Origin of the sequence: Rubripirellula reticaptiva (genome assembly GCF_007860175.1) — a bacterium.
Taxonomy (GTDB): Bacteria; Planctomycetota; Planctomycetia; order Pirellulales; family Pirellulaceae; genus Rubripirellula; species Rubripirellula reticaptiva.
This window is the reverse complement of the sequence record NZ_SJPX01000002.1, coordinates 57,672-980,417: the sequence shown is the minus strand read 5'-3', so window position 1 is coordinate 980,417 and position 922,746 is coordinate 57,672. Positions and strand designations below refer to the sequence as shown.

Genomic DNA, 922,746 nt, shown 5'->3' with positions numbered 1-922,746 from the left:
GCACTTCGGAGCCCCTTCGGCGTAAACGCTCGATGGTCCGCCCGACAGAATAATGCCTTTGGGAGCCAGTTCTGCCAATCGCTCGGCGGTGATGTCGTGACGCAGGATTTGGCAGTAGACGTTCTGGTCCCGAACTCGCCGGGCAATCAGTTGGGCGTATTGCGATCCGAAGTCGAGAACAACGATGCGTTGGCCCGTCAGGTCTTCGGGCAAGTCAACGGGCACGGATTCGATTTTGGTCATGGCACCGGAGTCTTTGGCATCTGGAGTCGCGGGATCGAATCACGGAGTGTAGAAAATGCGGGTGAATTGCTAAAGGGGCTGATGCCGTAACCCGACGAGCCCCACCCGGTTTCTGTTGACACTGCCGCGGTTTAATCTTCTGAAACCCGCTCGAAACCGACTGCGGGATTTTCTGGCCTGCTTGGATGCCGTCGGTGCGGAAGGAGTTTTGCAGCGTGGCGGCGGCAAGCAGTTCGACTAGCAACCCGACCGATCTATGACCGAAGGACGAACTGATGCGAATTTTGCTGACCAACGACGATGGAGTGTTTGCGCCAGGGCTGGCAGCCCTCGAACAGCAGCTCCGGCAACTTGGCGAGGTTGTGATCGTGGCTCCGGCGACTGAGCAGTCGGGCGTTGGGCATGCGATCACTTTTTTGACACCGCTGACGTGCAAGTCGATTCATCGCGACGGGCGTCACTGGGCCTGGGCAGTGGACGGGTCGCCAGCGGACTGTGTGAAGCTGGCGATTGCTGAACTGTTGAAAGACAATCCTGTCGATATCGTCGTTTCAGGAATCAATAGCGGCCTGAATTCGGGCATCAATGTGCTTTACAGCGGTACTGTCGCGGCGGCGATTGAGGGGGCATTCTTCGGTGTAACCAGCGTTGCCGTATCACTTGAATACGATGAAGACGCCGATTTTGCTGCGGCTGCCGTGATTGCTCGTAATGTTGTTGGCGGCATCATCGAGCGGCCGGAATCGAAGGGACGGCTGTTCAATCTGAATGTCCCGACGGCTGCGACGCTGGCACCAAAAGACGTCAATGTCGTGCCGATGGGGTTGGCCCAATACGGACGCAGTTATGAAAAACGAAATGATCCGCAGGGGCGGCCGTATTACTGGGCATTGTGGTCCGAGCCCGAAACAGCCCCGCCCGAAAATGCCGACGTCAGCCAATTGCGGGCCGGCAATTGCACCCTGACGCCGCTGCAATTTGACTTGACCGAGCGAAAATTGCTGGAATCGATGCAAACATGGACTTTGAAAGGGTGAGTTCGATCTGACGCCCTGACGGGTCGCCGTTGTTGAGGTTTCCCCGTCTCCCCTTTCGATTTCGGGGATTTCTCATTAACCTTCTGCCAATATCTTTCCTCCTATTTCGCTTGAGTGAGCCTGCTGATGAGTGCCAAATCGAACGACATCCAGAACCTTGCCGTCGACACCATTCGCGCCCTCAGCATGGACGCGGTCCAAACGGCCAACAGCGGTCACCCTGGCACGCCAATGGCTTTGGCGCCGATCGCCTATCAGTTGTTCAACCATGAAATGCAATACGACCCGGCCCAACCACATTGGCCCGGCCGCGATCGTTTCGTTTTGTCATGCGGTCACGCTTCGATGCTGCTCTACAGCACGCTGTACCTGACCGGTGTGAAAGCTGTCGATAAAAAAACTGGCAAGCCGACCAGTGCCCCCTCGATCACGCTGGATGACATCAAGACTTTCCGTCAAATCGGCAGCGTTTGTGCGGGCCACCCTGAATTCGAAGAAGCTGCCGGCATCGAAACCACGACCGGGCCGCTCGGTGCCGGGCTAAGTAATAGCGTCGGAATGGCGATGGCCGAAAAGTGGTTGGCGGCGAACTACAACACCGCCGATTTGACGCTGTTCGATTACAACGTCTTCGCCCTATGCAGTGACGGTGACATGATGGAAGGCGTGGCTTGCGAAGCCGCTTCAGTCGCCGGGCACTTGAAACTGGATAACTTATGTTGGTTGTACGACGACAACAGCATCACGATCGAAGGCGATACTGATCTCGCATTTAGCGAAGACATGGGCACCAAGTTCAAGGGTCTGGGCTGGAACGTGTTGCAAGTCGACGACGCTAACGACTTGGACGCGCTTAACAAAGCAGTGGCAAAGTTCAAAGCTTGCAAAGACAAGCCGACGCTGATCATCGTCAAGAGCATCATCGGATACGGCGCTCCGAACAAGCAAAATACTCACAACGCTCACGGTGCACCGCTGGGCTGGGACGAAGTCGCATTAGCGAAAGCTTCTTACGGATTGCCCGCTGACGAAAAATTCTACGTTCCCGATGGAGTGATGCAGCACTTTGCCGACAATATTGGTGCAAACGGTGCGAAATCTTACGCCAAATGGAGCGACGTTTGGTCGAAGTATCAGTCGGCTGAACCGACCAAGGCGGGCGAGCTGAAATCGATCTTCGCAGGCGAATTGCCAGACGGTTGGGACAAGGACATCCCTGTCTTTGAAGCCAGCGAAAAGGGCGATGCGACTCGCAATAGCGGCGGTAAAGTGCTGAACTCGATCGCCAAAAACATCCCATTCATGATCGGTGGTTCGGCTGACCTGGCACCTAGCAACAAGTCGGATCTGACCTTTGATGGTGCCGGCGAATTTCTGCCTGGCAAGTACGCCGGTCGCAATCTGCACTTCGGTATCCGCGAACACGCGATGGCCGGTATCACCAACGGTTTGTCGTTGTCGGGCTTGAAGTCGTACTGTGCGACGTTCTTTGTCTTTACCGATTACATGCGTGGCGCGATGCGATTGGCAAGCATCATGCATCGGCCGGTGATCTACATCCTGACTCACGATTCGATCGGTGTCGGCGAAGACGGACCAACTCACCAACCGGTCGAGCACCTGACCGCCTGCCGCGCAATTCCCGGCATGATGGTGTTCCGCCCTGGTGACGCCAACGAAGTGGCCGAGTGCTATCGCAAGGCGATGACGCTGACTCGTAATCCATCGGCGTTTGTTCTGTCGCGTCAAAATATGCCGACTCTTGATCGCACCAAGTACGCTGCTGCGTCGGGTTGTGCAAAGGGCGGCTACGTCTTGGAAGACTGCGACGGCACGCCAGATGTGATTCTGATGGGTAGCGGTAGCGAGCTTTGCATGTGCGTCGAAGCCGCTGAAACGCTGAAGAAAGAAGGCAAGAAGGTTCGTATTGTCAGCATGCCGTGCATGGACTTGTTCGCCGATCAGACTCAGGCCTATCGCGATGAAGTATTGCCGCCGGCGGTAACCAATCGCGTCGCGATCGAAGCCGGTATCCGAATGAGTTGGGATCGTTGGATCGGTTCAAACGGCAAGTTTGTTGGCATGAGCGGCTATGGTGCCAGTGGCCCGTTTGATCAAGTCTACGCTCACTTTGGCATCAACGCCGCGGCGGTCGTCAAAGCTGCCAAGGCTTAGGGATCGTACGGAAAACAGTTTGGGGTTTGACCCTGCCGCAAGCGGGAGTGTGATTTCGAGCTCGCGAATGCCGTAGTTAATGCCAGACGAGTCCATCGTCGCTTTTGGGTTCAGTGGCTTTGAGTGATGAATGCGTTGGCATGCCGGTCAGGCCCTGACCGACAAGGCTTCGCAAGCTGTCGAGTTGAAAACCATGCAGCACCCTGTCAGGGCCTGGCGGGGCTACAAAAAGCACTACCATGTCGCGTCTTGCTCTGCACTGGCAAATCCTGATTGGCATGATTGCCGGCACTCTTTTGGGTGTCGGGCTGAATTTGGGAGCATCAACGCGAAGCATTTCGCTACAGGCGGATCTGCCCGCCGGAGTCCAGTCGGTTTCGATCGAAGACACTGCTGATCAAACGACGATCCAGTACGTCGACAAAGCGGGCGACTCGGTCCAGCGAATCGTCAATCCGCTTGCGAAAGGCGACAGCACTTTCCGAACGATCGACGAACTGGCAAAGACGGATGCAGTCGCCGCCGATCTCTATCATTCGTACGGCCAAAGCACCGCCAAAAAATGGGGCGGTTGGTTCAAGAAGCTTGGCGGGTTGTTTTTGCGGATGCTGCAAATGGTGGCTGTGCCACTGATCATCACGTCATTGTTGACGGGCATCTTGGGACTCGGCGGCGCTGATGGTGTGGGGCGAATGTTCCGACGGACGATTCTGTATTACCTCGCCACCAGTATGCTTGCGATCACTACGGGTTTGGTCGTCGTTAACATTGTTCGCCCCGGTTTGACGGGCAACGCTATCGCTGCGAATCGGGTCGAGGCGAAGGAAGCGGCTTCGTTGGGTGAGATTCTGTTTCAGCAACTCGAAGCCATGATCCCGTCGAATCCCATTGGCGCACTGGTCGAGCCAAATTTCTTGTCGATCATCGCGTTCACGATCGCGTTCGGTTTGTTCACGTTGTCAGTCGGCGGTGCCACCGGCCAACGGGTCGAAAACGCAGCCAAGGCAGGTTTCGATGTAATGATGGCGATGACCACCGCAATCATTAAATTGGCACCTGCCGGCGTGTTTTTCTTGATCGCGTATGTCACCGCGACACAGGGGGCCGGCGTGTTCAAGTCGCTCGGTTGGTATGTGCTTGCGGTCACGATCGCGTTGGCCATTCACGCCTGCATCACGTTGCCGCTGATCTTAAAGTTCGTTGCCAAGCAAAGTCCGATTGCGTTTGCCAAAGCTATGACGCCGGCGTTGCTGACCGCGTTCAGCAGTGCTAGCAGCAACGGCACGCTGCCGCTAACGATGTCGAGCGTCGAGAACCGCGCTGGCATTAGCAACGAGACGGGATCATTCGTGTTGCCACTTGGTGCAACGATCAATATGGACGGCACCGCGCTGTATGAAGCGATCGCCGTGCTGTTCATTGCACAGTTGCACTACGGCCAGAACCTACCGCTGACCCAGCAAATCATCGTTGCGATTACAGCGCTGTTGGCCAGTGTGGGGGCCGCTGGCATTCCGCATGCCGGCTTGGTGATGATGGTGATCATCTTGCAAGCGGTTGGATTGCCAGTTGAAATGCAGGGCATCATTCTGGCGGTTGACCGAGTGTTGGATATGGCCCGAACCAGCGTCAACGTGTGGAGCGATTCCTGCGGTTGTGCGGTGGTCGAACGACTTGAAAACGGGAAGTAAATTCGGCGTTAAAGTCTTAGCGTTGCTGTTTACCAACGGCTTCGAGCGGCAAAGTTACCGTTCCGTCGCCACGAATGACGGCATCGTCAAAGTCGATTCCAGGGATCGGCGCGACAACATATGATTCAGCGAGTTCAGTGCCCGGATCGATGCCGCCGATTTGCAGCTTGGCCGGATAAGTCGCCGAGTTCGCGTCGCCGATGCGCAGGTCCACAGGCCCCGAAGTCGGTTTGAGCCGCTCATTCGTTTGCCAGCCGACGACTGATCGCAGTGTCGCTGCCGGATCGATCGCAAGCAATACTGCACGCTGCGATCCAGACTTCGTTTCGCGATTCCGGTCGATCACCCACTTCACAAGCAGTTCTGCTGTTGCGATTTCTTCGCCCGGTAAGAATGCGCTCGATCCAATCACGATTGCCAAGTACTTTGCCGACGCGATCGATTGGGCGTCAGGACCAATTGAAGTAGAGTTGTTTCGAACGGCAAAGATGCGATCGGCAAGCTCGTTTGCGCCAACGGTTGCGTCCGAAACAGGCTCGCATTCAAGCCGTTCCCAAATTCGCGGCATTTCCGTTTCGGGCGAGCCAATCGCCCAGACAACGTCGGCATGTTTCTTGACATCACCGAGTGTCGCCGAAATGTTTCCGTCTCGCGCGATCGTGCTTCGCATCGCTGCCATCGTCGGCGTTTGGTCGACGGTCAATTCAATGCGTCCGTCCCGCAGCAATCCGGCCAGCCATCGCGACTGCGATAGGGACGTAGCTGATACGGCGACGGTCGTCTTGTCAGCTTTGGCAATCAGTTGGTCTCGGATCGCCTCGACATCGGCGCGAGACGCCGCTTGGTCGCCGATTCTTGCCTGCACCGAACCGACCTGCACCGAACCGACCTGCACCGAACCGACCTGCACCGAACCGACCTGCACCGAACCGACCTGCACCGAACCGACCTGCGCAGCGGCGAAGTGTTTGTCCGCGATCTCGCATTGCCCATTCGTCAGGTTCTGCGAATCAAGCACGATGTCATCGCAATGCAGTGGACAAAACGGACAGACGGTCAGTGACTTGTTCACGACTTGGGTGGCTCGCGGCGTGACAGTTCTTTAACGGCTTCGACGCAGGCGATCGCGTGCTCGACCGGTGTTTCTTTCAAGACACCGTGACCGAGATTGAAAATGTGTCCCGGTCGATTGTCGGCCTGCTGAAGCACCTTCGCGACTTGAGCCCGGATGACATCGGGATTGGCCAGCAACACTGATGGGTCCATGTTCCCTTGGACGCTGCAGTCGTGCCCGATCCGTTGCCAGGCGGTGTCCAGACCGATTCGCCAGTCGACGCCGACGACCGTGCGACGGTCGCCGCGAAGCAGTGGTTGTAGTTCAGGGTTGCCGGTTGCAAAGTTGATCAGCGGAACACCGGGCGAGATGCCAGCGATGATCTGTTTCATCCAGGGCAGCACGAATTCGACGTAGTCCGCGGCGGACAAGCATCCGGCCCAACTATCGAACAACTGCACACATTGGGCACCGGCGTCGATCTGATGGTTCAAGTAAACCGTGATCGCGGCGGACAGTTTTTCCATCAACGCATTCCACGCGCCAATGTCGGTGCGCATCAGTTTCTTGGTGTTGGTGTACTGGCGACTGCCGCCGCCTTCGATAGCGTAGCTGGCCAAGGTGAATGGCGCGCCGGCGAATCCGATCAACGGAATCGATTCCGGCAAATCGGCCCGCGTTTGACGGACGGTTTCGTAGACAAAGTCCAGCGACTGGGGATCGTCGAGACCTTTGACGCGTGCCAGATCCGAGGCTTCGCGAACTGGGTTGTGAATCACCGGGCCATCGCCAGCGACAAATTCTAGGTCGAATCCCATTGGTACCAAAATTGGCAGCAGGTCCGAGAAAATGATTGCAGCGTCGACTTTCAGTCGGTCAACCGCCGTGCACATGATCTCGCTGCAAAGGGTCGGATTGGCACATAGTTCTAGGAAGGATTGTTTTGCGCGAACTTCACGGTACTCGGCCATGTAGCGTCCCGCTTGTCGCATCAACCAGACCGGCGTCCGCTCGGTTGATTCGCCGCGACAGGCTCGCATGAATAGGCTATTGTCGGACGGGTGATTCATCGGTTTGCTCCGGTAAGCAGGTGAACTTGCGAATAACCGACGCTTCGACGCCACCATCGCTTCGCAGCGGGCAGCGGATTCAATCACCAGGTGACCCATCTTCGGATGGCTGGGTTCGAAGTCGACGTGGATATCGCACTCTTCAAGCATTTGTGTGGTAGTTGGACCGATCGATGAAATGACCGTTCGGTGCAGTCCGCTGCGAAGGGCGTCGACCAAGTCTAATTGTTCGGCCATGCGCAGCATGTTGACAACTTGATGGGCACTGGTCAGCAGCAGCACTTCGCGCTGGCCAGCGGCAAGTGCTCGCACGTTGGCCTCTAGCGGTGCGACGTCTTCGGGAAACTCCCAGCCGTAAACTCGCAGTGGTTCGACGGTTGCGCCGCGAGCTTCCAGGCCTGCCACCAAGGACGGATTCGTGATGCCGTATTCTTGCAGTCCAACGACTTGGTTGGCGATCGGCACGTGTTGGTCAATCGTTTGCAGTAATTCTCGCCACGTGTTGGGTTCTGGGACCCGGTGAGTCGTTGTGATGCCGAATTCTTTCATCGCCGCGGCCGGTTTGGGGCCGCGACAGATTGTCGTCACGTCGGATAGTGATTCGAGAAAACGCTTTTGATCGACATGTCTCTCGATCGATTTGATCAGGTATCGAAATCCAACGCCGGTTGTCAGGATCACGATATTGATGTCGCCCGTCATCAAGCGATAGGCAAAATCGATCGCGCCCCGATTAGGCTCGATCGGCACCTCCCGCATCGAAGGGCTGACATGGTCCTTTCCGCCACTCCGTCGAATCATTCTCGCCAGGTCGGCTGCTCGGCGGCTTTCCAATGCAGCGATTCGCAGTCCGTTAAAATCAGCTTCGGCCTTAGGCATCGGGGGGCACGCGAGGTGTTTAGGGGATGTTCGGTTTAGCCCAGCATTGTAGGGAATCCTGGGAAAGTTACGATTGCAGGTTCAGCAGTCTCTTTTTTTGTGTTTTCAGCCCTTTTGACATCAGCATCCGCATGCCTCGCCACCAAATCCGTAGCCCCAAGTCGACCGTGGATTTATCGCCTGTGCTGCGTGACGTCGAAGAACTTCCGGATGAACTGAGCAGCCAATCGATGTTCGGAAACGATCTGCCGCTGGAGATCGAAGTCGGGTCAGGCAAGGGTTTATTCATTTCAGCAGAATCGTTGGCTCACCCCGAGCATAACTTCTTGGGCGTCGAGATCATTGGCAAGTACGCGTCGCATTCGGCCGGGCGTTTGATGAGGGGCGGAGTCGCAAACGCGATTATGATCAGTGGCAATGCCGAACCGTTGTTCGAGAAGAAGATTGCGGCCGCGAGCCTGGAGGCTGTCCATGTCTATTTCCCCGATCCTTGGTGGAAAAAGAAGCATCGCAAGCGACGGGTTGTCAATGAAACCAGTATTCGGAATTTCTCCAAAGCCCTGCGGGTGGGCGGTCGCTTCCATTTCTGGACGGACGTGCTGGACTACTTTGAACAGACGATCGAAATGATCGCCGAGATCGCCCCCGAATTTGGAGTTCCGATTCCCGAAGAAGAAGTCGAAGCGACTCACGATCTGGACTACCGAACTCACTTTGAACGTCGCAGCATCAAGCACCAAATCCCAGTCTACCGAGTTAGATACGAAAAGCGTTTCTGATTGATTGGTCAGTGATCAGTGTTGATGGATCAAAAAATAAACGCGAGCGAGTGAGTCCTTCCCGGGAAACACACTCGCTCGCGTTTTCTACATCGATCGTTAGATCGAACTGTTTACGGCGAAACCTTGAAGGCTTCGTCCATGTCGATGCTTGTCTTTTTCAAGAACGGCTCGACGACAACGGGTGCATCGTTGGACTGCGGAGTTTCGGGCTCCGGTTCGTTGGCAACTTGCAGCGAGGTTTCGGTTGATTCCGACAATAAGAGCTCGCCTGTGGACGATCCGTTGATGACGGCATTGGTGCTTTGCACGGCAGCCGGATCAAACGGGCCACTGGTTAGCGGAGTCGGTACGCTAACAGCCGACGGGTCTCGGCGTGGTTCTAGGAATCGGCCAGTCGTGTAGGCATCGGCCGCAGCACCGGCTGCCCATGGTCCTTCGGAGAGTTGGACTTGGTTGTAAGCCAGCAGTGATCCTTTTTGGCGATGGATGTCGCGGATGGCTAGGTTGTACGCGAACAGTGATCGATAGAATTCCGATTCGCTGCTAACGACTTGTCGTTGCGCCTGAAGCAAGAAGTTGATGTTGTCGTTCCCATCGCGGTAGCGGCGTCGCAGAACATCGACTTGGCGTAGGTCAGCTTGATATCGGTTGTAGTTCGTTTCAAGCAACTGATAGGTCAGCGAAATCTGTCGTGCGGCGTCGGACAAATCGTGGCTGATCCGCAGTTCGGTTTCATCCAAAATTGCTCGTTCGCGTTGCAGTCCCAGGCGGGCTTCACGGACCGCTAGGCTGGCTAGCCGAAGTCCAACTGGAAAGCTCAGCTCAATCCCGGCTTGGCCTTCTTGGTAGTTGCCGTCGGTAATCGATTGATAAAGGTTGTCGAAATTTTTATCGCCGGTACCGATCAAATCATCGCCCAATCCTCGCCAGCGGTACTGGGCCAAGAAGTCCAATCGCGGCCTTAAGTTTAGCTTCGCGGCAACGCATTCGAGTTCCAGTCGTTTAACGTTGAAACGCTGACGGCGAACTTCGACGCGGCGGTCCAGTGCTTGTCCAAGGGCACTTTCCCAGTCGAAAACGACACGAGCGTCGGTGGGATCCGTCGAGGGGCGAATCAAGCGTCCATCGGATGCCGTCATGCCAATCAGATAGCGAAGCCGTTGTTCCAGTGCGTACAGGCCTGTGGTGCCACCAAGCGAAGACTCGACTTGGGCTTGGAACTGATAGAACTGTGACCGGGCTTGGGCTTCTTCGTCACTTCGACCTGAACCGACTTCCAAACGAACCTGTTGGAACTGGAACGTTTGCTGAGCCGCTTCGCGGCCTTTGATGTTCGCATCAAGGATTCGGTATGCAGCAGCCAAGTCCCAATAGGCTTGTTCGACATCAGCTGCCAACTGGATCACAGACGCTTCGAAGTCGGCAAGCGAGACGTCTTCGTTGATGCGAGCGATCAGAACGCCGTTATAGACACCAGGCACGGTGGACGGACCAGCGATTCGGTTGAAGGTCGTGCCTGACCCTTGCAGCAACGGTTGACGCCACTCGGCTTCTAAAAATCCCGAATAGACGCTCGGGAATAGCAGCTGGGCAGCCGACGGGTCTTGCGTGCGGCCGTACTGGATCGCGTGACGCAGTGCGAATCGAGCACCGGTTGCCGTTTGCTTAGCAAGTTCGTTTGTGAACGTGGCGTTCTGGCTTTGCGAAAAGCCCGCGAATACCAGCGGTGGCCCGCCGCCGGTTCCCGGAATGGTAAACGATTGGCGGTTGGTCGGTTGGTCGACGTTGTTCCAAAACAGTTGCTGAGTGTACTGGGCGTCAAATGCCGACAGTGCCGCTTCGGTACCTTGGTTCACGCTCGCTGCGACCGTGCCTGGGTCGTAGACCGTGCTGACCGATTGAGGTGCGGTGACGATCGCGCCACCGATCGAGCGAAGCACAGGGCTTTGCTGGATCGACAACTGAATCGCTTGTTCAAGTGAAAGTTCGTACGCTGGAATCTTCGACGGATCTTCCAGTGCCAATGGCTCGGTGGCACCCTGCGCGGCCAACTTGGGCGACGTCGCGCACTCGGCAACTTGTGGGTACTCGATCCGCATGCCGTAGTTGTCGTGATAGGACGCTGTCTTATCGTGCGGTCCGTCGGGAAGTTTGTCGAGCTGGCGACAACCGCCGGTTGAGATCACACCCGTTGCGGCAATCAAGCCAGCTAGAAACGCACGCGAAATTCGCCGTCGTGATGAGCTACGCACAGACGATCTCGCTTTCTGCGAGAACTTCGTCGAAGTCGATTTCGATGAGAGTGGGTTAATTCGCATGAGTTCGTTGGGGATAGTTTTGAGTACATCGTCGTTCGATCTGGAAAAGCAACCAGAACAAAGCGGACGATCGCGTTGGCGAGAAATCTCGTTACTAGCGGTATCGGACGAACTTGCTGAACAACTGGAACAACCGGTCGCAATTCCGGCGCGTCAAAACCAGACGAAGCTGAACATCCGGAAGGGTCGTTTCAAGGTATGACGGTTCTGTGGATTCTGAGGTGCTGCGTCCCCAGTGCCGACCGGTTTCGTCCCTTAAACTTCCTCGGTTTGAGGATGACTTCTCTCTAGTTGGGGCGCCGAGTTTCACGGCCAGGTCTGTTTCACGCTTTACTCAATGAGGTTTCGCTGAAACAAGGCCGGACAGGAACACAATCTTTCCGGCCAAGCTCGCAGCCTTGCCACATTGAATAAACGTTTACGGGATTTTTTGACCAGCAACAAGCTTGAAATCAACTGCTTAGACGGTCTGGCGTATCAGTCCTGCCGTAAGCAAAGTGCTCTCAACTCTCAAGTGTCAGTCGAGTGGGAACTCTTCGAGCTCTTCGTACATTGGCAGATAGCGATAGTAGACCTCAAGCGTCAGCGCACACATCGCTGTCGTGTACAGTCGTCCGCCCACATCGCCCCACCTTTCCTTGAAGTGCCAACTGCCCTTTTCGTGGCCGTCCTTCTCTTGCGTGGCGACCAAATGGTCTCGCAGCTTGGTATTCCACTTGTCCCAGTCGCCGTGGCGAGCGTGGTGCAGTGCAAGGGTGGCGTAGTAGTCGTGGTAGATGTTGCTGAGCATCGGCCCACGATCGGCCATCGCATCCATCGCTTTCTGGAATGGCGTGTGGCTGAGGTCTTCGCCCAAGTAAAGCATCATGGTCAGGCCGATCGCCGTGGTTGTCTTCTCCCCGGGCGGTGCCTGATAGCCAAACCAATAGGGGACCTCGCCACACGTCGACAGCAGAAACTGCTTCGCACTTCGCAGCGTGTGCGTTTGCAAGTCCACGTGACTGCGGCGGGCGGCGATCAATGACAGCACTTGCCATCCCGTCACCGTCGTGTCACCAGGGCGTTTCGGGCGATAGCCCCAGGAACCGCTATGGTGCTGAGCGATGCAAGTGAATTGGGCACCCTTCTGGACCAGATCGTAGAGGTCGGATTCTTTCTCACGATCCTTCTCGGCTGTCATGGCTAGCGCTTCTCCAAGCGCCATCGAAGCGATCCCGTGGCCATACATGCTGCCTTGTTGCCAGTCGTACCCGGCTTCAGATTCGGCGGCAGCATTTCGTAAGAAATAGATGCCTTTGCGAACGGTGTCGGCGTACTCGGTATCGCCGGTGTGAGTATGGCCAGCGCCGAGGAAGGCTAATAACGCCAGTCCCGTTGCTGCTGTTTTAGGTGCTGGATCTTTACCGCCGACGGTATTATGACGACATCGACCATTGCACGGATCAAGTTCAAGATTGAACGACCAACTGCCGTCATTTCTCTGGTGCGCGGCAAGGTAACGCAACGCATCTTCGACGGCTTGCTCGCTTGGCCCCGACGCACCGTACTTTTCGCCCAATCGAGTTCGCCCTTCGGGGGTTCGCCCCGACAGTCCGCCACCTGGCAAACGAGTGAGTTTGGCGGGGAAGCCGCCGGTGATCGCGGATAGGTTCGTTGGAATTTCGGCGGGTTCGATGTCGCTGGACGATGCTTCGGATTGAACCGGTGAAGCGATCGTGGCTGGATCCGCTTTCGCAAAGCTAACCGTAACAGTCGTCTCGGCAAGAGCTCCGTCGTTGGCAACTTCGCTGGTCGGATTGGCTTCGATGGCTTCAAGTTCGACGACGACAGAAGCTTCGCCTTGGCGAGCGATCAGGCTAGCGCCGGTTCCGTACTTGATCGGGTAAGTGACAAGTGCCAGGACGATCAGCATCACGGTATGCAGGATCGTGCTGACCAGAAACGGCAGAATCGAAGAAGTCGAGTCGGCGACCTTGGATTCGCCGTTCTTCACCGACTGTTCGGCATGGCTATCTTCTAGCCTTGCTGGTTCAGGGACTGGATCTTTCCACCGACCAACACCGCGAGCGGGCATCATTGGCACCGCCGCCTGCGTTGCCGCAGTTCCGGTCGTAAGGGTGGAATCGGTCATGTCGGGTTTGCTGGCCAAGTGAGAGATCTCCGAACTCTCGACTATAGCTTGCAACTGCGTTCGCGGCCCTAAACTGCAGTTATTTCGCGCCAGTTTGATCTTACCCCGGCGGCCGGCGGTCACGATTCTTGCTGATCATCGGGCCAGGATTGATCCTGGCCCGATGTCAAGATTTTCGCTACTCAACCGCTGGTTTGACTGTTAAATCAGCCGTTTGGTAAGCACGCGACCGGAACAAGAAATCAATCAGATTGCCCTCGTGCGGCTGCAGCCAATTCAGACGGTTCGTTGGAATCGGCCCGATGTTGATACGGTCGATTTCGACGCACGATCCGGCAGCGTCGATCAGCGATTGGTCGGCGGTCAACACCGTGCCCACTAGCGTTGGCCCAATCCGGCGGATCATTTCCGATTGTGGGCATTCGACGACGCTTACAAATGGGAACATGTACTCCTTGGCCGCGACGCCGCGATCGGGCGAGTCGGCGTGGACAACCATCGGACGAAGATAGGCACAGTGGTCTCGCTCGATCAGCTTCTCGCCGAACTCGGCTGTCATATCGGTGACGCCAGATTCAGCCAAGTCTTGTTGGACCATCGCGTAAGTTCCAGTTGCCATCGCTTTGACGGTAAACGCCGCCAGTTGAGCCTCGGGATCGCTCGGCGGTGTCACGTTGACTGGGCCGATTCGCTTTGCGATCGCCGCAGCAATCTCCTTGGTGTGACGGCTGGCCCAAATGCCGCTGCAATTGATACAGCTACGTCCTGAATTACTCAGTACGCTTTCCACCATGATGTCCAGATAGTTTTCCCAGTCGTCGACCACATCGTCGCCGATCAGAATCTTCGAGAAGCCCGGGCCGTGCGCTTGCACTCGCGGATTGCCCGCGTGGGACGCAACCGTTTGCGCGCTGCCAAAGATCATGCTACGCGGTGTCTTGGTCATAATCGCGCCGCCACTGTCGTGACCGCCGGGATAAAGTCCGAATGCTTCGGCGGGAACACCAGCTTCGATGAATGCCGAAACCATCCGGTAAGGCGTCCAAGGTTCCTGTGATCCTGGTTTCAATGCCAATCCGATCTGCAGCGGGATCGCTGGAAGCCACAGCGTATGAACGCCAGGCGAGTTATTGGGTAAGACGGCGCCCAGGACTGGCGTCTGAGCCTGGTAGCTAACGATGACGCCGCGGCCTTCTTCGCCATAGCCGCGCGAGAAAATCGACAGATCGAGCCCACGCGTCAGGCAGTCAAGGATCTGGTCCATATGGCTTAACACAAAACTGTTCTTCATCATGTTGGATCGGCACATGTGCTCGGGAAGCCCCGTGCTGGCCGATTGCTGATGAACGAACTGGTCAACCGACTGCATCGAGTCGCCAACTTTCAAGTCGGACGATTCGAACAGCGTCGCCGCATGCTTGCATTTTTCAATCAGGTCGCTGGTCGATAGTTGCAGCAACGCCTCGCGCGCTTTATGGGCTTGCCGCATGTCGCGTCCGACGATGCCCCCGCCGACATTGCCGATCTTGGCAATCGGTTCGCCTGTGTCAAAGTGAACCACATTGGTGAAGTCGAGCGATTCGTACGGTTTGCCCCAGCGGAGCGGACTTAGGGTGATCATGGTGGGAATATGTTGCGAGGAAACTTGGATGGGAGGACGCCGGGACTCACCTCGGTGTCGTTTAATGTCGCAAGAAATGGTATTGGGAATCGAACGTGTTTGACCCAACTTGTTTTCAGATGGGCGGAACTCGTCAAGGGATCGAAATCACTTCGTGACGGCAACAAAGTCTTGGGGACCTTCGCTACGCCAGAACCGCAAAATCCTATGACGATCAAACACTTGGTTAAACCCTTGCCGGTTGTGAGACAACCAGCGTCTCGTGGCGTCGCGTTAATAAACGCCGACAGTTGTTGCGCCGGCCAATTCGTGGAACGGGCGTACGCCACTAACACCGTCCCATGGGTACATGTCGAACGGCTCTTCGCGTTCACCTTCGTCACGTTCCATAAATCCGGGCACAAAGAATTCGTCTGTCAGCGTATAAAGTTTGACGCGTCCGGTTTCGCCGTAACCGACGGGAGTGTTGTAGTCGTCGAACGTGACCACCTCGGTAACCGCACGTGGCTGGGGTGCGTAATAAGCGATCTTGTAACCGTCGGCTGCCGTAATTGGCTTGCTGCACGCCAATCCCATCAACGTGTTGCCATAGGTGGGAGTCATGAAGACACCGCCTTCGGAAGCCGGTCCACCTAGCATCTCTTCAACACAGAACCGAGTCCACTGGGGCGTGAATTCGGTGCCGCCACTGAAGATGCCGGTGATACCGATCTCTTGCAGCGAAGTACCGCGTTCTTCCAGCCCTTCGTTCAGCGATTCGAGCAGTTTTGGCGTTGTGAACATGCACTTCACATCGTGACCTGCGGTCAACACGGTGATGGCTTGGTCGATGCAGTGTTTTTTGTACTCTTCCAGATGTTCCATCCATCCTTTCTTGATCAATTTCACGACCCAGCGAGGGTCCAGGTCGATGCAGAAGCAAATCCCGTCACGATACTGAGCCAAGTGTTCAACGGCCAAACGCAGGCGCCGTGGGCCACTGGGGCCCAACATCAACCAATTGGAACCTTTCGGGAAGTGCTTGTCGGGCAACGTGTCGCTGAACAGTTCGTAATCTTTCCAATGGTCTTCAATCACGACACGGCTTTTCGGGACGCCCGTCGTACCGCCGGTTTCGAAAACATAGGTTGGCTTGCCGGCATGACCTTTCGGAACCCAACGACGAACTGGACCGCCTCGCAACCAATCGTCTTCGAATAGCGGGAACTTCTTTAGATCGTCGAAGCTCTTCACGTCTTTCAACGGATCAAAGTTCAGTTCCGCTTTTTTACCGAGCCAAAACGGGCTGCCAGTTTCATCCGAAAAGTGCCAGTGGACGGTCTTGAGAGTGTGCTCGTTCAAGCGGTCCTTTGCTTGGGCTGCTTTATTCGCTAGGTCGTTGGTCATTGAAGTTTCCAGAGTGCTCATTCAAATCATGTCATCAGTTCGTCGGGGCGAGCGCCACCGAGCGGTCATCATATCAGGAAAGTGTTTGGTCCCGTCGCAGGCAGTCCACGGTCAGGCCAAGGAATGTCTGTTACGAAACCTGCAGCCCGAAATAACCGGACTCGTGGATATTATGCCGGCGTGGCTACCCTTTCTGACGAAATCGACAATTGCCGGCTTGCGGGACGTTCGGACGCGAGAATGCTCGACCGTTTTAAAACGAAAAAAGCCGCTACCCAGAGGGCAGCGGCTTTTCAGTAATTAGTCTTTGCCGATTCAATCCGAGCTCGGATCAGTTCGCAGGAGCTGCAGGGCTGGTTACGACTGGTGCAACGATTGCGTTGTTGTCGTCGTTCGATGTTGCTGCGATTGCTGCAACGCCGGCAATTCCAGCAAGTGCACCAAGGCCGCCAAACCCACCGCCACCGAATCCACCACCGCCACCATATCCGCCGCCACCGCCACTATATCCGCCGCCACCGTATCCGGGAGCGTAACCGCCGGACATCGGGTCAACGAAACCGTCCATCACGACTTCGCCTTCCATCACTTCACCGGGGATGCCACAGCCGCAGCCTTGATCGACGATCGTCTCAACGAAAGGAGCAGGTTGCACGATGACTTCCTCGACACAGGTGACCACTTCTGGGCACGGTGCAACTTGGATCGCGAATTCTTCGCAGCAGCATCGGTTGTTGTGGTGCCGTCCGAACAAACCGAAACCGACAAGTTGAGTTCCGTCCGCAGCGAGTGTCGCTTGTGCGGTTGCTGGTTGCGTCGAACGGTCAACCAGTTCGAAGCCGATCAAGCCGATGCCGTCTGGACCAATCGCCATGATCGAGTAGTTGCCAGCTTCAATGTTGGCAAACGAGAAGGCACCTGCCGAGTCGGTCAAGCCGCGGGCGATTTCCATTCCCTTTTTAAACAGGAATACGTTCGTGGATTGCGAATCAGTCAGCGAGTTCTTCGCAACACCGGCAACGTGAATTCGGCCCTTCATGCCACCGTCAGTCTGGATGACTCGGAAGGAGTCTTCACTGCGAATGCGATCCTTCAGTTGGTCAAGTTCAGCACCAGCGAACGATGCGTCACCACCGCGAACGTTGGTCGGCATGTAGCGAATGATTGCTGTATTCACCGTCGTGTAATCAACATTGGCAACTGCGATGTCAGCTTCGGTCGGCAATTCAACGTTTGCTGAAACTGAATTGTCAACAACGTGCATTGCACAGCAAGCAAAAACATCATCGCCACGAGCTGTCAGGGCGTAAACGCCACTCTTAACACCCGAGACTTTAAACATGCCCTTTGCGTCCGTCGTTGCACGCAAAACCTTGCCATCGCGAGCTTTCATTGCGACGCTAACACCCTTGAGTGCTTCGGCGTCGCCACCGATGCCAGGCATGAACACACGACCAGTCAATTCGCCAGCTTCACTGGATCGAACCCACTGATTCATGGTCAAGTGGTTGACAATCTGGGGCTCAGTTGCGTCGTCTTGTGCGGTCGCCGTGCCGGCGATGAACCCGATGGCGAGCAGAGAGAGAGTCGCGAACAAACGCTTCATGGTGATTCCTCGATGACGAAACAACTAGCCGGGTCGACCCGGACTTTTGATTTACTTGTGTAAAGATAGGCAAGCCTTAGCGATGATCCTATGCGATCAAGTCGCCGATAGCAACTGGTTATTTTCCAGAAATACCGGTTGTTGGGACTCCTGAATCCTAAAAAAGTTCCGCGTTTAACAGCAACTTCGACAACGCGCCTAAGATCAAAGCTCAAACTTCAAGGTTAAAATTCCGTTACAGTCGCTTAATGGCAATGAAACACCCCCCTGTCGGGAACGGCGCAGGGCACTTGGATTTATGAACACTAGTGTACAGGAACGTTCGGCAATGAGCAAAAACCCTTTTTCGCCCAGCCTACTCATTGCGGACGAAAAAGGAGTTTGTGGCGATGTGCGGCTGGTTCGATCCAGTTTCTTGTTCCGTGTCATCGATCTCGGTTTGCCATTGCCTTGCCGTTTGACCTATTCGGGATGGTGGTTTCTGCAGCGGGTTTGGATTGATGATCGAAAGGTCTGGTCAACGGTCAGTTGGTTGGCGCTGGCTCGCCGAATCGAGTTTCCGTTGCCGGCGGATTTAGACGAACGAAGACGCACGATTCGAATCGAAATTGATTTCAGACCGGGGCTGATGATCCGGCGATTTCGAGTTTGGGTTGGTGAGGAGCTAGCGTTGGATCAAATCAGTTAGCCGTCTGCCCCAGGACTGGCTAGGTCGATCACGATTCCCGATGGGCCCGCGTTCAGAATCGTCGTTTGGCCAAGCGTGACTCGGTTACCCCAGTCGCTGTGGATGTGCCCACAGACCACCAGGCGAGGATTTTTGGCCATGACGGTGTCTCGAATCGCCTGACTGCCTCGGATTCGACCACTGCTGTCGTGGTCAACGGTATCAATCGGTGGCGAATGAACGACCAGGATCGCGTGATCGGGACATCCCGACAAAAGCGCCCCTGCCTGCGTTTCGTCAAAGTCGTAGCTCCAGTCGCCAAACGGCGTCACAGGAATCCCGCCACCCACGCCCCAGTATGAAACGTCGTCGATCTCGCAACCGTTCCCATGCAAGACCGTTGCTGATCGCCACGACTTGGTCGCTTGACGCAGTTCGTCTGCGGTCTCGCCATTGCCCGGAACCAGCACGGCCGGTTTATCGATCTGGCACAATATATCAAGCGTGTCGGATAGCCCCTTGTGGCGATTAGCAAAGTCACCGGCACCAATCACGACGTCAACGTCTGCGGCCAGCGAAACTAGTTTCGTCGCGGCGTCTCGGTCGCAGTGCAAATCGCTAAAGCAAAGGATCTTCATCGGTGGTCTCGTCGCGGGTTTTCTAAAGACGTTTTATGCAGTTACTATTTCGCGGCGTCTTCACGAACACGTCAAGACTACGGAGCCTCTTTCGCTAATCGCTCATTAAGGATCTGAACCATCAACTTGAAAGTTTCGTTTTTATCTTGATTGGTCTTCTGAAGGATTTCGAGACGCGATTTCGCATCCGATGCGGACGCGAAATTTTTTGCGTAGATCGGACCGACGACGTCGAACAGGTCAGCTCGAAATAGGCTGCCCACCGTCCTCGACTGCTGCGTTTCAGCGTACTCGGTGGTGGCTGCTCGCAAAATTCGATCGACTTGTGCGGTAACGTACTGAGGCGTTTTCGGATCCAACTTGGTCAGTTGTTCAATCGCTTTGGCGTACCCATCAGGCCACGGATACCACACTAGCGCAGGATGCATCATTGTCTCGACGGCAAATTCGGTGGGCAATTCCAGGCGTCCCTCGCGCCGCATCTCGATCGCCGCCGCCAAAATCTCGCCATCGATCAGCCAGTTAGGGTGGACTACCTGCTCCGTTCCACCAACAATTGTTCCATCCATCATCATGCCGCGAAGGGAATTGCTAGTTTCCCAAATCGTTTCGCCATTTTTCGGGTCGACCGGTCGGTCACGGTACAGCGCGACCGTGTGGTCAACTCTCTCAACCACGTAACCGGCTATCCATGGTGGCGGATCGACGTTTCCTTTGGCCGCGGATACAACCTCGACCGCAGTCCCCCACGCTGCTTGGCGAGCCCATGTCGATTCGTAAACGATCGGTGACTCATGCAGGTTGTCTGTCGTCAGACTATCGCGACTGTTGGGTTTGAATGCTTCGGCGGCTTCGCCCAAATGCATCAGTAAGCGGTCGATGCTGTTCTTGCCTTCGTTTGTTTTGACGTAATTGGCGATGAACTCCTTCGCTGCTTCCTGGCGTTCAGGATAATTGGCTGAATGAGAGACGCCCATGACGTACTTGTTCAGCACTAATATCGTGGCAACCTTCGCTTTGTCATTCCCATCGGCAAGCGTGGTATCGATCGCGCCGAGCGCCGGCAGCGGAAAGTAGTTTGAGAACACCTCGGTCAAGTAACCCATGAATCGTTCGGGCGTCGGTGAAGGGGCGCCATATCCTAGGATGCCAGCATCGGGGTTTTCGTTGACCTGATAGGTGCCGTACTCGTTGGCAAGTTCTAAGGTTCGCATCGCCGCTTTGCTGCGGTGCTCGGTATCTCGCGACAGCAACTCGATCGCTCGCATGGCTTGCCCGATGGCTTCGATTTGTTGTTCTCGTTGGAAAATGTCCATCCAGTGATCAAAGTCTTTGCCGAGGTAAAGACGCGCGGGAACAGCGGCTTTTGTCTCGCCGGGAATCGCTCCGTCATTGGAAACTACCTCGACTTTGGTGTCGTCGCCGTCAGTCGTTACGACGACGGTTCCTCGTTTGGTTTGAATCTGAATCACCACGGTCGCAAGGACCGCCCCTACCGCCAACCATGCCAGCGGCCAGAAACCGCCGGTGAACCGTTTATATAAGTTGTCGATCGGCGGCAGCGATTCGTTCCGGCTCGGTTGGGGCATCGAAGCCAACGAAACGTTCGCCGGTTCATTCATCTGTTCGGCGTGGCGAATCAACGTTTTTAGATCCGCCTCCGCAGCCCACTGACTGATCTGATCCGCCACGACATTCGCACTAGGTCGACGAAGTGGATCTCGGTCAAGCATTTGGCCAACAAACTTATCAAGTTTAGCGTTCACTTCCGGGCGAACACTCGACAGGACGGGTGGCGATTGATTGGTGATCGCTAGTACTCGCGCCGCGATTCCTCGATCGCTGGCAAAAGGCCACTTTCCGCCAATCAAACGAAACAGAGTCGCGCCGAGCGAATAGACGTCGGCCGACGTATCAACTTGCCGGCTGTCGATCAATTGTTCGGGCGACATTGCGGGCAGAGTTCCCATCAAATGGCCGACGGTTGTTAAGCGGTCGTCAGTCGCGAGCGGATCGTCGCCCGGTAAAACCAGCCCTAAATCCAATAGCTTGACAATGCCGGCGCGAGTCAGCATTAAATTGGACGGTTTGACGTCGCGATGCACTAACCCCGAACCATGAACGTGCCCAAGCGCCATCGCGGCTTGACGGACGATTTCACATGCATCCGCGATAGAAAGTTTGCCGACACGATTGGCGACACGTCCGACGTCGAGTCCGTCCAAGTATTCCATCACTAAATAGTGCCAGCCCGATTCGCAGCCCGCGTCGCTGGCCCGCACAATCCCCGGATGTTCAAGCGACGCGACGGCGGCCATTTCGCGTTCAAATCGATCGAGCCATCCCGGTTGGCTGACACGGGACGGCGGTAACAGCTTGATCGCGCAATGGCGTTTCAGACGATCATGCTGGGCAAGGCAAACGGTCCCCATCCCGCCTTGGCCGAGGTCTCGCAGGATTTGATATGGCCCAAGTCGGTCAATCGGCGGAACCGTTTGCTCTTGCACGTGCGAACGGTCCAGCAGTCGGTGGATTGCAAACTGGCACGCCGATTCAGTTTGCACCGCAACGCCTTGCGGATCTCGTAGAAGTGGTTCATCGAGACACAGCGAAGGTAAATCAAGTTGCTGGGCCAGTTTTTGACAGCTCTCGCATCCGTCGACGTGCTCTGCGGCCGAGTCAAAATCGGCCGGTTCCATTTTTCCGCCAATCAAATTGGCCATTTCATTGGCCGTTAAACAGCCGGTGTTGATCGCAAGCATTTCGTTGGCTTTCAGGCGAGAATGATCGGGTTTCCGACTACCCAACGAAATGATTGGACACATCAGGACTGAAAATCGGACAATTCTTTTTTTAGTCGCTGCAGCACTCGAGCACGTGCCTTGTAGACGGCCCATCGACTGACGTTCATTTCATCTGCCACCGTCGCCGGATCGCAGCCGTCCACAGCCGTCCGCCAAAACATCTGCCAAGTTCGAGCGTCTATTGATGCTCGCAACACTTCCAGCATTCGTAATCGAACGGATGCGACATCATCGTCCAATTCGCTCGGTGGATCCGCGTCATCGACGATGGACCACTCGATCGCGGAAATGTCGAGGATCGTCGGCACCCGCGCGTCGGCACGCTGGCGGTCGCGAAGTTTGTGCTTGGCGATCGTCCACAGCCAACCGCGAAATGTCGCATCGCATCGATCGGCATCGAATCGGCCAAGCGCCTTGGATACGGCCAAGAAAGTCTCTTGCATCACGTCGGCGGCGTCGGCCGATTGGACTCCGCACCGACGAATCCAGCCGTAAACGAGTGGCCCATACACTTGAATCAACATCCGCCAGCCCTCGTCGTCACCGTCTCTTGCTCGATCGAGCAGTGACAGGTGAGTCGACGGTTCTTCGGCACAGCGGTGATTCATGAAAGCTCACAGTTCATCAAGCGAGTCAAACAGGTTGGTGGACTCGATTATATGCGGTGCCTCGGCAGGCCACAGGATCACTTTGCCGTCATCGCCGGAGGTCATCAATAGTTGGCCGTTGCGGCTAGCGTCAACCGAGGTGACATCACCGCTGTGGCGGCGCAGCGACACGATCTCGCGTCCCTGCTCTCGCTCTCCGTCGGCATCGAGCGATCCCAGGCGCGGATCCCAGACTCGCGCTGAGTCGTCATCGGATGCCGTCAGCACACGTAACGTTTGCCCGCTGCCGATCACGCCCACGTCACGGATGACGTCGGCGTGACCATTAAGAACGACCGGCTGACCTAAATCATGGTCGTCGCCAAGCATCCAAACACGCGCTTGGTGATCCGTGCTGCCCGTCGCGACGCAATCGCCATCACTCGAAAATGCCGCCGATACGAAGTCTCCGACTTTGGGCGAGTCGAACGTCCACCTTGGTTCCTTCTTGCCCATTTCCCAGATTGCAACGTGACCGCGATCGCCGACCGCTATCAACCGTTTGGCGTCCAGTGAAAACGCAACTCGCCGAATGCGTGCGATGTTGCTCTTGCCTAGAGTCTGCAGTGGCGTGATCGACTGTGCCGCCGAGTCCCATTTCCAGAGACGGGTCATCCCATCATCCCCGCCCGTTGCGATGACATGGTCCATCTCGCCGATCGGCAGCGGTGAAAACGCAACGCTGCGAACCGGTCCCAAGTGAGGTGATTCCAGTTTGCCCATCGCACGGCCCGTCGCCACATCCCAGATTTTGACCGAGCGACTTGCTGTGGCCACGAATTTGCCGTCGCCCGAGAAGCATGCTTGAGTCAATTCGGCATGAGACCGAAAACTCTTGACGAGCCTTCCCGTTTTCAGGTCCCACTCGAAACCAGCGTTCTGGTTCATCGTCAAAAGGTGATGTTGGTCCAGTGGGATGACGACTTCCGAGACTTCGAGTTGACGAGGAATCTCGAATCGATGACTCACCTTCGCCTCGCCGGCGCCGCTGCGAAGCCCTGTCCCGTCAAACATTTCAACGACGGTTCCCGTGCTTGCTTTCGAAACTTTAACGTTGGCTTGGCACACCGTGATCACGGCCCCGGTCGGATCCATTCGGACCGACGTGATTCGAGGTCGTTTGCGATTGTTTTCGTCACCTCGTGAATCCAGTCGACCTGACACACGTGACAAAACACGGTGAGCGCCGTCGTCTAAATTCCAATGCGTTGCCTTGGTCGTCAGGCTGGTTTCGGTTGACAGTTCGCTCAGCGTCACCGCCGAACGTCCGTCACTCGATATCGCGAGCTGTGTCACGAAGCCATCGTGATTCAAACGTCCAATGCGACTGCGTGTCTGCACGTCGATTTGAGTCAGTTGTTCATCATCGGCGGCAATCAGCAATGTCCGTCCGTCCGGTGAGAATTCGACGTCATTGATCCGGAATCCTCGTACGTCCTCGACGGGTTGTCCGATCGGGTTGCCGGACTTTGCGTCCCACAACAACCCGTATCCGCCGCGGTCACCGGTGAAAACTTGCGACCCGTCCGGTGAGATTGCCATCGCTGTCAGTGCTTGTTCGTGGCCGCCAAATCGCTGCAATCGTTTCGCTGGATTCTTCCCGCTCGGATCAATGCTCCACAGAATCGCTTTGGCGGTCGGCGAGCTTGATCCGGTCAACAGCAACTTGCCATCATTGGAAACCGCGAACGCATTGTTGAGCCCGGTTCCACGAACTCGGTCGACTTCAACACCGGTTCGAATGTCCCAGATGCGAAGCGTTGCGTCGGCGCCGCCAATGAACAATCGCTTACCCGCGGGATCCATTTCCATTGACATTGCCACATAGGAAGTTCCCTCTTGCAGCACATCGTCAGCAGATTTCAAAGTGACCGTTTTCTTGAATCGCAATGTCTCGGGATCGATCTCCAGGATGCGAGCGGTGTGATCGCGACTTGCTGTCACAATCATGGACCCGTCACGCGAAAACCGAGCTGACGAAATTTCCTTGTCGTGTGCTTCGGCATCGCGATTCACAACGTTTCGATCAAGCGCCGCGTGCTGATCGGCAACGGTTTGGCCAACAAATTCACCATGATAGCTCGACGGCTTCCAAGTTCGGATCGATGCGTCGTTTGATGCCGACACCGTTTCTTCGCCGGCCGAGTCCAAGAAATCTGCCGCGACGACCCATCCGCCATGCCCACGCATTGTCGTTCGCAAGTCACGCCGATCAACGCCCCAAAGTTTCAGGGTGTAGTCATCGGACGCGGTCAGTAACGTCTTGCCATCATCGCTGAATTGCAGCGACCGGATTACGTCGCCGTGCGCGGGCAAATTCTTGTTTTTTAAATTGGCGGCTACGCCCGTTGAAACAAACTGAGGGTTTGTGTTCAGCGATGCGTCCACCAAACGAACGAAAGGAACCTGGTTGTTTTCTTGCGGCGACTTGGCATCAGCTCTCGATGATTTTGTTTTGGTGTCGCCGTCGACCGCGTCTATCGCTTGTTTGATGGATCCGTCATCATCGATGGGCGCAAGGTTGGCGGGGTTCCAAATCAAAATATTGCCGTCGTTGTCGCCCGAAGCGACGTAACGCCCGTCGGATGTGATCGAAATGGCTGAAACGGGCGAAGGGTGCTGGTTAAAAGTACCCCGCTTTTGAGCATCGAATCCACTGGACTTGTTGGCCCCGTTTCGGCCAACCCAGTAAGTCACCCGCCCGCTCGATTCGTCTGCGGTCGCGGCCGCGATTGTCAGCGTATCGCCAGTCCCGGCAACGGCAATTTGACGCACCGGCGACCAATGCCATAACGCTCGATCGGCTGTCAACTCGCGGCCGGTGGATGCGTTCCAAACCCGAACGGTTCGGTCCAGCGAACTGCTGACTAAACGGCCGTCGCGTGTGTATTGAAGATCGGTAATGGTTTTTGCATGGGCTTGCAGCACCCGGTCGCCGTCGGATGACAAGATAACGATGTCACCTGACTGAGTCCCGACCGCCACACTGGATTCATCACCTGCAATGGCAACCGCAGTGGGCTGTTTCGATTGCATTCGACTTGTTACGACGTCGTACTTGTCGACGATCTTGCCGTCGACCGCGAACTGGACCAATGAAACGACACCGGACGACGTTGCGACCACACCTCGCCTGCCACGACGGAAAAGGGAAAGGTCAATCACCGGTGCATCCATTTGTAATTCGGATTGCGATTGGTTGGCCTGTTGCCACAACCATCGCCATTCCCATCCGTTGGATCGAGGAGAAGACTTAAGCTCCTCGAGGATTTTGCGAGCTCCTTTACCGTCGTTGGTTTCCAGACGTGCTTTGGCGAGTCCGATCTTTGACACGTACTCTTCGTATCGTGCCAATTGCCGATCACGTTCGGCATCTTGCCTCGCGCTGGCTTCGTTATCTCGCGCTTCGGCGGCTTGCTCAGCAGCAATCCTCTCTTTCTTGGCACTCAAGTTTGCGGCAATGGTCGCTTTTTCTGCTATTTCTCTCGCGATCGCTTCCTTCTGCCGAGCCAATTTTTCGCTCTCCGCAGCGATCGTAGCTTCTGCGGCCGCTGCTTCCGCTCGCTTTCGTTGTTCGGTCGCAAATTCGCGTTGCTCTTGGGCGTGTTTTTTTTCCTCTTCTGCGACTCGTGTCTGCTCCTCAGCGATGCCCTGCTGCCTTTTAGCGTGATTTGCTGAATCATTCGCTAGCGCACGTTGCCGGTCGATCATGAAGATTGCCACACTGCCACCGATCAAAATGAAAGCCAACATCGCAGCAGTCAATTTTCTGAGCAGTTGCAGACGCCCGACTCGCGATTCACGTTCGTCGCGGGCCTTGATCAGTTTCTCTAGCAGTTCGCTGTGGTCTGGATCGTTTTCGTCGAGCAACCCAATTCCCGACTCGTACTCGCCGAGTTCGTACGCCATTTCGGCGTGAGCGATCGTCGTTTCGGCCAATCCTTGGCGAGCACGCTCGTTGCCGTTCCATGACTTGATGGCTTCTTCAAAGCCTTGGCTTGCGCGATGGAAATCGGCCAGCGACCGCGACTGTTTCCCATGCGCGAGCAACGCAAACGCGCGGTTGGTTTGTCCGATGCTTTGGTCGTGCGCAATGTATTGACGGATTGCGTTTTGAAACTCGCCAACCGTTTGATAGCGGTCCGAGGGCTTGGTCGCCATCGCTTTAAACGCGATATCAAGCAATTCGCCCTTGTATTTGTCATCGACCGCTCGAATTGCGTTTGTGCGAACGACTTTCAAGCACTCTGAAACGTTACGTGCGTGGTGGGGCGCGTGTCCCGTCACGATCATGAACAGGGTCGCGCCCAGCAAATAGATGTCGGCGGTTGGTCCAATCCGTTCCAGCGGACCGGTCGCCATTTCCGGCGCCATGAACGACGGCGTGCCGCCAAGTCCAGATGTCGAAATGATCGAGGTCTGTTTTTCTTTATCGTAGTCGGTCGTTGGCAGCGCCAGTCCCCAGTCCATCACCATGACCACACCAAAGTCACCCAGCATGATGTTTTCGGGTTTGATGTCACGGTGAACAACGTTCCGAGTGTGCGCAAAGCCAATCGCATCGCAAACTCGCAGCAGAACTTCCAAGTTCTCGGGCTGCGACATTTCCTTCAAACGATCCGACCACGGCGTCCCGTCGACTCGTTTCATCGAATAGAACAGTCCGCCATCGTCGGTCACGGCGACATCGTGGATTGGGACGATATTGGGGTGGTCCAAGTCGCCAGTGATGATCGCTTCGGCAAGGAACTGCATCTGCCGTTCTTCTTCGACTTTTTCAAGTCGACCGGATTTTAGCAATTGCTCGCGGCGCTTCTTGTCCAGCGGTTTGATGACCTTCAACGCTAGCAGTCGGTCAAGCGACCGTTGACGGGCCAAATAGACGTCGCCCATCCCCCCCTGACCAAGCTTGCGATTGAGTCGATAGTCCGACGGCAAGTTCGGATCGCTATGTGCTTCCGCGATGGCACTGCGACGCAAGCGTTCAAAATGCCGATCCGAGAACGTCCGGTCGATCGCTGGCGAATCGATGCTGCGATTTGCGCTGTTCTTGCCGAAACTGGCTTGGTCTTCACCGTTGCCAACGACTGTGTTCCACAGTTTTGCCTCTTCGTCAGACAGTTCACGCGGGTTTACCGTCGCGTCGATTTTGGGACTCGAAAGTGTTAACGAACCCTTGATTGCAATCGTCGCGTCGTTGACCGAATCAAATGCACCGACCGTGGATTGGGTCAATTGAGATTGGGTCGATTGATCGTCGGATTCGGGCTGTGGTTTGCCTTCGCCGCGATAGACCACCGTCTTGTTCGAACTGATGTCGGCCACCGTTTGATCGACGGATCCTGAATTGCCAAACGCAACGGTCTTGTCAATTTGATTGTCAATCACGGGATCCGGCGGGGCGATGTTGACCGTGCTTTCTAGTGTCACGGTCGCATCAAGGTCATCCGCGTCGGGTTTCGAGTCGGATTTTGCGACCGGCGCAACCCTTTCCGCACCAACTTCGGATGGGACGCGTTCGTCGGCGTCCATTCCAATGGTTTCGTCATTCGGCGAAACGGGATTCGCCGGTGATTGTTTTTTCTTATCCATAAACTTGCACTCACTCAGTCCGATTTTCTGCGAAGCGGTGCCAACGTTTCAGGCGTTTAGAATCGTCATCGATTTGTCGCCGGCGACGGCGGAGAATCGGCGTGGTAGAAATGATCGTGGCACCCATTGCGGCGCTAGCAATGACGACCTGGGATGCATCGTTATCGCTTTCCAGGCCAGATCGGACCGTCGAAAATTCTGGGGTCTGAGATGGCGACGGATTGTTGCTCTCGATCGCGTCGGCTGGGGCATTGCCGGTGTCTTGTTCGGACTGGATCGAGTCCAATCGTTTTAACCTCAATTCACCTTCGTCGAGTTCGGTTTCGGGCAGCGTGGCTTCGCCATCGCGAACGTCAACTTTCAAAATCGAGCGTTCGTTTCCGTCACCCAAAACGTATTCGATTTCATAGGCACCGTCGGGAAGTTCGGCGAATAGTTCTTGGATCTTATCACCGTCCAAGATGTCATCGGGAAGCTTTTTCGGCGCGACCAGATCGCTCCCGTTGGGGTTTGGTGAAAGGGCTCGAAGTTGGAAGAATTCTTCACGGCTTGCTGTCGAGGCGGTTGTGGATTCAGTGGTTTCGAGGCTGGTTGAGGTTAACGCCACCGATGTTTCGGCGCGACCGATGAAGGTTGGCGTTTCAAGTTCGGGAATCACGTCACGAACAGGGAAGAATGCGACGGGAATTGTCAGGCTGGGAATGATGAAACTGGCTTGCCCTGAATCTAAAACCGATGTGGTCGGATCGTCGGTCGACGATCCGATACCGCCAGCAATCAGGTTCGCAACTCCACTTTGAGTTACTGTTTCCGTGCGAACGAAAATCGATTCGTGATGCCGGACGGCAAACCGAACTTCAAGCGGTGCGGTCGCCGCGGCGCGTCCGTTCAACGTGCTGCCGAGGATGTCGTCTTGCGAGTCGTAGAAGTGCTGTACAGTGATCGATCCCGATCCGGATGCCGTGGTTGGGTTGATGGGTTGCCCGTTCAACGTCACGCCGACGAAGGTATTGGCATCGGCCGACAGCCCATCGATCTGTTGAAAACGGCGAGTCTCCGCACCCCAGTCAATGTCCACCGTTAGTCCCCGTTCGCCCGTTTGTCCGATGTCAAACGACAAAATGCCTGTGGCATCGTTCACCAATGCCTGTTCTAAAATATTGACGGTGATCGAATTCGGATCATAAAACGCGAAAGGATTCGTCGCCAATCCGTTGGCATCGATTTCGACTCCCGCTAGTTGTTCGTCGGTATCAATCGGGCGCGGCGAGAATAGTCTCGCGGTTCCTTGATCCATCCCCGTATCGATCTGCACGCCTTCACCGATCACCAGCGTTGGAGCGTCGATCAACACCGCTCGGTCAGCATCGACGATGGACGTCACGATGGGCGTTGACTGACCCAGCGAGGTTTGCGGTGCTGCGAACAACTGGGTGATCTTCGATGCCTGCAATTGAACGTCGTCGGACAATGTGATTGACTCAGTCGCCACCAATTCGATTCGTCCTAGTTCGCCGCCGGCGATCAGTTCGGGATCGGATGTTCGCGCTTCGTTGTCATCGTCAACGCTAAGGTCGACGACTGTGATCGATCCGCCCGCCTCAATCAATATTTGGCCGTTCGCCGTCTTTAATTCTCCGTTGATGTGCACGTCGCCTTGGGCTCGCAATTCGATCGGGCCGGTTTCCAGGGATTCAACTTGTTCCGCAAAAATGTCGTGGTTGGCTGTGATGAAGATGCCGCCGTTTGCCGAACGAATATCGACCAATCGTACTGTCCCCACGGAGTCGAAAATCCGGACACTGCCGTCGAAATCAATGTTTTCCAAGGTGATGAAGTCGTTTTGCATGTTGGTTAATTCGATCTCGCCCGTATTGCTGGTCTGCAAACGATTGACGGTCACAAATGTTCCCGGTGCCTGGTCAATGCGACCACGAATGTTCTTGTCGACACCTAGCACCAATCGTCCTTCGACTGCGATTGTATCGCCGAGCTTGACTCGGCTAGCGTTTTCAAACGTGATCGCATTCAGCGCCGAATCGCTTTGAAGTCGCGCCGCTGTCGTATCAATGGTGCCACCACCGCCATCAACATGGATGACGCCGGTGCCAACAAAGATTGAGCCATCGACGTCCACGAGCGTCAACGACTTTAGCGATACTTTACCGTTGGCGTTGTCGACCGTTGTGTCAACATCGCCGACTAGGTGAATCGTATCTGCTGATAGATCGAGGTCGCCGCTGATGAGGATCGGTCCGTCAACGGTTAGCAGGTTTCCAGTGGTGACTTGGACGTCTTTGACAATGCTGATCGAGTCTTGGAAATGTACATCTCTAGATCCCGAGACCGTGAACTTTTCTGTCAGCGATTGACCGACCACTTGACCCGTGAATGTCGTGTTGCTTGCCGAAGTGATTTGTGACAAGCCGATCGGCAGACGTAGTCGTCCGTCGATCACGATGTCACCACTCTCGCGAGTCTGATAGATGCCGCCGATCATGCGAATCGAATCCGCCGACAGTTTTAAATCGCCGCCCGTCACGCTGATCGATTGGGTTTCAATTTGTCCGGTGTCCGTTCCCGCATCGATGCTTAACGAGGACAGGTCGCTGCCGTTGGGCACAGCATCCGTTCGACCGACGTCGCCTTGCAACCGAACGGTGCCGCCAACTCGGACACCGCGTGAATCCAAAACCAGCGAATCGTTTTCTCCGTCGGATGACACGATCGAGTCAAGAAACAAAATTCGGCCACCCAAATCCGCGGATTGTTGATTGCCAGAATCGACTAGCACTTGTCCATCAACAGCGACCTGACCGGACACAGTGATCGTTCCGCCGGAACTAGTCAGTGTTGCATCGGACAGTTGATTCAAGTTGGCGGTCAATCGAATGGACCCGAAACGATCCGGCGATGCGGTCGACACATGATCTGTGATCGACAGCGTGTCCTGTGAAATCAAGTCAACGTTGCCACCGAATGTGTTGATGGATTGATCAACAAACAGATCGCCTTCCGTCGAAATCAAGACCGAGTCGGATTTGATAGCCGAGTTGATTCGGACGTCGTCGCTAATGTCACGCACCGACAGATTGCCGAAAATCGTGAATGAAGTCGAATCGTTCGCCGCGGCTCCAAACTGGACGGACGATGCCGACGCAATCTGGACATCGTTTACCGCCTGTCCGCCCGAGGCATCAAAAGTTCCCAACGTTAAATCGGCGTCGTTAATCGCGAAACGCAGAATCGCGTTCGGCTGGTCTGCAGTGACGATTGCGTTAGAAAAATCTATGTTAGTTGAACTGACAAACGTTACGTCGCCGGCAACGACCAACTGGCCGTTCAGGTTCAATCGGCCCATGCCTAAGTCGATGACTGTTTGCGAATTCGGGTGTCCGACCGTGATTGTTTCCGATTCAATCTCGATTGAGCGATTCGAGGTCGCCGACAAAGGATCGACGCTGGAAATTTCGGTAGAGTCGAAGCCGTCACTCGCGACAATTTCGATGCTAAGGTCGCTCGGGATTTGCAAATCAATTCGGTCGTCGCCACCACCAAGATCAAACCGAATCTTGCCCGAAGTGACCAGGTTAGGATTCAGGGGAGTGGTCGAGACGCCGGGGTGGTTGGCGATCTCGATGGCTTCGTTGGCACCATCGTGAAGCTGCAGACCACCGCTAGTATCGATCGACAGCGAAACCGTTTCGGCTGCATCGGTGCCGGTGATTAACAATTCGCCCAATGCCGTCAATTCAGCTGTCGCGTTCAACACCAAGCGGGGTTCGAGTTGGCCGAACATGGGCCGAGCCAGCCGGGTCTGACGAATTGGCACGACACCAGACTTTGGTTTGCGCAGCGGCCAACGCCATCGTTTGAAGAGTGTCAGACGGAATTCGCGGCGGTGCATGAGATTGCGAATTGGTAGAGGAGTTTCGTACGCGAAAAGACGGCCAAAGGAGTCGTTCATCCTAGTCGAATGCCCCGAATTTTCCTCCGATTTCGCCTTTGGAATTTCAATTTGACGTCACGGAAGCCCCCCGTTTTGACTTGGCAAATGAGGCAAAGCGTACCGGTTGAGTCGGTGGTGCCGAGAATCCGGATTCTGTTGGCCAGCCTAGACGTATGGAGTCGAAATGAAGGAGGAGAGATGGTTCATTGTCGGTCATTCGCCGTCTGCCATCGAGCTGTGAATCTTGGCTGCAATTTCGAGTCAAGCATTCGTCGACCCTTCCTCGACAATCTTTATTCGAAAAGGCGATCGCCGTGACGCGTCTGTTCCCAATCGATTTCAAGCCGGAATGCCGCCTCCTGTTGGCCTCGATTTGCGGACTCGTCTGGCTGGGCGCCGGACTGGGAAGCGGGGTGGCGGACGGGCAGTCGCCGATCTTGGATGATTCGATGGATCTTCGATCGCCGATGGACGACGGCGAACTATCACTACGTGAAATGCTAGAGCGAGGCCCCGAGACAGACGGTAAAAACGACAAGGAGCGTCGCGAGTCACGAAGCGATGACGACGTTAATGCGATTTCGACGGCCGATCTGTTGAAAAGCAAATACACCGAAAACGACGGCGGTTCCGGTCTTGACGAATCGGGTAAGGAATCGGCCGGCGAAGATTCTGAAGACACAGACGATTTACCGAGTCGTTCAAAGACAGATCCGCTTTCGCGGCTAAGAAAGCCGTTGAGTTCAATCCGACTATCGAGTAACGATCGATCAGCGAGAGTTCCCGAAGACTTGGCTGCTGCCTCCTTTGATCGGGCTGAACAAGCTGGGGTCTATGTCACGGGGACCGGATTGGGGGTGCCTCGCCCGAACCGCTACACCGAGTGTTTCCAGCATCGACCGCTGTACTTCGAGCAAGCGAATCTAGAACGGTGTGGCCAGAGTTATGGAGTTTTTCAAAATGCAATTTCTGGATTCCGGTTTCTGTCAAATACAATGATGCTTCCCTATCACATGACCAAGCAGCGCCCGGATTGTCCGGTCGCACGCGGAGGCGATTGCCAGACATGCCAGTCCTATTCGATCGATTGGAACCCGTTTCCACTAGACAGTCGTGCTGCGCTTGCCGAGATGGCGGCGATCGGTGGATTCTCGTTGCTGTTGCTGTAGTCCCGTGATCGGTCACGGATCTGAATCGCCAAGAGTTCCCGAGTCAATCATCGAGGAAGTATCGCGTGCCGCGGAGTCACATCTTGACGTGACGATTCGGCTGTCGCAGATTTCCGCCGGGCACCACATGATGTCTCGATCAATTGTCGAGATGCCAACCGGCGAGGGGAAAACGCTGGCGACTGTGCTGCCTGCGGTCGCGTTTGTTCGCCGCGGTCGCCGCGTCTGGATAGCAACGGCCAACGATTATTTGGCGGCGCGCGATGCCGATTGGATGCGACCGGTTTATCAAGAACTTGGCATCAGTGTTTCGGCGGTCGTGGGCAACTTGTCGTCCACCGAACGGGCGGCCGCGTATTCGGCCGACGTGACCTACGGAACGATTCGTTCCTTCGGATTCGATTTCCTGCGTTCGGAACTCCAGCAACGTCATTTAACGTCAAACGTGCGTGAAACGTCGTTTGACGGAGACGTCTTGATCTTGGACGAAGCCGACAGTTTGCTGATTGACGAGGCTCGTACGCCGATGGTCATCTCCGAGCCTCACACCTCGGTCGACCGATCGGTCGAAGCCAGTATTCGGTGGTCCGCCTGTGTTGCCAATGAATTGGTTCCGGACTCGGATTTCGTCTTTGATCATCAGGCTGGGCTGGCCGCGTTGACCGCTGCGGGGCGGAAGTCCGCATTGTGTCGCCCGATGCCTGCGTCGATGCGAACGCTCACGACAACCGAGATCTTGCATACGGTCGAGATTGCCATTCTGGTGGCTGGGTCGATCTTGCCTGATGTGCACTACGTGGTTGACGATCGCAGAATCAAATTGGTCGACGAATACACGGGACGCAAATCAACCAACCGAACTTTTAACGCTGGATTGCAACAAGCGATCGAAGCACGCGAGGGACTGACGCTTACGCCGCCAAGCGACCCCGTCGCTCGCATCGCCGTTCAAGATTTTGTTGCAAAGTTCAGACACCTTTGTGGTTTGACGGCGACAGCTTGGGAAGATCGACAAGAGTTGCGAAATGTGTATGACCTTGCCGTACATCGGGTTGCACCGGAGCGATTATCACGGCGTGATGTTTGGCCCGTGTGTTGCTTTGCAAGTTCCGATGAAAAACGCAGCGCGATCGCCCGAGAGACGGTTGAAGTTGTGGGTGCTGGCCGCGCGGTGCTGATTGGCACGCGGACCATTGAGCAATCAGTAACCTTGAGCGAACATTTCGATGCCGCCGGTATAACTCATCAATTGTTGACGGCTCGGAATCTTGAATCAGAAGCCATGATCGTGGCCGAGGCTGGCCAGGCCGGACGGGTCACGATCGCAACCAACCTAGCCGGTCGGGGAACCGATATTGCTCTGTCGGACGAAGTCCGTTCGGCGGGGGGATTGCACGTCATCGTCAGCGAGCCACACGCATCCACCCGAATTGACCGACAACTGATCGGACGCGGTGCGCGGCAAGGCGATCCCGGCAGTTCGCGAATTTTTGGCGGCGCCGAAGACGCGATTCTGTGGCAGGCGTTTGGCCGCGCCAAAGCGGACGAAATCCAGCGGCAAGCTGCCGACGCCGGGAAACGCGCAGCGCCGGATCTGTCGTGGCTGAGACGACGCTTGGCTCGAGCGCAGGCGGTTGTGACGCGAATGCACCGATCCGATCGACGGCGGTTGGCAGTCGCAGAAGCCAATTTGGCTGTCACTTTGCGAGGTCTTGGCCTCGACCCTCATCTTGATCCGCTGCCGTCGTCGTGAAATCGCGATGGGGGGGCTGGCGGGCGTCGTTGACTTTGTCGGTCACGCAAGATGTCCAGCGTTGCGAAAATGCAACATCCGTATCGATAAATAAACAGGCAGGGGGGATTGGCTAATTTTGACGGGCCCCAAAACAGCAAAAACGACGTTTTTCGCGGGTTTCCTCTACATTTTGCTCAAGCCTTGCGTACTCTTGAAAGAGTGGATTCGAATGCAGCCAACGCGCGCAAATCGGGTCCACGCGATCCATCTTTGGAAACCTTTGTACACCGATTCGCAAGTCAATTATGATTCGTCGCTACCCCTTCGACTTTGCCGCCATCACTCGTTTTGCAACCGGCCGACTTGGCATGGTCGCCGTGCCTTCGCTGGCATTTGTGCTGACTGCCGCCGGAAATGTGAACGGCCAAGATGCTTGTTGTTTCGAGCCTTCGTATCGGCTGCAATGCGAAACTGTGATGGAACCACAGACTGTCCAACGTTTTCGTTTGTCGTATGAAACTGAATACGTTGACGAGCAAGTGACCAGTTACCGGCCGGTGCTGAAGACTCGCACCGAAGAACGCGAATACAAAGTCGCCAAGCCGGTTGTTGAAACCAGTTTCCGCGAAGAGCGTTTCACGGTTTGGAAGCCGGTGGTCGAAACGTCCTACCGTGACGAGACCATCCAACAGACTCGTTACGTCAACGAAACATCGGAACGTGAAGAGCAATACACCACGTACCGTCCGGTTGTCGAGACTCAGTACTATCAACAACAGTATTCGGTCCAGCGTCCCGTGACGGAAACGTCGTACGTCGATCAACAGTACACGGTGCAACGCCCGGTTGTTGAAACCCAGTACCAGTCGCAACAGTACACGTCGATGCGACCGGTCACGACGATGCAAAACCAGACCTATGACGCCGGTGGCTACGTTGCCCAACAAGTCGTGACACCGGGTACCGTTCAAAACGGTTTGGCGTACGTTCCCAATGCGTACGCAACACCCGGTCCGCTGGGCATCTTCGCTCGCGTCCGTGGTGCCTACGCAGTCGTGCCCCAGGTCACACCACCGTCGGTGCAGACTCAATATTCTTATCGGCCAAACTACATCACCCAACAAGTTGCGAACACTTCGTACGTGCCCGAGACTCAAACGGTCCAAGTACCGGTGCAAGTTCAACGCATGCAACAAGAAGTCGTTAGCCAACGCGTTCCTGTCCAAACGACTCGTATGGAAACAAACGTAGTGACGCAGAACGTCCCCGTGCAAACGACTCGCATGGTGGCAACGACCGAAGTTCGAAAGGTTCCATTCGTCGTTCAACGTCCAGTCACGGAAACTTTGACACGCAAGGTTCCTGTCCAAGAACAAAAATGGGTGACCGAAGAACAAGTGCGTAAAGTTCCCGTCCAATCGACGCGGATGGTTTACGAAACTCGCAAAGAGCCTGTTCAAGTTCAGTACTACGAACAAGAAGCGGTCGTGCAAACAGTTCGCAAGCCCGTCCAAAAACAGGTTTATGTTCCGTATAACGAAACCGTCATGGTGCCGCGTCAAGTGGTGCAAAAAATGCCGATCTCGTACTACGATCCGTTTAGTCCTGCGATTGTCAGCGGTTACTCATCGTTCTCGCCATCCGTCAATTCAGTGCCGTACAGTACCAGTCGTGTCATCATCGATCCGTCGCCCGTTGTCGTGCAGCCCGATGATTCAGGCAACTCGGTTTTGGAGTCACCGAAGTCATTCAGCGATCAACCCAAGTCGCGTTTGCAATCGGTCGAACGTGTGCCGATGGAAGATCCCTATCAAGATGATCCATCCGACGCCGAAGAACTGCTTCCACCGGTGCTGAACGCACCCGAGACCAATGACAGTGAAACCACCGCGACGGAAGCCGGATGGCGAATCCGTTGGAATCCTATCTATGCTCGGGAAGTCTGATCAGGTTGGGCGGATCTAAATTTCAGATACGCGAAGGTGTGAATGGGAAACGCGACGATCAGCATTGCGGTTGCGTAACCGACCAATAGTCCGTTCGTCCCGCCATAGTATCCTCCCAACCAAACGGCTACTGCTACTGTTCCATAGCCAAGGACGCTGGCACCGATCAGCGGGCTGGACCGGCGTGACAAAACGTAGAACCCTTGGATGGCAATTGCGTGGGTCAAGACGCAGCCAACACCAAGCATGACAACTTGAGTGACCGACAAGAATCGTGGCACCAGAGCGACCGAAGTCCAAGTTTCCGCGATCGGCAGTAAAGCGATCAGCGCAGTGAGTGTCCCCAGTCCGGTGACTAACAGTGCGGTTGATGTAACACTAATCTGTCGCCATAGCGTTCCCGCTTCTTCGCGGCGTCTGGCACCATGCATAGCCGCCACCAAGGGGTACTTTGTTTGGATCCAGGCCAATGCCAGCATCTGGATTGCGGAGGTAACCGTTAGAGTCATTCCCAACGGCGCAGCTTCGGTCGCCGAGTGAAAATTGATTACGATCACGGTGAACAAACCGGTTGCGATGTAGAACACGATGCTGACGATCGCGCTTCTCCACTGAATCGGAGCGACATCATATCGCCACGAAAAATTGAATGGTCGCTGCTTCACGACCAAGAATTGTTGGAAAAACGAAGCGTGCCGCCAATGCGTTAGGTATGCCATCCATCCGACCTGGACGGTCGCCGAGAGAACCAGTACCCAAAGCTTGAACCCCAGCGTCAGGCCCAGCCACACGACGAGGCTGCCGGTGATCATCTGAAACAGCCTGTTGCGGTACACTTCTGCTCGAAAACCCGCGCCCTCCAAAATGGCGATTGAAGGTGACAGAAAGACCGTGATAGCTGACAATGGAATCACGAACGCGAGTGGCCATTGCCAACCGTCGGCGTTCCCTCGTTGGAAAGTGATCCATCCGATGGCAAATGCCAAGGCCACGAACAAGATACTTGCGATCGCGAACCAGCGGCGAGAATAGCGGATCAGCTCAGCCATCCTTTTCATCGACTCATTCTGTACGTCTGAATCGCTCGTTCCGTCTCCGGAAAAATGTGGCAATTCGTGACCGGCTTGCCCGATCAGGACATTTAGCAGTCCAAGTTCGAACAGGGACTGAATTCCAATGATGCCGATAATGGCCGAATAGACACCCTGGTCCTGGAGTGAGAAGTTAACAATGATCAGAGCGATCGTGATCGGCCCCGCTAGCACTTGCCAGACTTTGTTCAAAAGAACAAAAGCCAGTGAACGGTCTAGGTGAAGCCGTTCCGACAATTTTCTAAGTATGTTGGTGTTTGGCAAAAATATGCGGGGCATCGAACAACAACGCTACAAACAGAGAGTGAGGCAAACGAGTACGATCATACCTGACCGTCTCCTCTCGACCATTGCCCAACCGCTAATCACTTGCTGGTCTGCTAGTTATCGATCCGCAAGGATCTAGCGTGCGGTTTGATCGAAAGTTGCCAAAAGGAAATTCAGCCCCTCGGGAGACCATCTTTCAACTTTCAACCATTGTGTGGGACACTGTCGCGACTTACCGTTTGTTCGTTGGCAGTATGCGACGACCTAAAGTACACGGTCAAGCAAAGTTGCTTGACAATATGATTCGCCAGTTCTTTCGATCGAGTCGATGACATTACTGCAGCCTCCCGAGCTAGAGCTCGTCGATTGTCCGATTTGCAATAGCCGAGACTACCGTAAAGTCGTCGAAACGGTTGACTACCTTTTTCAAATTCCGGGCGTTTATGTCGTTTGCCGCTGCCATAGTTGTTGCCATTTGTATTTAAACCCGCGGCCGACAGCTGCCACGCTTCATCGCTGTTATCCTTCGGAGTACGGGCCGCATCAAACTCCAGCCCCGCATGAAAATGAATGCGATAACGATCACAAAACCCCGTGGTATTTTCGTTATCTGCCGCTGAAGCGTATTCCTGGGTTGCAGCCATTTTACTATTGGTTGATGGACGACCGCGGTCAACCGATGCCACGTTTGTCAGAGAGCTCTGGGCATCGAGTTTTAGAGCTGGGTTGCTCTACCGGCGCCTATTTAGGAAAGCTTGCTGCCGCAGGTTGGCAAGTGGTCGGGATTGAACCAAGCGTGGTCGCGTCACAAAAGGCACGCGATAGTGGATTTGAAGTACACACCGGTGTGCTTGATGATATCGGTTTTCCGCCACATTCATTCGATGCCATTTGTGCTTGGATGGTGCTGGAGCACATCATCGATCCTGTCAAAACCCTGCGCGTGTTTAACAAGCTTCTTCGCCCTGGTGGTCAACTGCTGATTAGTGTTCCCAACGCAGGCTGTTGGGAATCAAAGGTGTTTCGAAAGTATTGGTACGTTTGGGAACCACCTCGGCATTTGCACTATTTTGATCCAAAGCGAATGAAGAAGCTGTTGCTGGATAATGGATACACCGATGTCCAGATAATTCATCAGCGAAATGTACTTAACTTATTTGGTAGCCTAGGAATTGTTTTGAAGCGTTTTCGACTAACCGAAAATTTGGGGCAACGAATCATGCGTTATCCAGACTCGCCGAGGTTTATTGTTCAATTGATTTTGGCTCCCGTTGCTCAGACGCTCGCATTTTTGAGGCAGGGCGGGCGATTGACGATCATCGCAAATACATCAAGCAATCAAACATTCATCAGGGATCTACCGAAGTGAATATCTTGTTTTTGTCGTCCGGCGCAACCGTCCCATCGGCAAGGTTTCGCATCCTTCCGTACCTGCGTCATTTCCAGGCGGACGGGCACCGTTGTTATTGCGCCAATAGCTTCCCCCAAAAGTACGACTATTTCCCATGGATGGGGTTTCGGCCCAGTCAATTACTCAAACGAAGCGTTCGTTGGTGGCACTGGGTGCGTGCAAAACTATCTGCTTTCGACATCGTTTTTATCGATCGTGAAATTTTCGATAATCAGTCTTTGGAAATGGAAGAGCGTTTCCGTGAAGCCTGCGGAAAAATGGTTGTCGACATTGACGACGCAATTTTTCTGCGTTGTCCCGAAAAGTTTGATTGCTTGATGAAGATGGCAGACCTCGTCATTTGTGGAAATCACTTCTTGATGGATCGTGTCCGACCACTCAATGACCAATTGCTTCATATTCCAACCTGCGTCGATTTGGACGACTACGAGCAGCGTCCGCTTCCGTCTGTAAACGAGGTGCCTGTGGTTGGATGGATCGGAACGACAGGGAATCTAAAGTACTTGCAAGTCCCCTCTGAGGCGTTGCGCGAGGTCGCAGGCAAGGTCCCGTTTGAATTGCGAGTCATTGTTCCTGATATTTCGCCACTTTCGGAAATCAACCTTAGCGGCGTCAATCTGGTGCATCAGCGATGGGACCCGAGCGGAGAGGTGCAACAGATTCAGCAAATGGACGTTGGGCTAATGCCGTTGTTCGCTAACCAGGAATGGGACATCTATAAGTGCGGTTTGAAGTTGATTCAGTACTTGGCGGTTGGGGTGCCAGCGATCGCCGCACCCGTGGGCGTGAATTCCGAAATCATTGATAATCAGCAAAACGGATTTACTGCCCAGACGACCGAGGAGTGGCAATCGGCGCTCTTAAAGATGCTTTCCGACCCATCCATGCGTAATCAAATGGGACTACGTGGGCGGCGGACCGTTCAGGAAAAATACTCGATTCTCGCCAACTATCCAATTTTGAGAGATCGGCTCCTCGAGTTGGCGGCAACGTCCTGACGATCGCAGCGTTTCACTTGCCGTGATGTGATCGCCAGCTGGGCGGCAGGCCTTGGTCAATTTCGATATTTTCGAAAGTCGCACTTGTTCGATCCCCAGCTTGCTTGGCCCAATCTGCCATTTGTCGAATCCCAATCACAAGCGGAGTTTCTTCGGACTTACCGAATACACGGTCGGCTTTACTGTGGTCCGAATAGGCAAGGTGGACTTCGTTTCGAGCCGGCAGGAATTCGATGTCAGGTTTGCCTTTGAATTCTTGCGCGACAACGTTTGCGAGTTCGCGGACGCTGACTGGTGCGCTAGCGCCGATGTTGAAAACCTCGCCTTCGGCCTCTTTGATAAAAGGCGCTGATAGCATGGGGGTGATGATATCAGCAATGTACGTAAAGGCACGCTGCTGCGAACCATCACCAAAAACAGGTAGCGGCAATCCCTGCATCATCCGGTTTATGAATATCCCTACGACGTTGCGATATCGATCACCAATGTTTTGATATTCGCCGTAAACATTGTGAGGGCGAAACACCGTTGACTTTAGCCCAAACATATCTGCGGCGGACTTAAGGTCCAGTTCGACCGCAAGCTTGGCGATGCCATAGGGATCTTCTGGATGCGGATTGGTTGCTTCTGTCATCGGAACTTGCCCCTTGCCATAAACGGCAATGGAGCTGGTGAAAACGAAATGTTGGACGCCGGCGTTAACCGATTCGTTGATCAAATTGACGCTTCCGATAAGGTTGTTTCGGTAATTGAAGCGACGAATGAAATGGCTTAGCCCTTCAGCTGCGTAAGCTGCCAAATGAAATACATAGCGGATCTGTTGGTTTGAAAATAATCCCGCAACATCATCTACGTTGGAAACATCGCCATGGATAAACGAAACTCTTTCATGGACTGGTAGGTTGTCCTTGAATCCACCCGAAAGATCGTCAAACGCGATGATTTTAAAATCTTCATAACGTTTGTCTTCCAAAATGCCCCGCACAATATGAGAGCCGATGAATCCGGCTGCGCCAGTAACAAGAACTGTAGTTGTGGATTCAGTCATGATGATCGATAGAGACTTGGTGACAGTTGATAGATGGGCCTAGCGGCAAGTCCATTGCGTCAAAACAACAGGCGTCCAATGACCCCGCGGATGGTGTCTTAGAGAGATCGCTACAAATTGCGCATGGCGATATTCATTCGCCATGAAACAAACGCATTTTTATGTGGCGCCAAACGAACAGCATGATACCCATCAATCCTAGCATTGCGATACATATCCACAACAACATGGGGCCGATCATGTTTAAATTGACGGCTAGCCAACGGTTGTAGACACGATCCCAATTCAAGACCGTCAGCATCGTTCCCGCGCACAGATAGGGGCCAAACGGCACCTGCGGGTCACGTGTGATCACGTATTGAATCAGCACAATCACGATGGCGGCGAACGGAGCCAGAAAGAACGCCGAGATCGCGCCTTGCCATCCGATGAACGCGCCGACCATTGCCATCAGCGTGACATCGCCAAATCCCATGGCTTCCACGTTCATTGCCGCCGACGCAATGATACGAATCGCCCAGACGACACCGCCGCCGGCGGCTAATCCTACAAGCGATGAAAACAGGCCCAGCCAGTGATCGCCGCCAATGTTCCAAACGACGCTGATCGCGATGGTTCCGGCGATCCACATGGCAACCAAAACTTTCCAAAGTCCGTCTCGAAAAAGGCCGGCGGTAAAATGCTGAATCGCTCGCGAGAATCCACGACGTTTCAGCAGCAAACCATTCCAGCGGCGATCGGCAAGCGCAAAGCACCACACCGACCAGATCGCTATCCCTGCACGAAGTCCGCTGATCCCCATCCAAGGGCCGTTTGCCAGGAACCAGGGGGAATCAAACGTGGTCGCTTTCAATGTCTCCGCAGCACCACCAACTGGAATTGCGGTTGGCAAAAAGATGTTTAGCGAGATCGCGCCGGCGATCAGCCCGATCCAGGTTCCCGGAATCGTGATGATGTCCGGAATCGTTTTCTCGTCAAAATCGATGAACGTGGCTGCAACCATCAGCGTCAAGAGAATGGCATGCGAGATGAACATCTTGCTGGCCCATGGTTCAAAACTCGCAACCGATTGTGGGAATCTGGCTTCGAAGGGCAACAGTCCGCCGGATTGAGCCTCGAACCAATAGAGAGCCGGCAGTGCAATCGCCATTGCCAGTTCGATCAGCAGCGGCCGCACCCAAAACCCACGGCCGTGGACGTCGGATTCGCGGCGAAGACCGAACCAACCCAAAAACGGGATGCGGTCAGACGGCTTACGCGGCGGTGCTTGGTCGTGGACAGCATTCCAAGGTGAGATAGGGCGAGGATCAAAGTACGCAAACGTGTAGATGATGTGGTTGGCTAGTGCTCCGGAAAGCAACCCGACAAAGGCCAAAATCATCATCCGAAGTTCCATCACAAATTGTTCCTGTGTTCTTGCTGGGCTGTGTTCTTGCAGCCAATGACGAGACGAGATGAGGAAACGCTCTAATCTCCGTATCGTAGCATCTGACTTGGCGACTGGTCGTAATGATTGACCGGGGGCCTTGTCCCCATTAGACTTTGCGACAGTGAAATAGCGCGACTTTGGTCGCGTTGCTCGCCCCCACCCGCCCCTTCTTGGGCAGACGGCCTGAAAACGCTCGGTACTCAGGTCGCTTTCGAATTGTCGGATTGCTACCTCGTCCGCAGGAGAATTTTTTGATGCGCCTGATCATTCGACGAAGGCTGGGCCCGACGCTTTGCCTGTTGGCGGCGTGTACGATCTCGGTTGCCCATGCCAGTGAGGTGGTCCCCGCTGAAGCTGCTGCGGCACCTGTCAGTTATGAACGCGATATCGAGCCGATCTTTAGTCGTGCCTGTCTGGGATGTCACCAGAACGCCAAGCAACTCGGATCGTATGTGATGACGGACTTTGTTTCGTTGATCGCCGGCGGCGAAACGGGCAATACTGCGGTCGTGCCAGGCAGACCAGACGAAAGCTATTTGATTGATCAGATCAAGATTGTCGATGGTCACGCCGAGATGCCTGACGAACCTTTTGAGCCGCTTAGTCAGGTCGAAATCGACACAATCACTCAGTGGATATCTGAAGGCGCGCGAAACGATTTATCGGAAAATGATGCGATACCCTACAGCAGCGAAAACCCACCGATTTATGCTGCCCCGCCGGCGATGCCATCGATCGATGTGTCGCCTGATGGGAAGCTAATCGCCGTTGCCGGGTACCACGAAGTCGTTTTGATCGATGGAGAGAGCGGCGATGTGGTGTCGCGATTGATTGGAATGAGTCCGCGTATCAATTCGGTTCGTTTTTCACCGGATGGAAAACGTATCGCTGCGGCGGGTGGCGATCCTGCGGTGCGGGGCGAATTGCAGGTGTGGGACGTCGGATCAAAACAACTGCTGTTGTCTCATCCGATCACTTACGACGCGATCAGTGGAGCCAGTTGGTCACCGGACGGATCGAAGATCGCTTTCGGAGCCTGTGACAATGTTGTCCGCGCCGTCGATGCGGCAACAGGTGAAGCCGTTTTGTTCCAGGGAGCCCATGATGATTGGGTGCGCGACACGGGATTCACGCCCGATGGCAAACATCTGATTTCGGTCGGCCGTGATATGTCATGCAAGCTAACCGAAGTCGAAACTGAACGGTTTGTGGACAACATCACATCGATCACGCCTGGCGCGTTATCGGGAGGACTAAGTCGTGTGGTGGTTCACCCGGTGCGAGATGAAATTCTGATCGGTGGTGCCGACGGGATCGCCAAGGTGTACCGAGTGTTTCGCGAAACTGCGCGAAAGATCGGCGACGACGCTAACCTGATCCTCTCGCTGCCAAAAATGCCGGGGCGAATTTTTTCGGTGGCAATCAGTGCTGATGCTTCACGATTGGCCGCCGCAGCCACGATTGACGGACACAGCGAGGTTCGCGTTTGGGAATATGACTTTGATGGAAAGGTCGCTAGCGAACACAAGAAGATCTTGGAAAAGGGAGTCGCCGATCGCAGCGTCGAAGAAACCAAGTTGGTGAATGAAAGCCGCCAAAAAGAAATCAAGGAGATCGCTCGCGTCGAGATTCCTGAAGCGGCCGTTTACGCGATCGCATTTGCACCCGATCAGTCTTTGTTGGTGACTGCGACGGACGGCCAAATTCGTCGTGTCGGGACCGATGGCAAAGTTGCAGCGACTTATTCACCGTTCAAGGTTACGCCAACGCTTGCCAATGCATCTGATCGTTTTGACGCGAAGGTGTGGAATGATGTCGTGAGTAGGCGGCACGAAAAAGCGGCCGAGGAAACGCCACCGCCCGCGGACAGCATTGAATCGATTGTGATCTCTCCCGATCAGATTCAGTTGGCGGGTGCTTATGACTACACTCAGTTAATTGTCACGGCAGTTGCGCCGGATGGTTCGGCAACCGATATCACACGCGTTTGTGACATCGGCGTGCCGGATTGGGTGACGTTGACGTCCGATGGGTTGGTGCGACCGGTTCGCGATGGAACGGGTGAGCTTTTGGTTCGCTACGGTGACAACACGAAAACGGTTTTGGTCTCTGCAGCGGGTATCAGCGGTGATGATGCTGGGCTGGGAGCCGTTGACTATGTCCGTGACGTGAATCCAGTCCTTAGCCGATTGGGCTGCAACAGTGGCACGTGTCATGGCGCTCAAAAGGGCAAGAATGGATTCCGATTGTCGCTTCGTGGATACGATCCGATCTTTGATCTGCGTGCTTTGGCCGATGACTTGTCGGCTCGCCGCATCAATGCGGCTGCGCCCGAAGCGTCGTTGATGCTTCGCAAACCGCTGGGCACCACGCCGCATCAAGGCGGCACGTTGATGACGGCGGGTGATCCCAATCACACCATCTTGCGACGATGGATTGCCGATGGCAGCAAGCTGGATCTGGACTCTCGAAAAGTGTCGCACATCGAGGTCTTCCCGATCAATCCAATCGTGCAGCGCACCGATGCCAAGCAACAGGTACGAGTCGTTGCTCACTATCCGGACGGTGTGACTCGCGACGTGACTCGCGAAGCGTTTATCGAAAGCGGCAATACCGAAGTCGCAACATCCAGCGCGACCGGAATGTTGTCGGCGGTTCGGCGAGGCGAGGCAGCCATTTTGGCGCGTTATGAAGGCGCCTACGCGGCAACGACGTTGACGGTGATGGGTGACCGTAGTGGCTATCAAGATTCGGCACCGGAAACGTGGAGTCGGATCGACGAGTTGGTCGTCGAGAAATGGCGGCGTGTTAAAGTTCAGGGCAGCGGTCTATGCGATGACGCGACTTACTTGCGACGCGTTCACTTGGACTTGACCGGATTGCCGCCAACAAGCGATCAGTTTCGTGCCTTCATGGCCGACAACGCGCCAACGCGAATCAAACGTGCACGCATCGTTGACGAATTGATTGGAAGCGAAGCGTACATCGATTTCTGGACCAACAAGTGGGCTGACCTGCTGCAGGTCAATCGAAAGTTTTTGGGCGTTGAAGGTAGCACGAAGTTCCGTGACTGGATTCGCCAGAGTGTGGCGACGAATAAGCCGTACGACCAATTTGCCGCCGAAGTGTTAACGGCAACTGGATCTAACAACGACAATCCACCGGCATCGTACTTCAAGACACTGCGTGTGCCCGAAGACACGATGGAGAACACGACGCATCTGTTTTTAGGTATCCGTTTCAATTGCAACAAATGCCATGACCATCCGTTTGAACGATGGACCCAAGACCAGTATTACGAGATGTCGGCGTTCTTTGCTCATGTCGGACTGGAACCCGACCCTACATCCGGTGCGCGGAAGATTGGCGGCACCGCGGTTGAAGGTGCGACGCCGCTGTTTGAAAAAGTAGTCGACAAGGACTCAGGCGATGTGTTGCATCCCCGTACTGGCAAGCCGGTCGAGCCAGGTTTCCCCTTCGAAGTACCGCATGATTCGAAAGCTGATTCGACCCGCCGGATGCAGTTGTCTGATTGGATCACGGACTCTGACAATCCGTACTTTGCACGCAGCTATGTCAATCGACTTTGGGGATACCTGTTGGGCGTCGGATTGATCGAACCGATCGATGACATTCGCGCTGGTAATCCGCCTACCAATCCAGAGCTGTTGGATCACTTGTCGAAGACATTTGTGGACAGCCATTTCGACGTCGCTCATATGTTGCGGACGATTTGCAACAGCCGAACGTATCAGTTGGATGTAGCAGTCAACCCTATGAACCAAGACGATCGGTTGAACTATTCGCACGCACTGCCCCGCCGGCTGCCGGCGGAAGTGATTTACGACTCCGTTCATTCGTTGACCGGATCGGTGTCCGATATCCCTGGTGTACCAGCTGGTACTCGTGCGGCGGCCCTTTCCGATTCAGGCGTTAAGTTGAACGATGGTTTCCTGCAAAATCTTGGTCGCCCCAGTCGTGAAAGTGCGTGCGAGTGTGAACGCAGCAGTGGGCTTCAGCTTGGTCCGGTCATGGCGTTGATCAGCGGCCCTACGATCGGTTCGGCGATCGCCGATCCGAAGAATGACCTTGCTTCGATGGTCAAGTCGCATCCCGACGATCGCGAATTGGTCAAGGAGTTGTTCATTCGTGCAATCGGACGTACGCCTACAGACAGCGAGTTCGCGGCTTACAACCAGGCGACGTCTTTGATCGGAACTGATCACCAAATGATCATGCAGCGTTTGGGGCTAGCGGAAAAGAGCTGGGCGACCGAGCGAGCAGAACTCGAAAAAGCTCGCGAATCAAAGCTGGCCGCAACGGCTGCGAAAATCGAGGCACGAATTGTTGAGATGCAACCCGAGCGGGAAAAACTAGAAGCGGAAAGGCTCTCTCGAATCAAGACTGCCCAGCAAAAATTCGAAGTCGCAAGTGCCAAGATTGATGAGATTGTCGCCAATTGGGCCAAACAGGTTGATGCATTAGTGGAATGGCATCCGCTAGCAGCGACCAAATTTTCATCGACAAATAAGTCGGTTTTGACGCCTCAGGACGACCGATCATTGGTCGCTAGCGGCGAAAAAGGGAAAGGGATTTACCGTGTCGGATTAGATACGAAGCTTTCCAGAATTACCGGATTTCGGATCGAGGCGATCGCCGAACCAAGCCTGCCCTCGGGCGGGCCTGGTCTGGGAGCGAACGGCAATTTTGTGCTGACTGAATTGACGATCAAGGCGGGGCCGTTGGGCGATGCTAAGAAGCAAGTGGATGTCAAAATCGAAAGTGGCGTCGCCGATTTTACTCAAGACGGTTTCGATATCAAAAAAGCGTTCGATGGCAAAACGAAAGACCAGAGCGGATGGGCGGTGGCTAATTCACTTGGCGTGACGCACTGGGCCACGTTCAAATTGGCTGAGCCGATTTCCTATGCCGGTGGAAGCTCGATCGAGTTCGAATTGCATCAGTTTCATAATGCCGTCGATCATCGTTTGGGGCGTTTTCGAATTAGCGCCACGACGGCCGAGGGTGAAATCCCGCTCGGTCAACCGGAATCGTTTGCCGCGATCTTAGCAACGCCAGCCGACCAACGTAGTGACAAATCACAAGCATTGTTGTCCAACTATGTGACCAAGACAGACGCCGGAATTCAGAAACTTGCAGATGCGTTGGCGGCAGCGAAAGCCATGGTTCCACCTGACAAACAACTTGTTTTACTGCAGGATCGCCAAGCTCAGCTAACCAAGCCAACGGCCGACATTGCATCGCTTGTCCAGTTGCGTTTGGATGCGGCCGAGAGTGCTAAGCAGCTTGATAACCTTCGTTTAACCGCCGCCGAAGATTTGACGTGGGCGCTGATCAATAGTCCCGCGTTCTTGTTCAACCACTGACCTTGCCTAAGTCTGTCAGGGCACGTCAGAGCCTGGCAGGGCATACTTTTGAAATCATGGAGACCTCGAATGTTGTCGTTTAAAGGCTTCGCTGCCAAAGACCTTTGCGATCCGCATTTGACGCCGACTCGGCGTTCGTTCTTGCGTGTCGGCGGTTGCGGAATGCTGGGGTTATCGTTGCCCGATATCTTGCGGATGCAATCGGCGGCGGCTTCCGAAGGAATCGTGGGCGGCGGGCCAGGATGGGGCAAGGCAAAAAGCATTATTCTGGTGTACTTGCAGGGCGGACCAAGCCACTTGGACCTGTGGGATCCTAAAGAGAATGTGCCTGACAACGTCGCCAGCATTTTCAAGCCAATCAGCACGAAGATTCCCGGTGTGAAGTTCACTGAAAACTTGCCGAAGCTGTCACAGATCAACGATCGCTTCACCATGATCCGGTCGATGTCGTACACGCCCAACGGTTTGTTCAATCACACCGCCGCGATCTATCAAATGATGACGGGGTACACCACTGATAAGGTCAGCCCATCGGGGCAACTTGAACCGCCATCGCCCAAGGACTTTCCCAACTTCGGCAGCAACATCGTCAAGATGCAGCCCGTCGATGAACCAATGTTGCCGTTCGTGATGTTGCCACGTCCGCTGCAGGAATCCAACGTGATTGGGAAAGGCGGTACGGCTGGATTCTTGGGTAAATCTTTTGATCCCTACACGCTGTATCCCAGTGGCGATGATTTGGACATGGGGAAAATGGACCGCATCAAAATTGACGATTTGAAGCTGCGTCCGGAAGTCTTCAGTGTCCGCCTGCAGCGTCGCGCCAAGCTTCGCGATTTGTTGAACGCACAAATGCCCGACATCAATCGCGCCGTCGAGTCGTTTGAGCTGGACCAATACTATGATCGTGCGTTGTCGCTAATCGTTTCCGGCCGAGCCCGTGACGCGTTCGAGTTAGCGGCTGAATCGGACGAGACACGTGATGCGTATGGCCGAAACACGTTTGGGCAAAGTTGCTTGCTGGCTCGTCGCTTGGTCGAGGCTGGGACGCGAGTCGTCGAGGTCATTTGGCCCAAGGTCGCCAACAGCGATAATCACTCGTGGGATCACCACACCGGACTTAGCAAACGAATGAAGGATCAATCGGCACCGATGCTCGACAGCGGTCTCTCGGCGTTGATCAAGGACTTGGACGATCGCGGAATGTTGGAAGAAACGTTGGTCGTGGCGGTGGGTGAATTTGGACGCAGTCCTCAACGTGGCGTCAGCACCAGCGGCAACAACAACAGTGACGACGGCCGCGATCACTGGCCTTATTGCTACACCGCCGTGATGGCGGGTGCCGGTGTCAAACGAGGCTACGTTCACGGCAAGAGTGACAAGACGGCGTCGGCGCCACTAGAGGATCCCGTTCACCCAGCCGAATTGTTGGCAACGATCTATCACAGTTTCGGTATCCAACCTGAAACGATCGTTTACAACCACTTGAACCAGCCTCGTGAATTGGTCAAAGCGAACGCGGTCACTCGGCTGATGGTGTAGTGAACCTCACGGATCTCCTCTGTTTAGTACTGCACCATTCATTTCCGTCGCGGCATCAAAAAACCCTGGCTGCGATTCGATCGCAACCAGGGTTTTGTCTTTGATGCACGTCAAGATTAACAGGCTAGCTTGCTAAGGCGGCTTCTTTGGCTTTCTTTTCGGCAGCGTTCTTGTAGTCGACCACGTCCCAGACCAAGCCGGTTGCTCGCAGCAATCGGATGGCTTGCCAAGTGATGTCGAATTCCCACCACTTGTGACCGTGCTTGGCCATACGAGGGTAAGCATGGTGATTGTTGTGCCAGCCTTCGCCGTATGCCAGGATCGCGACCAACCAATTGTTGCGACTGTCGTCGGTCGTTTCGTAGTTGCGATAGCCGAACATATGCGATGCGCTGTTAACCAACCAAGTTGAGTGCAACACACCGACCAAGCGAACGAACATGCCCCAAACGACAAGCGATGTCGCCATATAAAGGCTGTGACCGAATGCATAATAACCGACTGCGAACAGGATGACGCCCGTCAAAATGTGCAAAGGCAAGAACATGACGTCCAAGATTCGCATGCCACGTTCTTTGTACAAGTCAGGAACCCATCGCTGCAGATATGCTTTCCGGTCACCGTTGTGTGTGTGGAAAGCCAACCAAAAAATGTGGCTCCAGATGCTGCCGTCATGTGGCGAGTGAGGGTCCCCTTCGAGGTCGCTGAATGCGTGGTGCTTGCGGTGGTCGGCAACCCAGTCGAGTGCTGATCCTTCGCCGGCAAGTGTGCCGATAACGGCAAAGGTGTAACGAACCCAAGGCTTGGCTTTCATCCCTGTATGTGTCAGCAAACGGTGGAAGCCCAGGCAGATGCCAAGGCTGCCCGTCATCCAGTGCACGACGACCATGATGGCCAACCCGGTCCACGAGAAGTAGAACGGCGCGGCTAGAACGACCAAGTGAGCCATCGTGAGCCAACCAACGGCCCAGTAGCTGACGTTGCTGAAACGCTTTCGCTCGGCGACTGTTGGGTGAGCATGCTTGCTAATTTTCGGAGCCGCGGTGGTGTCCACCACTGGCTCAACCAGATTGGGTTGGTCCCAGATAGGCGTCTTTGTCGCTGAATCGGCTGCGGCCTTGCCAGTTGCAGCATCACTAGGACGCGATTTCTTATTCTTTGCTGGGGTTTCGATCACTGACGCCATTTGGCTGATTTCCTTTACAGAGTTGGCTTCCGGGCGGTCTTTGCCTTGAAGATGGCCAAAGTGTACTGAAAATTGTGTAAACACCATTGGCCTTGATGGGCCAACTTTGTAACAGCCATGTAAAAGTCTGGGGTTCTAGCTGCCAGTACCTTCAATGAAGTCGCAAACTACCGCACGGTGATGCCTGGAACCACCGAATATTTTTGCTTTCGGCCGCTTAGTACCCCCCCGAACTTAGTGGCGAATTAACCCTGTGAGATCGCTTGGGCCTTGGCCATCGCGTCTTCCGCCTTGGTGATGTATTCCTGGACTTGGGTGCCGGCCCAGGCTCGTTGGTAAGTCACGCTCAGAGCGGTGAAGTTGAACGAATCGGTCGGTTCAAGCTCGCATGCCTTTTCGCCGTGAGCAATCGCCAGGTTGTGTTGCCCGGTTTTGGTGTAGGCTCGCGATAGCGCCAAATGGGCCAGCACAAAGGTGTCATCAGCGGTGATGATTTCGTTGAGGCCGGCAATGGCTTCGTCGAACTGCTCAGCGTCGATCAGCTTTTCGACTTCGTTGTACTTGGTATAGGAATCGGTCATCGGATAGCTCGGGTTTGGTATTGGGAGATTTGGCTTTCGCAAACTTGCATGCCATGTAAAAAAGAAGGGGCCCGCGGAACACTTCCGCGGGCCCCTTCCCACTATTTTACAACTTGGCAAGTCATGTTTGCCAAGGGTGGCATTGAAACTACTTCTTGCCCTTGTTTCGCAGTGCCGACTGAGCAGCAGCCAACCGAGCGATCGGCACGCGGAACGGGCTACAGCTGACGTAGTCCAAGCCGACGCGGTGACAGAAGTCAATCGACGACGGATCACCACCGTGTTCGCCACAGATGCCAATCTTCAACTTAGGCTTGGTCGAACGGCCCTTTTGAACGCCCATTTCGACCAATTGGCCAACGCCGCTTTGATCGAGCGACTGGAACGGGTCGACATGCAGGATGTCTTGCGACAAGTAGTCGGGCAAGAACGTGTTGATGTCGTCACGGCTATAACCAAACGTCATTTGCGTCAGGTCATTGGTACCGAAGCTGAAGAAGTCAGCATGCTCGGCAATCTTGTCCGCTGTTAGAGCGGCGCGAGGGATTTCGATCATCGTGCCGATCAAGATGTCTAGCTTGCCGGTGAACTTCTTGGCTTCGACGGTGTCCTTGATCGTTTCTTCGACCTTGGCGCGAAGCATCGACAGTTCGGCTTCGGTGCCGACCAGCGGGATCATGATTTCCGGTTGAGCCTTGATCTTTTTGTTCGAGCAGGAGATCGCCGCTTCGACGATTGCACGAACTTGCATTTCAAGGATTTCGGGATAGGTCACGCTCAAACGGCAACCGCGGTGACCAAGCATCGGGTTGGATTCGTGCAATGCTTCGGCTCGCTTGACGATGTCGGCTGGCTTGACGCCCAACTCCTTAGCCATCGCTTTTTGAGCTTCCGGTTCGTGCGGCAAGAATTCGTGCAGCGGTGGGTCAAGCAAGCGAACCGTGACGGGCAATCCGTCCATCGCCTTGAAGATGCCTTCGAAGTCTTTGCGTTGGAAAGGAAGCAGTTTCTTGAGGGCTGCCTTACGATCCTTTTCGTTGTCGGCCAAAATCATTGCACGCATGTGAATGATTCGGTCAGCTTCAAAGAACATGTGCTCGGTACGGCAAAGGCCAATGCCTTCGGCGCCAAATTCGCGAGCTCGTTTCGAGTCGTTTGGCGAATCGGCGTTGGTGCGAATGCCAAGAGTCCGGAAACCGTCGGCCCAAGCCATCAATTTGGCGAAGTCACCCGACAGCTTTGGTTCTTGCGTTTCGACTTCGCCCGACATCACTTCGCCGGTCGTTCCGTCCAGGCTGATGATGTCTTTGCCAGTGAATGTACGACCGGCAACCTTGATCTTCTTGCCCTTTTCATCGATCTCGATCTCGCCAGCACCTGCGACGCAGCACTTGCCCCAACCGCGAGCCACAACGGCTGCGTGGCTGGTCATGCCGCCCGTGCTGGTCAAAATGCCGGCCGCAGCGTTCATGCCGTCGACGTCTTCGGGGCTGGTTTCTTTCCGTACCAAGATGACCTTCAGGCCGGCTTCGGCAGCTTCACGGGCTTCCGGGGCACTGAAGACCAACTTGCCAACCGCAGCACCTGGTGATGCTGGCAGGCCGCGGCACAGCACATCGGCAGCGTTGCGAGCGGTCGGCTTGAAGCTTGGTAGCAACAGCTGAGTCAAGTCGTTTGCTGGAACCCGCATGACGGCTTCCTTTTCGTCGATCAGCTTTTCTTTGACCATGTCGCAAGCGATCTTGACCGCCGCGACTCCGGTGCGTTTGCCGGTTCGGGTCTGCAGCATGTACAGCGTGCCACGTTCAATCGTGAACTCGATGTCCTGCATTTCCTTGTAGTGATCTTCGAGTGTCTTCTTGATCGCGAGCAGTTCCGAGTGGACTGCGCGATTCCACTTCGGCATTTCCGCAACTGGCTGCGGTGTGCGAATACCGGCGACGACGTCTTCGCCCTGTGCGTTGATCAAGAATTCGCCAAAGAACTTGTTCTCGCCTGTGTTCGGGTTGCGAGTGAATGCAACACCCGTTCCCGAATCGTCGCCCATGTTGCCATAGACCATTGATTGGACGTTGACGGCGGTACCAAGCAGTCCACGAATGCCTTCGATTTCGCGATAGCGAACTGCGCGGCTGGTGTTCCAGGAACCGAAAACCGCCATGATCGACAGTTCAAGTTGCTTGATCGGGTCCTGTGGGAAATCGCTTCCGTTGACCTTCTTGTAAAGACTCTTGTAGTCTTCGCAGAGTTGCTTCAGGCCTTCGGCAGGGACTTCAGTGTCCTCGCTGACTTTGTATTTCTTTTTGACCTTGTCGAACGCTGCTTCGAACGCGTGGTGGTCCATGCCCATCACAACGTCGCCGAACATGTTGATCAAACGACGATAAGCGTCGTACGCAAATCGTTCGTTCTTGGTGGCTTTTGCCAAACCTTCGGTAGCAGCGTCGTTGAGTCCCAGGTTCAGAATCGTGTTCATCATGCCGGGCATGCTGACTGCAGCACCGCTGCGAACGCTGACCAGCAACGGGTTCGCATCATCGCCAAACTTCTTGCCGAGTTCCTTTTCGAGCGTTTTGACGGCGGTGTTAACGTCATCCATCAAGCCGGCGGGTAGCTTTTTGCCGGACTTGTAATACGCATCACAGCACTCGGTTGTGATCGTAAATCCGGGAGGAACCGGAAGGCCGATCCGAGTCATTTCGGCAAGGTTGACACCTTTACCGCCAAGGATGCTCTTGGGCACGTTTTTGCCTTCGGTCTTGGTTTTACCGAAGTAGTAAACCATCTTCGAAGTTGAGTTGCCGTTTGCTTTTTTGGCCATCGATTTTTCTCTTGGGAAGCCGTAAGTCAGTGTGAATTCGGGGCGGAAGGAAGTACAGGAACAGCGTGCTTGAAACCAACCCCTTGATCGATTCCGCCCTTTGATCCGGAGGATCGCCAGGGCAAAAAAACGATGGTGAGGTGCCTCCGAAGAGGTCATCACGTGAAGCGACGAGTGGCCGCAGGATGATGAGAGGATGGCGTTGGCACCTCAGTCAGGTGACCTATTAGCCTAAAACACGTCATTTTTCGGCTAAATGTATTTGCGAGATGGCAAATGGTCAATGACAAGCGGTGCGAATTGGGCGGTCTTTCACGATCTATTTCAATCAAGTGCCAGTACAGTGGTCCGAAATTTCGGAAGAGAGATCCCAACGAATGGGATCTCGAGAGCATTCAAATAGGGCTGACAGGAATCGAACCTGCACTCCGTTAAGGAACTAGATCCTAAATCTAGCGCGTCTGCCAGTTCCGCCACAGCCCCGTATTTGAATCATCAGATGATCGTTCTGGCAAAATTTAAAACGATCGAGACACAAATGCCGGTCAAAAATATCAAAAATAAAAGGGTGACAGGAGCCTCAGGGGCAGTTGAGGCTCCTGTCACATCGCACCGGAACGTGGGGCACAGGTCCCGGGCGACTTTTCCAACTATGAACTTAGCAGGAATTCTAATTGATGGGAATATCGGTGAAATTCAGGCAACAGATGACGCAAATTTCAAGGATCACGTTTGTCTCCGAAGCTTTTCAAGCTTCAGCGACTTACGTGAGGAATTACGGGACCGCAGTTATGCGTTTCCGCTATCGCCAGTCACGGTTGGTACCACCCAAACCTTGACGCTGGCATCGACTTCGCTGTGCAAGTGAACCTTGACCGTGTAAAGCCCCAGTTCCTTCAGCGGGCCTTCCAGGCGAATTTGGTCGCTTGCCAATGTGAAGCCAGCACCCTTGAGCGAGTCGACGATTTCTTGTGGTCCGACGCTGCCGTATAGGTGGCCTTCGTCGTTCGCATTGGCTTCGATCGTAATCGATTGCTTGCCAAGTTCGTCGGCTTGCTTGCGGAATTCGCTTAGCTTTTCCAGTTCGATCGCACGCAGTTTCTCGCGGTGCTTATCGACCATTCGCTTGTGGTGATCGGTGGCTACCGTCGCCAAGCCTTGTGGCAGCAAAAAATTCAGTGCAAAACCCGACTTCACTTCGACGATGTCGCCTTGGCGACCTAGGTGTTCGACGTTGTGGATCAGAAGCAGTTGCACGCCACCATTGGGGCCTTTGGGCAATCGCTTGAAGGTTTGGTCACGTTTGCGGGGAGTTGAAGTTGGCATGTCAGAATCTCGAAATGATCGAACCGATGTTTCAGTTGGTAGGTTTGAATGTTGGGTTAGGGTCGGTTGGCAGGCCGGATGCAGCGAGTTGCTAGACGTTGCAAGGTGCTAGTTGTAGCGTGCCTCGGGCAGCCAAGCAGGGCAACCATACCGAAAAATAGTTCAGAACGGAATATCCGGTTCGTCGTAGCCGTCGCCATCACCGGTCGGTTGAGCCGACGGTCGGCCGGCTGACATTGGTTGTTGGCTTGGCGGGGCTGGGTTTTGAGAGGCAGGGGCTTCGTTAACTCGTTGGGTTTGGGCGGCTGGCCTAGCTGAGTTCTCGCTGTCGTGTCTTGGTGTGCTCTCTTGTCGTGTGCTGGCGGGGCGGCTTTGACCGCTGCTGGATTGACCACCAGCAGGTTGGTTGCCGACCTGTCCGCCAATCATCTGCATGCGGTCGCAGACAACTCTTAGCTTGCTTCGTTTTTGACCGTCTGTTTCCCAGGAGTCGAGTTTTAGGCGTCCCTCGACAAAGATCGGTGATCCCTTGCCTAGGTACTCGCTCGCCACTTCGGCCGTTCGCCCCCAGAAAGTAATGTCGACGAAGGTTGTTTCTTCGACCCACTCACCGCTGGCAGACTTACGTCGATCGTTGACCGCGATCGCGTTGTCCATCACCGCTGTACCGCCAGGTGTATACCTCAACTCGATTTCTCGGGTCAGGTTCCCCATCAACATTACGCGGTTGTAACTGGCCATCGTTTGATCTCGATTAACTGGCTGCTGCAGCCCTACGCGTCGGCGGTTTCTACTTCATCTGATTCGTCATCTACAGTTTCTTCCTCGGCGGTCTCTGCCGATGCCGAAACGCGGATGGATTCACCGCGAGCGTTCGCCAAAATAGGCTCGATCAACCGTGGTTCCAACTTCAGCGTCAGTTGGCGCAGGACAGGTTCGCAAAGGTGGAACGCGCGGTCAATTTTGACCAAGTTCGGCCCTTCCATTTCGAAGTAGGCCAACCAATAGGTGCCTTTCTGGTGCTTCGCAATGGGGTATGCCAGCTTTTGCTCCATCCACAAGCGGCTGACCAGGACGTCGCCGCCAGCTTCGGTGATGATGTCGCTGATCTGTTGAGCAACGGTGCCCGGATCGCGAGCGTACATGTTGCTGTCAAGGATCAGCAGCGTTTCGTAGGTGTTCTTAGCCACAGTTGGTCAATCTCTCTAAAACAGTTTCGGTCTTTGGTCGTTAGCTCGACGAATCAGGTCGACTCGTCGGAGGTTTCGGAATCGCTCGCGGGCGTTTTCGGCTGCCCAGCCGTTTTGGTTTGGTTCGGTCTTTTTTTCGGCTTCTTCTCTTCGCCTGCATTGTGCCGGTTCATCGCCGCCGCAACGCCTTCGGTCGCCCAGCAGATTGCCGCTTTCGCGGCCGCTGTTGTGGCAACTTCCATCGTTTCTCGTTCGGTGCTTGAAAATTTCCCAAGCACATAATCGGTAACCTCCCATCCTTCGGGAGGACGGCCGATTCCAATCTTCAGTCTCGCAAATGAATCCGTTTGCAGGTGCCGAATGGTGTCAGAAAGCCCTTTTTGACCTCCTGCCGAGCCTGAGGCTCGCAACCGCACTTTTCCGCTCGCTAGATTCAAATCGTCGCAAACCACCAGTACGTCTTCGGCGTCGATCTTGTAAAAGTCGACAGCTCGCCGGACACTCTGGCCGCTCGCATTCATGTAAGTCTGTGGCCACAGCAGTGCAACCTTCTTGCCGCTGGTGACCGCCTCGGCGAGTAAACCGTCAAACTTTGTCTTCGAAGGGCTTGCCGAAATCAAGGAGGCAATCTTTTCGACGGCGACAAACCCAATGTTATGTCGCGTCTGATCGTACTTGTTTCCGGGATTTCCTAGCCCAACGATAAGCTTCACGGGATCGTTGCTCTACTCTTCTGTCTTTTCACCGCCCTTGGCGATCACTTCGGGCTCAACTTCTTGAGCGGCACCATCGTCGTCCGCGGACGATGTGCGAGGCTCTTCGACGTGGCAAACGACAGTGTCAGCAGGGGTGATTAGCTCAATGCCTTCGCCCAATTCCAGGTCACCAGCAGTCATGTTGGCGCCAAGGCCTAGCTCGGTGACATTCAAGCTGATGCTTTCCGGGATTTGGCCGGCAGGGCAGCGAATTTCCACTTCGTGAAAGTTTTCCAGCAGCATTCCGCCTTCGCGAACACCGATGGATTCACCATGCAAGTTGATTGGAACGGTGACTTCGACCAGTTCCTTTAGGTTCACTCGGATCAGGTCCAAGTGCAGAACGTCAATACCAAACGGGTCCCAATGGACATCGCTAACCAAGGCGGTTTCTTTGCAATCGCCGCTTAGTTCCACCATTTTGCCGTGGTGTCGCAGTACGGATCGGACTTGGGCTTCAGGAATGGCCAAGTGCTTGTTTGCCTCGCCGTGTCCATAAAGAACAGCGGGAACCATGCCCGTCATGCGTAGACGCCGCGTGGCTGCCGAACCGACTTCTGTGCGAGTTTCGACTTGAAATACGTCCGCCATCGATGCGTTACCTTAAACTGACAATGTTGATCGGGAGTCTTGTTTCGTTACTGCGTGGTCTTTGCCGTCAGGCGAGACAACCATGTCAGCATCACTTGCCGGCACAATTTACCATTTGGCGCAGGAGATGCAGCCAGGTGTTTTCACGCGAAGCGGGTAAGTATGGCGTAAGAAGCCGCTCACGCAAGCCCAAAGAGGCCGCGGAATTTCTCGTTTTCCCCTGGTTTCGGTCCTTTAGCGAAAACCCGCAGTGCTGGTACACTTCGGCCCGAGTCATTCACGTCCATTTGAAGCGAGATTTTTCATGACCCAGGGTCATCCACCGCGCAGTAATTCCCCGCGTAAGGGGTCTGAGTTCGCAGGTTTGTCGGTTGCGATCATTACGCCTTTCACCGATGGTGAAGTCGATTACGCCCGACTGAGAGAACAAATCGAATTCCAGGTCGATGCGGGAACCACATGCATTGTGCCAGCTGGAACGACCGGCGAATCGCCGACTTTGTCGCACGATGAGCACGAACGCGTCATTACCGAAGTGATCCAGTGCGTCGCCGGGCGTGCCAAAGTGATGGCCGGCACTGGCAGCAACAGTACCGCCGAAGCCTTGCGATTGACTCGCCGGGCCGCGAAAGAAGGTGCTGATGCGACGCTGCAGGTCGCACCGTACTACAACAAACCTTCCCAAGAAGGCTTTTACCAACACTTCAAAGCGATTGCTGAAGATGCTGGGATCCCCGTTTGCGTTTACAACATTCCCGGTCGAACGGGAAAGGAGATAGACGTCGAAACGATACAGCGGCTCTCGGGGCTAGCTGGAATTACGATGGTCAAGGAAGCCACCGGCAAACTAGATCAATGCTCGGCGATCCTAGGAACCACCGATTTGACTGTGTTGTCTGGCGACGACTCGCTGACTTTGCCGATGATGAGTGTCGGCGCCGAAGGCGTGATCTCGGTCGTCGGCAACTTGGCGCCGGGGCCAATGATCGAAATGGTGAATGCCGCCGCTGCTGGTGATTTCGCAACGGCGAGGCAACTTCACCACCGAATGTTTGCTCTGTGCAGCAACATGCTGGGAATCGCAAGCAACCCGATCCCGCTCAAGGCAGCGATGCAAATGGTCGGCCGCGACAGTGGTGATCTGCGTCTGCCGATGACACCGCTGAATGAAGACGAGGCTCAGCGACTGCGAGAAACGCTTTTCGCATTCGGATTGCAAGAGTCCGCCTCGGTTTGACCTCGCGCGGGTCCGTTCAACGTTGATTCGAAAGAAGTGCAAGCAAGTGGATCACTTGCTTGTGCTTCGTGCTGCTAAATCGACGAGTGTTCGACGAGCGGTCGACGAGTGTTCGGTGTAGTGACGAATCGCTGGACGATACGTCAGTTGGGGCGAGATTGCTTCAAGAAGTCTTGCACCGTTTCGGTGCGCTGTTCTTCGACAGGTGCCGGCATGAACAGCGATCGAAAGAATCCCGGCTTCGCTTCTTCGCTGGTCGATTCCGTTCGCGACGAAGCGGGCAGGAAGTTGACCGGATTGAGCTTTTGAGGGTTGAAGACCTCTTTGGTCTTGGCCCAGCTGTTAGAAGCTGATTTTTTGACTTCACTGAATAGCCCGTCCTTCTTTTCAACGATCCGGGCTTTCTCGTCTTGGCCGGGAAGCATGCCCTTGAAGTCTGGCATCTTCCAGTTCGCAGGGTTCAGGTTGCTGAACATGCCCGCGGTGGGCGATGCCGGTTCGGCGCCGAATTCAGGAACCATGTCTTGGGCATTGGCCGAAATCGAGAGTCCGATGATGGCGGCCACGGCAAGCATGGATCGAAGTGTCGTTATTGGCAGTATTCGTTGAGTCATTGTTTTCGTTGCTCCTGCGATTCATCCAGGCTTTGTACGGAATCACTTCGCTGGAAGTCGATGCGTTCAAAGCCCCTGGGCATGCGCGTCAAATTTCGCATGACCGTTTGGGTTGTTGCTTCAGTGGGCTATCGCAAGATCGCCCCCCCTTTCGCAAGTGCATTTGGTCGAAAAACAGATTTCTTTCAGTTGCACGCGTGAAACCGGCATTTGGGGGCCGGCTTCACGTTGCCGCGGTTTCACGCTTTTTGCTTGACAGGCAAAACCGACTGTTGTATCACTGAGTTAACACAACAGGTCAATCATGCGTATCCATCTTTCTTCCGACGGCGTTCCGATCTACCAGCAGATCGTCGATCAAATTCGAAACCGCATCGTGACAGGCGGTTTGGATTCGGGCGACGAGTTGCCTGCGATTCGCGCGCTTGCAGAAACCTTGCAGGTCAATCCAAACACGGTTGCCCGAGCCTATCGCGAACTGGAAGTCGAGGGGCTGGTTGAGAAACGCCGTACCACGGGGACCTTTGTCGCCGAACTGCACGAGCGGCGCAGCATCGCCGAGCGGCGCCGAATGCTGGAAAAGCACCTCGACAATTTGATCATCCAATCTCGCCACCTCGGCTTTTCGCTCGACGACGTGGTCGAGCTGTTGCGCAAACGTGACTCCCAGATTACTCGCGATGGAGAACGGTCATGAATGATCCTGCAAGTTCGCCCACCCACAACTCCTTGGGTTCTGAGTCGGTCGGCGCGGATGCATCTTACGCCGTGGAAGTCGAAGGGCTAAGCCGTTCGTTTCGCGGAAAAGTCGCGCTCGAAAACGTCAGTCTGGCCGTTCCCAGCGGCACCGTTTTTGGCCTCGTGGGGCTCAACGGTGCTGGCAAGACGACATTGATTCGGCACCTGATCGGATCGCTTGCCGCTAAGCAGGGGCGGGTTCGTGTGCTTGGCGAGGATCCTGTGGCGGATCCCGAAGGCGTACTGAAACGAGTTGGGTATTTGACCGAAGAAGACTCGCTGCCGAAATGGATTCGAGTGGGTGAGCTGATCGATTTCACTCGCGCGATTTACCCCACTTGGGATCAGGCGTACGCGACAGAACTTTGCGATCTGTTCTCGCTTTCGCGATCAACGAAGCTCAGTGCGTTGTCCAAGGGCGGGCGAGCGCGAGCCGGTCTGTTGGTCGCGATCGCACACCGACCACAGTTGTTGATTTTGGACGAGCCGTCCAGCGGGCTCGATCCGATCGCACGTCGCGACATTTTGGAAGCGATCATTCGCACGGTCAATGATGATGGCCGCACGGTGCTGTTTTCGAGCCACTTGCTCGAAGAAGTGGATCGCGTTTGCGACCATGTCGCGCTGATGCATGACGGCCAAATCATTGAAACGACCACGTCGAACCAATTGTCGTCGGAATACATCGAAATCGTTTGCCGATTCGAAAGGTCGGTGTCCGCACCGCCGTCGATCAGCGGTGTGTTTGGCTGGCAAGCCAGCGGCGGCGAATGGTCGGCCGCTGCGAAGCTTGACCAGTTTGACCGAAATGCTTTTTTGTCCGCGCACGAGTTGATCGAGACGCGGCCCCTGTCGCTGGAACGCTGGTTTTCGGCTCGCGTGCGGCCAGTGGCTGTTGCTGCGATAGAAGGAGAGCCAACTAATGTCTGAGATACTTGCCCTGACTCGGTTGGCTGTTTCGCGAAGTCGCAAGCCAGCGATATTCTTGATTGCCGTTGTCGTGATCGGAACGGCGATTGGAATGGTGCTGGAATGGACGATGCGAGAACGAGGTGCGTCCAGGCCTGATTTACCTTGGCTGGGGACTCTGATGGTATGGAGTTTCTTGCCGGCCGGGTTTGCTAGTTTTGTGCTGTTCGATTTCAGCAGTGGCAACAGTATCGGTTCGGCCGAAAGCAATTGTGACCGTTGGATTTTGCGAAGTCCGATTCGATCATGGAAGATTGCGATTGTGCCGCTCGCTTTGAAAACGGCTTGGATTGGCGCGTTGTGGTTGATCTTTTCAACGTTCCTTCGCTATGCGACTTCCGAACCTATCCCGCGAGTGATTCCTTGTATCGCATTTTCTTCGATCGCGATTTGGGGAATGGCGATCGCTTGGCGGCCGATGCAGTGGGCCTGGCTTAGGTTGGCTACGCTGCCGGTTGTCGCAGTGATCACGCTAAGCGTTTTCGTTTTGTTCATGAACCAACGCAATATTCACATCCCGTTCTTTCGCTGGGCGGCGTTCTGGTTCAGCCACTTATTTTTGGTCGCTAACTACGCCGTTGCGACTTATGGATCCGTCCGAGCGATCGAGCGAGCACGCACAGCACCCGACGGCCTGGTTCCGTCGCTGGCCAATTCGTCGCGCATCGGTTTGGCTCCCCAGTGGATGCAGTCCGTCGATCGCCACCGCGAGTTTGCGACGCCTCTTAAAGCGCTGGCTTGGTACGAGTTTGCCAGCACCCGGGAATGGATGCTTCGCATGCTGACGTGGGTGGTGGTACCGTCGATCTTGTTGTTGACGTTGGTGTTCCCGCTGCATCCCGTCACGTTGACGATGGCAGTGATTGGGTTCGCTAGTTTAGCGGCCGTGTCGGGTAACGGCGCCAACATGATGGAGAAGTCAAATTCGTCGCTGCTGGCACCCTTCTTGGTGCGTTCGCCGTTCACGGATGCTCAAATCGTGTGGACTCGGCTAGCCGTTTCCATGGGGATCATGGTGCTTGTCTATTCGGGCATTCTGATTGTGTTTGCTGGCTGGTCGCTGTGGCCGTCGAATCGCGAAAGTTGGATGCAGTGGGCCGTTACTCAGGCGGCGTGGTTGGGAGTTCCCGATCATTCTTTCGCAATCGGAGTTCAGCTTTCGATCCTGATCATCGTGTCGGTAACAACCGTGATTTTTGGTTGGACGATAGGGATGTATTGGACTGCGGCGGCAGGCCGTGATTGGATTGCCATTGCCGTGGTCGCGGGCGTCAGCATCTTTGTTCTCGGCCTCGTCGGTTGGTTTGCCATGTGGTTCACCCGGCAAACGGACTGGGAGTCCGCGATGGCCTCGCTGCGAGAAATCTGTCTCTGGACGACGCCGGTGATCGTGACGTTGTTGATCGCCAAAGCGGTCTTGGCGGTTTCGGTCGCGGCGGCGTTGCTGAAATCCAGATTGGCTGGTCTTGGCGCGATCGCGATCGTATCGACTGCGTGGTTGATTCCAGTCGCCATCATCGCAGCCATCTTGGCCAAGTGTGAACCGTTTGCCCCGATCGAAATCTGGCACTGTGTTGCGTTTGCGGTCTTGGCGATACCGCTTGGCGGAGTCTTGGGGTTGCCGATCGCAATGAGTTTCAATCGGCATCGGTAGAAAACGTTCGCAACGTTGTCTGTTTTTCAAGGGGCTGTTCTTCGGCACGACGTTTTTGCTGTCCGCCGAGTCGCCAAGCAACGGCGGCCCAGATTCCAACGATTGGCAGCACAGCCAAATTTAGCGTTGTGAACGTCAATCCGAGTGATCGCAGTGACCCGAATACTTGTCCAGAGATCGCATCGCCACCTCTCAGAACCACCGTGTCGATGAAGCTCTTTGACTTGTACTTTTCTTCGCGGCTAACCACCGTAAACAGGACCTCGCGAGCAGGGACGGTGATGCCGTATCCCGTCGCTCGCGTCGCGATCATCGTGACCATCAACGTGGCAAGGGTTGGGCTAAACGCGAGCGATGCAAATCCAAGTCCATAAACCAGCGGCAAGATCACAAGCGTCACAGCAACGCCGAATCGTCGCAGAATCACGCTCGACAACAGAGCCTGGACAAGCAGCGTCAAGACTTGTGCACCGAGGTCCAAGTTGGCGAACAGCACTGTTCGTTGTTGCTTGGATTCGATGGTGGCGTTGACGATTTCAGCTTGCTCAAAATAGAGTTGTGTACCACAGGCTTGGACGAAAAAAAGAAACACACAGATCGTTGCCAGATACGGTGATCGAAAGATCAAGGTGATCCCGCTAAGCAGTCCGCCGCCGGTCGGTTTGTCCTGTTTTTCGGCTTGGTGTCCTTGCCGCGATTCTGCGGCGGATCGCTTTTCCAGTCGCCACGCACACCATAGTCCGGCTTCGATCATCACGATTGGAATCAGCAGTAGCCAGCTTGTTGAAAGGACTCCGGCGAGTTTGCTCGTTACGATCGATCCGGTAATTGCACCTGCCGTTCCTCCGGCGGCAACAAGGCCGAACAAACGCTTGCCTTGATCGCTGGTAAAAAGGTCCGCCAATACGCTCCAGAACACGCTGGTTGCAAACAGGGCAAACACGTTCACCCAAACGAAAAAGACCCTCGCCGTCCAGACTTGAACGAGTTCGTTTTCGACTCGCATCAACAAGAAAAAAGCCAGCAAGCAGGCTGCGAAGAAGTGGTAAACGACTCGCACCAGCCAGCGGCGAGGCAAGGCGGCAACCAATGCGGAATAAACCGGAACTGCCACAAGCATGATGGCGAACGTGGCCGCCATCAGGCCTTGCAGTTCTCGTGTCCCGCCGATGCTGCCCATCGTTTCGCGCACCGGGCGAACGATCAAGTAGCCCAACAAAATAAAGAAGAACCAAGCGGTCGCCCAAGCGACGGCGGCAAATTCGCCGGGGCGAACTCGGTCAGTGAAGCGGGCGGCAATGGATTTTGGTGGGACCATGCCGGATCATAGCGAATCGATGCCCTCAACGGGTTCGTCGTAATTCGTCGTTGAAATTTACTGCTGGCTGCTAATCGCTGACTGCTAGTTCAACGGTCGCAGGTTTCGTGCTTGTTGACGCAGTCGCGACGTTTGCCCCCGCATTTGGTTGCTTAGTCGTCTCAGTTCAGCATCAAGTCGGGCCGCAGCGGCGTCGGAGTGGACTAGTGGCGACGATCCCAATCGGACTTCGTTATGGTCGGTCACCGTGGATGACTTGGACGCGGCTAGCGATTCGCGGACCATCAGGTCGCTGAGTCTCGATTCGGTTCGACGCTCATCGACAGGGATCATTTGCGGCGGGGTCCACGCCATGCGAACACCACCGATCTGATTCGTCGCTGCATCGTTGATCATCGCAATTCGATTGTCCACGCCGTGGGCGTCGACGTCGAAGACCCAAACCCAACGACGCGTGTCGGTTCGATAGGCAAGTTCGAACAATTGCATTTGGGTTTGCAGCAATCGATCGAACGCATCTGCGTTCTCGCGAGAAACAGCAGCTCCCAAGGTTACCACGCCAGCGGCGATTCGATCCTCGCAACGAGGTTTTGCGGTTTCGCTGGTGATTTCAATCGCGATCGACGGAGGGTCCAGGCGAACTCGTTTTTCAGTGGCCGCCAACGTTCTTGCGGTTGCGGATGTCTGCGGCAGGCGTCTGTGGCCCGGTTTTTGTAGCGGCCCTCTTTCGGCAACCCTTGCGGCCACTCGCCAGCGAGACCATGCGCCAGCGACCGAACGCGGTCCCATCGCGGGTGTCGAGAAGCTGACTTCGGTCCCCTCACCCAATCGCGAACGAATGTGCAACGATGAAAAATGGACCGCCGAGAGTTGGCGGCAAATCGATAGTCCAAGTCCTTCGCCACCATCGAAGGAAACTTGTCGATCAGCGATTCGGTAGATGTCCCGCTCGCTGATTCCTGAGCCTTGATCGATGACTGACCACTGAATCATTTCATCGGATTCAGTTCGCATCAAGCGAATCAAAACGGAGCTGCCTTCGCGGCTTGCGCGGATCGCATTGGTCGCCAAGTTAACGACAAGGCGGCGCATCATGGCTTCGTCGGCAAAGATCGCTGCGTCGTCATTGTCGGCGGAATCCCACAACACATCGATCCCACGAGGCACTGCCCATGATCGGATCGCATCGTCAACTTGCCGCCGAATGTTGGCGACCGGAGTCCAACCACGCAGCGCGCGTGGTGCGCCCGTTCGGAGTCGTTCCAGTTGAACCATTTCCCCGACCATCTGATCGATGCAGTTGCATTGGTCGATCGCCGCCGAAAGGTAGCTGCGTTGGTCTTCGTTGATCGAACCTAGATCTCCGTTATGGATCAATTGGATCGATTCGCGGACCGATGTCAGCGGCGAACGCAGGTCGTGTGCTGTCTCACTGATTACTCTCGCGGCCGCATCGGTAGCCGAAACATTGGTCAGCGCTGATGCAGTCGACGACGGTCCAGCAACTGAACCGATCGGTCGTCGGAACGCACGATGGGTGGTTAAGTGTGAAGGTGTTGGATGAGAGGTTTTCAACGGTGGATCTCCTGCGATGCAAGCTTTGACGAATATCGTCCTTGGTCTCTGACTCGTCAAATGCGCGACCGTAACCACACCAAAAGCCGCCCTGTTAGTCGCGGTGACGTCGAATCGACGTTATCGGTGCCAGATAGTCCGGTCGTATGGCCAGCGGTCACTTGGCTTAGAGAGATCCTTCAAGAGAGATCCTTCATTTGGCTTTGCTGGTTGTCGGGAACGCCGATTCGGCGTCGCTGTCTGGCTAAACGGCAAACTCGTCCCAATTGGTCTGTCCGCAAAGCTTGCGACTTCAACCTTCGCCGCCTAAACTCTTCTGTCTCACGTAAATCCGGGCAGAACCCCTTACTGACACTGATAATGAAACGATCATCGCTCTTAGTCCTGTTTGCCTTCGTTGGATCGGTGTTGATGACGGTCGGCTGCGGATCATCAAAACAGTCCAAGTCATCATCCGCCCAGACGCGTCCCTCGGTCGCGTATGTCACCAACGGCGTCGCTGCGTTTTGGGTCATCGCTAAGTCAGGAGTGAACCAAGCCGGCGAAGATTTTGATGCGGATGTCTCGGTGTTGATGCCGAGTGACATCAGCGACCAAAAACGTATGATCGAGGACTTGATCACCAAGGGCACGGACGGCTTTGCGGTCAGCCCGATCGATCCGGACAACCAAAACGAACTGCTTAACAAAGCCGCCAAGTTCGCTCACGTGATTACTCATGACGGTGACGCGCCCAATTCGGACCGCGAGTGCTACATCGGCATGGACAATTATCTTGCTGGTCGTATGTGTGGCGAGCTGGTTGCCCAAGCTTTGCCCGAAGGTGGGAAAATTGCTTTGTTCATCGGCCGTGTTGAACAAGACAACGCACGACGCCGTCGTCAAGGTTTGATCGACGAACTGCTGGGACGCAGCGAGGACTCGTCACGGTTCGATCCGCCGGATGCCGAAATCAAAGAGGGCAAATGGCATATCGTTGGAACTTACACCGACCAGTTCGATCGCGTGAAAGGAAAAGCCAACGCTGAGGACGCGATGTCACGGCACAGTGACCTTGCCGGGATGGTCGGTCTGTTCGAATACAATCCGCCGCTGATGTTGGAAGCGATCTCGCAAGCTGGCAAGTTGGGCAAAATTCAAGTGATCGGATTTGACGAGGCCGACGAGACGCTTCAAGGCATCGTCGACGGACACGTCTACGGCACGATTGTGCAAAACCCGTATGAGTACGGATATCAGTCGGTTCGCGTACTGGCAGGCTTGTCACGTGGCCAAACGTTGGCCGAACTAGAAATACCCGAAAGCGGATTCTTAAACATCCCCGCGACTCAAATTCGCCGCGACAACGTCGACGAATTTTGGACAAAAAAGAAACAGATTTTGGGTGAGAAGTGAAGTCGGTGTCAGGCTCATCTGCTCCCCTTCTTGAGGTTCGTGGAATTGGCAAACGTTTCACTGGTGTGCGGGCGCTGTCAAACGTTTCCCTTGATTTTATTGCCGGTGAAGTTCACGCCGTGATCGGTGAAAACGGTGCCGGCAAGAGCACGATGATGAAAATTTTGGCGGGCGTTCAGCCGCCCGACGATGGCGAAATCTTGATGGACGGCAAGCCTGTCACCATCAATGATGTCGAAAAGGCGCTCGATCTTGGCATCGCGCTGATCCACCAAGAACTGAACCTTGCGGACAACTTGAACGTTGGTGCAAATATCTTTTTGGGTCGCGAGCCGACTCGAATGGGCTTGATCGACTTTCGTAAAATCGAATCGGAATCTCGAAAGTATTTGGCGATGGTGGGGCTCGACCTTGATCCCAATACCGTTGTCGAAACGCTCACGATTGGCGTGCAGCAGTTGGTCGAAATCGCCAAGGCGTTGTCTGTCAACGCGCGTGTGTTGATCATGGACGAACCGACCAGCAGTTTGTCCCAGCACGAAGTCGACGCGTTGTTCAGGGTGATCGAAAATCTGCGGTCCCAGGGCGTCACGGTGATTTACATTTCGCACCGATTGCGAGAAATCGAGCGATTGGCAGATCGAGTCAGTGTGCTGCGCGACGGCGAAAACGCGGGCTTTCTTGCTCGCGATGAAATCTCGCATGATGCGATGGTCACCCGGATGGTAGGACGTGACATCTCGCAATTTTATGCGAGGACGACGCATCCGATCGGTGATCCGGTCTTGTCGGTCACGGATCTGCAAACACGTATGTGGCCAGGCCACGCGGCAACGTTCGAAGTCCGCTCGGGTGAAATCGTTGGTGTTGCGGGGTTGGTAGGCGCGGGACGCACCGAAGTGCTGCGAGCGATTTTTGGCGTCGACGCGCCGGTCACGGGTGCCGTTCACGTCAACGGTGAACTGATTCGTTCTCAGAATTGCCGGTCAGCCATCGCAGCGGGCATGGCGCTGGTACCCGAAGATCGGAAGAAGGAAGGCTTGATTTTGGAGTCGGGTGTTCGATTGAACATCGGATTGCCGGGCTTGGAACGTCACAAGAATGCCTTTGGATTCTTGAATCGACAGCAGGAAAGAATTGATTCGGATCGAATGACTTCCGAAATGAACATTAAGGTCTCCGACGACAACCAAGCGGTAGAGTGTTTGTCTGGCGGCAATCAACAAAAGGTTGTTATCGGCAAGTGGTTGGCGATGGATCCAAAAGTTCTGTTGATGGACGAACCGACTCGCGGTGTTGACATCGGTGCCAAGCAAGAGATTTATCGATTGATGGAAGAGTTAGCCTGTCGTGGTGTGGCGGTGTTGTTTGTGTCTAGCGAGATGGAAGAAGTGATTTCGATGTCGGACCGGATGCTGGTGATGCACGAAGGCCGAATTGCTGGCGAACTGAGTCGTGCCCAGTTCGACGAAGAAACGATCATGCAGTTGGCCACAGGCGGCAATTAGATGAAGAAAATACTTGGCATTCTTGGTTTGCTCGTTTTCATCTGTGTCATGACGGCGCTGATGAGCGATCGCTTTTTGACTCAGTACAACATCGAAAACCTGCTGCGGCGCAGCGCCTTGTTTGGGATCCTTTCCATCGGCGCGGCGTTTGTGATCATCACCGGCGGCATCGATCTGTCGATCGGATCCGTGGTTTGTTTGGTGGGGTGTTTGTTGCCGTGGATGATGGTCGACCAAGGTCTGTCTGTTCCGGCGGCGCTAGCGATCGTGGCGGCAATGTCGTTGGGTATCGGCGTGACGCATGGGCTGTTGATCACGAAGATGAGACTGCAGCCGTTCGTGGTCACACTGTGCGGCTTGCTGTTCTATCGCGGGTTGACCCGAGGGATTGTCCAGGACCAAACCCAAGGGTTTCAGGGCGAGTTTAAAACGCTGCGAGCGGTCTCTCAGGGACAGATTTCGCTGCCGGGCACCGATTTTGGTCTGCCGATGCCCTGTCTGATTCTGTTCGTAGTTGCGGTGGCTGCCATCGTGTTTTTGAACTTGACCGTTTACGGACGGTACATGCTTGCGCTGGGGCGAAACGAGACGGCAACACGACTGAGCGGCGTTAACACGGACCGAATGATCATCTTGGCCTATGTGATTTGTGGCTGTTTGAGCGGTTTGGGGGGGATGTTGTTCGTGCTGGATGTTGGCAGTGCGCTGCCCGTTGATTTTGGAAATTTCTATGAGCTTTACGCGATTGCCGGGGCGGTTCTGGGGGGCTGCAGTCTGCGCGGTGGTCAGGGCACGATCATTGGGGTTGTGATCGGTTCGGCCGTGATGCAGGTGTTAAAAAACACCATCACGTTGGTCGACTGGATACCTACGAATATCGAGTTCGCAGTTATTGGTGCGGTTATCTTGGGTGGGGTGATCGCTGACGAGGGGGTCAAACGATACGCTGCCCGGCGACGATCGGCCAAGTAAAACAGGGCGGCTGGCCGATCCACCGCGTAGTCCATTTGGCTCGTTCGCGTTACACTTGCGGGATGAATCAATCGCAAACGTCCAAAGACGCATCCTTCGATGACCTCGATCTCTCGCCCGTGATGCGTCGGGCGTTGAAAAAAGCGGGGTTTGAAACTCCGTCGCCAATCCAGTCGGCCTTGATCCCGTTGGCTCTTGATGGCCTCGATGTGATCGGTCAGGCGCGAACCGGAACGGGGAAAACTGCCGCCTTTTCGATTCCGATTCTCGAGCAACTTGATCCGCTGGAGGAATGTCGTGATCCGCAGGTGATCATTGTCGTCCCGACTCGTGAATTAGCCGACCAGGTGGGGCGTGAAGCTCAGCGACTCGCTTGGGGCGAGCCGACTGAGATTGCAGTGCTGGCGGGCGGAAAGAACATTACCGGCCAACTGCGCCAACTTGAAAACGGCGTCCAAATCGTTGTCGGCACACCCGGACGGTTGCATGACCACTTGCAGCGCCGGTCACTGCGAACTGACAAAGTTTGGTGCGTTGTCTTGGACGAAGCCGACCGGATGCTGGACATCGGGTTTCGCCCCCAAATCGAACGCATTCTGCGGAAGTGCCCGCGCGAGCGTCAAACACTGTTGCTGTCCGCCACCTTGCCACCTACCGTTCGACGCCTCGCCGAATCGTACATGGTGGACCCCGAGGTGATCGATTGCTGCAAAGACGAAATGTCCGTCGAAACGATCGAGCAGCGTTATTTCACTGTCGCACAGAACAAGAAGGGCGAGTTGCTCGAACGGTTGCTCCAGCGCGAGAAGCCAGAACAGGCAATCGTTTTTTGTCGCACCAAACGCGGAACCGATCGGTTGTATCGACAATTGGCTCGTTCGTTCGACAATTGTGGGGCCATGCACGGGGACATGCAGCAGCGCGAACGCGATCGAGTGTTGCAGAGCCTGCGTGACCGCAAGTTAAAAGTTTTGGTCGCCACCGACGTGGTTGGCCGCGGCATCGATATCAGTACCATTTCGCACATCATCAACTATGACGTGCCGCAAGACTGTGATGACTATGTTCACCGCGTGGGACGAACGGGACGAATGGGCCGCGACGGGGTGGCTTACACGTTTGTGGTGCCTGGCGAAGGCGACGTGCTGACCAGCATCGAACAACGAATCAACAAAGAACTTAAACGCGATACGATGGACGGGTTTGCAACCGTCGAGATGCCAGTCGAAGTAGTTGCGAAAGTGGAAGAAAAACCACTCCGCAAAGTGCTCAACCCGATGCACCGGAAAGTCACGCGGCGACGCTAAAGCGGGCGTTGGCCGCTAGGCGGCTACCAGTGGCCGCTCGAAGTTAAAATTTGCTGCTGATTCCAGCATGCCGTCCTGCATTCGATGACAAATGTCGGCGCCGGCGGCGATCGAGTCATCGTGCGTGATCATCACGATGGTCAAATTGTCGTCTTGGTTCAACTGAGCCAACAGCTTCAATATCTCTTGCCCCGTTTCGGTATCCAGGTTGCCTGTCGGTTCGTCCGCAAGCAATAGCTTCGGGTCCGTCATCAACGCTCTGGCGATGGCGGTACGCTGCATTTCACCCCCGCTCATTTCACACGGTTTATGCTTGGCGCGGTGGAGCAGGCCAACGCGGTCTAGCATTGCTTCGGCCCGCAACCGGACTTCTTTACGATGCGTGAAGTAGTTCCAGACACTGCGGCTGATCATGGTCGGGGCGAGTACGTTTTCGAGCGCCGATAGCTCGGGCAGCAAGTGATAGAACTGAAAGATGATGCCGATGTCGTGGTTGCGGTACGCGTCTCGACGAGATCGTGTTGCGTTGTCAATTCGTTCGCCACAGAAATGCACTTCGCCTGCGTCGGGGCGATCGAGCGTCGCCAACAAGTGCATCAGCGTGCTCTTACCGCTGCCACTTCGTCCGACAAGCGCCGTCACCAGCCCCGCAGTCATGTCCACATCGACGCCACGTAGCACGGGGACTTCGATTTTGTCCTTGTGATAGGACTTGTAGATACCGCGAGCGGACAAAACGGTGGGCTGTGTCATAAGAGTGTTCGTCGGCAAGGGAGAGTTGGCATGCCAGGGATGTCCTGGCAAGGTCAAGGCACGCGATATCCAAAAGCCCGGACAAGTCCCGGCCCACTGTTATTTTGAATCGCAAATTACTCGAATCGCAAAGCGCGAACCGGGTGCATGCGAGCGGCTCGCAGGGCTGGCAGCACGCTGGCCATCGCCGCGATCCCGACCGCACCCAACATCACCCACACCAATGTGAACGGATGGATGATCGTGGGAATTTCAGTGAAGTAATACACCGTTGGATCAAAGACTTCTTGTCCGGTGATTTTTTCGATCACCCCGGCAACCGAATTGATGTGACGTACGAACAGCAGTCCACCGACCAAGCCGGTCCCGCTGCCCAGGAAGCCGAGTAGCAGTCCGTAGCTCAGGAAGATGCTCATCACACCGCCGCCGGAGGCACCGAGTGCTTTGAGTGTTCCGATGTCACGAGTCTTTTCGACCACGATCATGAAGAACGTCGCCAGGATTCCGAAGCCGGCCACCGCGATGATCAGGAACAATAAAATGTTCAGGATCGTTGTTTCCAAACGCACTGCGGCCAGCAGTGGTCCCTGCATGTCACGCCAAGTTTGGATGTCGTAGGCGAAGATCGTTGGCGGGAAGCGACGGCGAAGCGCGTCGCGGACTTCGTTAAGATCAGCGCCTTCGATCAATTTCAATTGAATCGTTGTGACACTGCGAACACCCGATTCAGGATTGATCATGCCGCGGAAATCTTGCAGTTGATCAAGTCGGCAAAACGCAAACGTGCTGTCGTATTCACTCATGCCCGATTCGTACATGTCGACGACGGTGAACTTTTGATTGACGACTTTTGTGTTGTCAGCCGCATTGGGGAACATCATCCGCACATCGTCGCCGGGGCGACAGTAGAAGCGGTCGGCGACGTTGTTCTCTTCGTCGCGGTATCGAACGCTACAAGTTGAAATACCCAGGATCAAGCCTGGGTACTGGTCGACCATAGGATCGAATTCGGTAGCAACTTCTTCGCCATTGGGTGAGGTCAGGAATTCGCCGGGCGCGGCGAATCCCATAGAGGGGCCTGTGCTTGCAGTATTGGCGGCGACGGTGTCAGTCGTGGTACCGTCAGTCGCAGCAGCGTCGGTTTCGATTGGCCCCTGCATGGCGTTGAATCGTTTTCGTTCAATTTCAAGTGCTTTTTCGTACTGGGCTCGAGCTTGGCGATAATTCCAGCCCGAGGGAGGGAAGCTGTCGCGATCGGGCGCGTAACCCTCGGCTCGCAAATCGAAACTGGCGTGAGTCTTATTTTCAGGGTGCAGCAGATAGCGACCGAAATGACTGACGGTGTCATAAGTGTCGGCTTCGACGCCAACCAAGTTGACATGGCGAGTGACCAGTTGCCCGTTGAAGTCGATTCCCAGCATTGCAGGGACGTGAACGCTGACCGACGAGCCGGCGATCTGGTCGCCGCAGACGTCCATGATTTCGGCCATTCGAGCGTCTGGATCAGGCATGCCGCCGCTGGTGTGACATTCGATCAGAATGTCGGATGCTAGTCCGTGAAGCCGGTCATGCATTTCGGCTGAGAAACCAGCCATAACGCTGTTCACGACGATCAATGTCGCCACACCCAATGTCACGCTGATGATCGAAGCCAGCGCGATGTAGCGGGTGCGTAAGTAGCGAAAACAAAGTAGCCAGCGATACATATGCCGTTCCTTCGGCGGAAATCAATCACCGTCGTCGTTTGACGGCACGCGGCCGAGTCTACGGAAAAAACGCCGCCAAGGTAAAGCTTGGTTTTTGAGTGTCGAATCTCCCTTCGATCGCATCACGCGGAGTGTCCCGGTCGGTAGAGCGAGCCGAGAAGTCACGCGGCTAACGTTTTCATTGAACCAGCGGTGTTGCTCCCTTCTTTTTGCGGGTCGGGTTTCCTCGGAAGGAGTGTCTTTCGACAGCCCGCAGCTCTTCGCTGGCCGTCACAAACGGCGCAAACGGCAAACCTGCAACGGTTGACAAGCTTTCACATGTCGGCCGGCTTCCGCGGCGTCAAGCTAGCAATTCGTGACATAGGTTTTTGGTGTTCGTCTGGGAAACAACTCAGCGTCAAGGCAGCCAACTTCGGCTGACGGGGACGGCTGAAGCCTTATCAAAAACCGAGCCCCGATGTCTTTGCAAACCCCGATTCCGCAAACGCCTGCACCGGCTCTGCCGGCCGGTGTGTCGAATCCGGCCCTTGGCCTTAAGAAGCGAAGTACACTGACTTCGCTCTTAGAGTTCGGAATCATTCACGAGCAAAGTGATTTGGAGGCCGCCTTTGGCTTGGTTTACGAATCGTATATCCGGGCCGGTTTGACGGACGCCAACGAGACAGGAATTCGCCTGACTCCGTTTCATCTTTTACCTACGACAGAAGTGTTTTCAGCTCGCTACGAAGGCAATACGGTTTCGACCGTTTCGCTAATTGGCGACGGATACCTCGGGCTTCCGATGGAAGGAATCTATTCCAAGGAAATCAAGCAACTGCGGGACCGTGGATGCCGAATGGCCGAAATCGGCTGTCTCGCCGACCGGCGAAATTCTCCGGTTCGATTCATCGAACTGTTTGCCACGATGGGGCGAATGTTGGCTCGAGTCGCGAAAGTCCGCGGATACGACGGACTCGTCGCCGCCGTTCATCCTCGCCATGCACGACTCTATCAGCGAATTTTGCCTTTTGAGCAAATTGGCGAAGTCATCGAATGTCCGTACGCAAACGGCAACCCAGCGGTCATGGTCCAGTTGGTCTTTGACGATCATTTGGGGTCGTCGCTGTATGAGCGATTTTTCGGCGTCATGGCGAGCGGGTTCGACACGACGCTACGTCATTGGTCCAAAGAAACACGCGAATACTTCAAAGGCCATTTGCAAACCGACCAAGAGCGCAAGGACCAGCAAGTCAGTGGTCAATTGGCATTTGCCGCACTGACAGGTCAGTATGTTTCTCGCGTCGAAGTTTAGCCGGCGTCAGAGTTGCAGCTTGGCTGGAATTAGCTTCCGTCGCCGCCCGTCGGCCGCGGCAATTCGTGCTCGGGCTCAGCGAGGGATTGGCTGAGTCCAGGCGGACGTCTGCTCGGCAAAAGAATCGTTTTCGTCGGCGTGTCGACCGCCCGATCCCGCTGATAGTGCAGGAACAAAGAGGACAGGACTGCGATTCTCGCTCCGCAGTTGAAGTCGACGCTGGACTGGTCGTGTCGAGTCCGATTCGTCATCAATACCGCTCGTAATCGGGCCGTTTTCGCAAGACGATTCGATCAGTGGTGCGCGGCGAATCAACGCGGCGACCACCAAAGTGCAGACGCTGCAGATCACCAAAGCGATAGTCGTAATCGTTAGTAGAGTGGTCATGATGATTGCCCAGCTTGATTGCACGGGGGCGCATTCTGCCCCAGCTTTGAAAGTGGACGCAAAGCTGCAACCCTGCGAATGCGGAATCTCTGTAGTTGTCGCATCGGCTCAAGAATGACCAGTGAGCCATCCGAATGAGACGCATGCCGATTGGTCAGCACCGGCACAGCGGATTAATCCCTACAATCCCTAAATTCCCCCTAGGCGAGAAACTGGCTTCAGACTGGTTTCTTTTCGGCGCGCCGACGGGAAACTCGTTACCTAAGCATCGTTCGCCAAAATCGAGAGTCAAGTTAGTTGCCGGCGAGGATTGCTAATCTCAGTGCAAGGGCTGCCAGCAGAGCTGCCGAGCCAATGAAAACGGCGAAGTAGATCGCTGTTTGCAGAATTCGTTTCTTCGAAAACTTGGTGCGATCGATTGACACAAGCCGGTCCGTCACTCGCGAGGTAAGTGATTCGGGCGAGGTGACTTGCCCTCTTGGCCCTGGGAACTCGTTAAGTCCCAAATGTCGGCGGGGCTCTGCCAAATTGCTCGCAACACCCCTGTGGGGGCTTAGTTGGTGGCGGTTCGGGCTCGAATTTGGCTTTCGCAAGCCAGGCGAAATGCCGGCATCGATGCGGTTTTTCGGAATTTCGCCATCGGGGCGGGTTCGCCAAATTCGCAGGCTGCCGATTTGATAGACGCTGTCGCCCAGGCCAATTTCGCAGCAGGCCGTGTTGGACGGCGTGTGCACGTCAGGATTCAAGCTGATCATCCAAACGCGAGATTCGGTCGAAACGATAGCGTGATCGCAGCATCTCATACCCACGCCCTGCAATCGCAGAGTGCTTGGATGATCGTCGCCCAGGATCGTCACCGGCCGGCTCAGCTTTCTTTGGATTTGGTTTTCGCCCCACGCGACTGTCAATTCAACTTTGACGGCGGCGCCTTCGCCTTCCTCGTGATTTGGAAGGACGGTCGACTGTTGGGGGCCAGGGCTGATGTTGTTGGAGTGCCTATCGGAATGGTGCAGGCAGCGGATGCGGTGGCGACCGATCAGGACTTCGATCTCCGGCCGGATCACTCCCCATCGAGAGAAAGCGAGCGCGCACAGCGGCCAGACTTCGATATGCGATGCAAAACAGCACGCCAGGTAGGCGACTTCTGGGACTCGGCTGCCTGGAATTTGTATGTCGCAGTTTGGGTGCGACCCCATCAAAGCGAACGGCCGCGACGGTTCGAGTTCTGAGCGGTCTACCGCTGGCGAAACGGCGATTCTCCACCGCGCATGTTGCCAAAGCGCAGTTGCACTATTGGTCGGCGATTGTCCCTTGAGTGAGAGCGGCAGCAAATGACGAGCTTTACCGTTGAAGAAAACGAAATCGATGGGATCTGATAATCGCACCCACACTCTGTGTGGCAAGCCGTCAATTTTCAGCGGTCAATGTCCAGCGGTCAACGATCACCAGTTGGCGCGATCACCGTCAAGCCCGACTGGAGCATTCCTGGTCGGAACAAGCCGACGGGTTCAATCTGTTCGCGTGAGCGTGGCAGCTTACCGTTCAAATTCTATAGTCCCTCAGGTCTGTCGTGGCTTGCCGTCACGTTGGTGGTTGCGACGAGTTTCCTGCCAAGCGGCGCAGCCCTCCCTTTAAAGGTGTCGACAACGCGCCTTTAACGTCCAGCTAAGAAAACAAACGTTCTGGGGGCTTTCTCGCGAGCGTTATTGACACGGATATTGCGGGTTTCTCCTTGGTCTCGGTGGTTGTTGTCTCCTGTTGCCCTATCTTGCCCTCTTTAAACGCCACTCGTCCATTCCGGTCTCAAAGACTATCCTTCTGACCTGACGCCAACGTGGGTTGTTTTGCGATGTTCACTAACGTGTACACTGCTGCAGTCGTGGGGGATAAAGTTGGCGTTTGACATACCTCGCCGGAATCATCACGCTAACCACCGGAATAGTGAGACTAGAACTGCAATCGCGGATGGAATATCCGGTCAGCAGTCGTTGTTGATGGAACATGCGGAAGACACGAGTTTGATCCGTCAAACGGAAAGTGTGCTTCCTTACGATTTTGAATTTTCTCGGGGGGGAAAGTAGTTTTGGGAAGCACTCGACCAAGCAAACGCCGCCGTAGCAGCACACACCGAATCAATCTTCAGGAAAGTTCGTCGGCGAGTCGTCCGGCCGAAAAGCTGTTGCCGCTTGCTGCGTTTGGAACCACCGCGTCTTGGCTAGCGATCGGCGTGCCCGTTTTGCTGGTTGCGATCTATGCCTATTGGCCGACGCTGGTCTGGATGGAAGACGCTTGGCGGAACGAGCCCGACTACTCGCACGGTTATGTTGTGCCTTTCTTGGCGCTGATGCTGCTCTCACATCGCAGCGATTCGTTTCCCGGTGTCCGAGCGGGGGCGAGTTACGGCGGAGTATGGCTGGTCGCATTGGCTGTTGCCATGCGTTTTGCCAGTCGCTTGCTATACATGGATTTTTTAGATGGCTATTCGTTGTTGCCGCTGGTTGCCGGTTGTGTTTGGACGCTGCTTGGTCCGTTGGCAATGATGTGGAGTTTGCCAGCGATCGGCTTTTTGTTTTTCATGATTCCGTTGCCGTACCAAGCGGAAAGCTTGCTCAGTTGGAAGCTGCAGGGCATTTCAACTTCGCTTAGCACAACGATGCTTCGTGTGCTTGGTCAGCCTGCGGTTTCGGAAGGTCACGTGATTTGGATTGGCGATCAGCGATTGCTCGTGGAGCAGGCGTGTTCGGGGATGCGGATCTTCATTGGTGTTGCCGCGTTGGCGTATTTCTGGGCCGCAATGGTCACGCGAAGTTGGGTCGATCGGGTCGTGCTTCTGCTTGCCGTTGTGCCGCTTGCTGTGCTTGTCAATTCGCTTCGAATTACGGTTGTCGGCCTGCTGTATCAAATCGTTAGCGGTACCAATTATCGCCATGCGATCCATGACTGGTCGGGCTACTTGATGATCCCCGTAGCGTTCACTTTACTGTGGGCGATCAAGAAATATTGGGAACATTTGTACCGCCCCGTTGAACACCTGACTGCACGTGACTTCGTGCATCGGGCTACTTGATTTTGCAGGTGCTGCACCGCAGTGAATTGCAGTCGACGCGGCGATTGCATTGGTTTCCTGGCCGCATCCTTTCTTCGTACTTTTAGCCTCGACATGAGGTCCAGCTATGACAACGTCACGCAAAAAAAACGCCAAGCCAACGCACTCCAAGCCGACGCACAGCAAGTTGTCCGGTACGGTTCCTAGTGCTGCCCCGCGGTCGTCATCCAAGGCCAGGGCGCATGCACCGGTCGACTCAGAATCGAGTTCGTTTGATCCTTGGATTTTGTGGGTAACGTTCCGCCGGTGTTGGCCGTGGGCAGTTCCTGCTGGAATGGTCTTGGCCGGTGTCGCCGCGATGTTTGTGTTGCAAGGGTTTGTGCCCCGATACGAAGCGACTCACTTGTTGGTTGCAAACGACGAGTATGTCGTCTTTGACAACGTGATGAAGTACAGTAAGGACTTGGCGAGAACCGAAACGGCACTGATCTTGAATCCAATCGTGTTGGTTCCCGCTTTGGCGGACCCGAGCCTACATGACGTCCCGAGTTTGTCGAATCCGGCCACCGCCGAAGCACACTTGCGTAGCAATTTGACGATCAAGAGTGGCGGAGATCCCAAGAGTCTTGAGATTCGCTATGAAGATACGGATCCCGAGGTAGCGAAAAACGTTTGTAACGCAGTCGCCAAATCATACCTGCGGCAGCGTGATTCGTTCGATGCCGCTCGTGTGACAAATATCGAGGAATGGCTCGAGCCAGAGATTCAGCAATGGGAACAAAGAGTCGAAGAACGCCAGGCGCGGGTGCAGACGCTCAGTGAACAGACGCTTGGGTTTGCACCTGGCAAGGCTATCGAGAAAGCCGAAAACGAGTCAAATCTTGCTTTGCTGACGCAGTTGCGTTCGGAAATCGGGGATTTGAAAATTGAGTTGAGCTTGTTTGATGCTGGCCTGTATGACGGGGGCAACCTCGCAGCGTCGCCAGTTCTTGCGGCGGCTCCGATGGTCGTTCCAGAGGCGGTGGTAAAGCGTGGTAAGCCGAGCGAATCGGAAATTGCGTCGCATTTGGAAGCCGATCCGCGAGTAGCAGAGTTGGTTCAGAAAGTGAACCGGTACCGCGCCAGCGTCTTGGATATGGAAGTCAACGATATGGTGCGAGTCAATCGTGACTACTACAAGGAACTGAACAAGAACCTTGCGAGTGCGGAAAGCGAGCTGCAGTCGGAGCGACGCGAAGCTCGTGACCGTACGATTGAAAAACTCGAGCGATTCGCCGAGGACGAATACGAACGTCAAAAAGTTGCCGCGAAGCGCACAAGTGAATGGCAGCAAGAACAGTTCGCTGCTCAGGCGAAAGAATTGGCGCAGCAGTCTTCAAAAATCCAGTCAGAAGTTTCGGCTGCCGAGAAGGCGAGTCGTGAAAGGCAGCGTTTCGCAATCGTTTCGCGACTCGAGATCCTGCAGGCTCAGTATAACGAAGAGAGTGAACGCCTCGAGAAGTTTGGTGGTACGACCGCACAGCTTCAGTTTGCCCAAGACGAGCTTGCGGTTGCTTCGGGTGTTTTGAAGAAACTTCGCGATCGCGTCGCGGCAATTAAAACCGAGCGACGCCAGGATGGTGCCGTTCGCACCTTGGCGGAAGCCACGGCACCAAAGTCGCCGATTGAAACCGTGCCGTACAAGAAGCTGGCCATGGCTTCGTCGGTTGCTTTCATGGTTCCGTTCTTGATCGGGTTGATTTTCGAGTATCGCGTTCAGCGAGTCACCGACGCATCGTCGTTCACCAGGTCGGGTGACATGGTGCCAATCATGGGTGAGGTTGCTCGTCTGCCATCGGGTTCCCGGTCACAGAAGGGGCGGCGAGTCTTTGAAGAGAGTATCGATACACTTCGCGCAAACTTGTTCTTGTCGATGGACACTAGCAATGTTCGATCGATTGCGGTCGTCAGTGGAATGTCGGGTGAGGGCAAGAGTAGCGTTTCGTCGCAGCTCGCTCTTTCGATTGCAAAGGCTACAGGCGAAACCGTGTTGTTGGTTGACGGTGACTTGCGCTGTCCCGACCAGCACGAAATCTTCGGGCTTGAAATGGGTGATGGTTTTGCGGGTGTCCTGTCAGGCAAGACCACACTCATTGAAGCCGTCGATACCAGCTTGGGTGCATTGATTCATGTGTTACCCGCTGGTCGATTGACGGCCAGCCCGCACCGGTTGATGAGCCCGTCCGGTATGAAGGACTTCGTTGATCATGCTTTGTCGCATTACAGCTATGTCGTGATGGACACCGCCCCCGTTTTGTCCGCTGGCGAAACTCTTGCGGTCGCCTCAGCTGTTGATGCTTCGTTGATCTGTGTGATGCGTGACGTTAGCCGTATCGACAACGTGACTCGTACCACGCGTCGGCTCGAAGCGGCCGGCGCTAGCATCGCTGGCACGGTGTTTTCGGGTGTTTCAGCACGTCAGTACTCTTACCGATATGGCGATTATCACTATGCCCTTGGTGACGTTCCGTTTGGCGATTCATCGTCGGAATTAAGCGAGTCTAGTGTCTCGTAGAAACAAGTTTCGAACCAAGAAAACTGAGTAGCCCGACCATCGTTATGAGTACCACTCGCGCAGAAACGCCACGCAGCGACTCTAGGCGATCCACCAATAAAGGACACGTCATTAAGTCCCGTAGCGAATTAGACGAGCAATACAACGCCGCACGTGAAGCGAAGCTAGAGCAGCGTCGTTTCACTTGGCGAGTCAATTCTCGTTTGTTGATTGCGTCGCTGGCGGTGGTAGCCGTGGGGGCCGTTCTCGCGGCGATATCATATTTCTACTTTTCGGCTTCGACAGCAAATACGTTCTTGCAGCTTGCAGAAACCGCAGAAAGTGAAAAAGACTTCTCGGCCCAAGCGAAATGGCTGCAGCGATATTCGCTGGTCAATCCGGAAGATCATGATGCCATTTACAAAATGGCTTTAGCGGCTGATCGGGATGCGGCGCTGGCAATTAGCGATCAGCTTGATTTGCAGGAATTGGGCGGCCGGATCGATGCGTCGCGCCGATCGCTTAGCTTGGCGATCGGCCCAGTCGGTGCAAAAGATCGCGATAAAGTTGCTGATCTTCGGCGTCGTTTGATTCGCCGCTTGCTTCAACTTGGTGGCCGTTGGAACCGAGAGGCTGAGCAGCAAATAGTGCTCTTGGACGCGGCTCAGAATGATCCGCAAGCACTCGTGTCGATTTGCATCGCTTTGGTTGGCCAGTTGCAGGACGGTTCGTACCAGACACGATACCCAAATCGGCAAGATGCGGTTACCGAAGATGCAAGTTACTGGGAGTGGCTGGCGAATCAAAAAGTCGGCTACGTGCTTGCGACTGCCTTTAAGCAACAACCTGACAATATCGAGTTGGCGTCACATATGCTGACAGCACCGGCTCTGTACTCCGAACAATTTTCGTTCGATGACCAACAAGAAGGTTTAACGGCAAGTGAGCTTGCCGAGCTCAAAGAATTGGCGTTAAAAACGCTTGGTAATTCGCCCGCGAGTCGCGCCAAGTTGATTCTTGGACGACATCTCGCCGAAAGCGGTGACCTGGCGCAAGCGACTGAGGTGCTCGCAGAAGCGGCTGAGGCTGCGACCGCGCGGCTCCAGCAAGTCGCTACGCCGCCTCCTGCTACCGCTTCGCAAGACGTTGCAGCCGAGTCGGCGTCAAGCTTGGTGTTTGATGACTCGTCTGAGGCATTCACGACCTCCAGCCTTGCCCCGGCGGTGTTCTGGGATTATCTGGTGGTCTACGAGTCGGCTTCCATCTTGTCGGAGTCGAACCCGCAGCGATCTTTGGCGACACTCCAGACGCTGCTGGCAATTGATTTGCCACGAACACCACCGGAGATCGTTGAGAAAGCGTATCTGCTTTCGGGGTCACTTCAGGCGTCCAGTGGCGATGTGGCCTCGGCCGTTCGGACGCTCAGTGAGGGCGTCGAGCAATCCGGTGGAAACAGCGTTCCGTTGCTGTCCGAGTTGGCGCACGTGCAACGTAATAGTGAGCGCTACGCAGAATTGGTCAGTACAACGGAACAGTTGGCAGACGCAATCGAAAAATCCAAGCGAAACCTTGCCGGTGAACTTGCCAGCGGGATGGATCAGGCGGAACGAGTTGCTGCGGGACGCTACTTGGATTCGGCGGGCTGGATGTTGGATGTCATGCGTGGGACCATTGCAAAGTCGCAAGGCGACTCGCTGACTGCGATGCGCATTTTCGATGAAGCGATGCGATCAAGTGTCGATGTCGATTCAAGCATTCGAGTCGCCGTCGCAGACGATCTAGCCAGCTTGCAGCGCGAGCAAGGGATGTGGGACCAAGCGGCCTATACGCTTGATCGTGCGAGTCTGTTGGCGCCGACCGATGGTCGATTGCACCTCAAGGCAGCGCAGGCTTGGTCGCGAACTGGCAATACTGAACAAGCAATGCGGCACTGGCGATCCAGCAACATTGGTGAGATGCCAGAAATCCAAATCGCTCAGGTACAATCGCGTCTGCAGCAGGAGTTTCAACTCTTGCCAAGTCAACGGGACTTCGGTTCGATTCGAAGCGGGGTTGCTCAGTTGCGAAAGGCGCTCAGGTTAGCGCGTGAGACTTCAGCCTCGAACGTGTCGCAGAAGGCCGGCGAGAACCAGGCAGGAAATGGCGAGGATTCTTCTGACGCGGAGTTGGCTGAGTCATTGGTATTGCTGAAGGCAATCGAGTTGACGGTGCCGCTAGAAAAACAGTCGATCGGCGAAGCGGCCGCGCAGGACGCGATCGCCCAGTCGCTTGATCAGTTGGCCAGCGAGAACGTCAAAAACGCGAGGTTGCAGGCGTTTGTTGCTGAACAGCTTAGTCAGTTGGGTGAATCGGAACTTGCGATGAAGGCCATTGGCCGAATGGAAACACTGCCCGATGCCGATCCGACGGATTGTGTAATCGTTAAGTCCAAAGTTGTTTCAGTCACTGATCCAATCGCAGCGGCTAATCTGCTGATCGAGCAGGCTTCGGCCGATGCAGGTCGCTCGGCTGACTTGCTGGAATTGGCTGCCGCCTACGCGAACCGTGGTGCTGATGCTGAACTGGTTTATCAAGCATTGACCCAAATCGATCCGGCAAATCGAACGCTGGCGACGTTGTATGACATTGCCATTGTCGCCAAGCGACTGCCAAGCGGTTCGAAGCAGCTTTCAGTAGATGGAAAGGTTGTATCAGCGGAACAGCTATCAGGTATATGGGAAGATCGGCTTCAGCAACGTGAAGGCAAGGAAGGAACTTATTGGCGATTCTTGCGAGCCAGCGACCTGATGGCTCAGCAGAAGCTCGCAAAGGGCCCCGTCGATTCGAAGGACCCGCGGGTCGTGGAAATCAAGTCGCTACTCAAGCAAGTTTTAGCTCTACGGCCGCGTTGGGGCGAAGCAATTTCTCTAAATGGTCAAGTCCTTGCGCTCGAAGGTAAAAACGACGAGGCGATCATTCAGCTTCGTCGTGGGATTGCCGCTGGGGACAACCAAATTTCAGCGAGAAGGCTTCTTTGGAAGCTGCTGATCCTTGTTGATCGAGGAGATGAAGCGGAAGAGGAAATTCGTAATTCGTCGCTTGCTCATCAATCGGATCTTGATCTTAATTCTGCGATGCGAATTGACTTGGCAGAAAGCCGCGGCGACTACACCAAGAGTATGGAATTGGCCCAGGATTTCGCTGAACAAAATCCGGATGACTTCCTGTCTCATATGATTCTTGCGGTCACAGGAACTACCGCACTGAAGAACATTGGTGACGGCGACGAACGTCAGGGCATTCTGAAGCAAACGGTGGCGGCGATCAAACGGGCCGAAGTATTGTCGGTGACTGACTCACCACTGGTGCTAGCGATGAAGCTTGACCTCGCGGTTGTGCTTGATGAGCGTCAGCAGATTGACCAAGCGATTGCTAGAGTGATGGACAGCAAGATGGACGAATTGCCAAAGTCGCGTCTGCTGGCCCGGGCGTATTTTGCGAAGAAAGATTTCGATAAGACGCTCGAGCACCTGACGACCGCCGATCGACTTGATCCGTCTTCTCGATCGCAATTGGACCTAGCCGAGTTTTACGAGGCGACGGACCGTGTCGAAAGTCAAATTCAGGCAATGTATCTTGCCTTGCTGCGAGATCCATCCGATTCGCAACTGCGGAATCGTTTGGCCCAGAAAATGGTCACATCGGCAACCGGCGATAAAGTACCCGACTGGGATTTGATCAGTGAATTGTTGTCAGGTCAAAATGCCGCCGATTCCAGCAACCAATGGATGTATGCCGTTCTGCTTGGCAGCGAGGCTCTCCGTGAAATTGAAAACGACGGGGTGTCTGCGTCCAATCGAGAACGGCTAGAGCAATCACAAAAGCTGCTTCGGGGGCTGATCACCGACGAAACAAGAAGCAGTGATGATGCGACTCGCTTCTTGGCAATGTTGCTCGAAAAAACGGCGTCGCTCGAACTCGTCAGCAGTAAAGACTTGGATGCCGAAATCCGCTCGCTGTACGTAAGTCTGTACGATCGAGGCAAACGAAATCCCGTCGACATCTATCGTTACGCTCAATATCTGCTCGCCAAGGGGGATTCCAAGGACCAGTCACGGCTGAAGAATCTTGCCGACGAAATGAAGGTCGCTTCGCCGGCCACGATTCAGTGCCTCGAAGTCTGTTTGCAGCTTGCCGATCGACTTGGCAAGTCAAAGGATTTTCCAATCGTGGTCACTCAGTGGGCAGAAAATGCGATCAGGGCAACCGCTGCCGATGATCCGGATAAGGTTAAAGCAACCGCGATCTACTCCACCGCTGGAAGAACGATGGTCAAGCTTGACTTGGTTGATCAGTCGATTCGCTGGTTCGAAAAAGCTTATCAGACGAGTTCAGAAGAGCTTGCTCCTTACATCTTCGCTTTGACGCGAGCGGATCAGCCCAAGCGTGCCATTGACGTGTGTCTTGAGCACTTTAGGTCAAACTCGGATCCCGTTTCGGCAACTTTGTTTCTTGAAACTTTGTTGGGGATGAAGGATCTACAGGCTCAAGTCGAGATCTCGAAAACGAATGCGAAGGTCGTCGATCGAGCTGTCGAGTTGTTTCAAGGCGACGCCGGGCTGCTCGAAAGTGTCGGAACGCTCCGGATGACGGAAGGTGATTTTGAAGGAGCAGTGCTAGCATTTCAAAGTGCTCTCAAGAAAGATCCACTTCGAATTCGAACTCTCAATAACCTCGCGATGGCGTTTTCCGAAATCAACGGACGCGAGTCCGAAGGCCTCGCACCCATCGAGGCAGCGATCGAGCTTTCAAACCAGGATTCAGAGTTGCTCGACACCAAAGGGGTTGTCCAGTTGGCGTCGGGGCGTATAGCTGAAGCTGAGATTACGTTCGAGAAAGCGTTTGCTCAATCGCACGAACCCCGCCATCTCTTCCATGTGATCATCGCCCAGCTTGTTCAGGGCAAAGAATCGCAAGCGAAAGCGAATTGGGGAAAACTCGACTTAAGCAACGTTGATCTGTCGGGGTTGACGCCCAATGAGCGGGCCAAGTTGGGTCAGATCAAATCAAAATTTAGCTCCCGGCTATAAGGAGACGATCAGTGGCAGCATTATCACTTCGAGATCACGTGGATGGCTCCGTCGATAGCAACGGTGGTTCAAGTTTTCAATCATCCCCCCAGGCTGGCAAGCAACTGACAGTCGCGAGAAAACAAGGCGCGTTTTGGACACTAATCGCCCTTGTGGCTTTGTCCTGTGTTGTCCATGGATATCTGGATGGACGCTGGACAGTGAATGCAAACCTCAATGACCAGGGCAAACTACTGAGCGAAATTCCAGAGCAGATTGGTGACTGGAAACTGACTGGCACGAAACAGCTTGACCCGAAAGCAGAGCAGTTACTCCGCTGCTTTGGATCCGTTGTCCGTGAGTACACGAAAGAAGGAACGAGTGAAGTCGTTAACGTTGCGATCATGTTTGGCCCACGAGGCCCCATTGCAGTCCACACGCCCGAAGTCTGTTACAGCTCTGTAGGTACCGAAATCGCACGTGATCGCAAAGTTGAATCGTTGGATGTCGAAGGGCAAGACAATTCACTTTGGTCGGTTCAGTTCGCTGATGCTGTTGACGCTTTGCCCTCGCTTGATGTCTGGTATGCGTGGAGCGACGGTGGTCCATGGGAAGCTCGGGAGCAACCGCGATTCTGGTTGACGGAAACTCTCTACAAAATTCAAGTGGCAGGTCCGGTTGGTGAGATAGGTCAAAGGCCTGTCGAGGACTTTTTAACTGCCTTTTTGCCGGTCGCCGGAAAGGCTGTTCGATGAGTCTTGTTGTTAGTCAAGTTACAAAAACCAAATGTGTTCGAGATCGTTCAGATTAGCTAATCGCGGGCATTGAAGATGCTTGCTAAATGGAAGGCCATGCCCTGGCCAGTCACACGGAGAGTGAATCTTGTCCAGAAAAAATCATACTCAAGTACAAGCTGATCTGTCGTTCGCAGGTTTTGAACCGGAAGCGCAGCCCAGCAATTCTCCATCCTCGTCAAGTGCGTCAATCGCCATCAAGCCAAGTGTTTGGCAAACCAACCGATGGAGCGAGCCCCTGTGGCCAAACTGGATGTCCCGCAATGGAAATCAATCAAGTTCGATAGCGTTGGATCGCCCTAAGCCCCAGCAGTCTCCGCCAGGGGATGGGACGCGAGACTTCGTTGAGCAAGAAATCGCAATGAATGCAAAAACACCTTCTGTACGGCCGCGTGCTACGTTTTTTCGGCGCAAATATGTGTTGGACCGATGTCTTGGGGGACTGTTGCTGTTTGCAACAACGCCGCTAACGCTGACGCTCTACGTGCTCGTTCGACTGACATCGAAAGGGCCCGGTTTCTACCGGCAGCGTCGCGTCGGGCTTAATGGACGTGTGTTTGAAATCGTCAAATTACGGTCCATGGTTGTTGACGCCGAGATTCCTGGGCGACCGGTTTGGGCCACAAAGAAGGATGCTCGTGTTACGCCGCTTGGCCGAGTCCTTCGTGAATTGCACCTCGATGAATTGCCCCAGCTTTGGAATGTCTTCCGAGGCGAGATGTCTCTGGTGGGCCCTCGCCCAGAACGCCCTGAAATTTGTGAAAAACTTGCGACGGAAATTGACGACTATTACCAGCGCAATCTAATCAAGCCCGGTGTCACCGGGCTGGCGCAGATCAACTTGCCCCCCGATCAGTCGCTTGAAGATGTGCAGCGAAAGCAGGTCCTTGATTTGCATTACATCAATCACGCTGACTATTGGCTCGATACACGAATGGTTTTCGCGACCGCGCTGCGGTTGGTGGGTGTAAAAGGCGAGATCGTGATGTGGATGATGAAACTTCGGTGCCGTCATCTGCTGGGGGCCTTGAACGCCCCCGTCGAGTCTGATGCTTCTGCTGTGTCAGTTGTCGAAAGGCCCCTCGATGTCCGCTCGGTCTACGACGATGAAGCTGGGCTCGATGTGGTGATGGCGGCTGGTTTCATCGAAGCCAGCGGCCCGGTCAAACAAAATTAATTAGCTAACCGGTCCTGTGCCGAACATGGAAGCCCATTTGAACAACTCGAATCGTCATTCAACCATTCGCCATGCATTGACGGTCGATGTTGAAGACTATTTCCAGGTCTCGGGCTTCGAGAGTCGAGTGCAGCGAAGTAACTGGGACAAATTTGAAAGCCGCGTTGAGTCGAATACTGATCGATTGCTTTCGCTGTTCGATTCGCTTGAGGTGCGCGGTACGTTTTTTATTCTTGGGTGGGTGGCTGAGCGCTATCCGGCACTTGTCAAACGGATTGCTGAAGCCGGCCACGAGGTTGCTTCGCATGGATACTGGCACCGACTTGTCTATGACTTGAAGCCCGAAGAGTTTGCGCAGGACATCGCGAATTCCAAGGACGCAATTTACAACGCTTGCGGAATCGAAACGACTGCTTATCGCGCGCCAAGCTTTTCTATCGTGCGACGGTCGTTGTGGGCGTTAGACATTTTGGTAGAACAGGGATTCACGACGGACAGCAGTATCTTTCCGATTTCCGGTCATGATCGCTATGGAATTCCAGGTGCCCAAAAAGAAGTCCACACGCTTGAAACAAGTCGGGGAACGATCCAAGAGTTTCCTCCATCGTCTGCCGCTGTCGCCGGATTGACCGTGCCGATCGGGGGAGGATATTTCAGGTTGTTTCCACAGGCATTGACGTTTGCTGCGATTGAGAAAATCGAAAGGCAAGATCGTCCAGCCATGTTTTACGTTCACCCGTGGGAAATCGATCCCAAACAACCTCGCATTGAGGGTCTCGGCAAGCAAAGTCGATTCCGCCACTATGTGGGGCTAGCCTCGACCGAATCAAAGCTAACAAAGATGCTGACGCGTTACTCATTCGGGACACTCACAGCCTCGATGAGATCAGCCATCAGCATGGTTCCTGCGCCATCAGCGTAAGCAAATTCGATTTAGCATCGGTAGCCATTGCGTTGCCTGCCGAAGCAGTCGAGCAAGGCCCGTGTCGTTGTTGCAAACTCACGAGCAAACACACAACAGCAATTCACCCATCCTAGGGGGCCGCCGATTCAGCGGTCACCCAAGTGGACGAAGTCCGCGCTCAGGGCGACGATCGAGGTTCCTCGTTGACGGGTTCAAGTATCGATAGTCGGCAGGGTGTAGCGGTTCAGATCCAAGTCTTCAGTAGCCTTGGTGAGTCAGTTGTCCTGCTCGTTCTTCATTATAAATAAGAAATATGACAAGCTCGTTCAATATCAGTTTTTCAAAGAGTATCACCAGGACTCAATGAGCGTCGCAATAATCGTCCTGAAGAACGTCGCGTCGAGTTGGGTCGGCTTGGCGTGTCAGATTGTTGTGACGATGTTGCTCACACCATTCGTGATTGCAAAACTGGGTAACGAAGCCTACGGGCTTTGGTTGCTGCTGCAGGGTTTAGTTGGTTACTACGGCATGGTCGACATGGGACTGCGTGCAGGCCTAACTCAGTCGATTACGCGTCGCATCGCAGCGGATGATATTCCTTCAGTGAGGCGACACATTGCCGCCGCCATACCGCTGTTTCTTGGACTCGGAGTTGCCGTTGTCGCTATCGCAGGTCTACTCGCGATAGCGTTGCCCCGTTTTGTTGAGATCAGCGACAACATAGTAAGCGTGGTTCTGCCTGTCGTACTGATCCAGGCTTTGGGAGTCGCGATCAAGTTGCCCGTAACTCCTTATGGTGCAGTTCTGGTTGGACTGCAGCGTTACGATATTGCAAACGCAATCTCAATTGTGACCAGGGTTGTCTTTGCGGTGATGACGTGGCAGGCGTTAAAGACCGGTGGCGGTTTGGTAATGCTGTCACTGATCTTAACGCTAACGGACTTTCTCGACGGTTTTATTCGAGTCGTCGTTGCTCGGCGACTCTTGCCCGAAATAAGGCGTTGTGGGCTCACGTTTGATCGCAGTGAGTTGAATGAAATCATGCACGTCGGTGTTTGGAATTTTCTAGTTGGTATTAGTCGGCAGTTTATCTATTTTTCGGATGTCATCGTCGTTGCCATTCTGTTTAGTGCCAGAGCAGTCGCACCCTATGGGTTGGCCGCATCATTGGTTGAGTATGGAACGAAAATTGTAGTCGCAGCTACGAAAGTTTTGTTTCCTACCATGACGCACATGCTTAAGCGAGGCGACAAGAGTGCACTTGTCGATCTGTACGTTACATCGACACGTATCGTACTTGGCTTGTCACTGTCGCTTTTAGTGGTTGGGTCAACTTGGATTCGACCTTTCCTGACCTTGTGGCTTGGAGACTCTGAGCAATCGAAAGAACTTGTTTCGCAGGCTCCGCTTCTTTACGCCGTTCTCAGTATCGCATTTATCTTTGTGGGCTTGCAAAGAGTCGGTACTCAATTGATGCTCGCGGACAATAAGTTGAAGTCGTTGTCCCTGTTTCTCTTGGCGGAAGCAGTATTCAACCTACTCGCGAGTATGATTGCGGGGAAAATACTCGGACCTGTCGGAATCGCAGTGGGGACGTTGGTGGCGGCTTCGCTTATTGGTTTCGTGCTTCATTTGCCTGCTCATGCCGTGATTTTGGAACAGCGGAGTCTGTCGCTCCTCGGCAAAATAGCTTTTCGTCCGTTAGCTTTCGCTGCGTTGCTTGCCTGTACGATGATAGCTATGTCTCGTGGTTTGGGACCTGTATCGAGCTGGTTCGATCTCGCATTTGCCGGGACGGTTTCTGTGTTTGCGTCAGTTTTCTTGTTTCCGATAATGCTCTCGTCTGCCCAGATTTCTGGTTTGCGTACGCTGATTAAAATAAAGATTTCGGCTCTGCTCAAGCGATTCCCACGTCCGACTCAATCTTTTTGACACATTGATTTCGTAAACTCAGTTGATGTTGACGTTGAGGAAAGTAAGACGCGAGTGGAAGCAGTGGAAGCACGCTCTACTGCAATCGGTCCCAGGTCGAATCGGCGAGAAGGCTAGGTACCACTTCTATGGGTTTCGGTCCGACGCAAGCTCGCGAGTACTTGCAAATGTTACAATTTATCACCCTGAAAACCTTGTGGTTGGCAAAAACTCAGCAGTTTCAACCTGTTGCCAACTCAATGCTAAAGCCGGGATAACGATTGGCAATGATGTGCTGATAGGCCCTGGTTCATTTGTCTGGACACAAAATCATAAGTTTTCGAATCTGCTGTTGCCAATCCGCAGCCAGGGTTATGAATCCGCGTCCGTCGAAATTTGCGACGGAGTATGGCTTGGCGCTCGATGCATCGTCCTGCCAGGTGTTCGTTTATCAACTGGCACTGTTGTCGCCGCTGGAGCCGTTGTGACGAAATCGTTCGAGCCATTCGCAATTTTGGCAGGGGTTCCCGCCAAGCAGATTGGTACCCGAAGTGATCAAGTATCACCTTCAGACGCGCAAGAGGACGCGGAGCAATGACTATTGCAGCGTCGCTTAGCTTTAGACATCGTTTGAAGAAAACGCTGAAGTCAGCACATCGGTATCTTGCGCAACCACATTTAACACACCAAAAGATGTATGACCATTTCGAGGATCTTGGTCTTCGCCGTGGTGGCATGGTCTTGGTGCATTCATCGTTGTCGTCACTCGGCTATTGTGCTGGTGGATCGGCGATGGTCATTGATTCGTTACTTTCGTACATCGGGGAATCGGGCACCTTGGTCATGCCGACCCACACATGGAGCGCGGTGAACAACGGGAAGCGTTCTTTTTCATTGCCCAATGATGCAACGCACGTCGGCAGTATTCCCGAGACTTTTCGTAAAATGCCAAACGTTAGTCGAAGCAATCATCCATCGCACTCTGTCGCGTCTTCCGGGCCGCTGTCAAATAAATTAATTGAGGATCATGTCAGGGCCGAAAGTCCTTGTGGCGAGGGGACTCCTTATGCTCGACTGATGGAAGGCGACGGACAGATTCTATTGCTCGGCGTTGAACTCAGACGCAACACCTGTTTCCATAGCGTCGAAGCAATGGCGAAAGTTCCCTACCTGCTGAGGCCGGACAAAGATCGGTTTAAAATTGAGCTGGCCAGTGATGACACCCGATACTTTGACGTACGTTGTCATCAGCCTGCGTTGCCGAGCCGGTTTCACGAATTTCAGGAGCCGCTAAAAATTGCAGGTTGTCTTCGAACGGCGAGAATTGGAAATGGCGAATCGATTGTTATCGACGCTAAACAGTTTCTTAATTTCATGATGCCACTTCTCAGTGAAGATTCTGATTTGCTATTGGTTCGCTCTGAGACTCCCTTTGACGTTCTCATGGAGTACGCCAGAAACTTCAAGAGCACACTAAATGAAAATTTAATGCCACAATGAAGGAACAGCGTCAGCTGAGACTTGCTGTGCAACATTCCACGTTATGCTGAAATGCGATTTCCCTCCCGATAATAGCACTTTCTTACGCTTGTTGTAAACGTTTCGTTTGTCAGCAATCTTCCTGGAAAAGGACCAATAGCCAATTCATGAGTCCTCATCAAAACAAGATTCACAGTATGTTGAAGCAAGAGTACGAGGCAGATGACGGTCATGAAAATCCGAAGCGGTATCGAAGATATCTCAGACAGTTGTTTGGCGATGTAGATTTGAAGGGCTTGCGGATTCTAGAAATTGGCAGTGGAAAGGGGTTGATCAGCTTGCATTGCGGGCTTGCAGGTGCCAAGCACGTGATAAGTGTTGAACCAGAGATGGAGGGTTCAACTTCGGGCGTTATTGCGATTCAAAAAGAACGAATCAAGTCTCTTTCGCTCGAAAATGTTGAACTCCGCCAGCAGGACTTCAACTCGCTCGACGTAGCAGGAGGTTCAATTGATTTAATCGTGATGATTGCTGTGCTGAACCACCTTCATGAAACGCCTCACAATGCAAGTCGCAACGCGGATGCATTTGACAAGTATGTAGCCATCGCGAAAAAGCTACACTCGTTGCTCGACGAGGGAGGATCCGTTGTCGCCACGGATGCTTGCCGCTACTGCCTTTGGACTCAATTGCGCCGAGTCGGTTGGCCGCGAAAGTGGTGCTTGACCCAACGCACAATTGACTGGAAGATCCACCAGCAACCAGCCGTTTGGGAGAAGATATTTCTTGCCGCGGGGTTCTCTCGGTTTGAAGTCAAATACCCGGTTCCCAATCGTTTGCGATATTTGGAGCCTCTTGTAAACAATTCGATAGGAAACTTCGCCGTGATGGGTGAGTTCATTTTCTATGCCTACAAGTAACACCTTTAGCACACAATCGAGATGAGCCTTACTGGACTTCTTTGGATCTGCTTGTTCGTAGGCTTGTCAATCGCCTCGTTGAAAAGGCCCGTCTTTGCGGCAATTGGTCATTTAATGGTCTTTTACGCCAGTCCTGTTTTCTGGTGGTTCGGCGGTGGATTGCTTACTTCGTTGACCATGCGATGGAGCCTGGTAGCCGTTTTTGTATTGGCTATCGCAAACTTGCTAAGTTTTAAGAATCGGCCGCGTCGTGATATCCCGGGTCGTATATTCATGCAATTGCTGTTGCTGATGTCTCTGAATGCCTTTTTTGTTCATCATTTATTCGCTGACTATCCGCCGGAAAGTGAAAAGGTTTTTGACATCCTTTGGAAGGGCTGCTTAGCAACCGCACTGTTTTACATTTCCGTTCGAAGCTTAAAAGACCTTGAGCTCGTAATGCTTGCAATGGTGGTTGGTTGTGGCTTTGTCGGATTTCAGATTGTACTAAGCGGTCAGGGTTTCAGTGATGGCGGTAGGCTCGAAGGAATTCGGTTCGCTGGTGCGCAGGGTTCAAACGGAACGGCCGCGGTACTGTCGGTTGGGTTAGTCGTGGCGGCTTATTTCGTTTTGACGATGAAAAACAAATGGTTTGGATTAGTTTCATTTGCGTCTGCGCCACTGGTACTAGAGTCGATTCTGCGTTGTAACAGCCGCGGTTGTTATCTTGGGTTGATCACGTCTGCCATTGCAATTGTTGTATTTGCTCGTGGGCCGGCTCGGAAACGCGCTATCGGACTTTGTGTTCTTGGAGTGGTCGCAATACTCCTGATGGCAGGCGACGCATCTATTTGGAATCGATTTGAATCCATATTTGTCAGCGCGGATGAGCGGGACAATTCAGCGTCTGAACGATTGGATTATTGGCAGGCTGCGATCAAGATGATCGCGGATTTTCCACTTGGATCAGGAGGCGAAGCTGCATTTACTAGCCCAAGGGGGGTCCGTTATATCGCTCACTTTCGAGATGAATTCCGTTCGGTGCACAACGGTCCGTTGGATGTAGCCGCCGGTTGGGGAGTTCAGGGTCTTTTTCTGATGACATTGGTTTTGTGTACCGCATGTTTGTCAGCTTGGCGGACGCTGCGACAATGCATGCGTGATCAGAATGTAAATGATGGGTTGATTGGAACTGTTTTAATTTCGGCAATCATTGGTCAATTAGTATGCTCACTATTTACTAGCATTTTGGATGGTGAGTGGTTCCTTTGGTTGGCAGCATGTTGTTTTGCCTACACTAGGTTGATGCGTTCGAGTGAGGAACTGGAAACAGACGATAGCGAGTTCGACGATGAGCCGGCCGATGATCTCGGTGAGGACTTAGACGAGAGCGGTTTGTCTGAGTTTGATTTAGATGGTTCGGGGTTCGTGCATTGAGTGACGACTTCAAGTCAGTTTTAGTGGTTGCCTTTAACTTCCCGCCGGCGGTTTCGGCAGGAATTCATCGGACGCTGCGTTTTACTCGTTTCCTTGGCGAGTTTGGGTGGTTTCCCACTGTATTAACGTCGAAGCCTAGCCAAGACGCGCAAGTAGATCTTAAGTTATTGAATTTGGTGCCGGTCGACGTTGTTGTTCACGATGTTGAATTGATTCGTCCGGAAGACGTGTTTAAAGCTCGGGTAAAAGCGGCGTTAGGTTTTGTCCGGCCACAAAGATCAACGAGTCCTGGCCACGATCAGTTTGGATCGCCGAAAACAGGCAGCGGCAGTTCGCGACTCGATTCGAAGGACGCTCGCCGCCTACGGTCCGCTGCTTCGGGGATCTGGGAAAAGTCGAACGAGCTTCTGTTTGCGATCCCCGATAATCGCATCGCCTGGAAAAAGGACGCCGTTGAGCGGGGGCTGCAGATTGTTCGCGACAATGGCTGTTGTCTCGTTTATGCGACCGCTCCGCCCTTTTCGTCACTGCTTGTTGGTCGCGAGATCGCGCGGAAAGCAAATCTTCCGCTGGTAGTCGATTTCCGCGATCCGTGGACGCGAGTTCCATGGGGACCACGGAACAAGTCTTGGCTTGCCAACCGCTGGGTCGCCCGTCTTGAAAGAATGTGCGTCAACGACGCCTCCAAAGTGGTTCTGAATACCCGTGAACTCGAAGACGACTTTGTCGCTCACTATAAGAATCAGCCTCGTGGAAAGTTCACGTCGATTCCTAACGGATTCGATCCAGAGATTAAGTCCCGGATTGATTCGCATCTCGCAACATGCACGTTAGCGTTGCAAACCGGGCGGCCGATGCGACTACTTCATCCCGGCAGTGTTTACCGCAACCGAGACCCACGACCCATTGTCGACGCGATTGCGAAATTACGTCAAAGCGGCCTGTCCGTGATCCTTGAACAGGTCGGCTTTTGTGATGAAAATTTCGATCTTCAGAGCTACGCCGTTGAAAAGGGTGTGGGCGATCTGATCGAAGTGAAGCCAGCTTTGCCTCACGATCAAATGCTGCGACGCATGGCCGAAGTGGACGGCTTTGTCTTGCTGCAACCTGGAACCGCACTTCAGGTTCCCGGGAAGTTGTTTGAGATGATTCTTTTTCGTAAGCCAATTTTGGCGATTTGTGTGCCAGGCGCCGTTTCCAACATTGTCGAGCAGTATCGACTCGGCACAATCGCAGAAGCGGGAGAAGTTGATCAGATCGCAAATGCAATCAGGAAGATGGCGGTTGCTGATTCATCGCAATCCCTTTGGGACGAAGCGCAAATGCAGTTTCATGGTCAACGGTTGACGGAAGAAATGGCAGCCGTCTTTGATGACGCAATTTATCCCGATAAGCGACGCGTCGTTTCATGACGTCTTCTGTGATTCGATCATCTGAGAATGTCAGTTTTCCCAACGAAGTGGACTCAGTGCGATATCTGCATGTCTTCCCTGAGTTCAATCGAGGGGGGGCGGAGATTCGCATATCTAAAACCATCAATGCGATGGGGCCGGGGCAAGGACATGCGATCCTTTCGATCAGCGGTGGGGCTGACGCCGCGGACATCCTGGATTCCGAGTGTGCTGTTCGAGTCATGGCAGGGCCGCCAAAACGCGGCGCGATCCAGTTTCCTTTCGACTTGTGGAAGTGCATCCGAAGCATCAATCCGAAAGTGATTCTGACTTACAATTGGGGCGCGACGGACGCAGTGCTGGCGGCAAAGATCGCTAGGTTTCGCCCGGTAATCCATAACGAATGCGGGCTTTCGGCGGACGTTGATGGAAAGGGGTGGCGTCGGCGTGTTGCCAGACGGTTGTTGTTGCCAAGTTGCCATAAAGTCGTCGTCACTTCATTCACGCTTTACGAATTGGCGATCGAAAAATACGGTGTTCCAAAGGACAGAATTGAATTCATCAAGACTGGCGTCAGCACAGAACGTTTTTTTCCGGGTGACAACGATTCGTTAAGAAATCGTGTTACGGAAAATGGTGGTGACTGCGTCGTCTTCGGTTACGTTGGTTCGCTACGGCCGAGTAAGAATGGGGCGATGCTGTTGAGGGCATTCGCGGCGGCCAAGCCCGCGATGGTGTCGCGCACCAGACTCGCGTTTTTTGGTGATGGCCCCGAACGTGATCGGTTGACGACTCTAGCCAAAGAGCTCGGTGTTGCTGATTCCGTCTACTTCCACGGCTATGTTGCTGATCCCGAGAACGCTTTTCGTGCAATCGACGTCAATGTGACCACCTCGAAATCGGAAGCGGCATCCAACTCATTGCTCGAAGCGATGGCATCGGGGCTTCCTGTCGTGTCGACCGATATCGCCGACAACCGGCGAATGCTAAGCCCTGAAAATCGACCGTTTGTGTTTTCGCACGATGACAATACTGGGTACGCATCTGCTCTTGAAACGATGGCCAACGATGCGACCTTGCGATGCCGGCTTGGCGAAATCAATCGCGAACATGTTTGCAATGAGTATCCCATTGATCGTATGTACCGCGAGTTCGCAAAACTTTGGACCGACGCTGCCTCGCTCTGACACGTTCAATCGAATTTTAACACTCGTCTCTTCTTATAGCTTTCACGAATAATCATGTTTTTGTTAAGTCAGTCTACTCACCGGATGCTGATCCAGCACGATTCGGACATTGGCCATCGATTTGTCCCCAATCAAAACGCACGGTTGACGAATGAAGCTGGCGGATACTTTGTTAAGACCAATTCAAGTGGTTTTCGTTCCGATTTCGAGTTCGTTAAACCGAAGTCTGGTCGTCCTCGGATCTTGATGTTCGGAGACTCGTACACCGCCGGTGACAATGTTTCCAACTGTGATCGGTATTCCGACCAGCTAGCCAAGTTGCACGGATGTGAAGTGTACAACTTTGGAATCTCGGGCAGCGGTACGGACCAGCACCTATTAGCGTTTCGTAAGTTCGCCAAACAGATCGAAGCTGACGCGATTGTGATCTGTGTGCAAATTGACAGCTTCCACCGTATTCAGACTTCGCATCGTCCGTCCGTCGACCGAGTTACCGGCCGTCGTGTTCGGGTTCCGAAGCCGTACTTTGAACTAATAAACGGCGAGCTGAATCTTTGCCAAGTGCCAGTGCCAACCGATCGTCCGGAAGACAACGCTGGCGATCGGCCGCCATCGACGAAACGCGACGATGATCTCATCAACAAGGTTCACGACCTGTATTCTTTGGTGCCCGGCCTTAAGGAGCTTCGCAATTCGTCGCTCTTCTCGGATGCCGGGTCACGTTTGATCACAGAGTTCAAGAGGATTCGAGGTCATCACCCTTATCCCGATATTCTGTCCGATCAGACGGGCGGGTGGAAACTGATGGAAGCAATCCTGCGACAGTTCATTGCCGAGGTACAGCCGCTGCCTGTGGTCATCTTTCCGATTCCAACACGGGACTTTTACCTGGTCGGCATGGAACCCGTTTACCAACCGCTTTTCGAGAAGCTCGATTCGCCCGAGAAGAATATTCATGTTGGTGATGTCTCGACCGAGTTGGGACAGTTGCCCTATCAGGAGCGTCTGAAACTAAGTTTTGAGCAAGGTGGTCACTTCACGCCGTATGCGAATCGACTGGTCGCCGAGAACATGGACGCGTTCTTGACGAAACGCGGGATCATCAAGGTAGCCAGTGATAAGGAGGCTGTGACTGCTGCTTCCGCAGCGCGATCAGTCGCGGCGAGCGAAGAAAAACCGAGTGATGGCGAGTACATTCTTGGCCTATCGTGCTTTTATCACAATTCGGCGGCAACGTTGTTGAAGAATGGCGAGATTGTTGCGGCGGCCGAAGAAGAACGGTTTAGCCGCGTTAAGAACGATCGACGGTTCCCGGTCAACGCAGTTAACTTTTGCCTTGAGCAGGCGGGAATCAACCAGGATCAGTTGTCGGCTGTTTCGTTTTATGATGATTCAGCATTAACTTTTGAACGGATCATGCACAGTCTGATGGCGGTCGACGTTGATTCGGCGCGAAAGATGTGGGCGACGATTGTGCCCGACTGGGCAAGAACAAAGCTGCACTTCCCAAAGCTTGTTCGCGAAGCGTTGAATTTCGACGGACCGGTACTGCAAGGCAATCACCACCGCTCGCACGCAGCAAGTTGTTTTTATCCTTCGCCGTTCGAGTCTGCAGCCGTCATCACGATCGATGGCGTTGGCGAATGGGCAACAGCATCGATCGCGCACGGGCAAGGCAACTCGATCAAAATGTTGCGGGAAATGACGTTCCCCAACTCTTTAGGGCTTTTGTATTCAGCCTTCACTCACTTCACGGGATTTAAAGTCAATTCCGGCGAGTACAAGATGATGGGCCTGGCGCCGTATGGTCGCCCAATCTATACGCAATTGATTTTGGATAATATCGTCGATTTGAAAGACGATGGTTCGATTGAATTGAACATGGATTACTTTTCATTCTTAAGCGATGTCAGTACGACGTCGGAAAAGTTTGACGAGCTGTTCGGTGGCCCTCGTCGAGACCCCGAGAGCCGGATCACGCGGCGCGAGATGGATCTTGCGAGATCGATTCAAGAAGTCACTGAGATGGCCATGATTCGTATGGCGCGGCACGCTCGCGAGCTGACCGGAGAAACGCGTCTATGCCTTGCCGGCGGTGTCGCCTTGAACTGCGTTGCTAATGGCAAGCTGCTTAAGGAAGGTGTCTTCGACGAGATTTGGATTCAGCCGGCTGCAGGCGATTCAGGTTGCGCCCTTGGCGTGGCACTGGACACTTGGCACACCTATTTGGGACGCCCTCGAACCGAACGCAGTGAGTTGTCGGATCAAGGCGGTTCGTACCTCGGTCCTGGTTTCTCTAGCGACGAAATCAAGGCTTACCTCGACACGCACGGTTTCCCGTTTCGCGAACTGTGTGGTGATGATCGCAATCAGTTTTTGTCGAAGCAGTTGGCAGACGGAAAAGTCGTTGGTCATTTCTCGGGTCGGCTCGAGTTCGGGCCACGGTCATTAGGGGCCCGGTCCATTCTCGGTGATGTGCGAAATACCGAGATGCAAACCACCCTGAATTTGCGTATCAAATATCGCGAATCGTTTCGGCCTTTCGCTCCAGCGGTGCTGCACGAAAGGGTTTCGGACTACTTTGATATTGATCGCGAGAGCCCTTACATGTTGCTGGTTGCGCCGGTCAAAGAGAGTCGGCGGATTCCTGTTAAGGCAAGTGAAGGTGATGCGGCCGAAGATCTGTTGCCGATTGTTCGCCAGTTGCGGTCCGACATTCCTGCGGTCACACACATTGATTATTCGGCTCGAATTCAGTCCGTGCGTCGCGAGCATCACCAAGCTTTCTATGACCTGATCAAACAGTTTGAAAAAGACACAGGGTATGGAGTGCTCGTAAACACCTCATTTAACGTGCGGGGTGAACCTATCGTTTGTACGCCACAAGATGCGTATCGATGTTTTATGCGTACGGAAATGGATGTGCTGGCACTCGACGACTGCATACTGATAAAGGCCGATCAACCGGAGTGGCCCGAAGGCAAAGGCGAGGGCCTCGAGAACGAAGACGTCTACGCGGTTTCGCAAGCGAAACCGACCGATCAGTACCACGATCAGATTGCCAAGCTGTTCGATTCGTCATTCTGGCCTCAGGCCACCAAGGCAAAGAGCCAGGACATGGTCTTAGTTTCGGTGACGACGCCGCCACTTCGCAGCAGCACATGGACGGATACTTCCAAGACGGGAATGGCAAGCGAAGAGTTTGAGTTCGCGTCCGCTTTCGCCAACTCCAATTCGTCTGCCTCACAGACTGCCGCGGCGATCGTATCGCGATGGCGCGATCAGCCAGCAGGGCGACTGCTAGAACCTACCGTGGCAAAGATCTTGCAAGTTGCGTCCAAGCATCCAAGGGACGATGACGAAGCAGCAGAAGTTTCCGAGTCTGTCTATGTGATGTTCTAGGCCGATGCGTCGGGTTTGTTTTTGAGTTGGATGTACCGAAGTACGCCAAAATTCCCGAAGCCAAAAACGATTCCGTGTGATCTCTCCAACCGTCTCCGCCCAAAAATTGTATTGGCCTCACCGCTGCATCGTGGCGTCTCTCTCGCCTACGACGCTTCTCTCCAATGCTTTTCAACTCGTACGAATTCATCTTTCTGCTCTTGCCGGTCGCCTTTCTTGGCAACCGGATATTGGCAGAACACTACAACGCGCGCGTCATTTGGTTATTGGCGTGTTCGTTGTTTTTTTATGCGTGGTGGAATCCGGTCTATTTGCCTCTGTTGTTGGTGACTGTTGGATTTAACTATCGAGTTGGTCGTCGGCTTAGCGATTATCGGGAAAAATGGCTGCTGGTGCTTGGGATCGCTGCGAACCTTTGTTTAATCGGTTACTTCAAGTACGCCAACTTTTTCGTTCAAAGCGTGAACAGTCTGGGCGGTGCCGAGTACGACTTGGGCCACATTGCGCTGCCCTTGGCCATCTCGTTTTTTACGTTCCAACAGATTGCTTATCTGGTGGATTGCTACTCGGGCGTGTCGACGGGTTATCGCCCGATGGAATATGCATTGTTCGTCAGTTTCTTTCCGCAACTGATCGCCGGCCCCATTGTTCATCACGCGGAAATGATGCCGCAGATTCGCGTTCCATCGCGTCGAATCAGAGAGGATCTGTCGGTCGGGCTAACCATCTTTTCAATTGGGCTGTTCAAGAAGGCGGTGCTTGCCGATGGAATCGCTCCTTACGCTAATGAGCTTTTCGATAGCGAATCGGCTTGGCAGTCCGTTACGTTCTTTCATGCTTGGATCGGGTGCCTTGCTTATGGGCTGCAGATCTACTTTGACTTTTCGGGCTACTCTGACATGGCCATCGGTTCGGCACGAATCTTTGGGATTAAGTTGCCGCTGAATTTCTTCGCGCCTTATCGATCCGAGACCATTAGTGATTTTTGGCGTCGATGGCACATGACACTTTCTCATTTCCTTCGCGACTATTTGTACTTTCCGCTGGGCGGAAATCGGAATGGTACAGTCAACCGGTACCGAAATCTGATGGTAACGATGCTGTTGGGTGGGCTGTGGCATGGTGCCGGATGGACATTTGTCTTGTGGGGACTTTTGCACGGCAGCTTTCTGGTGATGCAACATGGCTGGAGCCACATGACTAGTGGCGTCACTGGTTGGAAGAGACTCCCGCCGTATCGGATGGCCGCATGCGCAGTCACGTTCATCGCTGTCCATTTCGCTTGGGTCTACTTTCGCGCGGGCTCGCTGGAATCAGCAAACCAAGTGGCCCGAGGAATGGTGGGGATGAACGGAGTTTCGATTCCGGACGCCATTTTCAACCGACTGGGATCTTTGGCGACACCGCTGGGCAACTTGGGAATCGGTGAAGACGCCGCAAGCGGTTCCTTGTTTGTTGCTGCAATCGCTTGGATCACCGCCCTTTTGACAATCGTCTGGACGATGCCAACGACCCAGCAATTTATGATCCAGCACGAACCCGCGTGGGAGTACGCCAACGACGAACGTGTACGGACGCTCCCAGGCCCCGGTGTCGGTTGGCACCTGCCGCTGACATGGAAGCCAACGCTCCGATGGTCAATTGTGATCAGCTTGATTTCTGTGGTTGGAGTTCTTTCGCTCGCCGAATTGTCCGAGTTTCTTTACTTTCAGTTTTAGGAAACCATGCAATCGCAAGATGACGCAACGGTGACCGCGCCATCGAATGACGATCGTCAAACGTCCCATTCGAGATACTTATGGCAATGGCTGCTGGTGGCTAGCGTACTAATGGGCGCGGTCGTTGCGTTCAACGTGTCGGTCGATCCGTACTTTCGATTCGCCAATGCGCGAGTCGATGGCTGGAATGCCAGAAAGCCGAAAGCGATACGGCAAGTTCGCATGACGAAGGCGTATGGAGTGGCCCGTGGCAGCTACAAATTGCTCCTGCTGGGGAACTCGCGAGTCGATATTGGGATCGATCCAAGCAGCAGCGAAATACCGAGCCGCTTACGACCTGCGTACAACCTTGGGCAACCGGGTGGCGGTACCGAGCTTGCATCGCAATATCTGCAGCACGCCCTTGTGACTCAAACGCCAGACGCGGTCTTGCTAGGCGTCGACTTTCTCAATTTCCTCCGCAAGCCCGACCACTTAGTCGGCGCGACGAGTGATGACGCCGAAAATGAGACGAGCTCCGCTGCGGATAGCCGACTGCTTGCTCGGCGCGGTGGCCCAACGCCGTTTGCCGCGCTGAAATCGCGTGCAAGTGACATCGTCGCATCGACCGTTTCTCTCACCGCCCTCAAAGACTCGATGATCACGGTTGCCGAGCAGCGGTCACCCTACACAGCCGACATGTCCGACGAGGGATTCAATTCGGGGGTTGCGTTTCGTCAACTGATTCGCGACGAAGGGCAAGCGGCACTGTTTCGACAGAAGAATCTCGAGTATGCCCAAAAATGTCTGACGCGAGTTGCGCCCGCAATGGATCGGTCCACCGAATTTCTCGCCGTAGAAGCGGTCTTACAAGCTTGCCAGAGTGAGGACATTCACATCGACGTATTCATCCATCCGTACCATGTCGATATTCTCGAAATCTTCGACGAGTCGGGGCGCTGGGATGATTTCGAGCGATGGAAGGCGTCGCTGACCCATCTGTGCGATCGATACGATGTGTCGCTTTGGGATTTTTCCAGCTATAACAACTACACCACAGAACCGACACCAACGCCAAAAGACAAAAAGACCATCATGAGGTGGTATTGGGAGTCCGGCCACTACCGATCCGAACTCGGTGACCGCATTCTTTCGAAGATTTATCGGGACTCGAGTATTGCGGAAGAGCCAGTCGGCGACCGTCCGTTGGCTAGGCGACTGACGCCAGAAGTGCTTGACGATTGGCTGGAAAGCGAACGGCGGGCCCAGCAGGCTTACGCTCAACTGTTCGCAGCTTCATCAGAGAGCACGCGTGGCCTTGTTCAAAACCTCACAGCGAAAGACAACGCATCGCCGTGAACGTCCTTAGCGTATGCACCAATCTGCCAACCCAGCAATCGCCTTTGTGTGGACTGTTTGTTCGTCGCCGGCTGGAAGAGCTCGCAAAGCTGGTCCCCACCCGCGCGTTGGCCCCACAGCCGTGGTTTCCCCTCGTTCGCCCTCGCAGGACCGACCCAGCGATCAGCACCGAGAATCTAACCGTTGACGCAGCTAGCATGTTCTACTTTCCGGGCGTTGCCAAAAGCCTCGACGGCTTTTGGCTTGATCGATGCGTCGATCGCTGGCTTGACGGGATGGATCCCAAAGTGGTGAGCGACGCCATTCTGGACGCTCATTTTGGTTACCCCGAGGGTGTCGGGTGTTGGCGAGTCGCCAAGCGTCGCGGTATGCCGATCTTTATCACGATTCGAGGACTTGAGGTCGATCTCTTTGGGCGATCATCGCGTGGTGATCAATTGTTGCAGGCGCTGTGTGAAGCGACAGGAGTGATTGCGGTTAGTCACTCGCTAAAAGCAGCGGCAGTGACGGCAGGTGTGCCCGCCGATCAAATCACGGTCATCCCAAACGGAGTCGATGCGGCGACCTATAGTACGGGCGATCAAGCCAATGCGAGATCTAGCATCGGTTACGAAAGTGCCGGAAAATTGGTGGTCTCGGTGGGCAACTTGAAGGCTGTGAAAGGACACGACATTCTTGTCCGCGCGGTGGCTAACATTCAGTCCGACTGCGATTTTCAATTGGTCTGCATTGGCGGAGGCGTTGAATCAGCTTGGGGAAAAAGCTTGCAAGACTTGGCCAATGAATTGAACGTGCAAGACCGAGTTCATTTTGTTGGCAGCAAACCACCCAATGAAGTGGCTGATTGGCTTCGCGCTGCCGATCTTTTTGCGCTGGCAAGTCGTCGTGAAGGATGTTGCAACGCGGTGTTGGAGGCGCTTTCGACGGGCCTACCGGTTGTGGCAACTGACGCGGGAGATAACTCGCGTTACCTTGAAGAGCCCTGGGCAGGTGTTCTCGTTGCGACCGAGAGTCCGATCGATCTAGGTGTGGCGATTAAGAGTTGTCTCGAACGGAAACCTGACCGCCCACTCATTGCTAAGACCGTCGCGGACGTCACATGGGCATCCGTTGCAAAAACCGTAGTGCAGTGTTTAACCAGTAGAGCACCTCGGACTGAACTAAATACAGATCAATGAAAATACTATACCACCATCGAACACGAGGAGATGGAGCCGAAGGCGTTCACATCAATGAGATGAAAAACGCATTTGTCGAACTTGGGCACGAAGTTGATTTGTGTTGTCCGAAATCAGCCAAGCGTGAAGCGGGTTTGAAGTTTGGCATGACTGGTACGACGGCTGAAAAGTCAAAAGGATTGATCGGCACCATTCGAATTGCGGTCCGCCAGTTTGCGGAACTAGGCTACAACGCGATTTCCATTCCTCGGTTGGCGATTTCTATTTTTCAGAACCGACCGGACGTCATTTACGAACGCTATTCCTGCTATCACTTTGCTGGAGTTCTGGTGGCGAAATTAGCCCGGATTCCGATCGTACTGGAAGTGAACTCTACCTATGCTGGGCGATTCAACCGACGAAAAATTGCATTCAAGAATGTTTGCAAACTGACTGAGCGATTTGTTCTCTCAAACAGCACGCTTATTGCAACGGTTTCTGAGCCACTGCGTCAATGCATTGTTGATCGGACAAACGATTCGGGACGTGTTGTTGTAACTCCGAACGCCATCAACGAACGGCGGGTCCGTGACCATGTGCAGAATCTTGATGCAAGCCGTCAGGATCTTGGGATTCCTTCGGATAGTGTGGTGATCGGATTTGTCGGTTCGCTCAGGCGATGGCACGGTGTCGGTATGTTGATCCGCGTGATGCCGGAGGTGCTGCGGGAAATTCCAAACTCGATCTTCCTGGTTGTCGGTGCCGGCGAGTTGGAAGGCGAACTCGATACGCTGAAGTGTCAGCAGGAAGTTGGGAACCGGCTAGTCCTGACCGGTGGGGTCAGTCACGACCGAGTCAACACATTAATTGACGCGATGGACATTGGTCTCATGCCACATTCCAACGACTGGGGATCACCAATGAAAATCCTCGAGTACATGTCACTTGGGAAGACGTGCATTGCACCTCGCCTACCGCCCATCCAGGAAATCGTAAACGATGGTGAAACGGGAGTTTTGTTTTCTGCCGGAAGCGAAACTGAGTTTTTGAACGCAATGATTTGTACTTGCAAGGACAAATTAAAGCGGGAACGCATCGGCGCAAATGCAAAAAAATACGTGCTCGCAGAGCGACGATGGACGGACAATGCGAGTCAAATCATTTCGGTACTGGATCAATATGAAAACTCTATTAAGAACTAATAGCATTTTGTTTTTTTTCGTCTGCACTTCCGCATTGTTTTTGTCTGTATTCAGGGGGACTGTTGCTCCCGCCGATCAAAGCGTCCCCTTCGAATATCGAAAGGTAATTCCTGAACGTCCAGGGCAGCCTCCAAACCTGTACTTTTCGGATCTTACGCATGCTCCAAGCATTGGATGGTCAGCGACCGATCCGCAAAAAGGGGCAGCCGTTACGATTTGGGGCAACGGCTTCGGGACGGAGCGTGGCGACAGTTTTGTCACCGTCAATGGAGTCAAGCTTGACCGAGATAGCGACTATGCCGAATGGAATGGTGATTCATTCGATGTCTTTTTCCTGAAACGAATTACTTTTTGGTTGCGGTCCGAGTGTCCCGTCGGCGTAGGTAGTTTGTCGCTAACTGTCGGCGGTAAAACGTCTTCCGAATTTCCCTTCTCGGTCATTGAGGGGAATCTCTTGTTCGTTGATCAGGATGCGTCAAGCCCAGGGAATGGCACGCATGACGCCCCATGGTCCAGTCCAAACGAAGCCGTCAAGTCTTTAAGGCCAGGTGACGTCCTTTACTTTCGTCAGACGGAACAAGCGTACGGCGACAAGTTTTTTACAGGGAAACAGAACTTCTACCTGACCAGAGGCAATAGCACCGACGGAACGGAGAACGCACCGATTGCCCTTGCGTCTTATCCTGGCGAAATTGCGACGATTGACTCGGTTGGAAATGGCGTTTCACAGTCGATGATTGGCAACTTCATGTTAGCTCGCGACTATTGGACGATTTCGAAATTTCGACTTCGAGCAACGCAGACGTGCCTGTTTCTTGGAGCCGCGAATGGAGAGCGTGGGTATGGGATCCGTGCAGTCGGCAATGACTGCGTCGGATGCCAAACGTTCGGGACAGGCACGGCGCCGATAGCCACTTTTGCAAGCAACATTCAAGTGCTAGGCAATAGTTCGCATGGCGGGATTTCGAACAACAAGCTTGATCACGCTCTCTACATTTCGGGTGATGCTTCACGAAATAAAGGCGTCGAACTGGGGTGGAACTATTGTTATGACAACCAATACGCGATCGGGCCTATGATCGTTGTCAATCATCAGGGGAATCGTATTCCGAAAGGCAAGTCGTGTAAGGGGCATGCCATCCATGACAATTTCGTTGATTGCCAAGAGTTCGCTGGACGTGGTATTGGGATATATTCAATGTCCTGGGAAAATGCCCCTGGCGAGCCAGAGCCAGAAACAGCAAAGGTTTACAACAACATTGTCATCGGCGCTGGCTTCATGGATAGTAGTTCATCAGCGATCTATTGCCTCAATGGCAAGGCGGCGTTTTATCATAATACTTTGATAGCATGCCGAGGCCACGGATTGACTATCGGAGGAGAGGATGTTCTATCCGTTTCGTTTCAAAACAACATCGTCCATATGGCCAGCGGAGGGAAATATATTTACTTGGTCTCTGGTTCGGAGGACCTGTTGTTCAGCAATAATCTGTATGCAGGATTAGACAGGCATCCGGATCTCGACACGTCATCCACGTTGGGCCCCACAAGCTTGGACGATCAGATGATCCCAAGCACCACTGGTAACGAGACAGCGTCAGCTATCCCGATAGCTGACGCTCGTCTTGATTTTTGGGGCGCAAGACGTCCATCGAATCGCAACTCAGATATTGGAGCGTGCCAGCATTTCCGCAATACGCAAGCCGACTGATGCAGCTCGGAAAGAAATCGCACATCGGTCCCGCTGGGCTATAAGACGGGATTCCCGGTCTGGCAATGAGAGATTTTGTCGTAAATTTCTCTTGGCTTTCAAGCGTGACTAATGCTTTGCTTGTCTTTTTCGGGGCCCTGTGCTTCCAAAGATCGTTTGTTGGAAATTGGAATTCCGCTGTTCACGTTTGAACTTCTGATCGGTTACCTCTTGCCCCTCTATTGTTGATTGACCTTCTTTTTAGTTCCGGTTTTTTGGTTTGCGGCTTTCGCTTTTGCAACTCCGTTTTTGTTGTATCCCGCCGGCGTTTTCATGCTGTCTCGTTTTCGGCGTGTTCCGATGCCAGGGCGGGCAACTCCATCGGTGACGTTGATCGTTAGTGCGTTTAACGAAGCGGGCTGTATCGGCGCGAAGATCGCCAACGCATTGGCGATTGAATATCCCGATCAACTGTTGGATGTGATGGTGATCTCGGATGCGTCGGACGATGGCACCGACGAGATTGTTCGGGGCTTCGATGATCCGCGGATTCAGCTATGCCGGATGGAAACTCGATCGGGTAAATCCGCTGGCTTGACTCAGTTTTGTCCCCAGGCAACGGGCGAAATTTTGGTTTTTACGGATGCTAATTCTATTTTTCAACCGGACGCGCTCTCAAAATTGGCGAGACATTTTGAGGACCCTCGTGTTGGCTATTCGGTGGGGCGGCAGTGTTACTCGAATATTGAGTCTTCGTCATCGGATTCTGAGAATATCTATTGGTCGATCGAATTGATGATAAAGGCATGGGAGAGTCGCTTGAGCAGCGTGGTCGGTGCCGACGGCGCGATCTACGCACTTCGTAAGGAGCTTTTTGAGTCGCTGTCGGCCGAGGACATTAACGATTTTTTGTTGCCTTTGAAGGTCGTTGCGAAAGGATATCGCGGAGTGTTTGATTCGGAAGCGGTGTGCTTCGAAGACGCTGCTCCGGATTTTTCCGGTGAGTTTCGTCGTAAACGCCGGATCGTGAATCGTAGCATGCGAGCGGTCTTGAAAGTGCCTGCAGCAATGAATCCATTTCGTGTCGGTTGGTTTGCAGTTCAATTGATTGGGCACAAGGTTTTGCGTTGGTTTTGCCCATTATTCCTGGTGGTCATGCTGACGACTTCGGCAGCTCTCGCGGCAGCGGAAGTGTCTCGCGGAAGCGGAGAGTCGTTCTACACGGCTCTGCTCGGCTTGCAGCTGTGTGGCTACGGAACGGCGTTCCTATATGTGTTCAAAAGTCTGCGTCGGGTCCGATTGGTGTACGTCGCCTATTACTTTTTGATGGTGAACGTCGCGTCGGCCAGAGGTCTGGCGATGTTGGCTGCTGGCAACGCCATTGGTGTTTGGAAGCCGGAGCGATGATCGCAGTTGCGTTTTGGCTGACGTTCGGGCTCTTGCTGCACACTTATGTGCTGTATCCGCTGCTAGCTGGGCTGTTGCGGCATCATCAGACTCACCCTGTCGACGGTGACCTGCCTTCGCTTAGCGTGATTGTTCCGGCGCACAATGAAGCTGCGGTATTGGAAGCGAAGATTCAAAATTTCTATGATTTGGACTATCCCACGGACCATATTGAACTGCTGGTTTTTGACGACGGCAGCAGCGATGGTACGGCGGACATTGCACGAGCGAACACGAATGACAGAGTTCGTTTCTATTCGGCGAAAGACCGACTCGGAAAAGCATCGGCAGTTAACCGATTGGTGGCCGAGGCTGCTCATCAAAACCTGCTGTTGACTGACGCTAACGTGACGATGGATTCGGCGTCCGTGTTGTGCATGGTGAAGCACTTGTCGGATTCCAATGTGGGCGCGGTTACTGGTGAGGTTCGCTTGATTGGCAGTGACAAGGAATTTCGATCCGGCGAATCGCTCTATTATCAATTGGAACGTCGGATCCAGCAGGCCGAGTCAAGTGTTGGGAGCGTGATCGGCGTCGATGGTGCAATGTATGTGTTACGCCGAGGACTATTCGAGCCGTTGCCGCAGGACACGATTTTGGATGACTTCTTGATTTCGATGAATGTCTTGCGGTCCGCAAAGCGGATCATTTACGAACCCACCGCAACGGCGACAGAGACGGGCACACTTTCCGCTCGCCAGGAATTCAATCGTCGGATACGAATTGCGGCGGGCGCCGTTCAGCTCTTGCGACGCGGCAACGTTCCACGCTGGAACCAGTATTCGATTTGGTTTCAGTTTTTGTCGCACAAAGTGTTGCGATGGGCGTCGCCCGTGTTGATTGTGTTCCTAGTCGTGTGCAGTTTGGTGCTCGCGTCAAAGGGTTTCGTCTATGAATTCATTCTGTGCTCGGAGCTAGCGGGCATTGCGATTGCTGCTGTGATTTGCGTTGTTCCAAAATTTCGAGCAACCTCACTTGGCGGCGTCGTGTTTTACTTTTCGATGAGCCAAGTTGCGATCGCGATCGGGCTTAGCCGCGGTCTGTTTAATCGGCAGCCGCCCCAGTGGGAAAAGGCTCAACGAGTGAGTTGCTCGGAGGAGTCTTGACGACTCGCCGAGCCATGATGCCATTGCCGGATCGGGCTGTGGTTTTTCGCGGTGCCCTGTACCAGCGGCCCCCAAGCCGCTAGCTCGCTTGACTTGAAGTCGCTTGCGCTGGTAGTTCGATCTAGAGAATAGAGACAGTGTCTCAAGTTTTCTCTGGGAGATGGGTCGAAGTGTTTTCTAATGCCACGCGGTTCTTGAGACTTTTTCGAACCTCAGCGCCCCGTGTTCGTCGATCTGTTCGAAAATCACTTCGTTCCGAGCAACTCGAGAGCCGATGGGTCTTCAGTGGCCTGGCGATGTTCGAATCGACGGCAGGTCTTGCTTCGGTCGAGACAGTGGCGGCATCGGAAAGCTATGCCGCCAGTATCGCGTCAAATCAAATTGGATTGGCGGCGTCTCCATCGAACGAGATCGTTCCGTTTTGGAGGAAAGTTGGCGACTCGCCTAGTTTTGCGCCCGACTGGTACGCCAACAAAGGTCCGGTGACCTTGGAAGTTCACTATGACTCGGCTTTAACGCCCGCTGAGAATGGTGCGGCACTGAAGAGCGTGCTCAGCAATCTTTCGGCGGGTGAACATATTAAGATTCACGCGGGCGAGTACTTTGTGGATTCGTTCTTTACGATCGAAGCAGCCGGTACAGCTCAGAACCCCGTTACGATTGCGGGAGCCCCGGGCGAAGTCGTCGTTATCACTCGATCAGACGTCAAGCAGAATGTGGTGAACATTTTTCCGTCCCAGTATTTGATCATTGAGGGGCTGGAATTAATAGGCGGATCGACGGGAATCAAGTTGCAGGAAGTTGATCACTTCATGCTGCACGATGTCGAGATTTCGCAAACCGACGGCAATGGCATTGCCGCAAATTCAAAGAATACCTCGTACTTGTACTTTATTGACAACGAGATCCACGATACTGGCGGGAATGGCGAGGGGCTCTATCTTGGTGCGCATGACGGATCTCATATTACGCATCATTCATATGTGATTGGCAATTACATTTACAACCTGAACGCCAGGGATGTAGGTCAAGGTGACGGCATCGAAATAAAGGATGGCTCCTACGCGAATACCATCAAGCATAATTTTGTTCAGAATACAAATTATCCGGGGATCGTCGTTTATCGAACCGGGCGCGCAATCGAAGATCGGAATGTCATCGAAGAAAACGTCGTCATCAATTCCAACGATACTGCGATCCAAGCAACAGCTGACGCACTGATTCAAAACAACTTGATTGTCACCAATCGAACTGGTTTCCTGTCCAAGCCTTTTGCGACCGTTCCCCAGAATCTTAGCATTGTCAACAACACGATTGTCGCTGGCACCGACGGTATACGAACATTTGGCTGGGATGACGCCGAAGCGGTCAACAATATATTTGCAAATAATGCAGTCTACTCAGCGGCTGGCCGCCCGATTCCCAATGGGCTAGGGAACGCTATTTCGACCGGAAACGCTGTAATTACCGATCTTGCCGAAGCGTTTTCCGATGTTCGGCTGGACGAGCCACGTTGGGATGCGACGCCCCTAGCCAATACTGAGCTGATTGGAAGGTCGGATCCCCAGTATGCACCGACCCATGATCTGTTTGGGAATGCCCGCGTCACCGGCAACGACATTGGCGCGATCGACTTCGCTGGGATTGGTGGCGAACTGCCAGAACCCGAAGTTCCGGTTGATGGTGTTTACGGACGCTTCGATTTTGGAACCGAGACGTCACCTGTCGAGTCTGGATATACGAAGATCACGGCCCTGGATCGCTATGACTATGTCAACGAATATGGATGGCTTAATGGCAGTGTGGGATCACGAGATCGAGTCAATGCCGATGATCTTGACCGCGATTTCAACTACGTCTCGTCAGGTTCAATGACGTTTGCTGTCGAAGTTCCCAACGGCATCTACCAACTCAGTATGGTGGTTGGAGACGCGAGTTACGAGAGCAGCAGCATTGAAGTTGAGATTGAGCATCAACTTGTTGACACCATTTCGACAGTTGCTGGTGAATTCGTCAATTCAATCTATGAAGTCGAAGTGACAGACCGCCTTTTATCGCTGCGGTTGACCCGAGGCACGAGTGGATTTGCGATGATCAATTCTCTTCAGGTGACTCGGGTGCAGCAGGTGCCAGCTGCGGTTATTGTTAAAGCTGACTTGGGTTTGTCGACGACCGAGTCGCAAGGTACAGCGTCTTTCACTGTCGAACTGCGGTCTCAGCCGACGCATCCTGTCACGATCGACATTCGTTCGAGCGATGTTACCGAAGGCACGGTGTCGACCAGGCAACTGACGTTTAATGATCAGAACTGGAACATGCCACAAACGGTCACTTTGACGGGCGTTGACGATTCTTTGCACGACGGCAACGTAAGCTATCAAGTGATCACATCGGATACGGTTAGTAGCGATCCAAATTACAACGGCTTAGTGATCGAAGATATATCGCTCAGTAACATCGACGACGAAATCGCAGGTCCTGATCCTAGCCTCCGTTTCGATTTCGGAACCATCGGTTCACCTGTTGAAACGGGCTATGTACAAGTCACACCCCTGATCGAATATGAAAGCACGAGGGGATACGGGTGGTTGAACGGAAATGTTGGGTCGCGGGATCGTGGAAAGGGCAGCTCACTTGTCCGAGATTTTAATCACACGGCATCGGGCGCGATGACCTTTGCGGTTGATGTGCCGGACGGTGACTATCAGGTCAAGGTGACGGTCGCCGACCCGTTCTATTCAAATCGTGGCATGCAAGTTGTCATTGAAGGGCAGGCCGTTGACACGCTGTCGATCGACGGTGGCGATTCGCTGGCGCGAACCTATGATGTCATTGTCCGAGATGGTCAGTTGACGTTAACAATCATGCGAGGCACTACAGGGTTTGCGATCATCAATTCGCTCGAAGTGATTCCGAAACGTCGTTTCGACGCTGGCGTCTTATTAAAAGCGAGCCCAGTTCTTTTTACAACTGAAAAGAGTGGTTCCGCCCAGTTTACGGTTGAACTACTTGCCCCGCCCACAGAAGCAGTGACAATTTTACTCAACTCGAGTGATGTAACCGAAGGCGTGTTGTCGGCAACTCACGTCGTGTTCAATCCACTGAATTGGAATCAGCCACAGACCGTTATCGTGACTGGCGTTGACGACGATGTGCAAGATGGAGACGTCATTTATCAGATCATTACATCAAGTGCGTCCAGTCTTGACTCGGCCTACCAGGGGCTTGATGTCGATGATGTTTCGTTGGTCAATCAAGATGATGATAGTGATGAAGTTGGGTTCGAGTCCATTGCCCGGTTCGATTTTGGCAGCAGTAGCTCGCCCGTTGAAGGCGGTTACACACAGGTGGTGCCGGCCGATCGCTATAATGCTGTGGCAGGTTATGGGTGGCTGAGCGGTGCGGTTGGGGCACGTGACCGCGTCAATGCGACAGATCTTGACCGAGACTTTAATCACGTCGCATCCGGCGAGATGGTATTTGCGGTTGATCTTGCCAATGGTGTATATCGCGTGACTGTTTCGATTGGCGACCGTTATTATGGGCACGAAGGGATTGGGATTTCGATCGAGGGCGAAACGGTTCAGGCCGTTTCCATTGGCCCTAATGAATTTATTAGCGAAAGCTATCTTGCAACCATCGCCGACGGTCAGTTGACGTTAAAACTGACACGCGGTCAAAGCGGTTTTGCATTGTTGAACTCGCTGTTGATTGAGCGTCAAGTTTAGGGGATTGCCCAAGACACAGGCTGGCGCCATTCTTTGGGCCCGGCTTCTTTCCTGTATCTTGGGTTCCATGCGGATACTGTATCACCACCGAACGTTAGGCGACGGTGCCGAAGGCGTTCATGTTGCTGCCATGATTGCCGCATTTCGGCAGCTTGGGCATCAGGTTCGTGTGGTTGCTCTTGCGGGCGATCCCATTGCGGGAGGCGATGCCTGCGCCGCAAGCGGTTCGCCGACCGGTTCGGTTGAAGCCTATCAGTCCGGGGCAAGCATCAAAGTAAGCAGCAGAGCGAGAAAGAGGTTGTCGATGTTGGCCAGCTTGCTTCCTGGCGTGGCGTACGAATTAGCCGAACTGGCTTACAACTTACCGGCAAAATGGCGATTGAAACGAGCGGTGCGTTCCTTTCGTCCCGATATGATTTACGACCGGTACAACAGTTTCTCCAGTGCCGCGGTCGATGTTGGGAAGGCCACTCAAACTCCCGTGTTCTTGGAAGTGAATGCGCCGGTGGCCCTCGAGCGGACGATGCCCGGCGAGAATCGGCCGCTTCGACTAAATCGCTTGGCGAAACACTACGAGCGACATATCTGCCAAAGTGCCGACCGAGTCATCGTCGTATCGACTCCGCTAAAGTCGTTCTTGGTTGAAGAGCGGGGTGTCGAGTCGGATCGAGTTTTGGTGCTTCCCAATGGTGCTGATCCCGTTCAGTTTGATCCTGATCGATCAGGCGACATCGTTCGCACGCGATATCAGCTTGGCGATTGTACAGTGATTGGCTTCATTGGCATTCTGCGGCGATGGCACGGAGTCGATTTGTTGATCGATGCCTTTGGGCAGATTGACTTGCCAGTCTTGCCGCACCTGTTGATTGTCGGAGACGGTCCAATCCAACAAGATTTGGCCGATCAAGTGGCAGCGAAGGGGCTTCAAGATCGCGTGACCTTCACCGGCCGTGTGCCTCACGATCAAATGCATGACTATTTGGCTGCGATCGATATCGCCGTTAGTCCCAAGGCGACGTTTTACGCGTCGCCAATGAAGATTCTTGAGTCCATGGCGATGGGGATCCCAACGGTTGCGGCCGACACGCCAAATATCCGGGACCTGATCGCGGACGGAGAAGATGGTTTGCTTTTTCGGCCCGGGGATGCTGGATCTTTGACCGCAGCGATCGAGCGACTTGCTCGAGACCCTTCATTTGCGCGAGCGATCGGCAATCAAGCTAGGCAAACGATCGAACGAGAACGGAACTGGCTGGCGATAGCTAGCGAAGTTCAGGCTGCGTTCGATTGTCGCCGGCTGGCGACTGGAACTTGAAGTTTGCAGAACGTGAGCTCGATTCGGGCAACAACATGATTTTCACGGATTCTTGGGCGGGTCACGGCATTTGGTGAAGTTGGAATGGCGTTTAAGTCGATGGTAGCCAGGTGTCCATTGTGTTGACGGTAGCCAATTGGTGCACGAACGTGCATCTTTCGTTCGGATTCAGCCGTGATTAGGGCGATGCTGGCCTTGGCTTCCGCCCACCAGGTTGGTAGATTTTCCTCATGTTCCGAATATTCATCCTTGCCGCGATGCTTTGCACGGTTGGACTCGCGTCCGCTGAGGCTGGCATTTTGACGCAATCGCCGGACAAAGTCCGGGGGGACGTCGAGGCGTTGGATGGGTTTGTTCCATCAGCACCAGAACAACTGCCGCGAGTAGTAGAGGGGGGTGATTTTGATCTCGCCATCTGTGCACCGGCAAACCAAAACAGTGCCGCACAGCCAGCTGCCTTGGTCGGGTGGACGTTTTGCGTTGATTTGCCCGTTGCTGATTTAGTGGCGTTAACTGAGCGTTCGCCACGTGATCCCCACCGAAGAGGTTTGCTAAGACCTTCGTAGCGTTTGAAATTCGTGATCGAAAATGAATTTCAAACTCTACAAAATTACTTAGGAAACCTAATATGAAACGCGTTCTATCTGTTTTGGCCTTGATGGCTATCGCGACTGCCGCACAGGCTGGCGTAATCGTCCAATCGTCGTTGGTAGTTACCAACTTGCGACTCGTGCGTTCAGACGGCACTTTGCTGCAAGCGGGCGTTGACTATCAACTGACTCCGTCGCCGCCAACGATCAGCGTTAACCCCAGTCAAGTTCCAGGCAGTGTTTACGGCAGTGCAACTGCGACCTCGACCGGAAACGTGCTGACCCTTCCTGGTGTTACTGGTACAACGATTGCCGGTCTGAACCTGCCCGACACCTTCACCGGTGCCGTGAACGAAGCCCTTGCTAGTATCACCAGTAACAGCAGCTTTACGGCAGCGAGAAACTTGAATGGTGTCAAGGCTTTGTTTGACGTTCAAGCGTTTGTCGATGTTTCGCGCCCTGTTGTGGCTCCTAACAATCTTGACCCGACCCTGCCTTTAGGGAACGGTCGTGGCGAAACTGAGTTGACGTTCGGCGTTAGCGGTTTCGGTGCAAACAACTTGAATGTTATTTTGGTTCCGCCAGCTAACTTCAATTTGGTACAGGTCGGCATGGGCCGTCAGGAAAGCGGCCTGACGTCGTTTACGACTCAGTCGTTCAATATTCTGGAAAACCGCACTTACGGTTTGACTGCGACTCAAACGTCGATCGCTGGTTTCAGTGCAGTTCCAGAACCAAGCTCGATTTGCATCTTTGGTGCGATGGGCGTTGCTGGTTTAGTAATGAACCGCCGTCGCAAGGCTGTTAAGAAGGCTTAGTTTGTTCCCTGACCAATTAGGTCGGATCGAATAATTGAAAAGGGTTTGCAACGTAAGTTGCAAGCCCTTTTTTTGTAGGTTGGCTCGGTCCTTGTGCGCGAGAATCGCCGACGGCTTGCGGTTTCAGTGCCGTTAGGATCCGTTAAGGCCAGCGGCCTGGGCGTCAGCCCGGTTCGTTGGAGACGAGACCGGCGCTAACGCGGCGAGGCTGATCGCATCGACCGAGTCGCCGAAATCCTCAGCGAAGCCGACGTGCATGTGCGAGTCAGAAATAACGCAAGTCTTAGCGGTCAGCTCTTGCCAGCGACTTGCTCAGTTCGACTGAGGATCGGGCGAGTAACGCCCTGGCGCAATCAGTCCAAATGGGTCGATCGCATCCTTTAGCTTGCGGACCAGCGACTGATGCTGTCCGCTGCCGCGATGCAGCATGTCCATCGATCGGGTACTAAGTCGATAGGGAAGACACCCTAGCTTGCTACCCTCTTCCACTAGATCGCCGTAGCAAGCGTGAGCACGGTCAGCGGCTCCTTCCTGGTCCGTACGATAAAGGATCGGGACGGTCGAGTCGAACAGCCTTTCGGATAGGCTGGTCAGCGTGATTAGTGGTTCGATCCCGTGCTTGGTACACACTGTTCGGACCATGTCGATGTAAGACTGGACGTCGACTTGTCGCATCGGCACGAGAGGGCTGTACCAGATCAATCCACAGCCGTTTCTGGCTGGGTTGATTTCTGATTCGTCTGGTAGCGTATCGCCTTTCAGCCAATAGGCCAGAGGCAGCGCAACTCGTCGTGGGACTCCGTCAGCGAGATCTAGTAGGGCGTCGATCGAGTCAACTTGTTTCGCGACGACTTGATGCTTGGCTGGCAGTAGCCGAGCAAGCTTTTTGACGGTCGCCAAGCGTCCTCGGTTAAAGAACATCGGGCGTGAACTTGATGCGGGCAACATTCGCTTTAGCTCGCGTCGGACCGACCGGATCATTGATGTTGGGCAGTGGATAATCCCTGCCGCCGTCCATGCCGTGACGCTAGCACCGCGAGCGAGTTCGTTGCAGAGTTCTTGCGACATGATCCCTTCGCTATCGACTTGGTCGTTAGGGTAGGGGCGAGACATTGATAGCACTCGCCGATCGTTCATCAAATTGACGCCAGCTACGATCGCGCCGAGGCCGGAGAGCATTTCGCGGAGCGATTCAACAATGTCGCCGAGTGACTTATCGTCGGCGATTTGCAGGAAAAATGCTTCGGTGTGTTGGGCTCGTCGCCGCAGTGTGAAGACGGCTTTGGTGACAATTCCGAAATTACCCTGGCTGAACATTCCGTCAAGATACGGGCCGATGCCCCATCGGTGAGCACTGCCAATCAAGTCGGCACCAAGGCTGTGAAGTCCCGATCGATAGAGAGTGCCATCCGGAAGTACGGCCTCTAGCGACGTCAGTGCCTGGAAGTGATCAGTGGTTGGTGTAAGTCCGTAACCGCGTTCAAGTGCGTTGCCAAGAATCGAGCAGTCCGGTCCGCCCCCGTGGACTGGAACTAGGAGGTCAAGATTGCGATCCTGCAGGTAGCGATACAGCATCTGCTGAGTCACGCCGGGCTCGACTTCAACGATTCCGAGTGTTTCGTCGATAACGCGAATGGTTGTCAAGTCAGAGAGTTCGAGGACCGCCTCGCCGTTGCCACAGGGGCTGGCCGCGCCGTATCCCCAGTTTCGTCCTGTGCTTATCGGGTAAATCACCACGCGGTTTTCGAGCGCGATCAACATGATGTCAGCAATCTGTGAACTTGAACTTGGCCTCAAGATCACACTGGCACGGTGAGTCGAGCCGATGGCGTTTTTTCCATGCTCGTCGACTTCATTTCGTTCGACCACAACGCGATCGGCGTCGATCAATTGAGTCCACGAAGCGATCGCACGCGTAAGATTCGACGGTTCGCTTCCTTGGAAGCTGGTAACCGGTACCGAATCGAATGAAGACGAAACGGGATGAAGATTTGATTGGGACGTCACGATGATTGGTTTCTTGCTTGTATGAGCGGATCGCGGCTAGTCGCTGACGAAAACTAGCTCATCAATCGCTTTTATGGCAAGACAATTCCGCGACGACTCGTCCCGCGAAGTTCGCTTTTGCAGAATGTTTGGCCTGTAGGGCCTGTGTTGCTAGCGTGCTTTGTTTGTCATCGCAGAATCCAATTCTGCCTTTGACGCTCGCAAGCGTGTTTCCGGTTTAATTGGGAATTGTGCGTTTGCCAAAGACTGGGCAAAGAATTTTCGGTCGTCACCATCGATCGGAAATGGCTTGAAGGTGCTGGTGGGAAAGTCGCCTTCGCAGTAGTAGCTGCGGTATCGAGGGTGGCAGTTTTCGTGAACATTGAGTGCGCCGATGACGGCAACGCCGGGGCGTCCTTCGACGGCGGCGAATTCCATTTCTTGGCCAATTTGTTTGAAGCCTAGCGCGTTCTGGTAGAACTTTGCATGTCGAGGGTGAACGATTGCCGCCAAGTGATCTAGCTCATGAAAGCGAGCAAAGAAGCATAGCAGTCGAGTCAGTTGGGCGAAAATCTCGCCGGGTTTGTCGTAGGACGGATCGACTGCCAACGAAGTGATTTCGCCGATGCGCGAAAGCTCTCGACGACGGCCGATTGCACCGGGATAGCTGGATTCAATCGGCAGGCCTTCGGGGCCATCCATCACTAGGGTCACGGTGCCGATGACCGCGTCGTTTACGGTTGCAACGAATACCTGCGAGTTACCTTGCAAGTGATATTGCAGGACTCGCATTTGTTGATGCGAGTCTGGGGTTTCTGCGTATTTGGCGAGCCCCACTTCCATATACCGGCGCTGCAGCAGTTCAAATGCCCCGGTCCACTGCGGGCGAGCCGACGCGGTTTGGTACGTCACACCGCCAGCCCTACGAACGCGATGGACCTGCGGCGTCGAAGGTTCAGTGAACTGCGAACTCACCGGAGCTTGATAAGCGGCGCTTTGTTGGCGCGAACGCAGTCGTGCGGCGGCATTCCTCGCCCATGGCTTGTCACACGCACCGAGTGACCCAGGTCTCTCCATTGAATCGAGCGCCGATTGCACCGAAGCGGGGCCAAACGCTTCGGATCCGATGCGAAGATCGGCCGTGCAATGGGGGGCCTTGTTCATGGAATATCGCAATCAAACGGTGACAAAAGACTCGAGACGCAAGCATCCATCTGCGCCCATAAAAAAAGGCAGTTGCCTAAGTCAGGGCCAAACGGCTTCAATTTTTTCTAAAGTTCTGTCTATCCAAATTCTTTGGCTGAAGTCCAGCTTGGTTTGTTGCTAAACCGACATTTCTTCCCCGTCCCCCAGTTTGATTTGTTGCCCCAATCACTAAACTAAGCGGCGCATCTGAGCGTTCACCACCATAAAAAAGCAGTTTTTCCCATGGCTTCGGATTCTTGCACCCAATTTTTGGCGTCACTTCGCGATCGCGAGAGCTTGGTCGGGGTAATTGGGCTTGGTTATGTCGGTTTGCCGTTAATCGACGCATTCATCACGGCTGGCTTTTCGTGTCTTGGCATCGACGTTGATCAAACCAAGGTCGACACGCTCAAAGGTGGCAAGAGCTACATCAAGCACATCGACGACAAGAAGATCGGCGTTTGGTTGTCAAAGGCGAAATTTGACGCCACCGCTGACATGGATCGCATGAGCGAACCGGATGCGCTGTTGATCTGTGTTCCCACCCCTTTGGATGACGCTCGCGATCCTGACCTGACATATGTGATCCAAACTTGCGAAATGATCGCGAAGGTGTTGCGACCAGGCCAGTTGGTGGTGCTTGAAAGCACGACTTATCCAACGACCACTCGTGACGTCATGATTCCGATCCTGGAAAAGAGCGGCTTGAAAGCCGGCGTAGATTTCTTTGTCGCTTACAGTCCCGAACGCGAAGACCCGGGCAATCCCAACTTCTCGGCTGCTGGCATTCCCAAGGTTGTCGGTGCGATCAACGACGAGAGCTTGCAGGTTGCATGTGCACTTTACGAATCGGCAGTCGCAGGAACGGTACCGGTTAGCAGTTGCGAAGTGGCCGAAGCAGCCAAGGTGTTGGAAAATATTTATCGTGCGGTCAACATCGCGCTGGTCAACGAGTTGAAAATTCTGTTCGATGCGATGGACATCGATGTGTGGGAAGTCATCAACGCGGCAAAGACTAAGCCGTTTGGCTTTCAAGCGTTTTATCCGGGGCCTGGCCTGGGTGGACACTGCATTCCGATTGATCCGTTTTACTTGTCGTGGCTGGCTCGCAAGCAAGGTCTCAATGCTCGGTTCATCGAATTGGCGGGTGAAGTCAATCGCTCGATGCCTCAGTACGTGATCTCGCGTACCGCCGAGTTTTTGAACGAAGCGAAGAAGCCGATCAATGGCAGCAAGATTTGCATGCTGGGGATCGCGTACAAGAAAAACGTTGATGACCCACGCGAAAGTCCTTCCTTTGATCTGATGAAGATTTTGTTAGCGGCTGGTGCCGAGTTGACGTATAGCGATCCGCACGTGCCATCGATGCCTAAGATGCGACACTACGACTTGCCGCCCATGAAAAGCGAAACGATTACACCAGAGTTTCTTGCCAGCCAAGATGCAGTGATCATTGCGACCGATCACAGTGATTTTGACTATGACATGATCGTCGAACATTCTGCATTGGTGGTCGACACTCGCAACGCGACGGCCAACGTTTTGACCAACCGCGAAAAAATCCGTAAAACTTAGTGAGCTGATGACTATCCAACCAAAGAACTATCTGGTTACCGGCTGCGCTGGATTCATTGCGTCTCGCGTTGCCGCGATGTTGCTTGAGCAAGGCCATCATGTGGTCGGCGTCGACAACATGAACGACTACTACGACGTGTCGTTGAAACAGCACCGTGTGGATCAGTTGAAATGCGATCGATTCACGTCGCACACGATGGACATCGAAAACGAAGCCGAAGTCGAATCCATCTTTGATGCGACCAAATTCGATGCCGTGCTGAACTTGGCGGCTCGCGCCGGTGTTCGCTACAGCATGGAAAATCCGCGTGTCTACATGACGACGAATTTGTTGGGAACGCTGAACCTGTTGGAATCGATGCGTAAACGCAACGTTTCGAAAATGGTCTTGGCGTCGACGTCGTCGCTGTATGCTGGCCAACCGATGCCCTTTGACGAATCTTTGCCCGTCAACACGCCAATCTCGTCGTACGCTGCGTCGAAGAAGGCTGCCGAGATGCTCGCGCATTCGCATCACCATTTGTACGAGATGGATATTTCGGTTTGTCGTTACTTCACGGTCTACGGGCCTGCGGGAAGACCCGATATGTGCATTTTTCGGTTCATTCACTGGATTGCACAGGGCGAGCCTATTGAATTGTTTGGTGATGGAACCCAGTCACGTGACTTCACCTACGTTGACGATATCGCGCGTGGCACGATCGCTGCGCTGAAACCGGTTGGTTTCGATATCTTCAATCTGGGCGGCGGGAATGATCCGGTAAGTCTTCTTGAAGTCATCGCAAAGCTTGAAGCGTTGCTGGGTAAGAAAGCAAAATTGACCCATCGCGAGTTTCACAAGGCGGACATCGTCACGACTCAGGCCAACGTGTCCAAGGCAAAGACAATTCTAGGTTGGAAGCCATCGGTCGACCTGGACGAGGGGCTGGCCGCATGTGTGGATTGGTATCAGAAAAACCAACCCTGGTCCGCCAACATTCAACTTCCTTGATTGCGGCCGACGACGCTAAGTCGCTGCTGCGTCCGACCGTAACGCCTGTCTAGGAAAAACTCTTGACCAAACGTTTTGCCATTGTTGCTGGCGCTCGTCCGAACTTCATGAAGATCGCGCCGATCCTTCGTGCGCTGGATTCTCTTCCCGGTTTGAGTACAACGCTGATTCATACCGGACAGCACTATGACCATAATTTGTCGGACGTGTTTTTTGATGAACTTGGCATTCGTCGGCCAGACTTGTCGCTTAACGTGGGCTCGGGGTCGCATGCCCACCAGACTGCGGACGTGATGATCGCGATCGAGAAAGTGCTGGTGGATGCGGCAAGCGAAGGCAATCCGTTTGATCGATTGGTCGTCGTTGGCGATGTCAACTCAACGATGGCGGCTGCCATTGCGGCCACGAAAGTTCATGTGCCGGTGGCTCACGTCGAAGCCGGTTTGCGAAGCTTTGATCGTTCAATGCCTGAAGAAATCAACCGTATGGTGACAGATTCCATTTCGGATCTTTTGCTGTGCAGCGAGCCAGCCGGTGTGAAAAACTTGTTGCGTGAAGGGCATGATCCGTCGCACGTGCACTTGGTCGGCAATGTGATGATCGATACGCTGCTAGTGCATTTGCAAAACGCAAAGAAACAGGACACACTTGCCCGGCTTGGTCTGACCGCCAAGCAATATGGTGTGGTGACATTGCATCGGCCATCGAACGTTGACAACCCAGAAATGCTGAAAGAATTGCTGGAAGTTCTGGTTGGAATTTCCAGTCGTTTGCCGCTCGTTTTTCCCGTCCACCCACGTACCAAGGCCCGGATTTCTGGATTTGGTTTGGATTCGTTGCTGGCGTCCAGCGACCAGTTGCGATTGCTCGATCCACTGGGGTATTTGGACTTTTTGTGCCTGACTTCACAAGCCAAAGTGATCGTGACGGATTCGGGTGGCTTGCAAGAAGAATCAACGGCTCTTGATGTGCCATGTTTGACGATGCGAGAGAACACAGAACGACCTGTCACGTGTGACGAAGGGTCTGGGATCTTGATTGGCCAGTCGCCCGAAATGCTTCGCGAGCAACTCGAAGCGGTGTTAGAGGGTACATATAAAGACGGCAAGTGCCCCAAGCTGTGGGACGGAAACGCCGCGGTTCGCATTGCGGATATTTTGGTTGCCAGTGTCCCGGAACACGATTCGTCGCAAGCCGATTCGCGCGCATCGTAATGCCCGTTGCTGATTTGCAGATCGAAATCTTGACGTCGTCCGAGCGATGGAGTGAATTTGCGCGAACGATGCCGGACGGGTGCTGGGCTCCTCGGCTAGCAGGGCACTGCGGTGAATGGATCAAGAGCCTCGAGGACGGATTCAGCCATCCCATCTATTTGCTACGTGCTTTGGATTCCAACGCATTGGACTCCGCTGCAACGGTTGGTTTGCTTCCGCTGGTATTGGTCCGTGGGCCGGTGTTTGGAAAGTTCTTGGTTAGCTTGCCCTATCTGAACACAGGCGGCGTTTGGGGGCTGACGCCGGCAGTGGCTAGCAAGTTGGTTGATGCGGCGTGTGATTTGGCGGACCAGCTTGACGTAAAGTATTTAGAACTTCGCGGCGAGCAGTCGCTCGAGAACCCGAAGTTCAATTTTCAGCGAACTGAGAAGGTTCATATGCGTTTGGCTTTGCCTGATACGGCACAAGCGTTCAACAAATCGCTGAAATCAAAGGTTCGTAGCCAAGTCAAGAAAGCGGACGAGCACGAATTGGCGTTCGAGTTTGGTGGCGTTGAGAAACTTGATGACTTTTACCGAGTGTTCGCGCGGAATATGCGAGACTTGGGAACGCCTGTGTTTTCGAAGAAACTTTTTGCGGCGATCATCAAGCACTTTGATGGGAACGCCGAGTTTTGTGTGGTTCGAAAGTCTGGTTTGGCGATTGCGGCTGGGCTGATTACCCATGTTCGTGGTGTCAGCGAGGTGCCGAGTGCCAGCAGTTTGCGAGAGTTCAATCGTACGAATGCAAACATGCTGATGTATCAACGGATGATCCACCGCGCGATCGAGCGAGGCAGTTCAGCGTTTGATTTTGGTCGCAGTAGTCAGGGCAGCGGCACGTACCGATTTAAAGCCCAGTGGGGTGCTCAGCCGCATCCTGCGATTTGGCAGTACTACGTTCGCAAGGGCGATCCGGATAGCATGCGACCCGATTCCGACGGAAAGAAGACGCTGGTCCAAGCGTGGCAAAAGCTGCCGGTGTGGCTGACTCGTGTGATTGGCCCGGCGATCGTTCGAGGGATTCCCTGAATAGGAATGCTATGAAAACGAGGAATAGAGGAAGGGAAGCCGAGAAGAGAAATGGTTCCTTTTTTCCCGGTTCGACAGCCAAACGTGCATGGCCAGAGTTGCCCCATGCAAGCCCCCGATTTTGGCCGCATCACGGTTCCCCAAGAATTGTTAGTCTATGGGCATGGCATGAAAACGACTGAATCAACCCGGCGCCATGCCAATGATGAACTCTAACTCCCCCGAGCATTTGATGAACCACTCTCGAAATTTTGTTCTCACCGGTGTCTTCGCAGCGATTGTCTTGGGACTTGGTTTCTGCGGTTATCACCAACTGGTAGGTGCTCAGGAGCCGCTACTGCCCGGACAGAGTCGTGATACGACATCGACGGTGACCGACGAAGCTCGATATGGTGATGTGCCGAAATCGGCATTGCTGACCGAGCGTGGCCGACAGTTGGCCGAAGAGCTTGGGCATTTGCAACGCAGCAAGGCGACACTTGGCGAAAAGCATCCGTCACGACCGGCGATCGAGAATCAAATTGATGCCATACGTCGCGAGCTGACTGCATGGTCGTCTGTCCCGGCAGGTGGGGCAGTCGGGGGGCAAGACATCGTTGCGCTCGGCGACGAAGTCACGCCACTGATGAACGAAGTCGATCTTCGTCAGTTGGTGTTGCGATTGAGCGAGCGTGTCGCGCGACTGGAACAGAAGGTGATCATTCTGGAACGTTCGCAACGATAAGTTGAGTTTCTGAGCCAGTCCTCTCGACTTGGCGGCGGGTAATTTAGTAGCTCAGGTACAGTTGGCGGTAGGCATGGACGATTGTCTGTCTATCGCCTTTGGACACAACTACTTCTTTACCCCCAAATAAATCGAGTGCGATGCTCTGGAACATTGCCACGCGCACTTTGTTTCACGACCGCGGGAAACTCGTGGCGGGACTTGTCGGCGTTATTTTTTCAGTCGTGCTGGTCAACATCCAGGGCGGCCTGTTCTTTGGTTTGATTCGCAAGGCTAGCCTGCTGATCGACAAAGGAAATGCTGACATTTGGGTTGGTCATCGTGGCATGCACAATGTCGACTTTCCGCACGACATTCCCGAGCGATGGATTCACCGAGTCCGCAGCATTCCCGGCGTTAAAGAAGCTGAGCCGATGCGGATTAGCTTTTCGGAAATGTCCCTTCCGGGCGGTGGATTCGAAGGCACGATGGTAGTCGGGCTTAGCCCAAATTCGGATCTTGGTCGCGCTTATGAGATTTCCGAAGGCCCCCCTGACGCGCTTAGTCACGTTCGCGGCGTGATCGTCGATTCCTGTGACAACGACAAATTGCTAGACCCTGCACTGGGCGATTTTCGCGAACTCGGTGGTCAGCGTGTCAAGATTGTGGGCAAGTCGTACGGGATCCTCAGTTTTCTGGTTACACCGTATGTTTTCACCACTTATGCCCAGTCGGCCGAGTTCTCGGGCGGCGACCCAACGATGTCGTCTTATTTCTTGGTGCGGCTTGCACCGGGTGCCAATGCGAAAGACGTTTGCAACGAAATCACGAACCGCTTGGGTGACGTTTCTGCGTTCACGAGTGATGAATTTGCGAGCTTAAGCATCAACTATTGGCTGACACGAACGGGGCTAGGGATCAGCTTTGGTGCTGCAACGGCGCTCGGTTTGCTTGTTGGGCTCGTTATGGTTGCACAGACGCTTTACGCGATGGTGCTCGATCGGATTAGCGAGTTTGCCACTTTGAAGGCACTTGGATCGACTGAGCGAGAGATCTTGCTGTTGCTCGGTGCACAGAGTTCGTTGGTCGCCAGCATTGGCATCGTGATCGGATTGGTGACTAGCTTTGTGATTCAGCAAACCTTTAGCAGTCCGCGTGCGGAGATTATGTTCTCGCCGGCGCTTTACATGGGCAGCGGTCTTTTGGTATTCGTCATTTGCATCGCGGCATCTGGGCTTCCGTACTTGCGCGTCCGCCAAGTCGACCCGCACTCGATCCTGCAAGGTTGACCCAAATATCCATGGACACATCGAGCGCAAGCGAGCCCTCGCCGCCCGACCACTACTTCTATGTCGATCCTCTGCGTTCGACGAATAAGGACTTAGTTTCACAGGACTCTGTTTCACAGATTCCGTTGTCGGAGGCTGTGTTGAATGCTCGGGGTGTGAAAAAAGCATACGTCATTGGCGGAAAGAAGCACTGGGTGCTTAACGGTGTCGACTTCTTCGCTCACGCTGGTGAATGCGTGTTTTTGTCGGGGCCATCGGGCAGCGGAAAAAGCACTTTACTGTCGATCATCGGTTGTTTGCTGGATTGTGACGAAGGCGAGATCAACATCGCAGGCCAGCGTGCCGATCAAATGAGTATTTCAAAGCGCACCGCGATGCGGCGAGTAAATATTGGATTTGTGTTTCAACGATTTCAACTGATTCGAGGGCTATCCGCGAAGGACAATGTTTCGGTTCCGCTAACGATGCAAGGCATGTCACTTTCCGATGCACGTGATCGTGCGAGTGAAATGTTGAAGCGAGTTGGACTGGAAATGCACCGAGATCAGTTGCCGACATCGATGAGCCCGGGGCAATGCCAACGTGTGGCGCTTGCGCGAGCAGTGGTGGCGTCGCCAAAATTGTTGCTTGCCGACGAGCCGACTGCGGCGTTGGACAGCAAGTCGGGACAAGACGTCATGGAACTGCTTCGTGAGTTGGTTGAATCAACCGGCGCGGCCACGGTGGTGGTGACGCATGATCCTAGAATTTCCCGATACGCCGATCGCATCTGCGAGATCGAAAATGGATCGTTGACATGACCCAAACTCACACCATCCTGTTGACGCTTGTTTTGTGTTGCTGTGGTATTGGCTTGGCGGAAACGCGGCGTCGTCAATCGATCCCAACGGAAGATGAGGTCATTCGCCCGACGCCAACTCGGTTTGTTGGCGAGACGATCCGCGCGCCTGGACGAATCACCGGCACGACCGAAGACATCAAACTGCACGCTCAGATCATTGAGCCCATTGACGTCATTCATGTGCAATTGGGCGATCGAGTTAAAGCCGGCGATCGCTTAGTCACGCTCGATCAACGTGGAATCCAACACGAACGAGAACTCGCCCTGGCGATGTTGCAAGAACGCGAGGCGAAATTGCGCCGGCTTGAAAACGGAGCTCGCGAAAGTGAAATCGAAGTCGCCCGGCGCGAATACGAAGCGTCAGTTTCTCGTTTAGAGGGCGCGAATGCGCGTTTCGAACGGTCCCAAAGACTATTTGATTCAAACGCTATCAGTGCTCAAGAACTGGAAGACGTTCAGTACGACTTGCGAACGTTGTCGGCACTTGCGGCCGCGTCTAAAAATCAATTGCAGGTGCTGCAGGATCCGGCGAGATCTGAAGACATGGCGGCAGCCAAGTCGAGTGTAGACGCTGCGAAAGCCGAGTTGATGATGGTTGAAGACCGACTGCGCCGAGCGGAAATCACCGCGCCTTCGGACGGTACGATTCTGAAAATCGATGCCCGTAAAGGTGAATTACCAGGCCAGCCGCATTCTGATCCGTTAATCATCATGTGCAACACCCAGCACCAGAGGGCATTGATCGAGATCGACGAGTTTGATGCGCTGCGAGTTTCGATGGGGCAGTTGTGTGAGCTTTCGGCCGATGGCATCGACGGCGTCGTTGCTCGCGGTAAGATCACCGAAATCGAGCCACGAATGGAACGCAAAAAACGCTACGGCCAGTGGGCGGGCGAGCGAGTCGATTCGTTCAGCCGGCGGGCCTGGATCGACCTGGATGATGACAGCCCGAATCTGCCGGTGGGACTTCCTATCCGCGCTCAAATCGAAGTCGCGGAGTAAGCACGAATTCGGACAGGTTGTTCGGCTTAAGCCGATGCATAACCCTTGGGATGTGACTGGTGCCACTTCCAAGCCGTTTCAATGATCGACTTGACGTCGGTGTAGCTAGCTTCCCAGCCAAGTAGTTCTTTGGCCAGCCGAGCATCGGCGACGAGTTCCGGTGGATCGCCCGCGCGGCGTAGTCCCATGACTTCGGGAATCGGGTGACCGGTGACTTCGCGGCACGCGTCAATGATTTCGCGAACGCTTGTGCCGCGTCCTGTCCCAAGGTTCACGCACAAGCCCTTGCCTGCTTCCAAGCGTTCGAGAGCCGCAAGGTGAGCAGCGCCCAGGTCGTCGATGTGGATGTAGTCGCGAATGCAGGTTCCGTCGGGCGTTGGGTAGTCGTCACCAAAAATGGTGATGCTTTCGCGTTGGCCCAATGCCACTTGCAGGACAATCGGGATCAAGTGTGATTCGGGGTCGTGATCTTCACCGATGGTCCCATCGGGGCGAGCACCGGCGGCGTTAAAGTATCGCAGCGCCGCGTAGGCGAATCCGTAGGCGGCCGCATAATCGGCGAGTGCCTTTTCGACGACGAGTTTCGTAAACCCGTATGGATTGATTGGATTTTGAGGCGTCGTTTCGGGGATCGGCACAACGTCGGGTTCGCCGTAGGTTGCCGTTGTGCTGCTGAACACAATCTTCTTTACGTCCGCTTCTTTCATTGCGTCAAGCAATTCCAGGGCTGCGATCACGTTGTTGCGGTAGTAGAGCGAAGGGTCGTTGACTGATTCGTTGACCAGCGCGAAGGCGGCGAAGTGCATGACTGCATCAATTTTCTTGCCGCGAAGAGTTTCGACCAACTTGGCTCGGTCCGCCAATTCACCTTGGACCAGCATTCCCTCGGGGACTGCCGCAGCATGGCCGCGCGACAGGTTGTCATAAACCGTCACGGTATGCCCAGCATCTGTCAGCAATCTGACCGCATGAGAACCGATGTAGCCTGCGCCACCAACAACCAAAACATTCATAACAACAAGACAATTCAGAGGAACCCGGAAATTGAAAATGCTCGGCTGGCGGTTGGCCCCGGCGGCTTCGCATAGACGAACAGGATAGATAGTCCCGAGCAAAGCCGAAAGGCATTTCGAAAATAGCGGTCGATGGCCAAACGTACCACCAAACTCCAGCAACTCGCCCAAGTCGGTCCGGTCCCGAAAACCGGCCAGGCTACGGAGACGCTTTGCACCGAGTTTCTGGACTATCTTCGCGGCGAATGCCACCTGGCGCCCAATTCGATCGCTGCGTACGGCCGCGACATGCGACGTTTTGTGGATTGGGTCGGCAAGCGGCGTTTGGCCGATTTGACGATCAGCGACTTGTCGGCCTACATGGGCGTTCTGCGTACGTTCGATCTAGCCCCTGCCTCGATCGCTCGTAACATTGTGGCGGTACGAACGTTCTTTAAGTTCTTGCAACTTGAAGGAATCGTTGTCGATAATCCGGCCGAGCTGATCGCGACGCAAAAAATGTGGCAGCGAATCCCGTCCGTGTTGACGATCCGCCAGGTCGACAAGTTTTTGCGGGCGCCGAAGAAGACCGATGCGTTCTGGCTGCGTGACGTTGCCATGCTAGAGGTTCTTTATGCGACCGGTTGCCGAGCGTCCGAGGTTTGCACCTTGCGTGTTCGCGATCTTAGCTTGGCCGATCGCTACTTGAAATGCGAGGGCAAGGGGGGGAAGCAACGAATGGTGCCAATCGGAAGCGGCGCGATCACCGCGATCAATCGGTACTGTGCCGAATTGCGGGGCAAGCTAGCCGCGAAGATGCCCCATCCACCCGAGGAGTTGTTCTTGTCGCGAAGCGGTAGACCGCTTGATCGCATTCAACTTTGGCGACTGGTAAAACAGTATGCAAATCGAGCGGGCATCGATTCGAAAATCAGTCCTCACTCGCTGCGTCACAGTTTTGCGACACACCTATTGGCTGGCGGTGCGGACTTGCGACAAGTTCAAGAGATGCTTGGCCACGCCAGCATTCAAACAACTCAGATCTATACTCACGTTGAACATTCGCGGCTAAAGAAAGTGCATCAGCAGTTTCATCCGCGCGCTTGATCTGGTCTGACGGATCGGGTGTTACTGATCAGGGTCCGCGATGTTTCGCGTCATCTCTGCCAAACGCGACTGAACGTCGAGCATGCGTTGCCAAGCCGAAAGTTTCAGAACGACTTCCTGGTTGTTTTCGTCAGTGCGAGCCGACTCGATCAAGCGATGCAAACGTGATTGCAAATAATCCAGGATTTCACAGAGCTGTGCTTTTTGTCCTGGCGAGAGTCCATCGGGAATCGATGGGACTTCAACGATTTGGATCACGTCGGCTGGCAGCGGACTCTTGGCGTCCTGGCTCAACTGCACAATGATCGAACTCTCCGACGAACTCATCTCGCGACTGAGTGTTGGGTTGTCGGTTCCCATCGCAGCCAATCGGGCAGCGATTTGCGATTCCGATCCGACCAACATCAAACTGCGTCCGACCGCGATCAAATCTCCGTGACGCAAGATCTTCAATTGGCATTCGGTGCCGTTGACCTTGGTGCCGTTAGTGCTGTCCAAGTCGGTCAGCACTAACCGATCGTTATCGCGTTGGACTTTGAAATGGCAACGGCTAACCCGCTCATCATTCAATTGGATGTCATTGCCTTCTTCGCGACCGACCGTAAAGGGCGGGCTGAGGGTTTCGTAGATTTTGCCGCGATCAGCGCCGTGCAAAATCTTCAGGGTCACGCCCGTCATGGGGCACTCCAAAGAAGAAGGTTCAGGATGAGCATCGTTGGACGACCACAAGTATAGACGCGCTGGCAGGGCGAGTCATGGGTTTTCGCAAAACCAGAATAGGTTTTGATGCTGTCCGTTTCGTAAACCGAAATCGGCGTTTACCAAACTTGGGCAATCACACACTTCAAATAGTCACTTTCGGGACACGAGATCGCGACCGGGTGATCCGGGGCGGGGCCTCGGTTTTCCAGCATGACGATATCACGACGGCGACGGCGTCCAACATCCATCAGCATGTTTAAAAAGTCGCTTCTCGATACTCGTCCGCTGCAACTGCAGGTGGCGAGTATTCCACCCGGTGGAAGTAGGTCTACGGCTGACGCGTTGAGCCGTCGGTAGGCACGAACGGCGTTGTCGACTTGGTGACGCGAGCCCGCGAATCGCGGCGGGTCCAAAATCACCGCATCAAATTTATCGCCTCGTTCGCCCATCTCTTTCAGTTCGTCGAAACAGTCTGCGGATTTAAATTCCATGGTTTCAATTTGATTTCGCGCCGCCGAGGCACGCGCTGCTTCCAGTGCCGATTCACTGCTATCGATACCAAGCACTGATGCGGCGCCGTGTTTGGCAGCCACCAATCCGAAACCGCCTTGATAACAGCAAACATCCAGAACGCGTCGACCGGCCAAATAGCCCGCAACCGTTAAGTGATTGAGTCGTTGGTCCAAGTAGCCGCCTGTCTTTTGACCGCTTCGCAGGTCGACGGCCAAACGCAAACCGTTTTGGTGATACTCAACCGGTTCATCGATTCCGACATCGCGGTGCCAATGTTCGATTGCCTCGCCCCCTTCATGTTTGGCCGTTTTGGGGTCGACTCGGACCATGATCGCTCGGCATCCAAGCGACGCTTTCAGGTGATCGAGGATTTCGTCTTTCCATCGCATCAGCCCGCCGGCAGTGAACTGAACACCCAGACAATCGGCATAGCGGTCGATGATGATGCCGCTTAACAGGTCTGACTCGCTGAAACAAAGCCGCTCTGCTGCGCCAGCGTCGGCTGGGCCGGTGAGTCGTCGGCGGGCAACGGCTGCGTCGATTCGCGATTTCCAAAGTTCTGGGCCGATTTCGACAGATTGGTCGTAACCGTATAAGCGAATCCGCAGGCGACTTGCGGGATTGCAAATGCCTCGCGCCACCCAGTTTCCGTCATGATCCAGCACGTCAACGACTTGGCCGCACGCCAAATCCCGTCCGTCTTCGGCCAAAGCGTGAGCATGAACCCAGGGGTGTCGCGCCAGAAACGGGAATTGCCGAGACGGTTTTAAACGCAACGCAACCGGGTCAGAGGAGAAAGACGAACTAACGGGAGAAGCAGAATCCGACACGGAGGGGCCACCGGTGAGGCAAAATTGACTGGGAACAGGCGAGACGAACGATCGATACGATGACGGATTTTCGCGGAATGAAGAATCCCCATCAGAAACTTGCTTGGCCAGCGAACCTGGATCCGAGTAGTCTCTAAATCCGACAACCTCGAATTCTCGTTAATCTAGGGTGACTCGGGGGGCTACAAATGGCCAGACAGGCGTTAGAATTTTCTAGACGTTAAAATCCGAAGGTTGGATGATTCGCATTGGCGAATTCAGTTCAGTCCATCGGTTTGCTAGTCGATACAGAACTTAACCAACCGTAGATAAGAATTCGCAGAGAAAGGTCCTTAATCATGACTCACGTTGTTGCTGAACCCTGCTCAGGATGCAAATACACCGACTGTGTCGTCGTCTGCCCCGTGGAGTGTTTCTACGAAGGTGATCAGATGCTTTACATTCATCCGGAAGAATGCATCGACTGCGAAGCTTGCGTTCCCGAATGCCCAGTCGAAGCAATTTTCCATGAAGATAACCTTCCAGAAGAATGGAAGAGCTACATGGAATTGAATGCCACCAAGTCCGAATCGGGTGAGTGCGAAGTCATTACCGAAAAGAAAGAACCACTGGCGGACGATTGATCTGCGTCGCTTACCGGATCAATTTCACTTGAGTTGAGTGACTCTGGGTTTGAGTGACTCTGGGTTTGAGTGACTCTGGGTTTGAGTGACTCTGAGGTGCAGCGTTCTACGTTGCAACGCATCTCAAGCCAATCAAAATAAGACGAAGCCGCGCGAGACGATGTTGTCTCGTGCGGCTTCGTTCATTTTGAATCAAGCGACCATTTAAACTGAGCGATTGGCGTTACTTCAGTTGCAAACGACCGACCGATGTTTCCAGTGCTCGGATGCTGTTGCGAAGTTGGTCGAGTTCGCGCGGTAGGTTGTCGGTGTCGCGATCGGTGCTGTTGATTTGTAACTGCAACCGGTCGACTGACCTTTCCAGCTCTTGAATTTGGCGCCGCATCGTGACTCCCCACGCTGGGATCGAGTCATTGTCTTGAACCGGCGCCGCTGGTGCTGCGATCATCTCGTGTGAACGCTGTTCAAGTTGGTCGATTCGGTCGTCCAAACGTGTCAACATCCGCTCGACTGATTGGCGAAAAGCACCATCGCCCTCAGTCACGTCTGCAGAGTCCCCCGGTTCGACCGACAATTCTTGAGCCACCGGGTCTCGCATCATCAAAACGGCGAACACCAAAATTGCCAATGCGACAAACGGTATAGCGTAAGTCTTCATCATCGATCTCCACCGAAGTTAAACACCGGATCGGCACTACACGGGATCTGCAAAATACAGGATCCGTCGGCCAACGCTCGTGCCGACTGAATTTTACCCAGCAGCCGCAGCGGTCGGCAAAAAAGTTTTCCAGCATTCGTAGCGAGGGTCGTCGATCGACTCGACCAACAGTGGGTTGAAGCGTGGTTTGGTCGGGCGCGACATCAAGTTCATGTGAGCTTGCTTTGGCGTGCGGCCTCCCTTTCGCGAGTTGCATCGCAAGCAACAGCAAACGATGTTCTCCCACGTTGTAGGGCCGCCGTGTGATCGCGGCACGACGTGATCCAGGCTCAACTTGTTCATCGGTTCGTTGCGACCACAGTACTGGCAGGTGTGGTTATCGCGCGCGAATAGATTCTTGCGATTGAACCGCACCGTTTGCACCGGCATTTTGTCGAACCGAGTCAATCGGACGATTCGCGGAACTTGCAGTTCGAAGCCGACGGCTTGGATGTAGTCCTCGCCCGCCTGCTTTTCCATCGCCGTCAATTGGCTGAGCTCGCACCAGCTTTCAAAGTCATAGCTGAGGAAGCTGCCATTTTCTTGGGCGATGACTTCGGCACATTGGCGGTACAGTAACGTGAAGGTTCGACGTACATTCACCACGCGGACCGCCATATAAAAGCGGTTTAAGACAAGCACATTGGTATCGAGCACACTCTGTGACATGGCTGCTTCGGTCCCTCGGTCTTCTCGGGTGGTAGGACGCACAAACAAGTGTAGATTCACTTGAAGCCATAGGGTTTGGCCTCGATCATTCTACGGTCGTTGACTCTTTCGGCAAAAACGAGGTTCGGTCGATTTTCGCTTCTGTGCTGCTTGACTGTACCAGCCTACCCATCCGTCTGCCCGCATTTCACGCAATGTTCAACCTATCTTTCGAGGCCTTCCGCTGGACGAGATTACCCCTGACGTGGCTCCGACTTGGACCGAGTCGATTGGCGACACCTTCACCGATTGGACGTCGTGGATCGGATTTGACTGGATAGGCTTTGATTGGCTGGGGCCGACCGGCACTGTTCTGTTGGCGACTGTTTTGGTCGTTTTATGTGTGGTTGCTTGGGGCCTGAACCTCATTTCCCTACCCGGAAACTGGATGGCAGTCGCATTGTTGGCTCTGTTCGCGTGGTTGGGGCCCGAATCGGGACGAGCCGCCATTGGGCCCGTGGCCGTTGGTGCTGCGTTCGTGTTTGCGCTAATTGGCGAAATCGTCGAGTTTGCCGCTGGAGCGATGGGGGCTCAAAAGGCCGGCGCCAGCCGTCGGTCGACGTTGTTTGCGATGATCGGTTCGATGATCGGTGCGATCGGCGGTGCGATCATTGGTGTGCCTGTGCCACTGATCGGTCCTGTCCTGGCGGCGATCTTGTTCGGCGGGATGGGAGCCATGGTGGGCGCGATGTATGGCGAATGGAGCGACGGTCGGGCCTGGAAAGAGAGCTGGTCGATCGGTCACGCTGCATTCTGGGGACGCACTTTCGGCACCCTGGGTAAGTTTGCCGCTGGCTTGGTGATCGTTTTGATCGCCATCGGCGGAGTGCTGATTTAGGCGGTATCTGAGCTTTACGGCTTTGCTGCTCAACCTCTCGCCACCTTCTAAGTTCACCGTTGACGTTTGGGGACCAGGTTTCCTACTGTCGTTGGCTATGAGCATGGGAAGACGAACGAACGATCGGCGCCGGCGGGTTCTGTATTCGACTCACCTGTCCGACCAAACCGCCTCGACCGCTGCGAGTCGCCGCGAAATCGAGCGGCTGCGCGAAGCACGTCGGCCCACGGCGGCCTACGGAGCTCGCGTACAACGGCGACTTCGTGGACGATGGTTTTCGTTGGTTCCCGTCAAGCGACGCAGCTATACGATTTTGGCGTCGGTTGTCACAGCGGTAACGCTGCTGTTGTGTCTCGCTCATTACGCGTCGAACGCTTGGCCAGCGCTGGTTTACCACCCCGAAATTGCCCGTCCATTGCGATTGGATGTTCCTGATAGTTTCGGCCGTTGGTTCATGGTGGCGATGTTGTCCACGTCGGCGGGCATCGCGCTGATGACCTACCAACTGCGTCGATACCGGCTGGACGATTACTTGGGCCGCTATCGATTGTGGCGTTTGGTTTTGATTGTGTTGGTGATTGCCAGTGTCAACGCATTGGTCGGGCTGGTCGATTGGACTGGCGCGCTATTGGACGTGACCTTTGGCAAGCGAGTTGCCTTGACCGGTGGCGATTGGCTGCGAGTGGTGGTGGGGCTTGGCGGCGCCGTGCTGTGTTTGCGAATGATTGCCGAGATGTACCGTTCGCGTGCTGCGTTTGTGTCAATGTTGGTCACCTGTGTTGCGCTGATGATCGGACAAGCGGCCCAGTGGAATGTGATGGAAGACGACACGCTTGGTCCATGGACATTGGTGACATCGATACCGCTGATCGCATCGACATCGATCTTCATCGCGATGACTGGATACCTGCGTATGCTGTACCGGGAAGTCCGCGAAATCGAAGATAGCGTGTCGCTTCGCGAGCGACTGGATCGCATGCGGCTAAAGATTTTCACCAGATCGGATGCTGGCGAGTCGGAGTTGGATTCGCAGGAAATTCAACCCACGCGCGCCGAGCGACGGCAGGCCGCCAAAGAAGAAAAGGCAGCAGCCGCAGAAGCGAAACGACAGGAAACCGAGCAGAGGAAACAAGCGGCTGCTAACCGAAAGGCTGAACGAGATGCGGCTAAAGCCGAGACTAGTGACGATGACGAAGCGACCTCGGGCGAGCTCAAGCGAGGCTGGTTCGGCCGAATGCGATCCAAACCAGCGGCTGATTCCGACGACGCGAATCCAGCAGGATCTGTTTCTGAAGTCGCCGATTCATTTGAATCAGACGATCGCGATGATCAACACGAGCCCAAGGCAAAACGGCGTTGGTTCGGTTTGCGTGCGGCTAAATTCGAATCGGGCGATACCGATTCAGGCGACGAAATCGACTCGGCTGACCAGCCGAGTGCTGATGAAAACGGCGAAGCGGCGCCAAAGAAACGTCGTTTCGGCTTGGGGCTAAGGTCTCGGCGTGCCGAACGGGCTGATGCCGATGCTGGGGAATCTGGCGGTGAAGTTCAGTTCGAACCGGCTGCGGAAAACGCCAATGGCACGGCGGACGAAAATGCCGAAGACGCACCGGCAAAACGTCGATCGGGACTTGGCGGATGGTTTGGACGAAAGAAGGCTGATTCCGCCGATGCTGAATCCGGAAACGATGCTGACGATCAAACGGCGTCTGGCAGCAATCATTCGTCCAGCCAAGGCGATGACGAAGGGGACGGCGAATACATCGATCCGGATTCAATCGATTGGAACTCGTTGAACAAAACTGAGAAACGCCGAATCAAGAAGCAGCTTCGGCGCCAGGACCGTGCGGCGTAGGATTGCCGCGTCGTGGCCTTGAGCGTGGCGTTACTTTCGACAACGATTCGGGGGTTCGGTTTCGATTCCCACCACTCATTGGCGATCCTTCAATGTCGACAGCTCAAGAACGCACGCTCGCCCAGTATCATGGTTTGATGCATGCCAACGCTTCGGCTCACCTGCTTCGCGTGGGCCGCGAAGTCGGTTTGATCGACGAACTGCGCAAAGGACAAAAGACGGCCGAGCAACTGACCGAGTCGCTGCAGTGGTCGCCTCATTCGGCGTCGCTGTTGATCGACGCATTGCTGACGATCGGATTCATTGAAAAGTACGGCGACGACTACGCTCTTTCGCGGGCCGGCCATTTGCTTTGCCAGTACGACGAAGACCTCGGCGATGCGACTTGGATGCGTTTGGCCGAAGTCGTTCGCGGTGGCGATCCACGCAGCCAACACGATGACCAAAAACAGTTCGACTACTTGGCCGCCACCCAGTGGGCTCATACGGGCGCGGCGATGCAGGCCGCCGAAATTCTTGACATAGGCGAAGGCGGTGAGTTTTCCGGGGCAAAGATTCTCGACTTCGGTTGCGGCTCGGGCGTTTGGAGCTGTGCGATTGCCCACCGTGATCCGGAATCTTCGGTGACCGCGGTCGATGGTGTCGCCGCATTGGAAGCGGCCAAAGCGACGGCCGAATCGATCGGCTTGGGCGAGCGGTTCCAAACGATCGAGGGGAATCCCCTGGATGCAGCAATTCCTGCCGATACGTTTGATTTGGTTCTGGTGGCCCAGCGGATTTCGTGTTTGGACGGCGAAACCGCCAAGAAGTGGTTGGCCAAAGCGGCTGCGTCGGCGAAATCGGGCGGCAGAGTCGTCGTGATTGATCCGTTCCGCGGGCCGGCGAAACCAAATTTGGCCGAGTGCGTCGAGGCGCTTCGAATCGACTTGGGCACGCGAGGCGGCCGGATGCGATCGCTCGACGAGGCCCAAGCAGATATGCATGGTGCCGGTTTGCAGCGGATTCAGTTCACCTTTTTGGCGGCCAGCCAAGTGAATTTGGGACTAGCGGTTGGAACGAAAGCGGCTGGTTGACCACGAAATGGCTCGCCAGCGTGCCAAATTTTCACGAAAACGTCGCATTCGCCAAAAAAGTTGCCGTGGCTACGTTGACGATCGGCTTGCGAACTTCCTAAGCTACGCGGCTCGACACGTACCCGTAGTGACCCTGGAAATCGGAATTCACAGCCATGGCTGTTCCAAAACGTAAACACTCAAACGCTCGTACCGGCAGCCGCCGCGCCCACGATCAACTCAACAAACGCCAAGTCGGTTACTGCCCACAGTGCAGCAGCGCCGTCCCAACGCACTCGGTTTGCCCCAAATGTGGATATTACCAAGGGCGAACTGTGATCGAGCATGAAGAAGCCTAATTTAGGGAAGCCTAGTTTAGAGTTGGCCAGGATTCGTCTTGGCGACGTGCCCCCTGCCAGGCTAAGTCCTGGCCTACGTTGGGTTTGGCGAACAACATGAATTCAGTTGGCATTCTCTTTCCCGGCCAGGGTGCTCAGACGCTCGGCATGGGGGTCTGGCTTTGCAAAACATTCCCGACGGCTCGTCAGCTTTTTGACGAAGCCGCCGAGGTTTTGGGCTACGACCTGATGGCAATTTGCACCGACGGGCCGCTCGAAAAACTAAACGCGACTGAGTTCAGTCAGCCTGCGTTGTTCACCGTTGGTATGGCCGCAGCCACCGTGCTTCGCGATCAGCAACCCGACCGAATCGCAGCGGTGAAAGCAGCCGCCGGTTTGAGTCTTGGCGAATACACCGCAGTTTGTTTTGCCGGCGGACTTTCCTTCGCAAACGCACTGAAATTGGTCCAGCGTCGCGGCGAAGCGATGCAATCGGCTGCCGATATCGTGCCCAGTGGGATGGCCAGCGTGTTGGGCCTAGATCTCGAGGCGGTTGAAAAGCTGTGTGACCAGTGCCGCCAAGACGGTGAAGTTTTGCAGCCGGCAAACTTGCTTTGCCCCGGCAATATCGCTGTCTCCGGACACATGACCGCCATCGAGCGATTGATCCCTGCCGCGACCGAAGCCGGCGCGATGAAGGTGATTCCGTTGTCGGTCGCAGGTGCTTTTCATACATCGTTGATGGCGCCAGCGGTGGAAAAGTTGAAAGCCGCGCTGGACGAGATGCCGATCACGGACACCACGATGCCGGTCTACAGCAACGTCGACGCAGCACCGCATACGAAAGCCGACGAGATCCGAGATCTGTTGAGCCGACAAGTCGTTGGTCCGGTTCGCTGGGAAGCGTCGGTTCGCCGCATGCTTGACGATGGCATTGATGCTTTTGACGAAATCGGTACTGGCCGCATCCTTCGCGGAACGTTGAAACGAATCAATCGTAAAATCGCCACAGACGGCTTCGGCGATGAATAGTGGCGACGAGTAGTTCGGTTGTGGCCTGACGTTCAGGTGACCGAGTGATCTGTGTCTAACTGCATCCCGCCACGGCTTGGTGGGCTTACTTCTACAACTTTGAATAAAGAACCATGGAACTGTCACTCTCTACCGACCTGAAAGGTCAAGTCGCCGTCGTGACCGGGGCTTCGCAAGGTCTCGGTAAAGCGGTTGCCATCGCGTTGGGCATGAACGGCGCGACGGTTGTCTGTCTGGCCCGAAACGCCGACAAACTGGCTAGTACGGTTGCCGAAATCGAAGCTGCTGGCGGAACCGCCGAAGCGGTTTCGTGCGACGTCACCGATCGCAAAGCCGCCGCCGCCGCAATCGAAGGTGCCGCTAACACTCACGGTCGACTGGACATCCTAGTCAACAACGCTGGTATCACTCGTGACAAGCTGATGCGTGGCATGTCGGACGAAGAATGGGACGACGTGATCGCCACGAACCTGACAAGCTGCTTTGTATGCTGCCGCACGGCGGCGGGTATCATGCGACGTAAAAAATATGGCCGAATCATAAACATGGCCAGCATTTCAGGTCTGATCGGCAACCCCGGCCAAGCCAACTACTCGGCCAGCAAGGCGGGCATGATCGGCATGACACGGACGATGAGCAAAGAATTGGTTAGCCGCGGTGTGACCTGCAATGCCGTTGCACCGGGGTTCATTGCCAGCGAAATGACCCAGGAATTGGGCGAAGTTGTGCTGGAAGAAGTGAAAAAGCGAATTCCTGCGAAACGCGTCGGTACTCCCGAAGACGTCGCTGCAGCGGTGCTTTTCCTCGCATCTAAAGACGCCGGATACATCTCTGGCCAAACCCTAGTCGTCGACGGCGGCATGATCGGCTAGAAACTAAGCCTCGGCTGCGTATTGACGCGTTTTGCTTGTTTGACCTATCTTTTCGGCGAATGAGACCGCAGGCCGCGGGCACTAGTGCATCTAGCTGGTGCGATGAACGATGCCCAGCCTGGCAGAACTGCTAAAACTTGACCGCATTTTCCATTAAAATCTCCCTCAGCTTGCTGACCATCCTTTAAAGACGACTCATGGCAACTATTGAAGAACGCGTGATCGATATCGTTTCCGAACAACTCGGTGTCGACAAAGACAAAATCACTCGCGAAACCTCTTTCGTGAATGATCTCGGTGCTGACTCGCTCGACACGGTCGAATTGGTCATGGAACTCGAAGAAGAATTCGACATCAGCATTCCCGACGAATCGGCCGAGAAGATCCAAAAGGTCGGCGAAGCGGTTGATTTCATCGAAGCTGCCAAAGGCGACGACGCCTAACTCGGATTCCGGCTCGGTCGGATGTAATTCAACCCTGCCTATTGAAGATAAAATCGTTGCCGCCCCAGAATTTCGAGCTGCCATTCGGCTTGTAATGATGGGGGCGGCATTTATTTTTTACTGACATTCGTTCGTCCCAAATCTTGAAGGCTTCGGCAAAGGCAATCGCGATGCAAAACCCAAATCAACGACGCATTGTGGTTACCGGTGTCGGCGTCGTAACGCCTCTAGGAAATGATGTTGGCACGTTTTGGAATCGGTTGATTGCTGGTGAAAGCGGCGTTCATGAATTGTCGATCATGGACACCACCGAATACAAGATTCACTTTGGCGGCGACATTCCTGATTTCAATGTCGAAGATGTCGTCGATGCTCGCGAAGCCAAACGGTTGGACCGGTTCACCCAGTTTGCTGTTCACGCGGGACATCAAGCAATCACTGACTCGGGTATCGATTTCACCAAGACAGACTGCACCAAGTGCGGTGTCATCTTGGGATCCGGGATCGGCGGGCTCGGCGAAATTGAAGTTCAAATTGAACGGATGCTAACCAAGGGCCCTGATCGCGTTAGCCCATTCACGATTCCGAAGATGATGGTCAACGCCGCGGGCGGCAACATCTCGATCACGCACGGATTGAAGGGCCCCAACTACGCGGTGGCCACTGCCTGTGCTAGCGCTACCAATGCGATGGGTGACGCGCTGCGAAGCATCCGACTTGGTGAAACCGATTTGGTGATCACCGGCGGAACCGAAGCCGCCATCACGCGGATGGGCTTGGCTGCGTTCCAAAATATGAAGGCACTTTCGTCGCGCAACGATGAACCGCAAAAGGCCAGTCGCCCGTTCGATTCAGATCGCGATGGGTTCGTGATGGGCGAAGGCGCCGGAATCTTGGTGTTCGAAGATCTCGAGCACGCCAAAGCCCGTGGTGCGAAAATCTATGCCGAAGTCCTCGGCTACGGCACCACCAGCGATGCCGGGCACATCACTGCACCCGACGCCGAAGGGCGTGGTGCTGCAGCTGCCATGCAAGCAGCGATTGACGACGCAGGCGTCGAATTGACGGCCGTTGATTACATCAATGCACACGGCACCAGCACTCCGCTGGGCGATAAGGCCGAAACCGCTGCGATCAAACGCGTCTTTGGCGACCACGCTTACACGACGTCGATCAGCAGCACCAAGAGCTCGCTCGGTCATTCGTTAGGTGCCAGTGGCGGCATTGAAGCAGTGATTCTGTGTAAGTCGATCGAAACTTCGACGATTGCGCCGACGATTAATCTTGAGACGCCTGACCCGGCTTGCGACTTGGACTACACGCCCAACAAATCGAAGTCGAAAGACATCAAAGTCGCGATGAGCAATAGCTTCGGCTTCGGCGGCCACAACGCCTGTGTGGTATTCGGTAAGTACGAGTAAACGCGGACAACCTGATGTGGATCCGCGACTCTGTTTGCGGGACGTGAACTGACAAGCAGTGCAATCGACACGCCGTATACCCTGCGATCGGAGTCGCAGGGTCTCGGAGGGGCACTTTTCCGGCGCGTAGCGGCTACAATCTGCGCATGACACTTGCATCTCTTGAACGCGTCGAATACGTCGAACAGGCGTTTCTTTACAAACTGCTTCGCGAACGTTTGGCTGACCAATTGCCGATGCAGGAACTGCTCGAACAGGCTCGTTACGAGCTGTTGGCGACATGCAAGTTGCCGATGGCGATCGATTACCTGTTGACCGAACTGAAGCACTCGGGGCTGATGTCACCGGCAATGTACAAAATGCAGCATTACTTCACGCCGTTCCAGTCGTACCTCGTCTCGCAAGCCGAGTCTGACGTCGGCCGATTCACGATGTTGGGCGCGCTCGAAATCTTAGAATCCGAAGCCAACTTTCGAATCACCGAGGGCAATCCGCAGGGCATGTTCTTATTTCAGTTCGAAGTTCTCTGCCGCAACCGGTTGAACTATGACAAAGGGCTGACGGCGATCAGCGGCGATCCGATATTCGACAAGGATTGGGCGAATTGGATTCTTAAGCTACGTTCCCAAATCGGCTTAGTCGACTTTGCTGACTTGCTGGTCTTGGCTAGTGACGAGTATCGCCGCCAATTGGAAGCAGCTGGCGAGCCGACCGATGGCAAAGGCCCGTTTCTGTTCGGCCAGCGCGAGGGAGTGATTGCGATCGGCAACCGGCGCAAAGATCCGCTGTTTCTGTTCGCAGCGATGCAGCGTCATCTAGGTTATCCGCCAGTGCCGCGGCCAAAGCCTCGCGATGAAACGCCCGAGCTGATTCCCGCACTGATGCGCCGGGTCGAGCGTCTGGAATCACGGATCAAATTGATGGAAGAAGAACGTCGCGGTGGTCTCGACATCACAAAATTCTACGAGAAACACAAAAATAACCTTCCCGATTTAGAAGTCTGAGACACGCCGTCGTGAACGAGTCCGTCGATTTCTATTGTGAACGTTGCAGTGACGCTCTCTGGGCCGAACCGCTCAATGCGCTCAGTAATGTTTCGTTTTTGGTCGCCGCCGCGCTAGCGTATCGATTGGCGCGGCGAAGTTCACGGCTGACCGGAACGGTGTTCGCCATGATCGTCCTGGCATGCTTGGTTGGATTCGGCAGTTTTGTGTTTCATACGTTTGCCACCCGGGCGACACAGGTGATGGACATCCTGCCGATCTTTGTTTTCCAGGTCTATTTCTTGTGGCTGTATCTGGTGCGGTTCTTAGCTTGGAATCGGCTTGCTGCGACGGTCGGCTGCATCGGATTTTTGATTGCAAACATAGCGATGCTGGGTCTACCGCGATGGCTGAACGGATCGATGATTTATGCGCCCACCTATGTCCTGATTGGTGCGATGACGGTCTATCATCAAATCTCGCGTCTTCCGGCGGCTGGTTGGATGGTGACGTTGCTGACCGGTTTCAGTTTGTCACTGTGCTGTCGCACGATCGACATGGCGGTCTGTCAGGCATGGCCGGTTGGAACTCACTTTCTGTGGCACCTGGTCAACGGAGTGGTCTTGTTCGCATCGATTCGGGTCGTGATGGAGTGCGAGGCACAACCGCTGGCCAGTGCTGGTGATTCGGCCGCGTGATCGCATTCAAACGAAAAAACGCCGACGTCACTTTCGTGATCGCCGGCGTTTTCGTTTCGTGGCTCTTTAAGATTGCTTAGGAATTAAGCGCTCTTGGTAGTCGGCATTTGGAACAACTTGTTCTTTCCTGACACAACATTTTCGTCGATCGTATACAGCGTGCCTTCGGGTTGCTCGGGCAAGTCGTACATGATGTCCAGCATCACTTCTTCCAAAATTCCTCGCAGACCACGGGCACCGACGCCCTTGTTCATGGCTTTGCGAGCAACATAGTGAAGTGCTTCGTCGGTGAACTTCAGTTCACAATTTTCCATTTGGAAAAGAGCTTCGTACTGTTTGATCAACGAGTTTTTCGGTTGGGTCATGACGTTGACCAAACCTTCTTCATCAAGCGGTTGCAAGTAGCTGACCACTGGCAATCGTCCGACCAATTCGGGAATCAAACCGAATTGTAGGATGTCTTCGGTTTGCACTTGAGCCAACAATTCGGACTCGGTTTGGTCATTCCGCTGGCTGTCGCCACCGCCAAACCCGAGTGTCTTGTGGCCGAGTCGTTTGCGGATGATCTCTTCAATTCCGACAAACGTACCGCCGACAATGAACAGGATGTTGCTGGTGTCCATTTGGATGTACTGTTGCTCGGGATGCTTGCGTCCGCCTTGCGGTGGAACGTTCGCAACCGTGCCTTCGAGCATCTTCAACAGACTCTGTTGCACGCCTTCGCCTGAAACGTCGCGAGTGATCGAAACATTGGCACTCGTTTTGCCAATCTTGTCGACTTCGTCGATGTACAGGATCCCGCGCTGGGCAGCTTCGACGTCAAAGTCAGCTGCATGCAACAGTTTCAACAACAAGTTCTCAACGTCTTCGCCAACGTAGCCGGCTTCGGTCAACGTGGTTGCATCGCCGATTGCAAACGGAACGTTTAGCATTCGTGCGAGTGAACGGGCGAGCAACGTTTTACCGCTGCCGGTTGGACCGGCTAGCAGAATGTTGCTCTTTTCAATCTCGACTTCGGATCCGCCTTCAAAACCACTACTCAATCGCTTGTAGTGATTGTGAACTGCAACGGCCAGCACTCGTTTGGCACTGCCTTGACCGATGACATATTGGTCAAGGTGTTCAACGATACTTCGTGGTGTCGGAATTTCACCGAACAGCGACTTGCTTGGGCCGCGTCGACGTTGTTCTTGATCGAGGATCGACTGACAAAGCTCGATGCATTCTGAACAGATGTAAACGTCACCTGGTCCTTCAACAAGCGGTCCGACGTCGCGGTAACTCTTCCGACAGAATGAACAAAAGGCGTTCTTCTTGTTGGTTGAGGTTCCTCGGCGGGTGGGTGCGCTGGGGGTATTATCTTTCGAGGGCATACACGACTCCTGTTACGGTTTCGGGCCACGGCTCGAATGCTTTCCCGCTTCAACGGTGACGTTTCCGACGGGCGACATGTGGTCGCTACGTCAGAATCCGCCCCGAAATGCGGGATGGGTCATCCGTATCCTCGAAAGCTCGAGCCTAAGGTGGTTCTAATTCAAAAACGATCTATGGTTTCCGAATGCATGCCATCATGGAATTGGGAGGGCGTACAGACAGATGGGTTGTCCTTCAAACAATCCGTCAAAGTCGATCACTCAAAGTTCCGAACGGTGGGAGTCCAAATCGGATGCTGATTAGGAAAGCATCAAGTTTGGGTGTTCGGTGACGAGTCGTCCGGGGAGGTTGGCTCGTCATGGATGATCGGTCCAGCGGATTGTTGCTGGGTTCTAGCTTGTATAGTTCGGATTTCTTCTTCGCTGATGTCACCTTTGCGGTGCATTTCCAGCAACTTTAAGAGGGCATCCGAGCCTGTCTCCTGGTCGTCAGCGACATAGTCCCGATAGCTTGCCACGACATAAAATGCCGCCGATATCAGGATGCACAGAATCACTACGGAAGTTGCAGCTTGTACTAAAGGTGAAGTGAAAAAATCTGGCATAACCATCATTTCGATCACTCCCTCTTTCGCGGCTCAAAGTTCGTTCTCTGCGACACCCGAATGATAGGAGTGTCCAGTAAGCTCAGTCCAGCATTTTAACCCGATCAGGCAAACTTTTCCTAGTTTCATGGGGCGATGCAGCGTTTCACGGACATCCCCAGGGGTAATCCTCAGGTCACGCGAAGCCGGGTGCCCAGAATCATCGAAGGTACAACTAGTGCAAAGATCGCTAGCGCCCAGCCCGAACCGGCGCCTAAGTACGCGTAAGCAGCGGCCAGCGGGATGACAGACAGAATGCCAACACGAATCGCCATCTGAATATTCATGGGTGTAGGGGTGCGGACGGCTCGGATCGCTCGCACGACCACCGGAAAGGCGATCGTTCCCATCATCAAGGGAAAGATGTCTCGCGTGGAAACGGTCCACCCCATGTTGGCACCTCGCGCAAGTTGTGGCGCAAACGCCAGCATCACGCACCCTAGCACCGTCACGATCAATCCCATCGGTAAGTTGTGCGACGGGCCGCCAACGGCCTCACGACGCGCCATCGTCGTCAAACCCATGATGTACACCCCGAACGCCATCGCGATGCCGACAACGTACTGGGGGAATGGGGGCTGGCCAATAGTCAAAGCGAACAACGGGGATGCACCCAACAGGAAACTGAGTACGCGGCAGCCGCCCATAGCCATCGGCGCTAACGGCGTTTTCTTGAGCGGTCCGTCGTACGCCACGATCATGATCGCCAACAGCACCGAGATCGCGGCGGGAAACCATGTCACCGGATAGGAATCGCCGCCAGGCAAGTACCCGCTGGCGGCTCCAATCGCGACGCCCAATCCTAATAAAAGCCATCCAGCAAATTTTGCCTGACTGATTGGGATCGCACCGGCGGCAAGCGGACGCGTCGAACGCTGGGCTTTGTCCTGTACGACGTCAAAAACGTCGTTCAGGATCATCCCGGCCCAATAGAGGGCTACGCCCGCGATCACGACGGCAAGGAACCGCGGCAGCGGCGTGGGGCCATGCGCGACCAACAGGAACGCTGCACTGACATCCGCCAAAACGGTGAAGACATTGGGTAAGCGAACGAGCTGAGCCCAGTGGAAAAGCGTCGAACGAGACGATGACGAGGGCCCAGGAGCCGATGCGGGTGAAGTAGACGAAGACAATGAGTCGCAGACAACTTTGGAGGCACGGAAACAGGGTGCGGGAAGCACCAAAAACGGGTGCCACAGTCTACCATCGGACCCGTTGTCAACTAAAGTAGCGGTCGCTTGGCGATCAATGACAGTGTTTCGATACTCGCCGGCCGTGCTAGCGAGTGAGCAGGTGGCGTTCCCGCTCGGTCAATTGAACGCCGTGCATTTGCAGATAGCGATCTGTTTCGTTGACAAAGATGACTTCGGTGTCTGCGTTCTCGTAGCGAAACTTCTCGATCAGTGGCGGCTGGATCGGACGTAGCGAATACAGTTCGATCAGTGTGATCAGGCGTCCGTTGGTCGTGACGGTTTTGGTCGGATCTTCTGGATCCGAAACTGTAACGGCATCGCTGCGGTATTCGATGTGGACGGGCAGCCATTGGCCAAAGTTCGTTTTGGGGTCGTGCTTGGCTGCGATCGCGATGCGAACCTGAGTCGGATAGAGGTCCGGCCAAGTCGTCAGCCCTGACTCGGCCAAGACCTGTTCTCGCTTGGATTTTCTTAGCGTCCCCGTCAGAACCCAAACGGGCGTGCCTTTGAGTTTGAAGCTGGCGGCGGTGAGCGTGTAATCACGCTGGATCGTGGTCAGCATTTCGATCCAAGCACCGACTCGTAATCGCGGCGCGATCGAGCTGTCGTCGCTGTTACCGCGAATCCATTCATCCAGTCGCCCCACATCGACGCGGCGGAGCGAGACTTCGCCAGCGATTTCGGTGCGTGTCCAGGCAAGTCGCCCGTCGCTGATTTGTTGAAAGCGATGCTTGCCGTCACCATCGTGCATGGTCACTTGCAGATTGAACCGTCCCGTTCCGCCGCCGGCTTGTTCGTAAGTGCCCACGCCGACGACTTCGCGGCCGGCTGTCCAAACGGTTTCGCGGACTTTTGCATCGAAGGCTGGTCCGTCCGCGATGTAGTGAACGACCTGTTCGAGCAGTGCGACGGCCTTGGGCTGGGATAATTCGGGATCGATCGGACGATTTTTCTCGGCGACCACTTCGTCAGCGTAGGCATGCTGGCCAAACAGCGGAATCGCGTCAATGCATAGTTCTAGACACGTAAACGTGGTCGCAAATAGCGCGAACAGCAGTTTCACGGTCGGGAAACACAGATTGGGCTTGCAATGATCGATCTTCATGCGCCGGTTGTGACGGTTTTCTCAAAGATACGGCCTGTAACGAGCCGATGACCTAAACACGAAGCCGGTATGACCGCACTTCACGCAAAGATGATGGCTCGAGGCGGATCGTAGGTTCCCGTAACCGGGTAAGTCCAGCCAGAAAACAAACCGACTGTCCTTTCGAGGCTGTCACTTCAGCAACCACGTGTTTGAATACCCAAGGAACGGGGGAGAAGATGAAACGAATCGTCACTCATATGTCGCTAATGGCGGCCACGGCGATGATCGCCACCGGGTGTGTGCCGGTTCGCCACAACCTGCCACCCGAACAGATGATGCTTGAACCGGGACCTGGTGTCGGCGGCCCCGGCCCCGGCGTCATGGGAGCCCCGCCGTTCGGCGGTCAAATGACGGGCGGCGGAATGGGCGGACCCATGGGCGGAATGGGAGGCCCGATGATGGGCGGCCCAGGAATGATGGGACCGATGAACGGTCCTATGCCTCCAGGTGCGATCGGCCAAGCGGGGCCTGATGTCATGCACAGCGTTCCGCTGCAAGGCGGACCATCGATGGGCACTTCGGCGTCCAACGCATCCGGCGACATCGGACTTGTCAATTACTCGTGCGGTAACGCAGGTTGCAATTGTGGCGGCGGAGCCGGTGGTTGCCTCGGCGGATTGCTCGGTGGTCGAGTCGGTGAAGGTGCCATGATTCCGGCCGGTGGCGGTTACGCCATGGGCGATGGTGGTGCCATGGCGGCGATCCCATCGACCGTTCAAGTCACTATGGGGCAACCCGACGGCATGTACGTTCGCTATGACGCGACCGGTGCGGGCATGTTCGACAGCGAACCGCTTGTCGTTCCAGCTCGTCAAAACTTTCCGCAAGGCGGACTGTATCGGTTGAAGCTGACCAATATCCCTGGTCGTGAAGGCGTCGAATTGTATCCGACGGTTGAATTAGCCTATGCAAACCCTCGCACCGGAGCCTACTTGGCTCACAATTCAGTACCGATTCAGTTCACCGAAGAAGACTTCGACCAAGTCTTGACCGGTAACTTCGTCACCAAAGTGATCTACCTTCCAGATCCCGATTTCCAAGGCCCAGCACTTGCCGGTATCGACACGCTTGTCAGCACTCGGCTCGATCCGGGTATCGACCCCATCGTCGAAGCGGATCGTCGCGGTTCGATCCTAGCGATCATTCGCTTGGGCGATAAAGATATCGAAATGTCGGGAGCCGGTGGAATAGGCGGGGGCCTAGCAGCAGGTGGAATGTACGGACCACCAATCGCAGGACTTCCTGCACCGTTTGCTCCGGCAATGACAGAAGGTTGTGGCGGTTCATGCGGAGCCGGTGGAATGGGTGGCAGTGCAGGTTGTGTCAGCAGCCCCGTCGGATTGCCCGGCATGGTCGCTGGTTACAACGCACCGCAGTACGGCATGCCAATTACTGGCACGCCAATCGGATTGCCCGGACCACCTCACATTCCGCTTGGACATCCAGCCGGTCTGAAGAAGCACGTCATTCGCAACCACACGGCGGTGAACATTCCTCGCCCGGTTGAGAAGGTCAAGATCAACGTTCGCCAACAACCTGGCATGAGCTATCCCAACCCAGTTAGCCGTGTCCGGATCACCGAACAGAACTTGAACCCAGGTGTGCCAAACGGTCGCGGACTGTACCAGCACCCAAGCCAAGCGGTGGACCCGAACTGCAACCAGTAACGTTGCGTTTCGACCAACCAGATTGGTCTAGTTAAAAAACGAAACGCGGCGAGTTGGCACCACAGCTCGTCGCGTTTCTTCGGTAACTCTTGATTCATAGCCAGACACGGCGATCCGATGCACCACTTCATTCGAACAAGCTTGATCGTCGGTTTCGTCTGCGTGGGATTCATGTCCACTCAGTCGATACCAAAGCTCGATGCCGCTGATCCGTCGACGTACCTGCCCTCCGGCGGTGGTCATCGATTGCTGTCAGCCGATTTGCCGCCCGGATACGTGGGTGCAGCTCGCAACAGCGGTCGTGGTCTATGCGATGGCTACTTACAACCGGTCTCGATCATCGGTCCCCTGGGAACGAAGTTCTCGCTGGCCCAAGCCGGTGCATTCCTTGAACCTACCGAAAATTTACAAGCTGGGTTGTTGGTCGGCGGAGTCTACCGCTTCCAAATCACACAGATCCCTGGCCGCGAAGGAGCGGAACTGTTTCCGACGATCGAATTGATCGATCGCACGTTCCCGCCACCCGGCTTGGCAACCCGTCATCCGATCCAAATCCAGCTTGATGAATCGGACTTGGTTGCCGCACTGAGTGGCCAACTGGTGACGCGAGTGATCTATCTCGAAGATCCACAGCTAGCGACGCCAATGGTTCAAACGCCCGAAACCAATCGCCCGATCGAGGTGTCTGAATTTCAAGACGCACTCGAAGTGGCCGACCGCTTTGGTCGTCCTCTGGCGATCGTGCGAATCGGTTCGCTCGCACCACCTGCCCAACCGGAACTGTTGCCGCGGTTCTTCTTTGGCTACCCGATGTGGGCTCCTATCTACGCTCCTGCTCCCGAAACGTTGACGCAGCAATGAAAACGATCACCACTTTGACGCTCTCGCTGGCGACAACCGCGGTTCTGGTCATGACCGGATGCGGAGTCACGTCGACCAAGAAGCTTGCGCATGCACCATCGATCCACATGCCAGCACCGCAGGCAGTTGCTATCGCACCGCCTGCTGCCATGGATTCGTCGCCTGCAGCCGTAGCTCCACAATACGCCAATCAAGCGGCGGCTCCGAATTCAAAAACGAATCAATCGGTCTCGCAGGTTGCCTTCATTGGCGATCTAAACACCGACGTTGCTTGCCCACCCGAAACGATCTTTACGGAAGTTCCATTCGAAGGAACCTGCCAGTCTTGCCAAGCACCTGCGCCGCAGGACTGTGGTGGCCAAGGCTGTGGTTGCCAAGCCTGCGAAGTCGTCCCCCATGGTTATGCGATGCCTAACGTTCCTTGCGTGACCGGATACGATCCGCAAGAGTTTTTGTGCGACGGTGGCGATCAAAACTCGGACGTTTTCGTACGCCGCGACGATACGATCGGTGGCCTACAACCCGAAGACACAGTCGTTCACTACACGACCGAAGCTGGCGACATCGAAACCAACGCAAGCAACCGTGTTTGTGTCTATGCACCTCGGTTCTCGTCGGTACGCAAGATCACTGGGGCCGTTGCCGGCGGGCATTCGATTGGACTGGCCGCTGTGGATCGTCCTGTTGGCGCAGGCCGTGTTGGAATCAACGAAGGCGGTGTCGTGATTGGCGAAACCGTCGAACTAGGACACGCCGATGTGTCACGACGCATCGACGCGATGCGAGATCGAAACCGTGGCGTGCCTGTCGACAGCGTCTTGCAGCCCATCCAAAATGTCGACGTTTTGGCTCTGCTGACCGGTTTGAAACTGGATCAAGTCAACCTACTGCGTGATGACCAGCTGGCCGAAGTTCAGCGTCTTGCCTTGGCGGCCGTGGCCTGGACGATTGACGAATCCGTGGAAGTTGAAATTCAAGACTTGAAGCCACCGACGATCGTTCGCGATCAATCGGTCGAAGGCCTAACGATCTACGAATTTCCCGAAGCCGGACGTTTGCAAGTCGTAAAACTGGCTGACCGCGCCGATGCCAAGCCAGGCGAAGTGATCACGTTCGCCATCCGTGTCGAAAACGTAGGTGATTCGGCCGTCGATCACGTCACGTTGACTGACAACTTGACGACTCGGTTGGAATATGTCGTCGACAGCCAAACCTGCAGCGGCGGCGCCGAATTCAGCTCGGTAGAAAACGACGCCGATTCGATGCAGTTGGTCTGGAACCTAACAGACAAACTGCGAGTAGGCGAAAGCGTTACCGTCCGCTTCCAATGCAAAGTACGATAATCGACACGAATGTGTCTGCAGTAACTGTCACGATTCCCGGCGGGAGAAACGCCTGACCTTTCTCTTTGCTGGCTCGAGTTGACGAGCTGGCAGTAACCTTTCTCTTTTGTTGCTCCCCAACCTGAGCTCGCGCGAAGCGTTTTTTCCTCAAAAAGAAAGCCGGGTTTGATGCTTCGGCGGATGGTCTTGAGATCCTGTTTGTCACACGGTTTACCAACATGTTACGGCGATATTTCAGGCGACGGCCCGCGTGTGGTTTCCATTTTAGCAATCGTCGGGCAGCGGTTCGTATGGGGCAGTATCGCACAGCGTGAAGCCTCGGCGAATTATCGGGGACTCAACACTTAGACTCTCCTCTAGGGTTCGTCTGTCGACGCCGCTGCGATGCAGTACAGTTTTTCAACTCTTTCCTCACCGCTGCCGATTCCGACTCGATAGAAAATCGCATCTCCTGCGATCGCTGGACTAGCGTAGCAGTCGTTACCTAGCTTGTTTTTCGAGACCAGTTCGTAGCTGTCTTTGCTGGCTTTGAATACGAAGGCATTGCCGGACAAGTCAGATACGTAGATGTTGCCAAAACAAATGACCGGTGAGCTGCTGAAATTGCCGCCCAGGCGTTTCTTCCAGTGCTCGGTGCCGTTGGCAGCGTCCCAGCAATAGGCGACTCCGCCGTCGGTGATCCCGAACAGATTTTCACCATCGGTGATTAGCGATGGCTCGTATACCTTCGTTCGATTTTCCCAGACGCGATTGCCGGTTGCGTCGATGCAAACGGTTTCGCTGTCGGGGTATCCACCGGAGGCAAAAACATGGGTGCCATCCGAGACGACTGTGCCACACGTCGCTTCGGAGATGCACTCGGTTTCCCAAATCAGATCTCCCGTTGCCGGGTTGTAGCTGGCCATTTTTTCCAAGCCTGTGATGACGAGTTGATCGGATCCATCCAACGTGACCAACGCGGGGCTGGAGTAACTGCTGACGGCTCCCCGAGATCGGCGCCATCCAATGTCGCCGGTCCGAATGTCTAGTCCGACCAAGTAGCCGCCGCCTTGGTTGTCGGCAGCCACAATGACGAGCGACTTGTAGATGACAGGCGAGGGCGCGTAGCCGAATTTAGAACTGAACGCACCGATATCGGTTTGCCAAAGCAGTTCTCCGCCGCTCCCCAACGCAGTGACCCAAATATGGTCGCCGTTGAGATGCGCGGTGACGAAGTGAGTGCCGTCGGATGCGAGCGTACTGTTGGCCTGAGTTGCCTTCTGGTGAACGGATCGTTTCGAGGGAAATCCCTCGCTATGGATAACCGTTCGCCATTTTTCTTGACCACTTGCGCGGTCATACGCAACCACCAACTGCTGCGGAGGTTCTTCGGTTGCCGAACCAAGCACGATGAGGTCGCCAACGACAATCGGGCTGCTATGACCGCGACCGGGGACATCGGCCTTCCAACGGACATTCGTCTGATCAGTCCAGGTGGTGGGAACGCTGCTTTCATCAGCCAGACCGCCGGTCCCGCCTCGCCATTGCGGCCAAGCGAGATCCACCTCGCTTGGCGAGATGTCCTCGACCGCAATTCCACTTTGTTCGATTGAAATTTCTTTGACGGGCGTCGTTTTGCTGCATCCGATGGTGGCAAGACCTAGAATGCAAGCGAGAGTCAATGTCTTATACACTGGCGAAGACCATAACAGAGAATCGAATACGGAAATGAGAGGAGGGAATTACGCTTAGCGGGCGCGAAGCGTCACTGCGATTACACACAGTAGAACGGCTGATTGCCTCGCACGTAAAGCTTCGATTCGGAAACGGCCGGGGCAGACTTTGAAATCCGTTTCATCGATCCAATACGACCGACTGTCCATAATCAGCGGTGTGGCAATGGACGACCAGCGACAGTCAGATGCGAGGCGAGCGTGATGGAACCAGGGAACGCAGGCGAAGCGGAACCGTTGACAAGATTAAGTCGAAGTCGACCAAGTCTTTTCGCGCAACTTGGAAGACTGTTTGTTATCGCTTTGGCGCTGCTCAGCTTCCCAAGCGTCCTTCCTTGGATGGTTGCGTTTTGGATCGGGTGTCACACTTTTTTGGCAAAACGTGGCAAGCCTGGGTGGGTTCCGCTTTTCATTTGTTTGGTCATTCTCATCGCCAAGCTTGCACCACGCACGCCCGCGGTGATCACGATAAGTATCGTCTTGGCAATCGTCGCAGCGATTCGGTGGAAACATCGAACCCAGGCACAACGATTCACTCGGTGGTGGTTTGGCGCGGCAGCTTTATGGATTGCTTGGGCGTTCTTGTATTTCGAGTGGAATGCAATCGAACATTGCAGTCGCCCTCCGGCGCTCGTTGCGAATCGTCCTATTGTTTGCATTGGCGATAGCTTGACCGATGGCATGCGTCCTGATCGTGGCTACCCGGATCAGTTAAAGGCGATGGTGAGCGTTCCGGTTGTCAATTGTGGTTTCTCGGGGATATCGACGTCGCAGGGCCTCGGGCAGATGGAGCGCGTCCTTGGCCACGATCCTCAAGTCGTGATCATTGAACTGGGAGGCCACGATTTCTTGAAAGGCTATTCACGACAATCGACGAAAGCGAACCTGCTGAAGATGATTCGGCAATGTCGCGACCACGGTGCCGAAGTCGTCTTGATGGAAATCCCGCGTGGATTCATCTTTGATCCCTATGCCAGCTTGGAGCGAGAGATCGCGTACCAAGAGGACCTCGAACTCGTTCCCGACACGTGGCTTCGACAGATCGTTATCATGGGGCCTGCTAGCCTGCCTGGTTTGTGGATGCCTGAGTCAAGACTCAGTGACGACGGTATCCACAGCAATCCCAAAGGCAGTTTCTCAATCGCCAAGCACGTTTTGAGGGCGTTGCACCGCATGTACGGCGATAAGATCCTGGCCGCAAAGGAATGATTTGCGATGGCGTGGTCATTCATCATCGGTGGGCAGGCAGACTTCTCTGTGACCGCTGTTCCCTATCAGCCCACTTCAGTTTCGATCACCCATGAACCAAGTCCACGGCCGAGACCCGAGACGAACACCCAATGCATCTGTGGATAGTGCATCGGTGAGTAGTGCATCGGTGAGTAGCGCATCGGTGGAAAGCGAGTTGCCGAAGTGGTTGTGGCGTCAGTTTCGTCAGCGCAGCCGACTTGTGCTGAACAGTCTGCAGGGTCCGCCTTACAAAATGCTGGCAGGCTTCTGCCATGATTTTGGAATGTGTGTCCGGTCGACAACAAATATCTCGCGGAGCCTCGAGTTGTGCCTGAAACCGATTCGCAGGTCAAAACTGGGCTCTCTCTGGAGCGACGCGGCCGAAAAGGTTTCTCGCGGTTCGTCCATTGCGGAAGCGCTGGCGAGCGGTGAACCCCGACTGCCACCGTTTTTCCTTCCGGTCGTTCGGGCAGGAGAAATGTCGGGCAGGCTCGACGAAGCATTTGCGTTCTTGGAGAGCCACTGCAAAATGCTTGCCGGTCCCGCCACTGCTCTTCGCAAGTTGTGGTTGTTTCCGATCCTGGTCATGCTGTTTGGATCTGCGATTAAGTTACTGATGCACTTGGGGTTGGGTTCCATCGGCGGTGCAATCACAACGCTGTTCGTCGAAGCATTCTCGTGGGTCCAACTTGCGGTGATCGTTGCGATCGTGCTGATGACGCCCGTGCGATACTTTTTCGACCAAGTTCGCTTAGCGATCCCGCTGGTCGGCGCACTCGAACGAGAAATCGCTCTTCATCCTTTCTTTCGAGTGATGTCGTTGCTTTACGGTGTCGGCGGCCATCGAGTTGAAATGATGATCCAAACAGCCGCGAGGACCGTCAGCAACGAAGCCGCCAGACGCGATCTCCTGCAAGCCGGCGTCGCGATCGAGAACGGAGCGACGATCGCCGAAGCGTTCCGCCAAGTCAAAATGCTGACCGATGACGAAAAAGCAACGATCGGTGTCGGCGAGATGTCAGGTGTGCTGGAACGATCGTTCGATCAAATTTCAAACGATACCGGATCCAGCATGCTCTCTAAGCTCAACATCATCCAACCCATCCTGATGCGCATCGTCACCGCGGTGGTTGCCATGTCGATCATTGGCACGGCAATGGGGATCCTTTTTTAGCGAATGAAGGGAAACGGCTTCGCCGGGCGCATGCTCGCAGCTAGCACGACGTGCGGTTGTTGAGCTTTCAACTGTTGAATTGTTGCTGCCCAGGCCTTAGCTTGTTTGGAATACCATTCCAGCAGCCTGATGGGCTGTCCTCCAACGATGTGCCTACTATGCGACGTCTTGTCCTCGGTCTTCTGTTGACGGTTTGCTGTTCACTCGGTTGCCGAACCGAATACCGCGAAGATTTGGATTACTCGTACGACGTTCGTCAGACTTGGACGGTCGACGAGTTGGCGTTTGGCGAGATTGTGCAATTCGAGTCGGTGTTCTGGGAAGCCGATGACACGATCTCGCTGCGCAAAGAAATCGTCGACAACACGATCGCCGCAGGACGTGACGTTCTGGAAATTGGCACCGGCACAGGATTGATCTCGATCCTGTGTCTGCAGAACGACGCCAAGCGAGTCGTTGCGACGGACATCAATCCCGCTGCTGCTGCATGTGCAAAGTACAATGCAGCGATGCTAGCGCCCGATGACGAACTTGACGTGCGACTGGTTTCGCAGCAGTCACCAGGAGCGTTTGCGGTAATCCGCTCCGACGAAAAATTTGACCTGATCATTTCCAATCCTCCCTGGGAAGACGGATCGATCAACCAGCCGCTCGATCATGCGTTCTACGATCCGGGTTTTGCGCTGATGGATTCGCTGCTTGATGGTTTGCCCGAACATTTGAAACCAGGTGGTAAGTGTTTGCTTGCCTATGGGCATGTTCCTGCCATCAAACGCTTGCAAAGTGAAGCAGCAAAACGGAAATTGACGTTGAAAATCTTAGATGATCGAGATCTCGATTTATTGAGCACCGATTTTTTGCCAGGAATGCTGGTCGAAATCAAGACACCACTGACGAAGTGACTGTTCCGACTGACCGAAAGTGTCCTGCGCGGATGCGGATTTCGGCTCGCTAAATCGCGTCATGTCAATAGCGATTGGGAAGCGATGAAAAAGTCCGTGGTATTTGGCTTGCGAACCGCTATCCGACGTCACTAACATGAAGGTGGATGACGACGAAATTCATTCGCTCTTCTTTTGACCGGTCTTGTGTCGGTCACGCCATCATCCATCCTCACAGTCGGATACCATGCCCGATGATTCACTACACCTGTGATCGTTGTAAGCGCCAAATCGACACCGCCGAGCAGACGCGATACGTCGTGCAAATTGAAATCCAGTCGGCTATCGAAGAACCGACGATGGTTTTTAACGACGACGTTGATCAACTCAGCGAGCTGCATGAATTACTGGAAGGCTTGCATAGCGAGTCACTCGATGACGAATCGCTCGACGACTTGATGCACGGCGACTTGATGCACGGCGAACCGCTTGGCGACGACCACTCGCAGCTCAGTCACCAAGGCAGATACGATTTGTGCCCCGACTGTCACCACCAATTTTTAAAGAACCCACTTGGCCGTGATGCGGTGATGGCCATCGGTTTCAGTAACAACTAGCGTTTGGCACGCCCGAGCCAATTTCTGGTCGGCTTTGCCGTCACTCAATCGCTGGTTTGGCGACCACGACCCGAGTCCCCAGTTGCTGTGAATCCAGTTGCTGTGAATCCAGTTGCTGAGAATCCAGTTGCTGAGAATCAAGCGGCTGAGAATTCAATCGCTGAGCGCCTTCGATGTGATTGAGCGAGACGAAGTCGTCTCGCGAATCGGCATAGTCGAGCGCGGCGATACGAACGGGCATCGGCAATTTGGTGATCTGATCGTCCAAGTAGGGATCAGCCGCTCCGCTAAGAAAACGAGCGAGCCAGCGTGTGTCCGCGGCGCTCGGTTCCAAGTCCAGTTTGATCGCAACAGCACGCAGCATCGATGGTAGTGAGTGTGGGGGCGATTTTGGTTTCAGTCGCCCGGCAATATTCCGCAGTGCGTATTCCGCTTCAGCGATTCGTGCCGCCTGATTGGCGGCGACTTCGTCGCCCGCTCGGTAGGTCGCCACAACAAAATTTGCGGAACCAAACGTTTTCGTTTCTCGATCGAACCCGCCAAACGTTTTGTGATCGGACTGCGCGATCACCGAAACGTCCATCAAACTTCCTCGCCAGTTCGCGGGCACGGCAAGTGTGATGCGAAACACTTTCTCGCCTTCTAATACTTGCTGTGCCGTCCAGCGAAGCTTGAAATACACGCCGCGCCCGCGGTTGATTGTGCCAGCTGCAGTCACGGCCTGGACGGCCGCTTGCCGATGGAACTCGATCGAGTTGATGTTCTTGTTGCCCTGGTCGGCACCCAGACTTCCGCTGGCGAGATGACCGTAGCTGCCGTTGGCGGACAGTCCCAACGTTAAGTTTTTTTCTTCGACTTGCTTGACCTGAATCGGCGACGACACATCGCTGGCCGTTTCAGTTCGTGGCGCGTAGTCAGCGATCGTGATCGCGGCGTCACGAGGTTGGCAGCGGACCAGCCACTGATCGATTGTCGGTATCGTCGGCGTTGTGATCATCGACGAAAGACGAAGTTCGATAGTGACAAGCGAAGTGTCGTCGGGCGAGACTTCTGCCGCAATTACCGGCGGTAAGTCAAATTGGATTTGATCGGCTGCGACGACAACCGTCGAGGTCAGCAGGCTAAGTGTGACGCATAACGCAACGTGTTCAAAACGCTTTGTAGGAGCAAACATTCTGGCATTCCTTTCCATCACTTCGCCCACTGATTCGGCAGAGGCGATCGACAACGCTGAGGGAGACGATGGTCGCTTCGGTTCATCCAAAGCGTGCGATGCGAGCGTCAAATTAATGAGCACCCGCGAAATCGCACAACCACTTCCTTCCTGGAAAGGGTCAAGCCGTGACGGCTCGACAACACAAGGTTAGAAAGAAGCTTGGCATTGGCAAATGCAGCAAACAACAGGCGCGGCTGGGCAGCACCGACCACCCTCCACCGCTCAGGCATGCGTGAAACTTTACTCGATCACGGATTCACCGCGGCGAACAGTCGTGAAACGCAACCCTTGCGATTGCCCGCCGGGCTGATCGAGTTCGCCTAGGTTGGCGTCCTGTCGTATCGTGGACAGTTTGGTCCGGCGGTCACAGCGCGGCGGCGCTCTGGTTGCTCGGCAATTCTGGTAAAACTGGCTCTATCAATTCCGGTTCAGCTTCGTCAGCGAGCGCCCGGCTCGCGACAATATCTTGCAACGCCCGCCTTCTATGATCAAGACATTCGAAGAAGCTTTTCAGTTTGTGATCGAGCACAAAGTTTGCACGGTATTTGGAAGCAAGGGATCGCCCTATCCATCGCTCTGGGACAACACGGGACTATCCGAACAAAAACCGAAAGAAGGCGGTTGGAATCCCAAGGTCATGGCAGTTTGGGATTGGAAGACTCGGATTCCGCAGACATATCCCGACGCCGTGTATTACGGAAAGATGCCTGGTGGCGATGCTGCGCTGATCGAAATGCAACACTTTCGCGACGTGCATTACCCCGCCGCGTACCAATCCGTTGGTGAACTCGATGCGCTATCGCAAGCCGTCTATGAACTTGTGCGGCTTGAACCGGGATACACCGGCACAGTTCGTAAACGAGCGATCGCCAAAGAAGGGTGCACGAAGAGCCAGTTCGATACCTCGCTAAAGAAACTGCAAGTCAGCTTGAATATCGTCCGAGCGAATGACGTAAAACTCAAAAATGATTTTTGGCTAACAATGCGCGAGGTTCATCTGGACATCGTGCAACAGCACGAATTGGGACAATAAACCTTGCCGATTGTTCGTGCTAGTTCGGACTTTTCTGTGACGTCAGGAATGCCAATAGGTCGGCGGCTTGTTGGGCCGTCAGGTCGGCGAGCAGTCGATCGGGCATCAAGGATTTTTCCAGCGGCTTTAGGTCCTCGATTTCGTCTTGCAAAAGCTCGTGCGATTTTCCTTGTGCGTCGATTAGATACACCGCGTCTTTGGTTTCGCTTTGCTTCAAGCCACTGATTACCTGGCCGTCCGTCGTTAGGGCAATGTAGCCTCGGTACTTTTCTTCGATCTTGGCAGAAGGATCCAAGATGCTTTGCAACACTTCCAGAGGTGTTCGAGTTCCGCCGATGTTGTTCAAGTCGGGACCGACCGCAGGGCCGGGATCGCTGATGCGGTGACATTGTTTGCACGTGATGCCTGATTGGTTGAAGTACAGGTCGCGACCACGGGCAATGTCGCCCGGAATGCTTAGCAATTCATTCTCGATAACGTGATCGCCCAGTCGAACGATACGGAGATGTGCGGGAAGAAACCGCTCGAACAGATCTCGCACTTCGGGCAATGTGTCCTTGGATGCTTTCGCGGCGATTTGTTCGCGCAGCGATGCCGGCATGTCTCGGTCTGCACAGGCGACCGATAGGGCCAGCGCCGACGGGACGGACTGCAACAGGCTGTTGATCCGATCGGTGGTGTCATCATCAACGGGTGAATGGATGAGCTGCGAGATTGTATCGTCGTATGGCTGGGCAGGTACATCGGCGTCAAGCGACGCGATCCAGTCGTGGACAATTTGAATACCGGCATCATCGACCAGGGTTGGTCCAAATTGCGGCATATGACCGCGTCCAGCCTTAGCCATCCGGTACAGCAGGACACTGCGGCTCGGGTCGCCAGACGCGACAACTCGTGCGTCTGGAATATTGAAGGTTCCCTGCGTTGGCATCGCGTTGACCAAATTTAATTGGTCCAAGTCAACGTTGCGGACCAGTTCGAACGGCGCGGTTCCTCCGCCGCCGCGACGATGGCAATGGGCACAGTTCAGATCGAGGTAGGTGCGTGCCCGGTCTTCGATTGAAGCCAAGTGGTCATAAGGGTTGGCGCAGACACCAACGTCGGCTGATATTTCGTCTAAAAGTCCGATGCGTTTTAGCTTATCAAGCTGGTTCTCGGATTCGTCGGCGTAGGTTCGATTGAGCTGGTCCAGTTTGAAACCATGAACCGTGCTAGCGCTCCAAATGTGGCACAGCGAGCATTGATCGCGGCTGGCGTGCAGCCATGTTTGGGTCCGATGCCCGCTTGGCTGCGATGGATCTGCGATCGTCAATTCGCGAGTCACTGCGACATTGTCTTGCAGGATCGCGTCAGTTTGGTCGTCGTTCCAAATGTAATTGTACGCGTTCCAATCATCGTGGTTGCGATGCAGAACTTGCGTTTCGAGCCGGCGCTGAGATGCTGGGTCCGAAGTGTCAGCTAAGTAAGTGACCGTTTTGGCTAGCACGGTGTTGTGGGGGAATGAAAAGAAACCAGCAACCTGACCGGTTTGCCAATCACTCTTGTCGAACGTCGAAATCTTTTCGTTACTCACGATTCCGATCCACTGTTGCGAATCAGTGTGATCGGACCAGTGGTGAGCGTTGATCGAATAGGGAATCACGCCGACTGCGGGGGTTTGATCCTCGGTCTTCGTGAACAGGCCTGTGTCGCTAAGTCGGCGGGGGAAGGCGGCGGCCGCGGACTCATCAAGGTTTGGAATCAACCGATGGATTGTTCCGTCATAGCCGATGGTTAAAATTTCTCCATCGTCGTCGCTCGCGAAGCAGATGATCTGCAATGTGCTGTCGGCGATTTCCGCTTGCCAGGTGACTTTGCCGTCGGCGTATTTCAACGCCCATATTTTCCCTGTCATCCAGTCGCCGTAGATGTAGGCATCTTTGAGCGCTGAAATGCGATCACTTTGCCAGAAATAGCCACCGGTAATGCTGCGAGCCTCGGTGTGATCATGTTCGACTGTCGGCGGCGTGATCGGTATGTCGCTGCGGTAGCCGTCACTCTTGACGACTTGGCTGCCTTCGGTCTGGCTCCAGCCATAGTTGGCACCTCGCTCGATTTTGTAGACCATCTCTCGCATTTCCCAACCCACATCGCCGGTCCATAGCGAGTTGTCTTTGGGGTTGAACGACATCTTCCAGGGATTTCGCAGTCCGAATGCCCAAATCTCACCTCGCACGCCTGGCACTCCGACAAACGGATTGTCTTTGGGGATTCGGTACGGTTGCTCGGGTGAATGACCACGCACATCAATGCGTAAAATCGATGCTTCGAAGTCCGATAAATCCTGGCCGGTGTCCAATCGATCGGGAGGATTGGGATCTTGGCCGTCGCCGACCGACACGTATAAGTAACCATCGGCGCCGAAGTGCAGACTGCCGCCGGAGTGTCCTTCGCTATTCCAAGTTGCCAGAACGGTTTCGCTAGCCGGGTCGATCGTCATCAGGTTCGTATCGGTTACGCGAAAACGCGAAACGCGAGTTCCATCGGCTGTTTTCAAAAGCGATGTGTAAGCGAGATAGCATTCGGGCGTGCGGGGAAAGTCTGGATCGAAGGTGATACCGTAGCTACGCGACAATGGTTTACCGAACGTCTTACCTTCCATCGCGGTGTGCAGGTTAGATGGATCCGACTTGTCGAACGTAACGACGGTTCCGTTTTGCTGGACGACGACCCATCGATTGGTTTCGGGAAGACGAACCATTTCCGTGGGCCCTTTTAAATCGGCGTCCGCGAAAATGCGTTCGAGCCGGTAGGGCAACGGCGGGTCCGGGGTGCCCTTGATTCGAGAGGATTGCCAGCGAAGAGGTTCGTCAGCGTTTGCCCGATCTGCGTTCGCGTTTATCGCGATCGCCGCTAGGCCCCATGCCCACAAAAATAGAAGACGCTGCACGCTAAGCTCCGTCTGACCGGCCGAAGAGAGTAGATGATCGAATGCAATCGATCATTCTATTCAAATCTTAGATCAAGAATGCGGCCCTAGGAGCAGAACCCCACTATTGAGTTCCCGTATTGAGGACTTGAGGCTGTTTCCCTGCCCAGCGAGCTGGTATTAGCCGCAGGGGCTATCGCAGCTTGCTTTCGATCGCGCTTCGCAACCGACTGCCAAGCATGGCTTCGGCGTTGCCGGCTTCGCTGAGAACCTTGCGGCTCATTTCTTCGATCGACTTGTCGGCACTGGCTAGCAGGGTCCGAGCTTCGGTAGCTTGCGATCCAAGCCATTGACGCAGCGCGATCGTTTGGTCGGCGTGTACCTTTTCGATCTTGGCGGTCATCTTTGCTTTTGTGTCACGAAGTTGGCCATCGATCGCATCTTGCGATGCACGACGCATCACTTGGCCCAAGTTCGTGTTGAGTTTTAGGTCCAAGTCTTTCCAAGTGCCGGCGAAATTGGCATCAATTTCGATTCGGTCAACGGCCGCCAACGAGTCTCGCATTGAAACGACACCGGCAGCGTTGTTAAATTTGGGATCAACATTCAGGTCCATCTGCACGCCGGTTTGCTTGCTGACCAATCGGCCTTCGATTGCGTTGCCTTCGGTGCGAACTTGAACCCACAGTTCTCGCTTACCACCGTTGATTGCCAAACCAGCTTCGGCAGGATTGCCCAACCGCATCGGCTTGGCGTCCATTTCGGGCCAGTGCAGTGTCAGCAAGTCGACGTTGGCGTCATTACGTCGATCGCGAACATACTCGACTCGCAGCACTTCCGGTCCTTCGAGACGGAATCGAGCACGCGTTGGCTCGGCAAGTTGTTCAGGCGTGGGTGTCATGTTTTCGACGATGCCAGTCATGGCGTACACATCGCCGCCGGAACGCATCAGTCCGTTGACTTCGCAGTGACGGACCATCAGTTCGGGACGTGCAACACGTTCCAAATTATGATCGACACCGCGGACACGCAGACTCTCCGGCGCCACGATGGTGTAGTTGGCAAGAGTTCGACCGTTGTCCAAGTAGGACTTGATTTCTAAGATTTGATCGCGGACCGCATTGGTGATGATATCGATTCCGAACCCCGACGCATTGCTAAGATCGCCAGGGATGTACTTGTCTACTTTGGCGATGTCGATACGTTTCGCTTCTTCGAGAGATGCCAAATCGAGTTGCAATTGTTCGGGAAGTGAATCGAGCGACTGGCGCACGGCCATCAAGTCGTCCTTTGCCTCGCGGGCTTCGGCGAAAGTACGTTCGATTTCAACATAGTCACGCAACGGATTATCGATCCCTTTTGCACGTTCGCTGATCGTTCGGATTTTCGACTCCAACTGGCGTGCTCGCAGAACCGTGGCGGCGTATTCGCCTTCCCAGCGTGCGCGAATCTCTTTGCTGCGGCGCAGCGTTTCTAAATCCGTGACCAGCGATTCGGCTTGGTCGCCAAGCTGATCGACTTGAGCGCCAAGCAGTTGGGCGAGCATGGATTTTCCGTCATCCGACTTGTCAGCCGATATTGTGTTTTCAATCCGGCCAGAGGTTTCGCGTGCCGATCCGATTTGCAATCCTGTGATCACACCGCTGCTAGCGACCCAGCGGCGATGCAGCATCGCGTCGCCATCAATCACCAGCTCGATTGAATCCGCTCGGATTGCATCTCGCATATCTTTGCCATCACGCGGATCCGTGATTTGCACATTGACGTACTGAACGCGCGGCGGAAATAGGCCAACGTTCGCTCTCGCAATGTCGACCTTAGCGCCCGTGACGCTTTCGATTCCGCGAACCGTGACATAAGTCGCCAGCGGTCCCAGTCCCCAGCTAAGCAGAAAGACGATCGCAACGACAACAATCAACCGAGTGAGTACAAAACGCCAGCGAATCATACCGATTTCCTTGTCTGTGAGTCTCGCAATTGACGCAGCAAGTAGTTGAGTGCTTCGTCCATTGGTTGGCTTTCATCAAACGCATTTGATGAAGCGGATGGGGACTGCGTCGAGGCGTAGTCGTCATGAGGTGCGGGGACTGCCGAGGCATCGGACATTCGGATCACGTCGACTCGAGTCTGTACGGCGACCTTGGTTCCGTCATTTGCCGTGACTTCGTCATCACCAATCTCGTCGCTCGAAATTTCTTTGAAGTCGATCCGATTGTTGGTCGCGCCAGACTTGTCACGTTGACCGTCGCGCTGGCTTTCACGGTGCGGTGATGGCACTGCACCATGGCCATGATCGACAAGCGTGATCGGCCGAGTTTCGGTTTGGTGCAAATCGGTTTGACGGGTGTCGGTCGGCAGTTTCGATGCCGCAATTTCCGATTCGGCCGAGTCTTCCTTGGGACGGAATGCTCGGAACACGGGATAAGTGATTATGAACACTGGCAGCAGCGCCAAGGTCCCGATCACAAAACTGCCCATCACGACGGTGTTGTTCAGGTCCATCCATGGAACCAGCGGTAACGCCCACGCATTGGCGGCGACCTCGGTCACGTCGGGGTGCGTCAACACATAGTTACCGACTTCGTGAGAAATCGGATCTAGCCGCGCTGCGATGAACGACACACCGATGGCGGTCAAGCCCGCCGCGGCATGGTTCAGCTTCAACGACAAAACGACCACCAACAGCATGATCGCCAGCAAGTTGCCGTGCGGTATGATGCCAAGCAATAGCCCGAACGCGACGGCCCAGGCTAGTTGGTGCGGATAACGACGCCCGGCGATTGCTCGTCGGAGTGTATTGAACAGTTTGATTGTCCAGAGAATCATGTCTGTGCGCCTCCATGCGCACGGCTATGTCTGTGGGAACTCGCAGTGCTGTGTATCGTCTATCTGGGCCCGAACATTCAATACGACCCGCAAAGTTTTCCAAATCGGTTGACTCGGTTATTGCCAATTCGCATGCCTGGCGACTGGGATTGTTGCCTGAAACGCAGTGAAAACGAGGTTTTGCGCTTCGGCGTTGGTCTGGCGAAATAAATTTTGGGCAAGGTTGCTTTCAAGTGACCAAACGTGTCAAAACGATGGCCGACAATCGCCGAAACTTCTGGCTTCAACGTTCACACCCCAAGACACTGCCGCGTGAAACTTTTTTCGACATCCTGTGAAACTGTGTTTGTTGGCTGGGACGGTCCCCTGTTGCCACGCTCTGTGACGACGTTGACCGAGCGATTCCAGCGTGACCACCAACTGGATCTCTCTGGATTGTTGTGCGTGTTGCCATCGGCCAGAGGCTCGCATCGGTTGCAAGACTTGCTGTCGCAGTACAGCGAAGCGAACTCGATCGAATTGCGCCAGCCCGACGTGACCACCATCGGAAGCCTTGCCGAACGCTTGTACGAACCGACGGCAACGTTGGCGCTCGAGTTCGAACAGACGCTCGCGTGGGCCGAGGTCATGCGGCAAATGCGATCGGAAGAACTGGAACCGTTGATCCCAACGATCCCGCCACCCGAACCGATCTCGCCATGGCTGGAATTGGCGGGCATGCTGCGCCGCTTGCATGAAGAACTCGCGTCAAGCCAGTTGACGTTTCGAGACGTCTACGATGTTTCCGAGACCGAATCCGAGAAACGCCGCTGGAAATTGCTGGACCATATTTTCAAGAACTATTTGACATCGCTTGCAAATGTGGGTCTGGCCGATCCGCATGTCGAGCGGCGCAAGGCGGTCACCGCGGACCGATGTCAAACCGGAAAAACGGTTGTGCTGATCGGGACAAGTGACCTGAGCGGCGCGATGACGGCGATGCTTAGGAATCTGCACTCGGATGTGCTGTCGATCGTTGCGGCGCCATCGTCGATGGCGGATCGGTTCGACGAATTCGGCTGTGTCCAAACGGATCGGTGGACTGAACATCATTTGCCGATCGAAGACGCGCACCTTATTTCCGCGGGTGACGTCGCAGATCAAGCCATGGCAGTTGCGGAATCAATGGCGGAATTTGCAGTGCGTTATCGTGCCGATCAAGTGACGGTCGGCGTGACTGATGAATCCCAAGTCGGTCCAATCGAAGTCAGTCTGCGGGGCTGTGGGGTGCAGACGTTTCGGCATCTCGGTTGGACGGTTTCGGAAACCGCGGTCGGTCGACTGCTTGACTTAACGGCTTCCCATTTACAGCGACGAACGTGGCAGTCATTGGCGGCGATGGTGCGGCACGCTGACGTGTGCCGATTTGTCACCGAAAGTTTAGACGAAGAGAGTTCGGATCGATGGCTTACCGAGCTCGACAAGCTGCTTGCCAATCATTTTCCGATTCGAATCGGAAAGCCGTTGCCGTCCAAGGCCGTCGAGTCTCACCCGCTTGCGATAGCGGCCGCTGACGCGGTGGCTCAGTGGTTGGCTGTGTTCGGCGATGGCGGATCAGGCCAAGAAAAGGCTTCGATTGCCTCGTGGAGTCAAGTGATTGGGAAATGGCTGACCGAACTGTATCAGCCAGCCGAGCCGCCGGTTTCCGACGACGACGATCTTGATCAGCAGCCGGCTGTGACTCGCGATCGCACATCGATGGCGCTCGATGCAGCGACGAAGTTGATGGAACGGTTTGCTGATCTGAACGCTGGATTGGACCTGGACATTACTGGCGCCGCTGCCATTGAAATGCTGGCGGCACGGTTAGGGGACACTCGTGTGGTGGGCACCGCGAAACCAGATCATGTTCAGATTCTCGGTTGGTTGGACCTTGCACTTGACGATGCACCGGCGATGACGGTCGTTGGTCTGAATCATCCGTTTGTGCCTGGTGCGACGACCAGTGATCCGTTCTTGCCCGGTTCGCTTCGGACTAAACTTCGCATGGCCGACAACGAACGCCGTTACGCTCGCGACGTCTACGCGATGCACCTGATCCTGTCTGCTCGAAAAGACATTCGGTTCATCGTCGGAAAGTCGAAGGCGGATGGGACGCCGACACCGCCCAGCCGATTGCTTGCGGCAACGCCAACCGAAGACGCGGCTCGTCGAATTCGAATGCTGCTTGGAAAACCTCGAAGCCGGACGCTGATCGACCACCAGTGGGATCAACCGCCAACCGAAAACGGAATCGTCATCGCCGGATCGAAACTCGAGATCCCGGCGTTTGATTTGTCCGGTGACGAAGACATCGTGAAGACGATGAGTGTCACAGCGTTTCGCGACTACTTGGCGTGTCCTTACCGTTTCTACCTTCGTCACGTCTTGAAACTAAGGCCGATTGATGATCAGTCGGGTGAGCTTGCCGCCAATCAGTTTGGCGATCTTGTTCACGGGGCGCTAGAACGTTTTGGTGAATCGCCTGACCGCGATGAAGAGCAAGCGTCCAAGATCGAAAAGTTACTGTTGGAATATCTGCATGAATACGCCGCGGACTTTTACGGCAGCGACGCTTCCACGGCGGTCGGGATCCAAGTCGCCCAAGCTGAACGCCGACTAAAGGCAGTCGCGATCGTGCAAGCCCAGCGCATTGCCGAGGGGTGGAAGATTCACGCCTCGGAAGCTTCCGTTAGCGAAAAGGAAGGAGCGGGGGTTGAAGTGGATGGCCGGCGAATGGGGCTGCGGGGCCGATTCGATCGAATCGATTTTCATCAAGCGACCGGTCGCTGGGCGATCTTGGACTACAAAACTCACGGGCACAAACCCGAAAAGAAACACCTCGAAAAGGCTGGTGATGGACACCGCTGGATTGACCTTCAATTGCCACTGTATCGCATGATGGTTCCGTTTTTGGGAATTGAGGCTCCGCCTCAAGAAGTATCGCTCGGCTATTTCAATGTCAGTGAAAAGGACGAAGAGACGAAAATCAATCTGGCCGAGTTCACCGAACCGCAAATGTCAGATGCCGAACAGATCATTCATCACTGCATTCGGCAAATCTGGCAGCGCAAGTTCGAACCGACAAGCGAACGAGTTGAGTTCGATGACTATTCGATGATTCTGCAAACCGACGTCGCCAGCCGCATGCTGGATCAAGATGATTCCTGGGGATCCGAAGGAGAAGGAGCATGAACAAAGTCACTGATCCAATGGAGTCACCATCCGATTCATCTGATGTCGACGCATTTACCGATGGTGGATTGCTGCCGACACTCGTCCGAGCATCTGCTGGAACCGGCAAGACCTATCGCTTGACGGCGCGGCTGCTGCGAATCTTGTTGCAGGGTGCTTCCCCCGAAACGATCTTGGCGACGACGTTCACTCGCAAAGCCGCGGGCGAGATTCTCGATCGTGTGTTGCTAACGCTGGCTCGCGCCGCCGATCCCGATGATCCCGAGGCCTTGCAGTCGCTGCGCGATCAAGTCGGCATTGCGACGCTGCCGCGCAGCGTGTGCCTGCAATTGATCGACACGTTGCTGCGTAACATTCACCGACTGCGCATCTGCACGATGGACAGTCTGTTTTCACAACTTGCCCGATCTTTTCCATTCGAATTAGGGTTGCCGCCGGCCTGGCGACTGACGGATGAAATCGAAGAGGCTTGGTTGCGCGAGCGGGCGGTCGATTCGGTGATCTCAATGCTCGATCGTAGCGAAATGACGGCGGTTTTGTCGATGCTCGGCAAGGGCGACATCAAACGATCGGTTGCCCGTGAATTGTTGCAAGTCGTTGACGCGGCTTATAGCGGCCAGCGGCTATGCAACGACGACGTTTGGAAGCAATTGAAAGCACCGAAGCTTCCCGAGTCTGCAGACGTGACACGCGCCGCCGGGATCATGCGAATGGCTGAACCGCCACAGAAGCGGCTGCGGACGAAACTGGATCAATTCGCTGAAAAGCTAGAGCTTCGTGATTTTGGTTCATTGGTCGATGACACGCTGGTCGCCAATATCGGTGCGGCAAGACGATCGCGAACCGAAGTTCTGTACTATCGATCGCCTTTTCCTGAGGGCGTGGATGAAGCATTCGATGTCGTTTACGCCGCCGCGAAGTCGACGGTCCTTGCGCTGATGAATGCGCAGAACGAAGCAACCGCGACTGTGATCGCAGCTTACGATCACCACATCGGACAATTAAAGCATACTGCCCGTGCGGTGGGGTTCGAGGATGTTGCGATCCGCTTGGCGGCTGAGTTTTCGCGATTGGATCAAAAATCATTGGCGCTGCGAATGGACGGCGCCGTGGATCACTTATTGCTTGACGAATTTCAAGACACGTCGCCGGTGCAATGGCATGTGCTGCGCCCGTTTGCGGCCAGGTGTGCAGCACCGGTTGATGAATCTGCCGGGAAAGATGCTCAGCGTGAAGTGCCGAAGTCGTTTTTTTGCGTTGGCGACACTAAACAAGCGATTTACGGATGGCGCGGCGGTGTGGCAGAAATTTTCGAGGCGGTAGCGGATCAGATTTCGGGGATCACAGAAGTTGAGCAGAACCAAAGTTTTCGAAGCAGCCCGGTCGTGGTCGAAGCGGTCAACGACACTTTCAAGAATCTGCAACGCCATCCGATTTGTGACGCTGCCAACTCGGGCGATCTAACCGACAAGTCGATGTATGAAGCGGTTGCGGTCCGAGACTTTGCGGTTCGGTTTCCGACGCACTCCACCGCTCGGATGGAACTGCCCGGACACGTCAGGCTGGAAACGGCGCGTCAGATCGAAGACGGCGATGCGTCCCAGCGGCAACTGGCATGTTTCGAAGACGCCGCGCGGATCGCCGCTGAAATCAATGCTGCAAACCCTGAACGTTCGATCGGGATTTTGACGCGGACCAACCGTGGAGTGGCTCAGTTGATTTTCATGCTCGAACAGATGGAAGTTAGCGTCAGTCAGGAAGGCGGTAACCCGCTGACAGATTCGGCTGCGGTAGAAATGATCTTGTCGGCACTTATGATGGCAGAACATCCTGGCGATGGCCGCTGGGCATTTCACGTGTCATCGACGCCGATGGCCGCGATTCCCGGTTTTGGCAGCGACTTTGTTCGGTCGATGTGCGAGGACCGCGGGGTGGCGGAAACCGTCGAATTCTTGGCCGGAACATTGGCACCGCTTTGCGATGTTCGCGAAACGTTGCGGTTGAAACAACTGGTGCAACTGGCGCTAGGTTACGAAATGAATCCTGCGCCGCGGCTTCGCGACTTCGTGCGAATGGTTCGCGAAAAGCGAGTCGAGCGTCCGCAAGCCGCCGCGGTTCGCGTGATGACGGTTCATCAATCCAAGGGACTGGAATTTGATGCAGTGATACTGGCTGAATTGGACGGCCCGTTGACTCGTGCTCGGACGTCATGCGTGCCCGATATCGAACGAGCCGGTGATCCACCCAAGGGCCTGTCGCGATACCTCGGCAGCAAGTCGTGGCACTACTTGCCCGCAACCTGGCAGCGGGCGTTCGGGATGCAAGCCGAAGGATCGATGACCGAGGCGATGTGTTTGCTATATGTTGCGATGACGCGCGCTCGGCAGTCGCTGCGGATGGTGATTCAGCCACCCAAGAAAACGGCATTCGAAAACCGAACGCCATCGTCATTGATCTATCACGCGCTTGGGTGCAAAGAGGATCCAACCCAAGGCGAGACCGTTCTTTTCGAAAGCGGTGATCCCGCTTGGATGGGCGAACCGTCTGAGCCTGTGGCCGAGAAGAATCCAATGGAGGCACCCATCGCAATCAAGTTTCGTTGCGACTAGCAAACCGTTTTCAAACGGCGCAGGTGATCGTCCCACGCGATTCGTTCCGGCAGGCTACTTGCCCATCGATCGAACGCCTTTGTTTCTGGCTTTGACTGCCATCTCATAGGCTTCGTCGTCGCCGTACTTTTCGACTGAAAATCGCTGTGTCTTTCGCACGCCCGGCTGGGGGCTCCACTGGGCAACCCAATAACCGTAGACCGGTTTTGACTTCCACCGCGGATCGACTTCTTCGACATAACGGACGCCGACAACACCTGACGTGTTGTTGGATCGTTCTTTGTTGGCGATTTGCTTAGGAGTAAAACCCTTCAGCTTTTCTTCCATTTTGTCGCGGTGTTTACGTGCCGCCAACAGTGCTTTTCGTTTTCCGCCATATTCGCGGTCCGAAAAGTATTCCATGTGCATCTTAGTTTTTCGCATCATGCGAATCAGATATCCGCCCGTGGTAACGCGTTCGATACGGGTGATGTTGCGGTCTGCACTCATGTTGAAAAAACTCAATCTAGATATGAATCATCTGTTCCCGCTGCAAATTGCTTGTGTCAACCGATCAGCCATGCAGCACGGACGCTTCTTGGAAGCTCCGATTCAAGCACAAGTAACTGGGAAATGCAACTCGCCAACGAGCCAATTTGATAAACCGCCCTCACTAGAGGGGCGGTTTGTGGAGTAGTGACCAACCAATGCACCGGATCGCGAAAACGCTTTTCATCGATCCAACGGTTTAGACGATGCACTGCTTGACGGCGTCACGCAGTCCAGCCATCGGATCGCGGACTGGCAAGAACTCGTGGGCGAAGTAGCCGTCAAAGCCGGTGTCGGCGATCGCTTTTGCGATCGGTGGATACAGTAATTCTTGTGAATCGTCCAGTTCGTGGCGACCTGGATTTCCGGCGGTGTGGTAGTGACCGTAATACTTGTGGTTTTCTTGAATGGTGCGAATGATGTCACCTTCCATGATTTGCATGTGGTAGATGTCATACAAAAGTTTGAAGTTGTCGCTGGCGACTCGCTTGACCAGTTCGACGCCCCACTTGCTGTTGTCGCACATGTAGTCGGCGTGGTTCACCTTACTATTTAGCAGTTCCATTTGCAGTGTCACGCCCGCTTTTTCGGCAAGCGGTACGACTTTGGCTAACGCATCGACACAGTTCTTCATGCCGGTTTCGCGATCGGTGCCACGCGCGTTACCACTGAAGACGATTACGTTCTTCCAACCTTCGGCGGAAGTCGCTTCGATTGCCGCAGAAATTTTTTCGATGCAATTGTCATGGAACTTCGTGTCGCACAATCCATTACTTAGTGAATGCGATTGAACCATCGTACAGATCAAGCCGTGCTTCTTTAGTGTTGGGAAGTCGGGCGGATCTAGCAGGTCGATCCCGACCATTCCCATCGACGCTGCTTCTTTCGCCAAGTCTTCGAGCGACATTTTCGGGAAGCACCACTTGCAAACCGATTGATTCAGTCGGCCCTGTTTGGCATCGACCGAGGCGGTGGCGTTTTGGGTGGTCGCAGCAGCCGATTCCTGTGCCGATGCGACGCCGGTGACGGCTGCACTTGCAACGGCTGCCATCATCATGCCGCGGCGACTAACTTGGCCAGACGATTGTGATTGATTTTGATTTTGCGGTGTCGACATCAGCTGAGCCTTGGGGCATGAGGAGTCAAAATGGGGACGCGTATTATAGCTTGCGATTCGAAGGAATTATCCATCGGATTCTATTTGGATCGATAGGCACGCTGGACTTCGTCCGCGATCGTTTCAAGCCCTTTTCGCACCTTTTCCTCCGGCATCGTGAAAGTCATTCGGATGCACTGGTCGCGGTGAGGCCACGGTTTGGCCTTATCGGCGGATAATTGATCGCCAAAGAAAAAGTAGTTGCCAGGCACAATTAAGACGTCTCTACGTTTGAGGCGTTCGTACAGTTCGGTCGCTGTGATCGGCAGATCTTCGAACCACATCCACAGAAAGAACGCACCTTCGCTTCGGTGAATCCGATAGGGAGTCGCGTCGTCGAAAATTTCTTCGGCCATTGCAATCGCGTCGATCGATTTTTGGAGATAAAACGGTCGCACCACATCGTTGGATAGTCGCAGCAACTCATCCGTTTCGATCAAGGGTTTGACGATGGTTTGTCCAATATTGGTGTTCGCTAGTCCGATGATCGAAGTCATCGATGCGATGGATTGAATCAATTCCTCGCGAGCGATCACGATGCCAGTTCGTGTTCCCGGCAGCCCGATCTTCGAGAGGCTTAGAGTCAGCACCATCTGGTCATCCCACATTGGCGTGACGTCGGTAAAGATCGCGTTGGGGAAAGGCACGCCGTAAGCACCATCGATGATCAGCGGGATGTTGTGCTGACGAGCCAGGTTTGCGAGATGGTCGATCTCCTCGTCAGTGAGTACGTTCCCACTGGGGTTGGTGGGACGCGATACGCAGATCGCAGCAATGTCGTCGGTGACTTCTAGTTGTTCGAAATCGACTCGGTATTTGAAACGGTGCTTCCCGATCTTTTCGATCCGAGGCCGGACCGCGTGGAAGAAATCTTCGCCGACCGATTGGTTGGCATAACCGATGTACTCTGGGATCACCGGCAGCATGACTTTCTTAGTGCGACCATCGCTGAATCGGCCGGCAAGTGCATTGAGGATGAAGAAGAAAGCCGATTGTCCGCCCGGCGTGACTGCGATGTTTTCGGGGCCGATTTTCCAGCCAAAGTTGCGTTGAAACATTTCTGCTAGCGCAAGTCGAAACGCCGCGTTTCCAACCGGTGGTTCATAGTTGCCGAGCGAATGCTCGAGTTCGCCGGGCACGGCAGAGATCTCTTCGATGCGGCGTCGCCACACAGCATCGATTTCGGGGATGTGCGCCGGTTGACCACCGCCGAGCATGCAGATGCGGTCACCGCCTATTGCGATTGCGTGGCCCAAGTCGTCCATCAACTCGCCAATTCCGCTACCGCAAGCCAGACGCTCGCCAAATTCAGATAGTTCCCAACTCATGTGTCTCGTTTCCATTCGTGCAGATTCAATTGAACTTTGTGGGCCGGTCAGTTTTCTCGCCGTTAAGAGTCGAACTCAAATACCGAACGATAAGAATCCGCTTTGTCAAAGTACTCGAGCATTGACTCGTAGAATCCGTTGATGCCCAAGGTTGCGCTGTCGCCGATCACAATCAGCTTCCGTTTCGCGCGGGTCAACGCCACATTGGTTCGCCGTGTGTCTGCCAGGAATCCAATTTCGCCGATCGAGTTGCTGCGCGTCATCGTGATGATCACGACTTCTTTTTCGCGGCCTTGGAATCCATCAACCGTGTCGATTTCCAGCTCCGGTGCATCCAGTCGATTCCGCAATAAGCGTACTTGCGCGGCGTAGGGAGCAATGACGGCAATTTGATTGGCGCAGATGCCCGCTTGAAACAGTTCTCGCACCAAGTTGACCACTAGATTCGCTTCTTTTGGGTTGCGTTTGCTTTCGCCGTCCGGTTCTAGCTCTTCGTCAAATTCGGCGCCGGCGGTGTCGATGAACATCAGCGGCGTTTCGGTCAGTGACGTCGTGTCGACACCTTTGAGGTCACACAGGCGATGTGCCTTGACCGACGCATCGGCAACTAACGAACTGTCGTAAAACATGTCCGACGAAAAACGCATGATCGATTCGTTCATGCGGTATTGGACAGTCAATCGTCGGAAGACTTCTTCGCCATCTCGGTTGACCATTCGCTGCATCAGAGATTCTCGCAGGCCTGCGCCTGCGGCTTCGTTCGACAATACGGTTGGCGGCAATTGTTGGTGGTCGCCGCCCAGGATCAACCGGTCGGCTCGCATAACAGCCTGCCAAATGCTTGGCAGCGTGCTTTGGCAAGCTTCGTCCATCACCACCGTGTCGAATTCACGATCGCCCAGCAAGTCGTCATCGATTGTGGTTGTCGTGCAAACGACGTCAGATCGGTCCAGCACGCCGCGGATGATAGATCGTTCAATCGCTCGGATTTGGCTGCGTAGTTGGTTGGCCTCGGCTTGGATTTCGCGTCGCTGTCGATGTCCGCTCTTGCCGCGAAAGTCTTTGGAGGCCGCATTCATCAGCCCTTGGATTTCGCGGCGGATATCACGAATGACTTCGTTGGACGGATCAGCATCAACTAGTTCGTCTAGCGTGTGACCGCGCAAGGCCTCGAATACTCTCGCCGGATGCCCGACGCGAAGCACGTGCGGCAACATCGCGACCAAGCGCTCAAGCAAATTGTCGACGGCTGTGTTGCTCGACGCACAGGCTAGGACGCGCTCGCCGCGCAGAACGCATTGGTAAATGATTTCGGCAAGTGTTGTTGTTTTGCCGGTGCCGGGTGGACCGTGGATGATGGCGACGTCTTTGGCCGACAAGGCGAACCGGACAGCGTCTTGTTGGGGTGGGTTCAGCGACGTTAAGAAATCGACTTCTTTGGGTTCGCTGAATCGCAGTGGCCTCGTCCCGATCAGCACATCGCGTAGCGTCTTCGCTCGTCCGCTTGCGTCACGGGCTCGTGCCATCGCGGCCACTTGGCGGCGGCGAGTCGTTTCGTCAGGTGATAAATCGATGCGAAATCGATCGCCTTCTGGCCAAACGTCGACGGCGACTTGCAGGGTATGGGGGCGGCGTGCGCTGACGACGCCGGGGACACCCTTGTCGGCTGGATTTGCGTTGTCCGACACGACGACGGGCGATCCAACCTTCAGCCGATTTTGTGGCAGCGGTTTCTCACCCGGTTTTCCAAAATCCAGCACCAAGCGTCCCGCCAAGCCCGTGTTGTGGTCCAGCAGGTCCATCCGAACCAGGGTTTCACCAGTGCGTTCGACGTTCGTTTGGTCGCGGATCTGGCGCCGACGGACCATCCGCTCGCGTTCCGCCTCGGCCTCCCGTTCCAACCAATCAGCCAGCGTGTCAAAGTATGCATCAACGGTGATGGCGTGATCGAGCGATGGCGGTCGCTTCGTGTTCGCTTTTCGAGCAGGCGTGTTTTTCGATCCGTTGGGCATGCGGTCAGATTTCAGTGAGACTTAGGTAGTGAGAACGGGATACTAACGAATGGGGCTTTTATCAAGCATCTTAACAGCACTGGCGATCTGGACAGTGGTCGCTAGTTTGGTCACTGCCTGGCTGTACGCGAGAGACAAACGGGCGGCGGGGCGAAACGACAGACGGACGCCCGAGAATACATTGCTCATCTGGAGTCTTGTCGGCGGATGGCCCGGTGGGCTGATCGCAAGTCGTTTGCTGCGGCATAAAACGTACAAGATGTCGTATCGGATCCGCTTCGTGGCTTGCGTAATCGTCAACGTCGCAGTCACAGCTGGAATCAGCTGGACGATCAATCGAAGTGTTAATTTTTTCCGTTGAGTACACGAAAAATGCTTTTCATTGATTCGACAACCGTTACGATCAGGGGCATATCTGTTCACTCATTAGACGCTTGAGGTCGATTCGATGATTGCGGTCAGGTTTTTAGGGTGTCTTTTCGCTGGAAGCGTTTTTCTTTCTTTGATCTCAGGCTGTGGTGGTGATTCGCCGCGACAGGTGCAAGAGACGTCTGAGTTGTCCTTTGAAGATATGGCAAATCAGATTGAACAAGAAAGCTCTGTGATTGAAGAAGAGTGATCTGAAGACGTGTGAACAGACGAATCTCGATCGACGATCTTACGACTAGGAGTAACCCTGTGATGACGAATTCACACCGTTTCATTCGACCGGCGTTCACGTTGGTCGAATTGCTAGTCGTTATCGCGATCATTGGAATTTTGGTCGGTTTGCTCTTGCCGGCCGTGCAAGCGGCTCGCGAAGCAGCGCGTCGAATGAGTTGCAGTAACAACGCGAAACAGATCGCTTTGGGGCTGCACAATTACCATTCGGCCTACAAGCAGCTACCTATTCACGGTGGCGGCCCAACAAACGAGTTCGAAAATTCGACTGGCGCAGCAATTCGGACCGACGGGCGAGGATTCACGCGACTTGAACTTAGCTATCTGGTTGGCCTTCTGCCATTCGTGGAACAGCAAGCGATGTGGGAAATGGTTAGCAACCCGCTAAACGAACCCGACGGCGATGTTTGGCCCGCGTTCGGGCCACGTCCCACCCTTGGCAGCTATCCACCTTGGGCGACGGACGTTCCAACGTTCCGGTGTCCGAGTGATCCCGGATTTGGATTGCCGGCGCTCGGCCGTACGAACTATGCCTGCTGCACGGGCGACGCATTTTATGATGCCGAGGAAGGCGCGACGATTTGGAACACTGGCGCGAATCGATGGGAGTATGAAACTGATGCGCGGCAAATGCAGCGTGTTCGAAGCGGAATGCGTGGTGCTTTTGTAACGCGAAAGTCGATGAAATTTCGCGACATGACTGATGGATTGTCCAACACCATCATGTTTGGCGAAATCATTTCCGGATTGACGGACCGAGATAAACGAAGCGTCAGTTTCACTAACGCTAAAGGTGGATTTGTCCAAGTCGCCAACAACCCCAAACGCTGTCAGGATATTGGTTACATCGATCCTCTGCGTCCGCGTTTTTGGACCGCTGCGGCAAACGTCACGTTTAGCGAACGAGGCAGCCGTTGGGCTGATTTGCATACGTTGCAAACTCAGATGAATACCATCTTGCCGCCCAATGCGGAAGTTTGCTTGGTCGGCAGCAGTGACACCTATGGAATGGCACCGCCAAGCAGCCAGCACAACGGCGGTGTTCACGTGTCGCTTTGCGACGGATCCGTTCGATTCGTGACTGATTCGATCGAAGCGGGGACGTCGACGACGCCGACCATCTACTATCGAGCACTGTCATCGGAAGTCAGCAGTACCACGCCGCCCGGATCGCCGAGTCCGTTCGGATTGTGGGGCGCGCTGGGAACTCGAGCGTCCAAAGAAACCATCGACGAAGATTTTTAATAAAGCTTCGTGGTTTGACGAGATCCGTGGTGCTGGTTTTGCAAAGAGACCAGCCGTTTCTGACACTTTTCCACGAGGGTGTGATGCCCAGCTAAACTGCAGGCGAATCACTAGGATCGCTTGCGGGTAACCTTGCATCCACGATGCTCCGTTCCGCGAAATTCCAAGAGAACGAACCAAGTTTCCGACGCCTTTTGCCGTGAACTGGCCACTTTCGTGCTTCACGCAACTCCCGGGGCTACTCACAAAAGTAGTCGGACACTTACTTTTCGTTCATCCCTCAGTAATCCAATCGTTCAACTCTCTTAGAAAGCGAACCATGATTTTTCCCTTGCTGGCATCGGTTGCCGAAGATGCAACTCTTGCAAGCACTGTGTTCACTGCTGTCAGCGCAATTTTGATCCTGTTGGTTTTGATCCTGTGGGCAAAAGTGCACGCCTTTGTGGCGTTGATTCTGGCCAGTTATTACGTCGGGCTGATGTCAGGCATGGATCTGCTGACGATCAACGACAGCATCAAGTCGGGGATGGGCGGCATCCTGGGGTTTGTCGCTACCGTCGTGGGGTTGGGAGCAATTTTTGGAAAGCTATTGGAAGCTTCCGGAGGCGCTGAAGCGCTCGCCTATTCGTTGCTGAAAAAGTTTGGCGAGAAGAACGCAACTTGGGCAATGGTCATCACCGGGTTCCTGGTTTCAATCCCAGTGTTTCTTGATGTTGCCCTCGTGATCATCATCCCTATCGTTTACGCGTTGACTCGCAAAACGGGGAAGCCCATTCTGTACTACGGTATTCCGTTGCTGGCTGGACTTGCCGTCACGCATGCGTTTGTCCCACCGACCCCCGGGCCAATCATGGTTGCCGAACAACTCGGTGCGAACATGGGGTTGGTGATCCTGTATGGGGTGATCATTGGCTTTCCAACCGCCGTTTTAGCCGGGCCAGTGTTCGGTAGCTTTATCTCACAGAAAATCACCAAGGGAATTCCCGAAGAGTTCTCGACCGAACACCTCGCCCAGAAATTTAGCGATGAGAACCTTCCTTCGTTCTCGTGAGTCTTCATGGTGCTTTTGCTGCCCATCGTTCTGATTCTGATTCAAGCGGTAGCATCCGAGATTTGGAAGCCGGCGACAACGCGAGTGGTCGTTTCGTCGTCCGCAGTCGAGATTCCAATCGATAGCGAGGATCAACCGCGAATGACGATTGCCGAGTCCGGGAATGGTTACGAAATTGACTTCATCGATCACGCGGGTACACGATCAACGCTGCTCACATCTGACTTGAGTGCGGACAAGGCCGCCGCGTTACCGGCTTTTGGAACGCTTGTGTCATCGGTTAATTCTGGCGAGCAATTGTCTCCCAAACAACGCGAAGAGATTCTTGAAGCGGGACTGGATCTAACGGGGTTTTCAGAAAACAGACCTGAACAGAGCATGGTGCTAAAGCTGATAGCATTCTTTGGTCACCCGTTCACCGCATTGATCATCGCGATCTTTGCTGCCGCGATTTTCTTGGCCAAGAAACAAGGTTTCTCGCGCGATCAGATCATGGACCTGAGCAACAGTGCTTTGGCACCCGCAGGAATCATTATCTTGGTCACCGGTGCCGGGGGCGTGTTCAAGCAAATCCTAATCGACAGCAACGTCGCGACGGTCATGGCTGAAGCAATCGTGCAGTCGAACATTAATATCGTTGTCTTGTCATTTCTGATTTCCGCACTGGTCAGAATTGCACAAGGTTCAGCCACCGTTGCAATGGTCACGACCGCGGCGATCATTGCGCCGTTGTTACCGGGGATGTCGGGACTGTCCAGTTCGGACTATGCGCTGCTTACCATTGCAATCGCATCGGGTGCAACCGTCCTTTCGCACGTCAATGACAGCGGTTTCTGGCTGGTCAGTAAGTTCTTTGGTTTGACCGAAAAAGAGACCCTGATGTCGTGGACGGTCGTGGAGACCATCATCGGTATCTCGGGGTTTATCGGTGCCTTGACGCTGAGTTACTTTCTGTGAGTCGCACCCTCAGCTAGACGATTGAATTGCCATTGATGGGACCTGTTATGAAGTCTGTTGTCCGCCGAACACATCTCGGTACGCTCGTCTGTTTGGCTCGTTGCTTCGTTGCAGTCGGACTGTTGGTCTGCGGCGTGGGGCGTCTCGGTGCCGTGGAAAAGCGGCTTGTTGTTTCGCTGTCCGGTAAACAAGAATTGGCGGTGCTTGCCATTGATGATGATGGCGGGTTAAAGATCCTGTCACGCAGTCCCGTGGTGGGCGCGCCAGCCGCGTTATGTTTTGATTCAACGGGGCGCAATTTGTATGTCGCCTCGGCAAATCCTGGCACGATCAGTGTTCATCGCGCCGATGCGGACAGGCTTGAACATTTGCAAACGGTTTCGGTTCCGGCCAAGCCGTCGTATTTGACGATCGACCCAACCGGTCGCTTTCTGTTGGCGTCCTACTTCGTAACTGGCCAAGTGTCGGTTCATCGAATCGTCGGCAAAGGACGATTGTCGAACGCGCCGGTTGAGTTGTTATCGATTGACCCGCGTGCTCACAGCGTTGTGTTCGACCCGAGTGGTCGTTTCGTGTTTGTATCGCACACGCAAACCAATTCGATCACTCAGTTTCGATTCGATAATCAAACTGGCAAGTTGAAACCGAACTCAACATCAAAGCTGCAGCGTGATGTTGGAATCGGACCACGTCATCTTTGGTTTCGCCCCGACGGAAAATTTGCTTACGGAAGCGATGAGTCTGGTCGTAGCATCAGTGGGTACCAATTCGATGCCGCAAGCGGAGCCCTCACGCATCTGCAAACACTGTCGAGTTTTCCGGATGACTTTGAGGGCAAGGGGTCGACGTCGCGAGTGCAAGTGCATCCCAGTGGCAAGTTCGTTTACGTTGCCAATCGAATCCACGGTAGCCTGGCGGTATTCGGCATTGATGAAGACTCGGGCCGCGTCGAATTGATTCAGCGAGTTCCCAATGACAAGGTTGTTCGTGGGTTCAACATCACTGCCGATGGAAATTTTTTGGTTTCTGCCGGGCAAAATTCGGGAATGGTGGTTAGCTACCAAATCGACGAAATGGGGCGTTTGCACCGAAAGGCCGAGTTGGCTGTCGGCGGAACACCTTGGTGGGTAGCTAGTTTTCCTTCGTCGGACGAGCCACCCCAAGTCGTTGTCCAGAATGCAGCGCGCGTTCTTCGAACCGCGGATCGCAGTTTGATGTTGGGGCAAGGAACGATGGCTGGCGAGACGACCGAATCGTCGGTTTTGCTGCAGACACGGCTTACATTTGGGACCGAATTGAACGAACAAGGCGACCTGCCCGGTTCAGTCGGCGCCGCGTGTTTTGAATGGTCCCTGAGCGAAGATCTAAAGAATGCCATGCGTACCGAGTTTCAGCTTGCATCGCCGGAGCGAGACTTTATCGTTCGGCAGAAATTGACGAATCTGCGACCGGACACGCTGTATCATTACCGAGCAATTTATGGCGAGTCGCAGTCCGACGCGAAGGCTGGGCCAAGCTGTTCGTTCCGCACGTTGCCGGGCGGTGGTGTTTCGCGACCGGTCAACTTTATCGTCGGTAGTTGCATGAACTACATCAAGTTCATGCACGGAAAAGCTGGAAATGCTGGTGGTCCGTTAACAGCCACCACAGAGGACAAGCAATTAGGATTTCCAGCTTTCGCAGCAATGCAGAGTCTTCGCCCTGAGTTTTTCGTTGGCACCGGTGACATTGTCTACTATGACAATCCGTTCCGAGTTTCTAAGACCGTCGAAGAGATGCGACGATGCTGGCACGAACAGTTTCGTTTTCCGCGAATGATTGAGTTCTTTCAACATGTTCCCGCGTATTGGTCCAAAGACGATCACGACTATCGCTACAACGATTCGGATAATGAATCCGACCGACTACCGCTGCCGGAGACCGGTCTCAGCATGTTTCGCGAGCAGCTTCCCATTACCGCTGTCGACTCTACTAACTCTTTGACTTACCGCACCATCCGTGTGAGCCGTGATGTCCAGATCTGGATGACCGAGGGGCGGGATTTCCGTTCCGCCAATGATGCACCTGACGGTCCTGAAAAAACGATGTGGGGAAGAGAACAGCGGGACTGGTTGCAGGCGACTTTAAAAGCCAGCGACGCCAAGTGGAAATTGCTGATCACGCCTACACCCATCGTTGGCCCCGACGATGCCTACAAGAATGACAATCACGCAACGTTGGCCGGTTTCCGCCACGAAGCGGATTCATTCTTTCAGTGGGTCAAGCAAAATGATGTCGAGAATCTGTTTCTGATTTGCGGCGATCGCCATTGGCAGTACCACAGCATTCATCCGACGGGTGTTCACGAGTTTGCTTGCGGGGCATTGAACGACGAGAATTCACGGATGGGCGTCGAACCGGGGGATCAATACGGAACCGATCCCGACGGATTGGTTCGGCAGCCGTTTAATTCTCCGGAGCCGAGCGGCGGTTTCCTGCAAATCATCGCTGGCGAGACCCTCGGCGTGACATTCTTTGATGACCATGCCAACGCATTGCACCGTATCCAGTTTCCAATCGGCGGTTCGCCAAGCGAATGACAGTCAATCACGGACAGAACTTTGCCTACGCATTGCCTATCGCAGAGAAGGTCAAGCCAATGAAGTTTTCACAAAACGGTGTTCGGTATCTCGCGACGTGTGTCTGTCTGACGATGACGATCGCGGCCAATGGCTTGGCTGAGGATTTGCAGTTTAATCGTGACATCCGTCCGCTGTTTTCCGACACTTGCTTCAAATGCCATGGTCCCGATGCCAAGACACGCGAGGCCGGACTGCGTTTGGATCAGCTTGAGGCAGCGGTCGAGGACTTGGGGGGTTACGCCGCGATCGTGCCGGGGCATCCGGACGATAGCGAAGCCCTGAAACGAATCGAAAGCGATGATCCCGACCTAATGATGCCGCCACCGGAATCGGGTCTGATTCTCAGCGATAGCGACAAGCAAACTCTTCGCCAATGGATCGCCGAAGGTGCCGTGTATCAGTCGCACTGGGCATTCGAACCGATCCAGCGTCCCGATCCGCCAGCCGAATTTGCTCAACACACTCCGCTTGATGCGTTCGTGCTTGATCGACTGAAACAGGCGAACTTGGATCCGCTTGGTCCTGCCCAGCCGACCACTTTGTTGCGACGTGTTTCGCTTGACCTAACCGGGTTTCCGCCAACGATCCAGCAGTCGCAGCGATTTGTGCTAGAAGTCGAAACGCAAGGCCTGGACGATGCGTACCGCCGCGCTGTCGATCGACTTTTGCAGTCGCCACGCTTTGGCGAGCACATGACATGGCTATGGATCGAAGCGGCGCGGTACGCCGACACCGACGGCTATCAAAATGATGGGCCACGCGAGATGTGGCGGTGGCGTGATTGGGTGATCGACGCTTACAACAGCAACCTGTCGTTCGATCAGTTCACGATCAAACAACTCGCTGGCGATCTATTGCCCAACCCAAGTGAGCAAGATTTGATTGCAACCGCGTTCAATCGCAACAATCGATACAACTCGGAGGAAGGCATTCCGATCGACGAGTTCTTGCTAGAGAACGCGGTCGATCGTGTCGACACGACCGCGACCGTTTGGATGGCGGCAACGGTTGGCTGCGCGAGATGTCACGACCACAAGTACGATCCGTTTAGTCAGCGCGAGTATTACCAACTGATCGACTTTTTTAACGACGTAGATGAAAGTGGACGTGCGATCAAATACGGTAATTCGGAACCTTGGATCAAGACGCCGACCGACGATGACCAAAAGCGGCTGAGCGAATTGCAGCACAACGTTGCCCGTTGTGCGAAGCGACTGTTGGATGCCGAATCCGAGATTGCGCTTGCTCAGCAATCTTGGCAGACGCCGGCCGAACTCGACACAGCGGTATCGATTGTCAGCAACGGACTTGATCATTTCTTCGGTTTTGATGGTCCCGATGCGCGTGTGAGCGAGAAGCAGGGCAAGTCGAAGGTCGTTACCATCAAGCAAGCAATCAAACCCGTCGCTGATCCGGCCGACTTGTCGGCTCCAAAGGTTCTGGCAAGCCAGGTCGGGGCACCAGACCAGGCGAGCGGCGTTGCGACTTTGTCGGGTGATAACCACTATGATATTGGCAAAATTCCAGGTTTGATCGGTAATGGACGGTTCTCGATTGCATTCTGGTTCTCGCCCGACCAGGTCGATTCAGGCGCGGTGCTTTCCAATGAGCAATCCACAACGCAGCGATCGGGTAACCTGGTCGAGTTCGTTGACGGACATTTACAGTGGAGCATCATTCACCGCTGGATTTCAGGCGTCTCGGCCATTCAAACGACTCGGACCTTCGAGCCTGGCCAGTGGACGCATATGACACTGACCAACGACGGCACCCAGCGTGCCCGCGGCATGGAAATTTATGTCGATGGTGTGCCACAACCTGTGGAAGTCATTCGGAATACCAACAGCAACACAGCCAAGCGGGACTACGGTGCCGCCATGAATATCGGTTACAGCAAAACCGCGGGGACATGGAAAGGGAAAGTCGACCAGCTTCGGTTTTACACATCACGCACGTTGTCGCAAGCTGAAGCTGAGTTGTTAGCGGTCGCCGAATCTGTCAAAACGATTGGTCGGATGCCAAACGTCGATCGCAGTGAAAGCCAAACGCGGAAGATGCGAGCGGCGTATCTTCAAAACACAAAAGTGGATCAACATCGCCGGTTGCTTTTCGAGATGCGAAAAGCAGAGTCGGCATTGACTGAATTCTCGGACTCACTTCCCACCACAATGATCATGCAGGACCTTCCCGAGGGTCGGCCGTCGTTCGTGCGGACTCGGGGCGTCTACGATCAGTTAGGAGAGGCTGCACCGGCAGGTGTGCCCGCGGTCTTTCCGCCGCTGCAACAGCCTGCGGATCGGTTGGCGTTTGCAAAATGGTTGGTGGATGGGAAGCATCCCCTGACCGCTCGCGTGATGGTCAATCGATATTGGCAGATGCTCTTCGGACGAGGACTCGTCAATACGCCCGAGGACTTTGGTTCGCAGGGTGAACTGCCTTCGCACCCCGAGTTGCTGGACTGGTTGGCGTCAGAGTTCGTTGATAGCGGCTGGGATGTCAAGGCGTTACTGAAGACGATCGTCACAAGCGATACGTATCGTCGCAGTTCTAAAGTGGGCGAGCAACATCTTCAGTATGATCCTGGTAACGTTTTTTATGCACGGTCGTCGCGAAAGCGGTTATCTGGAAATGTGCTGCGAGATCAAGCGTTGCAGGTGTCCGGGTTGTTGGTCGAAAAGGTTGGCGGGCCGAGCGTTTATCCCTATCAGCCGGACGGTTTGTGGAGCGAAGCAAGCAACTTCAAGTACACGCCCGGCAAGGGAAGCGATTTGTACCGGCGCAGTCTCTATACCTACTGGAAGCGAACCCTTTCGCCACCAAACATGGCGCTGTTGGACACCGCCGATCGCGAATGGTGTTCCATCAAACTTCGCCAAACCAATACTCCGTTGCAGGCTCTGACGTTGATGAACGATGTTACGTTTGCAGAGGCGGCAAGAAAGTTTGGTGAGCTGGTTCTTGAAAGTGCCGGCAATGATCGTGACCGCATCAAATTTGCATTTCACAGTTTGCTGTGTCGAGCTCCCACCGACGCAGAGCAAGGCGTCTTACTTGCCGCATGGGAAAGCTATCGACGTGAGTTTCTAGCATCACCCGATCTTGCCGACAAAGTCGTCTCGATTGGCCAGTCGGAATCACGCGATGCCTTTGACCAGGTCGAGCGCGCCGCGGCGACCGCGCTTGCAAACGTTCTGTTAAATCTAGAAGAGGCAACGACCCGTGATTGAAAATTTGACGAACGAGACTTTAGTCAGCCGTCGTAATATTCTGGCGTCAGCTTCGTCGACACTCGGTGGTGCTGCGCTGGCATCGTTGATGAACCCTGCTTCGGCGGTAGCCGCGCCGGCAAGAGCGGGTTTGCCACATTTTGCACCACGGGCCAAACGAGTCATCTATCTATTCCAATCCGGTGGCCCGCCGCAGCATGACATGTTCGACTACAAGCCGCATTTGGAAACGGTTCACGGCGAAGAAACACCTGAGTCCGTCTTTGGTGACCAGCGGTTGACAGGAATGTCGTCGGGGCAAGCTTCTTTTCCGGTGGCAAAATCGATCTTCAAGTTTGCTCAGCATGGTGAGAGCGGCACCTGGGTCAGTGAAGTGATGCCGCATACGGCAAAGATTGTTGATGACATCTGTGTCATGAAGTCCGTTCACACCGACGCGATCAATCACGACCCTGCGATTACTTTTCTGCAAACGGGATTTCAAATCGCCGGCCGGCCCAGCATCGGTGCTTGGATGAGCTACGGCTTGGGCAGCGAGAACGAAAACCTTCCTGCATTCGTCGCCATGATGTCAGGCAACGGTGGCCAGCCGCTGTACGACCGTCTTTGGGGTAGTGGATTTCTGCCATCGGAACACCAAGGCGTTCGGTTTCGAAGCGGCAAAGATCCCGTTTTGTACCTGAACAACCCGCCGGGATTCAGCGCAAAGCTGCGGCGCGCAACACTTGACCATCTGTCGCGATTGAATCAGCTCCGCGCCGACGAGGTCGGTGACCCGGAAATCGCGGCCAGAGTCGCGCAGTACGAGATGGCCTTTCGGATGCAGACTTCCGTTCCCGATCTGACAGACGTTTCGGATGAACCCAATAGCACTTTTGAGCTTTACGGCGAGGACGCGCGGAAGCCCGGCACGTACGCGCACAACGCTTTGATTGCTCGGCGGCTTAGTGAACGGGGCGTTCGTTTCGTACAACTGTTTCATCGGGGCTGGGACACCCACGGCGGGCTGCCGAAGCAGTTGCGAGCCAGGTGCAAAGAAACCGACCAGGCGACCGCCGCGCTGGTAACGGACTTGCGGAACCGCGGAATGCTGGATGATACGTTGGTTGTTTGGGGCGGTGAATTTGGACGAACCGTTTATTGCCAAGGCGATTTGAAAGCTGCCAATTACGGCCGCGATCACCACCCACGCTGTTTTACGATGTGGATGGCCGGTGGTGGAATCAAGCCCGGCATATCGTACGGTTCGACCGATGACTACGGATACAATGTGGTCGACGGCCCGCTGAGTGTGCATGATTTGCACGCGACAATTCTGAATCAATTGGGCGTCAACCACGAAAGGCTGACGTTCAAATTCCAAGGGCGTCACTATCGTCTGACCGACGTTCACGGCGAAGTCGTCAAGGAACTACTCAGTTGATAACATCGAAGCTCTTCGAACTAAATTATCGGTCATTTCATTCGCTCAACTCGATTTAGTAAAAACGATGCACTTAACACTTCGATCAATCTTATTGCCCGGTTTCCTTATCGCTTTGGCGGTTGTTGCGGGTGCTAAAGAGCCGATCACCGAAGGCGAGCAGTCTGCGGTGATGAAAGATTTAGATCCGTATCTGATCAATGCCTTGTATGGCACTGATGCCAAGGGGGAAACCGGCCGCTTTGGCGCCGAGGGCGGGATGGCGGACCTGCTGAGCGAACCAGAGTTTGTTGCGTTGGTCCAGAAGCACGACTTAAAGTTGTTTAGCGGCCCCGTTCTGGGTGACATTCGTCCTACTTCTGCAAAGTTCTGGGTACGCACGGCAGGTGAAGCGACCGTGCAAATCAGCATTGGCGATTTGACTTCGCAAGCGATCCAGACCACTGCGACCGACGATTTTACGGCTGTCATGGCAGTTGAGGGACTGCAGCCGTTCACGACCTATTCTTATTCGGTGCTGGTCGATGGAAAAGCGATTCAGCGTAAAGCTTTTACGTTCAAGACATCGCCGGAGTCAGGTCAACGAGTCGCATTCGATGTGGCCTTTGGTTCGGGCGCTCGGTACGTGCCTGTTAACGAGTATGCTTGGCGCAACATGGCGGCGTCGCAGCCACTTGCCTATCTGGGGCTTGGCGACAATGTTTACATCGACGTCATGAATCGGCGCGGAGCCCAGCGATTGTTCTATTACCGGCGGTATCTCAGTCCGGCGTGGAGCGAATTAGTCAGCAGCGTTGGGACGTATGCGGTTTGGGATGACCACGACATGGCGATGAATGATTCGTCAGGCGGCGCAGGGCTGAAAGCGCCTTGGAAAATGCCAAATTTGAATGTGTTCAAGCAGAATTGGAATAATCCTCAATACGGCGGCGGAGATTCGGTGCCTGGTACTTGGCATTCGTTCTCGCTCGGCGATGTCGACTTCTTTATGACCGACGGTCGTTTTTATCGCGAGAAAAAAGACAAAACCATGCTGGGGCCAGACCAGAAGAAGTGGCTGTTGGAGGGATTGGCTGCCTCGAAAGCCAAGTTCAAAGTGCTTGCATCGGGAACCATGTGGTCCGATGGCGCGGATAAAGACGGCAAAGATTCTTGGGCCGGCAGCTGGGCGCGCAGCGAACGTGACGAAATTCTTGATCTGATCAATGACAAGAAGATAGACGGTGTAATTTTGATCTCAGGTGATCGCCATCGATCCGACATTTGGAAAACGGATCGACCACGCGGATACCCACTATACGAATTCGTTTCGGCAAAGGTCACAAACCAGCACACTCACGAAACTTTTGAGAACGCGGAATGGTCTTACAACAAAGGTAACTTTTGGGGGCAGTTGAGTTTCGACTTGCGTCCGGACGATCCCGTGATGACCTTCAAGTGTATCGATATCAGTGGCAAGATCGTAAAGGATTTTCCGCTTAAGTTGAGCCAGTTAAGTCACAAATAGCTCGTGGACTCTTCAAGCTAGACTATCGAACAACAGTATGCTGTGTTTCAGTCATTCGCTTGGCCGAGTCGCTTCACCTTCAAATAATTTGCCGATTCTTTCCTTTGCGATTATCCATTCCATTGATCCATCTGATTCAGTTGAAGCCGACGATGAAACATCTGCTCACAGTCTTTGCGATTCTCTTTTTAAGTATTTCAGTCAATGCTGACGACCGCCCAAACATTGTCCTGATCATGGCGGACGACATCAGTTGGGAGGCCTTTGGGTGCTACGGCGCTGAAGAATACGAGACTCCGAATCTGGATTCACTGGCCGGCAAAGGTGTTCGTTTTTCGCATTGCTATTCGACGCCCATTTGCACGCCGTCACGTGTCATGCTGATGACTGGGAAATATAGCTTTCGCAATTACACGCATTTTGGCTACTTGAATCCGGCGGAGAAAACGTTCGGAAATCTCATGCAGGACGCGGGATACAGAACCGCCATCGCGGGAAAATGGCAATTAAACGGGCTCTACAACCGTTTGCCCGGTCACGATGATCGTGCGCGTCCGAACACAGCAGGGTTCGATGAATACTGTCTGTGGCAGTTGACTCGGCTCAAAGACAATTTGAGTGAACGCTTCTGGAGTCCGCCAATCGAACAAAACGGGGAATTCATTTCAGCCGAACAGAATGTCGGTAAATACGGGCCCGACATCTTCTGTGATTTCATTTGCGACTTTATGGGAAAGGATCAGGGCAAACCATTCTTTGCTTACTATCCCATGGTACTCGTTCACAACCCGTTCGTGCCGACGCCGGATACCATCGGTGATGCTCCTCGCACCCAGGTCGCAAATAAAAGTGGCAAAAAACAAAAAGCCAATTTGCAGGCGATGGTCAATTACATGGATAAGATTGTTGGCCGCATCGTTGCGCGAACCGAAGAGCTGGGGATCGCTGAAAAAACGTTGATCCTATTTACTGCTGATAATGGCACGAATAGCCAAATCACTTCGCAGTGGAATGGGAAATCCATCAAGGGCGGCAAAGGAACGATGACGGATATGGGAACGCACGTTCCACTGATTGCCTATCAAAAAGGGCGTACTCCGGCCGGTCGCGTGCTGGATGACCTTGTCGATTTCACGGACATCTATCCAACGCTTGCCGGAGCGGCCGGCGTAGCAATGGGTGATGATGATCCCACCGACGGTCGCAGCTTCTTGCCGCAACTTCACGGCGAGCTTGGTGATCCACGGGACTGGGTTCTGTGTCACTATCAGCCGTACTGGGGCATGAAGTCACCGGGGCAATTTGCGAGAACTGCAAATTACAAGCTCTATCGTGATGGTCGCTTCTACGAGCCCGCTGTCGACCTGAAAGAAGTCAACGACTTGTCAAAGGATCTAGGACAGGATCAACGAGCCAAAGTTCGTCGCCAGCTAAAGACGTTGCTCGATACTGCACCGCCCGCACCAACGATTCCTGGCGAAAAGGACACCAAGGATAGGCCTGTCTATCCGACCTGGCGAAAGATAGGTTCGGCCGATTGATTTGGCTTGACGATAACGGTAGATCAGGGCGATTCTTTTGGCTCTCGCGCATCCGGCGAAAATCTCATCATCTTCGAAAGCGTCGCAGGAATGCTTTTTCTTTTTCTTTTTCTTTTTCTTGCGTTGCGGGAGTGGAGCAAATAATAGCCAACTTCGCAGAAAACGAGCACCGCATCGCTGATACAATAGGTGCGGTTATTGATCGTACTCTGTTTCGTGAGTAGTCGCGCGAGGTTCTGAGCAGCCTTCTGTGCGTCACGGGGTGATGGAATTGCTGCCCGCGACAGTTCCACAAAAGTAGCTTCTTAGTCCAAACGTTCAGGTTTGGGTGAGCCAAGAATCTTCATCAAGAAAATCATCTTATGAATCCCTTCCTATCGATGTTGAATCAAATGAACAATCCGCGACGTATCAGCGATGGACTTGGGATCATTTTCATTGGTCTGTTGTTTGCATCATGCTGCGGTGATGCTTGTGCCGTCGCTGAGGACGCAGGCGATACGATTGGATCGAAGCCGAATGTGCTGTGGATCATGATTGAAGACTGGTCGCCCGATCTGTCCTGTTATGGCACCAAGGGAATTGACACGCCGCATGTGGATCAACTTGCATCGCAAGGAATTCGCTATGAATCGGCATTCACCACATCACCGGTTTGTTCGACTTCGCGATCAGCGATGATGACGGGGTTCCATCAAAACTACATTCGTGCCAACCAGCATCGCGAATACGACAAGCAACCTCTGCCGCATGGCATAAAGCCGATCCCGCACTTGTTTCAAGAGGCCGGCTATTTTACGGCTCTGATGAGCAATAAGACTGACTGTAATTTTACGCCGAACACGAAATCGGAACTATTTATGGGCGAAGATTGGTCGGAACGGAAATCCGATCAGCCATTTTTTGCGCGCATCACGTTTGGCGGCACCCACCGGGCTTGGCATCGTGATCCTCAACGTCCCATCGCTATCGACGACGTTGAATTGCCACCGTATTACCCCGATACGCCTTTCGTTCGTCGCGATTGGGCCAATGGGCTGGAGCAAATGCAATTGGTCGATCGGGAAGTTGGCGCGTTGTTGAAACGACTCGATGACGAAGGACTTGCTGATAACACGTTGGTCTTCTTTCTTGGCGATCATGGCCGCTGTCACATCCGTGGCAAGCAGTTTCTTTACGACGGTGGCATTCGCATTCCCTTGATCATGCGTTGGCCGGGTAAGGTCGATGCTGGGCAAGTCAGCAATGATCTTGTGATGTCGATCGATGTCTGTGCCACGATTTTAGAAGCCGCCGGCATCGAGGCACCCATGCCATTGCACGGCAAAAGTTTGTTTAGCGACGAAGTAAAGAACCGAAAGTATGTGTTCGCAGCTCGGGACAAGATGGATGAAACGCACGATTCGATGCGTGCCATTCGTTCTCATGATTTCAAGTTGATCCAGAACCTGATGCCCGAGCGTCCTTGGTGCCAATACAACCGTTACAAAGAAGCTTCCTATCCGGTGCTTGCGGCGATGAATGTGATGCACATGAAGGGTCAGTTGACGCCCCAGCAGGCTATCTTCATGGCGTCTGAAAAACCTGGGGTGGAACTGTTCGATCTAAGGAACGATCCATACGAGCTAAGTAATTTGGCGGACGAACCTCAGTATGCTGCAGTAAGGGCGGATTTATTGGCCGAACTGAATACTTGGCGAACCGACGTGATTGACGACCAAGGTGTCAGTGCCGAGTTTCGAGCGGTAGGTGTCTTTCCGGATTCCAATCCGGAACCGACCGTCGATGACTGGGTATTGAAGAACAGCAAGAATTACGATTTCAACAAACACGGTTGGCCAGCCTGGTATCCCACGCGAACATTAGCCGATTGGGAAAAGGCCGTCACGGATTGGGAGCCATATGTGTTTCGAGAAAAGGATGAAGCAGTTCAGCGGCCCGATACGGTGCAGGTGACCAAGAAGCCGAAACGGAAGGCCAAGTAAAACAAAATGTCTACAGTAACATTAAACTCAATGACTCAACAAACGATACGCGCATCAAATTTTGTAATACGTCAAGTCTCGGTGTCTTTGTTCTTGGGGTTCGTGGCGAGTGTGTCTTGCGGAAATACCGCTTGGTCCCAGGAAACCGATGCCAGCGATGAAACCAAGGTGCAATCGCGGCCCAACTTTGTGTTGATGATCGCTGATGACATGAACTGGGACGACTGCGGCGCGTATGGGCACCCTGCGATTCGCACTCCAAATCTCGATCGTCTTTCCAGTGAAGGTTTGCGATTCAAGTACGCCTATCTGACGACAAATTCGTGCAGTCCATCGCGGGCGAGCATCATCACCGGTCGGTATCCGCACAACACAGGTGCCGAACAATTGCACTGGCCGATTCCGGCCGGCAGTGCCACGTTCACTTCGGTGCTGCGAGGGATGGGGTACTACACCGCCGCGGCGGGGAAGTGGCACATGGGGGATTTCATTCGCGATCACTTTGACAAGGTTTACGAAGCGTCAACGGCAGGGTTCGTTCTGCCGTCTGGCAAAGATGGCGAGCCACCCAAGATGATTGCCGAGCAGCCGAGCGGCTGCGAAGACTGGGAACGAGCACTCGAGGAGCGCGATATGTCGAAGCCGTTTTGCATGTGGTTGGCCGCGCTCGATCCGCACCGCGAATACACCGACGGCGCGCTAGATCCACCGCATCGGGCCGAGGACGTCATCGTTCCTGCTCACTTGCCAGACACCGCGGATGTGCGCGAGGATTTGCGTTTGTATTACGACGAAATTGGACGGCTCGATACTTATGTCGGCAAAGTGATCGCGAAGCTGGGCGAACAGGGCGTCGCGGACAACACCCTTGTGTTATTTATCAGCGACAACGGACGTCCGTTTCCACGTGATAAGACGACCTTGTACGACGGCGGCATTCGAACGCCGTGGATCGTTCGTTGGCCGGACCGAGTCGCGGCCGGCAACACCACGGATGCACTGGTCAGCTCGGTGGACATTGCTGCGACGTTCTTGGAACTTGCCCAAGGCGATCGTGAATCTGCCGCCGTGGCTGGGTTCCCGAGTGAAGGGTCTAGTTTTGCCCGAGTGCTTACTGATCCGGCCGCATCTCATCGTGACTTTGCGTTCGCTGAAGATCATTGGCATGACTACGAAGATCACGCTCGTTGTATCGTTGACCAGCGTTTTAAATTGATTCGCAATGACTATCTGGATCTGCCTCCGACACCATCGGCGGATGCAGGTCGCGGCTTGTCATGGCAAAATATGTTGAAACTTGAAAGTGCTGGTGAATTGACACCTGAGCAGAAAACTTGTTTCCGCGCTCCTCGTCCGCAGTGGGAATTATTTGACCTGCAGCGCGATCCCGGCGAACTGAAAAACTTGATTGACAACCCGGCGTACGCGTCGGTGGTTGCGCGGATGAAGAGCCGCTTAGAATCCTGGACTGCTCAGACAGGCGACTACATCCCAAGCAAACGTACGCCGGATGAGTTCGACCGCGTCACTGGCGAACCGGACCATAGCGTCCGAGTCCGCCCGAGGCGTTCGAAGGAAGAAACATTCGGAACCAATGGTAAATATTGAACGAAAGAAAGACGATGAAACCTTTTGCATTGAAATTACCGTTGTGCGCATTGGTTGTGTTAGTTCTCAGTACAGCCCCCAACTCGATTCGGGCAGAGAACGGATCCGCGACGCGGCCCAATATTGTCGTCTTCCTGGTTGACGATATGGGCGTGATGGATACTTCGCTGCCATTTCTGACAGACGCAAGCGGGCAGCCCAAGCGTTATCCGCTGAACGATTTCTATCGCACGCCGAACATGGAAAAGTTAGCAGCAACGGGGATTCGGTTCAGCAACTTTTATGCGATGAGCGTTTGTTCGCCAACTCGTGCGTCGATCATGACCGGGCAAAATGCGGCCCGACACCACACGACTCAGTGGATCGCCCCAGAAGAAAATAACCGCGGCGAGTTTGGTCCGACGGATTGGAATTGGGAAGGACTGCGAAAGGCTAGCATCACGCTACCCCGGATAATGCAGGCGGTTGGTTACCGAACCATTCATGTGGGTAAAGCCCACTTTGGCCCTTTCGACAAAGAGGGCGCCGATCCGATCAACTTGGGATTTGACGTCAACATAGGGGGACGTTCGATCGGTGCGCCGGGCTCTTATTCGGGGCAACAGAACTACGGAAACTTCGTTGGAAAGCGAAAGGGTAGAGATCGCGCCGTACCTCATTTGGAAAAGTACCATGGAACGGATATGCATCTGACCGATGCGCTGACGATCGAAGCCGAAGCACAGATTGGCGATGCCGTTAAAAACGAAACACCGTTCTTTCTTTATCTCGCTCACTACGCCGTTCATTCACCGCATCAATCTGACCCTCGCTTCGCTGATCACTATTCCGGTGGTGATCGTCCGAAGCAATTACAAAATTTTGCCACGCTGATCGAAGGCATGGATAAATCTCTCGGTGATCTGCTTGCTTCGATCCGCGAGCTTGGCGTCGGTGAAAGCACATTGATCCTATTCCTTGGCGATAACGGAACCGACGCTCCTATCGGACACCAACATGCTGTCGCTTGCGCCGCACCGCTGCGTGGCAAGAAAGGATCTCACTACGAAGGCGGCATGCGCGTTCCGTTCATCGCGGCCTGGGCTACACCCAACGCGGAAAACCCTTTGCAAAAACAACTGCCGATTCCGGCTGGCAGCATTCAATCGCAGATGGGCAACGTTTGTGATCTGCTGCCAACGATTGCCGAGGTGACGCACATTGATCCGCCGGCCGAACACAAGCTTGATGGAACATCGCTAACGACATTGCTGTGTGGCAAACGTGACCCGGATCACTCGAGTGAGTTTTTGATGCATTTTCCGCATGAGCATCGAACGAACTACTTCACGAGTTTTCGCCATGGCGATTGGAAGGTCGTTCATCACGATTTGCTTGACGAAGCATCGAAGCAACCGCGGTACGAACTGTTTAACCTAGCGAGCGATCCTTTCGAGCAAACAAACCTCGCCGATCAGAAACCGGACGTGCTGCGACGAATGATGAGCGAACTCGTCGCCAGTCTCGAACAGCATGATGCTCAGTACGTTACGACGCCATCCGGCCCGCAACCACCGCGATTGCCCAGTGATAAAAATGATCGGCGTTAGAACCTAGATTCTGGAACACGAAGAACAGCACGTCATTGGCAAGCTCTGACGCGTTAGCATCGTCCTAACGCCAGCCGATGATTTGCTCAGCGTTTCATCGTGTTAGTTTGATCCTGAAGTCGAGTGTGATCAGTTGTCGAGATCCGGGACGGCGCCAGGAAGTCCGCAGACCTCCGCTGCCTTCTTGCAGGCTATGCGGAGCGAAGTTTCGTGCGATTCGCCTCGAAGTAATCCGTACACGAATGTTGCGGTGAACGAATCACCGGCGCCAACGGTATCGCGAACTTCCGTAGGGAAACCGGATTGTTGAATGGTTTCGTCCTTTGAAACCAGAGTGGCTCCGTCGGCGCCACGTGTCACGACGACGAGATCAAGCGAGTTTTGATAGAGAAGCTGAGACAGAATCTCTTGTTCGTCGTCAACTTTGGATAATCCGCACGCAGCTGCAACAAACGAAATTTCTTCGTCACTGAGTTTCAGAATGCTCGCAAGTTCGATCGAGTCACGGATCAGTTCATCATCGAAAAATGGGACACGAAGATTGATGTCTAGAATTCGCGGTACTCCCGCGCTGCGTGCGGTTTCGGTGCAGCGACGGATCGTAGTGCGCGACAGTTCGCTTCGCTGTCCAAGAGTTCCAAAGTAGACTGCATCCGAGTTTCTTGATGCCAATTCTAATTGGTCGCTCCAGCGGATTTGATCCCACGCTGAGTTTTCGTGGATCTGATACGTCGGTTTCCCATTCTTGTCCAGCTCAACTCCAACAGCACCGGTCGAAATGCCTGGAATCGTTTGCACCAGACTTGTGTCGACACCGTACCGACCCAAGATCATTGCTGCCTGGCGACCGCGGGCGTCGTCGCCCACTGCGCTCACCATGAATACCTTGCCGCCTGCCAGCGCGGCATGCGAAGCAAAGTTGGCGGGCGCTCCGCCAAAACGTTCAACGTCCGGGAAAATATCCCAAAGGACTTCGCCTAAAGAGATGATTTTCGGTTGATTCATCGGGATGTCTCCAAGTTGTGTTCGATGTCCTCGAGCGGACGTCCATTGGTTTCGGGCACCATGACTTTGACCCAGACGAGCTGGAGCACCATCATGAAGCAGAAAAACCCGAAGATGTAGCCCGGGTCAGTCATCGCCACCATGGATGGAAAGAACAGTGTCAACAGAGCCGCAAAGATCCAGTGTGTGAAGCTGCCAAGTGATTGACCCTGAGCCCGATGTCGGTTGGGAAAAATTTCGGAAATGAATACCCAAATCACGGCTCCCTGTCCAACGGCGTGCGCCGCGATGAACGCGAAGATACACGCAGGTACAATTGAAAAGCTTTCTGTGAAGAACGCCCACGAGCACAGTCCAAGAGACGCGATGTAACCAAACGATCCGATGTACAGCAACGTTCTGCGGCCAAGTCGATCGATTAACCACAGGCCGACGAACGTGAAAATCAAATTCGTAATGCCAATGCCGATTGATTGCAGTAGCGCCGCTTCCTCGCCCAGGCCAGTAAGTTCAAATATTCGCGGTGCGAAGAACAGGATGGCGTTGATCCCAGAGAGTTGGTTGAAGAACGCAATCAGAAACGCAAGCATTATAGGCGTCTTCAGACGAGTGCTCCAGAAACCGCCGGTGCTGATCGCCTCGTGGGAAACTTTTGCGATCTCATCCACCTTCGCTTCAATTTCGGTATCCGCTGCGTTCGGGTGAATCAGTTTCAGTACGTTCGCGCCGGCCTCGCGATCTTCTTTTCGGCCGATCAGCCAGCGAGGGCTTTCTGGTAAACCAAAACACATCGCCGTGTAGATTAACGCCGGAAACGCCTCGACGCCCAGCATCCATCGCCACGCGTTCTCGCCAATCCCACCCAGCAGTTTGTTGGACACGAAGGCGATTAGGATCCCAAACACGATGTTGAACTGAAACATTCCGGTCAAGCGACCGCGATGTTCGGGCGGTGCAATTTCGGAAATGTAGAGTGGAGCGGCAACCGTAGAAATGCCAACCCCCAGGCCGCCAATGAACCGTGCGATCATGAACGAATACACGTCGTCGGCTAGCCCGGACCAAATTGCAGAGACGAAATACAAAATGCCGATCGACAGTAATGTTCTCGTGCGGCCGAAACGATCAGTTGGCCAGCTTCCGACGAGCGACCCAATGACCGTCCCCCACAACGCCATGCTCATCGCCAATCCGTGCTGCATGTCGCCAAGTTCCCAAAGCGACTGAATGGTCTTGTCGGCTCCTGAAATTACAACCGCGTCAAAGCCGAAAAGAAATCCGGCAAGCGCCGCTGTCAGCGACCAATAGAAAAGGCGTTGATTCACGTATTGAGCTCCGAAGCCATGGTTTGATTGACATTCCAATCGTACCGCTACGATTCGCGAATGAAATGGCGTGGGTTGCGAAATTAGAACAGCAGTCCCGGATTCTTCAGGTTCCTATGCTCTAGCAAACCCTGCTTGCGTCAAAGACGCACCCTACCAAAATTCAAGCGAGCGAAGTTGCTGCGACCCGCCAGTGATTTTGGCTCGCAGCGATAGTCAATCGGGAATACCTCGGATCCCAAAATGCTTTTCAATCGTGATTGGGAGCTGGCTCGCCATCCGCAAGTGGTCGCCTCGCAATTCACCCGATTCGGACAATGTGGCCTGGCAAGCTCCGAGCGATTGGTCTTGCCACTGTCTGAACTTGCCTTTAGAGCTGCTTGTCGGTCGAACAAGCCGTAGAAATCGACCGAGTTTCTAACGTTACCTCGGCGCCGCGTCGGCGAATTCCGCCAAGATGTCCATCGTCGAGACGATGCCCATCAAAGAGTCATCTTCATTGATGATCGGCAGATGGTGAATGCGGTTTTGCAACATCTCTCGCAGCGCTTTCCCAATCGTCGTGTCGGGCGTTGCTTTGGTCACGGCTTCGCTCATGAACGACTGCACTGATTCCGTCCCCATGCTGTGCGCCAATCGGTCCAACAGAAACCGCTTCGTCGTCGGATCCACCATGTCCAAATGATAGATGTCATCGTCAACGTCGCGGGTCATGTCGACCAGATCCGAGGTTGATAGAATTCCAACACACTGGTTATGTCGATTAACAACCGGCAACGCCGAAACCCGGTTTTCGCCCATCAAGGCAAGAGCTTCGTGGATCGTATCGCCCGCGGACAGGCTGACAACGTCGCGGCTCATGATTTCGCTGACAGGTCGTCGATAGATATTGCCAAGTGAGGTAACTTCTTTGGAATGTTGAGTCATGACAGATCCTTATTGGAGGTGAAGCGGATTGAAACAAAGGAATGGTTAAAACGAATTCGTAGCTTGCCACTTAGACACGAACCCAGTCTTTCAGACGAGCGTGTTCGAAAATCATGTCGTGTTGGACTTGCAAATCTTGGCCCATGCCGGCTTCCATCGCACGGTTGTGCATCGCCATTGCAATTCCGACATCGACATAGGCAAGGCCGACCGCATTGAAATAGGTCCGTTCTTGGTCGTTCACTCGTCCTTCCTTTTTGCCGTTGATCAAGTCGATCAAATTGCAATGGATGTCGGCGTCTGTCAGTTCACCATCCTTGTACATTCGGCTCAAGGTCTGAGTGCGGTGCTTCACGGTGTCCCAGTCATCGCAAACGATTTTCTCGCACGCCGCTGCCACCGCGTATTCATCCTCCCAACCACCGATGTGGCTGTAAAACGCGCCAGGTTTCATCCACGCTGCTTTTAAAAGTGGTGCTTGGGCACTTGTGGCGGTCACGATCACATCCGCATCACTGGTGGCACGCTCGAGATCCGAGTTTGTCGACTCGAACTTCAAAGTTGGAAGAATCGTTGACATCTCTTTGACGAACTGAATTTCTTCCGCCGGATCTTTTGCCGCGATTCTGCAAAGTCGAAGTCCAGGAAGTACAGTCTTCATTGCGATCAGGTGCATCTTGGCTTGCTCACCCGCACCGATAAAGCCAATGGATTCCGAGTCCTTCTTGGCTAAGTGCTTTGCCGCGATAGCCCCCATTGTGCCCACGCGTATGTTCGAACACAGCGTGCCCTCCATAAACGCAATCGGAAATCCGTGCTCAATCTCTGACAGAATGATCACGGCAGACAGGTTCTGCATGCCATACTTAACGGGGTTCGGCGGGAAGACCGAGACCCATTTGACGCCGCATACTTTCTCGTTTTTGAACGTCGCGGGAAGACAATTGATTCGTTCTTGCGTTTCATCGTTGAAGATTTGGACAATCTTTTCAGGAAACAGCACGTCGCCCGATGCATAGGCGAGCATGGCGTTTTCTGCCGCTTCGATCGCCATGTTGATGTCAAGACAACCAGCACCCAGAAGGTCTTCTTGAGAAAAAAATCGACATTTGATTTCGTGTAGTGCCATCGCCTTACCCTGCGGGTCGTCCTGCGGATTTTGGTGACGCATTGTTGCGTCACAGCGACGCTTAATCGAGTCGCTGTAACCGTAAGAGTTGCATGTTCCGGACCAAAACACGCCAGTGCGATTAAAGCGAGAAACAGGCCACCCGGGCGTGCACATTGTCACGCGTGGGCCTGGAAAGACGTGCTCTTTTGCACATTCTAAATGGCACAGAATTAGGTCTGGCGATTGGCGTTACTGATTGGTTTCACTGCCGAGGTTCGACAACGTCCGCTTCTTTGAGCTGAGGATAGGTTTTCAGAGTTGGTTGGTGGCAATAGGGCCAGCCGTCGTTTGTTTGCTTCGTTCCGGGTGTCGTGCGCCCATTGTGAAGAGCCGTCGCAAGGTCGTTGACTAATTCGTCCACTTTTGCGGGGTTGGTGACTTCGAGGTTCCTCCTTTCGCCGGGATCGTTCTTTAAGTTGAACAGTTGCACTTCTTGCGACGTTGTCGTGATCTCGGTTTCCCAGGGCAGGTCTCCCCAGCCACCTCCGCCGTCGATCGATAGGATCAATTTCCAGTCTCCCTTGCGGATGGCAAACTTTCCGTTCATCGAATGATGAATCGTGAACGGACGCGCCGGGTATTGGTTGTCTTCGAAACATCGACTAAACGAAAACGAATCTTCGGCGGCATTATCCGGAACGGCGTCCTGTTTACCGAGGATTTCGGCAAAGGTCGCAAAGAAGTCGGTGGTGCAAATGGTCGTGTCGCACTGACTGTCCGCAGCTACCTTGCCTGGCCAACGCACTAGAAACGGAACACGATGTCCGCCTTCGTAGGCCGATGCTTTTGCGCCCCGGAAGGTACCCGAAGGTCGGTAACCGGCGGCGAGCATTTTGGGGATTTTTACGTAGGGAGCGAAGCCATTATCCGATGTGAAAATCACCAACGTGTTGTCTTCGATCTCTGACTCCTTCAGTTGTGCGAGCACTTCGGCGACCACCCAATCGGTTTCGGCAATGAAATCGGCATACCAACTGAATTGTTTGTATCGTCCTTTGAACCGCTTGCCCGGTGCGATAGGAGTGTGCGGTGATGTGAGCGGAAGGTAAAGGAAGAAGGGCTTCTGCGTTTTGTCCTGCGCACGTTTCTTGATGTAGGACCGCGATTCTGCCGCCCAGTTCGCAAGGCACTCGCTGGGATCAAAGTTCTTCGCTGCGGCGCCAACGCGTTGGTAGTCGTTGTATTCGTTGTGCGGGAATCCTCGGCTGACCGTCGGCGCGGTGACCACGCGATTGTTTCGCAGGTAGGTGTAGGGAGGCATGTCCAGCGACGAGAGGATAAAGAATGCTTCGTCAAACCCAATGTCGACTGGGCCGTTTTTGAATGGCTGGCCATATTCGACACTCCAAGATCCAAAGTCCTTCTTTTTTAACGCGTCGTTCGGATCGGTGTTGTCGTTGCCGATCCAATCCACACCGAGGTGCCACTTGCCGACGCAGGCGGTATGGTAGCCAGCTTCCTTTAAAAACTTTGGCAAGCTCTTGCGATTTGGGTCCATCAGTGCAGGTGAATTGACCGCCGTCAGAACACCACTCTTCAGCCGGCTGCGCCAGTTGTATCGGCCGGTCAGGATGCCATAACGCGTCGGTGTGCAAACGGATGAACTGGTGTGCGCGTCTGTGAAACGCATTCCTTCGTTTGCTAAGCGGTCCAGGGCTGGTGTGGGAATCAGCCCACCGGCATAACTCGGTTCGCCTGGACCCATGTCATCAGCCAGAATCACAATGATATTCGGTGATTTACTCGGACGCTCTTCGGCGGCAAAACTGGTCGCGGACAATGTAAGAATCGTCGATGCGAAAATGATTGCGAATTGGAGAGGTTGTCGATTCATATGAGTCGCTGTTTCGCTGTCGATTTTAATACGAAGCCATCGTGTCGCGCTCGTCACGACATCAGGAGCCATCGTATACTCGGCAAGTACTCGCAGCCAGCGATTCTTTGATGAGTTGGGTAATTGACCAGCCACTAAGACGAATCAAGCGGCCGAAATGCATTTGCTTATGAGCCGGAAACGAAACCACTCACTTCGATCGCAGTTCTATGCCAATTCAAATCGTACGAACTGTCAAGCAATCTCATCACACAGTGTTGTCAGAGGATGTGGTCGACGCCATGATGAGTGGTCGGGGCCGTCGCAAGTTCATCGTGTTGTACTTGCTCGCCTGATTGCAATTGATGCAGCCTGGAGTTGCTGAGTGATCGCTCGCGGATGAACCGGGACGAATCATTTTTTTTTTATGACTTCACGTTGTCCCAGCATGCCGTTAGTAAGGTCGCCCGCGGCAAGTGGAAATTTGCCAATCACGAAGCCAGTTGTGTGGCCGACGCTGAGTTGTTCAAGCAATTCAATAACCACGATCCCATTTTGACTTGGCCTAATTATTTCACCGAAGGCACGGTCGAGATGGAAATCAAAACAATCGATTGCCAGCGGGGCGTCTTCACGCTCAACGGCGATGGTCACTTTTTCGCGTTACGCTTGCCGATCAACACGACAAAGCATCGGCAGGCAAGTCCAAGGTTCCCAACCGTTTGATCGCATGGGCGACGAAGTCATCAAAGGAGAACAAGGGCGACACGATTGTTCCGGATGGTCTTCCTGACCTGCCTGCGGTCAACAAGCAGTGGGGCAAGCTGAAGGCGGTCATTCAGGACAACACGATGAAGTTGAACATCGGTGAATTTGAAACTGAAATCAAACACGCCGCGATGCTGCGTGAAAAGACAAACGTCACGATCACGTTTGCCTTTGGCGAGATGTCGGTGCGAAACGTGTCGATTCAGTAGTTTGTTCCAGAGAGACCCTGTCCCTGAAATCCATTCAGCCAGGTGCTGTGCATGACCGGCGACGATTTCGCCGTTGCTGATTTCTCGGGACGCGACAGGAAACGCTTAACAGGCCCAGGCCATCCGCGTCTTACTTGAACGTTGGAATTGGCGTTGGCGAGTAACCTTCGTCGGTCGCGTCTTTCGGGATTGAATCCAGAAAGAACTGGTCGCGTTTCTGGTGGTATTTCTTATAGCTGTCCAATCGGCTGGCCACGTTGGATTGGTTCCATGCCAGCCATTTAGCATGAAGTTCCTTTGCCAAAGATTGCTCGTCGTTGACGCGGTTAACCTGTTCCGAGACGTCGGACGGTAAATGAAACAGTTCAGGTTTACCGGCTGCGCTGTCCAGGACATGCTTGGTTCGGTCGGAATTCAAGATTGACCAACGCGTTCCTCCTTCTCGCCAATACAGAAAATCGTGCGGTGAGTTTTCGTTCGATTGCTGCAGCAGTGGGATCAAGTTGACGCCCTCCATGCCTTTGGCGGGACTGCTTTTTGAGCTGGCAAGGGCGACGGCGGTTGCGGCGATATCGAGTGAGATTACGGGACGATCATAGACGCCGCCTTGTTCGATTTGTGCTGGCCATGATGCGATGAAGGGAACGTGGATCCCGCCATCATAGAGATTGCCCTTTCCACCACGAAACGGCGAGTTGGATGAACCGTTGCCTTTGGTTGGCTGTTGCTTGCTCGACTGGGGGCCTCCGTTGTCGCTTAGAAAGAAGACCAGTGTGTTGTCGCGAATCCCTTGTGTATCGAGTGCATTGATGACCATTCCGATTCCCGCGTCCATCGTGTCGACCATCGCGGCATAGCGGCGACGCTTCTCGTCTTTGATGTGGGAGTACTTGGCGATTGCATCCGCAGGTGCTTGCAGCGGAGAATGGGGCGCGTTGAAGGCCAGATATAGAAAGAACGGCTCTTCGTTGCTGGACTGGATAAAGTTGACGGCATCGTTGCTGAGTGCTGTGGTCAAGTATCCGTCGAAAATAGCCGGCTTTCCATTGCGTTCGAGCGCCTGCGTGTAACCTTCCTTGACTGGCTCGCGAAGATCGATTTTGAAGTAATCATGGCCACCGCCGAGGAAACCATAAAAGTAGTCAAAGCCGCGATTGTTGGGGTGAAAGGGAGCAGCCGCACCGAGATGCCATTTGCCAATCACGCCAGTTCGATACCCGGCCTGCTGAAGTCGCTTGGGGAATAAGGTCTCGTTCGGATCGATGCCCATGTAAGGGTTGGATGGATCGTAAGCAGGGTTGGTTTCGAAGCCAAATCGGTGTTGATAGCGCCCGGATAACAATCCTGCTCGACTCGGTCCACAGTACGGGTGAGTCACGTAACCATTGGTGAAAGTCACGCCTGACGCAGCTAACGCGTCCAGATTGGGCGTCTGGATGTCCGTGGCGCCGGTGAACCCGGCGTCGGCGTATCCCATGTCATCAGCCATGATCAGAACGATATTTGGACGATCGTCGGCGCGACAATGGCCGAAGGCAATCGATAAAGCGACGAGCAGTGGAATCATGAATCTCATGTGGATGTCCTGGGGTGTTGAAGGCTTCGCAGTGCAGGCAGCAAACCGATTTTTTACCGCGCGATACTAATTGGCGGTGCGATGCACGACGACTTGAACGGAGGTGATCGTCGCTCCTTCTTGCGAAGTGATCGTGACTTGGTTTTGCTCACGCAGTATTGACATCGGCAACGCGGTGTCGAGTGATCCGAAGAATTCGCTGAACTCGTTGGCATCACCCATGTCCAACGTGATCGGGGTGTCGTTGACGCTCACCTTGACTGGCTTGTTGATGCCTCCGTTGCGATGGATGCCAATGATCAGTTTGGCGGACTGAACCGTTTTGGGATCTTCGAGCTCAACTTGAAAAACCGTTGGTTTGTCGGCTGTCGCAACCGCCGTTTCGGCCGCATAGATACGATCCATTTGCAGTGTACCGGACGGATTAAGTGGACGGCTAAGCGTGAGACGGATCACCGTTGTTTCGTTCACATCGACGGGGATCGCGTTGGCGTCGACAGCTTGCTCGGGCTCGAAGACGACATCGCCTTGGTGATAGTTCAATCGAGTTTGCCGTGCTGCGGTCGCCCCAATCTTTGACGCCACACCGGACAGGTCGACGGCGATTTGGCGGCCACCCATATTGGTCACAGCCAGCGAGACTTGTTTGTCATCATGGATGGCAACGACATCCAGATAGTCTCGATCAAAAGCGACTGGCAATCGACGACCATCGAAGTCACGCCAAAGATCAAAGTAACGAGCCACAATCGTCGGTTCGAAGTCGTCGATGGTAACGTGTCGCTTGAGCCCTGGTTTCGGTGCAAAGGCTGCATCGCCACTGTTGGGGTTCCAAGACATGTGCAGAAAAATGAACGGTACAAACATGTCGATCTGGTCGGGTCGCTGCATCGACTTGGTCAGGTACGCATTCCAGGCATAGAGTCGCAACCAGTTGTCCGACGGTTCGCGGCCGTTTTGTAACGAACCGGTTTCGGTAATCAGAATTGGTAGCACGTTGTCGACGCGATGCATCTCGGCCCTCAGCATATCCAGGATCGCTTCGTATCGACCGAGCAGATAGTTCGAGTAGCCCAAGCCACGTCGCTCGTGTGCCCCCAAAGTCAGGGCATTTTCATAGAAGTGGTGCGAAAAGAAATCGAGATGGCCACGAGTTTCTTGAATGAAGCGAGCCTGGTTCTGGTAAAGCTTGAAGTTGCCTGCTTGCAACTGCATGTAAGCCGATGATGGTCCACCGACTTTCACGGCTGGCGAGCTAGCGTGAACTTTAGCGGCAACGCGATTGTGGAAATCGCTTAGTAGTCCCCAGCCGTCGGCATCCTTGCGGTCATGGTGAGACCATTCCGACGCCACGCTGCTCTCGTTCTTCACTTCCCACCACGCCGCAGTGGATCCGCCGTCCTTGATTTGGTCTGCAACGTATGCGGCCGCAAGTTCGGCAGCATCGTCGAAGTGTTCAACCAGCGGCGTACCGCGACCCTGCAAGGGTACCGACATGAACTCGGGCCAATCATTGAAACACAGCGCGAAGGGGGTGTCCTTCCACAGGGGAATCGTTCGTCGCTGTCGCTCTCCCGCGTCATAGCGATCAAAGAAGGTTAGGTCGGCGGCACCTGGTTTGTCCTTGCGTTCCTGCAGTGTCTCGGCGTCCTTTTTCCATCCGTGCGTCAAGGCCGGATTGAACTTGAATGCTCCGCGACCAGGAAGGAAATTGTGTTCTGAAGCCCAAGTTTCAAAAGACTGGTCAACCACGCCAGACGTTTCGTGCATCCGAAACCAGCGATGGCGTTGCAAATCGGATGTGCCGCCAATCGACAATTCGTGATCCGTGTCAACGTGAACCTCGACGCGCTCGCGAGGAAACTCGGAACCAAGGTCACGGTAGGGAATCGTGTCAAATTCCGGTGAAATAGCGTTCTGAGCATAAAAGACGAGATCGTCGATTCTGCATGCCGCATCCTTTTGTTTCATCAAGAAGCGAATTTTCATCCGTTGGGGCGGCTGATCGTTATTTGAAATCGAAGGCATCTGGACGCGGTAGAAATCTTTCACCTGCACACTGCGTGGGGGGGCCTTGTCTGGCGAAAACGGAAAGACGTGGACTTCTTTGATGCGATCCAAGTTTTCGCCGTGGAATCCGAAGTGACGGAACAAAATCGCAATGCGTTCGGTTCCCGCGGGCAGTTCAATTTCTTCGCCATCGCGAATTTGATGAATTTGTTCAAGGACCGTCAGTTCTTTAAGACTGCGGTTGTCGGCGCTGCCTTGGTAGACCGTCTTGCGATTCTTGATAAACGTGTCGAACAGATAGTCGTGGATGGCTTTCTGCTTTTTGCCTTCCTTGCTAATGGTCGGTGGCGTCGCTGTTTGCTGGGCCATTGAACAAGTGGCCGAGGCCAGCATGGCAATCCAAGCAAGCAAGCCAAGGGCACGTGGGGATCGTCGAGAGTTTGGCATTTGGGCGTACTCTGAATGCTTCGCTGCGATGTTAAAGTGAGTTATTTCTTCTGATCGATGAATTGAATGTCGGCGAAGTATGCACCTCGCCGCAAATTAGTTTGAGCGTCTGTTAGCCAGCTCTGCATCACCGCATCGCCGGCGGGCAGTTCAATGTCAAAGGTCGCTGATGAATCGCTCGGATCGATCGTTTGTGTCTCATCGATCTCGCCGATTTCGAGTCGCGCTTCGGACGCGCCCATGGCGGCCGGAGCGTCACTGGGAAAACGCGACAATGAAATTCGATAGCGACCGGCACGAACCGCATGGACGGCCCAGAAACCATTGATGACGAGCCCGTTGTCACCGAGTTGTTCTTGCTTCCAAATCACATTGCCGTCGGTTGGATGCCAATCTCGTACCGTCAGACGCGTTGGGTTTTCTTCGGCTACGCCAAGCTGAAACCGGGTGTAAGCAGCGCCCGTTGCAAACACATCGGCAAAGTAATTTTCGTACCGAGATCGCAAGTCAGCGAGGACATCTTCATGCTTGGCAGCGACGTTGGTTCTTTGTCCGGGATCAGTGATGATGTCGTAAAGTTCACCGTTGACCATTCGCCATCGCTCGGTAAGCACCGCGTAATGTGGATACTTGCCACGTCTTTTTGTCGAAGGCACCAGTTTGGGTTGGTCCCCCTGTCGTTCGACGAATAATGTTCGGTCCGGCCATTCTTCGCCGCATCCGTCAAGCAATGATGCCATGGATCGCCCATCAAAATCGGCGTTGTCGTGCCCTTCGAGTTGGCACCAATCGACGAGCGTGGGTAGCCAATCACGACAGGACGTCAGAGCGTCGGTTCTCTGTCCCGCGTTCAGTCTCGCTGGCCAGCGAACAAAACAGGCAACGCGGTGACCACCTTCATAGACGGATCCCTTTTTGCCTCGCACGCCGGCGCTATACCCATTGTCTGGTAACCCGCCATTGCCTCCTTCGGCCGTGCCGTTGTCACCCATGAAAATGACGATGGTGTTGTCTTCGATCTGCTGTGACCTTAGGAAATCGAGCAGTCGTCCAAGATTTTCATCAAAGTTAATGATTTGGCCAAAGAAGTCGGATCGGGCATCGGCATGCCCATCCGCTTTGAACGGCGCCGAGTACTTCGCGGCGACCGTATGCGGACTGTGCATCGCGTTGAGCGGTAAGTAAACGAAAAAAGGTCGGTCGGATGGCTGTGCGATCATCCGTTGGCACTCGGCAAAGAACACGTCCGTGCAGTAGCCGTCAATCTTTTCAGGCTTTCCGTTTCGGTAATACATGTCATCGAAGTAGTCGTTACCGATCGGGTTGCCAATCTCGTCGATACCGCCGGCAAGATGGCGGACAACCGTTTGAAAGCCACGGTATCGCGGAGCGTACGGCCACGTGTCACCGAGGTGCCACTTTCCGAACATTCCCGTGCGATACCCCGAATCGGCAAACATGTCTGCGATTGTGACTTCGTCGGGGTTCAGCAATTGTCGTCCCTCGGTCACTGTCCATGCACCGACGCGGGACGAGTATCGGCCCGTCATCAGCGCCGCGCGAGTGGGCGTGCAAACGGGGTCAACGTGGTAGTCGTCCAGTCGCACGCCTTCAGCGGCAAGTCGGTCCAGATTCGGCGTTTCTAGCCAAGGGTTTCCGTGACAAGACATGTCGCCGTATCCCTGGTCATCCGTCACGATCAGAATCACGTTGGGCCGGTCGCCAGCAATTGCAGTGCAGGTGAAATGCAAGACGAACACGAGTGAGTAAATGAATTTCATCGATTGCGTTTCTATTTGACGCTTGAACTGGTGAGCAAACCCATTCGCTGAGACTAGCGAAGCGGCGACATCTTGGGCGAACGAACTTGTAAGTTGTCGAATTCAATCGTCGAACCATTGATCGTTAGCCCGACGTTCGTTTTTGTTGCGTGCCCGATTCCTGGGGATTGAAGGCGAGCGATAGGTTCGCCATCCAAGTACGTCTCCATGACATCGTCAATGATGACTACGCGGACGTGATACCACTTGCCCTTTTGTATTTCGACATTGCCGACTTGTCGCGTCTTCTGCAACAGTTCCTCTAGCGCTTTGACTTGGTCCGCGACGAGATCGGTACGTTGGCGTAATTCACGAACCTCCAGGTTCATGGCCCCGGTTTTGTCGTCACCTAGAATCATTTTCTTTGGTGTAATCGAAACGCGGCAGATGTGACCGGCGTGAACCGTTTTGTCATTCTTGTCGTCGATGACCACGTTGAACTGGGTGCCGCCCTTGAATCGAACGTCAAACTGGATGTCGCCGTCCTTGAAGGCGACCATGGGGTGCATGTGGGCGCCGTGGTCTTCCTGTGTTTGCTTGCACGTCAATACACCGTCAACAATCGTAAACGATTCAGCGATTGCTTTGCTTGTGTGGTACCGTTCGCCAAGTTCGCTACGGCCATCAAAGTCGTCACTGAACAGCAGCTTTCCGTTTCCGCCTTGCCCGACGATCCTCGTCGGTGACCGTTTCTGGTCTTCCGTGAATACGGAAAGCACGTTTGGTTTTGGCGGCGCAGCCAATGCCTTTTTAAGGCCGTGAATACCGTCGGTCGCTTCGACTTTTGCTGGGTTTTGCTTTGGCTTTTTTGGGGGGGCCTTGATGTTGTTATTTGTTTTTTGCTTCGCCGGAATTGTGGGCAGTTCAACGCCCGGCGCATCGTGTTTGGTCTCGTGCAGGTCGAACCGGGGCAAGACCGCTAGCAGTTCGTCTCGCTCGGCGCGATGGGCATCGCTGACTTGGTTCCAGTCCTGAATTTGCGGGAAACTGATCAAGTCGTCGGGATCTGCCGAGACGTCCCACCACTTGCCCTTGCCATCCTTCAAAACCTTGTCGCCGCGAATGATCTGGTCCGCGCCGTTGTATCCGTAAATCCAATCTCGGTGCTTCGGCTTGTCGGTGAACAGGAACGGAACAAGACTTTCGCCATTGATTTCATAGTCATTTGGAATTGTTGCGCCGGTTAATTCCGCGATTGTCGGCAGCATGTCGGACATGTTTACTAGCACATCCTGGCGACCCTGTTTGGTCATCCCCGGCGCCACAATGATCAGCGGGACGTGCGTGCCCTTTTGGCGATCCGAACTGCTCTTTCCATAGCCGCTGGTGCCATTGTCGGCACAGAAGATTAGCACCGTGTTGTCAGCGATCCCCATGTGCTGCAGCTTGTTTCGATATTTCCAGATTTGGTAATCGAGGTAATTCACATGATTGTGAATGCCGGGTTCGGTGACGGTGTCATGATCGTTGTAAACGCCTTGGTCGCCAGTGACGTTGGGGGTGATACGTGTGTATCCGTTGCCATCCCATTGGACGACGGGAGTCCCCGGCCATTTGGACTCGGACTGAGGGTTCAGCCAATCAAAAGCGTCGTGACCTAAATGCGAGGTGTGGTAGACAAAGAACGGTCTTTTAGCCGCGTCTTGTCGGTCCATGAAGTCAAAGATGAACTCAAGTTCGACGTCAGGACCGTAGGTGTTCAGGCCGAAGCTTGCTTCGGATTCAGGCGTGTTCGGCCACCACTGCAGTCCCTTGTTTTTGCCCGGATGATTCATCAACCTGACATGCGGTTTCCAATACCAACCGTGTTGTAGATAGCTGTCGATTGGTTGGTTCGTGTCGGAATTGAAGAGCAACTTTCCGCCATCGATCTTCTTTTCATACATCTTGAAATCGGTGTACGGGTTATCCGTGTCCGAAAGGTTGCCGGGTGTAAAGCAACCCTGGTCAAAACCAAACTTGCCAAGGTCGCCAGCCATTTGCGTTTTGCCGGCCCAGTAAGTTGCGTAGCCGGCTTGTTGGGCGACATGGCCGATCAAGCGAGGCGAACTTTCGTAGAGCGGCCAAGTGACGGCTTTTCCTTTCGCGTCGAGGTAACGGCCCTTGTCCTTGTTGTTCCACCACTTGTGCAAGTGAGCGTAACGGCCGGTCATCATCATCGCTCGGCTGGGCGAGCAAACGACGGACGCCCAAGCGGTTTCGACCCAGCAACCTTCTTCGGCCATCTGGTCCAGCGCCGGAGTCTTGGCGCGAAAGGCAACGTCGGCGGTATCGCCACCGCTGGGCGGGCTCCAAGTCGACGAACCATACAGTGGTAATTCGCGAGCACTGATGTCGTCCGCAAACACCAAAATGATATTCGGACCGTCGGCCGCATGGACTTGCGACGCGATGGCTGCGATGGCAATCATCGCTGAACAGATGATGGATTTCATGGAATGTTGTTGTTTGCGGTACAGGTGGGCGATTCGCCGGGTTAGCGTTTTCTGCCGCGATTTGGATCAGTGTTGAACAAACGTTTGTGTTGGACTTACAGTTAGTAAAACTCTTCCCAACCATGACGAGGCGCAGGATCGAGCAGCGCAAGTGCTGCATCATTATTTTTGATCGTTTTGGTTACACGGTCGAATTCAATTTCGCCGCCCAGTCTTTGGGCGATCACGCCAAGGTTGAAGACTTGCGTCAACGGACCGCTGATGTGGAAAGGCGACTGGGTTTCTTCGACGCCTTTGCAACTGAGCAGAAAGTTTGCCCAGTGGTTGGAACTTTTGGTCGAATACTTTGGCAGCGTTGCCATCACTTCGTCCGCGCCTGTCGAAATGACTTCCAGTTCATCGCCGTGCGAATCGCCTTGGAAAACATGATCGCCCGCATAGATGATCTTTCCGGGACGGTTTTCCTTCGCCGCTCGATCTACCGTTGCCTTGTACTCTGGTTCGACCTCGGCCAAGTTTTCTCGGCCGTCATACCAAGTCACATCACACGCTGGCATTTCGCCGCGACTGGGAAAAGCAAACTGAATCGTGGACGCTTGCGGGAAAACCAAGGTGTTGGCACCTTCGCGTTTGATGGCCGTAATCCGTTCTGGTAATCCGAGTTCCAAGAACCGATGGCAGGTGTCCAGAATGTGCGGCCCCCAATCGCCAAAGGCACCGCTACCGTAGTCGAACCAGCTTCGCCAATTGCCAGGATGCAACCGCTTGCTGTGCGGATTCATCGGTGAGGGGTTGCACCAAGTATTCCAGTCCATGCCTGTGGGTAACGGATCGGTTGGGTACTCGGTTACACTTTCGCCCCAGCCATGCCAACGACGATACTTATTCATATACGCGGTGATCTTCCTGACGTCTTTGAAGACGCCGCCTGCGGACCATGCTTTGAACTGATGGAAGTTTGCTTCCGAATGACCTTGGTTTCCCATTTGAGTCACCACACCGCTGCGATCAGCAAGGTCGATCATGCGTTCGACTTGACCGAACGTATGCGCGAGTGGTTTCTCGACCCAAACATGCTTGCCCATCGACATCGCCAACATGCCTGCGGCAAAGTGCGAGTGGTCGGGCGTTGAAACCACGACAGCGTCGATCTGGTCGCCCACCTCGTCCAGCATCCGGCGGAAATCAGTAAACTTCGGCGCATCGGGGTGAGCTGTTAGCGCGGGCTGGACATGTTTGCCTTGCAAGTCAACGTCGCAGAGGGCAACGACATTGCACAGTCCGGTTGCAAGAAATGCTTGCCGATTGCGATCGCCTTTGCCACCGCTGCCCACGAACGCCACGTTGACTCGTTCGCTAGGTGCTCGCGTTTCGCTGTTCGCCTGGTCGCCAAGTGCGATGTGTGCGGGTAGAAAAGTCGCTGCGCCGAACGCGGTGGAGGCCTTGAAAAATTGCCGACGGACGAAGTGGTTCATGGAAGACTCAATAGGTAACAGTGGATGACAGAAGCGGGATTTGCTTTTGTTGAATAGCGTTGTGAGCTATTGAGTGACATGATCCGTTTCCGAATTCTTCTTGATCAGAGGAATGTGAACGTTGAACGAATGAGCTTCGTCGTTTGTTTCTTCGGCTGCACAGTACAGCACCGCCGGCTGTCCGTTTTCGAGCCAAAGCTGCGGGCGTTCGAGTCGATGAAACGACTGCTCGGTACCGTCGGTCCAGGTCACCTTGCGCTGCAGTACCCACGGATTCGGAGCGACATCCCATGTCAAACCATCCTTCGATGTGAACAATGCAAGTGAATCCTCGCCGGTGCCGTTGAATGTTCCTTTGTGGTCGTTCACGATCGCCCAACAGCGATTGCCCTCGGCCCAAACGTAGGGATCTTCGGCCGGGAACTTGACGCCCGGTGCGGTAAACAACGGCGTCATTTTTTTGTTGAATGGTCCGGTCGGCGATTGCGACGTGGCAGCCAAGTGAATCACTGGGCCACCGAACGGTAGTGGTCCTTTGGTTCCCACCGCTTTGTAAATCAGAACGTACGTGCCGTCAGATCGCCGCAGAATCGACGGGTTGCTCGTCATCAGCTCGTCATGGGCACCTGGCTGATGGGTAACGTCAATCAAAGGTTTGTCAAAACGCTTCCACGGCCCAGCCGGATGATCGGCGACGGCAACACCGATGCGTTGATGGTTGCGATGGATGGGGTTCAGCTTCACGGTCGCATTACCGTCACCGAAATTACCCATGTAATAAAGATAGTACTTGCCGTCGAATTTATGGACGGTTGGATTGTGAGTGCACATTCCATCCCAATACTCTGGCCCGCGGGCTGGCAAGGCAACGTCAACGTATCGGAAAGGCCCCAGCGGACTGTCGGCCACTGCATGAGCGATCTCGGAATGCGTGACCCAGGCGTTGTGCCCGAGTTCGCGAAGCCAGCGACTGTACAGCAAGTGACACTTTCCATCGGTGTCACGCACCATGCTAGCGCCCCAGATGTAGTAGTTCTCGTCGATGAACTTAGCCGACGTGGGAACCGGCGAAACCAACTTCTTGAAGTCTAAGTTGGAGGCATCGGAAAAATTTTCGTTCGTTTTCGCGTGAATTGGAGATCGTTTCCAAATGCGAACGTCATCCACGGTCGCAGTATTTGGGACGAGCAATCGCAATAACGATTTGTTAGCGTGGGCAAATCCGTCGGATTGATGACTGCCGACGCGTTGACCATCGATGTCCACGACGACATGGTCGCCATCGATATGAACGAGGATCTCGTGCCACTGATTCAATTCAAGTTGAATCGGCATCCGCTTTTTCTTCGCTGACAATGTCTTGCGTTGGCCGTCGGTGAGGGTGCCGGCTTTTGACAAAGCACGTGTCTTCAAGTTCATGACGCCTGTCTTGCGATCTTCGATGGTCAGCGTACTGACGCTTACGTCTGCATCAAACAGGTGACCGGCATGAACCGTTTTGCAGGCCAGATCGGCGAAGTTCAGCTTTAGGCTGTCGCCTTTTTTGTGCAACATGAACCGCAGACCGATGCTGCCGTCGGTGAATGCGAACGGATGTCGTACCGATGTCGCATGATTAGCAACCTTGTGCGTGTAAATATGCATCGCCCCGTCGCGCAAGTCGACTTCCTTGTGACCTGCAGCTGTCTTGTCGCTGCTAGTGGTCCAGTCGTTCCCAGGTTCGTCCTTCTCCTCTTGCGATTCTGAACGTTCAAAGTGATCTTCAAAGATCAGTTCGCCCAATTCAGTATTCGGTCGACCCTGCTCGGCCAATGCCAGAGGTGTCAGAAGAAAGGCTGCAAACGTGAAGGCTTGTATCAATCGCAGAAAACTCATTGACGCACGTTGATTGGTGAGGAATTAAGTTGAAAGGTCTTGGCATCCGCGACTATCGCTCACCACGTGAAGCAGCGTCGATCGCCTTTTGTCGCGACTCTTCCTCGCTGCGAACATTGGGTCCATGCGCGTCCAGCCATTTCGGCGAAATATTCTTGGCGTCCCAGTTTTGAATCAGTTTGCTCAACCGAGCGACCGTTTCGGGTTGCTGTGATGCTAAGTCATGGTGTTCCCATGAATCATTGGCAAGATCGAAAAGCAACGATCGACCTTTGTAGCCGCTTTGAACCAGTTTTAGATCGCCGTCACGGACTGCGTACCCAAATTCAGTGTCGCCAATCGCGTATCGCCAAAACAACGTTCGCGGATTTTGGTGAGACTGCCGATTGCGAAGCATCGGAATCAAGTTCATGCCGTCTAGCTTCGCTGCGTCGTCGATGGTTGTTCCTGCTGCGGACAAGACCGTGGGGAAAATGTCCAAGGCGGTAATCGGCGTGGGGACAGTTGATCCTTTTGGGATTTGCTTTGGCCAGGACATCAGAAACGGAACCCGGATACCGCCTTCGAACAACATGCCTTTGTGACCGCGATACGGAAAGTTGACGGCGTGTTCTCTGCGTCCACCGTTGTCGCTGTAGAAGATCACCAGTGTGTTGTCTGCTACGCCAACTTCTTTCAACTTGGTCATCACTCGCCCGATGCCTTCGTCCATCCCCGCGACCATCGCTCCGTAGACCGCGCGGCCGCCATATTCGATGTGCTCGGTTTTCGACAGGTGTTTCTTGGTCGCCTGATCGGGTGCGTGAGGCGCGTTGTAGGCGAGGTACAAGAAGAATGGTTCATCCTGGTGACGATCGACAAACTGCACGGCTTCGGTCGAAAAGTCATCGGTCAGGTAAGTCAACGTTTTAGGATCGACTTGTTCGTCGCCACGATGAACCCCTAAGGCTGCAGGCTTTTTGCCAACGTCGCCCCAATAGTTCAACCCGCCGGCGCTGAAACCAAACCACTCGTCGAATCCGCGACGATTGGGCCAGTACGGTTTCGCATCACCCAAATGCCATTTTCCAATCGCACCGGTGGCGTATCCCGCGTCGCCAAGTGCACGTGCCAACGTGGTTTCCGAAAGTGGCAATCCGGGAGCCTGATCACCCTGTTCGAAGGCGTCGGGTTCCGGGTTGCATTCGTGTCCAAACCGTTGCTGGTAACGTCCCGTCAGAAGCCCGGCACGACTGGGGCTACAGTACGGATGTGACGCATAGCCAGACTCAAACACAACGCCCGACTGAGCCAACGCATCAAGATTGGGAGTCGGGATCTCTGTACAACCGTTGAATCCCACGTCACTGAAACCTAAATCGTCGGCGACGATCAGCACAATGTTTGGGCGTTCGGCGGCGGGGCAACAGTTTGAAATGCAAAACAGGGTAACGCTGATTGCAAGTTGAAAGAAGCGAGTCATGGCAGTCTGATTGATTCGAGGAAGGCAGGAAAAGCGAAGGTCAAAAGGCGAAACCGAATCAACCGGGTTTGGCTCCGTTGTCAGCGGTGTATCGGAGCACTTTGGGAACGCCTTTTCCTCTTGCTTCGATTAGCTTTTGATTCCAAGCCTTCTTCAATCGCTGCAGTACGTCGGTGTGATGGTCCCGGTCAATCAAGTTATTTAGTTCTGCTGGATCGTTCTCGATGTCGTATAGTTCTTCGTAAACCGCAGCCTCGCCCGCTAGCGACGATTCTGCGTAGTGCCGATAGACTGCGATGCCGTCGTCGTGCACGGCGTACAGCATCGCATTGACGGGGATGTTTAGTTCTTTGGCCGTGCGCACCTTCACTGAGGCAGGAAAATTTTGGTTCTTGTAGTAACGAATGTATTTCCAGCGTTTGTCTTGCACGGCTTCGATACGTGGATTGCCAAAGTGCGTTGACCACAAGTTTTCGGTAAAGATGTATTGGTGAACCGCATCACCGTTGCCGTCGATCAAGCTTCGCAGACTCTTTCCCTGAAACTCGTCGGGCGTTTTGATGCCCGCGTAGTCCAGCATCGTCGGTGCGATATCGATGCTTTGCACCAATTGACTTCTTCGGTGTCCTTGAGCCGTTTCCGCAGCGGCCGGGTTGAAAATGATCATCGGCACATGAGTGGTTTGTTCATAGCAAAGTGCTTTGCCGCCAAGGCCCTGTTGACCTTGGAACTGACCGTGATCGCTGCTGAAGATGATGATCGTATTTTTGTCGATCCCCTCTGCGGCAAGCTTGCTGCGAATGTCACCAATCATGCGGTCGATGCCGGTGAGAGCTTGCATTTGCCGCGTCATCCGTTCGGTCAAATCCTTAGGTTCGTCGACCCAGTTGTAGCCGGTCTGGCGTTCTTCGGTTTTCAACACGTCCGCCGGCAGTTTGGGGGTCGTGATGTCCTTTTTGGCGACGTAGTTCTTGGGCAACGGAATGCTGATGTCGCGATAGAGCGTCTTGTAGATTTCATCGTCGCTGTTTCGCATTTGCATCGTGCTGGTGCCCGCATCATGCGGCAGGTTTAGACAGATGCTTAGGCAGAACGGCTTGTCGGTTGGACGTGAATTGAGAAATCGGATCGCGCCCTCAAGTCGATGTTCATTGGACAGAAAGTCCGTCGCGCTTTCGCCAACGATTTCGATCTGGGTGTCGTCTTTGGCCGACATGAAGATGTCGTGGTGATCTTTGGGATAGAACTTGATGTGACCGTGGCCGGCGTAGAAATAGTCGAATGACTTATCCATCAAACCACTCGTGTAACCACCGTCACCGATCGGTGCATGGTTCTTGCCAACGTAGCCGGTGTAGTAGCCGTTGCTTCGCATCACAACCGGATAGGACTTTTTCCACGCTTCTGGGGCCACACTGGTGCCGGAGTTAAAGTTGACGCCGTGCTTTCGCTCGAACTGGCTCAGCAGAATCGAGATCCGGCTTGGAGTGCAGATTGCGCTAGTGACATAAGCGCGGTCAAAGTAGATGCCGTCTTTGGCAAGCTGGTCGATGTTCGGCGTCTGAGTGATTTCGTTTCCATCGCATCCCATCATCCCGTAGGACTGATCGTCGGTAAGAACAAAAACGAAGTTGGGGCGATTCGAAGTTTGAGAAATCGCCGGCCCGGCATGGATCCCCCAACCAATGACGATAAGTGAGATCGCACAGAGAAGATGTCGATTGATCATGGTTGATGTTTGGTAGAGAGGATTGATCATGCACTGATTGAGCGTGGTGCAAGTCCACTGCAGCACGCGACGGGACACTGTCAGACACATAGCAATGGTTTGCATCCGTTTCACGACTGCACTGCGGGAGTCGTTCGTTCGCCGCTTGTGCGAATGCGGATGTACTGGTCTCGCATAGCTTTGACCCGTTCGGCTTGCTCGGGATCGTTGACCCAGTTTTGCTTTTCATCTTCTGCTGGGTTGTCATTCAAGTTGAACAGTGCAATCGGTTCGAACTTGGATACCTTGTGATCGCTTTGCAGGATCAGTTTCCAGCCATCTTTCCGGAACATGACTTCGTTCTTGCTGCCGGCCTGCATCATGATGTACTCGCGTTGCTTGAACTCGCCGTTTCCAGTCAACAGAGGCAGCAGGTTCAGTGAATCTTTGGCTTGATCAGCAGGTACTTTTACGTCAAGCAGCGAAGCCATCGTGGCCAGCACATCTTGGTTGATGACGGGTTCGTCGCTGACGCTGGCTGGTTTGATCTTGCCCGGCCAAACTGCGACAAACGGAACACGGTGTCCGCCTTCGTGCGCCGCGTTCTTGTAGCCTCGCCACTCGCCACTCGAATCGTGGCCGGCTTTGATCGACGCTCCTACACCCAGCCCACCGTTGTCCGAGGTGAAGATGATTAACGTATTGTCGTAGACATTGTTTGCTTTGAGCGATTTGACAATCCGAGCGACTTGTTGATCGAAGTCTCGTACGGTGTCCAGATGATTCGACGGAGTGGTTCCTGCGATCTTCAGACCATCAAATTCGGTGGTCGGTGTGTGCGGCAAATGAACGTGCGGACTCCAATAGCACAGAAAGAACGGATCTTTGCTGGCGTGATCATTGACGAAATCAACTGCTTTAGACGACAACAACTTGCCGATTTCACGAGCATCCCAGTTTGAATCGCCTGGCCCGGGGCCTTTGTCGGAAACGAACTTTGGATCGATCGCGGTTTTCTTGTCGAGGAAGATGATCTTGGAGTCATCTTTAAGCGGCAGCCAATTGCCGTTTTCGTACACGGTGTAGCTTGGTCCTTGGATTCCGCATGGCAACGTTAGGCTGTAGTCGAAACCGATCGACGGCGGACCGCCGCCAACCATCTTGGTCATATCGACAGTCGTGTTGGGGTCGTTGCGTTCTGATTTGCGATAGATTTCTCCCGTCGCTGAGTCTAGGAAGTCTCCGCCCAGGTGCCACTTTCCAACAAAGCCGGTCGCATAGCCCGCCGACTTGGCCACGCTGCCAAGTGTGGCTTCGCCTGGTTTGAACGGACTTTCACGGAACGAACCCCAAACGCCCCACGGAGCGTAGCTGCGGTAATTCATGTTGCCGCTCATCACGCAGTAACGTGTTGGCGAACAAAGGGCGGTCGCCGAATGGGCGTCAGTGAACCACATTCCATCTTTGGCCAGTGCGTCCATCGCCGGGGTGGGCACCAACGATTTTTTGGCTTGGAACTTTTTTTGATAGTAGTTCACATCGCCCAGCCCCAAGTCATCCGCCATGATCAGCACGATGTTGGGACGGTCGGTTGCCTGAGGTTCGTCTGCGAAACAGGGAACCGTCAAAGCAAAAAGGAAAACGCCGAAAACGTAAGTGAATTTGGTCATGGTTTTATAGTGTCATCGCTACGGGGCCGGCGCGGTTGGTTAATGTCATCTGCCATTTCAATGGCTATCGAGAAACGATCCAGATATTGCGAAATCGGTTGGGGTTGCCATGGTTTTGTAGATAGATCGGCCCTTCGGCGACTTCATCTCGCGGCCCACTTGGTCCGCCGCCGGTGCCTTCGGGCAGGCTAACGTGGTCATGAACTTTGACACCGTTATGGATCACGGAAATAACGGCATCGGCAGTCTTGACGCCGTCTTTGAAACGAGCTGCCCTGAAATCGATCTCCATGCTTTGCCAAGTCAGCGGCGGTAGACACATGTTTTGATCCGCCGAGCGAATTCCATAGATGCTTCCAGACCAAGTGTTGACCGGTTTAAGCATGTCGATGCCTTCCCATGCCTGGGGATCGTGATCGAGGCCGAACGTGTCCGAAATCTGAACCTCGTAGGCGCCTACTGCAAACACGCCGCTGTTCCCTCGATGCGGATGGCTGATCGGCGGTTGGGGTTTCAGCGGAATTTGAAACTCGAGGTACAAGGTAAAGTCGCGATACTTTTGCTTGGTCACTGCGCCTGCTTTCAAGACACCGTTTTCGATCTTTCCGTTATTCCAAGCATCGACGTTGGATCCGTCGAACAGCACGGTTGCATCCTCGGATGGCTTTTTGCCAACAACTGTTTCGCTGCGATCGATCTTGTTCCAACCCTGCAGTCGGGTCGCCATTCCATCAAGATTTTCCCACTGGTGGGCAATCGGGCTGTGATCCCAACCGGATCCCGGTAAGCCGCCTTGGTAGATCGACAGATAAAACTTGTCGCCCGATGGAGTGACTTGAACGGCTTGGCCGTCTTTCACGTACTCGCCGATGAAGTCAAATCCAGGAAACTCTTTTGCCGCAAGTTTTGCATCCGTCCAGACGTCCGCGTTTGGGTACTGAACGATCGCTGTTTCGACAGCGACCGTCGGACGGTCTTCTTGGACAATCGGCGTCGAAACAAAGGTTCCCCAGTGAGCCAAGTGCAGCGGGTTTTTGTACTCGAGCCAAACGTTTCGATAGAGCCTCGCGCCGGGATACCAACGCGAGGAAAGGTCTTCTGTTTTTAGCCGGACGGAAATGATGTTTTCTTTGCCGTATCGTAAGTGCTTGCTGATGTCGTACTGGAACTCTATATATCCGAACGGACGATTGCCCACGAACGTGCCGTTCACCCAAACGTGGGCGTTGTACATCGCGCCGTCAAAAGTGATTGCAGCGACTTTCCCCTTTGCGTATGCGGGCACTTGGAACGTCTTGCGATACCAACCTGTCCCATGAAACGGCAGCCCACCGCAGTGAGCGTTGTACTTCACATCGAATGGACCTTCGATCGCCCAATCGTGCGACAAGTTCAGCGACCGCCACACCGAGTCGTCAAAGTCAACTGCCTCGGCAACGTCTGCTTCGCCGTTATGGAACGTCCAGTCGGCGTTGAATGATGTTTCTTCGCCAACGCTTTCAGTCATCGCCTTTGCAGCATCACCGCGGACCGATCCGCCGGCGAACAGGCCAATTGCCGCGACAAGTGCCAAAGCAATCGTGCGGACGGTGTGGAGTTGACTTTTCATAGAGATCGCTTTCCAGCTTCGTTTCGAGACTGCATTTCAGTTATTCGTCATACTCCTGCTTTTCGGAGCATGAACACGTTTCACGCTTTGAGTTCGCCGTAACGTTGACGCTGGCCATTTACGGAACGCAGAACCAAGGTATTGCCAAGTCTCGTCGTCCTGAGTAACCGGATGTTTCGACAGCCTCTGCGGCGCCGAACTCTATAGGCTAGAGATGGTGAACTAAAGTAATCGCACGGGGGCGGTAAAACTGGAACAACTAATTTTAAGATTATCTGATTCTCGACATAAACCATGGTTTTCGTTGGTCATTCAGTCTTCCTGAAGGTGTCAGGGGAATGCCGGCAAGAAACGGCCGGAACCAAACGTCGCTAGCGGACGACACCTAGTCCTGAGAAATGGATAGAAGGGATCGATGGCGATCAGCCGTGTCTGTCAGAACAACGCCATTAAAGACGCGTCGACGAGGCTCGCGAACTTTCGTATCCGATGAGACGAGCGAACAGCAAGAAAAGAAGCTGAGCAAATGCATAGCAGGGTGGGCTCGTGTCGCTTCAAAAACAAGGCGTTGACGGCGAGCGATCGTTCATTGCGAATGTGTGGTGTAGCCCGAGCGGTTCATTCCTCGCCAGAGGCATGCTGCCGATCGGCATCTTTGCCAGTCCTGATGAGTCAGTACTTGGGGGCGTGTGAGAAGCCGGAGCTGCGAATACCGGAGCTATCGCAAGTCCGAATCAAATTGAATGGTTTGGGTCGGTAGGATTGCGTCGCTTTGGATGGAAATCTGTTGAAGATCCCTGTCGCTTGCTCCTGCGACGCTGCACTCGATCGTTTCGCCGGGCAGTAGCCCACGCAGTGAAGTCGTCGATCTCTTCTCGCCGGCGGCAAAGAACGCATCGCGGTAAATCGGTGCTACGCCATCGTTGGTGACATGCAACGTTAGATCGTCGCCTTTGATTTGTGCTGCAGAGACACGAAAGCGATAGCCGGTCGCCATGCTAGCGGACTTGATGCGCTCGGCGGGTTGGAATCGTGGCTGGTCGTTACCAATCATGTAGCTGATGTGGAACTGCTTGGCGGCTTCTTCAAAGGAAACGCCGTTGGGACCATCGGGGCGAAGTGCGTTTTTTTGGTCTTTGTTGTTGTAATAACTGAATTCACCGCCGCTAGGTTGTCGCTTCCAGCGGTTTGAATCCAAAGTCTTCCAGTTGACCGCGTTTTCTTTCGGGTGCGGTTTGCACAGAAATGAATCGTCGAAAACCCCGAACCGAAGCGACAGCAGGTCTGCGTTGTCTTCCAGCGGCGTGTAGTCCGAGTCTGCGGCATCGATGCTGATCGACCAGGGAAGGTTGTTGAATTGGCTGTCCATGTGTCGCAGGAATTTTGCCTGGTACTGTTTCGTTGGAAATGTTTTTCCCATTTCGTTCGGGCCGTCGTAGATGTGGAATTCGGCCCACAAGCCAAAGCCCGTTTGCAGAAACGCGATTCGCCGATCGTTGTCGTACCGTTTGGCAAACCGGGTGTAGAAGTCGAGCATGAAGTCTTGCAAGGCCTTGTTGCTCCAGTCGCAGAAGTGTGTCTTCTTTCGTTCACTGGTGCCGACCGTTTCGTCGTAGTCAGGTCGCTTTCGGATCACGTCGGGCACCGTGGTCTCTTTGCCGACGTAGCAAAAGTAGAACCTCAAAACAGCCTGATGATTTCGCGAGGCGATCTGGTCAAGAATTTCGTCGACTTTCGTAAAGTCATATTGGCCATCGGCGGATACAACTTCGTTGTATCCGCAGTACCGATACTCCAGTGCGATTGCTTCGGGGGACTTTGCAGCATTGGAATTGTCGGACCACAAAACAATTCCCGTCATCGGTTGGACTTGCGTGATTCGCGACTTCAGCGGAACCGGCCGAGGGTCTTGCCCTATTGAAGAACTAGCCAGCGTTGAAAGTGCGATGATGAGTGGCAAAAGTCTTGGTAATGGCATGGCTCGGGATCTCGGTCGTATGTCGTGTCGGAATGTCGCCCAATGAATTTAAGCGAAACGTAAAGGTCGGTTGAGAATCGGGGCGAAAGAGATATTCCTGGCATGAATCCTCTATAAACAAGCGAGTGAACATGTCGCATTTCATTGCGTTGGTGTCGCATTTCGTGCTCGCCTGATCGTTCTTGGCGAATATCTTATGATCTGAAGCCGCGTTTTGAGGTCGCCGGGGTGTCGCATTTCATTCTTGCGGGCGTCCGGGCAGTTTGTTCTGAGTTGTATTTAGTCCAGTCAAAAATCGCCTCAGACGAAGCGTGCGGGTACCTTTCAGTTGGGACGTCGTTGATGAGTTTCGGAAAGATTGCGTTGATGATGGGGCTGTTAAGTTCTTTGTTGTTGACTTGCAGTGGCGACTTGAATGCGACTGAGCCTGTCCTTGATGCGTCAGCAAAACCGAGTGCGTTTCCGGATTTTAGTTGGGACCGCGTGCCGCTGAATATTCACTTTGGAAAGCGTACGGTGGACGTGACCGATGGCGAGATCGAGTTTCTTGCCAGTCACAGTCGGTTCATTGTGCTCGAGAAAAGCCACGGTGCGCGCGTCCATGGAAGTACCGAAGCAGGCATTGCCGACACGGCGCGGCGAATTGTGGCGCGCAATCCCGATGCAAAGGTGTTGTTCTATTTGAATGCGATGATCAACTGGCCAGGCTACGAGGCGTTTGATTCTTATCGGCCTGAGTGGACATTGCGAAACGCAGCGGGCGAAACCGTCAAACACAATTCAGGTGTTTCGCGGCCGGATCCATCCAACGCCGAGTTTCGCGAGTGGTGGTCGGACGTCGTCGTGCAAGCGAATCGAAACGCGCCGCTTGCCGGTGTATTCATCGACGCCCTTCCCCAGGCGATTGCACCCGCGATGGCAAAGCAGGTCGGTGACGTCAAAGCACGCGCCGTCGTCGAAGGGCTCCGCGAGATGATTGCGATGACAAAACGCAAGCTTGGCCCCGAGAGTATTGTCTTGGTCAACGGTTTGCGAGCGACGGACTATCGCGAAATCCTTGACTGGGAAGGCATCGACGGCGTCATGGTCGAGCACTTCGATGCATTTAGGTCAACGTCGGCCGAAGACATCAAAGCCGATCTTGATTCAATTGAGCTAGCCGCGGAAAAAGGAAAGTTTGTCGTCATCAAGGGATGGCCTGGATTCAACTGGCTTGATCGCGAGATGATGAAACGTCCTCACGCCGAATTGCTCGAACTAGCCCGGCAGCGAATAACGTTTCCGCTGGCTTGTTTTCTGATCGGTGCCCAGTCTGGTACGCACTTCTGTTACTCGTGGGGCTACACCAACACCGATGGAATGCTCGACTCCTATTCCGAATTGGAACGTCCGCTCGGGCCGCCAAAGTCGGCCGCGCAGTGGAACGGCATGACCGCCACTCGCGATTTCGAGCATGCGTCGGTGTCGATCGATCTGTCGAATCAAAATGCTCACATCCAGTGGCACGTAGACTGAATGAACCAGTGCGCGATCCAGGACTGACCCGTCGCAGGAGTCAGGACGCCGCATCAGTTAGTATCTATATTTGAAAAGTTTGAATTCCTTTCTCTCAAAGTGATCCGAATATGAACACCCTTTCTTTGCAATCCGCATGGCTGTCCACCTTCATGGTGCTGTTGGGCTGTTTCGCAACTGCCCGTGCCGAAGACGCCCTGCCCAACATTGTTTTCATACTTGCTGACGATATGGGGTACGGCGACGTCCAGTGTTTGAATCCCGATAGAGGGAAGATCGCGACTCCGAAGATGGATCGTTTGGCCGAGCAAGGCATGACCTTCACCGACGCTCATACGACTTCGTCGGTCTGCACACCGACGCGATACGGCATCCTGACCGGTCGCTACAACTGGCGGACTCAGTTGCAGAAAAGCGTGTTGTACGGATTCGACAAGCCATTGATTGACGAGAGTCGAATGACGATCGCCGGCTTCCTCAAGAAACACGGATACAACACCGCCGCGATCGGAAAATGGCACTTGGGTTTAGACATGCCAACGATTGATGGCAAGCCGATCGAAGGAAACAATCCAGCCAACGTCGATTGGGACCAGCCAGTCAAGAATGGTCCGGTGACACGAGGATTCGATTACTACTTTGGCATTTCGGCGTCGTTGGACATGCCGCCATACATCTACATCGAAAACGATCGGTTCGTCGGCAAGGCGACTGCGACTAAAGCCTTCATGCGGAAAGGGCCAGCGGAACCCGACTTCGAGGCGATCGATGTGTTGCCCATGATTGGTAAGAAAGCAGCAGAGTTTATTGCCAAACAAGACGCGTCGAAGCCGTTCTTCGCTTACATCCCCTTCGCTTCGCCTCACACACCGATCTTGCCGTCCAAGCAATGGCAAGGGAAGAGTTCGCTTGGCAAGTACGGTGACTTCGTCATGCAGACCGACGCTGTCATTGGCGAGATTGTCGAAGCCATCGACAAAGCAGGATTCGCCGACAACACGCTCGTGATCGTGACCAGCGACAATGGATGTAGTAAAGCAGCGGGCATCAAAGAATTGGAAGCGATGGGGCATTTCCCGAGTGGCAACTTGCGAGGCTCGAAAGCCGACTTGTGGGACGGCGGGCATCGAGTGCCGTTCATTGTTCGCTGGCCTAGCGTGGTCAAGCCAGGTTCGACCAGCGATCAATTGATTTGCCAGGCGGACTTGATGGCAACCGCCGCCGACATCATCGGTGAACAAGTTCCCGATGGAGCTGGCGAAGACAGTGTTAGCTTCAAGCCGGCGCTCTCTGGCCAGCCGATCGTTTCGACACGTGCGGGGCTCGTTCACCATTCCATCAGCGGCCATTTTGCTTACCGCCAAGGCAAGTGGAAACTCTTGCTCGCCAAAGGTTCCGGTGGCTGGAGCAGTCCCAACGAGCGGCAAGCCAAGGACCGGGCCGAAGCACAACTCTATGACATGGAATCCGATCTAGGTGAAGCAAACAATCTCTACGCGTCCGAACCCGAAGTCGTTGAACGGTTGCTGCAGCAACTGACAGCGGATGTCGAAAGAGGTCGCAGCACCGACGGGCCAGCGTCCGCCAATGACGTCGAGCAAATCAATCTTTGGAAATCTCGATGAACCCGAAAATGAAAACTACTTTGAGACGGATAAGCCGAGTTGCTGCGATACTTGCGATTGGGCTAATGGCTGCACCGCTTATCGCGGCGAAACCAAAGCCGAATGTTGTCCTGATTTTGACCGATGATCTCGGATGGCAAGATGTGAAGTGCTATGACATCGATGAACCATCACCGATGGAAACGCCGAACATCGACGCGCTCGCCAAGAAAGGTGTCATGTTTTGGCAGGCCTATTCACCAGCGCCGACTTGTGCGCCGTCGCGATGTGCAATCATGAGCGGCAACCATCCGGCGCGTGCTCAGAAGACGCATGTCGTCGGTGGTGCGCCGCCATCGCCAAATAATCGACATTCTCGGATGATGGACCCTTGGTACAGCGGTCGGATGCCAGCGGGAGAACAAACGTTGGCAAAAACGATGACGGAAAATGGCTATTTCGCAGGCCACGTTGGCAAGTGGCATATGGCGATTGATCACAACTCGTTCCCACAACCCGAAGATCAGGGCTTTGATTTTACTCGCAGCGATCGCGGTGCCCACTCGGGACCTAAGGACCGTTTGACGGGATTTGCGACCGATGCCGAGGGTGATCCTTATCGATTGGATGCAAACGGGTTTCCGTATCATCAAAATAACGAAGATGCCCTGGCGTTCATTCGCGAGAACAAAGACAAGCCGTTCTTCCTTTACTACGCCACGTGGTTGGTTCATGCGCCCATCCATACGCGGTCGAAGGCACTGCTAGACAAGTACGCGGAACGGTTGGGTGTTGATCCAAGTGATACGTACACGAAGGACGTTCCCGGACAACAGAACCCGTTCTATTGTGCGATGGTCGAGATGCTTGACTACTACGTTGGACAGGTATTTGCGTACTTGGACGAAACCGATGATCCTCGCTGGCCAGGGCACAAGCTAAGCGAAAACACTTACATCATTTTCACTTCCGATAACGGCGGGATGGAAGGCGGTCCCAGCGAGCGTTATACCGACAATAATCCGCTGGACCGAGGGAAGATCTCTGCGAAAGAAGGCGGCACGCGTGTGCCGCTGATCATTGTCGGTCCCGGAATCGCAAAGGGAGTCCAGACAGATGTGCTGGCAAATGGGCTCGACTTTTACCCCACGATCCTATCACTGACAGGTTCGGCGGTTCCGCAGGGTAAGCATCTTGATGGATGCGACTTGTCGAATTTGTTGTTCGGCGACTCGGCTAATCCTGCGCTGGTCAAAGAAGCGGACGGGCAGGTTCGCGACACGATGACTTGGCACTTTCCGCACGGCGTCGCGTTGGAAAGCACGATTCGAGTGGGCGACTACAAGCTGATTCGGAACTACGACCATGTCAGCAACGCTTCAACGCCAGAGCTAGAGTTGTTCCAGTTGTACGCAACCAAGGATGGCAAACAGCAGCGAGTGGATATCGAAGAGGCCAAGAATCTCGCGTCCGCGATGCCCGAGAAGACTGAAGCGATGAATCGCGAATTGTCAAAACGTCTGACTGAGATGAAGGCAAGTTATCCCTACTACAACCCAAATTGTGACACGGATCTTCCGGGCAAAGAAAATGTTTGCACGGTAGTCTCGCACAAGAAGGAAGGGGACACCGTGACGTTCACCTACCAGGAAAACGGTGCGAAGGTGGTGCGTGCGGACTTGCTCTACACGCTCAACGGAGGCCAGCGGTACGAGGAGTGGTTTCGTAGCCCAGCGAGCCTGCTCGCTGGCATGACAGTGTCTGCCGAATTGCCCGAGGGGACAACGCACTTCATTTTAAACCTGGTCGATGAAAACCAATTTCTGCGCAGCTATCCTGAAATAAATAACGGCGGAAAGGCCAAGGCGTCAGCGAGTGCCCTGTCGGTAATTGACGGCGATGTCGTGATGGTTCCGGTCGCGGTGGAAACTACGCCAAGCCGATCGAGCAAGCCGTCGTCGTTTGTTGAAAAAGATACGAATAAAGACGAGCGGCTCTCGCGGGATGAGTACGTTGGTCACGGAACGGCTGGTTTCGACCGAAAAGACAAGGACAAGGACGGATTGTTAACCCCGAGCGAACATAGCCACCCATCATTCGCATTCGCCGATCAGGACAAGAACGAACAATTGACACGTGAGGAGTTTGCGTCAATTTTTGAACGTCAATTCGAGAGTCTCGACAAAGACAGCAGTGGGTTCGTCACTGCCGACGAACTGAGTCGTTAAATCGATTGATTCACTCCCACATCCACGAACAGTCATTTCAACAAATTCCTTCTACACCGAATTCCTAATGAAACCGATTTGCATTCTTGCCTTAATGCTTGTGCTCGCCCCGCTGGATGGGTTCGCCGGGACTCTGCCTGCGAAACCTAATATCATTGTGGTGATGCCCGATGATTTGCACTACGGCGACTATGGGTGCCTTGGTAATCCGGTTCTGCAGACGCCGTCGGTCGATGCGTTCATGAAGCAAAGCCTGCTGTTTACTCAGTTTCATGTCAGCCCAACTTGCTCGCCGTGCCGTGCCGCACTGATGAGTGGAAGACATGAATTCAAGAACGGTGTAACGCACACCATCCTTGAACGCGAACGGATGAGCTTGGACACGACCACGATGCCGCAAATGTTGAAGACGGCTGGCTACAAGACGGGGATTTTTGGCAAGTGGCACCTCGGAGACGAAGAAGCGTATCGCCCCGAGAGTCGTGGTTTTGATGAAGTTTATATCCACGGTGCCGGTGGCATCGGGCAAACTTTCCCCGGTTCTTGTGGTGATGCGCCCGACAATACCAATATTGATCCCACGCTTTGGCATAACGGAACATTTGTTAAAACCAAGGGATACTGCACGGACTTGTTTTTCGATCAATCAATCAAGTGGATGGATGCAAAACGAGAAGCGAAGCAGTCGTTCTTTGCTTACGTTTCGCTGAATGCTGCTCACGGACCGCACGTTGTGCCAGACGAATATTGCAAAAACTATGTCGGCAAGCCGAACATCAGTGAAGGTCTGGCAAAGTATTTGGGAATGGTCGAGAACATTGACACAAACTTCGGAAAGATGCTGGCGAAACTGAAGGAGTGGGACATCGAAGAAAACACGCTAGTTATCTATATCGGCACTGACAACGGTGGTGGAATCAGTCGAAGTCTTTTCAATGCTGGCTTGAACGGAGGCAAGAATTCGGTAACCCAAGGCGGTACGCTCTCGCCCACTTTCTTCCGTTGGCCTGCCGGTGGAATCCCAGCGGGTATGACATGCAACGCGCTCAGCGCCCACTTGGATCTGTTTCCCACTTTGGCGGAAATCACAGGCGCGACGATGACGGAAAAAATGCAAGAGCAAGCCGAAGGCCGCAGTCTGCTGCCGCTGCTAAAGGACCCCAGCGCCGATTGGGCTGACCGGACCTTGGTGCATCATACCGGACGTTGGAAGAATGGCGGCGTAGCCGATGCGAAGTACTCAAAAGCGGCGATTCAAAACTCGCGTTTTTCATTGGTCGAGAACAAGTCTCTCTACGACCTGAAGGCCGACCCTGGTGAAACGACGAACGTCATTGAAGATCATCCCGAAGTCGTGACTCAGTTGCGTGCCGCTTACGATAAGTGGTGGAATGACGTGCAACCATTGTTGGTCAATGAAGACGTGACCCCACCGACCATCAACCCTTTCCAAGAGTTGTACTACCAGCAATTTGGCGGCAGCCCAAGTGAAAGCGACCTAGCCAGGATGGCGGGCCGGTCATCGAAAGCCGCTCCAGCAAAATCCAGCGCCAACGAAGAACGAGCCGAGCGCAGGCGAAAAGCCAAAGCTGCAGCGAAAATTGGAAACTAATCAAGCTGTTTCTAACGCTGACTGCCGTTGTCGACGAAGCGAACTTCAGCGTGCTGATTGCAATTAGTTCAAACGTCCTTAGCATTTCATGTCCCCACCAAGGATCCGAGTCATGGCGTGGAAGCATCTCTGCCTAGCAGCAACCTGTTGGGCGTTTTTCGGGCCATCGGTGATCGAAGCCGTGGCAGTGCCACCTAACTTTGTCGTCATCTTCACGGATGATCAGGGCTATGCCGACGTCGGCTGTTTCGGGTCGCCCGACATTCGTACGCCGCGATTGGATGCGATGGCAGCGGATGGCATGAAGTTCACCAGTTTCTATGCGCAGCCCGTTTGCGGACCGTCACGCGCCGCGTTGATGACGGGCTGTTATCCCATGCGAGTTGCCGAGCGAGGCAATCAGAAGCAGGTCCACCCGATTCTTCACAGTGAAGAAGTCACCGTCGCGGAAGTGTTGAAATCGAAAGGTTACGCAACGGCTTGCTTCGGAAAATGGGATTTGGCCAAGCATGCTCAGGAGGGCTTCTTCACGGACTTGTTGCCCACGCGGCAAGGCTTTGACTATTTCTATGGGACGCCTACAAGTAACGACAGATATGCCAATCTTTATCGTAACGAAGAGCTGATCGAACCAAACACTCAGTTGGCGACTTTGACAAAGCGGTACACCGATGAAGCGATCGGTTTTATGCGCAAGAACCAATCGCAACCGTTTTTTGTCTACATCCCGCACTCCATGCCGCACACGCGGTTAGATGCTTCGCCGCCGTTCAAGGGCAACAGCAAACGTGGGTTGTACGGTGACGTCATCGAAGAAATCGATTTCAATGTGGGTCGCATTCTAGATGCGGTGAACGAGCTCGGTTTGGCGGACAACACTTACGTGATTTTCACAAGCGACAACGGTCCATGGTTGATAAAGAACGCGAGCCATGCCGATGGGCATTTGCCGAGCGACCACGGCGGTTCGGCAGGCCAACTGCGCAGTGGAAAGGTATCGACATTTGAAGGCGGGGTGCGAGTTCCCTGTATCGTCTGGGCGCCGGGCCGAGTTCCAGATGGGGCAACGTGCGATTCGATCGCAAGTACGCTCGACGTTTTGCCAACGCTGGCTGCCCTAGCTGGTGCGACAGTTCCGGCCGATCGTGTGATTGATGGCGAAGACATTCGGCATTTGATTCACGGTGAATTTGACAAGGCGAATGCGGACAAGGCGTTCTACTACTATCTGCGTGTTCAGCTGCAGGCCGTCCGGCAAGGCAAGTGGAAGCTGCATCTGGTTCGTGATAAAGAACCTATCGGCGCGGCGCCGTTCAGTAAGAACCGGCACATTGCAGCCGCCGATCGAATTGGTTTCGACGCTCCTTTCCTGGTGGATCTCGACCACGATATTGGTGAAACGACGAACGTCGCTGTTGAGTATCCGCAAATCACTCGGCGATTACTGGGTCTGGCCGAGGCGATGCGTTCGGACCTGGGGGACTTTGATCGAGTTGGCAAGAACATGCGATTCTTCGATTTGGATGGTCCGCGACCAACAAAGCCACCGGTCCCGTCGAAATAAGTGGTTCATGAGCGCTTTCTGGATTGCTAGATAAGCAGGAGTGCTGCCGCAAGCGTGTCGCATTTTAATGGCGAGGTGTCGCATTTGGTTCTCGGCATTTCGTCATCTTCTATTATTTTCATTGTAAGATTTTGGTTTGTTCGGCCGGCGGTTTGTCGCATTTTGTTTAGATGCAATGCCTGTCACATATCAAATCGTCTGGTTTCGCACCAGAATTTATGTTGCCCGTCAAATTCCCATGGATGCGTTCTCGCGATGAATCCGTGCAAGGAAAGTGTAAGAAGTATGGTTCTGAAGAAGCATGTCAGTTGTTTGCTCGCATTGATCGCGGTGGCATGGCTGTGTCCCGCTAGCGCCCAGGAAATGGAGAAGATGTGGGGCGAGCAGGTCATCAAGCTGCGCGCTGAAAACGCCGAACGCGGACAACTGTTCAGCGAAGGCAACTACGCGATGTTCATTCACTGGGGTCTGTACTCGCTGCTTGGAAACGAAGTCGACGGCAAGACTTACTACGGGATTGGCGAGTGGATCATGAATCCTCGCATGGCGGGAATTCCGGTTGAGGATTACAAGCAGCTTGCCGGCAAATTCAATCCCACCAACTTCGATGCCAAGGAAATCGCTCGCATCGCAAAAGATGCAGGAATGAAGTACATCGTGATCACCGCCAAGCACCACGACGGCTTTGCGATGTACGCATCCAAGGCAAACGCGTTCAACATCGTTGATGCGACGCCGTGGAACAAGGATCCGATGAAGGAACTCGCTGTGGCGTGCCGCGAAGCAGGGTTGGGATTCGGGTTCTACTATTCTCACAACCAAGACTGGACTTTTCCTGGCGGCGGCAACGGGCCCAAAACAGACGAAGATGGAAACCCCGCGACCTTCGATGACTATTTCGCAAAGAAGTGCTTGCCGCAAGTCAATGAAATCACTACCGAGTACGGACCGATCGAGCTGGTTTGGTTCGACACGCCGGGCAAGATGCCCAAACACTACGTTGAGCAACTCGTCGAACTCGTCCACAAGAATCAGCCGCGAGCGTTGGTTTCAGGTCGCGCTGGACATGGGCTGGGTGACTATCAAACGCTGGGCGACATGGAAGTGCCTCGCCATAACATCGAAGGCATGTGGGAGAGCGTCGATACCACGAACGACTCTTGGGCCTACGCTTGGTACGACGAGTACTGGAAATCGCCGAAAGAGATTTTGCATCGCTTGATCGCTTGTGTGGGACGCGGCGGAACGTACATGCTTAACATCGGCCCACGCGGCGATGGATCGGTTCCCGAGCGTGCTGTGAAGACGCTTACCGATGCGGGTGATTGGATTCGTCGTTATCCTCAGGTCGTTTACAACACGGATGCTTCGCCGTGGCAACACGCCTTGCCTTGGGGCGACGTGACTCGCAAGGGCAACTCGTTGTTTCTTTGTGTTTTCAATTGGCCAACATCTGGAAAACTGTATTTGCCGAACCTTAAAACAAAGATCAAATCGGCACAGTTGCACGGCAGCGATAAAGAACAACCGTTGACTTGGTCGCAAGAGGGCGATTGGACGGTGGTCACCGTTCCAGCGAAGGCCCCTGAGAAACTTGTTTCGGTGATTCAAGTGGATTTGGAGTCGGCACCCGAGGTGGATCCTGTTTGGGCGCTTGATCCCGATCACGAAACCGAAGTGCTCGCTGAGTTCGCAACCGTCGACAACGCCAAACAAGACCCCAAACGTTGGATGGAAAAGTTTGGCGAATGGAAGGGCATCGTTCACGTTCATGGTTTTGAAAGCGGCGGCAAGGCGTCGTGGGAAGTCGATGTGCACCAACCCGGTGACTACAACGTCTCACTCACCTACGCAGGCACTGGCCGGTTGGTCTGGAATGTTGCGATCGAAGGCGGCCAGGAAATTCAGAACCAACAGAACTCGTCGCACAACTATCAATCCTTTCCGATCGGATGGTTGAACTTTCCCAAGCCAGGTCGGTACACCGTGTCAGCGAAATGCGTCGATGGTGATGTCGCATCGGCAAGCTTGAAAACGATCAGCTTTGAACCGATGAACTAATGCATGAATTGGCGCGTGAATTAGCTCAAGTCTCTAGTCTGTGTCCACAATCACGAGTCTGGCTATTATGCGAAATGCGATCTTCGTTGTTTTGGCGATGTTCGGTTTCGGTCACGTCGTTTTAAATGCGGCTGAATCGAACACCTCGAAACCGAATATCGTTTTTATATTCGCGGATGATTGGGGATACGGAGACCTCGGAATTCACGGCAGTACGTTCTGCAAAACGCCGAACCTGGATCGCATGGCGAAAGAGGGGATCGATTTCACGAACTTTACGGTCAACAGCCCCGTTTGTTCGCCAAGTCGCGTTGCCCTGATGACGGGGCAGTTCCCGGCGCGGCAATGTGTTCATCAGCACTTCCAAAGCATTGGTGCACACATCAAAAGGGGAATGCCGGATTGGCTTGATCCCCAGGCCCCGATGCTGCCACGCATGTTGAAAGAGGCTGGCTACAAGACTGGTCACTTCGGTAAGTGGCACCTTGGCAGTGTCGCTGACTCGCCGTCCGAAGACGCCTACGGCTATGACCGGTTTGCGACATTCAATGGGTCGGGAAAGAACGAGATCAAGAAGGATGGTTTGGCATCGGTCGATCATGCCGTCGAGTTCATTCGTGAATTCAAAGACCAGCCGTTCTTTGTCAATTTGTGGCTTCATGAAGCGCACCTGGCGCATTACCCGTTGGAAAAGTTTCTCGAGCAGTTTAAGGATTTGGATGAACAGAAACGTGTCTATGCGTCTGTGATTGCCGAAGCGGATGAAGGCGTTGGGCGAGTGTTTGCGCTTCTGAAGGAATTGGGGCTCGATCAGAATACGCTCGTTGTCTTTTCAACCGATAACGGTCCCGAATTTACTCGTGGGGAAGACTCTAAAATTCACCTTGAGGGGGAAGAAGGTTTAGGCGGCTACTATTCGGTCGGGGAAACTGCTGGATTGAAAGGGCGAAAGCGAGCACTCTTCGCCGGTGGGATACGCGTTCCATTCATCGTTCGATGGCCAGGAGTGGTACCGCCAGGAAAGACCGACACAACTTCCGTGTTAACGGCTGTCGATCTTTTGCCAACTTTTCTAGAGGTTGCCAGCGTCGCGTTGCCGAATGATTTCGAACCCGACGGGCAAAGCGCGCTCTCGGCATTCAAGGGCGAGCCGTTGACGAGAACCAAGCCGATCTATTGGGAATGGAAGGGCGGCGATTCTCAGGATTATACCTGGCCTTCGCTCGGAATCCGTGACGGGAAATGGAAGCTGTTGGTAAACGAAGAGCAGAAGAAGATCGAATTGTACGATTTGGAAAATGACTGGGCAGAGAAGAAGGATGTCGCAGCCGACGTTCCGGACGTCGTCGGGCAACTCTCGCAAAAACTTGGTGCCTGGAAGGAATCTCTGCCAACTGCTCCGAGCGAAAACAGTGTGTCGAAAGCCAGAAAGAAAAGCTCGAAAAAGAAGACGCGATGACGTCTCTTGATGCATAAGTCGAGAATGCGAGAATGCGATTATGCGAGAAACTAATTCTGCTCGCTTGGAGCGTCGCGGCGCTGTGGCACGCGACTGAAGCACTGCGAGTCGTTTGCCGACGAGCTTGTTTTCGCGTTCAAATGTATCAACCAAAATCAGACAAACATCACTGAAATAAATTCAAACGGTTCACCATGAAAACTGCCTCCATCTTCGTTCTTGTTCTGCTTGCATTCGGCGGGAATGCCTTAAGTCAGGACAAGCCAAATGTCATCATCGTGATGCCTGACGATGTGAGCCATGGAGTGTTCACGTATTACAATCCCGATTCAACGTCGCAAACGCCTCACATCGACAAACTTGCCGAAACCAGTGTCCGGCTGACCGATTTTCATGTGTCACCGAGTTGTGCGCCGACACGCGCTGCAACGCTGACGGGGCGGTCCAACAGTGTCGCTGGAATCTGGCACACGATCGCGGGCCGAAGTCTGCTGCGAAATGATGAAATCTCGATCGCCGATGTTTTCGAGCACAATGGGTACGCCACCGGAATGGTTGGCAAATGGCACTTGGGGGACAATTATCCATTCAGACCAAAAGATCGAGGCTTCGAATACGTGGCCTGGACCAAAGGCGGCGGAGCCGGGCAGCAACCTGATTACTGGGGTAACATGCATCACTCGGCCCACTACTGGGTCAACGATGAGTTGGTCGAAATGACAGACGAAGACGACGGTCTGGAGGGAGCTTTTCTGACGAACTCGATGTTCAACCGCGCCTTCGAATTCATGGAAGACAAACAGAAAAAGAACAAGCCGTTCTTTTTGTACCTGCCAACCGCAGCGGCTCACAGCCCGTGGCCAGAAGCACCTAAAGACGCCCGAAGCGGACTCGGCAGTAAGCCGGCGACTGTGGAAAATATCGACAAGAATGTCGGGCGACTGATCAACTTTTTGGATGACAAAGCACTTGCCGACAATACGATTCTGATCTTTTTTACAGACAATGGAAGCGGCGAGTTTACTTACCGAGGCGGGAAGATTTCCTACTACGATGGAGGAACTCGAGTCCCCAGCTATGTTCGCTGGCCTGCCGGCGGACTCGGCGGCGAAGGACAGGGTAGAGACGTCAATGTTTTAACTGCTCACATGGATTGGTTGCCGACGTTGATGGACATGATCGGTTTAGACGATGTCCCCAATCGACCTGCCAAATTGAAATTGCACGGTCAAAGTTTTAAGCACTTCCTGGATACCGACACCAGCAATGATCCCGGGGCTAAGTTTAAGGACAGAAAAGTCACGATCTGTAATATGCGGAATGAGACCTTTGACAAGTACAAGCAGTTCTCTGTCAAAAAAGATGAATGGGACGGAGACACAATTGTCCATAAGTGGCGATTGACTCGCAAAGGTTCGAAGTCTGGCTGGGAACTCTGGGATGTGCTTGTCGACAAGGCGCAAACGCACAATATCGTTGACGATCCTGCGAACTTCAACATTTTGGCGGAACTGAAGCAGGCCTATGAAGACTTTTACCAACTGGTGGCTGAGCGAGAAGACGAATTCGCGCGGACCGTTATCGGCCATCCTGCCGAGCCCGTCACCCAATTGAATAGCCACGATTTTCACAAACAAGAGTTGTGGAATCACAAGATCGTAGCAGAGGGAGTGACCGGAAGCGGTTTTCTCGCTGTCGAGTTTGCCAAGCCCGGTGCCTACCACTTTGATCTTCGGCGTTGGCCGAAAGAAGTCGCAGACCAGTCAACGCTAACAACCGCTCCGGTTGGAAAAGTGTATGACGGCAAGAGCACTCCGAAAGCGATCGATGTCGCCAGCGCTCGGATCAAGATTTGGAATGGAGATGACGTCTATTTTGACGAAACGAAAAACGCCGAAGCGGCTGCGGATGGGGTTCCGTTCGTCGTCGAGAATCTTCCTGCTGGTCCGGCTTTCATCCAAACTTGGTTTTACAACTCTGCAGGTGATATGGTGGGAGCCGTGTATTACAACTATGCGCGGCCGATTCGATCCGCGAAGTGAAAAATGAATTGGGGGAATAGAGCATGAGCGTTTTGCCGACACGTACGCGAACTCGCTCTCCCGCAATTCGACTCTACCCACCTGCTTGCATTTACTCGCCTACGGTTTCAACATGTTTCTCGCGTCTCAACCGATAATCGTCCCGCATTGTTCTGGTCGGATAGCAACGCATGTTGACGACGGGCGGGTAAACCGTCTCGTTCGTCGGCTTGCGATGATCGTCGCAATTTGCTTTTCGCTCAATCACTCGGGTGCTGCGATGGCTGATGACGGCGCGAAGCCGCATGCCGTGATCGTTGTTGGCACGTTGCACTACTCGCCAGAACTGACAATGCCAGTCTTTGCGAAAGAGCTTGAGCGGTTCGGGTTTCGCACGACGATTGTGATGGGCGAGGGGAACCCCGAAAAGAAGACGGAAGATGTGTTGCCTGGAATCGAAGCACTCGCTGACGCCGATCTTGCAATCTTCTTCATGCGGTTTTTGCAGTTGCCGGACAAAGAGTGGCAGCCGATCGAAGACTATGTCAAATCCGGTAAACCAGTCATCGGCCTTCGCACAGCGAATCATTCGTTCAAGTATGCGAAGGATCATCCGCGATTTGAATGGAACGATGATTTTGGCAGACGTGTTTTAGGCACGCCATACATCGTGCATCAGACAAGCGAAACGAAAATTAGTGTGGTCGAGAAGTCGCTGGGTCATCCGATCATGTCAAACGTCACTCAAACGAATTGGATCTCACCGGGAACTCTCTATCTGACGCAATTTCAGGAAGGGTGCATTCCCTTGGTGACCGGGTCAGGAACCGGCAAAGTGCGGACGCTGAAGAAAGCGTTTGGCACGATCCAGGTCAAAGAGCACGAGTCGGACGTTGTTGCCTGGGTGTGGGGAAACGAATGGGGTGGCAAAGTCTTCGGAACTTCGTTCGGACATCCCGGTGATTTTGCTGAAGAGTCGTTTGTGCGAATGTTGGTAAACAGTGCTTGCTGGGCTATTGATCGGCCGTTGCCCACGGCAGATGAAAACGTCTCGACGTGGGAAATTCAACGTGTTGATAAGAAACCAAAGTAGTGGCAAACGAAATCTGATTCACCAAGGTTTAAGCAACGACGCGAACGATTTTCATCGAAAAGAGACTATGAAATACGCATCCATCGTTGCAATTCTGATCTGCAGCTTGGCCGTTTCCGTTGCCGCTGCTGAGTCACCTATTAAATCTGGCGACCGGATTGCAATCGTCGGCAACACATTTGCCGATCAACTGCGGATCCATGGTTACCTCGAGTCGGCGTTGTTGCAGCATGCCCACGGTGTCTCGATTCGAAATCTAGGTTGGGGTGGCGACATGCTGGCTGCGCGTGATCGCCCGACCAACTTTCCGTCCGAGGAATCGACACTTGGCGCCCACCGTACTGATGTGATCATCGCGTGTTTTGGAATGGGCGAGTCCTTTGGCGGAAAAGAATCGCTGGGCAAGTTCGAACAAGATTTAGAAGCGTTCATCTCCTCGCATGCTGGCAAGTCCTACAACGGTGAATCGGAAGTGCGTCTTGTGATCGTGTCCCCGATTGCCTGCGAAGACCTGGGCGGTCTGACGCCGAATCGAGACGCTCGCAACGAAGATTTGCTGGCGTACACTCAAGCCGCAAACAAAGTTGCGGCGAACGCGAAAGTGCCGTTCGTCAATCTGTTTGAAACGTCTCGCTATTTGATGGATGAACCCGTCGGTCCGAACTTGACCACTAACGGCATCCATTTGAATGGTTTTGGTTACTGGGCAATCAGCCATGGATTCGCGGATCAACTGTTGGCATCCGATCAATCGACCAGTCGCGAACCGTGGCGTTTATCGATTGATGCACAGGCAAAGCGGGGACAGGGATACGGTATCGAGATTTCTAAGTTGACGATCCATGCGTCCGAAGTTGCGTTTGAGGGAACCGAAACGCTCGCGCCCCGATTGCCTCCACCGACTGATCAACCCTTGCCGCCGCCCCTGGCTTTTCAGCGGGATACGCTCGTTGTGCAAAACCTAGCGACAGGTACGTACAAGCTGATGGTCGATGGAGAAAAAGTGGCGACCGCTACGGCAGACGATTGGCGGCATGGTGTCCCGATCGATTCTTCGCCTGCCCATCACGAGGCCGAGAAATTTCGCGAGGCCGTGAACGATAAAAATTTGCAGTTCACGTACAGTTGGAAAGCACTCAATCAGGTTCACATTGTCGGCGAACGAAGAACGTCGCCCAGTGGTCGAGCCTTGCCGAGCGAAGTGATCCAGTTCAATGAACTCGCCAACCAGAGAGACGAAGCGATTCAAAGCGGGGTCGAACTGAAAACACGCCAATGGCGACTCACTCGAATCGAGAACTGATTTCCGATCGATGACAAGCTTCATTTCAATGATCCGCCAACTCGCTCAGATCGCTAGGTCCACATCTATGTCGCCACGATTATTTCTTTGTCTTGTCAACGTCCTTGTGATTTTTACACGTTTAGTGTCTGCCCAAGACGCCACCGGCATCAAGAACCTGAAAGATGCAGACGTGGATTTGATGAACAATCATGATCCCGCGTCTGAACTTGAGAATTTCGATCTGTTAGATGGCTATCAAGCCAATCTGTTTGCTTCGGATCCGATGCTTGCCAATCCGGTGCACATGCACTGGGACGCGAAGGGGCGTCTTTGGGTTGCCTGTTCCTGGGCCTATCCGCAGTTAGAGCCCGGCGAAGTGGCCGATGACAAGATCATCATCTTGGAAGACACCGACAACGACGGCGCGGCGGACAAGTCGACCGTGTTCGCCGACGGACTCTACTTGCCAACGGGTATCGAGCTGGCGAGTGGTGGCTGCTATGTCGGGCAGTCACCCGATGTGTTCTTTTTGAAGGACACCGATGGTGATGACGTGGCTGATGTAAAGGAATTGGTGCTGACTGGTTTCGGGATCGAAGACAGCCACCATTCAATCAGTGCCTGGCGGCGAGGCCCCGGTGGCTGGATCTATTTTCAAGAGGGAATCTTTCTGCACGCACAAGTCGAAACGCAGTACGGAGTCTTGCGGAATTTTAACGGCGGCGTCTACCAGTTCAATCCTCGCACCCGAGACATACGGATGTTCTGTCGCGGCACCGGTGGCAACCCCTGGGGGCACGTCTTTGATCGATGGGGACAGTCTTTTATGGTAAACAACCCGCGCATTATGTATCTGTCACCGGCGAGTGGCAACAGCGGCGAGTCGGTTCAAATCAAGCCTTTGATTAGCACTGAAAAGCAGTGCGGTGGTGACTTTGCCACGGGCAGTCATGTCGGTGACGACATCCGTGGGCAGTTGCTGACGGGGCGCTTCAAAAGTCGCACCGTCGTTCGGTATGAATTCATTGAAGATGGTGCCGGTTTTCAAGCCAAAGTACTAGAGCCGTTGATCAGTTCTAAGCACCCTAACTTTCGACCGGTCGATGTGAAGACGGGGCCCGACGGCGCCGTCTATGTTGCCGATTGGTACAACTCGATCATCAACCATGCTCAGCATGATTTCCGCGACCCCCGTCGAGATCACGATCATGGACGTATCTGGCGAATCTCTCACAAAGATCGTCGGCTTGTTGAAAAGCCGAAGTTGGCTGGAATGACGATCGAGTTGCTCGTCGATCAACTTAAAAGTCCGGAAGACTGGACTCGCCACCAAGCACGTAAAGAACTGAGCGAACACGATCCCGACAAAGTGCTTGCGGCCGTTGAAGCTTGGGTTGAAACACTTTCTACCGAGGCGCCCGATTACGATCATCATCTGGTCGAGGCGATGTGGGCCTGCCAAAATGTGGAACGTGTCAGTGAGAAGATTCTGGTCGGCGTGCTTGATGCAAAAGACGGTCATGCACGTTCCGCCGGCGCTCGGGTGATTCGCTATTGGTACCGTGATTTGTCGGATCCGATAGGTATGATCGCGAAAGCGTCGAGTGACTCGTTCCCGCGGACGCGGATGGAAGCTGTGCTGTCGGCGGGATTCATTCCGCAAGCAGAAGCTCTTGTCGCTGCTCTGAATTCTCTGGATCATCCCGGCGATGCGGCTCTTGATGGCGCGTTGCCACAGACGATGGTCGCACTGGAAGACCATTGGCGTCCAGCGATGGAGGCAGGAATTTTAGTGTTCGCGAAACCGTCTCACCGGGCATACATCGAACAGAGGCTTGGACTCGGTTTGGATAAGACACTCGCGGATTTGCTAAAGGAAGATTCCCCCAGTTCCACGAGCATCGAGAACGTCCAAACTCAGTTGCTGAAGATCGGGACTGACAACGAGATTCATATGATCGTGACAGCCTTAACAAAAAAGAATGGAATCAAGTCGTTGGACACGGCGGTTGCCATGCTCGAAACGCTGCAGCGGATGGCCGCAGCGAAGTGGCCAAAGCAGATCAATCGCAGCATTCGTAGTTTGAAGACTCTGTTGGATAGCGAAGATGAGGCGATCGCCGTATTGGCGGCCAACAACCTTGGCGTCTGGCATGCTGCTAGCCGAGATGAACTGGTCGCACTGCAAGACGGTTCACGCAGTCCCGCGGTTCGACGGGCGATTGCGGTTGCGCTCGCAAAAACGAACCGCAAGGTCTATTCAGAACCGTTGACGAATCTATCCGCCGCAGGTGACTTGGAAACTCGATATGCAGCCGTCGTGGGGCTGATCCACGCCGATTTGGCCCGTAGCGCAGAGGTCGCTGCGACATTGCTTAGCGAAGACTTGGGGAAAGTCGATCCCGCGAAAGCAGACCCTGTCCCCGTCGTGCAAACCTTTCTGGCACAAAAAAATGGTGCGCAGGTTTTCAATGACTCGCTCGCCGGCATTGCAATCCATCCGACAGTCAAGATTCTTGTCAGCAAGTTCCACCGTGGAAGCGGATTGCTGCCGGACGATCTCGCCACGAAGTTTCAGCCACCGACGAGGTCCGGTTCGTTGACCGCCGAATTGCTGGCCGAGGACACGGACGCCTTGACAGCCGATGCAGAGAAGTTTGGTGATGCGGGGCGCGGCGAGTTGATCTATCGCCGCAAAGTTTTATCTTGCACTCAATGTCATGCGGCTGGATCAGCCGGTCCAGAGATCGGTCCCAACTTGGTCGCTGTGGGAGCTGCCGCCAAAACGAAGTATGTGGTGCAATCGATTCTGCAACCTAATGCTGCGATTGCGGAACACTACGAGACGAAAATGTTTTTGCTTGACAGCGGTCGAGTGCAAACGGGCATCGTGACCTTCCGAAATGAGAATGAAGTCGTCGTCCGTGACTCTGCACAGTTGGGCAAGGAAGTGCGGATGGCGGCAGATGAAATTGAAGAAGAGATTCCGGCGAAGTCATTGATGCCCGCAGGATTGCCCGACCAGTTGAACGATCGCGGCGAATTTCTTGATTTGGTCAAGTTCGTTTCGGCGCTAGGAAAACCGGGGGCCTACGCTAACGACGAAAGTCCGGTGATTCGCAAATGGCGGGTCGTTGCAGCTCTAGCCAGTTCAGATCAAGCAACGTCTCTTTCAGGCGGTGCAGCTCCGCCAGGTGATGATGCCGATTGGCTGGCTCGTTACAGCATGGTTAGTGGCGAGTTACCAGTCATCGACTTGCCAGACTCGGACTTGGTGTTTACGCGTGGATTCGTCAACGTACTAGTGGCTGGCGCAATTCGCTTGGCTCTGAATTCAAGCGAAGGGCTTGACCTTTGGGTCGACCAGCAACCTGTCAATGATCTAGCCGCTCCGATTCATCTGAATCGCGGACGCCACTCGATCACGTTTTCAATTGATCGAACGAATCGCGAAAGCGGGCTTCGTGTCGAGCTGGAAGCTGTTGACGAGAAAGCTAAGTTTCAGCCCGAAGGCGGACTTTGATGGAGCGTTTGTTCCATCCCATCGCTAGGCACGTGTCTTGCTAGAGTGCTGCGATGGTAGATGTTGAATGAGAGTTCTTTCCCATAACTAGATTGAAATTCGATGAAGACATTCTTAATTACGCTCAGCCTTTTCTTGTACATGCCACCGGCGGCGTTCTCGGCCGATGATTCCTCGAAACCCAATATTCTCGTCTTTGTCGCCGACGACATGGGATGGGGCGACTCTGCAACCTATGGCAACAAGCTGATCCAAACCCCGAACATGGATAAGCTCGCGTCGCAGGGGGTGAAGTTTATGCAGTGCTATTCAGCCTGTGGCGTGTGTTCGCCTTCGCGTTCCGCGATTCTGACCGGACGGACTCCGTATCGCAACGGCGTTTGGCGTCACCTGTCGGGAAACCACGAGGCGTATTTGCGGACTAGTGAAATCACCTATCCAAAGCTGTTGAAGGAAGTCGGGTACGAAACGTGCCATGTTGGAAAATGGCATCTCAATTCGCTACAGCAGTTCAATAAACCGGAATACCCTCAACCAGGAGAGCACGGATTTGACTACTGGATGTATACGCATAACAACGCTAGCCCGAGTCACAAGAATCCAGATAACTTCGTTCGCAACGGCATTCCGGTGGGTGAGACGCAGGGCTATTCCGCCCAGCTGCTTGCGGCGGAGGCAGCGCATTGGTTAGCCGAAGTTCATGATTCGTCTAAGCCATTCGCAATGTCGGTTTGGGTGCACGAACCGCATTCGCCGATCGCCACGGATTCGCGTTTTCAGTCGCTCTACGAAGGGCACAAGAATAGCGAATACATGGGGAACATTACTCAGATGGACAACGCACTAGGGATGGTCATGGACGCGTTGGATGCGCAAGGGGTCAGCGATAATACTCTGCTGTTCTTTACATCGGACAACGGTCCGGTTCCTAGTTTTGGCGGTGTGACTGGCGGATTGCGAGGTCACAAACGTAGCGACCATGAAGGCGGTATTCGCGTGCCGGGGCTGGCCCGTTGGCCAGGTAAAATCGAAGCGGGCTCGACCAGCGACGTCCCTGTGATTGGTACCGACGTTTTTGCCACGGTACTGGACATCGTTAGCATCCCGCTGCCTAATGATCGCACGATCGATGGCGTCAGCATGGTGCCCGCATTTGCAGGCAAGTCTGTCGAACGTAAGGTGCCGTTGTTCTGGCGTACGCACGTGTCTCCTGCTGATAATCGAGTGGCGCTGCGGATGGGCGATTGGAAAATCGTGGGCAACGATACGATGTCAGATTTTATGCTCTTCGAAATTCAACAGGACTGGAAAGAAGAAAATGACTTGGCTGCAACGATGCCTGAGAAGTTGAAAGAGATGAAAAGCCTTCTCTTCAAAACCTGGGCCGACATCGAAGCGGAAGGCCCCAGCGAGTGGTGGAAGAATGATCGCCAGAAACCATCCGCGGGCGCGAAATTGAATTACTAGCGAGAATGAACGTGGCAGTAACTTGTGTTAATGGCAGGCGTTGGTCGGAGCAGCGATTTCGAACCAACGCTTGCGGTACGGTGTCTAGGGGGAACGGCTGCCGAGCACCCGGTTTTCGATCGACGACAGCTGCATCGCTGCCACTGGTTTACTTTCGCTGCCACTGATCGTTGGGTTCGAGGGCAGTCCTTGCTCCTGAGTTGTTAAGCCAGCTTTTGGCTTTTTCGTCGCCGCGAAGGTAGGCGTCCCAGAACGCGGTGCTCAGCGCCGTGATCGCTTTGTGGTGATTGGGATTGCGAGCAGACGTTCGGCCACCTCGCTGATCCGCAAATGCTGCGTGTTCGGCGTCGTGGAGCACGAGTTCGTAGAAGTGGCCTGACGACGGCAGACCCTGGAAGACTTTTCGACGCGACTTTGCATCTAAGTTTCTTCCGAACCGAGCATCGTCTTTAGTTCCGGTCATCAGCATCCATGGAATGCTGACTTTGGAAAATGTGTTTTCATCGTGACCGTAGGTGGGAACGCTGGGGCTGAATGCGATTGCAGCGTCGATGCGTTGGTCCGTGTGTTTCTGGCCCTGGAATTTGTAGCTTTGGCCGCTGACGGCTTGCGTCGTGACCGCGCCAAAAGAGTGCCCGCTCATGCCGATTTTCGTCATGTCGAATCGGCCAGCATATTTGCCGTTGGTATTGTTTTGCTTTTCCAAATAGTCAAGCGTGGCTTTGACGTCGCTGTACCGGAACTGTGCATTGGCGGCGCTAGCAGCCAGCTGCAAGGTCTGCATCATTTTCAATCGCGGCGCGTTCTTGATAACTTCCACGTCGCTGCCAGCATGCTGCAGAGCGACAACGGTATAGCCACGGCCTGCCCAGTGTTTACCCAGATAGGTGCCACCTTCGCGTGATCCACCTAGCCCGTGGCTGAAAAGCAGCACTGGACTTGCGACGGTGGATTCTGGCAAGTAGATGCGAATCGGAACGTCGCGATCGTCGTAGGTAAATTGGTCGTCTTCGATTACGACTGCCCCCAATGAAACAGACGGGTCATAATCGAGCGTCTGGGCTGCCGCTGCAATGTCAATCAACATTGACAGCACGATGATCAAAATGCTGAATCGTTTCGCTTGGGCATGATCAATGTTCATGGTGGATCATATTCGAAATTTGCATGGAAGTTCGACTGGTTGTCGATTAAACAGTATCGATTGATCGACGGTATGGCGTTGACTTTCGATTCAGTTCGCCGCCAACCAGACGATCACTGGATCGATGCATGATACACTCGCATCGCCGTTTTGGATGGCAACGCTTTGTATGGCAGGGGCTTACCTGATTGCTACGATTCGACAAATGCTTTATTCGAAGGAAACGTGATGCGACAACTGCTCAGCTTGGTTCTTTTGCTATCCACTGTCACGTTGTCCGGCGTAGAGCCATCGGGAGTATGGAACCAATGGCGGGGACCGACACGCGATAGCCAGCTGCCAGGTGCCAAGTGGCCTGGCAAACTGCAAGAGAACTTGCAGCTCGTTTGGGAAAAGCCACTATCGCCCAGCTACAGCGGACCAGTTGTTTCGGATGGCTTGGTGTTCACTACCGAGACGATCGGGAAGCAAGACGAACGAGTCACCGCATTCAGGTTAAGCTCGGGTGAGGTTGCCTGGTCGGCTCAGTGGCCAGGATCAATGACGATCCCATTCTTCGCTGCCGCCAATGGTGACTGGATTCGAAGCACGCCTGCTTGCACGCAGTCACACTTGGTTGTGATGGGTATGCGAGACGTCTTGGTGTGTCTGAAACCTAAGACGGGTGAGGAAATCTGGCGAGTAAATTTTCCAGAGTCGATGAAGACGCCTATGCCTGCGTTCGGTGCTGTGTGTTCGCCACTGATTGATGATGACGCAGTTTATGTTCAGACAGGGGGGGGCGTTGTCAAGCTGAATCTTGATGACGGAAGTTTGGTTTGGAAAACGCTAGAAAACGGTGCGGACATGATGAGCAGTGGGGCTTTTTCGAGTCCTGTGATCGCAACAATCGCTGACGTACGTCAACTAGTAGTTCAAACACGGACTGAATTATGTGGTGTTGATCTGCAATCAGGGGAAGTTTTTTGGAAGGAACCGATTGAAGCATTTCGTGGTATGAACATTTTGACGCCACTTGTTTTTGGGAACCGAGTTTTTACCGCCGCTCATAGCGGCAAGTCTCAGCTTTTTGAAGTCACTCGAAGTGCTGAGAACGACTGGGGCGTGAACGAGTTGTGGTCACAGAATCTGCAAGGATACATGTCCTCGCCAGTGCTAATCGATGACACGATCTACTTGCACATGAAGAATCAGCGAGTAGCCGCGCTGGCGGTCGAGGACGGCACGAATCGATGGACAAGTTCGCCGTTCGGTAAGTACTGGAGCATGGTCAGCAATGGAGATGATATTCTTGCTCTGGACAGCTCTGGTGAATTGCGGCTGATCGATGTGGACGAGAGCCAGTTGAAGATCACCGACGAGGTCAAGGTTGCCGATGACTCGTGGGCGCACGTTGCTGTGCTTGATGGCCTGGTGATCGTGCGAGACTTAACCGCCCTAAAAGTCTACCGCTGGAAGTAGGCATTCCAAGAGTGTGTTGAATTTTGATTTGGACAATACTCAATGCTCAATACTCATCGGCGTGTGATTGCGTTCGGTACAAGCAATCGTTTTGCCGCATGAGGCTAGCGGTTCCTTGTTGCGTTAAGCCGAATCATGGTTGCCAATTCACCTAGGCTTTTCAGACTATTGCAAAAGCCGGTGTATTGCAGTTTCGATCGGATGTCGTCCACCAGCGCACGCCCGCCAATTAGCAGCGACACGTCTTCGCCGAGTCCGTCCGCAAGACGCAGTTCGTCGCTAACAAAGCTCACTTGATCTTCGATTGTCGAAACGCTAAGCCAGACCATTTTGGGACTGCAGTCGCGGGCCGCCTGAAGTAAACTGTCAATCGGCAGATTGCTGCCGAGGCTAGTTGCGTTCCAGCCGATTTCTCGAAGCGAAAGCTCGATCAGTGCGGTCGGTAACTGATACGGGTCGTGTGGTGGCGATCCACCGATTGCAACTGGAGCCGCCGCGGGAAGTCGGGGTAGCTCTGATCGGAGCTCGTTGATCAAGCGGATGCATATGTCGCAGCCACGTCGCTCTTGATAAGCATCAAGTTCGTCGCATTGCCACGCAACGCCAAAACCGTGCATAGCGTCGGTGATGAAATAATCTGCTGTCTGGCCGAGGCTTTCTCCTAAGGCGAGTCGGCTGCGTAGAACCCGCCGGCATGCGGCTTCGTCTCCCTTGGCAAGGAAGTTACGAAACGATTGCTGGTCGGGATCCTCGCCCCCAGGAATCGAAATTGTTTCGATCGATGGAACCTTCGCGAGTCCGAGAGCTTCGGGGGCCAGCAGGACTTGGTTGGTCGTCTGCAAGTAGTGCTGAAGACCGTCTAGCGTGATCCGGCGATGTCCTCCCACGGTGCGGATCGTTGGAATGGCCCCCTGATCGCACCATCGTTTCACCGAAGATTCGCTCGCCTGAAGAGCATCCGCCAATTGACGCGGCGAAAAATGAGGCTGTTGAGCTGCCATGGGATATCTTTGGTTTTGGACGTTTTGAACGTTATTAACTTAGCCTATCGTGGTTGAATGGCAAGGGTTTCGGCTTTTTAAGATTGACCAGCGGAACCCCTCGGGTGGTGAGGTCGATGCTGGAGGTGTTCGATAAATGTTGTGTTTTACCGTTTTTTTAGGTCTGTTAATTCTGAATGATCTGAAGTTTGGAAGAAATGTTCGCTTTGATGGTTGCGAATGGACGAGGAACACGTTAAACATTATGAACGTTTCAATCGTTCAAAACGTTCACTTTGTGGAATGGGATTATGGCTGCAGTCAAAGATCAAGCGGAAATCACGGTTTCGTCACACAGCCGTGGAACGCTCGCACGAGCGCCAAAATGGTTGGGAGCGTCGGAGCTTGCGGCGGCGATGGCAGTCGCCAACGAACGCATTCTCGATCGGAGGGATTCTTCCGCGTCCGTGTTGAAGAGAGCGACAAAGCACCGACTTGCCGAGCCGATCGAGTTCATCTCTAACGAACGCTTCGGTGATTCCGGTTTTGGCGACGAGCTGTTTGCTGAGCCGCTCGACTTGCAAGATCGAAACTCCGATTTGGGCGTGTCCCGAATTCGCAAAGCAAGTTTCGATTTGCCGATTCATCTAGGTCGCCTATGCGAGGCGCCGTTGCTGACACCCGAGCAAGAGCGAAGGCTGTTTTGCCGAATGAATTACTTGCGTCATCAGGCGGCGTACTATCAGAGCATGCTAAACCCGCAGCGCCCTTCGCGTGTACGTCTTGAGCTTGTTGATCGTTTGCTCGCGATGGCTGATTGGCACAGAGATCAAATTGTTGAGGCAAACTTGCGTCTCGTCTTTAGCATCGTGAAGAAGTTTGTAAATCAAACAAACTCGTTCGATGATCTTCTCAGCGACGGCATCATTGGAATGTTCCGTGCCGTCGACAAGTTCGACTTCGGTCGTGGATTCCGATTCAGCACCTACGCAACGCTTGTGATTCGACGTAATGCATATCGCTCAGTGATGGAGACGCAGGAAGAGCAGCAGCAAGCCATCGGTGGCCTGCAGGACATGGAAATCGAGGTTACCGATGAACGTCATATGTCGGCGTTCAGCGAGAAAAGATGGCATCTGTTGAGAAGTCGGCTCGCTGGGATGCTCAACTCTCTTGATCGGCGTGAGAAGTTCATCATTCGCGCTAGGTTTGCGCTGGGGTCTCACCGAAATATCAAAACGCTGCAAGCGATCGCAAATCGCCTCGGGATTTCGAAGGAGAGAGTGCGACAGCTTGAGCTTCGTGCTACCAATAAGCTGATCGAAATGGCTGATTCGGATTCTGCAGAAACATCGAGTTGAGTGAGTTTTGCGTTGCAAGATTTTCTGTCCGGGTTACCGATTTCTTCTCTTGTCAAAAACGCAGGCGACGCTTCAATCCCAAGTCGCTCGGCTACTGTCGTAACGAGCGAGGGTCAGTTTTTCACTTCAATGAAATGGTTCACTATGAAAGTTGCGTCGAATTTAGAGTTGATGAAAGTCGGGAAATGTTTTGCGCTCTCAATAGCTGCGTCTTTTGTGACTGTGAGTGCTGTTGTCTCTGCTGAGCCTGCGAGAAAAGACATTGTTGACACGACAGTCGAGTCCGGGTCTTTCACCACGCTCGCGGCCGCACTTGGTGCCGTCGACCTCGTCGAGGTGCTTAAAGGTGACGGTCCCTTCACTGTTTTTGCGCCGACGGACGAGGCGTTCTCTAAACTGCCGGCGGGAACGGTTGAGACTCTGCTGAGGCCGGAGAACAAACAAAAGCTGGTGGATATTCTGACCTACCACGTAATCCCTGGTGCAGTGCCAGCGAAGGAAGCGGTTAGGCTGAGTAACGCGACAACCTTGAACGGTCAGCGAGTGGATATTCAGTTCGCGGATGCGCGGCTTAAGATCGATGCAGCGAGCATCATCGACAGCGACATCTTGTGCAGCAACGGGGTCATTCACGTCATTGATCAAGTGATCTTGCCTTCGTCTGACGACATCCCGACCGCTGCCGGCAACGCTGGAGTTTTTACGACATTGCTCGCCGCTGCTGGCGCGGCTGGTCTTGTCGAAACGTTGGCGGGGCAAAGTCCGCTAACCATCTTTGCCCCTACGGACGCGGCATTCGCGAAACTTCCCCAAGGCACGGTCAGCTCGCTGCTCGAGCCGGAGAACAAGGCCAAGCTAGCTTCGATCTTGAAGTATCACGTTGTCGCTGGTCGGGTCTATTCGGATGGGGCTGTCGCGGCGGGTAAAGCGAGGACTTTGGAGGGTGGCAGCGTCCAAGTTGCGATCGTTGACGGAGTAGCGAGAGTCAACGATGCGAAATTGATCAGCACGGACATTGATGCCGTTAACGGTGTTATTCACGTGATCGATTCCGTGATGTTGCCGCCCGTGAAGGAGTCAGTTTCGATTAGTCCTCGTCGTATGATTGAGCTGGCGATTGGGCAAGGTGCGCCGTTGTACAATGGCGGAAACGTAAGCCAGTGTACCGCTGTGTATATGGAGACTGTCGGCAATTTGCTTTCGGGCCACTCGCAACAGATGAGTTCAACCACCAGGAACGTTTTGCAAACAGCATTATCCAACGCTCAGCATACTACCAACGCGGACCACCAAGCTTGGACACTGCGGCATGCATTGGATCACGCTTTTAACAGCATGGCGTACGTGCGTTAGTTCACGTTACAACGAGTTCGATTATTTGGCTGCGTTCCTCCCAGCCGGGTGACTGGTTTTTCTGGAATGCCGAGTTGGCTTGGTCATTGGATTGTTGCGGAGGGGCTTGCTACCGCAATACGGTTATGGTTCGATTCAAAAGTTGCGAGGCGTTTTGCCGTGGAAAATGATTGCGGCAAACAATCGCTAGGTCAAACTTCAGACATTTTTTTATGCGAATCGCAGTCGTCGGATCGGGCATCAGTGGGAATCTCGCTGCCCGCATTCTCTCCGCAAAACATGAAGTCGATCTGTACGAGTCGTCCTCGCATCTTGGTGGGCACGCTCATACGGTAGACGTGTCCGTTTACGATAGCGACATATCCGCCGATGTCGCCTTCATGGTTTTGAACCGTCGAACTTATCCTAACTTCTGCCGGATGCTTGAACTTTTGGGGGTCGGGACGCAAGAAAGTGACATGAGTTTGAGCATTCGTTGTTGGCGAACAGGACTCGAATACCAGGGAAGTTCTCTGAATGGTTTGTTTGCACAGAGACGCAACCTGGTTCGTCCGTCCTTTTACAGAATGCTTCGTGACATTACGCGATTCAATCGAAAGGCGATTGAGTTTTGCCAATCGAGTGACGATCGAACCTCGCTCGGAGAATTTCTCAATGGCATCGGCGTCGGAGTTGAGTTTCGTGAGCAGTACTTTGTGCCTATGTCGGCAGCGATCTGGTCAGCCGATCCTGCCTGCCTCTCCAGTTTTCCTGCTAGGTTCATTTTAGGTTTCTGTCGGAATCACGGTTTGCTACAATTGACCGATCGTCCTCAATGGTTGACCATCGCGAATCGTTCACGCAGCTACGTCGAACCGTTGATGCGTCCTCTGCGTGGCCGCGTTTTTTTGAATTCATCGGTACATGAAGTTCGTCGAGTTGAAGACGGAGTGCAACTGAGTTTGCCTGATCGAGACACCAAATACGATCACGTTATTTTGGCATCGCATGCTGATCAATCGTTGCAGTTACTCAAAGACGCGAGCGAAGATGAGCGAGAAGTGCTGGCTGGATTCTCTTACCAAGCCAACAAAGCGGTTCTGCATACCGACGAATCCGTTCTTCCGCGCCGACGTCATGCTTGGGCGAGTTGGAACTACCACATCCCACTGCAACCTAGTAATCGGGCCAGCGTCACTTATGACCTGAATCGGCTTCAAAGTCTTGGGCTGCCGGGTCCGCTTTGTTTAACACTTAATCCTCAGTGCAGCATTGACCCGAGCAAAATCGTGAGGCGGTTCGAATTCGAGCATCCCGTTTTTTCTCACGATTCGATCGCTTCTCAGCGAAATTTTTGCAGTATCAACGGCGTGAATCGTGTTAGCTTTTGCGGCGCGTACTGGGGTTATGGATTTCACGAAGATGGTGTCAACAGTGCCCTAGCTGTAACGCGTCGATTCGGGCTGGGCTTGGATGTGCTTTCAGATCCCGCGAATCAAGTCAAAGAAGTCGCTTCTCCGCTGGTTGGGGCCTAGCCTTGACGATGCACAGTTGCCTTTATCGCGGTCACGTTCGGCATCAACGATTGTCTCCAGCTCATCAATTCCAACACTCCACATCCTGGGCTTACCTAGACTTGGCAGAGGTCGCTGATGTCGTGCAAGCGAGTTGGTGTCTAAGCAACCGTCGTTTCGCGCCTGCTTCGTATCGGCGCGCCGATCACTTCGGCAATCCAGCCTTGCCAATGATCAATACTGTTTATGATTTCGTTAGAGAAAAGACAGGGCTGCGATTGGACGGTCCTGTCAGATTACTGACACAGTTGCGTCATTTTGGCGTCTACTTCAGTCCTATCAACGTTTTCTACTGTTTCGACCAGCACGAGTCGCTGGTCGCGCAGGTGGCAGAAGTTAGCAACACGCCATGGAATGAACGTCACGCTTACGTGCTTTGGGAGGGCAATCGGCGTCCCGGTTCTGCCGAACGTTATTCTCATGCCAAAGAATTTCATGTGTCACCGTTTATGGGGATGGATTCGCAGTACGAGTGGCGAATTGGCTCGCCCGGTGAAAAGTTGAATTTGTCGTTGGGATGTGATCGCCAAGGCGACCGGATCTTCCAAGCTGATTTGCAGTTGAATCGAATTGCGATGACTGACGGACAGCTCATTCGCGGCATGGTTCGGCGTCCCATTGCAGCTGCCCACATCATTAGCGCCATCTATTTTCAAGCTCTAAGACTTTGGATGAAGAAATGTCAGTTTTATCCCCATCCGCAAAGCGACCAAGAGAACCACGTGCAGAATACGCCGCCAGCGAAGGATCTGACCAATCTAAAAAATCGTCAGCAGGATTAATCAATCGCACCTTGCGTAAGGCGGTGTTGGCGAAGCTGCGAGATATTAAAGGTGGAAGGGTCACTGTCATCGATAGCGAGTCGACAAACACGTTTGGAGATCATGCGTCAGAACTGCATGTGACGATCCAAGTGCATGATCCCGTTTTCTATCGAGAGGTCGCGCTCGGCGGCAGCATCGCAGTCGGTGAATCGTATCGCGACGGTCACTGGACTTGTGATGATCTCGTCGCTTTGATCCGTGTTTTTGCACGAAACATGCAAGCCTCATCTGACTTAGGCGGGTGGGGAAATACGTTGCTTGACATTGGACGTAAAGTCGCTCATCGGTTTAACCGTAACACTCGTGTTGGAAGTCGCCGCAACATTGCTGCGCACTACGATCTCAGCAACGATTTTTATTCGTTGTTCTTGGACGAAACGATGACTTATTCTAGCGGCGTCTTTCCTGCGTCAGGCAGTTCACTGCGCGATGCGTCGATTGAAAAGTACGATCGGATCTGTCGAAAACTGAGGCTCGCCCCGAGTGATGAAGTGCTTGAGATTGGCACCGGCTGGGGCGGCTTCGCCGAACATGCAGTCCGTTACTATGGTTGCCGTGTAACGACAACTACGATTTCAAAACAGCAGCATGACTTTGCCAAGCAGCGGTTTGGAAAGTTGGGGATCGACGACAGAGTATCGCTGTTGATGTCCGACTATCGAGACCTTTCGGGCGAGTATGACAAGCTTGTGTCGATTGAAATGATCGAGGCCGTCGGGCATGAATACTACGACACTTTTTTCGCCAAGTGTTCGAGTTTGCTGAAGCCTGAAGGGCTGTTCGCACTGCAAGCGATCACCATTCCAGATCAACGCTATGATCGTTATCGGATTTCGGTCGATTTCATCCAAAAGTACATTTTTCCGGGTGGTTGCTTGCCTTCGCTGGGGGCACTGACTGGTGCTGTCGGTCGAGCGACTGATTTTCAATTTGCACATCTGGAGGACTTTGCACTGCACTACGCGCGAACCCTTCAGTGTTGGCGCGAAAACTTTCACGGAAATCTTGACTCGATTCGGGATCTTGGGATGACCGATCACTTCCTGAGGCTTTGGGATTATTACCTTTGCTATTGTGAAGGTGCGTTTCGTGAAAAGCAAATTGGCGTTTCTCAGATTCTGCTTCAGAAGCCTGGCAACCGATTAGAGCCGCGTTATCCATCGCTAGGGGCGATTCAATGAAGGGAATCTTGATGACCTTATGTTTCGTTGTGATCGCGTGCATGACTTGGGTCACTACTGTGGCATCACTCGACCGCAGCGTACTGAATGCCGGTACCGGTTTGTGGCCAGACCCTTGGTTTCTCGCAACTTTGCTAGATGCTTACTTCGGTTTCCTGACGTTCTTTGTTTGGGTTGCTTACAAGGAACCGAGCTGGCTCGCTCGTGGGGCTTGGTTGGTCGCGATCCTGATGTTTGGCAACTTCGCAATGTCTGGATATCTGCTATGGCAGTTATCCAAAATCGAGAAATTTTCTTGGGACGCACTTTTGCTGCGTCATGAGCCCGCCATTTGAATTACGTGGAAGTATCGAGGAATAGATGATGTCGATGATTCAATTAGCCGAGAAACGCTGGCTTCCCGATCCCGTGATTCGTTTTGGTATGCGAAAGTTGCTGCGTGAACGCCTCGAGCAGGAAAGGTTGCTCGCCGCCGGGCAATATGAACACGCTTTGGACGAATTTGCTGATCGGCAACGCCGAAGTGTGGTCACGATCGAGACTCACCGCGCCAACGAACAGCACTATGAGGTGCCAGCCGATTTCTTTGAGTTGGTTTTGGGCAAGCGATTGAAATACAGTTGCGGCTTGTGGGAAAAACCGACTGCGTCATTGGACGAGTCGGAGGAAGCGATGTTAAGGCTGACATGCGAACGTGCCGGTATTGAAAACGGAATGCGAGTCTTGGACCTCGGCTGTGGATGGGGGTCGCTCTCGCTTTGGATCGCAGAAAAGTATCCAGACTGCCAAATCACGTCGCTATCGAACTCGACCAGCCAGAAAGCGTTCATCGATCGGAAGTCCGAACAACGTCATTTTAATAACGTCAACGTTCTCACGGCTGACGTTGGCAGCTTTGATACCTCGGAACAATTCGACCGAATTGTCTCGGTAGAAATGTTTGAGCATGTTCGCAATCACGAAGACTTGCTTAGCCGGATCGCACGTTGGTTGGTCCCGAGTGGACTACTGTTTGTGCACATTTTCTGCCATCGAAACTTAGCCTACACTTTCGAAACCGAAGGCGAGCAGAACTGGATGGGACGCCACTTCTTCTCCGGTGGAATCATGCCGGCTGAGGATTTGTTTCTGCGTTACCAAAGGGACTTGTCCGTCAAGCAGCAGTGGTGGATTGACGGTCGGCAGTACGCAAGAACTTGTGAAGCATGGTTGTCGCGTTTGGATGCACGAGAGCCTGCGGTGAAGCAAGCTTTGATTGCGTCGAAGAGCGACGAGCTGCCGAAGGTTTTGGTTCAGCGCTGGCGGATGTTCTTCATGGCTTGCGCCGAATTGTTTAAGTACGACAATGGTAACCAGTGGGGTGTTGGACACTATCTGTTTGATGTGAAGCAGTTGCCGGGCCAATCGAGATGAGCGTAATTCAAATCTTGATAATCAATGCCGTGCTAGTTTCTATCGCGATGGTTGTGTTGTGGTTGGTCAGTTTGCGACTGAAGGACGCAAGCATTGTCGATATTTTCTGGGGACTCGGTTTTGTCCTGATCGCTTGGATGACCATGGCTGTAGCGACGCAAGATCTGCGTTCGATTCTGCTGGTCGCGATGACGACGATCTGGGGCGTTCGGCTAGCTGCCTACCTGGCGTGGCGAAATCATGGCAAAGGTGAGGACTCGCGTTACGCAGCTATGCGGGACCACCGCGGTGGTTCATTCTGGTGGGTGAGTCTGGTCACAGTCTTTGGTTTGCAGGGAGCCGTGATGTGGTTGATTTCGCTGCCTATTCAAGTTGGATCGTGCGAGACGGTTCCGATGTCTCTGCCGAATTATGCAGGGTTGATCGTTTGGGCGATTGGGTTCTTGTTTGAATCGGTTGGTGATTTCCAGTTGGCGAGATTCAAGTCCAAGGCTGAAAATAATGGCAAAGTGATGGACCGAGGCCTTTGGCGTTACACTCGGCACCCGAACTACTTTGGCAACTCACTGATCTGGTGGGGTATCTTTTGGGTGTCGGCTTCGTCTTCGACTCTTTGGCTAGCTATCAGCCCCATTCTGATGACGTTTCTGCTGCTGAAAGTCTCAGGCGTTGCGTTGTTGGAAAAGAGCCTTGCGAACCGTTCGGGTGAGTACCGTGACTACATCTGTCGGACCAGTGCGTTTTTCCCTTGGCCGCCTGCACGTAGGCATGGCAGTAAGCTCGTGTGATAACGCAGTCTGCAGCAGCCGCCGAGTGAATCGCTTGTCGCCGTTCTACACTGACGTAAAACATTCAAATCCTGTGAGTCAAGTATGCCCAGTAGTCGTCCGAAACAGAAAAGGTGCTTGGAGGTTGTCGGTGGGCGCCTGAGCTATGATGCAAGCTACGACATGCCTGGCTTGACAATGCAAATATGCAGTCGGCAGGCAAATCAGTGTAGGGAAGGCGGAGGCGAAGTTCACTTCGTTTCTTCATGTGCATCCGGACGGATTACGCGGATGATGATCGCCGACATCTGCGGCTCGGAAGAGACGTTTCGACGACTTTCTTGCGAGATGCGCGACGGGCTGATTCGCAACATCAATTCGATTTGGCAAAATAAGGTGGTTGAAAACGTTGGCCATCAGTTCCGTGAGTTTGCCAAGCAGGGTTGTTGTGGCACAGCAACCGTCGCGACCTATTTTGCTTCGACTCGAAGTTTCGTGATGTGCAACATTGGAAATCCTCCGCCGCTTGTTTTTCGCGCTCGCGAGCAGAAGTGGGAAGCCATTCACGGCGAAACTCGCCTCGTGACGCACGCCGGTGAGGAAGTTGATGGGTTGTACAGTGAAAGCGAGTATCGTCACATCCAAACCAAACTCGAACCGGATGATACGATCGTTCTCTACGGAAACGGGTTTGCTCAATCAGCGTTCCCAACTGGCGGAATCGTCGGTCACACTCGACTGATTGAGTCATTGCAGGACTCGCCGCACACGAACCCAGAGTCCAGGATTGCTCATTTGATCGGTTTGATCCAAGACAACAGTGCGACAGATGAGGAAAGCACGATCATTGTTTGCCGAGTCACCAACGTTGGCACTCGTTTGAGAGATAACTTGCTGGCACCACTACGGCTGTTTCAACGCCCAAGAGATTCAACAGCATTTGCGTAAACGAGGTTCAATCCCACTCGGTTGTGGTGCCTGCACCAAATCGTGAGCCCGGATACTGGCTCTTATGCGAATCGGGTGCGAGCTCCAAGAGGACGACATATAGAGATGACGAGAAATCGAATATTCTATCGGGCGTTTGTCGCTACTTTGATGTTGTTTTCGTTGTCGCTAAGTGCATCAGGTGATGATGCAATCGAACTGGCGTACGCGCCGGCTGCCGTTGCGAATCCGTTGAAAGGATTGGTTCCGTATGCGAGTGACACGAATGTGCATTTCCCGCATTCGATGGAATTTGGTTACGTCGGATTCTCCGACTTGGTGAAAGGCTATGACGAGTTCGATTGGCAGCCGATTGAACATCTCGTGAGCAGGATCGCGGGGCGAGGTCATCAGGCGGTGTTTCGAATCTATTTGGAGTATCCGGGAAAGACGGACATCATTCCAAAGTTTTTGCTTGATGATGGTCTGGAAGTTCACAAGTATCTCAATACGAACACTCAACCGTTCCCGCCCGCGAATATCGAGACGCCTGACTACGAGGATAAGAACCTTCGAAGGGCGCTGAGCAATTTCATTGCGGCGTTCGGAAAGAAATATGACGGCGATGCTCGGATAGGTTTCATTACCGCGGGGCTGTTGGGAACGTGGGGCGAATGGCACACATATCCCAAGGATGAACTGTTTGCTTCGAAGACCGTTCAGGCCGAAGTCATGGATTCCTATGCTGCTGCGTTCAGAATCACGCCGGTACTGCTGCGTTATCCGGCCGGTGAAAACACGTGGGGAAAAGCCTCGAACGCCTCTCGGCCGTTCGGCTATCACGACGACTCTTTTGCGTGGGCGACGATTGACACCGGCAAGAAGGAAGACAGTTGGTTCTACATGCCGGCCCTTCGGCAGGCTGGTTCTGGTGCGATCGAGAAATGGAAAACACATCCGATCGGCGGCGAGATTCGCCCCGAGGCTTGGGGCAAAGTGTTCGATGTAGATCCGGGTGACAAGCAGATTCAAGACTTTCGATACTGTGTCGACCAGACGCATGTTTCTTGGTTAATGGACACAGGCATGTTCGAAAAGAAGTCTGCCGCAGAACGGTTGCAGCGAGCAAAGGCTGAAGTTCGTCACATGGGCTATGAGTTCCATGTACCAGCGGTCAGTGTTGTCGTCGACAAGGACAGGCTTAACATCAATTTGAAGCTGGAAAACCGTGGTGTCGCTCCGTTTTACTATCCATGGAAAGCCGAGTACGGATTGATTGTTGAGGGAAATGTGATCAAGACGATTCAAGCAACTGGCGAAATCACTGGACTTTTGCCTGGCGATCCGGTGCGTCAATGGAGGGACACGTGGGATGTATCGGACGTTCCAGCCGGAAAATACACGCTCGCGCTGCGAGTTCCTAATGCGTTGCCTGGCGGCCTGCCGTTGCGATTTGCCAACGCAACCCAGGACCGCGACGTGGCTGGTTGGTTATCATTGATGAGAGTTGATCGCAGCAGTTCGCGATAAATTCATATTTCATTGGCCCCACGAATCCAAGTCCTTGCCACCATGCGTACCGCACTTCTCTTTCTGTGTTGCTTGATTCATGGCATCGCATCGGCAGACCGGCCGAATATCATTCTCGTCTTCGCAGATGATCTTGGCTGGAAAGACGTTAGCTATCAGGGCAGTCGCCTGTGCGAAACACCTGTGCTCGATGCGCTGGCAAAGGAAGGTATGGTTTTCTCCAGCGCCTACGCCTCGGCTGGTAATTGTGCGCCGAGCCGCGCGTGCCTGCTGTCCGGAAACTACACCCCGCGTCATCACGTCTATGCCGTCGGCAGCACGGATCGTGGAAACAAGACGCAGCACCGTCTGATTTCGGTGCCGAACAAAGGGGGGCTCGCCGCCGAAAATATCACGATGGCCGAAACGCTGAAGTCGGCGGGGTACAAAACAGGTCATGTTGGGAAATGGCATCTCGATGGACCGGGTGGCGCGAAACCATCGGTACAGGGTTTTGACCTGACTTTTGATTCGTTTGGTGATGGCGAACTCAAAGAGGGCTCGGAAGGAAACAAAGCCGGACCGCCCGACGATCCGAAAGGCGTTTTCACGCTGACTCGCAAGGCAATCGAATTCATCGAAGCGAATGAGGAAGGGCCCTTCTTCTGTTACCTCGCTCATCACGCGATTCATGGTCCACTGCAAGGCCGACCTGAGACTGTGGCGATGTTAAAAGCGAAATATCCCGACATTAGTAAAGGCGACCTTATGTACGCCGCATGCACGTATGACTTCGACGCGAGCGTCGGCATGCTGTTGGACAAACTGAAAGAACTGAAGCTTGATCAAAACACGCTTCTCGTTTTTACCAGTGACAACGGCGCCACTCAGCAGTCTTCGCAGGAACCTCTTCGGGGCAGCAAGGGCGGTTACTACGAAGGCGGCATTCGCGAGCCAATGATCGTGCGCTGGCCCGGTGTTACGAAGCCCGGCAGTGTTTGTGATGTGCCGGTCATCAACGTCGATCTGCTGCCGACCTTCCTAGCCGCCGCTGGTGCCTCGACCGAGAAGACGCTTGACGGGGAAAGCTTGTTGCCACTACTCAGTGGCGAAGGCGAACTGAAGCGTCAGGCCATTTTCTGGCACTTCCCCGGTTACCTGGATCGCCCGGTCATTCGCGGCCGCGAACTTGATGTCAGGACCGGTTTCCGCAGCCGTCCTGTCAGCGTTATTCGCAAGGGTGACTGGAAACTACATCTGTTTTTAGAAGAATGGCAACTTGACGGTGGCCGCGAGAAGCTCGCCACCAACCATGCTACTGAACTCTACAACCTAAAGGATGATATCGGCGAACGCACCGATCTCGCCACGTTGAACACCGCCAAGCGAGATGAACTGCTCGGTGACCTGCTCGATTGGCATCAATCGGTCCACGCAATCGTTCCTTCCGAACCGAATCCGAAATATGATCCGAACGCCAAGACAAAACGCAAGGGAAAGAAAAACTAGTCGCAAAGGCTTAGGGGGAATCAGCAAGCCCATTTGTTGATTCCACAGCTTCGTGGAGTAGGAGTGATGATGGACTTTAGGCGTGCGTTTCTGCTGCTTTTACTGGTGGCAATTCCGGTTAGCATTTTTGATGGGCATTATGTTTCGGGCCAGTCAGTTTCTGGTTCGCCTGTTTATGGTCAGCCTGTTTATGGTCAGCTAGCGCGGTGGATCGACGGCTACAAAGGAATCTGTTTTCACTCGGTTAGTACTTCGGCAATGGGACGAGCGGGCAACCATACCCGTCTTAGCGATCCACAGAATGCCGTCTATTACAGAACGATGATCGATCCAACATCGACCCGGTCGATCAGATGGTTGTTTGGGCAGCAGATGACGGATTGCATCGAACTCGTCATCTGTGCGACCGTGACGTGTCATTGGGCTTCCTCCTTGGAGCACTTTGGTAGGTGCTCCGGGGGGGGCGAATGCGTTCAAATCTGAACAGATCAGTTTGTTAAACAGTGCCTTAGTGAGAGTCCTCTCTACTTCGCCGACTCCAGCGGAAAGCGTGTCTGGCGACTGTCCTACCAAATAATAGGTGATGGGGCAGAGCCAGAGCTGATTACTCTTCGAGACGAGGCATCGCTAGATCGGATTAGATCGCCGGCAAAGTCGGAAGATTGAAGAGCGATCGGACACCGACCTTCAGGTCGGTTTGCCAGCCGAAATCGGTGAGTCTGTCTCAGAGAAAGACGACTTTCCCTACATGCCAAGGTCTGGGCGTGGTGAGTCCGTTTCAGACTGAAGAATCGCTTTTAATTGAGCAACCTTTTCGGGTTGGTGACTGGCGAGATCATTCCGTTCTTCGTTGTCTTGAAGGATGTCGTAAAGCTGGAAAACACCCTGATTTCGATTCGCTTCCACCAATTTCAGACCTTCGCGAGTGATCAAGGCACGGCTGCCCATCTGCGCGAAGTGGTTGTTGACGATGACGTAGTCGTGCTGTTGGTTTTGTGGCTGGCCTAGCAGCGTCGGCAGGTACGAGATTCCATCTTTCCCGGCTGGTGCTTGCCGGCCAACAAGTTCAGCGAGGGTTGCCAAAAAATCGTAGTGCGCGGCCAGCAAGTTTGTCTCGGCACCCGGGCTGATTTTTCCAGGCCAGCGTGCGATCAATGGGCACTGCATGCCGCCTTGGTAAGCACTGCGTTTTAGCCCGGCCCGACCATGAGCACCGTCGAAGACGTCGCCACACTCTGACGTTCGCCACTTCTTGTCGGCCAAGTTCGCGGGCTCGTTGATCGTCAGTCGTTGTTTCTTGTAATTGTCTTTGGGGCCGTAGTAGAGTTCGTGGCCGTTGTCCGATGCAAACAGGACGATCGTATTGTCGTCGATACCCAATGCCTTTAGTTCTGCCATGATCAGTCCAACATGATCGTCAAGCATCTTGACCATCGATGCGTACTTCTTTTCTGCCAGTGTCAAGGTTGGATGATTGGCAAAATCAGGATGCAGTTCCGGTATCGAGACCGGCCCATGCGGCAACTGGGTTGGATGATACAGAAAGAATGGTTCGTCTTTGTGGTTGCGCAAATACTTTAAAATTCCTTCGATAAAGACATTCTGGGAATAGGTTTCTCCGCCATAGCCAACGGGTTCATCGCCGCGTTCACTCGTCTTGCCACAGTCTGCCATCGTGTTTCCGGGCAACTCAAAACGGTCGCCGTTTCGCCACAAATAGGGTGGGTAAAAACCATGGCAACGTTGGTGGTCGTAGTAACCTTCGTAGAAGTCCCAGCCGAATCGTTTGACGCGTTCGTGCCAGGTTAGAAAGCCAATGTCAAGCTTGCCAAATTGTGCCGTTGCGTAACCTGCTTGCTGACCGATCTGGCCAAGAAACACTTCGTTGGTGGCGATTGGATGAGCGTTCGCCTTCAATTTGGCAAGCGCTTTTTGATACTCGTCCTCGGTGATATTGCCAGCGTCTCGGTAAATGGGCAGTCCCGCGCGGGTTTGCTCCCAACCACCAATGCGACCATCATGCATACCCGTCAATAGAGTCCAACGCGCCGGCGCACAGAATACACCGCCGTAGTAATTGTTGAACTTCATCCCCTCGCGAGCGAGCTTGTCAATGTTGGGCGTTGTGACAATCTGCTGGCCATAACATCCCAGCATTCCTGGACCCAGATCGTCCGCAAAAATGTAGATGACGTTAGGGCGTTGCTCGGCGATTGCGCCGAAAAGTGAGCTCGAAACAGTAAGGCTGAACAAGGCCAGGGTCAGCATTCTAAACATCAGCATCGGTACTTTCGGTACTAGGTTTATCGACGTCGGAAGTGATTGGTTTCCGTCAATGGCGGTCACCACAAGGCCCCCGTTGGAAACCAGTTTAGGCTCGCGGGTGATGCTTTGCGTGCTTGATGCGGCATTTCTGACAGCGCAAAACACTATTTCACGACAGGAGCCAAGTAGATGTCCTTGAACCGAACGGTGGTGTGGTCTCCTTGTAGATAGATCGGTCCGGAGGCGGCCGGGTTGGTGTAAATCGCACCGGCCGTTGGTCCGATGACCGGTTGGTTGTCGATCACCTTCGCTCCATTTAGAACAACGGTGACGTGGCGATCGACGAGCGTCAAATCATAGGTTTGCCAGTGTCCGCCAGGATTACCGGCATTGGTCGACGGAGCTATTCTGCCGAAGATCGCGCCGACGCCTTGTATCCCTTGCATCCGGCTGTCGCGGTCGACCACTTGAGCCTCGTACATGCCGCGCAGATAGATTCCGCTGTTTCGAGCTTCTTCGACGAGAAACTCGATGTGGAGCCAGAAGTCTTCAAATTCAGCTTCAGTTCTTAAATTGGCATAATCGCCCGTCGCGCTAAAGTCCGTCTTGGTTGTCGTATTGACCAGCATACCGTCGATTGCACTCCAGCCATTTGTCTTGTCGGATTCGTGAGTTCTCCAGCCCGACAAGTCTTTGCCATTGAACAGCGAAATCGGGTGGCCAAAATGGACCTTCGACAGGTCGGGAGCGACCGGAGGCATCGCGGGAATGTACTTGCCTGTGAATGGGGTGCGTTCTTCTGCGTTGCCTTTGCTGGGCGTGCGAATGATCACTCCGTCCAGCTTGCCGTTGGTTAAGCCAACATCCACCGTTTGGACCGCAGTGACCTCGCCATCTTTCGTTTTGCGTTTTGGTTCGAGCGAAAACTTGATGCGTCCATCGAAGACTTCGGTAACTTCGTAGGGACCATCGGGGCCGATGTAGACACGCATGTAAACGGAGCCGCGTCCTTCTTTTTCGACAATGCTCATCCAAGCTGGTTGTCCCGATTGAAGTTCAAGCGACCAATCGCCTAGAAGTTCTTGGGGCACCGACTGTGCGTGCAAGGACGATGTCCAAAACAAAGCCAGCACGGATAAAAATAAAAACGAGATTACGCAGCGTTGTGAGCTCATGGTCATTCCGTTTTCAAAAAATCGTACTCAGGCGAAACGCAGGTTCCGGCTGATGACTCGAAGACTAATTTCAGTGCCGCTTGGCTTTCCGGGTATCGTCCCTTGTCGTCGGTGGCGTCTTCCCACTGATCGAGGTGCTGACGATGTTCGCTCAGTATCTCTGCAAACTCGGGGTTCTTCGCCAAGTTGATTGTCTGATGCGGGTCGTTCTGTAAATCGTAGAGTTCGTCTGCTTGCCGATTGACTGCATCGTAGTATGACCGTTGCAGCGGGCTAAGTTTTCCCGATCCCAGCAATTCTCGTAGCGTTGTGAACGTGGCGTAGCCGTCGCGATATTGTGGCTGATAAAGCGCTCGGTCAGTCATGTAGTTTCGTGTGTATCGAAATCTCTGGGAACGCACGGTGCGAATTCGGTCGATCGCGTTGCCCATCCTGTCACGCGCCGAAATGACGTATTTGCGTGGCTGATAGTCGCTGGCGAATAGATCGGTTCCTTCCATGAATGAGGGAATTTCGATTCCCGCCAATCCGAGCGAACTCGTCGTGATGTCGATACCGCTGACAAGGTCGGATCGCGATGTTCCGTGTTGGGTTAACTTGTTGGTTCCGTTGGGCCAGTGAACGACGAGTGGGATTTTTGTCCCGTCCTCGAATAGAAACTGCTTGGCTCGCGGCAGAGGGCTGCCATGATCGGTGAAGAAGAACACGGCCGTGTTGTCCCACAACTTGTAAGCTTTGAGAGCTGCGATGATGGCTCCGACTTGAGCGTCGGTTTCGGCGATTTGTTCATAGTGTCTTGCGATTGCGTTGCGAAACACCGGGTGATCGGGATATTGCGGTGGCACCGTCACTTGATCTTCGCTGACACGGCTGTCGGCTGGGTACTTTGATCCCGTTTCGCCGCCAGTCTTACCACCTTTGAGTTGGATTTGGCCGAAAAACTTTTTGCCTTGAAGTTGTTCTAGCCACGAAGCGTCGAGTCCGAGCATGTGCGAATTCACCTGCTTGCGTGTAGGGCGATTGAACTCGGGCGAGTACATCTGGTCGCGGTCGCGGTCAAAGTTGTAATCGTCCTTGGCTTCGTTGAATGTCAAATAACCCGCTTTGCGAAACAGTTCCGCAACCGTGACGATGCCATCGGGCAGCGGCTTCTTGATCATCGTTCGATGATTGTGCAGTCCGTGGGTGGTTTGCATCGTTCCGGTGATCAAGGCTGAACGTGCTGCTGAACAGACCGGCGCTGGAATGTAGGCTCGCTGGAACAAGACACCGCCCGCAGCAAGGCTATCGATGTTAGGCGTGTTGGCAATCTTGTCGCCGTAGCATCCCATCCAGTCGCTCATGTCGTCGACATAGATCCACAGCACATTAGGACGCTCGGCTTGGACGCTCGATTGGCAAAAGAGTATCCACGACGCAGCGAACAACGTGGCGACATGGAACAATCGAAGACTTGGCATCGGAAGACTCGGGCGGGAGGATGATTGCAGAAAATGAAGTGCGTCGGTCGACGCCTCAGGATAAAGCAGCGAACGAGTGGCGTCGTCGAAATTGCGAAAAGTCCTTGGCAGCTCTTTTCGCCTTGTGCTTAGTTGCCCATATCGATTTCGAATCCTTCGCGATACGGACGGCTCATCATGCTGGCGGCCAATTCGTCGCCCGTGATGGTTTCGGATGCTTGGTCCCAGTGAATGGTGCGTCCCAAGCGGCAGCAGATACCAGCGAGGTGACACACATTGAGCATTTTCATGTGCGAGTGCACGTCCGAAATCGGAAGCGTCCGTTTTTCGATCGAGTCGATGAAGTTGGCCCAGTGAGCATCGCGGTCATTGCCCTGCATCGGCATGTTGCGATAGATCTTGGCTATCGAATCATCGGGCAGCGGTTTTGCGACCAGGTCTTCGATTGGCTTGCCAACCAACTTGCCACGATTGACAAAGATGCGACCAAGTTCACCTTCGAACAGGATGCCGTTATCAACATCGTGGCGAATGTTTATCACCACATCGTTACCGGCAAAGTTGACGTTCAAGTCAAATTCGCGAGCCGTGTTGTAGCGGTTTTTTTGAACCGCGACTCCGTCTTTAAAATCGACATCGTGCTTTGACTTTCCGCCAACGGACACAGGGTCATTGTTTTGGCCTGCGGCGGCGATTGCCAACATGGCGATGTCGATATGATGTGCACCCCAGTCCGTTAATTTGCCGCCCGAGTGTTCGTACCACCAACGAAAGTGCGTGTGCCCATTGGTGTAGTTTCTTGCAGAGTCTTTTTTCGGATCGGCCAAATAGCGAAATTCCGTTTTCGGAGTTGGCCCCAACCAGCGATCCCAGTCTAAGCCTTCCGAAACTTTCGCGACCGGGATCTCGGGGCTCCAACCGCCTGCGTCGATGCCAACGGTGATCTTCGACAATTTGCCAAGCCGTCCATCGGCAATGACGGCGAGAGCGTTGTTGAAAAAATTGAAGCTGCTGCGTTGTTGCGTTCCGACTTGCACCACTTTGCCGGTTTCCTGCTGGACCTTGCGAATCAACTTACCTTCGTCGATCGTAAGTGTTAGCGGTTTTTCACAGTACGCATCTTTGCCTGCGTACATCGCTTCGATCAAAATTTTTGTGTGCCAGTGATCGGGCGTTGAAATTTGTACGATGTCGATGTCTTCGCGCGTCAGCACATCGCGATAGTCCGCATGCAAGTCGGCCTTTCCATCGCACAGCAATTGGTTGCCATAGGCGAGGTGGTTTGAGTCCACATCGCAAAGGGCCACCAGATCAGCAAATTGTTTGCCGACCGGCGCTGTCCGTGTGCCATTGCCGCCGACGCCGATCAACGCGAAACCCAGGCGTTGGCTCTTCGATTGTGCGAGGGATCGTGACGCAGTGAAGGTGTAAGGAACCGAGGCGGCGACTACGGTGGCGCTGGCCTGAGCCAAGAATTTTCGGCGTGACGTGCTTGGCTTGACTGCGGGTTTCATGCGGAGGTTCCAGTGGGAGGTTCCAGTGGTCTGGGCAGATCGAGGGGAAGCGGAGGTGAGGCCGTGGAAAAGCGGTTGATACAGGTAATCGCTCGGCACGCCTAAAACTGGAGGTGTTTTTCTGCGGATTGTCGAAGATACTGAAAAACTTCACCTTTTGCGAAGAACCTGGTTCCAATAATCGCTTCTGTCGCGATTTCCTTCTGTGCCCATGACCGCGAGCCGACGCAAAATGACCATGAATGACGCTGAAACCGACGTAGCGAATGAAGAAGTGTTCATGCGTCTGTTTTTGCAATCAGAGCGTCGATTGCTGGGATTCATTCTCTCGATGGTGCCCAACATGGCTGACGCAGAAGATCTGCTGCAAGACACCTGCGCGACGATGTGGCGGAAGTATGACGAGTTCGAACCGGGGACCAATTTCGCCGCCTGGGGAATCGCGATCGCCCGCTACCAAGTGCTTCGGTATCACCGAAAAGTGCAGACGTCGAAAGTCGTTTTCAGCGAACCGATGTTGATGCAAATCGCTGAGGCGGCCGAAACACTGTCCTCGCAAGACGCTGCGAGAACCGAGGCACTTGAATCTTGTCTCGCCAAACTGCGTGAAAAAGATCGCGAGCTGATTCAGCTGAAATACTTTTCCGAAAAGACGACCAACGAAACCGCTCGACAAGTCGATCGTAGCATCGAATCGGTTTACAAGTCGCTCAGCCGTATCCGTGATCAATTGCTGGGATGCATTCGCCAATCCATTCGGGTTGCAGGAGAGATCGCTTGAATAAAAATGAACCAATCGACGGCGAACCAGAACGCAATGATCGGCTGAAAAAGCTGGTAGGGCGGCTATGCGATGATCAGCTCGCTGCGGATGAGATCCAAGAGCTTGAATCTTTGCTGAGCAACAATCCGGTTGCGGTACAGTACTACGTCGAGTCGGTTGACTTGCACACACGACTGCATCGCCGGCAGGGTGTTAGGGCTGCGGAAACCAAGGTGACGCCGCTTTCAATGTTGTCACATCAAGACCGATGGCGAGCTTTGCTTTGGATTGCGACGGCGGCCTGTATCAGTCTTGTGGTGGGCGCGGCGATGGGGACGCGTTTTTCGGATTCACGTCAGGTCGCTGCCAGCGGGATCGCATCGCAAGAGATCGCGACGCTTAGTTCAGCGAGCGGTTGTCGGTGGTCGGACCATGGGGGCGCGCGATACGAGGGCCAGCGACTCAGCAGCGGGACGCTTGAACTTGACGCAGGCATCGCGATGGTGCGTTTCGATAGCGACGTGACTTTGACAATCGAAGGTCCGGCTAAGCTCGACCTCGTATCGGTTAACCGGGCCAGTCTTCGAGTTGGCAAAGCTGTCTTTAGTGGCATGACCGACTTGGACTCTTTTACGTTAGAGACTCCCTATTCGACGATCTTGGACGAGGGGACTGAGTACGCGGTTTCGGTGAATTCGGCCGGCGATGTGACGGAGGTTCATGTCTTTGACGGTCGTGTGCAATGTGATTTCAAGGACGGGAACCAGTCTACGATTCAGGTGGACGCTGGTCAGGCTCGCCGGTTTGCCTCGCGAGGCAGCGACATATCGATTCCTTTTTCAGCGTCTGGGTTTGCTAGGAATCCTAAACCAGTGCCCGTGCCGAAGCAGGATGTCATCTTGTCTGAAAGCTTCGCTTACGAAACGCTTGGCGATCATCGCAGCGGTGGCAAAGGGTGGGCCAGCGACTGGCAACCTACTAGCGTCAACAATTCGGTGCCGCTTGATCGTCTTATCGCGGCGGATTCGATTTCGTGGCCAGGACGAATGAATCAGCCCGACGGAGGCTGTCTGCAGTTGTCCGGGAATGTGTCGCTCGGTCGCATGATGAAACAACCAATTCGGATGGATCGGAATGCAGCGTATTACCTGAGCTTTCTGGTGAGAAAAAGCAGAACGTCTGAAGTCGAGACTTCGCGCGGCTGGGGATTCCTAACGCTACGAAATCCCCAGGGAAACAAAATCGCGATTGGCCCGCTGTCACAGCGGGGAACACCCAAGTTGATTCACAACGGACGTACTGCGAATGCGTCGACAGCACTCGATTTTGATACCACCTATTTGTTCGTGGCCAAAGTGCTTGCTCAAAAACAAAGGCCTGACCAAGTCTTGGTACAAGTCTACCGTTCGAACGACACGGTTGATGCCGTCGAACCTTTGACTTGGACGCTGGCAACGCAGCCGATCTATGATGACAGCATCTTTGATCAGATTCGAGTCGTGTCGCGATCAAGTGAGACGGTTCAAATCGACGAGATCCGAGTCGGAAAAACTTGGGGATTGGTCACAGCCGATTACCAGCGTCCGACCGATCAAGCGAAATGACAGTCGATTTGAACAGTAGTGCAGCGTCTCGTTCGAGTACATTGAAACAAATCGATCGATGACGAACGGTTTCGTGGCACGACTTTTCGGAAGGGCGAGGCGAATGCGAGGCGATCCATGGTGTGATGCGTTCGGCATGTCGATCATCAACGGCAGCCATGAACTGTCGCCACTAAGGCGCCGGTTGGTGGGTTGCGTTCTCGCGGTCGCATTGGTTGCTGGGACTGCTTGCTCGGCGAAGGCTCAACAGGCACAGGCACAGGCACAGGCTCAACAGGCACAGGCTCAGCAGTGGTTAGCGAGGGCGGCAGAGTCTTCGGCGCAAATCGAGTCGCCATCGGCGATTTCCAATGCGGCCACATCGCTCGCACGAGTTCATGCTCGCCTAGGACAAGTCGACGCTGCTTTTGAAGCCGCCAAGCGAATCAGCAAGCCGCAGCTGAAACTGTATGCCTTGCGCGGAACCGTGCAGGCGGCAGTGGACAACGACCTAAGCACCGCAGCGATTGTCGATGAAGCAAAGCGGACGCTTGATGGCAACGATAATCCGTTCACTCAGTCGACCATGAAGACGCTGCTGCACGTTGCCGAAAGCAAAACAAAGACGGTCCCACGCGAGCAAGCAAACGCCACGCCACCACCAACGCTTGAGTCGCTAAGGAAAGCGTTTGACGAGGCCGCGGATCGGGACGCAAAGCTCGCGGCCTTTCAACCGCTTGCTGTGCAGTTGTTGCAGTCCAAGTCGTTTGACTCGTTAGAGAATTTGATCGAAAACGCGGTGGAAGCGGTCGAGCAAGAACCTCGCCCCGATGTGTCATCTAAATTCGGCACCTATGGCGATTTAGCAACGATCGCCAAAATACGTAGCAGGCAATTGCAGGCTGCGTTCATGTTGGCCGACGATGGTGAAGTCGCAGCCGCAATTCGGTATTTGAAAATTGTCGACCCCTTGATCGATGCGTTGCCTGATCAGGCAGCGCTAGTCAAGTGGGAATTGCAGAGTCTGCGGATACGGTTGTTGTTGAAGCTAAATCGAACCGATGTTGCGATCACCCAGCTCGATAAAGTTCAATCGCCACTGATAAGGTCGAGCGCCGCAGCAGCAATCGCAGCCCATGAAATTGAGGCGGGCGATTTTGAGGCTGGCCTTGAAATGGCCAAGCGGATTGGTGACGAGCCCGGATCCGGTGACGCGAATGGCGAAGTCGCAATTTCTCTGTTTGTGCACGGCGATCGCAAAGTCGCCGCAGAGTTCGTCAACCAGCTTGGCACGTCGGATCAAGCAATGAACACGTTCGTATCGCTCGCTCGGTTTTGGGTCGAGACTGGCAACTTCGAGCAACTCGAATCCGTCTTCGACGATTTGGAATCACCCGAAGCACGCACCCACTATGCAGTGGCTGCTGCTGAGTATCTAAAGCTAGATCGACCGCGTCACTAGAACATTTGTATCACGTGCGATCGCGACTACCAAACCAGCCCGGCGTCGCCGAGACGTTTCTTGGTTTCGTCCATCAGTGCGTCTTCATCGGCTTCGGTCGCCGCGACATAGGTGACACTAAATCGCAAGAATGCGCCGGCGTCATCCCAGGGTACCGTCACGATGCCGAACTGTTCAATCAGATGACGGGTTGCGTCTTCGCCGGCCGCAAATGTCTCGCCCGACTTGGTGCCCGTTGGCGACTTTGCGTACAAGAAGTACGTACCGCCGGGGACTTCGCATTCGAAGCCGCATTCTTTCAGCACGGCGACCAACTTGTTCATCCGGCGCAGGTATTTCGATCGAATTCGTTCGGGAATCGAATCATCATTCAGGGCTGCTGCTGCGGCTTTTTGAGTTGCGATGAATTGGCCGCTGTCCGAATTGTCTTTGATGTCCGAGAACGCCGAAACGATTCGTGGATGGCCGCAAACGAATCCCATTCGCCAACCGATCATGTCGTAGCCCTTGCTCATCGAGTGGACTTCGACACCAACGTCCATTGCGCCGGGCGTTTGCAGGAAGGACAGTGGTTTGCCGTCGAATGACAACAGAATGTGAGCGGCGTCTTGAACGACGACAAACTGCTTTTCTTTCGCCAGTGCGACGACCTTTTCATAAAATTCGGGCGTCGCCGTTTTTCCGGTCGGTGAATTCGGGTAGTTCAAGACGAGCAACTTCGTGCGACGGTAGATGTCGTCGGGAACGGCATCGAGGTCGGGCAAGAAATTGTTTTCGGCCAGCAATGGCAACTTGAATACTTCGCCGCCGTAGTAACGCGTATGGGTGCCGGCGACAGGATAGCCGGGCACGGTCATCATCGTGATGTCGCCCGGATTGATGAATGCGGCGGGCAACATCGCATAGGCGGGCTTGCTGCCGATGCAGTGGTTGACCTGAGTGGCCGGATCAAGTTCGACGCCGAAATTACGTTTCATGAAATCAGCAGCGGCCTGCTTGTATTCGATTACACCATTGTCGGCGTACCCGCGGTTTTCGGGTTTATCAATTTCAGCAGCCATGACCTGGCGAACTTTGGCGTCCGCCATCGAATCGTTCTCACCGATACCGAAGTCCAGCAATTGACGATCCGGATGATCGGCAAGCGCCTTTCGTTTGGCCCGTTTGATCTTTTCAAACTTATAGATTTCGGTGCCTTTCCCGTATCCGGCGCCGCCAATGCGGTCTGCGAACAGAGACTGGAAATAGGGGTCGGCGGAAGTCGAATCGGGCTTGGTCACAGCGGACATGGCAGAGTCGTTTAGCGGGGGTTTTGGTTGGATTGTCGGGCCACGATTATGGACGATCATGCGTGCGGGGCAAGGGTGAAGGCTTTTTAACCGCGGCGCGGCTACAATCCAGGGGCCGAGATCGTGCCGGCGCCACTTATCGTTGCTTTCCGTTTTAGCCTTCAAACTGTACACCCCTCTGGTCCATGTCATCTGAATCCGATTCCGACGAGCGCGATCCGATGCGGGCTCGATACGAGGAACTGGCCGAATTGGCCGGATCGCTCGCTCACGAGATTAAGAATCCGCTATCGGTGATTCATATGAACATCGACCTGCTAAGCGAGGACTTGTCCGAGATCGAGTCGCCGAGCAGTCGTCGTTGTCTCGATCGCGTCGACATTGTCCGTGGTCAATGCGAGCGGATGGAAGGATTGCTGCGGGACTTTCTGCGTTACACGCGATTGACAGACATCGATCTGGTATCGGGCAGCCTGAACGATCAGATTGAAAATGTGCTGCGAGCGTATCAGGCTCAAGCTGATGCCGATGATATCGACATTGAAAAGTATCTCGACGCTGACTTGCCGGCGATCAAACTGCACAGCGATTCGCTGCAGTCGGCGCTGATGAACTTGGTCAAGAATGCGTTGGAAGCGATGGATCGCGGCGGCCAGCTTTGGGCACGCACCTACACCACTCGCGGTGGCGTTGCGCTTGATTTGATCGACTCAGGCAGCGGTGTTGATGACAACACGGTAATGCACATGTTCGAACCGTTTTACAGCACTAAAGAGGGCGGCAGTGGTCTTGGGCTGCCAACGGCCCGCAAGATTATCGAAGCACACGGCGGCCGAATCAGCGTCCAAAGCGAAGTTGGACGCGGTACCAAATTCACGCTTCAGTTCCCCGTTCCAAAACGACTGGGGTAATCGCGTCTCGCTCTCTAAAGTGAGATGACTTGTTCTTCGCTGACAACGTCTGTGGCTTGTTCGCAGGCCGCCGTCATCTCGATGGTGACGGCCCAGCGACCTTCGGCGTCAGGTGCGACGATCCAGTGCGGCTGGACGCAAACGCTTTGATGCACCAGTTCGAAACCGGCCTCGCTTTGGCTGACCGTTTCGATGGGGAACGCCCAGATACCGCTCGGGCGATCAATTTGTAACGAAATGTCAATACCAAGCCAGCGGTCCGACAGGCTCAGTTCCCTTACTTTGTGCAGATCAAGCGACTCGCCGAGTTGGCCAAGTCGATTGCCATCCGCATCGGTAAAGTAGCGGTCGTCCGCACCCGACGGCAGACCCGCAAAGTTCATTTCGATACCGAAATGCAGTGCGCGGTCTTGAGGCAAATTTTCCAACAAATACGCGATCGACAGTCGGTCGCTGCCGGCGACCATCGTGACTGCTTTGGTGATCGTGATGGGAACGCCCCACGCATTGCCATCGCGGCGCATTTGGACTTGCACGCGATCGGCACCACGTCGCAGTTTCGTATCGAATGGCAGGTCAACGAAGTCGCCACGTTCAGGCGATTCGCCGCGAGCCACCGATTCCAGCGTCGCATCTTCGTCGTAAAAGTGGTCCATCAAACTCTTGCGAGCGTAGTTGTCGTACTGCAGGCGTTGATCAAGATCGGCTTGCTTGAAGACAACTCGGTCATGAATGCTTGCGCAAGCGTCGGCTCCGTCGCCAGCACCGGCCAACACTTTGCGGTGATAGCTTTCGGGACGCCGTTTCAGCGTTGCCAACAAGTTGTGATTGATGTCACGAACATCCAGTTCATACATGCGGCCACCGCGCCCCGGAGCAATCCAAGCGGCGAGGCGATTGTTGCTAAGCCGGACTTCTTGCAATCCGTCAAAGTCATAGTCATCGGCAGATGCCTGGACCGTGTTCGCATCCACGCCCGCCAGCCTATCGAGACGCGTGTCGGCTTCGATCAAATGGCTATAGATCGCGTTTCGCAAATGTGGCAGATAAACGCCACCGAACGCGCCGTGCCAGTAGGGGCAATTGCATTGTCCGCGGTAAAGATGGTCACGAATTTCGGCCAGTTCGCCACGGTCGGCACCCGCGGCATCCGCTTCGCAGACTCTGCGGCTGATGTCCATCATCCGCGCGTACATCTCGTTGGTTTCTTCGTACTTTGTCTTGAAGTTGCGCCAATATCCGCCACGAATAAACGCCTTCAAATCATTCCAACGCGGGTGGTCTGCCATCGCATGCGAAATGTCGTCAAATGATTCTTGCGATTCGACTGGCAGAGCCCACTCAGTCATTTCGCGATAGCTGCAATCGGGTAGGTACACCTTGCCGCGTGGTGGAGTCCGGCGAAGTGCTTCGCCCAAAGTTACCGTGTGCAACCAGTCGGCATTTTCAGTCAGGGCATCGAAGAACGATCGCAACCAACCCTGTTCGTAGACATGTGATTTTGTATCAGGCCACGTGCCAAACTTTTCGCCGTCATCGCCAAACGTCAACACGGCGCCGGGGCTGTCACTGGCTACTTTTCGGCAGTAGTCAATCGTCTCGGCGACCGGCCGAAACGGAATGGTGTAACGAAGTCGTTCTGATCCTGGGAAGATGCTTAGAACTCGGCCGTCATCTTCCGTCAGGAAGTGGCCGGTCAATTCTTCTTCGCTCAGCCCGGCAGCGCGGAAATGATAGTCGTCCAGCACGGTGTAGCGGATACCTGCATCCACGACATCGCTTGTCAGTGACGATTCCCAAACACGTTCGGGCATCCACATGCCGGTGGGCGAGACACCAAAATTGCGTTGCAACCATGCACTGTAGGTTTGGATTTGCCCGATACGGTCGCGAGGCGGCAACATCGGCATGATCGGTTCGTATTGCGGACCACCGACGATCTCAATTCTCCCTACGTCGACCAGCATTCGTACGCGGTCAAGGTAATCGGGGTGCCGGTCGGCCAACCACATCATCAGCGGGCCGGAGGTGTGCAGCGAAATCTGCAGTTGTTCGTAAGACTCGAACACGTCCAAAAACGGCAAATAGCTGTCCTGATAGGCCTGCTCAAACACTCCGTCGAAATTTCCGATCGGTTGATGATTGTGCAGGACAAGGCAGAGGTGAGCGTTGGCAGTCATGTGCGATGTATCGAGAGAGTTTGGATGTTTTTAAAGCAGCGGATGTCCGGTACTGACGAACACTTGCTGCGCTAACCATCATCCTTATCGGTCGCTACAACCGTCAAAGTCCACTTGATTTGTAAAGTCGAGCAGGACAAAGTTGCCAAGAAATTAGCTGAGTTTCACGACGGTGCCGTTTACTACCGCAACCGTTGCGTCAGCATTTGGCCGACTGTACGTGCCGAAGATGCAACGAGCGTGAATCGTAACGCCAAACTAGCAGCAGAATCTAGCGGCAGAATCTAGCGGCGCCGGGGGCTGTTGGCAGCGGCGCATTTGCGGAACATTGCTGCGGCCGCTTCGGGAAGAACCGGATTGATCATGCAACCGCTGCTCCATTCAAATCCAGCCACGTGCGACATCCGTGGAAAGATATCGATCGACCAATGGAATGAGTCGGATGGATCATTCACACCGGGCGGGCATGTGTTCAGACAATAGTTGTAAGCCGTGCCAGGGCGAATTTTTTCAAGCCAAGAAATCACGCGAAACACCATTCGTGAAACCGACTCGAGTGCTCGGTCATCAAGATTTTCGAAGTGCGATTGGTGTTCCAGGGTGGTGACCCGCACCATCATCGGCAATTGGCTGGCGAACGGGCAATAAGCGATCACGGTCTCGTCGCATGCGATCATTCGTTCTTTTGCTTTTCGCTCAGCGCGAATTACATCGCATCGCAAACAGCAACCGGTGGAAGCGCGATGGTGGCTCATGCGTTCAACGATCCTCTCGACGGGGCGAGGAATCTGATTGAGGGCGACAAGCTGGCTGTGCGAATGGGTCAGCGAAGCACCAGCGTCGTAGCCGACGTTCTTGAACACGTTGATGTATTGAATGCCTTCAATCGAACGATAATGTTTGATTCGATCTCGGTACGCCTGGAAAACCAGGTCGATTTCAGCAATGTCCAACTGTGTTAACGAATGAAAGTGGCGTGGCGATTCGATGATTACTTCATGCCCACCGGACACGCAACCACTTTGGAATAAGCCAGAATCACGCCGTCCCGCGCCTGAATCAAATGCTGTTTTGGAATCGCTTTGCAGATCGCCCACGGCCGGGTATTTGTTGGGCACCACTCGAACCGACCAGGGTTCTTCCTCTTCCTCGCAGCAGGTGACATTGCGAAACAGCCGCGCTGTTTCAGGAATGTGTCTAGCCCAAACTGCAGGGGGCGTGATTGCTTCGTTGCCTCGACAAAATGGGCACGCGACGTCTGTCTTGATCGTCGGAGCTTGATCGACAAATTCGTCGGGACGCTCGGTTCGCTGAGGAGCGAAGATCGTCCAATTACCCGAGTACGGGTCTAGCCGAGACTCCGATGAAGGATGTTGATTGGACAGGTCTGTGGCAGTAGGCGAAGGTTGAGCGGTCGATTGTTCATGCGCTGTCTCAAACATGTCCACCCTGCCATCGTCAGAATTTTGGGACGCTCTGACCCCCCTGCTGTGTCATCGCTAGCAGTCCCTCTGATCCCGATCGTACAACATTGGCTTGGCGTTTGTCGCCCAGAAAATGCGTGCCGACACCAATTTATTTGCCTACTTGGCGAGCTTGCGCTTTGGCGGAACTTTAAGGGCGATCGTTTCCGCGTAGAGCTGAACATATTCTTTCGCGCTCTTGGTCCAAGACCAATCCTGCATCATCCCGGTGGTCACAATTTGGGCCCATCCGTCCGGATGATGGAATCGCATTTCCAACGCGCGGCCAATCGCAGCATCGACTCCGTCGGGATCGTTCGTATAGATATAGAACCCAGTGGCCGTACGATCACCTAAGCTTGTTTCGGTGCAGTCCACGACTGTGTTGGCTAAGCCACCGGTGGGCGTTACGACGGGAACACTGCCATAACGCAGACTATACAGTTGGTTCAGACCACAGGGTTCATAAAGGCTTGGCATCACGAACATGTCGCTGCCCGCCTCAATCTGGTGCGCAAGTTCATCGCTAAATCCGATGTGCAGCGCGAATTGGTCCGGATAGGCAGATGCAAGTTCACGTAGCTCGCGTTCGTAGCGTGCATCGCCGCTTCCCAAGACAATCCACTGTGTCGGTCGGTTCTCCTGCAAGTGCCGGCGAATCACCGGTACGATCGAGTCCCACCCTTTCTGGCTGGCTAATCGTCCAATCAGTCCAATCATCGGCATATCTGGATTGACTTCCAGACCGAAACGTTCTTGTAGTGCTGTCTTGTTTTGCGTTTTTCCGAACTGCCAATTCTCGACGCCAAAGTTGGTCGTCAAATTGGGATCCGAAGACGGGTTCCAGATCGTTTCATCAATGCCATTGGTGATCCCAAAGACACGCTCGGACACGGATTCAAGTACTCCGTCGAGTCCGCAACCATGTTCGTCGGTGCGGATCTCTTCGGCATATTTGCTGCTAACGGTGGTGATCACGTCAGAGCTGATGATTCCTGTTTTTAGATAATTCAGGTGATTGTAAAATTCAAACTCGTCGTGATTGAAGTGACGCCAATTCAGCCCCGTCCAGGCGAACGATTCACGAGGGAAGTGCCCTTGGTAAGCCAGGTTGTGAATCGTCAAAACGCTCGACGCGTCACGAAGCGTTTCCGGTAAATTGGGATCGGCCTTCATGATTGCCGGTACCAGGCCCGTTTGCCAATCGTTGCAGTGAACGATGTCGACGGGCCAACCAATCCGGGCCATGGCCATGATCGACGCACGGCAAAAGAATGCGAAGCGTTCGTCGTTATCGCCATAGTCGCCAAGCGAGGTTCCGTAAAGCGCGTCGCGATCGAAGTACTGCGGTTGATCGATGAACCAAACTGGTGTCTCACCATCGGGAAGGGTGCTCTTCAACAAGCGACAGCCGACCAGTTTCTGTGGGCTCATCGGAACGGCGAAACTGATATCCGTCGATTGGATGGGAATTCCCGACCGTCGAATACTGCGAAACGCGGGCATGATCACAGCAGTACGGTTGCCCGATTCGGCCACCCGCATCGGCAGAGCGCCACACACGTCAGCAAGTCCACCCGTCTTGGCAAACGGCACAGCTTCAGTTGTCAGATAAACGATGTTCAACAAATCACCCGAAACTATCGAAAGTGCAAATTTAAAGCAAAACAGGACGCAACAAACTACTTCAACCGTGGCACAGATTAGACGCTGGTGCGACTCCTTCCAGAGTATTCGCGTGTCTGGGTGCTCAATTCGGTCACCTTAACCAATACAATCAAGCTAAACCGCAACGCTGATCGGCAGCCGAATATATTGGAATCCTAGGCCACGAAAGACTGTTTTTCTATGAGCTTGCCCAGTCAAATCCCAGTCAAATTGCCCCCAGAAGCAGAAGAGGCTTCCGTCGTTTAGAATGCGGCGGAAGTAATTAATGGCCTTGTTCACACCTTTTTGTTAGCTCTTGCGGCATGTCGATCGGACTGAGCGAATTTTGGACCCGGTTGGTGCGAGAAGGCATCTTGGATGCGGCTGGGTGTAAAAAATTGGCGACGGAATTTGCTGAGGCCCACCAGGGGACGCCGCCCAAGGTCGCCAATGAATTGGCCGATTTTATGGTTGCTGGCGGCCATTTGACCCTTTTTCAAAGCCAGTGTTTGGCCGCCGACCCACAAGGGGATTTGAGGTTGGGGGCATTCAGGGTACGGTCCAACCAACCGCCGTCACCGATGACTCGTTGGATCGAGGTCGAACGAATTGAAGCCGCAAGTGGCGGGCAGTCAGCCGATGGGCCGTCAGTGATCGGGCAACGCGGTTTTTTATTGCGAACCACATCGGGAAATCCCTGGCTGGACCTTCACGCCAAGGTCGTGCAGCCATCGCTACAGCCGATAGAGATTGAGCCGATCGGAGAATATCTGGGCGTCTTCAGTGCACTTTCTGTCGGCGTTGTCGCTCACCCCGGCGGACTGCTGGCCGATCAGTTGCCGGAACGAGCTAAATCCAAGCAAGCTAAATCCAAGCAAGCTAAATCCAAGCAAGCCCAATCCAAGCAAGCCAGCGAGGGGAATCCGCGACGTGCGTGCGAGTATGGAATCGTCTTATCGGATGCTCTGTCAGCGATGCATGCCCAGCAATTGATTCATGGCGGTGTGCGAGCAGACCGAGTTTGGATCGGTATCGATGGCAATCCGATTTTGTTGCGAGATCCGGCCGGACCGCCTGTGACTGGGTTGGGCGACACCACCACTCAGTGGTTGGACACGGCTGTGGACGTGTCGCTGTATATCGCTCCCGAGTTAGCGGCGACGTCGCCCGAGGCATCTGCTTGCACCGGAGCAAGCGACATCTACAGTCTCGGCTGCCTGTTGTTTCGAATTGCGTCAGGGCGATTTCCATTTCAAGCGGATTCAGTGGCTGAAACCCTGCGGCAACATCAGACCGAAACGCCGCCAGAATTGACCGAAGCGCTCGCCAAGGGTGAAACGGGGGATCCGATTTACCGTGTCTTGGCCTACGCATTGGCGAAAGATCCGGCGTCACGCTTCCTCAGTGTTGATCAGTTGTCGGCGGCGCTGCGAGCGATCTTGCCATCGTTGGAAACTGAATCGATCGAAACTGAATCGATTGCTGCGGTTGAAGAGAAGCCCGCCGAAGCCATGCCAGTCAAAACGTCGAACGCTGCGACGCCTGCCCAACCCGAATCGCGAAAAACGACTTCGAAAAAGTCAGCAGCCACAAAGATAGCTCCTGTAAAGGCAGCTACAACAAATTCGTCGCCGCAGGTAAAGCAGCCGGCAACGAAGACAAAGGACTCGAGATCGCCGGTGGTGGCGTCTTCGATCATTCGCCCCAAGAAACCTGCGGCGCCAAAGACGACGCCATCGCCAGTCGCAGACGAGCCTGCAACCGAATCGGCGCAGGTCGCTGCTGCTTCGCCCGAGACGCTATCGGACTTGCCGAGCAACGAATCGTCGTCAAGCAATCAGTCAGTTGATGAGGCTAAGGTCGGCAGCGCGGATCAAGTGGGGACTTCGTCAACCGGCGCAGTGGCAGCGGACGCTTCGGATGCCCCACCAGCACCCGCTGACACGTCGACTTCCCGGACACTCCGGCGACGACGCAAGAAAACGAATCGAGCTCCGATTGTATTGACGGCACTTTCCGTGGTGGTTTTGGCATTGTTCATCGCCTTGCTGGTCACCGATCCGACGCAGCCGGTCGCAAAGCGAAAGCAACGGCCACCCATTCCGGCGGTGATTCCAGCGGTTTCCAATCAGACGATCCCTACGGCAACGAAACCTTCAGCTTCGGATTTGGCGGGTCAAAGTCCTAAAACAAAATCACCCGCAATCGGTCAAGCTGCGACCAACTCACGGGCTGACGATGTCGCCTATCAAGTGGTTGACGACGATGGGTTGCTGTACGCACCGCCTTTCCCAGCAGGCCAAGCACCGGCTCCGCTGGGATTGCTACCGCCCGGTCCGGCCGCGATCGTGTCGGCTCGCTTGGCGTCGATCCTTTCGTCACAGACTGGCAAGCCCATCCTCGATGCTCTCTCGCCAGAAGTGACGGAATTGATTGACGCGGTGGTGCTTCGATCCAAGGTTCCGGTGGATTGGATCAGTCGCTGTTCGGTCGGTCTGTTCCCCGGAAAAGACGGCCATCCCGAGTGGTCGCTCGCGATCGAATTGGTGCAGCCCCAACCGCTCGGCGAGCTCACCGATCGATGGCAAGTCGGAGCATCGAAGACACGTGAGGGGGACACCGTTTATGCGAGCGATGCCATGGATGCGGATGCGTTCTTTTTGCTGGCGAGCGAGATTGAAAGTGGAATGATTTCCCGTTACGCCGTTGGGCCGCTGGACCGGATCAGTGAAGTGGCATCGATCGAAGGTGAATCGATTCCACTCGCTCGATCACTGCGAACGCTGTGGAATGGAACTAGCGATGAGGCCGACTTGGTTGCACTGGTGACGCCTAACTTCTTGTTTGCCGATGGACGATCGATTTTGAATTCATCGGTTCCCGAGTTGGTTCCGTCGCTGCGGTCAGTGTTGATTCCAAACCTGTCTGCGATGCTGATCACGGCCGATGCCGATGACGGGTTGGTCTTTGGCGAGCTGCGTGTTACGCCCAATGGCGGAATTAGCGAAGCCTCGCTGATGCGTGACATCAAGGACGCGATTGATGCTTGGCCGAAATGGGCTGATCAGTTTGTCATTGATGCGTCGCCGGATCCATCTTGGCGACTTCTGGCGTCGCGGTTACCGACGATGATGCGATTCGTCTCGGGTCAATTTCGTTATGGTATTTCTGACAACGTAATCGTTGCCAACACCTACTTGCCCGCCAGCGCGGTGTCGCAGGTGAGTCTGGCGACTCTGTTGGCAGCCAACACAACCGCATCTGCGGCCGCTGCTACAACCAAAATGGCATCAGCAAAGCCATTGACGGTTGCAGAAATGTTGGACCGAAAGATGTCGGTATCGTTTGACCAAGAATCGCTAGAATTTGCAATCGACGTGATCGTTGCCGAGTTTGTACGCACTCTACCCGAAGGGTCAACGCTGCCGCCGGTTCGGATCATTGGCGGGGATCTACAGAAAATGGGGATCACCCAGAACCAGCAAATCCGCGGCTTTGCGAAGACGGACCTTTCGTTGCGGACGGTACTGACGGACCTGGTTGTGGGGGCCAATCCGGACAAAACGGCAACCGGCCCCGATGATCCGAAGCAGGCTTTGATTTGGGTTGTGGCCGACGATCCAGCGAACCCGGGAAAGCAAGAAATCTTAGTGACGACGCGTCAAGCAGCCGAGAATCAATTTGATCTGCCGGTAGAATTTCAGCCAAAATAGCCAATTTGGCAACATGAATCACCTGGGGAGGTCTGAAATCATGCGTTACCAGGTTTCAGCATGAAAGCGTCTTTAAGATTCCCGAGCCTCAATTACACTCTCAGGGGAAACGTCCTCCGCTTTTTATATTGTTGAAAGAGTCTGATCCATGCGCGTGATAGTGACCGGTTCGAGTGGTTTGATTGGGTCTGCCGCGGTTCGTCACTGGGACGCATTAGGCGACGAAGTCATTGGGATCGACAATGACATGCGGGCGACATTCTTTGGTCCGGACGGCAGCACGCGATGGAACCAGTCGCGGTTGGAAGCTGAAACGAACAATTTCCGCACAGTGTCGCTGGACATTCGCGACCGAGATGGGATCCTTGATCTGTTCAAGAACGAAAAGCCGGACCTAATCATCCACTGTGCCGCCCAACCGTCGCATGACAAAGCGGCCGATATTCCGTTTCTTGATTTCGAGGTCAACGCAAACGGGACCCTGAACTTGTTGGAAGCCACTCGGCAGTTTGCGCCCGAAGCGGCGTTTTGCCATATGAGTACGAACAAGGTCTATGGCGATGCACCGAACGAGTTGCCTCTGTCGGAGTTAGAAACCCGGTGGGAATATGCCGATAAAAAGGACTTTCATGGCATCGATGAATCGTGCCGAATCGACCAAACCATGCACTCGTTGTTTGGCGCGTCGAAGACTGCTGCTGACGTGCTGGCACAAGAGTATGGTAAGTACTTTGGATTAAAGACTGGCGTTTTCCGCGGCGGTTGCTTGACCGGTGCCAGCCATAGCGGTGTCGAACTGCACGGTTTTCTTAGTTATCTGGTTCACGTTGCCGTCGCCGGCAAGCCGTACACCATCTTCGGCTATAAGGGCAAGCAGGTTCGCGACCAGATCGAATGTAGCGACGTCGTTAAGGCGTTCGAAGCATTCGCCAAAAATCCGCGACCAGGTGAGGTCTACAACATTGGTGGTGGACGCGACAATGCGGCCAGCGTTTTGGAATGTATTGCGTTAATCGAAGAAATTGGCGGTTACAAAATCGACTTTAAGCTCGGTGATGACAACCGCAAAGGCGATCACATCTGCTACATCAGTGACCTACGCAAGCTAAAACGAGACTATCCCGAATGGGACATCCGTGTGTCGCTAAAAGATATTCTGGCGCAAATGATTGCGTCAGAAGAAGCTAAATTCGCTGCTAAGGCGTAGGTCCAGCCTCGTCTGCAATTGCCTACGAGATTCTTTGTGACCCCGTAAGCCGTTCGCGATCCGCAATTTCTGTGGCTTGTCAAATCGCCCGGTGAGTCTTTCGAACGTGGGAGACTCGTCCCCTTCTTTCGCTGCGGGTGATGCTCGCTGGCAAATCGGCTGTTTCCATCCGCGTCGCCGTGGTAACCCGGCCGGAAATGCGTCCGAGCACGCTGTTTCCACCAGACTTTGATCTGACGGTGCCCTTACCAACTCTGTTGCGAGTCAAATCGACAAAGGTGGGGGCCGCAGTTCGGGTTATTCGGACCATTCAGGTTAGCAGACCTGGAATCCTACGGAGGGGGGGGAATCTAGATTTAGCGACCAGACGCGTCACCAACTGCGTCCTAGCTTCTATTGGATACCCGACCGTGCCCCCTCACACGACAGCAAGACAGTACCGCGAAATGTTCGTCACCGACTTAATCCCGATCAGTGTTTCTACACTGCTGCCGACTGAGGTAGTGGGGTTGGATCTGTTCCGACAGGAAACGGAATCAGAGCATTGCAAGTTGTACCGTGCCGCCGACTATCCGCTGACCTTGGATGACTTATCGAGGCTAAAGCACCGTGGCGTGACGCGGTTGTTCATTAACAAAGCTTCGCGTTCGGTTTACCAATCATATTTACGCAAAGTAGCGACGACTTCGGGGCCTGATGCCTTCCCGCTGACTGCTCGAGTTGGCGCACTGAACGAAGTAGTGCGTGATGTTCTGGAATCGGCTTTTAAAAGAGACGATGTGACCGAGACCGTTAACGCGGCTGAAAAACTTGGTTCTCTGGCCACAGAACTTATCACTCAAGATGAGTTTACCGTTAGCGACTTGTTCCAAGTGCTTCACCACGATTACGCGACATTCACCCACTCGGCAAACGTTGCGTTCTATTCTGGGTTGCTAGCCAATGAACTTGGCTATTCAAAAGAGGACGTCGAGAAAATCACAACCGGCGGACTTCTTCACGATTTGGGCAAGCTGGAAATTGGTGAGCACATCTTGTGCAAACCTGGCAAATTGAATGATGATGAATTTCGGATAATTCGTTTGCATCCGACATTGGGATTTAAAAAGCTGGCACATCGTGATGACCTGAATGAAGGTCAGTTGATGATGGCCTATCAGCACCACGAACGACTCGATGGCAAGGGGTATCCCGTCGGATGCGTATCCGATGACATTCACCCGTGGGCGAAAATATGTGCTGTGGTCGACGTCTTTGAAGCGCTTACCAGTCAGCGTCCGTACCGAACACCAATGACGCGTAGCAAAGCAATTGCGCTGCTGCAGCGAGATAGCGGCACCCACTTTGATTCGGAGGTACTTGCATGTTGGAAATCGATTATCCAACGCAATTTGGCGAGTTGATCCAGTCAACGGACTGCGACATTGAGTTGCCAGTCGAGTGGACCGACTTTTTCGAGGAGCGTGGTGAGATTACGGCCTATGCCGAAGATGCTCGCAACAACCGGCGACTGCGAATTCGCACATACGGACTAATGTGGTTCGAACGAACACTGCCGTTCTGTAAACGATCGACCGATCCGGTCGTGGTTTACACGCGAGACTTTTCGCGAATCGGCGCTGGAATCTTGGTTCCCTTTCAAGTTTTTCCCGAAGAACAATTGCGATTGATTCTGCCGACCTTCTGGGTCCAGCTTCATGTCGTCCGAGCCCGACGTATCACCAGTAAGTGCTATGAAATCGGTACAAAGTTGATGGGACGACATGATCCAGGGCCGGAAGCATTTGATTTTCAAAACGCCTTTAATGCAGTGCAATAGCGTCGCGGCTTTCAATCACGAGAGGCTTTTTGCCGACGCTGATTCGACGTTGGGAACTGCGTTGAGCGAAGCGATCAGTTTGCTGGCGTCGAAGTCTTCGTGCGGTTGGCAATGATAGACAAGTTCTAAGGATCCACCGCGGCGGGCCGTTTCGGCACTGATCAGTACGTAGGATTCAGTCATCCGATCTAGTTCTGCTTCCCAGCCGCCAACGGTGTGCAAACCGACTCTGAGATTTAGCCGCCAGGTGTTTTTCTTGCTCGCCAATTTTTCGGTATTGGTCTTGTCGATACTGGGATTGAAAACGCCGAAGAGCCGAGTTGCCAGGGAGACCGTGATCAAGCCAATGCCGGATACCCAGTATTGGCCTGCGCCAACTGCCATGCCGACAACAACCGCGGCAAGAACGAAAGCGACGTCGCGAGTTTCGGGCACGGCCGTGCGAAATCGGACGATCGAGAGAGCACCAACCAGACTAAACGCACGAGCGATATTGTCGCCGATGATTTGAGTTGCCATCGCAATCAGGATGCTCATCAGGATCAGCGTCAGCGAGAGCGTATCGCGAGTTCCCGGAGGACGATTTCCGCGACCGATCATCGCGATGATCCATCCGCAAGCCCAGGCGGCGACCAAGCGAATCACGAGCGTCGAAATCGCGGGGTCAACATCCGTGGGCAAGCTATTGAGCCATTCAGGCATCCGCCGTTTCCTCGACCATGGCCTGGGATAGGATTCCCGCGTGAACATCCGTGATGACGAATCGAAGACGCGGGATGTTTGCAACTGCCGTTCGATATTTCGAAAAGCCGGTCGCGGGAATCGCAAAAGTCCGCAGCAACTCTTTGAAGAGGTGCGGCATCTGGTTGTGAAATTTCAATTCTAAAATCTCGTCGCTGGTGATTGCCATTCGTTTCGCATGATTCGCTACGTCCGAAGTCGATGCGACATTCCAGCCGTCAATTGGACTGGCTTGCAGTTGGCTGTCGATCGTCAATCGCAGGCTTTCGCCACCAAGTATGGACGTGCGTGCGAAACGGCGGTAGTGAACTTGAACGGTGGGTTGCAGTTGACGTTGGACGACCCGATCCGAAAACCAATCGCCGCACCAAGCGGTTTGGTCCGACAAATCGGTTAGTCGAGATTCCACTTCTTGTTCGCTAGTTGCCGTTCGATTTTTCTTGACCACGTTGGCTTTCTTACGTTTGGTTTCGACCCATAGCGTTGAATCGTCGCCGTAGCGACGGATGCGATGTTTCGCTTTGCCAAAATCGCTTGATCGATGGAAAATGTCCAACTCGGCGGTGTCCAGATACAGCGTGTTGACGTCGTAGCTGTCACCAAGTGCGTCGTTACAGTGTCCATCGACGCCAAGGTGTTCGCGTGCCCATTGGCGAACCTCAAGCGAGAGTTTGGCATCAAGCACGTATTTCAACTCGATGCGTTTGTCGTGGATTTGGTTGTCCGTCATTTTGTTTTCTCTAGCAAAAATTTACGACGTCCATCGGCAAATTCCTTCAAGTTCATGCTGCCGTGACCGCCACGAAATTGCTGGGTATGTTCGGCAGGGGCTTCGTCGGTCTTAGGTCGGGTTGCCGCGACAAACGCTTCATAGGTACCGAGCTTTCGCGTTTCAGTCTTGATCGCTTCGTCAATGAGCGCGGTCTGGGATTCGATGAACGGTCCAATGTTGTTCCAGTCGAGTGATGTTTCGGCAATCTTGCGAATGTTTGCAAGATACTTTTCACGGTACGCAGGCACAGCTAGCAATTTGCTGCGAAGCGGTTTGCTGGCGTCGTCGAGTCCGATCAGTGGATCGAGTTCCAATGGCGAGGAAGCGGCGATGCTGCGAGCACGATCGCCGAAGTTTTCACGTCCTCGTTCTTCACGTCCTCGTTCTTCACGTCCTCGTTCTTCACGACCTCGATCTTCACGACCTCGATCGCCAGGTCGTCGTTCATCAGGCCGTCTTTCGCCGAGCCCACGACTACCTGGTTCACCGCGTCCATCTGGACCACCGCGAAAACCTCCGCCTGGGCCACCAGGTCCACCGGGACCGCCCGGGCCACCACCTGCACCACGAAACGCCTCGTTCATATCGTGGGCGATGAAGTGAAACTTGTCGTTTTCGTCCAAGAAGATGTTGAAGTCGCTGGCGCGGACCCAATATCCATCGGAGTTTATCAGTGCGTTGTCGAGTGCCAAGAACCACAGCAACTCGTCGACATCGGCAATCGGTTCGAGTGCCGCAGGCAATGCGTCGGGCGGTGTTTGATCCAGCACGCGACAGAATTCGATCATTTTAGCCGTCGCCTTCTTTCCGCCTGACTTTTGTTCGTAGGGATGCCCATACTTGTCGGGATCTTCACCGCGATAGTCCATTCCACCACCGCCACGAGGTGAGCCGCTGACTTTCCATCTTGCCCCTTCGTCGGACTGGTAGTTCTCTTTCAAGAATTCTTTGTTGAACTGTTGCACGTTTGAGTAGACGCCCCAGTTCTCGCCATTGATGACGACACGAACAAAGTTCGCTTTCATGACCGGCATATACTGGCTAGCGATGTGCGAATACAAAACGCTGCTCATCATCGACTCGTCGCTTGACCCGTTAAGCAAGTTCAGCGTCTTGTATCCGAGCAAACGTTGGTCCTTGTCCGCCATGTCCATCGAGACATTGAGTGACCGTTTGTATCCCGCGGGGACCATGCCGTAGGACGACGCACCCCGGAAGTGAATTCCGACGTTAGGGTACGTATTGCCGTCAACGGTCAGAGTTGCAGCGACATCGATATCGCTGCCGTGAAAGGCTTCGAGTTCTTTCTCCCATTCGGGATTGTCGAAGTCGATGAAGATGGTTCGTAGGACGCTGGTGTCATAGAGGTCGGCTTGCAAAGGTTTGACAGACGATTTTTCGACCTTCATGCCTTCGGTTGCTTCGGGGCGACCACGTCCCATTCCCGGAGGTCCACCGCCACCTGGGCCTCCGCCACCTGGGCCTCCGCGACCTGGCCCACCAAATCTACCGCGGTCGGGGTTGTTAGGTCCCTCGCCGTCACGCGCTGGTCGATCACCATCGGGTGGGGCAAAACCTTTTCCGCCCCGTCCGCTACCAGGCCCTCCGCCGGGTCCGCCGAAACCTCGCTGCGGCGCAGGGTTTTCATTCAAGTACGCGAGTGCTTGTTTTCGTTCGTCGACTTGAAGCCAGCCATTTTTGTCAGCATCGAATTGCTCCAGCAGTTCACGGTCAGGCCCTCCCGGCGGTCCCCCGGGGCCTCCTGGCCCAAATCCCGGCGGCCCAAATCCTGGCGGGCCAAACTCCGGTGGCTGAGCTCCAACAGTCAAAAGCAGTGCAAAACACAAAGGAACAAGACTCGCGAAGATCTTTGTCCGAGTGGAGAATGACCGCTGAAACATGTGGGAAACTCTGGGTGCAATGGTGATCGAAACAGAGTGCCAATGGCTCTCTCTGATTCAATGGTTGCCAGCAAGATCGTAATCCGCCGCAGAGAAACGCCAGAATGCAGAGAAAAAGAACGCGGGGGAATTTTGCGCGATCGTTCTCGCAAGTTCGCTGAACGCAGCAGCAAAAATATCAGGACTTAGAGGCCCCGTGGCGACGCAATTTGTTCTGCGCAATGAAGAAGGAGCGAAGGCTCAGACGAGCCGCGTCGCATCGATAGGAAACGTTGCTCGATAGGAACGTTGCGATGCGGTGTGCATGCCGGTTCCCGAATCCTCGCTGGCTTCACGCCAGCCTTAGATCGACTGAATCCACCAACTGACTTTTTTGCTGAACTCCATCACCTCACATCCAACAATTCGTTCAAAGTCCTTGATGCGATCGGCGCGTGGGTAGTCGCGGAACGCTGGACGTGACGCAGTCGTGTTTAATAGATTCGCAAACTTTGGGCTTTCTCGTTCGGCAAGGTAGAACATCATTGCCCAAGCGACGTGATAGGCTTCGCTGACTTGATTTGGGTTTTCAAACATTGTGTTGTCACTGATCAGTTGCATCACCGATTGAGCGAACCGGTGGTCGTCGCGACCACTGTAAGTTTGTTTGATGAATCCGACACTCTCTTGGTTGATGCGATCGTTCAAGCGAGTTGACGAACGTGCGTTGGTCATTCCGGCTGGTTCGAACATCTGACCGATACCTTCGCTGATCCAGCGAGGCGTTTCGGACAGGCGGCTGTGGACGCCCGAGTTGTAGGCGGATTGGTGTGCCGCTTCGTGCCGCACGGTCGCCGCTGTTTGTTCTCGGTTGCCGCCTTCATGAGTCATCACTCGATTGCTTTCGCCCGAGTACAGCCCGGCGACTCGTCTGACCTCGATATCGAGCTTGTTGAACTCGCGGTACATCGCGTTTTCATCCGGCAGCACGATTGCAACCATCGGGAACCGTCCTTCTCGCACGTTGACACCCCGCTTGGTCATGTAGTCGGTGAAGCCGCGGTGCGATTGCTCGAACAGGGTCGGCCAACGGTTGCCGCGGCCTTCGGGCTGGACGACGAGGAAGTTCTTGGTGGCGAGCACTTCAAAGCCATGCCGGAATTCGGCTCGCAGCTCGTTGCGAAGTTCGGTCACACTGATCGGTTCGTAGGGTTGGTTGGTTTGACGAATCTGCGAGGACGAAGATTTGGGGTTGAGCGAATGCATCCAGCCATCGCGGCCTAGGATCACCGTTTCGTGAGCCAGTTTCAGGAGCGGCAATCCCATTTGCGTTTTCCCGAGTGCTGAGAATTCAACCATCGCGGGCGATTGGGCCGTGGCACAGTTGCGCCCGGTCAATGTGGCCAGGAGCAGCACAGTGGTCGTTATCAAGGTTGATAGGCGAGCGGGAATCATCAAGCAATCCAGGAAGAATGTCGTAACGCAGAATGGCCGAACGAGATCGGTGGCGGATTGCTGTGCAATGTCGAGTTCAGCACGTTGTCCAGCAACGATAAAACGCGGCCAGACAGACTTGCCACATCGAAGGCTAGGTTAGAATTACGATCGCCCCCCGACCGTCCCTGCCCGATGACACGCAAATCACGTTTTTCGTTTGGACGAACGCGAAGGAATATTCGAATGATGCGGAATGTAACGACGAAGCGACTGAACGGGAGACTTCGCACGATACGAGGACTTGTGGTTGCGGCATCGCTGTTGGCTGGTCCGTCAGTGGTTAGTTCGGCGGTCATTGCCTACGGTCAGGAAGTTGCCGGTCAGCAAGCCGTTGACTTGAAGTCCGATGTGCTGCAGTGGGTCGATGAACTGGATGCCGATAGTTTGTCAAAACGCAAAGCAGCTGAGCGGGCTCTTATCGATGCGGGGCCAGCGGCGCTGGAGTTTCTTCCGAAATCGAAGCCGGGAATCTCAATTGAGGCGGTCGAGCGGCTTTCGCGAGTTCGTAAAACCTTGATGCAACAGCGGACGGAAAGTGAAACGGAATCCGATGCCATTCGCGTGATGCTTGATGATGTCTCGACGCTGGGTGATGCCTTGGAAGCGATCAGCCGGGACAGCGGTGTCGAGTTTGATCACGACGCCGATGTTTCGCTGGCAATCGATCCTGTCGCTACCCCGCTTTCATTCTGGCACGCGGTCGACCTTGTGCTTGACCAGGCGAACCTAGACATCAACTTCTATGCCGGTGACGAATCGACACTGAAATTAGTGTCTCGCGATCCCGAGCGACCGTCGCGAGTCGATTCGGCAGCTTACGCTGGTGTTTACCGAATCGAACCAACGGCGGTGACGTCGCGGCGCAGCTTGAACAATCCGACGCTTTCGGGGCTAAACATCAGCATCGAGATTGCCTGGCAACCGCGAGTAACACCGATTGGATTGACGCTGCCGATTGCTCAGTTGTCGGGCGAACTTGATGACGGCGAAAAGCTAAAGCCACAAGAATCGGGCGAGACCATTGATGTGGCGACGAACAGCGACATCGCATTCAGCGAGTTCTTTTTGCCAATGCAGTTGCCAGCCGGGCAACCAGGCAAAATTGAATCGCTGTCCGGCTTGATTCGGGCGTTATTACCGGGGAAAAAGCAAACGTTCGAGATGCCGCTTTCGAATGTAGGCGAAAAGACGCTGATTGATTCGATGACCGTGGAAATTGAATCGCTGCGTCCCAACGGGCCGCTGCATGAAGTGCGCGTTGGCATTGAATTGAAAGACGCTGATCGATCGCTGGAAAGTCACCGTCACTGGATTTTCGAGAACGAGGTTCACGTGCTTCGCAAAGATGGATCGCGGGCCGACCACTTGGGTTACGAGGTCTATCGACAGACGGCCGCCGGTGTCGGGATTGGATATTTGTTCGATCTTGGCGATACCGCTGGCGAATCGAAATTGATTTATCGTTCGCCTACCGCGGTGGTTCCGAGCGAAGTTTCGTTTGTGATTCAGGACATCTTGCTGCCATGAAAATACAGAGTTTCCTGCTTGCCGCCGCTGTTTGCGTTTCACTGGCGGGCGAAACGGTTGCTCAAGACACTGCCCAGCAGATTGTCGGGGGCGTTGCCAAAGACGACATCGAGCCAGGTGACCCTTACGCTGCGGTGCAAGGCGAGGCGATTTACGTGGGCGAGATCAATTTGGTTTTGACTCAGCGGATCAGTGCACGTGATCTTGTCCGCGTGGGTGAAGACGTCAAACGTGCAACGGCGCTGTTGTTGGTTCGTCGGCACCTGGCGATGAACGCACTGATGAAGTTAGGCGGTAAATCGTTGGCAGATAGCCTCGATCGACGAGTCCAGAGTTATTCCAGCGAAGCCAAGCAGCGTGGAACAAGTATCGACGAACTGGCCAAGGCACGGCAATCGACGAGCGAGGCCATGATCGCCGACATTCGTTGGTCGTCGGCGTGGGCACAGTATTTGAAAAGCAAAATGACGCCCGATAATCTGCAGCGTTATTTCGAGGCTCACCGTGACGAGTACGGCGGCGGTCAGTTCCAAGACTTGGCTGACCAGTCAAAGCTTCGCCGCGATGCGGCCGATGCTTTGTTTGAGAATTTGGTTGCCAGCGAATCGGAAACCAAGGTGACTTGGTTTGTCGATTCGTTGCACCAACAGGATCGCTAATTGCCGCTGGTCACTAAGGCAGAATCGTGTTGCCTTTTTGATCTCCGTCGATGCGTTCTTTGTACATTTCGGAAATGTCGGTTGGCAGACGCGGGCGTCCCTTCATCGGTTCCGGTGGGAAGTCGTCGCCGCGGACTGCGGATCCCAAGGGAGTCGTCAGCGTATCGTCGATCGCCTTCAAGTAGCTTTGCAGCTTCCAAGCCGGGATGACTGTGATGCCCAGTTCGTTGGCTTGATCCTTCACACGAGCGATCGCCCGAAGTGCGGCTTCGTTGCGAGGGTCGTCTGAAGCTGTTTCGGATAATTCAGGGTCTTTGCCGATCACCATGAATCGAACGCTAGCGTCAAGCTTGCCAGTGACCGAACCCGATGGGGATACTTCGGCGGCAACTTCGGCGCCTGCTGCTTTGATTTGTCCTTTGATCGCATCGTTGTCGGGGCGACCGTCGCCGTCGATATCGATTTCACCGGCAAGTGCAATCTTGACGCGGCGTCCAGGTGCCCAGAATGGCGAATAGACTTTGTCGCCTGGGATGATGGGGTTCTTGATTTCAGGAGTCGCAATCACGCGTGCCAGCGCTAAGTGAGGCCCTTGGATCTGGGTAATCTGAATGGTTGCTTTGACTTTGGCGTCCTTCAATCGAATGTCGTCAGCGTCAATGACGCCAAAGGTCACGTTGGGACGCAGCGCGTCGGCCGAACCCAAGTTGATCGTGCAGACATTCCCACCTCGAACGACGTATCGAACTTCGCCCTGGGTGGTTTCGAACTGGTCGTTGCGAAGCCGATTGAGTTGAGTCTTTTGCGTGTCGATTGTTCCGAGCAGACGTTCGTTGTCATCCGTTAGCTTCTTGGCTTCGGCCCCAGCACGTGAGCGGAACTTGCCAAAGTCTTGAACAGTTTCGTTGAGTTTGTCTCGAGTGTTTTCTTTTTCCAGGTTCATGCGAGCGCGGTCTTCGTCGAATGCGACTTCGAGGGTGGCAGCCTTTTTGTTGGCTTCGTCTGCCTTTTGCTCGGCCAATTGCTTCGAGTTCTGCGCGATCGCGATTTCGGCTTCCGCATCGGTGCGAATTTTGGTCGCTTCGCCGCGAGCGTTAGCGTACTGCTCGTTTCGGTCGCGAATAGCGTTAACCAAGTACTCGGGCAGTCGAGGGTAGCTGCGATCTTGTGGTTCGACTTCGCTGCCGAAGTACGACATGTCTTTGATGTACTGTTCTTCGATCGCTTGCATGACGGGATCGTCCGAAGCGCTCTCTCGCATCTTGTCGATCTGGTCCTGGGTGAACTGCTCTTGCCCGAGCATGGCTTTGAACCGACTGATTTGGTTCTCCATGTTCTGGTTGGTCGAGGAGATCGTCTGCATCCTGGCATTGGTCGTTTCGGCCTCTTGGGCCAGAAAATTACCACTGCGCCAAAAGAAGAAGTTCAGTGCCACCGAGAGCACCAAGAAGATCATGCAGGCAATCAAGCTGCCTCGGATAACGGAATCGTCGCGAGCCACCATAGTCGTTTCGTGCGTTTTGGAAGCGAAAGAAGCGGGGAAGAGTTGGGTGCGGTGATCGGAAAACTTTCGAGCCGCCACTACACCCTATTTAATCGATACGTTTATTCTACCGCCCGAAGAACATAATTAGGGTTTGAGTTGCTCAATTGGAGCTCATTTGGCGATTCTGGTCCCCTAAACCGCGCGATCATGCCGAGATCGCCGGTTGACCGACCCCTGGAAAGGTCTTTGGCGGACGCCGATACGGACCGATTTCGGTCGGTCTGGCCCCAGTTTGGTCCGTCGTTAGCCCGAATCCGGGGCGGTTTGGGGGACGTTTAGGAATCGTACGGCGATCATTTTCGGATTTCATTCTCCCTCTAGGAGAGTCGGACGCCGTCGTGGCCGGAGAGGGTTTTGCATTCGGCCCTCCCCCGGTCGCGATGGCGTCCGACCCTTTCGAAAGCGGGAGGGTGAATTTGAGCTCGTGGCTGCTGGAGTAATTTCCAGGCAGGTCCTTCAGCCCCAGATCCGTCCGGGTTGGGCGATTGACGAGGCACCCCTGAGCCACCCTCGACCCGGATCGGAGGTGAACGCTTGATCAAACTGTCAAGAACCGAAACCTTTGTCTTGTTTCGTGGTTATTATAGGCGGGAAGTGGTAGCGAAATCCTGTCTTTGGATTTCCGTTCATCGCTGCCCGCCAAGTCTCCCCTCCCACAAAGCTCGGAAGCCACCGATCAGCCATGCGAAGCCGAATTTCCCGCTCCCGCCGTCTGAGTTCCCGCTCAATCAACGCCACTAGCCGTCGAAACCACAGTCTCAAGAACGCTGGTTTTACCCTTCTTGAACTGCTGCTCGTGCTGGCCATTTTGGTCGTGATTGGCGGCATCGTGACTGTCAATATTGGCGGTGCATCGACGGAAGCGAAGGTCAATGCGACAAAAACTCAGCTCAACGGTCTGAAAAACAATATCCAGATGTTTCAGATCCGGATGAACACGCTGCCCGAAACGCTCGAGGCCCTTCGCGATGGACCGAGTGACGCGGCCAAAAAAGCCAAATGGGTCGCTCCGATCATCAACGAAATCCCCACCGATGCGTGGGAAAACAGTCTCGTTTACACCGTCAACGGCAATACCTACGAAATCCGCAGTGGTGGAGTTGACGGACAAGCCAATACCGAAGACGACATCATCGTTGAAGGGTCGTAGCTTCCGTGAGGTCCGTCGCCGTCAGATCTCGCATCGCCTTCACCCTGCTTGAATTGCTGCTGACGCTATCCGTGTTGGCAGCAATCGCGTCGGTCGTGATTCCTCAAGTCGGCCTGTTGATGGGTGATCGGCGACTTGTTCGTGCTGCCGAACAGTGGCGCGTCGAGATGACGCGCAGCCGCGTTGATGCGATGCGTCAGGGCCGTGTGTTGATGGTCCAAGGAATGGTCGAGGGAAACTCGTTTCGAATCAAGCCGTACTTTTCGACTAGCGATGCCACCGAGGCGATTGACCAAACCGGATCACAATCGGCGCTACTTTCGGGGGCCGATCAAGGCAACGCTGTGTCGCTTGATGTCGATTCCGAAGCCGAAGAAGTGATTGAGTTGCCCGAGGGGATTTCGGTGGTTTCCGTTGGTGTTGTTTCAGCAGCTCGGGCATCTGAGATCGAACAAATGACGCTTGCCGATCAATCGTCCGGGTGGAGTCGTCCGATCCTGTTCTATCCCGATGGTTCCACCAGCACCGCCTCGATTGTAATGTCGGGTGGCGACGTTGGACGCATTGTAGTCAAGCTTCGCGGAATCACTGGCGACGTCACGATCAGTGAGGTGTTGCCGTGATCAAGTCGCGTCGCGGCGGATTTTCGCTGCTTGAAATTTTGCTTGCTCTGGCCATTCTTGGCGGTGCGATGGCAATGTTAAGTCAAATTGCCGAAACCGGCACGTCCGCGGCAAGAGAGGCACGCGATTTGTCGGTCGCGCGGCTAATGTGCCAATCAAAATTGTCGGAAACGTTGCTCGATGTGGCATCCGGCATTTCGCCGCAAACAGTGCTAACGACACCGCTTGCATCGTTTGATTCCGGTTCGATGACGTCGTTCAACTACAGCCTTGAAGTCCAACCAGGTCAAATGGACGGACTGTTGATTTTGCGAATCACCGTGGTGGCCGAGAGTCCGAACGGCGGGCCGCCGCTGGCGACTTACTCGCTGACGCGATGGATCGTGGATCCGACCTTGGGATTGGAAGCGGCCGAGGCGGAAGCCGAAGCACTCAAGGCGCTCGAGTCCGAGGAGGCTGCACTGTGATCGTCCTGATTGGTAGTTTCATGTTGTTACGCCGGAGAACGAAGTCAACTCTTCGTTCTGGCTTTACCCTGCTGGAGATTCTGCTGACGTTGGCGATGTCGGTGGTGTTGATGATTTTGGTCGGCGGTGCGATTCAGTTTTACGCTCGCGACATGAATGTGCGTGACATGGATATCCGCCAAACTCAATTGGCGGCTGCCGTCATGCAAATGATCGAAGACGATCTGCGGGCAACGTTGCACACCGTGCCTGCCGATATGGCGGGATTGGAGTCGTTGTTGGCGGCTTCGGGCGGTGGCGAGTCGGCAGCAGCCGGCGATGGTGAAGACTTGTCGGCTGCGGGGATCGATTCAGCTGTCGATGACTCAGCCGCTGTTGGAACGGAGGCCGTTGACGCGTCGTCGATGGATCTGTCTGCGGGTTCAGCAGTGCTGCAGACGCCTGGTTTGATCGGAAACCAATCACAAATACAAATTGATCTCAGCCGTTTGCCGCGTCTGGAAGAGTACGTCGCAATGCTGGATGGGACGACTTCGGACATCGAAGACGTACCAAGCGACTTGAAAACCGTCGCTTATTTCGTTCAGCCTGCCGGAATTACTGGTGGCGTCCAAGATGCGCTGGCGACGATCAACGAAGATCAGTCATTGGCCGAAGCGGTTGATGATGGCAGCTCCGAAAATGAAAGCGGTGGATTGGTCCGCCGGTCGCTTGACCGCGCAGCAACCTTGCACGCCGCTTCAACGGGCGCGTTGACGTTGCTGAATCAAACGGGCGAATTGCTGGCCCCCGAGGTCTTGTCGATTCAGTTCGAGTATTGGGACGGGATCACTTGGCAACTGATGTGGAGCAGCGATGAATACGGTGAACTTCCGCTGGCGGTCAAAGTCGAGCTGGCGATGTCGGATCCAACCGCGCTGCTAGCCGATGGCTCGGGCTTGGATCCTGATGCGATTCGCACATTTTCGCACATCGTGCGTCTGCCGCTGGCTCGTCCGATCGACACGACTGAAGAAGACGTTGCGGGGGTAGCACTGTGAATTACCACCCTTTCGATGTTCGCAAATTGGATGAACGAGGATCGCAGCCAAACGTCGTGGCGCGTAGACGGAAACCTCGCCAAGGTTTCTTTCTGGTGCTGGTTTTGATCGTGGTCGCGGTCGCGACGATGGCGGTGTATTCGTTCACCGAGTTGATGTTGGCGTATGACGATTCGGCCTACCTGGCCGGCGATTTGGTTCAGGCTCGCGTGAACGTCGAATCGGCGACTGAGTCGGTGCGTTTAATTTTGGCGCAGCCACCTGACACTCGAATCGACTTTGGCGGCGTCTACAACAACCCGCAGCTTTTTCAAGCAGTCAATGTTTCCGGTGGAATTGATGGTTCGCTGCCGTCGAATTTTTCGATTTTGGCGCCCGATCTGACCGAAATGGGGACTCTTGGCGGGATTCGATTTGGGCTACAGAACGAGTCTGCCCGTTTGAATTTGAATGCGTTGGTAGTGTTGGAGGAAAACGGTGGCGGATTAGTCTCGGCGGTCGCTGCGGCTAGCGATGAAACCGCGGACGCTGATTTGCAATCCGATAACATTGCAGTTTCATTGTTGATGTCGCTCCCTGGGATGACCGAAGACGTGGCCGAAGCAATATTGGACTGGATCGACGAAGACGAAGATGTTCGTCCGTTCGGTGCTGAAACGGAATATTACGAAACGTTGCCGACGCCCTACTCGGCTGCCAATGGACCGCTGCACAGTGTCGAAGAATTGCTGCTGGTTCGCGGTGTGACGCCGTCATTGTTGTTTGGTGCAGATGTCAATCGAAATGGCGTGATTGATCCTGATGAACAGCAGCGGTTCGGTGTCAGCATTGACACCTCGGGTTCGCTCGGTTGGGCGGCCTATTTGACCGTGCATGGATCCGAAGCTAACCGACGGCGTAATGGCGACCCACGAGTCGATGTCAACCAAGATGATTTGGAAGCTCTGTATGACGAGTTACTCGATGCGTTAGGCGACGAGACCTATGCGAGCTTCATTGTTGCTTTCCGGATCGCGGGGCAATCAACTTCGCTGACCTCGGCCGTCGCTGCGGCAACCGGTGGCAACACGGGTGGAAACCAGGCCCAAACGGCTCAGTCGGGCGGTGCTTGGTCAGTTGATTTGTTGGATCAGATGGACCTGACCGGTGGTGGCGGAACGTCTTTGACGCAGATTTTAGACCTTGTCGATGCGACGGTCACGGTAGGGGACGGCGACCAAGCCCGCTCGTACACGTCGCCTTTTTCGAGCGATCCGATTTCAGCTTCGGTGGCGATGCCAATTTTGATGGACGCTTTGTCGACTCAAGATGTCGACGCGATGCCGGGACGGATTAATCTGAATGAATGTCCGGCTGAGTTGTTGTATGGAATACCGCTGCTCAGCGAAGAAGCGGTGCAGGCGATTTTGGAAACTCGCCAAGCCGAATCAGACGATCTAAACCGCAATTTTGAATCCTGGTTGATGGTCGAGGGATTGTTGACGCTCGACGAACTGAGACAAGTGACGCCGCTGTTGACCTGTGGCGGTGACGTTTATCGAGGACAAATCGTGGGGTACTTCGAAGGCAGTGGCGCGGCGGCGCGAGTCGAAGTGATCGTCGATGCGACCACGGTCAATCCAAAGATAGTTTCCTGGCGCGATCTCAGCCATTTGGGCAGAGGTTTCGATCAATCGGTACTCGGTCTGCGAAGCGTGACCGAACAGCAATAGAATTAACCTCAAAGAAGAAACCGATGCCAAAAAAGATAGCCCTCGATTGGGACGAAGTCGAACTGAGAATGGTCGCTGGCCAAGTCTCGGGTGGACGCGTGAAAGTGACGGACGTCGCTGTTATTCCATTGAAGGACACGTCCGCGGTTGAGGCACTGCGCAGTGCCGTCAGTTCGCATGGACTCGTTGGGATGGAGGCTTTGGTCGCGATCGGACGTGGCTACGCGGAACTGCGTGAATTGCAGTTGCCGCCTGTGCCGGATGAAGAACTTCCTGACATGGTTCGGTTTCAAGCGATCCGCAGTTTCGCATCGGCCGGTGACAGCGCAACGGTCGATTTTTTGGTCACCCACCGCAAGGATACCGGTGTCGAAATGATCGCCGCTGCGATTGGACCAGCGAAACTGAACGAAGTTCGTAAGACTTGCGAAGCTAGCGGGATTACGGCAAGTCGGGTCTCGCTAAGACCACTGGCAGCATCGGCACTCTATCTGATTCAGCCAAAAGCGTCGGCCGAGGGTAATATCGTTCTGATCGACTTGTTGGCCGGTGACGCTGAAATTGTGGTGGCCCGCCAGGGACGCGTGATCTTTGTTCGAACGGTCCGAATGCCAACGGATCCGGCGACCCGGCCTCGGGCGCTTGCAGGAGAACTGCGCCGCAGTTTGGTGGCATGTGGCATCTCCGGGACGCCCGAGAAGGTAGTCCTGTGGGGACGGGCGTCGGTGCACGCAGATGATCAAGTCATGCTAGCCGAAGCATCGAAATGTCCGGTCGAGGTGATCGATCCATTCGAATTGGTCGATGTTGATGCCAAGCTAAAGAGTGAGCTTCCCGATCACGTTGGTCGGTTGGCGCCGTTGGTTGGTTTGTTGGCTGCGGACGAAGCCCACTCCGACCGATTGATCGACTTTTTGAATCCGCGTAAGCGCATCGAGGTGGAACCGAACCGTTTGCGTTCGGCTGCCATGGTCGCCGTGCCGGCTGTGCTAGCAATTGTGGGCGGGTACTTCTTGTATCGGAATCTTGGAAAGATGGATGCCGAGATTGCTGAACTGAAGACTGCAAATGCAGCGATGAAGCCGGCGGTCGACGCGGCGACCGATAGCATCAATCGAACCGAAATCGTCGACAAATTTTTGGATGGCGACGTCAATTGGTTAGAAGAGATGCGACGGTTAGCGGTGGCAATGCCACCGGCGGACAAGATGATTGTTCGCGGGCTGACGGGTACCACTGAGCCACGACGTGGTGGTGGGAAATTGGTCGTGACGGCGGCAGTGACTGAACCGATCGTGATGGACGAATTTGAACAATCGCTGCGTGATTCGACACACAGTGTTGTTGGTGATGGCGTGAACGAATCGAAGAGCAAAGATGCTTATCGGTATGGGATTAACGAAACGATCACGATCGAAGCGGAAGCGGTTCGTAATGTTCGCTATCAGAAGATTCTGGAAACAATGATGGCGGAGACCTCAGCTCGAGCGGAAGGAGCTGCTGCCCCACCGAATGAAGAAGCGAAAGAACCGCCAGTTGACAGTGCCTTGGCTTCGCCATCTGAGACAGAAGCTAAATCTGAAACAGAAGCCGAATCTGAAAAAGAAGTTGAAACCGAATCCGACGCCGACGCTGCGAAATCGGAGGTGCAAGCATGACTCAACGTGAACGCTTTTTAGCAATTTTGGTAGGCGGTCTGTTGATCGCTGGTGGTATCTGGTGGGGCTTCGGAAATTACCGCTCGGCCGTTAAGAAACGGACCAACGAGATTACGCGTCTGCAACAAGAGCAGCAGCGGTTGACCGAACAGCAGTTACAAGGTGAATACGCAAATCGCCAGATGGGCGAGTACATGGTGCGTTCGTTGCCTGGCAATTTAGAAATCGCGCAAGGCCTATATCAACAGTGGCTGATCAGCATCGTCCAGCAGAACGATGTTAGCGGCTACAGCGTCGACCCACTTGGGCCTCGTCCAGTCGGTGGCCTGTACCAACAAATGTCATTTCGAGTGCTCGGCTCGGCGGACATCCCCAAAACGATTAGCTTGCTTCATTCGTTTTATGCAAAAGACTACCTGCATCGCATTCGCGATTTGTCGGTGCGGCCAGCCAAGACAGGTGGCTTTACCGTCGAGATGACGGTGGATGCGATCGCGCTGATGTCGGCGCCGGATCAACTGCCCGAGCGAAATGATCCGTCTTGGCGAGTTGACGATGAATTTGTGGTTTATCGCGACACGATCATGAACCGTAATCTATTTCAACCGCCGAATCAGCCGCCAAGCTATGCGGGCAGCCCTACGATTGAAGCGATCATCGGACGCAACACGCCGGCACCACTGGCATTTAAGGATGCCGAAGGGAATACGTTGACGTACGAATTGATTGACGGCCCTACAGAACTCGTTTCGTTGAACGCGACTTCTGGAACACTGCAAATCAATAGTCCGGAAAAGCAAGAGTTTCCGATTACCGTCATGGTCACCGATAACGGTTACCCAGCGAGAACGACGGAGCAGAGACTGACTGTCAAAGTCGTCGATCCGCCACCGCCACCGTCGCCTGAACCGGAAAAGCCAAAGTTTGATGACGCAACGCAAACCGTTCTGACGGGTTTGGTAAAAGGTCGTGGCGATTGGGAGGCCTGGATGCACGTCCGGACCCGAGATAAGACGTTGAAGCTGCGTGTCGGTGACAAGTTTGAAATCGGGACGCTGAAGGGCGAAGTCGTTGAGGTGACACGTCGCTATGCTGTCTTAGAGATCGACGGACGACGTTTCAATTTGGAACAGTCTGGTAACCTAAGCGAAGCCGCCAAAGCAGCAGAAGAAGATTGACAACGACCAACGCCGCAGCCCCGTCAACCATTCGATGCGATCAGCTTTCGATCGAGTATTCTGGCGGGGTGAGGGCGGTTGAGGATGTCACGATTTCAGCGGTTGCTGGCGAAATCTTAGCTCTGGTTGGACCGAGCGGATGCGGGAAAACAACTTTGCTGCGTTTGATGGCAGGGCTAGAGTCACCGACGTCTGGGCAAGTGACTTTGAGACCGCCCGCGTCAGGCGTTCATGGCGAAATCGCTTTTGTGTTCCAGCAGCCGACATTGTTGCCGTGGCGAACGGCTCTTGAAAATGTTACGTTGCCACTGGAATTGATTTCACGTGGCAGTCGTGCTGATCGCCGCGCCGCTGCGACGGACTTGTTAGCACGAGTTGGATTGTCGGATGCCATGCATCGCTTTCCCAACCAATTGTCAGGCGGAATGAAGATGCGCGTTTCGATCGCGCGAGCTCTGGTGACTGGGCCAAGTGTATTGTTGCTCGACGAGCCCTTTGCGGCGCTCGATGATATGCTGCGGACACAGCTGGGCGAGTTGCTGTTGCAGTTGTGGGACGAACGACGATTTACCGCAGTGATGGTGACTCACAATATTGGCGAGTCGATTGTATTGTCGCACCGAATCGCTGTCATGCGTGCCGGACGTGTGATCGAAACGCTTGACAGCCCTTTGCCCTTCCCACGATCCGATGACGTTCGAAGTGCGCCCGAGTTCGCTCGGTTCTATGGCAAGATCAGCGCGTCATTGCGAGGCAATGCATGATTGATCGCCGTCGCAAATGGGATATCCGTGAAGTCGCGATGAGTGCGAGTCTGGTGTCGCTGGTCGCGGTCGCCGGGATTGGCGTTTGGTATACTGTGGTTGCATGGTTCGAACTTCCCAAAGCGCTACTGCCGACGCCTGGTCAGTGTTTTGATGCCGCGATTGATCATTATGACGCATTAGTGCGGGGCACCCTTTCGACGGGTATCGCAGCGATCGCGGGTTTGTTTTCGGCGGTCGTGCTAGGATCGTTGATTTCGATCGCATTCAGTCTTTCTCGTAGTATCCGGCTGGCATTTTTTCCGTATGTGGTTTTGTTGCAGACGGTGCCGATCGTCGCCGTAGCGCCGTTGTTGATCATCTGGAGCGGTTACACGTTTCGCACCGTCGTGATCGTGACCGTGATTGTTTGTTTGTTCCCGATCGTAAATAGCGTCACGTCCGGGTTGATGTCGATTGATCGAGACGCGTCAGATTTATTTCGCTTGTACGGTGCAAGCCGAACGAAGCGGCTTTGCAAACTGCAAATTCCATCAGCCATCCGGTACTTGATGGTGGGGACAAAGACTAGCAGCGGGTTGGCCGTCATTGGTGCAATTGTCGCGGAGTTCTTTGTCGGTAACGGAACAAGTTATGACGGGCTAGGCACTTTGATGACGGGTTGGCAGGCGCTGACCAAGACCGACGCATTGATCGCAGCTCTGTTTGCTTCGGCGATGTTGGGATTGGCATTGTTTGGCGCGGTGCAGCTGGTGTCTGCAACCGTGTTGAGGCGTTGGACGTCTACTACGCCGGTTCGCTAGACCGATTCCGTTGTCGCCGGTTTCGGACTCATCTGCGATCGGCCATTATAGGGTGTCAGTGTTTGGCGTCAGAGTTGGACGAAGTTTTCTCGAGCGAAGCGAATCTGTGATGTTGGTAAGCCGAAGCCTAACGAGCCTTGTCGGTCTGTTCTTAGTCGTTGCGATTGGTTGCAGCCGATCGAAGGACACTGTGTCGGAGATTACTAGTACTGAGGGTGGTACGCCGATTCCGCGGGTTGCCGTGCAATTGAACTGGTATCCCGAGGCCGAGCATGGCGGCGTCTATCAAGCTTTCGCGGACGGTACTTACGCAGCGGCAGGTCTTGACGTTGATATTCGGCCGGGTGGGCGAGCCACACCGGTGGCCCCCGAGTTAGAACTTGGTCGCGTGCAATTCGCGATGGCAAACGCAGATGACGTCGTTGTTTTTCGCCGTGAAGGCATGGATATCGTCGCAGTCATGGCGGTCATGCAGATGAGTCCACGTTGCATTTTGGTACGTGAAGACAGCGGTGTGAAGGACTTTGCGGGGCTGGCTGGCATGACGCTGCAGCGCCAGGCGGGGCGTTCGTTTCTTGAATTCATGCGATCCAAAGGCATCTTAGATCAAGTCACCGAAGTTCCTTATCACGGCAGTGTGTCGTCGCTGGTCGCGGATCCAAAGATCGCGGTCCAGGCCTACTCTTTCGCCGAACCACTGTTGGCTCGTCAGCAAGGTGTCGAGGTGCGAACGCTTATGGTCAGCGATTTGGGGTGGAATCCTTATAGCAGCGTGTTGATCACGTCCGGAAAACTGATCCGCGAAAACCCCGAGCAAGTGCGAACTTTCGTGCAGGCAACCCAGCAAGGTTGGAAGAACTACATCTCGGATTCGGCCGTTGGAAATGCCGCAATCCTCGCTGCCAACAAGCACGGCATGACAAGCGCCGCCCTTCAATTCGGTAGCAGGGAACTGGTGCCTCTGGCGCTTCCAAACGAAATGAGCATCGACGAGATCGGCACCATGTCTCAGTCCCGATGGGCGACTCTAGTCAAGCAGATGGAAGATCTGGATCCTGGTTCGGCCGGAAAAGTGAAACCCAGTGAATGCTTCACGGACGAATTCTTGACACGCTAGCTTCGCCGCCGAACTATCGCGGAAGTTGCCGAGCCGAGTAGTGGATGAAAAATTGTGCGTTGGCAATTTGGGGGACAAATGCACGTGACTTTTTCCGTTTAACCCGAACAATCGGCACGCTCTCGTGCAGCCGCAATGAAAGCGGTTGTAAAACGACGTCGATACGAGGGGTTGCAACCTAGGTTTTTAAGAGCGGGAAGCACTTGATCAAATTGGGGTTTGGATTTGTTAGTGCTTGCCCGAAAACCAGATACACCCTTAGGAAGCAGGCTTGCACGCCATGACGACGACTACTCCCCTTGCGCTCGAAGACGTCTTCCACACTGAAGTCCTGCCCGCGTTGCCGCATAGCGCGATCGGGTTACTCCAGCTTTCGCAGAATGCAGATTGTGGCCCCGCCGATTTTGCCAAGCCAATCGAAGCCGACCCTGGCTTGATGGGGCAGGTTTTGAAATTCGTGAACTCGAGCTACTTTGGATTTAGCCGCGAGATCATGAGTGTGCAGCAAGCGTTGACGTTGGTAGGTACGCGAGCCATCACCAACTTTGCACTTTGGAATGCTGTCTTCAGCGTGATTCCAAACCCAACGTTTGGACCGTTCGACTTGAAGTCGCTTTGGCAAGACTCGCTACGCCGCGCATTGTTCGCCCGGATGGTTGGACGATCGCTAAAGCTAGCGTCTGCCGAAGACCTGTTTGCCGGTGCGTTGTTGCAAGACATGGCGATTCCGCTGTTGTTGAAAGAACTGCCCGCCCAGTACGAATCACTGGTTACTCGTCGCGCTGCCGAAGGTCGTCGATTGAGCGGCTTGGAAAAGGAAATGTTTGGTTGGGATCATGCCGACGCCGCCGCCATGTTGGCATCCCGCTGGAATTTGCCTGATGATTTTGTCGACTTGATCGCTCAGCACACACGTCTGGATGAACTGCTTGCCGCTGGCAAGAGCCAGCAAGGTCCAGCTTGCGTTGCTCTCGCATCGTTGCTGCCGTCGTGCTGTGATGACAATTGGCAAGAACAAAATGAGTTCGTGGCGGGCTTCAAGCAATTGACTGGCCAAACGGATGCACAACTCGCTGAACTGTTCGATACCGTGGATCAAGCGACCGCAGACTTTGCACCGCTGTTGAAGTTGCCAGTGCCCAAGAAAACGCTCGCCGAGTACATGGCCGAGTAGCCGAGCACTCGGACGGGTTACGCCCGACGTCGCCACTCAGGCCGCAATCCGCGGTTTGGGACGGCTGAACAGCTTCGTTTTACAGAAGTCCCCAGCCTGCTTTTTTCTCATGGGCGTAGGCTTCGAAGCGACGTTGCTCGATGGCGTCGCGAGCACCTTGCATGACGCGTTGGTAGTACGTCAAGTTGTGGATCGATAATAGAATCGGTCCCAACATTTCGCCGGCAACGAATAGATGTCGCAGGTAACCTCGGCTATGACGGCACGCCACGCATGGACAGTGCTCTTCGATGGGACGCGTGTCCTCTTTGTGGATGGCGTTGCGAAGTTTCAGCTGTCCTTCGTCAGTGAAGGCCAGCCCGTTTCGTCCGTTTCGCGTTGGCATCACGCAGTCGAACAGATCGATTCCCCGAGCGACGCTTTCGATCAGATCAATTGGCTTGCCAACACCCATCAGGTACCGCGGTTTGTCTTCGGGAAGTGCTGGGCAGGTTGCGGCGGTGATTCGGTACATTTCCGACGGAGCCTCTCCGACGCTCAATCCGCCCACTGCGTATCCGTCGAAATTCATCGACGAAAGTTCGCTTGCACACTGGACTCTTAGTTCGACATCCAGTCCACCTTGAACGATCGCAAACTTGGCCTGGTCGTCACGCGTGGCGGCTTCGAGGCAGCGTTTGGCCCAGCGAATCGATCGGGCCATTGCGTCTTCGACAACACCGGGCTGAGCCGGCAATGCGACCACGTGATCAAGCACCATAGCCACATCGCTGCCGAGTGACTCTTGGATCTCGATCGAGTGTTCAGGAGTCAGCCGAATTTCGGCGCCATCAATGTGGCTGCGAAAAGTGGCGGCTTCTTCGGTGACCTTGTTGATCGCGCCGAGCGAAAAGATTTGAAATCCGCCGCTGTCGGTCAGAATCGGCCCGTCCCAGCGTGACATTCCGTGCAGCCCGCCGAGCCGCCGAACCGTCTCGTGACCTGGCCGGAGTGCCAGGTGGTAAGTATTGCCGAGGATCATGTGGGCGCCGGTCGCTTTGACCTGATCGATCGTGACGCCCTTGACCGTGCCCTGGGTACCAACAGGCATGAAGCCTGGTGTTTGGACCGGACCGTGAGGAGTCAAAAAAACACCGCGACGCGCCGAAGTGGTCGCGTCGCGGTGTGAGAGTTCAAATTGAAACTGGCTCATGAAAATATTGGGCGATCAGTCCCCACGCATTTTCAATCCGAGATCCGTCAGTTTCTCGCGGACTTCGTTCAAGCTTGTCACACCGAAGTTTTTGCACTCCAACATGTCGTCGCCAGTCTTGCGGATCAGTTCGCCGATCGAATTGATCTGCAAACGCGCCATGCACTTGCGAGCACGTACCGACAGGTTCAGATCGGAAATCGGACGATCGTGCAATGCTTGCTCGTCAGCCGACATGTGGCTGGTGTCGACCGGCGGATCGTTGCTCTTCTTTTCGTGAGCAAACTGACCGAGGCTCAAGCCCTTGCTCGTCAACATTTCACGAATTTCGAACAAGCTGGTTTCACCAAAGTTCTTGCTGCTAAGCAGTTCGGCTTCGCTGGTTCGTGTCAGGTCGCCGATCGTATCGATGCCCATCTTCTGTAGACAGTTACGACTTCGAACGCTTAGTTCAAAGTTCGTCACTGGCATGTTCAGAATTTGTGCCAAGCGATCGTTGCGGCGTTGGGCTTCTTCGTCATAAAGCATATTGCCGGTTGCGGCCGCATCCTTCATGTAGAGCTGTGCCTGAGGATGATCGGGGTAGCAATCCAGAATCCGCTTGTAGCAAAGCTGGGCTTTGTCGAACTTGTTGTTGTCTTCGTAGATCAAGCCTAAGTTAATCAGTGCGCCGACACCCGTTGGGAATGTCTTGGCAGCTCGCTCGTACAGGGCCAAGCTTTCTTGGTCATTGCCCATGCGGTCGTTTTCAAGCGCCAAACCGAACAGGGCACCGGCATGGTTCTCGTCGGTGTTGACGGCACGCTGGTAAAGCGCAAGGGCCTCTTCCATGCGCCCGCCAACCGCGGCAACGGTGGCGGCGCGTTGGTACATGTAATCAGCTGTTTGTTCGGCTGGGCCGAAGATATTATCCAGAATCGCCAACGCATCGTTGACTCGGCCTGCATACCGGTGGCACTCGGCAACGCCGATTTTGCACTGGTCTTCGTTGTAGCCTGATTTTTGTGACAATTCGTAAGCTGAGATCGCAGCTTCGTATTGGCCGAGTTCGAATTGGCAACGAGCTTGATAGAATAACGCCATCGCACCGCCATCGGCCGACTGCAAAGTCGAAAGCGATTCGCGGAACTTGCCTAACAAGAATTCGCAAACGCCCTTCTTTGTCATGCCGGCGGGGCTGAGCGCTTCATCGTCTTCCATCTCGTTAACCGCGTCACGCAACTCGCCAAAGTGGCCGTAGTTTTCAGCGATCGCAGTCCGGATCTTCCCCACGTCGGCGGGGCCGAACGAGTTGTTGGAAAGAACCATGTCCTTTAGGTCGAGAACGTCGAGATCGGTTTCACTCATCGACACAAGTCTCCTGCCCTCCGCGGGGGGCGTCAAAAGCATGGGAATGGGAGCATGAGGCGTTGGTGCGGTCCGCGGCCACATGCGGCAACCGGGATCGCAAACCACGCAGTGCGATCCCAGTGCCGATTCATCAATCAGTTTCAATCCGACCGCTGGCGGAACCACAGGGGTTCCGGATCGCGAAAAAGCCAGTGATGAGATTCGAACTCATAACCTACGCATTACGAATGCGTTGCTCTGCCAATTGAAGCTACACTGGCGATCGAAAAAGACTGATTCAGGCGTATTTAGGTGACACTACGTTCGATCGGACGGGATCCGATTTCAACGAGCGTGCCAAATGTCCTCGCCAAGCAGAAAAATACGTTATTTAAGTAAATATCGTCAAGAGGCGGACTGCCGACCGGCAGGAAAAAGAGACTAAGAAGCCCGCACGGTCGGTAAAAATGCGTCCATCAGGGGGGGTTATTTGCCTGCGCCCGACATGATCTTCGCGCTTTTGATGGTGACGGTTTCAACTGGCACGTCTTCCAACAAGCCCCGTCCGCCTGGTGCGGGCACCGAACGAGTGGGTTTTGCTTCGATCTTGTCGACGACTTCTTTGCCGTCGAAGACCTTTCCAAAAACTGCGTACCCGTAACCTTCGGTCGTTGGGCTGCGGTGATCCAGGAAACCATTCTTCTTGCCGGTATTGATGAAAAACTGGCTTGTGGCGCTATGCGGATCGCCTGTTCGGGCCATGGCGACGGTGTACTCGTCGTTCTTTAGGCCGTTGGCACCCTCGTTCTTGATCGGTGGTTTGGTAGGTTTTTCCTGCATTGAAGCATCGAATCCGCCACCTTGAATCATGAATTCAGGGATCACGCGGTGGAAGATCGTTCCATCGAAATGTCCGCTTTTGACATAATCCAAAAAGTTAGCGACGGTTTTTGGCGCCTTTTCTTGATCCAGTTCCAAAATGATCGAGCCTTCGGACGTATCCAGTTCGACCAAAATTGGGTCGGCGGCGGCCGCCAGCGAAGAAAACAAGCACGCGGACGCAACAGCCAAAGCGGCCGAGTAACGGGAAATTCGTTGAAGCATTGGGAGGGGATTCCAGAGTTCGGGCAGCCAGATTTCCGGCAGGTGGGGCAGTGAATTACGATGCGCTGAATTCGATGCATCGATAATTCATTTATAATCGATACAAAATTTGCTCCGCAAAGGCAAGTCAACCAGATCCTGAGACAAGATGTTCAGGAGCTTCCTGATGCGGTTCCCTCTCTCAATTGGACTAAGGCATTGATGAGATACGTTTTCCAACTTGCGGTTTCCGTTTGCTTTGGTTTGTTGTTCGTCCAGTCGGCCAGTGCCGACAAACCAAACATCATTTACGTGATGGCCGACGATCTCGGGTACGGCGACTTGGGTTGCTACGGCCAAGAAGTCATCCAGACGCCTCGGTTGGATCAGATGGCGGCCGAGGGTCTGAAGTTCACCGACTTCTATGCAGGCAACACGGTCTGTGCTCCCAGCCGATGTGTTTTGATCACAGGGAAACACATGGGGCACGCTCACGTTCGAGGCAATGCGAGCGGCGGCAAAGACGGATCCATGTTGGTTCAGTCACTACGCGGAGAAGACGTCACCGTGGCTGAGGTCTTGAAGACGGCTGGTTACACCAATGGCTTGATCGGCAAATGGGGGCTTGGTGAATTCGACAGCCCTGGCTTTCCGATGAATCAAGGCTTCGACCGCATGTATGGGTATTTGAACCAAGTACATGCCCACAACTACTATCCCGAGTTCATCTGGGATGACCGAACCAAGAAGCCGCTTCGCAATGTCGTCAAACGAAACGACTCGAGTTATGGCGGATTCACCGGTGGCTACGCCACCAAGCGTGTCGATTACACACACGATTTGTTCGCCGCCGAATCATTGAAGTTTGTCCGCGAGAACAAGGACGGTCCGTTCTTTTTGTATCTGTCGCTAACGGCTCCGCATGCGAACAATGAAGCATCAAAAATGACCGGGAATGGTGCCGAGGTACCAGACTTTGGAATCTATGCGGATCGCGATTGGCCGGACCAGGACAAAGGTCAAGCCGCGATGATCACGCGAATGGATAGTGATGTCGGGCGTTTGCTGGATTTGTTGGGCGAACTTGGGATTGCAAAGGACACTTTCGTGTTCTTTACGTCGGACAACGGGCCTCACAACGAGTCGAACCACAATTTGGATCGCTTCAATCCTTCGGGACCACTGCGGGGGACCAAGCGAGCACTCTATGAAGGCGGAATCCGAGTGCCTGGCATTGCGTGGTGGCCAGGCACGATCAAGCCGGGTTCAACAACGGATCATATTGCCTACTTCGGCGACTGGATGGCGACGGTTGCTGAACTGGCGGGCGCCGATGTTCCCGATGGCATCGACAGCGTTAGTTTCGCGCCGACGCTGTTGGGCAACAAAGATAATCAATCGCAGCACGAGTATCTGTACTGGGAGTTCTATGAACAGGGCAGCCGCCAAGCGGTACGTTTCGGTGATTGGAAAGCCATCCGGCAACCGATGATCACCGGCAAAGTCGAGCTTTACCATTTGGCTGATGACATCGGCGAACGAAACAACCTCGCTGGTGCGCATCCTGACTTGGTGAAGAAGGCAGCCGCAATGATGGACGAAGCTCATACGCCGCATCCAAGTTGGCAAGTCCGCGGCAAATCGAATTGATTGGGTGCCGGTCACGTCGCGGTAGACGCTGCGCGGGTTGCCGGAACAAAAGACGGTAGCCTGAAAAAAGGTGACTGGAGCCAATAAAGAGAAACGCGAAGGCGCCGAGCGATGCCTCGATGAGATTGCGTTAGCGACGGCCTTTTCTGATCATCGCGAAGCGCTGTCTTTATTCTTGAGATTGCCGTTGGCAAGTTGGCGAATTGGCGGTGTCGATGACGAAAATCATCGGCAGCATCACGGTTCGTGCAGCGAGCAACTTAATTGCTTTGGAAATCGTCGGGCGGCGGGGGGCTTCGGTACTGCCCGGCCGCGTGCAGTGGATTTGCCAAGTTACACAGCCACTTCTGGCTGCTCTGCCTTTCTTTGTTTCCTTGGCAGAAATATTGACGGCAGATGATTAACGACAGACAACATTTTCGTGTTCGTTGTCTATCTCTTACAGATCCAGTCGGTCTTCTCAGCTGCCGATTGCTCAGCTTCTCAATATTGAGGCAGCGGTGCACAAAAAGTGGGAGGCGGAATGTGTGAGAAAATACGCCATGCGTATTTAGGTACCTTCCGAGACTTTAGTGGTTGCCTTCGCAACTCTTGTTACCGTTTTTCCGGTATTCCTCGGATTGGCATCGCACTTGCTTCGTCCCGAACCGAGTTTTGAATTTCGGAATCCCATCAACGTTAACAGGTTTGCGCTTTTATGAGAGCTCTCAATCAACACGGCTACGAGAAGGAGACGTTTGACGTCATTGATCCAAAGCTGTCGCTAAATCAGCAAGTCTGTCAGGAGTCCGATCGGAAAGCTTTTACGCTCGTTGAGTTGCTTGTCGTCATCGCCATTATTGGTGTCCTTGTCGGCCTGCTCTTGCCCGCAGTCCAAGCCGCGCGGGAAGCGGCGCGACGGATGAGCTGCAGCAATAATTTCAAGCAGATTGGTTTAGCGTTGCATAACTACCACTCTGCGTACAACCAGGCTCCACGACACGCTGGGGGGACTCACGGACCAAGTCGTCGGGAATTTGCCCCTGGATGGACAGCCGGACAGATGTCAGCGTTGGTTGGGCTGTTGCCATTTTTTGAGCAGCAGTCTACCTGGGAACAAGTTGCCAACCCTTACCAAGTACCCGCCGGCCAACCAGGAGCTGGAAATATCTATTCGCCAATGGGACCCTATCCGGGACGAGTATTTAGCCGGCTCGTTGCTTCAGATGCCGGCCCTTATGATCCGTGGGAATCGGACATCCCAACACTTCGATGCCCCAGTGATCCTGGAGTAGGACTTCCCGCAATGGGAAGGACAAATTACGGGGTAAGTCTCGGTGATTCCGCCGATAGCACCGCCGCTCAATTGCGTGGCAACACTACAGGTAACATTGTTTCATCGGCAGCGGCTCAGACATCGAATGCTAGTAACCGAGGCTTCTTCAAAGTTCAACTGGACAGCAAATTTCGAGATGTCACGGACGGCCTTTCTAATACCTTCGCGATGGGTGAGTTGGTCACGGACATTGGAGACGGCGATAAGCGGACAGCCGGTGTGGACGGCACCATCAACATTCGGGCACCGGGAGGCGCATTAGGGTGTCAGAGTTTTGTAAACATTGAGCGACCTTTATTTTGGAATGCCACCGTGACCCTGCAAGGAGCAATTGATAACCGCCGTGGCTATCGATGGGCGTGGAGCCTTCCGCTTCACTCTGGTGTCTTCACGATTCTCCCTCCCAACCGCGAACTATGTTTCGACAGCTTCGCGGGTTCCGATGCCATTTGCCCACCGAGTAGTCGCCACCCGGGTGGAGCTCACATGTTGATGGGGGATGGAGCGGTCAAATTCTTTACGGATTCAGTGGAAGCGGGCAATCCGTCGGGGCGCGCGATGGTTTCAACTAAGGCGGCTAACACCGACCCCTTGTCTGTTGCCGGCGCTGCCAGCCCATTCGGGCTTTGGGGCTCGCTTGGAACTCGGGCCTCTAGAGAAGTGATCAGCGAGCAGTTTTGATCTTGTTGATTGATAATATTCTAAACGTGCTCGACTTTCGGGCGAACACGTTTTTCTAACGGTTGTCTTTCGTCACCGATACTTGTTCATTTCAAAAAACTGTTACCGATTCCCTTTTTTAAGCGATGCTTCCATGCAAATCAGAGTGTATTCGTTGTATGTCGGGATGCTATTGGCCGTTACCGTTTTGGGCTGCTCGAAGACTGAGCCCGAAAAAGCTTTCAGCACTTCAGATGTTGAACAATTGCTCCTAGATCACCCTGAACTAAGTGAGCCGCGTGAAGGGTCTGAAGAGTAATGAAGGAGTCGGGCCGAAACTACTGTACCGATTAGGTTACACGGCATCTAAGTCATAATGGACTGGATTGGTGTGCCTTCACTTCGTTTAAGTGGGCGCCCGATCGGAGTGTCGAGTTCTTCGTCATAAGCGACGCCTAGAACGGCAAGGATTGTCGCGTGCAAGTCGGCAACGGTGACAGGATCCGAAACGTCCGCGAGCGGCTTTTCGGAATCAAGTTTAGGGTCCGGTGCCGTCGCGCCATGCACGTGACCACGGCGGATGCCGCAGCCGGCAAGCAGCGTGGAAAATCCGTGCGGCCAGTGGTCGCGACCTTCGGCCGGGTTATGAGTCGGCGTGCGGCCAAACTCTCCACCGCAAACCACCAGCGTCGAATCGAGCAAGTCGCGATCTTCCAGTCGCTGTAAAAATGCCGCCAGCGCTGGGTCAAGCTTCTCGCACGCAGATGCTTGTAACGTGTGATTGGTAATGTGTGAGTCCCAACCACCGAGAGTGACTTCCACGCAGCGAGCACCCACTTCGATCAATCGCGATGCAGCTAAGCATCCGCGTCCAAACGGTGTGTCGCCGAATGCATCGCGAATGGCTTTGGGTTCCGTTGTGACGTCGAACGCACCCAACTGTTCGCTTGACATCATTCGCAGTGCCGAGTCGGTCGCCGTTTGGTGCAGCGTTCGCTGGGTTTCAAGTTTCTGCAGTCGTCCGCGACGAAACTCTTTTTCGACCACGTCGTACAAATCACTGACGCGGCGTTCGAATCGATCTTCGTCGACACGGCGCGTGATGTCGGGCACCGGGCCCGCGGGATCGTTGATCTTGAACGCGTCGAAGGCCGCACCAAGATAGCCGCCCCGCCCTGGCGATTGGCCGGGCAGAATCGAGATGTGCCGCGGAATGTCGGCTCCTGATTCGTCGGCATGGCATAGCACGGCACCGATCGACGGGTGACGCAGAGTTGGGTCGAGCCGGTATCCGTTCTTGATATTGTAGACGGCGCGAGCGTGGTCGCCTTCCTTGCCCGTGACGCTGCGGACCAGTGATGTCAGGTGCATCATCTCGGCGGTTCGCGGCAGCAGATCGGAAATTTGAATGCCAGGAATCGTGGTGTCGATGGCTTTGACGTCACCGCCGATCTTAGTACCGACGTGCGGATCGAATGTTTCCAACTGGCTAGGCGCGCCCTCGCACCAAATCAGAATCACGTTTCGCGGCTTGGCGGAATCGGTCAATCCTTGTTCGTCGGCGCGGGCAAGTGAGCGAGCGATCGAGGACAGCATCAAAGCACCACCGCCGGCGCCCAGCAGGGTCCGTCGCGACAAGTGTGCGGCCGGATCACAGAGATCGATCATCGTTGTGCCTTAGGTTTCGGTTGTTGCTTTTCAGATCAGTAATCTCAAATCAGTCATATCAGCTCAGTGATTCCAGGCCAGTTCGCTGCTATTGAGAAGTACCCACATCATGTCTTCGATCGCCTTCCCGGTCTTCTTTGTTTCCGTGATGCGATTGACGAAGTGCGTTTTTTCTTCGTCCGTCGGGTATCGATTCAGCACGCAAAGGTAGACCGTCTCGACAATGGATGGATCGTCGGCTGCAAACATGCGAGCGTGGGCCGTTGTATTGAGCACCGGATTGTCTTCGGTTAGCTCTCGCAATTTTTTACCGTTCATCATCAGCAAACGCTGGGTGATCGTGACCGAGTCGGTCGAAAATTCGTCTTCGCCGATGTCACCGTAACGCTCGACGAATTCGTTGTTGCCGGTGAACGATGTCAGTTGCAGAATCAGCGATGACTCGCGATCGGTGCTCTTGATGCGCGCGGCTTGGATCATCGATCCGGCGACTTGTTCGGGACGCAGTCGCACGAGCGGGAAAACCGCACCGGCCGACTCCATCGCTTCGGTCACGTCGAAATCGGCGCGGCTGTCGACATTGAAGGCTCCGGAAAGGGCAATCAATCGAATCAGTCGTCGTAAATCGAAATCATTTTCGACGAAGTCGTCAGCTAGCCATTCGAGCATTGGATTGCTCTTTGAACCGAGCGGTAAATTGTCGACGGCTTCGCCGGCCGGTCGTCCGTACATCAATGCCCACACATGACTGACCGCGGCGCGAGCGGCTTGGCGGTTTTGGGGATTGGTGATCCAAGAGGCAAGTCGGTTTCTTGCGTTTCCTTCGCTAGGCAGCAGTTCAGGCAGATACGGTACGGCTGGTTGAACGTCGGTCTCTTCATCGGCGTCGAGGTATTTGTATTGATAGTCGGCTTCGCCACTCTTGACGCCTTGCAGCCCGTTGCTCTTGGCCGATGTAAAGAACGCAGCGAGTTGATGAAAGTCGGTCTGCTGTCCTTCGCGAGGGTTTTGGGCGTCGCCCAGACTAACGTTGCCGAGAAAATCGTTGTGGCACTGCAGGCAATCAATTCGCAATCCGAGGAACGCACGTGAAGTGCGCGCGGCCAAGCGAACCGGATCGGGTGAGTTGTCGTTGCTATCGTAGGTCGACGTCAGAAAATTCACTTCTGGCCGGTCCGTCCACAAGCCTTCGGCCATGATCAAGTGTTTGACCAAGTCATCGTAGCGAACATCCGAAGCAAATTGCTCGGTCAACCAAATGCGAAAACGTCGCCGACGATAGACGATGAATTGGCCCTCGTCAGTGCCAACTAAGAACCGCGTCCAGCGTTCACCCCAGTAATGGTGAAACCGCGAATCGTTCAGCAAGTTTTCAAGGTGTTTCTGGCAGCGGGCTAATTCGGGAATCCGCTGAAGATCACGGATTTCTTCCAGCGACATGCCGCTGCCCACTAGCGCTAGCGAAACGCGCCGGCAGACGGTCAGCCAGTCAGCCGGTTGAGCTGGTTTTAGCCCAGACTCGGTTAATGATTCGAGCCAAACTTGGTCGAGTTGAGATAGCGACTCGGCCAGCTTTTGGGGCTGAGCTTGGATTTGGGGCTCGTCCAGGGACGCTCCGACGCTCGTGTTCACGGCAGAGAGTGCTTGCGACGCTGGATCCACGGACGTTGGTTCCAAGGACGTCGGCTCGGATAGCCCAGCAACTAAATAGCCAAACGCCAGTAACACTAAAAGCCCGAACCATCCCCAACGAATGGCGGACGACATCAGGCTTTTGAAGCGAGGCATGGTAGGTGCAAATGGTTCGAGATCGAGAAGTCCGTCGTTATCAATTCGTCGGCGGCTGCTCTATCTTGGCACATTTGCTGACAAAAATCACATCTTGATTCGTATCAGTTCGTTGCCGGCACCTATTCGGTGCGGTCGGTGACTTCCAGTAGGTGGTAGCCAAAGTCGGTTTTGACGGGGCCTTGGACTTCGCCAACATTGCCGCCAAAAACAGCCGCGTCAAATTCGGGGACCATTTGGCCAGGACCAAAACTGCCCAGTGCGCCGCCGTCTGCGCCCGATGGACACGAAGAATGCAGGGCAGCGAGATCTGCGAAATCAGCACCCTCAGCAATCTGTTGTTTCAGGTCCAAACATTCTTTTTCGGATGACACCAAAATGTGTCGTGCGCTAGCGGTTGGCATGGGGAAGATCCTTACTTTTTAAGTTTGACCAAGGTTATTTTGACAAATTACGAAGCACGGTCGGCAGGATGCCGCCGTTTTGATAGTACTGCATTTCAACGGGAGTATCGATTCGCACGACGCAAGGGAATGACTTCACGCTGCCGTCGGCGCTGGTTGCCGTAACGTTGATCGTTGATCGTGGTTGCAGGTCGTTCGACAAATCCGGAATGTCGATCGTTTCTTCGCCGGTCAAACCGAGTGATTGCCACGTAGCGCCGTCGGCAAATTCCAATGGCAAAACGCCCATGCCGACCAAGTTGCTGCGGTGGATTCTTTCATAGCTAGCGGTGATGACCGCTTTGACTCCTAGCAACATCGTGCCTTTGGCGGCCCAGTCACGGCTGCTGCCGGTGCCGTATTCGGCACCTGCTAACACAACAAGCGGTGTGCCTTCGGCTTGATATTTCATCGACGCGTCGTAGATGCTCATCACTTCGTCGGTCGGCAAGTAGCGTGTGACGCCACCTTCGGTGCCCGGTGCTAACTGGTTGCGAATTCGAATGTTGGCGAATGTTCCGCGAACCATCACGCGATCGTTCCCGCGGCGTGAACCAAAGCTGTTGAAGTCACGGATCTCGATCATTTTTTCTCGCAGGAACTGTCCGGCAGGTCCATCCGATGCGATCGCACCGGCTGGCGAGATATGGTCTGTGGTCACTGAATCGCCTAGCAGTGCTAACACCTTGGCGCCGCGAATCGGTTGGATGTCGGGCACGTCTTGTCCCGTGACCGCATCCAGAAACGGTGGGTGTTGGATGTAAGTGCTGGCGTCGTTCCAGGGATAGATCGCGCCGGTGGCAACGTCGATCGCATTCCAGAGATCGTTGCCTTGGACCGCAGCAGCGTATTCGCTGGTAAACATTTCCGGCTGAATCGACGAAGCGATCGTATCGCGAATTTCATCCGACGTTGGCCAGATGTCTTTCAAGTAAACGTCGTTTCCGTCGCTTCCTTTGCCGATCGGTTCGGTGACCAAGTCGATGTCCGTGGTTCCGGCCAAAGCGTACGCAACGACTAGCGGTGGGCTGGCCAAGTAGTTCGCTTTGGTCAGCGGATTGACGCGGCCTTCGAAGTTACGATTGCCCGACAACACTGCCGACGCGACCAGGTCACTGGTCTTAATCGCATTGGCAATGGGGGTCGGCAGCGGACCGCTGTTTCCAATGCAAGTCGTGCAGCCATAGCCGACAGTTTGGAAACCGAGCTTGTTCAACGACTCCGTCACGCCCGCCTTGTTCAGGTATTCGGTGACGACGCGCGAACCAGGTGCTAGCGACGTCTTGACGTGCGACGGAACGGTCAAGCCTTTGGCGACGGCCTTCTTGGCCAACAATCCGGCACCGATCATCACCGACGGATTGGACGTGTTGGTGCATGACGTGATCGCGGCGATGACAACGGCACCGTGAGTGATCTGGCTGCTGTGCCCGTTGTCTTTGACGTCAGCGACTTTTCCCAGTTCGCTCTTGTCCAGTCCGAAGCCCGATTTGCCGACCGGTGCAGTCAACGAATCGTTGAACGCTTGCTTCATGTGGGTTAACGCGATTCGGTCTTGCGGACGTTTTGGTCCTGCCATCGACGGTTCGATCGTGCCAAGATCCAACGATACCGTCTTAGTGTAGTTAAGTTTCGGACCGTCGTCGGTTCGGAACAGGCCCTGTTCCTTGCAGTAGCTTTCGACCAATTTGACGTTTTCTTCGGTGCGTCCGGTTTGGCGCAGGTATTCCAGCGTCACGTTGTCGACAGGGAAGAAGCCCATCGTCGCGCCGTATTCGGGCGCCATGTTGGCGATTGTCGCACGGTCGGCGACGCTCATCTTGTTCATGCCGGTGCCGAAGAATTCGACGAACTTTCCGACCACGCCTTCGGCGCGAAGGACTTCGACGACTCTTAGCACCATGTCAGTCGCGGTCGTGCCAGTTGGCAATGCGCCGGTCAGTTCGAAACCGATGACTTCGGGCATCAGCATGTAGAGCGGTTGGCCAAGCATGTTGGCTTCGGCTTCGATGCCGCCGACGCCCCAGCCCAAGACGCCAAGTCCGTTGATCATGGTGGTGTGGCTGTCGGTGCCGACCAAAGTATCGGGTAGAGCAACGGGACCGTCGGGTGTGTCTTGCAACGCAACGACGCGAGCCAGGTATTCCAAGTTGACTTGGTGGACGATGCCGACGTTGGGTGGAACGACCGAGAAGTTATCGAATGCTTGTTGGCCCCAACGCAGAAACTCGTAACGTTCTAGGTTTCGTTGGAACTCGATCTCGACGTTTTTGGAAAGCGCCGAATCGCTGCCGAAGAAATCGACTTGGACGCTGTGGTCGATCACCAAGTCGACTGGGATCAGCGGATTGATTTTTTCGGGGTCGCCACCGATTCGCTGCATCGCCGAACGCATCGCAGCCAAGTCGACGACGGCGGGGACGCCAGTGAAGTCTTGGAGGACCACTCGATAGGGTTTGAATGGGACTTCTTGCTTGGCCGGCGCCGCAGCATTCCAGGCGGCCAAGTTCTTGACGTCTTCTTCGGTGACCGAAAAGCCATCGCAATTGCGAAGCACGGCTTCTAGCAGAACGCGGATCGAGAATGGCAATTTGCTGATCTCGCCCAATCCCGCCTCTTCAAGCTTGCTGAGGCGATAGATCGTGGCGGTGCCGCTGCCGGTGTCGAATGTGTCTCGAACGCCAAATGGATCAAACGTCACGGTGTTGTCTCTCACGAAGGGAATGCTGCGTAAATCGCAGCGATAGTTTAACAATCGCGGCTCTGGCTGTCTGCCGGCCAGCCCGGCAGGTTGGCGTAATGGCGTGGGTTCTCGCCGTTCACGCCTGTGACAGTCCTGCAATTGGCAAATGTCAAGATAGAGAGACTTTGCCGGTCCTTTCGGTTCTCTTGGTCGTTCGGGTTCTGCGACGTCGATACCTTCTATCAGATGTAACGAAAAATCGTTTTCGACGACCAATAAGCCGAGTTGAGATATGCCCTTTCATCGTTCTACCAAACGCCGTGCTCTCGCCCTCATCGTTGCCGGTGGACTGTTCTTGGCTTCACCTGTCTCCGTATTCGCCGGTGACTTGGACTGTGGCTGCGAGGCATCCTGCGACATGATGCCGCTGTTTGAGCCAACTTGCGGTGGCGAGGTGAGTTGCGGTCTCGAAGGCGGGTGTGATTCGCCGACATGCGACTGCCGCCCCAAAAAATTCTCGCTACCGAAATTGAAGATGCCTCGCATCAACGTGAAAAAGACAATCGCCTTCAAGGCGCTCGATTCAGTTGCCGGCGGTATCGAGAAGGTCCTAGGGCTGGATAAATGCAACTCAGGCTGCAGCGACATGACGTGCGACGACGGTTGCGACACGGCCATGATGGGCGAGTTGGTCGTTCCGATGCCGCCCCAAATGCATACCTACGCCGAACCGATGCATATGCATTCTCTTTCGTCGCCGATCAAATCGATGCCTACCAACATGGCTCCAAACAACATGACGCCGATGAGTGCTGCACCAATGCATGCACCAGCTCCGCCGATGTCCGAACCGACCGTGGTCCAGCCGCGAGCTGTCGAAACCTGGAGTCAACCGACGCCGGCTACGGAACCGCGTACTCAGATGCGGATGGGAGAACCGACAATCAATTCAGGTACCGTGATCGAAACCCAACCAAGAACCCAACCAAGAACCCAGCCACGTGCGACGCCGATGACCGAGTCACGTGAATCGGCTCCTCGGGTTGCTCCTCGTGCTGGATCAATCCCACAGCCGGAATCACCGGCCGTGCCGGCGCCAGTGATTCCCGACGACAAAGAAGACTCGCTGTTCGACTCGCTCTCCGATCCATTCGGCAACGACGAGGTCCACGTGCGCCGCTACCAACCTGTTCGTCCGAGCAGCTACGAAGCCGAAAGCGGCACTGAATCGCGTCCCGAACTTTCACGCAGCTCTCATACGTCCAGCCGCCGGGTTCGCAGCAGCCGATAGTGGCTTCGGTAGGCATCGACCATCGCGGGAAGCGAAAAATCGTTTCGCATTCTCGCGCGGTTGATTTCGCCAACCTGATTCGCTCTCGCGGCATCGGTCAAAAACGCGTTGGCTAGATTCGCCATCGCCGGGCCGTCACCGATGTCGAAGGTTTGCTTCTGCCAATCGTGTGACAGCAGTTCCGCGGATCCTTCGGCGCGACTGCAAACGACCGGTCGCCCGGCCGCCATCGCTTCCATGGCAACGTTTGGCATACCTTCGTATCGGCTGGGCAAGATCAGGACACGGCAAGCCCGCATTAGCGGTGCCACATCGGATTGCCACGGCATCCGTTGGACTCGATCGCTGCCGATTTCTTCGCACCAACGGTCGATCGCATCGCGGTCCGGGCCGTCGCCAACAATCAACAGTTTTCGATTCGTTCGCGCCGGTGCAATCGCCGAAATCTGTTGCTGTAAAAGATCAATGCCCTTTTGCGGATGAAGACGTCCGACGAATAACGCCGCCGCCGTCTCGGCGGGCCATCCCAGCGTGGTCCAGTCAAAGGGATTGCCGGTCGAAAATCGTGAAACATCGACACCATTGGGGATCACGATCGACTTGTCGGTTGGGCACCGCAGTCGTTTCGCTGCAAACGACTGAACGGCCTCGCTGACGCACGTCACCGAAGTCATTCGCTTGATTGCAGAACGTTCAATCGGGCAGCGGATTGGGTTAGCATCGGCGACTCGAAGACCACCGACTCGGATCGGGATGTCGGCCGAAACGGCCGCCCAGGTGCCGATCACGTTGGCGTGAAACAAAAATGTTTGGCAAACATCGGCTGGTGATGAAAGCATCCAGTCTTGCAGCCGGCGCTTGGCCGATGGGAACTGCCAAATCGAATCTGCCCGTCCAGACTCGACTTCGATGCCGGCGGCTTGCAATCGATCGACCAGCAGCGACTGTTGACCGCCAGGCAGCGAACCGATCGAAAACACTCGCACTTCGTCACCTGCGACTGTCATCGCTGTCGCTAGTTCCGTCAGGCAGCGTTCGGCCCCGCCGACGAACAGTTCGGTGATGACAAAATCAATTTTCATAGTTCCATCGTTAATGAAGTTCATTGAATTGGCAATCAGGCTGCCGACGGGGGTGATTGCTCTCGTTAATTAGCTTCAGCGGTAATTTATGGCGCTTTGTGGCAGTCTGGTCTCGGGCGATTGCCGTCACGCTAGGGATCACGATCGCTGCATTCGTTGCAATGGGGCGCCCGGGATCACGGAATAGTGTGGCTCGAGCGGATTACCGACGCGCAAGAAAACCTTTTGACCGATGCTTTCAACGGATGACGCGTGTTTGTGTTATCCGGTCAGAAAACTTTCCTGCGAGAACGACGATGAACGTGACAACCTTCACGATCGAATCCGTCCATGGTGTCAAGCAAGTTCTTAGTTTCGAGAACTTCACCGTCGGGCCACAGCCCCAGCGGACAATGGCTCAGCCGACAACGACTCAGCCGACCGCAACCGCGACACCGACTCAAACTGCGACAACGGCAACCGAGCCACGCCGCTAACGAGTCAGTTGAAGAATTGGGATCGAACCTTTGCTGGCCAGAATCAACTGACCAGCTGCGCCGAACGTTCGCCCATCGCCGTCCGCCGATCCCTTTTTTCGGCGCCGTCTTGTTACCGCTACAGCTTTGCTTTGTCGAAGCCACCGGACGCTTCGAATAGTGTCAGGGCTTGCACCGTTTCACGAACATCGTGGACACGGATAACGTTCGCACCCGCAGCAGCAACCGCCAAAGTGACGCCAAGCGTCCCGGCCGTCAGGTCCGCCGCATCATCACCAAGCATTTTGCGAATGAAACCTTTTCGCGAGTGACCAATCAGGATCGGGCATCCGAGGTCAGTGAATCGTCGAGTCGCTTTAAGCAGGGTCAAATTATGCTCGTGCGTTTTCCCGAATCCAATTCCGGGGTCCAGGCATACTCGGTCGATCGAAATTCCGGCCGCTAAACAAAGGTCTCGGCGTGCCATCAAGTAGGCGTGAATTTCGTCGACGACATTCTCGTAAGTTGGCGCGTCTTGCATCGTTTGCGGATTACCTTGCATGTGCATCACGCAAACGCCAACACCACTTTGGACCGCCACGCCGACCATCGCCGGATCACCGTCAAAACCTGTGACATCGTTGATGATTTCAGCGCCGGCTTGGACGGCCGCCGCAGCAACTGCCGACTTGCTGGTGTCGATGCTGATTGGAATTGCGATCTTTCCGGCGAGTGATTCGATCACCGGCATGACGCGATCAAGTTCCTCTTCGACGTCCACCACATCGCTGTACGGCCGAGTGCTTTCGCCACCGATGTCGATGATGTCAGCACCATCGTTTTGCATCGCAATCGCGGTCGCCACGGCAACCTCGGCATCGCGATGTTTGCCGCCATCGGAAAAGCTGTCGGGCGTGACGTTTACGATTCCCATCACGAGGGGGCGACGGGAAAGGGGCAACTGTCGGCGGCCAAGATTCCAGACTTGTGGCTGCGAGGCAACGTCACGAAACATCGGCTACCACCGCATTTCCATTTGCGAAACGATCCGCGATGCCAAGTCTTCGATCGCGATTTGCATGGCTGAATCAACCGATTGCCCGGCTTCGGGAACGAATCGCGAATCTTGACCAAAGCTGATTGCAAACTCGCCATTGGGCGTGACCGCATTCTGCATCAACAACTCACCACCGCGGCCGGTCCAAGTTGCGCGAACCGAAATCGCCGCATCGAGTGCCCGCGGATCGTCGGTTCCGGTTTCGGTTAGCACGCGTTTCGATTCGTTAACGACTCGGCATACCAACGTGCTGTCCGCGTTAGGGTCGCCGGTGACTTTGTAGGGCGTGCGATCTTCGATCTCTCGAACAATCGCTTCGGTCAAACGCACGCCTAGGTCATGTCGAAAGGTATCGTTTCGGACGATGGGGACATGAACGGTGCGAATTCCGGGACGAAACAGCGAAGCGGACCCGAATCGATAGGCAGCGCATCCGCTCGCCCCGACGACACAGGAAATCATCACCATCAAACCGGCCAACCGATTGTTCGCGATCATCGATAAATGGATCCCGATGGGGCCGATGAATCTGTTTCGACCGGCAGATCCATCTTCAATGGATTCTTGGGCCGCGACTCGGGGAAGATCGTCGTCAACCATGAAAGTCTTTGTGTTGGGACGGCCGGTAGTTTTTCGATCTTCGTCAATCGTTGTCGTGCAATTTCAGCTTGCGGTGTGTCGCCGTACTTTTCCAAAAGCTCGTGATAGTAGATTGCGGCTGCACGGTACTCTTTTCGTTTTTCGCGGAAGCTGGCCTTCTGTGTCAGCGTCTCGGCGCGGTGGAACGCAATCGTATTGGCCGCTCGCGCGACCATCTCGCCGTGTTCGGTTCCGTTTAATTTTTCGGGGTAACGAGCCCGCGTTTGTTGCACCAGCTTTTCGGCTTCATCAAGAATCAATCCGCTGTATTTGGGGCCAGCATAGATTTCGAGTTTGCACTGGATGCCCAACATGTGGGCCAAGAACAGGTGCTCGCTGTCCGAGAATGTTTCTCGCAGGTCGGTCAGGAACTCGTCAGCGTCTTCGAATTTATTTTGACGGATGTACTCTGCGGCCGCCGCCATGGTTGCATCATCGGCTAGCCGACCCGTCGGGTCGTCGTACCGGATTTGGTCGAGCACTCGAATCGCGTGACCATCGGTGTCCATTCGTGGACGCGACGAGTCGGTCAAGTTGAGCGGGAACCAACTGCCCTCGTTGGCCTTGTCTGTTTCGATCCAATATCGGCTGACCGAAAACAACCGTGCAGCGACTCGGTCGTTGTGTCGATTGCGCGGGAATTCCTTTTGCAGTTTTTCGTAGGTGTCGGTTGCCTGGGTCAGTTGGTCAGCAAAGAAATAGCTTTCTGCACGCATGAACATCGAGTCTTGTTCGAGCGCCGATCCTGGGGCTGATTCGCCAGCTTTCTTGAACTGCTTGGCGGCTTTGGCGAAGGTTGCTTTTCGTTGGTCGGTGGGCTGCGAGCTTGCCAACTTAAAAAGCCGGTCACCCTCTTTGTAAAACTGCTTTGCTCGGACTTGGTCTTCTTGTTCGCGACCGGTCAAGAAGTTCGTAACCGATTTGGTCGTCTGTTTTGTTTTTTCAGTTAGCGATCCGTCCGCTCGAACCACTTCGTTGGTGGTGCCCGGAATATCTTCGCCCGAGACTTGCATGATTGGATTGATGGTTTCAGCGGCGTAAAGTTCCGATGAATCGTCGCGCATTCCAAGCGGGTTCCTCAGCGCCGCGCACCCACTGAAATGGGTGGCTGCGAATGCCAAAAGCGTCGCCGCGGCCAATTGATTTTGGATCGCGCGAGGTTTTTTGTTTGAGTTCGCCGACATCGTGTTCCTATCCATGTTTTGATCCGTTCGCATCCTGCGATCATTTCTCGGTCAGCGGTCAGTCGGATTTTCGACCGTCGAAACGATCTTTGTGGGCGTGGCGATCTTAGCGGGCAAAAAAGCCTGCATTCGTGGCACGTTCCCTACCACCGTTTGAATGTATCGGTTCATCAGGGCGCGAAGCTCGCTATAAAGATGGCTTGCAACTTGGGTTGGCAAATGGGTCGCTTCGGCTTGCAGTCGACGTAGTTCGTCAATGCCATGACCTGTAATTGAAATGGTTTGTTGTTGGCGAGGCCGGCAACGGTTGCACACAATTCCGCCGGCCGACAGCGAAAAAGCGATCCGAGCGACCGAGTCCACGATTCCGCCGCAATCCGTGCAGCGATCGGTGCCAGGCGAGTGCCCGAGCAACCGCAGCGCCTGAGCATCAAAAAACAGCAGCGTCGAAGCGACATCGCCGCTGCCGTCGATCTGGTTAAGTGATTGGATGGCCAAGTCATAGACTTCGGGGTGAGGATCGTGTTCATCGGTCAATAAACGCAGCATTTCCGCAACGTGGTAGCCTGCGTAGGTCCGCTCGAGTGATTTTTCGCCACCGCGAAACCGTCGGTGCAGTTTGGCTTCGGTCAATAAATCGAGCGAATCGGAAGACTTCCTTAGAACGACTACACGACAGACGGCCAACAGGTCAAGCGCGCCTTCGAAAGGCCCCTTCGGCCGGCGGGCTCCCTTGGCAAGTGCAGAGATGCGGCCAAAGTCCCGCGTCAACAGTGACACAATCAAACTTGTCTCGCTGAATTCGATCGTTCGCAATACGATCGCCGTGGATTGCTCGGCCGACAAAGGTGATTTCTCTTCGGATTTGAAACGTGGGCCAGAGGGATTAAGACGGTTCTACAACTCGCCCATTTCGCCCAGCGTCGCCAGCAATTCGCTCATTTCTGCGGCTGCATGGGAGTCGCCTTGCGCCCGAGCTTGGTCGATTCCGTCACGCAGGTTGGTACGAGCTTGCTCGATTTCGTCGATATCCACCAACAATTGTGCGGACATGAAGAACGCTTGGATCATCGGTGGGTCGTTTTTCATCAGTTCGTTAAAGATCGCCAAACTCTTGGCGTTTGCGCCTTCGCTGCGCAGTTCCATGGCCAGCGAGTACCGCAAAAAACTATCGGTCGGGTCATCCGCCAACATGGCTTCGATTTTTTCGCGGCGGTTCATGATCGGTCTTTCGTTGCACTGGAAATTGGTCGAGCTGGGAAACGGTTGCTGGGAAGCTTGGATTGCGAAGCGGGTTCACGATCGTTTTAGGTCAGTTTCACGCTGTTTGCCATCCGACGTTCGATTGATCGATGCCGGCGAAATCGGAATAATCGTCAAAACGGGGTCAATTGGCGCCAGCTAGCAGGCCGATGAAAGGATGACCAGATACCGTTTTCCGCCAACGTTTGAGATTGACGCATGGACCGCGTAAACCGTCGATTCCTTGTTCTTCCAACAATGATCGCCATCCCTGCCCTGCTGTTGATGATTTCACTTACCCACGGTGCATCGCCAAATGATGCCGTTGGAAGTGCTGACTCACCCGGCAAAAACGTGAAATTGGCAGTGGCGCAATCCACCGCTGGCGGAAACCTAGGACAAGTCCAACAAGTTGCCGGCAAACAGCTGCAGCGCGGTGACACGCGTCCGGGACTACTGGGACGTTTGGCGGGCGGCAGTAGCAATAGCTCGCAAGCGACCAAGCCGAATACGCAGTCCAGTCAATCTCCGCAACCTCGCGGGTTGCTAGATACATTGTTCTCGCGAGAATCCAGCACAAAGACGTCGGCCGCACCTGCTCCAACTCAAAACCAAGCGGATGTGAACTGGGACGGCATTCCGTTTCACAAAGCCAGCCCTGGCAGCGTCGCAAAAGCACCGGCACCGATTCGTGATCCCAAATCAGCGCCAGCCAGCACGGCGACACGAGTCATCCGCGGCACCGCGACTCGGTCAGTTCCGACACAGGCACGAACGGTTTCGAGTCGTAAGGGCGATGCACCTACCATGGAATCCGCACCTACGGTTGCTCGCCGGTCGACCGCGAATCCCGCGATTCCAAAACCACCCGCCGAAACTGCGATCACATCGACGAATGACTCGCTGTCCGGCGATTCCAGCAGCCGTCGAAGCGGCCGACGCGACGTTGAAACTTATACCGCTCCCGCACCAACTCGCCGAGCTCTGCAATCCACGGCTACGGCTACGTCGTCACTGGTAAACGATGACAGTGTTGTCGACTTGGTGCCTCGCGTAAGCCGCAAGGCAATTCCTGCGACCGAAACAAAGCCAGACGCTGCGAAAACAATCGCCAAAACAACGACTACCGCTGCAACACCGGCTCCGGCGGCTGCTCCAATTGCGAAGCCTGAAGCTGCAGAACCTGCTGTCGCGAAAACACCGATTGTTGAAAAAACAGAAGTTGCAAAGACAGAGATTGCAATGCCAGCACCTAAGTCGGTTGCGGTCACACCGTCGGCAACCCTGAGTGCCCCTACGGCAGTGCCAACTCCGTCTTATACAACGCCTGTTGATCCTGCCACCACGCCGGTTCCGCCATCGCCTGCGGCGACCGTTCCTAGCCAACCGTACATGGCCTCCAGTCCTGTCGAAGCGATGGCACCTGTCCCGATGGCAACGATTCCTGCTGCGACGGTTTCCCATCGCGCTGGACCACCGGTTACCGCATTCGCGCCCCCAGCACCAGCGTCGACCAGCATTGGCATGCCAGCAACCAGCTATGGCACCCGAAGCACAGCGATTGGATCCGGCGTTGCGAACGACAATTTCGGTTCGGCTCAAATGACTCGTCCCTACGTAAGCCCGCCAAGCCAAACTGCTGGATCGAATCTGTCGGCGCCGAGCAGTTCGACGCCAACGTTTCAAACTGCTCGCGCGACACCCGATCCATTCGACGACCCTTATGGTCGTCGTGATGGCCGATTGAACACGACCACGCCGAGCTACGGTGCCCGTGCTTTGGCTCCGGCGACTGCCGCCGCGACCAGCGTGCCAATGCACGCGATCGATGGATATCAAGCCAATGCACCCGAGCAAAATCTAGCTGCCGATGACGACCAGTTCAACCGATCGAACACAGACGTTCGCAATCAAATGCGTTCGGCAGTGTCGCAAGGTTCGACTGCACTTGGTGCGGGGATGGCATCATCGGAATTGCCAGGGATCCGAGTGGTCACCCGTGGGCCCAAGGAAGTCACGATTCGTCAAACCAACGAATACGAGATTCGCGTTGAAAATCGTGGTGCGATTGACGCCGAAGGGTTAATCGTGCGAGCGATGATTCCGGACTGGGCCGAAGTTCGCGGTCAAAACGTGACTCACGGCGAAGTCGAAAGCCAAGGCGAAGGAACCGTCGAGCGATTGGTTTGGACGATCCAACAGTTGCCAGCCGGTACGTCAGAAACACTGTTCGTTCGCTTGAACGCAGCTCGCAGCGGTACTCACGATGTCGACGTCGACTGGACACTGATGCCGCAAAAGAGTGTCGCTCAAATCAACGTGCATGAGCCACGACTGGACCTGACGATCGAAGGTCCTCAAGAAGTCGTTTACGGCGAATCGCAAACCTACAAAGTCCGCGTACTGAACCCCGGTGACGGAGTGGCTCCGAACGTGGTGTTCACGCTGTCACCAAACTCGGCGACGCCGCAAACTCAGCGAATCGGAGACATCCCAGCCGGCAAGGAAGCTCAGTTCGATGTCGAGCTGACCGCACAAGACTTGGGTGACTTGAAGATTCACGGTTTGGCGATGGGCGACTTGGACTTGCGTGCGGAAGCCGCGAAGACAATTCGCGTCTCGGCTGCCCAAATCGAAGCGGTGCTTAACGGTCCAGAACTGAAGTACCAAAACACCGAAGCGATGTACAACTTGCAGCTGCAAAACGTGGGATCGGCAACGACTCAGAATGTCGTCGCAACTCTGCGTCTGCCAGCCGGTGCGAAATACTTGGGTGGTATCGAAGGTGCTCAGCTGCGGGCCAATACGCTGCGATGGGAAATCGCGACCTTGGCACCCGGTGCCCAACGAGATTACCAGTTCCGCTGTAACATGACCGCGACTGGCGAACACGTCTTCGCATTTGATTGCAAGGGAACCGCCGCCGGATTCGCGGATGTGGCTCTGACGACTCGAGTCGAATCGATCTCGGACTTGGTGCTAACGATCAATGACCCAATCGCGCCAGCTCCGATTGGCACCGAAGTGACGTACGAAGTCATCGTTCGCAACCGTGGCAGCCGCGAAGCCAAAGACGTCAAGGCGTTGGCCCAGTTCAGCCACGGTATCGAACCGAAACGTGTCGAAGGTCAAAGCGGTGAAATCGTCACCGGGCAAGTTCTGTTCGACTCGATCCCTCGGATCGCAGCCGGTGAAGAAATTCGCATGAAAATCATTGCGATCGCCGACCGTGCCGGTCATCACCGCTTCCGTACCGAAGTGCGATCGGGTGACACAGTGCTCGTCGCCGAAGAGGCCACTCATTACATGAGCCCTCAATCGGATCGCGTCAGCCGCCGAAGCAGCGACAACAAGCAAATTCGCTAACGCAACTTCTCGAGGGAAAGAACAAGTAGGCCAGGATTCGTTGGAGCGTCCTGGCCTACGTTCGTATCGGGGCGATACTGATTGAACTGCGGCGACTCGCCAGACTAGGTTCCTGTCTTGGTCAAAGACATCAAATATTCGACCACATCGACCAAACCTTGTTGGTCCATCGTGTGATGAAGGTTGTCTGGCATGATTGATTTTTCTGCCTTCTTCAGCACTTCGATGTCGTCTTGCTTGATCTTTCGATCAATCGCGTCGACCGTCCGGATCGTGACTTCTTGAGGCGTTTCCGAAATCAGCAATCCGTTGAAAACCTGTCCCCCGGCGGTCAACAGATTATACGTCTCGTAGTTATGGCTGATGCCCGCGCTCGGTGCCAAGATCGACGTGAACATCGCTTCACGCGAAAGCTTGCTGCCGATTTCTGACAAGTCCGGGCCGACTGATTTTCCAACCTGCTTTACGATATGGCAGTTCGCACAGGTTCCGACACCGCGGAACAGCTTCATGCCGTTTTCGACGTCGCCACGCATGGTTGCCAATTGGTCAATCGGCGCTAGCGGCTTGGAGTCTTTCTGAGTGATCTGCGGCAGACACTCCGCCGCTTGTTTGCGAATCGACTCGTCCTCGCTGCGAGCAAGCAAACCACCGGCTAACAGTCGTGTGTCGGCGGGCAGTTTTCCTTCGGTGGCTAGCGAAATCAATCGACCTTGGCCGTCTTTGCTGCGCGACAATCCGACAACGGCTTCCTTGCGGACGTCGAACGCACGATCAGTGCTTGCCGCAGTATCGGACAGCATGTTCATCGCCCGGCCATTGCCCAGCAAGCCCAGCACGCGAGCGACGTTGGAAGCTTCGGCAACCGATTCCGATGCCAGCGATTTTCGCAGCACCATCGGTCCGTTCTCTGTTTCGCCCAGCATCGCCGCCGCTTCGACTTTGGTCGAATCATCAACGTCGCTATTCAGCAATTCAAGCAAGCTGTCCTGCATGCCGGCCGGATTGAAACGCTTGACCAAATCCAAGTAAGCGACCGTGCCGCGAGTGCGTTTTAGTTGCCGTTCGATGGCCGATTTGGCTCGCGAGTCAGCATCTACGTCGAAGTTGTTCATCCGCTCAATTGCACGAACGATGATCGCGTCGTCACGGTCCGATCCCGATTGCAGAGCAAGCAGGCTTTTCATTGCCGCCGTCCGAGTCGCCGCGTCGTGGTATTCGAGACTACGGAAGAAACGGTCAGTCGCCGCCAATTCCATCGATGGATCAGCAATCAATTTGGCCATCAAACCTGCTGCCTTAGGTGCACGTGTGCGCCAAATGATGTCTTGTGCGGCGGGCGAGTTCCAGTCGTCGCCAATACCATCAAGCCAAGCATCAAAGCACTCGGCCGATCGAAGTTCGCTGCCGATACCGAGGGCTTCCAAGTACCATCGGTCCGAGCCGTCGTACTGCATCGCCAGCTTTGCCCAAGTCGCAGGCATCGCTGCGGATTCGTCGTAGCGAAGCGAGGTTGCCAGTTCTCGGCGAACCGCTGCCGACGGATCGGAAATAACCGACGCGCAAGCCGCTGATGGTGTCAGTTTTAATTCTTTGGCCAACCGAATCGCCGTGATGCGAATGTCAGCGTTGGAATGTTCCAGTGCTTTTTGAACGTACTTGGCACCGACGCCATCGATACGACCGAGCAACCACAACGCCCGTGCTGCGATGCGCGGGTTGGGGTCTTGGTACAGTTCGTGTAAGTCGGCTTCGGCGGCACTGCCCATGGAAAGAAGAGCTTGATAGGCCTTGTAGCGGACCGCTAAGTTGGGATTGCGAAGGGCCGAGCAAGCACCGGCGACGGTGGAATAATCAAACTTTGGCGTTTGATAGGTTGAGCCCGGCGGAGCGATCCGGAACAAGCGCCCTCGGTTGGTGTCGCCTTGTGCGTGTCCGCCGACACCTGGGTCGTACCAGTCGGTGACGAACAGCGAACCGTCGGGGGCAACACACACATCGGCAGGGCGAAACCATTTGTCCGTTGTGCCGGTGACCAAGGGTTCGATCGTAGCCGAATAGCCGGCACCGTCGGCAGTGGTCGGGTAGGCGCGAACGACGTTCGGACCCGGATCGCAGTGAATGATTTGATCCCAAAAACGTTTGGGCAGTAGTCTGCCTTCGTAAACACAGATTCCCGATGGCGAACCGGCGCCAGTCTGCAACATGTTGGGTACGACACCCGGATCATTCAAGTGCCAGTGACGAAACGGGATCTCTTGTTCAATGTTCATCCGGTCGTCCCGCCACCCGGCGCCGGTCAATTCATCGCGGTAACCATAGTTGCCCTGCTCCATGACAAAGTTGATGCGGACGCCTTGGTTGCCGTCGTCATCATTGTCGCTTTGCCATAGCGTGCCGAACGAATCGACGGTGGTTTCCCAGTTGTTACGAAAGTTGTGGGCTAGGACTTCAAAGTTTGACCCGTCCAGGTCACATCGGAACGGCATCCCACCGAACAGAGGTTTGCCATCGTCGACGACCGGACGACCGTGGATGTCGACGACGGTTTGACCGTTTGCGTCCTTGACTTGTTGGCCTGTGTTGCCAAAGTTCCAGTACAATTTTCCATCGGGGCCCGCAAAGAACGAGTGAGCCGAGTGGTCATGCTGGGGCATTCCGGTTTCGGTGAACATCGCTTCTTTGCGATCCGGAATGTCGTCACCATCTTCGTCGATGAATCGCCAAATCGTTGGCGATGCCGACACGATGACTTCGTTGCCGTGGGGGCCACCGAGCACACAAATGCCCATTGCCGAGTCGATGTCGCGACCTTGGTAAAACGTCTTGGATGAATCCATCACGCCGTCGCCGGTCGTGTCTTCCAAAATCAAGATGCGGTCGCCTTCGGGGCGGGCCCCGTTGTTTTTGCGATAGTTCATCACGTCACAGACCCACACTCGACCACGGTCATCGATGTCCAGGTTCGTCAGGCTGCGCAAGACGGGTTCGCTGGCCGACAACGTGACTTCCAGACCTTCGGCAATTTCTAAACCATCGAGCGCGAACGCAGGCTCATGTTGGTTTTTTTGCGATGCGGTGGCCGCACCCGCCATTTCGGGGGCCGCGTCGGCGTACACGACGAATTTGACGCTGGATTCTTTGCCGCCTTGTTGGCTGCTGCCGCCTGTGTCGAGCGCGCCGGTCGCCGTGAATGAATCGAATTCGCCCGACAACTGGTAGTGGATGACGCTATTGGCGTGTACCCCGATCGCAGTCGAGCCGACGGCTTCGCCTTCGACCGACCACGGCAGCCCTACGCAGTTGGCGGCTTTCTTTACTTTACCGAAACCCGTCGCAGCGGATTTCCATTCCATGTTGGTTAGCAGTTCGGTGCTGTCGCCGCGGCGCAGTTGCGGATCGATCCAGTCCGCCCAGTCACAGCTGTATCCGTCGCCACCATCGGTAACGACCAAGTACAAGTCTTTGACGCCTTTGACGGAAGTTTCAATTTCGACTCGGTCACCAGGCGTTTCGCTGGTGACGAGTGGTGACTCAAAAAGGATACGCGGTTTGGGGCCACCGGAACGGCCAACTTTGCGATTGCTTTTCTTCGATAAGTTGCTTGCTGCGTCGAGCTTGAATTCTTCTTTGATCTTGTCAGAGTTGAAGTTTTTAGGGCGATCGTAATCTTGGTTTTCTAGCAGCTCGTCAATTGAAACCGGCTGCCCCATTGATGAACCGGTTTTGGCAATGTCTTCACCCGCGGTCCAGCGAATGGCGTTGACGACAAGTCGTCGCAAATCGTCGTGACCCCAGTTCCAATGAAAGTGGCCACCGGATAAGCCAAACGCGCGGCCGCCGGCGGGCCGGTCATAGGTCCACGCGACCGTTTGCTTTTCACCCGCAGCAACGCTCTTGCGTACCGAGGGGTTGCCGCTGTGTTCGCCATCGGCCCGGCGCATGGTGTCCTCGGGAGCGACCGCGGCCAAAATGGGCGTCACGTGTCCGTCCTGGTTAAAACGTAAATGGAAATACCATTCGTCGTTGGTCGCAAACGGCGCCACACCGCGACTGACCGGGTGCTCGGGCAACGACTTGAAGTCGCCGATCCAGTGCGGGTTGACACTGTAGTTAATTTCGAAGTGACCGCCCAACAGATCTACCATCGCGTCACCGGGCGGACCAGGAACCATCTCGACCGCATAGTGCAGACAAACCAAGCCGCAGCCAGCGTTCATCTTGTCGCGGATCGCATCCAGGTGCTCGATGGCGACGTGACGGCCACCGCCATCGGAATAGATGACGATCGTATCTGCTTTTTCAATCAGCGAAGCGTCCTCGGGCCAGCCTCGAACGACGGTCGTCTCGACATCATCGCTGCTAGCCTTGATCGACTCTTCCAAAATCTTCAGGCCGGCGTAATGCTCGTGTGCTCCGTAACCGTGCGACGGCCGACCGGCGACCATCAGGATGTGTTTCGGTTCAGCGGCAGTGGCCAGAGAGCTAAGAAAAGTAACGGTTGCAGCAGCGAAAAAGCAGATCGCCAGACAGGAACGAGTACGCATTAGGGTGGTTTCTCGCAAGAGAGGTGGGAGCCGTTGCCACGGGGAGTCGGTTTTCGATTGTACACCGTCTCGCTGACGAGTTGGCAATTCTCTTCACGAACCTATGGTTCGATAGTGGACCAAATCGCCGTGAACCCGCAAATCTCATTTCGCGATCAACGCGACACGGCGAAACCGTCGCCTACTCGGCGAGCTTGAGAAGTTTGCGGTAGACATCGGCTGTCCCGCCCGCCATTGCTAGGTCTGAAAACTTTTCGGCATGGGTCTGGAATGCTGATTCGGCCATGCGATGCCATTCGTGTTTGCCGGTTACCAGTTCTTCGATCGCGTCAGCCAAGCTGCCCGCATCACGCGGTTCTGCTAATAGTCCTTCGACTCCGTGAGTCACCGCTTCGGGCGTCCCTTCGACTCGGGTGGCGATGACTGGGACGGCCGCCGCCATGGCTTCTAGCACGACCATCGGCAGGCCTTCGCCATAGAGGCTCGGCAGTACCATCGCATCAAGTTTTGCGAGAGCCTCGGGCACGTTCGATGTGAAACCAATCGGTTCGACCCGGTCGCGGATCTCCAGTGCATTGATTTGAGACTGGATGCCGGCTTCGTATTCGGGCGTCTCATACGGGCCGATAACTCTTAGCACCACGTCGTGATCACGTTTCTTCAGTAGGGCTAACGCATCGATCGCGATTTCGAGTCCTTTTCGCGGACGCATCAGCGCGACCATGCCGATGGTCCAGCGACCGTTGGGCGTTGGGTAAACCGAGCGTTCAGGTCTGACAGCGGGGACACCGTTGTGGACGATCGTTACTCGATCTTCGGAAACGCCTTGTCGGATGCAGTCCATCCGAAGGCTTTCAGACACGGTGACCAGATGCGAACACGTGCGCAGGGCTTGGCGTTCAATCCATGCGTTGATGTGGTTGGTGACTGCCCGCGACGAATCACGTGCGGCTGGCGAGTGAACATGATAAATCCACGGCAGCCCCGTCATCTTTGCCGCGATCGAGGTGATCATCGCGGTACGAGGGGTATGAGCGTGAAGCACGTCGTAGCCGTAGGTCTTGGCCAAGTCACGGACTTTGGCGGCAGCTCGCAAATCGAAGCGGTGCGACATCGCCGCGTCATGGCCGGTCCCCCAAACGTTTTGGGGATCTTCCAACATCGACGCAAATTTGCCCGGCTTGACGCACGCAAAATCCGCGGCGACCCCAAACTTTGGCAAGCAACGGCCAAGATGAGACTGGACGCGTTCGGCACCCGAAAAATGTTCGCCATTGACGATGTGCAGCACTTTCAGATCGATCGCCGGCGCGACTGCTGGCACGACAACGGGCGTCGACGTGACAGGCGTCAGTGCGATCGGGGCCAGCGTCAGTGAGTCAACAGACGCTGTTTGAATGGGTGAAAGCATGGATAGCAGATCGGTAAAGCGGAAAAAGTCGGATTGCCATGGATGCAGATGCCTCTCACGGCCTACCGCAACTGTGGGTCTCGGTGGCTAGGTCTGCAGCCTGGAAATTGCTTTGAATCCGGTCCGATCAGCGAGTCCGGGCTGGGGTTGACGGTCGTGCCGGTTATTTGGCTTTCGTCCGTGCCTACTTTTCTGGCCTAGGCTGGGCTAGATTGAGGGCCGAAACTGTTGATCTGCATCTTTTTCCCCCAATCAAAAGCGACTGACGTTGAAAGCCAATTTTGTCCTGTTGCCCGGTGATGGCATCGGCCCCGAAATCGTCCAACAAGCTCGTCTGGTCCTGGAATCTGTGGCCAAACTTTTCGGTCACGAGTTCTCGTTCGCTTCGCACATGATCGGTGGTATCGCCATCGATACCTGTGGTGATCCGTTGCCGCCCGAAACGATTGAAGCCTGCCGTGCCGCCGATGCAATTCTGCTTGGCGCCGTCGGCGGTCCGAAATGGGATGACCCGTCGGCCAAGACCCGTCCCGAAGCGGGTTTGTTGAAGATCCGTAAAGAACTCGGCCTGTTTGCCAATTTGCGGCCAATCAAGCTGTTCAAAGAACTCGTGGATGCCTCGCCGCTGAAGCGTGAAATCATCGAAGGCACCGACATCCTGTTCCTGCGTGAACTGACAGGCGGGATCTACTTTGGCCCATCCGGACGAACCGGCAGCGGCGACACCGAATCGGCGTTCCAGTCAATGGTCTACAGCGTCCCCGAAGTCGAGCGAATCGTGCGATTGGCTGCCAAGGCTGCCCAAGGTCGCAGTGGCCGATTGACCAGCGTTGACAAAGCGAACGTTTTGGAACCGAGCCGGCTATGGCGGCAAGTGGCCGCTCGCGTGATGGCCGAAGAATTCCCGGATGTTCAGTACGATGTCGTGCTCGTTGATTCGATGGCAATGCACCTGATCAACCGGCCCAAGGACTTTGACGTCGTCGTCACAGGCAACATGTTCGGTGACATTCTGACCGATGAAGCGTCGATGTTGCCCGGTTCGCTGGGCATGCTGCCAAGCGCATCGCTGGGCGACGGTGGCCCGGGACTTTACGAACCGATTCACGGTTCTGCACCCGACATCGCCGGCAAGAGTATCGCCAATCCGCTAGCCACGATTCTGGCCGCCGCAATGATGCTGCGACACTCGCTCGACATGCAGCCTGAAGCCGACGCGATCGAAGCGGCTGTGGGACGCGTCCTTGCCGACGGCCTGCGAACGATGGATATCGCCCGTGGTGCCGACTCGATTGGAACCGAAGCGATGGGGGCCGCTGTGATCGAGCGGCTGAGCGTTTAACAATGCTGTCCTTGCTGGCCCAGGCGACGGCGGTAGCCACGACGCAGTCATCCCTAACGCAGTCATCCCTAACACAGTCATCCCTAACACAGTCATCCCAGTGGAGTGATCCGCGGATCTACATCCTATTGGCTGTGATCCTGGGGACGCTGGGGATCTCGACAATCGTCGGCGTGATCATGTCGCGACGCGAAAAAATCGGGATCGAGTCTGCGATCGTGCGCCGATTCAATCACAAGCTACGAGTTTGGTGGATGATGGTCGTCATCTTTACCTTTGGCTTGTTGCTTGGTCGGATCGGCGTGGTCGTGTTGTTTGGGCTGGTGTCGTTTTGGGCGCTGCGCGAGTTCATCACGATGACTCCGACCCGGCGTGGCGATCACCGGACGCTGTTCTGGGTGTTCTTCATCTTCACGCCACTGCAATACGTGCTGATTGCGTTGGGCAGTTCGCCGCCGGGATCAATGGGCGGGCACAACGGAACCGACTACTACGATTTCTACAGCATCATGATTCCCGTCTATGCAAGCCTGTTCATTCCGGCACGAGCCGCGATTGCCGGCGACTATAAACGGTTCCTTGAACGCAGCGCGAAAATCCAATGGGGGCTGCTGATTTGCGTGTATTCGCTCAGCTATGCACCGGCAATTTTAGATTTGAATTTGAAGCAAACCGCCGGGAACCTTTGGCAAGGAAGTACCGTCAGCGTGCTCATCTTTTTTGTCCTGATTGCACAGCTTGCCTCGGTCTTTGAACGTGCCTGGGGCAAGATTGCCGGGCGCCACGTGATTGCCGAAAAAATCAATGCTTCCCGAACCTGGGAAGGGTTTGTCGGGTCCATGGTAACCACCGGTTTAGTGGCAGCCTTGCTGTTCTGGGCGACTCCGTTTTATCCCTGGGAAGCCGGTATCGTCGGCGCCGTCGTGACGGTCATGGCAAGTGCCGGGACGATGACGATGAGCGCGATCAAACGCGACCGCGGCGTCACTGACACGGGCACCTTGGTTCAAGGACATGCGGGCGTCTTGGACCAGATTGACAACATTTGTTTTGCCGCGCCGGTGTTTTATCACCTGACTCGCTTCTTTTGGTCTGCGTGACTTTTCAATGACGAAACTGAACCTCTTTGACACTCACGCGCACTTGAATTCAGAAACGTTTCTGGAAAACGTGAACGAAGTCATTGATCGAGCACGCAGCGCTGGCGTTGGCGGCATCGCCGTCATCGGCATTGATGTCGCAACCAGCCGACGAGCCTGCGATCTGGCGGCGCAGTTCCCCGGTTACTTGCATGCTGTTGTCGGGATTCAACCGAACTCGGTTGCGGAAGCCGGCGAAGGTGACTTTGCAGTGATCGAAGAACTTGCCGCCCGCCCCGGCGTCTGCGGGATCGGTGAAACGGGGCTCGATTGTTACTGGGACGACACGCCGATCGCCGACCAACACGACTATTTTGATCGACATCTTCAACTTTGCCGTGACACCAAGTTGCCGATGGTGATTCACATGCGTGAAAGTGGCGATCTGATCTTTGAACAACTCGCACGGCAATCCGCTGTGCCGCCAGGCATCATGCATTCGTTCACCGGATCGATGCAGCTAGCCAGCCAGTTTTTAGATCTTGGTTTGCACATCAGTTTCGCTGGAATGGTGACGTTCAAAAAGAGTGACGAGCTGCGCGATGTGGCTCGGCAGATTCCCGAAGACCGTTTGCTGGTTGAAACGGATTCTCCGTACCTCAGCCCAGAACCGCTGCGAGGCAAGCGTCCCAACGAGCCAGCTCGCGTGGAACATACGTTAAAGTGCTTGGCCGATGTTCGCGGCGTCACTGCCGAAAGACTGGCCAATGTCACAAGCGAAAACGCTAGGCGACTGTTTCAGTTGAGCTCTTAGATCGATTAGACGCTGACGGACCTGGGTCACGCCGCGATCCAACAAACAGCACCCTGCCACGATGTGTCGGGGCTACGAATCCTCCTAACCATCACCGATTCCATGCGAGTACTTTCCGGCATTCAGCCGACCGGCCGTCCCCATTGGGGCAACTTCTTTGGTGCGATTCGCCAATACATCGACCTGCAAGAAGAGAACGACGGCTTCTACTTCATCGCCGACCTTCACGCCCTGACCACGGTACGCGATCCAGCCCGGCTGCGCGGATACGTGATTGATGCGGCGCTGGATCTGTTGGCGCTCGGGCTTGACCCTGCCAAAGCGACGATGTTTGTCCAGTCGCATGTGCCCGAAGTCAGCGAACTGAACTGGATTCTGTTGTCGGGGGCACCAATGGGGTTGCTCGAACGCTGCCATGCCTACAAGGAAAAGAAGGCCAAAGGGTTGGTTGCCGATGCTGGTTTGTTCACGTACCCGGTGCTGATGTCGGCTGACATTTTGGCTTACGACTCGCAAATCGTTCCGGTGGGTGAAGACCAAGTCCAGCACATCGAAGTCTGCCGCGACCTGGCCGGCCGTTTCAATCACTCGTTTGGTGAAACGTTCGTGCTGCCTAAAGCCAAAACGCTCGAAAACGGTGCGAAAGTGCCTGGCACCGACGGGCAAAAGATGAGCAAGAGTTACGACAATACGCTGCCGCTGTTCTGTGACGACAAGCTTGACACGGTCAAGAAGATCAGCAAGCAAATCATGCGGATCACGACGGATAGCCGAGCGATGGAAGACGCCAAGGATCCCGAAGGCGACCATCTGTACGATCTCTATCGTCTGTTCGCATCGGATGCCGAAGTCGAAGCGATGGCCGCCATGTATCGCCGAGGCGGTTTCGGTTACGGCGAAGTCAAAAAGGCGATCGCCGAAGCCAGTGAAGCGTATTTCGGCCCGGCTCGCGAGAAACGGGCGGACCTTGAAAAGAACCTCGATTACGTTCACGAGGCGCTGCGAGCAGGCGCCGAACGGGCTCGGACGGTTGCCGCCGAAGTTTTGTCGCGTGCCCAGACAGCATGTGGGCTAAGATAAATTCATGGCAATTCTCGGCACCGGAACGGAGATCGTTGAGTGCGTTCGCATCGGCAAGATGATCGAAACGCACGGCGAGCAATTTCTAGAACGCGTCTACACTGCCGACGAAATCGAGTACTGCATCGGGGCCGCCAACTCGACCCAAAACTTCGCTCGGCGCTGGGCGGCAAAAGAGGCTGCCATGAAGGCGATGCGATGCCGAAACCAAGGCGTCCGCTGGACCGACATCGAAGTCGCCGTCCACCCGCGCGAAGGCGCCGTCATCCTGTTATCAGGAATGGCCGCCGAGTGGGCCGACCAAGTTGGCATCGAAAAACTGCATGTCTCACTAGGTGCCTGCCGGACTCACGCCACCGCCTATGTCTTGGCCACCGATGAACTGGAATAGCGGGTAAGTAGTGGGGCAGTTTGCGCCTCCGCCATCAGCGGCCCCAATTTGCCGTTCGAAATCAGATCCTGCCAAATTGGTCTGCCAGACGTCCATCGAACTAGGCGTCTTTGCCGTAAGCTGTTTAATAGAAAGAACTTGCAGCTGAAAGATTGCGTCTGGCACACCGATTGCTCTTTAGCGACTCCACGCGGATGCTGCTGCCAAAGGTGCGCATCCTCGCATGAACAAAACACTCACATCCCTTCAGCATCATCCAAGAAAAGGTACCACGGAGATGGCAACAGCCACGAAAAACAAGTCGAATATCCGTCTACAACCGATGGGCGAGCGAATCGTCATTCAACGTGTTGAGAGCGAAGAAACCACCGCTGGCGGTATCGTGCTGCCCGATTCGGCTCGCGAAAAGCCAGCCCGCGGCACTGTCGTCGCAATCGGTAGCGGCAAATTGCTGGATGACGGCACCCGTGCGGAAAGCCAGTTGAAGAATGGCGACAAGGTCCTGTTCAGCAGCTATGCCGGCGAAACAGTCGAAATCGACGACGTCGAATACCTGCTGATGCGTGAAGACGACGTCTTGGCGGTTGTCGAGTAAGTCGCTGGTTTTAGCGATCGCGTCATCACATTTCTCCATCAAACTATTTAGCAAGAATCACTACCTATGCCAAAAATCATTGCATTCGACCAGGAAGCACGCGAAGCGATTCGCCGCGGTGTTTCAAAACTGGCACGTACCGTCAAGGTCACGCTGGGGCCAAAAGGCCGTAACGTCATCTTGCAAAAGAGCTTCGGAAGCCCAACCGTCACCAAGGACGGCGTCACCGTTGCCAAGGAAATTGAGCTCGACGACGTTTTTGAAAACATGGGTGCCCGTATGGTCCGCGAAGTCGCGTCGAAGACCAGCGATGTCGCTGGTGACGGCACGACGACCGCTACCGTGATGGCCGAAGCCGTTTTCAACGAAGGCCTTAAGGCAGTCGTTGCGGGCGTCAACCCAATCCAAATGAAAGCTGGTATCGAAGCCGCTGTGGCCGACATTACCGACAAGCTTCACAAGATGGCGACCAAGGTCAAAGACAAAGAGGCGATGGCGAACGTTGCCACAATCGCAGCTAACAACGATCGCGAAATCGGTGACTTGTTGGCCGACGCGATGAGCAAGGTTGGCAAGGACGGCGTCATCACCGTCGATGAAGGCAAGAGCCTAAAGACCGAACAAGAGTGGGTCGAAGGCATGCAGTTCGATCGCGGCTATTTGTCGCCGTACTTCGTCACCGATTCAGCAGCAATGTCGGTCGTGCTCGAAGACGCCTACATCCTTGTCTTTGAAAAGAAGATCAGCAACATCAAAGACATGGTGCCGCTGTTGGAAAAGGTTGTTCAGCAAGGCAAGCCATTGTTGATCATCGCCGAAGATGTCGACGGTGAAGCCCTTGCAACTTTGGTCATCAATCGCCTGCGTGGCACCTTCACCGTTTGTGCGGTCAAGGCACCTGGTTATGGCGATCGTCGCAAAGCGATGATGGAAGACATTGCAATTCTGACCGGCGGTCAAGCGATTTTCGAAGCTCTCGGAACGAAGCTCGAAACGGTCGACTTGCCGATGCTCGGTCGTGCCAAAAAGATCATGGTCGACAAGGACAACACGACCATCATCGAAGGTGGCGGTAAGAGCGCTGACATCAAGGCGCGTATCGACCAAATCCGTCGCGAAATCGAAAACAGCTCCAGCGATTACGATCGCGAAAAGCTGGAAGAGCGACTCGCAAAGTTGGCCGGTGGCGTTGCCAAGGTCAATGTCGGTGCTGCGACCGAAAGCGAAATGAAAGAGAAAAAGGCTCGTGTCGAAGACGCTCTGCACGCAACGCGTGCGGCAGTCGAAGAAGGCATTTTGCCGGGTGGTGGAGTCGCGTTGTTGCGTGCTTCTGCAGCCGTCAAGCATGCCGAAAACATGACCGAAGATCAAATCGTTGGCTACAACATCGTCATCCGTGCCTGTCGCGCACCGTTGACCATGATCGCCGAAAACGCCGGTCAAGACGGTGGAATTGTTTGCGAGAAAGTGTTGGCCGGAAAGGGCAACGATGGCTACAACGCTTTGACCGACGTCTACGAAGACATGGTCAAGGCTGGTGTCATCGACCCAACGAAGGTCACGCGAACAGCTCTCAGCAACGCCGCCAGCGTTGCAACGTTGCTGTTGACCAGCGATGCATTGGTCGCCGAAAAGCCTGCCGGCAAGAAGGCTGGCACCGGTGGCGACCACGACATGTACTAAGCAAAGACTTTGCTAGTAATGAACGAAAAACGGCCGACAAAAGTCGGCCGTTTTTTTTGTGCAGTTATGCAGGCGAAAGCTGGTCGCCGGTCTGTCGACTACCCTGACCGAGTAAAACTCACTGAGCCGAATCAGCGTCAGCGGTTTCGGTTTCCGTTGTTTCTAGCTCAGCTTCTGCTGTTTCCGCTTCCGCATCACTTGTTTCTGCTTCGCCGTCTGTGGACTCGTTAGCTTCCGAAACCTCTTCGGCAGGATCTGAGATCTCTTTCTTGGATGCTTCGAGATGCATTTCTGCGATTTCGTCATCGCCAATCTGCTCGTAGCATTCGGCTAATGAAAGGTGAGCGTTCTTGGCCAAGCTTGGAACCGAAACGGCACGCTCGAGATCCGGAATTGCTTCTTTGAAGCGTTTCAATCGGAATAGGATCTGACCACGTGTCTCGTAGAAGTGCGGGGTCGCGTTGATGGTCTGCAGGATCGCTTGATCCGATATCTTCAGGGCTCGCTCCAAGTTATCTTCGCTCTGCATTGAAAGAGCGACGGCCAGGTTGTTCAGGATCGCTCCGCTTTGTGGCAACTCCTTGGCGGCCAGCGAGAGCGACGTTTGAGCTCGATCGACCTCACCTTCCATCAAAGCCGCTGTTCCGCGGATAAAGTGAGCGATTCCAGGCGAGCTGCCGCTAACCAATGCGTTCCGAACGGCCGCGATTTGTTCGTCGTCGTCGTTAAGAGTGGCTAAAACTTTGTCGGCAACCAGTGTTAAAACACGTGGGTTTTGAGGTGCAAACACGAGAGCAACCTGCAACATTTTCAGTACACGAAGTCGTTCTTTTTCAGTGGTCGTTGACGCTTTTTCGATTTCGCCGACCCACATCACGATACAGTCACCCATCTTCGCCGAAAGGATGCGTTTGTCTTCCTCCTTGGTTGCGCGACTGATGCCTGCCTCGAGCGTACGGACAGCCTCGGCATAGCGATTCAAGAACATCTGGTTCTGCGAAACCGCTACCACCAAGCCGACATTGTTGGGCTCTTCCTCAAACAACCTTTCAACGGATTCAAGCGTTCGGCGTGCTAGTCGGTCCGCAAGTGCGTCGTTCCCCTGTTCTCTTGCCAATACAGCTGCTTGCAGTCCCCGCATGGGCTGTGTCCGTGACAGATCGTCCAGCAATGGAATTGCTTTTGAGTAATCCTTTGATGCAATCAGGTATTCAGCATAGACCTGTTTGATCGCGATTTCGTTCGGGGCCTCTTTGTGGACCATCGCCAACAATTGCCCAAACTCGGTCTTGTCATCGTCGGAAAACGTCGACCAATCTTTGTTCAAGAACTTGTTGAATAGCAGCCATCGCGCCGCTGGGTCGTGGCGTTTGCTCTTCACCAGCAATCGCATTAGGTCGATCGCGGTTTCTTTTTCGTCTTGAGCGTATTTGGCGAGCCCCAGTCGAAATAGCAATTGTGGGTCGTCGGGTGTCTTGCGAATCTTTCGGTTTAGGACCAATTCGGCGGTCCCAAAGTCGTCGCGTTCAAACGCCGAGATCAATTGTCGGTCCAGCAATCGGCCTCGCCAATCCGAACTTTCCGAATTGGCGGCGATGGCGCAGATGGCCAATAGGCCAAGAACGGCAACCGCCAAAGCAGCCTTGGGAAGATCGCGTACCGGCAACGATAGAAACCAGTTCGATGTGAATTGGCTTGCCCACCGCATCCACTTCACTGGATTCAAATATTCGGTCATGGCGTTATCTCGTTGGGAAACGTGGTCTCGATGCTGTCGATTTCGATGTCGATCTTGTCGGGAATTCCGACCTGATTTTTGCTTGATTTCAAAGCGTCGGAAAGGGTGCTGCGATACTTGACGAACGCAAGTCGCAGTTCCAGCAGGTCAGACGATGATAGGCGGTCTTTCGATATTACCCACATCTGAATCATCGCAACCGCCGTCTCGCGATTGCCAAAGCCCATTCTGCGTTTGAGTCGCTTCAGCAATGATTCGAATCCGGTCGGCGCTTCACCGATCTTGCCATGCTCATCGACCGATGAAAAGAACAGGTAGCTTTGCAGTAGTTCAGGCTCTTGCTGGCGAAGGCGCGCGTAAATGAACGGCTTTGAAAGTGCGTCTTTATCGGATTCAATTCCATCTTCGGTTGCAGCAACGGTATCTCGGTCAAGCACTTCCCAGCCCAGTTGACGATATCCATTGGACAGCTCCCACCACCCAACCAATGGCTGAGTGATTTGAATCTTTAGTTGTGCATCGCCGAATGTGCCTTCCCACGAATCGCTTCGCAGTTCAGGACCATTGTTTTGTTCCGTCATCGTGAGCGAATGCGATTCGATCTTTGCGGCCTGAATCTTGACTGCGTTAAAGAAATTTTCGTCCGGTGCAAGGAGTACCTTGGTTGCTACTAGTTTGTCGTCCGATACGATTGGCGATCGAAACACTTGGACGACCGAAAGCAGTGCAAGCAGTGCGCCAATTCCAACCAGGCCCATCCACGCTGTGCTGGCAATCGGGACAGCCTCATCACGGCCTTCACGTGATCGATATTGTGACATTTCTTCGAATGCTCGGTTCTCGTTCATGTACGAAAGCTTATTGAAGCCTTGAACGATCGGGTTCACGTTTGCGTCTTGGTTGGGTTCAACGAAGTGAAAAAACGCTGTGATTAGGTGGTGAAACGAGTAGAGAATTGCAATCGCTGCGATTCCAGCGGTGGCCGCGGCCGCGATCGGCAACCAGCTAACCGCTTCGTCGATTTCGAGTGATTCAATTGCGAATATGTGAAAGGTGACTCGCGATGCATTGACCAAAATGGTGGTAGCCAGTGCCGCAATCGCGTAGGCCGGTAACAGCCATAGACTGACGCGTTTCCAAGCCATCAAACTGCACGCGATGAAAAAGAGGCAGAAGATCGACAGGAATCCGCCATTGACTTCGCTGGCAAGGACTTCAAGTTCGAAAAGCTGGATCACACTGCCGTCGATTGCGTGAGGGATTTCTAGGAAATCCAAAAAGATACTCGCAATCCATGTCGTTTTACGGTGTGCCCAGTTCACGATTAGGTCGTCGATTTGGAACGGTGGCACCAGAATCGAAATCAGCGGTGCGGTTAAATATGCCAGACTTCGACGCAATCTTCCACGCACACTGCGAAGAAACGATCCTGCAATGCAGACGAAACCAAAGGCCGAAAACCATGGATAAGAAAGCAGCACGGCCATCAAAACCGCCAGTAAGCCGATTCCGATCGGAAGCCAGTCTGCTTTCTTCTTGGGTCGACCAACGGGGCTGTCGGCTCTCGACCGATACAGTAGTCCAACCAACAAAAATGCCAGCGGTATGTAGGCGAGCGGCGCCGTGCGAACTGAGGCCCAGAGGTAGACCAGCAACAGTGGCAACGTTGGAATCAAACAAACGATCCAAAGCCGGATGCCTGATGAGTTTGTAAGCCAGCTGTCCTTGTCGCCGGGGTTGTTCAGCTCATCAAGTTGTCGAGAAATTCTCGCCAGCGATTCATCCGAGTTCATTCGTTCGAGCAAAGTTGGAGGTGTTGAGCCGAAGTAAGCCACTATTTGGCCCGTACAAAAGATCCATCATAACTGAGGGATGGTAACGAAGGGCTGATCGCCGGGGGCGAGGCGGTGGTTCGCTGAGTCGACAGCTCAGCGGCGAAGTCTTGCAAATCGTTGCTAGAGGAACCGCCGGAACAGGCCAAGATCCAAACTAGTGACACAGAGTGTGGGCTTACTGGTTTGATCGCTTGTAGAAGCTGATGTCATTAGGAATCTTGGCTTTCTAATCAGTAAGATCCTTCAGCGTTGATTCCCCCAACGTTGACGGAGTTGCCGCTTGGGCAGATGTGGCCTTCGCTGACGTTGCTTTGGCTTGCGGCTTCGATCCCCTGCCGGAGATGATCAAGGGCTGCGAAGGCTTGTGCGACTTTCCGGATTTACCGGCTCGATAATAGCGACTGGTGTGTCGACCGTATCGGTAATATCCGTATCCACGGTATCCGTCGCTCGCGCCGGCTTCGTCAGAGTTGTTGATCACAATGCCCAAAATCCGTGCACTCACCGAACGTAGGATGTTGATTGATTCGCGAGCGTTGTGCCGACTCTTGCGCCGAATCCGCAAGGCAACCACGACTCCGTCCACCATGCTAGCCGTGATGCTTGGGTCAGTGACCACCAGCAATGGTGGAGTGTCCAGCAAGATGTAGTCATACTTCTCGCGAAGCATTTCCATCATGTTGCTCATCTCTGGCAACGTCAAAGCTTCTGCTGGGTTTGCTGGGATCGCACCGCTTGGCATCACGAACAAGTTGCGAAGCGGCGTCACATGACAAGCGTCAAGTGCATCGCACTCGCAGTTCAGGACATCGGTCAAACCTTTCTGGTCCGCCATGTCGAAGTTGTCCGTCAATTGTGGACGCCGAAGGTCACAGTCGATCACAAGCGTTCGCTTACCACTTTGCGCGATCGAGCAAGCCAGGTTGCCGGCGATCGTACTCTTGCCATCACCCGGCAGCGGACTGGTCACTTGAATGACTCGGCCGCCCGGTGACTTTTCAGCCGAACCCCATGATCCGCTGCCTGTCAATTCAAAGAAGACTGACGTTCGGCAGCTCCGGATCGCTTCCGCCGGAATCGACGCCGGCATATGGACGACCGCCAGAGATTGGTCGAATTTCTCGTACGGATTTATATCGCCCTTCACACTCTTCTTCACCTTGCCTTTGAAGAATGGAATGTGGGTCAGGACAGGAACCCCCAAAATGTCGGCGATTTCGTCTGGGTCGCGGAATGTGTTGGCGTTCTTTTCCAACAGGATCGCAAGACCGCATCCCAACAGAATGCCAAGGATGCTGCCAGCACCGACGGTTTTGATCAAACTCGGACCGACCTTGTATGCCAGCGATGGTGCCGTTAGCTCGACGACTCGCGTACCGCGTTCGTCTTCAACCAGATTGACTCGAGCCATTTGTTCTTCGAGCTGATTCAGTAATTCGCGAGTACGCTCGATTTCGCGAAGTTGAGCTTGGTTTTCTTGTTCGAACTGAGCCAATTTCGCGGCTTCGGTTCGCTCGTCTTCGATTTGCGAGTCAAGTTCTTTGACCTGAGATGTCAGCAGTGCCACTTGTGCTTTCGATGCCAAGACGACGGCGTTGACTGCTTCAATGGCTCGCTCGCGTGGATCCGCCAGCGACTCACTCATCAACGTCATCACGCGAGTGGTTTTCTCTTCGACCAATCGTTGCAACTCGCTACGCATCGTTTCGAGCTGCGAGTCGAGTACCTTGACCGAAGGGTGACTGGGGCCGTATTCCGATTCGAATTTGTTGCGTTCGATCATCAACGGTACCAACTCTTGCGCCAAATTGTTCTTCGCCAGTTCAGCGTCACCCTGTTGCAGGTCTTCCAGGCGGCCTTGTGAGTTGGGCATCGTGAAGCTCTTGCCCAGCAGTTCGCCGATGATGTTCAAACCCAGCAGCGGGTCCGATTTAGATTCCCGAATGATCGACTCGATCGCGGCAACTTCGACCGCCTTCTCTCGTAGTTTCTCGGTCACTTCACTGCGGCGACCCACCAAAAACAATTGGCGTTCACGGTGCGGATTGATTGCGATGCCTTGGGAGTCCCATGCCAATGGCGCATCGCGTCGAAATTCGCGATAGCGAGATTCGAGATCAAGCATCTTCGGGTGCAGCTGTTCCATCCCCTTGGCGATCAGATTGATCAGGTCGCCGCGATTGCTTTTGTAATTTTCGTTGTAGTAATCTTGCAGTGATTCGCTAAACGACTGCACGACTGGTTGGCAAAGCTCTTCGACGTCACTTTCGAAATGCAACAATGCCACCACCGACTGCGCTGTTCGAAGATCGTCAACCTCCGGTTCCAGTTCAAGCGAATTTAAAGCGATGTCGTTGAACATCGCCTGATGGCTTTCGAATTCGCTTTGAAACGGTCGCATACGCGGATTCGCGAACGTCGCAGCAAGCACACGATCGCTGAAAAGTTGAGATTCAACGATATCCAAGCCTGGTACGCCACCGATCACCTCGCCACTCATCGATTCTAGCATCGCTTTGTTGTCAGACTCGATCATCAAACGAGTTGTGCTGCGATAGGTTTCCGGCAACTGCAGGTAAATCAGCAATCCGCAAACTGCGCCAACGATGACCGGCAGGGCGACCGCCCAGCGGTAACGCCACACTGCATCGGCAATGTTGACCGCTTGGTTCTCAGTTTGAGCCGAGGCGGTTAATCCTTGGTTCGGATCAGAAAACCGAGGTTCGGTAAGCTGTTGAGCTTTCATCCGGATGATTCTGCTAGATGGAATTCGTGTGGCTTGATGAGAGAGGCTCTTAGTCTAACGTCATGCCTTCAAAAACAAGCTCGAAATTCTGCCCCGGCTCTTCGACGGCGCGATTTCAAAGTCGCTTTCCGCTATAACCGTTACTAAGTGATCAAAGCGAATTGGGTTTCCTCGGCAGCCTAGCGATTTAGCTTTGACATTTTGCGATCAGCGTGGGCTCGTTCGAGTTGTCCAACGATAGGATGCGGTCCTAGTTTATCGCGAGCCTGGATCAAATTTTTAAACGACTCGTCAATTTTGTTGTTGTGAAACTGCCAAGCAGATTGGGCGAGTTGGCAGTAGGCGAGTCCACTGGAATCTTGAGCATCCGGATCGATCAGTGCCTCAATGATCTGGCTCCAAATTGCGGCTTCACGATCATCCCTGGTTGAGATTGCTTGGTCGTTTGAGATCGAGACATTGGCCGGGGGGGCCACGACGCTATATCGCCAAAGTGCAACGAAAGCGACGCGGGTCGGAAGATCCGATTGTAGCATCTCGGCGGTTTCGGCTATTTCGATCTGTTTTTCCGTGTCGGCGTCCATCCCGGCCGCGATCATCGCGGACACCAAGCTCGCCGGCTGGCTAGGAATTGCCATCGCGGAATCGGTTGCTGAAGCAAACCTTGACGCGATCGAGGGCTCCACATTGGGGCTTTCCGTTTTCGAACGCAGTCTTGCAATCGTGTAAAGCATTGAACAGGTTTCGTCGCCCCCTGCGTCCATTGCGATCGCTAGGCTTAGTCCGTCCGACATGGATGCTCCCTCGGATGCCTCCGAAGACGCACGCCCTTTCGAAACCATCAAGCGGCAAATGAACTTGGCAGTCCATCGCCTGATGAATGAAACTTCACTCGACGATAGTGCGTCTTGTCGCCCCGCTCGACGGATCAACTCGTTAGCCCGCGACCAGTTCTCTTGCAGGCAACATGCTGCCAAGCCGGGCAACCAATCTACCAGATGAGTTGATGTGTTCAATTTGGAATCACTGATGATTGATTCGGTGTAAAGCGATGCCAACGCATCGGAAAAGTCGTCGTGGTTCGAGACTTCGTCTTCCGGCGGATCTTGAGGTTGTGTGGGATCTAGTTGAGATCGAAGTGCCAACGCGATGGTGTCGAGCAACCGATTCCCGACGTCGTTCTCGTCTGTAAGTGACGATCGCAGTTCCGTTAGCTCGAGGACTGCACGATCGATGGATTGCTGGTTGGCAATCAAGGGAGAATCATTAGGTGCGTCATCCCATGCCGATTCAAAAAGTAGGATTCCTGATAGCAACGCAGCGCGGCGGCGCGTTAGTCGTGACCGTTTTTGGAAATCTTGATCTTTCGAGCCTGAGTCTGCAGAACGTCGATGATCATCGGCCTGCAAGATGACTGAGTCGAGGAGCTCGCGATACTCGTTGATCTGTGTTTGATCCAACGACGAGTTCGCTAAGGCGTCTTCGATGCGGCGTAGGTTGGCGTCGCTGCTGTAGATCGAATTTGATCGAAGCACCTTCTCGGCCATCTCTTGCGAATCACGCAAGTATCCGCCAATGCGCTGCGCTGCGTCTTCAAGAAGTGCGGGATCGGACCAGTCATCCGGCGATTGAACAAGCCGGCTAAGTCGATGAGCGTGGGCACGCAGAAACTCTGAACGCTGCCACTGGCGACTCGGGTCAATCGAATACCGATACAGACGTCGTGATAAAACATCGACGCGCGATCCTAGCGTAAAAAACACATCAGGGTCGCGATCAGCAGCAGGGATGGCAAGTTGCTGTTCGTAGTCTGCCTCCGCAGCGTCATGCAGAGCCTCGTACTTGGCCGGCAGTCTGGCTTGACGCCACCATCCGCCGTAAAGCAAAACGGCGGCAACCAAAGCTGCAAAAGCCATGGTCGCCAACGCATACCTCAGGTCTCGTTTGTCTTCTATTGCTGACGCATTGGAAGGCAGCGTGACGTTTGCGTTTGCGTTTGCGGTGTCGTGTTCCGTCATGGGGGGAGAATGCATCGCGTTAGTTTTCGGGTTCACCGCTGCGAGAGTGACTCGACAAACGTTTTTTCGATCTCTTTTGCGGTATGCCGACGAATCTTGACCATCGCGTCGACAGCATTTTGTTTGTCGGCTTCATTGATCGGTTGCGGCTGAGCCATCCAGTACTGCAGCATTAACGTTTGGGCACTCCCCGACGTTTCGGCAAAGTCATCCATGATCAACGGATAGACGGGCGCCAAAATGCGAGCATACGGCGAATGACCAGGCGTCCGCGGAAGTTTTCCGTTCGAGTTGACGCCCGAGAAAACCAAACAGCCGTGCACGCCGTTGTCCGACAGGAAATCGGCAACGACCACAGGTTCCTGTTCGCCGGCAACCGAGACGGCATTGCGAGCTGTCATGGTCCAGTTTTGAACCTTGTAGCAAATCGTCAACTCGTGCCACCCCATGTACGGCTGGCTCAAAACGAATTGACCAGATTGCGACCCGATGCCACAACGCCACACGTCCGAATTCATTCCGTGTCTTGCGTTGCGATCGCCGTGAGAGTCTCGATTGACTTCGTGCGATACAACGCGAACGGGGGCACCTGCTCCGCTAAGGAAACTGGGGGACGGTTCATAGAGGACCTGGTTGGTTGCCACCACGGGACGCACATCCGTTTCACTCAACGCATACTGAGTGATCATCGCAAGTCCGCACAACACGATAATCGCAACAGGTACCACTTGGCCAATTCGCATCCCGCGTAACCCGTGCCCGATTGAAAATTCTGACTCGGCATTTGCCTGGACCAAGCCTTCCGTGTCGGTCGTGGTCGCACTTTGCTGGGTCCGTGTCGCAAAAGGCAATAATCCGATCAAATGGTCAAATGACACCAGCATCCCGGCCGCGATCGCTAGACAGAGATAGCCGATCAATTCATGTCGAAGCCCTGTTGTGATATCGACGCGAAACCATTCTTCGGCAATCGCGATCGAAGTGACTCGAATCACGTTTCCGGCAATCGCAAACAGAAACGCAATCCCAAGGTAAAGCGGCGTCAGTATCAATGATCGGCGTTGATAGACTAGCACCACCAGCGCCAAAAAGCAGATCGTGAACAATGACTGCACACCGCTGCAGGCTTCTGCCACAAACAAGTTTTTCGAAACGAGTTCGATTGTGTTTGTCGACTGATTGTGCAAAACGCCAACTACATCCAGCAAGATGCTGGACAAGTCAGTGGTTATCAATTGCAGTCGATTCATCACGGTGTACGTGGCCAGCAATGGGGCACGCAAGAACATGACCATCGGTACTGCAAGATACAGCAGTGATCGACCGTCCCTTGCTCGTTGCGACCCTAAAAACGCTGCGGTCAAAAAGATGAAAGCGATCGCGCCCAACCAGCTCGACTGCAACATCGCGGCAGGAACCAAGAAACAAATCGCGGCCAGAATGGCAAGATGTGCCCCAAGGCCCGTCGGTAAGTAGACGCGACGATCGAATCGTAGGTAGGCCAACCCGAACACCGCAATCAGCAGGAACGGGAAGTACTGGTACAAATCTTGATTCCACATTGCCGCGCAATACTTGATCAAGAACGGTAGCACGCCGAAAAAAATGACACTCCAAAATAGCACCGGCGTTTGAACACGTGAATCAAGTGAGAACCTCGCGCGATCTGAATTGCCATTGCGTGCTGTCGCTGGAACAGCCATGGCATGTTTTGGATTGCTGGCGGTCGTCACTGAGTTACGTTCCTGATCCACCAGCGGACTTCTGTTCTGTGCGTGAGCGGATTCGCTTCGCCGGGTTGCCCGCGACAATGTCCTCGCTGGCCACATCTTTAAACACGACAGATCTTGCCCCCACAACGGCGCCGCGTCCAATCGTGACACCCGGGCCAATGAATGCCGACGCGCACACCCACGACTCAGGTTCGATGCGAATTGGCGAGGCAACAAGTGGCAGATCTACTTGGCGGTAATCATGTGTTGCTGCACATAGCTCAACATTTTGCGAGACCATCACGTGCTCGCCGCAGTCGATCGAAGCTACGCAGTAGACGTCCACTCGGGGGCCAATCACACAATGCGCCGCAAGCGTCAGATTGCGAGGCAAGAAGATTGATGCAGAGTTGTAGATTCGAACGTTTTCGCCAATTGTCGCGCCATAGCACCGCAGCAGAAACCGTCGCCATCGGAATGCGATTCTTGGGGATGGGCGAAAAAAGATCAGCCATGTGATGCCCCAGGCCGATCTTTCCAATCGGTTCCAGATTGAAAGATTGCTGTGAAACCGGTCGAGTCGTTGAATCTCTTTCTGGCCGATGTTTTCAAACGACATGCGTTTGGCTCTCTACATTGCAGGGCTGCTTTGCAAGAGGTGAGTTGGTTAGGCGGCAAAGCAGCTCCAATTGCTGATAAGCAATTTTGTCAACCGTGTAATTTGCTCTAATAAAGTCAGCAGCTTCTGACGACCACTTGGAGACTTTGTCTGGCTTCAAATTCGCTGCGGTCATCAAGGCGTTCTTAATGCTATCGATATCTGGTGATGCACTGATCGTAAGTGCTTTTGCTTCGGGGAAATTGCAGCCATCTGAAATGATCGGGATGCAACCACGTCCCATGGCTTCGACAACCGAGGAAGGAAAGCCTTCGCTGTGAGAGGGGAGAACGAAAAAGTCGGACGATTCAAGTAGGCCGAATTTCTTATCGCCGAAGATCGCACCGGGGACTACGACATTGTCCGTCTGCGTAGTTCGAATGCACTCAGTAATCCTGTCCAGTTCGCCCTCATCAGGTCCGGCGACGACAAGCTCAACGTTTGGGTTGTTCTTCAAAGGCGACTGACAGAACGCCATGACCAATTCCGCGACCGCTTTCTTCTTGTGTAACCGGCTCAAGAAAACGAAACGTACGGTCTCGTGTGGCTTTCGCTGAACAACCGGTGATCGATCAATTCCATTCGGAATCATCGTTACGTTCTTTTGCTTCAACAGAATTTTAAGATTCCGTTGCTCGGGGCGACTAACCGCCCGTATGACATCGCAAGTTTCTATCATGCGTTTTTCGAAACAACGGAAGTAGATTGCTTTGCGGATCCATTTTTGACCAAGACTCCACGGTTCAAGCATTCCGTGTGGCGTAAAGATCCAGGGAAGACCAAGTTGCTTGGCATGCGCGGCCCAACGCGTCGGTTCACGCCACAAACCGTGGCTGATCACGACGACGGGCAAGTCTCCCGTCACCCGTTGATTCAGCAGTTTTCTAAATTGCCCAGCCGAAGACACTTCTTCAAATGCGTCCACTTGATCGTGGAATACTTCAGGAATGACAGTGTTGCGATCTCGCGGGAACCATAGTTCAGACTCAATCCCAGCCAGGCTTTTCAGCGTCGGTGCGGTCGCGATCGCAGCATTCCAGATCCCAAAATTGATCTGGCGGCGTGAGTCGACAAGGTTGATGACGCGAAGCACTAACGGTTCACTCTTGTGAGCTTGATGCGGCTTGTTTGATTGACTGCCTCAATCATTTTAGTCGCCATCGTGGATAGGTTGATTTCTTCGCTAGCGATTCGCAGAGATTCTACTGCCTTCTGTGTTGTTCCGGGACGGTCTGCTGCAGCTGATTCAATCGCATTCGCGATCATGGACGCATCATTGGGTGGTACTTGCCACCCGTTGGTTGGACGGACCAGATCGGTTTCTGTTCCGTCCGCTTGCGAAACAATGACCGGCAATCCAAAAGCCATTGCCTGTTGAATCGCCAGTCCACCAAGTCCAGGCAGGACGAACAGATGTGCTTGACGGGCAACCGTTTCAAGCTGGCTGCCTTCGAGATGGCCTGGGAAGAAAGCCGCAACATCTAGCCGCTTCGCATGAGCCTGGAGTGCTTCGCGGTGCGAGCCATCGCCAACCATTACGACTTGAATCAGCAGACCACGCTCTTTCAATTGGTGCGCTGCGTCAATCAGTAACTCTAAGTTCTTGTTCGCGATCAAACGCCCAATTGTGAGCACTGTGAATGGAGTCGCCGCCATTGACTCGCATCGTTCTCTAAGTGCGTCTGCACCCAATGAAGGCGTGTCGGAAGTCGCGTTGTGTGCCACAAATACGCAGTCGGGGGATATCCCAAATCCATCGCAGTATTGTTGTTTCGCAACGGATCCATAAGCAATCAAAGCATCGAATTGCCGCAGTGTCCTCGCGCGACGCCAATTGCGAAGGTTGGCGTAGCCATGCCCGAAGAAGTTCGTAGTGCCCAATCCCCAACCTAGAATCGGGCATTCGTTATCACGACTCCAGCGTTTTAAAAGTCCTGTGTCCACGAATCGAGGATTCGCTTCGGTAATGATCGCATCGGCTGATACGCTCTTGAGCGTCTTCTTTAATCCTGACTGCCAATAGACCAGAGTCACACCTTTGCCGAGCGATCTGCCTTGCAAGCGAATCCAATCGCCGTTGACAAGTTGATCGGTTTCAATCATCGAATCTTCAGTGGGAAGTTTTGATGTGACGACCACCAAGCGCCGACACATTTTTCCAATGCGTTCAAAGAGAGGGACTCGATAGGACGGCAAGCTTCGCTGTCGTATAAGCAACGTGCCATCAAAAAATGGATCGCTCATCGCAGGCGACTCCTGTGGACAAAGGAGAATTCGTCGCCCAGTTCACTGACGTGAAATAGCTGATAGCCCACCGACTGCAGAAGTCCAACGGATCGTTTCGTGGTCGCGATCCCCGATCGATTGATTCGATGGTGAAATTCTACCAACAATTGCCCCGGTCTGATCAGAGTCTTGATGAGGTCGTCGATTACCCCAATTTCACTGCCTTCGATGTCCATCTTCAAGACATCGATGTGGGCATCGTTTTGTTCCCGCATGATTGTTTCTACTCTCTGCACGGGAACTTGCACACTGCTTTGGATTCTCGAAGTCTGCTGTTCTGAACACGAAACACTGCCTTCGACTATAGGCAAATACATCGTGATGGTACCGTCTTGTCCGGCAACCCCAATGGGATGAAAGAAGAATTTTGGCGGGAGCGATTGTTGTGAAATCCATTCTTTGCAAATCGGTGTCGGATCGAAAGCCTGCACTTTGCAATGAAACAATTCGATCATTGCTAGGTCGAACGAAATGTCTTGTCCAACCCCAAAGGAATAAATAATCGAGTCAGCATTGATGAGTGATGGGATTACCGGCCAACCGCCATAAACGGAACCCAGGTATTTTGCCTCGCCAACCTTTTCAATCGACGGGCGAAATCCACCCATTCGAAATGTGAATTCACGACGCGCAACTCGCAACAGTGACTTAATCATCGTGCTGCATCTCCACTCGTCGCAGTGTTCGCTAGCCGCGCGCGTCTCGTACCACCCATCCGTTTCGGAAGGTTCACCACATCATCGTGCTTGTAGAGATGTGCAGTGCTACAAGCGAGCGCAATCGATATTCCGTGACACAAGAAGAAGGGCGATCCCAAGAAACTACCCTGTTTGAGCGACAACAATGCATCAAAGAAAAACATCGTGAAGAGCGTTCCGATCAACAGTCGTGTCGACGGGTCGATAGACGTTGATTTCAAGAATGCCAGTCCGCGATTGGTGACGCCTACGACAAACATCACAAGCAGCGCAAATCCAACGAGTCCTAATTCTGCCAAGACTTCGGGCGGCACGCAGTGCGGATAGAAGCCAACGATTCTGAAAGAACTACTTGACCCAAGTCCGCCTATCCAGGTGAAAGGCCCGCCCGACGCCCAGACTTCGAGTAACCGAATGACCATTTGAAATCGTCCTTCACGCGCACCGTTGATGCTAACCCAGCGCCAACGCGCGGACAGGTCGTAGTGGTCAATCGCCCAGATCGCAGCTCCACAAAAAATCGCGATCGTCAACAGTGGCATAATGGTTGAACGCCGGACTGCAAGTCTTGCGGTCAGTGGCAGCATCAAGAGCGTCGAAACCACAAGGGCGACCATTTGGCCACGCGAACCACTTCTAACCACCGTCCACAGAGCCAAAGCAACGATGGCCAACTTCAGCAGCAGTAAGGCTTTGTTCGTGCGATCGTTGTAGACAGAAAATCCTGTGCAAATTGCAACGATTCCGGCGTACGATGCGGTCGCAAGAGGATTACCTTCAACGTTGACACCGCCCACTCTCGTCAAAATCACTCCCCGCGACCCAATCTTGCTAAACAGCAGCCCGAGCAGGACGAGTCCACCAAAATAGATTGTGACGTTGATGGCATCCTTGATGGCCCGGGGATTCTGGGCCAGGAAGGGACAGACAAGGACGAAAGCAAATAGGTACGGCGCCATCAGCCTTAGCTGTTCTTCGGTGTCTTTTGGACTGATTGTCCAGAGTGATGACGCTACAGCCAGAGATAGCAGTCCAATCACACACAGGTGAGGTGGCTGAAACCGAAAATGGCGAAGCTCGCCGCGCGGGTAGGCAAAAAGGATTGCGAGTATCGCGAGCAGAGTTAACCCAATGTTGATTAATGAGCCACGTTGCAAGAGGAAGGCGTTCCCTTGCTGGACCAACTGCTCCCACGCGTACATGGACCACATCAATCCTAACGCATAACCCATTCTTTCCTTGGACTTGTAGGCCAGGAAAATAGCGATTGCGATCGTAATGTAGGTGATCAGTTGTAACAAAAGAGTGTTTCGCTAACTCAGTTCATGTTCGGTCGATGAGGTCGGTCGTCGAGGCCGCTTGGGTGTAGTGAGCTCAGACTTGCGAGTCGGACGCAGGGAATTTGATCGTTGGTAGCGTGTTGAGACCATGTCGTTCACCCAGAAATGCAGTCCAGTGTGCTAGGTAGTTGTCTCGTGTGTGGAATTGATTGAAGCTTTTGCGAATTGAACTCGTAGCGATGGAGTCATCACCCGATTGAAGGCTCGATATTAATGAATCAGCAAAGGTTTCGACGTCGTTAACGTCGCATGTGCGAGCAAGATCAAACTGTTTGCTCGCCCAGCCAATCCAGCCCCAATCCGACGCAACGATGTTGCATCCGGCACGGGATGCTCGAATTAAAATGCTTGCCGAACCAAGGTGTTTGGGATAAGGAACACATACAAGGTCCGCGATTGCAAAAAGACAATCAAACTCGGCTGAACTAACGTAGCGGTCCGAGAGAACCAGTTTTTCGGATTGTAGGAGGTCGCCACAATATTCTTTGAAATACTGCGACATGGTTGCCGTTTGCTTGCCGATAAGCAGAAGTCGTGTATCTGGAATGTTGGCCATTCGAAATGCTGCGACTAATTCCCGGATTCCCTTGCGTTCCTGGACGGTACCAGGACAAGTGATGTATCGAGTGTCCGCCGGGACGCCAAGAATCTGGCATGCGTCAATTCGCCCGGCGACTGCAAGCGGTTCGATTGCTTCAGGCATCAGTTTGGCGTCGGGCGCACGGCCCGAATTATCGAAAAATCGACGCCATGAGAGCGGGTCTAGAAAATGGAATCGATCAAACGGGCACCTTGCGATCAAACGCTCTGCTAGCAAGTCTTTGGTTCGTCCGCCAACGCTCGGTGCCAGGTAGGCCGCGTTGATTCGCATTAATAGTCCTTCAATAGCACGCTGAGGATCGCGGCGAATCTTCGCGAAGGGTTGGCCGAGTTGACGGGCTAGGATATCACTGCAGGTACAAAAAACATGATCCCAACTGCTGTCGTTGATGACGCTTAAGAAAGAGTCGGCTTCTCGGTGAATCCCTTCCCGCGTTGCATAGAATATCCATTGAACATGGTTGCGAATTCCACCCAGGTGAACTTCGAACTCTGACATTTGTTCCCCCACGTCGGGTACAGCAACCGTAACTTCAATTCCAAGTCGCAGCAACTCGTCACACAGCAATCGAACGTAGTACGCGCGATGGCCTGTAAGTGCCGATTCGAATACAAGCGCGTGAATCACGATCCTAAGAACCGTTCGTGTATCCATAAGGCGTCTGTCTGCAATGCTCTGCCTTTGGGATCACGATAGACTGGGTAAATATTTGACAAGGCAAAATGGAATTGTGTCGTTAGCGTCTTGTTCAAGTCCCAGAGTGTGCTTTGTCCTTTGTACATTGGCCCCAGTTGGGCTTCGCCATAGAACCCAATCACTCGACTAGCGAATGCTCGTTCGCCACCTTCAATCAGCATACCCTCAGCGCCCTGAACATCGCTTTTGATTAAGATGTCGCCCTCGGGAAAATACTCGTCTAGCCAATCATCGAGGCGTTTAGTTTGCACCTCGGTTGCCTGAAGATGTCGCGTGTAGTCCGACAGCAGTGTCTCGTTTCCAATGTCGTTTTCAAGTAATGAATTGGTTTGCTCATTGGCGTTCAGGTTGAAAGCCGCCATTCCATTTTGGTTTGACAAAGCAATGCAGTGAATGGAGATGCTTGAATCGCCAGCGAAACGACGGGATAGCCTTTCGAACGTTTCAGGTGATGGCTCAAAACCAAAAATCGGTAACTGGGTGAATTCGCGGAATCGGGCAATCGTTTCGCCTAAATGGCTGCCAATGTCCAGGACCGCAACCGGCTTGCCGAGTTTAAGAACGTTACTCAGGTCGGATGATGCATCCGCAGCGCCGGCTATTTTTTTAAGCTTTCTTCCAGCCCACCGTACCACGGGTTTCGTAAGAGAACTGGATAAGAGTATGCGGTGGATTTTTTGCATGAAAATGTTGTTTTCGTGTTTGCCGATTCGAAGAATAGATGCCCAAACTGGTTGTCAATTGAGTTGGGCGTTCGAATTAAAATAGGGGCAGGTCTCGCGGGCCGTCATAAAATAGTCGGAAGTGCAACGCTTGCTTTAGTGGGAGACTGTTTCGATGCATTCGGCACTGCAAAGATTTTGGCTTTGTTGACAACACTGGCCGGTCAATGGTTGGCTGTCTTTCCGGGACGATCTGGGGTGTTCGTGTAGACGGATTTTATTCTGCAGTTCGGTCGTGCATGGAGCAAATGTGATAGACCGTTTCAAAGAAATTCTTGCGATTCGTGAACAGCCAACGAATTGTCTCTCGGTGACGTTTTCTCGCGAGTTGTCGATGGTCGTTTGACTTTGATGCACCCAAATGTAGAACATAGATAGCTAGTGCGCTTACCCAAGCTCGAATCCAAAGATAGAATGCGCTGCGATAGCCTTCTTTCACTCTTCGATAGATTTGTAGGATCGGCAACATTTGGCCGAATCCAACGTACAGTTGCTCTAGATAAGTAAGCGAAAGACGCGCTTCTGAAATGCGATGATCAAACGTCAGGGACGGAAGAAAGTATCGTTCGCCAGGAGATAGGATTGACAGCCATTCTTGAATTTCTCCGTCACCGCCTGAACTAAGTTGTTGGCCTGAACGATCCGACAGTTGATGTTCAAAACCAGATGCGTACGCATCGCGAAGGTATTCCGTCCTAATCGCCATTCCCGCGCCGTACAGATATCGATTCCCTATAGGGCCTGGCTCCGAAGCCTGTGGACCGCACGCGTAGGCGGACTGGAAACTGGCAAACCAATGAGGTAGATCAATGGCCGAAACTGCTGTACCTGTCCCACCGACAACATTCACGTCGTTGTTTTGCTTAAGGAAATTGTAGGCGGACTCAACGTAGCTAGGGCACAAGTGGTTATCGTCGTCGCAAAATATTAAGTATTGGTATTTCGCTGCGAAGACACCCGCCTTACGAGCATTGCTGAGTCCAGGTGTTGGCTCCGCAACGATACGAAGTCGATCGGTGTTGCCGAAACTCGACGCAAACTCACTTGCAATTTTGGTCGTTGTATCTGTCGATGCATTGTCGACGATCACCACTTCCCACTCGAGATCGTCCGATGTCGTTTGCAACTTCAAATGCTGCAGGGTATCCGGAAGTACGGATTCGCTGTTGAAGCAACAGACGACAACCGAAATTCCGTTAGCGAGCAATGAAAGAGACTCGTTTAAGTTTTCGCAGGATCGACCCAGCAAGGCTCTTGGCTAACTGCTGCGTCGAACGGTGGTCGCGGTACAGTCGTACAACCTCGTCGAGGCACTCAGGCGTGACACGATGAATGATTCGTGGTTCTGAGCCCGCTAAATCTGGGTCCCGCCGACATAAAAAAATGTTCTGGCGATACCACCAATGGATTTCTTCTTCTGGAACCAAGTAGTCTCGCAAGCAATCAAAACAGGCAAATCCCATCGCATTGAACTTCGATTGCCAGTAGCTAGGTGGTTGGCAGTTGATGTGATGGTCGCCTGGTTGGTAGGGAATCGCCGCAGAAAAGGCAATTGTGTCGGCATGATTGGTCAAGCTTTGAATAAGCACCTCCGACGCAGCGTCGGGCAGATGTTCCGCAACCTCTAAGCAGATGCACAGTTCAAACGTTTGCTTTAGGTCAAATGGCAAACGCAGATCAACAACCTCAAAACATCCCTTCCCGAGTGTTTCAATCGCATCGGATGTCTCGATTCCGTCGACACCCCAGACGTGATTCGCGCCTAGCGATTTAGCCGCCTTCGCCCACTCGGCCGTCCCCGTACCAACGTCAAGCACCGATGCCGGTTCGACGCCAATCCTTTCGATGATGATCCGATACGCTAACTCTGCTGATGAATACGAATGTAGATTCTTTGAATGGGTGTAGGCGTATGGTTTGATTTCAGACTGCATTGCTTTGACTTGCCTCATCTTCGTTAAACGCTTCGGGAAGCCCAAGTCTCGGCCAGGCCTTGGAATTTAATGGCACCATCGACATGCATTGGTTTTGATCAAATGATAAGCTGGAAAGATCGAGTATCGGTCGGTCTCCATAGAACGATGCAAAGTAGGCAAAGCTGGAGAAAGTTGAAATGATCAGGTTGCACCGACTGAGACAGAATAGATCTTCAGTGGGTGATCCACCTGAAAAATGAACGTCCATGCCCTCGAAGATATCGGAGGCAAGTGTCTCATCAGAGCAAATTAGGAACTTCACGGCTTTATTGCTTCGGGCTTGCTGGATCTGACGCATGGCAGTCGCGTAGACCGTTGGCGGAAAGTAGAACCTCCCGTCTAGCCACCAGCGGTAGTCTCCCTGCCGAACGTGGACCCCGATTACTTCACACTCGGCATCACCAACGCCTTCACCCCGAACTTGCGAAATCGTTGCGTCGATGGTCTTTGCCAGGCTCTGTTGTGGGGCCAATTGTTGTCGGCATTCGTCTTTCGTTGATCGGCTCTTGCAGTCGGCATCAAAATACAGCCCCAACAGAATCAACATCCGGCAACCCGACGCTCCGATGGCAGTTTCAATTTCTTGAGCGCTGAACGCGAGACGCTGATTCGAACGGTCGACGCTTACAAGCATGTCGGAACAGTCCAAGATCTGTTTGGGGAGGTCCTGATCGCGGAAGTGGCAATTGCGGATGATGAAGCAAGCTAGCCGCACTCGCCAGTCAACTTTCGACCGCCGTTCAGGAGGATAAACGTATAGCGCACAATCATCGAAGGCAGCGAACGACTTTCGATGTTCCACAAAACCAGCGTCGATTAAGACGGCGCCCATCTGATTTGCTATCGAAATCAGATTGCAGATTCTTGTGACTCGATTTGCAAGTCTTCCGTAGTTGTCGGCAATCAGCAGTATTGGACGGTCCTTTGCTAACGCACTTCGTTCAAGGCATTGCAGCGCCCAGGCAAACCGCAGTCGGCATGCCACGCGAGCTATCGATCGCAACCGAATCATCAGCCAGCCGATTCGCTTTTTAAGCCATGTCATGCGGGGGATTACTTAGCCGATATCCGATGATCGATTCGAAGTGTCTGGCCGTTTGAATTCATAGCAACCGGTCCCAACTTCATCGCGATGGCCTTCTACGAAATCGTTGCCATAGATGTAACGAGATTGAACCATTTCCAGTTCTGAAAAAAGCCGCAGCACGGTCGCCTCAGAGAAAACACGGTGCGCGTTAAAGTATAAAAAGTCCCGCTTACCGACTGGTACTGAGATGAATAGTCGTCCGCCCGGTGCCAATACTCGAACCAATTCGTTGGCCGCCTTTATCGATCCGGCTGGGTCAATCGGGTCACCGTATCGACCAAGTCCAATGTGTTCAACAACGCAAATGCTGGAGACTGATTCCTGGCTTTGGTTCGCAAAGGGGAGTTCGACAATGGAGCCTTCGACAAACTTGAGACTGTCAAGCGATACCGATAGCGGTCTGATGTCGACCATCACCGTTGGTACAACTTTTGAAAGGAGTGCGACCAGCTTGTGATGGGAGCCAATGTCAACGTGTTGCGATGGTTTTGTCGCCAAGATTCGCTCGAAGGCCCAGGCATCTTGATGATAGTAAACGGGATCAATCTGAGTTTGGTCGGTCCAGTCCGTGATAATCGGGAAGTGAACAATATCTTCACTGCCCCCCATCGCTATGTACTTTCGCTTGTCGGACCAGTATCTCGTCCAGTCGCGAAGTCGGTTTCGACAAATCGCCTGATAAACCGACTTGGTGCTCCACTTAAGGCTCTTCAGTGCTTCATTGATTTTGATGAGAATGTCCCCTAGATCCGAAAAACTTGGTTTTCATAGTTGAGGAATGGGAATGCCCACCCTCGCATGGCAATTAACATCGCCTGACGAGTTTTGGAAAATAGTAGATCAACAATAACTGTCGTTACGAGGAACGAAATCAGCGAAGCGTAGACGGCACCAAATTCGGCGTGACTCGGTATGAACTTTAGGTTTAGAAGAATGTTGAGGACTGTGCCAATCAAAACCGTCAGCATCGAGTATTGAAGGATGTTGGCGTTTACCAGGAAGGATCCACGTATGATCCCAAGGCACGTTAGGAAGATTCGCATCGACATGACGGACAGCAGTACCGCGGCACCTGAGTATTGGTCGCCAAAGGTAAGCAACACGAGCTTTGCACCAATGAAATAGACGATCGTTACAATTGCGACACAAAGTATCGAAGCCAGCCGATTGGCCTGATGAAATCCTATCCAAAAACTGTTTTGATCTGACTTGAAGCGACGCGAGAGACTTGGCAAGAAGCTTGCTAGGATCGCCAAGGGCGCGAACGTCATGACGGTGGTCATCTTGAGCGCGACGCTGTATTGGGCAACCGAATCGAGCCCCTTCATTTCGCCAAGCATAATCTGATCGCTGTAGGCTTGAATCAGAATGCCGAATCCCGAAAGTGTCTGTGGCCAAGAATCGTGTAGCAGTGACTTTGCTGTTTTTCGGACAAGCGACCATCTTGCGTCCGTTATTTCGTTTGATCTGTAAATCCAATAGACGATCAATCCACCAAGAGCTTGTTGGGCTGCGATAAGCGATACGAAATATCCGGTGCTAAGTCGCTGCTGTACGCCAATCGCAACCATTGCCATGTACAGGATGGCAAGCGTCGCGTTGATTCGCTGGGGTACTGCGGATCGAAGGTGACTCGCGTAGTGAATGCTAGCAGAAGAAAACGGTACTCCGAAGAGTCCGAGAGACATAATCACCAGGATGTACGCGCGGCCTTCAATCGCTTGCGGTGTCATAAAGAGTGCAAAGGCCACGATTGCCGGAATCGTAATTGCCGCTGCAGTCAATCGAATGGCCATTGATGACGTGATGACCTGTGGGGACGAGTCAGGTTCTTGCGAGATCTCTCGGCAGGCGACTTCATCGATACCGAGGCTGACAAAAATCCGCAGCATCGCAACAATCGAAGCTGCGTAGCCGATGGCACCTATTTCCGTGACATCCAAATACCTGGCTGCCATCACACTTGCAACAAATGCTGTGATATTTGAAAGCACGCCGCATCCGAATATCCACCCGCTATTCTTCAGGGCTTTGCGGAGCATTGGAAAGCGCGCGAAAATTGGGCTAATCCATCCCGTCGTTTTTGACTCCGTACTCATCGTGACTATCGGCCGGCGCTATAGGTGGGAAGACTAGGTTCAAGCATCGGCCGGAATACGTAGCGTGATGTTGCGAACGAAATTGTCGGTGTCTTCAAAGTGCGCGACTCGCAGCAGCCAGTGCACGGCTGACAAGGCTGCGTGGTTTCGTCGCTTCTTTCCACTGGTTCGTGTTGGCATTTTGCTGAAAGTCTCGGTAAGGCTGGCTCTCGCTTGCCGGCAAAATTACAAACACGTCATTGACGCAGCTGCAATCCCAGTTTGGTGGGATTGCACCTACCAGATCCTGGAGGTTGGGCCATTTCGTTCGCTGGTGGGGGAGTGGTGGTGGCGAGAGAAATAGTCTCGCATCGTCGATCAGAATGGCGGAATTGCGTCTCGAATTAAAGATGATCTTTAGTTCGTCTAGGATTGGGCATTCATCTTCTTCGCCATACGTTGCTCCACCGCTCCAGTGAGCGTCAAGCCAGAAAAGTAGGTTGTCATGCTTCGCGACAATTTCAGGCAGGTGCTGCCTCGTATCACCCAGACGGGCGTCAATGTTGGAATAGTCGGCAAGAGTAATCGAGGTTGAGTCGTATATCGATTTCGAATTCTCGATCGTGATCACTTGATCAAAGACGTTCGACATGCGAATGCTGGTGCCACCTTTGTAGGTTCCGCCTTCGACAAATACTTTGAGCCCCATTCGGTCTTTGAGATATGTCACGATATTTTGGGGAACACCAAAGTTAACGGTACCCATAACTGGCTCTCATATATTTGCGTAAGATCAGACGTGTCATGGCGTTCTCTAGAGCTTAGTTGCTGATCGGTTTAACGCTTGGTTCCAAGTTGAGCTCCAGATCAGCCATTTGTTTGATGACGTTATCGAAACGCAGGTCACTGGGATCGATTTGGCGGCCTTTGCGAGCTTCCTGAAGAGCTTCGCTCCGTTTTCCCAATTCGCGAAGTGCTGAGACTAGGTCGAGTCGAAGATTGGCGTTGGTCGGTTTGATGGCGATCGCCTTGGCGAAGTACCGAGCGGCTTCGTCGATTCTATTGACTCGCAACAGCGCGCGGGCGGAGAGTGCAAGGCAGTTGGACTTTTCGTCGGTGCTCTCACAGTCGTCGCACTGCAGCTTGCTCTGGAGTGTTTCAAGCAAAGGGTAAGCAGATGCGTTTTGACTGGCCAGGATTTCGCTTGTGGCGATACGCATAATCGCAGGTGTGTCGGGCAGAGCGGCTAGAAGGTCTACTTGTTTGTACTTGGATAGTTGCTGCATCACATTGGATGTCCAGCCTGGTGAGTTCAATAGTGAACGCTTCCAATACTCAGCCGCTAGATCGTTCATGCGACTTTGGGCGGCCAGTGCGGCGACGTCGCGAAGTTGATACGGATGCCCACGATGCAATTGACCGAGTTGTGTCAACAGGTGGCGGGTGACGGATGTTTCAGCGTCTGTGTCACCGGCCGGTTTCGCGGGCGTGAAAGCTGGTGTCATTGCGAAGTCTAAGGCAATCAGTCGCCCTCGGATTTCCGGATCAAGCGGCAAACGAGCGAGAGATTGAAGGTACAGGTTGACTGCTTCGCGATATCCCGAAGCGATACCTGTGGGGGAGGAGGATTCGACCGTCGGTGGAAGTCCGTCGATGTATTGCGACGCATTGTGACCTAGCAGGCGACGGTACGTTGGCGAAGTCGCTACGTACATCTCATTCGCCTGTTGAACAGTAGCGGGATCTTGCTCCTCGACTTCTTCGAGTCTTGCTAGACGATGATTGATCTGTCCGAGCGTCTTGATTTGCGAGACGAGCATTGGCTCGGTCGTATTTTGGGCCTGCAAACGAATTCCTTCGAGCATTGCAGTGTCCCCTTGTCCGGCTGCCAACTGCATTTCCGTCGTTCGGATCGCTGTTGAAACCGCTGCGTCGTTTAGAAGTCGGGGAATAGATGTCGCAGTGAGTGTCAGCGCGACTAATGCAACGACTGGCGAAACGATGGATGCGAGTCGAGCCAGTTTTTCACTGTTCACGATTCTGGACCAAGTGGACGGTCGTTCGAGATCTTCTTCGAGCGTGAAGAGTTCTTCGGTTTCGCTGGAACGCGAAACCATTGCGGCCATCAGCATTACAAAAAGAATCAGGTTGGCTGGAACGATCAAACCAAAATCAAAAAACTGTGAAAACACGACCGCAGTTATGCAATACCAGCCGGTTATACGAACGCCGTGGTCAAGTGCATCATGTGTTAATGAGATGGTTGTTAGGCACCAAATTAAGACTGCCAACAGCAAAAACGCCATCGTGATGCCAACAATTCCCTGTTCCACGAACAGTTCTAGCCACAAGTTGTCAGCGTGCAGAAACCAGTTTTTTGGCGTCTCGGTTTGGTAGGGCAGGTAAGCGTAGGCGTACGTGGATAGGCCAGATCCAGTAGGTAGATGGGAAATTGCCGCTTCCCAGCCTTCAGGCCAGTGTTGTAGGCGACCGTCCGTGGCTAGCGTTTTCGAGTTCGTCGACAATAGTTCCAAGCGTTTGATGGACTCGAGGTTCAGCTTCAATGGAATCAGCAAAATGGCCGTTGCGATGCCGATGACTGCCATGGCTACAGGGATGGTTGATAGGCCTTTGCGGCGTCGCATCCATCCAAACGAGACCGTCGTTGCAATAACCGCCGCTCCCAATCCACCACGGGAACCGCAAACCAAAAGTCCGGCCAAACACAGCACCGCACAAACGACACCGACGGCTGAATCGCGATCGCTTGCCAATGCGAACAATTCGCCGATCTCGAATTCATCGCCGTCGATTTCTTGGCCGGTAAGCGCGGACAGTCGCCATCCCAATAGGCCGAGGCTAGCGGCGAGACCAAGGTTTAGCGTTAAGGCAGCGTTGTTGCGGTTGACGAAGCTGGCAAAGTTAGCGTTCCCCGCTTCGCTGAAGTACTTGGCGATGGCCAGATCGGGAAGCGTCAGCGATGTGATTCCGAGGACTGAAATCAAGGCTCCGGTTATCGCGACGGCGCTCAGGAGTCCAATCAACCGCGAACGCGTATTGAAGACGCGTAGCGATGTCCAAGCGAGAAGCACCATGACGCTAAACAGTGCGACGGCATGGTTGGAATCGTCGGGGGCGATTGAGATCGGATAAGACGACGGTAATTGCTCGGCTGGCAGGATCGGACTTATCCAATCCGTGTAGGCCACTTTTGAGGCAGGGCTAAGCAAGCCGACGATTGACGGTGACAAGCGAATAGTTTGGAACGCTGAGAATCCCAGCCACAGCACCAACGGAACCATCACTAACATGTGCCGCGGTCGGTGATACGAAGACCAAGTGGTAATTGTTGGCAACGAAAACGCGAATGCAGCGGCAATCACGAGACCAGCCACGCATTGGGTCCACCACAACACTCCGCCAAAATCCAATGCGACCGCTATTGGCAAAATTGCCAATAGCAACACCGAGATGGCAGTGCTAAATGCTGCGAAATGACGAAGGAATATCATGCGGGCGAGCGAGATTTCATCGTGAGCGATTGGGATGCGAGCGGATGCTCTGCCGAGCGATGTACCTTAGCCATTATTCGATCGGGGGGGCAGAGTCTCTGTTGGTCGACGAGTCGCAATGTGTCTTGGTCCAAGTGCGTCCTGTTGGCGCGGACTTCGTCCACTTGGGTGACCGTTCGAAACGGAAACTCAGGCGGCGAAACTGATGTTTTGGCGACGAAACGTCCCGTTTGCGGCCATTGGCATTGGGGACTGAGACAAAAGGGCAGTTCGTCGATCATTCTCAGATGGACGGACCCGATATGATTTGATGAGTTTACGAACCGGTTGATCGGAAAGTTCCCATACCCAGAACTCGCTCTTGGGATCAGAATGACCCGCCGAACATTCGAATGCAAAGAACATTCCTGCCCATATCGTCCTGTTCAAAAGTAGACGATGTAATACTGGTCGTAAGCGGGGTAACCCCTATAAGTATAACGTCAGGGGCACAATTTCGGGGTTTCTAAAACTGGGCGGTCTGGGGTGCCTCGGTGGTTCGGATCAGCAGGGGGCGTCGCCAGAGTCTTGTTTCCACGGTGATGCTGGTGGCCCAGATATCAGCATCGGGTTTGGGCGAAAAATGAGTTTTGACACCACTACGATTTCGCAAGCAAGTGAACGTCGTGTTCGACCATCGCCTTTACAATTCCAGCAAGCTGGGTTGTTGGTTTCCAGCCGAGTTCGGTGGCGGCCCGACTGGCGTCGCCGACAAGATTGCTGACTTCGGCGGGGCGCACGTACCGAGGGTCGGCCTGATAGTGATCTTGCCAATTCAGTCCAACGCTTTCGAAGGCTGCAGCTAAGAAGTCCTCAACGCTGTGCGTGATACCCGTTGCCAGCACGTAGTCTTGGGGCGAGTCTTGGTTGAGCATACGCCACATCGCGTCCACATAGTCGGGGGCGAATCCCCAGTCACGACGTCCGTCGAGGCTGCCCATGCGCAGTTTGTCTTCCAAGCCGAGCGAGATCGCTGCGGCGGCGCGAGTGATCTTTCGAGTCACAAATGACTCGCCACGGCGAGGCGATTCGTGGTTGTAACAAATCGCGTTGACGGCGAATAAGCCGAATGAATCACGGTAAACACGCGTCATTTGCGTCGCGAACGTCTTTGCTACACCGTAGGGCGAGATTGGTCGCATCGCCGTCATCTCGTTTTGGGGGCCGGAGTCGGGACGACCGAATATCTCGCTGCTGCTGATGTGCAAGAACTTTGGTTGCTTGGCAAGATCGCGGATGATCTCGAGCAGTTTGAGTGTGCCCATCGCTGTGAACTGGCACGTTGATTCGGGGATGTCAAAGCTAGCCCCGACGTGGCTTTGGCCCGCCAAATGATAAAGTTTGTCGGGTTGCGTTTTGTTGAGGATTCGCCGAATCGTGGTTACGTCATCTAGGTCGGCGTAGTGCAAAAACAGCCGCTCGCCGTAGATTTTTTTGTCATGAAAAAGCGGGTCCAGGCGAAGCCGCGTCGTCGAGCTGTTGCGGCGGACGAGCCCATGAACGGTATAGCCTTTCTGCAACAGAAGTTCAGCGAGATAGGAACCGTCTTGGCCGGTGATGCCGGTAATTAGCGCAAACTTCATGATGCGTTTCGGGTTTTGCGAGCGACGGCTAGTTGGTTTCGGACTGGTTTAGCAGTTGGGCGAGCATATCGCCGAACTGCTTTGTCACGACAGGTCGGTCGAAACGCTCGACTGCTATTTGCCGGGCACGTTTTCCAGCTGATTCGCGGTAGGCCGGGTCCATCGCGGCCTTCGAAACGGCCACTGCAATGGAGTCGGATCTTCGCGGTGGGCACGTCCAGCCCAGTTGGTTCTGCTGGACCGTTTCACACAAGTCGGTGTTTGAGTCGGCGATCGCAAGGACTGGCCGGCCGGCGGCCAAGATGCCATACAGTTTGCTAGGGCAGAGGCAGCCGGTGATTTCTGCATGCATCGAGACTAAGTGAACGTCAGCCGCTGACAGGCTGTCGCTCAAGGTTTCTCGCGGTTGGTAGGGCAAGAAACGCACTCGATCGTTCCCGAATGCCGCTGCTTTTTCTTCAAGCGATTGTTTCGCAGCGCCATCGCCGACCAGCACTAGCACTGCTTCGGCGGGCCAGTTTCGATCCTCTGTTGCATCGATTAGCACGTCCAAACGCTGAGTTAGTCCCATGTTGCCGCTGTGCATGACGACAAGTTTATCCGTCAACTTGTTGACACGACGAAACTGCGTTGACTCGGTTGAAATTGGTTGGATTGACTGACAGTCGGACCAGTTCGGGATGACCCTCATCTTGGACTGTTCAATCGACCAGGGCGGTGAAGTTAGTCGGCGCTGCATGCAGGAGCCAAGCACCACGACGCGGTCGGCATGGTCGTAGGCTGCTTTTAATCGAAACCGGATTTGGCGAGTTAGCCATCCGGAGCGAACCTTGCCAATGGCTTCTGCGACGTCCGGATAAATGTCTTGCAGATAGCAAACTAGTTTCGCACCGTTTCGCCGGACATAGCTGGACGCCACGACCGGCAGCAGGAAGGGGTCGGTTTCGCAGATTACCGCATGCGGCTTTAGGTTGGTGCGTTTAAGGTACTTCGATGCTGATCGCGAGAATGAAACCAGGTTTATGATCCGCCCAGCGGGAACTCGTTTGGCGAAGTGAGTGTGAGTGAGGCGGTGGATTGTAATTCCGTCACGGACCTCGATCCCTGATCGCTTGAAGTCCATGGTGGTCGGTGAATTTGGGGCTCCGCAAACGATATGGACGTCAAAACGTTTCGTTAGATCCTGACAAAGGTCCGTCAGCAGCTGTCCAGTGGCCTCGGAATCCGGCCAATAGCAGCGGTTGATGAAGACGATGGTCGGCTTGGACGTCACAGAGTTGCCGGCATAGAGAAGGTGGAACGGAGCGAGAAGCCAAGCTGATTTGACCCTTCGCCGAATCGCTTTCATCCAATGATGATCGGCCAGGGGGCGATCGCAATCAAGTGGTTATCGCTTTCCTGGTCTAGCGGCTGAAACAGTTCTGGTTCTTTCGAATATTCATTATTACCGTCAAAGCCGCGTCCAAGTTCGACGGGTAAGACTTAGGGGACTGTCAGGGGGCATGGAGTGAGCGTGATTCCGGTTGCGAGGAGATAGACTTGGGCAGTTTGAACAACTTTGTGAGCAAACGGTTTTCATGTCGGTGTTTGCTGATCAAGATTAGAAGGGGGGTGGACGTGCCCGCCCTTTTTGCGTCCTCATCTTCCATATTCGTATTCTCGAAATTCGCAGCTCAATGAGACTTACCAAATCGCTGCGACGGCTGAAATCTATGGTGAGTCGGCTTGGGGGACCAGAGTTGTCCGGATGGGCAGCCACCGGATTGGCCTGTCTGATGATTGCGCTGCCTGCGGTTGTCGTTTGGGATTACGGCGGCGTTTTGCCATGGAGCCAGATGATGGTTTGCTGGGCTGTGGTCGTGATCACGGTGTTGGCGTTTCCCTTGTTTTTTATTCGCGGTCGCAGCTATCACCGAATTCAGTTAGCGATGCCGTTGCTTGCGTTAGCTGTGGTTGCGTTGGGGCTGTTTCAGTCGCTGCCAATTCCAGCGAATATCAGCAGCCGTTTGGCGCCGGGCACGCATGCTGCGTACCGAGATTGGGTTCCCGATCAGATCCGCACCGAAGCTGGGTTAATCGAAGCTAGGTTGATCGAAGCTGGACAGATCGAAGATGCAGCGGCACAGTCCAAGACACTCGATCGTTTGAATGTCGATGACTTCGGTATCGATCGGCATCCCACGACGCTTAGTCAAGTTAACACGTTGCGGGCGATGATTCCTTTTGCATTATCCGCTGTGATGATGTTCATTGCGGTTTTCGCCGTTCGTGATCGCCGCGCGTTGAAGTTGGTGTTGGTGATCGCAGCTGTGTCCGGGACCAGCGTTACATTGTGGGGATTGTTGGGGGTTAGTTCCCCTGCACCGCCGCCGAGTGCCGGTGCATGGGCTGTTCCGGTGAGTGCGGTTCGTCCGTCTAGCTTCGGACCGTTCGTCAATCGCAATAATGCGGGTGGATTTTTAAATCTAACCTTGGCCGCGACCGTTGGATTGCTGGTATGGACAGTTCGCAAATCGAGTAAGAAATCGATCATCGACCCACAATATGTTCTGCCTCCGAGCAATGCTTTGGAGCGAGTGGCTGGAGCGTTGCAGTCGATGGTCCGAGATCTCGACGGTCCTTCGATCTTGGCTCTTTTTGCTGCGGTCGTCCAGGTTGTTGGGATCGCGGCAAGCCAGTCGCGCGGAGCGTTAGTTGCCGCCGCAGCGGGTGGTGTCATCGTTACGCTTCAGCTTGTGCGGCGTCAACGGGCGATCAATCCCGCGATGGTGGCAGCAGTCGTGTTTGTTTTGATAGCTGCACGCTGGGCGCTCGTTTATTTGGGGCTAGATGGAGCGGTCGGCGAACGCGTTGATTCTATCTTTACTCTGTCCGAAGGCTCTCAGGTCGGCCGGTTGGAACTTGTCGCCGACGGACTTCGGTCGGCAATGCATTACTTGCCACTGGGGTCTGGTTTAGGGACGTATCAATTCGCGACGTTGCCATATCAGCAAGCCAGTGCTGGTACGAGCGCGACGTTGAACGCAGACTCGATGCCGGTGGAATGGCTGGTCGAAGGCGGCGCAGTGATTTTCGTTATCATCGCGATCGCGATTGTCGTGATGTTCAAAGGACTGGCGATGATGGCGTTGCATCGCCGCAGTCACTTGGCGTCGCTGACTGCGATGGGATGGTTCTTGCTAACGTCTCAAGTAGTGGCGTGTTGTTTTGACTTCGGTATTCTGTTGCCCGCGAACTATTTGACGGCTGCCGTCTTGGTTGGCGCTTTCTTTGGCATGTTGCCTCTAAAGGGGCCAGAGTCGTCGAAGGCGCGAACGGTTGGAGGAATGAAATCACGCATTGAAAGTGCTGTAGCCGAGCCTCGCACGGTTGTTGTGCCGCTCTCGATCGCTTTCGTTTTAATCGCTGTCTTGTGGACGGTGACGAAGACGTCGACGGATCAAGCGAACGATAGTTTTGCCAATTTCGAGATCAAGCAATGGTTTCAGGCTCAGCGGATCCGAGGAGAACGTTTGTCTTCGTTGCCGCGCATTACTTCCGACACATCGGCAGGGGCGACGTCGGATCCCCAGCGGCAGTTCCTGGCAAGCCTCTATCTGTTGGCCAACCAAGAGATGGCGACTGAGTATTCTGGCGTCAAGACGGTGGTCCGATCCGAAGCTGAACTGTTGGATGCGTCGACGCAGATCGAATTGAAAAACGATCCGCGGATCAATGTTCGTCGCTTGATGTCGGTTGGAGGCGACCCCGCGAACTTTGATGCCAAAAGCGACGATTCGGCTTTCTTGGTTGCTGGGCAAGATCCCGCGGCGATTCGAGACGCTAGGCAGTCCGCGGTGCTAGCGATGATTCATTGTCCACTGCATCCGTTCGTGCGCGTGCCGCTGATCAAGACAGACTTTGTCCAGATGGCTGAGCGCACCGACGCGAGCAACGCGGAACTAACGACCAAGTTGTTGAATGATCTGGTCAGACTGCAGTCGGGAAACCCGCGAGTGATTGAACAAGCGATTCGGTTGGCTTATGTATTTCCCGGTCCTGAATCTATGGGGCCAATGGTCGAGCGTTTGTTGGAGCTAAAGCCCGAACGATTCAATTCCGTTTGGCCTTTGATTCGTGATTGCGAATCCGAAACGATGATCGAGGCGATGATCCCGGAAACGCTTGATTCGATATTTCAGGTTGCAGAGAACCCGAGAGTTCCGGAATCGATTCGTGGTCGGATGTGGGCCAAGGCTGGCCGAATGCTTGCTGATCCGTCCTTGGGCGGGGCTGGGGGGGGGATGCGGCAGGACGAAGTGGCGTATGCCATGTCTCGAATTGCTATTGCAGACGGACGGACCAGTGACGCAATCGATGAGCTCGAAAATGCTGTGCGTCTGTCGCCTGCCAACTTGCAGTATCGCAACCATTTGATTCGCCTGTTGATTGCTGAGCAAAGAACGGACGAGGCGATCAAGCATCTCAAACGGGCAATTTTGCAACAACCGGTGGATGCGTCGCTGCAGAAAATGTTGAAGCAAGTCACGAAACAGTAAGTACCTGGAAGCAACGCCCGTTTACTTAGGCCGAGCAATGGCAGGGCTTAGCGATATCTTGGAACCGGTGCCCTGCAATTGACGCTTGTGGGCCTAGGGATGAAGATGGGGACGTTGTGCTCCCTTGGCTATCGCCCCATGTCTAGCTCTCCCGCCGTGCCGACTTATGACTTCACGAAACACTAGCTGTGCTCCAGGCCGCTCCCGCGGTCATTGTTCCTTGCGATTCGCGTTCGCCGTTCTGATTCTTGGGGCCGCGCAAGTGACGACAGCGGTTCGACGCTGCGATGCGGAGCAACTTGAATCAGCAAAGCCGAACATCGTTTTTGTTTTTGCTGATGATCAGTGCTTTGAAACGCTCGGTGAACTGAATAATCCGGAAGTCAAAACGCCGAACTTGGATAAGCTGGTGCGGCGCGGTACCACGTTCACGCACGCTTACAATATGGGATCGTGGAGCGGCGCTGTTTGCGTTGCCAGTCGCACGATGCTGAATTCGGGACGATCGGTTTGGAACGCGAACGCGATCTATAACCAATCCGAAGCCGAACGACAGGCAGGACGATGGTGGAGCGAGCACATGAAGTCGGCCGGATACCGGACCTACATGACTGGCAAGTGGCATTGCAAAGCCAACGCTTCGAAAGCATTTGATGTGGCACTGGATATCCGAGCCGGAATGCCGAAAGATACGAAAACGGGATACAGTCGTCCGGCCGCTGATGGCACTGATCCCTGGTCACCATCGGATCCAAAGTTTGGTGGCTATTGGGAAGGCGGCACGCACTGGAGCGAAGTGGTCGCAAACCACTCCAGCGATTTTCTGAAAGAAGCGTCGTTGCGTAACGAGCCGTTCTTCATGTACTTGGCATTCAATGCACCGCATGATCCGCGGCAATCGCCTCAGGAGTACGTGGACATGTACCCGGTGGATTCGATTAAAACGCCGGTTAACTTTCTGCCCAAATATCCGCACGCCGACTTGATCGGATGTGGCCCTGGGCTGCGTGATGAAAAGCTTGCCCCGTTTCCTCGGACGCCCACCGAAGTCAAAGTCCATCGGCAAGAGTACTACGCAATCATCACTCACATGGACGTGATGATCGGTCGGATTTTGGACGCAATCGAAGCGACCGGTAAAGCGGACAATACGTGGATCTTTTTCACCGCGGACCACGGCTTGGCGGTTGGGCAACATGGTTTGATGGGCAAGCAGAACCTTTATGATCACAGCGTGCGGGTGCCAATGATGGTTGTTGGCCCTGGGGTCGAAGCAGGACGGAAAATCGACGAGCCGGTCTATCTGCAGGACATCATGCCGACGACTCTTGATTTGGCAGGCGTTCAAAAGCCGGAACATGTTGATTTCAATAGCCTGATGCCCATGTTGGAAGGCCAGCCGAGTCCTTACGAAAACATTTATGGATCCTATCTGGACAAGCAACGTAGTATTCGGACCAAGACGCACAAGTTGATCGCGTACCCAAATGCGAACGTGTTGAGGCTGTATAACGTCGAGGAAGATCCGAAAGAAATGAACGATTTGGCGGACGACCCGAAGTCAAAGCCATTGATTCAGGAAATGTTTGCGCAGTTGCAAGACCTGCAGCGAGAATTGAACGACGACGTTGATTTGACGTCGATGAAGCCCTAGTTCTTAGGTTTCGCTCGATCTGCCCTGTTGCTGTCACCCCCCAGTCGTTGCCGATAACCCCATCCGGCCCTCCCGCCGCTTACAGCAACCACCACTTGCCCACCTAAATTTCCTCTGATGCAACCTTTTGATATTCAAAATCGCACTCGCTTTATCTTTGGCGAGGGGACGATCAGTCGGTTGGGAGAATTGGCGGCACAGTATCGTCCTGCGTGCGTCATGGTGGTCAGTGATCGCGGTATCATGGAAGCGGGCCATGATGGGGCGGCCATCTCGTCTTTGAAAGCTGCGGGGCTGCGCGTTGAGTCGTTTCATGACTTTGCTGAAAATCCGACGTCTTCGATGGTCGAAGCCGGAGTGCGCCGGGCGGCGGAAGTGAAACCTGATTTGTTGGTTGGACTTGGCGGCGGTAGCAGCATGGACTGTTGCAAGGGGATCAACTTTGTTTATTCCTGTGGTGGAACGATTCACGACTATCAAGGCGTTGGCAAAGCAACTTGCGATTTGCTGCCGATGATTGCCATTCCGACGACCTCAGGCACTGGCAGCGAATCTCAGTCATTTGCTTTGATCAGCGATGCGGAAACTCATGTCAAAATGCCTTGCGGCGATGCTCGGGCAGCTTTTCGGATCGCCATTTTGGATCCGGCTTTGACGATGACGCAGCCGCCACGCGTAACCGCGCTGACCGGTATCGATGCGTTATCGCATGCGATCGAAACGTATGTCACCAAGCGACGCAATCCGATGTCGGTGACATACAGTCGTCGTGCATTTGGAATGTTGGCTGCCAGTTTTTCGCGAGTGCTTGCCGAACCGGGCGACATCGAGGCACGGGGGCAAATGCAGTTAGGAGCGTGCTTTGCCGGCATGGCGATTGAAACCTCGATGCTTGGTGCGGCGCACGCGACGGCTAACCCGCTGACCGCTCGTCACTCGATCACGCATGGTCAAGCCGTTGGGATGATGTTGCCATCGGTGATTCGGATGAACGGAGCGACGCACGCGAACTGGTATGGCGAGTTGATGCGAGAGGTTGATCCAAGTGTGTCGGATGGTGAGGCGCCCGGACGTCTTGCGTCTCTCGTGACCCGCTGGCTTCGCGAAGCCGGATTGGCGACATCGCTGGAAGAACTGTCGATTGCAGAGTCTTCGATTGAGGTGATGGCCGAAGACGCACTGAAACAATGGACGGGCACCTTCAATCCTTTGCCGCTCGATGCACAGCGAAGCCTCGACTTGTACCGGTCAGTCGCGAGAAAACCGGCCGGCTAGCGTGGCCGACACTAGTCTGTCGAGGGCTACTTGTACGGATGTTTGCGGTGGCGATCGGGATAGTTCACAATGGAACGGCGTCCACTAAGTCCTTTCATCCTGAGCTTTCCATCATGCCAGACTTTCCAGCCAGCGATTCGGGCATCCAGGTGAGTCAGTCGCCGAAGGAGTCGCACGGTGGCCGTCAAGGAAAGTGGGAAGCCGTGCTGCCAGAGGAGCTGGATCGAGTTTCAATCGAAGAGCCAGTTGCCAATCAGCCTGTTGTTGACGAGCCGGTCTCGGTCTCGGCGACCGAAAAAACTTCGGTTGTGGACGAGTCCGTCACGCCACCGCCAGTGGTTGTCGAGACCGCGAAATCCGTCGTCGCTGAAACGACTGAAACGACTGAAACGACAAACAAGCCAAAGCTCGAACTAAAGCGACGTCAGTACCTCGAGCACCACCTGAAATCGAACCCTGCCGATCTGGACGCGTTTTTAGAGTTGGCGAAGATTTATCGCGCTGAAAATCGGCCGGTCGAGGCACGGAGAGTGCTACAGCAGGCGATCCAGATTTTTCCTGATGAGCACGAGTTGCACTGGGAGTTGGAAGAGGCCACGTTGTCCCGTTCAATCCAGCAGCTTCGCGAAGTGGCCGAGCTGGACAGTCGGTTGAAGACCACGGAAACCGACCACGAACTTACGCGTTGTCAGCAAGATTGGGCACTACGACGCATCGAAGTTTGCCAAGCTCGCCTAAGCCGCGATCCGTCGCTAGTAAATCTGAGAATCACCCTAGCCGAGGCTCGCTACGATTCGGGGGACTATCAGGACGCAATCGAGGAGCTCGATCCCGTTTTAGACAATGATGAATTGTCGCCGTCCGCCTATTTGATTCGTGGCAAGTGTTTGTTGGCGCTTGGGAAGGATCTTGATGCGATGGTGGCGCTGCGAGCGTGTGCTTTGCGGCGGGCGGTTGTGGCGCCGGTTCGATTGCGAGTGATTGCCCTGCGGTTGTTGTGCGAGACTGCCGATCGGCTTGGCGTTTCGTTGACACTCGCTAGTTACCAAGCCAGTTTACAGCAAGCCGAACAAGAGCTTGCGAAACAAACGACGATGGGCGCTTAACCGCCACTCGCTCTTATTTGCCCCCAACCCGAGACATTACTATGGCTCAAGCCGTCGTCGACCCTGACCAACTGCGCCAATTCGCAGCCCAGCTTCATCGGTTTGCCGAAGAGATGAAGCAGCGTTCGACGGGACTAGCGTCACAGATGAATCAGTTGGAACAGACCTGGCGTGACGAACAGCAACGTAAGTTTTCCGATGAATTCACAACGCAGTTGCGGCAGTTGGCTCGCTTGATTCAAACCACTGAAGAGCACGTTCCGTACTTGATGCGCAAGGCGGAGCAGATCGACGCGTATTTGGGACGCTAGTCAAATGGCCAGTAGTAAGGTACGCAGCATCGAATCGCTGGAACATTTTCACGACGGACTCCTTCGCCTGTCTGGCGATTGGGACGATGCGTTGCAGGAAGTGCGCATGATGGTTCATCGTGCGGAAGAGTATTTTTCGCAGGATCGCCCCAAGTATTGGCGGCACCAAGCTGAGTTGGCAAGTCGCGAATTGAACGAGTCGAAGGACAGTTTGGCGATGAAACGCTCGGCGGCTCGGGCCGAAGATCGGCCAGCGGCGACCGAGGCCTTTGCTCGGGTACAGAAGTGCGAGCGTCGAGTTCGTTTTTGCGAAGCGAAGGTCCGGGAGGCCAAGGCGTGGTCGATACAGATTTCGCAGGTGTGCAATGAAGTTCTCGGCCCCCTTGCCGACGTCGCACAGCACTGCGAGGTTGGGTTGCCGACCGCTGCGACGGAATTGCGTGGTTTAATTGAACAATTAAAGGCGTATGCCGAACGAGACTGATGATTGTTTGTGACTGAAACCGGCGCGTCATCGGAACTTGACGCTGTTCGCGAATCGGTTAGCGACAATCGCGACTTTTATTGATGACAGCCAACAGGCTGGGCTCCAACCATTCACAGGTATATGAGTAGTACTAAGACTGATGTTTTTGCGTCGCTGGCCGAGACCCGTGATGATCCGGCTGGGATGCTTGACCGAATGGTCGAACACTTCCGCAGCACTCGTAGCGCAATGGAGTTGTTCGAAGCGATAAAGATGCAGATCCGCAATCGAGTCGGGTTGCCGCTTGTGGCAGTGGAAGACGAGCCGGCCCGTCCGGAGGAAGTCGAGCGTCAACTTGAACTTGGGCTTCTTGACGCTTGCCGCGAAACGGGCACGATGCTGATCCAAGATGGTCGGGTTGGTGAAGGTTGGATGTACCTGCGTCCGACCGGTGATATTGAGACTGCCCGAAAGCTGCTGAACAAAATTGAAATCACCGATGACAACTATGACGAGATGATTCAGGTTTTGTTGCATGAAGGAGTTGACGTCGGACGCGGTTATCAAGCGGTGATCGACAATCAGGGCACGTGCAACAGCATCACGTTGTACGAGCAATCAATTGTCAGTCGCAGCAAAGCGGATCGCAAAGCTGCGTCAAGTTGCTTGCTTGAACACTTGTACGGCGAACTGCTGGCGATGGTCCGAAGCGACATTGCCCAAAAAGAAGGCGAGCCGCCGGCCGGTGACGATGAGACGCTTGGGGACTTGATCGAGAAGCGTCGCTGGATCCTTGACGGAGGTGGCTATCACCTCGATACCACGCACTTGGCCGCCACGGTGCGAGTGGCGACGGTTCTCGATGATCCGGCTCAGTTAAAAAAAGCGTGGGAGCTCACTCAGTACGGTCGCCGTTTGAATCATCAGTTCCAATATCCAGGCGAAGAACCGTTCGTTGACTTTTATCCGGCCTACGGAACGTTCTATTCGATCCTGTTGGGCGAAAACGTCGACGCGGGGCTAAAACTATTTGAACGCAAGGCTCGCGCGGTTGACGTTGCCACCAGTGGAACCGGAGCGATCGAGACGTATGTCGATCTGCTTGATCGGATCGGTCGGCACAAAGACGCGGTGCTGGCCTCGATCGAGTTGGTGCCCGGTGACATTCCGACTCAGCGTATCGTTCCGATGCTGATCGAGATTGCAAATCGAGCCAAAACTGCCGGAGACAATTCCGCGTTCGAGCCAATCTTGGAATACTGCCAGCAGCACAACGATGTGCTCGGCTATGTTGCGGTTCTGCACGCCGCGTAGGCTCGGCGGAATTCTTTGCGAATTCCGTTATCCCAGGTTCAGTCTGGTGTGAAACACCAGCGGCTTTATCGTTTCTTCATCGCTTCGACAACGGCGGCACCCATGTCGGCAGGCGTTGGTGCCACGACAATTCCGGCGTCTTCCAGTGCTGCAACCTTTTCGGTTGCCGTACCTTTTCCGCCACTGATAATAGCACCAGCGTGGCCCATGCGTTTTCCGGGCGGTGCGGTGCGTCCAGCGATGAAGGCGGCCATTGGTTTGGTGACGTGTTCTTTTGCGAACGCGGCGGCTTCTTCTTCGGCCGATCCACCGATTTCACCAATCATCAAGATCGCTTCGGTTTGATCGTCTTCTTGGTACAGTTTCAACAGATCGATGAAGCTGGTTCCGACGATGGGGTCGCCACCGAGTCCGACGCAGGTGCTTTGGCCGAGTCCCAGGTTGCTTGTCTGCCAAACGGATTCGTAAGTCAGCGTGCCGCTGCGGCTCATTACACCGACTTTGCCAGGTTGGTGAATGTAACCGGGCATGATGCCGATTTTGCACTCGCCCGGAGTGATCAGGCCGGGGCAGTTCGGGCCAATCAGGATTGATCCGCTGGCTTTGACTTTTTCGTAGACGCGAACCATGTCCAAGACAGGCACGCCTTCAGTGATCGCCGCAATGATTTTGATGCCCGCGTCGACGGCTTCCAGAATCGCATCGGCGGTGAACGGTGGCGGAACGAAGATCATCGTCGCGTTGGCGCCTGTCGAGTGGACAGCCTCTTCGACGGTGTCAAAGACGGGAATGCCTTCGACGTTCTGTCCGCCCTTGCCCGGCGTGACTCCGCCGACCATTTGCGTTCCGTAATCGCGACAACCGAGCGAGTGAAAGGTGCCCGCGTTGCCAGTGATGCCTTGGCAAATGACTTTCGTGTTTTTATCGACCAGGATACTCATGGGAGTAGATTTTAGGCTTTAGGTTTTAGGTCTTTGGAAAAATCAAAACGTGAGATGTAGTGGGGCGTCAAAGTTCAGTGGTGGACTGAAACTCAGACGCATCGCACCGAATCTCTACTTTGCTGCGGCGACGATTTTTTTGGCGGCGTCGGTGATGTCAACGGCGTTGATGATGTCGACGTCGGATTCAGCCAGCATTTTGCGGCCTTCTTCGACTTCGGTACCTTCTAAGCGAACAACCAAGGGAACTTTGAATCCGACAACCTTGCTGGCTTCGATGATGGCCGCGGCGATCGTGGTACAGCGAGCGATCCCGCCGAAAATGTTGACCAACACGCCTTTGCAGTTCGGATCGGACAGCAAGATTTGGAACGCTTCGGTGACTTGTTCGGCGTTCGCTCCGCCACCAACGTCCAAGAAGTTCGCCGGCTGTCCGCCGTGATACTTGATGATGTCCATGGTCGACATTGCCAGTCCGGCACCGTTGACCAGGCAACCGATGTTGCCTTCTAGCTTGACGTAGCTGAGGCCTGATTTGCTGGCCCGCACTTCGCTTGGCTCTTCTTCGGACAGGTCGCGGTATTCGAGCAAGTCTTTGTGGCGGAACAGAGCATTGGAATCGAAGTCGATTTTCGCGTCCAAGGCGATCATTTGTCCGTCACCGGTGATAACCAGCGGATTGATTTCGGCCATCGAGCAATCGTAATCGACAAAGAAACGACAGATTGCGGGCAAGAACTTCGAGGCTGCCTTTGCGGCGGCGCCTTCGATTTTCAGCTTTTTGCAAAGCTTGCGAACTTGAAAAGCTTCTAGTCCGACGGCTGGGTCGAAGTGTTCTTTGAAGATCAGTTCGGGCGTGTGTTCGGCGACTTCTTCGATTTCGACGCCGCCTTCGGTGCTGGCCATCAATACCGGCTTCATGCTAGCCCGGTCAACGACGATGCCCAGGTACAGTTCGCGAGCGATATCGCAGCCGGCTTCGACGAAGACTTGGTTGACGATCTTGCCCTCGGGGCCAGTTTGGATCGTGACAAGCGTTTTGCCCAACAAGCCGTTCGCGGCAGCGCGAACTTCGTCGGCGCTCTTGCAAACTACAACTCCGCGTTGATTCGCGTCTTCTTTGGTCGTACCCTTCCCGCGTCCACCGGCGTGGATTTGCGATTTGACGACAGCAATCTTGCCGCCTAGCTTTTCGTACGCGGCAACGGCGTCATCGGCCGTTTTGGCAACGATGCCGTCCAAAACCGGAACACCGGATTTGCGGAACAGTTCTTTGCCCTGGTATTCGTGAATTTTCATCGGTTCTGGCTTAGCTGTTTTGGTTTGGCTGTTTAGGTTCGGCTTTGCGTAACGCTATGGCGGTTAGACTGCGGCCTCAAACTCGTAAAACTCAGACCATCGAAATATAAGCATCCAAGTTCGGGGTAGGAACCATAGGCACATGATGACAAATGCCAATCAAAGAAATTCAGTGCAGCGTGCGGCACTGATACGGCTGGATAGCCGCGACAACGTAGCCGTTGCAACCGAAGCATTGCCCGCGGGGTTTAGCGATGGCAACCTTACCGTGGCGATGCCGGTCCCGGCTGGCCACAAAGTGGCAACGCAGGCGGTCGCCAGCGGACAATCCGTGTTCAAATACGGCCAGCCAATCGGTGTGGCGACTAGAGATATCGCAGTCGGTGATCACGTCCACAGTCATAATTTGGCTGACCATCACGTCGTCTCTGATGATTTGTCGAGAATCTCGCCGCCCGCGGCGCTGGCGAAAATCACGCGAACCTTTGACGGGTTTCATCGGCCCGACGGTCGTGTTGGCACTCGTAATTACGTCATGTTGTTGTCGACCGTGAACTGCAGTGCGACAGTGTGTCACAAAGTCGTGGCTCGATTCACACCTGAGCGGATGAAGCAGTGGCCCGGCGTCGATGGCGTCTTCGCGGCCACTCACACTACCGGTTGCGCGATGCAGTACAACGGCATCAAACACCAAATGCTGGGGCGCGTGTTGGCCGGTTACGTCAAGCATCCCAACGTCGGCGGCGTGCTGGTGATTGGATTGGGATGCGAGCAGACGACGTCGGGATATTTGGCCGAACATCACGGCGTGGTTTCGTTGTATTCGCCCGGCGGCGACAAGCTGACTCGGGACAATGGCGTGCCAATGTTGACGATGCAAACCGAAGGCGGCACCCGTGCGACGATCGAAAAAGCGGACAAGTTGTTGGTCGAGGTGCTTGATCGAGCGAACCAGTTCACTCGATCGCCTGCCGACGCGTCGAAGTTGACTTTGGCGGTCGAGTGCGGTGGCAGCGACGGGTATTCCGGGCTGACGGCGAACCCCGCGGTTGGAGTGGTCTCGGATCGAATCGTGGCCTGCGGTGGGACCAGTGTGATTTCCGAGACGACGGAACTCTACGGCGCCGAACACTTGTTGGTTCGTCGCAGTCGGTCATCGGAAGTCGCGCAAAAGTTGCTCGACCGAATTCAGTGGTGGAAAGATCACGTCGCGATGTACGGTGGCCAAATCGACAATAACCCTTCGGTCGGTAACAAAGCCGGTGGCCTGACAACGATTACTGAAAAGTCGCTCGGTGCAGTTTCCAAAAGTGGGTCAACCGCAATGGAAGCGGTCTACGAATACGCTGAAACGATCACCTCGCCAGGGTTAGTGGTGATGGATACACCTGGCTTTGACCCCGCCAGCGTTACGGGCAAAGTTGCTGGCGGCGCGAACTTGGTCATGTTCACGACTGGTCGCGGCAGTTGTTTCGGATGTAAACCGACGCCGGTCATCAAGGTCGCGACAAACACGCCGATGTACAAAACGATGGCCGAAGATATGGACTTGGATGCCGGGACCGTGCTTGACGGTGAGGACTTGCAGGCGGTCGGCGATCGATTTTTCGAGTGGTCCCTCAAAGTCGCCAGCGGCAAGAAAACGGCGAGCGAAGAGCTGGACGTTGGCGACCATGAATTTATCCCTTGGACCGTTGGCCCAACGCTTTAGCGATGATTCGGGAGTAAAAATGGCGGATTTGTGTTGCGGATAAGCGACGCGCGACTCTGCTAAACTGTTGGCGCTGAATTAACCTATGCCTTACGGATTCCCTCCCCCACTTCCCCTCGGATCTTCCCACCATGCGACTATTCGTTCGCTCTGCCGTTGCCGTTTCGATTTGCGCTGTCGCCTGCACCATTATCGGATTAAAAGTCGGTGATCCGCCGGGGCAGCAGATGCAGACGTTCGCCGAGTCCTTTGTGGCGTCGCTTGATGCTGATCAAAAAGCCAAAGCGATTATGGCTTATGACTCGCCCGCACGCGTCGACTGGCACTTCATCCCTAAGAAGTCACGTAAGGGATTGATGATTCGGGAAATGAACACCGCCCAGCAAACCGCAGCCTTGCGACTGGTCCGCGCGGCCCTTAGCGAGATGGGGTACGACAAGACGAACAAAATCATGATGAATGAAAAGGTTCTGTTCGAACTCGAAGGCGATAAACGTAATTGGGATCGCGACTCCGGTATGTACTACCTGACTCTGTTCGGTGAACCCAAGAACGAAGGTTCGTGGGGCATGAGTTTCGAAGGGCACCACTTGTCGCTGAACTTCGTTTGCCGTGACGGAAAGATGGTTGACAGCACGCCACAATTCTTTGCGACCAATCCTGCCACGATCATGGACGAAGTCTCTGGGCCGCTGGGAAAAGGCACACGGATTTTGAAGGAAGAAGAAGACTTGGCGTTTGAATTGGTTCGTTCATTGTCCGGTAAGAAACTGGAAACTGCGATGATCGCTGACAAGGCGCCTGCGGAAATTCGGTTCGCCGGTGAGGCTCAACCGAAGGTCGGCAAGCCCGAAGGCATCTCAATGGGGCAACTTGACCCGGCCGGAAAACAGTTGCTGCAGGACCTGGTCGGCGTCTATGTCGACGCGGTCGCCGATGACATCGCTGCTCAACGCCGTGAACTTATCCAGCAGTCTGGTTGGGACAACGTCTACTTTGCTTGGGCCGGTGCTACTGAACCTGGTATCGGACACTACTATCGCGTCCGCGGTAACACGTTTCTGATCGAATTCGTAAATACTCAGCCTGACGCCTCTGGAAATCCAGCCAACCACATTCACGCGGTTTGGCGGGACTTGACAGGCGACTTTGATTTACCGATCGAGTAAGGCAACGTTGCCTTCGAGCGATTTCGGAATTGAATCGAGCAAGGTTTTCAGGTGTTGTCATTTTTAAAGCACTTTCGCGAGCGCTGGAACAATTGGTGCGGTGATCGTGATATGGAGTTGACGATCCGTCGTCATCTCAACGAAAACGGCTTCTTTGGCCAATCGGCGAAACTGAAGAACGTACGTTGTGTCGCGATCCAGCGGCCCGGATGGTTGCAGGTGTTTCGGTTCGAGGCGATTGTTCGCGTTCGAATCGAAACGCCCGATGACGCGCCGGATCCCGAGCCCGAGTATCGCAAGGTTTTTGGGCTGGTCCGCGACGACATTCGGCACAATATCAACACCGTCCGAGTGTTTGATGGCGAGGAAGAGCGGCGAGAGTTGTTCGGCCGTTGGAGCGAGGATTTGATCCGGCTTCGCGGAGCCCACGGTCTATAAGGTCGCCTCGCCATTGCTTCGATTCGATCCGGCGGTGGCCTGTTGGCCGGGTTGCGATAGAATTCGGTTTACCGCTGATTCTTACCCGTCGTGGACAACACATGCTTTGCTCATTTGCTTGCCGTTTGGCTTTTGTTTTTGTTGGTGTTCTGACGCTTTCTGCTGGATTGCATGCCGAGGCGCCGGACGCGGCAAAGGTGAGCGGCCACGAAAAGTTGCTGCTAAGCGGGGCTCGCCAAATCACGTTCGAGGGGCGTCGCGCGGGCGAAGGCTACTTCAGTGCCGATGGCAACCGAATGGTTTTCCAAAGCGAGCGTGATCCGGCCAACCCGTTCTATCAAATCTATGTGACCGATCTGGAAACCGGCGACATCGAAATCGTGTCGCCGGGTTTCGGTAAGACTACTTGTGCGTGGATTCACCCCGCCGGCGACCGGATTCTGTTCGCCAGCACACAAGCGGATCCCGATGCCAAGCAAAAGCAAATCGATGAACTCGAGCTTCGTGCCAGCGGCAAAGAACGCCGCTATTCCTGGGACTACGATCCGGCGTACGAACTGTATGCCAAAGATTTGAAGTCAGGCGAGTACTCGCAGTTGACCGATGCGCTTGGTTACGACGCCGAAGCCAGTTACAGCCCTGATGGAAGTCAGATTGTTTTTGCATCGAACCGTTCGGCGTACGAGCGAGAATTATCCGAGCGTGAGAAGAAACTGCTCGAAGTCGACCCGGCTTCGATGATTGACCTCTACATCATGGACGCTGATGGTGCGAATGTTCGCCGATTGACGGACGTTGCTGGATATGACGGAGGCCCATTCTTTTCGCCAGATGGATCACGGTTGTGTTGGCGCCGTTTCAGCGAAGATGGAGTTACGGCCGAGGTCTACACGATGAGAACAGACGGGACGGACGTGAAGCGTTTGACCAATCTCAACGCGATGAGCTGGGCTCCGTTCTTTCACCCCAGCGGTGATTATCTGATCTTCACAACCAATCGGCATGGTTTTGCCAACTTTGAACTTTACCTCGTTCGTGCCGACGGCGAGGGTGAGCCTGTACGTGTGACCGATACCGATGGTTTTGATGGCTTGCCGGTGTTCTTGCCCGATGGAAAACGTTTGTCATGGACATCGACTCGGACCAAGTCGAAGCAGTCGCAGATTTTTTTGGCTGATTGGGATGACGCCAAAGCCCGCAAATTGCTGGGTTTATCAAGTAACGAAAGCGAAGACCGCTCGGCCGCGATTGCTTCGGCGCAGTCGTCTTCGCCTGACTTTTCGCCGGCCGATGTGATGCGACATGTCGACTATTTGACTCGTCCCGAACTCGGCGGCCGATTGACGGGTACCGAGGGAGAACGAAGAGCGACTGCTTACGTGGCCGCTTACCTGGAAAGCCTTGGTCTAGAACCGGCGGGTGAAGATGGCACTTTCTATCAATCCTTTGATTTTCCTGCCGGTTCGTCGTTAGGGCCAAACAATCAATTGATTACCGGTGATCGTGCGTTGGAATTGAATAAGGATTGGGTGCCGTTGTCGTTTTCGGCGGATGGTGAGATCGGTGCAGCCGACATCGTCTTCGCGGGCTACGGACTGCAGGTTCCCGGTGGCGAAAACAGCGACGAATATGACAGCTATGTGCACTTGAACGTGGCTGGTCAGTGGGTGTTGGTTTATCGCGATTTGCCTCAGGACATCACGCCCGAGCAGCGTCAGCAAATGGCACGTTACAGTTCGCCGCGACGCAAAGCGACTGTCGCTCGGGATCTTGGTGCGAAAGGGATCGTCTTCGTCGCTGGTCCATCCAGCAAAGTGCGAAACGAGTTGATCCGGTTCGATAGCGATGCGTCGCAAGCCGGTGTGTCGATCGGCGCGGTTTCGGTCACCAACGAAGTCGCTGCCAAGTGGCTGGCGGGTGCAGGCCAAGATCTGGGCAAGATCCAGTCCGAACTGGACGATGGATCGCTTGCGATGGGGTTCGCGGTTGAAAATGCAAAGATGAATGCGACGATTCAAATCGATCGTAAACGGGGAACAGGTCGCAACGTGGTGGCTCGTTTAAACGGTGGGGCACAAGCAAATGCATCGGAGCCAGTTGTCATCGTGGGGGCTCACATCGACCACTTGGGCAAAGGCGGCGGCAGTAACTCGCTTGCCAAAGAAGACGAGCGAGATGGAATTCATGTTGGCGCTGACGATAACGCGTCGGGTGTGGCGGCAATGCTTGAGATTGCCCAGTACTTAGCTGCCGAAAAGAAGGCGGGACGATTGAATGCGAAACGAGACCTGCTGGTTGCTGGATGGAGCGGTGAAGAGCTCGGGTTGTTTGGTTCACAGGCGTTTGTTGATTCCTACTATGATCTCTACCCCGATGCACCCAAAACGCCAGTCGACGCGGGCTATGCCGCTGCTGCTGCGGCGCATGGAATGACGACTGATGCGGCGCCGCTGACTGCGGGAGTTGCCGCCTATTTGAACTTGGACATGGTGGGCCGACTGCGTGAAAAGCTAGTGGTCCAAGGATTGGGGTCATCGCCCGGGTTTGATTCCGAAGTCCAGCGGCGAAACGTGCCGGTTGGATTGGAATTGACACTGGATAAGACGAGCACCCGGTTGCCAACGGATACATCAGCGTTTGTTTCACGAAATGTGCCAATCTTGTCAGCGTTTACCGGGGCACACGAGGACTACCACACGCCTCGTGACACGCCCGACAAACTGAACTATGAAGGAGCCGCAAAAATCAGCCGTTTGTTCGCGTTGTTGACTCGCGGATTCATGGCGGCGGCCGATCCACCGAAATTTGAGTTGTCCGAAGGCGAGGCTTCTGAAAAAGACGTTCCGCGGGCAAACTTGACGGCTTATTTAGGAACGATCCCTGATTATGTTGCTGGCGAGATCAAGGGGCTGAAGCTAAGCGGCGTCGCGGGCGAAGGCCCGGCGTCGAAAGCTGGGTTGAAAGGGGGCGACGTGATCATTGAATTGGCGGGCCGAAAAATCGAAGACATTTACGACTACACCTACGCCATCGAGGCTTTGAAGATTGGTGAAGAAGTGGGGATCGTGGTTCGCCGTGATGATGAAGACGTCAAGCTGAAAATCACGCCGACGGCGAGGGACTGACGTCGCTTGTACTGCGTGCCGGTGGCGGATTTTTGGTTGGCGCGGCAATTGCATTGTTGCGAGCGCGAACCGATTGCTGCCGTTTTGGCGGACAAGGTGTTTATGGTGATTGAGAGACGTCAACGATGATCATGTATTTTCTTTTTCTGGCTCCGGCGTTGCTTTTAGGGCTATATGCCCAATGGAAGGTGAAATCGGCGTTCAGCGAGATGAGCAAAGTACCGGCTAGGATGTCGGGTGCTGAGGCGGCCCGTCGGATGCTCGACAATGGTGGTTTGCAGTCGGTTCGGATTGAGCAGGTGCAGGGCCATTTGAGTGATCATTACGATCCGCGTGCAAAGGTGCTTCGCCTAAGCAGCGATGTCTACGGTGGTCGTTCAATGGCGGCGCTTGGTGTGGCCTGTCACGAGGCTGGACACGCGTTCCAGGATGCAACGGGATATCTGCCGTTGGTGGTTCGCAACGCGGCGGTACCGGCGGCGAACTTTGGTTCTGGCATCAGCGGCGTTTTGCTGATGGTCGGTTATCTGATGTCGTCGAAGGCGTTGATTTTGATCGGTGTGATCTTCTTCTCGGCGGTCGTGTTCTTTCAGTTGGTAAATTTGCCCGTCGAGTTTGACGCTAGTGCACGTGCGAAACGCGAATTGGTGGCCCAGGGAATGATTGCGGGCAACGAAGAGCATTACGTCAGCAAGGTGCTAGGGGCAGCTGCCCTGACCTATGTGGCGGCTACTCTGCAGTCGGTCATGACGTTGGCGTATTACCTGTTCATGATTTTCGGAAATCAACGCAGCAACGATTGACGATCCGAAGAACCGGTACAGTCTGAACATGGATTTGGCGAAAACACAGTTCAGACGCGAATAACTGTGAAGCTGGCAGGGAATATGGCGAAAGCTTACGAAGTGCTGTTTCGTTTGTTTTCTAGATGGTGATTCCCGATGTCGAGTATTCCTGCACCGGTACAGCAAGTCCTTCAAGCTCGTGACCAAGCAATGGCTCAGAAAATCGATATGGCTGTCGCAAGAAAAGCACTCGATTCGCAAAAGCAAACCGGCGACGCGATCGTCTCGATGCTTGAACAAAACGTAAACGTCCAAAAGCAGATTGCCAATGGACACTTAGACGTTCGCGTTTAAGTCGCCGTCAGGTTAGTGGAAGACTGCCGCTGATCTTCGATGTTGCTGTTTAGCGGTAGAACGAGCCCGACGTGTTTGGAGCCTCGGTTCCCGTTGGGTAGCCGTTTGCCTTGCTTGTGCTGCCAGGCATATAGGAACTGCCGTTCGTGCTTCCCGGTGTGTATACGGTGCTTGAAGGGGGCGTTTGTTCGGCAGGAGCCTTCGCGGTCGAGAACGACGGCGGTGTTGCGTTTGGCAAGCTGAACGTTGACGATGTCGTCGATGGCGCTGGCTTTGGTGCGGGCGTGATTGCTGCGGCTGCCGGTGAAACGCCGGAGGGCAACGCGAAACCACCCGCCGCGATGCTGCTGCTGGATGGTGAACTGGATGACGGCGAACTGCTAGCTGTGGCTGTCGAAGGAACTTTCGTCGGTACCGGCGGCGGCGACGAGTAGCTGGTCGACGGCGTCGTCAGCTTCGATGAAGCCGCAGTCGATCCCGGAAGCGCATAGCTGGATTGTTTGGGCACCGCATAGCTAGATGGTGCGGCGGCTGAGTCTGCGTCTGCCTTGGGAACGAACGCGCTGTTGCCAAAGGTGTATCCCGAAGGCTTGGCTGATGTGGTCGCGGCGGGCGGTGTGCTAGTCGGCGGCGTATACGACGCGCCGCTGTAGATACCGTTTGCCTGCGCGGCGGACATGTTCGTCGACGCAGTGGCATTGCTAGCAGGCGACGCGTAGCCTGGCGTCAGGTCGTAACCGGCGACTTGGGCGTTGACGGTACCTGGTTTTTTGATCGGCGACGGGACCGCGGTGCCACCGGCAATCGATGCGATTGCTTCGGGGGTCGCGGACGCACTTGGTGGTGCCGGATAGGTTTGGCTCGGGCCTGTCCCTGCGAGAGCTTCCGCGGACGGTTCGCTGCGACGAGCGAACATCCCCATGCCTGGCACGCTGCGGCAGCCGGTGGAAACCAGCGTAGCGGCGGCGCAAGTGGTCAACAAAAGTGTGCGAGTTGTGTTGTGTTTCAGCATCCGTGCTTACCTTCGGCTCAGCTAACGATCAGCGTCGTGATGTTCTGTGCTTTGTAAATCCATTTACAAAGCTAAAACGGTTCTCGAAATATTTATCTGGATAATCGGCATTCTTGGCCCAAAGTGCCAAGGTTTTTTCGATTCGATGCTGACCCTAAAATTCTGAGAGAGCGGGTGTCAATGCCAGCTTGGATAGATTCGCCTAGTATCGGGGTTGGTCGGCGGTCAGCAGCACTGCCTAAGCACGCTTTTGCGTCAACTGGCTTGCCAGTTTTTGAGCGTTAGGTCCAGCAAAAAAAGCCGTGTATCGCGTTGCGACACACGGCTTTTATTAAGAAACGATTGTGTGAAACTCTAGTTGCTCATTTCCATCGCGGTTCCCATCGTTTGGCCAGGTGCAGGCAAGTTGCTGCTGCCTTCCAAGTAGATGTCGATCGCACGGGCGGCACCTCGCCCTTCGTTGATCGCCCAGACGACCAAGCTTTGGCCACGTCGGCAGTCGCCTGCTGCAAAAACGCCTTCAATGTTGGTGGTGTACGCGCCGTGGACTGCTTGGAAGTTGCTGCGAGGATCAACTTCTAGACCGAGTGATTCGGCGACGTACTGTTCAGGGCCCAGGAAGCCCATCGCTAACAGTATCAACTGAGCTGGCCAGTCTTTTTCGCTGCCCGCGACTTCAGACATGGCCCATCCGCCGTCATCCTTTTTGGTCCACTCGACGTTGACCGTCTTGATGCCGCGCAGGTTGCCTTTGTCGTCCTTCAAGAATTCCTTGCTTAGGATTTGGTACTCGCGCGGATCGCGACCAAACTTCTCGGACGCTTCTTCGTGACCGTAGTCGACTCGGAAAATTCGTGGCCATTGTGGCCACGGATTGTCCGGGGCGCGATCTTCGGGAGGTTTAGGTAGCAGTTCGAAATTGACCAGACTTCGGCAACCATGACGAAGCGATGTGCCGATGCAGTCAGTACCAGTGTCACCACCGCCGATCACGATCACATCTTTGCCTTCGGCATTGATAAATGTTTCGTCAATCGAGTCACCATGCACCATTTGCATCGTGTTGTTCGTCAAGAAATCCATTGCCGGGTAGATGCCCTTGGCATCGCGGTTGTCGATTGGCAGGTCGCGAGGCTTGGTTGCACCGCAGGCAAGCAGCACGGCGTCAAAGTCTTTCTGCAGATCCTTTGGCAACACATCGACACCGATGTTGACGCCGGTTTTGAACGTAATACCTTCGGTCGTCATCTTGTCGATGCGCCGCTGAACCGCCTGTTTGGAAAGTTTCATATTGGGGATGCCGTACTGCAGCAATCCGCCCAAACGGTTCGCTCGTTCAAACACGGTGACCGTGTGGCCAGCCTTGTTCAACTGGTCAGCCGCCGTCAATCCAGCAGGGCCACTGCCCACAATCGCGACTGTTTTGCCCGTGCGAGTCTCGGGCGGTTCGGGAACGATCCAGCCTTCGGCCCAAGCTCGGTCGACGATTGCGTTTTCGATATTCTTGATTGTGACTGGCGGATTGGTGATGCCAAGCACGCACGAGCCTTCGCACGGCGCGGGGCAAACCCGTCCAGTGAACTCTGGGAAGTTGTTGGTCTTATGCAACCGCTCGATCGCTTCTTTCCAGCGGTTGTTGTAGATCAGATCATTCCACTCGGGAATCAAATTGTCGATCGGACAACCGGTGTTGGACTGGCAAAACGGTACGCCGCAATCCATGCACCGAGCACCTTGTTCTTTAAGCTGATCAAGTTTCGGTTCGGTATAGATTTCGTCGTAGTCGTTGATGCGAACGACTGGCAGACGCCACGGCACTTTCTTGCGGTCAAACTCTTTGAATCCGGTTGGCTTGCCCATGGTTGGCCTTTCTTTTTGGTGAGTCTTTGATTCGTATTATGTTGTTGTCCCAAAGCGTTGGCTTTGGGCTAGGCTCGGTTGTCGCTGTGCGACTAAACGAGTTCTTCTTCGACTTGCAAATTCTGCAGCACTCGCTTGTAGTCCGTGGGCATCACCTTGACGCACTTGGCCTTGAACTCATCCCAGTTCGACAACGCCCAAGCGGCCACCTCGCTGCCTGTGAAGTCTGCATGCTTTTGGATAATTGCCTTCACTTCGGCTTCTTCCTCGGGTGTCTCGATTTGCTCGAGTTCAACCGTCGCCAGGTTGCAGTTCAGGTTGAAGTCGCCATCCTTGTCCAGGACGTACGCGATCCCGCCTGACATACCGGCGGCAAAGTTGCGTCCGGTCTTGCCCAGGCAAATTACACGTCCACCGGTCATGTATTCGCAACCGTGATCGCCGACGCCTTCGACGACTGTGATCGCGCCACTGTTTCGCACACAGAAACGTTCGGCCGCGCGGCCTCGCAGGTACGCCTCGCCGCTGGTCGCACCGTACAAGCAGACATTGCCGACCAGGATATTGTCCTCTGCGACAAAGCTCGCTTCGCGAGGCGGGAACACGATCACGCGTCCGCCGCTAAGGCCCTTGCCGACGTAGTCATTTGCATCGCCTTCGAGTTCGATCGTGACGCCGTGCGCCAAGAACGCACCCAGGCTTTGGCCTGCTGAACCGGTCAGTTCGATCCGAATCGTGTCATCAGGCAATCCCGCTTGGCCGTATTTCTTGGCAATTTCGTTGCTAAGAATGGTGCCAACGGTTCGGTTGATGTTGACGATCGGTGCTTGGATCACGACCGGTTCTCCTGTCTCGATCGCTGGCTTGGCAGCTTCTAACAAGACTGTCATGTCGAGCGATTTTTCAAGTCCATGGTCTTGCGCCATTGACTGGATCACGCCGACATCGTCGCTTGGCTTTTTGGCCGGCATCAAGATTTTCGTCAGGTCGAGACCGTCGCTCTTCCAGTGCTGGATCGCTTGATCAGTCTTCAGCATCTCGCTGTGCCCGACCATTTCATCAATTGAACGATAGCCAAGTTTCGCCATCCAACGACGAGCATCTTCGGCGACCATGAACAAGTAGTTGACGACGTGTTCAGGCTTGCCCGAAAACTTTTTGCGAAGTTCGACGTCTTGAGTCGCGATGCCAACCGGGCACGTGTTGAGGTGACACTTTCGCATCATGATGCAGCCCAGAGTGATCAGCGGCGCGGTTGAGAAACCGAACTCTTCGGCGCCCAATAGAGCAGCGATCACGACGTCGCGACCGGTTTTCAAGCCGCCGTCAGTTTGCAGAACAACTCGCGAACGCAAATTGTTCAGCACCAAGACTTGGTGAGTTTCTGCAATTCCGAGCTCCCACGGTAACCCTGCGTGCTTGATACTGGTCAGCGGTGACGCACCGGTTCCGCCGGTGTCGCCTGCAATCAGGATGTGGTCGGCGTGCGCCTTTGCGACGCCCGATGCAATCACGCCGACGCCGACCTCACTGACCAACTTGACGCTGACTCGGGCGGCCCGGTTGGCGTTCTTGAGGTCGTGAATCAATTGAGCCAGGTCTTCGATCGAATAGATGTCGTGGTGCGGCGGCGGACTGATCAGGCCAACGCCTGGCGTGCTGTAACGAATCCGAGCGATCGTTTGGTCGACCTTCTTGCCCGGCAACTCGCCACCTTCGCCGGGCTTTGCACCCTGCGAGATTTTGATTTGGATTTCGTCAGCATTCGACAAATACTCGATCGTGACACCGAAGCGTCCCGAGGCGACTTGCTTGATTGCGGATCGTTTTGAGTCGCCGTTTTCGAGCGGCTTGAATCGGATTGGATCCTCGCCACCTTCGCCGGTGTTGCTCTTGCCGCCCAAGCGGTTCATCGCCACTGCGATCGTTTCGTGTGATTCGGCGCTGATGCTGCCTAGCGACATCGCACCGGTGCAGAAACGCTTGACGATTTCTTTTGCTGGTTGAACTTCGTCAAGCGGAATCGATTTCGCATCGTCAATGTGGAAACCAAACAGACCACGCAGCGTGCATCGGTTGCGATTGTCTTCGTTGATCGTATGAGCGAATCGCCAGTACGCGTCTTCGTCGTTGTTGCGAGCGGCGACTTGCAGGTCCGAGATCGACTGAGGCGACCAAGCGTGCTTTTCACCTTCGGCACGCCAGTGGAATTCGCCCAAGTTGGGTAGCGCCGGCAGACGGTCGGACGTCTTGGTTGGGAAACCCAATTTATGACGACGCATGGTTTCTTCGGCCAAGATGTCAAACGTGACACCTTGGATGCGGCTGGCGGTACCGACGAAACACTTGTCGATAACGTCGTCGCAGAGTCCGAGTGCTTCGAAGATCTGTGCGCCTTTGTAACTTTGTAGCGTGCTGATGCCCATCTTGGCCATCACTTTTAGCATGCCCTTGGCGACACCTTTGCGATAACCGGCAACGACTTTGTCGTCATCGAGCGTCGGGGCCATCAAACCGTCGATGCGGGCTTGCCAGAGAGCTTCGAACGCCAAGTACGGGTTGATGCCGTCCGCGCCGTAACCGATTAGCAAGCAGTGGTGGTGAACTTCGCGAGCTTCACCGGTTTCAACCATCAATCCGATTCGAGTTCGTTTAGCTTGCGCGACCAAGTGGTGGTGCACAGCACCGACCGCCAACAACGCACTTACGGGAACCCGGTCGTGTGAGATTGCGCGGTCGCTAAGTACGACTAACTGGATGCCTGCGTCCGCGGCCGCTTCAGCTTCGGCTGCGATTCGGTCAATCGCTTTCTTCAAGCCTGCTTTGCCTTCGCTGCGATCGAATGTCGTGTCGATCACGCAGCTATGCCAGCCTTCGTAATCGATGTGCTTGAGAGCGGCGATTTCTTCGTTGGTCAGAATCGGATGGTCGACCAACAATCGGTGACAGTGTGCCGGTGTCGCCGACAACAGGTTTTGTTCCGGACCGATGTAGCATTCCAGCGACATGATGACTTCTTCGCGGATCGAGTCGATCGACGGGTTCGTCACTTGCGCAAAGAGTTGCTTGAAGTAATCGTAGATCATCCGCGGCTTGTCCGACAGACACGCCAACGCGCTGTCGTTGCCCATCGATCCGACGGGGTCGCGCAGTTCGGATACCAGCGGACGCAGCATGAAGTTAAGCGTTTCAGCGGTGTATCCAAATGCCTGCATGCGCGGCAACAGCGTGTCGCTGTCGAAACCGTGCGGTTCGTTTTGCGGGTTCAAATCCGATAAGCGGATGCGTTGCTCTTTGAGCCAATCGCCGTAGGGCATCTTGCGAGCGAAGTCGCTCTTGAGTTCTTCGTCGGGAATCAATCGGCCTTCGGCAAAGTCGACCAAGAACATTTTGCCGGGTTGCAGACGCCCTTTCTCTTTGACGATTGCCGGATCGACCGGCAACACGCCAACTTCGCTTGCCATGATCACGCGGTCGTCGTGTGTGATGTAATAACGACTTGGTCGTAGGCCATTTCGGTCCAATGTCGCGCCGATGTAATGTCCGTCGGTGAACACGATCGATGCTGGTCCGTCCCAAGGTTCCATCATGCAGCTCAGATACTCGTAAAACGCCCGCTTTTGTTCGGGCATGGTTTCGTGTTTCTGCCATGCCTCGGGGACCATCATCATGATCGCTTCTTGCAACGTGCGGCCGTTCATTAGCATGAACTCCAGCACGTTGTCGAACGTTCCCGAGTCGCTGCCGTTGGGCTCGATGACGGGGAATAGTTTCTGCAAGTCATCACCGAACAGTTCGCTTGCGGCCGAACCTTCGCGTGCTCGCATCCAGTTCTTGTTACCACGTAGCGTGTTGATTTCGCCATTGTGGCTCATGAAACGCAGCGGCTGCGCCCGGTCCCAACTAGGGAACGTGTTCGTCGAGAAACGACTGTGGACCATTGCCAAGTGAGTTTCAAAATCTGGATCTTGCAGATCAGGGAAATACGGCAAGACTTGGGCTGGCGTTAGCATGCCCTTGTAGATGATGACCTTTGACGAGAGCGAACAGATGTAGAACATCAGCGCTTGCTTTAAGCTGCTGCCCTCGCCACGCAGGCGGTGGCTGGCTTGCTTGTGAATCATGTACAGCTTGCGATCGAACGCATCATCCTTTAGGTCGCCTGCGGCGCCAACGAAAAGTTGTTCGATGTAGGGTTCGCTGTTGCGAGCGGTCGGGCCAACGTCCGCAATGTCAGTCTTTTGTGGAACGTCGCGCCAACCAATGAAGGTCTGACCTGATTCAGCGATCAGTTCTTCGATTGTCGCTTTGCATTGCGCCCGCTCGTCGGTGTCTTGTGGCAAGAAAACCAAGCCAGCGGCAAATTTGCCCGGTTCAGGAAGGTCAACACCCAAGTCTGACTTCGCGACTTTGCGAAGGAATTTATGAGGCAGGCCGCACATGATGCCGCTTCCGTCGCCAGTGTTGGTTTCGCAACCACAGGCACCGCGGTGGTCCATGTTCTGAAGAATGGTGTCGGCATCAATCACGTTTTGGTGGCTGGGGACACCCTTGATGTGAGCGATGAATCCAACGCCGCAGGAATCTTTTTCGAAATTTGGGTCGTACAGGCCATGGGCCGGCGGCAAGTGAAACAGAGGAGTCTTCACGTTCGTCGTGTCGTTTTGTGGATTACCGTTATTCATCTTTCCTGCTCGTTTCTAACTAGAGTTGTGTTGCCGTACAGCGTGGCCTGGTCGTTGGTTTGCGGCGCTGACTGCGGTAGGTCGCAGTGAATTGCACCGGAGAATACTCGCGACTCAAGCAACGATCGAAGTGCCACTCCCGGCCTCGATCGAACCACCGTCCACACCAGCCTTCCTGCTGGCGGATTTGTTCCGTATTTCCGAATCGATATCGCGCCCGAGCAATAGCGATCCAAACTCGCTTGCGGCTCGACTGAGACGTCCTGATCGACGGAATATCATTCCGAGCGGACGCGTCATGCGCCACTCTTTGCAAGCCACCACTCGTAATGAGCCAGTAGCCGTTTCGCGGCGCACAGCCGCCTCTGGGATAATTCCCATGCCACGATTGGCTTGAATCGCCCGGATCATCGAGTCGACGTTGTCGAACTCCATACGCACGTTGACCGAAACACCAGCTTTGGATAAACAGCGGTCGATTTCTTGTCTTAAAATAAGTCCGCGGTCGAACCCGATCATGTCCGCGCCACGAAGTTGATTCAGTGTGATTTCGTGGTTAGCCGCCAGCGGATGCTCAGCCGAACATACGATCCGCATGGGTTCTTTCTGCCACGGAATGCACTGAATTTGCTTGGTGCTTCGGGGGAAGCTTACCAAACCAAAGTCAACTTCGCCCTCCGTCGTCATTTCAACGACGCGGTCTGCCGATCCGAATTCAGTGTTGACGTCCACTTCGGGGTGGACGCGAGCAAACTCGTCCGTCGCTGATGGCATGTAGCTGAGTCCAACCGAAACGATCGTCCCAATCGTGATTTGGCCGCGAAGCACACAGCTAATGCTGCGGACTTCTTTTTCGAGCCTCTGATAGCTCCGCAGCACACCGCGCAGGCCACGTAAGTAAGTCGTGCCCTCGGCCGTTAGCACCAGCGGGCGTTTCGATCGGTCGATCAATCGCACGCCCAGGGATTCTTCAAGATGCCCGATCGCTTGGCTGGCCGCGCTCTGCGTCAAATCGTGAGCAGCCGCAGCTTTTGAAAAGCTGCGTTGTTCGGCGATGGTACAGAAAAGTTCAAGCGTTCGGAGGTGCAACGGAGCAGGCTACCATTATTAATTTTAATACAGCGGTTTTTAGCATGAAAGCCGTTGATTGCAAGGTAGATCGCAAGTCCGTTTGCGTCAATAGGCGCGGCGAGTCGAAGTGATGTTGCTAGGCGACTGCGCCGCTACGCCACCGTCGCGGCAGCGTGAATGCGTACAGTACCGTGATCGTGCCCGCGGCCAGCGATGCCCACGGCATCCATTCTTTGGGCTGCCAAACGCTGACGTTGCTGGACGGACTGCCAGCCGGATTGATAAAGGAGGACGGCTGGGTATCGGCTGCAGCGTAGAGATTGGCGCTTTCGATCAATAAGAATTCGACACCCAGAATGATCGCCATGATGCCTAGCGCGATGATTAAAGAACGTCGCATCGAAATGTCACTCGCTAAATTTGGAAAGCCAACGGGTCCAAATGAAGGGATCGGCATTTGCTAGCAATCGGCTGTCGGCTTTTCCAGCGAGGCCGGAAAGGTCGCAAAATCCGTGGTTGCGATATATTCAGCGTCGACGCCATCGCGAGGTGGCACGTTGCGAACAGGAATCGAGTGGTTGTGCCACGTTTATTGGGAAGTCGCAGGTGAGGCCCTGTTCTATGCCTAGTCCAAGTATCGCTTCGTTAGTCCTTCGTAAGCGTCGATTCGGCGGTCTCTCAGGAAAGGCCAGTGAGTCCGGACCACATCGATATCGTCGATTTGGCAATCCGTAGTGACGACACATTCTTCAGACGTGCCAGCTTGGGCGACCACCTCGCCGCGCGGGGAGGTGATGAACGACGTTCCCCAGAACTCCAGCCGGCCTTCGATGCCGACTCGGTTAGCGGCACCGAGCCACAACCCATTGGCGATCGAGTGAGCTCGCATCGACGTTTGCCAAGCATCTTGCTGGCCGCTGCCGAACTCGTCTTTTTCTTCGTCTATCCAGCCAATCGCGGTCGGATAAAGCAGGATCTCGGCACCGGCAAGTGCGAACAACCGCGCCGCTTCGGGATACCACTGGTCCCAACAGATTCCCACGCCGAGTTTCGCGTATCGAGTCTGGATTGGCGTAAATCCAAGATCGCCAGGCGTGAAGTAGAACTTTTCGTAAAATAACGGATCATCGGGAATGTGCATTTTGCGGTAGATGCCCGCGATACTGCCGTCGGCGTCAATCACGGCGACCGTATTGTGGTAAAGCCCCGGTGCTCGGCGTTCAAATAGCGGCGCGACGATCACGACGTCGTGTTGAGCAGCAATCTTCGATAGCTCATTGGTCGACGGGCCCGGGATCGATTCGGCCAAGTCGAACATGCAGTGGTCTTCCGATTGGCAAGGATAGGGGCCGGTAAACAACTCTTGCAGACAAATGACTTGGCCGCCGTCGCCGGCTGCCTCTTCGATCCACTTTGTTGCCGCCGCGATGTTGGCGGAAACGGAGCCAGCGTCTCGCATTTGAACTAACGATAGGCGAACATTGCGTCCCACGATCTGGTCCTTCATCTAACAATTGAAACGAAACGGAAACAAAATGATGTTGTCGCCCCAACATCCTACGCCTCTAACGCTCTTCTTTGCAGGCACCGATACGGACGTGGGAAAGACCTTCGTGGCCTGTGCCGTCGCCCGGGCACTTTCTCGATCCGGCAAACGAGTCGGTGTCTATAAGCCGGTCGCCAGCGGATGTCGCGACGAAAACGGGACCCGCATTGCCGATGACGCCACCGCATTGTGGCAGGCGGCTGGATGTTCGGTCTTAATCGATCAAGTTTGTCCGCAAAAGTTTCTGGCGCCACTTGCGCCGCCCGCGGCGGCAGAAGCCGAAGGAACTTGTGTTGACGCGGCCCTGCTTCATCGCGGGGCCGATGCGCTTCATGACCAGTGCGACCTGCTGATCGTCGAAGGCGCTGGCGGCTTGTTCAGCCCGTTGGCCGACGGTGTGCTGAACATTGATTTGGTGAAACAGTTTGTCGGCGCAAAGGTAGTGATCGTTGCCGCAAATCGATTGGGTGCGATCCATCAAACTTTGGCGACGATCGAAGCGGCGAGGCATCGCGGTGTGAATCCGGCGGGCCTGATTTTGAATGACATAACAGGCACGTCTGATTCGTCAATCCAAACCAACGCATCGCAAATTAGGCAATTTACCGACGTGCCGATCTTGGCCGAGTTGCCCTACCGTCATTTCGATTCAGATGGCGAATCAGCCGGTGCTTTATCTTCGTTTAACTTCGACGATTTCTTTTCGACAAAGTTCATCGACGCACTGTTCATGCAGTAGCGTTTTCCGGTCGGCTTTGGACCATCGTCGAACACGTGTCCCAAGTGTGCATTGCAGCGCGAGCAGTGGACTTCGGTTCTCGTGTAGAAAAGATAGTTGTCGGTTTTGTAGCCAACGTTCTTATTGTCGGCCGGCGCATAAAAGCTTGGCCAGCCGGTGCCCGACTTGAATTTCGTATCGCTGGTAAAAAGTTTTTGACCGCACACAATGCAAGTGTACTCGCCCTTGTCTTTGTTGTTCCAGTATTTGTTGCGAAACGCAGGTTCGGTGGATTCATTTTGCGTCACATCGAACTGAATTCGGGTTAATGATCGGCGTAGTTCTTTTTCACTCTTCGGGACGTAGATTTCTTTGTCCGCGGATGCACTTCGCTCGTTGGGAGCGTCCGAAAATTCTGTTTGAATTTTGGCTGAGCTTTCGTCAGCTGCGACACGATGATTTGGATCAGTGACGCACGTGATAAGAGTCAGCAGCGTGGTCAGCGAAAGGATATGGCGAAGCGTCATGGCGCGGCTCCATCAAATTGCGGGGGGACAGGCGGGGGAAAGCAAAATCGACCTGCTCGGACGGCACATCGACTTTGGCTACAATGCGGAAACAACTCCATCGTCCGTCATTAGCAATATTCTAAGCCCCGATTCACTATGTCGCACGTCGAATTGCGGGACATTCACTCGATGTTGGGGGGAGTGGACATCATAAAGGGACTGAATTTTCGGTTTCCGTCTGAAAACGCGGCTCAGGATTCGAATCCCTACATCGTGCTTTTGGGGGCTAGCGGCTGTGGAAAATCGACGATGCTTCGCATCATCGCTGGGCTATTGAAGCCGGATTCTGGTGAGGTGGTGATCAGCGGCAAAGATGTTTGTGGAGTTCCATCACGCAAACGAGATGTATCGATGGTGTTCCAGCATGATGCGTTGTACCCGCATCTGACCATCAGCCAATCGCTCGACTTATCGGCTCGTCGAATCGCCGATGCTGAGGGTCGTAAAGCACAGATCGAACGGGCTATCGAGCTGACCGGGATCGCTCCCTTGCTACAGCGGCGGCCCGACCGCCTTAGTGGCGGTGAAATCCGCCGTGCTTCGATCGCTAAAATGATCGCGAGAAAAGCGACGGTACGTTTGCTGGACGAACCACTGTCGGCGCTCGATGGGCCCGTTCGTCAAGTGCTTGCTCGCGACTTGCGACTGCTTCATGACGATCAGCTCGGCACCACCATCCATGTGACCCACGACGGCAACGAGGCGATGCGTATGGCCGACGCGATCGCAGTGATGGATAACGGAGTGATCGTGCAGTTCGCGCCGCCGACCGAAATCTATGACCGTCCGGCGTCGATCAACGTGGCTCGTACCATCGGTTCGCCGATGATGAATTTCTTTGCGGCGTCCATCGATCGAGATCGTTGGACGTTTCAGAGTCCGGCGATTCAGTTGGACACAGGGTTTCCGTTTTCGTCGTTTCGGACGCAACGTGAAATTGTTGTCGGTGTTCGGCCCGAGCATTTTGAAATGCAGTCCAGCGGTGACGCGGCTTTACGGATTTCGATGCCGGCGAATGAAGTGGCTCACTCTCGGGTGAGCGAAAGTACGGAGATGACTTCGTTACTCGATCGTGAAGCCTTCACGGCTGTAATTTCTCGGCAAGCCGTGGCATCGTCCGATCCGTTTGTCTTCTCGGCGTCGCAGGAAGACCTGCATTTTTTTGATGCCGACACTGGGCTGCGAATTGAAAGCGGTGAATCGCTTGCTCGCTGAAATGACCATCAGCAGCAATGACGTGATCTCGATGTTGCCGATCGCGGCGATACTCTGCTTCGGGATCTTCGTGCAATCGGCGGCTGGATTCGCAGCCGGCTTGTTGATCGTCCCGTCGCTGTTGTGGTGCGGCTTTACGATCCCGGCTGCTCAGTCGGCTTTGTTGGTAGCCACGATTCCACAAAATATTTGGGGCGTTTGGTCGTTTCGCAAGGACATCGTTCCTCGCAGTCTAGTTTGGCCGGCGGTTGGTCGCGTCGCCATGTTGCCGGTCGGCGTGTCGATCTTGTACTCAATGGATTCGTTGTCGACAGAAACGATTCGGCAGATCGTTGGCGCCGCCGTTTTGATTTCAACCTTAGCGATTGCTTGGTTCAAACCGCTGCCCCGAACGCATCTGCATCCTCTTTGGGCGTGGTTGGTGTTTCCTGTTTCTGGATTCTTGCAAGGCATCGTGGGGATGGGAGGCCCAGTGATGGTGTTCTGGGTTCAGGCACATGATTGGGACACGAAACGAATTCGTGGATTCTTGTTCGGCATGTATCTGATGAGCATCGTGCCAGGACTGACCATTTTGTATTTCGCGTTCGGCGATCGGATCATCTTGCCTGGACTATTGGCGACTGCGTCGACGCCGGCGCTATGGATCAGCTCAGTCTTAGGTCTTCGGTTGGGAACTTGGCTTGGCCGAGATCGATTGCGAACGCTGACGCTTATGCTGTTGTTGCTGTTGGGGGTTTCCGGATTGGCCGCACCGTGGCTTCGCTAATGTGGCTTCGCAGTACCGGTTTCTATTGCTTGAAATGTCGGCTCTGTCGTTTGATTCGGTGCAAATCTTCGTGCTTGGTGAGGATGCCCCAGTCAAGTGCTTGGTCTTGCTCGTATTGCTTACCTAGCGTGAGTGCGATCGAGGCCTTTGCCATCTCGTAGCCCAGATAGAACGCGTGTCCGGGATCAACGTTGTCCGAAACACTTTCCTGCATCAATCGCTGGAACAGTCGAAAAGGATCATTGTCTCGCAAATGCAGTCCCGCGGAAATCAAATGCAATTCGTTGTCTTGCGCAAAAAGGCGGTAGTTGTTGTCTTTCACCGAATTAGCTAATGACGATAACGCATCGCTCGGATACGGACGAAGACGCGAGTCTCGCAGCATCACTAGTCCATCTGACAAGCGTTTGGGAGGAATGCCGTGTTTGAGGCTGTAGTGAGTCAGACGCCTGGCGAGGTCACATTCACGAACCGAAGAACGCGCCCAGTTGATCACCTGGGTTGTCAGCACGCTGTGGATCTTCAGTTCTTCACAGATTGCCAACAGCATGAAGTTAAGCCCCGCCGAATCGACGTCCGACAACTCGGTCAAGTTGCCGATCCCCATCATCATCGCAGCGTCCGGATAAGTTGCGCGAGTTTGCGCATATCGAACAAGACTATCGGCGAATCCACTTCCGATCGGTTCAAGGATGGGGTCCAAACGAAAGGGAACGTTGCGTGACGACAAAAATTCGATGGTTTTTTTAAAACTTTTTTCGTCCCCAGGAACGTCGGGAATCGCAACGACTTCGCATCCCCAGTCGACCGATGCATCGCGATTGGAAGCGTTCACCGACAACACCAACGAAGCGCCGCGCGACGTCGCTTCGCTTGCTTCCCACGTATCAAATGTATCGACCGAAACTCGTAGTCCTTCGTCGACGATCGCCGCAATGTAGTCGCCGATCGAAACGCATCTTGTTGATGGATCGCAACCAAAATCGATCACGTTGGCGCCGTCGTTACTTAGTCGTTTCGCTGCTTGGACGACTTCGTTGATTGAGCGACGCGGCGCGTGATTGATTTCAGCAATGATGTCGATCGTGTACTCGCCAAATTCCTCTTGGATTTGTTTTCCGCCAAACAGTTCGGGCATTGCCCGGCAATCGTTAGGGCCGCAAATTACGGGGATTGCCAGCGTGCCGGATAGTTCCGCGATTCCGTTTTCGCAATAGCCTGGTACGATCACATGAGTTGCTTGGTCGGGTATCTCGAGGTGTCGTTTCAACCATCGAGGCGTCATCAGAGCAGCGACGGTGATCGGCATGACACCGATCGAATAGGCGAACGAATGTTTGGTGGAAAGTTCATCGACGATCGACCGCACGGCGGCCTCGGCCAGACGTCCGGTGACGAAGTGGTAGTGATGATTTGGGGCGGCTTCGAGAGTCGTTTTCATCGTTGCCGTTTCATGGGATCAGAGGATTGCATCGGTGACATTCTAGCTTGATTGCGCTCGTTTGCAGCGACGGCCAAGGCAACGATGCAAACTTGTTTCTACGATCGTGTCATTTCGTTGTCATCAAAAAACAGATTGGTCAGCATCGTGTCGCTATTGACTCACGTTGCCGGTACCTTAAAACTTCTGGCTACGAGAGATCCGTCGATCAGCGGGCAATGCATTTTGTCAGCTGTCGTGGCCGGGATCTCTCGTTTTTTTATGCGCTGATATCTGTCCGTTCGTCTATCGGTGTTTGATCCTCAATGACTGATTCAAACGCAAGTTCTCGACAAGCCGATTCGCTAGGGGCCACAATTCGGCACGCCGCGATGCAACGAGTCGATTCGTTGGTTCTGGTTTGGTTGCGTTTTGCCGTTGCGGTGGCGGTCTACGTTTGGGCCGATAGTTTCTTGCAAGACGAAACCTATCGAGCGGTGTTCGTCGATGCACGCGTGCTGCTGAAGTACCACGGTTTCGAATGGGTTGGACTGTGGCCTGGTGATGGAATGCGTTGGCATTTCGTCGTTACTAAAATCGCAGCTGGGTTTCTGGCGATTGGTTTTTTGACTCGTGTGGCGTCGGCGCTGCTGTGCGGTTCAATCTGGTACGTCCTGTTGGTTGATTGTCAGATCTACGTCAATCACTATTACCTGCTGGCAATCACGGCGGGGTTATTGGTTTTCTTGCCGGTTTCCGGGCAATGGTCGGTTGATCGCAAGTTGGGGATTCAGCGGCCGAGTGAGACGTGTTGGCGATGGCAGATCTGGTTGGTTCGGTTTCAAATTGGCATTCCGTATACCTTCGGAGCGATTGCCAAGCTGAATGGTGATTGGTTTCGTGGGCAGCCAGCCCAACTGATACTTCGAAACCAAGACGCGGGTGCGGGGCGAACGTGGGCGGATATCCCAGGCATGGTCGACCTGTTCGTCTACGGTGGGTTCGGATATGACCTGATGGTGGTGCCAATGTTGCTTTGGCGCCCGACTCGCTGGGTCGCGGTCGTGATGTCGATCGGTTTTCATTTGACCAATGCGATGACGCTGACGATCGGCGTGTTTCCGTGGTTCATGCTGGCGACGCTCGTCGTGTTTTTTCCGCCCGAGACGTTGCGGCGACGGCTGCGTTTGTTTCTCGGAAATGATTCCCATGATGAACTCGAGGACACGCCGCCGGCTGCGGTTTCAATATCCCGAGTTACGCGTTTTGCGATCGGTGCAGCGATCCTTTATGCCATGATTCACTGTCTGCTGCCCATCCGGCCAGCCTTGTTCCCTGGCGACTCGAATTGGAACGAACGCGGTCATCGATTTGCTTGGCGAATGATGCTTCGCAACAAACAGGCACTGACTCACTATTTAGTAGTGGACCGCAACAGTGACGATTTTCTATTTGTGCCGTCGACCACCGTGCTAACGGGTTACCAGGCACAGCGAGCTGACCATCACCCCGAATTGATTCGTCAAACAGCAGTTGCGATCAGCGAAGCTGCGGCTGAGTTGGGGGTACCCGAGAATCGCGTCTATGCGCTGGCATTGGTGTCGCTCAACGGACGGCGTCCCAAACCCATGGTCGATCCATACGTTGACTTGACCGAAGTCCAACGCGGGTGGTGGCGTGATGGATGGGTTGACGATGATCTGGAACCCATGCAGGATCCACCTTGGACGACGCCAACCGAACAATGGTGGACGGTCTTGGAATTGCCTGAACCTTTCAAGGCACTGCGAGGCCGCACGCCGACTGAGTTGCAAGACTTTTTGTCGCGTGAAGCCACAAAAAAAGCCACGCCGTGAGGGTTTCACGACGTGGCTCAAGATTCTCATTCGCAGAGCGATTCTAACTAGTTTCTCAACAGTTCGGCGATACCGAAGGTGAAGAACGTTGAGAGACCAAAGTTGATCGCTTCCTCTTCGCACTTGTACTGCAGGATCAAAGTGTCGCCCGCTTGAACCAGCGGCCGGCTTCTTGGATCGTTGATCGCTGTCGACAAGTCGACTTCGATTGCGACTTGTCCACCGCATCCGTCTTTGCGAAGAATGTACAACATGGTTGGTGGCACACCCTGGGCACCCCGTCCAATCGACTGCCCGAACTGTTGAGCCGTACCACCAATGCTTGATCCAGCAACCGCGATGGCACCTAGCACGTCCAAGTCATAGTCACGTGGAAGCGGGAATTGACCACCATTGAGCAAGCCGCCGGTGTAGTAAACTTCTGTTTCACGCGATTCGATGTAAACGATGTCGCCGTCTTCAAGCACCACATCTTTTTCGTCAATGTTGGGAACAATTCCCGGCTTCAGTCGCAGCGGAATACGCAGGATCGAGTCGTCTTCGGGCAGTTTCGGTGGGCAAGCACAAGGGTCAAGCCGAATCGCTTGTTGCTGTGCGTGCCACTGCTGCATGAATTGGGCTCGTTTGCGTTGGTCGGCACGGTTGGCTCGCAAGACCTTCACTTCGTTCTTGGCGTTCAAACCTGGCAATCCACCAGTTTCAACCAAGGCGTGAAGGATGTCGTTCTTGTAAGCCGGAAGCTTGACCAAACCACCCGATGCACTTCGGTCGCTACCGCCAGTTAGATACTGTGACGACAGATTCTGAGTGTTCAGTCCACCGTTTTGCTGACCACCACCGTCCTCGCGAACCACGATAATGTCGTAGGTTCGTTCTTTGATGATCGTGACAATCGGGCGAGCCTTTTCAGGACGCAAGATGTCTTCGTCAATGTACTTGTCGCGGATTGCATCGCGAACTTGTTCGAGCGTCAGGCCTTCGACGTCGAGCGGTTCGATCAGCGGCAAGGACAACGTACCGTCGTCTTGCACAGCAATCGGGTAACCGATCGATGGTGGCAAAGTGCTTTCCGCATCGGGGAAGTTCACCGGCGGTGGTTCCGGTGGTTGGTTGGGTGGGTTGAAAGGCAAAACGCCTTCAACGTAAACACCCAAGATATCACCACCGGAGATTTGGTAGTCTCGAGGTGGCTCGATCGACAGCAACGCAATGTCGACGGGCACCAAGTCGTTCTTGGGCTCGGCAAAGAATTGCGGAGGCAGTCGATCGGCCGGCACGCCGTTGATCGGCTGCGTCAAAGCCGAGCACCCAGTAAGCGCCGTGACAACCATGCTGGTGGCAACGGCAGTCGTTGCGGAGCGGATCAAACGCCGTGTCCGCTCGACGGCTGGAAGTTTTGTTCTCATCCCTGAACTCTCTTGCTAGGGCTCGATTTTGAATGGCTGAAGTCCGTGGCACCGCCACCGACTTTCACGTAGGACCCAGGCGACGCCTTGGTCTTTTGGACGCAAAGAGTCGTTCTTTGCGTCACGGTTCTTTGCTCGCTGCGGTACTGATCAGTCAAAGCTGAACGGCAACGCGGTGTCGTCACTAATGTTGATCGTGTCTGACGATGGTCCAAAGACTTCATCGATATTGATGTCTTCGGTATCACTGATCACGGTCGAGCGATCAACCATCGCCGTGCGTTCTTGAGGCTGGCCGATGTACGACGAAGAGTCGCTGTCAACTTCGGCGAACGGGAACGTATCGCTAGGGCTGCTGTAGACACTGTCCAACCGATCCAAAGCGTCGATGACGTCTGTCTCGATAGCATCTGAATCAATCGAGTCGATATCGATCTCGTCCGACTCGGTCGGTGCGGAGCTATCGTCCAGTTCTTGATAGAACGGATTGGCTCCTGCCGGCTGGGGCGTTGGCGAGTTCGAGTACATCATTGGTTGAGCAGGCTGCATAGCTGCTGGAGGTGCCGAGGACACTTGAACCTGACGCCAGTGGCCGACACCATCTTCCTCGGCTGCACGAGCCCCTTGTGGGAACCCTTGGAACCAAGCGTTGACGGCGCCTTGGCCGTTGGACGATTGATAACGCCAACCCCAATATTCTGACGGAGCGATCGCCGGGGTGCATGCGTGGCCGCCTTCGGCGACTTCCATGTAACCCTTGATGAACCCGTCTTTGAATTCGCGTCCATTGCACTGGCTGCGGAACTGGTCCTTGCGACAGTGCCATGCTTTCTCGGCTAACGCTTTGTTGCGATAGCCAATCATGAAGTCGTCGATGCAATCGGATTGAGTCAACGACCGGCCGAGGCCTGCCGTCATCGTGCATCCGGTCGAGCCAACTACAATCAAGCCGAGGCAACCAGCAACCACCAAGCGTCGCATTTTGCGAATCGCAGGTGACGCCGGGGTGCTCTTTTTGATCGCAGTGGTACCAACGGAAGCAGGTCCCAGCGATTTTGTCGCGACGGTATTCAACTTGGCCTCTTCGGCCCAGTCTGATTTGTTCTGTTGAAGTGCTTTCGCACCAATGGAACGAATCGCCATGTCGGCCCCCCTTGGCTACAACGGCATTCGGTATGTCAATCATTCAGGTAGAGCGGGTCGTATCGGTTAGACACGTCGCCCTGGACTTTCTATCGCCTCAATCCCCCTGCGGGTTTAAACAAAAACACCGGAAATCCGATCTGTGCCGAACAATCCGGCAATATCGATCGTGACTGTCAGGCCAGGCTGCCACCCCCGAAGAATCGTATGCACTCGGAATAACACGAACCGCCGTGTGAATTCTTGCGGTATTTGGTCGTTCACTAGTTTTGTCTGCCCAGTCTGGCTCTATAATGGCAGCCATGTCGAAACAGGTCTCAAACGGCAAGAACAGATACTTTACCTAGACTCACCAAACCGACCATTTGGTGTTCTGCTAGCGATCGTCGCTTTTCACTCGACCCCTTTTCTTTTCCGCGTCGGCAGACTTTTATGGCCCCTCTGATCGCTATCTCACTAATCATCGCCACGGTGACGGCACTCATTCTTGTGCCGGTTGTGCGTAAGGTGGCAAGATCGACCGGGATGGTTGATCGCCCGGATCAGACTCGAAAACTGCAAATCAACGCGATCGCGTTAGGCGGCGGTGTTGCCGTTTATGTTTCTCTGGCGATTGCTTTTGCTTCGACAATCGTCATTGACCGCCAATTCTTTGGCAGCACACTGGGGGATGTCCATTACCGGTGGTACCTACTCTTTGGCGCAGCTGGGGCAATGCTCGTTGTTGGTTTGGTCGATGATGCTTGGGGGCTTCGCGGACGTCAAAAACTATTGCTGCAGTGCTTGATCATTGCCGGATTGGTTGGCAGCGGTTCGGTCATCAAGTCGATCGGTGTGTTTGGTCTAGAGATTGATCTCGGCCTGCTGGCGTTTCCCATCACCATGTTGTGGTTATTGATCGCAGTCAATGCACTCAACCTGATCGACGGTGCTGACGGGATGGCGACGACGGCGGGGACGATCATCTGCATCGGAATGGGGTTCTCTGCTTTGCACTTCGGTTCGACACTAAGTGTTGTTCTGGCGTTTTCCCTGGCCGGATCGCTGATTGGTTTTTTGAAGTTCAATCGACCACCGGCAAGCATCTATCTTGGTGATGCAGGCAGCATGATGATTGGGCTGTTCCTGGGCGTGCTAGCGATCTGGTGCAGCTTGAAGGAGTCGGCTGTTTTGGCCTCCGCACCGATCGCGATTTTGGCGATTCCACTGTTCGATTCCAGTGCAGCGATTCTGCGTCGTTGGTTGACCGGCCGAAGCATCTACGTGACTGACCGTGGTCATCTGCATCACCTGTTGCAGCTGAAATTTGGTAACCGAAAGATGTTGTTGGTTGTCGCTGGGCTTTGCTCCGTCACGACCGTCATGTCAGTTCTGTCGCTGTATCTAAATATGCCATGGCTCGCGGGAGTCGGTGTGGCGATGGTTTTGGTGTTGTGCATTTACACTCGAACGTTCGGACACGCCGAGGCTCGATTGCTGTATGGACGAGCCACTAACTTCGCGCACTCGTTCACCATGAATTCGGCTAACTGTCAAACACTCAAACAGCAAAGACGAGTTCCTCTTCAGGGACTCGGTCAGTGGGAAACGGTTTGGGAACCACTCGTTGAATTCGCCAAAAGTCACGATTTGGCTCGAGTAAAAATCGATCTGAACCTGGCGTGGCTGCACGAGGGATATCACGCCAATTGGCAAAGTGTCCGGCTGCCTGAAAAAGCTTATCAGCTAAATGTTTCACTGCCATTGTTCACTCACCGTCTGGGAAACGACAGCCAGCCCGTGCAAATTGGTCGGCTGGAAGTGGTGGCACTTGCTAAAGACGCACGGTCGTACCAAAAAATTGCTGAATTAAGCGATCAATTGATCGATCTGACACCAGAAATCGATCGAATCGTTGGTCGCCTTGAAAGCATTCGCAAGCCAACGGTGCCGGCTGTTTCGATGCCCGTTTCGGTTGCAAGGGTCGAGGAATCAGCCGAATCTGCGCTGCACAACGCGTAGTTTTCGGGCCCCAAATCGACGGTGTCATGCCGTCTGGCCAATTTTTTTGGCTTTGCCCTGTATCAGCCTTGACAGCCCATCCCGGCAGTGGCTATTCCCACTGACAGCCAAGGCTTTGAACGCTGCCGACGCGCCCAAAATCCCCTGCGACGCCATGGAAGTGTGTCGCTTAAGATCTTGTTGTCGCGATGTGTCAGCAGCAGAAGAGTCAGAGAAGTGATAAGTCTTGGCCAACATCGGACGGGAGCGGACAACAACTCAGGTTCAGTCATCTAGGCGACACCTCGGTTTGTGAATCTGTCCCACTTATTGAAGTCTCACCGCGAAGAAGGAGTGTCGCGTTGAACCGCCTCGTACCTAAATCCAATCGTCGCCGATCTCACCGCCGTCTGGCCTTGCTTGCCGCTATGTGCATGCTGCCCCACGTCGATGCGTCAGCCCAATTCGCGCTGCCCGTCCCAACCGACGGCGCCACGCAGGCCGCTAGCACGTCTCCATCGACGCTTGCTGCTGGTCAACAGAAAATCGCCGAAGTCCGGCAGGCCATCGCTGGCCAGGACTATCAAACGGCGGTTGAATCCTTTCGAGCTGTTTGGGCCATTCAGTCCAAGTTTCCGCAACTTGCAGGTGATCTGCAAGCGGTGCGAGGACAACTCGAAAATATCGGAATCGATTCAGCACTGCTGACGATGCCGCCTAGACCGCCCGTAGCGAGGATGCCCGAGATCGCTGATGCGATCCCAATGGAAGGCTTCTCGGCTGCATCAGCGCTGTCTGATCCAAAACAAGAAGCGTTGCGTTTAGTCGCAATTGGCCGCGCCGCGCTCGACCGTGGCGACGTGACCACGGCGCTGGCTGTGGCCAGGAAAGCCGAATCGATGAAGGTCCCCGAAAAGGACTTTGCGCCTGGCGAACCTCGTGTTTGGCAACTCGTACTTGACGCTGAATCGGCCGGTCGTCGTAGTGGTGTGGCTCAGGTGTCTGGCACGATGCCACTCGGCGATCCATCGCTGGTGCAACCAGCTCTGGCCCAGAACCAAGCGAACCCAGTTTCGCAGATGCTGTATGCCGCCGAAGCTGGTGGGTCGGGCGTTCAGCAGGTGCAAAACATCGAACCACTTGCAATGGCGCCCGCCGTCAATAGCCGCAATGCGACCGCAAGTAAGTTGTTTGACGAAGGCATGAAAGCGCTGACGTCGGGTGATAAGTCAGCCGCACTCGTGAAGTTCCGCGAAGCGTGGAAGTACGAAGCAGACTTGGACCTCAATCAACGCCAACTGCTCAAAGACAAGCTGACGTTGTTGCAACCAACTCGATTGGGTGCGCCTTCGCAAACTGCTGGCTCGGAAAATGGCGAGCTTTCGCCAATCAGCAAGGCACAGCTTGAGAGCCAAGAAAAGACGCGTCGCCTTTACCGCGAAGTCACGGCCGAACTGGCGAAGACCGAGCAGGACAAAACTGCGGCGCCGCTTGATGCGCTTGATCAGCTTGAACGACTGCGTCGCCGAGTTGATGATTCCGACATCGATGACACTGCCAAGCGTTCGCTAGCCGTGATGGTTGGCCGAGCGATTGCAGAGCAGAACAAATACATCACGGCAAACCGTGCGAAGATCGATTTGGATCTTCAAAACGATGCGGTCCGTATGCAGATGGAACAAGAGGATGCTCGTGAATCCCGCATCGACCACGAAATTTCCAACTTGGTCGAAGAGTTCAATGGTTTGATCAAGGAAAGTCGTTTCGAAGAAGCTGAGGTTTTGGCCAAGCAGGTCCAAGAGCTGAAGCCAGAAGATCCGATCTCGATCAGCATGTTGCAGCGGAGCCGCGTGGGAACTCGGATCCGCATGGGGCAAGAAATTCAAGATGACAAGGCAACTGGGTTCCTTGACTCCATGTTGGCGGTTGAACGGGCTGCGATTGCTCCCGATCCCAACCGGCCAATGACGCTTCCGAACGCTGAGGACTGGTCTAATCTGTCTCGCAGCCGATTGCGGGGCCGTGGTGATGGTGATCCTCGTCTAAGTGCCACCGAAAACGCGATCAAGGATAAGTTGTCGACTCAGGTCAACATCAAGTATCGCGATCGTCCTCTCGGTGAAGTGCTGGACGACTTGATGGCTGTCACCGGTGTCCCAATCGTCATCGACGAACGGGCGCTCGGTGTCGTGCGAGTCACGCCAGAATCGCCAGTCACATTGCAATTGCCCAACAGCATTTCGCTCAATAGCGCGCTCAATATCATCTTGGACAAGATGGAACTGACGCATGTGATCGAAAACGATGTTCTGAACATCACCAGCAAAGAAGCCAAGCGAAGCAAGGTCTACCCGGTTACCTACCGAGTGACGGACTTGGTCACACCGATTCCAAACTTCACATCAAGCTATGACGACGGTTTGGCCGGTGCACTTCGCAACGCCTACCAAATGTCAAACCCTCGGACTGATGTCCAAGTGGTTCCAGTTTCGATGACTGACTTGGGGACTGGTATGGCACAGAAAATGTCGCCCATGAGTATGAGCGGCTCAAATGTGCTTGGCCAATACAACTCGATGGGGTCGCAAGGCGGCTTCGGCATGGGGAATCCACCCGGTGGCGGCGGGGCTGGCGGTGCGTCATTCGCCAACTTCGACAACTTGATCGAGTTGATCCAGACCACCGTGGTTCCTGATACATGGGACACGCTAGGCGGGCCGAGCACGATGCGTGAGTACGCTCAAAACTTGAGCCTCGTTATCAGTACGACAAGCGACGTTCACGACCAAATCGCTGATTTGCTTGAATCGCTACGCCGTTTGCAGAACTTGCAGATCACCATCGAAGTTCGCTTTATCACGCTCTCCGATACGTTTGCAGAACAAATCGGTGTCGATTTCAACCTTAGCTTTGATGACAACACCAAGCAGATTCCGGATGATGACAGCGGCCCAAGTGTGACCGTTGGTTGGGATGGTTCGGCCATTCAACCGGACCTGGATATCAAGTTGAACAATGGTTCGGGTGGTATCGTTCCAACATTCGGTAGCACAGGCGTTGCCAACCCGTCGACGCTTGGTTTTGCGATCCTAAGTGACATCGAAGCCTTCTTCTTCCTGCAAGCGATTCAGTCCGATTCGCGGACCAATGTTATGCAGGCTCCGAAGGTAACGTTGTTCGACGGACAATTCGCAAGTATCAGCGACCTGACGCAGCGACCATTTGTGACTAGCATCACGCCAGTCGTCGGTGACTTTGCGGTCGCTCAACAACCGGTCATTGTGGTCCTGAATGAAGGCACTCAGTTGAACGTGCAAGGTTTGGTGAGTGACGACAAGCGATTCGTTCGCCTGACGTTAGTGCCGTTCTTTAGCCAGATTGGTGACGTCAACACGTTCACCTATGAAGGCAGCCGAAGTACTCGTCGAAGCAGTCGGACAGAGAGCGGCGACACCAACGGTGACGGCGTCGTCGACGACAATGATTCGAATGACACGACTGATGAAACTGATGTCATCGAAGGTACGACGGTTCAGTTGCCAACCTTCGCGTTCACGTCTGTCAGCACGACGGTCAGTGTTCCCGATGGTGGTACGATCCTGTTGGGTGGTATCAAGCGAATGTCGGAAGCTCGCCAAGAACGGGGCACCCCGATCTTGAGCAAGATCCCGTATGTCAGTCGCTTGTTCCGCAACACGGCGACAAGCCGTACAGCTCAAAGCCTGATGTTGATGGTGACACCACGGATCATCATCCAGGAAGAAGAAGAGCTGGCTCAAACCGGATTCGATCCAAGCCAACAGTAGACGCCCATCGGAAAACGATCGGTGAAGAAATGAGAAAGGCTCCGCGAAAGCGGAGCCTTTTTTCGTGTTTGCCAGGCATGTTTCTCAACTCGGGGTGCGAGTCCCCTGTCCAACTTGATGGAGGTGAAGGACTAGCGAAGCGCAAGGGCATCCGTCGCGAGGCGGGGTCTGAAGGAAGCGTGTAGCAAAACCACGACTCGACGAACAGGAATCGGATAAGAGGCATGGCAGATGGGACGAGTCCGCACGACAGTGACGAAGTCCTCCATCCATCAAAGGTCTGCTCTGTAAATCCGGCGGGTGCGTGGTGAAAGTCGAGAAACTTAACCTGGGAGGTCTGACGTGTGTCTGGTTGGAATAGCCCCGAGTCGATTGTTACGGGGGCTACGGGCCGGACTGACGACTTCGCAAGAAGCCGTGATCGCGCGTCAGAAGTCAGCAGAGGGCGTAGTAGACGGATGCAGACCGGCGAGGGTCTTAAGGCACTCCAAAGCGAAAGCTGGAGCGTGGAACGCTTGCGTTCCCACAGATAAACCGAACCGTAGTCCCGTCGAAGGCCCGAACGGTCCCCAGTGATGAACCGGGTAAACGGAGCGGCAAGTAAGTCCGAGAACTCATGAACGGCAAACGGCAGAAAACAACAACGCAGCAACAACAATTGCTGCTGACCTTCGCGGCGGAGGGTAGGGATGAAGTTCCCGATGGCCCCGTTGAAGGGACCGTGCCGATCGCGGCGGACTTGAGTACTGAAAGCCCGACAAGTAATGACAAGTTGATGGAACGCATCTGCGATCCGCTTAACTTTGAATGTGCGATGGCGAGAGTCATTGCCAATGGTGGCGCTCCCGGTGTGGACGGCATGACGGTGAAGGAACTCGAAAAGTATTTCGAGCGACACGCCGGCCGGATCACCAACGAGCTTCTTTCGGGAACGTACCGGCCCCAACCAGTGAAACGAGTGGAGATTCCCAAACCCGACGGTGGAGTGCGCAAGCTTGGCATTCCAACGGCGGTGGACCGCGTGGTCCAGCAGGCGATTCTCCTGGTGCTTTCACCGCAGTGGGACGAAACGTTTTCGGACAACCGTTTCGGCTTCCGTCCGAATCGCAGTGCTCACGACGCTGGGCGTCGGCAAGGATCTTGCTGCGCAGACCGCTGGCAGCCGTAAAGGCAACTGGCACAACAGCCGATCTCCAGCCCTGAACTTCGCCTTGCCCGGCAGGGTGTTGGTGGAACTGGGCGTCCCGCTGCTTCTGGAACAACCTGCCAAGAACGTTTAACCAGCCGAACCGCCGTGGTACGGACCCGTATGCCCGGTGGTGTGGGAGGAGGGAGCCCGCGAGGGCTCCCCCCTATCCCGATTGGTTCTCAGCTGGTACGGAGCGCCGCGATCGACGCCAATGCGGAACGCATTTCAGTTCCTGCAATCTGCGACTCTACCGCATTTGTGTCCGCTGCTGGCCGCGAGACGTTAGTTGACCGCAGTCCGTTCTTTCGCAGCACGCTGGAGCGCTTCTTCGACTCGAGCCATCAATGGATCCACGGCAATCTTTTCAACGCCGATGGGCGAATCGGTGGTGCCACTTCCATCGTCGATGCTCGCTTCGGCAACAAATTCTGCGTTGCAGTGCTGGCACGCGACGGTGTAGCCAATCAACGAAGCACGGATCTGGACACGGCGACCGCAGGTCGGGCATGACTGAGTGAATCGGATGGGCATCACAAACTCCGTTAGTGAGGTGGATAAGCAAACAAGCAATCCATAAGGCGGAATGCTATCCCTTGTTGTCGCTTAAGGCAAGCTTAAATCACGCTGCCGTGACGCAAACCGGTCCGTGGGGGTTCGGGATAGGCAGGAATTACGCTTGAAATGGTGACTAGTGTCCCCCGCTGAAGGGGATTTGTGCATCATAACCGTATTCGGTGTCGCTTTTGAGTGTTAATCGCGAAAAGTTTGCGAATGAGGGGACTTCTGATTGGATAAGCAAGATTTTTCGGTGGGTGACGTCTTGAGGGTACTCCCCAAATAGTTTTGAGGCCGATTCACCTCGCTTTAGTGCTACGTGCTGACTTGCATCCGCCAGCCTTCATCGTTGAGTCTCTGGTGGTAATACGGTCCCAATCGCATAGGATTATCGACTCCTGATCAGTGGGAATGCGCATTGGGCGAGCAATCGAGGTTTTGAATCCGTTTCAGGGTCGTTCGTAGGACACTTTTGAGGGCGACAAGGGTCGCGGTGTGAGGGAAAAATGAAGAAGCGAGTTCTGTTTGTTTGCATGGGGAACATTTGTCGATCGCCAGCAGGCGAGGCGGTGATGCAGCGATTTGCTAGCGAGTTCGGAGCTGACGTCGAAGTCGACTCGGCCGGGACCCATGGCTATCACGTTGGCGAGCCGGCTGACGCCCGAATGCGAGCGGCTGCAGAAGCGCGAGGCTATGAATTGTTGAGCCGGGGTCGGCAATTGACGGCCGACGATTTGGATCCCAGTCGCTTCGATCTTGTTTTGGCGATGGACACTGAAAACCATGCGATCATGCAATCGTTGGCGGGAGGGATCAAACCGCACATTCGGATGTTTAGCGACTATCTGGACGACGAGGATTGGCCAACGGACGTGCCGGATCCGTACTATGGCGAAGCAGAAGGCTTCACGACGGTGCTGGATATGCTCGAAGAAGGCTGTCCTATCATCCTGCAAACGCTGACCGGCGAAGACATCTTTGCTGGCGACTTTGACGATGAATGACTGCTAAGTTTGCCGAACTCGAACTAGGACCATTAGGTCTTCGGACACGCATCAGCGCGATGTCCGTGAGGTCGCGTCTATTTTACGGGGGCAAGTTGCTTTGGTTTACGCGTCCGTCGTTCACGCTTGAAGCGAATCTGGCAGCCGATGGGGACTGTTTCGGTGATTTCGGGTGACTTACCAGCCAGCACTGCGTCGATCGCGGAGGCAACGTAGGGCTTCGTCACGTTTTTTCCGTCGGGGCTGTCGTCCATCGAGCCCATGTAAACGACGTTTCGTTTGCCATCATCATCTGCTTTACCAAGCACAAAAAATTCGGGCGTGTACTTTGCTCCGAATCGCTTCGCGATCTGCTGCGTCTCGTCGTACAGATACGTGAACTCGAACGACTTGGCGATCGCTTTCTGCTTCATTGCTTCCAGCGAGTCTTCGTCGATCGTGTTGACATTGATCGCAACGATTGCGACGTCTCGCGCCGAATAGTTTTCGTGTAGCCAAACAAGTCTGTCTTCAGCGTCACCGGCATAGGGGCAACTGTTGCAAGTGAAAGCCACCACCACGGCGCGGTAATCGTTCGTTTCGCTGGATGAATGCAGCTTGTCATCAACGCCGATCAGTTTGTCCCACTGCGGCGCGGGATCACCAATGTTGATGAGGCTGTTGAATTCGCCGGCTGGCGCGAGAGCCGTTCCTGCGATGAACGCAAACGCCATCAGGGTAACAAGACGCATGTTTGGACCTTGCTCTTTGGTGCGATTACTAAGCCAACGATCGGAGCACTTCGATGCCTCGATGCAGGGTTTCGTCCGAAGCGGCGAAGCTGATTCGGAAGTGAGTGTCATGTTTGCTGAAGATGTTGCCGGGAATGATCAGCAATCCTTTTTCGATGGCGCGCTCGACGAACTGAGCACCGCTTGCGATTGGCGATTTCGGAAACACATAGAACGCTCCGCCTGGTTTGGCGATTTCATATTTGTCCGACAATCCATCATAAATCAAGTCGCGTTTGCGATGGTAATCGGCAATGTGGCCGTCCAAGTTGACTTCCATCGCACGCAGTGCTCCCCACTGGGCCGGTTGGGGCGAGCAGACGAACGAGTACTGTTGGACCTTCAACATCGTGTTGATGATTTCCGAGGGACCGTGGACGTAGCCGACTCGCCAGCCCGTCATGGCGTGGCTCTTGCTAAAGCCATCGATCACGATGGTTTGGTCGTTGAACGATGCGGGCGACACAAACTCGCCGTCATAGAAGAACCGGCTGTAGATTTCGTCGGATAGCAACGCAATGTTGTGATCAGCCGCAATCCGAGCGACGTCTTTCAATTCGTCTTCGCTAGCCGTTATACCGGTTGGATTTGCGGGGCTGTTGACCAGGATCAGTTTGGTTCGCGGTGTGATGGCGGCTTCGATCTTGGCTGGATCAAGCCGGAAATCAGGGTATGAGTCCACGGGCACGGGCACGCCGCCACACATCTTCAGCAGTGCCGGATACATCACGAAGTACGGATCCAAGTAGATCACTTCGTCGCCGGGATTGATCATCGACAGCATCGCCAGCATCAAACCGCCACTCGTCCCGCTGCTGATAAAGACATCGCGGTCTTCGTGAGGATACTTTGCCGCAATTTCGGCACGCAGCGATTCACGCAACGGTCCGATTCCCTGAGTCGGTGAATAGGCGTTCTTGCCGGACTCGATGGCATCGATCGCAGCCGTTTTGATCTCGTCGGGGACGTCAAAATCTGGCTGGCCGATCGACAGGTTGATCGGGTCTTTCAGTTTTGCCGCCAGGTCAAAGACTTTACGTATTCCGCTGCTTTCAAACGCGGCGGTCCGATCGGCGATCCATGGGTGCATGAGGGTTCGAGATTCGTTGGAGAAAATTTGGTTGAAACCCTGTGCCCGCGTCTGGCAATTCGGCGAGCCGCTTGGGGGCAAGGCGGTCACCAGCGCACGAGTTTCCGCGGTGAGGCGTCCGCGTGTCGGCGAGCGATGACGGGTTATAATGAAGCCACAATTGTAACCGCGAAGTTCCGCTTTTGGCATCCTCTCGAGATCCCGCTACCGTGTCACAGATTCGACTTGTTGAACCCGTCGTTCGTATCTGTGCCGTGATCACGCGTTACAGAGATGCAATGGACTGGGCCATCGAACGGATCAGCCCTTATTGGGGCCCGGTGACGGCGACGTCCGACTCGGTTCCGTTCGAAGCTGGCGGATTCTACGACGCTTCGATGGGTGTTGGATTGACCAAGACCTTGATTGCATTTGGCGACTACCAAGATCCGGGGGGGCTGGCAGACTGGAAAGTTCAAACCAATCTTTGGGAGTCCGATTACGCCGCACTCGGTCGGCACGACGAAACTCGTCCGATCAACTTGGATGCGGGCTATTTCAGTCAGGCCAAGTTGGTGTTGGCAACGATCAAGGATCGTGATCACCGCATCTATTTGCGAGACGGGATTTTTGCCGAGGTCACGTTAAACTATGTCGGCAAAAGGTGGGTGCATCATCGTTGGTCGTATCCAAGCTATCGAACCACGGAAGTCGCCACGTTTGCGCTGCGATTGCGGGCCGACCTTCGCCAGCACTTAGAAGCAACCGGGCAGATCCGGCGGGTCGTTTAAGACGCTATGAAATCGGTTCGGCCCAGCTCCAGCACTAAAACCACTTTCGACACATCGGCGGGACAACCGGCATAATCGGTTGCCTGTTCAAAACCGCGCCCACGGTGGGTCGATGGTTAGATTTGGACGAGGACGTGGTCGGCAAGGATGTTGGTTTCACGCCTGCAATGTTTCACCGCTGCATGTTTCACATGATTCATGTTTCGCAAACCAGGGACGGGATGATGGCTGTACAGAAGTTGCGTTTGTATTTGTTGACTGCGCTGATGGCGTGTCTTTCGGTTTCAGCCCAAGCACACCATCCTGATCGTGAAAACCTGCCCGTTCGGCCTCGCATTGATGTGATTGGACCGATCGGGAATCGGCTGCCGGCTTCTTATCGTCGCACTTACAACCGACCGACAAATATCGGTGGCTGGATCGCATACAAGATCGCGCCTTCGAGCCAGGAAGCAATGGCTTGGCACGCAGCGACTCACCAAAACGCTTACAAGTGCGACCGTCCACGCTTGGAGTCACACTACTTCTATCCAAAACCGTACGAAGCGCTTCGCACCGGACCGCGTCCCAAACCCGACTCGGACACCAATGATGACGCCAAAATTGTAACGGACAAGAAGCCGAGCGACGATTCGGACGAACTAGAACCGATTGTAGATGATCCAGCCGATGCCGAGCTAGCACCGGTTAGCGTCGACGAAGCGGTCGAAAAGATCATGGAACGCAGCAAAGTCCTAGATGCCAGCACGCTGCTGGATACAGGGTTCGACGAATAAAACGAGCGAAACAGCGAGCCGAGATTGCCTGACAAAAAGTTCTTCAACATTTTGTCAGGAACCGTCAAAGTTTACCTAAGCAGACTCCGATAACTTAGGTGGGCGAGGTCTTCTCCATCCGAGAAGACATCGTGGGGGGCTTCCACACTCGACCCGTACGGAAACATGCCATAGTCGCTTGGCGCGACCTAGGTTGTCGGCATGTTTCACGGCGGCATGATTTCGGAAGCCTAGATAATGAATCGCGTGCTGATTCGATACACGACTTATTTGCAGTTGTTTCTTGCCGTCTTGATGGCTGGGGGCTGCTCGACGACTCAACCGTTCTTTGCGGGTGAGTCGCCGGACCTGCAGTACTATCTCAATTCTGCGACACGGATCGAGTATCCGGACGTCGAGATTGACCGCTTGGCTGAAACCGAGATGGCGACTGAGCCGTTATCGATTGGCAACCACGACTATCAGTTCTGGGATCTGACGGTCGAGGAATGCGTTTCGATTGCGATGCAGAACGCCAAATTCTTCGTCACGACCAGCGGCAACGCCGAGTTCCGTCAAAACGTCGCAGCACAGTTTACCAGTGCGTCCGCCGATCAACTTGGCAGCATCTACGATGTCGCGATTCAGCAATCGACGACTCAGTCGATTCCACTGACCATTGATGGTGCTGGTAACCGAACGCTGCCACGAGGCGTGCTTCGTGCTAACCAAATCGGTGGCGTGGAAGACGCATTGGCCGAATTCGATGCCCAAGCCAGTGGCTTTTTGAATTACAGCACCACCGATCGTCCTGCCAATTCGGTCAACAGCACCGTGTCGACGCAGGAATCGAAGGCCCACGACTTCACACAGCAGTACGCACTTAGCAAGCGTTTCGCAACGGGCGGCGTCGCAACTTTTCGCCAACAAACCCTTTACGGAAGCAACAATACACCGACAGTCGCCCAGGGCGGTCTGCGTCAGGTTGCCGGTACTTACACGGCTCTGCTGGAAGCCCAAGTTCAACACCCTTTGATGCGAAACCGTGGCACGCTGATCAATCGCATCCCGGTCGTATTGGCTAGCTTGAACGAAGACGTCGCGATTGCCGACTTCGAAATTCAAGTTCGTAACCTGGTTCGTGACGTCGAAGTGAACTACTGGAACTTGTACGTCGCTTATCGAAATGTCTCGACGGCGGTGATTGCACGTAACAGTGCCATTGCAACCGCTAAGTTTGCTGAACTGAATTTGGAGAACGGTACCGGTACGGTGCAAGAGTTGGCACAGGCTCAAGGACAGTACTACAACTTCCGCGCTCGTTTGGAAGGTGCTTTGTCGGGTTCAAACCTGCCTGGCAACGACCGCCTTGGCGTCTACGGCAGCGAACGTGCACTGCGTGAGTTGATGGGGCTTGCACCCACCGACGGACGCTTGATTCGCCCGATCCAAGAACCAACACTGGCTCGTGTCAATTTTGACTGGGAAGAAGTAACCACTGAGATGCTTTACCTCAGCCCCGAGCTTCGCAAGGGACGCACCGTTGTCAAGCAACGCGAACTCGAGCAAATGTCGGCCAAGAATCAGCTTCTTCCCGAAGTGAACTTGTCGCTGCTTTACCGCTGGGTAGGCGTTGGCGATGAGCTTGGCTACGGATCTCGTTCGAGCATTCCTGGACCGCTGCCGGGTAGCAGTGCCCTGAGCAGTTTGACCGGCGGTAACTACCAAGAAGGAGCCGTGCGTTTAGAATACACTCCATCAGCGATCGGTGGACGTCGTGAACGTTCCCGCATCCGTGGATCGCAGTTGCGTCTGAAGCAATCGATGGCATTCGTGCAGGAAGCTGAACGATTGATGGTCAGTCAATTGAGTGAAGCGGTCGCAAAACTTGCGACTCACTATCAACAAATTCAAACCACTGCACAGGAATGGCAGGCTTACGAAACAGAAGTCGAAGCCCGTCAAACTGAATTCCGCGGCGGTCGTAGCCAAGTCAACGTCGTGCTGCAAAGTCAGCAACGTAAGGCCGAAGCACAAATCAAGTACTATCAAGCGTTGGGTGAATACAACAAATCGCTCAACTACATCGACTACCTCAAGGGCACGATGCTGGCGAACAGCAACATCACCCTTGCCGAAGGGCCTTGGAACAAGAAGGCTTACTGGGATGCGTTGGAACGAGCACGTGAACGAAGTGCGGGTAAGCACAAGGTCTACGGTGTGAGCCGACCCAACGTCGTTCGCCAAGGACCACTGCGAGACGCCGCTTCGGCTTCGCAAGTGATCGGCAGCGGAGTAACGCACGACGGCCAATTGCCACCTGACGCGTCGTTCAACGCCAGCAACCTTGATGGGGTACGAATGAATGCGATGGCTGACGACTTGATGCCGTTCACTCAGCCGGTTCCGATGCCAGAAGACTTGCCGCTTGGCGATCTGGGTACCTCGCCAAGCGATTTGATGGCTCCCTTGCCTACGCCGCAAGCACTGCCGGACCGGCTCAACGAAGCTGGTGACATCATGCAGTTGAGTTATCAACAACCGGCCGAGCAACGTGCTCTTGTGAAGTCAGCGACCCAGTCATCAGCAACTCATGTCGGTGATGTCGAGTTCGACAATGCACCGATCCCAGTTCGCCGCAAACCACTACCGACTCGATAGAGACTCGGTCACTCCAAAACTCCGGGCGGAGGCTTTGCGAGGGCTACCGATTCTAGCGCGTCGGAAACAACGGTCCTTGTACACGAGAAGCTCGAGCACGCTGAAAAGCGTCTCGAGCTTTTTGTCGTTGACTCGTGCCAATCGCTATAATGGCCGGCGAATGAGTCCACGTTTCTCTTGAAGGCGCGATCGACGATGAACCGGAGTTGCATGAAAATTACGGGCGTTCTTCTATTTTGCCTGATGGTCGGATGCATGCCCGCATCTAAACCGCCGACGGTGGTCGGCCCGATCGATACTAAGACTGCGTCGCAATTGCAGGCCACCATTCGTGCCAAACATGGGCCGATCTATTCAATCGAACATCAACTCGGTGACAAAGCATTTTCCGCGAATTGGGAACTGGGCAACGCGCTCAAGAAGTCTGCTCAGTTGCAAATCAAGCCACCGAGTGATTGGTCGGATACCGAGTTGTACCAGGCTCTTGAAGTCGTCTTGAATGCGCACGAAAGCAAGCCTTGGTATGGGCAAATCGATGACACAGTGCTTCGGCTGATGCGCGAGTCGCTGAGAAGTGAAACGGGCGAGGTGGCCGAAGGTTATGCCGATGAAACTCCGTACGAAGTGACCGCCAAAGTCAAGAAAAATGGCAACGAGTGGTTCTTGCAAATCAAGACCCAAATCCTGGATGAAGATGGCAACGCGTTGGGGTTTTGATACCGGTTTTATTGCTTCGGATCGGTTCAGGCCGCCGGGTGAACAAGGCTCAGGTGTAACTCGCAGTGACGGCATTGAAGCTGTTCATGTTTTGCACGCGTCATTGGCCCGAAAAACGGATGCGGTGGCAGTGTGTCGGCGTTTTGAAACCGGTCAATGGCTTCACGAAAATGTGATAGGCCAGCTTGAGTATCAACCTCAGTCTCTGGCCAAAGAATGGCCTGGGCACCAGCTGGTAGCTTAAAACCGGGTGACATTTTTCGAAGCAATATGGGGCGGATCAGGCGTGCGAGCATTCGCATTGGCAGTCCGACAGTCGGGCCTGGCATTTGCCCTGCGACGACGTCCAACACGCGTGACAAGTGTTCCAGGATTTGTCCGTATGAAAACTCGCCCGCTGTTTCGACTGGGATGGCGGCAAGTCGTTCGACTTCGGTTGCAATTTCGTCGATTGACTCGAATTTAAGTTCGCGTTGACGTGGTTTTTGTTGATTTGATTTCTGTTTACTTTGCGCGGCCATACTTTGGTGTTCGTTTGAATTAAAGAAGGTGTTTGGCTTTGACTTCAAGGTACTGGTTAACAAGCGGCGCCGTCAGTTCATCGGGGAATGCGTCGACGATCAGCACGCCGCGGTGTTCCAGATCTGTCAGCACCTGATGACGCCAAAGCAGAATGTCGGCTGCCGCCGCGGCTCGATACATCTGGAACGAATCACCATCGGGCGAATCGGCTGCGTCGAACATCTCGCGATCACGCAGCAGCACACCAAGCGGCAAATGCTGGCCGCTAAGATTCCCGAGGTAGTCGACCACTGCGCCTGCGTTGACTTCATCGATCACGTTCGTCGCTAGCACAACGAGTGATCGCCGTTTGCAGTGCGTCGACAAGTACAGAAACGCTTGGTCGTATCGTGATTCAACCAGTCTTGGGAACTGATCAAATCCGGCTTGGATCAAGCGGTTCATCTGACTCTTGCCGCCGGCCGGCGGGATGTAGGAGTGGATCGTGTCCGAAAAGCAAAGCATTCCAACCGCGTCACCTTGCGACAACGCAACGTAGGCCATCATCAAAATCGAATTGAGCGCGTGGTCAAGCAGCGTGTATCCGTCACGCTGGTTCGTCATCATCCGGCCACAATCAAGCAAGAAGATGACACGTTGACTCTGGTCACTCTGGAATTGCCGCACCGTCAACTTGCTGCGACGGGCGGTGCTGCGCCAATCAATGTGCCGATAATTGTCGTCGCGAGTGTAATCTCGTAGTCGTTCGAACTCACTGTCCTGTCCGATTCGCCGCGTCTTGCGCACGCCGATCAGGCTCAATCGATTGGTGCGCGCAAGCATCGCGTAGTCCGACAACTGTTTCATGTCGGGGTACACGTTCAGAGGGTTTTCAAGCGGCAACACCATGTGCCGTTTCCAAAGCCGGCAAAGGCTCGAAAACATCAGGTAGACGTTGCTGAGTTGGAACGCGCCGCGTCGCCCGGGCATCAGCTTTCGTTTCGCCGTCATCACTCCGAGCGGGGCGAGTTCCAGTTCGTGCTGCGGCGGCGTCGACGTGAAATGGTCGGGCAGGTCATCGCGAAGCTCGCCTCGTAGCACCATCCCCGATCGGTTCGTGATCGTCACTTCGCTTTCCATCGCAACACCAAGCGAACAGGTGCGGGCGATTTTACGTTGGACTTCGATACCCCGGTTGGTCAGCACATACAACAGCACGAAATCGACGCCTGCAACTAAAATGAGCACTAGGTCGAGTAATGCTGCGATGACCAGAAAATTGGGAAAAAAAATAGTCAGCACACAGACCAGCAGCGAAACTCCCAACAGGGCGAGCCAGCCTCGGGACGGGTAAATGCGAAGTTTCCAGGCCGCAAAAACCAGCGGAGCGGCTAGCAACGCAAGCATCAGCCAAGGCCATTGGCTCTGCCACTGGATCTCGGTTTCAAGCGACTGGCGAATGGATTCGTTCATGGACCACGGGGGCAGACTCTGGCGGATCGATTGGTTGCCCGATTGTAACCGATCGCATACCACTTTACGTTGCAACGCCAGCGTTCGTTTTCAACTGTCCACCGTTCCCAAGCCCTTCGAGTTCTTGAAGTGGAACAATCATTCTTGGCCTATTTACGCGGGCGATGCCGCAGTCTTCCTCAAGTCACGGTGGGGATCGGTGACGACGCGGCTGTCATCGAGCCCGTCGTTGGTCAGCAAATTGCGTGTGTTGACCAGATCATTGACGGCGTCGATTTTTTGTCCGAAAGCCATTCACTGGGGGATGTGGGCTACAAGGCAATGGCAATCAACCTTAGCGACGTCGCTGCGATGGGCGCGGTGCCAACATCGGCGCTGGTGACGTTGGCGCTGCCCAAAAAGAATGCCACTCGCATTGCTGGCGATGTCTACGAGGGCATCTTTCAAGCGGCGACGGAGTTTGAGGTTGCGATCGCCGGTGGAGATATTTCGACTTATGATGGCCCGTTGGCAATCAGCGTGACGTTACTTGGGCACGTTCCGGCCGGCGGCGCGTGGCTGCGCAGCGGTGCGGGCGTCGACGAGGCCATCTTGGTCACCGGCGCGGTGGGTGGCAGTATTGCCGGTCGGCATTTGCGTCCCGTGCCCCGCGTGAAGTTGGCGGCGCAGTTGCGCCAGTTAGTCACGGTCACATCGGCGATCGATATCAGCGACGGGTTGTCGCTCGATTTAGATCGATTGCTGGCTAAAAGTGATGTCGGAACCGAACTGAGAATCGATTCAATTCCGATTCACGATGACGCCATCGAGTTGTCAAAAACGTCGGGCCGAACGCCATTTCAGCATGCTTGGAGCGACGGCGAAGACTTCGAGTTGATTTTGACGATGAGCCAATCGGACGCGGACAAAGTGCTGGCAGAAGATCTCGGTGTCGCGATCACTCAGATCGGCAAGACAACCAGCCGGACTGGTTTGTGGAAGCTCGAAAACGGTCGCCACGAACGATTGTCGCCCCAGGGTTACGTGCATGGATCCTGAATAATTCCAGTCGACAACAACATTCCGCTTGGCGTCTTGCGTCAAGCGATTGCTTGTTTCAAGCAGGCAGCACTCCTCTAAGTGCTTGCTTTCTGCTTGGCAGGTTTTCCTGTCGCGGGGGCTTCCAGAATGCCCTTTGCTTTTGGCCACAGGATGGCGGCTTCGACTAACATCCAGGCTTCTAGAATCAGAGTGGCGACACCCACGATGATGACGACCCAGTTTGGATTGTCATCGCTCAGCCAGACTGGCAATTCAGATAGCATTGCCCAGGCAGGTACGATCAGCATGAAGATCATCGGGATGACGATGAACCAAACCGGTATGCCGCGTCTCCACAGAAAGAACGATATCACCAAGAACGCCAGCCCGGCTAGCAATTGATTAGTTGCGCCAAAGAGTGGCCACAGGATCAAGCCGCCTTTTCCGGCAAACGTCGTCAACCACCAAGCTGCACCACTGATCCCGCCGCTCGATGCAGCGGCCGGTAAATCCGGAGTCGCGTCCAAGTATGCAGCCGGCACAGTACCGGTGAGGGCTTCGCTGAAGGATACAGGAGTATTGGGTGCTGGCAGGGCCGCGATCACTAGCCCAAGTGACACGGCAAAGATCGTTGCGCCATGTTTGTTGGTTAACCAAACCATCGGATTCAGCGACAGTCCGGACGACGGCGTCTCGCTACTGTTTCTGTCTCTGTCGCCGACGAATGTCATGGCTAGTTCTTGAACGACATAACGCTGCAGTCGACAAGCGGTGTCTAAAGTCGTGCCCGCAAACGAGGCGACCAGAACGCCCATGATGGCGACCGCAACTTCAGCGGGCACCGAGATGGCTTTCAAGAAATTCGCAGAACCGTCAACAAATGCGCCGACCGTTGGGCCCAAACCTTTGGCGGATGCCCATGTCGCATATCGGACATTGAACGCATCAGTGCCGGTGACGATTTCCGAGCTGCCGACTGCGCTGGTCCCCAGTCCCAATCCCGCAACGCAAGCCAAAATCACAATCGTTGCCAGAAAACCTTCGGCCAACATCGATCCGTAGCCTACGAACAGCGCGTCCGATTCGTTCTTGATTTGCTTGCTGGACGTGCCGGAAGACACCAGACAATGAAAACCGCTGCAGGCACCGCAGGCGATCGTGATGAACAAGAATGGAATCACCGACGGAGCGCCGATCGGGTTGGCGCGAACCATTGGTGCGACGATTTCTAAGGGAATACGGCTTCCGCCATCTGTGATCGGTGCGCCGCCAAACAATCCGGCAGCGATAAGTCCAACGACGACGAGCCCAAGTGCCGTGATCAATTGCAGCGAATTGATGTAGTCGCGTGGCTGCAGCAGCAGCCATACCGGCAAGACCGATGCGACGTAGGAATAGAACAGCAATAGAAAAACCCAGGTGATAACGGACCAGCCTGCCATCGCTTGGTTCCAATTGCCCAGCAGTCCCTCGTTACCGAAAACCAAGGTCAAGTACATCGCGAAAAGTGCCACGACCGACGGGACTAGCAAGTTGACATTTTTGCGGTGCAACCAAGTTCCGATTCCAATCGCAATCGGAATTTGTACCAGGCAAGGAAAAATCGACGCCGGGTACTGCTTGAAAACGGTCGCAATCACCAAACCAAAAATGGCTAGCACGATCGTCAAGGCCATGAACAGAATCAGCAGAAACAACAAACGAACACGGCGATTGAGGACTCGTCCCGCGACATCGCCTACTGTTTGGCCACGGCTGCGAATGGACACCACCAGCGATCCGAAATCGTGGACGGCACCGACTAAAATCGACCCTAGCAAGACCCACACCAGTGCTGGCAACCAGCCCCACATCACGGCGATCGCGGGGCCTACGATTGGCCCGGTGCCAGCGATGGAGGTGAAATGATGTCCGAACAGAACTGATTTGTCCGTTGGTACAAAATCGCAATCATCGTTCAATTCGACGCTCGGCACGCCGGCCAGCGGATCGAGCCGAAAAATCTTTCGAGCAAGCCATCGCCCGTACGTGCGGTAGGCGATCAGGTAAGCCACCATCGCGCCGATTGCAATCAGGAGGGTGCTCATGGTCGAAGGGGCTCGCAAAAAAAGAGGGGGCTCGCAAAGAAAACTGCCAGAAGGATCGAAACTGGCACCTTGCCACCGCTACGTTTGGTGGCTTTCGATGCCTATACTGGTCGGCTAACGATCATAACAGCTTTATAGCTTCAATCGGCTAACTCGCGGAGCGATTTCAACGTGTCGGAAAATATCGAGAAGACAGTCATCATCGGCAGTGGTCCCGCAGGTTGGTCCGCCGCCATCTATGCGGCTCGTGCCAACCTGAACCCCGTGGTTTACGAAGGAACCTTCAAGCCCGAAATGATTCCTTTGGGGCAGTTGGCTTTCACGACCGAAGTCGAAAATTATGCGGGTTTCCCCGCCGGAAACGTCCGCGCGTTCGTTGAGTCGGCGGTTAGCAAAGACCGTCACTACAATTTGCCACCGGCACCGGCTGGCCACGAAAAAGACGGGCAACCTCATTATGCCGTTCAAGGCACTGAGTTGATGGAGCTGATGAAGCAGCAGGCTCTTAACTTTGATACCCGCGTGGTCGGTGATGACATCGAACGGGTTGAGTTTGCCGAGACCGGGCCGCACACGCTCTTTCCCGCTTCGGGCGACCCGATCAAGACGCACACGGTGATCATTGCGACCGGCGCGCGGGCAAATTATCTGGGTTTGCCATCTGAAGAGGAGTACAAGAACAAAGGCGTCAGTGCTTGTGCGGTTTGCGACGGCGCTTTGCCGATTTATCGCAGCAAGCCATTGGCAGTGGTCGGTGCTGGTGACTCGGCCGTCGAAGAAGCGACGTATTTGGCGAATCTTAAGGGTGCCGCAACGATCTATATGATCGTCCGCCGCGATGAAATGCGGGCGTCGAAAGTAATGCAAGATCGCGCGCTTAATCACCCCAACATCGAAGTCCTGTGGAACAGCGTAGTCGACGAAGTTTACGGGGATGGCAAACTGGTTACTGGCCTGAAAATCAAGAGTACGGTCGACGAAGCTGTTCGCGACTTGACCGTCGGCGGCATGTTCGTCGCGATCGGGCATACGCCGAATACGTCCTTCCTTGATGGCGCGGTCAACATGAACGAAGCGGGCTACATCCAGTGGTCCAAGCCGTTCCGCACCAACACAAGTGTCCGTGCTGTATTTGCAGCAGGCGACGTCGCCGACGATTACTATCGTCAAGCAATCACATCGGCTGGTACCGGCTGCATGGCTGCTCTGGATGCCGAGCGTTACTTGGCTGAACTTGATTCGTAGTCGGTCCCCGGCGCCTCCCACCTTACCTCCAAATCGTGATCCGACCTGATGAACGAACAAACTGATTTTTCGCGCGAAGACGCGATGCTTGCCGACGCCGCGACCAAGGGGCCGGTCGGAAAAGCACTGATCTACACGCGGTTGTCGGGGCCCGGTTGGTTGCAAGGCGCGATCACGCTTGGCGGTGGTTCGTTGGCGGGAGCTTTGTATTTGGGGGTGATCGCTGGTTACGATTTGATGTGGTTGCAACCCATCGCGATGGTGTTGGGCGTAATCATGCTTAGCGCGATCAGCTATGTCGCGTTATCCACGGGCGAACGTCCATTCCAAACGCTTAAGACCCACATCAGTCCCGTTTTAGCTTGGGGATGGTTGATCGCAACCATGATGGCAAACATTGTTTGGTGCTTGCCTCAGTTTGCGCTGGGAACCGCATCGGTTCAGCAAAATTTGCTGCCATCGACCAACAGCGATACGGGAAAAATTATCGTCGCGATAACGATTTTGATTGTGGCTTCCGTCGTGGTGTGGTTTTACAACTCGGGCAGCAAAGGCATCAAAGCGTTCGAGTTGATCTTGAAGGGGATGGTCGGCATTGTCGTGCTGTCGTTCTTTGGTGTTGTTTTGGCGATGACGTTTGAGGGCGCACTGGACTGGGGCAAGATCATGGCCGGATTTGTTCCGAATCTGACTTACTTGTTCGAGCCGGTGCCTAGTTTGGCTGCGTCCGTATCGGAAACGGGCGAGTACCGTGATTGGTGGACAAATATGATCGCCGGGATTCAAAAAGACCGGATCATCACCGCCTTTGCGACGGCCGTCGGTATCAACATGACGTTCTTGTTGCCATACTCGATGTTGCGAAAAGGTTGGGGAGTCAAGCACCGGACGCTGGCAATCTTTGACCTTTCGATCGGTTTGATTGTCCCGTTTGTTTTGGCCACGAGCTGCGTAGTGATTGCGGCGGCAAGCCAGTTCCATGGCAATTCAGCCGACGTCACGCAAATGTTGCAAGACGGAAAAACTGATTCCAGCGAAGTCAAAGAGTACTTCAAGTTTCTCGATAAACGAATTTTGGAAGAGTCGCCCGGTGCCAGCGAACCCGAATTGCTTGCTGCTCGTGAGTCGTTGCCAGAATCGGACAAGCAAATTGCGGCAATGTTGGTCGGACGAGACAACTTTGCGCTAGCTGGAACACTTGAACCGCTCGTTGGCCGAACGGTTGCGCAAACTCTGTTTGGTGTCGGCGTTCTTGGGATGGCTGTTTCAACAATCATCATTCTGATGCTGATCAACGGTTTTGCATTCTGTGAATTGATGAACGTTCCGCCCGAAGGAACGATGCACCGAATCGGTTGCTTCATTCCGGCCGTTGGTGTGTTGGGGCCTTTCTTTTGGGGCCAGGCGGCGCCCGCGCTCGCCGTTCCGACATCGGTCATCGGTGGTGCAATGCTGCCGATTGCCTACCTGTCGTTCCTACTGCTGATGAACTCGCGCCGCGCCCTCGGTGACGCCATGCCAACCGGCATCAGACGCGTTGTCTGGAATACGCTGATGATCTTTGCTACTGCCGTCGCCGGCTTCGGTTCGGCTTGGGGCCTACTAAGTAAAGGCACGATTGGCTACGTCGCGCTGGCTAGCATCGTTGTGATGCTGTTGCTGGGTGTCGGTGGATTCATCAAGAAGCAATCTCAGAACTGATTGCCGAATCGACCGGGTGACTGCGAAGATTTGAAAACGAAGACTCATCAACATTGGATGGAACTATGAGTAAGTGGATCAGCGTTGAAAAGGCTCGCCAGGAATTCTCGATCGGACCAGATGTCGAAATCCGGGGTTGGGTGCGAACGCGTCGGGACAGTAAGGGCGGGTTCAGTTTCATCGAAATCAACGACGGCAGTTGCTTTGGAAATTTGCAAGTCGTTGCGCCGGCCGAGTTGTCGAATTACGCCGACGAAGTTCAAAAGCTCTCTGTTGGTTGCAGCGTCGTGGTGGTTGGCGAAATTAAAGAATCGCCCGCCGCGGGTCAGCCCACTGAATTGCACGCGACCAAAGTGCGCGTGTTGGGGTGGGCGGATCCGGAAACCTATCCGATGCAAAAGAAACGGCACACGTTTGAAAAGCTGCGCGAGTGGGCTCACCTGCGACCGCGTACCAACACGTTCGGCGCGGTTGCGCGCGTTCGAAACCAGATCAGCCAATCGATCCACCAGTTCTTTACTGACAACGGATTCTTTTACACGCACACGCCGATTATCACGGCAAGCGATTGCGAAGGCGCCGGCGAGATGTTCCGAGTCACTTCGCTGGACTTGGAAATGCTGGCCAAGAAAGGCGGGCCGGTAAATTACAAGTACGACTTCTTTGAAAAGCCAGCGCACCTGACCGTCAGTGGTCAATTGAACGGCGAAGCCTACGCAACCGCGCTTGGACGAATCTATACATTCGGGCCGACCTTCCGTGCTGAAAACAGCAACACGTCGCGACACTTGGCCGAGTTTTGGATGGTCGAGCCCGAAGCAGCTTTTTTCGATCTTGCGGACAATATGAAGCTTGCCGAAGACTTCTTGAAACGCATCTTCACCGACTGCTTGAACAAGTGCGGTGAAGACATGGATTTTTTTGATCAGCGGATCGAGAAAGGTAAGATTGACCAGTTGAAGGCTGTTATCGAAAAACCTTTCGCACACATGACGTACACGGATGCCGTCGACGTGTTGAAGTCGACCACCGAAAAGTTCGAGTATCCGGTCGAGTGGGGAACTGACTTGCAAGCCGAGCACGAACGCTTTTTGACAGAGAAGCATGTGGGCGGGCCGTTGATCCTGACGGACTATCCGTCGACGATCAAGCCTTTCTACATGCGAGTTTCGGATGATGGTCGAACGGTTGCCGCAATGGATGTGCTGGTTCCCGGCGTCGGAGAGATCATCGGCGGCAGCCAACGCGAAGAGCGTCTTGATGTGCTGCTTTCCCGGATGGATGCCGCTGGGCTGAATCAGGCTGACTATGACTGGTACATCGATCTGCGTCGCTTTGGAACCGTGCCTCATGCTGGGTTTGGACTTGGGCTTGAACGGGCCGTTCAATATGCCACGGGAATGGCGAATATTCGCGACGTGATCCCGTTTCCGCGAACGCCGGGCAATGCTGGTTTCTAAGCTCTGAATCGCTTTACGCATTATGAAAAGGATGCCATCAGAGTGTTGCAATTGGGCAACATCGGTGGCCTTTGGGATGCGTTTCTATGTTTCATTTTGGCAACATCGACGGTGCCTTTGATTTGCGAAACGGAAAGAATTCCCGTGTTTTGCCGGTGCGATAGCTTGGGTCGGTGATGCGTTTTGGTTTGGACCGGAACGTGCGTTATCACTTGTTCTATGAAACTCTTTTACGTTCATCCGGATGACGCACGCTGGCTTGCCCGATGGTTGCGAGGCAACCTTTGCGGCTGCCTGATCGTGGCTGGACTGTTGTGCTTGATCGGCAGCGATACGCCGAACCAAGCGGATCGGTCGTTCATAAAGTCGGTCGTCGCGATGGCGCCCGCCGAAGAATCGCCGCGTGTAGTCAGTCATGTTCCCGAGGGTTGGCGGCGAACGGTCAACGGTTGGGAACATACATCGACTTGGGGCCCAGTCACTCGGCAACTCAGCGAATGGATCGAGTCCCAGCAAGCTCGCGAACCACTTTGGGCTCAGCGACTGCTGGCAAGTCTTCGCGATACACCGCCACTGATCTTTGCGATGTGCCAGATCACCGCGATTACAGCGGTGGTGGTTTTCACACAGCGCCAGGAAAACGCTGTTTGATTGATCCGGCGCCGTCGAAGTGCGGGTGGATTCAGGCGGTCTGCCGCAGACGCCGCATATCGCTAGAAAGCCGCTAGTATTTCGGCCGCGTTTACGGGCGGCTGGCGGTGCGCTGGACGCCGTCTTGAAGGGTTTCGGTCATGCGGGCGCGGTATTCCATCATGCTGTTTTCGCCCTGGAATCCGACGACTGTTTCGTCCCAGTCCAATTGCTTGCTGATCATACGGCCAGCGTCGATATCGAATCGGATCGTGCCGTTGCTCATCTGTTGGACGACCTGAGCCTTGACGGATTCATCGTCGATCGGGGTCAACGGTTCGCTGCGGATGGTTAGCGTCGCAACTCCGGTCTGAACCTTCTTTAGCGTGATCAGCTCGCGAATTTTGATGATTTTGATTTCGCCTGCTTCGGTTCGTGTGCGCACTTCGCGTGGGACTGACCATGAATCGCCGATCGCGATTGGTTCTTCGGGCAAAGCCAGCGTCAATGTTCCCATGCCCAGGCTTGCTTTGGTTCCGCCAAAGTCTTCACGGTGCGTTTCTTGTCCGCGCGGATTGATGGTCAAAGTCGATAGCGTCGCGCCGATCTGTTCGGCAACCTTTTCGAACACTGCGGCAGGTTCTTCGCCGGTCGTGCTGTCCCATCGCAATTCTTCGGCGTCGCCTTGTTGTTGCGTCATCGCAACTGAGTCAATGATGTGCTCGAAGGTCATTGCGTCGTCCTTCGCCTCGGTGACATTCCAGTGGCGATTGCTGACCGTATGCACGTTGGAGACTTCTTCGGCGCCTCGAATTCGCGTCTTGGTTTTTGCGATGTGCGTGACTTCGTATCGGATCTGCTCGCCGGGCGTGAGCGAATAGCGGAGCAAGTACTTTTCACCGGACTGCGATTCTTCAGCCGATGCTTGATGAAGTGTCAGGCAAAGTCCAAGTGCGGTTGCAGTGGCCAAGAAAATACGATTCACGTTTGCGGTCTCCCTACGCGTCAAAACGGGTGTTTCACGACATAGGAAAATCGCAGAATGCGCGTTCTGCGGCAAGACCGGAAAATTACCGTTGCCAACAGTTTGGCTGACGAGCCTTCGTGGTCTGGACAACCTGCAACGACTAACGAACCCCGCTGGGGACTTCATCGCGGCAGGTCTGGGCAATGGCTTGGGGGCTTAGCCCGTGCTGGTGAAGCAGATCGTTTCGTTCCCCGTGGTCGATGAACTCGTCAGGCAGCGCTAGGACCCGAATTGACCGCGTGTCTAAGCGTTGCTGGACGGCTGATTCGATGAAGGCGGATCCAAACCCGCCCATCCGGGCACCCTCTTCGACGGTGACGACGAACTTGCCGCCACTGAGTGTCTCGCGCACCATGCCCTCATCGATCGGTTTGACGAAGCGAGCATTGATGACGCCGACGTCCAAGTCGCCCTCAAGCATTTCTGCGGCGGCGATGGCTTGTTCAAGCATTGCACCAAAGGCCACGATTGTTCCATCGCTGCCTTCGCGGATCACTTCGCATTTGCCAATCTCGATCGGCGCGGGGGTATGTTCCAGTTCAATTGCAGATGCCTTGGGGTATCGAATGCTGCAAGAATGGTCATGCGCAAGGGCTGTATTGAGCATCATTTCCAATTCGGAGGCGTAACCCGGTGCCATGCAAACTAGGTTCGGAAAAACTCGCATATAGCCAATATCGAACAGGCCGTGGTGAGTCGGTCCGTCGGGTCCGGTCAGCCCGGCTCGGTCCAGCAAGAATGTGACCGGCAAATCCTGCAACGCGACCTCTTGGAAGATCTGGTCGTAACTTCGCTGTAAGAATGTGCTGTAAATATCGACGATCGGGCGCAGGCCGGTTTTGCACTGACCGGCTGCAAAGGCAACCGCGTGCGATTCGCAAATGCCGACATCAAAAAATCGGTCCGGGAACTTTTCGCGGACTGGTTCTAGTTTGTTGCCTTGGCACATTGCCGCGGTGATGATCGTAACCTTTGGGTCGGCCGACATCGCTTTACGAACCGCATCGCGAGCGTGCAGCGTGAACGGTGGATGACCATCACTCTTTTGCGTGACCAGTTTGCCGGCTTTGTCTTTAAAGGCCGGTGGCGTGTGAAAGTACACAGGATCTTCGGCAGCCGGTTTGTAGCCGTGTCCTTTCTCGGTGACGACGTGCAGAAGAACCGGACCAGGCGTCTCGCGTGCCATCAACAAGTACTTTCGTACCAGTGCAATGTCGTGTCCGTCGATCGGTCCGACGTAACGAATGCCCAGTTCCTCGAACAGCATTCCGCCAAGTAGGCCTGCTTTGACGCCTTCCTTCATTTGGGCGAGCAAGCGTTCGGCTGGGTCCCCAAACATTGGCACTCGGTCCAGCAACTTGGTGACTTCGCTTTTCAGTCCCGAATAAAACGGGTTGCTGCGAAGTCGATCCAGGTAGCTGGCAACGGCGCCGACGCGCGGACAGATCGACATTTTGTTGTCATTCAAGACGATCGTTAAATCCTCTCCTAGCTCGCCCGCGTTGTTGAGAGCTTCGAACACCATGCCGCTTGGGAAAGCGCCGTCGCCAATTACGGCAACGGTTCGTCGGTCAGGTTGCCCGCCGACGACATCGCCGCTGCGCAGGCCGACTGCCGTGCTGACGCTGGCTCCGGCGTGGCCGGTCATGAACAAGTCGTAAACGCTTTCATTTGGATTGGGGTAGCCCATCAATCCGCCTGCCGTGCGAATCGAAGGGAAATCGTGATAGCGTCCGGTCACCAACTTGTGAGGATAGATTTGGTGTCCGGTGTCCCAGATCAAACGGTCGCTACGGAAGTCAAACTCGCAGTGAAGCGCTAGGCAGAGTTCGACGACGCCCAAGTTCGACGCAAAATGAGCGGTTCGTGCCGCCAACAAATTGCAGAGCACGTCGCGGATTTCCGCGGCCACGCATTCCAGTTGGTCAGGTGAGAACGTGCGTAGTGGCATCGCATCGGTCAGTCCGGCTAGCAACGGATGCTGGCCAAGTTGGTGGTGATGCGAATCTTCGTGTGTGTTTGATGCGTTCGTCAATGTGTGCGCTCCAGTACGTAGTCCGCCAGCCATGTTAACCGCCATCCGGCGGTTCCAAAAACTGACGCTCGGCATTTTGCCGACTCAACCAACTCGTGTGCTTTCTTGCGAGCCCCGTCCAATCCGATCAGGCCCGGATAGGTTAGTTTCCCGCGATCGGCGTCTTTTCCGACCCGTTTCCCTAAGTCCGCTTCATCCGCAGTGTGATCCAAAAGGTCGTCAACGACTTGAAAAGCTAGGCCAAGATCGGCTGCGTATTGGGCCAAAGTCTGACGCGAACTCTCGTCCGCCCCCGACAAGACCGCGCCTAGATCAAGCGCGGCAGCGAAAAGTGCCCCAGTCTTACGACGATGAATGGACTCTAAATGTTCCAAAGTTCGGTCTGGGCTACCCTTTTCAGCAGCCAAATCATCGGCCTGTCCGCCGACCAAGGCGTTCGCAGATGCTGCCTCCGCCAAAACTCCCATCGCGGCTGCTGCTTTTACAGGATCCGAAACTCGCGTCGCCAAATGGCGAAAAGCTTCGGCTTGCAAGGCGTCGCCCGCCAGGATCGCGGTCGCTTCATCAAATTTGATATGGACGGTCGGACGGCCGCGACGAAGGTCATCATCGTCCATTGCCGGCAAATCGTCGTGAATCAGCGAATAGGCGTGAATCATTTCAACCGCGACTGCCCCAGGCGTCAGTTGGTCGCGAAGCTGCGAATCCAGTGTCTTTCGGCAAGCTTCGCCCGCCATCAGCACGAGCGCCGGCCGCAGTCGCTTTCCGGGTGCCAACAGCGCGTAACGCATCGCATCGGCAAGTTCCGTTGGGCAGCCGTCACCAAAATTGCACGCGGATTCGATGGCCGATTCAATCCAGGGCTTCAGGTCATCGATTCCCGACGACGTTCGAATGGATGAAGGGTTGGCCAATTTATCGGTAACAATCTGAAGATGGAGAGATGGACGATGGTTCTAAACGCGAAGAACCGTGGCTGGACCCGCTAAGATTCGTCGGGACTCAGGAAGTTCGGGGGGGAAGGTCATTGGGCGATAGCTGAAACGTCTCTTCACAACAAATTGCCGATCGCTAAATGTAATCCTAGTCAAATGATTCTAGAAAAGACCTGGTGCTTCGTCCACGCTTTCCGAGGTCTTGTCTTCGTTAAGGGCGTCATCGTTGCCGTCGTCGGATCTTGAAGACTGCTTCGATGATCGGCGCGCTGATGGTGCGGATTTTGCCGAGACTGATTTGGATCGGCCAGCCCCACCGCGAACCTCTAATTCGCTCAGTTCCTCGGTGATCGGGTTGCCGTCCGCGTCGAACCCCGCCAAAACGCTGACACGTTGTTCGGCCGCAGCTAGCAGTCGATGGCATTGTTTGAGTCGCTTGATGCCTGTCTCGTATTCGCCCAGCGATTCCGTCAGCCCGAGGTCGCCACTTTCAAGCCTCGCAACGATCGCTTCGACCTCCGCTAGCGCGTCTTCGAAGTTGATCGACTCTTCGGGTTTCGAAGCAGATGAGGAATTTGCGGATGATGCGGATTTCTTTTTTGCCATGACAACCAATTGCGCTGGGTTCTTTTTTGACTTGCCCGTGAAGTCGACGTAGAAATTCAATGAGTTCCTATCTCGATTGCGACACAGGTCGTCTAACGGGGTACGGATCTTAACGATTATGAGTTCGGGTTGTCTCCCACCAGTAAGCATCATGGCCAGGAAGTCGCGAAAAGGAAATCGATCAAGCACCACGACTCAACACAGGTCGGCGGTTCCTGCACGCACACCGGCAATCGCATCTGATTCAGCGCCGGAAACAACCGTTCCAGTGGAGGTAGATGCTGAGGTTGTGGTTTCAAACGTCACCACACCATCGCCTGAGCTTGACGCGAACACGCGGTTGCTCCAGCAAATCACGGCTCAGATTGCTGAGCTGCATCGCATAGTCGCCACTGAAAAGAGCGTCGCGGCTGAGACTAAGCTGGACCAGGTTAGTGGTAACCAGTCAGCCTCGTCGGAACCGATCGAGATGATGCGATTGGAAGTCGAAGAGTTGGCGAATCATTTGCGAACGGTCGAAGATGAGAACGACGAACTTCGTCAACAGAATAGTGATCTGGCGGCTCAGCTCGCAGCATCGAGCGTACGCAGCACTTTGTCGAATCCACAATCCAGCACAAGCGATGCGTTAACTTGGGATGAACGTAAGGCGTTGATCTTGCAGCAGATGGAAGCGGAGACGTTTGATGCTGATGTGTTTGTGGACGAACTGCAAACGGAACGGAACTCGGAAGCCGAGAGTCCAACTGATTTCGTTGAATCGCTGATGAATCAGCTTCGAAAAAGCGAATCGGATTTGAAGAAACGTGACACTGAAATTGGCGAGCTTCGCTGCTTGTTGGAGCAGCCTTGCGAAATCCGAGGGCCCGGTGAAGTGGTCGGTGCCGCTGCGATCGCACAAATGGTCGATGCGGACGAATTGGTGCTGCTCGAACGTGAACGATTGCAACAACTGCAAGCCGAGTGGGAAGACAAGTTCCGTCGCAGCGAAATTGATGCGTCGTTGGAACGAGCAAAGCTGTCTCGTGAACGGCAAGAGCTAGCCAACAAAACACTTCGGCTCGAAGAACAGATCGAGCACCTGCAACGAGAAGCTCGTCAGACCGAAGAATCCGGATCGTCGTCGTCGCGGCGTTGGATGGTAAAACTAGGGCTTACCGAAAGCACGCCGTAGCGATCGTTCCAAGCGAACTTATTCGGCAGTGAGGTCAAGGAAGTTTCGCAGCGCTCGTAGCATCACTTCCGACTCTTGTTTGAGCATCTCGAACGTCGCCGGTATCGTGGCGATCGTCGTCGTATTTGCCAAGTCTTCGAGCTGGCCAGCCAGTTCAGACACTCGCGACGCAAAAAACAGATTGGACGATCCTTTCAACGTGTGCGCGGCGCGGCGAATGATCGTAACGTCTCCGTCCGGGATCTCATCCGCCAGAGTTTGAAGAATCGATTCGCACTCGGGGATGAACACCTCTGCCAATCTGCGGACACCCTGCAACCCGCCGGGCACTCGTGTTGCCGAAGCTCGCAAGTCGATCGACCCATCGACGGACTCTGAGATTGCGTCCCAGCGAGCCGTGGAGCGACTGCCACTGCTGCTCGACAGGCTGCTCGACGGCGTGGTGTCATCGTCGGCCGATTCGTCGGCGGCTCCAGACGATCGAATCGGATGCTCGGGAGCAAATTTTGCCAGCATTTCCTGCAACCGACGTGGGTGGATTGGCTTGGCCAGATGAGCGTCCATTCCGGATTTCAAGCACGCGTCGGCGTCCTCTTTCATCGCCGCAGCCGTCACCGCAATGATCGGAATATGATTGCCGGTTTGTTCTTCGACAGCACGGATTTGCAAAGTCGCTTCGATTCCGTCCATCACTGGCATGTGCATGTCCATCAAGATGACGTCGAAGGGTTCCGCCTGCCAGCGCGAGACCGCTTCACGCCCATCATTGGCCACCACCGCAAGGTGACCACCTGCTTTCAGCATGCCAACGGCAACATGCTGATTGGCTAGCCCGTCTTCGGCGACCAAGACTTTCAAAGGCGGACAAACAACCTGGCCTTCTTCCGGACGTTTCTGATCGGTCTTCTGAATTCCCATCACTTGCAGGACCGTGTCCAACAACTCTGACTGGACGACTGGTTTGATCAAGTAGCGTGCGATCCCCAACTCGCCACATCGCTGGACATCTTCTTGGCGATCTGCAGACGACAGGATGATCAGTTTGGTGGTTTCGGCATCATGGTTTTGGCGAATGCGGTGTGCCACCTCGAACCCGTCCATGCCTGGCATCATGCAGTCAAGGATGACCATCGAAAATGGCTTGCCTCGATCCCGCGCCGAATTGACTTCTGCGATTGCCGATGCGCCGCTGTCGGCGAGTGTTGGCGACAGTTTCCAAGCCGTCATGATCTCCTTTAGAATCCTCCGGTTGGTCTCGTTGTCGTCAACCACGAGGACCGGCAAATTGGTCAGTTCCTTCAATCGCGACACTGGATTGACGGTCGCCGACGGGGCCTTGGGCAAATGAGCGGTGAAGTAGAACGTCGTACCTTTGCCAACCGTTGATTCAAGTTGCAGTTGTCCGTGCATCAACTCGACCAACTGCTTGGTGATTGCCAATCCCAAACCTGTTCCACCAAATCGGCGAGTGGTTGACGTGTCGGCCTGGGTAAACGCATCCAAAACGGATGAAAGCTTGTCTTGCGGGATACCAATCCCGGTGTCCTGAACGCGAAAACACACCGGCGTCGAGTCGTCGGGCAAGTCGGTAATGGCATCTTCGCAATTGCCTTTGCAGACTTCGATCAGTACTTCGCCCTCGTCGGTGAACTTGATCGCATTGCCGATCAAGTTGATCAAAATTTGTCGAATTCGGCCCGGGTCACCCAGCAATTGGTCGGGCAAATCGGAGGCGACGCGGCAAGCTAATTCCAGACCTTTTTCTGCAGCACGCAGCGATAACGTTCGGCCTGTTTTTTCAACCAAATCACGGATCGAAAAGGGGATCGCTTCGAGTTCAAGCTTGCGAGCTTCGATCTTCGAGAAATCCAAAATGTCATTCAAAAGACGCAATAGCGAATCCGCTGAATCACGTACCAACTGGTTGTAATCGGCCTGTTCGGGATTCAACGCGGTTTGAGAAAGTAGCTCAGAAATACCGATGATTGCGTTCATCGGCGTACGAATTTCATGGCTCATGTTGGCCAGGAAATCGCTTTTGGCGCGGTTCGCCTGGTCCGCCAATTCGAGTGCTTTTTTTAAAGCGTCTTGTGACGCTTTCAGCTCAGTGATGTCGCGAGAAATACCGAATGTGCCAATGACGTTGTTGTCTATGTCGATCATCGGCATCTTGGTCGAAAGGCACCAAGTGTCTTCGTGATCAGGCCAGGTTTCTCGCTCGATCCGATCCACCAACGGCTCACGCGTCTCCATGATGCGAAGCTCGTCCACGCGAGCTTGTTCGGCATGTAAGCCGGTAAAAATATCTGCATCGGTTAAGCCAACTGCCACATCTGCATTGGCCAAGCCAAATTTGCTTGCCATCGCTTCGCTGATCCGAACAAAGCGGCTGTCTTGGTCTTTGAAGTAAATTGAATCCGGGATGTGTCGCAACAACGTGCCCAATAAGTCTTTTTCGAGCTGCAGAGCTTGTTCGGCGAGGACTCGGTCGGAAACATCCCAGAACAACACCTGGACCCCGATTACGTTTCCCTCAGGATCAAAAACAGGACTCTTGATGCGTTCAATCCAGGATCGGTTACCGTGCAGATCCGAAGTTTCCTCGACATTATGAACTGACTTGCCGCTTGCCATGACCAATAAATCGTCATCACGATACGTCTTGGCTAAGTCGGCCGGAAACAGATCGGCGTCAACCTTTCCAACGGTTTCCTCAAGCGTTGTTTGACGAAATTGAAGATACGCGCGATTGGCGAAGAGACGCCGCCCCGAGGCATCTTTGATCAACAAACTCAGTGGCAACGTGTTGACCAACGCCTGGTACGTCGAACGGGACTGCACAAGTTCATTTTGATCAGATTCTTGGCTTTCCGAGTCCATCGCTTCGGCTTTCGGCTTGGTGTTTAGGATCTGAAAACGATCGTTATTTACATCGTTTGATCATCGTGACTTCGTTGCCGGTGTCGTTGAAGATCAGTTCGTCCGTAAAGCTACGCATCAAGACAAGCCCGCGTCCCGATTCGGTATCTAGTACTTGGGCGTCTTCGCGAGACGGTAACTCTGACGTGTTGAAACCTTTGCCTTCATCACGCACGGTGACGCGAATTTCATCTTTGCTTGCCATCGCTTCAACGTGCACGTGACGGTCTTTGTACGGAGCCGTCTGCTTGCGGCTTTCAATCAGGTCAGTCGTTGCGTCGTCGTAAATGATCGCCCGGTGAGGCGGCGTGACCGATGGTCCAAGCGATAAATTGCCGCGGTACATTGCGTTGAGCATGGCATGCTCGACGGCTGTGCCGAATCGAACTAAGTCGCTGCCGTTTAACAGATCCATACCCGAGGCCACTTGAATCAATAACGCGATCGTAGGCGAAATCAACGTTGCATCGTTCGGCATATCGAAGACGAACACATTCCTTTGAAGCGTCGAAATTAATTTGGCAAAACTCGCATCGGAACGGATCACGCCTAGTACTTCAACGATCGTATCGTTAAGCAGTGATTGAATGTGGTTCTTGGGGACATAGCCAGCGGCGCCTTGCTGCAGCGCCTTCGAAGCTAATTCTTCGCTGCCGCGCGCTGTCACTAACACCGCTGGAATGTGTTGGTAGTCCAAGTTCATCGCTTCGACCAGTTCGAGTCCGTTCATTTCCGGCATCTCGAGGTCCGTCACAACGACGTCGATCACATGTTCGGCCAGTGCATCGAGTGCTAGACGTCCGTTGCCTACATGAATGACGCTGTGCGAGCCTTCTTCGAGCAACATTCTCATTTCGACCGCTTGAGTCGGCGAGTCTTCAACCAACAATACTCGTGCCATGATGCTCGCCTTTCGGGGCAGGTGTGGAAACGGAATCGGTGACGGATGTACCCCCCGCCGCTGCGGGTCATCGTAGCACGGTTTGGCACGATCCGTGCCGATCGTGGTTATTTTTGTTCACGTCCCTATTGATCCAAGATGACCTCTGCTTGGTTGCTCGCCGGTGTTCGAGAACGTCGTTCCGGCGACGATTCGGGTAGCTTTTCAAGTCCGCGGGAAATCGGTCGATACGCTTGGCGTGAAGTCGTCATCGGTTGAAAATGAGGCTGCGAACAGCGCCAGCAGTTCGGCGGCATGGTCGATGTCATCCATGGACACGACTTCGACGGCCGAGTGCATGTAGCGATTGGGGATGGCGACCAATCCGGTTGCGACACCGCCGCCGTGGATTTGCAGCGCGTTGGCATCATTGGCAGTCGCCTTTCCGACGGCGGCAAGTTGGTAGGGGATCGAGTTGGTCTCGCACAACTGAATCAATCGAGCGGCGACTTTGCGGTTGATATTTGGGCCACGAAAGATCACCGGGCCAGCGCCGATCGAGATGTCACCGAATTTTTGTTTTTCAATCGTCGGACAATCCGACGCGTGCGTAACGTCAACGGCGATTGCGACCGCAGGGTTTATACTGCCGGCGGCCGTCTTGGCACCACGCAGCCCGATTTCTTCTTGGACCGTTGCGACACTGTGCAAGTGGCAGGCCAGCGGTTTTGATTTGCCGGTGGCTCGGCGTAACGCTTCGATCACGGTCCACATGCCGGTCTTGTTATCCATTCCGGGGCCGCTAACCCGGTCGTGCAACAGTGTGCGGTGACTCAGTTCCAAAGTGATCGGATCGCCAACGCGCACGACCGACTGAGCCTCTGTTTTATCCTTCGCGCCAATGTCGAGCCAAAGCTCATTCAGTTCGACAACCTTCAATCGTTCTTTGGCATTAAGCAGGTGAATCGGTTTGCGGCTGATCACTGCGGGCACGGCGCCTGCGTCGGTCCACACGGTCATCGCTTGCCCGATCAATTGTTGAGGGTCCCAACCACCGATCGTTTGCGCGTAAAGGAAACCGAGGTCGTCGATGAATGAGACCAGCATCCCGATTTGGTCACAGTGGCCAGCGTACATCAGTCGCGGCCCGTCGATGTTGCCAGCCGATGCGATCAGGTTGCCGTGCAAATCGATTCGCACTTCGTCGGCCGACGGCGAAATATAGTCATTGGTCAGTTTCTGAATTCGTTCTTCGAAACCGGACGGGCTTGGGGTGGCAATGGCGTCGTCAAAATAACGGCGGGCGGAAGCTTCCATGGTGAATCGATCGCAGGGTTGTAAGACAGGAAATGTTGAGATGGGTAGGATCAATCGATTGGCAATGTCCCGAAGGCTCAAAAATTGCCTCCCAAAGCGCGTGAACGATCGATGAACTGAAAAAAAGTTTCCGTCGCGGTCTGACGGATTCTTGGGAATCAAGGCCACGCCAATAGCGTCTGATTCTATGGGTTTTGCGGTCTTTTGGGGCTTGCTTGCCCGCTAGGATTGATTCGAGTGATTGTGCGACGACTAAAGAAACCGGTCATAGTGCTTGTTCTCATTCAAACGCACTAAAGAGTTAGCCCGGTTTTACTCGACACTATGTCTCGGATGGGGATCGTTTGAACGATTCTGACGCGGTGTTCTTTCGAGAGCCCGCCTGAGGAACGTTGTCCAAACAGTCCGAAGTCCACCCAGGGGGGATTCTGGGAAACGCGTTCGGCGGTTTCACGATGATTCATCATCGTGGGTTCACCGGAGGATGATTGGTTTTCAAGGCCGAGCGTTCCGTCGCACCGAGTTCGTGATCGTGTCATCATCGATGACAAGGTGACGTTAATTTGTTGGTGTTTACCGGAACGCGATGCCGTGGATTCTGAAATTCCGCAGCTTCTGCCCCTACGGCGAAACGAAAGTTTCGTTGCGAACTTGTGTATTAAACAAAACCGCGAGGATCCCGCTAGGCGAGCGTCGCAAGATGCAAACCGGCTGGCCTGACCCAGCGTAGGACTTTCACACTGTGCTTCGGATTCAAATTCAAATGCATGACGCGATGCGACAGGCAAATGAAGGTGGACCCGAGTGTTGGTTGGATGCGACCCACCGCAACCAATCTTGGCGACTGATCAGGACCAGTTGTTCAGACGAACGTACCGCGAAGCAAGGCCGACAGGGCAATGGTTACCGACGCACCATTGTTCGAGGGAATATTAAACGAGGCGTTATGGAGTACCTAGTATGAAGGTCTTCACAACTGGACAGGTCGCTAAGATCTGTAAAGTAGCACCCCGAACCGTATCAAAATGGTTTGATTCGGGGCGTTTGAAAGGCTATCGAATTCCTGGATCACAGGATCGCCGCATTCCACGAGAATACTTGATTAAGTTTCTTAAGGAGCACGGTATGCCCTTGGGCGACTTGGAAGACGAAGCGATGGCAAAGTGCCTGATCGTCGCCCAAGACCAAGTGTTGATTGAAAACCTAAAGCGCGAACTACCACCCGAAAAAGCGTTCAAAGTGGCAGTTGCCGCGAGCGGTTTCGAGGCTGGTATTCAAGCCGAAAGCTTCAATCCGGATTGTATCATCGTCGACTTTTCGATCGGCAAGATCGAGGCAGTGCAAATCTGTCAGAACTTGCGAAAGAATATCGACTTCACTGATATCATCCTGATCGCTCTGTTGCCCGACGACGGACAACCAATGAGTTTCGATCGAAGCAGTATCAACGAAACGTTCAAGAAGCCGTTCGACGCCCACCTTTTGGCTGAACGTTTGCGAACACTCGTCGGTGCGAAGAAAGAATTGGTCTAGTTTTGCCAAACCGGGTTGAAAGGATTCGACTCGAATAACGAAACTGAGATCTTCAATAAGAGCCTCAATGAGCCTCGTCGATAGGCGTCTCACATCCCCGCAGATGTGAGACGCCTTTTTTTATGCGCCGATGGAGCCGATGGAACTGTCGCTAAGTCACGGTCGGGTGCTGATGATGGAGTCCGGCTAGACATCCAAGGTGCTTCACGAAACCTGATTGTGAGTGATAGGATACAAATGGCCACTGCAGGCGGCCGTGTATTCTCCGCTCGATCGATCATCAGGGTTCTTTCAAATGCCAATCAACGTTCTCGACGAACTGGAAAGGCATTTTGCCGGCGGTCGGCTCGGAAAGCAAATCGGGCTTGACGATGGTCAGGCCAAGTCGGGGATGAATGCGATTTTGCCATCAATCCTCGGCACGCTGATTAAAAAAACGTCGACACAGCAGGGGGCTGATTCGCTAAATCACATTCTCGGTCAAGATGATTTCAGTGGCAGCCTGCTAAACAAACTACCTAGCATGTTCGGCGACGAGACCGCAGCGGGCGATCTCAGCATGGTGTCGGACTTGGGGATGCCGGTGTTAGCTTCGTTGTTTGGTGACAACATTGCATCGGTAGTCGGCGTCTTGTCGAAGTACACGGGCGTTGGGCCGGATAAGACGAAGTCAATGATGGTAATTCTGACCCCGCTCGTGCTCTGCTACTTGGGATCGAAAAAACGGTTGGACGATCTGGACGCTGGCGGAATGGCCAGCCTGTTGATGTCACAAAAGGATGCCGTCGCATCAAGTTTGCCGCCCGAAATGGCCGCAACATTGGGGCTGGGTGAGTTAGGCATTGCCGATTTCGATTCTGCTGAAATAGAGATTCCCACTTCGAGACGCCAGCCCGTGGTTTCGAGTGGTAATGGCACGGTTTGGTGGTTGCCAGTGTTGGTCGTGGTGGCTCTGACTGCGTGGTTCATCGTGTTCGGCGGCAGCACCGACTCGAGCGAGATAGGCGTTGAAGTTGCCATAGATGGCGGTAATAGTTCGCCGAATTAAACCTCGGGTTTAACGGTCACCCAGCATACGCCTCAGGCTTTCTTGACGAACTCGGATTTCAACGACATCGCTCCGATGCCGTCGATCTTGCAATCAATGTCGTGATCGCCATCGACGATGCGGATGTTCTTGACCTTGGTGCCAACCTTGACAACGCCACCGTTGTATTTCAGGTCCTTGATGACAACAACGGCATCGCCGTTCTCGAGAACGTTTCCGTTTGCGTCTCGTGTTGCATTGTCTTCGGCCTCTTCGGGCTCGGTGGCGGTCCATTCGTGGGCGCAAGTCGGGCAGATCAATAGGACGCCGTCTTCGTAGGTGTATTCCGAGTCGCACTGTGGACAATTCGGAAGTGTGGTGTTGGGGTCGCTCATGGTTTGTTCACTGTGGCAAGGAGGGATAAAGACTTGGATTATTCCACGAAATTTTGGCATGGGAACCTGGCAACATCGCCGCTGGTTGGGTGGTCGCATGAATCCTGGGATTGCCCAACCGTTTGCCACAATGATCTGGGCGATGGTGTTGGTTTGCGTTGGCTTGGATGTTTGCGTACTCTTGCCGCTGAACCGGTGGAGCGATCCATCGATCGACCGTTTGCTTAGGTTGAAAGGCCAGGCCGTACCATGACAACTTCGTCCACGCATTTTGATTCCGACGGCAACACCCATATGGTGGACGTTTCCGCAAAGACGCCGACGCTGCGAATCGCCGTCGCAGCGGGTGAACTCCAGATGTTGGCTTCGACCGCAGAAATGATTCGTCTCGGAACCGCCAAGAAAGGGGACGTCCTAAGCGTTGCCCGTTTGGCTGCGATCCAGGCGACCAAGTGGACTCAATTGTTGATTCCGCTGTGTCATTCAATTCCAATTGAATCGGTGACCGTCGATTTCGATTGGCCCGCGACAGACCGGCTTCGTTGCATCGTTTCGGTTCAAACAACGGGCAAGACGGGAGTCGAAATGGAGGCGATGACGGCAGCGTCGATCGGGTGTTTGACTGTTTACGACATGGTCAAATCGGTGGACCGCGAAATTGCCGTTGGGCCGATCTTATTGCTGGAAAAGCAGGGCGGCAAATCAGGCCACTTCATTCGCTAGCATTGTGGCAACGATGCTGATGTTCTCGCATTTCACGCATGACAGATCGATCTTGCAGTCTGTCGGGGGTTTGGGCTAGCTTTCCAAGCAGGATTCTTGCGGACCCGTCCTGCCCCGACGACAACCTTTGTCGTCACTACCTCGAATAGATGATCGCGCCATGGAAGGCCTCCCCACCAAAGTGCTTCGAAATTTGCTTTGCCATCGTGTTGCGCTGGCATTGGGCGTCGCTTTGACGTTCATTTTTGGTTCAGCACTCAAAATCAGGGCTGATGAAGCCCAGTGGATTTGGGCGGACGGCAGCTCGCTTGCCCAACCGATTGCCGAAGGTGAGACGTGCTTGTTTCGCAAGCCGATCAATCTGCGAGTTCCCGCGCAGGGCCGTATCGAGATTACCGCCGACGACGACTACGAGCTGTATGTCAATGACCACAAGGTGGGCAGCGGCACGTCGTCGCGTGAGATGCAGGAATATGACATTTCAGATCGGCTCGAGGTCGGACGTAACTTGATTGCTGTGCGAGTCACGAACTCGAAAGGCAACACGGCTGCATTGGCGGCTCGCGTTTCGGTCCGCCCTGAAAAACAAGACAAGTGGTACACGTTCAGCTCGAACGCGTCGTGGAAGACCAGTCTGACCGAAGATACCAATTGGGAAACGATTGTCTTCAACGACCGACTGTGGGGAACCGCGTCGGCCTTCGGCAAGCTTGGCGATACCGCACCGTGGGATCGCGATGAAGATGTCGTTGCTGAAACACAAACCGAACAACGTGAACGCTTTCAAATTCAAAAAGGATTTGGTGTCCAACGCGTACTCGACGATGATCAAACGGGATCAGTCATCGCGATGGCTTTCAACGAATTTGGGCACATCATTTTGTCGCAAGAAGGCGGCCCGTTGTTGTTGGTGCTGGATAAAGACGAAGACGGTATTCCAGAACACGTTCGCGTTTACTGTGACAAAGTAACCTCGTGCCAAGGCATTTTGGCCCTCAACGGCGAAGTCTATGTGACCGGCCAAGGTCCGGATGGCAGCGCGCTTTACCGGCTGACGGACGCAGACCGAAACGGCACGCTGGAACAGGTCAAAACGATCGTCAAGTTGAAAGGCAGCCCCGGCGAACACGGTGCACACGGCATTCGATTGGGCCCCGACGGCATGATCTATGTCGTTCTAGGCGGCCAAGTTCAGGCAGTTGGAACGACTGGCCCAGGCGAAACTTTGATTGATGCTTACGAAGGCGACTTGCTGCCTCGTTATGAAGATCCGGCTGGCCATGCATTGGGTGTCAAAGCGCCGGGCGGTACGGTCATTCGTACCAACGCCGATGGTAGCGTCGTTGAACGAGTCGCCGGCGGAATTCGCAATGCGTACGACTTGGTTTTCCATCCCGGCGGCAACATGTTTGTGCATGATGCCGACATGGAAGCCGATGTCGACACCGCTTGGTTCCGTCCGACTGCTCTTTACGACGTCACCGAAGCAGGTGAGTTTGGCTGGCGAACGGGTTGGGCAAAATGGCCCGAGTACTACGTTGACCGCTTGCCCAACTTGCTAGACACCGGACGCGGCAGCCCAACCGGCGCCGTCTGTTATGAACATTACATGTTCCCCGTGCGCTATCACAATTCACTGTTCCTAGCCGATTGGTCGGAAGGCCGTATCTTGAACGTGCGACTGACGCCTCGCGGCAGCGGCTACATCGCTGACAGCGAAGTGTTCTTGCAAGGACAGCCGCTCAATGTGACTGACTTGGAAATTGGTCCCGACGGTGCTATGTATTTCTGCACCGGCGGTCGTGGAACTGCAGGCGGCGTTTATCGCGTTGTCTATAAGGGCGAGATTCCCGAACGGATGAAGAACTTGGGAACCGGCATCGCCGCTGCGATCCGACAACCACAACTCGAATCGGCTTGGGCGCGGCAAGAAATTGCTGCGATCAAACGCGAACTTGGCGACAAATGGGGCCAGTTGGTCGCCGGAGTCGCGTACAGCAACGACAACCCATCGCACTATCGAACTCGTGCCATGGATTTGATGCAATTATTTGGGCCGGTGCCCAGCGAAGACTTGGTGCTTGAACTCAGCAAGGCGCCGAATGAAGCCGTGCGGGCTAGTGCCGCGCGTTTAATGGGGCTGCATCCGGGTAAACGCAGTGCCGCACAGCTAGTCGAAATGCTCAGCGATAGTAATTCTCGAGTGCGTCGTGCGGCCTGCGAAGCAATGTTGCGAAGCGGTCAGATTCCATCGAATGCCGACGCTCTGTTGCCATTGCTTGGCGAAGACGATCGTACGTTGGCGTTTGTGGCACGCCGAGTCGTTGAACGCATCGATACTCGTAAGTGGCGAGACGATGTGTTGACCAGTGTGGATTCTCGTATCAGCATTGTTGGCATGTTGGCCTTGATCAATTCGGACCCTACCGAAACAACTGCTTTGCAGGTGCTGCAGCGGTCAAGCGAATTGATGAAAGACTTTTTAAGCGACGCCGACTTTGTGGATACGCTGCGTCTTTGTCAAGTTGCGCTACACCGCGGAAAAGTGGACCCATCCAAAGCGGTTGCACTCGGCCGACAAGTGGCCGAGGAATTTCCGGCTGGCGACCACCGCATGAATCACGAACTGATTCGTTTGTGTGCCTATTTGCAAGCCGACGGAGTTGCCCAGCGTGCTCTTGACTACATCAACGATGGTGACAACCCGAACGTTGATCGTACTCTTGTCGCGATGTGTTTGCAGTTTTTGTCGCATGACTGGACTGCCCAGCAACGTTTTCAGATTCTGAAGTATTATGAAAACACCGCCAACGCTGCGACCAGCGGATCGTTGTCGATGTACTTGATGGCCGTCACACGTGACTTTGCGAGATCGTTAAGCCAAGAAGATGTGCAAGCGATTTTGGAACAAGGGGCAGTTTGGCGAAACGCCGCGCTCGCAGCGATCTATAAATTGCCGCGTCCAATCGACAGCAAGACAGCGGAAACGCTTCGCAGTTTGGACCAACAATTGGTCGAACGTCCGCAACCCGGCGACGTCGAGCGACGACTGCGAACCGGCATCATTGCAATGCTGGCGACGGCCAAAGACGAAGACTCCGCCGCGTATTTGCGAAAGCTTTGGCGATCCGAACCTGAACGTCGTGCGGTGATCGCGATGGCTCTGGCTCAAAATCCAAATGGTGAAAACTGGGACTATCTGGTTCGCAGCTTGAACATCCTCGAAGAGGAAACTTCGGGGGAAGTGTTGACGGCGTTGCAGACCGTCAGTGTGGCGACCGACGATCCGATGGCACTGCGACAATTGATCATCCTGGGGCTTCGTGCCGAAGAGGACGGTCGTGATTTTGAAAACGTCGAACGCTTGCTTGAACACTGGACCGGTATGCAACGTCCGCCCAGTGAAAAGAATGCATCGGGCAAGTTGACGATGCGTCCATGGCAAAAATGGTATGCAAAGGCACACCCTGATCGTCCCACCGCCGAATTGCCAAAGGCAGATGATTCTCGTTGGGACTTTGATCAGTTGGTCGACTACCTCGATAGCGATGACGGGCGTCGCGTTGACGCTGACTTTGGCCGTGCTGCATTTGCAAAAGCCAAATGCAACCAATGCCACCGTGTTGGCAATGACGGTGAATCAGTTGGCCCCGCACTCAGCGGACTCGCCAAGCGTTTTAGCAAGCGAGAAATTCTAGAGTCGATTTTGTATCCAAGCCATTTGGTCAGCGACCAATACGCCAGTAAGAAAGTGTTGACGGTCGATGGTCGTGCGTTGATCGGAATGGTCAGCCAGAACGGCGATCAGTCGATCAATATTCGTGATTCGAACAACCAAACGACGGTTGTCACTGAATCTGAAATCGACCAAATCCTGCCAAGCAATAACAGCATCATGCCGAGTGGTTTGTTGGATAGTTTGACTTTGCAGGAAATCAGCGACCTGATGGCCTACATGGGTGCGGTTTCGCCTGTCGAAATTGCCACGCGACCTTAGTCGCGTTGTGGCTTTCTGGCAAATCCGGCATTGCAAGTCAGGACCGGCCTTCGCATTGCGAGGTCGGTAGGTTTGCGAAAGGCTGTGTTTCGCAGGTCAACGAAAGGGCATCGTGATGTCTCAGTGGCGCGCGATGGATGGCGTCGAACGTTGTTTACGTGACTTGGTCGCCTTCGGTACTTCTCGTCCGATCTCAATTCGAACGTGCGATTTGATCGGTGGGGGAAAGATTAGTCTCGGTCGGCAAACATCAGTCGTTTCCCGATTCCTGATGTCTGCTTTTTTCCTCGGCGCGATTGGTTTCGGATTGCAGAAGTACAACCATGCCAACAAATTCGATAGTTCCGTGGTCGGAGATCTCTCGCACGCACAGCTTAACCTGTTCAAATTCAACTGCCTCGCCAATCTTGATGCTTGATTTGCCCAGACGCTTGCGAATCATCGTATCCAGCGTGGCGTCTTTGTCCGAGTCGAGATTCAGGTCGTAGAACTGTTCGAGTTCGCGTACGCGAATCGATCCTCTTAGTGGAAACTCAAGTTCTGCGGGTAGCTCGTTCTTGACAGATTCTCGGTGGGAGAACACTCGGTCAACCAAGGGACGCACTGGAGGTCGCAGCACCAAGATGGCGTGATCGCCGCTGCGAAGGATCGATCGACCTTGCGGTGGAATGATCTGCTCATCGCGAACGATCAACGCGATAACAACCCCATCTGGTAACGCCAAGTCTTTGATCATGCAATTCGTTGCGCGGCAGTCCTTGTCAACGAAGTAATCAACAATGTCGCCATCGATGTTGCGAAGCGAACTGATTTCAAGCGTCACCGGCGGCGGAAGCCGCGTTGGAACCTCAAGTTTCAGGTATCGAGCAATGGTAGGTAGCGTCCAGCCTTGAACCAGAGCGGACACAAGCACAACGAAGAATACAGTATCGAAGATCACCGAGGCGCTCGATAGTCCTGCAATCATTGGGAAGGTTGCAAGTGTGATTGGTACTGCGCCTTTCAAGCCAACCCATGACAAGAAAATCAGTTCGCGGTTAGCAAATTTGAATGGTGCGGCGCAAATGAATACTGCAACGGGGCGTGCGACCAAGATCATAACTGCTGAGATCAACAAGGCTGGTCCGGCGGCGTCTAGCAATCGACTGGGAAACGAGAGAATTCCCAACGCTGTGAACATCAGAATCTGGCAAATCCAAGCAACCGCATCATGGAAAAGCAAAATGCCGCGATGAAATACGGGCCGATGATTACCGATCACGATCCCAGTTAGATAAACGGACAGGAAGCCACTTCCGCCTATGGCGGCCGCAGAACCGAATGAGAAAAGTCCCAACGCAGTTGCCATCACCGGATACAATCCGGCAGCTTCTAGTCGTGAGTGATTGAGCAACCATGCCCCCGATCGACCGACCAGTAAGCCAACGATGGTGCCAAGAATCATTTGGTTTGCGAACAAGGTGACGAGCTCGAATCCAAAGGGCACCTTTCCACTGATCATTTGAATCAGCCCAACAGTTAGAAAGATGGCCATAGGATCGTTTGATCCACTTTCGACTTCCAATGTGTTGGCAAGTTTGGGCCGAATGTGAACGCCGCCACCGCGTAGCACCGAAAACACAACCGATGCATCCGTCGAACCGACGATGCTGCCGAGCAGTAGCCCTTGCCAAATGGTAAGATCAAGGATCCACGATGCAGCTAGTCCTGTGACCACCGATGTGATCAACACCCCACCCGTCGCCAACACGCCGGCAGGCTTCCAAGCGGATCGAATGGAAGCGTAAGGCGTTCGTATGCCTCCATCGAAAAGAATCAAGCACAGCGCGACGGTACCAATTCCGTGCGCTAGCGAATAGTTCTCGAACTCAATGCCACCGATGCCTTCGGATCCGGCCAGCATTCCGACGACCAAGAACACAAATAGAACTGGAACGCCAATGGTTGCCGAAAACTTGTTCGACGCGATGCCGAGCAAAAGCAGGATGCCTGAAATCAGAATTAGCGTTTCAATGCTGAGCATAAGATCGTGGAACTGTAAGGAACGAGGGAAGCATTCTTAAGGTTGCAGTACCACGGCATCGTGCGATTGCGGTCTCCAAATCGGCGAACCTCGAATTGCCGATAAGACCGCCGCCTGCAAAGCCTGCAGACGCTATGAAACATCTCTTGGTTCGCGGCTTTGTCAACCCAGCGACCATGGTGTCAACGAAACAACGCCGCTAGAAAACGAATGGCTCCGTCCAATAGCCTGATCCGAGAAACGCTCTGCCGAAAAGGGTGTGTTTCATGGATGGAAACTTCAGAAACGTGCTCGTGAGTCTGTGGAAAGGCGACTGCTGCCAGTCGTTCTATCGCGAGCAGGGCGTCCGATCCGATCTTGCACATGCGGGTATCGCTGATAGAGTATCATCGCGGTTAACTCATCGTCGTCCATTTCGCTCGCAAAGTACTGCAAGTGGATATTTGTAACTTTCGTTTCCGGCTTGAACGTCCCTGCAGCATGATGTCACTCTTCATGCTGTTGCTGCTGGCATTCCCGTGTCTCGGGATCACGGCGATGGCATCTCGCTCGCTGTTCGGCAACGAGCGATCCACTGAAACCGAAGAGGCTGACGAACGGGGGTCTTGCACTTCGAGCGAGAGCATTGAATGCAAACGGCGCTCAAGAGATCGTGCTGCGAACGTTTCGATCTTCTGCAGCGATGATTCTTTTTCCTGCAAGTTGGTGCGGCCTTATCGCCCAATGATTGCACATTGCAATTCAGATGGCCATCGCATTGCGAACGGCCTTCTTGCGCCGATGCGGTGCTAAGCCCACCTTTTGCTGGGCTCTCTCACTAGTACAAACGCGCTCGTGCTGCAAGCAATTTGTCTCTCAGTCCGTCGGTAGGGATCGACTGGGTGTCTGCGTTAATTGGATGAGGCTCTTGGCAACGACGTGCAAGCTTCGTTTTGGTGTCTTTTGTCTGCCGCGATGTGCGGTGGCAGGATGCACAGCATGGCCTTGTATTATCGCTCGATGTTTCTCGCATTTGTTTACTCGATAGATCAAATTAATCGATGCCTCATCAATATAGAATGTTCTCACCGAATACCATGTTTCGCGACACGCTTGCGGGGCTGGTTGTCTTTTTAGTCGCGTTGCCGCTTTGCTTGGGCATCGCACTCGCATCAGGGGCGAACCTGTTTTCGGGGTTGCTTGCAGGTATTGTCGGCGGGCTTGTGGTCGCATCCATCAGTGGTTCGCACAGCAGCGTTAGCGGTCCGGCGGCAGGTCTAACTGCGATCGTGGCTGCGCAGATTGCGATCCTCGGTTCGTTCGAGGCTTTCCTGCTTGCCGTCGCTGTTGCGGGGGTGATTCAGATTGGGTTTGGGATCGCGAAGGGGGGGGCGCTGTCAGCCTTTTTTCCATCTAGCGTGATCAAGGGTTTGTTGGTCGCGATTGGCGTGATCTTGATTCTTAAACAGATCCCTCACCTGGTTGGCCATGACGCTGACCCAGAAGGCGAAATGTCGTTCCAGCAACCTGACCAAGAGAACACCTTTACAGAATTGTTCACGTTGATCGCTGGCGACATTCATGTCGGAGCGATGGTGATCGGTTTGCTTTCAGTGGTCTTTCTTTTGGTTTGGGATCGCGTTCCTAACCTGAAAAAATCGTTGGTTCCCGCGCCGCTGATCGTCGTGCTCTTTAGCGTGGCGCTCAGCATGATCCTTCGACCCTACGGGGCGGATTGGGCGATCGGAGAGTCGCACTTGGTCCAGATTCCGGTTGCAAGCAGTTTCTCTGAATTCTTTGGGTTCTTGCGTTTGCCTGACTTCACGCAAGTCGGAAATCCAGCAGTCTATATTGCGGCGATCACGATTGCGGTCGTGGCTTCGTTAGAAACACTGTTGAATCTCGAAGCGGTCGACAAGCTGGACCCCGAAAAACGGGACTCGCCACCAAGCCGAGAGCTTATCGCGCAGGGTTGTGGAAACTTGGTTTGTGGTTTGATTGGTGGTTTGCCCGTGACATCGGTTGTGGTGAGAGGTTCGGTCAATGTGGGTGCGGGAGCCAAGACGAAACTTTCTGCACTTGTTCATGGCGTGTTGTTGCTGGTCAGTGTCGCAATTCTACCTCGCTACATGAATATGATTCCGCTGTCTGCGTTAGCGGCAATTCTATTCGTGACAGGCTTCAAGCTGGCCAGTCCCCAAATATTTAAGCAGATGTGGAACGAGGGACGCTATCAATTTTTGCCGTTCATCATCACCGTCATTGCGATCGTCTTTACCGACCTGTTGGTTGGCATTCTGATTGGGTTGGCGATCAGTGTTCTGTTCATACTTAACAGCAACTTGCGTAGTCCGATTCGCCGGATCGTTGAAACGCATTTGGCGGGTGATGTGCTGCATATTGAATTAGCAAGCCAGGTCAGCTTTCTCAATCGCGCGGCGATTGACCGAGTGCTTGGCGAGGCGAAACGCGGAAGTGCCCTTAAAATTGATGCTTCCCAATCCGACTACATCGATCCGGATGTGTTGAGCTTGATTCGTGATTTTAAAGACAACGTCGCACCGACCAGGAATATTTCGGTCAGCTTGGAGGGGTTTCGTCGCAAATATCAGTTGAACGACAACGTCCAGTTTGCGGACTATTCGACCCGAGAACTTCAAGGCAAGCTAACCGCTGAACAAGTGATCGAAATTTTACGTGAAGGAAACCGTCGCTTTACAAGTGGATCCCGATTGCACCGCGACCTGGGGCGGCAAGTCGACGCAACAGCGGCTGGCCAGAATCCGTTAGCGGCGATTCTCAGTTGCATCGATTCACGTGTGCCGGCCGAGTTGGTGTTTGACCTGGGTGTCGGTGATATCTTTAGCGTCCGAGTCGCAGGCAACGTGATCGGCACCAAGACCTTAGGCAGTTTGGAATTCGCTGTTGGTGTGGCCGGAGTAAAGCTGGTGACGGTACTTGGGCACACTCGCTGCGGTGCGGTGACATCATCGGTCAAGTTTGTTGTCCAGAAATTGAGTGCTCAATCGGCCACGGGGTGCGAGCATTTGCAATCGATCGTCGACGAAATTGAGCCGAGTGTACCGGCGTTAGCTGCCGATACCTTCGATCGACTTCCCAAGGATCAACTAGATGAAACGGTTGATCGAGTTGCACGGCAGAATGTTCGGCACACGGTCAAACAAATCATCAGTCGCAGTTCTGTCATCCAAGACGCCGTCAACGAAGGTCGCGTGAAAGTGATCGGCGCCATGTATGACGTGAAGTCCGGTGTCATCGAATTCCTCGATTCCGACAAGCCGGATATCGAACCTTAGGTTGAGCAATCGCGAGATTAGTCCGCCAATCAAATTTTTTTCGGTTAGGACGACACTCGAAAATCGGAGTTAAGTGGTTCGCTCGTTTGGCGGCTTCGCGTTGTGTCCTGCGGCCGCACGTTGGATGCGGTCCATAATCGCGCGGCCTAGTCCGATGGGTTCGCAGATGTCGATGATGATGCGGTCGAGTCCCTCATTGTCGAGTTGTCGGATCGCGGCGAATAGACCTCGGCTGACTTCGTCGAGGTTTCCGTCTTGGCTAAGGGTTTCGACCACCGCGTAGCGATTTGCTTCATCATCGCTCAGTTTTCGGAAGGCGATGCGGCCAGTCTTAGATCGTTGGGGGATGTTGTCGACGTCATTGCCGATCATAAAAAGCGGCGTTGTCGGCGAATAGTGCTCGCGCATCATGCCGGGTGCCAACATTGGTTTGTCGTCGGCTTGCCGTTCGGATGTGCACGACACCAGATCAAAAACGCTAACCTTCAAACGGCTTGCCAGATCTTCGGCCGATACGTTGCCGGGACGCAGCAATCGGGGGCCCGTTACCTCGAGTGATACGATCGTCGACTCGACACCCAAATTGCAATTGCCGCCGTCGATGATCATGGCCAGGTGTTCGCCAAGCCCTGATTGGCAATGCGCGGCTGACGTTGGGCTGACATACTTGGATCGATTCGCGCTAGGGGCAGCGATCGGAAACGGACAACGGGTAAGGATCGCCTGCGCGACTGGATGCGATGGAATTCGTACGGCGACCGTTGGTTTGCCCGCTGTGACGATCGACGGAATTCGCTTTCCGGCCGGCAGTACAAGTGTTAGCGGACCTGGCCACAGATCGGCTAACGCATCAACTTGGTGTTGGATGGCTGGTTCCAATGGCAGCGAGGCGGCGCGGTCAAGTTGGTCCATCGACGCGATGTGGACGATTAACGGGTTGCCTCGCGGGCGACCCTTGGCTGCGAAGATCTTGGCAACCGCATTCTCGTCCCACGCATTGGCCGCCAATCCGTATACCGTTTCCGTCGGCATCGCCACCAATTCACCGCGGCCAAGCGCTTCGCAAGCAGCGTTTAGCGATTCGTCGTCTGGTGGACTTACAAGTGGGCTGGTCGGGGGCATGGACGGGACGGCAGAGAAGCGGAACGGGTTTGAAGGAAGTCGTATTGGTTGGCCATCGTTTGCAAATCGCAGGCAATCGCATCGCCGACGTTATGGTCAACACTCTTGTCTAAAAAATAGCGGAACGCCCTTATCTCAAAAATAGCTGATAAGCGGGGTTCTGGGTTTCTTCGACGCAAGGGTAGCCTAATTCAGTGACGAAGTCGTCGAAGGCGGTTTGTTCAAATTGTTGAACCTGGATACCGACCAGGATTCGCCCGTAGTCGGCGCCATGGTTTCGATAGTGAAACAAACTGATGTTCCAATCCGGATTCATGCAGGACAAGAAACGTATAAGGACGCCAGGACGCTCGGGAAATTCAAAGCGATAGATTCGTTCGTTCTGGATCGATGGACTGCGGCCGCCAACCATGTATCGAACGTGCTCTTTCGACAGTTCGTCATTCACCAAATTGACGCACTCGAATCCACGTGATGCGAACGCACGCGTGATATCTTCCGAGTCACTTCGATTTTCCGTGGCCAATCCGACCAGTACATGAGCGTCGTCTTGGCCGGATAGTCGATAGCAGAATTCGGTGATGCGTCGCTGCCCAACGGTCTCGCACAGTTGTTTAAAGCTGCCTTTGGTTTCGGGAATCGTGACCGCGAACAGTGCCTCGCGGTCTTCGCCCGCCTCGGCTCGTTCGGCCACGAAACGCAGTCGATCAAAATTCATGTTCGCGCCACATGTGATCGCGATCATGCTTTCGCCTTGGATCTGGTGTTCGGCAATGTATTTTTTCATGCCGGCAATCCCGATCGCGCCGGCCGGTTCCAGAATGCTGCGAGTATCCTCAAACGCGTCTTTGATTGCCGCGCAAACAGCGTCAGTGTTTACGACGACAAAATCGTCGACCAATTCGCGAGTGATGCGAAATGTTTCTTCGCCCACGTACTTAACCGCGGTGCCATCGGAGAAAAGCCCGACGTCGGAAAGCGGGACTCGCTTGCCGGCTTTGACCGATCGTACCATTGCGTCAGAATCCGCCATCTGAACGCCGATGACTCGCACTTCCGGACGCACGGCTTTAATATACGCCGCCACACCGGATATCAAACCGCCGCCGCCGATCGCGACGAAGACACTATGGATCGGGTGTTGGTGTTGGCGCAGGATCTCCATTCCGATTGTGCCCTGTCCCGCGATCACATCGGGATCGTCGAATGGATGAACAAAGACTAAGTGGTCACGCTGGGCAATTTCCGCTGCGTGAGAGTGAGCGTCCGAATAGCTTTCGCCATGAAAGACGATTTCGCCACCGAGGGTTCGGACGGCATCGGATTTTAGTTTGGGTGTCGTCACCGGCATGACGATCACGGCGCGACATCCGAGTCGCTGGGCGCTAAGCGCAACGCCTTGGGCGTGATTGCCTGCCGACGCGCAGACGACTCCGCGTTTGAGTTCCGCAGACGATAGACGCGACATTTTGTTGTAGGCGCCGCGAAGCTTAAAGCTGAACACTGGCTGAGTGTCCTCACGTTTGAGCCAAATCTGGTTGCTCAGACGCGTCGATAGCTTGGGAGCCATTTCGAGCGGTGATTCAATCGCCACGTCGTAGACGCGGGCGGTGAGTATCCGTTGAAGGTAATCCAAGAGTGTTTTTTCCATGTCAGCTATTCTGGCCTAAGGCAGGGAAATCGCAACTCGAATAGATAAGGGGGAATTGTCGAGCCGGTATCGTTGTTTGACGTCCAGCTATCCAACCATACTGAGCGACGACTTGATTTCGTATAAGGAGTGATAGAAACTGCTCGCTTGCCCATCAAGCCTAGGAATATCAGATGCCAGTTGAATCGAAGTCGTCCGAGCGTTTGCGTGATGAGATCGCGATGTTGGGTAATTTGCTCGGTGAAACGATTCGTGAAATTGCCGGTGACGACGCGCTTTACATTGTTGAAGACTTGCGTCGTTTAGCTTGGGATAATCGCAGCGGGCAACCAGCCGCGGCAAGCCGATTGAGCGGATCGATTGCGTCGCTATCGCCGAGCCAACTGAGTGTTGTGATCCGAGCATTCAGTATCTTCCTTGACCTCTTGAATTTGTCCGAGGACCGGCAACGGGTTCGCGTGCTTCGCGAACGCGAAAAAAATCTGTTGACCAGCGAACGCCGCGAGTCGATTGCGAGCGCGTTAGTGCATTTGAAGCAAGCGGGGAAGTCGCCTGCCGAGATCCAAGAATTGCTTGACCATCTGAACATCGAGTTAGTATTCACGGCTCACCCGACCGAGGCAAAGCGTCGATCGGTTCGCAGTAAGTTGCGTAAGATTCGCGAGCTGATGGCGCAGTTGGATAGCGAGTCGCGATCGGATGAAACGGCAAAGCTAGAACGGTCGATTCAGGCAGAACTGGCAAAGCTGTGGCAAACCAACTTTATTCGTCCCTGGCGGCCTTCGGTGATGCAGGAGGTCAAGCGAGCGTTGTCGATCAAGCCTGTGTTGTGGGAAGTTGTACCGCGAAATCTTAGCGAACTGCGGAATGCATTGTCGCTTGCCTATCCCGACGCCCAGTTCAATCTGAAACCCTGTGTCACCTACGGATCTTGGATCGGTGGCGATCGTGACGGTCACCCAGGTGTCACGTCGGATGTAACTGAGCAGACTTTCAAATGGCTCCGCGAAGCAGCGATGGAGTTTCATTTAAAGTCGCATCATCAGCTCTATGATTCGCTTAGTTTGTCCGAAATGCAATCGACCTGGGGGCATGACTTGGGCGAACGCATTTCTGCGGCGATCACTGAGTGGCCTGCGCTGGACAAAGAAGTGTCGTCGGTCCCGCCGGACGAGTTGTGTCGGCGTTGGTTGACAGTGATGCGATGGCGTCTGCTGCAGACTCAAAAGATTGAACTGGACGGTTCTGCGATTGAGGGCAGCTATCAGTCGCCCGACGAAATGGCTGGCGATGTCACCGCACTTCTTGATTCGGTGACGAAGTTTCCTGGTGGTAGTCTGTTGGCCGAAGAGGTCATGGTCTGGCGTGATCAGATCATGGCGTTCGGATTTCACTTGACATGTTTGGATGTTCGTCAAGACGCGCGTCAGTACAGCGGCGTGATGAACGAGTTGTTGGTGGCCTGTGGTTTAGTCGACAGCATTGCTGACGCCGAAGGGTTGGACGAAGAGCATCGCCGAAAAGTGTTGGTCGATTCGCTCGATACTGACATGCTTGGTGGTAAAAAGACGATCGACTTTACGAAGTTGTCGCCGGAAGCCAACGATACGCTAGAACTGTTTAAGTTGCTTCATCGTGTGATGCGATCGTTTGGGGCCGACGCGGTGGGCGGTCACATCATCAGCATGACACAGTCGGCAAGCGACGTGCTGACGGTGCTATGGTTGTGGCGTCAAACGGGATTTGCGTTCGATGATGTCGACGGCCAGGATTTTGCAAAGCAATTGCCGATCATGCCGTTGTTAGAGACGATCGAAGACTTGCAGAATGGTCCCGGTATTTTGCAGGACTTATTTTCTATCCCCGCTTACCGTGATCACGTTCGGGCCCAAAACGATCACCAGTTGGTGATGTTGGGATATTCAGACAGTACGAAGGATGGCGGCTATTTGTCGGCATGTTGGTCACTGTACCGTGGACAACAGGAATTGCAGAACGTTGCCAACGATTCATCGATCGAGCTGACGTTTTTTCATGGCCGTGGTGGTTCGCTCGGACGTGGCGGCGGTCCGACAGCACGCAGCATTCGTTCGTTGCCGGTCGGAACTTTCCGTGGTTCGCTGCGTTTGACCGAACAGGGGGAGGTGCTCGCCGACCGATACGACGACGAACAAATCGCGCATCGGCACTTGGAACAAGTCGTTTGGTCGTCGTTGTTGGCCGGCGGAGATCCGCCGGAACCGGATCCTGCGGAGTGGACTGAAACGATGCACCAGATGGCATCGGAGTCATTTGGCCATTATCGCAACCTAATCGAACAGCCTGACTTCGTACGCTTTTTCCGACTTGCCACGCCGGTTGACGAAGTTGAGCAGTTGCCCATCGGGTCGCGACCATCGAGACGTCGGGGCGGGAACAGTTTGTCGGATTTGCGAGCGATCCCCTGGGTGTTTTCTTGGACTCAGTGCCGCTGTTTGATTCCGGCGTGGTACGGACTGGGAGCAGCAACGGCGTCGATTCTTGAGACGGTCGGTGCGGCAGAGCGGTTACAAGCCATGTATCGCGATTGGCCCTTCTTCCAAGCGACGATCGACAATGCCGAATTAGCGATCGCAAAGTCCGACATGGAAATTGCCGGTTACTACGCGTCATTGGCTGATCACTCGGACGACATGCAGTTAATCAGCGACATGATCCGAAAAGAGTATGCGTTATCGCGAGACGCGATTCTTGCCATCACAGGTCGCGACAGTTTGTTAGCCGGCACGCCGTGGTTGAAAGAATCGATCCGAGTTCGAAACCGTTACATCGACCCGCTTAACTTGATTCAAGTTGAATTGCTAAGCCGATTGCGGGCTGGTTCGCCAGACGCCGAAGACAAGCAGCAGCAAGAGTTGCAGTACCTAGCTCGGTTGTCGATCAACGGCTTGGCATCGGGGATGCGAACAAGCGGCTAGGATCGGCGACGATCGCGTTGCGACGACTGATGAACAGCGATGTTCTATCATCCGAGTCGAGGCACGAAGTTGCGCAGGAACGTGTGGCTTTGCGTGAGCGCTAATTTTCGGTCGTCCAAACTGCTCTCGAAGGCACGGTCTTCGACTTCGACACAAACCGGCCCGCGGTAACCAGTGTCCGTCAAGATGCTGAAGAACTTGCCCCAATCGACATCACCCATCCCTGGAAGCTTTGGCGAATGATACAGGTTGGGGTGAGCCAAAATGCCGACCTGGTCTAACATCGCTTGATCGACACGGACATCTTTGGCGTGCACGTGGAAGAGTTTGTCTTTAAACGTTTCCATCGGTGTCAGATAATCCATGTGCTGGAAAACTAAGTGCGATGGGTCATAGTTGAGTCCGAAGTGATCACTGGGAATGTCGTTAAACATTCGCTGCCAAATCGCTGGGCTATGCGCCAAGTTCTTGCCGCCAGGCCATTCGTCGGCCGTGAACAACATCGGACAGTTTTCTATCCCGACTCGGATGCCTTGGTCTTCGGCAAGTTTGATGATCGGTTTCCACGTATCAAGAAACCGTGGCCAGTTATCGTCGACGCTTTTTGTCCAATCGCGACCGATGAATGTGGTCATTCTGCCTACGTTTAATTTTGCCGCGGCTTTGATGACGACCCCAATATGCTGGACGGCTTGCCGTGACTCGTCCTGGTCGGGTGAGAGTGCATTGGGGTAGTAACCTAGCGAGCTGATTTCGACGCCGTATTTTGCCGACAAGTTGGCGATTTCGTCGATGCCTTTGGCGTCCAGGTCAATCGCGTTGATGTGCGTGACGCCAGCGTAACGACGAGTGGATTTTCCGAGCGGCCAGCACATGACTTCGACACACTCGTATCCGATCGTTGCAGCCGCGGCGAAGGTTTCTTCGAGCGACAGCTCGGGGACAATGGCGCTGGTGAATCCAAGCTGAAACATGAGCGAGAGACTCTGAAGTTCGTGAATCGGGTGGCGAAGCAAAACTGGCGTCGTTAGGAACGCGGCTGAACAAAGTGAGACATTAAGCAGCTTCGCCGTCGGAAATTTCACCATTTTCGCTGACGTCTTCAAATCGGATCGAGACCCGCTTGCTGACACCCGATTCTTGCATGGTGACACCGTAAAGCGTTGTTGCTGCGGTCATCGTCTTCTTGCTGTGCGTGACGACGACGAATTTGCTGTGGTCAAGAAATTCGCTTAATACCGTCACGAATCGACCAATGTTTGCTTCGTCGAACGGTGCATCCACTTCGTCCAGCACACAGAACGGGCTGGGGCGATACTTGAAGATCGACATCAACAGCGCGACGGCCGTTAGCGCTTTCTCACCACCGGACAGCAATGAGTTATTGAAGGTCGGTTTGCCGGGCGGGGTTGCTACGATCTCGACGCCTGCTTCCAGCGGATCATCGCACTCTTCCAAGATCAAGTCCGCGTGTCCGCCGCCAAACGATTTGCGATAGAGCTGTTGGAAGTTGACTCGGATGGCTTCCAGTGTGTCTAGGAACAAGCGGCGAGAATCAGCGTTGATACGGCCAATGATTCGCTGCAGCGAGTCTTTCGCCGCGGTCAAGTCTTGATACTGGCCGTGCAGTTCGTCGTAGCGTGATTGCAGCCCTTCGAGTTCCTCCAGAGCTTCCATGTTCACGCTACTGGTGCGTTGGAGCTGGGCTCGCAGTTCACCGATTTCGTTCTCCATCGACTCACGGTCATCGATCTCGGCAAGATCCTCTGGCGGCTCAGTTGCTTGCAGGTCGATTTCGTAGTCTTCCATCAAACGCTGGGCCAGCGTATCGCGGCGCAGTCGGGCGTTGTCACGGCGCGCCGTGATCGCGTGAACAGCGGCGCTGGCTTCGGTCGCGTCTTTCATCGCCCGTTCGCTGGCTTTCATGATGTCGCGGTTTTCGCGGCGAACATCGGCAGCGTACTGAGCGAGTTCCTTCAGTTGAACATTGGCTTGTTCGGCATCAACATGCAGTTTGGCCAGTTGATGGGTCGCGTCCAGAACCCGTGCCGTCACTTCGGCAATTCGTGTTCGGCCCGATCTGGCTTGCACGCGGACTTCTTCGACGGCAGCCTCGCGTTGATGCTGGTCACGTTTTTGCTGCTGCATGGTGGCCGAGAGAGCTTCGAACTTTTGTTCTGCGCGTGCCACGTCGACAGAGATCGCCATCACGCCACTGGTCGCAGTTTGCAGTGCCGTCTGAGTTTCCGAAAGCATTTCGTCAGCCTCGGCAGCTTCAAGTTCGAGTGCTTCGACGTCTTGCCGTCCGGAGTTGATTTGAGCCTGCAGCCGAACGTTTTCGCTGGACGCGGTGTCGCGAAGCTGTGTCGATTGTTGGATCTCGCCAGTGATTTCAGCGCATAGTGTTTGTTGGACCGTTAACCGTTCGTCACGGTGACGCAGTTCTGCTTCCGCGGCCGCGCGATCGGTGATCAATCCGCGGTGGCGCTGCTCGATGCGACCGAGTGCGGCGGCTTCCTCGTCGACTCGTTTCGCCAAACGGGCGGTTTCCGTTTCGGCTTCTTTGAGCTGGAACTGGTAGTGTTTGATTTCGGCTTCGGCGGACGCCAGTTCACTGCGGCGGCTAACCAGACCTGTTGAAGCAGCGACGGGACCGACCACGGTTGAGCCATCGTTTTCTAACAGTTCGCCTGCGGACGTTACAAAACGCAGTCCGGCGCCACTCAATTTGCGTAGCCCGTATGCCGTTTCGAGTGAATCGACCAACCACGTGTTGCTTAGCAGGTGGCGGACCAGCGGTTCAAGGTCGTCGATGCACTTGACCATCTTGTCGCCCCGCCCGATCACGCCTTTTAGGCCATCCAAGCGGATGCGGTCGCCCGGTCGGCGGCCCGGCAATTCGTCTAGGCGAATCAATCCAACGCGGCTGTTGATCTTTAGCGTTCCATCCACAATCGCGCGTTGCAGTGCGCCACCACTGGTAATGACGTATTGACTGCGTTCACCAAGTGCTGAGTCGATCAGTGGTGCGACCTTCAAGTCGACTTCGAAACAGTCGGCAACGATGCCACGAATTTTATTGGCAAGCGGCGACGACGACTCGCGTAGTTGTTCGAGGATCGTTTTGACGCCACCGGACAAGCCTTCTTGGCGTCGCTGTAAATCAGCTAATACTTTTTCGCGTTCGGTTAATCCTTGCAAGCGAATTTTCAGAGCCGCGACTTCTTCGCGTCGTCGTTCGAGTGTTCGTTTGCTTTCTTGCAGTTTGGCGTCGGCAAGTTCGCTGGCCTTGGTGACTTCACCGATATTGCGTTTGAGTTCGTCGACACGAGTGCTGGCCGCCTTGGCTTCGGATCGTGCGATCGCGAAAACACTTTCGGCGGCGGCGATGCGCTTAGCCAGGTTGGCTAAGTTGCGGCCGGCTTCGGCGACGCGTTGTTCGGTTCGTTGCCGGGTGCCTTCCATGTCGGCGACACGGCGGACGATCGCCAAATGTTTTTGTTGGATCGAGTCGCGGCGAGCGCGAACTTCGGTGGCTTCGCGTCCAATCTTGTCGCGTTGGGCTTCGGCATCGGCACTTCGCCCGCGAACGACGGCCAGTTCTTGTTCGTACATTGCGAGTCGCTCGACCGCGCCGCGCAGTTCTGCGGCGGCGGACCCCGCTTGCGTTTGCAGCAACCGTACCCGGCGAAGCGATTTGGCGACGATCTGACGCAGATCTGCGATCGCTGCTTGATCGGCGTCGCGTCGGCCTGCGAACTGGGCGATTTGATTCAAGCATCCGCCGCGACGTTGTTCGATCTGGCTGGCGTCTTCGGCGATCTGTTGCAGTTGTCCGTCAGCGACCTGACGTGCCTCGCTCATTTTGGTACGAAGCGTTTCCAGTTCGGTCTGTGTGACAATCGCCTTGGCAAGTTCGGCTTCGGACGTTGTCAAATCGGTCGACAGCGAAGTCCAGTCGGTCCAAGCGATCTGCATCCGCAGTTCTTTTAGCCGATCGCTGGCTTGGCGATAGCGTTCCGCTTTGCTGGCTTGACTGCGTAGGCTTTTCAAACGCGAACCGACTTCGTCGACGATGTCGCCCAGTCGGGTCAGGTTCGACTGGACTCTCGCCAGACGACGTTCGGCTTCGACCTTTTTCGCTTTGAAGCGGCTGATGCCGGCTGCCTCTTCGAAGATTGCCCGCCGGTCCTTGGCGTTAGCGTTGAGCATTTTGTCGACTTTGCCCTGCTCGATCAGGCTGTACGCGTCAATTCCGATGCCGGTGCCGCGGATCAGGTTCTTGACGTCTTTAAGACGAACCGGTTGATTGTTGATCAGGTATTCGCCTTCACCGCTGCGGTAGGCTCGGCGAGTGACGCGGACTTCGGGTGCATCGATTGGCAATGCGCCGTCGGGGTTGTCAAAGACGATAGTGACTTCGGCGGATCCCGCTGGGCCACGGGTCTGCGATCCCTTGAAGATGACGTCCGACATGTCTTTGCCGCGAAGGCTCTTGGCACTTTGCGAGCCGAGCACCCATTTCATGGCGTCGACGATGTTGGACTTGCCGGATCCGTTAGGGCCGACAACGACGGTGATGCCGTCGGGGAAGTCGAAACGCGTCTTGTCCGCGAAACTTTTGAAACCGGCTAGCTCGAGCGCTTTTAGCATGAGTAGTTCGGAATCGACTTCGGATCGGCGGAAACGGCAGAGAAAACGTTAATTCCAGAGTAAATGAAAGCTAGGCCCTAGCCTAGCTCTGTTTTTGCGGAAGCCCAAAGTAGGCATGCGGCAAAATACTCGCCTTCGTTTTTCCGGCAGTCCGCGACGGCAGTTGGCATTGCCTCGGGACCGAAAAATAGGGTATTTGGACAGGTGTGTAGGGGCATGGATCGCCACTCGGAGACATGGGTGACAGGGATGAAGTCGGTAACAAACACATTGAAACAGCCAGCGATGATTGCCTTGGGGCTGTTTTTCGCGGTGTTTCTGGCTGTTTTGGTGCACGCGGCCGATCCGATGGGCGAAATCGCGAGGATCGACGCAGCGATTGCTTCTGGCGATCTCTCGGCGGCTGCGCAGACCGCCCGAACTCTTGATTCTGCGACCGACCCCAGTGTTGATCTGACGATGGTGCTGGCCCGATTGGGACGCGGATTCCAGAAATCTGGTGATCTTGAATCGGCTACAGAGTTCTATGCTCGCGCCGTGTTTGCGTCCGAGCAACCCGCCGCGGGCTCGATTCCCCCCGAAAAAGTCATCTTTGTCCGGCTTGCTGCGGCGTCGGCGATGGCTCGGTCCGGTAAGTACTCGGACGCGCTTCCGTTGCTGACTGAGATCACAAAAACGCCATCCGCCGCAACGCCGGCTCAGGTGCAGTCAGCCGTCACGATCGGGCTGCAAATCGGTGGCACCGCTTTAGAGGCCGGAAATGCAACCACGGCTGCGGAAGCCTATGCGATCGCCGCTTCGGCGGCCGATGAAAAACAAAAACCGGTCGCGATGTTGGGAGCAGCCTGGGCGATGGCGGTTTCACAAACGGATCCGATGGCTGCGGCAAAACGATTGGCACTATTCGTTCGTGATTATCCCAATCACTCAGATGCAGCGAGAGCTACGCGGGCTTGTGCCGAGTGTCTGCGACAGGCGAATCGGCCAGACGATTCTGCTGCGATGATTGCTGATCTGTTGACCCGTTGGCCGGAATCCGAATCAGCAACCGAAGTCGTTCGCAGTTACAGCCAGCTTGCGTCCGATTTAGTGCCGCCATCTGTCCGTATTTGGATCATGGCCCGTGCCAAAGCCAACGATTTGAAAAAGCTTGACTTGAAAACGGTCACGATGGGAATGGCGATCGCGTCCGAAGCCGGCCAACAAGATGCTTGGATGAACTTGGCCAGCCATCTGGCATCGATTGATCAGACCGGCAAAGGTGTTTCCGATTTGCTGGCGTTGCTGATCGAACAAGATAAACCAGACGCAGCCGAACGGTTAGCGGCGTCGTTGATTTCGCCCGCGGCCGACGAAACGGTGTCGACGGCAGCTCGCGAAGCAGCTTGCCGCTGGGCGGGCCGGACTCAGCGTTGGTCGATGCTATCGCTGGCGTCGGAATCTGAACTCGATAAGATTGAGACACCATCGTCAACGCGATCGGTTACGGTCGAGAAACTGTTTGCCGAGTCGCTAATGCAGACCGGACAGGTTGAGCAGGCCGCCCAGTGGTGGAACCATTTAGTCGATGGTCGACAGGCCAGCGACTTTGCAACGCTGCTGCGGTGCGCCGAAGCAGAGACTTCCGTTGGTAAAGACGCAAACCTAGCGGGACAACGCATCGCACTGGCGCGTTCGGCCGCCGGTGGTGACGCTTTCAATGAAACGTTGGTGGACCTTTTGGCTGCCGAATTAGCGGTGCGAAAGACACGTTTCGAAGAAGCTCGGGCACTGCTGGAAAGTGTGGTCCGCGCTGTCGAGGTCGATGCGACTTTACGCGGACGAGCTCAATGGTTGATCGGCGAAACGCACTACTTGCAGGCACAGTTTACCGAAGCGATCGAAGCTTATCGCCGCGTTGAGGGGATCGATCCAGGCGGGGTATGGGTTTCGGCGTCATTGGTTCAAGCGGGAAAGTCTTTTGAACAATTGGGGCGGACACGCGAGGCCACTGTGTGTTACGGAAGCCTGATCGGAAGATTCGCCGACAGTCCTCATGCACAAGTCGCACGCCAGCGAATGGCATCGATTGATCCCGCCAACCCATCTTCTCATTCACCTATTCGACGATAAACGACATGTCTTCTGCACCTTACCGACGTCGATTGTTGCGGCATCAGCCCGCCAATTCACGTCGTCAATTTGCCGCACTAGCATCTCGCATATTGCCCGTCTTTGTATTGGCGATTGGGGCGACGTGGTGCATGGTGGCAATGCAACCAGCTCACGGACAATTCCCGCAGTCACAAAATTACGGTCAGCAAAGTTTCGATCAATCGGGTCGATATCAAACTGCACAGCCTCAGAATTTGCAGCGTCAAAACTCACAGCCTCAGGCTTTCAGTCAAATTCCGGCAATTCCAGCGGCGGCGATGATACCAGGCCAAGTTGCCAACTCGCCAGAAAACGTAGAAGCCGAATCCGAGCCTTGGCAGTTGCCAGCGTTTGTTGAAAAGATTCGACAGGGCGGATGGTTGATGTTGCCGCTTGGGATCTGCTCGCTGATCGTGTTTGCATTGTCGATCGAACGGATGATCGCGCTGCGTCGTGGCCGAGTGATCCCACGTCCGTTTGTTCGCCGGTTCACCGAGTGCGTCGAAGATGGCCAGCTTAGTTACGAAGAAGCGACGGAAATTTGCGAAGAATTTGATTGTCCGGTTGCCGAAGTTTTCCAGGCGGCAGTGCGTCGCTGGGGACGTCCCATGTTTGAGGTCGAGCAGGCGGTGATGGATGCGGGCGATCGAGTTTCGGAGTCGTTGAAACGATTCTTGCGAGTCTTTCACGCGATCAGCAACGTCGCGCCGTTGTTGGGGTTATTGGGCACGGTGCTGGGAATGATCGAAGCATTCGACATCATGAGTAGCCAAGAATCGATCGGTCGCCCCGAAATGTTGGCGTCGGGAATCAGTGTGGCTCTGATCACGACGGCCGGCGGATTATCTGTCGCGATTCCGGCTTACTTGGCCTACATGTATTTCAGCAGCAAGTCGGACAGCTATTTGAACGAGATCGATAAGTTGTGCCAGCGTGTCGTCGATTGCATTTCGGCCGAAGGGCTTGAAAGCGCTGGCAATTCAAATCGAACGAGCAACCGGAAACGACGAGCTGCCTAATTGCTCTGGCTCAAGCTGAGGGTGGCTCGGGCTGAGAGTAGATTCAAGTTACGCGGAATAGGTGCGATGTCAAAACGAAATTCCTCGGAAGATGCGACCATCAACTTGACGCCGATGATCGACGTCGTGTTTTTGTTGGTGATCTTCTTCATGGTCGGCAGCAAGTTCAGCGAAGCCGAAAGCCGCATCAAAGTGAACGTTCCGAGCGTCGGTGAAATGCGATCGATGACGCGCGTGCCTGATGAACGTGTGGTTGCGATTGGTATTGATGGGACCGTAACGCTTGATGATACGCCGATGTCGCTGAGTCAATTGACGCAAACGCTTCGTCAAGAACACGATAATTACCCAGGCCTTAAGATCGCCGTGCGCGGCGAAGCGGATGGGTCGCAACAACAATTGGTTGATGTTCTGCAGGCAGTTCGTATCAGCGGCGTGGATCAAATCGGTATCGCAACCAAGAGGATGCAGCGTTGACGGAATCCGCCAATCCTTGGCTTGATTCATCGGTGATCGATTCGCTTTGGGCCGACCCGCGTCTTGTCTACACTGTGGCCGCACTGGCGGTTGCGACACTGGGGTTCACGATCTGGTTGTTTCGCCGTCGTGGGCGTGGTGGACGGCAAGCCGGTGTCATTTGCCTGGTATTGTCGATTGCGCTGCATGCTGCGCTGATTTTTTTGGTCCCGTTGCTGCCGTCGCTCGGCGGCGGATCATCGACCACGGATCCGGAAACTGATGAACAAGCTGGCATCGATTCGATTTCCTTCACAACGTTCGATCCCAACTTGTCGGCCGAAGATGCGGCGGGCGGCGAAACTGAAGCGATGCTCGCACCGCTGCCGGTGTCGAGCTTGACAGATCTGCTTGCCAATCCAGTGCCGCCAGAGGAACCCGCATCGGAATCGGTCGACGAGCCTGAGTCGTTGTCGATGTCGGACGAGCCTGTGCCAGAGTCGCTATCTGAAACCACGGACAACGATTCTGAGTCGTCGAGCACGGCGATCGATTCGTTGTTGGGCGACTTCTTGGACGATGCGTTTGCTGCGAGCGTGACAGAGACAGCCGAGCCGGTGCCGATGCCGCAGTCGGCCGCGGCCGAGCAGACGCCAGTGGTTGCGCACGTCGGCGACGGCATGGAAGCGGTGAAGGCAATTGCAGCGTCCACATCGACGGCTCCGCCGGCTACCGTTCCTGGCGCCATCGAAAGTGACTTTGCCAATCGAGTTGGCAAGGCTAAAGACGAAGCACTGCTTCGCACCGGAGGCGACGCAAGCACCGAGGCAGCCGTCGAGGCGGCGCTGCGGTTTCTGGCCAGTGCCCAGCGAGCCGATGGAGCTTGGGATCCAAGTACGACCGGCGCTGGCATCGAGCGGGCGCCGCTAGGGATGACTCGCGGCAACGCGGGGTCTCGATCCGAATCGGCGCTGACGGGGCTATCGCTGTTGGCGCTGACAGGCGCCGGCCAAACTCATCAACAAGGCCAGTACAGCGACAACGCATACCGAGGTCTGGCGTATCTGATTCGGACTCAAAAATCCAGCGGATCGCTAGCCGGTGGCGCGACCATTTACGCAGCCAATTACAGCCACGGGATGGCGGCGCTGGCGATGTGCGAGACTGCTGCACTGACGCATGATCCCTCGGCGGTGGCGGCGGCGACTCGAGCGATCAACTTCACGCGATCGATGCAGCATCCGTCGACCGGCGGATGGCGATACACGGCAGGTGATCCAGGCGATTTGAGCCAGCTGGGTTGGCAAGCGATGGTGCTGGATGCAGGTTATCGAGCTGGAGTTCCGGTCGACGCGCGGGCGGTCGACGGTGTTGAGCGTTTCCTGCGAAGCGTTCGCGCGGGTTCGACGGGGGGGATGGCCTGTTACCGGGCCGGCGAAATGCCCAGCCGTACGATGACGGCCGAGGCGCTGGCGACTCGGTTGCTGATCGGTCAAAAGGTTCCGGCGGCCGAGATCGAAGAAGCCGAACGGTATCTGTTGCAGCAACAGCCCGGCGTCGGTCAAGACAACTATTATTATTGGTACTACGCAACGTTGGCACTGCACCAGTTACAGGACGCGGCGTGGGACCAATGGAACGCGGCCCTCAAACGCCGACTGCTTTCGACTCAGCTCGCCGACGGTAGCTGGCCAACCGATTCCGTTTGGGGTGGCTACGGCGGCTCGGTTTACACGACAGCGATGGCGACGCTGTGTCTGGAAGCTTACTACCGGCATTCGCTGCGAAGCGATTCAGAACGCATCGCGCGAATGAAATAGTGGCGTTCGCTGTTTAGCCAATCTTTGCTTTGCCGACCCAGGGCTGCAGCGCTTTGGGCACGTTGATGGTGCCGTCGGAGCACTGGTGGTTTTCCATGATCGCAATCATGGCGCGGCCGGTGGCAACCGCGGTACCGTTTAGCGTGTGAACGAACTCGGTGCCCTTCTTGTCGGGCTGCTTGTAACGAACGTTTAGCCGCCGCGCTTGGTAATCGGTACAGTTGCTGGTGCTGGTGACTTCGCCCCACTCACCGCCGTCGCCTCGACCTGGCATCCAGGCTTCGAGGTCGAACTTGCGATAGGCAGGGCCGCCAAGATCACCGCTGGCGGTATCGATGACCCGGTAAGGGACTTCGAGTGCGTCAAAGATCTCGCATTCCAGGTCACGCATCATGGCGTGTGTCGCGTCGCTTTGCTGGGGAGTCGTGAATGCGAACATTTCGACTTTAGTGAACTGGTGAACTCGGTACAGTCCCTTCGACGCACGTCCGGCCGCGCCGGCTTCGGTGCGGAAACAGTGGCTCAGTCCGCACAGTTTCAGAGGCAGCTTGTCCAAGTCGATCGTTTGTCCGGCCAGCATCCCGCCCAGTGTGATTTCGGCGGTGCCGACCAAGTTCAGTTCGGTGTTTTCGATGCTGTAGATTTGCGTCTCGGGGCCGCGAGGGTTGAAGCCGATGCCTTGCAGAATGTGCGTCAGCGCCATGTCGGGCGTTGTCACCGGAGTGAAACCGCGATCCGACAATAGGCTGATTGCGAACTGTTGCAGAGCAAGGTCGAGTCGGACAGCTTCGTTTTTCAGGAAGTAGAAGCCCGCTCCGGTGACGCGTGCGCCGGCTTCGAAATCGAACAGGTCATGCTTTTCGCCAAGGTCAACATGGTCGATCGGCTTGAAGTCAAAGTGGGGTTTTGGTGTTTTGCCGAACGATAATTCTTTGGCATCGTCTTCCCCACCGGTCGGCACATCGGGGTGCGTCATGTTGGGAATGTCGCACTGGATCACCGCAATTTCAGTATCCAGTTCGTCATGTTTTTTTTGCGCCGCGTCCTTCTGTTCACGCAGCAACCGGCCCTGTTCGATCAAAGCTTGGCGAGCTTCCTTGTCGGCTGCTTTGGGGATTTGCTTGCTGACCTCGTTGGCTTGCCGGTTCAGATCTTCGGCCTGACGCAGGGTTTCTAGTCGCTCGGCATCCATCGAAACGATCTTGTCGATTTCGGCCGAAACACCACGTCGGGTGCAGTTTTCGCGGACGAGTTCCAGATTCTGGATGATGAATTTTCGGTCGAGCATGGTGGACAAGCGAAAGGGCGAAAGGAATGGAAAAACGCTAAATTAGCGAACAAAATAGAGTAGCAAACAAAACAGATTAGCAAACAAAGGTCGCTTTATCTGCTGGTCTGCGTTCGGCCGAGTCCCTTGGGCAGGTGGGGTTCAAGCCTGGCGGGAAAGCTTGCCGAGTTCTTCCCACAGCCGCGCGGACGCTTGGATGCCACGGTGGTAATCGGCGATGCGGAATTTCTCGTTCGGGCTGTGAGCGTTGTCGTCCGACAAACCCCAGCCGAGCAGCAGGCAGTCGCACCGGAGCACTTCTTGGAATCGCGTCACAATTGGGATCGAGCCGCCTTCGCGAATCAGCACTGGCTTCTTGCCGAACGCCCCTTCAATCGCTTGGTTCGCCGCTGCCATGAAACGGCTTTCGGTGTCGGCCAACATTCCTGGGGCACCGTGGTCAGGCGTAAGGGTGTGTCGCACGCCCGGTGGCATGTGATTGGCAAGATGCGTTTCCAACGCCGCAGTGATCTTCGCCGGATCTTGGTTGGGAACCAAGCGGAAACTGAATTTCGCCTTGGCAGTCGCGGGAATGATCGTCTTGACGCCTTCGCCTTGATGTCCGGCCGTGATCCCGTTGACGTCAAAGGTGGGACGGGCCCAACGTCGCTCATCTGCCGTGAAGCCCGCTTCGCCGAATAGTTCACTGACGCCAATCGACTTGGCAAATGCGGCTTCGTCTTGCGGTAATTTTTTCCACGCTTCGCGCTCGGCGGTGCTCAGTTCGACGACGTCGTCGTAGTAACCCGGGATTTGAATGCGTCCGTTGGCATCCACCATCGACGACAGCACGTGTGACAACGCGATTGCTGGGTTCATCACCGCGCCGCCGAACGAACCGCTGTGCAGATCCTGGCTCGGCCCATCGATTTGCAATTCGTATGTCGCGATCCCGCGCAGCCCATAGGTGATCGCCGGTTGGCCATCCGAGTACTGGCCGCTATCGCTGATCACGACACAGTCACAGGCCAATCGTTCGGCCAAATCGGGCAGCATGCGTTCCAAGTTTTCGCTGCCGACCTCTTCTTCGCCCTCGATCAAAAACTTGATTTGCAGAGGAAGTGTTTTGCCACTGGCCAGCCAGTCGCAGACGCTTTGCACGTGAGTCAGGACTTGACCCTTGTCGTCGGTCGCACCGCGAGCGTACAGATTTCCGTCGCGCACCGTTGGTTCGAACGGGCCTGTAATCCATTCGTCCAGCGGTTCGACTGGTTGGACGTCATAGTGTCCGTAAACTACCACGACGGGGGCACCGTTGATCGGTGGCGTTTCTGCTAGCACCATCGGATGACCTTGGGTGGGCAGCAGTTCGACCGACAAACCGGCACCGCGAAACTTGTCGACTAACCAAGTGGCCGCCTTGGTGACGTCCGTTTTCCGGCTGGAATCGCTGCTGATACTGGGGATTTTTAGCCACTCGATCAGCTCGTTGAGGTGCCTGGGAGACTCTTTTTTTAGGGATTCCAGCAGGTCGGTCGTCGACATCGTGAAAGTACCTTAATTTTTTCGTGCATTTTTAGGACTGCCGATCGGCATCCGACCGCGCTACAATAACGAAGTCAACGCGGGCAACGAAAATCCGGATCGTAGCGTCCTGTGTTTTGGGCCTAGTGCGCCGCGTGACTTTCACCCCCGAACAAGTGTTTATCCGGATTGTAAGGAGCATGGTCAAGAATGGCTGATCAGCAAACGATGGTGGCAGAGCCCCAAATTGAAATCAATCGCGAGCAGAAGCGTAAACCCAAGAAGCAGCCACGTTACAACGTGATTCTGTGGGATGATGCTGACCATAGCTACGACTACGTTGTGTTGATGATGAAGCGGTTGTTCCATCATCCGATCGAAGCCGGTTTTCAGATCGCCAAGCAAGTCGACAGCGGCGGCAAAGCGATTTGCTTGACAACGACGATGGAACATGCCGAACTGAAACGTGACCAGATTCACGCGTTCGGCAAAGACGAAATGATCGCACACTGTAAGGGCAGCATGTCGGCAACGATCGAACCGATTTCAGAATAGGTTTAGAAATCGGTGCTTGGCGGATCCAGCGGTTGCCGATCGCTTATCCGCGACCGTTTCGCATCTTATCGCGAGCCCGCGTTAGCACTGGGCCGACACTGTTTTCGCTCATCCCGACTGCTTTGCTGATCTCTTGGTACGATTTGCCTTCCAAGTGGTACATCCGAACGATGTTGGCTTCGTTCGGATCCAGCCTTAGCATCAGTCGCTGAACTTCTTCCTGGTCGTCAATCCGAGAAACGTGGGATTGCGAGTGAGAGCCTGTTGCCACGGGTGGGGCGCCATCATCGGCAACATCTTGGCCGTCAGCCATCGGTGGGCCGGTTTGCGATAATCGACGCGCGATCACGCGGCGCGAAATTACGGTTAGATAGGTCGCTAGCGAGCAGTTGCGGCGGAAGCGGCGCAGCACGGCAAAATCGGCTGCGACTAACGTCAGGAAAACTTCGGCAACAAGGTCGTCTCGCGTCGCTTGATCGATCGATGCGCCGCGTGATTGAGCCGTGTGGTTGGCGACGTGAACCACCAATCCCAGGAATCGGTCAACGAAATCCTGCCACGCGCGTGGAGCTTGGTCCAGGCATCGTTGAAGCAGAACGCGGTCAACCTCAGAGAGACTCACTCGAAACGCACCGAAATTAGACGAAAAGAACCGTAAACGCCGAACCCTTCAGATCTGGCACCCCCCCGATCGATCAGTTCGGAATATGACGCGGCGCTCATTGAATGCGTTGTCACTGGCCGATCGGCGTCGATAGAAGGTTAACGCATAGTAGGTAGGGAATCAGCGGATCGCAAGCATTCCCCGATATTCGGGTCGGGCTAGACCGCCAAGAGCCTGCAAAACCGCTCGGACACGGAAACTCTGACACCTTTGCTGGAATACGCACTGAAGTCATCGCTGGAATGCAGACTTGCCGTCGGTACTGGTTTTCGGTGCTGAGAAGCCCAGCTAGGAAAATTGCTTCCTGCCCAGTGTGACCTAGGCTTTCTTAGACTTCATTCTAACAACCGTTCTCTTTGCACGTCCTGTTCCGTATGACTGATACAACCGACTCGACCGTACCTTCCGATGCTACGGTGCCGATGGCGATCATCCCGGAAAGCATGGCTGGTTATGGTCTTGCGCCTTTGACGCCGTTGCCTAACGCCCACTCGTTCCCACACGCCAAGGATGCAGGTCGCCAAATCGACGCCCATATCAGTAGCGATACGTTGGTTGGAAATTTGTTGGCCGAACTGCATGCGGCCTCGCCGACCGCAATCGAACTGGGCAGCAAAAATGCGATAAAACCGGAAGACATCCAGTTCGAGAATCGATTGGCAGTCGTTCGCTTAGGAATGGCGACATCGTTGTTCTACTCGCTTCGGACGAAGCACGCGCCGACCGCGGCGCATAGCTTACGAGTCGCGTTGTCTTGTTCGGCATGGGCCCAGCGTCTGGGATTGGACGAGGCCACGCGAGATCGGATCGAAGTGGCGGCGCTCCTACATGACTTGGGGAAGATCGGAATTCCCGATCGTATTCTGCGAAAGCCAGGCAAGTTGACCGTCGACGAGCAGTTGACGATCGAGTTGATTCCTGAGCTAGGGTGCGAAATCCTTCGAGGCAGTACCGGTGACACCGAACTGCTGGACATCATTCGCTATGCCAACACTTGGTTCGACAGTCGGCGGCACGGCGATGGACCACGCGGCGATGCGTTGCCGATTGGTTCACGAATGTTGGCGATTGCAGACGCGTTCGATGCGATGACCACCAACACGGTCTATCGTCCAGCACTTAGCCGTGAACGTGCGATTCGCGAGTTGATGCAGAACGCGGGGTCGCAGTTCGATCCTGAATTGGCGGCCGAGTTCAGCCGCATGCTAGAAGATCGTCCCGAAATGTTGCACGGCGGTGTTGTTGATCGATGGCTTCGTCAGTTGCAGGGCGATACGCCACCGAAAATGTGGGGCTCGCTTGGCGAATTGTCTCAATCAAATCCGGGATCCGAGCAGTCTGCGTCGTCAGGCCCAGCCACACGCGAAGCGTTGTTTTACCAGCACCTGTTCGGGAATTTGAAAGATGGCGTCGTGTTTACCGATGCCGAGGGGACGATCACGCACTGGAACGAGTCGATGCAGCGGCTGACGTCGATCGCGGCCGATGCGATTACCGGACAATCATGGAGCAATGATTCGCTGAGGTTGCGAGGTTCGGATAGCCGACGCGACGAGGACGAGTGTCTGGTTCGTGACTGTTTGGCCTGTGGCAACACGGTTTCGCGGTCGATGATGATCGAACAACCTGGGAAAGTGCCGACTCCGGTTCAATTAGTAGTATCGCCGGTGACGGGGGCGACGCCCGGTATCCGCGGCACCGTTGTTACGGTCCGTGACTTGTCGGACCAAACTTCGTTGGAAGAGAAGCTTGAAACTCTACATCATCAGACAACACAGGATCAATTGACTGGCGTAGCCAACCGAGCTCACTTTGACCACATGCTCGAGGAGTTGACGGCTGCGACCAAGGCTGGTGGCCCGAGTTTCAGTTTGATCATTTGTGACATTGACCATTTTAAACGCGTCAACGACGTTCACGGCCACCCGGCCGGCGACGAGGCACTGAAGGGCTTTGCATCCGTTCTGCGTGCTCACAGCCGCGATGGCGATACCGTGGCGCGTTACGGCGGCGAAGAGTTCTTGCTGCTAGCGCCTAACTGCGACAACGCAACTGCATCGAAGCGAGCCGAAGCGATCCGGATCGCTTTGGAAGGCACACCGCTCCCTTCGCTCGGCGGGGAAGCCGTCACGGCTAGCTTTGGCGTGACTGAATTTCAAGCTGGCGATAGTGCGGAAACGGTTCTGTCGAGATCCGATCGAGCGTTGTTGAAAGCGAAAGACAATGGACGCAACCGAGTGATCCAGCTGGGGGCGGGAAACGTCGTTCAAATGCCTTCCGAAGAACCCGCTGTCGGACGCAGCTGGTTCGATTGGTTCAAAGGATCCGAGTCGACGGAAAATGGCGAGTTCGATATTGTCACTCCGGTTCCGGTTGACTTAGCCATCGAGAAACTTCGCGGTTTCATCGCTGACCACAACGCCGAAATCATCAGTGTCGATGAGAACCAAGTCTCGATGAAGTTGAATGTCACCTATTCGCGTGGCGGGCGGCGTCGAGCGGATCAGCAAATGGCGATACGCGTTCAATTGACGCTCAGTGAAGGACGCGAAGAATCCTCGGCACGACGTGGACGCATTCGCACCAATGTCCATGCTCAATTGCAGCCGATTCGAAACCGCGATCGACGCGGACAAGAAGTCGCGATCTGTTTTTCGCAAGTCATCAACAGTCTGCGAAGCTACTTGATGGGCGAACTGAAACGGTCGGACCTTAGCTAAATACGCGGTCTGGTTGGGCTAAATCACGATAGCCTCACGATCGGGTTGCTTTTGTCGCGGGATTGTAGGCGTCAAGGCTTGGGGGCTGGACGGCGGGCTACTGTACTGGACACTAAGAGAGTCGGCACAGAAAATGCCGGTGCTGAATCCTCAGCACAACTCTGCTCAACTGTCCTAACCCAAGAGTTCTCGGCCATGGCCTATACACTGCCCCAACTGCCTTACGCGTACAACGCTCTCGAGCCAAGTATTGACGCTAAGACGATGGAAATTCACCACACCAAGCACCATCAGGCGTACATCACCAAAGTCAACGATGCGATCAGCGGCTCGCCGCTGGAAAGCAAGTCGATCGAAGAACTGATCTCCGACATGGGATCGGTTCCGGATGACAAGAAAGGTGCCGTTCGCAACAATGGCGGTGGTCACGCAAACCACTCGTTGTTCTGGACCGTGATGGGCCCCGGCAAGGGCGGCGCTCCATCGGGCGACTTGGCCGCTGCGATCGATTCGGCATTTGGATCGCTCGACAAGATGAAAGAACTGTTCGCAACCGCTGCCGCAACTCGTTTTGGAAGCGGCTGGGCTTGGTTGTATGTCGAAGGCGGCACGTTGAAGGTTGGCAGCACCGCTAACCAAGACAGTCCGCTGATGGGCGCTGCAGTTGCCGGTATCGGCGGAACGCCTGTGTTGGGCTTGGACGTTTGGGAGCACGCTTACTACCTGAACTACCAAAACCGTCGTCCTGACTATGTCACGGCATTCTGGGACGTGGTCGATTGGGATGCTGTCGCTGCACGATTCGCTGCCGCTAAGTAGTTCGGCGACGTCGCGTCTCGAATAAGTTCGAATGAGGGCGTATATCAGGAAGATTCCTGGTATCAGGGGAACCTCAGGCCTGGGTTGTTAGGCCTGAGATTTCACGTTCAAGACACGCTCTTCGGCAATCACTTTCGCGCTTGCTGCTTGGCGAACGCGAGCATCGTAGAGTTCGATCGCCAATTGCGTGTATCCTGCGACCATCGAATCGAGCGAACCGGTTTGTTGGACCAATGCGCGGCCAGCCGCTCCCATTGCTTGCCGCTCGCTTGGACGGGACAACAGTTGGTTGACTTGGTCGACCATCGCGTCCAAATCTTCGGATTCAACCATCCATCCCGTTTCGGCGTTGATGACCGATTCCTTAATCGATCCGACATCGGTCGCGATGACGGGAACCTCGCACGCGAGTGCTTCTAGAATCGAAACTGGAGATGCTTCATTGAGTGAACACAGCGTAAAGATGTCAAGCGCCGCAACCAAACGTGGCGTGTCGTGACGTGTTCCCAGCATGTGAATTCGATCCGCGATCTCGAGCTCCTTTGCCAGCGACTCGATGCCGGGGCGTTCGGGACCATCACCGACAATCAGCCAGTGAGCGTCAGGGTGTGTGCCGCGAACCTTGGCGGCGACGCGTACCAGCATGCTGTGGTTCTTTTCGCTTCGTAGCGCGGCCACGATTCCTAGCAGCGGCGTCTCCGCTGCAAGTCCAAGTTCGCGTCGTACCTCTTCGCGCGCTTTCGCATCGGGAGCGAATCGTGTGCAATCGACGCCGTTACGAATCACATGGACTTTTGACTTAGGAAATCGCTCGAATTCATGCAAGAACTCTCCATGCGAGTCTGCGACAGCGATGAAACCATCGGTCACGCCAGTCAACGTTCGGTTCAGCTTGCCAACGCCATCTGGCCACCCGGTTGAATGGAGTGCTGATGTGATCACTGGAACGCCTGCGACGTGAGCCGCCAATCGTCCCCAGAACATTTTGTCGCCTGCACCGACAGTAACCACCACGTCGGCACGGATCCGATGCAGTAGCTTGGCTAGTCGAGGCAGGATCCTGAGATCGAATTTTCCAGACAACAGATTGCTGTGAACCGGAAACTCGTCAGCAATCGATTCGCCCAAGGGACCGGGTTCTTTCAGACAAATGACCTGCGGACGAATCACGCTAGGATTCATCTTCCGCATCATGTTGACGAGCAGAGTTTCGGCGCCGCCAACCGGCATGCTGGTGATGATAAAGACGCATCGAAGCGGACCGGCCTCGCTTCGTTTGGGGACGTTTCGCCAAGGTCGATTTCGTGCAAGCAGCATGTTGATTCAAGCGTGGGGAGGCCCGGTGATGTCCGAGCAAATGAATTGAAAGGTTTTGGGAAGTTGGCGTTAGTGCGCCATCGTCGGTGCCGGGCGACCGATCATGGGAAACGTTTCCTGGAACGATATCGCTGGTGGAAAGAAGTATCGGACTTCGGGCTCTTGGCGAACTTTCCGCGGATCAATGCTTAGCCAATTCTTCAGCCGAACGAATTCGGGGTCACCGTGAAATCGTCGGATGTGAAACCAGTCGCGACCGGCCAAGTTGTAAGCGCCGTAGGCACTGCAGAATCCATCGAATCCCGCTTCGTCAATGACTTCGATTGCTGCCTGCGTCAATTGAGCGGGCATGCCAAACGGGAATGCAAAGTAACGAACCTCTCGGCCAGTGATTTGTTCTAAGTCGCTTTTCGCATGAACGATTTCATCGCGAACGATGGCTGGGTCGTGGACCTTCGAAAAATCAACGTGGTGACGAGTGTGGCAGCCAATTTCGATACCAGCATCTGACATCTCTCGGATTTGTTTCACTGTGTTCAGTGGCAACGGATCGCCATGAAGCACGTCGTGTTCGAACGGTTTTTGGCCTTGGATGTTGCACGTGGTCACAAAATAGGTACAAGGGATGCCGCGTTCGAGTAGCAGCGGGATCGCGAAATCGCAATTGTCGCGGTAGCCGTCATCGAAGGTGATCGACAAAGCAGCGGTTCGCGAGTCGTTGAACCGGACCCGACGTTGAACTTCGTCCAGGCCGATCATTTCAAAATTCGCCTGGCAGTAGTCAATGTGCTGGCGAAACTTCTGTTGGCTGATGGTCCAGTCGTTTGGGCTGGTGTCAGCAACGCGGTGGTAGAACGAAACCGAGATCGGAGCCGTGCCCTTATTTGCAGCTTGGCGTAATCTGGCGCGTCGCGACGGCAGCGTCAGAGAGGTGACAGCGTTCAGGGCGGCCAGCTTGATCGATCGCATGGAATAGGTTTCGTGCGGGCAAAATTCAAGGTGGGAACGCGATCAACAAACCGTTTTGTCGTCGCAAAACACCCAAGGCATCGCAAAAACGTACGCCAAAGTGAACGCCGGCGCCGGATGGTCTCGGTGGGTTACGCCGAAGCACCCCCTGGACGCGATAATATGAAACGGTCATGTCGATTGGTGGGATTGTGCAGGTGGTTCGGCGAAACCCTACAATTGGGAAGATGTCTGATTGATTGTTCCCCGCCCGCCTGCCTCGATGCCCACCATACCGATGACCTCAACTCCCTTCGAATCTCCGATGCAACCCATTGCATCACGGCCCCTGTTCTTGACGATCATTCGTTCCGCCGCGTTGATCGTCTTTGCCGGGATGCCAATTTTCCCGGCGATGGGTCAAGCCAATCGCCCAAACATCTTGATGATCGCCATTGACGATCTGAATGATTGGGTCGAACCGCTCGGTGGGCATCCCCAGGTGCAGACACCCGCCATGCAGCGATTGGCCCAGCGAGGGATCACGTTTACCAACGCGCATTGTCAGGCGCCGCTTTGCAATCCCAGTCGCACGTCGCTGATGACAGGACGACGTCCCACATCGACCGGTGTTTACGGTCTGTCACCGTGGATTCGCGATTCGCCCGAATTTGCGGACATTCGGATGTTGCCACAGCATTTTCACGACCATGGATATCGAACGCTAATTGGCGGCAAAATCTATCATGGTGGCTACGGTCGCGGAAAAGGTGCCCAGAACGAATGCGATGTTTGGGGGCTTAACGCGAGTGTCGGTGCGAAGCCGCCAAGCAAGTTGATCCCACCAACGCCGGGTGGTAACCATCCGCTGATGGACTGGGGCACTTTCGATCATCGTGATGAAGACAAAGGCGACTGGAAGGTGGCTTCGTGGGCTGTCGACCAAATTGAAACCATGGCGACCGCGCCAGCCGAGCAGCCGTTCTTTTTATCGGTCGGTTTCTTTCTGCCACACGTGCCGTGCTTTGCAACTCAGAAGTGGTTCGACATGTATCCCGACGAGTCGTTAGTGATGCCGCCGATGTTGGCGGATGACCGCGATGATACACCGCTGGCGTCCTGGTTCGTTCACTGGGAACTGCCAGAGCCTCGAACGAGTTGGTTGAAAGAGAATAACCAGCTTCGCCCGTTGGTGCGGTCATACTTGGCATGCGTTAGTTTCGTCGACAGCCAAGTGGGGCGAGTGCTTGATGCTCTGGAAAAATCTCCTTATGCCGACAACACGATTGTCGTGTTGTGGAGCGATCATGGATATCATCTTGGCGAAAAAGGGATCTCGGGAAAGAACAGTCTGTGGGCGCGATCGACTCGCGTGCCGCTCATTTTCGCAGGACCAGGCATCGATGGCGGCCTCCGTTGCAGCCAGCCCGCCGAATTGCTGGACATCTATCCCACGCTTTCGGAATTGGCCGGATTGCCTCAGGCACCTGGATTGGAGGGGCTCAGTCTGCGCCGTCAAATCCAGTCGCCTACTGCTGTCCGCCAGCGTCCGGCGATTTGTACGCATAACGTGGGAAACCATTCGGTGTGCGACAATCGTTGGCGGTATGTCGTCTACGCCGACGGCAGCGAAGAACTTTACGATCTCACGAGCGATCCGGATGAGTTCCATAACTTGATGGCGGGGGATGCTGCCTCGGAACAGCATCGAAACACCGCGGATCGTTTGGCGGCTTGGTTGCCGAAGGACCAGCGAGCGTTAGCAAGAGGAAGTGCGCACCGTGTCTTAGAAGAGCGGGAAGATGGATTTTATTGGGAAGAGAACCTGATTGATCCGAATGCATTGATTCGGTGAAAAATGGATCCAATAAAGTGGTGGACCGGCAAATCACGAGAGGTTTTGCGAAAAAAACGGCCTCGATCCTGAGGACGGGTTGTCGAAAAGCTCGCTTCGTCCAATAGTGTCGTTTCATACGTTTTGGCCGATTTACAACAACAAAAACGCAAGAGATATAGCCATGTCAGTTCTGGTGACCCAGCAAGCTCCCGACTTCAAAGCAACCGCCGTCATGCCCGACGGTACGTTCAAGGACATTTCGTTGAGCGATTATAAGGGCAAGCCTGTTTTGCTCTTCTTCTGGCCCTTGGACTTCACGTTCGTGTGCCCTACCGAGATCATCGCGTTCAGCGACCGGGCGAAAGACTTTGCCGATCTTGGCGTCCAAATTTTGGGCGTTTCGATCGACAGCCATTTCACTCACTTGGCTTGGACCAACACGCCGCGTGAACAGGGCGGAATCGGCAAGACCCAGTACCCTTTGATCGCGGACTTGAATAAGCAAATCGCACGCGACTACGACGTGCTCCTTGACGGTGGGGTGGCTCTTCGCGGGTTGTTCTTGATCGACAAGGACGGCGTCGTTCGCCACCAAGTCGTCAACGACCTGCCGCTCGGTCGCAGCGTCGACGAAGCACTGCGAATGGTCCAGGCACTTCAGTACTTCGAAAAGAACGGTGAAGTTTGCCCAGCGAATTGGAAAGAAGGCAGCCGCACGATCAAGCCAGACGTCGAGAAGAGCAAGGAATTCTTTGGCGCAGAATACGCCAAGTAAGACGAGTGTGTTGGCGCCCGGGCATCAACTTAGCCGGGCCAATTTTAATATGACGACCGAACCCTCACCCGAGCGAAGACGACGATGTGGACAACCAATGAACTGGGCTTAGCCCAACTGCATTGCGATGGTCAAAGTTGGGACTTCGACGCTCGTGGCGGAGACTCGGGAATCTCCTTTACCGGAGTTGCGCTCGCCAGCGTTGGCGACGACCGATTGCCCGTCGCCGCCGAACAATTCGTTCGTGGCGACCAGTGGCATATCAACTATCCCCAAGGCGATGGTTCATTCGCCCTGCGGTTGGTATTCAATCCGATTCACTCATCGGCCAATCGATTGGTGATCGAAGTCTGCACGTCGATCCAAACGGACTTGCTGGACACGCATCCCAAAATCGATGTCGAAGCGACGTGCGACGACATTGATTCATTTGTGCCCATGGACGAATGGGGCCACAATGAGGTCGCGGGGGCCGGTTGCGCACCAATTTCGCTCGCCAAATCAAAGCACAATTCGGTTTCGGTGTTGTTGGGATCGCACGACAGCCCGTTCACGACCAATCACTCGACCGATGCCATGTTGCGATTGCGATTATTCGGCGATTTTTTGGAGAAGGGCGTCATTCGACGTGCTCGCCCGTGGATCGTGATTGACCGCAGCGGTACGCTGCCGACCGAGGCTGAGCTGACCACGTGCTGGAGCGAGCTGGTCGCCAGCCCAATTCCGCTGACATAATACCGTCGGCCGCAGCACCGCTGCGGGACTGGAACCTGTCGTCGCACAGGTCGAAGCCTGTGCGACGATTTTCTTGCTGTCTCAGTTAGACTTTGTCGGCCGTTGGGACTTCGAAGCCTTCGCGATAATTTCGCGTTAGCAATGAGTCCGCGGCAGAGTTGTCGACGAACTTCTCGGTTTCCGGATTGAACTTCAACACTGGGCCCATCGAAAGAGGGGTTTTATTCAGATCGACGCCGTTAGATTCCAAGTGAGTGACAGTTTGCTCGAGCGTTTCAATGTTGTCATCGAGACTCTTGACGTTTGAAACGATCTTCTTGATCTCGTCGACTGACGACTTGTTGTCTTCGCCCAAGTAGTACGAAATGTTGCCCAAGTGGCTGACCGCAGCCGACAAGTGCCCCGTCAAAGCGTCGGCGTTAAGCGTGGCCGCATCGCGCGACTGGACCGCGTCGATGAAGTTGGCAAAGTGAGCGTCGCCGACGTCGTTTTTGGCTTTGAATTCTTGTGTTTGCTTCATGTCTTTGTCGAACACGATGCAGTGGCCATAGGAAACCTGTGCCACGTAGCCTTCACTGCCGTAGAAGATCACGCCAATCTTGTTGCCGCCGCCCTTGCCGAACATAGCGTCGACTTCGGGACCTGCTGATTCAGTCACGTCCAAACCACGAGTTTCGAAGACCAAACACTTATCGCCGTAGTCATAAATCGAGACTTCGGTGTTCGCCGTGTCGCCGGCATCAACGTAGTTCGGGTCTTTGCGCTCGACGTCGTAACCCAATCGGCAACCGTAGCTGACAATGGATTCGGGGTGACGATTCACGCCCAGTCCCCAACGTGCGATGTCGGTTTGGTGCGGTCCTTGGTTGCCAAGGTCGCCGTTGCCGTAATGACGCTGCCAGTGCCAATCGTAGTGCAGTTTGCTGCGGGTCAGTTTCGGATCGGTGAAAGTCGCCGGACCAGACCACAAGTCGAAATCGACGTTTTTAGGAATCGGATAGTCGCCAAGCGGATTGATCGATTTGCGACGCTTGTAGCAAAGTCCGCGGGCAAAGTTGACTTCGCCGATGCCGCCTTCGGCAATGAACTTAGCTGCGTCGCTGCAGGCAGTGCTGCTGCGGCATTGGGTGCCGGTTTGGAACATGCGGCCGTACTTTTCGGCGGCTGCGATTAGAGTTCGCCCTTCGTGAATATTGTGGCTGATCGGTTTTTCGATGTAAACATCTTTGCCTGCTTGCATCGCCCATACGCCACACAGTGCGTGCCAGTGGTTCGGCGTGGCGCACGAGAGGATGTCGAACTTGCCCGAATCGATGGCTTCGCGGACGTCCACAAATATTTCGGGTGCCTTGCCTTGCAGTTCTTTGATTTGCTTAGCTCGCGTTTGTCCGACGACATGGTCAACGTCGACGATCGCGCTGATGAACGTGCGTGGATCTTTATTGAAGCCGCGGATGTGCTCGCCGCCGCGGCCATTGGCGCCGACGACACAAACACCGATCTGGTCATTGGGGCCAGGAGATTGGGCAAAAGAATGACGGGGGGTAGCGGCAACCGCAAACGCCGAAGTGGCGACTGCAGCAAACTGGCGACGATTCAATCGTGACATGGCAGACCGTTGGGGGTGAGATAAAGGGCGGGAAGGGAAACTTCACCGCCCATTATGCCACGTAACGGCCCAGATTTGTATCACTCATTCTGAAGGTCACGGTTCCTTCGCCGAAATACTTAAAAACGACGATCGACGCTGAAGTCCGCGATTGATACGAGCGACGCTTTTGCTTGTGATCTCGCTAAAAATTGCAGTTCGGCAATCGCTTCACTGCGGAACCGCTGAGCCACGGATTCGGTGTACTGTCGCGCGTCACTGGCTTGCAGGTACGGGCGGATCCCGTCCACACGTTCCTTCGCCGGGCCACGCAAGATCCGTTCGATTCGAATTCGATCCTGATCGCTTGCCGTTGCCAACAACCGGATCAGCGGCAACGTGATTTTGCCTTGCTCGACGTCTGTGCCCAGCGTCTTGCCAACGACTTGGTCATCGCCCCAAAGGTCGAGGAAATCATCTGCGATTTGGAAAGCGATTCCGACCGCATTTCCGTAGCGTCCGAACGAAGCGACTTGGTCCTCGCTGGCACCGCTGTAGTGGGCTCCCAGTTCGCAAGCCACACGGCAGAGTTCAGCGGTTTTGCCGCGAATCATTCCAAAATAGGTGTCTTCGTCGATATCCAATAAGTCTCGGCCAAGCACTTGACGCATCTCGCCTTCACAAACCAATCTGGCCGCTTCACCGATCCACTGGCATGCTGTGGTCGACGAAAGTGTGGCGGCCAGCCGATAGCTCTGGGCGAAGAGGTAGTCGCCCAAAAGGATGCTGGTGTGGTTGTTCCATTGGGCGTTGACCGTCGCCACGTGCCGCCGAGTTTCAGCTTCGTCCAACACATCATCGTGAATAAGTGTTGCGGTGTGGACCATTTCAATCACGGTGCCAAGAACGATGTGATCATCCGTAACGTTGCCTAAGGCGGATCCCGTCAACAGGACCAAGGCCGGACGCAGTCGCTTGCCACCAAGCTGGGTTCCATGTCGCAGCAGTTCGCCAACGGCCTCGTAGGGGCTTTGCAGTTCTTGAGCGATGCGATTTTCGACAGCCGCCAGGGGTTGTTCGATTGGCCCATACAAACGCCCAAAAAACTCGCGAGGCGACGTGGCTCCATTTACCGCTACGGTCGGGCTCGGCGATGCCGAAGACCGGTTCTGCGAGCATTCTTGAACGTCCAGGGCTTCGGCCGCGGAATCGCGAGCGGTGGCAGGGGCGGTCGAGTGGGTTTGCGGAGCGGAAGTCAGATCCATCGTGCGGTCTTCGTTGAGGGCGAAAGATTCAACAGGAAGCGGGCCAGGAACCGGCGACGACGTATTCAATCGCTTCCTGCGGTCTTAACCGTGGTCGAGCACAGAAGAGTAACGCAACGGATCTGGGCAACACCACCCGAGCTTGACGGTCGCCTGTTTATCCGCTCGTGCTGGTTCCGATAGAGGCACCGTCGACCTCAGCCGAATTTGGCGAGTCTCGGCGCGCGGTTGCACCTGTTTCAGCCTTTGTCTGTCATCCGCACGGCTGCGAACTTGCCAATTTGCGGCATTCCGAGGGATAGATATCGCGAAACTATTCGCGGTAAACCGGATGGTAGCCGTCGTAATAAGGAGCCACGGGGTAAGGCGTGCCGGGACCGGCCGGGTACGGATTGAAAGGGCTGGCGTTGCCGACGGGCGAGTTGGGCTGGCCACGATGATTTGATGGCCCAGTTCCATTACCAGTTCCATTACCAGTTCCATTACCAGTTCCGTAACCAGGACCCTGCCCCTGTCCGTAACCTAGACCATATCCATGTCCAAACCCTGGATAGGCTGTACCAAGTCCAAGATTCAGCCCGGCGTAGGGCGGCCCCCAGTTCTGGTAGGGAGCGCTGAACGGACGGTTCGGAAAATTCCATTCGCCGTAAGGTCGGACCGGGGCACCCCAGGTTTCGACGCGATGGTAGTTGTCAGCCGATTGCCCATAGGCCAGTGAACTGCGAGTGTGTGTGTAACCGCTGGATTGGAAGTTCGGTACTTGCGGTGCCGATGGTCCCGCGATCGGAGCGTATTGGCTGACGCGGGTGCCAGTGACTGGGTCATGCGTGAACGTGCTGGGCATCGTCAGCCAGTTCGATGCGGAAGCGTCGTGAATCGCTACGGTCGCCAATGCGAGAGTGGCGACGAACCGGAAAGCGGCGATAAGTTGGAAAAGGTGGCGCATGAACGCCAACGTAGTTCGCGTTTTGCGATCACGCGTCCGAATCGAAAAGAATTCGCTTCGGATCTGCGTTTGCCGCTGATGTGATCGCTACAGTCGTCGTAACCCGTCTTCTGTCATCGGCGTCGGGATGTCGATATCGACTTGATCGATTCGTGCCAACGTTTCAGCGTCCAAAATCAAATCTTTGGCCGCCAGTGATTCGTCGAGCTGAGCGATCGAGGTAGCACCCACAATTGTCGAGGCGACAAAGTCGTGTTGGCGGCTCCACGCGAGTGCGAGTGCAGTCACGGTGACACCGATTGAGTCGGCGATTTCCGCCAAACGGCGAGTTGTTTCGACGGTACGCTCGTTGACGAAGCGGCGAGCCATTCGCTTTTGGCGGTCGTCTCCGTCGGTCAAATAAGCCGAAAAACGGCCTCCGGGCGGTGGCCCATTTTCGTACTTTCCGGTTAGGACTCCGCCGCCAAGTGGCGAGTACGGCAGCAGACTGACATTCTCGCGGCGGCAAACTTGTGCCAATTCGCTTTCGCAGCGGCGATTGATCAGGCTGAAATTGTTTTGCACCGTTTGGTAGCGATCAACGTGGTAGACGTCGGCCACCCACAAGCTCTTCATCAATCCCCAGCTCGTTTCGTTGCTGCAACCGATAACGCGAACTTTGCCCTGGTCACGCAATTCGCCAAGAACGCCAAGCACTTCTTCGTAGGGCAAACCATGGTCGGGCCAGTGGATTTGGTACAGATCGATGTAGTCGGTATCTAAACGCCTGAGCGAGTCTTCGCAGGACGATACGATTTGCCGGCGGTCCAGCGCCGTTTTGCCATGTCGAACCGGCGGCGTGAACCATCCGTGACCAGGGCCAGTGACTTTGGATGCCACGATCACCGAGTCGCGAGGTTGGTCTTTTAGCCAGCGGCCAAATATCGTTTCGGTATCTCCGACCGTGTCGGCTCGCGGTGGCACCGGGTAAATCTCGGCGGCATCAAAGAAGTCGATTCCGGCGTCCCGTGCGCGGTCACAAATCGCATGGCTGGTGGCTTCATCGCATTGGGATCCGAAGGTCATGGTCCCCATGCAGATGTCGGAAACGGCTATTCCACTGGCGCCAAGTCGTCGTTGTTGCATTGAATCGATTATTGGGGTTAAGAGACGATTGAAAGGTGTAAAACGCCGATCACTCGAAAAACGAAGCTGCATCGCTGCACGTGATCCCGTCGCGGTTAGAATAAGGTGCTGGTAAAATAGTGAAAGCCGTGGGCGTGAAGCGTCTGCGTCCTACCCGCCACGACTCTTCCCTCCCCGCCTCGATCTGCCCACCTAATGAAGAATACTTGTTTGCTCCGTCCGGCCATGATTGCCGCGGCGGTTGTGCTCGGTTTTTCCATGCCGAATGTTCGAGCGTTTGCGGCTGATGAGCTGTACAAGCACGGTCCCGATTCGATGCCCTCGGATGCGGTCCCGAACGGCAAAGTGACTCAGCACACATTTGCCAAAAGTGAAATTTTCCCCGGCACAAAACGTCGTTATTCGGTTTACGTTCCGGCCCAATACGATGGTTCGTCACCTGCCGCATTGATGGTCTTCCAAGACGGCCATGCGTTCGAAGGAAAGACCGGTGACTTTCGTTTGCCCGTCGTGTTTGACAACTTGATCGCCAAGGGCGATATGCCGATCACGATTGCCGTGATGGTGGATCCGGGACACAAGGGCGAGCTTGGCGAAAAGCGTGGTTGGAAACCGACGCCGTCGAACCGTAGTTTTGAGTACGACAGCGTCAGTGGAGATTACGCCGAGTTCTTGATGACCGAGTTGTTGCCGGAAATCGAAAAGGATTACCGGATCACTGAGAACCCCGAACTGCGTGCTGTATGTGGCAACAGCAGTGGCGGGATTTGCGCGTTTTCGGTTGCTTGGTATCGTCCCGATGCGTTCCGTAAAGTGCTGTCGCATATCGGCAGCTTCACTAATATCCGAGGCGGTCACGACTACGAAGCGCAAGTCCGAAAGACACCTAAGAAGCCGATTCGAATCCTGTTGCAGGATGGTTCGGGTGACCTCGACAATGAGCATGGGAATTGGCCGCTGGCGAATCAGACGCTGGCTAAATCATTGGCGTTTAAAGGATACGACTACAAATTCGTGTACGGCACCGGTGCTCATAATGGCATCCATGGCGGCGCGATTTTCCCCGATTCGTTGCGATGGCTGTGGCGTGGATGGAAGGACGAAACTTTCTAATGCCGGATTCTACTCTTTCTACCGATGTCGCCTTTGCCGTGCCCTTTGTGCACCGCTTGAGGGTGACCGATGACGTTGCCGGCGGTGACTTTGGTGCATTGTTGGAACTGCTGCAAACTGATGCTACAACGCGAGCTCGTGTCTTGCTGGTGGGTGAATCGTCGCTTGCTGATCACGTGCATCGATTGTCAGAAAAACTGTCCTCGGTTGATGGTGTCGAGTTGGTTGCGCCGGCGGCGATTGTCGAGGGCGGCGAGGCGATCAAGAACGGCGAATCGGTGCTGCGAGGTTTGCTGGACAAAGTCAACCATTTTGGGCTCGATCGACGCAGCTACATCGTGGCGGTTGGTGGCGGCGCGATGCTGGATGCGATTGGCTTTGCGGCCGCGATCGCTCATCGTGGCATTCGCTTGATTCGATTGCCTTCGACGGTGTTGGCTCAAGCTGATTCAGGCGTCGGCGTTAAAAACGCAATCAACTACTTTGACAAGAAAAATTGGATTGGAACGTTTGCGGTTCCCTGGGCAGTCGTCAACGACACGACGCTACTGAAGACGCTGCCCGATCGAGACTTCTTCAGTGGTTTCAGCGAAGCCGTGAAGGTGTCGCTGCTAAAGGATCGTGGTCAATTTTTGTGGCTTTGCGATCATGCGGATGCGATTCGCCAGCGTGACATGAAAACCGCTAAAACGGCGATCCACCAATCTTGTTTGGCTCACCTGCGGCACATTACCGAAGGTGGTGATCCATTTGAGATGTTAGAAGCACGGCCGCTCGATTTTGGGCACTGGTCGGCTCACCGTTTAGAACCGCTAACCGAATATGCCATTCGGCACGGCGAAGCGGTCGCCATCGGTGTCGCGATTGACTGTATCTATTCGACCATGAAGTTTGGATTTCCCGCCGCTGATACCGATCGTGTGATCAGGTGTTTGACCGCGATGGGGATGCGGCTGTGGCATCAATCGCTCGATCCGATCGAGCGATTGATGACGGGGCTTGAAGAGTTTCGCCAGCATCTGGGCGGTCGATTGACGATCACGATGCTGCGAGCCATCGGCGACCCCATCAATGTTCACGAAATTGATGAAGCCGCGATGAAAGACGCAATCGACAGTCTACGAAAGCTGGCTTGCGGCTGATCCGTTGGTTAGCCGCGCTTGGCTCACTCGTTGGCGACGTTGACGTAGACCTTCAAAGCGTCAGGGTCTTCAACCAAGTACCGCATCATCTCGGCATAGTTGTCCATGCCGTCGACTGGATGAGTCAGGATTCGCTCAAGCACGCCTGGGTACATCATCTCGCCAAGTGCCAGGTCCTTGATGCCCATTTCAAAGTGAGTTCGGTTTGCGTTGACGCTGCCTAGCAGCAGTTTGTTTCCCAAAACCCAGTTCAGGTTGATGCTGTCCGAGGGAACCTCAGAAACTTTGACGCCGCCGGTAATGCCGGTCCAAACCACGACGCCGTTGTGGCCGACGTGTTCCATGGCTTCGAACGCCAAGCGGCTGCTGCCGGTCGCGTCAACGATTAAGTCGGGGCGACCGGTCTGTTTGACGAGCTCTGCAAGTGGCGTTTGTTTCGTGCTGACGTAAGTAGCTTCCAGGCCTTCGACGATTTCTGATTTCAGGTGAGGTCCTTCGCCGCGAGCGATCGTGTAGACCTCAATGCCTTGCAGTTTCAACACCAACGTCGCTAGCAAACCGATCTGTCCGGCGCCTTGGACATAGGCCAGTTTCGGGCGCCAAACTTTCATTCGGCGCTGGGCTTCGAAGGCTTGGTAGATTGCCTTGGCCGCACAGCTCATCGGTTCCATCAGCACGTGCAAGTGCTTCAGTCCGGCCGGAACACGAACGATATATTCTTCTTCGTCGACAAAGTACTCGGTCATGAAACCGTGACGCAGGTTGATGCCGCGCTCGTAGTAAGTTTCCTCGCTGGTCATGTCGTTGGTGCCGATCTGGTCATAGATCGAGTTGCCAGGACGACGAACCGTAGCGGTGACAAAGTCGCCAACCTTGACTCGTTTGACGTTCGGCCCTACCGCTTCAACGATCCCAAAACTCTCGTGTCCGATCACTAAGTGGTTGTCGCCGTCAGGCGCGTTGCCGTACAAAGCCTCGTTGATTTCACGATCCGTCGCATCCACGCCGACCTTCAATACCCGCACCAAAACCCCCAATCCGTCTTGGATTTGATCCAGCGAGGGCTTTTCAATCTCAGTCAAATGGACACTGTTGGGGGTGCCAGGAGTAACCGCGACGGCTTTCATTGCAAACTCAGGAGACAACTTGAAGGGGAGTTAAGAATTGCTAGGGGTAGCAGTTTTGGTCTGCTCGGGAAGGAATCGTATCAGCCAAGTCCGGTTTGTGTGAGAGGGGATCTGTTCGTTTGTGCACTGCTTGATTTTGGCAGGTTTCATTTCTTTGGGGGTGTCAGCTTTCCACTATCGGCTCTTGAGGGAAGCGAATCCTGGCGAAGTTCAATTCTTTTTCGCTGCGATGGTTGTCAAAAATGGGAAAAGGCGTAAAAGTGAGGTAGATCAACACCTCGTTCCAAATTTGGCAAGCATGAATTCACCCGTCATCCACCACGAAGAGCTGCGATCGGTCGATCGCAAGTTGTTGATGGTGATGCGCGGCGGCGACGCTTTTGGGATCGGCGAATTGACCGACCAGTTAGGCGTCACCGCGACAGCAATTCGCCAACGGATCGAGCGTCTCTTAGAGATTGGTTTGATCGATCGAGAAAAGATTGTCGCGGGTCGTGGACGTCCAACGTACCAATACCATTTGACGGTGGCTGGGCACCGGAGTGCCGGAGCCAATTCGGTGGACTTGGCCGATGCGATGTGGCGCGAGATCCAGGCGATTGATGATGTTGAAATTCGCAGCAAATTGCTAAGCGGGATCGCCGCTAGATTGGGTCGCCAGTTCGCAAGCCAGCTTTCGTCCGAAGAAGCTGGCGGAACCCTGGAAAGCCGAATCGAAAAATTGTCCGAGATGATGACTGCTCGGCACATGTCGGCCTGCATGACTCACAGCGGTGAGTTGCCAGTGTTGGATATTGGGTCATGCCCTTATCCGGCAATGACAGATGCGTCGTCGGACCGTGCAATGTGCCGACTAGAAGAAGAAATGATTTCCGAAGCGCTGGGGACTCAGGTACACCTGAGCAGTTGCCGATTGGACGGCGATTCGTGCTGTCAATTTTCAGCGGCCAGCGATGCTTCGCCCCGTTCAACTGCGACGGCTTCAGCACACACTGGTGTTTCATCGCCAAACACCGAAGACAAGTCTTGACTTCGATCAAGCATCTAACTGTTCACTTATTTCACTCTTTGCAACATAGTTATTCACGATGACTCACGTATTGAAAATCGAAGACCTGCACGTATCCGTTGGCGACAAACCGATTCTTCGCGGTGTCAATCTGACGATTAACCACGGTGAAACGCACGCTCTGATGGGCCCCAACGGCAGCGGCAAGAGTACGCTCGGTTTGGCGATCATGGGTCACCCTGGTTATACCGTGACCGGCGGCAGCATCACGCTTGATGGTGAAGACGTGTTGGAGATGGGACCAGACATCCGCGCCCGAAAAGGCATCTTCATGGCCTTCCAACGTCCCATGGCGATCCCCGGCGTAAAGATGGCCGACTTTCTGCGTCATGCAACGACCAACGTGCGTCGTCCCGACCGAAAGGAAGGCGAGGAATTGATCCCGATGCGGGAGTTCCGCAAAGAGCTGAAAGAAAAGATGGCTCACCTAAAGATGGACGTCGAGTTTGCTCGTCGTTACGTCAACGACGGTTTCTCGGGTGGCGAGATGAAGCGAGCCGAGATTCTGCAACTGGCAATGTTGCAACCCAAGTTTGCGATTTTGGATGAAACCGACAGCGGTCTAGATGCGGACGCTGTTCGTTTGGCGAGCGAGTCGATCGCTGATATCGGGCACCAAAAGATGGGGCTGTTGATCATCACGCACCACGACAAATTGCTCGAACACAATCCACCCGAATTCACTCACGTGATGTTGGGTGGCCGTTTGGTCGAAACTGGCGGCAAGGAACTTGCCGAGGAATTGCACGAGAAGGGATACGAGCGAATTCGCACGGCTTATCCGGACGCTGACGCCGTAAACCAAGAAATGTTGGCTGAAGAAGCTGCGGTCTAGGAAGAAAATGGCACAGCGATCCTCGCGATTTTCAGCGGTGGTCTCCAATGTGTCATTTCTTTCATATTTACAACCATTCAAAGACCTAGGAAAACGACATGGCCACAGACATCACTGAAAACGAAGCCGATGAAGTCGGCGAAATCAATAAGTACAACTTCCGCACCGAAACCACGGGCGTCTTCAAAGCCAAAAAAGGCTTGGACGAAGAAGTCGTCAATCAAATTTCGGATATCAAGAACGAACCTGACTGGATGCGTCAGTATCGTCTGGAATCGTTGAAGATCTTCAACGAACGGCCGATGCCGAAGTGGGGCGGCGCGATCGACATCGATTTTCAAGACATCTTCTATTACCTCAAGCCGACTGCCGGTCAGGGTAAGTCGTGGGACGATGTCCCGCAAGAAATCAAAGACACTTTTGAAAAGCTCGGCATTCCCGAAGCCGAACGAAAGTTCTTGTCAGGCGTGAAAGCGCAGTTCGAAAGCGAAGTGATCTACGGTTCGCTAGAAGAAGACCTGGCCAAGCAAGGCGTGTTATTCACCGACACGGACACTGCGGTTCGCGAGCATCCGGAAGTGTTGCGTGAGTACTTTGGCAAAATCATTCCGAACAACGACAACAAGTTTGCGGCTCTTAACAGTGCCGTTTGGTCGGGCGGTTCGTTCATTTATATCCCCAAGGGCGTTCACATCGAATTCCCGTTGCAAGCGTACTTCCGCATCAACGCGGAAAGCATGGGGCAGTTCGAACGAACTTTGATCATCGTCGACGAAGGTGCCAGCGTTCACTATGTCGAAGGTTGTACCGCTCCGATGTATTCGACGGAATCACTACACAGCGCGGTTGTCGAAGTCGTTGTCAAACGCAACGCACGTTGCCGTTACACAACGATCCAGAACTGGGCCAACAACATCTACAATCTCGTCACCAAGCGTGCTTACGCGTACGGCGATGCAACGATGGAATGGGTCGACGGTAACCTGGGCAGCAAGCTGACGATGAAGTATCCGGCTGTTCACATGATGGAACCAGGCGCCCGCGGCGAGATCCTGTCGATCGCGTTTTCGAGCGCCGGTCAACACCAGGACGCCGGTGCGAAACTTGTTCACGCGGCACCAAACACGACTGGTCAAATCGTTAGCAAGTCGATCAGTAAAAACGGTGGTCGCAGCAGCTATCGTGGTTTGGTCAAGGTCGAACCAGGAGCACACAACAGCAAGAACAGTGTGGTCTGTGACGCACTGATTTTGGATCCGGAAAGTCGCAGCGACACGTATCCTTACATCGAAATTGCCGAACAAGACGTTCAGATCGGTCACGAAGCTAGCGTGTCGCGAATCGGTGAAGAGCAAATGTTTTATCTGCTTAGCCGCGGATTGTCCGAGCAGGAAGCCAGCACGATGATCGTTAACGGTTTCATTGAGCCGCTCGTGAAAGAGTTGCCGATGGAATACGCCGTCGAAATGAACCGGCTGATCCAACTGCAGATGGAAGGCAGCGTTGGTTAAGACGTTCATCGCAGACGCCGGCCTTGCCTCGGGTCTGCCGTTGAATCGCTCCAGCCTTTGCATGTTCAAAACACTCTCCAAAGGGAGAGTGATAGCCAGAACGTATTTCCACACGATCCGAGCGTCAGGGCTCGACCTGGCCCACCCGTCCAATCAATTTAATTTTTATAGACTCTGATGACTGCTACCACCCAACTTTCTTTTGACGCCGCGGGTTTTGATTCGTTCATCGAATCACGCACTGAACCTGATTGGTTGACGGACATGCGCCGCGAAGCATGGCAACACGCCGATGCAATGCAGTGGCCCGAGCGGCGTGCGGAGGAGTGGATCCGCACCGACATCCGCGCTTTTCAAATCAAAAAGTTTTCGGCACCCAACGTGTCGAGCGACCCAGTCTCGTTCGACACTCGGCAATATCACCAACTGATCGAGGGCGTCGATCTGGGCGGATCCCTAGAAACCGTCGATAGCTGTATCACGGCTGAAAATCTTGACCCGGCTTTGGCCGCCAAGGGCGTCGTCTTCGGCAGCCTTGAACGGATTGCCGCCGAGCATCCGGATTTGGTCCGTAAGCATTTGTTTACGGCGTTCGATCCTGACCACGACAAGTTTGCCGCTCTGCACGCAGCATTTTGGTCGGGCGGACAATTCCTGTACGTGCCGCGTGGTGTGGTGGTTGACCGTCCTATCCACATCGGATCAATCTTGACCGATGGCGGAACGGATACGACTCATACGCTGATCGTGCTCGATGAAGGCGCCGAAGCGACGGTGTTGCACGAATCGAATAGCGTTTCCGAAAACGCATCCGGGTTGCACATCGGGTGTGTTGAATTGGTTCAAAAGCCTGGCTCGCATTTGCGATACGTGAACCTGCAAGAGTGGGGTTTGAAGACGTACCACTTTGCACACCAAAAAGCTGTCATCGATCGTGATTCAACTTTGCAGTGGACGATCGCTGCGATGGGGTCGATGTTGTCCAAGGTCAATCAAACGGTCGACATGGTCGGACGCGGTGCGGATGCTCAAGTCAACGGCGTCATGTTTACCGAGGGACGCCAGCATCTTGCCTACCATACGCAACAGCATCACCGTGCACCCCAGTGCCACAGTGACTTTCTGTACAAGTCGGCTCAACAAGACAAGAGTCGGACTGTTTGGAAGGGCATGATCAAGGTCGACAAGATCGCTCAGCAAACCGACGGTTACCAGCGCAACGATAATTTGGTGCTGTCGCATCATTCGCGTGCCGACTCGATCCCAGGTTTGGAGATCGAAGCCGACGACGTTCGTTGCACGCACGGCAGCACAACCGCGCAGGTCGATGCCGAGCAAGTCTTCTATGCTCGTTGCCGCGGCTTCACTCAAAAGGAAGCCACTCGTATGATCGTGATCGGGTTCTTTCAGCAGATCTTCGATCGGATTTCAATCGAAAGTGTCCGTAACGCACTTGGTGACGCGATCGCACGCCAAGTTCGTGAGTACGAGTGATTCAACCCCTAAATATTTGCTAAGCAATCGACGGAGAAACAAATATGGCGCTTGCTGAAGACAAGGTTCGCGAAGCCTTGAAACAGGTGATTGACCCGGAACTTTACGTTAACATCGTAGACCTGGGATTGGTGTACGTCATCAATGTCGGTGAGGAAAACGAGAATGGCCGGCACGACGTTAAAGTCGACATGACAATGACCAGCCCCATGTGTCCGGCTGGGCCGCAATTGGTCGCCGGAGTCAAGGGAGCCGCAGAAGGCATGGAAGAAGTTGACACTTGCGAAGTCAAGGTCGTCATGGAACCGCCGTGGAGCCAAGATATGATGACGGACGACGCACGGGATCACCTGGGAATTTTCTAATCGCTGCGGATGGCTGGTTCATCCGTTATCATGAAAGCCGAACCTTTGTTGGGCTGTCCTCTCATTCCCTTTGGGGAAGTTCTGATGCGTATCTTCGTTGGCGAATATGTTTGTGGCGGCGGTTTAGCCGGGCAAACGTTGGACCGGATTCCTGCCGGTCTGCGACGAGAAGGCGCCGCGATGCTAAGAGCCGTTTCGGCGGATATGTCCAAAATCGCTGAAACGGTCGTCCCCATCGATCCAAGATTTGAGTCGTTGACGCTGGATGTCGCCGAGAAAGTCTCGATGGATCCCGCGGCTCCACTGTGGAATCAGTGGATCGCAGCGGCAAAGACGTGTGATGCTGCGTTGATCATTGCTCCAGAAAGTGATGGTGTCTTAGCCAAAGCGGTTGCGATGCTGAGAGCCGGCGGTGTTGATGTGATTGCCGGCAGCGGTGATTTTTTGCGAGTCGCCAGCGACAAGCTGCTGACCGCAAAGAGTCTATTCGCGGCAGGAGTCGCTCATCCGATGTACATGGCGTTGAGTGACAAACGGTTTCTGAAACCACTTAAAGAGTTTCAGCGTTTTGTAGTGAAGCCTCGTGATGGCTGCGGAACAAAGGAGATCAAAAAGTTTGATTGCTTCGCCGATGCACAGGCTGCGTTGGAATCGAACCAGTTGCTTCAAGCTTGGATGCCGGGACGCGCGATTTCGATTGCAATGGTCGCCTCGGATACTCAGAGTGTTTTTCTGCCAGCGGTCTCGCAGGGTCTGTCGGACGACACCTGTGAATATGAGGGCGGACAAGGGCCGCTTGACGACGATGCCCAGCGTCGTGCTGCGGCGCTGGCGACACGAGCCATCGCAGCGATGCCGCCGACCGTTCGAGGCTTCATCGGTCTCGATTTGCTACTTGGTGACCGCCCCAGCGAAGACTTCGTGATCGAAATCAATCCGCGACTAACGACTTCGTACGTTGGACTTCGCCGGATGATCAACAGCAACTTGGCGGCTTTACTCTTTGACTTGGAATCAGGTCCCGTTTCCTGTTGCGCGTCGGTAGACGCGGTTCGCTGGACGCCAGATGGCGATGTATGGGTCGACGACCAGTGAAACCAGCATCGGAAGGTCGCCGGACCATTGGGATCGATATCGGCGGTGCCAATCTTAAGTATGTTTGCACTGATGGAAACGCTGCGTCTTATCCCTTTGCGATGTGGAATCGTTCAAGCGAGTTGACGTCATCGCTCGTTGACCATCTGTCCCAGTTTCTGCCTGCAAGTTCGTGGGCCGTCACAATGACTGGCGAGTTGGCCGATTGTTTTTTGGATCGCAAGACGGGTGTCGAGTTCATTGTGGATGCGGTTTGCGAAGCTGCTCGCCGGATCGGTTCGCAGCCATCATTTGCACCCGAGATCCGGTTCTATGGAGTGGACGGTCGCTTCCATCGAGCGGACGACGCAAAGCGTTTGTTCGAAGTCGTTGCGGCCTCGAATTGGCACGCCTTGGCTAGTCAAGTTGCAAAAACCATTGCGGGTGACGCGACACTCGTCGACATCGGTTCGACGACCACTGATATCATTCCTTTGCGAAAGGGGCGAGTTGCGACGTCCTCGATGACGGACTTTCAGCGGTTGGTTGGACAGTCGTTGGTTTACATCGGTTGTCGCCGCACGCCGGTTTGTGCATTGGTGGATCGACTTTGGTTCAATGGCGCGTCGAGCCGAATTATGAATGAATGGTTCGCTACGATTGATGATGCTCGGATCGTGTTGGGTATCGAGCCAGAACATCCTGACGACTGTGAATCCGCTGACGGTGCCCCACGGACGGTCGCCCGATCGGCAAACCGAATCGCTCGGATGATCGGCCTTGATCAAACCTTCGTGTCGGTCGAGCAGGCTGCAAAGTTGGCTGTTCAGATCATGGACTCGGCCAAGCGTGAAATTCACTCGGCTTTCGATGCCATCGATCAGCCGAGGGGCCCAATTGTCATCAGTGGACATGGACGCGATCTGTTTGATGTGCCGGAGGATCGTGAAGTGATCGATTTGTCGACCGAGTTAGGTGGCGAGATTTCTCGGTGTGCGCCGTCGTGGGCGGTGGCAAATCTATGGGCCGATCGATCGAAAGCGGCCCTGGTTCGCAAAGGGCGGCCCTCTTGCGACGTGTCGTAAAGGTCGGCGGCAGTCTGCTGTTACGACCGAATTTGAAGGATCAGCTTGATCGCTGGATCGGGTCTCAATCGCCGGCGGAGAATTTGCTAATCGTTGGCGGAGGCAACTTGGTCGAAGCGGTTCGTGAATTGGATGCAGTGCACTCGCTCGATTCGGAAGAAATTCACTGGTTGTGTGTCGAATTGCTAGAGTCGACTCACCGAATGGTGCAACAATTGTCGCCAGCTTGGAAAACCGTTTCGACGACAATTCAGTTTCGCGGTGGAGTCGAACGCGGTTTCTCGAGGGATCAAACGACGTTAATTTCGGTTGCCTCTTTTTATCATCGATATTGTGGTGCGTCTTTGCCCGAAGACTGGCGAACGACAACTGATGCCATCGCCGCCTATCTGGCCGTCTGCGTTAACGCCGACGAATTGGTGATGCTAAAGTCGTGCGACGTTGATCCCGGCCGGACGCTCGATCAGTTGATCGACGATGGTGTGGTTGACAAAGCGACACGCTTAATTGCGCCGCATGTGCGACACATTCGCGTCCAGTGCTTGCCAACGGACGGGTCCTAAATCACGGCACTCAATCCGTTTGTTTCTGGATCAAGCGAGCACGGATACGGTTGCCGTGTTCTTGAGGCGAACCGACGGTTTTGTACAGTTCGACGGCGCTGTCGAGGTTTCCGAGCAGTTCTTGCGTGCGGGCAAGGTTGTATCGGGCAGCGGGAATCCACAGAGACGGCTGGTTTTCGTCGAGAACGCGTTTGGCGAACCAGGTTTCGGCTGTTTCGTAGCGTTGGTCGTCGTATTGAATTAGGCTGATCCAGTAGGTCGCGCTGCGTTTGCCTTGGCGCATCATCGCTTGGACCTGTTGAACTTGGCGGTCATAGACTTCGGACTCGGTCCCGCGTTCGCGCCGAATGCCATAAGCAATTTGCAAATTGACGTCGATTCTCAGGTCAGCGATCTCAAACTCCGGGGCTCGCATTGCCAAGTACAACACTCGGGCGCCTTTGGAATCGTCTGACTCGTCGTTGTCAAATTTGCCGAGCAAATGGTTCCAACGTGCAACTGCAAGTTGTCGCGAAGTGTCGATGTCGGCTTCCAAAATCGCCCATCGGGACTGATACCAGAATTGGAACACTGGATCTCGCGAGGCCGCGGTTTCCATATCCGTGCGGTAGGCTTCCGCGAGAAGCGGGACATTCCAAAGACGAACGCCTGAAATGCCGCTGATGCTGTCGATCTGTTTGGCTAGCGAAGGCGCGTCGACGTAGGTCACCATTCGGCGATCGCCCGCCAAACCCGACTGTAATTCCTTCATTCGCGGGCTGATCGCTTCTGGAACGACGTTCAGTAGAGCGACGGTTTGCTGAATGTCATCTTTGGCGTACGGATAGTCAAAGAAGCCGGGGACGTTTAGTCGTCTCAGCACCGAGGCATCCTTGCGAGCGTCGCTGAGTGTCGCAACGCCAACTTGTCCGGGCCCCGGGATGAAGACGCCCAGTTCAGGTTCGAAAAGGTAGATCTCTTTGTCGATCAGCACACCGACGCACCACGGATCAAGTGAACCATCATCGGTCGAAGGGATCGCCAGCACGAAAGCGGTCAGTCCGGATTGGCGGCAAAGCTGAGTGAACACACCGGCTCGTTGAAGTGCGTCACCGGTGCCTCGCCATACGGTCTCATAATCTGTTTGACGATAACCGGCACCTTGGAATGTCATGCCCATCGACATGGGCGGTGCCGGTGGCGCCGGCACGACGGGGATTTTGGCCTCGTACGCAATGTTGCGAACCGTCCAGTCGAATAAACGCGCGGCTGTGCGAATCTGCAACGCAGCCTCACTCGACTTCTTTTCCTGTTCCGTCAACCAATCGGTTAAAACGGGATCGTCGCTCGATTCGCGGTTGACCCAGTCGGAAATCTTTTTGAACAGGTAGCTGTCTCGTAAATGGTCCGTGTCGTCACGTGTGAAATTCTTGCGATCGATTCGCTGTTGGACCGCTTCGGGCGGCAACACGTCGCTGATCGTTCGTAACAATTCCGAGATGTCGTCTGCCTTGACCTCGTCACGGTCTTCGGACCACCGATTCAAGTGGTAGGCGATCTGGCGTTCGGCTTCATCAGGATTCAGGTCGACCAGTCGGTTTAGCAGACTGAACGTTTCGCCGATGTGATCTTGTTGAGTTTGCGACTGCATCTTGGCTTGTCGCTGAGATCGAATTCGTCGGATCGCGTCGGCATCATCTGAGCAACCGCCAAGAACCGTAATCAACGTCGCTGCTACGACGGGAAGGACCAACCGGGGGAATGCAACCATCGCAGCAGTATGTCTTTGTCGGATAGGAATGAATTCAGCGAGCTAGGTCAAATCCGCGTTCTGGTGCGACTTAGACCGCAGAGTCGATTTGCGAGATCGTTTTTCGGATCACCAATAACCGGTCTATCGTCGCCTCGAATTGACCCAGTGGAATCATGTTGGCGCCGTCGCTTGGCGAAGTGTCGGGTGTCGGGTGCGTTTCGAAAAACAACGCGTCGGTACCGATTGCTACGGCCGCGCGAGCCAATGGTTCAACCATTTCACGGTTTCCGCCGGTCGCGCCGCCCAATCCGCCGGGTCGCTGGACGCTGTGAGTGGCATCAAAAACGACCGGAACTCCCAATCCCTGCATGATTGGCAGGGATTGCATGTCGTTGACCAATCGCCCGTAACCAAAAAAGGTGCCCCGCTCGCACAGCATCACTCCGCCATCGCCACTGCCGCGGACTTTCTGGACGACATACAGCATGTCTTCGGGCGACATGAACTGGCCCTTTTTGACGTTCAGTGGGCGTCCCGTTTCGGCCGCCGCGACCAAAAGATCGGTTTGTCGAGCCAAAAATGCAGGGATCTGAAGCAAATCGCAGACCTGGGCAACGGCCGCAGCTTGTTCCGGCAAGTGCAGGTCGGTCGTCGTCGGTAGGCCCGACCGCTGGCCGATATCCGCCAGCATTTTGAGTCCTTCGTCGATCCCTGGGCCGCGTTTGGCCGACAGCGATGTCCGGTTGGCTTTGTCGAACGATGCTTTGAAGACTACGTTAACGTCGTCGCGTTGGTTGATCCGGCACAGGACATCGGCAATCTGCATCGCAAGATCCGGCGTCTGCAATACGCACGGTCCGGCGATCAGCAATAGCGGTTGTCCAGGGCCACACTGATAAGGACCAACGGGAACGGAAGTGACGGGCGGTGGTGAATTAGTTTCAGTCATGCCTGAATCTTCGACGATTCTGCCGCGTCAGGCAATTCCCCGCGACGGTAACAACAGTTGGACTCGGCCAGGCATCGTTTCGATCTTTAACGGCAAACGACCGGCATAATCACCGTCGACCTGATAAGGGATTCGGCACGCTGGGGTTTCGGGGCCTGGCAAGTCTGGTCCTGTTGAGTCGGAGGCGGAAATTTCAAACGACTTGCCGCGTAAACGAACGACGTCCGAGAACTTCAGATGCTGGCCCGTTTGGATGCCAGCCAAGTAGACCAATCCTCTGGCAACCGAGCGGCCTTGCAACGCGATCAAGTCCAACATCCCATCATCCGGAATCGCATTTGGCTCGATTGCTAGCGACGCCGCATAGCGAGGCAAGTTAAACACCATCGCCCATCCGGCTCGGATCGGTGGAGCCCCGTCAACTCGAATTTGAATTTCAGGAAATCGATATCGCGAGATGGCTCGAGAGATCGGTCGAAAGTAGCTGAAACGGTTGATGTGACCACGCCGTGTTAAGTGCATCGCTCGCACCACTTCGGCATCGAAGCCACATGTTGCCATGATCAAAAACGGTTTGCCGGCCGCCGTGCCCACGTCGATACGTTTGGCTTGACCGAACTGAAGGGTCTCGATAACGAACGCGGCGTCGCATCGGTATCCGAAGTGTTTTGCCAGCAAGTTTTCGGTGCCCATTGGCATCGGTACGAGCGGGACTTTAGCCGCGATCGATGCAGCGGCAAGCGCCAGCGTTCCATCGCCACCTGCGGCCACCACGATTGGATTGTGAGCTCGCTGGGTTTCAGTTTGCAAGTCGATGACGGTACCGACTGTTTGGACGTCGATGCCGATTTGCTGTAGACCTGCGGTTAGTTTCGGCAGCTGATCCCGTCCCGCTCCGCTGCCCGCCTTGGGGCTGGTGAAGATGATCACCGACGTCGCGTGTTTGGGATCTAGTCGGTTCATATGAGTCTCGGGAGGCGGGCGGTGGAGCTGGTCAGGAATGAGTCGTAAATAGCATTCTGGCTAACGTTTTATCGTCTTTCGCGTCGTCCGTGTGCAAATCTCGACCTACCCTTTTCTTAGGCAGATTCTGTGAGCACGGTTTGTGGAATCTGGCTGCCTAGGGGCGTCAAAATCGACATCATCGGTTCAATTGGATCGGATTAACGTCGAGACGCTCCTCGGTCAATTGGTTTCCATCCAACGAGAGAGCCTGTTTCGATGAAATTGTTACGACGTTACTGGGGCGCCGGACTGATCCTATTGATGGTTGCGATTCACGCAGCCGTGATCGGATACGTTCGCAGCCGTGTCGCTCGGCTAAGCGGTATGGAGACGACCGCGATGGAAGTTGGCAATTTTCGGTTTCAAAGCGTCGCAGATCTGTCGACGGTTTACCATTTTCGGCTACATGCGGTCTTGGACCCATCGAAGCTGCATCGTGGCAAAGAACGGATGGCCCAGATGCAGATGGAGATACGCGAAGCTTCCGAACAGCTTCTGCGGCAAGTCGACCCCAAGTGGCTGGAAGATCCCTCGCAAACACAGATTCGCGAACGATTGATGGAGATTGTGCTGAAACACTTGGACGAACCACTCGTGCAACGAGTATTGATCACTGATTGGCTAGAGCTTCCTATTGATGCGATTGACGTGACGCTGGACCAATCTGAGTCGATCGTCAAGAACTGATCCAACAGCTCGCTTCTACGATTCAACGCCTGGGAAATTCCCGCTTTGGCCTCGCCGCGCGAGTTTCACGCGGCAATTTCTTTGCAAATCATTCACGTTGCTAGTGAATCCGACTTGTGGCAGTCGGTCCGCCATTGGTAGTTACCGATGGAAGTGAGCCGAGTCTCCTGTTTGCGGGAGGTTGGGACTCAACATTAGTAGCCTGTTCGTTTGATTGGTTTGCCAGGTATGCCACCACGTATGCCCCATTCGTTGTCACATTGCCGCGTATACGGTTCCCATTCGGTTGGGTATCGCCGCTGCATGTTGGCCATTTTGCTTTCTGCACCGTTGTCGTTGCCCGCGCTGGGGCAGTTCGGTGGTGGTGGTGGTGGTGGCATGGGCGGTGGAGGTGGAGGCGGCGCGAGTGCGCCCGGCCCCGACAGCAAACCCAAGTTTCGCGAATTTGTCCACGATGGCGATGGTATCGCAGTCCGACGTGAAAAAGGTGACGCGATCGTGCTTGATGTTCGCGTCGTCGGAAACAAACGCGTCACCATGCACCGAATCTTACAGCAGGTCCAGACCCGCAAAGATCGCTTCTATGACTACGAAACCGTGCTGGGCGACGTCCGCCGGCTAAACGATCTTGGCTCGTTCGATCACGTCACTTTCAAACTGAATGAGCAACCCAGTGGCGTTGGCGTCACGTTCATCGTTCACGAACGTCCAACGATTTCACAAGTTGTTTTTCACGGTAACCGAGCGATGAATGAACGCGAGCTGAAAGGGCGCGCGGGCGTGAATCCCAATGACCCGTTGAGCGAGTTTTCGATCGAATCGGCGCGCAGACGACTCAGCGACTACTACCGCGAAGAAGGCTTCAACCAAGTTTCTGTTCTTAGCTCGGTCGGCCTTCCGAATGATGCATCGGCGGTTGTTTTTCGAATCAACGAAGGCCCCAAAGAACGGATTGCAAGTATCGCGATCAACGGCAGCACGATCGTTTCCGAAGCACGACTCAAAACGGTCATCAAGAGCAGTGATGGCTTTGCTGGTGGTTGGGTCCCCTACATCGGCAACACGTTTGATATCGCAAAGCTCGATCAAGATGTCGACATTTTGGCGGCCTATTATCACAACCTTGGTTTTTTGACTGCGACGGTCGGGCGCACTTGGAAGTACCGTAAAGACGGCAAGTGGGTCGACGTCGTGTTCGTCGTCAACGAAGGTCCGCAATTCAAAGTCAACGAAGTTCAGATCGTTGGCAATCAATACGCGATCGAGTCATCGCTGCGAGAACGCCTAAAGCTAAACGCTGGTGATACCTTCGACGGAACCAAGTTGCGGCAAGATGTTGGCGAGATGGTTTACGCGTACGGTGAACTTGGTTTTATCTATGCCGAGATCGAACCGCAAACGGTGATGCGAGACGAAGCCAATATCGTTGACTTGGTTTACAAAATCACCGAAGGCGATCGCTGGAAGGTCGGCAAAATTCGCGTCAACATTGACGGCGAACCGCACTTGATGAAAGAAACGACGATGTTGAATCTGATCGACCTGCGCGAAGGCGACTGGATCGATCGACGCGCGTTAGAAACCAACCGCTCGCGGTTAGAACGCAGCCAGTTGCTTGAAACGAATCCGCAAATTGCCGAGCCACCGGATATCAAAGTCGTGCCCACTGATGAAGGCGGCAAGCGTTACTGATGAAAACTGCCGCAAAAAATCTGTTCGAGCTCGCGTCCACTGCGCTCAAGACTCGTCCGCTTAACTATATCTCCTCCGTCGAAGCTGACCGTATGAAGGAACACAACCATTGCGACGCTGCCTGCCGTCTGGGCTGGCTTGCGCTCGCCTGGCTCGCGCTCGGCAGCTCGCTGGTGGGAATGACTGGCTGTGCCCAGCTTCAGTCGGTTTCGGCACCACCGTCGAATTGGCAAACGCAGGCAACGCCCGGTGTTGCGACGAATTACGCACCCAACAACAATTTTGCACAGCCCGGCACGCCGTCGTCGGCGGTTGCTGGCACGATGGAACAAGCTGGGTTCACTCAAGTGGCATCGCCCGGCGTCAGCGGTGTCTATTCGGCCCGTCAGTTTCCGCAAGAACAAACGGTCGCTCCGGTGCAGTATGGCGCACCTATCAACAACGGTGCACCTCAGTACAACGCGGCACCCCAGTACAACGCATCGCCCCAGTATGGCGCGCCACAATACGGCGTCCCTGGGCCAAACCTCGCACCCAACAGCGACTACACCTCGCCGCAAGCCAATTCGCTCGGCGGAACCGGGATGGTCGATCCTTACGCGCCTGTATTGCCGTACGGTTCGATCGGTCAAGCCGTGCAAGGACCACGCGTTCGCGAAGCTGACTTGGTCATCAACGGTTTTCCTGCTCGGACAGGTCGGATCATGTTGGGTGGTGCCGTCAACAGTGACGCCGGCGTGACCGGACAGATCACAATCGACGAACGCAACTTTGACATCACTCGCTTCCCACGGTCATTTCAAGACTTGTTCAGCGGAACCGCGTTTCGTGGTGCCGGTCAAACCTTCCGAATTGAAGCCGCACCCGGATCACAATTCAAACGATATACCGCACAGTTTGTTGATCCGAACCTGTTCGGATACCTTCCGATTAGTTTGTCCGTCAGCGGTTTTTGGTATGACCGACGATTCAATGACTGGGACGAAGAACGGTTGGGTGGACGCTTGGCACTCGGTTACCGAGTCACGCCCGACTTGTCGTTGACCGTTGGTGTCACCGGACAAAATGTTGACTTGCAGACCAATCGCACAGGGCCAACGCAGTTGACCGATGTGATCGGCGACAACGCGTTGTATTCGGGTGAATTTTCGTTGACTCACGACACGCGAAATAGTCCTATCCAAGCCAGTCGCGGACACTACTTTCAATTCAAATTTGAAGAGTCCTTCGGCGATTTCGATTACGCTCGCTTTGAAACCGAGTTCCGCCAATACTGGTTGGTTCGCGAACGGGCCGACGGTTCCGGGAAACAAACCGTTTCGTTCTCGACACGGTTCGGGTATAGCGGCGACAACACACCGATCTTTGAAAACTTCTTTGCCGGTGGCTATGCGACCATGCGTGGTTTCGACTTCCGTGGTGCTGGACCGGTCGATCCGGTTAATGGTGTTGAGCTTGGCGGTCGCTTCCAGTGGCTCAACACCGTCGAGTACATGTTTCCGATTACCGCTGACGATGCGTTTCGCGGCGTGACGTTCGTCGACTTCGGAACGGTCGAAGAAGAACTGAAAATCAACTCGGAAAGTTTCCGGGTCGCACCGGGATTTGGTTTGCGAGTGGCAATTCCAATGTTGGGGCCAGCTCCTCTGGCATTCGACTTTGCCTTCCCCGTGGCCAAGGCTGATACTGACGACGAACGCATGTTTAGTTTCTACATGAGCCTGGTTCGGTAACCCGTGGTGCTAATCAATGAGTGACATCCCGGTCGAAGCAGCATATGCCTTTTGTCCTCGTTGTGGCATCGAAAACAATGACATTGGATCGATTCCGTTCCACTGTTCATCGTGCGAGGCGACATTGTTCTTCGGACCCGTCGCCGCCGTTGGCGGACTGATCGTCAACCAGCGGAATGAACTCTTGTTTGTCCGCCGGGCACGGAACCCGGGCCTTGGAAAATGGGGGCTGCCGGGCGGCTTTGTTGATCGCGATGAAAGCGTCGAAGAGGCGCTCGCTCGGGAAGTGCTCGAGGAAACCAGCCTCAAAGTGCGTCAGGCTCGTTATCTGATGTCGCGGCCTAATCGCTATGCCTACCGCGGCATGATCTCGCCCGTGGTGGACTTCTTTTTTGAGTGCCAGGTTCACTCCTTGGTAGACCTTTCTCTCGCTGCCGACGAACTGGACCACCACATTTGGGTCCGCCCCGGCGCCGAACATCTTGGCAATATGGCGTTCGAATCCAACCGGATCGCCGTCGAGCTCTGGATGCAGGAAAACCCCGAGTAAATCGATTCGTTCGATTTTTCGCTGTGCTCATTGTGTTTAATCGGAATCTTGTGTAGAACTGGCCTTGTTGCGATTGATTCTCAGTAGCAGGATCCTGTCGAAGTTGTGCCCTACACGGAGTTTCCCGAGATGCGTTCCCCCTCCCGTCATGCTTTTACCCTGGTCGAACTGCTGGTCGTGATCGCGATCATTGGGGTGCTGGTTGGGTTGTTGTTGCCGGCGGTGCAAGCTGCCCGCGAGGCGGCTCGGCGAATGAGCTGCCAAAACAACATGAAACAGATTGTGTTGGCGGTCCACAATTACGAGTCGGCTAACAAGAAACTGCCCGCGGCTTGGACGAAACCTGCGGTGTCGGGCGACGGCTGGTCAGCCCAAGCTCGTATTCTGCCATTCATCGAGGCAATGGCTTTGTCGTCAGCGGTCAATTTTGCGGATGGCTACGGTAACGCGACTCTGCATGTGGACGGCGCTGATATTCCTGTGTCAAGCTTTCGAGTTCCGACCTATCAGTGCCCAAGCGAAGTCAACGACACCCCGCGCATCGGAACCAGCGGCCCCGAGCACTATCCGCTCAGCTATGCCTATAACGGCGGTACTTGGTTTGTTTACGACGCCAATGACCAAACGGTTGGCGAAGGCATGTTCACGTCAGGACGACCGCGAGCGTTTCGTGACTGCTTGGATGGATTGAGCAACACACTTGCGTTTGCTGAAGTCAAAGCCTGGAACCCGTATTACCGGGATGCATCGGTCGCCGGTGACATGAGCATGCCACAGATCGAATCCGACATTTGCTTGTTGGCCGGATCCTTCAAGAATAATACGGGGCATACCGAATGGGTCGACGGCCGAGTTCATCAAGCCGGATTCACGACGACGTTCACTCCGAACAAGAAAATTTTGTGTACTGAGTCGGGCGTGGAATTCGACGTTGACTTCACCAACTTTCGCGAAGGCAAATCGTCCGGATCACCAATCCCACGAACCTACGCCGCGGTCACATCTCGCAGTTACCACATCGGCGGCGTGACGGTCGGGATGCTGGACGGGGCCGTCAAGACCTTCAGCGATTCAATTGACCGCGACCTCTGGCAAGATCTGTCCACTCGTGCCGGCCACGAAGTCGTCGCCGTTCCAGAGTGATCAGCAACGCGTGTGTGTAATTCAGGCTGCGAGCCTGAGTTGTGCCGCAAGCAGCCCGTCGTTCCGGTACATTCCGTCTTCTCGATCGCGTCCGCTGACCCTGGAAAGCTCAATCCCTAATTGAGTATTCACGGATTTCGATCTTTCGAATTTCTTGTCCGTTTTCATCGATGTATCGCGTCGCGCCAGTCAACAGACGTCCCGTATTGTGCAGCCAAAAAGATTCGGGGCTGTCGCGATCGCGAAAACCATCGAGCAACTTCCGCTTGCCGGTCGATTCGACCAACAGTGCGCGACGCCAGAACAGCGGGGTAATCGATTCGTCGAGTGGATTCGGAAGTGACCGCATGTCCCAACGGTCATGAGTGAACAAGCAAAGCACAATTGATGCACCAGTGCCAAAACCTGGAATCATCAAGACCGTACGACGATTGCGGATGTACGATTTCTGTGCCAACCTTTGCGGTAACGGGGGTGGTTGTTCGACACCGCTGAGCAGATCCTGGCGTAGCGCCACGTCCGGCGAAAGCAGCCAAGCCTCGGTCAAGGATTGCTGTGTTTCCATTGGTGAAATGACCGCCACACTACGCCCTTGATCCAGTAATGAAAAATCGGTCACATTCTTTGCAATCGTCTTTTGGCGATTTTTGTCGGTGATCGATAGTACCGAATAGTCGCAGGGCACGCCTACATAGCGGTTGCCATCGCTAATTCGCATTCCCACGTTGTCGCCGCGATGTTTGGCCATTTCCAAGTGACTTTCGGGTGGCAGCGTATCGGGTAGAGCATGCACGGCGCCGCCGGTCGTTAGTCCCATCAGACGTCGCCGGGACATGGCTTCATCATTCCGTTCAAACACGGGCTGGACTAACTGAGTATTTGTCCAATGAAAGGGAACGTACGGGTGAATCGCTTTGTCGGGCGGATTGGCGATCGCTTCGCTGCTTACCATCGAAATGGCCCGCAGTTGCCGTGGCTGAAATCGTTCCTCGATGAGCGCGCCAAAAACAGCAACCCGTTGGTCGGCCGAAAAGTAGTCCAGGTCCCATCCAATCGGGAAGCGGACGACTTTTCCAGTTTCCAACGAAATCCAAAAGTAGACGGGTCGGTTGCCGTCTCGCGGCCATGTCTGCTTATCGCCTCCGGCAACCATCAAGATCGCTGCGTTGCAATGAGGTACCCAAACGTGCGATTGAATCACGGGCGTCTGTTCGCCGGAAATCGCCAAGTCGGGAATCAAAAATTCAGCCGTCCGTTTGCCATCGATCGCAATTGCGAACGGGGAAGCTGCTTTCGAATTGCAGAACACCCATTGCCGCTGGCCCGCGTCGGCCGTGAACACAAATTCCGCCTGGCGAAGCAACTTTGATTGCAGCACTTCCATCGGTGGTCTCGACCCGCTCATGTCCAGTCGCCACAACCGATCCTCGCGTCGCAGAAGTAGCTCGTCAGAATTGGTCAATGGCATCACCGCATCCCACAAACCAAGGCCGCCAACCACATGCACTCGTGACTCATCTGGCCGGGAATCAGCGGCGCCCACCGTCCCCTGTCCCTTCACGGCAATGAGTCCAACGGTGACGATCGAGGTGATCGCAACCGATAGAAAAATTCGTTTCTGAAACATGGCACTGGTGATCACGCAGCAATTAGGCACTTTAAAACGCAAAGGCTTTGGCGGCTTCATGATACATTGGTTCTCGGCAATGTTGGCAATCGAAGCTTGACGCACCTCGTTGACGAACCGAAATTCAGCGCGATTGGACCGCTGTTATTGCATCCATACCTACCACTTCCAAGAGAGACAGCAATGCGAAGATGTTTTGCAGCGATGATGATGTTCGGGCTATTCGTGTCCTGCGGTCTGACTGCGTCAGCGGCGGACGAAGAGGGATTCGTTTCCCTGTTCAACGGCAAGGACATGGATGGTTGGGTCAAACGTGGCGGGGCCGCAGAGTACTCTGTCCAGGACGGTTCGATCGTTGGGAAGTGCGTTCCGAACACTCCGGGCAACACGTTTTTGTGTTCGGAACAGGAATTTGGAAATTTCGTCATCAAGCTGCAGTATAAATTTCTTGAAGATGGAAATTCGGGAATTCAATTCCGATCTGCGGCGCGACCTGAGGGTGATGGTGAGCGCGTCTTCGGCTACCAGTTCGAAATGACTCCTGGTGGCGACAAGACGGGCCGCATCTACGACGAAGGACGCCGTGGTCACAAACATGGCATGATTTGGTTGGACGCGCACACTCCGCAGGCTCGTCTTGATGCCGCTCAGGCAAGTAGTCGTGATGGTCAGTGGAACGATATCGAAATTCAGTGCATCGGACCGTCGATCAAGACTTGGCTGAACGGCAAACTAGTTGTCGATATGTTCGACAGCTTTTCAATGAAGGGATTTTTTGGACTGCAGATTCATGCGGGGAAATCTGGCAGCGTCGCTTGGAAGAATATCCGCGTGAAAGATCTGGGAGAGAGTAATTGGGAATCGTTCTTCGTCAAAGGCGACGACGGCGGATACCAGCTCGCGGACGCTAAGTTCGTGTTGCCCGAAGAGTGGTCCTTCACCGAGGACGGTGTGCTGCACGGCGTCCATTCCAAAAGCCAAGGCAAGGACGGGCTGGTCATCTCGACCAAGGATTACGACAACTTCATTGCTCGCGTCACGTATCGGATGCACGGCGGAAACAGCGCGTTGTATTTCCGAGCCGAAGAAACGAGTGCACCGTGGGTGCTGCGTGGATTTCAAAATGAAATAGCCAACAACGGCAAGGACTCTGCTCTTTGGCATACCGCGGGCATCGTGGACGGCGAGAAGATCCCCGGTCGAGGTTGGATCGTCAATAACGACGAGCTCATCGAAAAGGTTCGCAACAAGAACGATCAGTGGAACACCACCTGTACTGCGGCGTATGGCGACCGTTTGGTCCAGACGCTGAATGGATTTTGCACGTCGGATATCGTCGATGAAGAGTGCGAGAAGACGGGTAAGCTAGGGCTGCAGATGCACGGTGGCACCGACTGCGAAATGTTCTTTAAAGATTTTGAAGTCATGCCGATCACCGCTGACATGATGAAACTGATCGAACGGAATGGCGAGTGATGGTAACTGATGTGGCTCAAATGAAAATCAAGCTTGTGTTCAAGTTGGTGGTGCAGTGTTGCCTACCGGTCATGACGTTAATCATGACGAATATTACTTTCGCACAGAGCAGCGAACCGAAGCTGCCAATCACGATCGCGTTGATCGGTGATTCAACGGTGGCAGAATCCTCAGGATGGGGCGTGCCGTTTCGGCAGCGGTTTACCAACGATGTCAAAGTATTGAACTTCGCGAAAGGCGGCGCCAGTTCGAAAAACTGGTACGACGGAAACCGAATGCCAGCGGTTTTGGCATCCAAGCCAGACTATGTTTTGATTCAGTTTGGGCACAACGATCAACCTGGCAAAGGGCCCACGCGAGAAACCGATCCGGCGACGTCTTACCGCGAAAACTTAGGGCGATATGTCGCGGAGGTTCAGTCGATCGGAGCGATTCCGGTCATTGTCAGCTCGGTGACGCGACGTCGATTTGACGCAGACGACAAGATACGCACCACGTTGACCCCCTGGGCTGATGCCGCGAAGTCGGCGGCGTCGGAGCTGAATGTCCCATTCATTGACCTTCATCGGTTGAGCATTCAACTGCACAACAGCATTGGTCCCGAAGCGAGCATGAAGTTCAATTTCAAGGAAGGCGACTTGACTCATTTCAATCGAATGGGTGGTGCTGTCATCGCCGATCTTGTCATCAAAGAACTTCAATCAGCGGTGCCGAAACTGACTTCCTATGTCAAAGAAAAGCCTTCGCTGCAAACCGTCCCCTAACGTGATCCGATTTTATAACCTGACGCGTGAGTGCGGGACGGGGCAGTAAACTCGATTCTTTCGTGAACGCGTTGGGTTGGCAGGCTTGTTCAAACCCGAAAGTCGTTTCGTGACGGTTTCTTAAAATTCATTCCAAGCCAAATCGCAAAAGATCTTCTCTTCATGTATGCATCCAAAAAGCCTGCTCGTTTGAAGTGTCAATGGTTGATGGTCGCCACGATTGCGACCGCATTTTTTAGTGGGACGCTGTTGGCTCAAAAGGATCAATCGAAATCTACCCAGACGCGACCATTGATGGCATACGTGGGCACGTTCAGTTCACCACTGGGCGACGTTCCGGATACGCAAGTGGACCTGCCGCCGGGCAACGGTCGTGGGATTCACCTTTTCGAAGTCAATCGCGAGACCGGTGTGCTGCAAGCCACCGGGACGGTTGATATTGGCTCAAGTCCAGATTGTTTGGTGGTCAATGAAGCTCGTGATCGGCTCTACAGCAGTAACGAAACAGACCGGTTTGGCGTTGCGGAACAAGGATCAGTCAGTTCTTTCGCGATTGACCCAGTCAGCGGACAATTGACACTGCTCAACACGGTTGCGTCCGAAGGTGACGGTCCTACCTATGTCAGCATCCATCCATCGGGAAATTTTCTGTTCGTGGCCAACTACTTCAGTGGCTCGATTGCCGTGCTGCCGATTTTGTCCGATGGTCGGCTGGGGAAAGCCACGGATGCGCAACAGGATGAAGGAATCGTCGGTCCGACGAAGGCAACACATGCCCCGCCGGGCAGCTTCGCCATCAGCGGTCATGACGGTCCCCATGCACACATGATCCAAGCCGATCCGTCTGGGCGATTCGTGCTGCATGTGGATCTAGGGCTGGACAAAATTCATGTCTGGAAATTTGACGAGCTACGAGGAACGCTTTCTCCTAACGAACCGCCCAGTGTTTCGTTGCCGCCAGGAGACGGACCTCGGCATTTTGCTTTCCATCCCAACGGTCGCTGGCTGTATTCGATCCAAGAAGAGGGATCGACGATTGTGCTGTTTGACTATGATCCGGCAGTTGGTCAGCTAAGTCCTCGTCAAACCATTTCATCATTGCCGGCAAACTTTGCGGGAAGCAATTTTTGTTCCGAGATTTTGGTTTCCAAGGACGGCAAATTTGTCTACGGCGGAAACCGACTTCACGATAGCGTGGGTATCTTTGCCATCGGACCCGACGGCGAACTCAGCCAAGTTGGAAACGAATGGACGCGCGGCAACTATCCTCGCAGTTTTAATTTTGATCCTAGCGGTCTGTTTTTTTATGTCTGCAATCAGCGAGCTGACAACGTCACGGCGTTTCGCGTCGATCGTCCTACAGGAAAACTCGACTTCACAGGACACTACGCCCCCGTTGGCAATCCTTCGAACATCACCTTCGTCGACCTGGAAAAGGTCAAGGTCCCCGAGCAACGGTGACTAGTCGCGGCTATCGCGGACAGAACAATCGAATGTTTAGAACCTTCACCGGAAGAATTTGATTCGTGCATTCGTATCTCTCTTGTCTCCGTTGTCGCGTGCACGTTGCCGGGCTGTCGTTGGCCGTCGTCACGATACTGAGTCCTGGTACGTATCTCGCGCACGCGGTCGACAATGGGGTGCCGCACGACTGGGATCCGGCTTTGGCTGGTGATGCAGTTGGGATTCTTTCCGCAACGTCGGGGCCGATGCTCCTCCGTCAGGGAGTTCACTGAGGTCAAAGACATCGACTTCCTTTCAAGTCTTTCCGTGTTCAACGGAGGTCGATATGACCGAGACTTGAAACGCATGATGATTGTCGCTGACTATCTTTGTTTCGACGGCAAGAGCTGAATGGCATCGACAATCACGTGGCCATTGGTTTGGGCGTTGCCGATCTCCACGACAGCGTCGCCTATCGGAAAAGCAAATTTTCCGACCGTTGCAAAGGGGCCATGTTCGGGCCGCTGGCGTTGATTGACCTTTGCCGAAAAGGTTGTGCTTCCCGCGTAGATGGTGATGGGAACATTTGTCGCACGGTTTGCGTTGGGCGAGTAGGCGATGCGAACCTCGTACATTCCGGCTTGCTTGACCGTGACCGGAAATCGAAGGTTTTGGTGTCCCTTGTTGGTGTCGTTGTCGTGCCGATAGCCGACACCGACGAAGGGGCCGATCATCTGGCTTGTGTCGTCAAAGCCTGTTCGTTTGGCGGCTTCGTCATCGATGACGATCCCGTCAAGCGTTTTAGGATCGATTGATGCGGCAGTTTTCCGCTTGGGACCGGTCCACGCCAAAACCTGTCCGTCCGCCAATAATTTCTGCTTCAGCGCGTCGTAGTCGACCGCTTGAACTGGAACATCAGTCTTGATGGCTTGCATGGCTGCGGTCGCGCTTGACTGGCCAAGGACCATGAAGACAGGTTCCATTCGGATCGAACCAAACGCGATGTGTGACGCGCTCAAGCACACGGGGACGAGCAAGTTTTCGCAGTGTTCACGTTTGGGTGTTAAGCATCCGTATGAAATAGCATACGGTGAAAAGCCACCGACCTGCACATCACCTTCGTTCTTTACGTGTCCATTGGCGTCAACATGTCGCTGCACATTGTGGGAATCCATGGTGTAGGCAGCCAAGCCGATCGCGTCCTCGGCGACCTCGCTTCCTTGGCAGTGGTGTTGGGTCATCACGGTGGAGCCAATCATGCGTCGTGCTTCGCGAATGTAGAGTTGTTGTTGCCAGCCGTCTTCGCGTTCAAATTCGTCGCGGCAGGTTCCCCAGCGGGCGAATTGATTCCGAATAGCGGCGGGCACGCGCGGATGATTCGCAAGCGTCCACATCAGACCTTGCTGATATTCACGGTGACGCTGACGAATCGTTTCGCGATCGGCGTGGCTCGCTTCGGGGTAGTCATAGTTTTGTCCAACGAAGTCAGTCGAGAAAGCCGCACGATTGTTCGTGTCGGTTTTGCGATTGGGCATGCTAGAGTTGATCCACGGCATACCTTTTTCACCGGCTTCAAAATTGCGTAGCAGTAATTCGTAGACTAGCGGATCGTAGCTAGCGGGTTTCGCGAATGGGATGCGGTTTTGGGGGTGATCGGTCAGGCACATGCGATAGCCAAAACCTTGCACACGTCGGTCGCCACTTCCTTCTTTCCCCGGCCCGGTGGGATCGATGCCAGGAAGCAAACCACTCGACGCATCGCCAGGCACTTTGTACGGATCGACACCGGGTACGAATTGATGGTGTTTGGCATGGCGAGTCTGAACGCCATTGAGCGTCTCGGTATAGACATCGTTGCCCTCGCGTCCCACCGTGTACGAGACGCCAGCTCCCGCCAACAAGTCGCCTTCGTAAGTCGCGTCGATAAAGACACGTCCGCGATACGTTTGACCGGATTCGGTCTTGATCGCCACAATCCGTTGGCCATCGAGCACCACGCCTCGAACCCGACGGCTCGTATCCGAATCGCTGGTTCGATCAAGCCGTTGTTCAATCACTACCGGAATCTCATGCTCGCGCACAAAGTCTTGCATGATCGCAAGAGCTGCTGACGGCTCAAACGTCCACATCGTGTCTTCGTTCGAGCCGGTTCGCGACTGACCGCTATCGAGATAGGCATCTTGATCCTGCCATTTCCAGCTTTCCGGCTGCTGGTAGTGTTTTCGCACGCGCTGATAGAACTCGCGGGCGATGCCTCCGATGGCGGCCTTATTGCCGATGTCGGTTTGTCCGAGCCCGCCAGTCGTCAGGCCTCCGATCCTCCGGCTGGGTTCGATGACCACGACCGATCCGCCCATTCGTTTGACTTGGACGGCCGCCGCGATTCCGGCAGACGTGCCGCCATAGATCACAACATCATACAACTTGTCGTCGGCCGCTCTCGCATTCACGGGCGAAATCATGAGGCATAGCAATGCGAGAAACGCAATCGCTTGCGATACGCGAAAATAGTTCATGGGTGTAACGATCCCTTGGAGAAACAATGCGACGCGAAAATCAAAATGGATGTTGCCGACTCGACCAGTTCAGCAAAACATGGCCACTAAACCCACGATGGTTCCCAGCCTTTTCGATAAGGCTTGGTGATCCACTTTTGTGCTTCCGCATGGTTAGTGATCTTGAGGGACGGAGCATCCCAAATGAGTTCTTGATCAGGGAATCGAATGCCGATGGTTCCCAGCAAAACGGTTTCGGTCAGCGGCCCTGCGTAGTCGAAATGCGAAGTCGTTTTCCCGTTGCCCAGGCAGGCGTCTGCCCATTGCGTGTAGTGATCGACGCCTTCGATGACGGGCAATTCGTCGGTAGGAAACTTCTCTTCGGGAAAAAGCCTAGGCATCGCGACGTGCGGAATAACCAGTGAACCTTTTTCGCCAACGAGGACAGATCCGGCGCTGGGAAGGTCATAGCTGGCAGGAATGTCCCCCAACTTTTCGCGCGGCGGCAACACACCTGCTGCGTCGTACCAAGTGACCATCAGTGTCGAATCCAGCGTGTACTTGGTCCCTGGAAACTCGTAATGCACCGTCGAACGGTCGGTCCAAGAGTCCGGCAGCAGCGCTGGCGCTTGGACGGTCAGTTTGGTAGGTGAGGTGAGTTTTAGTGATTTGAAAACCGGATCCAAAATGTGGCATCCGAAATCGCCAAGCTGTCCTGTCCCGTAAGCTTGCCAGCCGCGCCAATTGAAGGCGTGATACATGTCAAGCTTGAACGGACGCTCCGGTGCAACGCCTTGCCACAAATCCCAGCGGACATGGGCAGGGACAGGATCGCTGCCTTGAGGTCGAATAATATTCCGCGGCCAAGACGGTTGACCTCCTTGCCACGAATGGACTTCTTTGACCTTTCCGATCTTACCGCCATGGACCCAATGCACCGCGGTACGGTAGGCCGAATGGGATTGGATCTGATTGCACATCTGTGTTGTTAGATCGAATTTCGCAGCGGCAGTTTGCATCTGCCGGGCTTCGTGGACCGTGTGCGTCAGCGGCTTTTGGCAAAACACATGCTTTCCCAAGTGCATCGCCGCCATCGAAATCGGAGCGTGCATGAAATCGGGCGTCGATACCAACACGCCATCGATGTCGTTTGATTCATCAAGCAGCTTTCGCCAGTCAGCGTATTTCCTAGCCGCGCCGTACCTCTGTGCTGCTTGGCCGAGATGTTTGACGGACGAATCGATGTCGCACAACGCGACAACGTCCACGGCCGGGCTAGCGGCCACACCGTTTAAGTCGCTCCAGCCTTTGCCTCCGGTTCCAATACTGGCGATTCGTAGTCGCCGGTTCGCTCCGTAAACTCGCGAATAGCTGAGTGCGTTCAGGCCAATCGCAGTGCCTGCCATCGCGGCTGACTTTAGAAACAGACGTCGGGTGGGAAAGGACGCCATGGGGATTCTCCGAGGTGAGCTGAATGGGGAGGGAATCGCATGAAAGGCGGGAGACTGCAAGGCATCAGAAACGCTGATTGCAGAACTTCTTCATTGCGGGGTGCTCATGTTATCTCGCCCAAGCACGCATCACAACAAAGTGATTCAATCACGATGGTGGTCGCTGAGTTTTACGCTGCGTCAAAATTCAATGGGGCCATGACGGACGTGATACAATCAACGCTACGATTTGGTCGAAAGCCGATGGGCGGCAGCAAAACGCGTGACGACTGCTGCCATTTTCCGGAGGTTGCTTGGAAGGACTGATCCGAGCATGACAGAGTTGGATCACAACGATCCCTTCGTGATGTCTGAAGCAGGGCCCCGATTGAATGAAGATATTTTGTACGCTCACGACATTGGCGATTGCGTTCTCTTATGCGCCGTCCGCGTTTGCCGAGGAAGCAGCAAAGGCCCCCGAGCTTCCCAGTACGGAGCAGATACAGTTTTTTGAAACATCGATTCGTCCATTGCTGGCGAACCATTGCTACGGTTGCCACGGTGAAGAAACCCAAGAGGGCGAATTGCGTCTGGACTCGTTAGCTGGAATTCTGACGGGTGGAACGGCAGGGTCACTGGTTGTCGCTGGTAAGCCCAAGAGTAGTTTGCTGTTGACTGCGGTCAGTCATCGCGATAGTGAGCTACGCATGCCGCCGGATGAACCACTGTCCGATCGCCAAGTAGCGGACCTGACTCGCTGGGTCGACATGGGGATCCCGCATCCAGAGAGCGGCGAAGTGGACTTCGTCCCGTCGCGCGAAAACATTGACATCGAAGCCGGTCGCAAGCACTGGGCTTTCCGGCCGATTGCATCCCCGGATGTACCGGGTTCGTTGGGCTTCAGTTCCAGTCCAATCGACGCGTTTATCGCGAGGGCATTGGATCAACACAACTTGGTGCCAGTTGAAAGAGCTGATAAACGTACGTTGATACGGCGCGCCACCTTTGACCTGATTGGGCTTCCCCCGACGTCTGATGAAATCAATGCCTTCCTTGCCGACAAGGCAAACGATGCGTTTCGTCGCGTGGTGGATCGATTGCTCGAATCGCCTCACTATGGTGAACGATGGGGACGCCACTGGCTCGATGTTGCACGCTATGCGGACTCCAATGGGCTGGACGAAAATGCAGCACACGGCAATGCGTGGCGTTATCGGGATTACGTCGTGCAATCGTTCAATGGTGACAAGCCATACGACCAATTCTTGACGGAGCAACTTGCTGGGGATCTACTCGACTCGCAAGGTGACACCGCCCTGAAGCATCAGCGACTGATCGCGACGGGCTACCTCTCACTTGGGCCCAAGGTGCTAGCGGAAGTCGATGGGCAAAAGATGGAAATGGACATTGTCGATGAGCAGATCGACACCATTGGCCGAGGGTTGATGAGTCTGACGCTTGGCTGTGCCCGCTGTCATACACATAAGTTCGATCCACTTGGCCACGATGACTACTATGCATTGGCCGGGATCTTTAAAAGCACCCACACAATGGAGTCCTTCAAGCTCGTTGCGAGGTGGAACGAGGTCTCCATTGCCACTGTCGACGATCTTGCACGAAAGCAGGAAAATGACACAAGTCTGGCAGCAAAAAAACAACAGATCGCCGATCAAGTCGCAATCGCAACGAAGCAATTGGCGCTGCCAGCAGGCGAAACGATTCCCACAGATGTCGAGACGCGGTTTCCCGAATCAGTTCAGTCCAAGTTGCAGAAACTGCGTGAAGAACTCGAGCAGATTGAAGAAACCACGCCCATCATGCCGACTGCGATGGCTGTTTCGGACGGCACGATTGCCGACGCAGCCATTCATGTCCGCGGCAGTCATCTGACGCTGGGTGAAATAATCCCGCGTCGTTTTCCACGTGTGCTGTCCGATGACGATCAACCGAACCTGCCCGATGACCAGAGTGGCCGATTGCAATTTGCTCGCTGGTTGACGAGCGGGGACCATCCCCTGACCGCTCGCGTCATGGTCAATCGCATTTGGCGATGGCATTTTGGCAAAGGACTTGTCGCGACCGTCGACAACTTCGGCATACAGGGTGAGCCACCAACACATCCCGAGTTGCTGGATTGGTTGGCGCGACAGTTCATGGACGGTGGTTGGTCTATCAAAGCGATGCATCGCACGATCATGCTGTCTGAAACCTACCAGCGTAGAAGTTCGGCTGATGCGAACAACGCATCGGACAATGCGTCGAACAATACATCGATCGACGGCGACAACCAATTCTATTGGCGATCGGACATTCGACGTTTGGAGGCTGAAGCGATCCGCGATTCGCTCTTGTCGATCAGTGGCCAACTCGATCGCATGGTCGGCGGACCAGTGTTGCAAACACCTAATCGAACGCTTGTGTTTAACCATACTTCGCAAGACGCGTCGAGCTACGATACGACGAGACGATCCATCTATGTCCCCATCATTCGCAATCATCTGTACGACGTTTTTCAACTTTTCGACTACACCGATGCAAGCGTGCTGACCGGGAACCGCGACACGAGTACCCTTTCGCCACAAGCCCTGTTTTTGATGAATTCCGAATTTGTCACCGAGGTAACGACCTCGATGGCAGAGCGACTGTTAAAGAAGCCATCCTCGCGTCAAACACGCATCGCAAGACTTTTCGAAGAATCGTATGGGCGACTGCCAACCAAAAGCGAAACGGGGCATGTTGCTCAATTCCTGACACAACTGGAACAACACGCGGCGGTTCGTGATCAGACGCAAGCTTGGCAGACTTTATGCCAGTCGATCGTTTCGTCCAGCGAATTCATTTACTTGAGATAACACGTCATGTTTTCACGACGACAGCTGTTGCAAAGGTCTGCCATCGGATTTGGTTCGCTGGCATTGGATTCTTTGCTGGCTGAACACTCTCCGGCTGCGACTAGAATGTCCTCGCCGCATCATGCTCCGAAGGCCAAGCGAGTCATCTTTCTGTTCATGAAAGGTGGTCCCTCGCAAATGGACACGTTTGACTACAAACCACAGCTTCAAAAGAACGACCACAAGCCGTTGCCGTTTGAGAAACCACGCGTCCAGTTTGCTCCCACGGGTGACCTGCTTGCATCGCCGTGGAAGTTCAAACAGTACGGGGAGAGCGGAATCGCGGTCAGCGAGCTATTCCCGAACGTCGCTCGGTGCGTCGATGATTTGTGCATCATCAATTCCATGCACGGATCAAATCCGGCGCATGGTGGTGCATGCCTGAAAATTCATACCGGCAGCGATACCTTCGTTCGGCCCAGCATGGGTTCGTGGATCACGTATGGGTTGGGTACCGAGAACGAAAATTTGCCGGGCTTCATCACGATCTGCCCCACGCTGGCGCATGGCGGGACAAAGAATTGGAGTTCCGCGTTTCTGCCGGCCAGCCATTCAGGTACACCCCTGGGAAACGCCAGTCAGTCATCCGATCAAGCCCGAGTCAAGTTCATCCAGAACTCAAACATGTCCGGCGATTTGCAGCGAATGCAGCTGGACATGACACAATCGTTGAATGCGAACTTTCGCGAGACTACCGGGCCTAACGCTCAATTGGACGCTCGAATCAAGTCGTTTGAGTTAGCCTTTCGGATGCAAACGGAGATGCCGACGGCGCTCGATTTGGCAGATGAAACTCAGGCAACCCATTCGCTGTACGGAATCGACGATCCTGGCACGGCAGACTTCGGTCGTCAATGTTTGATGGCTCGTCGATTCGCCGAACGCGGAGTTCGGTTTGTGCAAGTGACTCATAGCAACACCGAGGTGCAGTGGGATCAGCATGGCAATCTTCGCAAAGGTCACTTGCAGAATGCCAAAGAGGTCGACAAGCCCATTGCGGGGCTGCTGCGTGATCTAAAAGCACGCGGGTTGCTGAAGGACACGTTGGTGCTTTGGGGAGGCGAATTCGGGCGGACACCCACCTGCCAGGGAAAGGGGCACGACGGTCGGGATCACAATCCGGAAGGCTTCACCATGTGGCTTGCTGGTGGCGGAGTACGATCTGGCATTCGGTACGGAGCGACTGATGAATTTGGATACTACGCGACCGAAAACAGAGTCCACATCCATGATTTGCACGCCACGATCCTGCATCTATTAGGGCTCGATCACCTGCAACTGACACACCGACATGCTGGCCGGAATTTCCGACTAACGGACGTGGCTGGCCGTGTCGTGGATGATATCATTGCCTGACCCAGAACCTGCTCGGAACCGCTCTAGTCCAGGTTCCTTTGAACGCAGTTGCAAACGATCACTGCCTATTCGCTACGTACCTCTTCAACTCAATTTGCGCGGCGAACAACATCTCGCAGCAAGCGGTCATGGCTTGGCTGGGGCCTCGTCCATGCTTGGGACGCGGCGGTGGCGTAGCTTGACGCATTCTTTCATTGCGTTGGTCCCCGTTTGGGAGATCGGCTGCAAGCAGCCCGTCGATAACCCATCGCTAATCGAATTGTGATTTGATTTTCTCCCACCCGACAATCGGCCTTTGGCCCAAAAGCCAGCTGGTATCACATGGGTTGCAACCGGATTGCAACTCGTGCGACGACCATTGCTTTTATCTTGTCTGCTACTGGTCCAGAGACTGAGCGTAGCTTTTTAGCCGTGGTTTGTTTTTCTCGAGCATCGTTAAACCGACTAGTATGAGAACGCCGGTTGTGATTCCGAACACCCACCATGGCCACACCGCGTCGATAGATTGCTGAGCGTGCCTGACCATGCTGGCGGCACCCAGGAAGACAAAGATTGCACCCAAGTACAAAAACGGTGCCACTCTTAGAACGACACCCGCCAACATTCCAGTCAGTGCCAAGACGATCAAAACGATCGGTCCAGAGATCGATGTGCCAATCTGTGCAATCAACATATCAGCGGTGCTGCTGATGTAGATCACCAGGGTGGCGGCATAACGAATCGCCGAGGTCGTCGCGTGGCTCAATCGTTGACGATAGAAATGCGTCACCGCCAACACGCAAACGGCGGGCGGAATGAGCCAAGCTTGGGGATGAGTCAGAAAGCCCCAATTCGGTTGCTGAACGAGCATCACCCACAACGCGGCGTTGGCCAGCACGACGGCCGAGATTCGCGGCAGCGTGCTTTTCCAGATCGCCGAGATGGCAAGGTAGTAAATCGCACCCAGGGCAAGCACGGCGTCGTAGCGAACTTTATCGCCGATGAAGGCCCAATCCCATTCGCCGGTAAATCCGCCGCTAAACCAGAATCCGATCAGCGGAATCAGCGGCAGGTAGAGTGCTGTTTGCTTGAGTGTCGTCTCGATCACTCGGTCGCCACGCCGACGAGCCCATTCGGTGATGCCAACGCTGGCGAAGGCCAAGCTCATCACGATCAAGGGCCAGTAAGCTCGCAGACCAATCAGCGCCCACGGTGACTTGCAAAGATGCAGGTGCAGCCAGCAAATCGCTCCGATGCACTGCGATGCAATCACCAGCGACTGTCGTGTTCGGTCTGATAAATTCCAGGTCGACTGCCATGTCATCCCTGGGCCACTTAGTACGGCGACCAGTCCAGACAATCCACTCAGTAACGCCAAGCTGACCGCGACACCGCCGACCATGGTGCGAGAGACTCCGTCAATTTCACCGCTTTGTCGCACAATGGCTTCGATGACCAGCATGACCGCAAGTGAACCGATTGCCGCGACCACGCCTGAAATCGCACCGCCGCGAAACGCGGACGACCATCGCTGACTGATTTGCTGGCCGGCTAACTTTGGAAAGGCAAACAGCCACATCGGAATCACAACGACGGCAGCGACAAACCATCGCATGGCTGTTTCTAGCAGCGGATGGTCCACGGTAGAGGTGCCGATGCTGGCCATCAGTGCAGCGGTTGTCATCGCCATCCCGACAGCAATGTGTCGCATGCGAGACTGCATTGAAATTTCGGCAAGCACTGCCATCGCCCAAGCTGCCATCGCGACGGACAACACCGTCAACTGAGTGACCCAAAGGTGACGTTGATCGGCGACGTCGAACGCGATCATGAAAACCGATGCGGCGATACCCGTGATTGCGACCAGTGATGCGACCTGCGACGTGTTTACCGTTGTCTTCATCTGTGGATTGGTGGTGGCCGGCGATGCTGGCGTCCAAGCTTTTCCAGTGAGCAGCGGCAGCAGGTGCGAAACCAGTGCCACGGCGAACCCAGACGAAAGCGCCACCACCATCCAGCGGATCTGCATGTCGGTTTCGAACTCATTCGCCGTGTGAACAGACAGCAATGTCAACGAGGCGACCCCGACGGCAACCAAGTTTCCCTGGCTAAGCTGGCGTTTGGAAAGTGCGATGCCCACGATGGGGATGGCTGCGTAGGCGGCCAAGCGAATCCAAAGTGAGATTTCGGCTAAGCCTGAAACGGGGAACGCGGTACTGCCCAGCACAACGTTCGAGATTTCGCCGATCACGGCGATCGTCAGCAAGCTGACCAGTCCTGCGTCAGGGCTAGCAGATTTGGGGTTGGTTTGTCGCCAACTGCTGATCCGCCAAACAATCCACCATCCAGTCGCCCAGACCACTGCGACGGTGACCAGCACCCATTCGCCGGACGTCGATGGAACCAAGTTCTGCCAAGCAAGGAAGCTGGCGATCACGGTGAACCAGCCGATGCTTTGAGAGAATCGTCGCGTCGCGGTTCCGTGGTTCTGGCAGGTTTGGATCAGTGCAACTTGGAATCCCGTCAGTGCAAGCGAAGCAATGACGAGCCATGGCGTCACGGCAACCAGCGTCAGACGCCCGCTCGACCATGCCAAGCCAAACGTCAAGGCGGCAACCATTGCGGTGTGTACTAGGTCGATCGTTCGCATTGATGGTGAACGATCATCGGGACGATAGAGCGAGTTCCAGGCCGACCGGCAAACGGAGGCGGCCGAGCCAAGCAGCCAGCCGCTGGCGATCACCACAATCAGTGGCGGCCCGCTCAACCAACCCATCGCATACGCTGCATAGGCCACTTGGCCAGCCATCAATGTGATGCCAAATGGCCAAGCCAGTTCGGCACGCGTGCCACCAAAGCCAAGGAACTCTTGAGTCTTGGGTACCGTCAAAATGATCAATACCAATAATGATAAGGTGAAGCCCGATAGGCTGGCCCAAGGCAACAGTAGCGATGACCGAGTCAGGATGGCTGCCGTCACGCCGACCGCCGAACCCATCCCGATCAAGCTGGCCAAAACAAGGCTTCCTTTGACAGCCGCTGCGAAAGTTTGAGTCGACGCAGGTTCTGGGAAGCGAATCGCAAGCGTTCTGGCCAAGGTCGACCAGACGATCAAACCAATGGACGCGACTTGAATCCAGGTCACGGGTGATCGGGTCAAGGTCGCAGACAAAACGATCGCGGCAATTGCAGTCAGAGCAGCGGAAGCCGCAGACCACTGGATCGATTGTTGTTGTCGAGACTTGTTCAACAGTATGATCGCGCTGATTCCCCACCAAGTTCCGACGGCAACGGCGGGGAACCAAGGGGCAAGCTGGCTGGCAAGGATGGGCGTCCACCAGTACTTGGCCAGCAACGCGGCTGATGAGATGGCAATCGCCACCGGCGCGGCAACACCGACCGCTTTGAAGGTGCTTCGCAAGTAGGCTGCCAACCACCCTGTTATCGCAATCAGCGAAGTCGCAAGCACCAAATGCTCCGGTGCACCCATTGGCATCGATGCCACGCCACGACCAATCGACCACGTCAGTGCTGACGCGGAAACGAGGGCTGCGGCACCTTGTTCCCAGGCGTTAGGCTCTCGGTCAATACGTTGCGTCTTTTGCCAGGCAACGAGGCCGGCTAGGCCAATCATTGCGACGATCGGCAGTGCGATCGGTGATTCAGTGAAGTTGTCTTCGCGGAAAATCGCAAGCAACATCGTTGCCATTGGCCAGACCGCGCCAACAAATGCCAAGCCGATCGATGCCAGCCAAGCTTGGCCGTCGGGCATCAACTCAAAGCGGGCGGCGGGTCTTCTCAGAAATCCAATCCGGTTTTGTAGCTTTGGATTTTCAAGCCGAGTCAGTCCACGGGCGACTAGCCAAACGGCGACCACCGAGGCCAATGTGATTGACCAACCCCAAGGTGCCAATCCAGACTGCCAGGCATCGGAGTGAAACAGAGTTTGTGGCCAGTAGGCGTATCCCATCACTGTGGCGAATGCCAATGTTGTAATCTGGGACAGACGCAGTGCTGTGTTGGATCGGCTGGCACTTGCCGACCACAGCAATCCTGCGGCGCACGCGGCCAGTGATACCGCCGACGCGGTGGCGTGGTGAGTGGTTGTAGCGCAGGCCACGATAGCGACGATGGTCCACGCGCCGACGGCCATGTGATTCCAACGGCGCGACGCCCGAATTGATTTTAGGGACTCGCAAATGGCCATCCAAGTCACGGCCGAACCGATGCCAACCTGCATCCAGATCGACATCGAATTGATCGTCATTTGCTGGCCGATTGACCAAGGATGCAGAATCGACATCCAGCCAAGGACGGTCGCCGCACCGCCCAGGATTAGACCGGCTTGGCGCTGACCACGTGACTCACTTTGCGAAATCCATGCTCCGGCCAGTGTTCCGACTGCTAGGGCGGCGGTCACGGTCCAAACCGGAACGACACCCATCGATGCCGCTGGTGACACGGACAAACACATGGCTGAAATCGTAGCCAAGCCGATCCATCCGCCGGCGGATACTCTCATCCATCGCGAAATCGATCGGGCACGCATTGCCCAAGCGATCGCGGCTGAGATGACGCCAACACCTGCGGCGACGAGCATCGGTTCCCCGCCGATGACTCGTCGCAACAAGTTAATTTCGTTCCACGGCAAGCCACTGATCCAAGTCGGCGACGTCAGCATGGCTGCTAGCCCAATCGGTGCTGTCGCCAGAGCAACCATCAGTGGCTGTCGCAACCAGCGTCCGAGCATCAAGCCACTGATCGTCCAAGCCAAGGCCCAGCACCACAGCCAACCGGAGCTCTTCATTGCTGGTGGCAGAATCGCAACGGAACCACCCAAGCAAATCACACAAATGATCGCAGCAGTCACCGAACCGACCGCGCTTCGTGCAGATGACATCAAGAGTCGTGCGGCGCCGGATATCGCGACCAGGGCAGGAATCGTTGCGATCGCAATCGCCATCGGTTGAGATGGGCCGGTTATAAAAATGGTGTATCCGACGGCGATGGCGAGCGAGAACACGCCGAGCCCGATCACCATGAAGTGGGATCGAACGTGCGACGTGCCCATGGTGGGTTTTCGCAGTCCCATTCGTGCAACCAGTGATACTGCGATCGCGACGACGATCGAGGCAACTGCGACGATCCAGCCGGCGTTGTCGCCGAACGTACGAACGCCCGCTGGCATCAGTGGCAGGATCACGGTTGGTCCAGCAACCGCCAAAGTCATCGCCGCCGCCAAGTGGCGGCGCACCAGTGCCTTGCCGCCTCGGTACACCAGCCAAAGGTAGATTGATCCCGCGACCGCAATCGTAATCAGTGTAACGGGATCGTTCAGGTGAACTGCGCTACCGCCAGTGCCTGTCGCGGCCAGACCCGCTAGCACACTTAGCGGGACTAGCAGTGATGCGATCACCAACACGGCGCGGCTGGTGTGTCGCAGCTTCCATCGACCGAGCGTGTAGAAACCGCTGGCGTAGATCGCTGCGTTGGCGGCTAGGAAAATCAACGACGGAATCGCAGGGTGCGTTTCAATCAGGGTGTTCCAAAGACTGATGACCAGCCCGATCGAGCAGATTACGATCAGCATGCCGGCAACCAACTCGCCCCAGCGGATGTTTCGTGCGGCCAGAAATGAACCGATCACTTCCGAAATCGAAAGCGTAGGCGTCGCAGGCAACGCTTCTTCATTCGTTTCATCACTGACTAAGACTGCGTCAATGATTTCGACATCAGCAATCCTTTCGCTCGCTATTTCTTCACTGGCGAGCGACTCGGCGTTGATCGGCAGTTCTTCAGTAATCGATTCTGAAGCTGGCTGAATCGCGGTTGATTGGGTGTTATCAGTTGCAGTGGTTGTATCGACGGTTTCAGCAGCAGTACCTTGTTTCGTTGTCTGTTTGGTCTTGGTCTTGGTCTTGGTCTTGGTCTTGGTCTTTGGGATCCGGTTCCATTCCAAGTCTCGTAGGGTTTCTCGCAGTTCGATTCCTCGGGCGGTGTCGATGAAACCTTTGCCCATCAATCGGCTGACGACTCGGTGGGTGGCCGCCAGGTCACGCTGCTCGGACGTGGCATCGTCTGGCGGGCTGTTTTGGGGCTCTTTGACTGTGAAAAGTCGGATCAATCCGCGGATCATCACCCAACTGCCGTGCCCGACTATCGTGACGAAAGCCCAGATCACAATGAGGAACAGCAGGATTTCCATGATGGTCGTCAGGTTTGATGCGTATTTGTAAGGCAAGAAGGTCGTGGGAAGCTTAGGTGCCAGAGCCCACCAGCGTCGGTATCACTCGCGCATTTGGGGCTGGAATCTGACATAATCGGAATATGAGCACTTTGCCGCAGGGATTGCCGGACTTTGAGTCCGTCATGGCCGACTATCTAGAGCGAATTGAGCAGGGCCAGGAACCCGATCCGGCCGACTATTTGCGTGCCTATCCGCAGTATTCGTCCGACCTGAAGAGCTTTTTTCGCAATCGAGAATGGTTCGGCGAGTCACAGCCAGCGGCACCGGTTTCGTTGGCTGGCACCCGGGTTGGCCCCTATCAAATCGAGGCCGAGATTGCTCGCGGCGGCATGGGGGTCGTCTATCGAGCTCGCCAACAAGGGCTGGACCGACCAGTCGCGCTGAAGCTGATTAGCAGCGGTGTCTTGGCCAGTCGCGAAGAACGAACGCGGTTCCACATCGAAGCCGAAGCCGCGGCACGGCTGCATCATCCCGGAATCATCGCGATCCATGAAATCGGATCCTGGGAGGGCTACGAGTACTTTTCGATGACGCTGGTCGAAGGGCCAACCTTACAGCATCGCGTCGACACCAAAAATTTCGATGACGAGATCGCCGCACGGACGGTTCGCGACATCGCTCGTGCGGTCGCTTACGCTCACCGCGCCGGAATCGTCCACCGTGATTTGAAGCCGGAAAATATCCTATTGAGCGAAGGCGGCCGGCCGTTGATCACGGACTTTGGGCTGGCCAAATGGCACCGCGAAGGAACGTTAGTCACTAGGACGGGCCAAGTTTTGGGAACACCCCATTACATGAGTCCTGAACAAGCGTGTGGGCGAGGCGACAGCGAAGCGTCGTCGGACATTTATTCGCTTGGCGCGATTCTCTACGCGCTCATGACGGGGCGACCGCCACACGAAGGAACGTCCGCTGCCGAAGTACTTCGCAGTGTGCTGCAAGATGAACCGGAGGCACCGCGGCACTATCGACGCGATGTGTCACCGGTCTTGGAACGGATCTGTTTGAAAGCGATTCGTTTCGAACCCGACCAGCGTTATGTCAATGCTGACGCACTGGCCGACGATTTGGACAAGTTCTTGATCGGCGAAACGACCAGTGCCGAGGGCAGCGGTTTGATCGATCGGGTGGCACGCGAGATTCGCCGGGACCAACATCAAAGTCACTTCGTCAACTGGAGCCGGACGCTGTTGATGTTGGGCGCCACGATCTTTGTGTTTCACGCCGCAATGTTCATCCTTGGCGAGCTTGATTATCCGCGGTGGTTCGCGTTCTGGTCGCCTCGTTTAGTGATGTTCGTTTTGATCTTGGCGATCATTTCACGCGCCCGTGGCGGTGGGCTGGCACCGCGAACCGTCGCTGAGCGTCCCGTCTATTCGATTTGGTTGGGCTACCTGGCCACGCTGGCGGTGATGAACGTGTTGCTTGTCCTCGGTGACATCGACCAAACCCGTTTGTTCTCGATCGCGTCAGCTCTAAGCGGGTTCGGTTTTATCGCGATGAGTGGGCACATTTGGGGCGGAGCGGCGATCTTGGGTGTCGCCTTCGAGTGCACGGCCATGTTGACCGCGCTGGCGCCGACTTATGCCCCGATCATGTTCGGTACGACTTGGCTGATCAGTTTGGCGGTGCTAGCGAATCATTATCGGCCACCAAAGTCGGCCTAGGAAACTACATTCCCTTTGCCAAACCTTGCGTCGTCGTTTTGATCGTGAACACGCTGTCTTGCGCCGTGATGAACAAGTGCTTGTTTTCGGGGCCGGCAAACGTCACGTTCGCAGTCCATCCTCGAGGCACGGGAATCGTTGCGACCTTTTCACCCGAAGGGGCATAAACGGTCACTCCATCCGATCCGGTCAGATAGATGCGGCGCTCGACGTCGATGGTCATACCGTCGCTGCCGGATTGGCAAAATAATTTTCGATTCGTCAAAGATCCGTCTTCGGCGATGTCGTATCGGTAAGTTTTTTTGTCGCCGATGTCCGCCACATAGAGCGTTCGGTTTTTCACGTCGCCAATGATGCCGTTGGGCTGAACCAAATCGTCGGCGATCCGCGTCAGTGTGCCGTCGGTTGATAAACGGTACACGCCGCGCGGGTTGTCATCGGGAATCGTGTGCGTCCAGTAAGGTCGCTTGTACAATGGGTCGGTGAAATAGATCGAGCCATCCGAATCGACCCAGCAATCGTTGGGACCACCAAAGCGTCGGCCATCGACTTGGTCAATTAAGACCTTGGGCTGTTTTGTGTTGACGTCAATCGTCCAAAGTTCGTTGTTGCCGTCGGCACAGGCGATCAACGTATGTGGAGCGACAAAGTACAGACCGTTGCTGCGGCCGGCCGGTTGCATCCAGGTCGATGTTTTCCCCGTCGCAAAGTCATAGAAGACAATCTGATCGTTCGGCTGGTCGGTGAAGTAGACGTTGCCATCGGCATCTGCGTTCGGCCCTTCGGTGAACGAGTATCCGTTACCCACCAATTCTACTTTTGCATCACTGGCAACAATATTGGCAACTTCTTGGGCATGAAGAAACACGCTAACAAGACTCAGTGCCGCAAGCAAAACGAAACGCATGAAATGACTCGGGGTACGCAGGGCAAAAGTAGGATTAGTCCGCCAACGGCGATTACTTTACCATGCCAAAGTCCGCAAGTTTTTGTCAGATGAGTGCGAACTGTTCTTTTTTACCGTGAACTGCTCAAGCCGTTTAACGGGCGTGACGCTGGATCATTTGCATTAGGTCTGCGGTTGGTTCTCGCAGGGTCATCACTTGGGATTTGGCGCCCGGATTGTTGCGGTCGCGAACGATGACGATGACTTCTTGGTCGCTGCTGATCGCCGATGCCTGCATGACTTGTCCAAAATCTTGCTGGACTCCGTTTGGCAGACTCGCGATTCGGTCGGCCGGCGGATTTTGTGGTGACTGGTTTTGTGTTTGGGGTGCTGACGCAACCGATGCGGCCGGGTTGGGCTGATACAGGTGCGATAGGTTCACGCGGTCGAGTTGCCACTGGACGGCACCCGATCCGGCATAGATTCCAACGTCATTCTTGTAATCTGCTGCGTTGCAGACGCCGACCAGTCGACCTTGTTCGTCGAATAGTCCGCCACCGCTGCGACCATCGATCGGTGCTCCGTCGATTTCGATATTCGAGGCACCGAGATGTTGATTGTATTTGTTGATGCCGGTGATTCTTGTATCACGCCGCGATGGGTCGTCGCCGCGATCGCAGCCAAAGCTGAACACGGTTTGGCCGTTGCGCGGCAATTCGTCCAGGCTTACCACACTGACCGGGTGAACTGGAAATCCAGGGCGAATCGCGACCAATGCGATGTCGCGAGTGTCGGCGTCAAAGTCGATGACCTCGCCCAAGACCGTTCGAACTTCGCCGCCGACAAAAATGTCGACTTCGATTTTTCCTTTGCCTTCGTTGTCGCGGAACAGGTGACCACAAGTCAGCACCAAGGCGTCTTCGCCATGAGTATCGATGATCGTGCCGGTGCCAGCGCCGTAGCCTTTGCCATCGTGGACTCGCAACCGGACCGTTGCCGCCTCGGCGCGTTGCACGGCGTCGGCCGCGGACATGTTCGGCATCGCTTCACTACGTATGTTGTTGCTTGGGGCGGCCGCGGCAACGAGCGTGTTGGGATTGCTAGGGGGGGTGGGTTGTCCAAATAGCGGATCGGTCGGTGCTGGTCGCGATTGGAAGGATCCAAGTTGGGATCCAACTGGAGCTAGCCGAGTCTGCGGTGCGGGGATGTCATCGAACGAACGTTTGACAGCGCCGGTGGCGAACAGTGGACCAGACGGATCGGTCGCGATCGCTCGTTGCAGTTGATCGAACGTTTGGATACCGACCAGCCGAGTGACTTCTTTGCCGCCTGACACGACGATGAAGGTCGGCGTTTTGCGGATGCCGTAACGCGATGCGACAGCGGGCTCGCTGGCCACATCGACGTGACGGATGGGGACTCCGCTTCGTTCAAGTTGGGCCAACACCGGCTTCATTGCTTGGCAAGGCACGCAATGCGACGATGAAAACTCAATCAAGATGGCGTCGGCGGCTGTGGCAACCGAACTCATCAGTGTGACGGCGAGCAACCCTACAGTTGCTGCCCATGCGAACATCAGCCTCGTCACGTGCGTCCCTCCGTGGACCAGTGTCGGAGATTTCGATTCAAACGTTTTGGGCGGCCTGCATCCTGCCGATCGCCCAATGCCGAAAAGTCACCCACCTTTTGCGGGTGCCGACGGCGATAGTGCCGCAAGCGGTACCCGCGCGGCAAGTGCAATGAGTCGCGAGGTCGGCGGAACTTTAGTTTTTTCGTGTTTCACGGACGTTTTTCGCAAGAAAAGCTGGCGTTATTCGCGAAAGAAACAGGTTTTGCCAAAAAACAACACACGTCGTCGAGTTTGGGCAAGACGACTACAATCCCGATCCCCCAATTCGTTCGGGGCTCATTCCGAAATTGACATGCGACTTCCATGACACGAAAAATTCTCGTCACCAGCGCTCTTCCCTACGCCAACGGTCCGATCCACATCGGTCACTTGGTCGAATACATCCAAACCGACATTTGGGTGCGATTTCAGAAACTGCGTGGGAACCGATGTCTGTACATTTGTGCCGATGATACGCACGGCACCGCGATCATGATCCGTGCTCGGAAAGAAGGCCGCAGCGAAGAAGAATTGATCGCCGCGATGAGCGAGTCGCACCAGCGTGACTTTGCCGGATTTGGCATCGAGTTCGATCACTACGGCAGCACCAACAGCGAAGCGAACCGCGATCTGTGTCACCAGATTTGGCAGTCACTGCGTGATGCGAATCTGATCGTCGAACGTACGATCGAGCAACTGTTCGACCCCGAAGCCGAAACGTTCCTGGCCGATCGTTTCGTCCGTGGTACCTGTCCTCAGTGTGGCCTGACCGACCAAGCGGGCGACAACTGCAACAACGGTCATACCTATGCACCGACGGATTTGATCGATCCCAAGAGTACGCTCAGTGGTGCGACGCCGGTGATGAAGGCGGCAAATCACCTGTTTGTCGAGCTTGAAAAGTTGCACGGTTTTTTGGCCGATTGGGTGGAATCCGGCGATGCACTGCAAAGTGAGATTGCCAACTATTTGAAAGGCCACTTTTTGGCCGACGCGCTTCGCGACTGGGACATCAGCCGTCCCGCACCGTATTTTGGTTTTGAAATCCCTGATGCTCCAGGTAACTTTTGGTACGTCTGGTTCGACGCACCGATCGGGTACATCGCCAGCACGGCGCAGTGGTGCGAAATCAACAACGAAAAACTTGACGATTGGTGGAAGAGCGACGATTGCGAAATCCACCACTTCATCGGCAAGGACATCACGTATTTTCACACTCTGTTTTGGCCAGGGATGTTGAAGACGGCCGGATTTAGTCTTCCAACGAAGGTGCACATCCACGGATTCTTGAATGTCGATGGCAAGAAAATGTCCAAGCGTGATGGCACGCTTGTGTCGGCGGAAAGCTATTTGAAGTACGCCCATCCGTCGTACCTGCGATACTTCTATGCAACCAAGCTTTCGACTCGCGTCGAAGATTTGGATTTGGGCATCGAAGAATTTGCTGACAAAGTGAACAGCGACTTGGTCGGCAAGGTGGTCAACTTGGCTAGCCGAGTGGGCAAGTTTGCAGGTCAAACGGGATTGGCCGCTACTTATCCTGACGATGGCGGGCTGTTCAAGAATGCCGCCGAAGCGGGCGATGAAATCGCGGCGGCTTACGAAGCCGGTGACTTCAGCCGGGCAACTCGAAAGATCATGGAACTGGCCGACGCCGCTAACCCGTTCGTTGAACACGCCAAGCCATGGGAAATGAAGAAAGACCCAGCTCGTGAAGGCGAACTTCGCGACGTCTGCACGATCGCGCTGAACTTGTTCCGGCAATTGGCGATTTACTTGGCGCCCGTGTTGCCTGAATTGGCCGGCCAGTGTGAACGCTTGCTGGGTGATTCGATCACGCACTGGGACCAAAGCAAGACGCCGCTGCTGGGAACACCCGTCGCCAAATTTGAACGCATGTTAGACCGACTCAACCCCGAGGAATTACAGAAGATGATTGACGAGAGTAAAGAAGTTGCGGATGCCGATGCCGCTGGTGACGCGATCGCTGATGCTGCAGCACAGTACAACGACAGCGATCAGCCGTTGAAGGACGAACCGCTTGCCGACGAAATCTCGATTGATGATTTCACGAAGGTCGATCTGCGAGTTGCGCGAGTGATTGCTGCCGAGCATGTGCCAGAAGCGAACAAATTGTTGAAGTTGACGCTAAGCCTTGGTGGCGACGAGCGTCGTCAGGTCTTCGCGGGAATCAAAGCAGCCTACGAGCCCGAAGCTCTGGTCGGCCGATTGGTCGTGATGGTCGCTAACTTGAAACCGCGTAAAATGCGTTTTGGACTAAGCGAGGGGATGGTCACGGCATCCGGCCCTGGCGGTGCCGAAGTTTACGTCTTGGGCATCGACGAGGGTGCCAAGCCCGGACAACGCGTTCACTAAGGCCGAAGGGTTCTACGGAGCCGACTATGGGCAAGCCGCTTCAATCGTTTCGTCGTTATCTGCTCGATCGGATGGTGCTGCGCCCTTCACGAGTGCATATCCCGCATGGCGTGCAGACTCGGGTGATGATGGATGTTTGCGGTCGATCGCTGGAATGTTTCGTGCAGCGAAATTTCGACGACGACGGTCCAGCCGATTTGTTGGTTTTGAAGTTTCCGGGCACGGCCGGTCGTGCTGAACGGTCGTCGATGACGCCGGTTTCAATGTTGGACGGTGTGCGCGGCGAGGTCTGGACATGGAATCCGCCGGGATACGGTCGCAGCGAAGGACGAGCCAGTTTGCAGTCGATCGCGATCGCGGCCCAGCATTTCTTTCGCAATGTTGTCCAAGCCGGTAGCGTCGTACCAGGTGTAATCTGGTTGTGTGGCAATTCGCTCGGGTGCAACGTTGCGCTACATGTCGCGGCGACGATGGATTGCGGCGATGCGTCAGCCGGTTTGGTGTTGCGGAACCCGCCACCGCTGATTCCTGTGGTGATGCGGATCGCTCGCCAATATCCGCTTGGACAAAGGGTGCGGTCGATTGCGGAAAGTCTTAGTGACGAGATGAATGCGATGAAAACCGCGCCGCAGGTGTCGTTGCCCGCCGTTTTCATGCAGTCCGAGAAAGATGAACTGGTTCCACCGTCAATTCAAGATGAGCTGATCGATTGCTATGCCGGTGACCGGCGAGTCGTCAAGCTTTCCGGTCTTAAACACGCGGGTATCGCGTCGCCGGAACAAGAGGCGTTGATTGAAAAAGAAATTCGATGGCTATGGAATCAAACGGGCAAGGAATCCCCAACGTGTGCGAATCAGTAAGCAATCACCAGTCAAGTGTCGGCCAGTCGGCTGGGCGGATCGTTCGGGCAGCGGTGCATACCGATGCGGGGGCGATCGCAGACATTTACAACCATCATGTGCTTGCCGGTGGTGCGACGTTCGACGTATTGCCTTGGACTGCAACCCAGGTCAGTGAATTACTGCTGATCAAATCGCCCGAGACCTGGGTGGTTTGTGTCGACGGTGAACAAATGCTCGGATGGGCATCTGCTCGCCAGTTCAGCATTCGCTACGGGTTTCGTATGAGCCTTGAATGGGCGATTTATCTATCGCCTGAAGCGATCGGAAAGGGTGTCGCCAATTCTTTGATCGTGGATGTCGAGCAGCGATGCCGTGACGGTCAGGTTCATCATTTGATGTCTCGTGTGATCGCGACGAACCAACGCAGCATGGCGTTCCATTACCGCCACGGTTATGAGTTGGTCGGCGTTCAAAAAGAGATCGGCAATCTGGACAATCAGTGGATCGACTTAGCGATCCTGCAAAAGATTCTTTGAGCGTCAGCGATGCCGCATAGGTGTTGGCAAATTACTCGGCACGCCGAGTTTCTTGCAGCATGCTGGCCAGTTCAGTCATGACGAGTGACGATGGCAGGGCGTAGCTGACAACGCGACCGGCGCGGGCGATGTTGATGCCGATCACTCGGCCCGACGTGTCCAAGATCGGACCGCCGCACTCATCGGGATCTAATACCGTATCGTGCTGGATGACGCGATCGAATCCACTGAGTCGGTCGTTTCGCGGACCGTTGACTCGCGAGTCGTTTTCGGATTCTCGCATCATGTTCAAATCACGAATCCGAGCATCCATTTCCATGGTCTCGAGTCCTTGGGTCTTGCCGGGACGCAAGATCGTCAGTCGCACGTCTTCACCCGGGAACATGCCGCGAAGCGTTTCCATCACACTGTTCTTGCTGACTTCGCGATGACCGTTGATTGCAACGATCAAGTCACCTCGTGCGACACCCGCTGAATCGGCACCGCTGTTCGGATGGACTTCGTCGACCAGCGCGCGGCCGTCCGCGTTGTCGACTAGCAACACGCCAAGCCGACCTTTGTGTTCGATCTTTCGTGGTTGGACGCCAAGCACGCCGATCCCCACGGGGCGCCCGGTTCGGCCGGGGCTGATCAGGAAGCTAGCCACCGGTGGCAAGTAGTCTTCCATCTCCAATGGCGTCAACTTGATTGGCGCGTCAATGCGAAGCAGGGCCAGATCGTTCCGGCGACGAACGGCGGCGACGCGGGCGGGATACAGACGGCCGTCATACAGCCGAATTCGGATCGGATCGCCGCTCAATTCGCTACGTTTGGTCAACAAATAGCCATCTGACGAAACGATCGTGGCCAGTGCCACTGGGCGTCCACCGCTAAGGACTTGGGCAACCGAGTACTGGACGGAATCCGAGATCGGCCGAATCAACCGAGTCATATCGGCGTTGTCGCGGCGTTCATCGGCGTTGGCTGGTGACGTCGACGTGGATGTTACCAATGTCGACGACGCCATGAACAGCAACGTCGACACCATCCAGCGAAGACTGCGTTTTGATACGAGATTCATGATTGCTGATGTTTTCATAGACAGAACGGTCCTCTGACTTGTGCGAAGTCCGATAGATTTAGTCGGCACGACCGACTTCCACACTCACTCGTATTCGATCGTTCGAACGATTCAACCAAACGGAGACTCGCTCTCCTGGCATTGTGTCAGCGACCGCTGATTTTAGCGAAGCAAAGTCGCTAATGACGACGTCGCCAAATTGCTCGATAATATCACCCACCTGCATGCCGGCTTCTTCGGCAGGCGATCCAGTGCGAACAATTTCGATAACTGCTCGCGTTAAACTCGGGCTGCCCGTGACACCCAAGACGGGACGGAACCCGGGCAAAAAACCCCAGGCATCGTTTTGCCGCATTCGATCCCACGATGTGCCATAGAAGTCGATTGGAACGTGAAGGTTTTCGGCGACATCGTTCCCGATTCGGCTGTGCACCGCAATCAATCGGCCGCTAAGGTCGAACAGTGGACCACCACTATCGCCGCCGATCAACGCGCAATCGGTTTCGATCGCGCCCTCGCGTACTCGCAAAATTCGGCCCACTCGGGTCACTGTGCTGCGTTCCGGGTCGTAGCCGCCAGGGTGTCCGGTCGCGATGCACCACATTCCCGCGACCAAGTCTTTGCTTGTTCCGAGCGAGGCATGCGGCCAAGGGCGGCCACCGTTCTGGTTGGGTTCGATCTTCATCAGTCCAGCATCGACGTTGCGGTTCATGCCAAGGGTGGTGGCACGGACGGTTCGTCCATCGGACATCGTCACCATCGCCAATTTGTTGGGACGCATCGCAACGTGAGCTGCGGTCAGGATGAAGCCACTTTCGGTGATGATGACACCGCATCCTTGTGCCGGTCCAATCTGGACGCTGACGGTGCAAGAGTCTGCAAGTTTTGAAACTTTGGTCTGCTGAGTTTCCATCAAACGCAACTGGGCGACGCTGGAGGGAACGCCGCCGGAGCTGAGCAGTGATTGCAGTTCGCCAGGAACGGAAACTAACGTGCCACCTGAGTTAAAGTTCGACGAAGAAATTCCTGGCGGCGAAACACTCGGCTGGCCAAACTCATTGTTGGGCGAAGGTAACGGTTGGTTTCCGTAGCCAGGCGGGTACGCGTCCGGGATTCCTATCGATGGTACGGGCGACGGCGGCGCGAGATTCGTCTGGGCGGCGGCGGGCGACAAGCCGGCGGTGCTGATCACAATCCCAACAATCCACAACCACGTCGCGGCGGTCCGCGCCGCTTTCGAGTAAGCCGCTTCGTGCTGGTGCAAGTCATCCTGGCCGCTCATCGAAGCGTCAAGTCGAATCGTCGATAGTGTTGGACTTAGTAAGCGCAAGAATGCTCTCGAAAAACTGAAGTGCCTAACGGGTTCGCCTCATTGTATCCTGATTGCAAATTGTACTCGGTCCCCGCCGCTTGGAAAAAAGGGTGCCTAGAATCATCTCACCTAATATTCTGCTCAATCCCCCGAACCGCCATGAAACCGAACCGCCATGAAACCGAACTCTACGAAACGGACTCTGATCGTCGGCCACGGATTTCTGGGCAAGAGGGTGGCTCAACTAGCGGTCCAGTCGGGCGACCAAGTTTGGGCGACGTCGCGAAAAAAGGAAAAAATCAATGAAATGAGCGGCACATCCGTCCATCCTGTGCGAATGGATTGGACCGATCGGCGGACATTGGTGGACCTGCCCCAGGTCGACCGAGTCTTGGTGGCGGTCAGCTACGACGCGTCGAGCGGCATGTCTCGGTTCGACTCACAGGTCGGTGGTTTTGCTAATTTATTGCGAGTTTTGCCGGCCGAGACGGACGTTTGCTACATCAGCACCACCGGGGTTTATCATCAAACCGATGGCCGTTGGGTCGACGAAACGTCACCGGCCTGGCCTAGTCGGGCGGGAGGGCGTGTTCATTTGCAGGCCGAGTCGCTTCTGCATCGCATGCGACCGGATTCGCCTTGGACGATTTTGCGGTTTTCGGGGATCTACGGCCCTGGCCGGGTGCCTCGGTCGGCCGACGTGATCGCTGAACGACCGATTCCGATGCCAGGCGATGGACACTTGAACTTGATTCACGTTCATGACGGAGCCGCGGCGGTGATGGCCAGTTGGCAGCCAAGAAGTCGGCGGATGTATCTGGTCAGCGACGACAAGCCGGTCAAGCGATCGGCTTTTTACCGGCAAATTGCGATCCAGGTCGGGGCCGCCCCGCCCACGTTCACCAGCCCGCCGGCCGACGCTTCGCCGCGGATGCGATCGGACAGCAACAAGCGGATCTGGAATCGGCGGATGAAGTCGGATTTGGTGCCAAGGTTGAAATTCCCGACCTACTGCGAGGGATTGGCGGATCTGCTGTGACCCATAACGACATTCCGGTGTTGGGTTCTCGCTTTAGCGGTCAACTTCCTACAATGCCCTACCATCGGTTGACCTTATCATCTCTTTTCATGTTTCGTGACGATCGCTCAATATGTTGAATCGCAAACCCCTTTTTCCTGGTGTCATTGAACTCAATTTCCAAGCCGGGGAAGTGCTGGGATGCAATGTCTACTTGGTTTACGACGCCGATGAATGGTTGTTGATCGATATCGGATACGAAGAAACCGTTGATAGTTTCGTAGAGATCATCCGCCAACTCGATTTCCCGCTGTCCCGCTGCAAGACGTTGGTGGCGACTCACGCCGACGTCGATCACATCCAAGGATTGGCAAAAGCAAAGGCAATCTTGAAGACAACCGTGACGGCGCACCCGAAAGCGGTCGAGCCACTGCGGACCGGCGACACGCTGATCACCTTGGCCGAGATCACGGCTCAAAATTTGAAACTGGAAATGCCGCCGGTCGATATCGAACACCAAGTCAACGACGGCGACATCATCAAGGTTGGATCGCTCGAGATCGAAGTTTGGCACACGCCGGGACACACCGACAGCCAGCTAGCGTTCCGCATGGGCGATGTGCTGTTGAGCGGTGACAACATTTATCGCGATGGTTGCATTGGAGCCATCGACGCGCACCACGGCAGCGACATCAAGGCGTTTGTCAAATCTCTCGAGCGAATTCGCGATAGCGGCGTTAAATGGTTGGCGCCGAGCCACGGTCCAATCTTTGCGAATGAGCCCGAATTCATGAATCGCACGATCGACCGTGTAAAGGGCTATCTGAAAATGGCTGACTTTGGCACGCTTGCCGAGGGCTGGCCGTTGATGGACGAGTGGGAAGACGAAGTCGCCGATGGCATTCTGCCAGAAGGTCTCGGCCCCGTTAGCAGCTAGTAATTCCGGCAAGTGTGCGGTGCGTCATTGTTTGCTATCGTTTCAATCGAGTCGCATTGACGCAAACCCACCAATGTTGGTACTTCCGCCATTACTATGGCGAAATCAAGTATCCAAAAAGCGGCGTTGATTGCGATCGTGCTCGGACCGAGTGCGACGGTCTTGGCGCAATCTCCGTTGATCCAGCCCGAATTTCAGTCCGCCGCTGCAGTTCCGTTAGAAACTGCGTCTGGCGTTGATCGCGCATGTGTTCTGCTTCGCAACGACAACGTATTGTTTGGCCAGGCTCACCAGGTCGGCCAATTTGTGGTCGTTCGTGGCGGCCAGAATGCTGAACTTCAATTGCCTCGACAGCAAGTTGCTTGTTGGGCACCGTCGCTGCGCGATCTGTATCGGTACCGCGTGGACCATCGACACCGATCCGACTTGTCGACGCACCTGCAAGACGCACGATGGTGTGTCCGGTACGACTTGTTTGCCGAAGCGGCGATCGAGCTCGATGCCGCTCGAGCGATCGACCCCACCAATCTGCAAGTCGCCTCGATTCAGGCACATATCGACCGAGCCCACTCGCCCAATCCACGTTCAGCACCAGTGATTCAGTACGACACTCAGTCCAGCGAACAAGTCGAACAGGTCGATCATCAAGCCGTCGCCGCCGCTATGAGCGGCGTTGATTTGGCGATGTTGCAATTTTTCGCCGCCAATGTTCAGCCAACTCTGATGAATCGATGCGGATCATGTCACGATCACACATCGGGTCGACCTTGGTCGATGATGGTCCCCGGTTTGGGAGCTCGTGCATCGGCCCGAATGACGCGAGAAAACTTGGCTGCTTCGCTTGCGTTTATCGACAATCAGACGCCGGCCAACAGCGTGCTTTTGCAGAAAGCTGTCTCGCCTCACGGTGGCTCTGACGCACCGCTCGATCTGCGACATGCCAAGTCGATCGAGGCACTGACACTTTGGCTGACCGTGGTCGGGAAGAGCCAGAACGAATCAGTTGAAATCAAGGCTGCGTTCGAAGTCGCCGATGCCGGTTCTGGTCCAGATCTAGGGCCGCTGCTTACCCCAGCGGCACAGTCGAGCGGGGCACAATCGAATCCAGCCGCTTACGTTGCCGAACGCCCGATCCAGACTGCTGCTGAAATCGCTCGACCCGAACTCAGCCCGTCTGCTGAATCGGTTGAGCATCCGACCGCGCCCAGCCGAATGCCAGTGGTTAGCGATCCGTTCAGTCCGGATTTGTTCAACCGCCGACACCACGGCCAATAACTGCCTAGCTGTCACAGAGTTTTGGCAGCACTGCGTTTTTCTATAGCAACGCGATTCGAGTTGCCGATGCTTGGCCTTGCGGTGTCACGTTGACGTTGATGAAACTAGTTCCTGCCGGCGTTGTCGTGTCGACACACGCGTTGATTGGGCAGGCCGCATCCAGGTTGGTCAGATTTCGGATTGGAAACAGGTTGCCGCCGAGCGCCTTCAAGCTGGCGATGACTTCGACCATTCCGCCACCAGCGCCCAGATTGCCCATGTGTCCCTTAGCCGTTGTGATCGGCGGTTGCTCGCTGGGGTTACCGAAGACTTCGGCGATTGCTTCGGCTTCTTGCCGATCGCACTCGATCGTACCCAGTCCGTGAGCGTGGATGTGTCCAATCGATTTTGGATCGGCGTCCCCCAACGCGCCTCGCAACACGTTGACGATAGCTTGCTTCAAAAATGAGTCCTCGAAACCTTTCGACGGCCCGACCGCGCTGCTGGCATAACCGACCACTTCGCCAAGGATCGTCGCGCCGCGTTCTTCAGCGTGCTCCATCGATTCACAAACCAGCGCCCCCGCACCCTCACCCACAACGCTGCCGTCGCGAGACTGATCGAATGGACGAGACATCGTCGTTGGGTCGGATTGGTCGGCGGCGAGTTTTTCTTGCAGTGATGCGTGCAGCGTTCGCAGCGGGTGGATTCGTGAACCCGTCGAACCGACCACCAACACGTCGGCGTGACCACGCTGGATTGTCGAATAGGCTTCGGCGATCGCCGCACCGGCCGAGGCTTCCCGTACGGTGATCGAATTATTGGGGCCACGCAGATCGTTGTAGATCGCGATGTGGCTGGCCGGCATGTTGGGCAGATACTTCAGCAACCACAGCGGGCTGACTTCGGGTTTGCCGATTTGCCCCCATTTTTCAAATTGGAAATTCCCGTTCTCGTCCAAGCACTTTTTGATGCCAGCAGCGAACTCTTCGGGCAGCGACATGATGTAGTCGCATCCATACAGAACACCGGTTCGGTCGCGGTCACGGTTTTCTGCGGTGATGCCAGCGTCGCCAATCGCAAGTTGGGCCACCGCGACACCCATCTCGATCTCGCGGCACATCACTTTGCTGCCCTTCTTGATCGTGCGGGCAAGTGCTTTTTCCATCGGGCCGTAGTCCGAAATGTCACCGGTGAACCCGACGGCTTCGGCGCCATGGTCGATGCACAAAACGCCTTGCGGGACCTGGGTCAACGGACGGATTCCGCTGGTGCCATCTCGCAGCGCAGCGATGACGGTGTCTGGGTCGTTGCCCAGCGGGCTGACAACACCAAGACCAGTGATGACGACGCGGCGAGACGAAGAGTTTGCCATGGACGATTGCGACGTGAAAGCGAGACGGACGGACCAGTGTGGCTCGGCATTCTAAACGGCAAACCGCCGATCGACCATGCGGAGCTAGTCCAGGGCTGGGACAGGCAGAAATCCCTCGCCGGAACACTGTCCACACCGGCTGGAAAGACCAACGGTAGGGGAAATTGTGGGAGTTTATAACTCAACCTCAATACACAGCGACATCCACGGCGTGGTCAGGTAGCTCCTAATATCGACCTCGGTTTGCTCCGCCCGGTTGAGTTGCGACCTGAGGCACGGTGGTCGACGGGGCCAGAGTCGACGATAAGTTTTCGGACGCGTCGCCGCTGAATTGAATGAACATCAACGCATCGGCTCGGCCGGCGGTGGAGCCCGTAAACGCACTCATGTTCAGCATCGGAACCGCCGATTGGGCCCGTTCAGGGCTGGCGATGACGCCGCATGACAACAGCAGCACCATGTCCGATGGCCAACGAAATCGTTCGTGCAGACGCCAACTGACAACTTGTGGCACATCGATGCGGGCGCGGTGGACTTGGTTGTTAGGAAGTGGTAGTTCCAAATCGACGGGATTCAGTTTGTCGACCTGATCGATTTCAGCTTTGATCATGCAATCGATCGCGCGGCCGTCAGTGCTCAGCAGCGGGCTGAGCGACAATCGGTAGCCTTCCTGGACTTCGCCGGTTTCCGGTTCGTATGGCGGCCATGCCTGCGGGGCTGGCCGAATATTGCGGACATAGTTTCGGCCGCGTGTGCTGGCCAGTGTTTCAGTTTGGCCGTTGTACGTGACAATGTTCAGGTCGTGAACTTGGCGAGTATCGGTGCGTTGGCGAAGCATGTTCAGCACCAGTGCGGCGTTCTCTTTGCTCAGCAACCATGCTTGCACGCCCGGTGAGTCGACACTGACGTGCTGCATCAATGTATGAGCCCGGCTACGCCAGTTCGCATTGCCAACCGTCAGGACGCGAAGGTGCATCACCTGAGGTTCTTTTTCGCCGGCGACGAATCGATCGACGACGCCTGCGATGACTTCATGCATCTCGCGAGTGTGGTAGACCGACAGCGATTCGCGATCGGCGCTCATGAATCCAAACGGTGCGGTGAACCAAACGTCTGTACCGGTCTCGCGAAGCACCCAATCGATGATCGCCTGTTCGGGGTGGTCGTGTTTGGTCAGGTAACCACAGTATGGACGTAAGTCGTAGACGCGGTGTTCTTGGCCGGCCGTGCGAGGCAGTTTACCGCCGTTTGAGACGACGCCAAATGAGTTGGTTGCGGCAGCATTGGAATCGCCAAAGGCATTGCCCGGCAGCCGTTTCGCGGCGGGGTTCTGCATGCTCGGCGGTGTGTCACTGATCCGTGGAACCGCAGCGCTGGTGCCACCGGGCAAGCCCAATCCGCCCTGGGCAAAACCAAGGCTAGAGATCGTGCTTAGAATTAGGAAAATGGCTAGGCGGCGCATCGTTTTGGTTCCCGTCGGATCGGCTCCACAGATAAGTCTCACTGTGGCTATACCGGCAATGGGAAACTCGAGGCAAGATCAGATCGATTCAACTCTCCGCGGTTTTAACTGCATGGTTTGCCTGGCCAGCTAGAACCGCAGCTGAGCGTTCATCTCGTCGGTCGCCGCCGAAACCGCATCAAGCCACTTAACGTCGCCGAATTTGTCTTTGTATTCCGGTCGCGAGTGGGCAAAAATGATGTGCCGCGAACTGTTCACCACCGCGCCCAATCCCGAACCGTCAAAGCCGGCCTTCACGTCGTCGGCCGAGCCTCCCTGGGCTCCAAATCCAGGAATCAGAATCCATGCGCCCGGCATCGCTGATCGCAGCTCGGCTAGCTGTTCGGGGTACGTCGCACCGACCACCGCGCCGACTGGCCCGTAACCGGACTTGCCGATCCGAGTCGAATTCAGCTCGCTGACCAGCTCGGCAACCGACGCGTAAATGGTTTTGCCGTCACAGACTCGGTCCTGCAGCAAACCGCCGCCGGGATTGGATGTTTTCACCAGCACGAAAATGCCAGCATCGCGAGCGTCACAGACCTCGACAAACGGTTCCAACGAATCGCGGCCCAAGTAGGGACTGACAGTCAACGAGTCGCTTCCCCAAGGGCTATCGGTGCCAAGGTAAGCGTCCGCGTAAGCGGTCGCGGTGCTGCCAATGTCGTTGCGTTTTCCGTCCGTGATTACCAACAGCCCGACTTTGCGAGCGTACGAGATCACCTGTCCAAGCGACACCATTCCGGCCGGCCCAAGCTGTTCAAAAAATGCCGCCTGAGGCTTCACGCAGGCGACGCGGCCGGCGACGACGTCAATGATCTCAGTACAAAACTGGGTATAGGCCGCAGCCCAGGCGTCGGGCGAGTCGGTCGAGACACTATCGCGAAGCGTCGCCGGCAATTGCGATTTCCGCGGATCCAGGCCGACGCAGGTGACCGATCCCGATGTTTGAACTGCCTCAGCCAATCGATCTGCAAAACTCATCAAATTTCCAATCCAAGATACGGCGACCGTAAAACGGCCAAAGTAAAACCCGGCCACGCTTCCCGTAAGGTCACCTAGCGAGCTCGCCGATCGTTCATTAGAATAACCTCACCAAATTTCGGGCCGTAGCGCAGTTGGTAGCGCGCTTGACTGGGGGTCAAGAGGTCGCAGGTTCAACTCCTGTCGGCCCGATTCTTTCGACACACATTCTTCTTATAGCCGAAACCTCTTTTTTGGTTACCGCGGCTAAGTGCTACACGACTCGCGGGTAATCAGCAGTCCTGGCGGGCCCAGCTACGAAGCTTCCCGAGACATCAGGCGGACATCGCCACACCAGCACTCCCCTGATTCGCGTTAATTCGCTTCATTAGCGGGCAATCTGTCACTGAGTATCTCGCCCGCGAAATACACCAATCTGCGCGAATACGATGACCCGATCGCGTTATTCCTCGTCAGCCGACTTTGCAAGTCGCATTTTCCGTAGCTGGGCCCGCCAGGGTTCAGTCATGCTCGATTCGCCGCAAACTGAACCCTGGCGGGCCCAGTTACGGAAAAATTTAATTGTCCGCCGGCTGACTCGCTTTCGAAAACGCGACGTCGAAAACTATTTAATGCACCGGAGTTTGGGTGGTCGAGTTTTCATCAGCCGTTGGCCAGTTGAATGTTTCTTGCGATATTGGTTTTCCCAAGCGACTGTGATTCGAGGCTAACCGATTCGGGACAAGCGTCATGTACTATTTGATCTTCGCACTGATTGTCGCAGCTGCCGTCGCAGTGGTGTGCTGCGTCAAAGTTCGTTTTCCATCCAGTGACCTCTGGCCGCCTATATCCGAAGATGAATTCATTCGGCGGTGTTCACCGGGTGTCGACCGCGGACGCGCGCTGAAGGTTCGGCGGATCATTTCCGAGCAACTTGGGGTGGACTACGATCGGGTTTATCCAGGACAGCGATTTGTCGAGGATCTTGGTTGTGATTGACTTGCCGCACAGCACACGCGGCTTGAATGTTTTCACGATTCCATATTTCGCTCTTTCGATTCCCTGAACCCGGGCATGGTCCCGTCGAAGCATGCTCTGGCCGATCATACTGCCACTAAAAATCACGCTCTGGGTTCTTGCCGGATTCATTGTCACGGCGGTCGTGGTTGCACCGTTGTTCAAGTGGAGACGCGGCAAGGTCGCTTTCGTTTCGCTGCTGGTCGCCTTGCTTGCGTTCATCCCCGTCTGTGCCGGGATTGGCTCGGTTCTTGATTCAAATCGATTCGGTGTTTTTGATTACGAGACTTACGCCGAAGTTCAAGACTTCAGGATCGAACGCTATCTGCCACCTGAAGCTCGTGACATTACGATCGATAAATATGCGATGGGGTATCGCGCGAGGTACACGATCAAGCTTGACGAATTGGCGGCGTACCTTGATGAATCGTGGGCCGAAGCGGATGGCCGTTCCGCCGTTCCTCGTGACCAACTTGGTGATGGCGACTCCGTTGCGAGCGAGCGTTTTGGTTACTCGTTTGACGGGCTCGATTGGGGTGTGCCTGCGGATGCGTTACACTTTCACAGCCCGGTTCAATCCGATGGCGGCGGCGCCGACTATTACTTTGACCCCCAGACCAACATTGTTTTGCAACACGCCGGATACTGGTAGAAATCGCGGTGACTCTTTGCAACCGCAAGGCTGTCGCTTTTGCTTTTGGCAGCAGCAAATTCGCTAACTCGTTTTAACTCTTACTGCCGGTGGGGCATCACGCTGCGCTCGGTCAAAATATCTCATGCTTTACCCGATCCTTGCTATCGTTCCTGCATCCGTCGACGCCGCAGCGATCCCCAACGCGACCGGCTTTGAATGGTTCATGCTCGCTTTCTACTTGTCGCTTGCGGTGGGCGTGTCGTTTCTTTGTTCGCTGTTGGAGGCCGGCATCCTCTCGCTGCCCGCTTCGCAAATTGAAGTGCTGGCACAGTCTGGCAAGAAGTCTGGGCTGAAGCTACGGGCGATGAAGAACAACATCGACCGGCCGCTGTCGGCCATTCTGACGCTCAACACCATTGCTCATACCATCGGCGCGGCGGGCACCGGGGCTCAGATTCTGAAGATCGGTGGCAGCGAATGGGTCGCTTTGGGCAGCGTCATCATCACGGTGCTGATCCTTGTCCTTAGCGAGATCATTCCGAAGAGCTTAGGGGCTGCTTACGCAAAGAGGCTTGCACCGTTCACTGCGTGGGCCATCCAGGTGATGATCTGGATCACGTTGCCTGTCATCATCCCGCTGCAGTGGATTAGCCGGGCGCTGGGCGGCGGTCACGGCGCCGTGATGACCCGGGCCGAGTTTGCGGTGACCGCCGAACTTGGCGGAACGGCTGGAGTTTTAAATCCGGCCGAGAATCTTGTGATCCGTAATCTACTGACTCTTGGGCAAGTCACCGTTCACGACGTGATGACTCCGCGGCCGGTGATGTTCACTTTGTCTCGCGAGCTGACGGTGAACCAGGCTTTGGCACAGTATCCGGAAATTCGTTTTAGTCGGATCCCGCTGCATCAAGGCAACTCGGACCATTTGGTCGGCCACGTGACTCGGCATGCCATCTTAAAGGCATCGCATCACGAACAAGGTGAAAGAACGCTGGGGGATTTGATGAAACCGCTCGGCGAAGTGCAAGAAAACGAAAGCGTCGCCGCAATCCTCGAACGCATGACCGCGCAGCGGGAGCACATCGTTGCAGTGAAAGATGAATTCGGCGGTACTTCGGGACTGGTCACACTCGAGGACTGCATCGAGACGCTGTTGGGAGTCGAGATTGTCGACGAGACCGATAGCGTTGAAGACATGCGTGAAGCCGCTAGGGCGCTAATGGCGCGGCGACGTGATAACGCCGATGATTAGAGTGCCGACGAATCGCGTGCGGCATGATCCGCCGCTTCGTGTTTAGTCACCAAAATGTTGGCATCTTCGAAAGCTGCTAGACAAACGATCGTTCCGTTTTGCCACCGCCAGAGGATTTGGAATTGAACCCGAATCAAGACGCCGAGCAGCTTAGCCTACTCTCGATTTTTCATTACATCGTCAGCGCTCTGGTTGGTATGTTCTCGCTTTTTCCGTTGATTCACCTTGCGGTTGGAATCGCGATTTTGGCCGGTGCTTTTGATGGGGGCGATCAGGGGCCGCCGCCCGCGTTCATGGGGTGGATGTTCGTTTTGTTGCCGCTTCTCTTCATTGTCATGGGCCTTGCTTTGGCGACGTTTATTGCGATTGCGGGCCGGAATCTCAGTCGTCGAACTGGGCATACTTATTGTCTGGTGATTGCGGGACTTGAGTGCTTCTTCATGCCGTTTGGCACCGTTCTGGGCGTGCTGACGATCTTGGTACTGATACGCCCATCGGTAAAGTTGCTGTTTGGTGTTCCCGTGGAATCAATCAATGCGAACAACGGACCACTCTGCTAGCAGGTTAGCCGGTGATCAGCTTGAAGAGGTCGCCGATGCTGCGGTGGGCTTCGATGGGATGCCGTAGGCGTTGCTCGGTGAGCACGTGGTAATGGTTCTTGCGACCAACCTTTTCTCGTCGGATAAAACCGCCCTCTTCAAGGTCCAGCACGATTCGCTGAACCCCTCGCTCGGTGATGCCGACTTGCAACGCTACTTCTCGCAGCACCATGTCTGGGTTTCCATGCAGTAGGATCAAGACGTGCGCGTGATTGGTCAGGAATGTCCAGCGATTGGTCGGCTCTGCTGTGCCCGCTGTGCCTGCCTTGCTCGCTGGTTGAGCTTGAGAAGTTACTTTCGACATCGTTTGTACCCGCCTTTAGGGTTGTTCTCGCAGTGCTGGCTGTCGGGTCGAAATTCCGAGATGCAACCCGCCAATCTACCAATAAGCTTATCGCCCAATTCACGAAAGTAAATTCACGAAACAATTTTCAGGTCCAAGCTGCCGCGTTTTACAGCGGTTTTTGCGATTTTAGGCCATTGAACCTCAAGAGATTCGAAGAAAACTGACGAAGTCCTATTTGCGACATATGTTTCGTGTATTAAGATTCGCGAAACTGAATCCGTTAACTGGAGTTCGTGCAATGAGCGATGCGTTTCCGATCTTTTTGTGCCTTCCCGCCGCGATCCTAGTCGCGCTTGTCAGCCTGCCCAACAATTGGGTCAATTCACGTGTCAGAGGGTTTCGGCGAATTGTAACGCTGATCACAGGACTTCAGTTCGCTATCGCGGGCGGGTTTGCGATTGCCCATGTGGCTGGATGGGTGCCGGTCATTCATTCGGTGTTGGTGAGTGTTTCCGGCGAGCCACCGATCGCGGCTTCAGTTCATTACGACGGTGTCGCAAGCTTAATGCTGGCTCTGGTCAGCTTTGTGGGCTGGGTGATCTGTCAGTATTCGATCCGGTATCTCGATGGCGAACCGACACAGGGCCGTTACTTTCGATGGACCGCGTTCACGATCGGCTCGGTTTCGTTGATGGTGATCTCGGGCAACCTGTTGATGTTTGTTGTGGCTTGGGTCATGACGAGTCTTGGATTGCATCAGTTGCTGATGCACTATGGGCACCGACCTGCCGCGAAACGCGCCGCGTGGACAAAGTTCACAATCAGTCGTTTTGGCGATGCGGCCCTGATTGGTGCGATCGCGATCATCTATCACGAATTCAAGACGCTTGATTTTGCTGAGCTGTTCGCCGCCGCAGGCTCGCTGGCCACGGTCACGCCAGCGATGCAGGTAGCTAGCTTTTTGCTGGTGGCTGGTGCAGTGACGAAGTCGGCTCAGTTTCCGTTTCACACTTGGCTGCCGCAAACGATGGAAACGCCGACGCCAGTGTCGGCACTGATGCACGCCGGGATCGTTAATGCGGGCGGATACTTGATGATCCGTACCAGCCCGCTGGTGTCGCTAACACCTTGGGCGCTGACGACGTTGGCGATCATCGGAGGATTCACAGCGTGTTTTGCGGCCGTGGTGATGTTGACTCAGACCAGTGTCAAGAAAACGCTTGCTTACTCAACGATTGCTCAAATGGGGTTCATGATGTTGCAATGTGGATTGGGCGCGTTTTCTGCAGCAATGCTTCACATTCTCGCCCACTCGCTTTACAAGGCTCATGCGTTTCTAAGCAGCGGCAGTGTGATTGCCGAACGTGGATCGACTGTTGGGGCGCCAGCGGTAAGGCACTCGGTGTCCGGGATCAAGCTCGCTATCGCTGGCATCGTGATTGTCACGCTGCTTGGTTTGTCATTCACTTTGTTTGGTATCGATCCACTGACAAAACCGGGCGGTCTGTTGTTGGGCGGCGTGTTGTGTTTAGCGCTGACGCATTGGGTTGGGCAAGTGATGCGAAGCGGTGATCACCGGTTGTTGATCCGTGCGGTGACAATTGCCGGCGTTCTATGTGCGATCTACTCAGCCAGTTTCCTTGCGGTGGACAAGGTCGTTGCAACGAGTCTGCCGGTATCCAGTGCCCCGGAACTTGTATGGCTCGTTGCGGCGGTCGTCATGGCTGGATTCGTTGGCATGTTCGGTCTTCACGCCGCGTTGACGACCGGTCGCGGGCTGGCTGGTTTAGGCAAATGGCACGTCCATGCCTCTAACGGGTTTTACATCGAATCCACTTTGCGCCGAGTTTTCGGACCGCTTTTAAACACGTAATGCAGGCACTCAGCCTGCGACTCTTTTGAATCAACCGGCTCGCTGCCTGAACCACAAACTAAATACTTAGGGAATCAAAATATCATGTCAACCGCTCAAGCCACCGCCCACGAAACGTTTGTACCGCCTGCCTACGACTCACCGCACGTCGCCCGTCAAATCAGTGATTTGATTGCTGAAGTGTCGGAAGTGATCGCGCCGGTTTGGCCGCTGAAGGATTACGTTGCGGTGAACCCCTATGCGGGAATCTCGCACCGATCGTTCATGGATGCCCGCGCCTTTTTAAAGGTGTTTTCTGACTGCGAAACGCTCATGCCGCTCGAGCACTACGCCGCTGAGTTTCATCAAGGCAATTTCACGATTGCCGACATCGAATCCGCGATTACCGAATTGTCGACCTCGGGAGTTTCGCAACCGCTAACGGCCGTTCAGGTTGTTGAAAACCTACGGGCGATCGGGTGGGTCGGGGTGATTGCTACGACGCAGGATCAACCCGCAGTTAAGCCGAACCATGATCGCCCAATTCGCACGATTGCCGAGTACGCGAGCAACGCACTGGACGTGGATTGGACCGAAGCGATTGTCGAAGAGGTCTCCAAGTACTGTTCGACGCACTATGACCAAAGCCAAGCAACGTGGTCGAGTCCCAACAAGCATCTGCCGCTCTATCAAGCGTGGCGAACGGCGGCAGAGCACGATCGAAATATCGAAATTCTGGGTTTGAGCGGATTTCGCAAGTATGTCGCCTCAATGCCGCACACGCCCGAAGCCGCCATCGTGTTTTCATTGAACCAATTGGGTGTTCCGCAACCGCTTTGGTCAACGTTTCTGTTGTGCCAAGCGTTTTCGATTCCGGGCTGGAGTGCTTGGGCAAAGTACCAATCAAGCTGGCAAGACGCCGAGTGCGTCGAGAACAACGACTTGTCCGGATTGCTGGCGATTCGATTGGCTTATGACGCGGCACTTTCGAAAGCAAAATCATTGAGTCTGAATTGGACGTCACTTGTGGATAATGGCTCGGCGTCATTCAAGTCGGAATGGACTTCGCCGGGTGATGATTCGATGTTGCGCTACACGTTGCTGAGAGCCGGCGAGATTGCTTATCGCGACGGTTTGCTTGATTCGCTAGCGATTTCGAATTCGCAGACTGCGGAAACGAACGATTGTAAACTGGCGCAAATGGTGTTTTGCATCGACGTGCGATCCGAACGAATTCGTCGCCAGCTTGAAACGCAGTCAAGCGATGTCGAGACATTCGGTTTTGCAGGTTTCTTTGGAATGGGATTCGATTTCGCGAAGTTGGGCCAAAGCTGTGGCAATTCGCACTTGCCGGTCCTCCTAAAACCGCAATTCAAGGTGCATGAAGGGATCAAAGACTCTGGCACGGCAAACGAAGCGCAGGCGATCGCGGATCGATCGCAAACTCGATCGTGGCGAAAGCTTTGGAAGAATTTCCAGACGTCGGCCGTCGGCTGTTTTTCGTTCGTCGAGACAACCGGTTTGCTTTACGGATTCAAGCTGCTTGGGCGATCGATCGGTTACACGCCCTGGTCAGTGAATGCGTCGGTAGATGGGGTAGCAATTCAGGATCGAAAAAAGGTCGGCCCTACATTGCGCGGTTTGCACGAACAGGGCATCACCCCATCACTTCTAGCCGACATGGCCGAAGGGATGTTGCGAAACCTCGGCCTAACTAAGGACTTCGCGAAACTGGTTGTGTTTTGTGGACATGCCTGTCAAACGGAAAATAATCCGCTTGCCGCTGGACTGGACTGTGGGGCTTGCGGCGGTCATTCGGGCGAACCCAATGCACGCTTTGCAGCGTTGCTGTTGAACCAACCTGATATTCGCGAAGCTTTAGCAGAACGAGGGATCGCAATTCCCAAGGGCACGTATTTCCTTGGGGCGTTGCATAACACAACGACGGATTCGATTGAGTTCTTCGATGTTGATGAAGTGCCCGGAACGCTGCAGTCCGACGTGCAGGAGCTGACCAATAGCTGTGTCGCGGCAACGAAGCAAACTCAGGCCGAGCGATTGCCGCATCTTGCGAGTAGCTCGTTGGCCGATCTGATCGGGCGAGCGAGCGATTGGTCCGAAGTACGCCCAGAATGGGGGTTGGCGGGCAATGCCGCCTTCATCGTCGCTCCACGCTGGGTCACCAAAAACTCGAATCTCGACGCGCGTGCTTTTTTGCACAGTTACGATCATACGCAAGACGAAGGCGGCAAGGTCTTGGAAACGATCATGACTGCGCCGATGATCGTTGCTAACTGGATCAACATGCAGTACTACGGTTCGACCGTCGACAATCATCACTTTGGCAGCGGGAACAAAACCATTCACAACGTTGTCGGAGGCTTCGGCATCCTGTCGGGCAACGGCGGCGATCTGATGACTGGCTTGCCATGGCAGTCTTTGCATACCGGCGACCGATACCAACACCTTCCGATGCGATTACAAGTTGTGATTGCAGCGCCGCTCGACATGATCGAGCGAGTCATTGCGAAGCACGAAATGGTTTCGAATCTGCTCGATGGTGGGTGGCTGCAGTTGGTTGCCATCACAGACGGTCGAACCTATCGCTACTGCAAAGGTGCCAACTGGCAGCAGCTTGACGAAGCAAACGCAGCCAGTCTTCCGGCTAAATGATCCCTCTCTGGCCCTCACCGTGTCCAACTCTCCCGAAGGGAGAGTGATGTACCGAATGATCTACAGACGCAGTGAACCCAAGAACGCGGAAGCGTCCTCACGGGAATCGACCGGCGGCTTACGGTAGCTCTGCGACCACGGTGGCTACGTCGGCTCGGTCACCGTGCGAGACAACCGTCTTGCCGAAGAGGATTTTTTGATCTTCGTTTACGACAAACGTCGACGGATAGGCGGTTTCGTAGGGAGCGTCCCAGCGAAGTCCCCAGTCGTTTGTGAACTTGTAATCGGGATCGAGGACGAAGTGGTAGTTTGCTGGAAACGTCTGGCTACCCTGAAATTCTTTCGCATGTTCTGTCAACAGCTCAGCAGGCCCAGGGTAGATCATGACCACTTGCACTTCATCAAACTCTGACTGCTTGCTGACGAATTCGCCGACTTGCCGACTGCATAATGGGCATTGCTTGCCCGGCCAACCTCGCAAGACGAGCATCACGACCGGAGTTTTTTTCGTCAGTTCTTTTAGCGATATCATCTTTCCTTCGGTATTGAGCAACTCGAAATCCGGTGCTTCTTGACCAACCTTCGGTGGATGAGGCGGCTCTTTACCGGGTGCCGCAGGCCGGCGTCCTTGAGCGTTGGTTTCGGCGGTGAAGGCTGCAAGCGTTAGCAACAGAAATAAGCCAACTGCGCGTCGATTCTGCATCTGGGTTTCTCGAGTTTTTGGGATTGAGGGTACAGGCGCACAATGTTCGTACGCGGTGTCCTTCCGCCAGCATTTGCAAAGATGGTCGGTGCCGAAGCGAAAGCGGAGCTTCGAGGTAATGAAATTGGTCGCCCGAATTTGCGATTACGGCGTATTCGGTCCCTCGCTCAGCACCACCGCGTGAGCGATGAACGAAATGCCTTGTTGGCCGTTTGTGTCAATCATGACAGTTTCCACGAGAGGCTGATTGACTTCGGTGCCCGCCTGCCACTCAACGATAAAACTCGCGCCGCTGCCACCGACTTTGTCTTCTCGTTCGATCACAAATTCCGTTGCTGCCAGCGGGCCAATTCGAAGCGGTTTTTTCAGCATCGAACGCACCTCTTTGCCCCCGGTGTCAAAATATCGAACCGACGAGACGACGATCTCATTTTCGACGTCGGTGTTGCGGATGTTTAGTGTCACCGTTAGGAAGTACGGATCGCCTTTCTGGTGATAAACATGCGAATAGGCCGGTACATAAAGTCGCTGTCCTTCGACGGGATGCCATGGCATGACGTCGATGTCCATCCGAGCTTCGTCGCGAAGGCTCGGTGCTTGGTAGGGAATGTTTTGTTCGATCGATCGAAAGCGAAACTCCATGAAGACGGCGAGCAAGACGATGGGCAGGATCACGAACAAAAACACCACCAGTTTCACCTGCCGTGAAAACTTGTCTGCTTGTTCATCACTGATTCGGTTCGACATTTGATTGTGGGTTGCTGTTAGTGTGAACGGAACGAGTCCGGTGACTCAATGCTGACTTGCTATCGTCGTTTAGATAGATTGGTAGGTAATCGCGATTGTTGCGGACATGAGCTTACGACAGCGCGCATCTAGTGACTACCATCGGCGATCGCAGCGTTAAGAGCTAGATAATACGCTGGCTCGAAGGTCGTCCAACCGGTGTGCGATTGGTTTGTTCCGCGGAGGTCAATCTATGTGAGCGAGCAAATGAAATTCATGCCAGGCGAAATCGCAACGGTAGTGGATTTGTTCCCACCGACCTAGCCTCGCAGCGCAATTGTCGGATTGCGTTGCAGGCCGATGTTCTCGATGTAGTAACGGTCGCCAGTTTGAGCAGGTTCGAAAATGAAATTTCGCCTAGGAAACTAAAGCGACAGCTTTTCTTTTTACTTTTGCGGTTTGTTGCACCTTGATTGCAAGTGCAAGGATTCTGTCTTCGGCGGCAGACATCTTGGCGAGGATGAAGCGGCGAGAAACCGTTGCCTTGCCATTTGCCTTCATGTGCGGTTTGCCTTCATGCGCAGTGAAAATGTTGGCTCGGCTTGAGCCTCCGGTTGTTTTTTTACGCGATTTCATTCGGCCGTTTATGCCAAAAAAAAACGGCAGGCCGTGGGGCCTGCCGTTTCTAGCTTTGTTATCGACACGTCAGCCGATTTATAGTTCTTCAGAGATCGTTTCGGCTCCATCGCGAGTTCCGAGCGCACCCCAGAGTCCAAATGGGCTTTCCGAGCCCTGAACCGCGTAAGCCGCTGCCGAATCGCGTTCGACGGTTTGCCGAGTCGGGTCGCCTGCTTCGATGCTTTCGGTGATGAACTTCACTGCACCGTCTGCCATCAAAACGTGGCATCCGCCCTGGTGGCGGCTTGCCGCCGAATAAATACCTTGCGTATTATCACCACCGTCAGCACAGCTAGGTTTTCCGGGTGGGAAAATCGTATTCATACCGCTGTAATTGGCACGTCCGTCGGCCCATCGTGTGGCACGCGGGACTGTCGTTGTCGGACCCGTGTAGAAATTTGGACGTTCTGGATTGATGCCCGCAACGCCAGTGCTTGCCGCGACTTCCAAGCAAATGCCTGGAGTTCGCACGATGCTGTCGCCGTTGCCCGGAATGTTTGAACGAATGTCAGCGATGATTTCCTTCTTATTGCCCGAAGCAACAATTTCGCCCATCGCAATCGTGTTCGACAGTCCGTCGAGAATAGCACCAAAATTCAACGAGTAACGCGCCCAGACAAAACCACGGTTTGCAGCAGCCGCACGGGTCGCCACCCAAGTCTGGTTGTTGCCGTCAGTGTTGCTGTTGTTGTCGTCGGTGTATCCCCAGTCGTTCTTACCACCGTTATTGACGAACTGAACACCATCGCCAAAGTTGAACCCGTAATTAGTGAAAGCAGTGTTGATCCCTGCAACTGTGCCGGGATCACTGGGGCATCGGTATCCTGGAATTTCGGTCGCCCAAGCTGGATACTGAATTACCCACGCACAAGGGCCCATTGCTGGCCAAGTTCCGTTGTTAACGGCAGCCGGCATCGTTTGGCCAGGAGTCACTTGTTGAGACGGGTTCGCAATTTGCTCCCACAAAGCTTGTTGTTCAATGAACGGCAGGACTGCAACAAGCCCGCTCGTGTAAAGACGCGACGAATTGTTTGTGGCGTCTAGCGTGTCGGTACGGCTTGTGCCAAGCATCGTCGACGGGCTTTTCTTAAAAGCCGAGTGGTAGTTGTGAATCGCCAAGCCAATTTGCTTGAAATTGTTGCTGCACGACATTCGCCGAGCTGCCTCTCGTGCCGCTTGGACTGCTGGTAACAGCAGGCCGACGAGAACGCCGATGATCGCGATGACAACCAACAGCTCCACCAACGTGAAGCCGAGGCGAGTGCCAGAATTCCGGTTTACCAAGATGTGATACCTTAAAAAGAGAGAAACAAAAACATTAGACGTGTGGACCTATACGCGCAGCGGTAGTGCAAAAGCAACTGATAGAAAAGGAAATGCAGCAGAGAGCGGCATTTGGAAGAACTGTGCACCAATTTCTTCGCAAGAAGTCCGGCAACGCGTTAGGGGGTGGGTGCCCAACTGGGCAACCTATCTAAGATATTGAGCGGCTACATTTTTGTCAATCTTTCGGCAACTCTGAAAAAGCAAATTTTGTATTTTTCCTTCTTGCGCCGCTATTGGGTTGCAGTCTATAGGCGACTGGATAGCGACTTTTTCTAGCCACGTAGACTGGAAGAGCAGAGTGGTGTCCCCGGGCAAGCGAATCCGAGCGAAAATGTTGATTCAGTCATCCCGTCCAGAATCGCGGACCTTCAATTGGACGTGGTGACGTGGTGAACGAATGCCGTAGCCGGCGGAAGCCTGCTATCAAGACGAGGCCTTGTTGAAAACGGTGGTTCCGCGATCTTCGCTCGGGGCGTGCTGTTCGCCATGACATAAAAAAAGCCACTCGGCATGCCGAGCGGCCAGAGACTTCGAAAAATAGAATTCGATTGCAACCGATTCGCGAGGCAAACGAATCACGCAACTTTCAAGCAGCCGCTTACGAAAGCGGCAGTCCCTGAGATCAAGGGTTCGCGAAATTGCTAAGCCCGCATTTACTTCAATCCTTTGGCGGTCGAGGTCGAGTCTGCATTCATTTCGGCCTCGTAGGCCTTCTGTTGTGCCTCGGCGTCAGCCGCGGAAATGGGAGTCTGTTCGACAATTCCGCCGCCGCCGTTGCCACAGCCTACGGCCAGACCGAACGTGCCGAACAACATTAATAACTGAAAGGACTTAAGGATCATCTGCTGAACTCCGGGAAATGTAGGGTTAACACTTTTCGGTGAATGCCACCGGTTCGCTACCTCAAATGCGGTGGCGTTTACCAAGAAGTGTCTGAGGCAGACAGCTGGGATTCTGGCAGTTATGTCGCGCTCGTTCAAGTGGCTGTTTACTCGTCGCTTGAGCTGCTGGCGGACGTCGCCATCGACACCGTTGGGTTGCGATTTATCGGACGGCTAGCCTGCTGATCAGCTTGAGCAGGTTTCCGATGTTACGGTTGGTTTCAAGGGGTGGCGAGGGTGTCGCTTTCTTTGCCATCGGCGCGCTGATCCTGTGGTTGGGCAATGACTTTGTCTGGACTGGTGCAGTGATTGATTATGGATCAACGGCTAATCGCCGAGCAGACCCTTTTTCGCCAGTTTTCAAATATAGGCGTTGTGCCTTTTGAGGCTGACGCCTGGTTTTAGAGGCGTGGTTTTATTCGATCATTCTTTCGTCCGTGGCAAGCCAGTCCAGTCGCGACAGTGAAATGGCCGTGCCCAGGCGAGATCCGACCATTCATGCTTGGACGCAACGCACGAAAACGGTTTTTTCCAAGGTCGTCGTAATATGCTGCGCTGGTGGGAATTCCATCGCCGCCCTTTTCTTCTCACATCGGGCGATTGATTAGGATGTTGGCAAGGAACTCAAATCGACTCTCGGGAAATTTGATCGTGAGCAATACACCGCCAGACGCGTTTGAGACGACACAGTGGAGCATCGTGGTGGCGGCTGGGGATGCGGCTGCGGTGAAGCATGATGATGCATTGGCTGAGCTTTGCCTGCGGTATTGGAAACCGCTGTACGGTTTCATTCGTCGTCGTGGCAAGTCGGTTGATAAAGCCGAAGATTTAATCCAGGCGTTCTTTGTTCATTTGCTTGACGGGCCAGCACTGCAAATTGCCGATCGCACGCGGGGACGTTTTCGAACTTTTCTTCTAACGTCGCTAACCAATTTTTTGCACAACGAACTTGATCGTGATTCGGCGATCAAGCGTGGCGGATCGGTGCGATTGCTGAGTCTGGACATCCGCAATGCCGAAGGGGAATTGATCAACCAGCCCATGGACGCTGTTTCGGCCGAGGACGAGTTCCAGCGACAGTGGGCGATCACAATCATGGACGAAGCACTTAGCCGAACCGGAATGTTCTATGCGGCTCGCGGGAAAAAGGCGTTGTTCGAGGCTCTGTCGCCTTGTCTATCCGCCGCCGGTGCCGAGCAATCTTATGCCGAGACCGCGAGCGATCTTGGCATGACCGAGTCGGCGGTGAAGGTCGCCGTGCACCGCATGCGCAAAGAGTACCGACGGCAACTTCGCGAAGCGGTAGCGTCGACCGTCGAATTGACGGGTGACGTGCACGACGAACTGGAAACGCTGTTGTCGGCACTCAGGCCGTCTCGAGAACGATAGGCGATCTTTCTGGTTTTTTCGGAAATCGTGTAACCTCCGCCGGCGTTTGCTTTACCTAATTCCTGGACACCGACCCCAAGCCAGGAGATCGAAGCCATGACGACCGAAAAGTCTGATCCAAGTAATTGCCCAGAGTGCGGCGAGCGTTTGGCGTTGATTCAGCAGCGTGCGTTCTGTCCCGTTTGTGCCATGCGGGATGCACTTCGAACCGACGTTTCTGGCGCGAGTGGTGCCAGTGTCAGTAGGCAATCGTTTGACTTGACTCATTCGATGGAGATCCCGCTGGGTGGATCGGTGCCAGACTCTCATGATGAGTTTCGTGAATTGATGGCCGGCGAAAAGTTTGGCGAGTACCAAATTGTTCGGCGACTGGGACGAGGCGGCATGGGCATTGTCTACGAAGCGGATCATTTGCCGACATCGCGACGTGTGGCGTTGAAAGTAATGACGCATTCGTGGGACGACCGTACCGCACGGGCTAGGTTTCTGCGCGAAGGCCGACTGGCGGCTTCGATCAATCACCCCAACAGCGTTTACGTTTACGGTACCGAGGAAATCGATGGACGACCGACGATCAGTATGGAGCTGGTTCGTGGTCGAACGCTGGGTGACTGCGTCAAAAGCGACGGGCCGCTAACGTCGCAGCAAGCCGTTGATGCTGTGCTGCAAATCATCGACGGATTGGACGCCGCCAACGAAGCCGGCGTTTTGCACCGTGACGTCAAACCTAGCAATTGTTTTGTCGATGAAAATGGGCAAGTCAAGATTGGTGACTTCGGGCTGTCCATCACAACCGCTGGCCGAATGGAAAGCGATCCGCACCATCCTGCGATGACCGAAGTGACTCGCGAAGGCATGTTCCTGGGGACTCCCGCGTATGCCTCGCCAGAACAATTGCGTGGCGAGCCGCTGGACCATCGCAGCGACATCTACGCGGTAGGTGTCACGCTTTACTATCTGCTTAGTGGCAAGGTTCCGTTTGCTGCTGACAACATGGTCCAGCTTCTCGCTCGCGTTCTAGACAACGCTGCGCCGCCGCTAAAGACGATCGCGCCGAATGTGCCCGCCGAGTTGGACGCGATTGTCGATCGTTGCTTGCGAAAAGCTGCCGGCGCGCGTTTTGCCAGTTACGCCGAACTGCGGCTGGCATTGTTACCACTTAGTTCGCAGGCTCCGATCACCGCGGCCTTGGGCAGTCGTTTCCTAGCGGGCGTGATCGACTTTGCATTGATTAGCTTTGCGTTGTTGCCACTTTCTGCTTTCTCAATGTTTTCGAATGGTCAGCCTCCATTGGCCGGCGATCCGTTTCCGAGTGCATCGACGTTGCTGATGTCGACGTTTGCGATCGTTTTGCAGTGGCTGTACTTTGGATGTGGTGAGTGGCGTTTTGGAAAGACGGTCGGCAAACATTTGCTAGGGCTGCGTGTGACGAGCATGCAGTCGAAACCCAAACTCTCAGTGGCGCTGTCCCGTTCCGCTTTCTTTTTATTGGTCCCGCTGATACCGGTGCTGATTGCGAACTCGATTGGTTATTGGCAGACCATGAAAGTTGGCCTGTCGTTTCCGCAGGCATTGACGTTGGCTCTGCTGGGATGGTCGCGGTTTCTGCTTCTCGCTGCGATGTTCGGAACCGCACGCAGGCGGAACGGAAACGCATCGGTGTACGATTTGTTGACGGGAACTCGCGTGATTGTCAAACCAGTCGCAACGTGGGTGCGCTCGGCTCCGGTGAATACAACGGACTCGTTTGACACTCGCGATGCCGAAACCATTGGGCCGTACCACGTATTGAACTCGATCGGGGAAACCGATTCCGGCGAATTGCTGCTAGGCTACGATGCTCGGTTGCTACGCCGAGTCTGGATTCATCGAACGGATTTCTCGGGTGACCGTTCCGCCGTTTTGTTCTCTCGCGAGTCTGCGAAAAATGGACACGGAAATACGTGGCTACGTTGGCTCGGCGGCAGTCCTGTAGTGTCTGAGAAGAGATCGGATAAACCCAATCACGACTGGGACTGCTACGAAGCACTCAGCGGTGGTCCGATCAGCGACATCGCATCGTCCTCGCTTGATTGGCAAGTGGCTAAACGCGTGCTGTCGAATTTGGCCGCCGAGTTGTTGGCGATCGGAGATCGAAAGGGCACCACGGACTACGTCTCGCTCGAGCATTGTTGGGTGACGGATGAAGGGCAACTGAAGTTGCTTCCCTTTGCCGTCGCTTTGGATGGGACGCCGTCGAAGTCGGATGATGAAAAATCTGGCCAACCCATGCACCTGCTGCGTCAGGTTTCGGAAATCTTCGAAGAACAATTTGCGTTGGTAGGTGCGTCGGGCCAAAGCATGTCGCTGAGTGAAAGAGAAGATCTAAGCCAATTGAAGGCTGCCGAGAGTGTCGCAGATGCGGTTCGCATTGCGGACGAATTGGCTTGCCGTGGATCCGTTCGCGTGCAACCCCGAGTCATGGGGATGATCGCCGCTTCTCTTGTCTTACCGTTCTTTAGCATTTTCTCATTGCTCGCGACGACCGTTCTGTATGATCGACAAGAAGCGTCGATGCCGGAGGTGCGTGAGCTTGCGGACGCCATGGAACTGCGAAACTTTACCGCTCGCGGCGGTGGTCTTAGCCAACTGGAACGTCGCAACGTAATCGAAAAGTACATTCGCGTGGAGTTTGATGATCTATACCAAGATCAACATCGCATGAGTTCGCTTTTTGCACAGACCCACTTGATGCGGGATCGCCCCAGCTTAGAACGTATCTTCGCCACCAAACGTCCCTCGGACGAAGAAGCGACTGAGGCAATTCGGTTGTTCAAGGAGATCGAGGCGAAGCAATCAGTGCCACCAAGAATCGTGAATTCTCCGATCAATTACGGTTCGGCTATTTTTTGGGGCGCGTATACTTGGTTGCAGTTTGTCTGGTTTCCGAGTCTGTTCACGGGCCTGTTGTTTCGCGGCGGATCGCTGCTGCGTCTGTTCGGATTGACGCTGGTGAATCGTCGCGGCCAGCGAGCATCCGGGTTGCGAGTGCTGATACGGATGGGCTTCAGCGGACTGTTCCCGTTGGCAGCGATTATTGCATACGGTTTATTGTCGTCAATGTATGACAACAAACTGGCCCCCGTATCAAAGCAGGAAATTGTCGCCGCGTTTCTAGTGCTGGTCTCATGCGCCGCCGTTGTCATCTACCGCAGCCGCGAAAGACTATTCAGCGACCGCTGCGCCGGCACTTACTTGGTTGCTAGGTAGTCGATAATCCAAGTCGAAGAATGTGGATCTAGCGTGCGCCGGCGATCCTGGACTGCAGATCGCGGGTTCGGTATCGAGCAAGCTATCGCGATAGGACAGCGATCGTGGCGCCGAAGTACCAGGTGTCGGCGTTGCGGCCTTCGGTGGTGATCATGTAGCGGCCAAAGCCGCTGAGGCGGATTCGCGGTGACCACCAAAAGTGAACGCCGCACTCGGGGTAGACCGCTGCGAGTGCGCCGTCGAAACGGAACTCGGTTTCTCCGTCCTCGTCGACCGATCCGTTGTCGTCATTGTCGATGTTGTCATGCTCGGCGTTCTCGTGAGTGCTCGACACGCCCAGGAATAATCCGGCGCCGACAAACGGAGCCAGCCGGGTTGGCGTTTGCAGTCGTAGTCCCGTTTCGCCGCCGATGTAATAGTCTTGATCGTTCGCCGCCAGAATGAAGCCCATTCGGTTAGTCAGGTAGGACGTGTGGTAACCGGTGTACCCAATTTCCAAGCTGCCCATTGGCGACGGCGTGTTGCTCATCGAGGTCAGGCCGCCCGAAAAATATCGACCGGAGAAATCGTTCACAAACCGGGCGTCGGCGGCTTGTTTGATCTTCTTCGGGAAATTGGTTTTCTTGGCGCCTCTGGCATATTTCTGGGCATAGCCAGGGTCCGACATCGCCCAGCGAGATTTCAGCAAGCCGGTCGGGAACAGCGGCAGTGTTTCCGGTTCGGTCGGCACAGATTGGTCAAGTGAATCGCCAATGACGACTTCGGCTACATCCTCTTCATTGGCGAAATCTGGGGTCAGCGTCTCGCCGAGGGAATCGCTTGCCAGTTCGGTTGGCGACTCCAGGGGCGATTCAAAATAGTAATTGGGCGAGTTTGTGACTGAGGCGTCAGTGATCTGATCGTCAAACACACCGAACGGATCTTGGGCTGCTGCACCGCTCGGCATGGCAGCGACCAGTCCAGCCCAGCCAATCATTCCGGTTAATGCAAACCGCAGCGTCCGATTTGGCGGCGGTGATGTGGGGGCAATCTTCATGATGATGGACTTCCTTGTTGCCGCCGTATCGCTAGTGCCGCCGTATTTTGTCGTTTGCCAAACGTTCTTTGGCTAAGGATTCTGTAACACAGCATGAAACCTTAGCGGTAGATCGGAGTCTCCACCTGGACATCGGGCTGGTGACAATTATCCTTTCGCGATGCAATCTTCTGCCAAAAAACACGCGATAACCGTCCTCAAGTTCGCTTTTCCGATCGCGATCGTCAGTTTTTTGGTGTGGCGAATCGAGCCCGAGCAGTGGGAGCAATTGACGTCTCAGCCCAAGAATTACGGCTTGCTAGCGGCCGCTTTGCTGGTGGCTCTCGGGGCGATGAGCATGTCGTTTGCCCGCTGGTGCGTGCTGGTTCGCTGTCAGGGCATCGAGCTGACGATGATGGAAGCGTTTCGGTTGGGATCGATTGGTTTTTTGCTGTCTTTCGTGTCTGCCGGGTCGGTCGGTGGCGACCTGTTCAAAGCGATTTTCTTGGCCAAACGAAGGCCCGGCAAACGAGTCGCTGCGGTCGCGTCGGTGTTCGTCGATCGTGGATCCGGGCTGTATGGGTTGCTGATTTTGGTCGCCTGTGGATTGATTTTCTCGAACCCTTCGGCAGGAGCCGAGACGGCGATCGATCTGCCCAAGATCAAGGCGGCAACTGGGTTGTTGATTGGCGTTGGCACGGCGGTGCTGGCCGTCCTGATTCTGGGCGGACGCGGCGTTGACCGACTGATCAGCTGGGGATCGACGTTGCCGCTGATTGGTGGCATCGTGAAAACCGTGGGGCCGCCGCTAAGAATGTTCCACGCTCATCCGTTCGCATTTGGGCTGTCGATTTTGATGAGTTTGGGCGTGCAGGGCATGTTGGTGCTGAGCATGTATTTGGTGGCTCGTGGTCTGTATCCGGTGCCGCCTACCTTGGGTGAGCACTTTGTGATCGTACCGATTGCCATGCTGGCGTCAGCGCTGCCGATCACGCCGGCGGGAATGGGGGTGTTGGAGCTAGTCGTTGATACGCTGTATCGCAGCGTGCCGGCGATCCCTACGGATGCCTCGGGGACGCTAGTCGCGCTCGTGTTTGAGATCGTCAAAGTGGTGATGGCGGTGATCGGGACCGTGTTTTACTGGACCGCGGGTGCGGAAGTTCTGGACAGCATCGAAGAAGCGGAAGAGGTGGCGCCGGCGGAAATTGGCGACGCCGAGCAGCTGAGCAGTCCTTAGCGACGCGGTGCCCCGGCTTAACGTTTGTCCTGACGCCCCAACCGTGATACAGCGGGTAACTCAGGCATTGTGCTTCCCAAAGGGAGTTCTAGGGATGATAATTGAGGGACTCTAGGTGAGACCAGGCAAACTCGTTCTCTCACCGCGCTGCAATATCTCCGATGGCGGAAGCTCAGGAAAAAACTCACTTGTCCAAACTCTCCCCCGCTGGCAACCAGCTCGTTCAAGAACTGGCCCAGCGATACGGTTTGTCGACAGACGCCGTGACCCACATGTTGATCGCTGTTAGTAACGGCAACGGCACAATGGCCCAGTTTGGTCACCCGGAATTTGGCGGATCTGGCCAATGGATGAGTGGCGGAATGACGATGGTTAGCGACCTGTTCAACAATCATTTGAAAAACTTGGTCAATAACCTTTGCACCGAGATTTCGAACTCGCTGGCCAACCATCAACTGATCGCTCCGAGCGGTTCGTTTCAGTCGCAAAGTCAAAGTGGCGGTCACCAGCAGAATCAATCCAGCGGTCAATTAGGATCGCAAAACAGTTTGTTTGTGCCCGATCCCGAAGCGACTTGGTGGCCAGCCGAGCTAGGATCGCCCAATGCGACCGGATCGCAGAACAACGTCAAATACGCCTATTTCGCGAATCGCTGTCGATTGGCGGTCAAGACTGGCGGCAACACGTGGGTCTACGACACGTTGAATCACCAGATCGGTGGTTTCTCGCAGCAGCAAGGCGTCGGCGGTTCGATCACGTTCTCCAGTCAGTTCGGTGTCGTTAATCTGTCGTCGTTGCCAGTGGTTTGGCGTGGCATGTTGCCGTATCAAGAATCGATACCTCAGCCTGAGCCCCCGCAGCCGATAAATCAGCCACCGAGTAATCAACAGCCGGGAAATCAGCAGCCGGCGGCGAGTCCGGCAACCGGCGATTCGGCGAGCGGCGCAAGCGTTCTGGAAACGCTCGAGCGGCTCGGTGGTTTGATGGAAAAGGGCTTTCTTTCGAAGGAAGAGTTCGAGGCCAAGAAGGCTGATTTGCTAAGCCGACTGTAAATCGCGGCTGTTCCTAGATCGAATGGTCGGTCTAGCGATTCAGCTCAGGTCAGCCGGCCAGGGCGTCATTGCCGCAAACTCGGTGGCCGGCTAGGCGGGGCGAAAAGGCTGATCTGGGCACACCCAAGGCGATCGATGTCCCATTTTCCTGGTATGCTTTGCGGACCTTGGACGTGGTCATAGAATGGTGGCGTCGTCCGAGAATGTTTCACCATTGAAAGAGAATGCATGACCCAAGATGCCGCCGCAAACGGAGAGATGCTCAGCGAAGCCGACGCCTCGCGATTGCATGAAGCCCGTCAACGGATTTTGGAACAACTTGGCAAGGTCATCGTCGGACAAGAACATGTGATCGATGAGATTCTGATCTGCCTGTTCAGCCGCGGTCATGTGATGCTCGAGGGGGTTCCAGGACTGGCCAAGACGCTGATGATTAGCACGCTGGCCAAAACGTTGGATCTGTCGTTTAGCCGAATTCAGTTCACGCCTGACTTGATGCCGGCTGACGTGACAGGCACCGAAATCATCGAAGAAGACAAGTCGACCGGTCACCGCGAATTTCGCTTCATGCAAGGACCGTTGTTCGCCAACATTGTCTTGGCTGACGAAATCAACCGTACTCCACCGAAGACTCAAGCGGCGCTGTTGGAAGCGATGCAGGAACGCCAAGTCACGGTGGGCCGAAACCGTCACGAATTGCCGGATCCGTTTTTTGTGCTGGCGACGCAAAACCCGATCGAGCAAGAAGGCACCTATCCGCTGCCCGAAGCTCAACAAGACCGGTTCATGTTCAAGGTCTTTGTCGAGTACCCCAGCTTTGACGAAGAGTTCGAGGTGGCTCGCCGAACCACGGGAACACAAACGAGTGTCGTTGAACCGGTGCTGGCCGCCGAAGAAATTTTGCGACTGCAACAACTCGTTCGCCAAGTTCCGATCAGCGATCACGTGGTTCGATACGCTCTGTCGCTGGTTCGTCAGACTCGTGTCGGTTCCGATGGAGTGCCGGATTTTGTCGACGAGTTGGTCGGCTGGGGCGCGGGGCCGCGGGCCGTTCAGTTCTTGATTTTGGGCGGCAAGGCACGCGCTTTGTTGGAAGGCCGCTTTCATGTCCAAGTCGAAGATATCCAGGCGCTCGCCAAGGCGGTGCTGCGTCACCGAATGGTGGTTAACTTTGCTGCCGAGAGTGATGGTATCTCGAGTGATGATGTGATCGAACGAATCATTGCAGCCACGCCAACGACCGAAGACGAGCTTTCACGCGATGCCCGATTCCAAAAGATATTTGCGTCCTGAGGTTACCGGTCGCATTCGTCGATTGGAATTGACGGCCCGCCGAGTGGTCGAAGGTTTCTTGTCGGGGATGCACCGCAGCCCTTATTTCGGTCAGTCGATCGAGTTTCTTCAGCACCGCAATTACACCGCTGGTGATGAGATTCGTCACATCGATTGGAAGGTGTACGCGCGGCAAGACAAACTTCACATCAAACAATACGAAGAAGAAACTAATCTTCGTTTGACGTTGATGGTCGACCGCAGCGCTTCGATGGCGTACGGCAACGGTGAAACGAACAAGTTTGATTATTCTGCTTCGATTGCTGCTTCGCTTGCCTACCTTGCTCTTCGTCAAAAAGACGCCGTCGGATTGGTCACGTTCGATACCGAAGTGCGTGCCAACATCCAGCCCAAAAGCAACCAACAGCAACTCACACGCATCCTAACGATGCTAGACGCGGTCGGCGCCGACGGTCGCACGGACCTGCCCAAGGTCGCCAAGCAAATTGCACAGGGCATCCCCCAACGGGGCGTCGTTGTCGTCGTTTCGGACCTGTTGGGCGTCGATAATCTGCGCGAAGGTTTGCAGGTGCTGCGTCGCCGCGGTCACGACGTGGTGCTGTTCCATGTGCTGCACGACGACGAAATGGATTTCGAGTTCAACGGGTCGACTCGCTTCGAAGGACTCGAGGGTGAAGATTTTCTCAACTGTAATCCTCGCGCGCTTCGCGAAGGCTACTTGGAAGCTCTCAATCAGTTTCTCGACCAAACCAAAAAGGCATGTGGTCGATTGTCGATCGATTATGTCCAAGTGCGAACCAGCGATCCGCTCGACGCGGTTTTGGCGAAGTTCTTGGCGGCGCGGAATTCGTTGCCAAAACTGAAACGCTAACCACCGAGTGATCGACAACGTAATTCCTGTCACCTGTCACCTGTCACCTGTCACCTTAAAAACTAGTCCCCTTGTTCCTCTTCCCCGCCCTTACGATCGGCTTTCTCTTTGTCGCGGTGCCGTTGTTGGTCCACTTGATCAACATGCTTCGGCATCGTCGGCAAGCGTGGGCCGCCATGGACTTTTTGCTCGCCAGTTACCGCAAGCAAAAGAAATGGATCCGACTGCGTCAGTTGCTGTTGTTGCTGTCGCGGATCGCCGTGGCTGCGCTTTTGATCGCCATGCTTTGTGGTTGGACCGGTGGCGGTCGCCGGTTCGGTCTGCTCGGTGGCACAACGACTCATCATGTGGTCGTGCTTGACGATAGTTATTCGATGGGCGATGTCAGTATCGGTGCTGCGACGCCGCTAGCGTCTGATGAGGCAGCCAAGACCGCGTATGGACGTGCGCTTGGTGCACTGCAAGATCTGACACGTCGTTTGGCATCGGACGACGGTATTCATCAATTGACGGTGATTCGCGCCAGTCGCGCTGCAATGATCAATCGTGGTGGAGGCGAATCAGCCGATGCCGCGGCCGATTTATCGGTGCAAACGATCACCAGCGATGGACGGTTGATCAACCGCATCATGTCGACTCAGTCCTCACCGACGCGGACCGATTTGGTGCCTGCCCTTGATCAAGTAACCGAACTGATCAACGCCACACCGGCCGACGCCAAGTACTTGTACATCGCCAGTGACTTTCGCGAACGCGATTGGGCGTCGTCCGAACGCTATGCGGCGTCGATGCGAAATCTGGACGGAAATGTCACGGTCCGCATGATCGACTGCGCGGCGCCACCGGAGCCGAACTTGGCGATCACAGACATATCGCCCGCGCAAGATGTGTGGGTGGCTGGTGTGCCGGTGGTCGTTCGCGTGACGGTCAAGAATTATTCGGCGACACCGGTCAAGAACGTGGCGATCGTCAATCGAGTGATTCGTTATTCCTCGGACGTTGTCAACATTGACCCGACTCGCCAGTTTAGCGGCGAGGTGGAATCGCTGCCCGCGATCATGATCGAACAACTTGCCGCTGGCGAAGAAATCACCAAAAGCTTCCAAGTCTTCATCACGCAAACCGGCTCTCACGCGATCGAAGCATCGTTGCCGGACGACGCGCTCGCGATCGACAACGTGCGTACGTGCACGTTGCCGCTATCGGATGTCGAAAAAGTACTGGTGATCGACGGCGACACCGAGGCACGCGGCGCTTATCACATTGCGTCGGTGCTGAATCCCGGCAGCCAGGTCCGGATCGGTGCAGTGCCCGATATTCAGCCGCCGTCGTTCTTGCGTTCGGCGACCTTGGAAACGCTAGCGCCCTACCGAGCGATCTATTTAGTCGACGTTCCCGAGATCGGCGAGAATGCGGCCGACGCACTGTCAAAGTACGTTCAGCGGGGCGGCGGATTGGCGTGGTTCTTAGGCCCCAATACGAATCGCGAATCGTACAATCAAACACTGCTTGGCCAGAGCCGTTATTTGCTGCCAGGTTCGCTTGGCCAGCCAATTGAGTTGCCTGTACCGACGGATGCCAAGCCAGATGTCGGATTGGGTGAATCATCCTCGACTCTGCTTGCGCCGCTGGAATCGATCGGCGAAAGTGCGTTGGCTTTGATCGGATTGTCGCAGTCTTGGCGGCTCGACGAACCTCAACTTGGTGACCTGCCGGACTCGCAGCGGCCGCGCATGCGTGTGGTTCTGAATCGTCGTGACGGGTTGCCGTTCGTGACGCTGCATGACTACGGTCGCGGTCGTGTGATCACGGTGCTGTCGGGATTGGATGGTTCGTGGACGAATTGGCCGGGTGATCCAACGTTCGTGGTTTTCTTGCTGCAATCCAACGCGCTGCTTTGGAGCGGTGCGGCGCCACCGACCCATCGGATGATCGATGACGCAATCGTCAAAGTACTTTCGTCTCGAGATTACACGGCCGAGGCGATGTATGTCCCTGCGACCGACGAGTCGCCGCGAGTTCCGATCGAGATCGCCGCAAACGAACAAGAGTCATCGTTGGTCGGCGAGGATCCTGTGTTGGAATTTAAACTTGATCCGAATGACATGGTCATCGAAGGGGAAGACAATGTCGCCGAAATTCTGCGACCGGGCATTTCCGAATGGATGCTGACGCGGTCCGATGGGCGGGGCACCGTGGTGCCGGTCGCATCGGTGATTCGCGTCGGCGATGGTGAGCTGGAGCGAGCTGATCAAGCCGAAATCGCACAGCAGTTCTTGCCGATGGAATTGAAATTCGTCAGCAGCAGTGCTTGGAGCGAACAAAACCAAACCGCGGGCAGCTCAACGATGACATTGTTGTTGCTAGGACTGTTGGCGGCGATTCTGGCCGCCGAGCAAACGCTTGCCTATTGGGCAACCTATCACGTGAAGCCCACGAAGTTAACATCTGCCTCGAAACCAGCGTCACTGGGAGGCCAAGCATGAATGCTGTTGAAACGCGTGTCACCGACACTCGGCAAATCGTTTACGAATTTGCTCGCGCAAGCACACTGGAAGGCTGGTGGGTTTGGGCTCTGTTGATCGCCGCGCTGTCGGCGGTCTTATGGATCTGTGTGCGCTATTATCGCCGCGATGTGGCCGAGTTGTCTGGCGCGATTCGTGCGGTCTTGGTTGGACTAAGAATTGCGACCGTGGTCGCGCTCGTATTCTTCTTCTTCGACTTGCAGCGACGTGCCCAGCGGATGGTGACGCGGCCCAGTGAAGTCGCTGTGTTGGTCGACGTCAGCCAAAGCATGTCGTTGCCCTCGGGGTCGGCGCTTAGCACCCAAAGCCGGTCCGAACGAGTCGAGCAATTGCTGGAACAAACGGATCTGCTGGACGAATTATCTGCCGAGCATCGGGTTAGCGTTTACGCATTCGGCGAACAGGCTGAACCAACGCTGATCGAGTCGATCGGCATCGCCGGTGAAGGTCCGCCCGAAACGCTTGATGCCGATAGTATTGCCGGTCCATCAAGGTTCGCCATCATCGGTGCTCTGTTGATCGGGATTGGTGGGTTGGCAGGCTTGTTATCGCTAATGATCGGCGCCGCCGGTCGCTCCAGCGCCGTTGGGCCATGGGTGTTCGCTAGCGCCGTGTGTCTTGTCTGTGGCGTGGTCGCGATGGGCAGCGTTTACTGCGTGCACACCGAACAATCACTTGCTGCAATTCTTGGTGTCGACGACGGTACTGAATCCGAACCCGTTGACTCGCCCGAGTCGTCTGACGAACAACCGGCGCCTGTGCGTGTGACGGATTGGAATGATGCGATTGCGGCAGCCGATCCGCAAAGTCGAATTGGTGATGCCGTCCGCGGAGTCTTCGCCGATCACGATCCGTCAACACTGGCGGGAATCGTTTTGTTGACCGATGGGCAAGCCAACGGTGGCAGTGATGCAGGTTCAGCGATCGCGTCGGCTCGGCGAAGCGAGGTCGCGATCTATCCTGTTGGTTTGGGCAGCAGTGATGCACCGACCAACATTCGTGTCGTCGACCTTGATGCGCCACGGCGTGTCTATCCGGGCGACAAGTTCGCAATCACAGCAGTGCTGCAAGCCAGCGGATCGAAGCCGCTAGAAGTCGAAGTGCAGCTGCTTGACGGACTTGACAATGCGTCGGTCGACGGCGGTGGTGATGACGAATCGCGGGCAGCCGACGGCAAAATTCAAGCACCGGGTGAAATCGTTGACTCTCAAAAAGTACAAGTCAACAACGACGGAACGCTGACAGGAATTCGCTTTGAATTGGAACCCGAATCGGTCGGGCGTCGTCGTTTGGCAATCCGAGTAATTCCGCCCGCGGAAGACCGCAATGACCGCGACGACATTCGCGATGCACGCTACGAAGTGGTGTCGCGAAAGCTACGCGTTCTGGCAATCGCAGGCGGTCCGACTCGAGAGTACCGATTCGTTCGCAACTTGCTGTTCCGTGACAAGTCGGTCGAACTTGATGCATGGCTGCAAACCGGACAGCCCGGGATCAGCCAGGACGCGGACCAGTTGCTCAGCGAGTTTCCGAAAACGGCCGAAGAACTGTTCGAGTATGACGCGATCGCGATGTTCGACCCGAATTGGACAGCGATTACGGCCGAGCAATTGGATTTGCTTGATCGATGGCTTTCGCAACAAGCTGGCGGCATGATTCTGGTGGCTGGTCCTGTCTATCACCCGCAGTGGATTCGCCGGCAAACCGATCCGCGAGTCGCTCGGATTCGTGGTTTTTTTCCCGTCAATTTGTCGACACAGTCACAACTGCTTTCCGGTGGACGCCAAGGTGGCAGCAATGCTTGGCCACTCGACTTCACGCCAGAGGCACGTCGTGCAGAGTTTCTCTGGATCGCCGAAAATCCAGAAACCAGCTTTGAAGTTTGGAACGACTTCAGCGGTGTCTACGACTATGTCGACGCCAAAAGTGCAAAACCGGGTGCAAAGGTCTACAGCTACTTTAGTGATCCAACGACCGAGATCGGCGGTTCGCTGCCGGTTTACCAAGCGTCTCAGTTTTACGGTGCCGGGCGAATCTTTTTTCAAGGCAGTGGTGAGATGTGGCGTTTGCGTGGCGAGAGCGACGCATATTTCGACAGCTTCTACACCAAGCTGATTCGCTGGGTCAGCGAAGGACGTTTGCTTCGTGACAGTAACCGTGGCATCTTGTTGGTGGATGCATCCCGAGCGATGGTGGGTGACACGATCGCCGTCCGCGCGGTGTTGTCGGACAAGCAATTTGAGCCGCTTGACGTTCCGGAAGTCCGGGCGAAATTGTTGGCACCAAGTGGCCGGATCGACGATCTTCGTTTAACACCGTTAAAGGGTGAACCTCGCGCTGGAACCTACGGCGGTCGCTTCGTCGTTCGCGAAGCTGGAAGCTATGAAATTCGATTGACACTGGGCGATGCACTGGACGAACAAGTGCTGCGGCAAAGCGTCCAAGTAAGATTGCCAACCATCGAACTTGAACGTCCGAAGCGTAACGACGCCGAACTCGAACAGTTCGCATCGATGACCGGCGGAAAATATTTGCCGATTAACGATGACGTTACGGATGCGTCGATAGCAACGAATCTGGTTTCGCTGCTACGTCCTCAGCCGCAAACCACCATTCTGCCCGGCACACCGGACGTAGATTTCACGCGCCGCCGAAATGCGGTACTGATGTGGCTGATCGCATTGATGTTGACCATGGAATGGGTCACCCGGCGACTGCACCGATTGGCATAAACGCGGATCAACTTTGTCACCGATCGTTCGCTTGCGGGATGCGGTGCAGACGGTCTTATCGCAATAGTGAGAGAACGTTTTGTGGGTTCTGGTTAGCCAGCGACAGTACGTTGGTGCCGGATTGGACCAAGATCTGAGCACGTGTCAGTTTGGCTGATTCTTGAGCAAAGTCGGCGTCACGGATCGATGACTCTGCTTCCTGCAGGTTGGCGGCCGTTTCGTTCAAGCTGACTAGGTTCGAATCCAAGGTTGTGGATTGGAATGCGCCCAGACGACCGCGAAGTCCGTTGACTTGGGCAATCGCCTCGTTGACGATCTGTGCGGCCTTCGAAGAATCTTTTGCCAGCGAAGCCGATTCGCCACTGCCAAGTTGGTACAGCTTGCCGCTGGCACCACCAAGTCGAGCCGACGAAACGCTGTTGATGCCGATTCTCGCCTGTTGGTTGCTAACCACATCAGGGCCGAGTTGGAATTGGGCTCCGCCGCCCTTGATCGTGAACTGTGCCGATCCAGTAAAGTCTGCGGCAACCGATGCGGACAAAGACAGCGTCGAAGTGTTGATCGAGATCGAGTTGCCCGATCCGCTAGCTGAGCGGCCGTTTGCAGTCGCGACGATGTCGGTACCGGATTGGCGTGTCGAAGTGAAAGTGCCTCCGGCGTCTTGCTCTAAAACACGCAGATCGACCAATGAATCGCTGCCATAAGTTTCGCTATTGAGTTTCAAATCGTCGCCGTCAGCCGATGCTGATACGCCCGTTGCGTCGGTGACCAGGTTGATCTGGTCGATGACTTGTTGCAACGACGTGCCAGCCTTGATGTTGAATACTTCGCTGCCGCTTGAACCTTGCAGTTCGAAAACCACATCGGCTGTAATCCCTCCATCGTCGGCGACGATGCCGCCGCCAAAGGTCCCGTCGATTGGCTCGGGTTCGATCGTTAGATAAAAATTGCTTGGGGTAAAGCCGACCGTTTCTCGCGTAACACTGAAGCCAGCAAGCGTGTTCAGCTCAGCCTCGATGTCGTCAAAATCTGTTCCGCCAGGACCGTCGTCAATCGTAAGCGTGATATTGCCGCTGGCGTCGACGGACGCTGTGGGCGAACTGCCATGGCCAGTCGCTTCCACCACTGTGAACGTCAGCCCATTCGCCGCGTCGTCGGCGGTGTCTTGAGTGAGGGTGAAAGCTTCGGAACTTCCGGCGTCGTGAACCGGTGTGTTGAACGTGATCGTCGCCGAGGCTGGAGCGGCAGTCACAGCAGCAGAGAAACCGGACACGGATAATTCGGCCTTCGTTGCGGCCGCTTGCACGTTGATGTCGACATCGATGCTGCTGTTCGAACCAAGGCTGGCTTGATCGATGCTTAGTTGTTTTAGGTTGGAGCTGCCGACGCCATTTTGCGTCACAAAGTCAAGCGATCCGTCGAGCAGCTTTCGCCCTTGGAACGTCGTTGTTTGTGCGATCCGATTGATTGCTTCAAGTGAGCTATCGAGCTGCAATTGGTTTGCGGCGATCTCGTCGCTTGCTAACGCACCATCGCTTGCCGCTTCGACGACAAGCCCTCGGATATCATTCAGCAGGTTGCTGACCTGCCCTAGCGCACTATCGGCCGTACTGATGATTTGGCTGGCGCGTCGCGTGTTCGCGACCGACTTTCCAATGCTGGTGATCTCGGAACGAAGGGCTTCCGATGCGATCAAGCCGGCCGGATCATCGCTGCCTTTATTGATTCGCAATCCGGTCGACAATCGTGTCAACGCAGAGTTCAGATCTTGGTTACTTGATTGAAGTCGATTTTGGGCAACGAGCGACGAAACGTTGGTGTTGATGCGTGTCATATTCTCGCGGTTGGGGCGACCGCTTGTTCAAAAACCGGGGGCTAGATTCTTGGGGACCCTCAACTTTCCGTGACGTTTGTTGTCTATGCGTTCTGAAACCCCAAAGAGTGTCTCTGATTCGCGACACCGCAGCGTTAGATCGTAACAACACACCCACTCGTTAAAATCGGCAAGATCATAAAGGATGTCAAAATGCGCCGCAGCGATCTTCCGTCGACAAGGGCCTCGCACGATTTTCCTCACGCACAACACAACGACTCGACGGCGGATCTGACGTCGGAAATACTTGCAGCGAGCGTCGTCAAGACATTCGTCAGCTGCTGAAATTTCCGCGAACGCAGCCCGTCAGACTAAATCGCCAAAATTTTGGCGAGTTTCATTGCCTACAGCCTGACGGACGCAGAAAATCAGCGTTGTTTGTTGTTGCTTGCTTTTCTCGGATTCAGCGGTAGCACGTTGGCTCGTTTTGCATACGCCATCCACATCGCAGCGAGTTCTTCAACGCGTTCAGGATTTTTGCTGCTAAGATCGTTTTGCTCGCTGCGGTCTGTCGCGATGTCGTACAGTTCCCACTTTCCATTCTTGCCTTTGGCGACAAGTTTGTCGTTGCCAACTCGAATCGCCCGGTTGCCTTCGTGTTCCCAGTAGATCGCTTCCCGCTGGATTGACTTGCGCGTGAACGTTGGCACTAAACTTGTGCCTTCCATTGGCTTGATCGGTTGGCCGTCATGGAACTTGGCCGGGTAGTTGGCGTCGGCCAAGTCGATTGCCGTCGCCATCAAGTCGACCAAGTGGCTTGGCGTCCGTTCTAATTCGCCATGTCGCGCTAATCCGTCGGGCCAGTGAACGATCAACGGCGTCGAAATTCCGCCTTCATGAACGTAGTGCTTGTACTCGCGGAACGGTGTGTTCGACACCGTAGCCCAGCCTTCGCCGTAACCGATCGCCGTGTCCGCTGGTCCCGCCATGGATCCTTTGCCAGTTCGCATCGGGAAACCGTCGCGAGACTGCTTGGGAGTCATATCGGGTTGCAAGTAATCGTCGCTGAGAACTTCCATCGTAGGCTCGGCCGATCTTGGACCGCCGATACCGCCACGGCCGTATCCTTCGGCACAGCCGCCGTTGTCTTGCATAAAACAAATTACCGTGTTTTCAAGCTGGCCAGTGCTCTTTAGCGATTCGATGATACGGCCGATGCCCTGGTCCATGCTGTCGATCATCGCCGCATAGACTTCCATGTTGCGTTTATCCCAATCCCAGTGCTTCGTTTCTTTCTTGCCATCTGGAATCGGCCAATTGACGGTGTCCGTCTTGCTGATCAGTCCGAGTTCCAGCATCTTTTGGTAGCGAGTATTTCGAATCGCGTCGTAGCCTTCGTCATACTTTCCGGTGTGCTTTGCGATGTCATGGTCAAGAGCGTGCATTGGCCAGTGCGCCGCGGTGAACGCGACGTACATGAAAAAAGGTTGCTCGCCATTGTCGTAATGATGTTCACGGACAAACTTTGACGCGTGATCGGCAATCGCGTCGGTGTAGTAATACGTGCCATTGGCCATTTGCTCAGGGCCGTACTGGGGATCCGCAAAAGGAGAAATGAGTTCGTTGTCACGAGTAAGCGAGTTGGGATCAAAGAAGCTGCCTGCCCCGTGTATGGTGCCGTAGAAACGGTCAAATCCGCGTTGTCTCGGCCAATTCGATTTGTCCGATTCGGTCTTGGGATTGATTTTTGGCGTGACGTGCCATTTGCCAGCCATGTAAGTCCGGTATCCGGCCGGCTTCAACGCCTCGGCAATCGTGACACAGTTGCGATTCAAATCGCCACGGTATCCATCGTGTCCTCGATCTTCCATCATGTGACCCACGCCGGCTTGGTGTGGATACAAACCAGTCAACAAACTTGCCCGCGTCGGACAACATCGCCCCGTGTTATAAAACTGAGTGAATCGAAGTCCGCCATCGGCAAGCGAATCCAAGTTTGGTGTTGGCACTTCGCCGCCATAGCAACCGATGTCAGAAAAGCCCATGTCGTCTGACAAAATGTAAATGATGTTTGGTTTCTCGGCCGCCGAGGCAATTGTCGAAACCAAGAACATGATGGCGGGTAGCAAACAGTGTCGCATGAAATGCCTCGTGGTGACCGAATGAAAGTGATGCTACACAGGATACACGCTGGGAACGCCAACGCCTGGAACCCAGTCAATGATAAGGAATCGCGGCCAATGAGAACTTCTGCCCTCGTTTTTTCGATCTTGGCCGTTTTTTGGGCGATTCCCGAGTTGTCGCAGGTGCGTGCGGCTGGTGGCCTGATGGACCTAACCGTGCATGATGAAGCCACCGGAGATCTGGTCACTACCCGCGTTGAAATCTTTCGCACTGAACGGACGGACAAGCCGATGCCGATTCGAATGACCGTTCCTGCGGGTATGGGCGTCGTCTTGGATCGATCGGTTGAACTGTCACTTCCCAATGGTGCCTATACGTTTCGCATGGTTCGTGGTCCTGAGTACCGCATCGTGACGGGTAATTTTGCGTTAGAGAAAACGAGCATCGACGACCACAATGTCGACTTGCCTCGAATGATTGACATGCGGGCGAGAGGATGGACCAGTGGGGACTGCTATATCCCGAGTTCATCCCACAGTCTGCCGCTGCGGATGGTGTCCGAGGATCTGCATGTTGCGGCGGTGGCTGGCCACGTTGATGCGAAGCCGATTCCGAATCGCAGCCCCGATGACCCGCCCATCATCGATCCCATGTGGATTCGCGAAGACGTGAAAGCTCACGACGGGCTGGCGGTCTACGGTTTGACGGACGAAACCACGCCACCGGCTGACGCGATTGCAAGTCAGTGGATCGCGGCAACGTCGCAACTCGAGGACTCGGAAATCAAAGTCGCGATCGAGAATCCGTTCGCCTGGGCGCTGCCGATCTGGTTGTCGAGTGAAAAAATCGATGGCTGCTTTTTGCTAGGTGACTGGCTTCGCCTGGATCGAAAAATTCTGTCCGTCAAAGATGGTCGAGAGACACAAAGCTTGATCAAGGGAACGACTCAGGCGACCGGCCAGTGGGCCGAACAGATCTACTGGAACATGCTTGAAGCCGGTTTTCGGATTCCACCATTGGCGGGAAGCGGCGACGATCGAAGTGCTTCGCCGGTTGGGTACAACCGTTTATACGCGGCCGATCCGCTGGCCGGATACGAGTACACCGATGATCCGGACGAAGCACTCGAGGCGCGACCGCTGACCAACGAAAAGGCCTGGTGGCGTGCCGTTTGGAGCGGTCAAAGTGTGGCCACGAATGGACCGATGATGCGACCCACTTTGGATGGCGAAATCCCCGGTCATGTGTTTACCGCGACGGCAGGCGATGCGTTGGAGTTGCATCCCGAAGTCCATTTGGCAGTTCGGGATCAGGTCGACTACTTGGAAGTCGTTCACAACGGCAAAGTCCACTACAAGGCAAAGTTGGACGAGTTCGCCAGGGCGGGCGGAGTGATCACGCCACTGGTGATTCGAGAAAGCGGTTGGGTCGTGATGCGAGTGGTCACGCTTTTTGATGATCATTATCGGTTCGCGACCAGCGCGCCGTGGTACTTTGAATTTGATGGACAACCGCGAATTACGACGGAAGCCGTCATGTTTTTCCAGGACTGGCAAACCGAGCACGAGGAACGGCTCAAGAAACTGCCGCCCGGTGAACTTGCCCGGCACATTCCTTTCGTCAAGGCAGCACGTACGTTTTGGAACGATAGACTGGCCAAAAGCAGGTGAAAACGAGGCTTCTCGCCAGTTAGCGAGGTCCGTCACTGCCGTCGATTTTTTCCAAGGTGGCCCGGTTTCGCGACTGGGGCGGATTAGCGAAACTGTGCCCCATGAACGCCATCGCCTCGGATCTGCTGCCCTACACGTCCCACGATTTTCGTGTCGGTGATCACACGCTGCGATACCTCGACGAAGGCAGCGGTGACGACGTGATCCTTTGTATTCACGGCAACCCGACGTGGAGCTTCTATTGGCGAAACGTCATCCAGTGTTTCAGCTCGACTCATCGCGTGATCACGGTCGATCACATCGGTTGCGGGCGAAGTGATAAGCCGCCACGCGACAAATTTTCTTACACGATGGCGGCTCATCGTGACAATCTGGTCGCACTGATCGATCATCTGAATCTCCAAAACGTGACCTTGTTGGCTCATGACTGGGGCGGCGCGATCGGTTTGTCGTCGTTGGTTGCCCGTCGCGAGCGTTTTTCGCGAATCATGCTGCTGAACACGGCCGCGTTTCCGCCGCCCTACATGCCGTGGCGTATCGCTGCCTGTCGCATTCCGTTGATTGGTACGGCTGCGGTTCGCGGTCTCAACGCGTTCGCCAAGGCGGCGGTCACGATGGCGATGGACCGTAACAAGATGACCAGTGATGTGGCACGTGGCTTGCTCGCACCGTACGACAGTTGGCAAAACCGTGTTGCGATCGACTCGTTTGTGCGCGACATACCGATGCACCCGAGCCATCCGACATATCAAACTCTCGTCGATCTGGAAGCCTCGCTACCGTCGCTCGCGCCGATGCCGAGTCTGTTGGTTTGGGGCATGAAGGATTGGTGTTTTCGGCCAGAGTGCTTGCGGCGATTCGAAGCGGTTTGGCCATCGGCAAAGACGCTTGAAATTGCCGACGCTGGACACTACGTCATCGAAGATGCTCCCGACGAAACACTTGCCGCGATCGAAGAATTTCTGACGTCGACGGCCCATGGCTGATCCCATTGCCACGCTGCGAAGCAGCATTCGGTCCCCGTCGGACGCGATCCGGTGGGCATGCGTTTTGGAAGCGACCGCGCCGAAGGCTGGGAATGTTTATCCGAGCCAATCGTTTGCCGATTTGACGCATGTGCATTTTGTGACGGCTGCCGAGATTACAGCGACGCATTTAGGCCGGTCGGCTGATCGCATCAGTGCCGCCATGTTGTCCGCCGTCCAAGCGACGCGTGAAGCCACGGGGACTAACGTGAATTTGGGAATCGTGCTGCTGCTTGGGCCCCTGGTCGCGGCCGAGCAACTGGTGGGCGGATCATGGCAGTCTCGGATAGCGAAAATGTTAGCGTCGCTGGATTCACTCGACGGAGGCAACATCTATTCGGCAATCAACGTCGCTGTCGCCGGCGGGCTTGGCGAAGTGGATGCAATGGATGTCAGCAATCCAGGCACTGAAATTGATATTCGATCTGCGATGGTTTTGGCACGTGATCGAGATCGTATCGCGCTGCAATATGCTACAGATTTTCGCGATCTGTTTGATAACGTCGTGCCCATGGTCGAACGCTCCATTGTCGAAGCGGGTGACATGTTGATCGGAATCGCTCGTGCTCATGTTCGGCTGCTGGCTAGTGCACCCGATACGCTGATCGAGAGAAAAAGCGGTCAAGCGGTTGCCAACGAGGTACAAAGGAACGCGCAGGCCGTCGACGTCGATGATCCGGCATCCATGCAGCGTTTTGACGATTCACTTCGCAGTCCTGACCACCGACTCAATCCTGGCACCACTGCTGACCTGATCGCGGCCGCACTCTACGTGCTGCTGCGACAAAATCCTCAAGCTACAAAGTCATCAACATGAATCAAGCTAGTTTTCGCGTCGACGTCACCAAAGAACAGTTCGTTTTTTCGGCTGCCCACTTCATCACGTTTGCCGGCGACATTTGCGAGCGAATTCACGGCCATAACTATGGCGTTCGCGCTTCGGTGGAAGGACCGCTCGACAAAAACCGCTATGTCGTTGACTTCATCGCGTTACGGGACGCCGTATTAAAACAAACTCAGATGCTCGACCATCACATCGTTTTGCCAAGCGATCATGCCGAGATTAAGATCACCAGCGACGAAAAGGAAACGACGGCAAGATTTCGTGATCGACGTTGGGTTTTTCCAAACGAAGACTGCGTGATTTTGCCAGTCATCAATACCACGGCGGAAGAAATCGCTCGCGTGATCGCCCAGCGGGTTCGCGAGCAAACACGTGAACAATTCGGCGACGCGATCGACTGGATCGAAGTCGCCGTGGACGAAAACCACGGGCAGTGGGGCGTGTGCCGATTGCCGTGGAAAGCGTAGCCAGGATTCACGAGCTACGGTGCCTGCACTATGACTTCGCCATCGCGAGTGACGTTGATGCGAGATGCTTCGCCATCAACGGTGATGACATACTGACCAAGAAACCCGCGGAAGTTAATCTTGCCGCCCACGTCTGCGACAAGCTCCTGTTGGGTTGTCCATTCATTTTGCGTCATGTGAATCCACTGCTGGCCCATTGCCGTCGGTGTCCAGTCTTTCGCGAATAGCGCGGCTTCGGGTTTCCAGTGGGCACCGGCCCAAAATCCCCACGTCACGACGCCTTCGACCGCCGGGTGTGAGAAGCAAGTGGTCAAGAAATCGCGAGTGAAGTCGGACTGTAGCTCTTTGCCGGGAACCTCGACATCGTACTCGGTGATCAGGACTTTCAGGCCGAGTTCATGGTATCGGTCAAGTTCGGCAAGCATCCGTTCCGGCGGCGTTAAGAGTGCACCAAAGTGGCCTTGGATCCCGATACCATCAATTGGCGCATTGTTGGTTGTGAGATAGCGAACTGTTTTTACAAAGTGTTCTTTGTGGGCCGTCGGAAATCCGCCGCGGACAAGCCCGGCGTAGTCGTTGTAATAAAGTTCGGCGTCCGGAGCGACATCCTTGGCCACTTTGAACCAGTTCACCATGGCCTCGTCACCGAGGATGTCGGTGAGATCACGATTGTCAAAGACTTCGTTCAGCACGTCCCAATCTCGAACCATGCCGCTGGTGGCGAATCCCATTTCGCGGATATGAGAGTCGATCACTTTGGACAGGACATCGGGGCGGTCGTAGATGGTTGGAACCCACTCCGGCAAATACCGGATGCCCGGCCAAACCATCACGTGCCCGCGTGCCGGGATCTGAGCTTCGTTCATCCAGCGAAGCGCATCAATTGTCTCTCTATGGCTAATCCACTGATTGTCCCAGCTTTTCCATTTCAATCCATTTTCGATCGTCCCCACATTGAAATACTGTTTGAATGTGTTGCGGTATCGATCGTTGTCTTCGCCATTGCCGGTCAACATCGGTGCGGATACCGCCGACCCGAATCCGAACAAGTGACGTTCGAGCTTGACTGAAACCTTCGCGCCCGGTCGCGGATTGCCATCACGATCGCGAATTGCCAACGAGACATCGCGTTTGCGAAGCTCGTCAATTCGTTTGGCAGCGTCGGCTCGCCAAGACGCATCGAGTGATCGACCGGCGTACGTCAGTTCGGTGTTCGGTAACGTATTGACGTCGATGTCTTTGCCGAAATTCCAAGCTTGCAGCCCACCGATTTCAAGCGTCTCTGGTTGATAACCAAGTTGGAAGTTGATTCCTGCTTGGCCGGCGTCGTAGTCTTCGACGCTACGGAAACGAACCCAGTATTGCTGCCAAGAACCATCGGCTGGCGTTTCGGCAAGATACTGGACGCTCTTCGTATACGGTTCGCTAAAGCGTTCGAATACAAATTCCGCGACCGCGCCGCCGACTTCACTAGTAGGTTTGCCTCGCATCCAAAATCCAACCAATAGAACATCGTCTTTGGCGACCGATGATGTGATTGGCAATCCAGCGGCCGCGTCCCAAGTGTTTCCGGGTTGCTCGGTGAGGGCGATATTTAACGACTGTTGGAATTCAGTGTGGCCAGTTTTGCTGATTTCGTACGTGCCGAGTTTTCCGTCGCCGAGCCGAACGTTAAGTGCATGCAGACTTGCCGGCCCGGTAGCGATCAAAGGCTTGCCACCGGCTGGCAAATCGTCAGCGATCGTCGTGGTGGCGACTACGAAAAGTACAGCAATTAACGCCAAAGGCAGTCGCAACATGGTTGATTATTCTTGTTCAAGTTTTTGTTTTAAGAGTTCGAGGGCTTGCCGGAACTCAGCGACTTCCGGGGCCAGGCTAACCGCTTTTTCGATTTGCCGAAGCGCTTCGTCCATTTCGCCGGCTAGGTACAGCGATAGTCCCAAACGGTACTGAAGTGCAGCGTTGTCAGGGACCAGTTCCGCATCACGGCGCAGCAATGGTAGTTCGGCCAGACGCAGTTCGCGGACTCTCGCCAACATCGCTGCCGAGTTGGGGCTCGGGTTCTGTGAAGCTAGGTTTTCCAACAGCGTTGCCAAATTCGAACGGGCCCCGGTCGTGCTGGGTTCAACACGAATGGCCGTTTCGTAAGCAGTGATCGCCTCATCGAACCGTCCCTGACCTTCACATAGCATCGCCCACGCCATATGAGCTCCGGCACGGTCGGATGTTTCCATCAGTGACTCTTTCACTTCCGACAGCACGCGATCGACGCGAAGCTGTTGGGCACCGGTCAGTGTCTGGTAGCCGCCCGATGCGACCAATATTCTGGCTGCCTCGTTTCTCACCAGACGCGATGAATCTTCCAGCAACTTTCTCAGTTCGCGACTGGCCGCTTCGGGCGATGCCAACACAAACGCGTTGACCGCTGCCGCACGAACGATCGGCGACTCGTTTTGATTTTCGAGGATCTTGCGGGCGACCGATAATGATTCGGGGGATCCTGCGCCGGCGAGTTCAGCAAGTGCGGATGCTCGCGCAAGTGCCGGTGCCATTTCGTCTGGCTGCATCACTAACTGCAGCATGCCCTCAATCGAGTTAGGTTCACCGCGGCGAAACGCAACAATCGGTTCGGCAAAATGTGGTGGCGTCTTGCGCTCGTCGCCGTACCACTTTTCGCATGCTTCGTCACACCATTGGTCCGTCCGGCGAATCGCATCAGCGATGGTTTCGTTGCCTTGTTCGGCCGCAGCGAGCCACAGAGAATACTCTTTCGACGCGAACGATTCCTTCGATTTGTCGTCGATTGATTGCAATTGGTCGGCGACGTGACAATGGCTGCACGCGTTCGGCGTTCCAAGTTCAACGGACAAGTCAGGTCGTGGAACTCGGATGCTGTGGTCGCGACGCTTGTCGACGCCCATGTACGTCGTATGCGGCATGTGACAATTGACGCACATGGCACCGGGCGTTCCAACCGCATGATGGTGGTGCGATGGGACGTCGTACTTGCCTGCCGCGTGCTGGTGACAGGACGTGCAGGTTTCGTTGCCGGTTTGTTTCAGTTTCAGTGAATGGGGATCGTGGCAATCGGTACAGCGAATACCCTTGTGGTACATGCGGCTTTGGATGAACGAACCATACACATAGACTTCGTCCTTGATTTGGCCATCGGCGTGATAAGTTTCCGGCCTCAGCAATTCAAGATTGTAATGATCGGTGAACAAGTCGCCGGGCTTGAACTGATCGTCCAGCAGGCCGCGCCGACTGTGGCACGGGGCGCAGGTTTGAAGTTGTGGTTGTGGATCTTCACCCTTCAGTTTGGCCAATCCGTAGCCGTGGTTGCGATCCCAAAATAGCGACTTCTTGTTTGCCAATTCGATGTGCAGGCTGCCGGGGCCGTGGCAAGATTCGCAACTGACGTCAATTTCTGAAAACGTTGTATGGTACTGATTCGCGATCGGATCAAAGTTGCGTTTCAGATTGGTCGAATGGCAATCCGCGCACATCGTTTGCCAACGTTGCGCGATGCCGGTCCAGTGCAATGGATCGTCGGGCAGCAGTTTGTCGTCAACGTCCGGCGGACGCAGATAGAACCAGCGTTTGTCAATTGCGTCCCAGCTGATTCGTAAGACCTGCAAACGTGAGATCTCATTTTCGGGCATGTCGGGCGTACGATCGAACTCGACCATGTACTGCTGCAGCGGATAAACGCCGAAGACATACTTGACTTCGAAGTCTTCCAGTTCGCCGGACGGGCCATCGGTGCGAACCATGAAGCGCTTGCCGCTGCGAAACATGCGGCTGGTCATTCCGTCATGTTCTAGGGTCGCGTCATCAAAATCGCCCAATACCGTTTGATCAGTCGCTAAGTCCATCGCTTTGTCATGGTCGGACCCGATGAACTTCGCCGCCTGGTCTTGGTGACAGTCAATGCAAGTCGAACGTCCCGCAAACGTTGCTTTGGCTTCAGCCGGCAGTGCCGACCAATAGTCGGCAAAGACCGCGCCTGCGAGCAGCAGTAGGATCGCGGCGGCGAACAGCACGAAGCGTTTGGACTTTACGGTCGAAGTGATCAAGAACAAGTGTCTGGTTCGGTTTTAAAAAGGAGCGGAAGCGGTGCAGGCGGACCGAAGCAGTTTAGTCACTGATCTTGCGGGGTAAGCAATCGGGCTGCTTCGCTTCGCATTTGCCGGATCAGTTCGCCGCGGGAATCGTCGATAGGCCCAGTTTCGAAAAGCATCCTAGCCGAACGCAGCAACTGTTCGGCGACGACGGCGCGGTGATGTGCCGAAACATTTGCTCGCCGATTTCCGGCCGGTAAATCGGAGGCATCCAAAACGCTGCCGTCCAAGACACTGCCCTGGCTCTTGATCACCTGCAAAATGTCATCCAGAACGCCATCGCCGGTTTCGGACGTTGTTTTCCCCTGCAAAGCTTCGCGTATTTCCTGTTGCGCCTTCGCCGCGTTTCTTGCGGGAGTCGTTTCGATTGGCGGCGTGACGCCCTTTGGAAATTCAATTTCCGAATCTGTTTTCTGCGGTGGCGAAATCTGGCCGATCGCGCTTGACCAGATACCCAGCAGGCACGTCAAGCCGGCCAAGCAAGCGATCATTTTTGTCACGGTCATTTCGAAACTTTCGATGATGGATTGTGCAAATTAGAGTCACCGAAATATACGCTAAAAGAAGGTTTTTGGCTTTGCCACTGCGAGTCAGTCATTCGCCTAGGGCAAGCGAGTTTTTTAGGTGACCTAAAACAGTGACCTAAAACCTCGAGGCTCAATCGCGTATCATGCGGCCGCGGCAAGGTGGCCCGCGATTTGGCGGCTTTTTTCGAATTCAGCGGAGAGCATCGTAACTTATGCGGATTCTTTTTCTCGGCGATATCGTCGGAAAGCCGGGTTATACCGCCGTTGTCCAACAAGCCCAGGCATTGCGGGCCGAATTGAAGTTGGACGCGCTAATTGTCAACGCCGAAAATGCGTCGGATGGATCCGGGCTGATGCCGCGCCAATTCAAGCGATTGACCGATGCTGGCGTCGATGCAGTCACGCTTGGTGATCACATCTACCGGTGCAAAGAAATTATCGCGACGTTGAAGAAAACGAATCGCATGGTCAAGCCGGCAAACTATCCCGCCGATGCTGCTGGCCGTGCCTGGGTTGTGATCGATACCCCCAAGGGACCGCTAGGTGTGATTTCCGTCATGGGCAGAGTCTACATGCGGCCGGTTGATTGTCCGTTTGATGCCGTCGACCGAGCGCTCGAAGAAATTGGCGACTCGGCAAAACACATCTTGGTCGACGTCCACGCCGAAGCAACTAGCGACAAGCAAGTCATCGGTCGCTATTTGGACGGCAAAGTGACCGCCGTTTTGGGAACACACACTCACGTACCAACCGCCGACGCATGCATCTTTCCCGGTGGAACTGCGTTTCAGTGTGATGTCGGGATGTGCGGACCTTACGACAGCATCATTGGTCGCGATATCAAGCGAGTGATGTTGGCGACGCGGACGTTTGAGCCATGCCATTTTCACGTGGCAACGCGAGACGTTCGGCTGTGCGGTGCGATCGTGGAAGCAAAAGAAAACGGCAAAGCGAAATCGATTGAACGGTTCGAGTTGAAGGTCGAACTGTAGTTCTGGCTAAAAATTCTATGTTGCCCGAACTTCGCTTTCGTGAAGCATTGTTCCGACCAAGCAACCGTGGCATCCGGCATCGACTAGTGCGGCTACGTCAGCAAGAGTTCGGACGCCGCCACCGGAATAGATTCGCTGGTGTTTGCTTTGCCGGCTAATGGGGCCGCCCAGTGTGTTGGCAATGGTTCGGCAACGATCCGCGGTGACGGGACCAGCGCCCGTTCCAACCGCAGCAATATCTAGCACGATCACACCCGCTAAGTTCAAGCGAATCGCCGTTTCGATCCACTCAGATTCCGGCGCGGTATTGTCAACCGTTTTCCCACCACGCAGATCCAGGCTTAAAAACACGCGTGACGGGTCGGCTAGTTTTGCCAGTTCATCGATCGCATCAGTATCGCGCGCTGATTCGGTGGCCGCGATGAAGCACGTTGACTTGCCCGTTTCTTGAAGCAGCTTTTCGACGGCCGCAATCTGACTGTCACATGCACCTTTCCAGCCGATGTCGAGCAACAGTTCGTCGACGGGGAACTGGTTGGCGATATCAACCAGCAAATTGGTCTGAACCTTGCCGTGAAGAATGGCGTCTAAGTCTGCGACATAAAGACGCGACACGCCGAGTTGCCAATAATGTTCGGCAAGTCGAAGCGGCGAATGGCCGCACCACTCGATAGGCTGGTAGTGGCTTCGTTTCCCCGCAACGGCGTGAACCGCAGCGTCGTTCATCAAGTCAATGACACCGATGATTTTGTCGATCAAGCAGTTTTGCTTTCACCGTCGAGCGAGAACAATGTTTCAACTTTTACAATGGCAAAGTCATCCGGGAATGTATGAATGGCTTGCAGCAACATCGAGTTGCGCCGTGTCTCGGTACTGACGTAGCTGAGTGCGCCAAACGCCATTCGGCCGCTCGAATCGAATCGATGCAGCAGACCTTCGGTAGGACCGTTACCAAGTTGTTGTTGAACCATCCAAAACAAATCGGGTTCAACTCGTTCGAGCTGAAAGTGTGTGCGATAGTTGATGCCCTGCCGGCAATCGGCTCGTTCAGTGCGGCTGCCCTTCAGTGGCTTGGACAATAAACAGCGTCGTTTCGGCAACGGTTGTTGAGCACTGGTTGCGACTTCGCAAAGCGTCACACCGGCAGCATTCCACGTTACAACGTGACCGCAATTGGTGATGTCAATCTGAGCGGTGTAGTGGTCACGTTCGACGCTACGCGTCTTATGAATGGTGTACAACTCGGGATGGAGCGAGCGGCTGAAAACGTGAAATGCCAATTCGGCAACTTTGGGGCGAACCGAAAGCACAGCAAATATCCGTTACACGAACTAAGGAAGGGTGAAATCGTCGTTTCATGTCGACACAGTCTGGCTTCACCCTAGACCATTCAACGATCGCTCAAGCGACTCGCCCATTATAGGCACCGTATCGGAACTGACTAAAGAGCGTTTAAGCTAGTAGCGAAAGAATATCTTTTTTAGCGTTTTCGACTTGTTTCTCCATTGACATCATCGACGGAATTTCCCCCATGGTCGTCGTCATCGATAACTACGATTCATTCACGTACAACTTAGTCCAGCGACTCGGCGAAATTGATCCGACAATCGACATCCGTGTTTTTCGAAATGACGAGCTGACGATTGATCAGATTGACGAACTGTCGCCGTCGCGAGTCTTGGTGTCGCCCGGGCCGTGTACCCCGACCGAAGCAGGCGTCAGTGTGGACTGCGTCACGCGGTTTGCCGGTCGCGTTCCTTTGTTGGGCGTTTGCTTGGGGCACCAGTCCATCGGCCAAGCCTTCGGTGGCAAGATCGTCCGTGCACCGCAATTGATGCATGGCAAGACCGACGCGATCGTGCACGACGATGGTGGCCTATTCGCCGGCCTTGCCAATCCTTTCATCGCGACTCGCTATCACTCATTAGTGATTGAACCTTCCAGCTTGCCAGCTGAGCTGGTCGTGTCGGCGTGGACCGATACCGGCGGCGTGCGTCAGATCATGGGCGTGCGTCATCGCGAGTTCAAAATGGAAGGTTGGCAGTTTCACCCCGAGAGTTTCTTGACCGAACCGGGCACGGAAATGCTGAAGCGATTCTTGCACTGGTAGAAAGTTTCGAAAACTTTCTTAGTTTTCCTGGCCTCGCTAGCCGAAGTTGCCGGGGGATTCGCCTTGACCGGAGTCATCGTGGCAGAGTAATCCCGATGTGTGGACGAGTGTGTTTGCCGTCCACGCACTGCCACGCTTCTGCCGCGCGATGAAATCAACCGTCAACCACAGCTCGTCCCGAGGTTGCCAGCGACGACGTTCCTGTCTCGTGTGGCTGCGGTGTTTGCGCGGACTGTCGATCCGCCTGTTGATGATGGCGTCGTCTCTGATTGTCGCAAATGCGAACGCACAATACGGGACATCTGGACAAAGTCCGCAAACGAATCTGGTGCCGATTGGACCACCGCCCGCAGCTCATTCGCCCGGCGGTTCCGCAGGCTTTGATCCTTACGCGACTTCGCCCCAAGGGTCGGTTGGAATCGGTTCAGTCGGAATCGGAGCGCCCACCGGAGTTTCGCCGCCGGCAGCCAGCTATCCAAGCACGGCAAGTCCAGCACCGAGTCTCTTTGGCGGACTGTTTTCACAACCTGCTTCGTCACCGAGTACGAGTGGTTTCGGTGCACCACCGGCGGGATTTGGCGCGCCGATGGGAGCGCCCAACACAGGCAACCCGTACGGTGCGCCTGCCTATGGTGCCCCGACATACAGTGCGCCTTCGTATGGCCCGCCTTCGTTTCAGTATGACAATCCAAACGTCTACGGTCCGCCCGCTGGTATCGGTTCACCGCAAATACAATCGTTCCCCAATTCGATTTATCCTTCGTCATCGCCATCAACATTGTTTCCCGAAGGTTTGATTTCGGGAAGCATCTTCCCGAGCGTCAGCGGATTCTCCAACGACGCCTCGCAGTTGTTGCGCGGACCACGATTTCGAAATGGATACGTGGGATTTGGTGATAGCTCGAACGATCTGAACATGAACGATACCGACGTCTCGATCGTGTTCGCGTTTCCTAATTTTTTCTACTCCAATCAACCGCTTTACGTTGTTCCCTCGTTTTCGCTGCACCTTTGGGACGGACCCAAAACAACCGTTCAAAAGAATGCGGATCTTCCAGGCAGTGCCTATAGTGCTTTCTTGGATCTTGGTTGGAACTCGGATCCCAACCAAATGGTCAGCACCGAACTTGGCGTGCGGGTGGGAGCATTCACGGACTTCGATACCTTCAACAGCGATAGCATTCGGATCCTCGGCAAGGCGCTGGCAAGTTTTCGGTTAACGCCAACGTCGACGTTGAAGGGTGGTGTCTACTATCTGGATCGAAACGATCTAAAGCTCGTGCCTGCGTTCGGTGTCTTGTGTCAGCCGAATCCCTACACACGAGTGGACCTGTTTTTTCCTCAGCCAAAATTTGCACGCTACTTGAGAACCGTCGGGACTCAGGACGTGTGGTGGTACCTCAGTGGCGACTATGGCGGCGGATCATGGACGGTCACGCGAGCCAGCGGAAGCGAAGACAGCATCGATATCAATGATCTTCGCGCGGTTGCTGGACTGGAATGGGGACGCAGCGACGAGATTCGTGCAGGCCGCCGATTAGGGTTTGCTGAAATCGGTTACGTCTTCAATCGCGAGCTTCGGTTTCGCCGCAGTCGCCAAGACAACCTCGACCTTGATGACGGAATTATGTTCCGTCTCGGCATCGGATACTAAGCTGCGTCTCGCGACGACATTGTGCGAAGAATGACCCCTCGACGGCACTTCTTCGTGGCGACGCTCGTGATGTTTTCTTGCCCAAGTTTTCTTGTTCGCCTGAGTTCAAATACTTGGCGATTCGATGCGAAAACCAGTCTAGCGTTCGTGCCTTCTTGTTCGTTAATCATTCACGTGTTGAGTGCCTCTTCTTCTCTCTCACTCCACTCGGAAGACTATGTTGCTTCGATCTTTTCTGCGACTGTTTTCGTCGCCAACGGCTCCCAAGCCGATCACGTCCGACACGCAAAGCTCGGTCGTCCTGTACGCACAATTGCCAAAGACACCTGCCAAGCCGACGGCGGCTCGGCAACGCGTCGGCCCAAGACCGCTGAACCCCGCCGGTTCGCATCGCGAGCGATTGCTAAGCATGCGGTTGGAACACATTCGAATTTGCAGCCCTCGCCGCTGCGAGCGTTTGCTTGAACTCGGAATAGTCACGGCTGGCGATTTAGCGTCAGCTGACCCCGAGCGATTGGCAAGTCACTTTAGTGCAACTCGAAAAGCGCACCGCATGATCCAACACTACCGTCGTGCGATCCGGTTCGCGGCTTCGGTGCCTGGCATGATGCCTCGCGATGCCCTGTTGCTGGTCAGTATCCACCGCCGAAGTGTTCGCGGATTGGCGGCCGAGTCAGCCGGGACGCTGTATCGAGATTTGCAACGGTTCGCCGAAAGCAGCCAAGGCCAAGTCCTGCTGCGTGGTCGACGGTTGCCAAGCACACGCCGATTAAAACGATGGATCCACGAATGCGAATCGATGGCATCGCAGTCAGCGATTCGAACACGAGTCGCTTAGCCAAGGGCGTGTGTTGTGAGTAAAATGGGGAGGTTCTGATCTGCCCGCTACGAAGGTGCTAGCTTGATGACCCGATTGACCCGCACGCTTCGCGGATTTTCCGACGTTTTTGAAGCCGAGATCATTCGTGATCGTTTGGCGGCTGCCAACATTCGCGCATTCGTCACCGGAACCGACATGGCAACCGCACTTAGTCTCGGTGGTGCAGCGACATCAAACGGTGTCCGTCTAGAAGTCGCCAATGATGACTACGACCGGGCGGTTGCCACGCTGGCGGATGACGAGAAACGACTTCGCGAAGCTGGCGACTGGCAATGCGGCCGATGTAGCGAGCCCAATGAAGCGTCGTTTGAGGTTTGTTGGAGCTGCAACAAGCCACGCAGCGACGACGACAAGAGGACTCGGTTCCTTGACACTCAGACCGATACGACTGAAAGTGCTGCGGAAGGATTCGGTGACATTGAAGTGGTTGCACCCGACGCGTCGTCACTCGATGATCGAAACCCCTATCGTCCCGTTCTCGTGGACGAATCAGCTGGCAAGGACACGAAATCACGTAACCCAGATGCGGTCGTCGTGACCAACGAAGAGCTCGACGATCAAGTTCGGCGAGTAATGGTTGCTGCTGCTGCATCGACGATGTTGTTGCCTCCTGTATCAACGGTCTATGTGGTATCGCTTCTGTGGCGATTGCCCAAGACGGCGTACCAGGATCCTTCACGCCGACAACGAATTCAGATTGCGTGGTGGATCACCATGCTCGGAGGATTTATCGGCGTCGGTTACCTGCTGATCTTCTTTGGTTAATTAGGCCAGCCGAGTGGCCTTAAGCCGCGCTCGTCCGATGGAATTCGTTCAACGACAATTCGGTCGCGATGCGTCCAGCGTCGATTAGTCGCCGTGGGTTGGTAAAGTCGAACCATGCGCGAGTGCCTACGTCGGGGCGTATCACGATATCAGCGGAATTCAAATAGAACCGTCGCATCAGGCGTTGCCCAACGTCGTCCATCCGCATCATCACGTCCATCGCGGTGTCGCACGATTCAACTTTGGTGTCACTTTGGCCCACATCGACTGCGATGGTCAGATCACTGTTGTACGTTTTCGCCACCAATGTCGGCACCGTTTCGATCACTCCGATATCACACAACAGCATTCCATTCCAAGGAACCGGCGGGAAAATGCCAGGAATTGCAGACGAAGCCTGAATCGCCAAGCGAAGTGGTCCACGTTCCAAAACGATACGCTGTCCGGTCAGCAAATCAGCTGCGACGATGGATATTGGGACTGCCGTCTCGGCGATATCGCAATCGGGAATCAATTGAGCGATGGAATCTCGCAGGGGAGCATCCGATATCAGCGATGAGCTGGTGACGGCGCGAGTCAACTTGCGATGTGCTGATAAGACACTGCGTAGTCGTGTGTACCAACCAAACGAACCGCCTGCACTTTCCGAATCTGCGGCCGGCGCAACGCCACACATCAAACGTTGTCCAAGTTGAAAGTCCGATGAATCAAGCAGGCGGATCACTTGCGCCATCGCACGATGAACGTCGCCCTCGACACAGTACAAAGCGCCGACCAGACTACCGATGCTGACGCCGACCACCCGTTCAATTTGCACGGTGCTGGTGGCGATCGATTCAAGGACCCCCAGGTGCGCGATCCCTCTCGCTCCGCCGCCGCCAAGTGCAATGGTGGCTTGCTGGGAAGTTGGCCGCTGAGACCCGTTTTCGGAATCTCCGCGGGGGCGAAACAGTTTCATCAAGTCGACCATGTTGAGTGCTCCCAATCGATTCAAATTCATCGGCGATCATTTGTAGGGCATCATGATTTCACCGGATGTGACGTCGCGAAGTTCTGTCCAACCTTCCGTGGCAATGCGACCGCCAAGCTCGGTGACTGTTCGGAAATCGGCATCGGATGTCGGCTGGAGCGTGATCTTTCGTCGCAGTTCGCCACAGACCACGTTGGCGGCGGATTGTGTGATCGGGTCGCTCGAGTTTGCGCCGTAGAGACTGGTGACTAGGATCGCGATCGCATCCTGCATCTTCAACGATAGCGCCGACATGCGGCATTGGCGATCAGCTAGTTTCAGTTGATGTGCTCGCATCGTGCCGCTGATTTCGAAAGCGCTGCCCGAGAGGACCCTTTGAGCAAATCTGGCATGGGATCGTAGTTCGGTCTGCATCGTTGGTAGCGGCGTCCAAGTGGAACCGACCACAGTGCGTTTCCCGTACCATTTCGCGTATCCGATCATCGGTCCGCGAAGGGCCCACAAATGGGCCGGATTTGCCAAATTGGGTTTCTTGATCTTGCGCTCGTTGAGCACGCGACCAATGGGTTCAAAGAATCGCTTGCCGTGATCTTTAACAAGCGACTTGAAGAACGCCATGCCTAGCATTTCTCCTTCGCCCTCGTAAATGCACGGCGCTAGAAACTCATGAACATTGTCGCCAAACAAGTGGCCGGCCAAAAACGATCGACCACCATGTGTTTTCATGAACAATTCAATTGCGGCTTCTTTTTGAGCCTCGCTGCCGAAGATTTTCGCAATGATGCACTCCATTTCGCCGCGGTATCCTTGGTCAAGCAATCCAGCACACCACTGGGTCAGTGCGTCGCAAGCGACAATCAGTCCAGCCATTCGGCCGATTCGTCGCTGCACCAGTTCGCGTCGTCCAATCGCTTGACCATAGGTTTCGCGATAGTCTGCCCAGGGTAACATTTCCGCCAACATCCATCGCATCGTGCCAGCCGCATTGGCGCACAAGGAAACTCGCCCGAGATTCAAGCCGTGGTACGCAATCGTCAAACCATCGCCATATGCGGGGACCAAGCGATTGGCCGCCGGGACACGGAAATCCTTGAATGTCAAACCGTTGTTGTGAGCACGAGCGAGTGCGTAGATCTTGTATCGGTTGACCCGAAAGGTCTCGTCTTCTTGCTCGGGCAAGTCGACCACCAAGACGCTAGGCACGCCGTCGATTTTGCAAACCAAGCCAATCGTTCGGCCGGGAATCGCGTTGGTGATGAACAGCTTTTCGCCATTGACGACGTAGTGATCGCCATCCAAAACCGCGGTGGTTTTTAACGCGGTTAAATCGCTTCCGGCACCAGGTTCAGTCAACGCAAACGCGGATAGAGCAGTTCCATTGGCGAGCTTTGGTAAGAACTGGGCCTTTTGAAGATCCGTTCCAAACGAACGTACTGGGTCGACGGCACCGATGCAGCCATGTACCGAGGCCAATCCGGCAACGGTCGGGTCAATTGTCGCCATCGAAGTGATCATTTTGGCAAATTCCTGCATCGTTGCACCGTGACCACCAAACTCTCGGTCAACAAGCATTCCCCAGTAACCGGCACCGCCTAGTTTGCTGAGAACTTCGTCGGAAATCTTCCCATGCTCGTCGAGGAGTGTGTTTCCGTCTCGGTGAGTGCGAACGATTGCAAGTGATCGGGAAATAACGGTGCGGACGTCTGGCCTTGGCAGGGCTAGATGGCTTCGGAAAAGTTCCGTCGCAACGTGACGGTCCCAAACGGCGCGGTGTGCCGGGCTGCTGGTGGTTTGATATTGAGGCGCAAACAGGCCTTCGACCTGATCGTCAGCGGTGTCTAGCACGCCCGTTCGTCTCGCTTCGTCGTCCGACGCTCCGCCAAGTCGCAGCGCGATTTCGGCGAATGAGGATCCTGTTTGAGTCGGCGCCTTGTCGGTGGTTTCGTTTTTTGTGTTACGAATGTCAACGCTCATGATCTGACTCCAAAATTTAGAGAGAGTGACTTGACTGTTGCGACGTGTTGGCGGTGCGAATCGACGGTAAAAGTTAAATTTGTGGCTGCATCCCGATCGAAGGTTGATCGCCGGTCTGACCCGGCTGATCGATTGCAGCTTCTTCAAAACAAGCGGCGCTGAATCGACTGCCATGAATGCGGGCCAATCGGCGAGTGTTTTCCGCGACGGTTTCAAGGCCAATCGTTTCAATCATCTTCATCGGTCCGCCACGATGGGGTGCAAAACCGGTCCCTAATACCATGGCCAGATCGATCGCCCAGGCTTCGGAAACCACGTGTTGTTGGTGACAGCGAACCGCTTCGATCAACATCGGATAGATCAACCGACGTGTGATCGGTGTCAGGCCGTCATTGATCATTCCAACGCTGGAGTTCGATTGATTTTCGGTGCTTTTGTTTTTCATCATCGTGGCACCTTGGCGTTTCTCGTCGACGTAGCGATAGAAACCTTCCCCGGACTTTCGACCTAGCATTCCATGTTGGACCATTCGCTTGAGTTGATTGATGGCCGGATCAGCGTTTTCGATCACGCCACGAAGCGACTCCGCCACATCAGCTGCTACGTCGATACCAACTTGGTCCAGCAACTCAAGTGGCCCCATCGGCATTCCGAATCGACGGATTTCGCGATCGATTTCTGCAGTGTCGTGTCGTTCGCCAACCATCGTGATTGCTTCGCCCAGATACGGGAACAACACGCGGTTGACTAGGAAACCAGGCGTATCCGTCGTGACGACTGGTGTCTTTCCCATCGCTTTGACGAATTGGACCAGTCTTGCCATCGTTTCGTCGTCGGTGTCGCGTCCGCGGATGACTTCGACCAGTTCCATCCGATGGACTGGATTGAAAAAGTGAAGACCCGCAACGTGATGCGAACGATGGGTGGCGTCGCCCATCGCGGTGATCGATAGCGAGGACGTGTTGCTTGCAAGGATCGCAGTGGGTTTGGCGACCGAGTCAAGCTGTGCGAACACGTTCGCTTTGGCATCGGCTCGTTCAACCACGGCCTCGATCACAAGGTCGCAGTCTTCAAGCGAAGATAGTTCGGTACTGATCTGGATCTTTGCACGAAGCAGGTCTCGTTCGAACGATCCCCATCGTTTTCGTGTGGCCAGATCATGAATCAACGTATTGATGCGAGCGGAACCAGCCCGGCATGATTTGTCATCAATTTCTTTTATCATGACGTCGTAGCCGCGTGTGGCGGCAAGTTGTCCGATACCAGCACCCATGGCTCCCGCACCGACAATGCCAACCTTCCGAATCGGTTCGTGGTGCAATGCCGTGCCCGCAGATCGTGACCAGGTCGATGGTTTTCTGGCGCGTTCGCGAGCGAAATAGAGTCCTAAGAGATTCCGGCACGTTGGCGTAAATAACAACGACAGGAATTCAGATTCTTCTAACCCGTATCCGTCGTAATTAGGCTTGCACGCGACGGAAGCCGCCCCAATCGCAGATTCCAACGCTGGATAGTGTTTTGACTTCGTCCGAATCGCGCGTTTGGACATTCGTACGGTCAGTGCACGACCGATGCGAGTGCCATCAAGCAATCGTCGCCAAAGCGGCGCTGAATGACCAGCGGTGACGCGTCCGGCGACGACATCGTCAACAAATTGTGCCACACCGTGGTCCCAATGGTCGGGTGAGATGGCACGGTCGACCAAGCCAACCTTGATGGCTGCGGAAGCGTTCAAATGTTTGCCGGTTAAGATCAACGGCAAAGCGCGGCTGAGTCCGATGCGACGCGGTAAACGTTGAGTTCCGCCCCATCCGGGAATCAGTCCAAGCTGAATTTCCGGCAGACCGATTTTCGTTGATGTGTTGTCGCGAGCGATTCGATAGTCGCAGGCTAGCGACCATTCCAAGCCACCACCTAGGCAGGGTCCGTGAATTGCAACGATCGTCGGTATCGGTAGCGATTCGATTCGGTTGAACAGGCGTTGCCCCGCTTGGATCAACTCGCTCGCTTCTTGAGGAGACTTGATGCCAGCGATCACAGCGACGTCGGCGCCAGCCAGAAATCCGCTCTCTTTCTCGCTCCGAAAGACGACGGCAGTTACGCCAATTGCCCGCTCGAGGTCACCAACGATCGTGACGAATTCTGACATCACTTCCGCGGTCAACACATTCATGGGACGGTCGGGGACGTCGATTGAAACCGTCACGACGCCGTGATAGTCGGTCGAGACGGAAAAGTTTCGGTACGGTTTCGTGATCATGATCGTTTCTCCGAATGAGTTTCAACTACCACTGCGACTCCTTGTCCTCCACCGACGCACAGGGTTACCAACCCGCGTGTACCGCCTGATTCGCGAAGCGAACGCAGCATTGTCAGAATCAAACGCGTGCCTGTTGTGCCGACCGGATGTCCGATTGCTATCGCGCCGCCGTGAACGTTTCGTTTCGCTGGATCCATTTCCCCCACAGCCGACGTCATGCCAAGCTCCTTTTTGGCAAATGATCGCGACGCCATTGCCCGCTCGCATGCAATCACTTGCGCGGCAAAGGCTTCGTTGATTTCGATCAAGTCAAAGTCGGATATCGACAGTCCGGTTTGACGAAGCAGCTTGGCAATCGCATAAACAGGCCCCAAACCCATTCGCCTTGGGTCGCACCCGGCGATCGCGTAGGCGGTGATGTATCCCAATGGCGCGACGTCGAATCGATCCGTTTCACTCGCGCGAGACAAGACCATCGCAGCGGCACCGTCGGTAAGCGGGCAACTGTTACCAGCCGTCACGCTTCCATTGCGATAAAAAATCGGACGCAGTTTGGCGAGCGAGGCCATCGACTGTCCGTAGCGGATCGCATTGTCTTTTTCGAACGATTCCCCATGGACATCGACCGGAACAATCTCGCCCGATAAGAAGCATTGCTTCTGAGTGGATTCGGCCTTTTGATGGCTCTCCATCGCAAAGCGGTCTTGCTCGTCACGCGTGATTGCGAATTCTTTCGCCAACAGTTCAGCCGTTTCACCCATGTTCAGGCCCGACACCGGATCGGTCAGTCCAAGTTCAACACCCACGACCGGTTTGAAGTGTTTTGGGCGAAAGCGAGATAACGTCGCTAGCTTTTCACGTAGCGATTTTGAACGAGCCAACTTCATCCAGATCGCGGCCGCTTCGGAAGTCACCAAGAACGGGATTTGCGACATCGATTCTGTTCCGCCCGCGGCGATGATTGTCGCTCGTTCGGATGCGAGCGCGTGCCAAGCAGCGATCACAGATTCGATTCCCGAAGCACAATTTCGATTAACCGTATGGGCTATCCGGTCGTTCGGAATTCCCGACGACAACGCGACGACGCGAGCAATGTTGGCGGCATCCGGCGGTCCGGCGACGTTGCCGAAAACAACCTCATCAACGGCATCGGATTTTATGCCGCTGCGCTTAATCGCGTCGCGAAGCGCGATGCTGCCAAGTTCGACGGCTGAAACACCTGCGAACGTTCCAAACGCTTTGGCAAACGGAGTCCGTGCGGCAGCGATCACGGCAAGGGGTTCGAGGTCATTCATTTTCGTTCTCCCGAAGTTCGCGTCTAAGAACTTTGCCTAGGAAGTTGCGGGGCAGGTCGGTTTCGCAGCGATGCCATAGGCGCGGTCGCTTGTACTTTGCCAGATGTTCAGCGCAATGACCGGCCAGCGCCGCTTCGTTCCAAGAGGCCGACGGATCCATCACCACAAACGCTTTGACGATTTCACCTCGCGCATCATCCGCAACGCCTACCACTGCGACATCGCTGACGCCTGAGAATTGCCGGATCGCGTCTTCAACTTCACTCGGATAAACGTTGAACCCCGAGGTGATGATCAAGTCTTTTTTGCGGCCCGCGATCCGGTAATATCCATCCGGATCACAGATCGCGAGGTCACCGGTGTGCAACCAGCCATCATGAATCGCAGTGCGAGTGGCACGGTCGTCGCCCCAATAGCCGAGCATCACTTGAGGACCCCGCACGATCAACTCGCCGGTTTCGCCCGCGGGGACTTCGCGTGTGGAGTCTGTGGAATCGACAATCCGGCACTCGGTTTCCGGAAGTGGTAAACCGATGAAGCCGTATCTCGGCTCTTTGAAAAGATGCCCGACGTGAGTCACCGGTGAAGCTTCGCTGAGTCCATAACCTTCGACCACCAGCGCGCCGGTATGGTCTGCGAACTCCGATGCAACGGATGGTTCCAGCGACGCGCCGCCCGATATCACCCACTTCAATCGTTTGACTGTTGGTGGCACTTTTCGAAAGCGTTCGTTCATTGCGACCAGCATTGCTGGCACGGTATGAAATACCGTCGGTTGATGTTGTTCGACAAGTGCGATGACTTGTCGGGTATTGAAACGGTGGTGGAGGATCAAGGTTGACGCGGTTGCGGCGCCGCCCATCACCGTGGCTGACATGCCATAGCTGTGGAAGAACGGCAAGACAGCCAGCATCGTTTCTTTCGCGAACGAACGCCGCGTCCACTGAAATTGTTGCCACGCGTTGGCGACTAGATTGGTATGGCTAAGCGTGACTGCTTTGGGCGTGCCCGTAGTGCCGCCGGTCGGCAAGATGTAGGCAGGGTCGTTGGTCGGATCGATCGAGATCGGTTGCCAGGACGTTGTCGTGGCATCGACCTCGTCCCAGAACCAATGCACTCGTTTTGTCGTCGGTAAAGTCCAACTTCCGGTGCGCGTACGTCTGGCCCATAAATATCCCAGTTGATGCAGCGAAGGTAGGTGCTGGCGAATCGAAACCAGTAACAAACTGACGTCCGAATCCGTCACGGTGTCGCTTAGCATGTCGAGGGAAACGACCAATCGGCATCTTGTTTTTGCCAGCAATGAAGCAATCTCTTCGGCCACCATCAGTGGACTGATGGCGATGGCGATACCACCGCATCGCCAAATGGCGTTCGCGACAATCACGTATTCGGGAACATTCGGCAGCAGCAGTCCAACTCGGTCGCCCGGGCGGACGCCAAGGCGTTGCAGCATGGCAGCGACTCGAACGGTATCGCGGTTGAGTTGGCGATAGTTCCAAACTTGATCGCCGTAAACCACCGCGGCTCGATCGGGAACTTGCTCGGCGGCGTGTTGGAGCAATCCAAATGCGGGCAGGTCTCGGTAGCTTCTAAGACCCTCGGGGGCGCCTGTCGCGGCGGCGGTCGTGTCGCCTTGGAAAAGAAAACCCATCACGGACCTCCTCTACCTCGAACGGCTGCCGGCTCGGAATCAGCCTGGACCCAGAAACGACACCTCGGAAACGATGGGTTGCCGATGGTGGCGCGGGCAAGAAGAGCGGGAACTGAGCCGGAATCGCCTCTTGCCGCGTGCAATGCATTCTAGGTCGGAAACGCCGCTTTGGCTAGTGTTTTTCCCGGAGGTTGCTTTAAGGGCGTTTTCGTGAGCCTTGTGTGCTTGCATGCAATTCGTAAGGGATGATTTTCCGCGAGTGCGAAGCTGGAGTCGCGATTCGATGCTGGCCTAAAGTGGCGCTTGCCACAGCCCGAGTGCTGGGTTCCGAATGAAGTAGAATTCAGAGCCGTCGATGTCCTGGTGAAAGCCATCATCTAGCTTTGTGACGTCGTAGCGTTTCATCAGTTCGTTGACGTCACCGGGCGTGTAATTGACGCCGCGAATTTCGTCGGCGGAAAGTTTCCCGGCGGCGTAAACGACTTCGAAACGGTTTTCGTGTGAGCCGTGTACCAAGTGCGCCGCTGCCGACGGGTTGGCTCGCAAATCTTCGTTCTCGGCAAATAGCTGAATGATTTCTTCTTTGGTGCGGTATCCGTACTTGCGAATCAACAAGTCGATTGATTTGTCTTCGCCAAACTTTTTGACAGCCGGGCCCAGCACGGTCAAACGTCCGCCGGTCGCAATCGCCAACCGCGTCCGGTAGATCGCTTTGTTGCCCAGCCAAGTGCTCGAAAACTCTTGCGGATCCAAGTAGGCGACCACATGTTTGGGCGCGCGGTCGAGATGCGTGATGTTGACTTTGCGGGCAAGCTCCGCAGCCGCAAAGAACGTGTCATGATCGTCGCCGATGTACAGGCCTCGCGTGTGCAAGGTTCCGTCGGGCATCTGTTGGATCACGGTCAACGCGTACAGCAGCGGCATGTCCTTGCAGAACTGATCCTGGGCGTGATTGAGGATCTGGCGCAGCGGTGTATTGGCTTGACCGAGTGTTTGTTCGATTCCGTAGACTGCGCTTAGGTAGTGACTCTCGTTGATGCCTTCGACACCGCCGGTTCCGACAAACACGTTCTTGTTGTAGTTCGCCATCCCGATCACTTCGTGCGGAACCACTTGCCCGAGTGAAAAGATCAGATCGTGTCCGCCTTGAACCAGCATCTTGTTGACTTGCGCCTTCCACGGATTGTCGTATAAGCCTCCGGTCACTTTCTTGACGTACGACGCAGGCACTTCGCCCAGAGTGACCACGTCATCGCGCCAGCGATGGGGCCGAAACAGTTCATGCGGGACGCCCGGGAACATGTGGTCAAGTTGCTCGGGTTCCATTTCGTCATGCGTGCCCAGGGCAGGCATGATGTCCTTGACTCGGTCACCCAGCAGTTCGTGACACATCACTGTCATTTCGCCAGCACGGCTGAACAGACGCGTTTGGTCGGGCGGCAACAGAAGCACCTTTTCGCGAGGCCCGATCGCGGCGAACGTTTCCTTCAGAGCATCGCGAAGATCGTCGCTGGTGAGTGAGTTGGTTTCGCTGCCGTTGGCGTAGTAGGTCGTCATGTTCGAAAAGAGCGGAAAGAAGGGCTGGATTACACCGGAAACCGTCAACGTATCAGATCCGCGCCCGCTTGACGTGTGGTGCCAATTTGCCGTCTCATATCGGCATGACTGCCAACGAAATCCAACAACGAATCCCGCATCGCGGCCCGATGCTTTTGGTCGACGAAATCGTCTCGGAAAACGAGGATTCGATCGTATGCCGAAAGACTTTTCGGGCGGATGAATTCTTCTTTCAGGGCCATTTTCCCGACTCGCCCATTGTTCCGGGCGTGATTCAGTGCGAATGTTGCCTGCAAGCCGGTGCCGTCTTGTTGGCCGGGCGTGGCGGCGATGTGGTTGCCGATGCCGTCCCTGTGGCGACTCGAATGGACTCGGTGAAGTTCAAGAAAATGATTCGGCCGGGCGACACCGTCGAAATCGAAGCCAAGCTGAACGAGCAAGTCAGCAACGCTTTTTACATGACTGGCAAATTGACCATCGGCGGTAAGCTCGCCACACGGTTGGATTTTTGCTGCAGCATGTCCAGTCCCGCCGCCAAACCAGAAGGATCGGCATCGTGAATCCAAGTGAACCTGCCTTTGATTTCTTGGGTCTGTCGGGCAAGACGGTTCTGGTGATGGGCGTCGCGAACAAGAAGAGTGTCGCCTTCCGGATCGCCAAAATATTGGAAAGCACCGGTGTCGACGTGATCTACAGTGTCCGCAGCGAATCGCGAAAAGCCAGCTTGGAAAAGCTGCTTGCCGGTCGGCGCATCATCATTTGTGATGTTGAAAAGCAAGCCGAAATCGACGCGTTAGCCACGACGCTTTCGTCGGACGGCACTCGTTTGGCCGGGCTGGTTCATTCGATCGCGTTCGCGGACTATCCCGATGGCATCCGTCCGTTCCACGAAACCACACGTACTCAGTTCTTGCAGGCGATCGATATCTCGGCGTATTCGTTGACAACGGTTTGCAATTCACTGAAAGAAATCTTTGATCGCGATGCATCCGTGGTCACGATCGGCATCAGCACAACGCGTATGGCCAGCGAGAGCTACGGATTCATGGCGCCGATCAAGGCAGCCCTCGAATCGTCACTCGCTTTCTTAACGAAGTCGTTCAGTCGATTCAGCGAAGTGCGGTTTAACAGTGTTGCTGCGGGGTTGTTGAAGACCAGCGCGTCGGCTGGAATCCCTGGTTATGTCGACTCTTATTTGTATGCCGAAAAAGTGATTCCACGCGGGCGTGCGGTCGAAACCGATGAAGTCGCTTCGACAGCAGTCTTTTTGCTAAGCCCGCGCAGCAGCGGCATCACGGCCCAGTCGATCGTTGTCGATGCCGGCATGTCGATCAACTATTTTGATGCTTCGGTGGTCAGTGCTGTCACAGCCGCTGACATCGACTGATTGATTCTTTTGCATTCACGTTCCTCTTGCCCGTTTTAGTTTTCCATGAGCCAACAGATCTATATCAACGGTGAATACTTCTCGCGCGAGAACGCCAAGGTCAGCGTTTACGATCACGGTTTGTTGTACGGCGACGGGATCTTCGAAGGCATGCGGATCTATAGCGGCAAGGTTTTCCGATTACAGGAACACTTGATTCGGCTGTGGGAATCGGCGCTCGCCATCGCGCTGCCGATTGGCATGACGATCGAGCAGCTTGCGGCCGACGTGGATGAGTGCGTCAAGAAGAACGGCTTGGACGACGGTTACATTCGGCTGATCGTCACCCGTGGCAGCGGTCCGCTGGGATTGGACCCGTACAAGTGCAGCGATCCGCAGGTGATCATCATCGCCGATAAAATCTCGTTGTATCCGGACGAGATGTATACCAACGGTTTGGAATTGGTCACGGCATCGACGATTCGCAATCACCCTGCGGCCCTGAGTCCACGAGTCAAATCGTTGAACTACTTGAACAACATCATGGCCAAGATGGAGGGCCTGCGAGCGGGCTGTGTCGAGGCGTTGATGTTGAACATCAAGGGCGAAGTGGCTGAGTGTACCGGCGACAATATTTTTATCGTCAAGAACGGCAAGCTATCGACGCCACCGATCGACGCTGGAATCCTAGAAGGGATCACACGTAATGCCGTCCTCGAGCTGGCAGTTGCGGCGGGGATTGAAACGTCCGAGTGTGCGATGACGCGTCACGACATCTTCATTGCGGATGAGTGTTTCTTGACCGGCAGCGCGGCCGAAGTGATCGCCGCAGTCAAGTTGGATGGACGCACCATCGGCGACGGCAAGCCGGGCCCGATCACAACGAAATTGAACGAAGCGTTCCGCAAGCTTGTGCGTGCTTAAGCATCGCAGTACCAGACGCTAGTATTCCGTGTCAGCTTAGTTTTCGGGTAGACGGTCGTGGATCTTGTTAAAGATCCTGTCGTGCAAGAATCTTTAACAAGATCCCCTACCCAAAATTGAGCCGACACGGACGACAATTGCATGACAGCTGTGAGTTTCGCTACGCCGACTTTAGGTTGTGATGGGATGCTAGCCGGCCAGCTTTTTTTCCTCGGCCGCATTCAATTTGTTGTACAGCGTCTTGAGGCTGACACCTAGCTCTTCGGCGGCGGCTGGTTTATTGCCGTCGTTACGCTCGATGGCTTTGTCGATCGCCAGCATTTCAAGATCTCGCAGTGTCATTGGTCCCGAGTCGCGGATCTCTTTTCGCAACTGGCGTTTGCCGAAGTGACGTGGCAGATCTTCGGCGCCGATTGGCATCGCGTCGCATAGGATAGCGGCGTGTTCGATAACGTTGGCCAGTTCGCGCACGTTGCCGGGCCAACGATGTGACAGCAACTGCTCGAGCGCCTCGGGCGAAAATAGTTGGTCGTCGGATCCGTCAGTTCGATGGCGACGCAGCAGGTGCCGTGCTAGTACAGGAATGTCTTCGGTACGTTCTCGCAGCGCCGGAACATGGATTTCGAACGTGTTGATTCGGAACATCAAGTCCTCGCGGAATGTGCCTTCCTCGACCATCTTTTCAAGGTCTCGGTGAGTCGCGCAGACGACTCGCACATCGACGTGGACAGTCTGGTTGTCGCCGAGCCGGCGGATGTCGCCTGTCTCGAGCACTCGCAGTAGTTTTGCCTGCATCGAAAGTGGCAGTTCGCCGATCTCGTCCAAGAAAATCGTACCGCCATCGGCAACTTCGAACAATCCGGTACGAGCCGAGTCAGCACCCGTGAACGCACCGCGGCAGTGTCCAAACAGTTCGCTTTCGATCAGGTTTTCTGGCAATGCGCCACAGTTGACTGGGACGAGTGGTTTGTCGGCACGTTGGCTGGCGTTGTGTACGGCGCGGGCGACTAGTTCTTTGCCGCATCCCGTTTCACCGCGGATCAGTACAGAACTGTCGGTCGGTGACACTTTGGCGATCAGCGAACGGACCGCGTCCATCGCTTTTCCGCTGCCGACAAGTTGCGAGTCGCCTTCGGCGTGGCGCAGACGCAGGTTCAGCGCGGTCAGTTGCTTTTTGTTTTGGCGTCGTTCATTGACTCGGCCCAACAGGCCGGCAATGTCGGCCAGTCGGCAAGGCTTGGTCAAGTAATCGAATGCTTGATGACGCAGCGCCGCGATCGCCGTTTCTTGGCTGGGTTTGCCCGTCATCACGACCGCTTCGATTTCGGGACGCAGTTCGCGCGCCTTGCCGATCACGTCGATGCCGTTCATTCCGGGCATGTCGAGGTCGACCAACAAGCAGTCGAACGATTCTTTTTCGAGTGCCGCAACTGCTGTTAAGCCGTCCGGGCAAACAGTGACTGAGTAACCCATGCGAGGCAATTCTTGTCGCATCAGTTCTTGCAAGTTCTTTTCGTCGTCGGCAAACAGGATGTGCATTGCCGGCGGTTGGTTGGATTTGCTTTTGGACATGTTTTTGGCAGCGATGAGGTTTGGTTGGATGCGCAGGAACTTGAGGTCCAGGACTGGTTTGATCCGCGGTTTCTTAGGCAGCTTGCAGGATCCGGTGGCTGCCGGTGATGTCAGTGTCGCTGGGTTGGTAGGGTAGCGACAATTCCATGCGGGAACCGCGACCTTCGCCGTCACTGTGCGGAACTAGGGATCCGCCGTGCTGGGAAATGATTCGATAGGTAATGCTGAGCCCGAGTCCCGTGCCCGTTCCGTCACGCCGGCGTGTGAAGAACGGTTCGAAAAGGTGCTGCATCACTTCTTGGGTCATTCCGCAACCATTGTCTTCGACAATGATCGATGCCCATTGATCATCGCCACGAACATGCACGTCGACGGCGCCGTCGTGGTCGACGCTTTCGAGCGCGTTGGTGACTAGGTTTAAGACCACTTGGCGAATCTCTTGCGGATTCACCTCGGCAACGACTTTCCCGCTGGTGTGCGTGCGAATCGTTTTGCAGCGAAACTTGCCAACCGTACCGACCATTGCGACCACGTCTTGAATCAATTCAGACAAGTCGGTTGGCGCACGGCGCACTTCGTTCAAACGGCTAAAGTCGAGCAATCGTTCGGTGATGCCTTTGCAGCGATACGCTTCGTCTTCGATCCGTTTCAGGTTGGTCGAGAGTGACTCGTACAGTTCATCGTCGACCAATCGTTCGGATGCTGGCACCATCGCCAACTCGGCAACCCGAGATTGAAGTGACTCGCTACTCCACGCGATCGCGGCTAGCGGATTGTTGATTTCGTGAGCGACGCCGGCCGCCAAAAAACCGACACTGGCGAGTTGTTCGTTTTGGATCACTTCGCGAGTGCGTTCGCGAACTTGCATGTCGAGGTTTTGGCACCAAGACTCAACTGTGTCGTATGCCTTTTGAAAACGGTCAGTCATCTCGTTCATCGATTCGGCGAGTTCACTTAGTTCATCACCGGTGCCAAGATCGATGCGGTGTTTGAACTCACCGCCGGCAACCAACCGCGATCCCACCAGCAACGTGCGGAACGGTTTGACCACGAGTGAGTTGAGCGACCACAGCAGAATCGCCATGATCACGATCGCCATCACCGTGCAGAACCAGGCAATCGCGATCCAGGTACGATACTGTCCGCGAACATCGTTGCTGACGTCGGCCATCGAGCCATGAATCATCGTCAAGTGCTCGTCGGTCAAATCGACTAACCTGTCCAGCGGTTCTCTGAGATCAGGGCGACGAAACGTTTCGGTCGTTTGTGGTTCACGGCGATACGATTCGAGCGCCTCGTACGCCACCTGCATATCTTTGATGCTTTGTTTTTGCCGGTCGTGATTGACCAGCAACGCGGTCGATTTGGTTCGCGGTTCGATGAATGCCGCGTATCGCTGCAGAATGATGTTGAACGAGATGCTTGCCTGGTCAAATTGGTCGCGTTCGAATTGTTCGATATTGATCAGCGGATCCACCAAGGGCGACGAATGGATCATGCCCTCATGCGTGCGGATTTCGCTGGTCCGTACGTTGCTCTCACGCATGAACAGAGCGTAGCGATTCAAGTCATTGATGAACGGAATTTCAACGGCCCGCTGACTGACGGCATCGGCCAATCGTCGGTATCGGTTGAGGCCCCAGAACCCGCTAAATGCGAGAAGCAAGACGATCGCGGACAGCAGTGTCAACGCGATTATGAGCTTGGTTCGAATCGATCGCCGTTTCAACACGCGCTCGCCCTCCATGGACCTTTTCGTGAAACTTCATGTTCCGAGTCTTCAGCCTATCGGCGAGCTCCTGCGGCGGCAAGCCGAAAAGGATGTCTGTTGCTAGCAACGCGTTCAGGCGGGCGGTACTTGATGGCCCTGGCTATGCTTTAGCGAGTCGTTCTAGCGGAACATAGAATTTGGTGTATCGCTTGCCATCGCTGAACGGTTCGCCTTTGGGGTCCGCGACCAGCACGGTCGCTCGTCGGGTGATTCGGTTGACGCGGCCCATCACCACTTTTCCGTCCGCCTTGAACTTCACTTTGTCGCCAACTCGGATGTCAAACTTGATCGCTGCGCGTTCTCGCTGGGTGATCAGTTGATGACGGTAGTCCGTATGAGCGAAGTAGCGATTCGCGATCGATTGAAAACGTGATTCGCTGCAATTTCCATCGTTCCAAATCAACATCTCGATCAGATGCGTGAACTCGTGTTCGGTCACTCGCTGCATCGCTTCCAAGCGATCACGACATTGCCGTCCGGTGACTTCGACTGGACGATTGACGTCTTCGAAAGTTTGGAACAGCAGAGTGGATGACAGGATCAGTTCGAATTTACGCGGACCGGTTCGTTTGCCGCTCGGGTAGTGAGTGACCATCTTTCCGGCGACGCTAGTCATTCGCGACGAGACGCCAAAGGTTAAACCTTCGGCCATCGCGATGGGGAGGACTTTACCGTCGAAAAAACGGTCGTCATACATGCGAATCATTCGCATCACATCGTCGCGGCTGATCCGAGTGAAGTTGGGCCGGTTGATGTCGCGGCTGAGTTGCAACGTTTGGTCGTAAATTTCGCGTTGCATCCGATCAATTTCCTGGCGAGGAAACGTTCGCAGCGCAACTTCGCCGGCAAGTTTGCTGAGCAGCGCCGGATCGCGTGGCTTGATCGGTTCTCTCTTCTTTGAATTTGAACGAATTGAATCCGTGGCCGACGGAGGCGCAGCGTAGCTTGCCGCCGGTTGACCGACTCGCGAGAACACACGCTTGATTTTTTCGTAACGCGACATGGCCCCAATGATACCGAAATCAGATTAACGCGCCATCGAGCTCAGCAGTCACGTCGGAATCCGTCTCGGTTTTTCGCAAGTTCCGCAGAGACGCTATTGCCGCTTCGGTTCCGATCTTTCCCAGGGCCCAGACCGAAGCACCGCGGATGATTGGATCTTCATCGGCCAATCCAATCAATAGCGGCTCGATCGCCGACGGATCCGCTTGGTTCCCCAGCACGATCGCTGCGTTCCGCAGCATTCCGCGACGGCGGGTTCGCCACATTGGCGACTTGCGAAACCGGGTCCGAAACTCCGTATCACTGATCGAGAACAGTTCACCCAAATCAAGCGACTCGATCGGCTGGATCGAGCGTTCATCGCGGCGTGACGGCTTTCGATTCCACGGACAAACTTCTTGGCAGACATCGCAGCCGAAGGCCCAGTCGCCGATCCCAGGCCTAAGCGATGGATCAATCGGGCCACGGTGTTCGATCGTCAGGTAGCTGATACATCGGCTGGCATCCAGAACCCCGGCATCGACAAACGCATCGGTGGGGCAAGCGTCTAGGCATGCCGTGCATGTGCCGCAGTGCATCGCCGAAAATGGTTCACTAAGCGGTAGGTCGACGTCGGTTAAAACGCAGGCCAGAAAGAAATAGCTTCCTAGTCCGGGGTGGATTAGTAACGTGTTTTTTCCGCGCCAACCCAAGCCTGCCAACTGGGCGATCTCGCGTTCCGAGATCGGTGCCGTATCGACGACGCCTCGCGCGGCCGCACCGGGAACCGCCTCGTTGATGATTCGGCAGATCCGTTTTAGTTTTGGATGAATGACGTCGTGGTAGTCGATGCCCGACCACGCGTAGCGAGCGACTTTGCCGTGTCCCTGTGAAAGGTGCCCCTGTGGCGAGTTGGCTTGATCACGATTGCTGGGGTTTCGTGATGCGTAGGGAAAAGCTAACGCGACGATCGATTTTGCACCGTCAAGTACGCCGGCGGGATGCTGGTAGGCATCGATGCGGTCGGCAAGGTACTGCATCTGGCCGGCATACCCGGCTTCGATCCAGCGGATCAAATCAGACTGGCCAGCTGACTCGATCGCGGGTGCGACACCACATAGAACGAAGCCGTCTTCGTCGGCGGCACTACGAATGGTGTCTAGCAGCATCGACGTCAAAGAATCCTGATTTAAACCTAGGCAACGAAGTAACGAACTGTGTCCCATCCCAGGTTATCATGAACTAAGGCATTCCACACGCGCCGCCCGTTCATTGACGGCTGCTTGAAAAAATCAAACGTCGGGGCTCGAAAAGACCGCCAACCAGATCGTGGGTTCGTTTGGTGAGGTCCACGCAACCCGGTGGCGTTTGTGAGCGGGGATGTTGATCCAGTCGCCCGGTCCAAGTCGCGAGGTTTCGGTTTCGTCGTCAAACTCGATGGTCGCTTCGCCCTGAATTACCGCCACCCATTCGTCGTCGGATTGGTCGTACCAGAAACCATCAGGACTTTGGTGACCCTGGGAAACGATCCGTTCGATTCGAACGTGCTTGCCGGTCACGAGTGCTTCGGTCAGTTCGACGCTGACGCTGTCTGGCAGGCTTCTGCTCAGATTGTCACCGTGCATTTTCATTCGGGCTCGGGCTGAATTTAGGCTCAGGCGTGATTGACGTTTGGGCGACTAGGCTGCAGTGAGTTTCTAGTCAGCAAGTCCCAGCTTAACCGCTCGGACGGCTGCGTCGGTGCGATCAGTGGCGCCTACCTTTCGCAAAATGTTTTGCACATGTTCTTTGGCCGTTTCAACGCTAATGCTAAGTGATTTGGCAATCTCTTTGTTGCTAAGCCCGAGTGCCATGTGACGCAGCACTTGAGCTTCGCGTCCGGTTAGCGGTAGTTCGGGCGGCAGGTCTTTAGGATCGATTTCTTGCCGCATTAAGCTGGAAATCTTTTCCAGACGACTTTCGCTGGGCCGACTCAGGCCGCTTGCGACGCAGGACAACGCGTCGTGCATTTTCTGAAACGAGACGCCTTTGAGTAGATAATCGACCGCGCCGAGCGCCGCCGCTCGCGCGATGTAGGTCGGATTGTCATAGGCGCTCATCACGACGACTTTCAAGGATTCATGTTTGTTCTGCATTTTCTGCAGCACATTGAGACCGTCGAGCTTCGGCATCTGAATGTCCAGCAGCACCAGATCAACGTTGGAGTTTTCGTCTAGGTGGACCAACGCCTCTTCGCCGCTCGATACCGATCCGACGACTGAGAAACCTTGAGCCTGCAGCAGGTCCGATATCCCGTTACGCGCAACTTCGTGGTCGTCAACGATCAATACTCTCAACGTCATCCGTTCTATGCCTATCTCGTAGAGTCATCCGTGCTTCGGTCATTCCTGGCCTTCCAATGCGAGAAGCCGCACACATCAGGCTGTTCACGATTGTTCACTAGTGAAGACTTTTCTACTAGCGGGTGTTCGTCGACGTAAGTCCATTCTGCGAAACAACTTGTCGTCGTTTTGGTGACAGTTTTCTGGGTTTTGAGCTTTGCAGGCTGCGGAAACTTTGACGGTGTTCGAAATGTGACCTAAATAACTGTGGTCGATTTTCAACAATCCGACTGTTCGACATTTTTGAGCCGACTCGGAATCCTCATGACACCTTCTGCTTCCATATTGTTGGTCGACGACGACCGCCACCTCGCCGAATCCATGGCTCAGTGGTTACGCGAACTTTCGCATCAAGTCGAGACCGTCGCGACGCTTGCCGAAGCGAAGGCGTCGCTGGCGAAACGTCCGTTTGACCTCGTCATGACGGATTTGCGGCTTGGCGGCGAAGACGGTTTCGATCTGATCGGCTACGCAAAAAAGAAACACCCTGACGTTGCGGTGTTGGTGATTACCGGATACGCAACGCCCGAAACGGCCGTCGAAGCTGTCCGCGCCGGCGCCTACGATCTGTTGACCAAGCCATTGATCGACGACGAGTTGACGTTGGCGATCGAACGAGCCATCAGCCAACGCGAAATCACCCGTCAAAACGAAGACCTGCGTCAACAACTTGATCGTCGCAGCGGTTTGGAAAACGTGCTCAGCCACGACTACCGAATGCTGAAGATTTTCGACGTCGTCGATTCCATCGCCGATGCTCGCGCATCCGTGTTGATCACCGGCGAAAACGGAACCGGCAAAAGCATGATTGCTCGGGCCATTCATGCTCGCAGCATGCGTCGATCGGGCCCATTTGTCGAAGTCGCCTGTGGAGCATTGCCTGATACGCTGTTGGAAAGCGAACTGTTCGGCCACGTTGCTGGTGCTTACACCGGCGCCAATACGGACCGCGCCGGCAAGTTTCAATTGGCCGACGGCGGCACGCTGTTTCTTGACGAAATTGCGACTGCCACGCCCGCGATGCAGGTCAAGTTGCTTCGCGTCCTGCAAGAATTCAAGTTCGAACAGCTCGGCGGCGTCGAAACCCACTCGGTCGACACGCGAGTCATCCTGGCGACCAACGAAAACCTGGACAAAGCAGTCGAGGATGGCCGATTTCGCCAAGATTTGTACTACCGCGTCAACGTGGTCAACATCGTTTTGCCCTCGCTGCGTGAACGGATTGGTGACCTGCCGTTGCTGGTCGATCACTTCCTGCGTGAAGCGGCCGAGACGTGTGGCCGTGACGTCGAGTGCTTTAACGTTGAAGCGATCCAGGCGATGCAGTCTTACGCATGGCCGGGAAACATTCGTCAGTTAGAAAACGTCGTCGAGCGTGCCGTTTTGCTGGGCCGTGGGCCTGTCCTGACGGTTGACGACTTGCCGCCCGAACTGACCGGCAAGGGAGTGGAACCGGGATTGGCCACGACATCCTCTGGCAACCGCGCAGTTAGCTTGGGCGATGTGAATGGCAAAACGCTGCGAGAAGCCCTGGAAGGCCCCGAGCGTCAAATCATTCTGCAATCGCTGCGATCCAACGGTTGGAATCGTGCTGCGACGGCCGAGACGCTTGATATCAATCGAACGACGCTCTACAAGAAAATGAAACGTCTGGGGTTAGATGACCCCCGCCTGCAGTTTGCTTAGACGCGGCCCGATAATCTTTCTTAATCCTCAAGGTCTAGCCGACCGATACAATCGTTAGTGTTACCGATCGTGTCCGTGCGCTTGAACTGTATTGAGGTCAAACCCCGTGTCTGAGTCGGCTGCATCCATTTCCAGTTTGCCCCGCCATGACGCCGCGTCACCGCTTCGTCGTTGGGTGACAGAGTGGGGTTCAGCCGTCGTTGACGCGATCGTTTCGATCGGCGACCTCAGCCTGTTTACGTGGCAAATGCTGCGTTGGATGTTCACGCGGTTGCCGTCGCGCGGCACGTTGATGATCAACTTTTACCAAGTTGGTGCGCTAAGCCTGCCAGTGGTGGCGCTAACCGGTACCTTCATTGGAATGGTGCTGGCCGTCCAAAGTTATGCTCAGTTTCACGCCATCGGTTTAGAATCTCGGTTGGGTGTGGTCATCAACAGTTCGCTGGTGAAAGAACTTGGTCCCGTTTTGGCTGCCACGATGCTGGCTGGCCGAGTCGGCAGCGCGATGGCGGCGGTTCTTGGGACGATGCGAGTGACCGAGCAGATCGACGCACTGACGACCATGGGTGCTGATCCGATTCACTACTTGGTGGTGCCTCGGTTCTTGGCATGCATCCTGTTGATTCCGGCATTGACGGTAATGGCCGACTTCATGGGGATCGTTGGCGGGTATTTCTACAGCGTCATCATTTTGGGAATCGATCACGCCGCTTACTTGAATCATTCACGCGATGGGGTTGCGGGATTCGATCTGTTCAGCGGAATCTTCAAGAGCATTTTCTTTGGCGGGATCATTGCGATCGTGTCGTGTTATCGCGGGTTCAATTGCGAACCCGGAGCCGAAGGAGTGGGTAAAGCAGCGACGACGGCGTTCGTCTATTCATTCGTTCTGATTTTGAGTGTCGACCTGTTTTTGACCATCGTTCTGAACTCGATTTACTCTGCTATCTATCCGTCGGGAGCATCATTCCTATGAATACGCCTTCCTACGATGAAGATGGTTTCGAAGAATCCGCCGTCGGTGGCACGGCGGTCGCGGAAAACTTGCTAGAGGTGCGAGAGGTTTCGGTTCAGTTTGGCGGCCCTTGGGTTTTGCGAGACATCACTCTGTCGATCGCACGTGGTCAAACGATCGCGATCATTGGCGAGAGTGGATGTGGTAAGACCGTGTTCATGAAAACGCTGGTCGGACTGGTCTCGCCAACCATGGGAGCAGTCGACTTCGACGGCCAAACACTTGCCAACGTCAGTCGTGAAGAATTGTCCAATATCCGGCGACGGATTGGGTTCGTCTTTCAAAACGCGGCCTTGTTTGACAGCATGTCGATCTTTGACAACGTTGCCTTTCCACTTCGGCAAAACGATCCAAGTGTCACTGAACCTGATGTTCGTGACCGGGTAATGATGCACTTGGCCGAAGTCGGTTTGCCATCCGACGTGACTCGCAAACGACCAGCTGAATTGTCGGGCGGGATGCGAAAACGAGTTGGCCTAGCGCGGGCCTTGATTCTGCGTCCGGACTTGCTTGTCTATGACGAGCCCACCACGGGACTCGATCCGATTATGAGCGACGTGATCAACGAATTGATTCTCGATACGCGTCGTCGTTATCCCGTGACTAGCGTTGTGGTGACTCACGACATGCACACCGCGCGAAAAGTGTCTGATCGAGTCGTGATGTTTTATCCGCGCCGTCGTTTGAATGAAGACGACTCGCAAATCCTATTTGATGGTTCGCCGAGTGACTTAGAGCATGCGGTCGACCATCGTGTCCGACAATTCGTTCGAGGCGAAGCCGGCGAAAGGCTCAGCGAAATGGCCCGAGGATTGGAAGACTAACGCTTCAAAGAATAATGGACGAAAATAAACTAAAATTCGGCGTCGGCGTGCTGGTCATTTCATCGATCGGTGCTGCCATCATCCTGACGTTCTTGTTCGGCGCTTTTCCCAGCGTGTTCAACAATGAGTACTCGTTGAATGTCGCGTTCGAATCGGCCGAAGGCATTGGGCTTAATACGGCCGTTTATCGGGATGGAGTGCAGATTGGCCGGGTCTCGAAAATTCGTCTGCAAGAAGAGGGTGGCGTGCTGGTGTCGCTTGCGATGGACGCCGACCAACGTTTAACGCATCGTTACGTGCCGCGAATTGGATCAGGCAACTTGGTTACTGGCGACTCGAAGCTCGAGTTCGTGCGAGCCAACCCGGATTCAAGCATCTTGCCGGAAGAAATTCGTAAAGATCCCAAGTTGCTAAACGCAGAGTTTTCCGACGATGAGTTTCTAAAATACGGATCCAAAACGCCTAGTATGTTCGACATGCAAAATGGGATTCAATCCAGTGTGGATGCGATCCAACTGGCTGCTCAATCCATTTCGAACGCGGGTGAGAGCGTCAACCAATTGGCTATCGAAGTTCGCCAAGTCGTCAGCGGTACTGACGGACGCATCGACGCTGTTTCGCAAGAAGCAGTCGAGGCGCTTGAGGAGTTTCAGGGCGCGATTCGCGATGCTCGGGCAATCATTGGAAATCCTAAGACTCGTGCTGACCTAGAGGCGTCGATTGCTGAATTGCCGGTCTTGTTGAGAGGGGCTCGCGAGACCTTGGATGCGACGCAAGAAACGTTCAAGAGTTTCGAACGAGTCGGCGTTCAATTCGAAAAGGTTGGTGCGATTGCCGAAGACGCGGTCGAATCGGCAAAGAAGACCGTCGATGGTGCCAATGGTGTGATCGGCAATGCCGAGAAGACGTTTGCGAACCTAGAAAAGTTCACCGAACCATTTGCTGCACGCGGCGACGAATTGGCCGAGCAGGTGTTGTTGACACTTGGTTCGGTTGAGCGAACCCTGGCGCAAGTCGAAGTCTTTGCCGGAGCGCTCAACAACAGCAACGGAACCGTCAAACGGTTGCTAGAGGACGACGAACTGTACTATCAGGTTCGTCGCACGGTCGAAAATATCGAAATGGCAACCGCTCGAATTCGCCCAATCATGGACGATGTGCGAGTCTTTACGGACAAGATCGCCCGAGACCCGCGTGAGCTGGGCGTGCGAGGTGCACTGAGCAAACGACCAAGCGGTTCAGGGCTGAAGTAGGCCAGGAATTGTTCTGCCCCAAATCAGCGTGAATGCCTCGTTGCCAAAAGTCTTAGCTTGACGCTCGGACTTTGCCGCGTGCCTTGCGAATAGCAACTTGCTTGATGGCCATTTCTTCTTGCTTTGAACTAGGCAACGCGCGAGCGTCATTGAGTTCTTCGCGGGCCTTTTCGCTATCGATCAAATCGACAGGAATCAGACGGCCAGTCAAAATGTTGACGATATTGTTTTCGACTTGAGCGAACCCACCGTCAACATAATATCGTTCCGGTCCGGCCGCGGTTTGCAAACGCAGTGTGCCGTAACCGAGCCGGCCAATCATGGCGGCACGGCCTTTCAGCACACCCAAGTCACCATCGTCCATCGGCAACGAGATGTAGTCGGCTTCGCGGTCAAGTTCGGTTTTCTCGGGCGTCACAACGACGCATCGCAGAGATGCCATGATTACTTAGCCTTTTCTTTCTCAGCCATTTTCTTGTCTTGTGCTTCGGCTTGCTCGATTGCACCGACGTACATGAACGCTTGTTCGCGAAGGTGATCCCATTTGCCGTCACAGATTTCTTCGAAGCTGCGAATCGTATCGGCCAATGAGGTGATTTCACCCTTCTTGCCGGTGAAGACTTCGGCGACCAAGAACGGCTGGCTCATGAATCGTTCAATGCGGCGAGCGCGGTGAACGATCATCTTGTCCTCTTCGCTTAACTCGTCAACACCAAGAATCGCGATGATGTCTTGAAGTTCGCGGTAACGTTGCAGAATCGTTTGCACGCGGCGAGCGATCGCATAGTGACGTTCGCCGACGTACTGAGGGTCCAAAATCCGCGAGTTCGATGCCAACGGATCGATGGCAGGGTAAATTCCCTTTTCCGAAATCGATCGTTCCAAGTAGATAAACGCATCCAATTGGCTAAAGGCCGTCGCAGGTGCAGGGTCGGTCGGATCGTCGGCAGGAACGTAAACGGCTTGTACCGATGTGATCGCACCGCTCTTGGTCGATGTGATTCGTTCTTGCAACGCACCCATTTCGGTGGCCAGCGTTGGCTGGTAACCCACGGCCGAAGGCATCCGGCCCAGCAGAGCCGATACTTCCGAACCAGCTTGCGAGAAACGGAAAATATTGTCAACGAATAGCAACGTGTCCGCACCCGTGGAATCACGGAAGAACTCGGCCATCGTCAGAGCCGACAAAGCAACGCGAAGACGCGAACCTGGTGGCTCGTTCATTTGACCGAACACCATGCAGGTTTGTTCAATGACCTTGCGACCGGTGTCACCGATGACGGCTTCTTGCATTTCAAGCCACAGGTCGGTGCCTTCGCGAGTTCGTTCACCGACGCCTGCGAAAACTGAGTAACCGCCGTGAGCACTAGCGATCCGCGCGATCATTTCCGTCAAAATAACGGTCTTACCCAGTCCTGCACCGCCAAATAGACCGGCCTTACCACCGCGGACGAACGGGGTTAGAAGGTCGACCACCTTGATCCCGGTTTCGAAAATTTCGGTGTTCGTCGATAATTCGTTGACCGAGGGAGCTTGGCGGTGAATCGGACGATAATCTTCGGCGTTGACCGGGCCGCGGCCGTCAATGGTTTCGCCGAGCACGTTGAAAACACGTCCGAGAGTGGCTTGGCCAACCGGAACCGTCACAGGCTTGCCTGTGTCGATGACTTCCATGCCTCGCATCATGCCTTCGGTGCTACCCAAAGCAATCGCCCGAACGCGTCCGCCACCGAGGTGCTGTTGCACTTCGCCGGTCAAGCGAATCGAAACACCCTTGTGTTCCGACGTGACCGTGACCGCGTTGTAGATCGGAGGCAACTTGCCTTCGGGGAATTCGATGTCGAACGTCGACCCAATGACCTGGGTAACGCGGCCATTGGCAGTTTCAATTGCGGTGGACATGGGAAGAACAGGTTTTAGGGGTTAGGTATTGAGTGTTAGGTTTTGGTTGACGGGCCATTGTGACGTGTGGCTCGCAGTCGATTTTCAGCGATCTAGCCTTCCAAGGCTTCGACGCCGCCGATGATTTCCATGATTTCGCCAGTGATTTGACTTTGGCGAGCACGGTTGTAGGTCATCGATAGTTGCTTGATCATGTCGCCAGCACTCTCGGTGGCTCCCTTCATCGCAATCATCCGAGCCACTTGCTCGCTAACTGCTGAATCCAAGAAGCACTTGAAGAGTTTGGCTTTGAAGCTGGTTGGTACGACTTCTTCGAGGATGCTTTCTGCGGACGGCAAGAATTCGTACTCGACCGATGGTCCGCCGGCACTGGTTTCCCGTTCGTCATCGTCGTCCGAAAGCGAACCGAGCGGCAGCAAGGTTTGGACGGTTGCGACTTGGCGGCTGGTGCTGATGAACTTGGTGTAAACAACATCCAAACGATCGATTTCGCCAGCGATGTATTGTTCTAAGTAACGATCAGCAATTTTTTCAACTTCGGCATAAGCCGGTTGGTCTTCGAATTGCAGATAAGTTTGATCAGTGGCTACGCCGCGAAATTTGAGACCGTTGATGCCTCGCTTACCGCTGACGTCGACATCAACCTTATCGATCGAGCCCTTTAGTTCTCGAATCAGTGGCATCGTTGCTCGCAGAACACTTGCGTTGTAACCGCCGCAAAGACCTCGGTTGCTTGACAGAACCAGTACACGAACTGCTTCCGGGTTTTCGCGTTTCTCCAACAATGGGTGCTGAACTTCCGTGCCTGCCTCGGCCAAGCTGGAGACGATTTTCGAAAGACGATCGGTGTAAGCCGTTACGGCCGCGGCGCGGTCCATCGCTTTCTTGTAACGAGCCGTCGCAATCAATTCCATCGTCCGCGTGATCTTGCGAATGTTGCGAATTGATTTGCGGCGTTTATCGAGGGCGCGAGCGTTGGCCATGGATCTTTACAGGTAATTTAGTTTACGTTTTAGCTTCGTAGGCTGGAACCGTTCCCACCGAGGTCGGAACGGATCCGGCATTGGATGTCGGCAGTCTTAAACGGCCGATTCAACGACCTTGTAACCGCTCTTGAAGTCCTTGATGCAGGCTTCGATTTTTTCGGTCACTTCGTCCGTCAGGTCCATCTTGTCTTCGAGCAACGAGATCAAACTCGAGTGCTTGTCTTTGGCAAATTGCAGGAAGTCGATTTCCCACTGCGAAACCGCCTTGACTGGCACGTCGTCCAAGAACCCGCGAGTACCGGCGTACAGGCTAAGCACCTGCTCGGTCACGCCCATCGGGCGATACTGTGGTTGCTTGAGCAATTCGACCATGCGGTAACCGCGGTCAAGTTGCGACTGAGTCGCGGCGTCCAAGTCGGTGCCGAGCTGTGCGAAAGCTTCCAAAGCACGGAACGCAGCCAAGTCCAAACGCAAACCGCCAGCAACCTTCTTCATTGCCTTGACCTGAGCCGCACCGCCCACGCGAGACACCGAAATACCGGCGTTCATCGCAGGCCGAATACCGGCAAAGAACAAGTCGGGTTGCAGGTAAATCTGTCCGTCGGTGATCGAAATCACATTCGTGGGGATGTAAGCCGAAACTTCACCTTCGAGCGTTTCAATGATCGGAAGACTGGTGATCGAACCGCCACCAAGTGCATCCGAAAGCTTGGCCGAACGTTCCAGTAATCGACTGTGACAATAAAACACGTCACCTGGGTAAGCTTCACGGCCCGGTGGACGACGCATCAAAAGGCTCATTTGACGATAGGCCGTCGCTTGCTTGGACAAGTCATCGTAAACGATCAGAGCATGGCCGCCGTTGAACATGAAGTGTTCAGCCATTGCGGTGCCGGCGTAGGGTGCAACGTACTGCATCGGAGCAGGTGCGGACGCGCCGGCGACGATCACGGTCGTGTACTCCATCGCACCACTTCGCTCCAGCACGTCGATGATCCCTGCAACCGCCGAGTCCTTTTGGCCGATGGCGACATAGAAGCACTTAACGCCCTTGCCTTTTTGGTTGATGATCGCGTCAATCGCGATTGCCGTTTTTCCAGTCTTGCGGTCGCCAATGATCAGTTCGCGTTGACCGCGTCCGATCGGCGTCATCGCGTCGATGGCTTTCACACCCGTCTGCATCGGTTCAGTCACCGGTTGGCGCTCTGCCACGCCCGTTGCGATGATTTCCACGGGACGGGTGATATCAGTTTGAACCGGACCCTTGCCGTCGAGTGGGTTGCCGAGCGGGTCAAGAACGCGGCCGACCACTGCGTCGCCAGCAGGAACCGACAGCAACGTGCCTAGAGCTTTGACTTCGTCGCCTTCCTCGATCGTTAGGTAATTGCCGAGGATGATGATCCCGACCGAGTTCTCTTCGAGGTTAAAGGCCAGGCCAATCGCGCCATTGGGGAACTCGACCATTTCACCGGCCATCACACCCGACAGCCCATAGACCCGTGCGATACCGTCACCGACTTCCAGCACGGTGCCGACTTCGCGGACGTCAATCTTGCTATCGAATTGTTCGATTTCTTGTTGCAAGACCGAAGCAATTTCGTCGCTGCTAAATTTCATGATTCTATTAGGTGGTTGTCTTTGTTTCGTTTAACGCCTAGCTGAAAGGCGCCGGCTTTTGAATCGGTTGCTGTCCGAAGGCAAGCCGGCACTTTCGGATCGGGTGTTCAACGATAGGGGGCGTTCACTCGGAAGTGAAATGTTCAAACCGTTCGAGCAACTTGCTCGAAAAGCCTTGGCGAGCCTTCACGGCTAACTTGTCTAGTCGGTTCTTGACACTGCTGTCAAAAACCTTGTCGCCGATGCGAATGACCATGCCGCCGATCAGTTCAGGGTCAACTGATTCGTTCAGCTTGATTTGAGCGTTCATCACCGAACCAAGTCGATTTGCGATTTGATTTCGAGTTTCGTCATCAAGCGGAACTGCTGTCCGAACCGATGCGACCACGCGGCCCATCATGTCATCAAAAATAGTGTCTGCGGCATTGCGAACTGCTGCGATGTAACCAAGGCGATCGCGAGTCACCATCACCTTCAAGAATCGCAATAGCGTCGGATGCAACTCGTCGCCAAAGATCCGATCGATGATGCGGTTCTTTTCGGATTGGCTGACCCGAGGCGACGCGAACGCGGTTCGTAATTGCGGACTGCCCGCCAAGTACTGATCCACGATCATCGACAATTGTCCCACGATCGTTTCGGCGACGCCGTCACCTTGGTTTTTGGCTGCGCCGATCAACGCTCGGGCATAAGTTTTGCCAAGTTGTTCGGCGCCGGTGTCGAGCACCGTATCGTGTTTGACGCTTTGGGTCATGGTATTCGCGTAGGCTTAATTGTTGCTAGGAAGACGCTCGAGCGATTGACGGATCAATTCGGCGTGATCGCCAGAGTTCAGTTCACGACCGACAACGGACTTGGCCAAGCCAATCGCCATGTCGGAAGTCTGCCCTGCCAAGTCAGCAATCGCGACCTTCTTCGCGGTTTCAATGTCCGACAACGCACGCTCGCGTTGTCGTTCGGCTTCCGCTTTCGCGTCATCGACAATTCGTTGACCAGCGGTCTCGGAATCCTTGCGGGCTTCGGCCAACATCGATTGAACCTTCGTGGACGCTTCGTCAATCTTCGATTGATAGTCGTCCAACAGAGCTTTCGCTTCGGCGTTCGCCTTGGCTGCTTCGGTAAGTTCGCCAAAAATCTTGTCTTCACGAGCCTTCAGCCCGCCAAGAATGACCGGCCAAACGAACTTCGACAAAATCGCAAGCACACCCAGGAAAATAGCCAAGTTGCAGACTGCCGAACCGAAGTCGAACTGCAACAAAGGCGGCGTACCGGCTTCGTCACTATGTCCAGCATCAGCGTGTCCTGCGTCTTGATCTGCATGATCAGCCGCGTCACCATCGTGATCGTGACCTTCGTGATCGTGGTCAGCCTCTGCTGCCTTCACCGTTTCGTCAGCCAGAGCAAACGACGACGGAAAATTAGCCACCAACAAAAATAACGACAGCACGACAAGCGGGCGTCCAAAAACGGACAACATCGAATGGCCTTTCAAGATCATTAGGAAAATTCCCAAGCAAACCGCATCGCTTCCCCTAAAACTGATCCGCATACAAAGCGAACCCGTTCAAAAAGAAACTTGACGACTGCGAAACGTATTAGGTGCGGATAAGCAACAGGATCAGTGCGATAACCGTTGCACCTTCAATCAGTGCAGCCGAAATCAGCATTTGGGTCGCGATCGTTCCGCCAGCTTCGGGTTGACGCGAAATCGCTTCAACGGCCGAGCTGCCGATCTTGCCAATGCCAAGGCCGGCACCGACGATTGCCAGACCCATTCCGATACCAACACCCAGGGTGCCAAGACCAGAGTTAACCACTTCTTGTGCCAGCAACGTTGCCATTTCAAACATCTTCTAATTGCTCCTGAGAAAAATCTCGTTCTGTTCTCACCGCACACGAAACAGGATGGTTTGGTGAGTGATTACTAAGGGGGAAAGGGTTTAAGGTTAGTCGTTGATTGTTAGCCGGCTGGATCGGGCATCGGTGTGATGCGTTCAGGCGACATGATTTTGTCCAAGTCCATCTGACCTTCATCGCTGAAGGGATGTTCGTTTTCGTCGTGATCGTCATGGTGATGAACGGTTGCCACTTGCGAGATGAACAGAACGGTCAAAAAGGTAAAGATGAACGCCTGCAAAAAGCAAATGAACAGTTCTAGTAGGGTTAGCACGATGCCGCCGCCGATTACAGCGATTTGAACGCCATAACCGAGTCCAAGCGAGACCTTAACGGCTGTGAAAATTAGACCGATGAAAGCGGCAATCACCAAGTGACCGGCCATCATCGTTCCAAAAAGCCGCATCGCAAGCACGACGCACTTGATGACCAATCCGATCCATTCCAGCACATACAACGGAATGCCGATCGCTAGCATCTTAGGATCATCCCAGCCGATAGGATTGAAGTGCGAAAAGAACGCTTTTGCTCCGGTTTCTCGAATCCCGATGAACAAGATTGCGATGAAACTGCCAAGGGCAAGCACGACATTGAGCGACAAGTTTCCGGTCGCGGTGCCGCCATAGTGCAGATCGTGAGCGTCTTTGGTGAACAGGTACATGATCGATCCGATCGGGATCAAACCAAGCACGTTGGCAAACAGGACGAAGAAGAAAATCGTCCAGACATAGTGAATGTATTTGTCAGTCTTTTCATGCAAGTTCGGACGGACAACTTCGTCGCGGATGAACGTGCACATTGTTTCAAACAACTGAGCCACTCGGCCGCGGGTCTGATAGGCCGCCAGGCCTTCGCCTTTGACTCGCACACGCCGCGATACCCACCAAAACACAATCGTAACCGTGATCGCGGCGACCGCCGTCATCATCAAGTGATTGGTGATGTGAAAGTTGTAGACCCCGTCATAAATGTTCAGGGCCGGAATGTCGCCACCACCGGTTGCGATACTGAAGAGTGGTTCTTCAGTCAACGCGTGCGGAACCACGTGAGAGACAGGATTATCGGCAGATGCGAGCAACAAATTCATCCGAACGTAGAATCCGTCGAGGGTGATTGCGAAAAGTTGACCCGTGAATCCGGCGTCGAATCAATCGACGCGGCTCCGCGGGCGAGAAAGAATATCTCGAGTGAAGTCAGAAGGACATACCACAGGCAAACAAATATGGCGATTGTTTTTTCCGACAAGCCAAATTGATAGCGGCACGCCACGAACAGTGCAACTGTGCCTGCGAATCGAATAGCCATCGCAGCGACGGAGCCGATCAAAAAAAACTGAGCAGTCATAGCGACCCGGCGGCCAGGGCTTAAGTTCTGAATTGACGATTCAGGCTGCTGTAAAAATATCCCCGGTAACATCGCGAAGACGCCGACCATTCCGCTGCCAAGCGAAACAGTAGTCATCAGTGTCGTCAACTGTGGCGCAAGCCAAGCTTGGATCACGCAGGCCAGTGACGATGCGACCAACCAAATGGCCAGTACGCACCACAAGGCGTTCGCAAAAATCTTGCTCGCCTTGGTGTGTGTCATTCGGTCATTCAGAACGTTGGCGGTCACGGGGTGTCGTCTTGGTCTAGTTTCTTGTGTTTCGGTAGGTAGGTAGGTTCGTTGGAACTTTGCAGCGCCAGTCGGATGAATCGGTACATCCCGAATCCAAATCCGACCAACAGCCCGGCGGCCGTCCCAAGCGGCTGCTTGGATCCCAGGTACTGATCGAACGCGTATCCGATTGCAGCCATCGCTAAGCTGGTCCCGGCCAATTCGATCCCCGCACTGACGAACTTCATCCAGGGCCGTTTGTCGCTCTGGTTTGCGTCGCCGGTGCCGTTGGCCTCAAGGTGATCTTGCGAGTGATCTTGTAGGCCATTGGGCATTCGAGTTGCTCGGTCGCTGAGGATGAACTTTGCGGCGAACCGAAAACGGAAGCTCGGCCAATGGCACGAGTGCCAGTGACGGTTTCGCATCCCGTTTTCTTTTGCGGCATTCTGACTGCTAGGGCTGCCACCACCAGTGGCAGCGACGGTTCACCGCACCCCTCTCGTTGGTGTCTTTGTCTGTCTGGTGATCGCGGTGGCGTTCGCGTTCCCTCGTCACCCGTTTGTTGGCGTGCGTCTTCTACCGACCCTCTTATCACATATCGGCCGTTCATCCGCTGACGCTTTCAAGAGCCGCTTGCCAAAATGGCGGTGGACTCAATCGCCGACGGCAGTTTGTCTTTTCTGGGGGGTGACGATGGCACAAATCTGCTGATGCCAAACGGCGAGCGCCACGGTTGCGGGACGAAACCCACCCTTCGATTGGAAGAATGCGGCGTTTGTGGCGTTTGGGCAGGGGGTGTGAGAGTGTTTTTCCCGCCAATGTGGTGGATTTCGGTCTCCAGCGTCTAGAAGTTTCTGTGGACCCTTGGCATAATGATTCAGGTGACGATTGTGCCTTTACGGAAAGTTAAGCTGGGTTTCTAAACCTACAAGTGTGACTGCTGGGATTTGGCAGCATTGCTTGCCGGGGACTCGCCGCTTTTCATCGTTTTCGCACCCCCGCCGGTCACAGCTCGCCTTTGAAAGCTCGCTGCCATGGTGGTTTCGCCGCTCGCTGGGATGCCAAATTGACATGGGGAATGCGATGCACAGCCAGGATGTTGCTGTCATCTGTTTAAACAACACTGAACTACCCGTCCGCTGGTCGGGTTCTGGAATCCTGGGAGGTCCACATGATTACGACCGCAGATTTGAAGGCACAAACACGCCGCGAACTCGCCGATTTGGCGCGGAATTACGGTGTCCCGGGATGGCATGGGATGAAGAAGGATGAATTGGTCGAAGAGATTCGCAAAGTTCACCGGCGGCAACGCCGCAAGGCAGACTCGGGCACTTCAAAAGTAGCGTCCGGAAAGTCGGCTTCACCCAAGGCTGCAGCAAAGGCGAATGGATCTGCAAAGCAGCGCGACGATTCTGCGGTCAGCAAACGGGTGGCGAAGGCGAAGTCGGTGGTCAAAGCTGGTGCGTCTTCGACGAAGTCGGTCTCGGCAAAGCTTGGGGCCAACGCTAGCGAATCCAAGGCCTCAGCGGCCAAGATGCCGAAATCAGGCTCGCATAAGTCTGACCAGCAACGGCTCAATAAACCTGTGCCGAAATTGCCCGAGCCTCGCGTTGACGCGAAGACTGCACGTATTCGGGCTCAGATTCGCAAGCGCCGCGAAACGATGATGAAGAACAAGGATCTCTCGACAGGAACACTGGTCGGTGGGTCGGCGGTCAATAATGGGGCTCAGCGAACTCGCGGCGATGATCCGCACAAGGATCGCGTGGTGTTGATGGTTCGCGATTCATTCTGGTTGCAAGCAACATGGGAAATCACTCGTTCTAGCGTCCAGCGGGCTCAGTCTTCGCTTGCCGAACGATGGCATACCGCGATGCCGGTTTTGCGTTTGTTGGCCGTGGGCGATATTGATTCCAATGGTGCCGAACGGACCGAGCGAGATATTCCGATCCATGGTGGCGTCAATAATTGGTACATCGATGTCGATGAGCCGCCGTCGCGTTTTCGCGTCCTGATTGGTTACGTGACGTCGACGGGCGATTTCTACACGCTTTGCCGCAGCAATGTCGTCGAGACTCCTCAGCCGAACGATTGCGAACGACTGGACGAGCACTGGCACGATATCGCGGAAGACTATGAGCGAATTTATTCGCTAAGCGGCGGCTATGACACCGATGCAGGCGATTTGAAGGAAGTCTTCGAAGAACGTCTTCGTCGCGCCATGCCTCAGCGTGGCGACAAAGGCCAAACCGTTGGCGATCCTTCGTTGCTGCGTCAATCGAGTTTGCCGTTTGATGTGGATGCTGAACTGATCATCTTTGGAAAAACACTCGCGTCGGCGTCGGTTTTGGTGGCCGGTCGTCCCGTGAAGTTGCAGCCAGACGGATCGTTTACCGTTCGCATGCAGTTGCCTGACAAACGGCAAGTTTTGCCGGTGACCGCCGAGAGTCGCGATGGACTACGTCAGCGAACCACGGTCGTCGCGGTCGAGCGGAACACGAAAGTGATGGAACCGGTTGAGCTAGAAGACCGCTTCTAGGTCTTGTTCGCCGCTTTCAAGTTTTGATTCAGGCAAGGAAACGTAAGCGCTCACCCGCTGGCGTTTTCTTGCCTTTTCTTTTTGCCATGCTCAGTTCTGATTCCTTTCCTACCCTTCTTTTTTGTGAGAGTTGATGCCGATGTCGCGATTGCTTCAGTGTTTCGTTCTAGTCCTGGCGTCTAGCGTTTTGGTGGATGCCGGCCGTGTTAATGCCGACGATTTGGCCAAGGGCGACGCCCCAAGTTCGTTGAATATCCTGTTAGTGACGGGCGGTTGCTGTCACGACTATGACTTTCAAACCAAAGCGATGCAGTTGGCGTTCGCCAAGCATGGCGTTGGCGCCGTTTGGACGGTCGTCAACGATGGTGGCACTGGCACCGACGCGCAAATCGACTTGTACAAGAACCCCAATTGGGCCGATGGATTTGACGTGGTCATTCACAACGAGTGCTTTGCGTCCACGACCGACCCGGATTACATCCGTTCGATCACAAAGTCGCATCATGCGGGTACAAATGCCGTAGTGGTCCATTGTGCGATGCACACGTATCGCGACGCCAAGATCAATGATTGGCGAGAGTTCTTGGGAGTGACTAGCCGCCGCCACGATCACCAAAGCCACTATAAAATCGAAGTGGTCGCCAAGGATCACCCGATCATGGACGGGTATCCCGCCGACCATGTCAGCGCGATGGACGAGCTGTACATCATCGAAAAACTATGGCCAACGGCCACTGCGTTGGCGACTTCGGTCAGCGAGAAGGATGGCAAGACCTACCCGGTGCTGTGGACGAACCAGTACGGCAAGGCACGCGTCTTTGGCACGACCTACGGTCATTCGAATGAAACCTTCGAAGACGAAGTGTTCTTGAAGTCACTGGTGCAGGGTGCTAGGTGGGCCGCCGGTAAATAGCTTGCCTCTCGATTGGAAAGCTGGGCGAAAACAGCTTGCGAGATAACAGTGCGGCCAGCCACTAGGCTGGCTCGCCGCTTTCCTTGATGAAGGTTCTATTTTTTCGTCAGCGACCAATCGCGGCGCTGGCGGCTGCTGGGGATCCCCATCTTTTTGCGATACTTGGTGACGGTTCGACGGGCGACGGTCATGCCGGATTTCTTCAGCTCGTCAACCAGCTTTTCGTCGCTGTGGGGATCGCTCTTGTCTTCTTTGTCGATGAGGTCCTGCAGTTTCAGTCGGATCGTATCCCAGGCCACGTCTTCGCCGTCTTCGGTTTGCGTTCCACCGACGAAAAATCGTTTCAGCGGCAGGATTCCGCGTGGCGTTTGGATCCACTTGTCGTCCACTGCGCGGCTGACCGTCGTGACGTGAACGCCAACCTTGTCCGCAATTTGCTGCATTTTTAGCGGCTCGATTGCTTCGGGGCCTTCGTCCAGGAACCGTTTCTGGTGCGTCACGATCGCTTCGGCCACTTTCGTCAGTGTGCTCCGGCGTTGTTCGATCGAATCAATCAACCACTGGGCGCTGTTGATTTTGTTCTTGATGAACTCGCGCTCTTCGGCCGAGCTTGTCGGGTCTTGCAGTCGTCGGCGGTAGTATTCGCTGATGAACAATTGGGGAACCCGGTCGTCGTCCAGGCGGACCGTGTACTCGCCCGATTCGTCGAGTTCCAGGATGATATCAGGTGTTACGTTGGGAACGTACGTTTCCATGAAAGCAGCACCGGGCTTGGGATTGAGCCCATGCAATTCGTCGCGAACCGTTTGGATCAGTTCGATGGAGTAGCTGGTTTTCTTGGCAATCTGGGGCAGCCGGTTTTCGGCCAGGTCCGCCAAGTGATCTCTGATCAGAGTTCGCATTTCTTCGCTGTGAGGAAACGACGATTTGATCTGCATCAGCAAGCATTCGCTCAGGTCTCTGGCGGCGATTCCGACCGGTTCAAGCGATTGGACAATGTCGAGCGCCTTCTCGGCCGTCACCAGGTCTTCAGGTGTGTGGCCGGCTGGTAGCAGGTCGGCCAGCGGCGAGCGCAGGTATCCGCCGTCACGAGCGTCCAGCGTGCTGATGATCCGCTCGGCCATCTGTTCGACATTGTCGTCAATGTCGAGTTCGGCCAATTGGTGCAGCAAGAAATCGTTCAGCGATTCAGGCCGCGATACTGCGTTCGCCATCAAATCGTGGCGACGATCGGCTTCGTCGGACATGCGGTTGGCCGACCGCTTGAAGGACTCGTCGAACGTGTTGGGCAATTCAGAAACCATGTTCTGGAGCCGTTCGAAGTCTTCTTGGTTGCTGTGGTCATTATCGACGACCAGCTCTTTTTCGTTCTCGCTGCGTTCGTCTTTGGACGACGGGTAACCATCGTCACCCTCGTCTGGGGCCAGCGGATCGTTTTCGAGTTGTTCCAGCAATGGATTCTCGTTCATCTCCTGCTCGACGCGTTCTTGCAACGCCATTGTCGGAAGCTGCAGGATCTCCATCGACTGGATCATCCGTGGAGCCAGCTTTTGGGTTTGCAATTGTCGGGCTTGAAGGCCCATCGACATCCGCATGGGAGTCTCTCTAAGAGGAGTTCTATTGCGATCTGGGGTGACAACCTCGAGTCACATCATACCGCACTTGGCTGGCGGTAGAGCGAATTTCGTTCCACCCGTTCGCAATTTTACGACGCAATCCGACAAAGTCTATCGTTTATAGCTTTTGACGGCCCATCAACGCATCAGCAATCATCTCGCGATTGGCATACTCCAAAACGCTTCCGGCGGTGATCCCACGAGCCAAACGCGTGATTTCGACGGGGAATTCGCTCAAAAGGTTGCTGATATAGAGCGTTGTCCCGTCCCCCTCGACAGTTGGGTTTGTCGCCATGATGATTTCGACAAAATTTCCTACTCGGACTCTTTCAACTAGGTCGTCGATCGTCAATTGGTCGGGGCCAATGCCATCAAGCGGAGCAATCCGGCCTAGCAGGACGTGGTAAACGCCCTTGAAGATTCCTGCCTGTTCGAGGCTCATCAAATCCCGCGGCTGTTCGACCACGCAAAGTCGAGTCAGGTCACGGTCAGAGTTCGCGCAAATCCCACAGGTCTCGGATTCCGCCAGATTGAAGCAGGTCGCACAGTACCGGACGTCCTGGCGGACGCGTCGAATCGATTCCGCCAGCGCCAGTGCTTCGGTTTCGCTGACCCGCAGCAGGTGAAATGCCAACCGTTCGGCGCTCTTGCGTCCGACGCCAGGTAAACGTCCCAGCTGTTCCACCAATTCGGCCACAGCGCCCGCGTGCTTGCTCATCGGCCTTAATTGCCTCCGGTCAGCGTCGAAATGACGCTGTCCAGGCCGGGAATCTTCAAGTCCATCTCGTTGACCAAGTGGCTGATCGATTCGGCGTAGAGTTGCTTGGCGGCCGCGCCAGCTGCGTTGGTCGCATCGGCGATCGCTTCTTCCAATTCGCTGCCGGCCAGTTCGCTGTCGTTGATCTGGACCGACTTTACGTGGCCGGTTCCTGACATCGTGACGTGGATCTTGCCGCATCCCGATGACGCGCTGACCGATTCGGATTTCATCCGTTCGTTCAGTTCCTTCATCCGATCGGGCAATTGTTGCAACGATCCCATCATGGAAGCGATGTTGCCGATATTTCCGAGACCTTTGAACATGCGATGGCTCCGCGCGAGGTGCGTATGATGTTGAAGCGGAATTGTACCGTGAAGGCCTCCGCCGGGAACGCGACTAGGCCGTCACCATTTCCTCGATCGACCATTTGGTGAAGTCGTTCTCGTCACGTCGCACTCGGTTGTACACCGTATCTCGCTCGATCGGGTCTCGGCCGGCTTCGGTGATCAAGTTCTTGATGTCGTCGACTGACAAGCACTCGGGCGTCGTCGCGCCGGCGTCGTGATAGATCAGTTCGTGGCGAACCGTGCCGTCGATATCGTCGGCACCGTAGGCAAGCGCTGTCTGAGCGGTCTCGATGCCAAGCATGATCCAGTACGCCTTGATGTGCTGGACGTTGTCCAACATCAAGCGGCTGACCGCCATCGTTCGCAGATCCATCAACCCCGAGGGCTTCTTCAAGTCCGAAAGCTTCGTGTTTTCAGGGTGAAACGCCAGCGGGATGAAGACTTGGAATCCGCCAGTTTGATCCTGCAGTTCACGCAGTCGCATCAGGTGGTCGATTCGGTGGAATGCATTTTCAACATGCCCGTACAACATCGTGCAATTCGTTCGTAGCCCGATTTCGTGTGCCGTTCGGTGGATATCGAGCCACGCATGCGTGTTGGCTTTGTGTTCGCATAGTTGGTCGCGAACTTCAGGGTGAAAAATTTCGGCTCCGCCACCCGGCATGCTACCAAGGCCAGCCTTTCGCATGTCCTCCAAGACCCACTGAACCGTTTTTTTCGTTTGAAACTCAAACCAATTGATCTCAACCGCCGTCCATCCCTTCAAATGGATCTGCGGGAAGTTCTCGTGCAAAGTCTCAATCAGGTGCCGGTACCACTCGTACGGTTTCTGGTGGTGCAGGCCGCCGACGATGTGCATTTCGGTGCAACCGTTGTCGGTCGCTTCTTGACCGCGAGCGATGATCTGCTCGTCGCTCATCACGTAACCTTTGGGGTCGCGCAAATCGCTGCGGAAGGCACAAAATCGGCACCGGTAAACGCAAACGTTCGTTGGGTTCAGGTGCGTATTGATGTTAAAGTAGCCGACGTTTCCGTTCTTTCGTTCGCGGACGAAATTGGCCAGTTCACCGATCGCTTGCAGCGAAACCTGCGGATCGTACAAAAAGATTCCATCGTCCAGCGACAATCGCTCCTCGGCTTCGACTTTGTCACGGATCTCACGGAATCGGGCGTCTCGTTCGGTCGGGGTCATCGTCTTTCAAACCAATCAGGCAGGATTCAAAGCGTCGTATGGGTAGGCCAGGACGGGCCGGGCAATCGGGTCTCTGCTTGCAGTCTAACAACCGCGGCCCTTGGCGCTCAGGCAACTTCTAAATCCAGAAGCAATCCACCACGCCAGCGACCAGCAGTGTGACGCTGATCGCCGCATTGGTATCGAAAAACGCCTGATTGACGCGATCAAGGTCCTCCGGACGCACCAACGAATGCTGTCGCACGACTAGCCCCGCGACGATCACCCAAACGATTCCAAATGGCCATCCCAGCCCGCTGGCCCGGCCCGCCCAAACAAGGGTCAACAGCAGCACCAGCATCACAATGTGACACATGGCCGCAATTCGCAAAGCCCCGGCAATTCCGAATCGAGCCGGGATGCTGTGGAGTCCTGATTTTGAGTCGAAGTCAGCGTCCTGGCATGCGTAAATGATGTCGAATCCAGTCACCCAGGATGTCACAACCGCCGCCAAGACCAGCGGAGCGATCAGGTCGCCCGGGTTGGTAATCGACTCGGAGCCGCGAATCGCCAGCCACGCGCAGATCGGCGACAGACTGAGTGCGACCCCCAACCACAGGTGCGCCGCGGATGTGAATCGCTTGGCCAAGCTGTAGCCGCATAGAAACGCGAGAACCGGAATCGACGCAAACAATGGGACTCGGTTGGGCAAGAAGATCGCGGTCGATGCGATGAAGCCGATGCCGCACAGGATCGTGAACCCCCAAACTTGCTTGCGATCCAGAATTCCGGCTGGCAAGTGTCGCCCAGTCGTCCGCGGGTTGCCCGCGTCGATTTGCTGGTCCGCTAATCGGTTAAACGCCATCGCAGCGCTGCGTGCAAAGACCATGCAAAACAGAATCCCGACTATGTCACGCCACCGGAACGTGGGCATCGTTCCCGAGGGAAGCGCCGCCGAAAACGCCATCGCAGTCGCCAGCGCCGCGAACGGCAAAGCAAAGATGGTGTGGCTAAACCGAATCAGCCCGAGCCAATCAGCAATTCGACTCGGCGATTCGGTAGAAGTCAGTGACATTCGTTATTCACAGCAATCAAGTAATTGTCACGGGTCACAATCGCGGGATGGAGCTCGCTCATCTTAAATACCGCAGCCAACCCAGCCGAGCAAACAATTTCGAAATTGGTGAAAGCTCATTCGGGCGCGCGAATGACGACCTTGCCAAAGTGTTTGCCACTTTGCAGATGTTCATACGCCGCTCGCGCTTCCTCGAACGCAAACGTGCGGTCGATGACCGGACTGATCTGGTTGATCTCAATCGCACGGCAGAGGTCTTCAAACATTCGCCGACTGCCTACATAGATGCCGCGTACGGTGATGCGGTTGAACAAAGCTGGCATCATCGATGGATTCTTTTCGACGCGTCCCGTCAAAATTCCGATCAATGAGATGGTGCCGCTGACGCGAGTCGACGCCAGCGATCGCTCCAACGTCCCCGCACCGCCGACTTCGATCACATGATCGACACCGACGCCACCGGTGATTTCTAAGACTCGTTCATGCCACTCGGGAAATTCCTTGTAGTTGATCGTCTCGTCGGCGCCCATTTCGGCAGCTTTGGTGAGCTTTGCGTCACTGCTGCTGGTGATGATGACTTTAGCTCCAGCAGCTTTCGCCAACTGCAATGCAAAGATTGACACTCCGCCAGTACCCAACAACAGGACCGTTTGTCCCATTCGCAATTGGCCCAGCTCAAAAGAATGCCAAGCCGTGACCGCGGCACAGGGCAACGTTGCGGCTTCGAAATCCGTTAACGAGTCCGGCGTTTTAACCCAACCGTGGTCGGGCAAGCAAACTTTCTCGGACAGCACGCCGTCGATCGCGCCGCCAAGCGCCGTGCCGATTTGCTCGGATGTCAAGTCGCCGTCTACCCAATCGCGAAAAAAGTTGGCCATCACCCGATCGCCAACACGAAACTTCGTCACGTCGGATCCGACGGCAATGACACGTCCGGCCATGTCCGATAACGGAACCAACGGTGGATTCTGTTTGACTTTGTCATTGCGGACATAACCGCCGGCGGGCATCGCCAAGTCGCGGTAATTCAGCGACCAAGCCATGGACTGAACCAAGACGTCTCGCGGTCCGGGTTCCGGATCGGGAAGCACGGTCGGTTGCAGAGCTGACAGCCCGGTTGGGCCTTTGAGTTGATAGGTAATCATGCTGTAAAGATTAGCAACTTCACCGCTGATCGCGAAGTCAACGAATTCAGACCCTTGTTTGGGGCATCCCCGAATTGTGGACATGTGTCTAGTTTTCGAGCTCTGTTTCGATCGTCACGACGGTGTCGATCACAATTCTGTTTGGGGCTTGCCTAACGCAGATCGTCAAGACATACGGTTTAGGAACGCACGGAAAGCTGCGGTAAATCAGGCCGTTACTTCCCGCTGGATCCTTCGTATCCGCTTGTCGGATGTCTTGACGCGTTTGTCGATCAAGTGCAGTTTGGAACGTTGGAATTAGCCGCTTGGGCGATCACCCCGGTCCGCAGGGAAACAAAACAAGGCTATTGCTAAACGGCTAATCAATCGACAAGCCCTTGGCGAGATTCGCTACCATCAAATCAAATTGAGCTGTCGCAGGATTGTTTAATGGCCTCTTTATTGGAACTGTTTGTGTTGTCGTACTCGCGTATTTTCTTGAACTCGTTGCACGGCGGATTCGCACTTGTTGCCTCTGTCTGCTTCTTGACCTTGTCGGCTCAGGCACAAAGCACAGCGTACGTTCCGCCGGCAGATCAGCTTCCCGATCGCGGCATGTACAGCGACCAGCCGGCTGCCCGTTGGCAAGAAGCCTTGGTCACGGGCAATGGAACGATGGGAGCGATGGTGTTCGGAGTGCCCGCCCAAGAACGCATCGTGCTGAACCACGAACGGCTGTACGAACCGCTACTCGATGTGCCTTGTCCGGTGCCGGATATCTCGGCCGCGCTGCCAGAGACGCGGCGATTGTTGATGGCGGGCCTATACAAAGAAGCCTATGCCTATGCCTATCAAGCGGCGATCGACGCCGGGTTTCCGGGGATCCAGTGGACGGACCCGTATCACCCGGCCTGTTCGTTGTTGATCGACCAAGACACTGGTACCCAAAATGCCACTACCCATGAAACCGATAGCGGCGTGACCCATTATTGGCGGTCCACCGATTTTGAAACCGGCGAAGTCGCCGTGCATTGGCGATCAGGCGGGCGAGATTTTGTTCGCCAGACGTTTGTGTCGCGACCTGATCAGGTCATCGTGATTCGAATCTCAGCCGCCGACGGTAAGCCCGTTGCTGGAAACATCAAGCTGGTCAACCAAGACTCGCGACCGAGGAATAAACGTGTCGACGAGAAGGGCGGCGGCTATCGGAACCCGGTGATCGCTGCCACCGACGACTCGTTGAGTTACCGGTGCAAGTATCAAAGGTCCGATCGTGGCTACCAGACGCTCGTCCGTGTGGTGACAAAGGGCGGCACTTCGACGATCGCCGAGCAAGCCGACGCGGCCGTTCATTTTGATGCCGCCGAAGTGGTGCTGTTGGTCAAAGTGGAATCGCTGGAAAAGTTCGATGAAGCGGGCGAGTCGCTTGCCGAGCTTGGTCGATCATTGGCTGCGATCAACGCGGATTACGATCAGCGACTGCGTCGTCACGCCGATGTTCACGGCGAAATGTTCCGACGAGTTGATTTGCAACTTGGTGCCGTGAGCGTCGATGAAGTTTCGCTGAGCGCCGAGTCGTTGATATCGCTGCAAAAACAGACGGCCGATGAAAAGATCCAGCCCGCCTTGCTGCAGAAGATGTTCGACATGGGGCGTTACACCCTGATCAGTTCGTCTGGCGAATGGCCGCCAAATCTGATGAGCATTTGGAATGGTAATTGGCGTCCCGAATGGTCAGGCGACTTTACGCTCGATGCGAATGTGAACCTGCAAATCGCAGCCGCGAACTTGGGTAACCTGCCCGAAGCGATCCGCAGTTACGATCGGCTGGTGTTGGGATTGGTCGATGACTGGAAGACCAACGCGACCAACCTGTTTGGTTGTCGAGGTGTGCTTTCCGGTTCGCGAACCGATGGGCGGCACAATCTGCACACTCACTTTTCGAAAACGTTCCCTGGGCATGCTTGGACGGCGGGCGCCGAGTGGATGGTGCTGCCGATGTGGGAACATTATGAAACGACGGGCGATGACGTCTATCTGCGAGACCACTTGCTGCCGATCATGAAAGAAATCGCGGCGTTTTATGACAGTTTCTTGCAAGTCCGCGACGATGATGGGCACCGCGTATTCGTGCCATCCTATTCACCCGAAAACCGTCCGCTCAATACCGGATGTGCCGTCGCGATCAATGCGACCATGGACATCGCGTGTGCGAAAGAATCGCTGCGTCATTTGCTCGACTTGAAATCAAAATCAAGTTTGTCTGCCGAGCAGATTTCCACTTATGAAAAAATGTTGAATGAGTTGCCGCCGTACTTGATCGCCGATGATGGCGCGCTGAAAGAATGGGCGTGGCCGACATTGGAAGACAACAATGACCACCGCCATGTCTCGCACCTGTATCCGGTTTGGCCCGGGCATGAGATCAATCCCGAAGCAACGCCGGATCTGTTTGCTGCCGCAACCAAAGCGGCCAAGAACCGTGGACGCGGAAATGGTTCTGCCCACGGACTGACTCACATGGCCCTGATTGCGGCACGGCTAAAAGACGCAGGCCTCGTCGCTGGCAATTTGCGTTTCATGCTCAGCAACGGCTATCTGTTGCCAAGCTTATTCACGTTCCACAATCCCGGTCGGATCTACAACTCGGACATGCTAAACGCCTTGCCGGCGGTGGTGATGGAAATGTTGGTCTACACCAAACCGGGGGAAGTCGAGTTGTTGCCTGCCCTGGACGAGTCGTTTGTTACCGGCCAGATCCGTGGCGTTTGCGGTCGCAACGGAGTCGTCGTTGAATCGCTACGCTGGGATTTTGGCAATCGCACCGTCGACGTATCGCTGAGTTCCAAACGTGATCAAGCAATCACGATCCGTGTTCGACGAGGTATTCAATCAGCCATCGATCAGGACGCGAATCCGATCGAACTGCAAAGTGATCAAACGATCGGAGTCTCGCTTTCCGCCAACTCGCCGCTTCGCTTGCAGATCAAGTTGCAGCAACCCAAGTGAGGCTTTGCCATCCGGTGATCACAAATAACGCGGTGGCTAACTCAGTTGGCCGAGCGAACCGTTGCTGTCGCCGAACTGGTCGGTCTTGGCGCCCATCTGCTGCATCATCCACACATAAAGATTGCAAAGCGGTGTGTCTTTGCCGTACTGGATGTGACGCCCCGTCTTGATTTTCCCCCCGGCGGCGCCGGCCAGCAAGATCGGCAGATTGTCGTGGTTGTGGCGATCGCCGTCGCTGATTCCGCTGCCATAGACCAACATGCAGTTGTCCAGCAGGCTGCCATTGCCTTCGGGCGTTTGCTTCATTCGGTCCAGCAGATAGGCAAACCGTTCGATGTGAAAACGATTAATCTTGGCGATGTTCGCTTGCTTGTGTTCGCTCTTTCCGTGGTGCGATGTTTCGTGGTGCCCCTCGCTGACACCAATTTCGGGATAGCTGCGGTTGCTGCCGGCGTTGGTGAACATGAACGACAAAATTCGCGTGCTGTCGGTTTGATAAGCAAGCGTCACCATGTCCATCATCAACTCGCAGTGCTTGCTCAGTTCCTTCGGCACGCCACTGGGGCGCGGATAATCGGGAACACCGTCTTCGGTCATTCGCAGGCGTTCAACACCGCCAATTCGTTTTTCAACGTCGCGAACCGAATACAGGTATTCGTCGAGCTTTCGCTGATCAATGGCAGGCAATGTCTTATGCAGTCGATTGGCGTCTTCAAGGACAAAGTCCAGAATGCTCTTTCGATACTTTTCGCGAACGCTTTTAGCTTGCTTGGTTTCCTTGACCACTTGTCCAGCGAACAGTCGGTCGAACAACGCGCCGGGATCAATCTCTTTGGACATCGGATTGGTCGGCCCTCGCCACGACATGTTCGATGCGTAAGCACAACTGTATCCGCTGTCGCAATTGCCAGCCTGGGCACTCGCTTCCAACCCGAGTTCCAGTGACGAAAACCGAGTTGAGTCGCCAACGTACTTCGCCGTCATTTGGTCGACAGAGATTCCGTTTTGAATGTCGGCGCCGTTGGTTTTGCGTGGATGAGCGCCCGTCAAAAAAGCGGCGACGCTACGTGCATGGTCACCGCCGCCGTCACCGTGGGCGCGAGCACCGTCGAGCGTCAGTCCCGACAGAACGTTGATCTCGTCTTGATGATCGGCAAGCTTTGCAAGCGTCGGTGGAAGATCAAACTTGAAGCCTTCTTTCGATGGCGTCCAATCGGGCATGTGCATGCCGTTGGGGACGTAAAAGAAACCCATCCGAAGCGGCGGTCCCGACGATGGACTTGCCGCCGATAGCAAGCGTGTTGGCGACATCACATCCAACAAGGGCAACGCGACCGCAGTTCCGATGCCACGCAGGACCGTTCGTCGAGAATAGGAAGCCGGCATCAGTTAACCTTTGTCGAGTTCAGGTGAATATCACGCTCTACGACAATTATACATTACGTTTCGCAAAGAAAATGATCATTGCACCGGTTACGCCAAGCTCACAATGCCTACGACTGGACTGATACGCCAACGGCTTTAGATTCCTTGGCGCCAGGGGCGCTTCGTAGCTAACACACCCTGGGTTGCGATTCCACTCCAAGTCGAAACTACCCCCAACAGAGTTTGACCGAATCATTGATCACGCGATGCTCAGTCGATGAGTCATGGAAGCCTAAAAAGCAAAGTCGGATCGATGGGTGAACGGGAAACTCTGGGTGATCGTTAGAATCAGTGATGAGAATCGGTCTTCGTTCTCGGCTAGCGAATCAAGTGCGTCCTCAACCACGCAGGGATCGACTTCGCGTGGCCCGCGACCGAGCGCGTAAATCATCAGGTTTTCGATCAGAGCCTTGGACATGTCTTCTTTTCGAGCCAGTAACAAATCCTTCAAGCCTTCGGGCCCGCTGAATTTAACATCGTTGGGTAGTTCGCCCGAAGGGTCGATCGGTTGTCCAGCATCCTCGGTCCGCCAGCGTCCGATGGCATCGTAGTTTTCCAGCGCGAATCCAATGGGATCCATTTGGGCATGACACGTTGCACACTGCGGACTTTCGCGATGCTTTTCCAATAGCTCTCGCAGTGTCACCGACTTGGCGTTTTCGTCATCGGTTATCAATTCAGGAACATCGGGCGGTGGCGGAGGTGGCGGGTCGCCAAAGAAGGTGCCGGCAATGTAGTTACCTCGTCGGGGAACGTTGGTTCGCGCCGGATCCGATTGCAATGTCAGCAGCGCCGCTGAAACTACGAGGCCGCCGCGACGTCGATCGCTTAGCGAGACGCGGTGGAATCCTGGTTCGTTGATTGGCGTAAGCCCATAGAAATCGGCAAGACGTGTATCGACGAAGGTGTAGTTGCAGTCGATGATGTCGGTGATCGGTCGATTCTTGCGGATGATCTCTGTCAACACGCGTTCGACTTCCCGGCGCATCGATCGCAACATCGACGTGGTTGCTTCCGGAAAGGCAGTGGAGTCGACTTGATGCGTCGGCAACCGATCAAACTGTAACCACTGAGCAAAAAAACCTCGCACCAATCCGTCGGCCGTCCGGCGGTCCTTTAACATTCTCTCGACCTGCTGTTTGGCAATCACCGGATCCGTCAGTTGTCCAGTCTCGGCTAATTGCCGTAACTCTTCGTCTGGTGGCGAGGACCACAAGAAATAGCTCAATCGCGACGCATAGTCGTAGGCATCGACTGGGTAGGCTTCGGCAATAGTAGGATCATCGATTCCGGGATTGCCGGGCGGTGTCTCGATTCGCATGAAGAACCGTGGCGACATCAATACTGCGGACATCGCGTCGCGCATTGCCCGAACGTGCCTTTCATCGTTGGTGACAGTAATGTCGCTGTTTGCTGCGTCCTGTTCGCTGTGCTGGATGGATTGCAGGTAGATCAGATCGAGTCCATCCAGGAACGATTGGTCGGCCGGACGCCGGAATGCACGGTCGGCGAACCGACGCAGTCGATCCGATGCGGATTTGTGTTTAGGAGCTTGATCCGAGTCTTGATCAAAGTCTTCATACGGGCCAAAGAAATGATCACTGAGTTTCTTGTCCGTCTCGGCTGCCAGCACCAGTGCGTCGGCGACCGAGTCGGCTGCGGCGTAATAGTGGTTGACTTCGACGGGCGTCAATCCTGTTGCTGCGCCGATTCCGACAAAACCAAAGCTGATGGGTTCGGGGGGGAAATTAGTCGCTGGCCGGATCGGCAATCCGGTTAGGTCTTCGACCGCTAGGTTGTACTCATGCCGAGTCAAACGGCGGGCCGCTGGTGTGCCGGGATCTTTCAACGTACTGCAGTCGATTTCACCTAGCTGCGTGTCTAGAAAGGTGATGATTTTTTCGCGATCTTCGGACTTAAGGGTCCGCCCCTCTTCAGGCGGCATTTCTTCGGATCGCAACACTTGCAGAACGGTTTCCCATTTCTTGCGGTTGCGGACGATCATGCGAGGGTTTTCGTCTCGCTGCAAATTCACGTTGCCACTGACGTCGCTATCGCGATGGCAGTGGTAGCAGTGCCGACCGACCAGGGGCTGGATCGTGCGGTCCCACGACAACGCAAGTTCGCTCTCGTCGGACCATGCAGGAAAAGCCAAGCCGGTCAGCAGAAAGAACGACCCCAAGATACGACGTGTAAGGATAAACCGCGCAGAGACACGACACGGAGAGATACAGCACGTAAACTCAGGCAACAAACGATTCATATCAGGTCAGTTTCGAGAACCCGTCCGTGCTGTCGCCGAACGATTCTTGGTTGATGCCCGCCGCACGCAGCATTTCCAAGTACACGTTGCAAATTGGCGTAGGTTTGTCGAGCGAGACGTGGCGTCCGCCGCGAAACGAGCCACCGCCACCACCCGCCACCATGACAGGCAAGTCATCGTGGTTGTGTTTGTTTCCATCGCTGATGCCGCTGCCGTAAAGCAGTGCGACGTTGTCGAGCAGGGTCGAGCCACCCTCGTCGATTTGCGACATGCGATGCAGCATCCGAGCGAACAGTTCAACATGGTGCGCGTTGATGCGGACAAGCTCGGCGTGTTTGGCGGCTTGGTCTTGATGGTGAGACGTTGAGTGATGCGATCCGGGAGCTTCGATATCCGGATAGGAACGACCTGACTTTTCGTACGAGAACATGAACGACGAGATTCGCGTCGTATCGGTTTGAAAAGCCAATGTCATGATGTCCAGCATCAGATCAACGTGTTCGGAGTAGACCGCGGGGATGCCGCGTCCGTCGGGAATGATCAGCTCGGGAATGTGGTCGGCCGATTCGCCGTCATGCAGCGCGCGATTTGTCGGATCTTCATTGAATGACCGGTGGTGATGCGACTGCGGGTCGGCTTCGTGTGTGGCGATTCGCTTTTCAATACCACGCAATCCCTCGAGGTATTCTTCTAGCCGCCGTTGGTCGGCGAACCCAAGTTGACGTTGCAACGAACGTGTGTCTTCCTGGATCAAATCCAGGATGCTGGCGCGAACGGGATCTGTGTCCGTGATTGATTCGGCAACCGGCGCAGCATTCCAATTGGGCCGTCGCGGTTTTGAGTTCCGGAACAAGCGAGTGAAAAGTTCTTTTGGATTCAATTCCAACGTGGACGGCATCGTGCGGGTGCGCCACGAGATGTGCGACAGATACGTTCCGCTAAATCCGTGGTCGCCGCGGTGGCCCGGGTCGATACCGAGGGCAAGCGAATCGACCGGTGTGCGCACGCCAATCTTGCGCGCAGCGAGTTGATCGACCGAGATGCCGCCGACTTCGGGTTCTTCGGAGTGTTTGCATTGAGCGCCGACCAAGAAGCCGCCGCCAGCCGGTTCGTGTCCGGCACCTTTGGCGAAACAGTGCTTGGCTTCAAGGTTGCTGAGCACGACGACATGATCGGAGACTTTATTTTGCTCGAGCGGTTTCAAGATCGCTGGCAAATTCGTCAGTGCATGTTCGCTGATTCTGCGTTTGGGATCACTCGGCTGCTCATCGCTAGGCTTCCCATCACTGGGACGCCATTCGGGCATGTGAACGCCGTTGGGCACGTAGAAAAACCCCATCCGGACAGGTGGTTTGGCGGGCGTTGCTGCAATCGCGGTCGTTCGATGCATTGCCTCCAACCACGGCAGCGCTACCGCGGTGCCAAGGCCACGAAGCGCAGTGCGTCGAGAGATTACGGGCGACATAGTGAAACCAGACAGAAGCGGCGTGACCGAGTTCAATCGGAGTTCGGTCAGCTAAGAAAAGGGAAGTGCCTGTATTCTAACGAAGAAGTCATTTTTCGTCCAAAAAGGTACAAAAAACGACAACTTAGTTAGTTCGTTTCGCGTTTTAGAGCCATCGCCAGCATTTGCCCAGTCGAACGGGCCGCTTCGCGGATCGTCAACTTGCTCTCGCCCATCGTGCGATCGGTAAACGTGATCGGGACTTCTGCCATGGCGGCGCCGTCACGATTCAGCCGCACAAGGATCTCTTCCAAAACAGCGTAGCCGTTGCTGCGAAGAGTTTCTAATCCCATTCGTTTTAGCGTTGAAACTCGATAGCAACGCATCGAACCGCTGCAGTCCTTGACCGGCAACCGCAGGCACAACGTCGCAAACTTGTTCACCATCCGGCTCATCATGCGGCGTCGAAGCGGCCAGCCGGTGATTGATCCACCGTCGACATATCGAGACCCGATCACCACGTCGACGGTCGGGGCGCTTGTCGCGCGGCGAAGCAGTGCCGACAATTGGTCGGGGTCATGACTCAGGTCGCCATCCAGGTTCAAGAAAAAGTCATAGCCGCCATCGACCGCTGCTTGCATCGCGTGCCTAATTGCGCCACCCAGGCCACGGTCTTGGCGAATGATCAAGGCAACCTGATCGTCTTGGTTGACCATGGCTTCGACTTTTTGCGATGTGCCATCGGTGGATCGGTCGTCAACAACAAGGATATCGGCTGTGGGAATTGCAGCCCGCAATCGAGTCACCATCGTCTCGATGTTGTCGACTTCATTTAACGTGCAGACGCCGATCAACACACGATAAGAAGTCGAGCTGTCGTTGGGCGAGTCGGGATTTTGCAGGTTCGAATCGACTACCAACGATCTACCGGACGATCGAGAATTTCTTTGAGCAAAATCGCTTGTTGAACTCCGCCCGGACGCTGCAGCGCATCGAGCAAGTCTTGGACTGGGTTTCCGGTGAACGCTTTGGTTTCCAATTTTTGGCGAGGTAGCATGCCGCGCGCCTTTCGCATTTGAGCCGCTGACGCTTTTTCCAGCTCGCTGGCCACTCGTTTAGCTTCTTCGAGTCGATGCATCCGCGCTGCGATCGAGGATCCGTCGTCTTCTTCGACGATTTCCGCTGTCAGTATTTCGTCGATGTCCTCGATTTGTGGGTTGCGCTCAGATCGGCTGTCCGAATATTGGGGTGGTCGACGGACCGAAGCTGAATCGGCCTGCTCTGCCGCTTTCGCTTGCCTTCGTTGGGCAGCACGTCGCAGAAAGTCTTCGAGATCGCCCGACATGTGAATTGGCTTTTGCGAAGTGGTGAAGTATTGAAAGACAATAGGCCGCGATGACCGTAAAGCTCGTGACAGCAATTGAGAATTAAGAGCCGGTCGGTTCGCGAGACTCGGCCGACGCGGTGGCACTTAACGACAGCGATCGACGCATTTCAGTGTCAGCGTTCACATTTTGAAGCTTGTAATAATCCAGAATGTTCAAGTTGCCACTGCGAAACGCCTCGGCCATCGCGCGAGGAACGGCAGCTTGGGCTAGTACCACTTGTGCCTTGCTCTCTTGAATCTTGGCCTGGTTTTCTTGTTCCTCGGCGACCGCGGCGGCACGTTTGCCTTCGGCCCGTGCGCGAGCAACTTGCGTATCCGCCTCGGCTTGGTCGGCCTGCAAACGAGCGCCGATATTCGCACCCACGTCGATGTCAGCGATGTCGATCGAGACGATTTCGAATGCGGTTTGCGAATCGAGTCGCTTGGCCAGCACCGCTTTGCTGATCACGTCTGGGTTTTCCAGCACCGCTTTGTGACTGGCCGCACTTCCGATCGCACTGACGATACCTTCGCCGACTCGCGCGATGATCGTTTCTTCGGTCGCACCACCAATCAACTGTTGCAAGTTGGCTCGCACCGTTACACGTGCCTTGACCTTTAATTGGATACCGTCCTTCGCAACCGCGTCGAGCGATGGCTTGGCGGCTCCACGCGGCGGGCAATCGATGACTTTCGGATACACGCTGGTTTTTACCGCTTCCAAGACGTCCCGACCGGCCAAGTCGATCGCGGAGGCTTCGCGGAACGTCAGCGAAATCGTTTTTGCTTTTTTGGCCGCGATCAGCGCTCGAATGACCTGCTGGACATTTCCGCCTGCTAAGTAGTGAGCCTCAAGTGCCTCGCTGGTCAAATCTGGATCCACCAACCCGGCCTGGGTCGCCATGATTTTGCTGCGGACGATTGCGCGAGTGTTCACTTTGCGGAACGTCATGCCCAGCAAATTGAAGAACGAGATGTTCGAACGAGTCAGTTTGGCCTGAATCCATAGGCCAAAGTACCGTGCAAACACGAAAAAGAAGATCAGCAGCAACCCGAAAAAGACGGCGGCCAAAATCAATCCGAACATGGCCGAGTTGGGCAGTTTTTGCTGGGCCAACATGTCGAACGACGGGGCAATTAGGAGCATGGTTACCGATCGCAGAAGGAGTGGATCTCGATAGGCGGCGCGAAACCTCGACACCTAGAACCCCGTCAATTTCACGGCCCCCCTGCACAATGTCAAGCATGGCGATCGAGCGATCGGTGATTCGCGGTCGTTTTCCACTGCGTTTGAAGGGGCAATTGACAGGCTATGGTGCTCTGGCAAGTGGCCGGCCGAGACTCCCTCCGGGGCGGCGTAGTGCGGCATCGATTACCCCCCCCAGTGTCACTGCACGCGATGGCTCGCGCCGAACGCTGTGGAATCCCAGCGATACTTCAGCGGGGGTGCTGATTAGGAATCGCTCAGCTTTTTGTGGCCTGCTTTACCGATCTGTTCCAGACTCGTTGGTCGGCGTGGAATCGGGATGATTGGGCTGGCCGTCAACCAGCCATTGCAGAAATACCATTCGGCGGTCTGACGAAGTCGCAGCGACATCGGCTGCGCCGGTTCAAATCCGGTGTCTCGCCGCAGCTTTTCAGCAGAACAAGTCCATGAACCGGACACCGCCTCGCGAGCCTTGTCCCAGTTCAAAATATTGGGGCGGCGGCGAATGCGTCCCGCGATGTCGCTAATGCCTGCGACTGCCCAGACCAGGGCGTGTGGAATCTGAACGACAACGGCATTGGGGCGACCGACGGCGCGGCCGATCATTCGGCCAAGTTCCGAGTAGGTTGGCATCTCGTCGGCGGCGGCAAAATAAACGCCGGCCGAAGTGTCGGCACCCTTCGATCCAACCCGCTCGCCCTTTTCGGCCACTAATGTCAGCGCGGTGGCTAAGTCTTTTGCGTCGATCAGTGAAACGTGGTTATTTTCTGGGTTCATTCCTGGACTGAGGTGGACGCCCCAGTTGGAGATGCTCTTGAAAGATTCAAGCCCGTCGCTGTCCCCTTCGCCCATCACGATCGGCGGGCGAACAATGGTTGTTGGTACTTCGCCGGCGTACCGGCGAGCCGCAATTTCGCCGGCCAATTTGCTGAGTCCGTAGTTCGACACCGGGTTCCAGCGATCCGATTCGACTTTGGGCTTCCCGTCGACCGACGGGCCTGCCGCGGCAAGCGAAGAAACGAGAACGAGAGTCGTCTTCCCCGATTGCGCCGAACACGCTTCGGCAACATGTTCGACACCCGATTGGTTGACCGGCAATAGAGCGGACTTGCGAAACGCTTTCGTTACGCCGGCCAGGTGATAGACGACGTCGACGTCCTGAACTGCGGCGCGAACAGAAAGGCGGTCGGTCACGTCGCCGAAAACCAGTCGAGGCGATTTCCCGGCGCTCGAAGCCCATTCCAATGAGTCGAGGCTCGACTTGGAACGGACCAAGCACGTTACGTCGTCGCCCCGCTGGATCAGAAGCTTGACCAGGTTGCGACCGATAAAGCCGGTACCGCCGGTTATCAGCGCGTGTGCCATGGTTGCCTCTCGGGAAATGAGAATAGGTCTCGTCGCCGAGACGCTTGGGGGATGACTGGTCCGTTGCTGTCGATGCCTACTAGCAAATCGGCTCCGCCAAGTTGGCTGGGTGAACGGTTCGAATCGGAAACTGCCGTTTGGCCATCATTCCCGCTGCACAGTTCGTACTATCCGAATGATGCAATCATGGTCTAGACCGTATGGCTGGCGATCAAACAAACATTCTCTTTTTTTGCGTGAATCCGAATTCGAAGCAGGCGAGAGGGCTGTAAATGCGCGACAATACGTCTCGGTGATGCACTGCACTGCTCACTCGGCTGGTGCTTCGATAATTCGACCATTTGCGATTCACACTGGCTTTGACGGTTTTGCAGAGATTAACCGTGGTGTGTCGCACAATCGGCACAGCGCGTGCAGTTGCACACCTTTGAAAACCTGCGACTCGCGGAAAACGCCGAGCCGCTTACGAAATGGCACCGCTGGTGCATCCTTGGGAGCAACAACTATGAAAGTCTTATTGGCAACCGATGGGTCGACCAATGCAGTGGTGGCGGCAAAGTTCTTGAGCCAACTGGCAGGCAAAGAGAAGTTTGATGTGACTGTTTTTTCCGTTTCTTTTGCACCCGGCTATCCGCACAGTAGCGGCGTCGAGCCGTGGTATCCCGAGTGGTCGAAACGCGAGACCGAACGCGTTGCGGCGTTTCAAGAACCCATTCGAGCGATGCTGGCCGACGTCTGCGAAACCGTTTCGATCGGCATGTCGTTGGGTGACCCGGTGCCTGGGATTTTGGACGAGGCCGAGCGGATTGGGGCTGATTTGATCGTGGTCGGCGCCAAAGGACATACGACGCTGCACCGGTTGCTGTTGGGCAGCACGTCGGACAGCGTCGCCACGCACGCAACTTGCTCGGTATTGGTCGTTCGTGCCAATGCCAAAGAAGATGCGCCGGTGATGGGCGTCCCGCCCAAGTTGTTGATTGCGTATGACGGATCGGATGGTTCACGAGAAGCGGTTTCCGAACAACTGTCGCTCAACTGGGATTCCAAAACGGAAGTTTCGTTGATCAGTGTGGCGGCGCAGCCTTATGCCTATTTTGACGAGTCGTTTTCGGCGATCACGGCTCAGCTTGAAATCGAGGTGGCTGAAAAAATTCGTCTAGAAGGTGAGCGAATGTCTGGCGAGATTGCCCAGACGCTGCCTAACGTCTCGTTGCAGGTGCCGCGTGTACACCACATTGGCGACGCGATCGCAACGGCCGCCGAAACCAATCACGATGACTTGGTCGTGGTCGGCGATGCGGGACACAGCCTAATTGGCGAAATGTTGCTGGGCAGCACCACGAAGTACGTTCTTCGGCACGCACCCTGCAGCGTTTGGATATCGCGGCATCATCGCCGCGATGAGTGAGAGGCCGTAACCGAATGCGTTGCTAGAGAATTGTTGCTAGAGAATGTGATGCCAAAGACCTCGGCTGGAAGTTTCGAGTCGTGGGATTTGCGTTTGGCATCGCAATTGTCAATCGGCTCTAATATCACTCGGTTCGCATCAGTTCCTCGGCGTGGGCGTCGATTGCATTTAATCCGGCTAGATCAGCGAAGGAGAGTGTCATGACCATTGATTTGACGACCCGCTACGGAAGCTTAACGTTGGCTTCGCCCATCATCGTCGGTGCGTGTCCGCTGACCTCACAAGATCAGACTCGGGTGGCGATCGAGTCGGCTGGGGCTGGCGCGATCGTGCTTCCGTCGTTGTTCGAAGAGCAGATCGTTCACTGGAATCAAACTCGAGGAATCGAACTCAGCGAACGGGAACTGCAGCTTAGCCAGCGGAGCGAACGGATGCAGGACTACTCGACCTGCAAAGATGCTGACACGTACCTGGCGATCGTCAATCGCGCCAGCGCACAATTGAACATTCCCGTCATCGCCAGCCTCAATGGCGAAAGTGACGGCAATTGGTTGGACTTTGCAGGCGAAGTCGAAGAAGCAGGCGCGGCGGCGATCGAACTGGCTGTTCATCATTCCGACGGGTTGATTGACGCAGGACCCCGCGAGATCGAAGAGTCGCTGGTCCGGTTGGTCGTGTCGATCAATAACGCGATCTCAATTCCGCTTTTTCTGAAGCTCGAACGCGAATACACCAGCGTCGCTCACCTTGCTCGTCACTTGGTTTCAGGGTGCCAAGGATTGGTGCTGTATGGTCGCAAGCCGAATGTCGAAATCTGCTTGGATTCGCTGACCGTCCGTCACTCCTGGGGGCTGACCGAACCGGGCAGCATCGTCGGCTCACTCGGCTCGATCATGCGAGTTCATGCGTCATGTCCTGCGATGTCATTAGCTGCATGCGGCGGGATTGGCACCGTCGAAGACGTGATTCGTGCTCTGTTGGCCGGTGCTGACGCCGTTATGGTGACGTCGGAACTCTACCGCAACGGGCCCGATGTGATTCGCAGCTTGGTTGACGGTTTGGTCGAATACATGGATCACAACGGTATCCAGTCGATCCATGAACTGCAGACCAAACGTCCGCTCGAATTTAGTTCCGAAGACGAACGAGTGGCGTATACCAAGGCCTTGTCGTCGCGAGTCGCTTTCCCGGGCAGCGGTGACCTTGACCTACACGGTGATCGCTTCGGTCATCTCGATACTGGCACATCGTCAGAGTGACCGTGGAAAGCAAGCGGCCGTCCCGTCGATGTGGCTGCACCAGATGTAGTCCTGTCGGTTCATCTCCGCTACGCCGTCGTGCAGAACCGTAGCGAAAATCGTCAAGGCTTTGGGGAAATCGCCGATCAGGCCGGCAACCCGAGACAGGTTTCGCGACCCAGAAGCTAGGCCACCCGGCATGTCAGCCACGCCTGTCACAGGTGTGCGTTCACGCGCACTCTGTGTCTCTCCTTGTGCGATTTGGGGCACCGTTGGGAAGAGGCGGTACTTGGGTGAAACATGAACGCGCGTCAATCGCTCGTGAAAACGGTAACAAAGTGTGGCGTTCCGACGCAGATCGCTTTCCAGCCGCTTTTTGGGCGTTCACTGGCACCGCACTTGTTATCAAATGCGACTGAAGCAGTTTCTATCGGTTGAGGCTGCAAGGAAAACTATCGAAGCAACCAAACGCTCCATGGCCAACGTTATTGATTCGGACTCGCATGACGCGTCCTCTAGTCATCCTCCATCTTCTTCTTCCGCTTCCGACGTCCAACTGGAACATTTCAGCTACGACGACAAAATTGTCCGCATGTTCGTCACCGCGACGATTGTGTGGGGATTGGTCGCAACGCTGGTAGGATTGATTGTTGCAATCATTTTGGTAGTGCCGTGGCTCACCAACGGGGCGCCTTGGTTTGCCTTTGGTCGACTGCGTCCGCTGCACACCAACGCTGCGATTTTCGCATTTGCCGGTAACGGCATCTTTGCCGCGATCTACTACAGCACCCAACGATTGTGCAAAACGCGGATGTGGAGCGACGTGCTCAGCCGGTTGCACTTTTGGGGTTGGCAGGCGGTCATCGTTTCGGCCGCCATCACCTTGCCGCTTGGAATCACTCAAAGTCGCGAGTACGCGGAACTTGAGTGGCCGATCGATATTCTGATCGCCGTGGTTTGGTTGTTCATCTTCGGCGGCAACTTCCTGATGACGTTGATCCATCGTCGCGAACGACACATGTACGTCGCGCTGTGGTTCTATATCGCCACGATCGTGACGGTCGCGGTGTTGCACGTTTTCAACAACTTGGTTGTACCGGCCGGTTTGTTCAAAGGTTACAGCGTTTACGCAGGCGTCCAGGACGCTTTTATGCAGTGGTGGTACGGTCACAACGCGGTCGCGTTCTTCTTGACAACGCCGTTTCTGGGGCTGATGTATTACTTCCTGCCCAAGGCGGCCGAGCGACCGGTGTTCAGTTACCGGCTTAGCATCATTCACTTTTGGTCTTTGGTGTTCATTTACATTTGGGCCGGCCCGCACCACTTGCACTACACCTCGCTGCCAGAATGGGCCAGCACGCTGGGCATGTTGTTCAGTTTGATGCTGTGGATGCCGTCATGGGGCGGGATGATCAACGGTCTGCTGACGCTTCGTGGCGCCTGGCACAAGGTCGCCGCTGACCCGGTGCTGAAGTTCTTCGTCGTTGGGATCACGTTCTACGGCATGAGTACGTTCGAAGGACCGATGTTGTCGATCAAAGCGATCAACGCGCTGAGCCACTACACCGACTGGACGATCGCACACGTTCACTCCGGTGCACTGGGTTGGAACGGATTTATGATCTTTGGCATGGTCTATTGGCTGCTGCCCCGTTTGTATCAAACAAAAATCTGGAGCCCCAAGCTAGTCAGTCTGCACTTCTGGACTGGCACGTTGGGCATTCTGCTTTACATCATCCCGATCTACGCTGCCGGCCTGATGCAAGGTTTGATGTGGCGTGCGATGGACGAAACCGGTCACTTGGCCTATCCCGACTTCATCGAAACGATCCAGTCGGTTGTGCCTTTGTGGTGGTTGCGAATCGTTGGCGGACTGTTGTACTTCAGCGGTGTGGTCATGCTTTGTCTGAACACTTTGATGACATGGCTCGGGCGTCCGGCTACGTACGAGGTTCCCGTCTATTCGGCACCTCGATTGTCCAAGGACTACGCTGGCGACCATGCTGTCCCCACCGAATCACCGCTTAAAGATGTTCCAATGTTGGAGCTTGGCAAGAAGGTCGATCGTTTTGGACGCATGGATTGGCACCGCCGATGGGAACGCTTGCCCGTTAAGTTCACAGTGCTAACAACCCTTGCGGTGGTTATCGCGACGCTGTTTGAATTGGTGCCGACGTTCTTGATTCGTTCGAACGTGCCGACCATTGCAACAGTCAAGCCATACACGCCGCTAGAACTCGCCGGGCGTCACATTTATGTGTCCGAAGGTTGTTACAACTGTCACTCGCAACAAATTCGGCCGATGGTTTCTGAAACCAAACGGTACGGCGAGTACAGCAAACCAGGTGAATTCATTTACGACCGTCCGTTCCAATGGGGCAGTCGTCGGATCGGGCCTGACTTGGCTCGCGAAGGCGGCAAGCAAAGTAGTTTTTGGCACTGGACTCACTTCGAGAATCCCGAATTGGTTTCGCCCGGTTCGGTCATGCCCAGCTATGTGCATTTATTGACCGAAGACTTGAAGTTCAATGCGATCGAGCCACACGTTCGCGCGGCTGCGTTCTTGGGGGCTCCGTATAGTGACGAGGACCTCAATAACACCGAAGCAGTTGCCCGTCGTCAAGCCGAAGCAATTGCAGCCGAAGTGGTCCAGCAAGGTGGTCCCGCGGCGATGCAGGACAAACAAGCGATGGCAGTGATCGCATACTTGCAGAGAGTCGGTACGGACTTGTTCCGAACCGAAGAACCGCCTGCGGGGGCGACGCCAGCGATTGAAACTCCCGAAGCCGAGCCAGCGACCGCGGCTCCGTCGGGTGAAGATACTGAGTCGGCAGCCAACCCGTCAAACGAGGTGCAGGATCAGGTTGCCGCCCAGTAACCGATTTCGGTTACCAAAGGCGTCCGTTTTGCGTTTGTACTGTTCATCAACTCTTAAATCTGAATACCAATGATCAAAGACCTCGTGAGTGCCTTGGACTATTCGGCTTACGCCGAGGTGGCACTGGGGCTGTTTGTGGCCGCGTTTGCTGTGATTTTTTACGGCGCGTTCAAGTTAAGCAGCCAAGCTTCGGCACGTTTTGCTTCTATTCCGCTTTCCGACGACGTGGAGGACCCGCGTTATGAGTAAATCTCAATCAAACGGCACGAACAGTTCCGATGAATCGCTGATCATGGATCACGCGTACGACGGAATCGAAGAGTATGACAATCCGCTGCCGGGATGGTGGAAGTGGTTGTTCGTCGGATGCATAGCGTTCAGCCCGTTCTACTGGATGTTCTATCACGGCGGCGCGGCCGGACGCAGCGTCGAGGACCAGTATGGCATTGCCTTGGCTGCGAACACGCGATTGCAATTTGCAGAGATCGGAGAACTGAGTCCCGATGAAGCAACGATCGTGAAGTACATGCACAAGGACAGTTGGGTGAAGGTCGGCGAGTCGGTCTTCAAAGCCAACTGCATTTCGTGTCACGGACGTGACGGCGAAGGAAAAATTGGTCCGAACTTGACCGATGAAATGTTCAAGAACGTGAACAAGATCGAAGATATCGCCAAGGTCATCAACGAAGGCGCTGGTGGCGGTGCGATGCCGAAATGGTCGAACCGTTTGCACCCCAACGAAGTCGTGTTGGTATCGGCATACGTGGCCAGTTTGCGTGGCAAGGATTTGGCAGGACGCATTCCTGAGGGTAAGAAAATTGCTGAGTGGCCTGCGGCTCCACCAGAAGAAGATGAAGAGGAAAAAGAAGAATAAGTGGCGAAGCCGTAGTGCTTCACAGGGGCCTAGTCCGATCGCGTCGTTGTCTCTGGAAAACGTCGTGACTGCCGCAGCGATCAGATTGATGGACTCTGCCATATCATTTGAAGAGTTTTGTATAGGAGTTCGCGTCAAATACGGTGCGAATTGAGTGATCGAAAATGAGCATGTCGTTGCCAATTTCGTTGGGCAATGCGTCTTGCCAAGGTTGTGGTTCCGGACGAGGCGGGTGTGATCCTCGAGCGACGACGATGCATTCTTCGTCGGGTGGGGGAGGTAGCTCGAATTCGGCGTTGCTGGATTCGCCCGATCATGTGCTAAGCACGTTAGAAGCCGACGGTAGTCGACGTTGGTTGAGGCCAAAACTATCGCCTGGTGGCTGGTGGAAAAAACGCCGCGTCGTCGCCTACGTTTTGATGGTGGTGTTCGTCCTGGTGCCTCACCTACGGGTGTTTGGCAAGCCGCTGATTTTGATGGACATCGTGGCTCGCGAGTTCACCGTTTTTGGACGGACGTTTTATCCCACCGACACAGTCCTGTTAGCGCTGTTGATGCTGACGGTGTTCATCTCGATTGTGCTGTTGACTGCGATTTCGGGTCGCGCTTGGTGCGGTTGGGCTTGTCCGCAAACGGTCTACATGGAGTTCTTGTTCCGTCCGATCGATCGGTTCTTTGAAGGGACAGTTGGTAAGGGCGGCAAGCCAAAGAGTGGTCGAAACGGATTCTTGCAGGTCGCGCGAGTCGCGGTCTACTTGGTGCTCTGTATGTTTTTGGCGCACACGTTCCTGGCTTATTTTGTCGGTACCGAAAAACTTTCGACTTGGATCTTCCGTTCGCCGATACAGCACCCTGCTGCATTCTTGGTGATGGCGGGTACAACAGGTTTGATGATGTTTGATTTTCTGTTCTTCCGGGAACAGATGTGCTTGATCGCTTGCCCGTATGGGCGGTTCCAGTCAGTGATGTTGGACGAGCAATCGTTGATCGTGGCATACGATCCCGTTCGCGGCGAACCACGCAAAAAAGGTAAACGTGTCGTCGACGAAGCGACGGGGAAAATGGCCGGTGATTGTGTTGACTGCAATCAGTGCGTCGTTGTCTGCCCGACTGGGATCGACATTCGTGACGGGCTGCAAATGGAATGCATCAATTGCACTCAGTGCATCGATGCTTGTGATTCAGTGATGGACAAAGTTGGCTCGGCGAGAGGTTTGATCAGGTACAGTTCGCAAGACGGGATCGCACGCAAACCCAAGAAGTTGGTTCGTGCTCGAACGATCATTTACCCGCTGATCTTGTCGGTGGTGCTTGGCGGTTTCCTGTTTGCTTTGGGTGTGAAGTCCGGATTTGATGCACGGGTGATTCGCGGCAAAGGCAATCCATTCACGGTCGCTGGCGACGGTCTAGTTTCGAACTCGTTCCATTTGCGATTGGTCAATCGAACGGGCGAGACCCAGTCTTATGCACTGCAGATGGTTTCGCCCCAAGGAACGTTGCTTGACGTGATCGACGCCGAAAAGCTGACTCTTGAACCAGGTGATTCAAAACTAGTACCGTTTAGTTTGCGGTTCCCTGCCCGGGCGACGTTCGGCGATGGGAACGAGTTGGCAACGTTGAAGGTCAGCGATGCAAGTGAAAACGAACGAATGATGGAATTCCGCATCCTTGGACCGCGAACGTAATTTGACCATGCAAACTGAAAAAGCTAAATCCGAATTTGCTGCGGAACGAAGTGCGAGACGATTCTGGGTTTCACTAGTAGTGGTGCTATTGGGATTGCAGCTCGTGATTGGTTTCGTCGCCATTCGCTTGGCAACGGGCGATCCAACGGTTGCAGTGGTGCCGGACTACCATAACGAGGCGTTGGATTGGGACATGACCCGGCGCGAGGTGATGGCCGCAGAACGTATGGGATGGTCGGTAGAAATCGAAGCATCGGATGTGTCTGACGGCAATGGATTTCGCGCGACCGAGGTGTCGGTAACTGACGAGTCTGGCAACCCGGTCGACGACCTGCGAATCGTTGGGAGCGTCTATCACCATGCTCGAGCTTCGGACATTGAGCGTTTTGAATTGCCGTCGGTTGGAAAAGGGCGATACTTAACTCTTGCACCGATGGCTCGTCCGGGACTCTGGCAAGTCGAGATCTTCATCGAGGGTGCCGAGGTGCCGATGAGGAAGTCGGTTGAAATCGATATCCCAACTACCTAACCGCTTTGTTCCTGATAACGATTCAAGCTTAAACCCCCAAACGATTTCTCAATGTGGATTCTGATCACCGCCGTCGTCACCGCTAGTCTGCTGGGTAGCATGCACTGTGTCGGTATGTGTGGTCCGTTGGCGATGTGGGCCAGTGGCATCGGTGACAAAGCGCCACGTCGCACTGTGGTTATGTCGACTGCGATGTATCACGTCGGCCGCATGTTGACCTACGTTTTGGCTGGTTTGATTGCCGGCGGAATTGGAAGTGCGATTGATGTCGGCGGTAGTTGGATTGGCATCCAAGTCGCTGCCGCGCGAGTCGTGGGCGGATTGATGGTGATCGTTGGTGCGTTGAAATTATGGACGTTGATTCGTGGTCAGTCCAAGGAAGCGCATCCGCCGAAGCCGTCTCGGATTGGCGGCGTGTTGGTCAAAATGAGACCGTATCTGTTTCGATTGCCGCCGGTCAGTCGCGCTCTTGCAACCGGACTGTTGACGACGTTGTTGCCATGTGGATGGTTGTACTTGTTCGCGTTGTTCGCGGCCGGGACGGCTAGCCCGGTCATGGGTGCAGTTGTGATGTTCGCGTTCTGGGTCGGCACGGTTCCGGCGCTAACAGCGCTAGTTGCGGGTTCCCTGTGGCTGTCGCGTCGGTTCACGATGGTGATCCCTGCTGCGGCCGCGGTCTTGTTGATCACAACAGGATGCTTCACGGCATCGGGCCGCGGATTTGCCAACCTCGAATCGCTTGCGGCTTTGCGTGCGTCGGTCAATCTTGGCGATGCAGGTTTGGATCCGTTGTCTTTGGTCGATCACGTGAATGATTCCGCAGCCAAACCGCTGCCGTGTTGTTGTGAAGGTGAAAAAACTTGTGATGCGGAAGTAGCCGTACCTTAATCGACATGTCTTTGATCCCCGCATCATCTGAAACGACGAAGTCTGCTCATGACAATCAAGTTCGTCGTGTGGAACTGGATTGCGTTCACTGTGGGCTGCCGACACCTTGCATGTCGGACACCGATCCGGCAACCGTGTTTTGCTGTAACGGTTGCCGCGGCGCGTACGAGTTGATTCACGGCTGGGGGCTGGATGATTACTACGCCCTTCGCAATCAGGTGTCGGGGGCTGCCGCCGCGCCGGCCGCCGGCGAAAAGTCCCGTTACGACGCGTTTGATAGTGATGCGTTCTTGGGCGCTTCGGCGCCTCGTATCGGTGGTGACGGAATCGCAACGGCGGAATTGGCGGTCCATGGGCTGCACTGTGCCGCCTGTGCATGGTTGATTGAAAATGCGGCCGCGAGAGCGCCGGGATGGCGAGTCGCGCGAGTGAAGATGAGCGATCATACGTTGCGAGTCATGTTCAACCCGAAGCAAATCGTGCTAAGCGATATTGCGCGGTTGATGGATCGGCTGGGCTATGAAATTGCCCCGTTGTCGGCCAAACGCAATGACCACTTTCGCTTGGAAAACCGGCGACTTTTGATGCAGATCGCAATCGCAGGCTTCTGTGCGATGAACGCGATGTGGATCGCCGTTGCGTTGTATGCCGGCGATGCGTCGGGCGTTGATCCGGGACAGCGGTTCTTTTTGCGAATGATCGGAACCGGTTTGGGGATGGCTGCGGTCGCGATCCCTGGGCGTACGTTCTTCAAAGGCGCGATTGCGTCGCTGCGCACGCGAACGCCGCATATGGATTTGCCCGTCGCGCTGGGGTTGTCGGTGGGGACAATCGCCGGCGTGACTAGCGCGTTGACTGGCGTGGGCGATGTCTACTTTGATTCGTTGGCGGTGTTGGTGTTTCTGTTGCTGATCGGGCGTTGGATTCAGTTTCATCAGCAACACCGTGCCGCGAAGGCTGTCGATTTGTTGTTGCGGATTACGCCGATCCATGCTCAGCGATTGACCACCGATGGCAAGCCCGAATGGGTGTTGGTCGACACGTTGAAGCCGGCGGATGTGATTCGTGTATCGCCGGGCGAGAGCATTTCGGCTGACGGGCGAATTGTGGCTGGCCAGTCCATGCTGGACCGTTCTCTGTTAACGGGCGAGAGTCGTTCGGTGGCCGCAAATTGTGGTGATGAAGTTTCGGCAGGCACTTTGAATTTGGTTCGACCGATCGACGTCGAAGTGGTGGCAACTGGGCGAGACAGTCGAATCGGAAAGGTCATGCAGTCGGTTGAAGCGGCCGCTTCGGAAAAGACGCCGGTAGTTCAGTTGGCTGACCGCATTGGTGGTGTCTTTGTGGTCGTCGTCACGGTCTTGGCGATGTTGGTGTTGGCCGGATGGTGGGCGTCGGGATGGGCGGTCGCCGCATCGCACGCAACATCGCTGTTGATTGTGGCCTGCCCGTGTGCACTCGCCCTGGCGACTCCCTTGGCGATCGCGGTTTCGCTGGGCCGCGCTGCCAAACGCAAGATTTTGATTCGTGACGGTTCGTCGTTGCAACAATTGTCAAAGCCGGGCGCGTTATGGTTCGACAAGACTGGCACTTTGACTCAAGGCCGCCCGCAGGCTGAGTTGGTGTTGGGAACGGACGAAGTCGTCCGCATGGCGGCGCAAGTCGAATTTGGCTGTTGTCATCCAACTGCCGAGGCCATCGTTCGATATGCATGCTTGGGGACCAATGAACGTGATCATAGAGACACGGGCGTCGAGGTCCATCGTAGTGGTGTGGCTGGGGTCGTTGATCATCACCGAGTATTAGTTGGCAGCGTCTTGTTCATTGAGCATCAAGGTTGCTTGATCGGTCAGTCCGTTCACGATGCTGTCCAACGGACGCTTGCGATCGGTGCCAGTCCTGTGGTGATTGCCGTCGATAGCGAAGCCGTATGTGTGATGGGCGTTTCGGACCCATTGCGGCCCCAAGCTGCCGAGACGATTGCGCAGTTGACGCGGCAAGGGTTCACGATTGGCATCTTGTCGGGCGACCATCCGGACATCGTGCGGCGAGTCGCCAGCCGTGTCGGTATCGATCGTTCGCGTGTCCACGGTGGCTTGTCACCCGAAGACAAATTGAGAATCGTGCGGAACCGTGATGATGGGCATGTCGTCATGGTGGGGGATGGAGCAAACGATGCCGCGGCATTGGCGGCAGCCGACGTCGGTATCGCGGTGCGGGGCGGCGCGGAGGTGAGTTTGCAGGCGGCACCGGTTTTCATTGCGTCGGGTGATCTGGCCAGCATCGTCGATCTGATGTCGGGGGCTCGTCGCACGTCATGGTTGATTTCCACTGCGTTTGCCGTTTCGCTTAGTTATAATTTAGTGGCCGTCGGGTTGGCGATGGCAGGGCGGATCAGCCCGCTGTTGGCCGCGATCTTGATGCCCATCAGTTCGGTGTCGGTATTGTCGCTCACCTTGTTGTGGCCTACGTTTCCAAAGCCAACTGGTTTTCGGTCGACGTCACCCAAGACTCGTCCCGGCACTGATCCTAGTTTCGATCAACCGTCTGAAAAATCATGAGTGTGATCTACATTGCTTTACCGATCGCGTTAGCCTTGGGCGGCGCAGGAATGATCGCATGTGTGCTGTGCATTCGTGGCGGACAGTACGACGACATGGACACGCCGGCGCTTCGGATCTTGATCGATGATCGTGAATCCGATCTAGCCAGTGAAAATGACGATGCTGTGTCGCCAGATGAATCTGCCAGGTGAAAAGAACTGTCACTTGCCGAAAGTCGTACGAAAGCCGATCCATCTTGAAAGCTGATCCATCATGAAAGCCAACGAGCGTCTGTTGGAAAGTGAGCGTAAATTGCGCTGCGTGCTCGATACTGCGGTCGATGCGATCATCACGATCAGCGAGCGAGGTTTGATTGAATCGTTCAATCCGGCGGCCCAGCGAATCTTTGGCTACACCGCCGACGAAGTGATTGGCAATAATGTTCGAATGTTGATGCCGCAGCCCTACCGGAGCGAGCACGATCAGTACATCGGAAACTACTTGACGACTGGGCTTAAGAAAATCATCGGCATTGGCCGCGAAGTTCAAGGCCAGCGTAAGTGTGGGGCCATCTTTCCGATGGATTTGGCTGTCAGTGAAGTTCAGCTGCCTGATCGGCGTTTGTTCACGGGGATCATTCGTGATATCACGGATCGGAAACTCGTCAACGCTGCGATCTTTGAAAGTGATCGAAGGTTGACGACGTTGCTGAAGAACTTGCCAGGTGCGGCTTACCGACGCACGTTCGACGATCGCTGGGCTTTTGAATTCATTAGCGATGGTTGCCAAGATCTTTGCGGATACTCGGCTGACGAGTTGGTGTCGGGTGAACCAGCTTGGTGCGACTTAATTGTTGGCACCGATTGCGATGAACTTCGAGACGTCGTCTTGGGGCGATTGGAACGAGGACTGTCGTTTCAGTGCGTCTATAAAATTTTGCATCGCAGTGGCGATATTTGTCGTGTCTTGGAACAAGGCGTTGGTGTGTATTCCGACAGCGGCGAGTTGGTCGCAATCGAGGGATTCATTTCTGACACAACCGAGCTGCACAAGACTCGCGAGCAACTCGTTCAATCGGAACGGTTGGCAGCGATGGGAGAAATGTTGTCAGGGATTGCGCACGAAAGTCGCAATGCGTTGCAACGTATCCAAGCGAGTGTGGATATGTTGGGGTTTGAAATCGACAAGGATTCGGAAGCCGCTGGCGACGTGGCCCGAATCGCTCGCGCTCGGGAGGACCTGCAGCGGCTCTTTGAAGAGCTGCGGAACTTCGCAGCGCCCATTCATCTTGAAACTTCAAATTCAGATCTTGCGGCGATTTGGCGACAGGCTTGGAATTCGCTTGAAACCAGCATCGCTATGCGAGACGTTCAGGTTGATTTGGATGCTACCAGTCCCGATGGTGGCGAGGTCGATTTGGTTTGCCGCGTCGACGGATTTCGGATCGAACAAGTGTTTCGCAATTTGATGGAAAACAGTTTGGCGGCGTGCTGTGATCCCGTCCGAGTATCGATTGCGTTTCGGCAAGCGAAACTGATGGGCGAGCCAGCGATCTCGGTCACGTTTAAAGACAACGGTCCCGGTCTATCCGAAGAACAGCAACGCCGAATCTTCGAAGCCTTCTATACGACGAAAACCAAAGGCACCGGTCTGGGCATGGCGATCGCGCACCGAGTTGTTGACGCGCACGGCGGGACGATGGCAGTGATCGAGAGCAAGAGTGGCGCTGCGTTTGAAATTGTGCTGCCGCGAGGGTGAATCGAGCCGGAAATCTTCACCGATATCATGATTTAGTGAGCCGCGACGCGTGAGCCGTCGGAGATCACGCGATACCGAGTGCCTGGCGGGCGATGGCTCGCTGTTGCTTTCGAATACCCGGTTCAATCGGCGAATTTAAAACAACCTTCGATACGTTGTCAGAGATACTTAGTTGTTGTTGTTTCGATTGGGGACATTGTTGGGGACGTCTAGCAGCAGTTGAGGGGCCTCGTCAGATGATTTTTCACGACTGACAAAACGCAGTTGAGCTTGGCCCCATTCACCAGTAATCGCGAACGTAACCAGCCCGTCGGATTCAGCGATAAAGTCGGTGATCCGTTGGTCGGAAATCTTAACTTGGTTGGTACCCGCGTCTTCAGGATTTGGTTCTTCCGGCACCGAGATTTCAGCCAGTAGAGGAAACTGGCTGAGAGTTTTTGGTGCGGCGTCCGATGACGGGGTTTGGTCCCACTCCAATTTCGCTTCGTTCCAGATGCCAACATCGCTAATCCCATAGACCTGTAGCGCGGCGCCGGCGGGGTGTTTGCTACCCACGACCGTCAAAATCAGGCCTGACTTGATCACGTGCTTTCTCAAATGCTTGACTTTTTCGAGGTCAAATCGCAAGTACGAATGGTTGATGGGAATCCCGTTTCGAGTACGAACACCGAAGCTCGGTCGCTTTCCAAGCTTTTCACTGACGCCACCGTTTTGCACCATGGCATCGGCTCCGCGTCCGTCGATTGTCGAGATGACTTCCCAGTGACTTTCGACAGCTGGCTCTTCAGCAGGCATTGATTCCGGTTCAGGGTCGGGGCGGTTCCGCACCGCTTCCGGGGCGGGCATTTTCGATACCGTCACAGACTCCGCCGTAGGAATCATCGGTGACGATTGTGGGTTCGATGGGGACGACTCCGGATTTCCTTTGGGCTTGTCGGCGCCGTTCCCCTTTTCGGTTCCCTTATTGCTACCTCCACCGTTACCGTTTTGGCTGTTTCCATTTCGGTTGTTGCTATTCTTGTCGCCGTTACCGTTGCTGTTTCCGTTACCACCATTCGCATTCCCATTGTTGCGTTTCCACTTTCCGCCATTGGGGTTCTGTTGGTTGGGACTGGGCGGTTGGTTTGTCTTGGGCGAAACCTCGGGCTCCGGTGCAGTGTTTAGGTTTTGGGTGGGAAAGGGGCCGGATGCCTGATCGACCACGTATGCTTCGGTGCTCCGTCCGAAGGTTGTAAAGAAGTAAGTCAGGACCGGCAACGCGATTAGCAGCACAGCAACGATCGCGATGATCGGCAGATAGACTTGCCAGCTTGGTGCGGCGTCCGACGCCGACTGCTTGATGGATTTTGGATTGACCGGTCGGGCAGTTGACATCGCACCTGAAATCGCGGCCGGTGGAACCATCGCGATGGGTGTCTGCGGCAGATTAGCGAGTGGGTCGTGGATCTCTTCGGGTTCGTCAATTAAGTCAAATGTCGAGACTGCGGACTTCTTCGTCACGACCTCCGACAAGCCTTCCTTCAAGCGGTTGATGGCCTGGGCCGTCTCGGTGGTTTTCTGACATTCTTCGCCGACACGCTCTAGTTCGTCCTGCAATCGGAGTGCTGACGAGACTCGCGCACGCGGCTCTTTACGAAGCAGTTTATGAACCAGGTCGCATAGCGGTTGTGGAATCGCAGGGTTGATTTCTTGGATTGGTTGCGGCCGGTGCGCCAAGATTGAAACCAACTGTCCAGGAACGGATTTGGCTTGAATCGGCAATTTTCCGGTACACATTTCGTAAAGGACCACGCCGAGGCTGTACAAGTCGCTGCGGTCATCCATTGGGTCCGAACGGGCTTGTTCAGGTGCAAGGTAACCAGGCGTGCCAATGACGGCGCCGCGTCCTGCCAATTGATCGACCGGAGTTGAAGCCAGGGCCAATCCAAAGTCCAGGATTTTGACGCGTCCGACTCCTTCTTGAATCCAAATGTTGGCGGGCTTGATATCTCGGTGCACGATGCCTTTGGCGTGAGCCGCAGCCAAACCACGAGCGATTTGCGATGCAAATTCGATGATGGTTTCGAATGAGAGATTGGGGTTAGATTTGTTGTACGACTCCAGAGTCTGGCCGGCCAACATTTCCATCGCCATGAACGGCGTGCCCTTGGATTCGCCGACTTCGAAAATCGTTACCACGTTGTCGTGGTGAATCGCCGCCATCGACCGTGCTTCAGTTAAAAATCGTTTGCGGCTGTTAGGCACGGCAGCGATTTTCTGATTCATCACCTTCAAGGCGACCGAACGTTTCAGTTTTATGTCTTCGGCACGAAAGACGAATCCCATGCCGCCGCGTCCAAGTTCCGAAATGATTCGGTAATGTCCAAGCACGCCGAGGTCGCCCGCCTGAGTCGGCGATTCCAGAAAATCGTAGGACACTGCGGCAGACATGAATGAAGTTCAGCGGAAGTGCGAGAGAAGTTGCGTCGAGCGGTTCTTATTGTAGCAACAGTCTTTGTCGTGATTCCACAGGCGAGTTGTCCGCGACGGCGGAATCGTGAATCGGTAAATACTGTTCGCGACGTTCGTGGCTAAACGGCCGAAAAAGCAAAGCGTGGTTAACGGATCGGTCGTTTTCGAACCACGCAAGCGGCCAGCCTGATCCAACGTCCTCTTTTTCAGCAAAGAAACCGCGATTTCCGAACTGTCCGGTTTTCGGCATTTTTGCGTGTTTTTACGCATCACTTCGACGGCGGACTGGTCCGGTAGAGGGGCGTTAGCATCGCTACGACCCCGGCAATTTGACCTAGTGAGTGCAATCGGATACGTTTAACCACGACAAAGGTTGAGATTTTCTCCACCGGTCAAATTACAATGCGTCTCTGACATCGACGCAGACCACTCGTTCGAAACGTTTCTCTCGCAGAACGCGTTGACATCGAGCCCCGCCAACTTGCTTCCTGCCCCCTTACATTCCTCCCTTGCCGTTTTGATGGCAAGTGGCGAATTCATCCCCTTCGGTCATGCCCAAATTCTTCGTAGGAGAATTCTTACCATGCGCTGTTACGGTAACCCCCTAAGTCGTCGCGGTTTTCTAGCTGCGGGTGCGTTTGGCGGGCTTGGCCTGTCGCTTCCCGAATTGCTGATGCGGCAAGCGATGGCCGAGCAAAAGCAATATGACTTTGTCGAGGCCAAAGCCAAGAGTGTCATCCACATCTACTTGCCCGGCGGAATGGCCCAGCAAGAGTCGTTCGATCCGAAACCTTACAGTCCGCTTGAATATCGTGGCGAACTGCGGCCGATCAAAACTAACACGGGCGAACAGTTCTGTGAAACGGTTCCTCAGCTAGCCAAGCGTGCCGACAAGTTCAGTATCATCCGATCGATGACGCACGGCGAAGCGGCGCACGAACGGGGGACTCATAATATGTTCACCGGGTACAAGCCCAGCCCGGCGCTTCAGTACCCCAGTTTCGGTGCCGTGGTCAGTCACGAATACGGCCCTCGGAATAACCTGCCACCCTACGTTTGCATTCCCAACGTGCCAAACGAGTTCGCAGGTACAGGGTATTTGCCTAGCAGTTTCGGTGGCTTTGCACTTGGTTCTGATCCGGCACGGGCAGATTTTAAGGTTCGTGACCTGGATTTGGCAGGCGGTGTGGACGAGCAACGTTTCGTGCGTCGCCGCGCCGCTCTTGATGTCGTCAACCAGCGATTTGTTGGGGCAACATCGGCGGATAACGTCAACGCGATGAACACGTTCTATCAACGTGCCTACGATTTGATCGATACACCCAAGGCTAAGGAAGCTTTCGATATCGAGAAGGAAGACGCTAAGACCCGTGATCGTTACGGGCGGAACGACGCTGGCCAGCGATTACTGATGGCCCGCCGGTTGGTTGAGTCGGGTGTTCGATTGGTCACGCTGACGTACGGTGGCTGGGACATGCATACCAATATTACCCAGGGCTTCCGCAACACGATGCCTACCTTAGATGTCGGTTTGGCGGCGCTGATCGATGACTTGTCGGAGCGAGGCATGTTGGATGAAACGCTGGTGATGGTAAGCAGCGAATTTGGCCGCACACCCAAAATTAACCCTGACGCTGGTCGTGATCACTGGCCCAAAGTGTTCAGCGTCATGCTGGCGGGTGGCGGTATCAAGGGCGGCGTGATCCACGGAGCCTCGGATTCAACCGCTGCCGAGCCGGAAAATAATCCGGTTTCACCAGCCGACTTGGCGGCAACGATGTACCGATTGATGGGCATCGTTTCGGACAAAGAATTGATGGCACCCGGTGATCGCCCAATCGAAATCGTCGACGGCGGCAAGTTGATCGAGCCTTTGATGGCTTAGAAAGCTTGATGCTTTAGGGAAATCGGAATGTAGCCGCCCGGCTACGTGTTATCTCGCACTCTGTGTTGTCTCTCACTTTGCGGAACTCATGAAAGCTCGATTCACATTTGCAGCGATCATCGGCGGATTGATTTTCTGCGTCACGGCGAAGGCGGCCTTTCCCGTCGTCAGCGGCCTCAGTCCGCTGGGTGTCGTCCGCGGCGAAGAATCCACGATCAAGTTCACCGGCGTCCGAATCGCTGATGCTCACAAGGTGTTGGCTGACCATCCCGGTATCGAGATTCTTGAAGTCAAGCCGATCGACGATAAGTCGGTCGAGGTGCGTTTGAAGGCGGACGCCAAAATGGCGCCGGGCCTATACCCGCTGCGATTGGTAACCAAGTCGGGAATCGCGAATTTGCGACTGGTTGGCGTCGGCGCAATGCCGATCGTTCAAGAGGTTGAACCAAACAATGACTTTGCCCAGCCCCAAGTCATTGGGATGAACCACACCATCGAAGGCATTGCCGATCGCGAAGACGTCGATCACTACGAAGTCGAGCTGAAGGCGGGCCAACGAATCAATGTCGAGATCGAAGGAATCCGTTTAGGTTATTCAACCAACAATCAGAACATCCTTGATCCCTATGTCGCGATTCTCGACAGCGGACAATTCGAGGTCGCCACCAGCGACGATTCTTCCTTGCTGCAGCAAGACGGGGTCTGCACGTTTGTGGCACCCGAAGACGGCAAGTACACGGTCTTGGTTCGAGACAGCGCTTTCGGTGGATCGCGAGTCAACGGGTATCGCTTGCATGTTGGTTCGTTCCCGCGGCCGGTTGCAACCATTCCGGCCGGCGGAGTGCCCGGCTCGGTGCTCAATGCGAAGTTGATTTCGCTAGATGGTTCCGTGACCGACGCGTCGGTGCAACTGCCCAGCGAATCGTTTGAGCGATGGGGCGTCGTCACCGAAGACGAAAACGGTATCAGTCCTTCGCCAAACTGGATCCGCGTGAATGACTTGCCCGTGGTGATGGAAGCGGAGCCAAATGACGACTACCGCAAAGCCCCTTTGACTCAGGCCCCTGCCGCGTTTTGCGGCGTGATCGAGAAGGAAGGCGACTATGACTGTTTTTCGTTCGAGTGCAAGAAAAACCAGAAGTTCCGCGTTCAGTGTTTCTCGCGCGACGTCGTGCGTTCGCCGCTCGACGCGGTGCTGAACGTCTTTGGACCCGACAATAAAACGATCGTCTCGTCCGACGATGCCAATGGCAATATGGACCCTTCGGTTGACTTCACTTGTCCGGCTGATGGGGTGCACACGCTTCGTGTCTACGACCATTTGCGCGGTGGCAGCCCGATTCATCACTACCGAATCGAGTTGACGCCAGCCGATGCGACCTTTGATCTATCGCTAAAAGAGCTTCGCCGTGATGAAGCCCAAGTCGTTAACGTCCCTATTGGTGGTCAAACCGCTGTGGTCTTGATGGCGACTCGCAAAGGTTACAACGGCGAGATCGTACCCGAGCTCGACGGTTTGCCACCTGGCGTCACGGTCACGACGTTCCCGGTGCCGCCCGGCCGCGGAGAAATTCCCGTCTTGCTGACCGCTGCGGCGGACGCTGGACACGATGCGGCTCTGTTTTCAGTTCGTGGTCATGGCGACGAAAATAATTTCAACGTGGTCGGTCAGTTCCGCCAGCAGCATAAGTTGGTGCTCGGGCAAAACCGTCGCCACATGTGGTCTCACGATACTGATCGCGCGGCGATGGCAGTCACGGGTGCCGCACCATTTAAAATTGAACTGGTCCAGCCTGCGACACCTCTGCTGCGTAACGGTTCGAAGAACTTGATCGTTCGTATTACCAAGGATGAAGGCTTTGACGAGGACGTTCGAATTCGAACGCTTTACAACCCGCCCGGCGTGGGTGTGAACAACGGACAAAAAATCGCCAAAGGAAAAACCGAAGTCGCGATTCCAATCACCGCCAACGGTTCGGCTGCGATCGGACAATGGCCAATGATCTTGGTCGCAAGCTACACCTCCAAAACAGGAACAGCGGAGATCACAACGCCGGCGATCATGCTGGATGTCCAAGATTCGATGTTCAAATACGAGTTTCCTAAGTCAGCTGCCGAACAGGGCACTGAGGCGACCGTTTCGCTGGCCATGGAAGTGCTGCGTGACCTACCCGGTGACGCCGAAGTTGAATTGGTGGGAATGCCCAACGGAGTAACCAGTACCGCTGCGATCCAAAAGATCAGCAAGGACAGCGCCGCCGTATCGTTCCCCATCCAAGTCGCCGCGGATGCCAAAGTCGGCAAACACAATACTTTGGTCGTTGTGTCTCGCGTGAAGGTGGGTGATGAAACCATCGACCAGACCACGGGAACCGGCGAGTTGCGCATCGATGCACCGTTGCCGCCCAAGAAGGACGCTCCCAAAGCGGAACCCAAGCCGGTCGCAAAGAAACCCGAGAAACCAGCGGAACCAAAACCACTTAGCCGTCTAGAAGTGCTCCGACAGATGAAGAACCAGTAACTCGATTCACCAAGTTTTGATTGCCATTCTGCTTGGCTTGTTTGAAAGTTTAATCATGACAACTACGTCTACCTTTCGATTGTTCGCGACGCGTCGGTCGCTGGCCCTTGCGATGTCCCTTGGCGTCGCGATGGCGGCTGGGGCATTGCCTGGGATTGCTGGCGAGCCCGCGGAAACACTAACCGCTTCGGTCAACAAAAATGTGCCGACACCGCCTGATTTGGCGGTCTATCCGAGCGAAATCAAGCTTGGATCTTCTCGTGATTTTCAGTCGTTCGTCGCGGTGATCCGCCGTGACGATGGAATCACATCGGACGCTAGCGACCGAGTCAATTGGTCAGTGGCCGACCCGTCGAAAGTTAAATTGGATGGGTTTCAAGTTCTGCCACTTGCCGACGGGAAGACGGAATTGGTCGGCGAGTATGCTGGCGCCGTGGTCCGTGTGCCTATCGAAGTCTCGGGTGCATCGAGTCGTCCTGCGATCAGTTTCGAAAAAGATGTCATGCCGGTTCTGACCCGGTCGGGCTGTAACACCGGATCGTGTCACGGTGCGGCGCGTGGCAAAGATGGTTTTCGCGTCAGTCTGTTCGGGTTCGATCCCGTCGGCGATTTTCACCGCATTACCCGTGAAATCGGTGTCCGCCGGATTAACCTGGCTGTCCCGGAGGAAAGCCTGTTTCTGAAGAAAGCCGTTGGCAGTGTTCCGCACACCGGTGGGAAATTGTTCGATACCGATAGCGATTACTACGCCACGATATTGGAATGGCTGCAGGACGGCGCGAAAATCGATCCAGACGACGCCAAACCACCAACCGTGGCCGAGGTCAATGTTTATCCACCTCAGGCGGTGATCGAGGGCGAAGGAAAGACTCAGCGGTTTGTGGCGGTTGCGACTTACAGTGACGGTTCGACTCGCGACATCACTCGGTTGGCTGCTTTTACGTCCAACAATCCCGGCACCGCCGCAATCGATGACCTCGGTGTTGTCACCGCCGGCCAACGCGGCGAAGCCTTTGTGATGGCTCGCTTTGATACCCACACAGTTGGCAGCCAAGTGCTGGGGCTGCCCGAAAACTTGCAATACACGCCGCCTAAAATCGAAGGCAACTACATCGACGAATTGGTCGGTCAAAAACTTAAAAAGTTGCGCATTCTGCCAAGTGGGCAATGCAGTGACGAAGAGTTCATCCGCCGAGTAACAATCGACATCGTGGGACAACTTCCCACCGAAGAGGAGTTTCGCCAGTTTGTTGGCGATCCGGCACCCGATAAACGCGCTGAATTGATCGATCGGTTGCTCGAACGAAAAGGGTTCAGCGAAATTTGGGCCATGAAGTTTGCTCAGTTGTTGATGATCAAAAGCACGAACGTCGTCAGCTATAAGTCGGCGTTCTTGTACTCCAATTGGTTGACTGACAAATTCGCTCGCAACGTACCAATCGATGAACTGGTGCGAGAACTATTGACCAGCACGGGTGGTACGTTCGCGTCGCCACCGACCAACTTCTATGAAATTGAACCTGACACCCTAAAGACCGCTGAAAATGTGTCTCAGGTCTTCATGGGTATTCGGACCCAGTGTGCCCAGTGCCACAATCACCCGTTCGACCGCTGGACAATGGACGATTATTACGGTTTCGCTTCGTTCTTCTCGCAAGTCGGACGCAAGAATGCTGAGGACTATCGTGAAAAAATCGTCTACAACCGATCGTCCGGTGAAGTCAACCACTTGGTCACCAAGAAGCCGGTGCCGCCAAGATTTTTGGGTGGCGAAGATCCGGATACCAAGGGCAAAGATCGCCGCGAAGTCGTGGCAAATTGGTTGACCAGTCCTGACAACCCGTACTTTTCGCGGTCGATTGCGAACCGCGTTTGGGCTCACTTCATGGGCGTTGGTGTTGTCGAGCCGGTTGATGACATTCGTGTCAGTAACCCAGCATCGAATCCAGAGTTGTTTGATGAACTTGGCAAACGATTGGTCGATTACAAGTTCGATTTTCGCCGCTTGGTGCGTGACATTTGCAACAGCGATGCCTACAGCCGCAGCACGGCCACGAACGAAACGAATGCTCACGACCATCTGAATTTCTCGCGAGCGACCGTTCGGCGTGTGCCTGCCGAAACGTTGCTGGATTGCATCAGCCAAGTCACCGAGTCGCCTGACAAATTTCGCGGCCTGCCGCTGGGTGCCCGAGCCATTCAGATCGCTGATGGTACAACGTCAAACTATTTTTTGACTGCGTTTGGCCGATCACCACGAGCCACAGTGTGTGAGTGCGAAGCAACGACCGAGCCGTCGTTGTCGCAGGCTCTGCACTTGATCAACGGCGATTCAGTTCACAATAAAATCGTGCGAAGTAAACTGGTCGAAAAGTGGATCAACGAGGAGAAGCTTTCGGCAGATGCAGTCATTGATCGGATCTATGCACGATGCTTGTCACGAATTCCAACTGAAAAAGAGAAGACGGACCTGATGGCGTCGGTCAAGGATGAACCGAATCAAGTGTTGGCTCTGCAAGACGTCTATTGGGCTGTATTGAACAGCCGCGAATTTGTGTTCAATCACTAAAGTGTTTCCGGGTTCGTCCGGGCACACGGGACTCGCTAAGACTGGTCATCGCTACGACTGGCTCTGGCTTACCATTTTCGAATGATTTCCCTATGAAACTTACCGTTACTTCGTTCGCATTGTTCGTGATGTTTGCTACGGGTTTTGCCGTGGCCGACGACGCCAAGACGACCGATGCGCCCAAGGTCACGTTCGAAGATCACATCAAGCCAATCTTCCGCCAGCATTGTGCCAAATGTCACAACCAGGGTGAGAAGAAGGGTGGGTTCGCTGCCGATACGTATTCGGGAGTCATGGAAGGTGGCGGTAGCGGCGAAGTAGTGTTTGATGATGGTGATGCCGACGGCAGCCGGTTGTGGCAACTGGTCAATCATGACGACACCCCTGTGATGCCGCCCAACCAAGATCGGATCCCTGATGATCAATTGAAGTTGATCCGCGCCTGGATCGAAGGCGGCATTCTGGAAAGTAACGCATCGAAAGCGAAGGCCAAAAAGAAGAACGTGTTAGCGTTTGTGGCCAGTTCGGGTGGGCGTCCCGAAGGCGGTGGTGCGATGCCAGTCTCGCTGCCTCAGTCCGCGCCTGTTGTAACGGCACGCCCTGCTGCGATTACAGCGATCGCCGCCAGCCCTTGGGCGCCGCTGGTGGCTTTGGCCGGTCAAAAGCAAATCGTGATGTACCACAGCGACTCGGGTGAATTGCTTGGTATCTTGCCTTTTGAAGAAGGCATTGCACAGTCTTTGAAGTTCAGCCGTGATGGATCGTTCTTGATCGCCGGTGGTGGTGAGCATGGTGTCAACGGCATCGTTGCCGTCTACGACGTCAAGACGGGCGAACGTGTGGCCGTGGTCGGCGACGAACTTGATACGGTTTTTGGCGGCGATGCGAATGACTCGATGACTCGGATCGCGCTCGGTGGTCCACAGAAAATGTTGCGAATCTTTGACGTGGCCGACGGCAGTCAATTATTTGATCTAAAGAAACATACCGACTGGATTTTCACGGTGGGCTACAGCCCCGATGGGATTCTGATTGCCTCTGGCGATCGTTCCGGTGGGCTCTGTGTTTGGGAGGCAGAAACCGGACGTTTGTATTTAGACCTGACCGATCACAAGGGCGCCGTGTTGTCAGTTGCTTGGCGGGACGATTCGAACGTGATGGCCAGTGCCAGCGAAGACGGCACCGTCAAGCTGTGGGATATGGTCCAAGGCAAACTGATCAAGTCGATCACTGCCCACGGTGGTGGTGCGACGGATGTGGCGTTCGATCACGAGGGTCGTTTAGTGACCGCTGGGAAAGACAATCGAGTCAAGTTGTGGGACCCGTCGGGTAACGCAATTCGCGAATTCGAGCCAATGTCCGAGGATGTGTTGGAAGTCGCGGTCTCGTACGATGGCAAGCGAGTCATCTATGGCGACTGGAACGGCCAAGTGATTTCGACGTTGACCGAAGATCCGGCTGCGAAGACTTCGTTGGCGTCAAACCCACCGCCGGTTGCCGTTCGTTTGGAATCTGTCAGGCAAACATTGACTTCGGTCCAGAATGATCTGGGACCATTGAAAGCGGCGCGTGATGCGGCCGGTGCTGCGGTCGCGGCAGCCAAGGCTCCGATTGACGCGCTGAATGCACAGATTGCTACCAAGAAGACTGAGTCCGAGACTGCAGCCGCAGCCGCGGCCGCAGCAATGGCGCAAACTGCTGCGATCGACGCCGAACTGCCGGCGCTGACGCTGGCGTCGCGAGACCTGCAAGACGCTGTCATTGCCGCGCGAGTAGGGTTGCAAGGCGGCTCAATCGACCTGGCAACTGTCGCCGACCGCGAGCAGGCGTTTGCGGACCATTTGTTGACCTTAGCAGCCAAGCGTCGATCGCGTATCACGACTAACGACTTGGTCGCCGTCCAAACCAAACTAGCTGCCGATCGAAAAGCCGAAGCGGACCAACTGGCGTCTACCATGCCGCCCCTGCAAGAGGCCCTGGCGGCCGCCAATGCGGCGGCGAAGATAGCCAACGACGCCTACGACTCGGTCGCCACCCGGTTGGCCGAAGTCCAAACCAAGCATGACCTGCTAGCCGCCGAAGTGAACTAGTCGTCGGTAACAGTTCATTCTTTGGGCTAGGCCGTGGCGAAAGTCGTCGAGGCTTTTGTCGAGTGCCCATTGAGCGGCAACTCGTGATTGGCTTTGCCGTCGGAAGCGGAGCAGAGCCGCTGGTGCCTCAAACTCGGAACGATCTGCCCGCCGTTTTGCCGATTATGCGGGTTATTTCTGTTTCGGACCCCCATTTCGAACTCGAACAGCTGAAATGGGGATGCGTCGGGCTTCTTTTCACTTTGCGGGCTGCGTCGTTTGCGTAAACTGTAGGCGGTGCGGCTGTGTCGAAATGGGATTCTCACGGCCGTCAATCTCCTCCACTTGCTCTCGATCTTCTCGTTGACGCGCGTCAAGCGATCCCAACGCTTGTTTTTGTGTGATCTGCGACCGAAGTTGACGCATGCTAATCTTCTCTTCAGCCAATATCCGAGCGTTTCGATCGAACCGGCGTCTGCGCCGTGTTGCTGCGTGCGCGATGAACGGTTGGATGATGATGATGCAGAGTTGGATGTTCGGGATTGCGATGTTTCTGATCGTTGGCATCGCCGTTCCTCCATCGCATGCCCAGCCGCCCGGAACATTGCCGCCGGATCAGATTTTCCAGCGAACCGACGAATCGCTGCCCATCCGCGCTTTCATGTTTCTGACCGAAGCTGAAAACAACGTGTTGATGCCGGGTGTAACGTGGGAAGAATACGAGCGGAGGATGAATCTGGATTCAGATTCCGAAGGGCTACAGCAACCGTTTAGTTACCAATCGCTTGCAATCACGGGTGTGACCGAAGACAGCCGCGCCGAGCTTGAAGTTACGATGAAGTTGTCGATCGAATCAACGAAAGACCGCTGGATCAAGATTCCGCTGGGGATGGCGAACTTTCACCGGTTGGCACCGCCGGATGTCAGCGGGATTGATGAGTACTCGATGTCGTTCGAGTCTGAATCGCTGGGGTACGTGCTGCATGTCAAGACTGCCGCTGTCGAGGACGCAATGGTGCGGATCCAGATGTCGTCGAGCGTGCAAATGCATTCTTTGAAGTCTGTCGAATTTCGGCTGCCCGATGTTCCCTCGCAGGTTCAATTGACGATCGACGACGGCAATGTCGATGGTGATGTGCTCGGACGCGGCGACGAGACACTACGGTCCTCGCCTAAAACTGGCAACAAGACTGAGTTTGCCATCGAGAGTGGTGGTGGGAATTTTGCCGTCCGCTGGGGAGAAATTCGCCGATCCGCGGACGACGCGCCCCTGTTAGAAGTCGATAGTCGTATCGACGTTCGTTGGGATTCGCCTCAAGATCAACCGATCATGTCGGTGCGATTGACGATCCGAAACGCGAAGGGATCCATCGAAGGATTTCAGCTTCGGCTTCCTAAAAATTCGGTAGTTCTGGACACGCCCCGGTTAGGGACCAGTGGTCAAACGATCGAGTTTCTTGAACAGGACGATTTGTCGCGAAATTCCGTGGGTGGCAATCGGAAAGGTGAAACCGATCGAAACAATCGCGATGATGACCTAGCAGGCGAACTGCGTACGGTTGTGATCCCTGAAGAAGAGCATCAACAACGAATCGAATTGAACTTTGATTTGCAGTTGGCGGCTGACGCGACGTCGCCGTCATCGCCGCTCGGATTCCGAGCGGTCGAGGTGGTTGGATCGCTGCGTCACCGCGGTGAATTGACAATTCAAACTAGCGGCGACTATCGCCTGCGCTGGCGAACGCGTGCGTGGGTGCGAAGTGAGTCGAGCGAATCGGCGGAAGAAGGACTTAGCAGCCGACTGTATCGATTTCGGTTCGATCGGGCTTCGTTTGAATTGCCGATATGGCTTTCTGCGAAGGAACGTCAAACTCGCGTTACGTCAGCGTCGGAATTGACGATTCATGAAGGCGTCGCTTCAATCGTGATGGACGTGCAGGTCAGCGGCCAGGCAACGGATGGGCGATTGCAGATCGATGATGCCAGTTGGAACATCAGCTCGATCGAGAATGTTGAGACGGGCGAACCGCTTGAATCATTCCGCTCGGATGCGTTACGCACGATTGATTTCAGCTTAGATGCTGGCGAAGGCAGTTCATCGATTCGGATTCGCGCCCAGCGATTGATCGACGACGAAACCGGCAATATCGAGTTTGCGATTCCTCGCGTGGTGGCTGACGACGAGAGTCTCTCGATTCAAAACGCGACTCTGAATTTGATCAGCAGTGGACGCACGATGTTGGTCGTTGATTTGGAACGATCCGAAGGACTCACTCGGATCGGATCCAGTAGCAACGAAACGACGAACACATCGACGATCAGCACGTTTCGAATGTTAAGTCCCGATGGGGCTGCGACGTTGGTCGGCAATTTAGTGGACCAACCGCCACGCATCACCCTTTCAAGCGATGCGACAATCGAGTTGGACGGTGACCAGTTGCGATCGACCGTTGACTGGATGGTCACGTCGCCGTTGGATTTGGAAGGTCGCTTGCCGATTCGCATCGCTAAACCGGCGGCCGTACCAACGACGCGACCAGGCGAGATCGCGTCGGCTGCCTTGACGGATGTCGCCAACGCAATTGGATCACCAAGCACGGGATTTTCCGCCGGCGAACTTGGTCGTTTCGATGGATTGTTGGCGTCGCAAAATGAGCCTTGGGTGGTGACGGTCGACGGGGTGCCTGCCACGCTTCGCGCACTTGATGACGATCGATACGAATTGATCTCGGAACGGTTGTCTCTTGGAACGATGGCAATTCGATGGCGTCTTTCGCAAAGTCGTCGATCATCAAGCGTCCAGCGTTCGATCGAAACGGTCTCGCTGCCTCGCCCCAACATTGCAGATGTCACGGTTCGTGGAAACGTTCGCGTGAATCTGCGAGGCAACCAGCAATTTGATTTGACGTCGACGGATTCGGTACCGGCGTCGACCTTGGATTTCGACTCGCTGCCTCGCGATCCACTGAGACTGCGTCTGCAGACTCGTGTCACCGCGACCGACGAAATTTCGATCCATCAAGCTTTGCTGCGAACGATCGTGGGACGTTCGACTCGTCAAGAACAAGTCATCGCGCGGTTGCAGGGTGGTGACAGTTTTCAGGTCGAACTGCCCGCTGGCACACCCGACGTCAGTGTCGAAGCGATGCTCGATGATGTGCGAGTGCCTGTCCAGCGGCAGGGCAACGCGTTGATCATTCCCCTCGCCGGTCATCAGCAGGCCGGCGATCAGCAGGTCCACGTGGTCGATCTTCGCGTTTGGATTGCGTTACCGACGTCATCATCGTTTGCGAGCATCCGTCCGATGATAAAGTTGCCGATCGGCGTCGGACGTGTTTACTGGCAGATCATCGCGCCAACCGACGGGCACGTGGTTTGGGCCTCGCCCACGGTCGGCCGGTCTATGACTTGGCAATTTGATCGCTGGCGATTGTCGCGAGAACCTAGTCACAGCAACGCTGCGTTGGCGGCGATCATCGGTGCCTCAGCAGATTCGTTCGACGAGACTCCGCCCGGCAACTCGTATCTTTACGTCGGATCGGATTTGCCGTCGTTCGAAGTCGTGATTGCTTCTCGCACGATCCTGTGGATTTGTGTTGGCTCGTTCGTGTTGTTGCTTGCGGTGTTGTTAACGCACATTCCCAAAACTCGCCATCCTTTGACGGCGGTCGTCGTCGCTGTCTTGTTCGCCGGACTATTAGCCGTAGCGCCGGATGCCGCTGTATTAGCTGGCCAACTAGGAATGATTTCATTGGTATTGGTGATCGTCATGATCACGATCCGGTCGTTGATCACTCCTAGCGGCGGCAACCGCGTTTTCACGTCGCCGAGTTCTGCGCCACTTGTGACACCCGCATCACCTGCACCCCCGTCGCACCCGTCAACACGAACGGTCAAACCGATCAGTCCCGAAACGCCAAGCATCGCATCAACCCAAGCGTTACCGAAACCGACCGAGGCCTCGCCGTGAAGTCTTGCGATGTTTCGTGTGCCCATTCAATCGCGTTGCGATGTTTTGCAGTGATGATCGCAATAGCATGCACAAGCCTGACGCTGATTGCGGATGAACCGGACACCCAAAAGCCAGCCGACACCTCGGTATCTGAGGCTGCCGAACTCGTTGGTGAGGAACCACTGAATTTGCCGGATACTAATGCGCCAAAATCAGACGATTCTGGATTGGATGCGTCTGATTCTAAAATGCAGGAAATGCAGAAATCCGATACCGACGAAACTGAGCCTGACGCACCCGCGACGGTCGATGATTCGCTTGCAGTCGATTTACCTCGCCTCGCATTTCCTCGTTCGCTTCCCGATGGCCGGCCGATCTATCCGATTGGAATCTATCAATCGCAAATGGCCGAACTGATCCCGGAAACGTATCGCCCAGTTTCAATCGAGAAATTACGGGCGGCGATTGATCGCGTTTCGGAACAGTCGTCCGATGTTCAGGATTGTCGACTGCGAGGCAGCGAGTACTGGATCAAACTGCAAGGCGATAAGCTCGTCAGTGATCGCAGTTTCCTGGATCTCGAATCGAGCCGTAATATCTTGGTGCGACGCTCGCTCGGACGCGTGAATTTTGCACTGCGCCAACCAATGGTGCGAGGCACAACGCCGTCGGATTCGCTGCCCCGTTTGGAATCCGGTTCCGATGGCAGTCTGGTCGCTGTCTTCCAAGGCGGCACCCCCCACCGAGCTCGGATCGAATTTCAGTGGCAACTCTTTGGGCGACCGTATTCGACTGGGCACGAATTCGCGTTGCGAATGCCCCGCACCCCACAAACTCGGATCGTTTTTTCAGCGCCCCCCAATATTCATGTCGAAGTTCTCGATGGTGTCCTGAGATCGCGTCCTGGACCGCCAAACGATGCTGCCGATGCATCGACCGATCGCGACGCTCGGTGGTATGAAATCGAAGCCGGTGGATTGGATTCCGTCACGATTCGAACGACGAAAGAAAGGTCGCCGATTGCAGATTCTGCGCTGATCGTCCGCCGCTCGCTGATCCAATATGACATCGATCAAGGGGGACTCCGTTGGATCCAGCGGATGTCGGTGCAGATTCCCGTTGATCGGCCTTTTCCAGTGCTCAGTGTTTCCGACGCAACAGTGACGTCAATCAAAGTGAACGCATCTGAAGTCTCGTTCAGCACCCAGCCGATCGACGACCGGACGAATCGAGTGCGGATTGACGTTCCAAGTGATGCGATTAATGCGCAATTGACGTCCACGACCGTCATGATCACCGGCCAGTCGGCTTGGGACGTTTGGTGCCACCTGCCGATCGCAAGTTGGGTGGATGAATCCGCCGGCGAATCAAACGGTAGTTCCATCATTTACGGTTCAGCGATGGACGAGGTCCAGATTGCGGTCGCACCGCCGCTTGAAATTGTTGATTGGGAATTGCCACCGATGTGGGTTCAAGGCAAACCGCGGTCGATCGATGGCATCCGAATCCGCGATGCTTCGGGTCCTCCGCTGCGTTCATTGGTACCGGTCGGTGCGCAAGCTGCTAATGGACCAGCGATAAAATCGCAGTCCACTACATCACCGCTGCCTGATGCGGATCAGGTATCGCCTTGGTCGAAAGTACGTTTCGCTCAGCGTCCGCGAGTCGGCGGCACCAACACGTGGTTGCGAACCGAGGTCAGCAAGGGGACCGTCACGGCCAAGGCTCGGATCAGCATCTTGGTAGATGCCGATCGACTCGAACCGATTCGGCTACGCATCCAAGACGGTTTCAATATCGATTCTTTGGTGTTTGCAAATTCGGATCGTGTGATCGAGTCCCCGAATTCACGCAGCGCGACCGACACGATCGTGCTTTGGCCCGAGTGGGAGGACACTCAGGCGAGTCGTTTGGCCGACGCCGTTGAGGATTCAGGCAGCAACCCTCTTGATCGTTCGGTCGACAACGGTGAAGCCGGACTTGCCGATGCCGATAATGCCTCGCAACCGGGGGCCGGTGCACCGCGAATCGATGTCGTCAATTCCATGGCACGGTCCCGAGAGATCGTGATCGACATCACGGGGACTCGTGTGATCCCCGCGACGGGTCCTATCGTGGTGGTTCCCCATTGTTGGTTCGCCCGAGTCGATAGCGTTCACAGCCAATTGTTTGCGTCGATTGTTCCGCCACCTGAATTGAACTGGAGCGGCGAGGCGGCGCTCAAGCGTGACCGAATTCGCGAAACCGACCTCTCGTCCGACCAACTTGCGTTTCTTTCCGGCGGCGATCGGCCGACTTTGTACTTTGCACCCGAATTGGGACGAACACCCGAAGTCTTACTTGAAACACCGAACGTAACCTTCAACGTTTCAACGGTGCTTCGGATCGCACGCGAAGGGGACGAACTTGCCGAGCAATTGGTTATCGATATTGAATCGGCCGGGCAACGGCTGACCGAACTGCAGGTCCAGACTGGTCCGCCGGATAGTCGGCCGACCTATCAGTGGTCGCTCAGCGGCGATGATGGTGTCCAGTCAACTAGTCTGCCAGCGTCGGATGTTAGCATCGATACGAGCGAATCAGACGCCGGTGGCGAGGGCGGCACGTACACAATTGACGTTTCGGATCTAAATCTGCGCGGTCGTTCATTGATCGCCCGCCGTCGGTACACGCCCGCCGGTGACATCAATCTGGAATTGCCGAGTGTCCCCGGCGCAGCATCGCAGCGCAGCGAGGTGCGAGTTGGACGTGGTTTGGTGGTCAAAGAAAAAAGTCCCTCGGTTCAGTTGGTGCCGTTGGTGGATCGGTCTGAACCGACCGCGGCAAAAGATCGCATCGTTTCCGGTGGTGATCGAGCTTCCAGTTTAAAGGCTGTCATTGACGGTGCGACTGATGGATCAGCAAAGGAAGCGGCGAAAAATTCGCCAACTCTCGATCGGTTTGTGATTCACCAGCGTTTACGTTATGACGCCGTGGAACAGCCGTCGATCGTTGTGGCGAAAGCCGATGACGATGGCGCGGTCACGATCGTTTGGCGTGAAAGTGTTCGCATGACGGCTTCGAGTCGTGGTACGGATGATATCGAAGCGATCTACCAAGTTTCGCCAACCACACCGTTCATCATCCGCTACTCGCCCGAGCTGCAGCTGATGTCGGTCACCCGCGATGGCGAACCGGTCGACGTGCTTTCGGTTCCTCGCCGCAGAATCGTGCTGGAACCACGTGGGAGATCAGAAGTTGTTCGAGTCGTTTGGAACCGCAGCCAGTTTGGTAAAGGTTGGTTTCGCCGATGCAAGATGCCTCAGATCGACGTCTCGGGTGTGGTGATGCGACGGGAATTCGAACTCGTTCCGGCCCCAGACACCTTTTCGCCTGCAACGCTGTTTCGTGATCATTGGCAAAGCAGTTCCGTTGATGCCATCGAATTGCTTCCGGGCGAAACTGTCTTGTTGGTTCGCCGCAACATAGCGCTGGCACTTGGTTGGCTTGTCGCCCTGCTAACGTTCGCGATCGGTTGGTCGGTCGCGTCGCGTTCACCCTTGGTCGCGACGATGATGGTGGCTGTCTTGACGGCGATGACGTTGCTGTGGTGGACTTGGAAACTCGCCGTCATCGGGTGGTTGATCGTGCCAGTGGTCACCGCCGCGATGTTGGCGACGGTCCGGTCGTGGAAAGGACACACCAGCCGGCACGACGATGACAACACACGATCAATCGGGACTCTCCATCGACGTTCCGCCGACGGTTCTCGCGAATTGTCTTGGGCTGCGATCGTGCGAATCTTGCTGCTAGCGATCTTTTTGTCGGGAGCGATGCAGTTGGTCGCGTCCGCTCAAGATGCCCCTCGCGGCGTTCACTCAGCAGCCTTCCCTTCGGAAACCGTCGTATCGCCTAGCAATTCATCAAGCGATGGACAGACTCGATCGGTTGCTGTGCTAGTTCCTGTGGACTCCACTGGCCGGATCGGCGGCGATGTTGTTTATTTGCCGAGGTCTGTCAACGAGTGGCTGTTTCGGAAAGAAGTCCCCGACCAGATCGTCCAGCCTTACTTTCAATCCGCTGACTACCAGATAAGAGTCCGAGCAACTCGTCCGGGCGGCGAAGTCGTCGACGCAAGCAATTCTAATTCCGGCGTCTTGCCATCGTCACTAGCACCGTCGTCACTAGCACCGTCGTCACTAGCACCGTCGTCACTAGCACCGTCGTCACTAGCACCGTCGTCACTGGCGCCGCTTGGTACGAGTACCATCATACCGCGGGCAGTCTCTGCGAGCACTAGCGGTGCGATTGAATCGGATTCCTTTGATGCTCGTGATGAACGTCCCAGCAGTGTGGGCGATGCTGCCACTGGCTCCGGTGCAATTGGTCGTGTCGGCGATGGACGCAGTGAACCGGGGCGAAGCGACGTTGGCACGGCGATGGACGTGCGTTCTCCCAATCTGTACGGCCCCGAGACCAGTGTCGAAGCCGAGTATGTCATTCACTTGGCCGACAATCGTCGCAGCAGTAACCACGTTCGATTGCCGATCCCGTTTGCTTCGGTCCGCCGCGTCGAATGGGTCGACGACGTTGATCGCATTGTCCGGTCGATTGCCGATGCAAAAGGGCAACTGATTGTTTTGCTGCCCAAAGGTGAAGTGTTTCGATTGCGAGTCACGATGGTGCCGGATCTAAAACAATCTAGTCCTTGGAACAAACTGTTTTTGCCGGTTCCCCCGATCGCCGCGTCAACATTGGCGTTTGAATCGGAACAGAGTATCGACGCCGTGCGGATTGGTGGGCCGCAAGGTCGGATGATGCCGGAAACTGATCTTCGTCGCTGGACCACCGAACTCGGGCCCGTCGACGCACTGAATATCGAGTACCGAAACAGTGTTGCCACCAGCGGTGTTGGCACTCAGCCACTGCGTCGACGTTACTGGATCAACGCCGGCAAGACGCAAACGGTGATAGAATGTGAAATCGATCCGCCGACCGCGATCGCCGCTGGTGAAACGTTTCAGTTCGTCATTCGTGACGCCGAAATTCCTTGGGTGACATCCGCGAATTGGCAGTTGGCGGGCACCGAACTGTACAGCCCCACGCGGCGGCTGATGACGATGTCGGCCGTCAAAGACTCCCCCGGTCCGATTCGTTTGTTGTGGTCGCGTACGCGGACCACGCAAACCGCCGCGATCAATGCTGCGAATGCAAACGGCGGTCGCATTTCGGCGGGTTCCAGTGGATTACCTGATGCTCGTGTCCGCGACGACTCGCTAGTCGCGACGGCGGATCGCAATGGCATTCGGACTGGTCCCGCGTCCGAAATCTTGCCGGATGGTGAGCCGGAATATTCGGTGGTCATTCCCGAAGTGATTGCGGCGGCGCTTGGCGAAAACGCACCCGCTTGGATCGCGTTTCACTGTGATCTGTCGATGCGTTTGGTCCCCTTTGATCGTGGGCTGACCGAACCGTTGTCGGTGGACCAATTCATGGCGGCATGGCCGGGATACCGTGGCTTGATCGATCGCGCGGTGGTCGCATTGGGATCGCTGCCGATCCCACGTTTCCAAGACAACCGCGATGCGATGACGACCGCCACCCAGCAGCATCGCTTGCACGTTTTGCCCGACCGATTGGAACTGCAATTCGAAGCAACCTTCGTACCGGATGATGAATCGACGACCGGCCGTTGGTTGTCGGTTCCGCAGTCCATGCAACTGATTCAGTTGTCGGTCGACAACGTTCCAATCGAACCGGCTAGAACTCGCAGCAACGGAAACTACGACTACGTACTGGGCGACTTTACCAGCAATGAACCTGTCGTGATTCGCGCGACGACGGTACAGCCGCTGCCTCGCGATTTGAAGTTCACGCCACCACGGCTTCAATTGTCTGGACGGATGCAGGTTTCGGACACGTACACGATCTCGCGCGATGACTCGACGCAGTTGCGGATGATCCAGCCGGTGCGTTGGGATTCCATTGCGGCCAAGCCGCTTGCGTCATCCGATTCGCTTGCCCGTGGTTGGATTCCGTTTGCTACCTACAACGCGACAATTGATTCCTCGTCTGTGTCGCTGGGTGAACTTGGCGGTGTCTTTCAAGTCAAATCGCAAAAGACTCGTTTCGATTGTCGGCAATTGATCACCCTGACTCGTGACGAAGGTCGCTGGAAAACACAGACACAGATCAAGTTTGCCGGCAATCGCTTTCCCGAATTTATCGACGTCGAAGTTCCTACGCGCTGGTGCGAGTCGTTTGATGTCTCGCCAACGACGTCCTGGTCACGCCAGCCCGCGACGGATCCAGCCCAACAAATCATTCGCATTCGGTGCGATAGCAACGAACTGAAAAAACAGACGCTGACAGTGTCCGGGCAATTGCAAAGCTCAGACGCTGGACGTGTCGGAGTCCCCAGCGTACGGGTGTTGGGTTTTGGCCAACGACGAGTTCACATCAGCGTCCCAGACCGTTTGACCAACGAAGCAATCCAGTGGCGAACCAGTGCGGTCGAAGCGGTGACGTTACCCGACGTTTGGGCCGACGCGATCGAATCAACTTCCCAGCGATCAACTTACTTGGCGGCTAGCCGCGCATGGTCGATGGACTTGGCTCCGCTGCCAACGATCGATACCGATGCAGTCGCACTGACCCAGGACAACCAAGCCTTTGTGCAAAGCGACGGAGTCCTGATGGTCGCGCATTGGGACCTGTTCCCAGCCGGCCTTGAATCGATTCAGGTGGACTTGCCGATCGGTGCGAAATGTTTGGGTGGCTGGAGCGCCGGGCAGTCAGTGGTCGTGCAGTCCGATGACTCGCCGGCCAAGCTTGAAGACACCAGTGCAGACACCAGTGCAGAAACCGTTGCAGAAACCGTTGCAGTGCCGTCGGCCGCATCGGCATCCAACAACAAACCGCCTGAACCATCACGTACCGATGCCATCGGTCCGCAAAATCGAGTTCGCTTGCCGCTGTCGATCAGTCGAATGTCGCAATCGGTCGAATTGCTGATCCAAGTGCCCAGCGACGTTGCCAAAAAAGGTGGCTACGTGCCTCGTTTGGTCGACGTTCCCGTCACTCAAAACTGGTTGTCAGTCTATCAACCCAGTGATCGGCATTTGCATTCGTCGACGACTCGAGTTGACGGGCCAACAGCGATCGATTTGGCTCGCCAGCGACGGGCCGTCGCGCTGGCTCATTCGACCGTTGAATCGGTCGAGTATGGAGTCGATACGATTGCCGAACGTCCAACCGAAGAAATCGCAGCATGGCTGGCGCCGTGGTCAGCGCGTTACGCTCGCCTGGCGCGGATTGCTGGCCATAAACCGAGCTTTGAAAACGGCGATCGTGCAAACCCGGCAAACGATTTGACCTTGATTGGATCGGAATCCCGTTCGCAGCCATCCGGCGATGGTGCGAGTTCCTTGCCCGGTACACCGTTGCAACAGGTCGCCCGTCTAGCGTCCGTGACATCGCCAAACTTAGTCACACAGTGGGAATTGTTGGATCAACGGATGGCAGACTACGTCAACCGTTATATGACTGACGATACGCCTGCTGCGAAATTAACGTTTGATGTTTCTGAGCTCGATGGTTTCTACGCCAGCGACGTGATGTCGTTGTCATCCGCGAACCAACCGCCTAGTTTGCAATCGGTTTCGACGATCGATCGTGGTTTGCGAAATTTGATCATGAATTTGCTGACACTCGCCTTAGTCACCGGCTTGTTGGTGTGTCTGCGTCCGATCCGCCGATTTATCATGCCGGTCGTCGTTCACCCCGCATTCTGGCTTGCGCTGATGGGTGTGTTTGGGCTGTTCGTCGCCCCTGTTTCGGTGGCAATCGCACTGCTGTTTGTCGCGATCGTGGTGCCAGCGTTTCCAAAATCTGCGTGAAGCCGCTGACCGGTTCAGCGACCGCTCGCCAATCTCGTTCACACGCCACCGTGTTGGATTTTCCAGGAAATCGTTTGCGGTGATTCTGGATTCGATACCTCGTTTGCCAGCGTCTCTTTCTCCAATAGCCGGACCGTAGCCATCACGCTGCCTAATTCTTATCATGCTTTCTGGCCGCCACCTTTCTTACGCTCATTAAATTGCGACGTCATGTTGAAACGCCATTTTCACCTGTCTGCTTGCTTGGTTTTTGCTTCCGTTTTTGTAACTGGCGCTACCGGACAAGAAAAATCGCCTGCTGCGGCAAAAGTTGACGCGGCCGCTACTGACACGCCAGATGCCGACACGGATTTGGATTCGGCGGAAGTCGAAATCAACCAAGATTTGCGAGCGATTTTGGAACCGTTGTTCAATTCAATTAGTAAAGCCGACGTGTCTCGAGCCACCGTTGAAATGCTTTCGGATTCGGTCCTCAGCGGCCAAGTGGTTGAGTCGGAAACGTCAACGTTCCAAATCGCGTCGACAAGTCCCAACAAGTTCACCATCTATTTGAAGCAGCCCGAGCATCGGACACGTTTGTACTGTGACGGAAAACAGTTCGTCGCTGCGATGGCACCGGACGCCTATTTTCGATTGCCCGAAGTCGTCAAAATTCAGGATGCCGTTACCAACCTGCCCGTCCCGATGGGCCCGTATCCCGAACCGCTGTTGGCGCTGACGATGGCCGGCGCGGATCCGACGATCACGATGATTGCGGGTATGAAGTCGATCGACTTGGTCGACCGATTGCCGTTTCGCGAAAAAGTTCCCGCCGTCCATATCCGCGGTGAGCAAGCCGATGGAGTGAAGTGGGACCTGTGGGTGACCGACGAAGATTCGCCTCGTCCCTTGCGCATGCTGATCGACATGACACCCATGCTGGTTGCGTCGGACCAAGTTCATGTGCCCGAAGGTTTCTCGTTTCAAGTTCGCTACGACTTTTTGACTTGGCGAGTGACGGGCGAAGTTGACGAGAGTCTTTTTACTTTTGAACCGGCCAAGGAGGCGACCGAGTACAAGTCGCTTGACGATTACTTTCAATCGATCGCTGGCGTAACCGGCGAACATCCACTGTTGGGAAAGCCTGCCCCCAAGTTCACCACCGAAACGGCCGATGGAAAGAAGTTTGATTCCAAAACTCTTGATGGCCGAGTTGTGGTGTTGGATTTCTGGGCGTCATGGTGCACGCCGTGTCTGGCCGCGATGCCGGTCATCAAAAAGGTGGCAGACAACTTTGCCGATCAAGGCGTGATCTTTGTCGCCGTCAACACAGGCGAAACTCGCGAAGACGTACAAGATTTTTTGGACCAGCGCAAACTGAAACTCAATGTGTTGCTCGATCCCGACGGAAAGATCGCAGATGGTTTTTCCATCGACGCGATTCCACAAACCATCGTGATCGGCAAGAACGGTTTGGTCGAATCGGTTCACGTCGGATTCGATGGCAAAGAAGTTCTCGAACAACGTCTGACCGACGAACTAGAAGTCCTGGCTATCGGAGGCCAAATTGCCTCGGCGACCAAGCCCGATGCAGATGAAACGGAATAGGCGGCGTTTTTACCTGGATCAGCTCAACGAACTTACTTAGGTTCGTCTCTCGAAGACGGTTGTCCACAGGAACCCTTGCGACTTAGTGATCGTGCCGTTTTTAAGTCGTTATTTCATAGGTGTTTACTTTACTCTCCCTCTGGGAGAGTCGAGCCTAAGCGAGGAGTGGGCCGGGTGCTGGAATCCTTCCCTCGCCGGCGCTCGAACCTTCTCGAAATGGAGGGGGGAAGTAAAACTGCACGAGCTGCTTGCTAATTGCTAAAAGGTTTCCAATGTCTTTGGGGCAAGCCATTTACGCCGCCCAGTCCAACCCCGTCAATTTCATCAGTCGCTCTTCGAAATTACCGATCAACCCGCCCACCATCATCCAATGCCCGCGGCATCGTAATTCGATTTCGCCGTGTTTGTTGATGCGAAGAATCGAGTCGCCACAGACACCTGCTTCGTGCAGTTCCCCCAAATCGATCTCGCCTTCATTGACCAAGTCAAGCAAAGTCTTGCCGGTCAGTTCAATGAAATGAAGCTTCATTTGACGGTCTCTGAATTGATCGTTTACCACTGGCCCCTCGGGGCGAAACACTGAACCCAATTGTAGTTGCCGGCTCTGAAAACAGAGCACACAAAACAGAGCACAGAAAACAGCGGTTCTGACACCGTCGCAGGATAGTTTGCATTGTCCGTCTCCCTGAAACCGAGCGTTTGACCCCTGATCCATTCTGAATCCTTCGCGGTGGTCATTCCCACACGCAATGAATCCGCAAATATCGCCGCTGCCATCCGTTCGGCGATCGCGGCTGGCGCGGCCGAAGTGATCGTGGCCGATGCCGGCAGCCATGATGACACGGTCGAACAAGCGACCCGGGCCGGCGCCCACAAGATCGTCCGATCGTTGCCCGGCCGCGGAACCCAGCAGAACTCGGGCGCGATGATGGCGACGGCCAATTGGCTGTTGTTCCTGCACGCCGACAACCGGCTTGCACCCGACTGTCTGGTGCAGATTTCAAATCATCCGAAGATCCAAGCCAAGACCGCAGTCTGGGGCGCCTTCCAACAGCACATCGATTCGCCCAAACGGATCTACCGTGCGATCGAGTGGGGGAATGCGGCTCGAGTCCGCTGGCGATCGATGGCGTTTGGCGATCAAGCGATCTTTGTTCGCCGAGACGTCTTCAAACGAATCGGCGGCTTTGACGACATCCCGTTGATGGAAGACGTCCGGATCTCGCAAAAGCTAAGAAAGCAGTCCAAGCCGCTGCTGCTGCCCGGCCCCTTGCAAATCAGTGCGCGCCGCTGGGAACAAAACGGCCCGGTCCGCCAAACCCTCATCAACTGGCGTCTCCAATTCGCCCACGCCACCGGCACCCGCCCCGAAGAACTCGCCCGACGGTATGAGAGTCGTTAGGGGAGTTGTGAGGTGTCACTTTCACTCTTCCTCCGGGCATTGGTATCTACCCAAATCTTTCGAATTCAATTCACCCTCCCTTGGGAGGGTCGCGGAGGAGCTTGCGACGACGCGGGGAGGGGCGTCTGGCAAGATGGGCAGTATTCGTCGGTCGCGAATCCCCGCCCCGAAACTTTCCTCTCCCCGAAAGCTAATGCCTCGGCTTCGACCCTCCCCAAGGAGGGTGAAGAAAACTTGTGTCGATACCAATGCCCTCCGGGAGAGTCGAGCGTCAGCGAGGAGAGGGCGTCTGCGCGTTGAATCCCCACCCGGCCGCGACCGCGTCCGACCTCCCCGCAGGGAGGTGAAAGATGGGAAGATTTCAGAGCCCGGGCATCGTGCAGTCTTCAAGTTTGATCAAACCGCGATCACCCGCTCTTACCTCTACTTCCCCTTTTGCTTCACCAATCGATCGACCGTGGGCGCCAGTTGTTGTCCCGTAAAGTCAAGCTCGGTCACTCGTCCATCGCCATCCAAGATCGCGACGAACGGCATCGACACCAAACCAAACTGAGCCGCCACCGGATTGGCGACCTTCTCGATTGCCGAAGAGTCCGCACGGTAACTGGGGAAACCAAGCGGGTTCTCACGTAGAAACTGATCCAGTTCGGCGCCGGCCACATCCAGATTCATGCCGACAATCGCCACGTCGTCCGGATACGCTTCTGCTAATTCTTCCAGCATCGGCACCACCTGCAGCGATTCCGGAAAACTGGTCGCCCAGAAAGGCATCAGTACGACTTTGCCGCGGTAATCAAGAATGCTTAGCGGCGAATCGTCGACCGACGGCAATGCCGGATCAAACACGCGGCCGACCACTTTCTCTCTCGCCTGTTTCGCACGCACCGCCAAATCCACTTCACGGCCCGTCGCCGTCGCTGGATCAGCAAACCGCCGCTTCAAAACGTCATAAGTCGCCGCCGCCATCGAGTCCAATTTGGCGGCTTCGAATTCGAGCGCCGCACCGGCCAAGTACTGGACGGTCTGCAAATCAGCCGATTCGTCGATCAACGTCTCTGCCGACTCGGCCCACGCGGCGGGCGTGACGGCTTTGACCGTTCCGCTCGCCGTTTCGGAACTGGCCGCAATCTGTTCTCGCAGTCGTTCGATGCCGTCGAATTTGACGTTGCCAGCCACCTGAGCCGCCATGGCGGCAATCGAGGCGTCTGGCGAATCGGCGAACAGATCGATGATCGTGTCGCGTACCTTTTTTGCTTCGGCATCTTGCCCGTACCGGGCCAACATGTCGCGTGCCTGACCCATCACCATCATTGCGGGAACATCGTCCGCCGCAGTCGACTTGGCCATCTCGCCGATGTGACCGACAATCATCGCGGCCGCATCTTTTTGGCCGTTTTGAAGTTTTTCGATTGCGAATCCGATCAACACCAATCGACTGTCCGACGCCAAACGTGGGTCCGCCGCGGACAGCTTCTCGGTCGCCAATTTTTCTAGCATCTCGGCCGACTTCAAATCGCCCAGCGCGGCCATGTGAGAAAGTGCCTGCAGTTCGCCGCGAGCACCTTCGGATGCCATCGCCGCGGTCGCTGCCGGATCGACGGCTAATCGCTGAGAAGCTTCTAGTTTCATCTTGATGATCTGCAGCAACATCTGCCGAGCCTTGGCGGGATCGCTGATTCCTGATTGACCGGACGCGATGATCTGCATGTCGCGGTCCGCACCCGCCAAAAATTCGACCAACTGATCCGGCGTCAGCCCGGCTCGCAGAGGCCGCTGAGCCAACTCGCCGTCCGCGGCAACCGACCCATCATCGATCGGCAATCCAGCCGGCGGCACGACCGCTTCGACCGCCGGGATTTCTTCAGGCTCCGACATCGGCGGCTCGGCAGAGGCAGCCAACGGTATCTCGATCGCCGCATCCATAGTCGCCGCTCGTTCCGTCTCGGCAATCGGCCGAGCCGGTTGAGAGGCAGGTTGAGAGGCAGGTTGAGACGCAGTTTCGTCGATTTTTCGATCGCTCAGTGACGCCAGATCAGGAGCCGGTGGCAATGGAGTCTGCTGGTCCGATTCGCCTTCGGTCGCCGCATAAGCTGGCGTGGTCGAAGGCTCGGGCGATTTCGAGCAGCCCCCAATCGTCACCATCGCGATCGCTACCGCCGTGATCGATACGCCACCAAGGCTCTGCAAACGCCACATCCGTCGATTCATCATCCGAAATTTCCCAAACCCCAACAAAAACAAGCAAGATCATCACGCAGCGATGCCCGCACAGATAACAACCCAGATGATAATGCAACAACAAGCCAGCAGTCAGAGAGTAAACGCCAAGCGAACCCATTCTGTTCTTGCTTCTGCACCCAATATTCCTGCAAAACCATGTAGCCTTACAATATTTGCGTTGTTGCTCGGCAAGCACCACCTTCACTCTCCCTCCGGGAGAGTCGAGCGACAGCGAGGAGAGGGCGTCCGCGCATGCAATCCCCACCCGGCCGCTTCCGCGTCCGACCTCCCCGCAGGGAGGTGAAGATGGGCACGTCCCCGAGCCCGAAAATTGTGCAGTTTTCAAGCCGCGATTTCACTTACGCCAACTTCACTCTCCCTCCGGGAGAGTCGAGCGACAGCGAGGAGAGGGCGTCCGCGCATGCAATCCCCACCCGGCCGCTCCCGCGTCCGACCTCCCCGCAGGGAGTTGAAGATGGGCAGGTCCCCAAGCCCGAAAATCGTGCAGTTTTCAAGCCGCTATTTCACTTACGCCAACTTCACTCTCCCTCCGGGAGAGTCGAGCGACAGCGAGGAGAGGGCGTCCGTGCATGCAATCCCCACCCGGCCGCTACCGCGTCCGACCTCCCCGCAGGGAGGTGAAGATGGGCAGGTCCCCAAGCCCGAAAATCGTGCAGTTTTCAAGCCGCTATTTCACTTACGCCAACTTCACTCTCCCTCCGGGAGAGTCGAGCGTCAGCGAGGAGAGGGCGTCCGCTACTGTAAGCCCCACACCGAAGATGAAAGAAAAGCAGTTACGCATTGCCCCGGGGGAAGCGGAATTGTTATTGCTTGACCAGTCTCCTGCGGCTTGAGAATCGAATTCAAACAAAACAAACTTCCTGTCCCCTGTCCCCTGTCGCCTGTCCCCTGTCGCCTGTCCCCTCTTACACCGCCCCCCGCTTCGTGACCAAGATTGACCGCTACATCCTGACGCTCTTCCTCCGCACGGTGCTGGTCTGCTTCTGCTCCATCGCGGGGATTTTCGTCGTTTTCCATGCCTTTGCCAGCATGGAAGAATTGGTCAAACAGGGGAAAGAGCAAGGCGGCCTGTTGCCCGTCATGGCCGGCTATTACGGACCCTATCTGTTGCTCTTGTTCGACTGGACCGGCGCGATCATCACCCTGATGGCGTTCCTGTTTACCGTCGGCTGGCTCCGCCGTACGGGCGAATTGACGTCCACACTGGCCGCCGGAATTTCCCACGGACGCCTGCTGCGGCCGATGATCGTGGCATCGCTTTTGATCGTGACCGTGCAACTGTTTAGCCGCGAACTGCTGCTGCCCGGCTACCGTGACGCCCTGACGATGAAAGCCAAAGACATCACCGGCGAATCTGAACAGCCCGTGTCGCCCCAATACGACAAAGTCAACCGAGTCCTGATCGATGGCCGAGTCCTGATTGCCCAGGCCCGCTTGGTCAAAGACCCCAGCTTTCGGCTCGACGGCGACTTCCCCGGCTTTGGCGATCTATTGCTAGCACCGACGTGTCGCTGGGTCGACGCAGACGAAAACCACAGCGGCGGATACCTGTTAGAAGACGTCCAGCATCCCGAAAACATCGACGAGTTGCCGTCCGTAGGCGTCGGCGATCGCCCGATCATCTACACCTCGCGTGATCAAACGTGGCTGGCACCACGGCAGTGCTTCTTTGCCACCACGGTGCACTTGAACCTGTTGCAAACCAAGCAATCGGCAACGCGAATGGCGTCAGTGGCCGAATTGATCGGCCGAGTCCGGAACCCGGCCGTCCACAGCAGTCTGAGTCTGCAAGTGCTGATGCACGAGCGGATCATCCGTCCGGCGCTCGACTTCACGCTGATCCTGTTAGGGTTGCCGCTGGTCGTCAATCGCCGTGGCCGAAACTTGTTCGTCCTGATCGCCGTCGCCATGGGAACCGTCCTAGCATTCTTCATGCTAAAAACACTCTGCGGCGCCCTAGGCGGAAACGGCTACTGGCTCTCACCCGCCATGGCCGCCTGGACCCCTCTGATCGTCCTGGGCCCCCTAGCCTACGTTCGCTACCGAGACGTCCAAATCCAATAGCCGGTCACGCAGGCATCGCGACCCCAGAAATTCAAACACGAAACGCCAGTTTTGATGTTACGCAAATCTTTACCCTCCCGCTTGCGGGAGGGTCGGACGCAGTAGCGGCCGGGGAGGGAAACTCGCTGCGAGTCGTTTCTGAAGACCGAAGACCGAATTGCCCCCTCTCCTCGCCAAACCAAGCACCCAATCAGTGTTCGATCAGTGAAGATTAGCGTTCGGCGCAGCCCTGGTTTTGAGGAACACTGATCTTCACTAATCGCACACTCATCAAAAACGAAACCAGCCCGCCGGCTACCCAAATACAAGCACGAAACGCCAGTTTTGATGTTACGCAAAACTTTACCCTCCCGCTTGCGGGAGGGTCGGACGCAGTAGCGGCCGGGGAGGGAAACTCGCTGTGAGTCGTTTCTGACGACTGAAGACCGAATTGCCCCCTCTCCTCGCCAAACCAAGCACCCAATGAATGTTCGATCAGCGAAGATCAGTGTTCGGCGCCACCCTGGTTTTGAGGAACACTAATCTTCACTAATCGCACACTCATCAATAAGCAAACCAGCCCGGCGACCACCCCAATACCAGCAGAAAGCGCCAGCGAGTGGATCACTCAAGCAGCGTCCCTTACCGAACCACGCCATCAAGTCCCAACATCAGCGTCCATTCGCGTAATCAGCGGGCAGAAAGCCACAGCCAATTCGCCGGCGAATCTGTACGAACAATCGCACGCCACTTCGCGACCTAATTCGCGGCGAGCCACCGTTAACCCCCATTCCGGACGACGCGTTCCAGACGACGCACTCCGCCAACCAAGCGGTTCAGGTCAAGCTCCTCACCCAACCCTTCTAATCGGCATAGATCACCACCAGTGGCGTTTACTCAGGCATTCGCCAATGCAATCCTTGCCATCCCGGTAGTGATAGATCATCCTTCTGGAAACCGCCTCGCCAATTGCGGCGATGCATCCAGATTTGGCATCCAACGCATCGCCACCCGCGACGTGCGCCAACCAACCAATCTAAAAAACGAAATGGGCTGCCACCCAAGCGGACGAAGTCCGCGCTGACCATGCCGGTTCGTGCTGATTTCCTAAAACCTGTCGCCTAAAACCTGTTATCTACTCACTTCTCACTTCCCATTCCCATTCTGCCCCCCGAACCGGACTGCCACCCCGAACAACTGTTCGACGGCAACACGCTTGATTCCGAACGAGCGGAAACGGACGCACTGGCATCATGCGAGTGGTGGTTGGTGTACACCCGCAGTCGACAAGAGAAGCAATTGATGCGTCACTTGCGGAAGTTAGAAATTCCGCACTACGCCCCTCAAATTGCCAATCGCCGCCGCTCACCAGCCGGCCGAATTCGCATCACGTATCAGCCGCTATTCAGCAACTACGTCTTCATGTGTGGCGGCGAAGAAGCCCGCTACAAAGCCGTCTGCACCGGATGCGTCCAGCAAGCCGCCAAGATCGACGACACGCACCAATTCGTGTCCGACCTGCGACAGATCCACACGCTGATCGCGATGGACGTGCCGCTAACGATCGAAGACCGGATCCAGCCCGGCCAACAAGTCAGAGTCAAGAGCGGCGTCTTCGCCGGCTACGAAGGCACCGTCCTGCAAAGGACGCAAGAAACAAGGCTATTAGTAGCAGTCCGCTTCATGGAACGAGGAGTCAGCGTCAAACTAGACGACTGCCAACTAGAAGTCCTCACCCGCGAAGTAGAGAAGAATAGGTAGAAGAATAGGTAACAGGTAACAGGTTTTAGGTCACAGCAAGCAGGAAAACCCTAAACCCTAAACCCTAAACCCTGTCACCTGTCACCTAATTCCTGTCACCTAATTCCTATCACCTACATAAATGCCCACTGAGCTCAAGCCGTTTTCCTGGGAAAGGATGATCAGCGCCGTGGAAGCCGTTCGTGAAAGAGCCCTTCGAGCCACCAAAGCACTTCGAGAAGCAGGAGTCCCCCACGGTATTGCCGGTGGCAACGCCGTCGCCGCATGGGTCGCCCGGATCGATGAAGCCGCCGTGCGAAACACCCGCGATGTAGACATCCTGGTCCGCCGAGCCGACTTTGGCCGCATCCAGCTTGCCCTCGAATCGGTCGGCTTCCATTACCACCAAGTCATGGGCGTCGATTGTTTCATCGATGGCCCCAACGGCAGTCCCAGTGACGCGGTTCATCTGCTCTATGCCGCTGAAAAAGTCCGCCCCGAATACATCCTCCCCTCCGCCGACGTCACCGAAATCGAGCCCGCCGACGACTACGACATCGTCAGCCTCCCAGCGCTCCTGACGATGAAGCTGAATTCGTACCGGGATAAAGATCGAATGCACCTGCGAGACATGCTCAGCGTCGGCCTCATCGACGAAACCTGGCTGGAAAAGCTCCCCCCCCTCCACGCCGACCGACTGCAACAACTCATCAATGACCCCGACGGCTAGGAGGTCATGCAGTTTTTAAGTCATTGTTTCACAAGCGTTAACTTCACTCTCCCTCTGGGCATTGGTATCTACCCAAGTCTGACGAATTCAATTCACCCTTTTTTGGGAGGGTCGCGGAGGAGCTTGCGACGACGCGGGGAGGGTTATCTGGCAAGATGGGAGTATTGGTCCGTCGCGAATCCCCTTCCCGAAACCTCGTACCTCGGCTCCGACCCTCCCCAAGGCGGGTGAAGATTAGTTGTTTCAAAAGCGTTAACTTCACTCTCCCTCTGGGAGAATCGAGCCTAAGCGAGGAGAGGGCCCGGTGCTGTCATCTTCCCCTCACTGACGCTCAGGTTCTCCTGAAAAGGGGAGAAGTAAAACTGCACGACCGCAGAAGAGCAATCAGGGAACAGGTCACAGCCAACACGAAAAACCTGAAACCTGAAACCTGTCGCTTATTTACTGACGCCTGTCACCTGACGCCTGTCACCTCTTAAACTCCCTTGCTCACCCCACAAATCCGATCGCAGCTCATCCGCGAGCGAATGGAGACCAGGTATCCTGGCCAAACCGATTTCAGCCACGATGATCCCATTCCCGGCTCACCGATGGGACATGCCGCAGGCTATCGAATCGCATCCGACATCGTTCGCCATTATCGCCGCACTCATCGTCCCGAATCGATGTTCATCACTCCCGACGAATTGATTGAAACGATCGTTGCTGCGGGAGTGGATCGTTGGGTGTTGATGGGGCTGTACGGATACGTCGGCTACCTGCCGCAACCGCGAGCCACGCAGGACGTCGATGTCTTGATCGACAACGAACAAATCGATGCCGCACTGGCAGCCGTCCTAAAGCGGTGGCCAAGACTGGTGCCCGACAGCGGCCCGATCGTGATCCGTTTGCGTGATCCCGGTGAAATCGGAGTCGACGGTGAAGTCAAAGTGGTGATCGACCTGATGCGGCCGACCGATTCACTGTACGAAGCAATTTTGAGCCAACATCACATCACCGACAGCGACACCGGCCATCGGCTCCCCATCATCGAAGCCGCCCTAGCCGCCAAGTATTCCGCGATCGTCTCGCCATACCGACTCTTTGAACGCAAGCTGCAAGACGCGGTTGATTTTCGCAGTATTGCCAAAGGCAATCGTACCCGGATCGACCACGACATCGCCCACCAACTCGCCGAACTGATCTACCCCGGCGGCGGCCAAGAGATCCTCGAATTCATCAACCTAGCCCAAACCGACCAACCCTTCCCCGTTTGAAAAAAGAAATAGGTCATAGCAATCAGGTCACAGGTCACAGGCAAAACCTGTTACCTGTCACCTGTCACCTGTCACCTGTTACCTGTTGCCTGTTGCCTGTTGCCTGTTGCCTGTTGCCTGTTGCCTGTTGCCTGTCACCTGTCACCTGTTACCTACTGACGCCACCTGTCGCCTATTAACGCCACCTGTTACCTACCAAATCCCCGTGTCAAAACAAGTCAATCAAATCGCACTCGCTGAAAAACTAACCGCCGGCACCGCAACTGTCGGAGTCGTCGGGCTTGGCTACGTCGGTCTTCCGCTGGTGCTCGCTTATTCCTCTGCCAAGCACAGCACGATTGGTTTTGATATCGATGACACCAAGGTCGACGCGATCAACCGCAGTGAAAGCTACATCAAGCACATCACATGTTAGAGCAGACCGCCTCACCCGAATCACAGCCGCAGTACGAACTCGTTCTGGAAGCTGGCCTCGCCGAAAAGCACTATTGGGCAGACCTTTGGCGCTATCGTGAACTGTTCCAAGTGCTTGCTTGGCGCGACGTTTCGGTTCGCTATAAGCAAACCGTTATCGGCGTGCTATGGGCGTTCATTCGCCCTATGCTGACGATGATTGTATTTACAATCGTCTTCGGAAAAGTCGCTGGTTTACCTAGCGATGGGACGGCGCCGTACGCGCTGCTGGTTTTTGCGGGAATGTTGCCTTGGACCTTCTTCTCAACTGCATTGTCAGATGCTTCGAGCAGTCTGGTAGCAAACGCAAACTTGATCAGCAAAGTGTATTTCCCGCGACTGATCGTTCCGGCATCAACAGTTGTCGTTGCGTTCATTGATTTCTTGATCAGCTTTTCGTTGCTGGTGCTGATGATGGTCTGGTATCAGTGGTTGCCAGGGTGGCAAATTCTGTTGCTGCCGGTTTTTGTCGTGCTTGCGTTCTTCGCTAGCTTGGGGCCGGCTCTTTGGATCACAGCGCTGAACGTTAAGTATCGCGACTTTCGCTACATCATTCCGTTCATCGTGCAGTTCGGTTTGTATGTTTCGCCGGTCGGATTTAGCAGCAGTGTAATCCCCGAAAAATGGCGACTGCTCTACTCGCTCAACCCCGTCGTCGGAGTGATCGATGGATTCCGTTGGTGTATCTTAGGCGAGAGCACGATCTACTGGCCCGGTTTCGCTGGCAGCCTCACTGTCACCGCGTTCTTCTTGTGGTTCGGAATCCGCCAATTTCGGAAAATGGAGAAGTCGTTCGCTGACCTCATCTGACCGTACAATCCATCCGTTTGTTCGTTCTTTGCTTTCAAATTTTAACCTTTTCACTACAAACTTCACAGCTTGTCCTCACCAATCATCTCCGTCGAACAGCTTGGCAAGTCGTACCTTGTCGGGCATCAATCGCAATCCTCTGAGCGTTACACCACGCTTCGTGATGTGGTCAGCCGCAACTTTAAGAGTTTCGGCCGTAAATCGCTTGACATGGCGCGCGGCAAGCAAATTGTGCAAGGCGATGAAGTCGAAGAGTTTTGGGCGTTGAATGACGTTTCTTTTGATGTCAACGCAGGAGAAGTCGTGGGTGTCATCGGCCGTAACGGGGCGGGCAAAAGCACCCTTCTAAAAGTATTGAGTCGAATTACTGAACCGACACGCGGGCGAGTGAAGCTGCGAGGGCGTGTTGCAAGTTTGCTGGAAGTTGGCACTGGATTTCACCCTGAGCTGACGGGGCGTGAAAACATATTTCTCAACGGTGCAATTCTGGGAATGGCTCGGAGGGAAATACGAACGAAATTCGATGAAATTGTCGAGTTCTCAGAGGTCGAGAGATTTCTTGATACGCCAGTCAAACGCTACTCATCAGGAATGTATGTGCGTTTGGCGTTCGCAGTCGCAGCTCACCTTGATCCTGAAATCTTGGTCGTCGATGAAGTCTTGGCGGTGGGTGACATACAGTTTCAGAAAAAGTGCCTCGGCAAGATCGGAGAGGTAGCAAAAGGAGGGCGGACAGTGCTTTTCGTTAGTCACAATATGGGAGCAGTCTCCTCGCTTTGTGATAGGTGCGTCATGCTGCGTGCCGGCAGGGTAGAGTTGGCCGGACCTGTTCGTGACGTAATTTCCCATTACATGAACCCAGACAAGCAGACCGCATCGGATCAGAAAATCTTGCCGATGCAGCATCTTCGCGGTTCCCGAAACGCAGAGCTTTCCCGTGTCTCCTTGCGTAATTGTAGTGGTGAACCGCAGAATCAATTCGCAATCGGTGAGCCGATCAACTTGCATTTGCACTATTCCGCGAAGGCCGACATTAAGGCGACTGCCTGGCTGTCAATTGCAAGTGATCAAGGCGCGATTCCGGTGTGCAGCATCATGCGGGACAACAATGCACCAATTCAATTCGGCCGTGCTGGCAAAATTCTCGCACGGATTGATGGAATTCAATTGCTGCCAGGCACATACTCAATCTCCGCCGGCCTTTTTTCGTCAGGAAACGACATCGAAGACTGGTGTGAAGATATTGTTTCGTTCGATGTTCTTGACCACTTCGACGACGGAAGACCCTTTGACCATCGTTTCGGATTGCTTAGTTTTCGGTTGAATTGGGAACATGGCGAAGCGAGCTAGTTTTTTAAGACGTATTTCCAGCAGACTTGGACGCGCTTGGGGATGGAGCGCGACGACGCAGTGTAGTCGATTTTTGTGTGCGAAATTGCGTGAGTGGATGAGCATTGCTGAAGAATCAAATGCACGACGGAGCTTGGCGTCTTGTGGAAACGATGTCAGATTTTGGATGCCCGTTACCGTCGTGTGCCCGGAGAAGGTTTCGATGGGTGATTGCGTTTACCTCGCCTCCTACGTTCATATCTGGGGAGGTGGTGGCGTTGAAATCGGCAACAACGTAATGATTGGAACACACAGTTCTATCACGTCCATTACCCACGACTATCGTTCAGTAAAACCAATGACGGAGACAATTGTCTCGTCACCCGTGCGAATAGGAAACGATGTGTGGATTGGATCCAATGTCACTGTGTTGCCAGGTGTCACGATCAACGACGGTGCTGTCATTGGAGCTGGCGCTGTTGTAACACATGATGTTCTAGCGCGCACGATAGTTGTTGGTGTTCCGGCACGCAAGCTTCGTTCTCGCAATGCATAATGCGAAGTTTTTAGGACCACGCTACATGAGTCGCTTACTTAAATCTGCCGTCACTAAATATCTAGAAAAGAAGGGGCGCCGTCTGATTCGGATAAAAAATCGTGATTCAGGCTCCGGTTTTATACATCATTTACATCAACAGATGTCGATAGAGCTTCTTCTTGATGTTGGAGCTAATTCGGGACAAACCGGACTTGAATTTCGAGAAAATGGATTCAATGGTCGGATCATATCGTTCGAGCCACAGCCAAGCATATTTGATTTACTGCGCGCTACTGCCGCTGCCGATTCATCTTGGGATTGTCGTCGAGAGGGGCTAGGGGCAACTAGCGGCGAAATGGAAATGGAAATTTCGGGCTTTTCGCCAAGCAGTTCGCTGCTTCCGATTGCTGAAAAGCACATCGAAGTCTGGCCAAACAGCGCACCCATTGGCAGCGTCAGGATTCCAATTAGAACGCTTGATGAAATAATGGGAGAAATTAATGCTCCCAAGAATCGCATTTCCCTAAAGATTGACGTTCAGGGATACGAGTCTAGTGTTCTCGCGGGAGCGACCAAGACGCTATCGTGTGTTGATATTGCTCTTGTCGAGTTGCTTTTCGCACCATTGTACAAAGATCAGTCTAAGTACTACGAAGTGATTGGGCTACTCGAAGAGTCTGGGTTGCAATTTGCGGGATTCTTCAATCAGGCGGTAGACCCGAAGAGTGAAACCCTACTTTTTGCAGATGGTCTTTTCATACGGCCGAGGTTATGAATGCAAGAAATGATTCAAGAGGCTTTGGACGTAAACCATGATGAAAGCATGACGACCGCGAAAGTTGAGTTTTGCCCTGGCTGCAGCAGCTCGCACTTCCAGCCAGACGGGCCTGCTGGCTCTTCGTTCAAGGTTCGCGTTGGAAACGAGTCATTCGGCCAGCCGAGCTATGAGGCAATGCGCTGCAAAGAATGCGGGCTCGTCTTTAAGTCGCAGGTGCTGAACGCTTCCTCGCTTGATCGCTATTACAGAGTAGTCGATTTCAGCAAGTGGGAAATTGAAGGTCTGTTTCCGAATGAACGTCTTGTACTCGGCCACTTGAAAAATGCAAAAAGTGGCTCATTGGTACTGGATATAGGGTGTAGTTCGGGGCGTCTTTTATCGCGTGTAACCGACAAGCTCGAATGCTACGGTATCGAAATCAATCCAGCATCTGCCGAAAAGGCTGCGGCGAAGGGAATCACTATGGTCGAACCTGGAAGCCTTTCAATGAGCAACTTTACAGAAAAATTTTCGGTCGTTGTTTTGGTGGACGTTTTTGAGCACCTCGGTAACCCTAAGGGGCTTCTTTCCGAAGCAGCAAACTCGCTTTCGCGTGACGGAGAACTCATAATTTGCACCGGTGATGCTGATTCAACGCCAATGGTCAGGAATCTTGCGAACTCGTGGTATTTCAGGAATGTTGAACACTTAGTCATGATGACGCGTCGGTACGCAGATTACTTGGCCGATGCATTAGGGCTCGACTTAGTTTCGTACGAACCCTGCTCTCATTACGACACTCCGTTTCCGGATCGAATGCGACAAACGCTGCAGCGATTTGCGTATTGTCAATTCAGTAATAAAACATTTTTAAGTCGCACTGTATTGCGTTTTATTCCCTATCTTAGGCGTGCGAAGAACTGGACCGAGTTACCCGCATACACCTGCGGCCAGGATCATGTCATCGTTAGGTTCCGCAAGCAGTAGCTATTGATGACGTTACCTAAGTTACTTTACGTGGGCGATGTGCCTGTTGAGTGCTCCTATCACGGATCGGCGCTTCTCTATCGATTGTTGGAGGATTATCCGGCGGATCGATTGCATGTAATTGAGTGTGGAATCCAATCTGAAGACCGTCGCAGATTGGTTCATGGCAGTTATGCCTACATTCCCTATCCATTGCAGAGACTGAGGACCACGCGATTCACGACGTATTACTTATCTGTCCTTGCAGTGTACGCACAGTATCGACTCAAATCCGTGGTGCTCAAGACGATGCAGAACTGCAAGCCCGATGCCATTTTGACGGTCGGTCATGGGTTCTCTTGGATTGCTGCAGCGCAGTTGGCAGAGCAACTGGGAGTTCCGCTGCATTTCATAGTACATGATGATGTTCCAAGTACGATCGAATTAAGTTCACGGGCAAAGAGATTTTTTCAAGTTAGGTTTTCCCAGGTCTATCGTGATGCGGCTTCAAGGCTCTGTGTTTCGCCGTACATGGTAGATGAGTATCGAGAGCGATATTCTGCTAGTGGAGTGGTCCTGTATCCCGGGCGTTCAAAGCAGGTCTCAGCTATTACCTACCAGGAGCCACGGCCAAAGACCACGAGCACGCTCCGTTTCGCGTTTGCGGGATCGTTGAATTCCAAAGGATTCATCGATTCTCTTAATTCGCTTTGCGCTGTATTGGACGAGTTGTCAGTTAACGCGGAGATTCTAATGTACGGCCCGTTTACAAGCGAAGATGCCAAGAAATCCGGTTTTCAGTCTCCTCGTGCACGATTTCGTGGATTGGTTCCCGCAGCAGAGATTGTCGAGACTCTTCAACGTGAAGCCGATATCTTGTATTTGCCGATTTCCTTCTCAGATCAAGATCGGTGCAATATGGCAATCCATTTTCCAAGTAAGCTTACAGACTATTCTGCTACGGGGCTGCCGGTATTGGTGTTTGGGCCGGTGTACGCGTCGGCGATACGTTGGTGCCGTGATGCAAATTGTGGTGTATTAACTGCATCAGGCGATGTCGAGTTGCTTGAATGTGTGAAAAGGCTGAGTGACTGTGAGACGCGAGTGAAGTTGGGACGCATCACTTATGAAGTCGGAAGGCAAGCTTTCAGTCACACTGGAACGTCGCAAGTGTTGTTTAACCAACTCAACCGATTTAATAACCAATCTGAGTCTCAAAAAAAGAAACATTTGCACTGAATTCTAGTGTAAGTAAAGAGCTGTCAACGAATTCGACCGACAAATAGAAATGCAAGTGACGCTAATTCGACTATGAATGTTCGGAATTGGGCAAGAAAGCTCGGACGGCACGGGCGGCGCAGTTTTCTTATTCGAAACGGCGCCTCAATTGCTAGAGACTTGCAGTCTCAGGAGAAATTTTTTAGTGGTGACTGCACGTGCTTTGCTTGCGGACACGGGGCTTATATTGCATCTGGTGTGAAGATCAACGCTGCTCCTGCAAGCTCTCTGTCAATCGGAGACAAGTTTTATATTAATTATTTCGCGATAATTGACTGCCAGTTTAAGATTGTAATTGGCAATGATGTGAAGATTGGGCCGCATGTTTATCTAGGAGATTTTGATCACGTCCCGCGGACGGCTGAGACGCCTTCAGGAATTGGAAATTTTAAACGGATCGTGGTTGAAGATGGCGTTTGGATTGGAGCGAATTCAGTGATACTTAAAGGTGTTGCGATTGGTTCAAACTCAATCGTAGCCGCTGGTGCTGTCGTAACAAAGGACGTGCCACCTAATACGGTTGTAGCTGGCGTTCCAGCCAGGGAAATCAAAAGCTTGAAGCGTTAATTTCATGGAAAACGAAATCTCTGACCGAAACGACTGGTCCGGCGGACCTATGTTTAGCGTCGTGATACCGGCCTACAATCGCGTTTGCTTGCTGCGGGAAGCGATAGAATCAGTCAATTCGCAGTTGTTTTCTGATTACGAAATCATAGTTGTCGATGATGGATCGACAGACGGAACATCGGCGTTCCTTGATCAGATCAGTGGCAGCATCACTGTTATTCGTCAGTTGAACGCAGGTCCGAGCACTGCCAGAAATACGGGTGCGATGGCAGCAAAGGGAAAGTATTTGGCTTTTCTGGACAGCGACGATCTTTGGTTTCCGTGGACGCTTGGAGTGTTTGCTCATGTAGCTAGACAGCGTAAGAATATTTCTTGCATTTGCGGCAGTTGTTACGACGAATCGGTGAAATCTGAAATGCCTGAATTCTTGTCACCGCGGCCGAAAATTTACGATTGCTATCTGCTTGCGGCAATTGAGGGCCGGTTTGCGGGAGCCGGAATGATTGCAGTTAGGCGTGACGCCTTTATAGATGTTGGTGGCTTTGACATTTCCGTAAGGAACGGAGAGGATCATGATTTTTTGTTGCGGCTCGGAGAGAAGGAAGGGTTTGCAATAGTTAGCCGCCCTTTTACGCTGACAAGGAGACTGCAACCTGACAGTCTGACTGAGAACACTGGTCACGCAATCACGGGCATAATGCGATTGATTGTTAACGAAAAGCAGGGTGTTTATCCAGGGGGGAGGGGGAAGGCTAAGAACCGAATGTTTATCATCTCGCAACACGCACGCTCGTTAGCAGTGATGCTGTTGTGTGAGCGAAACTTTCGTGATGCGTTTCGAATCTATTCTTCTACCTTTCGCTGGCACGTTAGTCTCCGGCGGTTTCGGTTTTTAGTCGGTTTTCCGATGCAGTTAATTGTCAAAACCCTGCGATGACTTCCACGCCACTGCGATTATTGCGAGCATCTGTCCTTAAGATGTCGCTTCGTGTTGTTAGCGGTGCCATGTCGAGGCTGCGGAACATCTGGTATCGCTTGCTGGGAGTTCGTATTTCCGGTTATGTATGGATGAAATCGATATCTATTCCTCGCAATTTTTCTGCGATAACGTTGCACGCTGGCGCTAGCCTTGATGATGGTGTCGTGCTTTTGGCAAACGGAGATGCGGGTGCTGAACAAATTGTGATTCACAGTGCATATATCAATCGTTACACTATGATCGACGCTCACCAGAAAATTGAGATTTGTAGCGGGTGCATGATCGGTCCTCATTGTTACATAACCGACTCGGACCATAGTACAGCGGAACGCACTGGTGTTGGTTCGCAACTCATGCTCTCAAAGCCTGTTACAATTGAGGATAACGCGTGGATTGGTGCAGGGGTAATCATACTGAAGGGCGTGACGATCGGCACTGGCGCAGTTGTTGGGGCTGGGGCGGTTGTTTCGAAGTCCGTGGCTCCGTGGACCGTTGTAGCCGGCATTCCGGCCAAGACAATTCGAGGTCGCGAATAAAGGATATTATGGTTGTGCTGTATTCTCGCCGAACTGCTAGTGAACCTTGCCGATGGCTTTAGCAACTGTTGTCATCGCAAGCAGAAACCGAAAGGATGAGCTGCTTTGCGCTTTGAAGTCCTGTGTTTCTCAGACAACGCTGCCAGAGATTATCGTTGTTGATGACGGTTCGAGCGATGGAACAAGTGAAAGCGTTCGCCAGTTCTTTCCAAAAGTTCGTTTAATTCGACACGAACGGTCTGTTGGGTATATTTCTAGTCGTAATGAGGGAGCTCTCGCAGCGTCCGGCGAGTACGTATTTTCGATTGATGATGACGCAGAGTTTTCAGCTAGGGATACGATCGCGGAAACACTTGCCGATTTTACGGAAGAGTGTATTGGTGCTGTCGCGATACCCTATGTAGAGCCTGCGTATTCTGATGAAGTGCGCCAATTCTCACCGACCCAAACCGAGGCGATGATAACAAATACTTTCAAGGGGACCGCTTACGCAGTAGATCGAAAGCTCTTCCTAAAGCTTGGCGGCTTTCGTGACAGTTTGCTACACCAGGGAGAGGAATCGGACTATTGCATCAGAATGCTAGAACAAGGGTATTATGTTCGTCTGGGCACAGCGGCCCCAATTACGCACAATGAGTCCCCGAAACGAAACAGTGTTAGAATGGATTATTATGGGGTGCGAAATGCGATTCTGTTTATCTGGCAAAACGTTCCAGCATCGATGTTCGTTCCCTTCCTCTTCGGGACCACCATACGTTGCATGACCTGGACCGGCCGCCCGCGACGAATTTTCGTTCGTGCATTGGGGGTTTTAGGCGGGTTATTTGAATTCTTGAGATCATCCCGTGAACCAGTTTCAAATACGACTTTTTGTCTTTTTCGGGAGCTTCGTAAGAAGCCGAAATCACTTAGAGAGTTAAAGAATCTAAAATAGATGTTTTTTGTTGTTTTGGAAGAGTAATTGAAGGTTGATTGTGTTCCGTCAGTTCGTTCGCTGTTTTGCGTGATCTATCAATGTTCGGTGTTATTGCAAGGCCTCCGAGACAGTTCGGGTGTAGTGTTTCGTTGCCTTCGAAATACTTTGCCTTAGTCTCTAAACTTTAGAAGGACGTTGTAACCCGATGGTTTTTGAAATGGAACGACTCTGTGAAGATGCTTTGTGTTAGAAGCGTCGGATAGTCATAAACCAAACCTTGCAATGCTTGATGCGCTACGGGGATTTCTTGCACTATACGTGTTGTTGGGGCATTCAAGATGGCTGCTGTGGGCGGGGCATTCTAGTTGGATCAACGTTAAGCACTCCTGGTGGCAAGACGTGCTCGCCTACTCGTCGGCGGCATTCCGCTATGGGCATGAAGCCGTTTGGGTGTTTTTTGCCTTGAGCGGTTTTTTTATCCATTTGCGATTCGCATCTAAGTTAAAACTCGAAACAAATTCGAACTCGCTCGATGTCAAGAGGTATTTTCGTCGTCGAACGCTCCGCATCCTTCCCCCATACGCGATGGCGTTATTTGCTACTTTGTTACTTGATGTTTTCGGGAGACACTTTTTCGAATCACTCTATCTGGCCAGTACAGAGGACGCGTTCATCAATAGGCTTTTCGCGTTCAAAACCTACGATAAAGAATCTGTCTTTTCTGCGTTCTTGCTCCTGCCCTCATCAACGGGAAAAGACTTTGGAACCAACGGGCCACTTTGGTCCATTGCCTATGAGGTTGTGTACTATATCGCGTATCCATGCTGGCTAATTGTTCGAAGGATCAATTGGATTGTTGCGTTCGGAGTAATTCCGCTCGGCATTCTATTGCTGGTCCCTGTGGCAGAAATGTTATTGCCAGCGTTTTCTTATTTAGGTTTCGCGTCTCAGGTCCTTTTGAAATATCCCGTTTGGCTCGCTGGAGCTGGGCTCGCCGAATTGGTGATGCGATTCGGATCTAAGACGGCTCTTCGCCTAGCAGTAGGTTGCACGGCGTTATCGTCTGCGTTTTATTTGGTGACTCGTCTGCCCACTGCGTCCGCGTTGGTTGTGAGTTGCCTGTGTGCATCCGTTATCGCGCTTGCATGCGCCAGTAGTCCTCGTATTAATGCAGTCGGTATTACGACGTTTTTTCGATACATGGGTATACGGTCTTATAGTATCTATATTTTTCACTTTCCTTTGCTGAGTCTCATTTCTGCATACCTGTTCGCGGAATTTGGAGGGCGTCCGCAGTCTGGCTGGATGGCGTTTTGGGGAAGTGTAGCTGCAGTTGTTTACGGATGTACTTGCTATGAGTTTTGCGAACGTTGGTTCCTGCATCGCAATTGTCGTATCTCGCCTCCTGAACTTAGGGGCAAACCATGACAAGTAAGTGGATTGTCTGTCAGTTGGGCGCACGGGAGAACTATGCCCTCGCGAGAGGTTTTGCAAGGCGTTCCCAGCTTCAGTTGCTGATAACGGACACTTGGTTGAGGCGCGGAATCAGGATTCCGCGATCGGTTTTGGCGAATCGGCTTGCGGGGCGTTTTCATTCCGAGCTTGTCGGGGAACGAATCTCGCACGCAAATATCAGATCGATGCTTCATGAGATAGGCTGGCGTTCACCTTTGGGCTCAAAAGGTTGGGACCAAATTCTGCAACGAAACGAATGGTTCAGTAAGTTCGCTGCAAGCCAACTCAAGAAACATCTTGCCACTTCAGATGCGCGTCCAATTGTTTTTAGCTATGCGTACACGGCAAAAGCGGTGTTTGAGGTGGCAAAGCGTGCAGGTTGTAGGTGTGTGCTTGGTCAAATTGACCCAGGTTTGGCACATGACGTCCTCGTTGCGAATGCATACAAAGCAAATCCACATTGGAAACCGAGACGGCAGGTCCCGTCACGGTATTGGGTTGATTGGCATTCAGAGTGCTTGTTGGCCGATACGATTGTTGTTAACTCAAATTGGTCGCGTGACTCATTAATCAGGGAAGGAGTCAAGCCAGGGAAAATCGTTGTCGTTCCTGTCGCGTACGAATCCAGTAGTACGGATCCGGATCTGGAAACATTTGTCGGTGATGATTCCGAAGTCAAGAACACTGGCGGATTCTGCGTTTTAAGGCCACTACGTGTTTTGGTAATTGGACGAGCTACCTTGGAAAAGGGGATTGAAAACGTGGTTGCCGCTGCGAATTTACTTCGACACAAGCCTTTAGTTTTTGACGTCGTCGGGGACCATTCAAATGTGCCTGAAGAGCATCGAAACATTGCCAATATTAATTGGCACGGAAATGTGCCACGGAACGAGGTTGGCAAGTGGTATAGGAATGCCGACTTGATGGTGTTTCCGACGCTTAGCGACGGTTTTGGTATTACTCAACTTGAGGCGCAATTTCACCATCTACCAATTGTTGTGTCGAAAAATTGCGGTGACGTGGTTATCGAAAACGTGAACGGCCGCCGTCTATTAAGCAATTCAGCTGAGTTCTTAGTCGAAACGCTTCTGGACTGTCTGGCAAATCCTTCTTTAGTGTCCGAGTGGACAGCTAATTCATATGTCCGAGAAGTGTTTTCGATTGACCAAGTGGCTAGCAGAATGTGTGAGATGAGGTAATGAAACCGAACAACCTCAGTTTCGTTTGGCCACGCAACAGTACAACCACGGCAGGATTTTCACGTGCAAACAAATGAGATCCCGTTGGCCATCGTTTGGCGGACGAATCCATTGCTGGGCCTTTTTGCGATTGTCGCGTCATTTGTCATCGCCATATCAATGGTCCCGCTCGATTGTCAAGTTGCAGGTGCGATGCGATTGCCAGCTATCGTTTTCTCGATCGGCCTGTTGATATCTCAGTTCACAAGCGTTCTCGCTGCTCCCAAATCAGCTTTTCATGCGTTAAATGTTGTAGCTGCTGCACCGGTTTATTGGTTGCTGCTGGACATGGTCCAAGGCGCATATCCGCTTCCCGGAATTGATCCTGAAACTACAGTGCACTCGCTTGGAGCGATTGGATTGTTTTCTAGTGGCGTTTGGCTTGGCGGGCTGTTGTCTCCTATGCGATTTCCGGTCCGGATGCGTGCAGGGCTCGAGATTCAGTTATCCGCAAAGCAACTACTTGTGTTGATCTGGATTGCATTCTTCCTGGCCCTCCTCCGTTTTGCTATCCCGGCGAAATTCGATTTCGAGGCTATTGTTGGTGCGTTTGGGGGGAGCAGATGGGAAGCGCCTTGGGCTCGTGGGGCAATGGGCGGTTGGGACGCGTTTCTCGATCATTTCGCCTATTTTGGTTACGTATTGCCTGTGCTGACAACATTGCTGGCGCGGAAAATAGGCTGGTTGAACCGCCGAGCATTTACTGCGATCTGTTTGACTGGGGTTATAGCGTCGCTTCTTTCCATAGGTGGTGGGCGCCGAGTGATCGGTGTTCTAGTCGGATCAGGAATGGTCGTATGGTTTCTCTCAAATCCCCTGCCTCGTTTTCGTTCGGTACTGGTCGTTGGTTTCGTATTCACGATCCTTCTACTAGTTATGCAAGTGATATTGCTCTATCGAAATGACGGGCTTTCACGGATCTTATCTGGGGACATTGGAGATAGGATGGCCCAGCGGCAGTATTTGCATGTCGACGATAATTTCTTGCGGCTTTCTCAACTCACGGTAATTATTCCAGCGCAACACCCGCACGTGACTTGGCGTTGGTTAATTTGGGTCGGGTCGCGTCCGGTGCCACGTGTATTGTGGCCCGGGAAACCAATTGATCCAGGATTTAGCTTGCCAGAATTTTTAGGTGCAAAAGGTGTTTCGTATTCATCATCGATAGTTGGCGAACTTTACTTGGCGTTTGGGTTTCCTGGGTGTCTTTTTGGGGGAGTTGTCTTGGGGCGTTGCGGGCGGAGTCTCGCATACATGCTGGAAAGAAATTCGAGTACAGGTGGGTTCATCGTCTATGGAATCGGGACACTTGCATTGTTTGCTGGCGTCCGGTCAGGTATCGATTTGATCTTAATGAGCTACGGGATTGTTGGCTGGTTTATTGTGGTTGGGATTTATCGGAAACTTTTCGTGCATGAAAGTAATGGGTTGGTGCATGCGGATTTGAGGGATGGAACGCGTGTATACTGAAAAACATTGCGTTGTAGAATCGCCCGCTCGCCCACGTGTTACGTTTGTTTGGAATGAAGTGAACGCTTATATGGCGGCTTGCTGGTGCCAATTGCAAAATACATGTGAACTCAGTATCGTTTCTTATCCGACAAAACGCCCTTACGACAACAATGTTGTCGCAGCAGTAAACAATCACACGCTTTTGGCTGATAGCAGTTTCGAAACGCTTCGGAGTGCTGTGTTAGCTGGCAAACCCGATATTTTAGTCATTTGTGGCTGGGGCAAGCGAACCTATCGTAAGCTCGCGAGGGAAAGAGAATTGGCGGACGCTCGCCTTGTTCTGGTTATTGATACGCCATGGCGTGACACGTGGAGTCAGCGATTAGGGAGTCTCCTTCTGAATCGCTTTTGCAATCAGTTCTTAGCTGTCGTGATTGCAAGTGATCGCGGGCAAATATATTCAAAACGCTTAGGGTTTAATGCGTCACAAACGATGACTGGGATGTACGGGATTGACTACAAATCATTTCGCGCAGGGGGAGAGCATCGTCCGAATCCTTGGCCGAAATCGTTCGCGTATATTGGTCGCTACGCTTCCGAAAAGGGAATCAATGAACTTGTTGATGGATACAAGTTGTATCGCGAAATGCTAACTGATCCATGGCCTCTGGATTGTTATGGATCCGGTCCTCTTGCGTCACTTTTACGAGTTCCTGGCATTGTTGATCATGGTTTTGTCCAGCCCAACGATCTACCGAATAAACTAGCTCATGCTGGAGCATTTGTTCTGCCAAGCCGCTACGAACCCTGGGGGGCCGTGATTGCTGAAGCGGCGGCGTCAGGATTACCAATAATTACCACTAGCTCATGTGGGGCTTCAGTCGACCTCGTTCACCACTGTTTTAATGGGTATGTTTGTGCATCCGAAGGGCGGTCTATCTGCGATGCATTTATCTGGGTCCACCGAAACTATGGTGGCTTGCAATCCATGGGAAGAAGCAGCCAGCGTTTTGCAGAAGCGTACTCTGCAGAAGCGTGGGCCTCTCGCTGGACTGAGTTGTTTTACCGTATTAGTTGAGAGACGTTGCCTGAAGCCTCGGCTTAGATATTGAAAACCGGACTTGTGTCAATTAACCTTCGTGGCGTTTTTCTGCGCGTTATGTAACGCGATGTAGAATCACGATTGAGTGTTGACCTACTTATTATAAGCTCTTCGCGGAAGGGTTTTATTGCCGGTTTAGTAGTGTAAATGGAAATGTCGAATCGCGGTTCGTAAATTGTCGATGCGAATTTGAGCAGGACTTTTCGCAATAATTGCTCGGATTTCCATAGGCAAGAAATGGCGGTCAGATCTCGCAATACTTAAGTCAGTTTCTTTTTTCTCAGCTATCTACTGTTTAGACTCGGTTGTTTGCTGATACTTGTTAAAACGCATGCCAGACAAAACCTTAAGAGTCGTCCAGACGATCGCTAGCACGCGCTGGGATCATGGCGGCACTTCTCGCAGCGTACCTGCGATTTGTGATGCTCTCGTTCACGCGGGGGTCGATAACCATTTGGTGGTTGGGGTTTCCGCGGATCCAACCGTGCAAAGTAATTTCCCGGCGGACTTATCCAGGGTTCACAGTGCAAGTGAGTCAACGTGGATTCGGCAGTGGGGAATCCCCAAAATGTTTGCCCAGCATCTTGCCCGGCTAAGTGAAGGGTTCCATCGGCCGGTGATCCACGACCATGGCGTTTGGCTCGCATCTAATCATGCGGTCGCCCTGTTTTGTCAACGGCATAGCATGGTCCGTGTGGTCAGTCCTCGCGGAATGTTGGGCACCTGGGCAATGAACTTTGGAAGTTCGAAAAAGAGGCTCGCTTGGCTTGCCTTCCAAAAAAAAGATCTGAAGTCGGCGACTGCTTTTCACGTCACCTCGCAACTGGAATTGGACGAAGTGCGAGCGTTGGGATTTAAACAGCCAGCCTGCGTGATTCCCAATGCCGTCACTGTTCCTAATGATCTTCCTGTTCGTCGGTCAGGTGATCATCGGCCAGATCGGCAACGCACGGCTTTGTTTCTGTCGCGGATTCACCCCAAGAAAGGCTTGATTAACCTGGTGCATGCTTGGCATCACGCCAGTGTGCCTGCGAACTGGCGACTATCGATTGTTGGCCCTGATGAAAATGGGCATCAATTCGAAGTCCAGCGTGAAATTGATCGACTTGGTTTAAATCAGAAAATCTCGTTTGACGGCGAGATCGAGGACGGTCATAAATGGGCCGTGTACCAGTCCGCGGACCTGTTTGTGCTCCCCTCGTTCAGCGAGAATTTTGGGATCGTTGTTGCCGAGGCGATGGTTAGTGGATTGCCAGTGATAGCGACCACAGCGACGCCTTGGCAATGCTTGAGGGATCATCAAATGGGTTGGTGGGTGGCACCGGAGATCGATGCGTTAGCTAACTCACTTTCGCAAGCTTGTACATTGAGCGACCAAGACCGATTTAATATGGGCCAGCGGGGTTCTGATTATGCCCGGCGTGAATTTACATGGCGCAATGCAGCGGAGCAAATGAGTGACTTCTACAACAGCCTGTAGCGGCTTGTCTCCAGGAGCGTCGGAGTCTGGCGTTTCGAGTCAGATTTCGCTAGCTGACATAACTCCAGTAATTCTTACTTATAACGAAGAGGCTAACCTCGAGCGAACACTTCAAGGACTGTCTTGGGCGAGGAGTATCTTGTTAGTTGACAGTTTCAGTACGGATGAAACTCTCAAGATCGCGGCGCGTTTCAAAAACGTTCATGTTGTCCAACGGATTTTTGATCACTTCGCAGGCCAGTGCAACTTTGGTATTTCGCAAGTTAAAACCAAATGGGTATTGTCGTTAGACGCAGATTACAATTGTAGTACCGAGCTCGCCGATGAAATCAGTCATCTTGATTCGCAGATGGCTGGTTTCCGTGCATCCTTTAAGTATTGTGTTTTTGGCAAGCCATTGCGGGCGACCCTCTATCCTCCGCGAACTGTTCTCTACCGAACTGAACTGGCACACTATGTGCGAGATGGGCACGCGCATCGAGTGCACGTTAGTGGCGAACTTGGAAAAATCTCGAGTCATATTCACCATGACGATCGAAAGCCGATTGCATCCTGGTTTGGCGCTCAAGCAAAGTATGCGTTTCTAGAGGCCGAAAAGATCAATTCATCACCCGCCTCAGACTTGAGTTGGAAGGATTGGTTGCGAACAAAAATCGTCATCGCGCCTTTTGTCGTTCTGTTCTATTGCCTGGTGTATCGCATGTTGATCTTGGATGGTTGGCGGGGGATCTACTACTCGGTCCAACGGTTTTACGCCGAACTGCTGCTTTCACTTGTCCTGCTGGACCAAAAGGTCCGGCGAATGGTCGATGATTCGCATTGATCGATTTGATTTTTCGGCCATTGCGACGATTTCGCCAATTCACGATCAAATTCAGTGCAGTTGGGATCGTCTACCGACAGCTGTGCTTCGTGTCGGGTAGTTCCTCCAAATTCATATCGGCTTTCCTCGAAAATTGACGTCTCGCTTCATCTGGGAGACGAGTTTGGCGCGAGAAGAGCGGCGCAGCGTAGCGGTACGCTTGGTGCACCTTCTCGGATAAGAAACTAGGCGAAAGGTGGCGTTTTTCGCTTTGGGTTCGTTTTTCCGGTTGAGAAGAGATTTTTTCCGTTTCTTTGCCTCACTCTTTTTCTGATTTCAATAAATTTGTGATAATCTAGACGCTTTGGCTGAACAGACGTCCAATCGCTTAGGTGCGTCACTGTCACCAAATCGCTCAATGAAGACACTTCTCCCGTGCACATGAATCAAATGCAATCGCAAGACGAGACGCGTTCTCCTGACTTGGCGGATAGACGCGGTCGAGAAATGGCTGCGTCGCCCGTGGGTGGCGGTCATTTGGACTATGCCAAAGTGGCTTGGAATGCTCGATACTTGCTTGCGCTTGGGACGCTGATCGGACTCGCGGTTGGATATTTTCACTTCACGCGTCAACCGGCAATGTACCGCTCGGCGGCTCAGGTCCAGATCGTTGAATCCTTGGCCCGAAACCTGCCGGTTGACGGGCTTGATACGGGCCTAAAGGGGCGAAATTTAGGTGACGAAGCGATCGTCATGCGCAGCGAGCAAATTTTGCGCCGTGCCGCCGAGCTTGGCGAGCTTTCCACGGCTCCGGAATTTGCTGGCATGGCGCCCGAGCAGATTGCTGCGGCAATTGGCGATGCGAGCCTATCGATTGGATCGGCCGGTAGCTCGATCGGCTCGAGTGTGTTTCAGATTCAGTTCAATAGTACTTCGCCATCGACATCGCAGCGGGTCGTTCAGGCGGTTACGGATGCCTATGCGAGTCATTTGAAAGAGCAGTTCCGCAACGTGGGGCAAGAAACCATCGATTTGATTCAGACGGCTCGAAATGACGTCCTGGCAAAGCTGGATACGCTTGAAGGTGAGTTCAGTGACTTCAAGAAGTCTTCCGGACTGATTTATCGCGGCAACGATACGACCAGCATCCACCGTGACAATGCGGATCGTTTCATGGCTCAGCGGCAAGATCTGCTGATTCAAAAGGCCAAGCTTTCGTCTTTGCTGTCCTCCACTCGCAAGGCGATGGAAGAGGAACAGCCCTACGAAGCGATCTTGATGGCGCTTAATAGTAGCTTTCAGGCGACGGACGATGCGGCCGCCGACTTCACACGGTCGATGTCGCCGGAACAAAAATGGGAACTTGAAAAGATCCGCAGCAAGCCGTTGTTGAACGCTGGCGAACGGATGCGGCAGGAAAGCCTGTTACCGCTTCAACTGGAACGCGAATCGCTGGTGGATACGGTCGGTCGCGATCACCCGGCGATCGACACGATCAACAAACGAATTGCGCTGATTGAAAAGACGATCGAAAAAGTTGAGGAAAACGAGAAACGGCTCAACGCCGAACTGGATGAAGCGATGAAGGCCGCCGCGGCCGAGGCGTCTAGTTTTCAAAACCCAGATGAGGATCTTGAGCCGCGAAATCGGGCGATGGAACAAGTGCGATTTGCCGTCGGGGCGCTTCGTCAAGAAATGGACGCTCTCGATTCGGAACTGACGGTGGTTTCCGACGCCTACGAAGCTGAAATGACTCAGGCTCGCGCCGAAAGTGATAGTGAAATTCGATCGGCACAGTTTGTTCGTGAAATTGATCGGCAACAACAACTCTATGATCGCATTGTCGCTCGCTTGGACGAAGTCAATTTGATGTCGGGCGGCGATGGCTTGAAAGTCTTCCCGCTCAATACCGCCAAGCTGGGCTACCAGTTTGCGCCATCGATGCCGAAGTCGTTGATTTTGGGTGGGCTGCTGGGCGGCATGCTTGCCTTTGGGTTGGCCTTGCTGCGGGAAATGTCGGATCGGTCCTACCACAGTGCTCGTGACATTGCCGAACACACTCGGTTGCCGATCATTGGGCATGTGCCGGTTCTGAAACCACACAAGGTCGAACCCGGTGAGGTGGGCGAACATCTGGATTCGCGGTTGGTCACGTTCTTTAGTGGTAAGGGGCAAAAGGCCGAAGCGTTTCGGGCGATTCGGACGGCGATCTACTTCAGCAATCAATCCGGCAACAACCAAGTGTTGCAAATGACCAGCTCGACACCGTCGGACGGCAAGTCGACCATTGCCGCCAACGTCGCCGTTGCGATCGCTCAATCCGGCCGCCGGGTGCTGTTGATGGACGGTGACCTGCGACGGCCTCGCGTGGGCAAGGTCATGGGCATTGAAAATGACAAGGGAACCGCTTGGGCGATTGAGCAGTGCGAAGCGGATGCGGCGGGTTTGGATGACCGGATTCAGGCGGCGATCACACGGTCGGTGGTGGCGAACTTGTCGGTGATGACGGCCGGCGAACGGCCGGACAACCCATCGGAATTGTTGTCGTCACCGAACTTCGATCGGTTGCTGAATTTGCTTCGCAAGCAATACGACATGATCATTGTCGATACGCCGCCGCTGCTGGCGGTGAGTGATCCGGCCAACTTAGCGTCGCGTGTGGATGGTGTGATTTTGGTGGTTCGATTGCGCAAGAACATCAAGCCAGCGGTTGCTCAGGCGACACGGATGTTGGAAACGCTCGACGCCAACGTGCTGGGGATCGTCGTCAACGGTGTCGGCAGCCGAGCCGCTCGCGGGTACGGGAAGTCCAGCGAAGCGGAAGGCAATTACAACTACGGTTCGTCCTATCAGTATGGGTACGGATACTCGTACGGTTATTCGTACGGCTATCGCGAAAACAATTCCTATTACGAAGAAGACGATAAGAAAAAAGGCAAGGATCGGAAGAAGGCGCAACAGATTCGCAAGGCTGCTGTTGTTGCGCCACCAACATCACCTGCGGACGACGTCTAGCGGTCGGTCGGGGAGACCGCCGCTAGTTTTTAAAAATGGCGTTTTCGCGTCGCCCGCTTGCGGAAGAAGGACGTGTAGGTTTTTCGGTGTTGCTTGGCAACTGCTCAATTCACCTCCCTGCGGGGAGGTCGGACGCTGTAGCGGCCGGGTGGGGCTTTGATGCGCGGATGCCCTCTCCTCGCTGACGCTCGACTCTCCCGGAGGGCATTGGTATCTACACAAGTTTTCTTCACCCTCCTTGGGGAGGGTCGAAGCCGAGGCATTAGCTTTCGGGGAGAGGAAAGTTTCGGGGAGGGGATTCGCGACCGACGAATACAGCCCATCCTGCCAGACGCCCCTCCCCGCGTCGTCGCAAGCTCCTCCGCGACCCTCCCAAGGGAGGGTGAATTGAATTGGTCAGATTTGTATAGATACCAATACCCGGAGGGAGAGTGAAGTTAGCGCACGTGAAATGGAGGGGTGAATAGGCGATCCGCATCAAGTCGAAGAGAGGTGATGGAATTAGTGTGCGATTAGCGAAGATGAGTGTTCCAGTTGGTAGCATTTTGGGAACACTCATCTTCGCTAATCAAACACTAATTTCAGTGGACCGAGGGCAAATGGTCTTCATTTGATGCCTATGGGCGTGAATTGGGCCACCTGGGGTGAATCGATATTGAAGTGACGTCAGGATCAACGTCCAATACGGATGCACCGATGCCCGACGGTCGGAAATCAGCACGTCTTTGCCGTAAGCTGGCCCCATCCGGCCTCCCTGCCGGAAAAACTTTCCCGCCGCTGCGCCTGTTCCCAGGAACCTGTTCCCTAAAACCTGTCGCCTAACACCTACTCCCTCGCCATGACTGAAAATTCACCATTGGCCGACGCTTCACCTCGGCCGGTCGCGTCGCTTGCTTGCTTGCGGAAGAAGGGCGTGTAGGTTTTTCGGTGTTGCTTGGCAACTACCTAATTCACCTCCCTGCGGGGAGGTCGGACGCTGTAGCGGCCGGGTGGGGCTTTGATGCGCGGATGCCCTCTCCTCGCTGACGCTCGACTCTCCCGGAGGGAGAGTGATGTTAGCGCACGTGAAATGGAGGGGTGAATAGGCGATCCGCATCAGGTTAAGGGGACGCGATGGAATTAGTGTGCGATTAGACACGATGAGTGTTCCAGTTGGTAGCATTTTGGGAACACTCATCTTCGCTAATCAAACACTAATTTCAGTGGACCCAGGGCAAATGGTCTTCATTTGATGACTATGGGCGTGAAGTGGGCCACCTGGGGTGAATCGATATTGAAGTGACGTCAGGATCGACGTCCAATACGCATTTACCGATGCCCGGCGGTTGGAAATCAGCACGTCTTTGCCGTAAGCTGGCCCCATCCGGCCTCCCTGCCCAAAAAAACTTTCCCGCCGCTGCGCCTGTTCCCAGGAACCTGTTCCCTAAAACCTGTCGCCTAACACCTACTCCCTCGCCATGACTGAAAACTCACCAATGGCCGACGCTTCACCTCGGCTGGACGCGACGACGATTAGACCGGCGGTTTGGGGATTGGTTGCTTTGACCTTGCTGGCGTTTGCGCCGCTGTGGTGGACGTATTTCACCTGGACCTGGCGGGATGGGCATTACCAGTACTTTCCGCTGTTGATTTTGATGATTGGCGTGCTGGCCAAGATGCGCTGGCCGGCGGCGGTCGAAGCCGCCACGTGGCCTCGGACATCCGTCTTGATGACCGGGGCCGGGGTGATTGTGGTGCTGGTGTTAGCGGCCCATTTGCTGAACAGTCCTTGGGTCGGCATCGTGGCGACGGCGCTGGCATCGTGCGTACTTACGTACGGACTTGTCGGTTCGGGCGGATTGTGGGTGATGGCCCCGGTGTTGGCGCTGTGGTTGCTGGCAATTCCCTTGCCGATGAACTACGACGACACGCTGATCTTCAAGATGCAGTTCTTCGCGAGTCAGCTTGCCAGTTTGCTATTGGATGGTGCCGGGATTCGTCACCTTCGCGAAGGCGTCGTGTTGATTACCGAAAAGTCGCAGTACATGACCGAGGAAGCATGCAGCGGCGTGCGATCGTTGTTTTCGTCACTGGCGGTGGTGGCGGTCTATGCGGTGGTTTCCCATCACCGGCTGGTTCGCACGTGTTTCAATTTAGTTCAGACCGTGTTTTGGGTCTTGATTGGTAATGCCATCCGCGTGGCTGCCTGTGTGGTGCTGGCCGATAATGTCAGTCCTTGGTACGCCAGCGGTGCCGGACACGAGATGTTATCGATGGTCGTGTTCGCGTTCATCTTGGGGATGGTGGCCAGCACCGATCAAATCGTCGGCGTGTTCTGTCAGCGTCAGCTGGGCATAGCCTGGTTCGATGAAGGGGATGATGAAATCCACGTCGAAGACGGGGGTGAAATGGTTGCACGATCGGGATTGCGATTGCCGTCGCTGCGGCGTCCTGAAGTGATGGGATCCGATGGCGAGATGAAAGAGTCACGTGCCGAGCGACTCGCCCGCGCCCGAGGGTTTCATGGCACGGACTCGATGGGCGACGACGGCTTGGAGCAGGCCGGTGGATTGCTGGGGGGGCTTTCACGCAAGGCTCTGATAGCCATTGGCGCACTCCTGCTGCCGATCATTGGGCTGGGGTGGTTCGCAGCGATGCGCGATCCCGATCAAGGGATTGTCTCGATGGATCAAATGCCGCGGTTGGCGGCGTCAACTGAAACCGATTTGCCCGCCGATTTAGCGGGATGGTCTCGTTCAGGTTTTCAGCATGTTGAACGCGTGAAGAATGGTCTGCAGGCTCCGGATTCGTACACCTGGGGGTTCCAGCGAGACGGTGTTCGAGCGGTTCTTTCCGTCGATTGCCCCTGGGCCGAGTGGCACAATTTGAATGTTTGCTACGTCAATGTTGGTTGGGTAACCTCGCCCGATTACTTTGTTGAATCACCGACCGATGTTCCGTTTAATAACCTGTCTTTCTCGGAATTAACGATGTCAAAAAGAGATGGTAGTTCGGGGTACGTAATGTTTACCGTCGTTGACCGCAATCGCAGTGAGATGCGTGACTTGGATTGGCGGGAGAGTCTTCTTCAACCAGTTCAGGCGGTCGAAATTCTAGTCGATAGCGTTTCCAGACGGTTCGGGTTCGGTGGGCCTATTCTGCCGAATCTTCCCGGCTCAACGATCCAGCTCTATTCGGATCGTTCGGGATCTTACACCGACGAACAGATCGCATCGCTGCAAGCCCTGTTCTTTGCCGCTCGTAAAGAACTTCTTGATGGGCCCCGCTGGGCCGGTGCTGCTCGGTAAGCTGACTGGATCTAGCGTCTAAACATCTGGTGAAATCAGAGTTTGTTTGTGTCTGATTTTATGGCGACGAACGTTGGATCGTTTGTTTTCGACGAACTCAGCTTGCTGAAGCAAACTTCCGTGTCCACGCCAGACAAAGACTATGCTGCCCGCTGTCGAGCCTGACAACTTTGTTTGGGCAAGAATCGTCGCTTTAACGTTGACGGCCACTTCGCACATTTGCGTCAAGCAATAACCCAAAAATAATCACCTGTAGATCATGACCGAATCGAACTCGCCATCCGCACTGATTACTGGAATTACAGGGCAGGACGGTTCTTATCTGACGGAATTGCTGCTTCGAAAGGGGTACACGGTTCATGGATTGGTTCGTCGTAGTAGTTCGATTTCGCGATTGCGTTTGGATCCAATTTTTCATGATAAGAGCATTTACAATTCGCGATTGTTCTTGCACTACGCCGATTTGGATGACGTAACGACGATTCGACGGATATTGAATAAGACGGCGCCAGATCAAGTCTATCATCTGGCCGGTCAAAGCCATGTTGGTGCTAGTTTTGAAATCCCCGAATCGACGTGTCAGTTCACTGCGATGGGGACGCTTAAGCTGCTTGAGATTTTGCGAGATTTACCCAAGTCGCCGCGATTGTTGCACATCAGCAGTAGCGAAATATTTGGCAGGCCTGAGACTGGTCCACAAAATGAGAATACGGCGATGAGACCCGTTTCGCCGTATGGTGTCGCCAAAGCCTTTGCGACCCAAATGACCCGGTTGTATCGCGAGTCGTTCGGTTTGTTTGCGGTCAATGCGATTTGCTATAACCACGAATCGCCACGTCGGGGCGAGTCATTCGTGACCCGCAAAATTACTCGTGCTGCCGCCGCGATTTCGTTGGGATTGGAAGACACGATACGGATGGGCAGCCTCGATGCACGTCGCGATTGGGGATATGCACCGGACTATGTCGACGCAATGTGGCGAATGCTCGATCAAGACTCACCCAATGACTATGTATTGGCAACCGGGACCTCACACAGCGTCGAAGATATCCTTTCGAGTGCTTTTGAAAGAGTCGGTTTGAACTGGCGCGACCACTATCAAGCTGATCCTCGCTTCATTCGCCCAGCTGAGGTCACAAATTTGGTGGGCGATGCTAGTCGTGCCCATGCCGATTTGGGGTGGAAAGCAACGACCGGCATCGATGGCATCGTCAAATCAATGGTTGATCACGATATTCAATTGTTGAGTAACGACAAAGCTTCGTCCCGCTAGACGCTGTCGCGTCGTGTCGTGCGAGTCGGGCCAGCAATATTATCAAGGCCACGGCTAAGCGTTTCGGTTTTGGTGATCCCACCCTGCCGAACCTTCCTGGCACGACCATCCAGCTCTACTCGGATCGTTCGGGGCCCTACACTGACGAACAGATTGCCTCGCTAAAGGCCCTGTTTTTTGCCGCTCGCAAAGAGTTGCTTGACGGTCCGCGTTGGGCTGGCGCTGCGGCCGCAACCGCCGAGTAGGAAGCGGGCGGATAGCGGCTTTCGCCGTCGTGGACAAGGCCACGAGTCTCTCCACTGCGAAGGACTTGTGGCCTCATCCACGACACGGAAATTGAGCTGACATCGACTTCTAGCTTGTCAGCGGAAGCGCTTTTTCATTCGGCGTTAACGGGCTCTGTGCCTTTTTTCGATAACCACGGTCAGCCCGGTCGACGGTGACTGCTCAAGTAACAGCATTGAAAATGATTTCATCCTCCCTCTGGGAGGGCCGCGAGGAACGAGCGGGGAGGGGATTCTCGACGGACGAATACTGCCCGTCTTGCCAGACGCCCCTCCCCGCGTCGTCGCAAGCTCCTCCGCGACCCTCCCCAAGGGAGTGTGAATTGAATTCGTCAGACTTGGGTAGATACCGATGCCCTCTGGGAGGGCATTGGTATCTACCTAAGCACTCTTCACCCTCCTTGGGGAGGGTCGGAGCCGAGGCACGAGGTTTCGGGGAGGGAGTTCGCGACGGACGAATACTGCCCGTCTTGCGAGACGCCCCTCCCCGCGTCGTCGCAAGCTCCTCCGCGACCCTCCCCAAGGGAGGGTGAATTGAATTCGTCAGACTTGGGTAGATACCAATGCCCACGGGGAGTGTGAATTGCTCGTACTGGAGCAGTCTCTTACGGGCCGATCCAGGCAAATGGTGGCTTTGGCCGGATGGGCCAGCCGCGTGGTCTGCAGCGTCTTTCTGCGTGGTCGTGAAGTCTTGGGCGATGAAGGTTCGGTGAAATCGGTCGTTGTCGCTCTGTGAACATTTGAATCCTCCGGTCAAATCGCCTATCTTATTGGCGTCGGAAGTTGGCGGCTTCCTTTCACTCTTTGCGACTCGGAGACCGGAACATGTTCAGAAGACTAGCCATAGCCGGATTGTTGAGCGTCGTGGGATGCTGTTGGGCCCGTGCTGACTTCATCGATTTTCGAAATGCATCGGGGACGACGACGTTCGGAGATACTATTGATGACAAAACCGCTGGAGCCAGTGGGTTGTCGGTAGTTGGCTTTCCCGGTCTTGAGCTGTCGATCATTGAAATTGCGGACAACAATCCCTTAGCGGCACCATCGGTCAATGCCAATTCTGGCAGCTTTGGTGTTGATCGGGCTGGAGCAGTCGGTACGACTGGCGATACCACGGACCGATTCGACGCGAACTTAAGCGAGTCGGTTACGTTGAGTTTCAATAGAGCGGTGACGGTTTCATCTCTGTCCTTCCAGAGCTTTGTTTCCGGAGAAGGCTTTGAGTTCGCGGGTCAGACAATCGCTTCGGGAACTGAGTTCATCTTTACGACTCCATTCGCACTCGCCGCTAATCAGTCATTTAAACTTGAAGCGACGAGCGGTTCGATTGGATTCGTTGGGATGGACGTAACCGTCACGGCCGTGCCGGAGCCTTCGGCTTTTGGCTTTGCATCAGTTGCTTATGCTGGCGTGTTCATTCAGCGCCGTCGGCGTCGGTCGTTGCGCTAGGTCGGCTCGGTGCTAGCACTTTACTAGTTCTTACCGGCGACGTCTTAGCTTGGGCATTCGCGCCAACGGCGTGACATTCCGAGGGCCCAAGTTCGCCCGCGCAGCTTTGGCTCGCCCAGGGTGCCTTGTTTGCGATTTGGCTCCGGCGAAGCATCGTGTTATGGATGTTGTGAATTCATAGGTGTGGCTGGTTGTCGTTGAAATCGGGGGGGACGGCGGATACGATGGGAGATCCAGACTTGCGATTTGGGATCATCGGGCTGCTTTGATTGGCGATGGTTCGCTGACGCTTGGACTTCTTACCCGACCTGGTTTCGATGAAACGTAATTTGTATCGAGTTCTGATCTATTCACCGGCGATCTTGGCGATCCTGGTCGTTGCTGGATTGATCGTTCGTGCGATGACGACTAGCGATGATATCGCGGTCGAATATCGGTTGGCGGCTCGTCAGGCGGTTGCGGACAAGGATTTGGAGAAGGCCAAGTTCTATTACTCGCGGTTGGTCGGTGCCGGTGACCGTGGCAGCGAACAGGACCAAATGAACTGGGTCTCGATCCTGGATGCGTCCGGGGATACTCAGGCGGCGCGAGAAATGTTGGACCGTTTGGCACCCGATGATTCGGTGGGGTTCGCATCGGCGCACCGGCAGAAAGCGATCATGTATGGTGCTGCGATTGCCAAGAACGGTACGAACAAGGATTTGGTCGAAAAGTTACAGTTCCATCTTCGCCATGGGGCTCGCGATGCCACGCCCGAGAATGACATTTTGTGGGCGAACTATCACTTGGCCGTCGAGCAGGTGGACGAGGCGGTCAAACGGTTCGAGTCGGCAGCGGGACGCAAGCCCGAGTTGTGGTTCGACATCAGCAATCTGTATCGGCGGCTGGGTCGCGAAGAAGACGCGGCTCGTGCCAGCACGCGTGCCGAGGCGTATGCGGTCAACGCGATCGGGTCGGATCCGATGGACAGTGCGCAGCGAGTGCGATTGTTGGCGATCCTGGCGAGTCAGAAAAAATTCGAACAGGTCGACGCGATCTTGAATGAAGGGTTGCGACTGACCGGCGACGATCCGGCGCTTCGTGCGATTGCATCCAATCTAGTTTTGATGCGGATGGAGCAGATTCCGGGTGATGATCCCAGTTCTGAAAATAGTGCCGATCGACAACGCATGGCGATGCTGTCGGAAGCCGCCAAGTTGAATCCGTCGAACCCGAATGTGTACAAGGTGTTAAACGCGTTTTATGCACGCAGTGATTCAGCGGACCTGCGTGCAAAATTTCGCGAGCAGCTAGAAACCTGGATCGCGGAAGGCCATACGGTTCCGCTGGCTCACTTTTCGCTGGGAAATCTGCTGTGGCAAGAATCTGATTCGCAGGGGGCAATCTTTCACTTAGAAGCAGCCTTGAAGGCTGATCCGTCGATGGCGATCGTAGCCAACAATCTGGCCTGGGTTCTGTGCCAATCGGACGACCCGGATTTTGAACGCTCGGAAAGCTTGATTCAGATGGCGATCGAGACGGCTCCGGACAACGCGTCGTTCGGTGATACGATGGCGATGGTATTGTTCAAGCAAAAGAAGTACGCGGAAGCATTGCCCTACTTTGAAAAAGTCTTGCCCAAAGCGACGGGCCAGAAGAAGGTTCAATTGCACGAGAATTTGGCCGAGGTCTATGACGCGCTGGGACAGCCGAAGATGGCAGAAAAGCACCGCAAGGAAAGCGGCCGGAAAGCCGAAGCGGAGACCGCCGAGAATGAAGCTAAGCCGACCGAAGCGGACGGAGACTCAGCTGACGCGGATCAGGCAGAGCCAACCGAGGCTGCTGCGAGTCCGGCAGAATAGTTCAGGCTGCCAGCCTGTTTTGACTTCGCAAATCGGACCGTTTGATTTCGCGGAGGTAAGGCCATGTTTTCGCCCGCGGATGTGCGAATGGACGCTAATTTCTAAAGGGAATTGTAAAACTCCGTTCGGGTTTGCGTTCGGGGACGCCCTCTCCTCGCTTAGGCTCGACTCTCCCAAAGGGAGAGTGAAGGTGATGATCGAAAATCGATATGCCTGTTGAACTTGAAAATGCGAGATTTTCAGGCTTTGGAATCTTGCCAACTTTTACCTCCCTGCGGGGAGGTCGGACGCAGTAGCGGCCGGGTGGGGCTTCCAATCGCGGACACCCTCTCCTCGCTTAGGCTCGACTCTCCCAAAGGGAGAGTGAAGGTGATGATCGTAAATCGATATGCCCGTTGAACTTGAAACTGCGAGATTTTCGGGCTTTGGAATCTTGCCAACTTTTTACCTCCCTGCGGGGAGGTCGGACGCAGTAGCGGCCGGGTGGGGCTTCCATTCGCGGACACGCTCTCCTCGCTTAGGCTCGACTCTCCCAAAGGGAGAGTGAAGGAGATGATCGAAAATCGATATGCCCGTTGACCTTGAAACTACGAGATTTTCAGGCTTTGGTATCTTCTCAACTTTACCTCCCTGCGGGGAGGTCGGACGCAGTAGCGGCCGGGTGGGGCTTGCAATTGCGGACACGCTCTCCTCGCTTAGGCTCGACTCTCGCGGAGGGAGAGTGAAGGTGATGATCGTAAATCGATATGCCCGTTGACCTTGAAACTGCGAGATTTTCGGGCTTTGGAATCTTCCCAACTTTACCTCCCTGCGGGGAGGTCGGACGCGGTAGCGGCCGGGTGGGGCTTACTCAGTCAGTGAAAGAGAGAAATTCCAATGAAACGACAGACGCCGAAGCAAACGCAGCGAGCCAAATCGCTGCGTGCAACACAAACCGAGGCGGAGGGTTTGCTTTGGAGCGTCCTGCGAGGAAAGCAACTTTGTGAAATGAAGTTCCGCCGACAGCATCCGATTGAGCCATTCTTTGTCGACTTCGCATGTGTCGCAGAACGACTTGTCGTTGAGTTAGACGGCGAATACCACGATTCTGTACAGCAAAAGGATCTACGGAGGCAGGAATACCTAGTTGGTAGAGGCTGGACGGTGATTCGATTTACTAACGAGGAAGTACTACGAGATGTCGATTCCGTTTTGATTGCGATTGCATCGAATGCGGGGATTCCCTTTTCGTTTCGCAACCGGACCAACAAGCGCAGTGGAATGTTGAGTGAAAAGAGTCCAAACACATCAATACCGTTGCCCCACCCGGCCGCTACCGCGTCCGACCTCCCCGAAGGGAGGTGATGATAGCAGTGCCCTTGGGAGAGTCGGAATCAGTATTGCAAGTGCTAGTGATCTGGATTTTCCCTCTCCTCGCTTCGGCTCGACTCTGCCAAAGGGGATTGGTATCTACGTAAGTTTTCTTCACCCTCCTTGGGGAGGGTCGGAGCCGAGGTACGAGGTTTCGGGGAGGGGATTCGCGACGAACGATTACTGCCATCTCGCCAGACGCCCCTCCCCGCGTCGTCGCAAGCTCCTCCGCGACCCTCCCAAGGGAGGGTGAATTGAATTCGTCAGACTTGGGTAGATACCAATGCCCAAAGGGAGAGTGAAGGTGATGATCGTAAATCGATATGCCCGTTGACCTTGAAACTGCGAGATTTTCAGGCTTTGGAATCCTCCCGTTTTTACCTCCCAGCGGGGAGGTCGGACGCAGTAGCGGCCGGGTGGGGCTTGCAATCGCGGACACCCTCTCCTCGCTTCGGCTCGACTCTCCCAAAGGGCATTGGTATCTACGCAAGTGTTCTTCACCCTCCTTGGGGAGGGTCGAAGCCGAGGCACGAGGTTTCGGGGAGGGGATTCGCGACGAACGAATACTGCCCATCTTGCCAGACGCCCCTCCCCGCGTCGTCGCAAGCTCTTCCGCGACCCCAAGGGAGGGTGAATTGAATTCGTCAGACTTGGGTAGATACCAATGGTCCCAAGCAGACGCCGAGCGGCGAAGTGTTTGGGCGGTTTTGTCTTTGCCGGAATTGCGGGTCGGGAAAGTTTTTCTGATTGCTTCAAGTTTGACGGTTGCCATCGCCGATCATCAGTAACGGGGGTGGGGATGACTTGCGCGGACTCTTAGCGCCTGCAAACCATCGTGAAACTTAAACTGACATTCGACTCGACCATCGGCGGGATCGTGCTTGCACTGGCAGCACTGATTTTGGGTGGCGGCTGTTCGATGTTTCCAGAAACGCGGCAGCGGGAATCGGTGCATAACCCATTCCCTCAGCTGAAGCGCGTTGCGATTCTGCCGTTCTATAACCAGAGCAACGAACCGACCGTGGACACGAATCTGGTCACGGAAAAGTACTATGCGGCGCTGCAGGCGGTGCCTGGTTTCGAAGTCTTGCCGGTGGGCGTGTCCAAAGCCCAGTGGCTGCGGTACGCGATGACGTACGGCGAACCGACAACGGGTGCCGACTTCCAATCGCTTGCGAAGTTGATGGGCGTCGAAGCGGTCGTGGTGGGCTCGGTCACCGACTTTGATGCGTTCTATCCGCCGCGAATGGCGATGACGGTCCAGTGGTACGCGGCGAACGACGGGTTTCACACGATCCCCGCCGGATACGGATTGCCATGGGGAACCGATGCGGAAAAGCAGATCCCCAAGCGGATCGCTCGCGAGGCAGAATTCGAACTCGCCCGCAGCCAACTTGCCACCCAAACTCCCACGCCCGCGGCGGTTGGCGTTCCGTCGCTGCCGGTGGAATCGGCCAGCGGCGAGTACGTTGGCGAATTCGGAACTGAGTTTCCTGCGGATTCCGCAGATGAGTACACCGGCGAATATGCAGCCGAGTTCACCGAACAGTATCCGGGCGAATTTGCTGGCGACGGATTTGTCTTTGATGGTGACCAGTTCGTCAACGAAGAAATCGCCGCGCCGATGCCTGCCGATTGGCCCGACGCGACCGACTTCATTCCCGACCCGCCATCGCCGGTTCGGCCGACTGTGATTGCTAGCACGGAACCGGTCCTGATGCACACCAAGATCTACCGCGGTGATGACCCTTATTTCACAAAACGCTTAGCAGACTTCGTTGAAACGGGCGACGATGCACGTTCGTCCGGTTGGCAGGGTTACCTAAAACGTAGCGATGATTTCATCTCTTTCTGTTGTCAGCTTCACATCATGGAGATGCTTGAATCTCGAGGGGGTGCGGACCAAAGCGACCTCATCTTACGCTGGCCACTGAGCCGATACTGAGCAACGGCAGGCTGGGTAAGATCTCGGCGTGCCGGTAAGCCTGGTCGCCTCTCGCTTTTCGGACATGGAAGAAATGGATACTGAAATCAACGTTCTCGCACTGGTCAAAGGTGAAGAACGTTTCATTTTTCTTTTTGACGACCACAATCGTGATGAGACGCTGCGCCAGTTGGCGCGATTTGCGGCGGATCCCGAGTTGGACTTTTCGTGGTACGACGCAGCGATGCTGAGTCGCAAGATTCGCGATGCCGTGCCAACCGAAGACGATCTGCTGGCCAGCGAAGACTTCGATAGCTTGTCGATCGAAGACTTCCACTAGTGGCTTGTGTCCGCTTCGTTTTCGGGTAGAGCGGGATCATGTTGAGGATCCCGAATCCCAGAGGATCTGTCACAAGGTCTGCTACGGTTTTGGGGCGTTGGTCTTAACGATGCGTCCTAGCCGCAACGACATTCACTTCATCTAGCGGGTACGTTGATGCGTCGATCGATCGCACATTTCTTGACGTACTTGGCATCCGAGCGGAATGCTTCGGACTTGACGATCAAGGCTTACCGCGAAGACTTGTTCGGATTGGTCGATTGGTTAGAAGCGACGCACGGCCGAGTGCCCAATCCGGGGACGCTAACGCCTCAGGATCTGCGCGCCTATCAAGCCGCGCTCCAGCAAGCTGAATACGCCCGCACCACGATCTCTCGCAAGCTGGCGTCGCTGCGCAGTTTCTACAAGTTTGCGATGCGTGAAGGCATTGCCACTAGCAATCCAGCCAAGCCGCTGCGTAATCCGCGTCGGCAACGCAAACTGCCGCACGTGTTGACCAATGACGAGGTCGGCCGACTGTTGGTGACGCCTCCGGGCGGTGATGCATCGGGACTTCGTGATCGAGCGATTCTCGAAACGATGTACTCAGCCGGTTTGCGGGTCAGCGAACTGGTTGGGCTGCGCGATGGTGACGTCGATGCTGATGAACAGATCGTCCGCGTCCGCGGTAAGGGCCGCAAGGAACGGATCGCACCGATGGGATCGTACGCTCTGAAAGCGATTCGCAAGTACGAGCAATGCCGCGTTCGTGATCCGAAGACGGAAATGTTAGGCCGCGAGGCACCAGTGTTCGTCAATCGCTTTGGCAACATTCTGACCACCCGTAGCATTGGCCGGATGTTGGAAAAGTACATCGGTTTGGCACAGCTCGATTCGCGAACGAGTCCCCACACCTTGCGACATAGTTTCGCGACTCATCTGTTGGACCGCGGCGCCGACATACGCAGCGTGCAAGAGTTGCTGGGCCACAAGAGTTTGGCGACGACCCAGATCTACACGCACGTCAGCGCGGCGAATCTGCGTCAGGTGTACGAGAAGGCTCACCCACGGGCTCAGGTTTCCTAACGCGCGAGTGTGAGAACGTCGGGCTTAGGACATTTAGTTTTGGCGATGTTTACGAACGCGAATTCACTTTCCCTTGGGCATTGGTATCTACCCAAGTTTGACGAATTCAAATTACCCTCCCTTGGGAGGGTCGCGGAGGAGCTTGCGACGACGCGGGGAGGGGCGTCTGGCGAGAGGGGCTGTATTGGTCCGTCGCGAATCCCCGCCCCGAAACTTTCCTCTCCCCGAAAGCTAATACCTCGGCTCCGGCCCTCCCCAACGAGGGTGAAGAAAACTTGGGTAGATACCAATGCCCGAGGGAGAGTCGAGCCTAAGCGATCAGAGGGGCCCGGTTAGTCGGCTGTGGTTCGACAACGCGGCGTTCACGCTCCAACTGATTTGCGTTTCAAAATCATTTCGGGCCGGGATCGAACTGCGGTGGGCGCTGATCAGGAGAGCGGTAAAGCGACCGTTGCTGGCAGTCAGCGAGCGGCAGTCCGCTAGGTGGCATCCGAGCCGAGTTTAAAACTCATCTGGCTTGTTTCACCCAAAGAAAGAGGCGACGGTGGGATTCGAACCCACGAATAAAGGATTTGCAATCCTTCGCCTTAGCCACTTGGCCACGTCGCCTGCTGATGATGCGAAAGTTAGAGAAAGACTGGCGATCAGTCAAGAACGGTAACTTCGCGTGAATCTGGCCTGTGTACCAGATATGACGTATTTATCGGGCTAGACGCACGCAGACTTTACCAAGATCGGCAGAAACTTTTTCGCCTAGTACGTTCCCAAGGGGCGTCGTTCGACGCCGGCGAGCAGTTGGATCAGAGTGGTTCGCAATTCGCGGACTTTCAAGGGCAGCGGCAACAGTTTGCGGTTCCCGCCTCGGCGGGCCGATGCGATCAGGCTGGTTTGCCGCCGGTCGACTAGCAGAATCGACGGAATCGATGCCGTGTGCTCGTCGGAACCGAACTTGTTGAACGCTTCGACCGCCAAGCTGCCAAGCTCAGAGGCTCCGAACACGACACAGTCGGCGGGTGCGTCATCGTCAGGATGGAATCGATCGAGTGCGCGGTTGGGATTCGAAATCACCAGCACTCGATAGCCTCGCGATTTTAGTCTTTCTCGCACTGCGTTTTGCAGGGCCGCTTTGGATTCGACCAACATCACGATGTAGCCCTCGCCCTCGTTCGTCGGGGGCTCTTCATCGGTCACATCGCTGGGTGCGGATGGGTCATCCGACGTCCGCCGCGAGCCACCGCTTTCGAGAATTTGCATGGCCTTTTTGACTTCGGCCTGCAACGCAGCGGCTGACTGGATTCGTTTGTCGGGGTTGAATTCAAGAGCCCGCTGGACGACTTGGTTGGCGACGCCGGGGACATCAGGAACGAGTTCGTGCAGGGGAACAATCGATTGAAATCGCGACACGTTCAATCGTTGCAAGCGGTCACGCGTTTCAGTCAGCGCCGGTACACCCGCCAACATGTGATAAAGCATGTTGCCGGCAAAGTAGACGTCACTGCGCGGGTCGTCTTTGCGAACACCGGTGCCCCGTTCCAAAGCCGCATAGTCGATCGCCCGAGCGTTGGGGCAATCGGCCATCTTTTCCGGATTGTTTCGGTCCGTCAAAGCAGCTAAGCCAAAGTCCACCAGCTTGGCTTTGCCGTCCGATGAAATCAGCACGTTTGACAACTTCAAGTCACGGTGGGCGATACCCAACGAGGCGGCGTAGGCCAATCCCGAAGCGATTTCGTACATCAACCGCAGCGCCAAATCCGCTGGCAGTTTGCCTCGGATGCGCACCAGGTCTCGCAGTGTTTGTCCTTCGACGAATTCCATCACCAAGAACGGATTTCGCGTATCGGGAATGACGTCCAAAATATTGACGATGTGCGGATGCCGCAATTTCAGTCCCATCCGGCCTTCGCGAAGGAACTGTTCCAGTTCTTTCATTTCATCGCGAAAACGTTTGCGCAACACCTTCACGGCGAACACTTCGTCGCCTTTTTGGGCGCGGTAGACGCGCGCGAACGTACCGGCACCGATCAGGTACAGGACTTTGTATTCGCCATAGAAGTATCCGCCACGATCGCCTTTGAGAATTTTTTCGGTTTGCAGCGTGGTGACCAAACCGTTGCGCTGAGCGACCTTGATCATGTCTTCAAGGGTGTGCTCGCCGACGCCCAGTTCGTTGATCGCTTGTTCCACCGATCGGTGATCGGCAAGTCCGAGGTCACTGATACGTTGAGCAAAGAGTTGGGGGCTGATATCACTCATCACGAACCAAAGACGCTGTAAAGTAAGTTAGATTCTGGACCCAGCCAGCGGATCGGGACGCCGCATGCGGTGGGATGGGCGATCCGAAGGGCCGCACCTACCAACCAACAGTTTACACAGAATCGGGAGGATTCGGTGGCAAAAGCGGCGGTCTTAGCGTTCGCAGCAGGGGAGGCGGCAACACCGGCGGCATTCCGTACCACTGGTAACGGTTCTGACGACCGCGCAAGTTCCGTTTTGTCTCGGTGCGGGTGTCCTTTTGTTAGATGACGAACACGCGACAAGTCGTTTAAATCCTCACCTCGCAAGCGAAAGATCATGCCGGACAAACGTGGGACGTTTTTTGGCAGTGCAGTTTGTGCAGGTCGTTGATTGCACAAAAAAAGGGATGCCAGTTTTCTGGTATCCCCTTCGCTTGATCTGCAAGATCTCTGCATGACCATTGTTAACAAGTGGTCGGCATCTCGTTCGTGGATGCTGCTTTCGCCAACTAGTCCATCAACTGTTCGAGTGTTGACAGGGCCGATTTGGCTTCGGCAATGCCGCCAAGTTCAGCGACCAATTGCTTGACCTTTAGTAGCGAATCGACAGATACATCGCCGCTGGTCTTTCCCTTTGCGGCGGACTTGGTTGGACGTCCAACTGCTCGCACCGACTTGACCGAACCTTTAGGGCGACCGGGACGGCCCGCTTTCTTCTTGCGCTTTGACGTCGAAAGAATCGTGCTAACGAATCCAGCGCTCACGGCGACGCCTTTCTTGCCCAGATCTTCAGCGATTTGCTTGGGCTTCAGCTCAGGGTTGCTCTTGCTGTAGTCGCGGATCGCTTGTGACTTGTTGGGGCCGCCAGTCTTTTTCTTTGCCATGGTGTTCCTACCTTTCCGACCGACAACTCGGTCTCCGATGAATTGAATCAAACCTTTGTCATCGACTCGAAGTCACAAAATCGAAGCTACCAAAAGCATCAACTGACTTGCAGATCAGCAGTTATTAGGGGGTGCTGAAACGATGAACCAAACTGAAACTTACTAATCACAGTTGAGGTGATTGTTTAAGTTACGTGCTTTGCGCAAATTGTCAATGCGTTAGATGGCTTGGTAAGTATCTGTCCGATTGATTTACATCCGTGGCACAACATTGACACCTAAAAGGTTCAGTCCTTTATTCAGCACTCGGCCGCATAGCGTGACAAGCATCAGTCGTGTCGCTTGGATGGTTTCGGATTCAGCACGCAGTACATGGCACTGTTCGTTGAACTTTGAATACACCTTTGACGTTTCAAGCAAGTATTCGACCAACATGTTCGGTGCATAGTCTTTATGGACGGCAACGATGGCTTCTTCGAACTTCAACAGCATCAAAGCCAGGCTTCGTTCGGCGGGATGAGTGAATTCAACCCCGTGCTGTTTGACCAGTTCTAGGACGTCGGATTCGGCTTTTTCGGCTCGTTCGAGAATTTTTTGAGTGCGAGCGTATGAGTATTGGACATAGGTCGAAGTGTTTCCTTCCAACGCAACCATCTTGTTCAAATTGAATCGATAGTCACTGGTGCGATGGTGCCCGAGATCGGCAAATTTGATCGCGCCAATGCCGACGATTTCAGCAATTGATTCTTGTTCGGCTTCATCCATGGGGGGATCAAAGTTTTCTAGCCGATCAGGATTGCAAACGACTTGCCGGGCGCGGTCCACGGCCCCATCGAGCAAGCTTTCAAGACCTGTTAGTGAACCGCTGCGAGTCTTCATGGGTTTTCCATCTTCGCCCAACACCGTTCCAAAGTTGACGTGGACCAGCTTGATATCCGACATGCCCAGTCGATCCGCGACGGCGAACAGCTTTACAAAGTGTTCACTTTGGCGAGTATCAACGACATAAACGATTTCGGAAGGATGGAACGTATCCAACCGGTACTGCAAGGTTGCCAAGTCGGTGGTGGCATACAGATAAGCACCGTCCTGTTTTTGCACGATCATCGGTGCATCAAAACCGTCGAGGAACACACAAACCGCGCCGTCGCTTTTCGAGGCGAGTCCCTTGGCTTCGAGTTGCTGGACAACTGGCCCCAACATCGGGTGATAGTAGCTTTCACCAAGCGTATGGTCGAATTGAACGTCCAGTCGATCGTAGATGCGGTTGATTTCGTCCTTGCAATGTGGCAGAAACTTTTCCCACAACGCTAAGTTTTCTTTGTCGCCTTGATGAAGCTTGGCGGTCTCTTCCAATACGGCAACGTCGACCTTGGGGTGCTTTTCAGCGTCAGCCAACAACGCTGGGTCGGACGTCACGCCGGTAATTTTTTCGTCGAGTGAATCCAGATCGTCGTTTAGCCCGGCGAGTCGCCGCTCGACGGCACCTACTAATTTCTTTGCACTTTTTTGTGCTTTGGCGTCCGCTGATGTCAATGCTGATTTTGCGGCAACGAGTTCGGCTTCGGTTTCAGTGATCGCGGCTTTGGTTTTCGGAACAGCAGCGAGTGCTTTGCGATACTCAATCAACTGATTGACATGGCGATACAGCTTCGACAGCTCAGGCACTGGGTTCGATTCAACGGTGGCCGGATCACCAAAGTGCTTGTACCCGTAGATGATGATCCCGAATTGGGTGCCCCAGTCACCGAGGTGGTTATCGGTGATCGTGTTGTAACCCAAAAACTTTAATGTTCGCGCCAGTGCATCGCCGATCACGGTGCTGCGGATGTGGCCAACGTGCATGGGTTTGGCGACATTCGGGGACGAGAAGTCGATCACAATGTTGTCACCCGACGCGACTTTGGTGACTCCGCATCGCTCGTCGCCAAGCATCTTTTGCAATTGCTCGCACAGAAACGTGTCACGAAGCTTAAGGTTGATGAAACCGGGGCCGGCGACTTCGGGAGCTTCGCAAAAGTCTAAGACGTCGAGTCGTTCGACCAAGGTCTGGGCGAGTGTGCGCGAATCTTGCCCGACTTTTTTGCAAAGCGGCATCGCAGCGTTGCATTGATAGTCACCATGTTTGGGGTCCGTGGTGGCGCGGATCATGGAGGCAAAGGTTTCCGGATCGTCGGTCAGATCTTTGATCGCGGCGACGAAACGTTCTTGCAACAATTGCGGGATGTGCATAATGCGACCTGCGGCTTTTTGTGGACTCAACCAAACTGGTTTTAGGATCGGGCGAGAAAAAAGAGTCCGACCCCTTTTGCCGGGAACTGGCCCTTTGGGTGCTTCGCACAAAAGGGGTCAGACACTTGTTTTCTGCTCGTTCTTTAGGAAGGTTTTAGCGATTCGAAAGACTATCGAAAACCGCGAGCGACCGAGTTTGATGAGCCTATTTTCCCAAACCGAGTCGCTGAAAAGGAAAGCCTAGCCTGCCCGAGCTGGCTGATTGGCCACACGGATCTGTGGTACTAGCGCGCGTCAGGTGATCAAAGGCGACCGAGACCGATCGCAGATTCGGTGACCACCGAGCGGCGGTTTGACGAATGCGAACTTACTTGGTTTCGGTCAGGCCAAGGTCGGATAAAGCGATCGGAGTTCCGTCGGCCCAAAGCGATTCGAGGTCATAGTAATCGCGAGTTTCTTCGTCAAACAGGTGAATCACTACGCTGCCATAGTCCAGCACGATCCAGCGGCTGTCCTCGTAGCCTTCAATCCCTAAACGTTGGTCGCCTAGTCCTTTTTCGAGCGCATCGTCAATCTGTTCGCTGATCGCGTGCAGTTGCCGGCGGCTGGTACCGGTAGCCAGTACAAAGAAGTCGAACTCGGCTGATTGGGCACAGACGTCGATGACCATCACGTCCGAGCCATTGTTTTCAAGCGCAACGCGAGCAGCTTCGGTCGCCAATTTGCGGCCCTCGTCCGTCCCTAGCGGGCGAATCGCACGCGAAGGATTGACCATCGGGTCTTCGTAAACTGGTTTTTTGCGTTTGGCAGCAGGGGCGGCGGCAGATGGAGCCGATGAATCGGCTGGATCAGGCGTCGAGGGGGTGATATTTTCGCTCATAGTCGAGAGTCTAGTAGATTTACCGGTGCTGTCACGCACCTATGTGGACGGAAGTTTTCGAGCAAACGCGTGAGTAGACGGTTCGCTATCCTTTTGGCAATGATGGTCCGACCCATTTCACTACTCAAAACTGGGAAAATAATTGATGGCAGATTGGATCGAACCGGGCGACAAAGCACCTGCGTTCACCTTGGCCGACGACACGGGAACTAAGGTAAAACTAAGCGATTTGAAAGGAAAACCGGTCGTTGTCTACTTCTATCCTCGCGACGATACGCCGGGTTGTACGAAGGAAGCCTGTGCGTTCCGTGACCGTTTTGACGAGCTGTCCAAGCTTGGGGTTCACTTGCTTGGGGTCAGTGCCGATACGGCGGCGAGTCATGCAAAATTTCGCGAAAAATATTCTTTGCCATTCCCTCTGTTAGTGGACGCGAACCATACCGTCAGCGAAAAATATGGTGCCTATCGCGAAAAAAACATGTATGGCAAGAAATCGATGGGCATTCAGCGATCGACTTTCTTGATCGACGCCGACGGAAAAGTTGCCAAGGTTTGGAAACGCGTCAAAGTTGATGGGCACGATCAACAGGTGATCGATGAGTTGGCGAAGTAGCTTATAGGTTACAGGATACAGGTACTAGGTATTAGGGAAAAAGAGTGTAGGAAGACCGTCGCGGATCGCTCTGCCCTGTCCGCTAAAACCTAATCCCTAAAACCTAAATCCTATTTCTTCGGTCGTTTGCGTTTGTTGGGGCGATCAAAGGTCGGTTCGGGTTTGTTGACCTTGTTCTTGATTTTGTCGACGAGCGTTTCTTGCTTTGCGGACGCCTTGCCGGTTGTTGGTACGGCGGTGCCTTCTAGCATCGACGGGTCAAAATGCGACTTCTTGGGCAGCGTTTTCTTGACAAAAATCCGCTCGCCGATTCCCCACAAGCTGCTGGTGATGAAGTAGATGCACAAACCGGCTGGGACGCGGAAAAAGAACAGCCCCATCATCAGCGTCATGACGTTCATCATTTTTTGAGTCATGGCGGTCTGTTCATCGGTGGCCGGCGGCATGAACAGTTTTTGTTGAGCCAAGAACAGGCCGACAACCAGGACCGGCAGAATATTGAAGTACGGCCCCAACCATCCGGTACCACGACCAGCAAAGTACTCCATCATCCAGTCGCCCCAATAACTCAGCATGTCGGGGCCAGCCAGGTTCGATGCCCAGTCGGATCCGCTTACGACGGGCTGTTGGCGAAGTTCGATATCGACTGACAGTGCGCGGTAGAGCCCGATGAAGATTGGCAATTGCAAGAACATTGGCAAGCAGCCGGCCATCGGGTTGAAGCCGACGCGTTTTTGCAACTCGCGTTGGGCCTTCATACGGCCCTCCATGTCGTCCTTGTACTGCTCGCCGATTTTCTTCAGTTCGGGGGCAAGTTCTTGCATCTTTTGCGCGTTCACTGCGGCCTTGCGGCTAAGTGGGAACATCGCACCACGGACAATCACCGTCAACAGAATGATTGCGAGAGCGTAGTTGCCAACACCCGATAGCACGTGTAGCAGGCTGCCGAGCAGTTTTGCAAAACGTTCGAACCATCCGTAATAGATGAATTGGCCCAGTTGGTAGGGCTCGAGAACCTCAGGGTCCTTGGGGCCGGCAAACAGTTGCAACTCTTGGCGCAGTGATCCACCGGCCGGCACCGTCGCGATAACGCTGTCCAGGATGAACGAGCAATTGACGGCCCGCTCTTGGTTCTTGGGGATTTCAAGCGGATCTGCCACGACGCCGGCGACACAGCGGCGGAATGTCGTGAACGAGGTGCCTTCGGCCGGCGGAACATACGCCACGGCAAAGTACTGGGCATCAACACCGATGTAGCGAAGGTTCTTGGCGTCGTCGTCCAAGTCGGGTGCGAAGATCGATTCGTACGGATTGTTGGGCGTCTTTTTGGCGGTCTTCAACAGGTTGTAGCCGCTTAGCAGTTCGTGGCTTTCGGCAACGGTGTTGTAGACCACGTCGCGGGCTGCGGCACCCGAGAAATTGGGGCTGATCTTATTGCTGTACCACCAACCTTCGAGCGTAACACCATTGGGGCCTTCCAACCGATAGGCGAGGTCTTGAGGTTCGTCGGCCAAGTTGTCGACCTGCAACGTCATGTCGATCGAGTAGTCGGCGGGCGAGACAACGTAGGTGCGTTTGAGTCGGACCGGTTTGCCGCCAACCGATTTCATCTCTGATGCCGACAGTTCGACTTCCAAAGTCAGAGCTTGGCTGTCGCCGGCAGCGATGTCTTCGGATTCGCGCCTGCTCCAGACCAAATCGGCTGGGCTTTCGAATCCGGGGATTCGGTTGTCGCCCAGTTCGATGCTCTTGCGATTCACTTGGCTCAGCAGCATCAGGCACGATTGACGCGACAGATTTCCGGCAACTTGATCAACACCACCATCTTTGGCCAAGCGGACCACGTCGAGCGGTTGCTCGGTCAGTGATGCGGACAGAGTTTGCGAGGTTCCGCCACGGACAATTTCAATGTCAACATCGTCTCCGGGGCGTGTTCCAAGCACGGCATCGTCGATGGCCCCGCGTGTGGCAACGGGCGTTCCGGCTACCGATGTGATGATATCGCCGACTTGTAAGCCACACTCTGCTGCGGGCGTGCCTGGGCCAACCACATTAACAATGGCTCCGTCGATTTCCATGGCAGCTTCGGCGGCCAGATATCCCAAATAGCCATGGCGAATATCGACACGGCGATATTTCAAATTGCCGTCCTCATTTCGCTCGGTCAGCTCGATTCGCTCAATCCCGCCTCCCCGCGTGTTGACTGTGACAAGCATGTAGTAGCCTGAATCAGCGGCCATCGATCCCAACGTGATCCACTCGGCTTGTTCGGATCTTTCGGGATCAGAGTTTTCGGAATCAGACTCATTGCCCGCCAGTTTTTCGGGGTCTGTGGTTTCAGAACTTGATGGTGATCCCTCTTTTTCAAGGTTTTCCGCACCGTCGACCAGCAGATTGCCAGCCGGATCGACCATTTCAGCAGCAGGCGGCGCAACGGGCTGAGGGACGAACTTCGCCCTCAACATCATGTAAACCAAGAAAAACGCTGTCGAAGAGACGATGAACGTAAGCAGACGACGTTCCACGATCGATCCCGAGGGGAAGTGAGATAGCGAGAGGCGAAATCGAAACCGAGTCCGCAAGAATCCAAGCGGCTATTCTGCCGACAACCCTTATTCTTGGGAAGGCGAGCGGATTCGTCCCGGCTGTGGTACTGGGGGGCAACCTGCGTGATCGCAGCATCGATGTGCATCAAGATTTGCTGAGCTGTGTGAGCAAGGGATGCGCGTTTTGCGGTTCCAAAGCGTGATTGTCTGCTGCTCAGCCGGTGCAGCGAAACGCACAATCGACCGACTCAAAACGTTTACCACTTTTTGAGTCAACTTTTCAGGAACCGCGAACTGAATCAACTTGTTGCGAATCTAGGTGTTGCGAACCTGCGAAGCCTCAGCGGTTGAAGCGGTTGAAGCGGTCGATTCGTTGGGACTGGACTCTTCGAACCTTTCTAGCAGTCGGTACAGTTTGCGGCGGTGAATCCCCAATCGCCTCGCCGCTTTGGCTTTGTTGCCGTTTTCTCGGGCAAGGACGTCGAGCACGTGCGACTTGGCGATGTCGTCGAGGGTCGGAATGGATCCCCCGGGCGAAGCGGCTGAAGCGACTTTCGCGACATCCAGCCCCGCTGTGTGTGAACCGGTCTGGATTGCCGGTTCGGGCCTCGGTGCGTGTCCGGGGCCTAGCGATCCGCCTAGTAATACTTCGGCGGGCAGTTCGTTCAGCGTGATTTCGTTGTCGTCCGCCAAGATAGTCGCGCGCTGTATCACGTTGATCAGTTGACGAATGTTCCCGGGCCACGAGTACGCGGTAAGTGCGGCGCGAACTTCGGGGGCCACACGCCAGGACGCGGGCACGTAGTGATCAATCAATCGCTCAATGTCGCCTTCGCGTTCACACAGCAGCGGCAGTTGCAGCGGCAACACATTGATTCGGTAGAACAGGTCTTCGCGGAAATTACCTTTCTCGACTTCGCTGGTCAGGTCACGGTTGGTTGCCGCGATTATCCGCACGTGAACGGTTCGTTCCTTGGCCGAACCGATCCGCCGCATCGAACCGTCTTCAAGGACACGAAGCAGTTTGGGCTGCAGGGCGAGCGGCATTTCACCAATTTCGTCGATGAACAATGTTCCACCATCGGCGATTTCGAAGAGTCCAGGTTTTTCAGCCGTGGCGCCGGTGAAGGATCCCTTTTGATGGCCGAACAGTTCGCTTTCGACCAACTGTTCTGGCAAGGCCGCGCAGTTGATTGTCACGAACGGCTTGTCTCGCAAAGGACTGTTCTGCTGGATCGCGCGAGCGACCACTTCTTTACCCGTTCCGCTGGCGCCCTGGATCAAGACCGGTTTGTCAGTGGGCGCAACCTTTTCAATCATCCGGGCGACCGCTCGCATTGAACCGCTTTCACCGATCATCTGAAGCGCCGGTCGGCTGCGTGAAATGACGGCCTTCAATTGCTCGTTTTCACGTCGCAATTCACCTCGCGTGCGGGCAAGCTGACAATGATGTTCAAGGTCGCCAAGCGAACATGGCTTTGTCATAAAATCGCAGGCGCCCATCTTCATTGCCGCAACGGCCGATTCAATGGTGCCCTGGCCGGTCAGGATGATGACTTCGATATCGATGGATGCCTGTTGGACTCGTTGCAACAGTTCGATGCCTGACATCCCAGGCATGTTCATGTCGAAAACTGCCACATCAAAGTGTTGGCTTTCGCACAGCCCGATCGCCTCGGCACCGTTGGATACGGCGGTGACTTTATGCCCTTTCCGCTGCATCCATCGCGCGCACGTGTCGCGAAAATCGTCTTCGTCTTCAACTAGTAGCAACTCAATCGGTCGGTCTGACATTTCGCATCCTTCGGCTTGCTTAGCAGCCCGTCGCGGGCCGCATTCCTCATCTGCTGCAAACAGCATCAAAACGGTCGACGAAATCATTCGCACACCGCTCACGCAATTTTTGACCCAGAGATCGAACGCCCGCATAGCGCGCTTATTCGCACGCCTCGGCCGAGGACGCACGTTTTGCAGTCAAATCGCGTGTTTTTTTGCCTGCAACGCAGTAAACGCAAACCCTATTCCAAATCTGAATCCATCGCCAAGCGGTGAATCTTGACATCGCCAGCCTTGAATTAGGCCAAGCCGCTAGCTTTGTTTGGGGCGAAAAGCAGTCCAACGAGGTGTGGCGGTTTCCAATCGGGGTGGGTTAGCAGTGCCGTCAACGATCAGGTCGATGCAGTAAGGAATTGCTGGGAAGACGGCGTCCAGACACTCGGCGATCGCACGTGGTTTGCCCGGCAGATTGACCACCAGCGATTTGCCGCGGATGCCCGCGGTTTGACGAGACAGGATCGCCGTGGGCACTTTTTCGAGCGATACCTTTCGCATCAGTTCACCAAATCCCGGCATCATCTTTTCGCAAACCGCTTCGGTCGCTTCCGGCGTCACATCGCGCAACGCCGGTCCCGTGCCACCGGTCGTGATCACTAGACAGCATTGGTGGGCGTCGCATAGTTCGACCAACGCATCGCTAATGATCGTTGTGTCGTCCGAGACAATCTTCTGCACCGGAGTCCACGGGCAAGACAGGACCTCGTTCAGATAGGCGGCGATCGCCGGGCCGCCCAAATCCTCGTATTCGCCTCGGCTTGCGCGGTCCGAGACCGTCAGGATACCGATTTTAACTGCCGTCACGATTTTCTTTCTGATGCTGGAGATGTTGCTCGATTGCTTTGATCGCACGAGTCGCGGTCGACTTGACTTCGGCGATTCGTTTCGTGATTTCATCTGCATCTGCGTCATCAGAAACCATTTCCAAAGACTCGGCAACGACGCTGGTCGCTAAAGCTCCGACGGAAAGCGATGCACCTTTAAGTGTATGGGCTGCACGCCGCAGCGACTTTCGATCGTCTGTCGAGTTGGCTCGATCAAAGGTTCGCATCAGACTTTCAACTTCGCTTAGATACACGCCCATCAGTTCGCACAGCAAATGCGTATCGCCGCCGACGGTTAGGTGTGCTTGTTCCCAGTCGATTGGCGATTCTGTGTGGTCGTTCATTTTGGGATCGCAATCGCTTGATGTTTCGGGGTTGGTTGTCGGCACAGGATCGGGATGCAGTGATTCTTCATCGAAGTTCTGATCGTCCGAATTCGTAAAGTTTGGTTGGGGGGCCTTCGCCTGGTTAACTGCGATTAGTCGCTCACGCAGCGTGGCGATGCGGACGGGTTTGGGAATGTACTCGTCCATGCCCGCGCTCAAGCATTTTTCGCGGTCGCCTTTCATCGCGTGTGCAGTCATCGCGATAATCGTGGTTCGTTGGCTGGACGACGCTTCTCGCTCGCGAATTATCCGGGTCGTTTCGTAGCCATCCATCACTGGCATTTGCACGTCCATCAAGACGACGTCAAATGACTGCTTCTCGAGCATCGTCAGTGCTAGGGAACCATCGGCGACCACGGTCACGTCATGGCCTTCTTTGCTCAACAGTCCAACGGCCAATCGTTGGTTAATTTCGTTGTCTTCGGCCAGCAAAATGCGCAGTTTTTCCAGCGGGATTGTTTGCGTCGGGGGATGATGTTCTCGTGTCGGCTCAGGCGAGTTCACGCCTAAGACGCGAACAATTGCATCAAACAATTCAGATTGCTTGACCGGCTTCATCAATCGCTCACAGACGCCTAGTTTTTCAGCGAGTTCGCGTTCGCCGTCGCGATCACCGCTGGTCAAAATCACGATTGGTGCTTCGCCGATTGGTGCCTCTGCGCGAACTTGAGAAATAAATTCATAGCCGCTCATGTGTGGCATGTTCACGTCGCTAATCACGATCCCGAACGGGGCACCCGCAGTCACAGCGATCCGCATTTCATTGAGCGCTTCGGCACCCGATTGAGCCATCGTTGGCACCATGCCCCAGTTGCCCAGCATTTCGCCAAGAATCAATCGATTGGTTTCGTTGTCATCAACAATTAGCACTTTGGTGCCGCCGACCACTACGACGCCACGCTGTTGGGTGTCGTTGATGTTGACGGGCGCAGGCTTCAATTCCACTTCGAACGAAAACTGACTGCCAACACCGACTTCACTTTCAATTTTGATTTCGCCACCGAGCAGTTTCGCGAGTCGGGAAGAAATGGCGAGGCCGAGTCCGGTGCCACCAAACTTTCGAGTCGTGGAGGTGTCGGCCTGTTCAAATTCGCGGAAGATCGTCGCGAATTTATCCGGCGAGATGCCGATCCCTGTGTCGCGGACAATCACTTCGATCATCTCGCCTTGTCCAGCAGTCGACGGCACTCGAGTGCCAATGGTTCGAACATCGACTAGCACTTCGCCGTGCTGAGTAAACTTGATTGCGTTGCCAACCAGATTGATCAGCACTTGTCGGAATCTGCCGATGTCAGCGATGGCGTGACGAGGAACATCGGGAGCAACTCGAAACGCAAGTTCGATACCTTTGGCATGAGCTTTTAAGCCGAGTGTCTTCATCGTGTCACCGAGGCTCTCGCGGATCTCGAAGACACGAGGTTCAAGGTCCATTTTGCCAGCTTCGATTTTTGAAAAGTCCAAGATATCGTTGATCACTGACAAAAGTGAATCGGCGGACTCTTGGACCATCGACAAAAAGCTCCGCTGGCTCGGATCCAATTTGGTGTCGAGTACCAGGTCCGTCATGCCAATGATCGCGTTCATTGGTGTGCGAATCTCGTGTGACATATTCGCTAAGAAATCACTTTTGGCGCGGTTCGCTTTGTCAGCGATTTCTTTCGCAGCCAACATGTCTTCGTCGGCCCGTTTGCGTTTGGTGATGTCGTGACCGATCCCGACGACTCCGAGCACCTCGCCATCCGAGCCAAACAGAGGAACTTTCGTGGTCAACAGGCAGATTGTGTTTCCGTCTTCGGTACGGTGAGTTTCCTCGCGATCGACGAGTGGCTTTTGACTGCGCATCACGTTCTGGTCATCGGCCACGTAATCGCAAGCCATTTCAGGCGACGAAAAATCATAGTCCGTGCGGCCGAGCAGTTGATCGGTACTGTCGAGCGCCAGCAGGTTCAGTAGTGCTGCGTTTGCGGTCACAAAACGTCCCGCGCGGTCTTTGACATAGATCAAGTCAGGGACATTGTTGATGATCGTCTTTAGCAAGTCGCGTTCTTGCGCAAGAGTTTGTTCGGCCTGTTTTTGTTCCGTGACGTCTCGGGAGATTCCAAAGGTACCGATGATTCGACCGCTTTTATCCTGCAGAGCCACTTTGGTAGTGCTGGACCAACCCTCGCTGCCATCGGTGAAAGTGACGTATTCAATTTGTGACAAAATTGATTCGTTGGATTCCATCACCTGCTTTTCTTCCAAGAATGTTTTGCGCGCGTATTCTCGGCTAAAGAAATCTGCGTCGGACTTTCCCACCGCCTTGCGAGGATCGTCGATTCCGAATTGTGCAGCACAACTCTTGCTCATCCGAATGAAGCGGCTGTCGGTGTCTTTGAAGTAGACCGAATCAGGAACGGTTTCCAAAAGCGTCGACAGCAGAAATCGTTCGAACTCGACTTGATGTTCGGCGTCTTTTTGATTGGTGATGTCCCAGAACATGATCTGAATTCCAACAACGTCACCGAGCGCACTATGCACCGGTGCTTTCCAAACCTCGACGTGGACTTGTTTGTCGTCTGCAATTTGGTGTCGTTCGACATCGTGATACAGTTTTCCTGATTCGATCACTTCACGGTCGTCGGCCATGTATTTTTTGGCAAGATCGGCTGGGAACAGATCGAAGTCACACTTGCCAATCAGTTCGTCGACGCAGCGTCCAATTTGCTCGCACGCTCGCGCGTTGGCGTATTGAATGCGACCTCGAAGGTCTTTGCGTAACACACTCAGTGGCAGACTTTCAACTAACGAAAGGTAGACCGCTTCGGAATCCTTCAGAGCCGATTCCAAGTGTCGGCGTCGGTTGATGATGCGAACCAAGCTGTGGATGATGGGGACGCCATTTTCGTTGGCTTCACCTGCCATCGTCTCGTGCACCCACCAATGGCTGCCATCGCTACGCGAGATCCGATATTCGATTGCCACGGGATCGCATGCCGCGTCTGTCGATTCGACGGATAACGATTTCGAGACTCGTTTGAACGCCGCAATGCGAACAGACTGGTCGTCGGTGTGAACCCACGGCATCCCACATTGCAAGTCACCCCAACGAGTCGCTGGATCACATCCAAACAATCGAATGCTGTTCGGATCGATCCAGATCAGCTTGCCGTCGGTCGATGCACACCAGCGAAATTCGGACACAGCCTCTTTGAAGGCTTCGGGCATGGTTGGCGGCGACTGCTCGCTGGTGGAAGTGTCCATAGAATCTCAAACAGGCAAGAATACGAACTGGCCGTTCAGCGATTTCACGTCCGCCGCGATCGCTGGCGCTAACCGGTATCATAAACGCTTGGTATCGGGTCTGCTCGCTTTTAATAATCGCCGGTCCGCTGATGTTGCCGCTGATGTTGCCGCTGATGTTCGCGGGACGCGATTCGCGGTCCATGCACCGAAGTCTACGCATCGAAGGCGATAGCCTTTCGGATTCCAAGCCAATCGAATCGCCAATCGTCACAGCCGAAGTCTGAGGAAGTCCACGCGAACGGTGGTCGGCATCGGTGGCTGGATCATCTGGAATTCGATGTACTCAACTGAATCAAGTTCCAGTACCCGGCCGGCGGTCGGTTGCATTAGTTCGTTACGTGATATGACCAGGTGTGTTGGTTCGCCGCGACGAATCGTAAAGGGTTTACGGAAGACGTCGAAAAAGTCTTTGCCCTTGGAATAGTCGATCACGTTGATCCACAGCTCGACTTCTGATTGCGGGTGATTCGCGTCTAGGGTCACGTCCGCTTCGATCGATTGGGTACCGGACCAATCGTGTTTCAATTTCGTCAACGTGACCGATGGATGATCGTTGACCGAGAACTCAACCTCCAAACTATGGTCGCCCAGAGTCGCGTCTTGGCGAACGCGTTTTCCGTACGTGTTGCTGAAGTACCATCGCTCTAACTCGGCTTCGGTTTCGAACGATGCCAACAGAGGAAAGTCGCGGTTCATCGCAAGCACATCTCGCAAAGTTGCCACAGGGCCCCACCATGCGATGGCGATTAGAAAGCCCGCAATGCCCCACAGGATTCGAGGTGTGCGTCGATCGCTGGGGCTCGATTTCACGCGAGTATGCGCGAGCGACAAACAGAAACCGGTTCCGATGCCTAATCCGTTCGCGATCGCGTCGTGAAATGACGCCGTTCGTCCGGATAGCGTTTGCGCGAACTCGATCGCGATTCCGAATGCGAAAACCGTCAATGCGGTTGCCGCCATTCGTACGATGCGCGACGACCACCACGTCGCTGCTAGCCATCGGTCACCCAAGAAAATTGCCGCGATGGTCAGCGCCGCAAAAAGCGGTGCGTGAACCATGTTGCCGATCGCCGACGGCGTGCGACCTTCAAGCGGAATCGGCATCAACAAGGCGGCAACAACAATCACGCTTACCACCGCCAAGATCCAGACCGTTCGCTTGGACTCAGAGGGTCGGCGGCTATCTTTTTCGAGATCGTTGCCGGTTTCTTGGTGGTCGTTCGGAGCGGTCGTTCGGGGCGTCACGTTAGCGATTACTTTCTCGCTGCCGCGTGCTTCAGCGGCAACCAGGCTGCGTCTTGGTTGCTACTGTTGACGCATTGTTGGATGAAGTACATGCCTTCGACGCCATCGTAAACGTTCGGGTATATCGTATCGACGGTTTCGAACGATTCACCTGCGGCACGCTTGGCCATGTCATCAAAGGCAGCAACATAGACGTTGGCAAACGCTTCGAAGAAGGCTTCCGGGTGTCCGGATGGCAGGCGGCAAGATGCTGCAGCGCCAGGGTGGGTGTACGGCGCATTGGGGTCGCGGGTGTAGATCTGATGAGGCTTGCCGTTTTGACGGAAGATCAGTTCGTTTGGGTTCTCTTGACGCCATTTTAGTGATCCCTTTGTACCATCGATTTCGACTTCGACGTCGTTTTCGCGGCCATGGCTGATCTGGGATGCGGTGCACGTTCCCAAGGCACCATTTTCGTATCGAATCACGGCGGTGCCGTAGTCATCAAGCTTGCGGCCTTCAACAAACGACTTCAAATGGCAACTGACTTTGTCAGGCATTTCTCCGGTCATGAACCGGCCCAAGTTGTAAGCGTGGGTGGCGATATCGCCAAACGCGCCCGCAGCGCCGCTCTTCGTGGGGTCGGTTCGCCATGCGGCTTGCTTTTGTTCTTCTTTTTCAAGACTCGTCCTCAGCCAGCCTTGGATGTACTGAGTACGAATTGCGTTGATTTCACCCAACTCGCCGCCTAGGATCATTTCACGTGCTTGGCGAACCAGCGGATAGCCGGTGTAGTTGTGGGACACGGCAAAGACAACGTCGCTGTTCTTGACGGTTTCAAGCAGCGATTCGCTTTGGGCCAAGTCGAACGTCATCGGTTTGTCACAGACGACATTGAATCCGGCTTCGACGGCGGCGCGTGCAATTTCAAAGTGGGTATGGTTCGGGGTCGCAATGCTGACAAAGTCGATCCGCTGGTCGTCGGGCAATTTCGATTCGGCGTCGAACATCGCTTCGTAGCTGCCGTAGGCACGCGATGGATCGATGTCATAATCGCCTGCCGAGGCTTTCGATCGCTCGGGGTTGCTCGACAGGGCTCCCGCAGTCAACACTGCTCGATTGTCCAAGCAAGCGGCGATGGAATGGACGCGGCCGATGAATGATCCGGCGCCGCCGCCAACCAGTGCCATGCGGAGTTTGCGGTTCAGTGGTGCGTTGATTCCCATGCGATTTACTTGCCTTGGTTCAAAAGGAAACGGTTGTGTCGACGCTGCCAGCAGCAATGTTGCCAGTAACTTTGAAACGCAATCGTAAAGTGACTCGGCAAAGCGTACAATTCCCTGGCGCCACTAAAGCTGGCGTTGCCAATCGTCCCCGTGCCTTCTGATCCCCAAAACGGAGCCCTCGTCGATGTCAGTTCCCGCATCTTATTCGCAAGAATGTGAACCCATGGAAAATAACGCTGAATTGCAAGGTTTGCCGATCGTCGCTCGTCCAACGGGCGTGTGCTGTGCATCTCTGACGCGATTGGCGACTCCCGTGATGGCTCTGGTGGCCGTCGGTGCGATCTCGGTTGCTGCGTTTTTTGCTGGCCAATTGAGCCAAACACAGGCTCAGTATTCAGCCAATGACTTGCCGTTTTTGCATGCCGATTCGGCGGTTTCAAGCGAGAATTTCTCGATGGCGACTGGTGCCGTCGATCAAGAAGCCGAGGGATTATTCGTTCTAGACCACAATTCCGGCCTGCTGCAGTGCTCGGTGATTTACCCTCGCATGGGTCGATTCATGAGCCAGTTTACGGCAAATGTCGCTGATGCGCTGGGTACCGGCGGTAAAGGTGGCAGCTATTTGATGCTGACCGGTCGAGCCGATTTTCCTCGCAGCAGCAATAACCCCGTTGGTTCGACGATCGTCTATGTCATGGACACGGCAACCGGCAACTATGCGTCGTATTATGTTCCGTTCAATCGCCAAGCCATGACATCGGGCCAAGTTCAACAAGGGCTGTTGATGTTGATTGCGACGGGATCGGCCAATCCGGTCATTGATCGCGACGCGCTTCGCTAAAAGCAAATGTCGGCGACGTTTTTGATTTTGTGAGCCGCGACGCGTAAGGGGCCGGGGCTCATCTGCGAATCCCGAGGCCTGACGGCTTTCGGCTCAACATTTGTGTTTGGAAACACATTTAAATCAACAAACCCGTCGGCGGGTTTCGCTGCTCTGTAATCAAGCCAGTGCTGAAGCACTGGCCGTTCTATTTTTCTTGTGACCTTGACCGAAGTGACCAACGGATTGAAATCGCTTACCGACGGGCTCAACGAAGCTCAAGCCTCTGCCGTAAAGACTCTTTCCGGACCAATGTTGGTTTTGGCAGGCGCCGGAACTGGCAAGACGCGCGTGGTCACCGTTCGCATCGCCAATTTGATCCGGCATGGAACTGCGCCCGACCGGATCTTGGCGGTTACGTTTACCAATAAAGCCGCCGGCGAAATGCAGGAGCGCGTTGGCGAGCTGATCGGCACCAACAAACGCCGGAAAAAGGGGGATCCAGCGCCGCCCAAGCCAACCGTCAGTACTTTCCACGCGCATTGTGTGCGAATTCTGCGGCGCCACGCAAAGGCGCTTGGGTATCCAGCCAAGTTCACGATTTATGATCGTGGCGATCAAGAAACACTAGCTCGTGGAATCTTGCGAGAATTGCGTTTGCCGGGAACGGCGCTGAGTCCCGGCGACATGCTCAACATCATTGGCGGTTGGAAAAACCAATCGATCAAACCCGAGCAAGCTTCGTATATCGCTTCGACCGACAAAGAACACTTTGCCGCCTCTGGTTATCGGCGATACCAGAACGGTCTGCGTGCTTGCGGCGCCATGGATTTCGACGATCTGCTGCTCAACACTGAAACTCTGTTCGACGAGAACGAAGAGATCCGTGATGAAGAGGCGTCGAAGTTTGATCATGTGTTGGTCGACGAGTATCAAGACACCAACGGGTCTCAGTACCGGATCACCAAGCACCTGTCGGCAAAGCATCGCAATCTGTGCGTTGTCGGTGACGATGACCAGTCGATCTATGCGTGGCGCGGCGCCGACGTGACTCACATTTTGAATTTTTCCAAGGACTGGCCTGATGCCAAGATCGTTTGCTTGGAAAACAATTATCGCAGCACCGCTGAAATCTTGACGCTTGCGAACCGTTTGATCGAATTCAATACGACTCGGCACGACAAAACGTTGATCCCGTGCCGGCCCAAAGGCAAACGCCCAAAAATCGATCAACACAAAGACGAAATCACTGAAGCCACATCGGTGGTCGCTCGGATTCGGCACTTGATCGATAACGAACACGTGCAACCACGCGACATTGCGATCCTTTTCCGCACCAATGAACAACCGCGTTTGTTCGAAACCGAACTGCGAAAACAGAACGTGCCCTATGTGATGCTAGGAGCGCAGTCGTTTTTTGACCGCAAAGAAGTGCGAGACTTGTTGTCGTATTTGAAGTGGATCGAGCAACCGAATGACGAAGTCGCACTGCTGCGGGTGATCAATACGCCGCCGCGCGGGCTGGGTAACAAGACAGTGCAAACGCTGATCGCTAAAGCGGTTGATCGTGGTGTGCCGGTTTGGGATGTGATGTCCGACCCCAGCGCGATTGCCGAATTCCCGGCCGCCGCTCAGCGTGGAATCGAAAGCTTGGCATCGATCGCCGAAGATGTTCGATTGCGAGCGAAGAATGAATCGTTGACCGCCGCCATGGAAACGTTGCTGACGCGAACGTCGTACGCCGATGAGTTAACCCGATTGTACGACAAGCCCGAAGAACGTGAATCTCGCATGGCTTCGATCGGCGAACTGACCAACGCGATCGGCGCTTACCAAGACGGCGAAGGCGAACGAGACCTGACGGGATTCTTGGGCGATGTGTTGCTGTCGGGTAAAGACATGGGCAGCGAAAAAGACAAGCTTGCTAAACAGAACGCGGTTTGGTTGTTAACTTTGCATGCGGCCAAGGGGCTAGAGTTTCCGGTCGTGTTCATGGTGGGGATGGAGGACGGTCTGATCCCGCACAGCCGTAGCGTCAAGAGTGGAAACGACGACGATATCGCCGAAGAACGACGTTTGTGTTACGTCGGCATCACGCGAGCTCGAGAAGACTTGACGATGTCGTTAGCACTGACCCGTCGCAAGTGGGGCAAGCCGCGACCGACCACACCGAGCCGGTTTTTGTACGAGATCGTGGGCAAGGCCGAGAATCCGAACAAGTATCGCAAGAAGAAACCAGGACGCACGCTCGGACGCTGAGCAATGCACAAGGCTCTTGCGAGCTCGCCCGATCGATTACAACTCTTGTAGCGCCACGCCGCCGGTCGCGCTAGCCAAGTGGATCAAGTCATCGTTGACTTCTTCGACGATGAAAACGTGCAGCACGATTCCTTTTAGCTCTTTGACTTGTACGTTGATTCCGTGATCTCCATCGGTGACGATGATCAATTCAGGTCGTTCGGCATCAATGTCCGTGACGAGTTTGCGGATTCGCTTGATGCCCTCGCGGATTGCTAAGTTGATGTCGGTGTCGTCGCCAATGAAGAACTCGTAGGTCAGTTTGCGAATTTCTTCGCGGACGTCGGCGACTTCGGTCACCATGACTTCGTCGTGAACCATGGAATCAAAAAAACTGTATCCCAGCACGGCTTCACGTCGCCCGACCGCTCGCAAGCGATTCATCAAGATCGCCAGCAGTTTGTAGATCCGCTCGCCCTGCTGCATCGATTTGCTGCGATCCAGCATCGCATAGAAAAGTTGTTTCTTGTCACTGCGTTTGATCTTCTCGCGGACCATGAAACTTTTTGTTGCCAGTCGGTAACGAAAGTATTTTGACGAAGCGACTTTGATCGCCCAAGCCGCCGGAGCCATTTTGGGTAACTCGTCAAAGGACTGCATCATGCGCATACTTGTTTGATCGCCGTCGACCGCCGGGATCATTTTCTTTTCAAAGCGAGGTTGAAAAGCAACGTATTCGTTGGCGACGCGTGAAATTCGCAACAGCGCTTCGAGGCTTGGTTCGGCCAGCAATCGAGACGCCACGTTCAATCGCCGCACGGAAAGCGGATGGATTTCTTTTTGTGTCGTTTCTTTACGCATGCCACCAAAGCAATCGGTGAACAGCGATGCAATCCGGCCTCGCGTATCGAGCGTTTCGACCAATTGGATTGATGTGACGCCACGGTCTTTAGCCATCTGTTCCGCGTCAATCTTTTCGGTCGGTTTTAGCATTCGCTCATCTGGCAAACACTCCAACAGTTCGACTTCGTCGGCTTCCAGTCCACCGACTTCTTCGAGAGCCCAGTTGATTTGTTCGGTGATTTTTTCTGCCGGAATTCCAACTGCTAGCGAACGTTTGGCGGTTGCAATCACCGCCACATTGGCAATCGCACGGTCAATGTCAGTGCGTCCTTTGATACGGTCAAAGTGAACATCACGCAGCAAGTTTGCCAGTTGGTAATAGATGTCGGCGTCACGGACGGACCAATCTAGGTAGTCGTCGAGCCAACGAACGATCGGCCACATTCGCATCCGGTAGGTCAGGCGAGTGCGACGGGCGATCTCGGTTTTGCTGGCGACTTTCCCGTCGTCAATCAGGTGGACGCCGTCCCAAATGATCGGCAGCGGCAAGTGGTGCATTCCGATCGCATCGAGTTTACGAACGACTTCGTGGGTGTTGATCTGCTGTCGCCGTTCGCTGATTTCGGGGTGAGTCACGTGAGTGTGAAAGCGAATGAAGTCGCGATAGATACGCTCGGCTTTTGTTTGCGACATGGCTAGGTGCTTGCTTCGATCTCAGCCGCGATTTCGCCCACGCGTGCGGACGTTGCTTTGTGCCACGCCAGAAGTCGTGGGTCCGAGACTTCTAACATGTTGAGTTCATGTTTGATCCGGTCGATGCTGGACATCAATTCCAACATCGCTGCGATCGCCTCATCGTTGACTTCGCCACGTCTTGTTTTGTCGAGATCACGACCAGCCGCGAAAATCTTGTCGACGTCGTCCATCCGGCCACGCAGTCGCTCGGCCCGTTCGTCGATGTCGCTTAACAGGACTTCGACACCGCCTTCTAGGAGTGCCGATCGAATTAGACCTTCGACGTCACGCTTGTACGATTCCATGCCCTGGACATTGCGGATGGTCAGAATGTCTTCGACGATCATTTTCTTGCGGCCATGACGACCGACGCTGTTGCCGGCCAATCGCAGCCCCCCAAGTGCGATCCGAGGCGACACATGAAATCCAGATTCGCGGTCTTCGTTCAGGTTGGCGATCACATGAGCGTAGATGCGATGGAGTTTGCGTTTGTCGGCGCTAGCGGTTGGATTGGACTTGTGGAAAAGTGCTTCGTAGTCAGCTTGTTCGTACGATGGCCAGCGGACTTCTAATTGCAAAGGAAACCGTTCAAGCAGCGCCTTCACCGCATCGCTGTCCTTGGCGTACTGGCGAGGATCTTTGTTGGTGCAGGCGATGATGACTTTTGATTTCAGCGGCACTGGGTTGCTGCCGTTCATGAACATCTTGCGAGTCAGCACGTCCTTGAGCGGCAGTAAGGCTTGCGACGATGCGTCAAGAATTTCTTCCAACACGGCGACCTCATAAGGCAGGAACGATCGGTCGGTATCGTATTCAAGGCAAACGTCCAGTTTCGCGATATTTGGGCCGCCCCAAAGGCGATCTTCGCTCATCCCTTCGCCGAACGATTGCAGGAAAATTTCGTCGTCCTGATAACCCATCGCGCGCAGCGTCGCCATCACCATCTCGCTCTTACCGTGGCCGCCTGGCCCCCACAGCAGGACGTTGCAGGGCTGGACCATCGCTAGGGTTAGCACGCGAACGATTTCGTCACAGTGGATGAAGCTGGGCTGAAGTGTGGACGCGATCAGTTTTGGGATTTCGCGTCGTGGTTTGCGAAGCGGGCCGTCGCCCGTGGTCGAAAAGTCGCCGTCACCTAATTGGATGCGAAAGTTCGGTTCGTCGGGTAAGTGACGGTCGATCTTACGATCCAGGTCGGCCGTGTAAGACTGCATGCCTTGCACAAAGCGTATGTTGTGAAACGCGGGCGCGGTGACTCGGTCATCGCCGCGAATGCGTGCGCTGCTGGTAACGACCTCGAGTGCTTGGATGGCCATCCGAGGCGACATGACGAACGTTTTGGCTTCGTTCAGTCCCGCAATCACAGCCGCCAATCGCTGATGCAGTTTGCGTCCGCCTTCGGTCGCAGTCGGACGGACCTTCGCAAACAACTCGGCGTAGTTCTTGGCTTCGTATTCAGGCCAACGGACTTCTTTTTGAAGCAGAAACCGTTCCATCAATGCCAGGATTGCGTCGTTGCCGTCACTGAACTCGCGAGGGTCTTTGTTCGTGCACGCGATCACGACTTTGGCCTTCATCGGAACTCGCTCGGCACCGTTGACGAAAATGCGGCGAGTCAAAACGTCCTTGAGCGGTAGCAAAGATTGAGCGGGCGCGTCAAAAATTTCTTCAAAGATAACGGCTTTGTACTGGGGGGCCAGAAACGATCGCGACGTGTCGTATCGCAAACACGTATCGAGCGATGCCATATCGGGACCGCCCCACAACCGGTCTTCGCTCATCCCTTCGCCGAATGATTGAATGTAGATTTCGTCATCCGATAGCCCCAACGCTTTCAGTGCCGTTACCACCATTTCACTCTTGCCATGCCCACCGGGGCCCCACAGCAACAGGTTGCACGGTTCGTAGAACGCCGCCGATAATAGATCTGCGATTTCGTCGGCATAGACGAATTTTTGTTCGAGCGACGTCCTGATCACCGACAAAATCTCGGATCGAGGAGTCGGCAACCAATTCCAATCGCTCGGCGGCACGTGGCGGTAATCCCTGCGCTAAAGTTTGAAGCTGGCGACGGTCAATTTCCCGACGGATCGGAATTGAACGTTACCAAGGTGCCCTAAAGTTTATCGCAATGTTGGTCGCTTTGCCCGCTTTTGATGAGATGTGCACAAAGATTGTGACTGGCCCTTTTGTTCCCTGCCGGTCCTGCGCTGCGCGATCAGTGCGCTTCGAGCCAGTTTTTTCCGGTGCCCATTTCGACGACGATTGGCACCTTCATCGGCAGAGTTGACTTCATGGCTTCTTCGATGACCGGCATCACAGTTTCTTGTTCGCTGACCAGCATGTCGAAAACGATTTCGTCGTGGACGGTTAGCACCATCTTGGTTTGGAATCCGCCTTCAATGAGTGCGCGATGAACGCGGATCATCGCCAGTTTCAACATGTCGGCCGCAGTGCCTTGGATCGGGCTGTTCATTGCCAATCGTTCGGCGGTTGCCACGATCGTGCGACTGTTGGAGTTGATGTCACGCAAGTACCGTCGCCGTCCGGTTTGCGTGGCGACGTAACCGTGCTCTTTTGCAAACGCAATCGTATTGTCGATGTAGGTTTGAATGCCGGGATATTTTTCGAAGTAATTCTTGATCAACTCACTCGCTTCGCCGCGCGGAATGTTCAAGCGTTGTTGCAAGCCGAATGCTGAAATTCCGTAGATGATTCCAAAGTTTACCGTCTTTGCCTTGTCACGCATTTCGCGAGTCACATCGGCAATGTCGACTTTGTAAACCTTTGATGCTGTGACGGTGTGAATGTCTTCGCCGGACTGAAACGCATCTAACATGCCGGGGTCGCCACTAAGTTCGGCCATCACGCGGAGTTCGATTTGCGAATAGTCAGCACTCAGAATCAAGTGTTCGTCGTCGCGAGGAACGAAGGCGGCGCGGATGTCGCGGCCACGTTCCTTGCGAACCGGGATCGTTTGCAAGTTCGGGTCATTCGACTGGATTCGTCCCGTCGCGGTCCAAGACTGACTGTAATGCGTGTGCAAATGGCCGGTCTTCTTGTTCACCGCGGCGGGTAATTGGTCGACATAGGTGGAACGCAGCTTTCGAGCAGTTCGGTACTCCAGCACATTGCGGATGATTTCGTGACGACTGGAAAGACGTTCAAGTTCGGCTTCGCGAGTTGAGTATTGTCCGGTTGCCGTCTTCTTGGGATTCGCCTCGACCTCGAGTTCTTCGTACAGCACAATGCCAAGCTGTTTTGGCGAATCGATGTTAAATTCGTGACCCGCGGCGGCGAATATCTGTGCCTGCAAATCGGCGATCTCGACGTCAAGCTTTTTAGAAAAGATCGCCAGTGCTTCGGTGTCTAAACGAATGCCTTCCCGTTCCATGTCGACCAGGACAGGGATCAACGGACACTCGACTTCGTAACAAACCTGGCTGACGCCACGCGCCTCGATATCCGGACGCAGTGCTTCGGCGACTTGCCAAGTCACATCGGCATCTTCGCAAGCGTATTCCGACAGTTTTTCGATCGGCACGTCACGCATATTTTTCTGGTCGGGGCCCTTTTCGCCGATCAAATCTTTGGTCGGGATCGGCTTGTAACCCAAATACAGTTTGGCCAAATAATCCAGCCCGTGACGCATCTCGGGTTCTTTCATCGAGTGCGCGAGCATCGTATCAAAAAGTTGGCCGCGAACATCAAAGCCGTTCCATTTCAGCAGCGTCAGATCGTATTTCAGATTATGGCCGATCTTGCCGATGGATTCGTCTTCGAAGACACCGCGGAACTCTTCAATCACCTCGCGAGCCTTTTCGATATCGTCGGGGCAAAGGACGTAGTAGGCTTCATGAGATTTAAAGCTGAACGCCAGTCCAAGCGGCGATGCCGTGCGCGGGTCCAGCCCGGTCGTTTCGGTGTCGAAACAGATTTGTGGTTGCTTTTTGAGTTCTTCAATCAGCGACGCGCGTTCGTCCGCCGTTGTGATTGTCTTGTATGTGTGGCGAACATCATGAATCGTTTTTTCATCAACAGGTTCGTCAAACAGCGTTGCTTGGATTTCGGTTTCGCGTTTCTCACGGATCACCTGTGCTCGGGTAGATGCCGAAGAGAATGATTTGCCGAAAAGTTTTTTGCCCAGCGAATCGAACTCCATCTCCATGAACAACGCCTTCATCTTTTCGACGTCGTACGATTTTCGTGCAAACGAGTCGATCGATTCTTTGACGGGAACATCTAGCAAGATGGTGACGAGCTTCTTCGACAGTAGCGCCATTTCGACGTTCTGTTCAACACGTTCTCGTTGCTTGCCTTTCAATTCCGACGCATGAGCGATCAGGTTTTCGATGCTGCCGTATTTCGCGATCAGCGTCTGGGCCGTCTTGGGACCGATACCAGGGATTCCAGGGATGTTGTCGCTGGCGTCGCCCATCAGCCCCAGTATGTCGATGACCTGGTCGACTCGTTCAACTTCCCATTTGGCAAGTACTTCCTTGACACCCAGGATCTCAACCTCGTCGCCGCGGCGTCCGGGCTTGTAGACGACTGCATCGTCAGTCACCAATTGATGGTAGTCCTTGTCAGGCGTGACCATCCAAGTCTGATAGTGTTCGTTCGTCGCGCGGTGGGCGAGCGTGCCGATGATGTCGTCAGCCTCGTAACCGGGCATCCGAATCGAAACGATGTTCATCGCGTCAAAAAGCTGGTCGATGTACGGCAGTTGCTGAGCCATGTCCTCGGGCATCGAATCTCGCTGGGCCTTGTAGGCTTCGTAGTCGATGTGCCGCTGAGTCGGTTCGGAGGTGTCAAACGCGACCGCAATGTGTGTCGGTTCTTCGCGGGCAAGGATGTCCATCACCGTGTTGGCCATGCCAAAAACGCCTGACGTGCAAAGTCCGGCCGATGTCATCCGCGGACTGCGGACTAGGGCAAAGTGGGCCCGATAGAAGAGCGCCATTCCATCCAACAGGAACAGCTTCTTCGAGGCGGGAAACAGTTCTTGGTGTTGGTCGGACATCGATACTATTCTTTGAAAGGTCGCCGCGGTGCGCTGGAAAAAACCAGGCGGATTCCTGGGGACATGACAATGGCCAAGGACGAACCTTGGCCACGGGTCAAGCGATGGTTGCCATCTGCTTGACGGTCAATTCGGCGATTCCTTTTTTGGACAGTCGCAGAAGTTCGGCCAATTCCGCATCATCGAACGTGGCTTCTTCGCCGGTGCCTTGAATTTCGACGAAACGACCTTTGCCTGTCATGACAACGTTCATATCAACATCCGCGGCGACATCCAGGACGTAGTCGAGGTCAAGTTTGACTTCGCCGTCGATCAAGCCGACGCTAATCGCGGCGACCGAATCGGTGATGGGGCCGTTGCCAACGGTTGACCCGGGGACCGCGATCGCGATCGCTTTGGCAAGTGCGATGAAGCCGCCCGTGATCGAGGCGGTTCGCGTGCCACCATCGGCCTGCAACACATCACAGTCGACGGTGATCATGTTCTCGCCGAGTGCTTTCATGTCGACGACTGAGCGCAGACTGCGACCGATCAGTCGTTGGATCTCGGTGGTTCGTCCATCGACTTTGCCATCACGGTCACGTCGTTTGCGAGGACTCGTGCTACCTGGCAGCATGTTGTATTCAGCGGTCACCCAGCCCTTGCCTTTGCCTTCCAACCACGGCGGAACCCTAGCCTCGATCGATGCGGTACACAGCACGATCGTTCGACCGCAACGATACAGAACACTGGCGGGATTCGAATCAAGGTAGCCGGTTTGGATTTCAATATCGCGAAGTTGGTCAGCGGGACGCATAGGTTACTTTGGTGGTCGGAATCAAATGAAGTGGGCGACTGAAATGATCGGGCCCTTAATGTTCGCTCGTCATTTAGGTGACGTTCTTGTCAATCCAGGGGCGATTGAGCAGCCAGACCATCAAACCTTTTTGAGCGTGCATGCGGTTGCCAGCTTGGCGGATCACGTCACTCTGGCTGCTGTCGATCACTTCGTCAGTGATTTCTTGGCCACGAATCGCCGGCAAGCAGTGCAGGACTCTTGCATGAGACGGCGCTTTGGCCATCAACTTGTCGCCGACCTGGTAACTTGCAAACGCTCTTTTGCGAGCAGCATCCTCCGATTCTTGGCCCATGCTGGTCCACACGTCGGTGTAGATCGCGTCGGCATCGGTGACCGCGGTCATCGGATCGTTCACCGTTTCAATCTTGGCTTTGGGGTATGCATTGGCGACTCGAGCTAACCAATCGGAATCCATTTCGTAGCCTTCCGGGCATGCCAGCGTGAATCGCATGTCCAGCATCGCGCAAATCAGCGCTAGCGACTGTGCGACGTTGTTGCCGTCGCCGACGAACGTCAAGTGCTTGCCTTCGAGCGAACCGAGTGACTCTTGGACCGTCATCACATCGGCGAGCGCTTGGCAGGGGTGGCAAAGGTCGGTCAGCCCGTTGATGATCGGAACCGCATTGAAGCCAGCCATCTGTTCGACACGATCATGAGATTTGGCTCGGCAAACGACTAAGTCAACAAACTCACCGAGCACGTGAGTGAAATCGCTAGGTGATTCTCGCTTGCCCCAACCCACGTCATCGCCCAAAAACAAGCTTGCGCCGCCAAGTTGGGCCATACCAGTTTCAAAGCTGACTCGAGTCCGCAGGCTTGGCTTTTCGAACAGCAACGCGACCATGTGCTGAGCCAAAATCGGTGGACGATCACCGGCGACTAGGCGGGCCTTCAGGTCCATCGACACCTGCAAGACTCGCTTCAAGTCATCGGGCGAAATTTCGAAAAGTGTTAGAAGGTGTTGCATGGTATTTCTTGCATTCCAATTTCAATCTGGATGGGGCTTGTATTTGTCCCGGCCGCCACGGGGTTTGGTTTACAAAATCGCTTAAGCAGACATTTCGGCTGTTGCCGTTTCGATGTCTCGCATCGTTTCGCCTAGCCGGTCGATGAATATCGATTGATCGTCCAGGCTTAGTTTCAATGGTAATTGCACACGAACGCCGAGGTCGCCAGCTGCTTCAATGCGAAGACCTCGTTTCGACGCCGCACGCACCAAGGATGCCGATTCGATGTCTGTTTCGATACCGATCGTCAGTCCGGTTGCATGGACGTCCCGCACAAACTCAAAGCTCGAGATCGTTTCGGCAAGTTTCATGGCAAGCTCTTTCGCCGAATCAATTGACTTTTCAGGCCAATCATTTTCGAACATCGACTCGATTGTTTGCATTGCAACGGCAGCAAGCATGGGGTGGTTTTCGGCAGCAGCCCGAGTGTCACCGACACGGCTGTTGGCGATCACAAGGCCACCCGACATGCCAGCGAACAGGCCAGCAGAGACTGCAACGAGATCAGCTTTCGAATTTGAAATTGATGAAAACGTTAATAAGGTTCCCGAGGCGCCGAACATCAAACGAGTCTCGTCGACAGCGAGCAGCAAATCGTGCTGGTCGCAAAGTTGTCGCAGTCCATCGATGAAATCAGAATCCATGGGCATCGCTGCATTGGCAAAGTCAATCGGGCAAATCAGGATGCACCCGGTTTGGCCATCGATCATCGACTTGACCGCGTCTAGATCGCCCATCGGCGCGTGAGCGAATCCTGCCATCATGGGACCAAGCCCATCATGCAATTCAGGTCGTCCGCTAGCCGTTCGGCACATCGCACTGCGTCCGTGGTCGCTGCCGACCATGGCGATCGTGCGATAGCGGGTGCCGTTGCTTCGGCTGCGCGACAGCAGCAGCAACCGCTCGACCGCTGCATCGGCCGAAGAAAGCAAGGTGACCGATTCGGCGCGAATGCCATCGCCGCGCAGGAATTCGATGAACGCATCGGAAAGTGACAAGTCGATCGATGAGGTCATAACGCCGCCCAACGAATCACAGCCTAAGCGCGACGCATCGCCCAGGTAGCTTCGTGACGCTGACATGACCGCATCCGCGATCGCCGCGAAACCGAATCCGAAAACAGACGAACGACCGGCCAGAGCGTCGATGATTTCGAATCCTTCGTTATCGCTACGACGAATCCCACGTGGCGAACCAGTGAATGGCTTGCGTGCCGGCGGTGGCGTCGTGATTTCCGTTTCGGTAGCAAGCGTCTCGGTAGCAAGCGTGTGATCCGGCGGTGAAGGGTTTGTCTCGGGTACGTTGTCCGTTTCTGTGGATTCCTGCTCATCGCCCCAGTCTGCATCTTCCAACTCCGGTGCAAATTCTTGTTCGTCAGCCGGGTCGTCGCGGTCGTTGTTTTCGCTCATCGAATGATGACCTCGAGATGCAGATGTGTGGTGAAAGACGAATCGTTATTGCTACTGGTGGATCTCAGTTCCCACGCCGCTGGTGGTGAATATTTCAAGCAACAGCGAGTGACGCAGTGAACCGTCGACAATGTGAACTTTTCGAACTCCTCGGCCCAAGGTTTCCAAGCAAGCTTCGACTTTCGGAATCATTCCACCCACGATCACACCATCAGCAATCAGCTTTCGTGCATCATCGGACGACAGCGAATGTATGATCGTCTTTGCATCATCTTTGTCCGTTCGAACGCCATTGACGTCCGACAAGAACACTAGCTTTTCGGCGCCGAGTGCTTGTGCCACCGCCATTGCCGCAGTATCGGCATTCACATTGTATTTTTGACCGTCTTCGCCTTGGCACATCGATGGGATGATTGGCACTTGATCGGTGTATGAGAGTCCCTCGATCACGCTGCGGTCGACTCGAGTGACGTGTCCGACGAAGCCCAGGTCTTCGTCGTCTTCGGTCGGCAATTTTTCGCCGAACAGTACGTTGGTGGTATCGAAGGAAAGGTTCATCGCGCGACCGCCAAGACGTTCGATCTCTTGCGTCAGCGCCACATTCAAGTCACCGGCGAGTACCTTTGCGACGATGTCGAGCGTCGGTTGGTCGGTATAACGCCGGCCGCGGATAAAGTTCGGTTCGATGCCAGAGTCAGCCAATGCACGGTTGATCGCCTTGCCACCGCCGTGAACGATGACGGGCTTCATGCCAACCGATTCCATGAAGATGACATCCAAAAGGATATGCATCAGCGCTTGGTCATCATCCAGCAAGCTGCCGCCCAACTTGATCACGACGGTTTTGCCGCGGAACCGGCGTATCCATCCCATTGCTTCGATCAAAGTGTTGGCTTTACCGATAGCTTCTTCCACGTTGAGTTCTCCGCGGGCGGCAGTAGGCGATGTGTGATTCAAAGACTTGCGATTCAATTAATTAACAATGGCTGACTAGTGTCGACCCAAAACGCCACTTTTTTGCAGGGGTGTTCGGGATCGGAAAAACCGATCAATTTAGGGCTGCCCGCTTAGAGGGTCAATTGAGGACACCCCGTCGATGCTCAAACAATCGTTAGACATTCAATGAATCAACCAATCAAGTTAACCGTTGTTGGTGGCGGCCAAATGGGCCGTGCTCTTATTTGCGGGATGATGGCGGCGAAGACGGTAACCGCGGAAAGCCTGCGTTTGGTCAATTCCAGCGCGATCAGCGGTCAGTGGTGGAGCGAAAATCACCCTGAGGTCGTCATTTCAGACCTGGAAACTGCGGTCCAGGCTAGCGATGTGGTGCTTTTGGCCGTCAAACCTCACGCCATTGCCGGAGTCGCCAAACAGCCACTGAGTGGTTGTTGGGACGGCAAGCTGGTCCTATCGGTCGCTGCCGGGGTTGGGCTTGAATCCCTTTGTAAAGGAATCAATCATCGACGAGTCGTGCGGGTCATGCCGAACACGCCATCTCTGGTCGGTGCCGGAGCCAGTGGTTTTTGCTGTGCCGAGGACGTGACCGAGCAGGATCGGGCCACTGTCGAGCAGTTGTTGGGAGCCGTTGGGATCGCGATCCAGGTGACGGAGTCGCAAATGGATGCGGTCACGGGCGTTAGCGGATCGGGGCCAGCCTATGTTTGCTTGATGGTCGAAGCGCTGGCCGATGGTGGTGTTTTGGCCGGATTACCACGGCCAATTGCCATGCAACTAGCGACTCAAACAGTGTTTGGAACCGCAAAAATGATTGCCGAAACGGGGCGTCACCCAGGCGAGTTGAAGGATTCGGTCGCAAGCCCCGGGGGAACGACCATTGCCGCCCTGGCGTCTCTGGAACACAATGGGTTTCGCGGTGCAGTGATCGACGCAGTCGCGGCGTCGGCTCGTCGCAGTCGCGAGCTGGGCAGTTCAAAGTAGCTATAAACTTTCTCTCACCACGAAAGCCAACATGGATTCACCGCTGATCCGAATTGACGACAAGCAAGTGCCGCTTTACCGGATTGTGTGGGTCGCAGATGTCCCTCATTTTTGCGGCGAGGCTGACTGCATGCACGAAGGCGACTATGAAGTTCGCTTGGACGTCGACGATTCGCTTTGGACGGGCGCGACCGAGCGCGACGCAGTGGTCGAAGCTCTGACCAAATGGTGTAGCGACCCGCGTGGCGAAGAGGGCGACTGGTTGTAGAGCGTCTGTCAGTTTGCGATTTTTCTGTTCGTTGCGTTCAAAAGTGTCAATTACCCATTCAGATCGATCGCCTCGTCGGCGATCAGCGTTGGGATGCCGCCGCGGATGGGGTACAGCCGGTTTCCCTGCTGGTTGACGAGGCCGCCATCGATTGGCGAAGAAATCTTCTGGTCGTGGCGATCTCTTTTTTCGCCCGCCACAATCGCTTCGTTGACGCTTTCGACCAACGAATCGCTGGCCAAATGCAACGGGGTGCCTTCGATCGGGCACCGCAATCGGCAAATCAATTTCGGGTCTACCATCAATTTTTTCTCAGTATGGTGATCAACAAAGGCCGAAAATCCCAAGCAAGGCGACAGCCGATTGTCCGCTGTACTCGGCGAAGGATTGCCATGAAACTTCGGATCTCATCTCAGGTTGTCACCCGTGGATTTACATTCACGGCCGCGGCAATCGCTTCAACACTCGCTGCATCGGGCGCTTCAGCGCAAGGTCCGTCAACAGCCCCATCCCAATCGACCAATGCTTCTGCACCGCCGGGGGCCGGTTACTATACCGATCCTGCGACGGGAATCGTGTACCGCCAAGTCGCGCAAACGATCGAGCGACCGGTCTACGAGACCAAAATGCAATCACGCGATGAAACTGTCTACACCCCGCAGACCGTTCACGAAACAAGGCCCGAGACTCGTACAGTTTACACGCCGATCACCACAAGTACTTGGCAGCCCCGAGTCACCGGCCGGTGGAATCCATTCCAGCAGCCCACGGTCGAGTACCAGCAGGTGCCACAGACCCGCTGGGAGGCTCGCAATGAAATAGTCCAACGCACCCAAAGTCGTACTCAGTGGATTGCCGAGAAACGCAAGATCGACGTTCCGCAGCAGTTCGTGCGGATGGAACGCGAGCAAAAGATCGCCTACGAACCGGTTGGTCGTGTCGCGCCGCCGGCTTCACCGTCGGTGGATCCAACCGGCATCAGTGCCGCAGTCGCCGCCAGACTCCGTCCGCTCGATTCCAGCACGCAGGTTCAGCCTATGGCAAACGGCTACGCCAGCGCCGCGTATACAGCACCCCGAATTTCCGCCACTTCGGTAGGGCGGATGACGAGCGACCCGCCACGGCGAAATGCTGGGCAAAGCGGAATGGTAGCGAAGGACTTGATGCCAGCGCATTCCGGCGTTCAAGGACAAGCATTGCCGCCAAGCGGAACCGGCGGCGTCGGAATCGCAAACCTACCGGCGCTACCGTTCTTTCGGTAACGTTCACTTTTGGATCTGGTTTCGGCTTTTAGTAAATCAGGAATCGTCGCATCATCCGCGCCTACTAAGCATCTGCCAGGTGGTTACCGGTGCTACATTCTCATTCTTGCGATCTCGTTAAAAAAACTTGCGCTACAAAACTACTCGTAAGCCCGCACGACGGCAGGCTCGCAAATCAACTTGCAGCCATAGCTTGCACCAGATAATCTTCGACCGCGCAGCAACAATACTTTGCCGATCGATGACCAGCAAAGCATTGTTGAATTTCAAATCAGAATGTGATTGAACGCTCGAACTACTTGAGTTCGACCGAACCACCAGCTTCTTCGATTTCGGCCTTGATTTTGTCGGCGTCTTCTTTCGAAACGCCTTCTTTGAGCTTCGCAGGAACGCCTTCGACCATCTTCTTGGCTTCCATCAGCGAAGCGCCGGTCAGGTTCTTAACAACCTTGACAACGTTCAGCTTCTTGTCGCCGAATCCGGTCAGGACGACGTCGAATTCGGTTTGTTCGGCTGCAGCGGCGGCACCTTCGCCATCGCCAGCAACCATCATCACGCCACCACCGCCCGAAGCCGGTTCGATGCCATACGCATCTTTTAGGTAGTCGCTAAGCTCTTTGGCTTGCTTCAGGGTCAATTCGGCGATCTTGTCGCCCATGGACTTGGTTTCTGCGCTGTACTCGACGACGGCGGTTTCTTCTGACATCTCTAAATACCTCAAAAACAGTTGGTGGTTTGGTAAAGGACGGAAGCTGTGCTTGGTGACAAAAAACTATTCGTCGCCTTCGCTCTTCTTCTTAATCTGGCTGTTAAGTTTCTTGCCCGGGCCGAGCATTGCACCGGAGAGCTGCGATCCTGGGCCAAGAATTTGACCAACCAGCATCGAGATCTGCTCTTGGCGATTGGGCCATTTGCTGACGGCTTTTAAGCCATCTGCATCAAGCTTTTCGCCATCCATTACGCCGCTGTCGGCGACGAACTTGCTGTACTTCTCTTTGTCCTTGTCAAGTTTGACAAGTTCTTTGACAAGCGAGACGAAATCGGTCGATCCCCAGCAAACACCGACTTGGCCAGTCGCGCCCTCGAAGGCGTTTGCGAGTCCCGTACCTTCGCTCGCCCGACGGGCAAGCGAGTTTTTGACAACCAACATGTGGATGTCCTTCTGTTCCAACTCGCCGCGAAGCTCGTTGGTTGTGTTGGCGTCCATCCCCACACAGCTTACGAGCACAGCATCTTCGACTCCAACGAGTCGACGCTTGATGTCGCGTGTCACGAGTTCTTTGACGTATTTACTCATCGATTGGGTTCACTTCGCAGGATCGTATTCGGTCTAAATTGTCAGCAGGCCAAAGCCAGTGACCGCAGTATTTCGATCTATGATCGATCGATCGCCGGATTAATTGGTCACTCGTACGCTGGGGCTCATCGTTGCACAAATCGCAACGCCTCGAACGTAAGTCCCTTTGACCGACTGTGGCTTCAGGCCCTCGATAAAGTTCGTGAAGGCTTTGATGTTTTCGACAAGCTTCGGTGCGTCGAAGCTCATCTTTCCGACCATCGCATGGACGTTGCCGCCCTTGTCGTTTCGGAATTCAACTTTACCAGCCTTGTACTCACCGACGACTTTGGCGACGTCGGGCGTCACGGTGCCGGCTCGTGGGCTGGGCATCAAACCTCGAGGACCCAGAACACGTCCGAGTGGTCCAACCAAACCCATCATGTCGGGTGCAGCGATACAGACGTCGAAGTCGGTCCAGCCTTCTTTGATTTTTTTCGCCAAATCGTCTTGGCCAACTTCGTCCGCACCGGCATCGAGCGCGGCTTGGGCGGCGTCGCCTTTCGCGAACACGACGACTCGTTGAGTCTTGCCGATACCGTTGGGAAGAACCAACGATCCGCGAATGATTTGGTCAGCTTGGTTCGGGTCGACGCCCAAACGCATGTGAACTTCGACCGTTTGATCAAATTTGGTCGAGTCGTATTTCTTCAACGCTTCTACCGCATCACTCAGCGGCAGAGCATTCTTTGGTTGCTTTTCAAGCGAAGCGCGATAACGCTTTGATTTCTTACCCATATGGTCACGACTTTCGTTGGTCGGGTGGTTTGGCGAAGTCACCTGGCCCACCGGAAACTGATACGCGGGTTGCGTTCAGCAAAACACTGCCGGCGACGGCAACTTCTCCCACTTCAGACAAGCTTTCGCTTGCGAAGACGAGAATTTGGCGAACTGGAGTCGAATCGTCAACGCCAATCAACACAATCGGCACGAGATTTTCACAGAATGTTGCAAAATCGGGGCCCGAGGGCGAAAGCGGACCTTGCCTTGGACGGGGACGCGGCGTTTTTAATGATCCGATTCGGATAAGTCGAACCAGGATCAGGTTTGGATTCAGGTCACGCCTGCACTGAGCACTCGTAGGCCCTCGAGGACGATTTGGAAGCGTCGTTCGGTTCGGTCGACCTCCTGAGTTTGGATTCGGTCGCGAGTCCGTTTGGCCTGCAGATCTTTTGGCGAAATTTTTACCCGGCCAGACGAAATGTCGGCCTCATCGCGGACCAATTGCTGGGCACGCTGGCCAGCGGCGGCAGAAAACCGCGAGTGCATTGCCTCAATCGACTGATAAGCCTTGTCGTATTTTTCCAATCGGAATTCGCGGTCGCGAACGTGCCCGATCTGATCGGCGCCACTAAACAGACCGCTGCGTTGTGCTGCGGTCATCAATTGACTAAACGCGGCCATGTCGAGCACGTGTTGTTGGCTGTGCTCGCCGTCGCTATTCGTTTCGCCAGTTTGTGAGTTGTTTGATTGGCCGAACGAGTCGTCATCAATCGACAGTGTCTTCGTTAGAAGCACCATCTTGCGACGTTTGCCCAGGCCGATGAAATCCGATCGCGAGAATGGCTTGAAAGATTGTTTGTCAGCCAAACTGGATAATTCCACCGTCGTATCGGTGGCGGCAGTAATCGCTGTCTTGACTAAGAAACTCTTGTCGCCCGTCCGGATCAAATAAACTGCGCTCGGATAGATATCGCGTTCACCTTCGACTTCTCGGAAACCATAGGAGCCGTTGACCAGGTCCAGACGCTTGTCGTCGTCTGAATTCAAAAACGCAGCCGAGAATTCTTCGCTGACGTCGCTGGGTTTCAACAGCATCGTCACGCTGGAACCATCGTCGTTCTCGTCATCGGACGATTTGTCCTCAGGCACTTTATCGTCAGGTACTTCGTCATCGAACGAAGAATCGTCATCGAGCTGAATTGGTGAAGGTTGTTCATTGCTGTCAGCCGCCTCCTCTTCGGCGACTTTAATTTTCTCAATTTCGGCGGCGGTTTCCTCGCGTTTGGCCATTCGTTCGATCGCGGGCATCAGTTCGTCGAAGGCCTTCAGAATCTCGCGTGTCTTTTCTTGCTTTCGCAACAAGACTTTTCGATTATGCAGGTCTTCTTTGCTCTTGCCTGCAAATTGTTTTTCGGGATCCTGTTTGAGCAGACGCGAGCGACTTTCCATGTAAGCCTCGCGCGCATCGATCAATTTGACGTGCGCCGCAACGGCCTTGTTTTCTTGGACCAAAGCACGGGCATCAAGAACCGAAGTTGCCGACCTACTGCCTCGCAGCAACATGTACAGTGCTTGAAGATCGTCTGTGATCATGACAGTTAGCCTGTGAGTGGGCGCCGAATGGCATCGCGGCGAAAGTTGCGTCTCATTGTAGCGAAATTGGCGACATTTGTTGATCTGCACGCCAAATCAGGTAGGTGAAATCACTCAGTCCCACACGCCAGCTTCGGTCAGTTGTTTGGTGACGGTTCCGGCCCAGTCCTTATTGGCAGCTGGCGACGCAGGGCTGGGGTGCAAGATTCGGCCTAGCTTCGCTTCGTGACATCCGGTGGCCAATACACGCTTTAAACATTCCTCGGCGTACGCGCCGACGCCGATCACAATTTCGGGGTGTAATGCTTTCAGCACCGATGCCAAGTGCCGATCGCAGGCAGCGTCAAGTTCGGCGCGTTCACTTGCTGGCAGCTTATTCGGTGTCCGATTTTTTGCCGATGACTCCATAAAAACCAGCGGGCAATAGTTGACGACAAAATGGTCGCGAAAAAAGTCTTGCGATGTTGGGAAACGCTCGGCAAACAAGCCCCATAATCGCCGCCCGCTGACTTCGCTTCGGCTGCATGCGAAACCTTCAACCGGACGTTTGGGGTGTTCGTGGGCGGGCCGATGGACTGGCAAGTCGATACCTAGCCAATCTTTTGCCGCAGCGATTTCGCCAAACGGAATACCGGTTTGGGCCATTCCCCACGGGCCTGGGTTCATTCCCAGCAAGACGACGCGTGATCCGTCGTCGTTGGCGAGCGACAGGTAGGCCTTGTGAGCGTCCCACGCGTAGTTCAGCGGGTTGTACACATGGGTTACTGGATCGCCGAACGACATCGCGTCGACTTCTTTACAAAGTTTTCGGGCGGCCGCGATCAGTTTTTTTCGGGCTCCGTGTGATGTCGATTTCAAGGTTTCGTCTCGTCTGTCTTTTTTGCCATCGCTGCACGGAAGGTCTGGGAGTCTGCCAACTGAGGTGACGGAGCGGGTGGCTGGACGGGCGTTGCGAGGCCCCGTTGAGAGTTTGTTGACGCAGACAAGCGAGGATCGGAATCGGTTCGCTGCAGTGCGTCACGTAACTGTTCAAGCACCATGATCTTTTGCCAGATCTTGCGTGACATTCCGTTGGTCAACTGTTCGATCTCGCTAACGGCGGCAACCGCGTCGGCGTCATCGAAGTTCTGGACATACAGCGCAGCGATTTTGCCAGTCAGCGACAGCATCTCGCTGCAATAATCCAAGTACCGATTCAGCAGCAGTGGTGTCATCGTTTGTTTGGGCGAGTGCTTGGTATCGTTGTTGTTTCGAAAGCATCGCTCAGGGTCTTTGGTCAGCTGATGCATGTCGATGATGTGCGCGATCGACCTCAGTTCGTGCAGTGCGCCTAGTGCCCGGCGTCGTTTGATCCGGTTTTCCAAGCTAAATAAAAAGAAGATGGCGATCGAAAAGAATATGAGGACGTTCAATCCTGACTCGAGCGCTTGAGTCCAGAACACGACGCCTTCGGGTTGTTGGCCAATCCCGTCAGCGATCAACGTCGGATCAACGTTTACGTTTCGCACCGCTAAAAAAGCGATCGCCAGCACTGATGCGACTAGGGCTGTCGCGAGCAAGCCTGCGGTACAGCGAATCCAAAGAATTGGTTTGGCAATCGACACTGAACGCTCCGCCGCTTTGGTGGCAACGTTGTACAACCGTAGACACAGCTTGGTCAGTCCAGCGTCTGGAAATCGATCTTCGATTCGACGCTGGATCATCGCGACGGTTTCGATGATCCGATCTTCGCGGAGCACCATTTCGCCTTCATCTATGACGGGTTGTTTCAAGCGATTCCTCTGTTTTAAAAGTGTCGGTCCCGACGCGATGAATTGTTCGCCGTGAATCGAAAACCGTGATCTTAAACGCCAAGGTATTCCTCGATCGCATCACTGATCACATCGGGCGACGACTGGTCACCCGTCCAGCGTTCGAAACACTTGACCAGCATGCCGACCCGTCGTTGGTGCGGGCCGATCCATTGGTAGCCTCGTTCAATGATTGCGTCACGATCGGGATGTTCGTCAGTCAAATCGATCACAAAAGTCGAACCATCGTTCACGGGCCAGTCGTCGAGATCAAGTTTGGCCGGAGTCATTTTTAGTGGCACTTTCGAATCGCCCTGCGGGGCGCTAAATTCAGGCTCGTTCGCCAAAACGATCAATCGAGCAGCGGCAATCCGGTCGCTGTTGGCGGTTTCCACCACGTTTTCGTCTTCGAACAGGCTCGCGTCGATTGGCAGAGTCGCGTCACGTGCTCCGATCCAAAGTCGTGTCAGCGGCTCGTGGGCGCCCACCGTCTCGTTAATCCAGGCACGCTGTTCGGCGCTAGCCCGAAAATGCAGGGACTCGTCGCGGTACAGGCAATCGATCGCGGCCACATCGACGTCGGGTTCAATTTTCGTCGCATACCACTGGGCCGCAACCGGCATGACGGATGCTTCGATCATCACGCCCGCGATCCCCGTTACCTTGAAGCCTTCAAGGGCAGCAGCGATGTGTTCGGGATGGACGTCGAACGACAGGACTCGCCATTCCAATTCAAGTGCGTCGAGTGCCCGCTCGATCGCAAACTGGCTGGGGTTGCCGGCGATCGGGTGACCGATGACCGCAATGATCGGTTCAGTGGTACCATCCATGTTTAAGCGTTCAACTTCGTACACACGGGGTTGGGAATCATGGGAGAGGCTCTTGGTAGCGATGACCGTTCGCCCGAGGAATCGCCGAGGAATCATTCGTTGACTGCAAACGATCTGCAACCAAATGTTACCACCGATCACGACCACGTGGTGTCCCCGCGTTTGGGTATTTGGTCGGTAGGGCTGATCGCTCTATTCGTCGTGATCGTAACGATCGCTGGCGTGGCGGCAACAGCGTGGCAGAGCGGGAGAAGCAGTTATCCCAGCGCAGAAGGTCTGTACATGCTAATGCTGACGTTGACGATCGTCGGCATTGTTTTCGGTTTGGCGTCTGGTGCGATTTGGATAGCGTCCTGGATCCGAACAGCGTGGATTAAATACGCATCCCGGATCTTGGTGGTGGTCGCGGCGGCGATGATGCTGAACGCGCTCGGGACCTACGATTGGCTGCGCAATCTGTCTAATATGGGCGGTCTTTGTCTTGCCCAATGTACGATCTTTTTGCTTTTGAAAGTCCCCGCTTGGTCGGCTGGGATTGGCGACCATGCTTCGCGGCTTTCCCGTCGTCGGCAGTTTCAAATTTCGGATGTGATTTTGGCAACGGCCTGTACCGCTGGTTTGTTGACGGTTGTACGCCACTATTCCACCCCTGTGTCGGAAGCGGAGTACTGGATTGTTACGGTCGCGATCTGGTTGCTCGGGCCGCTGATGGCGACGTGCGTAAATTTTGCGTTTTTGGACAGTCGCCGGATGCGGCGATGGACATTAGCCGCGGCTAGTGTGTTGATGGCGATCGCGGGTGGAACGGGACTGGCGCTAGCACAGGAAGCGGTGGATGCCACTGGAGTCGCCTTCACAGAAGCGGCGCCGTTCTATTTGGCGTTCATGTTCGGATATGTGATTTCTTTGTCCGTCGTGGCATTCGCTGGCGCATTCGATCAAAAACTGGCTAAAATGCGGACTCGCCCGCCAAGACTCGCGTCTTAACATCGAACCAGTGTCAGTACCGATGTCGAGAAGCAGGAAACAAGACGATGTTGGCGAAGACGTAAGTAAAAGGAATTTTCGATTGGCTCGTGGTGACCATTTTTTCGTTTGGCGACGACAGTTCGGGCTGGCTAGGTTCCAGCACCACGGCATCGATCTGGGTGATGGTAGTGCGGTACATTTCACCGACGGTGGCCTAGGCGTTGCAGGGCCGACTGGCAACGCGACCCACTTTCAGATCAAGCGAACGGACTTGGATGTCGTCACGCGTTGCGGTCGTGATGTCTTGCACTACGTCGATTATCGAGATCGCTTGCATGTTGACGAAACCGTTGAGCGAGCGATCCGACGCATCGGCACCCGCGACTACCATTTGCTCTTTCATAACTGCGAGCACTTCGCGGTTTGGTGTATCACCGACCGGCATGAAAGTCGCCAGGTTTCGGTCGCATTTGATCGAGCCAGTTCAGTCGGCATCAAAGCGATCGCAGCGGCGTCAGTTCATGTCGCGTCGCGAATCGGTGCCAAGCGAATCATCCGCGGCGCAAGTCCTTGGATGTTGATCGCTGATGCCGCGCAGTGGGCGACGGAAGCCGGCGGGCATCACGTTGGGTTGCGAAACACGAAGCAGCGCAAACAAGCTAGTCGCGCCGTTGGAGCAACGACCGCCTTGTCGATCGGTGCTCTTGGTGGACCCGTTGGCATCGCCGTTGCCGGTGGATTGTGGTGCGCCGGCGAGGTTGCTGGTGAGCTGTCTCAGGCTGCTTACGAGAACGTAAGAAGTCGCCGGCCAAAGTCTGGCCCAAACCCAAACCCTGGCCCAGACTCTGATCCGGACGCGCTGTAGTCCGAGCGATTCTGGCTCAATCGCGGTCCTGCGTGTGTGAATCCGCACACGCATGGTGTGCAGTTGGCTCCGATTGCGAGTGACATTGTGGTTTGTGACGGCTGCAAAAAAAACTCGGAACTGCACACATATTTCTCGTCGATGCTAGCGGTGAAACGGAAAAGGACTGCAATGCCTGCGGCCTTAGAGTGCATCTTCAGGGAAGAGAGAACATGAGAAAAATATTTTCTACGGCGCTCGCGGCGGTTGCGCTGTTGCACGCGTCAGCTACGACGGCCCACGCAGGAGTGTTTGACTGCCTGTCGGATAGCCAATGCGACGCTGCCGTTTGCGATAGCGGTTGTGAAATCGGCTGCAGCGATGGATGTGACATTGGGTGCGGTGAATCCGCTTGCGATTCGGCATGTGCTTGCAGTGCATGTGGCCAGTCGGCATCGCTGTGCGGATGTCTTGATCGCATGAACTTGGTGGGCTTGATCAAGCCTAGCGATCATTGCTTCGACGACTTCATCAGCCCGATGATCGACTTCGTGTTCTTTGAAGATCCGCGAACATTGACCGAACTTCGGCCGATTTTCGTTCAGCATCGTTTTCCAAACGAGCTTGGCCCAGGCAAGATTCCTGCTGGCGGCGATCTGCAGCTTTACGCCTTGCAATTCCGTTTGGCACTGACCGATCGCCTGAGCTTGATCGCGGTGAAGGACGGTTACATCGTCGACGGCAGCAAGGGGGCACTCGATGGATTGCTTGATTCAGGTTGGGCCGACGTTAGCGCTGGTCTGAAGTACAACTTGATCCGCAACACCCAGACTGGCACACTTGCATCGCTCGGCTTCACCTACGAAATTCCAATGGGTGACGAAAAAGCATTGCAATCGATCGGCGACGGACAATTTAATTTCTTCGGCTCGGCCGCTCAGCGCTTGTTCGGCGGCAACGCTCACTACATGACTTCGTTCGGCTTCAACACACCTGTTGATAACGCGTCGCAAACGTCTTCGATTCACTGGTTGAACCACTTTGACGTCAAGACGACGAAGAAGACTTATGCCTTCACTGAATTTTCGTGGCGTCACTGGACAGACAGCGCCGACGTCGGATTGCCACTTGGCGTTGCCGGTGAAGACTTGTTGAACTTGGGTGCGACGAACGTGGCCGGCAACGACTTGGTCACTCAAAACGTCGGCATGAAGTACAAGCCAAACGGTAACTTCGAAGCTGGTGCAGCCTATGAATTCCCACTGACGTCGTTCGAAGACATCATTCGTGATCGTTGGCAGTTTGAAATGATTTTCCGATACTAAGTTCAAGCGCTCTACGAAAACGTAGTTCGACAACACTGTCATCAAGTGTAAAGCCGCCGACTCTCGTGAAAGCCAAATTGGTTTCGCGAGAGTTTTTCTATGCGGTGACTCTTTGCTCAGCAACACCCGAATCATGGCCTGGCTGCGCAATACCCGCGATCGCGAGGGTTTGGTCGAGTCGGGATTGCAACAGCGTCATTTGATCACTACTTAGGCTCTGGCCAATCTGGCTTGCCACATGCAGCACGACGATGAAGACGATACCAAGCGGAACCATCGCCAACGCCCATGGCTGGCCGCCCATCCACCACTGGACGTAAGCAAGGATCATCGCCGCGAACATCAAAATCAAGATGACAAAGTAGATTGCGATGAACATTGTCCAGATCTCGGGACGTGGTGCAAAACGACAGTGCAGTCTTGCCATGCTGGTCGAATCTGAATCGTTCGCGTCACTGACCTGTACCGAAAGATGCGGTGACCAGAACCGCTGGCTGGCTGGTTCGATTTTGTAATCAAAGCACATCGACGCGGCGTCGGCAAAGCCTGTCATGTCGTTTGTCTTTAGCGCTGTTCGCATTTTTTTGACGACCTCGTCTGAAGCATACGGCGCATCGATGGTGAAACCGGGCTGCAGGCGAAGAAACTTGATCATAGCGGTTAGACGCAGTCGGCTAGATGGTGGTGATTCTATCCATCAACGTTTGCATCACCGGTCACTTTGTCTCGGAAGGTTGCCAGTCGCCCAAGTGCATCGTCAACGTCGCGTTTCGAAACGCCGTGCGATTCCATAGCGGTGGCAAAGTGTCCGCAAAACTTTGCAAAGTGAACTGCAGTGATTCCACGCCCATGGTGGATCGCGTTGAGTTCGGCACCGGTATAGTTGGCGGGGCCATCCAGAGCCGATGCCAAGAAATGGTACTGCATGCTGCGCAGCCGTTCCATCGAAACGCCCTCAAAGAAGGGCGCAAGTTCTTGGTCAGCCAGCACGTGGCTGTACATCGTTTCAACGATTTCAGCGACGCCCGTGGCGCCTCCCATCCGTTGAAATAGAATTTCTGAGGTTTCAGACATGATTTCAGCACTCCGTTGGGTGGCGGAACTCGGTTTTCTTTTCAAGTAATATAGAAGCAAACAACGGGCTAACTCGTTCGATGATCCAAAAAGGAACTCGAACATGCCTGATGTGACGAAGTGACTCACACCTGTGCGAAGGGAAATTGCGATGCGAGTCAACCGATTTGTTAAGCGTTGGGACTCAGCAACACAAAAGTCAAGATGCGGCGTGATGCAATGACTTGATCGCTTGCTTAAGCGTTCTCGCCAGTTTGGTTTTGCATTCGATCGCGAAGCTCTTTGCAGGCGTCGGCAGGGTTGCTGCACAGCCCGCAGCTTGTGCTGCCGTCTGGGTTTGTCTTGTTTGCGATCCCGCCGCACGAGCCGCTGATGGCTTTGCGTCCAAAGATTACGCCGATAGCCATTGAAAATAAGATCGTAGCGAACGCGATCGTGGTAATTGCAACAATCACCCAAGGTGACCCGTTTGCCGAAAGAGTTGTTTCCATTTTTTCACCAGTTGTGTTGGTTGCGACGTATTGAGCAAGCTCGCCGGTTCCTGATTTTGTAAATCCATCACTACTTCGCGAGATCAGCAGGGCGTCCAAGTCTTCTGTTTGAGCGATCGCTAGTCCTTCGGCGGGGCCCATCGCGTTGATCGCTGTCGCCCAAGCGTCCGCGTCCACGCAGCGATCGGCCAAGATAGACACCGAAGCTAGGGCATGATCGACCGGATAACCGGTTCGGGGATCGATTGTGTGTGAGTAACGTTTGCCGTCCGCTTCAAAGAAGTTCCGGTAATCTCCCGAGGTCGCCATCGCATGGTCCGTGCCGCCAGTGCCAAACGCGTGAGCAATGGTCCATTGGTTAGTAGTCGCATCGGGCATTTGGATCCCGACTTTCCAAGGTTTTCCCGATTTTGATCCGCTGACCCGGACCTCTCCGCCGATCTCGACAAAAATATTTAACAATCCTTGCTCGTTTAAGAATTTAACCACTCGATCGACGCCATGCCCCTTGGCGATCGCTGACAGGTCGATTTTCAGGCTCGGCACCGACTTCCTAATCGCGGGAGGATCCATGCGGACAGCTAGCTTTTGGTAGCCGATCGAATCTTGTATTTTCGCAATCGTCTCAGCACTGGGCGCTACGCTGGTTCGCGGGCCAACACCAAAGTTCCAGGCATTGACCAGTGGTCCAACCGTTACGTCAAAAGCACCGTCGGTTTTGACCGAGACCTCCAGGGCCGTTTCAACGACAGATGCGAATTCAGGGCTGACCGCAAACCAGTCGGTCGAGTTCGATTCGTTGAATTGACTGATCTCGGATGATTTTAAATACGTCGACATCTGGTCATTGACGTTGCGGAGCACGCCATCAACATCGATGCGAAGGTTGTCGACCCGGAGCGACTCTGGCGGTTGGAAAACCTTGACTGAGTAGGTCGTTCCCATCGTCTCGCCAAAAAATTCTAGAAGCTCGCCGTCCGCCGCAGCGGCACCGCCCGACAGGCACGGATTGCAAGCAAGCAGACCGACGAAAGCAAGAATCAGCAGACCACGAAAGCGGGTCATCAGAGGGGCTTTAAAACGGAGAGGTTGTTAACGCCGACCAGCCAGGATTGGATCCTGGCATTATTGGCATCGCCGGGACGAATCCCGACGTTTCTCATAATACACGGGTTAGCCGCCGAAGTCGTCGTACGCGATGTTCTCGGGCTCTACGCCAAGATCGTCGAGCATGCGGAAGACCGCTTGGTTCATCATTGGCGGACCACAGATGTAGTACTCGATGTCTTCAGGCGCTGCATGCTTGGACAGATAGTTTTCTAGCAGCACTTGGTGAATGAAACCGACGTAGCCATCCCAGTTGTCTTCCGGAGCAGGTTCTGACAACGCAATGTTGAACTTGAAGTTTGGGAAGTCCTTCTCAATTTCGCGGAATTGATCGACATAGAACAGTTCTCGAGCACTTCGACCACCATACCAGTACGAAACCTTGCGATCGGTCTTACCACGCTTAAACAGTTCAAAGATATGACTTCTCAGCGGGGCCATACCGGCACCACCACCGATGTAAACCATCTCAGCGTCGGTGTCCTTGATGAAGAACTCACCGTAAGGACCACTGATGGTCGCTTCATCGCCCGGCTTCAAGCTGAAGATCCAGCTACTCATTTGTCCCGGTGGAACATCCGGCATTCGCGGTGGCGGCGAGGCTACGCGAATGTTCAGCATGATAATGCCTTTTTCGCCCGGATAGTTTGCCATCGAGTAGGCACGAATTACGGGCTCTTCAACCTTCGAGACATATCGCCAAATGTCAAACTTGTCCCAGTCACCGTGGAATCGTTCTTCGATATCGAAATTCTTGTAGTGAACTTCGTGGGGGGGACATTCAATTTGGATGTACCCACCGGCCTTGAAGTCGACCTCTTCGCCTTCGGGCAGTTCCAGGACGAACTCCTTGATGAAAGTCGCAACGTTGTGGTTGCTGCGGACCTTGCACTTCCACTTCTTCGTTTCGAAAGCCTCTGGGGGAACTTCCACGACCATGTCAGATTTGACTGCGACCTGGCAGCTTAGGCGTTCACCCTCGGCGGCTTCTTTTTTATTGATGTGGCCCTTTTCGGTTTCTAGGATGTCGCCACCGCCGTCGGTGACCTTCACCTTGCACTGGGCGCATGTCCCACCACCACCACAGGCACTGCTGACAAAGATACCGGCATCGGCCAACGCACCAAGCAGTTTTCCGCCGGCAGGAATCTCGACCGTTTTCTGGTTATTGATCAAAATTTTGACTGGCCCCGAAGCCACCAACTGGCTCTTGGCCGCCAAAATCAAAAAGACGAGCGCGATCACCACGACGGTGAACATTGCGACGCCAAGAAGAATGGTAGTCATGCTTATCTAAGCTCTTGAATGGTTTTAAATCGTCTATGAAAAAAGGGCGAGGCCTTCTTCCGACACTTAGAGGCTGATGCCGCCGAAGGACATGAACGCCAAAGCCATCAGGCCGACGGTGATGAACGTAATGCCTAAACCGCGAAGCGGTGGCGGCACGTCACTGTATTTCATTTTTTCGCGGATACCGGCCAAGGCGACAATCGCCAGTGCCCAGCCAATTCCACAACCGAGGCCGTAGACGACGGATTCAGGGAAGTTGTAGTTGCGATCTTGCATGAACAGCGAACCGCCAAGAATGGCACAATTCACGGTGATCAGCGGCAAGAAAATTCCCAACGCGTTGTAGAGCGGTGGGAAAAACTTGTCCAAAACCATTTCAAGGATCTGAACCATTGCCGCGATGACGCCAATGAAACTGATGAACCCTAGGAACGACAGGTCGATGGTGGCAAAGTCCAGCGTGCCAGTTGGGAAACCCAGGTCGTTGACCCAAGTCAAAGCGCCCTTTTTAAGTAACCAGCTGTTGATGACTTGGTTGGCTGGGATCGTAATCGCTTCGATCACGATCACCGCGGCACTCAGTCCAAGAGCCATTTTGACGTTCTTGCTGATCGCCAAGAACGTACACATCCCCAGGAAAAAGGCGAGTGCAAGGTTTTCGATGAAAACAGCTTGCAAAAAGATGCTGAGTAAATTTTCCATGTTCGCTTACGCCTCTTCGATTTGTTCAGGCTTCCAGGCTCGGATCGCCCAGATCATGAATCCGATGATGAAAAATGCGCTGGGCGGCAGCAGCATCAAGTTGTTGGGGTTGTACCAACCGCCGTTGCGATCGAGCGCGAAAATTTCAACGCCGAACAGCGACCCACTGCCAAACAGTTCGCGGAAAAACGCGACGACCAACAAAACCGCGCCGTAGCCGATTCCGTTACCGATCCCGTCCAAGAAACTGATCCCTGGATTGTTTTTCATCGCAAAGCCTTCGGCGCGACCCATCACGATACAGTTCGTGATGATCAAACCAACGAACACCGACAATTGCTTGCTGATGTCATAGAAATAGGCTTTCAATAGTTGGTCGACCACAATCACCAGTGAAGCAATGACGGTCATCTGTACGATGATCCGAATGCTGCTGGGGATGAAGTGACGGATCGCACTGACGCAGAAGTTACTGCAAGCGGTCACCGCAATCACAGCCAATGCCATGACGATTGATGTTTCCATCTTGCTGGTGACGGCCAGGGCCGAACAGATCCCAAGAATCTGCAGGGCGATGGGGTTGTTGTCGACCAATGGGTCGACAAGCACATCCATAGGTTTTTTAGCCATTGATCGTTTCTCCGGAAGTGCGAATGTCGGCCGATTTATCAGTGGCAGATTCGGACGTCTTCTTGCCAGCCTTGATCTGGTCCAAGATCGACGTTCCGCTCTTGATATCCTTGCCTAGCTTGTCCAGCAGCGGACCATAAGCATCGTCGCTAGCCCAGTATCGAAGCATCTTGGTAACACCATTGCTGGTGATCGTTGCCCCTGACAAACCATCGACGGCGTAGACGTTTTCAGCTGGCGCGGGGCCTTTGAATACGAGTACCGCAGGCTTGCCATCGGCGTCGTACAATTTGCGACCGTCCCACTGGGCTTTCCAAGCTGGGTTGTCAACTTCGCCACCTAAGCCAGGCGTTTCTTTGTGCTGATAAAAAGTTAAGCCTTGAACCGTTTCCAAGTCGCTTTTGAGTGCTAGATAGCCCCAAAGCGTTCCCCACAATCCCTTACCGAAGATCGGCAAAACGACAGTTTGGATATCACCGCTGCCGGGTTTCTGGACAAAATAAACCTTCATCACCGAGGGACGCGACTCTTCGCCGGGATCGTATTCAGGGTCAACAATCTTAACACTCGACTTGGGATCGGATGCTGCTTCGGCGAGTTCCCAATCCGCAGCGCTTGCTTCATTGTTGAACGAACCGTCGTCCATATTGATCAGCCCTTCGCTGACCCATTCGTAAAGTTCGTCGATTTGTTCCTTTGACAACTTGCTTGCGGGCAGGCCGTACTCGCCGATTGCCAATCCAGCGGCGTCAAGGATGTTTTTCTGTTGGTCAAGTTTCTCGTTGGCAACCTGGGTCGACTTTAACGCCACTGCCGCGGCACTGACGGCCAGCGAACAGACGACGCAAAGAACGGCCGCGGTTGCGATCGTACGAGTCAGTGAATCACGTTGTTGCATAGCGTGCCATCCTCCGGCGAACGTTCAGTTGGACCACGAAGTAATCAATCAGCGGGGCGAACACATTGCCGAACAAAATCGCCAACATGATGCCTTCGGGGTAAGCGGGGTTCACAACGCGAATCAACACGGTCATGAAACCGATCAGTGCGCCGTAGACCCACTTGCCAGTGTTTGTCATCGAAGCACTGACGGGGTCGGTCGCCATGAAGACCAAGCCGAATGCCAATCCACCGATGACCAGGTGCCACTGCGGTGGAATGCTGAACATGGCGTTGGTGCCACTGTTGACGCCCATCATCAACCAACTGGTTGCGACGACACCGCCAACGACGGCGGCCATGATCTTCCACGATCCGACGCCCGAAGCGATCAGGATCACGGCACCGACCAAACAAAGCAGAGCGCTGGTTTCACCAAAGCAGCCTTGGATATTACCTAGAAAAGCGTCCATCCAAGTGATAGAGCCGGTCCAATTGGCTTGTTCACCCGCGGCTGGTCCCATCGTGTAACCGATGCTGGCGAGCGAATCGACAGCGTTCGTTCCGGCTGGTGCCTGAGCCAACTTGCCCAATGCGGTTGCTCCGCTGAATCCGTCAACCGCTGTCCAAACTCGCTCGCCACTGATTTGGCCAGCGTAGGAAAAGTATAGGAACGCACGACTTGCAAGTGCGACGTTCAGGAAGTTACGGCCAGTCCCGCCGAATACTTCCTTCGCCACAATGACACCAAACGAAATCCCAATAGCAACCTGCCAAAGCGGGATCGATGGCGGGAGCGTCAACGGGAACAGCAATCCGGTGACCAAAAAGCCTTCGTTGATTTCGTGGCCACGCAACACACTGAAGATCAACTCAATGTGACCACCAACAAACATGCAGACGATGTAGACGGGCAAGAAGTGAATCGCACCAAGCACGAAATTGTCGACGTGATTGGTCGGGTCATGCCCGAATCCCATCGCGTCATGAACGGTGTAGTGCCAATCTTGGGCGACGCTAACGCCGACCGCAGCAGACTGCTCCATCGCCGTGTTGGCTAGGTAGCCGACATTCCACATGCCGAAAAGCGTGACTGGAACAAGTGCCATCACCACGGTGATCATCATTCGCTTCAGATCGATCGCGTCACGAATGTGCGTCGAACCTTTGGCGACTTCGCCGGGCGTGTACAGGAATGTGTCGAGGGCTTCGTACATCGGGTAAGCCATCTCGAGCGGCCCACCTTTCGCGAAGATCGGGTGGACTTTGTCCAGAATGTTGCGAAGTGCTTTCATGGATCAACCTTCTCGTTCGATGGTGTTCAGGCTTTGTCGAAGCAGCGAGCTGTATTCGTACTTCCCGGGGCACACAAACGTGCATAGTCCCAGGTCTTCCTCTTCCAGCTCCAAAACGCCGAGTTGTTGGGCTTCATCGGTATCGCGATAGATCAGCGAACGCAGCAGTTGCGTCGCCAGGATGTCCATCGGCATCACTTTTTCGTAGGTGCCCATCGGCACCATCGCTCGCTCGCTGCCATGCGTGGCAGTCGTCAATGCGAACTTTTTGTTGGGCAATCCTGCCGATGCGAAGACGCGAAGGGTCGAGTACTTATCGAATCCAGGTTTTTGCCAACCCAGGAACTCGCGTTCGTTGCCTTCTTGCAGGATCGAAACTTGATTGTGATAGCGACCAAGGTAGCCTTCGGGGCCGATCGCTTTGCGTCCGCAAAGAACGCTGCCGCTGATTGCGCGAATGTTGAGATTGCCGTCGTACTCACCGTCGATCAGCTCACTGATTTGGGCACCCAAACGCGTCGCCAACAATCGCGGATGGCCTACCACCGGGCCCGCCAACGAGATCACTCGGCGAACATCAACCGTTCCTGTTTGCAAGAACGCGCCGATCGCGCAAACGTCTTGGTAGCCGATGTACCACACCATTTTTCCGGGACCGACTGGGTCAAGGAAGTGAATATGGGTTCCGACCAAGCCGGCGGGGTGCGGTCCACCAAAGGATTCGACTTGCACGCCGCCAATGCCTGATCCGGGAATCTCGGCAGCAGGCGCTTTGCAAACGAACACCTTCCCGTCGGTCAGGCTGGTCAGAGCCTGCAATCCGAGGTTGAATTGTTCCTTGCGGTCCGCGATCACAATCGCCGGATCAGCCGCCAATGGATTCGTGTCGATCGCTTGCACGAAGATCGAGTTGGGGACAGAACCAGGAACCGGAACCTTGCCGTACGGCCGAGTTCGCAGGGCTGTCCAAAGGCCACTTTGCGTCAAGCCTTCGGTTAATTTTTCGCGGCCCAGCGACATAGCGTCTTTGCCCACGAAGCCGTCGAATTCAACGCGGTCGTCGCCGTCGCCATCGACATCGATCACGATCGATTCGAACTTGCGTTTGGCACCTCGGTTGACTTCCGCAACGGTACCGGACGCAGGTGCAGTATATGTTACCCCCGGATTTTTCTTGTCTTCCAGGACCGCTTGGCCCAATCGGACGCGGTCACCCGGTGCGACCAGCATGGTCGGCCGCATGCCGACGAAATCGGCTCCCAAGATACCGACGCGTGAGACGCGTGCCGCGGCATCGATGTGTTGTTCGGGGCTGCCCAGAATCGGCAGGTCGAGCCCTCGTTTGATGGTCGTCATCAATGACCCTTTTCGACAGTTGTCATCAGTGAAACTTGCTCGCGAAAATTGACATTTCGAACCTTCTTTCGACGAAAGAAACTTCGATTGCCGAGGAAATACGCCGCCTCGTTCCAACGCAACCATGGCGGAAACGCAAACGGCTTGTGAAAAAAATCACAAAGTCCGTTTTAGCCAAAGTTCGCATCCTGGTTAGGCCTGCGAACTTGGGGAAATCTGGTGTGTATCGGATCCCATGTACGGCGAGCAGCAGAAACAACGTTAAATCGGCTGCGAGCGGATTACACGCGTGACCGTTTCAAAAATCGCCCCGCTCCTCGATCAGAACACTTAGAAACGCGATGAATCACCATCGATCCAAATCTTTCCATGATCGTGCTGCGAATTGCTCGTCGAAGCTCACTGTACGACCCACGCTTGTAACCGAGCATAGGTGCGTGCAATCAACGCGTTCAAGCGAATTCTTGCGAGCCAGAAATATGCCACAGCTGCCGTTTTGTCGCAACGCCACTGAGTTTTTCGTTTTGTAAATCTTTGTGAAGACGCTCTAACGCGCTGGATTGCTCCTGTAGGCCCTTCCAAGGGCTGACCATTCGGGTCCGGCGGAAGCTGCGTCTCGACTTATCGCGAGAAAATTAGTCAGATATTGGGCCGCCTTCCTTTTTCCTTTGGTGAGATTCGTCGGTTCGCTGTTGCCTGCTTGCTGAGAATCCAGAGTCGTAGAAGAAAAAATGATTATGAAAAAAACATTCTGCAGTTTGGTTTTGCCCTGTGCTGTCTTGTTCTTGTTGGTCTTCATCGCTGGATGTGGCTCCAAGCAGGCCGAAAATTCGCCGGCGGCTTCAGCCGAGCATGATGACCACGATCATGACGATCATGCCCACGACGATCACGACGACCATGCTGGTCACGATCATCCTGCCCACGGCCCTAACGGCGGGCACATGGTCGAATTGTCGGGCGGCGGTCACGCCGAATGGGCTCACGACGACGACAAGGAACTGATCACGGTCTATCCGGAAAATGCCGATCAGGTCACTAAGGTCGAAATGAAGGTGACCATCGATGACAAGGCGACGAATTACTCGTTCGCGAAGTCGGACGACGACGGTTTGGTCATCTACACGCTGACGAGTCCAGAATTGCTAACCGCAATCAAGATGGGTGACGCAGTCAAGACCGAGCTTGTTATCTCGACCGACGATGGTGATATGACCGGAAAGGTCGCTCATCACGCTCACTAGGAAAGCATTCAAACTCATCCACGAGTTTGGTCTTCCATACTTCCTTTAGCCAATCACCTCTCCAACCTTGCGACCTGTACTTTGCGCCGTTCTGATATTCGAAACGTTGTCATTATCGCCCACGTCGACCACGGCAAAACCACTTTAGTGGATTGCTTGTTGCGTCAAAGCGGCCAATTTCGCGATGCCGAGCTACGCGGCGAACGGATCTTAGATTCGAATGACCTAGAAAAAGAACGTGGCATCACGATTCTGTCAAAGAATATCGCGCTGCCTTATGAAGGCGTGAAGATTAACGTCATTGATACGCCCGGGCACGCTGACTTTGGTGGCGAAGTCGAACGCGTCGTCCAGATGGCCGATGGTTGTTTGGTGCTTGTCGATGCTGCCGAAGGCCCGATGCCGCAAACGCGGTTTGTGCTCGAAAAGGCACTGCAAGCTGGCTGCACGCCGATCATCGTGGTCAACAAAGTGGACCGTCCCGACGGACGCCCGCTCGAGGCGCTTGACGAAGCGCTTGAGTTGCTTGCGGAACTTGGTGGCGAAGAGCAGCTGGACAAGGTGAAGTACGTTTTTACCAGTGCCAAAGAAGGTTTTGCGACTCTCGACCCGGCGGTCAAAACGACCGACATGCGGCCATTGTTCGATCTGGTGTTGTCGGCGTTGCCGGGCCCAGAAGTCGAAGAAGACGCGCCGCTGCAAATGATGGTCTCGACGCTGGGCTGGAGCGAGTATGTTGGCCGGATCGCGATCGGTCGGATCTCGGCTGGTAATATTGAGGCCGGTCAAACGATCGAACTGCATCAAAAAAATGGTCCTGCAAAAGTCAAAGCGGCCGGACTTTTCGTTTTCGACAACCTTGGTCGCACGGCCGCCGAATCGGCAGGCGCCGGCGACATTGTTGCGTTGGAAGGATTGGTCAATGTCGAAATTGGCGACACGATCTCGGCCGTTGACGCCAACAACGCTTTGCCTCGATTGAAAGTCGATGAGCCGACGCTTGAAATGGTCTTCAGTGTCAATTCATCTCCGATGGTCGGCCGTGAAGGTAAGTTTGTCACGACGCGACAGTTGAAGGCGCGGCTCGAAAAGGAACTCGAGCGAAATGTTGCTTTGCGAGTCGAAATGATCGAAGGCGCCGAAGCCTATGCGGTCAAAGGGCGTGGCGTGTTGCACTTGGCAATTCTGATCGAGACGATGCGACGCGAAGGATTTGAGTTGTCGGTCGGCAAGCCACGCGTGATTTTCAAAACGATTGACGGCAAAAAGCACGAACCGTTCGAACGTCTACAGGTCGAAGTGCCCACCGAAACGATGGGCCCTGTGATGGAGTTGGTCGGGCTTCGCCGTGGCCAATTGGAAGAAATGAATCCTCGTGGCGAGTACACGATGCTAAGGTTCCTGATTCCATCGCGCGGGTTGATCGGATTGCGAACGCGATTGCTTAATGCGACGCGTGGTACCGCGATTATCAATCACCGCTTTGAAAGCTATCGCCCGATCGAAGGCGAAGTGCCTAAGCGATCCAACGGCGTGTTGATTTCGATGGTCAGTGGCAAGACGGTTCCGTTTGCAATGTTTGGTTTGCAAGATCGCAGCGAACTGTTGGTTCCCGCCGGCATCGAGGTCTACGAAGGCATGATTGTTGGCGAAAACGCTCGCGAAAATGACTTGACCGTGAACCCTTGTCGCGAAAAGAAACTGACCAACATGCGGGCCTCGGGTAGCGATGAAAACGTGGTGCTGAAACCGCCCCGTGACATGTCGCTTGAAGCCGCGCTTGAGTACATCGAAGAGGATGAACTGGTCGAGGTCACACCGCTGAACATTCGGCTGCGAAAGATTCTGTTGAAGGAATCGGATCGCCGGCGAACCGGACGCAGCGCTTAATCAATCTGAAGCAGATTACTTTTCAGGTACTGGAACTTTAGTTAGGTCCAGTACCTCAACTTGGTGGTTTCGCGATGCTTACTGGTTGCGAGTCGGGTCGTCGTTCAAATCGCCTTCGGTGATGATCGTGAACCCTTTGTCGATCAGCGTTTGCATGGCGACTTCGATGTTTTCGACCATGATGGCAACGGCGGGCTTGCCGTTCGGGCGGACGATCAACGGATAGGCCTGCGTGATATTCAGTTCTGCTTGCAGTAGCGCCGAACAGACTCGCAGCAATGGTTGAGGGCCTTCGGGTAATTCGACGCCAAGCAGATCGGTCTCGATCATGGCCAGCCCGCTACGTTCCAGGATTTCACGGCCGCGATCGGCGTCGCTGACCAAGAACCGCACGAACGCGCATTCCGCTGCGTCACTGATCGACAGAGCACAGACACGAATGCCGGTGCCTTCGAACCGTTTGACGACCTCTAATAGCTGCCCGACACGGTTCTCAAGGAAGATCGTGAACTGGCGAAGGGCCGGGTAATTGCGTCCGCGAATGGTTTCAAACGCGGTTGCTGAATCGTCACCGTTACTCATCGTCAGGTCATCCGTTGGTGGGTGGTTACCGCGTTGCTTTAGATTGGTCTGCCCTCGGGTTGCATCAAAGTTTAGGCTTCTCGGCGGTTTGCAGTCAATTCGGCCGGCAATCTGTTCCGTTAACTACACCATCGGTATATGTCTCTATGACCTTGAATCCTCATAACCCACTGAACCGTCATCAAGAAACAATTCGAGTCACTTACCAAGAAACCGACGGCCAGCGGCGCGTCCATCATGCCAACTATCTGAACTATTTTGAACGAGGCCGGGTGGAGATGCTGCGTGCGGCTGGGGTCAGTTATCGATCGTTCGAAGACGCGGGCAAGATGCTGGTCGTGACAGAAATGAATGTTCGCTACACCGCAGCAGCCGAGTTCGATGACGTGCTAACGTTAACCGTCGAAACGACCGAGATTCGTAAGGTACGAATCCGGCACCGTTATCAAATTCACCGCGGCGACGAACTGATCGTCGAGGGCGACTCGACGATCGCGTGCGTCGACAAAACGGGAAAGCCTGCGAAGTTACCGCAGGCTTTCTTGGAACATGAATGATCGGGCGCCGTTGTAGGACTGACGTCGACAGTCGGGCAGTCGCTACTTTAGCGACGACGCTTTCTTGACCAGCTTGATGAACTCAGTTCTTAGGCCGTCTTCATCGATGCCTTTGGATGCTTTTGCGGTCTCCAGTACGTCGGACATCTCCCAGTCGCCAGCATGCTTGCTGTGCCGCAATTGCATTCCGAATCCCGCCACGGCGGCGGCAAATCGAGTCGACTCGTCCGCTTCGTCGAACGAGTCAAGCTGGTCCACGATCGGGAAATCAACGCGAGTGCTGGTGTCGCCGTCGGGCTGTTTGTATCGAATCCGTACGGTCAGCGTTTCGTTGCTGTCGCTGGTCGGCTTTGCAGCCGGTTCTGGCTTGGCGATGTACTTTGACTCTTCGACCTTGGGACGCACCGAGTCCGAATCGGCACCGACTGGCACGATTTCGTACAGTGCGGTGACCGAGTGGCCGGCACCGATCTCGCCGGCGTCCTTTTTGTCGTCGTTGAAGTCTTCCTTGGCCAAGATTCGATTTTCGTAGCCAATCAATCGATACGCCGTGACTTTGGCGGGATTGAAATCAACTTGCAGTTTGACATCCTTGGCAATCGTCACCAGCGTGCCGCTGATTTGATCGACCAGCACCTTGTGGGCTTCTTGCGAGTTGTCGATGAACGCGTAGTTGCCGTTGCCGCGGCCACTGATCTGTTCCATCATTGCATCGTTGTGGTTGCCCATTCCGAAACCAAGCACCGTCAAGAAAATGTTACTCTTGGCTTCGTCTTCGACCAGTCGCACCAGCGCATCGGTGCCCGTGGTGCCGACATTGAAATCGCCGTCGCTGCACAGGATCACTCGGTTGACACCGCCGGCAACAAAATTCTCGCGAGCGGTTTGGTAGGCTAGTTGGATACCTGCCCCACCGTTGGTGCTGCCGCCGGCGGAAAGCTGTGTCAGTGCCTTGGCGATTTTCTTACCTTTCTTGGCAGATGTTGAATCGAGCACCAGGCCAGCGGATCCGGCGTAGACCACGATCGCGACTCGGTCGTCCGAATCAAGTTGCTTGGTCAACATTTTCAGACCTTCAAGCACCAGTGGCAATTTGTTCGCAGAGTTCATTGATCCCGACGTGTCGATCAAGAACACCAGGTTGCAGCGGGGACGCTCGTCCGACTTCATCGTTTTGCCTTGGATCCCGATTCGAGCGAGTCGATGTTGGTCGTTCCAGGGGCACGATGTAATTTCTACTTCGGCCGCAAACGGATGCTTGGCATCGTTGGCCGGTGGCGCGTAGTTGTAGTCAAAGTAGTTGACCATTTCTTCGATTCGCACTGCATCGGGGCGCGGCCACTGGTTCGCTCGCATCAAGATATCGCGAGTCTTGCTGTACGAAGCCGTATCGACATCGATTGAAAACGTGCTCAGCGTTTCTTCGTCGGTTCGCTTGAATTCGTTTTCGGTGATGGCGGCGAACTTGTCGCCGGAAGTTCGTCCGAACAGCGATTCTTGGCGAGGAACAACACGGATATCCGGCAGTGCGGCAATGCCGGGGGCCGTTTCGAGAAGTTGTGATTTTTTCAGTCGATCGCGATTCAGTTCGAGGTTGGGTCGTGACTTATCGGATCGGTTGCTTCCAGCGAAATGGGGAGTCGTCTGGTTGCCGACGGCATTGGGGGTGGGGGCAGGCATATCCATATCCATGCCCATATCCATATCCATATCCATGTCCATCATTCCCGTCTCCATTCCCTCTGTCCTCATCATCTTTTCATCCATACCTCCCATATCCATATCGCCCATCTTTATATTCATCTCGACATTATCCGTGCCGCCCGACATGCCCGTATCCATTGCAAAACCGTCCATTCCCATTCCGCTTCGTCTCGAGCGTCGGTTCGGTGATGCTGGGGTAGGTGGATTGCCCTTCGCTTCGACACCATCCTCAAAAGGATGGTCTGCTGACGTTGGCGAAGGACCTTGGTAAGCGAGTGCCATTCCACTCGTCATCGCTTGGTCAGCCGTGATGGCATCGCCGGCTATATTGCCGTAGTCCAATTCCACATTGCCACCGCCCATGGCGCCACCAGCCGACGATTGCTCCTTCTTTGTGTAGGCCGATATCGAAAGCCGTTTGTCGAGTCGCTCGCTGGAAATCGGTTTGCCGGCTGCCTCGGGAGCCGCAGTCATCGATGGAACCGACACGGCTGAGACGGGGGCGTCCGCCACGAGTTCTTCGAATTCCACCGCTTCGGTGTCGGCGACGTGGATTGGCGAGTCTCGCTCGACTTGCGAAACCGTCGTCGGTTGATTCTGGATCATTGGCGCGATGCCGATCATCAATGCGACCACGGCTGCGGTGGCCAGTAGGAGCATTGGCACTTTCCAAGATGTCTGCTTGGAAATGGTTGGAACGCTGTCGGTTGCACCGGAGGCGATTTCTTGGCGTCGTTCAGCGCTCAGCGTCGGAGTCGACTCGGTGGCGAACAAACCGGTCAGCTTGTCGGTCACGCTGCGGGCTTCGTCGACGGCGTCCGACAATTCTGAGTTTGTCGTTAGTTCTTTTTCGAAGGCGACTCGCTGATCGCCGGACAATTCGCCCATCACGTATGCAGTGATGCGAGGATCGTCCCAAGGGGATGGTGTCTTCATGATTGAGCTCTTTGATTTCGGTCCGCCAGTCGCGGGCAGATGATGGGTGGATGGTTGAGCCGCGAACGGGTTCGCAGTTGGGATTGCCAAGGCCTGTCTAGATGAGTGGTCTAGATGGCCGTGCGCAAGCTTCGGATGGCTTCGTGCAGATGGAATCCGACGTTGCTGACGGTCAGACCAGTGACTTCAGCGATCTCGCGGTAACTCAGTCCGGCGGTCATTCGCAGCCGCATGACTTCTTGTTGCCGCGGCGTCAAACGGTCCATCAAGACGTCCAGTTGGACGCGGTCTTCAGCGTCGATGGCCTCCGATTCGGGCCCAGGGCTTGGATCAGGCATAGGGATCCGCGACGCATCGACGGGCGTCGCATGAGAGGTTCGTTGCATGTCAATCACTCGGCTTCGGCAGACAGAGAAGAGCCAAGCTGCGAGGCGATTTTGCACGTGGTCGGGCGTTTCGCGACACAGCCTTAGGAACGTTTCCTGAACTGCGTCCTGGGCCCCCTGCCAATCACCGCTCATCATCCGAGCCGCATACGCGATCAATGGTCGCTGGTATCGATCAACGATTTCATCGATCGTGCCCGGTGGCCACTGGCAAGCGTTTTTGGTCATGGATTTGCGTCAACGGCAGAAGAAAAGAACGCGGTTTCGCCATGACAACGAACAAGAATGAAGTTTATTAGGAAAATAAAAACAATCGGCCAGGTTTTGGGGACCCGGCCGATTCTTGTCTATTCACTGCAGGCTCGGGATTGAAGCCGACGCGGAACCCTAGACGAGCTTGGTTTGGCCCGGAATGGCGAACGTTGATTCGGGGCGTGGGCCGTTGATATCGAAGTCCTCGGGGAACAGCGACAAAGTCGACTTGTTCGTGATGAAGTCCCACGTCACGTCTTGGCCGGTGTAGGCGGCGACTCGGCCTAGCACTGCTGTTAGCGAACTGATTGCTGTTTCTTTCAGTTCGACGATTGGCTTATTCGCCCGAACCGAGTCGATCAGGTCCTTGTGTTCCTGCTGGTAGGCGGCACCGATATCACCCTTCATCTTGAAGATTTCGTTGCCCTCGTTGTCGACGATCTCGGCTCCAGAATTGCTGCCGTAGATCGACGCCTTGCCCTTGGTACCGTAGATGATATTGGACGTTTCGCTTGCCGCACCGGGGATCTGTCGGCACTTGAACGACACCATGCGCTCGCCTGGGTACTGATAGTCAATGGAGATGCTGTCCCACATCTCGCTGCCTTCGGGGCGAGTGAATCGGCCGCCGCTGCCGAACGCCGATTCCGGTGGTCCGCCCATGATCCAGTTGATCGCGTCAATGTTGTGGACAGCTTGTTCAACGATTTGGTCGCCGGACAGCCAGATGTAGTGCATCCAGTTGAAGACTTGAAATTCGGTGTCGCTCATTTCGGGGCGACGAACTTTGTTCCAAATCCCATTGCTGCAGTAGCGAGCCGATGCCGAAATGATGTCGCCAATCGCGCCTTCGTGGATCAGCTTGATCGCTTCAACATAATTGGTTTGCCGACGGTACTGAGTTCCGGTGACGATCGAAGTACCGTTGGCGATGGCTGTTTCATGAGCAGCCAAGCAAATTTTATAGCCGGCTGGGTCGACACAGGTTGGTTTTTCGGCAAACACATGCTTGCCTGCATCGACCGCGTCGCGAACGTATTGGGGGCGAAAGCCGGGGGGCGTTGCGAACAAGACAACATCGACTTCGTCATCGTCGAGAACTCGTTTGTAGCCATCGATGCCACCGTGTAGTTTGTCGTCCGAGACGTCGACTTTGCCTTCGTGACGGTTGGCAAGCGAGCCTCGCAGGCCGGCGAGTTTCGATTCGTTCAGATCGGCCATCGCAACAAGCTTGACGCCGTTGTTGATGGACAGCGAATCGTTAATCGCGCCACTGCCCCGTCCGCCCGCGCCAACCAACGCAATTCGGATCGGCGGACCATCGTGAGTTTCGGTAGCGGGCTCGTCGCCTCGCAGAGGTCGTACGCCTACCAAAGCCGTTGCGGCACCGGCCGATAAAGCGGTGCCGGATTTTAGGAAGCTGCGTCGGGAGGCATCGCTTTTAGGCGTCGAACGATCGTTTTGGTTTTCAGTGGTCATCGGAAGCACTTCGGAAGGATGGCGAGGTGGGTAAGGAAGGAGCCATCATTCTAATCCATGCTGTCGCGCTGGATGAAGCGTGACGATTAAGCGGCACGATTTTTTGGGAGAGCGTTTTCTGGCTCGTTCAGGACGGATTTTATCGGGGCGGATAGATCGAGCTTTTGCTGCGAGTCTTCCAGCATCTGTAGCAGCGGTTCGATTCGGTGCGGTTTGCTGAGAACCAGATCAATGCCCCCCGACTTGGCGTTCGATAAATCTTGGGGGCGGGGCGAGTTCACCAGCCAAGCTTGTTTGGCAGTGCGATTGCCAGACGGAATCATCAAGGTTCGGCGAGCCCACGAGTGTGCGGATGTCGGGACGGCAACCGAGTCGTCCCACCATACCGCGTCGATATTGCGAACGCCTTTTGCATCAGGCGTTCTCGACCAGACGGCCGTGGCGTCTGCGCTGCAGGCCAGGTCGATCAGCGATTCGGCGGTGGCGATGCTAGACGACACGATTAGAACGCTGTGCGCTACTGCTGTTTCGTCTCTGCCTTTACCCACTAATTCGGGCAGCACCTCTTTCCAGCGATGCCAAGGTTCCCGCACGCCATCGAATCCGTGTAGAGGCGATCGCGTGATGGCTTCGCACAAAACGCCTAACAAGTTCAGGCGTGACGAATTCGGGTGCGCCGCGTCAAGTTGGCGAAGCAGGTGATCGGGCGGTGATTGACGCTGGGATTGCGCAAGCACGATCACGCCAACGTCATGGGCAGGGCGTTGCAATGCCGACTGAATGTTGTTGCGGTAAGCGAGTTGCGGAGACTGGCTTTCGCAAAACTCGTACGCGTTTGCAAAGTCCAGCGAGTGTCGGTCGCCAATCCAAAGCAACGTCTCGGATCGAGCTTGGGTTGCAGGTGGTTGCATCGGAGAGTCTTCCTTGACTTAGGTCGATTTAAATTTCGTCAAGCTTCGTCGACGGCCGCTTCGGCGTCACAAAGCACATGCCATGCATCGGCCGGTGATTGAGCCGCTCGCAGATTCTCGAGCATGTTGCCCGTCGAAATCATGCGACTCAACTTGGCCAGAATACGAAGATGGACGGTGTCGTCGTAAGAGCAGATCAGAAAGAAGATGTCCGTCAATTGTCCCCGATCCGAGAACGGAATCGCCGAAGGGCAAACCGCTAATGCGATCACCGAATCGGCCAAAATAGAAGTTTGCGGCCGGCGAGGGTGCATCAGTGCCACGCCGCAGTCCAGTGCGGTCGGATGCATCTGCTCGCGAGCGGCGACTGCTTCGGCCATCGCCGGAGCATCCCACATCAGCCCCGTTTTACCGGCCAAGTCACACATCGAACGAATGACAGAACCACGCGTCCGGGCGTTCAGTGGCACTTCGATCGAGTCGACGCTGCACAATTCGTGGATCGGACGATCGATGATCTCCGGGTCGGCACGGTCAAGCACCTGTTGGACTTTGCCAAGCTCTTCCGAATCGCTGACGCCAATCTGCTCTTCGAGCCAGTGGTGAATTTCGGCTTCGCTGAAACGCCAAACGCCGCCGACTTTTCGTCCCGGCAACTTGCCCCGCATCGCCATTTTGTTGACTTGGTCGGGCAACAGGTGGAGGTAAGCGGCAAGCTGGGCGACGTCCAGATCTTCCATCGTGATATTCTCGGGGCGAGTGAGTGGGGGACTCCTATGATAGCGAGAAAGAGCGTTTTTTGTGCCGCTTCGTCGTCAAAACAGCCACGCGATGAAAAAACTTCTAATCTGATCTCGCATTCGGTTGCCCCGATAGCGGATAAGTTCGGGTGAACTTCGGTCGGAACTGCGACCATCGAAACAGACACCATCGCGAGAACGGATATTCTGATGCGTAACCTGATCATTATCGGCATGTTGGGAGTAGCCGCCTTTATGGCGGGTTGGTTCAAAATCAATCGCGACGGCGATAGCACGACCATCGAAATCAACCGTGCCGAAATTCGCAGCGATGCCCGCAAGGCAATCGAAAAGGGTCGCGAAGTCTTGGATCGCCGCGAGCAGGAAGACCAACGCTACGCAAACGACCCAAATGCGAGCTACGGCCAGCCTCCGGGACAGTTCCCGCCGCAAGGACAGCAGCCGTATCCACCACAGGGCGAACCTTACAACGGCAACAATGGATTTGGCCAACCAGCCTCCTATGCCCAACCTGGCTATCCGCCACCGTCGTATGGCAGCCCGTATCCGCAAGGCCAGTCGCAGCAACAACCGTACGGGCAAAACCAGCGTTAATCAAAACGCTGGTTGCTTTTCGGTTCACTTTGGACCTGGCGATGCGAACATTTGTGCACTGAATTCGCAAGATCGCTGGTGACTTGAAGTCGACCGTTTTGATAGGAAATTAGGTTCGTGGCGAATCGATCGCCACAGTCTTCACCGACCGAGTCCTCGAGTGGCCTTTTGTGCGATGAATCATTCTGAGAAGTTGTTTTGCGCGAGCGCTCTGTTGGCAGCTTGCTGCTGTCTGCTGTCTGCAAAAAATGCGAAGGCAGAAACGCCCGCGGACTCGGCGAGCGCTGCGACACCGCTTTGGATGCAAGGTGTGTCGACGTTCAATGGTTCAGGCTATGACCTGCCTGCGTCTGCAACGTCTGCGGCGTCATCGACCGCTGGATCAACTTCTGTGACTTCGCCAGCAACCGCACCCGCTGCGTCAATTGCGACCACTCATTCGGTACCCAGCACAACGGCCAGTACCGCAGTCGGTACCGAGGCAACAAAAACGAGTACGCCGGCGTACACAGTACCCGTTGATCCCAACGGCAATGCCCGGCTGAATCCCTACGTTGGCGCTGCGGCATCAATGGTCAAGCCTGTGTCGGCAGAGAGCGATATTTTGCCGCTGCCGTTTGTCAGCCCGAGTGATTTGAACCAAAGCTATATGGCGTCTTCACCGAACACGCCTTCCACTTCGGCCGCGACTCCTGAGTTGCCACCCGCGTTGGAATCGTTCAATCAAGAGATCAATGATGCAACGGTTGGCGAAGTGCCTCCGCTGCAAAACCAAGTGGTTCGCTGGTACCAATACCCTCAGCGATGGATGAAGGGCTGGGATTCGAATGCTGAATTCGGCATCGACGGCAGCGGTGGTAACGCCGAAACGCTGGCGCTGCAAACCGGCTTGGAACTGAAGCGAAAAACGGACCAGTATACGTTTGCAATCGATGTCGACTACCGACAAGCCAGCAGCCGCGATGTCACGACCGAAGATAACGGCCGATTCAATCTTGATTACGATCGTGTCCTCGGAAATCCCATGTGGTCGGCTTTCGGTAAGTTCGGTCTCGAATGGGATAAGTTCAAGGCCTTTGATCTGCGCGTCAACACGAACGCTGGTTTGGCGTACAACTGGATCCGAACGGACGACATCACTTTCATCACTCGCTTCGGTGCTGGTGCGTCGAAGGAGATCGGGTCGCCCGATGACAGTTGGACGCCGGAAGCCGTGTTTGGTTTCGAAGGCGAGCGGCAACTTACTGAACGTCAGAAGTTCAAGGCAAAAGTCGATTACTTTCCGGCTTGGGATGACTTCACGAACTACCGCTTGGTGGCGGATGCATCTTGGGAAATTCTGCTCGACGGCAGCGACAACCTGAGCTTGAAACTTGCTGCGACCGATCGATACGACAGCACTCCGCAAGGGGCCAAGCCGAACGACATCTACTACTCGTTGCTGTTGCTGTACAAGTTCTAAGCGGAACAAGAGTCATGATCGGTACGACCGGCTGTGTCTTCAGCCGATCAATGGCTGATTTCGGACTTCACGCGTCTGTGGCGACCTAGTGTTTTGGGTGCCGCGTTCCGTGGGACCGGATTCCCAAGCTGGGGAATCCGCAAGTTTCGATCTTTTTTGCAGCCAACGATATGAACTCATCACCCATTCCGTGGAAACACGTTCGCAACGTTTTGGTCCTTTTCGCACCGCTCTGGGTTGGCGCGATCATGGTGTTCGGTGCTATCGGCATCGTCTACGCATTCTTTAGCAGCGATGTTTATTCGGCTCGGCAGCCGCTTGTTGTCAGAGACGAAGCAACGACGTCGCTGGACCGTCTTGGGCGATTTGCAAGCCAGACGGATCTAAAGGCAGCTCAAGAAACGATCTTGGAAATGACTCAAAATCCCGAAGTGGTTGCCGCTGCGCTTCGGCAAATTGGTCCTCCGTCGGGCAAGCCTGACGCCCAATGGCCTAGCACCGAGGTGATTGACGATGTCGCCACCAACGTTGTGAATCTGGTGGCCCCGAAGGGATCTGAATTCGGCAATACCGAAGTTGTCTATCTGCAAGTGAAGTCCAACAGTCCCGAGCGAGCGACTGAGTTCTGTCGGGCTATGTATGACAATTTAACGGAACAATTACGAAACGTTCGCCGCGTTCGTGCCGACAGCGTGATCGAAGAACTGAGTCACGCACGCGATCATGCCGAGCGAAATCTGGACGATATCTCTGCGAAGATGCGCGAAATTGAAATCGAGTTTGGTGCTGACCTTGGCGACCTTCGAAACCTAAACGATACGATCAGCGGTGACGGTACCAACCGCCGAACCTTAGAAGAAACGACTCGCGAAGCTCAAGTGGTCGAAGTTGAGCTCGAAAAGATGGAGTCGTTGTATTCGGTGCTGGTCGCCGGTGTTGAGGATCCTCAGAAATTGTTGGTTAGCGGCAGTGACCTGCTTGCTAGCCAGCCTTCGCTACAACGGTTGAAAGACGGTTTGATTGATGCACAGTTGGCCGCCAGCCAATTGGCCGGCATTTACACGTCCGAGAATCCCAAACGCCAAGCAGCGACGGCCACTGAAAACGAAATCAAACGGCGGATGCAGCAAGAGACTGCCGCGGCGCTGCGAGCGATGGAGCCAGAGTTGCGACTCAAACGCGAGCAATTGGCTCGCTTGCGAGTCCGCGAAACCGGTCTAAGGCAACGGCTTGATCACTTGGCAACGATCCGTACGGACTATTCCAAAATTGATGCCGAGGTAAAGCATCGCACGGCACTGCTAGGTGAAGCAGAACGGTCTCTTGCCGAAGCCAACGCGACTCGCAGTGCCGCACTGTCCACTAACTTGATCGCCGAGCTCGGTCCACCCCAAGCGACTGAAAAGCCGCTCGGTCCAGGCGGCACCGTGCTGACGGTCGGATCGATGATGGCAGGATTGATTTTTGGACTTGGTGCAGTGTTTCTGATCGCACCGGGGCCAACGGACATCAACGGCGGACGTCGCTGGAGTGACTATTTGGGAGCCGGACGGCGGACAAGCGATCAAATCGCCGGCGTTCCAACTGCCGAACGCCGCCGCAGGGCAGAGTCAAATCGGGCAGAGTCAAATCGGGCAGAGTCAAATCGCGCAGAGCCAAACCGGGTAGAGCCCAAAAAAGAAGCGTCGTCCGAGTGATCGCGCCGGTGACGAAGCATTGCTGAATGCGGCCGGGCAATTTAGCGAATGGATACTCGGATCGACTTGCCAACTTTGGGGCGTTCGACAACCGCGTCTTGGTAACTTGGTGGTCCGGCCAATCCTTTGGCGGTTAGCGAAAACCCGTAGCGTTCGACAGGAACATCGAATCGGTTCAGGTCAAGCAGGCCATTTTCGTTCTCGTCGTGGAAAGCGGCGACTGCAAAACGTTCGGGCACCAGTTCGAACGGGACCAGGACTCGGGCGTTGCCTTCGCTAATCATTGCGGTCGAGCGCAAGAAAGCTCGTTCGATATTGTTGAACGACTCTTGAGTTTCGTACAGAGCGACGCGCATCACCCCGGTCTCGTTAGCGGCCCCGGAGATGTCGATGTAGATTCCTTCGGACTCTTCCGCACCGTTTACATCCGATTCAGGATCGATAATCGCGTCACCGTCTGGAAACCGAACAGGAATGAATCGATTCTGGCTGTAAAGCAAGATCAAGGCACCCACAATTGCAACGATGGCTGCAAATCCAAGCAGCAGGTTGCCGTGGTTTTCCTGCCAGATGCTCGGCGGCGCATTGGGCTCTTTAGGTTCCGAATCAAACGCGGGTTGTTCCGTCAAAGCAATGTCCAACCATCAAAATGGGAAAGGGGCCGATTCCAGAACTTTAGACGATCCAGGCTTGATTTCACACGCCATGATCGAACGTTTCTGGTCAATCGTTTCTTCCCTGCCATTCTTCTTGCCTTGGGTCGGTCGCAGGCGATCGGTTGGATCGCGGGTCGGCCATGAAAGATGGAGCTGGCCGATCGCGGGATCTTCACGCAGTCGCCTCGGTCGGGTACGGTTTTCCGTTCAAACGCTGCCGATCAGTCGCGTTGGCTTTTTCGGCGAGCGTTGAATGGTTCTTTTTGACGATTATTCAATGTTGCACGCTGTCATCATGGCCGGAGGAAGCGGGACTCGGTTTTGGCCCGCCAGTCGGAAACTGGTTCCTAAGCAATTGCTGGCCCTGTCTGGCCAGCGGACAATGATTCAATCGACCGTCGATCGGCTGGGCGATTTGATTCCTCCTGATCGTCAAATGATCGTCACCAATAAAATCTTGGCCGAGGCGGTTCGCGAGCAGTTGCCGGAATTGCCTGCGGCAAACGTGGTCGGCGAACCGTGCAAGCGTGACACGGCACCCTGTGTGGGGTTGGCCGCTGCAATCATCAAGCGAATCGATGCAGATGGGACGATGGTCGTGATGCCGTCTGACCACGTGATCGCCTCACCCGAGAAGTTTCAGGCGGCCTTGGCGGCGGCAGAAAAACTGATCGATGAAGATCCGACTCGGATCGTGACGTTTGGAATCACGCCAACCTACCCAGCCGAGTCATTTGGATACATCCAGCGGGCTGATGAAATTCCAGCCGATGGTGTCTCGGCATTCCGTGTTGAGAAGTTTCGCGAGAAGCCTGACCGAGCGACTGCGGAATCGTACGTCGATGCCGGTACGTTCTATTGGAACAGTGGCATCTTCTTGTGGCGTGCGTCCACGATCTTGGATGCGCTTGCGAAAAATGTTCCGGAAATGAGCAAGCACCTGCACGCGATTGCCGGTGCGATGGGGACGCCCGAATTTGATGCTGTTTTGGAACGCGAGTTCACGGCGATCAAGGGAACGTCAATCGATTACGCGGTGATGGAATCATATGACAATGTCGTCATGATCGAGGCGCCGTTTCCTTGGGATGATGTCGGCAGTTGGCAGGCATTGTCGCGGTTGAATGACCCCGACGAAAACGGCAACACGGTTGTCGGTTCTCACATTGGGATCGATACCAAGGGGTCGATCATCATGGCTCAAGAAGGCCATACGGTGGTCACAATCGACGTTGAAGACTTGATCGTTGTACAAACCGCCGATGCCACGTTGGTGGCGCCCAAGCATGCCGAAGAACGAGTTCGCGAGGCCGTCAAGGCGCTCGAGGAGCGAGGGATGACGGATAAGTTGTAACTTGACAAGTTGCAATGCTCTCTTGACATGTAATCTCTCTCTAACCCGAACTTGAAGATGACTGACTCGCTGCCCGCCTACGACTCGTTCCTGTTGGTGTCCTTTGGTGGTCCCGAAGGCCCAGATGACGTTTTGCCGTTCCTGGAAAACGTACTTCGTGGCAAAGGGGTGCCGCGCGAACGAATGATGGAGGTCGTCGAACACTACAAGCATTTCGGTGGTGTCAGTCCGATCAATGAACACAATCGCCAATTGATGGCGGCAATCAAAGACGAGTTTGCGTCGGCTGGAATTGATTTGCCGGTCTATTGGGGAAATCGGAATTGGGATCCGTTGTTCCCTGATACGCTGCGACAAATGCGTGACGACGGTCGCAAACGTGCACTCGCGTTCTTTACCAGCATGTTCAGTTGTTACAGCGGATGTCGCCAGTATCGCGAGAACATCATCGCGGCGCAAAAAGAAGTTGGCGAAGGTGCACCGATGGTGGAAAAGGTTCGCATGGGTTTCAACCATCCTCGCTTCATAGAAACGATGGCGAACTCGGTCCGTACGGCGCTCGATTCAATCGAAACAACGGCCACCGAAACCACTGTCCTATTCACGGCTCACAGTATTCCGATGAGCATGGCGGACAACTGTGACTATTTGAAACAGTTGCAAGAGTCGAGTCGTTTGGTCGCCGAAGCGGTGGGCGCGCCCGATTGGCGATTGGTTTTCCAGAGCCGCAGTGGCCCACCGCAACAGCCGTGGTTGGAACCGGATGTATTGGATGCGATCGCAGAGATGGACGACGAAAAGAAATTGGGGTCGTTGGTTGTTGTACCGATCGGGTTCGTCAGCGATCACATGGAAGTGATGTTCGACTTGGACGAAGAGGCGGCTCAGTTGTGTCAGAAACGCGGCATCAAAATGGCGCGTGCGAAAACGGCCGGAACGTCACCCACGTTCGTTCAGATGATCCGCATGTTGGTCGAAGAGCGACTCGGTAGAACTAACGAAAAGCAAGCGCTCGGTCCGCTCGGCCCTTGGCATGACGTCTGTCCCGCCGACTGCTGCACGTACACGCCTGCTCGCCGTCCTGTGACGACGACTTAGAACGACGGCGACAGAACCGCGAAATGCGATTCAGTGCAGGACTTTGTGTGCATGTTACACGTGACATCACGAGAGTGCCGACCTGAGTTGGTCGAGTGCTGGGGGAATGTGATCGTAGGGTTGGTTTTCTTCGAATTCCAAGATCACGAAGCCTTGGTAGCCGCCGTCTTTTAGAATCTTACCGATTCGATCGATGTCCGCTGGATATGCCTTTCCTTCGGGCGTTTTCATGGTGACTTTGACTTGTACGTTGACCGCGTAGGGGACACATCTTTCCAAGTCACCGTACGGGTCGTCTGACAAGAAGTTTCCGGTATCCAGGTTGATCCCGATCCACGGATTGTCGGCACGCCGCATCAATTCCATCATCTGGTTGCTGGTCAAGTTGCCGTGGTTTTCGACGCCAATAAAGATGCCTTGAGTTGCCGCGTGCTTGGCACATCGATTGAGTGCTTCGGACGCTTCTTCGATCCGCTGGGGTGCCGAGGCGAGCTGCGCCGCCGTGCCGGCAAAGAAGCGAATGTGAGGCGCACCTAGCTTGGCCGCTCGGTCGATCCACGTGATCGCCTCTTGAATTTCGGTATCAAGTTTTGGGCCGCGTCCGACCGTGAAGTTGTTTCCAATCGCGGTTCCCGAGATGGTGACACCGCGCTCGAAAGCTTCACGTTTTAGATTTAGGAAATAGTCGTTGTCAGGTTTCGGCTTGAAGAAATAGCTGGTCAGTTCCGCTGCGTCGACGTTCTGAGCAACGCAGTAATCTAGGAAGCCGATCATGTCGATCGCTGGTCCGTCGTTCGACGGCGTCTGCGGTTTGCCTTTCATGAAGCGGAATTGGGAGCGTAGCGAATAAGCGGCCAGTCCGATTTGAAATCGCGGTGGACCTTGGCGATGGATCGGATCGCGAGCGACAAGATGCAGCGGATCGGCAGACAGAGCGACCGCTGCTGCGGTTGCTCGGACGAATTGGCGACGTTTCATGAGGTTATCGGTGGGATTTGGTGCGGCGGTCGGGATGGTGGCTTTGGGAATGCAGGGCTGACGATACAATCGCGGCATGCACAAATCAACTAATTACGATGCGATTCGACTCAGCAGCAGCGTGGCCGGATGAGTGACGAAAGACCGGGGGCCGAGAATAGACGCGATTTGCAACAGCGGGCTCGACTGGCGCTGGATCAACTGCGAGGTGAACTGCTCGATCAGCGAACCAGCGATGGGCATTGGACTGGCCAATTGTCAGCGTCGGCGTTAAGTACGGCAACCGCGGTCAGCGCGATCGCGGCGACGATCGTGCATGGTCAGGAATTTTCCTCGCCCTTTTGTGTGTCACAGGTATCCAGGGGAATGGATTTTCTGAGGACTCAGCAAAACGCGGACGGTGGATTCGGTGATACCGATCGCAGTTTGTCTAACATTGCGACCAGCTATTTGGTGCTGGCCGCATCGGAACTGGCGATAAAGGCTGGGTGTCAGCCGCTTGATGATCATTCGCGGGATCGGCTAGACGACTACATTCTTAAAGGTGGCGGCATCGAAGGGCTGCGTCGTCGTTACGGAACGGATAAGACGTTTGTGGTGCCGATCATGACCAACATGGCGATCGCTGGGCTGATCGACTGGGACGACGTTGCCTCGTTGCCGTTCGAGGCTGCGGTGTTCCCTCAGTCGATGTATCGGTTTCTGCAAATGCCAGTGGTCAGCTATGCGATTCCTGCACTGGTGGCGATCGGGCAGACGCGGCATTTTTTGGGGCGTCGAACGTTTTGGCCTTGGCGTATGGTCCGTGCCGCCGCGGTCAATCCGACAATGAAAGTGCTGGGTAAGATGCAACCCGAAAGCGGCGGCTATCTAGAAGCGACTCCGTTGACGTCGTTCGTCGTGATGAGTTTGGCTGTAACCGGACGGAGCGATCACGAAGTCAGCCGACGCGGGTTGAAGTTTCTGGCCGATTCGATGTTGGACGACGGCAGTTGGCCGATCGACACGAATTTGGCAACGTGGGTCACGTCGCTTGCGATCGATGCGTTGGCGTCGGATCCCGAGGACGATAGCAAGTGGTACAGCGACGAGTTACTGGATTGGCATTTGTCCTGTCAGCACCTGACTCGGCACCCCTTCACCGGTGCCGAACCGGGGGGATGGGGATGGACGGACCTTAGCGGCGCGGTGCCCGACAGCGACGATACGCCAGCCGCGATCCTTGCGCTTGCGCATGCCAAAAAGCGATGCAAGAATTTGGACTCGATTCGCTCGATCGATCTGGCAATCGAGCGAGGGCAGCGCTGGTTGCTGAAACTACAGAACCGCAATGGCGGTTGGCCCACGTTCTGTCGCGGTTGGGGGAAGTTACCATTCGATCGTAGTAGCACCGATCTGACCGGTCATGCGGTCCGAGCTTTGTCCGTTAAAACGGGACAAGAGATCAATTCAGAAGCGGCGATCAAACGCGGTGCAAAGTTTTTGTCGAAATCTCAACAAGCAGATGGAGCCTGGTTGCCCCTCTGGTTCGGGAACCAAGATCGGCCGGATGAAGACAATCCGATTTACGGAACGTCAAAAGTTCTGATGGCGGCGACAAGTGTTGGGGGGCGAGCTGGCCTTTCGCAGGCTGCGGTTGATCGGGCGACACGATTTTTGGTGGAAAGCCAGAATTCGGATGGCGGTTGGGGTGGTGGAAACTCCATTGCCTCTTATTGGACCCTACGTGGGTCGGATGGTGACAAAGCCGTCATTAGCAGTGTCGAGGAGACCGCTTTGGCTGTGGATGCCTTGGCGTCGGCGTTGATCGCCAACCAAACATTACCAAGTTCGCCTCGGAATGGACCGATCGCCGGTGGGAATGCGCGGCGGGATCAGGCTATAATCGGCGGAGTCCAGTTTTTGCTTTCTAGCATCGATCAGAAGCGGCACCAAGTTCCATGGCCGATCGGGTTCTATTTTGCAAAGCTCTGGTACTATGAACGGCTTTATCCTCTGATTTTCACGGCGGCGGCATTGGGTAAAGCTTTGAGATCCGAAGTGCTGCGAAAACACCCACCTCCATACACACCCCAAGATCCCTGAGTCGACTCTCGCGACAGTTCGCTGTCGGTGCGTCCCTTCCCACCCCATGTGACACCGAGGTAGACGATTGTCGACCGATCTAAGTACCGCTGAAGCCACCGAGTCCACACGTCCGGGCCGTCGCAAAACCAGCCACTTGAAGGACGTTCCCGAAACGCTTGAGCTGCGTGAGAGTCTGCGCGCTCGGTGTGATGAGGTCGCGGCGAAGCTGGACCATAGCGTTCCGATGACCAAGGACGACATGGAGAAAGTCGCTCGCCAAATGATTGCCGAGGCGGATTTGCCCGAGGGCTATCTGGGCTGGTTGATGGTGATGCTAAGCAGTTCGTTTTGGAAAGACTCGTTGGCCGCGGTTCCGCCCGAACGACGATTGTTTCTGTTGCCGCACTGTTTGAAGCACGCCGAAGGATGCCCCGCCGAATACGATCAGTTCGGCATGAACTGTAAGGAATGCGGTGCTTGCAGCATCGCCGATTTCCGTGGCTTGGCCGAAGAAATGGGCTACCGCGTTTTGGTCGCCGAAGGTTCACCCGTGGTGATGAAGATCATCATCGGCGGTTACGTCGATGCGGTCGTGGGGGTGGCCTGTTTGAACGTGCTTGAGAAAGCGATCGACAAGGTCCTGTTGGCGGGGATCCCCTGCATGGCCGTGCCGCTGCTTAGCAGTGATTGCCGAAACACCAAGGTTGATGAGGCGTGGGTCGATCAGATGATCCGAACGCCGTACAAACCAGCCACTCAGGCGACTCGCAGTTACGTTCACTTGATGCGTGCCGCGGGCGAATTGTTTACCAGCGAATCGATGGACAAGTTGGCTCCGCGAATTCGCAGCCAAGCACCGGTTAGCGACGAAGCAGTAACGCTTGAGTCGATCGAATCTATGGACGCGATCGCGGCGACCGAGCACATTGCTTATGACTTTTTAGCACGAGGCGGCAAGCACTCGCGGCCCTTCATTACTTTGGCGGCTTACGATGCGATGACCGGTGGCCACGCGACCGGCCCGGAGGCGAGTGAAGCGATTGCGGGCATTCCGCCATCGGTGCGACGTGCAGCGATGAGCATCGAGACTTTCCATAAGGCGAGTCTGGTTCACGACGACATCGAAGATGACGATGCGTACCGGTACGGCCAGCTAGCGGTGCATCGTCGATTCGGATTACCGACGGCCATCAATATCGGCGACTACTTGATCGGTCTAGGGTATCGATTGCTAAGCCGCCCTGATCCGGATGACCCGGTTGATGCCGAGGTGCGTGCCGATCTGGTCGATTCGTTGGCGGCGGCGCACTTGCGATTGTCTGAAGGACAAGGTGCCGAATTGTTGTGGCGAGACGCTCGCGATCGTCGTCTGACGCCGCTGGATGCGTTAAAGGTTTACTCGCTTAAAACGTCACCGGCTTTCGAAGCGGCTCTGACAAGCGGAATTCGTTTAGCGGGCGACGCCGAACCCTATCGCGAAGCGATTCGCACGTTCAGTCGCAATATGGGTGTTGCGTTTCAAATTTTGAACGATTTGGGTGACTGGATTGGCGACGACAGCAACAAAATGTCCGCTGGCGGTGACGTGTTTGGCGGTCGTCCGACGCTGTTGTGGGCATTGGCGCTTGCAGCGCTCGACGAAGCCGGCCAAGACGAACTGTTGTCGCTGGCTGACCCGCAGTGCAAACTTGGCGACGACCATCGATTGGCGGCAGTTCGTCGTTTGTACGACAAGGCGAACGTGTTCGAAACCGCATTTGCACTGGTCGATAAACACCAAGCTCGTGCCGAGCAGGTAGCGGATGAACTGGACGTCGAAGAACTGCGTCGGCTGTTTTACTTTTTGGTCGACACCGTCTTGGAACGTCCCGAGATGCCATCGCCCACCGTCGTAAAGCTGGGTGCGATCGCACCGCTGAATCGCTGAAATTCAACTGCTGAAATTGACGAGCTATGCAATGAATCGAGCTACATCGTCGGGTGATGCCCGCGTCGAAATACGCGAACTGATCGATCAGTTTTACGGCCCACCGGCCGATCATGCGGATCTTGGTGTGTTCGAAAAAATCGACTCTGCGCCATCACCGTACGATAAATTGCTTGACCATAACGCCCACATGACGGTGACGGTCGAATCGCATTGGAACCAACCTGTCGATGTTCAAGTGCATCGCTTTTCGCGGAACGGAAATTGGTACAACCGCGAGATCACATTGACGGGAACCGAGTCCGGCGAAGTCGTTCAGTTCGGGATTGTTCGATTGGACACGACCGCGCTTGCGGACGAAGTTTGGCGGCGGATCGAGAGCCAGAAAACGCCCTTGGGACGAGTCTTGATCGAGCACAATGTGCTGCGTGAAGTTCAGTTGTGTGGGCTCTGGAAAGTTCACGCAGGACCATCTCTCGCCCAGTTGATGCACTGCCAAGTTGGTGATGTTCTGTACGGCCGAACAGCGCTGATTTACTGTGATTCGGTCCCCGCAATCGAACTTCTCGAGATTGTTGCAAACACGTCGGTCAGGTGATCTTGATGATGCGATCTTTGTTGCTAGCCGGACTTTTTCTCCTCTCGATAAATCTGGTTTACCAAGAAAGTAGACGGTTGCTTGCGACAGAGCCTGCAGCGATGCAATCGGCAACGCTTTCATCGCTGCGAAGAGATGCGAGTGAATCGCTTCGGCGTGGTGATCGTGATGCGGCAATCAAGGCCGCGGACGCGATGGTCGCTGATTACGGCGACAACGTTCAAGCGATGGTCGAGGCTGGCGACGTTTACTTGCGATCCGGCAAGCCTGACCAGGCTGTGGTGCAGTTTGATCGGTTTATCGAAAAAGTGCCGACGCAAATGCCCTATCTGTGGCAGCGTGGGATCGCTCTGTATTTTGTCGGAAAGTACCAAGCGGCGGCTGAGCAGTTCGCCAAGCACCGCGCTGTCAATCCACACGATGTCGAAAATGCGGCCTGGCATTTCGTCTGTGTCGCCAAGGCGGATTCGCCTGAAAAGGCGAGGCAGATGTTGTTGCCAGCGCCTGGGGATGGCCGTGAACCGATGAACGAAGTTTTGGAAATGCTGTCCAGCGGCAACACCAAAAGTGTTCGGGATCGGATCAACTGGGTCGTCAAGCGAGCGCCCGAGTCGGGGGCCGCGGAAGACGCGAAGTTCTACGGCGAGTTGTACTTGGGCCTATACGCCGATGCGCTGGGCGATAGGGACGAAGCGATAGAGCGGATGAAGGCTGCTTCGGCCGACGCCCCGCGTCACTACATGGGCGACGTCGGTCGAGTGTACGCGGATCTACTCTCCGAGCGAATGAAGTCTGCGAAGTAACTTGCCGTCGGCAGGGCGTGTCCTAGCTGACGTTTTCGAGCAAAGCTGAAATGGGTCGCTTTCCGATCGACTTTCCGTCGACGACGACTTTGACGAAGACTTCGACAGGTCCGGCTTGTTCGTCGGCCAAGCCCTTCACCATGACAAAGAACATTGCGTTGGCGCTCGAGTCAGTGTCGTCGATTGCGAATTCGAGTTCGGTGACCGAGACGATGCGACCATCAGCGAAGATTTCGAATTTGCGATTTTGGTCGCCAAGATGACGGCGTGGTTGCTGGTGATCATCCAGCTTTCCTTCCTTGTTGATCTCGAACCGAAGGCTCGGCATTGCCAAGACACAAACCAGGAACTGGCCAAAAGGCCATTCTTCGGCCGTCCTGTTCTTGGGTTTTCGGTAGCGATGATCAAAGACGGGAGCGACGTTCGCAGCGCACGCTCGATCAGCATGGATGCCCAACCTGCACCGACTTTAGCTGTTGTCTTTGTCAGCGAGTGCCGGGTTGTGCAATATCAAGCGGTTTTAGACCGATGCCGGTTCAGCGGCGGCGATCTGTTCGGGCTTGCATGTGGCTTCCATCACGGTGAACAGTGATAGCGGATTGGGTTTGTAGCGACTATCCAGACGTAGCGGCAACTCGCGAACCACTTCGTCGAGTTCGATGTCCGTCCGCCATCCAAGCCGTTTCGTGATATTGCCCGCTGAATCCACAACGCGAGCGATCAAGGGATTGTCGCTGCGGAAGTGATTGATCATCAGGATGCGTCCGCCTGGTTTGCAGACACGAACGATCTCAGCCATCATCCGTTGGGGCTGAGAGACAACGCTGATCGTGTGGAACGAGGTCACGATATCGAACGAAGAGTCATCGAATGTCAGTTCTTCTGCGTTCATGGGCCTGACATTGATGTGATGCCATTGGTTCTCGTCGATAAGCTGATCGGCTTCGGCCAGCATCGCTTCAGACAGGTCGACGCCAGTCACTGAAATATTGGTCGGATAGCTTTCCAGCGACATGCCGGTTCCAACGCCAACTTCTAGCACCTTGGAATTGGCGGGGAAATTCATCGCCTTGATCGCGGCCGTGATACGACGCTTCGCTACGGCCGGCCAAAGTGCTTGGTAGGCAGGAACGAGGTGGTTGTAAAAGGGACTGCTATGCGGCTGAGGCGTTTTCTTTTCGCGGGTCGGAACTCGGTGCATTTATGAAATACCTTCAGCGACATCGAACGATCGGGATGGCAAAGAATGGGGAACGGACATCGCAAATTCAGTAACGTTATGGTTGGACATGCCCAACAAACATCCTTCGTCCCCGCGGTCCTAATCTTCGCACCTCCATAAATATCGAATAACAGGGGGTTGCGCCCATGCCACCGCATGCGACGTGGCTGATTTCGAACGGTTTATTACAGCTCAGAGACAAATGCGACCCTTTGACGACTACGAATTTAGCAAAAGAAGAGCCAACTTGTGTTCGTTGGTGACCCTATTTCCATAAATCAGGATTGTCAGATCTGGCCCTGGTTGAGATTTCTCGGCCAAGTTCTCTACTCGGTTGCAGTCGGCCGGGGCTGGATTTTATGCCGGGCCGTGGCTAGGTCTGGGGGGATTCGCTGGATTGTGGCGGCGTCGTTTGTTTTCGATCGCGATACTTGGCTAGTAAAGCTCGCAGGGGAGACCCGAAGGCAAAGTAGCAAAATGCAATTGGCAGAGCCAGCCAATGCAAAACGATCGCACCGATGACCACGAACAGCCCCTGCCCGATTTGATTGGGAGCGCGACGACCGCGCAGCAATTGTTGAAAAACATGCGGGTATTGGAATCGCGAAACCATCAGATAGGCCAGGGCGAGTGCCAGTCCTGGTATCAGATAGTGCGACAGAACTAACGTTTTTTCGGCCATCCATTGGATTTTTTCGGCATAGACGCCTGGTTCGGCATACTCGGCCAATTCTGGCATCGCGATTGCGAACGCAGCCAATGTTCCCGCGGCGGCCGGGCTGGGCAGTCCTTCGAAGCCTTCGTGAGGGTCGTCTTCGCCTGTTTCCGTATTAAATCTGGCCAATCGGATCAGCACGCAAAGGGCAAACAGAGTCCCGATCGCCCAGGTCAATTTCAACGGCAAATAGACCCCATCGTTGTATCGCCACACCAAAACGGCCGGCGCCGCACCAAAGGTGATTGCATCGCAAAGGCTGTCCAGTTCCGCACCAAATCGGCTCTCCTGGCCCGTCATCCGGGCCGCTGATCCATCAAGCGCGTCAAATACCATCCCACCAAAGATCAGGATCCCAGCAACAAGTAGTTGTTTTTCGTTGCTCCAGGCAAGGGTCTCGCTCATCGCAACTGCGATCGCGGCCAGGCCACAAACACCGTTGCCCAGCGTTAGTGCGGTTGGCAGGACGGCGAGAGTTAGCTTGCGGCGGCGTTTTCTTTTCGATCCGCCGTTTGGAATCGGCGGTTCTCGGCGGAGGTTGCCGTCATCATCCAGCATATCATCTTCGTCCAAATCCCTAGATTCGGTTGACAGATGCAGTCCGCGCTTCATTTCGCTCATCAAGTGGTACGTCACGTAAGGGTTCGTCGATCGGATCGCCTTCAGCATAGTCTTCTACCTAGGCGATCGATGGGGGGAATATCAGAGAGCCTTTTTTTCTTGTCCGCTTCTCCGAGCTTCGCATTTTGATCGAAAATAGTCGCTTGGCTCGGCTAGTCGGGTGCCCCAACCTGCCGATGACTTGCTGCCGGTGGTGGGGCGAAAGCTGGTGCGATGCTAGGACGCGATCGCGACGGCAACGCGTACTCATGGCGGACAAGCCTATCCGGTATAAAGGAGAGCTGTCGATACACGGGGGTGATTCCGGTGGCCGATATGCTCGCAGAAAACTTGAGAAAGACGTCTGAATGTTCACTCCTCGCTATTTAACTCCCTTTGATTCACGAAGTGCCCTTCACCGATTCACCGATGTTCTGGTGATTGGTGGTGGTCTAGCCGGACTGCGGGCGGCCAATGCGGTAGAGTCGCATCGGTCGGTAATGGTGGTCACGAAGGACAAGCTGAGGGAATCCAACAGCAACTATGCGCAGGGCGGCATCGCCGGCGTCTTGGATCCCGATGACTGTTTTGAATCGCATGTCTCGGACACACTGGCCGCTGGCGGCAATCTGTGTGACCGAGAAATAGTGGACATGGTGATCCGCGAAGGTCCACGGCGAATCGAGGAACTCGTTCGCTGGGGTACTCAGTTCGACCAACGCGACGGTGAATTTCTGTTGGGACGCGAAGGCGGACATAGTCGCGAACGCATCGTCCATGCTCGCGGTGATGCCACCGGCGCCGAAGTCATGCGAGCAGTGATCGAGCGGACGCGCAAAGCAGCCAATATCGATATCTGGGAGAACGCTTTTACTGCGGACCTGTTGACCTTCGAAGGGCGCTGTCGAGGCGCGTTGATTTTTAAAGACGGTCAACAGCCGGTAATGGTGTGGGCTAAAGAAACCATTCTTTGCACCGGAGGGGCCGGCCAGGTCTATCGTGAATCGACTAATCCGTCAGTTGCAACCGGCGACGGAACATCGATCGCCTATCGCGCCGGCGTTGAACTGCGAGACATGGAATTCATCCAGTTTCACCCCACGGTTTTGTACATTGCCGGTTCATCGCGGTCGCTGATCACTGAGGCAGTCCGTGGTGAGGGCGCTCATTTGGTTGATACCAACGGGCATCGTTTCATGCCTGAATATGACGATCGGGCCGAGCTTGCGCCGCGTGATGTGGTCAGCCAATCGATCATTCGCCAAATGGACAAAACAAAACACTCCAACGTGTACTTGGACTTGTCGCACCTCGATCCTGAACACGTCCTGGCCCGCTTTCCAGGCATCGCAATCGCTTGCAAGAAGTTCGGACTTGACATCACATCGGATCGGATACCGGTACGACCTGGGGCCCACTATGTAATTGGCGGCGTGACGGTCGACCGGCAAGGTCGAACCAGTTTGCCCGGATTGTGGGCGGCCGGCGAAGTCACCAGCAGCGGGCTGCACGGCGCGAATCGATTGGCGAGCAATAGTTTGCTTGAAGGGCTCGTCTACGGCGCCTACGTCGGCGAAGCCTCGTCCCGTGCTGCTGGCGAACAATCCAGCAAATTGGAGGCTTTTCCGATTTCGCACCCGGTCCACGAAAGCACCGAGTCGTTCGACTTTGCTGATGTGCGCGTATCGATTAAGAGCCTGATGGGACGATTGGCAGGCGTCGAACGGTCAGCCGATGGGCTTCGCGAGGCTAGCGATTCGATCCGTTCATTCGCCACCTACGTGATGACGCACCAGTTCAACAGCGTCGAAGGTTGGGAATTGCAAAACTTGTTGCAAACGGCATCCTGCATCGTCGACTCGGCATTGGCGAGAGCCGAGTCGCGTGGCGTTCATTTTCGCAGCGATTTTCCCGAGCCTGATGACCAACGCTGGCGTTGTCATTTGACCATGCAGGTCGATGTGGGCGGCGGTTATCCCCAACGCAGCGAGCAACTAAAGCCGGCTCAACGGGTGGAAGCAACGTTCAAAGCTGACAATTAGGCCAAGTGTGTTCAGAAGATAAGAAAGGAAGATTCTCGCATGCTCGAAAAAGCGATTCAGTCAGTCGATACGGTCCAGGATCCTGGTGAACGCAAGCTTGTCATTCATTCGAAGTTGACAGGGCCGATTCGTGATTTGACGTTCTTGCAAAAGTCTTTGCTATTCGCGGAATTGTCGATGATTGCCTACAACGACGAAGATGAAACGCGGCGTGCCTGTGAGATCATCGGGATGCCGGATGTCAGCTTTTACGACCGTGATGGGTCACAGGCGTACCGAGTTCGCAACGATCACGACTGTGTCATTGCTTGCCGCGGAACCGAGCCTAATGAATGGAACGACGTTCGGGCCGATGCAAATGCAGCTGCGGTGTTGGCCGAAACCGCAGGTAAAGTTCACCGAGGATTCAAACAGGAAGTCGACGATCTTTGGCCGATGCTTGAGACCGCGCTGATCAGTAATGATCAGCCGCTTTGGTTTTGCGGACATAGTCTCGGTGGCGCAATGGCAACGATCTGTGCTGGACGTTGTTTTCTGTCGCATATCGACAGCAATCCGGATCAACTTTTCACCTTCGGCAGTCCGCGTGTTGGCGACAATCGATACATCAACTTCGTCAAGCTTGAGCATTATCGATTCGTCAATAACAACGACATCGTCACTCGCGTGCCGCCAATTCTGATGGGTTACCGGCATTGTGGGCGTGAGGTCTACTTGAACCGCAACGGCAAGATGGGCAAGCTAAGTCACTTGGCTCGTCGTCGAGATCGCTGGCGTGGTTTTTTTCGCGGTTTAAGCAAGTGGAAGATCGATCATTTCTCGGATCACTCGATTCACAACTACATCGACGCGATTTTGAAAGCGGTCAACGAAGAAAATCTTTCGATGTCGGAAGGCGGCGCGGCCAAAGAAGCCACTTTGTTTACCGGCAAGATGAATTCGGACGTACATAATCAGCACGATGATCACAGCGAGGCTTGACGAGCCGCCCGCTCGCAAACGATTTAGCCGCACGTTTTACTCAATCCCAAGAGTTCCCAAGGATGACCCCACCCCGTTCGCACGCGATCCAAGATGGTTTCGTCGAAGTCGACTCGGTGCGTTTGAAATTAGCTCAACCGTATTCAGCGCCCGGCCAATGGATCGGCCAGCACGACGTGTTGATGCAGTTGCTTGCGTGCTGGATCACCGTTGATGATGCCGATTTGCCGCTGACGCCTCGGTTGGTCGGATCGCCGGGAGTTGGAAAGACTCAATTGGCGATCGCGGCGGCTCAGGCGCATGGGCGTCCGCTCTATATCTATCAATGCACCTCGGACACACGCCCCGAGGATCTGTTGATAACACCAGTTTTGTCCCAGGGCGGCGAAATCGCATATCACGCGTCACCGTTGGTCTCGGCAATGGTCACCGGCGGGATCTGTTTGCTAGATGAAGGCAATCGGATGAACGAAAAGTCGTGGGCATCGCTGGCACCGCTGTTCGACGGTCGACGATTGGTCGAGTCGATCGTTGCCGGGGTCACAATTTACGCTTCAAACGACTTTCGGGCCGCGGTCACGATGAACCAGGACGAATCGACCTTCGAGATTCCTGATTACATACTCAGCCGTCTGCAGCCGACATTGGGGATCGGTTTTCCCAACAAACAGGACGAAATGGCGATTTTGCAGTATCACCTGCCGTTCGCCGAAGCCGAAATGTTGGCCATGACGGTCGAGTTTTTGCAGCATTCCCATCAATTGAAGTTGGATTTCTCGCTGCGGGACGGCATCAATTTGCTGCGATTCGCTTTGAAACGAATGATTCAGGATCCCGCGCATCCGATCAGCCGCGACGAGGCTTGGCAAGAAGCACTCGAAAAGTGCATGGGCGAGGAAGCCGTCGATTTGGAACAATTGGCTCAGCGGCGGAAGCGAACTTTGGGCGGAGACGCCGTTCCGCTGGGGTTGGCGGATCTGTTTTTCGACTCCGACGATCCGCTGCATCCGGACCGAGATGATGACGATGAAGAAGACGACTTTTGAGAGTTGGTTGTCAGAACGTTGCAGTATCGGTGGTCCGATGACAGGAACGAACCAGTCTTCGCAGGCTGTTCTTTGGCGTTTTCACAGCGATTGCAAGCAATCTTGGCAATCTGCGCCTCGTTGAGGCCCCAAGGCGGGAACTTTTGTCCCCTCTTTTCGTCCAAGTGCCACGCGGCAGTCTGCGAAAAGCGGAGATCATTGCCCCTCTTTTGGGGTTCGTTCAGGATCGGTCTCGTGCGATTGGCAGCATTGTCGCTACTATCGGCCGACTTTTCGGTGGTTTTTGACTGCTGTTTGGTAGGAAGCTAAAGGCAATGTTTGCGGGTTTTTGGCCCGCAACTATACTCGGCGACTGGGTTTCGGCTCGGGGGCAACGGTTGCGCTCCGACAGAAGCCCACCTATTCAAGCAGCGTTCTGATCACCGCTAAGCGATTGTCTGTGGAAACAGACGCCCCCATCGCTATCGGCTACTTAATTAACACTACCACCCATCGCGGTTGCCAATGACCGGACGAATTGTCCGGGACCTGCGGCGACATCCCATTGAAGGTTCGGTCTATGACCTCGCGGAAGCGTCCAAATACTTCGGCATCCAATACCGATGTTTCGCGTGCATCTGGTTTGTCTTCATCCTCCAGCGGTCGAGGATCGGACGCGAAAGCGTCGCGGACAAGCAAGACTCGTCTGACCCGAAAGAAACGGCGTCAGCACATTCTCGAAACACTTGAAAGTCGCCAGCTGCTTGCTGGGCCTCAGTTGATCGGGATCCAACCGAACGAGGGTGACTTGATTGTCGCTGGATCGATTCGGGATACCGCGCCGAATGTATTGACGTTCCGATTCGACGAGACTCAGTCGATCGATCCCACCACATTTGACGGCATCCGCGTCACTCGTGCAGGCGGCGACGGGTTGCTCGGCACGGCGGACGATGTGCAGATCAATCCGGGCTTGGTGACGCTGGGCGATAACGCGCCGAACGAGGTGGTCGTTCGGTTCGCTGATGCGCTTCCAAACGATAAATACAAAGCCGAAGTGTTTGGCTTCGATGACTCGGGCCTTGGCATCACCGCACTGCGCAACAGCGCCGGTGAAATCTTCCAAGCCGGATCAAGCGGTCAGCGCGTCAGCGTGACGAATTTTGAACTGCGACTCGGAGCGTTGATCGAATCGGTTGTGCCTCAACCGGTCGTACGATTGGCTGATGGATCGCTTGTCCAAAACCGTGATGAAGTCGTCGTGTACTTCAACGAAGATCCATTGTTTGTTGAAGACACAGGCGCGACGGGCGAAGTGCAGGTTGGCGCACAGCGAATCACCGTTACGGCAAACCTGACGGACCGCCAGTTCGACAATACCGAGATCCGCTTTCTGCCCAATGCCTCGGCGATCGGTGCGACAGCGACTTACGACAAGGCCGGTAAAACATTAACGGTCGTTTATCGAACCGGGTCGACCTTCAACACGGTCGCCACGGCGATCAACAATCTGGCAGAGTTCGATGCGGCGATTTCGGCGGGTAACCCCAACACCGTCTTCAACGTGAATTCGGCGACCTCGACTGGCTCACCGTTCCAGATCAAGGGAACTCCGAGTGAGCGATCGGCCGAGAATCCGCGTTTCTATCAACTGTTATTGACTCAAGATACGGTCAGCACGGTTGACGACACGATGTACTTTCCAACCGAAGTCATTTACGACCAAGCGACGCACACCGCGCGTTTGTTCTTCGCAACCGACATCAACGAATTGCCTGGCGTTCCGCTTGGTGGCGGCACGTTCCGATTGCGAGTCGGTACGGCCGTGGATCAGCGGAACGACCTGATCTTGGTTCCCGAAACGGTCGCTGTGGCACCATCGGTGCAAACAGACTTTGGGATCAATGGTTTAGCGGTCACATTCACCAACCGCGCCGTCGGCGAAGGCGCATCCGGACGAACAGTTCGCTTCATCAACTCTGGAACCGCGGGCCTTTCGGCGGCGCTCGACGGCGACGGAAATGTGGTCTTCAATTTGGGTGGCAGCACTTCGACGGTTGCCCAATTGCAATCGGTCGTCATTGCTACCCCAGCGGTCAATGCGGTCATCACGGTGTCGTCACGTTTGAACGGCACGTCGGGTGGCGGTTCATCGGTCATTCCCGCGCGAGTCGTCGGTGCTGCTCCGCTGACTTTGTCAGCAGTCGGGGACACGCTTGGCACGGCACTGGACGTGGGTGTATTTGGCCAAGATCAATTGACCAGCAAAGTGTTTGCTGAGTCGATCGATCCACAACCGTTCTTGATTGAACTAGCCGGTGGCAACGATGACCCTGGTCGATTGGAACTGCCCGAAGTTGCTGGCAACGGATTGATCCAATACATCAACAGCAGGTTTGGGAACAACGGTGCCGACGACACCGACGGCATTACCGAGATCTCGTACAATTTCAAAGGCGTGTTTGCGACAAGCGCAGGCGGTAACTCGTTCCTTAACCAAATCAACGAACGTCAAAAAGATCGTATCCGCGAAGCGCTTGGTTTGTGGTCGACTTCGATTGGCGTTCAGTTTCGCGAAACCGTAGATCAAGGGATCACATTCGCGCTTGGTGACATCTCGCGTTTGAACACGGTCCCCGGCACTCGATTGCAAAACTTCGGCGTGTTGAACGCTAACTTGCGGATCGACCCGACGTTTGTTGATTCGGCGATTGTGTTCAGCAATCAAACGGACTTCCAAACCGCCTACGGCGAGGATTTCTTGCGCAAGGCGACAGCCGGTATTGGATTGCTGTTGGGGCTTGAGCAAGCACCTGGTCTGACCAATCAAACGCTGATGTCGTTGTCGTCAACGTTCTTGAATGCGACGATCAACTCGCCGAACGAGAACACGCTAAAGGGAGACGAGCCATCGTTCCCTGGCAATTATGACATTCTGCACGGACAGTATCTGCACCGTCCCGACAGCGTCGACGTTGACTTGTATCGCTTCGTGATCGATTTGGGCGACGCCGACCGGGTCGGTACGTTGACGGCGGAAACATTCGCTGAACGATTGGAAGACTCTAGTTCGCTGGACACATCCCTTCAGCTCTTCAAAGAAGAAGCCGCATCGACGACCTCTGACTTTGGGCTCGGCAATTCGCTGTCCGTTCGTTTCGATGCAATGGCGCCGGGCAAGCTTGGCAACAACGTTTCGATCGAGTTCATTCGCAGTGATCGCGTCGGCGGTGACAGCGCGATTCGAATCACGCAGAAACGCGACTCCCTTGGCAATCCGATCAGCAACGGCATCGTCGTTGACATTCCGCGTGTAAACAGCACGACGACCACGGTACCTGTCAGTTCAATTGTCAACGCGATCAACAATGATGCGTTCGCCAGTGGTTTGGTACGCGCGACGTTGACGACTGGCGCCGCGACGACAAACGTCGGGGCGAGCAACGCGCCGATCCAACGCGCTCTGTTGAAGGGGGGCGGCATTGTTCAAATTAGCCGCAACGACGATTACTTCAGCGAAGATTCACGAATCATTGCCACGTTGGGCGCTGGCATTTACTACGTCGGCGTCGCGGCAAGCGGTAACGAAACTTACGACCCAACGATTCCGGCTAGTGGATATGGCGGGCTAACGCAGGGTAAGTATGAGTTGCAGTTGAAGTTCGAACAGCAAGTTGATGAAACCGAAGTCATTCGCGATTTGGATAATCCTCGCATCGGTGTGCCTGGTACACCGATTGACGGTGATGGTGATGGCACGCCCGGTGGAGCCAAGAATTTCTGGTTCCAAACTCGTCCCGAAAACCGTCAAATCAACTTTACGGCCAATGGCACAGGTATCTCGCCGGGGCAAACGATTCAGATCATTGGCGCGAACGGTGCCATTCGAACTTATGAATTTGTTGCCGACGGAGCGAGTCCGAAGCCGGGTAATGTTGCTGTTCCTTACAGCACCGGTTTGACCGGAGCTGAAACGCCATCGGGTTCATTGGCGACAGCGCTAGCCCAAGCAGTTCGCAGCCAGGTCGGCGCGACCGGCGTCCAAGTCAGTCAGATCAGCAGTCGATTGGAATTCACAGGCGAACGATCGATCGAGACTTCGGTTGATTTCCGCGGTGGAGACGTGCTGGGTCGTAATATCTTTGTCGACAAGTCGGCGGGACCCAATGCAGACGGCAGCCTCGACCATCCGTTCAATAACATAGCCAACTCGGCGGTTGCGAATGCCTTTGACGCTGCCCTTTCCGGCGACATCGTTCGGATCGTTGGCAACGGCGGACAAGACGGCAACATCGCGACCGAAGCGGACAACTTTAGCTATCAAGTCGGGGTCTCGCTGACGGGCGGATTGACGTTAGAAGACGGTCGTAACCTAGAAGTTCCGCAGGGCGTCACGACCATGATTGACGCCGGTGCAGTGATCAAACTGCGCAGTGCTCGAATTGGCGTCGGCAGCAGCAGTTTACTAGAAGACCGCAGCAACGGTGCCCTGCAAGTGCTAGGCACGCCACGTTTGGTTAACATCTCGCCGACCGGCGCAATCCCATCGTCATCATTGATTGGTGACGAGAACAATGTGTTGTCGAAGTACAGTGACGGCAGCGTTATCTTTACCAGCATCAGCGATGCGGATGCCGACTCATCAACCATCAGTGCCGGCCGTTCGCCGTCGCCTGGCGATTGGGGCGGTTTGGTTTTCCGTCGTGATTTGGACCTCAGTGAAGGTCGCGCTGATCTTGAAAACGAAGGCATCTTCCTGCAGTCGGTCAATCACGCGCAAATTCGTTATGGCGGTGGCAGTAACCTGTTGATCGACTCAATTCAACAGCTCGTCAACCCGATTCAAATATTCGAACTGCGTCCGACAATTACATTCAACGAGATCAGTTTTTCGGCAGACGCGGCGATCAGCGCTTCGCCAGACAGTTTCGAAGAAACCAGTTTCCAAGCGCCGAAGTTCCAGCAGGCTGGTGCGTTCACTGCCGACTACTCCCGAGTCGGGCCGTCGATCTACGACAATGTTTTGGTCGAGAACAGCATCAACGGTTTGTTTATCCGAGTCGTGACGACGCCGGGAACGCCGCCGCGTGAATTGACGCTTGCCGGGCGATTCGATGACACCGACGTCGTGCACTACTTCCCCGAAAACGTGGTTATCGCCGGTACGCCTGGTGGTTCGATTCAAGACGGCATTCAGCCGGACCTCGCTTCGACGGCTTTTGCAACATTGGCCGGTGGTTCGCTGGTTGCCGGAACGTACGATTACCGTTTAGTGTTCGTTGATGGTGGCGGTTTCGAATCGCTCGCTAGCGACCCCTCGGCTACTGTAACGGCGGCCGCCAATTCGTCGATTCAGTTGCTGAACTTGCAGCCGGTTCCGACAAATTCGGATTACGTGTCACGTCGGCTGTATCGCCTGGATCCATCCTCTGGCCAGTATCTACTGGTCGCAACACTCGACGCCAACGCTAGTACCTTCATTGACGATGGTTCGACTTCGCAAGGTGTGCTTGATCTGACTCGCGAAGGAATTCGCGGTCGCTTGGACGCGTCGTTGGTGATCGATCCCGGCACAGTGCTGAAGTTCCGTGGTTCGCGGCTTGAACTCGGACAAGGCGCCCAATTGTTGGCCGAAGGCACCACGGCCGCTCCAATCGTCTTTACCAGTTACGCTGATGATCGATTCGGCAGCGGCGGAACGTTCGATACCAACAACGACAACGGGTCGGCGAGCGGCGAAATTGTTGCCAACCGCGGTGACTGGTCGGGAATCTACGCCGCGCCTACGTCGTTTGTCAGTTTGGATCACGCGACCGTTGCCTACGGTGGTGGTGTCAGTTTGCTCGAAGGCGGTCAAAGCCGAGGCTTCGCTGCACTCGAATTGCAACAAGCTGATGCACGCATCACCAACGGTCGGTTCGAATTCAACGAAGACGGTCAAGATGGTGCCGGTCCGGTCGGTCGATTTGGTCGCCTAGGAATCACTCCTTCAACGATCTTTGTTCGCGATTCACAGCCGACCATTGTTGGCAATACGTTCGTCGACAATCGCGGTACCATCATCGACATCGACAGTGATTCGATGTCGGCCGAACGCTTGGTCGATTTGGGACGCCAAACGGGCGTGATCGAACGATTCGAATCGCTTGACGATAACTACGGTCCGCTGATTCGTTTGAACCGGTACGAAAACGTCCCCGCGACTGGCGTTGCGTCGCGTCAAATCACCGGTCTTGAAATTCGCGGTGGCGTGCTGTCGACCGAAAGTGTTTGGGACGATACTGACATCGTTCACTTGTTGTTCGATACGATCGAAGTCAATAACCTGCACTCGTCAGGTGGGTTGCGTTTGATCAGCCGTCCTGACGAAAGTCTTGTTGTCAAGTTGGATGGCGCTGGATCACCGTTCAGCGAATCGTCGGGGACGGGACTGTCAGCGACTGGTTCGCTTTCAAGTACGGCGGATCGTGTTGGCGGATCGATTCAAATCGTCGGTTTGCCTGGTTCGCCAGTTGTCTTGACCAGTTTTCTGGACGACACCGTCGGTGCCGGTTTGACCCCCGAGGGGCGTCAGTTCACTGACAACAACGGCGACAGCTTTGGATCGCGACCAGAAGGTAATAACTGGCGCAGCATTCTGCTGGATGAATACAGCAACGATCGCAACGTTGACTACATCCTAGAACAAACCATCACGTCGGAAACAGCACCTGGTCTGAATGGCACGGTCGCAAACGCGCAAGTGCTCGGCGCGATCGCGCCAAATGTTCTGTCAGGTGATGATCAACTGCGACTAGGTTTCGAAGTCGAAGGTTTCTTGCAAACTGACAACGACGTCGATACTTACAGCTTTACTGCCGAAGCAGGCACTCGAATTTGGGTCGACATCGACAAAACCAGTTTCACGCTGGATTCGGTCATCGAGATCTTGGACGCCAACGGCAATGTGCTCGCACGCAGCAATAACAGCTTCGACGAAGTCGCCGGCACGCCTCTGGAAGGTGTGTCGCCATTGGTTGCTGGAACGGTTGGGTCACTGCAAGGCGGTGCCGACGAGTTTACTGAATTTGGTGTCGGTGGACTGTACGAAGACTTTGGTTCAATGAACCCACGCGACGCTGGTTTGTCGTTGTCCCTGCCGGGCAACCGTGGAACTCGCAGCGTTTACTTCTTCCGTGTGCGCAGTGCGTCGGTTGATCCCGGTGATGTGACCGGTGGTATCACCAATGGCGGATATCGTTTCCAGGTTCGACTTCGCGAAGATCAGGAATTTGCTGGCAGCGTCGTTCGCTATGCCGATATCCGTTATGCCAACAATGGTATCCATGTTCGTGGTTTACCAGGCAGTTCGCCACTGTTGGGCGATGCACAAGAAGATGAGTCGGTCGATGGTTCGTTCTTTGGATTCGGTGGCGACACCGACAACGGTTCGATCGTTTCTAGCGACACGATCAACGGAAATCGGGCTCAATACATCGGTAACTTGCTTGTCAGCAAGGACAAGTCGCTAAGCGTGGGCGGTGCCCTTTCGACCGCCAATGATATCGACTTCTATCAAATCGACGTCAATAGTGCCGTTTCCTCTGGATTGCAAACCAGCACAATCTTTGACATCGATTACGCAGACGGCTTCAGCCGTCCGAACACAACGCTGTTGGTTTACTACGATTCCGATGGTGAAGACGGCATTTTGCCGGCTCAACTGATCTTCGTTGGCGAAGACAGTAATGTGCTTGATGATCAATCCAAACCTGTTGTCAGCAGTGCGATCGACTTGTTGACTCGCGGTTCGGTGTCAACGGGCGACCCACTGATCGGTCCAGTATCGTTGAGCGAAGGCACCTATTACGTAGGTGTGGTTGGCGATGGAGTGACAGCGGACGCGCTGGACGCGATCACCACACGTCGCGAACCGATCGAGTCGATTTTACGTTTGTTCGAAGATCACGTCGAAGAAATCGGCGGATCAACGGCCCTTGCGCCACGCAACGACACATCGTTGTTTGACCGCAATACGTTGAATCCGGGATGGACGGTGACGACGAATCGTGCGACTGATCCGGGGCACCAACGTACACAGACTTTCAACGGTTCGCGAAACAATGATCTGTATCCGGCCAGCGATCAATTCGAATTCGGTGGCAACAACGATACGTTCATTAATGCTCAATCGCTCGACACGTTCGCGCCACTTTGGAGTCTTCAAAACGACCCCAATATTGGTGACTCGTTCCAGAACACGTCACAACTGATTCCTCACACGACGGTATTCGGTTCGACCACGAATGAAGTGGTTGACATCTATCGGTTCGACGTCGCGGTCGATGGTTCGACGGTCATCTTGGACATTGATAATGGCGTCAATCCAAGCGTGCGCGATCCTGATACGTTGCCCGACGGTTTCCCAACGCAGGCGGATCCGAACAGCGTTGACTTGAAGTTGCAAGTGTTCGACATCACAGGCGCGCTCGTCTTCGGCGGGTTGAACCGGTTTAGTCAAGCAAGCGATGGAGCCTTCGGAAGCGAGCCTACTTTCTCGTTCGGAATCTTTAGTGAAGACCCGTACTTGGAACTGAACCTGGCAGCGGGGACCTACTTTGTCGCTGTTTCACCGGAAGACACAGCGTACGACGCGACAACAGGGCTCTTCTCGCTACCCGTTGCTGAGCGTCCGCGAACGGGATCCTATGAGCTGAACGTGTCGGTCGAGAACCACCCCAACAGTGGTGGCGATCCGGGCAACGAGTCGTACCATTTTGATCGCAGCGAGCCAGCTGGCACAATGACGAGCGTGCCATTCGACTTGGCCGGTTACGGTCCAAGCGACTTGCCGCGATTCTACTTCAACTATTTCTATTCCCCGGATGCCGGTGACACCGTTTCAGTACGGGTGACCAGTAACGAAAACCCATCCGGGACTGTGCTGACGGATGTTCCGCTGGTTGCAAATATCACCGGCAACTTTTGGCGACAAGGTGTTGCATCGTTGTCGGATTTTGCCGGACACACCAACATTCAGATCCAGTTCAATTACAACGTCGGTGGCGGGACCGGTACTTTTGCCGAAGGCTTGTTCTTGGACGACTTCATGATCGGGTTCGCCGAACGCGGCGAGCTGATCACGGGCGCCGCGCTGGGTGATGTCGGCGTGACTGGTTTCTCGACGACGCAAGCTGGCGAATACCAGTTAGAAGTTCGTCCGGGAACCGAGTATGGAACACCATCGGCCGGTGGATTCATTCTGAACTCGACATTTGACACGAACTCTCGTCAAGGCGAGGTCGCAACGATCGTTGCGCCGCATGCTTCGCAACTTGTTGATGGTAATACCTTCACGCTTAGCGATGGTGTCCGCAGTGTGAAATTCGAATTCGACCTCGATACCGCGGCGGGAATTACTCCCGGCAACATTCGTGTCCCTTACACGGCAACCAGCGAGCAGTCCGAAATTGCCGACGCGATCCGTTCGGCAATCAACCTTTCGGTGGTTCGTTCGACCATCCAAATTCAGGCATCGGATTCGACCGGTTCGGCCACCGGAGGTTTCAACGATAACCAAGTCGCGATCTCCGGCTTGGTGCTTGGTGACTTCATCGAACTGAGCGGGGCCGATGATTTGCCTGCGGCCGATCAGCCGCTTGATCCGGCTGGCGGAGATTTTCGTTTGCCAGTGATCTTTAACAAGGGAATTGGCGATTCGAACGTGATCCGGTCGCAGAGCCAAGTGATCGTTGATTCCAACAAAATCAGCAACGTGCGAGCGATCGGTATCTTTAGTGAACCAAGCGATCGCGGTGTGGATCCGGAAGATCGAACGGGAACGTTCCTAGACGCCAGTCCGGTTGGCACGACCAACCCGGGAGCGGTTCGCAACCTGCCAACTTTGAACAACGAAGTCGTCGGTGGACAAACACCGGGCATCGTGATTCGAAACAACACGATCGATCAAGCCGGCTTCGCTGGCATCAAAGTCGAAGGAGAAATTCGCCCTTGGGTGATCGACTCCAGCACGTTTGATCTCGGCGATGGCGACAACGTCTTCGGCGCGTTTTTGTTCGGTAACTCAATTTCAGACGGCCTATTGATGGTTGTCGACGCCGCTGACACGCGAGTGATCTTTGAGTTCGAAGACATTGGTGGCGACGCGACAACAGCCGGCGGTAGTGGTCAACTCGGTGGCAACGGATTTGCTGATGGACACGTGCCGATCTATATTCGTCACGATGGTGCGCCGTACAACGGACGCTCGGTTGCCCACACTCGTCAAGAAGTGATGTTGGCGATCTACGAAGCGATCAATAGCAGTATTTTGGTGACCAACGGGTTAAGTCCTTTGGTGAAGGCAACACTAGGGACTTCGCTTCGCGGGGCCGACTCGTCGCTCTTCGACGACTTTGGGTTCTTCAATAACTTCCTGTTGGCAACCGACGCGGCTGTCTACATCGAAGGCGTTACGAACATCGATTTCTCGTTTTCCCAGTTGAATCCGCCGCCGGTTCCAGCGTTGAATCCGTTCGATTTGACCGGGCTTGCCCCGATTCACGATGCACCGCAACCGGTCAGCCGAATCGTCAATAACACGATCTATGGTAATGACGGAACGGCCTCGCGATTTGGTGGTGATCCGACCGTCGAACCGAACGACGTTTTATTCCAGGCTGTCGATACTCGGATCGGATCGGGGCATACCGGTGCGTTCACTCGAACAGCAACCTTGGGCGATTCGCCCAGTGTCGCGTCGTTGACTGCGGACGTGGACATGTACCGCGTTGATTTGTTCGCAGGCGATCGCTTGACTGTCGATGTTGACACGGTCGCAGGCGGTCCTAACACTGTACTGCGTCTATTCGATTCCAGTGGTGTCGAGGTGGCGATCAGCACCAGTGACGCGGCGCCGGACTACCTGGACACCGCCGCTGCGGCCGCCGCCGATTCAGCGGTTGGACGAGCAGAAGATCCATTCTTGGACTTCACCACGCTTTACACCGGAACCTATTTTGTCGGTGTTTCGTCCGAAGGCAATTCGGTCTATGACGCGCTTTCAACATCGGGACGTGTTGCAGGCACCAGCCCAGCGGGCGACTACGACATTGCGATCAGCAACATTGCTCCGCGAACGTTCGTGATGTCGGTCGATAACGGCAGCAATACTCGTTTCCCCGGTGCCAACACCGGTACTCAAGCTGCCGATTTCTATGGAACGACCTTCACCGTTACGCAAATCGCTGACACGCAGCTAAGTGTTGCGGCGGGAGCGCCGACAAACCAGCGAACGTTTGAATTTACAAACGGCCAAGGCGGCCGAGTGCTTGCGAACGGAAACATTAACGTTCCATTGCAGGCAAACAATGAATTCCGAGTTTCGGACATCGTTCAGGCGATCGCTTACGCGATCAGCGGTGATGCCTTTACCTCGAGTGCAACTTTCCCAAATCCGCCCTTGCCAAACCATAGCTTTGCCAACGGGCCCGATGGGTTGTCGGGACCTCTCGGCCCCGTTTTGGCGACGGCACTTGGTGGAGCCGATGGTAGCAACACCGGATTGCGATTGTTCCCAACCACAAGTGACTTCACTCAGTTCGGTCACAACCGGACGGGGCAAGTCGGTTCGGTTGGCTTCGCAGGAACGTCGACGCTAGGTAGTGGCGTCTCGGAACTTTATGTCTTGGTCGAACGTGCTGCCAATATCACGATCAGCCCCGAAGCTGCCGCGGCCGGTCTGCGTTTGGATCCAGCAAATGGAGTAAATATCGATCAGTTGTTGCCTGAAACCGGCGTCCTATTGACCGGCGGCAGCAGCGGAACGGTCGTCAACAACGTCTTCTCGAATCTGCATCAGGGTGTGGTCGACGAGTACGCAACGCCGACCGGTTTCTTCGCAGTCAGCACTAGCAACCCCAATGTGCATCCGAAACAGGCCATCACGATCGTGACGGCCAACGTGTTCCAGCATATCGAAACTGCGAACAACGTTTTCCGTCAGCAAATGACTCAGCCTTTCGTCGCGAACGGCAATATCGGCATCACGCCTGGCCCGAGCAACGTGAATGGCGGCACGGATGACTTCAATATCACCCTTGGCAACGATGATGCGTTGTTCGTCAATCCCGAAGGCGGCAACTTCTTGCCGGCGTCGAACTCCGTGATCATCGACAGCTCGGTCAACTCACTGACCGAACGTGATCGTTTGGCCGGACTGCTCAGTTCGGTTGGCTTACCGATCAGCAACGTGCTGGCGCCGAACCGTGACATCAACGGGGTGTTGCGTGCGGACAATCCCGATGTGGCACCTCCCGGCGGTTTGGGAAGCCAAATCTTTAAGGATCGCGGTTCGAACGAACTCGCTGACTTTGTCGGGCCTGCGGCGATCATCAACGTGCCGATGGACAACGATGCCGGAGGCATCGATGTGGATCCGTCGACCGGTTTCTTGCGTCTGACCAGCGGTGTTTACCGCGAGTTCCGAATTCAACTTCGTGACACCGGGGATTCCTCCGATCCATTCAGCGGTTTGGGCATCGACGACGATACCGTGGTTGTTCCAGCAATCGCCGGTGTACGATCGTCGGGTGCAAACGTAACGGTATTCGAAGATGAGCGACTGTTGGTCGAAGGTCTTGATTACACGTTCAGTTACGACAGAACGCAAAACGTAATCACGCTGACACCGCTGGCTGGTATTTGGCAAAACGATCGTTCGTATCGCATCGCTTTGAACAACCAAGACCGCACTGTCTTGACCGCGCCGGATCCGAGCTTGGTTAAAGACGGCGATCAGTTGTTGATCACTGACACCAATGGCGGAACGTTGGCGTTCGAGTTTGAGTCGGGTTATGAATTGACCGTCCCTGAAACGATCACATTGATTGTTCCCGAAGTCGGCACCAATGCGGGTGGGCTTCGCGATGGGGACATCTTCCGCATCAATGACGGCGTCAATCCGGCAATCGTGTTTGAATTAGATAGTGATGGTGTGAAGTTGCCGGGCTCGGTGGCGATCACATTGCCGTCGGGGCAAACTCCGACCGATCCGGCACTGCTGGAAACGTTCCTAGAAGGCATCGCACAGAACATTCGAACGGCGATTGCAACCCAGACGGTTACGCAGGGCGGATCGCTTGATGTCGACGTTCGCGTGCTTGGTAAACGAGTAATCATCGGTGCCGAATCTGGTGCGACGGCGAGCACGACAGGAAGCGGTTTGATCCAAGCTGCTAGAACCTTGGCGCTGCGTGTTCCAGCGACGGGTGTTGGTCCATCAGGTATCCAAGATGGCAACCAGTTCTTTGTGAACAACGGCAACACGACCGTTGCATTCGAATTCGATACCAACGGTGCGACGACGAACCCGAGCGCGACGGTCATCGACGTCAACGGTCTGAGTGCCGCCGACGTTGCGATCGCCATGCGAGATGCGGTCAATGCATCTGCCTTGGGATTGACCAGTTCACTTGCTGGCGATGGATTGTCCGTCTACTTGAACCTGCCCGTGAATGGTTCAGCATCGGTCGTTGGTGGACTTCTTAGTGTTGTTGGCGTTAGTCGCACACCCGTCGACGGTGACACAATTGTGATCACGTCAGTCGACGGCTCCGCACCGTCGATTTTGGAACTCAACCGAACCGATGAACGTGATGTCAACGGTGATTTGATCAACGACATGGTTGGCTTGGATAATGTGCCGATCAATTTGAATCGCGCCACAACAGCCGATGAATTGGCGGGGCTGATTTCAAACGCAATCCGCACTCTTCCACCAATCACTGGTTTGCCGTTAAACGGTGTGGGGCCGATCACAGGCGGAGTGGTCACCATCGGGGGCGAAGAAGGACTGAGCGTTTCATTGACGGGACGTTCGTTGCAGTTGACGGGAGCACCGTCTGTGACGGGAGCGTCGACGATCGAAGTCTTCGGTCCACTGCTGCTAACCTTGCCACTTGATGGTGGTGGCAGCATCACGACGGGCAGTTCGTTGTTGTTGATTGACGACGCCGGAAACAATGTGATCTTCGAATTCAAGAACAACCTTGATACCACACCACCGCGTGCGAGCACGTCCGTTGTAGTTCCTTACGACGCGTTCAGCACAGTGGATATCGTCGCCAATAATTTGGTCACCGCGATCAACGGTGCAGGCGTCGGGATTACGGCGATCAATCGAGGTGTCGGGCAGATTTCACTTGGTCGAATCGCGTCCAATCGAGTCGACGCCAATGGCTTCACTGATCCGACGAACCCATTTGTTACGATTCCTGGGCTGAGCGGTTCGTCGCTTCGCCGCGGCATCGTTGGCGACGGCGAAACGGTTTCAATTCGTCAGGGTGCGACGCAAGTCACGTTTGAATTTGAAGCGGCGGTTGGTGGCGGTGGTACCGCAGCTGGCAATGTGCAAGTCGCTTTCCAAACGGGCAGTAGTGTCGGTGACGTCGCCATCAGTTTGGCTGCTGCGATCAACAACAATAAGGGATTGTTGCAGGTCAACGCGGTTGCCGAATTGGATGCGAACGGCAATCCGACCGGGCGTGTCAATTTGAACGATCAGCCGGGGACCGTGATCGACGTCAGTTCGGCGCCGACGTTGAATTTGATTGGTATTCCGGGCGGAGCAACGCCAGTGCGAATTTCGCCAGCGTTCAGTGCTGCGGAAGTGAAACAGGCGTTGATCAACGCGATCAACAGCGTCAACGTGGCTGGCCAAACCCCAGTCACAACATTGTCAGCCGAAAATCGTGGCGGCAACTCGCTGTTCGTTCTCGGTGGTGCTGCGTTTGACGGACCCATTTCGAACTACGCATTGCCTGCGATCGCCGACTTGGCGGGCAATCCGCTCGAGCCAAACCGTGGCGACCAAACGACTCAGTTCACAATCTTGATGCCAACGGTTGGACTGGACTATGGCGACGCGCCAGACCCGGTCGCGGGTGTGACGGGGCGTTACCCGACCAGCAATGCGAACAATGGCCCGCGGCACGTTGTCGATGACTCGCTGTTCTTAGGTCAGTTCATTGATGCCGACACCGATGGTTCGCCAAGTGTGGCAGCCGACGGTGACGACACCAAGATTTCTGGATTCAGCAGTGGTCTGTTGTTCGGTGTCACGGTGACCGGTGGCGAACTGGAAATCGTTGTGCAATCCGGTGCGGTCAATCCTTTGACTCGCGATGGTGACACGATCACGATTGATACCGGCGTGGCACGTGCGACGTTGGAATTTGATCTGAATGGTCGTTTCGACGAAGACAACTTTGCAATCTCGCCAGTCGATCCAACTTCGCCGACTTCGATAACCGCGGCGATCATCGCGGCAATCAATGAGAGCCCGCTGAGGCCAGCGTCGATTCGATCGACCAGTGCGACCGTTGTGGTCAGTGCGGACGATGAAGACGGCGTGGTGTTCACGAGCGATACCAACCCCGCCGGCGTCTTGAACCGTGGCGTGTCCATGCCGATTGACGTCAGTGTCACTGGTGCAGGGATTGTCGAGGCTTGGATCGACTTTAATGCCGACGGCGACTGGGATGATCCGGGCGAACAAGTCTTGCCGATGGTTGAGAACGCGACGACCCAAGCGCGTCGTGACGAACTGTGCCCCGCAAACTTGACGGGATCCGTTTCGAACATCTTCGCAGACACCGGCGAAGTCAACACGCGAACATTCTGTATCGTTGTGCCAGCGACTGCTCCGGTGCCGACGGGGCCAACCGAAACGTACGCTCGCTTCCGCGTGTCACGCGAAGGTGGCTTGACCCCAACTGGCTTGGCATTGTCAGGTGAAGTCGAAGATTACGCTTTGACTTTGTTGCCTGGATTGCCGCCGACGATTGCGTCCACTACTCGGTCGTTCACCGTCGATGAAGATCGTACCTTGCAAGCACTCGATGGCAGCGGTGCATTGACATCGGCTGCGAATGACAACGGTCTGCTGTCCGGTGTTATTGATGCCGACGGAGATGCTGTCGCGATCTTCCGTGACGACGTTGGTGTTCGAACTTTGTTGATGCCATCGGGAAGTCCAGCGGGCGAACTGAATTTGTTCAGCGACGGAACGTTCACATTCACACCTGTTGCTAATTTCAACGGCGTCGTGAATTTTTCGGCTCGAGTCAGTGACGTCGATCCATTGAATCCTGCAAATGAACTGGTGAGCTCGCATCCGATTTCGGTCACGATCACGGTCAATCCTGTTAACGATCCACCAGTGGCAACGTCCACCAATGTGATCGTTAGCCGGTCGATTCTTGAAGACGAAGTGCAAACGTTTGCCGCGGCCGACACGACCGTCAATGGCGTGTTCTTGCCTGGCTTGATTGCTTCGAATTATGTGTCGGGCCCTGCTAACGAGACCGGCCAGCCACTTGTGATCAACAGCGTGTCGAGCTCACGTGGATCGGGATTCACCACGCTTGGTGGTCGAGTTGTCATTGGCAACAACGGCCAGAGTGTGACTTACACGCCACCTGCGGATTACAACGGCACAACCGTTGATACGTTCAATTACTCGGTTGCCGATGTTCCGGGTGCGGGCCAGGTCAGCGAAGTTTCCAGCAAGCTTGGAACCGTGACGATTTCGTTCCAAGCGGTCAACGATGCACCACGAACTCAGCCCGACAATTACGTGGGTCAAGAAGACGTTGCTCTGTTGATTCCAATTCGGTCCAACGGCACGACCGCGGGAATTTTGGACAATGACACAGCCGGGCCGGATGACGAAGTCACCGCCGGCCAAACGGTGTCGTTGGTTGCCAGCCAATTCCCGATTGCAACTTCCAATGGTGGTATAGTCACCATGGAAGGCAGCAATCTTCGTTACGTTCCGCCGCGTTTGTTCAGCGGAATTGATAACTTCCAGTATTCGGTCGCGGACAACTTGGGTGCTGTCGCCACAGGTGCGGTTTCAATCAACGTTGGCGGTGTGAATAATAACCCGTCCTTCATCGGCATCAACGGTGACTCGGCGGTGACGTCGATCACTCGCGACGAGAGCAAAACGCAAACCGAGTCGGTCACCTATGACCTTACGACATGGTTCAGTGATCCTGAAAGTGATCCCTTGACCTTTGCGGTCACGACTAGCAACCCATTGGTTGTGTCAACGACGTTGACCGGCAACACGTTGGTCGTTGAGTTCCCACCGTTTAGCTTTGGAACGGCGACCTTGTCGGTCACAGCGACGGATACCAGCAACGCGGGTGTGACGGTTCAGATCCCCGTAACGGTCAACAACACGCCGGATCCACCAAGCGTGATCGGAACGCTTGATCCATTGTCAGGCACCGAAGACCAAGTCGTGATCGCTGATTTGGGAGGCGTCTTTGCTGACCCCGACAACGAGCAATTGACGTACGGAGTCGCTCGCCTTGGAAATATTGTCAATCCAACTGCGGCTCAGATCGCAGCTCACCCGTTGGTCCAGTCGATTGCCTTCCCCGGCAACGAGATGCGAATCACGTTGAAGCCTGATCAATTCGGATCGGTGGATATCGAGATCTCGGCAACCGATGGTTCGTTCCGCGTTAGCGATTCGTTCACCTTGAACGTGGCCGGCGTGCCGGATGCACCGATTGCGGTTAGCGACGGTTACAACGTGCCGATTGGTGGACGGTTGCAAATCGTCAATCCATCAGCCGGGTTGTTGCGAAATGATTCTGACTCCGATGGTGAAACCATCTTGATCGATATGAACAACGTGGTTGGACCGACCAAGGGCGCCTTGCAGTTGAACACCGACGGCACGTTCTCCTATGCCAGCCAAGAAGGCAGTGTGGGCGAAACGGATAGCTTTACCTATCGTGTTTCGGATTCGACAGGTCGTTTCAGCAACGTGGTCACGGTGACTTTGACGCTGAACCAATCGAGTTACCAGAACCCGCTGACTTCGCTATCGGAAGACGTTAACGCTGACGGTGTGATCTCGGCAATCGACGCACTTCGCGTGATCAACTTCCTAAGCCGCAGCTTGGACGGTGCTAGCTTTGTACCGGTCAGCTCGATCGGTGCTCCGCCACCGGATTACTACGACACCAATGGCGACGGCCGAGTTTCGGCTGCGGATGCGTTGAAGGTGATCAACCAGTTGAGCCGTATCAACAATTCGGCTGGCGAGTTGGTCGAAAGCGAGTTTGTACTGCCAAGTGGATCGGTCGCTGCCGCGGTCACGACCGGTTTTGCTTCGGCCAGTTCGACCGGCTTGGCGGGACGCCAGATCCAACTGGTCGATTCCACGCATGACGATCGTGAGATCGGTGGCCTAGATCCGCGTGACGCGGTCCTGGCGAGTGGGTTCGAAATTACTTCGTCTTCAGCCGAACAAGCGGTATTGGCGGTTCAATCGGAACCTACCACCACATCTGAGCCAGAAAGTGTCGACGAAGCGTTGGCGACGATGTGGGACGAATTTACCGTGGACGGATTCGACTTGGACTAACGTCCCGTGGATAAGAAGGCCGGGCACGACGCCCGGTCGCGTGGCCAATGGATGGGCCAAAAAAGAAACTTAATAGCTCAATTAATAAACAGATCGATGTTTCTCCCGTTTGGGAATCGATCTGGCATCCTGATCATCCCAGATAGCACCTTTCTTAAGGCCAGGTCACCATGACCAAACGAAGAACACTTCGCCGCCGATCGACTTCTAGCAACGCATCGCGAAGCCTTCATCACGAAACTCTCGAAAAGCGAGAACTGCTCGCGGCCGAGTTCGGTCCGCGTTTGATTTCCGTGGCGAGCAATTCGGGCGCTCAATTCAATTTGGCGGGCAATAACCAATTGTTCGAATCGCCACGCGAAGTGACGTTTCGGTTTGATGGTGGCCAAGAAATTGATCCGGCGACTCTGTCGGCCTTTCAGTTCACGGCGTCGGGTGGCGACGGTGGGTTCACCGAAGGCAACGAAGTCAACATCACGCCTGGCTATATCGGATTGGGTGATAGCTCGCGAATCGTGATCGCACGATTTGCATCGGACTTGCCTGATGATCAATACAGGATTTCGATCGCCGGTTTTGATAACACGGCCAGTGGTTTGGTAGGGCTTCGGAACACGGATGGTGATCTGTTCCAGCCGACAACAACGCTGAACACGTTGTCGCCTAGCCAAGATATCCTGATGAATATCGAGGTCGGGCCTCGAGTCGTCGCTGTCGTGCCACAACCGATCGATTACACCACGACACCGCGCACGCAGCTTCGTGACACAATCCACGTTTACTTCAACAACGATCCGCTCGGCAACGCAGCAACACCGGTGATCACTTCGACCGGCACGGCTAGTGATCCGTCGGTAGTACGTCCCGAGTTTTATAATCTCTACTTCACTGGTGATACGGTTGAAACGGGTGACGACGGCGTTTCCCATCGACCAACCAGCATCGTGTACGAAGCCGCGCTGAATCGTGCAACGTTGACGTTTGCAATGGACCTTGGTGCCTTCACTGTCGATGGGGCAGGTACTTTCCGATTGCGAGTCGGTTCGTCCCAAGCATTGCCGACCACGTTGCCACCGGTCCCGACCGATCTGACAACGGATGCGGGCGACACTTTTTCCACGGCACAGAATCTTGGTGTCACGTTTGGCACCTCGGGCGATTCTAGCGTTACGATCAACGGTGAAATCGAAGCGACCGACGGCAACACGATCCGCTGGCCGGGAATTGACGTTGCTGGCATCGATAGCGATGACCGACGTGATTCGCCGATCATTGGACGCGCCGACACGAACGATGGCGTTGACCTTTTCTATTACAACTTTGCGAATCTATACGGCACCGACGCGTCTTCGTTGCAGTTGGAAAATGCGATCACGCCTGCACAGAAGCAACGTACTCGCGAGATCTTGGATCTGTATTCCCAAAACTTGGGCGTCCAGTTCATTGAAACCGAGGATCAGGGTTTGCAGATCGTCACCGGTGACCTTCGTGCGCTGGTCGAAACGGCGTCGACGGGACCCGGTGTCCCGTATCAGGAATTCCGCGTCAACGATGAAGATCCAACAAAGGGCGTCTTGATTCTTGATGCTGGTGAAAATTGGTTCGACGGATACGGGCTTAGCCCCGATGATCGACCGAGTTGGTTTGTCGAGGCGCTGCGCGGTGTCGGTTCGCTGCTCGGAATCGGAAACACATTTGCCGAAGTTCCGGGAACGGCCAGTGGTTCAGACCCGGCACTCTACAATGCGTCGTTGTTCCCCAACACGGGCGGCGTGCCAGGGTTCAGTATCGAACCAGACTTTTTAAGCACAAGCGACATCATCCCCGGTCAAGCACTGCACCGGCCCGAAATCCGCGATGCTGACTTATATCGGTTCCAAGTGGCTGAGTCCGGACGGATTTCGATCGAGTCATTTGCCGAGCGATTGGTCGAAACCAGTTTGCTTGATTCGGATCTGCAGCTTTGGAAGCTAAACGCCGGAACTGGCAAATATGATTTGGTCGCCCGAAATGGTGACTTCTATGGCGATGACTCATTCATCGGAGTTGACGTCGGGCCCAACTCGGGGGGCGTAGTAGCGACCTATGTGCTTGGAATCACAGCTGCTGGAAACGACGAATACAACCCCAACATCGCCGGCAGCGGCAGTGGTGGCGTTTCGCAAGGTCGATACGACGTGCGAATCAGTTTCCAGGGCGATCAATTCAACAGCATCGTTGACGCCAACGAATCTCGTTTAGACGGCGACTCGGACGGACAACAGGGCGGCGATTTCAACTTTTGGTTCCGTGTCGCCAAGACACGTGATGTGGCAGCAGTTGGCGAGCCACGAACCCTGTTTGTTAGTGCTCGCGATGGATCCAATAGTGCGGCAGGCGGAACGATTGCGGCGCCGCTGCAAACGATCGCCTACGCGCTTGCACAGGCTCAGCCTGGCGACATCGTGCGGTTGTTGCCGGACGGTGGTGCTGACGGACGCATCGATACAACCGCGGATAATCGTGCGTACGAAATCGGCCGTGCCAGCAGCGGCTCGATCTTAGCCGACGGCGAAACGTTAGAAGTGCCAAAGGGCGTGACGGTCATGATCGACGCCGGTGCGATCTTGAAACTGCGAAACGCGAAGATCAGTGTCGGTAGCGAATCGGTTGATGAAGACCGCTCGCTCGCGGCGCTGCAGGTGCTCGGTGCGCCAGCGATTGTTGACAAAGACGGATCCGTGATCGACGGTACAGTCGACATCACAAGTTATCGCGAAGAACGCCGCGGCGGTGCGCTGCTGGGGCTCGACACGAACTTGTTGACCACAACGCCAACCGCTGGTGACTGGGCTGGTATCGAGTTCCGTAACGACTTTGATTATTCCGAAGGCCGTCCCGTTTGGGAAACCGAAGGTATCTTCTTGGATTACGTGTCACACGCCGATATTCGTTACGGCGGTGGTAGCGTGCAGTTGACCGATCCATCGGTGACTCCGCTGCAAATGAGCCAGTCGCGTCCGACGTTGATCTACAACAGTATCAGCAATTCGCGAGAGGCCGCGGTGAGCGCCGATCCAAACTCGTTCGCTGAAACAAACTTTGCCGCACCGATCTACCAGCAAGCGTCGCTGGATCGTTTCGGTACGACCTTTACCAGCGACTATGACCGTGTTGGTCCGTTCATTCGTGGCAACACCCTGACGAATAATTCGATCAACGGTTTGTTCGTCCGCGTGCTGACACCGGCGGCTGGCCAGACCGAGCCGATGACGGTTAGCGGTCGGTTCGACGATCGTGACATCGTTCACACCCTTAGCGAAGTCTTGGTGCTGCAGGGTGAACCGGGCGGTCCATTGCTTTTGGAAACTCGGCCCGACGTGGTCAGTGTGACGGTGTTGCCAACGCCGGGGACTGGCATCGGAACGTTGGTCAATGGTGACACCATCGACTATCGAATCACGTTCGTCACGGTGGACGGTTTTGAGTCGTTATCAAGCGACATAACGCGTAGCGTTGACATCACCAACAGTGGTGCTGTGACGCTGAATAATCTGCCTGCCGCGCCATCAGAGTACGCAGGGCGTCGGCTATACCGTAGCAACGGTAGTGGCGGTTACGTTTTGGTCGCCGCGCTGGACCGTGCAACCGGGGCCTTCCAAGATAACGGTGTCACTCGCGGCGGTCTGTTGTCAGACGCTGCATTAGCGGCCACCACGGACACACGGCTGCTGCCGCGAACCAACGCACGCTTGAGCGTTGACCCAGGTATGGTGGTCAAGCTCGAAAGTGCCAGAATCGAAGCCACCTTTGGTGCCGACTTTTACGCCGAAGGCGAAGACGGCAATCCAGTGGTCTTCACCAGTCGATTGGATGACCGCTTCGGTGCCGGTGGTACGTTCGACACCAACAACGACGGACTTGCCGGAAACCCGACTCCGGGCGACTGGGCTGGGTTGGTGTTCCGCCAAGGCAGTACTGCGTCGATCGACTATGCAACGATTTCGTACGCCGGTGGTGACAGCGCGACGTCGGGTAATTTGGCTTTCTTCAATCCTGTTGAAATCTTGCAAGCCGACGTTCGAATTGCTCACTCGACCTTCTCGAACAACGCTGATGGCGACAACGACGGATTCGATATCCGTGACGGAATTGGGTTCAACGGCGCCGCCACGATCTTCATTCGTGGTGCGCAACCCGTTCTGGTTGATAACACGATCGTCGACAATGGTGGCGCTGCCATCAGCATCAACCCGGACTCTCTGAACTACTTGTCGGTGCGCGATCATGGTCGCGGAACCGGTGTCGTTGATGTGTTTGTCGCCGATGGTGACAACCAAGGTCCGTTGATCGCGGCCAACAAACTGGACAACAACGGCATCAATGGCTTGTTCGTTCGCAACGAAGTGTTGACGACTGAAAGTGTTTGGGACGATACCGACATCGTTCACGTGGTCGAAGAAAAAGTCATCAGTGCGCATCAATACCAGCGTAGCGGCCTGCGATTGAAGAGCGATCCGAACCGAAGCTTGGTTGTGAAGTTCCAGACCGGTGGTTCGCTGGTTGCAGAAAACTATCGAACTGACATCGCCGATGCGATTGGTGGCACGTTGCAGGTGATCGGTCAGCCCGGTTTCCCCGTTGTGTTGACGACCATCAATGATGACACCGTCGGCGCAGGATTCACACCAAGTGGACTGCCACAGCTTGATACCGATAACGCAAACGTCGCTCCGGTCCCAGGCGACTGGTACGGTTTAGTAATTGATGCTGGTGCCAACGATCGGAACGTCAGCTTCATCCCCGAAGCGGAACGTTCTGTGTCGACGTCATCGGGTGTCAACGCGATTCCGTCAACCGCACAGATCCTCGGTGCGCTGGCTCAAAGTGAAGTCACCGCTGACGAAAACCGACGACTCGGTTTCAATGTCCGTGGTTCACTGAGCCAAAATAGCGACATCGATGTTTACACTTTCCGAGCCAGTGGTGGCACAGAGGTCTTCATCGACATCGACGACACCAACTTTGGGTTGGACACCGTCGTTGAGTTGATTGACGTCAACGGAAACATCCTTGCGCTCAGCAACAATTCGGTGGTTGAGTCGGTTACGCCGACCGGTGCGAATGGATTGGTCAACAATATCGGCACCAACAAAGTGTTGCCGCTGTTCAAGACCGGCAAAGAAGTCGTTGAAAATCCCAACCCGCTTGATGCTGGAATGCGAGTTGTCTTGCCGGGTAATAGTGCAAACCCGGACAACGTTTATTACGTTCGCGTTCGCAGTAGCAACTTGCGTCCTGGTGATTTTCCTTCGCGCTTGACGACTGCCTCGCTTGTCGGCGCTGGCTTGTCGTCTGGACAGTATCAGTTGTCGATCCGATTGGGCGAAACCGATGAAATCGCGGGCAGCACGATTCGGTTGTCCGACATTCGCTACGCCTTCAACGCAATTGATATTCCGGCGGCACCTCTGCATTCACCGCTTGCCGGCGAGCATGCTGAAGAATTAGATGCCAACGGATTGGACGTCAACGACGGTGGTACAGCGTTCGCCGGTGGTGAAGGTACCGCCCAGTTCGCTAACGCTAACGGCGATCCTCTCGGTGCTCTCGCACTTTCGGATCGTGGTTCGCTTCGGGTTAGTGGAGTGTTGGGTAACCAAGTCTTGGCAACCAATCCGCAATTTGGGTTGTTGTCCGAGCAAGACATCGACGTCTATCGCGTTGACTTGTTCCATGAGTCGCAAGAGCCAAACATCATTGGCGAAAATCGGTTCGTATCGACGACATTTGATATCGATTACGCCGACCAACTCGGCCGTGCTAACACATCGATTTCGGTCTTCAATGCCGCCGGTCAATTGATCCTGCATAGCCGCGATTCAAATATCGCGGATGATCAAGGTCGACCCACCGAAGGCAACGACATGACGAATCTGGCGGGCGGTTCCGCCGGTACGCTTGATGCGTATATCGGTCCCGTGGAATTGCAGGTGGGGACCTACTATGTCGTCGTCAGCAGTGCTCAGATGATTCCTTCGACGCTGGATCAGTTGTTTGAAACCAACCCGACGGCGGCGAATGTTCGGATCCTACCAATCGACTCGACACGAAGGTTGGTCGAAGAAGGCTTCTTTGACGTCTCATTGGGTGTTAACTCATCGAGCAACACGTTCTTCACCAGTGACCCAACGGTGCTGGTCAAAACGGCGGCTGAACTGCCATCATTCGAACCGGTGTTTGATGAAACTTCGCTAGTTCCCTACAAGCTGGAAGACGTCCGACTTTTCTTGTCGCTTGATGGTGGCATACCCGGCGGTGCCAACGACCGAACAGGTGTGATCACGGTTGATCCGTTCACAGGCTTGCTCGAACGAACTCTTGGTGAGTTCTCACAACCGGTGGGTGACTTGGCCATCCGCCGCGACGGCGAACTATTCGCCTACAGTCGTGGCCCGAATAACGGTGCACAGAATAACGGTAACTCTGGCAACTTCTTAAACGTCAGCTCTACGGATGGTTCGGCCAGTCAGTCGGGTGACGATGGACTCGTCTTCCGCAGAAACAACGCCGCTGGCACGGGGACCGAGACTGATGACAATGCGCAACTGATCATAGAAGCGATCGCGTTCACGCCGTCGAGCAATACATCGGCAGTTCCATCGAACAACCCAACCATTCCCGCTGGGGAACGAGTTTACGCGTTGGGTTATCGCGACAATTTCGGACGTGGTGAGGTTCTCGATCCGATCCGACACAACATTTTGTATTCGATGGAAGCCGGTAACGGTGCCGCAACTAACCGCGGCAGTACCGCGGCCAATACCGATCGTAACTTCGGCAATGCTCCGTACTCTGAAAACCTTGGCGTGGCGTCGAACAAGTTCGAAATCGGCGTTGTCGATACCGGACAATTCCTCGATTCACCAGCCGACCTGGATGGCAACTTCGTAGACGGCGGAAACATCGTCGGCATGGCAATCGACCCGATTCAGGGGCAGAGCCTGATGTATTCGGTGACCGAAGAAGGCTATGTCTATACCTTCAATCCGTTTGATCAACGTGCGTCGGATGCCGACGGAGATCCGCTGAACACGTACAACGATGTGATCAACGCGACCAACCACGGTCTCGTCACACCGGATCCAGATGACTTTATTTCGAACTTCAACGGATTTGTTGAATTCAGCAGCTTAACGCTGGGCCCTCGCATCACCGAACGAGTGGGAACGACTGGTCTCGGTCCATACTCGCAAGTTCTGTTCGGTACAACGGCGCAAGGTTGGATCTACACGATGCAAATCGATGCAGTGACCAACCGAGTCGTTCCGGCGCACGTTCTTGTGGATGGTCGCTCGTCGATTCCAATTGTGGATAGTTTCGGCAACGAGCTTGGGGTTTCGCCTAATGGCGTCGCATTCAGTATCCGCGAAGAAAACTTGTGGCACCAAACGAACGATCGCGGCACGGACGATGGCCATGGTCTGTTTGTTGCCGAGGATCAATCACGCATTCGTTTGTTGGGCGGATCCAGTTTGTACTTCGGCGTTGAAATTGACGGCAATGCTGCGAACAACGCTATCGAAGGTGGCAACGGCACGCTAAACCCTGGCGGTGCTCACGGTAGCGTGGTTAGCCGTCCAATGAGTTTGGAAGGTTACGCCGCGGGCGATAAGCCAACGTTGTACTTTAACTACTTCTTGGAAACCGAAGATGGTGATGACTACGATCCGCCGAGCAATGGCATCAACAACCAACAAGTTGACGCGTTCCGTGTCTTCGCTGCTGGCGATGACGGCCAGTGGGTGTTGCTGACTACTAACGATACCTACCGAAGTTTCAGTAACGTCCCATCGAGTGACGAGTACGACTATTTTGGGCTCAACGGCGGTATCCCGATTCAAGAGACATTCGAAAACACAGGTGACTGGCGTCAAGCACGCGTGGATTTGTCGCCTTTGGCGGGTAATTCCAACGTTCAGCTTCGGTTCGACTTCTCAACTGCCGGCGGGATGCAAAGTCAATTCTTGTCGACCGGTTACTTGACCGAACTGCAAGTACCAGCCGGTACGGACGTGACACCCGGTACCGGCTTCAGTCTGTTCAGCAGCGCTGGTTTCGACTTCACGACTTTTGAGTTTGTTCGTGGCGCAGCCTTCAACGTTCCTGATCCGACAACGATCGCAGATGGCCAACTGATCTCGTTTACGGACCCAACGGGACTACCAACAACGCTACGTTTGACGACTGGTGCTGCGGTGGCGCTGACAGATGTCTTCATTGCGCCGACGGATTTGGCGACTGACCTAGCGACAAAAATTGCGACGAAGTTGCAAACACTGGCACCGACGCTGTTGGCAACGGCAAACGGAAACCAAATCGTGGTCAGCGAAGCAGAGTCGTTCGAGCTGACGCCGGCTGGGTTCGATAGCCCGACTGCGTTCCAGAATCTTCCCAATGGAAGTGTGCCGATCTTCTACAGTAATTCGATGACAATGCAGGAGGTGCGGGATTCGGTCCGTCAAGCGCTTGCTAACGGGATTGGAAATGTTGATCCGTTGACAGGGATTACCACTGCAACGATCGCGAACTATCCCGAATACGCAACGAACCGAATTCGGATCTACAACCAAAACCAATTTGGGAACACTTCGTCGATCGGCTTTAGTTCGTTCTTGCCGGGTGATGAATTTGGCGCTGCAGCCAGCGCCGCAGTCACAAGTTCCCAGGCTAACGCTCGACCTGGAAGCAATAATGCAGTCGAAGGCGTTTACATCGACGACATCGTGATCGGTTTCGCAGAGCGTGGTGAAGCCGTTTATAACGCGCCGACGAACCGTAACTTTAGCGTGTTGCCAGAGCAACGAACGTTCACGTTCAACGACCAGCAAGTTCCTGAATTCCCAAATGAAATTCTGGTCGGAAGCTACACCTTAGAAGTTCGGACTTCCGACGAATACGGGATCCCCGAAGATTACGATCCGATTCGCTTGGGATTGGATGAGCAATCAGGTTTCGGTCGGTCTTTTGATACCAATGATCGTTTGGCAGACGGGGTTACCTTGATTGTGCCGTCGGGTGCGGACTTGGTTGACGGTGATACGTTTGTGCTAAGCAATGGCACCAATAAGGTCACGTTTGAATTCGACAGCAACGGAAATGTGACCTCGGGACGTGTTCCTGTTGCGTTCACTCCGATTGGTACGGGCGCTGCGTTCAGCCCCGATAGTGACGAAGCAAGTTCGGTCGCGCGCAGCATTCGCGACGCGATCAACAGTGCGGCTGCTCGAAATTCGTTAGGCATCCGTGCCGCCGGTACCGATGGCAGCGAAGCCGGGCCGATGACGGGTAACCGCGTCGAACTGTTCGGCGATTCGATTCAAGTGAATCCAAGCAGCGGCCGTTTCTTGAAGGTTGATCTCGTTGCCGAGGAGACGTTCTACGGACGCGAATCCGCGCGGACTCTGCCGCTGGTCGATCATGATCTGCAAACGGTAACCGACTCGATTTTCTTTGACACGTTCGCGCGAGCGACTGTGACCGATTATGTGAACGGCAATACGGATACGTTGGTTGCCGTGGGCAAGATTGGCGATCCAGTGGGCACTGACGACGCAAATGTGTTGATCCCAACGTCCCCCTCGGTGGACGCTGACATTGTCAAAATCTACTTGAACCAAAGCGACTCAATTGATGTCGATCTGGATACGATCGGTTGGACGCTAGGGACAGAGTTTGATGATGCCTTGGTTGAAATCTATCGCGACATCAATGGCGTTCCTACGCTGATGCCTTCGGCTCTTTCGTTGCGGTCGCCGGGCGAAAGCAACGATGGAGTTTCGATTACGGGATTCGTCGCACCTGAATCGGGCTACTATTACGTCCGCGTTTCTTCGAACTCATCGATCTTCTTCTTCAACGAAAGTTATGGCGATTATCAGTTAACGATTCGTCCGACGGGCTCGGTGACTCGTGATGTCTTGATGGCTGATTATCACTTTGGATCGGGGGATACCAACAGGTTCCGTGACCAAGGCCAACTGATCATCGAGTCGAACTTCATCAGCGACTTCAGCAACACCGGTATTCGGGCGACCTTTGATCCTGGTGCGGTGAATGTCGATGACGATGCCAACTTCACGAGCTCGGTACTTGATCGCCGCGCGGGGGCAACTGTTACGCTGCGGAACTCGAACACGGACCGACTGCTTCCAGGCACCGTGATCAGCAACAATGTGGTCATCGCAAGCGGTGGGACAGGTATTCTGTTTGCCGGCGAAGTCGGTGCGGCTAATGATTCACCTGTGCCAGTTCCGTTTGGCCGAATTGTCAACAACACGGTTGTCGGCAATGGTACAGGGAACGGCATTACGGTATCTGGTGGTGCAGCGCCGACGGTGCTGAACAACATCGTGGCTGACTTTGCCACCAAGTTGAACATTGCTGGCAATAGCTCAACAACCGTCGTTGGCGGTAATGCATTCCAAGGTGCCGGAGTCAACTCGACGATTCCGATTTCCACGACCAATATTGTGATCCCAGTCGGAGTCCAACTGTTCCAAGATCCAGCCGGCCGAATCTATATTCCGGCGGCGGGCTCGCAGGTCATTGACAGCTCGTTTGCGTCGCTGAATGACCGGTCGAATTTCGTCAACACCGTGAAGCAACCGGTCGGGATCGCTTCGTCGCCGATTTTGGCGCCGCTGTTTGATGCCTATGGTATTCCTCGCTTCGATGATCCGGCTGTGACTACGCCTGGTGGTGTGGGCTCGAACGTTTTCATCGATCGTGGTGCGATTGACCGAGCCGACTTTGTTCGCCCGATTGCAACGCTCGTGTCACCGCTCGACTTTGTCTCGGTCTCGGGCAGCAGCGTCGCTGGTGGTGATATTGATCCGTCGGAATCGTTTGTTCGATTGACCGAGGGAAGTGTTGAGTTCTTTGAAATTCAACTGACCGACCCATCGGGTTCCGGTCCGGACGGACGGACGATCACGCAAGAAACCGTTCTGTTGACCGAAAATGGACAGCGTCTGGTTCCTGGCGTTGATTACACCTTTGGCTACAGCGACAACAGTCGATTGATTCGTTTGACGCCGTTGGCTGGTTTGTGGCGAACGGATGCGGTTTATGAAGTCACGCTGAACAATCAAACTCGTATCGCTTATCAAGCACCAGCGGGTAGCGAAATCAGCGATGGTGATCAAGTGACCGTGACGGACAGCAACGGCAACGTTGTTACGTTCGAGTACGAGAGCGGTTTCGCACTGACCATTCCTCAGACGACTTTGTTGACGGTTGAAGGCGCCAACAACGCGTTTGTCGACCGCGAAACGTTTGTGATCAGTTCACCATCGGGGAACTCGTTGACGTTCGAATTCAATTTGACGGGATCGACAACGGGTGGGCGTGTACCGGTTGAATTGGGATCGGCTAGTACTTTGACACAAGTGCGAAATGCGGTGCTCGCATCGTTCAATTTGCCTGCCCCTGGCGGAGCCGGCCAAACGGTACGCGAGTTCTTGGATTTGGCTCCCGTTGCGATTGACGATGACCAGATTCAACTGGGCACACTTGCCGGTCACACAGTGGCCTCGGCAAGTTCGGGATTGACCGTTTCTGGACAACCCGACGGTATCGCCGACGGCCAAACTTTTGTGTACTCGACCACGACCGAAACGAGGACGTTCGAGTTCGACATCGACGGATCACTTTCAGATTCAGCCAATGTCCCGGTTTCGTTCAGTCGCCAAAGCACACCGGTGGAAATCGCTGAGGCAATCGTCCAGTCGGTGCGAGTTCAGCCGCTTGGTTTGGGCGGTGCAGTCGCTTCGGAAAACGGTACCGTCGTTCTTGGCGGCAAGGTTACCGATACGATCGACTTGACGGGCAGCACATTGACATTGCAAGGACAGCCGGGCGTGGCAGGTCGGTTGTCGCTGACCGTGCCGCCTGCTGAAACCGGTGCAACGATCGCTGGCAAGACATTTTCTGTGACCAGTGGTGGCAACACATCAACGTTCGTTTATACGACCGATCCAAACTTGGTTTCGCCAAATCGTTTAGTTGTTTTGCAACCGACTGATTTGATCGGTGGGATCGCCGCCAAATCGGCGGCCGCAATCACGGCAACGTTCCCCGGTGAATTGTTCGCGACTTCGGTCGGTGATACGTTCTTCATTGGCGAACCGTCGGTGGCCGTTTCAGCGGTCGCAACATCGGTCACCGGTGGTACGGCGGGTTTGATTCCCGGTGGCATCAGTGGTGGTGCGATTCTGGTGAACTACTTGCCAACCAGCCCGCGGACTTCGATCGCTGCAACCTTGCAAGGCGCGATTGCGTCGACGCCACTCACTGTTTCAACGTTCGAGGCCGGCGGTGGAACGATCTTGATCGCGGGGGCATCGTCGCTTCGTGGCACGGTCGCAGGCGGACCTGAAACCGATCTTGGGGTGTTGACGCCAGCGATCACGGACTTGGCCGGCAATCCGGTCAGCGAAACGCGTACGAACGACGAGACTCGCTTTACTATCATCATGCCAGAAGTCGTGTTTGACTTCGGCGATGCTCCGGTCAACTACAGCACTTTGGTTGCCGACAATGGCGCTCGCCACACCATCGGTACGCAAGGACTGCCGCGACTTGGTAAGTTCATCGATAGCGAAGCCGACGGTAAGCCGGTCGACCAAGACGACACGCCATTGTTGGTTAATGTCACTTCGGCGTCGCCCGGTGGCCAGCCTGATATCTTCATGATCGATCCATTGGCGATTCCGAACACCGTATTGACAACGCTGGATGCGATGCCGCTTGGTGGCGAAACGATATCGATCACGGTCGAGGGAACGGTTTACACGTTCGAGCTGATTGAGTTGAACGCCAATCCAATCGGAACCAACATCGGGGTCACGTTCAGTCCGTTGGAAACTCTGTCGGAAATTACTACAAAGTTGGTGACGGCGGTACGTGGTGCTCTGCCACAAACAGATGATGGATTGTTGATCGCCAAGAATGGTGATACAGCCTTTACGATCAATGCAACCGACGATGAAGACGGCGTGCTGCAGGGTGAACTTATCGCCAACGGCACGACCTATAGCGTCTTCACACAGCGAGGAACGGATCCAACCAACGTTCGTCCAGAAGACGTTCTTGGCTTCTTGAATCCGAAGGATCCCGCAGGGACCAACGTTGATGTCGAAGTGTTCGGCGCCGGTCTGCTGCATGTTTGGATTGACTTTGACCAAAGCAACACATTCGAGGCCGACGAGCAAGTCTTGGCCAACGTCCCTGTCACCGGCGATCCGGTCAATGGATCTTTCAATACGTTGACTGTGTTCACGCCGAGCAATGCGGTCGAAGGCACGACTTGGATGCGAGTTCGAATCAGCGAGTCGGGCAATCTACTGCCAACCGGTGTTGCGATCGGTGGCGAAGTCGAAGACTATCGCGTGCAAGTGATTGGTGTGGATCTGCCAGCGCCGGACGATGACACTTACTCGATTAATGAAGACTCGTTGCTTGATACGCTAGCCGACGGTGAACTGTCGATCAGCGATGGTGATGTGTTGCCTGTCAACACTTTCTTGCCGCTTCAGTACATCGCCGGCGATTTGCCAACGAACGGAACGTTGGTGAGTCTCGATTCATCGACAGGACACTTCGTCTACCGCCCGAATCCCGACTTCAACGGCGTTGATACTTTCACGTATCGTTTGAGCACTCAGCCAAACGAAAGTTCAAGTTCGGTATCGTTGAACTCGTTCGCGACTGTGACAATCAATGTTGCTCCGGTCAACGACGTGCCAGGCGGTAGCGATCAAGACTTCATCGCCCAAGAAGATTTGCCGCTAACCATCACGGCCGAGCAATTGATGGTGGATGCAGTCGCCGATGCCGATGCCAACTACGTACCGCCGTTTGGTGGATCCGGAAATACGGTAAACGATGCGTTGCTGAACGAAGAGAATCAGTTGGCGTCGCTAAGAGTCGTAGCCGTCGAAGGATCCGGCGGAACGCCGATCACAGCGGCAAATTCGGCTTCAGCAACTGGTAACGTGACCGTGACCAGCAATGGGCTTGGCTTGAATCTGCAGATCAATGACGCGGTCAGCGGCGACGTGTTCAGCTTGGCATTCGCGGGCGTGTCGTCGACATTTGAATTGGTTCCGGTTGGCGGGATTGCTCAAGCCGGCACGATCGCGATTCCGTTGGTTGCAGGTGAGACGACAGGCTCGATCGCGACTCGATTGGCTGAAAGCATCGTTGCTGAGTTTGGAACCACCACACCGGTTTTGTCGGCTATTGCGACCGCTGATACGATTGCGGTGTCCTTTACACCTGAAGTTATTGCAGCCGTTTCAAGTAACGCTGCTGTATTCGGAGTTTCCGCAACCGCAGGCGGTCAGTTCATTGACTTGCTTGCCGTTCCGCAAGCCACCACCGCGGGGGCGACCCCGGTCATGGGTGATACGGTCACGTTAACGATCGCAGGACAAGCGACGACGTTCGAGTTTTTGGCAACCGGAGCGACTGCCGCTAGCGGAAACGTTGGCGTGCCAGTGTTGGAGTTCGCGGATCCAGTGTCGCCGGCAGCACGCGCTTCGGCGGCTGCGAATTTGGCTGCGGCGATCCAAAGTGAACTCGCTGGAACGACGCTTGGCGTTTCGGCCTCGGTCCGCGATGGCTCTGCGAATCCGAATCGCATTGAAGTCTCGGCTTCCAGTGTGACGGCCGGTAAACGATTCAGCACGGCTCGTGGTTCAGCGATTGCGTTGTTCAACGACAGCGGCTCGCTGATCGAACTGCGTTACTTGTCTGGCCAAGACCTTAATCGTGATAATCCGCCACCAGCTCTGCCGATATTGACAGATTCGTTCACCTATGTGATTCGCGACAATGGTGTTGCGATTGATTTAATCAACAACTCGTATGTTTATGGACCATCGCTGGATTCGTTGGCGTCAACAGCGACGATCGATGTTGCTCCGCAAAACGATCCGCCAAGATTGATTGCCGACGTGATTTCGGTTGGCCCACTGGGGCCAGATGCCGCGAACGTATTGACCGATTGGGAAACATTCGGTGGCGCGACGCCAACCGAAGATGTTGCATTGACGATCAACCCTGCGTTCTTGTTGCAAAACGATTCGCGAGGACCGTTGACCGCTGCTGATGAAAACACCCCAACTAGTCAGAACGACACAGGTTTGACTGTCACCTCTGTTGCTATGCTTGACGGCACCCAAGGTACGGTCGAGCTGGTTGCTGGTGAGATTATCTTCACACCCGCAGCGAATGTCTTCGGCGATGTGATCTTCACCTATTCGGCTCGCGACGAAGGCATCAACGAATCGTTGACAGGCACCCGTCCGCTTGTGCCGCTAACGTCGGTTGATGGCACGGTTACCGTTTCGATTCAGCCCGTCAATGATGAACCGGTCGCCTTCGATCGAGCGTTGTCGTACACGGAATCGAGCGATGCTGGAACGGGGGCTGCGTTCGCGTTCACGAGAGACCAATTGATCTTGGGTGCGGTGGGTGAAACGCCTGCCGTCTCTGGAACTTTTGATCCAACTTTGGTGGCTCCATTCAACGAATCGGAGCAGACGGCTAACCTGCGAGTGGTTGCATTTACGACGTCGGCAGGAACGGTTGATGCACAATCCTTAACTGGTGTTGGTGCTGAGGTGCTGACGCTCGCGAGTGATCAAGGCGGCACCTACGAATTCGATTTCGTTGACGGCATCTTCACCACGGGACGATTGGTGACCACCGCGGACTACAACGGTCGAACACCGTTCGGTCCGAACGACACTTTTACTTATGTGATCGAAGACGATGGCTTGACCACGAACCCACAGGGCGGTGCTCAGTTCAACTTGCCCGCGGTACGGTCGTCAAACGCGGCAACGGTCACCATCGTGATCAACGAAGCGAACGACGCGCCGACCTTCACGGTGCCAAATGCCTCAATCAATGTGCTTGAACGGGACGATAGTCAGGGTACGACGATCGCCGGATTCGTCACCAATATTTTGCCAGGACCGGCAACGGCGACGGATGAAGTCCAGCGTCAAACGGTTTCGTTCAGCTTCCCGGTCGCGCTCAACGGTCCGTCGACTGTCCCGGCTGGTTTGTTCACACGACTGCCTGAACTAAGCCCCGACGGACATTTGACGATCTATCCTGCACCGGATGCGATTGGTACGGCGACCTTTGTGGTTGTCGCTACCGATGCCGAAGCAGGAACAGCTGGATTCGTTTCGCGCCAAACGCAATCGACTTTTACGGTCAATGTGCGACCAGTGAACGATGCACCACGATTTAGTTCGACGCTAAATCCTCGTTCGGACACTCGCGATGCGGATGACGCCTACTCGGTTGCGAACATCGATAGCGACAACGATGGCAACATCGATGACGCCACGATTCGGTACACGCTTCGTGAAGACAACACCCAGGCGGCGGGCGTGGTTCAGGACTACTTCATTCCGCTTCGTCGCGCTGCCGCCGTTGGATACAGCCGAGTCGGTTTGCTAGACGTCTTCAACGTTGGTCCGGACAATGAGGCTGGGGCATTCGAGGGTGGATCACAGACGCTCGAGTTCTTGAGTGCAGGAAACGCCTCGACAACGGGCGGATTGTTCCGCACCACCGATCGTGGTGGTGTACTGACGCCTGTGTTTGATTCAAACGATCAATTGATTGGATTGAACTATCGACCACCGACGGACTTCAACTCGTCGTTCGCAGGTTTGGATTCCTTCACGTACCTTGTGCGTGACGACAATCCAAACGGGGGCGAAACGTTTGACTTGACGGCTTCGGCATTGGTGCCAGATCGGTTGACTTCGTCGAACCGAGTCGAGTTGTTTTTGACGCCGGTCAATGACCGTCCTCAATTCAACACGGCAACCTTGGACATTACCGTTCAAGAAGACACCCAGTTGATTCAATTCGATAACTACGCGACCAACATTAGTGCCGGACCACCAACAACCGCGTTCGACGAAGTTGACGTGAACACTGGTCAATTGGTTGAGTTCACTGTGACGTCGCTGGACTTCCCAATCGAAGATTCCGAAGACTTCTTCAGTGTCTATCCGACGATTGATGAGCAAACTGGATTGTTGACGTTCCGGTCGGCTGCCAATGTGTTCGGTGAGTTCCGCTTCGAAGTTGTGCTGAGCGACCAGAACCGAGATGGAACTCTTTCGGATAACACGACGCGTGGCGACTTGATTTCTTCGGTTCCGATTACGTTGACGATCAACATCAATCCGGTGAACGATCCGCCAATTGTTGATCCGAATGCGGCGCCGCTTTCGTTCACGATGTTGGAAGACGGTCTGTTCGAGATCCTTGTCGATGGTGATAACACTTCGCGAGGATTGTTGGATGTCTACTTCCCAGGACCGAACCTGGGTGCGACGAGTGAATCTGCAGATATCTTGCCGCGAGTTGGCGGAAATCAAACGGTATCGTTGGGGTCACCGATTCCTCAGTCGAGTGCTCAAGGCGGCTCGCTGCAGCTGGTCACTACCGGTGGCACGCCAAGATTGTTGTACCGACCACGAGAGAACTTTGTGGGGACCGACTCGTTCATCTACACGGTGATCGATAACGGAATCACAGTTGGATCCTCGGGAGCGGCTGTTAGTGATCCGCGAATTGCATCGAACACAGTCACGTTTGAAGTGCTTCCGGTAAATGACAGACCACAATTCAGCAGTGCTGGTAATGTCTCGAGCGATGAGGACCAAGGGCTGGTAACGATTCCAAACTGGGTAACCAATGTGATTGCTGGGCCTTCAACGGCAGCGGACGAATTGTCCGGATTCCGTGGCACGCCAGCACAGGAATTGCAGTTCGTCTTCACGCAGACATCGGCCAACACTGATTTGTTCTTATCGCCACCACAGGCTGTGTTTGATCAGGCCACTGGTGTGTGGAGTTTGCAGTACCAAACTCGTCCGGATGCCAATGGCTTGGCTGTGTTCGAAGTTGTCTTGCAAGATGACGGACCTAACGACTCAGGTATCGGTGACGAATCAGTCAGTAGTCCACCTCGGACCTTTACGATTGATGTTGCCGCGATCAACGATCCGCCAACCTACACGCTTGTCAGCTCAACGATCACGCGTCCCGAGGACAGCGGACCGTTCAGCACATTGCAAGCGTCGAACATTTCGCCTGGACCGGCGGATGAGTCATCGCAAACCGTTGCTTTCGACGTATTGCCGTTGGCAGATGAGTTCGCGGCATTGTTTACCGAGCAGCCGACGATTACTCCTGCCGGAATTCTTCGCTTTACGCCGGCACCGAATGCCAACAGCGTAAATGCTGGGCCGGTTCCGATCAGCGTGGTTGCGCGTGATTCGGAAGGTGCCGAAACGCCTGTGATGACATTTAGTATCGTCATCACGGAAGTTAACGACGCGCCGCGTGCAGTCTCGGATGTGTTCACGGGTGACGAGGACACCGCGTTTGAAATCACAGTGGCGGAACTGTTGGCCAATGACATTGACCCTGACTTGCTAACCAATACGTCGGAGAACGTTCAGTTGGTTATGCCGGCAAACTCGTTGTCAGTCAGTGGTGCTCGAGTGACCTACAACCAAATGACGGGTGTGATCACCTATGATCCGTCGAATGCGGTTGCCTTGCAGTCACTCCCTGATGGCGGGTCGTTGGTGGATTCGTTCGCGTACTCACTTGTCGACGCGTCTGGATTGACCAGTAATTTGACGACCGTCGCCATTACCGTAACGGGAATTAACGATGCACCGCGGTTGGTCGCTGATTTGCCGACGCTCAACCCCAGTGGTCCCACAATCATTCGTGTGTTGGACAACGACACCGATATCGATGGCACCATCGATGTAAGCTCGCTTCAAATTACGTTGCAACCAGCATTCGGTTCGCTTGCCATCCAAACCGATGGTTCATTGATCTACACGCCGTTTAGCAGTTTCTCGGAAGAAGATATCTTCCGTTACACGGTTGCGGACGATCAGGGGCTTCGTAGTTCCGAGGCCACAGTAACGATCTCGGCAAATGCTAGCCCGATTGCTCGGGATGACGCGGCGGGCACATTCTTGGCCGAAGCTGTTGTGATCAACGTTACAGCGAACGATACCGATCCGGACGGCACGTTGGATCTGGCCAGCATCACAATCGTGACCGATCCAGGTCGCGGCGAGGCGGTTCCACTTTCCGATGGTACGATCCAGTATCTGCCGCTACCAGGTTTTGTTGGTTCGGACGAGTTCCAGTATCAAATTCTTGATAACGAGGGTCGTCCAAGCAGCATTGCAACTGTCACTGTTCAAGTGGTAGCTAGCCGATTGCAGAACCCGGATGAATTCAGCGACGTTAATGATGACGGTTTTGTAACCGCGATCGATGCGTTGTTGATCATCAACCGTCTGTCCCGCAGCGGCAATGGTGACGGACGCATCCCCGTTACTTCGGACGACCGTGGGCCAAACTACTATGACGTTTCGGGTGACCAAACGATTAGTTCGTTGGACGCACTTCGTGTCATCAACCAACTGAGCCGAATCAACAACCGCGTCAGTGGTGAACAGGTTTCGGATTCACAGGTTGATACTGATTTGGTAACAAGCGTGTCGCTATTCGGAGCCGACGTGCTGCGTAGCGAGGCTGATTCGGTTGGTTCGGTTTGGGAACGCGAACTCGATGAGGTTTTCCCGGTCACATCATTGGCGAGCGAATCCAAGTTGGTTGACACATCAGTGGCAAGCGATTCAAAATCGGAAGACTGGATGGACTTGATTGCGAGTGATCGTGAAACAAGCGATCAGGAAGAAACGTCTTCAGCGATCGATGCAGCCATTCTTGGCTTGATCTAAACAGGACTTAACTAACTGGAACAGCGATCGGATTTCCGGCGCTGTTCTGGTTTTTTTTGTCTTGGTTCCCGGATTCCACTACTTCGTTTGGCGGCAGACCCTCGGCGGCGCTTCCTTCTTGAAGTCGGGGTGTGTTCTGAGTACCCCGCGGCATGAAACATCGCACCCTCTAAGGTTGCGAATTTGTGGATTGTGAGGGTCCGGTTGGTCGATAGTCAGGGAAGATGTCGCGGTTATTACCGTGCGCGGATGCTGCTTTCATCGAGGGACACAGGGAAACGCGATGAGTCTGTTCGGAACCATTCAGCAATCCGCCGGTGCTCTCAATGCGGCCCAGATTGGGTTGCAAGTGGTTGGCAACAACATTGCTAACGCGAACACGCCCGGCTACATCCGCCAGAATCTCGAACAAGTCGCGTCGGTTGCCGTTCGTGAAGGCGGGCTGATCAAGGGCACGGGAGTTCGGCCTACTGGTATTGTCCAGGTCATTGACCAACAGCTTGCCGAGCGAATGTTCAACGCAAAGACGGATCTAGCTGGTTCCGAGGCGCTGGACAAGGCGTATGGGCAACTCGAAGAATTGACCAACGACCTGAACAACGAGGGGCTCAATCAGCAGTTCACTCTGTTCAACAATGCCCTGCACGAGCTTTCGACTCAGCCAAATGACGGTTCGCTTCGCGACTTCGTTATTCTGCAAGCTGACACTCTGGCCAATAACATTAACCAGAGTCGCGATATGGCAATCGATCGTCGTGAGCTTTGGAACGGCGACTTAGACCAGATTGCAAATGACATCAATCGATTGACTGAAAGCATTGCAAAACTGAACCTTGAAATCGCAACGGTCGAAGGTGGGGGCGTGCTGCACAGTGACGCGACGGGACTCCGTGATCAACGTTATCGCGACCTCGAAGAGTTATCTGAATACGTCAACTTGAACTTTCAGGAACAAGAAAGTGGATCGATCGCGGTGTTTGTCGGTGGTGACTATTTGGTCAGCAACGGCAACTACCGCGAAGTCAAGTCAGCTTACAGTTCCGAGAAAGGTTCGAACGAAATTCGGATCGTTGAAACGGATTCACCGCTGCTTGCTACTCGCGGATTGTTGGGTGCAACTAACGAAGTGGTTGGAAGTGTTTTTGGCGATTACATCGACAGCATCGACGCGATGGCATCTTCGTTGATTCGATCTGTCAACGAGGTCCACTCGCAAGGTCAAGGGCGGCGCGGTTACGACAGTCTGTTGTCGACGGTCAAATCAAACACGGGCGTGCCACTTGTTGATGCGGACCTTGCATGGACCCCAAGCAATGGTACGTTCGACATGAGCATAGTGGACGAAAGCGGTGCAGTGATTAGCGATCACCGTATTAACGTTCGTATGCTCGGACAGGTGACCGATTCGACCGTCCAGTCGATTGTTGCCGATATCAACGCGATCGATGGTCTGACCGCTAATGTGACACGTGAAGGTCGTATCGAGATTCTGTCGGATTCGCCAACGGCTCAGTTTGTTTTTGGTGAAGACACCAGCGGATTCGTCGCGGCTGCTGGAATCAATACATTCTTTACAGGACGAAATGGTGGCGACATTGCGGTCAATTCAGTTCTGAAAGAGAACGCAGATTTTTTGGCGATCAGCGAGAATGGGATCTCCGAGGACACCAACACGTTGACCAACTTGATTGACCTGGTCGACAAGCCGCTTGATAACCTAGGCGGTCAGTCGGTTCGTCAAACGTACGAGCGTTCAGTGTCTGGACTGGGGCAGAAAATCAGCCTACAAGGAAGTTCGAGTGAGGGCCTGCGGAATTTCTACGCGACGCTTCAAAGCCAGCACTTGGCGATTACTGGCGTAAATATCGACGAAGAGTCGATCAAGATGATTAGCTACCAACGCGCGTTCCAAGCATCATCAAGAGTGATTTCGACGGCTGCCGAAATGCTTGACTTGCTGGTCAATCTGTAAGCTGTTCAAACTTGACTTTATTCAGCTTCATTTTGCAGGATTGGAACCCAGCACACGGTAGATTTCCGATTCGTCCGTGAATCCCGCTTCAACACATTGCTTTGCACGGCGGTGTAAATCGATGTATCCCGATTCGGATGCGACGCGGCGCATGACGCCCGTTGACGCGCCCTCGGTCAGTGCATCTGAGAGGGCTTCTCCAACCGGATCGGTGCCGTCGAATCGCACGCAGCTAGCGATCGCGATCTGACCTTGGTAACCGGTTCCTAGGCATGTTTGGCAATCCTCGGATTTGTGGTCGGGGCATCGCCTTCGCAGTAGTCGCTGGGTAAGGATCGCGCGCACACCGCTGCGGATCACAAAGTGCGGCACGCCGAGTTGCATCAATCGGCGCAGCGATGCCGCGACATCGGTGCCGTGAAGGGATGAAAAAATGAGGTGCCCGGTCAAGGACGCCTGCATCGCGGCTTCGGCCGTATCGGGGTCGCGAATTTCACTGACCAACAATACTTCGCTGTCCTGACGAACCGCGCTGCGGAGCGCTGATGCCAGGGTCATGCCGCCCGCCGGGTCCAGTTCACTTTGGCTAATATTGGGGATGATCGACTCGACCGGATCTTCGATCGTCACGACACTGCGCCGAGGAATCGCATCGGCGATATGACGAAGCATGGCGTACATCGTCGTTGTCTTTCCGCTGCCGGCGGGGCCCGACATCAAGACGGCCCCGTCGGTTTGGCTACAGAGCTGCTGGAGCGTTCGGGTTACCTCATCAGCGAGGCCGATTGCGTTCAACGAGTCATACGCATCGCTCTTCCGCAGTAGTCGAATGACAGCTCGCGGCCCGTGGATCGTGGGATAGATACCAAGCCGTATGGAGACATTGGCGTGCGGATGATCGGCACCTTCGAATCGAAGTCGGCCTTCCATCGGTTGCCCGCTGCGATAAGTCGGTAAGCCAGCCATCACCATCAAGCGTTTAACGGGGTCGCTTTCACCGCCACCAGGAATCGACTGGACTAAGGAGAGAACGCCGTCGATCCGAAACAGAAGGTCCCAGCCGTCGGGACGGGGTTGCAGGTGAACATCGGACGCGTCGCGCGATACGGCTAAGTCAATGACTCGCTGGATTACGTCGATGGCATAGTTGGGATCATGCGGATCGAGTTGGTTGGTCGCAAAGTCAGCCCCAACCGGCAGCAAATTGATCGAGTTTGCCGAATCAGAAGCGCGCATTGCTGAGACTCTTTGCTCAATGGAAAAAGTGGCGTCGTCATGTCGCCAAAAAAAAATGACGCGAACAACACCGGAGGTGCTCGCGTCATCACAAGATACTTTATTCTGTCGGTTGATTTAGGCAGCGTCTTTCTTCTTCTTGCCTTTTTCACCGGCTGGCTTGCCGGTTCGTAACATCGCTTTTGGCAGCCCTTCTTTTTGAGTGTCCGTCAGTAGCGCGACGACACTCTTTTGGAATGTGGTACGAGCTTCGTTCATCTTGGCGAATGCGGCGGACTGTTCAGCCGTTAGTCCTGCGGCTTCGTTCACGGCCTCGGCTGCTTCTTTACCTTTCTTGCCGGTTTCCCGAACGGACTTTTGAGCTTCCATGCGCTTCTTCATCAGCTCGGGCGTCAAACCAGCTTCTTCGCGGATGGTCTTCATCGAAGCATCTGCTGCCTTGCCTAATTCTTTAATTTTCGCAGTCTGAGCTTCTGTCAGGTTTACCGATTCAAGCTGCTTGATGATTTGCGCGGAAGCGGATGGGCCGCGATTTTGACCCTTCTTCTTCTTTTTGGCACCATCTGCGTCGTCGGCGATCGCTGGTGCTGCCAATACTGCTGCCATAACGATAGCGCCAAGCATTTTGAACTTCATTCTGAGTCTCTTTACATAGTGAGGCATGGAGATCGGGCACGTAAACAGCGTCCGTCTAGTCATTTTACTCTCTGTCTAACCCCAGAGACTAGCGAGTGTTGCGGATTTTCCCCCCAGAATTCTGTAACGGAGGCTAAGCTGCGTTGGCGACTTGTCAAAGTGTCTGGCCGCCATCGACGCTGAGGATCTGACCAGTGGCCATTTGGCTGTGGACGGCAAAGAAAAGTACTGCGTCGGCGATGTCGCTGGGCTGCGATGCTTTGGGAATTGGATAGTTTGTGACCATTTCGTTCAGATCCCAGTCGGGGTTCCCGTCGCGAATCCATCGGCTGTCGATTGGGCCTGGACATACTGAATTGACGCGAACTTCTGGCGCCAGGATCCGGGCGAATGACTTGGTCATCGTATTAAGCCCCCCTTTGGCCGCACAGTATCCGATCGACGATCCCATGCCGGTCAGCGCGGCGACCGAGCTGACGTTAACCACGGATCCGCCGTTTCCTTGACGCAGCATGTCCGCGGCGGCGCGAGTGACAAAGAACGGGCCTTTTAGATTAACGCCCAGCATTCGATCCCACATCGGTTCGGTTAGCCCTTCGAGGTCGTCGTGGGGGACGAAGTGCGTCATCGCAGCATTGTTGATCACGACGTCCAATCGGCCGAACTGGGTCTTGATCTGGTCCATCATCGCTCGGACGCAAACGTCATCGGCGACGTCGCACTGAACTGTGATGGCGGTAACGCCTTTCGCCGATGCTTCTTTGGCCGTCGCTTCGGCATCGTCCTGACTGCGAGAGTAGTTAACAACAACATCGTAACCTTGGTCAGCGAGTTGCAGGACGCAGGCTCGGCCGACTCCCGTTCCGCCACCGGTAACTAGTGCAACGGGGCGAGTCATATCGGGCATTGGTTTCTCTCTTAGGTTAACGCTGGGGCTTGGGCTGGATTCGAAGCAAGCTTGCTTCGCCAGAGATAATCGATCGGATGGTGTCGTTGGTTTCAACCCGTAGCGATCCTGTTGCGTCGACGCCTAGGCATCGGCCTTGATGAGTGATGCCATCGCTTGCAAACGAAATCATTTGTCCGGTCAATAGGCACCGCGATCGGAACTCGCGGATGATTTCAGATTCGTCCCCTTGGCGAAGTTCGTCGATCGTATCTAGCACTGCATTGACGATCGAAGGCATGCAGCGGTAGCGATGGACTTCGCGGTGGACCACCGACGAGATCGAGCGAGTGGGATTGGCATCGGGTTGTTGTGAAAGGTCAGGCGCTGAACCTACATTGATTCCCACACCGGCGATCACATGATTGGTCAGCACGTTAGCTTCTAGTAATATACCAGCGACCTTTCCGCCGCCGATCAAGACGTCGTTGGGCCACTTCAATGACGTTCGAATCGGAGCATAGTCAAACTCGATGGCTCGCGCGATACCGACTCCGACGGCCATCGAAAGCAATCGCGAGGGAGTGTCGTTCTGGAACTTCCAGTTTAGTAGCAACGAAAACGTCAACGAAGTTTCGTCGCTTTGCCAAGTTCGTCCGTGGCGACCGCGGCCTGCGGTTTGGCGATCGGCGATGTAGAGTCGCGGTATGGTAAGTTCGGGTAAGAGGCGGCGAGCGTCGGCAAGGGCGACGGAGTTGGTTGACTCGGTTTGGTCGGTATGCCAAACCGATCGGATTCGACCGTCCGCGATCATCTGATTTGCAGCGATTTTCCCGATCGGATCCGTGTTTCCCACGGTCACCAATTTTGTGTTTCTGTCTTCGCCGTTCAAATCATCGCCATCACTTGAAGCACTGCGGCACCAACCACGGCAATCAATAGCACGACGGCAACGAGACGCCATAGAGGCTTCGTTTCCGTATTGGTGAGTTTCGATTCGAAGTTGTCTTCGACAAAGGCGTCGTAGTCAAAGTCGTCATCGCCTGTGTCGTCTTCGTCGAACTCGTCTTCATCGTAGTCTTCATCGCTATTCATAGCTGAAGATGATAGTCGCACCGGCCATCAAAGGCAGGGGGACATCGTTCCGATACGCCGCACCAATGGCCGGCCAAAAGCATGTCGATTCGTCCATTGCGGTTTGTTCGCCGAAACCTAAATCGTCGTGAAACTGCAAATGTTAAGAAGTTCCGATTGCAAAGCCTGTTCTAAGTGTACGGTTAGATCCTGTCGCTCGGGTAGCAACGTGTCGATGGATGGACAGGGAAGGCCTTCGTCTTTCGGTTTCCTTGTTTTCGCCCACAGAAGACCTGATGCGATTTAGAATGATGACTCGATTGGCGACGATACTAGTCCTCGCATTGGCATGCTTTCCACCAGTGGTTGCCATCGGGGAAGACAATCTTTTGCTCGCCTCGCCCGGATCGGATGATCTGCTCGGCGGCGACGACTTGCTGGGTGGTGGCGATGATTTGCTGGGTGGTGATGACCCTTTGGGTGGCGGACCCGGGACGGACCCTGATCCGCTTGCTGGCCTGGGGGCTAAAGAACCAATCAAGAAGGCAGCGGACCCCAAGAAAGATCCGCACGAAGGACTTTGGACGGAAGACATCTATCCATCGGCCGAGTCTTGCCGAGCCTGCCATCCTGGGCAATACGATCAGTGGCGATCGAGTAGCCATGCGTATGCAAACGTTTCGCCCATGTTTCAGCGTTTCGAACAGGCGATGATCGACTACACCCGCGGAACCATAGGCTCGTTCTGTGTCCGCTGTCACTCGCCGGTTGGAACCCAATTAAAGGTTTCTCGCGCCGCAAGCATTTTGGAAGCACCAGCCGTCGTCCGTGAAGGCGTCACCTGCATCGCGTGCCATCGTATTCGCGAACACTATTGGCGCAGCAGCAACGGTGACCGACGAATCGAACCTGGTGACATCCACGCGCCCGTCGGTGGCGGAAGTCATGGTCATGGACTCGCAGACGCGGTTTCCCACGCAGAAGACCTGAAGCTGAAAACACACGCCGGACAGACCGGCCCCGGCCAAGACATCCATGCATCAAGTTACTTCTTTGAACCGCTGACCAATAGTGATGTGTGCGCGTCTTGTCACCAAGTCGCGGTCCATCCGGGCATCGCTTTGGAAGTGGTTCATTCGCAGTATCGTCACGGGCCAGCGGCGGCCAAAGGTATCTCTTGCCAAGACTGTCACATGGGAGCCGTTCCTGGCAAACCTGAGGGTTACGACTATGGACATGCCGCGATCCTAAGTGACAAGCCGTACGGTGAACCTCGCAAGCTATCCAATCACAACATGTGGGGCCCTGGATACTCAATCGCTCACCCAGGTATTTTCCCGCACAACCACAAAGCTAAAGCTTACTCACCACGCGAGTGGCTGCTTTTCGACTATGAAGCTGGATGGGGAACCGACGAATTTGAAAACAACTACGCGGCAGTACAGACGTTTCCTAAACCTTGGGACACCGTGGATGATCGCCGAGATGGCCGAAAAGTCATTGACGATAACCTAGCGAAGATCCAGGAAAAACGCGGCGCGGCGGTAATGACGATGGAAGCCGGATTGAAAGTCCAAGGGCCTCGCTTTCTTGACAATCCGCGTGCCGGGCGTCCGATGACGATCAGCTACCGAGTTAGCAACGTCAGCGAGGGGCACAACATGCCAACAGGCTCGCTCGGAGCACAACCACAGCTTTGGCTCAACGCAGTCTTGATCGATCCGGACGGAAAACGCGTGTGGGAAACCGGATATCTCGATCGCAATGCGGACTTAGCCGATATGCACTCCGTGGAAGTCGCAAAGCACCGAATTCCACGGGATAAAGACCTGTTCAACCTGCAGACCAAGTTCCTGATCAACAACGTTCGAGGCACTGATCGCGAAGCCGCATTGCCGCTGAACTTCAGTCTTGACCAACTCGTGTTCCTGCGTCCCGGTGCGGTGCCCGTCAGCGTGCTGAATCATCCACCGTTGATCCGAATGGAAGCGCACTCGATCGCGCCGCTTGGACATCGCGAACCAAAGTTCCATATCCCCGCTTCGGCGATGCAAAAACGGGGTGCTTATCGGTTGAGCGTTCGAATGCGGAATCGCACCGAACCCATGTATTTCATGCGGCAGATTGGTGCGACGCCTGACATGATTCGCCGCATGAATGAAAACATGATTGATACTTGCAGCAGCAGTCACACGTTTATTGTCAAGTGAAAACGCCAACCGTGAATAATCATCCTACAATCAACGAATTCGCCGCACGATCTGATTGTCGCCGTCGCTTCGTTTCGCGTTTGGCGACGTCTGGTTCAGGCCGCCCATTGTCGATCGCTTCACTAGTGTTTGCGATCACTTTTGGTGGCGTCAGCGGTGCGGCCGATGTCCATGGCGACGAACTGACAAAGCCGCGCCCGATTCGGATGCCGTTGGTTTCAGTTGAACCAGACAGCGTGGTCGTGTTGACCGAGACGCCGGTGAAACCGTTTCGAATGCCGGCGACTGATCCGACGGCGCCTAAACGTGAATTACAGTTCGATTCCGATGGGTTTTCGTTTTTGGTTTTTCCTGAATTAGTAACGCCGTCGAATGCGACTGCAAAAACTGAACCGGCCGAAACGGCGTACGATTTACTAGGGTTTGAGGCAAAGGTAAGGGCGAATCTGGTATCCGACGAGTCAAGGTCTGAGAGATCTGATTCCGCAAGTGATGGATCGTCGTCTGACTTGGATACTCCGGTGCGAATGGTCGCATCTGATTGTCTGCCAATCACGGCTTGCGTTGAATCACCTTTCTATAACGACTTCTCACCAACACCGGTGGTGCAGTCCTCATTGATCCATGACGGTGATCGCGAGCAATGGGTCTACGATGCTAAGCACGACGTGCCGACTCAACATCCGTGGGTTGAATGGGGGCGTATTTTCTATGGCGATGGAATCACGCCACGCGGTCGCAATTGGTTTGGGGAAACCAATTTGGCGAGACCCAAGTTTTACATGTATGGCGACTTCCGTACTGGCGTCGCCTCAGGGCGAAACGCCGCAGGTCGGACCGACAATTGGGCTAACCGATTGAATTTGGACATGGACTTGCAGATCACCGAATCAAGTCGGTTCCACTCATTCGTCGGTCCGATCGACAACAATGGTGCGTTCACCCGATTCGAACGAGTAGCAGGAGACTATCGGTTTCGTGACGAGATCGACTTTACGCCAGTCACCGCTTTCTTCGAAGGTGATATCGGGACCATGATTGGCGGTGCGACAGGCCAAACGTCCCCGTTCGAGTTGCCCGTTACCCTGGGATTAGTGCCCTTGTTATTCCAGAACGGCATCTGGATGGAAGACGCGGTTACGGGAGCAGCATTTGCGTTGCCTTCCCGTAACAACCGATACTTGAAGTGGTCCAATTACGACGCGACCTTCTTTGCCGTCTTTGATCAACTCAACAGTGCCGCCTTTGCCGGTGATGAACACGCTGCACAAGCCTTTGGCACGGCATGGTTTATCGAAGCTTACGGCGGATACATCGAAACAGGGTACGCCTACGTTCGTGACCGAAACAACGACGCACGTAGCTACCACAACGTGACCGCTAGTTTTACAAAGCGGTACTTTGATCGCATCAGCAATAGCATTCGAGTGATCGTTAATGCGGGGCAGGATTTGGCTAAGCAAGATCGGACTGCCGACGGTGCTTTGTTCCTATTTGAAAACAGTTGGATTACCGCGGCACCGCTGACGGTGGTTCCTTACGCGAACTTTTTCGTCGGATGGGATCGCCCTCAATCGGTTGCCCGCGCCGGTGGATCGGGCGGCATCCTGCGAAACACCGGGATCAATTTTGACACGGATGGGTTAAATGGGTTCGCAACACTGGATCCGACGGCCAGTGATACTGCGGGCGCCAGTTTGGGGGTCGATTTGATTGGCGACGATTTGAATCGTCAATTGCTGCTGGAAGTCAGTTATTTGACCCCGCACGGTGACAAAAACGCTGCGGTACCGGACGACCAGTTCGCCACGGGAACTCGGTATCAGTTTCCGATTTCGAATTGGAGTCTGCTGCGATTTGACATGATGTATGGTTGGCGTCGTGGTTTGGAAGACGTCTATGGCACGCGGATGGAGTATCGTTGGAAGTTCTAGTTCTTGAATCCGCGCCGATTTTGATTTTTCCGATATGAACAATCCCTCCACTTCTGGCTCCAATAAAACGGGGGCAGGCAATCCTAGTCGCGCCAGGCTTCGCCGTGATGTTCAGCGACCGGCAGAGCCAGGTTGGCGTCAGGAATGGCACGACATCATCTTCGAGGCCGACTCGCATGCCGGGCGTTGGTTTGACATCGCCTTGTTGATTGCGATTCTTGCCAGCATCACGCTGGTGGCGCTCGAAACGGTGCCCGAGTATGTCGCTTGGAAGCCGCGATTTGAGTTCTTTGAACAGATATTGGCCGCTCTGTTCACAGCCGAGTACATCATGCGATTGATGACGGTGCGGCGACCACTGAAGTATGCATTCAGTTTTTGGGGGATCATTGATCTACTAAGCTTCTTGCCAAGTTACATCATCCCATTAGTAGGTTCGTCGTCGTCGGCGTCGTTCGTGACGCTGCGGGCAATTCGATTGCTGCGTGTTTTCCGTGTGCTGAAGCTGTGGCGGATGATGGACGACGCAGACGAGTTGGCATCAGCGGTTTGGCGTGCGAGAAACAAGATCGTTGTTTTCTTGTCGGTCGTTCTCGTCGCGGTCACGATAAGCGGCACGCTGATGTATCACATTGAGCATGTCGAAGGAGCTGATGGTTTTACGTCAATTCCCCAAGCGATGTACTGGGCAATCGTGACGATGACCACTGTCGGATACGGTGACATTGTTCCTCACACGACGCTCGGCAAATTCATATCGGCCGCGTTGATTTTACTTGGATATAGTCTGATCATTGTGCCATCGACATTTGTTAGCGCTGAGATCATCCAACAGACTCATGCGCCTGACGAACCCCCTTGTCCGCATTGCGAAGTCTCGGGACAACGCTCCGACGCAACTTTCTGCTATCGATGCGGAGACAGATTGCACGTTTAGCGACAATTCATCAAGAACTGGTGTGTTGACGAGGCAAATGTCACAGCAGCATTCGCGCGAACATTAGTGGCAGCACTTAAAGTTAAGGGCTTTCCGCCAAGCATGTTCTGCATGGCGTTCGCTAAGGAGTGTATTTAGCCGAACGTCGTTCGATTCCGAAGCTCATCGGCGCGGCGCAGATCACACACCCTGGGCTATCTTCCCGCGATGCTTACAGTGGGAAGTCGTCTTCGGACGCGGCATCGGCGTAAAGAGGCATGTGCCGGTAATAAACTTCCAAGATCATCGTGGCGAATGATGTCTGCATCAAACGTCCACCCTCGGTCATGCCGTGGACCGAGCTTTTGATGAACCAACTGCCCTTCGCGCCTGACTTTTGGGACTGTTCAGCAACAAGCCAATCGCGCAGTTCGATGTTGTAGTTCTCCCACTCGATCCCACCAAATTGCCGCAGCACTTGGGCTGCGTAATAGTTGTAGTACAGATCGTTTTTCTTGACGCCGGCTTTGGACAGCAATTTGACACCTTCAACGATGCCAGGGTGAGTCTTGTCCCATCCGGTGTACATTCGGCACAGCAGACCGATGGCGGTGGTACCGTGGCGAAATTTAGTCACTGGCTTGTCGTATCCGTAAGACGATCCGTTATTGGATTGCACACGATTGAGGAAACCCACCGATTGTTGGATCGTCATGGGCGGCACAGACAAGTGCCCCATGTAACCGCTCTTAAGCGCCATGATCTGCCAGCCTGCGACCGAGGTGTCACCACCGCGTGGGTCCTGGACTTTGTAACGCCAACCGCCGTCGCGACACTGAGCCGCGACGATGAAGTTGATCGCGCCTTGCGCTGGCGCAAACAGGATTGGGTCTTCCGTCATGGCATAAGCTTCGCAAAGCGCAATCGAAGCCAGCCCGTGTGAGTACATGTCGCCGCCCGTCCGCAAATCCAGCACGGGTAATCCATTGGCCTTACCAGCCTTACCTGATTGGATCAGAAACTGCAGACCACGGCCAACGACGTCTTTGAAGTCGCCTTGAAGATGAGTTTGTCCGGCGCCCAGAAAAGGCAGCAACGCCATCGCCGTCGCCGCCGATACCGCTTTGGCACGGTTTTCATCGCCCGGATCACCGCAGGCACCGTTGCAAACGAAGTTGTGTGCGAACGTCCAACCACCGTTCGGCATTTGGTGACGTGAGAACCATTTGAGGGCTTCGGTCACGGCGGCTTCACTGGATTCATTGCCGCCGTAGTCGCGCAGCAGTTTCTTCTTCATGTCCTCGGATCGACTGCTCAGCGGCTGGCTTGTCATCGTGGTAAGCGATTGCAGGCTCATCGTTGGCGGTGCCATTTCGGCCGCCAAGTCGCCCATGTCCATCACGACTGCTGACATTTCAATGGGCGCGACATCGACGGATTCAGCCAGTTCCATCGGTTCGGTCAGTTCTGCGATCGGATCGGAGGGCTCCTCCATTTCCGCTACTTCCCCCGGTTCGATTTCGTCGATCGTGAACTCTTCGATTTCGGGGCCTTCTTCCGAGTTGCTGTTGGCCGTCAAAACATTGATGACTTTGATCGGGTCGGTGAACGTGATCAACCCCAATGCCAACAAGATCAGCACGTGCAGCAACATGCTGACCAGCCAAGCTGGAGCGTCACGCAAGAACCCAAATCGTCGACCAGGAATCACTGCCTCCTCGTCCACCGTTTCTTCGTATTCGCTTGCGGGAATTGGAATACTGACGGATGGATTCGACGTCGGGTCTGGATTGGATTGTGTTGCCATAGAATAAAAAGGGCTCGCGGCAATCGTTGGTTGAAAGAGAAGGCTGCACGACGTATCGAGCAATCCTTATTCTAACCGGGGTTCGCTCAATTCGCGTTGTTCGGATTCCATAGATCCCTCCGAAAACGGCGGAACCAGCCATCCGATGTCCTATCAACGCGACAAACTGACCTAGATACTCCAAAGACCAACCGGAAATGGCGAACTATTCGCGCAGGTCGTAACGCGTTTGCTGGACATTCATGATCGTTGCGAACCAGTTGTAGAGCTTTGGACGTACCCACTCGGTCGTTTGAACACGTTTGGACCCATCGCTCGGACCTGCCCACCCCCCAACGAGAGAGAGGTCGATTTCGACCGGTTCAAAACGTTTCCCCGTCGGATCGGTAATTCGAATTTGCAGACAGGTCGGTAGGTTTTTTCCCGCGAAAGGACCGTCTTTTACAACCTGTTCGTTTTCGATGTCACTGGCGTTGACGCACATTTCGAGGACAGGGGATGCCGTTTCCGTGGTCCAGTCGAAGTGTCGTTCCTCCAGAAGGGCTCGGCGAAGATGCCCAAGTCCGGGCGTCGAAGTCAGATCAACCGGTTCGAAGTCGCTGTTGCCTCGCGGACGGATCTCGATCCGCTCGCCAAGCTGCAACGCCATGATGGTTTTCGGGCCCCAAAACCGAGTCGTTTCGCCCAACTGTGTTTTCCGAGCTTTGATGCTGCCCCAAGCCCCAACCACCGCAAAAACCGCAACTAGAACACCGATTCCGATCCCACGGCCGGTGACTTTGGCTCGAGGGTCATTCCGTTTGGTCGCGTCGATTGGAACGGATGCCATTTCGGCGGTATCGATCGATGGGTCGGTCATGGATTAAGTTGTCGGTGAAGAACGAATATTTACCACTGAGCATTTTGTTATCGCCGCAGTGTGGTTTTAGCTGTCATCGCCGTAGTGCGATTAACTACCAGGATTGGGATATACGTATGGTAACGTCGTCGCAAGGGCCCGCAGCAGAGTGCGTCAATGTTCCGCTGGCCGACCGAAGCTATCGGATCGAGATCACTAGTGATGCCGTTGGCGGTTTTGCCGACTCGATCATCGCGTCACTCGGTGACGTGACTCACGTGTTGGTGATCGCCGATCAGGCAGTCGAGCAATCGTGGGCCAACCCGTTGGCGGCGGCATTGGAAAGTGCGGAACGGGGAACTGCGGGAGCAATTCGAGTCAGCCAAACTAGCGTCGCATCAGGCGAGACCAGTAAGTCGATTGCGGAGTTCGAACGTTTGCTGCAATGGGTTTCGGCCGAAGGAGGCGATCGCCGCAGTGTCATCGTGGCGGTTGGCGGCGGCGTGATTGGTGACTTGGCGGGTTATGTAGCCGCGTCGTATGCCCGTGGGATTCGCTTTGTCCAAGTCCCCACGACTCTGTTGGCGATGGTCGACAGCAGCGTGGGTGGCAAGACTGGGATCAACCTGCCGACCGCTAAAAACATGGTTGGCGCCTTTTGGCAACCATCGCTAGTGTTGGTCGATACGTCCGTGCTAAGCACCTTGCCGGACCGCAGCTATCTGAGCGGGTTGGCCGAAGTGATCAAGTATGGCGTGATCGATGACGCTGAATTTTTTGACTATCTCGAATCGCACGCCAGCGACTTGGTCGCTCGCGATCCCAAAGCGCTGCGGCACGCGATCGCGCGCAGTTGCCAATCCAAGGCCAGTGTCGTCGGCGAAGACGAGCGTGAAACCAGTGGCCGCCGGGCAATCTTGAATTACGGGCATACGTTTGCCCACGCAATCGAGTCGACGGCCGGTTACGGTACGTTTTTGCACGGGGAAGCCGTCGCGATTGGAATGCAAATGGCGGCTCAATTGGCGATCGACCTAGGGATGTGCGACGCGACGCTGTTGGATCGCCAAACCAAGCTGATCGTGGCATGTGGGTTGCCGACGACTTGGGCCGATGCCGATCCGGACGCCATGTTGCCCGTCATGATGCGAGACAAAAAGGTGGCGCACGGGAAACTGCGTTTCATTCTGCCCACGCGCCTCGGAGCGGTCGATTTGCTGGGCGATATTGACGAGGCGGCGGTCCGCGATGCGATCGTGAAACTGAAAAAGTAGAAACCGGCCTACCCGTCGTGTCCGGCGACTTGGTAACGACACATTCAAGCGGCAAGGTGTTTCGCGCCGCGAGTCTGATTGTGTTCTAAGTTTCCGACTGTTTTGGGGAACGGTTTACTTCCGTTCGAGGCCGTGCTTTTGTCTGTCACCGTATCGCGAATGACGATCATTTTGATCGCTGTCACGACGCTTTCGAGCGTTGGATGCGTGCGCCGGCGGATGACCGTTCGGACCAGCCCGCCGGGGGCGACGGTGTCGGTGGACAACCAAGTGATCGGAACGGCGCCCGCCGCCACGAGTTTCGTCAACTATGGAACTCGCGAATTTCGCATCTCCAAAGAAGGCTATCGAACCGAAACGATCCGCCGCAAAATTCGACCTCCGTGGTACGAGTTTCCCGGCATCGACTTCATCGCCGAAACGCTTTGGCCGGGCGAAATTCGTGACGAGCGAATCATCGATGTTGAGTTGGTACCGAAAACGATTGAACCGATCGACAATGTGATGGGACGCGCTGATTCGCTGCGAAATCAATCACGCGCCGGTGTGATCACAGCACCACCATCGCGATAGGATCTTGCGAACAAAGTATCCGCCCCGAACGGCACGACGGATTCTGCAGAAGTCCGATGCCTCGCGTGGTTGGGCGTCGTGCCTTGGCTCCTGCGTCAGCTTGTACTGCATCCGTCTCCGTTGGAGTGTACGCGATTCATCACGGTCCGGTCGGTTGCCAACCGCATGTTGCGCGAAACAGCCCTTCGCAAAGTTCATCGGCGTTGCTGATGACGGCCAGCACCGCCGGCATGTCAGACACGTGGTCATGGCTGACTCGAAACCGATTTGCCATGGCTTCATTTGTCCCGTTTCGATCCAGCCAGTTTAGGCCCGATCGGCAAAACACACCGGTTTCTTCGATGATTTGGTCGATTGTCCGAAACTGGCTGGCCTCATGACTGCGTTCGATCTGGAAGCGTCCCGTCGCCATCTCCCAGAATGGCGTCGGTAGACGACGCAAAGATCGCCACGACGCGCAAAATTGGGAAGCGACATCTCGGTGTTTGGCTAATCAGTTGGCGGAACCCGGTTTGGTTTTCGGGAGTGTCCGCCATCGCTACCGGTGCCCCTTCCGCGATGATGACACGGTGCCCTAGCCGTTGATCGGGGCTTTTCCTTTCGTTCGTTTTGCTACTGGACGCGACCAAGCGATGCATCGAAGGTTCGTCGAGCTTCTCTCGAGCGATGCCGTACGCACCAGTCTTCGCCGGAGACTGACTCGATAGACTCTTTCAAGATCCTTGAGGCGATGTAGAGATCGCCGCACTGACGTGCGTCGTAGACTCGGACGCGAAACGAGAACTGGAATACGGGGACTTCCTTGCATGGCGTGTTCGGGAGGTTCGATGCCCAAACTCATCGCAAATGAAGCCCGTTACTACAAATCGACGCAAACCCGCGGGCAGGCAACGGCTTGATGCGGATTAAGCGCTATTCGCTCCTACCCACATTTCCTCTTCCGGCTTGTGAAGGGCGATTATTCATAGGGCCAATTGTCATCGTAGTCGGACGGTATTGGAGATGGAGGGTCGTTGTACGGGTCGTTGTCGAGTGTTCAATCAAATGGTGTGCAAGGCAATCCTGTGCTCGTAATAGGAGACCATTCTTCCCAGGGCGATTGCACCGTAAGTCATGCTGCGAACACGACTTTTGCTAAGTAGTCGCAGGCCCAGCCGGATTTCAGTCGTTTGTTCTTCACTCCGCACTTGGCCATTTTCTCTTGCTTGAGCAGACTCAGGGCTGTCCTGCGAAGCGTACTGAGGTTCTCGTCAGCGTGACCTTTTCGGATTCGGCTTTGGTCTTCGCCGAACGTGACATCCAACTGCCAGTGAAGACTGTTCTCGATGCCCCAGTGGTCACGAACCGCTGAGGCGAACCGTTTGCCCGAGACATATTTGCTCAAAATGTAGTAGCGGACGTCGATGCTATCACCACTTCGGCGAGTTGTATTATTTATCGAAATCCCGATCGCTTTGAGTCCACGCCAACGCGCTGCATCGGGCAACTCTGAGGGCACTTTGCAAAGGTAGTACGAACGAAAATCTTCTCGTCCGTGCCCCTTCTCGTTACTCTGAAACTCTCGCACTTCAACATCGGCAAAGTCGTTTTCCAGGTGCTTCAAGAAGAACGCTTTGAGTCCCTTGTTCAAGGTTGGCTGATTGCCTTTGACGGCCAAGCAGTAATCGGCTTTCTCGGTGATGATCCGATCGGCAATTTCGGTCTGACATCCCATCGCGTCGATCGTGATCAAAGCTCCGGAAACTTCAATCATTTGCAGCAGTTTCGGAATGGCCGTACCAAGATGCTCGGTGAGACTGGCGGAACGTTCCAAGGCGATGACTCCAGGGCAAGATGCATCACCCGGTCGCTCATCGAACACTCAAACCCAAAGCGATGTCTCACCAAGTTTCGCAAAACACCCATCGTGGCGCAATCGCCCTGCATCGCGCCCAAGGACGGCGCGACGGCAGGGTGGCAGGGGCGGTTCCATACTGCTGAGCCCAAGCCGAGATCGTCGACGGCCTCGTTCATTCATATTGGACGCACGAATTCAGCGGAAGAGCCAAGTTCTTAAACTGTTGACGGTCCGCTGCGACGCTGATCATGCTCAAATAGCGATGGTCGCAAACATCCACAATCCTTGGATGCCAACTGGCAATGCGATTCGGGGCGTACACTCTTTTCTCGCTGATTCCTTAACACTCGCTGAATGTCAGACATGCGACCCGATCCCAATAGCGTTTCGAGATCGCGGCCTAGCGACTGCGAAATGACTCGGCGGAATGTCGTTTTGTTTTGGTTGGCAACTCCGGTCGCCATCATCTTATTGCTCGGTGGAGTTCTATCGGGACGTGATCGATTGGCGTTTCGTGACGTCAGCCACTTCTACATTCCGCTGTACCAGTACGTGGCCGAGCGTTGTCACGACGAGTGGTTACCGCTGTGGAATCCGCTGGATCAAACGGGGATTCCATTGGTTGGTGAAACCACCACTGCAGTTTTTTATCCGGTTCGGTACGTGCTGTTCTCGCTGCCGACATCAGCCAGTTTGGCGGTGGCTTGGTATGTCGCGATTCATTTGGTGATCGCATCGCTGACGGCTGTCGTTGCCGCGCGAGCGATGAAGGTTGGCCGTCCTGCGTCGATGCTGGCCGGCGTCATGTATCCGATGTCGGGCAGCATCTGGTTTCTGTACACCAACCCACCCTATTTGGTCGCCGCGGCGTGGATGCCGTTGGTGATGGCGATGCTGTTGAAATCCGGTGGTGACGACCGGGGGAAGAGGATCGTCATCGGCGGATCGGCGATGGCAATGATGATCTTGGGCGGTGATCCGCAGGCCGCGCTGCACACGATGATGCTTTGCAGCGCGGTGATGATTTGGCGACTGATACGCCGGACTGTGACAACCGCGAGTCTTGCTGTTTTGATGCTAGTGCCGATGCTTGCCGCGTGCTTGTCTGCACCGCAGCTCGCCGCGTCACTGTCTTGGAGCAACCAAAGCGATCGCGTTTCACCGGATCTTGAAGCCAGACGATTTACGGCACCCATCGTGGGCGGCAAGCGACACCAGGCTCAACAGTATTCGTTGCCGCCATGGCACATCGCTGAATTGGTCACCCCCAACGCCTATGGTTCGATGTTGCCGGTTTATCGGCGACTGAGTCGATTGATTCCTGGTGATGGACGCGTTTGGACGCCATCGATCTACCTTGGAATGTTGGCTGCGATTGCGTTGCTCGACCGTTTACTGCGTTTGCGTTCCCAGCGAATCGATGCGCCGCTGGGAATCGCAATCGCGTCACTCGCACTGGCTAGCGGCCACTTTGGGTTGGTGTGGTGGATTCAAGCCAGCACGGGTGTGATGAGCCAAGTCGACAGCAGCGTGGGTGGACCATATTGGTTGCTGTACCAGTTTTTTCCAGGCTATGACTCGTTCAGGTATCCCGCGAAATGGTTGACGTTTTTCTCATTGGCCGTCGCGATCCTATCGGCTCAGTGGTTGGATGCTGGGCGGTGGAAGTTCGTGAAGTTCTCACTTCGTCTCGTCGCGATTGTGCTCGCAAGTGGCTTCACCGTGGTTCTGTATTTGGGATGGTTTTGGCTGCCGAATCACACGGCGACGCCATTGCCATTTGATGTGTTTTGGGGGCCGCTCGATTTCGTTGGCGGGCTGAAGGAAATTCGAATTTCGATTGTGCATTCGGTGATTGTGCTCTTGGCCATTCGATTCCTTGTTCGGTGGTCTGCTGCTCGTCATTGGACACGGGCAAAGACCGCAGAAGTGTTTTGTTTGCTCACGTTGCTTGATTTGTCGATGGTTGCCATCGGCAATACCTATACCGTCAATGTTGCGAGTGAAGACCGTTTGCTGAGTTCGGCAACAGTCGAACGCCCCGATGGTGTCCATCGCTGGATGCGGACGCAGGCGGACGGAGGTTGGCCTGAAATTTGGCAGCGATCGGCGGATGAAGATCGGTTGCTCGAAGTCGAAGTGAGTCAGCGTTTGTCGTGGTTTGGACGCTGGCATCTAACGCACAACGCCGCAGTCTTGAACAACATGGTGTCGATCGATTCGAAATCGATGGCGGTGTTTTGGAATTCGGCAAAGATAGATTCTCAATCAATGTTGCCTGGCCAGCGACGTTCGCATTGGAAACAGATCCGCCACCGATATCGTGTTGATGGCGTTATCCACAGCAATGACAAGAGTGCTGTTGTCGATGCCAAGTCGTTGCAATTGGTTGACGTTGCATTCTGGGCCGACCAACCCATCAAGCAAGAGACGCGGCAGGGTCAAATGATCATCCGTCCGGTTTATCAAGACGGGCACTGGACTGCACGCTGTCGCATTGATGACGATGCAGCTTGGCAACCGATTGCAGTTCAATCGCACGATGAGTTGATGCAAAGTACGACGGTCCCAGAGGGAATGGGAGAAGTTGAGTTTCGCTATCGACCTTGGTGGCTGGTGCCATCGCTTGCGGTGTGCGTGTTCGCCTGGATGATCTCGCTGTTGCTGGCTTTGCGAGTTTGCACTGTGTCGGGCAAACATCGCCGCCTATCGATTTCATAGCGATTAATTTGCCCGTCGCCATTCCGTTACGCGAATAAACCGTTGGGTTGTTCAAGTTCCAGTAGGCGTTGCTTGGTTACCAAACCACCGGCGGCGCTGAAACCTCGCAGTGATCCGTCTGCCGCGATCACTCGGTGGCAGGGAATGACCAGCAAGGTTCGGTTCTTGGCCATGGCCGCACCCACTGCTCGGCTAGCCTTTTGGTTTCCTGCCATCGCCGCAAGTTCTCGGTAGGTAACCGTTTCTCCGGCAGGGATCTTGCGGCAGTTTTCGTAGACTCGCTGCGTAAAATCCGTCCAACCAGCCGTGTCCAGTTTGATGCCTTCTAGAGGTTCCGTTCCTTCACGAAAGTAGGCCGACAATTGCTTGTCGAAATCGGTTGTGTCCGTGGTGACAGTGGCTTCGCCAGCGACGTCGTCGGGTTGGTTCCAATCCAGGCGATATAGTCCGCCGACTGTCCAGGTCGCCCACATCGTTCCCAGCGGCGTTGCGTGTTCACTTATCCCGATGGTCGTCATCTATTTCCCCGTTCCCTTATTTACCGATGCAAAATCGTCCGAAGACACGGTCGAGAATGTCGTCAGTGTAGACCGCACCGGTGACTTCGCCTAAGCACTGCGCCGCCAGTCGCATTTCTGCAGAAACAAACTCGTGGCCCTGGCTAGTTTCAGCAAGCCCGATTGCGGCTTCGATCGCACGCTCGGCTTCGGCCAGTGATTGTCGACACCTGGCGGCGGTGCCAACCACCGAACCCACTTCTTCGCCATCGCGACCTTGAATCGTTTCAACAATCGTCTCGATTAGCTGCCCGAGTCCCGTGCCCGTCTTAGAACTGCATGAAATCCAGTCGCCGTCCGGTTCATCAGCGACAAGGTCCGATTTGGTGGCCACGAAGATATTTACAGCTCCGGCCCGCGATGTAGTTTTCGATTCTTCTTGCAGTCGCAGCATCGCGGGCAAAAAATCGGATCGGCTGCTGTCGACACACCAAAGTCGCAAATCGGCTTCGCCTGCCGCTCGGGTGCCTTGATCCTGTGATTGGCGAGAAATATCGTCGATGACCATTTCCATACCGGCGGTGTCAATCCAACGCACCAGATGCCCATCGACAGTTGCATCGACGGTAACAATGTCGCGAGTGGTCCCGGCAACATCGGCGACAATGGCGGTTTCGGTTTCCGTCAAACTGTTCAGCAATTGGCTCTTTCCAGCGTTCGGTTCGCCTCGAAGCGCGATGTTGATGCGTGCCGATCCGCCGCCACGATCTTGCATGGTCTCGCTGGTTTGGGCCAGTGTGATGCGGATTTCGGTCAGTCGCTGGATCAGGACTTCGTCGCTGACGAATTCGATGTCTTCGTCGACGAAGTCCAAGCCGGCTTCGACGTCCGCAAGCAAATCCAGCAGCGTCGATCGCATCGACTCAAGCGGCTTGGATAGGTTGCCAGAGAGTTGTCGGAGGGCGTGGTCCAGCGATCCGCGGCCTTCGGCGTCGATCACGCCCAGCACGGCTTCGGCTTGTGTCAGATCCAGCCGACCAGCCAAGAACGCACGCATGGTGAATTCGCCGGGACGGGCGGCCCGGGCACCACTGTCGACGGCCATTTGCGTCAATCGAGTTAACAATGGCAGCGAGCCAATCGTGTGCAGTTCGGCCGAGGGTTGCCCGGTGTAGCTTCGTGGTGTCGGCCACAGCATCGCATCGACGGGGATTTGACCGATCGGAGTCCCCAGATCAACCGTTGTCGAAATTCGGGTTGGCCTGGTGACGCCAGAAACCGAAAACCCTAGCCGAGAAAGGACGCCTAAAGAATCTGTGCCCGACATTCGGATGATGCCACGCGGTGCGGGCGAGGTTGGCGAGGCAATCGCGACGATGGTTTCTTCGATATCCCACACGTGATCATTGACCGCCGCTGGCGGGTGCGTGACTCGATGATACCAATGCAGTCGACGGATACGAGCTTGTCGCGACGCCTTCGACACTTTCGCCAGCTTGCGCAAGTGCATCGAGCACGTTTTGCTGAGTCAGTAAGTCGCGCAGGACGATGGGTTGATTCGGCGTTCGGCCGGGATAGATCGCTAACAGCGGAATGGATCGACTTTGTAGTTCTTCTAGTTTCTGTTGAATTGCTGGGTCAAAGTCGGTGTAGTCCGCGTACATCGCGACCGCATCAAGTTTGTCGACAAGCTTGCGGGTCTCTTCGGTGTTGATAGCGAATTCGTAGTTGTAGATGCAGTTGGTACACCACTTGGCCGAAAAGTCGAGTAACACGGTTTTGCCTTCGGCTTGGTACTTTGCTAAACGTGCCTCGCTGTAGTCTTCCCATGCCAACACTTTCGGGCCTGGCACCAATACGGTGAACGCCGCGTACGAAATCAGCCCCGCTGCGATGATGCCGCCGGTCCATGCCGAGATTCGTTTTGGCAGGTCTGACCAAGCGGGAACTTGGCCGATGATCCAACATCCGAACCAGACGCCGATCAGCGAGACAAAGACTGGCAGTTTCTGAAAGTCTTGGAATTGAGCGAAGAAGAACGCGACGGTTCCCAAGAACAAAAACGCCATGAACTCTTTGAACGTTTCCATCCAATTGCCTGGCTTGGGTAGCCAAGCGATCAGTTTTGGTTGAAGACCAATCAACAGATAGGGAAGCGACATTCCCAGTCCTACGGTCATAAAAATTGCGATCGTTTCGACCGACGACAAACCGAGCGTGAGCCCCAGGATGTATCCCAGCAACGGACCGCTGCAGGGAGTCGCCAAGATCGTCGCGAAGACGCCTTTCGAAAACGCACCGGTCAATCCTTCGCGGCTCTGCAGATCTTGCGACGCCTTGTTCGAAGCCATGCCGGGGGCGGGGATTTCCCAAACGCCCAGATAGCTAAGCGCCAAGGCGAACAGGCCCAGTGTCAGCCCCAGCTTGACGGGAAAGTAAGTGAATTGTTGGCCCCAGCCGAATTTGAACACGACCGCCAACATCGCCAGGAATCCGAATACTGCCAGAATGCCGGCCGAGTAAACCAGGTTCAACATCAGCACTCGGCGACGATCTTCCCCCGCTTGGCTGACAAATCCCATGATCTTCAATCCGACCACCGGCAACACGCAAGGCATCACGTTCAAGATCACACCACCGACAAACGCAAAGAACAGAATGATCGGAAACGAAGTTGCCGCAGTTGGGTTGCCGTTGATTTCGGTCAGGGTCGGTGGTTGGCCATTCGATTTGCCGCCCGAAACCGAGCCCGCGATCGGCACGGAAGCATAGTCATCGGTTGCTGGGGCAGTGGCCGCTGGTGCCACCGATGCCGCCGCAACCTCGTCAACCCATTTCGTTTCGGCGGCCGCATCCAGTGCGGTCGACGACTTGGAACTCGCAAGTGTCACAGCGTTCGCAGCCGTGTCGGTCGTCGGGCCGACGGTCAGCGTTGATGAAAACGTCAGCGCGACGGGACGATGGCAACTGTTGTCCGTACAAGCTTGGTAGGCGATCAAGCCTTCAATCGTTTTGACGCCAGCGGGCGAGTCGGCGGGAACGGAGATTGGCAGCGACCATGTCACTTCGCCACCGTAGTAATGGACTGGTGGCAGTGAGGGGACGATCGACTTGCTGATGACGGGTTTGTTGGCCGATGGCTTGCCGATCTTCAGTCCGCTCTTTTGAGTCAGCACAAAATTGGTCGACGATTCAGCGTCGTCCGTTGCCGCGCGGTAGACGTGGAAGGTTTCATCCGGCTTGGCCGTGAAGGTCAATACCGCAGTGCCACCCGGCGCGACTTGCCGAGGCTGCAGCGTGGCTGTCCACTGAACCACGTAATCCGCATCGCGAAACCACTCCGGTGCATTTTTCGGTTGTGCGCCGTTTGCAGTTGTTGTGGCACCGTCCGCGACTTGTGTCATCGCGACCGTGGATGAAGCTGTATCTTGTTCGGCAGTCGGCCCACCATAGTTGGCGGTCAGTGTTTCGCGAACCGGCATGCATTTGCCGTCGATCGTTTCGCATGCCAAACCATTGAAGCTGACTTGGATGGAGTCTTCAAAGCCTGCTGGGATTTCGAGCGGCGCTGACCAAATGACCTTGTCTTCGTGCTCTTCGACGGTCAAGCCGTTGTATTGTGACGAAATGCTTTTCGACGGTTCGACGCTGGGCACGAAATCGCCGACCAGCTTTATCTCGCTGGGGGATTTGATCGCAATCTTTGTGCGAAGCGGACCGCCACTCTTTTGGGTCGTCGAATAGACGTGCCAAGTTGGGGCGATCGTTGCTTCGACTTCCAACATGCCTCGGCCAGACGCGTCGACGAAATACTTTGCTTGCAACGTTACTGGCTCGGCAACGTTTGCGCTCGCACCGAAGCCACCGAGTGAGAAATTGGGGAAAACATCTGATCCCGGGCCAAAGTCATCCTGGGCGGTCGTCTCACTCGCAAAACTTGTCCCGAACAACATTAGGATTGCGAAGAGAGCGGCCAGCCGATCCGTGACGGTCGTGTTTTTTCTATTCAGCATGGTTTTTAAGTGTGAGGGGGGCGAGCACGCAAATTCTACTTGTCCAGCGAATGTTCAGTCAACGAAGCTGGGGATCAAGGTTTGTGTAGTTTGCGTCTTTTACCGGTGTTTCGGCTCTGGTATTGAGCCGCAAGTTCGGTGATCTCGTCAATTCGCCGGGCAACTGCGTCGGGACCGGCTGGGAATGAGCGTTGTTCCAGAACGATCCAAACTAGCCAATTTGCCAGGCTGGACCATACCGTCGCAGCGTGAATGGTCTGTGCTTCTAATACGTTTTCTAGGCCGAAGCCCGCCATAGCGGCTTGCCAAACGGCATCTTCCCTTTTCCCGTTTTGCACTGACGCGTCTCGACGAATCAGAAATCCGCCGACCCAACGAGCAAGGTCAGCCGAGGGTGTATCGATTCGCAGCGCGTCAAAGTCGATCAGACCGCTGGGGCGACCGTCACTGAACAGGACGTGGTCGCGATGACAGTCTCGCAGTACGTATTGAGTGACGACATAGCAGTCTTGCAGATCCATGAGTTCCGACGTGATTCGATCTGCTGTGGGAAGCCAATGTCGCCGCAGGATCTCGGACGCCCGCCCTACGGCGTTTGACAACGGTGTTGGTCGTGTTGTGATCGCGCACGGTGATTCTCTCGATTGAAGCATCTGTGTCACTAATGGACGCAGCTGTTCGATGCGGCGGAGTCGGGCCGACACAGCGGGGGCCGGTTGCTGTACCTGTTTGCATGGGGCGACAGCTTTGTGAAACTGCCGCAACGCGATCGCGCCTGAATGAATCTGGTCGAGTGAAGCGTCCGCCAAGGCTGGTTCGCCAGGCATCCAGGATGCTAGTTCCCATTGCCGACCCTCGGCACTTGCAACGCCATGGATTGCTGGAACCAGCACACATCCGGATTGCCGTGCGAAGGTTGCCACGGTGTGAACCTCTTTGACTCGCTCCAAGTCGGTTCCTGTCGCCCAGCCTTTTAAAGCAAAACGACTGCCCACTTCAGACTGGCACTCAAACACGACTCCACCGCTAAATCCCGGCGGCACCATGGTTGCTGTTCGAATTCGAAATGGACCCAGCAGAGCACTTCGGATGGCGGCGGGGATACGCGAGTCAATCAAGGCAATGAAAAATGTGTAAGCTGCGTTGAATTCATCTTGAACAAAAGCATGTCGAATCGATCGTTTCGAGTCGTCATTCTATCAAAGGATACTGAGGAACCCGTGATGAAATATTTGCTAACCGCGATTCTGGTGTGCACGCTGCCGACGCTAAACGTGTCGGCTCAAGATACCGCGTCCGTCGAAATTCTCTCGGCCGCCGACAATTCGGCGGCCGAGGTCATCGACGAAGCAAGCTTGCGCGGGCACGTCCGGTTCCTCGCTGATGATCTGTTGGAAGGTCGTGGGCCGGGCTCGCGCGGCGATGCAGTGACCCAGTTGTATCTGTCGACACAGTTTCAATCGCTGGGCTTGGAACCCGCCGCTGCCGATGGCGGATGGCTACAGCCGGTACCGCTGGTTGGCGTGAAAACGGAAGCCCCGGCGGAAATCAAATTTCAACGCGGGAACGAATCGGTGTCTTTGAAGTCGGTGACGGATTTTATGTCGACCATCGGCAGCCCAAAAACAGAAGCGTCGATCGACGCCGCCGAACTGGTTTTTGTTGGCTACGGAATTCAAGCCCCCGAGTACGACTGGGATGATTTCAAGGACGTCGATCTTCGCGGGAAAGTTTTGGTCGTGATGAACAATGATCCGTCCAGCGACCCGGAACTTTTCGAAGGCAGTCGGCGGTTGTACTACGGGCGTTGGGACTACAAGTATGAAAGCGCGGCTCGCCAGGGAGCCGCCGGTGCGATCATCATTCACACCACTCCCTCGGCCGGCTATCCGTGGCAAGTGATTCAAACGTCTTGGGCCGGCGAAGAATTTGAACTGCGAGACGCTGGTGGTCCACGCATGGAACTGAAGGCATGGGCGAGCGAAGGGGGCGCGAAGAAGATTGCCGCGCTGGCCGGAAAAGACTTGGATGCACTGCGAGCTGCGGCGGAATCACGTGACTTTCGCCCGGTTCCCCTGGGAGTTTCCTTGTCGATTGAATTGACGGCCAGCGTTCGCAATCAAGACACCGCCAACGTCTTGGCCTCGCTGCCGGGAAGCGATCCCGATCTTCGTGATGAATACGTTATCTACATGGCTCACCATGACCACTTGGGAATGTCTGCTCAGCGAGACGCCAACGGCGACAACATCTACAACGGCGCGATCGACAACGCTTCGGGGGCTGCGGCGCTTTTGACGATGGCGAAGGCCTTTGTCCAGTTGGAACCCCGTCCGGCGCGTTCGATTCTGTTTGCGGCCGTGTCGGCGGAAGAGCAAGGTTTGTTGGGATCCAAGTTCTTTGCCAGTGATCCACCCATTCCCGCCGGCAAGTTGGCGGCGGTGATCAACATGGACGGCACGAACATCATTGGCCGAACACACGACGTGAACGTCATTGGAATGGGAAAGTCATCCTTGGATAATCACGTCCAGGCGGTCGCGAAGGCTCAAGGCCGAATCGTTACGTCGGATCATTTTCCGGATCGTGGTTACTACTATCGATCCGATCAATTCAGCTTGGCCAAAATCGGTGTGCCGGGTGTCTATTTGCACTCGGGTGTCAATGTGATCGGAAAACCGGACGGTTGGGGCAAAGAACAATTGGACCAATGGGTTGAAAAAATCTATCACCAACCCAGCGACGAATATCTAGAAGAGTGGAACCTATCGGGCGCGATCGAGGACACTCGTTTGCTGTTTCACGTCGGCCGACGCGTCGCCAATTCACCGGAAATGCCGTCATGGACCGAGGGTGACGAATTCGAAGCCGCGCGAAAACAGGCGATAGCCGAAACGCCGAAACCGTAGGCAGGGGCGGCAAGACAGCCGGTCAAATTGGCGAACGGTTTTGCCAGCACGGTCAATCGCCGAATCTGGTCTAGACACTGTTTGTTCAGGAAGCTTAATCGTCAGGTGTTCGTTTCTACTAAAAGTTGAGCGCCGCCTGACCATGGATTTCATCGATCTTCCTCTGCCCCAGTGGGTAGATCGGTTATGCGTCCGTTGTATCGCGATCCTGCTCGGCCTGGCCGTTCAAACGGTGAATGCCCAGGCAACTGATGTTTCACCATCCGATTGGTCCAGCCTTACGTCGCCGACCGAGTTCGATGAATCGGAGTTCGACGAATCTGCCGATTCTCTATTGGTTCAATACCCGTCTTGGCTGCCGCAATCGCCGAGTCCGAAACCGTTGCGCCCGATCGAGTCGCCCACACGGTGGATCGCCTCGGCTGATTATCTAGCCCTCTATCGCAGCGACAAGCTGACTCTGTTTCAAACAGATGGGATGGGTGACGTGCATGAGTCCCACTTGAAATCAGAAATCAACAGTGGTTTCGTGGCGACGCTTGCGCGGCAAACCAACAACTCGGCTAGACGCGACGGAACGATCGCCACGGTTGAATTCTTGACGGTGTCGGGCCAGGACGAAATGGACATTGGTCACAGCACCTATCTGGCCGACACAGCCTTGGTCAGCGTTTTTGCAGACGTTGGCAAGTGGCGTGAACAACTTGGTGGGCAGGCGGTCTCGTCGATTGGCCTTCGCTATCTTGGCATGAACGACCATTACGATTGGTCAGACAACCTTGGATTTGTCTATGACGATTTGGTGCGGACAGAGAACCATCTGGTCATGCTGCAAGCCCGGATCGGCGGCGACTGGCAATGGAAGGGCTGGGAATTGGATGCCATGTTTTCCGGCGGCATCGGCGGCAATTTCGCCGATCAATCAGGGCTGCGGCGAGACGGGTCAAGCGAGTACGGCGAGTCACGGTTCGAGCTCGGATTGCTGTCCGAGTTTTCGGCAAACTTGGGGCGACGTCTGACGGATCATCTGAGCGTTCATGCCGGCTTTCGTGGCCTGTTGGTTGACGGAGTCTTGGTGGCGCGTCGATCGTACTTACGGCCAGGCGACGCCGACGAAATTCGTTACGCCGGCGGTATGTTGGGAGTGCGATATGAATTTTGATTCGCGGGTGCGAGTCGTGATGACGCACTCTCTGTTGGCTGTTTTTTTGGTCGGTTTTTGCGGTTGCCATACTTTGGCGCCTCACCGCATTGAGCCGTCCGCACAATACATTGCACCAGAGTTGGCTGCCGATACCAGAAATCCGATCGAGTTCGGTCGCGAAGTGAAATGGTTGGACACGGCCGGCTGGATTTGGGGAATCCCAGGCAAGATTCTGTTCTGGGATCGACGAATTGACCGTCACAAATTCTCCGAATCTACCGTCGAAGCGACCGCCGAATACTTGGCTACAAACCATTTGCCGCACATCAAGGTTCGGATGAACCAGTACGCGCCGCTTGAGGATTTCCAGCGTCTGCGGAAGAATAAAACCGTTGCTTGGCCCTATCGTTACACGTTGGGTTTGTTGGCGGTGGGTGGCGAAGCGATCCTGCCGGGCCGCTTGATCGGCGGTGATCACTTCAACCCGTTCACGCAAACCGTTCACCTGTACAGCGACGTTCCGTCGATCGCTCTGCATGAACTTGGGCATGCCAAGGATTTTGCACGTCGCGAGTTTCAAGGAACCTACGGTGTTTTGTACCTAGGGTTCCCGCTCTATCACGAAACGATCGCGTCGCAGGAAGTGATGGGGTACCTGTATGATCGCGGTGATCGCGAAGGCATCATCGAAGCCAATCGAATCTTATACCCGGCCTACGGAACGTACCTCGGCAATTCAGTAGCCCGGTTTGTGCCTGCGGCGTCACTGCCGATCTATTATGGCAGCGTTCTGGCCGGTCATGTCAACGGCCGGGCGCTTTCAAGTCAAATCGACGAAGACTTGCATCGCTATCACGAGATGTTTTCATCTCGCCCACCAGTCGCATCGCAGGTGATTCAAGTCACAGCGAGCGACTCACTGCCAAGCGATTTGCTCTCAGATGAATTGGCGGAACGAGCCCAGGATGACGCTACGTTACTGGATTGAATCCATAGAAACTCTCTGCATCCCTTTTTCAAGACGCAGTCGAGATTTGTCGAGCTGTCGCCTGAATCGCATCGGCATTCCCCTTTCGAGGGTCATTACGGTGCGCCGCGCAGTGCCGCGATGCCGACCCATGCTGTTGCGATTGCCAACGCATAGCCCGCCCATCCGTGCAGCGAAACCAGCGTTTCCATCGTGTGGGTTGACGCGATTGGCAACATGCAAACGAACATTGTTGCGATGGTCAGCAATCCGAACAGCAGCAAACATTGTAGCGCCGCTCGCTGGACCGGCGAATCAAGCAAGCCTCGCGATGACGGCATCAGCCGAGCGATTGCGTACACGGGCAGCAGTGTGACCACGACACCGCTGGCCATCATATGTACCATCAACCGTGCATCCGCCAAGTGGCCGCCCGCTAGCGTCGGCAGCGCCGTAACGACCAACACGATCGTTGCCACGACGATGGCGATCAATGATCCGGTTCGAATCAACGAACTTAACTTTGATGAAAGTTTCATAGCGAATCCTTCGACGCCGGTCGGGTGGATGCGATGAAGGTCCCCAGCAGTGTGATTGCCATCAACGCCAGAGATACCGCCGTCATCAACTTAAACGTCGCACGGCCGGCGAACAGTTGGTTCCATCGCGAACGTTCATCGTCGGAGATCTGCTGGATCGATGACATCGAGATCGCCGACGCGACCACCGGTGCCGGGCCTGTTGGCGTCACGGTTGACGCAAAGATCAGTCCATTATCGACGTGGCATTCCAAACATCCCGTTGCCCCCAATGCCCAGCCGGCGGGCCGAACGTTGTGCGCCATCGGCCACTGAACCATCTCAATTGCATCGACGTTTTTGACATCCACTTCGGTCAGAGAATTCTGCTGTTCGCCTCGCGCGAAAGCTGCCCCGGTCGAGACATAAACAGCACGATCGACGGAAAACTCTTTTTCGATCGCTGCGAGTGCGGCGAAGACTTTTTCGTCAAACTCTTCGCGTCCTTTCTCAGACACTTCGGCGACGAAGTCTTTTCGTACACGCAACGCTTTGCGAGTCGCAGAGTAGACGGCTTCCGGCGACAGCGGCGATACGATTCCGTCTTTGATCGATCCCCAATACGCCGGCCACATCGCGCGGGCAGTTGTAATAGGGGATTCATCAGCATGGTCGGATTCGTTGTCCGCATGGGGTGACGACGTTTGAGATCGTGCGAACAAGGGGCCGCGGATGGACGGCAACTCCTGACCGTCGCGATGCAGCTTTTGACCCAAACCGTGCGACAGTGAAGTCAGGATGCCGTCGGCTTCCTGGTCTGGGGCGGGCCCGCCGTGGCAAGCGATGCAGGTCAGTTTTTCGAAGTGAATCGGCGGCAAGCCTTCGTGCTTGGGCAGCGGTGATCCGAGTCGGCCTGGTCTCGACGAAATCGAGGCTACGGAATTGTCTTCACTCTCGGTCCCCAAGTGACATCCCGCACAGCTAAGTGTCGTCGCCACGTTCCCCGAGGGGTGTTGCTCGCCGGGGAAGCCTCGGACAGTTTGGTGGTCGATGCCGTTGCGGTGGCAATCGGAACAGTTCATTCCCGCGCGCAGGTGAACGTCCTCATCATGGGTCCAACGCGGCTCGATTCCGTCTTCGGTAACGGTTCGTTGGCTGTGACATTGGTAGCAGGCATTGTTTTCGGGTTCACGAACCAAGTCGAAGAATACCGTGCCATCGGGCGCGAAAGTTTGGTCGCGGTATTTGACTTTTGGAAGTTTCGCTTGCACGGCTTCGTCGCTGGGGTCCGAGCCGGTTTTGATTCTTGAAACTGATCCCGAGACATCGCCCAAACGCAAAGCGGCCGTCGGCGCCCAAGCAAAGTTCTCGGCTTCGATGGTTTCGCGGCGCAGTTCAAAGTCGTAGGCGCCCGAGGTCGCGTGACACGCCATGCAATCGATCTCTAGGTAACCGGTCAGCACCCATCGCGATGAATCATCATCAGCATCAGCTTTTTTATCTCTATCTGCTTCATCGTCTTGGGAAGCTTTCTTGTCAGGCGTCGCCATGTTGCCACCGGGTAGGCGTGCACCGAATTGGCGAGTCATTTCAAAGGTGGACAATCCGATGTCCGTTGGGTTAAAACGGCCCAGCCAATCTCGATAGGAAAGCGGCAACTGCGTTCCCGTTCGGATGTCCGTCCAAATCCACGGTTCGCCGGGGCGGCCGTCGGAAACTGTCACTTCAGCGTTTCCAATTTCTATTTCCCCGTTCTCGGCCTGACGCCGCGCGTCACTGGCAAACGCATTGAAGTGCCACCCGTGCGAGATGGTCGCATAATCATGGCAGCGTCCACACGTCTTGAGCGTCGAATAGGGTTGGTCCGAATCGGCCGTGATCTTTCGATTGTTAACATCGTAAAGATCGATGTGGTGTAAATAACGTTTGTTGCTATCGCTGTGCGCGTACGACTCGCCGTCCGCCGCGAACGTTTGGTTGCCTACCCATTGGTTGCCTAACACTGTGCCATAGGCCAGTAAGATTAGCCTGAATGAGCAATGAATCTTTGCGAAACCAACCATGCCGCACACTAAGACTGCGAAAGAAAAGAAGAGAGGAGCTGAGGGAGAGTCTACCAAGTTTGGCTCACTTTGCGGGCAGCGGGCTAAGTCGGTCAAGCTTCGGGTATGGCCCGCAGGGTCAACATTGAAAGCTCAGGGCGGCAATCGATTCGAATCAGGTGCGTGCCCGCTAGCCCACGAGGGACCTGCGTCGTTGGGGCAAAAAATGTGACGGGGTAATAAGCACGGAATTCTGCTCATTTCGACTGCGGCGACTTCTTGCGAGGGCGCTCGACTGATCGCAACGGGTACCAAAGAGCGTGTCACTCCGCCTTGTATCAGAATCGCAACTTCAAACCGCGTTAGCAAAGGATACGGACGGCTTATTGATTATTGATCAATGCTTGGTACGAGAGTAGGTTTGGCTCGCGTGATCAGTCGTTTGACGCGATGGCGGGAGGGTATTGCACTAGGAAATCGAGTGCCCGCTGGAAGTGATCCTTCGTAAAGAATGCTTTGCCGCCATGACCAGCCCCTTCGACGCTGATAAGACGTGCTGACAAACCAGCCTCGTTGTATAACGCCACAATCCTTTGGCTCTGGTCCATCAACACCGTTTGGTCTTCGGTGCCGTGGAAAACTAGCAGCGGTGGATCGTTCGAACTGACGTAGCTTGCGGGACTGGCCATTGATTCCATTCTCGGATCCACCTTGCCGTCACGCAGTCCGCCCAATAGTGCTAAGCTGCCCGACTCGGTCGTGTAAGCTCGTTCGGGCTGAGTCTTACCGCGAAGGATAAAGTCTGATGGTCCAAAGTAGTCGATGACGGCTTGGATGGTGGATGATTGATCGCCGTGCTCGCCAAGGTTGCCTTCCATTTCACCAATGCCGCCTGATGTACCGAGCAGTAACGCCAAGTGTCCTCCGGCGCTGCTGCCTGCGACAGCGATCCAAGACGCGTCGTAGCCGTATTGATCCTGGTGGGCGCGAAGCCATCGGATCGCGGCTTTGCAATCGTGGATTTGAGCCGGAAAGATTGCCTTGTCCGTGAACCGGTAACTGATACTGGCGACAGCGAATCCGTGCTGGGTCAAATCCGTCAGCGGACATTTTTTGCGTGATCCTGCCCGCCAACCTCCACCGTGAATCCAAACGACCAAGGCAGGTTTGGCGGAATTGTGATGGGTAGACACGCCGGTTGCTGGAACTCGTAGGTCGAGTTTCATTTCGATACCGTCAGCCGTGGCGTAGACAACGTCGCTGGTTACCTGATTTTCTGATGCCTTTGGTTCATCAGCGCCAACGCACGGGGCAATCGAGACCATCGCAACGATCGCAGATGCAAGAACTCGTTTCGACTGAGTGACGGAGAAGTACATTCGGCTTGCCAATAGCGTTTGCGGATCATGATGCCGTCACCAATCATCATTAAACCCAACACAGTGCCGGGTTGGGGAACGTAGGTGACCATTCTGAATGAGGTATTGTCGGCATGAACGACTCCACCTGCAAGCTACGGTTGGTCGAACACGTGTTCAATAAAGACTCCACGGGTGAATGAACTTGCTCCGAAAAGGTGCACCAGAATAGATGCTTCCGAGATTTTCGACGGTGATGTTCATCGTTAGTAAGGCCACAATCGTTGGCCGACGGGGCGGGGGCAGCTATTCGTCGATCAGGACGGTCGTTTTACGAATGCAGTTAGACCTAGCTTGGTCGATTAGGATGCGCGTTAGAGTAGTAGCGTTCAAATTCGCTGATCCTGGTATGGAAGATTCTTATGATCGATCTCAACCGCCGAAATTTTCTTGCTACCTCGTCGGCCACTGCTCTGGCTGCATCGCTTCCTCAGACGCGACTTCTAGCGTCGCCGAACGATCGGATGAAAGTCGGGTTCATCGGAGTCGGTGGCCGCGGACGTCGAAACCTTGAAACAATCGCGGCGACTGGGGCCGTTGATGTGGCGGCGATTTGTGATGTGCATGATCACTTTTTAATGGGCGCGGCAATCACGCATCCCGGCGCGGCCAAGTTCACCGACTTTCGGCGGTTGTATGATTCCCTGGGGGATCAGCTAGACGCGGTTGTCGTCAGCACGACCGAGCATACCCATGCGTATGCCACCATGCCTGCCTTGAAGCTTGGCAAGCATGTGTATTGCGAAAAGCCGCTGGCGTACAACATCGACGAGGTTCGCCGAGTGACCGAGGCGGCGACCAAGGCCGGCGTCGTCACACAGATGGGGACACAGATTCATGCGGGTGACAACTTCCGCCGAGTGGTCGAACTGGTTCGCAGCGGTGTAATCGGCAGTGTTAGCGAAGTTCATGTTTGGGTTGATCGCGCGTGGGGGCTTCAGTCAAAAGATGATTCCCAGCGAAACGACGATCCCATCTTCGTGCGGCAGCGGCCGAACGAGCGATTGCCAGTTCCGAAACATCTTGACTGGGACCTGTGGCTCGGTCCGGCACCCCAGCGTCCCTACCATCCTATCTACACCGGCAGCACAAACTGGTATCGGTGGTGGGATTTTGGCAATGGGACGATGTCCGATCTGGGCAGCCACTTCAACGACCTTCCATTCTGGGCGTTGCGGCTTGATGCACCCAAAACGATCGAGGCGTTCGGACCACCGCCGCATCCGGAGATCGCACCGGCGACCATGAGGGCCGTTTATCAATACGAGGCTCGGGGCGATCGTGGCCCGGTCGAACTGAATTGGTACCAGGGGGCGGTCAAACCGGACTTATGGAACGCCGGAGAGATTCCACATTGGAAAAGTGGAATACTGTTTGTTGGAAGCACGGGAATGATCCTCTCGGATTACAGCAAACACATGCTGCTGCCGGAGAACGAGTTTGCTGAATTTGTTGCTCCCGAGCCGACCATCGCAAGTTCGATCGGCCATCATGAAGAATGGGTGGCTGCGTGCCGGGGCGAAGGAACGACGGGCAGTCCGTTCAGCTATGCCGGGCCGCTGACCGAGGCGAATCATCTTGGCAACGTGGCTTATCGCGTTGGCAAAAAGATCACCTGGGATGCAAGAAATATTCGCTGCGTCGACTGTCCAGAAGCCGATCAATTCATCCGGCGTGAACCGCGAGACGGATGGAGTTTGTAGCGACGGGCTTTGCGAAGCCGCTTAGGATCGATTCACACGCCCATGATTTTCAGTCGTGGTCGTGTCTTCCATTTGCCGCGAACAAAATCGGGAAAGTCGACCGCTTGGGCGACGTCGATAAGGGGCAGGCTCGGGTTTCGCGTTTGGCGGGAAAACGATACCCGATCCTGCCCCCCCGCGAAGCGTCACCAACAACTTGTGTGGCAGCCAAACGAGGGTGCCCGATAGTCCCACGCACGATTGCTTCCACTGGCAAGCAAACGCAACGTCCGTGCCGTTCGACTCCGCCACCTTCTCGTGCTCAGTTTAGTATCCCCCATACCCATATTAAGAACCGCCCCCACCGCTCGTTTCCTCCTCCTGACAAACCCATTCCTCGTCAAGCCGAACCGTATAATCAGTCCATTCAAACAGGAAATTTTCAGTACACCCGATGTACGATGAGCTTGTATCTTCGTCCCCAAGAAGTTCGCAGTCGTAATCACCCTCTGCCGTGCACACATTGATTATGTCGACGTTTTGGTTTTCGAAATGGTATGACACCTTTCCATGCGAAAAACCTTCTGTGGCACCATTCGTGTAGTCCCAGTTCTCACCTTTTTCCAAATACGTTTCGATCCCACCGGCGCACTTCAGGCTAAATGGATCGTTCTCATCCTGTAAAGCGCAAGCTGCGAGAGTGGGGCAAGACTTAGAGCCCGTGGTCAAAACTGATGTTGGCTAATTTGGGTGAATGTGAAGAACAACGTTTTTTCACGCCACGGAGGGAATGAAGATGTCAGGTCGTTTGGTCACCGATGAACTTTGGAATGAGATCGAAGAGTTGTTTCCTGAGATGAAGCGATCGAGCAAGGGTGGACGTCCGCCAGTGGAGAACCGAACGGTGTTTACGTGCTTGGTGTTCATGTTGAAAACAGGCATCGGTTGGCGAGACCTGCCCACTGAACTTGGTGCTAGTGAGAAGACCGTTCGCAGACGACTGAAGTCGTGGACCGAACAAGGACTTTGGACAAGGATCTTCCATCAGTTGCTCACACGCCTGCGATCAGCGGGGCGGTTGGATCTAGCCGAAGTGCTCATCGATGGCGGCTTCATCAAGGCACCGTGCGGAGGCGAAAGGTCGGCCCCAACCCGACCGACCGCGGGCGTTGCGTAAGTAAACTCAATGTCATGACCAGCCAAGAAGGCTTACCGCTGGAAGTCATTGTCTCGGGAGCCAATGAGCACGATGTCAACTTCATCTTGCCATTGGTGTATCTCGGGTTGCCGCGAGTTGGCGGGCGACCGGGCCGACCACGCGAGTATCCCAACATGGTGCGTGCGGATTGTGGATACACCTCAAAAGACGTTCTGGTTGTTCTTGATGCAACTGGCATCGATGCGGAGATACCGCAGCGTGGGCAAGATGCACTGGCTGGCTTGGGCAAGCGGCGATGGCCTGTCGAGCGAGCGATCGCTTGGCTGAAGCAATTCCGTCGAGTGGGGGTGCGTCGGGATCGACTCGCCGAAACTCATGAAGCATTCGTTACACTGGCCTGTGAGATGATCGCATTCGGAAGCCTACCGAAACACGGGTTGTGACCACGGGCTCTTAGGGTTTCACGATTCCGGAAATTTTTTGAAACAAATTCTCGAAGAAGCATGGAGGGTCAAGAGGGGAAGGAGGCGTTAAGCTAGTGACCTAGCTGATTTCGACTACGACCTGTTCTCGCGGGAAGCCTGACCGATTGCATCGCATGCCAAAGCCTATCGCGATTTGCGCCCTAATCCGTCCAGGTCTCGGTGCCAATCGGGCGACTGCGATTCAAGGTCGTTCCAATCGCTCTGAGTTCTTTTTGTAGAGCGATGCCTTAATTCGCCTTAGCCAATTTGGCAAATGCGGAAATAGCCAAGACGAATGGTTCTTTGGGGCTGAATCGGGACGCGTGCACTAAGGGCACAGCGCCCCGTGCTGTCGGTCCTCTGCCCTGTCGAATATGTCCTGTGTGGCGAGCCCCGTTCAGGGATGCGTTGACTTGATCCAACCATCAACACGGCCAGCGAGTTGCCATCGGGCCGCGATTGGAACTTGCAGATGGGTTAGCGCAAGCGGGACCAAGTCGACAGTTGCCGCAACAGGCTCGCCTTTTTTGCGTTTGACTTCGTTGCCATGAACCGCTGCGTCGCCGCTAACAATCATGGGAGCGTTGAACACATTCGGGTTTGCTCGTCCACCACCGTGGCCGGTTCCTTCGCCACCATGATCGGTGCTGACTAAGAAAAGCCAGTCTTCGTTGGCGATGGTTTGGCGCTGCGTTACTGATTGCACCAGCTTGCCAACGCGGCGGTCCACATTTTCGATCGCCGCGATGTAGGCTGGCACCGAAGGGTGGAAGCCATAGCCATGTCCGGTCTCGTCAACGGATCCTAGGTAGACGAAGACCCAATCGATGTCGTCGTGTTGCAGCACCGGTTCGGCGGCAAGCGTCAACGATTGATCGGCAATTGTCCAAGCCGAGGCCGCCTTGTCTTTTGAATTTGGTGTGACGACAACATTGATGTCGGCATCCGTCGTGACGAACTGTTGCAGCGGAGTCCAGTCGAGGAATGACGCTGTGCGGAGTTCGGGTCGGATCGCTTTGGCCAAACTGAAACCATGCGGCGCTTGCTTGGCATCGCGTCCCTTGAACGTGTTATCAGTAACACCGTGGCGATCCGCCCAAGTGCCCGTCAAGAACGTGGTCCAGCCAGGTCCGCTGACCGTGTCGCTTTGTGGGACCGCTTCGGAAGTCACCCGCGTCGCAAGGGAGAGCATGCCATTGGCAGCTAATGAGTCCAAGTTCGGTGTATGGGCAGCAATAAACGCATCGCTGCGAAGTCCGTCGATGCCGATGGTTAGGACTTTCGGCTGCTTTGCACTAGCGTGGAATGTCGGGGCAAAACAACTCACGATCACCAACACGCAGAAAAAATAGCGGCTCATCGGAAAACTCTTGTTGTAAATTTGGGGAAGGACCGCGATGCAGGAATTTGACACGCTCGGCTCTTGGTGTTTGCGGAGCATCCGCCACGAAGGTCGCAAGCCTGCGCAGTCGTTTTTTGACCGCAGTCCGATCGCTACTTTGGGCGATCAACGCGGACGATTTCGGCGCCGAAAGCGTCGACGCAGGCTCGGATTAGCGGATTGGATTCGATTTCTCGCATCCGTTGCATCCGCGTCTGTTTCGGGGCACTCGTTTCGACTTTGGCCACGCGTGGTTTTAGCGGTGCCGCGTGGAATTCTAAGAATGCTTTTTCGCCGATGACTTCGCTAACCGCATCAACAAGTGCGGATCGGTTTTCCGGCGCGTCCAAGCGGCGCATCGTCAGACCCGCTTCGCCCGGGAAGACGAGTCGTAACTTTCCGGGGCCAAGGTATTCGGCGTGGTCAACTTGTCTTGCGAGCGATTGCCGGACTTCTTCGATCCGTTCGATGGCTGCCAGCCAAATCTCGTTCGCGTTCGCTGCCGACAACAGCATCGCTTGACCGGTTGGTTTGGCAAGCGTTGCGGTTGCCACCGAAGCCGGTTCTGATGCCGATGGCTCCGGTGCAGCGGGTGGTTGTGTTCCAGCGGTTTCAGGTTGCGCCGCAGTGGGAGTGGGGCTGGATGGCGGCGGGGCTGTCGCGGCCGGTGCCGTGGGCTTGGGTGGGCGCGGACTAAGGGCTAGCTTTTTTTTTTCGCCTGCCGGGCTTGGTGATCCGGCCGCGCGTGCTGCAGATGCCGAAGCGGCGGCTAGGTTTGCGATGTTTTGTAGATCTGGCAAATTGCAGATCTGGATCAACGTCGCTTCCAGCAACACCCGGCTATAAACGCTCATTCGAATCCGAACTAGCGTTTGATCGATCAAGCCGACAACGGCCAATACAGTTTGCAAGCCCCAGGCATCGCCGAGTTGTTTCAGTTCGTCGTGCAGTGAGGCAGAGGTGTGCCGCATCAGCGATGGATCGCATCCGACGGTGACTGCCATCAGGTCGCGAAAGTAGCCGAGCAATTGTTCGGCTAGTCTGCCCGCGTCGACGCCTGCATCGATGGCAGCGTCGAGTTGCTGCATCGCTTGGGCGGCATCGCGGTTGGCCATCGCGCCGGCCAGTGCGTGCAGGCGAATGTCGTCTGCAGTGCCCAGCATCGCGTGGACTTGATCGGCATCAAGCGAGCCGTCGCTGAACGCAAGCACTTGTTCCAGCAGGGACTGGCTATCTCGCATCGAACCGGCGGCTCGCCGAGCAATCAGTTCCAACGCGGCGTCGTCGGCGACGGCACCCTCGGCAGTACAGATTTCACGAAGCCGGCCGATGATCTTGGAGACTTCGACAGGGGCGAAATCGAACCGTTGGCAACGGCTCAGCACGGTGATCGGCAACTTTTCTGGATCGGTCGTGCAGAAGATGAATTTGACGTGTTCGGGGGGTTCTTCCAGCGTTTTGAGCAGCGCATTGAACGCTGCACCGGTCAGCATGTGAACTTCGTCGATGATGTAGATTTTGTAGCGGGACCGGCTAGGGCGGACGCCCACGTTGGCCCGCAGAGATCGTATTTCATCAATACCACGGTTGCTGGCACCGTCGATTTCGATCACGTCGACGTCTTCGCCCGAATCGATCGCTTGAGCGACGTCGGACGCATTGTCTGGGGTGGCGGTCGGACCAGCGGGATTGTTTAGCGCTTTGGCAAAAATCCGAGCAGAGCTAGTCTTGCCGACTCCGCGAGCACCGGTGAACAGATAGGCGTGCCCCACACGATTGGTTTCAATCGCATTCTTGAGCGCGCGTCCGACGTGGTCTTGTCCAACCAGTTCGTCAAAACCGCGAGGTCGGTATCGCCGGGCGACAACGACGTAGTCGCCATCTTTGGCGCCGTCTTTGGATGCGGGGTCGGCCATGGATGACTTGCAATTGCACGAGTTGCAGGAGCGCGTCGAAGCGGCTCGAGAGACGAAAAAACTTGCCCGTCAGAGGCGGCCCTCACACAAAGCTACACCGCTTATGGCTGCTCCAGTTAAGGCCTGACCAGGTTCACGATTCACAGTCGCAAGGACCGCCACTGACGGGCAAGTGATTCAGTGCAGTTGGCTAAAGCGCCAACCGCTTGTTCTGTCGCACATCATAGTGCGAAAAGGCGTTGATCGGGAACCACCCCGAATCGATTAACGTCGGCGTCCGCGTCCGCCGCGTCCACCACCGCCATTGCCACCGCCGCCACCTTTGTTTCGAGCGTGGTTTTCGATGTTCCCATCGACAAACGTCTTCACGGTGTCCAGCCAGGTTGGTACATCGGCACGGCGAGGTTCACTGCGCGGCGCGGGTGCGTCGTCGCGTGTACGGCCATCGGAACGCGAGCGTCCGCGGCCGGATTGTGGCTGGCTGTCGCCGTCGGAATCGGTCGAGCCAGTGTCTTCGCTGCTGCGTCCACGTCCGCCACGTCGGCGAGGCCGTCGAGCGCGAGTTTCGGTTTCACTGTCCGACTCGTCGTCGCGTTTTGGCGCGACTGAAACGTCATCATCATCATCGTCGTCGTCACTGCCGAAGGCCGATTTTGACGCAAGCGGATCTGGACGCTGACTACCCGAGTCGCGCGACGGGCGGTCCTTAGGCGATTCGGTATCCGGTGAATCGTTGGTGTTTCCTTCGCCTCCACGTCCACGTCCGCGTCCGCGTCCGCGTCGTCCGCGACGACGTGACCGAGGTCGACGTTCTTCATCGCCTTCTGACGCCGGTTCGCGGTCTGTGCCGCTGTCATCATCGTCATCGATGTCTATCGACAAGATGTCGTCATCGACATCATTATCGTCGAGGTCATCAAAGTCGCGTCGAATGCGTGCTTTGGGTGCTTCGGATGAATCGCTGCGAGAGTTTTCGGTTTGCGATTCTTCGCCGCGTCCGCCGCGCGAGCGACCTCGTCGGCGAGATCCGCCACGTGAAGTTCCCTCGCCGTCGTTGCTTTGATCGCGGTCGCTATTGCTGTTGCGGGCCGGATCGCTGCGCCGGGCTGGGCTGGCCGATGCGGATTCGTTGTCGTCCTTATCGTTGATCTTGGCAACTTCGTCTTCGGACGTCCGTTGGCGAGATCCCCGCCGACCGCGTCGTCGACGAGCCGGGCGGCCTTCGCCATCACCGTCTTGGTCGCTACGCTGAGCCGGCTTGGATTCGGTGACGTCAACGTCATCGGTATCGTCAAAATCATCGACCAATCCGGTTCCGAAACCGCTAGAGGCTTTCGATCCTGATTCTGACCGCGAACGGCCGCGAGACGAATCTGAATCGCGGCGTAGCGAGTCATCGCGATCGTCGCGTGCCGGGCGCTCTTCACGTGCCGGGCGCTCTTCGCGTGCTGGGCGATCCTCACGAGCCGAACGATCATCGCGACGTGGTCGTTCACTACGGGCCGGTCGGTCGTCACGCGCGGGGCGTTCTTGTCGTTTTGCTTGGTCATCGCCGCGGCCGATTGCTCGATCGAGTGCGGTTGGGTCTGGCTTAGCGACCGGAGCCGGGTCGTACGAAGACTCGCCCGAGGATCGTGCCGGAGCACCAAAGCCAGGCAGAATCTGCGGAGGCTCGACGGCCGTCAATGCATCAAGCACGTCATCCGCAGCAACGTCATTGTCGTCTGAAAACGCCGATGCTTTTGAAGCCGGGCGCGGTGTTGGTTCGGAATGCTTTTCCGCAACAGGTTTTTCAGCAGGCTTTGGTGTGGCAGCTTTCGGCGTTGCTGACGGAGCGTCGTCGCGGTCGTCTTTGCGGTTGAAGTGGGCGAAAATATCATCCAAGTCATCCGTGTTGTCGCTGGAGGGTTGCGACACAGACTCGGCAACCTCTGCCTGCGTTGTGACAGGCGGAGGAGTCACTTCGGGAGTCGGTTCAGACTTGGCTGCTTCCGGTTTCTTGGCTTCGGCTTTGGGGGCGGCCTTCTTTGGTGGCTCTGCCGGCCCAGGGGTTCCCAGCAGATTGGCCAGGAAGTTCCAGTGATCGGATCTCATAAATGGGTCGCTTCAGCGAATTGGGTGTGGACGGAGAGCCGCTGCGGCTTGACGGAAATCGCATCAGGGGCGATTTTTGCTGCCAAAGTCTCGCGCGGGCTCGCCAGTGGTTGGGGAAAAGCGAGTGTTTAAAGTAGTGAAAGGTGGGGAAGTGTCGCCCAGGAGCCACAAGAGGCGTCGATTTCCGATGGGGAGAATACCGCTCGAATCCGTCTGCCGCATGCAATCGCCTGACTTGGCGCCACAAATTTGAGGGTGGGCGGAGTTAGGAAAAGTTTCTCGCCGCTCGCCACCGTCGACTATAGGTATATCCGCCGATCATTCTCTCCCCAAGGCCAAGCGATGGCCGATCCGTAAAACTGACGCAAATACAGCTCGCCAATTCTTTAAATTCCTCTGAAAACGCTCCGATGACCGACTCACGACTCCCAAATCGCCCCCTTCGCCCATTAATCGTCTTTGGAACACGTCCCGAGGCCATTAAGTTGTGCCCGGTGATCTTGGAATGCCAAAAACGCCCTGAAAGCATCGATGCAATCGTTTGTTCGACCGGCCAGCACCGCGAAATGCTTGCTCAAGTGCTGGGTTACTTTGGGATCACGCCCGACATCGATCTGGGATTGATGAAGCCCGGCCAGACTCTGACGGGGCTGACCGCAGCTTGCTTGCAAGCTGTCGACGGTGTGATCGTTGATCAGAAACCCGACTGTGTCGTCGTCCAGGGTGACACGACGACGGTGATGGCAGCAGCCATGGCGGCGTTTTATCACCGGATACCGATCGTTCATGTCGAAGCTGGTTTGCGAACGGGTGATTTGACGGCTCCGTGGCCCGAAGAATTCAATCGGCGCGTCGCTGGAATCATCACTGAACTGCACTGCGCGCCGACCAATCGCAGCGCCGAAGCGTTGCGGCGGGAAGGCGTCCCCGAGGCGAATATCCGGGTGACAGGCAACACGGTCATCGACGCTCTTCTGCATACCGTCGAAAAAGAACGCAGCGACGATGCCAAGTGGCGCCAGCAGTATCCGGCGGCTACCGCCGACTCGGTTGTATTGGTCACCGGGCACCGACGCGAAAACTTTGGCCCTGGGCTGGCGTCGATTCTGGATGCGGTCGCTGAACTGGCCCGGTTGCATCCCGAAACTCAGTTCATCTATCCCGTTCACCTGAACCCGAACGTCAAGGGGCCCGTCCACGAGCGTTTGGCTGGTTTAGAAAACGTTCATTTGGTGCCACCAGCCGACTATCCGCAATTCGTGTGGTTGATGGACCGTGCCAGCGTCGTGTTGACGGATTCCGGCGGCGTCCAGGAAGAAGCCCCGTCGCTGGGGAACGCCGTGCTGGTGACTCGCGATAAAACCGAACGCCCCGAAGCCGTGGACGCCGGATTGGCGGAACTGGTTGGCACGAATCGCGAATTGATTGTCCGCCGGGTCAGCGAATCGCTAGCAGCTGTTGACGGGCAGTCTCGCGATGGCAAGAAGTCCAGGGTCGTCGAAAATCCGTACGGTGACGGCAAGTCGTCGTCCCGGATCGTTGACTGGATGTTGGAAAGGTGGCCGGGCCAGCAGGGCTGATTCGGTCGCCGAGGCCTTTGCGGCAGTGGCTGAGCGTCGGGCGCGTCAAGATTTGCCGGTTGTGCCGGTTCTTTGCATCGTTCGGGTTCTTACGGTCGTTCGGGTTTTCGCAGTCGTGCCGGTCCTGTCGCGCGAACCGATCATGTTGTGACGGGTGAAGCGATCGTGCCGAATTATCCGGTAGTTCGGATGATCGGTTCGCGGCTCTCGACAATGTGGATTCTTGTGACGATGCCTTCAAATGCACTCAGTCCTGATGGACTACGTCGCTTCGTGATGGTGGGGCTGTTGGCTGGTGTGACGCTGTCGTCAACCGGATGCAGCAGTTTGGGGCTGTCGGCGATCGCAACTGGGCATCTCTTGATCGAGCCCGTCGTAAAGCAGCAGTCCGAAAATCAGCAAACAGCGGATCGGCCATCAGGCATGCCGAACAGATCCGAGCCCGCCGGCCGATATTACGTATTGGGCGAAGTCAATTCGCCGGGCAGCTTTCCGTTGGACGAGCGTTCGACGGTGCTCGACGGCATCTCTGCCGCAGGCGGTCTGACCGGTGCTGGGTCGACCTGCGAGATTCATTTGACCCGGTCGGAATCGCCTGAATCGGTGTCAGCCGAATCGGCCCGCGTGAAGCTGCCGATTTGTTACCGAGAGATCGCTCAGTCGGGTGACTCGTCGACGAACTATGAGCTTCAGCCGGGTGACCGAATCTACGTGACGTCTCGACCGTCTGGTCAGGCAAATCAGTTCAATCGCGAAGGCTCTGCTGGCTTACAGAATAAGCGGCAAATCGAACTGACTGATTTGTTTGAAGCCGACACACATGATTCGGCAGAGCCAATCGCCGAGCCACGTCGCATGCCGGAATCGGTGGACTTGGTTGTCTCACTGGAGCGTGCGGAACAAGCGTCCGTTAGCCACACTTCCCAGGCGACCAGTCGGTTCCAGCCAATGTGGGTCACGCCGGCTGGTCAGTAGTGATTTGATAGCAAACTTGCGGCAAAAAACTTTGCTTTCTGAGTGACACGGCGGCTTTCTTCGCTGTCGCGTATCTTCTACATTCGGCGTATCTGGAAAACGCAGGCAAGGAAGCACGCAGGCCGCGGGACGCAAGTCACAGGGCGGCGGTTCTTTCATGCCCGTTTGTATCATCGGTCGATCCATCACAAAAGGGAGTTTGGCATGACCCGCATTCCGCTGAGCCGCGTTGAAGAAGAGTCGCGTTTGCGTAGCGAACGTTTGGATTTAAGCATCGCCGAAATGGAGTTGTCCGTTCGGACCACCAATTGTCTCGAAGAGACCGGCATTTTGACAGTTCGCGATTTGCTCAACGCGACACCTCGCCGTTTGCTGTCGATCAGCAACTTTGGCGAAAAGACACTCGACGAAGTTTATGCCGCTCTCGAGTCGCTCGGCTTCTATCGCCCCGGTCGCCAAGCGGCACGGGTCTAAAGGCCAAAGTTCTAAAGCATGCCCCGTTTTCCGCGATCGTGGATACCGACGCCCTGGAGTAAAAAACGGGGCAAGCGGCGACTGAGTAACGACGCGAGCGGTGTTGCCGGCGAAGCCGTCTTTTACATGCTGTTGTTCTTAACCGGCGTCTTTGGATTGACGCTGGTGTTGATCAATCGGTTTGCGCCGATGAGTGTCGCCAATGTGCCAACCGAAGCGTTCTCGACCAGTTTGAGCACGTGGATTTTTGGGATCCTTTCGTTGGCGTCGCTGTTGACGGGCATCGGTGGTCTGATCTTTCGCTTGATGCGATTCGGGGCCAGCAGCGAGCGCCGAAGCAATATTTTCACCCGTACCAAGGCGCTCGAAAAAGGCGCTATCGACTTGATCGGCCAGTCGCCAGACGGCGGCACAAAGTTGCCCAGTGTGCCGGGGGTTCGTTCCATGAACGACAGTCCCGGTGAACGGCTGACGTACCGATTGTCGTCCGAGACACCCGAATCGGGCGTCATCGGTCCAGCGACATTGGCGCTATTGTGGAACACCGTTTGGTTCGTGCTGTTGGCCGTGGTTGTGTCCGGGTTTTGGTACGGGCGGCCACGCTGGATCGTTGCAACTTTGCTGGTTCCCTTTGCGGTGATCGGTGTTTGGGCGATCAAGTACTTTCTGGCCCAGCTTCGCCAGAATGCCGGGGTCGGCTCTACAATCGTTGAAATCAGCCACCATCCGCTGACGCCGGGCGACAAGCTGGATGTGTACGTGTCGCAGATGGGTCGTTTGAAGCTGAAACGCCTGAGTGTCCACCTGACTTGCGAAGAAGAGACTTTTTACCGCCAAGGCACTGATGTTCGCGTCGATCGCTATGAATCTTTTAGTCAAGTTCTGTGTAAAGAACGCGAAGTACGCGTTGACCCAATGGTGCCTTGGGAGCAACAATTAGCCGTTGAGTTGCCTGCTGGCGTGATGCATTCGTTTGTGGGTACCCACAATGCCATCCGCTGGAAAATTGTTGTTCGTGGAGAATCTCGTCCGTGGCCATCGTTCTGCCGAAGTTTCCCCGTCGTCGTTCACCCGCCGGGTCTGCCTGTGAAACGCAGCCCGCGCTGAACATCTCGCTTTGCCGCGAGGATGGGGTTTATCAAGCTGGTGGAGAGTTGGTTGCAAAATGGCGAGTTCGCCGTATTTCGGTCGACGATCTGCAAAGTATCGAAGTGTCCGTCCTGTGGCACACCGAAGGTAAGGGCGACGAAGATCTGCACGTGCATCATTTTTACCGTATTGTCGAAAGCCAGATTCGTCGCATGGGGTTGGCGGACGAGCAATCGATTCGTTGTGTCCTGCCAGCCTCGCCGCTTAGCTACCACGGCCATCTGATCACGGTGCGTTGGTGTATCCGAATGCGGTTGTTTCTGAGCGATGGTCGCAAAATCATGGCGGAACAGCCGTTCAATTTGGTCTCGCCTGTTGTTGAAGATCAGAGTGGTCCGCTGTCGGTAGTTTCACCTCGCAAGCGTGACTTGAATTCAAAGGCGAATGACAGCGCTGACGAAGATGCTGCGGTGATGCTGGGGTCGTGATTTCGACCGTCGCGGATGCTGCGGTGTCCAACCCGTTTTGTACTCGGTTCGTTCGCCCCGGTGCGATTCCCTATCGATTTAGCATCGGCGACGAACGTGCCCAACTGGATGCGATCGTCGATCGACTAGGGCAATCTAGGTGTGGCTTGATTGTCGGTCCGCATGGCACAGGCAAGAGTACGTTGGTGGCGGAAGTCGTGCGTCGGTTCGAATCAGAGCGAGTTGCCGTTGCTCCGCTGCAATTGTGTGTCTCGCCGTCGATGACATTTCTTTCGCGGATTCGGTACCGCTACACGGCGGCGCGGCGGGTGCGGCAAGCTCAAGTCTCGCTTGCCAGTGGCGGACTGCTGGTTGTGGATGGGGCCGAGCAATTAAGTCGATGGGCGTGGTGCGGCTTGTTGAGGTCGGCAAGGCGTCGCAATCAAATCATGTTGGCAACCAGTCACCATGATTTTCCAGGCGCAACTACCCTACACCGCACTGGTAACAGTCGCTCGTTGATCCAGGAACTTACCGAATCGTTGATAGCCGATTCGTCTGACGAGATTGCTGACCGTGTCAGCGCAGAACTGTCGCGTCGCCAGCTAAGCAAGTCCACCAACGTGCGAGACCTGTGGTTCGACTTGTACGATGTCGTACAGTCCTAGGCGTGCGTTTCTAGCCCTTTGGTTTCTGGATGCGCGGCGGGACCATTTCGTGTAACCTCTATCGCCACCTGGGCGGGCTTTTCGATCGCCACCTGGGCATACGGGGCACCTGCATGTACCGCGTTCTACACAACTCACTAATTTAGGAACCTGCCTCGTGGCTGCTCGTTTGTCTGTCGTAATGGTGCATGCTGCTCCGCCCACTGCCGCTGGCAAGCGTGTCTCCGAGCGGTTGGTGGGTGAGTTGATTGGTCGTCCAGGAATGGATTTGGCTTTGGTTGGGGCACTTGACGACCTGTCACCGGATTCGACCGACCGCTTGACGCTCGAGTCGTTGACGGGTGACGCGGTCGTGATGGCTTGGCGGCCGGTGGCGGAAACCATGGCAGATTTACTGGCGATCGGTATCACTGGCGTTCGGGCGCTGCACGCAGGGGATCCGGGCGGAGTTTCGGCGCAGGCAGGCCAACGACGTATTTACGGATTTGATCTCAGCAATTTCATCGCTGCCGAACCTGTCCTGCAGATCCTGCAGGGGATGTTGCGTTCTTCGGGCGTAAAAACGTTCTCGATTGGGTCACTCGGAACGACCGGAGCGAACCATTCGGGCGGGGGGATTCCTTCGGACGCGGCAACCGAGTCGGCGGGACATGATTCTAGTTTGGCGGCTTCATCGTCAGAAAAGCCGCTTCCCAGGTCCTTTCCCGCTAAGGCGGGCGGGATGGATCTGGACGACCTTTTGGACCAGCTCGATGAATCAGATCGCTAGTCATTTTTTCTGGCGAATTGCTTTGCCGGTGTGCGGGTGATAATGTGTAGCGACCCGAGCGGGATGGAAGAGCCGTCCCGATCCAGAAGTATTCAACGGAAGACATGCCATGGCCGCCATTACCACCCAGAACGCAAGCGAGATCTTGGTTGTTGGATTCACCGATAGCAAGATTCTTGATAGCCAACGAATCGAACAAGTTGGGCGCGAACTGCAAGAAGTCGTGCCTCAGGCGATCCACAAGAAATTGCTGCTAAACTTTCGCGGCGTTTCCTTCATGTCGTCAGCAATGATCACCAAACTGGTCATGCTGAACAAAGGCTGCAAGGCGCAGGGGGTCAACCTGAAGTTTTGCGAAGTGTCGCCTAACGTGATGGAAGTCTTCAAAATTACGAAGCTGAACAAGCTGTTCGACATCCAGGAAGGCGAAGAAAAGGCGCTGGCCAGCTTCGACAAAAAAGGATGGTTCGGTTAATCGCCGATGTTGGAAGACTCGGACGCGACTGAACCGGCGGCAAGCATTGTCACCGCAAGCGAAATAATCGAGGCGGACCGAGCAAGTATCGCTGGCGAGATCCACGATGCGTTGGTGCCTTATCTGTTTGCGGCATCAGCAAGCATTGGCCGGCTGAAGGCTGAAATCGACGCGCCCGCCGATTCGCCATCCGCGAAACGAATCGACCAGCTAGCTGAACTGGTTGATCAAGCGATGGCCGTCAGTCGCCAAATCTTGACGTCGACGTATCCGCCGGAACTCGTCGGTACCCTTTGGGCACGAGCCGCCCGCGACACGCTAGGTCGGCTTTTTGGCGATTCGAGCGTCACGGTTGACTGGCAATTGTCGGCCGATGTGAACGAAGTTACTGAGCCGGTTGCGGTGGTTTGTTACCGAATCGTCATCGAGGCAGTTAGGAACGCGATCCGCCATGGCAAAGCCACTCGCGTTGAAGTCGTTGGTCGATCATTTGCTGGCCATCATGTCATCACCGTCGCCGACGACGGCTGCGGTTTTGACACTGAGGCCGTTCCGTCAGGCCATTTCGGCATCAAGTCGATGCGAGGCCGCGCCCAAATTATCGGTGCAAAGCTCGAGATCGAGTCCGCGCCCGGCGAATCGACCGTCGTTCGTTTGCAGGTCCCGAGCCACGTCTGACATGGCCACGTTTGACACGGCCGCGGCTGGCTTAGGCCTTGGCTGGGTTCATGTCTTTCAGGGTTTTGCCGAGTCGTTTGCGGCCAGCGGTGCTTGCCGGCACTCGTTTCGCCGATTTCGTCGGTTCGGTCTTCAGCAAGGCTGCAACGTTCGGATGCAGTTCGTCCGAGTTGGCCGGAGTGCCGATTTCCTCGATCGCATCGCTGACACCCAGCAATACTGATTGGCGGACTCCGTCACGAAGCCATTCAAAAAAGTTAACGCTCATAGTCAACCGAATCTCTTGAGTTGTTGGATTGGTGCTGGCTGCAAGTCGCAGGCCATCGTCAATCCGCTTGTAGCCATCTGGTTGGCGGCAAGTCCAGACCGATCTGGAATCGGCAATCCACGCCTGCGGAACCAGCGACGCAGCCTTGCATGATCTAGCCGTCGGATTCGCTTTCCGCGGGCGGGTCAATCCAGTCAATCTGTCCAACCGTGGACACGTCGACCTCGTCTTGCCGTCGGCCGGTGGCTGCCAGGATCATCGGGCACTGGATCCAGGGTTCGGTGATTTCGCCGATTGCATGGCTGCCCATGACGAATAACCCCGTCGCCGCCGCGTCGGCGTCGGCTGCCGACTCCATCAAAATGGTCAACGAGGCTAGATCGCCGGCCGGATAGCCCGTTCGGGGATCGATCACGTGTCCAAATCGGCGGCCCTGGTGGTGAAAAAACTGTTTTCCCGAGCCACTTGTCGCAAGTGCTCGGTCTTTTAGGTAGAGGCCGCATAATCGCCGTTTGGGTTTCGTCGGATGAGCAATCCCGACGGCCCAGCCTCGGCCAGAGTCGTGGTCCTGGTCGCCAGCCGCGATCAGGCTGCTGTTTCCGCCATGGATTAAGAAATCGGCGACGCCAGACTTTTTCAGATGGGCGGCCAGTCGGTCCAAGGCGTCGCCCTTGCCGATCGCGCCCAGGTTGATCGTCATTCCAGCAGTCGCAAGTTGGGCCGTTTGGTTGTGAGGGTCCAGCAGTATTTTGTTAAATCCGACCAAATCGCGAGCTGTCTGGATTTCTTCTGCCGTCGGTTTGCTGCCGTTTCGGCGTGTGAATCCCCATGCCTCAACCAGGGGGCCTGCGGTGATGTCGAACGCGCCAGACGTTCGCTGGCTCCACAAAATCGACTTTTCCAGCAATCGGAATGTCGCACCGGACATCTTTACGGGCTTGAAAGCACCGTCGCGGTTTAGCCGCGAAACTTCGCCGTTGGCTTTGTAGATCGTTAGCGAAGCCTCGATTGAATCAAGCATCTCAAGTGCCTCGAGCACGACTTCGACGCCATCGGCGGCATGCTCAGGCAGCATGACCACGAAATCCGTTGCCATCGCGCGGTGGGAGACGTGAGTCAGCAGGGATTCGCGACCCGAAGTGCTGGCGGACCGGGGCAATGGACGAGAACTTTTCAGCGGACCAGAAGTGTCTTGGGGATCGGATTTCATAACGCTAATCATATCCTCCGATGGCCCGAACCTTTGGTGACCAGACGCCTCTAAAAAAAGGAGTTCGTTTTCCGGTTTGAGTGTGGGTTGCGTGAAGTTCGCGGATCTTGCACAATCTGGAAATCTGAGAGTCAAACGGACGTTGAATGTCCAGTTCGTTGGGAGTGGTGGCTGAGTGGTCGAAAGCGCCGGATTGCTAATTCGGTGAACCGGGTAACTGGTTCCGCAGGTTCGAATCCTGTCCGCTCCGTTTGACAAAAAAGAAACGCACCCGGAGGTGTCTCGCGTGGATTGCCCAAGTTGGCGATGCCCGCGAAGTTACTTCCGGGTTGTTTTTTCGGTATCAAGCGCACTCGTGCGGTTTGTGCCTACCGAGGGCGTAGCTCAGTTGGTTAGAGCATTCGACTTTTAATCGAATGGTCCTGGGTTCGAGTCCCAGCGCCCTCACTTCTTTTTTTTTCCGCCAGCCTTGATCGAAGGCCAGGCGGTCGGACTGTTTGGTGCATCTCCTGCACGTCATCCATCAGGGGTTGATCAAACTGGTTGCGATTTCATGAGCCGCTTGGCGGGAAGTTTCGTCGCCGAACCCCAGGCTGTGATCCCGATAAACAAAGAGCTGGTCGGCCTGCAATTCTGCAAACCCCACGTCGCGCGGATCAATTCCTCGATCTCGAAGCAGCAGTGCGATCGCGACGTCGCGGACTTGGGTGCGGATTTTGGTCACCCGATTATTCACCGTTTGCCAAACATGTGCGGTGCGTTGATCGGCTAAACGGCGGCGCAGTTGGATTTCTAAGTCCTTGGGGGCAATGCGGGTTGGCCCTAAAACTGATGCGGTCAGCATTGCGGTGACTTCGGCGGACGCCGACGATGTCGAATCCGCTAAGGTCCGTTCGCACAACCAAGTTGCTTGTTCGACACACGCGTATCTCATCGCGATGATCAAGTGCGTTCGAGCCGTCGGTGCACTGCTTTGGCATTCGATCCAGCGACCGATCAGTCGCTGCAATCCGGTTTGCTGGTCGCTATTACAGTTCGGCCCCATCGACGGATTGCTCAGCGACATGGTGATGCGGGACGACAGCGGTCGATGTTTACGGCCAGCATCTTCGATATCCATCCAAATCAGCATCGCCCAACGCAATTCGTCGTCCGGCGATATTTGGTACGGATCCCAGTTGGGCCGAGTCCACTGACCAACGGCTGTCGACAGTCGCTCGCGATTGCCGATTCCTTTGGAAAACGTCTCGGTCAGATCCGCGAATAGGTCTCGCGAAATTTGGTCATCGCCGATCAACGACGAAAACGAGTCCCAACCGACCAAGTCAATCTGATCGGGCGCCGTGCGAAGATTCTTGAGGCGGTGGATTTGTCGTTCAAGTTGGATATGGTCAGCGCGGCGCAGGATGTCTTGGCAAGCCAGGCGAATTTCTGTGACGGGATTCGTCAACCCGTTCCGTACCGCCTCGCTAGCGTTGGTCGCTTCGTCGCGGGACAAGAGACCGGCTTCGTCACCGGACACGATCGTGGCGATCAAGCTTTGCGATGCGGATTCGCGAGCGTGAAATGAATCCGCACCCAATTGGTCGACCCATTGTCTTGGATGCGCGTCAGCGCCAATGGCGTCTCGGCTGTCGGCCGGTATCGCTAGGACTAGCCCAGCGAAAATCGCTGTTTTCGTGGCAAGTGGTAAGTGAAAATGGGCCATGTTGGTAGATGAGAATGGCAGAGTAGAGCCGGAAGGAAGACGGCCGGATTTGCTCGATGCTAATTGCAAGTGACCGCAATCTCCTGCTTGCCCGGCTGGGTTGGGGGCAGAGACTTCTGCGCCGAAACGGTTAAGCTGTACAACCGATACAGCCGGATGCGAAATCGCTGGCTGGAACACTCTGTCGCTTGTCCGATGCCAGCTTTTTCGTTAGTTCGCCATGCAAATCATTTGTTTCGAAGACGATCGCGTCGATCAACTTCGTCCCATCGCCATCGCGCGTCCCGCCTACGCCATCACGTCGGCGTCATTTTGCTTGGTCGACTGGCTCAAGCGACTGCCTGGCAAGCTGACCGGTTCGGTACGACCGTACTTGCAAGTCATCCAGCAACTCGATCACGGGATCGATCGGGTGCCTGACACGATCGACGATGCCGATGGAGTTCTGTTGGTCAATGCGCGAGTCATGCCGACGGTCGAGCAAGAAAAAACACTCGGCGAATTAGTCAAGCTTGGTCGGTCTGGTATCGTCGTCGATGGCGAAGACGGATCCATTTTGGCGGCACGAATGACCGCAGCGGACGTCGCGTCCGTCGACGCTGATGAAACCTATTCGTTGATAGAACGTTTGCTCGCCAAAGCTGGTCAACTTGATCGTTTGGAACACAAGCTTGCTGCATTCTGTTGGCCGCATGATATCATCGCTTGCCACATGAAAGAGATGGCGACATCGATGAATCGGCGACTGGAATTAGGCCGTTACACTGAAACATCGGACGGTGTGTTCGTCGGCCAAGGCGTTCAGATTGGCCAGTACGCGGCAGTCGACACCTCCGCGGGCCCCATCATCTTCGAAGACAATGTCAAAGTTGGTCCGTTCTGCTATCTGTCGGGGCCCGTTCACGCTGGCGCGGGAACTCGAGTGATCGAGCATTCGGCGCTCAAAGACGGTGTTTCGCTGGGGCACACGACAAAGATTGGTGGCGAAGTCGAAGCGTCCGTGATCGAGCCGTACACCAACAAACAACACCATGGTTTCTTGGGGCACAGTTACCTGGGCAGTTGGATCAATCTGGGGGCGGGTACGTGCAATAGCGATCTAAAAAACACCTACGGCAAAATCAACATCACCTACGGGGATCGAAAGACCGCGACGGGAATGCAGTTTCTGGGTTGCTTCGTCGGTGATTATTCCAAGACTGCGATCAACACAAGCATCTTCACCGGAAAAGTGATCGGTGTTTGCAGCATGATGTACGGGTTTGTCACTTCCAATGTGCCAAGCTATGTGAACTACGCACGCTTGTTCGGCCAAACATCACTGTTGCCTGCCGACGTGATGATCAACACCCAAAAGCGAATGTTTTCGCGGCGAAAAGTTGAGCAGCGAGATTGTGACAAACAACTGATTCGCGACATGTACGACTTGACCGCAGACGAACGTTCGGCGGATCCAGACATTCTGTAGTGATGGTTTCGACGACATTGACCTGAAAATCCTTTTTTTAAAACCATGACAAAAATCAAAGTAGGCATCGCCGGCGCAACCGGATACACGGCTCTGGAAGTCGCTCGACTATTGATGGCCCACCCCGAAGCCGAAGTGGTTGCCGCAACCAGTCGTGCCGAAGACGGCAACACTCTTGCCGAAGTTCACCCGTCGTTGGCGGGACGTTGTGACGTGCCGATCGAGAATTTGGACGCGAAAACGATTGCGGGCAAGTGTGACGTCGTGATGTGTTGTCTGCCGCACGGCGCATCGGCCGAAACGGTCCACGCGTTGGTCCAGCATGATGTTCGAGTGATCGACTTTAGCGCCGACTTTCGCTTGTCGTCGCTTGAGGTGTATGAAAAATGGTACGGCGTCAAGCATCCCTGGCCCGAACGAGTCGGCAAGACGGTCTACGGGATGCCCGAATTTTTTGCCGATGAGATTGCGACGGCGGACGTCGTCGCCAACCCCGGTTGCTATCCAACGTCCGCGATCTTGCCGCTTTCGCCGCTGGTCAAGTCGGGACTGATTGAAACCACCGACATCATTGTGGATTCAAAGAGTGGCGTTAGCGGTGCTGGTCGCAGCGCAAAGGTTGCGACGCTGTACTGCGAAACGAACGAGTCGATTGCTGCCTATGCCGTTGGCAGCCATCGCCATGGACCGGAAATCAACGACTTGGTCAGCCGCATCGCCGGTGCTCCGGTGCAGACGTTGTTCACGCCTCACTTGACCCCCATGGATCGTGGCATTCTGTCGACGATCTATGTTCGCAAAAACGGTCACTCGGTCGATGAAATGATGCAGTGTCTGCGTGATCAGTACGCGGGCAGCCCGTTCGTGAATGTCGTCGATCACTTGCCCGCCACGAAGCATGTTGCCGGTACAAACTATGTCCAAATGACGGTGCGAGATTGCGGTGATCGGGCAGTGTTGGTGTGTGTGATCGACAACCTAGCCAAGGGGGCCAGCGGTGCGGCGATCCAAAACATGAACGTCATGTTTGGCAAGCCCGAAACGATGGGACTTGCTTAGCAGGACCTTTTGTTGATTCGTTCAGCAACAGGCTGGCTGCACAGTTTACGACCGCGGCGCGCCAGGCAACTCGAAACCTTACACTGGGTTTTATGAATCCTTATCATGCAACCGACGAACACGCCGGTGAGTTCGAAGAGCCCATTCTTGCCACCTTAGTCAATCCATTGCCGGATAATCATCCGGATGGATCGCCTGTGCGACCACGATGGTGGACGACGCTCGTCGTAATCGCAGCATCAGGGGCTGCATTCTTGTTCGCCAGCACGGTGTTAGCGCTGGCGGCGGTTTGGATCGTCTATGGCGAAGTATCGTTCGAGATTTTGGGTTCCGCCGCCACGATGGCTACGTTGTTCGAATCTCGTTGGGGATTGTTGCTGCTGTTCGTGATGCCGCAGTTCGCGTTGGTGGCCGTGCCGCTTGCCGCCGCACGCCTGTCACCCGAGCCGATGACCAGGCGATTAGGTTTGGTCCGCGGCACTTGGCCGACATGGGCTTGGATCGGATCAGCACTGGCAACTCCGTTGGTTGGACTGGTCTCGGGGATCTTAGTGGGACTGTTCTTGGAGGAAAGTGACGGGCTGAAGGAAATGTCGGGCGTTTTTCGGATTCATGGACAGAACGGGTTTCTGGTTCCACTGGCGCTGATGATCGGTGCCACGCCTGCGATTTGTGAAGAGATCTTATTCCGTGGATACATCCAAACGCGGCTAGTTCGATCCTTCAGCCCGCTGGTCGGGGGCTTTGTCGCTTCGTTTTTATTCGCCGCCTTTCATATGGATTTGGTCCACGTGGTCGCGGTGTTTCCGATGGGCGTTTTTCTGGGCATCGTGTCGTACCGCAGCGGATCGCTTTTTCCAGCGATGCTTGGGCACTTTGTCAACAACGTGATCAGTGTCGTGATGATCGTAATGTCGCCCGAGGACGAAACAGACGTTTTAGCTGCTCCGGCGATTGCAGTCACCCTTTCGATCCTCGTGGTGGGTATCTTAGGGATGGCAGCCACGGTCGCAGCCGCGGTCATGTACGGCCCGCCCGGCATTGGAGATTCCGTTGCCTTGGGCGCCACGCCGCTTCCGAACTCTTCCAGTGACGGTGATCGATAATGCTTCCCTTCCGCCTTGGCTTCGACCACCCCGGCTATTTGTGGTTGCTATTGGCACTGCCGCTTTTGTGGTGGGTTGGGTTTGCGTCGCTTGCAGTGCTCGGTAGTGTTCGACGGGCGTTAACGTTGCTGTTGCGAACGGTCGTTTGGACGGCGATCGTATTTGCGATTGCCGGTGTGCAAATGGTTTGGGTCAGCGACCGCGTGACGGTGATGTACTTGTTGGATCAATCGGAAAGCATTCCTGCGGCGAAACGCCAAGTGATGTTGGACTATGTGATCCGCAACGTGCGCCGGCATCGCGACGAAGTACGCAAGGATCGGGCTGGAATTGTGGTCTTTGGACGCGACGCAGCGATCGAGATCCCGCCGTACGACGACAACATTCCACAGCTTCGCCGGCTGGAAAGTTTGGGAGGACGCACGGATGCGACGAATTTGGAATCCGCCATCAATTTGGCCAAGGCATCGATGCCTGAGGACACGTCGCGGCGGTTGGTGATTGTCACGGATGGCAACGAAAACGTCGGCCAAGCAAGATCCTTGGCCGCGCGTGTTGCCGATTCGGGGATCGGCATTGATGTGGTTCCGGTCGTCTTGGAATCGGCCAACGAGGTGTTGGTCGAAAAGATTGACCTGCCCAACAACATTCGAAAAGGACAACCGTTCGAAGCTCGGGTTGTCCTGAATAACTACTCTGACAATGGCAGCGCCGAACCTGTTCGCGGAACCTTGCGAGTCAAGCAAAGTGTTGGTGGCGAAGAGACGTTGTTGTTGGAGGAAGCGATCACGCTGGATTCCGGCAAGAACGTTTTCCCGCTTCGTCACCAAATCGAACAACCGGCTGCCTACATTTATGATGCCGAGTTTGTGCCGGCAACCGAAGATGACGACGGTCTTGTTCAGAACAATAATGCGACCGCCTACACGTACGTTCGCGGCAAAGGACGCGTGCTGTTGATCCAAGAACGAAGCCGCATTGGCGACTTTGACTTGATGATCCAGGCCCTGCGAGACGGCAACATCGAAGTCGTCACTCAGGCGAGCGACGAGTTGTTTGGTTCGCTTGCCGAACTTCAGGCTTACGACGCGGTGATCTTGGCTGGCGTGCCGCGCGTGTCCGGTGAGACATCGGACCAGATCACGTCGTTCACCGACGAGCAAATCGAGATGCTCGTCAGCAATACTCAGCAACTTGGTGCCGGTTTGCTGATGATCGGTGGTCCCGAAGCTTTCGGAGCGGGCGGTTGGGTGGGAACAAAGCTGGAAGAATCGATGCCGGTCGATTTCAAAATCAAGAACACCAAAATTCAGGCTGTCGGTGCTCTTGCCTTGATCATGCACGCCTCAGAAATGGCGGACGGCAATCACTGGCAAAAAGTGATCGCAAAAGCATCCATCGAACAGCTCGGGCCGTCCGACTACGCCGGTGTGTTGCACTGGACGATGCGAGGTGATTCGTGGATGTGGGGCGGAAAGAATGGATTGCTCGAAGTCGGCTCGAATCGCAAAGCGATGCTCGCGGCGCTGGGCCGGATGACGCCTGGCGATATGCCGCAATTTGATCCGGCGATGCGAATGGCCGTTGCTGGACTTGCCCGAACACCGGCTTCGGTCAAGCACTGCATCATCATCTCGGACGGTGACCCAACCGACCCGTCGCCCGCGACGATCAAGTCTTTCAAAGACAACAACATCACGATTAGCACGGTGGCAGTGGCGTCGCACGGTTTAACCGAAAGCCGCCGGCTGCAGCAGATCGCGCAAGCGACCGGGGGCAAGTATTACGCAGTTGCCAACGGTCGCGCCCTGCCACGAATCTTCCAACGCGAAGCTCGCCGAGTGTCACGTCCGTTGGTGTACGAACCGCCAGGCGGCGCGTTGCCCGAAGTGATTTTTCCGCACCCGATGCTCGATGGTATCGATCGGACGCTACCGAATGTGACCGGGTTCGTGTTGACGCAAACCAAGGACAGTCCGCTGGCGCAGGTCTTGATTCAATCGCCCAAACCGGACGCCCCCGAGAACGCGACGATCCTGGCCGTTTGGACCTACGGGCTCGGCCGAACCGCCGTGTTAACGACGGACGCCGGAACCAAGTGGGCATCGGATTGGACGGGTTGGGGCGAGTACGACAAGTTCTATGCGCAATTGGTCCGGTGGTTGATGCGACCGACTGGCGACACGGGGAAGTTCACCATCGCGACTCAAATTCGCGATGGGCAAGTTCAAGTCGTTGTCAACGCGCTGACGGGTGAAGACGCGTTCCTGAACTTCTTGGACATGAACGCGACGGCTCTGGGTCCCGACTTGAAGCCGATCCCGCTGCGGATGCGGCAAACGGCGCCCGGCCGATATCTGGGTGAATTTGCGGCCGACGGATCGGGCAGCTACTTCGTCAACGTGATCCCGGGTCCTGGTGCGGCGCCGCTGACGACGGGCGTGACCGTCCCCTACAGCGAAGAGTTCCGCGTCCGCGAAAGCAACCAAGCGCTCATTCAGTCATTGGCTTCGACGACGCCGCGTGGGGGCTCGGCAGGAGTCGTCACGGCTCCTTTGGATTTGCAACCGTCAGAGGAGTTAATCGACAGCAATTCGTTCCGTGGTGGCTTGTCGCTGGCACGCAGCATTCGTGACGCTTGGCCTTGGTTTGTATTAGCAGCGTGCTGTTTGTTTTTGGGAGATGTATTTGTCCGGCGGGTGTCGCTGAATTTTGATTGGGTTGGCAAAGCGATCAAGAAAATCAGCGGCACGAATGACGGTAAGGACGCCATCGTTACCGCTAGATTGGATACGCTAAAGAGAAACAAAGAGTCGCTCGACGAATCTCTGCAAAAACGCCGCTCGAGTGTTCGGTTCGAACCGGAGGCAACCGCCGGTCGCACCGAGTCGGTCGATTTGGATGACCCGACCGCAGCACCTCAGAAAGTCGCACCTTCCGAAAATGCAGCCAACGCACCCGAGCAAAGGAGCTACACCGAACGTTTGCTCGAGGCCAAACGCAAGGCGAACAAGAAAGACTAGCGATCACGATCGCGACAACCGGCAGGAGCTCCGTAGTCGTCACGGTCATGTGGATGGGAAGTGCAAACTCACGCTAACCGTTGCATCTTCTCGGCATGTCGCACCGTTGTACCGGCAAGCAATAAATTGCAACGGTTTAAACGGTTGTTCGAGTCGGGCAAGGCCAACGGCTTAGTGGGGTCCTGCTTACCAGGAGCACAAGTCCGGGCGATAGTCGTAAAATCTTAATAATTCGGGTTCTCCAACGGCGACGATGCAACAACCGAGGCTTGGCAGGATGCCGCTTCATTAACCTGTTATTGTTGTGTTCCCGTTCGGGACGCAGCTCACGCAAACCACGGACGGTTTCCCTTGATATCTTCATCCCGATCGAGAGCGCGTCGTGCGCTCTTGGCGACGCTAGGCGTCGTTGCCGCTCTTCCGTCGTTTTGCATCTCGACGGCCTCTGCTGATGACAGCGCACTGGCGAGGGCATTGATGATGCCCGATGTTGCGAACACGGCACCAGTTGAACGAGTGTCCTATACATCTGCCTACATGCTGCAAGACGCTGCGGCCGCAGGCAACCTGCCGGCGCCTGTCGCATCTGCACAGGGAGCAGAGGAAGCAAAGGAAGAAAAAGTCGCTGCTAAAGACGACAAGAAAGAAGAAGCAACCGTCCCGCTAGCAGACTACGAAGATCTGCTGGGACGAGTTGATGAAATCGAAGAGTCTTGGGACAAGTACCAAGACAAATTGAAGGAAGAAGCTGACGCAAAGAAGAAAAAGTCCAGCTACAAGCTCGGTGGCCGAGTTCACCTGGACAACTGGAACTTCGTCGATTCTGACGCGGGCATCAACGAACTTGAGACCGGTGACCCAACCGACGATCCTGAAAATCGATGGGATTTCCGCCGCATTCGTTTGGAACTAGCTGGCGACGTTCCCAACAACATGTTGTTCCGCATTCAGATGGATTTCAACAATCCTGCTCAAGCGGAAATGAAGGACGTCTATCTAGGGTTCAACAATCTACCGAACAATCAAACTCTGTTGATCGGTAATCAAAAACGACCGATCGGTTTGGACCACCTCAACAGTAGCCGTCACAATGTGTTCGCTGAACGTCCGTTGGCGGTAGAAACGTTCAATGAAGACGCTCGTCGATTGGGTGCCTGTATGTACGGGTATACCGACGATGAATTGTTCCACTGGCGGTACGGTGCGTTTCTTTTGGAAAACATAAATACCGACGGACGCTACCGCGGCGACTTCAACGAAGCCGGTGTCTATGGTCGTTTGTCGTCGAGTCCTTGGTACGACAAAACCAGCGGTGGCCGCGGATACATGCACTTGGCGATGTCTGGTTCGGTAAACCAAACGGACGGCAACGGTACCTTGGACGCAGACGACAACGCGAACGAAGCTCGTTTCCGGACCCGACCTTTGGCTCGCAGCGATTCGCGTTGGTACAACACCAACCGCATCCTTGGAGCCGACAACTACGAACAGTTCGGTTTGGAATCGATTGTAAATATCGGCGCGCTGCAGATCACCGGCGAATACATCAACACCTGGGTCCAGCGAGATCCGCTTGGTGGATTCAGCGGCGATGACCTGCACTTCCACGGCGGTTACATCTACGCATCGTACTTCTTGACTGGCGAACACATTCCATATGATCGCGTGACTGGAACGATTGATCGCGTGAAGCCGTTCGAAAACTTCTTCTTGGTTGACCGATGTGCAGGTGGCACCGGCAGGGGCTGGGGAGCGTTGGCGATGGCACTTCGCTACGACTACATCGACCTAAGTGATTCGGATATTCGTGGTGGACAAGGCCACGCTGTAACTGCAGGATTGAACTGGTACTGGACTGCCTACTCCAAAGTGCAAACGAATTTGGTTTGGGGTGAAGTCAACAACGGTGGTCAAGGTCTGTCCTCCGTTCCTCTCGCAACCGGAATCGATGGTGATTACACGATTCTTGGCACGCGTTTCATGATCGATTTCTAGGGATCCGATGCCCGCAGTCTTCGATCGTAACAGACTCTCACACAATCAAATCGTAAGTCAGGAAGATATCGATGTCATTGAAAAAATTACTTGGCGCTACCGCCGCGACGGTGGTGGCCGTCATCGCTTTGATCGCGACACAAACGCCCGCATCGGCTGGGTTGCCGATGGGGTTACTCGATCAAACCGGTTGCTCCAAACGCTGTCCCGCGTGTGATCATATTTGTAAGTTTGACGCAAAAGAAGTCGAAGTCGAAAAGTCGTGTTTCGAAGTCGAATCAAAAGTCATTTGCATTCCGCGGGTCGTATTCCCGTGGCAAAAGAAAGACAAGTGTGGATCTTGCAATTCGTGTGATGGCACCGGATGCAGCTCGTGTGTCAACAACGGCGCCCGAACTCGCCGCGTGTGCGTGCTGAAGACCAAAAAGTACAAGTGCCCCGAGTGCGAATACTCGTGGTCGGCGGAAAAAGCCCCATGCGGCGGCGGTTGTGCACCTGGCTGCTGTGACTCGAACTCGTGCGACACTGGTTGTGACACGACCAACTCGTACGGTGGATTCGGAGTTTCAGCTGAACCCACGTACGCAGCGCCGCAGAGCTACGGCTATTCTCAGCCGCAATCAGCTGAGGTGGAATCGATCACTGTCGAGTCCGCGCAAGACGTGCCGGCCGGATCAGGCAATCAGCCCGATTACACAAAGTAGTCTCAACGCTGACGTCATCGGCAACAAATGGGATCGGTCGAAGTTGTTTTCCGATCGGTCCACTTCTTCTTCCGCCGCTAAGCCTACTCGCTTAGCGGCGTGATCCCGTTGGCATCGCGAATGTCAGAAACATTCCAATTGATATGGATGCGGTTGACGGGATCGTGTTGGCTCTTCTTCTTCTTCTTCTTCTTCTTCTTCTCGCTACGCCAACGGCGATTGATTTCTGTAGCCCAGGGTCGCCCACGCAGCACCAACGCATTCTGGGGCTGCATCGAAACTCAAGGAAACCCTAACTAGGTTTCACAATCAATTGGTCTTTCTTGCTAGTGCCGCTGTCTTAGATGATTGGCGTAGGGATAAAGGCCAACAGCTTGGTGATTCGCTCGAGTTTCGAATGCATCGTGTTGGTCTCCAGACTTTCGTCTCGCTACGCCAGAGGCGTTTGATGTCCATAGCCCAGGGTTGCCCACGCAGCGCTGACGTATCCTGATTCGCTTCACCGATGAGTAATTCAACGGCTGAGTTTGCCTCTGGTTGAGACAACGAAAAAAGGAACCGACGTCGTGACGTCGGTTCCTGCAGTGACTTTCGGTGCGATGTGTGGGTAACTTACATTTCCGGTGGCGTTGTGACCGGCCAGCCCAGCGCCCATTGCAACTGAAACTGAGCCTGATTGTGACCGACAACGGCGGCCAAGTACGCTCGCTGAGCCGTCTCGAGAGCTTGCAGCGACTGCAGTACTTCTAGCGGCAGTCCTTGGCCATCGCTAATTCGTGAAAGGTTTAGATCAAAGGACTGCTGTGCCGCTTGAATCGCCTGTTCAGTAATGTCGATCTGTTGGCGGCGAAACTGAATCTGAGACGACGCCTCAGATACTTCCAAGGCTACTTGATCCATGACCCTCAGCTTTTCAAACCTGGCCTGTTGGACTCGCGACGACGATTCTTGACGAGCGGCTCGTTCCCCAAAACCAAGGTTCCGAATTTGCCACGACATCAATGCGTCGACATCGTACCGGCCGTCAACATTGTCGATCGAGTTGCCTAAGCCACCGCCGAAACCGCTGGAGCTGAATCCCAACAGCACGCTGGGAACAAACGGTGCGAACTTTTCTCGCCGGTAAGCATCACATGCCGCAGCGACTAATGCCTGCGACTCTTTCAGTTCTGGCCGAGTCGCCAGCCCCGTGCTGATCAACTGAGATTTGTCGGTTGGGTTCATTGCCATGTCAATCGGCACAATCGTTACATCCATCGGCCGTATCGAAGCACGGCTGTCGAGGCTGATCGCCTGGGCCAATCGAGCGGCAGCCAACGCGATTCGTTCTTGCGACGCAACGACGCGGTTCTGGATCAAGCTCAGTTCTGTTTCCATTCGCTTTGCGTCAGCTTTTAGGCCTTCGCCAGCCTCTGCGAAATCGGAAGTCACATGCGACAGACTCGTCATTCGCTGACGTGATTGTTCAATGATTTGGTTGTCTTGATGCGCGTCGAGCAGATCGATGTAAGCGTTGGCTGCGGTCAACATTTGTCGATTAACCACCGCGCTAGCAGCATGGCTCTGTGCCCAAGCTGTCTTTTCCGCGATTTCAGGCTGAAAGATGGCGTCGGCAAGATGAAACTGAGCAACCAGACCTGGTCGAGGTGTGGTTCCTGCACCCGTTGCGCCGCTACCAAGGCCGTACTGGAACGAGTTTCGGTTGACGTCGACGATCGTTCCGTCGCTTGCCTGATAGTTTCCATCATGCCGATGAAAACTCAGGCCGCCCTGTATCGAAGGCAACCACAGCGCCTCGGCGCGGGCGAGAGTTGCATAGGCTTCGCGGACTCGCCATTGGGCGACTCCGACAGCCGGGTGTGCTCCGCCGACCATCGCCAAGGCTGAGGGCAAATTCATGTCAATCAAATTGTCGGTCGGCATTGTCCCATAACTGACGCGTTGCTCGACAGGGGCGCTGACGACCAATTCGTCAATCAGCGTCACCGGCACGATTCCCGATAGCCCATCTGCCGTTACATCGCCGTAGGCTAGTTCGTTCGTCGTGACGGGGGGGAATGATTCTTGTTCCGCATCGACCACGGACCGAACGACGGGATCGGGCTGAGCCTCCGAAAGCTGAGTCAACGAGCTCTGGGCCACCGTCGGTTGGGCGACGGTTGTGTGGTGGCTGGTAAAGGGTGCACTTCCCGCACAACCAGCAAATCCGATAACGCCGAGCGTGTAAAGCAAACGGGGCATCCTGCCCTCCTATTTCTCGCGTACGGCGCGCCGAGGTATCCGTACCAAGGAGCGCGCCGATCCGAACGAAGTGGTTCTACGGAAGATACGTCGGGTCGCGATTGATCGGATCAGAACTCTGGATCGGAAGCGTTCCAGAATAAGGCTGGAAATGCCTACGAAAAATCGCCTTGTGCCAACTATGCTGAAGCAGCGTGTCAGTGAAGTTTCCCTGCACGCGTCAGTCGTATCGGTTGTCCGGTCTTTTTGACCCCCGCCTTTAAAATTGAGTTCGATGAAAAATTTGGCAAAAAGTTACCCTCGACTAAGCGTTGGAATGGCGGTCGTCCTTTCAGGATTCGTGGGATGTTCGCCATCAAAGACGGTTGAAAAGAAGGAAGTGTCGCCGTCGGTTGTCCAGGTAAAGGCGGTCAGCGTTACGGCCACACCGATTCGCAAAAGCACGCTTCAACCAGCCACGATTGACGCCTACTACCGGGCCGAGATTCGTGTCAAAGCCTATGGCTTCGTGCGAGAGATCAACTCGGACTTGGGCGACTTTGTTCAAACCGGCGACGTATTGGCCGTAATCGATGTTCCCGAGTTGGCGAAAGAGCGATCGGTGATCGAAGCTAAGATCCAGCGTCTGATGGCCGAGGAGCGGCGGTCCGAAGCGGGTATTCAGCTTGCCACTGCACGTGTGCGATCAGCCGAAGCCCGACTCGCCGAAACCAAGTCGCAAATGAGCGGAGCGGAAGCTTCGCTAGCTGCTTCTGAAGCAGAGTTCAGTCGAACCAACGATCTTGTCCGGCGTGGTTCATTACAGCAACGAATGCTCGATGAGGTGCGGTTGATCCGCGACTCGGAAGCCGCTCAAAAAGAAGCTATGAACGCTTCGGTCGATTCGGCACAAGCCGAAGTCGCGGTTGCGCAAGCCCAAGTAAGTTCTGCAAAATCGGATCTGGATGCCGCGGTTGCTGAAACTGAAATCACACGCCGTGAACTCGAGCTGCTTGAAGTTCGGTTCAACTACGCCACGGTACGTTCACCGATCTCCGGGGTCGTGACCCATCGCGGCGTTGAAATGGGAGACCTTGTTCGCGAGCAAAGCGAAGTCGGAAGTGGCGAAGCGCTGTTCGTCATCAGCCAAGTCGACAAGGTCCGAGTTCACATTCCCGTCCCCGAATCGGACGCGCCATTTGTCCAAGCAGGCGACGAAGTTAAATTGTCGTTTCCATCGTTCGCGAGTGAAAAATCAATCAGTGCATCGGTGACCCGGCGCGCTGGAAGTCTGGACCCCAGCACGCGAACGATGATGGTCGAAGTCGAACTGCCAAACGACGAAGGTAAATTGCTGCCCGGCATGTTTGGTCAGGCTCTGATCAGCATCGGCAAGGAACAAGCGGCAAACACTTTGCCGGCGCAAGCGATCCGTTTTCGCGAGGACGGCACTGCTTACGTGTACGTCATTAGCAGCGATGATGCTGTCACGGTCGCTCAGGTGACGACCGGTGTCGACGATGGGAATCAGATCGAAGTGCTGTCGGGTGTTAAGTCCGGCCAGCGAGTCATCGGTGCTCACCTGCAACGATTTGTCGACGGCCAAAAAGTCAAGCCGCTCTGAGTTCGTTCGATCGTTGAAGATCGTCTCGCGCGAGTTTGACTGTTTTTCATACCTAGCCGAAAGCCAAACCGGCTAATCATATAGAGATTTCGTTTGATGGGTCTGATTCGTTTTTCGCTGAACAATCGCTTCGCCGTGTTGGCGGCTGCGATCGCGCTAAGTGTCCTGGGGGCTGCCGTGATTCCCGGCATCACGATCGACATTTTGCCCGACTTTAAAAAGCCGGTCGTGGTCAGCTTCTTTTCCTATCCAGGTTTGCCAACTCTGGACATGGAAAAGTCGGTCACATCACGCGTTGAACGCGCCTTGACTTTGGCGGGAAAGATTGAACATCAAGAGTCGAGGACCGTGCCCGGTGCGGCGGTCATCAAAGTCTTCTTTCAACCCGGTGCCGATGCTAGTTCGGCGATGAACGATATCGTCAACTTGGAAGCCAGTGATATGTTTCACTTGCCACCGGGAATCGAATGGCCGTTCACCTTGCGCAGCGAACCTGCCAACTTGCCAGTTGTTCTAGCTGCGATCTCAGGCGAAGGGCTATCCGAGTCGGAACTTTACACGATCGGATACTATGCCGTTCGAAACAAAATGGGTGGATTGAAAGGCGTTCAAATTCCACACCCATTCGGCGGCAAGTTTCGTCAAATGATGGTCTACGTCGACCCCCAGAAACTTCGCGCCTATCACGTCAGCACGTCTGAGGTGGTCGAGGCAATGCAAAAGTCAAATCTCGTATTAGCCGCCGGGACCGCACGCATGGGCGGAACGGACTATCAAATTCATCCTCGCAACACGCTGCCCAATACCGACGAAATCGAAGCCATTCCGATCGCGGTTCGCAATGGTCGGCCAATCTTTATCCGCGACGTCGCGCGAGTCGTCGACGATGCCGCGCTTCAGTACAACATCGTGCGAGTCAACGGCAAACGAAGCGTCTATTGTCCGCTGCTTCGCGAACCTGGTGAAAACACCATTGAAGTCGTCGACCGCATCTACGAAGGAATCGCTGCGGAAATTCCTAAGATGAAAGAGCGGGGAGACATTCCCCAGGCTACCGAAGTCACGTTGGTGTCGGACCAATCGAGCTACATCCGCAACGCCATGCAAAACCTGCTGAACCAAATCGGGCTAGGCGCATTGCTAGTCGGTGTGGTCGTGATGATCTTCCTGCGGCGTTTTCTGCCAACGATCATCATCGTTTCGACGATCCTGTTAGCGGTATTGATCGGTGCACTCGGTTTTGCGTTTACAGGACAAACGATCAACGTGATGACGCTTGGCGGGATCGCGCTGGCCATTGGTACGGTTGTGGATGCCGGCATCGTTGTCGTCGAAAATATCATTCGTCACCAACGAATGGGAAAGACATCTGGCGAAGCTGCACTCGATGGAACCGCCGAAGTTTCGGGCGCGATTCTAGCTGGGACGCTGACGACGCTTGCCGTCTTTTTGCCAGCCGTTTTCTTGACCGGGATGATCAAGTACTTGTTCGCGCCGCTGTCTTTGGCTGCGGTCTTAACAATCGGCGCTTCCTACATCTTGGCTTTGACAGTCGTCCCGGCATTTTGTGCGACGCTTGTTCGGGAAAAGTTTGTCAAGCGTGACGACACAGGAATCGAAAATGGCGAGCCGAAAGCACACGGCTTCTATGGAGCAATCTTAAGTACAGTGATGAAGGCACCTGGGTTGACGTCGGTTTTGATCGTCGGTTGTGTAGGAGCGTCATTCTTGTTGTGGCCAAAAATCGGTACCGAGCTATTCCCCGAGGTCGACGCGGGCAGCTTTGAGTTGCGAGTTAAGACGTTACCGGGTACCGCACTCGATCAAACCGAAGAATTGGTGACTCGAATCGAGGGCACCATCAAAGAGATGATCCCCGAAGAGCAAATCGAAACGATCATCTCCAATATCGGCTTACCCGTCGGGAAAGGCGCCGGATTCTCAACGGTACTAAGCTCGAATTCTGGGCCCGATACGGCTTACTTGATTGTTAACCTGAAGCAAAAAGGTCGATCGCAGAGCACTAGCCACTACATCGAATCGCTTCGTAGCAAGCTGGCCGCGGACTATCCGCTTGAACAGTTTCTGTTTGTCTCGGGCGGGATCGTAAACATGGCACTCAGCGAAGGTGTGGCAACGCCAATCAGCATTCAGGTTTCGGCCGGGTCACTACAACAGTGTCGCGATGCAGCGGAACGGATCGTCGATGCGGTACGCCCCATCGCGGGTACCGAAGACGTGCAAATCGCGCAGGCACTCGACTATCCCCAGTTCGACATCCAAGTGGACCGCACAAGAGCCAAGTACTTGGGCGTAGATCAAGAACAAGTCGCCCAGACCGTTCTAACTGCCCTTGGTTCTAGCGTTGGATACTCGCCCACGATTTGGATCGACCCTAAATCCGGTACTGACTTCTTCATGGGCGTTCAATATGAGTCGAATGACTTCGAGTCGCTGGAGGACGTGCGAAACATTCCGCTCTCATTGGAAACTTCCGACGGTCCGATCACGATTCCGTTGTCGAACATTGCAACGGTTAGTCGTGTCAATATTCCCGGCGAGATCCAGCACTACAACATTGCTCGTGTCAACGATGTTCACGTCAACGTCGCGAACCGTGATATCGGTTCGGTTGCCGCCGACATCGAAACCACATTGGCGGACATGGAATTCGAAAACGGCGTCTCGGTCACATTGCGTGGTCCCATCGAAACGATGCGTTCGGGAATGAAGTTGCTCGGAATTGGATTGGCCGTCGCAGCGTTCTTGGTTTATTTGGTCTTGATGGCTCAGTTTCGATCATTCACCGACCCGTTAATCATCATGTTGGCGGTTCCACTTGGAATCGGCGGAGTCCTGGTGGTGCTGTACTTCACAAACACGAATCTGAATATCCAGTCCTTGATGGGTACCTTGATGATGATT

The 922,746-nt window shown here is 54.7% G+C and carries 656 protein-coding genes, 6 tRNA genes, 1 other RNA gene and 1 pseudogene (2 of these 664 running past the window's edge); 363 read left to right on the top strand and 301 right to left on the bottom strand.

Annotated features, from left to right (window positions below; all coding sequences use genetic code 11):
* Positions 1-243: the start of a glutamine-hydrolyzing GMP synthase gene (gene guaA / locus Poly59_RS09850; RefSeq protein ID WP_146533889.1), read on the bottom strand. Its footprint begins 1,353 nt before the window's first position; the window shows 243 of its 1,596 coding nt (coding positions 1-243); its start codon is at positions 241-243; its stop codon lies off the left edge, out of view.
* Positions 244-518: 275 nt separating this feature from the next.
* Between guaA and surE the strand changes: the two genes are divergently transcribed.
* The 3 genes from surE (at position 519) to Poly59_RS09835 (ending at position 5,146) form a co-directional block, all read left to right on the top strand.
* Entirely contained in the window at positions 519-1,280 is a 762-nt protein-coding gene (gene surE / locus Poly59_RS09845) for a 5'/3'-nucleotidase SurE (protein WP_146533888.1), read from the top strand.
* A gap of 126 nt (positions 1,281-1,406) precedes the next feature.
* Positions 1,407-3,455 (top strand): transketolase, encoded by a 2,049-nt coding sequence (tkt, locus tag Poly59_RS09840; protein WP_186776134.1) that lies wholly within the window; start codon positions 1,407-1,409, stop codon positions 3,453-3,455.
* Positions 3,456-3,694: 239 nt separating this feature from the next.
* Positions 3,695-5,146, top strand: a complete 1,452-nt coding sequence (locus Poly59_RS09835) for a dicarboxylate/amino acid:cation symporter (protein WP_146533887.1) — start codon at positions 3,695-3,697, stop codon at positions 5,144-5,146.
* A 16-nt stretch (positions 5,147-5,162) separates the two neighbouring features.
* Here the strand turns inward: Poly59_RS09835 and Poly59_RS09830 are convergent, their stop codons facing one another.
* Positions 5,163-6,218, bottom strand: a complete 1,056-nt coding sequence (locus Poly59_RS09830; RefSeq protein WP_246151524.1) for a molybdopterin-binding domain-containing protein — start codon at positions 6,216-6,218, stop codon at positions 5,163-5,165.
* On the bottom strand, positions 6,215-8,149 hold the full coding sequence (gene hemE / locus Poly59_RS09820) for a uroporphyrinogen decarboxylase (RefSeq protein WP_146533884.1): 1,935 nt from the start codon (positions 8,147-8,149) through the stop codon (positions 6,215-6,217). The genes Poly59_RS09830 and hemE overlap by 4 nt, the downstream gene beginning before the upstream one ends.
* Before the next feature lie 131 nt (positions 8,150-8,280).
* Here hemE and trmB point away from each other — a divergent pair, with 131 nt between their 5' ends.
* Positions 8,281-8,928, top strand: coding sequence for a tRNA (guanosine(46)-N7)-methyltransferase TrmB (gene trmB, locus Poly59_RS09815; RefSeq protein WP_146533883.1), 648 nt, complete (start codon positions 8,281-8,283; stop codon positions 8,926-8,928).
* Between the two features lie 113 nt (positions 8,929-9,041).
* Here the strand turns inward: trmB and Poly59_RS09810 are convergent, their stop codons facing one another.
* The 5 genes from Poly59_RS09810 to Poly59_RS29320 form a co-directional block, all read right to left on the bottom strand.
* Complete coding sequence (locus Poly59_RS09810) at positions 9,042-11,183, bottom strand: TolC family protein (RefSeq protein ID WP_246151523.1); 2,142 nt, start codon at positions 11,181-11,183, stop codon at positions 9,042-9,044.
* A gap of 583 nt (positions 11,184-11,766) precedes the next feature.
* On the bottom strand, positions 11,767-13,380 hold the full coding sequence (locus Poly59_RS09805) for a prenyltransferase/squalene oxidase repeat-containing protein (protein WP_146533881.1): 1,614 nt from the start codon (positions 13,378-13,380) through the stop codon (positions 11,767-11,769).
* 178 nt (positions 13,381-13,558) lie between these two features.
* Positions 13,559-15,001 carry an aldehyde dehydrogenase family protein gene (locus Poly59_RS09800; RefSeq protein ID WP_146533880.1) on the bottom strand — a complete coding sequence of 481 codons (1,443 nt, stop codon included), beginning with the start codon at positions 14,999-15,001 and terminating at the stop codon, positions 13,559-13,561.
* Between the two features lie 273 nt (positions 15,002-15,274).
* On the bottom strand, positions 15,275-16,387 hold the full coding sequence (locus Poly59_RS09795; protein WP_390621452.1) for a phenylacetate--CoA ligase family protein: 1,113 nt from the start codon (positions 16,385-16,387) through the stop codon (positions 15,275-15,277).
* Positions 16,388-16,718: 331 nt separating this feature from the next.
* Complete coding sequence (locus Poly59_RS29320; protein ID WP_186776131.1) at positions 16,719-17,993, bottom strand: carboxypeptidase regulatory-like domain-containing protein; 1,275 nt, start codon at positions 17,991-17,993, stop codon at positions 16,719-16,721.
* Positions 17,994-18,321: 328 nt separating this feature from the next.
* Between Poly59_RS29320 and Poly59_RS09785 the strand changes: the two genes are divergently transcribed.
* Positions 18,322-18,681 carry a hypothetical protein gene (locus Poly59_RS09785; RefSeq protein WP_146533878.1) on the top strand — a complete coding sequence of 120 codons (360 nt, stop codon included), beginning with the start codon at positions 18,322-18,324 and terminating at the stop codon, positions 18,679-18,681.
* On the opposite strand, the gene Poly59_RS09780 is transcribed toward Poly59_RS09785, so the two are convergent.
* From Poly59_RS09780 to Poly59_RS09760, 5 genes are all read right to left on the bottom strand, one after another.
* Positions 18,678-19,298: a metallophosphoesterase family protein gene (locus Poly59_RS09780; RefSeq protein WP_146533877.1), complete on the bottom strand. Its 621-nt coding sequence runs from the start codon at positions 19,296-19,298 to the stop codon at positions 18,678-18,680. The genes Poly59_RS09785 and Poly59_RS09780 overlap by 4 nt on opposite strands.
* 77 nt (positions 19,299-19,375) lie before the next feature.
* On the bottom strand, positions 19,376-22,060 hold the full coding sequence (locus Poly59_RS09775) for a serine/threonine protein kinase (RefSeq protein WP_186776130.1): 2,685 nt from the start codon (positions 22,058-22,060) through the stop codon (positions 19,376-19,378).
* A gap of 62 nt (positions 22,061-22,122) precedes the next feature.
* Entirely contained in the window at positions 22,123-22,710 is a 588-nt protein-coding gene (locus Poly59_RS09770; protein WP_146533875.1) for an RNA polymerase sigma factor, read from the bottom strand.
* A 6-nt stretch (positions 22,711-22,716) separates the two neighbouring features.
* Positions 22,717-28,341 (bottom strand): protein kinase domain-containing protein, encoded by a 5,625-nt coding sequence (locus Poly59_RS09765; RefSeq protein WP_146533874.1) that lies wholly within the window; start codon positions 28,339-28,341, stop codon positions 22,717-22,719.
* Positions 28,342-28,351: 10 nt separating this feature from the next.
* Positions 28,352-32,248: a hypothetical protein gene (locus tag Poly59_RS09760; protein WP_186776129.1), complete on the bottom strand. Its 3,897-nt coding sequence runs from the start codon at positions 32,246-32,248 to the stop codon at positions 28,352-28,354.
* Between the two features lie 356 nt (positions 32,249-32,604).
* Between Poly59_RS09760 and Poly59_RS09755 the strand changes: the two genes are divergently transcribed.
* The 3 genes from Poly59_RS09755 (at position 32,605) to Poly59_RS09745 (ending at position 37,140) form a co-directional block, all read left to right on the top strand.
* Positions 32,605-33,459: a hypothetical protein gene (locus Poly59_RS09755; RefSeq protein ID WP_146533872.1), complete on the top strand. Its 855-nt coding sequence runs from the start codon at positions 32,605-32,607 to the stop codon at positions 33,457-33,459.
* 4 nt (positions 33,460-33,463) lie between these two features.
* The gene (locus tag Poly59_RS09750; protein WP_186776128.1) at positions 33,464-35,212 is read left to right on the top strand and encodes a preprotein translocase subunit SecA; all 1,749 of its coding nucleotides are present in this window, start codon (positions 33,464-33,466) and stop codon (positions 35,210-35,212) included.
* Positions 35,213-35,499: 287 nt separating this feature from the next.
* Positions 35,500-37,140 (top strand): hypothetical protein, encoded by a 1,641-nt coding sequence (locus Poly59_RS09745; protein WP_146533870.1) that lies wholly within the window; start codon positions 35,500-35,502, stop codon positions 37,138-37,140.
* Here Poly59_RS09745 and Poly59_RS09740 read toward each other — a convergent pair.
* Both Poly59_RS09740 and Poly59_RS29315 read right to left on the bottom strand, forming a co-directional pair.
* Positions 37,122-38,423 (bottom strand): hypothetical protein, encoded by a 1,302-nt coding sequence (locus tag Poly59_RS09740; protein WP_146533869.1) that lies wholly within the window; start codon positions 38,421-38,423, stop codon positions 37,122-37,124. The two genes, Poly59_RS09745 and Poly59_RS09740, sit on opposite strands and share 19 nt — an antisense overlap.
* A gap of 278 nt (positions 38,424-38,701) precedes the next feature.
* Positions 38,702-39,142 carry a hypothetical protein gene (locus Poly59_RS29315; RefSeq protein WP_222436072.1) on the bottom strand — a complete coding sequence of 147 codons (441 nt, stop codon included), beginning with the start codon at positions 39,140-39,142 and terminating at the stop codon, positions 38,702-38,704.
* Between the two features lie 35 nt (positions 39,143-39,177).
* Here Poly59_RS29315 and Poly59_RS09735 point away from each other — a divergent pair, with 35 nt between their 5' ends.
* Together Poly59_RS09735 and Poly59_RS09730 are read left to right on the top strand one after the other, a co-directional pair.
* Complete coding sequence (locus Poly59_RS09735) at positions 39,178-39,867, top strand: class I SAM-dependent methyltransferase (protein ID WP_186776126.1); 690 nt, start codon at positions 39,178-39,180, stop codon at positions 39,865-39,867.
* Positions 39,864-40,907, top strand: coding sequence for a glycosyltransferase (locus Poly59_RS09730; RefSeq protein ID WP_146533867.1), 1,044 nt, complete (start codon positions 39,864-39,866; stop codon positions 40,905-40,907). The genes Poly59_RS09735 and Poly59_RS09730 overlap by 4 nt, the downstream gene beginning before the upstream one ends.
* Positions 40,908-40,920: 13 nt before the next feature.
* On the opposite strand, the gene Poly59_RS09725 is transcribed toward Poly59_RS09730, so the two are convergent.
* Both Poly59_RS09725 and Poly59_RS09720 read right to left on the bottom strand, forming a co-directional pair.
* Complete coding sequence (locus Poly59_RS09725; protein ID WP_146533866.1) at positions 40,921-41,955, bottom strand: NAD-dependent epimerase/dehydratase family protein; 1,035 nt, start codon at positions 41,953-41,955, stop codon at positions 40,921-40,923.
* A 133-nt stretch (positions 41,956-42,088) separates the two neighbouring features.
* Positions 42,089-43,351 (bottom strand): prepilin peptidase, encoded by a 1,263-nt coding sequence (locus Poly59_RS09720; protein ID WP_146533865.1) that lies wholly within the window; start codon positions 43,349-43,351, stop codon positions 42,089-42,091.
* Between the two features lie 287 nt (positions 43,352-43,638).
* Here Poly59_RS09720 and Poly59_RS09715 point away from each other — a divergent pair, with 287 nt between their 5' ends.
* Entirely contained in the window at positions 43,639-48,771 is a 5,133-nt protein-coding gene (locus Poly59_RS09715; protein ID WP_146533864.1) for a DUF1549 domain-containing protein, read from the top strand.
* Between the two features lie 69 nt (positions 48,772-48,840).
* Positions 48,841-50,313, top strand: coding sequence for a DUF1501 domain-containing protein (locus Poly59_RS09710; protein WP_146533863.1), 1,473 nt, complete (start codon positions 48,841-48,843; stop codon positions 50,311-50,313).
* Positions 50,314-50,437: 124 nt separating this feature from the next.
* On the opposite strand, the gene Poly59_RS09705 is transcribed toward Poly59_RS09710, so the two are convergent.
* The 9 genes from Poly59_RS09705 to Poly59_RS09665 form a co-directional block, all read right to left on the bottom strand.
* Positions 50,438-51,499 carry an acyl-CoA desaturase gene (locus Poly59_RS09705; RefSeq protein WP_146533862.1) on the bottom strand — a complete coding sequence of 354 codons (1,062 nt, stop codon included), beginning with the start codon at positions 51,497-51,499 and terminating at the stop codon, positions 50,438-50,440.
* 245 nt (positions 51,500-51,744) lie between these two features.
* A complete protein-coding gene (locus Poly59_RS09700; protein WP_146533861.1) occupies positions 51,745-52,080 on the bottom strand; it encodes a scaffolding protein in 336 nt (111 codons plus the stop codon).
* Between the two features lie 148 nt (positions 52,081-52,228).
* Entirely contained in the window at positions 52,229-54,901 is a 2,673-nt protein-coding gene (ppdK, locus tag Poly59_RS09695) for a pyruvate, phosphate dikinase (RefSeq protein WP_146533860.1), read from the bottom strand.
* A 400-nt stretch (positions 54,902-55,301) separates the two neighbouring features.
* A tRNA-Leu gene (locus Poly59_RS09690) sits at positions 55,302-55,384 on the bottom strand.
* Positions 55,385-55,690: 306 nt separating this feature from the next.
* Positions 55,691-56,227: a 50S ribosomal protein L9 gene (rplI, locus tag Poly59_RS09685; protein WP_146533859.1), complete on the bottom strand. Its 537-nt coding sequence runs from the start codon at positions 56,225-56,227 to the stop codon at positions 55,691-55,693.
* Positions 56,228-56,389: 162 nt separating this feature from the next.
* Positions 56,390-56,968 (bottom strand): single-stranded DNA-binding protein, encoded by a 579-nt coding sequence (gene ssb / locus Poly59_RS09680; protein WP_146533858.1) that lies wholly within the window; start codon positions 56,966-56,968, stop codon positions 56,390-56,392.
* A gap of 32 nt (positions 56,969-57,000) precedes the next feature.
* A complete protein-coding gene (gene rpsF, locus Poly59_RS09675; protein WP_146533857.1) occupies positions 57,001-57,417 on the bottom strand; it encodes a 30S ribosomal protein S6 in 417 nt (138 codons plus the stop codon).
* Between the two features lie 53 nt (positions 57,418-57,470).
* Positions 57,471-58,130, bottom strand: coding sequence for an aminoacyl-tRNA hydrolase (gene pth / locus Poly59_RS09670; protein ID WP_146533856.1), 660 nt, complete (start codon positions 58,128-58,130; stop codon positions 57,471-57,473).
* 12 nt (positions 58,131-58,142) lie between these two features.
* The gene (locus Poly59_RS09665) at positions 58,143-58,763 is read right to left on the bottom strand and encodes a 50S ribosomal protein L25 (RefSeq protein ID WP_146533855.1); all 621 of its coding nucleotides are present in this window, start codon (positions 58,761-58,763) and stop codon (positions 58,143-58,145) included.
* 304 nt (positions 58,764-59,067) lie between these two features.
* Here Poly59_RS09665 and dapA point away from each other — a divergent pair, with 304 nt between their 5' ends.
* Positions 59,068-60,000, top strand: coding sequence for a 4-hydroxy-tetrahydrodipicolinate synthase (gene dapA / locus Poly59_RS09660; RefSeq protein WP_146533854.1), 933 nt, complete (start codon positions 59,068-59,070; stop codon positions 59,998-60,000).
* Between the two features lie 143 nt (positions 60,001-60,143).
* Here dapA and Poly59_RS09655 read toward each other — a convergent pair whose 3' ends face one another.
* Positions 60,144-60,614 carry a hypothetical protein gene (locus Poly59_RS09655; protein ID WP_246151522.1) on the bottom strand — a complete coding sequence of 157 codons (471 nt, stop codon included), beginning with the start codon at positions 60,612-60,614 and terminating at the stop codon, positions 60,144-60,146.
* Between the two features lie 304 nt (positions 60,615-60,918).
* Between Poly59_RS09655 and Poly59_RS09650 the strand changes: the two genes are divergently transcribed.
* From Poly59_RS09650 to Poly59_RS09640, 3 genes are read left to right on the top strand one after another with little or no spacing between them, the layout of a single operon-like run.
* On the top strand, positions 60,919-61,311 hold the full coding sequence (locus tag Poly59_RS09650) for a GntR family transcriptional regulator (protein ID WP_146533853.1): 393 nt from the start codon (positions 60,919-60,921) through the stop codon (positions 61,309-61,311).
* Positions 61,308-62,282: an ABC transporter ATP-binding protein gene (locus Poly59_RS09645; protein WP_146533852.1), complete on the top strand. Its 975-nt coding sequence runs from the start codon at positions 61,308-61,310 to the stop codon at positions 62,280-62,282. The genes Poly59_RS09650 and Poly59_RS09645 overlap by 4 nt, the downstream gene beginning before the upstream one ends.
* Positions 62,275-63,975 (top strand): hypothetical protein, encoded by a 1,701-nt coding sequence (locus tag Poly59_RS09640; protein ID WP_146533851.1) that lies wholly within the window; start codon positions 62,275-62,277, stop codon positions 63,973-63,975. Before Poly59_RS09645 ends, Poly59_RS09640 begins: the two co-directional genes overlap by 8 nt.
* Here Poly59_RS09640 and Poly59_RS09635 read toward each other — a convergent pair.
* On the bottom strand, positions 63,959-65,293 hold the full coding sequence (locus tag Poly59_RS09635) for an NTP/NDP exchange transporter (protein WP_146533850.1): 1,335 nt from the start codon (positions 65,291-65,293) through the stop codon (positions 63,959-63,961). The two genes, Poly59_RS09640 and Poly59_RS09635, sit on opposite strands and share 17 nt — an antisense overlap.
* A gap of 84 nt (positions 65,294-65,377) precedes the next feature.
* A complete protein-coding gene (locus tag Poly59_RS09630; protein ID WP_186776125.1) occupies positions 65,378-66,868 on the bottom strand; it encodes a sensor histidine kinase in 1,491 nt (496 codons plus the stop codon).
* Between the two features lie 360 nt (positions 66,869-67,228).
* Here Poly59_RS09630 and Poly59_RS09625 point away from each other — a divergent pair, with 360 nt between their 5' ends.
* From Poly59_RS09625 to Poly59_RS09610, 4 genes are all read left to right on the top strand, one after another.
* Positions 67,229-68,263, top strand: a complete 1,035-nt coding sequence (locus Poly59_RS09625; RefSeq protein ID WP_146533848.1) for a sugar-binding protein — start codon at positions 67,229-67,231, stop codon at positions 68,261-68,263.
* A gap of 5 nt (positions 68,264-68,268) precedes the next feature.
* Positions 68,269-69,771 (top strand): sugar ABC transporter ATP-binding protein, encoded by a 1,503-nt coding sequence (locus Poly59_RS09620; RefSeq protein ID WP_146533847.1) that lies wholly within the window; start codon positions 68,269-68,271, stop codon positions 69,769-69,771.
* The gene (locus Poly59_RS09615; RefSeq protein ID WP_146533846.1) at positions 69,772-70,743 is read left to right on the top strand and encodes an ABC transporter permease; all 972 of its coding nucleotides are present in this window, start codon (positions 69,772-69,774) and stop codon (positions 70,741-70,743) included. It begins immediately after the preceding gene.
* A 62-nt stretch (positions 70,744-70,805) separates the two neighbouring features.
* Positions 70,806-72,050: a DEAD/DEAH box helicase gene (locus tag Poly59_RS09610; RefSeq protein WP_146533845.1), complete on the top strand. Its 1,245-nt coding sequence runs from the start codon at positions 70,806-70,808 to the stop codon at positions 72,048-72,050.
* Positions 72,051-72,065: 15 nt separating this feature from the next.
* Here the strand turns inward: Poly59_RS09610 and Poly59_RS09605 are convergent, their stop codons facing one another.
* The gene (locus tag Poly59_RS09605; protein WP_146533844.1) at positions 72,066-72,803 is read right to left on the bottom strand and encodes an ABC transporter ATP-binding protein; all 738 of its coding nucleotides are present in this window, start codon (positions 72,801-72,803) and stop codon (positions 72,066-72,068) included.
* A gap of 116 nt (positions 72,804-72,919) precedes the next feature.
* Positions 72,920-74,509, bottom strand: coding sequence for an ABC transporter permease (locus tag Poly59_RS09600; RefSeq protein WP_146533843.1), 1,590 nt, complete (start codon positions 74,507-74,509; stop codon positions 72,920-72,922).
* A gap of 457 nt (positions 74,510-74,966) precedes the next feature.
* Here Poly59_RS09600 and Poly59_RS09595 point away from each other — a divergent pair, with 457 nt between their 5' ends.
* Positions 74,967-75,800, top strand: a complete 834-nt coding sequence (locus tag Poly59_RS09595) for an N-acyl amino acid synthase FeeM domain-containing protein (RefSeq protein ID WP_146533842.1) — start codon at positions 74,967-74,969, stop codon at positions 75,798-75,800.
* Between the two features lie 75 nt (positions 75,801-75,875).
* Here the strand turns inward: Poly59_RS09595 and Poly59_RS09590 are convergent, their stop codons facing one another.
* Positions 75,876-76,187, bottom strand: coding sequence for a hypothetical protein (locus Poly59_RS09590; RefSeq protein WP_146533841.1), 312 nt, complete (start codon positions 76,185-76,187; stop codon positions 75,876-75,878).
* A gap of 293 nt (positions 76,188-76,480) precedes the next feature.
* Entirely contained in the window at positions 76,481-77,572 is a 1,092-nt protein-coding gene (locus Poly59_RS09585; RefSeq protein ID WP_146533840.1) for a hypothetical protein, read from the bottom strand.
* 698 nt (positions 77,573-78,270) lie between these two features.
* Between Poly59_RS09585 and Poly59_RS09580 the strand changes: the two genes are divergently transcribed.
* The 23 genes from Poly59_RS09580 (at position 78,271) to Poly59_RS09465 (ending at position 117,503) form a co-directional block, all read left to right on the top strand.
* Positions 78,271-79,254, top strand: coding sequence for an exosortase/archaeosortase family protein (locus Poly59_RS09580; protein WP_246151521.1), 984 nt, complete (start codon positions 78,271-78,273; stop codon positions 79,252-79,254).
* Positions 79,255-79,360: 106 nt separating this feature from the next.
* Positions 79,361-81,787: a polysaccharide biosynthesis tyrosine autokinase gene (locus Poly59_RS09575; protein WP_246151520.1), complete on the top strand. Its 2,427-nt coding sequence runs from the start codon at positions 79,361-79,363 to the stop codon at positions 81,785-81,787.
* Positions 81,788-81,831: 44 nt separating this feature from the next.
* The gene (locus Poly59_RS09570) at positions 81,832-86,835 is read left to right on the top strand and encodes a tetratricopeptide repeat protein (protein WP_146533839.1); all 5,004 of its coding nucleotides are present in this window, start codon (positions 81,832-81,834) and stop codon (positions 86,833-86,835) included.
* Positions 86,836-86,846: 11 nt separating this feature from the next.
* The gene (locus tag Poly59_RS09565) at positions 86,847-87,569 is read left to right on the top strand and encodes an exosortase-associated EpsI family protein (protein ID WP_246151519.1); all 723 of its coding nucleotides are present in this window, start codon (positions 86,847-86,849) and stop codon (positions 87,567-87,569) included.
* A gap of 400 nt (positions 87,570-87,969) precedes the next feature.
* Positions 87,970-88,785, top strand: coding sequence for a sugar transferase (locus tag Poly59_RS09560; RefSeq protein WP_246151518.1), 816 nt, complete (start codon positions 87,970-87,972; stop codon positions 88,783-88,785).
* A 25-nt stretch (positions 88,786-88,810) separates the two neighbouring features.
* Positions 88,811-89,707, top strand: a complete 897-nt coding sequence (locus tag Poly59_RS09555; protein WP_146533838.1) for an XrtA system polysaccharide deacetylase — start codon at positions 88,811-88,813, stop codon at positions 89,705-89,707.
* Between the two features lie 252 nt (positions 89,708-89,959).
* A complete protein-coding gene (locus tag Poly59_RS09550; RefSeq protein WP_146533837.1) occupies positions 89,960-91,621 on the top strand; it encodes a lipopolysaccharide biosynthesis protein in 1,662 nt (553 codons plus the stop codon).
* A gap of 573 nt (positions 91,622-92,194) precedes the next feature.
* A complete protein-coding gene (locus tag Poly59_RS09540; RefSeq protein WP_146533835.1) occupies positions 92,195-93,100 on the top strand; it encodes an AAC(3) family N-acetyltransferase in 906 nt (301 codons plus the stop codon).
* Between the two features lie 146 nt (positions 93,101-93,246).
* A complete protein-coding gene (locus tag Poly59_RS09535) occupies positions 93,247-93,999 on the top strand; it encodes a class I SAM-dependent methyltransferase (RefSeq protein ID WP_146533834.1) in 753 nt (250 codons plus the stop codon).
* A gap of 21 nt (positions 94,000-94,020) precedes the next feature.
* Complete coding sequence (locus Poly59_RS09530; protein ID WP_146533833.1) at positions 94,021-95,415, top strand: O-antigen ligase family protein; 1,395 nt, start codon at positions 94,021-94,023, stop codon at positions 95,413-95,415.
* Positions 95,412-96,827: a glycosyltransferase gene (locus Poly59_RS09525; RefSeq protein WP_146533832.1), complete on the top strand. Its 1,416-nt coding sequence runs from the start codon at positions 95,412-95,414 to the stop codon at positions 96,825-96,827. The genes Poly59_RS09530 and Poly59_RS09525 overlap by 4 nt, the downstream gene beginning before the upstream one ends.
* Positions 96,828-96,835: 8 nt before the next feature.
* Positions 96,836-97,993, top strand: coding sequence for a glycosyltransferase (locus Poly59_RS09520; protein ID WP_186776123.1), 1,158 nt, complete (start codon positions 96,836-96,838; stop codon positions 97,991-97,993).
* Positions 97,994-98,047: 54 nt separating this feature from the next.
* Positions 98,048-101,395, top strand: a complete 3,348-nt coding sequence (locus Poly59_RS09515; RefSeq protein ID WP_246151517.1) for a carbamoyltransferase N-terminal domain-containing protein — start codon at positions 98,048-98,050, stop codon at positions 101,393-101,395.
* A gap of 164 nt (positions 101,396-101,559) precedes the next feature.
* A complete protein-coding gene (locus tag Poly59_RS09510) occupies positions 101,560-103,113 on the top strand; it encodes an MBOAT family O-acyltransferase (protein WP_146533830.1) in 1,554 nt (517 codons plus the stop codon).
* 6 nt (positions 103,114-103,119) lie between these two features.
* Positions 103,120-104,451, top strand: a complete 1,332-nt coding sequence (locus Poly59_RS09505) for a hypothetical protein (protein WP_146533829.1) — start codon at positions 103,120-103,122, stop codon at positions 104,449-104,451.
* Positions 104,448-105,629, top strand: a complete 1,182-nt coding sequence (locus tag Poly59_RS09500; protein WP_186776122.1) for a glycosyltransferase — start codon at positions 104,448-104,450, stop codon at positions 105,627-105,629. Before Poly59_RS09505 ends, Poly59_RS09500 begins: the two co-directional genes overlap by 4 nt.
* The gene (locus Poly59_RS09495; RefSeq protein ID WP_146533827.1) at positions 105,626-106,810 is read left to right on the top strand and encodes a glycosyltransferase family 4 protein; all 1,185 of its coding nucleotides are present in this window, start codon (positions 105,626-105,628) and stop codon (positions 106,808-106,810) included. Before Poly59_RS09500 ends, Poly59_RS09495 begins: the two co-directional genes overlap by 4 nt.
* Positions 106,811-107,744: 934 nt before the next feature.
* Positions 107,745-108,521, top strand: a complete 777-nt coding sequence (locus Poly59_RS09490) for a hypothetical protein (protein WP_186776121.1) — start codon at positions 107,745-107,747, stop codon at positions 108,519-108,521.
* 312 nt (positions 108,522-108,833) lie between these two features.
* Positions 108,834-109,907 carry a glycosyltransferase family 2 protein gene (locus tag Poly59_RS09485; protein ID WP_146533825.1) on the top strand — a complete coding sequence of 358 codons (1,074 nt, stop codon included), beginning with the start codon at positions 108,834-108,836 and terminating at the stop codon, positions 109,905-109,907.
* Positions 109,904-111,052: a glycosyltransferase family 2 protein gene (locus tag Poly59_RS09480; protein ID WP_146533824.1), complete on the top strand. Its 1,149-nt coding sequence runs from the start codon at positions 109,904-109,906 to the stop codon at positions 111,050-111,052. Before Poly59_RS09485 ends, Poly59_RS09480 begins: the two co-directional genes overlap by 4 nt.
* 296 nt (positions 111,053-111,348) lie before the next feature.
* Positions 111,349-114,780, top strand: a complete 3,432-nt coding sequence (locus Poly59_RS09475) for a right-handed parallel beta-helix repeat-containing protein (protein ID WP_146533823.1) — start codon at positions 111,349-111,351, stop codon at positions 114,778-114,780.
* A gap of 67 nt (positions 114,781-114,847) precedes the next feature.
* Positions 114,848-116,095: a glycosyltransferase family 4 protein gene (locus tag Poly59_RS09470; protein WP_146533822.1), complete on the top strand. Its 1,248-nt coding sequence runs from the start codon at positions 114,848-114,850 to the stop codon at positions 116,093-116,095.
* Between the two features lie 628 nt (positions 116,096-116,723).
* Positions 116,724-117,503: a PEP-CTERM sorting domain-containing protein gene (locus Poly59_RS09465; protein WP_146533821.1), complete on the top strand. Its 780-nt coding sequence runs from the start codon at positions 116,724-116,726 to the stop codon at positions 117,501-117,503.
* A gap of 312 nt (positions 117,504-117,815) precedes the next feature.
* On the opposite strand, the gene Poly59_RS09460 is transcribed toward Poly59_RS09465, so the two are convergent.
* A complete protein-coding gene (locus Poly59_RS09460) occupies positions 117,816-119,510 on the bottom strand; it encodes an FAD-binding oxidoreductase (protein WP_146533820.1) in 1,695 nt (564 codons plus the stop codon).
* A 150-nt stretch (positions 119,511-119,660) separates the two neighbouring features.
* Positions 119,661-120,653: an N-acyl amino acid synthase FeeM domain-containing protein gene (locus Poly59_RS09455; protein WP_146533819.1), complete on the bottom strand. Its 993-nt coding sequence runs from the start codon at positions 120,651-120,653 to the stop codon at positions 119,661-119,663.
* Between the two features lie 264 nt (positions 120,654-120,917).
* On the opposite strand from Poly59_RS09455, the gene Poly59_RS09450 reads away from it, so the two are divergent.
* The 8 genes from Poly59_RS09450 to Poly59_RS09415 all read left to right on the top strand — a co-directional run bounded on the left by Poly59_RS09450 (position 120,918) and on the right by Poly59_RS09415 (position 129,359).
* Positions 120,918-122,249: a nucleotide sugar dehydrogenase gene (locus Poly59_RS09450; protein WP_146533818.1), complete on the top strand. Its 1,332-nt coding sequence runs from the start codon at positions 120,918-120,920 to the stop codon at positions 122,247-122,249.
* A gap of 7 nt (positions 122,250-122,256) precedes the next feature.
* Positions 122,257-123,240 (top strand): SDR family NAD(P)-dependent oxidoreductase, encoded by a 984-nt coding sequence (locus Poly59_RS09445; RefSeq protein ID WP_146533817.1) that lies wholly within the window; start codon positions 122,257-122,259, stop codon positions 123,238-123,240.
* A gap of 62 nt (positions 123,241-123,302) precedes the next feature.
* Positions 123,303-124,454 carry a non-hydrolyzing UDP-N-acetylglucosamine 2-epimerase gene (gene wecB / locus Poly59_RS09440; RefSeq protein WP_222436070.1) on the top strand — a complete coding sequence of 384 codons (1,152 nt, stop codon included), beginning with the start codon at positions 123,303-123,305 and terminating at the stop codon, positions 124,452-124,454.
* A complete protein-coding gene (locus tag Poly59_RS09435; protein WP_146533816.1) occupies positions 124,454-125,524 on the top strand; it encodes a FemAB family XrtA/PEP-CTERM system-associated protein in 1,071 nt (356 codons plus the stop codon). Before wecB (Poly59_RS09440) ends, Poly59_RS09435 begins: the two co-directional genes overlap by 1 nt.
* Positions 125,525-125,756: 232 nt before the next feature.
* Complete coding sequence (locus Poly59_RS09430) at positions 125,757-126,248, top strand: hypothetical protein (protein ID WP_146533815.1); 492 nt, start codon at positions 125,757-125,759, stop codon at positions 126,246-126,248.
* A 140-nt stretch (positions 126,249-126,388) separates the two neighbouring features.
* Positions 126,389-127,516 (top strand): ABC transporter permease, encoded by a 1,128-nt coding sequence (locus Poly59_RS09425; RefSeq protein WP_146533814.1) that lies wholly within the window; start codon positions 126,389-126,391, stop codon positions 127,514-127,516.
* An 11-nt stretch (positions 127,517-127,527) separates the two neighbouring features.
* Positions 127,528-128,316 carry an ABC transporter ATP-binding protein gene (locus Poly59_RS09420; protein WP_146533813.1) on the top strand — a complete coding sequence of 263 codons (789 nt, stop codon included), beginning with the start codon at positions 127,528-127,530 and terminating at the stop codon, positions 128,314-128,316.
* Positions 128,313-129,359: an HlyD family secretion protein gene (locus Poly59_RS09415; RefSeq protein ID WP_146533812.1), complete on the top strand. Its 1,047-nt coding sequence runs from the start codon at positions 128,313-128,315 to the stop codon at positions 129,357-129,359. The genes Poly59_RS09420 and Poly59_RS09415 overlap by 4 nt, the downstream gene beginning before the upstream one ends.
* 26 nt (positions 129,360-129,385) lie before the next feature.
* Here Poly59_RS09415 and galE read toward each other — a convergent pair whose 3' ends face one another.
* Entirely contained in the window at positions 129,386-130,372 is a 987-nt protein-coding gene (galE, locus tag Poly59_RS09410) for a UDP-glucose 4-epimerase GalE (RefSeq protein WP_146533811.1), read from the bottom strand.
* 132 nt (positions 130,373-130,504) lie between these two features.
* Between galE and xerD the strand changes: the two genes are divergently transcribed.
* A complete protein-coding gene (gene xerD, locus Poly59_RS09405; protein WP_146533810.1) occupies positions 130,505-131,458 on the top strand; it encodes a site-specific tyrosine recombinase XerD in 954 nt (317 codons plus the stop codon).
* Positions 131,459-131,479: 21 nt separating this feature from the next.
* On the opposite strand, the gene Poly59_RS09400 is transcribed toward xerD, so the two are convergent.
* Entirely contained in the window at positions 131,480-132,136 is a 657-nt protein-coding gene (locus Poly59_RS09400; protein WP_146533809.1) for an FHA domain-containing protein, read from the bottom strand.
* Between the two features lie 140 nt (positions 132,137-132,276).
* A complete protein-coding gene (locus tag Poly59_RS09395) occupies positions 132,277-133,503 on the bottom strand; it encodes a class I SAM-dependent rRNA methyltransferase (protein ID WP_146533808.1) in 1,227 nt (408 codons plus the stop codon).
* Positions 133,504-133,841: 338 nt separating this feature from the next.
* Here Poly59_RS09395 and Poly59_RS09390 point away from each other — a divergent pair, with 338 nt between their 5' ends.
* Positions 133,842-134,126, top strand: a complete 285-nt coding sequence (locus tag Poly59_RS09390) for a 4Fe-4S dicluster domain-containing protein (protein WP_146533807.1) — start codon at positions 133,842-133,844, stop codon at positions 134,124-134,126.
* 223 nt (positions 134,127-134,349) lie between these two features.
* Here the strand turns inward: Poly59_RS09390 and Poly59_RS09385 are convergent, their stop codons facing one another.
* Entirely contained in the window at positions 134,350-134,784 is a 435-nt protein-coding gene (locus Poly59_RS09385) for a hypothetical protein (RefSeq protein WP_222436069.1), read from the bottom strand.
* Between the two features lie 93 nt (positions 134,785-134,877).
* Complete coding sequence (locus Poly59_RS09380; RefSeq protein ID WP_246151516.1) at positions 134,878-135,552, bottom strand: HNH endonuclease; 675 nt, start codon at positions 135,550-135,552, stop codon at positions 134,878-134,880.
* 184 nt (positions 135,553-135,736) lie between these two features.
* On the opposite strand from Poly59_RS09380, the gene Poly59_RS09375 reads away from it, so the two are divergent.
* From Poly59_RS09375 to Poly59_RS09330, 10 genes are all read left to right on the top strand, one after another.
* Positions 135,737-136,369 carry a DUF456 domain-containing protein gene (locus Poly59_RS09375; protein WP_246151515.1) on the top strand — a complete coding sequence of 211 codons (633 nt, stop codon included), beginning with the start codon at positions 135,737-135,739 and terminating at the stop codon, positions 136,367-136,369.
* Positions 136,370-136,472: 103 nt separating this feature from the next.
* Complete coding sequence (locus Poly59_RS09370; protein WP_146533803.1) at positions 136,473-138,224, top strand: ICP22 family protein; 1,752 nt, start codon at positions 136,473-136,475, stop codon at positions 138,222-138,224.
* Between the two features lie 92 nt (positions 138,225-138,316).
* Positions 138,317-139,297: a class I SAM-dependent methyltransferase gene (locus tag Poly59_RS09365; RefSeq protein WP_246151514.1), complete on the top strand. Its 981-nt coding sequence runs from the start codon at positions 138,317-138,319 to the stop codon at positions 139,295-139,297.
* Between the two features lie 155 nt (positions 139,298-139,452).
* A complete protein-coding gene (gene rpmF / locus Poly59_RS09360; RefSeq protein WP_146533802.1) occupies positions 139,453-139,635 on the top strand; it encodes a 50S ribosomal protein L32 in 183 nt (60 codons plus the stop codon).
* Positions 139,636-139,731: 96 nt separating this feature from the next.
* A complete protein-coding gene (gene fabD / locus Poly59_RS09355; RefSeq protein WP_146533801.1) occupies positions 139,732-140,646 on the top strand; it encodes an ACP S-malonyltransferase in 915 nt (304 codons plus the stop codon).
* A gap of 113 nt (positions 140,647-140,759) precedes the next feature.
* Positions 140,760-141,518 carry a 3-oxoacyl-[acyl-carrier-protein] reductase gene (gene fabG, locus Poly59_RS09350; RefSeq protein ID WP_146533800.1) on the top strand — a complete coding sequence of 253 codons (759 nt, stop codon included), beginning with the start codon at positions 140,760-140,762 and terminating at the stop codon, positions 141,516-141,518.
* A gap of 197 nt (positions 141,519-141,715) precedes the next feature.
* Positions 141,716-141,961 carry an acyl carrier protein gene (gene acpP, locus Poly59_RS09345; RefSeq protein WP_145168801.1) on the top strand — a complete coding sequence of 82 codons (246 nt, stop codon included), beginning with the start codon at positions 141,716-141,718 and terminating at the stop codon, positions 141,959-141,961.
* A gap of 170 nt (positions 141,962-142,131) precedes the next feature.
* Positions 142,132-143,382: a beta-ketoacyl-ACP synthase II gene (gene fabF / locus Poly59_RS09340; protein ID WP_146533799.1), complete on the top strand. Its 1,251-nt coding sequence runs from the start codon at positions 142,132-142,134 to the stop codon at positions 143,380-143,382.
* Between the two features lie 146 nt (positions 143,383-143,528).
* A complete protein-coding gene (locus tag Poly59_RS09335; protein WP_146533798.1) occupies positions 143,529-144,386 on the top strand; it encodes a hypothetical protein in 858 nt (285 codons plus the stop codon).
* Between the two features lie 11 nt (positions 144,387-144,397).
* Entirely contained in the window at positions 144,398-145,063 is a 666-nt protein-coding gene (locus tag Poly59_RS09330) for a ceramidase domain-containing protein (RefSeq protein WP_186776120.1), read from the top strand.
* An 83-nt stretch (positions 145,064-145,146) separates the two neighbouring features.
* Here the strand turns inward: Poly59_RS09330 and clpX are convergent, their stop codons facing one another.
* From clpX to Poly59_RS09310, 4 genes are all read right to left on the bottom strand, one after another.
* Entirely contained in the window at positions 145,147-146,436 is a 1,290-nt protein-coding gene (gene clpX / locus Poly59_RS09325; RefSeq protein WP_146533796.1) for an ATP-dependent Clp protease ATP-binding subunit ClpX, read from the bottom strand.
* Between the two features lie 311 nt (positions 146,437-146,747).
* Positions 146,748-147,059 (bottom strand): hypothetical protein, encoded by a 312-nt coding sequence (locus tag Poly59_RS09320; protein WP_146533795.1) that lies wholly within the window; start codon positions 147,057-147,059, stop codon positions 146,748-146,750.
* A 152-nt stretch (positions 147,060-147,211) separates the two neighbouring features.
* Entirely contained in the window at positions 147,212-148,213 is a 1,002-nt protein-coding gene (locus tag Poly59_RS09315; RefSeq protein WP_186776119.1) for a UbiA family prenyltransferase, read from the bottom strand.
* Positions 148,214-148,358: 145 nt separating this feature from the next.
* The gene (locus Poly59_RS09310) at positions 148,359-149,378 is read right to left on the bottom strand and encodes a hypothetical protein (RefSeq protein ID WP_146533793.1); all 1,020 of its coding nucleotides are present in this window, start codon (positions 149,376-149,378) and stop codon (positions 148,359-148,361) included.
* A gap of 218 nt (positions 149,379-149,596) precedes the next feature.
* Between Poly59_RS09310 and Poly59_RS09305 the strand changes: the two genes are divergently transcribed.
* From Poly59_RS09305 to Poly59_RS09295, 3 genes are all read left to right on the top strand, one after another.
* Positions 149,597-151,087, top strand: a complete 1,491-nt coding sequence (locus Poly59_RS09305) for a hypothetical protein (protein WP_146533792.1) — start codon at positions 149,597-149,599, stop codon at positions 151,085-151,087.
* A gap of 117 nt (positions 151,088-151,204) precedes the next feature.
* Positions 151,205-151,948, top strand: a complete 744-nt coding sequence (locus Poly59_RS09300) for a hypothetical protein (RefSeq protein WP_246151513.1) — start codon at positions 151,205-151,207, stop codon at positions 151,946-151,948.
* On the top strand, positions 151,945-153,291 hold the full coding sequence (locus Poly59_RS09295; protein WP_146533791.1) for a DUF11 domain-containing protein: 1,347 nt from the start codon (positions 151,945-151,947) through the stop codon (positions 153,289-153,291). Before Poly59_RS09300 ends, Poly59_RS09295 begins: the two co-directional genes overlap by 4 nt.
* A gap of 356 nt (positions 153,292-153,647) precedes the next feature.
* On the opposite strand, the gene Poly59_RS09290 is transcribed toward Poly59_RS09295, so the two are convergent.
* Positions 153,648-154,964 carry an outer membrane protein assembly factor BamB family protein gene (locus Poly59_RS09290; RefSeq protein ID WP_246151512.1) on the bottom strand — a complete coding sequence of 439 codons (1,317 nt, stop codon included), beginning with the start codon at positions 154,962-154,964 and terminating at the stop codon, positions 153,648-153,650.
* 498 nt (positions 154,965-155,462) lie between these two features.
* On the opposite strand from Poly59_RS09290, the gene Poly59_RS09285 reads away from it, so the two are divergent.
* The 4 genes from Poly59_RS09285 (at position 155,463) to Poly59_RS09270 (ending at position 158,905) form a co-directional block, all read left to right on the top strand.
* Positions 155,463-156,212: a GDSL-type esterase/lipase family protein gene (locus Poly59_RS09285; protein ID WP_246151511.1), complete on the top strand. Its 750-nt coding sequence runs from the start codon at positions 155,463-155,465 to the stop codon at positions 156,210-156,212.
* Between the two features lie 154 nt (positions 156,213-156,366).
* Positions 156,367-157,407, top strand: coding sequence for a type II secretion system F family protein (locus tag Poly59_RS09280; RefSeq protein ID WP_186776118.1), 1,041 nt, complete (start codon positions 156,367-156,369; stop codon positions 157,405-157,407).
* A gap of 158 nt (positions 157,408-157,565) precedes the next feature.
* Positions 157,566-158,309 (top strand): methyltransferase, encoded by a 744-nt coding sequence (locus tag Poly59_RS09275; RefSeq protein ID WP_146533788.1) that lies wholly within the window; start codon positions 157,566-157,568, stop codon positions 158,307-158,309.
* 233 nt (positions 158,310-158,542) lie between these two features.
* Positions 158,543-158,905 carry a hypothetical protein gene (locus Poly59_RS09270; RefSeq protein WP_146533787.1) on the top strand — a complete coding sequence of 121 codons (363 nt, stop codon included), beginning with the start codon at positions 158,543-158,545 and terminating at the stop codon, positions 158,903-158,905.
* A gap of 40 nt (positions 158,906-158,945) precedes the next feature.
* On the opposite strand, the gene Poly59_RS09265 is transcribed toward Poly59_RS09270, so the two are convergent.
* Entirely contained in the window at positions 158,946-160,079 is a 1,134-nt protein-coding gene (locus Poly59_RS09265; RefSeq protein ID WP_146533786.1) for a hypothetical protein, read from the bottom strand.
* A gap of 526 nt (positions 160,080-160,605) precedes the next feature.
* Here Poly59_RS09265 and Poly59_RS09260 point away from each other — a divergent pair.
* A complete protein-coding gene (locus Poly59_RS09260) occupies positions 160,606-161,154 on the top strand; it encodes an AlkZ-related protein (protein ID WP_146533785.1) in 549 nt (182 codons plus the stop codon).
* Between the two features lie 19 nt (positions 161,155-161,173).
* Here the strand turns inward: Poly59_RS09260 and Poly59_RS09255 are convergent, their stop codons facing one another.
* The 3 genes from Poly59_RS09255 to Poly59_RS09245 form a co-directional block, all read right to left on the bottom strand.
* Entirely contained in the window at positions 161,174-164,083 is a 2,910-nt protein-coding gene (locus Poly59_RS09255; protein WP_146533784.1) for a PQQ-dependent sugar dehydrogenase, read from the bottom strand.
* 172 nt (positions 164,084-164,255) lie between these two features.
* Positions 164,256-166,010: a TIGR03545 family protein gene (locus tag Poly59_RS09250; RefSeq protein ID WP_146533783.1), complete on the bottom strand. Its 1,755-nt coding sequence runs from the start codon at positions 166,008-166,010 to the stop codon at positions 164,256-164,258.
* Positions 166,007-166,888, bottom strand: coding sequence for a TIGR03546 family protein (locus tag Poly59_RS09245; RefSeq protein WP_146533782.1), 882 nt, complete (start codon positions 166,886-166,888; stop codon positions 166,007-166,009). The genes Poly59_RS09250 and Poly59_RS09245 overlap by 4 nt, the downstream gene beginning before the upstream one ends.
* A 312-nt stretch (positions 166,889-167,200) precedes the next feature.
* Between Poly59_RS09245 and Poly59_RS09240 the strand changes: the two genes are divergently transcribed.
* Both Poly59_RS09240 and Poly59_RS09235 read left to right on the top strand, forming a co-directional pair.
* The gene (locus Poly59_RS09240; protein WP_146533781.1) at positions 167,201-170,101 is read left to right on the top strand and encodes a PD-(D/E)XK nuclease family protein; all 2,901 of its coding nucleotides are present in this window, start codon (positions 167,201-167,203) and stop codon (positions 170,099-170,101) included.
* Positions 170,098-172,710: a UvrD-helicase domain-containing protein gene (locus Poly59_RS09235; RefSeq protein ID WP_146533780.1), complete on the top strand. Its 2,613-nt coding sequence runs from the start codon at positions 170,098-170,100 to the stop codon at positions 172,708-172,710. Before Poly59_RS09240 ends, Poly59_RS09235 begins: the two co-directional genes overlap by 4 nt.
* Before the next feature lie 54 nt (positions 172,711-172,764).
* Here the strand turns inward: Poly59_RS09235 and Poly59_RS09230 are convergent, their stop codons facing one another.
* The 4 genes from Poly59_RS09230 to Poly59_RS09215 form a co-directional block, all read right to left on the bottom strand.
* Positions 172,765-173,199, bottom strand: coding sequence for an AP2/ERF family transcription factor (locus Poly59_RS09230; RefSeq protein WP_146533779.1), 435 nt, complete (start codon positions 173,197-173,199; stop codon positions 172,765-172,767).
* A 238-nt stretch (positions 173,200-173,437) separates the two neighbouring features.
* Positions 173,438-174,295 (bottom strand): hydroxypyruvate isomerase family protein, encoded by an 858-nt coding sequence (locus Poly59_RS09225; RefSeq protein WP_390621461.1) that lies wholly within the window; start codon positions 174,293-174,295, stop codon positions 173,438-173,440.
* 140 nt (positions 174,296-174,435) lie between these two features.
* Entirely contained in the window at positions 174,436-175,722 is a 1,287-nt protein-coding gene (locus tag Poly59_RS09220; protein WP_146533777.1) for a valine--pyruvate transaminase, read from the bottom strand.
* 62 nt (positions 175,723-175,784) lie between these two features.
* Entirely contained in the window at positions 175,785-177,734 is a 1,950-nt protein-coding gene (locus tag Poly59_RS09215; RefSeq protein ID WP_146533776.1) for an AAA domain-containing protein, read from the bottom strand.
* Between the two features lie 49 nt (positions 177,735-177,783).
* On the opposite strand from Poly59_RS09215, the gene Poly59_RS09210 reads away from it, so the two are divergent.
* The 12 genes from Poly59_RS09210 (at position 177,784) to Poly59_RS09155 (ending at position 197,148) form a co-directional block, all read left to right on the top strand.
* Complete coding sequence (locus Poly59_RS09210; RefSeq protein ID WP_146533775.1) at positions 177,784-178,095, top strand: DUF1294 domain-containing protein; 312 nt, start codon at positions 177,784-177,786, stop codon at positions 178,093-178,095.
* A 320-nt stretch (positions 178,096-178,415) separates the two neighbouring features.
* A complete protein-coding gene (locus tag Poly59_RS09205; protein WP_146533774.1) occupies positions 178,416-179,639 on the top strand; it encodes a DUF1559 domain-containing protein in 1,224 nt (407 codons plus the stop codon).
* Between the two features lie 319 nt (positions 179,640-179,958).
* A complete protein-coding gene (locus Poly59_RS09200) occupies positions 179,959-180,690 on the top strand; it encodes a GntP family permease (protein ID WP_146533773.1) in 732 nt (243 codons plus the stop codon).
* Positions 180,691-180,699: 9 nt separating this feature from the next.
* Positions 180,700-181,647: a GntT/GntP/DsdX family permease gene (locus tag Poly59_RS09195; protein ID WP_222436068.1), complete on the top strand. Its 948-nt coding sequence runs from the start codon at positions 180,700-180,702 to the stop codon at positions 181,645-181,647.
* 47 nt (positions 181,648-181,694) lie between these two features.
* Positions 181,695-184,226, top strand: coding sequence for a beta-propeller fold lactonase family protein (locus tag Poly59_RS09190; protein WP_186776116.1), 2,532 nt, complete (start codon positions 181,695-181,697; stop codon positions 184,224-184,226).
* Entirely contained in the window at positions 184,223-187,495 is a 3,273-nt protein-coding gene (locus Poly59_RS09185; protein WP_246151510.1) for a DUF1553 domain-containing protein, read from the top strand. The genes Poly59_RS09190 and Poly59_RS09185 overlap by 4 nt, the downstream gene beginning before the upstream one ends.
* Positions 187,488-188,918, top strand: coding sequence for a DUF1501 domain-containing protein (locus Poly59_RS09180; RefSeq protein WP_246151509.1), 1,431 nt, complete (start codon positions 187,488-187,490; stop codon positions 188,916-188,918). Before Poly59_RS09185 ends, Poly59_RS09180 begins: the two co-directional genes overlap by 8 nt.
* Before the next feature lie 67 nt (positions 188,919-188,985).
* Positions 188,986-190,425 (top strand): alkaline phosphatase D family protein, encoded by a 1,440-nt coding sequence (locus Poly59_RS09175; RefSeq protein WP_146533770.1) that lies wholly within the window; start codon positions 188,986-188,988, stop codon positions 190,423-190,425.
* 152 nt (positions 190,426-190,577) lie between these two features.
* On the top strand, positions 190,578-191,966 hold the full coding sequence (locus tag Poly59_RS09170) for a sulfatase-like hydrolase/transferase (RefSeq protein WP_146533769.1): 1,389 nt from the start codon (positions 190,578-190,580) through the stop codon (positions 191,964-191,966).
* 362 nt (positions 191,967-192,328) lie between these two features.
* Positions 192,329-193,951, top strand: coding sequence for a sulfatase family protein (locus Poly59_RS09165; RefSeq protein ID WP_246151508.1), 1,623 nt, complete (start codon positions 192,329-192,331; stop codon positions 193,949-193,951).
* An 87-nt stretch (positions 193,952-194,038) separates the two neighbouring features.
* Complete coding sequence (locus Poly59_RS09160) at positions 194,039-195,559, top strand: sulfatase family protein (protein ID WP_390621460.1); 1,521 nt, start codon at positions 194,039-194,041, stop codon at positions 195,557-195,559.
* A gap of 14 nt (positions 195,560-195,573) precedes the next feature.
* The gene (locus tag Poly59_RS09155; RefSeq protein ID WP_146533768.1) at positions 195,574-197,148 is read left to right on the top strand and encodes a sulfatase; all 1,575 of its coding nucleotides are present in this window, start codon (positions 195,574-195,576) and stop codon (positions 197,146-197,148) included.
* Between the two features lie 129 nt (positions 197,149-197,277).
* On the opposite strand, the gene Poly59_RS09150 is transcribed toward Poly59_RS09155, so the two are convergent.
* From Poly59_RS09150 to Poly59_RS29305, 6 genes are all read right to left on the bottom strand, one after another.
* Positions 197,278-198,153, bottom strand: a complete 876-nt coding sequence (locus tag Poly59_RS09150; protein WP_146533767.1) for a carbohydrate kinase family protein — start codon at positions 198,151-198,153, stop codon at positions 197,278-197,280.
* Positions 198,150-199,478: a sugar porter family MFS transporter gene (locus Poly59_RS09145; protein ID WP_146533766.1), complete on the bottom strand. Its 1,329-nt coding sequence runs from the start codon at positions 199,476-199,478 to the stop codon at positions 198,150-198,152. Before Poly59_RS09145 ends, Poly59_RS09150 begins: the two co-directional genes overlap by 4 nt.
* A 423-nt stretch (positions 199,479-199,901) precedes the next feature.
* On the bottom strand, positions 199,902-200,405 hold the full coding sequence (locus Poly59_RS09140; protein ID WP_146533765.1) for a CBS domain-containing protein: 504 nt from the start codon (positions 200,403-200,405) through the stop codon (positions 199,902-199,904).
* Positions 200,406-200,475: 70 nt separating this feature from the next.
* Positions 200,476-201,576, bottom strand: coding sequence for an ornithine cyclodeaminase family protein (locus tag Poly59_RS09135; RefSeq protein WP_246151507.1), 1,101 nt, complete (start codon positions 201,574-201,576; stop codon positions 200,476-200,478).
* Positions 201,577-201,778: 202 nt separating this feature from the next.
* Complete coding sequence (locus tag Poly59_RS09130; RefSeq protein ID WP_146533764.1) at positions 201,779-203,482, bottom strand: sulfatase family protein; 1,704 nt, start codon at positions 203,480-203,482, stop codon at positions 201,779-201,781.
* Between the two features lie 321 nt (positions 203,483-203,803).
* Positions 203,804-204,043 (bottom strand): hypothetical protein, encoded by a 240-nt coding sequence (locus Poly59_RS29305; protein ID WP_186776115.1) that lies wholly within the window; start codon positions 204,041-204,043, stop codon positions 203,804-203,806.
* 68 nt (positions 204,044-204,111) lie between these two features.
* On the opposite strand from Poly59_RS29305, the gene Poly59_RS09125 reads away from it, so the two are divergent.
* The gene (locus tag Poly59_RS09125) at positions 204,112-204,366 is read left to right on the top strand and encodes a hypothetical protein (protein ID WP_186776114.1); all 255 of its coding nucleotides are present in this window, start codon (positions 204,112-204,114) and stop codon (positions 204,364-204,366) included.
* Between the two features lie 130 nt (positions 204,367-204,496).
* On the opposite strand, the gene Poly59_RS09120 is transcribed toward Poly59_RS09125, so the two are convergent.
* From Poly59_RS09120 to Poly59_RS09065, 11 genes are all read right to left on the bottom strand, one after another.
* Positions 204,497-205,942 carry a sulfatase-like hydrolase/transferase gene (locus Poly59_RS09120; protein WP_222436067.1) on the bottom strand — a complete coding sequence of 482 codons (1,446 nt, stop codon included), beginning with the start codon at positions 205,940-205,942 and terminating at the stop codon, positions 204,497-204,499.
* A gap of 66 nt (positions 205,943-206,008) precedes the next feature.
* A complete protein-coding gene (locus Poly59_RS09115) occupies positions 206,009-208,399 on the bottom strand; it encodes a beta-agarase (protein WP_146533762.1) in 2,391 nt (796 codons plus the stop codon).
* A gap of 41 nt (positions 208,400-208,440) precedes the next feature.
* Positions 208,441-210,180, bottom strand: coding sequence for an arylsulfatase (locus Poly59_RS09110; protein ID WP_146533761.1), 1,740 nt, complete (start codon positions 210,178-210,180; stop codon positions 208,441-208,443).
* Between the two features lie 53 nt (positions 210,181-210,233).
* The gene (locus Poly59_RS09105) at positions 210,234-212,654 is read right to left on the bottom strand and encodes a sulfatase-like hydrolase/transferase (RefSeq protein ID WP_146533760.1); all 2,421 of its coding nucleotides are present in this window, start codon (positions 212,652-212,654) and stop codon (positions 210,234-210,236) included.
* 101 nt (positions 212,655-212,755) lie between these two features.
* Positions 212,756-214,129, bottom strand: coding sequence for a Gfo/Idh/MocA family oxidoreductase (locus tag Poly59_RS09100; protein WP_146533759.1), 1,374 nt, complete (start codon positions 214,127-214,129; stop codon positions 212,756-212,758).
* A gap of 66 nt (positions 214,130-214,195) precedes the next feature.
* Entirely contained in the window at positions 214,196-216,004 is a 1,809-nt protein-coding gene (locus Poly59_RS30105) for a hypothetical protein (protein ID WP_246151506.1), read from the bottom strand.
* Between the two features lie 52 nt (positions 216,005-216,056).
* Positions 216,057-217,466, bottom strand: coding sequence for a sulfatase (locus Poly59_RS09085; RefSeq protein WP_146533758.1), 1,410 nt, complete (start codon positions 217,464-217,466; stop codon positions 216,057-216,059).
* A 58-nt stretch (positions 217,467-217,524) separates the two neighbouring features.
* The gene (locus tag Poly59_RS09080) at positions 217,525-219,195 is read right to left on the bottom strand and encodes a sulfatase-like hydrolase/transferase (protein WP_146534428.1); all 1,671 of its coding nucleotides are present in this window, start codon (positions 219,193-219,195) and stop codon (positions 217,525-217,527) included.
* A gap of 110 nt (positions 219,196-219,305) precedes the next feature.
* The gene (locus Poly59_RS09075) at positions 219,306-220,844 is read right to left on the bottom strand and encodes a sulfatase family protein (protein WP_146533757.1); all 1,539 of its coding nucleotides are present in this window, start codon (positions 220,842-220,844) and stop codon (positions 219,306-219,308) included.
* Between the two features lie 64 nt (positions 220,845-220,908).
* A complete protein-coding gene (locus Poly59_RS09070) occupies positions 220,909-222,453 on the bottom strand; it encodes a family 16 glycoside hydrolase (RefSeq protein WP_246151505.1) in 1,545 nt (514 codons plus the stop codon).
* Positions 222,454-223,171: 718 nt separating this feature from the next.
* On the bottom strand, positions 223,172-224,431 hold the full coding sequence (locus Poly59_RS09065) for a DUF4832 domain-containing protein (RefSeq protein ID WP_146533756.1): 1,260 nt from the start codon (positions 224,429-224,431) through the stop codon (positions 223,172-223,174).
* Positions 224,432-224,773: 342 nt separating this feature from the next.
* Between Poly59_RS09065 and Poly59_RS09060 the strand changes: the two genes are divergently transcribed.
* The 12 genes from Poly59_RS09060 to Poly59_RS09005 all read left to right on the top strand — a co-directional run bounded on the left by Poly59_RS09060 (position 224,774) and on the right by Poly59_RS09005 (position 245,863).
* Positions 224,774-225,946, top strand: coding sequence for a putative glycoside hydrolase (locus tag Poly59_RS09060; protein ID WP_146533755.1), 1,173 nt, complete (start codon positions 224,774-224,776; stop codon positions 225,944-225,946).
* A 152-nt stretch (positions 225,947-226,098) separates the two neighbouring features.
* Positions 226,099-227,571 (top strand): sulfatase family protein, encoded by a 1,473-nt coding sequence (locus Poly59_RS09055; protein WP_186776208.1) that lies wholly within the window; start codon positions 226,099-226,101, stop codon positions 227,569-227,571.
* Positions 227,572-227,636: 65 nt separating this feature from the next.
* Positions 227,637-229,778, top strand: a complete 2,142-nt coding sequence (locus Poly59_RS09050; protein ID WP_246151504.1) for a sulfatase-like hydrolase/transferase — start codon at positions 227,637-227,639, stop codon at positions 229,776-229,778.
* 67 nt (positions 229,779-229,845) lie between these two features.
* Positions 229,846-231,390 (top strand): arylsulfatase, encoded by a 1,545-nt coding sequence (locus Poly59_RS09045; protein ID WP_186776113.1) that lies wholly within the window; start codon positions 229,846-229,848, stop codon positions 231,388-231,390.
* A gap of 112 nt (positions 231,391-231,502) precedes the next feature.
* Positions 231,503-232,954, top strand: coding sequence for a sulfatase family protein (locus tag Poly59_RS09040; protein ID WP_146533752.1), 1,452 nt, complete (start codon positions 231,503-231,505; stop codon positions 232,952-232,954).
* A 285-nt stretch (positions 232,955-233,239) separates the two neighbouring features.
* A complete protein-coding gene (locus Poly59_RS09035; RefSeq protein ID WP_186776112.1) occupies positions 233,240-235,015 on the top strand; it encodes an alpha-L-fucosidase in 1,776 nt (591 codons plus the stop codon).
* A gap of 67 nt (positions 235,016-235,082) precedes the next feature.
* Entirely contained in the window at positions 235,083-236,474 is a 1,392-nt protein-coding gene (locus Poly59_RS09030) for a sulfatase family protein (RefSeq protein ID WP_146533751.1), read from the top strand.
* Positions 236,475-236,668: 194 nt separating this feature from the next.
* Positions 236,669-238,516 carry a sulfatase-like hydrolase/transferase gene (locus Poly59_RS09025; RefSeq protein ID WP_146533750.1) on the top strand — a complete coding sequence of 616 codons (1,848 nt, stop codon included), beginning with the start codon at positions 236,669-236,671 and terminating at the stop codon, positions 238,514-238,516.
* 214 nt (positions 238,517-238,730) lie between these two features.
* Complete coding sequence (locus Poly59_RS09020) at positions 238,731-239,588, top strand: ThuA domain-containing protein (RefSeq protein WP_146533749.1); 858 nt, start codon at positions 238,731-238,733, stop codon at positions 239,586-239,588.
* A 67-nt stretch (positions 239,589-239,655) separates the two neighbouring features.
* Entirely contained in the window at positions 239,656-240,891 is a 1,236-nt protein-coding gene (locus tag Poly59_RS09015) for a GDSL-type esterase/lipase family protein (protein ID WP_146533748.1), read from the top strand.
* A 67-nt stretch (positions 240,892-240,958) separates the two neighbouring features.
* Complete coding sequence (locus Poly59_RS09010; protein WP_146534424.1) at positions 240,959-244,396, top strand: PVC-type heme-binding CxxCH protein; 3,438 nt, start codon at positions 240,959-240,961, stop codon at positions 244,394-244,396.
* Between the two features lie 102 nt (positions 244,397-244,498).
* Complete coding sequence (locus tag Poly59_RS09005) at positions 244,499-245,863, top strand: sulfatase-like hydrolase/transferase (protein WP_146533747.1); 1,365 nt, start codon at positions 244,499-244,501, stop codon at positions 245,861-245,863.
* A 148-nt stretch (positions 245,864-246,011) separates the two neighbouring features.
* On the opposite strand, the gene Poly59_RS09000 is transcribed toward Poly59_RS09005, so the two are convergent.
* A complete protein-coding gene (locus Poly59_RS09000) occupies positions 246,012-247,007 on the bottom strand; it encodes an alpha/beta hydrolase family protein (protein WP_146533746.1) in 996 nt (331 codons plus the stop codon).
* 228 nt (positions 247,008-247,235) lie between these two features.
* Between Poly59_RS09000 and Poly59_RS08995 the strand changes: the two genes are divergently transcribed.
* Complete coding sequence (locus Poly59_RS08995) at positions 247,236-248,468, top strand: PQQ-binding-like beta-propeller repeat protein (RefSeq protein ID WP_146533745.1); 1,233 nt, start codon at positions 247,236-247,238, stop codon at positions 248,466-248,468.
* Between the two features lie 104 nt (positions 248,469-248,572).
* On the opposite strand, the gene Poly59_RS08990 is transcribed toward Poly59_RS08995, so the two are convergent.
* Entirely contained in the window at positions 248,573-249,469 is an 897-nt protein-coding gene (locus Poly59_RS08990; RefSeq protein WP_146533744.1) for a MerR family transcriptional regulator, read from the bottom strand.
* 290 nt (positions 249,470-249,759) lie between these two features.
* On the opposite strand from Poly59_RS08990, the gene Poly59_RS08985 reads away from it, so the two are divergent.
* The 11 genes from Poly59_RS08985 (at position 249,760) to Poly59_RS08935 (ending at position 261,845) form a co-directional block, all read left to right on the top strand.
* Entirely contained in the window at positions 249,760-250,809 is a 1,050-nt protein-coding gene (locus tag Poly59_RS08985; protein WP_146533743.1) for a sigma-70 family RNA polymerase sigma factor, read from the top strand.
* Between the two features lie 216 nt (positions 250,810-251,025).
* Positions 251,026-252,162, top strand: a complete 1,137-nt coding sequence (locus Poly59_RS08980) for a fasciclin domain-containing protein (protein WP_246151503.1) — start codon at positions 251,026-251,028, stop codon at positions 252,160-252,162.
* 212 nt (positions 252,163-252,374) lie between these two features.
* On the top strand, positions 252,375-253,676 hold the full coding sequence (locus tag Poly59_RS08975; protein ID WP_146533741.1) for an NAD(P)/FAD-dependent oxidoreductase: 1,302 nt from the start codon (positions 252,375-252,377) through the stop codon (positions 253,674-253,676).
* A gap of 8 nt (positions 253,677-253,684) precedes the next feature.
* Complete coding sequence (locus Poly59_RS08970; protein ID WP_146533740.1) at positions 253,685-254,497, top strand: DUF1365 domain-containing protein; 813 nt, start codon at positions 253,685-253,687, stop codon at positions 254,495-254,497.
* Complete coding sequence (locus tag Poly59_RS08965) at positions 254,395-255,720, top strand: SAM-dependent methyltransferase (RefSeq protein ID WP_146533739.1); 1,326 nt, start codon at positions 254,395-254,397, stop codon at positions 255,718-255,720. Before Poly59_RS08970 ends, Poly59_RS08965 begins: the two co-directional genes overlap by 103 nt.
* Positions 255,721-255,731: 11 nt before the next feature.
* The gene (locus tag Poly59_RS08960) at positions 255,732-256,055 is read left to right on the top strand and encodes a DUF1475 family protein (protein ID WP_222436066.1); all 324 of its coding nucleotides are present in this window, start codon (positions 255,732-255,734) and stop codon (positions 256,053-256,055) included.
* Between the two features lie 28 nt (positions 256,056-256,083).
* Positions 256,084-257,133: an SAM-dependent methyltransferase gene (locus Poly59_RS08955; protein WP_146534423.1), complete on the top strand. Its 1,050-nt coding sequence runs from the start codon at positions 256,084-256,086 to the stop codon at positions 257,131-257,133.
* A gap of 29 nt (positions 257,134-257,162) precedes the next feature.
* Entirely contained in the window at positions 257,163-257,921 is a 759-nt protein-coding gene (locus Poly59_RS08950; RefSeq protein ID WP_246151502.1) for a DUF1295 domain-containing protein, read from the top strand.
* Positions 257,922-258,191: 270 nt separating this feature from the next.
* Positions 258,192-258,848, top strand: coding sequence for a SpoIIE family protein phosphatase (locus tag Poly59_RS08945; protein WP_186776110.1), 657 nt, complete (start codon positions 258,192-258,194; stop codon positions 258,846-258,848).
* A gap of 105 nt (positions 258,849-258,953) precedes the next feature.
* Complete coding sequence (locus tag Poly59_RS08940; protein WP_146533735.1) at positions 258,954-260,357, top strand: DUF4832 domain-containing protein; 1,404 nt, start codon at positions 258,954-258,956, stop codon at positions 260,355-260,357.
* Between the two features lie 42 nt (positions 260,358-260,399).
* Positions 260,400-261,845: a sulfatase gene (locus Poly59_RS08935; protein ID WP_146533734.1), complete on the top strand. Its 1,446-nt coding sequence runs from the start codon at positions 260,400-260,402 to the stop codon at positions 261,843-261,845.
* A gap of 198 nt (positions 261,846-262,043) precedes the next feature.
* Here the strand turns inward: Poly59_RS08935 and Poly59_RS30615 are convergent, their stop codons facing one another.
* The 5 genes from Poly59_RS30615 to Poly59_RS08910 form a co-directional block, all read right to left on the bottom strand.
* Positions 262,044-262,265: a transposase gene (locus Poly59_RS30615; protein ID WP_146533733.1), complete on the bottom strand. Its 222-nt coding sequence runs from the start codon at positions 262,263-262,265 to the stop codon at positions 262,044-262,046.
* A gap of 324 nt (positions 262,266-262,589) precedes the next feature.
* A complete protein-coding gene (locus tag Poly59_RS08925; protein WP_390621459.1) occupies positions 262,590-264,113 on the bottom strand; it encodes an arylsulfatase in 1,524 nt (507 codons plus the stop codon).
* A 161-nt stretch (positions 264,114-264,274) separates the two neighbouring features.
* Positions 264,275-265,285 (bottom strand): 3-keto-disaccharide hydrolase, encoded by a 1,011-nt coding sequence (locus Poly59_RS08920; protein WP_246151501.1) that lies wholly within the window; start codon positions 265,283-265,285, stop codon positions 264,275-264,277.
* Between the two features lie 2 nt (positions 265,286-265,287).
* A complete protein-coding gene (locus tag Poly59_RS08915; protein ID WP_146533731.1) occupies positions 265,288-266,745 on the bottom strand; it encodes a sulfatase family protein in 1,458 nt (485 codons plus the stop codon).
* 128 nt (positions 266,746-266,873) lie between these two features.
* Entirely contained in the window at positions 266,874-268,259 is a 1,386-nt protein-coding gene (locus Poly59_RS08910) for a Gfo/Idh/MocA family protein (protein WP_146533730.1), read from the bottom strand.
* 238 nt (positions 268,260-268,497) lie between these two features.
* Here Poly59_RS08910 and Poly59_RS08905 point away from each other — a divergent pair, with 238 nt between their 5' ends.
* The 3 genes from Poly59_RS08905 to Poly59_RS08895 all read left to right on the top strand — a co-directional run bounded on the left by Poly59_RS08905 (position 268,498) and on the right by Poly59_RS08895 (position 272,067).
* A complete protein-coding gene (locus Poly59_RS08905) occupies positions 268,498-269,040 on the top strand; it encodes a sigma-70 family RNA polymerase sigma factor (RefSeq protein ID WP_186776109.1) in 543 nt (180 codons plus the stop codon).
* A complete protein-coding gene (locus Poly59_RS08900) occupies positions 269,037-270,626 on the top strand; it encodes a FecR family protein (protein ID WP_186776108.1) in 1,590 nt (529 codons plus the stop codon). Before Poly59_RS08905 ends, Poly59_RS08900 begins: the two co-directional genes overlap by 4 nt.
* A 73-nt stretch (positions 270,627-270,699) precedes the next feature.
* A complete protein-coding gene (locus Poly59_RS08895) occupies positions 270,700-272,067 on the top strand; it encodes a hypothetical protein (RefSeq protein ID WP_146533727.1) in 1,368 nt (455 codons plus the stop codon).
* A gap of 26 nt (positions 272,068-272,093) precedes the next feature.
* On the opposite strand, the gene Poly59_RS08890 is transcribed toward Poly59_RS08895, so the two are convergent.
* Positions 272,094-273,356 carry an LL-diaminopimelate aminotransferase gene (locus tag Poly59_RS08890; RefSeq protein ID WP_146533726.1) on the bottom strand — a complete coding sequence of 421 codons (1,263 nt, stop codon included), beginning with the start codon at positions 273,354-273,356 and terminating at the stop codon, positions 272,094-272,096.
* 185 nt (positions 273,357-273,541) lie between these two features.
* Between Poly59_RS08890 and Poly59_RS08885 the strand changes: the two genes are divergently transcribed.
* Positions 273,542-274,267 carry a sensor histidine kinase gene (locus Poly59_RS08885; RefSeq protein ID WP_146533725.1) on the top strand — a complete coding sequence of 242 codons (726 nt, stop codon included), beginning with the start codon at positions 273,542-273,544 and terminating at the stop codon, positions 274,265-274,267.
* 14 nt (positions 274,268-274,281) lie between these two features.
* Here Poly59_RS08885 and Poly59_RS08880 read toward each other — a convergent pair whose 3' ends face one another.
* The 3 genes from Poly59_RS08880 to glgA all read right to left on the bottom strand — a co-directional run bounded on the left by Poly59_RS08880 (position 274,282) and on the right by glgA (position 279,536).
* Positions 274,282-276,447, bottom strand: a complete 2,166-nt coding sequence (locus Poly59_RS08880) for an alpha-amylase/4-alpha-glucanotransferase domain-containing protein (protein WP_146533724.1) — start codon at positions 276,445-276,447, stop codon at positions 274,282-274,284.
* 284 nt (positions 276,448-276,731) lie between these two features.
* Positions 276,732-277,889: a galactose-1-phosphate uridylyltransferase gene (locus Poly59_RS08875; protein WP_146533723.1), complete on the bottom strand. Its 1,158-nt coding sequence runs from the start codon at positions 277,887-277,889 to the stop codon at positions 276,732-276,734.
* Positions 277,890-278,030: 141 nt separating this feature from the next.
* Positions 278,031-279,536, bottom strand: coding sequence for a glycogen synthase GlgA (gene glgA / locus Poly59_RS08870; RefSeq protein ID WP_146533722.1), 1,506 nt, complete (start codon positions 279,534-279,536; stop codon positions 278,031-278,033).
* Positions 279,537-279,880: 344 nt separating this feature from the next.
* Here glgA and Poly59_RS08865 point away from each other — a divergent pair, with 344 nt between their 5' ends.
* The 4 genes from Poly59_RS08865 to Poly59_RS08850 all read left to right on the top strand — a co-directional run bounded on the left by Poly59_RS08865 (position 279,881) and on the right by Poly59_RS08850 (position 286,296).
* Positions 279,881-283,270 carry a serine/threonine protein kinase gene (locus tag Poly59_RS08865; RefSeq protein WP_146533721.1) on the top strand — a complete coding sequence of 1,130 codons (3,390 nt, stop codon included), beginning with the start codon at positions 279,881-279,883 and terminating at the stop codon, positions 283,268-283,270.
* 148 nt (positions 283,271-283,418) lie between these two features.
* The gene (locus tag Poly59_RS08860) at positions 283,419-284,477 is read left to right on the top strand and encodes an NAD-dependent epimerase/dehydratase family protein (RefSeq protein WP_146533720.1); all 1,059 of its coding nucleotides are present in this window, start codon (positions 283,419-283,421) and stop codon (positions 284,475-284,477) included.
* A 410-nt stretch (positions 284,478-284,887) separates the two neighbouring features.
* Complete coding sequence (locus tag Poly59_RS08855) at positions 284,888-285,880, top strand: HD-GYP domain-containing protein (RefSeq protein WP_315852571.1); 993 nt, start codon at positions 284,888-284,890, stop codon at positions 285,878-285,880.
* Positions 285,841-286,296, top strand: a complete 456-nt coding sequence (locus Poly59_RS08850) for a hypothetical protein (RefSeq protein ID WP_246151500.1) — start codon at positions 285,841-285,843, stop codon at positions 286,294-286,296. The genes Poly59_RS08855 and Poly59_RS08850 overlap by 40 nt, the downstream gene beginning before the upstream one ends.
* A 15-nt stretch (positions 286,297-286,311) precedes the next feature.
* Here Poly59_RS08850 and Poly59_RS08845 read toward each other — a convergent pair whose 3' ends face one another.
* The 4 genes from Poly59_RS08845 to Poly59_RS08830 form a co-directional block, all read right to left on the bottom strand.
* Positions 286,312-286,998, bottom strand: a complete 687-nt coding sequence (locus Poly59_RS08845) for a DUF4956 domain-containing protein (RefSeq protein ID WP_146533719.1) — start codon at positions 286,996-286,998, stop codon at positions 286,312-286,314.
* A complete protein-coding gene (locus Poly59_RS08840) occupies positions 286,991-287,767 on the bottom strand; it encodes a polyphosphate polymerase domain-containing protein (RefSeq protein ID WP_146533718.1) in 777 nt (258 codons plus the stop codon). Before Poly59_RS08840 ends, Poly59_RS08845 begins: the two co-directional genes overlap by 8 nt.
* Complete coding sequence (locus Poly59_RS08835; protein WP_246151499.1) at positions 287,764-289,638, bottom strand: CotH kinase family protein; 1,875 nt, start codon at positions 289,636-289,638, stop codon at positions 287,764-287,766. The genes Poly59_RS08840 and Poly59_RS08835 overlap by 4 nt, the downstream gene beginning before the upstream one ends.
* Before the next feature lie 414 nt (positions 289,639-290,052).
* Complete coding sequence (locus tag Poly59_RS08830; protein WP_186776107.1) at positions 290,053-291,015, bottom strand: DUF1570 domain-containing protein; 963 nt, start codon at positions 291,013-291,015, stop codon at positions 290,053-290,055.
* Between the two features lie 354 nt (positions 291,016-291,369).
* Here Poly59_RS08830 and Poly59_RS08825 point away from each other — a divergent pair, with 354 nt between their 5' ends.
* Both Poly59_RS08825 and Poly59_RS08820 read left to right on the top strand, forming a co-directional pair.
* Positions 291,370-292,713 (top strand): hypothetical protein, encoded by a 1,344-nt coding sequence (locus Poly59_RS08825; RefSeq protein ID WP_246151498.1) that lies wholly within the window; start codon positions 291,370-291,372, stop codon positions 292,711-292,713.
* A complete protein-coding gene (locus Poly59_RS08820; RefSeq protein WP_146533715.1) occupies positions 292,710-293,372 on the top strand; it encodes a hypothetical protein in 663 nt (220 codons plus the stop codon). The genes Poly59_RS08825 and Poly59_RS08820 overlap by 4 nt, the downstream gene beginning before the upstream one ends.
* A gap of 13 nt (positions 293,373-293,385) precedes the next feature.
* Here the strand turns inward: Poly59_RS08820 and Poly59_RS08815 are convergent, their stop codons facing one another.
* The gene (locus tag Poly59_RS08815; protein ID WP_146533714.1) at positions 293,386-294,876 is read right to left on the bottom strand and encodes a hypothetical protein; all 1,491 of its coding nucleotides are present in this window, start codon (positions 294,874-294,876) and stop codon (positions 293,386-293,388) included.
* Between the two features lie 724 nt (positions 294,877-295,600).
* Between Poly59_RS08815 and Poly59_RS08810 the strand changes: the two genes are divergently transcribed.
* The 11 genes from Poly59_RS08810 to Poly59_RS08760 all read left to right on the top strand — a co-directional run bounded on the left by Poly59_RS08810 (position 295,601) and on the right by Poly59_RS08760 (position 306,604).
* The gene (locus tag Poly59_RS08810) at positions 295,601-296,068 is read left to right on the top strand and encodes a type II secretion system protein GspG (RefSeq protein ID WP_146533713.1); all 468 of its coding nucleotides are present in this window, start codon (positions 295,601-295,603) and stop codon (positions 296,066-296,068) included.
* Positions 296,069-296,073: 5 nt separating this feature from the next.
* Positions 296,074-296,691, top strand: coding sequence for a prepilin-type cleavage/methylation domain-containing protein (locus Poly59_RS08805; protein ID WP_146533712.1), 618 nt, complete (start codon positions 296,074-296,076; stop codon positions 296,689-296,691).
* The gene (locus Poly59_RS08800; RefSeq protein WP_146533711.1) at positions 296,688-297,158 is read left to right on the top strand and encodes a prepilin-type N-terminal cleavage/methylation domain-containing protein; all 471 of its coding nucleotides are present in this window, start codon (positions 296,688-296,690) and stop codon (positions 297,156-297,158) included. The genes Poly59_RS08805 and Poly59_RS08800 overlap by 4 nt, the downstream gene beginning before the upstream one ends.
* Positions 297,155-298,198: a PulJ/GspJ family protein gene (locus tag Poly59_RS08795; protein WP_186776106.1), complete on the top strand. Its 1,044-nt coding sequence runs from the start codon at positions 297,155-297,157 to the stop codon at positions 298,196-298,198. Before Poly59_RS08800 ends, Poly59_RS08795 begins: the two co-directional genes overlap by 4 nt.
* Positions 298,195-299,910 (top strand): type II secretion system protein GspK, encoded by a 1,716-nt coding sequence (locus Poly59_RS08790; RefSeq protein WP_246151497.1) that lies wholly within the window; start codon positions 298,195-298,197, stop codon positions 299,908-299,910. Before Poly59_RS08795 ends, Poly59_RS08790 begins: the two co-directional genes overlap by 4 nt.
* 23 nt (positions 299,911-299,933) lie before the next feature.
* The gene (gene pilM / locus Poly59_RS08785; protein WP_146533709.1) at positions 299,934-301,568 is read left to right on the top strand and encodes a type IV pilus biogenesis protein PilM; all 1,635 of its coding nucleotides are present in this window, start codon (positions 299,934-299,936) and stop codon (positions 301,566-301,568) included.
* On the top strand, positions 301,565-302,746 hold the full coding sequence (locus Poly59_RS08780) for a cadherin repeat domain-containing protein (protein ID WP_146533708.1): 1,182 nt from the start codon (positions 301,565-301,567) through the stop codon (positions 302,744-302,746). Before pilM ends, Poly59_RS08780 begins: the two co-directional genes overlap by 4 nt.
* On the top strand, positions 302,743-303,510 hold the full coding sequence (locus tag Poly59_RS08775; RefSeq protein WP_146533707.1) for an ABC transporter ATP-binding protein: 768 nt from the start codon (positions 302,743-302,745) through the stop codon (positions 303,508-303,510). Before Poly59_RS08780 ends, Poly59_RS08775 begins: the two co-directional genes overlap by 4 nt.
* Positions 303,507-304,313 carry an ABC transporter permease gene (locus Poly59_RS08770; RefSeq protein WP_146533706.1) on the top strand — a complete coding sequence of 269 codons (807 nt, stop codon included), beginning with the start codon at positions 303,507-303,509 and terminating at the stop codon, positions 304,311-304,313. Before Poly59_RS08775 ends, Poly59_RS08770 begins: the two co-directional genes overlap by 4 nt.
* Before the next feature lie 109 nt (positions 304,314-304,422).
* The gene (locus tag Poly59_RS08765) at positions 304,423-305,430 is read left to right on the top strand and encodes an ABC transporter substrate-binding protein (RefSeq protein ID WP_146533705.1); all 1,008 of its coding nucleotides are present in this window, start codon (positions 304,423-304,425) and stop codon (positions 305,428-305,430) included.
* A gap of 280 nt (positions 305,431-305,710) precedes the next feature.
* Positions 305,711-306,604, top strand: a complete 894-nt coding sequence (locus tag Poly59_RS08760; protein ID WP_146533704.1) for an HDOD domain-containing protein — start codon at positions 305,711-305,713, stop codon at positions 306,602-306,604.
* Between the two features lie 79 nt (positions 306,605-306,683).
* Here the strand turns inward: Poly59_RS08760 and tgt are convergent, their stop codons facing one another.
* The 4 genes from tgt to Poly59_RS08740 all read right to left on the bottom strand — a co-directional run bounded on the left by tgt (position 306,684) and on the right by Poly59_RS08740 (position 310,229).
* Positions 306,684-307,796, bottom strand: a complete 1,113-nt coding sequence (gene tgt, locus Poly59_RS08755; RefSeq protein ID WP_146533703.1) for a tRNA guanosine(34) transglycosylase Tgt — start codon at positions 307,794-307,796, stop codon at positions 306,684-306,686.
* Positions 307,797-307,811: 15 nt separating this feature from the next.
* The gene (locus Poly59_RS08750) at positions 307,812-309,143 is read right to left on the bottom strand and encodes a DNA-directed RNA polymerase subunit alpha C-terminal domain-containing protein (protein WP_146533702.1); all 1,332 of its coding nucleotides are present in this window, start codon (positions 309,141-309,143) and stop codon (positions 307,812-307,814) included.
* A 189-nt stretch (positions 309,144-309,332) separates the two neighbouring features.
* Positions 309,333-309,406: transfer RNA gene (locus Poly59_RS08745), tRNA-Thr, on the bottom strand.
* 205 nt (positions 309,407-309,611) lie between these two features.
* On the bottom strand, positions 309,612-310,229 hold the full coding sequence (locus Poly59_RS08740; RefSeq protein WP_146533701.1) for a peptidylprolyl isomerase: 618 nt from the start codon (positions 310,227-310,229) through the stop codon (positions 309,612-309,614).
* A gap of 201 nt (positions 310,230-310,430) precedes the next feature.
* Here Poly59_RS08740 and Poly59_RS08735 point away from each other — a divergent pair, with 201 nt between their 5' ends.
* From Poly59_RS08735 to Poly59_RS08725, 3 genes are all read left to right on the top strand, one after another.
* Complete coding sequence (locus Poly59_RS08735) at positions 310,431-311,858, top strand: arylsulfatase (protein ID WP_146533700.1); 1,428 nt, start codon at positions 310,431-310,433, stop codon at positions 311,856-311,858.
* A gap of 215 nt (positions 311,859-312,073) precedes the next feature.
* Positions 312,074-312,262, top strand: coding sequence for a hypothetical protein (locus tag Poly59_RS08730; protein ID WP_146533699.1), 189 nt, complete (start codon positions 312,074-312,076; stop codon positions 312,260-312,262).
* Positions 312,263-312,555: 293 nt separating this feature from the next.
* On the top strand, positions 312,556-313,854 hold the full coding sequence (locus tag Poly59_RS08725; protein WP_146533698.1) for a DUF1559 domain-containing protein: 1,299 nt from the start codon (positions 312,556-312,558) through the stop codon (positions 313,852-313,854).
* A 345-nt stretch (positions 313,855-314,199) separates the two neighbouring features.
* On the opposite strand, the gene Poly59_RS08720 is transcribed toward Poly59_RS08725, so the two are convergent.
* The 4 genes from Poly59_RS08720 to acnA all read right to left on the bottom strand — a co-directional run bounded on the left by Poly59_RS08720 (position 314,200) and on the right by acnA (position 320,433).
* Positions 314,200-315,501 (bottom strand): DUF1501 domain-containing protein, encoded by a 1,302-nt coding sequence (locus Poly59_RS08720; RefSeq protein WP_146533697.1) that lies wholly within the window; start codon positions 315,499-315,501, stop codon positions 314,200-314,202.
* A gap of 63 nt (positions 315,502-315,564) precedes the next feature.
* Positions 315,565-317,289: a DUF1549 domain-containing protein gene (locus Poly59_RS08715; protein WP_146533696.1), complete on the bottom strand. Its 1,725-nt coding sequence runs from the start codon at positions 317,287-317,289 to the stop codon at positions 315,565-315,567.
* Positions 317,290-317,411: 122 nt separating this feature from the next.
* Positions 317,412-317,693, bottom strand: a complete 282-nt coding sequence (locus tag Poly59_RS08710) for a peptidylprolyl isomerase (protein ID WP_146533695.1) — start codon at positions 317,691-317,693, stop codon at positions 317,412-317,414.
* A gap of 34 nt (positions 317,694-317,727) precedes the next feature.
* Positions 317,728-320,433: an aconitate hydratase AcnA gene (acnA, locus tag Poly59_RS08705; protein ID WP_146533694.1), complete on the bottom strand. Its 2,706-nt coding sequence runs from the start codon at positions 320,431-320,433 to the stop codon at positions 317,728-317,730.
* Between the two features lie 274 nt (positions 320,434-320,707).
* Between acnA and Poly59_RS08700 the strand changes: the two genes are divergently transcribed.
* Positions 320,708-321,706, top strand: coding sequence for a hypothetical protein (locus Poly59_RS08700; protein ID WP_146533693.1), 999 nt, complete (start codon positions 320,708-320,710; stop codon positions 321,704-321,706).
* Here Poly59_RS08700 and Poly59_RS30545 read toward each other — a convergent pair.
* Positions 321,670-322,788: a glycosyltransferase family 4 protein gene (locus Poly59_RS30545; protein WP_146533692.1), complete on the bottom strand. Its 1,119-nt coding sequence runs from the start codon at positions 322,786-322,788 to the stop codon at positions 321,670-321,672. The two genes, Poly59_RS08700 and Poly59_RS30545, sit on opposite strands and share 37 nt — an antisense overlap.
* Before the next feature lie 296 nt (positions 322,789-323,084).
* On the opposite strand from Poly59_RS30545, the gene Poly59_RS08690 reads away from it, so the two are divergent.
* Complete coding sequence (locus Poly59_RS08690) at positions 323,085-323,264, top strand: hypothetical protein (RefSeq protein WP_146533691.1); 180 nt, start codon at positions 323,085-323,087, stop codon at positions 323,262-323,264.
* Between the two features lie 118 nt (positions 323,265-323,382).
* On the opposite strand, the gene folP is transcribed toward Poly59_RS08690, so the two are convergent.
* The 5 genes from folP to Poly59_RS08665 all read right to left on the bottom strand — a co-directional run bounded on the left by folP (position 323,383) and on the right by Poly59_RS08665 (position 327,344).
* Positions 323,383-324,177, bottom strand: a complete 795-nt coding sequence (folP, locus tag Poly59_RS08685) for a dihydropteroate synthase (protein ID WP_146534417.1) — start codon at positions 324,175-324,177, stop codon at positions 323,383-323,385.
* An 84-nt stretch (positions 324,178-324,261) separates the two neighbouring features.
* Positions 324,262-324,798 (bottom strand): LPS assembly lipoprotein LptE, encoded by a 537-nt coding sequence (lptE, locus tag Poly59_RS08680; RefSeq protein ID WP_146533690.1) that lies wholly within the window; start codon positions 324,796-324,798, stop codon positions 324,262-324,264.
* The gene (locus Poly59_RS08675; RefSeq protein ID WP_246151496.1) at positions 324,795-326,123 is read right to left on the bottom strand and encodes a tetratricopeptide repeat protein; all 1,329 of its coding nucleotides are present in this window, start codon (positions 326,121-326,123) and stop codon (positions 324,795-324,797) included. Before Poly59_RS08675 ends, lptE begins: the two co-directional genes overlap by 4 nt.
* A gap of 51 nt (positions 326,124-326,174) precedes the next feature.
* On the bottom strand, positions 326,175-326,969 hold the full coding sequence (recO, locus tag Poly59_RS08670) for a DNA repair protein RecO (RefSeq protein WP_146533689.1): 795 nt from the start codon (positions 326,967-326,969) through the stop codon (positions 326,175-326,177).
* Between the two features lie 51 nt (positions 326,970-327,020).
* Entirely contained in the window at positions 327,021-327,344 is a 324-nt protein-coding gene (locus Poly59_RS08665; protein WP_146533688.1) for a hypothetical protein, read from the bottom strand.
* A 279-nt stretch (positions 327,345-327,623) separates the two neighbouring features.
* On the opposite strand from Poly59_RS08665, the gene Poly59_RS08660 reads away from it, so the two are divergent.
* The gene (locus Poly59_RS08660) at positions 327,624-330,731 is read left to right on the top strand and encodes a COG1361 family protein (RefSeq protein WP_186776105.1); all 3,108 of its coding nucleotides are present in this window, start codon (positions 327,624-327,626) and stop codon (positions 330,729-330,731) included.
* A 104-nt stretch (positions 330,732-330,835) separates the two neighbouring features.
* On the opposite strand, the gene Poly59_RS08655 is transcribed toward Poly59_RS08660, so the two are convergent.
* The gene (locus Poly59_RS08655) at positions 330,836-335,278 is read right to left on the bottom strand and encodes a PVC-type heme-binding CxxCH protein (RefSeq protein ID WP_146533686.1); all 4,443 of its coding nucleotides are present in this window, start codon (positions 335,276-335,278) and stop codon (positions 330,836-330,838) included.
* A 181-nt stretch (positions 335,279-335,459) separates the two neighbouring features.
* The gene (locus Poly59_RS08650) at positions 335,460-336,689 is read right to left on the bottom strand and encodes a glycosyltransferase family 4 protein (RefSeq protein ID WP_146533685.1); all 1,230 of its coding nucleotides are present in this window, start codon (positions 336,687-336,689) and stop codon (positions 335,460-335,462) included.
* 268 nt (positions 336,690-336,957) lie between these two features.
* On the opposite strand from Poly59_RS08650, the gene leuB reads away from it, so the two are divergent.
* The 7 genes from leuB (at position 336,958) to groL (ending at position 343,673) form a co-directional block, all read left to right on the top strand.
* Positions 336,958-338,031 (top strand): 3-isopropylmalate dehydrogenase, encoded by a 1,074-nt coding sequence (leuB, locus tag Poly59_RS08645; protein ID WP_146533684.1) that lies wholly within the window; start codon positions 336,958-336,960, stop codon positions 338,029-338,031.
* Positions 338,032-338,033: 2 nt separating this feature from the next.
* Positions 338,034-339,131 (top strand): phosphatidate cytidylyltransferase, encoded by a 1,098-nt coding sequence (locus Poly59_RS08640; RefSeq protein ID WP_246151495.1) that lies wholly within the window; start codon positions 338,034-338,036, stop codon positions 339,129-339,131.
* A 7-nt stretch (positions 339,132-339,138) separates the two neighbouring features.
* Positions 339,139-339,924, top strand: coding sequence for a TatD family hydrolase (locus Poly59_RS08635; protein ID WP_146533683.1), 786 nt, complete (start codon positions 339,139-339,141; stop codon positions 339,922-339,924).
* Positions 339,925-340,026: 102 nt separating this feature from the next.
* Positions 340,027-341,004, top strand: a complete 978-nt coding sequence (gene trpS, locus Poly59_RS08630; protein WP_146533682.1) for a tryptophan--tRNA ligase — start codon at positions 340,027-340,029, stop codon at positions 341,002-341,004.
* Positions 341,005-341,008: 4 nt separating this feature from the next.
* Positions 341,009-341,395 (top strand): holo-ACP synthase, encoded by a 387-nt coding sequence (gene acpS, locus Poly59_RS08625; RefSeq protein WP_146533681.1) that lies wholly within the window; start codon positions 341,009-341,011, stop codon positions 341,393-341,395.
* 277 nt (positions 341,396-341,672) lie between these two features.
* A complete protein-coding gene (gene groES, locus Poly59_RS08620; protein ID WP_146534414.1) occupies positions 341,673-341,990 on the top strand; it encodes a co-chaperone GroES in 318 nt (105 codons plus the stop codon).
* Positions 341,991-342,056: 66 nt separating this feature from the next.
* Positions 342,057-343,673, top strand: coding sequence for a chaperonin GroEL (gene groL, locus Poly59_RS08615; protein ID WP_146533680.1), 1,617 nt, complete (start codon positions 342,057-342,059; stop codon positions 343,671-343,673).
* A 118-nt stretch (positions 343,674-343,791) separates the two neighbouring features.
* On the opposite strand, the gene Poly59_RS08610 is transcribed toward groL, so the two are convergent.
* The 21 genes from Poly59_RS08610 to Poly59_RS08510 form a co-directional block, all read right to left on the bottom strand.
* Positions 343,792-345,411 (bottom strand): tetratricopeptide repeat protein, encoded by a 1,620-nt coding sequence (locus Poly59_RS08610; RefSeq protein ID WP_146533679.1) that lies wholly within the window; start codon positions 345,409-345,411, stop codon positions 343,792-343,794.
* Complete coding sequence (xrtU, locus tag Poly59_RS08605) at positions 345,408-347,204, bottom strand: exosortase U (protein ID WP_146533678.1); 1,797 nt, start codon at positions 347,202-347,204, stop codon at positions 345,408-345,410. The genes Poly59_RS08610 and xrtU (Poly59_RS08605) overlap by 4 nt, the downstream gene beginning before the upstream one ends.
* Before the next feature lie 268 nt (positions 347,205-347,472).
* Positions 347,473-349,992 (bottom strand): polysaccharide biosynthesis tyrosine autokinase, encoded by a 2,520-nt coding sequence (locus tag Poly59_RS08600; RefSeq protein ID WP_146533677.1) that lies wholly within the window; start codon positions 349,990-349,992, stop codon positions 347,473-347,475.
* Positions 349,993-350,171: 179 nt separating this feature from the next.
* Positions 350,172-352,025 carry a hypothetical protein gene (locus Poly59_RS08595; RefSeq protein ID WP_146533676.1) on the bottom strand — a complete coding sequence of 618 codons (1,854 nt, stop codon included), beginning with the start codon at positions 352,023-352,025 and terminating at the stop codon, positions 350,172-350,174.
* Between the two features lie 17 nt (positions 352,026-352,042).
* Positions 352,043-353,713, bottom strand: a complete 1,671-nt coding sequence (gene xrtU / locus Poly59_RS08590) for an exosortase U (RefSeq protein WP_222436064.1) — start codon at positions 353,711-353,713, stop codon at positions 352,043-352,045.
* Positions 353,714-353,747: 34 nt separating this feature from the next.
* Positions 353,748-354,341 carry an LbetaH domain-containing protein gene (locus tag Poly59_RS30540; RefSeq protein ID WP_146533674.1) on the bottom strand — a complete coding sequence of 198 codons (594 nt, stop codon included), beginning with the start codon at positions 354,339-354,341 and terminating at the stop codon, positions 353,748-353,750.
* Positions 354,331-355,473, bottom strand: coding sequence for a glycosyltransferase (locus tag Poly59_RS08580; RefSeq protein WP_146533673.1), 1,143 nt, complete (start codon positions 355,471-355,473; stop codon positions 354,331-354,333). Before Poly59_RS08580 ends, Poly59_RS30540 begins: the two co-directional genes overlap by 11 nt.
* Positions 355,473-356,624: a glycosyltransferase family 4 protein gene (locus Poly59_RS08575; protein ID WP_146533672.1), complete on the bottom strand. Its 1,152-nt coding sequence runs from the start codon at positions 356,622-356,624 to the stop codon at positions 355,473-355,475. The genes Poly59_RS08580 and Poly59_RS08575 overlap by 1 nt, the downstream gene beginning before the upstream one ends.
* Positions 356,621-357,322 carry an FkbM family methyltransferase gene (locus tag Poly59_RS08570; RefSeq protein ID WP_146533671.1) on the bottom strand — a complete coding sequence of 234 codons (702 nt, stop codon included), beginning with the start codon at positions 357,320-357,322 and terminating at the stop codon, positions 356,621-356,623. Before Poly59_RS08570 ends, Poly59_RS08575 begins: the two co-directional genes overlap by 4 nt.
* On the bottom strand, positions 357,319-358,665 hold the full coding sequence (locus Poly59_RS08565) for an O-antigen ligase family protein (protein WP_146533670.1): 1,347 nt from the start codon (positions 358,663-358,665) through the stop codon (positions 357,319-357,321). Before Poly59_RS08565 ends, Poly59_RS08570 begins: the two co-directional genes overlap by 4 nt.
* Positions 358,666-358,738: 73 nt before the next feature.
* Positions 358,739-359,959, bottom strand: a complete 1,221-nt coding sequence (locus tag Poly59_RS08560) for a glycosyltransferase (protein WP_186776103.1) — start codon at positions 359,957-359,959, stop codon at positions 358,739-358,741.
* Complete coding sequence (locus Poly59_RS08555; RefSeq protein ID WP_146533668.1) at positions 359,929-360,684, bottom strand: FkbM family methyltransferase; 756 nt, start codon at positions 360,682-360,684, stop codon at positions 359,929-359,931. Before Poly59_RS08555 ends, Poly59_RS08560 begins: the two co-directional genes overlap by 31 nt.
* Before the next feature lie 256 nt (positions 360,685-360,940).
* Complete coding sequence (locus Poly59_RS08550; RefSeq protein WP_186776101.1) at positions 360,941-361,930, bottom strand: glycosyltransferase family A protein; 990 nt, start codon at positions 361,928-361,930, stop codon at positions 360,941-360,943.
* Positions 361,920-362,657, bottom strand: a complete 738-nt coding sequence (locus Poly59_RS08545; protein WP_146533666.1) for a class I SAM-dependent methyltransferase — start codon at positions 362,655-362,657, stop codon at positions 361,920-361,922. The genes Poly59_RS08550 and Poly59_RS08545 overlap by 11 nt, the downstream gene beginning before the upstream one ends.
* The gene (locus tag Poly59_RS29300) at positions 362,647-363,333 is read right to left on the bottom strand and encodes an alpha-1,2-fucosyltransferase (protein WP_186776100.1); all 687 of its coding nucleotides are present in this window, start codon (positions 363,331-363,333) and stop codon (positions 362,647-362,649) included. The genes Poly59_RS08545 and Poly59_RS29300 overlap by 11 nt, the downstream gene beginning before the upstream one ends.
* Before the next feature lie 423 nt (positions 363,334-363,756).
* Complete coding sequence (locus Poly59_RS08535; RefSeq protein WP_146533664.1) at positions 363,757-364,395, bottom strand: class I SAM-dependent methyltransferase; 639 nt, start codon at positions 364,393-364,395, stop codon at positions 363,757-363,759.
* A 134-nt stretch (positions 364,396-364,529) separates the two neighbouring features.
* The gene (locus Poly59_RS08530) at positions 364,530-365,828 is read right to left on the bottom strand and encodes a flippase (protein WP_186776099.1); all 1,299 of its coding nucleotides are present in this window, start codon (positions 365,826-365,828) and stop codon (positions 364,530-364,532) included.
* 151 nt (positions 365,829-365,979) lie between these two features.
* Complete coding sequence (locus Poly59_RS08525; protein WP_146533662.1) at positions 365,980-366,630, bottom strand: hypothetical protein; 651 nt, start codon at positions 366,628-366,630, stop codon at positions 365,980-365,982.
* 55 nt (positions 366,631-366,685) lie between these two features.
* A complete protein-coding gene (locus tag Poly59_RS08520) occupies positions 366,686-369,331 on the bottom strand; it encodes an O-antigen ligase family protein (protein WP_222436063.1) in 2,646 nt (881 codons plus the stop codon).
* 683 nt (positions 369,332-370,014) lie between these two features.
* Positions 370,015-370,998: a GDP-mannose 4,6-dehydratase gene (locus Poly59_RS08515; RefSeq protein WP_146533660.1), complete on the bottom strand. Its 984-nt coding sequence runs from the start codon at positions 370,996-370,998 to the stop codon at positions 370,015-370,017.
* A gap of 28 nt (positions 370,999-371,026) precedes the next feature.
* Positions 371,027-372,271, bottom strand: coding sequence for a glycosyltransferase family 4 protein (locus tag Poly59_RS08510; RefSeq protein WP_186776098.1), 1,245 nt, complete (start codon positions 372,269-372,271; stop codon positions 371,027-371,029).
* Between the two features lie 403 nt (positions 372,272-372,674).
* Here Poly59_RS08510 and Poly59_RS08505 point away from each other — a divergent pair, with 403 nt between their 5' ends.
* From Poly59_RS08505 to Poly59_RS08475, 7 genes are all read left to right on the top strand, one after another.
* Positions 372,675-375,536 carry an O-antigen ligase family protein gene (locus Poly59_RS08505; RefSeq protein WP_146533658.1) on the top strand — a complete coding sequence of 954 codons (2,862 nt, stop codon included), beginning with the start codon at positions 372,675-372,677 and terminating at the stop codon, positions 375,534-375,536.
* A 220-nt stretch (positions 375,537-375,756) separates the two neighbouring features.
* A complete protein-coding gene (locus tag Poly59_RS08500) occupies positions 375,757-377,190 on the top strand; it encodes a sulfatase-like hydrolase/transferase (RefSeq protein ID WP_246151494.1) in 1,434 nt (477 codons plus the stop codon).
* 117 nt (positions 377,191-377,307) lie between these two features.
* Positions 377,308-378,465, top strand: coding sequence for an iron-containing alcohol dehydrogenase (locus tag Poly59_RS08495; protein WP_146533656.1), 1,158 nt, complete (start codon positions 377,308-377,310; stop codon positions 378,463-378,465).
* Positions 378,466-378,578: 113 nt separating this feature from the next.
* Positions 378,579-379,571: a tetratricopeptide repeat protein gene (locus Poly59_RS08490; protein ID WP_146533655.1), complete on the top strand. Its 993-nt coding sequence runs from the start codon at positions 378,579-378,581 to the stop codon at positions 379,569-379,571.
* A gap of 41 nt (positions 379,572-379,612) precedes the next feature.
* Positions 379,613-379,882 (top strand): WXG100 family type VII secretion target, encoded by a 270-nt coding sequence (locus Poly59_RS08485; protein WP_146533654.1) that lies wholly within the window; start codon positions 379,613-379,615, stop codon positions 379,880-379,882.
* Positions 379,883-379,886: 4 nt separating this feature from the next.
* Positions 379,887-380,366, top strand: a complete 480-nt coding sequence (locus Poly59_RS08480) for a hypothetical protein (protein ID WP_146533653.1) — start codon at positions 379,887-379,889, stop codon at positions 380,364-380,366.
* 123 nt (positions 380,367-380,489) lie between these two features.
* Complete coding sequence (locus Poly59_RS08475) at positions 380,490-381,662, top strand: hypothetical protein (RefSeq protein ID WP_146533652.1); 1,173 nt, start codon at positions 380,490-380,492, stop codon at positions 381,660-381,662.
* Positions 381,663-381,727: 65 nt separating this feature from the next.
* On the opposite strand, the gene sucD is transcribed toward Poly59_RS08475, so the two are convergent.
* Together sucD and sucC are read right to left on the bottom strand one after the other, a co-directional pair.
* Positions 381,728-382,603 (bottom strand): succinate--CoA ligase subunit alpha, encoded by an 876-nt coding sequence (gene sucD, locus Poly59_RS08470; protein WP_146533651.1) that lies wholly within the window; start codon positions 382,601-382,603, stop codon positions 381,728-381,730.
* Between the two features lie 114 nt (positions 382,604-382,717).
* Positions 382,718-383,902 (bottom strand): ADP-forming succinate--CoA ligase subunit beta, encoded by a 1,185-nt coding sequence (sucC, locus tag Poly59_RS08465; protein ID WP_146533650.1) that lies wholly within the window; start codon positions 383,900-383,902, stop codon positions 382,718-382,720.
* A 145-nt stretch (positions 383,903-384,047) separates the two neighbouring features.
* Here sucC and Poly59_RS08460 point away from each other — a divergent pair, with 145 nt between their 5' ends.
* From Poly59_RS08460 to Poly59_RS08435, 6 genes are all read left to right on the top strand, one after another.
* A complete protein-coding gene (locus Poly59_RS08460; protein WP_246151493.1) occupies positions 384,048-385,613 on the top strand; it encodes a UxaA family hydrolase in 1,566 nt (521 codons plus the stop codon).
* Positions 385,614-385,744: 131 nt separating this feature from the next.
* Complete coding sequence (locus Poly59_RS08455; RefSeq protein WP_146533648.1) at positions 385,745-386,782, top strand: DUF3500 domain-containing protein; 1,038 nt, start codon at positions 385,745-385,747, stop codon at positions 386,780-386,782.
* A 51-nt stretch (positions 386,783-386,833) separates the two neighbouring features.
* Positions 386,834-387,220, top strand: a complete 387-nt coding sequence (locus Poly59_RS08450) for a hypothetical protein (RefSeq protein WP_146533647.1) — start codon at positions 386,834-386,836, stop codon at positions 387,218-387,220.
* Positions 387,221-387,321: 101 nt separating this feature from the next.
* A complete protein-coding gene (locus Poly59_RS08445; RefSeq protein ID WP_146533646.1) occupies positions 387,322-390,345 on the top strand; it encodes a M28 family peptidase in 3,024 nt (1,007 codons plus the stop codon).
* Positions 390,346-390,470: 125 nt separating this feature from the next.
* Positions 390,471-391,148 carry a zinc metallopeptidase gene (locus Poly59_RS08440; RefSeq protein ID WP_186776097.1) on the top strand — a complete coding sequence of 226 codons (678 nt, stop codon included), beginning with the start codon at positions 390,471-390,473 and terminating at the stop codon, positions 391,146-391,148.
* Positions 391,149-391,286: 138 nt separating this feature from the next.
* Positions 391,287-391,484: a putative motility protein gene (locus tag Poly59_RS08435; protein WP_146533645.1), complete on the top strand. Its 198-nt coding sequence runs from the start codon at positions 391,287-391,289 to the stop codon at positions 391,482-391,484.
* Between the two features lie 49 nt (positions 391,485-391,533).
* On the opposite strand, the gene Poly59_RS08430 is transcribed toward Poly59_RS08435, so the two are convergent.
* From Poly59_RS08430 to Poly59_RS08405, 6 genes are all read right to left on the bottom strand, one after another.
* On the bottom strand, positions 391,534-392,496 hold the full coding sequence (locus tag Poly59_RS08430) for a hypothetical protein (RefSeq protein WP_146533644.1): 963 nt from the start codon (positions 392,494-392,496) through the stop codon (positions 391,534-391,536).
* Between the two features lie 354 nt (positions 392,497-392,850).
* Positions 392,851-394,356 carry a glutamate synthase subunit beta gene (locus Poly59_RS08425; RefSeq protein WP_146533643.1) on the bottom strand — a complete coding sequence of 502 codons (1,506 nt, stop codon included), beginning with the start codon at positions 394,354-394,356 and terminating at the stop codon, positions 392,851-392,853.
* A gap of 92 nt (positions 394,357-394,448) precedes the next feature.
* Positions 394,449-399,041, bottom strand: a complete 4,593-nt coding sequence (gene gltB, locus Poly59_RS08420; RefSeq protein ID WP_146533642.1) for a glutamate synthase large subunit — start codon at positions 399,039-399,041, stop codon at positions 394,449-394,451.
* Between the two features lie 114 nt (positions 399,042-399,155).
* Complete coding sequence (locus tag Poly59_RS08415; protein WP_146533641.1) at positions 399,156-400,130, bottom strand: LysR family transcriptional regulator; 975 nt, start codon at positions 400,128-400,130, stop codon at positions 399,156-399,158.
* Between the two features lie 118 nt (positions 400,131-400,248).
* Positions 400,249-400,512: a hypothetical protein gene (locus Poly59_RS08410; protein WP_146533640.1), complete on the bottom strand. Its 264-nt coding sequence runs from the start codon at positions 400,510-400,512 to the stop codon at positions 400,249-400,251.
* 225 nt (positions 400,513-400,737) lie between these two features.
* Positions 400,738-401,619, bottom strand: a complete 882-nt coding sequence (locus Poly59_RS08405; protein ID WP_146533639.1) for a carbon-nitrogen hydrolase — start codon at positions 401,617-401,619, stop codon at positions 400,738-400,740.
* A 28-nt stretch (positions 401,620-401,647) separates the two neighbouring features.
* Between Poly59_RS08405 and bioD the strand changes: the two genes are divergently transcribed.
* Positions 401,648-402,397, top strand: a complete 750-nt coding sequence (gene bioD, locus Poly59_RS08400) for a dethiobiotin synthase (protein ID WP_146533638.1) — start codon at positions 401,648-401,650, stop codon at positions 402,395-402,397.
* On the opposite strand, the gene msrB is transcribed toward bioD, so the two are convergent.
* Positions 402,298-402,903, bottom strand: a complete 606-nt coding sequence (gene msrB, locus Poly59_RS08395; protein ID WP_146533637.1) for a peptide-methionine (R)-S-oxide reductase MsrB — start codon at positions 402,901-402,903, stop codon at positions 402,298-402,300. The genes bioD and msrB overlap by 100 nt on opposite strands.
* Positions 402,904-403,041: 138 nt before the next feature.
* Here msrB and Poly59_RS08390 point away from each other — a divergent pair, with 138 nt between their 5' ends.
* The gene (locus Poly59_RS08390; protein WP_146533636.1) at positions 403,042-404,160 is read left to right on the top strand and encodes an ABC transporter ATP-binding protein; all 1,119 of its coding nucleotides are present in this window, start codon (positions 403,042-403,044) and stop codon (positions 404,158-404,160) included.
* Positions 404,141-404,929 (top strand): sulfite exporter TauE/SafE family protein, encoded by a 789-nt coding sequence (locus Poly59_RS08385; RefSeq protein ID WP_246151492.1) that lies wholly within the window; start codon positions 404,141-404,143, stop codon positions 404,927-404,929. The genes Poly59_RS08390 and Poly59_RS08385 overlap by 20 nt, the downstream gene beginning before the upstream one ends.
* Before the next feature lie 22 nt (positions 404,930-404,951).
* On the opposite strand, the gene Poly59_RS08380 is transcribed toward Poly59_RS08385, so the two are convergent.
* Positions 404,952-406,370, bottom strand: coding sequence for a DUF6513 domain-containing protein (locus Poly59_RS08380; RefSeq protein ID WP_146533635.1), 1,419 nt, complete (start codon positions 406,368-406,370; stop codon positions 404,952-404,954).
* A 305-nt stretch (positions 406,371-406,675) separates the two neighbouring features.
* On the opposite strand from Poly59_RS08380, the gene Poly59_RS08375 reads away from it, so the two are divergent.
* Positions 406,676-408,205 (top strand): HTTM domain-containing protein, encoded by a 1,530-nt coding sequence (locus tag Poly59_RS08375; RefSeq protein WP_146533634.1) that lies wholly within the window; start codon positions 406,676-406,678, stop codon positions 408,203-408,205.
* Positions 408,206-408,252: 47 nt separating this feature from the next.
* On the opposite strand, the gene Poly59_RS08370 is transcribed toward Poly59_RS08375, so the two are convergent.
* Together Poly59_RS08370 and Poly59_RS08365 are read right to left on the bottom strand one after the other, a co-directional pair.
* A complete protein-coding gene (locus Poly59_RS08370) occupies positions 408,253-409,611 on the bottom strand; it encodes a polysaccharide biosynthesis/export family protein (protein WP_146533633.1) in 1,359 nt (452 codons plus the stop codon).
* 150 nt (positions 409,612-409,761) lie between these two features.
* Positions 409,762-410,754: a hypothetical protein gene (locus Poly59_RS08365; protein WP_146533632.1), complete on the bottom strand. Its 993-nt coding sequence runs from the start codon at positions 410,752-410,754 to the stop codon at positions 409,762-409,764.
* A gap of 432 nt (positions 410,755-411,186) precedes the next feature.
* On the opposite strand from Poly59_RS08365, the gene Poly59_RS08360 reads away from it, so the two are divergent.
* From Poly59_RS08360 to Poly59_RS08350, 3 genes are all read left to right on the top strand, one after another.
* A complete protein-coding gene (locus tag Poly59_RS08360; RefSeq protein WP_146533631.1) occupies positions 411,187-412,755 on the top strand; it encodes an MraY family glycosyltransferase in 1,569 nt (522 codons plus the stop codon).
* Between the two features lie 341 nt (positions 412,756-413,096).
* Complete coding sequence (locus Poly59_RS08355) at positions 413,097-416,540, top strand: type II secretion system protein GspD (RefSeq protein WP_246151491.1); 3,444 nt, start codon at positions 413,097-413,099, stop codon at positions 416,538-416,540.
* A gap of 616 nt (positions 416,541-417,156) precedes the next feature.
* Positions 417,157-417,708, top strand: a complete 552-nt coding sequence (locus Poly59_RS08350; RefSeq protein ID WP_222436062.1) for a reverse transcriptase domain-containing protein — start codon at positions 417,157-417,159, stop codon at positions 417,706-417,708.
* Between the two features lie 303 nt (positions 417,709-418,011).
* Here the strand turns inward: Poly59_RS08350 and Poly59_RS08340 are convergent, their stop codons facing one another.
* Positions 418,012-418,260: a response regulator gene (locus Poly59_RS08340; protein ID WP_146533630.1), complete on the bottom strand. Its 249-nt coding sequence runs from the start codon at positions 418,258-418,260 to the stop codon at positions 418,012-418,014.
* A 530-nt stretch (positions 418,261-418,790) separates the two neighbouring features.
* On the opposite strand from Poly59_RS08340, the gene Poly59_RS08335 reads away from it, so the two are divergent.
* Positions 418,791-419,288 carry a low molecular weight protein-tyrosine-phosphatase gene (locus Poly59_RS08335; RefSeq protein ID WP_146533629.1) on the top strand — a complete coding sequence of 166 codons (498 nt, stop codon included), beginning with the start codon at positions 418,791-418,793 and terminating at the stop codon, positions 419,286-419,288.
* 77 nt (positions 419,289-419,365) lie between these two features.
* Here the strand turns inward: Poly59_RS08335 and Poly59_RS08330 are convergent, their stop codons facing one another.
* On the bottom strand, positions 419,366-420,019 hold the full coding sequence (locus Poly59_RS08330) for a thioredoxin family protein (RefSeq protein WP_146533628.1): 654 nt from the start codon (positions 420,017-420,019) through the stop codon (positions 419,366-419,368).
* 28 nt (positions 420,020-420,047) lie between these two features.
* Positions 420,048-421,148, bottom strand: a complete 1,101-nt coding sequence (locus Poly59_RS08325; protein WP_146533627.1) for a pyridoxal phosphate-dependent aminotransferase — start codon at positions 421,146-421,148, stop codon at positions 420,048-420,050.
* Positions 421,149-421,357: 209 nt separating this feature from the next.
* Between Poly59_RS08325 and Poly59_RS08320 the strand changes: the two genes are divergently transcribed.
* The 4 genes from Poly59_RS08320 to Poly59_RS08305 all read left to right on the top strand — a co-directional run bounded on the left by Poly59_RS08320 (position 421,358) and on the right by Poly59_RS08305 (position 426,051).
* Positions 421,358-421,918, top strand: a complete 561-nt coding sequence (locus tag Poly59_RS08320; protein ID WP_146533626.1) for a DUF4416 family protein — start codon at positions 421,358-421,360, stop codon at positions 421,916-421,918.
* Positions 421,919-422,022: 104 nt separating this feature from the next.
* A complete protein-coding gene (locus Poly59_RS08315) occupies positions 422,023-422,694 on the top strand; it encodes a hypothetical protein (protein ID WP_186776095.1) in 672 nt (223 codons plus the stop codon).
* Between the two features lie 237 nt (positions 422,695-422,931).
* A complete protein-coding gene (locus Poly59_RS08310) occupies positions 422,932-425,334 on the top strand; it encodes a TolC family protein (RefSeq protein ID WP_146533625.1) in 2,403 nt (800 codons plus the stop codon).
* A 255-nt stretch (positions 425,335-425,589) separates the two neighbouring features.
* Positions 425,590-426,051, top strand: a complete 462-nt coding sequence (locus Poly59_RS08305) for a hypothetical protein (protein WP_146533624.1) — start codon at positions 425,590-425,592, stop codon at positions 426,049-426,051.
* Positions 426,052-426,077: 26 nt separating this feature from the next.
* Here Poly59_RS08305 and Poly59_RS08300 read toward each other — a convergent pair whose 3' ends face one another.
* On the bottom strand, positions 426,078-426,572 hold the full coding sequence (locus tag Poly59_RS08300; protein ID WP_146533623.1) for a DUF1569 domain-containing protein: 495 nt from the start codon (positions 426,570-426,572) through the stop codon (positions 426,078-426,080).
* Between the two features lie 19 nt (positions 426,573-426,591).
* Positions 426,592-428,025 (bottom strand): DUF58 domain-containing protein, encoded by a 1,434-nt coding sequence (locus tag Poly59_RS08295; protein ID WP_146533622.1) that lies wholly within the window; start codon positions 428,023-428,025, stop codon positions 426,592-426,594.
* Positions 428,026-428,154: 129 nt separating this feature from the next.
* On the opposite strand from Poly59_RS08295, the gene Poly59_RS08290 reads away from it, so the two are divergent.
* Entirely contained in the window at positions 428,155-429,063 is a 909-nt protein-coding gene (locus tag Poly59_RS08290; protein WP_146533621.1) for a thiamine-phosphate kinase, read from the top strand.
* 77 nt (positions 429,064-429,140) lie between these two features.
* Here the strand turns inward: Poly59_RS08290 and Poly59_RS08285 are convergent, their stop codons facing one another.
* On the bottom strand, positions 429,141-431,132 hold the full coding sequence (locus Poly59_RS08285) for a carbon starvation CstA family protein (protein WP_146533620.1): 1,992 nt from the start codon (positions 431,130-431,132) through the stop codon (positions 429,141-429,143).
* A 171-nt stretch (positions 431,133-431,303) separates the two neighbouring features.
* Here Poly59_RS08285 and Poly59_RS08280 point away from each other — a divergent pair, with 171 nt between their 5' ends.
* The 4 genes from Poly59_RS08280 to Poly59_RS08265 all read left to right on the top strand — a co-directional run bounded on the left by Poly59_RS08280 (position 431,304) and on the right by Poly59_RS08265 (position 436,189).
* On the top strand, positions 431,304-432,377 hold the full coding sequence (locus Poly59_RS08280) for an NAD(P)/FAD-dependent oxidoreductase (protein WP_146533619.1): 1,074 nt from the start codon (positions 431,304-431,306) through the stop codon (positions 432,375-432,377).
* 48 nt (positions 432,378-432,425) lie between these two features.
* Positions 432,426-434,078, top strand: a complete 1,653-nt coding sequence (locus Poly59_RS08275; RefSeq protein WP_146533618.1) for a divalent metal cation transporter — start codon at positions 432,426-432,428, stop codon at positions 434,076-434,078.
* A gap of 65 nt (positions 434,079-434,143) precedes the next feature.
* Complete coding sequence (gene asnS, locus Poly59_RS08270; protein WP_146533617.1) at positions 434,144-435,538, top strand: asparagine--tRNA ligase; 1,395 nt, start codon at positions 434,144-434,146, stop codon at positions 435,536-435,538.
* A gap of 219 nt (positions 435,539-435,757) precedes the next feature.
* On the top strand, positions 435,758-436,189 hold the full coding sequence (locus tag Poly59_RS08265) for a hypothetical protein (RefSeq protein ID WP_146533616.1): 432 nt from the start codon (positions 435,758-435,760) through the stop codon (positions 436,187-436,189).
* A 91-nt stretch (positions 436,190-436,280) separates the two neighbouring features.
* Here Poly59_RS08265 and Poly59_RS08260 read toward each other — a convergent pair whose 3' ends face one another.
* The 4 genes from Poly59_RS08260 to xseB form a co-directional block, all read right to left on the bottom strand.
* Positions 436,281-437,153, bottom strand: coding sequence for a hypothetical protein (locus Poly59_RS08260; RefSeq protein WP_186776093.1), 873 nt, complete (start codon positions 437,151-437,153; stop codon positions 436,281-436,283).
* A gap of 142 nt (positions 437,154-437,295) precedes the next feature.
* Positions 437,296-439,230, bottom strand: coding sequence for a 1-deoxy-D-xylulose-5-phosphate synthase (dxs, locus tag Poly59_RS08255; RefSeq protein ID WP_390621447.1), 1,935 nt, complete (start codon positions 439,228-439,230; stop codon positions 437,296-437,298).
* Complete coding sequence (locus tag Poly59_RS08250) at positions 439,227-440,144, bottom strand: polyprenyl synthetase family protein (RefSeq protein WP_246151490.1); 918 nt, start codon at positions 440,142-440,144, stop codon at positions 439,227-439,229. The genes dxs and Poly59_RS08250 overlap by 4 nt, the downstream gene beginning before the upstream one ends.
* A 183-nt stretch (positions 440,145-440,327) precedes the next feature.
* Positions 440,328-440,831 carry an exodeoxyribonuclease VII small subunit gene (gene xseB / locus Poly59_RS08245; protein ID WP_222436061.1) on the bottom strand — a complete coding sequence of 168 codons (504 nt, stop codon included), beginning with the start codon at positions 440,829-440,831 and terminating at the stop codon, positions 440,328-440,330.
* Between the two features lie 91 nt (positions 440,832-440,922).
* Between xseB and Poly59_RS08240 the strand changes: the two genes are divergently transcribed.
* The gene (locus Poly59_RS08240; RefSeq protein WP_186776092.1) at positions 440,923-441,945 is read left to right on the top strand and encodes a coiled-coil domain-containing protein; all 1,023 of its coding nucleotides are present in this window, start codon (positions 440,923-440,925) and stop codon (positions 441,943-441,945) included.
* A gap of 18 nt (positions 441,946-441,963) precedes the next feature.
* Here Poly59_RS08240 and Poly59_RS08235 read toward each other — a convergent pair whose 3' ends face one another.
* The 3 genes from Poly59_RS08235 to Poly59_RS08225 all read right to left on the bottom strand — a co-directional run bounded on the left by Poly59_RS08235 (position 441,964) and on the right by Poly59_RS08225 (position 447,061).
* Positions 441,964-444,825, bottom strand: coding sequence for a hybrid sensor histidine kinase/response regulator (locus tag Poly59_RS08235; protein ID WP_146533613.1), 2,862 nt, complete (start codon positions 444,823-444,825; stop codon positions 441,964-441,966).
* A gap of 43 nt (positions 444,826-444,868) precedes the next feature.
* Positions 444,869-445,765, bottom strand: a complete 897-nt coding sequence (locus tag Poly59_RS08230) for a response regulator (protein ID WP_146533612.1) — start codon at positions 445,763-445,765, stop codon at positions 444,869-444,871.
* A 204-nt stretch (positions 445,766-445,969) separates the two neighbouring features.
* Entirely contained in the window at positions 445,970-447,061 is a 1,092-nt protein-coding gene (locus Poly59_RS08225) for a M42 family metallopeptidase (protein WP_146533611.1), read from the bottom strand.
* A 960-nt stretch (positions 447,062-448,021) separates the two neighbouring features.
* On the opposite strand from Poly59_RS08225, the gene Poly59_RS08220 reads away from it, so the two are divergent.
* Both Poly59_RS08220 and Poly59_RS08215 read left to right on the top strand, forming a co-directional pair.
* Positions 448,022-448,594, top strand: coding sequence for a helix-turn-helix domain-containing protein (locus Poly59_RS08220; protein ID WP_068262572.1), 573 nt, complete (start codon positions 448,022-448,024; stop codon positions 448,592-448,594).
* A 295-nt stretch (positions 448,595-448,889) separates the two neighbouring features.
* Positions 448,890-449,642 (top strand): DUF937 domain-containing protein, encoded by a 753-nt coding sequence (locus Poly59_RS08215; protein ID WP_146533610.1) that lies wholly within the window; start codon positions 448,890-448,892, stop codon positions 449,640-449,642.
* A 32-nt stretch (positions 449,643-449,674) separates the two neighbouring features.
* Here the strand turns inward: Poly59_RS08215 and Poly59_RS08210 are convergent, their stop codons facing one another.
* A complete protein-coding gene (locus Poly59_RS08210) occupies positions 449,675-450,016 on the bottom strand; it encodes a zinc ribbon domain-containing protein YjdM (RefSeq protein WP_146533609.1) in 342 nt (113 codons plus the stop codon).
* A gap of 58 nt (positions 450,017-450,074) precedes the next feature.
* Between Poly59_RS08210 and Poly59_RS08205 the strand changes: the two genes are divergently transcribed.
* The 3 genes from Poly59_RS08205 to Poly59_RS08195 all read left to right on the top strand — a co-directional run bounded on the left by Poly59_RS08205 (position 450,075) and on the right by Poly59_RS08195 (position 454,736).
* Positions 450,075-450,269: a hypothetical protein gene (locus Poly59_RS08205; protein ID WP_146533608.1), complete on the top strand. Its 195-nt coding sequence runs from the start codon at positions 450,075-450,077 to the stop codon at positions 450,267-450,269.
* Positions 450,266-450,739, top strand: a complete 474-nt coding sequence (moaC, locus tag Poly59_RS08200; protein WP_146533607.1) for a cyclic pyranopterin monophosphate synthase MoaC — start codon at positions 450,266-450,268, stop codon at positions 450,737-450,739. The genes Poly59_RS08205 and moaC overlap by 4 nt, the downstream gene beginning before the upstream one ends.
* 160 nt (positions 450,740-450,899) lie before the next feature.
* The gene (locus Poly59_RS08195; RefSeq protein WP_146533606.1) at positions 450,900-454,736 is read left to right on the top strand and encodes a HEAT repeat domain-containing protein; all 3,837 of its coding nucleotides are present in this window, start codon (positions 450,900-450,902) and stop codon (positions 454,734-454,736) included.
* 250 nt (positions 454,737-454,986) lie between these two features.
* Here the strand turns inward: Poly59_RS08195 and Poly59_RS08190 are convergent, their stop codons facing one another.
* Positions 454,987-456,759 (bottom strand): potassium/proton antiporter, encoded by a 1,773-nt coding sequence (locus tag Poly59_RS08190; RefSeq protein WP_146533605.1) that lies wholly within the window; start codon positions 456,757-456,759, stop codon positions 454,987-454,989.
* Positions 456,760-457,817: 1,058 nt separating this feature from the next.
* On the opposite strand from Poly59_RS08190, the gene Poly59_RS08185 reads away from it, so the two are divergent.
* Positions 457,818-460,055, top strand: coding sequence for a SulP family inorganic anion transporter (locus tag Poly59_RS08185; RefSeq protein ID WP_246151489.1), 2,238 nt, complete (start codon positions 457,818-457,820; stop codon positions 460,053-460,055).
* A gap of 69 nt (positions 460,056-460,124) precedes the next feature.
* On the opposite strand, the gene Poly59_RS08180 is transcribed toward Poly59_RS08185, so the two are convergent.
* Positions 460,125-461,177: an L-threonylcarbamoyladenylate synthase gene (locus Poly59_RS08180; protein WP_146533603.1), complete on the bottom strand. Its 1,053-nt coding sequence runs from the start codon at positions 461,175-461,177 to the stop codon at positions 460,125-460,127.
* A gap of 130 nt (positions 461,178-461,307) precedes the next feature.
* Entirely contained in the window at positions 461,308-462,828 is a 1,521-nt protein-coding gene (gene ilvA / locus Poly59_RS08175) for a threonine ammonia-lyase, biosynthetic (RefSeq protein WP_146533602.1), read from the bottom strand.
* A 173-nt stretch (positions 462,829-463,001) separates the two neighbouring features.
* Here ilvA and ppc point away from each other — a divergent pair, with 173 nt between their 5' ends.
* On the top strand, positions 463,002-465,785 hold the full coding sequence (ppc, locus tag Poly59_RS08170; RefSeq protein WP_146533601.1) for a phosphoenolpyruvate carboxylase: 2,784 nt from the start codon (positions 463,002-463,004) through the stop codon (positions 465,783-465,785).
* Positions 465,786-465,832: 47 nt separating this feature from the next.
* Here ppc and Poly59_RS08165 read toward each other — a convergent pair whose 3' ends face one another.
* Positions 465,833-466,759 (bottom strand): sugar phosphate isomerase/epimerase family protein, encoded by a 927-nt coding sequence (locus Poly59_RS08165; protein WP_146533600.1) that lies wholly within the window; start codon positions 466,757-466,759, stop codon positions 465,833-465,835.
* An 82-nt stretch (positions 466,760-466,841) separates the two neighbouring features.
* On the bottom strand, positions 466,842-470,438 hold the full coding sequence (gene smc / locus Poly59_RS08160) for a chromosome segregation protein SMC (RefSeq protein WP_146533599.1): 3,597 nt from the start codon (positions 470,436-470,438) through the stop codon (positions 466,842-466,844).
* Between the two features lie 216 nt (positions 470,439-470,654).
* On the opposite strand from smc, the gene Poly59_RS08155 reads away from it, so the two are divergent.
* From Poly59_RS08155 to Poly59_RS08140, 4 genes are all read left to right on the top strand, one after another.
* Entirely contained in the window at positions 470,655-472,550 is a 1,896-nt protein-coding gene (locus tag Poly59_RS08155; RefSeq protein WP_146533598.1) for a tetratricopeptide repeat protein, read from the top strand.
* Positions 472,551-472,555: 5 nt separating this feature from the next.
* Complete coding sequence (locus Poly59_RS08150; RefSeq protein WP_146533597.1) at positions 472,556-473,590, top strand: MotA/TolQ/ExbB proton channel family protein; 1,035 nt, start codon at positions 472,556-472,558, stop codon at positions 473,588-473,590.
* A gap of 66 nt (positions 473,591-473,656) precedes the next feature.
* Positions 473,657-474,067, top strand: a complete 411-nt coding sequence (locus tag Poly59_RS08145; RefSeq protein WP_146533596.1) for an ExbD/TolR family protein — start codon at positions 473,657-473,659, stop codon at positions 474,065-474,067.
* Positions 474,064-475,866 carry a prenyltransferase/squalene oxidase repeat-containing protein gene (locus tag Poly59_RS08140; RefSeq protein ID WP_246151488.1) on the top strand — a complete coding sequence of 601 codons (1,803 nt, stop codon included), beginning with the start codon at positions 474,064-474,066 and terminating at the stop codon, positions 475,864-475,866. The genes Poly59_RS08145 and Poly59_RS08140 overlap by 4 nt, the downstream gene beginning before the upstream one ends.
* A 13-nt stretch (positions 475,867-475,879) precedes the next feature.
* Here the strand turns inward: Poly59_RS08140 and serS are convergent, their stop codons facing one another.
* On the bottom strand, positions 475,880-477,154 hold the full coding sequence (gene serS / locus Poly59_RS08135; protein ID WP_146533595.1) for a serine--tRNA ligase: 1,275 nt from the start codon (positions 477,152-477,154) through the stop codon (positions 475,880-475,882).
* 141 nt (positions 477,155-477,295) lie between these two features.
* Positions 477,296-478,678, bottom strand: a complete 1,383-nt coding sequence (locus tag Poly59_RS08130; RefSeq protein ID WP_146533594.1) for a dipeptidase — start codon at positions 478,676-478,678, stop codon at positions 477,296-477,298.
* 189 nt (positions 478,679-478,867) lie between these two features.
* Here Poly59_RS08130 and Poly59_RS08125 point away from each other — a divergent pair, with 189 nt between their 5' ends.
* Positions 478,868-479,212 (top strand): ATP-dependent Clp protease adaptor ClpS, encoded by a 345-nt coding sequence (locus Poly59_RS08125; protein WP_146533593.1) that lies wholly within the window; start codon positions 478,868-478,870, stop codon positions 479,210-479,212.
* Between the two features lie 43 nt (positions 479,213-479,255).
* Here Poly59_RS08125 and Poly59_RS08120 read toward each other — a convergent pair whose 3' ends face one another.
* A complete protein-coding gene (locus Poly59_RS08120) occupies positions 479,256-479,834 on the bottom strand; it encodes a sigma-70 family RNA polymerase sigma factor (RefSeq protein ID WP_146533592.1) in 579 nt (192 codons plus the stop codon).
* A gap of 416 nt (positions 479,835-480,250) precedes the next feature.
* Between Poly59_RS08120 and Poly59_RS08115 the strand changes: the two genes are divergently transcribed.
* Both Poly59_RS08115 and Poly59_RS08110 read left to right on the top strand, forming a co-directional pair.
* Entirely contained in the window at positions 480,251-482,596 is a 2,346-nt protein-coding gene (locus tag Poly59_RS08115) for a sensor domain-containing diguanylate cyclase/phosphohydrolase (RefSeq protein WP_146533591.1), read from the top strand.
* 195 nt (positions 482,597-482,791) lie between these two features.
* On the top strand, positions 482,792-483,415 hold the full coding sequence (locus Poly59_RS08110) for a superoxide dismutase (protein ID WP_146533590.1): 624 nt from the start codon (positions 482,792-482,794) through the stop codon (positions 483,413-483,415).
* An 87-nt stretch (positions 483,416-483,502) separates the two neighbouring features.
* On the opposite strand, the gene Poly59_RS08105 is transcribed toward Poly59_RS08110, so the two are convergent.
* Positions 483,503-484,645 carry a glycosyltransferase gene (locus Poly59_RS08105; RefSeq protein ID WP_246151599.1) on the bottom strand — a complete coding sequence of 381 codons (1,143 nt, stop codon included), beginning with the start codon at positions 484,643-484,645 and terminating at the stop codon, positions 483,503-483,505.
* A 156-nt stretch (positions 484,646-484,801) separates the two neighbouring features.
* On the bottom strand, positions 484,802-485,701 hold the full coding sequence (locus Poly59_RS08100; RefSeq protein ID WP_246151487.1) for a polysaccharide deacetylase family protein: 900 nt from the start codon (positions 485,699-485,701) through the stop codon (positions 484,802-484,804).
* A gap of 304 nt (positions 485,702-486,005) precedes the next feature.
* Between Poly59_RS08100 and Poly59_RS08095 the strand changes: the two genes are divergently transcribed.
* From Poly59_RS08095 to Poly59_RS08085, 3 genes are all read left to right on the top strand, one after another.
* Positions 486,006-487,535 (top strand): sulfatase, encoded by a 1,530-nt coding sequence (locus tag Poly59_RS08095; protein WP_146533588.1) that lies wholly within the window; start codon positions 486,006-486,008, stop codon positions 487,533-487,535.
* Between the two features lie 163 nt (positions 487,536-487,698).
* Positions 487,699-488,292 (top strand): peroxiredoxin, encoded by a 594-nt coding sequence (locus Poly59_RS08090; RefSeq protein ID WP_146533587.1) that lies wholly within the window; start codon positions 487,699-487,701, stop codon positions 488,290-488,292.
* A gap of 84 nt (positions 488,293-488,376) precedes the next feature.
* Positions 488,377-489,027 (top strand): hypothetical protein, encoded by a 651-nt coding sequence (locus Poly59_RS08085; protein ID WP_146533586.1) that lies wholly within the window; start codon positions 488,377-488,379, stop codon positions 489,025-489,027.
* A gap of 85 nt (positions 489,028-489,112) precedes the next feature.
* On the opposite strand, the gene Poly59_RS08080 is transcribed toward Poly59_RS08085, so the two are convergent.
* The 4 genes from Poly59_RS08080 to Poly59_RS08065 form a co-directional block, all read right to left on the bottom strand.
* Positions 489,113-490,636, bottom strand: coding sequence for a Gfo/Idh/MocA family protein (locus Poly59_RS08080; protein ID WP_146533585.1), 1,524 nt, complete (start codon positions 490,634-490,636; stop codon positions 489,113-489,115).
* 119 nt (positions 490,637-490,755) lie between these two features.
* Entirely contained in the window at positions 490,756-491,880 is a 1,125-nt protein-coding gene (locus Poly59_RS08075; protein ID WP_146533584.1) for a polyprenyl synthetase family protein, read from the bottom strand.
* A 313-nt stretch (positions 491,881-492,193) separates the two neighbouring features.
* Positions 492,194-492,826 (bottom strand): hypothetical protein, encoded by a 633-nt coding sequence (locus Poly59_RS08070; protein WP_146533583.1) that lies wholly within the window; start codon positions 492,824-492,826, stop codon positions 492,194-492,196.
* An 87-nt stretch (positions 492,827-492,913) separates the two neighbouring features.
* Complete coding sequence (locus Poly59_RS08065) at positions 492,914-493,951, bottom strand: aldo/keto reductase (RefSeq protein WP_146533582.1); 1,038 nt, start codon at positions 493,949-493,951, stop codon at positions 492,914-492,916.
* A 258-nt stretch (positions 493,952-494,209) separates the two neighbouring features.
* Between Poly59_RS08065 and Poly59_RS08060 the strand changes: the two genes are divergently transcribed.
* Together Poly59_RS08060 and Poly59_RS08055 are read left to right on the top strand one after the other, a co-directional pair.
* Positions 494,210-495,064: an alpha/beta hydrolase gene (locus Poly59_RS08060; RefSeq protein WP_146534405.1), complete on the top strand. Its 855-nt coding sequence runs from the start codon at positions 494,210-494,212 to the stop codon at positions 495,062-495,064.
* Entirely contained in the window at positions 495,064-496,206 is a 1,143-nt protein-coding gene (locus tag Poly59_RS08055) for a 3-dehydroquinate synthase (protein WP_246151486.1), read from the top strand. The genes Poly59_RS08060 and Poly59_RS08055 overlap by 1 nt, the downstream gene beginning before the upstream one ends.
* Positions 496,207-496,229: 23 nt before the next feature.
* On the opposite strand, the gene Poly59_RS08050 is transcribed toward Poly59_RS08055, so the two are convergent.
* Positions 496,230-497,333, bottom strand: a complete 1,104-nt coding sequence (locus Poly59_RS08050; protein WP_146533580.1) for a glucose 1-dehydrogenase — start codon at positions 497,331-497,333, stop codon at positions 496,230-496,232.
* A 298-nt stretch (positions 497,334-497,631) separates the two neighbouring features.
* Here Poly59_RS08050 and Poly59_RS08045 point away from each other — a divergent pair, with 298 nt between their 5' ends.
* The 8 genes from Poly59_RS08045 to Poly59_RS08010 all read left to right on the top strand — a co-directional run bounded on the left by Poly59_RS08045 (position 497,632) and on the right by Poly59_RS08010 (position 505,329).
* Positions 497,632-498,363 carry a helix-turn-helix transcriptional regulator gene (locus tag Poly59_RS08045; protein WP_186776091.1) on the top strand — a complete coding sequence of 244 codons (732 nt, stop codon included), beginning with the start codon at positions 497,632-497,634 and terminating at the stop codon, positions 498,361-498,363.
* 58 nt (positions 498,364-498,421) lie between these two features.
* Positions 498,422-499,237 carry a Fe-S cluster assembly ATPase SufC gene (gene sufC / locus Poly59_RS08040; RefSeq protein ID WP_146533579.1) on the top strand — a complete coding sequence of 272 codons (816 nt, stop codon included), beginning with the start codon at positions 498,422-498,424 and terminating at the stop codon, positions 499,235-499,237.
* A gap of 98 nt (positions 499,238-499,335) precedes the next feature.
* Positions 499,336-500,748 (top strand): Fe-S cluster assembly protein SufB, encoded by a 1,413-nt coding sequence (gene sufB / locus Poly59_RS08035; RefSeq protein WP_146533578.1) that lies wholly within the window; start codon positions 499,336-499,338, stop codon positions 500,746-500,748.
* A gap of 177 nt (positions 500,749-500,925) precedes the next feature.
* The gene (gene sufD, locus Poly59_RS08030; RefSeq protein WP_146533577.1) at positions 500,926-502,242 is read left to right on the top strand and encodes a Fe-S cluster assembly protein SufD; all 1,317 of its coding nucleotides are present in this window, start codon (positions 500,926-500,928) and stop codon (positions 502,240-502,242) included.
* Between the two features lie 44 nt (positions 502,243-502,286).
* On the top strand, positions 502,287-502,607 hold the full coding sequence (locus tag Poly59_RS08025) for a metal-sulfur cluster assembly factor (protein ID WP_146533576.1): 321 nt from the start codon (positions 502,287-502,289) through the stop codon (positions 502,605-502,607).
* 84 nt (positions 502,608-502,691) lie between these two features.
* The gene (locus Poly59_RS08020; RefSeq protein ID WP_186776090.1) at positions 502,692-503,702 is read left to right on the top strand and encodes an ATP-grasp domain-containing protein; all 1,011 of its coding nucleotides are present in this window, start codon (positions 502,692-502,694) and stop codon (positions 503,700-503,702) included.
* The gene (locus Poly59_RS08015) at positions 503,684-504,766 is read left to right on the top strand and encodes a hydantoinase/oxoprolinase family protein (RefSeq protein ID WP_146533574.1); all 1,083 of its coding nucleotides are present in this window, start codon (positions 503,684-503,686) and stop codon (positions 504,764-504,766) included. Before Poly59_RS08020 ends, Poly59_RS08015 begins: the two co-directional genes overlap by 19 nt.
* Positions 504,751-505,329, top strand: coding sequence for an amino acid kinase family protein (locus tag Poly59_RS08010; protein ID WP_146533573.1), 579 nt, complete (start codon positions 504,751-504,753; stop codon positions 505,327-505,329). The genes Poly59_RS08015 and Poly59_RS08010 overlap by 16 nt, the downstream gene beginning before the upstream one ends.
* Before the next feature lie 10 nt (positions 505,330-505,339).
* Here Poly59_RS08010 and Poly59_RS08005 read toward each other — a convergent pair whose 3' ends face one another.
* From Poly59_RS08005 to Poly59_RS07995, 3 genes are all read right to left on the bottom strand, one after another.
* On the bottom strand, positions 505,340-507,079 hold the full coding sequence (locus tag Poly59_RS08005) for a tetratricopeptide repeat protein (protein WP_146533572.1): 1,740 nt from the start codon (positions 507,077-507,079) through the stop codon (positions 505,340-505,342).
* Positions 507,080-507,149: 70 nt separating this feature from the next.
* Entirely contained in the window at positions 507,150-508,010 is an 861-nt protein-coding gene (kdsA, locus tag Poly59_RS08000; protein WP_146533571.1) for a 3-deoxy-8-phosphooctulonate synthase, read from the bottom strand.
* Positions 508,011-508,037: 27 nt separating this feature from the next.
* Positions 508,038-508,973: a diacylglycerol/lipid kinase family protein gene (locus Poly59_RS07995; RefSeq protein ID WP_146533570.1), complete on the bottom strand. Its 936-nt coding sequence runs from the start codon at positions 508,971-508,973 to the stop codon at positions 508,038-508,040.
* 258 nt (positions 508,974-509,231) lie between these two features.
* Between Poly59_RS07995 and Poly59_RS07990 the strand changes: the two genes are divergently transcribed.
* From Poly59_RS07990 to Poly59_RS07970, 5 genes are all read left to right on the top strand, one after another.
* Positions 509,232-509,702, top strand: coding sequence for a hypothetical protein (locus tag Poly59_RS07990; RefSeq protein WP_246151485.1), 471 nt, complete (start codon positions 509,232-509,234; stop codon positions 509,700-509,702).
* 303 nt (positions 509,703-510,005) lie between these two features.
* The gene (locus Poly59_RS07985; protein WP_246151484.1) at positions 510,006-511,394 is read left to right on the top strand and encodes a BamA/OMP85 family outer membrane protein; all 1,389 of its coding nucleotides are present in this window, start codon (positions 510,006-510,008) and stop codon (positions 511,392-511,394) included.
* Positions 511,394-513,127: a BamA/OMP85 family outer membrane protein gene (locus Poly59_RS07980; RefSeq protein ID WP_246151483.1), complete on the top strand. Its 1,734-nt coding sequence runs from the start codon at positions 511,394-511,396 to the stop codon at positions 513,125-513,127. The genes Poly59_RS07985 and Poly59_RS07980 overlap by 1 nt, the downstream gene beginning before the upstream one ends.
* A 16-nt stretch (positions 513,128-513,143) precedes the next feature.
* The gene (locus Poly59_RS07975; RefSeq protein ID WP_146533569.1) at positions 513,144-513,677 is read left to right on the top strand and encodes an NUDIX hydrolase; all 534 of its coding nucleotides are present in this window, start codon (positions 513,144-513,146) and stop codon (positions 513,675-513,677) included.
* Positions 513,678-513,806: 129 nt separating this feature from the next.
* The gene (locus tag Poly59_RS07970; RefSeq protein ID WP_146533568.1) at positions 513,807-514,820 is read left to right on the top strand and encodes a DUF1559 domain-containing protein; all 1,014 of its coding nucleotides are present in this window, start codon (positions 513,807-513,809) and stop codon (positions 514,818-514,820) included.
* 109 nt (positions 514,821-514,929) lie between these two features.
* Here Poly59_RS07970 and Poly59_RS07965 read toward each other — a convergent pair whose 3' ends face one another.
* Positions 514,930-516,447 carry a hypothetical protein gene (locus tag Poly59_RS07965; RefSeq protein WP_146533567.1) on the bottom strand — a complete coding sequence of 506 codons (1,518 nt, stop codon included), beginning with the start codon at positions 516,445-516,447 and terminating at the stop codon, positions 514,930-514,932.
* A 183-nt stretch (positions 516,448-516,630) separates the two neighbouring features.
* Between Poly59_RS07965 and Poly59_RS07960 the strand changes: the two genes are divergently transcribed.
* The 3 genes from Poly59_RS07960 to Poly59_RS07950 all read left to right on the top strand — a co-directional run bounded on the left by Poly59_RS07960 (position 516,631) and on the right by Poly59_RS07950 (position 520,148).
* Positions 516,631-517,923, top strand: a complete 1,293-nt coding sequence (locus tag Poly59_RS07960) for a 3-keto-disaccharide hydrolase (RefSeq protein ID WP_146533566.1) — start codon at positions 516,631-516,633, stop codon at positions 517,921-517,923.
* Positions 517,924-517,943: 20 nt separating this feature from the next.
* Positions 517,944-518,687: a rhamnogalacturonan acetylesterase gene (locus tag Poly59_RS07955; protein ID WP_246151482.1), complete on the top strand. Its 744-nt coding sequence runs from the start codon at positions 517,944-517,946 to the stop codon at positions 518,685-518,687.
* A 162-nt stretch (positions 518,688-518,849) separates the two neighbouring features.
* The gene (locus Poly59_RS07950) at positions 518,850-520,148 is read left to right on the top strand and encodes a lactonase family protein (protein ID WP_146533565.1); all 1,299 of its coding nucleotides are present in this window, start codon (positions 518,850-518,852) and stop codon (positions 520,146-520,148) included.
* 365 nt (positions 520,149-520,513) lie between these two features.
* On the opposite strand, the gene Poly59_RS07945 is transcribed toward Poly59_RS07950, so the two are convergent.
* Together Poly59_RS07945 and Poly59_RS07940 are read right to left on the bottom strand one after the other, a co-directional pair.
* Positions 520,514-522,646 carry an FAD-dependent oxidoreductase gene (locus tag Poly59_RS07945; RefSeq protein WP_146533564.1) on the bottom strand — a complete coding sequence of 711 codons (2,133 nt, stop codon included), beginning with the start codon at positions 522,644-522,646 and terminating at the stop codon, positions 520,514-520,516.
* An 86-nt stretch (positions 522,647-522,732) separates the two neighbouring features.
* A complete protein-coding gene (locus tag Poly59_RS07940) occupies positions 522,733-524,076 on the bottom strand; it encodes a Gfo/Idh/MocA family protein (RefSeq protein ID WP_146533563.1) in 1,344 nt (447 codons plus the stop codon).
* Between the two features lie 371 nt (positions 524,077-524,447).
* Between Poly59_RS07940 and Poly59_RS07935 the strand changes: the two genes are divergently transcribed.
* Positions 524,448-526,907, top strand: coding sequence for a PSD1 and planctomycete cytochrome C domain-containing protein (locus Poly59_RS07935; protein ID WP_146533562.1), 2,460 nt, complete (start codon positions 524,448-524,450; stop codon positions 526,905-526,907).
* 6 nt (positions 526,908-526,913) lie between these two features.
* Positions 526,914-528,302 (top strand): DUF1501 domain-containing protein, encoded by a 1,389-nt coding sequence (locus Poly59_RS07930; RefSeq protein ID WP_146533561.1) that lies wholly within the window; start codon positions 526,914-526,916, stop codon positions 528,300-528,302.
* Between the two features lie 376 nt (positions 528,303-528,678).
* Here Poly59_RS07930 and Poly59_RS07925 read toward each other — a convergent pair whose 3' ends face one another.
* Positions 528,679-534,486, bottom strand: coding sequence for a DUF2339 domain-containing protein (locus Poly59_RS07925; protein WP_186776089.1), 5,808 nt, complete (start codon positions 534,484-534,486; stop codon positions 528,679-528,681).
* Positions 534,487-534,608: 122 nt separating this feature from the next.
* Here Poly59_RS07925 and Poly59_RS07920 point away from each other — a divergent pair, with 122 nt between their 5' ends.
* Complete coding sequence (locus tag Poly59_RS07920) at positions 534,609-536,195, top strand: serine/threonine-protein kinase (RefSeq protein ID WP_146533559.1); 1,587 nt, start codon at positions 534,609-534,611, stop codon at positions 536,193-536,195.
* A gap of 4 nt (positions 536,196-536,199) precedes the next feature.
* On the opposite strand, the gene Poly59_RS07915 is transcribed toward Poly59_RS07920, so the two are convergent.
* Both Poly59_RS07915 and Poly59_RS07910 read right to left on the bottom strand, forming a co-directional pair.
* A complete protein-coding gene (locus Poly59_RS07915; RefSeq protein WP_146533558.1) occupies positions 536,200-537,102 on the bottom strand; it encodes an SMP-30/gluconolactonase/LRE family protein in 903 nt (300 codons plus the stop codon).
* Positions 537,103-537,235: 133 nt separating this feature from the next.
* Positions 537,236-538,669: a trypsin-like peptidase domain-containing protein gene (locus tag Poly59_RS07910; RefSeq protein WP_246151481.1), complete on the bottom strand. Its 1,434-nt coding sequence runs from the start codon at positions 538,667-538,669 to the stop codon at positions 537,236-537,238.
* A 345-nt stretch (positions 538,670-539,014) separates the two neighbouring features.
* Between Poly59_RS07910 and metG the strand changes: the two genes are divergently transcribed.
* The 3 genes from metG to Poly59_RS07895 are packed head-to-tail and all read left to right on the top strand — an operon-like array spanning position 539,015 to position 542,444.
* The gene (gene metG, locus Poly59_RS07905; RefSeq protein WP_146533557.1) at positions 539,015-541,066 is read left to right on the top strand and encodes a methionine--tRNA ligase; all 2,052 of its coding nucleotides are present in this window, start codon (positions 539,015-539,017) and stop codon (positions 541,064-541,066) included.
* A gap of 26 nt (positions 541,067-541,092) precedes the next feature.
* Positions 541,093-541,926, top strand: coding sequence for an alpha/beta hydrolase (locus Poly59_RS07900; RefSeq protein ID WP_146533556.1), 834 nt, complete (start codon positions 541,093-541,095; stop codon positions 541,924-541,926).
* On the top strand, positions 541,911-542,444 hold the full coding sequence (locus Poly59_RS07895; protein WP_186776088.1) for a GNAT family N-acetyltransferase: 534 nt from the start codon (positions 541,911-541,913) through the stop codon (positions 542,442-542,444). The genes Poly59_RS07900 and Poly59_RS07895 overlap by 16 nt, the downstream gene beginning before the upstream one ends.
* Before the next feature lie 31 nt (positions 542,445-542,475).
* On the opposite strand, the gene Poly59_RS07890 is transcribed toward Poly59_RS07895, so the two are convergent.
* Positions 542,476-543,522 carry a S1C family serine protease gene (locus Poly59_RS07890; protein WP_146533554.1) on the bottom strand — a complete coding sequence of 349 codons (1,047 nt, stop codon included), beginning with the start codon at positions 543,520-543,522 and terminating at the stop codon, positions 542,476-542,478.
* A gap of 40 nt (positions 543,523-543,562) precedes the next feature.
* Entirely contained in the window at positions 543,563-544,834 is a 1,272-nt protein-coding gene (locus Poly59_RS07885) for a S1C family serine protease (RefSeq protein ID WP_246151480.1), read from the bottom strand.
* Between the two features lie 157 nt (positions 544,835-544,991).
* Here Poly59_RS07885 and Poly59_RS07880 point away from each other — a divergent pair, with 157 nt between their 5' ends.
* The 3 genes from Poly59_RS07880 (at position 544,992) to Poly59_RS07870 (ending at position 548,046) form a co-directional block, all read left to right on the top strand.
* The gene (locus Poly59_RS07880; protein WP_146533553.1) at positions 544,992-545,855 is read left to right on the top strand and encodes an SDR family oxidoreductase; all 864 of its coding nucleotides are present in this window, start codon (positions 544,992-544,994) and stop codon (positions 545,853-545,855) included.
* A gap of 112 nt (positions 545,856-545,967) precedes the next feature.
* On the top strand, positions 545,968-546,771 hold the full coding sequence (locus tag Poly59_RS07875) for an MBL fold metallo-hydrolase (RefSeq protein WP_146533552.1): 804 nt from the start codon (positions 545,968-545,970) through the stop codon (positions 546,769-546,771).
* Positions 546,772-546,867: 96 nt separating this feature from the next.
* The gene (locus Poly59_RS07870; protein ID WP_146533551.1) at positions 546,868-548,046 is read left to right on the top strand and encodes a hypothetical protein; all 1,179 of its coding nucleotides are present in this window, start codon (positions 546,868-546,870) and stop codon (positions 548,044-548,046) included.
* Between the two features lie 40 nt (positions 548,047-548,086).
* Here Poly59_RS07870 and Poly59_RS07865 read toward each other — a convergent pair whose 3' ends face one another.
* The 3 genes from Poly59_RS07865 to pyrF all read right to left on the bottom strand — a co-directional run bounded on the left by Poly59_RS07865 (position 548,087) and on the right by pyrF (position 551,885).
* Positions 548,087-549,400, bottom strand: a complete 1,314-nt coding sequence (locus Poly59_RS07865) for a beta-ketoacyl-[acyl-carrier-protein] synthase family protein (RefSeq protein WP_146533550.1) — start codon at positions 549,398-549,400, stop codon at positions 548,087-548,089.
* Positions 549,401-549,626: 226 nt separating this feature from the next.
* The gene (locus tag Poly59_RS07860) at positions 549,627-550,904 is read right to left on the bottom strand and encodes a hypothetical protein (RefSeq protein ID WP_246151479.1); all 1,278 of its coding nucleotides are present in this window, start codon (positions 550,902-550,904) and stop codon (positions 549,627-549,629) included.
* Positions 550,905-550,991: 87 nt separating this feature from the next.
* Positions 550,992-551,885, bottom strand: coding sequence for an orotidine-5'-phosphate decarboxylase (pyrF, locus tag Poly59_RS07855; protein ID WP_146533549.1), 894 nt, complete (start codon positions 551,883-551,885; stop codon positions 550,992-550,994).
* A 119-nt stretch (positions 551,886-552,004) separates the two neighbouring features.
* Here pyrF and Poly59_RS07850 point away from each other — a divergent pair.
* The 5 genes from Poly59_RS07850 (at position 552,005) to Poly59_RS07835 (ending at position 555,327) form a co-directional block, all read left to right on the top strand.
* Positions 552,005-552,077: transfer RNA gene (locus Poly59_RS07850), tRNA-Pro, on the top strand.
* 537 nt (positions 552,078-552,614) lie between these two features.
* Complete coding sequence (locus Poly59_RS29295; protein WP_186776087.1) at positions 552,615-552,863, top strand: acyl carrier protein; 249 nt, start codon at positions 552,615-552,617, stop codon at positions 552,861-552,863.
* A 91-nt stretch (positions 552,864-552,954) separates the two neighbouring features.
* Positions 552,955-553,533, top strand: a complete 579-nt coding sequence (locus Poly59_RS07845) for a hypothetical protein (protein ID WP_146533548.1) — start codon at positions 552,955-552,957, stop codon at positions 553,531-553,533.
* Between the two features lie 124 nt (positions 553,534-553,657).
* Positions 553,658-554,767, top strand: a complete 1,110-nt coding sequence (locus tag Poly59_RS07840) for a CNNM domain-containing protein (protein WP_146533547.1) — start codon at positions 553,658-553,660, stop codon at positions 554,765-554,767.
* Positions 554,768-554,889: 122 nt separating this feature from the next.
* On the top strand, positions 554,890-555,327 hold the full coding sequence (locus Poly59_RS07835) for a hypothetical protein (RefSeq protein WP_246151478.1): 438 nt from the start codon (positions 554,890-554,892) through the stop codon (positions 555,325-555,327).
* Positions 555,328-555,331: 4 nt separating this feature from the next.
* On the opposite strand, the gene Poly59_RS07830 is transcribed toward Poly59_RS07835, so the two are convergent.
* Positions 555,332-555,670: a helix-turn-helix transcriptional regulator gene (locus tag Poly59_RS07830; protein ID WP_146533546.1), complete on the bottom strand. Its 339-nt coding sequence runs from the start codon at positions 555,668-555,670 to the stop codon at positions 555,332-555,334.
* A gap of 280 nt (positions 555,671-555,950) precedes the next feature.
* Between Poly59_RS07830 and Poly59_RS07825 the strand changes: the two genes are divergently transcribed.
* Positions 555,951-557,525 carry a proton-conducting transporter transmembrane domain-containing protein gene (locus tag Poly59_RS07825; RefSeq protein ID WP_186776086.1) on the top strand — a complete coding sequence of 525 codons (1,575 nt, stop codon included), beginning with the start codon at positions 555,951-555,953 and terminating at the stop codon, positions 557,523-557,525.
* Positions 557,526-557,609: 84 nt separating this feature from the next.
* A complete protein-coding gene (locus Poly59_RS07820) occupies positions 557,610-560,177 on the top strand; it encodes a DUF2309 domain-containing protein (protein WP_146533544.1) in 2,568 nt (855 codons plus the stop codon).
* Between the two features lie 118 nt (positions 560,178-560,295).
* Here the strand turns inward: Poly59_RS07820 and Poly59_RS07815 are convergent, their stop codons facing one another.
* From Poly59_RS07815 to Poly59_RS07795, 5 genes are all read right to left on the bottom strand, one after another.
* Positions 560,296-560,880 carry a redoxin family protein gene (locus Poly59_RS07815; RefSeq protein WP_146533543.1) on the bottom strand — a complete coding sequence of 195 codons (585 nt, stop codon included), beginning with the start codon at positions 560,878-560,880 and terminating at the stop codon, positions 560,296-560,298.
* A gap of 144 nt (positions 560,881-561,024) precedes the next feature.
* Positions 561,025-561,627: a DUF3124 domain-containing protein gene (locus tag Poly59_RS07810; RefSeq protein ID WP_146533542.1), complete on the bottom strand. Its 603-nt coding sequence runs from the start codon at positions 561,625-561,627 to the stop codon at positions 561,025-561,027.
* A 396-nt stretch (positions 561,628-562,023) separates the two neighbouring features.
* Complete coding sequence (locus Poly59_RS07805; RefSeq protein ID WP_146533541.1) at positions 562,024-562,242, bottom strand: hypothetical protein; 219 nt, start codon at positions 562,240-562,242, stop codon at positions 562,024-562,026.
* A 78-nt stretch (positions 562,243-562,320) separates the two neighbouring features.
* Positions 562,321-563,571 (bottom strand): DUF1559 domain-containing protein, encoded by a 1,251-nt coding sequence (locus Poly59_RS07800; RefSeq protein WP_146533540.1) that lies wholly within the window; start codon positions 563,569-563,571, stop codon positions 562,321-562,323.
* A gap of 692 nt (positions 563,572-564,263) precedes the next feature.
* The gene (locus Poly59_RS07795; protein ID WP_146533539.1) at positions 564,264-564,452 is read right to left on the bottom strand and encodes a hypothetical protein; all 189 of its coding nucleotides are present in this window, start codon (positions 564,450-564,452) and stop codon (positions 564,264-564,266) included.
* Between the two features lie 42 nt (positions 564,453-564,494).
* Between Poly59_RS07795 and Poly59_RS29290 the strand changes: the two genes are divergently transcribed.
* The 3 genes from Poly59_RS29290 (at position 564,495) to Poly59_RS07785 (ending at position 569,129) form a co-directional block, all read left to right on the top strand.
* Positions 564,495-564,677: a hypothetical protein gene (locus tag Poly59_RS29290; protein ID WP_186776085.1), complete on the top strand. Its 183-nt coding sequence runs from the start codon at positions 564,495-564,497 to the stop codon at positions 564,675-564,677.
* Positions 564,678-565,142: 465 nt separating this feature from the next.
* On the top strand, positions 565,143-565,880 hold the full coding sequence (locus tag Poly59_RS07790; RefSeq protein WP_246151477.1) for an RNA polymerase sigma factor: 738 nt from the start codon (positions 565,143-565,145) through the stop codon (positions 565,878-565,880).
* Positions 565,881-565,976: 96 nt separating this feature from the next.
* Entirely contained in the window at positions 565,977-569,129 is a 3,153-nt protein-coding gene (locus Poly59_RS07785; RefSeq protein WP_146533537.1) for a serine/threonine protein kinase, read from the top strand.
* 82 nt (positions 569,130-569,211) lie between these two features.
* Here Poly59_RS07785 and Poly59_RS30085 read toward each other — a convergent pair whose 3' ends face one another.
* Positions 569,212-570,165, bottom strand: a complete 954-nt coding sequence (locus Poly59_RS30085) for a hypothetical protein (protein WP_246151476.1) — start codon at positions 570,163-570,165, stop codon at positions 569,212-569,214.
* Positions 570,166-570,325: 160 nt separating this feature from the next.
* On the opposite strand from Poly59_RS30085, the gene Poly59_RS07775 reads away from it, so the two are divergent.
* The 6 genes from Poly59_RS07775 (at position 570,326) to Poly59_RS07750 (ending at position 579,854) form a co-directional block, all read left to right on the top strand.
* Entirely contained in the window at positions 570,326-571,381 is a 1,056-nt protein-coding gene (locus Poly59_RS07775) for a lysylphosphatidylglycerol synthase transmembrane domain-containing protein (RefSeq protein WP_146533536.1), read from the top strand.
* Between the two features lie 188 nt (positions 571,382-571,569).
* A complete protein-coding gene (locus tag Poly59_RS07770; protein ID WP_146533535.1) occupies positions 571,570-572,433 on the top strand; it encodes an SHOCT domain-containing protein in 864 nt (287 codons plus the stop codon).
* A 228-nt stretch (positions 572,434-572,661) separates the two neighbouring features.
* On the top strand, positions 572,662-573,726 hold the full coding sequence (locus Poly59_RS07765; RefSeq protein WP_146533534.1) for an AAA family ATPase: 1,065 nt from the start codon (positions 572,662-572,664) through the stop codon (positions 573,724-573,726).
* Complete coding sequence (locus Poly59_RS07760) at positions 573,716-574,597, top strand: DUF58 domain-containing protein (RefSeq protein WP_146534396.1); 882 nt, start codon at positions 573,716-573,718, stop codon at positions 574,595-574,597. The genes Poly59_RS07765 and Poly59_RS07760 overlap by 11 nt, the downstream gene beginning before the upstream one ends.
* A 71-nt stretch (positions 574,598-574,668) precedes the next feature.
* Positions 574,669-577,083, top strand: a complete 2,415-nt coding sequence (locus Poly59_RS07755) for a BatA domain-containing protein (RefSeq protein ID WP_146533533.1) — start codon at positions 574,669-574,671, stop codon at positions 577,081-577,083.
* Positions 577,080-579,854: a VWA domain-containing protein gene (locus tag Poly59_RS07750; protein WP_146533532.1), complete on the top strand. Its 2,775-nt coding sequence runs from the start codon at positions 577,080-577,082 to the stop codon at positions 579,852-579,854. The genes Poly59_RS07755 and Poly59_RS07750 overlap by 4 nt, the downstream gene beginning before the upstream one ends.
* A gap of 55 nt (positions 579,855-579,909) precedes the next feature.
* Here Poly59_RS07750 and Poly59_RS07745 read toward each other — a convergent pair whose 3' ends face one another.
* Both Poly59_RS07745 and Poly59_RS07740 read right to left on the bottom strand, forming a co-directional pair.
* Positions 579,910-581,688: a flagellin N-terminal helical domain-containing protein gene (locus Poly59_RS07745; protein WP_146533531.1), complete on the bottom strand. Its 1,779-nt coding sequence runs from the start codon at positions 581,686-581,688 to the stop codon at positions 579,910-579,912.
* 407 nt (positions 581,689-582,095) lie between these two features.
* Positions 582,096-583,808 (bottom strand): arylsulfatase, encoded by a 1,713-nt coding sequence (locus Poly59_RS07740; protein WP_146533530.1) that lies wholly within the window; start codon positions 583,806-583,808, stop codon positions 582,096-582,098.
* A 99-nt stretch (positions 583,809-583,907) separates the two neighbouring features.
* Here Poly59_RS07740 and Poly59_RS07735 point away from each other — a divergent pair, with 99 nt between their 5' ends.
* From Poly59_RS07735 to Poly59_RS07720, 4 genes are all read left to right on the top strand, one after another.
* The gene (locus Poly59_RS07735; protein ID WP_146533529.1) at positions 583,908-585,461 is read left to right on the top strand and encodes a CehA/McbA family metallohydrolase domain-containing protein; all 1,554 of its coding nucleotides are present in this window, start codon (positions 583,908-583,910) and stop codon (positions 585,459-585,461) included.
* A gap of 101 nt (positions 585,462-585,562) precedes the next feature.
* Positions 585,563-586,447, top strand: a complete 885-nt coding sequence (locus Poly59_RS07730) for an alpha/beta fold hydrolase (RefSeq protein ID WP_146533528.1) — start codon at positions 585,563-585,565, stop codon at positions 586,445-586,447.
* Positions 586,440-587,303: a triphosphoribosyl-dephospho-CoA synthase gene (locus Poly59_RS07725; RefSeq protein WP_146533527.1), complete on the top strand. Its 864-nt coding sequence runs from the start codon at positions 586,440-586,442 to the stop codon at positions 587,301-587,303. The genes Poly59_RS07730 and Poly59_RS07725 overlap by 8 nt, the downstream gene beginning before the upstream one ends.
* The gene (locus tag Poly59_RS07720; protein WP_146533526.1) at positions 587,300-587,797 is read left to right on the top strand and encodes a 6-pyruvoyl trahydropterin synthase family protein; all 498 of its coding nucleotides are present in this window, start codon (positions 587,300-587,302) and stop codon (positions 587,795-587,797) included. The genes Poly59_RS07725 and Poly59_RS07720 overlap by 4 nt, the downstream gene beginning before the upstream one ends.
* A gap of 14 nt (positions 587,798-587,811) precedes the next feature.
* Here the strand turns inward: Poly59_RS07720 and Poly59_RS07715 are convergent, their stop codons facing one another.
* From Poly59_RS07715 to Poly59_RS07705, 3 genes are read right to left on the bottom strand one after another with little or no spacing between them, the layout of a single operon-like run.
* On the bottom strand, positions 587,812-589,596 hold the full coding sequence (locus tag Poly59_RS07715; protein ID WP_146533525.1) for an endo-1,4-beta-xylanase: 1,785 nt from the start codon (positions 589,594-589,596) through the stop codon (positions 587,812-587,814).
* 6 nt (positions 589,597-589,602) lie between these two features.
* A complete protein-coding gene (locus tag Poly59_RS07710; RefSeq protein WP_315852569.1) occupies positions 589,603-591,879 on the bottom strand; it encodes a tetratricopeptide repeat protein in 2,277 nt (758 codons plus the stop codon).
* Between the two features lie 59 nt (positions 591,880-591,938).
* A complete protein-coding gene (locus Poly59_RS07705) occupies positions 591,939-592,424 on the bottom strand; it encodes a hypothetical protein (protein ID WP_146533524.1) in 486 nt (161 codons plus the stop codon).
* Between the two features lie 233 nt (positions 592,425-592,657).
* On the opposite strand from Poly59_RS07705, the gene Poly59_RS07700 reads away from it, so the two are divergent.
* A complete protein-coding gene (locus Poly59_RS07700; protein ID WP_146533523.1) occupies positions 592,658-593,437 on the top strand; it encodes a TIGR00282 family metallophosphoesterase in 780 nt (259 codons plus the stop codon).
* 15 nt (positions 593,438-593,452) lie between these two features.
* Here Poly59_RS07700 and Poly59_RS07695 read toward each other — a convergent pair whose 3' ends face one another.
* Positions 593,453-594,196, bottom strand: coding sequence for a HisA/HisF-related TIM barrel protein (locus tag Poly59_RS07695; protein WP_146533522.1), 744 nt, complete (start codon positions 594,194-594,196; stop codon positions 593,453-593,455).
* Positions 594,193-594,747 carry a DUF2617 family protein gene (locus tag Poly59_RS07690; protein WP_146533521.1) on the bottom strand — a complete coding sequence of 185 codons (555 nt, stop codon included), beginning with the start codon at positions 594,745-594,747 and terminating at the stop codon, positions 594,193-594,195. The genes Poly59_RS07695 and Poly59_RS07690 overlap by 4 nt, the downstream gene beginning before the upstream one ends.
* A gap of 221 nt (positions 594,748-594,968) precedes the next feature.
* On the opposite strand from Poly59_RS07690, the gene Poly59_RS07685 reads away from it, so the two are divergent.
* From Poly59_RS07685 to Poly59_RS07670, 4 genes are all read left to right on the top strand, one after another.
* A complete protein-coding gene (locus tag Poly59_RS07685; RefSeq protein WP_146533520.1) occupies positions 594,969-595,547 on the top strand; it encodes an anthranilate synthase component II in 579 nt (192 codons plus the stop codon).
* A gap of 250 nt (positions 595,548-595,797) precedes the next feature.
* Entirely contained in the window at positions 595,798-597,201 is a 1,404-nt protein-coding gene (locus tag Poly59_RS07680) for a hypothetical protein (RefSeq protein WP_146533519.1), read from the top strand.
* A 217-nt stretch (positions 597,202-597,418) separates the two neighbouring features.
* Complete coding sequence (locus tag Poly59_RS07675; protein ID WP_146533518.1) at positions 597,419-598,039, top strand: DUF4332 domain-containing protein; 621 nt, start codon at positions 597,419-597,421, stop codon at positions 598,037-598,039.
* Between the two features lie 66 nt (positions 598,040-598,105).
* Complete coding sequence (locus Poly59_RS07670) at positions 598,106-598,846, top strand: putative signal transducing protein (RefSeq protein WP_146533517.1); 741 nt, start codon at positions 598,106-598,108, stop codon at positions 598,844-598,846.
* A gap of 19 nt (positions 598,847-598,865) precedes the next feature.
* Here the strand turns inward: Poly59_RS07670 and Poly59_RS07665 are convergent, their stop codons facing one another.
* From Poly59_RS07665 to Poly59_RS07640, 6 genes are all read right to left on the bottom strand, one after another.
* On the bottom strand, positions 598,866-599,846 hold the full coding sequence (locus Poly59_RS07665; protein WP_146533516.1) for a patatin-like phospholipase family protein: 981 nt from the start codon (positions 599,844-599,846) through the stop codon (positions 598,866-598,868).
* A 6-nt stretch (positions 599,847-599,852) separates the two neighbouring features.
* A complete protein-coding gene (locus tag Poly59_RS07660) occupies positions 599,853-601,790 on the bottom strand; it encodes an acyl-CoA dehydrogenase family protein (RefSeq protein WP_146533515.1) in 1,938 nt (645 codons plus the stop codon).
* A 73-nt stretch (positions 601,791-601,863) separates the two neighbouring features.
* Positions 601,864-604,050 (bottom strand): 3-hydroxyacyl-CoA dehydrogenase NAD-binding domain-containing protein, encoded by a 2,187-nt coding sequence (locus tag Poly59_RS07655; protein WP_146533514.1) that lies wholly within the window; start codon positions 604,048-604,050, stop codon positions 601,864-601,866.
* Entirely contained in the window at positions 604,047-605,345 is a 1,299-nt protein-coding gene (locus Poly59_RS07650; protein ID WP_146533513.1) for a thiolase family protein, read from the bottom strand. The genes Poly59_RS07655 and Poly59_RS07650 overlap by 4 nt, the downstream gene beginning before the upstream one ends.
* On the bottom strand, positions 605,338-606,999 hold the full coding sequence (locus Poly59_RS07645; protein ID WP_146533512.1) for an AMP-binding protein: 1,662 nt from the start codon (positions 606,997-606,999) through the stop codon (positions 605,338-605,340). Before Poly59_RS07645 ends, Poly59_RS07650 begins: the two co-directional genes overlap by 8 nt.
* Positions 607,000-607,290: 291 nt before the next feature.
* Positions 607,291-608,556, bottom strand: a complete 1,266-nt coding sequence (locus Poly59_RS07640; RefSeq protein WP_146533511.1) for a lactate racemase domain-containing protein — start codon at positions 608,554-608,556, stop codon at positions 607,291-607,293.
* 104 nt (positions 608,557-608,660) lie between these two features.
* Between Poly59_RS07640 and Poly59_RS07635 the strand changes: the two genes are divergently transcribed.
* From Poly59_RS07635 to ilvE, 3 genes are read left to right on the top strand one after another with little or no spacing between them, the layout of a single operon-like run.
* Positions 608,661-609,116 carry a 3-hydroxyacyl-ACP dehydratase FabZ family protein gene (locus tag Poly59_RS07635; RefSeq protein WP_146533510.1) on the top strand — a complete coding sequence of 152 codons (456 nt, stop codon included), beginning with the start codon at positions 608,661-608,663 and terminating at the stop codon, positions 609,114-609,116.
* Positions 609,113-609,943 carry an SDR family oxidoreductase gene (locus Poly59_RS07630; RefSeq protein WP_390621444.1) on the top strand — a complete coding sequence of 277 codons (831 nt, stop codon included), beginning with the start codon at positions 609,113-609,115 and terminating at the stop codon, positions 609,941-609,943. Before Poly59_RS07635 ends, Poly59_RS07630 begins: the two co-directional genes overlap by 4 nt.
* A 45-nt stretch (positions 609,944-609,988) precedes the next feature.
* Complete coding sequence (gene ilvE / locus Poly59_RS07625) at positions 609,989-610,846, top strand: branched-chain-amino-acid transaminase (protein WP_146533509.1); 858 nt, start codon at positions 609,989-609,991, stop codon at positions 610,844-610,846.
* Between the two features lie 189 nt (positions 610,847-611,035).
* On the opposite strand, the gene Poly59_RS07620 is transcribed toward ilvE, so the two are convergent.
* The 6 genes from Poly59_RS07620 to Poly59_RS07595 all read right to left on the bottom strand — a co-directional run bounded on the left by Poly59_RS07620 (position 611,036) and on the right by Poly59_RS07595 (position 617,512).
* Positions 611,036-612,385, bottom strand: a complete 1,350-nt coding sequence (locus Poly59_RS07620; protein ID WP_146534393.1) for a sigma-54-dependent transcriptional regulator — start codon at positions 612,383-612,385, stop codon at positions 611,036-611,038.
* A 106-nt stretch (positions 612,386-612,491) separates the two neighbouring features.
* Positions 612,492-614,108: a sensor histidine kinase gene (locus tag Poly59_RS07615; RefSeq protein WP_186776084.1), complete on the bottom strand. Its 1,617-nt coding sequence runs from the start codon at positions 614,106-614,108 to the stop codon at positions 612,492-612,494.
* 181 nt (positions 614,109-614,289) lie between these two features.
* The gene (locus Poly59_RS07610) at positions 614,290-615,192 is read right to left on the bottom strand and encodes a hypothetical protein (protein ID WP_246151475.1); all 903 of its coding nucleotides are present in this window, start codon (positions 615,190-615,192) and stop codon (positions 614,290-614,292) included.
* 19 nt (positions 615,193-615,211) lie between these two features.
* The gene (queG, locus tag Poly59_RS07605) at positions 615,212-616,339 is read right to left on the bottom strand and encodes a tRNA epoxyqueuosine(34) reductase QueG (RefSeq protein WP_246151474.1); all 1,128 of its coding nucleotides are present in this window, start codon (positions 616,337-616,339) and stop codon (positions 615,212-615,214) included.
* 123 nt (positions 616,340-616,462) lie between these two features.
* A complete protein-coding gene (locus Poly59_RS07600; RefSeq protein ID WP_246151473.1) occupies positions 616,463-616,801 on the bottom strand; it encodes a cupin domain-containing protein in 339 nt (112 codons plus the stop codon).
* 66 nt (positions 616,802-616,867) lie between these two features.
* Positions 616,868-617,512: a response regulator gene (locus Poly59_RS07595; protein ID WP_146533506.1), complete on the bottom strand. Its 645-nt coding sequence runs from the start codon at positions 617,510-617,512 to the stop codon at positions 616,868-616,870.
* A 303-nt stretch (positions 617,513-617,815) separates the two neighbouring features.
* Between Poly59_RS07595 and Poly59_RS07590 the strand changes: the two genes are divergently transcribed.
* The 4 genes from Poly59_RS07590 to Poly59_RS07575 all read left to right on the top strand — a co-directional run bounded on the left by Poly59_RS07590 (position 617,816) and on the right by Poly59_RS07575 (position 622,329).
* The gene (locus Poly59_RS07590; protein ID WP_146533505.1) at positions 617,816-619,237 is read left to right on the top strand and encodes a sigma-54-dependent transcriptional regulator; all 1,422 of its coding nucleotides are present in this window, start codon (positions 617,816-617,818) and stop codon (positions 619,235-619,237) included.
* 106 nt (positions 619,238-619,343) lie between these two features.
* On the top strand, positions 619,344-620,213 hold the full coding sequence (locus Poly59_RS07585) for an MlaE family ABC transporter permease (protein ID WP_390621443.1): 870 nt from the start codon (positions 619,344-619,346) through the stop codon (positions 620,211-620,213).
* On the top strand, positions 620,210-621,076 hold the full coding sequence (locus Poly59_RS07580) for an ABC transporter ATP-binding protein (protein ID WP_146533503.1): 867 nt from the start codon (positions 620,210-620,212) through the stop codon (positions 621,074-621,076). The genes Poly59_RS07585 and Poly59_RS07580 overlap by 4 nt, the downstream gene beginning before the upstream one ends.
* A gap of 14 nt (positions 621,077-621,090) precedes the next feature.
* A complete protein-coding gene (locus Poly59_RS07575; RefSeq protein ID WP_146533502.1) occupies positions 621,091-622,329 on the top strand; it encodes an MlaD family protein in 1,239 nt (412 codons plus the stop codon).
* 52 nt (positions 622,330-622,381) lie between these two features.
* Here the strand turns inward: Poly59_RS07575 and atpC are convergent, their stop codons facing one another.
* From atpC to Poly59_RS07525, 10 genes are all read right to left on the bottom strand, one after another.
* Positions 622,382-622,771, bottom strand: coding sequence for an ATP synthase F1 subunit epsilon (gene atpC / locus Poly59_RS07570; protein WP_146533501.1), 390 nt, complete (start codon positions 622,769-622,771; stop codon positions 622,382-622,384).
* A gap of 2 nt (positions 622,772-622,773) precedes the next feature.
* Positions 622,774-624,231 (bottom strand): F0F1 ATP synthase subunit beta, encoded by a 1,458-nt coding sequence (gene atpD / locus Poly59_RS07565; RefSeq protein WP_146533500.1) that lies wholly within the window; start codon positions 624,229-624,231, stop codon positions 622,774-622,776.
* 92 nt (positions 624,232-624,323) lie between these two features.
* Positions 624,324-625,214, bottom strand: coding sequence for an ATP synthase F1 subunit gamma (gene atpG / locus Poly59_RS07560; RefSeq protein ID WP_146533499.1), 891 nt, complete (start codon positions 625,212-625,214; stop codon positions 624,324-624,326).
* Between the two features lie 96 nt (positions 625,215-625,310).
* Positions 625,311-626,834 (bottom strand): F0F1 ATP synthase subunit alpha, encoded by a 1,524-nt coding sequence (atpA, locus tag Poly59_RS07555; RefSeq protein ID WP_146533498.1) that lies wholly within the window; start codon positions 626,832-626,834, stop codon positions 625,311-625,313.
* A gap of 124 nt (positions 626,835-626,958) precedes the next feature.
* On the bottom strand, positions 626,959-627,588 hold the full coding sequence (gene atpH, locus Poly59_RS07550) for an ATP synthase F1 subunit delta (protein ID WP_146533497.1): 630 nt from the start codon (positions 627,586-627,588) through the stop codon (positions 626,959-626,961).
* Between the two features lie 15 nt (positions 627,589-627,603).
* The gene (gene atpF / locus Poly59_RS07545; protein WP_246151472.1) at positions 627,604-628,311 is read right to left on the bottom strand and encodes a F0F1 ATP synthase subunit B; all 708 of its coding nucleotides are present in this window, start codon (positions 628,309-628,311) and stop codon (positions 627,604-627,606) included.
* A gap of 118 nt (positions 628,312-628,429) precedes the next feature.
* The gene (gene atpE, locus Poly59_RS07540; RefSeq protein WP_146533495.1) at positions 628,430-628,684 is read right to left on the bottom strand and encodes an ATP synthase F0 subunit C; all 255 of its coding nucleotides are present in this window, start codon (positions 628,682-628,684) and stop codon (positions 628,430-628,432) included.
* Positions 628,685-628,794: 110 nt separating this feature from the next.
* Complete coding sequence (gene atpB, locus Poly59_RS07535; protein ID WP_146533494.1) at positions 628,795-629,817, bottom strand: F0F1 ATP synthase subunit A; 1,023 nt, start codon at positions 629,815-629,817, stop codon at positions 628,795-628,797.
* Positions 629,814-630,344, bottom strand: coding sequence for a hypothetical protein (locus tag Poly59_RS07530; RefSeq protein ID WP_222436060.1), 531 nt, complete (start codon positions 630,342-630,344; stop codon positions 629,814-629,816). The genes atpB and Poly59_RS07530 overlap by 4 nt, the downstream gene beginning before the upstream one ends.
* A complete protein-coding gene (locus tag Poly59_RS07525; protein ID WP_186776083.1) occupies positions 630,341-630,661 on the bottom strand; it encodes an AtpZ/AtpI family protein in 321 nt (106 codons plus the stop codon). Before Poly59_RS07525 ends, Poly59_RS07530 begins: the two co-directional genes overlap by 4 nt.
* An 836-nt stretch (positions 630,662-631,497) precedes the next feature.
* Here Poly59_RS07525 and Poly59_RS07520 point away from each other — a divergent pair.
* A complete protein-coding gene (locus Poly59_RS07520; RefSeq protein ID WP_146533491.1) occupies positions 631,498-632,865 on the top strand; it encodes a DUF4912 domain-containing protein in 1,368 nt (455 codons plus the stop codon).
* 139 nt (positions 632,866-633,004) lie between these two features.
* Entirely contained in the window at positions 633,005-633,778 is a 774-nt protein-coding gene (locus tag Poly59_RS07515) for a ThuA domain-containing protein (protein ID WP_246151471.1), read from the top strand.
* Positions 633,779-633,873: 95 nt separating this feature from the next.
* Here Poly59_RS07515 and rpoN read toward each other — a convergent pair whose 3' ends face one another.
* The 6 genes from rpoN to Poly59_RS07485 form a co-directional block, all read right to left on the bottom strand.
* Positions 633,874-635,373 carry an RNA polymerase factor sigma-54 gene (gene rpoN / locus Poly59_RS07510; RefSeq protein ID WP_146533489.1) on the bottom strand — a complete coding sequence of 500 codons (1,500 nt, stop codon included), beginning with the start codon at positions 635,371-635,373 and terminating at the stop codon, positions 633,874-633,876.
* Positions 635,374-635,512: 139 nt separating this feature from the next.
* Positions 635,513-636,112: a recombination mediator RecR gene (gene recR / locus Poly59_RS07505; RefSeq protein WP_146533488.1), complete on the bottom strand. Its 600-nt coding sequence runs from the start codon at positions 636,110-636,112 to the stop codon at positions 635,513-635,515.
* Between the two features lie 5 nt (positions 636,113-636,117).
* On the bottom strand, positions 636,118-636,477 hold the full coding sequence (locus Poly59_RS07500) for a YbaB/EbfC family nucleoid-associated protein (protein WP_146533487.1): 360 nt from the start codon (positions 636,475-636,477) through the stop codon (positions 636,118-636,120).
* A gap of 73 nt (positions 636,478-636,550) precedes the next feature.
* Positions 636,551-637,693, bottom strand: a complete 1,143-nt coding sequence (gene mqnE / locus Poly59_RS07495; RefSeq protein ID WP_146533486.1) for an aminofutalosine synthase MqnE — start codon at positions 637,691-637,693, stop codon at positions 636,551-636,553.
* Positions 637,694-637,811: 118 nt separating this feature from the next.
* Positions 637,812-638,747: a 4-hydroxybenzoate octaprenyltransferase gene (locus Poly59_RS07490; protein WP_146533485.1), complete on the bottom strand. Its 936-nt coding sequence runs from the start codon at positions 638,745-638,747 to the stop codon at positions 637,812-637,814.
* A 116-nt stretch (positions 638,748-638,863) separates the two neighbouring features.
* Positions 638,864-639,976, bottom strand: coding sequence for a zinc-dependent alcohol dehydrogenase family protein (locus Poly59_RS07485; RefSeq protein ID WP_246151470.1), 1,113 nt, complete (start codon positions 639,974-639,976; stop codon positions 638,864-638,866).
* 345 nt (positions 639,977-640,321) lie between these two features.
* Here Poly59_RS07485 and Poly59_RS07480 point away from each other — a divergent pair, with 345 nt between their 5' ends.
* The gene (locus Poly59_RS07480) at positions 640,322-642,880 is read left to right on the top strand and encodes a glycosyl hydrolase family 95 catalytic domain-containing protein (protein WP_146533484.1); all 2,559 of its coding nucleotides are present in this window, start codon (positions 640,322-640,324) and stop codon (positions 642,878-642,880) included.
* Positions 642,881-642,916: 36 nt separating this feature from the next.
* Here Poly59_RS07480 and Poly59_RS07475 read toward each other — a convergent pair whose 3' ends face one another.
* From Poly59_RS07475 to Poly59_RS07445, 7 genes are all read right to left on the bottom strand, one after another.
* The gene (locus Poly59_RS07475) at positions 642,917-644,266 is read right to left on the bottom strand and encodes a DUF1552 domain-containing protein (protein WP_146533483.1); all 1,350 of its coding nucleotides are present in this window, start codon (positions 644,264-644,266) and stop codon (positions 642,917-642,919) included.
* A gap of 271 nt (positions 644,267-644,537) precedes the next feature.
* Complete coding sequence (locus Poly59_RS07470) at positions 644,538-646,568, bottom strand: DUF1592 domain-containing protein (protein ID WP_146533482.1); 2,031 nt, start codon at positions 646,566-646,568, stop codon at positions 644,538-644,540.
* A gap of 1 nt (position 646,569) precedes the next feature.
* Entirely contained in the window at positions 646,570-648,033 is a 1,464-nt protein-coding gene (locus tag Poly59_RS07465; protein ID WP_146533481.1) for a DUF1552 domain-containing protein, read from the bottom strand.
* A gap of 128 nt (positions 648,034-648,161) precedes the next feature.
* A complete protein-coding gene (locus tag Poly59_RS07460) occupies positions 648,162-648,932 on the bottom strand; it encodes a polyprenol monophosphomannose synthase (protein WP_246151469.1) in 771 nt (256 codons plus the stop codon).
* Positions 648,926-649,357, bottom strand: a complete 432-nt coding sequence (locus tag Poly59_RS07455) for a hypothetical protein (RefSeq protein WP_146533480.1) — start codon at positions 649,355-649,357, stop codon at positions 648,926-648,928. The genes Poly59_RS07460 and Poly59_RS07455 overlap by 7 nt, the downstream gene beginning before the upstream one ends.
* A gap of 82 nt (positions 649,358-649,439) precedes the next feature.
* A complete protein-coding gene (floA, locus tag Poly59_RS07450; protein WP_146534389.1) occupies positions 649,440-650,498 on the bottom strand; it encodes a flotillin-like protein FloA in 1,059 nt (352 codons plus the stop codon).
* Positions 650,499-650,831: 333 nt separating this feature from the next.
* The gene (locus Poly59_RS07445; RefSeq protein ID WP_146533479.1) at positions 650,832-651,950 is read right to left on the bottom strand and encodes an NAD-dependent epimerase/dehydratase family protein; all 1,119 of its coding nucleotides are present in this window, start codon (positions 651,948-651,950) and stop codon (positions 650,832-650,834) included.
* Positions 651,951-652,455: 505 nt separating this feature from the next.
* Between Poly59_RS07445 and Poly59_RS07440 the strand changes: the two genes are divergently transcribed.
* From Poly59_RS07440 to Poly59_RS07390, 11 genes are all read left to right on the top strand, one after another.
* Positions 652,456-653,358: a universal stress protein gene (locus tag Poly59_RS07440; RefSeq protein ID WP_186776082.1), complete on the top strand. Its 903-nt coding sequence runs from the start codon at positions 652,456-652,458 to the stop codon at positions 653,356-653,358.
* A gap of 200 nt (positions 653,359-653,558) precedes the next feature.
* Positions 653,559-654,617: a beta/alpha barrel domain-containing protein gene (locus Poly59_RS07435; protein ID WP_146533477.1), complete on the top strand. Its 1,059-nt coding sequence runs from the start codon at positions 653,559-653,561 to the stop codon at positions 654,615-654,617.
* 454 nt (positions 654,618-655,071) lie between these two features.
* Positions 655,072-657,474, top strand: a complete 2,403-nt coding sequence (gene ccoN / locus Poly59_RS07430; RefSeq protein ID WP_246151468.1) for a cytochrome-c oxidase, cbb3-type subunit I — start codon at positions 655,072-655,074, stop codon at positions 657,472-657,474.
* 69 nt (positions 657,475-657,543) lie between these two features.
* Complete coding sequence (locus Poly59_RS07425; RefSeq protein WP_146533475.1) at positions 657,544-657,723, top strand: hypothetical protein; 180 nt, start codon at positions 657,544-657,546, stop codon at positions 657,721-657,723.
* Positions 657,716-658,348 carry a cbb3-type cytochrome c oxidase N-terminal domain-containing protein gene (locus Poly59_RS07420; RefSeq protein ID WP_146533474.1) on the top strand — a complete coding sequence of 211 codons (633 nt, stop codon included), beginning with the start codon at positions 657,716-657,718 and terminating at the stop codon, positions 658,346-658,348. The genes Poly59_RS07425 and Poly59_RS07420 overlap by 8 nt, the downstream gene beginning before the upstream one ends.
* A gap of 170 nt (positions 658,349-658,518) precedes the next feature.
* A complete protein-coding gene (ccoG, locus tag Poly59_RS07415) occupies positions 658,519-660,033 on the top strand; it encodes a cytochrome c oxidase accessory protein CcoG (RefSeq protein ID WP_246151467.1) in 1,515 nt (504 codons plus the stop codon).
* 7 nt (positions 660,034-660,040) lie between these two features.
* Complete coding sequence (locus tag Poly59_RS07410) at positions 660,041-660,562, top strand: FixH family protein (protein ID WP_146533473.1); 522 nt, start codon at positions 660,041-660,043, stop codon at positions 660,560-660,562.
* 51 nt (positions 660,563-660,613) lie between these two features.
* The gene (locus Poly59_RS07405; RefSeq protein ID WP_146533472.1) at positions 660,614-661,450 is read left to right on the top strand and encodes a sulfite exporter TauE/SafE family protein; all 837 of its coding nucleotides are present in this window, start codon (positions 660,614-660,616) and stop codon (positions 661,448-661,450) included.
* A 5-nt stretch (positions 661,451-661,455) separates the two neighbouring features.
* On the top strand, positions 661,456-664,011 hold the full coding sequence (locus Poly59_RS07400; protein WP_246151466.1) for a heavy metal translocating P-type ATPase: 2,556 nt from the start codon (positions 661,456-661,458) through the stop codon (positions 664,009-664,011).
* Complete coding sequence (gene ccoS, locus Poly59_RS07395) at positions 664,008-664,205, top strand: cbb3-type cytochrome oxidase assembly protein CcoS (protein ID WP_146533471.1); 198 nt, start codon at positions 664,008-664,010, stop codon at positions 664,203-664,205. The genes Poly59_RS07400 and ccoS overlap by 4 nt, the downstream gene beginning before the upstream one ends.
* 61 nt (positions 664,206-664,266) lie before the next feature.
* Positions 664,267-665,751 (top strand): PAS domain S-box protein, encoded by a 1,485-nt coding sequence (locus Poly59_RS07390; protein ID WP_146533470.1) that lies wholly within the window; start codon positions 664,267-664,269, stop codon positions 665,749-665,751.
* A 168-nt stretch (positions 665,752-665,919) separates the two neighbouring features.
* On the opposite strand, the gene Poly59_RS07385 is transcribed toward Poly59_RS07390, so the two are convergent.
* A complete protein-coding gene (locus Poly59_RS07385; protein ID WP_222436059.1) occupies positions 665,920-668,169 on the bottom strand; it encodes a serine/threonine-protein kinase in 2,250 nt (749 codons plus the stop codon).
* Positions 668,170-668,785: 616 nt separating this feature from the next.
* Here Poly59_RS07385 and Poly59_RS07380 point away from each other — a divergent pair.
* From Poly59_RS07380 to Poly59_RS07350, 7 genes are all read left to right on the top strand, one after another.
* The gene (locus Poly59_RS07380; RefSeq protein ID WP_146533468.1) at positions 668,786-670,087 is read left to right on the top strand and encodes a DUF1501 domain-containing protein; all 1,302 of its coding nucleotides are present in this window, start codon (positions 668,786-668,788) and stop codon (positions 670,085-670,087) included.
* Positions 670,088-670,175: 88 nt separating this feature from the next.
* On the top strand, positions 670,176-672,608 hold the full coding sequence (locus Poly59_RS07375) for a PPC domain-containing protein (RefSeq protein ID WP_146533467.1): 2,433 nt from the start codon (positions 670,176-670,178) through the stop codon (positions 672,606-672,608).
* 55 nt (positions 672,609-672,663) lie between these two features.
* On the top strand, positions 672,664-675,177 hold the full coding sequence (locus Poly59_RS07370; RefSeq protein WP_246151465.1) for a DUF1549 and DUF1553 domain-containing protein: 2,514 nt from the start codon (positions 672,664-672,666) through the stop codon (positions 675,175-675,177).
* Between the two features lie 92 nt (positions 675,178-675,269).
* A complete protein-coding gene (locus Poly59_RS07365; RefSeq protein WP_146533466.1) occupies positions 675,270-677,267 on the top strand; it encodes a c-type cytochrome domain-containing protein in 1,998 nt (665 codons plus the stop codon).
* 403 nt (positions 677,268-677,670) lie between these two features.
* On the top strand, positions 677,671-681,216 hold the full coding sequence (locus tag Poly59_RS07360; protein WP_146533465.1) for a hypothetical protein: 3,546 nt from the start codon (positions 677,671-677,673) through the stop codon (positions 681,214-681,216).
* A 50-nt stretch (positions 681,217-681,266) separates the two neighbouring features.
* Positions 681,267-689,075: a hypothetical protein gene (locus Poly59_RS29285; protein WP_186776081.1), complete on the top strand. Its 7,809-nt coding sequence runs from the start codon at positions 681,267-681,269 to the stop codon at positions 689,073-689,075.
* A gap of 210 nt (positions 689,076-689,285) precedes the next feature.
* Entirely contained in the window at positions 689,286-690,662 is a 1,377-nt protein-coding gene (locus Poly59_RS07350; protein ID WP_146533464.1) for a redoxin domain-containing protein, read from the top strand.
* Positions 690,663-690,954: 292 nt separating this feature from the next.
* On the opposite strand, the gene Poly59_RS07345 is transcribed toward Poly59_RS07350, so the two are convergent.
* Positions 690,955-691,191 (bottom strand): hypothetical protein, encoded by a 237-nt coding sequence (locus Poly59_RS07345; RefSeq protein WP_146533463.1) that lies wholly within the window; start codon positions 691,189-691,191, stop codon positions 690,955-690,957.
* Between the two features lie 201 nt (positions 691,192-691,392).
* Between Poly59_RS07345 and Poly59_RS07340 the strand changes: the two genes are divergently transcribed.
* Positions 691,393-692,064, top strand: coding sequence for a TIGR04283 family arsenosugar biosynthesis glycosyltransferase (locus Poly59_RS07340; protein ID WP_246151464.1), 672 nt, complete (start codon positions 691,393-691,395; stop codon positions 692,062-692,064).
* A gap of 423 nt (positions 692,065-692,487) precedes the next feature.
* Here Poly59_RS07340 and Poly59_RS07335 read toward each other — a convergent pair whose 3' ends face one another.
* Positions 692,488-694,275 (bottom strand): TlpA disulfide reductase family protein, encoded by a 1,788-nt coding sequence (locus Poly59_RS07335; protein ID WP_146533461.1) that lies wholly within the window; start codon positions 694,273-694,275, stop codon positions 692,488-692,490.
* 954 nt (positions 694,276-695,229) lie between these two features.
* Here Poly59_RS07335 and Poly59_RS07325 point away from each other — a divergent pair.
* The 30 genes from Poly59_RS07325 (at position 695,230) to xerC (ending at position 732,560) form a co-directional block, all read left to right on the top strand.
* Complete coding sequence (locus Poly59_RS07325; RefSeq protein ID WP_146533459.1) at positions 695,230-696,369, top strand: LptF/LptG family permease; 1,140 nt, start codon at positions 695,230-695,232, stop codon at positions 696,367-696,369.
* Positions 696,370-697,617: 1,248 nt separating this feature from the next.
* Positions 697,618-698,109, top strand: a complete 492-nt coding sequence (gene nusG / locus Poly59_RS07320; protein WP_390621442.1) for a transcription termination/antitermination protein NusG — start codon at positions 697,618-697,620, stop codon at positions 698,107-698,109.
* Between the two features lie 121 nt (positions 698,110-698,230).
* On the top strand, positions 698,231-698,818 hold the full coding sequence (locus Poly59_RS07315) for a nucleotidyltransferase family protein (RefSeq protein ID WP_146533457.1): 588 nt from the start codon (positions 698,231-698,233) through the stop codon (positions 698,816-698,818).
* A gap of 485 nt (positions 698,819-699,303) precedes the next feature.
* Positions 699,304-700,074, top strand: a complete 771-nt coding sequence (locus Poly59_RS07310) for a hypothetical protein (protein ID WP_186776080.1) — start codon at positions 699,304-699,306, stop codon at positions 700,072-700,074.
* A gap of 205 nt (positions 700,075-700,279) precedes the next feature.
* The gene (locus Poly59_RS07305; RefSeq protein ID WP_246151462.1) at positions 700,280-700,489 is read left to right on the top strand and encodes a hypothetical protein; all 210 of its coding nucleotides are present in this window, start codon (positions 700,280-700,282) and stop codon (positions 700,487-700,489) included.
* Positions 700,483-701,337: an ABC transporter permease gene (locus Poly59_RS07300; protein ID WP_146533455.1), complete on the top strand. Its 855-nt coding sequence runs from the start codon at positions 700,483-700,485 to the stop codon at positions 701,335-701,337. Before Poly59_RS07305 ends, Poly59_RS07300 begins: the two co-directional genes overlap by 7 nt.
* Before the next feature lie 69 nt (positions 701,338-701,406).
* Complete coding sequence (locus Poly59_RS07295) at positions 701,407-702,687, top strand: ABC transporter ATP-binding protein (protein WP_146533454.1); 1,281 nt, start codon at positions 701,407-701,409, stop codon at positions 702,685-702,687.
* The gene (locus tag Poly59_RS30610; protein ID WP_146533453.1) at positions 702,671-703,222 is read left to right on the top strand and encodes an acyltransferase; all 552 of its coding nucleotides are present in this window, start codon (positions 702,671-702,673) and stop codon (positions 703,220-703,222) included. Before Poly59_RS07295 ends, Poly59_RS30610 begins: the two co-directional genes overlap by 17 nt.
* Before the next feature lie 25 nt (positions 703,223-703,247).
* The gene (locus tag Poly59_RS07285) at positions 703,248-703,979 is read left to right on the top strand and encodes an FkbM family methyltransferase (RefSeq protein ID WP_186776079.1); all 732 of its coding nucleotides are present in this window, start codon (positions 703,248-703,250) and stop codon (positions 703,977-703,979) included.
* Positions 703,980-704,948, top strand: a complete 969-nt coding sequence (locus Poly59_RS07280; protein WP_146533451.1) for a class I SAM-dependent methyltransferase — start codon at positions 703,980-703,982, stop codon at positions 704,946-704,948. It begins immediately after the preceding gene.
* A gap of 6 nt (positions 704,949-704,954) precedes the next feature.
* Entirely contained in the window at positions 704,955-706,166 is a 1,212-nt protein-coding gene (locus Poly59_RS07275) for a glycosyltransferase (protein WP_146533450.1), read from the top strand.
* Positions 706,167-706,403: 237 nt separating this feature from the next.
* Positions 706,404-706,772, top strand: a complete 369-nt coding sequence (locus tag Poly59_RS30605) for an acyltransferase (RefSeq protein ID WP_222436057.1) — start codon at positions 706,404-706,406, stop codon at positions 706,770-706,772.
* Positions 706,773-706,776: 4 nt separating this feature from the next.
* Positions 706,777-707,709, top strand: coding sequence for a glycosyltransferase family 2 protein (locus Poly59_RS07265; protein WP_146533448.1), 933 nt, complete (start codon positions 706,777-706,779; stop codon positions 707,707-707,709).
* A 41-nt stretch (positions 707,710-707,750) separates the two neighbouring features.
* Complete coding sequence (locus Poly59_RS30530) at positions 707,751-708,287, top strand: acyltransferase (RefSeq protein WP_315852568.1); 537 nt, start codon at positions 707,751-707,753, stop codon at positions 708,285-708,287.
* Between the two features lie 52 nt (positions 708,288-708,339).
* The gene (locus tag Poly59_RS07255) at positions 708,340-709,221 is read left to right on the top strand and encodes a glycosyltransferase family 2 protein (protein ID WP_146533446.1); all 882 of its coding nucleotides are present in this window, start codon (positions 708,340-708,342) and stop codon (positions 709,219-709,221) included.
* 264 nt (positions 709,222-709,485) lie between these two features.
* A complete protein-coding gene (locus Poly59_RS30600; RefSeq protein WP_146533445.1) occupies positions 709,486-710,631 on the top strand; it encodes an acyltransferase family protein in 1,146 nt (381 codons plus the stop codon).
* A gap of 212 nt (positions 710,632-710,843) precedes the next feature.
* Entirely contained in the window at positions 710,844-711,857 is a 1,014-nt protein-coding gene (locus Poly59_RS07245; RefSeq protein WP_186776078.1) for a glycosyltransferase family 4 protein, read from the top strand.
* A 63-nt stretch (positions 711,858-711,920) separates the two neighbouring features.
* Entirely contained in the window at positions 711,921-713,366 is a 1,446-nt protein-coding gene (locus Poly59_RS07240) for an O-antigen polymerase (protein WP_146533443.1), read from the top strand.
* On the top strand, positions 713,356-714,426 hold the full coding sequence (locus Poly59_RS07235) for a glycosyltransferase family 4 protein (RefSeq protein ID WP_186776077.1): 1,071 nt from the start codon (positions 713,356-713,358) through the stop codon (positions 714,424-714,426). Before Poly59_RS07240 ends, Poly59_RS07235 begins: the two co-directional genes overlap by 11 nt.
* Positions 714,427-714,781: 355 nt before the next feature.
* Complete coding sequence (locus Poly59_RS07230) at positions 714,782-715,930, top strand: glycosyltransferase (protein WP_146533441.1); 1,149 nt, start codon at positions 714,782-714,784, stop codon at positions 715,928-715,930.
* Complete coding sequence (locus Poly59_RS07225) at positions 715,908-716,753, top strand: glycosyltransferase family 2 protein (protein WP_222436056.1); 846 nt, start codon at positions 715,908-715,910, stop codon at positions 716,751-716,753. The genes Poly59_RS07230 and Poly59_RS07225 overlap by 23 nt, the downstream gene beginning before the upstream one ends.
* A gap of 420 nt (positions 716,754-717,173) precedes the next feature.
* A complete protein-coding gene (locus Poly59_RS07220; protein WP_246151595.1) occupies positions 717,174-719,747 on the top strand; it encodes a polysaccharide biosynthesis tyrosine autokinase in 2,574 nt (857 codons plus the stop codon).
* 1,457 nt (positions 719,748-721,204) lie between these two features.
* Positions 721,205-723,034: an exosortase U gene (gene xrtU, locus Poly59_RS07215; protein ID WP_146533439.1), complete on the top strand. Its 1,830-nt coding sequence runs from the start codon at positions 721,205-721,207 to the stop codon at positions 723,032-723,034.
* A 259-nt stretch (positions 723,035-723,293) separates the two neighbouring features.
* A complete protein-coding gene (locus Poly59_RS07210; protein ID WP_146533438.1) occupies positions 723,294-724,307 on the top strand; it encodes a GDP-mannose 4,6-dehydratase in 1,014 nt (337 codons plus the stop codon).
* A gap of 1,109 nt (positions 724,308-725,416) precedes the next feature.
* A complete protein-coding gene (locus Poly59_RS07205; protein WP_146533437.1) occupies positions 725,417-726,040 on the top strand; it encodes a hypothetical protein in 624 nt (207 codons plus the stop codon).
* A gap of 317 nt (positions 726,041-726,357) precedes the next feature.
* A complete protein-coding gene (locus Poly59_RS07200; RefSeq protein WP_146533436.1) occupies positions 726,358-727,881 on the top strand; it encodes a tetratricopeptide repeat protein in 1,524 nt (507 codons plus the stop codon).
* 876 nt (positions 727,882-728,757) lie between these two features.
* Complete coding sequence (locus Poly59_RS07195) at positions 728,758-729,225, top strand: endonuclease domain-containing protein (RefSeq protein ID WP_146533435.1); 468 nt, start codon at positions 728,758-728,760, stop codon at positions 729,223-729,225.
* Positions 729,226-730,096: 871 nt separating this feature from the next.
* Entirely contained in the window at positions 730,097-731,176 is a 1,080-nt protein-coding gene (locus Poly59_RS07190) for a hypothetical protein (protein ID WP_146534383.1), read from the top strand.
* A 73-nt stretch (positions 731,177-731,249) separates the two neighbouring features.
* Complete coding sequence (locus tag Poly59_RS07185) at positions 731,250-731,495, top strand: hypothetical protein (protein WP_146534382.1); 246 nt, start codon at positions 731,250-731,252, stop codon at positions 731,493-731,495.
* A gap of 156 nt (positions 731,496-731,651) precedes the next feature.
* On the top strand, positions 731,652-732,560 hold the full coding sequence (gene xerC, locus Poly59_RS07180; protein ID WP_146533434.1) for a tyrosine recombinase XerC: 909 nt from the start codon (positions 731,652-731,654) through the stop codon (positions 732,558-732,560).
* A gap of 536 nt (positions 732,561-733,096) precedes the next feature.
* On the opposite strand, the gene Poly59_RS07175 is transcribed toward xerC, so the two are convergent.
* The 5 genes from Poly59_RS07175 to rsfS all read right to left on the bottom strand — a co-directional run bounded on the left by Poly59_RS07175 (position 733,097) and on the right by rsfS (position 738,790).
* Positions 733,097-733,169: transfer RNA gene (locus Poly59_RS07175), tRNA-Cys, on the bottom strand.
* Between the two features lie 144 nt (positions 733,170-733,313).
* The gene (locus tag Poly59_RS07170; RefSeq protein ID WP_146533433.1) at positions 733,314-734,813 is read right to left on the bottom strand and encodes a serine/threonine-protein kinase; all 1,500 of its coding nucleotides are present in this window, start codon (positions 734,811-734,813) and stop codon (positions 733,314-733,316) included.
* 490 nt (positions 734,814-735,303) lie between these two features.
* The gene (locus Poly59_RS07165; protein ID WP_146533432.1) at positions 735,304-735,678 is read right to left on the bottom strand and encodes a hypothetical protein; all 375 of its coding nucleotides are present in this window, start codon (positions 735,676-735,678) and stop codon (positions 735,304-735,306) included.
* A gap of 252 nt (positions 735,679-735,930) precedes the next feature.
* Positions 735,931-737,910 carry an arginine--tRNA ligase gene (argS, locus tag Poly59_RS07160; protein WP_146534381.1) on the bottom strand — a complete coding sequence of 660 codons (1,980 nt, stop codon included), beginning with the start codon at positions 737,908-737,910 and terminating at the stop codon, positions 735,931-735,933.
* 367 nt (positions 737,911-738,277) lie between these two features.
* Entirely contained in the window at positions 738,278-738,790 is a 513-nt protein-coding gene (gene rsfS / locus Poly59_RS07155; RefSeq protein WP_246151460.1) for a ribosome silencing factor, read from the bottom strand.
* Positions 738,791-738,935: 145 nt separating this feature from the next.
* Here rsfS and bcp point away from each other — a divergent pair, with 145 nt between their 5' ends.
* On the top strand, positions 738,936-739,403 hold the full coding sequence (bcp, locus tag Poly59_RS07150) for a thioredoxin-dependent thiol peroxidase (RefSeq protein WP_146533431.1): 468 nt from the start codon (positions 738,936-738,938) through the stop codon (positions 739,401-739,403).
* Between the two features lie 110 nt (positions 739,404-739,513).
* Here the strand turns inward: bcp and Poly59_RS07145 are convergent, their stop codons facing one another.
* The 4 genes from Poly59_RS07145 to Poly59_RS07130 all read right to left on the bottom strand — a co-directional run bounded on the left by Poly59_RS07145 (position 739,514) and on the right by Poly59_RS07130 (position 748,235).
* Complete coding sequence (locus Poly59_RS07145) at positions 739,514-741,928, bottom strand: YidC/Oxa1 family insertase periplasmic-domain containing protein (RefSeq protein WP_146533430.1); 2,415 nt, start codon at positions 741,926-741,928, stop codon at positions 739,514-739,516.
* A gap of 336 nt (positions 741,929-742,264) precedes the next feature.
* Positions 742,265-743,743 carry a sigma-54-dependent transcriptional regulator gene (locus tag Poly59_RS07140; protein WP_146534379.1) on the bottom strand — a complete coding sequence of 493 codons (1,479 nt, stop codon included), beginning with the start codon at positions 743,741-743,743 and terminating at the stop codon, positions 742,265-742,267.
* A 294-nt stretch (positions 743,744-744,037) separates the two neighbouring features.
* Positions 744,038-744,586, bottom strand: a complete 549-nt coding sequence (mog, locus tag Poly59_RS07135; RefSeq protein WP_246151459.1) for a molybdopterin adenylyltransferase — start codon at positions 744,584-744,586, stop codon at positions 744,038-744,040.
* Positions 744,573-748,235 (bottom strand): PAS domain-containing protein, encoded by a 3,663-nt coding sequence (locus Poly59_RS07130; RefSeq protein WP_146533428.1) that lies wholly within the window; start codon positions 748,233-748,235, stop codon positions 744,573-744,575. The genes mog and Poly59_RS07130 overlap by 14 nt, the downstream gene beginning before the upstream one ends.
* Before the next feature lie 131 nt (positions 748,236-748,366).
* On the opposite strand from Poly59_RS07130, the gene Poly59_RS30390 reads away from it, so the two are divergent.
* Positions 748,367-748,501 (top strand): hypothetical protein, encoded by a 135-nt coding sequence (locus Poly59_RS30390; RefSeq protein ID WP_261343485.1) that lies wholly within the window; start codon positions 748,367-748,369, stop codon positions 748,499-748,501.
* Here the strand turns inward: Poly59_RS30390 and Poly59_RS07125 are convergent.
* Positions 748,485-749,522: a VanZ family protein gene (locus Poly59_RS07125; RefSeq protein ID WP_146533427.1), complete on the bottom strand. Its 1,038-nt coding sequence runs from the start codon at positions 749,520-749,522 to the stop codon at positions 748,485-748,487. The two genes, Poly59_RS30390 and Poly59_RS07125, sit on opposite strands and share 17 nt — an antisense overlap.
* 8 nt (positions 749,523-749,530) lie before the next feature.
* Positions 749,531-750,727 carry a Gfo/Idh/MocA family protein gene (locus Poly59_RS07120; RefSeq protein WP_246151458.1) on the bottom strand — a complete coding sequence of 399 codons (1,197 nt, stop codon included), beginning with the start codon at positions 750,725-750,727 and terminating at the stop codon, positions 749,531-749,533.
* A 223-nt stretch (positions 750,728-750,950) separates the two neighbouring features.
* On the opposite strand from Poly59_RS07120, the gene Poly59_RS07115 reads away from it, so the two are divergent.
* Positions 750,951-751,568 (top strand): hypothetical protein, encoded by a 618-nt coding sequence (locus Poly59_RS07115; RefSeq protein ID WP_146533426.1) that lies wholly within the window; start codon positions 750,951-750,953, stop codon positions 751,566-751,568.
* A 198-nt stretch (positions 751,569-751,766) separates the two neighbouring features.
* Complete coding sequence (locus tag Poly59_RS07110) at positions 751,767-753,806, top strand: ATP-dependent helicase (protein WP_246151457.1); 2,040 nt, start codon at positions 751,767-751,769, stop codon at positions 753,804-753,806.
* Positions 753,807-753,842: 36 nt separating this feature from the next.
* On the opposite strand, the gene Poly59_RS07105 is transcribed toward Poly59_RS07110, so the two are convergent.
* From Poly59_RS07105 to argB, 7 genes are all read right to left on the bottom strand, one after another.
* Positions 753,843-755,321 carry a hypothetical protein gene (locus tag Poly59_RS07105; protein WP_146533425.1) on the bottom strand — a complete coding sequence of 493 codons (1,479 nt, stop codon included), beginning with the start codon at positions 755,319-755,321 and terminating at the stop codon, positions 753,843-753,845.
* A gap of 2 nt (positions 755,322-755,323) precedes the next feature.
* Positions 755,324-757,396: an AAA family ATPase gene (locus Poly59_RS07100; RefSeq protein ID WP_186776076.1), complete on the bottom strand. Its 2,073-nt coding sequence runs from the start codon at positions 757,394-757,396 to the stop codon at positions 755,324-755,326.
* Between the two features lie 185 nt (positions 757,397-757,581).
* Positions 757,582-760,386 (bottom strand): DNA polymerase I, encoded by a 2,805-nt coding sequence (gene polA, locus Poly59_RS07095; protein WP_146533423.1) that lies wholly within the window; start codon positions 760,384-760,386, stop codon positions 757,582-757,584.
* 97 nt (positions 760,387-760,483) lie between these two features.
* Complete coding sequence (gene rph, locus Poly59_RS07090) at positions 760,484-761,182, bottom strand: ribonuclease PH (protein ID WP_146533422.1); 699 nt, start codon at positions 761,180-761,182, stop codon at positions 760,484-760,486.
* Positions 761,183-761,255: 73 nt separating this feature from the next.
* On the bottom strand, positions 761,256-762,191 hold the full coding sequence (gene argF, locus Poly59_RS07085; protein ID WP_146533421.1) for an ornithine carbamoyltransferase: 936 nt from the start codon (positions 762,189-762,191) through the stop codon (positions 761,256-761,258).
* 81 nt (positions 762,192-762,272) lie between these two features.
* A complete protein-coding gene (locus Poly59_RS07080; RefSeq protein ID WP_146533420.1) occupies positions 762,273-763,640 on the bottom strand; it encodes an aminotransferase class III-fold pyridoxal phosphate-dependent enzyme in 1,368 nt (455 codons plus the stop codon).
* A 51-nt stretch (positions 763,641-763,691) separates the two neighbouring features.
* Complete coding sequence (gene argB / locus Poly59_RS07075) at positions 763,692-764,555, bottom strand: acetylglutamate kinase (RefSeq protein WP_146533419.1); 864 nt, start codon at positions 764,553-764,555, stop codon at positions 763,692-763,694.
* A 207-nt stretch (positions 764,556-764,762) separates the two neighbouring features.
* On the opposite strand from argB, the gene proC reads away from it, so the two are divergent.
* Together proC and Poly59_RS07065 are read left to right on the top strand one after the other, a co-directional pair.
* Positions 764,763-765,578, top strand: coding sequence for a pyrroline-5-carboxylate reductase (gene proC / locus Poly59_RS07070; RefSeq protein ID WP_146533418.1), 816 nt, complete (start codon positions 764,763-764,765; stop codon positions 765,576-765,578).
* Positions 765,579-765,609: 31 nt separating this feature from the next.
* Complete coding sequence (locus Poly59_RS07065) at positions 765,610-765,846, top strand: hypothetical protein (RefSeq protein WP_146533417.1); 237 nt, start codon at positions 765,610-765,612, stop codon at positions 765,844-765,846.
* Between the two features lie 50 nt (positions 765,847-765,896).
* On the opposite strand, the gene Poly59_RS07060 is transcribed toward Poly59_RS07065, so the two are convergent.
* Positions 765,897-766,148, bottom strand: coding sequence for a Trm112 family protein (locus tag Poly59_RS07060; RefSeq protein WP_146533416.1), 252 nt, complete (start codon positions 766,146-766,148; stop codon positions 765,897-765,899).
* A 90-nt stretch (positions 766,149-766,238) separates the two neighbouring features.
* Between Poly59_RS07060 and Poly59_RS07055 the strand changes: the two genes are divergently transcribed.
* Positions 766,239-767,108: a hypothetical protein gene (locus Poly59_RS07055; protein WP_146533415.1), complete on the top strand. Its 870-nt coding sequence runs from the start codon at positions 766,239-766,241 to the stop codon at positions 767,106-767,108.
* A 295-nt stretch (positions 767,109-767,403) separates the two neighbouring features.
* Here the strand turns inward: Poly59_RS07055 and rplL are convergent, their stop codons facing one another.
* From rplL to Poly59_RS07020, 7 genes are all read right to left on the bottom strand, one after another.
* Positions 767,404-767,814: a 50S ribosomal protein L7/L12 gene (gene rplL, locus Poly59_RS07050; protein WP_146533414.1), complete on the bottom strand. Its 411-nt coding sequence runs from the start codon at positions 767,812-767,814 to the stop codon at positions 767,404-767,406.
* A 66-nt stretch (positions 767,815-767,880) separates the two neighbouring features.
* Complete coding sequence (gene rplJ, locus Poly59_RS07045) at positions 767,881-768,405, bottom strand: 50S ribosomal protein L10 (protein ID WP_146533413.1); 525 nt, start codon at positions 768,403-768,405, stop codon at positions 767,881-767,883.
* 99 nt (positions 768,406-768,504) lie between these two features.
* Positions 768,505-769,182 carry a 50S ribosomal protein L1 gene (rplA, locus tag Poly59_RS07040; RefSeq protein WP_146533412.1) on the bottom strand — a complete coding sequence of 226 codons (678 nt, stop codon included), beginning with the start codon at positions 769,180-769,182 and terminating at the stop codon, positions 768,505-768,507.
* Between the two features lie 315 nt (positions 769,183-769,497).
* Positions 769,498-770,760, bottom strand: coding sequence for a hypothetical protein (locus Poly59_RS07035; protein WP_146533411.1), 1,263 nt, complete (start codon positions 770,758-770,760; stop codon positions 769,498-769,500).
* Positions 770,761-770,874: 114 nt separating this feature from the next.
* Positions 770,875-771,618 (bottom strand): uracil-DNA glycosylase family protein, encoded by a 744-nt coding sequence (locus Poly59_RS07030; protein ID WP_146533410.1) that lies wholly within the window; start codon positions 771,616-771,618, stop codon positions 770,875-770,877.
* Positions 771,615-772,532 (bottom strand): hypothetical protein, encoded by a 918-nt coding sequence (locus Poly59_RS07025; protein WP_246151456.1) that lies wholly within the window; start codon positions 772,530-772,532, stop codon positions 771,615-771,617. Before Poly59_RS07025 ends, Poly59_RS07030 begins: the two co-directional genes overlap by 4 nt.
* Before the next feature lie 71 nt (positions 772,533-772,603).
* Complete coding sequence (locus tag Poly59_RS07020) at positions 772,604-773,380, bottom strand: hypothetical protein (RefSeq protein WP_146533409.1); 777 nt, start codon at positions 773,378-773,380, stop codon at positions 772,604-772,606.
* Positions 773,381-773,479: 99 nt separating this feature from the next.
* Between Poly59_RS07020 and Poly59_RS07015 the strand changes: the two genes are divergently transcribed.
* The 3 genes from Poly59_RS07015 (at position 773,480) to Poly59_RS07005 (ending at position 776,518) form a co-directional block, all read left to right on the top strand.
* On the top strand, positions 773,480-774,367 hold the full coding sequence (locus Poly59_RS07015) for a hypothetical protein (protein ID WP_186776075.1): 888 nt from the start codon (positions 773,480-773,482) through the stop codon (positions 774,365-774,367).
* Between the two features lie 82 nt (positions 774,368-774,449).
* On the top strand, positions 774,450-775,214 hold the full coding sequence (locus Poly59_RS07010; RefSeq protein ID WP_186776074.1) for a lecithin retinol acyltransferase family protein: 765 nt from the start codon (positions 774,450-774,452) through the stop codon (positions 775,212-775,214).
* 212 nt (positions 775,215-775,426) lie between these two features.
* Positions 775,427-776,518 carry a hypothetical protein gene (locus tag Poly59_RS07005; RefSeq protein WP_246151455.1) on the top strand — a complete coding sequence of 364 codons (1,092 nt, stop codon included), beginning with the start codon at positions 775,427-775,429 and terminating at the stop codon, positions 776,516-776,518.
* 97 nt (positions 776,519-776,615) lie between these two features.
* Here Poly59_RS07005 and Poly59_RS07000 read toward each other — a convergent pair whose 3' ends face one another.
* The 9 genes from Poly59_RS07000 to Poly59_RS06960 all read right to left on the bottom strand — a co-directional run bounded on the left by Poly59_RS07000 (position 776,616) and on the right by Poly59_RS06960 (position 785,342).
* Entirely contained in the window at positions 776,616-777,173 is a 558-nt protein-coding gene (locus Poly59_RS07000) for a hypothetical protein (protein WP_246151454.1), read from the bottom strand.
* A 35-nt stretch (positions 777,174-777,208) separates the two neighbouring features.
* Positions 777,209-777,592 carry a group I truncated hemoglobin gene (locus Poly59_RS06995; protein WP_146533406.1) on the bottom strand — a complete coding sequence of 128 codons (384 nt, stop codon included), beginning with the start codon at positions 777,590-777,592 and terminating at the stop codon, positions 777,209-777,211.
* Between the two features lie 236 nt (positions 777,593-777,828).
* Positions 777,829-779,148 (bottom strand): FAD:protein FMN transferase, encoded by a 1,320-nt coding sequence (locus Poly59_RS06990; protein WP_246151453.1) that lies wholly within the window; start codon positions 779,146-779,148, stop codon positions 777,829-777,831.
* A 108-nt stretch (positions 779,149-779,256) separates the two neighbouring features.
* Positions 779,257-780,477, bottom strand: coding sequence for an NADH:ubiquinone reductase (Na(+)-transporting) subunit F (nqrF, locus tag Poly59_RS06985; RefSeq protein WP_146533405.1), 1,221 nt, complete (start codon positions 780,475-780,477; stop codon positions 779,257-779,259).
* 66 nt (positions 780,478-780,543) lie between these two features.
* Positions 780,544-781,182: an NADH:ubiquinone reductase (Na(+)-transporting) subunit E gene (gene nqrE, locus Poly59_RS06980; RefSeq protein ID WP_146533404.1), complete on the bottom strand. Its 639-nt coding sequence runs from the start codon at positions 781,180-781,182 to the stop codon at positions 780,544-780,546.
* A 6-nt stretch (positions 781,183-781,188) separates the two neighbouring features.
* Entirely contained in the window at positions 781,189-781,812 is a 624-nt protein-coding gene (locus tag Poly59_RS06975) for an NADH:ubiquinone reductase (Na(+)-transporting) subunit D (protein WP_146533403.1), read from the bottom strand.
* Entirely contained in the window at positions 781,805-782,710 is a 906-nt protein-coding gene (locus tag Poly59_RS06970; RefSeq protein WP_146533402.1) for a Na(+)-translocating NADH-quinone reductase subunit C, read from the bottom strand. Before Poly59_RS06970 ends, Poly59_RS06975 begins: the two co-directional genes overlap by 8 nt.
* Complete coding sequence (locus Poly59_RS06965; RefSeq protein ID WP_146533401.1) at positions 782,697-783,986, bottom strand: NADH:ubiquinone reductase (Na(+)-transporting) subunit B; 1,290 nt, start codon at positions 783,984-783,986, stop codon at positions 782,697-782,699. The genes Poly59_RS06970 and Poly59_RS06965 overlap by 14 nt, the downstream gene beginning before the upstream one ends.
* A gap of 3 nt (positions 783,987-783,989) precedes the next feature.
* Positions 783,990-785,342 (bottom strand): Na(+)-translocating NADH-quinone reductase subunit A, encoded by a 1,353-nt coding sequence (locus Poly59_RS06960; protein WP_146533400.1) that lies wholly within the window; start codon positions 785,340-785,342, stop codon positions 783,990-783,992.
* Between the two features lie 737 nt (positions 785,343-786,079).
* Here Poly59_RS06960 and Poly59_RS29280 point away from each other — a divergent pair.
* A complete protein-coding gene (locus Poly59_RS29280; RefSeq protein WP_186776073.1) occupies positions 786,080-786,586 on the top strand; it encodes a hypothetical protein in 507 nt (168 codons plus the stop codon).
* Between the two features lie 81 nt (positions 786,587-786,667).
* Positions 786,668-788,476 carry a translational GTPase TypA gene (gene typA, locus Poly59_RS06950; RefSeq protein ID WP_222436055.1) on the top strand — a complete coding sequence of 603 codons (1,809 nt, stop codon included), beginning with the start codon at positions 786,668-786,670 and terminating at the stop codon, positions 788,474-788,476.
* A gap of 78 nt (positions 788,477-788,554) precedes the next feature.
* Here typA and Poly59_RS06945 read toward each other — a convergent pair whose 3' ends face one another.
* Positions 788,555-789,058: an acetolactate synthase gene (locus tag Poly59_RS06945; protein ID WP_146533398.1), complete on the bottom strand. Its 504-nt coding sequence runs from the start codon at positions 789,056-789,058 to the stop codon at positions 788,555-788,557.
* Between the two features lie 146 nt (positions 789,059-789,204).
* Here Poly59_RS06945 and Poly59_RS06940 point away from each other — a divergent pair, with 146 nt between their 5' ends.
* Positions 789,205-789,615: an acyl-CoA thioesterase gene (locus tag Poly59_RS06940; protein WP_146533397.1), complete on the top strand. Its 411-nt coding sequence runs from the start codon at positions 789,205-789,207 to the stop codon at positions 789,613-789,615.
* 42 nt (positions 789,616-789,657) lie between these two features.
* On the opposite strand, the gene Poly59_RS06935 is transcribed toward Poly59_RS06940, so the two are convergent.
* The 5 genes from Poly59_RS06935 to Poly59_RS06915 form a co-directional block, all read right to left on the bottom strand.
* On the bottom strand, positions 789,658-792,255 hold the full coding sequence (locus tag Poly59_RS06935; protein ID WP_146533396.1) for a YfbK domain-containing protein: 2,598 nt from the start codon (positions 792,253-792,255) through the stop codon (positions 789,658-789,660).
* Positions 792,256-792,365: 110 nt separating this feature from the next.
* Positions 792,366-792,869, bottom strand: coding sequence for an RNA polymerase sigma factor (locus Poly59_RS06930; RefSeq protein WP_146533395.1), 504 nt, complete (start codon positions 792,867-792,869; stop codon positions 792,366-792,368).
* Positions 792,870-793,028: 159 nt separating this feature from the next.
* Positions 793,029-794,372 (bottom strand): Gfo/Idh/MocA family oxidoreductase, encoded by a 1,344-nt coding sequence (locus Poly59_RS06925; RefSeq protein ID WP_146533394.1) that lies wholly within the window; start codon positions 794,370-794,372, stop codon positions 793,029-793,031.
* 86 nt (positions 794,373-794,458) lie between these two features.
* Positions 794,459-795,283, bottom strand: a complete 825-nt coding sequence (locus Poly59_RS06920; protein ID WP_146533393.1) for a hypothetical protein — start codon at positions 795,281-795,283, stop codon at positions 794,459-794,461.
* Between the two features lie 38 nt (positions 795,284-795,321).
* Positions 795,322-796,023, bottom strand: a complete 702-nt coding sequence (locus tag Poly59_RS06915; RefSeq protein ID WP_146533392.1) for a PTS sugar transporter subunit IIA — start codon at positions 796,021-796,023, stop codon at positions 795,322-795,324.
* A 210-nt stretch (positions 796,024-796,233) separates the two neighbouring features.
* Here Poly59_RS06915 and Poly59_RS06910 point away from each other — a divergent pair, with 210 nt between their 5' ends.
* The 3 genes from Poly59_RS06910 to Poly59_RS06900 all read left to right on the top strand — a co-directional run bounded on the left by Poly59_RS06910 (position 796,234) and on the right by Poly59_RS06900 (position 799,797).
* Positions 796,234-796,638: a hypothetical protein gene (locus Poly59_RS06910; RefSeq protein WP_146533391.1), complete on the top strand. Its 405-nt coding sequence runs from the start codon at positions 796,234-796,236 to the stop codon at positions 796,636-796,638.
* A gap of 175 nt (positions 796,639-796,813) precedes the next feature.
* Positions 796,814-798,100: a DUF481 domain-containing protein gene (locus Poly59_RS06905; RefSeq protein ID WP_246151452.1), complete on the top strand. Its 1,287-nt coding sequence runs from the start codon at positions 796,814-796,816 to the stop codon at positions 798,098-798,100.
* 170 nt (positions 798,101-798,270) lie between these two features.
* Complete coding sequence (locus Poly59_RS06900) at positions 798,271-799,797, top strand: GumC domain-containing protein (RefSeq protein ID WP_146533390.1); 1,527 nt, start codon at positions 798,271-798,273, stop codon at positions 799,795-799,797.
* Between the two features lie 41 nt (positions 799,798-799,838).
* Here the strand turns inward: Poly59_RS06900 and Poly59_RS06895 are convergent, their stop codons facing one another.
* Positions 799,839-800,426 (bottom strand): DUF2141 domain-containing protein, encoded by a 588-nt coding sequence (locus tag Poly59_RS06895; protein WP_146533389.1) that lies wholly within the window; start codon positions 800,424-800,426, stop codon positions 799,839-799,841.
* A 304-nt stretch (positions 800,427-800,730) separates the two neighbouring features.
* On the opposite strand from Poly59_RS06895, the gene Poly59_RS06890 reads away from it, so the two are divergent.
* Together Poly59_RS06890 and Poly59_RS06885 are read left to right on the top strand one after the other, a co-directional pair.
* Positions 800,731-801,807 carry a mannose-1-phosphate guanylyltransferase gene (locus Poly59_RS06890; protein ID WP_146533388.1) on the top strand — a complete coding sequence of 359 codons (1,077 nt, stop codon included), beginning with the start codon at positions 800,731-800,733 and terminating at the stop codon, positions 801,805-801,807.
* A gap of 57 nt (positions 801,808-801,864) precedes the next feature.
* Positions 801,865-802,905, top strand: a complete 1,041-nt coding sequence (locus Poly59_RS06885) for a ferrochelatase (protein ID WP_146533387.1) — start codon at positions 801,865-801,867, stop codon at positions 802,903-802,905.
* 66 nt (positions 802,906-802,971) lie between these two features.
* Here Poly59_RS06885 and Poly59_RS06880 read toward each other — a convergent pair whose 3' ends face one another.
* On the bottom strand, positions 802,972-803,883 hold the full coding sequence (locus Poly59_RS06880; RefSeq protein ID WP_146533386.1) for a sugar phosphate isomerase/epimerase family protein: 912 nt from the start codon (positions 803,881-803,883) through the stop codon (positions 802,972-802,974).
* Between the two features lie 129 nt (positions 803,884-804,012).
* Here Poly59_RS06880 and Poly59_RS06875 point away from each other — a divergent pair, with 129 nt between their 5' ends.
* The 4 genes from Poly59_RS06875 (at position 804,013) to Poly59_RS06860 (ending at position 809,278) form a co-directional block, all read left to right on the top strand.
* Positions 804,013-805,968 carry a prenyltransferase/squalene oxidase repeat-containing protein gene (locus Poly59_RS06875; protein ID WP_146533385.1) on the top strand — a complete coding sequence of 652 codons (1,956 nt, stop codon included), beginning with the start codon at positions 804,013-804,015 and terminating at the stop codon, positions 805,966-805,968.
* A 67-nt stretch (positions 805,969-806,035) separates the two neighbouring features.
* Entirely contained in the window at positions 806,036-807,877 is a 1,842-nt protein-coding gene (locus tag Poly59_RS06870; protein ID WP_146533384.1) for a polyprenyl synthetase family protein, read from the top strand.
* Between the two features lie 31 nt (positions 807,878-807,908).
* Positions 807,909-808,475: a hypothetical protein gene (locus tag Poly59_RS06865; protein WP_146533383.1), complete on the top strand. Its 567-nt coding sequence runs from the start codon at positions 807,909-807,911 to the stop codon at positions 808,473-808,475.
* A 77-nt stretch (positions 808,476-808,552) separates the two neighbouring features.
* Entirely contained in the window at positions 808,553-809,278 is a 726-nt protein-coding gene (locus tag Poly59_RS06860) for a tetratricopeptide repeat protein (RefSeq protein WP_186776072.1), read from the top strand.
* 22 nt (positions 809,279-809,300) lie between these two features.
* Here the strand turns inward: Poly59_RS06860 and Poly59_RS06855 are convergent, their stop codons facing one another.
* From Poly59_RS06855 to Poly59_RS06845, 3 genes are all read right to left on the bottom strand, one after another.
* Positions 809,301-809,612 (bottom strand): hypothetical protein, encoded by a 312-nt coding sequence (locus Poly59_RS06855; RefSeq protein WP_222436054.1) that lies wholly within the window; start codon positions 809,610-809,612, stop codon positions 809,301-809,303.
* A 186-nt stretch (positions 809,613-809,798) separates the two neighbouring features.
* Positions 809,799-810,479 (bottom strand): class I SAM-dependent methyltransferase, encoded by a 681-nt coding sequence (locus tag Poly59_RS06850; RefSeq protein WP_146533380.1) that lies wholly within the window; start codon positions 810,477-810,479, stop codon positions 809,799-809,801.
* Between the two features lie 394 nt (positions 810,480-810,873).
* Positions 810,874-811,884, bottom strand: a complete 1,011-nt coding sequence (locus Poly59_RS06845; RefSeq protein ID WP_246151451.1) for a CDP-alcohol phosphatidyltransferase family protein — start codon at positions 811,882-811,884, stop codon at positions 810,874-810,876.
* 299 nt (positions 811,885-812,183) lie between these two features.
* On the opposite strand from Poly59_RS06845, the gene nadB reads away from it, so the two are divergent.
* The 6 genes from nadB to flgK all read left to right on the top strand — a co-directional run bounded on the left by nadB (position 812,184) and on the right by flgK (position 856,115).
* Positions 812,184-813,857 (top strand): L-aspartate oxidase, encoded by a 1,674-nt coding sequence (gene nadB / locus Poly59_RS06840; protein ID WP_146533379.1) that lies wholly within the window; start codon positions 812,184-812,186, stop codon positions 813,855-813,857.
* Between the two features lie 39 nt (positions 813,858-813,896).
* A complete protein-coding gene (locus Poly59_RS06835; RefSeq protein ID WP_146533378.1) occupies positions 813,897-814,838 on the top strand; it encodes a lipase family protein in 942 nt (313 codons plus the stop codon).
* Between the two features lie 62 nt (positions 814,839-814,900).
* The gene (locus Poly59_RS06830; protein ID WP_146533377.1) at positions 814,901-815,884 is read left to right on the top strand and encodes an AAA family ATPase; all 984 of its coding nucleotides are present in this window, start codon (positions 814,901-814,903) and stop codon (positions 815,882-815,884) included.
* Positions 815,885-816,443: 559 nt separating this feature from the next.
* Positions 816,444-834,287 (top strand): tandem-95 repeat protein, encoded by a 17,844-nt coding sequence (locus Poly59_RS06825; protein ID WP_146533376.1) that lies wholly within the window; start codon positions 816,444-816,446, stop codon positions 834,285-834,287.
* 170 nt (positions 834,288-834,457) lie between these two features.
* Complete coding sequence (locus Poly59_RS06820) at positions 834,458-854,143, top strand: tandem-95 repeat protein (RefSeq protein WP_146533375.1); 19,686 nt, start codon at positions 834,458-834,460, stop codon at positions 854,141-854,143.
* Positions 854,144-854,426: 283 nt separating this feature from the next.
* Positions 854,427-856,115 (top strand): flagellar hook-associated protein FlgK, encoded by a 1,689-nt coding sequence (flgK, locus tag Poly59_RS06815; protein WP_146533374.1) that lies wholly within the window; start codon positions 854,427-854,429, stop codon positions 856,113-856,115.
* A 27-nt stretch (positions 856,116-856,142) separates the two neighbouring features.
* Here flgK and Poly59_RS06810 read toward each other — a convergent pair whose 3' ends face one another.
* The 5 genes from Poly59_RS06810 to Poly59_RS06790 all read right to left on the bottom strand — a co-directional run bounded on the left by Poly59_RS06810 (position 856,143) and on the right by Poly59_RS06790 (position 859,968).
* Positions 856,143-857,351, bottom strand: a complete 1,209-nt coding sequence (locus Poly59_RS06810; RefSeq protein WP_146533373.1) for a GspE/PulE family protein — start codon at positions 857,349-857,351, stop codon at positions 856,143-856,145.
* 117 nt (positions 857,352-857,468) lie between these two features.
* On the bottom strand, positions 857,469-857,987 hold the full coding sequence (locus Poly59_RS06805; RefSeq protein ID WP_186776071.1) for a Spy/CpxP family protein refolding chaperone: 519 nt from the start codon (positions 857,985-857,987) through the stop codon (positions 857,469-857,471).
* 154 nt (positions 857,988-858,141) lie between these two features.
* Entirely contained in the window at positions 858,142-858,894 is a 753-nt protein-coding gene (locus Poly59_RS06800) for an SDR family NAD(P)-dependent oxidoreductase (RefSeq protein WP_146533371.1), read from the bottom strand.
* Between the two features lie 16 nt (positions 858,895-858,910).
* Positions 858,911-859,735, bottom strand: a complete 825-nt coding sequence (locus Poly59_RS06795; protein ID WP_222436053.1) for a biotin--[acetyl-CoA-carboxylase] ligase — start codon at positions 859,733-859,735, stop codon at positions 858,911-858,913.
* Positions 859,736-859,761: 26 nt separating this feature from the next.
* On the bottom strand, positions 859,762-859,968 hold the full coding sequence (locus tag Poly59_RS06790; RefSeq protein ID WP_146533369.1) for a hypothetical protein: 207 nt from the start codon (positions 859,966-859,968) through the stop codon (positions 859,762-859,764).
* Positions 859,969-860,243: 275 nt separating this feature from the next.
* Here Poly59_RS06790 and Poly59_RS06785 point away from each other — a divergent pair, with 275 nt between their 5' ends.
* Genes Poly59_RS06785 through Poly59_RS06775 form a run of 3 tightly spaced genes read left to right on the top strand, consistent with a single transcriptional unit; the run spans position 860,244 to position 865,028 of the window.
* Positions 860,244-862,157: a cytochrome c family protein gene (locus tag Poly59_RS06785; protein ID WP_246151450.1), complete on the top strand. Its 1,914-nt coding sequence runs from the start codon at positions 860,244-860,246 to the stop codon at positions 862,155-862,157.
* Positions 862,158-862,168: 11 nt separating this feature from the next.
* Positions 862,169-864,091: a hypothetical protein gene (locus Poly59_RS06780; RefSeq protein ID WP_246151449.1), complete on the top strand. Its 1,923-nt coding sequence runs from the start codon at positions 862,169-862,171 to the stop codon at positions 864,089-864,091.
* A 34-nt stretch (positions 864,092-864,125) separates the two neighbouring features.
* A complete protein-coding gene (locus tag Poly59_RS06775; RefSeq protein WP_146533367.1) occupies positions 864,126-865,028 on the top strand; it encodes an ion transporter in 903 nt (300 codons plus the stop codon).
* Between the two features lie 211 nt (positions 865,029-865,239).
* Here Poly59_RS06775 and Poly59_RS06770 read toward each other — a convergent pair whose 3' ends face one another.
* Both Poly59_RS06770 and Poly59_RS06765 read right to left on the bottom strand, forming a co-directional pair.
* Positions 865,240-866,814, bottom strand: a complete 1,575-nt coding sequence (locus tag Poly59_RS06770; RefSeq protein ID WP_246151448.1) for a prenyltransferase/squalene oxidase repeat-containing protein — start codon at positions 866,812-866,814, stop codon at positions 865,240-865,242.
* A 205-nt stretch (positions 866,815-867,019) separates the two neighbouring features.
* Complete coding sequence (locus Poly59_RS06765; protein ID WP_146533366.1) at positions 867,020-867,673, bottom strand: hypothetical protein; 654 nt, start codon at positions 867,671-867,673, stop codon at positions 867,020-867,022.
* A 116-nt stretch (positions 867,674-867,789) separates the two neighbouring features.
* Between Poly59_RS06765 and aroB the strand changes: the two genes are divergently transcribed.
* On the top strand, positions 867,790-868,926 hold the full coding sequence (gene aroB, locus Poly59_RS06760) for a 3-dehydroquinate synthase (protein WP_146533365.1): 1,137 nt from the start codon (positions 867,790-867,792) through the stop codon (positions 868,924-868,926).
* Positions 868,927-869,058: 132 nt separating this feature from the next.
* The gene (locus Poly59_RS06755) at positions 869,059-869,499 is read left to right on the top strand and encodes a PEGA domain-containing protein (protein ID WP_246151447.1); all 441 of its coding nucleotides are present in this window, start codon (positions 869,059-869,061) and stop codon (positions 869,497-869,499) included.
* Positions 869,500-869,638: 139 nt separating this feature from the next.
* On the opposite strand, the gene Poly59_RS06750 is transcribed toward Poly59_RS06755, so the two are convergent.
* Both Poly59_RS06750 and Poly59_RS06745 read right to left on the bottom strand, forming a co-directional pair.
* Entirely contained in the window at positions 869,639-869,941 is a 303-nt protein-coding gene (locus Poly59_RS06750; protein ID WP_146533363.1) for a hypothetical protein, read from the bottom strand.
* Between the two features lie 669 nt (positions 869,942-870,610).
* Positions 870,611-871,276: pseudogene (locus tag Poly59_RS06745) on the bottom strand (ISAs1 family transposase); the annotation flags it as partial.
* A 474-nt stretch (positions 871,277-871,750) separates the two neighbouring features.
* Here Poly59_RS06745 and Poly59_RS06740 point away from each other — a divergent pair.
* Entirely contained in the window at positions 871,751-874,057 is a 2,307-nt protein-coding gene (locus Poly59_RS06740) for a hypothetical protein (protein ID WP_222436052.1), read from the top strand.
* Between the two features lie 26 nt (positions 874,058-874,083).
* Here Poly59_RS06740 and Poly59_RS06735 read toward each other — a convergent pair whose 3' ends face one another.
* From Poly59_RS06735 to Poly59_RS06720, 4 genes are all read right to left on the bottom strand, one after another.
* Positions 874,084-874,575, bottom strand: a complete 492-nt coding sequence (locus Poly59_RS06735; protein WP_146533361.1) for a methylated-DNA--[protein]-cysteine S-methyltransferase — start codon at positions 874,573-874,575, stop codon at positions 874,084-874,086.
* Between the two features lie 16 nt (positions 874,576-874,591).
* Positions 874,592-876,064, bottom strand: coding sequence for a tRNA modification GTPase (locus Poly59_RS06730; RefSeq protein ID WP_146533360.1), 1,473 nt, complete (start codon positions 876,062-876,064; stop codon positions 874,592-874,594).
* On the bottom strand, positions 875,958-878,567 hold the full coding sequence (locus Poly59_RS06725; protein WP_146533359.1) for a protein-disulfide reductase DsbD family protein: 2,610 nt from the start codon (positions 878,565-878,567) through the stop codon (positions 875,958-875,960). The genes Poly59_RS06730 and Poly59_RS06725 overlap by 107 nt, the downstream gene beginning before the upstream one ends.
* A gap of 74 nt (positions 878,568-878,641) precedes the next feature.
* On the bottom strand, positions 878,642-879,685 hold the full coding sequence (locus Poly59_RS06720; protein ID WP_186776069.1) for a phosphotransferase: 1,044 nt from the start codon (positions 879,683-879,685) through the stop codon (positions 878,642-878,644).
* A 105-nt stretch (positions 879,686-879,790) separates the two neighbouring features.
* Here Poly59_RS06720 and Poly59_RS06715 point away from each other — a divergent pair, with 105 nt between their 5' ends.
* The 3 genes from Poly59_RS06715 to Poly59_RS06705 all read left to right on the top strand — a co-directional run bounded on the left by Poly59_RS06715 (position 879,791) and on the right by Poly59_RS06705 (position 883,608).
* Positions 879,791-881,476 carry a M28 family peptidase gene (locus tag Poly59_RS06715; protein WP_146533357.1) on the top strand — a complete coding sequence of 562 codons (1,686 nt, stop codon included), beginning with the start codon at positions 879,791-879,793 and terminating at the stop codon, positions 881,474-881,476.
* Positions 881,477-881,618: 142 nt separating this feature from the next.
* Entirely contained in the window at positions 881,619-882,638 is a 1,020-nt protein-coding gene (locus Poly59_RS06710) for a hypothetical protein (protein ID WP_146533356.1), read from the top strand.
* Positions 882,628-883,608 carry a hypothetical protein gene (locus tag Poly59_RS06705; RefSeq protein WP_186776068.1) on the top strand — a complete coding sequence of 327 codons (981 nt, stop codon included), beginning with the start codon at positions 882,628-882,630 and terminating at the stop codon, positions 883,606-883,608. The genes Poly59_RS06710 and Poly59_RS06705 overlap by 11 nt, the downstream gene beginning before the upstream one ends.
* A 95-nt stretch (positions 883,609-883,703) precedes the next feature.
* Here Poly59_RS06705 and Poly59_RS06700 read toward each other — a convergent pair whose 3' ends face one another.
* From Poly59_RS06700 to Poly59_RS06690, 3 genes are all read right to left on the bottom strand, one after another.
* Entirely contained in the window at positions 883,704-884,126 is a 423-nt protein-coding gene (locus Poly59_RS06700) for a hypothetical protein (RefSeq protein WP_146533355.1), read from the bottom strand.
* Positions 884,123-886,168 (bottom strand): multiheme c-type cytochrome, encoded by a 2,046-nt coding sequence (locus tag Poly59_RS06695; protein ID WP_146533354.1) that lies wholly within the window; start codon positions 886,166-886,168, stop codon positions 884,123-884,125. Before Poly59_RS06695 ends, Poly59_RS06700 begins: the two co-directional genes overlap by 4 nt.
* A gap of 413 nt (positions 886,169-886,581) precedes the next feature.
* Positions 886,582-887,526: an alpha/beta hydrolase gene (locus Poly59_RS06690; RefSeq protein ID WP_246151446.1), complete on the bottom strand. Its 945-nt coding sequence runs from the start codon at positions 887,524-887,526 to the stop codon at positions 886,582-886,584.
* A gap of 401 nt (positions 887,527-887,927) precedes the next feature.
* Between Poly59_RS06690 and Poly59_RS06685 the strand changes: the two genes are divergently transcribed.
* The 3 genes from Poly59_RS06685 to Poly59_RS06675 all read left to right on the top strand — a co-directional run bounded on the left by Poly59_RS06685 (position 887,928) and on the right by Poly59_RS06675 (position 890,849).
* On the top strand, positions 887,928-889,268 hold the full coding sequence (locus tag Poly59_RS06685; RefSeq protein WP_146533353.1) for a Gfo/Idh/MocA family protein: 1,341 nt from the start codon (positions 887,928-887,930) through the stop codon (positions 889,266-889,268).
* A gap of 775 nt (positions 889,269-890,043) precedes the next feature.
* Positions 890,044-890,424, top strand: coding sequence for a transposase (locus Poly59_RS06680; protein ID WP_186776066.1), 381 nt, complete (start codon positions 890,044-890,046; stop codon positions 890,422-890,424).
* Positions 890,425-890,438: 14 nt separating this feature from the next.
* Positions 890,439-890,849, top strand: coding sequence for a transposase (locus tag Poly59_RS06675; RefSeq protein WP_146533351.1), 411 nt, complete (start codon positions 890,439-890,441; stop codon positions 890,847-890,849).
* 418 nt (positions 890,850-891,267) lie between these two features.
* On the opposite strand, the gene Poly59_RS06670 is transcribed toward Poly59_RS06675, so the two are convergent.
* The 4 genes from Poly59_RS06670 to Poly59_RS06655 all read right to left on the bottom strand — a co-directional run bounded on the left by Poly59_RS06670 (position 891,268) and on the right by Poly59_RS06655 (position 896,261).
* Positions 891,268-892,230 (bottom strand): alkaline phosphatase family protein, encoded by a 963-nt coding sequence (locus Poly59_RS06670; protein ID WP_146533350.1) that lies wholly within the window; start codon positions 892,228-892,230, stop codon positions 891,268-891,270.
* A 134-nt stretch (positions 892,231-892,364) separates the two neighbouring features.
* Positions 892,365-894,167 (bottom strand): DNA polymerase III subunit gamma/tau, encoded by a 1,803-nt coding sequence (dnaX, locus tag Poly59_RS06665; RefSeq protein ID WP_146533349.1) that lies wholly within the window; start codon positions 894,165-894,167, stop codon positions 892,365-892,367.
* A 68-nt stretch (positions 894,168-894,235) separates the two neighbouring features.
* An RNA gene (gene ffs, locus Poly59_RS06660) (signal recognition particle sRNA small type) lies at positions 894,236-894,330 on the bottom strand.
* A gap of 101 nt (positions 894,331-894,431) precedes the next feature.
* Entirely contained in the window at positions 894,432-896,261 is a 1,830-nt protein-coding gene (locus Poly59_RS06655) for a hypothetical protein (protein WP_146533348.1), read from the bottom strand.
* A gap of 410 nt (positions 896,262-896,671) precedes the next feature.
* On the opposite strand from Poly59_RS06655, the gene wecB (Poly59_RS06650) reads away from it, so the two are divergent.
* From wecB (Poly59_RS06650) to Poly59_RS06610, 9 genes are all read left to right on the top strand, one after another.
* Positions 896,672-897,841, top strand: a complete 1,170-nt coding sequence (gene wecB, locus Poly59_RS06650; RefSeq protein WP_146533347.1) for a non-hydrolyzing UDP-N-acetylglucosamine 2-epimerase — start codon at positions 896,672-896,674, stop codon at positions 897,839-897,841.
* Between the two features lie 231 nt (positions 897,842-898,072).
* Complete coding sequence (locus Poly59_RS06645; protein WP_246151445.1) at positions 898,073-898,816, top strand: polysaccharide biosynthesis/export family protein; 744 nt, start codon at positions 898,073-898,075, stop codon at positions 898,814-898,816.
* A 204-nt stretch (positions 898,817-899,020) separates the two neighbouring features.
* Positions 899,021-899,290: a DNA-directed RNA polymerase subunit alpha C-terminal domain-containing protein gene (locus Poly59_RS06640; protein WP_146533346.1), complete on the top strand. Its 270-nt coding sequence runs from the start codon at positions 899,021-899,023 to the stop codon at positions 899,288-899,290.
* Between the two features lie 18 nt (positions 899,291-899,308).
* Complete coding sequence (locus Poly59_RS06635) at positions 899,309-900,397, top strand: hypothetical protein (protein ID WP_186776064.1); 1,089 nt, start codon at positions 899,309-899,311, stop codon at positions 900,395-900,397.
* The gene (locus Poly59_RS06630; RefSeq protein WP_146533345.1) at positions 900,322-900,867 is read left to right on the top strand and encodes a hypothetical protein; all 546 of its coding nucleotides are present in this window, start codon (positions 900,322-900,324) and stop codon (positions 900,865-900,867) included. The genes Poly59_RS06635 and Poly59_RS06630 overlap by 76 nt, the downstream gene beginning before the upstream one ends.
* The gene (locus Poly59_RS06625) at positions 900,864-901,514 is read left to right on the top strand and encodes an ATP-binding protein (protein WP_146533344.1); all 651 of its coding nucleotides are present in this window, start codon (positions 900,864-900,866) and stop codon (positions 901,512-901,514) included. The genes Poly59_RS06630 and Poly59_RS06625 overlap by 4 nt, the downstream gene beginning before the upstream one ends.
* A 157-nt stretch (positions 901,515-901,671) precedes the next feature.
* A complete protein-coding gene (locus tag Poly59_RS06620) occupies positions 901,672-902,283 on the top strand; it encodes a hypothetical protein (protein ID WP_146533343.1) in 612 nt (203 codons plus the stop codon).
* 109 nt (positions 902,284-902,392) lie between these two features.
* Positions 902,393-902,758 (top strand): STAS domain-containing protein, encoded by a 366-nt coding sequence (locus Poly59_RS06615; RefSeq protein WP_146533342.1) that lies wholly within the window; start codon positions 902,393-902,395, stop codon positions 902,756-902,758.
* A 6-nt stretch (positions 902,759-902,764) separates the two neighbouring features.
* Positions 902,765-903,436 carry a sensor histidine kinase gene (locus tag Poly59_RS06610; RefSeq protein ID WP_146533341.1) on the top strand — a complete coding sequence of 224 codons (672 nt, stop codon included), beginning with the start codon at positions 902,765-902,767 and terminating at the stop codon, positions 903,434-903,436.
* A 31-nt stretch (positions 903,437-903,467) separates the two neighbouring features.
* On the opposite strand, the gene Poly59_RS06605 is transcribed toward Poly59_RS06610, so the two are convergent.
* Entirely contained in the window at positions 903,468-903,704 is a 237-nt protein-coding gene (locus tag Poly59_RS06605; protein ID WP_146533340.1) for a hypothetical protein, read from the bottom strand.
* A gap of 154 nt (positions 903,705-903,858) precedes the next feature.
* Positions 903,859-904,914, bottom strand: coding sequence for an FAD:protein FMN transferase (locus tag Poly59_RS06600; protein ID WP_146533339.1), 1,056 nt, complete (start codon positions 904,912-904,914; stop codon positions 903,859-903,861).
* A gap of 161 nt (positions 904,915-905,075) precedes the next feature.
* On the opposite strand from Poly59_RS06600, the gene Poly59_RS06595 reads away from it, so the two are divergent.
* Both Poly59_RS06595 and Poly59_RS06590 read left to right on the top strand, forming a co-directional pair.
* Positions 905,076-905,164, top strand: a tRNA-Ser gene (locus Poly59_RS06595).
* A 123-nt stretch (positions 905,165-905,287) separates the two neighbouring features.
* Positions 905,288-905,361, top strand: a tRNA-Lys gene (locus tag Poly59_RS06590).
* A 76-nt stretch (positions 905,362-905,437) separates the two neighbouring features.
* On the opposite strand, the gene Poly59_RS06585 is transcribed toward Poly59_RS06590, so the two are convergent.
* Complete coding sequence (locus tag Poly59_RS06585) at positions 905,438-906,622, bottom strand: hypothetical protein (protein ID WP_146533338.1); 1,185 nt, start codon at positions 906,620-906,622, stop codon at positions 905,438-905,440.
* A 220-nt stretch (positions 906,623-906,842) separates the two neighbouring features.
* On the opposite strand from Poly59_RS06585, the gene Poly59_RS06580 reads away from it, so the two are divergent.
* The 6 genes from Poly59_RS06580 to Poly59_RS06555 all read left to right on the top strand — a co-directional run bounded on the left by Poly59_RS06580 (position 906,843) and on the right by Poly59_RS06555 (position 915,977).
* Positions 906,843-908,090: a putative sugar nucleotidyl transferase gene (locus Poly59_RS06580; RefSeq protein WP_146533337.1), complete on the top strand. Its 1,248-nt coding sequence runs from the start codon at positions 906,843-906,845 to the stop codon at positions 908,088-908,090.
* A gap of 45 nt (positions 908,091-908,135) precedes the next feature.
* The gene (gene argC, locus Poly59_RS06575; RefSeq protein ID WP_146533336.1) at positions 908,136-909,149 is read left to right on the top strand and encodes an N-acetyl-gamma-glutamyl-phosphate reductase; all 1,014 of its coding nucleotides are present in this window, start codon (positions 908,136-908,138) and stop codon (positions 909,147-909,149) included.
* A 92-nt stretch (positions 909,150-909,241) separates the two neighbouring features.
* Positions 909,242-910,255, top strand: coding sequence for a CPBP family intramembrane glutamic endopeptidase (locus Poly59_RS06570; RefSeq protein ID WP_146533335.1), 1,014 nt, complete (start codon positions 909,242-909,244; stop codon positions 910,253-910,255).
* Positions 910,255-913,278 (top strand): VWA domain-containing protein, encoded by a 3,024-nt coding sequence (locus Poly59_RS06565; protein WP_186776063.1) that lies wholly within the window; start codon positions 910,255-910,257, stop codon positions 913,276-913,278. The genes Poly59_RS06570 and Poly59_RS06565 overlap by 1 nt, the downstream gene beginning before the upstream one ends.
* Positions 913,279-913,755: 477 nt before the next feature.
* Complete coding sequence (locus Poly59_RS06560) at positions 913,756-915,273, top strand: OprO/OprP family phosphate-selective porin (protein WP_146533333.1); 1,518 nt, start codon at positions 913,756-913,758, stop codon at positions 915,271-915,273.
* 71 nt (positions 915,274-915,344) lie between these two features.
* Entirely contained in the window at positions 915,345-915,977 is a 633-nt protein-coding gene (locus Poly59_RS06555; RefSeq protein ID WP_146533332.1) for a hypothetical protein, read from the top strand.
* Positions 915,978-916,060: 83 nt separating this feature from the next.
* On the opposite strand, the gene Poly59_RS06550 is transcribed toward Poly59_RS06555, so the two are convergent.
* Complete coding sequence (locus Poly59_RS06550; protein ID WP_146533331.1) at positions 916,061-916,252, bottom strand: hypothetical protein; 192 nt, start codon at positions 916,250-916,252, stop codon at positions 916,061-916,063.
* 337 nt (positions 916,253-916,589) lie between these two features.
* The gene (locus Poly59_RS06545) at positions 916,590-918,218 is read right to left on the bottom strand and encodes a TolC family protein (RefSeq protein ID WP_146533330.1); all 1,629 of its coding nucleotides are present in this window, start codon (positions 918,216-918,218) and stop codon (positions 916,590-916,592) included.
* Between the two features lie 274 nt (positions 918,219-918,492).
* On the opposite strand from Poly59_RS06545, the gene Poly59_RS06540 reads away from it, so the two are divergent.
* Positions 918,493-919,821 (top strand): efflux RND transporter periplasmic adaptor subunit, encoded by a 1,329-nt coding sequence (locus Poly59_RS06540; protein ID WP_246151444.1) that lies wholly within the window; start codon positions 918,493-918,495, stop codon positions 919,819-919,821.
* A 96-nt stretch (positions 919,822-919,917) separates the two neighbouring features.
* Positions 919,918-922,746, top strand: the 5' portion of a protein-coding gene (locus tag Poly59_RS06535) for an efflux RND transporter permease subunit (protein ID WP_146533329.1). The gene runs 306 nt beyond the window's last position; the window shows 2,829 of its 3,135 coding nt (coding positions 1-2,829); its start codon is at positions 919,918-919,920; the stop codon falls past the right edge of the window.

Coding starts and splice junctions, on each gene's coding strand:
- Poly59_RS08970 (WP_146533740.1), top strand. CDS start 253,685: ATGCACAGTTGCCTTTATCGCGGTCACGTTCGGCATCAACGATTGTCT.
- Poly59_RS07970 (WP_146533568.1), top strand. CDS start 513,807: ATGCGTTCCCCCTCCCGTCATGCTTTTACCCTGGTCGAACTGCTGGTC.
- Poly59_RS08165 (WP_146533600.1), bottom strand. CDS start 466,759: ATGTTTCAGCTTGGATTCACCAGCGCCATTGTCCCCGAGCTGTCGCTC.
- Poly59_RS08380 (WP_146533635.1), bottom strand. CDS start 406,370: ATGAAAACGACTCTCGAAGCCGCCCCAAATCATCACTACCACTTCGTC.
- Poly59_RS07955 (WP_246151482.1), top strand. CDS start 517,944: ATGAAAATCAAGCTTGTGTTCAAGTTGGTGGTGCAGTGTTGCCTACCG.
- Poly59_RS09365 (WP_246151514.1), top strand. CDS start 138,317: ATGTCGACAGCTCAAGAACGCACGCTCGCCCAGTATCATGGTTTGATG.
- Poly59_RS08275 (WP_146533618.1), top strand. CDS start 432,426: ATGAACGAACAAACTGATTTTTCGCGCGAAGACGCGATGCTTGCCGAC.
- Poly59_RS08860 (WP_146533720.1), top strand. CDS start 283,419: ATGCGCGTGATAGTGACCGGTTCGAGTGGTTTGATTGGGTCTGCCGCG.
- fabD (WP_146533801.1), top strand. CDS start 139,732: ATGAATTCAGTTGGCATTCTCTTTCCCGGCCAGGGTGCTCAGACGCTC.
- Poly59_RS09115 (WP_146533762.1), bottom strand. CDS start 208,399: ATGCCAAACTCTCGACGATCCCCACGTGCCCTTGGCTTGCTTGCTTGG.
- Poly59_RS07675 (WP_146533518.1), top strand. CDS start 597,419: ATGTTGCTTCGATCTTTTCTGCGACTGTTTTCGTCGCCAACGGCTCCC.
- surE (WP_146533888.1), top strand. CDS start 519: ATGCGAATTTTGCTGACCAACGACGATGGAGTGTTTGCGCCAGGGCTG.
- Poly59_RS06610 (WP_146533341.1), top strand. CDS start 902,765: ATGTTGGAAGACTCGGACGCGACTGAACCGGCGGCAAGCATTGTCACC.
- Poly59_RS06925 (WP_146533394.1), bottom strand. CDS start 794,372: ATGACCACTGAAAACCAAAACGATCGTTCGACGCCTAAAAGCGATGCC.
- Poly59_RS07845 (WP_146533548.1), top strand. CDS start 552,955: ATGCTCTGGCCGATCATACTGCCACTAAAAATCACGCTCTGGGTTCTT.
- Poly59_RS07960 (WP_146533566.1), top strand. CDS start 516,631: ATGCGAAGATGTTTTGCAGCGATGATGATGTTCGGGCTATTCGTGTCC.
- Poly59_RS08285 (WP_146533620.1), bottom strand. CDS start 431,132: ATGAGCACCCTCCTGATTGCAATCGGCGCGATGGTGGCTTACCTGATC.
- Poly59_RS06645 (WP_246151445.1), top strand. CDS start 898,073: ATGCCTTCAAATGCACTCAGTCCTGATGGACTACGTCGCTTCGTGATG.
- Poly59_RS07735 (WP_146533529.1), top strand. CDS start 583,908: ATGAGAACTTCTGCCCTCGTTTTTTCGATCTTGGCCGTTTTTTGGGCG.
- Poly59_RS08125 (WP_146533593.1), top strand. CDS start 478,868: ATGGCTGATCAGCAAACGATGGTGGCAGAGCCCCAAATTGAAATCAAT.
- sufC (WP_146533579.1), top strand. CDS start 498,422: ATGACTCACGTATTGAAAATCGAAGACCTGCACGTATCCGTTGGCGAC.
- Poly59_RS08485 (WP_146533654.1), top strand. CDS start 379,613: ATGGCTCAAGCCGTCGTCGACCCTGACCAACTGCGCCAATTCGCAGCC.
- Poly59_RS09450 (WP_146533818.1), top strand. CDS start 120,918: ATGGCTTCGGATTCTTGCACCCAATTTTTGGCGTCACTTCGCGATCGC.
- xrtU (WP_222436064.1), bottom strand. CDS start 353,713: ATGGCTGTTCCAGCGACAGCACGCAATGGCAATTCAGATCGCGCGAGG.
- Poly59_RS09065 (WP_146533756.1), bottom strand. CDS start 224,431: ATGCCATTACCAAGACTTTTGCCACTCATCATCGCACTTTCAACGCTG.
- Poly59_RS09025 (WP_146533750.1), top strand. CDS start 236,669: ATGAAAACTGCCTCCATCTTCGTTCTTGTTCTGCTTGCATTCGGCGGG.
- Poly59_RS09480 (WP_146533824.1), top strand. CDS start 109,904: ATGATCGCAGTTGCGTTTTGGCTGACGTTCGGGCTCTTGCTGCACACT.
- Poly59_RS08995 (WP_146533745.1), top strand. CDS start 247,236: ATGCGACAACTGCTCAGCTTGGTTCTTTTGCTATCCACTGTCACGTTG.
- Poly59_RS06680 (WP_186776066.1), top strand. CDS start 890,044: ATGTCAGGTCGTTTGGTCACCGATGAACTTTGGAATGAGATCGAAGAG.
- Poly59_RS09560 (WP_246151518.1), top strand. CDS start 87,970: ATGAATGCAAAAACACCTTCTGTACGGCCGCGTGCTACGTTTTTTCGG.
- Poly59_RS07645 (WP_146533512.1), bottom strand. CDS start 606,999: ATGGGTTTTCTTTTCCAAGGCGACACGACCGCCGCCGCGACAGGCGCC.
- Poly59_RS07655 (WP_146533514.1), bottom strand. CDS start 604,050: ATGATCACGAAACCGTACCGAAACTTTTCCGTCTCGACCGACTATCAC.
- dapA (WP_146533854.1), top strand. CDS start 59,068: ATGACCCAGGGTCATCCACCGCGCAGTAATTCCCCGCGTAAGGGGTCT.
- Poly59_RS09335 (WP_146533798.1), top strand. CDS start 143,529: ATGACACTTGCATCTCTTGAACGCGTCGAATACGTCGAACAGGCGTTT.
- Poly59_RS07080 (WP_146533420.1), bottom strand. CDS start 763,640: ATGAGCGAAAACAACGACCGCGACGACCCGGCTGACGAACAAGAATTT.
- Poly59_RS07315 (WP_146533457.1), top strand. CDS start 698,231: ATGCCCACTGAGCTCAAGCCGTTTTCCTGGGAAAGGATGATCAGCGCC.
- Poly59_RS08390 (WP_146533636.1), top strand. CDS start 403,042: ATGTCGCACGTCGAATTGCGGGACATTCACTCGATGTTGGGGGGAGTG.
- Poly59_RS07230 (WP_146533441.1), top strand. CDS start 714,782: ATGCCAGACAAAACCTTAAGAGTCGTCCAGACGATCGCTAGCACGCGC.
- xerD (WP_146533810.1), top strand. CDS start 130,505: ATGGCCAAACGTACCACCAAACTCCAGCAACTCGCCCAAGTCGGTCCG.
- Poly59_RS09055 (WP_186776208.1), top strand. CDS start 226,099: ATGGTGCTGTTGGGCTGTTTCGCAACTGCCCGTGCCGAAGACGCCCTG.
- Poly59_RS06990 (WP_246151453.1), bottom strand. CDS start 779,148: ATGACCCGCTTTCGTGGTCTGCTGATTCTTGCTTTCGTCGGTCTGCTT.
- Poly59_RS08910 (WP_146533730.1), bottom strand. CDS start 268,259: ATGAAACCCGCAGTCAAGCCAAGCACGTCACGCCGAAAATTCTTGGCT.
- Poly59_RS07360 (WP_146533465.1), top strand. CDS start 677,671: ATGCTAATCTTCTCTTCAGCCAATATCCGAGCGTTTCGATCGAACCGG.
- Poly59_RS07725 (WP_146533527.1), top strand. CDS start 586,440: ATGGCTGATCCCATTGCCACGCTGCGAAGCAGCATTCGGTCCCCGTCG.
- flgK (WP_146533374.1), top strand. CDS start 854,427: ATGAGTCTGTTCGGAACCATTCAGCAATCCGCCGGTGCTCTCAATGCG.
- Poly59_RS08305 (WP_146533624.1), top strand. CDS start 425,590: ATGCCCGCATCTAAACCGCCGACGGTGGTCGGCCCGATCGATACTAAG.
- Poly59_RS09105 (WP_146533760.1), bottom strand. CDS start 212,654: ATGAAATCCATCATCTGTTCAGCGATGATTGCCATCGCAGCCATCGCG.
- folP (WP_146534417.1), bottom strand. CDS start 324,177: ATGGGAATCGTAAACGTCACGCCCGACAGCTTTTCCGATGGCGGCAAA.
- Poly59_RS09540 (WP_146533835.1), top strand. CDS start 92,195: ATGACTATTGCAGCGTCGCTTAGCTTTAGACATCGTTTGAAGAAAACG.
- fabG (WP_146533800.1), top strand. CDS start 140,760: ATGGAACTGTCACTCTCTACCGACCTGAAAGGTCAAGTCGCCGTCGTG.
- Poly59_RS06585 (WP_146533338.1), bottom strand. CDS start 906,622: ATGGCCCATTTTCACTTACCACTTGCCACGAAAACAGCGATTTTCGCT.
- smc (WP_146533599.1), bottom strand. CDS start 470,438: ATGCTAAAAGCGCTCGAGCTAGCCGGTTTCAAAAGTTTCGCGGACAAG.
- Poly59_RS08515 (WP_146533660.1), bottom strand. CDS start 370,998: ATGAAGTTTGCGCTAATTACCGGCATCACCGGCCAAGACGGTTCCTAT.
- Poly59_RS08840 (WP_146533718.1), bottom strand. CDS start 287,767: ATGACGGACAACCAAATCCACGACAAACGCATCGAGTTGAAATACGTG.
- Poly59_RS08335 (WP_146533629.1), top strand. CDS start 418,791: ATGAAGAAGCGAGTTCTGTTTGTTTGCATGGGGAACATTTGTCGATCG.
- Poly59_RS09780 (WP_146533877.1), bottom strand. CDS start 19,298: ATGAAGATCCTTTGCTTTAGCGATTTGCACTGCGACCGAGACGCCGCG.
- Poly59_RS09215 (WP_146533776.1), bottom strand. CDS start 177,734: ATGCCCAACGGATCGAAAAACACGCCTGCTCGAAAAGCGAACACGAAG.
- queG (WP_246151474.1), bottom strand. CDS start 616,339: ATGCTGCTAGACACCATTCGTAGTGCCGCCGACGAAGACGGCTTCGTT.
- Poly59_RS09570 (WP_146533839.1), top strand. CDS start 81,832: ATGAGTACCACTCGCGCAGAAACGCCACGCAGCGACTCTAGGCGATCC.
- Poly59_RS09605 (WP_146533844.1), bottom strand. CDS start 72,803: ATGACACAGCCCACCGTTTTGTCCGCTCGCGGTATCTACAAGTCCTAT.
- ppdK (WP_146533860.1), bottom strand. CDS start 54,901: ATGGCCAAAAAAGCAAACGGCAACTCAACTTCGAAGATGGTTTACTAC.
- Poly59_RS08210 (WP_146533609.1), bottom strand. CDS start 450,016: ATGAGCGACCCCAACACCACACTTCCGAATTGTCCACAGTGCGACTCG.
- Poly59_RS08735 (WP_146533700.1), top strand. CDS start 310,431: ATGAGATACGTTTTCCAACTTGCGGTTTCCGTTTGCTTTGGTTTGTTG.
- Poly59_RS07670 (WP_146533517.1), top strand. CDS start 598,106: ATGACCCGATTGACCCGCACGCTTCGCGGATTTTCCGACGTTTTTGAA.
- Poly59_RS09530 (WP_146533833.1), top strand. CDS start 94,021: ATGAGCCTTACTGGACTTCTTTGGATCTGCTTGTTCGTAGGCTTGTCA.
- tkt (WP_186776134.1), top strand. CDS start 1,407: ATGAGTGCCAAATCGAACGACATCCAGAACCTTGCCGTCGACACCATT.
- hemE (WP_146533884.1), bottom strand. CDS start 8,149: ATGCCTAAGGCCGAAGCTGATTTTAACGGACTGCGAATCGCTGCATTG.
- Poly59_RS09075 (WP_146533757.1), bottom strand. CDS start 220,844: ATGACCAAATTCACTTACGTTTTCGGCGTTTTCCTTTTTGCTTTGACG.
- Poly59_RS09495 (WP_146533827.1), top strand. CDS start 105,626: ATGAAAATACTATACCACCATCGAACACGAGGAGATGGAGCCGAAGGC.
- Poly59_RS08690 (WP_146533691.1), top strand. CDS start 323,085: ATGAACGTGACAACCTTCACGATCGAATCCGTCCATGGTGTCAAGCAA.
- Poly59_RS06800 (WP_146533371.1), bottom strand. CDS start 858,894: ATGCCCGATATGACTCGCCCCGTTGCACTAGTTACCGGTGGCGGAACG.
- Poly59_RS08660 (WP_186776105.1), top strand. CDS start 327,624: ATGATCGCCATCCCTGCCCTGCTGTTGATGATTTCACTTACCCACGGT.
- Poly59_RS08360 (WP_146533631.1), top strand. CDS start 411,187: ATGGCCCCTCTGATCGCTATCTCACTAATCATCGCCACGGTGACGGCA.
- Poly59_RS09485 (WP_146533825.1), top strand. CDS start 108,834: ATGCTGTCTCGTTTTCGGCGTGTTCCGATGCCAGGGCGGGCAACTCCA.
- Poly59_RS08330 (WP_146533628.1), bottom strand. CDS start 420,019: ATGCGTCTTGTTACCCTGATGGCGTTTGCGTTCATCGCAGGAACGGCT.
- Poly59_RS07635 (WP_146533510.1), top strand. CDS start 608,661: ATGACTGCCAACGAAATCCAACAACGAATCCCGCATCGCGGCCCGATG.
- atpH (WP_146533497.1), bottom strand. CDS start 627,588: ATGACCCAAAGCGTCAAACACGATACGGTGCTCGACACCGGCGCCGAA.
- Poly59_RS08610 (WP_146533679.1), bottom strand. CDS start 345,411: ATGACCGAATATTTGAATCCAGTGAAGTGGATGCGGTGGGCAAGCCAA.
- Poly59_RS09615 (WP_146533846.1), top strand. CDS start 69,772: ATGAAGAAAATACTTGGCATTCTTGGTTTGCTCGTTTTCATCTGTGTC.
- Poly59_RS08595 (WP_146533676.1), bottom strand. CDS start 352,025: ATGCATTCTCCCCCCATGACGGAACACGACACCGCAAACGCAAACGCA.
- Poly59_RS08455 (WP_146533648.1), top strand. CDS start 385,745: ATGCGACTATTCGTTCGCTCTGCCGTTGCCGTTTCGATTTGCGCTGTC.
- Poly59_RS07390 (WP_146533470.1), top strand. CDS start 664,267: ATGAAAGCCAACGAGCGTCTGTTGGAAAGTGAGCGTAAATTGCGCTGC.
- Poly59_RS09795 (WP_390621452.1), bottom strand. CDS start 16,387: ATGACCAACGACCTAGCGAATAAAGCAGCCCAAGCAAAGGACCGCTTG.
- rpoN (WP_146533489.1), bottom strand. CDS start 635,373: ATGCGGATGTCGATGGGCCTTCAAGCCCGACAATTGCAAACCCAAAAG.
- atpA (WP_146533498.1), bottom strand. CDS start 626,834: ATGAAATTTAGCAGCGACGAAATTGCTTCGGTCTTGCAACAAGAAATC.
- nadB (WP_146533379.1), top strand. CDS start 812,184: ATGTTCACTCCTCGCTATTTAACTCCCTTTGATTCACGAAGTGCCCTT.
- Poly59_RS09600 (WP_146533843.1), bottom strand. CDS start 74,509: ATGTATCGCTGGCTACTTTGTTTTCGCTACTTACGCACCCGCTACATC.
- Poly59_RS30390 (WP_261343485.1), top strand. CDS start 748,367: ATGTTGCCGCTGATGTTGCCGCTGATGTTCGCGGGACGCGATTCGCGG.
- Poly59_RS07795 (WP_146533539.1), bottom strand. CDS start 564,452: ATGATCCTTAAGTCCTTTCAGTTATTAATGTTGTTCGGCACGTTCGGT.
- Poly59_RS08005 (WP_146533572.1), bottom strand. CDS start 507,079: ATGGTTGCATTCCCCCGGTTGGTCCTTCCCGTCGTAGCAGCGACGTTG.
- Poly59_RS07990 (WP_246151485.1), top strand. CDS start 509,232: ATGAAATTGTTACGACGTTACTGGGGCGCCGGACTGATCCTATTGATG.
- Poly59_RS07425 (WP_146533475.1), top strand. CDS start 657,544: ATGATCAAAGACCTCGTGAGTGCCTTGGACTATTCGGCTTACGCCGAG.
- Poly59_RS07665 (WP_146533516.1), bottom strand. CDS start 599,846: ATGAATTTGAATCGATTGGGAGCACTCAACATGGTCGACTTGATGAAA.
- Poly59_RS30600 (WP_146533445.1), top strand. CDS start 709,486: ATGCTTGATGCGCTACGGGGATTTCTTGCACTATACGTGTTGTTGGGG.
- Poly59_RS07445 (WP_146533479.1), bottom strand. CDS start 651,950: ATGGCACACGCGCTGATAACCGGCGGTACCGGCTTTATCGGTCGCAAC.
- Poly59_RS08530 (WP_186776099.1), bottom strand. CDS start 365,828: ATGCTCCGCAAAGCCCTGAAGAATAGCGGGTGGATATTCGGATGCGGC.
- Poly59_RS08115 (WP_146533591.1), top strand. CDS start 480,251: ATGACTGATACAACCGACTCGACCGTACCTTCCGATGCTACGGTGCCG.
- Poly59_RS07680 (WP_146533519.1), top strand. CDS start 595,798: ATGATGGCGTCGTCTCTGATTGTCGCAAATGCGAACGCACAATACGGG.
- bioD (WP_146533638.1), top strand. CDS start 401,648: ATGATGTTGTCGCCCCAACATCCTACGCCTCTAACGCTCTTCTTTGCA.
- Poly59_RS09735 (WP_186776126.1), top strand. CDS start 39,178: ATGCCACGTTTGTCAGAGAGCTCTGGGCATCGAGTTTTAGAGCTGGGT.
- Poly59_RS07400 (WP_246151466.1), top strand. CDS start 661,456: ATGTCTTTGATCCCCGCATCATCTGAAACGACGAAGTCTGCTCATGAC.
- Poly59_RS09720 (WP_146533865.1), bottom strand. CDS start 43,351: ATGGAACTTCGGATGATGATTTTGGCCTTTGTCGGGTTGCTTTCCGGA.
- Poly59_RS30610 (WP_146533453.1), top strand. CDS start 702,671: ATGGCGAAGCGAGCTAGTTTTTTAAGACGTATTTCCAGCAGACTTGGA.
- Poly59_RS09390 (WP_146533807.1), top strand. CDS start 133,842: ATGACTCACGTTGTTGCTGAACCCTGCTCAGGATGCAAATACACCGAC.
- metG (WP_146533557.1), top strand. CDS start 539,015: ATGACACGAAAAATTCTCGTCACCAGCGCTCTTCCCTACGCCAACGGT.
- Poly59_RS06700 (WP_146533355.1), bottom strand. CDS start 884,126: ATGAAACTTTCATCAAAGTTAAGTTCGTTGATTCGAACCGGATCATTG.
- Poly59_RS07055 (WP_146533415.1), top strand. CDS start 766,239: ATGAAACTTCGGATCTCATCTCAGGTTGTCACCCGTGGATTTACATTC.
- Poly59_RS09110 (WP_146533761.1), bottom strand. CDS start 210,180: ATGAAATTCATTTACTCACTCGTGTTCGTCTTGCATTTCACCTGCACT.
- Poly59_RS06560 (WP_146533333.1), top strand. CDS start 913,756: ATGATGCCCGATGTTGCGAACACGGCACCAGTTGAACGAGTGTCCTAT.
- Poly59_RS08880 (WP_146533724.1), bottom strand. CDS start 276,447: ATGACTGCCAACGCTCACCTCTGCCTTGTCCTGCACAATCATCAACCG.
- Poly59_RS08535 (WP_146533664.1), bottom strand. CDS start 364,395: ATGGGGGGCAGTGAAGATATTGTTCACTTCCCGATTATCACGGACTGG.
- Poly59_RS07595 (WP_146533506.1), bottom strand. CDS start 617,512: ATGACGTTGAGAGTATTGATCGTTGACGACCACGAAGTTGCGCGTAAC.
- Poly59_RS08350 (WP_222436062.1), top strand. CDS start 417,157: ATGAACGGCAAACGGCAGAAAACAACAACGCAGCAACAACAATTGCTG.
- Poly59_RS09260 (WP_146533785.1), top strand. CDS start 160,606: ATGATCAAGACATTCGAAGAAGCTTTTCAGTTTGTGATCGAGCACAAA.
- Poly59_RS07820 (WP_146533544.1), top strand. CDS start 557,610: ATGTCAACCGCTCAAGCCACCGCCCACGAAACGTTTGTACCGCCTGCC.
- Poly59_RS07200 (WP_146533436.1), top strand. CDS start 726,358: ATGAAACGTAATTTGTATCGAGTTCTGATCTATTCACCGGCGATCTTG.
- moaC (WP_146533607.1), top strand. CDS start 450,266: ATGACAACTTCGTCCACGCATTTTGATTCCGACGGCAACACCCATATG.
- acpS (WP_146533681.1), top strand. CDS start 341,009: ATGGCAATTCTCGGCACCGGAACGGAGATCGTTGAGTGCGTTCGCATC.
- Poly59_RS09070 (WP_246151505.1), bottom strand. CDS start 222,453: ATGAAAAGTCAACTCCACACCGTCCGCACGATTGCTTTGGCACTTGTC.
- Poly59_RS08650 (WP_146533685.1), bottom strand. CDS start 336,689: ATGCTTTCACCCATTCAAACAGCGTCTGTTGACTCACTGACGCTGGCC.
- Poly59_RS09300 (WP_246151513.1), top strand. CDS start 151,205: ATGCACCACTTCATTCGAACAAGCTTGATCGTCGGTTTCGTCTGCGTG.
- Poly59_RS08780 (WP_146533708.1), top strand. CDS start 301,565: ATGACTCAACGTGAACGCTTTTTAGCAATTTTGGTAGGCGGTCTGTTG.
- Poly59_RS06975 (WP_146533403.1), bottom strand. CDS start 781,812: ATGGCTAAAAAACCTATGGATGTGCTTGTCGACCCATTGGTCGACAAC.
- Poly59_RS08095 (WP_146533588.1), top strand. CDS start 486,006: ATGCAACCCATTGCATCACGGCCCCTGTTCTTGACGATCATTCGTTCC.
- aroB (WP_146533365.1), top strand. CDS start 867,790: ATGGTAACGTCGTCGCAAGGGCCCGCAGCAGAGTGCGTCAATGTTCCG.
- Poly59_RS29320 (WP_186776131.1), bottom strand. CDS start 17,993: ATGAAGCGTTTGTTCGCGACTCTCTCTCTGCTCGCCATCGGGTTCATC.
- Poly59_RS07830 (WP_146533546.1), bottom strand. CDS start 555,670: ATGTCGAAAGTAACTTCTCAAGCTCAACCAGCGAGCAAGGCAGGCACA.
- Poly59_RS09135 (WP_246151507.1), bottom strand. CDS start 201,576: ATGCGTCACCAAAATCCGCAGGACGACCCGCAGGGTAAGGCGATGGCA.
- Poly59_RS08845 (WP_146533719.1), bottom strand. CDS start 286,998: ATGCCTGAATGGCTCAATAGCTTGCCCACGGATGTTGACCCCGCGATT.
- Poly59_RS07865 (WP_146533550.1), bottom strand. CDS start 549,400: ATGGCAAACTCTTCGTCTCGCCGCGTCGTCATCACTGGTCTTGGTGTT.
- Poly59_RS07750 (WP_146533532.1), top strand. CDS start 577,080: ATGAATGCTGTTGAAACGCGTGTCACCGACACTCGGCAAATCGTTTAC.
- Poly59_RS09800 (WP_146533880.1), bottom strand. CDS start 15,001: ATGATCACCCTAAGTCCGCTCCGCTGGGGCAAACCGTACGAATCGCTC.
- Poly59_RS09370 (WP_146533803.1), top strand. CDS start 136,473: ATGGGAAGACGAACGAACGATCGGCGCCGGCGGGTTCTGTATTCGACT.
- Poly59_RS08750 (WP_146533702.1), bottom strand. CDS start 309,143: ATGAGTGAAACCGATCTCGACGTTCTCGACCTAAAGGACATGGTTCTT.
- Poly59_RS08570 (WP_146533671.1), bottom strand. CDS start 357,322: ATGATTAAGTCACTGTTGCGAGTTGCGCGTCGTGAATTCACATTTCGA.
- Poly59_RS07925 (WP_186776089.1), bottom strand. CDS start 534,486: ATGGAAATCCTGCTGTTCCTCATTGTGATCTGGGCTTTCGTCACGATA.
- Poly59_RS06845 (WP_246151451.1), bottom strand. CDS start 811,884: ATGCTGAAGGCGATCCGATCGACGAACCCTTACGTGACGTACCACTTG.
- Poly59_RS09625 (WP_146533848.1), top strand. CDS start 67,229: ATGAAACGATCATCGCTCTTAGTCCTGTTTGCCTTCGTTGGATCGGTG.
- Poly59_RS08480 (WP_146533653.1), top strand. CDS start 379,887: ATGGCCAGTAGTAAGGTACGCAGCATCGAATCGCTGGAACATTTTCAC.
- Poly59_RS06805 (WP_186776071.1), bottom strand. CDS start 857,987: ATGAAGTTCAAAATGCTTGGCGCTATCGTTATGGCAGCAGTATTGGCA.
- Poly59_RS09760 (WP_186776129.1), bottom strand. CDS start 32,248: ATGCACCGCCGCGAATTCCGTCTGACACTCTTCAAACGATGGCGTTGG.
- Poly59_RS08310 (WP_146533625.1), top strand. CDS start 422,932: ATGAATCGCGTGCTGATTCGATACACGACTTATTTGCAGTTGTTTCTT.
- Poly59_RS08675 (WP_246151496.1), bottom strand. CDS start 326,123: ATGTCGGCGAACTCAAACAAAAAACCTCGCGCGATCCAAAATCAATTG.
- Poly59_RS09035 (WP_186776112.1), top strand. CDS start 233,240: ATGGTTCTGAAGAAGCATGTCAGTTGTTTGCTCGCATTGATCGCGGTG.
- Poly59_RS07195 (WP_146533435.1), top strand. CDS start 728,758: ATGAAACGACAGACGCCGAAGCAAACGCAGCGAGCCAAATCGCTGCGT.
- Poly59_RS09000 (WP_146533746.1), bottom strand. CDS start 247,007: ATGAACATTGATCATGCCCAAGCGAAACGATTCAGCATTTTGATCATC.
- Poly59_RS07945 (WP_146533564.1), bottom strand. CDS start 522,646: ATGAACTATTTTCGCGTATCGCAAGCGATTGCGTTTCTCGCATTGCTA.
- ccoG (WP_246151467.1), top strand. CDS start 658,519: ATGTCGTTGCCAATTTCGTTGGGCAATGCGTCTTGCCAAGGTTGTGGT.
- rpmF (WP_146533802.1), top strand. CDS start 139,453: ATGGCTGTTCCAAAACGTAAACACTCAAACGCTCGTACCGGCAGCCGC.
- Poly59_RS09030 (WP_146533751.1), top strand. CDS start 235,083: ATGCGAAATGCGATCTTCGTTGTTTTGGCGATGTTCGGTTTCGGTCAC.
- Poly59_RS07405 (WP_146533472.1), top strand. CDS start 660,614: ATGTGGATTCTGATCACCGCCGTCGTCACCGCTAGTCTGCTGGGTAGC.
- Poly59_RS09710 (WP_146533863.1), top strand. CDS start 48,841: ATGTTGTCGTTTAAAGGCTTCGCTGCCAAAGACCTTTGCGATCCGCAT.
- Poly59_RS08715 (WP_146533696.1), bottom strand. CDS start 317,289: ATGCCTCGCTTCAAAAGCCTGATGTCGTCCGCCATTCGTTGGGGATGG.
- Poly59_RS30105 (WP_246151506.1), bottom strand. CDS start 216,004: ATGAGTTTTCTGCGATTGATACAAGCCTTCACGTTTGCAGCCTTTCTT.
- Poly59_RS08235 (WP_146533613.1), bottom strand. CDS start 444,825: ATGGACTCGGAAAGCCAAGAATCTGATCAAAATGAACTTGTGCAGTCC.
- Poly59_RS06885 (WP_146533387.1), top strand. CDS start 801,865: ATGACTGACTCGCTGCCCGCCTACGACTCGTTCCTGTTGGTGTCCTTT.
- Poly59_RS07875 (WP_146533552.1), top strand. CDS start 545,968: ATGTTGAATCGCAAACCCCTTTTTCCTGGTGTCATTGAACTCAATTTC.
- xrtU (WP_146533439.1), top strand. CDS start 721,205: ATGACTGAAAACTCACCAATGGCCGACGCTTCACCTCGGCTGGACGCG.
- Poly59_RS06970 (WP_146533402.1), bottom strand. CDS start 782,710: ATGCAACAACGTGATTCACTGACTCGTACGATCGCAACCGCGGCCGTT.
- Poly59_RS09305 (WP_146533792.1), top strand. CDS start 149,597: ATGAAACGAATCGTCACTCATATGTCGCTAATGGCGGCCACGGCGATG.
- Poly59_RS08920 (WP_246151501.1), bottom strand. CDS start 265,285: ATGAGCTCACAACGCTGCGTAATCTCGTTTTTATTTTTATCCGTGCTG.
- Poly59_RS07775 (WP_146533536.1), top strand. CDS start 570,326: ATGCAATCTTCTGCCAAAAAACACGCGATAACCGTCCTCAAGTTCGCT.
- Poly59_RS07805 (WP_146533541.1), bottom strand. CDS start 562,242: ATGAAATCGCGTAAAAAAACAACCGGAGGCTCAAGCCGAGCCAACATT.
- Poly59_RS06880 (WP_146533386.1), bottom strand. CDS start 803,883: ATGAAACGTCGCCAATTCGTCCGAGCAACCGCAGCAGCGGTCGCTCTG.
- Poly59_RS09770 (WP_146533875.1), bottom strand. CDS start 22,710: ATGAATCACCGCTGTGCCGAAGAACCGTCGACTCACCTGTCACTGCTC.
- Poly59_RS08180 (WP_146533603.1), bottom strand. CDS start 461,177: ATGCCCCCGACCAGCCCACTTGTAAGTCCACCAGACGACGAATCGCTA.
- xerC (WP_146533434.1), top strand. CDS start 731,652: ATGCGTCGATCGATCGCACATTTCTTGACGTACTTGGCATCCGAGCGG.
- Poly59_RS07500 (WP_146533487.1), bottom strand. CDS start 636,477: ATGTTCAAAGGTCTCGGAAATATCGGCAACATCGCTTCCATGATGGGA.
- Poly59_RS08295 (WP_146533622.1), bottom strand. CDS start 428,025: ATGAACGAATCCATTCGCCAGTCGCTTGAAACCGAGATCCAGTGGCAG.
- Poly59_RS06930 (WP_146533395.1), bottom strand. CDS start 792,869: ATGACCAAAAACGCTTGCCAGTGGCCACCGGGCACGATCGATGAAATC.
- groES (WP_146534414.1), top strand. CDS start 341,673: ATGGCAACAGCCACGAAAAACAAGTCGAATATCCGTCTACAACCGATG.
- Poly59_RS08100 (WP_246151487.1), bottom strand. CDS start 485,701: ATGCGATCGATCAAGCTGGCCGCCCTGAACGCTGTCACCTCTCTGACG.
- Poly59_RS09835 (WP_146533887.1), top strand. CDS start 3,695: ATGTCGCGTCTTGCTCTGCACTGGCAAATCCTGATTGGCATGATTGCC.
- Poly59_RS09200 (WP_146533773.1), top strand. CDS start 179,959: ATGATTTTTCCCTTGCTGGCATCGGTTGCCGAAGATGCAACTCTTGCA.
- Poly59_RS30530 (WP_315852568.1), top strand. CDS start 707,751: ATGTCGCTTCGTGTTGTTAGCGGTGCCATGTCGAGGCTGCGGAACATC.
- Poly59_RS09295 (WP_146533791.1), top strand. CDS start 151,945: ATGAAAACGATCACCACTTTGACGCTCTCGCTGGCGACAACCGCGGTT.
- Poly59_RS09210 (WP_146533775.1), top strand. CDS start 177,784: ATGGGGCTTTTATCAAGCATCTTAACAGCACTGGCGATCTGGACAGTG.
- ilvE (WP_146533509.1), top strand. CDS start 609,989: ATGAGCCAACAGATCTATATCAACGGTGAATACTTCTCGCGCGAGAAC.
- argS (WP_146534381.1), bottom strand. CDS start 737,910: ATGCACATCCCGCAATTGTTGCAAGAACGTTTCGTCGCCGCGATCAAA.
- Poly59_RS07475 (WP_146533483.1), bottom strand. CDS start 644,266: ATGCCGGCTTCCTATTCTCGACGAACGGTCCTGCGTGGCATCGGAACT.
- Poly59_RS08815 (WP_146533714.1), bottom strand. CDS start 294,876: ATGGTGGCTCGCGACGATTCCGTTATCCGAGGCAGCTTGATTGCCTGC.
- Poly59_RS08635 (WP_146533683.1), top strand. CDS start 339,139: ATGACGAAACTGAACCTCTTTGACACTCACGCGCACTTGAATTCAGAA.
- Poly59_RS08445 (WP_146533646.1), top strand. CDS start 387,322: ATGCTTTGCTCATTTGCTTGCCGTTTGGCTTTTGTTTTTGTTGGTGTT.
- Poly59_RS06740 (WP_222436052.1), top strand. CDS start 871,751: ATGACTCGGCGGAATGTCGTTTTGTTTTGGTTGGCAACTCCGGTCGCC.
- Poly59_RS06830 (WP_146533377.1), top strand. CDS start 814,901: ATGACCCCACCCCGTTCGCACGCGATCCAAGATGGTTTCGTCGAAGTC.
- Poly59_RS06540 (WP_246151444.1), top strand. CDS start 918,493: ATGAAAAATTTGGCAAAAAGTTACCCTCGACTAAGCGTTGGAATGGCG.
- Poly59_RS08430 (WP_146533644.1), bottom strand. CDS start 392,496: ATGCTGAAACACAACACAACTCGCACACTTTTGTTGACCACTTGCGCC.
- Poly59_RS07660 (WP_146533515.1), bottom strand. CDS start 601,790: ATGAGCGTTGACATTCGTAACACAAAAAACGAAACCACCGACAAGGCG.
- trpS (WP_146533682.1), top strand. CDS start 340,027: ATGCGAGTACTTTCCGGCATTCAGCCGACCGGCCGTCCCCATTGGGGC.
- Poly59_RS08020 (WP_186776090.1), top strand. CDS start 502,692: ATGCGTATCTTCGTTGGCGAATATGTTTGTGGCGGCGGTTTAGCCGGG.
- Poly59_RS07130 (WP_146533428.1), bottom strand. CDS start 748,235: ATGGACACTTCCACCAGCGAGCAGTCGCCGCCAACCATGCCCGAAGCC.
- Poly59_RS07005 (WP_246151455.1), top strand. CDS start 775,427: ATGAGAAAAATATTTTCTACGGCGCTCGCGGCGGTTGCGCTGTTGCAC.
- Poly59_RS06550 (WP_146533331.1), bottom strand. CDS start 916,252: ATGCAGCCCCAGAATGCGTTGGTGCTGCGTGGGCGACCCTGGGCTACA.
- atpC (WP_146533501.1), bottom strand. CDS start 622,771: ATGGCATCTCTGCGATGCGTCGTTGTGACGCCCGAGAAAACCGAACTT.
- Poly59_RS08405 (WP_146533639.1), bottom strand. CDS start 401,619: ATGAAGGACCAGATCGTGGGACGCAATGTTCGCCTATCGTTAGTTCAA.
- Poly59_RS07380 (WP_146533468.1), top strand. CDS start 668,786: ATGCGCTGTTACGGTAACCCCCTAAGTCGTCGCGGTTTTCTAGCTGCG.
- Poly59_RS07480 (WP_146533484.1), top strand. CDS start 640,322: ATGGCCTCTTTATTGGAACTGTTTGTGTTGTCGTACTCGCGTATTTTC.
- Poly59_RS07840 (WP_146533547.1), top strand. CDS start 553,658: ATGCTTTACCCGATCCTTGCTATCGTTCCTGCATCCGTCGACGCCGCA.
- Poly59_RS09170 (WP_146533769.1), top strand. CDS start 190,578: ATGAAACATCTGCTCACAGTCTTTGCGATTCTCTTTTTAAGTATTTCA.
- Poly59_RS08325 (WP_146533627.1), bottom strand. CDS start 421,148: ATGCACCCATGGATCGCCGATCGGACCGCCGCGTTTGAAAGCAGCGGA.
- Poly59_RS06875 (WP_146533385.1), top strand. CDS start 804,013: ATGAGTGACGAAAGACCGGGGGCCGAGAATAGACGCGATTTGCAACAG.
- Poly59_RS06605 (WP_146533340.1), bottom strand. CDS start 903,704: ATGAGCGTTAACTTTTTTGAATGGCTTCGTGACGGAGTCCGCCAATCA.
- Poly59_RS06615 (WP_146533342.1), top strand. CDS start 902,393: ATGGCCGCCATTACCACCCAGAACGCAAGCGAGATCTTGGTTGTTGGA.
- Poly59_RS09205 (WP_146533774.1), top strand. CDS start 178,416: ATGACGAATTCACACCGTTTCATTCGACCGGCGTTCACGTTGGTCGAA.
- Poly59_RS06685 (WP_146533353.1), top strand. CDS start 887,928: ATGATCGATCTCAACCGCCGAAATTTTCTTGCTACCTCGTCGGCCACT.
- sufB (WP_146533578.1), top strand. CDS start 499,336: ATGGCCACAGACATCACTGAAAACGAAGCCGATGAAGTCGGCGAAATC.
- Poly59_RS09005 (WP_146533747.1), top strand. CDS start 244,499: ATGAAGACATTCTTAATTACGCTCAGCCTTTTCTTGTACATGCCACCG.
- Poly59_RS06900 (WP_146533390.1), top strand. CDS start 798,271: ATGAACTCATCACCCATTCCGTGGAAACACGTTCGCAACGTTTTGGTC.
- Poly59_RS06570 (WP_146533335.1), top strand. CDS start 909,242: ATGAATCCTTATCATGCAACCGACGAACACGCCGGTGAGTTCGAAGAG.
- Poly59_RS09130 (WP_146533764.1), bottom strand. CDS start 203,482: ATGGCTCCTGATGTCGTGACGAGCGCGACACGATGGCTTCGTATTAAA.
- Poly59_RS08195 (WP_146533606.1), top strand. CDS start 450,900: ATGGAAGGCCTCCCCACCAAAGTGCTTCGAAATTTGCTTTGCCATCGT.
- Poly59_RS07000 (WP_246151454.1), bottom strand. CDS start 777,173: ATGATCAAGTTTCTTCGCCTGCAGCCCGGTTTCACCATCGATGCGCCG.
- Poly59_RS07940 (WP_146533563.1), bottom strand. CDS start 524,076: ATGGCGTCCTTTCCCACCCGACGTCTGTTTCTAAAGTCAGCCGCGATG.
- Poly59_RS09455 (WP_146533819.1), bottom strand. CDS start 120,653: ATGAACAAGGCCCCCCATTGCACGGCCGATCTTCGCATCGGATCCGAA.
- Poly59_RS08475 (WP_146533652.1), top strand. CDS start 380,490: ATGAGTAGTACTAAGACTGATGTTTTTGCGTCGCTGGCCGAGACCCGT.
- Poly59_RS08945 (WP_186776110.1), top strand. CDS start 258,192: ATGATGATCGCCGACATCTGCGGCTCGGAAGAGACGTTTCGACGACTT.
- groL (WP_146533680.1), top strand. CDS start 342,057: ATGCCAAAAATCATTGCATTCGACCAGGAAGCACGCGAAGCGATTCGC.
- Poly59_RS09420 (WP_146533813.1), top strand. CDS start 127,528: ATGGACACATCGAGCGCAAGCGAGCCCTCGCCGCCCGACCACTACTTC.
- Poly59_RS08150 (WP_146533597.1), top strand. CDS start 472,556: ATGTCTTCTGCACCTTACCGACGTCGATTGTTGCGGCATCAGCCCGCC.
- Poly59_RS09575 (WP_246151520.1), top strand. CDS start 79,361: ATGACAACGTCACGCAAAAAAAACGCCAAGCCAACGCACTCCAAGCCG.
- Poly59_RS07170 (WP_146533433.1), bottom strand. CDS start 734,813: ATGAGTGATATCAGCCCCCAACTCTTTGCTCAACGTATCAGTGACCTC.
- Poly59_RS07640 (WP_146533511.1), bottom strand. CDS start 608,556: ATGACGACCTACTACGCCAACGGCAGCGAAACCAACTCACTCACCAGC.
- Poly59_RS08080 (WP_146533585.1), bottom strand. CDS start 490,636: ATGTCACGATTGAATCGTCGCCAGTTTGCTGCAGTCGCCACTTCGGCG.
- Poly59_RS07300 (WP_146533455.1), top strand. CDS start 700,483: ATGTTAGAGCAGACCGCCTCACCCGAATCACAGCCGCAGTACGAACTC.
- Poly59_RS07420 (WP_146533474.1), top strand. CDS start 657,716: ATGAGTAAATCTCAATCAAACGGCACGAACAGTTCCGATGAATCGCTG.
- Poly59_RS07715 (WP_146533525.1), bottom strand. CDS start 589,596: ATGTTGCGACTGCCTTTGGCGTTAATTGCTGTACTTTTCGTAGTCGCC.
- Poly59_RS09165 (WP_246151508.1), top strand. CDS start 192,329: ATGAATCCCTTCCTATCGATGTTGAATCAAATGAACAATCCGCGACGT.
- Poly59_RS08130 (WP_146533594.1), bottom strand. CDS start 478,678: ATGTCGACGACCGACCTGCTGGAATCCCTAAAAAAAGAGTCTCCCAGG.
- Poly59_RS07410 (WP_146533473.1), top strand. CDS start 660,041: ATGCAAACTGAAAAAGCTAAATCCGAATTTGCTGCGGAACGAAGTGCG.
- xrtU (WP_146533678.1), bottom strand. CDS start 347,204: ATGAACTCGGATGAATCGCTGGCGAGAATTTCTCGACAACTTGATGAG.
- rplI (WP_146533859.1), bottom strand. CDS start 56,227: ATGCCAACTTCAACTCCCCGCAAACGTGACCAAACCTTCAAGCGATTG.
- Poly59_RS08960 (WP_222436066.1), top strand. CDS start 255,732: ATGACCTTATGTTTCGTTGTGATCGCGTGCATGACTTGGGTCACTACT.
- Poly59_RS09015 (WP_146533748.1), top strand. CDS start 239,656: ATGAAATACGCATCCATCGTTGCAATTCTGATCTGCAGCTTGGCCGTT.
- Poly59_RS30085 (WP_246151476.1), bottom strand. CDS start 570,165: ATGAAGATTGCCCCCACATCACCGCCGCCAAATCGGACGCTGCGGTTT.
- Poly59_RS06920 (WP_146533393.1), bottom strand. CDS start 795,283: ATGCAACCACCTGCAACCCAAGCTCGATCCGAGACGTTGCTTTGGATT.
- ccoN (WP_246151468.1), top strand. CDS start 655,072: ATGGCCAACGTTATTGATTCGGACTCGCATGACGCGTCCTCTAGTCAT.
- Poly59_RS07705 (WP_146533524.1), bottom strand. CDS start 592,424: ATGACCGTGACAAAAATGATCGCTTGCTTGGCCGGCTTGACGTGCCTG.
- Poly59_RS06910 (WP_146533391.1), top strand. CDS start 796,234: ATGCGTAACCTGATCATTATCGGCATGTTGGGAGTAGCCGCCTTTATG.
- Poly59_RS08865 (WP_146533721.1), top strand. CDS start 279,881: ATGTCGATCGGACTGAGCGAATTTTGGACCCGGTTGGTGCGAGAAGGC.
- Poly59_RS07035 (WP_146533411.1), bottom strand. CDS start 770,760: ATGATCACAGACGATCTTCAAGCACTGTACATGTTGCTGCGAGGCAGT.
- Poly59_RS06555 (WP_146533332.1), top strand. CDS start 915,345: ATGTCATTGAAAAAATTACTTGGCGCTACCGCCGCGACGGTGGTGGCC.
- Poly59_RS09595 (WP_146533842.1), top strand. CDS start 74,967: ATGTCTTTGCAAACCCCGATTCCGCAAACGCCTGCACCGGCTCTGCCG.
- Poly59_RS09590 (WP_146533841.1), bottom strand. CDS start 76,187: ATGACCACTCTACTAACGATTACGACTATCGCTTTGGTGATCTGCAGC.
- Poly59_RS07965 (WP_146533567.1), bottom strand. CDS start 516,447: ATGTTTCAGAAACGAATTTTTCTATCGGTTGCGATCACCTCGATCGTC.
- serS (WP_146533595.1), bottom strand. CDS start 477,154: ATGCTCGACCGAAAATTCATCATCCAGAATCTGGAACTCGTCCGCGAA.
- Poly59_RS08925 (WP_390621459.1), bottom strand. CDS start 264,113: ATGCTGACCCTGGCCTTGTTCAGCCTTACTGTTTCGAGCTCACTTTTC.
- Poly59_RS07470 (WP_146533482.1), bottom strand. CDS start 646,568: ATGAATCGTTTGTTGCCTGAGTTTACGTGCTGTATCTCTCCGTGTCGT.
- Poly59_RS08890 (WP_146533726.1), bottom strand. CDS start 273,356: ATGTCCGCTGTGACCAAGCCCGATTCGACTTCCGCCGACCCCTATTTC.
- Poly59_RS06915 (WP_146533392.1), bottom strand. CDS start 796,023: ATGGAAGATCTGGACGTCGCCCAGCTTGCCGCTTACCTCCACCTGTTG.
- Poly59_RS08770 (WP_146533706.1), top strand. CDS start 303,507: ATGATTGATCGCCGTCGCAAATGGGATATCCGTGAAGTCGCGATGAGT.
- Poly59_RS07020 (WP_146533409.1), bottom strand. CDS start 773,380: ATGGATGGTACCACTGAACCGATCATTGCGGTCATCGGTCACCCGATC.
- argF (WP_146533421.1), bottom strand. CDS start 762,191: ATGCAACACCTTCTAACACTTTTCGAAATTTCGCCCGATGACTTGAAG.
- Poly59_RS06790 (WP_146533369.1), bottom strand. CDS start 859,968: ATGAATAGCGATGAAGACTACGATGAAGACGAGTTCGACGAAGACGAC.
- Poly59_RS07610 (WP_246151475.1), bottom strand. CDS start 615,192: ATGTCGCGTTACGAAAAAATCAAGCGTGTGTTCTCGCGAGTCGGTCAA.
- Poly59_RS08975 (WP_146533741.1), top strand. CDS start 252,375: ATGCGAATCGCAGTCGTCGGATCGGGCATCAGTGGGAATCTCGCTGCC.
- Poly59_RS07980 (WP_246151483.1), top strand. CDS start 511,394: ATGAAAACTGCCGCAAAAAATCTGTTCGAGCTCGCGTCCACTGCGCTC.
- Poly59_RS06905 (WP_246151452.1), top strand. CDS start 796,814: ATGAATCATTCTGAGAAGTTGTTTTGCGCGAGCGCTCTGTTGGCAGCT.
- Poly59_RS07365 (WP_146533466.1), top strand. CDS start 675,270: ATGAAACTTACCGTTACTTCGTTCGCATTGTTCGTGATGTTTGCTACG.
- Poly59_RS07220 (WP_246151595.1), top strand. CDS start 717,174: ATGAATCAAATGCAATCGCAAGACGAGACGCGTTCTCCTGACTTGGCG.
- Poly59_RS07485 (WP_246151470.1), bottom strand. CDS start 639,976: ATGTCCACAATTCGGGGATGCCCCAAACAAGGGTCTGAATTCGTTGAC.
- Poly59_RS08725 (WP_146533698.1), top strand. CDS start 312,556: ATGAGAGCTCTCAATCAACACGGCTACGAGAAGGAGACGTTTGACGTC.
- Poly59_RS08060 (WP_146534405.1), top strand. CDS start 494,210: ATGCCGAATGTTCGAGCGTTTGCGGCTGATGAGCTGTACAAGCACGGT.
- Poly59_RS06565 (WP_186776063.1), top strand. CDS start 910,255: ATGCTTCCCTTCCGCCTTGGCTTCGACCACCCCGGCTATTTGTGGTTG.
- Poly59_RS09805 (WP_146533881.1), bottom strand. CDS start 13,380: ATGACCGATTCCACCCTTACGACCGGAACTGCGGCAACGCAGGCGGCG.
- atpD (WP_146533500.1), bottom strand. CDS start 624,231: ATGTCCACCGCAATTGAAACTGCCAATGGCCGCGTTACCCAGGTCATT.
- Poly59_RS07205 (WP_146533437.1), top strand. CDS start 725,417: ATGTTCAGAAGACTAGCCATAGCCGGATTGTTGAGCGTCGTGGGATGC.
- Poly59_RS08640 (WP_246151495.1), top strand. CDS start 338,034: ATGCTGTCCTTGCTGGCCCAGGCGACGGCGGTAGCCACGACGCAGTCA.
- Poly59_RS08070 (WP_146533583.1), bottom strand. CDS start 492,826: ATGCGCCACCTTTTCCAACTTATCGCCGCTTTCCGGTTCGTCGCCACT.
- Poly59_RS09645 (WP_146533852.1), top strand. CDS start 61,308: ATGAATGATCCTGCAAGTTCGCCCACCCACAACTCCTTGGGTTCTGAG.
- Poly59_RS09655 (WP_246151522.1), bottom strand. CDS start 60,614: ATGACTCAACGAATACTGCCAATAACGACACTTCGATCCATGCTTGCC.
- Poly59_RS07995 (WP_146533570.1), bottom strand. CDS start 508,973: ATGAACCGACTAGATCCCAAACACGCGACGTCGGTGATCATCTTCACC.
- Poly59_RS08300 (WP_146533623.1), bottom strand. CDS start 426,572: ATGGCCGCGCAAAGTAAACAGAAATCAAATCAACAAAAACCACGTCAA.
- Poly59_RS09635 (WP_146533850.1), bottom strand. CDS start 65,293: ATGGTCCCACCAAAATCCATTGCCGCCCGCTTCACTGACCGAGTTCGC.
- Poly59_RS08065 (WP_146533582.1), bottom strand. CDS start 493,951: ATGCAACAACGACGACTTGGCGCCAGTGGAATAGCCGTTTCCGACATC.
- Poly59_RS07620 (WP_146534393.1), bottom strand. CDS start 612,385: ATGCACATCCTGTTTGCCGACGACGAAAAGAACTTGCAAGAACTGATG.
- Poly59_RS08830 (WP_186776107.1), bottom strand. CDS start 291,015: ATGGGATTGCCGCTCCTGAAACTGGCTCACGAAACGGTGATCCTAGGC.
- Poly59_RS07370 (WP_246151465.1), top strand. CDS start 672,664: ATGACAACTACGTCTACCTTTCGATTGTTCGCGACGCGTCGGTCGCTG.
- Poly59_RS06775 (WP_146533367.1), top strand. CDS start 864,126: ATGAACAATCCCTCCACTTCTGGCTCCAATAAAACGGGGGCAGGCAAT.
- Poly59_RS07285 (WP_186776079.1), top strand. CDS start 703,248: ATGAGTCGCTTACTTAAATCTGCCGTCACTAAATATCTAGAAAAGAAG.
- Poly59_RS07350 (WP_146533464.1), top strand. CDS start 689,286: ATGTTGAAACGCCATTTTCACCTGTCTGCTTGCTTGGTTTTTGCTTCC.
- Poly59_RS29280 (WP_186776073.1), top strand. CDS start 786,080: ATGAAAAAAACATTCTGCAGTTTGGTTTTGCCCTGTGCTGTCTTGTTC.
- bcp (WP_146533431.1), top strand. CDS start 738,936: ATGGCAGATTGGATCGAACCGGGCGACAAAGCACCTGCGTTCACCTTG.
- Poly59_RS06965 (WP_146533401.1), bottom strand. CDS start 783,986: ATGAAAGCACTTCGCAACATTCTGGACAAAGTCCACCCGATCTTCGCG.
- Poly59_RS07335 (WP_146533461.1), bottom strand. CDS start 694,275: ATGATGAATCGACGGATGTGGCGTTTGCAGAGCCTTGGTGGCGTATCG.
- Poly59_RS08340 (WP_146533630.1), bottom strand. CDS start 418,260: ATGCCCATCCGATTCACTCAGTCATGCCCGACCTGCGGTCGCCGTGTC.
- acpP (WP_145168801.1), top strand. CDS start 141,716: ATGGCAACTATTGAAGAACGCGTGATCGATATCGTTTCCGAACAACTC.
- Poly59_RS07440 (WP_186776082.1), top strand. CDS start 652,456: ATGAAAGTCTTATTGGCAACCGATGGGTCGACCAATGCAGTGGTGGCG.
- Poly59_RS08075 (WP_146533584.1), bottom strand. CDS start 491,880: ATGGATCTGACTTCCGCTCCGCAAACCCACTCGACCGCCCCTGCCACC.
- fabF (WP_146533799.1), top strand. CDS start 142,132: ATGCAAAACCCAAATCAACGACGCATTGTGGTTACCGGTGTCGGCGTC.
- Poly59_RS09430 (WP_146533815.1), top strand. CDS start 125,757: ATGAACCACTCTCGAAATTTTGTTCTCACCGGTGTCTTCGCAGCGATT.
- Poly59_RS08575 (WP_146533672.1), bottom strand. CDS start 356,624: ATGAGCGATCCATTTTTTGATGGCACGTTGCTTATACGACAGCGAAGC.
- Poly59_RS09275 (WP_146533788.1), top strand. CDS start 157,566: ATGCGACGTCTTGTCCTCGGTCTTCTGTTGACGGTTTGCTGTTCACTC.
- Poly59_RS09745 (WP_146533870.1), top strand. CDS start 35,500: ATGATTCGTCGCTACCCCTTCGACTTTGCCGCCATCACTCGTTTTGCA.
- Poly59_RS07065 (WP_146533417.1), top strand. CDS start 765,610: ATGGATTCACCGCTGATCCGAATTGACGACAAGCAAGTGCCGCTTTAC.
- Poly59_RS07525 (WP_186776083.1), bottom strand. CDS start 630,661: ATGCCCAATGGCCTACAAGATCACTCGCAAGATCACCTTGAGGCCAAC.
- pyrF (WP_146533549.1), bottom strand. CDS start 551,885: ATGAGTTTTGCAGATCGATTGGCTGAGGCAGTTCAAACATCGGGATCG.
- Poly59_RS09270 (WP_146533787.1), top strand. CDS start 158,543: ATGATTCACTACACCTGTGATCGTTGTAAGCGCCAAATCGACACCGCC.
- dnaX (WP_146533349.1), bottom strand. CDS start 894,167: ATGGCCGACCCCGCATCCAAAGACGGCGCCAAAGATGGCGACTACGTC.
- Poly59_RS08440 (WP_186776097.1), top strand. CDS start 390,471: ATGATCATGTATTTTCTTTTTCTGGCTCCGGCGTTGCTTTTAGGGCTA.
- Poly59_RS07985 (WP_246151484.1), top strand. CDS start 510,006: ATGTTGGCCATTTTGCTTTCTGCACCGTTGTCGTTGCCCGCGCTGGGG.
- Poly59_RS09190 (WP_186776116.1), top strand. CDS start 181,695: ATGAAGTCTGTTGTCCGCCGAACACATCTCGGTACGCTCGTCTGTTTG.
- Poly59_RS08730 (WP_146533699.1), top strand. CDS start 312,074: ATGACGAAAATCATCGGCAGCATCACGGTTCGTGCAGCGAGCAACTTA.
- Poly59_RS06735 (WP_146533361.1), bottom strand. CDS start 874,575: ATGACGACCATCGGGATAAGTGAACACGCAACGCCGCTGGGAACGATG.
- Poly59_RS09535 (WP_146533834.1), top strand. CDS start 93,247: ATGAGTCCTCATCAAAACAAGATTCACAGTATGTTGAAGCAAGAGTAC.
- Poly59_RS08990 (WP_146533744.1), bottom strand. CDS start 249,469: ATGGCAGCTCAACAGCCTCATTTTTCGCCGCGTCAATTGGCGGATGCT.
- Poly59_RS06580 (WP_146533337.1), top strand. CDS start 906,843: ATGCAAATCATTTGTTTCGAAGACGATCGCGTCGATCAACTTCGTCCC.
- sufD (WP_146533577.1), top strand. CDS start 500,926: ATGACTGCTACCACCCAACTTTCTTTTGACGCCGCGGGTTTTGATTCG.
- Poly59_RS09775 (WP_186776130.1), bottom strand. CDS start 22,060: ATGCTTGCGATCAACACCGGCTGTTTAACGGCCAATGAAATGGCCAAT.
- Poly59_RS09250 (WP_146533783.1), bottom strand. CDS start 166,010: ATGATTCGCTGGCGTTTTGTACTCACTCGGTTGATTGTTGTCGTTGCG.
- Poly59_RS06635 (WP_186776064.1), top strand. CDS start 899,309: ATGCCCCGTTTTCCGCGATCGTGGATACCGACGCCCTGGAGTAAAAAA.
- Poly59_RS07060 (WP_146533416.1), bottom strand. CDS start 766,148: ATGGTAGACCCGAAATTGATTTGCCGATTGCGGTGCCCGATCGAAGGC.
- Poly59_RS07880 (WP_146533553.1), top strand. CDS start 544,992: ATGAAACCGAACTCTACGAAACGGACTCTGATCGTCGGCCACGGATTT.
- Poly59_RS09385 (WP_222436069.1), bottom strand. CDS start 134,784: ATGAAGACTTACGCTATACCGTTTGTCGCATTGGCAATTTTGGTGTTC.
- Poly59_RS07870 (WP_146533551.1), top strand. CDS start 546,868: ATGGCGAAATCAAGTATCCAAAAAGCGGCGTTGATTGCGATCGTGCTC.
- sucD (WP_146533651.1), bottom strand. CDS start 382,603: ATGAGTATCCTGGTCGATAAAAACACGAAAGTCATTTGCCAAGGCATC.
- Poly59_RS09080 (WP_146534428.1), bottom strand. CDS start 219,195: ATGATCAATCGACATCTTCTCTGTGCGATCTCACTTATCGTCATTGGT.
- Poly59_RS09415 (WP_146533812.1), top strand. CDS start 128,313: ATGACCCAAACTCACACCATCCTGTTGACGCTTGTTTTGTGTTGCTGT.
- Poly59_RS08155 (WP_146533598.1), top strand. CDS start 470,655: ATGGATCGCCACTCGGAGACATGGGTGACAGGGATGAAGTCGGTAACA.
- Poly59_RS09045 (WP_186776113.1), top strand. CDS start 229,846: ATGAAACCGATTTGCATTCTTGCCTTAATGCTTGTGCTCGCCCCGCTG.
- Poly59_RS08810 (WP_146533713.1), top strand. CDS start 295,601: ATGCGAAGCCGAATTTCCCGCTCCCGCCGTCTGAGTTCCCGCTCAATC.
- Poly59_RS06545 (WP_146533330.1), bottom strand. CDS start 918,218: ATGCCCCGTTTGCTTTACACGCTCGGCGTTATCGGATTTGCTGGTTGT.
- gltB (WP_146533642.1), bottom strand. CDS start 399,041: ATGAATAACGGTAATCCACAAAACGACACGACGAACGTGAAGACTCCT.
- Poly59_RS07890 (WP_146533554.1), bottom strand. CDS start 543,522: ATGAAAACATCAGCAATCATGAATCTCGTATCAAAACGCAGTCTTCGC.
- Poly59_RS07720 (WP_146533526.1), top strand. CDS start 587,300: ATGAATCAAGCTAGTTTTCGCGTCGACGTCACCAAAGAACAGTTCGTT.
- Poly59_RS06710 (WP_146533356.1), top strand. CDS start 881,619: ATGGATTTCATCGATCTTCCTCTGCCCCAGTGGGTAGATCGGTTATGC.
- Poly59_RS09235 (WP_146533780.1), top strand. CDS start 170,098: ATGAACAAAGTCACTGATCCAATGGAGTCACCATCCGATTCATCTGAT.
- Poly59_RS09640 (WP_146533851.1), top strand. CDS start 62,275: ATGTCTGAGATACTTGCCCTGACTCGGTTGGCTGTTTCGCGAAGTCGC.
- ilvA (WP_146533602.1), bottom strand. CDS start 462,828: ATGGAAAAAACACTCTTGGATTACCTTCAACGGATACTCACCGCCCGC.
- Poly59_RS06810 (WP_146533373.1), bottom strand. CDS start 857,351: ATGCGCGCTTCTGATTCGGCAAACTCGATCAATTTGCTGCCGGTTGGG.
- Poly59_RS08720 (WP_146533697.1), bottom strand. CDS start 315,501: ATGATCGATCTCTGTGATCCGGCCGCACACTTGTCGCGACGGACCCTG.
- Poly59_RS06890 (WP_146533388.1), top strand. CDS start 800,731: ATGTTGCACGCTGTCATCATGGCCGGAGGAAGCGGGACTCGGTTTTGG.
- Poly59_RS07685 (WP_146533520.1), top strand. CDS start 594,969: ATGGTCGTCGTCATCGATAACTACGATTCATTCACGTACAACTTAGTC.
- Poly59_RS08205 (WP_146533608.1), top strand. CDS start 450,075: ATGGGAACCTGGCAACATCGCCGCTGGTTGGGTGGTCGCATGAATCCT.
- Poly59_RS07930 (WP_146533561.1), top strand. CDS start 526,914: ATGTTTTCACGACGACAGCTGTTGCAAAGGTCTGCCATCGGATTTGGT.
- galE (WP_146533811.1), bottom strand. CDS start 130,372: ATGAATGTTTTGGTTGTTGGTGGCGCAGGCTACATCGGTTCTCATGCG.
- Poly59_RS08365 (WP_146533632.1), bottom strand. CDS start 410,754: ATGGCGATTCGTTCCATTGGTGCGAAAGCACTTCAACAGAACAAATCA.
- Poly59_RS08710 (WP_146533695.1), bottom strand. CDS start 317,693: ATGCCAACCGCTAGCGCACGACACATTTTGGTGTCATCCGAAAAAGAA.
- Poly59_RS06715 (WP_146533357.1), top strand. CDS start 879,791: ATGAAATATTTGCTAACCGCGATTCTGGTGTGCACGCTGCCGACGCTA.
- ssb (WP_146533858.1), bottom strand. CDS start 56,968: ATGGCCAGTTACAACCGCGTAATGTTGATGGGGAACCTGACCCGAGAA.
- Poly59_RS07915 (WP_146533558.1), bottom strand. CDS start 537,102: ATGCGTTTCGTTTTGCTTGCGGCACTGAGTCTTGTTAGCGTGTTTCTT.
- Poly59_RS09465 (WP_146533821.1), top strand. CDS start 116,724: ATGAAACGCGTTCTATCTGTTTTGGCCTTGATGGCTATCGCGACTGCC.
- msrB (WP_146533637.1), bottom strand. CDS start 402,903: ATGACGCTTCGCCATATCCTTTCGCTGACCACGCTGCTGACTCTTATC.
- Poly59_RS08370 (WP_146533633.1), bottom strand. CDS start 409,611: ATGAGAACAAAACTTCCAGCCGTCGAGCGGACACGGCGTTTGATCCGC.
- Poly59_RS07950 (WP_146533565.1), top strand. CDS start 518,850: ATGTATGCATCCAAAAAGCCTGCTCGTTTGAAGTGTCAATGGTTGATG.
- Poly59_RS09435 (WP_146533816.1), top strand. CDS start 124,454: ATGCCCGTTGCTGATTTGCAGATCGAAATCTTGACGTCGTCCGAGCGA.
- Poly59_RS08190 (WP_146533605.1), bottom strand. CDS start 456,759: ATGCTCAGCATTGAAACGCTAATTCTGATTTCAGGCATCCTGCTTTTG.
- Poly59_RS09175 (WP_146533770.1), top strand. CDS start 188,986: ATGCACTTAACACTTCGATCAATCTTATTGCCCGGTTTCCTTATCGCT.
- Poly59_RS06995 (WP_146533406.1), bottom strand. CDS start 777,592: ATGTCTGAAACCTCAGAAATTCTATTTCAACGGATGGGAGGCGCCACG.
- Poly59_RS08110 (WP_146533590.1), top strand. CDS start 482,792: ATGGCCTATACACTGCCCCAACTGCCTTACGCGTACAACGCTCTCGAG.
- Poly59_RS07575 (WP_146533502.1), top strand. CDS start 621,091: ATGGACGAAAATAAACTAAAATTCGGCGTCGGCGTGCTGGTCATTTCA.
- Poly59_RS09020 (WP_146533749.1), top strand. CDS start 238,731: ATGATCGTCGCAATTTGCTTTTCGCTCAATCACTCGGGTGCTGCGATG.
- Poly59_RS08425 (WP_146533643.1), bottom strand. CDS start 394,356: ATGGGCAAGCCAACCGGATTCAAAGAGTTTGACCGCAAGAAAGTGCCG.
- Poly59_RS09400 (WP_146533809.1), bottom strand. CDS start 132,136: ATGACGGGCGTGACCCTGAAGATTTTGCACGGCGCTGATCGCGGCAAA.
- Poly59_RS09555 (WP_146533838.1), top strand. CDS start 88,811: ATGGAAGCCCATTTGAACAACTCGAATCGTCATTCAACCATTCGCCAT.
- Poly59_RS09085 (WP_146533758.1), bottom strand. CDS start 217,466: ATGACTCGCTTCTTTCAACTTGCAATCAGCGTTACCCTGTTTTGCATT.
- Poly59_RS07280 (WP_146533451.1), top strand. CDS start 703,980: ATGCAAGAAATGATTCAAGAGGCTTTGGACGTAAACCATGATGAAAGC.
- Poly59_RS08915 (WP_146533731.1), bottom strand. CDS start 266,745: ATGCCAAGTCTTCGATTGTTCCATGTCGCCACGTTGTTCGCTGCGTCG.
- atpB (WP_146533494.1), bottom strand. CDS start 629,817: ATGAATTTGTTGCTCGCATCTGCCGATAATCCTGTCTCTCACGTGGTT.
- lptE (WP_146533690.1), bottom strand. CDS start 324,798: ATGATCGCGAACAATCGGTTGGCCGGTTTGATGGTGATGATTTCCTGT.
- Poly59_RS08045 (WP_186776091.1), top strand. CDS start 497,632: ATGAATTCACCCGTCATCCACCACGAAGAGCTGCGATCGGTCGATCGC.
- Poly59_RS07275 (WP_146533450.1), top strand. CDS start 704,955: ATGACGTTACCTAAGTTACTTTACGTGGGCGATGTGCCTGTTGAGTGC.
- Poly59_RS08665 (WP_146533688.1), bottom strand. CDS start 327,344: ATGAACCGCCGCGAAAAAATCGAAGCCATGTTGGCGGATGACCCGACC.
- Poly59_RS07435 (WP_146533477.1), top strand. CDS start 653,559: ATGACCATTGATTTGACGACCCGCTACGGAAGCTTAACGTTGGCTTCG.
- Poly59_RS09140 (WP_146533765.1), bottom strand. CDS start 200,405: ATGACTCAACATTCCAAAGAAGTTACCTCACTTGGCAATATCTATCGA.
- Poly59_RS09725 (WP_146533866.1), bottom strand. CDS start 41,955: ATGACTGAATCCACAACTACAGTTCTTGTTACTGGCGCAGCCGGATTC.
- tgt (WP_146533703.1), bottom strand. CDS start 307,796: ATGAGCCAGTTTCAATTTGAACTCTCACACCGCGACGCGACCACTTCG.
- Poly59_RS08560 (WP_186776103.1), bottom strand. CDS start 359,959: ATGGATACACGAACGGTTCTTAGGATCGTGATTCACGCGCTTGTATTC.
- Poly59_RS08410 (WP_146533640.1), bottom strand. CDS start 400,512: ATGCGACGTTCTTTAATCATCGCGCTAGGCATCATGGCGATCATTCTG.
- rph (WP_146533422.1), bottom strand. CDS start 761,182: ATGCGTCCCGCTGACCAACTTCGCGATATTGAAATCCAAACCGGCTAC.
- Poly59_RS08495 (WP_146533656.1), top strand. CDS start 377,308: ATGCAACCTTTTGATATTCAAAATCGCACTCGCTTTATCTTTGGCGAG.
- Poly59_RS07210 (WP_146533438.1), top strand. CDS start 723,294: ATGACCGAATCGAACTCGCCATCCGCACTGATTACTGGAATTACAGGG.
- Poly59_RS07490 (WP_146533485.1), bottom strand. CDS start 638,747: ATGTCACTGACTTCTACCGAATCGCCGAGTCGAATTGCTGATTGGCTC.
- Poly59_RS30545 (WP_146533692.1), bottom strand. CDS start 322,788: ATGAAAATTGATTTTGTCATCACCGAACTGTTCGTCGGCGGGGCCGAA.
- Poly59_RS08850 (WP_246151500.1), top strand. CDS start 285,841: ATGTTGGAAATCGATTATCCAACGCAATTTGGCGAGTTGATCCAGTCA.
- Poly59_RS08490 (WP_146533655.1), top strand. CDS start 378,579: ATGCCAGACTTTCCAGCCAGCGATTCGGGCATCCAGGTGAGTCAGTCG.
- Poly59_RS06835 (WP_146533378.1), top strand. CDS start 813,897: ATGCTCGAAAAAGCGATTCAGTCAGTCGATACGGTCCAGGATCCTGGT.
- Poly59_RS07345 (WP_146533463.1), bottom strand. CDS start 691,191: ATGAAGCTTCATTTCATTGAACTGACCGGCAAGACTTTGCTTGACTTG.
- Poly59_RS09265 (WP_146533786.1), bottom strand. CDS start 160,079: ATGTTTGCTCCTACAAAGCGTTTTGAACACGTTGCGTTATGCGTCACA.
- Poly59_RS09700 (WP_146533861.1), bottom strand. CDS start 52,080: ATGACCGATTCCTATACCAAGTACAACGAAGTCGAAAAGCTGATCGAC.
- Poly59_RS06670 (WP_146533350.1), bottom strand. CDS start 892,230: ATGAGCCGCTATTTTTTCTGCGTGTTGGTGATCGTGAGTTGTTTTGCC.
- Poly59_RS07650 (WP_146533513.1), bottom strand. CDS start 605,345: ATGAATGACCTCGAACCCCTTGCCGTGATCGCTGCCGCACGGACTCCG.
- Poly59_RS08460 (WP_246151493.1), top strand. CDS start 384,048: ATGACAAATGCCAATCAAAGAAATTCAGTGCAGCGTGCGGCACTGATA.
- Poly59_RS07265 (WP_146533448.1), top strand. CDS start 706,777: ATGGAAAACGAAATCTCTGACCGAAACGACTGGTCCGGCGGACCTATG.
- rplA (WP_146533412.1), bottom strand. CDS start 769,182: ATGGGTAAGAAATCAAAGCGTTATCGCGCTTCGCTTGAAAAGCAACCA.
- Poly59_RS09155 (WP_146533768.1), top strand. CDS start 195,574: ATGAAACCTTTTGCATTGAAATTACCGTTGTGCGCATTGGTTGTGTTA.
- recR (WP_146533488.1), bottom strand. CDS start 636,112: ATGAGCAAGCACGCGGGCGCTGTGGCCGAATTGGTGGAACAGCTGGGA.
- Poly59_RS08825 (WP_246151498.1), top strand. CDS start 291,370: ATGATGCGGAATGTAACGACGAAGCGACTGAACGGGAGACTTCGCACG.
- Poly59_RS08375 (WP_146533634.1), top strand. CDS start 406,676: ATGACTGATTCAAACGCAAGTTCTCGACAAGCCGATTCGCTAGGGGCC.
- Poly59_RS09785 (WP_146533878.1), top strand. CDS start 18,322: ATGAGCAAAAACCCTTTTTCGCCCAGCCTACTCATTGCGGACGAAAAA.
- Poly59_RS09650 (WP_146533853.1), top strand. CDS start 60,919: ATGCGTATCCATCTTTCTTCCGACGGCGTTCCGATCTACCAGCAGATC.
- Poly59_RS07465 (WP_146533481.1), bottom strand. CDS start 648,033: ATGTCGCCCGTAATCTCTCGACGCACTGCGCTTCGTGGCCTTGGCACC.
- Poly59_RS09505 (WP_146533829.1), top strand. CDS start 103,120: ATGCAATCGCAAGATGACGCAACGGTGACCGCGCCATCGAATGACGAT.
- Poly59_RS08015 (WP_146533574.1), top strand. CDS start 503,684: ATGGGTCGACGACCAGTGAAACCAGCATCGGAAGGTCGCCGGACCATT.
- Poly59_RS08765 (WP_146533705.1), top strand. CDS start 304,423: ATGTTGGTAAGCCGAAGCCTAACGAGCCTTGTCGGTCTGTTCTTAGTC.
- rplL (WP_146533414.1), bottom strand. CDS start 767,814: ATGTCAGAAGAAACCGCCGTCGTCGAGTACAGCGCAGAAACCAAGTCC.
- Poly59_RS07520 (WP_146533491.1), top strand. CDS start 631,498: ATGATTACGACCGCAGATTTGAAGGCACAAACACGCCGCGAACTCGCC.
- Poly59_RS08700 (WP_146533693.1), top strand. CDS start 320,708: ATGCCCTTTCATCGTTCTACCAAACGCCGTGCTCTCGCCCTCATCGTT.
- ccoS (WP_146533471.1), top strand. CDS start 664,008: ATGAGTGTGATCTACATTGCTTTACCGATCGCGTTAGCCTTGGGCGGC.
- Poly59_RS06600 (WP_146533339.1), bottom strand. CDS start 904,914: ATGAAATCCGATCCCCAAGACACTTCTGGTCCGCTGAAAAGTTCTCGT.
- Poly59_RS07515 (WP_246151471.1), top strand. CDS start 633,005: ATGTCGCGATTGCTTCAGTGTTTCGTTCTAGTCCTGGCGTCTAGCGTT.
- Poly59_RS07590 (WP_146533505.1), top strand. CDS start 617,816: ATGACACCTTCTGCTTCCATATTGTTGGTCGACGACGACCGCCACCTC.
- Poly59_RS08985 (WP_146533743.1), top strand. CDS start 249,760: ATGGCTGCAGTCAAAGATCAAGCGGAAATCACGGTTTCGTCACACAGC.
- Poly59_RS08935 (WP_146533734.1), top strand. CDS start 260,400: ATGCGTACCGCACTTCTCTTTCTGTGTTGCTTGATTCATGGCATCGCA.
- Poly59_RS08600 (WP_146533677.1), bottom strand. CDS start 349,992: ATGAAAGCTCAACAGCTTACCGAACCTCGGTTTTCTGATCCGAACCAA.
- Poly59_RS08905 (WP_186776109.1), top strand. CDS start 268,498: ATGAATGACGCTGAAACCGACGTAGCGAATGAAGAAGTGTTCATGCGT.
- Poly59_RS06725 (WP_146533359.1), bottom strand. CDS start 878,567: ATGCTGAATAGAAAAAACACGACCGTCACGGATCGGCTGGCCGCTCTC.
- Poly59_RS30615 (WP_146533733.1), bottom strand. CDS start 262,265: ATGACACGTCACGGTCGCACAGATGACGAGTTCGATGCAATCCGTCAT.
- Poly59_RS29315 (WP_222436072.1), bottom strand. CDS start 39,142: ATGGCTGCAACCCAGGAATACGCTTCAGCGGCAGATAACGAAAATACC.
- Poly59_RS08740 (WP_146533701.1), bottom strand. CDS start 310,229: ATGCTTCAACGAATTTCCCGTTACTCGGCCGCTTTGGCTGTTGCGTCC.
- Poly59_RS09040 (WP_146533752.1), top strand. CDS start 231,503: ATGGCGTGGAAGCATCTCTGCCTAGCAGCAACCTGTTGGGCGTTTTTC.
- Poly59_RS08885 (WP_146533725.1), top strand. CDS start 273,542: ATGTCATCTGAATCCGATTCCGACGAGCGCGATCCGATGCGGGCTCGA.
- Poly59_RS09245 (WP_146533782.1), bottom strand. CDS start 166,888: ATGATTCTCTGGACAATCAAACTGTTCAATACACTCCGACGAGCAATC.
- Poly59_RS29290 (WP_186776085.1), top strand. CDS start 564,495: ATGCCACCGGTTCGCTACCTCAAATGCGGTGGCGTTTACCAAGAAGTG.
- Poly59_RS08965 (WP_146533739.1), top strand. CDS start 254,395: ATGTCAGTTTTATCCCCATCCGCAAAGCGACCAAGAGAACCACGTGCA.
- Poly59_RS07255 (WP_146533446.1), top strand. CDS start 708,340: ATGGCTTTAGCAACTGTTGTCATCGCAAGCAGAAACCGAAAGGATGAG.
- Poly59_RS06690 (WP_246151446.1), bottom strand. CDS start 887,526: ATGTACTTCTCCGTCACTCAGTCGAAACGAGTTCTTGCATCTGCGATC.
- Poly59_RS06935 (WP_146533396.1), bottom strand. CDS start 792,255: ATGAAGACACCATCCCCTTGGGACGATCCTCGCATCACTGCATACGTG.
- Poly59_RS08545 (WP_146533666.1), bottom strand. CDS start 362,657: ATGCAGTCTGAAATCAAACCATACGCCTACACCCATTCAAAGAATCTA.
- mqnE (WP_146533486.1), bottom strand. CDS start 637,693: ATGACCCCGACCGAACGAGACGCCCGATTCCGTGAGATCCGTGACAAA.
- Poly59_RS08955 (WP_146534423.1), top strand. CDS start 256,084: ATGTCGATGATTCAATTAGCCGAGAAACGCTGGCTTCCCGATCCCGTG.
- Poly59_RS08105 (WP_246151599.1), bottom strand. CDS start 484,645: ATGCCGGTTGGCGGCGCCGAAACTCTGCTCGTCAACATGATGCGGAAG.
- trmB (WP_146533883.1), top strand. CDS start 8,281: ATGCCTCGCCACCAAATCCGTAGCCCCAAGTCGACCGTGGATTTATCG.
- Poly59_RS07185 (WP_146534382.1), top strand. CDS start 731,250: ATGGATACTGAAATCAACGTTCTCGCACTGGTCAAAGGTGAAGAACGT.
- Poly59_RS09050 (WP_246151504.1), top strand. CDS start 227,637: ATGGCTGCACCGCTTATCGCGGCGAAACCAAAGCCGAATGTTGTCCTG.
- kdsA (WP_146533571.1), bottom strand. CDS start 508,010: ATGACTGAAACTAATTCACCACCGCCCGTCACTTCCGTTCCCGTTGGT.
- Poly59_RS08875 (WP_146533723.1), bottom strand. CDS start 277,889: ATGTTTGAGACAGCGCATGAACAATCGACCGCTCAACCTTCGCCTACT.
- pilM (WP_146533709.1), top strand. CDS start 299,934: ATGCCAAAAAAGATAGCCCTCGATTGGGACGAAGTCGAACTGAGAATG.
- Poly59_RS09475 (WP_146533823.1), top strand. CDS start 111,349: ATGTTCGAATCGACGGCAGGTCTTGCTTCGGTCGAGACAGTGGCGGCA.
- Poly59_RS06940 (WP_146533397.1), top strand. CDS start 789,205: ATGACCTTGAATCCTCATAACCCACTGAACCGTCATCAAGAAACAATT.
- Poly59_RS07745 (WP_146533531.1), bottom strand. CDS start 581,688: ATGACACGCATCAACACCAACGTTTCGTCGCTCGTTGCCCAAAATCGA.
- Poly59_RS09150 (WP_146533767.1), bottom strand. CDS start 198,153: ATGAATCAACCGAAAATCATCTCTTTAGGCGAAGTCCTTTGGGATATT.
- Poly59_RS08940 (WP_146533735.1), top strand. CDS start 258,954: ATGACGAGAAATCGAATATTCTATCGGGCGTTTGTCGCTACTTTGATG.
- Poly59_RS07740 (WP_146533530.1), bottom strand. CDS start 583,808: ATGCGACACTGTTTGCTACCCGCCATCATGTTCTTGGTTTCGACAATT.
- Poly59_RS07785 (WP_146533537.1), top strand. CDS start 565,977: ATGACGACCGAAAAGTCTGATCCAAGTAATTGCCCAGAGTGCGGCGAG.
- Poly59_RS07900 (WP_146533556.1), top strand. CDS start 541,093: ATGGGCAAGCCGCTTCAATCGTTTCGTCGTTATCTGCTCGATCGGATG.
- Poly59_RS08230 (WP_146533612.1), bottom strand. CDS start 445,765: ATGGCACGAGTATTGTTGGTTGAAGACTCGCCGACTCAAGCGGTCGAA.
- Poly59_RS06640 (WP_146533346.1), top strand. CDS start 899,021: ATGACCCGCATTCCGCTGAGCCGCGTTGAAGAAGAGTCGCGTTTGCGT.
- atpE (WP_146533495.1), bottom strand. CDS start 628,684: ATGTTTGAAATGGCAACGTTGCTGGCACAAGAAGTGGTTAACTCTGGT.
- Poly59_RS09225 (WP_390621461.1), bottom strand. CDS start 174,295: ATGATGATGGCAGCCGTTGCAAGTGCAGCCGTCACCGGCGTCGCATCG.
- Poly59_RS08505 (WP_146533658.1), top strand. CDS start 372,675: ATGAGACTTACCAAATCGCTGCGACGGCTGAAATCTATGGTGAGTCGG.
- Poly59_RS08240 (WP_186776092.1), top strand. CDS start 440,923: ATGGCCAGGAAGTCGCGAAAAGGAAATCGATCAAGCACCACGACTCAA.
- Poly59_RS09665 (WP_146533855.1), bottom strand. CDS start 58,763: ATGGCGGACGTATTTCAAGTCGAAACTCGCACAGAAGTCGGTTCGGCA.
- Poly59_RS08655 (WP_146533686.1), bottom strand. CDS start 335,278: ATGCGTACTCGTTCCTGTCTGGCGATCTGCTTTTTCGCTGCTGCAACC.
- Poly59_RS09120 (WP_222436067.1), bottom strand. CDS start 205,942: ATGAGATTCATGATTCCACTGCTCGTCGCTTTATCGATTGCCTTCGGC.
- Poly59_RS09470 (WP_146533822.1), top strand. CDS start 114,848: ATGCGGATACTGTATCACCACCGAACGTTAGGCGACGGTGCCGAAGGC.
- polA (WP_146533423.1), bottom strand. CDS start 760,386: ATGTCCGACCAACACCAAGAACTGTTTCCCGCCTCGAAGAAGCTGTTC.
- rplJ (WP_146533413.1), bottom strand. CDS start 768,405: ATGAGTAAATACGTCAAAGAACTCGTGACACGCGACATCAAGCGTCGA.
- Poly59_RS07375 (WP_146533467.1), top strand. CDS start 670,176: ATGAAAGCTCGATTCACATTTGCAGCGATCATCGGCGGATTGATTTTC.
- atpF (WP_246151472.1), bottom strand. CDS start 628,311: ATGTTGTCCGTTTTTGGACGCCCGCTTGTCGTGCTGTCGTTATTTTTG.
- nqrF (WP_146533405.1), bottom strand. CDS start 780,477: ATGACTACCATTCTTCTTGGCGTCGCAATGTTCACCGTCGTGGTGATC.
- Poly59_RS08225 (WP_146533611.1), bottom strand. CDS start 447,061: ATGGAAGCTTCCGCCCGCCGTTATTTTGACGACGCCATTGCCACCCCA.
- Poly59_RS07730 (WP_146533528.1), top strand. CDS start 585,563: ATGAACGCCATCGCCTCGGATCTGCTGCCCTACACGTCCCACGATTTT.
- Poly59_RS06765 (WP_146533366.1), bottom strand. CDS start 867,673: ATGACCGACCCATCGATCGATACCGCCGAAATGGCATCCGTTCCAATC.
- Poly59_RS08435 (WP_146533645.1), top strand. CDS start 391,287: ATGTCGAGTATTCCTGCACCGGTACAGCAAGTCCTTCAAGCTCGTGAC.
- Poly59_RS07600 (WP_246151473.1), bottom strand. CDS start 616,801: ATGAAAATGCACGGTGACAATCTGAGCAGAAGCCTGCCAGACAGCGTC.
- Poly59_RS07700 (WP_146533523.1), top strand. CDS start 592,658: ATGCGGATTCTTTTTCTCGGCGATATCGTCGGAAAGCCGGGTTATACC.
- Poly59_RS06730 (WP_146533360.1), bottom strand. CDS start 876,064: ATGCACTTGCGCAAGCTGGCGAAAGTGTCGAAGGCGTCGCGACAAGCT.
- Poly59_RS08555 (WP_146533668.1), bottom strand. CDS start 360,684: ATGCAAAAAATCCACCGCATACTCTTATCCAGTTCTCTTACGAAACCC.
- rsfS (WP_246151460.1), bottom strand. CDS start 738,790: ATGAGCGAAAATATCACCCCCTCGACGCCTGATCCAGCCGATTCATCG.
- Poly59_RS07245 (WP_186776078.1), top strand. CDS start 710,844: ATGCTTCATGAGATAGGCTGGCGTTCACCTTTGGGCTCAAAAGGTTGG.
- sucC (WP_146533650.1), bottom strand. CDS start 383,902: ATGAAAATTCACGAATACCAGGGCAAAGAACTGTTCCGCAAATCCGGT.
- Poly59_RS07120 (WP_246151458.1), bottom strand. CDS start 750,727: ATGGGAATCAACGCACCACTGAACCGCAAACTCCGCATGGCACTGGTT.
- Poly59_RS07935 (WP_146533562.1), top strand. CDS start 524,448: ATGAAGATATTTTGTACGCTCACGACATTGGCGATTGCGTTCTCTTAT.
- Poly59_RS08055 (WP_246151486.1), top strand. CDS start 495,064: ATGCCGGATTCTACTCTTTCTACCGATGTCGCCTTTGCCGTGCCCTTT.
- Poly59_RS06770 (WP_246151448.1), bottom strand. CDS start 866,814: ATGGCAACACAATCCAATCCAGACCCGACGTCGAATCCATCCGTCAGT.
- Poly59_RS06705 (WP_186776068.1), top strand. CDS start 882,628: ATGAATTTTGATTCGCGGGTGCGAGTCGTGATGACGCACTCTCTGTTG.
- Poly59_RS09765 (WP_146533874.1), bottom strand. CDS start 28,341: ATGGATAAGAAAAAACAATCACCGGCGAATCCCGTTTCGCCGAATGAC.
- Poly59_RS07455 (WP_146533480.1), bottom strand. CDS start 649,357: ATGTCGGGCGATCTCGAAGACTTTCTGCGACGTGCTGCCCAACGAAGG.
- Poly59_RS07975 (WP_146533569.1), top strand. CDS start 513,144: ATGAGTGACATCCCGGTCGAAGCAGCATATGCCTTTTGTCCTCGTTGT.
- Poly59_RS06850 (WP_146533380.1), bottom strand. CDS start 810,479: ATGCACCGAGTTCCGACCCGCGAAAAGAAAACGCCTCAGCCGCATAGC.
- Poly59_RS08220 (WP_068262572.1), top strand. CDS start 448,022: ATGAAGGTCTTCACAACTGGACAGGTCGCTAAGATCTGTAAAGTAGCA.
- Poly59_RS09425 (WP_146533814.1), top strand. CDS start 126,389: ATGCTCTGGAACATTGCCACGCGCACTTTGTTTCACGACCGCGGGAAA.
- Poly59_RS09445 (WP_146533817.1), top strand. CDS start 122,257: ATGACTATCCAACCAAAGAACTATCTGGTTACCGGCTGCGCTGGATTC.
- Poly59_RS06655 (WP_146533348.1), bottom strand. CDS start 896,261: ATGAGATCCGATCACTGGAACTTCCTGGCCAATCTGCTGGGAACCCCT.
- Poly59_RS08090 (WP_146533587.1), top strand. CDS start 487,699: ATGTCAGTTCTGGTGACCCAGCAAGCTCCCGACTTCAAAGCAACCGCC.
- Poly59_RS09715 (WP_146533864.1), top strand. CDS start 43,639: ATGCGCCTGATCATTCGACGAAGGCTGGGCCCGACGCTTTGCCTGTTG.
- Poly59_RS06695 (WP_146533354.1), bottom strand. CDS start 886,168: ATGGTTGGTTTCGCAAAGATTCATTGCTCATTCAGGCTAATCTTACTG.
- Poly59_RS09515 (WP_246151517.1), top strand. CDS start 98,048: ATGTTTTTGTTAAGTCAGTCTACTCACCGGATGCTGATCCAGCACGAT.
- Poly59_RS06945 (WP_146533398.1), bottom strand. CDS start 789,058: ATGAGTAACGGTGACGATTCAGCAACCGCGTTTGAAACCATTCGCGGA.
- Poly59_RS08085 (WP_146533586.1), top strand. CDS start 488,377: ATGTGGACAACCAATGAACTGGGCTTAGCCCAACTGCATTGCGATGGT.
- Poly59_RS06820 (WP_146533375.1), top strand. CDS start 834,458: ATGACCAAACGAAGAACACTTCGCCGCCGATCGACTTCTAGCAACGCA.
- proC (WP_146533418.1), top strand. CDS start 764,763: ATGAATCAACCAATCAAGTTAACCGTTGTTGGTGGCGGCCAAATGGGC.
- Poly59_RS07165 (WP_146533432.1), bottom strand. CDS start 735,678: ATGGCAAAGAAAAAGACTGGCGGCCCCAACAAGTCACAAGCGATCCGC.
- Poly59_RS07580 (WP_146533503.1), top strand. CDS start 620,210: ATGAATACGCCTTCCTACGATGAAGATGGTTTCGAAGAATCCGCCGTC.
- Poly59_RS08525 (WP_146533662.1), bottom strand. CDS start 366,630: ATGGGTACCGTTAACTTTGGTGTTCCCCAAAATATCGTGACATATCTC.
- Poly59_RS06675 (WP_146533351.1), top strand. CDS start 890,439: ATGACCAGCCAAGAAGGCTTACCGCTGGAAGTCATTGTCTCGGGAGCC.
- atpG (WP_146533499.1), bottom strand. CDS start 625,214: ATGGCCAACGCTCGCGCCCTCGATAAACGCCGCAAATCAATTCGCAAC.
- Poly59_RS29295 (WP_186776087.1), top strand. CDS start 552,615: ATGTACTATTTGATCTTCGCACTGATTGTCGCAGCTGCCGTCGCAGTG.
- Poly59_RS08185 (WP_246151489.1), top strand. CDS start 457,818: ATGTTCTCACCGAATACCATGTTTCGCGACACGCTTGCGGGGCTGGTT.
- Poly59_RS07105 (WP_146533425.1), bottom strand. CDS start 755,321: ATGTCGCAAACAAAAGCCGAGCGTATCTATCGCGACTTCATTCGCTTT.
- Poly59_RS08145 (WP_146533596.1), top strand. CDS start 473,657: ATGTCAAAACGAAATTCCTCGGAAGATGCGACCATCAACTTGACGCCG.
- argC (WP_146533336.1), top strand. CDS start 908,136: ATGACAAAAATCAAAGTAGGCATCGCCGGCGCAACCGGATACACGGCT.
- Poly59_RS09185 (WP_246151510.1), top strand. CDS start 184,223: ATGACAGTCAATCACGGACAGAACTTTGCCTACGCATTGCCTATCGCA.
- Poly59_RS09310 (WP_146533793.1), bottom strand. CDS start 149,378: ATGAAGATCGATCATTGCAAGCCCAATCTGTGTTTCCCGACCGTGAAA.
- Poly59_RS08215 (WP_146533610.1), top strand. CDS start 448,890: ATGCCAATCAACGTTCTCGACGAACTGGAAAGGCATTTTGCCGGCGGT.
- Poly59_RS07815 (WP_146533543.1), bottom strand. CDS start 560,880: ATGCAGAATCGACGCGCAGTTGGCTTATTTCTGTTGCTAACGCTTGCA.
- Poly59_RS08025 (WP_146533576.1), top strand. CDS start 502,287: ATGGCGCTTGCTGAAGACAAGGTTCGCGAAGCCTTGAAACAGGTGATT.
- clpX (WP_146533796.1), bottom strand. CDS start 146,436: ATGCCCTCGAAAGATAATACCCCCAGCGCACCCACCCGCCGAGGAACC.
- Poly59_RS09220 (WP_146533777.1), bottom strand. CDS start 175,722: ATGAGTTGGGAACTATCTGAATTTGGCGAGCGTCTGGCTTGCGGTAGC.
- Poly59_RS09010 (WP_146534424.1), top strand. CDS start 240,959: ATGTCGCCACGATTATTTCTTTGTCTTGTCAACGTCCTTGTGATTTTT.
- Poly59_RS07825 (WP_186776086.1), top strand. CDS start 555,951: ATGAGCGATGCGTTTCCGATCTTTTTGTGCCTTCCCGCCGCGATCCTA.
- Poly59_RS08760 (WP_146533704.1), top strand. CDS start 305,711: ATGACGACGACTACTCCCCTTGCGCTCGAAGACGTCTTCCACACTGAA.
- Poly59_RS09230 (WP_146533779.1), bottom strand. CDS start 173,199: ATGAGTGCAGACCGCAACATCACCCGTATCGAACGCGTTACCACGGGC.
- Poly59_RS09060 (WP_146533755.1), top strand. CDS start 224,774: ATGAGTTTCGGAAAGATTGCGTTGATGATGGGGCTGTTAAGTTCTTTG.
- ppc (WP_146533601.1), top strand. CDS start 463,002: ATGCCAGTTGAATCGAAGTCGTCCGAGCGTTTGCGTGATGAGATCGCG.
- Poly59_RS07140 (WP_146534379.1), bottom strand. CDS start 743,743: ATGTCAGACCGACCGATTGAGTTGCTACTAGTTGAAGACGAAGACGAT.
- Poly59_RS08050 (WP_146533580.1), bottom strand. CDS start 497,333: ATGAAAGCCGTCGCGGTTACTCCTGGCACCCCCAACAGTGTCCATTTG.
- Poly59_RS06865 (WP_146533383.1), top strand. CDS start 807,909: ATGAATCGAGCTACATCGTCGGGTGATGCCCGCGTCGAAATACGCGAA.
- Poly59_RS29300 (WP_186776100.1), bottom strand. CDS start 363,333: ATGCTTGTAAGCGTCGACCGTTCGAATCAGCGTCTCGCGTTCAGCGCT.
- Poly59_RS07115 (WP_146533426.1), top strand. CDS start 750,951: ATGGAAAATAACGCTGAATTGCAAGGTTTGCCGATCGTCGCTCGTCCA.
- Poly59_RS09705 (WP_146533862.1), bottom strand. CDS start 51,499: ATGGCGTCAGTGATCGAAACCCCAGCAAAGAATAAGAAATCGCGTCCT.
- Poly59_RS08265 (WP_146533616.1), top strand. CDS start 435,758: ATGAAACTCTTTTACGTTCATCCGGATGACGCACGCTGGCTTGCCCGA.
- nqrE (WP_146533404.1), bottom strand. CDS start 781,182: ATGGAAAATTTACTCAGCATCTTTTTGCAAGCTGTTTTCATCGAAAAC.
- Poly59_RS30540 (WP_146533674.1), bottom strand. CDS start 354,341: ATGTCGTTTGAAAACATCGGCCAGAAAGAGATTCAACGACTCGACCGG.
- Poly59_RS09100 (WP_146533759.1), bottom strand. CDS start 214,129: ATGAACCACTTCGTCCGTCGGCAATTTTTCAAGGCCTCCACCGCGTTC.
- Poly59_RS06825 (WP_146533376.1), top strand. CDS start 816,444: ATGACCTCGCGGAAGCGTCCAAATACTTCGGCATCCAATACCGATGTT.
- Poly59_RS06785 (WP_246151450.1), top strand. CDS start 860,244: ATGCGATTTAGAATGATGACTCGATTGGCGACGATACTAGTCCTCGCA.
- Poly59_RS07920 (WP_146533559.1), top strand. CDS start 534,609: ATGAGCACTTTGCCGCAGGGATTGCCGGACTTTGAGTCCGTCATGGCC.
- Poly59_RS09510 (WP_146533830.1), top strand. CDS start 101,560: ATGCTTTTCAACTCGTACGAATTCATCTTTCTGCTCTTGCCGGTCGCC.
- Poly59_RS07810 (WP_146533542.1), bottom strand. CDS start 561,627: ATGTCGAACCGAATCAGTGATGAACAAGCAGACAAGTTTTCACGGCAG.
- Poly59_RS07765 (WP_146533534.1), top strand. CDS start 572,662: ATGACCCAAGATGCCGCCGCAAACGGAGAGATGCTCAGCGAAGCCGAC.
- Poly59_RS09610 (WP_146533845.1), top strand. CDS start 70,806: ATGAATCAATCGCAAACGTCCAAAGACGCATCCTTCGATGACCTCGAT.
- floA (WP_146534389.1), bottom strand. CDS start 650,498: ATGTTGGCCCAGCAAAAACTGCCCAACTCGGCCATGTTCGGATTGATT.
- Poly59_RS06960 (WP_146533400.1), bottom strand. CDS start 785,342: ATGACGACCATCAAACGAGGGCTCGACCTGCCGATTCTGGGCAGCCCC.
- Poly59_RS08820 (WP_146533715.1), top strand. CDS start 292,710: ATGAAAATACAGAGTTTCCTGCTTGCCGCCGCTGTTTGCGTTTCACTG.
- asnS (WP_146533617.1), top strand. CDS start 434,144: ATGAGTAAGTGGATCAGCGTTGAAAAGGCTCGCCAGGAATTCTCGATC.
- wecB (WP_146533347.1), top strand. CDS start 896,672: ATGACCGACTCACGACTCCCAAATCGCCCCCTTCGCCCATTAATCGTC.